Source organism: Streptomyces hebeiensis (assembly GCF_052983195.1).
On the sequence record NZ_CM129812.1, the window covers coordinates 114,879 to 1,037,624 of the forward strand.

A 922,746-nucleotide genomic window follows, 5' to 3' on the forward strand; every position below is an offset into this window, starting at 1 on the left:
GCCGCGTCGGCGAGGTCTTCGGGGCCGTGCTCGTCGAACACCCCGGCGGCGATCCCGGTGAACGTGCTGAACGGGCTGGTCTTGCACGCCGTCCGGTAGAGGTACGACAGGGCCGACCGCTCGATCTTGCGCATCCGCTTGTCGGGGGCCGTCCCGGCCGCGGCCTTGGCGGCATAGGTGTCGAGCTGTCCTTCCAGCGTCGGGGAGGCCAGCAGCAGCCCCCGGCGCAGCCGATCCTCGGTCAGCAGTCCGCGCAGCGCGGCACGCGTGGCGGCGAGTCCGGCGGCGAGCAGGGGCTCGCCCCCGGCCCGCAGTTCCTCCAGGTCGCGCCGGTCCCGGAGCCAGTCGGCGAGCCGCCGCGCCGTGTCCGGGCCGAGCCCGGCGACCAGCCGCAGGGCGGCCTCGGGGTCGGTGGGCAGCCGGTTGTTGAAGATCTGGCGGCGCAGGGCGAGCAGGGCACGGCGCTGCGCCCCTCCGGGGCCGGCCGGGGAGAGGTCGGTGGCGCGTACGGCCTCGTGCAGGAGGTCGCTGAGTCCGTCCGCGCCGGTCCGCAGCCGTTCCTCGGCGGCCAGGACGTCGTCCGCCCAGCGGCGGCCGGCCGGGTGGCGCAGCGCCTGGACGGATTCGACGGGAAGGCCCGCGACGCGCAGCATGAACCGTCGGCCGGGCTCGTGGACGCGTTCCGTGGCGCTCTCGGCCGCTTCGTCGTTCGCGACCGCGTCCAGGCCCGGGCGCGTACGTGTATCCGTTGTCGTGTGTGTGTCCGGTGTCATCGCGGATGCCCCGTCCCGGGTCAGACGATCTCGTAGCGGAAGTCGGCGGGGTCCGGCCGCTCATGGCCGAGCAACATGATCAGCAGGGGTTTCTCACCGGTGGCGTCGAGGCCGAGTTCCTCGATGTAGGAGATGTTGTCGAAGCCCAGGGCGACGCCGGCGCCGAGACCGAGCGCGGCGGCGGTGGTGTAGAAGGTCTGGGCGACGGCCCCGACGGTGGCGTTGACCAGCCGGTAGCCGCGGTCCCCCACGGCGTCCAGGACGGCGTCCACGCGGATGGTGGGGACGACCACGACGCCGGCCTGCTCCAGGTTGTAGTTGGACAGGAAGTAGTTGCGCTGGAGGAACGGGCCCGGCGCGCCCGGCACCACCGGGCCGAGCGCGCCGGTGTCCGGGTCGTAGGCGTAGGCGCCCGGTGCGACGCCCTCGACATGGTTGACGAAGGCGTACAGCGTGAGCAGGCGAGGTGCCCGCGGCCCGTCGGGTCCCCCGGCCCCGGCGGACGGCTCCGCGTCGCCGCCCAGCGACACGCGGGCGCAGGCGCTCAGCATGGCGGCCAGTTGCGTGGGGGTCACGGGACGGCTCGCGTCGAAGCGGCCGAAGCTGCTGCGGCGTTCGCGCAGGGCGGTCCGTACGGTCACCGGGGGCAGCGCGGGTTCGGGCAGCGGTACGGGTGTGCCGGTGGCGGCGCGCGCAACGGCCGCGGCCTGTTCCAGGGCGCCGGGGGCGGGCCGGTCCGCGGCGTCCCGGGCCGTCGCGTCGTGGATGCGCCGCAGGGTCTCGAACCGCAGGACGGTACGTGAGCGTTCGGAGTCGGTGTGCCGGACGGCGGGGCCCGGTGCGGGCGGCGCGGGGGCCGGGGCGGGCGGGTCGGACCGCGGCCCGGCGGCGGACCCGCCGCCCCGGCTCCCGCCGGCCGGTTCCTTCGCCGTGTGCCCGGCGGCCGGCCCGGCGCTCTCCCAGGCCAGCGGGACGACGGCGAAGATCCCCTCCTCCTCGTCGTCCACCCCCAGCAGGTGGCTGAGCCTGCGCTCCTCGAACCACAGCGCCGGTTCGAGTGCCAGGCCGCGCGAGTGCGCCCAGATGCGCCAGGTCTGGACGAGCGCGCCGAGATCCATGCTGACGGCGTGGAAGGAGAAGCTGTTGTACTTGAACGCGTTCTGCCAGTACTTGATGCCGAGGACCAGGAACTGGTCGTGGTCCGCGCCGGGTACCGCCCCGCCGAGCGCCGCGCGCACCTGCGCGGTGACGTCCCCCGCGAGCAGGCGCTGCATGGCGTGGTGCGGCGCCGAGTAGTAGTGCACCCCCGGGACGAGCGGCCCGCCGGGGCCGGAGACCCAGTAGACGCTGACCGGATACAGTCCGCCGCCCGAGGCGGTGCCTCGGGACCAGTTGGCCTGCGGATAGTGCGGCAGGGCGGCGAGGTCGGTGTTGGCCTGGACCCCGAGCCGGCGCCCGGTCAGCCCGTAGGAGTCCCGCAGCATCCCGGAGAGCGCGTCCAGCGTGAACGGGCCCGGCTCCCGCCGCGCGGCGGGCAGACACCCGGCGGCCACGGTGGCCGTGGCGGGGAACCCGGTGTCCGGCAGCGGGAACGACTCGACGCCGGGGTAGAACTTCGTCTTCCTCGGCCGGTCCGCCCAGTCGGGAACGAAATCGACGGGCTCCATCGGGACCCGGCCGCGGTGCATGATCGCGGACGCGTAGTCATGGGCGTAGCCCACGGGGCTTTCCTCTCTGCTGGACGGTGAGGTCTCGGACGTGTGTCGGGCCGCTGAGGTCGTCATGGGACGTCATGGGAAGGGGTGGGGCGCCGGATTGATCTCCTCCGGCGTCAGGTCGTGGTCCCGCAGCCCCGCCGCGCGCAAGGCCGTGCGCAGCCGGGGCATGGTGCGTGCGCGCTGCCGGGACCAGCCGAAGTCGATGGGCAGGAGACCGGGGACGAGCACACTGACGGTGTGCAGCCCCAGCACTTCCTGTTCCGGCGTCGTCTGGTCCACCACGACGACGTCGAAGCCGGCGTCCGTCACCGCGGCGACACAGCGCAGCAGGTCCTCCCGGAGGTCCGGGGACGCCGGGGCACCGGAGGCGTCGGGCCAGCCGAGTTCCCCCACCGTCCGCAGGGCCGCCGTGGTCGTACGCCGGTGTTCCCCGGCGCCCGGACGGTGTGGTCCGGTACCCGAACGGTGTGGTCCGGCGCCGCCGCCGAGCAGGAACGCCGCGTGCTCGCCCATCTCCGGGATGCCGTAGACCAGGGGGTGGTCGTGGAGGGCGGTGACCCGGTCGAAGTCCCGTGCCATGGCGCGCAGTCGTGGTTCATCCCGTTCTGTCCGGCCCGGGAGGTTCACGGCGTCCGTGGCGATCTCGCAGAGCGCCGAGTCGAGCGCCGACTCGGGGTCGAGCCCCGCGCCCGCCCCGAAGCACATCCGGCCGAGGCCGCCGTCGAAACGCTCCGCCACGGCCGTGACCACGGGGACGGGGAAGGTGATGCGGGTGTCGAAGAACCGTGCGCGGTAGCCGTACATGGCGAGCCGGTCGACCATGTGCCGGGTGGCGGGCCGGGTGCTGGTGGCCGGGTCGATCTCGGGCAGGGGCTGCTGTCCGTACCAGGCGAGCAGGAAGGCGTCGCGCTCGATGACCTCCATCAGACCGAAGTAGACGGCTTCCGCCGGACTCCCCCCGGAGGCACAGCCGTTGGAGCTCTCCTGGACGAAGCGGTTCTCCAGACCGGGCGCGTGGTAGTACGTCAGCACCTCGGGCACCAGCCGCGGCCTGCCGTCGCGCAGCGAGTAGCCCCACACCCAGGGGATGGGGCGGTCGGGGGCGAAGGGCCGTACGTGCGGGTTGGCGTGGTAAAAGTCGTCCGTGTACAGGCCCACCCGACGTGGGTCGACGGCGTCGCCGCCGAACTCGTCGAGGGTGCCGATGACACCGGTGGTCCGCGCGCGGGCCCGCATCCCGGCGTACCGCTCCATCCCTTCGAGCACGCCGATCCGGTCGCTGTGACCGAAGGTGTCGGCGTGGCCGCCCCAGAACGTCTCGCGCAGGTAGCTCCCCGAACGCATCGAGAAGCAGCCGATGGTCGCCGAAGTGGTGGTGGAGGAGACGTCGTGGACGACGGAGGGGCCCAGCGCTCCGCACACCGGGTTGGCGAACGCGGCGACCTCGATGGCGTACGACTCGACGGGGCGCACCCGGAAAGTGCCGGGGCGGTGTTTGGGGGCGGGCGGCAGGGTGAGGGCGGCGGCCTCGGCGCTGTCGGTCGCGGGGGTGGCGCAGTCGGGGCATTCGGGGTCGGGCACCAGGGGGTAGCGGCGGACCGACAGCGTGCGCAGGTCCACCAGCCGGATCTCCGGGAACGGCCCGGCCGGGGCCGGGGTGTGCCGGCGCAGGGCGGTGGCGAGCGCGGCGACGGCGTCGGCGGCGAACGGGGTGGCGTAGGGCCACTCCCCCGCGGACCGGGTCCGGCCGCCCAGCTCCAGGGCGTCGCGCAACGCCACGGACCGTACGGCCTGCCATCGGCGGGCCAGGCAGCGGGAGCAGGCGGAGGTGTCCGTGCCGTCGGTGCCCGGCAGCGGCCCGACGACGGCGTGAGCGCCGTACACGTGCAGGGGCACGCTCGCCTGTCGCGGAGGCCGGACGCGCTCGTCGCCCGGGCGCCCGTCGGTCCGCGGCTCTCCGCGCACGGCGGTCCCCACCGGCCGCGCCGGTTCCCCGCCCGGGCCGTGCCCGCTCCCGTCGCCGGGCGTACGGAACGCGTCGCGGGTGCCGAGGGCGTTGACGCTCAGCGCCGGACCGCCGAGGTCCGCGAGAGTCCGCCCCAGCAGTGCGGCCAGGCGGCTCCCCGCGACATGGGCGGGATGCACCGGGTCGGCCGGGTCCATGAGGGCTGCCGGGCCCACCGGGGCGACGCGATCCGCCGGGCCGACGGGACCGATCCGGTCGGCGGGGTTCATGACGCCGCGCGGGTCCGTGGCGCCGGTGGCGCCCGCCCGGCCGGAGAAGCCGCCCGGAGACTCGCCCGGTGAGGGGGCGTGGCACGTGTCAGACACCACGGGAGGTCTCCGTCACCGTGAGAAGCACCCGGGCGGTGCTGATCCCGGCGGTGGCCAGGTCGGCGCCGCCGGTGCGCACCACGAAGGCGTCGCGCCCCGCGCCCCGGAGCCGGTCGAGCACCTCGGCCCAGGGTGTCGCGGCGCGGTCCGTGCCCTCCCAGGTGTCCGGCACGGTCCCGGGCGCGACGACGTCGACGGTGCCCGCGTCCAGGTCGCGCAGCAGCGGGTCTCCGGTGTCGAACGGCTCCGCGAGGCCCTCCCGGTCGAGCTGCACCCGGCCGAGCAGGTCGCGTACCGCTGCCGCGGCGGCGCTCAGCCGGCCGGTCTCGCTGCCGATGGCCCAGCCGCCCGCGCCACGGGCGAGCATGACGTGCACCCCGGAGCGGTCGGCCTCGCCCAGGTCGAGCAGTTCCAGGTCGACCTCGAGAACGGCGGCCGAGCGCAGGAGGAAGGTGAGTTCGGCGTCGGCGGCGGGACCGTCGGTGAACGCCGCGGGATCCACCCGCCGCGCCGCGCCACCCCGCAGTGTCCGGCACAGCGCGTCGTACGCGAGGGCGGACAGCAGCCCGTCGGCCGCCGCGTCGGCGGGCGTGGCCCCGGCGCCGACCCCGGCGCGCGACGGCTCGAACAACCGGTCCGCGTTGTGCGGGCCGAAGGTGCGTGCCGCCCCGGCCGGTACCAGTACCCGCGCCCCGTCGATCAGCGACGCGGCCCCGGTCCAGGCCGTCACCTGCTCCTCCGTGGCCCCCGTTCCGGCCGCGAGGGCGAGCGCGCCGGGCCGTACCGTACGGGGAGCCGACCGCGACGCGCGCAGCCGGCGTGACGTCACCAGCCCGCGCGGGGACGCGACGTGCTCGGCGTACACCTCGGCCGCCGCGTCCAGCGCCCGCAGCCGGGCCCCCGCCACGTGGTGCACGTCGACGGCCGCGACCCGGCGGGACGCGCCGTGCCCGACGGTGAATTCGACGAGGGACGCCTTGAGGGGCAGCTGGGTGAGCGACTCGTCCGCGAATCGGGTGAAGACCCCGGCCCGGGGAGCGACCAGGACGGACCGGCGGCCCAGTTCCGCCACGATGGCGTCGGCCTCGCGGGCGGTGGCCACGGTCGGCGGGCGCGGCCCGGTGCTCCCGGCGGTCGTGAGGTCCACACCGACGTCCACCCGCTCACCCACGCCGCTGTCCGCGCCATGGTCCGCGCCGGGAGCGTCTCCGAGCGGGTCAGGATCCGCGTCCGCGACCGTGCCGTCGTGCACTCCGTGACCCACGCCAGGGCCCGTGCCGGGGGCGGCAGCGTCCTCAGGCGCGCGCTCCGAGGCCGTCGCTCGCGCGCCGCCCGGGCCGCCGGGTCCGCCCTCGCCGCCCGGTTCGCCCGCCGAGCCGCAGAACGGGCAGCGGGGGTGCGGCAGCAGCGGCTCGGAGGTGACGTCGAGGGACTTCAGGTCCTGGATGACCAGCCGGCCCTCGGTCTCGGCCGGCAGGGCACCGGTGGTGAGCCGGAAGACCTCGTACCCCAGCAGGTTGCCGATCATGGCTGAGAGGGGGCCGCTCGGCGGCTCGCCGACCGGGGGCACGCCGGGCAGCGCCAGAGCGCTCCAGAGGTCCGCGGCGGCCGCCGCTTCGCCGTGCGAACCGACGCGCAGCGCGGCGCAGGCCCAGCAGCCGACGGTACCGGGCGCCATGAGCGGGCCCACGACGGCCTGCCCGTCGTAGGACCAGGCGGGCAGCAGCGTCCGGCCCTCGGGGACCCCGGCCCGCAGGAGGGGGAACAGCCGGCCGGGGGCCGACGCTCCCCCGGTCACCACGACGATGTCGTACGCGTCGAAGTCCGCCCAGGTCAGGGCGCGTCGGGGGGAGTCGGAGGGGATCCGCGGAAGGTCCACGGGGCAGCCGTCGGACTCCGCTTCGCGTGCCTCGGCCTCGATGGCCGCCGTGCTCCCCGCGTCGAGCCCGGTCATCAGGCCGATGGTGGCGCAGCCGTTGCGGACAAGGCTGAGGGCGCACCAGCGGGCGACGAGGTCGTCACCGGCCACGGCGACCCGCGCGGTGCGGAACCGTGCGAAGCGGGCCTCGGCGTCGTCCGCGTAGTGGTCGGCGTAGGCGATCTGCGGGGCGTAGCGCCGGGCGGTGTCCGGCGCCAGGGCGGCCTCCGGCCCGGCCGCGCCGCCGGCCCCGGCCCCGTCGCCGCCCGGCGGGACGGCGCGGGCGAATTCCCGCTCGTAGAGGCTGTTCACCAGCTCGCCGACCATGGCCCGCTGCCGGTCGCCGAGGCCGTCGCAGATCTCGGCGACGGAGTGGTCTCCCGTGAGGTGCGGGACGATCAGGGTGGCGAAACGGTAGGCGGACTTGGCGGTCAGCTGGAACCCCCCGTCGGCATTGTGGAACAGCACTCCGTCCGCTGTTTCGGTGAACAGGACGTCCCTGCGGATGCGGGGACGGGTCGCCGCAACGGCTTCGTAGGTCGCTGAGCCCATGTGTGATGACACCCCTGGATGCTTGGGTCAAGGTGGCCGGGTCGTTCGAAGGTTCGGTCTTCGCCCGTCAGTGGCGTGCGCGCGCCGTGCGCCGGTGGGCCTCGGGCGCGTCGCGCGCCTGCCGACGCGCGTAGATTTTCAGCAGTGCGTGGATGCGGTACGGGCCGGGAGGCCCTTCTTCGAGCAGCCCCGCGTCGGCGAGCCGTTCCAGTGCCTCCTCGGCCCGCGCCGGGTCTCCGAGGGCTCGGGGCGTGACCAGCAGCCCTTCCAGCTCCCCGAGTTGGCGGAAGACGTCCTGCCGGTGGGGTTCCAGGCGGCGTAGAGCGTCGCCGAACACGTGCGGTACGGACAGCCGTGGATCGTCCGCGAGCGAGAGCCGGGCGGTGGGATCCTCGGCCAGCCACGCCGCGCAGTCACCGATCCGCAGCCCGGGGCGGATGAGCAGCCGGGCCGCGGCGATCCGCAGTCCGAGCGGGAAGTGGCCGCAGACCTCGGCGAGTTCGCGGGCGGCGGCGGGCTCCGCGGCCACCCGTTCGGGGCCGAGGGCCGCCGCCAGTACCGCCTGCGACTCCTCGGGGGCGAGCACGTCCAGCCGGTGCACGCTGCCCCCGTGGGTGGCCACGAGCCCGGCCAGCCCGCGTCTGCTCGTGATGACGACGGCGCTGTCGGCCGTCGCCGGCAGCAGCGGACGCACCTGGTCGGCGCCGGTGACGTCGTCGAGGACGATCAGGGACCGCCCGCCGCCGGTCCCGGGCGGGGGCAGCTCCGTCCGGATCTCGGCCGGCTCGCGCGCGGATCCGTCGGGGCGCGTCATGGCCGGCGTGAACACCCCGCCGGGAAAGGCGCCTTGGACGTCGTGGGCCGTCTGGAGGGCCAGGGCCGTCTTCCCGATGCCCGGTGCGCCGGAGACGATCACCAGCACACCCTGGGCCCCGGAGGCGAGGCGGTCCCCGAGTGCGGCCCGCTCCCGCGAGCGTCCGGCGAAGCACGGCACCGCGGGCGCGGGTGGCCGATCGGCCGACAGGAATGCCGGCGGCGCCGGGGCGACGGGACGGACCGCCGAGGTCGGTGCACCCCCGGGTGCCCCGTCAGCACCTGGCAGGCGAGGCCGAGTTCGGCCCGGGACAGCCGGTGCGGGTGGCTCGGCGGGCCCGTCCGCCGGAGTTCGTGGCGCGAAGGCGGTGATCTCGTCGGCCGGCCCAGGGGACGTGGGGGACACGGTCCCGGGGGACGTCCGGGCGGGAGCCAGGCCGTCGGCACCCGCCCGGTCCGTGCGCCGGGCCGGGGCGGGCGGGCCTGCGGTGAGCGCCTTCGGCACGGAGTGCGGCGCGGCGCCCGATCCCAGTTCCCGTGTCCCGGGCGGGGCGAGTCGCGTCGTGGTGGCGCCCGGCAAGGGTGTCGCACGGTCGACGGCCGGCGGGCCGAGCCCGTCGCCGCGCAGGATGGCGAGTTCCAGCCGCTGGAGGCCGGGGCCGGGATCGATCCCCAGTTCCTCCTTCAGGCGTTCCTTCACGGAGCGGTACTCCGCGAGGGCCTCGGACTGACGGCCGGTGCGGTACAGGGCTTCGATGAGCTGTTCGGAGAACCGTTCCCGCCCGGGATGTCTTCGCGCCGTCTCCCACAGGTCCACCAGTACCTGGCGGCACAGACCGAGGGCGAGTTCGATGTCACAGGCGCGTTCGAGCGCGCGCAGCCGCTCCTCCGTCAGGCCGGGCACCTCGTCACGGTGCAGCAGCGCGGACGGTACGTTCGCCAGCAACGGCCCCTGCCACAGCGTCAGCGCCTCCTTGAGCCGGTAGAGCTCGCCCTCGACGTCCCCCGTGCCGTCCGCGCCGCGCACCAGCGCGCGGAAGCGTACGAGATCGAGCGTGTCGGCGTCCGCGTTCATCCGGTACCCGCCGGGCACCGCCTCGATGAGGTCACCGCCGGCACCGTATGTGCCGAAGAGGCGTCGGAGCCGGAGCACACAGCTCTGCAGCGCCGCCCTGGCCGTGGTCGGCGGGCTCTCGTCCCACAGCACCCGCAGCAGATGTCCGGTCGGTACGACCGTTCCGGGGTGCAGCAGCAGAGCCGCCAGCAGGCTGGTCGGTTTGGACGGTTTGAGGACGACCGTTTCGCGGCCCTCCGCGAGGGTCAAGGGACCCAGCAACTGGAAACGCACGCGAATCCGCCCCCCTTGATTCAGAGCCCGGATCTGCGGCTCATGAAAGTGCCGAACCGCAGGCACATCATGGCTTCGGAGCCCCGAAAAACGAAAAGGACGGATTTATTTCTCTGGTACAGACCTCTGCCAGGCCGCACTGGATTCCTTCTCCCCCGTATGCACAACTCGCAAGGCACCACATACTCTTGGCCGGGCTCGACGCACATGACCCGACCGGATACCCACGAATCGACCGCACATTACCAGCACATGAATGGACGACAAATATCACGTGACACGCTTTTTCAATGGCAGCGCCGAGCGCTCGTCGGAAATGCTAGTAACTCGGCGCAGGAAAGTCGACCCCAAGGTCAAGAAGTATTCAAGCCGATGGCATCCGGCCGGAAATGTCCCGTCGGTGGCCCGGCGCGGGCACGGACTTCAGGGGCACGGCACACGGCGCGGCACCGGACTCGGCACGGAGCCGCCACGGACACCGGTGGCGCCAACTCGCCATGGAAAGAGGGCCCGGCGGAGCCCGCGCTCCGCCGGGCCCTGCCCGGTCGATCCCCTCCGCCCCCGTCGCGACCGCCCACCGAAGGCGGGGCGGCGGTCAGTCTCCCGTGTGGCGCTCCGGCTTCGCCTGGACCACCGTCAGGCCGCGGGAGCGCAGCCCGTCCACGATGCGCGGGTCCGCCTCGTCGTCGGTCACCAGCGTCCAGTCGGGCCGCAGCGGTGTCCAGGTGTGGAACGGGTGCCGGCCCAGCTTCGCCGCGTGCGCCAGGACGTACACCCGGTCGGCGCGGCGCGCCATGAGTTCCTTGAGCCGCGTCTGGCGCAGGTCGGCCTCGCAGATGCCGAGTTCGGGCGAGACCCCGTCGGTCCCGAGGAACAGCCTGTCGAACGTGAGCCGTTCCAGGGCCGCTTCGGTCAGCGGCCCCACGAACCCTTGGCTGAGGGGGCGCAGGGTCCCGCCGAGACATTCGACGTGCACGGACTCGATGTCGGACAGTTCCTGAAGGGCGGTCAGGCCTGTGGTGGCCACCGTGATGTCCTTCGCCGAGCGCAGTTCGTGCGCCAGCGCCCCCACCGTGGAACCGGCGTCCAGCAGCAGCGTCTCCCCCGGCCGGACCTCTGCCGCCGCCCAGCGCGCGATGGCCTGCTTGGCCTCGAACGCCTCGCCCGTCCGCTGCCGCAGCGACGCCTCGGGGTGGGCGGCCAGCGCCATGGCGCCACCGTAGGTGCGGGCGAGCCGCCCGTCGCTGGTCAGCTTCGCGAGGTCGCGGCGGATCGTGGACGCCGTCACCCCGAAGAGCTGGGACAGCTCCTCGACGCTGGCGAGACCGGTGGTCGTCGCGAGATGGACGATACGGTCGCGCCGGGCCTTCGAGCCGATCGCAGGCATCTGTCCTGTGTCCTCAGTCGTGATCTTCTCGTCCTTCGTGCTGACGGCCCGGCGGTCAACGGGCCGGAGCGGTCGACATCTCGGCGGCCTGGCGCAACGCCTCGACCATGCTACCGGGCTCGGCCCGGCCGGTCCCCGCGATGTCGAAGGCCGTGCCGTGATCGACCGAGGTACGGATGACCGGCAGCCCCACGGTGAGATTGACGCCGGCCTCGATCCCCATCACCTTGACCGGTCCGTGGCCCTGGTCGTGGTACATCGCGACGATCAGGTCGTAGTCGCCGCGCGCGGCGAGGAAGAAGGCGGTGTCGGCGGGGAGCGGTCCGACGGCGTCGATGCCGTCGGCGCGCAGGGCCGCCACGGCCGGGACGATCTTCTCCTCCTCCTCGCCATAGCCGAACAGGCCGTTCTCCCCGGCGTGCGGGTTGATCCCGCACACCCCGATCACCGGGCGCTCGACCCCGGCGCGCACCATGGCCTCGTGGCCGCGGCGCACGGTCCGCTCGACCAGTCCCGGCTCGATGCGGCGCACGGCGTCGATCAGCCCGATGTGGGTGGTGACGTGAATGACCTTCACCTTGGGGGTGGAGAGCATCATCGAGACCTCCTCGACGCCGGTGAGGTGGGCGAGGAGTTCGGTGTGTCCGGGGTAGAGGTGGCCCCCGGCGTGCAGGGCCTCCTTGTTGAGGGGGGCGGTGCAGATGCCGTGCACCTCCCCGCGTACGGCGAGGTCGGCGGCGACGCGTACGTACTGGTACGCCGCGTCGCCCGCGACGGCGGACAGTTCGCCCCAGGGCAGGTCCGCGGGGAGCAGTCCGAGGTCGACGACGTTGATGCGGCCGGGGGTGAACTCGGCGTCCGCGGGGCCGTCCACGGTCACGATCGAGCAGCTGACGCCGAGGATGCGGGCGGCCTGGCGCAGGCGTTCGGCGTCACCGATGACGACGGGGCGGCAGCGGCCGACGGTGTCGGGGTGGAGCAGCGCCGGGACGATCACCTCGGGGCCGATGCCGGCGCCGTCGCCCATGGTGACCGCGATGATCGGGAGCGGCCGTGCGGCGGCGTCGCTCGCGTGCGCCGGGGCGGTCGACGGGACTGCGTTCACAGGACTTCTCCTTGCGGTGCGGGATGAGGTGCGAAAGGGGCGGGTGCGGAGTTCGTCGTCGTGGTCCCGGCCGGGTCCGCCGCAGGAGTCGCGGCCGGATCCGCCGTGACGGTCGCGGTCCGCTCCGCCGTGGCCGTCCCGCCCACCGGGTCGGCCGGCGCTCGCGATGCCATGAGGGGGCCGTGCCCGGGCCTGAGCGCCCGGGCGATCCGCAGCAGCGACCAGGTGTCGCCGTAGCTGCCGGGGCGGGTGACGACGGAGCGTCCGTCAGGGGTGCGGCTGTGCACGGCGCCGTGGTGGATCTGCCCCACGGGCCGGAGTTCACCGATGCCGAGCGAGTCCAGGACCCGGCGGGCGGTCTCACCGCCGGTCAGGACGAGGTCGGCGGGGTGCGCCAGGGCTGCGACGGCCCGGCCGAGCCCGGCCGCCGTCCGGCGGGCCGCGCCGTGCCGGATGCCCTCGGCTGTGTCGATGCTGACGACGGTGACGCCCTCCCGCTCCGTGGCGAGCGGCACCGTCTCGCCGGGCCGGGCGAGGAGTTCGGGGGACAGCACGGTGTGCCGGGCTCCTGCGGCCGTGAGTTGCGCGATCTGCGCAACGGCGCCGGGTTCCGCGGTACCGACCACGACGAGCAGCGGACGGTCCGTCGCGTCCCTCCGTCGGTCCGTTCCGACGCGCTCGGACACGTTCCGGGCCACGTCGGGTGACGCGGCGTCAGCACCGTACGGTGGCGTCTCGTCCGGTCGGGGCCCCGGCACACCGTCCGGCCGGCCGACCAGCCGCCCCAGCGCGGCGGCGAGGCCGCCCGTACCGAGGAGTCGTACGCCGGGCCCCAGGCGCAGCGCGGCGGCGGCGATCGCGTCCAGGTCGGCGTCCGTCTCCGCGTCGCACACGGGATGCGTGCCCGCCGCCAGGAGCCGGCGGAGCCGCTCGGTGAGGTCGTCGCCGCTCCCCCGCACCACCGCGAGCGGCACGGGCGCCGTGGCCAGCGGGCCGAGCGCCTCGGCCACCGAGCGTGGCGCGGGCCGCGGTTCCGCCCGCCAGGCGTCGGTCGTGTGCAGGGGCGCGCCGTGGAGGTGGACGACGCCGTCGCGGACGGTGCGGCCGGCCGCCGGCAGGGCGGGGGCGATCACCAGCCCCTCGGCGCCCTCGGCGTAGGCGAGGGCCTCGGCGGCGAGGTTGCCGCGCAGCAGGGAGTCCGTCTTCTTGATCAGTACCGTCCCGGCGCGGACGTCGCGCAGGGCCGTGCGGACGACCCGGGCGGCCTCGTCACCCGGCAGTTGACGCGTGTCGAGGTCCAGGACGAGCGCTTCGCCCGCCGGGGGCGGCGCGGCGTCGCCGGGGCCGAGGACGATCCGGCCGGGGAGGAGCAGCGCCACCGCGGTCTCGGCCGCGCCGGACAGATCGTCCGCGAGGGCGAGAACGGCGGTCGGATCATGCCCGCCAGAGGGATCGAGGAGCACGGGCACCTCCCTTGGGACGGCCCGGGGCGGGCCGCTTCGGTGCCTGATGATGACACATGTTGCGCGAAGTGCGCGAGACCTCTTGCGCGGAACACGCAATCATGCCACCTTGTGCGGCGCGACACCTGCTGATGCCGGACATCCGGGACGCCCCTCGTCGGACCGACAGAACGACGGACCGGCGGACCGGCGGACCGGCCGGCCGAAGGACCCGAAAGGACCGGAAGGACCCGACGGACCGGAAGGCCCCGGCATCAGCGGCCCGAGCCGGTCGCCTCCCAGAACTCGAGAAGGTCGACGATGACCCCTACTCCCCGGAGCGCGCCCCTCGACGCCTCCCCCGCCCCACCCGCGTCACTCAGCCGCCGCTCGCTGCTGCGCGCCACCGTCGCCGGCGGCGCGGGCCTGGCCCTCACCCCGCTGGCCGCCTGTGCCGGCCCCACCGGGGCACCCGGCCCGGGCACGCTCACCCTCGGCCTGAACCGGTCCCTGGTGAGCCTGGACAACAAGCTCAACCAGTTCGACGCCGCCGTCACCGTGCAGCGCGCGGTCCGGCAGGCCCTCACCCGGATCGGGCCCGGCATGAAGCCGCGGCTCGTTCTCGCCGACCGGTTCGAGATGGCCGCTCCCACCGCCTGGAGCGTGCGGCTGCGCGACGGCGTGCGCTACTCCGACGGCAGCCCCGTCACCGTGGCGGACGTCGCGACGGCGCTCAGGATGTACGGCGAGGTCAGCGGGTCCTTCCTGCTCGGCCTCTTCCCGGAGCTGCCCGCGGTCGAGCAGACGGGTCCCCGCACTTTCCTGCTGCACACCGACAAGCCGGTACCGGTGCTCGACCGGCTGATGGCCAACATCCACATCACCCCGGCCGCCGCGAACAGGCCGGAGGAGCTGCAGAGCGGCGTGGGTTCGGGCCCGTACCGGGTGCTCAAGGCGAACGGCGGCGCGGGCGAGTACACGCTCGGCCGCAACCCCCGTTACTGGGGCACACGGGCGCGGGCCGAGACCGTACGGGTGCGGTTCGTCCCCGAGGAGGCCGGCCGCGTCGTCGCGCTGCGCAGCGGCGAGCTGGACGTGGTGGACACCCTCACCCCCGACTCCGCGGAGCAGCTCACGGGCCTGCCGGGCGTCGAGGTCGAGGAGGCCCCGGGGGTGCGCATGTGTCAGCTCTTCTACAACTTCCGCAAGCCGAAGGGCCATCCGCTCGCCGACGTCCGGGTCCGGCAGGCGCTCAGTCACGCGATCGACGGCGACGCCCTCGTACGGGACGTGCTGAACGGGTCGGCGGAGGAGGCGGGCGGCGTGGTGCCGCTCGCGCTCGAAGGAGCCGTGCGGACCGGCCGCTACGACTACGACCCCGGCAGAGCCCGCGGCCTGCTGAGGTCCCTGGGCGCCGAGCGCCTGCGGATCAAGGTCATCTGGGAGAGCGGGGAGTTCGCCGCCGACGCCTCCGTGATGGAGGCCGTGCTGGACATGTTCAAGGACATCGGCGTGAGCGCCTCGCTCCAGCAGTTCGAGCCCGGCGGGGACATCCTCGCCTGGCGGCAGGGCAAGGCGGGCGACTGGGACGTCATCGGCAACGGCTACGGCAGCCCCACCGGCCAGGCGCTCACCACCCTCCAGGGCATGTACGGCGGGACCCCGGCCAAGGAGCGCACTCGGGACGCCTTCATGGGCTATGTCGTGCCCCGGATCGAGCGGCAGTTGTCGGCCGCGGCGACCGAGGTGGACGACGCCGAGCGCGCCCGGCGGCTGGCGGCCGTCCAGCGGGCGATCTGGGACACCTGGCCCAGCCTGTGGGCCTTCGCCCCCAAGACGCTGCTCGCCCGCAGGCAGCGGGTACGGGACCTGGCGCTGCTGCCGCTGAACTCCTACGACCTGTCCGCCGTCCGGCTGGAGGGCTGACGCCATGCCGATGTATCTCGCCCGGCGGCTCGGCCAGAGCCTGCTCACGGTCTTCCTCACCCTGACCACCGTCTTCCTGCTGGTGCGGCTCGCGCCCGGCGATCCGGCCTCGGCGTACGCGGGCCCTACCGCGACGAGCGCCGATCTGGCGCGGATCCGGGCGCAGTTCGGCCTGGACGAGCCGCTGCTGACGCAGTACGGGATCTACCTGCGCGATCTGGTGAGCGGGAATCTGGGCGCCAGCTACTCGTTCCACGCGCCCGCGCTCGACGTCGTGATGGACCGGCTGCCCTACACCGTCACCCTCGCCGTCTCGGCGATCGCCGTGACCGCCGTGGTGGCCGTGCCGCTCGGTGTGTGGATGGCGCGCCGCGCCGACTCCAAGCGGGAGCTGGGCGCCAATGTGCTCACCGTCGCCGGGCAGTCCGTGCCGGACTTCTGGACCGGGGTAATGCTGCTGACCGTCTTCGCCGTGCTCCTGCCGGTGCTGCCCGCCTCCGGGTTCACCTCGTGGAGCGGCCTGGTCCTGCCGACGGTCACGGTCGCGATCCTCCAACTGGCCCTGATCTCCCGTCTGGTGCGCCGCGAGATGACCACCGCGCTCAACTCCCCGTACATCACGGTCGCCCGCTCACGCGGCTTCTCCGAGTCCACCCTCACCTGGCGCTACGCCCTGGCCAACTCGGGGGTCCCGCTGCTCACCGCGATCGGCACCCGGTTCGCCGCCCTGCTCAACGGTGTCGTCGTGGTGGAGGTGGTCTTCGGCTGGCCCGGGGTCGGCTCACTCGTCGTCCGCGCCCTGGAGACCCGTGACTACCCGCTCATCCAGGCCACCGTCCTGGTGACCGCGACGCTCGCGATCCTCGTCCAACTCCTCGTCGACCTCGCCTACCCGCTGCTCGATCCGCGGGTACGCCTGGGAAAGGCGGCCTGAACCATGACCACCGCCCTGTCCGGAGCCGATCCGGGCGCCTCCGCCACCTCCCCCGGCGGCCGGCCCAGCGCCGTCACCGCCCGCGACCTCGCCCGTGCCACGGCCACCCGGCAGCGCCGCGGCGCCCGGTTCCGGCTGTGGGCCGGCACGGTCTGCACCGCGCTCGTCGTCCTGCCCGTCGCACTGGCGGGGCTGCTGCCCCTGCCGGACGCCGACGCCCAGGACCTGTCCCGGCGCAGGCTGCCACCGCTCAGCGAGGGCCACCTGTTCGGCACCGACCAGCTCGGCCGCGACCTGCTCTCGCGGATCCTGCACGGCGGCCAGGTCTCCCTGACGGTCGGTGTGCTCGCGGTCCTCGTCTCCGGCCTGATCGGCATCGCGGCGGGCGCGGCGGCCGGGTTCTTCGGCGGCTGGGTCGACGCGGTCGTCTCCCGGCTGCTGGAGGCGCAGCTCGCGCTGCCCCTGCTGATGATGCTGCTGCTCGTGGTCGCCCTGTTCGGGCCGTCGGTCACCGTCATCACCTGTGTGATCGCCGTCGCGCAGTGGCCGGAGGTCGCGCGGCTCACCCGCTCGCTCGTCCTCGTGGAACGCGAGAAACCGTATGTCGCCGCCGCCCGGGTGCTCGGGCTGCGCGGCGTCTCCATCCTCGGCCGGCATGTCGTCCCCAACATCATCCGCCCGGCGAGCCTGGTCGTCCTGCTGCTGCTCGCCCAGGCCGTGCTGCTGGAGAGCGCGCTGAGCTTCCTCGGCGCCGGTCCCCAACGGCCGTTCGCTACCTGGGGCCGGATCATCTCCGACGGCCAGGACTACATCACCACCTCGTGGTGGCTGGTCACCCTGCCGGGCCTGGTCATCGCCCTGCTGGTGGTGGGCGTCAACCTCGTCGGCGACGGACTGCGCGACCGTACCCGTACGGCGCGGGCGCCGCGCGGGGCCCGGGTGCCGCGTGGAACCCTCGCCTCGCGTGTCACGAAGGGAGCCTCCAGGTCATGACCACGGACACCGGCCGCGCCCCGCGGCCCACCGGCGCCCCGGCCGCCTCCGAGCGGGACACCGCCCCGCTGCTGGCCGTCGAGGACCTGCAGATCGAACTCGTCACCGCACACGGCGTGGTCCGTGCCGTGGACGGCGTGAGCTTCACCGTGGACCGGGGCGAGACCGTGACGCTCATCGGCGAGTCCGGATCCGGCAAGTCCACCACCGCCATGGGCGTCCTGCGGCTGCTGCCGGAGGGCCTCGCGGTGCTGTCCGGCTCGGTCCGCGTACAGGGTGTGGACCTCGTGGCCGACCCCGGCGCGGCGCGCCGGGTGCGCGGCCACACCGTGTCGCTGATCCCGCAGGACCCGATGACGGCCCTCAGCCCCGTGCACACGATCGGCCGTCAGCTCGGGGACGCGCTGCGGCTGCGCCACCCCGGCCTGTCCCGCACGGAGGTCAGGGACCGGGGCGTCGAACTCCTCGCCCAGGTCCGCATCCCGAAGCCCGAGACCCGCTGGAAGGCGTATCCGCACCAGTTCTCCGGGGGCATGCTGCAACGCATGCTGATCGCCGTCGCGCTCGCCGCGCGGCCCCGGCTGCTGGTCGCCGACGAACCGACCTCCGCGCTGGACGCCACCGTGCAGGCGAGCGTCCTGGACCTGCTGATGGAACTCCAGGAGAAGGAGGGCGTGGGGGTGCTGATGATCACCCATGACCTGGGGGTGGCCCGGGTCGTCTCCGACCGCATCCATGTGATGAGGGAGGGCCGGTTCGTGGAGTCGGGATCCGCCGAACGGATCGTGGACCGGCCGCGCGAGCCGTACACGCGTCAGCTGCTCGCGGCCGTGCCGCGGCTCGGTCCCTGGGACGAGAACGACACCACCGGCACCACCGACCCCGGCGCGGTCGGCGCCCGGGACACCACCACCCCGAGGGGAGCCGCCACATGACCGGCACAACGCCCGCGGACGGCGCGGGCACCACGACGGCGGAGCGGCCCTTCCTCAGCGTCGAGGACCTGGTGGTCGAGTACCCGACGGCGCGCGGCCCCTTCCGCGCCCTGGACCGGGTGAGCCTCACGGTGCCGCGCGGCGGCTCGGTCGCGGTCGTCGGCGAGTCGGGCTGCGGGAAGTCCACCCTCGCCCGGGCGCTCGTACGGCTGCTGAAACCCACCTCGGGCCGGATCGTCGTGGACGGCACGGACATCGCCGCCCTGCCCGAGCGACGGCTGCGGCCGCTGCGCCGGCGGGTACAGATGGTCTTCCAGGACCCGTACGGTTCGCTCGACCCGCATCTGACCGCCGAGGAGATCGTGGCCGAGCCGCTGCGCCACGCGGGCGTCCGCGAGCGGGCCGAGCGCGCCCGGCGCGCGGCGGAGCTGCTCGACCGGGTCGGCCTGCCCTCCGGCGCGCTGCACCGCCGGCCGCCCGAGTTCTCCGGGGGCCAGCGGCAGCGCATCGGCATCGCCCGGGCGCTCGCCTCCCGGCCCGAGCTGCTGGTCTGCGACGAGGCGACGTCCGCCCTCGACGTCTCCGTCCAGGCCCAGGTGCTGACGCTGCTGCGCGAGCTCCAGGCGGAGAGCGGCATCGCCTATCTCGTCATCGCCCACAACCTCGGCGTCGTCCGGGAGATCAGTACCGACGTCGTGGTGATGCACGCCGGCCGGGTCGTCGAGCGCGGCCCGACCGAGGCCGTGCTCGCCTCACCGGCCGAGGAGTACACCCGGGCGCTGCGCCGGGCCGCCCTCGACCCCACCACCGTCCGGGGCGTGAAGCCCCGGCACCTGCTCACCACCGCAACCGCATCGGAAGGCACTCGCTCGTGAACACCGGCTTCGACCTGCCCCACGTCCCCCTCCCGCTGTCGCGTCTGGTCCTCGGGACGATGACCTTCGGCGACACCGTCGACCGGGCGGGCGCCGCCGCCATGCTCGACACGGCGCTGGAGGCGGGGCTGACCGGCGTCGACACGGCCAACGGTTACGCGGGCGGCGAGAGCGAACGCATCCTCGCCACGCTGCTGCCCGGCCGCCGCGACCGGCTGGTGCTGGCGACCAAGGCCGGTATCCCCCACCCCGACCAGGGTGAGCACGCCCCGCTGTCCGCGGCCGGGATGCGGGCCGCGTTGGAGGGCAGCCTGCGGCGCCTGGGCACCGACCATGTCGACCTGTTCTACCTGCACCAGCCGGACCGGACCACGCCGGTCGCCGAAACCCTCGCCACCGTCGCCGAGTTCGTGGCGGAGGGCAAGGTCCGGGCGCTCGGCGTCTCCAACTACGCGGCCTGGCAGATCGCCGACCTGTGCCGGACGGCCGACGAGGTGGGGGCGCCCCGGCCCGTCGTCGCCCAGCAGCTGCACAACCTCCTCGCGCGCCGGATCGAGGAGGAGTACGTGGAGTACGCGGCGGTCACCGGGCTGCGGACCATGGTCTACAACCCGCTCGGCGGAGGGCTCCTGACGGGCCGCCACCATTTCGGGGAGGCGCCCGGCACCGGCCGGTTCGGCGACTCCCGGCTGGCCGCGATGTACCGGGAGCGCTACTGGGACGAGCGTCTCTTCGACGCTGTCGGCCGGCTCACCCGGATCGCCGCCGAGGCGGGGATGCCGCTCACCGAGCTGGCGCTGCGCTGGCTGCTGGACCGTCCCTCGACCGACGCGCTGCTGCTCGGCGGCTCGCGTACGGAGCACCTGCGGGCCAATGTCGAGGCGGCGCACGCCGGTCCGCTGCCGGCCGAGGTGACGGCGGCCTGTGACGAGGTCGGCGCGGCGCTGCGCGGCCCGATGCCCGCGTACAACCGCTGAGCCGTCCCGCCCTCGCCCCCGCCCCGCCGCCGCCCGGCCTCGCGCGACACCTCGTGACATCTCTCCGACCATCTCCCGAAGGGACGACGCCGATGCCCCACCCGCTGTCCGAGCCCGGTCCGCCCGACCCGGTCGCCGCCGACGGTGTCGTCCGGCCGCACCCCGGTGAGCCGGGCCGGGCCGAGGCCCGGCTGACCGCGCCGGGCACGGCGCAGAACCACGCCGCGAACCTGACCGTGCTGCCCGGCGGTGACCTCGGCTGTGTCTGGTTCGGCGGTACGCAGGAGGGCGTCGCGGACATCTCCGTGTGGTTCTCCCGGCTGGCCCCGGGCGGCGACACGTGGTCCGCCCCCGTCCGGCTGTCCGACGATCCCGGGTGCTCCGAGCAGAACCCCGTCCTCTTCCCCACCCCGTCCGGGGAGCTGTGGCTGCTGCACACCGCGCAGCGCGCCGGTCACCAGGACACGGCCGAGGTACGGCGCCGGATCAGCCTGGACAACGGCGCGACCTGGGGGCCCGCCACGGTGCTGTTCCCTGCCACGGCCGAGGGCGGCGTCTTCGTCCGCCAGCCGGTCACCGTGCTGGAGTCGGGTCGCTGGCTGCTGCCGGTCTTCCGCTGTGTCCGGGTGCCGGGGCAGCCATGGGACGGCGGTCATGACGTCAGCGCGGTGCTGGTCAGTGACGACGCGGGGCGCAGCTGGCGGGAGCGGCCGGTGCCGGGCTCCACCGGCCTGGTGCACATGAACGTCCACGCGGGGGCGGACGGGGCGCTGCTGGCGCTGTTCCGCAGCCGCCGGGCGGACGCCGTGCACAGCAGTACGTCGCACGACGGCGGGGAGACCTGGACGGTGCCGCGGGCCCTGCCGGTACCGAACAACAACTCCTCGTTGCAGTTCGTACCGCTGGGCGACGGCCGGCTCGCGCTGGCGCACAACCCGAGCAGTGCCGCCGACGCCACCGCGCGTCGCGTATCGCTGTACGACGAGATCGACGACGAGGGTCTGGCCGACGCGGCTCCGGCGCGGACGACGGAGGCGGTCGACTCCACGGAGGCAGGCGGCTCCACGGCGACGGGGGGTTCGGCGACCGCGCCGGACCCGGTGGCCCCCGCCGTGCCGAGTGCCGCTTTCTGGGGTGCGCCGCGCGCACCGCTCAGCCTGTCGGTGTCGGCGGACGGCGGGCTGACCTGGCCGGTGCGCCGGGACCTGGCGACAGGAGACGGCTACTGCCTCACCAACAACTCACGGGACGGCCTGAACCGGGAGCTGTCCTACCCGACCGTCACCCGCGCGACCGACGGAACACTGCACGTCGCGTACACGCACCACCGGAACTCCATCGCGTACGTGCGCCTGGCACCGGAGTGGGCGGCCCGGTACCTCTCCCGCTGAGCGGGCCCGTGGGCGGGGCCGCTCACCGGCCCGCCCACGGGAACCGCTGATGCGGGGCTTGCGGCGGGAATACCCGCCCGGGCCCGGTGGCTGGCAACGGTATGAGCACTCTCGGACTGATCGGCAGTGGACACATCGGCAGCACGCTCGCGCGGCTCGGCGTCGCCGCGGGCCTCGACGTCGTACTGAGCAACTCACGCGGCCCCGAGACCCTCGCCTCGCTGGTGGCGGAGCTGGGGCCGCGGGCGCGGGCGGCGACGCCGGCGGAGGCCGCGGCCGCCGGCGACCTGGTCGTGGTGACCGTCCCGCTCAAGAACTACCGCCAGGTGCCGGTGGCGCCGCTGGCGGGCAAGGTGGTGCTGGACACGAACAACTACTATCCCGAGCGCGACGGCCGGATCGCCGAACTGGACGCGGAGGCCGTGACCACGAGCGAACTCCTCCAGCGGCACCTGCCGGACGCCTCGGTCGTCAAGGCGTTCAACAACATCTTCTTCAAGCATCTGGCCGCGCTGGCCCGGCCCTCGGGGGCGCCCGACCGCTCGGCTCTCCCGATCGCCGGTGACTCCCCCGAGGCCAAGGCCTCGGCCACCGAGTTGCTGGACGTGCTGGGCTTCGACGCCGTCGACGCGGGCAGCCTGGCCGAGAGCTGGCGTTTCCAGCGCGACACGCCGGCCTATGTCGTGCCGTACGCGAAGAACCCGCAGGGTCTCGGGATCTTGGCGGACGATCCCGGAACGAGCGCGGACGCCGCGGCGCTGCGCACGGCCCTGGCCGCGGCCACCCGTCCCGCGGGCCACTGACACGGCCGGCTGACACGGCCGACTGACGCCGCGTACGGGACGAGGCTCCGGCGATGTCCCTCCGGGAGGCAGCCGGGGTCCCGTTGGCGTACGCGCGCGCGGCGCGCACCACGGCCGCCCGGCAACCGGGTCGGCAGCGGGCCCGGCGCCGGATCCGGCGGCGGGCCCGGGCGGCTGCCGGACGGACCTCAGCCCGCCCTGACCGCTGTCACGGTGAAGGTGTCCCCGCAGACGACCGGCTCCGACGTGCTGAGCGTCATGGCGTCCCGCGAACCGGGCGGATAGATCTTCAGCAGGCTGGGCCTGGCCCAGCAGGAGTCGCCCTTGATGCCCTTGTTGAGCGTGTGCAGCGTGACCACGGCGGTCGCACCGGGCGCCAGCCGCACGGCGCCGGTCCGGCCGCCCTCGCGGGTCGCGGGCTCGCCGATCATGGCACCGTCGCCCGCCAGCAGGGAGACCCCCGGGTAACCGTTCAGCGCGCAGGCGGCCGGCCCCTTGTTGACGAGGATCAGGTCGTAGCGGATGTTGCCCGCGCCCACGTCGGGGCGGCCCAGCCGCAGACCCATGTTCTCCGCCGTGCAGCGCGCCGCCGCCGCGGACTTCCCGCCGACGGCGCCCGGCCGGTCGGTGGCGGTGGTGGCCCCGGCGGTGGCCGTCGCGGACGGTGCGGGGGCGGGCGGCGCGGCACTCGGCCTTCCGGACGGTGCCCCGTTGCCGCTCGTCGTGGCCGTGGCGGCGGGAGCCGTGGGCGTGGCGTCGGCGGCGGCCGACGGGGCCTCGCCGGATCCGCCGCTCCCGCCACCACCGCCCCCGCTGCCGCATGCGGCCAGGGCGACCGCCAGCAGCGTCGCCGCCACCGTGACGCGGCCCGTGCGCCGGGACGGGCCGTGCCCGGCACGGCCCGTCCCGGCCGAGCCCGGGGGCTGCTTCCTGGAGGTCTGGTCACGATCGGACATTCGTTCCACCTGCCCATCGGTGTCGCCGGGAAGACCCTGTCCCGCGCTTCCGACGTACGTATACCCGCGAACGCGGGCGGTGCTGCCTACGGACGGTGGCGCCCGGAAGCGGTCGGTCCGACCACGCGTTCCTCCTGCGCGGAACTCCCGTGGTGGTGTGAGACTGCTGGGTAGGAGGTGACCACCGATGACGTGTGGAAACCCCGGCCCCGGCTCGGGAGCCGCACCCGGCGTCGGTCCCGGCTCCCGCGCCGGTCCGGGTCCCGTCCCCGCGTCGGCGACCGCCCCCGGCCTCGGGGAACAGATGCTCGAAGAGCTGCTCGGCACGGTGCACACCACCGCTCCGATGGAGCTGCCGGCGCTCGTGGACCGGTGCGCGGCCATGATCGGGGTCCAGCGGGTCGTCATCTATCTGGTCGACCTCCAGCAGCGGCATCTGATGCCGCTGACGCCCGGGCTGCCTCCCCTGCTCGTCAGCTCCCCCGGGGCGGGGCTGACGTACCGGACGCTCGATCTGCGGATCGAGGAGGCGCCCGGCGGCGGGCTCGTCGCCTGGCTGCCCCTCGTGGACGGGGCGGAGCGCCTCGGCATCCTGGAGGCGACCATGGAGTCGGTCGATCCGGCACGGCTGCGGCGCTGTCGCATGATGGCGTCCGCACTCTCCATGGCGATCACCTCCAAGCGCGCGTACAGCGACAGCTTCGCCCGCCGCACCCGTACCGAGTCCATGGACCTGCCCGCGGAGCTGCTGCGCTCGCTGCTGCCGCCCCGCACCATCGGCGGCGACCGGGCCATCTCCACCGCGGTGCTCGAACCGGCTTACCACATCGGCGGTGACGCCTTCGACCACGCCCTGACCCGGTCCACCCTGCATGCCGCGCTCTTCGACGCGATGGGGCACAACCTGGCCTCCGGCCTGACCACCACGGTGGCCGTGGCCGGCTGCCGCAACGCCCGGCGCTCGGGCGCGGACCTGCCGCACCTCGTCGGCACCATCGACGAGGCGCTCGGAGCGTGGCTGCCGGACCAGTACTGCACCGGCGTCGTCGCGCAGCTCGACCTGGCGAGCGGTGTCTTCCGCTGGTGCAACTGCGGCCACCCGGCTCCGCTGCTGATCCGCCGTCGGCAAGTGCTGCACGGCGCGCTGGAGCGGCCCGCGCAGCCGCCGATGGGCATGCCCGCCCAGCTCGTCCACGCGCCCCGGACGGCGTACGAGACCCCGCTGCAACCAGGTGACCGGGTGCTGTTCTACACGGACGGGGTGACCGAGGCCCGGCTGGAGGGCGGTGAGGAGTTCGGGGTCGAACGGTTCACGGACTCCATCATCCGGGCAGCGGCCGCGGGCGAACTGGCACCCGAGGCTCTGCGCCGGATCATCCACGCGATCCTGGACCGGCAGGGCGACCGGCTGCGTGACGATGCCACGCTCCTGTTCATCGAGTGGCGCCCGCCCCGTCCGTTCCGCCCGCGCCGCCCGTGACGGCGTCCCCGGCCGGCGCGGTCCGTGACCGGCCGGACGGCGACCACGGTACGAGCAGCAGCCCGAGGGTGATCCAGACATAGGCGTTGGCGCCGAGGAAGGCGACCGCGTCCGTGGTCGGCCGGTGCCAGAGCCAGACGACGCTGCTGCACATCAGGACGTACAGCCCGGCGCAGATCATCAGCGGCGCGCGGCTGACGGCCCGGGCGCGCAGCGCCGTGTCCGCGAGCACCAGCAGGGCGGGCAGCACCCAGACCAGGTGATGGACCCAGGTCACCGGGGAGACCAGGCAGGCGGCGAGGCCGGTCAGCGCGAAGCCGGTGCGGTCGTCACCGTCGCGGACGGCCGCGCGGGCCCGGTAGGCCCACAGTCCGAGGACGGCGACGGCGCAGACCAGCCACACCGCCCGGCTCGGCTGGTCCGGCTGGAGCCGGGCGAGAACGCCTTGCAGCGACTGGTTGGAGACATAGCCGAGCGCACCGATCCGGTCCGTGTGCCACAGCGCGTCGGTCCAGAACACCCGGGAGGCGCCGGGGTCGACCGCGGCGGCGAGCAGGGTGGCCGCCACGGCCGTGGCCCCGGCCCGCCCCGCCTGCCGGGCGCGGCCGGTGACGAGCAGATAACCGATGAAGAGCGCGGGCGTGAGCTTGACGGCAGTCGCCAGGCCGATGCCGATGCCCGCGTACCGGCCGCGGCCGGTGGCGAGCAGCCGGGCGTCCGCGAAGACGAGCGCGACCAGCAGGAGGTTGACCTGTCCGAAGCTGAAGGTGTCACGGACCGGTTCGAAGAGCGCGAACAGGCAGCCGGCCACCGTGAGGCCGAACCAGCGTCGTCCGCCCGCACGGCGCACGACCGGACCGGCCAGCCAGCGCAGGAGCAGTACGGAGGCCGCGATGCTCAGGCCGAGGCTGATCGCGACGGCGACGGGCCAGGAGACCAGGGCCATCGGCAGCATGGCCACCGCGGCGAACGGCGGGTAGGTGAAGCCGTAGTGGGTGCCGGGTTTGAGGTAGTCGTAGATCCGCCCTCGGTGGTGGACCCAGTCGTCGACGGTGCCGTAGTAGACGGCGACGTCGAAGAAGTCGCGGTGCAGGGGGACGGTGACGAGGAAGACCGCACTCGCCACGACAAGAGCGCACGCGGTGGCGACCCGGCCGACGGGGGCCTCGAGGACGCGGGCAGCGGCGCGGCGCGGGCCGCATGAGCCGTCCGCGCGCGGGCGGCTCATGCGCCCGTCCCGGCACGGGCGACTCGCGCGCCGGTCCGAGTGCGGGCCGAGAGAGCACCCTGGCCCGACATCTGGAACATCCACCACAGCGCCAGCAGCGCGAGCGCGCCACCGCCCGCCGCGAGGGTCAGTTGCGCCGCGTCGGGCGGGTATCCGCTCGGCAGCAGTCCCAGGGCGAGGACGCCGCTGCCCACCGCCGCCCAGCGCCGGACCCGGCCCTCGGGCGCGGCGGCGGCGATCAGGAACAGGCCCCACAGCGCGTACCACGGCCGGAAGGCCGGTCCCAGCACGAAGAGCGCGAGCAGGCCGAGGGCCAGTGCGTACACCGGGCCGATACGCGCCCGGCGCCGCCAGAGCACCACCACGATCACGGCCGTGGTCGCGAGGCCGAGCCGGCGCCAGGCGGGCAGGGCCAGATCGCTCGGCCCCTCGCCGCCGACGGCGGCCAGCACGGCCCCGGTCAGCCGGCCGAGTCCACTGGTGAGGGACCAGTTGCCGGCGGAGACGGGAGTGGTGAGCGTGGTGAGCCAGCCGTAGCCGGTCCCGGTCATGGCGGTCACCACGGCGGTGGTCGCCAGCGCGACAAGGCCGGTCAGCGCGGCGGCCCGCAGCGTACGGGCGGCTCCCGCCAGGCGGAGCGCCCACAGCGCGGCGACCACCGGCAGGGCGAGTGCGGCCGGCGCCTTCACCAGCGCGGCGCACGTGACGAGCACGGCCGCGGCCACCGGCAGGCCGCCGTACGCCGTGACCAGCCCGGCGCCGAGCAGGCCCAGCATGAGGGCGTCGTTGTGGGCGCCCGCCACCAGGTGCAGCAGCACCAGGGGGTTGAGCGCACCGAGCCAGAGCGCGGCCGGACGGGCGACGCCGCACCGGTCGGCGAGCGGCGGCAGAAAGGCGATCATCAGTCCCACGCCGAGCAGCGCGACCAGCCGCATGCCCAGCAGCGCGGCGGTCAGATCGGTGTGGGCGAGGCCCGCCGCCCTGGCCGCGAGGGCGACGAACAGCGGACCGTACGGCGCCGGGGTGTGCTGCCAGACGGGTGCCACCTCGGTGGCGAGCGGGCCGCCGAGGCGCGCGGGCCCGTGGGCGTAGACGTCGATCCGCGCGTCGGCCATCGCCCCTTGCGCCAGATAGCTGTAGACGTCCCGGCTGAACAGGGGCGGCCCGAGCACCAGCGGCGCGGCCCACAACGCGAGCGTCACCAGCAGCTCGCGCGGGACCGGCGGACGCGGGCCGCGGACCGACCGGCCGAGCCACCACCAGGCGGCGACCAGCAGCACCAGCCCGAAGTAGGCGCCCAGCACCCCGAGCGCGGCCCGGCCCGACGAGGGCAGCAGGGCGTCCCGTACCGGCAGCGCGCCCGCGGTGAGCCCTCCCGCCGTGAGCGCGACGGAGCCCACGAGGCCCAGCACCCGGCACCGACGGGGCGTCACCTCGGCGTTCAGGGCCAGGGCCCGTCGCCCTGACCGCCCCGGGCTCGCGGAACCCGCCACGGTGTCCCGACGCGTCGTCGCCGGGCGCGGACGGTCCGCGTGGGCTCCCTGCACCGTGCGCTGCTCCCTCGGCCCCGCGAGCCGGGAGGCGTCGTCCCGCCGCCGGCCCCGCTCCCTGATCCGGCCTGATCCCGGCGGGCAGGCCCTTGCCCCGGAGAGGTTTCCAGCGAGGGATGGCCAGGAGGCGACACCGACATCACGGCCCGGTGGCCACCGCTCTGCCATCGGCCGACGCCACCACGGACGCGTACGCCCCCTCCCGCGCGTCCATAGGGACGTTCCGCACGTACCTGGCGCGTCCGCGCCGGGTATGCAAGCGGGGGACGGCGTGCCGCCGCGCGCGGGGCGGTGGTCGCCCGTTCACGCACGCCCGGCCCCGGCGAGGAGGAGGAGACGATGGCCCCGGCGACCCCGGTGTCCGAAGGTGGCGTCCCGATCGGGCGAGGGACCTGACATGCCGTCGGACGGTACGGACCGGACGGACGGTACGGGGAAGACCCTCGTCGCGGGGATCGGCAACGTCTTCCTCGGCGACGACGGGTTCGGGGTGGAGACGGTCCGCCTGCTGGCCGGCCGGGCCCTGCCGCCGGACGTCGAGCTGATGGACGCGGGCATCCGCGGGGTCCACCTCGCCTACCGGCTGCTCGACGGCTGGTGCCGGCTCGTACTGGTGGACACGGTCGACCGCGGCACGGCCCCGGGCACCGTCCATCTGATCGAGGCCGGTCTGGACGGTACGGCACCGACGACGGCCGGTGAACCGGCCCGCGTGGACGGGCACGGCATGGATCCGGCGGCCGTGCTGCGGCTGCTCCGCGACCTGCACGCGGGCGTGGGCGGGACCCTTCCCGAGCGGATTCTGGTGGTGGGCTGCCAGCCGCTCACCTTCGCGGAGGGCATCGGGCTGAGCCCGCCGGTGGCCGCTGCCGTGGGTCCCGCCGCCGACCTGGTCCTCGACCTCGTGACCCGGCCGCCGGGAACGACCGGCGGCCCTCGGCCGCGCACCGGGGCGGCGCCCACCACGGGGTGAGTCCGGCCGGTGGCGGTGAGCCCGGGGCCGCGGGGGCCCGGGGCCCGTCCGGCCGCGGGCCCGCGCCGCCCGTTCCGCCGTCAGGCGGGTCCGGCGGCCGACGGCCCCTCGGGCAGCGACCGTACGGCGGGGACGACACCGCGCCCCGACCCGCCGTTCGCGTTCAGCTGGATGTAGCGCTCCAGGAACTGGTGCAGCGTGGTGTGGAGTTCGCCCAGCCGGACGAACCACAGAGCCAGGCTCGTCGACCCGGCCGGGGTGATCTCGTACACCCGGCGTGCGGGCCCGGAGGCCGAGGCCCGCCACCGGGAGGAGATCCGGCCGTCCTTCTCCAGGCCGCGCAGCAGCCGGTACACGTGGGCCGACTCGGCCTCGGCCCAGCCGAAGGCGCCCAGCCGCTGGGTCAGCTCGTACCCGTGCCCCGGCCGTTCGGCGAGGAGGAGCAGGATGACCGGGTGCATGAGCGCCCGTCGTTCGGTGTCGTGCGTCGGCATGGCGGCGATCTCCTGACAGGGACCGGGGGTCCGGGCGACGGTGCGGCGCCCCGCTCGGCTCACGCTAACCAGCCGGTACGGACGGCGCCCGCCGGACACGGCGGCGCCCGTGCCGCGCGGGCCAGTGCCCCTCCCGACAAGGTCTGTCCCGTCGCGGCACGGGACATCGGCGGCCGAGGAGTCGGGCGGCGCGCACGGGCGCGGCCGTGGCGGCCCGGGCGGCGGAGCCCGTCGACGGGGTGGCCATGGGCGAGGCGCGCGGCCGTACTCACCATGACGGCCGCCGCCGGGTGAGTGATCTCCCGGCGCCGCGCCCCGCCCCGACGCATGGCCGGCGACAGCGGCCGGGTCCACCGCGAACCCGGCCGTTGCCGGGGCGGTCGCCGTTGCCGGAGGCCTGGGGTTCGCGCCGTCCGGACCGGCGGACGGCCGGACTGCTCGGATGCGGCGGGCCCGGCGGGCGGTGACGATCGGGACATCCCCGAGGAGGCCTCCCATGTGCCGAGTGGTCGATCTGCGTCAGGCCGTCCTGGCCACGAACGACAGCAGTGCCCGACAGCTGCGCGAACACCTCGCCGCCCGCGGCACGGTGGAGGTGAACCTGCTCTCCAGTCCCGGCAGCGGCAAGACCGCGCTGCTGGAGCTGCTGCTCGCGCGCGCCGTCGCCGCCGGCACGGCCGTCGCCGCGGTGACCGCCGATCTGGCCACCGAGAACGACGCGCGGCGCCTGGCGCGCGCCGGGGCGCCCGTGAAACAGGTGCTCACCGACGGGCTGTGCCATCTGGAGGCCGGGATGCTGCGCGGACATCTGGACGGCTGGCTCCCGCCCGGCACCCGCGTGCTGTTCGTGGAGAACGTCGGCAACCTGGTGTGCCCCGCCTCGTACGACCTCGGGGAGAGTCTGCGGATCGTGCTGGGATCGGTGACCGAGGGCGAGGACAAGCCGCTGAAGTACCCCACGGCGTTCGGACTCGCCCATCTCGTCGTCGTCACCAAGACCGATATCGCCGACGCGGTCGAGTTCGACGCGCCGGCCTTCCACCGCAACGTCCAGCGGGTGAATCCGGGCGTGCCGGTGCTGTCGGTATCGGCCAGGACCGGCGCGGGCGTGGACGAGTTGCTGGACTACGTTCTGGCCCGCGCGGAGGGCGCGCCGGTGCACCACCCGGTGCTGGCCCACCGCTACCGGAACGCACCGCACTCCCACCAGGGCACCGGCGACGAGCACCCGCACACCCACGACAGTCCCGGGCACCCCGCACACCCGCACACGCACGCGGGCGAGGAGAAACCCGGGGAGCCGTGGCCCGACGACGGCCCCGGAAGCCACGGACATGGGCGTGCGCACGCCCACCACCCCTCCGAAAGCCGGCCCGGCCCCTCCGCCCGCCCGGCGCCCGCCGGGCGCGACGGCGCGGCTCGGACGTCATGAGCGCGCCCGTCACCGGCACCTCCGCCCCGGCCGCGCCCGCCGCCGGCCAGGTGCGCCGCCGGGCCGTCGTGCGCGGCGTGGTGCAGGGCGTCGGCTTCCGCCCGTTCGTCCATGCGCTCGCCGGGGAGCTGGGACTGGCCGGCTGGGTCACCAACACCGCCGACGGCGTCGAGACGGAGGTGGAGGGAGGGGAGGCGGCCGTGGCGGAGTTCTGCGCCCGGCTGGCCGCCGACGCGCCCCCGCTCGCCGTGGTGGAGTCCGTACGGCACCAGGCCGTGCCCGCCACCGGAGGCGGCGGATTCGCCATCCGGCCCTCCTCCGGCGGCGCGGGGCGCACGCTCGTCTCCCCCGACACGGCGACCTGCGACGCGTGTCTGGCGGAGCTGGCGGACCCGGCCGACCGCCGCCACCGGCACCCCTTCATCAGCTGTACACACTGCGGCCCCCGGTTCACGGTGGTCACCGGACTCCCCTACGACCGGGCACGCACGACCATGGCGGGCTTCCCGCTCTGCGCGGACTGCGCCCGCGAGTACGAGGACCCCGCCGACCGGCGCTTCCACGCCCAGCCGGTGGCGTGTCACGCCTGCGGTCCGGTCCTGGCCCTGGTCACCGACGCGGCGGCGGCCGGGGACCGGCTGTCGGGCGAGGAGGCGCTGGCCGGGGCCCGGCGGCTGCTGGCGGAGGGCGCTGTCGTCGCCGTGAAGGGGCTCGGCGGCTACCACCTCGCCTGTGACGCCTCGAACGCCGCCGTCGTGACCGCGCTGCGCCGGCGCAAGGACCGGGGCGGGAAGCCCTTCGCGGTGATGGCCGGTTCGATGGCGACGGTGGAGCGGCTCGCACGGGTGAGCGCCGAGGAGCGCGCGCTGCTGCTGGGCCGGCGCAGACCCGTCGTCCTGCTGCGGCGGCGGCCGGGGGCCGCTTCGCTCGTGGCCGACGAGGTCGCGCCCGGCAGCCCCGATCTCGGGGTGCTGATGCCGTACACGCCCCTGCACCACCTGCTGTTGGGCCTGCCCGGGGACCCGCCGGGCCCGGCCGTGCTCGTCATGACGAGCGGAAATCGCTCGGGTGAGCCGATCGTCACCGACGACGCGGAGGCGCTCGTCCGGCTGGCCGGGCTCGCGGACGCCTGGCTGACCCACGACCGGCCGGTGCGGGTGCCGTGCGACGACTCCGTGGTGCGGATCTCGGCGGGCCGGGAGCTGCCCGTACGCCGCTCGCGCGGGTACGCGCCGCTGCCGCTCCCCCTGCCGCTGTCCGTGGCCCCGGTGCTCGCGGTGGGCGGGGACCTGAAGAACGTCTTCTGCCTGGCGGAGGGCCGCCGCGCGTGGCTGTCCGCGCACGTCGGGGACATGGACGACCTCGCCACGCGCACGGCCTTCGAGTCCGCCGTCGGTCATCTCTCGGCGCTGACGTCGGTCACGCCCGAGGTGCTCGTCGCCGACCGGCATCCCGGCTACCGCTCGGCTCGCTGGGCGCGGGAGCGGGCCGGGGGCCGTCCCGTACGGCGGGTGCAGCACCATCACGCGCATGTGGCCGCCGCCATGGCCGAGCACGGGCTGGACGGTTCGGCCCCGGTGATCGGCGTGGCCTTCGACGGCACGGGATACGGCGACGACGGCGCGGTGTGGGGCGGCGAGGTGCTGCTCGCGGACTACGACGGCTTCCGGCGGTTCGCGCACCTGGCCTACGTCCCGCTGCCGGGCGGTGACGCGGCCGTGCGCAGTCCGTACCGGATGGCGCTGTCCCAGCTGTGGGCGGCGGGCCTGCCCTGGGCCGGGGAGCTGCCGTGCGTCGCCGTGTGCCGGCCGGGCGAACTGCGGCTGCTGGAGCGTCAGCTCGAACGGAACGTGGCGTGCGTGCCCACCTCCAGCATGGGGCGGCTGTTCGACGCCGTGGCCTCGCTCGTGGGGATCCGCCACCACGTGGAGTACGAGGCTCAGGCGGCGATGGAGCTGGAGAACGCGGCGCTGGCCGCCGGGGGGCTGCCCGGCCGCGGTGCCTACCGGTTCGGCCTGCCGGCGGGTCCGCCGGGCGGGAGCCGTCCGCTGCCGGTGAATCCGGGGCCGGTGCTGGCCGCGGCGGTCTCCGATCTGCGGTCGGGCATGGACGCGGGGACGGTGGCGGCGCGCTTCCACGGCGCGGTGGTCTCCCTGGTGCGCGAGGTGTGCCTGAGGGCCCGGGACCGTACGGGACTCGGGACGGTAGCGCTGAGCGGCGGGGTGTTCCTCAACACCCTGCTGGCCGAGGGCTGTACGCGGTTCCTGGAGGAGGACGGGTTCACCGTGCTGCGCCACCGCGAGGTGCCACCGGGCGACGGCGGGCTGGCGCTCGGCCAGGTGATGGTGGCGGCGCGCACCACGGCCGGCCGGCCGGCCGGACAGGACCGGGAGAGCCGATAGAACCGACGGAACCCATCAGACCCGCCGGACCGACCGGACCGACCGGACCGATCCGTGGCGGGACCGAGTGGCGGCCGGCCGGACCGGCCGAGACGAGGAGGAACAGGAGCGATGTGCCTTGCTGTGCCCGGCAGAGTGCTGGACATCGGGGAGCGGGACGGGACCCGGATGGCGCGGGTCGACTTCGGCGGCGTCGTCAAGGACGTCTGCCTGGAGTACGTGCCGGACATGGAGGTGGGTGACTACGCGATCGTGCATGTCGGCTTCGCCCTGCAACGGCTGGACGAGGCGTCCGCGCGCCGGACGCTGGAGCTGTTCCGGAGCCTGGGCGTGCTGGAGGAGGAGTTCGGGGACGCGTGGGGGCGCGCGGCGCGCGAGGCGGGCGCCGGCCGCCCGACGACCGCCCCCTTCCCCGACCCTCCGCTCCACGGCGCGGCGCCGGCCGCGGTCGAGGTCGAGGTGACGGAGCCGGAACCGGTCGCCGTGAGCGAGGAGAACGGACGATGAGGTATCTCGAAGAGTTCAGCGACCCGGAACTGGCCGACCGCCTTTTCGCGGACATCCGGGCCACCGTCACCCGCCCCTGGGCGCTGATGGAGGTGTGCGGCGGCCAGACCCACTCGATCATCCGCCACGGCATCGACCAGTTGCTCCCCGACGGTGTCGAGCTGATCCACGGCCCCGGCTGCCCGGTCTGCGTCACCCCGCTCGAGACCATCGACAGGGCACTGGAGATCGCGTCCCGCCCGGATGTGATCTTCTGTTCCTTCGGCGACATGCTGCGGGTGCCGGGCAGCGGCAAGGACCTCTTCACGGTCAAGAGCGAGGGGGCCGACGTCCGGGTGGTGTACTCCCCCCTCGACGCCCTCGGCATCGCCCGGCAGCACCCGGACCGCCAGGTGGTGTTCTTCGGGGTGGGTTTCGAGACCACCGCCCCGCCCAACGCGATGACGGTCTACCAGGCCAGAACGCTCGGCATCGAGAACTTCAGCCTGCTGGTGTCCCACGTGCGGGTGCCGCCCGCGATCGACGCCATCATGAACTCCCCGGTGTGCCGGGTGCAGGCGTTCCTGGCCGCCGGTCACGTCTGTACGGTCATGGGGCTCGACGAGTACCCCGAACTCGCCGCCCGGCACCGGGTGCCGATCGTGGTCACCGGCTTCGAGCCGCTGGACATCCTGGAGGGCATCCGGCGTACCGTACGGCAGTTGGAGGCCGGCGAGCACCGGGTGGAGAACGCCTATCCGAGGGCCGTGCGGCAGGACGGGAGTCCGGCCGCGAAGGCGATGCTCAGCGATGTCTTCGAGGTCACGGACCGCACCTGGCGCGGGATCGGCACGATTCCGGCGAGCGGCTGGCGGCTCTCGGCGAAGTACCGCGCGTACGACGCGGAACACCGCTTCGCCGTCACGGACATCCGGACCGAGGAGCCGGCGGAGTGCCGGAGCGGCGAGGTCCTCCAGGGGCTGATCAAGCCGAACGAGTGCGAGGCGTTCGGTACCCGGTGCACCCCGCGCAACCCGCTCGGCGCGACGATGGTCTCCAGTGAGGGCGCGTGCGCCGCCTACTTCCTGTACCGCCGGCTCGCCGAACCGGGTCCGGCCACGGCGAGAGGCACCACCGGCACGGCGACCGGGACCGCCGGATCCGCGACCGGGGCCGCCAACGAGCGGGCCGAGGAGGTGACCTCCGTTGGCTGAGACGACCGCGATCCGTACGGTGGACGGCGCCGCGGCGCGGGTTCGGGCCCCGGCCGCCACCATCACCGACGCCGCCTCCTGGACCTGTCCCGTCCCGCTGCGGGACCAACGGACGGTCGTCATGGGGCACGGCGGCGGCGGTCAGCTCTCCGCCGAGCTGGTGCGTCATCTCTTCGCCCCCGCCTACGGCAACGACGTGCTGGCGCAGCTCGGCGACTCGGCGACCGTCACCCTGGGCGGAACGCGGCTGGCGTTCTCCACCGACTCCTACGTCGTGCGCCCGCTGTTCTTCCCCGGCGGCTCCATCGGCGACCTCGCGGTCAACGGAACGGTGAACGATCTGGCCATGGCGGGCGCCACCGCCGCGTTCCTGTCGTGCGCCTTCATCCTGGAGGAGGGCGTGGAACTGGCCACGGTCGGGCGGGTGGCCGCCTCCCTCGGCGCCGCCGCCAGGGCGGCGGGCGTGGTGGTCGCCACCGGTGACACCAAGGTGGTGGACACCGGCCACGGGGACGGCGTCTTCGTCAACACGGCGGGCATCGGGCTGGTCCGGGACGGGGTGGACATCCGCCCGGAGCGGGCGGCCCCCGGCGACGTCGTCATCGTGAGCGGTCCTCTCGGGGAGCACGGTGTCGCCGTCCTGAGCGTGCGCGAGGGTCTGGAGTTCGGCGGGGAGGTGCGGAGCGACACCGCGCCGCTCGGCTCCCTCGTCCAGGCGATGCTGGACGCCTGCCCGGACGTGCACGCGCTGCGCGACCCGACCCGGGGCGGCCTGGGGACCTCTCTGAACGAGATCGCGTCGGCAGCCGGGGTGGGCATCAGTCTCCGGGAACGGTCGCTGCCGGTGCCGGACGTGGTCGCGGGCGCCTGCGCGTTCCTCGGCCTCGATCCGCTCTACGTCGCCAACGAGGGCAAGCTGGTGGCGTTCGTACCGCCGGCGCGAGCCGACGCGGTGCTCGCGGCGATGCACGCGCACCCCCTGGGCGCGGGGGCCGTGGCGATCGGTACGTGCGTGGCCGAGCACCCCGGAACGGTGGTGGCGCGGACGGGCCTGGGCGGCACGCGGGTGGTGGACGTGCCGGTCGGCGAGCAGTTGCCGCGCATCTGCTGAGAGCCCTGGCCGGTGGTCCGCCGGACGGGCTGTACCGACCGGTGCGCGGGCGGCCTCCGAACCGGGGCCGCCCCGCCACCTCACCGGTTCACCGACGCTCGGGTGCTTGGCACTCAGGTGCTCAGTGCTCAGTGCTCAGGTGCTCAGTGCTCGGGTGCTCGCATCAGAACTCCTCGTGCGTCTCCGGAGCGCCCCCGATCCGGCCCCGCGCCACCCCGGCGACCCGGGCCATCTCCTCCTCGGTCAGCACGAAGCCGAAGATGTCCAGGTTCTCCCGCTGCCGGCCGGGGTGGCCCGACTTCGGGATGGGCACGCAGCCGAGCTGGGTGTGCCAGCGCAGAACGGCCTGGGCCGGGGTCACGCCATGGGCCTCGGCGACCGCCCCGATCTCCGGGGCCTTCAGCAGTTCCGTCCCGCGGCCGAGCGGGCTCCAGCTCTCCGTGCGGACCCCCTTCGCGGCGTGGAAGACGCGCGCCTCCTCCTGGGGGAAGGCCGGGTGCAGCTCGATCTGGTTGACCGAGGGCAGCACCCCGGTCTCCGCCTCGAGGCGGTCGATGTGCTCCGCGGTGAAGTTGGAGACGCCGATGGAACGGACCAGACCCTCGTCCCGGAGCTTGATCATCGCCCGCCAGGAGTCGACGTACTTGTCCACCCGCGGCAGCGGCCAGTGGATCAGGTAGAGATCCACGTAGTCCAGGCCGAGCCGCGACCGTGACTCCTCGAAGGACGCCAGCGTCTCCTCGTACCCGTGGTGACGGCCCGGCAGCTTGGTGGTGACGACGATCTCCTCGCGCGGCACACCGCTGCGGGCGACACCGCGTCCGGTGCCGGTCTCGTTGCGGTAGTTCGTCGCCGAGTCGATCAGCCGGTAGCCGAGCTCCAGGGCGCCCGCGACGGCCTCCTCGGCCTCGGAGTCGTCGAGCGGGTAGGTGCCGAGCCCGATCGCGGGCAGGGTGCTGCCGTCGTTGAGCGTGTGCAGCGGGATGCTGGTCACGGTGTCTCCCTCTCTTCGTCCGGCTGTCCGGTCCGACCAGCCTAGGACGTGATCGGCTTCCCGCCACCGGGCCCCCGGGGGAGGCGGGCCGTCGCCGGGGAGGCGCCGGTCCGCCGAGCCTCACCGCGGTGGCAGGACGCCGGTGCGGGCCACGTCCGCGTACCAGCGGGCGCTGGACTTGAGGACGCGGTCCTGGGTCGGGTAGTCCACGTAGACCGCACCGAAGCGGCGGCTGTAGCCGTAGCCCCACTCGAAGTTGTCCAGCAGCGACCACAGGAAGTAGCCGCGGACGTCCACGCCCGCCGCGACGGCGCGGTGCACGGCGGCGAGGTGGTCCCGGAGGTAGGCGATCCGCCGCGGGTCGTGGACCTCGCCCTCGGAGTTCACCGTGTCGTCGAAGGCCGCGCCGTTCTCGGTGATCATCAAGGGCAGGTCGGGGTGGTCGTCCCGGACCCGCGTCAGCAGTTCGTACAGTCCGTCGGCGTCGATGCTCCAGCCCATGGCGGTGCGTTCGCCGGGCGTCTGGTGGAAGGCGACGTGGTCCGCCCCGGGCCAGGGGCTGTGGTCGCTGGCGCCGTGGCCGTCGGAGCCGTGCTGCGCCGGGCCGTCATGGTGGGCGACCAGCGTGGGCGAGTAGTAGTTGATGCCGAGGAAGTCCAGCGGCTGATGGATCAGCTCGAGGTCACCGTCCCGTACGAGCGAGGACCAGTCGACGATCCGCGCGGTGTCCTCGAGGACGTCGGCGGGGTACGCGCCGCCGAGCATGGGTCCGGTGAAGACGCGGTTCGCCAGGCCGTCGATGGCACGGACGGCGTCCCGGTCCGCCGGACCGGCGGTCAACGGCCGTACGTGGTGCAGATTGAGCGTCACCGACACCTGGGTCCCGGCCGGCAGCGCGGCGCGCAGCGCCTGGACGGCGAGCCCATGGCCGAGGTTGAGGTGGTGGACGGCGCGCAGCGCGTCGGCGGGATCGGTGCGGCCGGGGGCGTGCACTCCGGAGCCGTACCCGAGGAAGGCGCTGCACCACGGCTCGTTGAGGGTCGTCCAGGTCCGCACGCGGTCGCCGAGGGCTTCGGCGACGAGGGCCGCGTACTCGGCGAACCGGTACGCGGTCTCACGCGCGGGCCAGCCCCCGGCGTCCTCCAGATGCTGGGGCAGGTCCCAGTGGTAGAGGGTGGCGACCGGCTGGATGCCCTTCTCCAGCAGCCCGTCGGCCAGCCGCCGGTAGAAGTCGAGCCCGCTCTGCGAGACCTGCCCACCGCCGGTGGGCCGGACCCGGGGCCAGGACACCGAGAAACGGTAGGCGCCGACCCCCAGCGAGGACATGATGTCGATGTCCTCGCGCCAGCGGTGGTAGTGGTCGGTGGCGACGTCACCGGTGTCGCCGCCCAGCACCTTGCCCGGCGTACGGGAGTAGACGTCCCAGATGGAGGGGGTGCGGCCGTCCTCGTGCACGGCTCCCTCGATCTGGTACGCGGCGGTCGCCGTGCCCCAGAGGAAGTCCGGCGGGAAGCGGAGGGAGGTCGCGGGTGAGTCGTCCAGGGCGGGGCCGGTGCTGGTCTCTGAGATGGCCACGGAGGTCCTTCCGGAGTGGGCGGTCGGTACGAGGGGAACGGTCGGAGCGAGGGGGCACGGTGGGTGCCGGGGCGGGTGGACGGTGGCTGGGAGTCGGTGGAGGGTGTCCGGGAGCCGAGGGACGGCGGGAGACAATCTGGGAGCGCTCCCAATAGGCTGTGCACGACTTTCCGCAAGAGGCACGGCCCGTGTCAAGAGCAGAGGCCGGATCGAACGGTGTCCGCCGGCCCGGCCGCCTCGGTATCCGGACCCGACGTGCCCGTACCCCGCCGGCCACGCACAATCTCCTGGTGGACGCGGTGCGAACCCCAGGAACGACAGGCAGGAGACGTCATGAGCAGCCGCAACCGGCCGGGCCGGCCACCGACCCTGGAAGCCGTCGCCCAGCGTGCGGGCGTGGGCAGGGGGACGGTCTCACGGGTCGTCAACGGCGCGCCGGGCGTCAGCGCGAAGGCCAGGGCCGCGGTGGAGGCGGCGGTCGCCGAACTCAACTACGTACCGAATCCGGCCGCCCGATCCCTGGTCACCAGCCGGACCGACAGCATCGCGCTGGTCATCCCCGAGTCGGAGAGCCGGCTGGCCTCGGAACCGTACTTCTCCGCCGTGATCCGCGGGGTGAGCACGGAACTGGCCGAGACCGACATGCAGTTGCTGCTGATTCTCGTGCGCGACGAACGCGAGCTGCGTCGGCTGACCCGTTTCGTCGGGGCGCACCGGGTCGACGGTGTGCTGCTGGTGTCGGTGCGCCAGGACGATCCGCTGCCCGCGCTCCTGGAGGAGCTGCGGATACCGACCGTCCTGGCGGGCCGGCGCACCCCGGTCGAGCCGCTGAGCCATGTCCACGCCGACAACCTGGGCGGCGCGGCCGGTGCCGTACGGCATCTGCTCGACCGGGGGCGCACCGCCATCGCGACCATCACCGGGCCGCTCGACATGGACGTCGGCCACAGCCGGCTCCAGGGATGGCGCGACGCCCACGTCGAGCGACTCGTCCGGCCGGACGAGTCGCTGGTCGCCACGGCCGACTTCACCGAGGAGGGCGGCCGGGCCGCCATGCGTGACCTGCTCGGACGCCGCCCGGACCTCGACGCGGTGTTCGCCGCGTCCGACGTGATGGCCGCGGGCGCGCTGACGGAACTGCGCGAGCACGGGCGGCGGGTGCCCGAGGACGTGGCGGTCATCGGCTTCGACGACTCGATCGTCGCGCGGCACACGGTGCCGCCCCTGACGAGTGTCGGCCAGCCCAGCGAGGACATCGGGCGCACCATCACCCGGCTGCTGCTGGACGAGATCAAGGATCCCGCCCTGCCGCGCCGCCATCTGACGCTGTCGACCACGCTCACCTGCCGGGAGACCACCTGAGTCGCGGCCCCCGGCAGGACTCCGGCGGCGACCGGGGCGCGCCCGGACCTCGCCGCGGGGCGGCGGGCCGGACCCGCGCGCCCCGGCGCGCCCGGTCGGGTCACGCGGGTGTCGGCGTCCAGAAGCAGAAGGGGTGACCGGCCGGGTCGAGGCAGACCCGCACGTCGTCCTGGGGCTGGACGTCGTGGAGGACCGCGCCCAGTTCCACCGCGTACGCGACGGCCGTGTCCAGCTCCGCCACCTCGATGTCGAGGTGGATCATCATCTGCTGGGTGTCCGGCCCCGACGGCCAGACGGGCCGTGCGTACGCGGGTTCCGACTGGAACGCGAGCCCGGCACCGCCGTCCGGTGGGGTGAGCTTCACCCAGTCCGGCTCCTCCTGGGTCACCGTCCAGCCGAGGAGCCGACGGTAGAAGCGGGCCAACTCGGCCGCGTCCGGCGCGTCGAGCACCGCGCCGGTCAGCGTCATCCTCGGTCGGTCGGTCATCCGTCCCTCACCTCTCCGGCCGTCGCCCGGTCTGTCGGCGCTCTTCCTGGCCATCCCTCAGGCATGCCGTCCACTCTCACGCGGCGGGGGCGAACGTGTCCACCTCCGTCGGTTCGAAGGACTCCCGAGCGGCCGCCGAGGACGAGGACGAGCCGACCGATGAGGTCGGTCCCCGCCCATTGCCCCCGTTGAACGAGTGTCGAATGCCCCGACGGAACGCCCGGCACGACGCGCCCACGATCGGGTGAGCGATACGGACCGAATGGGGACCAAGTGCTAGGCAGGAGAGCTCATGCCCGTTCCGCAGCTCTGGAGTCCCCATGTTCCTCGACGCCATCCTCACCCAGGACCAGACATCACGTCGTTCCCGCCCTGTGGTCCCGGAGATTCCCGAGCAGTCGGCCGAGGACAGCGGAAGCGAGCGGGGCGGCCGGGTCGAGGAGCGCGACCTCACCTTCGACGGCTTCCGCTACACGTGCCGCGTCGCGAACACGGGCTGCCCGGTGACCGAACCGATTCTGCTGCTGGGCGGCTCCTCCCAGGACCGCCTTTCGTGGGTACGGCACGAGAAGTGGCTGAGGCCGAAGGCCCAGGTGATCACGGTCGACCTGCCCGGTTACGGGACCGCCGACTTCCTGCCCGCCCACTACGGGGTCGACTTCCTCGCCGCGGCCGTCGCGCACCTCCTGCGGGAGCTCGGGGTGGAGCGGGTCAATCTGGTCGCCGCCTGCTACGGCGGCGCCGTGGGGATGCGCTTCGCCCAGCACTACCCGGCGTCGCTCGCACGGCTGATGCTGGTCGGCATGACCACGCGGATCCCCGCGGACTACGCGGCGGCCATGGAACGCTGGGCCGTCATGATCGAGCGCGGTGAGACCGAGACCATCGCCCGCGAGCTGGCGGACCGCTTCATGTCTCCGCCCGGCACCGGACCGGTGCGCAAGCACGCGGCGGTCTCCCGCCTCGTCTACCGGCAGATCGCCGGGCAGAACCCCGACCAGCTGCGGAAGTCGGCGGAGCACAACACCCGGCTGATGCGCCACGAGTGGTACCGGCCCGAGCCCGTGCCCGCCGTACCGAGCCTGGTGGTCACCGGCGAGTACGACACGCTGTGTACGCCCGAGATGGGCCGCGAGGTGGCCTCGGCGCTGCCGGAGGCCCGCTTCACGACCATCGCGGAGACCGACCATCTGGCGCCGGTGGAACGCATGGAGGACTTCGCCGACCTCATGGCGCGCTTCTGCACCGACGGGTCGCTGGACGAACTGCCCTACTGCGCGAGGCCGGAGTCCCTGGGGACGGCCGTCACCGCCGTCGCGGGCGAGGGCGGGCGCAGGGCGCGCTGAGCGAGCAGGCCGGCGCCCTCGCGCGGGATGGGGGGCCGGGCCGGCGCCTCGTCCCGCGCTGCCGTACACCACCGGGCGCGGCCGGCACCGTGGCCGCACGCTCCGGGGCCGGCGAGCCCGGGACGACCGTCAGCTCGGTGACCGCATACTGTTCCGGGGTGACCCCCGAGCACCGCGTCTCCCCCGGCCGTATCGTTCTCCTCAACGGAGCGTCGAGCTCGGGCAAGACCAGCATCGCCCACGAACTGGTGCGTCTTCTCGACGACCCGCACCTGCTGATGAGCGTCGACCGCTTCTACGGCATGCTCCCCGGCGCGGACGCGTCATCGGCCCGGGCCACGTCGGCCGACGTCCTGGTCCACCGGGTGCAGGCCGGGTTCCACCGCGCGGTCGCGGGCATGGCTGCGGCGGGCAACCATCTGGTCGTCGACCAGGTGTTGAGCCGTCCCTGGCGGCTGCCGGACCTGCTCACCGTGCTCGACGGCCACGACGTCACCTTCGTCGGCGTGCACTGCCCGCCGACCGAACTGGCCCGGCGCGAGCGGGCACGTGGGGACCGCGAGGCCGGGCAGGCCGCGGCGCAGCTCCCCGTCGTCCACGCGCACGGCCTGTACGACATCGAGTGCGACACCTCGTCGCTCACCCCGCGCGCGTGTGCCGAGCGAATCGCGCGGCACCTCGCGCGGAGGACCGGAAGCAGTGCCTTCGACCGTCTGCGCGCCGCTCACGGACCGGACCTGCCTCGCCCCGGTGCGGGCTCGCCCTGAGGGCCCCGCCGGGGAGCGGTGTCACCGGCCGGGGTCGTAGCTCAGGTCCCGAGCCACGAGCGACGCGGGCACCAGCCGTAACCACGTCGTTCCTCGCTGCCGAGGGTCGTCGTGCAGGTAGCGGACGAAGCGCGGGTCCCAGCGGGATTCGTCGGGCCCCAGGTAGCGAGCCAACTTGCGCCTTCCTCGTGGTACGTCAAAGGGGACGAGTTCGGCTGACCCGCGAGCGATGACCTGCCGGACATGGCCGGCGGGGACATCGCACACGTCGACCACGAGGGACACCCGCGGGTCGGCCCGGACGCGGTCGTGCAGCGCTGCCCATGGCCCGGTCAGGATCCAGAAGGCCCCCTCTTCCCACAGGAACCAGACCGGGCGCACGGTCGGGCCGTTCGTCGCGATGCGCGCGGTGAGCGGAGCGCTGAGGAAGGAGTCGATGTCGAAGTCCGGATTCGGCACACGCTCATGGTCCTCCCCTCGACGACCGCTGCCCACCGCCTTTGGTCCTACGACGCCCGATTCCGGCGCGACGCGTCAGCCGCTCTCGTGGAGCGGCAGGGGCACCGCCGTGGCAAAGGCACCGTCGTGGTGCACCAGCGCGTGGCCGTCGCCGTGACCACCGCCGGTGTCGACCTCGCCGACCACCAGGAAGTGGTCGCCGACGCGCTGGCGCAGTGTCACCCGGGCGGTCAGCCAGGCCGGTACGCCGTTCAGGACGGGCAGTCCGTCGTGGCTCTCCGTCCACCCGACCCCGCCGAAACGGTCGATGCCGCTGCGCGCGAACTGCCGCGCGATCGCGGCGTGTTCCGCCCCCAGAACATGGACGGCGAACCGGTCCGCGGCGCTCACGGCACGCGCCGTGGAGGCCGTCGCTGCGAGGTAGAAGGAGACCAGCGCGGGTTCGAGGGAGACGGAGGTGAACGAGGTCGCGGTGAAACCGGCCGGGCCCGGGACTGTGATCACGGTGACTCCGGCCGCGTGCCGTCGCAGGGTGCGGCGCAGTATGTCTGCTCCGCCGGGGGTGACGGTGCTGGGGCGTTCGGTGGACACGGTCATGCCGCTTCCCTTCGTTCGAGTGGTCATGTCTGTTCCGCCGAGATCGGTGGGCCGTGACCGCCGGGGACCCGGCCCGACCGGGAACCTGCCCGGCACGTCACAGCTCCTCCCCTCGTTCGACGGTCAGGATGGGCCGCAGCCCGGGGTCGGCGCGCAGCCGCTCCAGCCAGAGCACGATCACCGCCGCCGTGGTCCGGTGCGAGGCGTCGTTGAGGACGTCGTGCAGTCCGTCGCGCACGACACCGAGCGTGCCGTGGGGCAGCCGGGCGGCCAGATCGCGGGCGTGTGCCGGCGGAGTGACGGGATCGGCCGCACCGTGCAGCACCAGGGCGGGCAGGGCCGGCAGCGCCTCGCGGCGCAGGTGTGCCGGTACGGGCCGGGTCAGCCCGCCCCGTACGAACTCCGCGTCGCGCGTGAGGCGTTCGCGGTGGGTCGGGCAGGCCGTACGGGCGGTCAGTTCGGCGTCCCAGGACCAGTCGTCCTCCGCGCCGCCGCCGGTTCCTCCGGTGCCCTCCGCGCCGGCAGCCGGCGGCGCGCCCGAGCCGGTCGGGGCCGCGCCCGCCACGACGACGCCCGCGACCGGGAGTCGCCGGTCGGCGGTCGCGGCGGCGTGCAGGGCCTGGAGCGCGCCCGTGTCGCTGCCGACGAGTACGACGGGCGCGGTGGGCTCGGGGCCGGCTGCCTCGCCCGCGCGGCTCAGAACGTCCGCCGTTTCGTCCTCCTGGGTGGTGTCGAGTACGTGCACGACATACCCGTCGGCGGAGAGCCGTCGGCCGAAACGCTCGTAGACGCCCGGGTGTTCCCCGCGGCCGGGCAGCAGGAGCAGGGTGCCGCGCGGCGCGACACCGGTGGGCGGCAGCCAGGGCGGGACGGCGTGCGACACGGACAGTCCGGTCATCGGGGGCTGCCGGCGGGAAGGAGGGCGGACGGAGTGGGGGTCCCAGCGGCGCTTCCGGCGGCTGATCCGGCGGAGGCTGATCCGGCCGGCTCGCCGTCCCGGGCACCGGCGGTCGCCGCGCGGTGGGCGAGTTCCTGGCGCACCAGCGGCAGCAGGTGACGCCCGTAGTCGATGGCGTCGTCCAGCGGGTCGTACCCACGGATCAACAGCGTCGTCACGCCGATGTCCACATAGTCGAGCAGGGCCCGGGCGACGGTTTCCGGCGTGCCGACGAGCGCGGTGGTGTTGCCGCCCGCGCCGCTGGCGGTGGCGGTCGGGGTCCACAGCGCACGGTCGTGGAGGTCTCCCTTGGCCGCCGCGGCGAGCAGCCGTCGCGAGCCCTCGTTCTGCGGTCCGTTCTCGTTCCGGCTGCCCCGCGTCTGGTCGAAGAAGGGCCGGCCCGCGCCCCGCTTGATGGTGTCCAGGACGCGGTGCGCGCGTTCCCAGGCGAGTTCGTCGGTGGCTCCGAGGATCGGGCGGAAGGAGACACTGATGCCGGGCGGGGCGGGGCGGCCCGCGGCGGCGGCCGCCGCGCGGACGGACGCGATCTGTTCCGCGGTCTCGGCCAGCGGTTCGCCCCACAGCGCGAAGGTGTCGGCGTGCTTGCCGCCCACGCGGTAGGCGGCCTCGGAGGAACCGCCGAAGTAGAGCGGGATGCCGGCTTCGCGTACGGGCAGGACGTGGGAGGCGTAGTCCTCGAACCGGTAGTGCCGGCCCTCGTGCGTGAACGGTTCGGACGAGGACCAGGCCCGGCGCAGGATGCCCAGGTACTCGTCGGTACGGTCGTACCTCTCCTCCTTGTCCAGGTAGTCGCCGTCCCTGCGCTGTTCGACGTCGTGTCCGCCGGTGATGGTGTGGACGGCGACCCGGCCGCCGGTGAACTGGTCGAGCGTGGCGAAGGTACGGGCCGCGAGCGTCGGCGCGATGAAGCCGGGGCGGTGCGCGACCAGCAGCCCGAGGCGTTCGGTGTGGGCCGCGACGTACGAGGCTACCTGGACGCCGTCGGGCCTGCCGCTGCTGTAGCCGATCAGGATCCGGTCGAAGCCGGCGTCCTCGTGGGCACGGGCGAACCGGGCGGTGTAGGCGCGGTCGATCACCGGACCGCGGGCGGGCCTCGTCTCGGAGGCGTCCTGGGTGCCGATCATGCCGATGAACTCGACGGACGGCGGTCCGGCGGAGACCGGTGCGGTGGCCGCCGCACCGGTCACGGCGCCGGTGGCAGTGGAGGTGGGCGAAGCAGTGGGGTCCGTCATGGATCAGTCGCCTTTCCTGGTGGAGCCGTTATTGGTGGAGCCGTTCTTGGTGGAATCGTTCGTGGTGGAGCGGTTCGCGAGCGCGCGGTCGAGAGCCGCGCGGCCGGTGGCGAGGAGGGCGGAGTCGTCCTGCGGCGTGTGCACCCGGGCGCACAGCACGTCACGGAGGTGGCGTTGGAGCGGGTTGGCCCGGGTGAGACCGTGGTTGCCCGTGAGGGAGACGGCCTGTTCGACGGCCGTGACGGCGGCACGGGTACCGAGGACCTTGATGGCACCGGCCGCCTCCGCCGCCTGTCGGTCCCCGCCGTCGACACGGGCGGCGAAGGTGTCGACCAGGGCGTCGGCGCCGAGCAGGGCGGCCTCGATCTCGCCGACGGCGCTCTGGAAGCGGGGCAGCGTGGCCAGCGGCGCGCCGAGCGCGGTGGGCACCCGCTCGTGCAGGAAGCCGGTCAGCCAGTCCCGGGCGGCGCCCGCGACGCCCAGGTACAGCGCGGTCAGCCCGAGGGCGTTCCAGGCGGCCGTCTCCGGGTCGGGGCGGGCCCCGGGGGTGTCGCCGGCCTCGGTGAGGGCGATGACGTCGTCGGCGGGTACGGGTACGGAGTCGAGCACGACGTCGTCGCTGCGGCTGGCGCGCAGACCCACGTGGTCCCAGGTCGGCTCGACGGTCAGACCGGGACTGCCGGCGCGCACGACGAACGAGCCGACCCGCACGGGATCCTCGTCGGTCCGCGCGAACACGAGCATCCGGCTGAGCCCGACCGCCCCGGTGGAGTAGATCTTGCGTCCGGTGAGCAGCCACTGGTCTCCCCGGCGGCGGGCGGTGGTCGCGGGCAGGCCGCCGCGCACGGGACTGCCGAGTTCGGGTTCCACCCGCAGCGCGTTCACGAGGGCGGGGCCGGTGGCCGCCTCGTCGAGCAGTTCGGCATAGGCGGCGCGCGGCCAGAGCGAGGTGCGGGCCTCGGCGGCGTGGGTGAACAGGGTCATGGCGGTGACCAGCGCGACGGCCGGGTCCCCGGCGCCGAGAGCGCGCAGGATCCGGACGGTGTCGGCCAGGCCGGCACCGGGGCCGCCGTGCCGGGCGGCGACCGTGGCGGTGAGCAGACCGGCGTCCTGGACGGCTTCGACGCCCTCGTACGGGAAGGAGCCGGCACGGTCGTGTGCGGCCGCGCGGGCCGCGAGTGCCCGGGTGACGGCGGGCAGCCGCTCCCACGCGGGGGGCGGCAGTGCCGCGGCACCGGCGCGGCGTGCGGCGGAGCGGTCGGCGTCCGACGCGACCCGCTGATCGGTGGAGGATCCCACGGCCCGTTCGGTGGGCCGGCCGGTGGGCGACGAATCGCCGGAGGCCGACGAGTCCGGGGACGACGGTGGTGGGGGCGCGGTACGGGTCACGGTGTCTCCGGCCGGTCGATGCGGTCTTCGGGTCGAGGGCCGGCGGTGGGGCCGGCGAGCCGGTCGCGCCAGCTGGACCAGTGGTGACAGGCGACCGAGTGCCCCCGCCCGAGCGAGAATTGGTCCGGGGGGAGGTGGTCCAGGAGGAGGTGGTCCGGGGCGGGGCGCTCGGTGCCCGCCCGGGCGGGTTCACTGTGCTCGGGGTCGTTCTCCGCCCGATCGTCGCGCTCGCGGTCCTTGCGCACCGGGGCGTCGTGCTCGGCGACGGCGCGCGGGGACGGCTCGTCGTGGCACTCGGGCCCGGCGAAACGGCAGCGCGGCGCGAAGACGCACCCGTCGTCGTCGGGCCAGGGTCCCCGGTCCGCCGCCGGGCGCAACTGTGCGGGCAGCGGGCGGTCCTCACGGCGTACGCTCGGCGCGGAGGCCGTGAGCAGCGCCGTGTACGGATGGCGTGGCCGGGTGAGGACCTCGCCGATGGGCCCTTGTTCGACCAGTCGGCCACGGTAGAGGACGGCGACCCGGTCGGCGATTCCGGCGAGCGAGCTGAGGTCGTGGGAGATCACCACGACGGCCAGGTCCATCTCGCGGCGGAGCCGGTCCAGCAGGCCGAGGACGAGGTTGCGATTGGAGGCGTCCAGGGCGCTGACGGGCTCGTCGGTGAACAGGAGCCGGGGCCGGGTGACGATGGCCCGGGCCAGCGAGACACGCTGACGCTGGCCGCCGGAGAGCTGTCCGGGGGTGCGCGACCCGAGGACGTCGGCCTCCAGCCCTGCCAGGGCCAGCGCCTCGTCGACGCGTACGGCCCGCTCCCGCCGGGTCGACACGCCGACGGCGGCCAGCGGTTCGGCCACTATCTGGCGCACCGTCAGGTCCGGGCCCTGGGAGCGCAGCGGGTCCTGGAACATGAACTGCACCCGCCCGGAGCGCCGGAACTCCCGAAGCTCGCCGCCGCGCAGCCCGGTCAGGTCCCGCCCCTCGAAGGCGACACCACCGGAGTCGGGCGGCACCAGACCGACCGCCGCGCGGGCGAGGGTGGTCTTGCCCGAGCCGGTCTCCCCGATGATCCCGATGATCTCCCCCGGTCGTACGGTGAGGTCGACGCCGGAGAGCACACGGGTGGCCCGGGCCCGGCTCGACGAGGTGGCCCGGCGGCCGTAGGAGACGGACAGCGCGCTGATCCGCAGCAGGGTGTCCGGGTCGTCGGTCGGCGGGGGCGGCTCATCGGGTGCCGTGGCCGGTCCCCTCCGCCGGAACCGACGGGCGAGTCCGACGAGTCCGGCCGGTCCGCCGCGCCGGGGAGACGGGGCCGGCCGTGGCGCGCCGGAGGTGGGCGCGGTGGTCATGCGGGGACTCCTTCCGGTACGGACACGGGTGCGGTGCCCGGCCGTGCGGGTACGCGCAGGCAGCGGGCGCGGCGGCCGGGGGCCGGTGTGCGCAGGGGGACGGGCTTCTCGGCGCACTCCGTCACGGCGTGGGCGCAGCGGTCGGCGAACCGGCATCCGGGCAGCTCCGCGCCGGTCTCCGGCGGCCGGCCGGGGATGACGCCCAGTTCCCGGCGGCCCCAGTCCCCGATCGACGCGACCCGCAGCAGCGCCTCGGTGTAGGGGTGCGCGGGCGCGGCCAGCACCTCGGCGGTGGGACCGTCCTCGACGATCTCGCCCGCGTACATCACGACGATCCGGTCGCAGCTCTCGGCGACCACGGCGAGGTCATGGGTGACCAGGAGCAGGGCCAGTCCCTGTTCCGCCCGCAGTCGCTGGAGGAGTTCGAGGATCTCGGCCTGGACGACGACATCGAGGGCGGTGGTGGCCTCGTCCGCGATGAGCAGTTCCGGGGAGCAGGAGACGGCGATGGCGATGAGGACGCGCTGGAGCATCCCGCCGGAGAGTTCGTAGGGGTACTGGTGGTAGACCTCGCCGGGCCGGTGCAGACCGACGTCCGCGAACAGTTCGACGGCGCGGGCGTGTGCCTCGGCCCTGGACAGTCCCCGTGCCACGCGGAGTTGTTCCGCGAGCTGACGGCCCACGGTCAGGGAGGGGGTGAGGTAGGAGGCGGGGTCCTGGAAGACGGCGCCGACGCGGCGGCCCCGTACGGTGTTCCACTGCCTGCGGGTGAGGGTGGTGAGTGCGGCGTCCGGGCCGTCGGCGGAGGCACCGAGGGTGATCCGGCCGCCGGTCACCCGGCAGCCGGCCGGCAGCACACCGAGCACGGACCGGCAGGTCAGGCTCTTGCCGCTGCCGGACTCACCGACCAGGCCGACCGCTTCGCCCCGGCCGACGGTGAAGGACACACCGCGTACCGCGTGGGCGCCGCCGGAGACGGTGACGTCGAGGCCGTCGAGGGTGAGGACGGGGCCGTGGCCCATGTCCTCGGCGCGGCCGTCCGGATGGTCCGGCTGCCCGGCGCGGGACGCGGGCACCGCGTCGGGGGCGGTACGGGACGCGGACGCCGCCCCGGGGGCAGTAGGGGGCGCGGACGCCGGCCGGACGGACTCAGCCCGTGGTGACACGGTGCTCGACCTCCTCGGGGTCGGTGGTGGACGGACGGTGGGCGGAGGGGGCGTCGGGTCCGTGCGTGTGATCGGGATGGGTACCGGAGTCCGTGTCCGTGGTTCGGTGACCGGGAACCGCCTCGTCGGTACGGCCGGCCGGCCCGTCGGCCGCAGCCGTGGCCGCCGGGCCGTTCGCCCCCACGTCCGCGACGACGGCCGGCGTATCCGAACCGACGGTCGGCGCGTGCCTGCCGACGGCGGCCGCTCCCCCACCGGCGGCCGAGGCGCCCGGGCCGACGGCGGGCACGTCCTCAGCCTCGGTGACCACCCGCGCCCGAGGGTTCGGCCGGAGCTCCGGCCAGGGCGCTCCCGGCGGGGCCGTGCGGGACATCCACCGGAGCGCCGTCCGCCAGGTCTTCCCGCCACCCTTCACCGGGCCCCGCGCCGCCGCGCCGTCCGGTGCGCCGGCGTCCCGGACCGCGTCCGCCAGGATGTTCAGCGCGCCGACCGTGAGCATGATGGCGGCGCCCGGGATCAGCGGCGCCCACGGCTGCTGCGCCAGATAGCCGAGATCCGAGGCCAGCATCCCGCCCCAGGTCGGCGCGGGCGGCTGGACGCCCAGACCGAGGAAGGTCAGTGATGCCACGACCAGCAGGGCCTGCCCGACGGCCTGGGCCGTGGTGACCGCGACCGTGGGAAGAATCTTGCCCCAGACATGGGTGCGCAGGATCCACCACGGGGACGCGCCCATCAGCTCGGCCGCCTCCACGTACTGCGCCTTCCGCAGTCCCAGCGCCGCCGCCCGGGTGACCCGGAAGTACAGCGGCGCGAAGAGCACACCGAGCGCCAGCATGGCCTGGTGCATGCCGTTGCCGAGCGCGCCGACCACGGCGATGGCGAAGACCGTGAAGGGCATGATCATCAACGTGTCGGCGACCCTCTGGACGGTCCATTCGACGCTCCGGCCCAGCCATACGGAGGCGATGCCGGGGACGATGCCGAGCAGCATCGCCGCCCCGACCGCCTCCAGGGCGCCCACGACCGATCGGCCGGTGCCCGCGAGGAGCCGGCTGAGGACGTCGCGTCCCAGATAGTCGGTGCCGAGCGGATGCGCGGCACTCGGCCCGCGCAGCATGTCCGCCGGGCTCTGTGCCAGCGGATCGTGCGGGGCGAGGGCACCGCCGAACACCGCCACCCCGGCTACCAGGGCGAGCACGGTCAGCGCGATCCTGGCCGACGGCAGCCGCCAGGTGCGGCGCAGGGTCCTCATCGGTCGCCCCCCTCGGTGGCGGGCCCACCACGCCGCCGGCCGCGAAACGGTCGGCGGGCGGCCGGATCGAGCGCGGCGAGCGCGGCGTTGACCCCGATGTTGGCGACGAGGACCACCCCGACGGTCACCAGCAGCGTGCCCTGGATGACCGGGATGTCGTGCTGCTCCGCGGACTGGAGGGCCAGCTGGGCGATCCCCGGCAGGTTGAAGATCTTCTCGGTGACCACCGCGCCGCCCAGGATCACCGGCACGCTCACCCCGAGGACGGAGAGGGCGGGCCCGGCCGCGTTGCGCAGCACGTGCCCGAACAGCACACGCCGGGTGGAGAAGCCCCGCATCTGTGCCCCCGTCACATAGTTCTCGCGCAACGCTCCGACGAGCGACGTGCGCAGTTGCCGGGCGAGGGAGGCCGCGGCGTCCAGGCTGAGGGCGAACGCGGGCAGGGCCGCGTGGCGCAGCCACTGGCCCGGGCTCTGGTCGAGCGGGACGTACCCGCCGGTGGGCAGCACACGGAGTTGCACCGCGAAGACGACGATCAGCACGATGCCGATCAGGAACGGCGGCAGCGTGGCCGGCACCGAGCTGACGAGCGTGATGGCCCGGTCGAGCCGTCCGCCCGCGTTGAGGGCGGCGGCGATGCCGGCCGCGCCGCCGATCACCACGGCGAGCAGCAGGGCGAGCCCGGCGATGGACAGGTCCACGGGCAGTGCCAGGGCGATGCTGTCGGCGACCGGGACGCCGGTGAACCAGGAGACGCCGAGGTCCCCGGTGAGCGCGTCGCCGAGCCAGCCGAGGTACTGCGCGTACAGCGGCTGGTCGAGCCCGAACCGCGCCTCCATCCGCGCGATGTCGGCGGGCGTGGCCATGTCGCCGAGGACGGCCGCGGCCGGATTGGCGTCGGAGAGCGCGCCGAGCGCGAAGGTGAGGAGGGAGGCCAGGACGAAGACGGTCGCGGTGACGAGGAGTACCCGGCCGAGCGGCGCGGGCGCGGCGGCGAGCCGTCGCCGCACGGCGGACCGGCGCGTCGCGCCGGCCTCGTCCCCGGCGGAGCGGGCCTCGTCCCCGGCGGGGCGGCGGGGCTTCGTCAGTACGGGCGCGCTCATGAGACGGTGACCCCCTCGAAGCGCTGCACGACCGTGTAGGCGGGGATCTCGGAGACCCTCGGGTGCCGGGCCAGGATCCGCGGGACCGTGTAGAGGAAGACGTTGGGCATGGTCCGGACGGCGATGCCGGTGGCGCGCCGGAGCACGGCCGGGTAGTCGGGCGAGTCGAGCGGGGTCCGGCGGACCTCGCCCAACGCCTTCTCCAGCTCGGGCGAGGTGGTGCGGCCGGGGTTCATCAGCCCCTCCTTGCCGAAGAGGACCTGGAAGCCCTGGGTGGCGGATTCGCGTCCGGCGAACTGGTCGACGTAGAACGCCTTGGCGCGCTGGACGTAGATCAGCTGGGTGGCACGGGCGGAGGGAATGGTCTCGAGGGTGGCGGTGATGCCGACCTTCTTGAGCTGGGCCTGGATCAGTTCCGGTACGCCCTCGGCGTTCTGGGCCGTGAGGGTGACGTGCAGGCCGTCGGCGTGCCCGGCCTTCGCCAGCAGCCGTCTCGCCTCGTCGGGGTCGTACGGGAAGAGCCTGTCGAGGGCGTCGTCGTGGCCCGCGTATCCCCGGGGGAAGGGCTGGCGGGTGACCTCGCCGTGTCCGAAGGAAGCGGTCTTCAGCAGTTCCTCGCGGTCGACGGCGTACTTGAGGGCCAGTGCCACGTTCGGGTCGGTGAAGGGTTCCTTGCCGGTGTGGACGTCGAGGACGGCCACCACCATGGACGGGATGACCTGGACCTCCAGGCCGGCGGCGCGGGCGGCCTGGACCTGGCTGCCGGGTATCTGGGCGACGTCGTACTGCCCGGAGGAGAGGGAGGCGACGACGGTGGAGGGCTCCGGGAGAGGGTGGAGCTCGAAGTTCTCGATCTTGATCCGGTCGGCGTCCCAGTAGGTGGGGTTGCGGCGCAGGACGGCCTTGTCGTTCTGGACGTACGACACGAGGGTGAACGGCCCGGCGCCCGCGGGCCGGGTGGCAAGGCTCGCGGCGTCGGTCTCGAAGACCCTCGGGTTGACGATCATGCCGGTCTTGCCGGCGAGGAGCAGCGGGATCTGGAAGTCGGGCTCGCTGAGCCGCAGTCGCACCGTGTGCGCGTCGACCGCGATGACCTCCTTGACGCCGACGAGTTGGGAGGCGACCAGCGATTTCGCGTCGTCACGCCCGCGTTCCAGACTCTTCTTCACGGCGGTCGCGTCGACCGGGGTCCCGTCGGTGAACTTCTGCCCCTGGCGGAGGGTGAAGGTGACGACCGTGCCCGCGTCGTTGTACGTCCACGAACTCGCCAGGGCCGGGCTGGCGTCGCCCGCCTCGTCGAGCGTGGTGAGTCCCGCGTAGACGAGGGAGAGCGAGTGCACGTCCCAGCCCGCGGTGGAGGTGATGGGGTCCCAGGAGGTGGTCAGGTTCCAGCCCCATTTGAGGGTGCCGCCCTTGCCGCCGGCCCCGGTGGTGGCCTGTCCGCCGCAGGCGGCCAGGCCGAGCGCGGCACCCACGCCGAGTGAGAGTCCGAGGAAGGCACGCCGGCCCGGACCGGGGCCGGCGGACGGCGTCGGAGCGGCCGGCGACGCGGCGCCCCGGCGGGCCGCCCCGCCGGCGGTGGTGGGGGTCGGGAGGATCGGCATGGGTACGCCACCTTTCTGGGCCGAGCCGACGCGTTCGGGTACACGGGCGGGCCATGGGCGCCCGGTCGGGTGGCCCGGGCGAGAGGAACGAAGAAGAACGGGAGGGAACGGGGAGGAACGAAGACGCACGAAGCGGATGGGGGAGAAGAACGCCGGTGCCGCACGGCAGTCGTGCGGTGTGCCCCCGGGCGGTCGGCGGAGTCGCGGGGCGAATCGTCGCCGCGGCAGCGAGGCGGACGAAACCACTGGCCGCCCTTTTGATCGGGGCAGGCCGAGCGAGGCGGCGGCGGGCGAACCTCCCGCTGCCGGGCAGGCGAGGGAAGGACGGGGAGAAACCGACGTGCGCGGGTGCGGCCTCGGAGGACGGGGCGGTCGGGCACGACGGATGCCGAGCGGCCGCCGACGACGTGACAGCGGGAGCGGGAGCGCCGTCGTCAGGCGGACCGGCCGGTCACCCCGGGCTCCGGGGCCCGGCGGCCGACGACGCGTGGGACCGGCTTCCCCGACATCCGGGGCGACGGGAAAGGCCACTGGCCGGCCGATCGGCCGGCCGTGACCGGAAGGCACATTCCCGCCGTGCGACGGTGAGACGCGCGGGGCCGCGTGCCGACGCCTTCAACAGGGTTGCGTCGGCGGTCGGATCAGCGACAGAGGGCGCTGGAGGTGCGCCGGTAATCCACGTAGCGGCAGACCACGCCTGGGTGCATCGAATGCATGACTCGTATCCTCTGCGTCCGGCGGGACGCTGTCAATGGACACCTACAGGTGTCTCATTGTCCGAGATCCATCGCCGAGTCCGCCAATACCGCCGACGACCTGCACGTTCATCTCCCGTCCCGGGTAAGGACGGTGGCGTCGCACCGTATGGCGCGGCCGCTCGGGCCCCGTCGGCGGACGGACCGGCGAGGGCCGGCGTCGACCGGGGCCGGTCGCGACGCGGAGCGGCCGCCGCTCCGAGAACGGCGTCGTTCGTCGTGCCCGTCGTCCGGGTCAACGGCGCGGGCGGTAGGGCGCGGGGTAGTCACGCGCTTCCTCGGGCCCGAGCCACAACGGGCCGTTCGCCGTTTCGATCCGCAGCGCACCGGTCGGCGGCCCGGCCGCGTCGGTGAGCAGGGTCAGATCCGGGCCGCTGAGGCTGTGCCAGCGCGCCAGCGCGGCCGGTGCGGACAGCCGTACGGGAACAACCGCACCCGAACCGCCCGCCGCCCTTCCGGCCGCTTCCAGGTACTCGGCGACCGGGCGCCGGCCCGGGACGCACACCCGGCCGCCCGGTCCGTCGAACAGCAGCGTGGGCAGGGCGTAGCGGTACCGCCGCTCCCCCAACTCCTTGGCCCGCCCCGGGTGCGGACCGGGACCGGTGATGCCCAGCACCTCTGGCACGGGAGTCCGGGTCTCGGCCCGGTCTGCGCGCACCGCGCGTACCGTCTCGGGCGCGGCGGCCTCGCGCAGCAGCCGGTCGACGTCCAGCCCGGGGATCCCCCGCACGACGTGGCGGACGCCGTCCATGGTGTCGGCCGGCGTACCGAGGACGAAGGTGCTCTCGCGCAGCCGCCGCAGGACGCGCTCGGCGGTCACCGGCCCCTGTGAACGGGCGGCCGTGGCGGCGAGGGAGGCGGGCAGGCTGGTACGGGTCAGCCAGTGCAGCCTGGGGGCGTACGGGGCTCCGGTGTGCGCGGTGACCTCACGGATGAACCCTTCGTACCACCGGGCCTCGGCGTCGGGGTCGGGGGCCGGATCGTCGTCCTCGTCGAAGAGGATGCCGAAGACGGTCCGCCAGCGGGTGCGCGGGCCGAGGGACTGCCGGAGCAGCCGGAAGACGGGTTCGGATCCCCAGGCCCAGGGGCACGCGGGGTCGGTGAACTCGGTGACGCGGACGAGGTCGTGGGCCGAGTCCGCGGCGCTGTCCTTGCTTGCCGCGACCGGGCTCGGCCCTCCGGGACCGGGCGGCGGGCCCGATTGCGGCCGCGGCAGAGGACCTGATCCCGGTCCCGGCAAGGGGTCCGAATCCGGTCGCGGCGGGGAGTTCGATTCCGGAGCCCGGTCAAGGGCCCGCCCCGGCGTCCGAGCCGGTACCGGCTCTCCGCCACCGTCCACCCGGTCCCGCCGCCCGCTCATGCCGGCACCGCCGGGAGGACACCGCGCGCGGCGGACCCGGCCGCCGGGGCGGCCTCCCGCATGTCTGCTTCCGCCTGCGCCGCCCCCGGCGCCCCTGCCGTCCCCATCGCGGCCGTCGGCCCCGTCGGCCCTGCCGTCCCCGGCGCCGCGGACGCCTCAGCCGCGAGGACGGCGATGGTCGTCCCGTCGAGCACCGACCGCGCCGCCGCCCCGGCCGCGTGCCACAGGTCCGGCAGTCCGCGGGCCGCGCCCGGGTACCGCAGCGTCTCCGGTGACGCGCCGCGCAGCGTGAGGAACTCCCCGTCGACCGCGGTCATCACCTCGGCCACACTGATCGCGGCCGGGTCCCGGCCGATCCAGTACCCGCCCTCACAGCCCCGCTGGCTGCGGACGAGCCCGGCGCGCCGCAGGTCCCGGAAGACCGACTTGAGGAAGCGGAACGGGATGTCCTGCGCGGACGCGATGCCTTCACAGGTCAGCGGCCGGCCGCTGTCGGTGGCGAGTTCGACCAGCGCCCGTACCGCGTAGTCCGCCTTCGCCGAGATCTGCATGTGCGCACCGTCTCCTCGAGTTCGTCGTTCAAGAAGTACCGTCCGGGCGCCCGACCGGGTTCCCCGTGCCGGTCCCGTGCGGATCCGTGCGGACCCGCACGGGCAGCGCCGCTGTCAGTGCCCCCGGGCACACCGCCGGAAAGCCGGAAACTCCCAGCTCGGCGGTAATGGACACATCTTGACATCCATTCGCCGCGCTCTCTACGGTCGGGGCCGCGACCCCGCGCCCGCGGCGCCCCGACGAGCAGGAGTCCCATGGCTTCGCACAGCACGCCTCCGCACCGGCCCGACACCGCACCCGCCGCCGCGCCCTGTCCCCCCGCCGACGCCGGGAAGGACGCCTTCCACCCGGATCTGCCGGACCACGACCACGGCCACGACGGTACGCCGCACAGCACGCTGCCCCTGCGGGCCCGGCTGCACCACGTCCGCGCGGACGCCCTCGACGGGGACACCGCCCAGACCGGCGGGATGCGCCGCTTCGCGGCGATCAGCGGGAACAGCGTGGGCTCCGAGCGCATCTGGATGGGACAGACGCATGTCGCCCCTGACACCGCGTCGGCCAACCACCACCACGGCGCCTCGGAAACGGCGATCCACGTGGTCAAGGGGCATCCGGAGTTCGTCTTCCTGGACGACTCCGGTGGTACGGCGGAGGAGATCCGGATCCGCACCTCACCCGGTGACTACATCTTCGTACCGCCCTACGTGCCCCACCGCGAGGAGAACCCGAGCCCCCAGGACGAGGCCGTGGTGGTGATCGCCCGTAGTACGCAGGAGGCGATCGTCGTCAATCTGCCCGAACTGTATGTCCTGAAGGGGGAACAGGAGTAGGAGCGAGCGCCGGTCCGGAGGACCGGAGGAATCGGCCGACGCCGGACACCTGTTCCCGCCCGGACGGCCACCGGCGTCGAAGACTGCCGACCGCACGATCCGCACAGACGAGCGAGGCGATCACTCGATGGTGATTTCCTCCCCTGTCGCGCCCGGTGTGACGTAACGCTGGGAGCAGCGGCGCGTGGCGCGCCGCGTGGATGTGCTGCGGTGGGGAGAGGGCATGACCCAAGAGGCGGGGCGCGGAAGTCCGGACCAGCGGGCTGTGCTGCTGGCAGCGGGGCTGGCCGATCTGGCGGTGAGCACGCTCGGTTCGGCCCTGGGCGGTGTACGGCAGCTGCTGCGCCGCTCGGACGCCGCGGAACTGGCGGCGGAGGCCGAGCACGAACTGACGGCCCGGGGGCGGCTCGTGCTGGACCGGCACGCCGCCGTAACCCCTGCGCACCTGGAGGTCCTCGCCCGGCACGCCCTGGCTCGGCGGGCCTCCGATGGCGCCTGAACGGTGGGAGCCGGCCGCGTTCAAGGCCCGCGTCGACGAAGTGCTGCGCCGGTTCGTCGCCCACGAGGCGGAGCAGTTCGCCGCGATCGACCCGGCCCTGGACCCGGTGGCGGAACAGCTTCAGGCCGCGGTCGCGGACGGCAAACGGCTGCGCGCGGCGTTCTGCTACTGGGGCTGGCGCGCGGTGGGGCAGCCGGACAGCGACGCGCTGGTACGGGCGGCGGCCTCGCTCGAGCTGGTGCACGCCGCCGCGGTGGTGCACGACGATCTCATCGACGACAGCCCGTTGCGGCACGGCCGGCCCACCGCGCACATCGCGCTGCGCGACGCCGTACGCCGTCGTCCGCGTGGTGCCACCGCCGCCAGGTCGCTGGCGATGCTGGTGGGGGATCTGCTGACGGCGCTGGCCGGGCAGCTGTTCGTCACCAGCGGTCTGCCCACCGCGTACCTGGCGCGGGCTCGTCCCTTGTGGTCGGTACTGGCCCGGGAGCTGATCGCGGGTGAGTGCCTGGAGATCCTGCGCACGGGGGCCGATCCGGACACCACGGACTCGCTGAAGGTGATCCGGTACAAGACGGCCAAGTACACCGTCGAACAGCCTCTGCTGATCGGCGGGGCCCTGGCGGGGGCCGACGGTCGGCTGCGCGAGGGCTACTCCGCGTACGGGCTGCCGCTCGGCGAGGCGTTCCAGTTGCGGGACGACCTGCTCGGCCTGTTCGGAAACCCGGAACGGACGGGCAAGGCCAACACCGACGACATACGCGGCCACCGGCCCACGGCCCTGCTGGCCGAGGCCTGGCGGGTCGCCGGTGCCGACGAGCGGGCGCGACTGCGCGCTCTCCTGGGCCGCCGCGATCCGGGCGGAGAGGGCCTGCACGCGGTGCGCGAGGTGATGCGACGGCTGAAGGCGCCCGACCGCGTCGAGGACATGATCGCGGCACGGGTCGAGGAAGCACTCGACGCTCTGCACGAGCTGGCCGTACCCACGCACGCCGCCATCGCCCTGACCACGCTGGCACACGCGGCGACGGTCCGTCCGTCCTGACCCGCGCGCCGGCCGGGCGCGGGTCCGCGCCGTCCCCTCCCGCCGTCTCACCCGCCCTTCGTGGACAACAACTCCCGTGGATGACCACTCCCTTGGATGACAAGGAACCCCGCATGAACCGCACCGACACATCGATGGACGCCCTCCGGCAGGCCGGTGACGAGCTCGCCGACGCCACGGTCGCCGCACTCTTCGAACGCGGGGAGGTGGGCACGTTCAACACCCTGATGCGCTACGTCTCCACCTCCGGCGCTCCCCTGCCGGAGGGGCTGCCCGATGTCGCCCGGGAGTACCTCGAGGTCACGAGCGCCCCGCCGGCCTGGGTCGACTGGGGCGAGATGGAGAAGGCGCGGCTGTTCTTCCTCGACAACAACGTCCACATCACCACCGCCCTGTCCTTCGCCTCCATGCCCGCCTGCTACCTCGTCCCGCACGTGGCGAAGCTGCTCTCCACCACCCACGGGCTGGAGTATCCGTCCAAACGCATGGCGGAGACGGGTCAGTTCACCGTCTATCTGATGCGGCCCGACGCGTTCGAGGCAGGCGGCCGGTTCGTGCCCGCCGCCCAGAAGGTCCGTCTTCTGCATGCCTCCATCCGCCACCACCTCACGGCTGAGAACCGGTGGGACACCGCGACACTCGGCACGCCGATCTGTCAGGAGGACATGATCGGCGGACAGATGTTCTTCTCGTTGCTCGTGCTGGACAGCCTGCACCGCCTGGGTGTCCACATGTCGACGGAGGGGGCGGAATCCTATTACTACGCCTGGCGTGTGGTCGGTGCCATGCTGGGCATCGACCAGGACACCGTCCCCAGGACTCTCGAGGATGCCCGCCGGTTCCTGGACGACTACATGCTGCGGTACATGGGGCCCTCCGAGGAGGGCACGCGCCTGACCCGGCAGCTCATCGACCTCTACGAGGAGGTCGTGCCCGGGACCTTCTTCGACCCGGTCGTCTCCGCTCTCGTTCGCCACCTCGTCGGAGACACCTGCGCCGACTGGCTCCAGGTGCCCCGCACCGCGTGGGACACCCTTGTCAGGGCCGTGCCCCACCTTCTCGGCGTACTGGAGAGCGTCGAGGACCGCTCGCCCCTCGGCGCCTGGGCGTTGGACCGCCTCGGTCACCTCACCACCGTCTTCGAGCTGTCCTCGCTCACCCGCGGACGTGTCATGCACTACGCCATTCCCGAACACCTCCGGAAGGACTACGGCGTGTCCGGCGCGGTGCCCCGCACCCGCCGGTGGACGCCGCCGGCCGCCACGGTCTCCGAGTGACGCGCGCGCTCCGCTCCGCCCGCCCCGGGGCGGGCGGGAATCACACGTCCCGGCCGCTTCCGCCGCCGCCCGCGGCGGCCTTGATGCCCCGGGTGATCTCGTCCATCACCGACAGCTCGGGCGCCTTGTCGTTCACGTCGAAACCGGACCGCACGACGACCATCAGCCGGGGTGTGGCGGGCGAGGGGAAGGCGAGCGACTGGACATAGCCGTCGTCCCCCTTGGCCGTGACGACCTTCCACCGCACGAGGTAGCCCTTCTGCCCGGCGACGGTGACTTCCTCGGCCTTCAACTCCTCGTGCGAGGAGATCTCTCCGTAGGTGTCGCCGCCGTAGGACTCCTCGGCGTTGGCCTCGATGTCCTGCTCGGCAGCCGCCTTCGCCGTGGCTCCCTTGATCTTCAGCGCGGCGGCCGGCGCGCTGAACACCCCACCGCGCACACACTGCTGGGACGTCTCACCGGGGCAGGCGTAGGTCCCGGTGGTCACGCCGGCGCCGACGGGGCCGGATTCGCCCTTCCAGCCGTCCGGCACGGGGATGGCTATGCCGCTGGCCGCGTCGGTTGCGTAGCCCTCCTCGGTCCGCGGCTGTCCGGGCGAGTCGCCTTCGCCGTCCGGGCCGCCCGGTTCCCGCTGTCCGTCGTCGGGGGCCTGGCCTTCCTGCCCCGGCCGCGACGGGGCCGCCGAGGCGCCCGAACGGGCCTCGGCCGCCGGGCTGTCGCCGTCCGTGCCCTGCCCGAGCAGATAGAACCCGCCCGCGACGGCCAGCACCACCACGGAGGCGATGACGCCGACGGCGACCCGGCGCCCGCGCCCGCCCGGAGACCCCGGCGGGGACGGCGGGTAGGGCGGCGGGGCGGGCGGTCCCCACGCGGCGGAGGCGGCGGGGGCGGGAGCGCGCAGTTCGTCGGTCCAGACCGCCCCGTCCCACCACCGTTCCTGGCGGGGACCGTCACCTGAGTGACCCGGGTCGGGATACCAGCCGGGCGGAGTCGTATGCGTCACAGCCCCAGCCTAAACACACTCTCTTAATATGCGATAAGAGGCCCATGAGAATCCTTGCCGGCACGGACCGGTGCGGCGACTCCAACCGGCCCTCAGATCACCGTTGTCGGGGTGTCCGGGGTCGCGGGCAGGGCCCGCAGCCAGTCCACCAGGATGCGGTTGACCTCCTCGGCCCGCTCCTGCTGCACCCAGTGTCCACACCCCTCGAGAACGTGGCAGGACACCAGCCCGGGCAGAGTGGTCGGAAAGGCCGCGATCGCGTCCCCCATCCATGTGGTGGAGGCGTCCCGCGTGCCGCCGATGAACAGCGACGGCTGGGTGATCGGCGCCCCGTGCCAGGCTGCCAGGTCCTCCCAGTCCCGGTCGACGTTGCGGTAGCGGGCCAGGGCCCCGGTGAGACCGGTACGCTCGAACTCACCGGCGTAGACGTCGAGGTCGGCCTCGGAGAGCCAGGACGGCAGCGCGGTGCCCCGGGCCGGGAAGCGGTCGGCCATCTTCCCGTCCCTCGGCACGAAGAACAGCGCCCCCTCGCCGCCCTCCGGCATGGTGTCGCCCGAGATCCCGGTGTAGAAACCGGCCAGCCACGCGCGCACATCGGGCTCGATCTCCGCCTCCGCCCGGCCCGGCTCCTGGAAGTAGCTCACGTAGAACTCGTCGTCGCCGCCGACCCTCGCGAAGGCGTCGCTCGGCCGGGCCCCGTCGCGCGGCGCGTATGGCACGCTCAGGAGCCCGACGGCGGTGAAGACGTCCGGCCGCAGCAGCGCCGAGTTGGCGGCGATGGGCGAACCCCAGTCGTGTCCCACGACCGTCGCGGTCGTGGCTCCGAGCGCGCTCACGACACCGGCGTTGTCGGCGACATGGGCCAGCATCCGGTACGCGTCCACCGCACGGGGCTTGGCCGAACGCCCGTACCCGCGCACGTCGACGGCCACCGCGCGAAAGCCCGCGGCGGCGAGGGCCGGGAGCTGGTGGCGCCAGGAGTACCACGACTCGGGGAACCCGTGCACCAGGAGCACCAGCGGCCCGGTGCCCTGCTCCACCAGATGGATGCGGCCCCCGGGGACGTCCACCAGCCGGTGCCGGGCTTCCGGGACAGTCGGCGCGATCGGCGCGATCGGCGCGATCGGCGCGGGGGTGACGGCGGGCTGCTGCATCGGCTGCTCCTTGCGCGAGGTCGTCGGCGCTTCGGAACGGCGGCGCGCGACGTGTTCGGGCCCCAGCATGCGAACGCCGCTCACACCTCGGCGACTTTTGTTGCCGAATCGGCAAGAGGTGCCGGAGCCGCGCCGTGGCACGCGGCGAACGCGGTATCGCCGTACGGAGGGGGCGGCGGCGCGCTGGAGCGTGAGCGGAGCAGGCGGGCCCACGGTCAGCCGGGCTCCGGTTCCTCCCTGACCACCTGTTCGGGCCGCTTGTCGTCACGCAGGCCGAGGAACCGGGGATGCCGCAGCATGCCGTCCCGCGTCCACTCCGTGAAGGCGACCTGGGCGACGAGTTCCGGCCGGACCCAGTGCGGGCGCGGCTCGCGCACCCGGTCGGCGAACGGGGAACGGGGGGCGGCCAGACCGTCGAGGGTGCCGCGCAGTCCCACCAGCGTCGCCCGGTCGAAGCCGGTGCCGACCTTGCCCGCGTACCGCAGCCGGCCCTCCTCGTACGTGCCGACGAGCAGCGCGCCGAAGCCGATCCGGCCGCCGGCCCCCGCCGGTTCGGTGAAGCCTCCGACGACGAACTCCTGTCCTCGGGCGCACTTGAGCTTCAGCCAGTCCGGGGAACGTCGGCGGACGTAGCGGCCCCCTGCCCGCTTGGCGATCAGCCCCTCCCAGCCGCGCGCGCAGGCCGCATCCAGTTGTTCCTGTCCGCCCTCGTTGCGGTGCGGCGTGAAGCGGAGGGGAGCGCGGAAGGCCACGGCGCGGCGGAGCAGCGACTTGCGGGTGCGCAGCGGCAGCCGGGTGAGGTCGTAACCGTCCAGGCGCAGCAGGTCGAAGAGGTAGTACGTCACCGCGACCCCGCTGGCGCGCGCCCGCGCCGCGTCGGTGATCTGCATGCGCCGCTGGAGCAGGGCGAAGTCGGTCCGCCCGCGCGCGTACGCGACGATCTCACCGTCGACGGTGAAGTCCCGGCACTCCTGGGCGCTCAGCGCGTCGATGATCTCGGGATAGGTGGTCTGCACGGCGCGTCCGCTGCGGGACAGCAACCGCGTGCGGTCCTCGTGGCGCGCGCCCAGCGCCCGGACGCCGTCGAGCTTCCGCTCGAAGAGCCAGTCCGCCCCGAAGACCCGCCGGTCGCTGAGGACGGCGAGCATGGGCGGCATGGCGAGTTCGTCGCCGGGCGCGGCAGGTCTGAGCAGGCCGCGCTGGGCGGCCGGCAACGTGTCCAGGAGCCGGCTCACCATGGTTTTCCCGCCGGGGCGCGTCGCGAGGGCCCCGGCTCGCCCCGTACGCACACGTACACGCCGCTCCCATTCCCGCTCCCAAGCCGTAGGTGCTGCGCCCGACACGACCAATCTCGCAGCGGCGCCCGGCCCTCGCGACCCGAGGGGGCCCGACGGCGCACGCGGCGCGGGTGTGACGCGGCAGGCACACGCAGTACGGGAAGGGGCGGGAAACGGCGGCCAAGGGCGGGAAGGCAGGGAGCGGAGCGGATGGGCGGGCGGGGGTTACGAGCGGGCCCCGGCCGTCGGCACGATCCCGCGCACCACTCCGAGGTCCACGAGGTCCTGCGGGCGCAGCCGGAGCCGGCCGGCCACCTCCCGGGTCTCCTCCACGGGGCGTTTGAGGATCGCCGTGGCGGGTTCCGGGGCGATGACGGAGAAGTAGCTGTCGGCGGTGACCCAGGTGTTGCCCGGGGCGGACAGGGCGAGGGCGCCACCGGAACCGCCCTCGCCGATCACGAGGGTGGTCAGCGGCACCCGGGCGGTGGCCACGGCCTGGAAGAGATCCGCGATCGCCGCGCCCGCGCCCGAGCGCTCCGCCTCCGCGTCATTGGCCGCGCCCGGCGTGTCGACCAGGGTGAGGACCGGGATGCCCAGCCGGTCGGCGAGCCGGACCAGCCGGGCGGCGGTGCGGTACCCCGCCGGGAGGGTGGCGGTGCCGGCCTGGGCCGCGTACGCGACGGGCCGTCCCTCGCGCAGTCCGAAGCCGCACAGCATGCCGGGGTCCCTGCCGCCGCAGCGGTCCCCGGTGATCTCCGCGCGCTGTTCGAGGTAGGCGTCGAGGTAGGCGGGGGCCCGGGGTCGATCGGGTGACCGGGCGCGAAGCACCGCCTGCCAGCCGGTGGCGGGCGTACCGCCGAGGCCGAGCCCGGCGGGTGGTGGCAGGGCCTCTCCGGCCGGGCCGCTCAGGATCGTCGCGCCGGAAGCAGCGCGCTCCCCTCCTCCGCCCGCCGTCAGGAGCGTCAGCCAGCGCCCCACGGTCGTACCCAGTTCGTCCGGGTCCACCAGCGCATCGACGTGTCCGGCGGCGAACTGCGCCCGCGCGGTGTACGCGTACGGGTCCGCGTCCGCCGGCCGTACGCGCGAGCCCGCGAAGCCGATCTGGGCGTCGGGCAGCGCGAGCACGACATCGGCGCCCGCGCCCAGCGTGGCCCAGCCGCCCCCGGTCGTGGGATCGCGCACCACCGCCAGCTGGGGCAGCCCCCGCGCCCGGGTCAGCGCGGACTCCCCCGCCACGCGCTGGAGCTGGAGCAGTGCGCGCATGCCTTCCTGCATCCGGCTGCCGCCGGTGGCGATCAGTGAGACGACCGGCAGCCCCTGGGCGCGTGCGTGGCGGTGCGCGGCCACCAGGCGGTCCCCCGTCCGTTCTCCCAGCGAGCCGCCGAGGAAGCCGAACTCGAAGGAGATCAGGACCGCCCGTGTCGTGCCCACGCGCGCGGTGCCGCAGACGACGGACTCCTCCTCGCCGGTGCGCGCCCGGGCCCGGGCGCGCACCGCGTCGTACCCCGGCCAGCCGAGCGGCCCGTCCGGTGCCTCGTCCGCCGCGCCGCCCGTCACTCCGTCAGGAGCGGGCAGTTCGGCGAAGGTGCCGGCTTCGGCGAGGGCCGCGACCGCCTCGCGCGCGCTCAGCCGCTCAGGCATGGAGGGCCCGCTTCATGATCTTGCCCATGTCGTTGCGCGGCAGGGCCTGGAGGTAGCGCACGGTGCGGGGCCGCTTGTGGGCGGCGAGCTGCGCGGCCACGTGGTCGGCCAACTCCTCGGCGGACGGCGGTTCCTCGGCACGCGCGGGAACGATCCAGGCGACGACGCGCTCCCCGAGGTCCGGGTCGGGCTCACCGGTCACGGCCGCCTCGCGCACGCCCGGGTGCTCCAGGAGGACGTTCTCGATCTCCCCGGCGCCGATCTTGTAGCCGCCGCTCTTGATCAGGTCGGTGGCCTTGCGGCCGACGATGCGGACCTGGCCGTCGGGGTCGCGTACGGCCATGTCCCCGGTGCGGAACCAGCCGTCGACGAAGGCCGCCTCGGTCGCGTCGGGGCGGCCCAGGTACTCGGTGAAGAGGTTCGGGCCACGCACCTGGATCTCGCCGACCGTCTCGCCGTCGTACGCCTCGACGGCCGCGTCCGACTCGTCCACCAGCCGCAGCTCGACGCCCTTGAGCGGTACGCCGACCGTGCCGGGGCGCGGTTCGCCGTCCACGCGCACGCTGGTGTTCATCAGGGTCTCCGTCATGCCGTACCGCTCGATGACCCGGCGTCCGGTCGCCTCGGCGATCCGCCGGTGGTCGTGTACCGGCAGGGCGGCGGATCCGGAGACGAGCAGCCGGGCGCCGGCCAGGGCCTTCGCCAGCGCCGGGTCGCCGGGAAGCGCCTCGGCGACCCGGTGGTACATGGTCGGCACACCGAAGAGCATCGTGGCCCCCGCCGTCAGTTCCCGGGCGACGGCCTCGGTGTCGAACCGGCCCAGGTGACGTACCGAACCGCCACGGCGCAGCGGGCCGAGGACACCGAGGATCAGACCGTGGACATGGAAGAGGGGCAGGGCGTGCACCAGCACGTCGTCGGCGGTCCACTGCCAGGCGTCCTCCAGGGCGTCCAGCGTGGCGGCGACGGCGCGGCGCGGGAGGACTGCGCCCTTGGGCGGGCCGGTGGTGCCGGAGGTGTAGACGATCAGTGCGGGCGCCGACGGGGACGGCTCGGGCGGCAGGGGCACGGGGACGCCCCCGGGCCGTCCGGTCCCCCGCGCCGTCGCGGCCACCCGGGGCAGCGCGGCGAGTTCCGGCGGGAGCACCGCGTCCGGTTCCGCGACGACGAGATCGGGGGCGCTGTCCGCGACGATATGGGCCAGCTCCCGTGTGCCGCTCTTGGGGTTGACCGGCACGACGGGCACTCCGGCCAGCAGCGCGGCCACCACTCCCACCGCCGTACCGAGCGTGGGCGTGGCCCAGACCGCGATCCGCCGCGCCCCGGCGACACGGGTGGCGAGCGCGCCGGCCGCGTCGGCCAGCTCCGCGTGGCTGAGCGTACGGTCGCCGAACCTGAGGGCGGGCCGGTCGGAGCGTGCGGCGAGAGCCGGGAAGAGAGGGGACACGCGTCGTTCTCCTTGCTGTGGACGCCGGGGGCGCGATGGACGAGTCCGAACGGTCGGCATCAGCCGTTACCCGAAGCCTGGCACGACCAGGACGAGCCAGACGGCGGCGGGCACCGCCGCCACCACGATCCCGCCGTACACCATCAACTGCCGGAAGAACCGCTCGCGGTCCACGTCCGGCGCGGCGGCCAGGACCAGGGCGCCGTTGGTGGAGAAGGGGCTCACGTCGACGACGGTCGCGGAGATGGCGAGTGCCGCGACCATCCCGATGGCGCCGATCTCCCCCTGGGCGAGGAAGGGCACGGCCAGCGGGATGAGCGCGCCCATGATGCCGACGGAGGAGGCGAAGGCGGAGACGAGGGCGCCGATGTAGCAGAGCAGGACGGCGGCGAGGAGGGGGACACCGATGTCGCTGACGGCGTTGCCCGCGTAGTCGATGGTGCCCATCTCCTCCAGGACACCGACGTAGGTCAGGACGCCGCAGATGAGCAGCACGGTCGGCCAGGCGATCTGGCTGACGGCCCTGCGGCTGGTGTCCGGCCAGAACGCGCTGAGCAGGACGGCGAGGGTGACGGAGGACAGCCCCGCGTCGAGGTCGAAGCCGAGGACGGCGACGACGAGCGCCACCAGCGCGCCCAGGGTGGCGATCCGCGCGGGAGTGAGCTGTTCGGCCTCGGGTCGGTCGGTCTCCTGCCGTTCGGTCTCCGGCCGGCCGTCCTCACCCGCGGTGCCCACGGTCCACCGCTTCGCCCCGTCCTGTCGGGAGGAGAGTTTGAGCCCGCCGCACAGGACGAAGACGACACCGGCTATCAGCACATTGGCCACGAGGGAGGCGAGGAACAGGGTCAGCTCGCTGCCGGGCAGCTTCTCGCGGGCCACGATGCCGTTGACGATGGAACCGTAGATGCTGATCGGCGAGAATCCGCCGCCCTGCGCTCCGTGCACCACCATCGCGCCCATCAGCAGCGGGCTGATCCCGTGCCGCGCGGCGAAGCTCAGGGCGATGGGCGCGACGATCGCCACGGCCGCCGGGGAGACGGCACCGATACCGGTCAGCACACCGGCGACCGCGAACATCACCCATGGGATCAGCGCGATCCGGCCGCGCACCAACCGGATCGCGGCATGGACCAGCCAGTCCGTGGTGCCGTTGGCACGCGCGATCGCGAACAGGTACGTGACCCCGACGAGGACCACGAACAGATCGCCGGGGAAACCGGCGAAGATGCCGTCCGCGTCGAGGCCGGCGACCAGCTGGCCGACGCCGAACGCGGCGGCGAAGGCGAGAGCGCCCATGTTGATGGAGCGGGTGGTGGCGATCACGAAGACCACCACCAGCACGAGGATCGAGATCAGTTCGGCGGACATGGCGGGGCTCCCGTCCCTGGGTCCCTGAGGCTGGCCGAATACGACTGGCCAAGTGGCTGAACCACAGTGGACGGGGGCTTCTCCGACCGTCAAGGGATCGGACAGAATTGGCTCAGCCACCTGACCGGCCGGTGCACTCGCCGGGAGGGGCGCTAGGCTGCCGGTCACAGGCATCGGGAGAAACCGGTCAAGCGTCCGGTCAGGGATTGGGGGTCCGGATGTCCGACGCGCTGCGGCCGATGGCCCGGCAACGGCTCTACGAGCAGGTGCTCGACCGGCTGCGCAGCTATGTCGCCGAGGCGGACCTGGCCGCGGGCGACCGGCTGCCACCCGAGCGGGAGCTGGCCCAGCGGCTCGGCGTCAGCCGGGCCTCGGTCAAGCAGGCGATCGTGGTGCTGGAGGTACAGGGCCTGGTCGAGGTGCGGCACGGCGGCGGCACCTACCTCACCGGGAACAGCCTCGAACCCGAGCCGGTCGAGCGACTGGTGGAGCGCAGACGCCGGCTCCCCGACGTACTGGAGGCCCGCGAGGCGCTGGAGACCAAGCTGGCCGAACTCGCCGCGGAACGCCGCACGGAAGAGGATCTGGCGGCGCTGCGCGACGCGCTGCGCCACATGGCCGACGAGATCGAGGCGGGCGGCCTGGGCGTGGAGGGTGACCGGCTGTTCCACGCCGCGGTGACGGCCGCCGCGCACAGCGCGCTGCTCGCGGAGTTCATGCGGTCGATCTCGGAGCAGATCGCCGAGAGCCGCACGGAATCCCTGCGTCAACCGGGCCGCCCCGGACGGTCGCTGGCCCAGCACCGGGCGATCCTGGACGCGATCACGGCCAGGCGGGGCAAGGCGGCGGCCACCGCGATGCGCCGGCATGTGCGTACGGTCGCGAAGGTGCGCCTGCTGGACTGGAACCCGGAGGACGAAAGCCGGTAGGACGCCCGCGGCACGGGGTCAGGACCTCGTGCCCCGTGCCCCGTATCAGTTGAACGTGTCGGGGTCCGGGCCGGTGCGCCGGCCCTGGTCGAGCGTGCTGATCGCCGCCATGTCGCTCTCCGAGAGCGCGAAGTCGAAGACGTCGATGTTCTCCCGGATGCGCGCGGGCGTGGCGGACTTGGGGATGACGACGTTCCCGAGCTGGAGGTGCCAGCGCAGCACGATCTGCGCCGGCGTCTTCTCGTGGCGGGCGGCGACCTCGACGATCGCCTCGTCCTGGAGCAGCGCGCCCTGCGCCAGCGGGCTCCATGCCTCGGTCGCGATGTCGTGCTGAGCGTGGAAGTCCCGCAGTTCCGCCTGCTGGAGGGCGGGGTGCAGTTCGATCTGGTTCACGGCCGGGACCACCGAGGTCTCGTCCAGGATCCGCTGGAGGTGCGGGGACTGGAAGTTGGACACACCGATGGCGCGGGCCCGGCCGTCGGCCAGCAGCGTCTCCAGCGCGCGCCAGGTGTCCACGTAGCGGTCGCGCGCCGGCGTGGGCCAGTGGACGAGGTAGAGATCCACGTGGTCCAGGCCGAGCTTGCGCAGGCTGGTGTCGAACGCGGCGAGAGCCGAGTCGTAGCCCTGCGCGTCGTTCCAGAGCTTCGTGGTGACGAACAGTTCCTCGCGGGGCAGGCCCGAGCCGGCGAGCGCGCGGCCCACGCCCTCCTCGTTGCCGTAGGCGGCTGCCGTGTCGACGCTCCGGTAACCGGCCTCCAGCGCGGCCAGGACCGTGTCGGCGGTCCGGTCCGGTGCGACCTGGAAGACACCGAAGCCGAGCTGCGGAATCCTGACGCCGTTGTTGAGCACGATGTGAGGGACGGAAGCCATGATGGTGGTCCTCTTCTCTCGCTCGACGTTTCCCCGGTGCCCGGCCCGGGACGCTCGGGGCCCACCGCCTGCCACCAACGTAAACGAGGTCTGCCCGCCTCACCGGGTCACCGGCGCCGGATGGGGAGACACTGACCTTGGTGACCCCGGCGGGTCCCCACCGCCGCCGGGGGAAGGTCACCACGGCGGTTCACACGGAGCAGGGAACGGACTGATCCCATGGGCGAGTTGATCCTGGTGCGGCACGGCGAGACCGCGTGGTCCCTGTCCGGTCAGCACACCAGTCACACCGACCTGCCGCTGACCGAGCGCGGCGAGCATCAGGCCCGCTCCTTGGCCCCGCTGCTGCGCGCGCACCGCATCGCGCTCACCCTGGTCAGCCCCATGGCCCGGGCCCGGCGCACCGCGGAACTGGCCGGTCTCGACGCCCCGCGGACCGAGCCCGAGCTGCACGAGTGGGACTACGGCGGCTACGAGGGAGTCACGACGGACGAGATCCACCGCACGCGCCCCGGCTGGGACCTGTGGACCGACGGTGCGGTGCCGGGTGCCGACGCGGCGGGCGAGAGTCCGGTGGAGGTCGGCCACCGCGCCGACCGGGTGCTCGCCGCGGCGCTGTCGGCGCTCGACAGGGACGAGGGCGACGTCGCCCTCGTCTCGCACGGCCATTTCCTGCGCGTCCTGACCGCGCGCTATCTGGGGCTGGCCCCGGCCGCGGGGGCGCTCTTCCAGCTGGCCACCGGAACCTTGTCCCGGCTCGGTACGGAGCACGGCCGTCCGGTGATCACCGGATGGAACCTCACGCTTCCCGAGAGCGTTCTCCGCACCGCTCTCCAGGAAGGACGGCGCCCGGCCTGACCGGTTCCCGGCCCCGGAACGCCTCTCGCGCTCCGGGCGAGCGGCGCGTGCGCCGGTGGGCGGCGGCGGGTCGCGGCGACCCGCGGCGGAAGTCCGGCCCACCGGTCCGCGGCACACGCGCTCGCGCGCCACGCACCGGTGGGAGAGCCCGGGGCCGAGCGAGGTCGGCCCCGGGCTAATCGGGTCAGGAGGGGAGGATGTTCTCCGCCTGCGGGCCCTTGGCGCCCTGGGTGACGTCGAAGGTCACCTTCTGGCCCTCCGAGAGCTCACGGAAGCCGGACATCGAGATGTTCGAGTAGTGTGCGAAGACATCGGGGCCACCGCCGTCCTGTGCGATGAATCCGAACCCCTTCTCCGAGTTGAACCACTTCACCGTTCCACTGGCCATTGCTCAGTCTCCGTTCCGAGGGACACATGACGGCGCCCGCACCACACGGGCACCGGAGGTGATCGCCCTGGTCCCCGACAGACGCTGAACAGCACAAACGCCCGTGACGGCACGTCACGGGCGAGCGGTACTTCGGAACCACGACAGCTGATCACGACGCTACCGTGCGCGAAGCGATCCAGCCACAGAAACAGCCAACTCTTGCGTCTGTGGCGCGTAATCGGCCCATGACCGAGGGCCACGACCACCCATTCGTACCAATTGCCGCCAACGGGGGTGCGCACAGGCGCGCAACCGTCGGTCGCACAGCTCCGTACGGCGCGAAATGATCAGCCCGGACAGCGCCGTACGAGTGACGCCGTAAACAATTTTGCGGATCCTGCACTTTTGCATACTCTGCATCTCGTGAGAACGGAAGGCACGGTCCTGGGACTGCGCGAGCGCAAGAAGCGGGCGACCCGCAGGGCCCTGGCCGAGGCGGCCGTGCGGCTGGCGGCCGAGCACGGCGCGGAGAATGTCACCGTCGAGGCGATCAGTGAAGCCGCGGGGGTTTCGCCACGCACATTCTTCAACTACTTCGACACCCATGACGACGCTTTCGTCATGATCGACCGGGATGTCGGGGAGCGGGTACGGCGCGCCGTGCGCGAGGCGCCGGCCGACCGGCCCCCGCTCGAGGTGGTGCGCGACGCGTTCGCCGCCGAGTTGATGAACGTGGAGGAGCAGCAGGAGATCTGGCGGCTGCGGGCCACGGTGCTCCAGCGCTCGCCTCACCTGCTGATCCGCGGCATGGGCGCGCACATCGCCGACGAGATCGCGCTCGCCGGGGCCATCGCGGGACGCGACGGGGCGGCCACCCCGGCAGTGCCCCCGACTGGGCGGCGGCAGCCACCGTGCGCGGAGCGCCCCGCTCCGGGGCCGTTCCCCGACACCTCGCACCTGGACCTCTACCCGAAGCTGCTGGCGTCCGTCGCCAACACGGCCGTACGGGTCTCCGCCGAGCACTGGTGCGCCCAGGCCCAGGCGGAAACGCCGAGTCCCGCGGCGTTCCTCGAAATCTTCCACGACGTCTTCGATCAGCTGGCCGCCGGGCTGCCGCAACCAGAGCCCGGCGACCGACCATCCAAGGATTCAAGAAGGACACCTTGAGTACAACGCAGGCGCCCGACCAGGCGCCGACCTCCATGACCGACCGGCAGATACTCCAAGTCATGTCGGGTCTGATGGCGGGCATGTTCGTCGCCATCCTGGCCGGCACGGTGGTGGCCAACGCGCTGCCCCGCATCATCACCGACCTCGGCGCCAGCCAGTCCTCGTACACCTGGGTCGTCACCTCGGAGCTGCTCGCCATGACGGCGACCGTCCCGCTGTGGGGCAAGCTCTCCGACCTCTACAACAAGAAGCTGCTGCTCCAGCTCTCGCTCGCCATGTTCGTCGTGGGATCGCTCCTCGCCGGCTTCTCGCAGGGCGCCGGGCTGCTCATCTTCAGCCGTGTCGTCCAGGGCATCGGCGCGGGCGGTCTGACCGCCCTGGTGCAGGTCGTCATGGCCGCGGTCGTCCCGCCGCGGCGGCTGGGCAAGTTCTCCGGGATCTTCGGCGCCGTCTTCGCCGTCGGCACGGTCGCGGGCCCGCTGGTCGGCGGTGTGCTGGTGGACACGTCGTGGCTGGGGTGGCGCTGGTGCTTCTTCATCGGCGTGCCGTTCGCGCTCGCCGCGATCCTGATCCTTCAGCGCACGCTGCGCCTGCCCACGGTCCGCCGTGAGGTGAAGATCGACTACCTGGGCGCTTTCCTGATCGTCGCGGGTATCAGCGCGCTGCTGATCTGGACGTCCCTGGCGGGCAACGAGTTCGACTGGGCGTCCTGGCAGACGGCCGCCCTCACCACGACGGGGGCGGTGCTGCTGCTGGCCGCGGTCTTCGTCGAGTCCCGGGCGCCCGAGCCGATCATTCCGCTGGACATCTTCCGCAACCGCACGATCACCCTGACCACGGTGGCGAGCCTGCTGGTCGGTGTGGCCATGTTCGGCGGCACGGTCTTCCTCTCCCAGTACTTCCAGATATCCCAGGGCAAGAGCCCGACCGTGGCGGGCCTGATGGGCCTGCCGATGATCCTGGGCCTGCTGGTGTCCTCCACGGTCGCGGGTCAGATCATCAGCGCCACCGGCAAGTGGAAGATCTATCTGGTCGCCGGCGCCGTGATCATGACGGCGGGTCTGGCACTGCTGTCCACCATCGGCTCCGACACCGGCTTCGGGCTGCTGAGCCTGTACATGGCCGTCCTCGGCATCGGTGTCGGCATGCTGATGCAGAACCTGGTCCTCGCGGCCCAGAACGACGTCCCCGCGGCGGAACTCGGCGCGGCCACGTCCGTGCTGTCGTTCTTCCGCAGCATGGGCGGCACGATCGGCACGAGCGTCCTGGGCGCCGTGCTCGCCAACCGGGTCAGCTCCGAGCTGGCCAAGGGCATGGGCGGAGCCGGCCAGGGCGAGGGCGGCGGTTCCGGCGAGGGGAAGATACCGGACATCTCCACGCTGCCCGAACCGGTACGCGAGCTGGTGCAGAACGCCTACGGGGTGGCCACGGCGGAGCTGTTCCTGGTCGCCACGCCGTTCGCCGCTCTCGCGCTGGTCGCGGTCCTCTTCATCAAGGAGAAGCCCCTCAAGACGACGAGCGGCATGGAGCGGCTCGCCCAGGAGCGCGGGACGTCCGACGGAGAGGGCGGGGACGCCGACGGTGCCGCCGCGACGCCGGCGACGCCCGTGAGCTGACCGCGAACCGGCCCGTGCCGGCCGCCCGTACGGCCGCGGTCGTCGCACGCGTCGCGCGCCCGCTCCGTACGGGGCGGTTCCGGCCGCCGGCCCCGGTCGTGTCCTCGACGGACACGGCCGGGGCCGGCGGTCTTCTTCCACCGGCGTGCCAGGGGTGTCAGGAGTGTCAGCGGGACGTGGCGGCCAGCGGCCGGTCGTCGTCCGCGCTCACTCCCAGGTTCTGGTGGATCTCCATCGTGGCCGTGGAGCGGTTGAGCGTGATGTAGTGCAGACCGGGCGCGCCTTCGGCGAGCAGTCGTTCGGCCATCACGGTCGCGTACTCGACACCGATCCGATGGCCCTCCTCCGGCCGCCCCGCGGCCGCCTCCAGGCGCCGGGCCAGCTCCGGGGGGAAGCGGGCGTCGCTGAGTTCGGCGAAGCGGCGGATCTGCCGCGCGTCGGTGGCCGGCATGATCTCCGGGATGATCGGAGTCGTACACCCCGCCGCCTCGATCCGGTCACGCAGGCGGAGGTAGTCCTCCACATGGAAGAACATCTGGGTGATGGCGTAGTCGGCGCCCGCCCTGCATTTGGCGACGAAGTGCCGGATGTCGCTCTCCCAGTCGGGTGAACGCGGGTGCCGCTCGGGGAACGCGGCCACCCCGACCGTGAAGTCCCCCAGGTCCCTGATGAGGGTGACGAGTTCACCGGCCTGCGCGAACCCCTCCGGATGTCGGACCCACTCGCCGCGCGGGTCGCCGGGCGGGTCACCGCGCAGAGCGAGGACGTCCCGGATGCCCGCGTCCGCGTACTGGCCGATGATGTGCCGCAGTTCCGCCACGGAGTGGCCCACGGCGGTCAGGTGCGCCACGGGGCGCAGCGTGGTCTCGGCGGCGATGCGCTTGGTGACCTCGATCGTCCGGTCCCGTGACGAGCCGCCGGCCCCGTAGGTCACGGAGACGAAGGTCGGCGCCAGCGCTTCGATACGACGGATCGCGTTCCAGAGCGTGCGCTCCCCGGCGTCGGTCTTCGGCGGGAAGAACTCGAAGGAGTACGAGCGCTTTCCCTCGGCCAACAGGGCGCGGGGACCGGGCCGGGCGTGCGGGGGACGGTCCGCGGTAGCTGCCGCCATGGCGGGGGTCCTTTCTTCACGTCGCTCAGTGCGTGGACACGCACACGGTGCGCACACACTAGCCGTGCGGGCTCGTGCGCCCATGGTGTGCCCACGAACTGGTCAGCAGTGCCGCGGTGCGGGTCAACGCGACGGCTCCCAGGGCGCGTTGACGGACGTGGCTTCGGGCGTGCCGGGCTCCGGACCGGTCAGGCCGGCCCGCGCGTACTGTCGGCGGCCACCTCCTCGACGAGGTCCAGGTAGCTCTGTGCGCGCCGTTCGGCGGCCGGGCGGCGCGCCGGGGGCAGTGTCCGCAGGGCGCGGCGCCGGGAGCGGCGGGTGAGCAGCGTGAGGGAGAGGTCCGTCCGGGGGGAGCGCAGGAACGCGCGCGCCCGCCGCCGGGCCCGGTGCCGGAGAGTGAGGTAGAACCCGGCGGCGATCAGGAAGTTCAGGGCCACCTTGGCGACGATCCCGGCGGCCGAGGTGAGGACGGGGGCGTCGAACAGCGCGTGCATGCCCATGGCCGTCAGGACGCAGAGCACGGCCGGTCCGGCGCGCCGACGGCGGTCGTCGTGCGCGAGCAGGATGCCGACCGCCGTCCCGGCGACCGCGCTCAGAGCCCAGTGGGTCCCGAGGCCGGTCACCAGGACGCGGGTGAGGAAGGACCTGAGGACATCGGCGGAGCCGTCCACCCCACCGCCCATCAGAACGGAGTTCATCGCGTAGGTCCAGTTCTCCACCACCTGGAACCCCAGTCCGGTGAACGCGCCCAGGAAGAACCCGTCAAGGGGCCCGCGTACGCGGCTCCGGGCGCCGAGCGCGATGAGCGCGACGCCGGCGAGTTTGAACAGTTCCTCGTTCAAGGGCGCGGTGAGGGCGGCGGCCCACCGTGAGGCGAACGCGATGCCGGTGGTCTTGGCCCAGATGCCCTGAAGTCCGGTGTTGGCGACGATCGCGCAGCCGGCCGCGGCGGTGGCCCCCCAGGCGACCCCGCTCCAGGCCCAGGCCCGCGGTGGCGGCCGGAAGGGGCGCACCCGGCCGAGGACGGCGACGCCGATGCCCACGGTGAACAGCAGCAGCAGGAGGGCGAGCGACGCGGGGCCGGAGAAGACCCGAATGACGGCGGCGAACTCGACGAGGGTCAGCAGGGCTCCGAGCAGGCACAGTCCACCGCCGAGCCAGCGAGCCGGTCCGCGCCGCCAGGACCGGCGCACGGCCGTGTACGCGGCGGGCAGGGCGGGGCCGGTCATGCCCCTCCCCCAAGGAAGGCGACGCTCCGGGCCGTCGCCGAGGCGTCCGCTCGCGCGCGCGGGCCTGCGCCCGGTTTCGCCAGTACGGTGACCTCGACGGCGTAGCTCGCGCCGGGCGGCAGCCAGAGGGTGGCCGTCCCGGCGCGGCCGTCCCGGGCCAGCGCCCCCGTCAGTCCGCTCGCGCCCCCGCTGCTGGTGACCGGTCGTGGTCCGCCCAGGCGGCTGTCCTGGTCGGCCACGGACTGTACCCTGCCCAGGCCCGCCCACAGGCGTCGGGCGCCGGTGCGGGAGGCGAGTGCGACGTACCTCGCCACCAGATCGACGCCGTCGAGCGAAAGGGCGTACGACACGTCGGGGTCGCTCTCGGCCTTGCGCACCTGCCAGCCGTCGCCGACGATCCGCAGCGCCGCGCTCTCCCGGCCGGGTCCGAGCCACAGCACCGTGCCCTGTCGGACCGGCTCCCGGTCCGACAGGGCCAGGCCGATCAGCGGCCAGCCGGCCGTCAGCGTGACCATGCCGAGCGCGATCGCGATGATCCGCCGGCGGTCCCGCGGCCCCTGGGGCGGCGGGTGCCCGAGTGCCGATGTGTTGTCCATGTGTCCACGGTCCGTCAGACACCGGGTTCCCGCGGTGTCAGACCCTCGTACGAGTGAGACGGGTGGTGAGGGGCACGCGCTCAGGGCTTGTGGCGGAGCGGGGTGATCTGCTCGATGTCGTAGCGGAGGCGCAGGTCGGCGATGGCCTCGGGGTCGGGTGCGGCACCGTCCTTGAGGATGTCGAGCAGTTCCTCGAAGTAACGTTCGTGGTCGGAGGGCGGGGACGACTGGAAGAACATCCGGGCCGGCGCGTCCGCCCGGTTGGCGAAGGCGTGCGGGCAGCCCGGCGGGACGACGATGACCGTACCCGGCATGGCCCTGACCACCGTCAGGCCGGACTCGGACTCCCAGTGCCGCCAGTCCTCCGTGCGTACGCGCGGCTCGAAGGCGAGGACGTCGAGTTCACCGTCGAGGATGTAGAACAGTTCCTCGCTGTGCGCGTGCCGGTGGGCGCCGACGTCGAATCCGGGCGGGACGACGACCTCGAAACTCGAGGACACCGTCGAGTGCTCTCCGGTGACCTTGAAGGTCACCTGCTGGGCCGGGGTACGGACGGTGGTGCCTCCGCCCGGCGGGACGATCAGCCCCTCCGTCCGTGTCAGCTGGGTCATCCGGTTGCTCCAGGCAGTCGAGTTCGGGGGCCGCGGGCCCGGCGATCGTACGGTCGGCAGTGCCGGGACCGGGACCTTCGGCCCCACGGAGCGGGACAGGGCTCCCGCGACACCGGTCACGGCCGGCGCCGGGGACCCGGTCCCGTCCTCCCCGTCGTCAGCGCATGGACCCGGCCGCGGAGCGGAGGTTCGTTCCCTGCGCGCCCAGCATATGGGGCTCCATCAGCTCCGGTACGATGCCCGGCCCGCCGGCCGTCCACCGCCCCAGGGCCATCTCGGCGGTGATACCAGGGCCGAATCCGGCGATGATGCCCTGGGCCCCGTCCGTCACCGCGCCCTCGTCGAAGAGTCTTCGGACGGCGTCGAGGACGACGGCGCTCGCGATGTTGCCGTACTCGGTGAGAGTGCCCCGGCTGAACCGGAAGGCGTCCGGCGGCACTTCGAGGAACCGGCTGAGGTCGTCCAGAATACGCGGACCGCCGGCGTGGATGATGTAGAAGTCCAGCCCGGTGGCGTCCCAGCCGTGCTGGTCGGCGATGGCGCGCAGGGCCGGGGCCAGCGGCTCCATGGTGGTGGGGACCCGCTTGTCGAGCAGGAAGTGGAACCCGGTGGCCCGGACGCTGTAGGCGATCCAGTCGGTGGTGTCGGGTACGAGGTGCGACGCGTTGCGCTCCAGCGAGATGCCCGTGCCGCCCTCACCCCGTACGACGGCCGCGGCGACCGCGTCCCCGAACAGGCCGTTGGACAGCAGCGATCCGACCCCGAGATCGGTCGGCTGGTAGCACAGGGAGCAGAACTCGCAGGCGACGATGAGGACGTTGGCCTCGGGGTACGCCTGGCAGAAGTCGTGCGCCCTGTTGATGGCCGCGCCGCCCGCCGCGCAGCCGAGCTGGGCGATCGGGAGCTGCCGGGTGTGGCTGGGGAAGTCCATCTCGTTGATCAGCCAGGCCGTCAGCGACGGCATCATGAAGCCGGTGCACGAGACATAGACGATCAGATCGATGTCCGTGGGGCGGAGTTCGGCGTGGTCGAGCGCGCTGTTGATCACAGCGGGCACCCGCGCCTTCGCCTCGGCCTCGTACAGCACGTTGCGGTCCTCGAAGCCCGGGTGCTGGAGCGTCTGCTCGATGGGTTGGACGATATGCCGCTTCGCTACGCCGGTGTTCGAGATCAGCCGCAGTGCCAGGGGCAGTTGTGGATGGTCCGCGTGCAGTGAGCGCGCGAGAGCGAGTGTGTCTTCCATGGTGATCACGTGCTCGGGAACCGAGACAGCGGGTTTACACAGAGTCGCCACGACACGCCTTTCTTGATGTCTGTTCGCTCAGAAACTGCTGCCCACACTCACGGGCGATCAACCACCGCCGCAACCCGAGTTGTGCAGGTCGAGAGGGGTGTACGAGGCATCGCTGACCGATAATCCATTCATCAGATGAGCCGTCAAATCCTTGTCCGACGGATACGGAACGTAAGAATGACCAAGAACGGCCTCACCCGTTCAGGGGTCTGTGCGCGGCGATCCGGTGACCGTTCGCGGAACGCAGGAACCGATGCGACGCGACGCCCATCGGCCCCGCCGGCGCCGTTCCCCCGGCACCCCGGGCCACGCGGTCCTCATGACAACGTTCACTCGTCCGGCTCCATCCCGTACCTCCGGCGGGTGAACGTCCCCGCGGAGGCGACGACCGGGCCGGTCGTCCCACAGATATACGCCGCCCCCTCCGCCCGCACCGGCCTCTCCGCCCGGACGAGTGCCACGGCACCCGGATCGGGCGGTAGATTTCTCCTGTCGGCCCCGGTTCTCAGGGTGGGTTGCCGACGGATACGGATCCGTGCGAGACGGTGGAGTTGTTGGTGGGGGCGTTCACCGGAATCGAGCTCATGTCCCGGGCCCTCGCCCGGCGTGCCGTCCTCGGGCACCAGGTCTCGGGGGCGCGGTGGCGTCTCCTCCCCGCCCCCACCGTCCCCGGCACGCCGCCGTGTCCCGACATCGCGCCCGGCCGGGGCGCCGAACGCGCCGCGGCGACGAGCCAGGCGGTCCCGGCGTGATTCTGCTGACCGGGGTCACCGGCACCGTCGGCGGGCTGGTGGCACGACGGCTCGACGCCGACGAGCCCGTACGCCTCCTCGCCCGCGACCCCCGCCGTCTCACCGCGCTCACCGGACCGCGGACGGAGGCCGTCGGCGGCGACTTCACCGACCGCGCGAGTCTGGCCACGGCCCTGACCGGGGTCCGGGCGGCGTTCCTGGTCACGAACGACCCGCTGACCCACGCGCACGACGAGAACTTCGTCGCCGCGGCCCGCGCCGCGGGCGTACGACACGTGGTGAAGCTCTCGGCGCGCGCGGTCGACGAGCCGGACGCCACCGACCTGGTCACCCGCTGGCAGCGCGGCAACGAGGACCTCATCCGCTCCTCGGGCCTGGGCTGGACCTTCCTGCGCCCCCGGGCCTTCATGTCCAACACGCTGGGCTGGGCCCGTTCGATCCGGGAGGAGGGCGTGGTCCGGGTGTTCGGCGCGTCCTCGCCCAACGCCAGCGTCGATCCACGGGACATCGCCGATGCCGCCGCGCTCTGCCTGACGGACGGTGAACCGACGGCCCGGGCCCTTGCCCTGACCGGACCCGCTGCCATCAGCCCCGTCGAACAGGTCGCCGTCCTCTCCCGCCTGCTGGCGCGTCCGGTGCGCCTCGAGGAGCTGACGTGGGGCCAGGCGCGGAGCCGGTTGCTCACCCGCCATCCGGCCCCGGTGGCGGATGCCCTGATGGAGAGCGCGGTACGGCAACGGACCGGCGTCAAGGGTGAGGTGGATCCGACCCTGGCCACGCTCCTGGGGAGGCCGGCGCGCGACTACGCCTCCTGGGCCGCCGACCACCGCTCCGCCTTCGCCGTCGGCCGCGGGGCCTGACCTGCCTCGGCCGCCCGGCCCACCCGACTCGCGGCCTACCCGACTCGCGGCCCCACCGCGGTGAGGTAGCGCTGCACTGTCGGCGCCAGCCAGGCCACGATCTCGTCGTGCCCCATCTCGACGGCGGGCGGCAGCTTGAGCACATAACGGTTCAGCGCCATGCCCAGCACCTGCGAGACCACCAGAGCGGCCCGCGTCGGCGCCTCGGCGGGATCGGGACAGACGGCCGCGACCAGGGGGGTCAACTGCTCCCGGAACACGGTATGAATCCGGTCGGCGCCCGCGGGATGCGTGACGCCGACCCGCACCAGCGCGTTCAGCGTCCCGTCGTCCTCCCAGCGGTGCAGGAAGTGCCGCACGAGCCGGGCGCCCGCCTCCTCGCGCGGCGTGTCCGCCAGGGAGGGGAGCCCCAGATCGATCGCGGACGCGGCGGCGAACAGCCCTTCCTTGCTGCCGTAGTACCGCATCACCATCGAGGGGTCGATGCGGGCATCGCGCGCCACGGCGCGGATCGTCGCCCGGTCGTACCCGTCCACGGCGAAGCGGTCGCGGGCGGCCTCGAGGATGGCGGCCCGCGTGACGTCCGAACGCCGCGGCCTCTCGTCCGCCCCGGCGGGTTCCCGTTCCATGCCCACAACTGTAGGCCAACGGTTGTTGACGCACCAGAGACGCCCGCTCTACGCTTGTCAACGAGTGTTGGCCAACAATCGTTGGCTACTGATGCACGGCATCTTCGGGAGGTCGTCATGGCTGCCGGCACACCGATCCCGCCCCACTCCCCGACCCCCGGTCCCCCCTCCGTCCGGCGCACGGAGGGGACTGCCGACGTCCTGGTCGTCGGCGCCGGACCGACCGGACTGCTCATCGCCGGAGACCTGGCCGCGGCCGGTCACGACGTGACCCTGGTCGAGCGCCGCGCGGCGAGCGCCGGCAACCTGACCCGCGCCCTGGTCGTCCACGCCCGCACCCTGGAGTACCTCGACGCTCGGGGCCTCGCCGACGAGCTGGTGAGCCGGGGCCATCGCGTGCGGGAACTGCGCCTGTTCGGCCATGCCACGATCCGGCCCACCCGGCTGGCCAGCCGCTTCCCGTACGTCCTGGTCATCGGGCAGTACGAGGTGGAGCGCCTGCTGGAGCGCAGGGCCCGCGAGGCGGGAGTGACCTTCCGGTACGGCACGGAGGTGACCGGTCTGCGGCAGGACGGCGGCGGCGTCGAGGCGGACGTGCGGCCTGCCCCCGGCGAGCGCGGCCGGTCCGGGGCCACCGTGTCCGACGCGGCAGGCGAGGACGGTTCCGCCCGTACCGTGCGGGCCCGGTATCTGATCGGCGCGGACGGCGTGCACAGCACGGTCCGCGGCTGTCTGGGGCTGCCCTTCCCCGGCACGTCAGTGATCCGCTCGATCGTGCTGGCCGACGTCCGGCTCGCCGAGCCCCCGACCACCCCCTTCGAGCTGAACGCGATCGACAGCGCCTTCGCACTGGTCGGTTCGTTCGGCGACGGCTGGTACCGCGTCATGGGCTGGAACCGCGACCGCCAGCTCCCCGACAGCGCGCCCGCGGATCTGGCGGAGGTCAGGGACTTCACCCGGCTGGCCCTCGGTACCGACTTCGGCATGCACAGCCCACGCTGGATCTCCCGCTTCCACAGCGACGAGCGGCAGGCCCCGCACTACCGGGTGGGCCGGGTCTTCCTCGCGGGCGACGCCGCGCATGTCCACTCCCCAGCCGGCGGCATGGGGATGAACACCGGACTCCAGGACGCCGCGAACCTCAGCTGGAAGCTCTCGGCCGTGCTCCGCCGCCGCGCGTCGACGGCGTTGCTGGACACCTACGAGCGGGAGCGGCACCCGGTCGGGACCATGGTCCTGCGCACCAGCGGTTCGCTCCTCAGGCTGGCGCTGGCCGGCAACGCCCCGCTGCGGGCGCTGCGGAGCGCCGCCGCCGAGGTGGTCAACCGCGTCGGTCCGGTGTCCGACCGCGCGGTCCGTACGGTGTCGGGCATCGGGATCTCCTACCCCCGACCGCGCGGCGCCCACCCGCTGGTGGGCAGGCGCGCGCCCGATCTGGCGCTGACCTCCGGACGGCTCTACGAGGCGCTGCGCCGGGGCACGTTCGTCCTCGTACGGCCGACCGGCAGTCCCGGGCCGTACGGAGCCGACGACCACGTCCTGACGGTCGAATCGGCACGGAACGGTCGGCGGACCCTGCTGATCAGGCCCGACGGCCATATCGCCTGGGCGAGCGACGGACCCGATCCCGACGGACTGCGCCGGGCGCTCGAGCAGTGGACCGGTCGGCGACCCGCACCCGTCGGCTGAGCCCCCGCTCCGCGACGGCCCGGTGACGGGCCGGGAGCCGCGTGGGCCGACGGCCGGCCGGCACGGCCCACGCGGTCAGCCGTCAGGCATCACCTTCCTTCGACGCTCCCGCGGCCGCGCCCATCGCCAGACCGGCCACGATCAGCACGGCGCACACGTAGACCTCGTAACCGTCGAAGAAGCTCACCCTGGCCACCAGGGACCAGAGGTCGAACCACCCGTCGGTCCACTCGTGCAGAAGCCCGCCCACTCCCTGGGAGAGCAGGATGAAACAGAGGATCCCGAGAAACGTCTTCACCCCCGCACGCTAAGAAGTGCCCGCCGGGAGCGGCCAGCGGCCATGGGGAGGGAACACGCCTACCGAAGTCGCTGATCCGGCCGCGCTCCCTCCTACCGAAGTCGCGGCCACGGCCCGGCCGGCCGGTGCCGCGATCCTGATCTCCGCCCGCCGTGTCGTCCCGCCCACCGTCACGGCGAGCGTGACCGTGCCCGGCCGCAGCGCGGTCAGCGTGCCCGTGGCCGGGTCGAAGACCGCCGTATGACGAGGCCGCGCGCCGTGCCGGTCACCGACGCGCAGGTTCGGCGACCCGGTCCAGTCTGCGCTCAGCGGGAAGCCGACCGGAACCGCCCGGGCTCCCTGGGTGACGGTCGCCGTGACCTTCCCGCTCCCGCCCGCGGCCAGCACCGCCGGTGCGTCCAGTGCGAGGGCGTCGGTGTGGGCCCTGGTCTGTACGGAGAGCCAGTCGGGCCCGCCCCGCCACGGCCGCCGGACGGCGGCGGCGCGCTCGCCGGCGCTCACCGCGTCCACCCCGACCAGTGACCAGCCGGTGAAACCGCCGTCGGCCGCCGGCCCGGCCGGAGCCTTGCCCGCGTTGCCGTTGACCAGGTACGGCACCCCGTCGACCCGTGCCGCGCCGAACACGCCCACGTGGCTGCCGACGAGAGCCGCGCCCTTGCCCGTGGTGCGGCGGAAGTGCGCGAGCCAGCCCTCCAGGAGCGCCGCTTCCTTCCGGTCGCTCAGCTCACTGGCCTTCTGCGCGGTCGGGTCCCGGGGCGGTACGTGTTCGATCAGCATCACCGATCCGACGCGGTCGTCGTCCGCCGCCTCGTCCAGCCGCCTGCGGAGTTCCTTGATCTGGTCGAGGCCGCCGCCGCGCAGGCTCAGGGTCGAGGTGTCCAGGGTGAGGAAACGGGTCCCCCGGTGGTCGAAGACGCGGTGGGCGGGGCCGAACTGTTCGGTGAAGTTCGCCAGGGAGCCGCCCATCACCTCGTGGTTGCCGGGTACGTAGTACCAGGGGAGGTCGCCGCCCAGTTCCTCGGTCAGGACCGTACGGGCGAAGGCCAGGTCCGCCGGGGAGCCCTCGTCGACCAGGTCGCCGTTGACGACCAGGAAGTCCGGCCGCGCCGCCTTGATCTCCCGGAGGGTGCGGCGGGCCTGCGCCACGATCGAGCTGTCCGGCTCGCGCGCGACGAACTGCGCGTCGGACATCACCGCGAACCGCCAGTCCCGGTCCCGCACGCGCGCGGCCGTGCCGATCAGCGGGTCGGCGGGGCGGGCCTGATCGGGCAGGTCGACCGTCGGCGGCACCTGCGCGGTCAGCTCGTCGATGACGATCCCGCCCGTGTACTGCTTGGCAGCGGCGGTCTCCGCGAGATAGAAGCGGTGCACGCCGAGGGGCGCGGCGGCCCCCGGCGGCACGTCGAAGGTGACCTGCCGCCAGCCGGTCCAGGTGATGTAGGGGCCGCGCAGCAACTGGTCGGATCCGGCGGCGTCCTTGAGGTGAAGGGTCGGCCAGGCGCCCTGGCCGTCGCCCTTGATCCAGAGTTTGAAGGACCGCGGCTGCCCGGCGACCGGGATCCGCGTGGGCGGAGTGGCATAGGCCGCCCGGGTGGCGGTGGACCGGGTGAAGTCATAGGTGAGCGCGAGCCCGGTGCCGCTGCGGCCGTCGGGGGTGGCGGAGAGGGAACCGCCCGCGCGGGCCTGGCTGAAGGTCCATGCCGCGGCGTCGTCGAGACCGGTGACCGCGCGCTCCTCCAGGCCGACGGTGACGGCGAGGACGGTGGTGGCACCGCGGACGGTGGCGGTGATCCGGCCCGCGGCGCCCTCCGTCCGGGACGTCACGGTGAACGATCCCCGGCCGTCGTCGGTGACCGTGAACAGCGAGCGGTCGTAACCGAGCCGCACGTCCCGGGGTTCGACGGGCGCGCCGGCGCCCTGGGCGTCCAGCCCGACGAGGCCGAAGGTGCCGGTGGACGCGGCGTCGGCGAGTCCGAGGCGTCGAGTGGTCGGCTGCAGGCGGTCGAGGGCGCCGAGGACGGTCAACACGGTGCCGCCGGCGGCCCGGCCGCGTTCCGCGCGCACTTCGGTGGTGCCGCTGTGGAGCGCGGTGAACAGCCCGTCGCGGTCGACCCGGCCCACCGAGGGCCGCAAGGACCGCCAGTGCGGGGAGCCGGCGGCCGGCCCGTAGGTCTCGTCGTGTCCGGCAGCGGTGAGGCGGCGGGTCAGCCCGGGGAAGACCCGGTCGGGGTGGCCGCCCTTGACGGGATCGGCGGTGGGGGCGTCGGCGGCGGGCGTCCGGGTCCGGACCCAGTAACCGGTGAGGCGTCCGCTGCCGTCGGGCACGGTGAGGGCGAGGCCGTTGGGGACGGCCCGTTCGCTGCCGTCGGACGGACTGTTCTCCACCGTGAGGGTGTCGCTGCCGGGCATCCGGGCGACCAGGGTGGAGGAGCCGCCGCCGTCGAGGTTGAGCGCGTTGTGGGCACCGGCCTGACGCATCATCGCGCCGAGCCGGGTGAGGGTGACTCCCCCGCTGTCGGCCTGCCGGCCGTCGACGGTGATCACCTGCATGGCGGACCCGTCGCGGGAGAAGCCGACGGCCGTGCGGGGTGCCGCGGTGTTGTTGCCCTCGCCGTCGTGGTTCTGCGCCACGCCGTCGACGACGAGCAGTTCCCGGCCGCCGACGGCGGTCCGCGGCACGGGTCCGCCGTCGGCGCGCGGCCGGTAGGCGAGGCTCACGGGGTCCCCCGGCCGCAGCGCGGCGAGCGCTGCGGCGCCGGCCTCGCGGCCGACCAGGACGATGCCGCCGGCCGCGACGGGGCCGCTGCCCGGGCGGTCGGCGACGGAGGCGACCTTCCCGTCCCGTACGGCCACTTCGGCGACGGGGGTGGCCCGGTCCACGGTGAGCGCGCGGTCGGCCGTGCCCCAGGCCGCCGTGTAGGCGCCGATGCCGTCGGCGGGCACGTTCGCCGCGTTGTAGGCGGCCAGCGTCCGCGTCCCCGAGGGAAGGGTCACGGTGCCGTCGAAATAGAGCTCCAGGATGCGCCCCGCCGCCTCCGGACCGATGCCGACGGCCCGATGGGCGCCGGTCTGCGGAGAGTGGACGACCTCGCCGTTCGCGACACCCGGGCCCTGGGGCGCGCCCGTCTCGTTGATGTCGAAGAAGTCCCCGTTGACGGCGGCGACGGTACGGCGGCCGGGGCCCGGGTCGTGCTGTGCGGCGAGTTCGGAGACCGTACGACGCTCGCTGACCCGGCCCGAGGAGAGGTAGTCGGTCCTCGTGCCGGTGGCCGCGAGGTCGACGGAGAGCGCGTCGACGCGCAGCCACCCGGCGGGTTCCAGGCGGTCGTAGGAGGTGAGGCGTACGCCGGGGGCGACGGGACGTGAGGTGCGCGCGGTCTCGATGCCGTCGGCGTCCACCGCGCTGCCGGGGGCCGCTCCGGCTCTCGCGTCCGCGGGCGTTCTCGGGTCCGTGGGCGGCGCACCGGCCGGGGGCGGCGCGACCGGCCGCAGTATCTCGGCGGCGGTACGGGGGCGGGGGTCGGGGTTCGAGTCGGCGGCGGAGGGGACTGCCGCCCCCGCCGTCAGGACGGTCACCGCCGCGAACAGCACGGCGGACCGCTTGGCGATGCCTGGGCCCACAACTTCTCCTGGAGGACGGTGGATTCACGCGCGTCGGTTCTGTCTGCTGCCGTCAGCATCGCCGTGCCCGCACCAATGAACCAGGGGTCCGCGACGACGGCACGGGGAACACGCGGTGTCCGGACCCGTACGGGTCGTTCGCCGGCCGCCACTGCGCTGTTCCGGTGGCCGTCCGGGCAATTCGGTTATTCCCGCCAAGTTGTCCGTTACCGACCGCGGGTCGCGGCGTTGAACGTGCGAAGGCCGCTCACCGTGCGGCCGTGCTTCACACGTTCAAGGAGAAACTTGATGTCGCGTATCGCGAAGGCAACCGCTGTACTCGTCGGCACGGGAGCGGTGCTGGCCAGCGGCGCCGGCCTGGCTGTCGCCGACTCCGAGGCCGACGCCGCGGCCATCGGCTCGCCGGGTGTCCTGTCCGGCAACGTCATCCAGGTGCCCATCCACATCCCGGTCAACGTCTGCGGCAACACCATCAACGTGGTCGGGATCCTCAACCCGACGTTCGGCAACAAGTGCGCCAACGTCTCGAAGAAGGAAATCAAGCACCACAAGGGCGGCCACCACAAGCAGGGACACCACAAGGGTGCTCACCACATGGGCGGCTACGGCGGCTGACCCCCGGGCCTCGGCGCACGGCCCCCGGGCCTTGTGACACCGGCGAGTTGACGGCCCCCCGCGATCGCGCGGGGGGCCGTCGCACGTACCGGGCCGTGCGCGTCGGCGGACCCGTCCCGTCGGCTCCCGGGGCGGCCCGTGGGCCCGGCGGGAGTGCGGTGCGGCGGTGCGGGTCACGGGTCCGAGAGCGGGATGAGGCAAGGTAGGCCCTGGTCGCAAGAGGTCGTACATGACGCGGGAGGCAGCGTGTCCGCCGAGGAACACGGGCGTGGGGGGCCGTCGCGGTCCCGCGGAGGGGAGCCCCCCGAGCGGGGTCCGGGCGTACGGGGGCACCGGAGCCGGCTGTCCGGTGCGCTGCTGCGGACTCCGGTGGCCCTGTGGCGGGACGACGCCGCGGACCGGGCCGCGGCCCTGACGTACTACGCGGTGCTGGCGATCTTCCCGGCGCTGCTGGTCACGGTCTGCTGCATCGGCCTCGCCGGGCCCGGCGCGAGCGGGAAGCTGGTGGGCCAGGTGGCGGCTCTCGTACCGGGCGAGTCGCGGGCGCTGGTGCACAGCACGCTGGCGGAGATGGCGAACCAGCGGTCGGCGGCCTGGCTGCTGGTGTCCTTCGGGACGGCGGGCGCGGTGTGGTCCTCGTCCAGCTATCTCGGGGTGTTCCGGCGCGGGCTGCACGCCATGCACGGCGCGGTCGATCACCGTCCGCCGTGGCGCACGGTGCCGCGGATCGCGCTCGCCGCCTGCGCGCTGCTGGCGCTCCTGGTGACCAGTGCCTTCACGCTCGTCCTGACCTCGGAGGCCGCGAGCGCGCTGGGGAAGGCCCTCGGGATGGGGTCCACCGTGTCCCTCGTGTGGAAGGGGCTGAAGTGGCCGCTGTTGCTGGGGCTCGCCGCGGTGCTCGTACTGATCGTGTTCCGTACCGGTCCGCCCGGAACACGCCGATTGCGCCGGGCGCTGCCGGGCGGCGTGCTGGCGGTGGCGCTGTGGCTGCTGACGTCGGCGGGTTTCACCTTCTACACGGCGCACGCCGGTACGTACAGCCGGCTCTACGGGTCGCTCGCCGGGGTCATCGTGTTTCTCGTCTGGCTGTGGGTCACCAACCTGTCGCTGCTGGCCGGTGCCCAGTTCAACGCCGAACTCGCCCGGGCACGGGTCCGGCACGAGGGTGATCCTCACACCGGTCCCGTGCCCGTGCCGGCGCCGGGCTCGGGCCGGTCCGGCGGCACATCCAAGAGTGATGTGCCTGTCGCCGGACCGGCGGAGCGAACGTCCTAGAGAGCCTTGGGCGACGGCGGCCGGGCCGCTCAGCAGCTCAGGTTGGAACCGGGGGTCGTGCCCAGGATCTGGACGAAGCGCTGGTAGCTGTTGATCCGGCTCTGCACCTGCCCGGGGTTGCCCCCGTTGCACTCGAGGGAGCCGTTGATGCTGCGGATGGTCTCGCCGAATCCGCGGCCGTTGACCATGGCGTCATGGGGCGTCATCGTGCCGGGGCCCCGCTGGGTGTTCCAGTACCACAGGGCGGTCTTCCAGGAGACGGCCGCGTCGGTCTGGACGAGGTTGGGGTTGCGCAGCAGGTCGATGCCGAGGGCGTCGCCCGCCGCCTTGTAGTTGTAGTTCCAGCTCAGCTGGATCGGGCCGCGGCCGTAGTAGGCGGCCTGGCCGGCGGGGCACCCGAAGGGCTGGTTGGCGTCGCAGTAGTGCGGGTAGTTGGCGGTGTTCTGCTCGACGATGTGGACGAGTCCGCCGGTCTCGTGGCCGACGTTGGCCAGGAAGGCCGCTGCCTCCTGCCGCTTGACCGTGTCACTCCCGGTGTTGGCGAAGCCCGGGTAGGCGCTCAGCGCTGCGGTCAGGCCGCGGTAGGTGTAGAAGGAATTCCGGTTCGGGAACATCTGGTTGAACTGGCTCTCGCTGACCACGAAGCCGCCGCTCGGGGGCGGGGTGTCGCCGCCGCCGTCGCAGGAGTAGGGCTCCCAGTACCAGGTGCTGATGACGGGGTCGTAGCCCGGGTTGTCGTGCTCGGCGCGGTAGTACTTACCGTCGGTGTACTTGACGATGTCCCCGGCGACGTACCACTTTCCGGCGACCCACGCCGGGTGATTACAGCTCCCGCCGTTCCCACCGCCGGTCCCGCCGTCGCAGGCGCCCTGGTCGGCCCAGACGTCGCTGGTGCCGGGGGCCTCCCCCTGGGTCCACCACTTCGCCTGCCAGTTGCGGCCGTTGTACGAGGCGCTGTTGCCGCCCACGTAGACGGCGGACGCGTTCCAGCCGGCGGCGCAGGCGGCCGCGGAGGCCGATGACGCGGGGAGGAGGACGGTGAGGGCGAGGGCCGATGCCACCACGGTGAACAGGGCCAGTACGCGTTGTCTCAGTTGTCTCAAGCGACTCACTCCTTCGTGCGACGCACCGGTGCCCCGGTGGTCGCCATGGGGGGTGAGGGAACCAAAGCGGAAATTTCATGCACCTGTCAAGGTCTGGACCAAGCATGTCCGCTTCCGGCCGGGCCCGGCCCGGACGGGTTCCGATTCGCGTCCGCCACAGCGCGTACGGGCGCGCTACGGCCGCCGGGTGGGCAGCGCGGCGGGCTCCTCGACGGCCCGGTCCACCGTGCTCTCGGCGGGGATACCGCGCCAACTCGTGCCCGGCCCCAGGTGCTCGCCCTTCATGAGCAGCGACAGCGCTCCGAGCCGGGCCCCGCTCTCCACCACGGAGTCGTACAGCACCACCGCGCGGGTGCCGACGCCGGCGCCGGCGCGCACGGTCACGGTCGACATCTTCATGACGCGGTCTTCGAACAGGTGAGTCTGCAACGACGCGTCCATGCCGATCGCGGCGTCGTCGCCCAAGGTCACCAGGTCGAACTCGGTGAGATACGTCGTGCCGATCCAGACGCGCCGGCCGATCCGCGCGCCGAAGCGGCGCAGCACCACCGGCAGGAAGGGCGTGCCGGTCAGGTAGAAGAGCGCCGCCGGCACCGCGGCCGCCTCGTACAGGCCCGTGATGAACTCCGTGCGCCGCACGAACAGGCTCCACAGCGGTTCCACCCGCGGCTGGTAGGTGCCGATGACGACACGCTTGAGCACCACGCAGTACGCGATCACCGCGAGCGCCGCGCCCGCTGTCAGGACCGGTGAGAGGAAGGCGACCGCCGGCAGGGCCAGGGAGCCTGCCAGCGCGGAGAGTCCCAGCAGATACAGCCACGCGCTCGTCGCCAGCGTGGAGGCGGGCATCGTCACGCGGAAGAACTCGATGCCGAGCCGCTGGAGCACCGCCGCGCGGGTCGGCCGGAACGTCAGGTGCTCCGGGTACGACCCGCTGCTCTGGCGGACCGGCAGGCGCAACGCGGGCGAGCCCAGCCATGTCGTGTCCCCGGGCACGCCGGCCCCGGGCGGCAGCGTCGCCACCCCGACCAGGGAGCCGGGCCCCATCGAGGTGCCGGCCGGCACGAACGCGGCGTTGCCCACGAACGCGCGCCGCCCCACCTCGGTGGGTCCGAAGGCGACCTGGCCTGCCGCGAAGGTGGCGGTGCCGACACTGGCCAGGTCGGCGACGAAGCTTCCCTCGCCGAGGGTGAGCAGGTCGGGGTCGAGGTGGGCGGCGGTGGAGACCTCGGCTCCCCGGCCGATCCGGGCGCCGAGCAGCCGCAGCCAGGGCACCGTGTACAGCGTGGCGTAGAGCGAGTTGGTGTACAGCAGGCTCGTCTCCAGCAGCTTGTCCACCAGCCACTTGCGCACGCCGAGCGAGGACCGCGCCGGATGGATACCAGCCGGCGCCCGCCACAGGACCAGCCGTTTGCCGGTCGCGACGACGGCACACGCCGCCACCACGAACACCGGGCCCGCGAGTGCGGTGGCGGCGATTCCGCCCCACTCCCCCCAGGTCAGCGACGCCCACCAAAAGAGGGCGACACCCGGCAGGAGCATCGCGAACGGGGCGCCCTCCAGGCACACCAGGCCCAGCAGCGCGGCCGCCCGGTGCCGGCCCCGCCACGGGCCGATGGAGCGGTGGGAGCGCAGCATGCTCTCCACCGCGGGCCCGAGAGCGTCGACCGGCCCGGGCGGGGACCCCGCCCAGCGCGCCCCCGCCGGTACCGTCTCGCCCTGTCCGAGGACGGACTGTTCGCCGAGCGCGGCCCCCACCTCCACCCGCGCGCCCGGTTCGAGGACCGCGTTGGCCCCGACATAGGCGTGCGCCCCGATGTCGATGGGGGCGAGGGTCACCCAGCCGTCCGCCACCTCCCACGCGCGCAGGGAGACGTCGTAGCCGATCGAGGCGCCCCCGCCGACGCGCAGCATGCACGGCAGGCTGATCCTGCGCGTGGCGATCAGGGTGCGGGGTCCGATCCGCGCCCCGAGCAGCCGCAGGTAACCGGCCATCAGGGGGGAGCCGCTGAGCATCGGCAGCGGGCTGAGGAGCAGCAGCAGGTTCGCCGTCCACAGCCGCAGGTAGGTCCTGCCCCACAGCCGGTGGCGCCCCGGCACGACCCCCGCCGTCAGGGGACGGACGAGCAGCGCGGGCAGGAGCCAGCGCACGGCCAGGTAGCCGGCCAGCACACCGGCCGTCGCCTGCGCCGCGGACCCGACCGAGATCCGGCCCGCGTGCCGGCCGTAGACGACGGACACCGGGAGCGTGAGTACCAGGAGCAGCCCGTAGAGAACCGCGGCCTGGGCGGCGCCCGCGGCCGCGACGCGCCGGGCGGTGTGCCCGAGGGGCGCGGCCCGGGGTGGCGGCGCGGGCCGGTTCGTGGCCGCCGGGGCGCGCACCAGCCCCGCCAGCCCGCGTACGGTTGGACGCGCGTAGAGGTCACGCAGCGCCACACCGGGGCCGATGCCCCGGGCGCGCAGCACCGATACGGCCCGGGCCGCGAGCAAGGAGTGGCCACCGAGTTCGGTGAAGAAGTCCGCCTCGACCGACACCGACGCGGGCTCGATGCCGAGCACCTCCGCCCAGACGTCGCGTACCCGCGCCTCGTGGTCGTCCGCGGGAGGCGCCACCGTCCCCCGTCGGCCGGTCGGCGAGCGCCGGCCGGTCGGCGGAGGCAGTCGGCCGCGGTCCACCTTGCCGCTCGGCATGGCGGGCAGGGCGTCGAGCACGTCGAGGAAGGACGGCACCATGTAGGCGGGCAGCCTGCGTCCGAGACGTTCGTACAGTCTGGCGAGGAGGGTCGTCTCGTCCTCCGCGCTGCCCGGCGCGCGCGTCACGTAGGCGGCCAGTTCGCCGGTTTCCCCGTCCGCGCCGGGCCGACGGGCCGGTACGGTGACGGCCTCCGCCACGGCCGGGTCCTCCAGCAGCACACTGTCGATCTCGCCGGGGTCGACCAGGTAGCCGCGGACCTTCACCTCGTCGTCGGCCCGGCCCAGGAACTCGATCTCCCCGTCCGTCCGGCGGCGGCCGAGATCCCCGGTGCGGTAGAGCCTGCCGTTCCCAGGAGCCAGCGGGTGCTCGACGAAGCGTTCGGCGGTCAGGGCGGGAAGACCGACGTAGCCGCGGGCGACACCGGGGCCGCCGACGCAGATCTCCCCCACCGCGCCGTCGGGCACGGGCCGCAGCGACGCGTCGAGAAGTTCCACCGTGTAGGTGGGCAGCGGGCGTCCGATGGTCACGGGACGGCCTGGCAGCAGTTCGGACCAGGTGGCGGTGACGGTCGTCTCGGTCGGGCCGTAGGTGTTGAGCATCCGTCGCCCCGGTCTGCTCCAGCGCGCCACGAGCTGCGCCGGGCACGCCTCGCCACCGACCACCAGGCTGCGCAGTCGCGGAAGTTCCCGCGGGATCGTCTCCAGCAGGGTCGGCACGCAGTAGAGGACCGTGATGTCCCGGGCCGCCAGGAAGTCGGCGAGGTCGGCTCCGAGCAGGCCCACGTCGGGCGGGCCGGCCACGACCGTGGCGCCGACCGCCCAGGTCGGCCAGATCTCCTCGATGGAGAAGTCGAACGAGATCGTCATGCCCTGGTACACCCGGTCCTCCGGCCGCACGTCGTACACGCCGGGGATGACGTCGAGGAAGTTGCAGATGCTCGACTGGGTGATCTCCACCCCCTTCGGCCTGCCGCTCGACCCCGAGGTGTGGATGACATAGGCGACCGGGTCGTCGTCGAGGGGACCGGGCGCGGCCGTGCCGGGTTCCGGGCGGGTGACGGGCCGTACGGCGATGTCCCGCGCGTGCGTGTCCAGCTCCGTCCGCCCGGGGAAGCGACCGGGTGCGCCCCGGACGAGTCCGGACAGGGTCAGTACGGCCTCGGCACCGGCGTCCTGAAGGATGTAGGAGACGCGGTCGGGCGGCGCCGCCGGGTCCACGGGGACGAACGCGGCCCCGGCCTTGCCCACCGCGAGCAGGGACACATAGGTCTCCACCGAGCGCGGCAGCAGGATCCCGACCCGGGATCCGGGGCCGATGCCCAGAGCGCGCAGGTGGTGGGCGAGTTGGTTGGCGCGTGCGTCGAGTTCCGCGTAGGTCAGCGTCCGCTGCCCGCACTCCAGCGCCGTCGCGTCCGGGGTACGGTCGCACGCCGCCTCGAAGACGTGGTGCAGCCTTCTGCCGGTCGCCGCATGCCGGGTTCTGCTCGGACCACGCTTGTCCATCGCCTGTCTTCCCTGTTCCTCGGCACGCGGCGCGGCAGGACGCGAGGCGGGCGCCTTCCTTGCGCGGCACGGTGCTGTCACCGGCCGGAACTGCCGTTCGAGCCCTCAGATTACGCGGACCGGGCTCATCGGGCATGTCGGGAAGGCCCGTTGACGAGGGAGTGTTCCGAGGTGGGAGCCGTCCGACGGTCGCCCGCCGGACGGGGCGGCGGCCGTCGGACGGCGCTCAGGGGCTCAGGGGCGCGGACGGGACAGGGTGGAGCCCCGTACCACCAGCTCCGGCTGGAGCACGATGCGCCGGTGCTCGTGCGCATGGGCCGCGTCGCCGGTCTCCTCGATCAGCAGGTCCGCCGCGGCGGCCCCGAGCCGGAAGGCCGGCTGGCGCACCGAGGTCAGCGGCACGGCGGCGGCCGAGGCGAACTCGATGTCGTCGTAGCCGGCGAGCGCGACGTCCTCGGGCACCCGGACGCCGGCGTGGTAGAAGGTCTGGAGCACTCCGAGCGCGAGCAGGTCGTTGGCGCAGAACACCGCGCCCGGCCGGGAGGCCATACCGAGCAGCCGGGCGCCGGCGTCGCGGCCCGCGGCGACGTCGAGGCGGGCCGCCTCCACATGGCGCAGCGCACCGGGCGGCAGCCCCGCCTCCGCGAGGGCCAGCTCCGCGCCCTCCCGGCGGTTCCGGCACTGCGCCAGGTGCATCGGGCCGCTGACGTACGCGATGTCGCGGTGTCCTCGGCCCAGCAGATGGCGTACGGCGAGGGCACCGCCGGCCACGTCGTCCACGGAGACCGAGCAACCGTGCGCGCTGGGCACGATCCGGTCCACGAGCACGAAGGGGATGCCGTGGCGCCGGAGCGCGTCGAGATTGCCCCCGCTCATGTCGGCGGGTGTGACCAGGACGCCCCGTACCTGCTGCTCGGAGAACATGGTGAGGTAGGCGGCCTCCTCGGCGGGGCTCTCGGCGCTGTCGCAGAGCATCACCCCGAGCCCGGCGGCGCGTGCGGAGCGCTCCGCTCCCGAGGCCACCGCCACGAAGAAGGGATTGGCCATGTCGAGCACGAGCATGGCCAGGATCCGGCTGCGGCCGGCCCGCAGCTGGCGCGCGGACTCGCTGCGGACGTAGCCGAGCCGGTCGATGGCGGTGAGGACGCGCCGACGGGTCTCCGCCGTGACGGTTTCCGGGCGGTTGATCACGTTCGACACGGTCCCCACCGACACCCCGGCCGCGCCGGCCACGTCCTTGATCCCCACCGGGCGGCGCCTCACGGGAGCCGGAAGTCGACGACCCTCAGGGGCGAGGGGGTGGTGCCGGAGGAGCGCTGCTGGTACATGAACGACCGGACACCGTCCTGGGCGAGGCGGGTCTCGTCCACGACGACCTCGCCGAAGGCGTTCAGCCCCGCCCCGTCGAAGAGGGTCTTCCAGTCGCTGTACCCGGAGTCCTTGGAGGCCGCGGCGATCCGCCCGTACGGCATGACCGCGTAGGCGTTGTCGTACCGGTCGAGGACGAGGCGGGTGCGCTGGCTGGAGCCGAGCGGGACGGGTATCTCGGTCTTCTTCCAGGCGCCCGCCGCGTTCTTGACGAGGTGCAAGGCGCGGCCGTTCGCCGTGCGGTCCTTGACGTAGTCGGTGGTGCACTGGCCGAAGCGGCCGGGGACGTAGCTGATGATCGCCTGCGGCAGCCCGGCCGAGTCGGTGGCCCGGCTCTCCTGGTTCATCAGGGAGTGGTCCGGGTTCAGCGGGTCGACGACCGTACCGGGGTCCCCGACCGCGACCTTGTCCGAGCCGCCGGTCGTGCCGACGACCGCGCCCGCGGCGGTGCGCCAGGTCCGGCCGCGGTCGGAACTGTGGACGTATCCGGTGTCGTGGTTGGTGATGCCGCCCGGGGCGCACATGACCGCGTTGTTCTGCTCGCGCCAGGTGAAGAAGGCGTGCAGCCGGCCGTCGGCGCCGTAGTCGATGCCGTGGAGATACATGTTGCGGGCCGCGCTGGAGCCGTGCTCACTGGTGTATGTGCCGGTGGCGGACGACCACTCGCCGAGGTTCGTCCAGCGGGAGCCGTCGTACTCGGCGAGGCCGTTGCGGCCGTTGCCGGAGACCCCTGCGCGGTAGCCGAGCTGGAGCCGGCCCTCGGGGGTGGCGACGAACTGCGGGTAGGTGAACTGGGAGGTGAGGGCGAGCCCGTCGAGCGTGGTCTGCACGGCGCCGAACTGACCGGCGTCCCGGGCCCGCCCGGCGGGGGCGTCCAACAGCCCGGCCGCGGACTTCACGTAGAAGAAGCCGCTGCTGTGCGAGTCCATGTTCAGGTGCAGCCGGCCGTCGATCCGGGAGACGCCCATGGAGATGACGTTGTGGGAGTCGTCGAGGGTGAGCTTGTGCGGCAGCCGTACGGTCTGCCAGGTGTTCGCTCCGAGCGCGCGGCGGGCCACGGTCACGGTGCGGTCGGCGGTGTACCAGGCGGCGTACTGGTAGCCCTTGTAGGTCAGCAGACCGTTCTTCTGGAAGGCGTTGTTGTTGACCAGGCCGTTGTACGACTCGAAGTAGACGGCCCGGCCGTCCAGTCGGGTGTCGGCGACGCGGGTGACCGCCGGACCGGGGGCGGCCGCCCGGGCCCGGTCCGCGGCGCCGGGCGGGACCGTGGCGGTGAGGAGGACCGCGGCCAGCGCCGCGGCGGTCGTGGGGGTCATGTACGCAACCTCTTCGGGTGTCGGTGAGGACCGGGCCCCCTCCGGCCCGGTCCTCGTGGACCCGTGAGGGCCGCGGAAAGCCCGCGAGGATCACGGGGAGGGACCACGCGGGCGTCAGACGAGGTGGAACACTTCGGTGAGCGGCTTCATCGCCTCGTCCGGCCGAGCGCCGTCGAGGGCCTCGAAGAAGTCCGCCATCTCGGCCTGCCAGCGGGCGTTGACCTCGGTGGCGGCCATCGCGGCCTGGGCAGCGGCGAAGTCCTCGGTCTCCAGGTAGCCGACGAGGAGGCCGTCGTCGCGCAGGAAGAGCGAGTAGTTGTGCCAGCCGCTCTCGCTGAGGGCCCGGAGCATCTCGGGCCAGACGGTCTCGTGCCGTTCGCGGTACTCGGCGACGCGGTCCTGGCGGACCTTGAGCAGGAAACAGACGCGGGCCATGGGTTCCGCTCCGATCAGAAGTCGAACGTGTCGATGTTCTTCTTGTCGAAGACGGTCGGTTCCCCGAGGATGACCTCGCCGTCCTTGCCGATGGTGTACTCGCCCAGCTTGCCCGCGGTGAACTTCTCGCCCTCGGCGCCGGTGATCTGCCCGGAGGCGAGGGCCGCCGCCGCGTACGAGCCGAGGTAGCCGAGTTCTTCGGGATTCCACAGGGAGAACTGCTCGACGGTGCCGTCCTTGACGTACTTGCGCATCTGGTTGGGCGTGCCGAGCCCGTTGAGCACGACCTTGCCCTTGTACGAGGAGTCGCTGAGGTAGCGGGCGGCGGCGGCGATACCGACGGTGGTGGGCGAGATGATGCCCTTGAGGTCGGGGTACGCCTGGAGCAGGCCCTGGGTCTGCTGGAAGGACTTCTGGTCGGCGTCGTCACCGTAGGCGACCTTCACGAGCCGCATGTTCTTGTACTCGGGCTGTTTCAGCTCCTCCTTCATGAACTCGATCCAGGTGTTCTGGTTCGTGGCGTTCTGGGTGGCCGAGAGGATGGCGATCTTGCCCTCGTAGCCGATCTGCTCGCCGAGGTGCTGGACGAGGCTGCGGCCGATCTCCTCGGAGCTGGCCTGGTTGATGAAGACCTGGCGGCAGTCCTTGGCCGTGTCGGAGTCGTACGCGACGACCTTGATGTCCTTCTTCATGGCCTGCTTGAGCGGGCCGCACACCGCGTTGGGGTCGTTGGCCGCGATCAGGATGGCGTCCTGGCGCTGCTGGATGAGGGTGTTGATGTACGACACCTGGGAGGAGGCGTTGGCGTCGGAGGGGCCGACCTCCTTGCCGGTGCCGCCGTACTCCTTCGCGGCTGCGATGCCCGCCTCGTCGACGATCTTCTCGTAGGGGTTGTTGATCTGCTTGGGCAGGAAGGCCAGTTCGAGGCCCTTCTTCAGGGGTGCGTCCGGGTCGGCCTTCGCGGCGTCACCGGCGTTCGACGTGTCCTTGGCGGTGCTGTCCTTGGTGGTGCCGGAGCAGGCGGTCAGCGCGAGAGCGAGGGCGCAGACGCCGGCGAGGGCGGCGGCCGTACGGCGACGGGCGGCGGGACGGGTCGTCATGGCGGGCGGACCTTTCGGGAGGTTCGGCGGACTTCAGGACTCGGAGCCGGTACGGCCGGCCGGGCCCGTGGGGAGGGCGCCGGCCTCGCGTCGGTGCCGGCGTTCGACCACGGCGGCGACGACCCGCGGGGCGAGGACGGAGGCCACGAGCAGCAGCCCGGTGACGATGACCTGGACCTCGTTCGGCACGTCGTTCAGCGTGAGCAGGTTCTTGAGGACGCCGATGAGCAGCACCCCGGCGACCGCCCCGAAGAGGGTGCCCTTGCCGCCGTCGAAGTCGACGCCGCCGAGCAGGACGGAGGCGATGACCAGCATCTCGAAGCCGATGCCGTTGTCGGCGCGGGCGCTGCCGTAGCGGAGGGTGAAGACGATCCCGGCGAAGGCGGAGAACAGGCCGGTGACCACGAAGAGGATCAGTTTGAAGCGCTTGACCCTGATCCCGGCGAAGTACGCGGCCTCCTCCTGCGCCCCGATGGCGAACAGCGACCGGCCGAAGGCCGTGGAGTGCAGCAGGACGGCCGTGGCCGCCGCGAGGATGAGGAACAGGACGACGGGGTAGGTGAGGAACGTGCCGGGGACGGTGCTGGTGTCCACGGCCCAGTCGGCGTACACCTGCGGGAAGTCGGTGACGGCGTCACTGCCCAGGACGACGGAGGCGAGGCCGCGGTAGAGGGCGAGCGTGCCGATGGTGACGGCGAGCGAGGGCAGGCCGACGCGGGTGACGAGCCAGCCGTTGAGGAGCCCGCCCGCGACGCCTGTCAGCAGAACGACGGGGACGATCAGTTCGAAGGCCCAGCCCGCGTTCCAGAGCGCTCCGGTGAGCGCGCTGCCGAGTCCGAGCATGGAGGCGACGGACAGGTCGACCTGCCCGGCCACCACCAGCAGCGTCATCGGCAGGGCGATCAGGGCGACCTCGACGATGTCGTTGAAGGCGAAGGCGAGGTTCTCGCCGGACGCGAAACCGTCGGTGCTGCCGAGGCCGACGACGAGGACCGCCACCAGCAGGGCACCGACCGCCGTGTCCCAGCGCAGGGCCAGGTCCCTGACCGTACCGCCGGCGCCGGCGCCGGCGGTACGCGGCGCGGGCGCCCGGTCCCGGGTCCGCCGCGCGTTCGGTGTCTCAGGCGCCATGGCCATGGCGGGCGCTCCTCTTCCTCAGTGCGGCTGTCATGCGCAGGGTGACGATCCGGTCGACGCTGATGGCCGCGAGGAGCAGCGCGCCGGTGATGGCTCCCTGCCAGAACGCGTCCACCTTCAGCACGACCAGGGCGCTGCCGATGGTGGTGAGGAGCAGCGCGCCCAGCGCCGCGCCCCACACCGTGCCGGTACCGCCGGTGATGGCGACGCCGCCGACGACCACCGCGCTGACGACGGTGAGTTCCCAGCCGTGGGCGTTGTCGGCGACGACGGTGCCGAAGCGGGCGAGCCACAGGGCGCCGGCGAACCCGGCCACGGCGCCGGAGAAGGCGTACGCGCCCAGCACGCGGCGCCGGATCGGCACGCCTGCCAGCCGGGCGGCCTCGGGGTTCGAGCCGATCGCGTACAGCTCGCGCCCCGACCGGTAGGCACGCAGGTAGTAGGCGGTGGCGGCGAGCAGCGCGAAGGCGATGAGCGGGAGGCAGGGGACGCCGAGCACGCTGCCGCTGCCCAGATCGAGGACGGGCTGGGGCACCTCGGCGGCGCCGATCTGCTCACCGTGCGCCCACCAGTAGTCGAAGCCCTGGATGATGTAGAGCATCCCGAGGGTGACCACCAGGGCCGGCACCCGGCCGAAGCTGACCAGGCTGCCGCTCACCAGTCCGCAGAGGACACCGAGGGCGGTGCCGAGCAGCAGGACGGTGAGCACGCCGTGGTCGGTCCCGGCGACGAACTTGCCGCAGGCGAAGGCGGAGAGACCGACGACGGATCCGACCGACAGGTCGATGTTGCGGGTGACGACGACCACGGACTGGCCGACGGCGAGCAGGACCAGGATGGAGGCGTTGAGGAGCAGGTCCTTGACGCCCTGGTCGTCGAGGAAGCGGGGGTTGGAGATCCAGGTGCCGAGCACGAGCAGCGCCAGCGCTCCGGCGATGGAGATCTCCCGGGCCCGGAAGACGGTGTCGACCAGGGAGCGGGCGGAGCCGTCGTCCCGGGTGGTCGTGGTGGGCTCGTCCAGTGCGGTGGTCATGCGGCGGCCTTCGTGTCGCGCCCGGTCGCGGCGGTCATCACCGATTCCTCGGTGGCCTCGGAGCGGGGGATCTCGGCGGTGAGCCGGCCTTCGTGCATGACGAGCACACGGTCGGCCATGCCCAGCACCTCGGGCAGGTCGGAGGAGATCATGAGGACGGCGAGTCCCTCGGCGGCCAGGGAGGACAGCAGGCGGTGCACCTCCGCCTTGGTGCCGACGTCGATCCCCCGGGTGGGTTCGTCGACGATGAGCACCACCGGCTCGGTGGCCAGCCATTTGGCGAGGACGACCTTCTGCTGGTTGCCGCCGGAGAGGACGCCGACGGGGTCGGCGAGCCGGTTGTACTTGAGCTGGAGGCGGACGGCCCAGTCGGCGGCCCGGCCGCGCTCCAGGGCCCGGCGCACCAGTCCGCCCCTGCCCAGCCGGCCGAGTCCGGTGAGGGCGATGTTCCGTTCGATGGACATGTCCATCACCAGTCCACGTTGTCTGCGGTCCTCCGGTACGAGGGCGAGGCCGGCGGCCATGGCGGCGGTCGGGGATCCGGCGGGCAGCGCGCGTCCGGTCACCAGGACCTCGCCCGCGTCGGCCCGGTCGACACCGAACACGGCCTGCGCCACCTCGCTGCGGCCCGCGCCGACGAGTCCGGCCAGGGCCACGATCTCGCCGCGCCGTACGTCGAAGGAGACGTCCCGGAACACGCCCTCACGCGTCAGCCGGCGCACCGACAGGGCAGTCTCCCCCACATCCGTGCCCTGCTTGGGATACAGCTCGCCGAGGTCACGACCGACCATGGCGCGGACCAGGTCGTCCTCGGTGAGCCCGGCGAGCGGGCGGGAGGATATCCAGCGGCCGTCGCGCAGGATGGTGACGCGCCGGCAGAGTGCGAAGATCTCCTCCAGCCGGTGGGAGATGAACAGGACGGCGGCGCCCTCGGCCCGCAGGGTCCGGACGACGGAGAACAGCCGGGCGGTCTCACCGCCCGTCAGGGCCGCGGTCGGCTCGTCCATGATCAGGACGCGTGCCTCGAAGGAGAGCGCCTTGGCGATCTCGACGATCTGCTGGTCGGCGATGGACAGCCCGCGGGCCGGCCGGTCGGGGTCGAGCTCCACACCGAGGCGCTTCATCAGCGCTGCGGTGGTCTCCCGAACGGCCCGGTGGTCGATCCGTCCCAGCGAACGGCGGGGCTGCCGGCCCATGAAGATGTTCTCGGCGATCGACAGGTCGGGGAAGAGCGTCGGCTCCTGGTAGATGACGGCGATGCCCGCGTCCCGTGCGTCGGCGGGGCCGTGGAAGACGACCGGCTCGCCGTCGACGAGTACCTCGCCGGAGTCCGGACGGTGCACCCCGGCGAGCGTCTTGATGAGAGTGGACTTCCCCGCGCCGTTCTCCCCCGCGAGAGCGTGCGCCTCGCCGGGAAACAGCTGGAGGGACACGTCCCGCAGCGCCCTCACGGCGCCGAAGGACTTGCTCACGTCCTTCAGGGCCAGGACCGGGGCGGGGCGCGGGCCGGATTCCGGGACGGGCTCGTTCATGGGGACTCCTCGGCGGCTGGACGTCTTCCTGACAGCCCGCCGTGAAAGGTTTCAATGAGGTTGCACGGAAGCTAAGCGGCGCCGCCCGAAGGCGTCAATGGGCTGTGCACGACATTTTTCCGAGGGGTTTTGGACGTACGCGACCGTGTGGCGACGGGCGTCGCGCGAAGGGTTGACACTCCTGGGCGGCTCCCATAACTTCACGGCAATGAAACGATTCACACCGGCCTGTGCCGATCACTTCGACGACGTCGACGACTCGCGCCGCGGGTCCGTACCACGGGAGCGCTGAGATGACGGATCGATCCACCGAGTCCGCTGTGAAGGCGGCGCTGAAGTCGCAGGCCGTCGAGACGCCTTCGTGGGCGTTCGGGAACTCTGGAACACGTTTCAAGGTGTTCACGCAGCCCGGCGTGCCGCGCACCCCGGAGGAGAAGCTGGCGGACGCGGCTCGGGTGCACGCGCACACGGGCGTGGCGCCGACGGTGGCCCTGCACATCCCGTGGGACCGCGTGGACGACTACGGCGCGCTGGCGGAGTACGCGCGAGGGCTGGGGCTACGGCTCGGGGCGATCAACTCGAACGTGTTCCAGGACGACGACTACAAGCTGGGCTCGGTCACGCACCCGGACCGGGCGGTGCGCCGCAAGGCGCTGGGCCACCTGCTCGAGTGCGTGGACATCATGGACGCCACCGGGTCCCGCGACCTGAAGCTGTGGTTCTCCGACGGCATCAACTACCCCGGACAGGACGACATCTCCGCGCGGCAGGGGCGGCTGGCCGAGGCCCTGTCGGCGGTGTACGAACGGCTCGGCGACGACCAGCGGATGCTGCTGGAGTACAAGCTCTTCGAGCCGGCCTTCTACGCCACGGACGTCCCCGACTGGGGCACGGCGTACGCCCACTGCCTGCGCCTCGGCCCGAAGGCGCAGGTCGTGGTGGACACGGGGCACCACGCGCCGGGCACGAACATCGAGTTCATCGTCGCGGTGCTGCTGCGGGAGAGGAAACTCGGCGGCTTCGACTTCAACTCCCGCTTCTACGCGGACGACGACCTGATGGTGGGGGCCGCCGACCCGTTCCAGCTGTTCCGGATCATGTACGAGGTGATCAAGGGCGGCGGACTCGTCGCGGGCACGGCCTTCATGCTCGACCAGTGCCACAACATCGAGGAGAAGATCCCCGCGATCATCCGCTCGGTGATGAACGTGCAGGAGGCCACGGCCAAGGCGCTGCTGGTGGACGCGGCGGCGCTGGACGCGGCGCAGCGCGCGGGGGACGTGCTGGCGGCCAACGCGGTACTGATGGACGCCTTCAACACCGACGTACGCCCGCTGGTCGCCGAGGTCCGCACGGAACTGGGCGCGGACGCGGACCCGGTGGCCGCGTATCACGCATCCGGGTACGGCAAGAAGATCGTCGCGGAGCGGATCGGCGGCACCCAGGCGGGCTGGGGAGCCTGAACCGCGCCGCGCCGCACGGTGGTTCACCGCTCTCACGCGCGTCCGCTCGCTCCCCGCGGGGAGCACGGCCCACGTGCGTCCCGTAGACCGAGTGGGAACCGCAGACCTCGTACATCCCGCACACCCCGTTACATCACAGAGGGACACCATGACCGACCAGCCCGATCTGCATCCCGCGGCGGCCCAGTTGCTCGAGCGCTCGCACCGGCTCGGCGCCGACCCGCGCAACACCAACTACGCCGGCGGCAACACCTCCGCGAAGGGATCCGCCACCGACCCCGTGACCGGCGACGACGTCGAGCTGATGTGGGTCAAGGGGTCCGGCGGTGACCTGGGCACCCTCACGGCGGGCGGGCTGGCGGCCCTGCGTGTGGACCGGCTGCGCGCGCTCACCGACGTCTACCCGGGGGTGGAGCGCGAGGACGGGATGGTCGCCGCGTTCGACTACTGCCTGCACGGCAAGGGCGGCGCCGCACCGTCCATCGACACCGCCATGCACGGACTGGTCGACGCGGCCCACGTCGACCACCTCCACCCGGACTCGGGCATCGCCCTGGCCTGCGCGGCGGACGGGGAGAAGCTGACGGCCGAGTGTTTCGGCGACACGGTGGTCTGGGTGCCCTGGCGCCGTCCCGGCTTCCAGCTCGGCCTGGACATCGCCGCCGTCAAGGAAGCCCATCCGAACGCGATCGGCTGTGTGCTCGGCGGGCACGGCATCACCGCCTGGGGCGCGACCTCCGAGGAGTGCGAACGCAACTCGCTGCACATCATCAGGACAGCCGAGGCGTTCCTGGCGGAGCGGGGCGCGCCCGAGCCGTTCGGCCCGGTGCTGAAGGGTTACGAGCCGCTGCCCGAGGCCGAGCGGCGTGCCAGGGCCGCGGCACTCGCCCCGCTGATCCGGGGCCTGGCCTCCACCGACCGGCCGCAGGTGGGCCACTTCGACGACAGCGAGCCGGTCCTCGACTTCGTCTCCCGGACCGAGCACCCGAGGCTCGCCGCCCTGGGCACCTCGTGCCCCGACCACTTCCTGCGCACCAAGGTCCGCCCCCTGGTCCTCGACCTGCCGCCCGCGGCGCCGCTGGGGCGGGTGCGGGAGCGGCTGGCGGAGCTGCACACCGCCTATCGCGAGGAGTACCGCGCGTACTACGAGCGGCATGCCTCCGCCGATTCGCCACCGATGCGCGGAGCCGACCCGGCGATCGTGCTGGTGCCCGGCGTGGGGATGTTCTCGTACGGCAAGGACAAGCAGACCGCGCGGGTCGCGGGCGAGTTCTATCTCAACGCGATCAATGTGATGCGCGGGGCCGAGGCGGTCTCCTCGTACGCGCCCATCGAGGAGTCGGAGAAGTTCCGGATCGAGTACTGGGAGCTGGAGGAGGCCAAGCTGCGCCGGATGCCGGCGCCGAAGGCGCTGGCCGCGCGGGTCGCGCTGGTCACCGGCGCGGGATCCGGGATCGGCAGGGCCATCGCCCACCGGCTCGCGGCGGAGGGGGCGTGTGTCGTGGTCGCCGACCTGAACGCCCAGAGCGCGGAGCGTGTCGCCGGGGAGCTGGGCAACGCCGACCGGGCGGTCGCGGTGGGCGCCGATGTGACCGACGAGGAGCGGATCAAGGCCGCGTTCGACGCGGCGGCCCTGGCCTTCGGCGGGGTGGACCTCGTCGTCAACAACGCCGGGATCTCCATCTCCAAGCCGCTGCTGGAGACCACGGCGGCGGACTGGGACCTCCAGCACGCGATCATGGCGCGCGGCTCGTTCCTGGTCTCGCGCGAGGCCGCGCGGGTGATGGCCGACCAGGACATGGGCGGTGACATCGTCTACATCGCCTCCAAGAACGCGGTGTTCGCCGGTCCGAACAACATCGCGTACTCCGCGACCAAGGCGGACCAGGCCCACCAGGTGCGGCTGCTGGCCGCCGAGCTGGGCGGCCTGGGGATCAGGGTCAACGGCGTCAACCCGGACGGTGTGGTGCGCGGCTCCGGGATCTTCGCGGGCGGCTGGGGCGCGCAGCGGGCGGCGGTGTACGGGGTGGAGGAGGACAAGCTCGGGGAGTTCTACGCCCAGCGCACGCTGCTGAAGCGGGAGGTGCTGCCCGAGCATGTGGCGAACGCCGTCTTCGCGCTGACGGGCGGCGACCTGACCCACACGACGGGGCTGCTCGTCCCGGTGGACGCGGGCGTCGCGGCGGCGTTCCTGCGCTGAGGAAGCGGCGGGGGCGGCGGGGCGGGGTCCGGGACGGTACGCGGCGCCGGGCCCGCCCCGGTCCGGGACGGTCCGGTCCGGTCCGCCCCGGGACGGTACGCGGCGCCGGGCCCCGTCCCCTTTCCACCGCTCCCCCGCGCCTCCCCGAACTCCCCGTACCGTCCTGCCTCCCCCCTGACCTCGCGTACCGCCTCGTTCCCGCCTCCTCGTACCGTCCGCCGTCCTTTCCCTGCCGCACGCCCCCGTTCCCCTGCCGTCCGCCCCGCTTGCCCGTACTCTTCGCCCGGTTTCCCCCACCCACCGCCCGCCCGCTGTCCTGTCAACGAGGTCCGTCGTGTCACTCACCGAACCGCTTCCCTTCGCAGCCGTCGATCTCGGTGCCTCCAGCGGCCGTGTCATGGTCGGACACGTGTCCGGGCGCGGCTCCGGCACACTGCGCCTGGAGGAGATCCACCGGTTCCCCAACCGGCCGGTGCGGGCCGCCGGAACGCTCCACTGGGACATCCTCTCCCTGTACGCGGGCGTGCTGGACGGGCTGCGGGCCGCCGGGGCCGCGACAGGACGGGCGCCGGCCGGCGTCGGTATCGACACCTGGGCCGTGGACTTCGGCCTGCTCGACGCGGACGGCTCGCTGCTGGGCAACCCCGTGCACTACCGCGACGTCCGCACCGACGGCGAGGCGGCCAGGGTTTCCGCCGTCGTGCCGCCTGAGGACCTGTACGCGGCCACCGGTCTCCAGTACCTGCCGTTCAACACGCTCTACCAGCTCACCGCGGCACGGGAGAGCGCGACGCTGGCCGCCGCGCGGCGGCTGCTGCTGATCCCCGACCTGATCGCGTACTGGCTCACCGGCGAGGCGGGGACGGAGATCACGAACGCCTCCACGACCCAGCTGATCGATCCGCGTACGCGCGACTGGGCCAGGCCGGTCGCGAACGCGCTGGGCGTCGATCTCACCCTGTTCGCCCCGCTGCGCGGGCCGGGCGATCCGGCGGGGCTGCTGCTGCCCGACGTCCTCGCCGAGACCGGCCTGACGGGGCCGGTGCCGGTGACGGCCGTAGGCTCTCATGACACCGCCTCCGCCGTGGCCGCGGTACCGGCGTCCGGCGAGCGGTTCGCCTACGTCGCCACCGGCACCTGGTCGCTGGCGGGGCTGGAACTGGACGCGCCCGTCCTCACCGAGGAGAGCAGGCTCGCCAACTTCACCAATGAACTGGGCGTCGACGGAACCGTCCGCTACCTGCGCAACATCATGGGGCTCTGGCTGCTCCAGGAGTGCCTGCGTGCCTGGGAGGCGGACGGGACCGGCCGGCCTCTCGACCGGCTGCTGCGCGAGGCCGCCGATGTACCGGGACTGCGGGCGGTGGTGGACGCGGACGATCCCGCGTTCATCGCGCCGGGTGACATGCCGCGGCGCATCGCGGATGCCTGCCGCCGCGTCGGCGGGCGGGTGCCCCGGGGCCCGGCCGAGATCACCCGCTGCGTCCTGGACTCGCTGGCCCTCGCGCACCGCCGCGCCGTGGAGGACGCGCAGCGGCTGTCCGGCCGCACGGTGGACACGGTGCACGTCGTCGGCGGCGGGGCCCACAACGAGTTGCTGTGCCGGCTGACCGCCGACGCGTGCGGGCTGCCCGTGGTGGCCGGCCCGGCGGAGGCGGCCGCCTTCGGAAACGTCCTCGTGCAGGCACGGGCGGCGGGAGCAGTCCGTGGTGATCTGACCGACCTGCGGGCGCTGTTGAGAGGCGCGCTGGAGCCACGCCGGTACGAGCCGTCCGGCGACCGGAAAGCCTGGGACCGTGCTGCGGAACTGCTCGCCGGCGAGCGGGCGGCGCGCTGACCGGGAGCCCGGCGCACCGGCATCGACATCGGCACCAGCACCAGCACCAGCACCAGCACCAGCACCAGCCACATGCCCCTCATCGGCGACGTTCACCCTCCGCATATGATGGTCACACCGATCAGGAGACGTAAACGAGATGTGACAGGGCGGGCGGGACGCGTGACGCAGACGGTCGGCATCAAGGACGTGGCCCGGCTGGCCGGTGTCTCGGTCGGGACCGTCTCCAACGTGCTCAACCGGCCCGAGAAGGTGTCGGAACACACCCGGGTACGGGTCCGCGCGGTGATCGACCAGCTCGGTTTCGTACGGAGCGAGACGGCCCGCCAGCTCCGGGTCGGCACCAGCCGCATCCTGGCCATCCTGGTGCTCGACATGGGGAATCCCTTCTTCGTCGCCGTGGCCAAGGGCGCTGAGCGCGCCGCCCGCGAGGCCGGGCTCGGGGTGATGCTCTGCAACAGCGCGGGCAGCACCGCCGAGGAGGCTGAGTACCTGTCGCTCTTCACCGAACAGCGGGTTCGCGGTGTGCTGCTGACCCCGGCCGACGCGACCGGCGGCAATGTGCGGACGTTCGCGCGGCGCGGCATTCCCTACGTTCACGTCGACCGGGCCGTGCCTGCCGATGAGGGCTGTTCCGTCTCGGTCGACGACGAGGCGGGCGGCACGCTCGCGGTCCGGCATCTCCTCGCGGCCGGCCATCGCTCCGTGACGTACATCAGCGGACCGATGTCCCTGCCGCAGTGCCGGGACCGCCGCACGGGAGCGCTGGCCGCCCTGCGTGAGGCGGGGCTGCCGGAGACGGCGCTGCGGCATGTCGAGTCGGCGCGGCTCGACGTCGCGTCGGGCATCGACGCCGGGGCCCGGCTGCTGGGCCTCGCGGACCGTCCCACCGCCGTGTTCTGCGCGAACGACCTGCTCGCGCTCGGCGTGCTGCAGGCGATGTACGGGGCGGGGGTCGACGTTCCGGGCGATATGTCGATCGTCGGTTACGACGACATCGAGTTCGCGGCGGCGGCGGTCGTACCGCTCACGTCCGTACGGCAGCCGGCGGACGCGATGGGGCGTACGGCGGCCCGCATGCTGATGGAGGAGACGGGCCCGGACGCGGAGGGGCACCGGCACCACTCGGTGGTTCTCCAGCCCGAGTTGGTGGTGCGCAGTTCGACCCACGCGCCGGCTCCCCGCCCGTCGGCGTCCCGTCGCCCTGCGCCTCACGACCCGGCGCGCTGATACCCGGTCGACGCGGGCTGCCGCGCCGGGTCCCGAGCCGAGGGCGAGGAGGCCCCCGCCGTGTCCGGTGCCCGGCGCCCGGCCCCTGGGGTACGGCGGACCTCACGTCTCGGGGCCCCTGGACGAGCCGGCCTCGACATGGGGACGCGGCGGACACCGGCCGTCCGGAACGATTCGCCGTTCCGACAGGCGCACGCGCTCGGATTCCCCCGGGAGAGCACTCGGCGCGGAGTCATCCTTCACCCTGACGAGTGGCACGGCACGTCCGCACCCGGCGGTCCGCCACGCCACGGCGCGCGACCGGACCGGCGGCGGGACGGACTCAGAGCGGCGCCGCGTAGCACCGGACCGTGACGGTCCGCTGCTCGCTCCAGCGCTGGTCCACCTCCGCCAACAGGCTCCAGCCCAGCCGCTCGTACAGCGCCGCGGCGGCGGTGTCGGTGGCCACGACGTCGAGTACGGCGTGCAGCCCACGCCCCCGGGCCTCCCTGGCCGCCTGCGAGATCAGCAGGGCGCCGATCCCATGGCCCCGCGCCGAGGGCGAGACGAACAGGCGGCGCACCACGGCCACCTCCGCGGGGCTCGTGCCCGCGCGGTCGCTCCAGAGACCGGGGGCCAGATCGTCGGATCCGGCCGGTGACAGGGCCAGGTGGCCGACGATCCGGCCGTCCTGCTCGGCGACCCAGGCGCCGAACTGCGCGGGCTGCGCCAGCCATTCAGCTGGGCACTCGGGCCAGTTCAGCGGGTAGCCGTCTCCCTTGTGCACCTCGGCGAGCATCCGCACACAGTCCTCGAGATCGGCCCCGTCCCGGAGACGGACCTCACACATGGGGATGTCATCTGCCGTCGGCATAGTCTGTCGATTCACCGAACCATGCAACCACAATCGGCGGTCATCCCCGTCGTGAAGACGCCGTCGCCCGACCCGAAAGGCGCGTCACCGCCGCGCCGTTGGCCGGAGGATGGCTGAACAAGCACTGTCGGCACATGAAATCCCTGAGGAACGAGGGGCGATTGTTCCAAGGATGAGTCAACGACCGGTCCATACCAACCGTTGGCCAGAGCATTACGTACAGCTCTTGACTATGGCGCGGCCGAGCACGGGGGGGACCGGCCGGACGCGCTGGACGCGGCCGGGAGGCCGGCCCCGGACATCTCTTCCCGTCACGGCGCCACGACCCTCTTGATGTGGACGCGACACCTGTGCCATATATGTCCAGACCACTTTCCCGGGTGGAGGACATTGTCCATGCGAGGGTTCTCCCGCACCGCCGCGTTCCTGTCCGCCGCCGTCCTGGCGCTGACCGCCTGCGATGCCGAGGGCGGGAGCCCGCGGGCCCCTTCGGCACCCGCCGGGGTCACGGCCCAGGCCGGAAGCGCCACCTCCGTTCACGTGATGTGGCACGAGGCACCGGGCACGGCCGATGTCGAGCGCTACGAGATCTACCGCGGCAGAACAAAGGTGACAGATGTCCCGGCCCAGCACACCATGACGGACGTCACCGGTCTGAAGCCGGCCACCTCCTACACCTTCACTGTCCGGGCCCGTGCCGGACGAGGCCTCTCACCGCACAGCGGCGGTGTGTCCGTCACCACCCCCGCGGCGGTCGCCGAGGACACCACGGCCCCGGCCCGGCCCACCGGTCTGAGGGGGGTCAGCGACGGCGCCCGGGCCGCACGGCTCCAGTGGAACGGGGCCACTGGGGACCAGGGCATCACCTCGTACGACGTCCTCCAGAGCGGCACGAAGATCCACAGCGTGGCCGGAAGCACGACGACGACGCGCCTGGCCCGGCTGCGACCGGGCACCCGCTACCGCTTCACCGTCGTCGCCCGGGACGCGGCCGGCAACGCCTCACCCGCCGCCCGCGCCGTCGAGATCACCACCCCGCGCGGCCCGGGCGGCGATCCCGCCACCGCGCCCCTGGACTTCCGGGTCGCGCCACACGCTGCCGACGGCGCGTACTACGCGGACCTGTCCTGGCTGGCGCCCAGGACGGGCGCCGAAGTCCTCTCGTACCAGATCCGTCTCAACGGGTCCTTCGCCACGACCCTGACCTGGGGCGACGAGCCGCCTCGCGGCCGGGCCAGCTATCGGATGCACCTGGGCCGGAAGGCCGGCGAGACCTACCGGATCGCGATCCGCGCCCAACTGCCCGACGGCACCTGGGGCTCCCTCTCCCCGGAGCGCACCACCGTCACCGGCGGGGGTCGCCCGTAAGCGCTGTCCGGCGGCCTCACCGGGGCGGAGCCGCCACGCACGGACGCCTGCTCCTGCCGAGCCTCAGACGGGCCAACAGCCCCGCGCGGCCGTCCCCGCAGGGTGCCACCGGTGCTCGCGGCGATGTCACTGTCTCCGGGCCCGTCTGCGAAGAGGGCCCCGGGTCGGCCGGTGGCGGCGCGGCGGCGTCGGAAGGAGGCGTCGGCACGTCCTCATCGGAGGGAGGCACCGGGCTGCGTGCCGCGGCATCGGCTCCTCGATCGTCCGGGAGCACTTCGTCGGGGCGGGGCGCGGGACGCGCGCACCGCGCCGTCTCGAGCAGCAGGGTGAGCCCCGCGCGGTGCCACTGGATCTCGTCCGGATCGTCCGCCACCAGCAGACGCCGAACCTTCTCCCGCGCCGTTTCGGACTGTGGATGAACCTGGGACAACTCGGGCATCAGTCGACGTACATAGGCACGTTCATAGCAATCCGGGACCAACTCGGCCAGCTGGGCCGGATCCAGCACACCGGCCACGACCGCCGCGCGCTCCCACGGCCCGGCGCACTCGTGCAGCAGAAGGCCGATCCGCCGCCCCCGCCAGTTGCGCGCGCGCAGGTCCCGCCCCGCCGCCGTCCCCCTGTCGAGACCTTTCGGGAAACGGCCGGAGAGCAGGGTCCGTTCCCGTTCCGCGAATTGCCTCAACTCATCGGCCAGATACAACCACACGATCGCGCGGTAGCGGTTCAGATAGAACCTCACCGGCGTGATGAAGCCGGCTCGCGCGAGCCTGCCGAAGCGGCCGGGGCTGATCAGCATCAGCTCGGCTCCCTCGGCCGTCCCCACGGTCCTGACCCGTTCGCGCAACGCGTCCGGAAATCCCTCCGCCGCGCGCAGCCGATCGATCTCCCGCCGGGAGACCTGCCGACGGCCTGCGACCGGTCCCGCGATCGTGCGGACGTGCCCCAGCTCCGCGGCGAGCTCGAATTCGCCACGCCGCAGGCACAATTCCCGCGCCGCCCGGGCGATCCCCACCGCCGCCGGCCTCTCCGCGGCCTCCTCCACCCCTGTGGCCTGCCCGTCCGCGGCCCCGCACTCCGGCGGCTCCGGGGCCCGCACCCGCTCCTGCCGTCGCGTCCGCCCCGGCCCCCGCTCTGGCCCCGGCTGCGGCTGCGGCTGCGGCTGCGGCTGCGGCTGCGGCTGCGGAGACGCTGCCGCCTCCCCCACTCGGCCGCCTGTGCTGCCGTCGCGGACGTCACTGATCGCCATGATGGTCCTCCCCCGTGAGGCGTAACTACTCTCGGTGATGACCGTAGCGCGGCAGCGGCACATCCCGCCCGACCTGTGGACAACTCACGGGGCACGCGGAAAGCACCAGCTCAGAGGCCCGTCGCAGGACGTTCAGAGGCCGCTCAGCGTGGTGTGGTCGGGCTGGCGTGCCGCGACGCCGAGATGTTCGCCGACCCGGTTGACGAGCAGCGTCATCTCGTACGCCACCTGGCCGACGTCCGCCTCGGCCGCGGCGAGGACGCACAGGCAGCTGCCGTCACCGGCGGAGGTGACGAACAGCATCGCGTCGTCGAACTCGACCATGGTCTGCCGCACCTTGCCCGCTTTGAAGTGGCGCCCCGAGCCTCGCGCGAGGCTGTGCAGCCCCGAGGAGACCGCCGCGAGATGTTCCGCGTCCTCGCGCGCCAGATCCGTACTGGCTCCGGTCACCAGGCCGTCGTTCGAGAGCACCAGTGCGTGCTTGATGTGCTCGACCCGTTCGGTCAGGTCGTCCAGGAGCCAATCGAGCCCTTTTTCCAGCGCCATCTCTGCCCTCCCCGTTCCTACGTTCCCCAAGATCCCTCGATGCTCGTAGCCTTGCGCACCGACCGCGTGCGGGCAAGCGGTCCTCGCACACAGGTCCGGGTAACCCGGTATTCCCGGCCCCGCGTCGCGCGGAACACAAGTGCGGCGCAGAATGCCCCCATGGCGACGAACATGAGCAAGGACGAGTGGCATGCCTTCGTCTCGGAGGGCACCCGCACCGGCAAGCTGTCGACCGTACGGGCCGACGGAAGCCCGCACATCGCGCCTGTCTGGTTCGTCATGGAGGGCGACGATCTCGTCTTCAACACCGGCAAGGAGACGGTGAAGGGCCGCAATCTCGCACGGGACAACCGGATCGCTCTCTGTGTGGACGACGAAAAACCGCCGTTCGCGTTCGTGGTGATCCACGGCCGCGCCGAACTCGACGAGGACCCTCGGCGACTGCTCGAGACGGCCACCAGGATCGCCGCTCGGTACATGGGCCAGGACCGGGCCGAGGAGTTCGGTGCGCGCAACGGCGTGCCGGGCGAACTCCTGGTGCGGGTACGGATCGACAAGGTCTCGGCTTACACGGGTGTGGCCGAGTGAATCGCATGGGGCGGGCCGACGCGCCCACCGTGGGGAGATCATGGGTCCATGGACCATGACCACACCCGAGTACGGGAATTCTTCGGCGCCCGGGCGGCAGGCTGGGACACGCGTTTCCCCGACGACGGCCCCGCCTACGCCGCGGCAGTGGCCGCGCTCGGGCTCCGCCCCGGCGACGCGGTCCTGGACGCGGGGTGCGGCACGGGCCGGGCACTGCCGGCCCTGCGGGAGGCCGTGGGCCCCCGGGGCACGGTGCTCGGGGTCGATCTGACTCCGGAGATGCTCCAGGCGGCCGTACGGGCCGGGCGCCGGAGCAGCGGGCGGCTGCTGCTGGCCGATGTACGACGGCTGCCCGTGCGCTCGGAAACGCTGGACGCCGTGTTCGGTGCCGGGCTGATCTCACACCTGCCGCGTCCCGCCGACCACCTGAGGGAACTGGCCCGAGTGGTACGGCCGGACGGCCTGCTGGCGCTCTTCCATCCCGTGGGCCGGGCGGCGCTCGCCGCCCGGCAGGGCCGACGGATCACGGACGACGACGTGCGTGCCGAGATCAATCTGCGCCCCCTGCTGGCCGGCTCCGGCTGGCGGCTCGACGTGTACACCGACGAGGATTCCCGCTTCCTGGCCCTGGCCACCCGGCAGGGGTGAGCCGTCGGAGCGAGGCCCTCCGCGCGGGCGAAAAACAGGCCCTCTTCTGCCCGGAGCTCACCAACCGTACGTTGGAAGAGTGACCCCGGACGTCAGCCGAGGTCCGTGCCTCGCCGGGCAGTGGAGGGAAGGTGATCCCGGTGTTCGACAGACTCCGCAGCATCGTGGTGCCCACGAAGGCCGCCGCAACGGTCGCGGAGCGGCCCCGAGCGCGTCAGCACAACATCTTCGAGGCCGCCGCCGATTACGTGTCGGCATGCGCGGACGACGACCAGCAGCGGATCGACGAGGCCGCGAGCTGGGTCTCCCCCGAGGCGCTCTCCTTCGGGGTGAGCGAACTCGCCTGCCGCGCGGTCATCGCGCTCGCCCGGGAGCGTGACGAGTCGCCGCAAACCGTGGCGCGCAGCCTGCTCGGCCTGCCGGCCGCCTGAGAGGGACGGAACGATCCGGCCACCGCGATCGCCGGGCCACCGGGCACGAGCCATCCCCGCGGCCCGCCGGGTGGCAGCCGCGTTCTCCCGCGCCGCCGGGCGCGTCCGCCTCGGCCCGTGCGCGCCGCGACGCGTACTCCCGGACGTCGCATACGCGGCGGCCGGGCCGACGCCCACGCCGCTCTCGGCTCCCAGGAGGGCCGAGCGGGTACCTCAGCGGCCGAGTTCCTTACGGCTGATCCGGCGCAGCCTCTTGCGCTGCGACGGGTCGAGCATCAGATACGCCACCGTCGGCACTCCCAGCACCACCAGCAGCGCGAACCAGAATCCGATCAGCGGAATCAGAAGTAGGCCGACGGCCACTCCCCCGATGGCGATCTTCGCTCTTGTCGACATCTCGACGCCTCCTCCGCGGCCCGTGCCGCTCCCTGACCGGTGAACGCGCACGGGAGTCCGCCAGTTCCACTATGCGCCGACGCGCAGCGGTTCGCCGACCTCGTGCAGATGCCCGAGGGCCTGCCGGTACGAGTCGATCAGGCCCGTCTCCGTGTACGGCACCCCGAGCCGGGCACAGTGGGCCCGGACCAGCGGCTGGGCGAGGCGCAGGTGGGGGCGCGGCATGCTGGGGAAGAGGTGGTGCTCGATCTGGTAGTTCAACCCGCCGAGGAACCAGTCGGTGACCGCGCCGCCGCGGATGTTCCGCGAAGTGAGGACCTGTCGGCGCAGATGCCCCCAGTCCGCGCTCCCCTCCGGATCGGGCATCTCCATGCCCTTGTGGTTGGGCGCGAAGGACATTCCGAGGTGAAGGCCGAGGAGCATCTGATGGATCAGGGCGAACACGATCGCCTGCGCGACGGTCAGGGTGGTCAGCAGCAGCGCGAGATAGCCCACGACATGGGTCACGAGCAACAGCCCTTCCCGTATGCGCCGCCGCCCGGGCATGCGGTTGTCCTTCCGGGAGAAGACCGCCTGGAAGCCGTACACCTTCAGGGCGATGCCCTCCAGGGTGGTCAGCGGGAAGAAAAGCCATGCCTGATGGCGGGTGAGCCAGCCTCTCAGCCCCGACCGCCCCGCTGTCTGGTGCTGGGCGAAGACCAGGATGTCCGCGGCGACGTCCGGGTCCTTGTCGATGTGGTTCGGATTGGCGTGGTGACGGTTGTGCTTGTCGTTCCACCACTCCTGGCTCATGCCGAGCAGCAGATTCGCGTGGACAAGCTGGACGAGCCGGCCGGTGCCCCGATCGGCGGTGATCTGCCCGTGCCCCGCGTCGTGCGCGACAAAGGCCATGCGTGCCGAGACGAGGGCCAGCTGAGGCGCCAAGAGCAGTGACCACCAGGAAGGCCCCAGCAGCACCAGTCCGACGGTGATGCCGGCCAGGATGAGCAGATTGACCGTGATACCCCGGGCGTACCACCCGGCTCGGCGCTCCAGGAGACCCTGCTCCCTCACCATCCGCAGCAGCGGTGCGAATTCGCTTCCGCGACCGCCGCGCACGGCAGCGGGCGCGGGCTCGGGAGAGGGCACGGCCCCCGCGGGGAGTGCGGTCTCGGGAGAGGGCGCCGGCGCGGGCTCCGCAGGCGCGGGTACGAACTCCGCGGTGGGAGCAGGGGCGGTTCGGGGCATCACGGTCTCCGGTCTCCGGGCCGCCGCGGCGGCTGAGGCTGGTGCCCCTCTCGGCACCAGGTCACGCGGAATGCGCTTGACCTCCCAAAACGTACGTTCGGTCAACACCCCGCCACCATGAGGTCACCACCCGGATCCGGTGGGGGTTTCCCGTTGACCGAAGGTGGGGTTGACCACACCCCTGGGTCCCGGAACATCCGGTTGCCACCCTCGCGCCGCCGGCCCTCACGTGCCCGTGGGTCGACCACAGGTGCCCACTCAGGTCGGCCGCCTGTCCGGGGCCCGCTCGAGCGGGCCATGAGGTACTCTCGGCGACCGCGCCCACTAGTCAAACTTGAAGAATGTGACCTCGCTGTGCCACATCACCACCGTCCCCGCCCTTCTCACAGCTCCCACGGTTCCTTCGTCAGCCCACCGACCGGCGTCACCGACCTCGCCCGCCCTGCCCCTCCTCACCGGGGCGCGCCTGGCGCCCGACGCTTCCCCGTCCACCGCCTTCTGGGGTGCGGCCGCCCTGCTCGCACTGCGGATCGCCGCCGACGGAAAGCTGCTGCCGGATCTCTCCGGCACGGACCACGACGCATGGCGGGCGGGCCCGCTCACCGCCGAGGACCAGGAGCGCGTCCGCCTGCTCGCGGCGGCGATGCCGGCCGTCGCGCACAGCGTCCCGCTCGGCACCGCACCGCCGCGGTCCCTTGTCCTACCCGCCCCCGAGCGGCTGCTGCGGTCGTTCGTCGACGCGGTCGTGGCCGGGCTGCCCAGGACGCCCGCCGCACCGCTTTCGGCCCGCGCGCCCGACCTCGCTCGGCCTCGGCGGCCGCCTCGCGGACGACACGGGACCGGGCAAGACCATCACGCTCGTCTTCCCTGTCACGTCAGCATGTTGAGTCGTTGAGGTCCGGCATCCGGGACGCACACGGCGGCGGGAACATCACCCAACTCGCCGCGTCGCACAACGGGACGGCGGCCGCCGGTGTCCGCATCGGGAATGCAGGCCAGCCCGGGTCCTGGCCTGTGACACGGCCACGAACCCTTCCCGTGGATTCACTTCCTTTCCCGCGCAACGGGAATATATCACCGGCATTCAAGGGAAACGACGGAATGCATGACACGAAGTGCGGTCAGCCGTAAGGACATAGACGCAACGAGCAGGTCAAGACTTACCTTTAGGGAACTGTGGCCGTATGGTGCGGCTCGAATCGAAGGAGTCCCTTGTTGTCAAACATAAATGATTCTGCCGTGCGTGCGGTTGAATCGGAACAAGGTCACGTGTCCTCATTGTATGAGCTGCTCACCGAGCGGCTTTCCGAGGCGCGAGCGAACCGGGCGAGTGTGCTGAAGGCCCCGGCGGACGGCGCCGGCGAGGCGTACGAGAGAGAGATCGCCGCCGACCGTCTGACCAAGGAGATCGGTCGGCTGGAAGGCGCCGAGAAGGGTCTGGTCTTCGGGCGGATCGACTGGACGGACGGCACGGCCTTGCGCATCGGGCGGATCGGACTGCACACGGAGGAGGACGAACTGCCGCTGCTCGTGGACTGGCGCGCGAACGCGGCGCGGCCCTTCTACGAGGCCACACCGGTCCACCCGATGGGTCTGCGGCGGCGCCGGCACCTGCGCCTGGAGGAGCGCACGGTCGTCTCGGTGAGCGACGAACTGCTCGACGGGGCCGCCCCGACCGACGAAGACGTCGTGGGGGACGGCCCGTTGACCGAGGCTCTGTCGGCACGGCGTACGGGCAGGATGCACGCGGCCGTCGCGACGCTGCAGGCCGAGCAGGACGAGATCGTCCGCTCCGCCCACCGCGGGGTGACCGTGGTGCGGGGCGGGCCCGGCACCGGCAAGACGGTGGTCGCCCTGCACCGGGCGGCCTACGTCCTGTACGCGTTCCCGCGCGCCGCGGAGGAAGGCGTCCTCGTGGTGGGCCCCAACGCCCGTTTCCTCGACTACATCTCCCAGGTCCTTCCCTCGCTCGGGGAGAACGACGTCGATCTGGCGACCTGTCAAGAACTGGCCGGAGTCTCCCCGGACGCGGTGGACCCGTTCGACACGGCGCGCCTCAAGGGCGGCTTGGACCTCGCCGACGCCCTGGCCGGCCTGCTGCGAGACCACCAGGCCCCCGCCGGTGACTTCACCGTCCGGGTCGGGCAGGAACTGGTCCACCTGTCCGAGAAGGAGGTCGCCTCCGCACGCACCGCCGCCCTGGCGGCCGCATCCGGCCACAACCCCGCGCGCCAGGTGTTCAAGGAACTCCTGGTCGACGCCGTCACCGACGCGATGCAACGGGCCATGGGCGACCTCCTGGAGCAGATCGACGCCGATGCCGAGCAGATGACGGGCCTGAACCTCGACCGGTTCACGGGGGTCGCCCAGCACCGTGCCGACGGCGCCGCCGACCCGGGTCCGGTCCACGAGCTGGACCTGGACGCCATCGGGGCCGATCTCCTCGACGACGCGGGTGTCGACCGGGCGGTCGAGGCGCTGTGGCCGAGGCTGGTACCCGGCGATCTCGTGAAGGCACTGCTGACGGATACCGACGCCCTGGCCGAGCGCCTGCCGAACCTGACCCCGCAGGAGCGGTCCCTTCTCCTGCGTGGCCCGGACGCCCCGTGGACCGATGCGGACGTGCCGTTGCTGGACGAGGCGGCGAGCCTGGTCGACGGCCCGCTCGAGCGGACGTACGGGCACGTCGTCGTCGACGAGGCGCAGGAACTGACCGCTATGCAGTGGCGGATGATCATCCGCCGCTGCCCGGCGAGGGCGATGACGCTGGTCGGTGACTTCGCCCAGTCGGGCCCGGCCACGACGGCACGCGACTGGAAGGAAGCCCTGAGCCCGCATGTCGGGACCCGGTTCAGACTGCACGACCTGACGGTCAGTTACCGCACTACGCAGGAGATCCTGGAGAGCGTCCGGGACCTGCTCGCGCGGATCGCTCCGGACCAGCGGCCCACACGTTCACTGCGCAGCGGTGAGAGCCCGCGCACCGTGACCACACATGAGGACGGGTTGGTCAACGCCGTCGTGGAGGAACTGCGCGCCCAGAGCACCGCGCAGCCGGACGAACTCCTGGGAGTGATCTGCGCGGACACCCGGGTGAGCCAGTTGACGGCTCACGGCATCGCCGACCACGCACGCATCGTGCCCGCGTCCGAGGCACGTGGCCTCGAGTTCGACGGGGTCGTCGTCCTGAACCCCGAGGAGATCATCACGGCCCGCCCCGGCGGGGAGAGGGACCTGTACGTGGCCCTGACGCGGGCCACCAAGCGCCTGTGCACCATCACCACCCAGCCCGCATTGGCTTCGTTCACTTCAAGCAGCAGCGATTGTCTGCCCGTTTGGGCAGCAGTCGGCGATCTTGAGACTCGTGGGTGTTCATGAGAAGTGACGTCAAGTCCCCACATTGCCGGGCGCCGGAAAGCAGCGCGCAGGCCGTCTGCCGTTCCCGGCAGATGAGGGGGCGCGCTCGGACGGTCATGATGCTCTGCGGGGCGCCCCTGGCTTTTGGGCCGCGGGAAATGAGACGGCGAGGCGGGGAACAGTGACCGATGTGTTCGACAGGGCCGTGGACGTGTTCATGGTGGCCGTGGGGCTGGGATGCGTGGGGCTGGGATGCTGGGCCGTGCTCCGGCCGCGCCGGCCACCGGAGCCGATCCAGGGGCCTGTGTGGGTGGTCCGTGCCTGGGGGCTCGGCTTTGTTCCGCTGGGGATCTCCATCACCGTTGAGACGGTGACCCTGATGGCCGACGGGGAGCCGGCCCGAGTGGCGGACATGACCCGCTGGGTCGCCGGGCCGCTCGTAGTCGGCTCGATCCTGGCTGCCTTCGTTGCTCGGCGGCGGGAGCGCCGTCGGGACCGGGCCGCTCATGAGCGGCGGCCGCAGTGAACCGGTCCGCTTCCTGGAGCGAGGCGACGCTTGTGGCCGCGGCTTGCTGGGCGGTCAGCGGCCCGGGATACGGTGCGCTCGCCGCCCTCGACGATCCTCACCTGTCCGTTGCGCCATTCATCGGAATGGGGCTCGTCCAGCGATTCTGGGCGCGTCACCGCTTCTGGCCGGCAGCGGTCGGCGCCGGCCTCGCAGGGGCTGCCGTGCTGTTCGGGCTCGTTGACGGGCCGCGGCCGGCGCTGGGCCGGTACGTCGCGGACGCGCTGGCCACGGGGGCCGCGGCGACCGCCTCCGTAGCCGTGCTCACCCTGGTGGGGCGCGTGAGAGGACGCCGTCATGCCGCCGCACGGTGACCCGCCGGTGGGCCGGCGCATCAGCCTGCAGCCCGAGCCGGGGGCCGTCCGACGGCACACCGTCTGGCGTCGCGTGTGGGGGCTGTGCGCGGCTCTGACCGGTATCGCGATGCTCCTCCTCGGTGCCGCGGGGCTGTCCATCGTGCCGGGCCTGATCGAGGGCGAGAAGGCGTTCGGCACCGCTACTGCGTGCACCGCCTCGTCCTCTTCCCATGACGACTGCCTGCGCTCGTTCGATGCGACCGTGACCCATACGGTGATCAGGGAGCAGACCAAGTCATCGGAGTACACGCTGTACCTTAAGGGCCCAACAGGTGTGCCCCACAGCATCGACATGGGCGACTCGGAGCCGCTGCTCAAGCGCCTGCGTCCCGGCGACGGCGTGACGGTCAGCATGTGGCGGGACTACGCGACCGAGGTGCGGCAGGGGAAGGTCTCCCAGGAGACCGCCGATACCCCGGAGGGTGAGCCGGTCTTCGTGTGCGCGCTCGCCCTGGCGGTGATCTGCGGCGGCGCGTACGGCCTGTATGCGGGAGGAACGGCCCTGTCCTGGTCCCGGCGCCACGCTGCGCGGGGCCTGCCCGCCACACTCGTGACGCGTGGCAAGGAAGCGACCGGAGCGGCGCTGTGCGCGCTTCCGGCCCTGGTCGTGGGCGACTTCACGAACGTGCCGGTCATGCTGGTGGTGTGGCTGGGACTGCTGCCGCTGGTCCGGTGGGTCGTGCAACGGCAGCAACAGCGAAGTACCGGACGGCACGCTCGACCATGAGCCTTGGCCAAGGGTGTCGACGTCACGCTGATCCCGACCCGGGATCACCGCCTCGCGGCACCGAGCAAGAACTACCGGTATTCGGCGAACCTGCAAGTCGCCGTCGACGCGAACACCCGCCTGGTCATCGCCCTGGACGACCCGCGACCCGGCAACCGTAACGACACCATCGTCTACCGCACCAGCGGTATTGACCAGCAGTTGGCCGGCCGCGACGTGATGGCCGACGGTGCCTACCGCGGCAACCCCGAGGTGATCATCCCGTACCGCAAACCCCGCGACGGCAGCGAACTCCCCGCCCGGAAACAGGACTACAACGCCGGGCACCGCAACGTCCGCGCCTGCGTCGAACACTGCTTGGCCCGGCTCAAGACCCACAAAACCCTGCGCGACTACCGCCGCGTCGGCCGACCAGCCGCTTATGCGCCGTGGCGCAAGCGCTGTGCGCCGCGGCGAAAGACCGCGCGCGTCCCGACCGCGATCGTTGACCGGGCACGGGTAGGCGCGGATTTCGCAAGGAGTGATTGGCTCGTGATCGAGAAGACTCTGTCGGGCAAGGTGGCGCTGGTGACGGGGGGGCAGCCGGGGGATCGGCGCGGCGACGGCCCGGCGGCCGGCTGCGCTGGGCGCGGACGTGGTCATCACCTATGTCGCGCAGGCGGAGAAGGCGAAGACGGTAGTCGAGGAACTGCGGTCGCAGGGCGTGCGCGCCGAGGGCATCCAGGCCGACCAGGCCGACCGCGCCCAGGTGACGGCCATGGTGGACGCGGTCGCTGAGAAGTTCGGCCGGATAGACATCCTGGTCAACAGCGCCGGTGTCTTCTGGCCCGGGGAGATCACCGACGCCGTACGCGATGAGCAGCTCGCGATCAACCTGACCGGTGTCGCCGACACGACCTACCGGGCCGTGCGGCACATGCGCGAGGGCGGCCGAATCGTGAACCTGTCGTCCGGCCTTGCCAGCAAGACCTTCGCGGCCGGCATGTCCGACTACGCGGCGACCAAGGCTGCGGTCACGGCATACACCCGCGGGTGGGCCCAGGATTTCGCCGCGCGCGGGATCAACGTGAACGTGATCGAGTGCGGCATCATCGACACCGACATGGCCATGCCGAAGGATTCCGAGGGCGGCCAGTTCATGCTTCAGGCGGTTATCCCGATGCACCGGTACGCCGAGGCCGACGAGGTCGCCGGTGTGGTGGCGTTCCTGGCAGGGCCGGACGCCGCGTACATCACCAGCAGCATCCTTCGTGTCGACGGCGGCGCCCTCGCCTGAGGCTTGGCTCAGGACTCACCGCGGCTGTCGCCGCGGGTCTCGCGGGGCGTGACGCCGAACTCGCGGCGGTAGGCGGTGGCGAACGACGCGTGGCTGGCGAACCCGGACGCGTGCGCGACCTGCGCGATCGACCGGTTGTCCCAGGTTGAACTGGCCAACCGGGTCCGGGCCAGCCGCAGCCGCTCCGAGCGGATCAGGTCGCGGGAGGTGGTGCCGGCGGCCTGTAGCACGTCTTGCAGATATCGCGCCGACCAACCCAGGACCCGGGCGATGCCGGTGATGGAGAGGTCGGGGTCGGCAGCGTGACGGCGTACGTACTGCCTCACCTGCGCCTCGACCTCTCTTCGCGGGGCGGACGGCACCGAGTCGCTGGCGCCTTCAGCGGCCAGGCAGAGCAGGTCGAGCAACTGGTCGCAGGCGATGTCGAAGGTTGCCTTGGAAAAGTGTTCCCGCTCCTGTTGGAGGGTGAGCACCATCCGCCGGATCAGCCGACCGAGCCCCGCGGTGCCGTCGAAGACTTGCGGATCCTGGGCCGCGGCGGGATTGCGGCGGTGGATCGCCTCACCGGGGACGATCAGCGCGACCGACTGAAATTCCTCGCCGTGGGTGAAGGTCAACGGGCGGTCCACGTCGCACAGCGCGAGAGTGCCCGGCCGGATCTCGCCCGCGGCCGCGGCCTGCTCCACCTGGGCGCTCCCGGCGGTCGGCACCAGTAGTTCGAAGGCTCCGCGCGGGTCTGTCCGGATGTGCCGCCGCTCCCGCACGAACTCCTCGCGGACGTTACCGCAGAGCGCGATGCCGTACGACCGTGACCGCTGCCACTCCAGCCGACCCGCCCACGGGCCGGCATCCGTAAGGGTGACCCGGCTGTCGCCGTGCAAGTCGATGAACGCTTCCCGCCAGGCTCTGGGCGTCGGGATCAGTCCACGCTCGTTCCAGCGATACATCCCTGTACAGTTTCCAACCCCGACGATGCCGATCCCGTCGAGACGAATGAGGAGCGCCGGGCCGAACAGGACTACAACGCCGGGCACCGCGAAATCCGCGCCCGCGTCGAACACTGCCTGTCCTGGCTCAAAACCTACAAAATCCCGTGGAGAACAACCTCTCCGAGCTGTGGACCATCCTCGACTGGACGACGCCCGGCCTGCTCGGCCGGCTCGGTACCTTCCGCAGCCACCACGCGCGGGCGATCGAGGGCGGCGGCGACCCGGCCGCGGCCGAGCGGCTCGCCAGGCTGGTCCGTCCCTTCCTGCTGCGCCGCCGCAAGTCCGACCCGGGATCGCGCCCGAGCTGCCGCCGAAGACCGAGACCGACTGTGCCGTCTCCCTCACCGCGGAACAGGCGGGCGTGTACGAGGCGGTGCTGAGGGAGACCCTCGCGGCGATCGGCGCGTCGGACGGCATGGAACGGCGAGGGCTGATCGTCACCCTGCTCACGGCGCTCAAACAGATCTGCAACCACCTGGCGCAGTACCTCAAGGAGGAACAGCCCCGGCTGGTCGGCCGCTCCGGGAAACTGGAGCCGCTGGACGAACTGCTCGGCACGATCCTCGCCGAAGGGGCGAGCGTGCTGGGCGCTGGGCCCCGGTGGGGCCGAGCGGCCCGGATCCCGCGACCGTCCTGGCGGAATGAGCGGAATCGACGGAATCGGAGGAGCCACGGGCGCTGACGGAACCGACGGAGCCGGTACAGCCGGCGGAACGGAGTTGGCAGCGCGGACGGAACAAGCGGACGGGACAAGAAGAGCACCGGCGGACGGGACGAGACGCTTGCCCCGCCGCGAGAGCCGGCGCGAGGATGGGGCCGTGTCCGGCGGCATCCGACCGGGGAGGCGCGGTTGACCGGCTCGTGGGTGGCCCTGGAAGCGGGCGCCGATCCCGTGCGGCGCCGGGGCGCGCTGCACAGGGCGTACGAGTCCTTCGCGTCGACGGGTCGGGTGGAGCGTCCCGTACGGACGGTGGTGGCGGATTCCTGGCGCCGTTCGGTCCGTGCGCGGGTCGGCCGGGAGGACATGGCCCGGGTCGAGTTGTCCGACGACGAGCTGGCCGCTTACCGGGACGCCCATCCGCTGGCCGGGGCCATGCCCCTGTTCCGTGAGCTGATGGGCGCGTACGCACTGGACGGTCGCCATCTGATGGCGGTGTGCGACGCGCACGGCAGGTTGCTCTGGGTCGAAGGTCACCGCGCGACCCGACGGCAGGCGGACCGGATGAACTTCGTCCCCGGGGCGCGCTGGGCGGAGGCCGTCACCGGCACCAACGCGCCGGGCACGGCGATCGCGGTCGACCGGCCCGTGCAGGTCTTCGCCGCCGAGCACTTCCAGCGGCCGGCGCACCCCTGGACCTGTGCGGCGGCGCCCGTGCACGACCCGCGGACGGGACGGCTGCTGGGCGCGGTCGACATCACCGGCGGAGACCGGCTGGCCCACCCGCACAGCCTGGGATTCGTCGGCGCGGTGGCGCGGGCGGCCGAGTCGCACCTGGCGCTGCTCGACCCGGCGCCCGAGCAGGGTTCCGTACGGCTCACTGTCCTCGGCCGTGACGAGGCGCTGCTGCGGGCGGGCGGGCGTACGGTCCGCCTGAGCCGTCGGCACAGCGAGATCATGACTCTCCTTGCGCTCCGCCCTGAGGGTGTCACGGGCGACGAACTGCTGGTGGGGCTGTACGAGGACGAGTCGGTCACCCCGGTCACCCTGCGCGCCGAGCTCTCCCGGCTGCGCGGGCTGCTCGGCCCCGGCCTGCTGCGCTCCCGCCCGTACCGGGTGGCCCCGTCCGTCGAGTCTGACTACGACGCCGTCGTCCGGCTGCTGGCATCGGGGGCGACGACCTCCGCGATGGGCGCGTACGCGGGACCGCTGCTGCCCGGTTCGCGGGCCCCGGCCGTCGTACGGCTGCGGCGTCGGCTGGCCGACCAGTTGCGCGCGGCGCTGATCGCCCGGGAGGACCCGACGCTGCTGGCCGACTGGGCGTACAGCCCTTGGGGCGAAGACGACCTGCCGGTATGGCGGGCCCTCGCGGCCGCGCTCCCGGCATCGCAGCGACCGGCGGCGCGGGCGCGGGTTGAGGAACTCGACGCGCGGCAACGCCTCCCGCGTTCCGCCCGCCCTCCCGCAGGCGGAACGTGACGTATCTCCTTACTGCCGGTGGATAGAGCACTCCTCGCGCGGGCCGTACGACCGGCCTGACGGCCCCGGGCGCACCGTCCGAGTAGGCGGAGCCCTCATGCCGGAGCTGTTCGTGGTGGGCCACGAGCACCGGCCGGAGGCGTCGCGGGCGGCGGCGACGGCCGGTGCCCGTGGCCCGCGCAGACCGACGACGAACTCCTCGCGTACATCCGGGAATCGGTGCGGCACGACGATGGTGATCGGCGAGAAGTGCGCGGACATGATCAAGGAGGACGCGTCGACGTGACCGGGCCGCGGGGCGCCGAGGTTCCGCCACTCGAACGAGTGACACCCGCCCCGTGCAACCCGGTCGCAACGTTGTGCTCTCTAGCCTTTGAGGCCCGGGCGCCGCCCGACGGCGGGCGGCGCGGACTCCGAGAGGGCACAGAGATGACCCGTTACGCAGCGCCCGGCAGCGAAGGCTCGATCGTCTCGTACGCGTCCCGTTACGACCACTGGATCGGCGGGGAGTACGTCCCGCCGGCCCGCGGCCGGTACTTCGAGAATCCCAGTCCGGTCAACGGCCGTCCCTTCACCGAGATCGCCCGGGGCACGGCCGAGGACGTCGAACGCGCACTGGACGCGGCACACGGCGCGGCGCCCGGCTGGGCGCGGACCCCGGTCGCGGAGCGGGCCGCCGTACTGAACCGGATCGCCGACCGGACGGAGGCGCACCTGGAGGAGTTGGCGGTCGCCGAGAGCTGGGAGAACGGCAAACCGGTACGGGAGACCCTCGCCGCCGACCTCCCGCTGGCCGTCGACCACTTCCGCTACTTCGCGGGTGTACTGCGCGCGCAGGAGGGGTCCGTCAGCGAACTGGACGAGGACACCGTCGCGTACCACTTCCAGGAGCCGCTCGGGGTCGTGGCGCAGATCATTCCGTGGAACTTCCCCCTGCTGATGGCCGCGTGGAAACTGGCACCCGCGCTGGCGGCGGGCAACACCGTGGTGCTGAAGCCCGCCGAACAGACCCCGGCCTCGCTGCATGTCTGGCTCGGCCTCGTCGCCGACCTGCTGCCACCGGGTGTGGTCAACGTCGTCAACGGCTTCGGCGTCGAGGCGGGCAAGCCGCTGGCGTCCAGCCCGCGCGTGGCCAAGGTCGCCTTCACCGGGGAGACGACGACCGGGCGGCTGATCATGCAGTATGCCTCCGAGAACATCAAGCCCGTCACGCTGGAGCTCGGCGGCAAGAGCCCGAACATCTTCTTCGACGACGTCTGGGCCATGGACGACGACTTCCGCGACAAGGCCCTGGAAGGCTTCGCCATGTTCGCCCTCAACCAGGGCGAGGTGTGCACCTGCCCGTCACGGGCCCTGATCCAGGACGGCCGCTACGGCGACCTGCTCGCCGCCGGCGTTGCCCGCACGGAGGCGATCGTCCCGGGCCACCCCCTGGACACGGCCACGATGATCGGTGCCCAGGCGTCCAACGACCAGCTGGAGAAGATCCTTTCCTACGTCGACATCGGGCAGCAGGAGGGCGCCAAGATCCTCACCGGAGGCCAACGGATCGAATACGACGGCGAACTGGCCGGTGGCTACTACGTGCAGCCCACGATCTTCGAGGGCCACAACCGGATGCGGATCTTCCAGGAGGAGATCTTCGGCCCGGTTCTCGCGGTGACGTCCTTCAGCGATTTCGACGACGCGATGAAGACGGCGAACGACTCGCTGTACGGACTGGGCGCGGGAGTCTGGACCCGGGACATGAACACCGCCTACCGCGCGGGACGCGCGATCCAGGCGGGCCGGGTATGGACGAACTGCTACCACGCCTATCCGGCGCACGCCGCGTTCGGCGGATACAAGCAGTCGGGCATCGGCCGTGAGAACCACCGGATGATGCTGGACCACTACCAGCAGACGAAGAACATTCTTTGTTCTTACAGCCCTCAGAAACTTGGCTTCTTCTAAAGCCTGAAGTCGGGTTGCCTGGAGGCATCGTTGCCCTCCAGGCAGTCCTACACGACAGGTACCGAATGTAATCAATTCGTATCTTTGAGTTACTTTCTGACATCCAAGGGAGTTCCCGCCGGACCAGTCGCGGACCAGTAGCGCCGAAGGACATCACTCCAGGAGCCGCCCGCCCACGAGCGCAGCGACCCGCCGATACTCGGCAGCGGCGCCCGAACAGCCAGCAGTTCTGGAAGAGATCTTCGACCTCCGGTCGCCCTGAACGCATCCGTTTCGCGAGCGAAGGCTGCCCGCGGCGAGAACGGGCCTGCCGACGTCACGGACCTTCTTCCGCAGAGCCGTGTGCGACGACTGGGTCGGCGCTGGCGCACGAACTCGCCCGGCGGGGGGCACGCCTGGCACCTCTCCTGCGCGAGGGACCCGAACTGGAAGTTCTGGCGGAATCCCTGCTCACCGCGGCATTGGCCGTCGAAGACGATGTCACCGACAGCTCCGCGCTGCACGACGTGCCTGGAGATGCCGCGCCCTCGGTGGCCTGTCCTCATCCGCTCAGCCACGCCGTCAGGCCCCGTAGCACGGCGTTGCGGCCGCGATCCGGCACCGTCCACAGCGTCTGACCCTGGACGCCCCACTGCTCCAGCAGGGCGTTGGCGGCGAGGAACCCGGTCGTCGCCGCGCGTTCCATCAGCGCCACGGGCAGACCGCTGCGCACCAGGTCGCCGGCTACCACCACACGCGGGTCAGGGCTGCGCACGGACGGCCGGTCGAGGTAGCCGCCCACCGGGAACAGGGGGCAGTCCTGGCGCCATTCATGGCGTGCGTCGACGATCCCTGCGGCACGGGTCTCGGGGTAGACGCGGTGCAAGTCGGCGATGAGGCGCTTTTCCTGGACGTCCCGGGTGACCGTGCTCGGCAGCGCGTAGGCATGCAGTTCCACGACCGATCCTCCCGTGCGCGTGGCCCACTGGGCCGCCTGGTCTTCCCAGCGTTCCAGGACGCTGATGTTGTCCAACGCGTCGAACCCGGCGGTGCCGAGGAAGCCCGGCCGGTCCGGCGCGACCGGCCGGTCCAGCCACAGGCGGGTGACCAGGAACGGCGGGGCGGTGCGCAGCCGTGCGATTTGCTTGCGCCAGGTGGGATCACCCAGCCGGGCGGAGCGGTCGACGAGGTGGCGTAGCCCGGCGGCGTCCAGGGCGAGGACGACACTGTCGTGTCGTGCCTCGTCCTTATCGGTGCTGATCTGGTAGCGCCCGTCGCGTGTGGGTTCGATGTGTTCGACGCGGATGCCGGTGCGCACGAGGGCGCCGTGCCGCCGCAGGTAGCCGGCGAGTGGGTCCCATAGGGCAGTCGGGAAGGGGGCGCGGGGGACGTCGAAGAGCAGACCCTCGGCGGAGCCGAGGAAGTAGATGTGGAACATCACTGCGAGCTCGGCCGCCGACAGTTGCCTCGGGGCGGCGAAGAAGCTGCGGGAGAAGACCTCGAAGGCCAGGTGGCGGGCCCGTTCGGGGAAGCGCACCGCGTCCAGGAAGTCGTGGGCGCTGACGTCGTCGAGCCGGCTGTATACGTCAGGCAGACGGACGTCGCACAAGGGCAGCGCGGCGACCAGGTCGAGTGACGGCAGGTCCTTCAGGCTGAAGGAGGGGCTGAGTAGCGCGAAGCCCAGTGCGCTGAGGGGAGGGGTGCGGGGGACGTGCCGGAAGCCGTCCCGGGCCCCGCCGACGTGCAGCAGCGGGTAGTCCGGCAGGCTGGTCAGCCGTTCCAGTGCGGGGTCGGTTCGGCGCAGCAGTCCGCGTAGGTTGTAGTACTGGCGGAAGAAGGCGTGGAAGCCGCGGCTCATGGTCACGGTGGTGCCGTCGCGCAGTTGGGTCGGCCATCCACCGACCCGGCCGCCCAGGTAGGGCTGCTTCTCGTACACGGTGACGGATGCCCCGCGCTCGGCGAGCGCGGTGGCGGCGGCCAGGCCGGCGATGCCTGCGCCGACCACCGCCACCGATGGCGGGGTGCCCTGCACCCGCAGGGTTCCGGGCCTGGCGGGCAGGATCCGTGCCCGCCGGTCGCGTCCCCGGCGCGCGGCGCCCTGGTGCGCGGTCCTCATGCGTCCTCCCGGTGGTGGTGTGGCCGGCGGGCGACGAAGGTGTGGGTGATGCCCGTCTGCCAGCCTGGTAGCGGCAGGGTGCGGACGTGGTCGAAGCCGGCCGCGTCGAGCCGCCGCGCGAAACGCGCGGCGGTGTCGAAGTCCAGGACGCTGAGCCACAGATGCCGGTACAGCGGTCCGTCCCCCAGCAGGGTCGCGACGGGCAGCACGACACCTCGGCAGACCAGGGTCCACACCGCGCGGACGGCGCGCCGCCCGCGCAGGGTGTACTCGTGCACGCCGATGCGGCCGCCCGGCCGCAACTGGGCGTGGGCGGCGGCGAGTACGGCGTCCGGATCGGTGACGTTGCGGAAGAGATAGGCCGCGAACACCGCGTCGAAGGGGCCGCGTACCCCTGCCTCGGAGAGCCGCTCGGCCGGGGCGTGCACGAAGGTCACCCCGTCCGCCCACGGTTTGGCTGCGGCCCGCCGGAGCATGCCGGCCGAGGCGTCCACGGCGGTGATGCGGGCGGCGGGCAGCACGGACCGCAGCGCGGCGGTGGAGGCGCCGGTGCCGCAGCCGAGGTCCAGCAGGCGCAGCCCCTGCCCCTGTCCGGGCAGACCCAGCCGGCGCACGGAGCGGCGCAGGTGGGCGTGGTAGCCGGGGTTGGCGGCCACGAGGGTGTCGTAGCTGCGGGAGGCGTGGTCGAAGGCGGCGGCAAGGTGGTCGTCGCGCAGCAGCGTCATGCGGTCTCCGTCGGGGGGAAGTGCGGGGCGGATGCGTCCGGGGCGTGACGTGGCGAGGTGGCGGGACGTGTCGGCGGAAGCGGTGACAGGGGCAGGTCGAATGGGCGGCGGGGCAGGAGGGGCAGCTCCAGAGCGGAGCGCAGCATCGGTCCGACGGGCGAACTCAGCCCGATGGAAAAGTCTTCGTGCAGGCGGGTGCCTCCGTCGAGGAAGCGCAGCAGCCGTGCCATGGGCACGCAGGCGAACAGGCGGCTGAACAGTTCCGGGCCGTCGGCCCGGCCGCTGTCCAGAGCGCGCAGCAGGACGGCGTCCATCGCGCGGAAGCGGGCCGGATGAGCGGCGGGCGGCACCGGGCGACGCCCGCGGCGCAGGGCGTCGGCGACGGCCCTGGTCTGGCGCTGCAGCCCGGCGAAGGTGTAGCCGGTGGCGGGCCGGGTCGCGCCGCCGGCGGCGCCGATACGGAAGACCGAGGCTCCGGTCTGCCGGGCGATCGGCGCGTCGGTCATCGGGATGACTCCGGTCTCAGTGGCCAGGACCTGACGTTCGCCGAGCCGCAGCACCTCGTCGGCGTAGTGCCGTACGGCAGCCTCGTACCCGTCCGGAGTGAGGGTGCGCGGGGAGAACTCGGTGTACTCCACGAGCGCCTCGCACGGTCCGGTCGGCAGCACGTAGCCGAACGACAGTCCGTGGACGGGCTGCGGGGTACGGAAGTCCATCAGCTCCACGGCGGCCGGGTCGAAGGCCGGGCGGGCGGTGCGCACGAACCAGCCGCGGAAGTGCTGCAGCAGGGTGGTACGGGCGGCCGGCAGGCTGCCGAGGGGACGGGAGTCGAACACCCAGCGGGCCGTCAGCATCCGCGCTCGGCCGTCGGAGTCCCTGAGGTGTACGTGAGCGCCACCGGGCACATCCTCCACCGCTTCGACGGTCGCTTCCAGGCGCCGCACGTTCCGGCTGAGGGTTAGGTCCCGGGATACGAGGCGCTCGAAATCCTCGGAGCGGACCATGCGGTACCGCAGCGGTGAGATGTCCCCCTCGACCGGGGCGCCGGTGCCCGGGCGCACCCTCAGTCGCCGCCACTCGTGGCACACCGCCTCATCGAACCGTCCCGGTCCCGCCGTCCAGTAGCACCAGGTCCGCGGCGGCGACCGCAGCGGGCCGGGCGGCGCGTCCACCAAGACCACGGAGGGCGTCCGCAGGCCGGGAACGCGCCCGGCGAGTCGGTGGGCCAGCGACAGGCCGGCCGCGCCAGCGCCCACGACGGCCACGTCCGTGTCCGGCATGGCGTCTCCCTTCTTCGGTGGTCTTCCGCTCTTCTTCGGTTGCCTTCCGATGCGGTCCGGAGACGGATGCGGCCCAGGGCGGCGGGAACCGTAGGGCGGTGACGGACTCCAGGTCGGCGGCCTGGGGCCGGGCGTCCGCTGCCGGATGCCCTGCACCGGTCTTCCGGAGTGTGTACCCCGGCGGATGCAAAGCACCTCCTCGGCGGCGAGCGGCCGAGTGCCGGACACGGCACGGTGGAGGGGGCGGATCACTGATGCTTCGCAGTCATCGTGTGCGGCGTTCGCGCATCCGCCTGTGCTGTCCACGCCGAAGCAGACGGGTGACGGCAATGGCGAACACGGAAACGACGGAGGAAACCGTGAGGCGTGCCACCGATGCGAAGGACCATGCCGCGACCGCGCCGCCGCGGCCGGTCGCGGCGGCGCCCGGGGCGTCATTTCCGCATACACCCACGGGCGAGGGACAGGACGGAACCGGCGCGTGGACGGCGATGAGCGGGCTGCTTTCCGCCGGCCCCGCCGACGTGCGGGCGGTGGACGCAGACGTGCCGGGGGCCGTCGGCCGGATGCTTGACCATATGCTGGCGGAGCGTCTGCGCCGCGCACGGCTGGCGGATCCCCGGTTCGCCGAGGAACTGGCCGAACGGGTCACGCGCTTCACTCTCCAGGGTGGCAAGCGCACGCGTGCGCAGCTGGTGTGGTGGGCCTCGCGGGCCTGCGCCGGCGGGGACCCGGCGTCCGCGGCCGCTGCCCTGCGGATCGCAGGCGCCCTGGAGCTGCTCCAGACGTGTGCGCTCGTCCACGACGACGTGATGGACCGGGCCGCGCTGCGGCGCGGCCGGCCCGCACTGCACGCGGAGCTGGCCGGGAAGTACGCCGGCCAGGTGGGGCAGGAGCGTGCCGGGCGGTTCGGTCAGGCGGCGGCAGTCCTCGCCGGAGACCTGGCACTGGCCTGGGCCGACGATCTGGTGGCCGAGACACCGCTGGCGCCCCGGGTTCAAGTGGCGGTGCGGCGGCTGTGGAGCGACCTGCGCACGGAGATGGTCGCGGGCCAGTACCTGGACGTGGAGGGTACGGTCACTGCTCCGCGGTCACCGCTCCGCGTGCTGCGCGCCGCCCGTCTGAAGAGCGCCTTGTACTCGGTGGAGCGGCCTTTGGCGCTGGGAGCCGCCGTGGCGGGCGCGGACGAGGCGACGCTGCGCCGGCTGTGCGACGCCGGGCGCTTTGTCGGCATGGCGTTCCAGCTGCGCGACGACCTCGACGACGTCTTCGGCAACCCGCGCCAGACCGGCAAGACGTGCGGCGGCGACATCCGTGAGGGCAAGCAGACGTACTTGGTCGCGGCCGCCCGCGCACGCGCCGAGGCCGCCGGCGACGGCGCCGCTACGGCCGTGCTGGACCGGTGGCTCGGTGACGCGGAGCTGACCGAGCGCGGCTTGGCGGAGGTGCGGGACGTACTGGTCGCGACCGGGGCGCGTGCCACCGTGGAGGCCAAGATCGACCGGCTCGCCGCGCAGGGGCTGCGGCACTTCGACGGCGCCCGGCTCGAGGAGGAGGGCGCCGGCCCGCTGCGCGCTCTGCTGCTCGCGGCGGCCGGGGCGCGACTGGGCAGGGACGCCGCCGCACCCCCGCCGCCCGAGCACGGTCGGTACGCGACGCGTGCCCGTGGCAGCGCGGGAGGTGGCCGGTGACCCGCACCCTGCCCGGTCCCACGGACCACGTGGTGGTCGTCGGCGCCGGACTTGCCGGGCTGTCGGCGGCCTTGCACCTGCTGGGCGCCGGACGCCGGGTCACCGTCGTCGAGCGCGACGAGTCGCCCGGCGGCCGGGCCGGACGCCTCGACCTGGCCGGCTACCGGATCGACACTGGGCCGACCGTGCTGACCATGCCCGACCTGGCCGACGAGGCGTTCGCCGCCGTCGGGGACAGCCTGTACGAGCGGGTCGATCTGCTTCCTCTGCACCCGGCGTACCGGGCCTGTTTCGCGGACGGCAGCAGCCTCGACGTCCACACCGGCGCGGACGCGATGGCCGCGGAGGTGGAACGGTTCGCCGGGGCGGCCGAGGCGGCCGGCTACCGTCGACTGCGCGAGTGGCTTCAGCGGCTGTACCGGGCCCAGGTGCGCCGGTTCATCGACGCCAACTTCGACTCACCGCTCGACCTGCTCAACGCCGACCTGGCTCGGCTGGCGGCGCTGGGCGGCTTCGGCCGCCTGGACGCACGGATCGGCCGTTTCCTGAGCGACGAGCGGCTGCGCCGGGTGTTTTCCTTCCAGGCGCTGTACGCGGGGGTGCCCCCAGCGCGGGCGCTGGCCGCCTACGCGGTCATCGCCTACATGGACACCGTCGCCGGGGTGTACTTCCCACGGGGCGGCATGCACGCCCTGCCGCGGGCGATGGCGCAGGCAGCCACCGAGGCAGGCGCCGAGCTGCGGTTCGGGCAGCCGGTGACCCGCCTGGAGCGCTCGGGCGGCCGGATCACGGCCGTCGCCACCGGCACCGATCGCATCCCCTGCGACGCGGTCGTCCTCACCCCGGACCTGCCCGTCGCCTACCGGCTGCTCGGCCGCCGGCCGCGCAGACCGCTCGGGCTGCGCCTCTCGCCCTCCGCGGTCGTGCTCCACGCCGGCACGGACCGCACCTGGCCCCACCTGGCCCACCACACGATCTCGTTCGGCGCGGCGTGGCACACCACGTTCGACGAACTCACCCGGGCCGGACAGCTGATGAGCGACCCGTCGCTGCTCGTCACCCGCCCCACCGCCACCGATCCCGGCCTCGCACCGCCGGGCCGCCACCTGCACTACATCCTCGCGCCCTGCCCCAACACCGACATCGGCCCGGACGCGGCGGCCTGGTGCGACCTCGGCCCGCGCTACCGGGACTCGCTGCTGCGGGAACTGGGGCGGCGCGGGCTGCACGGCATCGAATCGGCCATCGAGGAGGAGTGCCTGGTCACCCCGGCGGACTGGCACGCCCAGGGACACGCGGCCGGAACCCCCTTCTCCGCGGCGCACACCTTCGCGCAGACCGGGCCGTTCCGGCCGCGCAACCTGGTGCGCGGCGTAGAGAACGCCGTCCTTGCCGGCTGCGGCACCACGCCCGGCGTCGGCGTGCCGACCGTGCTGCTGTCGGGGAAGCTGGCCGCGGCCCGCGTCACCGGCGGACCCCGGCGCCGGGGCTCCAACTCGCGTCGCTCCAAGCCCGCTGCCCCCACCCTCAGGCCGACACCGGCAACCGCCCCACCGGCGTACGAGGCACCCCGCACCGGACTCACCGCCGTACAGGAGTCGCCGACCGCCTCGCCGAACCCGCCAGCCGCCGCACGGCAATCTCCGCTGCCGGGAGACCCACCGGCCGACCCCGCGGCCCCCGCAACCGAAGGCAGGACAGGATGACCGATCGAGAGCTGGACGCGGTGGGGATCACCGATCCGTCGCTGCGTGCTGCCTACCGCCACTGCCGCGCCCTCAACGCCCGCCACGGCAGGACCTACTTCCTCGCCACACGGCTACTGCCGCTCGAGCGCCGGTCCGCCGTGCACGCCCTGTACGGCTTCGCCCGCTGGGCCGACGACATCGTCGACTCCCCCGCCCCCGGCACCGCCACGGAGGTGCGGGCCCGGGCGCTGGCCCGGTTGCAGAAGGAACTCGAGCAGGGGCTGCGGCGGGGCCGCAGCGACGAGCCCGTGGTGCACGCCCTCGCCGACACCTCGCGCCGCTATGCCATCGACCACGCCCACTTCCGGGACTTCATGACCGCGATGCGCTCCGACCTGGTGGTGACGGCCTACCCCACCTACGCCGACCTGAGCGCCTACATGCACGGCTCGGCCGCGGTGATCGGGCTGCAGATGCTGCCTGTGCTGGGCACGGTGGTGCCGCGGGAGGAAGCCGCGCCGTACGCGGCGGCGCTCGGTGTCGCCTTCCAGCTGAGCAACTTCCTGCGGGACGTCGGCGAGGACCTCGACCGTGGGCGCGTCTACCTGCCCGCCGACCTGCTCGCCGCGCACGACGTGGACCGGGAGCTGCTCGCCTGGAGCCGCGCGACGCGCCGGCCCGATGGCCGGATCACCGCCGCGCTCAGGGAGTTCGAGGCGCTGACCCGCGGCGTCTACCGGGCGGCCATGCCCGGTGTCGCCATGCTCGAACCGGTGGCGCGGCCCTGCATCCGCACCGCGGCCGTCCTGTACGGCGGCATCCTGGACGCTGTCGCCCGCGACGGGTACGCCGTGCTGCACCGGCGGTCGGTGGTGCAGCGGCGGCGCAGGGCGGTGGTCGCCGCCGACGGGCTGGCCAGGGTGATGAGGGCCCGGCTGCACGCACGGTCCGGCCACGGACACCGGCCGCAGATTCGCGCCCGCGCCCTGCATCAGGCGCCGCTCTCGCCGACGGCGGGCGGTCGCCGCGCGGAGGAGGTCGCGTGAACCGCCGTCGCCTGCCGCTGTCGCTGCGCCGCCACGCCGTGCCCTGGGAGCGTCAGCAGCCCACCTGGGATCAGGCGCGCCCCGGGCTGATCGCCGGGGCGCTGAAGCGGGCGCAGGCCCGCCCGTCCGGGAACTGGTACGTCCTCGGCCCTTCCCGCGCCCTGCGGGGGGACGCCAAGCTGGCACGGACGGTCGCGGGGCAGGAGGTCGTGGTGTGGCGCGGGCCCGACGGGCGCCTCGTCGGCGGGCCAGGGATCTGCCCGCACCTGGGGGCACCGCTCGGGGACAGCCCGGTGCGCTGCGGCACACTGGTGTGCCACTGGCACGGACTGGCTCTGGACGGCAGCCCGCACGCGGGCTGGTCGCCGCTGCCGGTGCACGACGACGGGGTGCTCGTGTGGACGCGGCTGGACACGGTGGGCGGCGAGGAACCGCTCGATGCACCGGTCGTACCGCGGCGCCCCCCACCCGCGCGGGCTTTGACGGCGGTCTACACCGCAGTGGGCGTCTGCGAGCCCGAGGACGTGGTGGCCAACCGGCTCGATCCGTGGCACGGGGCGTGGTTCCACCCCTACTCGTTCGTCGACCTGACGGTGGTCGACGCACCCAGTGGCTCGGCCGGCGAGGCGGACGACGGTCCGGACGCCCTGACCGTGGACGTGTCCTTCAAGGTGGCGGGCCGGCTGGTGGTGCCGGTCCGCGCCGTGTTCACCGCGCCGGAACCGCGCACGGTCGTCATGCACATCACGAACGGCGAGGGTGTGGGCTCCGTCGTGGAGACCCATGCCACGCCGCTCGACGCGGACGGGACCGGCCGGCCCCGCACCGCAGTGATCGAGGCGGTGATCGCCGTTTCGCACCGTCCGGGCTTCGCCGCCGCCCGCCGCTGTGCGCCACTGCTGCGTCCCCTGGTGCGCGCCGCGGCCGGGAGGCTGTGGCGGGACGACCTCGCCTATGCCGAACGACGCTGGCAACTGCGATCGACGGGACGCTTCCCGGGCTGAGCCGGGACGGGTTCTGAAACGCTCGCCTGGGTGACACACGCACCCCTGCATGGCCGACCGGAGCCGCCGACGTCAATTGGCTCCGCCAGATCCCGACCGCGCGGGAGACAGCGGGAGACATTCGCCCGTCTACCCCCGGGGTGCAGCCAACGGCGAGCCGCCCGGTGACGCTCTGCACGGAACCACCCCGTTACGGGTTCGGCGGGGCTGCCTGCCGGATCTCCGCGCTCTCACCCGTGCGCCGTCGCCGAAACCCGCCGCAGGTGCAAACTGACCATCCGAGACTGTATGAGCGCCTCAGCAACCGTCCAGTGGATCACGTGGTACAACGAAGAACGCCTCCACTCCGCGCTCGACTACGTACCGCCCGCCGAGTACGAGCAAGCCTTCCAGCGGAGCCAGGAGCAAGTCCCGCAGTCCGCCTGAACCATCAAGATCGGACTCTACGAAACTCGGGGCGGTTCACCGGACCAGGTGCGGACCGACTCAGCCCGGCACTCGACGTTTCCACTCTTTGTCGCAGGTCAGAAGCGAGATCAGGCGTGTACCACCAGCAGACGAAGAATCTACTGGTTTCGTACTCGCCGAAGAAGCTGGGCTTCTTCTAGGACCCACGAAAGAGTGCCTGACCTGGGCAAACACCCGCCAGGCACCCTTCATGACCACTACCCGGAAGACAAAGCGAAAAGACACTTACTCCCACTTCGTCCCATCGCTACCTCGGCATCGCCCACCGGGTCCGGAATGTTTCCGGACCAGATCGCGGATCAGCCGCCCCCCGTTTGAGGTCTCCCTCCCAACGGTCACCAGGGTGAGCGGACGAGGGACGCTGGCTCAGTGACTGATGACGACCTTTCCGAAGCGCGGTCCCCGCTCGAAGTGGGCGAACGCCTCCGGTGCCTGATTGAAGGGGAAGACACGGTCGATGACGGGCCGGAGACGACTTCGTCCGAGGGCCTCGTTCATCTGCTCGAAGTCGCTGCGACTACCCACGCTGATCGACCTGAGGGTTGCGGCCCGGCGGAAGAAGTGGGTCACGTCCATCTCGTTACCTGACGCGAGGTTGCCGACAAGGGCGATCTGGCCGCCGTATGCGACGGCCTCGATGGACTGTGGGAGGGTACCGGCGCCGCCGATCTCCAGGACGCGACCGGCGCCGCCGTCGGTGAGCTCCCGCACCCGCGCACCCCATTGCGGTGTCTCCTTGTAGTTGACGATGTCGGCTGCGCCAAGGGCGCGGAGGCGTTCGGCCTTGTCGTCGTCGGACGTCGTGGCCACCACACGTGCGCCGGCCAGACGGGCGAACTGCAACGCGAAGACCGACACACCGCCCGAGCCCTGGACAAGCAGGATGTCGCCCGGCCCGACCCCAGCCACCGCCGACCACGCAGTGAGTGCGGCGCACGGCAGTGTGGCTGCCTCCTCGAAGGACAGTTGGTCGGGGACGGGGACCAGGCTCTGCTGATCGAGGACGACGTGATCGCTGAGCCACCCGTCGCGCTGCGTGCCACGCAGTCCTCCCCAGCCGGGAAACGGGCCGTACAGCCAGGTGGGATGGAAGGTGCCCACGACACGATCACCGACCCGGAATCGCGAGACTCCGTCCCCGACGGCCTCGACGACGCCCGCGCCGTCGGAGAGCGGGACGCGCCCCTGTACGTCGACGGAGTAGCTGTCGGAGACGATGAGTCGATCGCGGGCATTGAGGGAGGTGGCCCTGACCTTCACCAGCACTTCACCCGCCGACGGATCGGGTACCGGGCAGTCGGTGGTGAGCGCCAGACCACCACCCGCCCGCACCTTGAATGCGCGCATTTGCAGCCTCTCTTTCGTGAACTACCGCCACGGTAGGCTGACGGTTCTGGACGATTGGCATCTTTCCGTCCACTGTTTAGTGCAGAGCGTCCAGGAGGGTAAATGGATCCGGTCGACGACCTCCTCGCCACGATGAGGATCGAGGACGCGCGATATATCCGAGTGGAAGCGAACGCGCCGTGGGGTGTCTCGTTCCCCCCACGGCACCTGGCCCGGCTGATCCTCATCTCAGGCGGCTCGTGCCGGCTCGACTCGGACGTCCTGGCCCGTCCACAGCGCCTGCAGTCGAACGACTGCTTCCTGGTTCGCGCGGGTGTGGGCTTCACCCTGCGAGACGCGGACGACAGTGAGATTCTCGACTGCGACGACCTGGCGGCTCAGGCACCCGGTCACCTGGTACGAGTCGGAGGCGACGGCGAGCCGACCCGGATTCTCTCCACTCGTTTCACTTTCGACGCCGTCGCCGCCGAACCGCTCTTCGCGCTCCTGCCACCATTGTTCCGGTTGCCCCCGGACGACGCCTCCGGCGAGCTCCTGCGCGCCACGTTCGAGCTCATCGAACACGAGAGCTCGGCCAATCGACTCGGCGCCGGCTTCGTCATGGGCCGTTTGTCCGACGCGCTCTTCGTCCAGGCCCTGCGAACCTGCTGCGCGGACGTCGGGAGCGGCAGTGTCGGCTGGGTCGCCGCCCTCCGGGACCCCCGGCTGGCCCTCGCCATGCAGGAGTTGCACGCAGACCTGAGCCGTTCGTGGACGGTCGGCGAACTCGCCCGAACGGCGGGGATGTCACGCTCGGCGTTCGCCACGCTGTTCAAGGAACGGACGGGGGACACCCCGCTGAGCTACCTCACGACATGGCGCATGTACCGGGTGAAAGTTCTGCTTCGAGAGACCCCACTGAGCGTTCAGGAGATCGCCGTCAGGGTCGGCTACGACACCGGGACCGCCCTGAGCCGGGCTTTCTCGAAGAGGGAAGGCGTCTCACCCGGAACCTGGAGGAAGACGGCCGGGGCACCGGGGGGGAGCGAGTCGCGAGGAGCTGACTTCACCAAAGGTCACGCCCACATCAGGGGTGATGCGAGGGTGACGGTTGCCTGACAGGACTCGGCGGTCTTGTCGTAGCGGGTCGCGATGCCGCGCCATTGCTTCAAGCGGTTGAAGCACCGCCACAACGTTGCGCTGCTTGTAGATTTCGCGATCGACTGTCGGCGGGCGTCCGCCGAGGCTGCCGCGCCGGGCGCGGTTGCGGATCTGGTCGGACCACGGTCTGTCGCGAGGGGACGAGGGTTGGGTCGCGGACCTGGCCGCGCTCACGAGCCCGTGGGGTTTTGACCTCGCCGCTGTCGCGGCGCCGATCGAGCTGTGGCACGGCGCCGCGGACCAGATGGTCCCGGTCACCCACTGCCGGTGGCTGACCGGGCACCTGCCCACGGCTGAGGTTCACCTGGAACCCGAGCACGGACACCTCTCCATAGCGATCGGCAGTCTGGGCGAGAAGCTCGGAGTTCTGCGAGGTCGCGTCGCCGACCGCGCCACGTCCTGATTGCGAGACAGGGCAGGTCAGACGGTGTCCGGATAGCTGCCGTCTCCCAGATCAGGGTCCGGGAGCACGCCCGAGGGGTCCCGGACGGCGACCTTGCGTCCGTCCAGCCGCAGTCGGCGCAGCCCTTCGAGCGACATGCGACGGCCGAGATCGGAGAAGGAGTGCACCCTGGTGACGTCCAGAACCACGTCGGCCGGGCCGTCCGAGCCGGCCATCAGGTCCAAGAGCTCCGAGGCGGCGGTGAGTTGGACGTTGCCCCGGAGAGCGAAGGTGACCGTGCCCGGCGACTCGCTCACGTCGACGGCGTCGAGCCTGCCCTGGTCGGAGGCGAACAGGTGCATCCCCATGTCGCGGGAGAGCCGCTCGAAGGCGCGGCGCCCTCGCTGGCTGTTGCCGTGGGAGTCCAGGCGCGGGGAGAAGGTTCCGATGCCCACCCGGTCGGGCAGGACGCCGACGATGCCACCGGCGACGCCGCTCTTGGCGGGGATGCCGACACGGGTGAGCCAGTCGCCCGCCGCGTCGTACATCCCGGCCGCGGCCATCACGGCCATGACGTGCCGGGCGACGGCGGGCGCCATGATCCGTTCGCCGGTGACGGGCTGGATACCTCCGGTGGCGAGCGTCGCGGCCATCACGGAGAGGTCCCGGACGCTGACCAGGATCGAGCACTGGCGGGTGTACCCCTCGACGACGGCGGGCACGTCCCCGTCGAGAATGCCGTAGGTGCGCAGCATGTAGGCGAGGGCGAGGTTACGGTGCGCGGAGGCGAGCTCCGAGGCACACACGCGCTCGTCGACCCGCAGATCCCGTCCCGCGAGGCGGGAGAAGAACGCCAGGGCACGGTCGACGCGCTCGACCTGACCGGCCTCGGCGCCGACCAGGAGCGAATGCGTGGTGATCGCTCCGGCGTTGATCATGGGGTTCTTGGGCCGGTGGGTTCCCCCTTCGAGGGAGAGCTCGTTGAAGGCCTCGCCGGACGGCTCGACCCCGACGACATCCAGGACGCGGTCGAGGCCGCGGTCGATGATGGCCGCCGCATAGGCGAACGGCTTGGAGATCGACTGGATGGAGAACTCCGTGTCGGCGTCGCCTGCGGCGTAGGTGCGACCGAGCGTCGTGGTCAGCGCCATGCCGAAGGGCTCCGGATCGGCTTCGGCGAGCTCGGGGATGTAGTCGGCGTTGGCACCGCTGGTGTCGTCACGCAGGCTGTCGAGTACTTCGTCCAGATAGTCGGGCACGGGAGTCTTCATGAGGCAGGTCCCTCTGTCGCGAGGCCGGTGTTGAGAGCGGTGGGAGTTGGGAGCCCCAGGGTCCCTTCGGCGGCGGGAGGAGCGGAGCCGCCGCTTCCCGCGTGTCGACGGTGACGTTGAAATACACCACCGAGTGCTCCCCCCCGCTCCCACCGAAAGCGGGGGCCGCCGTCGTCGCGTACCTGGTGTCCGACAAATCCCGCCTGGCACGCGACGTCCGGCACGGCCTAGCCGAGGAAGGAGCGCAGGGCCGAGTTGACCTCGTCCGCGTGCGTCCAGAGCAACCCGTGCGGGGCACCCTCGATCTCCACGTACCGCGCCTTGGGCAAGTCCTGCCGAAAACGGCGGGCGGTGGCGTCGATGGGCAGGATCTTGTCGGCCGTGCCGTGCAGGATCAGAGCCGGCTTGCCGCTGTCGCGGACCGCCTCGACATCGGCGCGGAAGTCTTCGATCCAGGCGGAAACGACCGCGTGCGCCGCCACGGGGGCACTCGACGTCGCCACGTTCCAGCTCGCGGTGACGGCCTCCTGGCTGATCCGACTGCCGAGGTTCTCCTCCAGATCGTAGAAGTCCGAGAAGAACTGCGTGTACCAGGCGTACCGATCGCCTTTCGCCGCCGCCTCGATTCCGTCGAAGACCTTCCGCGGCACACCCTCGGGATTGTCGTCCCGGGCGACGAGGAAAGGCTCCAGCGAGGCCAGGAACGCCATCTTGGCGACCCTTTCATGTCCGAATCGCGATACGTAACGGGCGACTTCGCCGGTACCCATCGAGAAGCCCACCAGGGCGACGTCACGGAGGTCGAGCATCTCCAGCACGGTGTTCAGGTCCCCGGCGAAGGTGTCGTAGTCGTATCCGGAGTTCACCTTCGACGACTTACCGAATCCCCGGCGGTCGTAGGTGATGACGCGGTATCCGGCGGCCAGGAGATCGCGCGTCTGGCGCTCCCAGCTGTGGCCGTTCAGTGGATATCCATGGATCAGGACGACTGGCCGGCCCTCGCCCTGGTCCTCGTAGTAGAGCTCGACCGGCGTGCTGTTCTCGTTCCCTACGGTGATGTACCCCATTATTTCTTCTACCTTTCTGGTCGCTGTGGGCGTCGAGGCCCGGAGGATCAGCTCATGCCGTTGTTCGCGGGACGCCGGCGCCCTCACGCCGGAAGCAGTACGAGCTTGCCGCCCAAGTGCCCCGACCGGCTGACCTCCAGTGCGGCCGCCACCTCGCCGAGGGGGTACGTCCGCTGGATCGACACCCGCAACCACCCCGCCTCGATGAGGCGAGAATGTCCCCGAGCGCTTGGGCCCCGCCCGCTCCCGGTTCGCCCCTGTGGATCTGGATACCACTTCCTGCCGCGTCGAAGGCCGCGAGGGAGACGACCCGCGCCGGCCCGCCGGCGAGTTCGATGGAGTCCGGGATCTCACCGCGGCCGCTTGTGGCTGCTCTCGCTCGCGGTGCCGATGACGCGCACGCCCCGGTCGACGGCAAGCTGAACGGCGAAGGTGCCGACACCACCGGCGGCGGCGTGGACCAGGAGCGTCTCGCCCTCGGCGATCTTGAGCTTGTTCGGAGAACCGCACGGTGAGGGACATCTGCCCGACTCCTGGCTCCTGTTGGGCGTTTACGTGTGAGAGGGCGGGTCGGCCCGGAGCTGTCCGGCCGCGGGGCCCCGCGTGGTCTCCGCCTCGCCGTCCACGAGTTCGTACTGCAACGCTCCCGACGGGCAGCGGCGCACCACTTCGGCCAGGCGTTCGGCCTCGGCACCGTCGGGCCGGATCCACGGGCGCTTGCCCGGATCGAAGACCTCCGGCAGACCGTTCACGCACTCGGCGGCGTGGCGGCACCGCCTGGCCTCGAAGGTCACGGTGATCGACCGGCCCTCGTATGCCTTCTTCTCGGTTCCCCCGCTCATTTCGGCCTCCATCGCTCGCGGACCCGGCTGTTCAGTCGCTGACTTTGCTGCGGGACTGGTACAGCAGGTCCTGATACTCGGGGTGCCGGGCGATCCACCCGGCGTAGAACGGGCAGGTGGCCAGCACCCGCAGGTTCGCGGCCCGCGCCTCGTCGAGGGACGTGCGGGCCAGTGCCGCCCCGACTCCCCTGCCCTCGTGCTCCGGCGAGACCTCGGTGTGTACGAACGCGATCAGTTCCGCCGTACGGATGTACTCCGCGACGCCCGCGACCTCGGCCTTTCCGTCGACCCGGGCCTCGTACCGCTTGTCCCCGGGAGCATCGCTCACTTCCACCGCCATGTGTCCTCCCTCAAGTCCTCCGCGTGAGTCTCGTTGCACACTAGCCCAATCCGGTTGACGCATCAACTTTCTTCCCGCCGAATCCGAGCCCGGCGGGACGGCCGAGCAGTCCACCGCGAGCGTTGACGTCCGCGCGCCAGATCTCAAGGGCGAGGCGGGCCGACCGGCTGTTGTCCGCGGGGGAACCGGTCAGCGACAGGCAGTACCCGATACGGACGGGAGCCAACACGGAAGCGATGTCAGGCCTCGCTTCCGGTGGGCGTGGCCAGGAGCCGCGTCTCCCAGGCGAAGGCCACACCGCCGGCCCCGCCGCGCTGGGCCTGGACCTCGGCCGCGTTGACGGTCACCGCCGGTTCAGGGCTGTTCAGACTGGCGAACTGAAACGGCTGATGGTCGATCAGCACGACCACGCTCTCCTCGGGAGTCAGCAGCGCGTTGAGCCCGGCCTTGTTCTCAGTGCTCACGGGATTCCCTTGCTGGAGCTTCGCGTCCACGGGCCCCAGGCAGCGCACGGAAATCCCGATGCCGACAGTGAGCCAACCACGGGCCGACCGCCTGGCGACCCACAACCACTTGATTGACGCATCACCCACATCAGCTGCCGACTTTCGTTGCGCACGGTGGCCCAGGCGGTGCCCTCACGAGTGGCAGTGGCTGTTGTGATCGTCGTGCGTCCAGCGTCCCGTCGTGGTGGTGGTCGGCGCGGGAGTTCCGGTCTTCCGCCCCGCGCTCTTCTGGCTCTGCTCGTTCTTCCGCCGCAGCGCGTCGAGGCTCATCGCCTTGGGGGAGTGTCGTGCCAGGCCCTCCAGTCTTTCGGGATGGGGAGACGGGACGGCCGCTTAGCTGCCGGGCGGACGGCCACCCTGCGGTAGATGACCGGTGGATCCGGCGGGAGATCGCGGTAGACACATCGGTAGAAGTGCAGGTCAGGCGGTGGTAGACGAGATGGGAGACGGGACCGTGTCGTCGTCCGGGGAAAGTCCAGGTCGAATCCGCCTCTTCTGTCGACTCCGTCCGCGCCCGGGAACATCAGCTCCAGGGCATCGGACGATTAGCTCCCGCGGTCGTCCGGGCCGTGCAGGGCCTGCTCGGTCCAGATGCACTTTCCATTCGTCGTGTAGCGGGTGCCCCAGCGTTGCGAGAGCGCCGTGATCAGCTGCAGCCCGCGGCCGCCTTCGTCGGTGTCCGCGGCGCGGCGCATACGGGGCATCGTGAGGCTGCCGTCGAAGACCTCGCAGATCAGCTCGGCGCCGTGCAGCAGACGCAAGCTGACCGGGCCCTTGGCGTGGCGTACGACGTTGCCCACCAGTTCGCTGGCCAGCAGTTCCGTGGTGAATGTCAGGTCGTCCAGGCCCCAGGCGGAGAGTTGCTCGCTGACATGCCGGCGGGCCAGGCTCGCCGCCTTCGGGTCCTCGGCGAGCGGCCAGGAGGCCATCCTGTCCGCGTTCAGGGCATGGAGGCGGGCGACGAGGAGCGCTGCGTCGTCGGCTGCTTGGTGCTCGGCGGGGAGCATGCCGACCGTCAGCGTGTCGCAGAGGCGCTCCAGATCCGCGTCGGTGCCGTCCTCGTGGGCGGTGCGCAGGAGCCGGACCAGGTCCGCCATGCCCTCGTCGATGTCGCGTTTCGCCGATTCGACGAGGCCGTCGGTGTAGAGCACGACCAGGGTGCCCTCGGGCAGCGTCAGCTCGACCGTTTCGAACGGCGGCTCGGCCGCGCCGAGGGGCGGGTCAGCGCCCAGTTCCGGGAACCTCACGGTGCCGTCGGGGTGCACCAGTGCCGGGGGCGGGTGCCCGGCGCTGGCGATGGTGCAGGCCTGGGTGGTGGAGTCGTAGAGCGCGTACAGGCAGGTCACGTACGACTCCTCGCCTATGACGCCGACGATGTCATTGAGGTGCCCCATGATTTCGTCGGGGGGCAGTTCGAGGTCGGCCAGAGTGTGGACGGCCGTGCGCAGACGGCCCATGGTGGCCGCCTCGGGCAGGCCGTGGCCCATGACATCGCCGACGACGAGGGCGACGCGGCCGCTGGAGAGCGGGATGACGTCGTACCAGTCACCGCCCACGTCCATGCCCTGCCCGGCGGGGAGGTAACACGCGGCGGTCTCGCAAGCGGGCAGGTCGGGCAGGTCGGTGGGAAGCAGGCTGCGCTGGAGTTCGCGGGACCGGACGCGCTCGGCGTCGTACAGCCGGGCCCGCTCCAAGGCCTGTGCGACGAGGGCGCTGATCGTGGTCAGCAGGGAACGCTCGTCGTCGTTGAGCCGACGCGGGCGGTCGAAGGAGACGACGCACACCCCGAACGTGCGACCGGACGCCGTCAGCGGCAGGAACGCCCACGCCTGTTTGTTGGCGATGCCGGGCAGGTCGGCGTGGTCAGGCGCGTACGCGACATACTCCTGCGGCGAGGACAGGAATGCCGGTGCTCCGGACGAGATCACGCTCCAGGACGGGCTGGTGCCGGCTGCGGCGCGGTCGTTCACGAGGTCGAGGAAGTCGTCCGCGTAGCCGACGGACCCGACATTGAGGAGCCGGTTTCCTTCGATGGCCTGCACCATGAGTCCGACGGCGTCGAACGGCGGCAGCACCCGCTGCGCGACCGCGTCCACCACGTCCTGTGAGGTCGTCGCCTTGGCGAGCGCGGCGGTCAGTTCCGTGATCTGGGCCGCTCGCTCGGACGCGTCGTTCTCGGCCGCCCGGCGCTCCTCCTGCACACGCAGTTTCTCGGTGACGTCCGTCAGGTAGAGGGCGCAGCCCACGGGCCCCGGGACCAGCCGCAGCCGGTAACGACGCCCCATGTCCGACATGTGCACGTCAAAGCTGGCGGGCTTCCCCTCTGCGGCGGCCCTCTGGCAACGGCGCTCCAGGCCCTGGATCCGCCGCGCGGCGGGCAGGTCCCACAGCACACGCCCGAAAAGTTGCTCCTGGGAGAATCCCAGTACGTGTTCCGCTTCCAGGTTGGTGAAGATGATGCGCCATTCAGGATCCACCGCCAGGAAACCGTCGCTCATCTGCCGAAGGGCCCGGCTGAGCGCGTCCCGAGCGGAAGGCAACTCGCTGTTCTCCCACCTCACGCCGACCATCCGGAGCGGCCGGCCCTGGTCGTCGTACGTCGGCATACCGCGGGCCCGCGACCAGCCGTACGTGCCGTCCAGACGCCGTACCCGGTACGCGGCCTCGTACACCGAATGCTCACGGATCGCCCGCTGCGCCTCCGCCAGCGTCGGTGCCAGGTCGTCGGGGTGGAGAATGTGCATCCAGTCCTGGATCTTGCCGGTGAAATCGACCGGTCTGCTGCCGTAGAACTCCATGGCCACCGCGTCCCAGATCAGCCCGTCGGTCTGGAGGTTCCAGTCCCACCAGCCGACCCTGAGGCCCGGGACGTCCTGCCAGGGCCGCTCGCCATCGGGCTCCTTCGGCGCGGAGTCGGACAGCCTCGGGGCCCGGGCCATGTGCCCCTCGGTCCAGGCGGCGACGACCCGGAGGAAATCCCACTGCTCCGGGGTGGGCTCGCCCCGGTCGCCTGTCAGAAGGGTGATGGTGCCTGTGATGCGGCCCCCGCCGGACACCGGCAGGGCGGCCAGGCCCGTGCCGAGCCCTGGGACATCGGCGGCTTCGGCGGGGAGCAGCGGCAGCCATACGGCAGTGCCCTGGCGCAGGGCACACGCCGGGGCCAGCAGGCTTTCCTGATCGATGATCTCCCAGGAGCGGGTGAGGGCGGGTGGCAGACCAACCGCCGACGCCAGGCACAACGCGGACGTGGGACCACACAGATGGATCGTCCCGCCCAGAGCGCACAGCTCACCTGTGGCGTGCTGGAGCGCCAGCCGGAAGACTTCGCTTTCCGGGGCACCGAAGGCCACCGTACTGAGCAAAGCCAGTCGCGGATTCACACTCCAAATCGTACGCTCGGCGGCGGCGCCCCAACGTCCCCGGAGCCCCAGCCCGCAGGCGGATCCGAGAGGCCATTGCAACGCGTGGTCGTGTTGATCAGGCCGCCAGCGGTTTTCATTGGCCGTCGGCCGGTTGAGTCAGGGGCCAGGCGCGGACGTCCAGCGCCTTTCCGATCTCCGGGTCCTGCGTGGCGTGGTCGTGCTCCTGCTCGGCGATCTGGCGACGTAGGTCGACGATCTGGTCGATCGCGGAGACCGCCAGGTTGTGCCGGCCGGCGTCGATGCAGCACTGGGCGTAGCTCTGGAGGCCCCAGACCAGGTCGTGCACATGCGCCTCTGGCAGCGCCTGGGCGAGGCTGGTGATCTGTTCGCGACACGGTCTCGACCGTCCCCAGATACTGTCGGGCGAAGCCGCGGGAAGTTCCCCATCCTGCACGCGTGGCAGGTGGTTCAGGTGCCGGTCCAGCAGTTCAGGAGGTCTCCTGGATGGTGGCGGGGATCTGGTAGAGGGTGAGTCCGGTGTGCCGTCTTCTGGGACAGTCGCTGTTCGGCGCTGACGCCCTTCACAACGGCGCGCGGTGGCGTCGACGCCAATGAGGAGATACTCTCCGTTTTGCGGAACGACAGTACGGAGACGGTCTTCGTACCGTCGGAGGGAGGTGTGCGGACATGGGCGTGCCAGGCGTGGAGGGACGTCGGTCGCGGGCGGACAAGCAGCGCAACCGTACGCACATCCTTGAGGTGGCGGAGGAGTTCTTCGCCGAGCGCGGCATCACCGGCTCCATGGATGCCATCGCCAAGCTGGCCGGTGTCGGCCCGGGCACCCTTTACCGGCACTTTCCCAACCGGGAGGCGCTGATCGCCGCTCTCCTGCGAGCTCGGGACGAAGAACTGGAAGCCCGTCGCGTCGCCATCCAGGGCGACGAGACCGACTCCAGCACCGCGCTTGCCCAGTGGCTGGAGGCGCTGAGCAAGTGGGCGACCGCCTTCGACGGCCTGCCCGAGCCCCTGCGCGCCGCTCTGACCGAAGACACGTCCCCTCTGGCGATCACCTGCCAGGGCTTCATCTCTGTCACCGAGGAGTTCCTCCTCGCGGCCCAGCGTGATGGCGGCGCCCAGTCGTGGGTACGGGCACGGGACTTGTTCCTCAGCACGCTGGCGACGGCCTGGGCGTGCGGTGCCGCCATGGCCGACGAGTCATCGCACGAGGCTCTCAACGCCCTCATGCGTTCCGGATGGGAGACGCCTGCGGGCGGGCGCTGAGGCATGCCGGACGCGTAGGTGCGGGCGATTCCGTGGAGTTCAGCCCTTGTGGACGTTTCGCGGTCGCGGTGCTTGTCATCACCCGGGCATCGGGAGGCGCCGTGGCCGACTGGGTCGGACGGCCCATTCGGTAAGTCCAGGCCGGTCGGCCCAACGTCCACCGATCGCCCGTCGCTGGGAGGGGCTCCTGACGCGTCCGCCGCAGCCCGCCTCCGCCACGGCACATCAATCGAGACGAGGAGATCCAGTATGAAGATCGGCATTTTGGGTGTCGGGCACATCGGCAAGACCCTGACCCTACGGTTGAGCACCGCCGGGCATGACGTGAAGGTGGCCAACTCGCGCGGCCCGGAGACTGTCGATGCCGACGTACTGGCCTCGGGCGGACGCGCGGTCACCGTTGCGGAAGCCGTCGCGGACGTGGACGTCCTGATCCTTTCGATCCCCTTGAACCGTCTTCCCGAGATCGCGCCGCTCCTCGCCGACATGCCGGCCGATACGGTCGTCGTCGACACGTCGAACTACTATCCCTTGCGCGACAGTCAGATCGAGGCCATCGACGCCGGTCAGGCGGAAAGCCTGTGGGCCACCGAACTACTGGGCCGACCGATCGCCAAAGCATGGAACGCGATCGGCTCGCACTCGTTCGCGGCCAAGGCCGAGCCCGCGGGAAGCGCGGACCGCATCGCCATCCCCGTCGCCGCCGACAGCGACAGGGACCGGCGACTGGCCATGGCACTTGTCGAGGACACCGGGTTCGACGCGTTCGATGCCGGGACGCTCGCGGACTCGTGGCGGCAGCAGCCCGGAGCGCCAAGTTACTGCACGGACCTCACGCGCGAGGAGATGCCCGGCGCGCTGGCGGCGGCGGAGGCGGAGCGCCTGCCGAAACGTCGCGACCTGGCGGTCGCCGCAATCCAGGAGCGGGTCGGAGACAGCGGCACGAACCCTGACGCGGAATACCTCGTGCGCCTGAACCGCGCCCTGTTCACGTGACCCGACGGGCGCGGGGACCAGACGTGAACGGAGTCGGACTGCGCATCGCCGAGCAGGGGCAGGGACCGCTGGTCCCGCCGCTGCACGGCTGGCCGGAGAGCTGGTACTCCTGACGCCACCAGTTCGAGGCACCGGCAGCGGCCGGATACCGGGTCGTCGCCCCCGACCAGCGTGGCTACGCCCACAGCGAGCAGCCACCGGACATCGCCTCGTGCACCCTGCTCCACCTCGTCGGCGACGTGATCGCCCTGATCGAGGAACTCGGCGAGGAGCAGGCGATCGTCATGGTCACGACTGGGGCGCGCCCGCCGCCTGGACCGCGGCGACGCTGTGCCCCGACAAGGTCCGTGCGGTGGCCGGGCTCGGTATTCCGCCGATCCCGCCTGGTGGGATGGTCCCAGCACGAGGTTTGTGGTGCCTCAGGGCTGTGGGCATTGGACACAGCAGGAGCGTCCCGCCGAGGTCAACGCCGCACTCCTCGCCTTCCTCGCCCCGGCGAAATCGGTGGTGTGAGCCGAACAGCGGTCGACATGCTGCTTGAACAGGGGCACCCGGAGCCCGCGTTCGTGCGCCAGGACGACGCACGTGCCGGCGCGCTCCGCCAGGCGGGAGCCGAGGTCTTCGTCGACATCTCCGGGTACGAACAGTCCTTCATGACGTTCGAGAAGATGACCCTGCCGGAGGAAGAACGGCGTGCCCGGTGGGCTGCGAACCGTTGTTCCGCTCGGGGTACCCGCATTCGATGAGCGTGCGCGGCGAACTCCGACAGGGCCTCAGCGTTCGTAAGCGGCGATGATGCGTCCGACGACTCCGCCGCCGCGCAGGCTCTGCAAGCCGTCGGGGATCTCGCGCGGTGCGATCGGGTTGAGCGGCGGGTTGAGTTCTCCGCCGCTCATGAGTTCGTAGAGCTCGGTGAGGTCTTGTTGCGTGCCCGACAGGGAGCCGAAGATCCGTAGCTGCTTGAAGATGATGGCCTGGGTGTTCACCGTGGCCTCCAAGCGGCCGAGGCCGACCTGCACGAGCGTCCCGGACGTGCCGAGCGTCTCCACCGCTTGGGCGGTGGTGGTTCCGAACCCGGCGTAGTCCACGATCAGCGGCAGGTCCTCGTCGGCGAACTCGGTGATCGACTCGGCGACGCCCGCCAGCCCGATCTCGGCCGCGAGTTCCCGTGAGGACGGGTCGATGTCGGCGGCATAGATTCCGCTCCCTTGAGGACGGCGACGCGTGCGCCGATGTAGCCGAGGCCCCCGAGGCCGATCACTCCGACCCGCATGCCCTTCTTCAGGCCGCCGACGGTGACCATGGCGTGGTAGGAGGTGATGCCCGCGTCGGTCGCCATCGCGCCCAGCTCGAAGGAGAGTTCGTCGGGCAGGCGGACGAGGTTCGCCGCGGTGGCTCGTATCTTGGGGCCGTAGCCGCCGTCCCAGGCTCCGTAGCCGATGGCATCGCCGTCGGGCATCACCGGCGCCAGCCCGACACGGTCGCCGACCTTCCAGTCGTCCATCCCGGGGCCGACCTCACTGATCACTCCGGCGTTCTGGTGCCCGAGCGTCATCGGGATACGCGGGAACGACGTCATCCACTCGGGTCGTCGAGCGCGCCGACATCGGAATGGCACAGGCCGGCGGCCCTGACGTCGACGACGACCTCGCCCGGACCCGCGTGTGGAGCCGGTACCTCCTCCAGGGTCAGCGGCTGACCGGTTCCGTTGAAACGCCACGACTTCATGGGGCTCACGTGTCCTTTGCTGCGGCCGGCACGCGCGGTCGGCGCCTCGCCCACCACCCGTGCCGCGCCGGATGTGTCCTGCTTGTTCTGCCGCGTTCAGGGGCGGCCGGGGCGCGTGCCACCCCGGCCGCGGCGGGCCCCGCACCGCCGGGCCCGCCGACCGCTCGTCGGCACGAGTGACGTGTGCGCGAGCGGGGACGGCACCGGTGTCAGCGGTGGGCGGCGCGGTTCATCTCGACGACGTCCTCCAGCGTGGGCGCGTCGCTGAGGGCGGCGAAGCGCTCCAGCATGCTGTCGCGGACGCGCGCGTCCTTGTGCCGGTCGGCCGCGGCGAGGGCCGGGCCCATCTCTTCCAGGGTCAGCTCTGTGCAGTAGGCGGGGCCCATGGGCTGCTGACGCCAGGAGTCGGCGAGCACTCCGGCGTCGTAGGGGTCGAAACCCGTGTCGTCCACCAATTGCATGGCCACCCGCCGCGCCTGCTCGGAATCGGCCGCGACGGGGATCGCGATACGCCCCGGGGTGCCCGCCGGAACGCCCTTGGTCCGCTGAGTCCCGGCCAGGGCGGCGTTCCATGCCTTGACCACCGGTCGGCCCAGCAGCTCGGCGTTGCGCACGCTCTCCACCTGGCCGTTCTCTACGGCCTCGATGCGGCCGTTGAGGTGCGGATAGTAGTTGGAGGTGTCGATGACCACCGTCTCGCTGGGAACCGAGGCGAACAGGTCGGCCAGCTCCTGTACGCGGTCGAAGGGGATGGACAGGACGATGACGTCCCTGTCCCGCACGGCGGCATTCAGGGCCACAGCGTGGGCACCGGACTCCAGCGCCTCGGCCGGAACGGCCTCGGGGCCCCGGGCATCGGCGACCTGTACCTCGTGACCGGCGGCGCTGAGCTTGCGGGCGAGATTGCTCCCGATCGCACCTGCGCCAATAACAGCAATTTTCACGATTTGTCCTATCTGAGGGTGCACTGCCCCCGAGGGCAGCATCGAGCGACTGCGGTCGTGGGGAGCCGTCGCCGCAATGAAAGGTCGGCCGCGCCGACCGGCCCTGGCAGGCCGCAGCCATCCGGCCGTGCGGCGGTGGGCTATCCGGGCACGTCGCCCGGTTCCTGCAGGACGCCCATTGCCTGGTCGGTGAGATCCGCCAGCGAGACGACACCGCCGCCCGCGGTCCAGGCGTCGGTGGCCGCGTCCAGGCACGAGATCGCCGCCGCCACGAGGGCGCCGGCCCGCATGTCGGTGGCGGGATCCGGGCCGCCGAGGCGACGGGAGATCTCCGGGACCAGCATGCTCTGCCAGCCCTGCGTTTTCTCCCACTGCCGCGTCATCAGCGCGCAGGCGTCACTGAGCAGCCGGATGATGTCCATCGGCGCTCCGGTCTCACCGGGCCGGGGTTCGGCGATCACGTCGAACGCCCGACGTAGCGCCTCCCAGGGCCGCTCCCCCGCGGGCCGGGCGGCCAGGGCGTCCGCGATCTCGCGGCCGAACTCGCCCACCCTGCCCAGCACGAGTTCCTCCTTGGTGCCGAAGTACCGGAAGAACGTGGTGCGCGACAGACCGGCCGCGGCGGCGATCTGCTCCACGGTCGTGTTGTCGAAGCCGCGCTCGGCGAAGAGCCGGAAGGCGACTTCGCTCACCTCCGCCCGCATCGCGGCACGCGTCCGCTCACGCAGCGAGGAACGCCCGGACGGTGCGGCACCGGGGGTGGATGACGACGTTGCGGGATCGACCATACCAAGAGTGTACACAGACTCTAAGTGGTACTCGATACCAACTCGGATTACCGTTTCCGTTATCGACAAAGTTCCACTCCGGGAGTCGATTCCACGTCCCAGCGGGGCTTCACCGCCGTGGCGGCGAACGCGAGGTGCGTGGGGCGCCATCACGTGCCTTCGGGAGGAGATCGGGGTTCCCCCGTCTCGCGGCCTTCCGAACCAGAGCCTGACGTTCAGGAACTACAGCATCCGGGAACCGCCCTGGCGGGTCGGCACCACATCGGCGGCCTCCATCAGGCGCCGCGATGTGGCGTTGCTTTCGATGCGGCGCCGCAGGGCATGGCGGCGCCGCGCAGCGCATTCGGCTTTGCCGGGTCGGTTCGGCGGAGCGGGCGGCCTTCAGTTGCGCGCGATGTTGCCGACCGCGATGCGCAGGTCTCCCTCTCCGGGGCGGAGCGGAGGCAGGGGTGTCGCGTTCGCGGGGTTCAGTGAGTCGAACAGCAGGGCGATGAATCGGGCCCGCATCGAGGGAGCGGTGCCGGGGATCGCGAGCCCGGCAACGGCCATCACGAGAAAACGCGGAATGTCTTCGGCCGTCAGATCGTGACGGACCTCGCCCTGCTGCTGCGCGCGAAGCAGCAGAGGGTGCAACGACTCACTGAAGCGCTGAAGGACGCCCACGGCGACGTCGGAGAAGTTGCTCGCGAAGGTGACCAGCCCCTTCTCCTGCGCGATCAGGTCGAGCAGTTGCGCGGCGATGTCCTGGAGGGACTGGCGGGGACGAGGGGTGTCGACGGCGTCGTCGATGAGGGGGAGCAGGTCGGTTTCGAGGATGTCGTCGAGGACGGCCCGGACGATGGCCTCCCGGTTGGGAAAGTGACGGTACAAGGTGGCGATGCCTACGCCGGCCTCGGCCGCGATCTGCTCCAGTGAGGCGTCGCCCGCACCGAGGACCGTCCGTCCGGCGGCCGTGATGCGCTCGATGGTGGAGCGTGCGTCGACTCTGCGCCGCCGGGCACGGTCGCCCTTGGTGGTGGCCATCTGTGACTCCTTCCTCTTCGGCGAAGGCTACCCGCGCATCGGCATGTCCGGTAGCACCCTATCGGTTTGATAGTCACCTATCGGTTTGATAGTACTCTCTCGTTTCGTGCCTCCGTGAGCCCCCTGCAGGGCCCACGGAGGCACCTGGAGATGGGGAGAGAGCTATGTCCGTTCTGCTGTACCGGCTGGGCAAGTTCGCCTACGGCAAACCCTGGTACGTCATCTTGGGCTGGCTGGCCGTGGTGGCCGCCGTCCTGGGGCTGCTGATGGCCAACCCGGTCAGGCTGAGCAACGAGGTGCGCATTGACGGCACCCCGTCCCAGCGCGTCATCGACGAGCTGGCCGTGTCCCTACCGGAGGCGTCCGGCGGGCAGGGCATGCTGGTCTTCAAGCCCGCGGCCGGCGCCAGGATCGAGGACCGGAACGTTCGGTCCGCCCTCCTGGCGGCCGTGGACGCCGTCTACCGCCACGACCACGTCACAGACCCCCGGAAGGCCCTCGCCGCGGAAGTCGCCAAGGGTGAGAGCAGCCCGCTGCTGCGGGCCCAGGCGGCGGTGGCGCAGGCCGCGGGCCAGCCGGCCTCCGGTAAGACACCCGTCCCGTTGCGGGTGGACGGTCTGCCGGTGCCCGGAGTCGTCGTCTCCGCCGACGGCTCGACGGCCCTGATGCAATTCCAGTTCGACATGCAGACCTTCGAGCTTCCCGCCGGAACCATCGCCAGCACCGTCGAGGCCGCCGAGCGGCAGGCCACCCGCGGCGGCATCGAGGTTCTGCCATCGGCGTCGATGATGGAAATCCCGGAAGTCATCGGCGTCGGGGAGATCGTCGGTGTCGCCGTTGCGGCCATCGTCCTGCTGATCACGCTGGGGTCGGTCGTGGCGGCGGGCCTGCCCCTCGTCATCGCCCTGGTCGGGGTCACGGTGGGTGTGGGCGGTGCCTTCACCCTCTCCACCGTCTTCGAGATCCACTCGCTCGCCGCGGTCCTGGCCCTGATGCTGGGGCTGGCGGTCGGTATCGACTACGCCCTGTTCATCGTCAACCGGGAACGCAGGCTGATCCTCGAGGACGGTCTGGACGCGCACGAAGCGACCGGCCGTGCGATCGGCACCGCCGGAAGCGCGGTCTTCTTCGCGGGCAGTACGGTCATCATCGCCCTGACGGGCCTCCTGGTCGTCGGGATCACTCTGCTCAGCACCATGGCCCTCGTCGCCGCCGCCACGATCGCGGTCGCGGTGCTGCTCGTACTGACCCTGCTGCCGGCACTGCTGGGGCTGGTCGGAGAACGCGTCTGCCCCACTCGCACCCGGCGCCGGGCACCCCGGCAGGCAGCCGTCGCCGGCCACACGCGGGCGGCTCGTTGGGGAGCGGGCCTGGTCCGGCACAAGTACCCGGCGCTCGCGGCGGCGTTCCTGATACCGGCGGTCCTGGCAGTGCCCGCCGCGGACATGCGCATGGGTCTGCCCTCGGGGGCCAGCTACAACACCGGCACCCCGCAGCGTCAGAGTTACGACCTGGTCAGCGACGCCTTCGGGCCCGGCTACAACGGCCCGCTCATGATCGCCGTCACGTCCAGCGCCAAGGAACGCCCGCTCGCCCCGGCGGCTCTCGCCGCGGTCGCAGCCGATCTGAGTGACGTCAAGGGCGCGGCAGCGGTCTCACTGGCCGGGATGAGCAGCACCGGCACCACGGCCATCCTCGCTCTCGTCCCCGCCAGCGGCCCCAACGACGACGCCACCAAGTACCTGGTCACCGCCCTGCGGGAAAAGACCGCGCCGGCCGGCGCCGCCCACGGAGCCGTCATCGGCATCACCGGCTTCACCGCCCTCGCCATCGACGTTTCCGACCGGCTCGCCGACGTCCTTCCGCTCTACGTGGCCACTGTGCTCGGACTCTCCCTGATCGTGCTGCTCCTGGTCTTCCGCTCCTTCCTGGTCCCTGTGACGGCGACGCTCGGCTTCCTGCTGACCATCGGCGCCACCTTCGGTGTCACCACGGCTGTCTTCGAGTGGGGCTGGCTGCAGGGGCTGATCGGACTGGATGCCACCGCGCCCGTCGTGAGTCTGCTCCCCATCATCATCACCGGTGTCCTGTACGGGCTCGCCATGGACTACCAGATGTTCCTGGTCACCTCCATGCGCGAAGCACACATCCACGGCGCCGACCCGACGGCCGCCACCATCACCGGTTTCGCGCGCGCCAGTTCCGTCGTCGTCGCGGCGGCCACCATCATGGTCAGCGTCTTCGCCGGGTTCGTCTTCAACGCCGATCCCATGATCAAACAGGCCGGGTTCGCGTTGGCCGCGGGCATCCTCATCGACGCCTTCATCATCCGCATGACACTCATCCCGGCCACTATGGCCCTCGCCCAGGAGAAAGCCTGGTGGCTGCCCGCCCGGCTGGACCGCCTCCTGCCCGACCTCGACGTCGAGGGCGACAAGCTCGCACAGAAGATACGCCTGCCGCGCTCGGCCGCTGCCCAGCAGCACGCCGCCGCGACGACCGCCGCGGCGAAGAAGGCGGACATCACGGGCTGACTGCGCCAGTCCTGTCGCGTCAGGGGCGTTTCGGCCGATGAGGGTGCGGTGGCCGAGGAGGAAACTCGGCCATGCCGACGAAGGCGAGGTACGCGCCCGGTCTTTGTGACGCCGCGGTACCTGGGCGAGAAGGTCTCCGCCTCCCGCGACCGGCACCTGGACGCCGGAGTCGATTCGCCGGCGATGCGTCTGGGCCTGCCGACGAGGCCGGCCACGGAGGGGACCTTACGGAGGGGAGCTTGTCGATCAAGGGGCGCCCGGCTGGATCGGCGGCGGCGCGTGGATCGTGGCCCCCGGTGTCCGGCGGTGCCAGGGCGGGATCCTCGCCGGGCGGTTCGGCAATGGGCGGCGGTCGCGGGTGGGTCCCGGGCAGCGTGGGCAGCCTCTTCCCGGTCCGACCAGGTCTGCGGGCACTGGGCATGGATGTGCTTGACAGCCTCGACCGGCTGGGCGCCGAACAGGACGCGCAGCGGCGGGTTGTCGGCATCGGCTCAGCACGGATCTGCTCGATCAACTCGGTCTGCTTGATCTTCCCTTCGGGCAGCCGCGTGTCCTCGAACCGGATCGCATACCGGTCGAACCACTCAGGCGGAGCCCAGGCGGCCAGCCACTTCGGCTTGAGGGACGCCACGGTGTTCAGCACAGCTCGCAGGGTCTCACCGAGTCGCACCAGCCCGTTGACCTGCCGGGCGGCGGACAGCACGATCGTTGAGTCCGTGCGCGCACGGCCGCCGGCCTTGAGCAGGCCGTGTTCCGCGGCGGCTTCAAGGACCTGATCCAGGAGCTGAATGCCGGGGGCGGCGGCGCTGTACTGGTCGCCCACCGCCCCGTCCACCAGGCGCGGGCCGCTGCCGTCGAGCCGTTCGGCGTCCCGGTCACCGCGGAGGACCTGCTTGGACAGCGGCGGCCGGGCGTAGGGCAGGTGGGGCTCGCGTCCGACGAGGCCGATGTATCCGTCGAAGCCTTCGCGGCGCAGGGTCTGGGCGGCGGCCAGTCCCGCCGCCGAAGCTCCGACGGTCACGACCCGGCGCAAGGGCGCCGAGTTCGTCAGCGGTCCGCCAGATGAATCGCCGCGGCCGGGCAGACGGCGGCCGACTCCCGGACGCCGTCGTGGTGTTCGGGCGCAGGGGCGGCGGTGAGCAGTTCGACGATGCCGTCGTCGTCCTGGTCGAAGACCTCGGGTGCGAGCATGACGCACTGGCCCGAGGCGACGCACTTGGGCTGGTCGACTGTGACGCGCATGGGGGTTCTCGTTTCTCGATGTGGGGGCGGAGTTGCGGGTTACCAGGTGACGGGGAGTTCGTAGACGCCGTAGACGAAGCCGTCGTGCTTGAACTCCAGCTGGTCGATGCTGGTCGCCAGGGCCAGGGTGGGGATGCGGCGGTAGAGAGTGCTGTAGACCGCCTGGAGTTCGACACGGGCCAGCGGCTGCCCCAGGCACTGGTGCACGCCGTAGCCGAAGGCGACATGGCGACGGGCGTCGCGGGTGAGGTCGAGCTCGTCCGGGTTCCCGGCGAAGGCCTCCGGATCCCGGTTGGCGATCTCGTTGGCGAAGATGATGCCCTCGCCCGCGCGGATGACCTGGCCGCCGATCTCGATGTCCTCCCGCGCCACACGCCGGCGCCCGGAGTGCGTGACGTTCAGGTAGCGCAGCAGCTCCTCCACTGCCCCGGCGACCACCTTCGGATCGTCGGCCGTTCGCAGCAGGGCCAGCTGGTCGGGGTTTTCCAGCAGGGCGAGGGTGCCCAGGGCGATCATGTTCGCGGTGGTCTCGTGGCCGGCGCCCAGCAGCAGGACGCTCATATGGGCAGCGTCGCGCAGCGTCATCTCGCCGGTGGCCACCCTCTTGGTGACGAGCTCGGAGAGCAGATCCTCTTCGGGCCGGACCTGTTTGGCGGCCAGCAGATCCTCCAGGTAGTCCGCGAGCACCGTGGTGGCGGCGAGGACCTCATCCGGCGTGGAGTCGCGCTTGACGATGACCTTGGTGTTGCGCTGGAAGAGGTCGTGGTCCTCGTACGGCACACCCAGCAGTTCGCAGATCACCAGGCTGGGGACCGGCAGGGCGAACGCCTGGACCAGGTCGACCGGCTTCGGACCGGCGAGCATCTCGTCGATCAGGTCATCGATGATCTTCTGGATCGACGGACGCAGCGCCTCGACCCTCTTCACGGCGAAGGGGGCGGTCACCATGCGACGGATCTGTGCGTGCTCCGGGTCGTCCATGTTGAGAAACGTGCGGCGGGCTCGATTACTGGCCTGCTGGCCGGCCGAGCGGTGGGGGAAGCCGGGCCTCGTGGCTTCGGCGCTGACACGCGGGTCGCCGAGCAGGGTGCGCAGGTGGTCGTAGCGGGTGACCAGCCACGGGCTGCTGCCGTCCCAGATCCGCACCCGGGTCAGCGGCTTGTCGATCTGCAGGGCGTGAAGCGCAGGCGGGGGGTCGAAGGGACAGCCGGCTGCTCGCGGGCTCGGGTGATGAGGAAGTTCGACCGTCGTGTCCGTATGGGTCTCGGTCATGACCGCCTCCGTGAGGGAGAAGGGGTGCGTCCCGGCATTCCTAACAGCATTAGGTGCTTGAGGCAATCATTTGTCGAAGCGGATCCGTCCTGCACGTCGCTATCCGGCCAGCGCCCGCCGTGAACGGTTCGTCGGCACCCGCCCCATACAGGATCGACAGCACCGTGGCGCGCTGCTTGATGATGTGCGGCGGCACGATGGGCTCGGCGGCACGCGTCTCGACCCACAGGGCTGTGGCCAGCAGGACCACGGCGCCACCGACCATGGCCCCGGTCTGCCAGGACATCCAGGCGAACGGGCCGTCGACGAACGAGATCCGGATGAGCAGCGTGCTGACACTCGCCGCGATCAGGGTCGCGCCCAGGTAGTCGATCTTGATGTTTTCACGTCGCATGACGGGGAGACGCAGCGTCCGTTGGAGCAGGACCAGCGAGGCGACGGCCACCGGCACACTGATGAAGAAGCACCAACGCCATCCAAGCCACGTGGTGTCCACAATGAAACCGCCCAGCAGCGGACCGCCAATAGTGGACACGGCGGTGACGCTGCTCAAGTAACCGCTGTACCGGCCGCGTTCGCGCGGCGGGATCATCGCCGCGATGGCTATCTGGACCAGGGCCTGCGCACCGCCCACGCCGATGCCCTGCACGGCGCGCGCGGCGATGAGCTGCCCCGCTGACTGGCTCAGCCCCGCTCCCACAGACCCGAGGATGAAGACGACGATGGCGCACTGCACCAGCGTCTTCTTGCTGAACAGGTCGGACAGCTTGCCCCAGATCGGAGTGGTGGCGGTCGTGGTCAGCAGAGTCGCGGTGACGTCGAAGCGTGTGAAACGAGCCCCGGGAACGAACATCGCCATGTTCGAGGCCGCGATCCGCGAGTTCGGGCGCGTCGACGCCGTGCTCAACGTGGCGGGCATCGCCTCCGGCGAACCGCTCGTGGACACGTCGGAGGAAACACTCGACAAGGTCCTCCCGATCGATCTGCGTCACCGCCGCCAACATCCCGATCGACGGGCAGTGCGTCATCGCCTCCCCTGACGTCTCCGGCCAGCGGGACGAGGACGGCATCGCCATTCTGCTGGGATCGCTGCCTCTTCGCTTCGCTGACCGCACTGGACTGCCTCCGGGCTGGCATGCCCACCGCCTCAGTCAGTACCGAGATCCGGACCATGGAACCCGTCAGCCAGGTGTCGTGCTGCGCTTCAACCGGTGACGAAGGTGGTCACACTTCGGGCGGGAAGCTGGCCTGTGAAGGCGCCGTTGGAGATGTTGATCCTGCTCTGGGGGGCGAGGTTCCTGCTAGCGTCCGTCAGCCAGGACGACACACCGGATGGGGTGTTGTTCCGCAGGGCGAACCGCTGGCTCACCGGCGAGGCCCCCTTGTTGATGGCGACGACGACCAGCTGAGAGCCACTGCCCCGGTAAGCCGAGGTGTAGACGTTCGGCTGGGGATTCGAGGCCGTGTCGATCCGCACATGCCCTGGGCGGACGAACTTCGAGAAGTGTGCCATGTTGGCGCCGCGCTTGCTGATACGCCCGTCCTCCCGGAGGGGACCATAGCCACGCCGGATGTACCACCACACGTACGCCTGGAACTCGGCGTCCACCATGGCGCGGTGGATGTGTTCTCCCACATCGAGCGCTTGGGGCCAGAGGTCTGCCGAGTCGCTGCTGTTGGGGTGGTAGACCTCGGTCATCCAGAGTTCTTTGCCCCCGCCCCGCTGCTTGAAGAGGGGGTAGGGAAAGTTCTGGTACTGCGTGCCGTAGAGGTGGGCCCCGAGAATGTCGAGGTTGGCGAGCGCTTGGGCGTCGTTGAGGATCGGGTCCGAGAAGCTCTTCACGTACTGGAACGACTCCGGGGCGATGACCCTGGTGCTGATCGAGCCGGCGTTCTCCCGCAGAAAGCGGATCACCTCGGTCGGAGTCCACCACGTCCAGTCATGCGCGTAGTCGGGCTCGTTCTGCACCGAGACGGCATACAGGTTCACCCCGTTGTTCCGCATGAACGCGACGAAGTCGTTCAGGTGCTGCGCGTAAGCGCCGTACATGTCGTACCGCAGCCGCCTCGCGTCGGCCTGATTGCCGCGGACGAAGGTCTCGACCATGTGAGCGGGAGGATTCCACGGCGACGCGATGACGGTCGCGCCGAGTTCGATCGCACGCCTCGCCGTCGCCACCTCGCGACTCCAGTTCGCCCGGTCCTCGTGGACGGGGATCCTCAGCACGGAGAACCCCAGCTGCCCCTCACCGTTGCCGAACGCCGTGTCCCTCTGGGCAGGCGTCAGGTCGCTGATCCAGACCGTGTGGTTCATGCCACCGAAGCCCCGTATCGTCTGACGAACCGCCGACGGGTCGACGATCACATCGGCAGCCGCAGTGCTGGGTGTCCCGGAGGCCGCCACGGCCGGCGTCGCGGTCACGAGGACCGGCAGAGCCCCCATCGTCGCCAGAACGGACCTCCGACTCGGAGATCCCGGCCCACTGGTGGTGGATTCGTTTCGACGTAACGTCATTCCTCCTCCTTCTGAACGGTGTCACTGATCTGAGCTGCTCGAGGCGGCCACCCCGATGACCATCCCCCCCGTGGCCCGGTTGGTCACGGGCACATACCACTGGAACTGGCCGTTCCTGGACACTACGTGGCCGGCCCAGGCGTTCTCGCCGGCCCCAACTGAAGGTGGCGAGGCTCAGCGGCGAGCCGTGATCGGTTCAGTTCACCATGTCCGGGGACGAGAACACCGCGTGGACGGTCGACAGGGGCCGCAGGCCGGTAGCTGTGCTGGTGCGGGGGCTCGATGGCGCGTGGCCCTGCTGCCCGGGATGCCTCAGGTGCGAGCCCACCTCTGGCTCGGCCGGCCGTCGCAGGTCCACAGGACCGCGGCGGTCCCGTTGGTGGTGCCCGCCTGGTTGACGTCGAGGCACAGTCCCGAGAGGACGCTACGGACCGAGCCGTCGGATGCGAGCGTCCACTTCTGGTTGTCCTGCCCGTTGCACGGCCAGGTGACCACGGGGGTGCCATTGCTGGTGCCCCGGTCGTAGGCGTCCAGGCACTTGTCGCCGTAGACGCGGATCTCGCCTCCGGTCCAGGTCGTCCAGGACTGGTTCGCCGCGGTGTGGCAGTCCCAGATCAGTACGGTGGCGCCGGAGGCGGTGGAGGCGTTGTCGACGTCCAGGCAACGGCCCGAGCCGGCACCGCGCAGTCGGGATGTCGTGCTCTCCAGCGGTGCGCCGCCGGTCACCCGGTAGACCGCGACGCCGTGTGCCGGCACGTTCGCGGAAATCTGGCCACCGGTGGTGGACGTGGCGCCGGTCCACAGGTCGGTCAGGGCGAACGATCCACCGGACAGGCCGACTTGGACCGCCGTAGTGGTGATCGTGGTGCTTTCGCCGCCGCGATTGAACAGGCCGACGGCGACCGAGCCGTCGGACAGGGGCTTGGCGAACACCTCGGTGGCCCCGTCGTCGCGCACCCGTCGTCCGCCCGCGCCCAGAGGGTCCTGGTTCACAGCCAGCAGGCGCGGGTTGCGCAGGATGGTGCTGACGTCGGCGGACATGGTGCGGATGTCGTTGCCCGCCATGAGCGGCGCGGCCATCAGGGCCCACAGCGCGAAGTGCGACCGGGCCTCGGTCAGTGTGAGCCCCGGTCTGCCGACCACCAGCATGTCCGGGTCGTTCCAGTGTCCGGGACCGGCCTGGGCGGCCAAGGGGGCGTTGACGTCGACGACGTTGCCCACGCCCATGGGGTAACTGTTCGTGTTGCCGTTCTGCCAGATGTCCAGCAGATCCTCGGTGGTGCGCCACAGGTCGGCGACCTGGCTCCAGTTGTACGCGGCACCCGTGATGGCATGGAAGCTGTTGGGGTTGATGCTGTAGACGATGGGACGTCCTGTTGCGCGTAAGGCGTCTCGCATCAGCGTGAACCGGGCGATCTGTTCCTCGCGGGTGCCTTCGGGAGAGCACCAGTCATACTTCAGGTAGTCCACGCCCCAGGAGGCGAAGGCGTTGGCGTCCTGTACCTCGTGGCCCTTGCTGCCGGTCGAGCCGGGGTAGCTGCCTACGCGCTGAGCACAGGTGCGCTCGGTGGGCACCTGATAGATCCCGAATTTGAGCCCCCGGCTGTGGATGTAGTCGCCCAGTGCCCTCATACCGCTGGGGAACCTCGTCGGATGCGCGCGCAGATTGCCTTGGGCGTCGCGCTGGGGGTCGAACCAGCAGTCGTCGACGACGACGTACTCGTAACCGGCGTCCCGCATCCCCGAACTCACCATGGAGTCGGCGGCCTGGCGGATGACCGTCTCGTTGACGTTGTCGCAGCCGAAGCTGTTCCAGCTGTTCCACCCCAGCGGCGGGGTGAGCGCCGGACTCCCGGGGGCGGCCTGCGCCGGCGACTGCACCGGCGCGGAGGAGAGCAGCGTCAGCGCAACAGCCGCCGCTGCCAGCAGACGCGGAAGACGTCCGCAGGGTGAGGTACGCATTGTCGGGCCCTTTCACGATGGACCTGGGCGCCGGGCCGCGTCGAGCCGCGGCCGTCGGCGATGGCGTGAGCATGACATTAGGTGGGGCGGACCGTCCGATGAGCGCGTCCGGGGGCGAATCCCGGCAGTGGTCCACCCCCGGGTGCTCGTGCCGTCGGGCTAGAACTGCGTGAAGAACCTCCACGTCTCACCGGGGAGCCAGGTTCGGGAGCCGCTGTCACCGGCGGCTCCGTCCTGCGGGGCGGCGATGTGTCCGCCGTCGAACGCGGCCCAGACGACCGGACGTCCGGCCGCGCATCCCGCGTAGGTGGTGGAGATGTGCCGCAGGCTGCCCTGGGACGGCTCGGGCGGGTTCTGGGCGGTGCAGCCGTTGTTCCTGACGAACCGGTCGCGCAGCGCGCGTCCGCCTGCGATGTTGTCGCTGACGCCGTGCGCCGCGAAGTACGCGACGGCGCCGGTGCCGCCCGCACACCCGCTGATCTGGCCGGGAGGGCCGTAGGCCGCGACCGCTCGGAAGACGTTCGGCCGGGAGCAGGCGAGCGAGTAGCTCATGGCGCCGCCGTAGCTGAAGCCCAGGGCGAATCGCCGCGTCGTGTCGACGCAGAGATCTCCCTCGATCCTCCTGAGGAGGTCGTCGACGAAGGTCACGTCCTCGCCGCCGGAATTGGCCCAGGCGTTGTCGAGGCCCTGGGGTGCGACGAAGATGGCACTGTTGTTGGCCAGCCGCTTGAGCCCGTAGTAGGACCAGACCTCCCGCTCCACGGTCTGCCCGGTGGCGACGTCGGTGGCGGTGCCGCCCCACCAGTGGAAACCCAGGAGCAGCCGGTAGGAGCGGTTGCGGTCGTAGTTGTCGGGGACGTCCAGGATGAAGCTGCGGTTCTTGCCGCCGCTCTGGATGGTGTACGTGCCGTCCCGAAGAGTCGGGGCCTGGCCGCATCCGGCGGCCGCCGAGGCGGTGCCGGCCTGCGTGGCGGACGTGCTTTCGCCATGGCTGCTGCTCACCGCCGGGCCGCTCGTGGCCATGACGAGCGCTGCCGCGACGGCGACAGGTACGAGTAAGAGCTTACGCAGTGACATGGCACGACTCCGCGCGGTGGTGGACGGTGGGCATGGACACGCTCTTCTCCTTCCGTTCATGCGAGCGGCCGGCGCGGGCAACGGTGCGCGACGGACGTGTTCATGGCGTGGTCAGCTCGAAGCGGCTGACGGTCACGATGCCGCCGAGCGCCTGGGTGGCGTGGTTGAAGATGGCGTAGCGGTAGCCCATGAAGAACTGCCAGGCGTTGTTGAGGGTGAAGGCGGGGCCGAAAGTGGTGTAGGTGGTGCCGTTGGTGCTGTAGGAGAAGCGGGCCTGGCGGCCGGTGCCGGGGCGGATGTCGGCGGCGGCACGCAGCCAGACGCGGCTGCCGGTGATGGCCGTGGTGGCGCGTTCGGTGCCGGTGCCGGTGGTGTTCCAGTTGCTGTCCATGGTCAGGCCGTCGACCATGACCAGGCGGGTGGTGCCGTTGTCGCGTTTGAGGCCGATCCAGGCGGAGGAGTCGCGGAGCATCGCGAGGCCGGCCCGGTCGCCGTCGCGCATCTGGGCATGGTCGAGGGTGATGGTGGCGGTGGAGGTGGGGCCCTGGATGCGGTGGGTGAGGGTGTTGCGGGCGGTGTAGAGGTCGTTGGTGACGGTGGCGGTGGTCAGGCGTAGGCCGTTGTTGACTGCCCATCGGCCGTTGTCGGGGTTGTGGTTCCACTCCCAGGCGGGTTTGAGGGTGGTCCCCTGGAAGGTGTCGACGCCGGTGAGGGGTTCGACCTGACGGGGTGGTGGGGGGAGGCTGGGAGAGGTGTAGGTGGTGCCCCAGGCGCCGTTCACGAGTTGCAGTTGTGGCCAGCCGTCGGATGTCCAGGTGACGGGGGCGAGGGCGGGGACGCGTCCGCCGGGGTAGGCGTCGACGAAGGCCAGGTAGTACCACTGGCCGTTCTGGGTCTGGACGAGCCCGCCCTGATGCGGGACACCGCCGCCAGGGATCGGTCCTGGCAGGTTGAGAAGGACCTGACGCAGGGTGTAGGGGCCGAAGGGGCCCGAGGTGGACTTGAGGATGTACTGCCCGTTGGCCGGGCGGGTGAGGAAGATGTAGTAGTTCCCGTTGATCTTGTAGAAGCGGGAGCCCTCCAGGGTTCCGATACTGGCGGGGGTGGAGAAGACCTGCTGGGCGCGGACCTGGCTGCGGGCGTCCGGGGAGAGTTGGGCGACGCTGATCTGGGAGTTGCCGTAGGCCACGTAGAGGGTGTTGTCGGTGTCGACGAGCAGCCCCGCGTCGTAGTAGACGTTCGGCAGGTCCGCGTGCCGGGCCCAGGGGCCCTCGACCGATGTGGCGGAGTAGATGTAGGTGCGGGCGAAGTCGATCTGGCCCAGCCAGTAGAACGTGCGGTTGCCCGGCCGGTAGGCCAGCGACGACGCCCAGATGCCCCGCACGTAGCCACGCCCGCCGTTCAGGTCGTATTTGGCCCCGAAGTCCAGACGTGGCACCGAGTGGCCGGCGAACTCCCAGTTGACCAGGTCGTAGGAGCGCAGAATCGGCGCACCGGGCGAGTAGTGCATCGTCGAGGCCGAGCAGTAGTACGTGTCACCGACCCGGATGATGTCGATGTCGGCGAAGTCCTGCCAGATCACCGGATTCGTGAACGAGGCTGCGGCAACCTGAGGCTCCTGGGTCGCCGCACGAGGTGACGCGGCGTGTGCCGGCCGCGCGCCGACCAGTGGCATCGCGGTTCCCGCGGCCAGTCCGGTGGCGGTGGTCAGTATTCCCCGTCGGCTGGGGAAGTGGGGCTGTGCGGATGCGGACATGGGAATCACTCTTCTCGGCGTGGGGGGGGAAGGCCGGGAGTGCGGCGAGGGTCGTCATGCCTCGCGGGGTTCGCCGAAGTGATGGTGGACAAGGAAGACCCCGGGGATGGGAATTGGGAGCGCTCCCATTGCGGGGCGCGCAGAAAGACCCCTCTTCATCGCGGGCTCCTGACAAATGAATTCGGGAAGTACTGCCGATCGTTGTGGTCGTGAGAGGAACGTAGGAGCGCCCTCCTATGGCGTCAAGCCCCTGTGACGGCCTTGTCGCACAACGAGAGTGCTCTCTTCGAAAGGATCGGAACGAGCCAGTACACTGCCCGGCATGTCCTCAGTCGACGGCCGCCAGGACGAACCGCTGACCATCGCGCAGATCGCGAAGCGTGCGGGCGTCTCCGTGGCCACGGTCTCCAAGGTCGTCAACGGGCGGGCCGATGTGGCCCCGGCGACCCGCTCGCTGATCGAGGACATCATCCGCCGGCACGGGTACCGGCGACAGAAGGCGGCAGGGCCCGCCGCCCTGCTCGAACTGGTCTTCCATGAGGTGCGCGGCCCCTACCCGACCGAGATCTACCGCGGCGTCCGGCGAGTGGCCGTGGAACACCAACTGGCCGTAGTCGTATCCGAGTTACGGGGCGACCACACCCCGGGGCGAGACTGGGTCGCGGGCGTGCTGGCCCGCCGCCCGATCGGTGTCATCTCCGTGTTCGCGGGCCCCAGCGACGAGCAGGCAGAACAACTACGAACCCGCGGTATACCGTTCGCGCTGGTCGACCCGACCGGATACCCCGGCCACGGCGCCCCGTCGGTGAGCGCGAGTAACTGGAGCGGCGGCCTGTCGGCGACCCGACACCTCCTGGAGCTCGGGCACCGGCGCATCGCCGTCATCACGGGGCCGGAGCACGCCCTGGCCGGCCGGGCCAGGCTCGACGGCTACCGGGCCGCCCTCGACATGGCCGGCATTCCGATCGACCCCGCCCTCGTCCGCATCGGCGACTTCCAGATCCTGGACGGGCTCAAGCACACCCGTGACCTGCTGCGCCTCCCGGAGCCGCCGACCGCCGTCTTCGCCGGCAACGACGGCCAGGCGCTCGGCGTCTACCGCGCGGCGGTCGAGGCGGGTATACGCGTTCCCGAGGACCTGAGCGTCGTCGGATTCGACGACCTCTTCCCGAGCCGCTGGCTGACCCCGCCACTGACCACCGTGCGCCAACCGCTCGCCGAGATGGCCGCCACCGCCGCCGGCATGGTGATCACCCTCGCCCAGGGCCGCCCGCTCGAGCGCGGACGCGAAGAACTCGCCACCGAGCTCGTCATCCGCGAGAGCACCGCTTGCTTTCGGGGCTGACAGCCGAAACCTGTCGGAACGGGTTGACGCCGCCCGAACTCCGCCTATCATCGATGCCCGTCCGATAGCTCGACAGTCGTTCAGCGTGCTGAACCTGCCACACGCTTCGGAGCGCAGCACCCTTGCGCCGCGCACGCGGACAACGTGCTGGACGATCGCGGAGCGGGGCGGGAATCGACCCCGCACCCCATGCGGCACCTGCCGCTGAGGGTTCATCGGTCGCTGGGAGTAGGCCCTGCGCCTCAGGCGCGCCTCGCGCCTGGTGGCTAGGGTCGGTCCCCATGGAGACCACGGGAATCGTTCGCCGCCAGACGGCACAGCGTATGCGCGACACTCTGGAGCGGCTCGTCACCGAGCGGGATGTGTGGGTGTCGACGGCTCACCCTGATCACGGGCCGCACCAGGTGCCACTGTGGTTCTTGTGGGACGGGCGAGCAGTGTGGATGTGCACCAGCGCAACTTCCGTGACCGCACAAAACGTCCGCAATGAGCCACGCGTGCGCCTGGCTCTACCGGACACCTTCGACGTGGTGCTCCTCCAGGGTGAGGCGGAGTGTTTCCCGGACCAGGAGGTGCCGGGAGACGCAGCGGAGGCGTTCGCCGACAAGTTCGGGTGGGATCCACGCCTGGAGGAGGGTTCCTTTCTGTATGTACGCGTGGTCCCGAGTACTGTGCGCGCTTGGCGCGGCGAGCCGGAACTGCGCGGAAGAGTCATCATGCGCGACGGCACGTGGCTGGAATAACGGCCGTCACCCGCCGACGTGCCTCTCTCGCAACACGATCGCCATCTGGAGTACCCACCTCGGCGTTTCAGCAGTGACAACCGGGCCGGCGGCTTACCCATTCGGCGCCCGAGGAGCCGATGAACGTCCCCGCATGGGGCCACACTTGGATGTACCGAGGGTAAGGATCACTCCGCCGATCTGGGGCTTCCGCGCTGGTTGGCACGGAAGCGCGCTTTCTTCTGACGATTCCCACACGTGTTCATGTCACACCATTTACGGGTGCGACTTTGACTGGTGTCGAAGAAGGCGGCTTGACAGGTTGGCGATGCGCACAAGGCCAATCTCCCGTCTCGTTCGCCCGCGATGATGCTGATCGCGTCGGCGGCGATCACGCTGAGGGCGTCTTCCACACAGGAAGCCGAGCTGAGCCGCCAATGCCGCTTGCCGTCGGCCGTCAGGATCGCCGCGGCACGACCCTGAGCACTGCAGTCGTTGATGACTTGGACAGCAGGTGCGGGGAGAGCGTCCTGAATCGCGGCCGCTGTCGCGGCAGCGTGAATCGACTCCCTCAGCTCCCGGGCGAGGTCGAGCTGGGCAGTGGTGCAGGAGTCCACGGCGAGACCGTTGACCGCCAGCCAGTCCACGAGTCGGTGCGGCACGGGAATGCGCTCCACAGCGGTGCCATGACGCTCCGACAGGGTCCCCGTGAAGCTGGTCGCCAGCACGCTACCGAGGCGGAAGTCAGGGAACCCAGCAGACATGGAACCACCTTAGCAGGTTGCACACAGGCATGAAGGGATGCTAGAACCATCTAAGCCGGTTCCGCGATGGCCAGGAGGTCTCATGCCCCGCCCCACCAGCGACGTGCAAGCATGTGAAGCCCACGCAACTGACGGTGACCTCGACGATCTACGGGCGCGACTGGCCGCGGCGCGGCTACCGGAAGCCGAGACGGTCCATCGCGCCGCGCCCGGCCCTCGCCGATGGGAACAGGGTGTTCCTCTCGCCGACCTCATCGATGTCGTGAGCTACTGGCGCGCCGGGTACAACTGGCGGTCGTTCGAAGAGCGCCTCAACCGGATCGGCCAGTTCCGCACGACCATTGCCGATCTGGGAATCCACTTCCTGCACCGCCGTTCGGCGCGCGCGGATGCCACTCCCCTGATCTTGACGCACGGCTGGCCGGGCAGCATTGCCGAGTTCACCGACATAGTGGACGAGCTGGCAGATCCGAAAGACGCGGACGCGCCGGCGTTCCACGTCGTGGTTCCCTCACTACCGGGCTTTGGTTACAGCGACAAGCCGGCCACCACCGGGTGGGGAACCGAAAAGATCGCGGTCGCATGGGTGGAACTGATGGGAAGGCTCGGCTACAGCAAGTTCGCGGCCCACGGCGGCGACTGGGGAGGCAATATCACCACGGTTCTCGGCGGCAGGTTCCCGGAGCACGTTCTCGGCATCCACACCACGTTCGCGGAGGGGCCGCCCGGGTTGACAACGGACGGGCTGACGGCGGTCGAACGCACGTGGACCGAGCAAACCCGCGATTTCTGGCGCCACCGCGCGGCGTACGCGAAACAGCAGGCGACCCGACCGCAGACCATCGGCTACTCCCTCGTCGACTCACCGGTCGGGCTTCTCGCCTGGATCCTTGACAAGTTCGCCGAGTGGTCGGACACCGAAGACAGCCCGTTCGAGACGATTTCCATAGACAGCGTTCTTGACAACGTCACCCTGTATTGGCTGACACGGACCGGCGCATCGGCGGCCCGCATTTACTACGAAAGCCACAACTCGCTCGATCCGGAACTCCGGGTCGACGTCCCGTCAGCAATCAGCATGTACCCCCGCGACATCGAGAAGTGTCCGCGCCCCTGGGCACAGGAACGGTACCGACAGATCGTCCGATGGAGGTCGCCCGAAACCGGGGGACATTTCCCGTCGCTGGAGGTTCCCCAGTATTTCGTCAAAGATCTGCAAGAAGGCCTCGCGGCAGTGCTGGCCGCTCATCGGTGAACGCGGCGAGGTCCTGCGGCGAGGGACCGTTGTCACGGCCCTGTTCACGCCGGGGGGTGGAGATGGATGCGCTGTCCGTCGTGATCGAGTATGACGAGGATCTCCGTCGGACCGCCGTGTGCCTTGATGGCGTGCGGGATCATGGTGGAGAACTCGGCGGCCCGGCCGGCCTCGACGCGTATGGCGCGTTCGCCGATCGTCCCCATGCAGCCGGGGTGTCCCGCCCGCGTCGGTACACCTGTGGGAACGCGGCTGACGGGTGGTTTGTCCGCGAGGGCGGCGTGGCCGCGCGAACGCGCCGATCCGGGTCCCGCCCAGGACTCAGTGGGACCCCGACCCGGTATGCCCGCTCCTCCTACTTGCGTCGGGAGGTGTTGATGCTCCCCAGAGTGCTGCAGCCTCGCCAGACCGTGTTCGCGGGCCCGGGCGGGTTGCGGGTCAGGTCGCCGGCGTCGTCGTGCTCCAGGAAGAACCGGTAGTGCCGGAGGTCCTTGAGTGCGGACAGTGCGCGGGTCCAGTCGATGTCGCCCTTCCCGACGTCGACGAACCGGAATTTCCTTCCTCCCGCGCGGGTGCCCGCAGCCGCCGTGCGGTTGCCGTCCGGGTCCCACTTGATGTCCTTGATGTGGAACGCGATGAATCGCTTCCCGTGCTTCTTTATCCACCAGTACGGATCCTCGCCGGCGACCGCGACCCAGCCCAGGTCGACCTCGAAGTTGACGTACCGGGGGTCGGTGTACTCGAGCAAGGTGTTGTAGAGCGGGACGCCGTTCTCGAGGGCGAACTCGCTGTCGTGGTTGTGGAAGAAGAAGCCGCCGAAGCCCTGCGAAACGGCGTGCTCGCCGCACTCGTTGAACTTTTCCGCCAGGGCCTTGAAGCCATCGCTGGTGTTCCCGCCGGATCCGGCACCGGGGAAGCCGAACATGCTGCCCGTGCCGACATGGGGAAACCTACCCAGCGTCTGGGCGTCCTCGAAGATCTGCATCCTGCCGTCGTGGGTCAGCCACGGGTTCGGGAGGTTGGCTCCGCGTGGGCCGAAGTGGTTGCTCACGATGCGAAGCCCGTGCGACTGGACGATGGACCTGAGCTGGGCCGTCGTCTTCGTGTAGTAGTCGCCGGCGAGCTCGAGCTCCCGGACACCGGCGTCGTGGACCGTCTCCAGGGCGATTTCGAGGTTCTTGTAGTCGCTGCCGATCAACTGGCGGACGGTGAAGATCTGCAAGCCGACGCGGTCGGCCGGAATCACGTTCGGCCCGCCACTGGGCCGGTCCTGCGGTGAGGATGCAAGGGCGGAGGCCGGGCTCGCATGGGCGGTGAGCGCTCCGGTGGCCAGCACGCCGGCACCGGCGCCGAGCACGGCGCGACGACTCAACTCGTTTTCCACAGGCTCTCCTTCTGTATTCGCGCGGCCCTACGGCCATCGCTTTCCAGCGCTGCGGTGCCGACCATAGGACGACGGCAGAACTTTCAACAAGAGTCCGACAGAAGTCTGTAGATCAGCGTGCATAAGTGGGTCGGGCCGACAACAGACAGGTGGCATCTCTGGCCGGGCAGTGCCGACGGGCTTGTGGACGCCGGCTCCGGCCTGGCCGAGGACGCTGCCGTCGGTACCCTTGTCACTACTTGTCCCGCTTTGGCGCCAGTTGCTTCTCGGACACCACGATCGCCTCATGGCGCCGTCGTGTGATTCACTTCGACCATGCCCCAGTCCGCATCCGCGCCACGCGCGCCGGTTCCTCGCGACGCGGCGGCCACGGGCGGCTTCGCCGGACCCGGCTCCGGGTCTCCCGGCGCCGGGGAGTTACTCCAACTACTTCGCGACGGGCGGCCCCGGACCCGTGCTGAGCTGGCCAGACTCACCGGACTGGCCCGGTCCACCGTCAACATCCGCGTCGATGCCCTGCTCGCCAGCGGTCTACTCGCCCCCTCGGGCAGGGCGGCCTCGACCGGCGGCCGCCCTCCGGCCAGATTCGCCTTCAATCCACGGGCTCGGGTCGTGGTCGGCGCCGACCTCGGGGCCACTCACGGAAATGTCGCCCTGACCGATCTCACCGGCCGCCCCCTGGCCGAGGCCGCCGAGCGTGTCGACATCTCGGCAGGGCCGATCACAGTCCTCGACTGGGTCGTCGCGACGATACGACGACTGCTCGACGAGGCGGACCGGAACGTCGAGGACCTGGTCGGCGTCGGGATCGGCCTGCCGGGCCCGGTCGAGCACTCGAGCGGCAGGCCCATATGCCCGCCCATCATGCCGGGGTGGGACGGCTATGACGTACCGGGACACGTGCGGCGCCACTGGGACGTTCCGGTGCTCGTCGACAACGACGTCAACCTCATGGCCCTCGGCGAGCACGTGACGGCCCACCCGGAGCTCGATCACCTCCTGTTCATCAAGGTCGCCACCGGGATCGGCGCGGGGATCATCAGTGGTCGTCGCCTGCTCCGGGGCGCGGTCGGAGCGGCCGGCGACCTCGGCCACGTGGCGGCCCCCCATGTCTCCGACGTCCTGTGCACGTGCGGCAACACGGGATGCCTTGAGGCCGTCGCGAGTGGCCGCGCGATCATCGAACACCTCACCGCAGTCGGCGTTCCGGCCGCGACGAACAGTGATGTCGTCGCGCTCGTCCGCGACGGCAATATCGCTGCCGCGCAGGCAGTTCGTCAGGCCGGACGCACAATCGGCGAAATCATCGCGACCTGCGTGAGCCTGCTCAACCCCGAGCTCGTCGTCATCGGTGGTTCACTCGTCCAAGCCGGCGAGAGTCTCATCGCCGGGGCGCGAGAGGTCGTCTACGGCCGCACGCACCCTCTCGCCACCGCCCGCCTCCAGATCGTGCCGGCAACGACCGGCATCCGGTCCGGCGTCATCGGCGCGGCGGTCATGGCCATCCAGCACGCCCTCGCCGCCGATCGCCTCGACGCGGCACTCGCCGGCGCGTCATCGCCTCCGACCACGGCCGGCGAATGACCCCTTCACGAACGGCGAGCGGTCCGACGAGCGGGCCCCGGGTGATGTCCCGGCCGGCTGTCCCTTCCCTGCTCGAGACCATCACCGTGGTGGTACGGATGAGTGCAGAGGTGGGGAAGCGTGGCCGTTGTGGTTCTGCTCGGTGTCTTGGCGATCGCCGTCGCTGGGTGTGTATGTGTGGTGTGGGCCGAGCGCGGAGGGCCCGGCTGGGTCCGTGCCGTGGCGACCGTGACGCTCGCGGCGGGTGGCCTGGTGCGCCGCTCGAGCAAGAACCGGCGACACAGCCTGAACCGGTCAAGCGACGACGGCATTTCTTCGTCCTCGCCGCGGTGCGCGTCCGCCGACGCCTTCTGGACGCTGTCCGACCGGACGAACTCGGGCACGGATCACAACGGTTCTCCCAGAACGGTCAGAACCGCGTCGAGCGCGGTCGGCGTGGTGGTCGCGTGAACGCTGAAACGTATGCGGTCCTCCCCGTGCACGGTTGCGGTCACGCCCGCCGCGGCGAGCCGTTCGTGGAGAGCCGGGGCGTCACCGTGCCGAGTGCCCACCACCACAAGCCCCGCGCGTTCGCGGGGCGAAACGGGCGACAGTACCGGCATCCCCGCGGCGAGGAGCCGGTCGATGAAGGCCGTCACCGTGTCCTCGACGCGGCGCTGGACGGTGGCGACCCCGACCGATTCCAACTGCGCGAGGGCCGTCGCGAGCGCCCCGGAGGCGAACGGTGATCCGTTGGTCGTCGAGAAGCGCTGTGCGCCGGGGAGCGGGTCGTGGGGCACGCCGTCGTAGTGCGTGGGCCTTTCGACACCGGTCCAGCCGCCGAGAAGGGGCCGCAGGCGCGCGAGGCCCCGGGGGGACAGTGCCACGAACCCCGTGCCCCACCCCGCTCTGAGCCACTTCTGACCGCCGACGACGAGCGCGTCGGCCAGGGTCCAGTCGGCGTCGACGACACCGAATCCCTGGATGCCGTCGACCACGAGGAGACGGTCGCCGATCGCCGAACGGATGCCGGCGAGGTCGGCGCGGACCCCGGTGCGGAAGTCGACCGCGCTGACCGCCACCGCGACGGTGTCCGGCGTGAGGGCGGCTGCCACGCGTTCGGGCGTTACCGGCGCGAGCTCGTTTCCGGGCACGGCGGGCAGAGTGCGCACGGCGATGAGCCCCGCGTCCTGTGCTCGCCACCACGCGTACAGATTCGAGGGGAACTCCGCACCGCTGACGAGCACCGCGCCGCGCGGCAGGCCGAAGGCGATCTGGAGGAGGCCGAGCGACGTGCTGGACGTCAGCACCACCGCGCTCCGGTCGAACCCGGTAAGACGCGCGACAGCCGCGAGCGCGTTCTCGTCCTCCGCGTGCAGTCCCGCCGAGGGCACACCCGCGCTCGCGTCGGCCGTCAGCCGGCCGATCGTCTCCACGACCGCGCGCGACGGTGGTCCGTAGCTGCCGAAGTTGAGGTACCCGGTCGGCTCGGCGAAGGAGGCGAGGTAGTCGTCGAGTTCCGCCGTCACGCGAGCGCCCCCTGAAGGAACTATCGGGTATGCGTGCGGGCGACCACCCGTCACCTGCCTGAGAACTACGCAGTATACGCGTCCACTCCGAGCCGACCAGCGCCGGGCGTGCGGAGTTCATACGGCCGCGCCGGTGGAACACCGAGCAGCCGAGGGAAGGCGACGCCGAGGACCGGGGAGCGTATTCCGTGCCGGGGGACGGCTGAACTCTGTCCTCATCAAACGAAAGGCGGGACGCACGTCGGCTCTTGACAGGCTGGTCAGCAGACCACACCATACCGGTCACACCCGGCGGCTTTCAGCGCGCTGGGACCGCCTCCGAATGGGAGCGCTCCCATGATGTGCTGCCGGCCCTGCGAGTGTGCGTCCCTGCCGGACGGCCCATGCACAAGGGGACGTCGTACCACCGCGCTTCCTCAGCGCGTCGCATGCTCGGGACGAGAGCGTGCGACGCATCCCTGCCAGGAAATCGAGGTACAGTCATGCGCCGCAGAATCCGCGCCCTCATGGCAGCGTTCGCCGCTCTGCCGCTGGCGCTCGCCTTCGCACCGTCCGCCCACGCGGCCGACCCCACGACTATGACCAGCGGGTTCTACGCGGACCCCGACTCCAGCCCGAAGCGGTGGGCCGCCGCCAACCCCGGTGACGGCCGGGCGGCCGCGATCGGCGCGTCCATCGCCAACACTCCGATGGCCCGCTGGTTCGGCTCCTGGAGCGGCACCATCGGCACGGCCACGGGCGCGTACGCGGGGGCGGCGGACCAGAGGGACAAGCTGCCCGTCCTCGTCGCCTACAACATCTACAACCGCGACTACTGCGGCGGACACTCCGCGGGCGGAGCCGCCTCGCCGTCCGCCTACGCGAGCTGGATCGCGCAGTTCGCCGGCGGGATCGCCAACCGCCCGGCCGTCGTCCTCCTCGAACCGGACTCCCTCGGGGACTACGGCTGCATGACGCAGGGGCAGATCGACGAACGCGAGAGCATGCTCACCGGCGCCCTCGCCGAGTTCAACCGCCAGGCCCCCAACACCTGGGTCTACCTCGATGCCGGCAACCCGGTCTGGGCGACCCCGGCGACCATGGCCCAGCGTCTCCACGAAGCCGGCCTCCGACAGGCCCACGGCTTCTCGCTCAACATCTCCAACTACTTCACCACTGCCGAGAACACGGCCTACGGCAACTCCGTCAACAGCGAACTCAACGCCCGCTACGGCTACACCAAGCCGTTCGTCGTGGACACCAGCCGTAACGGCAACGGCTCCGACGGCCAGTGGTGCAACCCCTCCGGCCGCCGCATCGGCACCCCCACCCGGCTGGGCGGAGGCGCCGAGATGCTCCTGTGGGTCAAGACGCCGGGCGAGTCCGACGGCAACTGCGGCGTCGGGGCCGGATCCACGGCCGGACAGTTCCTCCCCGAGGTCGCCTACAAGATGATCTACGGCTACTGATCCAGGACCGCTGTCATCCGGTGCCCTCCGCGCCACCGTCCGGCGGCGGCGACGGGCAGGCGGCCGGTGATCCCGTCCCTGACCGGGCGTGCGAGTGCCGTGGTGCGTCCGGCCGGGACTGCGGGGTGCGCGACCGGAACCCGCGCGGTGCGAGTTCCGGTCTCCCACCTCATGAGTGCGGACCCCACGCCAACGGCCGGCCGGTGTGGAGGACTTCCCCACGGAGCCCCTGCGGCGAATCTCCGACTCAATTCACGAGGAGATCGCCAGATCGGCGCTGGGGAAGGCGGTGTACGACGGGTTTACGTCGGGCTCACCGCCGGCACCGTCACAGCGCCGGTCCGGATTGAACATCAGGTAGGTACCGGCACCGCAGGTCATGGCGAGTTCGGCGTCCCCGCCGACGACGATGTTCCCGGACAGGTTGGCACCACCCTGGATCAGTGCGTTGTCCTTGACCACGGCGTTGCCGCCGACGGTACCGCCGTTGACCCAGCCGAGCCCCTCGATACGGGCGTTGCCGGTGACCGTACCGGCGTAGACCGCGGCCTTCGGACCGACGTAGGCGGTGGCGGCGACGCTGGCCGTGTTCGAGACCCAGCCGCCGCCGTTGGAGTGCCAGTGCCCGCCGCCGGTCGCGGCCGGCTTGACGTGGCCGGGCTCGAAGCCTGACGGGGTGGCACCGGAGAGGCGGAACTCGTACGGAAAGCGCCGGGCCTTGGTGTATCCGTCCAGGAAGCCGTAGTGGGGCACCGCTGTCGGTGTGGCGGTGACCACCAGCCACACCTCGCTCTCGCCGGACTGCAGCTGGAAACTGATCTGCCCGTCGGTGCCCGAGCTCAGCGCCGAGTAGCGTGCCGTGCCGTTGCGCATCGCCACCAGCCCGAACGTCCAGCCGCTCGCGCCGGTCTCCGCGTGCCCCTTGAGGCGGATCTTCACCAGCCCGCCCGGCGACGAGGGCACAAGCTTGATCTTGTTGAAGCCGTAGTCCGAGGGCGCCACCCGCGCGTTGATCCGGTAGTGGCTCAGGCTCTGGTCGACGGCCTCGACGTTGCCTCCGTTGTACGCGTTGAGGAAGCCCGCGCCGTACACGTTCGTGATGAACGGCATCAGCGTCGAGCGGTTGCCGAAGTCGTAGTTGACGGTGCGGGTGGCGTACTCGCCGATCCGTCGGCCCAGTTCGGACTGGCTGATGCCGGTGATCCGGCGGTACGTCTCCAGCGGATGCTCGGTGCTGCGCGCCTCGTTCCACATCCGGTTGAACATGGCCAGTCCGTCGCGGTCCTTGATGTACTGCGCCAGCATCCAGTTGCCGTAGTGGTGCCGGCTGGAACTCCAGTACAGATTCTCCGAACGCAGCCAGCGCGTCAGGTCTCCGGCCGCGGTGGTGGGCAGCGCCTGCATCGCCATGAACTCGGCGCCGGTCTCCCAGAACGTGCCCGCGCTCGGATCGACGAAGCCGGCACCGGACCGGCCCAGAAACGTGTAGTTCTGGAAGACATGGGCCAGTTCGTGCGCCAGGCCCCACGACCCGGGCAGCGCGGCCCCCGGGGCGACGTTGATGATGCCGACCCTGTTGTCCACCGATCCGCCGGTGGCCCAGGCGTCCAGCTCGGTGCGGTTCCAGGTCCGGGTGACGATCACGATGATCTTGTGTTGCGCCAGCAGCCCGGTCTCCGGTGTGAAGGCCATCGTGTTGACGTAGAAGCTGTAGAGGTTCTCCAGCTGGGTGATGACACTGTTCGGGTCGAAGTTGTACGGCGCGGGCGCCGACACGGGATTGGTGCCGGACTTCTCGCCCCACAGCAGGACGAAGTTGGTGGACTCCCGGCTCCGGGAGGCGGACCAGGGCACCTCGCCCGACTGGGTCCATCTCGCCGGGATGTACACGGACTTCGCGGCGGGGGCCGAGGCGCGCGCCGTCGCCGGCGGCGCGACGGACGCACCGGTCACCAGCGTGAGAGTCAGTACGACAGCCAGGCACAGTGGCCGTAATCGAGAGCGAAGAAGCTTCATGGCGGAAACACCATCCCATTGAGGGCCGATGATGGACGAGCGCCACGTCGGTTTTCCGGCCTGTTCCGCGCACCGGAGAACGACGGTGGACGCGGTGGATTCCGGTGAGCACGTGAAGGCCGACACCGATGGACGGGGCGTCTATTACTTGTTGACACTGAGGTAAGAAAACCCTTTCGGCAACGTTCTGTTCGGGCCAATCGACCGGAGTTCTCACCGCCGCGGCGGCAATTCCACCCGCTGGACCGGTGTCGTGTTCCCGGCACGGTCGGTGGCGACAAACTCGAGGGTCTGCGGCTCGTCGCGCAGCGCCCTGGTGAAGGGCTCCTGGTAGACGCCCCAGAACGTCTCCGGGGTACGCCACTGGACGCGGTCCACGCCGGACACGTCGTCGTCGGCGTGGAGGGTCACCTCGACGTTGCTCGGCCCGAGCGGACGGACCTCGGCACGCACCGACGGGGGCCGTGTGTCGACGGCGACCTCGCGAGTGGTGTGAACGGTCCGGCCGGAGGAGTCGGTGACCCGGCCCCGGAGCACGTACCGGCCCTCTCGGTCCAGCGCGATCACACCGGTCGCGGGCTGCCACGCGCCCTCGTCCACCGCGGCCTCCACAGTGGCGGACGAGACCGAGGTCACCGCGAAGCCCGGCCCGCGGGTGTACCACCCGGACGGGGCGCGGTCGCCGGTGACCTCCACCCGGACCACAGGCAGCGGATCGCCCACGCCGACGTCCGCCGGGAGCGACCATTCGACGACGTCCTCGACCTGCTGCCCGTCCGCCGAGGTCCGCCGGGTCACGCGTGGAACGTCCGCCGAGTCCGGGCCGATGACACCGCGGCGGGGCACGGGCGGGCCGTCGAGGGTGCTCGCGGTCGCCGCCATGAACACCGCGACCGCCTCGTCCCGGCTCAGCAGCCCGGACCGGGCCGCCCGCACCACCCCCCGGTGGACCGCGGTGAAGAACGCTCCGACGTCGGCGTATCCGCCGTCCGCCCACAGTCCGGTGAGGAACGACCAGCCGTCGGAGTCATGGCGGTCGGGTACCCCGGGTGCGCTGCCCAGGAAGGCGATCTCCGGATCGGCCAGGCGCAGGTACATGTGGTAGCGGTGGTCCCCGCCGGACCAGGCCGGTTCGAAGGTACGGCCGAGCACCGAGACCAGGTCGCCGTCGGTGGTGTGCCCGGCGACGCTGCCGTCAAGACGCCGATGGGCGGCCGCCGCGACCTGCAGGGTGGTGGTGGCGTCGTCGCGCGCGAGCAGGACCGTGGGGCCGAGTTCCAGGCTGACCAGGGTGGGGTCGTCAAGGGTGGGCACCAGCCGCAGCGGCATCGGCAGGTCGAGTTCGACGATGTCGCCGGGGCGGAAATCGCGCCGCAGTGTCACGAATCCGGTGTCCGGCACCGGCGTCTCCACGCCGTCGACCCGGGGACGGGCGGCCCAGGGCGGGATGCGCAGGAGCAACTCGCCCGAGAAGGCGAGACCGAACTCGATCGCCACCTTCCCGTCGCGGGGGTACCGGGTCCGCAGGGTCACCTCCCCGTCGGCCCGGCGCAGCCGCGAGGGTACGTACTGCGTGACGTACAGCTGCCCCGGTGCGTGGAACCACACCGATTCCTGGTGTTTGACGTGGCTCTCCAGCCCGGTGCCGCCGCAGCAGGTGCCGACGTTGTCGTACTCGCGGACGGCGCCCGGGTCCACCGGGTACATGTACAGGACCTCGGGACCGGTGTCAGAGGTGACGTCCGCGCGGGAGCCGACGATGTGGTTCAGCGAGGCACGCTCGGCGTAGTCGGCGTACCGGACGTCGAGGGTGTGTCCGAAGAGCGAGCGGGCGATCTTCAGCAGGTTGTAGGTGGCGCAGGTCTCGGCGTTGCGTCGCTTGACGAACCCGGCCACGGTGTTCGCGGGGCCCCACAGTTCGCCCTCGCCGGTGCCGCCGTGGGCGAAGATCCGGCCGGGCACGATCTGGTCCCAGAGGGCGACCACGGCGTCGAAGTAGCGGCGGTCGCCGGTGGCGTCGTACTGGTCGAGGTGTCCGACGAGCATCGGGAGATGCTGGTTGGCGTGCATGCCGTCGAGCACGTCACGGCCCTCGACCGCGGCGTCGAGCACGCGGTCGACCTCGAATGCCCCGGCGGTGCGCAGGAACGACGGTTCGCCGGTGATCCGGTGCAGTCTCGCCATGGTCTCGTTCATTCCGCCGAACTCGCCGGCGATGTAGAGCGACCACATGCGCTGCGACCGCGCCCGGTCCAACCGCAGGACCCGGCCGGCCACCCAGTGGCCCATGCCGGTGGCGATCTCCAGCGCCTGCCGGCAGCCCGTCAGCTCGTACGCGTCCAGCAGACCGGCCATGATCTTGTGGCACGTGTAGTACGGGGCCCAGATCTCCCCGTACGGAGCCAGGTCCTCCAGCCGCGAGAACTGCCACTCGCCGTACGCCGCCAGAAAGCCCGGATGGCTGTAACGCCCGGTCGCCGCCAGCGCGTCGCGCGCCTCGGCCAGGCCCGCGACCATCTCGTTCGCCTTGCCCCGCAGGAGCTCCTCACCGGTCGAGGCGTACGCCAGCGACAGCATCGACAGGAAGTGCCCCGCGTAGTGCCCGCGCAGCAGGCTCGCCGTGGGTGCCACTCCCGGACCGGGGTAGTCGGCCTCGGACCACGCCCGCTCGTCCGGATGGCCGAAGTCCTCCCAGGTGCCGGGCGGGAGTGCCCCGCGGGTGTCGAGCCCCGCGTTGGCCCGGAAGACCGCGAGCACCCGGTCCACCGGGAACTCCCTGGCGAGATGCAGCATCTGGTCCCGGGTCCGGGAGTGCACCCCGTCGAGCAACTCCACGTCCCGCAGGGCGAAGGGACGCGCGCGGGTCATCGGGCCGCCCATTTCTCGAGCCCGGCGGCGTCGATCGGCAGCGCGCCCGACAGCACCTCGTGCCCGGTCCCGGTGACCAGGAGGTCGTCCTCCAGACGTACGCCGATTCCGCGCAGTTCCGGGGGCAGGGTCTCGTCGTGGGCGTGGAAGTACAGGCCGGGCTCGACCGTCAGCACCATGCCGGGCCGCAACGACGCGCCCTGGTACCGCTCGTACGACGACGAGCCGCAGTCGTGCACGTCCAGGCCCAGGTGGTGGCCGATACCGCAGACGAGGTAGCGGCGGTGCTGCTGGCCCTCGGGGGCGAGCGCCTCGTCGACCGAGACCGGCAGCAACCCCCAGTCGTGCAGGCCGCGGGCCAGGACTTCCATGGCGGCGAAGTGGAAGTCGGTGTAGGTGGCGCCGGGGCGTACCTGGTCCATGCCGGCCCGGTGGGCGGCCTCGACCAGGTCGTGCGCCCGGCGCTGGGCCGGTGTGAAGGAGCCGGCCACCGGGATCGTCCGGGTCACGTCCGCCGTGTACAGCGAGTTGGCTTCGACGCCCATGTCCAGCAGCAGGGTCTCACCGGGCCGGACCGGGCCGTCGCAGCGGACCCAGTGCAGGATCGGCGCGTGCTCGCCGGAGCCGACGATGGTGTTGTAGCCGGGCCCGTTGCCGAAGGTTCGGGCGTGCCGGTCGAAGGTGCCCTGCAGCCAGCGCTCCCCCAGGGCGTCGGCGACGGCTCGCGGGATCTCGTCGGCGACGGCGGCGAATCCGGTGACCGTGTGGTCCACGGCCTCACGCAGCTGTGCGATCTCCCAGTCGTCCTTGATCATGCGAAGGTCGGAGAGCACGGTACGCAGTTCGTCCGGTTGGCCGCCCTGCCGCTCGCCGAGGTCGTCGATCGGCCGCACCGGCAGATCCAGCGCGGCCGACCACGCCGCGAGCCCCGCCGACGGGCCGACCCACAGTTCCCCGTGCGCCGCGCTGGCGTGGAAGTCACGTTCGCCGGGCCGGGCCGGAGCCGGCATGTACAGCACCGCGTCGTGGCCGCCCGGGCGCGGTGTCATCACCAGGACCGCGCCCTCGGTCTGGCACGAGGTGGCCCAGAGGAAGTCGCTGTCCACCCGGAACGGGTAGTCCGCGTCGCCGTTGCGGCGCCTGGCGCGGCCCGCGGCCAGGACCAGGGTCCGGTCCGGCAGGCAGGCGCTCAACCGGGCCCGGTGCTCGGCCGCCGCCCGTGCCGCGGCCGGACTCACCGGCGCCGGGACGTCGCGTTCGGCCCAGCCGTGCCCGATACGGGCCAGGAAGCCGGGGCTTTCGTCGGCCAGCCGCGGCGGCCTGGTACCGGCGTACGGCGGGGTGGTCGTCTCGGTCAACGCTTTTCGCCTCCTCGGTCACGGACCATCTCCCGCAGCCGGCGCAGCACCCGGCCGTCGGTGATGCCGTCGTGTTCGTACTCGTTGGTCACCCAGGTCTGGGCGTTGCCGACCCGGGTCAGGGTGTCGCGCTGCAGCCCGGCGTCGACGAACACGTCGTCGGCGTAGACCGCCGCGGCCAGCGGCACGTCGTTGGCCGCGAGCCGGGCCGGGTCGTAGAGCGGGCTCCAGACCTCCTGCTCGGCGAGTTCGGCCATCGCGGGCGCGAACGGCCGCAGCGCCCGGACCTCCTCGAACATCCAGGGAAACGTCATCTCCGAGGTGAACAGCAGTGGCCGGCGGTCCTCGGCGAACTCCGGCCGCCGGTCCCGTTCGCGCTGGGCCGACCAGCGGAAGGGGCCGTTGGCGCCGTCGCCGTAGATCGACTCCTGGAGGGTCCAGAACAGCGGGTTCCCCGCGTTCGACGTCTTGACCAGCACGGTCTGAAGGAAGGTGTCGTCAAAACGGCCGTCTCGGCGGATCGCCTCGGAGACCAGCCAGTGCAGGCGTTGGTGGCCGGCTCCGAAGCCGAGCTCCCCGCCCAGGGTCTGGAACCGGCGCACCGACAGTGGCGAGCCGTCGGGCAGCGTCACCTCACCGGCGGCGAGCCGGTCGGCGATCGCCGCGACCGCGGCGATGTCCTGCGGGTAGCGCCGGTAGAAGTCGGCGGTCTTGTCGGCCACCCGTTCGAACGTGCGCCGGTAGACCTCGTCCGGATCGGGCGGTGTGCCGGGGATCCCGCCGCAGACGTAACAGGCGGTCAGCGCCTCGGGGGCGTGGGACAGATAGGTCAGGGTGATCCACCCGCCGAAGCTCTGTCCGAGGGTGGCCCACCGCTTGCCGTCGTAAGCCCGGGTCCGGATATGTTCGAGGTCGCGCACGATCGAGTCGGCCCGGAAGCGCAGCAGGTGGTCCGCCGCGGCGCGGGCATGGGGGAAGCCCGCGATGTCGGTACCGTCGACCGGGGTGCTTCGCCCGGTGCCGCGCTGGTCGACCAGAACGACGCGGTAGTGTGCCAGGGCCTCGGGCAGCCAGCCTCCCACCGGGGCGGGCCGGGGATTGGCTCCGCCGGGGCCGCCCTGCAGGTAGGTCAGAAGCGGCAGGTCGTCGTGGCGACGGTCGGGGTCGGTGAACTCCCGGACGAACAGCTCGATGCTCTCGCCGCCGGGATCGGACCAGTCCAGTGGCGCGGCGATGGTGAACTCGCGGACCCAGGCGCCGGGCAGGGGGTACTCCAGGTTCATGTGGTGGCCCCCGTTACGTTGGAGCGCCGACGCGCGTCCCACTCGGGGCGGATCCGCGGCACGGCGGCCAGCAGTTCGCGGGTGTACTCGTGTTGCGGGTCGTCGAAGACCGCGTCCCGCTCGCCCGCCTCCACCACGCGGCCGCCCGTCATCACCGCGACGCTGGTGGCGATCTGCCGGACCACGGCGAGGTCGTGGGCGATGAACAGGCAGCCGAAGCCCTCCTCGCGCTGGAGTTCGCGCAGCAGGTTGATGATCTGCGCCTGCACCGAGACATCGAGCGCCGAAACCGCTTCGTCGCAGACCAGTACGCGCGGATTCACGGCGATGGCGCGGGCGATGCCGATGCGCTGGGCCTGCCCGCCGGAGAACTGCGCGGGGTAGCGGCCGACGTGATCGGGGTCGAGCCCCACCCGTTCCATGAGCGCGCGGGCGACGGACCGGGTGCCTCCGGGAATCGGCCGTTTCTGGTAACGCAGGGGCGCGGTGACGATCCGCTCGACGGTGTGCCGCGGGTTGAGCGACGAGAACGGGTCCTGGAAGACGACCTGCACCTGGCGGCGTACCTCCAGCAGGTCCGGCCCGTGCAGGGCGGTGATGTCGCGGCCGTCGAGGTGGACGGTGCCCGACGTGACGTCGATCAGCCGGGCGGCGAGCCGCGCGGTGGTCGACTTGCCCGACCCGGACTCCCCCACCAGCGCGAGGGTCCTGCCCGCGTGGAGGTCGAAGGAGACGGTGTCGACGGCGGTGAACCTGCGCGCGGGGCGCAGCAGTCCGGCCGTGCCCGCGACAGGGAATTCCTTGACCAGGTCCCGCGCCCGCAGCAGTGGTTCGGGGCTCATGTGTCGCCTCCCAGGGTCTGTAGTTCGCCGATCTCATCGTCGATCCGCGGGACCGCGTCGAGCAGTGCCCTGGTGTACGGGTGCCGCGGGTCGGAGAAGACCTGCTCGGCCGTGCCGGACTCGACGACCTTGCCGTGCCGCATGACGATCAGTGTGTCGGCGACCTCGCTGACCACGGCGAGATCATGGGTGATGAGGATGAGCGCGGCACCGGTGTCACGGCGTACCTCGGCGAGCAGGTCGAGGATCTGGGCCTGGACGGTGACGTCGAGCGCGGTGGTCGGCTCGTCGGCGATGATCAGGCTCGGCTCGGTGGTGAGCGCCATCGCGATCATCACGCGCTGGCGCATGCCGCCGGAGAACTGGTGCGGGTATTCGTCGACGCGACGGGCGGCGTCACGGATGTGCACGCGTTCCATCGCCTCGATCGCCGCCTTGCGGGCTGCCCGGCGGCTGACGTCGGAGCGGTGGGAGCGGTAGGCCTCCGCGATCTGCGTGCCCACCGTGTAGTACGGGTTCAGCGAGGAGAGCGGGTCCTGGAACACCATGGCGATCCGGTCGCCGCGAACGGCGCGCATCCGGCGTTCGTTCAGTGTGGTGAGGTCGGTGCCGTCGAACTCGATGTGGCCGGCGCGGGTGGCGCCCTTCGGGAGCAGCCCCATGATCGCGAGGCTGGTCATGGACTTGCCGGAGCCCGACTCGCCGACGATGCCGAGGGCGCCGCCGGGCGGCACGGCGAAGTCGACGGCGTCGACCACCGGCTTGCCGTGGAAGGCGACGGTCAGGTCGCGCACGCGCAGCAGGTCGCTCATGACGCCGCGCCCTTTCCGACCCGCGGGTCGATCGCGGAGTAGACGAGGTCGACGGCCATGTTGCCGACCACGACGAAGAACGCGGCGAGCAGCGTCACGGCCATGATGACCGGCTGGTCGTTCTTGGTGATGGAGTCCGCCGCGAGTTTGCCGACGCCGTTGATCCCGAAGACGGTCTCGGTGATCAGCGCGCCGCCGAGCAGACCGGCGAAGTCCATGCCCGCGATCGTGACGATCGGGGTCAGTGCCGGCCGCAGCGCGTGCCGCCGCCACACCAGGTCCGGGCGCAGGCCCTTGGCTTTCGCGGTCCGCACGAAGTTCTCTTCCAGGGTGTCGATGACGTTGGCCCGGGTGAGCCGGGTGTACGACGAGGCGTAGCCGATCGCCAGCACCGTCCACGGCATGATGAAGTTGAGGAACCACTGCCCCGGGTCGTCGGCGAACCGCACGGCCTGCGGGAAGGGCAGCCACTGCAGCCACACCACGAGCACGTACTGCAGGGCGAGGGCGAGCACGTAGTTCGGGATCGACATGCCGCCCAGGGTGAGCCCCGCGATGAACCGGTCGGTGAACCTTCCTTCGCGCACCGCGCTGAGCAGACCTCCGATCACGCCCATGACCAGCCAGAGCACGGCCGCGCCGAGCGCGACCACCGCGGTCACCGGCAGCCGCTGCACGACCATGTCGGTGACGAACTGAGAGGTCTGGAACGAGTAGCCGAGGCAGGGTGCCGGGCAGTGCACCGCGGACGGGCCGCCGCCGTAGTCACGGCCGAGGAACAGCCCCTGCAGGAAGTTCAGGAACTGGGCCGGGAAGGGGTCGGTCAGGCCGAGGTTGGCACGGATCTGGTCGATGCGCTCCGGGGTGCAGTTCTTGCCGCAGATCTGCACGGCCGGGTCCGGCGACAGGGCGAAGAAGATGATGTAGGTGAACAGGCAGACCAGGAAGAGCACCAGCAGCATGCCCAGCACGCGGTGCACGACGTAGCGGGTCATGAGCGGCCTCCCGGCTCGGCGGCGATCCGGATGCGGTCGCCGAGGACCATGAAGGACAGCACCAGCAGCGCCAGGAAGAGACCCGGTACCAGGAAGTACGTGGGGACCACCGCGTACCAGCTCACCGAACTCGAGATCATCTGCCCCCAGGACGGCGTGGGCGGCACCAGGCCGACACCGAGGAAGGACAGCCCGGCCTCGGTGCCGATGTAACCGGGTACGGCCAGGGTCACCATGACCAGGACGGTCGAGCGCAGGTTGGGCAGGATCTCGGTGAAGACGATGGTGGTGCGGGAGGCACCGGACGCGCGGGCCGCCTCGACGAACTCGCGCTCCTTGAGCGACATGGTCTGTCCTCGCACGATCCGGGCCAGGTACGGCCAGCCGAACACCGAGATCACCACGACCAGCAGGTACTGCCGGTCGTCCGCGGGCAGTGCGGACAGCACGGCGATCATGAAGATGAGTGCGGGGAACGCCATCAGGAACTCCATGACGCGCGAGATCACCATGTCGGTCCGGCCGCCGAAGTATCCGGCCAGCAGGCCGAACACCATGCCGAGCACCGTGGTGAGCAGTGTCGCGCCGAGTGCGATGAGCATCGAGGAGCGGGCTCCGTACACGATCCGCGCGAAGATGTCCCGGCCGCTGCCGGGTTCGACACCGAGCCAGTGGGACCCGGAAATGCCGCCCCAGGACCCGACGGGCATACCGCCGAGGTCGGGGTCGATGGCGCTCTGGTCGAACTCGTACGGGTCCCAGCCGCTGACCCGGACGATGAGAGGCGCGCACACCGCCATGAGCACGATCAGTGCGATGTAGCCGAGGCAGGCCACGGCCACCGGGTCGCGCAGCAGGGTCCGCGTCACGCTCCGGCGAGGGTCGGGCCTGGTGCCGGCGGTGCCCGGGGCGGACACCGTCGGCACCCGCGGACCGGTTGACGGGATCGTCATGTCAGCCCTTCGCCGGGTCCTTGAGACCGATGATCCCGTAGTCGACGTCGCCGCTGGGCACGATCACCCCGGCCACGTTGGTGCCCGGCAGGTAGATGCGGTTCTCGACGTTCAGCGGGACGAAGGGGGCCAGCGCCATGATCTTCTTGTCGAGCTCGCCCCATGCCTTGTTCGCCGCGGCCAGGTCGGTCATCGCGCCGATGCGGTCGATCTCGGCGTTGACGGCGTCGTCGTCGAGCTGGGCGACGTTCTGGTTGCCCTTGGCGGTGATGTGCCGGCCGTCGAACAGCGGCGGCAGGAACGTCGACGCGCTCGACGCCCAGTCCGGGCACCAACCGGTGATCGCCGCGTCGTGCTGCTGCGACGGTGTGCCGATCGTCTCGTAGTAGGTCGCCGCGTCGATCACGTTCAGTCTGACCTCGATACCGGCCCGCTTGAGCGCCTGCTGAATGGCCTCGCCCCTGCTCCGGTCGACTTCTTTCGCGCGTACGTCCAGGGTCATCGTGAAGCCGTCGGGGTAACCCGCCTCGGTGAGCAGCCGCTTGGCCTTGGCCACGTCACCGGCGTTGTCCGCGCTCGGATAGGGGTCGTAATCGACGTGCCCGGAGACCGTCTTCGGCAGAATGCTGTGGGAGATCGTCGCGAACTGCCTGCCGCCGGTGGCGTTGAGCACCGAGCCCTTGTCCACCGCGTAGTTGACGGCCTGACGCACCTTCACGTCGTTGAGCGGTTTCTTCGTCGTGTTGAGACCCATGTACGTGAGGCAGGTCGACGGTGCCGTGACCGTGCGCGCTTTGAGCTGGGGCGTCCGCAGGCGGGCGACGGTGGCCGTCTGCACACTGCCGGAGATCGCGTTGACGTCGGCGCCCTGGCCGGCGATGAGACGCTCGTCGATGGTGGCGCCCTCGACGCCGACGGTGAAGCGCCACGCGTCGGGGTACGCCTTGCGGACCGTGTCGCTCTTCGGGTCCCAGTGCGGGTTGCGCTTGAGCTGGATCACGCTGCCCGGGACGAGTTGCTCCAGGTCGTACGGACCGGAGGAGATCACGTCCTTGATGAATGAGTCGCCCCCGCCGGTCCCGGCGGGGAACGGGGTGCCGCTCGACTGGGACAGCGCCGCGTCGAACTCGGGGAAGGGAGCCTTGAGGTGGAAGACGATGGTCCGGTCGTCGGGCGTCTCGATCGTGGGCAAGTCACCCGAGCGGTACGGCCCCTGGTAGCCCTTCGGCGCGTCGATCAGCTTTTTCAGGTAGGGCGAGCCGATGCCGATCTCCGGGTCCCAGCCGCGGCTGATGCCGAACTTGACGTCCTTGGAGGTGATCGTCGCGCCGGTGTCGAACTTGATCCCGGATTTGAGCTTGTAGGTCCAGGTCAGGCCGTCGGCGGAGACCTTGCCGAGGCTCTGCGCGAGGTCGGGGACCATCGCGTTGGGGTTCTTGGCGTCGTTGGGTGCCTTGGTGATCAGCTGACGGTAGATCAGGCGGTAGAACGCGTTGACGCCGCCGTCGAAGCCCCGGGTCGGATCGAGGTAGGAGAAGTCGGTCGACTGCAGGACCTGCACGGTCCCGCCCTTGACCGCGGTCCCACCGCCCCCACCGCCGGCACCCGTCGACGTGGAGCCACCGCCGGTGCATGCCGAAAGGGCGAGTACGCCGGCCGTCAGCCCAGCGAGCGCCGCTGAAGACGAGGTTCTCTTCAAGGGGTCCTACCTTCCGGTCGGGTGCGAGCAGCCCGGCCGTCCGGACGAGCGGGACGGATGACGGGCCGGCGGACCAACGACTACGTGCGGAAACGGTGAGCAGACGCACTGCGAATCCGGTGGGCAGGCGGGCAGAGCGGGGCAGCCGCGAACCGGTCCCACAGAGGGACCGGGATCACTGCGATCCCGGTCGCTTGAGAGGACAGTAGTATGTGACACCTTCCGGGAGAAGAGCTTCGGCGGGGATTTTGCGCGCCGGCCTTCCTGTTCGCGGGCGCGCGCCGACGGCCCGCCCGGCTGGGCCGGACGGGCTCGTCACACCGGTGTCTCAGTCCTCCGAGCGGCCGTTCCACCAGCCGAGCACGTGCCCGATGTGGGCGGTGACCAGTGTTTCCGCCCCCCGCCCGTCACGTGCCTCCAGCAGATCCACCAGGCTGTGGTGCTCGGCGGCCGAACGGGCCAGCTCGGCCGTACCGATCATGTCCGCCAGACCCACCATCCGGGTCTGCTGCCGCAGGTCCTTCACCATCGCGATCAGCCGACGGTTGCCGTGCAGTTCCAGCAGGCGCAGGTGAAAGGCCATGTCAGCGGCGAGGTAGGCGGCGAGATCGGCCGCGGCGGCCGAGTCCACGATCGTCTGCGCCTTGCGCCGCAGGTCGGCAGCGGCCTCCGGTTGCAGCGTCCGCGCGATCTCCCGCATCGGCGGCGCCTCCAGCAACTGGCGCAACCGCACGATCTCCCAGAGGTCCTGCTCGCTGACCTCGGTGATCCGGAAACCCTTGTTGCGCACCACGTCGACGAACCCGCGTCCCTGCAGGTTGAGCAGGGCCTCACGGACCGGGGTGGCGGAGATCCCGAAACGCGCGGCCAGCGTCGGCGCGGTGACCAGGGCCCCCGGGGCCAGTTCGCCCGAGACGATGGCCGCGGCCACCGCGTCCTCCACCGTGCCGCGCAGGCTCGCCCCCACCGACACCGGGCCGATGATTGATGAGCTCATCCGCGCCGTCCTCCCACCACTGAAATGTCACACCCCGCCAACCCTCGTCGGCCAACGACGTGCCGAGTATCGCATTCGCCGGCCACGACGTTCGGCCCACGGGGGCGCGGGTGCGGACCGGTACCCCCTCCCGGTCCTGGCCCGGTGACGAAACGCCACGGGGCGTCCGCCCTGCCCCTCAGAATTCGAAACCGGCCGGATACGGATCGGTCGGGTCCAGCATGTACTGGCCGATCCCGGTCACCCAGGCCCGGCCGGTGATGGTCGGCAGCACCGCGGAAAGGCCGCCGACCGTGGTCTCTCCGACCAGACGGCCGGTGAACCGGCTGCCGATGAAGGACTCGTTGACGAAATCCTGGTGCAGCGGAAGCTCACCGCGTGCGTGCAACTCCGCCATCCGAGCCGACGTGCCGGTTCCGCAGGGCGATCGGTCGAACCATCCCGGATGGATGGCCATGGCGTGCCGCGAATGCACAGCGTCGGAACCGGGCGCGATGAACTCCACGTGGTGGCAGTGGCCGACACCGTCGATCTGGGGGTGCTCGGGCGGCGCGGACGTGTTGATCGCGTCCATGATCGCCAGCCCGGCGCTCAGGATCTCGTCCTTGCGCTGCCGGTCGAACGGCAGCCGCACGTCGTCGAGGTCCACCATCGCGTAGAAGTTCCCGCCGAACGCCAGGCTGTACCTGACCTCGCCGAGGCCGGGCACCTCGATGGTCTCGTCGAGCCGGTCGCAGTAGGCCGGCACGTTCTCCAGCGTGACGCTCTCGGCATGCCCGTCCTTGACCGCGACGTTGGCCACCACCAGCCCGGCCGGGGTGTCCAGCCGGATGCTCGTCACCGGCGCGACGACCTCGACCATCCCGGTCTCGACCAGCACCGTGGCCACCCCGATCGTGCCGTGCCCGCACATGGGCAGGCACCCGGACACCTCGATGTACACCACGCCGAAATCCGCGTCGGGGCGGGTCGGCGGCTGCAGAATGGCGCCGCTCATCGCCGAATGACCGCGCGGCTCGTTCACCAGCAGCCGCCGTATGTGGTCGAGGTGCTCGGCGAAGTACAGCCGCCGCTCGTTCATGGTGGCGCCGGGGATCACCCCGATGCCTCCGGTCACGACCCGGGTCGGCATGCCCTCGGTGTGCGAGTCGACGGCGGAGAACAACCGCGATGTACGCATCTCAGACCGCCACCGCGCGGCGCGTCTCGAGCGCGGTGATGGCCCGTCGCATGTCGGCACGCACCTGCGCGTCGTGCTCGGCGGAGAGCGGGCCGCGCGGCGGGCGGCACGGGCCGCCGTATCGGCCGACCATGTCCATGCCGAGTTTGATGGCCTGCACGAACTCGGTGCGCGAGTCCCACCGGAATACCGCGACGAGGTGCTTGTAGAGCTCCCGGGCCTCCTCGAAGCGCCCGGCCAGCATGTGGTCGTAGATCGCCACCGACTCGGCCGGGAAGGTGTTGGGGAAGCCGGCGAACCAGCCGACCGCCCCGTCGGCCATCAGCTCGAACAGCACGTCGTCGGCGCCGGCCACGACGTCGATGTCGCACCGCTCGGTGATCTCGAACAGCCGACGCACGTCCCCGCTGAATTCCTTGATCGCCCTCACGTTGGGCAGCTGGGCGATCTCCGCCACCAGGTCGGGGACGAGATCCACCTTGGTGTCGATCGGGTTGTTGTAGATCATGATCGGCAGCCCGACCTCGTCGATCTTCGTGTAGTGCTCGACGACCTGCTCGCCGCTGGCCCGGTACATCGTCGGCGGCAGCGCCAGTACACCGTCCGCCCCGTCCTCGGCGGCCAGTTCGGCCCAGTGCCGGGCCTGGTGCCAGCCGGGCCCGTGCACCCCGGCCACCACGACGCCGCGCCCGCCGACGGCCTCGACCGCCACCTGGACGACCTTGCGACGCTCCGCGTCGGTCAGCGCGGAGTACTCGCCGAGCGATCCGTTCGGACCGACACCGTGGCAGCCCTCCCCGATGAGCCAGTCGCAGTGCTCCGCGTAACGGTCGTAGTCGACCTCCAGCCCGGCGGGGGCCGACGGGTTCTCCTTGAAGGGCAGCGCGGTGGCGACGATCACCCCGCGCAGATCGGTCGGTGCGGAACTCATGGGACGTCCTCTCGGTTGCTGGTCCTGGCCGAAGCCGCGAGTTCGCCCAGGCGCACGGGAATCGCGATCGGCCGGTGGGCGGTACGGCCCGGGTCGAGCAGACCGGGTCCGTTCGAACCGGTGAGCATGGACTCGACCGTGCGGCCGCAGGTGCGGCCCTGGCACAGGCCCAGGCCGGCCCGGGTGGTCAGTTTGAGCGAGCGCAGCCCGCGGGAGCCGGTCAGCTCCGCGGCCCGGCGCAGGGCGCCCGCGGTGACGTCCTCGCAGCGGCACACCACGGTGTCGTCGTCCAGCCAGGCGCGCCAGCCGGGGCGGATGCCGTGCGCGGCGGCGAGCCGCGCGGCGAACTTCCGGAAGACCGCCCGCTCGCGGACCGCGCTCGGTGCGGGCACGCCACCCGAGGCGACACTCCCGGCGATCTCGCCCTCCGCCAGGGCCAGGTCGACGCCGCCGATGCCGGTCAGCTCTCCGGCCGTCAGGACCCCGGGCACCGACGTACGCTGCCGCTCGTCGACGGTGACCGCGCCGTCCACGTCCACCGCGCAGCCGGCCGACAGGGCGAGTTCGGTGCGCGGGACGAAGCCATGGCTCACGCAGACGGCGTCGGCCTCGATCCGTCGTCCGGTACCGGGGACCGGCGTCCAGTCGCGGGTCAGGCGCGCCACGGTGACCGCCTCCACCCGATCGGTGCCGTGCGCCGCGACGACTGCCGCGCCGGTCCGGTACGGAATCCGGTGGGCGACCAATTGCCGGGCGTACCCGGCCAGTTCACCGGCCTTGCGCCGAGCCGCGAGCAGCTGCCACGGCCGGGTCGCCCAGCCCCCGGCGAGCTGCGCCGGGCCGGCCGCCTCGACCACCCCCGCGACCTCGGTCCCGATCCGCAGCAGGCTCGCGACCACGGGCAGCAGGAACGGCCCCGCGCCCGCCACCAGGACGCGGCGCCCGACGGCCACCCGCTCGCCCTTGGCCAGCGCCTGCGCCGCCCCGGCGGTGAAGACCCCGGGCAGGTCCCAGCCGGGGAACGGCAGGGTGCGCTCGTACGCCCCGGTCGCGAGCACCAGGGCCGCCGGATCGAAGGTACGCGGCTCGCGCCCCTGCCCGTCCGGCTCGCCGACGAACACGTGCACCAGCGGCGGGGCGCCGTCACGCCGCTCCACCGACCAGACGTGCGCGCCGGTCACGACCTCGCAGCCGTCGTCGCCCAGCAGATCGTCGCGCATCGCGACGAAACGGTCCCAGCCGTGATGCCACAGGCGCTCGCCCGGGTCGGCGCGTCCGCCCGGCAGATGCCGCCAGTACTGCCCGCCGATGTCGGCGCCGGCTTCGAGCAGGACGACACGGGCACCGTGGCGGCGGGCGGCCAGCGCCGCCGCCATGCCGGCCGGTCCCCCGCCCACGACGAGCACCTCAGTCACGGTCGTCCTCCTGGAGGTCGACCCTGTCCCCGTCCACGGCCCGCCGCTGGCAGGCCCGCACGTCACGCAGCCCGTTGACGGTCACCAGGCAGTCGAAGCAGGCTCCGATCCCGCAGAAGACGCCGCGGGGGCGGCCGGTGCGGGTTCGCCGCCAGGCCACCCGCCCGTCGGCCAGCAACAGCCCGGCGATGCTCTGTCCGGCCAACCCGGCGATCCGCTCACCGTCGACCTCGATATGTATCCCCGTCATCGGGCGGCCCCTTCGAGATGCGGCAGCAGGGTCGGGCGGTCCAGGCGGAACTCGGCGGCCAGCGGATCGGCCGCACCGCCCAGGAGTTGGTCGCGCAGCAGCTCGGCGGTGGCCAGGCTCAGGCCGATCCCGGCGCCCTCGTGCCCGGTCGCGTGCCACAGACCGGGCAGTCGCGGGTCGGCACCGATCACCGGCAGGTGGTCGGGGACGAACGGCCGGAACCCGCCGTAGGCGCGCATCGCCTGCGCGGCGGCCAGGAAGGGGAACAGGAGCAGCGCCTTGGCGGCCAGCGCGGCGAGCACCCGGGCCTCGATCCGCTCGTCGAAGCCGCGGCGCTCCCGGGAGGAGCCGATCAGGACGGTCCCGGCGGCCGTCGACTCGACCACACTGGAGACCTGCAGGTCGGCCGAGCCCGAGCCGACCGCGCCCACGTAGTCAGCGTCGTACACCTTGTGCCGTACACGGACCGGCATCCGCGACGTGACCAGCACCGTGCCGCGGCGCGGACGCACCGGGAGAAGAACGCCGAGCCGCTCGGCGACCAGGCCGGACCACGGTCCGGCGGCGAGCACCACGGCGTCGGCGGGCAGGCTTCCCGAATCCACCCGTACGCCGACGAGCCGGCCCGCCGACAGCACCGGTCCCGTCACCTCGACGCCCTGTCGCACGCGCGCGCCGTGTCGGCGGGCCGCGGCCAGCAGGGCCTCGGTCGCGGCCACCGGCTGCACCTGCAGGTCCTCGGGGTAGAACACCGTGGCGGTGCTGTGCGGTGTCAGGTCGGGTTCGAGCTCATGAGCCCGGGTGTCGTCCACCGTCTCGGCCAGCACTCCGGCGTCTCGCTGGGTGTCCGCGAACGCCAGCAGAGCCTCCGCGCCCGCCTCGGTCGTGGCAACCACCAGGCCGCCCTTGCGTTCCAGTTCGAGGCCGGGGAATCCGGCGGGGAGCTCGTCGCGCAACTCGGCCTCGATCCGCGCCCAGGCGGCGAGCGAACGCTGCGCCAGCCGCAGCTCGGGGCCGGGTTCCTTGTCGGAGACGAGCAGATTGCCCTCACCACCCGCGGAGGTTCCCCCGGCCGTGGAGCCGCGGTCGACGACGGTCACGTCGCAGCCGGCGCGGACCAGGGCACGGGCTGTCGCCGCGCCGACGATGCCCGCGCCCACAATGACGATCCGAAGAGGAGTGGCCACGGCAGTACTATGTCACATGTCCCGTTGCGCTGGGAGACCTTCGATCTCCCGGCAGTGCTCGCCGAGCCGAACCTCGAAGGCCCACACCGCGACCGCCGCCACCCGCGACCGCGCGGGCGCGGGTGGCGGGTGGCCGGCCGCGTTCGGGCCGCTCCGGCCCCGGAACCGGCCCGTCTGGCGAGGTGGTCAGCTCGCGTGGTCGTAGAACCGGCGTTCCACCACGGCGCGGGCGCGCCGCGTGGTGCGCCGGTAGTCCTCCAGCATCTCGCCGACACGTCCCGGGCCGTAACCCAGGTAGCGGCCCACCGCGGCCAGTTCGCGGACGTCCGTCGGGAAGGTGTCGCCGGGGCGGCCGCGGACCAGCATGACGGCGTTGCGGACGCGGCTGGCCAGCACCCACGCCTCGTCCAGGGTCCGGGCGTCCTCGGTGGGGATCAGCCCGGCGGCGCGGGCGGCGGCCAGGGCCTCGCGGGTGCGGGTGGTGCGCAGACCGGGCTCTGCCCAGCCGTGGCGCATCTGGAGCAGCTGGACGGTCCACTCGACATCGCTGAGGCCGCCTCGGCCGAGCTTGGTGTGGGTGGTGGGGTCTGCGCCGCGCGGCAGCCGCTCGGACTCCATGCGGGCCTTGAGCCGCCGGATCTCGCGGATCGCGTCCTCGCCCAGGCCCTGGCGCGGATAGCGCAGCGGATCGATCAGCTCGATGAAGCGCGCGCCGAGACCGGGGTCGCCCGCGACGGGTTCGGCGCGCAGCAGCGCCTGGTTCTCCCAGATCAGCGCCCAGCGACGGTAGTAGGCGGCGTACGAGGCGAGGGTGCGCACCAGCGGACCGGACTTGCCTTCGGGGCGCAGGCCGGCGTCGATGAGCAGGGGCGGGCCGACGGTCGGGAGTTGGAGCAGCCGCCGCGTCTCGTTGGCCACGGCGAAGGCGGCGCGGGCGGCTTCCTGTTCGTCGGCCCCTTCGCGCGGCTCATGGACGAAGAGCACGTCCGCGTCCGAGCCGTAGCTGAGCTCGTGGCCGCCGAAGCGGCCGAGGCCGATGACGGCGAAGCGGGTGGGCGGCTCGTCGTCCCAGGTTGCGCGGACGGCGGCGCGCAGGGCGCCGGCGAGGATCGCGGCGTTCAGATCGGAGAGGGCGTCGCCGACCATGTCGACCAGGGCCCCCGGACTCGCGGGCTCCTCGGGCAGCGAGGTCCGGCCCGAGGGACGGGCCGGGATGTGCGGCTCGGAGTCGCGCGGCGCGCCGGGCACCCCGGCCGCGGGCCGCGCGCCGTGCGGGGCCCGCGCCGTCGGCGGGGTGGCCGAGGCACCGACGCCGGCTGCCTCCGGCCGGCTCACGGCCGGCCGGATCGCCCCGTTCACCAGCCGCGCGCTCTCGATCACATCCGCCGCCGCCGTACGGAACAGCTCGCGCTGCCGCACCCCGCGCGCCACCGCGACCGCCTGCTCGGCGCCGTCGGAGCGGGCCACCGCGGCCAGCACCTCCTGCTCCAGATGGGCTCTCCCGCGCGGGCGCAGCCGCTCCGGGTCGCCGAGCAGGGCGACCGCCTCGCGGGTACGCAGCAGCAGGTCCGGGGGGAGCCGCCCGGCGGAGAGCACCCGTGCCAGGTTCTCCACGGCGGCCCCCTCGTCGCGCAGCAACCGCAGGTACCAGGGCGTCTTGCCCAGCGCGTCGGAGACCTTGCGGAAGCCGAGCAGCCCGGCGTCCGGGTCGGCGGAATCGGCGAACCAGTCCAGCAGTGCCGGCAGCAGCGTACGCTGCGCGGCCGCTTCCCGGGTCGTCCCGGACGCCAGAGCCTCCAGGTGACGCAGGGCGGCGGCCGGGTCCGCGTAGCCCAGCGCCGCCAGCCGCCGGCCCGCCGCCTGCGAGCTCAACCGGGCCTCCCCCTGCCGCAGTTGCGCCACCGCGTCCAGCAGCGGCCGGTAGAACAGCCTCACGTGCAGCCGCCGCACCTCGCGCGCGTACCGGCGCCACGCCGCGACCAGCTCGCTCACCGGTTCGGTACGACGGTCGCAGTCGTAGACGGCGCCGAGCGACCGCCCCAGTCGCCGCAGATCCGCCTCGCCCTCCGGTACGAGAGGGGTGCGGCGCAGCCGATGGAGCTGGACGCGGTGCTCCATCGAGCGCAGGAAGCGGTACGCCTCGTCCAGCGCCGCCGCGTCCGAACGGCCCACGTAGCCGCCCGCCGCCAGCGCCGCGAGCGCGTCCAGTGTGGTGCCGCCGCGCAGCGACTCGTCGGACCGGCCGTGCACCAACTGCAGTAATCGCACGGCGAACTCCACATCGCGCAGGCCGGCCGGGTCCGGCTCCAGCTCGCGGTCGTCCTCGGCGGCGGGGGTGTTCTCCCCCGCCCGGCGGCCCATCTGCCGCACGTACGGCACGAAGTTCTCCCGCTCCACGGCCGGCCAGAGCATCGGCGTCAGCGCGTCCACGTACACCTGCCCGAGCGCGCTGTCGCCCGCCACCGGCCGGGCCTCCAGCAGCGCCTGGAACTCGCAGGTCCTGGCCCACCGCTGGTAGTACGCCAGGTGGCCGGCGAGCGTCCGCACCAGCGGCCCGTCGGGCCCTCCCGGGCGGAGGCCGGCGTCGACCGGCCGGATGGTGCCCTCGGCCGTGACGTCCGAGCAGATCCGCATCAGCCGGGAGGCCAGCCGGGTGGCCGCCCGCACCGCCCTGGCCTCGTCCGTCCCGTCCACGGCCTCGGCGACGAAGACGACCTCCACGCCGGAGACGTAATCCAGCTCGCGCCCGCCGTACTTGCCCATCCCGATCACCGCCAGCCGGCAGGCCGCGGCGTCCTCCGGCTGCTCCTCCGCCACGATCTCCAGCGCGGCCCGCAGCGTCGCCGTCGCCAGGTCCGCCAGTTCGGCGGCGGCCCGGGTGACATCGGTGGTGCCGCACACCTCGCGCGCGGCGATGGCCAGCAGTGCCCGGCGGTACGCCACCCGCAGCGCGTCCGGCCGCGGCAGCCCCGCCCGCGGCTCGCCCCGGACCCCCTCCGCCAGTGCCTGTTCGAAGCCGGCGGTGGTCGGGGGCGGGTCCGCCGCCTCGTACGACACCAGCGCCCGCCAGTGCCGCGGATGCCGGGCCAGATGGTCGCCCAGCGCCTCGGACGCCCCCAGCACCCCGAGCAGCCGGTCGCGCAGCGGCTCGGCGGCGACCAGGGTGTCCAGCAGCGTCTGCCGCGAGTCGGCGCGCTCCTTGTCGTCCCCGTCCTCCAAAGCCTCCGGAAGCGCCTCGACCAGCCGTACCAGCCCGCGCAACGCCAGATCGGGGTCCGCGGTCGCCCCGAGCCCGTCCAGCAGCACCGGATCGCCGCGCACTCCGGCCAACGCAGGCGCGTCCAGCAGCCGCCGGGCCGCCGAGGGGCTGGTGAAACCGTGCCGCAGCAGCTGGGTGACGTCACTCCTCCTGCGTTCCTGGGGTAGAGCCATGCGCGCCGCCTCCCTCCCTGGCCGACATTCCCGCACTGCCATGTTCAAGGCCCGCTGACGAGCCCGAGCGAACGCCATTGCGATGCCGACCCAGACAATCCTTGAAGATAATGTCTTCCTACCGATATTCACGCAGCACCGACCGGGCCACGTCGAGCCGTCACGGAATACCCGCGTTCCACCTTTGCCCGACCGGCAAAAGCGAGGCCACCGACCCGACAACCTCACAGCCTTCGACACCCCGCCCCATGGTTGATTTTGCGGCACACATTCCCTCACCCCCTACATCAGGTGAAACGCCTGAATGCGGCGGCAAAAACGTAGGAGTCGCCGTCATTGCAGGTCAAGACGGAGGCAATAAAACGTTGACTGATGCAACGATGCGCAAAACAGGGCAAAATGGATTCACCTGGTACTGCATCCGCGAGGTTTTGGACAACGCCTTATTTTCGAGGCCTCCCCACCCCTCGGACTTCTCCCCCGCGACCTTTTGATCAATATTCACCAACTGTTTATCCATGTTTTAGTTTATATCGGAACCAGCAGCCGCTTCCCATCCGGCCGCCCACGCCGGTTCCCCGCGAGCAGTAAAGGAATTACCATCGCAGTAAAGGAATTGCCATCGCTGTGGCCGCGATGGCTCGGTTTCCACGGAACGCGGACCGACGGGCTGGCCGGAAAACGAGGTGCGAGACATGGCGCAATGTGACCGCGTCGGTCGGGAAGCCCACGATGTCTCACGGATCCCCTGCTGCGTCACCCGCCGGCGTGCGGGGCTGTCGCGGGCAGTTCGACAGTGATGCGGATACCGCCGGCGGAGCGCGGGGCTAGCGTGAGGGTTCCGTCGTGTGTGTCGGTGATGGTTTTGACGATGGCCAGGCCCAGGCCGACGCCCGCGTGGTCGGTGTATACGCGTTCGGTGCCGCGCTGGAATGGCTCGGTGAGTGTCGAGGCCAGCTGTGGGGTGAGCTTCTCGCCGGTGTTTTCGACGGTGAGCACCACAGTCCTCGGGCGGACGCTGGTGTTGACCCACACCATGCCCTGTTCAGGCAGGTTGTGGATGATCGCGTTGTGCACGAGGTTCGTGGTCAGCTGCAGCAGGAGCGCTTGCGATCCGATCGTGGGCGCGATGTCGCCGCCGGTCTCGACGGTGACGCCGTGCCTTTCCGCAAGGGGGAGAAGCGTTTCGGTGGCCTCTTCCGCCATGAGGGACAGGTCGACGTGTTCCCGGGTGACGGACCGCCGCTCGGCGCGGCTGAGCAGGAGCAGTGCCTCGGTGAGGTCGATCGCCCGGGCGTTGACTGCGTGGAGGCGGTCGATGAGCTCGCCGGTGTCGCGGTCCGGATCGCCGCGGGCCACGTCGAGAAGTGCCTTCGAGGTCGCCAGCGGGGTGCGCAGCTCGTGAGAGGCGTTGGCCGCGAATCTCCGCTGTTCGGCGATGTGCGCTTCGAGCCGTGCGAGCATCGCGTCGAAGGTGTCGGCGAGTTCGCGGAACTCGTCGTCGCGGCCCGGCAGCCGGATCCGGTGGGCGAGCGATCCGTTCATGGCCAAGCGTGTGGCGTCGGTGATGCGGGTCAGGGGGGCGAGCATCCGGCCGGCGAGAATCCAACCTCCCACGAGACCGAACACCAGCAGGAAGACCAGCCCCGCGCCCGCGGTCGGCGCGAAGATGTACAGGAAGTCGGAGCGCTTCAGCGGTCCATCGGGGCTTGCCCCCACGTCGGGCATGAAACGCAGCAGGGACACCCACACGGCCGCGAGCAGCAGTGCGCCGGCAAGCATGAGGAATCCGGCGTAGCTGAGCGTGAGTTTGAGGCGAACGCTCAATCCCGGCGCTCTATCCACGGTCTCCTCCCCCGGCTCCGGCCTGCGGTCGCGTGCCGATGCGGTAGCCGGCGCCTGGCACGGTGGCGATGATCCAGGGCTCCCCAAGACGCTTGCGCAGTGCCGAGACGGTGATGCGCACCGCGTTGGTGAACGGGTCGGCGTTCTCGTCCCACGCGCGTTCCAGGAGCCCTTCGGCGCTGACGACACCGCCTTCGGCCGCGACGAGCACTTCGAGCACCGCGAACTGCTTCCGGGTCAGCGCAACGTAGCGGCCGTCCCGGTGGACCTCTCTGCGGAACGGATCCAGCCGCAGCCCCGCGATCTCCCGTACGGGCGGCTTGTGGTGGGCGCGCCTGCGGTCGAGTGCCCTGAGCCTGAGCGCGAGTTCCCGGAGTTCGAAAGGTTTCGTGAGGTAGTCGTCGGCCCCGAGTCCGAACCCGGTGGCCTTGTCGTCGAGACGGTCGGCCGCGGTGAGCATGAGAACCGGCATGCCGCTGCCCGAGGCGACGATGTGTCTGGCGATCTCGTCACCGGAGGGTCCGGGGATGTCGCGGTCGAGGACGGCGATGTCGTAGGTGTTGACGCTCAGCAGTTCCAGCGCGGTGTCGCCGTCACCCGCGATGTCGGCTGCGATCGCTTCCAGGCGCAGGCCATCGCGGATCGCCTCTGCCAGATAGGGCTCGTCCTCGACAATCAACACGCGCATGTGGTCGACGATACAAGTCGGCACATATCGCCGACATATCGAAAACCTCATACCTGCCGGCAACACCGCACTGCCTTGACTGGCGGTATGGCTCGCACCTCACCATCACAACGAACAACGCCCCGTCGGATTCGCCGGCTCACCGGCGCCGGTCCCTGGCGCGCGGGCATCCGACGGGCGATCCGCGCCGGCTCACGGCCCGGGCCCTGGAAGCGCGGCCCGGCGCTCGCGGCGACGGCGCTGCTGCTGGGCCTCTTCATGCTGCTGCACGCGAAGATCCCGAACCGGATCGGGAACCTCGGCAGCCTGGTGGAGACCTTCCTGCCGTGGTTCGGCCTGTTCGTCCCGGTGCTGCTGGCCGGGGCGCTGTGGCGCCGCTCCGCCACCGCGGTGGCCGCCCTGCTGCTGCCGGTCGTGGTGTGGCTGTCCCTCTTCGCCGGGATGCTCGGCGACAAGTCGCACCCGGGCAGCGACCTCATCGTGGCCGGCCACAACGTCGGAGCCCACAACCCCGACCCGGCCGGCACCGCCCGCGACCTGATCGCCTCCGGGGCGGACGTGCTGGCCCTGCAGGAGCTGACCGAGCGGGCCAGGGGCACGTACGAGAAGGGGTTGGCGAAGGCGTACCCGTACCACACGGTGCGGGGCACGGTCGGGCTGTGGAGCAAGCTACCGCTCTCGGACACCCGGCCGGTCGACACCGAGATGGACTACGGGCCGCTGGCGGACACCAAGCCGGCCGACACCAAGATGGCCTACACCCGGGCGCTGCGCACATCGGTGGCCACGGACCAGGGTCCGCTGGCGGTGTATGTGGCCCACCTGGGATCCGCACGGGTGAATCCACGGGCGGGTTTTTCGACGGCCCAGCGGGACAGAGGCGCGCGGGCGCTCGGCAGGGCCGTCGCCGCCGAGCAGAGCGAGCGAGTGGTGCTGCTCGCCGACCTGAACGGCACCACGGACGACCGCGCGTTCGCCGACATCACCTCGCGGTTGCGCTCGGCCCAGGAAGTGGCCGGGGACGGCTTCGGCTTCAGCTGGCCGGCGGGGTTCCCGGTGGTACGGATCGACCAGATCCTGGTCAGAGGCGTGAAGCCGGAGAACTCGTGGGTGCTGCCGGCCACCGGGAGCGATCACTTGCCGGTGGCGGCGGGAATCAGCTGGTGAACACCGGGCGGGGACGGCTCTCCACCTGTCGCAGGGCGGACCGGACCTATAGTCGGCCAGTGAGGTTCGCAGACGGCGGAGGCAGATGAGGCCGCAGGCCGGCTCGGCGTCGGGGCTTACGAACCTGCTGCCTCGCATCCCGGAGCTTCGGCGGGCTCACGATCCAGGTGTTTCTGACGTCCTCGCAGCACGTGTCGCATCTGCCCGTGGCGCGGCTGGTCGGTTCCGATCGCGCATCCGACGGCTGATCAGCGCGGTGACGGCGAAGACGGCGGCCTCGTAGATCATGGCGTGCTGAAAAGCGGCGCCCGGGCCGGCGGTGGGTGCGAAGTAGACGAGCCCCGCCGTAGCCACCCCGATCGACCCGCCCAGCTGCTGAGCCGTGGGCAACAGCCCGGACACAGAACCGGCCGCGGAGCCGTCCACCCTCGCCAGCACCAGAGCGAACACCGACGCGGTGAACGAGCCGAACGCGGCGCCGCCCAGAGCCAGGACCGGCAACGCCGCCCAGCGTCCGGCCGCCGTGCCGATGAGCGGCGCGAGGGCCAGGGCCGTCCCCGCCAATACCAGCGCCGAGACCGTGAGCACGGCCGACCCGTGTCGGCGGGCGAGCGCCGGTGCGCCACGGCTGCCCAGCACGGCCGCGGCCGCGAAGGGAGCCGACGTCAGCGCGGCCATGAGGGCGGGATACCCGATGGCCGACTGTAGATGCAGGAACAGCAGATACGTGAAGGACGGCACCCCTGAGTTGAACACGAACACCAGCAGCACCCCTGTACGCGCCCTGCGGTCGCGGAACAGCGACGGATGCACCAGGGGATCCGGCCGGTGCGGGAGAGTCAGGGCGAAGCAGCCGAGAACGGCCACGGACGCGGCCAGAGTGGCCCAGGTCCACCAGGGCCAGCCGGCTTCCCCTCCCAGCGCGAGCGGCAGCACCAGCGCGCCGAAGCCCACGGTGGTCAGCAACACGCCCACCCCGTCCACGCGCTGTCCGGCCGCGCCTCGTGTGCGAGGCAGTACGGTCGCGCCCGCGAGCGAGACGAGTGCCACCGGCACCGTGACCAGGAACACCGAGCGCCAGCCTAGACCGAAGGCGTCGACGCCGACGAGAAGTCCGCCGATCAGTGGCCCGGCCAGCGACGCCATTCCCATCGTGGCACCGAACAGGCCGAGAGCCCGTGGGCGCCGGGCAGCGGGGACGGCGACCTGGATGATCGACAGAACCTGCGGGGCGACCAGGCCGCTGCCCGCGCCTTGGACCAGCCGGGCCGCGATGAGGAACGTGGCGTCGGGAGCACACGCGGCCGCTACTGAACCGGCCATCAAGACGCCGGTGCCCAGCACGAACAGCCGACGGTAGCCGTACCGGTCGCCGAGGCGCGCGGCCGTGATGAGCAAGCAGGCGTAGGTGAGGGTGTACCCGGCCAGGATCAGCTGCACGGCACCAGAGCCGGCACCCAGGTCGGCCCGGATCGCCGGGGCCGCGATCTGCGCGACAGTGACGTTGAGCAACTGCGCGAAGGTCGCGCTCAGCACGACCGGCAGTACGAGCCGCCCGCCGCCACCGTCCGCGAGACGTCCCGCGCTCGGGAACGGGGAATCCTTCACGGGCCGATGCCGGCTCACGAGGCGAGGACCGCGGCGAGGTCGCCCGGCCGGGCCGCGAACGGGCTGTGGCTGCCGGGCAGGGTGTGCACAGTGAACGCGTTACCGGGGAAGGCCCGGTCGGCTTCCGCGATCATCAGGTCCTGCGCGGCCGGTGCCAGCGCCCGGTCCTCGGCGCAGCGCAGGAAAGTTCGTGGAATTCGTCCCCACCGTGCCGCGGTCAGGGTGACCGGAGTCGTCGGGATCGCCAGTGGCAGATCGGGGCTCAGCGCGGACCGCCACCGGTCAAAGCGGTCCAGGGGGGTGTCGTGGTAGTGGGTTTCCCGCAGTTCGTCGAGGTAGGCGGGATCCGGTGAGAGCGGATTGATCCGTACGGCGCCCAGGGCCTCGGGATCGCCGAGGTTCAGGTTCCGGCCCAGCGCGGTGGCGTTCTCGGGTGAGCCCAGGTAGTCGAAGAACCGCGGCCGCCCGCCCGGGACGAACGCGGACAGGTAGACGATCCGGTCCACCAACTCGGGCGCCCGCTCCGCGGCCAGAGACGCTGGACCGCCGCCCGCGCTGTGCGCGACGAGCACGACAGTGCGATGGTGACGCACCTGGCGCAGGACGCTCAGTACTGCCTCGGCGCAGTCATCCATCGTCAGGAGGGCGAGCCGTGACTTCTCGGTCAGCAGGCCCGGCTGGCCGGGCAGCAGGTACCCGGTGGGCAGGGGGGCATCGAAGCCGTGCCCCGGCATGTCGACGGCCACGCTCACAGCGCCCAGTCCGGCCAGCGCGCGCTGCGTCGCCGCCCACTGTCCGGAGCTGTGCCAGGCGCCGTGCACGAAAACGAAGACGGTGTCGCTCAGAGATACGTTCCTCATGGCTCCATTGCAGACAGGAACCACAGCGCCATCCATTCCTAGATCTGGTAAGTGGCATGGCAATATCTTTGAGGTATTGCACCAGCCGATGGGATGGAGGGCGGGTCATGGAAGCGCGGCACCTGCGGTACGCGGTTGCTCTCGCCGAGCACGAACACTTCGGCCGGGCTGCCGGCGAACTGGGCATCGCGCAGCCGCCGCTGTCCAAGCAGATCGCCGATCTGGAGCGCGAGGTCGGGGCCCGGCTGTTCGACCGCACCCGTCAGGGGGTGTTCCCGACCGCCGCCGGCGAGGCGTTCCTCGCGCGGGCGCGCCGGGCGCTCGACGAGATGGCGGCGGCCACTGTGGACGCGGGCCGGGCCGCGCGCGGCGAGACGGGACGGCTGCGCCTCGGCTTCATCGCCTCGGCGCTGCTCGACCCGCTGCCGGGCGTCCTGAGCCGGTTCGGCCGTGAACGGCCCGACGTGAGGCTGGAACTGCACGAGATGGCGACCAGCCGCAGCAGCCCAGCTCTCGTCGCCGGGGAACTGGACGTGGCCATCACCCTCGGCCCGCCACGGGGTGCCGGAGCCGAGCATCTCGTATCCGTCCCGATCGGACGCGACCACGTGATCGCTGTGGTAAGTACGGTGCACCCGTATGCGGGTCAACCCTCGGTAAGCGTCGACCAGTTGCAGCGACAGCCGCTGATCGTGTCGGCCGGCGAGGACGAGCCCGCCGTAGTCGCCGGACTGCGCACCCTGCTGGGCACGGACTCCTCGGCTCTCGGCGGCGCGACCGTCGCGAGGGACGTGCACACGATCATCGGCCTCGCCGCCTCCGGCGTGGGCGTCGGCCTGGGGCCGTCCCGCATGAGGGCGGTCCCACGTCCCGGAGTGCGGTTCTGTGAAGTGACCCCGAGCACGCCCCTGCCCGATCTCGTCCTGTCCTTCGCGGCCCGCGATCACCTCCCGGTCCTGCGCGCCTTCCTCGACACCATCCGCAGGACCTGCCCCGACGTCGGTGCCACACTCGACGACCGGCTCCGGCCGCACAGTTGATTCGGGCCGGTCATGCCTTCGCATGCGCGTGTCCGGCCTTCCGGCACGGGTCGGTCTCGGCGTACACGAGCGAGTCCCGGAACGTTGCGTCGGCCAGCATGCCCGGCACCGGCGCCCCTCGCGGCCGACGGCCGGTCCCAGGCCGGAACGCGCCGCCAGGGACCCGCCGGGAAGCCGTCGTTGACGCGCGCAACTGCCGTGTGTCATCACTCGGAAGGGCGATGTGAAGGGGCGGCCGCGGGCGAGTGCGTGTGGCATGGGGACAGGCGCTCGCACACGGAGGCGCCCCGGAGGAGGACATCGTGTTCCGCCACTCGATACGCACGCTCGTGGTCGGTCTGTGCGCGCTGACCGCCGCGTCCCAGGGGGCCACGGCCATGGCCCTCGCCGTGCCCGCCGGTCAGTACCAGGCCACGCCCGCCACGGCCCCGGCTCTCCGGTCTCAGACTCTCTCCGACCTGGCCACCGCCATGAAGGGGGAGGCGTTCGCCTACGCGTCGTACAGCCTCTTCGCCGCTGAAGCCGACCGGCAGGGCCACGCGGCCGTCGGCGAGCTCTTCCGCGGCACGGCGCAGACCGAGCTGAACGAGCACCTGCGCCAGGCCGCCGCCTTGGCCGGCACCGTGGGGTCGAACGCGGCCAACCTGCGTGAGGCCATCAGCGGCGAGACCTACGAGCACCAGGTCATGTACCGCGACTTCGCGGCTCAGGCCCGTGCGGACGGGGATCTGGACGCTGCCGAACTGTTCACCGAGATCGCCGCGGACGAAGGACGCCACCGCGACGCGTTCCGCACCGCGCTCACGGCCGTGACCACCGGCCGGGGCAGTATCCCGGCACCGCCCACGGCCGACGTGGTACCGGTGCCCGCGGGGCCCCCGAAGGTGAAGGCCGCTCGTACCCGGGCCAACCTCGACACGGCTCTGCACGGCGAGGCACTGGCCCACGCCAGGTACCTGCTCTTCGCCGCCCACGCGCGACAGACCGGCAACACAGCACTGGCCCGCCTGTTCGAGGGCACTGCCGGGGTCGAGTTGCACGAGCATTTCGCCGGTGAGGCCGTCCTGGCCGGTCTGGTCAGCACCACGAAGCCGAACCTCCGAAAGGCCATCGCCGGGGAACACGAAGAAGCCACCGTCCGCTACCCGGAGTTCGCCGAGCGGGCCACGGCGGTCGGCGACACCGCCGCCGCCCGTTACTTCCGCGACACCGCCGCCGACGAGGCCAAGCACATGACGGCCTTCCGCCAGGCGCTCGACCGGCTGCGGTGACCGCCCTGGCCACGCCCCGAGCCCGGCCGCGCGCGTCGCGTGAGGAGGTCCCGGCCGGTCGACGTCCACCCGGACCGGCCAGACCGCTTCCGGCACATCCGTCGCCGCGTCACCGCCACGTGGCGAGCCGGCTGGTCGAGAAACCGCCCTGCCAGACCGCCCGTGCACCCGAGTCACCGATCCGGTAGACATCGACGACCGCGCCGAGAGCCACGCCCAAGGCGATCACCAGGACAGCGACGCGCACCGGAGTGGAAGAGGCCAGACGTAGCACCGTGGACGCCCCGCTTCCGGCGGGGCGTCCACTCTTTCCGGCCGGACCGCCGGCGTCCCGGCCGCGCGCCCGCTCCTCGCGAGCAGCGGCGTGGCCGAGGAGCCAGACGGCGACCGCCGGTACGAACAGTGCGATCGCCCAGGGGGTGAGGCCAGGTGCCAACTCGGCGTGCTTCTCCAGCAGGGCGCTTTCCGGTACCCGCTTCTCCAGCCACTCGCCGGATTCGGTGGACAACACCACCAGGACGAGGGCGGCCAGTGCCGCGCCGGGGAGCATCCAGCCGAGCCTGCGCGCCGCCGAAGGCCGGAGCGCGCACACCACGAGCGCCAGTGCCGTCAGCGGGACCAGCACCACCGCGCCGTGGACGAAGAAGGGGTGGCTGGGAAGGCCGTTGATCAGCCCGATGTTCACGGGAAGGTCCTCCGACGGGGCAGGCAAGTGGGTGGGGTCAAACGCTTGCTGTCCCTGGCATTGTGTGGCACGTGCACCCGCGTGCGGGGCGTCTGCGCGCGTATGGAGCAGTTCCCGAGGTGTGGTGCCGGTGTTTTTCCGTCACGGGGCCAGGGAGAAGTAGTTCTCCTCTTCCTGGGAGAAGTGCAGCCGTAGGACGGTATGCAGTCCGTAGAGGCAGGAGCGCAGATCGTCGAGTTGACCGGAGTCCAGTCCGCCCTGGGCGTCGGCCAGTTGCAGGTGGAGTGCGATGCGCCGGGAAAGACGCCCGATCTCGGTATGGGCGCGGCTCATGGTCGCGGTGGACTCCGGGCCGCCGAGCGTGGGAGCGAGCGCGGGGTAGAGCTGGTGCGCCTCGGCGTACTCGTGCGGCAGGAGCCGCTCGGTCAGCAGCCGGTGCGTGTACGCGACGGCCGCCAGGGCGTCCGAGCCGGAGCTGTCGCAGAGACGGTCGGCGGCGGCGCGTACCGCGTCGAGGACGTCCCGCAGATCATCGTGTTCGGCCGCGAAGCGGCGGACGAGCGCTTCAGCGCTGGGAGGGAGAACCCCTCGCGCCGCCCGGCCGGCGCGCAGGACCCGCAGGGCGTTGAGGATGACCGCGATGTCGATGCCCTCCTGCAGCAGGGCACCGGCAGCGGGCGGGAGCAGGCCGACGGCGGCCGCGGCCATGGCGGCGGGCGACGCCAGCATGCCTCCCAGCGCGCTCTGTACGGCGATACGCCGGGCGTGCCCGGCGATGGCGACGGCATCGGCGAGGGGCCCACCCGGTCGGTGGTCAGGACGATGTCGGCCGCTTCGGAGGAGGCGGTGGAACCCCGGGCGCCCATGGCCACCCCGATGTCCGCCGCGGCGAGCGCGGGGGCGTCGTTGACGCCGTCACCGACCATGACGGTGACGGCCCGGTCGCGTTGGGCACGCACCTCGGCGACCTTCTCCGCGGGGCCGAGGCCGGCGCGTACGCCGTCGAGACCGGGGACGGCGGGCGACTTCGTGCGCGGGCTCGGCACGGTCCCCCGTGAGCATCATGATCTGCTCGATGCCCGCCGTCCGCGGGTGGCGCAAGGTCCTCGGGGCGTCGGAGCGTACGGGATCACGCAGGAGGACCGCGCCGACCACGTGCCGGTCGACGGTCAGCCAGGCGACGGCCGCGCCATCGAGCAGGGCGCGGTTGTCCGCCGTTCTGGCCCAGGACGGCATGGCGTCCGTGGTGTCGATCCGGCCGATGGACGCCCGGTGCCCGGCCACGGTGCCCGAAGCGCCCCGACCGGGCTCCTCGGTGATGTCCGCCACCACGTCCGGTACCAGTCCGCCCGGTTCCCGAACGGCCCCCGGCGGCGGGGTACCGCCCACCGCCGGGGGTCGGCCGCATCGGCCCGCCCGGGGGGACTGAAGGTCCGCCCGGCAGGGACCTTCAGCCCCTGTGTCGCGGTCCGCGCCGTTCCATGCTGGTGGACGAGCACCGCGCGGCCCTGAGCCCGACGGCGGGTCCGCACCGAGGTGAGGAGTGAGACGATGCCGCACACCACGGAGTGGAGCGCAACCCGACGGCCGGATCCTGCCGGGTCGAAACCCTCGCCAGCGGTGTCTGGAGCTGCAACAGCCGGATGAACCGGAACACCCCGCTGAGAAACCCCTGTTCGGTGCGACCGACGATGAAGATCCGCCGACGCCCGTCCCGTGCCCTCACCGACGTGATCACGAAGCCCTGGTCGCGGAGACGGAAGTCGTGAGCGTCCGCCGTCCTGAACCTGCGACTCGTCGCCGGTTCGGGCACGGCGATCCGCTTCCGCCCCGCGTGGCAGTCGGAGCGGGGAGGACCCGTTCCGAGCGACCGGCTTACCGCTCAGGGGGACAGCCGACGTCGCACACCGTCCGTGGACTCCCGCACCTCCAGCCAGTGCGGGGCGATGTACTCCTCGAAGGGCAGCGGCTCCCGCGAACGGATGCGGGCCGCCAGGCACTTCACGGCCAGCGAGGCGATCGCGGCCTTGTCGGGCACCACGGAGGTGAGCGAGGGCGTACTGTAGAGCGCCTCCTCGGACCCGTCCACTCCCGCCACGGCGACGTCCCCGGGCACGTTCAGCCCCGCTTCGTACAAGGCGTGTTGCGCGCCCACGGCCAGCATGTCGCTGAAGCAGAAGACCGCGTCGGGCCGCGCATCGGCAGGCAGGGAGAGGAGACCGCGCATCGCCAGCAGCCCGTCCCGGCGGTCGAACTCCTTGACCCGTGCCGCCAGTCGGGGATCGTAGGTCAGTCCGGCACCGTGCAGCGCCTGCTGGAAACCCTCCAGCCGTTGGCGGCTGGTCGCCGACTGCGGCTGGTCCACACCGATGGCACCGATCCGGGTACGGCCCAGAGCTGCCAGGTGGGCGGTGACGTCACGGGCCGCGGCGACGTTGTCGATGAGGACGTGGTCGGCCACGACGTGATCGTGTTCGTAGCTTCGCTCGCCGAGCAGCACCAGCGGGAACTCGTCGGCGACCGGTGCGAGATCGGCGGGCGACACGCGCAGGGGCGAGAGGATCACACCGTCCAGCAGCGACGCGCCGACGCCGGTCGCCAGGCGCAGTTCCTCCTTGGCATCTCCCAGCGTCTCCTCGATGAGGACGGTGAAGCCGTGGGCCGAGGCCTCCGCCCCCACGTGGTGCGCGAGTTCGGCGAAGTAGGGCGTGGCGAGGTCCGGGACGGCGAGGGCGATCAGGCCGCTGCGGCCGGTCCGCAGCCGGCGCGCCGACGGGTTCGGCCGGTAGCCGAGTTCGCTCACGGCCCGCATCACGCGGGTCCGCGTGCTCTCGGACACCTGCGGGACGTCACGTACAACGTTGGACACGGTCTTGATCGACACTCCCGCGCGTTCCGCCACGTCCTTGAGTGTCACTGCTGCCACTGAGGAGCCCCCAAAGCCGCCTGCCTTCGTTGATTATGCACGGCCATGCCGTAGCTGTCAGCCCTCGGACCAATCGTCAAGTCCTCTCCGGCCAAAGGGTTGACCTTAAAGATACAGGGCGGTTACAACGTTGGAACCGATCGGATCCGGTCGTGCCACAACAGGTGGCCGACCGCAGCACGCCCACGGACCGGTGCCGCCCGCACCCACGCATGAGCGCCTTACTCGGTCCAGCACCGGAGATCCCACCACGCATTCGCGCTGCCCGCAGTGGTCCACCCCCGTCTGTCTTCCGAGAGGGTCCGCATGGCTCCGCACCGTTCCCGTCGCCGCGCACCTGGAGGGACCCGCACGGTGAGCGGGACGTATAGCGGCTCCCCGGGAGCAGGCGGGCGTGCCCCGGCCGGCCATGTACGGCCGGCCGACCGTCGAGGGCCTGCCCCACGGCGGCACACCGCACCCGCGCCGCACCTGGACGTTTCGGCACACGCGGCCGGGCGGCCCACCCCGGCATCCGGCAGCCGGCCCGGACCTCCCGTGCGACCGGCGCACCCGCCAGCGGCGCCGCGGCCCCGTCCCGCCCCGTCCACGTCTCCTCCCTGGAAGGCCCTCATGCCCGAGTTCCGAAGCGGCCGGCGCCTGCACCCAGGCCGCCGCGCCGTCCTGGCCGCGGCCGCCGTCGGCCTCAGCACAGCCCTGACGGCATCGCTCTCCGCGTGCTCCGCCGCGGGCGACACAGCATCCGAAGAGATCACCCTCACCTTCTCCTGGTGGGGCAACGACGACCGCTCCGAGCGCACAAAGAAGGCCGTACGGCTCTTCGAGAGGGAACACCCCGGCGTCACCGTCCGCACGTCGAACGCGGACTTCGGCTCATACATGCAGAAGCTGGCCACCCAGGCCGCGGGCGGTGGCATACCCGACGTGGCGCAACTCGACTACCGGCAGATTTCCCAGTACGCGGGCGGCGGCACACTCCTGCCGCTGGACGACGCCGTCGCGGACGGCACGATCCGCACGTCCGAGATCGACGAGGAGTTCCTGCGCACCGGCACGTACGAGGGCGGGCAGTTCGCCATACCGGCGGGCCGCGGCATCACCGGATACGCGTACGACGCCGGCATCTACAAGAAGGCCGGCATCCCCACACCCCGGCCCGACTGGACCTGGCAGGACTGGGCGGAGGCCAACAGGAAGATCGCCGCCCTGGGCCTGAAGTCCCCCGACGGTCGCGCCGTGACGGGAGCCAACGACAACGGGCCCAACGAGGACATCTTCGAGAACTGGGTGCGCAGCCGTGGCGGGCAGCTCTACGCAAGCCAGACGAAGCTCGGCTTCACCGAGGACGACCTCACCGAGTTCTGGACGTTCTGTGACAGACTGCGCGAAGAGGGCTCCGTCGCGCAAGCCGAGGACACCTCGCAGGCCAAAACCACCGAAACCAGTCCCATCGGCCGTGGGCTCGCCGCCGCCGACTACACCTGGGACGCCCCGTTCCCCGGGTACACGGCCCTGCTCGGCGACGCTCTCCACTTCGCGCCGGTCCCCACGACCGACGGACGCCAGGGTGCGTATTTCAAGCCTTCGATGCTCCTTGGCGTCGGGGCGAACAGCGAGCACCCCGAGGAGGCGACCGCACTGGTCGACTTCCTCCTCAACGACCCGCGGGCCGGCGACGCGCTCGGCTTCACCCGGTCCACACCGCCCAACCGCGAGATCGCCGCCCGCGTCGCCAAGGCCCTCGAGGGACCCGAGCGGGAAATCTACGAGTACGCGCTGAGGATGGAGAAGTACGGCCTGGACGCCCCGCCGACCGCACCACCACGGGGTGATGTCGCGATCCAGACCGCCTTCAAGCGCGCGTACCACCACGTCATGTACGAGCTGGCCTCCCCCCGGCAGGCGGCGCGCGAATTCTTCGACGAGGCCAACCGGGAGCTGCGGTCATGAGCACGGTATCGACCGGGGCGCCCGCGCGCGCCCCCCGCACGACGGAACCGGAGCCGCCGGCTGCCGAGCGTCGGCACCGTGAACGGCAGTGGCCCGGCTACGTGTTCCTCACACCGTGGATGATCGGCGCGGCCGTGCTCACCCTGGTGCCGATGGCCGTGTCGCTGTACCTGTCGTTCACGGACTACAACCTGTTCGACCCGCCGCGGTGGGTGGGCCTGCGCAACTACCAGGAGATGCTCACCGAGGACCCCCGGTTCTGGCGGTCGGTCGGCACCACGCTGCTGTACGTGGTGGTCGCCGTGCCGCTCAAGCTGCTGCTCGCGCTCGGGGCCGCGATGCTGCTCAGGAGCCTCGGCCGTGGCCGCTCCTTCTACCGCTCCGCCTTCTACGCGCCCTCCCTGCTCGGCGCGAGCATGTCGATCGCCCTGGTGTGGCGCGCGTTGTTCAACGACGGCGGCTCCGTCCCCCAGGTCCTGAGCGCCGTCGGCATCGACGTCGGCGGGTGGGTCGGCGATCCCGGCCTGGCGGTGTTCGTCATCGTCCTGCTGACGGTGTGGCAGTTCGGCGCCCCGATGGTGATCTTCCTCGCGGGGCTCCAGCAGATCTCGCCCGACCTCTACGAGGCGGCGGCGCTGGACGGCGCGGGCCGCTGGCGGCAGTTCGTCTCCGTCACCGTGCCGATGCTGTCCCCGGTCGTCTTCTTCAACCTGGTGCTGGAGATGATCCAGTCCTTCCAGGTGTTCACCCCGGCCTTCGCGGTCAGTGGCGGCGACGGCGGTCCCGCCGACTCGACGATGTTCTACACGCTGTATCTCTACGAGCGCGGCTTCACCGCCTCCCATATGGGCTACGCGGCCGCCATGGCCTGGCTGCTGCTGATCGTCATCGGCGTCATCACCCTGATCCTGTTCAGGACCTCCCGGTCCTGGGTCTTCTACGCGGACACGGAGGGGCGATGAACCTCACCACCAAGCGATGGCTGCCGCACACGATCGCCGTCGTGGGCCTGCTCGTCCTGCTCTATCCCCTGGCCTGGCTGCTCGCCACGTCGCTCAAGCCGGCGGACGAGGTGGTGACCAGCCTCGACCTGTGGCCCAGCCATCTGGAGTGGTCGAACTACGCGACCGCCATGGACGGCGTGTCCGGCGTCACCGTGACCCGGCTGCTGGGCAATACCCTGCTGATCGCGGGGGGTGCCGTCGTCGGCAACGTCCTGTCGTGCTCCCTGGCCGCCTACGCCTTCGCCCGGCTGCGCTTCCGCATGAGCAAGGTGATGTTCGCGTTCATGGTGGCCACGCTGATGCTGCCGCACCACGTCGTGCTGATCCCGCAGTACATCATCTTCAACCGGCTCGGCATGGTGGACACCTACTGGCCACTGATCCTGCCCAAGTTCCTCGCCACCGAGGCGTTCTTCGTCTTCCTCATCGTGCAGTTCATGCGCGGGCTGCCACGTGAACTGGAGGAGTCGGCCCGCATCGACGGCTGCGGCGCGTTCCGTACGTACTGGACCATCACGCTGCCCCTGAGCCGGCCGGCGCTGATCACCACGGCCATCTTCACGTTCATCTGGACGTGGAACGACTTCTTCACACAGATGATCTATCTCTTCGCACCCGAGAAGTTCACCATCACACTGGCCCTGCGCAGCTTCGTCGACGAGTCCAGCACCTCCGCCTACGGGCCCATGTTCGCGATGTCGGTGATCTCCGTACTGCCGATCGTCCTGTTCTTCTTCGTGTTCCAGCGCTACCTGGTGCAGGGCATGGCCACCTCCGGACTGAAGGGCTGAGACAGCATGCCCCACGCACCCACCGCGCCTCCCAGCGACCGCCGGGAGCCCGGCGAGGTCTTCGGATCCGGCTTCACCCTCTTCGCCGACATGCTGCTCGTCGGCCTGTTCACGGGCGTCGCCTGTCTGCCCGTCGTCACGGTCCCGGCCGCGTTCGCCGCCGCGTCCGCGACCCTTCGTGACACCGCGGGCAACGGCGCACCGGCCGGCGCCGGTGTGTACATCGGCCATCTGCGGGCCCGCCTGACGGCGGGAACGCTGGCCGCCGGCCTGATCCCGCCGCTTCTCGTCATCGTCCTGCTGATCGATACCGCTCTGCTGCGCAGCGCGATCCCGGGAGCGGCCGTGATGGTGCCCGCCCTGGCCCTCACGACCCTGGTGGCCGCGGTCGTGGGACTGCGCGCCACGGCGCTGGACGCCCCTCACCGGCTGTCCGCCCGCGAGGCCCTGGTCCGCTCGGTCGCCGACCCGCGCGGCACGCTCCTCCTCGTCTGCGCCGTGACCCTGGCCGTGCTCCTCGCCTGGTCGATACCCCCGCTCGTGCCGCTTCTCCCGGGGCCGCTCGCGTTCGCCGCCGCCGTCGTGGACCTCCGCGCCTCGCCGGACCGCCCGCAGGACGACTGAACCGTGCCTCTCCCCCGCCCCAGGCGGGTCGGTTCCGGGCAGCCGCCCGATATTCTCCCCGGGTGACGCAGCGACCCCTGTCAGGCGTGCGGCGTGTTCCTTCAGCGCTGAGAGGTCATTCACCCGGAGCATTCCGACCGCACACGGCTGTGCCGACCAGGGCAATCTGATGACGTCCGGTACGTGTCGCCGCGTGCGGAGGACGCTGGGACGATCTGGAGGGGGAGAACCAGAACCGTACCGGAGTCGGTCCGACGAGCACCGGAGGACGCGCATGGTCACGAGGCGGCGTGTGGTTCAGGCCGCGGTCGGAGGAGTGTTCACGCTTCTTCCGGCGGGTACCGCGCCCCCGCGGCCGTGGGCGTCGACCGGCGGGAGCATTCTCGATCCGGGGAAAGTGGACAAGTACGTCACACGGCTCGTCGTCCCACCGGCCATGCCCCGGTCCCCCGGCGCCGTCGGTGACGCCGTCGACTGCTACGCGATCGGTGTTCGCCAGTTCCAGCAGCAGGTACTGCCCCCTGGCCTGCCCAAGACGACGGTGTGGGGCTACGGCTCCACCCGGCATCCTCGTACGTTCCACTACCCCGCCTTCACCATCGAGGCCCGCTCCGGGACACCCGTGCGGGTGAGGTGGCAGAACCAGTTGCTGAACCGTGAGGGCCGGTACCTGCCGCACTTGCTGCCGGTCGACCCCACACTGCACTGGGCCAACCCTCCGGGCGGGATCCCCGCCCGGGACTCACGTCCCGCGTTCCGCTCGACACCCGGGCCGTACACGGGCCCCGTGCCGATCGTGACGCATCTGCACGGCGGGCGGAACACGGAGGAGAGCGACGGTTACACGGAAGCCTGGTACCTGCCCGACGCGCTCGATCTTCCGGCCGGATACGCCACGGTCGGCTCCTATTACGAAGAGTTCAAGAACAAGTTCGAAGACCGGTACGGCGTCCGCTGGGAACGGGGGGACTCCGTGTTCCAGTACGCCAACGAGGGACGGCCCTCGACCCTCTGGTTCCACGACCACGCCCTGGGCGTCACCCGCCTGAACGTCTACACCGGACTGGTGGGCTTCTACCTCCTGCGCGGCGGCCCCGCGGACCTCCGCGACGGAGTGCTGCCCGGTCCCGCGCCCCGGCCCGGCGACCCGCCCGGCCGGAACTACCACGAGATCCCCATCGTCATCCAGGACCGGTCCTTCCACCCCGACGGCAGGCTCTCCTACCCGTCCGGGCGCGGCGCCTTCGACGGCTTCAAGGGCCCCTACATCCCGGACAGCGACATCCCTCCGATCTGGAACCCCGAGTTCTTCGGCGACATGATGGTGGCCAACGGAAGAACGTGGCCGCTCCTCCACGTCGAAGCACGCCGCTACCGGTTCCGGTTCCTCAACGGGTGCAACTCGCGGTACCTGATCCTGAAGATCGTCACACACCCGCTCGCCCGCAGGCCCGCGCCCCCCGCGCTCCCGTTCTGGCAGATCGGCAACGAAGGAGGCTTCCTCCCGACACCGGTACAGCGCGACAACCTGCTCATCGCCCCCGCCGAACGCCTCGACGTGATCGTCGACTTCGCCTCGGCCCCGCTCGGAACCGAGCTCTACCTCATCAATGAAGGCCCGGACACGGCGTTCCAGGGCGGCGCGGCGGGAACGGACTTCCCGTCCGCGGACCCGGCCACCACCGGACAGGTCATGAAGCTCGTGGTCGGAGCGCCCACGGCCCCCGACACGACCGTGCCCCCGGCACACCTGTCGCTTCCGGCGTTCGAACCCTTGAGGGAAGCGGGCCGGATCCGACAGCTCTCCCTCAGCGAACAGAACTCCGTCTCGCTGCCGGGCGTCGGCCCTCGGCAACTGCTGCTCGGCACCCTGGACCGGAACGGCGTCGCAGTGCCGATGCGCTGGGACGACCCCGTCACGGAGAATCCGGCCCTGGGGACGACCGAGATCTGGGAAATCCACAACTTCACGAAGGACGCTCACCCGATCCATATCCACGAGACCCAGTTCCAGGTCCTCGACCGGTGCCGGGACGACCACACCGTCCGGCCCGCCGAACCGTGGGAGAGAGGGTTCAAGGACACGGTGGTCGCCTACCCGGGCGTCGCCACGAGGCTGAAAGCGACCTTCGACCGGGCGGGCCGGTACGTCTGGCACTGCCACATGCTCGAGCACGAGGACAACGAAATGATGCGCCCCTACGACGTCGTGTGACGGCGGCGCTTCCGGAGGCTCCCTCGCACCCGACGGGTATCCGGAGGCAGGGTCGTGCTCTCCGGAGCGATGGGCAGATGGGCACCTGAGCCCCGTTACCGCCCCGCCGCTTGGGACCACGCGGCGGCGGCGAGGCAGATCCTCGACCGACTCCAGCGCCCGACGCCGATCCGAACCGGGTCTCCGGAGGCGCAATGCCTCGGCCGCAGTGGTGGGGTCGGTGCTGGAGTGGTACGACTTCTTTCTCTCCAGCACGTCCGCGGCGCTGGTCTTCAACAAGATCTCAGGCGAGCCGGAGTTCGTCGATCTCGCCGTACCGGCGGCCGCCCGGGCCGCCACCGCCGGACGGCCGTTCACACCCCGGCGGCGGGGTAGGGGAAGGACTGGAAATCGCTGTCGAGCCGGCCCGCATCGCGCGGCAGCCAGCCGGCGGCCAGCCGCGCGACCGTGCCGGCCGGCAGGGGTGGGTTGACCGCACGCAGGTCCGGACGCGCGACGGACTGCAAGGCCCAGGCGAAGGCGTTGAGCGAGGCGATGGCGGCCCATCGTTCCCGGTCGACGCCGAGCAGAGTCATCGCGCGGATGTACACGTGCCAGACGTGATAGCCACGGGGCACCGCGCCGTTCATCGCGTGCACCTCCGACTTGACGTCCGCGCGCCGCGGATCGAACAGCACACCTTGGCCGAAGTAGGAGAACGCTCGCACGAGACCGGAACCGTGCCGCGGGTAGTACCTGTCGAAGCACCCCAGCTGGGTGCGGGAGATGAGGGTCAGTGGCCCGACGAGCGGGCGGAAGCGCTCGACGAAATTGTACGGATAGTCCGGATGCGCGCTCATCTCCCGCCAGATGCGCAGCGGGGCGCTCTCCACGTCACCGCCGAGGTGCCCGGCGATCGCGGTGTACGCCTCCATCAGCTCCGGCGACGCCTTGAAGTTGGTGACGTCGTCGAACCGGTACCACATCTCGTTGGCCCTCCGGTCCCCGTGCATGCCGGGCACCTCGGGTAACTCGTCCCCGGGCCGCCGCTTCCCGGCGTGCGCCGGGACGGCCGAGGTGACGGTGGCACCGGCCGACAGGGCGGCGACCGCGGAGAAGCGAAGTGCTGTACGCCTGCTGATCTCGGGTGTGGGCATGAGTGTGCCTTTCGGTACGGCTGGGCGTGGGGCGTGCAAGGGGGTGTACGGGGTGTGCGGCGTCACGGCGGACGGTGGGCGCGTACGACGGGTCAGGGCGCGGTGCCCGTCTCCCGGCGCTCGTCGGTGAACGGGAGCGCGAAAGGCAGCAGTGGCAGCCGGTCGTCACGCAGTGTGGCCAGCGTGTGCAGGATGCCGGCGCTTCCGGTGCCGAAGTCCATGGAGAGCCGCATGAGTTGCTCGCCGGGGAAGGCGATCTCGCCCCCCAGAACCGTCATGTGGAGCCGCAGCCGGTCGTGTTGGGTCGCGATCGTCCCGGCGGGCCCGCCGTCGCGCCCGCCGGGCCCGTCTTGCGCGCCGAATCCGGCGCGCCGGGCCTGCTGGAGGAACCCCAGCTGTCCGGCTGTGCCCGTGAAAAGGCCGGGGAACACATGGAAGACGGGCAAGGCGGCCTTCAGCAGGCCGTTCATGGCCCGCAGCAGATCCGGGGGCCGCCGGTGCCTCAACAGGGCGAGCAGGGCCAGACCGATCCCCGCCGAGCCGGTCGCGATGTACGGCATCATGCGGCGTCCTTCGTCGACCTGCAGGGCTCCGGTGCCGGGGACGAGTACGCATCGTTCCAGATCCAGCCGCACGGCGCGCTCGGCGAGGTCGAGGTACTCCTGAGCGTGGTCGTCGGTCTCCTCGTACAGCCGCGTGAACAGCAGCGCGAGTCCCGAGGCTCCGTGGAGGAGGCCCGCCCGGCGGGCCGAACCGCCGCGACCGGCGGTCTCCGTGGAAAGCGGGACACCGGTCAGCCTGTCCGCGATCCGGTGTGCGGCGGTGACGGCTTCGGCACGCAGCCCGCGGTCGCCCAGCCGGCGGGCGAAGTGGAGCCGGTTGAGGATCACACCGGCCTGTCCCGTTCCCAGGTCGTCCCCGACGACGACACCGTCCCGGAGAGGGGCCTCGGCACGATCCAGAACCTCCAGGGCGGCATCGCGGTCACCGAGCGCCTCGAAGGCGTACGCGATGCCGTGCAGCCCGTCGTAGAACCCGCGCCGCGGCGCGGCCCGCGACCGACGGACGGCGTCGAGCAGCCAGGCCTCGTACTCCTCGCGGCGGCCGTGGCCGGCTCGGGCCATCGCGTACAGCACACCCGCTGCCCCGTACCCGAACCCGAGGCCGCCGAGGACGAACTGTTCGACATCCCCGGGGAAGAGCCGGTCGTCCCGCCGCGGCGTGGCGCTGTTCCACACGGCGCGGGCCACCGAGGCCTCGATCGCGGGCCAGTCGGCGGTGGCGGCGTCCCCGAGGTCGCCGATCGGAGTGCCGTCGGCCGCCGGCCGGTCCGGCGCGCGGGCCGCGCCGGGCCGGTGCGGCGCCAGCAGCTCCAGGGTCTCGGAGGCCCAGTGCCCGGAGACCGGAAACCGGGACGTCACGAACCGGAGGTGGGCCGCCGCGCGACTCGGGTCGAGGGGCAGCACGGCGGTGAGCGGGAGGAACGTTGACAGCCGCAGGCAGCCGAGCGCATACCGGTCGGCGAGGACGCCGCCCCTGGGAGTGGGCGGGGCGAAACCGGGCGCGCCGGTGCGGATCTCCTGGGGGTCGTCGGAGCGGACGGCCATTTCGAAGTCGAGCAGCCGGATGCCACCGTCCGGGGTGAGGACGATGTTCCCGGGGTGGAGGTCCCCGAAGGCGAACCCCTTCGCGTGCAGCGCGCGGACAGCGGTTCCGATCTTGTCCAGGACGTTCGTGGCCCACACGGTGTACTCGGCGAATGCCCGGTCACCGGCCTCGGGAGTGTGCAGGGGCGTGCGCCGGGCCACTTCTCTGTGGAATCCCACGCCTTCGACATGGGAGAGAACCAGGAAGTGGTGTTCCCACAGCTGGAACGAGTCGACGCAGTCGACGACCTCCTCGACGTCCGCCAGTTCCCTCAGCACGTCGCGCTCGTGGCGGAGGCGCTGGACGGCGTCCCGGCCGCGCTGGTCGAGCCCGGCGTGGGGGCGGGCCTCTTTGAGAACCACCTTCTGCCCGGTCCGCCGGTCCGTGGCGAGATAGACTCCGCCGCCGTTGGAGAAGTGCAGGGCGGAATCGATCGTGTAGGGAAGTCGCGGCGGTGCTTCGTGCCGCGTCCGCTCCCGCAGCGCGGCGGCGAGGAACGCGGGCGGCCGCACCCATTCGGGCAACCGGAAAACAGGGGAACGGGTGTCGGCCACCAGTCGGCCGTCCGGTGTCTCGATCGCCGGTTCCGGGGCATTCAGGACGCCGTGAACGTACCGTTCGGCGAACCCTCCGTACCGAAGGTGGAGAGGGCCGTCGGCCCAGCGCAGGTCCGACAGGATGTGTGGCCCGCCGAGCCCCTTGAGCCGGGGGGCGAGGTCGGTGAGCAGCGCGTGGAGCTGCGCGTCGGACACCGGGTACACGGTGATGAACTTTCCGCTGCCGCCGCGGTCCGCGTATTTGTGGTTGCGGCCGCGGAGTTCGGTCTCACCGGCCAGGAACTTGAACGGTATCCTCCGCTCGACGCAGTAGGCGAAGGTGCGGTCGAGCAGGAGCTGGGCGGTTTCGGGGCGGGCCGACACGTGCACCTTCCAGCCCTGCGGAGGAAGCCGCGCGTCCCGCGGGGCCAGACGTACCCAGGGGCCGTGGATGCCGGAGGTCCAGCCGGCGGGCGGCTCCTGCCCGGCCTGGAGGTAGTCCCCGTGTCCGTCCGGACGTCTTCGCGGCTCGTCGTAGAAGGGGCTGTCGGCCCGGCAGTACCGGACGTAGTGGAGCTTCACTTCACCTTCCTCCCGGAACGAAGGCCCGCGGCGGCCGGGGGGATCGCCCCGGGGCCCGGTGGCACCATGGTCCACCGGGCCCCGGATCCATATCCATACGATTCCGGCTCAGTCCGTCCCGCGGCTCATTCCGCTCCGCGAGCCGGCTCCTGGACGGGCTCCCAACCGCAGAAGATGGTCGAGAAATCGCTGATCATCAGTTGTTCGCTCGCCACTTCCTCGGCGCTGGTGATGCCTTGCAGATCAAGGACGAACTGCACGGTTCCAACCTCCCTTTTCGGGGCGTCGACCGGGAAACACTGCGATACATCTTTTCCCTGCGGTCAAGCACCGTCAATCCCGCGACTCCCCGACTGTCTTGAATACATGGTTTCCGGAGGCGGATTCGAGCGAGTGATGAGCTGTTCGGACCGGATGATGTGAACGCGCTTCCGGAAGGCGTACAAACGTTTGCCGCCGATCGGTGTGGCCCCCTGTTTGTGCCACCGCAACCGCTCGCCGGGGCCCGGGTGGGCGGCGGCCCCGGAGACCACCGCCCATGTCCGGGGAGCGTCAGGGGTTTTCGATGGTGATGAAGGGGTCCCACTGGAAGTACCCCTTCAATTGCCGATGGCGGTCGAGGATCTGGAAGTAGAAGTGGTACACGACCTTGCCCGTCTTCTTGACCGTCGCCCGCCAGTAGTGATCCTGGTAGTTCTGCGTCACGAAGTCGGGCCTGCCCTCCGCCCCTTCCTTCGGAATCGGGTAGATCCCGTCGATCACCTCGATCTCCGGCGTCCTGATCAGCGTGTGGTCGGTGTCGCTGCTCACGTACTTGTAGAGCAACGCCTTGTAGTCACTGCTGAGCGACAGCGTCGTCTCCCGCCACCTGATGCTGTCCCCGGGCTCGGCACGGAGGTTCAACTCGGCCCCCGATGTGCCGATGATGTGGTCGTGGCGCGTCGTCATGTAGATCAGGCCGTGGTCGACCTGCGTCGGCGCGGCCGGGTTCCTCGACGCGTTGGGATACTGCTCGACGATCGTGGCCGCGTCGAACGCGATCAGTACGTTGAGATCAGCCATTTTCTTCCCCCTTCGATTATGGGAATTCCTGGCACTGGCACGCCGCCCCGGCGTGCCCCTTCGCCGCCCTCCGGTCCGGCAGGACCGTCGTGCCGACGCGGAGGGCCACCCTCGCACTGGCACGGAGAACCAACGTCACTCCACCGCTGAGGACTTTCGCACCTTGTACGCCATCGCTCGCGGGTAGTCGTGCCGGTGCAGGCGGACACGGACGAGCAGCGGTCCCGCGTTGACCGGGTCGTCCGGGTCGGTGAGGCGGGCCAGCAGGTCGTCCAGTTCGGTGGGGTGCGCGACGCTGATCCCGGTCGCCGGGGTCCTCCTGCCGGCGAAGACGGCCGCGAGGCGGTCGTAGTGCCACGGGTGGAGGACGTTGTAGAAGTCCGCGCCGTCCGAGTCCGCGGAATCCGGACCGGCGGAGCCCGGATCAGCGTAGTAGGACGGGTGAACCAGCATCTGCTCGATGCCGTAGAAGTGTCCGTTGTCCATGACGAACACCACCGACCGCAGGCCGAGCCGGGTGTGGGTGGAGATCTCCTGGCAGGTCTCCTGGAAGGCGCCGTCGCCGACGAACACCATCGGCCGGGCGTGCCCGCGCTCGGGGGCGAGACCGGCGCCGGTGGCCGCGCCGACCGACCAGCCGATGGACAGCCAGCTGATCTGGGACAGAAAACCGCCGGCGGGCAGGGACAGGTTCATCGAGCCGATGAGGGAGAACGCGGCGTCGGAGACCACCGTCCAGTCCTGCCGGGTCTCGTGGCCCAGGAAGTGGTTGATCCGGTCGAAGACGCCGTCATAGGTGAGCCGTTCGGCGTGCCTGGACCGAGAGCCGCTGGTGCGGAGCGAGGCACGGTGGTGCTCCAGGCCGGCGGGGCGGTCGCGGGGAGCTCCGTGGTGGGCGTGAGCCTCGGCGTAGTAGTCGGCCGCCAGTCCCCCGGAGCCGTAGGCCTTCACCAGCGCGTCCTGGAGGGCGGGCAGCAACTGCTCGAGCTGCACGTCGGGGAAGTAGCGGGTGCCGACGCTGACGCCGCCGTTCGCGGCCATCACCCAGTCGCCGCCGACGTATCGATCGCCGCCGAGGTTCTTCGACGTGGACCAGGCGCCGAGCCCGATCCGGCAGGTGGCCCAGTCCTTGAAGATCCAGTGCACGTCCGGGTGGCTGGCCGCGCCGTTGTACACGCCGTGGAACTGCGGCAGGTCCTCGTCGACGACGGCCTTGGCACCGACGGTGGTGCAGAACGGCACTCCGGTGGCCGCCACCAGGTCGGTGAGCTGTCCACCGAGACGGAACCGGTCGACCTCCTCACCGGCCCACACGATCGGGCGTGGGCGGCCGTCCGGGCCGGGATGCTCATCGATCAGGGTGAGGATCGCGTCGACGGCGCGGTCCAGCATGGGCCGGTTGCGCGCGCTGAACGGCCGCTCGCGGCGGCGGATGGGCTCCGCGGGCCCGGAGCAGGGCTCGTCCCACAGGTCCTCCATGACCTCCAGGTAGACCGGCCTGCGCTCGGAGAGGCAGGCGGTGAGCGCGGCATCGATCTGGCCGGGGGCGAGCCCCGGGTTGGAGATGACCTGGGCGTCCACGGTGACCTGCCGGTAGACGTCGAGGTTGCTCTCGGAGCGAGGGCTCATGTGCGACGTGAGCATGCCGATGGCGCGGTAGTTCTGCCACTGCTCGTAGGGCGGGGACGCGTTGACGGCGATGAGCGGGATCTGCTCGACGTAGGCCCCACCGCAGGCGTTGAGCAGGTTGAAGGCGCCGACACTGTAGGTGACAGCGGCCGCGCCGATGCCGTGGACACGGGCGTAGGCGTCGGCGGCCTGGCCCGCGCCGCCCTCGGTGGGGGTGCCGACCCACTCGATGTCGCCCTCGCCCCGCAGGGTGGTCAGGAACGGGCCGAGGTGGTTGCCGGGGACGCCGAACAGGTGGGTGATGCCCAGCTCGGCCAGACGCAGGGCGAGGTAGCGGGCGACCGTGCAGTCGGAGGTGGTCGCGGTCACGAGCGGTCCTCCTTGCTCGGGCCCGGGGTGGTGACCGGCGGTGCCTTGTGGACGGCGACGGCCGCGCGGACGGCGCTCTCCAGGGCGCCCTCGATCCATGCGTGCTTGAGGGATGTGTGCTCCCCGGCGAAGTGCACGGGCCCTTCCGGCCGGGAGGCGTCCAGGTGGAAGCTGGTCATCTGGTGCGGCGTGTAGATGGCGGCCTCGCCGAAGGCGTACGGGTCGCGGGCCCAGCTCTTGGTGGCGCCCCGCCCGGTGAAGAACACTTCGATACGGCGGCCGTGCAGGGCCTGGAGGTTGCGCAGGGCGTAGACGTAGCGCTCGGCGTCCCGCATGGAGTCCCAGCGCGCGGCGTCGTCGGACCAGCTGTACGAGGCGAGCACCACGCCGCCGGTGCTGCCCTCGACCCGGTGCGAGGGGTAGTACATGAACCGGTTGGGGTTGTCGGTGGCGGAGCCCCCTCCGAAGCAGTGGGTGGCGGGGCGGACGGCGGGACCGCGCAGCGGCAGGCTGCCGCCCAGCTGCCGCATCTCCTCGGAGACGCTGCTGTCCTTGACCGCGGCGCCGAGCAGGCCGGCCCCGGGCTCGGGAAGCGTCGGGACGGATTCGGTGTCCGCCTCGTCGCTCAGCCGGTAGTACTCGTGGAGCCCCGGAGCGACGCTCTCGAGTTCGTCGCGCCAGTCGTCCTCGGTGAACTCCCACCACCGGCGGCTGAACTCCAGCAACACCTTGGTGGCCTGGTCGTAGTGCGTCTCGATGATGGCGCGGCGCTTCTTGTACGACATCGAGGGGACGATCTCCACGAAGCGCAGGGCGGAGAACGGGATGGTGACGACCGCCAGGTCCGCGGTCCACAGGCGCGGCGCGGCCTGCGGGTCGTTCTCGGCGACGGTCTGCACGGCCACGCCCCATCCGTCGGGTCCCACGACGCCGGTGCCCCCGGGGTCGGTGTCGCGGCTGGGATCGTGGTACTCGAGGCGGATCATGCGGTGGCCGAGCCGCACCTCGTCGCGCAGACCCTGGTGGAGTGCGTGCGGCAGGCGCCAGCTGCCGCCGGGTATCTCCCAGTAGCGGACGGCGGGATTGATGTCACTGCGGCTCAGGAAGGAGTGGAAGAAGGAGAGGTACAGCCGCGAGGACATGTTCTCGATCGTTCCGACGGCCTCGACCGCCTCGTCGCTGAGCCCGGCGTGGTCGCGCAGGAAGCCACCCATCGAGTAGCCGTCGAAGTCGCGGATCACCCGGGCCCAGCCCTCGACCCACTCGTCGAACGGCTTGTTGACGCGCTTCCCGTCGACGACGTCGGAGTAGTAGTCGCGCACGCTCTCCAGTGCGTCGTCGACCATCTTCACGACCGGGGCGCGGACCTCGTCGTCGGTGAGGTGGAAGCCCTCGTTGATCCGTTCGGGAGTGGTGGCGTAGTCGGCACGGCGCACCTGGACACGGTTGGTGCGGATCCAGGAGTTGCCGAGCTTGTCGGGTTCCCGGAAGTCGGGGCTGTCGTCACCGTAGGTCCACGTCCGGCCGGTGAAGGAGGTGTAGGTCACCGGGGGGACCGGGGTCTCGGGGCTGCTGCCGGTGGAGGGGTCCACGTCCACGTTGTAGAACTGGCGGCGACCGAGCCCGAGCTTGTCGACGAGGGCGAGGACGAGCGGGTGGAAGTCGGGCAGCCGCATGGCGCCGGCCTCGGCGTACTGGGCATGGTCGTCGAAGGGCTGGTGGTGCTTGGTGGCACGGAAGGTCTTGATGCGTCCGCCGACGCGGCTCTCGTTGGCCTCCAGGACGGTGACGTCGTGACCGGCGTCCTTGAGCAGGCGGGCGGCGACGAGGCCGGTGACACCGGCACCGATCACGAGGACCTTCTTGCGCGGATGCCGGGTGGGGCCGAGATGGCCGGTGTCGATCAGGGTGTGGAGATAGTCGAGTTTGAGGTCCTTGCCGTCCGGCCCCACGAGGAGGAGTTCTCGGGCGAGCTTGAGACATGTCTGCCAGCGCGCACGGGCGGCGGAGTTGTCCCGCGGAGTGTCGGTCATAGCTCGGAATCGTAGATATGGAAAAACAATTCACCGCTTCCCCCGGGAGACAAAGTCCTGAAAACGTCGACCGCATCGCTTGACGCATTTGTGGCTTGCTCACCCTGACCCTTATTTCCCGCTCTCGGAAACCGAAGATTCGCCAGGGGCGGAAGGGAAAGGCGGCGAAGCAGAATCAGCGATTCACGCACGGAATGCGGAATTCCTTGAGCGGTGACGGTGACGGTCTCGCCAGCCGGTCGGGCCGGTGAGGGTGCGAGGTCGGCGGCCCCCGTCCAGCCGCGGTCGTCCCACCGCGTGACGTCCTCGGCTCGAGGCTCACGCGTGGGACGCGGGCACACGAACGACCACGACCGGTACCGTCGCCGGCCGTACGGGCGGGGCGTCGTAGCGGGCTTCGCCGGGCCCGGACGAGCACGCCGATCCGGTCCGGAGCACGTCCGGTGGGTTGCCGGCTCCGTCGGCGGCCGGGCGGGACGAAGCCGTTACGGGCGTGGCCGCCGGGGGCGGCGGTGCGACCCGTCCGATGTGCGCCCGGGGTACGGATCCCAGCCAACCGACGACCGTCGCGCGGACCGTCGGCACTCCGCGCCTCGGCGAACGGTCGCCGGCTCCGGCCTCGTGCGCGCCGGCGTCGCGTACTGTGGGCGTGTTGCGGAAGTCCCGCCTGACCGCCGACGTCAGGCAGTCACCTCTGCGCCGCCGTCTCCGACCGTCGAGGACCGTCTGCGCGCTCGATAAGCCGCGGCCTTGACGCGGTTGCCGCACTCGTCCATCCCGCACCAGGTGCGCCGGGCACCGCGCGAGCGGTCGAGACAGATGCGCGTACAGACGGTGCGACCGCATTCCACGAGCACCGATGACTTCGACCGGCGGTTCGGCGGACTGGATGAGCTGGTCACCACGCTGACGGCGAGGTGACCGGGACCGACCCGCGCTCCGCCGCGTCGGCATCCGGCCGTACGACGGCTGATCACGGCGGACGACACCGCCCCACGATCCCGGCGAAGCCGCGATTGGGGCCCGCGCCGTTGTCACGCCGGGCCGGTGAACGTCGTGCGCGTGTGCCCGTAGCCGCGTGGCCGGGCCTTCTCTACCGTCGTGCCAGGCCGTAGCCGCCGTCGACGGTGAGAACCTCACCCGTGACGAAGCGGGCTTCCTCGCCGACGAGCATCGCGATCGCCCTGGCCACGTCCTCCGGTTCCGCGACCCGCCCCAGAGGTGTGTTCGTCATCAGCCGCCGCTGGAACTCCCGCGGCATGTGCGCACTGCTCTCGGTGCGGACATAGCCCGGTGCCACGACGTTGACGTTGACACCGAGCGGGCCGGCCTCGTGGGCGACGAAGCGCGCGAAGGTGTTCAGGGCGGCCTTGGCGGTGCCGTGGGCAGCCATGCCCGGGGCGGGCGGACCGTCTGCCGCGGCGCTCGAGACGTACACGATGCGGCCCCGCCCCCGGGCACCCATGAGCGCCAGCGCGTGCCGGGTGAGGGTGTAGACGGAAGCCAGCTCGTTCGTCACCTTCGTCCTGAAGTCGTCCCAGGCGAGGTTCCGCACGGGGGTGGGGGTGAAGCGGGCACCGGCGTTGCAGACGAGGACATCCAGGCGTCCGTCGGTCGCGGAGCGCTTCAGCAGTTCGGCCGACTGGCCGGGGTCGTGCACGTCCGCCCGCAGGGCGAAGGCTTCGCCGCCGTCGGTCTCGATGAGCTTGACCACCTGGTCGGCCGCCTCACGGTTGGAGACGTAGTTGACGGCTACCTGGTACCCGCGAGCCGCGAGTACCCGCGAGGTGGCCGCGCCGATCCCGCGGCTGCCGCCGGTCACCAGGGCTGTCGGCTTCGTCGTGGCCTTCATGTGTCCTCCATGTCGGCGGAACGGTGTTTCCCCAACGCTTCCGTCGGAGCACCGCGCACCCCGGACTGCTCACCCACTACCACTCCACCGGACGCCGCCGCCCGCCCTTCGGACGGACGGCGCTCGTTTCACCACACGTCCTAATACGGCCGGGCGCGCTTGGCGAAAGCCGGTGCCAGCTGATCCTGCGAGGCTCGGGGGAAGGCGACCGTGTTCGGGTCACCGTCCGAGACGTACCAGTTCTTGCCGGTGGCGAGCTTGTCCAGCCACCGCGACGAACCGAACTCGGCGTCCGCGTCCTTGGGCCCCGCGGAGCGGATCCGCGGGATCGCGTCGGGCGCGAAGGTCTTGGCGAACGGCGAGACCGAGGGGTTGGACCCCACGAGGTACACCCCTCCGTAGCGATAGCCGGTCCCCCGCGCGGCGACCGCGGCCGGCTGGGGCATGGCCCCGAAGGGCAGGGCGAGGGACGTGACCCGGGTGCCGGGCACGGCCTTCTCGATCGCCTGCTGCCCGGCGGCGATGGCCCGCACGGCGCCCGCCTGGTCCAGGGAGCGCAGGTTCTGGTGGCGGTCGGTGTGATTCCCGACCTCGTGGCCGTGGCTCGTCAGCCAGGCGAGCGCCTTGGCGGAACCCGTGGCGGAGAAGGCGTCCGCGTTGACGAAGAAGGTCGCCACCGGCTTGAACGCGGGGTACTTCTTGGCCGTGTTCATCAGGATGGCGACGGCCGTGTCCGGCGCCGGGGCGCCGTCCTGGCCGAGTCGTACCTGGCTGTTGGTCGAGTCGTCGAAGGTGAGGACCACCGGGTGCGTACCGGCCGGGATGTCGATGCGGCCCGTCTGGAAGTCCCGGGCGGTGACCGGCACGTAATTCTCCCGGGCGAGGCGCTCCAGCTCCGCTCGGAAATCGGCCGGGGTGCGGTCGTAGACACTGGCCGGTTTCTCGGTGAGCTGGTGGTACATCAGCACGGGCACCTGGCCGAGCTCGTTCGCGCCGACCTCTTCCGGGGCCTTCGCGGCGACGGGGCTGGCCGCCGCCGGTGACGCGGCCGCCTCACCACCGGTCGACGAGCCTCCCGGGGAGCAGCCCGAGGCGAGCAGGACAGCGCCCGCGAGGGCGCAGAACGGGACGAGAGAGTGGCGCATGTGTGACCCCTCCAAAGCGAGCGTGTCGCCATCCCTACCGGCCGCGGGAGCCCCCGTACCGCCCCCTCCCCTGTATGGCCCAGTCACCACATCGGGGTCGCACGCGGCCGTTCGCATGAAATCCGGTCAGAAACAGGAGGATCGGTGCACCGGCGCGGCATCCATGGAGGGACCAACCGGCCTCAGCACGAAGGACATCGTGATGTTCAGCAGAAAAATACCGTATTCCGCCTCCTCCTACGGTTCCCACCGTCCGGCCGTCCCGCGCGCACTGACAGTGTCGGCCGGGGCACTCGCACTGGCCGGAGCAGGCGTCGGGGCATGGGCCTTCTTCACTTCGGGCCCGGGCGTACAGGGTCTCACCGACGGCGCCGTCCTCGACGCGCGCAAGGCGGCGCATGTCAGCGCCTATCTCGACGCCGCCGCGGCCGGCGGTAAGGACAAGGTGCGTGCCACCCTCGACGGCGCGGTGCTCCCCGTCCGAGCCGAGGGCTCCCGTCTGAAACTCAGCCTCCCGCCTCTGGCCGAGGGCCGGCACACCCTGGTGGTGGAGGGCGACAGCAGTCTGCCCTTCGCCTCGTACCGGGAGGTCGTGGGCTTCTCCGTGGACACCACCGCTCCGGCTCTGACGCTGGCCGATCCCGAGATCAAGAACGTCGCCGCCGCGGCGAACACCACCGGCAAGGCGCCCACCGGCGCCAAGGTGACCATCACCGGCAAGGCGTCCACCGACGCCAAGGTGAGCGTCGACGGCAAAGAGGTCTCCGTCGACGAGGCCGGGGCCTTCAAGGCGACGGTCCCCCGGGGCACACCGCTCGTCACGGTCACCGCCGTGGACCGGGCCGGAAACACCACCACCAAGACGGTGTCCGCCCGGGGCCGGCGCCCCATGATCCGCGCCGCGCACATCACCGCCATCGGCTGGGGCGACAACACACTGCGCGGCAACATCCTGGCCCTCGTCCGCAGCGGCAAGCTCAACGCCGTGGAACTGGACATCAAGGACGAGGACGGCGAGGTCGGGTACGCCTCCCAGGTGCCGCTGGCCCGTCAGATCGGCGCGGCCAAGGGCTACTACGACGCCCGCAAGGCCGTGGCGGAGATCCACGCCGCCGGCGCCCAGGTCATCGGGCGCATCGTCGCCTTCCGCGATCCCGTGCTCGCCTCGGCGTCCTGGAAGTCCGGCAAGCGCAACCAGATCGTACAGACCCCCGACGGGCAGCCCTACAACGGCGGCCACTACGGAAAGCTGTCCTTCACCAACTTCGCCGACCCGGCGGTCCGCAAGTACAACCAGGACCTCGCCGTCGAGGCGGCTGGTCTCGGCTTCGACGACATCCTCTACGACTATGTGCGCCGCCCCGACGGCCCGCTGTCGAAGATGCGCTTCCCGGGCATCGGGTCCGCCACGCCCGAGCAGTCCATCACCTCGTTCGTCGCCGACACGCGGACCGCGCTGCGCTCGCAGCCCACGTACCTCGGTGTCTCGGTCTTCGGTATAGCCGCCACCCGGCCCACCGAGATCGCTCAGGACATCGGGGCCCTGGCCAAGGTCAGCGACTACATCGCACCGATGGTCTACCCGTCCCACTGGGGGCCCGGGGAGTACGGCGTATCCAACCCCGACACCGCACCGTACGCGATCGTGCAGCGCTCGCTGAAGGACTTCGCCCGCCATGTGAAGGGCACCCAGACCGAGGTCATTCCCTGGCTCCAGGACTTCTCGATGGGCAGCCACTACGGGCCGGCCCAGGTGGCCGATCAGATCAAGGCAGCGGCGGACAACAAGATGAACTCCTTCATCCTCTGGAACGCCGGAGCCCGTTACCAGGGGGCGGCGCTCCAGCAGATCACCGCGCGCTGACGCGAGGTGACCGGTCGAACGCGGGGTCGGCGTACAACGCGCGCGGTGTGCGTTGTACGCCGACCCCGTTTCTTGCGCTCCCGTGTTCCCGCCGGAAGGTTCGCGCTGTCACGGAACTGGACACGGATGTTCTGTTCAGCTGCGCGCGTGCGCTCGGCAGCGCCGGGGCGGCCGAGGTGAGGGGCGCGGGTTGTCGCCGGCCGGCCGCGTGGAGGCGGGCCCAGGACTGCTTCCGGGTGGAACAAGGGTCGCGGCAGGAGGGTGCCGGTTGGACGCAGACGCTGACGGCGTCCGTGTTGTCGGTGGGGCCGGGGTCCTTCTCGTTGCCCGTGGCGGTGGCGGTGTTGGGCAGGCCGCCCCCTGCGTGTCGGTCGCGTCGCTGCCGAGACGGAAGACGACCGTGTTGGTGTCGGCGTCGTAGTTCGCCTGGTCGTCGCCCTTCGCATCGCTCTTCGCCCCGGCGTTCGGTCCGGCCACGATCCGCAGGGAACCGGGCAGGTACGTCGTACCGGCCGGGACGGCGTCGGTCAGGGTGAGATTCCCGGCCCCGCCGCCGCCCTCGTTCCTGGCGGTGATGCGGTAGGTGATGACGTCTCCCACCTCCAGCGGCCCCGCGGGGACAGCGGTCTTGGTGAACACCACATGGGGAGCCGTTGGCCATGTCAAGGTCGGCCCGTCCCACCAACCGCATACGCGCCGCTCTGACCTGCGGCCACCTCTTTCATGGCCGAAAGTGCCTGCCGCGGCTCCTGCACTCGGCCTCACTGAGAGTGAATCGTCGATCGCTCGGTTGACGTGGCTACGGGAAATCGACCGCCTTGGCCTCGTTCTTCCGTGATGGCCGGCGCAGTCGGCTTCCGTGGCTGCCGGGGCCCGCACGCGGCCCGCTCGCTCCGGCGTGGACGGCGCACTGGGGAGTGAACACGCCGTGGCGACGAACCATTTGGACTCCGCGCGCCCTACCGGCGGTCAGGCGCCGCGGGAATGATGAGCGCACCCCAAGTGATCCAGGCGACTCCGCGCACCTGCCCTTACGGCAGATGGACATGCGGTGGAAGGAGTCCACGTTGTTGCTTCTCATCTCCCCGGACAGCGTCGAGGAAGCCCTCGACTGCGCGATGGCGGCGGAGCACCTTGACATCGTCGATGTCAAGAAGCCCGACGAGGGCTCACTCGGCGCGAACTTCCCGTGGGTCATCAGGGAGATCCGCGAAGCGGTCCCGGCCGGCAAACCGGTGTCCGCCACTGTGGGTGACGTACCGTACAAGCCCGGGACGGTGGCCCAGGCGGCGCTCGGCGCGGTTGTCTCCGGTGCCACGTACATCAAGGTCGGCCTCTACGGATGCACGACGCCCGACCAGGCCGTCGACGTGATGCGCGGGGTCGTCCGGGCGGTGAAGGACCATCGGCCGGACGCGTTCGTCGTCGCCTCGGGCTACGCCGACGCCCACCGGATCGGCTGCGTCAACCCCCTCGCACTGCCCGACATCGCCCGCCGCTCCGGCTCCGACGCGGCCATGCTCGACACTGCGGTCAAGGATGGGACGCGGCTCTTCGACCACGTACCGCCGGACGTCTGCGCGGAGTTCGTGCGGTTGGCCCACGAGCGCGATCTGCTCGCCGCCCTCGCGGGCAGCGTCAAGGCGGGGGACCTCGGCGAGCTGACCCGCATCGGCACGGACATCGTGGGGGTGCGCGGGGCTGTCTGCGAGGGGGGCGACCGCGATGCCGGAAGGATCCGGCCAGATTTGGTGGCCGCGTTCCGGGCAGAAATGGACCGGCAGGCCCGGCAACACGCGGCCGCAGTCGCCGGGAGCTGACCGCCGGCATGCCGACACGTCAGCCCCGCCGCGCCCCGGGTACCCGCGACGGGCACTTCGCCGTCCTCGACCCGGCTACGGGCGAGGCGTTCGACGAGGCACCCGACCAGCGGCCGGACGAGTTGGACGCCGTCGTCGCGCGGGCCCACAAGGCCTGGCGCGGCTGGCGGGCCGACCCCGTCGCCCGTACGAGCGCGTTGCTCGCGGCGGCCGACGCGGTGGATGCGGCGGGGGCCGACCTCGCTCCGCTGCTCACCCGTGAACAGGGCAAGCCCCTGGCCGAGTCGTACGCGGAGATCGCCCGCACGACGGCCCGCCTGCGCTACTTCGCCGAGCTTGTCCCCGGGCCCCAGCCGATCACGGACGGCCGACCGGTACGCAGCGAGATCCGCTGGCGCTCGCTCGGGCCCGTCGCCGCGATCGTCCCATGGAACTTCCCCCTCCAACTCGCGTCGGCGAAGTTCGCGCCAGCGCTCGCCGCGGGCAACACGATGGTGCTCAAACCTTCCCCGTTCACGCCTCTCGCCACACGACTGCTGGTGTCCGTCGTCTCCGACGCCCTCCCCACGGACGTGCTGACCATCGTCACCGGTCGCGAACCCCTCGGCGCGCGCCTCGCGTCCCATCCGGGGATACGCCACGTGACCTTCACCGGTTCCATCGCCACCGGGCGTGCCGTCGCTCGGGGGGCGGCGGCCTCACTCGCCCGGGTCACCCTCGAACTGGGCGGTAACGACGCCGCCATCCTGCTGGAGGACGTGGATCCGGAACGGATCGCGGACCGGCTTTTCTGGGCGGCATTCCGGAACTGCGGGCAGGTCTGCATGGCGGTCAAGCGCGTCTACGCCCCGGCCCGGCTCTGCTCCCAGGTGGTCGAGGCCCTCGCGCAGCGTGCGAAAACCACCGTCGTCGGAGCGGGGCTCGAGCCGGGTTCGCAGTTGGGGCCGGTCAACAACGCGCCGCAACTGGCCCGGGTGGAGCGCTGTACGGCCCAGGCCCTGGCGGACGGCGCCCGAGCCGTGACCGGTGGCCGTCGGCTGGACCGTCCGGGCTACTTCTTCGCCCCGACGATCCTGGCCGATGTCCCCTACGACAGTTCGGTGGTGACGGAGGAGCAGTTCGGCCCGGTCCTGCCGGTGCTGCCGTACGGGAACATCGACGAGGCCGTCGAGGCGGCCAACGACACCGGATTCGGGCTGGGCGGTTCGGTATGGGGAACCGACCTCGACCGGGCCGAGGCGGTGGCGGACCGGCTGGAGTGCGGAACCGCGTGGATCAACCACCATGCCGAGCTGTCCCTCGCCCAGCCCTTCGCGGGCATCAAGGAGAGCGGGGTCGGCGTGGCGGGCGGGCCGTGGGGGCTCTACGGAAACCTGAGGCCGTTCGTCGTGCACCGCCCGGAGGAGGAGCTGCCATGAGGTTCGACGCGGCTGTCCTGCGCTCGTACGAGAGCCGGTTCACCGTCGAGGAGGTGAGCTTGAAGGCGGGGCCGGCCGAGGGCGAGATCCTGGTGAGGATCGCGGGCTGCGGAATGTGCCGGACCGATCTCGCGGTCCGGCGTTCGGCGGGCCGTTCCCCGCTGCCTGCGGTGCTCGGCCACGAGGGGGCCGGGGTCGTGGCGAAGACGGGCGGCCCGGACACCGGCCTGAGCGTCGGCGACCATGTCGTGCTGAGCTTCGACTCCTGCGGACGCTGCCGGAACTGCCTTGGCGCGGCCCCCGCTTACTGTGACTCCTTCGCCTCGCTCAACCTTTTCGGAGGCCGCCGGGAGAACGCGGCGCGGTTCACCGACGCGGCCGGGGGCGAACTGGCCCCCCGGTGGTTCGGCCAGTCCTCGTTCGCCGAGTACGCGATGGTCCCTGCCCGCAACGCGGTCCGGGTCAGCCCCTCGCTTCCCCTCGAACTGCTCGGGCCGCTCGGCTGCGGCTTCCTCACCGGCGCCGGAGCGATCTGGAACAGCTTCGGCGTCGGCCCCGGCGACACCGTCGCGGTCTTCGGCGCGGGAGCGGTGGGGCTGGCCGCGTTGATGGCGGCCACCGCCTCGGGGGCGATGACCGTGGCCGTGGACCGCCACCCCGAACGGCTGGCCCTGGCCGAGCGGTTCCATGCGATCCCCCTGCACGCCTCATCGGCCGGTCTGCCCGACCGCATCCGGCGGCTGACCGACGGCGGCGCGCGGTACGCGCTGGACACCACGGGCTCCGCTCAGCTGATCAACGACGCGCTCCGGGCCCTGCGCCCGACCGGCCACCTCGGCCTGGTGGCACGGCTCCACACCGCGCTGCCGCTCGAACCGGGGACACTGGACCGGGGCCGGAGGATCTCCCACATCTGCGAGGGGGACGCCGTGCCGGGGTTGTTGATTCCGCGGCTGACCGGACTGTGGCAGGCCGGTCTGTTCCCTTTCGACCAGTTGATCCGCATGTATCCGCTCGCCGACATCAACGAGGCCGAACGCGACTGCGATGCGGGCCGCGTGGTCAAACCCGTCCTGGTACCGGAAAGGACGAGCCGATGAGCGACGCATTCAAACTCCGCTGCGACGTTGCGCGACCGAACACCGCATTGCCGTGTCAGCGCAATGACGGCCGTGGCTTGTTCGCGAACACCCATCGATTGCCGGCCAGCGCGTCATTCTGCTCGGGCATCGGGCCACGTCCGAGCCGACGGGTGAAGTCGAAGGGCGTGTGAACCGATGTGTCCCATCCCTTGCCCATCAGGTCACCCGCGGAGTCGGGCCGCGACTCGCCGTTGAACAGCGTGAGCAGATCGATGCCGATCTGCTGGTTCGTCGAGGTGTAGAGCGGACTGTCGCGATAGGCGAGCAAGTCCTTTTCGAGCTTGACCTCGAATGCCAGAGCACTCCCTTCCGCGCTCAATCGGTGCACCGTGTCGATGAGGGACGTCTCGACGGCGTTGGGGAGGTAGAACAGCAACCCCTCGGCCAGCCAGACGCTCGGTGCCGTCGTGTCGAAGCCGGCGTCGGTCAGCGCTCCGTCCCAGTCGGCGCGCAGATCGACCGGAATCGGTAAGCGTGTCGCCCTGGGGGTGGCAGACAGCCCGTCGAGCACCTCTTGCTTGAACCTGAGCACGCCCTCCCTGTCGATTTCGAAGACCACGCAGCCGGGAGGCCAGTCCAGCCGGAACGCGCGTGCGTCCAACCCGGACCCGAGGAGCACCACTTGGCGCGCGCCCGCGCGCACCGACCGGAGGAGGAAGTCGTCGAGGACCCTCGTCCGCAGACCGAAATAACGCGCGAAACGCCCCCACAGCGGGTTCGCGTCCCCATCCGGAGCCTCTTGCAAGCGGACGGGCCAGCCCGCGGAGGCCGGTGCGGCGCGCACGAAGTGTTCCGCGTAGACATCCCTTGCCAGACTGTCGCTGCGGTGGGTCTCGATCGCCCGTGCTGCGGCGACGAGCAGGGCGGTGAGGCCGACACCCCCGTCCACGCCTTCCACACCGGTGTTCGGATGCGCTGTGCCGACCATGTGTTCTCCGTAGGTTCTCGGGTGGCCCGGCAAAGCCGGGCCTGTCTCACTGGGGGACACCGAAAAGGGAACAGGGAAATGATCAACCATCACGTTCCCCGCCCGAATCCGGTAACCGGAACACCCCACAGCGTCCTCACTATCCAGCCGACGCCTGTCCCCTGCCTGACGAGGCCAACAGAGTTCACCCGAACGGGTATGTTGCCGCCCAGCTCTTGGGCCGTGAGTGCGGGCATGCCGTCGGCTGATCCGGGTCCGCGCGTGACATCGGCTCTCACGACCTGCCGCGGTCGTGAGAGCCGACTCCCGGCGTTCGCGCCGCGTGTCAGTCCACGATCACGGCGTTGAGCGGCACCGCTCCGGACGTCCGCGCGAACGATCCACCGAAGTACCCCTCGACCTCGGCCTTTTCGGCCGCGTTCGGGTAGGCGTTCGTGCATGTGGTTCCCGCGCTGGCACCGGACATCAGGCTCGAACAGGGCCCGGGCTTGCGGTCGGGCAGACCCAGGATGTGGCCCAGTTCGTGGGCAGATATGCGGATCGTGTTGTGCCCCTCGTCCACCGCCTGCCGCCCGATGTAGACGGTTCCGTTGCCCAGCGAGGTGGTGATGGCGCGGGGCCAGCCGTTGTCCGCCAGGACCCGTATGTTGGCGCGTTGCCCGGCCGCGGCCGGCCGCAGTTCGACGGCGTCGACGCTCTCGTTCCAGATCGCCGCGCCCCGGTCGACCGCGGACCTGAACTCGGCGGAACCACTGGCGTCGTAGGTCACCACACGAGCGGCCGCGGCTCTGTCCGCGTCCGCCGCCACGGACGGAGCGGCTGCGGCCTGGCCGCCCATCAGCGCTAAGGTCACGGTCAGGGCGGCAGCGAGCCCGCTGGTCAACGTACGGACGTGCATGGTCGGCCTCCTCACGGGAGAGACAGTCGTGCTCATGACACGATTCCCCTGCTCACTGCCCAGCGAGGCCTGACAGCAATCCGTCGATCCGGCGACCGTGCCGAAAACCGCCGTCGGCGTCCGCCTCGGGGCTGCTACCCGTGCGGTCGGTTCGGCCGGCTCAGGGGCGGAATAGGGCTCAAGGGCATCCCGGATGGGCCAGCGGCGCTTTCAGCGCACCGGCTCGTGATCGGGATCCGATCCTTGGCCCGGCGTGCGGATGAGCGTGTCGCCCGCAGTCCCGTCGGCCCCGGCCGGCCGTCGCACGGCCTGATCAGAGATCGAACTCAAGGTGTTCGACGTCGGTGAACTCGACTTCCAGGCCGTGGGCGCGGCGGCCGCTGTCGCGGAAGTAGACCTCGCCCAGCGCCTCGGCCGCGATGTCGCGCAACTGCCGCTCGGTGCCGCCGGCGTCCCTGGCCTCGAAGAGACGCGCTGCGTGCTGTGGCGGCAGTGCGACGGTGAGATGACGCAGTCGGGCGTCGTCGGTGCTGCCCGGCGCGGCGGTGTAGCCGAACCGGGCACGGGTGTCGACGACGATGCCGGCGGTGGTGACCGCGGTTTGCCGGGCCCTGGCGCGGATCTGCGGTTGCCACCGCTTCCTCACCTCGTGCTCCAGACGGTCCGCGAGGTCCCGGCGGGGACGCTTGATCTGGTTCTTCACGTACCGTTCGACGGTGCGCCGGCTGATGCCGAGCAACTCGGCGACCGGTCCAGTGCCCTTGAGCTGCTTGACCAGGTACCGCATCCGGGCACCGGCGCTCTTCGGGATCGGCCGCGTGAACGCCTTCCGCAGCGCGGCGTCGAGACCGCCTCCCACCGTGTCCACCGGCGTGTCCCCCTACTCTCCGTCGTCCTTGGCGGTGACTTCGCCCGTCTTGATGTAGCGGGCGAGGTTGAGGACCTGGCCGTGCCTTTCGCGCACTTCCTCGGCCCACAGGGTCGTCCGGGTGCCCTCGTGCTTGACCATGCCCGGCGACACCCCGAGCCGGAAGCTGCCGGGCACGGTCTTGCCATCGGCGTCGTACGGCAGGACATCCAGCGGGGACGGCCCGTCGGCGGCGTACACGGCGCAGTCCGACAATACCGCTACGGGGTACCGGCCGGTGGCCGCGGCCAGGTTGAGCATCTTGCGGTGCATGTTGACGCGTGCCCGGGAGATGACGGCGGCGCGAATGTCGGGCCGCCAGGTCGGCCGGGAGAGGGCCGGCCACGCCTGCCCGGGCTTCCAGCCACCGCCGCGCGCCCGTTCCCTGAGCTTGCCGATGCCGCCCTTCACCGTGGACTTGATGGCGTCCAGGACGATCGCGGTCTCCGCATCGCGCTGCTTGTAGCCGTCCATCGCCTCCAGGAACTCCGGCGGCGGAAGCTTCTCCCCCACGCCCAGGTCCGCCATGGTGTCGACGTAGGCGTTGCGCAGCCGCTTGTACCAGCCATCCAGGAACTTGCCCTTCTCCTCCCTCACCCAGGCCTCGATCGGGGCGACGTCGTAGCCGAGTTCCACGGCGTACGCCACCGTCGGGGTCGCGTACCACGCGGGCCCCTCGGGGCGTTCGCCGGTGGGCGTGAACGGGCTGGGCAGCAGGGCGCCTTCGAGCCGCCGCCACTGTTTGCCGACGATTACGCGGGAGAGGTCGACGTGGGAGAGGTCGACCAGCCATGCCCCGGGCAGCGCCGGGTCGAACCGCGGGTTGCCGACGTGCACGGGCGGCGTCGCCAGGCCGACGACCACACCGTTGGCGGCCGCGCCGAAGGCGAGGTTGACATCGAGGCCGACGAGGAACCGCCGCATGCACTCGGCGTCGGTCAGCTCCCGCGCCCAGTCGTAGGCCTCCTCGAACAGCATTTCGTCCGGGCCCCGCTGGTGGAAGCGGGGCAGGCCGGAGAGCAGCGGATGTCCGTCGGGCGCCTCGCACGGCGCGCACTCCGTCGGGTGCTCGCCCAGCGAGCCGGGCCGGTGCTCCCTGTGGCGCCTGCCGTCCTGGTCCGGTTCACTCGCGCGGGTCGGCGGGTTGAGGGCGGTCATCAGCTCGAGGCCGGTCACGGCGGTGGAGCCGCGCGGCGTCATGACCCGCTGGGCGTAGATGCCCAGTACCCGGGCGAGTTCCGCCGGCTCAAGTCGCGCGGCGTGGCCCCAGGTGCGGGTGTCGAGCGCGTTCCACGGCAGGATGCACAACTGGACACACTGCCTCTGCCGGCCCTGCGCGGGCCGGTGGATCCGCGCCCACGGACCGAATCCCCGCTTCGTCAGCCGCCAGTCGGCCCGGTCGAGCTGTTTGAGGACCTTGTGCCCGTCCGGGAGGCGCCCGGCGAACCGCTCGGCCTCCGACAGCGTGACCGGCAGCCCGTACCGCTCGCACGCGGCCTGGGTGAGCACCAGGAGCGGGTCGGCGTCCTTGCCGGAGCCATGCAGCTTCGCGGCCCCGAGCTGTGCCTCCCGCAGCGTCCACTCCACCAGCGCGGGAAGGGACTTGGCGGGCACGTCCACGACCAGGCCGCCGATGCCGTAGCCGATCACCTGGCGGTCGGCGGTGGCGTCGATGACGAGCAGCGGCCCGTTCGCGAACCGTGGGTCGGTACCGGCCGCCGGGGCGTTCGCCGGGGCCGCCTTCCGCGCAGCCGGGCGCCGCGGCGTCGACGACGTCCTGGAGGTGGCCGGCCGCGCCGCGGGAACGGTCCGCCGCGGTGCGCTCTTCGCAGTGACGTCCGTGACGTCCGTGTTGTCCATGGCCTCCGGGCCGCCGGTGGCGTCCGTGGACTCCGTGACGTCCGCGACGGCAGTGGCCGGGGTCAGGGCCGGCGCCTGTCCCGGGGAGGCGGTCTGCGCCGCTGATGCAGCGGGGACCGGTGGGGTGGTGCCTGGGAATGCCTCCGGCGTCGTGGCCGCGTCCGGCTCCGGAGCCGCGGGGTGGGGATCGGCCGGGTAGAGCTGGGCGAGCTGCTTCAGCATGCGGGCATAGGCGTCGCGCTCCGGCGGACGCGGTTCGGTCCTGCCTGCCTCCCAGCCGCTGACCGTCGCCCGCCGCACCCGCAGTGCGGCGGCCACCTCGTCCAGCGTCAGGCCGTGCGCCTGACGCAACCGCTTGCGCTCCGCCGGCGGCGGCAGCGGGGAGCGGGACGCGACCAGCGCGTCCACCGCGTCGAACAGCTCTGACATGGAGAACCTCCTGTCCCCCAACCCTAGCGTGGAGCGTACGAAGCGCGTACGTGACACATACAGGCGGCGTACGCGGCAGTTCGCACAGCGGGTCGTGCGCCTCTCCGGTGGCTAACGCGGCCGCTTCCCGTGGCTTCCCTGGCGATGCCCCTGTTCCGGCGCTCGACCTGCTCGGCCCGCACCGCCCTCGTCCCGGCGGTGTCAGGAACCGGTGAGGATGACGAGCTGCCGCGTCGCTCGGGTCATCGCGACATAGCGGTCGACCGCTCCTTCGACGCCGTTTCCGAACCCCGCCGGGTCGACGAGGACGACGAGGTCGAACTCGAGCCCCTTCGACAGCTCCGGGGTCAGCGACCGGACGCGGGACGTCGTTGTGAACGTCGGATCGCCGATGACGCAGGCGGTCCCGCCGGCATGTGCGGCGAGCCAGGTGTCGAGGACCGACCGCAGATCCGATACGGGTCCGTGGACGACGGGGACGCCGCCCCTGCGGATGGAGGCCGGCACGTTGGCGTCCGGAAGCACGGCCCGGATGACCGGCTCGGCTTCCGTCATGACTTCTTCCGGCGTCCGGTAGTTGATGCTCAGGGAGGCCGTTTCGATCCGGTCGAGCCCGACCCGCTCGAGCCGTTCCCGCCACGACTCCGTGAACCCGTGCCTGGCCTGGGCGCGGTCCCCGACAATGGTGAAGCTCCGGGACGGGCAGCGGAGCAGCAGCATCTGCCACTCCGCGTCGGTCAGTTCCTGCGCCTCGTCCACGACGATGTGCGCGAACGGACCGGCGAGCAGGTCGGGTGCGACGCCGGGCGGTGCGGTCCCGTCGACCAGGGTGTCCCGCAGGTCCTGTCCGTGCAGCATCGTCACCGCGCCTTCGCCGTCGGCGTCGGCGTCGAGCAGGTTGTCGATGACGCCTGCCATGCGCTCGCGTTCGGCGGCGACAGAGGCTTCGTACCGGCGCTTGCGCCGCGACGCCTCCGGGTCGCCGAGCCGTTGTCGTGCCGCGTCCAGGAGCGGCAGGTCGGACACCGTCCAGGCTTGGGCGTCCTCGCGCCGCAGTTTCCGTACGTCCTCGGGGCCGAGCCACGGGGCGCACAGCCGCAGGTAGGCGGGCACCGTCCAGAGGTCCCCCACGAGGTCGGCCGCTTCGAGCAGCGGCCACGCGCGGTCGAAGGCGTCGCGCAGCTCCCTGTTCCGCCGCAGCGACGTGCGGAGCAGGCCGGCCGGGACACCGTCGTCGTGCTCGTCCGCGTCCTGGTCGTCCGCGTCGTGCTTGTCCACCAGGATGGTGAGCAGTTCCTCCCAGACCTGGTCGCGTGCCTCGTTGTGCGGAGTACCGGGTTCTGCCGCTTCGAAGGCCGCGGCCCAGTCGGCGGCGCTCAGCCGGATGTCGGACCAGTGGGTCGTGACCGTCATCCCCCGGGTGGGCGGCTCCTCGTAGAACCTGACGGCCGTCTCGATCGCCTTCACCAGGCGCGCGGACGACTTCAGGAGGTCCACGTCCGGGTCGGGCTCGACCGCTGCCGCGGCTCCCTCGGTGACGAGGTCCCGCAGGGTGCAGGTCTGCACACCATCCTCCCCGAGGCTGGGGAGGACGTCGGCGACGTAGGACAGGTAGGGCCGGTGCGGCCCGACGAACAGCACACCGCCCCGACGGTGACCGAGGCGAGGGTCCGAGTGGAGGAGGTAGGCGGAGCGGTGCAGGGCGACGACGGTCTTCCCCGTGCCCGGGCCTCCGTCGACGACGAGAGCGCCGCGGGACCCCGCGCGGATGATGGCGTCCTGGTCGGCCTGGATGGTGCCGAGTACATCGCGCATCCGTTCCGATCTGTCGCTGCCCAGGCTTGCGATGAAGGCGGACTGGTCGTCCAGCGCGGCATGCCCGACAAGCCTGTCCGAGGCGAACACCTCGTCCCAGTAATCGCTGATCCGGCCGCGAGCCCAGCGGTACCGGCGGCGGCTCGCCAGCCCCATCGGGTTGGCGTGGGTGGCTCCGAAGAACGGCTCGGCCGCGGGGGAACGCCAGTCGAGCAGCAGTCGGCGGCCCGTACTGTCCGTGAGGCCGAGCCGCCCGATGTACACCGGTTCTTGGTTGTCCGCGCCGACCATGCGCCCGAGGCACAGGTCCACACCGAAGCGACGCAGTGTGCGCAGGCGAGCGGTCAGCCGGTGGATCTCCATGTCCCGGTCCATCGCCTGCCGTCCCACACCGCCGGGCGATCTGCGCTCGGCGGCGAGGCGGTCGGACAGTTCGGCGATCGTTTGCTCGAGGCTCTCGGCGACGGCCGCGAGGTGCTGCTCGTCGCCGGCGACCAGCGCCGGATCGGCCTTGGGCGAGAGGTGGTCGGGAAGGTCGAACACGCTGGTGGTCAGCGACTGCACGGCATCGGCTCCGATCTGTGGTCGCTCGTCGGCGACCATGGGGCATGGGTCAGGCGTCCGCACCGGTGTGACGGACCTGAAGGCCGGGAGGAGCGGCGCTCCACCTGCCGTGGCACCCTGGCCGTTGTGACCACGGGTCGCCGGGAACGGCGGGGCCGATTCTGGCCTCGGCCGGCGATTCTGCAGCATCCCCAGGGCCTTGCCGCAAGCCCCCCGGTGCGCTATACGTTGAGAGTGGCAAGGAGCGGGTTCTCCCCTTGCCCTCTCCGGTACCCGTCTGGGCCGGGCCTCACGAACAGACTCGGCCCCGGTCGGAAACGACCGGGGCCGAGCGCGTATCGCGTGGGATTCAGCAGTCCCGGATGTACCAGACGGGCGTCCAGTCGTAGGCGTACTCACCCGGGGCAGGGGTCGCTGCACATGGTACGGGCGCGCGCGGCCGTACCGTACGACCTGCTCGTCCTCCCCCACCGCGGGTGGTGGCGGCGCTACTACCGCAAGAGCTTCCTGTCCCTGCCCGACGCGCGGTCGCAACGCTTCTACTGGATCCAGCTGTACAAGATCGCTTCGGCCGCCCGTAAGGACGCGCCGGTGATGGCGACGTGCGGGCCGTGGCTGGAGCCGACCCCATGGCCCAACACCTGGTGGAACCTCAACGTCCAGCTGGAGTACTGGCTCACCCATGGCTCCAACCATCTGGAACTCGACGCGGTCACCAGGGCGTTGAGCGAGTTCCGCGGCCGGCTCAGCGCGGAGGTCAGCGCCCGCTACCGCGCCGACTCGATGGGAATTCCGCGTACCACCGACACCCGGCTGGTCAACGGTGGTGCCACCGATCCGGGCACCGGCTACGGCGTGGGCGTCCCCGGCCGGGAAACCCCCACGCCGGAGGTCGGGAATCTCACCTGGGCGCTGCACAACGTCTGGCTGAGCTACCGCCACACGATGGACAGGGCCGTCCTCCATGTCGGCCCTGCTCGGCAAGGGGGACGACGCGCTCGCGTTCCTCGGTCAGCTGATGGAGCGCTTCGTCCAGCCCAACACGAGTGAGATCCGCATCCCGCTCGCGAAGGGAGAGTCGGCGCTCACCACGGCGGCGGGCGACGATCCGGACCTGACGATACGTCCGGTGACGCCCAATGAGCCGGCTCCGCCCTGGGGACTGCCGGGGGCCGCCGCCGGTCGCCGACGCAGGGGGCCGACGAGTTGATGTGCGGTCAACTCGTCGGCTCGGCAGCCGCGTCGACGCCGTTCTCCGGGGGCCGGGCAACCGGCGCGACGCGTACGCCGCGGAGCCTGTCGGTCACTCCAGGGAGCCGCCGCTACCGGCTCGCTCGTCGACGTGTGCGGGGCCGTGTCCGAGGTCAGCGTCGACCGCGGCCGCGATGACGCGGTCCCGTTCGGCACGTGTGAACAGTCCTTCCGACAGCCATGTGCCGGCGAGGGCGCGCACCGCTCGCACGAGGTGGCCGGACGTCGCGAAGGGAGCCTGTGCCCAGAGAGCGTCAAGGAAGGCCTCGGGTGGCGCGGCCCGTAGGCCGGCCGGGCGGGACGGCGGATGTGATGGCACCGAACTCCGCGACGCGCTTCTCGCCGTGGACTGCCCGCGCCGGAAGAACGCAGAGGCTGTCAAGCAGCCAGCTGTCCCGGGCGTCGCGGTCGACGTCGTCGGCCGGCGTTTCCCTCTTGACGGTTCAAGATCCCGCTCCTACGTTGCGAAAGCGCTTTCCGCGTTGGCTCAGCACCGCTCGGAGACACGGCCGCGTTCGGACGCCGTAAAGGTCACGCGGCCCTGGGGCCGCTCACGGCCCACGGCATTCACGCGGTCGGTTTCCTCGAAGCGCAGCTGTACGGATCCACCGGCCCCACCAGAACCCCGGAACCCCCGGAACCACCAATCGATGAAGGATGTGCCTCAGTGACCCGTTCCAGATGCGTGTCCGCGCTCGTCGCCGTGCTCACCATGGTGATCACCCTGCTGGGCGCGCCGTCCGCCGCCCCCGCTGTCGCCGTCGCCTCGACCGGAGTGAGCCAGAACGCCACCTTCACCAACCCGATCTCCCAGCGCGGGCCCGATCCCTGGCTCACCTACTACAACGGGTACTACTACCTCGCGACCACGACCTGGAACTCGACGATCACCATGCGCAAGGCCAGTACCCTGGCGGGGCTCGCCACCGCCCCCGAGCGGGTCGTCTTCAACCTCACCCGACCCAACGGGGCCGGCACGATGTGGGCCCCGGAGTTCCACCTGCTCGACGGCCCCAACGGCAAGCGCTGGTACTTCTACTACACGGCCGGACGGCAGCCGTACGACCTCAACACCCAGCGGATCCATGTGCTCGAGAGCGCCGGAACGGACCCGATGGGTCCCTACAGCTTCAAGGCCGACCTGCTCGACCCGGCTTCGGACAACACCTGGGAACTGGACCCGGGCATCCTGAACCTGGGCGGCAGGCTCTACCTCCTCGGCACCTACTACAACGGCTCGCAGCCGATGTTCATCCGCCCACTGTCGAACCCGTGGACCGCCAGTGGCACCCGTCGCGTCCTGTCCACCCCGACCTACGGCTGGGAGACGGTGGGCGGCGCGGTCAACGAGGGCGCCGAGGTGCTCCAGCGCAACGGCAAGACCTTCATCGTCTACTCCGCCAGCCACTGCTCCACTCCCGATTACAAGCTGGGGATGCTCACCTACAACGGTGGCGATCCGCTCAACGCCTCCTCGTGGGTCAAGTCACCGAGCCCGGTCTTTCAGCGGTCCAACGCCAACGGGGTGTACGGCCCCGGTCACAACGGCTTCTTCAAGTCGCCCGACGGAACCGAGGACTGGATCGTCTACCACGCCAACAGCTCGGCCGGCGGCGGCTGTGACATGAACCGGAGCACCCGGGCGCAGAAGTTCACCTGGAACGCGGACGGCACACCGAACTTCGGCACCCCGGTCGCCCTCGGCACCCCGCTGACCGCGCCCTCCGGAGAGTAATCGGACCGAACGCCGCCCGACGCCGTGGTCACCGCTGACCACGGCATCCGAGGTGTCCTCTGTTGCGAACAGCGCGTGGCACGGCCCGACATCGCGATCCGAATCCCCAGAGGGCCTTCGCGGGCGGCGGCTTCCCGCCGCTGGCCCATAGCCCGGTGGCACCGCCCCGAGGAGCCGGACAGCAGAGAGGTACCATATGAGCGCCACCTAGCTCGAAAGAGAAGCCTGTGACTGTCAACGAGGATTCGTTCACCAACTGGAAGTACCGCGAGGAGATCGCGGAGTCGATGATCCCGATCATCGGAAAGCTGCACCGGGAGCGGGACGTCACGGTCCTGCTGCACAGCCGGTCCCTGGTGAACACGTCGGTGGTGAGCATCCTCAAGACGCACCGGTTCGCCCGGCAGATCGCCGGTGAGGAGCTCTCGGTCACCGAGACGCTGCCGTTCCTGACGGCTCTCACCACGCTCGATCTCGGTCCGTCCCAGATCGACATCGGCATGCTCGCCGCGACGTACCGGGCCGACGACCGCGGCCTCACGGTGGAGGAGTTCACCGCTGAGGCCGTCGCCGGCGCCACGGGTGCCGACAAGATCGAGCGCCGCAGGCCGCGCGACGTGGTCCTCTACGGGTTCGGCCGCATCGGCCGCCTCCTCGCCCGTCTGCTCATCGAGAAGGCCGGGTCCGGCAACGGCCTGCGGCTGCGCGCCATCGTCGTCCGCAAGGGCGCCGGTCAGGACATCGTCAAGCGCGCCTCATTGCTGCGCCGTGACTCCATCCACGGGCAGTTCCAGGGCACGATCACCGTCGACGAGGCGAACAGCGAGATCGTCGCCAACGGCAACCGGATCAAGGTGATCTACTCCGACGACCCGACCTCGGTGGACTACACCGCGTACGGCATCGAGGACGCCATCCTCATCGACAACACCGGCAGGTGGCGCGACCGGGAAGGGCTGTCGAAGCACCTCCGCCCCGGAATCGCCAAGGTCGTCCTGACCGCGCCGGGCAAGGGTGACGTCCCCAACGTCGTCCACGGCGTCAACCACGACACGGTCAAGCCGGACGAGCGGATCCTGTCCTGCGCGTCCTGCACCACCAACGCGATCGTCCCGCCTCTGAAGGCGATGGCGGACGAGTACGGTGTCCTGCGCGGCCACGTGGAGACCGTCCACTCGTTCACCAACGACCAGAACCTGCTGGACAATTACCACAACTCCGACCGCCGAGGCCGCTCGGCGCCGCTCAACATGGTCATCACCGAGACCGGCGCCGCCTCGGCCGTCGCCAAGGCACTGCCCGACCTCAAGGCGAGGATCACCGGCAGCTCCATCCGCGTCCCCGTACCGGACGTCTCGATCGCGATCCTCAGTCTGCGGCTCGCCCGCGAAACCACCCGCGAGGAAGTCCTCGACCACCTCCGCGAGGTGTCGCTCACCTCTCCGCTCAAGCGTCAGATCGACTTCACCAATGCCCCCGACGCGGTATCGAGCGACTTCATCGGCTCGCGCCACGCCTCGGTCGTCGACGCCGGCGCCACCAAGATCGACGGGGACAACGCGATCCTCTACCTCTGGTACGACAACGAGTTCGGCTACTCGTGCCAGGTCATCCGCGTCGTCCAGCACGTCTCCGGGGTGGAGTACCCGACCTACCCGGCCCCCGCGGTCTGAGCGGTCCGTTCGGACCGTTCGGACCGCTCGGACCGGGTGAGTCGATCCGGCATGGCCGGGCCGATCGGACCGATCACGCCGGATCGGGCCGACGGCCGCGGTCGCCATCGGAGCCACGGAGGTTTCCCGACGCACGGGCGGCGGCATCAGCGCGCCGCACGTGCGACCGCGCCGATGACCTCGACCGCCAGGTCGAGTTCGGCCTCGGTGTTGTAGTAGTGCGGCGACAGCCGCACCAGGGGATGCACGCCCCGGTGTTCGGTGTCGAACTGCGTCTGCTCGGGGAAGGTCGTGGTGACATTGACGCCCTGCCGTGCGAGCGCCGCGGCGACCTCCGAGGTGGGGACGGCCGCGACCTTGGCGGTCACGATGGCGCACCGGGTGCTGCCGAGGTCATGGGTGGTGACGCCCGGCAGGGCGTCCAGGCGGTCACGCAGATACGCGCCCAGAGCCGTGGCGCGCTGTCCGATCTCGTCCAGGCCCAGGGCGAGCGCCTGCCGCACGGCCGCGTCCAGGCCCAGGACGCCCGAGTAGCTCATCTCCCAGGTCCCGAAGCGGCGGGCGCCGTCGTGCCAGGTGAAGCCGCGCTCGCCGTCCCAGGTGGCCGCGCCGATCTCGGTGACGAACGGATCCAGGTGTTCCAGTGCCTCGGAACGCACCCACAAGAAGCCCGTGCCGCGCGGGCCGCGCAGGAACTTGCGGCCCGTCGCGGTGAGCATGTCGCAGCCGATCTCGGTGACATCGACGGGGAACTGGCCCACGGACTGCGTGGCATCCAGGAGGAAGGGCACACCTGCCGCGCGGGTGATCCGACCGATATCGACCGCCGGGTTGACCAGGCCGCCGCTGGTGGGAACGTGGCTGACGCCGACGAGCTTGGTTCGTTCGTCGATCAGATCGGCCAGGGCCGCTGTGTCGAGCTGCCCTGACGCGTCGTCGGGAACGACGACAACCTCGGCGCCGGTGCGCTGCGCGACCTGGAGATAGGCCAGCACGTTGCTGCCGTACTCGGCCCGTCCGGTCAGGATGCGGTCGCCCGGCGCGAAGGTCATCGAGTAGAAGGCGGCGTTCCAGGCGTGGGTCGAGTTGTCGAACAGGGCGATCTCGTCGGACCGCCCGCCGACCAGCCGGGCGATGTTCGCGTACGTGGCGTCGATCCGCTCGCTCCCGGTCGGCGGCCTCGTAACCGCCGATGGCCGCTTCGAGTTCCAGATGCGTGGTCATGGCCTTGAGCGTCCGCCGGGACAGGAGCCCCGCTCCCGCGTTGTTGAGGTGCACCCGGTCGGCCGTGCCTGGAGTGTCCTCGCGCAGCGCGTCGATGTCCATACGTGTGATATCCCCTCTGTGGGAAAGCTCTCCGCCGCACGCTCTCAAACCCCGGCCGTTCAGTAAACCGGCTCGCGCGCCCCGTCGGCCTCGTCGCCGGGGAGACGTTCCCAGAAGTGTCCGGCCGCAGTGGACAGGCAGATCCTACGCGCCCTCGCGCGGGCGGAACTTCGCGGTGCACTTCAGGTAATGCGGAACCGTCCCCAAGATTAACTCTTTTCCATGATCATCCCAAAGCGCCCGGACGGCGAGGGAGCGGGGCGGCAAACCGTTGAATCTCCGACCGTGGTTTCTCTAGGCTCCATTACGTCGAACTCAGATGACGGCTCGGCCGGTTCGGGGAAACAGGCCGATGACACGTATGTGATGGCCGGCGAAAAAGGTGACGGGGAATTCTGACGTCACTCGTATCGGCGGGACGGACGGGTTTTCCGACGAAGGCGGGAAGAGCTAGGTGGAGGAGATCGACTTTCCGCCGGACGTCCGGACGATGCTCTGGATCCTGCTGGGCGAAATGCCTTTGCAGGCCAGGGAGAATCTGGCGTGGGAAAGTCGTAATCTCTACCTTGCCCTTCAGAGGGGTCTGATCGACCTGCGCTCTGCCGCGCGGGAGACGATTCAGATGGTGGAGGAGGCGTTGCCGCCGGAGGTGGCGCAGCCGTACATCGAGAGTGTGCGGATGCTCACCGATATGCCCAACGGCGGCGACCCCGTTCAGCAGTTGTTGCTCAAGCTGGACGAAATGGCCAATGGTCAGGTCGAGTACTCCCAGAATATCCAGGGGTCGAAGTGGGAGATCATCTCCGAGATCATCTTGCTGATCGCCGAGCTGGCCATTCTCGCGGCGCTGATGGCGTTCACCGGTGGTGCGTCGGTGTCGCAGATGTTCCTGGCGAGGGCCCGGAGCAAGCTGACGATCCTGATGATCGTCGACCGGCTGGTGCGGATGTCGCACATCGCGCCGACCCTCGGGGAGGCGATCCAGGAGGCCATGCAGACGCTGGCGGTCCGGCTGGCGCAGATGGGTCTGAACACCGGTGGCCGCAGGCCCGGCGGGGTGGACTGGTTCGACGTCGGGGTCGCGGCGGCGTTCGGTGCGCTCACCGCCGGCTTCATGGAGTTCCTCGAGAAGATCCTGAAGCCGATCAAGAACTTCTTCAAGGACATCCTCGGGGATGTGTTCGACAAGTTCAAGATCAACCGGGACAGCCTGCTGTTCAAGGGGCTGGTGAACGGTCCGCCGGTGGTCGTCACGGCCTTCGTGGTCGGGGGTACCGCGGAGAGCGCGGCCGAGGTCATCATCAACGGGGCCTTCTACGACAAGTGGGAGTTCAAGTGGGAGACCTTCGTCGGGTCCGGTACCAGCACCGTGTTCGACCTGGGTGCGGGTCTGGCCATCGGCGCCGGGGCCATCCAGATCTACAACAACTACTTCAACGACAAGAACAAGTTCACCGACTACAACAAGCTTCCCGGTCCCAACGACCCGCTGGGCACCGGGGACTCGAAGCCGCCGGTGTCCGAGAAGCCGTACGTGAGCCCGGGCGGTGCGGACGCCAAGGGCACGACGGTGAAGAGCGACCTGTTCACGCCCGGTCCGGCCCCCCTTCCGAACACGACCGTCTCGTCCGATCTCCCGGACGGGATCGGCAGCGGCCTCAACACGCCCCCGCCGCCCCCGTACTCGCCTCCGCCGCCGCCGTACTCGTCCCCGGACACACTGAACACACTGCCCACCGGGGGCTCCGACGCGCTGTCCGGGCCCACCGACTTCAGCCCGCGGACGCCGGGCGGCACGAACAGCCTCAACAGTGCGAACAACCTCAACAGCACGAACGACTTCAACAGCACGAACAACCTCAACAGCACGAGTGGGTCGCAGGTCCCCTATCTGCCGCCGCCCACCTCGTCGCCGACCTCGCCGCCCACGCTGCCGTTCTCGTCGCAGTCCGACACCGCACCGCTGACGTCCGGACCGGCCTCCGCACGCAACGCCGGGCCCTCGTCCAGTTCGAACGCCGACTTCACACCCGACTTCACACCCGACTTCACGCCGGATGTGACGCCGGACCTGAGCAGCACGGACGGTCTCAGCGGTACGGGCCTGAAGACCGGCCTCGACGACGACGCGTCGATCGGTCAGGACGGGACACGCGAGGTCCGGAACGATTCCACCGATCAGGAGGACCTGCCAGGGCGCGGCACGTCCGGCCGGAACGCGAACGCACAGCCGGGCCTGGAGGACGGCCCCAACCAGCAGGTCGGCGACGCCCCGCCGGTGTCCGAGGCCGAATCCGGCTCCGTCGCGCCGCCGGCACCCATCAGCACCTCGACCGGCCCGAACGCCGCGGCGCCCGCACCCGGGACACAGGGCACACCGCCCGGTGCGCCGCAGGGGACGTCCGGCACGGGGAACCAGTCGCAGCAGTCCTCGCGGACCGACCTGAACGACCCGGGCGACCGGACCGACCTGACCGACCGCAACGATCCGACCGACCTGCCGGACCGGCAGACGGACCAGGACCGGGACGAGGACGGTCAGCAAGAGCTGACCGACGGTACGGAGCGGTCGCTCACCCCGCCGCCCCCGGGCGTCACGGACGACACCGTCACGAACACCGGCACGACCGCACCCGACGGCGTACCGGCCCCGTCAACACCGCCCCCGGGACTGCGCACGTCCTCCGACGCCCCGCAGCTGGACGGGATACCCGCGCCGCCCACGCCCCCGCAGCCGCCTCACGCCGGCCTGACCGGCGGCACGGACATGACCGTCCCCGACAGCGGCACACCGACCGGTGACAGTGACGCCATAACCGGTGATGTCGGACCAACGCCCGATACCGATACCGATACCGATGGGGAAGCGCCTGCCGCGCGGACACCGGAGCCCGCCGTGCCCGTCGCCGATCCGGTACGGCCCGAGCAGTGGCGGGACGGCCGCCACGACGCACCGGCCGTCCCGCTGCGGACCGAACGGTTCGACCCGGCCCTGGACCCCGGCCAGAACCCGCCGGGGCCCGGACTGCTCGACGGCAGGGACACCCTCGTCCGGATGTGGGTCCAGCGGATCCAGGCCGACGACGGCCGCTGGGTGCGAAGCGTATCCCTGCACCTGCCGGTCCGGTTCGGCGAGGGCTTCGACCCCGCCGGCCTCACCGCGTACCAGGAACGGATCAACGGCCTCCTCACCACGCACATCAACAACGGACTGCTGCTTCCCGAGTCGGGCGATCAGCTTCACCTCGACCTCACGCTCACTTCCGCGCCCGACCACCCCGAGGCCATCGAACTGAGCCGAACGCCCTGGCCGGACGACTCCGACCAGCTGCATCTGCGCCTCCACACCGACGACACGTCCCTCTCGCCCGAGGCCCGCGACGAGCGGCGGGAACGCGACGACGCGACCGCCCTGCACGAACTGATGCACTACGCGGGCGTACCCGACCGGGGCCGGTCGGCCAAGGCGCTCTTCCGTCGGCTGGTGCGGCAGAGCGACAGCTATGGCCTCATGGCCGACCACAGCCGACTGCCCGACCCGGCAGGGGCCGCCGTTCCCCTCCACTACCTGCGCACCGTCGAGAGTGTCATCGACACCGGCGCCGTCCTCCGCGACCACCCGCTCTCCGCACGTGGCACCCGGCCTCCCAGCGGCATCGACGACCCCGCACGAGCGCCGCGGATGCTGGCCCCCGCCGACGGCCCACCGGTCCACCCGCCCTCCCAGGCCGCAACACCGGCCCCCGCACCGCAGCACGACCACGACCACGACCACGACCACGACGACGTCAGGCCTCCGACTCCGCATGTGTCCGTCGTGTCCACCGATCCGTTCACGCCCTCCCAGGAGCCGAAAGGGCAGAACCGGCAGGAGCCGACCCCGCGCACCGACCGACAGACGGCCCCGCCGACCGACCAGCAGACCGACACGGAGACCGAAGAGCCGATCACGGCTCTGGTTCCGGCGGTCACCACCGGGCCGCCCGCTCCCGCCGTCGTCACCCCGTCCACGAACACCTCACCGCCCAAGGCTCCCGGCACCGCCAAGAGATGGATCACGGATCTGCTCGCCGCGAGCCATCCACCGGAGGTGGACCGTGACATGCCGCCTCCGTCCCGAGAACGCCGCAGCCCGGCGCAGTTCGAGGACGGCCACAGCATTCCGGCGTACCTCGACGACCTTCAGGCGCTCCTGCCGGACAGCCTGACCGACGCCGAGCGCGCTCAACTCCTGGCGACTCCCGCTACCTTCGGCCAGAGCAACGTCCACCTGCGCGGCATCGATCAGGTCGTGGAGGTGATCGAGAACGAGCTGGGGCGCAGACCCGGCGCGAAGCCCGGCAAGGGTGCCGCTCAACTGCTGACCGACATCCGTCAGACGCTCCGGGACAAGCCCAAGACGTTCACCGACGGCGGGCGCCCGTTCCCGTACGTCAACGCGGACGGAAACGTCCGGGTTCTCCATATCACCACCCGTCACTACGGCACGTGGAGTTCCTTCAAGGACACTTTCGGCCATCCCGCGAAGATCGACAGCATGCACCGGGCCTCCGCCACGTTCGGCCTGGTGAAGAACATGCAGGCGAACTCGCAGTGGGGGCTGGGCGGCCCGATCGGTCCCGCCGGCACCACCATGTTCGGTGGATTCGGGCGCCTCGCCGTCCGGTTCGGTTTCATCAACAAGGTCGGCTACACGCTGACGGACCAGCGCATGAACCAGATGGAGACCCGTACCCTCGACGGCTCCCAGGCGTATCTGGACAGCGTGTACTACGAGGTACGGGTCACCGACGCCGCCGGACACATCGTCACCGGCAAGCAGGCGCTCTTCGGCCTTGCCGTTCGCCACGGGCTGCTGGTGCGCCTCCCCGACAGTGTGACGAAGCTGCCGACGCCGAGCCGGATCCCGCGGTCGATGACGCTGGACCGTGACGCGCAGTACCGCTTCGTCCGTATCGAGGGATTCGGCCCCGTCGCGGCGATCCGGGACTGGGCCGCCGCGCGGATCGGTGCCCTGCCGGGCAGCTCCGCCTACCACGAACTGGACACGTTCTTCTCAGGCGACAGCTTCCAACGGCACGGCGGCACGATGGCACGCGGCCGGATCACCACCCCGCCGCTGTTCGCCGACGACAAACGGAAGTCACCGCTCGGCGTCTTCGTCGTGGAGGAGGTGATCCCGCGCGCGGCGGTCCTGTTCGGCGAGACGGACAAAGCCGAGATGCGGGACATCAACACCTCCACCATTCGCAGCGAGCGGAACCGGGCGGAGGGGAAGAGCCTGACGGTGCAGGCGGCCGGCGGACCCGCCTTCAATTTCGCCGATCCCCTGGGCGAAGCGTTCGACCTGCGGTTGCAGGCCGGCCCGACCGGCCAGTACACATACGCGACGACTCGTTCGACCGGCCTCGGCGGCGCCGGGACCACCAAGTCGGCGGGCCATGTGAAGGGCCCCAGAACCGCCCTCTACGTGGTCGTGAAATCGGTGTACGTACGACGGAGCGGGGACGGCGGCCCGCCACGGCAGTTCCTCACCTGGAGCCTGGACCGGATGACCAGCGCCGAGGCGCGGCGACTGGCCGGCTGGGACGACGGCACGCGGCTCGCCCTGCGCCACGGCGGGCCGCCGCGCGTCCCCGCCTACCTGACCGTGGACCGGCCCCGCACCCTGGGCATGCACCGGGTGAAGGAGTTCACCTTCCCCGACGGGCGGCGCACCGACGCCCCGCCGACGGCGACGGACGCGGTCGGCCGTACGCTGCTGGACGCGTTCGCCGACCGGGTGGTGGCCGCCGTCGCCGCGCGCCGCCAGGGCCTGGTGGCACCGCTGGACCAACTCCTGCCGCCGAACCCGCCCAAGGGCTGGCGCGCCCGCTTCAACGACCTGCTCGAACACAATCCGGGCGCTTTGCTCAAGGCGGCGCGCAGCCGGCCGACGCCCCCGCAGTGGTCCGACCCCGCGAAGTACCGGACGGCGCTCCAGAACACCCTGCAGATCCTCGGTGTGCTGTCCCAGCAGAACGTCACGGCGAGCCTGGAGGCGCTGACCACGATCGGCCTCCGTATCCGTCTCGTCGACCCGGACACGGTCGGGCAGACGTACTACTACGTCTGGGTGCACGGCGAGCTGACCGGGCGGAGCTACGAGGGCAGGGACATCGACGAGGGGATGCGTTTCAGCGCCCAGGGCATCGACCGGCTGGACGGTCAGGTGAGCGCGAAGCGCGGCATGGAGATCGGTTTCGAAGGCACACTGTCGGGCCGTGACAACGACGTCGACAGCGCCGACATGCGGAAGAACACGCTCGGGCTGACGTTGGGAGCGCGCAAGGGGTGGCAGCGGGAGGCGGAGAGTGCGTTCGGCTCGACCGTCGGCAACGAGCCCATGTCGGTGACCACGAAGCCCATGGACCTGTACCGCTTCAACATCGCGCTCACGGCGGTCCTGGGCGGCTACTGGCGGCCCCGTGGCCTCGTCCGTGGTCTGGGCCTCGGACTGCCGGGCCTGCTGGTGCTCGACGAGCCGGTCAATGTGCTCTTCGGCCGGTCGGCGAGGGGCTTCCAGCAGGGCGGCGGCCCGGTGACCGGACAGGTACTGATCAGCGTTCCCAGCCAGCACGCTCCCGCCGTCGACCCGCACGCGGACGGGGCGCTCAATCCGTACACGGCCGTCGAACCGGCTCCCGTCCCCATGGCACCGGAACGCGCCCTCGCGCTGGCCAAGGGTGACCTGGTTCTGCCCGACGGGGCCGACGGCGGGAGCGGCGGCCGGCTGGCCGACCGTGGGTCCGCGCTGTTCCGGGAGCTGCGCAAGCACCCGTTCGTGATCGTGAGCATGGTGCTCTCGCCCACACTGCTCGCCGGCGTCGACCGGGTCCTCTCGGAGGCGTCGGGCGGCGCCTGGCAACTCATGAAGGAGGGCGCGCCCACCCGTGACGCGGTCGTCCGCACCTTCACCCCCCAGTATCTGACGGCGAGCTTCGACCAGAGTTCGGGCCCCCTGGGGCTGGCGAGCAGCGGGCTGCTGGGCAAGGGTCCCGCCGGCGAGTTGTGGGGCACCTTCCGCTACGCGACGACCGTGGCCGGCCTGCGTGCCCTCACCCCGTCGATGTCGATGGACACCGAGATGACGCTCGGCGCGACCAGACAGGCGGGCGGCAAGGCGAGCAACAGCACTGTTTTCGTCTTCGGCGGCCAGTTGGTGTACGCCGCTCCCCGGCACCCCGGGCACGGTGTCATGGGCACCTACGGACTCGTCGCCAACCCGGTCTCCCTCTCGAACGGACGGAGCCGCAGCGTCGTCCGGACCGTCGTCGCCGACATGAACCGCAAGGGGTTCACCAACCAGGTGCTGGTGGCCGGGAACGTGGACCACTGGCTGGCGATGGTGACGAGCCGGCTCGGTATGGGCCGGATCGGAACCACGACGGCGGCGAGCTCACTCGTCCCACGGCTGCTCGCCGGAACGGCCGGGCTCACCGTGACAACACCGGGCGGCCTGCTGGGGCATCTCCCCGAGAAGAACGCGCACCGGCTGGGACTGCTGGACGACGGGCTGGGCGAGGTCCCCCGGTACGCGCGGCAGGCGTGGGCGCCACAGCCGTGGATGCGCGGTACCTCGTTCGGCACGTACGCGGTGAACGCGCTGGATCCCACGCGGGCGTTGACCGCGTTCGAGGAGCGGATCCGCAAACTGGGGCTGGACGAGGCGAGCCGGGAGCGGGTCCGGCAGTTGGTGTCGGGCCGGGCCACCCGGGCCCTGAAGGGCGAGATGACGACCACCGCTCCCGCGACGCCGGTCTCGGTCGGCGCCTGGGGCTGGGGCGGGATGTGGATCGGTGGCCGGTGGGTGCGGGCTCGGGTCGAACTGGTCCCCGGTACGCCCCGTTTCGAAGGTCTCGATCACAGTGTCGAGCTGGAGGAGAACCGCCGGGCCATGGAAACCGTCCAGGAGGGCTCGGACTCCTCGTCCGGGGCGGACGTCGGTTTCCTCACCAGTCAGATAGTGTACACCGGCGATCCGGACGTGGTGGGAGCCGGGCCCACCTACAGCGAGGGCGGCTCCCACAAGAAGACGGTCACGTCGGGCCACACGACCACGTCGATCACCATCTACCGGGCAGCGTCCACAGAACCGTACGCGGAGGTGGTCACCCCCTACCGGATGCGCATCACGCTGGAGGCGGACGACACTCCGGACGCGTCCGGCCCGGCGGGGCGGCGGGCGAAGCCGGGAGAGGGAACGGCCACGGCGTTCGACCGCTTCCGGGGCAGGCAGCGGATCGTCGAGGAGCACGACGTGGGCGAGTTGCACGAGCACGTGCCGCTGAGCCTCATGGAACCGGTGATGCCCGCGCCGGAGTCCGGGTCCGAGGCCGCGCTGCCCCCGTTGCCGGCGCCGGATCCGGCAGCCGACCCTGCTCTGTCCAGGGCCCCTCGGCCCGCGCCCCTCCCGGCGGCCGACAGGACGGTCCTGGTCCGGTACGGCGACGGTGTCGAGCGGCCGTTCACGTTCCCCGAGAACGGCATCCACCCCAAGGCGATCGTCGGAATCGAGAACATCCGGGCCGCGAACGACCTCCTCCTCACACGGGCCTACGACGCCGGCTTCTCGATCGAGGCGCTGGGGGCCGAGGACGGACCCGACACCGCCGTCCTGACCGAACTGCTGCGCCGGACCAGGCGGACCGGGCTGACACGGGTGGGCAGCGGCCCGGCGCAGGCACTGGAGGACGGCACCGGCTACATGGCGCTCACCGCGTTCTTCCCCCGCACCCTGGAGACGGACGGCTACCAGGTGGCGGGGCTGACCGAGAAGCACCTGATGTTCACCACCGATGCCGGCGAGCTGACCCTGCGTTCCACGCCCGACTTCAGCCGTGCGGTGCTGCTGACCGTCGGTGACGGCAACAAGCTCGAGGTGCTCAGACGGCACGGCGAGAACGCGAGCACCTCATCGTCGGACGAGCACTCCCAGTCCTCGTCCTTCGGCGGCGGATTCCTGTACAACTCCCCCGACCAGGCGGGCCTCAACCAGGTGGGGGTCTCCGGGCCGGGGCCCAACGACCTGGACGGCGACGGGATCCCGGTCGGCGACGACCATCTGACGTCCCGCAACCTCAAGCCGAACACCGGGCGGTCGTTCCTGTTCGCGGTCCCCACCACGTGGCTCAGCACCGGAGCCGTGCACCGTGGACTGGTGGACTCGAAGGCGGTGGACAAGGTCGGCGGTACGTTCGGCCGCGCGCGGCCGGGGCCGCAGGCGATGACCTCCGAGGCATACGTCGTCGCCTGGATACGGGAGGACATCGCCCGCGAACTGATGCTGATCAGCGACACCAGTTTCCCCGCGCACGTCGGCAAGGCGTGGGACGCGGTCAAGAAGGTCAGCGCGGACTGGGTGGCGGCGGACCAGGCGTACTGGAAGAAGCGCCGCGAGGGCACGGCGCTCCGGGACGAGCGGACCGCTGCCCTGGTCGAGTTGGACCGGGCGAACGAGGGGGTACAGACCGCGCGACGGACCCTCGATACCGCGCGGGCGCAGGTCGAGGCGGCCATGGCGACGGCGCCCGCCGCTCCGTCGGCCGATCCGGGTGTGATCAACGCCAGGGCGCGGGAGGCGGCGGCGGTCGAGGGGCTGGCCGGAGCCCGGCGCGCGGTCGACAGCGCGAAACAGCGGGTGGCGGACGCGACCAGGGCCTTCGAGAAGGCGGGCGAGAAGCTGCGCGGGGAGCTGGTGCCGCTGCTGGACGCGGCGAACGGTCTGGCGGCCGAGTACCACCGGCTGCGCCACGCCGCCGACCAGCTCACCCGCTGGCACCAGCTGATGGCCACGGAGGAGGGCCGCAAGATACTCGGCGGCCGCGCCGAGCCCCCGGCGGTGACGTACGAGCCGGTCAAGAAACCCGAGAAGGCGGTCCCGCCCCGCTACACGCGGTCCGGCGAGGGAGCGGACGCCCGCCTGACCGCGCCGGTCGTCGAGGAGAGCGCGGCCGGGAACTCGGGGCTGAGGGCCTTCGCGCGTACGGAGCCGGCGGAATACTCGCTCCACGATGTGCCCAGGGACGGCGACGCGTTCTTCCACGCGCTGCTGGACGGGCTGGAGCGGGCCGGGCGGGGCGATCTGCTCACGGCGGCCGGCATCGACCCGTCCGGGGCGCGGGACGCGGCGGTGGCACGGCTGCGGGACGTGCTGGCGGCACGGCTGAGCGACCCGGCCGAGAGCGGTCTGAGCGGCTTCGTGACGGTGGACGGCACGGACACCTTCACCCCGGCCGAGGTGGCCGGAGCGGGGCTGCTGCTCGGTGAGAACACGGCGGCGCGCAGGGAGTTCGACGCGCTGGGTGTGATCCCGCACGCCGTGGACCTGAGCGATGACGCCCGGACCCGGCTGGCGGCTGCCCAGCTCGGACGCGCGGGTGGGGCGGCAGGGGAAGCGGGCTGGAACAACTCGGCGACGGACCTGTTGCCGGGGCTGGCCGCCCGGGCGTTCGGCGTGCGGGTCACCGTCGTGCGGGCGGACGGGAGCTTCCAGGACTTCGCGCCGCCCGCCGGCTCCGGCCGGAACGCCGGGACGCTGGAGACGGACCTCGGCGTCGAGCCGAGCCCCGCGCCCCCGCATGTCGTGCTGAGCCTGACGGACAAACACTTCCAGCTCGCGCTCCCGGTCACGGACACGGACACGGACACGACGGTTCCGGACAGCGCGACGCCGCCCGAGGGGCCGGACACTGACCCCCAGGACGGTGCCGACACGGATGTGTCCGGATCCGGGGCCGGGCCGGGGCGTGGACGGCGGGTACCGGTTCCGTTGGACGGGGAATGCGTCCTGTCCTCGTTCATGGCGAGTGCTCCACTGCACATCCGTGACCGCCTGCCGGATCTCTCCGAGAGACACCCCGCCGCGTACGCGTGGCTCTCCGTGCCGGAGGCCGTGCACGACGACCTGCGGCGGCGCACCGGGCATCCCCTGCCCACCGATCAGTCTCCCGTCGTGGCCGAGGTCATGCGCGCACACGTACTGGACCACCTCCGGCGGGCGGAGGAGAGCGGTACGGGGCTGGACCGTATGACCCGGCTGCAGTTCCGGGGACACCGGGCGGGGAACCTGTCACGCCGGTTCGACGCACTGGACCGTGACCAGCTTCTCGCCCAACTCGCCCATCACGGTGTCACGGCCGTCACGCTCGAAGCCCTCGGCGACGCCACGCTGCGGATGGCCTACGTGAACGCCCGTACCGCGCATCCCGAGGACGGGATGAGCGACGCGGACATCCGGACCGTCGCCAGTACGGCGGAGAGCCGTGACCTGTTCACCTACCTCGACGATCGCGGTCTGCTGCCGCCGGTGACCTCCCTCGGGACCACCGGGCTGCGCACCCTGCTCGAGCGGTCCTACCCGGTCAGCGACGCGCCTCTGGAGGGCGACGAGTACGCGGCGCTGCGCCGGACCGTGGCGGACTGGTCCAGCCACTGGAACTCCCCGGAGGGCGAGATCCTGGTACCTCTGCTGGCCCAGGCCCTCGACCTGCGGGTGGACGTCCTGGTCGGCGGTGACGGACCCGGCACCCGGCTGCTCACCACCGTGGGGCCGGAGACGGCCCCACGACGGACCGAGATCTACTACTCGGGCAACAACCACTACGACGGCAGCGATGCCACTCCCATCGACCGGGAACGGGATTTCGGGGCGACGGTCGCCCCCAAGCGGGTCAAGGACGAGGAGCAGGACGACGCCGGGGACATCCGGCTCAATCCGTTGTGGGTGCCGCTGGACGAGTTCAACGCGGAGGTCCTGACCCGGAGCCGGGACGGTGTGTGGCTGTACACGGTCACAGCGGACGGACGGGTGGTCCTGGGCAGTGAGCAGCCGTCCGCGCTGATCGAGCAGGAGCAGTTCGACCGGCTGCTGGCCGGTATGCGGGAGAAGGATCCGGGGCTGACCGCGGAGGCGCTGCGCGACAGCCTGGACGGGCTCGGGCACACGGGTGTCGCCGCCGCGTTCGGCGAAGCGAGCGGCCGTACGGCAGCGGGTATGGCCCGGGTGTCGGGCGAGTTCCGGTGGGACAAGGAGCTCAACGCGTGGACGGTGAACGACAAGTCCGGCCGCTACATGAGCGACAAAGTCCGGCCGGACGTGGACCCCGAGCAGGCCACCGCCTGGCTGGAGAACGTGGCGAAGCTCTTCGCCGAACGGCTGGGGGCCACGGTCGTGGCCAACCCGGTCAAGACCAAGGCCGCCCTGCCGGCGCCGCCAGCCCCGGCGCCGGCCCCGACCTCGAGCACAGAGACCCAGGATCACAACGGGACCAAGAGGCAGACCCAAGACCCGGGTCAGCCCCGGGAACAGCCTGCCGAGACGGTGATCGCCACTCCGCCCGCCCCGGTCGGCACCACCACCGCCCCCGGCCCGACGACTCCCCCGGCCGAAGCCACGGCCGACGCCACGACCGGACCCACGGCCGAGTCCACCGCGGACGCCGCGATCGCCGGCGCACGCGTCGATCACGAGGAGGCGCTCACCGCCTTCGGCCGAGCCGCGCGGACCGTCGCCCTTCTCAATCAGCGCGTGGAGGCGGGCGAGGGGAGCCATGAGGACGTCCTGCTGCTCCACGACGCGTGGGAAGAGGCCGGGCAGGCACAGCGGCGACTCGACGACGCCCTGGACCGGCTGCGCGGTCTCGACGCCGGTGCCGCCGACGCCGCGGTGGCGTCGATCGTCCCGCGTGTTGACCGTACGGATGCCGAACGAGGACTCACCGCCGCCTTGGTCTCAGCCGACGACCTGCCCGACGACCCGCCGCGCCTCGCGCCCGACGACATCATCACCACGGCCCAAGTGGACGCCGCCGAGGTCACGTTGCGTGAGGGGCCCGCGCTCCAGGCCGCTCTCAACGGTTCCCTCCCCGTACGGGACAGCAGGCTCGACCCCGCCGACCACGTACGACTGCTGATGGTCCGGCCCGGTCCCTGGGACGACACACTCGACTCCATCGCGGCACATGCCTCACGCCGTACCTGGCGCTCCGCCCACGACGACTTCGCACTCGCCACGGCCCGGGCCTCCGAAGTGCCGGCGGACACCGACCCGGACGACGTGTGGTGGCGGGCGGTGTCGCTGGTCCTGCCCCCGCAACTCCACCCCGTCCTCGTGGACTCGCGGTACGCGGGTGCGGCGTTCCGCGACGCGGTACGGCAGGTCGCGGAACACCTCGCCGTACACGGGCAGGACGCGGTCTCCGGCATCGACCTGGCGAACCGGCTACGGCATGGGCTGGGCATTCCGCCGTTCCCCGGCGGCACCGCCGGACCGACCGCGACGGACAGCTCCGCCGGAAACGAGCCGGAGACGCCCCCCACGTCGAACGTGGGCTCGGCCCCGGCCCCGGGGCTGGAGCCGGAGCCGGAGCCGGAGCCGAGCGAGAGTCGCACGGCGGAACCGGTCGACGTGGAATCGACGGACGGAGAATTCGACCGGGCCGCTCTGCGGATGGACGCGGCGACTTTCACTCAGCTGCTCGTCACCGCGCTGGGCCGGCATGCTCCCGAGCTGCTGGCCGCGGGCCCCGGAGCCGCCACGCCCGAAGCGCTCGTCACCTGGCTGGACGCCACGCTGACGAAATGCGTGTCCGACGGTGGAACCGCGGTCCCCGGTACGGGACCTCTCTTGCCGGCACACGAAAAAATCCCTGTGACCACACTCACGTCAGTACACGTGGAGCTGACGTCGGACCAATACCTTCAGGCGGTACTGCAAGGTGATCAGCTGTCGGTGGGGGACGCCGGCCTGACGCGCACGCAGCAATTCCGTCTGCTGCTCACAGGACTGGGCGACAGCGACACGACGAATGCCGGATTCATCGAGACGTTGGCGGAATTCACGGCGCGCCAACTCGCCTGTCGCCTCCTGCTGTTGGACTCCGCGGGCCACCACCTCGCCCTCGGCCCGGCCGACGGGCCGATCGTGTCGCTCGATCTTCGCGGCACTCACCCCACGCCATACGCTCCCCCACCGTATGCCGATGTGAGCGGGCCGGTGTTGCTGACGCTCGAGCCGGGCAGTCCCTCGTGACTACCTCGGCATCCCCTGTCCGGGCCGAGGGAGGGGCCGAGGGCGAGAGGGAGCCGAGCGAGGGGCACGGCCCGTCACAGCGCGCCCTCCGCGTGGAGGGACGCGATGTCCGCGCCGGTCAGCCCCAGCCCGGACAGAACCTCGGCGGTGTCGGCGCCGTGCGGGCGGCCCGTCCACCGGATGGCGCCGGGGGTCTCGGACAGCCGGAAGAGGACGTTCTGCATCCGCACCGTGCCCAGGTCCGGGTCGGGCAGTTCGGTGATCGTCTCCAGGGCCAGGTACTGCTCGTCGGCCATGACGTCGCGGATGTCGTAGACCGGCGCGATGGCCGCTTCGGCCTTCTCGAAGGCCGCGACGACCTCGTCGCGGGTGTGCGCCGCGATCCACGAGCCGACCGCCTCGTCCAGTTCGGCGGCGTGCGCCGCGCGCCCCGATCCGGTGGTGAACCAGGGCTCGCCGATGTATTCGGGGCGGCCGACGAGCCGCAGCACCCGCTCGGCGATCGACTGCGCGGACGTCGAGACGGCCACCCACTTGCCGTCGCTCGTGCGGTAGGTGTTGCGTGGGGCGTTGTTCGTGGAGCGGTTTCCGGTGCGTGGCTGGACGTAGCCGAGCTGGTCGTACCAGATGGGCTGCGGCCCGAGGGCCATCAGCATCGGCTCGATGATGGCCATGTCGACGACCTGGCCGCGGCCCGTCGTGTCCCGGCCGCGCAGCGCGGCCATCACGGCGTACGAGGTGGAGAACGCGGCGATGGAATCGGCGAGGCCGAACGGCGGCAGCGTCGGCGGCCCGTCCGGCTCCCCCGTGACCGCGGCGAAACCGCTCATCGCCTCGGCGAGCGTGCCGAACCCCGGGCGGCGCGCGTACGGGCCGTACTGGCCGAAGCCGGTGATCCGGGCGAGGACCAGGCGGGGGTTGGCGGCCGACAGCTCGTCCCAGCCCAGGCCCCACTTCTCCAGGGTCCCGGGCCGGAAGTTCTCGATCAGGACGTCGGCGTCGGCCACCAGCCGGAGCAGGACGTCCCGGCCGCCGGGCGTGGAGAGGTCGAGCGTGATGTTCCTCTTGTTGCGTCCGAGCAGCTTCCACCACAGGCCGACGCCGTCCTTGGCGGGTCCGTGGCCGCGGGAGGGGTCGGGCCTGCGCGGGTGCTCCACCTTGATGACCTCGGCACCGAAGTCGCCGAGCATGGTGGCGCAGAGCGGCCCCGCGAACAGGGTGGCCAGGTCGATGACACGAAGGCCCCGCAGGGGGCCCACGGGACGGGGAGGGGCGGGGGGCCGGTGGTGATCGTTCATGGTGCTTCCTCGTGCTTGCTCGGAGAAGGCGTCGATCCGGGGGCGGGCATTGTCCCCCGCCACAAGGCGCGGGTGACGTAGGCGACCGGGTGCATGTCGGCCGCGCCGTACTCGGTGAGCGGAGGCGGGCACAGGGCCGGGCCGGAGCGGGACCGGGAGCCGGAGCGGGACCGGGCGCCGGAGCGGGACCGGGCGCGCGGTGGTGGTGTGGTGGTCATGTGGACACCTCCGCGGTCAGCCGCGCCAGTTCGTCGAAGCCGATGCCGTCGAAGCCCGCCACCGTCGTGGCCAGGCGGTTCTTCAGCTGAGCGGTCCAGCGTTCGTCGATCGCGTCGGGGGACCCCGCGAGCAGCCCGGCGACGGAGCCGGCCGTCGCGCCGTTGGAGTCCGTGTCCCAGCCTCCGGAGACGGCTCGGCAGATGGAGCCGGTGAAGTCGCCGTCCGCGTGGGTGAGGGCCGCGGCCAGCAGGGCCGCGTTCGGCAGGACGTGCACCCAGTGGTGGCCGGGCGCGTAGCGGGCGTGGAGGGTGTCCACGACGGTGGCGAAGCCGGCCCGGGTGCCGGTCGGCTCGGCCCGGGCCGCCTCGACACCGAAGCGGATCGCCCGTGCGTAACGGGAGCGGGGCGGGATGAACCGCAGGCCCGCTTCCAGGGCCTCGTGGACGGTGGTGGCGGGCCCGGCCGCGTGTGCGAGGACGGCCGCCACGAACATCTCGCCGTACACGCCGTTCGCCGTGTGCGTCAGTGTGGCGTCACTGTGGGCGAGCCCGGCCGCCCGGGCCGGGCGGCCGGGGTGGGTCCAGCCGAAGACGTCGGCACGGATCTGCGCGCCGATCCACTCCCGGAACGGATTGCGGTGGGTGGCGGTGTGCGGGGGCTCCAGTCCGTCGAGGAGGTTTCGGTAGGCGACGCGCTCCGCGGTGAAGGTGCGGCCGGCGGGGAGCGCGTCGAGCCAGAGCCGGGCGACGTCCTCGGTGGTGAAGGAATGGCCGTGGCGGCGGAGGAGGAGCAGGCCGAGGAGGGGGTAGTTGAGGTCGTCGTCCTCGGGCATGCCGTCGATGTTCTCGGCGAGGGAGGTGGACCGAGAACGTCGGTTCCAGGGGTGGGCCGCCGCGACGGCCGGGTCCAGGCCGATCTCGGTGAACCAGGTGTCGAGCGGCCAGTTGGAGGTGGCCACGGCAATGGCCCTGATGCCCTCCAGCGGGAGCTTCTCCACCGGCTTGCCGAGCAGGCAGCCGACGGCGCGGCCGAGCCAGGCGGCGTGCAGGCGGGAGGCGTCGGCCGGTGCCGGCGGGGCCGCGGGCTCGGCCGCGTACCCCGGGCACAGGGAGGTAATGGCGGCCAGGTCCGTGGGTTCGTCCGTCGCCGACGGGGCCGGGATCGCCGCGAGCTCGTCCAACAACTCCTCCGCCAGGGACCGCAGCTGTGGGGCGGGGGGCTGCTTCGACACACCGGCACGGTCCGGGGCCGGGTGGCCGCCCGCCCGACGCCAGCGGAGCTCCACCGCCGAGGCGTCCCGGCCGTCCTGTGCCGCCTGGCGCAGTTCGTGCCCGATCAGGTCCTCGGGCTGGACCCAGGTCAGGCGCAGCATCGCCGTCCCGCGATCAGGGAGGGGGCGTGGTGGGCGCGGCCGCGTGCCACGTCGAGGGTGTGGCTCTCGCGGGTGACACCGGCCTCAGGTGCCGCTCCCCTGCCGTGCGGGGCCCTCGCGACGGAGACGCCGGTGACGTGCTCCTCCAGGAGCGGGACAGGGGTGGTGCTGGTGGTCATGCCTGGGTCCCTTCCGGGGGAAGCGAGAGAGGTGGGAGCGACGCGGGTGGGGCGGCGGGAGGCGGCTCAGCGCTGGTACCGGTCGAGAATCCGGTTGCCGTCCGCAACGAGGCGTGTGCGGAGTTCGTCCGTTCCGAGGGCGCCGTTGTAGTACTCCTGGTAGGCCGGGGTGGCGATCTTGTCCTTCCACTCCGCGAAGCCGAGCACACCGAGCGCGGGCGACGGGCGGAGCCCTGCCGCGACGTCCACGCCCGTCCGCCATCCGTGCCTGCGCGTGTTGACCGCCGGGTCCTTCAGCGCCTCGCGACTGGTGGGCAACAGCCAGTCACCGGTGGCGAGTTCGACCTGGTGGTCCGCCTGGTTGAGGTAGGCGATGAAGTCGACGGCGGCCTTCTTGTGCGCACTGTCCCGGGATACGGAGAGGGTCTGTGGCGCGACCCCTTGCGTGAGGTGTCCCGTACTGTCCCCCGGCATGGGCAGGACCGTCCAGTCGAAGCCCTCGGGGGCCTGCTGCCGCACCTGCTGCCGGTAGGAGAAGTTGAGCGGCAGCATGGCGTAGCGCCCGCCGAAGAAGCCGGGCAGCGTGTCCGAACCCGACATGCCCAGGCCGTTCCTGGGTGCCGTACGGTCCTCGTTGACCTGTCGCCGGACCAGCTCCGGGACCGAGGATTCGGCGGTGTCGTAGCGGATCCTGTTCTTGCCGCCCCCATCCTTGGTGAAGACCTTCCCGCCGGTGGACAGGGCCAGGTTGACGGACTGGGCGACCGGCTCCTTCATGGCCCAGGCCACTCCGTAGGTGTCGGTCCTGCCGTCGCCGTCGACGTCGCGGGTGAGCTTCCTGCTGATGTCCTCGAAGTCCTGCCAGGTCCAGGGGCGTTGTGCGGTGGGCAGGAGTACACCGGACGCTTCCAGCAGTTTCGTGTTGGCGATCAGGACGCGCGGCTCCTGGAGGAACGGGACTCCGTAGACGCCTTCGTCGTACGACGTTGTCTCCCAGGACGCCTGGGGGATGTCGTCGCGGAGTCTCTTCGGCAGATAGGGCGTCAGGTCGGCGAGGTAGCCCCCGTGGGCGAAGTCGGTGAGGTCGGAGGCGTCGTCGTGGATGATGTCCGGCGCCTCACCGCCCAGAAAGGAGGTGAGGAGCTGGTCGTGGATGCTGTCCCAGCTCCCCTGGACGTAGCGGACCTGGACGCCGGGGTGGTCCTCGTTCCACTGCCGTACGAGTCTCTTGTTGGCTTCGACGGACTCCTTCTGCCAGGCGAGGCTGAGGAATTCGAGCCTGATCCCGCCGTCGGCCGTCGTGTCCGGGGCGGCGCCGCATCCGGCGAGGAGACTCAGCGCGAGAGTGGTGGCCGCGCCGCGGAGGAGCGTCCGCACGAGTGTGGTGGTCCGCCTCCTCCGCCTCGGGCTCCTCACGCCTTCACCGCCCCCGCCAGCATGCCGCCCACGAGCCGGCGCTGGAGCAGTGCGAAGAACACCAGACCGGGGACGGTGGCCAGCACCGAGGCGGCGGCCAGGGGACCGAGGTCCGCGACGCCCTCGGCGCCCAGAAAGCGGGTCAGGATCACGGACATGGTCTGGTTCTCCGGGGATTTGAGCAGGACCAGGGCGAAGAAGAACTCGTTCCAGGCGGTGACGAAGGAGAACATCAGCGTGGCCACCAGGCCCGGTGCGAGCAGGGGCAGGATCACGCTGACGAGTATGCGCGCCCGGCCCGCGCCGTCGATGGCGGCGGCCTCCTCCAGGGACGGTGGCACCGCTTTGACGTACCCCTGGAGCATCCAGAGGGAGAACGGCAGGTTCCACACCACGTACACGACGATCAGGCCGGCGATGCTGTCGATCAGACGCATGTTCTTCAGGACGAGGAACAGCGGGATGATCACCAGGACGAACGGGAACATCTGGCTGACCAGGATCCACACCGAGCTCGCCCTGCCGACCAGGGAGCGGTGCCGCGCCAGCGCGTAGGCGGCGGGCACGGCGACGGTGACCGAGATCAGCGAGGCCGCGCACGCCACGACGAGGCTGTTGAGGGCCGAACGGAGCAGTGGCTGGGCGTCGAACGCGGCGCGGTAGTTGTCGAGACCGGGATGCCGGGGCAGCCAGGCCGGGTCCAGGGAGCCGAGTTCCCGCGCCGTTTTGAACGACGTCGACAGCAGCCACAGCAGCGGAAAGCCCAGGAAGATCAGGTAGCAGGCGAGAGCCAGGTACTGACCGGCGCCGCCGGCGAGGCGGAGCGCGCGCACCTTGGCCGGCGCGCGCTCCATGGCCTGCGCGCCCTTCGTGCCGGGCGTGCCGGGCGCGGGCGGCTTCGGCGTGGACAAGGACGGCGACCGGGATCGGGACGGGGACGGGGACGGGACGCTCACGCCGCCTCCTCCTTCAGCTTCGCGCGCAGGAACAGGGTCAGCAGGACCGCGATCACGGCCACCATGACCAGCCCCATCGCGGCGGCGTAACCGAACTGGCCGTACTTGAAGGCCTCTTCATAGGCGAAGAGCATCGGCAGCCTGGTCTGCCCGCCCGGGCCGCCCCGGGTGAGGACGTACACGAGCCCGAAGGAATTGAAGTTCCAGATGAAGTTGAGGGCCGTGATGGCGACAGCCACGGGCTTGAGTGCCGGCCACGTGACCGCCGTGAAGCGGCGCCACACACCCGCCCCGTCGAGTTGGGCCGCCTCGCGCAGTTCGGGTGGGGCGCTCTGCAGTCCGGCGAGGAGTACCACGGTCGTCTGGGGCATGCCCGCCCATACGCCGACCACGATGACCGCGGGCAGGGCGTAGGAGAGACCGGCGAGCCAGTCGATCTTCTCGTGGTTCTCGTGGAGGAGGCCGAGCTGGGTGAGCGTCTTGTTCAGGACTCCGGCGTCGGAGTGGTAGACGAGACGCCACATGACGCCGACCACCACTTCGGGCATGGCCCACGGCACCAGCGCCAGGGTCCGGGCCAGCCAGCGCAGCCGGAGGTTCTGGTCGAGCAGCAGCGCGAGGCCGAGGGCCAGCGCGAACTGTCCGGCCGTCACGCACACCGCCCAGGTCAGGCCGATGCCGAAGGAATACCAGAAGAGGGAGTCGAAGCGCAGGTCGAGGAAATTGGTCAGGCCGATGAACCGGGTGTCGGAGGTCCGGACGGCCTGGGCGTCGGTGAACGCGAGCGCGGCACCGTACAGGAGCGGGCCCACGCTGAGGACCAGGACCGGGATCAGCGCGGGAAGGAGCAGGAACCAGGCGCTCCGGTCCAGGCCGAGCGCCCGTCTGCGCTGGGCCGGTGTCCGGGGCGGTGGGGTTCCGCGGCTGTCCGGGACAGCACCGGCCCGGGACGCGGTGACACTCATGGCGACCTCGTGTTCTCAGCTGTCGGCCGTCACAGGCGGAGCGGACGCGCGGACGACGAGGGGGCGCGGACAGTGGCGCTCTCCGTGATCGGCACGATCGTCGGCCGGCCACCACTGGACATGCGTGTCATGTGTACAGCCCCTCTGCCGCGCGATGGGCATATTCGCCCCGCTACGAGCGTTTTATGCACACATTTACACTCACTGTAAACGTGTAGCGATGGTCCTCCCGCGATCCCCGGGCGTCAACAGGGGGTGCTTCGTCAGGTGTGGTTCGTCGAGCGTGTCTCGTCTCATCAGTCGTCGATGCCGGACCGCTCGGCGCCCGCGACGATATGGCGCTGCAGCACCACGAAGACGACCAGGAGCGGCAGGATCGAGACGGCCGCGGCGATGAACAGCTCGTGCAGGTTGACGGTTTGGGCCGTGGTGAAGGTGGCCAAGGCGACCTGGACGGTCCACGCGTCGCGGTCCTGACCGATCACCAGCGGCCAGAGGAACGAGTTCCAGGAGCCGATGAAGACGATCGCGCCGACAGCGGCGAAGACGGGCCGTGTGTTGGGAACCACGATCCGCCAGTACGTGCGCCAGTGGCCGAGCCCGTCCACCTTGGCCGCGTCCTCCAACTCGCGGGGAAAGCCGAGGAAGTACTGGCGGAAGAGGAAGACGGCGAACGCGTTGAACAGGGTGGGGACGATCAGTCCGCGCAAGGTGGAGATCCAGCCGAGCGACGAGACCAGGACGAAGCTCGGGACGAAGGTGACGGCCGACGGGATCATCAGCGCGACCAGGAACGCGTAGAAGACGCGGTTGGCGTACGGATACTCGATGCGGGCCAGTCCGTACCCGGCGAGTGAGGCGAGCAGCAGGGTGCCGACGGTGGTGAGAACGGCGATCACGGCCGAGTTCCCAAGGGCGTGCACCATGGGAACGCTGCTGTCGTCGAACAGTTCCCGGAGGTTGCTCCATTTCAGGCTGTGCGGGAAGAACGTCCAGTCGGTTCCGGTGATGTCCGCCTCGGTGGCCAGACCGTTACGGACCAGGAGGTAGAACGGGACCAGGAAGAATGCGGCGAGCACGATCAGCAGGACCGACCGCAGTGCGCGCCCGGCCCGCTCCGGGGCGCGGGCCGAGGAACGGACCGGGGGCCGGACCGAAGGTCGGGCCGCGGCGCGGATCCGGGCGGGGGTCGATGCGCGGGGCGGGGCGTACGCCGTCGGATCGTCGGTCGGATACCGTCGCACGGGTCGTCAGTCCTCCTGGCGTCCGAGACCGAACCAGCGTGCCTGTACCACCGTCACCACGGCGATGATCAGCGCGAGGATCACCGCCCCCGCACTGCCCACGCCCAGGTTCTGCCCCTGCCCCAGCGCCACGTAGTACAGGTAGACCAACGGCGGCCTGGCGTACGGCGGGTAACCGCGTGCCGTCGAGAGCAGGTTGTAGAACTCGTCGAAGGCCTGGAACGCGTTGATCACCAGCAGCAGGACGACGGCGACGGAGGTCGCGCGCAGTTGGGGGAAGGTGATGTGCCGGAAGACCTGCCAGCCGGGGCGGGCCCCGTCGACCGCCGCCGCCTCGTAGAGGGTGGCCGGGATGCGCTGGAGCCCGGCCAGCAGGATCACCATGTAGAAGCCCGCCTGGAGCCACAGCCGCACGGTCACGATGACCAGCCAGTACCAGGGCGGACTGGTGGTCGACAGCCAGGCGACGTCGGAGCCGCCGAACCACCCCAGTACCGTGTTCGCCAGCCCGTAGCGCACCCCGTTGAAGATCGACAGCTTCCAGATCATCGCGGCGACGACGTAGGAACAGGCGGTCGGCAGGAAGAAGACCGACCGGAAGAACGCCTGGGCGAACCGCAGCCGGCTCACCATCAGGGCGAGGGCGAGCGAGAGCGCGTAGGTCGCCGGGACGATCAGGAGCGAGAAACCGGCGAAGGTGGTGAGGCCCGCGGTGAAGGACGGATCGCCGAGTATCTCGGCGTAGTTGTCCAGCCCCACGAAGTCGGTCGGAGTCACCGTGTTGTGCGCGTCGAAGAAGCTGAGCCACACACTCCACACCAGCGGGACATAGGTGAAGAGGGCGAGTCCGGCGGCGAAGGGACCGACGAAGACCCAGAACCACAGATAGCGGTTCTCAGGCCCGAGCAGCCGCCGCCCGAGCGGCGTACGGGCGGCTTGCGGCGTCCGCGTACGGGCGGCTTCCGGTGTCCGCATGGTTACGACCGCACGCGCTTCAGCTCGGCCTTCGTCGTCGCGACGACCGACTTGACCTGGGTTTCCGGGTCGGCGCCCGCGGTGATGATCCGGCTCAGCGCGTCCTGGTAGGCGGTCCGGCTCCGATCGGTCCACAACAGGGGCTGGGCTGCTCCGTACCCGGTCGTCAGACGTACGGCCCCGGCCGCCGCTCCCTCGGTGAGCGGGGTGGCCTTGTTCGCCAGCGAGATCCGGGCGGGGATGTGGAAGCCGTAGGAGAGCGCGAAGTCCTCCTGGTAGTCGGTGCGTTCCACCCACAACCACTTCACATACGCCTTCGCGGCCTCGGTGTGGCCGCTGTGCGCGCTGACCGCCGCCCCATAGGCGCCGACCGGGACCGCGGGCCTGCCGTGCGCTCCGTCCGCGGGGAAGGGCAGCACCCCGAAGTCGTCACCCAGCGCCTTCTCGATCAGCGGGAGGGCCCACAGTCCCGTCCACTGCATGGCCGTCAGGCCCTGGGTGAACGCCGATGGGTCGGACCAGTCGGTGGGGGCTCCGAGCAGCAGGGACTTGTCGGTGTGGAGGGCGCGCAGCTTGCCGAGGGTCCTGGCGGCCCGCGGATCGTCGAAGCCGATCTCCCCCTCGGCGGTGACCAGGTCCAGGCCCGCCGCGCGCAGCGGGGTGCCGGCGAGGACGCCGGCACCGCCGTCGTTGCCGAGGAAGAGCCCCTTGACGTCCCGCGTCGTCAACGCCCTTGCCGCGTCGACCAGTTCGTCGAGACTCGCCGGTGGCCGCACGCCCGCGTCGGCGAGCAGGCTCTTGCGGTAGTAGAGCAGCTGCGCGTCGATGACCTGCGGGATCCCGTAGATCCTGCCCTCGTACGTCTTGGGCGCGAGGACCGCGGGGTGGAAGTCGTCGCGCACGTCCTCGAGGAGGTCGGTGAGATCGGCGACCTGGCCGCCCCGGATCTGGTCCAGGGTCGGGCCGCCCTCGAACACGTCCGGCCCGTTCCTGGTCAGCAGTGCCGCGGCGGTCTGCTGGTCGTAGTTGCCGGGCCGCCACTGGACCGTGACCCTCGCCTTCCGGTACGCCGACGCGTAGCGTCGCACCGCCTGTTCGGCGCCGGCCTCGCCGTACTGGTGGTACCAGTGGTCAAGGGCGGGGCCGCCCGCCGCACCGTCGCGCCCCGTGTCGGAGCCGCAGGCGGCGGTCAGCGCGAGGGCGCCGGTGGCGGCCAGCAGGCGCCGACGGCTCATGCGGGTGCTCGAGGTCCTTGAGTGGGCCATGGTCCATCAGTGTGACACCGGTACATGTAAAGCACGTTGCCCGTACATGAAACGTCCCACGCGGGAGTGAGCGGACCTCGAACACCCGATGGCGGCCGGCACACACTGTCAGTCGGTGTACACCTCGGCCCGGTCCACGCTCACGAATGACGCGGAGGACTGGGCGTTGCGCTCGCCGGTCACACGGATCCGCAGTGTGTGCTTGCCGAACGGGAGCCGGGGACTGAGGTACTGCAGGGCCTCGCCGACGCGGATCGTCCCGTGGAAGTCGACACGCTGTTCCGCTCCTCCGTCCACGCTGAGGGCCGCGATGCCGTTGCCGGTGTCCCGTACGGACAGCAGGGCGATCCGGGTCCCCGTGAAGGTGAAGGTGGCGGTGTTGCCGGCCTTGTCGCTCCAGTGGTCGTCGCTCCAGAAACACTGGCTGCCGCAGCCCGTTCCGGAGTTCCAGGTGCCGGTGTACGCGACGGATCCCTCGCCACTGGAACGGCCGTCGTCGTTGATCCAGTAGGTGCCGGACCCCGGGTCCCCGGAGGGCAGGTCCTGGGTCGCGCCCAGGGCGAGCGGACGACCGAGGTTCGGGCTGCCGTCGGCGTTCCAGGTGATCTTCTGGGCGCGGGTGGTGCGGTTGGTGTAGGTGTTCACTGAGGTTGTCTTCGCGTGGTGGACGATCCAGTCCTCGGTGCCGTCGGGCGAGCGGAAGAAGGCGTGGTGGCCGGGGCCGAAGACCCCGCGGTCGTCGGCGCGTGAGAACACCGGGCCCGCGTGCTGGGTCCAGTTGCGCGGAACGAGTGGATCGGCCCCGTTAGGCAGGGACAGCATCCAGACCTGGTAGTCGGGCTTGCCGGTGTCACAGGTGGAGTATGTCATCCAGGTGCGGCCGTTGCGGTTCAGGAACTCCGGTCCCTCGCGGACCTCGGGGCAGCCGCCGTCCGCGTCGATGGCGACGGCATTGCCCGAAACGGTGTAGGGGTTGGACATCGGCGCGATGTTGAGGCCGTTGTGCTGGTACGGGTTGATGCCGCTGTAGGCGAGGTAGAGACGCCCGTTGTGCTGGAACACCCCCGGGTCGATGGCGAAGTCGGAGGCGTGGTTGGGCGGGGTGAGCTTCGCCTTGAAGTGGTAGGGCCCGGCCGGATCGTCGCGCTCGGACTCCAGCACGTACAGCCGGTGGTGGTCGTCGACCCCGTCGTCGGCCGTGTAGTAGAGGTACCAGCGGTCGCCGAAGCGGTAGAACTCCGCCGCCCAGATGTTGCGGTTGCGACTGGGGTCGGTGTCCTGCCACACGGTCACGGGCTCGGCCGCGAGCAGGGTGCTCAGCGAGGGCGAGCGCCACATACGGATGCTGCCGCCCTGCGTGGTGGTCAGGTAGTACGCCCCCCGCCAGTGCGTCATAAACGGATCGGGGCCCGGGTTGAGCGGGTTGCGGAAGGTGGTCCCCGCGGCGGCCGGCGCCGGGCCCGGGGTGGCCGCCGCAGGTCGTGCGGCGGTGGACTCGCGTTCCACGGCGGCGGCCTGCGGTACGGAGACAAGGCCGAACAGGAGGGACAGGAGGACGGCGACGAGTGCCGCGCGACGGGTCGCGCGCGGGCCTGCACGCATGAGCGGCTCCTTTGCATTACATCGATGTAAGCGCCGGATGGGAAGTTAGCGCCCCGCCCGGGCCCGGGAAAGGGTCGCGCGGCGTCAATCGGCGCGGGGAGCGGGGCGGACAGCGACGTTCCTCTTGAACAACAGGTTTTGTCAGAAGCGTTGACTAATCTCCCGGAGCGCTCCTACCTTCATCGCGTCGCGCATCGTACGTCATATACGAGAGGCCGTTGTGTCCATGTTGGTAGCCCCTTGTTCCGCATGTCCGTTTGAGGGTCGGCTCGTGGGCCGGATCACCGACGGACCATCCACCGCTCATTGACCCACGATGCGAGACGCGGCCCGTTCACCGCCAAGTTCCCGGGCCGCGAAAGAGAGTTCCGACACTCCCTCACGGGGGAGCCTACCCTTCGGGAGCAGTGGTGCCGCCCCTTTCCAGCGTGCCCTCGTCCAAGGCCGGGAGATCACCGGCCCGGCAGCGCAGCAGCATGCGGTGGACGATCGTCGGCTTCTCGGCCCTCGGTCTGACGATCGCCTATCTCGACCGGGCCGCGCTGAGCGTGGCCATGCCGTACATGTCGAAGGAGTTCCACATCAGCTCCGCCGTGCAGGGCGTGATGCTGTCGGCGTTCTTCTGGACGTACGCGTTGTTCCAGATTCCCTCCGGGTGGCTGCTGGACCGTTTCGGTCCGAGGGTCATCTATCCCGTCGCGGTCGGCTGGTGGTCGATCTGGACGGCGCTGACCGCCCTCGCGCAGGGCGTCGGCTCGGTCATGGTGTTCCGGCTCGGCCTGGGCATCGGCGAGGCGCCGGTGCAGCCGGCGAACATCAAGGTCGTCTCGCGGTGGTTCCCGCGCAAGGAGCGGGCCTTCGCCTCCAGTCTGTTCGACATGGGCCAGCAGATCGGAACGGCGCTGTCGATCCCGGTGGTGACGGCGCTCGCTCTCTTCGGCGGCTGGCGGCTGGCGTTCATCGTGATCGGTGTCACCGGACTGCTGTGGATCGTGGGCTGGGTGGCCGTCTACCGCGAGCCCGGGGAACATCCGCGCGTCTCCGCGGCCGAACTGGCCCACATCCGCTCCGATCAGGGGCCGACGGCCGGCGAGGAACCGGTCGGCGCGAACACACCGTGGCGGGAGCTGCTGGGCGACTCCCAGGTGTGGGCGCTGATGACCGGTTATGTGTTCCGCTCGCTGGCCGGCGCGTTCTTCCTCACCTGGTACCCAAGCTATCTGCTCGACGACCGCGGGTTCTCCGAGGCGGACTTCGGCATGGTGGGCTGGATCCCCTCGCTCATCGCGATCGGCTCCACCGTGCTCGGCGGCGTCGTCTCCGACCGGATGCTGGCGTCCGGGCTCTCGACCAACCTGGCCCGAAAGGTTCCCATCGTCACCGGGCTGGGCCTGAGCGCCTGCATCGGCTTCGCCCCCTTCGTGGAGAGCAATGCGGCGCTGATGGTCGTACTCACCGTCAGCAGTGCCGCGCACTCCTTCGCCGGCGCGGCGATCCTGAGTCTGCCGGCCGAAGTGGCACGCTCGTCGGAGAGCGTCGGGGCGGTGGCCGGCTTCCAGAACTTCGGCTCCCAGGTGGGCAACCTCCTCAGTCCGATCGTCATCGGACTGTTCCTGGCCGCCGGCGACGGGTCGTACGTGGGGCCGCTGGTCGGCGCCGCCGGGTGCTGTCTGGCGAGTGCGGCGATCTATCTCTTCTGGGTGCGCGTCAATCCCGTCACACCGCACCACGACCTCCCGGCGGAACCCGCCGAGCACGGTGAAAGGACCACCTCGTGACCACCTCGTCGAACGCCGCCCGCCTGATCGAGCGGCTCAGCACCGTCGTCGGGATCCCCGTCGTCCCGTACGACGAGAACGGCGCGGTCGACCACGACCTGACCGCCGCACTGACCGCACGGCTGATCCGCAACGGAGTGACCGCGCTGACGCCCAACGGCAACACCGGTGAGTTCTACGCCCTCTCCCCCGACGAACGCCGCCAGGTCCTGACGAGTGTCGTCTCCACGCGCGAGAGCGCCACCACGATCGTCGCCGGGGTGGGGCTCGATCTCACGACGGCCGTCGCGGACGCACGCTTCGCCCGCGACTCCGGGGCGGACGCGATCATGGTGCACCAGCCGGTCGTGCCCTATCTGACGGCGGACGGCTGGGTCGAGTACAACGCGAGCGTCGCGGCGGCCGTACCCGATGTCGGTGTGCTGCCGTACCTCACCCACCGCGCCGTCTCCGGTGGGCACATCACACGCCTGGTGGAGCGGGCGCCGAACGTCGTCGGGCTGAAGTACTCCGTTCCCGACCCCGTCGTGTTCGCCGCCACCAGGGCGGAGGCCCCGGACGGACTGCTGTGGATCGCGGGCCTGGCGGAGTCGTACGCCCCGGCCTACTGGCAGGCGGGGGCCCGGGCCTTCACCTCGGGCCTGGTCAACGTCGCCCCGGCCGTGTCCCTGGAACTGCTCGCGGCCCTGCGGCGCGGTGACCACGACGCCGCGGGACGCGTCTGGCGGCGTATCCGCCACTTCGAGGAACTGCGGGCGCGCGACGGATCGGCCAACAACGTGTCGGTGGTGAAGGAGGCCATGCACCAGCTCGGCCTCTGCCGACGGGACGTCCGGCCGCCCAGCCACCCGCTGCCCGACGCGCTCGCGCGCGAGGTCGCCGAGTCGATGGCACCGTGGCGCTCCACGGTTCCCGAGGCGACCGGGGAGCGTGCGGCATGAGGATCGCGTCACTCCAGACCTTCCGCCAGCGGGTGGGCGACCGGCCCAGGGTGCTGGTCAGGATAGGCACCGAGGACGGCCTCGACGGGTGGTCCGAGGTGTACAACCACGGCCCCGACCTGGCCTACCCACCTCTGCTCGACTACCTGTTCGAACAAATCAAGGGCATGGACGCACGGAACCCGGGCCGGGTCAACCAGTTCCTGCTCCAGTCCAGTCGCTTCCCCCAGGGGGCACTGGGCCTGGCCGCGATCGCCGCGATCGACCACGCGCTGTGGGACATCGCGGCCAAGTCCCTCGGCGTACCGGTCTACCAGCTGCTCGGCGGCGCGGTACGCGACCGGGTCCGGGTCTACGCCGGCCTGTACTCCGCGCCGGACCTCGGCGAACTGCGTGACACCACAGCGGAGTTGCACGACCGCTTCGGCTTCACAGCGTTCAAGCTGAGCCCCTACCGCAAGGAATTGCACCGGACCCGGTTCGGGCTCGTGGTCCGGGAACTGGGCGAGTACTTCGGAGAGGTCCGTGCCGGCCACCCCGAGGAGTGGGACTTCGCGTTCGACGCGCACGCGTGCCTGTGGGAACCACGGCAGGCCGTCGACCTCGGCGCCGCGCTCGCTCCCCACCAGCCGCTGTTCCTCGAGGAACCCCTGCGCCCCGAGCACATCCCCGCCTGGAGCAGGATCCGGTCCGAGATCGCCGTGCCTCTGGCGACGGGGGAGTCCCTGTACTCCTCGCACGAGTTCCTGGCGCTGCTCGCCGCGGGCGGGGCCGACATCGTGCAGCCCGACATCTGCGTGGTCGGGGGCCTCACCCAGATGACGAAGATCGCCACCATCGCCGACGCGCACTACGTCCCGGTCGCGCCGCACAACCCGCTCGGACCGCTGGCGACGGCGGCGAACGTGCACTTCGCGGCCGCGACCACCAACTTCGCCGTCCTCGAGTACAAACCGGACGACGTCTCGTGGTGCCCGGACCCCTACCTCCCGGTCGACGGGCACCTCCTCCTGCGACCGGACCGCCCGGGATGGGGCATCGAGATCGACGAGTCCGCGCTCACGACCGACGACTGGGTCACCTGGAAACGGAAGGTCCCGGTGCGCCCCGACGGCTCGACGGCGTGGATGTGACCTGACGCGGACGGCGACGTCCGGTACGGTCGCCCCCTCCGCGTCCGTACCGCTGGATTCCCGCTCGAACGCCACTGGATTCCCGCTCGCATGCCGCCTGGTCCGGCCTCCGCGCCGACGGCGTTCCGCGGTAGGTCACTTGGCTGCCGGGTATAACCCGGAGCATGATTTATCACATCGTTCCGCGCTCCGAGTGGCAGGCCCGCCCCGACCACCCGTACGCGCCCGCGTCCCTCACGGATGACGGCTTCGTCCACTGCTCCCCCGACGAGGAGACCTCGCTGGCCATCGTCAACGCCTTCTACCGGACGGCACCGAAGCCGTTGCTCGCCCTGGTCATCGACGAGGACCGGCTGGGCGTCCGGGTGGAATGGGGGAAGGCGGCACCCGTCCCGCCCCCCGGTGTCGCCGAGAGCGTCGTCTTCCCTCATGTGTACGGCCCCATCGACCGTGACGCCGTGACCCGCATCCTGGAAATCGCGTGGGACGAGCAGGGCCGGGCCACGGGGTTGGCCCACGTGAGCTGAACGGCCGCGGCGCGGCCCGGTCCACCTGTGCTTGGATGGCGCGATGAGCGACGAGGGCACCCGAAACATCGGCATCCTGCTGTTCCCCGACGTCGAGGAGCTGGACGCCGTCGGCCCGTGGGAAGTCCTGTCGTACTGGACACGGAACTTCCCCGAGGACGGGTGGCGGGTGTTCTGCGTCTCGGCCGACGGCAATCCCGTGACCTGCGCCAAGGGACTCACCGTCGCCGCCCACCACTCCATGGCCGAGCTGCCCGCGCTCGACGTCCTGGTGCACCCCGGTGGCCGCGGCACCCGGCCGCAGCTCGACGACGCGGAGCACCTGGCATGGGTCCGCGGCCAACGCGGGTCGGTCCCCCTCATGACGAGCGTGTGCACCGGGTCTCTCGTATACGCGGCTGCCGGGCTGCTGGCAGGCCGCCCCGCCACGACCCACTGGGCGTCGCTGGACCGGCTCGCGGAGATCGATCCGACCATCGAGGTCCGGCGCGAGGACCGGTTCGTCGACGACGGAGACATCATCACCTCCGCGGGCATCTCGGCCGGCATCGACATGGCCCTCCACCTGGTCGCCCGCCTCGCGTCGCGTGAGCGCGCGCGCCAGGTTCGACGCGGAATCCAGTACGACCCGGAGCCTCCGGTCTGATCCTCAGACGACCCGGCGGGGAATCATCCCCCCAACTTCCCGTGAAATCAAGGGATTTGTTCGTGGGCCACACCGTGCGGCCACCTCGACGGGAAACCTTGACAGGTCACATCGGCCTCCCTACCTTCCGCCGAGTGAAACGATTCATCGCCGAGTCGTAACGGAGTCGCATCGTGATCAGCAGAAGACAGCTGCTCGGTACGTCCGCCACCGCCCTGGGAACCGCGCTGACAACCGGGCCGCTGCCTGCCGCCCGGGCCGCCGGACCGGGCCCCGGCGGCCTCGCGCCCCCGCGCGTCACCGGGCCGACCGTCGAGTACGTCCGGCATCCACTGGGCCTCGACACCGCCCGCCCCCGGCTGAGTTGGCCCCTCGCGGCCGGCCGGGCCGACGGGACCGGCCAGAGCCAGAGCGCGTACCGGATCCGCGTCGCCACCGCTCCGGAGCGCCTGTCCCGGCCCGATGTCTGGGACAGCGGGAAGGTCTCCTCCTCGGAGTCGGTCCTCGTCCCGTACGCGGGCCCGGCACTCGCACCGCGTACGCGCTACCACTGGTCGGTGCGCGTCTGGGACGCCGAGGGCAACCCCTCCCACTGGAGCGCGCCGTCCTGGTGGGAGACCGGACTCACCGCCGCCGACTGGTCCGCGCGCTGGATCGCCGCGCCCACCGCACTCGTCGGCGCGCCCTCCCTGGAAGGCACCTCGTGGATCTGGTTCCCGGAGGGCGACCCCGCGAGCAGCGCACCGGCCGCGACCCGCTGGTTCCGCCGCGTCCTCGACGTGTCCGACATACCGGCGGGCCTCACCCGGGCCCGCCTGGTCATGACGGCGGACGACGGCTGCACGGTCCATGTGAACGGCGTCCGGGTGGCACACACGGAGGCCGACAGCCGCGCTGAGAACTGGCGCCGTCCCGTGGTCGTGGAGGTGACCGACCTGCTGCGCCGGGGCACGGGGGTCATCGCGGTGTCGGCCACCAACGCCACCACGGGGCCGGCCGGGCTGCTCGGCCTGCTGGAGCTGACCACCGCGGACGGGACGCGCACCCTCGCCACCGATGGAGCGTGGCGGACCACCGACCGGGAACCCGCGGGCGACTGGCGGTCCGCCGACTACGAGGACTCCTCCTGGTCGCCGGCCCAGGTGCTCGCCGCGTGGGGCGCGGGCCCCTGGGGCACGGTGCGGGTTCCGTACTCCCCCGTGGCACAGCTGCGCCACGAGTTCCGGCTGAAGCGCAAGGCCGTCGCGCGGGCGCGGCTGTACTCCACCGCTCTCGGCCTGTACGAGGCGTACCTCAACGGAGCGCGGGTGAGCGAGGACCGGCTCGCGCCCGGCTGGACCGACTACCGCGAGCGCGTCCAGTACCAGACGTACGACGTCACCCGCCTGCTCGTACCGGGGAGGAACGCGCTCGGCGTCACCCTCGCGACCGGCTGGTACGCCGGTTCCGTCGGGTGGTACGGCCCCCACCAGTACGGCACCCGGCCCGCGCTGCTGGCACAGCTGGAGGTCATCTACGCCGACGGGACGACCGAACGAGTGCTGTCGGACACCGATTGGCGCACCGCCACGGGGCCGGTCACCGGCGCCGATCTCATGGCGGGCGAGGACTACGACGCCCGGCTGGAGACCGACGGATGGACCCGCGCCGGCTTCGACGCGGCCGGCTGGGCCGGGGCCGAGGCGGTCGACGGCGTCACCGCCTCGCTCGTGGCGGAGGTCGGCGGACCCTCCCGGGTGGAACGCGAACTCCCCGCCCTCCGAATGACGGAGCCCAGGCCCGGTGTCTTCGTCTTCGACCTCGGGCAGAACATGGTCGGCACGGTCCGGCTGACCGTCTCGGGAGCCGCCGGCACCACCGTACGGCTGCGTCACGCCGAGGTGCTGGGCCCCGACGGCATGCTCTACACCGACAACCTGCGCACCGCCCGCGCCACCGACCGTTACACACTCAAGGGTGCCGGCACCGAGATCCACGAGCCGCGCTTCACGTTTCACGGGTTCCGCTACGTCGAGGTGACGGGCTACCCGGGCCGGCCGCCGCTCGGCGCGGTCGTGGGACGGGTCATCCACACCGCGGCACCGTTCACGATGGACTTCCGTACGAACGTCCCGATGCTCAATCGGCTTCACCACAACATCACATGGGGCCAGCGCGGCAACTTCGTGTCCGTACCCACCGACACGCCCGCGCGGGACGAACGGCTCGGCTGGACCGGCGACATCAATGTGTTCGCCCCCACCGCCGCGTACACCATGGAGTCGGCGCGCTTCCTCACCAAGTGGCTGGGGGACGTGCGCGACAGCCAGACCGCCGAGGGCGCGTTCACCGACGTGGCGCCGCACGTCGGCGATCTGGGCCACGGTGTGGCGGGCTGGGGGGACGCCGGGGTCACCGTGCCCTGGGCGCTGTACCAGGCGTACGGGGACACCCGGGTGCTGGAGCAGTCCTGGCCGTCCATGGTGCGGTGGCTCGACTACCTGGAGCGGCACAGCAGCGGCTGCCTACGCCCCGCCGAGGGGTACGGCGACTGGCTCAACGTCGCGGACGAGACCCCCAAGGACGTCATCGGCACCGCCTACTTCGCGCACAGCGCCGACCTGGTCGCGCGGACGGCCGAGGCACTGGGGAAGGACCCCGCCCCGTACACCGCCCTGTTCCGCGCGGTCCGGGACGCCTTCCGCGCGGCGTACGTCTCCGCCGGCGCGAGGATCAAGGGCGACACCCAGACCGGTTACGTACTGGCCCTCTCCATGGACCTGCTGACGGAAGCCGACCGGGGGCCCGCCGCCGACCGTCTCGTCCAGCTCATCAGGGCCAAGGACTGGCACCTGTCGACGGGCTTCCTGGGTACACCGAGGCTGCTCCCCGTGCTCACCGCCACCGGCCACACCGACGTCGCGTACCGGCTGCTGCTCCAGCGGACCTTCCCGAGCTGGGGCTACCAGATCGACCGCGGGGCCACGACGATGTGGGAACGCTGGGACTCCATCACACCGGACGGCGGCTTCCAGGACGCCGGCATGAATTCCTTCAACCACTACGCGTACGGCTCGGTGGGCGAGTGGATGTACGCCACCATCGCGGGGATCGCGCCCGGCGCCCCCGGCTTCAAGAAGGTCGTCGTCCGGCCCCGCCCGGGCGGTGTGGTGACGCGGGCCGAGGGCCGTTACGACTCTCTCTACGGGCCGGTCACCACCCGCTGGAAGACGGACTCCGCGGGCTTCCGGCTCACGGTCTCGCTCCCCGCGAACACCACCGGGGAGGTGTGGGTACCCGCCGGGGCCGCGGCGGACGGCACGGACATCGCGCACGGGACCGCCCGGTTCCTGCGGCGGGAGGACGGCTGCGCGGTGTTCGCCACCGGCTCGGGTACGCACCGCTTCGCCGGCTGACCGAGGCGGAACGGCACCGGGCCGGTCGCGGTCGGGAGGGGTGCCTCCGCTGGGAGGCGCTCATCCCGTGCCTTCCCGCTTGTCGTCGTCCCGTCCCTCCCGCTTGTCGTCGTCGACGATCTCCGCGTCCACCACGTCCTCGTCGCCCTGGCCGCCCTCGCCGCCGGAGGCTCCCGTCTCGCCGGTGGCGCCCGCGGGCGCGCCCTGGCCCTGTGCCTGGGCGTACAGGGCGGTGCCGACCTTCTGGGCCGCGGCGGCGAGTTTGTCGGTGGCGCGCCGCAGAGCGGTGGTGTCGCCGGCCTCGGGGGACTCGGTCCTGAGCGTCTCCTTCAGCTCGCCCAGGGCGGTCTCGACCTCGCCCTTCACCTCACCGGGAATCTTGTCTCCGTTGTCGGCCAGCAATTTGTCCGTCTGGTAGACGAGCTGTTCGGCCCGGTTGCGCGTCTCGGCGGCCTCGCGGCGCCTGTGGTCCTCCTCCGCGTACTGCTCGGCCTCGCGCATCATGCGGTCGATGTCGTCCTTGGGCAGCGCCGAGCCGCCGGTGACGGTCATCCGCTGCTCCCTTCCGGTGCCGAGGTCCTTGGCGCCCACGTGCATGATGCCGTTGGCGTCGATGTCGAAGGTGACCTCGATCTGCGGCACCCCGCGCGGGGCCGGCGGCAGACCGGTCAGCTCGAACATCCCGAGCTTCTTGTTGTACGCGGCGATCTCGCGCTCCCCCTGGAACACCTGGATCTGCACCGACGGCTGGTTGTCCTCGGCCGTCGTGAACGTCTCGGAGCGCTTCGTCGGGATCGTCGTGTTGCGCTCGATCAGCTTGGTCATGATGCCGCCCTTGGTCTCGATACCGAGGGACAGCGGGGTCACGTCGAGCAGCAGGACGTCCTTGACCTCGCCCTTCATCACGCCCGCCTGCAACGCGGCACCGACCGCCACGACCTCGTCCGGGTTGACGCCCTTGTTCGGCTCCTTGCCGGTCAGCTCCTTGACCAGGTCGCTCACCGCGGGCATCCGCGTCGACCCGCCGACCAGGATCACGTGGTTGATGTCGGAGAGCTTGGCTCCGGCGTCCTCGATCGCGTTGTGGAACGGGGCCTTGCAGCGCTCGAGGAGGTCGGCCGTCAACTGCTGGAACTGGGCCCGCGTGAGCTTCTGCTCCAGGTGCAGCGGCCCTTGCTCGGAGGCCGTGACGTAGGGCAGGTTGATCGCCGTCTCGGTCGCCGAGGACAGCTCGATCTTGGCGCGCTCGGCCGCCTCGCGCAGGCGCTGCGTGGCCATCTTGTCCTGGGTGAGGTCGATGCCGTAGGCGTTCTTGAACTGCTTGGCCAGGTACTCGACGATCCGCTGGTCCCAGTCGTCGCCGCCCAGGTGCGTGTCACCGTTGGTGGCCTTGACCTCGACCACGCCCTCGCCGATCTCCAGCAGGGACACGTCGAACGTGCCGCCGCCCAGGTCGAAGACCAGGACCGTCTGGTCGTTCTCCTTGTCAAGTCCGTAGGCCAGGGCCGCGGACGTCGGCTCGTTGATGATCCGCAGCACGTTCAGGCCCGCGATCTCGCCGGCCTCCTTCGTCGCGGTGCGCTGGCTGTCGTTGAAGTAGGCGGGCACGGTGATCACGGCGTCCATGACGTCCTCGCCCAGGTACGCCTCGGCGTCCCGCTTCAGCTTCTGCAGCACCCGTGCCGAGATCTCCTGCGCGGTGAACCGTTTGCCGTCCACACTGCCGGACTCCGGGAAGCGCCACTGTGCGTCGCCCATGTGCCGCTTCACCGACCGTGCCGTGAGTTCGACGTTGGTCACTGCCTGGCGCTTGGCGATCTCGCCGACCAGCACCTCCCCGTTCTTGGCGAAGGCCACCACCGACGGTGTGGTCCGTGCGCCCTCGGTGTTGGCGATGACCGTGGGCTCGCCGCCCTCCAGCACGCAGACCACCGAGTTCGTCGTACCGAGGTCGATACCCACTGCACGTGCCATCGCGCTCTCCTCCCACGGCGGTACCGCGCTTCCGCGATACACGGGACGCCGGTCGGCGCACGGACGGCAGGTGTGCGCGGGACACCGACGTACACCGCCGTGCGGGCGACGGGCCGACGCCGGCCGGGCGTCCGCGGTGCTCCGCGCGGCAGAGCGGAGCGGACGGGAGCCCCGGGCCACCACGGCTCCGCGTGGCACGGCCCCTCGCCGTTCGCGCGCTCGCCGTTCGTGCGCTCATCAGCCCTATACCCGATTGGCCCGCCTTTGATGACACCGTCCACCGATCCCGTCCGGGCGCACGCGGTGGTTTTCCGGGAACTGCCTGTTCGGAGCTCGTGTGAGAGGGCCGGTGCGATGCCGTGTCCGCGTCCCGGCCACGGTCACGCCGCCCCGCCGCGCGGTACTCGGTCCCGGCCGACCACGTCCGTCCGGCGCGCGTCATCGGGCCGGACCTGGTGTGCTGGTTCCAGAGGCCGTCCTGCCCGTTCCCGTTCGCGTTCTCGTTTCCGGGAGACTCAGATGACTGCGTGCCGCGTCGCACAGGTCGCCACCGCCGGTGGCTCGTTCGAGATCGTCCAGCGCGAGGTGCCGCGGCCCGGGCCGGGCCACGTCCGCGTCGCCGTGGACGCCTGCGGCATATGCCACAGCGATGCCCTCTTCGTGGCCGCCGCCCTGCCGGGTGTGCGGTTTCCGCTGGTGCCCGGGCATGAGATCGCCGGGCGGGTGGAGGCGATCGGTGAGGGCACGCCCGACATCTGGCACGTGGGCGACAGGGTGGCGGTGGGCTGGTTCGGCGGCAGCTGCGGCCACTGCTCACCATGCCGACGGGGCGACTTCGTCGTCTGCGAGAACCTGAAGGTCCCCGGCTGGGCGTACGACGGGGGCTATGCCGAGGCGGTGATCGTCCCGGCGGACGCGCTGGCCCGGATCCCCGACGCGCTGGCGGCCGTCGACGCCGCGCCCCTGGCCTGCGCGGGGGTCACCACGTACAACGGGCTGCGGCGCAGCTCCGCCCGGCCGGGCGACTTGGTCGCCGTGCTCGGCATCGGTGGCCTCGGTCACCTGGGCGTGAGGTTCGCCGTCGCGATGGGCTTCGAGACCGTGGCCATCGCCCGCGGGCCCGCCAAGGCCGACCTGGCCAAACGGCTCGGCGCCCACCACTACGTCGACAGCACGGGCGGTACCGCCGTCGCGGACGCGCTCCAGGCCCTCGGCGGGGCCAGGGCCGTCCTCGCCACCGCCGCCAATTCCGACGCGATCACGGCCACGGTGGACGGGCTGTCCCCGCGCGGTGAGCTGGTGGTCATCGGCGCGGACGCCGCCCCGCTGGGCATCAGCCCGAACCAGTTGCTCATGAACGGCCGAGTCGTCCGTGGTCACCCGTCCGGGACGGCACAGGACATCCAGGACACCATGGCTTTCAGCGCGCTGCACCAGATCCGTCCGATGATCGAGACCGTTCCGCTGGAAGGGGTCGCGGAGGCGTACGAGAAGATGCTCTCCGGCGCCGCCCGCTTCCGGATGGTCCTCGCCCCGCGCTGACGCGCCTCCGGTCCCCGCCCGCCGGGTCCGGCGGGCGGGGAGGCGCCGCGCCGACGCCCCGGGAGGGGAAACGGCCTCTTCCGGACACGCGTGCTTGCGGCGCCTTCCCGTGGTCATCCTTTTCCTGCGGGGGCAGAAAGGAGACCGCCGAGATGACCATGCGATGGGAGGCGTTTCTGGAGAAGATCCAGGAGCGCGGTGAGTACGGCAGCCCGCAGGAGGCGGAGCGCGCGGCCCGTGTCGTGCTCGCCCTGCTCGGTGCGCATCTGGTCGGCGAGGTACGTGCCGAACTGGCCGCGCGCCTGCCGGAAACCCTCTCCCTGATACTGCTCAACCCCCTGCCCGCGGCCGAGCCGCTCACGCCCGAGCGGTTCGTACGGGCCACGGCGGCCTGGATCGAGGGGGCCACTGAGCAGACCGCGACCTGGGACGTCGGCGCGGTGCTCAGCGTGGCGGCCGACGCGGCGGGTGAGGACCTGCTGAGCCGGATCCTGCTCCAGCTGCCCGCCGGGTACGACCTCCTCTTCGGCCACGCCGGAAGCGGCTGAGTCGCGCGCGGTCGCACGGACCGGCTGCTCGGGCCCGGCCCGCGGACCGGGCCACCCGGAGGACGCTAACGGAGCATCTTCTGCCACACCTGCGCCGGAGCGCCGCTGCATGTCGCCTGCTGGACCTCGCGCCTGCTGCCGGAGGGCATGCCCGCGTCCTGCAGGCACTTGCCGCTGTGCACGTTCTGGATCTGGTACGCCCCCGTGGCGACCGGGGTCGCCGTCCACCGCTGGCCGGCCGCACCGGAGCAGGTGTGCATCCGCACGCCCGCGCCATCGGCGGTCGACGCGTCCTGCACGGCCACACATTTCTTGCCGACGCGGGCGACGAGGGTGAAGCCGCCGCCCGCCGCCGCGAGCTGGGTGAACTCCTGGTGGTCCTTGCTGTTGCAGGTGAACTGCTGGACGACGGCCCCCTCGGACTGGGAGGCACCACGGATGTCCAGACACTTCCCCGTGGCCAGATTGTGGTACGTGTGATATTCGATGGCGGCTGCGGAGGAGGGAAGCGCGTCGGCGGCGCCGAACAGGCTCATGGCCGCCGCGAAGGCGAGAACGGTCGCACGGGAAGGCATGTACGTAACTCCTTGATGCAGGGCGCCCACTGCCCCACCGGCCCCGCGGGGCCGGTGGGGGGTGCACGGCGAAGTGCGCGAGCACGGCGTGCCACCGGGACGCGGTGGATGCACGTATGACATCGCGCCCGCACCAGAAGCTCCACCGATCCTGCCCGGGATACGCCTCATAGGTGATTTCGCGGCCCCGCGGTTGCCGGCGGCCGCTCCTGCCGTTCGCGGGCAGGACCCTAATAGTCCTTCGGTATCGCGGAGTTGAGGGCGGCGCGCCGTTCCGCGAGGTTGTCCGCGCTCAGATCGGCGGCCAGGTCCGGGGCGTAGTGGGCGGCGATCTCACGGAATCCGTCCAGCGTGCGCTCATCCATGATCGACGCTCCGGGGGTGGCGACGGGGAGCGTCAGATAGCTGCGGACCCGGCCGAGATCGTGCGCGTGCCGGCTCATGTCGACGGCGTAGTGGTTCACCAGCTGCCGGGTCGTCGGGTCCGGGTGGGAGATCTCGTTGGCGAGGGTCTCGAAGCCGAGGTTCAGGAAGTGGTCCGGCTCGTCCAGCAGCAGGTTGTGGGCGGCCGATCCCTTCCAGCCCGCCCGGTTCCAGTTGGCGTTGCCGGGGATCTCGTTCTTCGCGGGGAAGCCCCGGTACTCGGAGGAGGGAAAGGTCTCCAGCAGCAGGCCGCACAGGGCGCGCGTCTCCGCGAGCGTCCCGGCGGTCTCCTCCGGGACTCCGAACACGTAGAGGATCTCCGGGACCAGGCCGTTCTCCTCCATGTGCTCGAACGCGGTGATCAGGTCCGAGCGCAGGGTGTCGGCGTGTTTGCGCATCGCGCGCAGCACCTCGACGGATGCCGCGCCGTCGGCGCCGAAGCCGAAGCGGTTGAAGCCCGCGCGGAGTACCAGGTCGCGCACCTCCTCCGAGCGCATCGCCGCGTTGTAGGAGTCGGCACGGGTGAGCGCGTGCAGGGTGATGTCGATGTCCGGGTACCGCTCGCGGGTCTCGACGACGGATTCCAGTCGCGCGGTGAGCAGCCCGAGGTCACCGCCCGGCAGGGCCTGCTGGAAGAAGTCCAGTGAGGTGCAGTACAGGTTCAGTGTGGGGAACTCGAAGCGCGTCGCGAGGCGGCAGGCGGCGTCGAGATGCGCCCGGACGTTGAAGAACGTCTCGCGCTTGCGGGTCTGCGCCCCGCAGAAACTGCACCCGAACATGCAACCCTGGCTGAACGGCAGGGTCATCTCGTGCGCCAGGTAGGTGCGCAGGTCGGACTCGGTGAGCTTGGCCAGCTGCCCGCCCAGATCGATGTCCATGCCCCCGGGCAGCGCGGACAGCCAGTGCCGGTCCGCCTTGTGGGCGCCGGGGAAGATCCGCGCGAACTCCTCCCGGGAGAGCCGTTCCACCCCCTGCCCGCCGACGTACACCCGGTCGGCCGGCAGCCGGCGGTCGGTGGTGAGGTAGCGGTGGACGTGCGCGGCCGGTGCGATGTTCTGGGCCCCCATGGCGGCGATGCCGAAGGAGTCGTACTCCTCCAGGCCGTCGGCCTCGCGCAGATCGTGCAACTGGCAGTCGAAGAGATCCGGTTCGGCCAGCCCGTGGCGCTCCATCAGTTCGGCGGCGTACAGCGGGGCGACGGGCAGGAACGGCAGCCGGTCCGGGGTGAAGGGCACGTCCCGGGCGAGGTAGTTGTCGTGCACGTACGGCGGGTGGATCATCAGGGTGCGGCCGGTCGGCACCCGGCTGTCGCCGTCGCGGGCCGCGGTGGTCAGGAGGATGCTCGTGCGCGAAGGGGCCATGTCCGCCTTCCGAGGGTAGGCCGGTGCTTCGGTACGTTGCGCAGCGCCACGCCGTCGCGATCGCCCGGGGTGCCGGAAGAGCAATGAATCGATGGTCCGTGCCGACGGCCGGATCCGTACAGGCGTGTTTCGGTCAACGGCCGCCCGGAGCGGCGCCCGGCACACGTCCGGTGCGCGCGCCCGGGGCACGGACGAGGGTGGCCGCGGTACAAAGGAACGTACCGAGCGAGGGGAGTCTCACCGTGGACCCGCACGTTCCGCCCGTGGAGCTGACCCCCGCGGCCGCCGAGCTGATCCGGCGGCTGCGGGCGGCCCACGGACCACTGATGTTCCACCAGTCGGGCGGCTGCTGTGACGGCAGTGCCCCCATGTGTTTCCCGGCGGGCGAGTTCCGCACGGGCGGCTCCGACGTGCTGCTGGAGTCGCTGGCCGTGGAGGGCCTCGCCGAGCCCGTCCCCTTCTGGATGTCCGCGAGCCAGTACGAGCTCTGGCGCCACACCCGGCTCGTCGTGGACGTGGTGGCGGGCCGCGGCAGCGGATTCTCGCTGGAGGCCCCGGAGGGGGTGCGCTTCCTGATCCGGTCGCGGATGGTCGGGAACGGCGCGGCCGACCGGCCGGTCCCGCCTGGCGTCAGGGGTTGATGCTGCTCACCACACCGGCGGTGACGGCGATCCCGTCGGCGATGGTCGGCGCGACGCTCGTGCTCGCGAGGAAGAAACCGAGCAGTACGCAGACCAGCGCGTGCGAGATCTTCAGTCCTCCGCTGCGCAGGAAGACCACCGAGAGGACCACGAGAAGCAGCAACACTGAAATGGAAACGGCCATGCCAACCTCCTCCGCCGCCGCACCGGACGGGCGGCGTCCGGCGGCCAGTGTGGCGGAGGAGGAGGTCCGTACGGCCGACTGGCGCGTCCGCCGTACGGGTGGTTGTGGCGCGGGGGCCGCTATCCGCGGGCGCGCAGGAAGTGTGCGAGACCGGCGAGGTCGTCGGTGTTGATGTGGTCGACACCGGCGGCGAGGAGCTCGTTCCAGAGGGCGTCCCGGGCGGGTCCCGGCGTGTCGGGGGTGCCCCAGAAGCGGACGCGCTGTCCGTGCGCGTGGGCGGCGGTGGTGATACGGCGCAGCTCCGCGCGTTCGGCGGCGGGAAACGCGCCGGTGCCCAGCCAGCCGAAGGTCTGGGTCCAGTTGGCGCTGATGAGCGGCGCGAAGGAGGCGGGGGCCGGGGAGCCGAGGTCGTCGAGCCGGCCGTCGTAGAAGGCGTGACGTACGCGCTGTGCCTCCATCGGCTCCCGGGCCGCGCGGTCACCGGAGATGACGGGCGTGACCGCGCCGAGCCGCACCGTGCCGCGCACACAGCTGCTCAGCATCGCGCGATAGCGGGTCAGTTGGCGGTGCAGCTCGGCGTAGGTGGTGGCGCCGTCGGTCTTGAGGTCGATCAGCAGTTGCAGGGGGCGGTGGTGGCCGGGGAACACGGAGCCGTGCCCCGCGTGTACCAGGGCACTCAGCGGGTCGAGGTAGAGGGCGCGCAGGGTACGGGCCGGGTCGAGTTCGGTGGCTTCGTGGGCGACCAGCAGCTCGCCGTCGACGAGGAAGATGTCGGCCTCGACGCTCGTGAAACCGTGGGAGAGCGCGTCGTGGAGCGGCCGTGGGTGGAGGTAGTCGTTGTGGGCGTGCGCCTGGCGCAGCGGCCGGACGGCCCGGGGCCGCGGCCGGGGCGAGTCCGCCCGGGCGTACGAGGGGACGGCGACGGCACCGGCGAGCGCGGCGGCGAGAGTACCGACGGCGCGGCGGCGGGTGGTGAGGGCCATGATGCCTCCGGGAGGGGCGCGAGAGGGCACGGTCCCGGTGAGTATGGGCCGTCTCGGGGCCGGATCGGCAGGCCTGCGCGCAGAGTTCGCCGAGGTGACGTTCATGGTTCAGACATGCGGGACGGTGAGCCGCGTCGTGCGGGCACCCACGGGGCCGCGACGCCGGTCACCGCCGGCCGGACCGCGTCTCCATGCTCGTCCCGTCGCAGGGGCTCGTCGAGCACGACCAGGCCGGGACGCGCGCCGTCGCCGACCTGGTCGACCCCACCGGCGGACGCGCCGGCCTCGTCACTCGGGGCCCGGCAGGCCCACCAGGGCGGACAGGGTTTCCTTGTGGCGGCCCGGGGAACCGATCGCCAGTTCATCCGACTTGGCACGTTTGAGCGCCAGGTGAGCCGGATGCTCCCAGGTCATCCCGATGCCTCCGAGCAACTGCACGCATTCCTCGGCCGCGTGCACCGCGACCCGGCCGCAGTACGCCTGGGCGAGAGCCACCGCGAGCGGTGCCTCCGGGCTGCCGGTGGCGAGGGCGTCGGCGGCGTTGCGGGCTGCGGCCCGGGCGGAGACCACCTCCAGCCAGAGCTGTGCCATCCGGTGCTTGAGCGCCTGGAAGGAGCCGACGGGGCGGTTGAACTGGTGGCGCGCGCGGGTGTGCCGGACCGCCTCCTCCAGGCACCACTCGGCCAGGCCGAGCTGTTCGGAGGCGAGCAGTCCGGCGCCGGCCAGCAGTCCGCGCCGTACGGCGGCCTCCGCCACGGGTGGTGCGGCGATCCGCAGGCCCGCCGGCTCCTCGACGGTGACGTCGGCGAGCGGGCGGGTCAGGTCGAGCGGCGTCAGCGGGTCCACGGTGACCCCGGGCGACGCGGTCTCGACCGCGTAGAGCCCGTCCTCCCTCGGAACCAGCAGCACGTCGGCGCGTACGGCGTCGGCCACCCCGGTCACGCCGGAGCCGCCCACCGGCAGCTTCGCGTCCGGAGCCGTGGTGAGTGGCAGGGCGAGCACGGCGACCCGGTGGCCGGTGGCGAGCGCCGTGAGCAGGCCCGCGATGTCCGTGTGCGCCGCGTTCCCCGGGTCGCAGCCCAGCAGCGTCTCGGTCGCCACCACGGAACTGGTCAGGTACGGCGCGGCCGTGACGCCACGCCCCAGCTCCTCCAGGACGACCGCGGCCTCGCGGTGACTCGCCCCCTGGCCACCGAGCTCTTGCGGAACGAGCAGCCCCGCCGCGCCGATGCCGGCGGCGAGCGAGGTCCACAGCCCGGCGTCGTAGGGGTCGCCGGACTCGGCGCGGGCGAGCGCCGCGGACACGTCGGCGCGGTCGGTGAGCAAGGACCGTACCGCCGCGCGCAGATCGTCCTCGGTGTCGGAGTAGAGCAGGTCGGGCGAGGCGTCCGCGGGTGGGCGCGCGCTCATCGGGCCAGGTCCTTCCATGCGACGTCCTTGTCGGTGCGGGGCTCGGCGGGCAGCCCGAGGACGCGTTCCGCGACGATGTTGAGCAGTACCTCGCTCGTTCCGCCCTCGATGGAATTGCCCTTCGCGCGCAGATATCGGTAGCCGGCGTCGCGTCCGGTGAAGTCGACCAGCTCCGGCCTGCGCAGGGTCCAGTCGGAGTACAACAGGCCCTCCTCGCCGAGGAGTTCCACCTCCAGGCCGCTGATCTCCTGGTTGAGCCGGGCGAAGGCGAGCTTGATCCCGCTGCCTTCGGGGCCGGGCTGGCCCTGGGCGAGCTGCTGGCGCAGCCGCTCCCCGGTGAGCCGGGTGACCTCGGCCTCCACCCAGAGCGTGAGCAGCCGCCCGTGCAGGTCGCGCGTGCGCAGTTCGGGCCGCTCCCGCCAGGCGCGGGCGACCGGGCCGATCATGCCGCCCTCGCGCGGCAGCCGGGCGCCACCGATGGAGACGCGCTCGTTCATCAGCGTGGTTCGCGCGATCTTCCAGCCCTCGCCGGTCTCCCCGAGACGGTGTGCGTCGGGGATGCGGACGTCGGTGAGGAAGACCTCGTTGAACTCGGCCTCGCCGGTGATCTGGCGCAGCGGCCGTACCTCCACGCCCGGATCGGTCATGTCGCACAGGAAGTAGCTGATGCCCCGGTGCTTGGGCACGTCGGGGTCGGTACGGGCGATGAGGATGGCCCAGCGGGCGAGATGCGCGCTGGAGGTCCACACCTTCTGTCCGTTCACGATCCAGTCGCCGGAGGACTCGTCGCGGACGGCGCGGGTGGCGAGCGCGGCGAGGTCGGAGCCGGCCCCCGGCTCGCTGAACAGCTGGCACCACACCTCCTCGCCGGTCCACAGGGGCCGCAGGAAGCGCTCCTTCTGCTCCGGCGTGCCGAAGCGCAGGATGGTCGGCGCCGCCATGCCGAGGCCGATCCCGATCCGGCGCGGGTCGTTGTCGGGCGCGCCCGCGGCGGCGAGTTCGGCGTCCACGACGGCCTGGAGGGAGCGCGGCGCGTCCAGTCCGCCGAGTCCCGGGGGGTAGTGCACCCAGGCCAGACCGGCGTCGAAGCGGGCCTTGAGGAAGTCGTCGCGGTCCGTCGTGGCCGGCGGATGGTCCGCGAGCAGCCGGCGGACGCGGGAGCGCAGCCCGGCGCCGTCGAGCGCGGTCATCGGGTATCGGCCCCGGGCAGGACCACCACGCGTCCGGTGGTGGTGCCGTCGGCCACGCGCTGCACGGCGTCGGCCGCGCCCTTCATCGGGACGCGTTCGCTGATGAGCGGCTTGACCGCGCCCCGGGCCGCGAGCGCGGTGAGTTCCTCGTGGCAGCGCGCCACGTCCGCCGGGCGCCGGGTGGCGTACAGGCCCCAGTGCAGGCCCAGGATCGCGTAGTTCTTCATGAGCGCGTGGTTGAGGGCGGGGGCGGGGATCGTGCCGCTCGCGAAGCCCACGACCACGATGCGGCCCTCGAAGGCGACGCACTTGGCGGACTTGGCGTAGGCGTCGCCGCCGACCGGGTCGTAGACGACGTCCGCGCCCCGGCCGCCGGTGGCTTCCCTGACGGCGGCGGGGATGTCGTCGCTGCGCCGGTCGATCACCACGTCACAGCCCAGTTCGTAGGCGGTACGGGCCTTGTTCTGGCCGCCGACGACACCGATGACCCGTGCCCCGGCGGCCTTGCCGAGTTGCACGGCGGCGCTGCCGACGCCGCCGGCCGCCGCGTGCACGAGCAGCGTCTCGCCGGGCTGAATGCGGGCCCGCCGGTGCAGGGCGAACCAGCCGGTCTGGTAGCCGATGTGCAGGGCCGCCGCCTCGGTGTCGTCGAGCGCGTCGGGGGCCGGCAGCACGGCCGCCGCGTCGGCGAGGGCGTACTCGGACAGGCCGCCGTGCGGGAGCGCGCAGGTGGCCACGACCCTGCGGCCGTCCGCCGTCTCACCGCAGACCTCCACGCCCGGTGTGAACGGCAGCGGCGGCCTGACCTGGTACTGGCCCCGGCAGAGCAGGGCGTCGGGGAAGTTGACGTTCGCGGCCCTGACCAGCAGCCGGACCTGTCCCTCGGCGGGCGCAGGCCGCTCCACGTCCTCGAGCCGCATCACCTCGCCCGGTTCGCCGTTCCGGTGCACTCGCCATGCCTGCATCTGGGGGCCTCCACACCACGTCGATCGGTACCGGTGTGGATACTAAGCGGTCGCTTGCCCCGCGGGGAACAGCTCTGCCCACCCCTCCGCCCCTGTGGTCGCCCGTGTCCCTACCGCTCGTCCCGTACGCCCGGGGCCACCGGCTCCGGCCCTCGTGAGGCGGCCGAAGCGGGTGCGTTCGACTCGGGCGCGATCGGCTCGGGCGCGGGGGACTCGGGAGCGGTCCGCTCCGACGTGGCCGGCTCCGGCCCGGTGCGGCGCAGATAGGTCTCGGCCTGCCAGATCGCCTCACGCGCCGTGCGCTGCCCCATCAGCACACAGAGGGTGTACGCCACGTCCTCAAACCGTCTGCGCGTGGGCTCGTCCAGCGGGTCGGCGAGCACCAATCGCTCCCAGGACCGGTAGCGGCCCAGCAGATCGGCGACCAGGTTTCTGTCCGGTAGCAGCATGTGCACCACTTCCCGACTCGTCTCCGCTCGCTCACCCGGGTCTCACGGGCCCGGGTGGGCGAGGACGGCGTGTCCGGGGACCGGTGGGGCGCCGTGGGCGGCGAGCCGTCGCGGACAGCGTGACGCCAGTCCCCCACCCGTCATTGTCGCTCCGCTCCCCCGTCGCCGCATCCGCACGCCGGGGGCGGCCGTACGCGTACGGTCCGCGGACGTCAGTCCTCTCCCCTGGCCAGGGCCAGCAGCCGGTCCAGGACGCGCGGGCCGCCCGCCCGCACCCCGTCGTGCTCGAACTCGTCCGTCACCCAGGTGCGCAGTCCCCGGATCGCCCGCGCGGTGCGCAGGGAGTGCTCGGTGTCGACATACATGTCGTCGTGGTAGACGGCCGCCGCGACCGGCACCTCGTTGGCGGCGAGGCGGGCCGCGTCGTACAGCGGTGCCCAGTCGGTTCGAGCGGCCAGCAGGTCCGCGGTCTCGCGCAGCGGGCGCAGGGCCGGGTCGGTCTCGAAGTGCCAGGGGTGGACGCTCTCGCCGGTGAAGTACAGCGGTGCCTCGCCGGCCAGCGTCTTGGCCGCGTCGAACCGGGCGAACTCGCCGCGGATCCGCTCGGCGGCCCACTGGGTGGGGTGCTCGTCCTGGGCGTAGATCGCCTCGTGGAGCACGGCGTACAGCGGATGGCCCGCGTACGACAGCGCCGCCGCCACGCCCTCCTGGAAGGCGTCCGAGAGCGCGGGGCCGCCCGGGGTCCGTACGAAGGCGTTCTCCAGCAGGTAGTGCAACTGGTGGCTGCCGTCACCGCCGCCGAGCATGATCCCCAGGGACTGGAACGCCTCGGGCGTGAGGACGTATCCGCCGGCCAGCACGGTGCGGTGGTCCGTCAGGTGCTCGGCGATCCGCCGGGCCCGCGCGATGTCCTGCGGGTAGCGCGCGTAGTGGGCCTCCACCTTGCGCGCTATGCGCGGATAGGCGGCGCGGTAGACCTCGTCGGCCGTGGCGTCCAGCGAGGGAAGCCCGCCGGTGATCAGCACGGTCTCCAGGCCCTCGGGCGCGGTGGAGAGGTAGCGGGTGGCGCAGAAGCCGCCGAAGCTCTGGCCGAGCACGGTCCAGGGTGCCCCGCCGGTCAGCCGGGGGCGGATGCTCTCGCAGTCGCGCACGATCGAGTCGGCGCGGAAGTGCGCGAGGTAGTCGGCCTGTTCGCGTGGGCCACCGCGGTGCGGGAGGGTCTGCCGGTCCGCCGGGGTGGACAGGCCGGTGCCGCGCTGGTCGAGCAGCAGCACGCGGAACTCCTGCAACGCGCGGCCCAGCCAGGCCTGCCGGCCGATGAAGCGGCGGGCGCCGAAGCCGGGCCCGCCCTCCAGGTACACCAGCCAGGGCAGCCGGGCGTCCGCCTTGGCACTGGCGACGACCTCGCGCGCGTACAACTCGATGTGCTCGCCGGTCGGGTCGTCGTGGTCCAGCGGCACCTCGAAGTAGTGGTCGGTGAGGACGACGCCGGGCTGACGGTAGCTGGTCAATGCTGCTCCTGTTCTGGTCCGCCCCGGTGGGGGGCGCCGGCACCCGGACAGTTCAGCACACGGCGGCGGGTCGGCGGCACCCCGCCCTGTCCGTACGGCGCCCGGCCGCCGGACGCGTGACTCGGACGGTCCCACCCGTGTGCGCGGCACCGGGGCCGCTCCTAGCGTGAGGCCATGATCCGGTTCGAGCAGGTCGGCAAGGTCTACCCGGACGGGACGACGGCCGTGCGGGACCTGTCGTTCGAGGTGGCCGAGGGCGAGCTGGTGACGCTGGTGGGCCCGTCCGGCTGCGGCAAGACGACCACGATGATGATGGTGAACCGGCTGCTCGAGCCCACCGCCGGGCGCGTCCTCGTCGCGGGCCGCGACGTCCGGGGGGCCGATCCCGTCCTGCTGCGCCGCGGTATCGGCTATGTCGTCCAGCAGGGCGGGCTGTTCCCCCACCGGACGGTACTGGACAACACGGCGACCGTGCCCGCCCTCATCGGCTGGAAGCGCGCCAGGGCCCGGGCCCGCGCCGCCGAACTGCTCGACCTCGTGGGGCTCGATCCGGCGGTGTACGGGCCGCGGTACCCGGCGCAGCTGTCCGGCGGGCAGCGCCAGCGGGTGGGGGTGGCGCGCGCCCTGGCCGCCGATCCGCCGGTGCTGTTGATGGACGAGCCGTTCGGCGCGGTGGACCCGGTGGTGCGTGAGCGGCTGCAGAACGAGTTCCTGCGGCTCCAGGCGACGGTGCGCAAGACCGTGCTGCTGGTGACGCACGACATCGAGGAAGCGGTACGGATGGGTGACCGTATCGCCGTGTACGGGGAGGGACGCATCGAGCAGTACGACACGCCGGCGGTGGTGCTCGGCGCGCCCGCCACGCCGTACGTCGCCCGGTTCGTGGGGGCGGACCGGGGCCTGAAGCGGCTCTCGGTCACCGCGGTGGAACCGGTCGACCTGGAGGAACCGCCGGTCGCCAGGACCGGCGAGCCCGCGCGGGAGGCGGCGGCGCGGATGCGCGCGGAGGGGGCCCGCTGGGCGGTGGTGCTCAGCGACAGCGGCGAACTGCACGGGTGGGTCTCGGCGGACGCGCTGGCAGAGGCGGGCGAGCGGGGGCCGGTGGGGGGTCTCGCCCGGCGGATGGACGCGTGGGTGCCGCTCGGGTCGCCGCTGAAGCAGGCGTTCGGCGAGATGCTCCAGCAGGACGCGGGATGGGTGGCGGTGCTCGACGGGGCGCGCTTCCTCGGGGTGCTGACGCCGGCGAAGCTGCACGAGGCACTGCGCCGCTCGGTCGACGCGGACGCCCGGGGCGTCGGGCGCGACGAGGTCGACTTCGACTCGGTGTCGGACGCGTAGGGCGTGATGCGAACGTCCCGCCCCGCCGGGTCCGCGGATTGCGGCCGCCGGTCGGGGGCACGCGTAGTCCAGCGGGACCCGGCGCGGCGGCCGGGTCCCGTTTCCTCGTGCCCCCTCCCTCGCCCCCCGCGGGCCCACCACGGTCTTCTGCGACCCCGCCGGGCGGTCGTACGGTGACATCCGCCCCGTGTTTTCCGGCGATCCGCTCTTCTTCCGACCGAGGTGGTCCCGCATGGCCCAGTTCGACCTGCCCGTCGACGAACTCCGCGCGTACCGGAGCCGATCCGTGGAACCGGAGGACTTCGACCAGTTCTGGGAAAAGACGCTCGCCGAGGCGCGCGGACACGACCTCGGTGCCCGGTTCGAGCGCGTGCCCACGACGCTGCGGACGGTCGAGTTGTTCGACGTGACGTTCGCCGGATTCGACGGGCACCCCGTCAAGGGCTGGTTCGTCCTGCCCGCCGGCACCCGGGAACCGCTGCCGGTGGTCGTCGAGTTCCTCGGCTACGGCGGCGGCCGCGGCCTGCCGCACACGCACCTGCTCTGGGCCTCGGCCGGATTCGCGCACTTCGTGATGGACACGCGCGGCCAGGGCGCGGGCTGGAACGGCGGGGACACCCCCGACCCGGTGGGCAGCGCGTCGTCCTTCCCCGGCTTCATGACCCGGGGCATCGAGGATCCGCACGCCTACTACTACCGGCGGCTGTTCACCGACGCCGTGCGTGCCGTGGAGGCCGCCCGCTCCCACCCGCTCGTGGACGCCTCGCGCACGGCCGCGCTGGGCACCAGTCAGGGCGGTGGTATCACCCTCGCGGTGGGCGGTCTGGTGCCGGACCTGGCGGCCATAGCCCCGGACGTGCCGTTCCTGTGCGACTTCCCACGGGCGACCACGATCACGGACCGTCCCCCCTACCGGGAGATCGGCAACTACCTCAAGACCTACCGGGGCAGAACGGAGACCGCCCTGCGCACGCTGAGCTACTTCGACGGCGTGCACTTCGCGGCGCGCGGCCTGGCTCCGGCGCTGTTCTCGACGGCTCTGGAGGACCTGACCTGCCCGCCCTCCACGGTTTTCGGGGCCTTCAACGCCTACCCGCACCAGGACAAGTCGATCGAGGTGTACGACTTCAACGACCACGAGGGCGGCGGGCCGTTCCAGCAAGCCGCCCAACTGGAGTGGCTGCCGGGGCGGTTGGCCGCCTGATCCCTCCGGGGCGGATCGCCGGCGCGGCCGTGCACGGCACTTGACCGGAGGGCCGGACCAACTCTAGGTTTCCGGCAGGGAAAGCGCTTGCTACCACGGAGCGCCGTCTCCGGGAAGGCATGCCCGCCCCGGGGACGCCCGGCTGTGCGCCGTCACGGGACCTGACGGCCGCTCACGGCGCGACACCCCCACACCCCGGCCCCGCCGCCGTCCGTCCGGGGCCGGCCGCGGGGCCGGTCACCACGGGTTTTCTCCCCCGCCTCGTACGAGCGCCCGCCGAAGCGCTCAGCCGGGCGGAATCAGCCGGACGGGATCAGCCTCTTGGCCTCCAGATAGCCCCTGGCGACGTCCTCGGGCAGCCGCCGCCACCCGTCCACCTCCTCGTTCATCCGGGCCAGGTCCCGGGTCGTCAGTACGGTGTTGAGCCGCTCCAGCGCCCCGGTGACGCCCGCGCTCCCGGCGCGGGCCCGGTTGACGACGGGCACGATGTGGTCGGCGTTCTGCAGATGCCGGTCGTCCGCGAGGAGCACGAGGCCGAACTGGTCGAGCGTCGCGTCCGTGGTGGTGGTCAGGACCATCTGGTCCTGACCGTCCCGCACGGCCTTCTTGGCCGGGGTGGTGCCCACGCCCTTCGGATCGATCGCGGTGACATGGATGCCGTACGCCTTTCGCAGGCCGGGCGCGCAGTAGGGCCGCCGTACGCATTCGTCGCCCGCGGCCAGCCGTACCGGCAGCCCCGAGCGGCCGAGGTCGCCGAGCGTCCTGAGCCGGTGCTCGCGCGCGTACGAGGCGGCGACGGCGAAGGCGTTCTGGTCGACCGCCCGGCCCGGCGGGAGGACGGTCAGTCCGCGCGGGGCGGCCAGCGCGCGCAGGGCCCGCATCGTGGTGGCCAGGTCCGGCGAGCCGACGGGTGCGGCGTCGGGGCCGTGGGTCCTGGCGTTCAGCCAGTCGGCGAAGGTCGCCGCGTACTCGGGCACGACGTCGATCCGGCCGCTCTCCAGGGCCGGCTCGTAGATCTCCCGGTTGGTGACGGACAGCAGGCGGGTGTGGTAACCGGCCCGGTTCAGCAGGAGTGCGTACAGCTGGGCGAGGACATCGCTCTCGGTGAATCCGGCCGAGCCGATCGTCAGATGTCCGCTGTCGCCGGGTGACCCGGTGATCTCGCCCCGGTTCTCCAGGGACGGGCCCGTGGCACAGGCGGCGCAGGCGAGCAGCAGGCACGCGACGACGGTACGGACCCGCGGTGGCCTCCTCATCACCCCGGTCCTCCCCCGGCCCTCCGGCCGGCCGGGCCCGGACCGGCCCGGTGCGGGGCGAGTCCCCGCGCAGCCTCGAAGACGCCCTCCACCAGCAGCGCGAACAGCGCGACGAGCACAGCCCCGGCGACCACCTGCGCGGTGTCGGCGAGACGGAATCCCGCGGTGATGATCCGGCCGAGGCCGCCGCCCCCGACCAGGGCCGCGATGGTCGCGGTGGCCACCAGCTGGACGGCTGCGATCCGTACGCCGGTGAGGATCAGCGGCAGGGCGAGCGGCACCTCGACCCGGACCACGAGCTGACGTGCCGTCATACCCAGCCCGCGGGCGGCCTGGACGACCTCGCGGTCGACACCTCGTATCCCGGCGTACGCGTTGGCGAGCACCGGCGGGATCGCGAACAGCACCAGCGCGACGACCGTGGGCCACTGGCCGTACCCGCCGAGGGGGGTGAGCAGCAACAGGACGAGCACGGCGAACGTGGGGACGGCCCGGCCGGCGCCCGACACGGTCACCGCCAGCGCGCCTCCCCTGCCGAGATGGCCGAGGACGAGCGCCACGGGCAGCGCGAGGGCGCAGCTGAGGGCGAGGCAGACGGCGGTGAGGTAGAGGTGCTCGATGAGCCGGTGCCCGATGCCGTCCTCGCCCGCCCAGTGCGCGGCGGTGGTCAGCCAGGACCAGGCCGCGCCGAGCACGGTCACGGCGGCGTGCCCCGCGCCCAGGGCGTGAGCAGCCGCTGGAGCGCGAGCAGCAGCAGGTCGGCGACGACGGCGAGGAGGACGCAGAGCACGGTGGCGGTGAGCACCTGTGCCTTGAAGAAGGTGTTCATGCCGGCGTAGATGAGGTTCCCGAGTCCGCCGTAGCCGACGATCGCCCCCAGGGTGACGAGGGAGACCGCGGAGACCGCCGCGATCCGCAGCCCCGCCATGGCGGCGGGCAGCGCGAGCGGCAGTTCCACGGCGAGCAGCAGCCGGAGGTGGCCGTAGCCCATGCCCCGCGCGGCCTGCCGGATCTCCTCGGGCACGGAGCGCAGTCCGGCCAGGAGATTGCGTACGAGGAGGGTCAGGGAGTAGAGGACCAGCCCGGCGACCACGAGCGAGGCGGACAGCCCGTACACCGGCAGCAGCAGCGAGAACATGGCGAGCGAGGGGACGGTGTAGAGGACGGTCGTGAGCCCCAGCACGGGCCCGGCCAGTCCCCTCCAGCGGCGAGCGGCCAGGGCGAGGGGCAGGGCGATGAGGACGGCGAGGGCGAGAGCCGCCGAGGTGAGCTGGAGGTGCTGGAGCACGGCGTCGCGGAGGATGCCGCGGCGGCTTGTGAGATAGGCGCCACAGATCCACTCGTTGCGCGCGAGGCAGTCGTCCGGGGGCGCGGTCACCCGTCCATTGCAGCCGCGTTCCCGGGCCGCCGCGCGCCGTACTGGCCCGTACGGGGGCGGTGCGGGGGCGGGCGGGGCGCCCGGGGCGATGACGGAACGCGGTGCCGTGCGGTCCCGGGGCGGCCCCGGGACAGCATGCCCCGGGGGGCGTGTGCGCCGGGGCCGAGGCAGGGCCGACCGGGCCGGGGACCAACCGTGCGGGGCCACTGCCGGGGGCCACCTCCCCCAAGCTCGCCGGACCGGGGCCGGGCGGTCCGGGGCCGGTGATCCGGGGCGGGAGCGGGCAAACCGGGACCAGGGCGGGGAACCTGACCGGAGCCGGGCAGGCTCGGACCGTAGGCGGGCGGGCTCGGACACCGGGCCGGATGAGCTCCGGCCGGGAGCGGCCGTTCCCAAGGCCATCGGCCCCGGGCCCACCCGGCCGGTGGCCTACTCGACCGGCCGGGCCCGGCAGCGGCCCCATGGGCCTCGGGCCGGGCTGCCACGGCCCCAGGGGGCCCCGACGCCGCAGGACAGGGCCGTCTTGCCCGGCAGGGCAGCCCCCGGGGACACTGAGGCGTTCATCCACACCTCGCGACCCAGGAAAGCAGCCTGACCCCTCATGCATGACCAGATTCCGTCCGACACATCAGCCAAGGCCGCGCCTGGAAGGGGGACGACCGAGGAGCCGCTGGCCGCCGGGCTCAAACAGCGCCATCTGACCATGCTCGGACTCGGCGGTGTCATCGGGGCCGGGCTCTTCGTCGGGTCCGGGGCCGGGATCGCGCTGGCCGGGCCGGGGATCGTCGTCTCGTATCTGATCGCGGGCGTGATCGCGATGTGCGTGATGCGCATGCTGGGCGAGATGTCGGCCGCGATGCCGGCGTCGGGGTCGTTCTCGGTGCACGCGGAGCGGGCGCTCGGCCGGTGGGCCGGGTTCAGCGTGGGGTGGCTGTACTGGTTCCTGCTGGTCGTCGTACTCGCCGTGGAGGCGACGGGCGCGGCGCAGATCGCCAATGGCTGGGTCCCGGCCGTTCCGCAGTGGGCGTGGGTGCTGGGCTTCATGGTGCTGTTCACCGGGTCGAACCTGGCGGCCGTGCGGAACTTCGGCGAGTTCGAGTTCTGGTTCGCCGCACTGAAGGTGTTCGCGATCGTCGCGTTCCTGGCCCTCGGGCTGCTCGCGATCTTCGGGGTGCTGCCCGACACCGAACCGGTCGGCCTCGCCAACCTCACGGATCACGGCGGCTTCCTGCCCGGCGGCTGGCAGGGCGTCGTCTCCGGCGTCCTCGCCGTGGTCTTCGCCTTCGGAGGACTGGAGGTCGTCACGATCGCGGCGGCCGAGTCCGACGACCCGGTGCGCTCGGTGGCCCGGGCGGTGCGCAGCTCGGTCCTGCGGATCCTGTTCTTCTACGTCGGCTCGATGCTGGTGATCGTGACCGCCCTGCCGTGGACGGCGCAGAAGGCGGGGCTGAGCCCGTACGTCACCGTCCTCGACAGGATCGGTGTCCCCTCCGCGGGGCAGATCATGAACATCGTGGTGTTCGTGGCGCTGCTGTCGGCGCTGAACGCCAACCTCTACGGATCTTCCCGCATGATCTTCTCGCTGGCCGAGCGCGGCGAGGCGCCGGCGTTCCTGCTGAAGGTGAGCGGGAGCGGGGTGCCCCGGCAGGCGGTCCTCGCGTCCGTGGCCTTCGGCTTCGTCTCCGTCCTGCTCAACCTGAAGTGGCCGGACTCGGTCTTCCTCTACATGCTCAACGCGGTGGGGGCGGTGCTGCTGTTCGTGTGGGCCCTGATCGCGGTCTCCCAGCTGCGTCTGAGGCGGCGGATCGAACGCGAGGCCCCGGAGCGGCTGGTCCTCCGGATGTGGCTCTTCCCGGGACTGACCTGGCTCACTCTCGCCGCGATGGCCGTCGTCTTCGTCCTGATGCTGACCGACGACACGGCACGCCCGCAGCTGCTGTGGTCCCTCGGCGCGTCGGCACTCGTGCTTGCGGTGGCCGGACTCCGGGAGCTGCGCGCGCGGCGGGGCCCGGTCAACTCGTAGGCGGCGGGGCCGAATCGGCGGCCTCACACGCCGTACCGCATACTTGTCGCCAGATGACGCGCGGCCGGACGCTGAGCCCGGTGCCGCCCGCGTCGGCACGGGAAACACCAGCTGGAGGTCTGACATGGCGAGCGACGGAAGCGGTTCGAACCGGATCGACACCAGCAGGCCGCACCCGGCCCGGATGTACGACTACTACCTGGGCGGCAAGGACAGCTACCTGGTCGACCGGGAGGCGGCGGAACAGGTCGTGTCCCTCTACCCGGGCATCAAGGAAGGCGCCTGGCTCAACCGGGCGTTCATGCACCGGGCGGCCCGCAGGCTGGCCGGCCTGGGGGTGCGGCAGTTCCTCGACATAGGCACCGGCATCCCGACCGAGCCCAACCTCCATCAGACCGTGCAGCGGGTCGCGCCCGCCGCACGGGTCCTGTACACGGATTACGACCCGATCGTCCTGCGGCACGCCGAGGCTCTGCTGCGGGGCACGCCCGAAGGCCGTATCGAGTACGTCGAGGCCGATGTCCGCGAGCCCGCGAAGATCCTGGCCGCCGCCCGGGAGTTCTTCGACTTCGAGCAGCCCGTCGCGCTGTCCCTGGTGGCCCTGTTGCACTTCGTCTCCGACGAGTACGACCCCATCGGGATCGTCAACGAACTCCTCACGCCCATGGCCCCCGGCAGCTACGTCGTGCTCTCCCATGTCACCGGGGACTTCGAACCGGAGACCTGGGCCCGCATCGTGGATATCTACCGCAACGCCGGAACCCCGGCGCAGGTGCGCTCGCGCGAGGAGTTCCTGCGCTTCTTCGACGGCCTGGAACTGCTCGAACCGGGCGTCACGGTCGGTCCGCTGTGGCACCCGGAGCCCGGCTCCGTCAAGAGCGGTGACGAGAAAGTGCCGTTGTACGTGGGCGTGGCCCGTAAGAACTGAGCGGCGGACGCGCGCCACCCGCCGCGCACCGCCCGCCGCGTCCCGTTCGCCGTACCCACCCGGCGGCGACGGCACAGCTTCATCGGCCATACTGCCTGTCGTGGAGCAGAGCATAGGTCCTATCACCCCGCCCCTGCACAGCGCCGGGACCGATCCCGCGTACATCCCCGGCCTCACCGCACCGCGCCCCGCCGCGGTGCCGGAACCGGACCCCGAACAGGAGGTGGCCGAGCGGCGGCCCGACGACAGCGACACACCCGAGGCTCAGCGGGAAGAGCCCGACGAGCGGGATCCCGGCGCCGAGGAGCGGTCCGACGGCGCGGACGGCCCCGGCCAGGAGCCCGGGGGGCCCGAGCCGGACGGGAAGGGGTCCCGCGGCGAGGAATCCGCCACGGAGGAGGGCACCGGGCCCGCCTTCGAGGTCTCCGACCGGCGCGCCGCGATCATCGCGGACCGGACCGGCGTCACCTTCCGGCTGGACGGCGAGGAGGCCGAGTTCGGCTGGGACGAGATCGGCGCGGTCGAGGTCGACACCCCCAGATTCGGGCGCAGGTTCGCCGTCACGGTCTACACCGGGCCCCGCCGGTGGTACGAGGTCGATGTCGAGGCACCGGCCAGGCGTCTGCTCAAGGAATGGACGGCGGACCTGGACGCGGTTCTCGACGCCTACTTCGAGGATGACCGGGAGGACGACCGCGAGGGCGGCGAACGGAACGACGGGCGGGGCGACGACCAGTCAGCCGATCAGGACGCGAATCAGGACGGCGCGCCGAGCGCCGGCCGGAAGAGCGACCGGAAGGACGAGATCTCGTAGGACGGGGCCCCGTCAGGCGATTCGGCGTCGAACCGGTTCGCGTGGCGGGGCTTCGCAGGGCGGAGCCCACAGGCCCTTGCCCGAACGTCCGCGCCGGTTCCCGGGCCCTGCGCCACGGCCCGGACCACGCGCGTGACGCCGTCGGTGGCCCTGGTGGCGACCCGCCGGTCCGGCACACGTGGGCCCGGCACACCTCTCCGCTTCGGTGTGCCGGGCCGACGGCCATCAGGCCCTGTCCGAGGCGGCCTTGTCCGTGGAGGAAGGAGCCGCCGGATCAACCGTCGGCCTCCGGTGGGCCGTCGCGCGTGCCGCGCGCCGCAGCCCGGCCCGGCGCAGGGCCAGGCCCATGCCGACGAGGCCCCGTACCGGCCAGGCGGGCCGCCGGGCGGCGAAGGCCGCGCGCAGCCGGTCGTCCAGCAGTGCGTTCGAGGCCATCCGCACCACGGGTGCCAGCGCGCCGGGGAACCGGTCGGTCAGCAGTGCCTGTGTCGCGCCGTACAGCCGCTGTCCGTCCTCGGTGCGGGCGAAGACGCGTTCTTCGTAGTCGTCCATCCACCGGGCGAAGTCCGCGTACGAACCGGGCACCCCCGTCAGTTCCATCCGTTCGGCCAGTCCGGCGTAGAAACGGTGGGCCGCGTCCTTCTCCTCCTCGGTGGTGCGGCGCCAACTGTGCCCGTCGATCCACCGCAGTGGGGCGACGCAGAACGCCGCGAGGACGTAGACGAACTCCTCCTGACCCACCGGGAGCCGCGCGTGCAGCCGGTTCAGCGCGTCGATCGCGGCGCGGCCCCGCGGTGTGTCCAGGCCGTGCTCGATCAGGGTGTACATCAGCTCGCCGGTGGCCTTGGCCCGCACCCGGGGCCGGGAGACCATCTTGCCGGTGCCCGTCAGTACGGCGGCGATGGACGGTACGGCGAAGGTGCGGTAGAAGCCCAGGTTCAGTCCGAGCCGGAGGTCGTCGGCGAAGTCGACCAGTGCCATGTGCCGGTAGACGGCGTGTGCCCGGCGCTCGTCCTCGTCGGTCCTCATGCGCTCGACGGTCCTCTCCCCTACGGCTGCCGGCCGCCGACGAGCCGTCACCGGACGGCGGCGACCACCAGCATATCCGTGGGGCCGGAGCGTCGGACGCGGCCCTCGGGGCACTCCGGTCACTCGGGGAACCCCGGTCTTCGCCCGCGTCCCGCCCCCGGGCAGCACATTCGTCGACGTCCATACCGAACGCCTTTCCCCCGGCACCTCGAAACAAGTGTTCACTCAATGACCAGATTGACACCTTGACCCTTCCCTGACTCGAGAACAGACTCGCGGCAGGCGCCACGAGTCGGCCGGCCCGCCGCAGGACCAGGTCCGCGCCGCGTTCGACGCCCGGGTCACGGCGCACGCCCCGACGGCGCGGATGGCGGCGCGCTCTCGGCGGCCGCATGGCTCGGTGACCTTCGCCGGGTACGAACTCGACGGCGTCCGGCAGGAGTTGACGTTCCCTCGGCAGCGACGACAAGCCGGACCTGAACGTGGGCGACCTGGTCGAGTTCGCCGACACGGCCTCCTTGAGCCGGGGCGAGCCGCTGTCGCTGCCGCGGGTCGAGGAGGTCGGCCCGCAGGGGTGGCGCGTGCGGCTCTCCGGAGAGCCCGATCCGCCGGTGGGGCGGCGCGCCGCGTGTCGAGGAGGGCCGGTGGCTGCCGCTGGAGGACGGTGTCCTCGTGTGCTCCGAGCCGGCCGTCCCCGGAGGCGAACGGCACGGACAGCGGCCCGCGAACTGACCCAGCAGCGTACGCTCGGAAGGAGCCACCACGATGGCAACGCCCCTGACCGCCGACAAACTGCTCAGAGCCCTGCGCGACGAGGGGCTCGAGGTCGTCGAGCACCGAAGCTGGCGCACCCACAACCGCAACCACAAGGGTGTGTGGGGGCCGGTGAACGGTGTGATGATTCATCACACCGTGTCCTCGGGCACTCGGAGTTCGGTGGAACTCTGCTACAACGGCCATTCCACTCTGCCGGGCCCGCTGTGCCACGGCGTGATCGCCAAGGACGGTTCGGTCCATCTCGTCGGCAACGGCCGGGCCAACCACGCCGGCCTCGGCGACGACGACGTCCTGCGCGCGGTGATCAACGAATCGGCGCTGCCGGCGGACAACGAGGCCAACACCGACGGCAATCGCCACTTCTACGGTTTCGAGTGCGTCAACCTGGGCGACGGCAAGGACCCGTGGCCGACCGCCCAGCTGCTGGCGATCGAGAAGGCCGCCGCGGCGGTCTGCCGCGCACACGGCTGGACCCAGCGCTCGGTGATCGGTCACAAGGAATGGCAGCCCGGGAAGATCGATCCGCGTGGCTTCACCATGGACTCGATGCGCGCCAGAATCGCGGGGCGCCTCGGTCGCAGGCCGGACGGCCCGCCGCCGGCCGGGCCGAAGCCCCCGGCGCGGTACGAGCCGTTCCCGGGAGCCGCGTTCTTCGCGGCCGGCCGGCGCAGTGCCGTCATCACGGCGATGGGCAAGCGGCTGGTCGCCGAGGGCTGCGGACGCTACCAGGTCGGTCCCGGCCCGGAGTGGACGGAGGCCGACCGTACGTCGTACGCCGCGTGGCAGCGCAAGCTCGGCTACTCGGGAGGCGACGCGGACGGGATCCCGGGCAAGGCGAGTTGGGACAAGCTGAAGGTGCCGAACGTGTGAGACGGCACTGTACGGGGATTCTGGAGGCGGCCCGCCACACCTTCGCCGAGCGCGGTTGCACACAACCGCTCACCTCCTGGTGGCGATGCGGGAGCGCAGTGCCGCTGTCCCCCGGTCCGTGCTGTCCCCCGACGCGCCGACGGCGCCCGGCGACGACGTGGACACCCTCGGAGCGTTGCCCCACCGCCCGCCGGCCTCGTGCCCACCTCCCTCCGCCCTCCGCCACCCGCGGGGAAGCACGCGAAGTTAGGCGGAAACGCGCCCCTGTGCCCGTGCGCGGAGATCCCTACGCTGTGGGCCATGCGTGCACCGGTCGCCCCAGCGGCCGGTGGGGCCGCCGCACACCTCTCGTGCCCGTCATCGACGCGCCGACGGCACATGGGCCGATGTCCGCGTCGTCGCGCTGTCGCAAAGGCCGTGCCTCCGTAACGCCGTACCACCGCACCACGGACACCGGTCGGAGCCACCGGCCACCGGCACCATCCTCATGAGCGTTGATCCCCAAGGAGAGATCCAGTGATCGGACGCAGAACCGTCATCGCGAGCACGCTGGGACTCACCGGCGCCCTCCTGTCACCGGTGGCCGCCGCGCACGCCCAGGGCGTGCCGGACGCCACGCACCCGGACGGCCCGGACGCCGTCCGCGCGGCGGGAGCCGTCGCCGACCTGTCCCGGGCGGTGGTGGACTCCGCCCTCGCCCGGCATCCCGACCCCGCGACGCTCGGTGGCTGGGGCTACACGTGTGGGCTGTTCCTCTACGGCGTGTACCGGGTGTACCAGCGGGTCGGGGACCCTTCGTACCTGGCCTACATCAAGCGCTGGGTCGACCGGTTCGTCGACGAGGACGGCGGTATGGACCGCACCTTCAACAACCTGGACGCGATGCAGGCCGGGAATCTGCTGCTGATCCTCCACAGGGAGACCGGCGATCCGCGGTACCGGACGGCGGCCGACCGGATACGGGACCGGATCACCACGTATCCGCGCACGTCGGACGGCGGCATGTGGCATGCGACGAGCAAGACCAACGAACTGTGGGCGGACGGCGTCTTCATGGCCCAGCCGTTCCTGCTGCGCCACGGCATCGCGTACGGGGACGAGGACTACGCCTACGAGGAGGTGGCCCGGAACCTCGCGGTGTACTTCACGCGCCTCAAGGCCTCGAACGGGCTCCTGTACCACGCCTACGACGCGGACGGCGACGCTCCGTGGAAGCCCGATCCGGCCACCGGGACCTCCGCATTCTTCTGGGCGCGGGCCATCGGCTGGACCGCCCTGACCCATGTGGAGGTGCTGGAACTGCTGCCCGCCGGCCATCCCGCCCGGACCGGGCTCGTCTCCCACGTACGGCACCTGGCGCGGGGGTTCGTCCGCTACCAGGACCCGTCCAGCGGCCGCTGGTTCCAGGTCGTGGACCGCGGATCCGACCCCGGCAACTGGACCGAGACGTCCGCCTCCAGCATGTACACCCTGATGCTGCACGCGGCGCTGCGGCACGGGTACGTCTCGGGGCGGCACTACAAGAGAGCGGTACGCGACGGCTACGCGGGCGTCCTCGAGAAGGTGACCACGGGCCCGGACGGGCTGACCGACATCACCGACATCAGCGAAGGCACCAACGTCGGTGACCTGGCCTACTACTTCGGCCGTCGGCGCAACACCAACGACCTGCACGGCCTCGGCGCCTTCCTGCTCATGAACGAGCGGCTCGCGCACTGACGTCACCGGGCGTCGCCGGGCCGCAGGGCGGCGCGTCTCCGTGGTGGGAACGCGCCGCCCGCGGCCTGGGCGTTGTGGCCGGTCCGGGGCGCGGGAATTCGGCGGAATGCGGCCCTGTGGCCGCACGGCGGATCCCATACCTTCTGGCCCATGCGTGTACTTTTAGCCTCCACCGGTGGTTCGGGCCACTTCACTCCTCTCATACCCTTCATCGACGCGCTGGCCGCGCGCGGGGACGAGGTTCTCGTCGTCGCGCCGGCACGGCTCGAAGCGGTGCTGGCCGCCCGTGAACAGCCCTACCGTGTCTGCCCGGAGCCGCCTCCGGCCGTGCTGAACCCGTTGATGACCCGCGTGTTGACGCTCCCTGTGAACCCCGGTGTGATCGTGGCCACCCGGGAGGTGTTCGGGGGCCTGCACCTGACCTCGATGCTGCCGGTGGTGGAGGAGGCGTGCCGGAGCTGGCGGCCGGACCTCGTGCTCCACGAGTCGTACGAGTACGCCTCGGTGGTGGCCGCCGAACGCCACGGGATACCGCATGCCCGCGTCGCGGTCACGGCGGCGCGGTTCGCGCTGTTCACCGATGCCGTGCTGCCGTCCGTGCTCGAGCCGTACGGCGCGGACCTGCTGGAGAAGCTGCGGGCCTCACCGTATCTGACCCGCTTTCCGGTGTCGGTGGATCCCTCGCCGTACGCGGTGACCCGGCGCTACCACGAGCCCGCGGCCCCAGGCACGGAGCCGTCCGCGGTCCGGTGGGGCGGCGACGGGGATCCGCTGGTCTACCTCACCCTCGGCACCGAGACGGGCGGCATGCCGAACGCGCCCGCGCTGTACCGGGCGGCGCTGGACGCGGTCGGCACACTGCCCGTGCGCGTGCTCGTCACGGTGGGTTCCGGCACCGACGTGTCGCGGCTCGGGCCCCTCCCGCCCCAGGTCCGGGTGGAGCGCTGGGTCCCACAGGCCGAGGTGATCGCGGGCGCCTCCGCCGTGGTCTGCCACGGCGGTTCGGGAACGGTCTTCGGCGCCCTGTCGGCCGGTGTGCCCCTGGTCTGCGTCCCCCTCTTCGCGGACCAGCCCACGAACGCCCGGCTGGTGGCCGAGGCGGGCGCTGGAGTGGCCGTCGAGCCCACGGGCAGCGCGGAGGCCGAGGCGGCGCCCCTCGGCCCGGCGGACATCCCCCGGATCCGGGAGGCGGTCGAGACGGTGCTCAAGGAGCCGTCGTACCGGACGGCGGCCGCGCGTCTCGGGGCGGAAACGCGCGCGACCCCGACGGCCGGCGAACTGCTGGACGACCTGTACGGACCTGTGCCGGGCGCGGCAGCGCCGCCTGGACGAGTTTCAGCCAGCGGTCGTCGTTCTCGTACAGGACGATGACGCGGCCCGTACGGTACGAACGGACCGCGTCCGCGGCTACGGTCACTCGGCGTCGGTCACGCCCGGGAACGTCGGCCGGGGTGCCGGTCACCGTGCGGTGACCGGCACCCCGGTACGGGGGCGTACGCCCGGTACGGCCGCGAAGGTCTCAGCCGCCGAAACGGGCGGTGAGCTTGCGCTCGACCAGTCCGACCAGGGCGTACAGCGCCCAGGCCAGCAGGCAGAGCAGGCCCAGCGAGATCATGACGAGCCGGATGTCGTCGTTGTCCTGCGCCTGCTTCTCCAGGTAGCCGAGGCCGGCCTCGGCGCCGATGAACTCGCCGATGACCGCGGCCGTCACCGCCTGGAGCACCCCGAGCCGCAGCCCGACGGCGATGGCGGGCAGGCTGTACGGCAGGTCGATCTTGATGGCGCGGGCCACCGGACCGATCTTCAGCAGCCTGGCCAGGTCGTCGACGCCGGTGGGGACGGAGCGCAGCCGCGTGATCATGTTGATCAGGACCGGGTAGAAGGACACCAGCGCGACGAGCGCGATCTTGGAGCCGATGCCGAGTCCGAGCCACAGCACGATCAGGGGCGCGATGGAGATCTTCGGGGTCACCTGTGCGACCACGATGACGGGCATCAGCACCCGTTCCGCCCAGGGCAGTCGGGCGAAGACGATGGCGAGGACCACCCCGGCCACGCTACCGATCAGTACCCCTTGCGCCACCTCGGCGAGCGTCTGCTGGATGTGGACGGTGAGCGCGCCGTGCTGCCACAGCGTCCAGCCATGGGCCGCCACGGCGCCCGGGCTCGGCAGCTTGTAGGCGGGGACGTCGAACAGCACCGTCACCAGCCACCACAGCACCACCCCGCCGACCAGCGAGAGCGCGCCGACGACCAGCGGTCTGACGGTCCTGGCCGCGCCCTCCTCCGGGCGCGCGGACACGCTAGCCGAGGTCATTCGGCTTCACCACCAGGTCGTCCGCCTTGTAGGAGGAGTCCAGCAGCTTGAAGTCCGTCTGCGAGTCGATCGCCTTCTGCCAGCGGGCCACGTCCGGCGCGCCGAGGCCGTCCTTCTTGGTCGTGTCCGACTGCCACAGGCTCTTGGCGAAGAGGTCGTTGATGACGGTCGTGATGTCCGCCTCCTGCCCCTTGAACGACGGGGCGTACTTCTCCACCGACATCTTGACCGCGGCGTCCGGGTTCTTGATCGTGTACTCGATCCCCTGGTTGAGGGCCTTGTCGAACCCCTTGACCGTGTCCGGGTCGTCGTTGACGGTGTCCTCGCTCGCGACGACCACGTTGCCGAAGGACGGCAGGTACGAGTCGCTCAGCAGCTGCTTGACGTCCACGCCCGCGGACTTCAGCGCGTAGTAGCGCAGCCGCGAGAAGACGATCGCGTCGACCTGACCGTTCTTCAGCGCGTCGACGATCACCCCGGTGCCCAGGGTCCTGACCTTCAGGTCGTTGGTCGTCAGGTTGGCGCTCTTGAGCATGGCCTGGAGCTGGATGTAGTTGGGGCTGCCGAGGTCGGTGACCGCGACGGTCTTGCCCTTCAGGTCGGCCGGGGACTCGATCTTGGCGTCCGCGGAGGAGAGCAGGGCACCGATGCCCTGCTGGTAGGTGGTGTGGACCACCTTGGTCTTGATGCCCTGGCCGTAGGCGGTGATGACGGAGTCACCGTTCGGGAAACCGAAGTCGATGTTGCCGGCCGCGACGTTCTTGACGATGTCGGACCCCTGCGCGTACGTGAAGTTCACGTCCAGGCCCTCTTTGGCGAAGTACCCCTGCTCCTTGGCGGCGTAGAGCGGTGCGTAGTACGGGACCGCGGCGCCGTCGATCTGGATGGTGACCTTCTTGGGCCCGGACGACTCGGACTTCGCGGAGTCGGCGGGGCTGCACGCGTTGACCAGGCTCACGACCAGCGCGGCGGAACCCAGGCAGGCCGCGGAACGGTTGAGCTTCTTCATGCTTCTCCTAGTGAGGGAACGAACGGTTAATACGTGCACGAGGTCACCGGCTCCAGCGCAGGAGCCGACGTTCGGCCAGCGAGACGAGACCGAAGCCGAGGAGGCCCACCGCCACCGTGAGGACGACGGCGGCGATCAGCAGGGGTGTGTCGTTCTGGGTGTTGCCGAGCACCATGAGGTAGCCGAGGCCGCGGTCGGCCGAGAGGTACTCGGCGAGGAACGCGCCGGTCATGGCGTCGATGACGGCGATCTTGGCACCCGCCAGCAGGGCCGGCATGGCCGCGGGAAGCTGGATCGTCCGCAGGTACCGCCACCGGGACAGGTGCAGCAGACGCCCCAGGGTGGAGACGTCCGCGGGAACGTCGCGCAGACCCAGCATCGTGGCCGCTGTCATCGGGAAGAACACGAGCAGCAGGATCAGCGCGTACTGCGACGTCAGGCTGAGGCCGAACCAGAGCACCAGCAGCGGGGCGACCGCGATCTTGGGGGCGGCCTGGAGCAGGACCATGTAGGGCGCGAAGATCTCACGGACGGTGCGTGACGCCCACAGGACCCAGCCCAGCAGGATGCCGACCAGGGAGCCGCCGACGAAGCCCAGCGCGATGTTGCGCAGCGTGTAGCCGAGGTGGGGCCAGAGCTGCCCCTCCGTCACCAGCTCGCGTCCGGCGTCCCAGACCTCGCCCGGGGCGGGCAGCAGGAAGCTCGGCACGTCCGCCAGGGTCACGTACAGGTACCAGGCGGCGAGGATGACGGCCAGGTAGGCGGCCGTGGTCAGGATCCGTACCGCGAATCCGCGGGCGGGCCGGTTCCGCGCCCGGGTGCGGCCGGCCGCCGGGTCCCGCTCCTTGCGGGGCGCCGGGCCGCGGGTCACCGTGCCCGTACTCATTCCAGCTCCTGGCGGAGCATGCCGGCGAACTCCGCGAACTGCGGCAGTTGTCTGGTCCTCGGGGTGCGGTCCCGGTCGAGCGGCACCTCGTGCACGGCCTTGATCCGGCCCGGGCGTGCCGTCATGACGGCCACCTTGTCGGCGAGGTAGGTGGCTTCCTCCACGCTGTGGGTGACCAGGATGATGGTCTTGCGCGTCGTCGCCCAGATGCGCAGCAGGTCGTCGTGCAGCCGGTCCCTGGTGATCGCGTCCAGTGCCCCGAACGGTTCGTCCATGAGCAGGATCCGCGGGTCGTAGGCCAGGGCGCGGGCGATGGCCGCGCGCTGGCGCATGCCGCCGGAGAGCTCCTTCGGGAACGAGCCGGCGAAGTCCGTGAGGCCGACGAGGTCGAGCAGTTCACCCACCCGCTCACGGCCCTTCGGCGACTTGTCCCCCTGGGCCTCCAGGCCGAGGGACACATTGCGCCGCACCGTCCGCCACGGCAGCAGCGCGGGCTCCTGGAAGACGAAGCCGATGTCCTTGCCGGGCCGCGGCTCGACGGTCCAGGCGAGCTCACCGCCGAAATCGGCGTCGAGCCCGGCGACCATGCGCAGAAGTGTCGATTTGCCGCAGCCCGAGGGGCCGATGAGGGCGACGATCTCACCTTCCGCCACGTCCAGGTCCACGTCGTCCAGGGCCACCACCTTCGACCCGTTCGCGGCGGTGTAGGTCTTGCTGATGCCGCGTACTGACAGGAACGCGCTCATGCGGTGATCGCTCCCGCCGCTTCGGACCGGGAGGTTCCGGTCCACCGGCGCCGGCCGTCGCCGACGCGTATGGGGTGGTCTTGCACGAAGAACTCCTAGATCGCTACGGATCCCGGTCCGGGCCGTATCCACGCCGGAGTTGACACGGACCGTCACGACGGCACCGCGTTCGGTTTCCATAGATGGAAATCCACATTCCGGCGATGAGGGTCGTAGCCTGAACCGCTTTTCGGCCACAGTCAAGATCTCGTAGGTATCTTGCATTCCGGATATGTTGCTTGATTTGCCGCGAAAATCCGGTCGACAAATGGCAAGAACCAGTCAGGTACCGGGTGGTTGACGGAGCATTTGCGGGTGATGGAGACTTCCACATCCGGAAAGCGGCAATCCACATATGGAGGTTTCCCTGATGACCCGAAGCGCCCAGGACCCCTGGCAGGACGGCACACCTCCACACCTTCCGGCCAAAGTGGGCACGTTGCCGCCGGTCTGCCTGCTCCCCGGCGACCCGGCCCGGGTTGATCTCGCCTCCGAAGTGCTCGGCGATTTCGAGATAGTTGGCCAGAACAGAGAGTTCAGGATCGGAGTGGGCCGGGCAAATGGTGTTCCGGTCGCGGTCTGCTCGACCGGTATCGGCGGCCCGTCCACCGAGATCGCCGTCGTGGAGCTGGCGCGGCTCGGCGTGACGACGGTGCTGCGGACCGGCGGCATGGGCGCCCTGTCCGAGCGGATCGCGCCCGGCTCCGTGTGCGCCGTCACGCGGGCCGTGCCCGGCAGCGGGGCCGCCGCGCACTACGCCGCCCCGACGGGCGGGCGCGAGGCGGACGGTACGGTACTGGCCGGCCTGCGCGAGGGGGCCGCGGCCCTCGGCATCGAACTCACCGAGATCACCGTCGCCACGACCGATTCGTACTATCTCGGTCAGGGCCGGCCGCTGCCGGGGCACGAGGGGCGGGCCGCCGCCCGGATGGCCGAGCTCCGGCAACTCGGCGTGGACGGGGTGGAGATGGAGACGGAGACCGTCCTGGCGGTGGCCGGGGCCATGGGGATCCGGGCCGGGGCCGTCCTGGTGGCGCACGCCAACCGCGCCACGGACGACTGGCTGGAGGACTACCGACCCGCGCAACTCGCCATGCTGCGGCTGGCGGCGCACAGCGCGGCGGCGCTCTCGGCCTCACCAGGATCGGATGCGACGAGGGGCCCGGGGAGAGGGGGGCTCTGACGGCACGGGCCGTGACGGGCCGTCGGCCGCGGTGTCGTCGGCTGCCGGCCGGCACACCAGGACGGCCCGGACCTGACCACCCCGGCCTGTCCGGGGCGCGGGCGCAGGTCACTCAAGGACAACTCGGTTCAAGGGACGGACTGCTGAGCGATGCAGGTACTTTCACGGGGTCTCCGGGTCATCCGGACCCTGGCGGCCAGCCGCCAGGGCATGACCCTGCAACAGCTGCACGAGGAACTCTCGGTGCCCATCGGCAGCATGCACCGCGTGCTCACCGCGCTGACCGAGGAGCGGTACGTCACCAGGTCGCCCGTCAACCGCCGTTACTTCCTCGGCCCGGCGGCCGCCGAACTGGCCGCGGTCTCCTCGGTTCCCCTCGGCAGCGTCCTCACCCCGCCCGCCCCGATGGAGGAGGCGGCGCGTGCGAGCGGCGAGACCGTGTTCCTGACGGAACTGATCGGTCTGCGCCTGGTCTGTGTCGCCCTGGTCGAGTCGCGCCACCCGCTGCGCCTGTTCGTACGGGTGGGCCAGAACATGCCTCCGCACGCGGCGGCCTCGGCCCGCGCCATCCTGGCGTACCAGCCTCCGGAGACCGTCGGCCTCGTGCTCGGCGACCACGATCTGACCGCCTGCACCCCGCAGACCCCGCACACGGCGGACCAGGTGCCGGCCCATCTCGCGGAGGTGCGGTCGCGGGGGTACGACGTGTGCGACAACGAACTGGACGATCACGTGTGGGCGGTGTCGGCTCCCGTGTTCACCTCCACCTCACGGACCGTTTCCAGCGTCACGCTCGCCGCGGCCGGCCACCGCATGCGCGATCCGCTGGAGCGGACACGTGCCACCGAGATCGTGCTGCGGGCCGCCCGCACGATGTCGTGGGGGCTAGGCTACACAGGCGACTTCGCCACGGACTCCGGTTTCACACGGGCGTCGGCGGCTCCCGCGGCCGAGCCCGACTGAGCCCGCTCCGCATCCCCCGCCGACTCCACCCCTCGTACGCGTCGCGCGGACGGCCTCGGGCACACTGGGGCCGCGACGGGCGTTGCTGAAGCGAAACCGGCCCGGCATGGACCTCGGCCGTGCCGAGTGGGCAGAATCGCAGCTTGATCACATTGTCGTCCAGGACGGGGAGCTGAGCTGTGCGAAAGCGGTATCTGGGTGGGACGGCGGCGATAGCCGCCCTGAGTATGACGATTGCGCTGTCCGGTTGCGGCAGCACAGCTTCGTCCGGAAAGGTCACACTCAGACTCGTTGCCGCCGAATACGGCACGACCCCGGAAACCAGCTCGGAGCGGTACTGGCTGGCGCTCGCCACCGAGTTCGAGTCCAAGCACCCGGGTGTCAAGATCGACATCGACATACGTCCGCCGAAGACCATCGACAGCGATGTCGCCGCGATGGTCGAGGAGGGCAAGGCTCCGGACCTCGCGCAGGGCGGCTCGTACGCCGACTACGCGAAGCGGGACCGGCTCTACACCGCCGACGAGATCATGTCCGTACCGACGCAGGCGAATTTCCTCTCGCAACTGTCGGACGCGGGCAAGGTCAACCGCATCCAGTACGGTGTGCCCTTCGCCGCCTCCACCCGGCTGCTCTTCTACAACAAGGACCTGTTCGACCAGGCCGGCATCGACGCCCCCAAGGACTGGGCCGACCTCAAGGGGGACGCGCAGGCGCTCAAGGAGCAGGGCGTGACGACGCCGCTGGCGCTGCCGCTGGGGCCCGAGGAGGCGCAGAGCGAGACGCTGATGTGGCTGCTGGGCGGCGGGGGCGGCTACACGGACACGGCGGACGAGTCGTACAACATCGACTCGTCCGCGAACGTCAAGACGTTCGCGTGGCTCAAGGACCTCGTCGCCCAGGGCCTCACGGGCCCGGTCGCGCCGGGGAAGCTGGACCGGGCCGCCGCGTACAAGGCCTTCGCCGCCGGCAAGGTCGGCATGCTCAACGGCCATCCGGGGCTGCTGACCGTGGCGCAGGACGAGGGCATCGACGTGGGAACGGTGGAGCTGCCCGGGGTGGACGGCAAGGCCAAGGCGTCCATGGGGTCGGCCGACTGGATGATGGCGTTCAAGCAGAACGGCCACCGGGCGGAGATCGGGAAATTCCTGGACTTCGTGTTCCAGGACGAGAACATGATGACCTTCGTCGGGAACTACGACCAGCTCCCGGTCACCTACACCGCGACCGAGAAGATGGCCGCGAACGCGGCCTACGAGAACGTGAGCGTGTTCCGCTCCGCGCTGGCCGAGTCGGAGCTCTTCCCGTACGGCAAGACGTCCTGGGCGAGCGTGAGCGAGAGCATCAAGCGGAACATCGGCAAGGCGGTCGAGCCGGGCCAGAGCCCCAAGGACGTGCTGGGCCAGATCGCCAGGGAGGCAGCGACGTCCGAGTCGGCGGAGTGACCGCGCCGTACCGGGGCGCCGCGCGTCCGGGTACGGCCTGGGCCGGGCCGCTCCGGCAGGCGCCGAGCGGGTGCGCGGGCCCCGTCCCGGGCCGGCGCGCGGGCGTAGCATGAGAAGCAGGCGGCCCCTGCGCACCTGCTTGCACGCACGACGCACACCGCGCGGTCTCAAGGCGCGATCGGCTGGAGGCTGAGAGCCATGGGCGCCCTTCTGCTCATTCTTCTTCTCGTGTTGATCGTTTTCGGGCTGGGCTTCGTCCTGCACGCCCTGTGGTGGCTCGGGGTGGTCATCGTCGTGCTGTGGCTGCTCGGCGTCGCGGTCCGGGCCGCCACCGACGGCAGGCGTGGGGGCCACTGGCGCCACTGAACCGGAGCGGGGCCGGCCGGGAGCGGTGGGCCCGTGTGTCAGGCCGTCTTCCGGGCGACCGCCCCGTACATGGCGATGTCACGGTCGTCCACCGGCTCCTGATCCGCGTCGGGTCGCCAGCGGTGGACCTGGGTCAGTCCCGGCTCGACCAGCTCCAGGCCGTCGAAGAACGTCAGCGCCTCCGCGTGGGTCCGCAAGCGCATGGGCATACCGCGCGCGGCGTACTCCCGCGCCACGCGGCCGACCTCCTCGGGGGCGAAGTCGTCGGTGCCGATCGTCATGGCCAGGAAGCTGCCCGCGGGCAGCGGGTCGAGCAGCCGCCGCACGAGGCCGTGGCCGTCGTCGCCGTCCAGGATGAAGTGGAGGATGCCGATGACCATCAGGCCGACCGGTTGCCGCAGGTCCAGCAGCTCCTTGAACTCGGGGGAGCTGATGATCGCGTCGGGGTCCCGCATATCGGCGTCGACGTAGGCGGTGCGGCCCTCGGGCGCGCTGGTCAGCAGGGCCCGCGCGTGGGCCAGCACGATCGGGTCGTTGTCGACGTAGACGACCCGGGAGTCGGGACGGACACCCTGGACGACGTCGTGCACGTTGGGTGGCGTCGGCAGGCCGGTGCCGATGTCCAGGAACTGCCGGATGCCCTGCTCCCGGGCGAGATGACGGGCCGCCCGGTGCATGAACTTCCTGTTCGCACGCATATGGACGGGCAGCGCCGGCCACGAGCGGCACATCGCGTCACCGGCTTCCTGATCCACCGGATAGTTGTCCTTGCCGCCCAGGATGTAGTCGTAGACACGGGCCGAGTGGGCCGTCCCCGTGTTGATGCGGTTCTGTGGCGAGCCGTCCTGTGATGCCACCATCTCTCCTCCCGGTACGTGCGTTCGCGCGAGCGGTCCCCGCCCGGATCCCGGGTGCCGGTCGACCCTCGGCGAAGTTTAGGCGTCAATCACCTGTGGGGAGTGTAAAAGCCAAGTCCTCGAGGCCGGGAGTGAGTTACGGGGAAACTCGCGAGGAACCGGCCGGATCCGTCAGGGACCGCTGCATCAGTACGGTGTCGATCCGGCGTCCGTGCTTGTGCCCCACGCCGGCCAGCCGGCCGGCGTCGGTGAAGCCGAAACGCCGGTGCAGCGCGGCCGACGTGTCGCTGCCGGTGTCGGCGATGACCGCGATCACCTGACGCACCCCTGCCCGGCCACAGCTGTCGAGGAGGGTGTCCAGCAGTGCGCGGCCCAGCCCCCGGCCCGTGTGCTCGGGGGCCAGGTAGATCGAGTCCTCCACCGTGTACCGGTAGGCAGGCTTCGGGCGCCAGGGGGCGGCGTAGGCGTATCCGACCACGTCCGCGTCCACCTCCGCGATCAGGAAGGGCAGGCCGCGGCCCGTGAGGTCGTCCAGCCGGCGCCGCCACTCCTCGCCGGCCGGCGGGCTCTCGTCGAAGGTGACGACGGTGTGGTGGACGTAGTGGGCGTAGATCTCGCCGACGGCCTTCAGGTCCGCGGGGCGCGCGTCACGGATGACCGTCCCGGACGCCGTCACGGTGGGTTCGGGATTCTCCATGGGGTGATTATTCAGCGCGCGAACGGGACAAAGGGTCATTCGATCGTGGAGAAGGGCGCGATCACGGACGTGGTGGACGATGATGGCGGTAGAGGCGTGGTGACCTGACCGTGGTGAGCGGACGTCGACGGAGATGTCCGCGACCGCGACGAGAGGCAGGAAGTGATGACGCGGACGCCCGACATGCCGGTGCACATCCGCCGCGACCGGTTCGACCCGGCCCCCGAACTCGGCCGCCTGCGGACGGAGCAGCCCGTCTCCCGGGTCCGACTCGTCACCGGCGCCCCGGCCTGGCTCGTCACCCGCTACGAGGACGTGCGCGAGGTGCTCGGGGACTCCGGGCTGTTCGGCAACAGCGAGGACGGCCGGCCCGCCGGCGCCCCGCCCCTGCGCGTCCCGGACACGGAGGCCGAGGTGCCCCGGCTGTGGAGCCCGGGCAACCTCCTCGCCTACGACCCCCCGGAACACACCCGGCTGCGGCGTCTTGTCACCGGGGAGTTCACCGTCAAGCGGATGCGCCGGCTCCGGCCGCGCATCGAGGCCATCGTGACCGAGCACCTGGACGCCATGGAGCGGTCCGGACCGCCCGCGGACCTGGTGCAGTCGTTCGCGCTGCCGATCCCCTCCCTGGTGATCTGCGAACTGCTCGGCGTCCCCTACACCGACCGGGCCGACTTCCAGCACCGCAGCAACATCCGCCTCGACCTGTCGCTCGGTCTCGACCGGCGCGTGGCGGCGATGCGGGAGTCCCAGGAATACATGGCCGGTCTCGTCGCCGCCCAGCGGAAGCGGCCGGGCGAGGACATGCTCGGCATGCTGGTGCGCGAGCACGGCGACGAGATCAGCGACGAGGAGCTGACCGGACTGGCCGATCTGCTGCTGATCGCCGGGCACGAGACCACGTCCAACATGCTGGGCCTGGGCACGCTCTTCCTGCTGCGCAACCCCGGCCACCTGGCCTGGGCACGCCAGGACGAGCACATCGACGCGGTGGTCGAGGAGCTGCTGCGCCACCTGTCCATCGTCCACACGGTCATCCCCCGCGTCGTCCGCGCGGACACGGTGATCTCCGGGCAGCCGCTGAAAGCGGGCGATCTGGTGGTCTGCTCGCTGCCCGCCGCCAACCGCGACCCGGCTCTCACGGCCGACCCCGACCGCTTCGACCCCGGCCGCAAGGTCTCGCACCTGGCCTTCGGCCACGGCATCCACCACTGCCTCGGGGCGCCCCTGGCCCGCATGGAGATGCGCATCGCCTACCCGGCGCTGCTGCGCCGCTTCCCCGCCCTGCGTCCGGCGGTCCCGTTCGAGGAGATCCGCTTCCGTATGTACTCCGTCGTCCACGGCCTCGAGTCCCTCCCCGTGGCCTGGTGACGTCAGAAGGGAATCCCGTCATGCGCGTCCACGTCGACCGCGACCGGTGCATCGGCTCCGGCAACTGCGTCATGACCGACGAGGAGGTCTTCGACCAGGACGACGAGGGGAAGGTGGTGCTCCTGGAGAACGATCCGGGCGCCGAGCACGACGAGGCGGTCCGCACCGCGGTCGCTTCCTGCCCCGTCCAGGCCATCAGCGCCGACGGCCCCGCTCGGTGACGAGAGAAGCAACGAAACGGCTCAGCGTCACGACACACGGTTCTCCCCACGCGTACGCGGACCCGCGCCCGTGGTCCGTGACGCGTCCGCCGCGAGGCGGAGAAGCCCGTCCCGGGCCACCGGCGCGGGGAGGCCGGGACCGGTGCGGAGCAGACCGGCCCGGACCGAGCCGGGCCGGTCCGGGCCAGGCCAGGCCAGGCCGGGTCAGGTCAGGTCAGGTCAGGTCAGGCCGTCGCGTCCCCGTCGACCGCGTCCGCCGTACGGGCGGCCGTTTCCCCCGTCTCCCCCGTCCCCTCCGCGTCCAGCGCGTCGAGTTCGGCGACGAACCGGTCGCGCAGCGCCGCCTTCTCCCCGTCCGGCAGCCAGCAGGCGTCGACCCCCGCGAGCGCCATCGCGCGCAGCTTCGCCCGGCCGAGGCCGAGGTCGTCCGCCGCGATCCGGTACTCGTCGGTGAGCGTGGTCGGGAACAGCCCCGGGTCGTCGTCGGCGAGGACGACATTGAGCCCGGCGTCGATCATCGCGGCGATCGACGCACGCCGCCACGGCCGCCAGGAGCGGCGCGAGGTGGTGAACGCGACCAGGAAGGGCACACGCTCCTCCCGGCAGCGTGCCACCACCGCGTCGTCCTCCAGGACGTAGTAGCCGTGGTCGATACGGTCGCAGCCGAGCAGGTCGAGGCAGGTGATGGTGTTGTGGGCGACCGGCGCGTGCTCGGACGAGTGGGCGGTGCGGCGCAGCCCCGCCGCCCCGGCCAGCCGGTAGGCGTCGGCGAAGCGCTCCGGAGGCCCGACCGTCTCCAGGTTGTCGAGGCCGATGCCCGCGACGTACTCGTGGGGGTTGTCGGCCACTTCGCGCACCCTCGCGAGCGCCTCGTCGGCCGAGGTGCTGCGGTCCACGGCGGCGATCAGACGCCCGCTCATGCCGAAGTCGCGCTCGGCGAGGCGGATGCCCTCGGCGTACGCCTCGACCGCGCCCCGGTAGCCGAGGGTGCTCAGGTGCGGGGGGAGGCCGTCGAAGGACACTTCCAAATGCCGTACGGAGCTGGTGCGGTGGGCCGCCTCGAAGGCTTCGTAGGTGATGCGGGTGAGGTCGTCGGCGTCGCGCAGGGCGTCGACGATCCACCGGGACACCTGGAAGAGCGAGTAGGAGACCTCGGGCTCGTCGGCGGCGCGCCCCCGCGGGACCGGGATACGGGTGTCCTCGTAGAGCTTCGGGTCCGGCGGGAGCGAATTGACGTCGCGGTAGATCGTCTCGGGGCTCGCGGGGAGGTCGAGTCCGGCGCGGCGGGCGAGTTCGGCGAAGGTGGTGGCCCGTACGGTGCCGATGAGGTGGCAGTGGAGGTCGGTCTTCGGCAGCCGCTGGAGATAGCCGTCGGTGCCGGTGGAGTCAACGATGCTGGTGTCGCCGGTGGTGCCGGTGGTGCTGGTCATGGTGTCCGATGCGGGTGTGGGCGGATACGGGATCGGCGGGCGCGCCGGGGGGCGGGGCGGGCCGACCACCCCCCGCGCGCGCCGGTCACTTCGAGCTGACCTCACGGGCGAACCGGTCCACCCACTCGTCACGGCCCTCGACCACCGGGCCGGGGTCGAGGGTCTCGTAGCCGGCGGCCACCGGGTCGGTCGCGGCCTTGCCCGCCACCTTTCCGAGCACGTCGGGGACCTTGGCATCCGGGTTGACGGGCATGTCGCCGATGACCTCGGCGGCCTTGGTCTGGGCCTCGGCCGACAGGTAGTAGTCGATGAACTCGTTGGCGGCCTTCTGGTTCTTGGCGCCCTTGGGGATCATCATGCGGTTGGTCGCCATGTACTTGCCCTTGGCCGGCGCGACCCAGCTGACCGGTTCGCCCGACTCGATCAGCTGGGTGGCGAAGGCGCTGATCCCGGGGGCGGCGACGATCTCGCCCTGCGTCAGGAGGTTCGTCACCTCGGTCGAGGAAGTGTAGAACTGGAGCGTGTTCGGCGCCCAGGAGCCGAGCTTGCCGTAGGCCTTGTCGATGTCGAACGGACCGCTGCCGTAGACGTTCCCGATGCCGGAGACGGTCAGCTGCCCCGCGGTGACGGAGATGTCGGGCAGGGCGGTCTTCTTGGCGTACTTCTTGTCCCCGTAGACCGACCAGTCGGCGGCGGCCTTCGCGTCGAGCTTGTCGGTTCGGTAGAGGGTGCCGTTGAGCTGGTACGTGTAGGCCGGGCCGGCGTACTTGTCGTCGACCGCGAAGTCCCTGAGCTTGTTCAGGTTGGGCACGTCCTTGGCCTGAACGGGCTGGAAGAGGCCCTTGGACTGGCCGAGCGCGGCGTAGTAGTCGGAGATGAGCATGACGTCCACACCGGAGTCCCCGCCCGCGAGCTGGAGCCGGGTCAGCCGGTCCGAGTTGCTGCCCGTGTCGAGCTTGACCTTGTAGCCGGTCTTCTTCTCGAAGGGCTCGATCACGGCCTTCGTCAGCTCCTTGGAGCCGAACGGGAAGGTGCTGACGACGAGGGTGTTCTTGTCGTCGGCGCTGTCGCCGGCCGAACAGCCGGCGAGGGCCGCGCCGAGCACGGTGGCGACGACGGTGGCGAGTGCGCGGTGCCGCCGTAGGACGGTGGTGGGCACGAGGGGCTCCTTCCGGGAGCGGTGACGTCCGCGTACGCGACGCGGATGGGAACGTATGGGATCGGGACCGGATGGGCGCACGACCGTTTCGTACCTGCGGTGGGCGAGAGCACGGTCGGTACCGGCGGGGCGTGGGCCGAGACGGGTACGGCGGGGTACGAAGGGCGGGGTACGAGGCGGGGCGTCTCCGCCGGGTCAGCCGGCCAGTTCCACGACGCGGTCGGGACGGGCGACGACGGTGACCTGGTCCCCGGGGCTCGGGTCCGGGCCGGTCTCGTCGGCGCGCAGCGCGGCGATGAGCGGTACGGGCTCGCCGGTGCCCTGGGTCGTCAGGGCGATGTGCCGGTCGACACCGCGATAGGCGACGCGGGTGACGGTGGCGGGCAGCGCGAGCCGCGCGCCCTCCGTCGCGGGCCCGGTGGAGATCTCCAGGTGCTCGGGACGCACGGTCAGCAGGCGGCCGTCCCGCTCGATGAAGTTCTCGTATCCGAGGAACTCGGCGACGAAGCGGTTGGCGGGGCGCGGGAACACCTCGGCGGGTGAACCACTCTGCATGACGCGCCCCGCGCGCATGAGCACCATCGCGTCCGACATCTCCAGGGCCTCGTCCTGGTCGTGGGTCACGAGGACGACGGTCAGTCCCGTCTCGGCCTGGATACGACGGATCTCGGCGCGCATCTGCACCCGCAGGCGGGCGTCGAGGTTGGAGAGCGGCTCGTCGAGGAGGAGCAGTGAGGGGCGGATCGCGATGGCGCGGGCGAGCGCCACTCGCTGTTGCTGCCCGCCGGACAGCTTCTTGGGGCGCTGCCCGGCGAGGTGGCCGAGGCCGACGAGGTCGAGGGTGTCGGCCACGCGCTCGCGGCGTTCCGCCACCGGGACGCGGCGCAGTTTCAGCCCGAACCCGACGTTGTCCGCCACCGTCATGTGCGGGAAGAGTGCGTAGGACTGGAAGACCATGCCGAGGTTGCGCTTCTCGGGCGGGAGCCGGGTGGCGTCCTCGCCGGCGATGCGGATGGTTCCCGAGGTCGGGGTGGTGTAGCCCGCCAGCATGCGCAGGGTGGTCGTCTTGCCGCATCCACTCGGTCCGAGCAGGGTCGTGATCTTCCCCTGTTCGACCGTAAGGTTGAGACCGTCGACCGCGGTGAAGTCCCCGAAGGTCTGGCGTATGTCGATGAATTCGGCGGCGGCGGTGGTCGATGCGGTGGACGGCGCGGCGGTCGATGAGGCGGCGGTCATCAGTTGATCCCCCCGAAGATCTTGGTGAATCCGACGGTCCGTTCCGCTATGACGGCGATGACGACGGTTCCGGCCAGGATGAGTGTGGACATGGCGGCGATGACGGGGTCGTACGACTGCTGGATGTAGTCGAGCATCGTCACCGGCAGGGTGCCGAAGTCCCGGCTCTGCAGGAGCAGCGAGAGCGGCACGTTGTTGAACGAGGTGATGAAGCCGAGCAGCCCCGCGGACATCACGCCGGGGCGCAGCAGCGGCAGGGTGACCGTGCGGAAGGCGTGCCACGGCGAGGAGCCGAGGCCGCGCGCGGCCTCTTCGAGGGACTGGTCCGCGAGCGCCAGCGACGCGCCGGTGACGCGCACGGCGTACGGCATCAGCAGCACGGTGTGCCCGACGAGCAGGGCGAGGAAGGACGTCTGCTTGAGCCCGATCATCAGCTGCTGGTACAGCGCGAGCCCGATGACGAGTTCGGGGATGACCAGCGGCGAGAGGAACAGTCCTTCGAGCAGCGAACGGCCGGGGATGTGGCCGCGGTGCAGCGCCAGGGCGACGGGCACGCCGACGGCGAGCGCCAGTGCCGTCGAGACGACGGCGAGCAGCAGGCTGGAGGTGAGCGCCTGGCTGAAGCTCTCGTTGGCGACGGCTTCGCCGAACCACCGCACGGAGAATCCCTCGGGCGGGAATTTCAGGGTGCTGCCGGCGGTGAACGCTCCGCCGACCACGAAGAGGATCGGTACGAGCATGACCACATAGCCGAGCACGGCCAGGGCCGCTGCGATCGGGCGCGCTTTCACTGCACTCGTCCTTTCGCCCGTGCGACGGCCGAGCTGAGCCCGGAGACCAGGAAGACGAGCACGGTCATGACGAGCGCCGTCGCGGAGGCCGCGGCCCAGTTGACGGTGACGCTCGAATAGGAGAACAACTGGGTGGCCAGCATGCGTTGGGAGGATCCGCCGAGGAGGTACGGGGTGGTGTACGCGGTGATGCTGCCGGCGAAGACCAGGGTGGCGGCGACGACGACACCCGGCAGGGACAGCGGTACGACCACGCTCCACAGGGTGCGCAGGCGGCTCGCGCCGAGACCGCGGGCCGCGTCGTCGAGTCCCGCGTCGACCTGGGCGACCGCCGAGTAGCAGGCCACGACGGCGAGCGGGAGGAAGAGCTGGACCAGGCCGAGCACGACGGCGAGCGGGGTGTACAGCAGCTGGGGCGCCTCGTCGGCGAACCCGAGCCCCGTGATCAGCCGGCCGGCGAAGCCGTTGGAGCCGAGGATCACCAGCCAGCCGAAGGTGCGTACGACATTGCTGAGGAGCAGCGGGAAGACCGCGAGCGCCAGCCAGATGCCGGCCCAGCGGGAGGTGGAGCGGGCCAGCAGGCAGGCGATGGGGAAGGCGAGGACGATGCACAGCGCGGTGACGACGAGCCCCAGGCCGAGGGTGCGGCCGATGATGCCGAGGTCGTAGGGGTCGGAGAGCATCTCGCCGAGCCGTACGAACACGTCGGACGGGGTCACTCCCGGGGGTGAGAAGAGCATCACCGCGGAGGGCACGGCGAAGCCGAACACGATGAGGAGCAGCCCCGGGAGCAGGAGGAGCGCGCCGGCGCGCGGACGATTGTTCATCAATGGGTAGTTCGATTCTTTGGGCCGAGCGACGAAGATCATCGCTGCAACCGGTTGTGCAACCGGTTCCAGGGAGCTTAGATCGTAGCGGGCCGAGCGCCACAGGCCCATATGTAAACATCGCGTAAATCCTGATCCGTCCAGCCGACGGAAAGCGGACCCCGCCGGTAAGGCGGAAAGGAAAGGGTGACGTGAAACCCACCGACGACGAGCGTCCCGACGGCCGGCCCGTGCCCACGCTCGACGATGTCGCCCGGCGCGCCGGCGTGTCGAAGTCGACGGCGTCCCGGGCGCTGAGCCGTCCCGATCTCGTCGCCCCGGCCACCATCGCCAGGGTCCACGACGCCGCCGTCACACTGGGTTTCGAGCCCAGCCGGGTGGCGCGCGCCCTGGCCCACGGCCGTACCGGCCTGATCGCGCTCGTCGTGCCCACGCTGGAGAACACCTTCTTCACGCCCATCATCAACGGCGCCCAGGCGCGTGCCGCCGAGGCCGGATCGCAGCTGACGGTGGCGGTGCACGAACCGGACGACCACCCGGCCCTGGCCCGCCTCGCCCGCCAGGTCGACGGTTTCCTCCTCACCGCGCCGCGCGGCGACGACGACAGCGTCCGGTCCGTCGCCCGGCTCGCTCCCACGGTGCTCATCGACCGCGAGGTGGAGGGGATCACCTCGGTCTCCGCCGATGTGGCCCGCGCCTTCGGCGAGGTCGTCGGACACCTGGCCGGGGCGGGGCACCGGCGCATCGCCTACCTCGGGGGGCCGCACGGCTCGTGGCAGAGCCTGCGGCGCTCCGAGGCGGTGCACCGCGCCGCGCTCGGGCGGGCCGAACTCAGCATGCTGGGACCGGTACCGGCCACGTTCACCGCCGGCGTGGAGAGCGTCGACGCGGTCCTCGACAGCGGGGCGAGCGCGGTGGTCCCGTACGCGACGTCGGTGGCGCTGGGCCTGATGGCGGCCCTGGCCCGGCGCGGGGTCGACGTGCCGGGCCAGGTGCTCGTCAGCGCTGAGCGTTCGGTCCTCGACGCGCTCGGCATGACCCGGGTGCCCGCCATCGACGTGGACGGCGAACAGCTCGGCCGGGTGGCCGCGGAATGTCTCGTCGAACGGATCGAGCGGCGCGGCGGTACGGCGGGGGCGTCGTCCTGGCTCCCCGTCGGCGTCCGGCTGCCCACCGGGTGAGGGCGACGGCGGCGCGGCCGCACGCCGTCGAGGCCCCGTCCGGTGACGCCTGCGCCGGCCCGCCGGGGGCACCATCGACGGCCCCGGCGCGACTGTCCGACCTCTCGGTTACGTTGGCGCCATGACTTCCTTCGTACTGGTGGCAGGCGCGTGGCTCGGGGCGTGGGCGTGGGACGACGTGGTGGACGAGCTGCGTGCGGCCGGGCACGACGCTCATCCGCTGACGCTGTCGGGCCTCGGCGAGAAGCGGGACGCGCCCGCCGGACAGCAGACCCATGTGCGGGATATCGTCCAGGAGATCGAGCGCCGTGATCTGCGCGAGGTCGTCCTGGTCGGGCACAGCTATGCGGGCATTCCGGTCGGTCAAGCCGCGGCCGGCATCGGTGACCGGCTGGCCCGCGTGGTCTTCGTGGACTCGGACATCCCGGCGGACGGCGAGTCGTTCGTGTCCGGCTGGCCGGACGGCCGGGCGATGGTGGAGGCGTCGATAGCCGAGCACGGGGGCTTCTGGCCCCCGCTGTCCGCGTCCGACTACGAGGGCCAGGACCTGAGTGATGAGCAGATCGCGCGGATCGTCAGCGGAGCGACACCCCACCCGGGCGCCACGCTGACCGAGCCGGCCGTGCTGGCGCGCCCGCTCGGCGAGCTTCCGGCGACGTACGTCAAGTGCCTGCTCGACGGCCCGGAGCCGGGCGCGGACGTGGCCGCGCTGCTGACCGGGGAGCGCTGGCGACTGGTCGAGATGGACACCGGCCACTGGCCGATGTTCTCCCGCCCACGCGAACTGGCGCGGATCCTTCTCGACGCGGCCGGTGCCGGCGGCTGAGCCGCGCGCTCGGCCACCGGCCGGCTTCGGCCACGGCCCCCCTGTCACGGTCGCCGGCGCGCCGTGACGCTCACACGACGGTGACCGGGTGCCGGACGACGGCGTCGAAGAAGTAGCCCTGCGTGTTGTGCGTGGCCTCGACGGGCTGCGTCCGGCCGGCCGTGTCCGTGGCGCGTGCCAGAAGTTCGGTCCTGCCCGGTGTGGCGGGGCGCCAGGGGACGCTCCAGCGTGTCCAGCCGTCTCGGCGCGGGGCATCGTGCGCGCGGGCCGGGCGCCAGGTGGCACCCGCGTCGGTGCTGACCGACACCTCCCGTACTCCCCCGGCGCCGGACCAGGACCTGCCGTGCAGAACGTACTCGCGGCCCGCGTCGAACGTCTCCCCGCTCGCGAGTTCGAAGGCGCTCTTGAGCGTCTGCCGGGTCAGCGGTGGCCCGCCCCCTTCCGGGTGAGCGGGGCCGAACAGCCGGTAGAAGTCGGTGTTCCAGGGCGAGTACAGCGGTTCGGCGGAGACCTCGATGTCGCCGACCCACTTGACCGAGGAGATGCCCACCCAGGAGGGGACCAGCACCCGCACCGGGTGACCGTGGTCGTACGGCAGCGGCTCGCCGTTCATCTCGTACGCCAGGATCACGTCGTCCAGCGCCTTGGCGACCGGCAGGGGACGGCGCACCCGCCCCAGGTTCACCCCCTCCGTCACATACTCGTCATCCAGGCCACGCGGCATGACGTCCACCGCCCGGCGGTCGAGCCCGGCCCGCCGCAGCACCTCCGACAGCCGGACACCGCCCCACCGCGCGACACCGACGGCGCCCAGGGTCCACGCCGTGCCGGAGACGGACTGCCCCTGCTGAGTGGCGTACAGCGAACGGCCGTTGCCCGCACATTCGACGAAGGCCGTGTGCCGGACGGCGGGCAGCGCCCGCAGGTCGTCGAGGCCGAACTCGACGGCCCGGTCGAGGCCGGGCGCGCCGCGCAACCCGCTTCCCCACAGCTTCAGGCGCCACCGCGCCGGATCGATGACGGGAGTGGTGGTGTGGTTGCGGACGAAGAAACGGTCTGCGGGCGTCAGATAGCCGGTCTCCCGCAGCGCCTGCCACCGCGTCTCGGCGTTGGTCCCGCGTACGGTGAACCACTCGGCGGGCAGCGGCTTGACGATTCCGCCGGCGGACGCGGTGGCGGACGTGACGGTGGACGCGGCGCCGGGGCCGGCTGTCGACGCGGCGGCGGCCCGTGACGCGGACGGCAGAGCCGCCGCCGTGGATACGGTGGCGAGCAGGGCCAGCAGGTGACGGCGGGACATCCCGTCCGCCCTGGCCGCGCCGGCGAGCCACTGCCCCGACCGCAGCCGGTCGTAGGCGACTTCATCGGCCGGGCCGGGTCGGGAGACGTCTCTCATGATGGCGTTTCCTCTCCTCCGCCGGGCCGACACGCGACCGCACGGTCCGTTGCACGGGTGTACCGCCCACGACCGTAGGGCCGTAGTGCTGCGGCAGTGTGAACGGCGTGTGGCAGAGCGTCCCGCGACGTGCGCTCCCGTGCGTTTCGGGCGCGTCGCGCGCGTCGACCACCGAGCCCTGCGCACCGGCGGGAACCGCCGCGCTCGGGGCCCCGCGGCGTCGGCGCCGTCAGCCCGCCCGGGTCGCCACCAGTACATGGCTGTCGCCGAACTGCCAGACGGGCGCCGCGTGTTCGAAGCCCGCCCGGCGCAGCAGCTCCACGTGGCGGGGCAGGGAGAGCGCGTCGCCCGCCTCCGTGATCGGGCCCCGCCGCTCGCGCTCCTCCAGCAGGTCCGCGAGTTCCGGGTCCTCGGCCAACGCCGCCCACCAGGTGTCCCAGTCCTCGTGGGCGGAAACCCCTTGCCGCCGGGCGCGGCAGCGGCCCACGTGTGCCGCGATCCGGGCGTGCCGGGCGCCGGTCTGGCGCAGGTGGTCGGCGTTGATCAGCACGCCGCCCGGGCGCAGCATCGCGGCCAGTTGGGCGTAGGTGCGCCGCAGCGCCGCCTCGGAGAGGTAGTGCAGGGCCGTCGTGGAGACAGCCGCGTCGACGGGCCGCCGCAGCCCCAGGGCCTCGGTCCATCCTGCCGCGCCGATCTCGGTGTCGACATAGCGGGCGGCGTCCGAGCGGTGGGTACGGGCCAGTTCCAGGAGCAGCGGGTCCATGTCGACCGCCACGATCTCCGCCCGCGGCAGGCGCGCGGCCAGCCGGGCCGCCAGGGACCCGGGGCCGCACCCGAGATCGAGGATCTGCGGGCACGGCTGCCCCTCCGTCACGTGCTCGACGACATCGGCGATCACCGTGAACCGCTCCTCGCGGTCGACGGCGTAGCGCAGTTGCTGCCGCTCCCACCGCCGCACCCACGATTCAGCCGCCGCCATGCTCAGCCCCATCGACCGTGCCGCCCTCACTCGTTCCCGTACCCGACCGGTCCCCCAATCTACCGTAACTGAAAACGGTTCCCGTTACGCACTGCGCGCCCCGAACGCGTTCTCCGGGTGCGTCACTCCAGCGTGCGCAGGACGTCGAGGAGCCGGTCGATCTCCTCCGGTGTGTTGTAGACGTGCACACTGACCCGCACGGAACTGGTCTTCTCTCCCGCACCCGACTGGCAGTGGTCGTCGGTACGGACCATGAAGCCGTGGCTGAAGAGGATGAAGCCCATGTCGTGCGCGCCGATGTCGCGGTGCCGGAAGGTCACGATGCCGCAGCGCGGCTGTACCCCGCTGCCCGGGTCCAGGCTTTTCTGACAGCCCAGCACCTGGTAGGGGGGCAGCTTCCGCAGTCCGTCGGTGAGCCGGAGCGCGAGGGCCGTGGTCCAGCGCTCGATCCGGTCCGTCCCGGCCGCCTCCAGCCAGTCGAGGGCGGCGGCCAGTCCGGCGGCGCCCGCCGTGTTGGGGGTGCCGTCCCATCCGCCGGGGGCGAACCGGGGCCCGCGCGCCTGACGCGCCCAGACGGCGCCCGAGCCCGGCAGCGCCAGGGCCTTGTGCCCGGAGAACACCACGAAATCCACGTCGAGGTCGGCGACGGACACCGGCAGGTGCCCCACGCTCTGCGCGGCGTCGAGGCAGATGGGTGTCTCCGGTCCGACCGCCCGCCGAATGCGCTGGACGTTCATGTCCGCGCCGTAGACGTGGTGCACATGGGTCGCCGCGACGAAGCGGGTCCGGGGCCCGACCGTCTCGGCGAGGGCCGCCGGGTCGTAGTCGCCGGAGGCCGCCTGGTACGGCATCTCGCGCACCGTCACCCGCACGCCCCTGGCGGCCAGCAGCTTCTGGAGGTCCAGCCAGGGGACCAGATTCGCCTGGTGATCGGCGAACGGCACGACGATCTCGTCACCGTCGGTCAGGACACCGGGCAGCCAGTCGAGCGCGACCGAGCGCAGCCCCGCGGTGGTTCCGCTGGTGAAGAAGACGTCCGACCGCTCCGGCGCCGGGTCGGCGAAGAAGGACTTGATCCTGGCGCGCGTGTCCTCCAGCAGTGCGGTCGACGCGTTGGCCCAGGGATAGGTGCCACGGCCCGCGTTGGCGTTGACGGTGGTCAGGTACGTCTGGACGGCGTCCAGGACCGCGCGTGGCTTCTGGGACGTCGCGGCGCTGTCCAGGTAGACGAGTTCGGGATGCTCGGCGATGATCGGGAACATGGCGCGCAGAGGGCGTTGCCATCGGCTCAGGTCCTCCGGGAACGATTCCTCGCGGATCAGGGAGACGTCCTCCTCGGTCATCTCGTCAGTCCCGGACCAGGGGGGCGCCGGCATCGCGCCAGGCGATGATGCCACCGTCGAGGCTGCGGGCGTCGGTGTGTCCCATACGGGTCAGCAGGGCCGCGTAGCGCGCCGATCTGTCCCCGACGGGGCAGGCCAGCAGCACCGGTTTCGTCCTGCTGAACGGCAGCCCGCCCCGCACGAGTTCCCCGAACAGTTCGTCGGTGATGTTGATCGCGTGCTCGATGTGCAGGGCGGCGTACGCGGACGGCCCGCGCAGGTCGATCACCAGGGGTTGCTCCCGCGATATCCACTCCCGTGCCTCGGGTACCCCCACGGTCGTGACGGCCGCGACGTCGGCCTCTGCCACGTCCAGCAGCGAGTTCTTGCGGGCGGGCCGCCCGGTCAGTTCGGGACGGCGCTGCTTGACGTAGCTGAGGTAGCTCTCGATGCGGTCGCAGACGATGAAGACGGCGGACCGGCGTTCCCCGTCCGCCGTCAGTTCCTCGTCCGCCGCGCGCAGTTGCCGCACCGTACCGAAGTACGCGGCACCTCCGGTGGGCCCGGCGAGTATGCCGCAGCGGCGGGCCAGGGTGAGCATCCCGTCGATGGCCTCGTCCGAGGTCACCTGCTCCATCGTGTCGTAGGTGGCCGGGTCGAACAGACCGACCTCGTGCACTTCGTCGATGGTACGGATGCCCGGGATGAAGTCGGACTTGTCCGCGACCAGTCCGACGACCCGCACCCGGGAATCCTGCTCGCGCAGGGCCCTGGCGACACCGGTGGAGGAGCCGGCGGTGCCCACGCACGCGACGAACCAGTCCGGCACGCGCCCGTCCAGGTCCTTCACGATCTCCGGTCCCGTCCCCAGGGCGTGTGCCTCCGTGTTGCGGTCGTTGTAGTACTGATCGGTGTGCAGGTAGGCGCTGTCCGGATCGGAGAGGGCCCGGTGGAAGAGGGTGAGCGGGTCCTCGGTGTCGGTCGGGTCCAGGCACTCGCTCCGCCCCGGCAGTTCCTCTATCTCGGCGCCGAGCAGCAGGAGCAGTTCCTTGATCTCGGGCACCCGCATCCTGTTGGTGACGCTCTTGAACGACAGGCCGTGCATACCGGCGAGGACCGACAGGGCCTTCGCCGTGTTGCCGCTGGACAGCTCCACGATCTGGCTGTCCCGCTCCTTGGCGGCGGCCAGGCCCGGGCGGACCATGTTCCAGGCGGCCCGGTCCTTGACCGAGCCGAAGGGGTTGAACATCTCCAGCTTGGCGTACAGGTCGATGTGGCGCAGACCGTGCACCGCCGGATCGATCCGCACCAGCGGAGTGTTGCCGATGACCTGGGTGATGCTGTCGTACCTCATGCGCTCCCCTCCCGACACAGCGTCGGCCAGTACTGCTCGTCCAGACACCAGCGCCAGCTCTCGCCGTCGCGCCACACCGCGGCCTTCCGCGCGGCCGGCAGTTGCTGGGCACGACTGGCCTGGAAGTCCATGCAGTAGCCGGCGGTGTTCACAAAGCCCAGCAGGTCGCCCGGGACCGGCAGGCGCGGCAGGTGGACCTTCCTCCGCGAGATGAGATCCGCTTCCAGACAGAGGCCACCCGCCAGGTAGACCCCGGCCGCCGGATCACTCCCGGCGGGGCGGGTCCCCCCGGCCCCGAGCACGACCGGGTCCATGAGGACACCGTGGTCCTCGAGGCCGATGTCGTCCGCCTTGGCCGCCAGGCGTACGAGGTGGTCCTCCCGTTCCGTGCGGCGCACCTCCAGCACCCGGGCGAGCGTCAGCCCGCACTGGTCCGCCAGCGCGCGGCCGGGCTCCGTATAGAGGTCGTACAGGTTCTCCAGGAGCAGCGCGGACAGCGGACGGCCGCCGAGGGAGGACGCCGGGGCCGACAGCAGTTCGTCGAGGTACTCCTCGCCCGCGGCCGGCCGGTAGGCGGGATAGAGCCCGAGCGCACCACGCACGGTCCCGGCCTCGGCGCGCAGTCCGTAGCCGTGTCCGCGCCACGTCAGTTCGGGGCGCTGCCCGAGGACCGCCTTGGTGAGTTCGGTCGTGTAGCGCTCCCACTGCTCGCGCCGCGCGAGGTAGTTGACGCCGAACCCGCCCCCGATGTCCACGACGCGGGGCCGCAGTCCCCGCTCCCGTACCGCGTCCAGGGCCCGGACGCTTCCTTCGAGCGCCACGGCCTTCTCCGCGACGCTGGTGGTGTCCAAATGGAAGCCCACGCCGATCAGATCGACGGCCTGGTGGTGCTCCGCCACCGCCTTCAGCAGGCCGTCCAGTTCCCCGGCCGGCGAACCGAACCTGCTGGTGCGGCTCAGCACCCGGGCCCCGGGCGCCTCGAACGCCGACAGCCGCAGGAGGATTCGTACCCGGGGTAACGCGTACGCCCGCACGAGCTCCGCCAGGTCGTCCAGTTCGGCACGGCCGTCGACATGGACCGTCGCTCCCGTACGGGCCGCGAGCCACAGGAACTCCGGCGTCTTCGGGCCGGTGGCCATGATCCGGTCCGGGGTGAACCCGGCCCCGAGAGCGTGCTGCAACTCGCCGAGCGACGCCACATCGGCGCCGGCGCCGGTGGCCGCGAGCCGGCGCATCAAGGCGGCGGAACGGTTCGTCTTGTGCGCGAACCAGATCTGGCCGCCCAGCCGGTGCTTGGCGTACATCGCCCGGAAGGCCGCCGCGTTGTCGGCGATCTGGTCGGGGAGCACCACGTTCAGCGGCGACCCGAGCGCGTCCACGAGCCCGCGCAGGAAGTCCTCCGCCCGGAGCAACGCCGCCATGCGCGGCGCCGTTCGCGGCTCCAGGTACAGAGGCAGTGCTGCACTCAAGACCCCTCCTCCGTTCGAGTACGCGATCTTCCGTCCTCGTTCCAAGTGATATTCATTTCCCTTTTCGCAGGGGCTTACGCGCCGACTGCGGATCCACGGCCCGGAGGGAGGCGGTCCGGGCGGGTGGTCCCTGGCCGCGATCCGTTTACCGCTCCGCGTCGCAGGTCACTCAGGTGGAGCCGAAGCATCCCACCGTGAGGGAGGTCCGATGGCTCGGACGGGGATCCGGAACGTGGGCCGCGGGCGGACCGTCGAGTCGGTGCGGGTACACGCGTTCGAGGTGCCCACCGACGGCCCGGACGGCAGGGAGCAGGACGGCACGCTGGAGTGGGGTTCGACGACCCTCGTGCTGGTCTGTCCGCGGTCCGGTGAGTGCACCGGTCTGGGGTACACCTACGGCGACGTGTCGGTCGCCGCGTTCGTCGAGTCCGCGCTCGCGCCCCTCCTGCGCGGTGCCGACGCCGAGTCACCGGCGGCGCTGTGGCGGCGGGCCTTCGGCGAGATCCGCAACGCCGGCCGGCCCGGGGTGGGCGCCATGGCGGTCTCCGCGGTGGACGTGGCGCTGTGGGACCTCAGGGCGAAGCTGCTCGGCCTCCCCCTGTTCCGTACGCTGCCCGCCGTCCACGACCGCGTTCCCGTCTACGGCAGCGGAGGATTCACCAACTACCCCCTCGCCCGGCTCGTGGAACAGCTGTCCGGATGGGTGGAACGGGGCATCCCGCGGGTGAAGCTGAAGACCTCGCGAGAGCCGCGGCGGGACCCGGAGCGGCTGTCGGCCGTACGCGCGGCGATCGGCGACGACACCGAGCTGTTCACCGACGCCAACGGCGCGCTCTCCCGCAAGGAGGCCGTGTACTGGGCACGGCGGTTCGCCGAGGAGTGGGACGTCCGCTGGTTCGAGGAACCGGTCGGCTCCGACGATCCCGACGGACTGAGGCTGGTGCGCGAGCACGGGCCCGGCCGGCTCGAGGTGGCGGCGGGCGAGTACGTGTACCTCCCGCGCGACGCGCACGGCCTGCTGTCCGCCGGCGCGGTGGACTGTCTCCAGGCCGACGTGACCCGCTGCGGCGGCATCACCGGGCTCCTGCGGATCGCGGGGCTCGCCGCCGAGTACCAGACCGACCTGTCGGCCCACTGCGCCCCCGCCACGTCCGCCCACGCGTTCTGCGCGGTCGAGAGGCTGCGCCACCTGGAGTACTTCCACGACCACGTCCGCGTCGAGCGACTGCTGTTCGACGGAACCCTGTCCCCCGACGCGGGCGTCCTGCGGCCGGATCCCGCTCGCCCCGGTCTCGGCCTGGAGGTCAAGTGCGCCGACGCCGAGCCGTACCGCGTGTACGGCTCCTGAGCGACGACCGGGCGGGCGAGTGGCGGAGAGCGGGGAACGCGGCCCGAAGTCCTCGACGAACCCGAAGAACCGGAAGTCTCCGAGGATCCGGCCGAAACTGCCCGGCCGGGCGGCTCGGTGGCTTCGCGAGCCACTGGCTCCGCTCAGGCGCCAGGTGGGCGGGGCGGAACGGCTCAGGAGTGTCGCGCTGCTCGCCGCGGTGACGAGTCTCGACGGCGCGGACAAGGCGACCCTGGCGGTGAACGCGGGCAGCCTGGAGCACGCCTTCGGCGTCAGTCACGCGGGCATCGGTCTGCTGGCGTCCGCCACGGCGCTCACCGGGGCCGTCTTCACCCTCCCGGTCGGCGCGCTGACCGACCGGGTGAACCGCGTCCGTCTGCTCGGCACCAGCATCCTGTTGTGGGCGGTGGCGACGGCGCTGTCCGGGGCGGTCTCGTCCTTCGCCTGGCTGCTCGCCGCCCGGGTGCTGCTCAGCGCGGTCACCGTCACCGCCGGACCCACCGTCGCCTCGCTCGTCGGCGACTACTTCCCGGCGGCCGAACGCGCCCGGCTGTACGGATACGTCCTCGCCGGAGAGCTGCTGGGCACCGGTGCCGGCTACCTCGTCTCCAGCGGTGCCGCGGCCCTGAGCTCGTGGCGGCTGTCCCTGGCCTGGCCCGCCCTCCCCGCCCTGCTCCTCGCTCATGTCGTCCGGCGCGCCAGGGAACCCGCCCGGGGCGGGCAGCCTGCGTACATCGGAGGACGGGCCGGGCCCGGGAACGGCCACGGCCCGGCGGGCGCCCGGCCGCACCCCGGGACCGGCCCGGGGAACGCCCGGCCGGGGCCCGGCGCGCCGCCGGGCGCGGACCCCGCCGCGCTGTCGTTCTGGCAGGCGGTGCTCATGGTGCTGCGGATCAGGACCGTCATCGTCATCATCACCGCCTCCGCCCTCGGCTACTTCTTCTTCGCCGGCGTGCGCACCTTCGCCGTCCTGTTCGCGACCCAGCACTACGGCCTCGGCCGGGCCGCGGCCGGGCTGTTCATCCTGGTCGTCGGGGTGGCGGGCGTCGGCGGACTGTTCCTGGGCGGCCGCACCGCCGACCGGCTGCTGGACCGCGGATACGTGAACGGGCGGATCATCGTGCCCGTGCTGGCCTCCCTGGCGGCGCCGCTGGCTCTCGCACCCGCCATCCTCTCCACCTCCGCGCTCGCCGCGGCACCGCTGCTGGCGCTGGGCACCGCACTGCTCACCGCCCCGAACCCGCCCCTGGACGCCGCCCGGCTCGATGTCGTCCCGCCGGGGATCTGGGGGCGGGCCGAGGCGGTCAGGACCACGCTGCGCACCCTGGGGGAGTTCTCCGCTCCCCTCGTCTTCGGGTACCTGGCCGCCGACGTCTTCACCCGCGACGGCCTGAAGTGGGCCTTTCTCGTCTGCCTGGCACCGCTCGTGGGGGCGGGGCTGCTCGGCCTGGCGGCACTTCGTACCTATCCCCGCGACCTCGCCGCGGCCTCGGCGTGGTCCGGCCGTGCGCGGGGATCGTGACCGGCCGTGCCCGGTGTCGCGGCGTACGGCCGCGCACCGTCCGCCGCCGTACCGCCCGGCCGCCGTTCGGCCCAGCGCCGGTTTGCGTACCGGCCCGTCTGGCTACAGAGCAGCGGCGGTGCGACGCGGTCCGGGCCCTGTGCCAGCGGCGTCACCCGGCGTCCCGTCGCCTGTCGTCGTACGTCTCGGGAGGGGCCGTGTCGCAGTTGGAGAAGGACCTGCGCGGAGAGCCGCCGGCCCCCGCGGCCGACACCCGGATCAGCATGGGCAGCCGGCTCAGGAACTATCTGACCACCACCGATCACAAGACGATCGGCAGCATGTACCTGGTGACGTCGTTCGGGTTCTTTCTGCTGGCGGGCGCGCTCGCGATGCTCATGCGGGCGGAGCTGGCGCGCCCCGGCCTCCAGGTCGTCAGCAACGAGCAGTACAACCAGTTGTTCACCATTCACGGCACGATCATGATGCTGCTCTTCGCCACGCCGACCTTCGCCGGGTTCGCCAACGCGATCATGCCCCTGCAGATCGGGGCGCCGGACGTGGCCTTTCCCCGGCTCAACGCGCTGACCTACTGGCTGTTCCTCTTCGGGGGGCTGATGGTCGTCTCCGGCTTCGTCGTCCCCGGGGGCGCGGCGTCGTTCGGCTGGTTCGCCTACGCGCCGTTGAACAGCGCGGTCCGCACGCCGGGGGCGGGCGGCGACCTGTGGGCGACGGGGCTCGTACTGGCCGGCCTGAGCACCACGCTGGGCTCGGTGAACTTCATCGCGACCATCGTCTCGCTGCGTGCCCCGGGCATGACGATGTTCCGGATGCCGATCTTCACCTGGAACATCCTCTTCACCTCCGTCCTGGCCCTGCTGGCCTTTCCCGTGCTCACCGCCGCACTGCTGGCCCTGGAGGCGGACCGGAAGTTCGGCGCGCACATTTTCGACGCGGCCAACGGCGGCGCGCTCCTCTGGCAGCACCTGTTCTGGTTCTTCGGCCATCCCGAGGTGTACATCGTCGCGCTGCCCTTCTTCGGCGTGATCACGGAGATCGTGCCCGTCTTCAGCCGCAAGCCGACCTTCGGTTACATGGGCATGGTGGGCGCCACGATCGCCATCACCATGCTGTCGGCGACGGTGTGGGCGCACCACATGTTCGCCACCGGCGCGGTGTTCCTCCCGTTCTTCTCCATGATGTCGTTCCTGATCGCGGTACCGACCGGGGTGAAGTTCTTCAACTGGATCGGCACGATGTGGCACGGCAGCGTCTCCTTCGAGACTCCGATGCTGTGGTCGACCGGCTTTATGGTGACGTTCCTGCTCGGCGGCCTGAGCGGGGTGCTGCTCGCCTCGCCGCCGCTGGACTTCCAGGTCACCGACACCTACTTCGTCGTGGCCCATCTGCACTACGTGCTCTTCGGAACGATCGTCTTCGCCACGTTCGCCGGGTTCTACTTCTGGTGGCCGAAGTGGACCGGCCGCATGCTGGACGAACGCCTCGGCCGGATCCACTTCTGGACGCTCTTCGCGGGCTTCCAGGCGACGTTCCTGGTCCAGCACTGGCTCGGCGAGGGCGGGATGCCCCGCCGGTACGCGGACTACCTCGCGGCGGACGGGTTCACCACGCTCAACACCATCTCGTCGATGGGCGCGTTCCTGCTGGGTCTGTCCACGCTGCCGTTCCTGTACAACGTCTGGAAAACGGCTCGTTACGCGCCCACGGTGGACGTCCACGACCCCTGGGGGTACGGGCGGTCGCTGGAGTGGGCCACCTCCTGCCCGCCACCGCGGCACAACTTCCACGCCCTGCCCCGGATTCGCTCGGACTCCCCCGCCTTCGACCTGCACCACCCGGAATTCATGAGCCTGCCACGGCACGAGCGGGGCGCCGAGCGGCCGACACCGGACACGCACGGAAAGCAGAGCGCGTGAAGACCGAGGCCCGTCTGTTCGCGGGAGTCGCCCTGTTCTTCCTGGTGACGGACACGTTCTACATCTGGTTCGCCCGGGAGCCCGCCGGCTCCGCCGCGCTGGCCGTGTCCTTCCTGATGGCGGCGGTCGTCTCGTTCTTCTGCGCCGCGAACCACCGACGCAGGGGCGAGCGGCCCGAGGACCGGCGCGACGCCGACGTCAAGGACCGGACAGGGCCGCTGGACTTCTTCCCGCCGTACAGCGCGTACCCGCCCATGACGGCCCTCGGCGCGGCCTTCCTCGGGCTGGGTGTCGTCTACGGTCTGTGGCTGTTCCTCATCGGCCTCGGCGTCACCGTCGCGGGCGTCACGGGGATGGTCTTCCAGTTCGCGGGCCGCGACGACTGACGACGGCGGCCGCGACCTCCCGCGCGTCCCCCGGACGGCCGAGCGCGACAGGCTCCGGGGGTGGGACGGCGCGCGGTAGGCCGGTGGAGTGGACCGGAGCGGCCCGTTTCCCTCCCGGGGGCCGGGGTACGCGGACCGTCCTGGCCGCGTGGAGGCGCGGCCGGGGCCGGACCGCCGAGGCCATGGCGGGGCGCGGGCCCGTTTCAATGCCCGGTGCCGGGGTCATGGCTGTGGCGTTGTTGTCGCCCCCTGGTTGGAGAGATGATGGCTGAGAACAATCCGCTCGCGGCCGCTGCCGAGAAGGTAGCCGCCGCGCTGCGCCGTGACACCGGCCCGGCGGACGGGATCCCCGGCAAGCCGGCGGCGCAGTCGCCGCCGCTCGAGGAGCCGGTCGAGCCGCACGACCCGCTGCCGCCCAAACCGGACCAGAGCGGCCCCGACACCGTCACCCCCACCGGCGCCGCCACGGGTGTGGACCGGGCGAGCGTGGCGCAGCACGGACCGTATCTGACCACCGCGCAGGGCGCTCGGCTGTACGACAGCGACCACTCCCTCAAGGCCGGTGCGCGGGGCCCCGTTCTCCTCCAGGACCACCATCTGCGGGAGAAGATCACACACTTCGACCACGAGCGGATCCCCGAGCGGGTGGTGCACGCCCGGGGCGCCGCCGCGCACGGTGTCTTCCACGCGTACGGCACGGCCTCCCAGGTCACCAAGGCGGCCTTCCTCGGCAAAGACACGGAGACGCCCGTCTTCGTACGTTTCTCGACGGTGCTCGGCTCCCGCGGATCGTCGGACACCGTACGGGACACGCGCGGTTTCGCGACGAAGTTCTACACCACCGAGGGCACGTTCGACCTGGTGGGGAACAACATCCCGGTGTTCTTCATCCAGGACGCGATCAAGTTCCCCGACATCATCCACGCCGGGAAGCCGCATCCGGACCGGGAGATCCCGCAGGCCCAGAGCGCCCACGACACGTTCTGGGACTTCGTCACCCTCCACACGGAGGCGACCCACCACACCCTGTGGAACATGTCCGACCGGGGCATCCCGCGCTCCTACCGGACGATGGAGGGCTTCGGCATCCACACCTTCCGCCTCGTCAACGCCGAAGGTGCCACCACCCTGGTCAAATTCCACTGGAAGCCCAAGCTCGGGGTGCATTCGCTGGTGTGGGAGGAGGCTCAGATCATCAACGGGATGGACCCCGACTTCCACCGCCGGGACCTCGCCGACGCGATCGAGGCCGGCGCCTTCCCGCAGTGGGAGCTGGGCATCCAGACCTTCCCCGACACACCCGAGCAGACCTTCGAGGGCATCGACCTGCTCGACCCGACGAACATCGTCCCCGAGGAGCTGGCGCCCGTTCAGCCGGTCGGGCTGCTGACGCTGAACGCCAACCCGTCGAACTACTTCGCCGAGACCGAGCAGGTCGCGTTCCACCCCGGCCACCTCGTTCCCGGCATCGACATCACCGACGACCCACTGCTGTCGGGACGGCTGTTCTCGTACCTGGACACGCAGATCAGCCGTCTCGGCGGCCCCAACTTCGCCCAGATCCCGGTCAACCGGACGCACGCGCCGGTCAACGACATGCTCCGGGACGGCATGCACCAGACCGCCGTGCACGCGGGCGCCGCGCCGTACCGCCCCAACTCCCTGGACGGTGGCTGCCCGTTCAAGGCGGGGGCCGACACGAGCGCGTACATCGAGGTACCGGTCGAGGTGCCGGAGGCGAGGAAGGCGCGTGACGCGCCCGCCTCCTTCGCCGACCACTTCACCCAGCCGCGACTGTTCTGGCTGAGCATGACGCCTGTCGAGCGCGAGCACATCATCGCGGCCTACACCTTCGAGCTGGGCAAGTGCTACGAGCAGGCGATCAAGGAACGGGCGCTGAGGGTGCTCGCCAACATCGACCCCGAGCTGTGCGAACAGGTCGCCAAGGGACTCGGGCTGCCCGCGCCGGAGGCCACCGTGCCCCTGCTGGCCCTGGACCCGAGCCCCGCGCTCTCCCAACTGGGCCGGACCTGGCCGCTGGACGGACGGGTCATCGGGATCGTCACCGACGGGGACGGCGATCTGGGCGGCGTGCGGTCCGTACGGCAGACGGTCCTCGACGCGGGCATGGTGCCGTTGGTGATCGCGCCGTCCGGGGGCGAACTCGACGCGGACGGTTCGCCGATCACGGTGCAGCGCACGTTCGCCACCGCCCGCTCCATCGAGTACGACGCCATCCTGCTGGCCGGCGTCCCCGGGCCGGGCAGTGACGCGTACGGCGCGCGGGACGCCAAGGCCGGCAACGGTACGCCGGCGTCGGGCACCGCCACCGACCCACGGGTCCTGCTGATGCTCGCCGAGGCGTTCCGGCACGGCAAGGCCCTCGGCGGCTGGGCCGGCGCCGAGACGGTCCTCGAAACAGCGGGCATCTCCACCGGCGCGCCCGGTGTCGTGACCGGGACCGGCGGGACCGACGTACTGGCGGGGATCACCGAGCTGCTGGGCAGCCACCGGGTGTGGGAACGCTTCCCCGCGGGCGTGTGAGACAGAACCGGTCGGTGACCGCTCTCCCCACGGGCGCCTGTGGCGGCTCTGCTCACAGGCGCCCGTGAAGGTTCTCCTCAAGGGCGGGGCACCCGTGACGGTTCTCGTCACGGCCCCGGGCACGGGCGCCTGACGAGGGGGCCGCGCCGGTAGGCGCCGCCGTCGGCGGCAGGCCCTCGGGGCGGCCGGCGACCACGGCGGTGCCGCTCGGCCGCCCGGCGGGGAGGGACGTGCCCCGGTGCGCGCGGCGGGCCCTGCATGGGCGGGGAGCCGGGTCGTACCGCCGGACGGGACGGACGCTACGCGGTGTGGTTCCCCATCAGGCGGGCGCGGCGTGCCGCGGCGGACCGGCCCGCTCCGGACAGGCACCAGTCCCACCACCGGTCCAGTGTGTCCGGCGCCACCCCTCCGCGACCACGACGGCGGGCCAGCGCAGGGCACGGCCCTGGGCCGAGACCTTCGCGCCGCCTCGGTCACCTCCAGCGCACGACCCGGCCCGGCGGGGCCGCGCTCGCCGCGTATCTGGCCGCCCTCGACGGCCGCGCGGTCACCCTCGTCACGGCGCTCGGCGACGGCCCGGCGGACGCCGAACTGCGCGCCCTGCTCGCCGGGCGCGTACACCTGGTGGAGTTGCCGTTGGCGGGAAGCCTGCCGGCCAAGACCGGGTCATGGTCCAGGGCCGACCGCTGCTCAGGCTCGACGACGGGGACGGCCGGGCGGGCGGGGCGACGCGGGAGGCCGAGGAGACGCTGGCCACCGCGCGCGGTCCTCGTCTCCGACTACGGGCGCGGCACGGCGGACGTCCTGCGCGCGGCGCTCACCGCGGCCGCCGCGCGAGTGCCCGTCGTCTGGGACCCGCACCCGCGTGGCGGGCCGCCGGTGCGCGGGGCCCGGCTCGCCGCGCCCGCCTCCCTGTACGACGCGGCCCGGGCGACCGGTGCCGTGGACACGCTCCTGCCGACCCGGGCGTCCGGCCGTGCCGTCCCCTCCCTGCGGCACTGGACCGGCGATCCGCCGGAGGTCGCCGTCGACCTGCCACCGGCGGCCCGGGCGAGGACGGCCTGCTGGCGGGGCCGCCCGGCGATCCGCACGCCACCGTCCCCGATCGTCCGACTGCTCGGGACCGACCAGGGTGCGGGCCGCCAGCAGCCCGAGACGGGGTGGGCGCGTGCCGAGGCGGAGGAGGCGTCGGTGGAGCCGTTGTCGACGACGACGACCGCCGGCCGTTCGGGCAGGGCGGCCAGCCGGTCGAGCGTCCGCAGCAGGCTCGCCCGGCGGGGTGCGCGTCGAAGAGGTCGGCCGCGGTCGCGAGCGCGCCGGGTGCCCACCACGAGTCGTCGTCACTAGGCGACGTAGGGGGTGATGGCCTGCCGGACGGCGAGATTGCGGCCCAGCGCACCGGTGTTGCGCCCGGGGCACAGGGCTCGCGCGCCCACCGGAGAAGCGGCACCAGCGGTCACGCTCGTGCTCGTCGGCCCGCCACTCGGGCGGTGGCTCCCCCCGTTCACCCGGGGCCGCGAACGCCAGGCCTCCCGGCGGCGCTGGCCCGGCGAAGGCCGCTCCCGCCCCTAGTGGAGCACTCGGGGCGGCTGCTGGAGGCCGGCCGCCGGACAACGGTGAAGGGGTAGCGGTCGCGGCGCACGTCCACGGCGCGCAGATACGTGGGATGACCCGCGGGTCCCGCCGCCACCCCGCCTGCTCCGCTACTCCTCGTCCGGCCGGGTGACGGTGTCCGTCGGGGACGCGGTCTTCCGCGAGGAGGCGGATTCCTGCGAGGAGGCGGTGGTCGCCTGCCGGGCGGTCGCCTCCGCCCGGGACGCGGGGTCCAGTGTCCGGCGCGCGATCTGCCCGCGCTCCTCGTCCGACACCGGCATGTCGACGCGCTCCCCGTAGTACCAGCGGTTCAGCGCGGCCCGGAGCCGGTCGCCACGGGACGCCTCGGTGCCCGGTCTCTCCAACGGTACGGGGATGTCACGGACCAGCACGCGGTAGCGCTGCTCGGCCGGGACCGGTGCGTGCCCCGTGCCGATCTCGCCGTAGACGCTCTGCGCGACCTTGCCCGTCGGTGTCCCTTCCTCCAGCAGGCGCCGGTCGTGTGCCTGCAGGGCGAGGCAGAGGCGTTTGGTGACCGCGTAGGAGACGATCGGTCCGACGACGACCGTCACGCGGAAGATCCAGGTGAGCGCGTTGACGGACACCTGGAAGGAGTAGGCGATGACGTCGTTGCCCCCGGCCAGCAGGAGGACGGCGTAGAAGACGATCGCCGCCACACCCAGGCCCGTACGGGTCGGATTGTCGCGGGGGCGGTCACACAGGTGGTGCTCCCGCAGGTCCCCGGTCGCCCATTTCTCGACGTACGGATACAGGTAGAGCACCGTGAAGACGAGCCCCGGCAGGATCACCGCCGGGATCAGGACGTTCCACATGAAGGTGTGCCCCGCCACCGAGTTCTCCCACGGGGGCATCAGGCGCAGCGCCCCCTCGAGGAAGCCCACGTACCAGTCGGGCTGCGCGTCCGTGGCGACCTGGTCGGTGCGGTAAGGACCGTAGGTCCAGATCGGATTGATCTGGGCGAGGCCGCTGATGAAGGCGACCACACCGAAGACCATCGCGCTCAGCCCCATGGACTTCGCCGTGAACTGCGGGAACATGGGCTGCCCGACCACGTTCGTGTTCGTCCTGCCCCGGGACGCCCACTGGGTGTGCTTGAGATACACGACCAGAGCGAGATGCGCGCCGATCAGCGCGATGAGTATCCCCGGCACGAACAGGACGTGCAGGATGTACAGCCGGGGAATGATCAGTTGCCCGGGATAGACCCCGCCCCACATGAAATCGCTCAGGTACGTTCCGACGCCGGGAATGGAGAGCACGATCGTGTGGGCGGTGCGCAGGCCCGTGCCGGACAGGAGGTCGTCCGGCAGCGAGTAGCCCGCGAAACCCTCCAGCAGCGCGAGGAGGAAGAGCGTCACCCCTACCATCCAGTTGGCCTCGCGCGGGCGGCGGAACGCCCCCGTGAAGAAGACCCGGAGCATGTGCACCGTCAGGGCCGCGACGAACATCAGGGCCGCCCAGTGGTGCATCTGACGGATCAGCAGCCCGCCACGTACGGCGAAGCTGATGTCCAGGGTGGAGGCGTAGGCCTCGGACATCGGCAGGCCCTGCAACGGGACGTAGGAGCCGTGGTAGACCACCTGCGCCGTGCCGGGCCGGAAGAACAGGGTGAGGTAGCTGCCCGTCACCACCAGGACCAGGAAGCTGTAAAGGGCGAGCTCGCCCAGCAGAAAGGACCAGTGATCGGGGAACGCCTTCCGCAGCAGCGTCCGAACGGCCTCGGAAACCGGCAGCCGGCGGTCCAGCGCGACGAATCCGGTGACCGCCGCCCGACGCGCCCGTGCCTCGGCCCTCGCCTGCCGTTTCCGGAACAGCATCGGCCACGCTCCCCCTTGTCCGCGTCGGCTGGGGCCACCGCCCACCGCAGGTGGACTACCCGACCGACACCGGCCGTAGCGGACACGGCCACCGCATTCCCACAACAGGGGGTGAGGGCGCGGGCCAGGTGGGTCAACCGGTCAACCGCCGGCCACCGGCCGTTTGGGAGCGGGGCCGCCGGTCGGGGCCCCGGTGTCCTCGTCGTCGACGGCGTGGCGGAGGAAGTCGTCGACCATCCGGTGGAACAGAGTCGCGAGCTGCTGGAGTTCCTCGGGTGACCACTCCGACAGGGCCAGTTGCATCCCCCGGCAGCTCGCCTCGCTGATGCGGTCGACCGCGTCCCGGCCGGCCTGCGCCAGCTGGATGCGCTGCGCGCGGCGGTCATCCGGGTCCGGGACCCGGGTCACATAACCCGCCTTCTGCAACTGCTGCACCTGCCGGGTGACGTGCGACGCCTCCACGCCCAGTTGAACGGCCAGCTCACCGGGGCGCAGAGGGTCCGCGTCGGCGATCCGCCGCAGCAGCGCCACGGCGGCCCGGTCCAGCGGCACTCCGGCCAGCGCCATGAGCCGTTCGTGCTGCCTGACCCGGTTGGTCAGATAGGCGATACGGTTCAGAGCCCGCTCGATCTCGACCACGTGTGACGAGACGGGGGCGGCTGCTTGTGGCGGTGTCGGCATGCACACCACCCTACCAGCTACTTGCTTTACTCAAGTAAATCAACACGTTTAGCCGCGCTCCACAGCCACGACGGCTCCACATCCCCCGGCATGACGGAGTGGCACACATCACGTCACGACACGGTGAACGCGGACCGTCCGTCACACAGCGGAACAAACGCGTCCGATTGACTGTGCACTCCACCCTCCGGGCGCGTTCCGCTGCCCGCGGAACCGACACGCCCGGAAATCAACGAGGCCGACGCGTCACACGGAACACACGGTACGCATGTCACCGGAGTGACGAATTCCATGAGTTGGCATTCCGCTTCCACTTTCCCCCTCTTTACCTTTTCCGCCTACGCCTGACGGTACAGCGAGAATCAGCCATGTGCTCCAAACGCATGACAACGACTCGTCCGGTGGTTGGAGATCACCCCCTCCTCAAGGATGACGCTCAACGCGGGTAGATCGCGGAGGCTATGGCCGTGACCGCGACCAACACACCGCATCCGCCTTAGATTTCGAACCATTCAAAGCGGGCCGCCTTGGAAACAGAAGGCTTCCATTCCGCCATACCGGCTCCGGCCGGTGGCGCACGCAATGCGGGGCGGAGCCCGGATTCACGGGCTCCGCATTGGTCGGCCGACATCCCTGGGCACTGCCCGACGAGGGCCGCCCATTCACCTGTCCACATCCCTGACACACCATCAGTTCCGCTGGCCAACAGGCCGGACAACCCTGTTCGCCATGCCGGAGAACACCACAGGAGAACTCTGTGTCCCATAACGTCATGCTGCGCTCCTCCGCGATATCCGTCGCTCTGGTCTGCGCGGTCACGGGCGGCACGCTCGCGGCCACGTCGGCGTCGGCCGCGCCCGCCCCCGTACAGGCCACGGTCTCGGCCGCCGCTTCCGACGACGACCACGGAAGCAACGGCCAGGGCCCGGTCACACCGGTCGACCCGTCCAGACAGGAACCCACCGAGCAGGGCATCCAGGCGCTCGCCCCGAAGATCACCCGGAGCCAGGTGATAGCGCGGGCCAAGGCCTGGGTGGGCATCGGCCTCGACTACGACTGGGGCGGCTCGTACCAGGGTTACCGCACCGACTGTTCCGGCTACGTGTCCATGGCCTGGAAGCTCGACGCGTCGCTCACCACGGACACCTTCGGCCCGCGCGGTGTCACCGAGGGAATCGGCAAGAGCGAACTGAAGCCGGGTGACGCGCTCTTGAACAAGGCCAGCGGCGCCTCCGGCCACGTGGTCCTCTTCGAGAAGTGGACCAACTCGGACCACTCCACGTACATGGGTTACGAGTTCACCTCCTCCGGGGTGCACCACCGCGAGATCCCGTACCCCTACTACTCGGGCTACGGCACCTTCGTCCCGGTCCGCAACAAGTCGGTCGTCGAGGACGGCCCCGCGGATCCGGGGATGACGGAGCTGGCGGCGGGTGAGTTCAGCGGCGGCGGCAAGAACGACCTGCTGGCCGTACAGGTGTCGACGGGCAAGCTGTTCATGTACCCCAACACCGGCGGCAGCGGACTCGACATGCTCGGCTCCCGCGTGGAAATCGGCACAGGCGGCTGGAACGGCATGAAGAACCTCACCGTCGGCGACTACAACGCGGACGGCAAGGACGACCTCATCGCCACCAAGACCGAAACCGGCGAACTCTACCTCTACCCCGGCACCGGAAACACCGGCCTCAACACACTCGGCTCACGGGTCCTCATCGGAACCGGCGGCTGGAACGGCATGAAGAACCTCTTCTCCGGAGACTTCAACGCCGACGGCAAGACCGACCTCGGCGCCGTCAAAACCGAAACCGGCGAACTCTACCTCTACCCCGGCACCGGAAACACCGGCCTCAACACACTCGGAACCCGCGCCCTCATCGGAACCGGCGGCTGGAACGGCATGAACAAACTCGCCTCCCCCAGCGACTTCAACGGAGACGGCAAAGCCGACCTCATCGCCACCAAGACCGAAACCGGCGAACTCTACCTCTACCCCGGCACCGGAAACACCGGCCTCAACACACTCAGCAGCAGGATCCTCATCGGCACAGGCGGCTGGAACGGCATCTCCGACTACGCAGCCGCCGACTTCACCGGCGACGGCATCGGCGACCTCACCGCCATCGAATCCACCCCCTACAAGACCGGCAAGCTCTACCTCTACAAAGGCAACGGCAGCACACTGGGCGGCCGTACCGAAATCGGCACCGGCGGCTGGTAGACCACGCCGTCCCGTTGACACCAGTGGCGGGGCACCCCTTCCGGCTGACAGCACTCCCGGCCCGGCCACCCGACAACGGATGGCCGCCCATCCGCTGACCGCTTGTCGGCCGACAGCCGGCTGAACAGCCCCCGCCACCGGCGCCCTACCCGTTTCACCGGACGTGGGCCCGTGCCCCGGCACCGCAGTGGTGCGGGCCCCGTTCACCATTCAGCCCGCAGCCCGGGCGGCGCCATGCCCGCCGCCCGCCTGCTGCTGCTCTCGGGAGTTCCCATGAGTGAGAAGAACACCACGAAGTACCTCCGCGGACTGGCCGCCCTCGGCGCGGCCGCCGCCATCGTCGCCACACCCCTGAACCCCGCCTCGGCCGACGCGGCCGGCTCCGTCACCTCGGGGACGGACGGCAAGGACGTCTCGTACTACGGTCTGTCCCTGACGGTTCCCGCCGACTGGGACGTGGTCGACCTGGCGGCACGTCCCGACACCTGTGTCCGCCTCGACCGGAACACCATCTACCTCGGCCACCCCGGGGCCGACCAGGACTGTCCGACCCGTCTGATCGGGCCGAAGACCGACGCCCTGGTCATCGAGCCCGTCTCCGGCGCCACCGCGCGTACCGACCTCCCCGTCGTGGCTGTCCCGGAGGGAGGGCCGGTCCCCGGCACACTGCCCACCGACGAAGGCCACGAAGTTCGCGTGACGTTCGAGGCGGCGGGGCTGTCGGCGACGGCCAGTCACAGCGGCACGACCACCGCCGTACAGCGAATCCTGGCCTCGGCCACGGTGGACGGCACCGCGCCGAAGCCGCCTGCCGCCGAGCGACCGGCGCCGCCCACGGCCCCCTCCCTCGCAGCGGTGACCCCGTCAACGGGTTACAAGGGCAAGGCGTTCGACGCCTGCGCCGCCCCGTCCAACGCCGCCATGTCCGACTGGGCTGCCTCGCCGTACCGCGGTGTCGGCATCTACATCGGCGGTCCGACGCGGGTGTGCGCACAGCCCAACCTGACCGCCTCATGGATACAGACACAGACGTCGCGCGGCTGGCACATGCTACCCATCTACGCGGGGCTGCAGGCCTCGGGCATCTCCTCCGGCAACGCGGCGGCGCAGGGCCGCTCGTCCGCGGACAAGGCCGCCGACCTGGCCAAGGACCTGGGCTTCGCCAACGGCACCGTGCTGTACACGGACATGGAGCAGTACTCGTCCGGCTACCGGACCAACGTGCTCAACTACCTCTCTGGATGGTCGCAGCGGATCCGGGAGCTCGGCTTCCGCTCGGGTGTCTACAGCTCCTCCAGCAGTGGCATCAAGGACCTCGCCTCGGTCTACAACTCCAGCTCCTACCACCGCCCCGATGTGGTGTGGGTCGCGAATTGGAACGGCCAGGCGAACACGAACGACGTCAACCTGCCGTCCGGTTACTGGGCCGACCGCCAGCGGGTGCACCAGTACGCGGGCAACGTCACCGAGTCGTACGGCGGAACCAGCATCAACATCGACCGCAACCACATGGACGTCGGCTCGGCCGTGTCCGACTCGGGGATGACGGAGCTGGCGGCGGGTGAGTTCAGCGGCGGCGGCAAGAACGACCTGCTGGCCGTACAGGTGTCGACGGGCAAGCTGTTCATGTACCCCAACACCGGCGGCAGCGGACTCGACATGCTCGGCTCCCGCGTGGAAATCGGCACAGGCGGCTGGAACGGCATGAAGAACCTCACCGTCGGCGACTACAACGCGGACGGCAAGGACGACCTCATCGCCACCAAGACCGAAACCGGCGAACTCTACCTCTACCCCGGCACCGGAAACACCGGCCTCAACACACTCGGCTCACGGGTCCTCATCGGAACCGGCGGCTGGAACGGCATGAAGAACCTCTTCTCCGGAGACTTCAACGCCGACGGCAAGACCGACCTCGGCGCCGTCAAAACCGAAACCGGCGAACTCTACCTCTACCCCGGCACCGGAAACACCGGCCTCAACACACTCGGAACCCGCGCCCTCATCGGAACCGGCGGCTGGAACGGCATGAACAAACTCGCCTCCCCCAGCGACTTCAACGGAGACGGCAAAGCCGACCTCATCGCCACCAAGACCAAAACCGGCGAACTCTACCTCTACCCCGGCACCGGAAACACCGACCTCAACACACTCAGCAGCAGGATCCTCATCGGCACAGGCGGCTGGAACGGCATCTCCGACTACGCAGCCGCCGACTTCACCGGCGACGGCATCGGCGACCTCACCGCCATCGAATCCACCCCCTACAAGACCGGCAAGCTCTACCTCTACAAAGGCAACGGCAGCACACTGGCCGACCGCATCGAAATAGGCACCGGCGGCTGGTAGACCACGGTCCGCGAGCGCGATCCGACCACTCAACTTTCCTCTCATCCAACGGGGTTTCGTATGTCTTCCCTCACGCGTGCCAGTAAGCGGCTCGCCGCACTGACCGTCGCGTCCACAGCGACCGCCGCCCTGTGGAGCTCCGCTCCCACGGCATCCGCCGCCTCGGTCGCCACCTGGGACAAGGTCGCCCAGTGTGAGAGCGGCGGCAACTGGCACATCAACACAGGTAACGGCTACTACGGCGGCCTGCAGTTCTCGCAGTCCACGTGGGCCTCCTTCGGCGGCACGCAGTACGCGTCCCGTGCCGATCTGGCGACCAAGGAGGAACAGATCCGCACCGCGGAGAAGGTCCTCGCCGTGCAGGGCGAAGGAGCCTGGCCGACATGCGGGCCCAGAGCCGGGCTGGGCCGTGACCACGCCGACCCGTATCCGCCCCGGGTGGCCGACCCCGGGATGACGGAGCTCTCAGCCGGCCAGTTCACCGGTGACACCAAGAAGGACCTGGTCGCCGTGCAGGTCACCACCGGCAAGCTGTTCGTCTATCCCAACACCGGCCGGTCTGGACTCGACATGCTCGGCTCCCGCGTGGAAATCGGCACAGGCGGCTGGAACGGCATGAAGAACCTCACCGTCGGCGACTACAACGCGGACGGCAAGGACGACCTCATCGCCACCAAGACCGAAACCGGCGAACTCTACCTCTACCCCGGCACCGGAAACACCGGCCTCAACACACTCGGCTCACGGGTCCTCATCGGAACCGGCGGCTGGAACGGCATGAAGAACCTCTTCTCCGGAGACTTCAACGCCGACGGCAAGACCGACCTCGGCGCCGTCAAAACCGAAACCGGCGAACTCTACCTCTACCCCGGCACCGGAAACACCGGCCTCAACACACTCGGAACCCGCGCCCTCATCGGAACCGGCGGCTGGAACGGCATGAACAAACTCGCCTCCCCCAGCGACTTCAACGGAGACGGCAAAGCCGACCTCATCGCCACCAAGACCGAAACCGGCGAACTCTACCTCTACCCCGGCACCGGAAACACCGGCCTCAACACACTCAGCAGCAGGATCCTCATCGGCACAGGCGGCTGGAACGGCATCTCCGACTACGCAGCCGCCGACTTCACCGGCGACGGCATCGGCGACCTCACCGCCATCGAATCCACCCCCTACAAGACCGGCAAGCTCTACCTCTACAAAGGCAACGGCAGCACACTGGGCGGCCGTACCGAAATCGGCACCGGCGGCTGGTAAGACACCAGCAGGCCGGTACCGAGACCGTGCGGGGCGCCTCCCTCGGGGCGCCCCGCACGCTCGACGCCGTAGCGGGGGCGGCGGCATTCGGCGTTACGGAACACTGCTCCTGGTCGGCCGGTGCCGCGCACTGTCGTTGAGCGAAGCCACATACTCGCGCGCCAGCCGCAGCGCCTCGGAATGCAGGGCGTCGCCGGCGGCGAGGACCTCGGGCAGCAGCTCCCGTTCGAGCGTGACCGCCCGGAAGGCCATGGCCACCGTGACCTCGTGATCCGGCCGGTGCACGATCTCGATCGGATCACCGGCCCGGATCTCGCCGGGAACGATCACTCGCAGATAGGCGCCGGTGACGGCACGTCGGGTGAAGCGCTTGACCCAGCCCTCCTCGCCGAGTCTGCTCTGGAAGGTGCGGCAGGGGATCCGTCCGCTCGTCGTCTCCAGCACCAGGTCGGGCCCGATCCGCCAGCGCTCACCGATCCGGGCGCCGGTGATGTCCAGGCCGGATGTGGTGAGGTTCTCCCCGAACGCGCCGTTGGGCAATGACCGTCCCAGCTCACGCTCCCAGGAGTCCAGGTCCTCCCGGGCGAAGGCGTACACCGCCTGGTCGCTGCCGCCGTGATGACGCAGGTCGCAGACCGCGTCACCGGCCACGCCACTGCCGCCCCGGCCCGGGGGGCCGGGATCGGCCACCCCGACCGGACCATCGGCGGGTTCCTTGAAGATCCCGGTGGTCCCACTCGGAGAGTTGGTGTATTCCACAGCCCTGGGACGGCCCCGGTTCACTGTCAGCAACCTCATTGGCCGGATGGTAACCACTCGCCTTCGAGTGCTCCAGTGAATTCGGCGTCTGTCTGCCTGCCGACCGCGGGCCTGAGTGGACGGCGACGCCTCGTCAGTGCGGTCGGCACAGTCCCGCGACGAGGAACCCGACCAGTCGGCGTGTGTCGTAGCGGGGATTGCTGCCGGCCCCCGCGCAGAGGCTCGCGACGCCGCGCATCAGTTCGTACGGCTCGAGATCGGAGCGGATCTCGCCCGAATCGGCTGCCGCGTCGAGCAACTGCGCGCACACGGGGACGAGCCGGTCGAGGAAGTAGGAGTGCAGGGGGTCGAAGCAGGGGTCGTCGGACTGCAGCACGGCGGCGAGTCCGTGCTTGGTGACCAGGAAGTCGACGAAGAGGTCGATCCATCGCCCCAGCGCGGCATGCGGAGTCGGGCAGGCCGCCAGCAGCGCCGGACCGGCCTCGGCAAGGCCCTCCACCTGATGCCGGTAGACGGCGACGATGAGATCCGCCCGCGTCGGGAAGTGGCGGTAGATCGTGGCCGTCCCGACGCCGGCCTCGGCCGCGATGTCGCGGATCGGCGCTTCCACGCCCGACGTGACGAAAACCGCGGCGGCCGCGTCGAGCAGGGCTTCCTCGTTGCGTCGCGCGTCCGCCCGCTTGGGCCGTGCCGCGCGTCCTGCCGTGCGCCCCGCGTCCCGATCGCCGCCGTTCACCGTGTCCGTCCCTCCACCACCCGACTTACCGGGACAATGTCCCGGTTCCTTATGATGGCAGAGCGGGGACACAGCGTCCAAACCTGAGCGCCAGGGCGCGGCGAAGACCGCCGTCATCGGCCGAGGCGCATCGGCACCGGCCTGACGCGGTCACTCACGGGGAAGGAGGGCCCCCGTCCTCGTCGGCGTGCGGCCGCCCGACGGCGGGTCCGACGGCAGTGTGGGGCCCGTCGTGCTGGACGGCTGACGCCATTTCCCCTCCGGCAGGCCCGACCCCAGGCGTTCGCCGACACGCTCGCGCAACAACAGGTACTCGTCCCAGCGGCGCGGCAGCGGGCCGGCAGGACGCTCGACGACGCGGGCCGCACCGATGGTCTGCCCCAGCAGGAACTGCTCACGTGTCAGATCCAGTTCGACCCCGCTGGGCAGCCGGTTCCACCAGTGGAAACCGTGTTGCGTTCCGTCGAGGTACACCTCGCCCACCACGAGGGAGCCCCCGAAGACGTCCTGCACGATCAGGGCGGTGATGTCGCAGTGGCCCCGGGCGGGGTTGCCGGGCCGCCAGTCGTCCAGGTCGTCGGGCGAACAGGTGTCGAGGGCCCAGCTCTCACGCAGAGCCCGGTCGAGATCCAGCAGATTCCAAGGAGTCATGCCGTCAGCCTCCCACCAGGCACTGACGATCGAGGGCGCTCCGCCTGCCGACGGCGCTCCGCCTCTCGTCGGGGGTGCTTCCCCTCCCCCGTGGTCATCGCAGGTGGGACGCTCCGTTGAGATCCAGTACGGCTCCGGAGGCCCAGGCCGCGCCCGGCGAGGCCAGGTGGACGACGGCCGCGGCGATCTCCTCCGGGGTCCCCACCCGGCCGAACGGGCTTTGCGCCCGCACCGCGTCTCCCTCCGGGCCGGAGAGTTTCGCCATCTGACGTTCGGTGGCGACGAAACCCGGTGCCACCGAGGTGACGGCGATCCGGTGGGGCGCCAGGGCGACGGCGATCGACTGGCCGAACGCGTGGAGTGCGGCCTTTCCCGCCCCGTACGCCGGGTGGTCGGGCTCGCCCCGGTAGGCACCGCGGGAACCCACGTTGACGATGCTGCCGGGCGCGCCGCGGCCGATCAGCTGGTCGACGAAGGCCCAGGTGACGTTCACCGCCCCGAGGAGGTTGGTGTGGATCATCGAGTTCCACGTCTCGACCCAGGCGTCCCAGCCGACTTCGCCGATCCGGTGCCGGTTCGCCGCCCGCGGGGCCACCGCTGCGTTGTTCACCAGGACGTCCAGGGTCGTCAGCCCCCGCACCGCCTCGTCGACGACGCCACGCGCGGCGGCCGGATCCGCGAGGTCCCCGCCGACGACCAGGTGGCCCTCGCCGGGTAGCAGGGCGAGGGTCTGATCGGCGTCCTCGCGGTGGTGCCCGTAGTGGACCGCGACGCGGTGTCCCGCCACCGCCAGGGCGACCGCGGTCGCACGTCCGATGCCACGTGAGGCACCCGTGACGAGCGCTCCGCGGGTGGTGACGTCCTGCACGCACAGTTCCTTCCAGGACAAGCGGGTGGTCTGCAGCTTGCGGTGGTCGATGTCCGGATGTCAACATCACGGCCGACACCGGCCCGCCGTGACCGCCGGCGGCACGGAGGCTCGCCCGGCAGACCGGTCTGTACGACCCGGCAACGGCCTTGTGCCTCGCATGTGCGCAGCGGTGTGATCAGCGTGGGTCCATCCGCCGGACGGAAGACGCGCCCGTTCGTTTCCACTCGTCGGCAGGGGTCAGCGGCACCGGTTCCGGCCGGTTGCCCGAGGTCGTCAGTTCGACGCGCCTTCCCTCGGACGAAGAGCGCAGGACTGCTCGCAGTGTCTCCAGCACGTGCAGGGCGTGATCGCCGCCGACCCGTGCCGGGCGCCGGGCGTCGGCGGTCAGGAAGTCGAGGAGGCCGACGCCACGGGCACCGCCGACGTATCCGGCCGACGGTTCGAGCGGGCGCCAGTCGGTGCCGCCGAGTTCGAAGTGCCGTGTCTCGCCGTCGAAGCGATTGGGGTCGGGGACCGCGAGCGTGCCGGTCTCGCCGTGCACCTCGATGGGGACAGCCGTCGTGGCCGTGCCGTCGAAACTGGTCGTGAGCGTCGACAACGCGCCTCCCACGTGCTCGAGCACCGCGGACACATGGGTGTCGACCTCGACCGGGATCGTCTCCCCCGTACGCGGTCCGGAGCCGATCACCCGCTCGCCGCGCAGGCGGGCGGACGCGCCGATCACCGCGCGGACCGGTCCCAGCAGGTGGACCAGGGCCGAGACGTAGTACGGTCCCATGTCCATCAGCGGGCCCCCGCCCTCGGTGTAGTAGAAGTCGGGATGAGGGTGCCAGCGTTCGTGTCCCGGGGTGACCATGACGGCGAGCGCGGCGAGGGGGCGTCCGACGAGGCCGGCGTCGATCGCCGCGCGGGCCGTCTGGGTGCCCGTGCCGAGGACGGTGTCCGGGGCGCAGGCGATGCGCACGCCCGCCGCGGCCGCCGCCTCGACGACCGCCCTCCCGTCACGGTAGGTCGCGGCCAGCGGCTTCTCGCCGTACACGTTCTTGCCCCCGGCGATGGCGCCGAGCGCGATCTCGGCGTGAGCCGCCGGGGTGGTGAGGTTGAGCACGGTCTGGACGTCGGAGTCGCCGAGCAGCCTCTCGACGGTCACGGCTTCCGCGCCGGAGATCCCGGCGGCGACCGCGGTGGCCCGGGCCGCGTCGAGGTCGGCGACCGCGGTGATCCGCACGGCCGGATGGTTCGCGAGCGTTTCCACGTAGGCACGGGATATGACGCCGAGTCCTACGATGCCGATGCGGTGCGGGTCGCCCACAGCATGCCCCTTTCGATGACGGTGCGGACGTTCGGATTCTCGAGTACGTCCACGCTGTGTCCGGGGGTGGTGACGACGACGCGTCCCGCGCCCCAGTTCCGGGTCCAGATCGCCGGGGAGACCACTGGGCGCTGCCACGGCTGCCAGGGACGCGTGGGATGTGTGGTGGTGGCCAGGATGTCGATGAGGTCGTCGTGGAGCACCCAGTACTGCTCGGTGTCCAGGGCGAAGTCGCCGATGTCCGCGGTGACGGGGTGCTCGCGTCCGAGGTCCGTGATGTCGACGGTGTGCGGCAGGTAGTTGTCCTCCTGCCCGCCCCGCCGCTCGCAGGGATCCTTGCCCGGGTGAGTGGCGAACTGGCCTCCCACCAGGTGGAGATAGTCCGATGATGCGCGGAAGGAGTCGGCGATGCCGCCGTGCCAGCCGGTCAGGCCGGTGCCGGCGGCGACGGCCCCGGCGAGGCCCTTCAGCTCGTCGGCGGAGATCTCCGACATGGTGACGCACTGGACGACGAGGTCGGTGCCGGACATGGTCGTGGCGTCGGCGTAGACGTGGGTCGACTCCTCGACTCGCACGTCGTATCCGCTGCGTTCGAGGAAGGGCATGAACAACTCCGTGGCCTCGACGGGCTGGTGCCCCTCCCATCCGCCCCGCACCACCAGGGCCCTCTTCTCAGAAACGTCGCGTCTCATTGTTCCCACCGCTCCTGTGCTCCTCCGACTCGGGGTCCTACGACAAGCGGGCTCGGCGGGGCGCGGGTGGGGCCCGGGCCCTCCCGCGCCCCGCCTCGCCGTTCCGCACGACGTAGCGTCCCGGAAAGGAGCCGCCCTGTGAACCACGCCGCGCGCATCGTCACCGGACGTGGGCGGTCCCAACGCCGCGCGCGCCCGCCTGTCGATGCCTGCCGGGTCACTTCACCGCTCCCGACGCCATACCCGCGATGATCCCGCGGTTGAAGAACAGAAACGCCTCCCCGAGCCAGGCCAGGTCAGGCCAGGCCCGTGATGCCGAACAGCGACAACGCGTCGACGAGACCAGCACTGGCGAATGCCGCCGCCACGGACTGTGGAGGGTGGGCCCTGACCGGAGGTCCGCGGTCACCCCCTCGCGCGCGCCGGGGCCCGGACCCGCGGGCACGGCAGGGCGCGACCGCGAGACATAACGTTCTGATCACGAAGCCGAACGGCGACCTTCCCACCCTGGTGATCCAGGTCTAGCGTCCCCAACGAAAACCAACCACTTGGTAATAGTTGGCACTCGCCCGGCGCGTATCCGCGCACTGCCACACCGAAGAAGGTCTCGGCCCCACCCACGAAGGAGCGCTGAACTCCCGGCGGAACGAGTGCGGTTGTGCGGCGCCTCCGTACAGCACCGGTCGCAGCGCGAGCACCGGCAGGCCGTCACCACCCACAGACAGGAAGGCAGTCCATGACGACCGAATTCGCTCCCGGATTCCTCTGGGGAGCTTCCACCGCACCGCACCAGATCGAGGGCAACAACCTCAACAGCGACTTCTGGGCGAGCGAGGGGCGGATACCGGGCATGGAGCGCAGTGGTGACGCCTGCGACAGCTACCACCGGTACCGCGAAGACATGGAACTGCTCGCCGACGCCGGTCTCGATGCCTATCGCTTCGGCATCGAATGGGCACGGATCGAGCCTGTGCCCGGGGTATTCTCGCGAGCCGAACTCGCCCACTACAGAGGCATGATCGAGACAGCCTCCGAGCTCGGCCTGACCCCGGTCGTGACCCTCCACCACTTCACGAGCCCACTCTGGTTCGCGCAGGAGGGCGGCTGGCTCGGCGACCGCGCCGTCGAGCGGTTCCGGGCGTACACCGAAGCGGTCTCGCCGATCCTCGAAGGCGTCGAGTGGGTCGTCACCATGAACGAGCCGAACATGCTGGCCGTCATGGTCGGCATGGCGCGGGCCGTACGGGACCGACAGACGGCCGAGGAGTGGCAGAGCCCCACCGTCGACAACGAGAGCCCGCGGCCGCCGCTGCCGGCTCCCGATGTGAAGATCGGCGAACGGCTGGTCGAGGCGCACCACGCCGCCCGGGACGTACTGCGCGAGCGCACCGCCGCCAAGGTCGGCTGGACGGTCGCCAACCGTGCCTTCGTCGCCCGCCCAGGGGCCGAGGAGAAGAAGCGGGAACTGGAGCACATCTGGGAGGACCTCTATCTGGAGGGAGCACACGGCGATGACTTCGTCGGCGTGCAGTCGTACTCCAGCCAGTGGGTCGGCCCGGACGGCATCGAGCCCCACCCACCGCATCCGGACAACACACTCGTGGGAACAGCCTACCGGCCCGACGCCCTGAGTATCGCCGTGCGGCACACCGCCGAGGTCACCGGCGGCATGCCGATCCTGATCAGCGAGAACGGGATCGCCACCCGGGACGACACCCGCCGGATCGCCTACACCCGCGAGGCCTTGGACCACCTCGGGGCAGCGCTGGCCGACGGCATCGATGTACGCGGGTACCTGCACTGGAGCCTGCTGGACAACTACGAGTGGGGCCACTGGGAGCCGACGTTCGGTCTGGTCGAGGTCGACCGGGAGACCTTCGAGCGCCGCCCCAAGCCCAGCCTCGCGTGGCTGGGCGAGACCGCTCGCCGCGCACGCGCTGACCGTACCCCACGACCGTGAGGACAACACCGTGCAGGTACCCACTCCATAGGAGCCCCATGCTTTCGCCCCGCACCAGTCCCACCCGTGACATCGTGAGCCTGGACGGACTCTGGCGATTCGCCCTCGACACCCACGCCGGTGCCACTCCATGGGCGTCGCGGCTCGCCTCGCCCCTCGAGGCCCCCGTCCCCGCCAGCTACAACGACCTGTTCGTGGACACGGAGATCCGAGACCATGTGGGGATCGCCTGGTACCAGCGCGAGGTGCGGGTACCGCGCGGCTGGGCGGGGGAACGGGTGGTCCTCCGCTTCGGCTCCGTCACCCACGCCGCGCAGGTGTACGTGGACGACCGGCTGGTGGCCGAACACACCGGCGGCTACACACCGTTCGAGGCAGACCTGACCGGGATCGTCCGCCCCGGCACGGAGTTCCGGCTCACCGTCGGCGTCGACAACCGGCTGACGAACGTGACCATCCCACCGGGCACCGTCACCACCGGCTCGGACGGCCGCGATCGCCAGTCGTACCTGCACGACTTCTACAACTACGCGGGCATCGCCCGCCCGGTCCGCCTGTGCAGTACGCCACCGACCTTCGTCGCGGACGTCACGGTCGTCACCGGCCGGGACGGCGCGGCCGGCACCGTCGACTACCGCGTGGAGACCGCGGGCGAGGCGGCCGATGCCACCACCGTCCGGGTGCGCGCGGTCGACGAGACGGGCCGCACCGTGGCGGAGGCACACGGCTCCGAGGGCGCCTTCCGTATCGAGAACGTCATTCTCTGGCAGCCCGGGGCCGGCCACCTCTACGACCTCGTGGTGGAGCTGACCGCCGACGGTGGCACCGTCGACAGCTACTCCCAGTCCTTCGGCGTCCGCACCGTCGAAGTGCGCGGCACCGAGTTCCTCATCAACGGTGAGCCGTTCTACTTCACCGGGTTCGGCAAGCACGAGGACACCCCGGTCCGCGGCAAAGGCCACGACGACGCCTACCTGGTCCACGACTTCGAACTCCTGCGATGGACCGGCGCCAACTCCTTCCGCACCTCGCACTACCCGTACGCGGAGGAGGTGCTCGACTTCGCCGACCGGCACGGCATTGTCGTCATCGACGAGACCGCCGCCGTCGGCCTCAACCTGGGCGTCATGGGCGGACTCACCGGAGCCGCGCCGACCCCGACCTTCGCACCGGAGAACTTCGGCGGGCCCACCCGCGACGTCCACGCACGGCACCTGCGGAGACTGATCGAACGGGACAAGAACCATCCCAGCGTGGTGATGTGGTGCCTCGCCAACGAACCGGCCTCCAACGAGGAGGGCGCGCGCGAGTACTTCGAACCGCTGGCCCGGCTCGCCCGCGAACTCGACCCGACCCGCCCCCTCACCTACGCCGCGGTCATGTTCGCGACGCCGGACAACGACCTGATCGGCGACCTGTTCGACGTCCTGAGCATCAACCGCTACTACGGCTGGTACGTCTTCACCGGTGACCTCCGGGCCGCCGAGCAGTACCTGGAGCAGGACCTCCGCGGCTGGGCCCGGCGCTTCGGCAAACCGGTCATGATGTCGGAGTACGGCGCCGACACCCAGCCGGGCCTGCACTCCGTCTGGGACACCCCGTGGAGCGAGGAGTACCAGAGCGACTACCTCGCCATGTACCACCGCGTCTTCGACCGCGTACCCGAGTTCATCGGCGAACACGTCTGGAACTTCGCCGACTTCCAGACCTCTGCGGGCATCCACCGCGTCGACGGCAACAAGAAGGGCGTCTTCACCCGCGATCGCAAGCCGAAGGCGGCCGCGTTCGCGCTCCGCCGCCGCTGGCGCGGTCTGGACGGACGCAGGCCCGGCCCGGCCGCGAATGGCTGACACGCCTCCCCGTCCGCGCTCCCCTGCCTTGAACCCCGGTGGCAGTCGATCGCCGAGCGGGTCTGGTACCGCTGCTGCACGGTCAGCACCGCCGGTCCGGCCACACATGCGCGTGCCACCCTCCGCCAACTGCCTCACCACCCGCCCCTCATGAGACCAAGGAGTCCTCATGCCTCACGACGATCCTGACATCAGCGTGGCGGGGCCCCCACCGAGCGAACCCGCGAAAAGCGACGACGAGGAGCGGGCAGCGGCGGCACCGGGCGACAGCCGGGAACCGGTACGGCCGACGCGAGGCGACGGCCGGAAACCGGCGCGCCCCGCCCGGAGCGACGGCCAGGAGCCTGCCGAGACCCCCGTACCCGAGCTCCAGGCCCCACCGCTGAAGGAGGTCGGCGCGGCCTACATCTCCTGGATGATGATCGCCAATTTCGGTGCCTCGCTGGCGCTGATGGTTCCGCTGTCCTACTCGTTGGCACTGCGCATCTCCGAGCTCGCTCCCGGACGCGAGGAACTGCTCGGATACGTGACCGGATCAGCCCAGTTCGTCTACCTGCTCCTCAGTCCCCTGATCGGTTTCTGGAGCGACAGGACACGCTCCCGCCTCGGCCGCAGGACACCGTTCCTGGTTGTCGGAACGGCCCTCGGCGTCGTCGCGCTCTTCGGCATCTCCGTCGTACCGACCGTGTTCCTGGTGGGCGTGACGTGGGTCGTCGGCATGATCGGCTGGTCCACGGCCGGGCAGGCCATCCAGAACGTCCAGGCCGACCGCGTGCCCGAGGAGCAGCGCGGCCGCGTCTCCGCGCTGACCAGCGTCACGAGCCAGGTCGCACCGGTGGTCGGCATAGGCATCGCGTACGCGGTGGCCTCCAGCGCCCTCCTGGTGTTCCTGGTCCCGGGCGTCCTCGGCGCGGTTCTGCTGCTGCTGTTCCCCCTCTTCAAGCCGGAAGGGGACTCCCGTGAACTCGTCCGCACCAGCGATGTGACCCTCAAGGGCCTGTTCGCCAGCTACGGGTTCGATCCTCGGCGGTACCCGGACTTCGGCTGGAACTGGCTCGGTCGCTTTGTCTTCTTCATGGGCCTGTACTTCAACACCACCTTCGGCACGTTCTTCTACGCCCAGCGGCTCGACCTGCCGATCAAGGAGGTCGCCGGCGTCGTGGCGACGGTCGGAACCATCGGGATACTGGCCGCGGCGGGCGGTGCCATCGGCGGCGGCTTCCTCTCCGACAAGCTCGGCCGGCGCAAGTTGTTCACCCTGATCGGCTCCACGATCTTCGTCGCAGGGGCCGTCGTCGAGGCGTTCGCCCATTCGCTGCCCCAGCTCGTCGTCGGCGCTGTGCTGATGCAGCTCGCCATCGCGGTGTTCAGCGCCGTCGACCAGGCCATCGTGTTCGCCGTCCTCCCGGACCGGGCCCAGGCCGGCCGCTATCTCGCGGTCGTGGCCTTCGCACAGAAGATCCCCAGCGCCATCGCCCCGCTGATCGCCCCGCTCATCATCACCATCGGCGCCGCGGGAGGCGAGAAGAACTACACGCAGCTCTACCTGAGCGGCGCGGTCCTCGCACTGGCCGGCGGACTGATCATCAAGTTCAAGGTCACGTCGGTCCGGTAGTGCTCCCCGCTCCCCACACGCCCCGCACACTTCTCGGGCCCGAGGAAAGCCGCCGGGGCGTCCGCCTGAGTCAGCCGCCGTGTGCCGTGGCGGCGTCCATCGTCTCCTCAGAAGGCAGAGCATGAAGAACGCACCGTACGACCTGCGCGTCGACAGCGGCGGTGACCAGTTCGCCGTGTCGGGCCCCACACCCCGCCTCTCATGGAAACCGCCGTCGGGCATGGCACGCCCGGGCGGATACGAGCTGCGCCTCACCGTCGACGGTGAGGCGCGGCCCGCGGTCCGGGCCGCGCCCGGCCGGCACCGGTTCCTGCCCTGGCCCTGGGCCGCGCTGCGCAGCGGCCGGCAGGTGGCCTGGCAGGTCCGGGCCGACGACGCCACGGGCCCGTCGCCGTGGTCGGAGTGGCACACGTTCGAGGTCGGACTCCTCGACCAGGACTGGCGGGCGCGCTGGATATCGCCGGCCGAACCCGGCGACCCCGGCCACGGAAAGCGTCCGGCCCACACGCTGACGACGCGGTTCGAGGCACGGGCCGGAGTACGCTCGGCGCGGCTGTACGCGACCGCTCTCGGCGTGTACGAGGCCTACGTGAACGGCGAGCGGGCCGGCACCGCCGTGCTGTCACCGGGGTCCACCTCCTACGACCGCACGCTCTACGCCCAGGCATCGGACGTCACGGCCGCTGTCAGGGCGGGCGGCAATCTGCTCGAGATCCTCCTCTCCGACGGCTGGTACCGGGGCCAGGTCGGCGCGTTCCGACTGCCGGCCGGCTGGGGGACGACGCTCGGGGCGCGCGCCGAGCTGCACATCGCGTACGGGGACGGTTCACGGCAGGTCGTACGCAGCGACGAGACGTGGACGAGCACCCGGTCGGCCATCCTCCGGGCCGACCTCATGGACGGGCAGACCACCGACTTCCGCGGCGGGCCCGGCACCGGACGGCCCGTCCTCGTCGACCAGGTCGAAGCGCCCGCGATCGACTGGTCACCGGCGCCGGCCGTGCGCGTCGTGGAGTCGCGCCCGGCCCTGCGGGTCGAGCGGATCGGGGACGGACGCTGGATCGCCGACTTCGGCCGGAACACCTCCGGCTGGATCGCCCTGAGCGACCTCGGCCCGGCAGGCACCCGTACCGTCGTCGACCACGGCGAACACCTCGGCCCGGACGGCGACCTGACGACCACCCACCTCGATTCCGTGAGCCCCGACGGGCAGCTCGTCCCCTTCGTCCAGCGCGACGAGGCCGTCTCGGCGGGACGGGGCGAGACGTTCGAGCCCCGACACACCGTGCACGGCTTCCGGTACGCGCGCCTCCGCCGCGACGGCGCCCCGCTCGACCCCGCGAGCATCACGATGCGCGTCGTCCACACCGACCTGCGCCGCACCGGCACGTTCGCGTGCGACGACGACGGCCTCAACCGTCTTCACGAGATCGCCGACTGGAGCTTCCGCGGCAACGCCGTCGACGTTCCGACGGACTGTCCGACCCGCGAACGCCTAGCCTGGACCGGCGACTACCAGGTCTTCGCACCGACTGCCACACGCCTGTACGACGTCCTCGGCTTCAGCCGGAAATGGCTCCGCTCGGTCCGCGACGACCAGCTGCCCGACGGCCGGATCGCCAACTTCTCGCCCGACGGACGTCGCGTCAAGCACCACCTCGACGACCGGCTCGCCATGATGACCGGCTCGGCGGGCTGGGGTGACGCGATCGTCGCCGTACCCTGGGAGCTGTACGAGTCCTACGGAGACCGCGACGTCCTCACCGAGAACTGGGAAGCGATGGTCCGCTGGGTCGAGTGGGCGCTGGAAACCGCCCGCACCGCACGCCACGCGTCCCGTACAGAACGCTCGGCCGAGCCCCTTCCGCACGAGCGGTACTTGTGGGACGGCTCCTTCCACTGGGGGGAGTGGAGCGAGCCGAAGCCGAAGGCCGCCGACGGCACGCCCGTCGACCCGATCAGGACCGACCCCGTCGCCTGGTTCATGGCCGACAAGGGCGAGGTCGGCACCGCCTTCCTGTACCGCTCGACGTCGACCCTCGCCCGTGTCGCCAGGGTGCTGGACCGCACCGAGGACGCGGCCCGCTACTCCGAGACGGCGGAACACGTCCGCGACGCCTGGCGCACCGAGTTCCTCGCCCCCGACGGGCGCACCGCCGGAGACACCCAAGCCGGCTATGTACGCGCCCTCTCCCTCGGACTCGTCCCCGACGAGCTGCGCACGGCCGCCGCCGCACGTCTCGTCGAACTGATCCGCGCCGCCGGCACCCACCTCGGGACCGGCTTCCTCGCCACCCGCGACCTGCTCCCCGTTCTCGCCCGCACCGGCCATGTCGATCTGGCCTACGAACTGCTCTTCCGGCGCACCGCTCCGTCCTGGCTCTACATGCTCGACCGCGGCGCGACAACGATCTGGGAGGACTGGGAAGGCGTCGACGGGAACGGAGACGCCCACGATTCCCTGAACCACTACAGCAAGGGCGCCGTGATCCGCTTCCTGCACACCCACACGCTGGGTCTGCGGCAGTCACCGGGTTCGGTCGCCTGGGAGTCCTTCGAGGTCGCACCCATCCCCCACCCCTCGTTGACGTGGGCCCGGGGCACACACGAGTCCCCTCAGGGCACGATCGCCGTCGAGTGGCGGACGACCGGTGACGAGCTGACCCTCACCGTCGACGTGCCGTCGGCCACCACCGCACGCGTCGTCTTCCCCGACGGCACCGCCGAGACCGTCGCGACGGGGACCTTCCGCGCCACCCGCCCACTGCCCGGGGCACGTTGAGACGACCACTCACGAACGATCGATGTCACGGCCGACGGTTCCCCCGCGAGCCGCGGCCACCGGGACGGCCGCCCCAGCCGGCCGGCTCTTCCCGGTGAACGGCTCGTCGTGCGCCATGACTTCGGCGCGACGCCCGGGTCGACTCGACGCCACAAATCCCAACCGTGTGGTAACTTTTAATGCCGAGTGGCCGCACAGGACCTGTTCGAACCGGCATCGTGGGAGAGAGCGAGCGCACCGTGGGCGAGGCGAAAGGGCGCGGGCCGTACGCCAAGACACCGGCCCGCCGAGCGATGATCGTACGGGCGGCACGTGACAGTTTCGCGGAGAACGGCTATGCCAAGGCCTCCCTGCGGGATATCGCGGAGCGGGTCGGCATCACGCACGCGGGCCTCCTCCATCACTTCCGCAACAAGGACGAGTTGCTGGCCGCGGTGCTCGCCGAGCGGGACTCCGAGGAGTGGCAGCAGGGCCTGGCGCGGGTCGATCATCCGGAGCAGCTGTCGCCCTACCTCGGCGAGCTCGTCCGCCACCACCAGAAGGCTCCGGAGTTGATGCGCCTGTGGATCGAGCTCGCCGCCGCGGCCTCACGCTCGGACCATCCCGCTCACGCGTACTTCGTCGAGCGTTACGAACGCGGGCGCGCGCAGTTCGCCGAGGGATTGCGCGGCAAGGCGGACGGCAGCCGATTGCGCGAGGGCCTGAGCCCCGAGAGCGCCGCGGTACTCTTCCACGCCGTACTCAACGGACTCCAGTTGCAGTGGGTGCTCGACCAGGAACTCGACGTCACCGGACCTCTCGACGACTTCGTACGCCTCCTTCTCGACCGGGACGGCCGGTGAGTCGGGAAGAGCACGAGGACCACGACCGGTCGTCCGCTCCGGTCGTCATGGCTGCCCGGTGCCCCGTCGAGCAGGCCCAGGGCCGTGCACAGGGAGACGGAGAGGGTCATCCATACAGACAGGGTGGCCGCTCCGAGACACGCGTCCCAGCCCGACCACCGAAAACGGTAGTGGGCTGGGACGGCGTGTCCCCGGTGCGGGTCCGGACCGTGGGGCACGGGGTCAGTGTCCCGGGATGACGCCCGACAGTTCGTTGGTGCTCTTCGGCAGGGTCACGGAGGTGATCTTCTTGCCGGTATCGAGGTCGATGGCGTGCAGGGCCTTCTTGCCGGGTTCGGAGACGTAGGCGGTGTGGCCGCGGACGAAGAGGGTGGGCCGGGCCTGCTGCCAGTCCAAGGGTTCCTGCCACTCGCCGACGGCGGGGATCTTCTTCTCGATCTCACCGCTTGCCGGGTCGATCACGCGGATCGCGCCGTCGGTGCCGAGCACGAGCGCCTCGCCCTCCGGGCCGCGGGCCAGCGAGCGGAACGAGTAGCTGGTGCCCAGGTCGACCAGGCTCAGCTTCGCCTTCTCGGTGTCGATGAGGGACACACGGGTCGGCCGCTCCAGCTCCGCGTCCGGATCGGTCTTGTAGTCGCCGAGGATGACCGGCGAGGCGTCGCTGCCGGCCTGGTTGCCGATCCGGCCGTAGTCGTCGGGCGCCTCGACCTTGGTGAACTCGCCGTCCTTGTAGATCAGGACGCCGTCCTCGCAGCCGACGGCGACGGCCTCGTTCCGGGCGGCCGCCTCGCCGTGCACACCGGGGCAGTTCTCGGCACGCGTGATCTCCTTGTTGTTCTTGTCCAGTACAAGAGCCCCCGTGCGCTTCTCCTCGGTGCCCAGTGTGCTGAGGAGTTCGCCGTTCCCCAGCTCGATGGCGACACCATGGTGCGCCTCGGCGGAGGTGTAGGTGCGGCTCTCGGGCTTCTCGCCGCCGCTCAGGTCGGCGGGGTCGAAGACGTTGACCTCACCGGTGCCGTCGGTGAAGAGCACCGTCCGGCCCGCGTGGCGGACGACGTGACCGGGCTTGGCACCCTGGTACTCGATATCGCTGAAGGTCCGCTCGGCGGCGTTCAGTACGCGGAAGCCACTGTCGGTGGAAACGATGACGTGGTCGTCGTCGCCGGCGGGGTTGACCCGGTTGAATCCGGACAGCCCGATGGTCTCGGTGAGTGCGAGGGTCTCGCCGTCCAGGATGTACAGGCCCCCGTCGAACGTGGCGACCAACGGGTCCTTGACCGCCGCGGCGGTGGGTGCGGCGCTCGACGTGTCCTTGGCACCCGAGGAGGAGTCCTTTCCTCCGCAGGCGGTCAGGACCGTGGCCACCGCGAGGGTGAGTGCCGTACCCGTGAGGGCTCTGACGCGTATCGAGGTGTTCACCGGTGTGTTCCTTTCCGAGCCGCGCGGTGGCGGCGTGCGGTACGTGACGGTCCCGGCCCGGTCGGCCGGCGTCCATGGGCCCAGCGGGTCAGTCGCCGGTCGCGCCGGCGGTCAGGCCGTCGGTCATGGCGGTGGTGTTGGCGCGCATCATCCGCAGATAGGTGTCGGCGCCCTCGCCTTTCGCGGTCAGCGACTCCGAGTGGAGCCCGACGACCTGGACCTGGGCGCCCAGTTCGGCGCGGAGCACCTCGGCCAGGCGTGCGGGCCGGGAGGAGTCGGCGAACACGGTGCGCACGCCGGCCTTCTCCATCGCCCGGGTGAGGGAGCGCAGGTCGGAGGAGCTGGGTGAGGCGAGGGTGGTGCCGCTGGGGATGACCGCGCCGATGACCCTGAAGCCGAAGCGCTCGGCGAGGTAGCCGAAGACGTGGTGGTTGGTCACCAGGGCGCGTTTGTCCTCGGGAATGTGGTCGAAGGACTTCTCCATCCAGGTGGTGAGGTCCGCGAGGCTCTTCTCGTAGTGGTCGGCGTTGGCGCGTATCGCGGCCTCGTTCACGCCGTCCACGTGCTCGATCACCTGGTCGGCGATCAGCCCGGCGGCCTTCCGTACCCGGTCCGGGTCGGTCCAGAAGTGCGGGTCGGGACGCCCTTCCTCCTCGTCGGGACCGCCGTCGTCGCTCGCCCGGAAGGTGAGCGGGTCGACCGCCCTGCCCGCCTCGAAAGTGGCGACGCCGGACTCGCGGGCCGCGTCCACGTGCCGCAGCACGTTCTCCTCCAGTCCCAGACCGTTGAAGACCACCAGGTCGGCACGTTCCAGTTCGGCGGCCTCCACGGCCGACAGGCCGAAGGAGTGCGGGTCCGCGTTCGGCTTCATCAGGACGGTGACGTCGGCCTCCTCTCCGACGATCTCCCTCGCGATGTCGCCGAGGATGTTCGTCGTCACCACGATCCGGGGCCGGCCGCCCTCGTTGGCGCAGGCGGTGGCGGTGGCGGCCGTGACCAGGGCGAGCAGCCCCATGAGCAGGCCGCGCAGCCGTGCCATGCGTATCCGGGCGCGCTTCGTTCCCCTCATCGGCCGGTCTCCGCCATCAGCACCGGCTCGATGTCCAGGGCGAAGGAGCGCGCGACGCGCAGGCCGTCGTTGTAGTCGATCTCGAACACCCTCTTTCCGCCGGGATCGTTGACGTAGGCGCGGCTGCGGTCGACCTCGATCACGGATGCGGTTCCGTCGGTCGCCAGGCGCTGCTCCCCCGTAAGAAGCCGCTCGGTGCGTGCGATGTGCTCGCCGGTGGTGATGTCGTAGCCGTGCAGGGCGCCGTCGGTCTCCAGGACGAGCAGCGGGGAGCCCTCTCCCGCGGTGTTGGCTGCGACGACGGGCCCGGTCTCCACCCGGGTCCATGTCCGCTCGGTGACATCGAGAATCCACACGGCGTCGTTCCCGGCGGGCGCGGTGAGGGTGTCGCTGCCGGGGCGCTGCCGCAAGTCAACGGCCCGTTGCCCGTCGGGGACGGGGTCGCCGTAGGGGATCTTCTCGGCGGTGAAGGCACCGTCCTCCGCATGGACGAGCAGGGCGCCGTCGGCGCATCCCAGCACCACTCCGCGTCGGGTGACGGCGTCGCCACGCGGGTCCTCACACTCCGCTTCCGGGACCGCGACGCGCTTGCCCTGCCGGTCGAGCACGGCCGGCCTCGTCGTGCCGCCCTTCTCGGCGAGGGCCAGCAGGTGCTCCGCGTACGGTACGACGGCACCGGCGTAGGCGCCCGACAGCGTCCGGGACGACCCGATCTCGCCCTTCTCCAGCTCGCTCCGGTCATGGAGAAACACCCGGCCGTCCTCGTCGGTCACAGCGGTCACGGTGGCGTCGCCGCGTACCCGCGCTTCACGCCCCGTGGCGAGGTCACCGACATCGCGTATCGCCGCCCGGTAGTAGTGAACGTGGTCCCCGTGGTCCACCGTCCACGCGCCGCTGTCGAGCACATGTGTGCTCTCGGAGGTGTGGAAGTAGCCGAACCGCCCGTCCGTGCCCAGCCGGACGGCGCCCGCCACGCGTGCCGTGGTGTGCGCCTTGCCGCTGATGAGGTCGAGGACCCGGGTGTTCCCGCTCTCCGGGTCGTTGAGGATCAGGCGGGACTGCTGCTCGGCGGCCTCCCGCGCACCCTCGACGAACCCGTGCGGCGTGGCGGACGAGGAAGTCGGCGTCGGCCGGGCTGCGTTGTCCCCGTCTCCCGTACAGCCCGTGGTGAGCGGCGTGATGAGCAGCAGGGCTGCCGTTGCCCATGGAGTGACGTTTCTTCGGACAGTCAAGACCATCGCCTCACGTTTCTTTCAGTTGACTTCGTGCGCAGGGGCACGGGCGGGCCTGGGGGCGGGGGCGGTCGAGCGGTGTCCACGGCGATGACGAAGGCCGGACGCCAGGTGGGAGAGGAAGAACAGACCGACCGCGAGGGCCGAGACGGTCGCCCCGGCGGCGGTGCCCAGATGCCAGGACAGCAGCAGCCCCCCGAACGTGGCGGTGACGCCGAGGAGCCCGGCGAGCGCCACGACCCCGCGGACACCGCGCGCCCATGGCAGCGCCCCGGCGGGCGGGGCGATGAGCAGGCCGAGGACCAGCAGCGTTCCCACGACGTGGAACGAGGCGACGATCGCCAGACCGAGCAGCCCGAGCAGCACGGCATGGGCGACCCGCGGACGCAGACCGAGGGTCTGGGCCTTCCGCGGGTCGAACGCCAGGGCCAGGAAGGCCCGGTGACCGAGGACCGAGACAACCAGCGCCACCAGCAGCGCCGCCGCCAGCAGGAACAGATCCTGCCGGCGTACCGCGAGGAGGTCACCGAAGAGGAACCCGGTCAGGTCCACCGCGAAGGACTGCGAGCGCGAGACGATGATCACCCCGAGCGAGAGCATGCCGACGAAGAGCAGCCCGATCCCGGTGTCCTGGGACAGCCTCGGAGTACGGCCCAGCGCCGTGACGCCCGCTGTCATGACGGCCGCGCTCAGCGCCGCGCCGACCAACAGGTTGCCGCCGAACAGCGCGGCCACCGCGACCCCCGGCAGAAGCCCGTGGGACATGGCGTCGCCGAGGAAGGCCATTCCCCTGAGCACCACCCAGGTCCCGGCCAGCGCGCAGATCGCCGACACCAGGATTCCGCCCCACAGGGCTCGTTGCACGAAGGTGACCTCGAACGGGGCCGTCAACCACTCCATGGCGAGCACACTACAATGAAAATCATGTTCATAAAACCGACCCGTCCGCCCACGGCGGCGCAGGACCGGACCGCGCACGTCCGCTTCGTCGGACTGTGTGCCGGATATCCGGGCCGCCCCGTCCTGCGTCAACTCGACGCCGAGATACCGAGACTGGCCACGACCGCGCTGGTCGGCCCGAACGGCAGCGGTAAGTCGACGCTGCTCGGCGTCCTGGCCGGTGTGATCCGTCCCGCATCGGGAGAGCTGCATCACCACGGGGAACTGCCGCCCGCCTTTGTCCCCCAGCGCACGGCCACCGGCGACACACTGCCGCTGACCGTCCGGCAGACCGTGGAGATGGGACGCTGGGGCGAACGCGGCCCCTGGCGCCGGCTGACGGGGCGCGACCACGCGGCGGTGGACCACGCGCTCGACCGGCTCGGCATCGGCGATCTCGCCACGCGTCAGTTGGGGGAACTGTCAGGCGGACAGCGCCGGCGCGCCCTGATCGCACAGGGCTTGGCCCAGGAGTCCGATCTGCTGCTTCTCGACGAGCCGACCACCGAGCTGGACCCGGAGGCCAGGGTACGGATCGGAATGCTGCTGACGGAACTCGTCGCCGACGGCGTGACGGTGGTCCAGGCCACACACGATCTGGACGCCGCGCGCTCGGCGGACACATGCCTCGTGCTGCGCGACGGACGCCTGGTGGGAGCGGGCCGCCCCGACCAGGTTCTCACCGAGTCGGCGCTCGCCCGGATCTGGCAGCCGCTCTGACACACGGGCCGCCTCGCCCGACGCGAACAGGGCCGAACGGCGCCTGGGCGGCGGCGCGTGGCGGCCCGATGACGCGAGAACCGAGCGCGTGGGCCGCCTCGTCGATGACGCGGGCGGCCGGGGGTCGCCCGCTGCGGCGAGGGCGAGGATCTCGTCGTAGCCGTGGTCCCGGCCGGTGGCTGCCCGGACCTGGTAGCGGATGCTCGGGATGGCGAGAAGCGCGACGGCGCTGCCCCGAGTTCCGTCAGGTGTGAGCGGCCCATGGGGGTTGATGATCCAGTGACGGCTGATTCCCCGGCCGTGCTCGGCGGAGGGTCGCGCACATGGCCGCCGACCCCGACACCGACCCCGGCCAGACGGGGGAAGTCCCGGGCGAACCCGTCGGTGAGCGGTGCCCAACTGTCTTGACGGGTCGATTGTTCCAAGTCAAAAGTAACTCAACCCGAGGACGAGTCATGTGACAAGGGAGTCTTTGATGACTGTCGCCTCAAGCAGTGCGCAGTCGCACCCTCCCGAACGCGGTGCGCGTCCGAGCGCCGAGCGGAAACCGGGCGTCGCCCGACGTGACCGCCTTCACCCGGCCGGTCGCCGACCGGACAGGTTCTCGTACCCGATCACCGTCTACGCGGCGGATGTCGTGGCCCTGATGAAGCCGGCGCTCCAGGACATCTACGCCAATGGCAAGCCGGTGAGCGGCCTCGACACGACCAAGCGCCAGATCAACCGCATCCTCGCGCAGGACCGACCGAAAGGCTTTCCATGTCCACGCCCTTCTCCCTCGCCATCGTCGGCGCCGGGCAGTTCGCCGGGCAGTTCGCCAAGCTCTGGCGGCTGCACCCGGGCGTCGGTGACATCGTCGCCACCGACCTCATCCCCGAGCGGGCCGCCCGGCTCGCCGCCGAGCACGGGCTCGCCGGCACACTCCCCTCCTTCGAGGCCGTACTGGAATCCGACGTCGACGCGGTCGCGGTCTTCACCCAGCGCTGGACCCACGGCCCCCTCGTCGTCCAGGCCCTGCGCGCGGGCAAGCACGTGTACTCGGCCGTGCCGATGGCGGTCAGCCACGGAGAGGTCGCGGCCGTCATCGACGCCGTACGGGACACCGGCCTGACGTACATGATGGGCGAGACCAGCCAGTACAACCCGGCCACGGTCTACGCCCGCGAGCAGGTCGCCAAGGACGCCTTCGGCCGGCTCTTCTACGCCGAGGGCGACTACGTGCACGACATGGACCTCGGCTTCTACGAGGCGTACCGGTACAGCGGCGGCGAGGGCTGGAAGTCCACCGCCAGCTACCCGCCCCTTCTCTATCCGACCCACTCGGTCGGCGGGGTGCTCGGCGCCTGGCGGACGCACACGGTGAGCGTCTCCGCCATCGGCGTACGGGACGACCGGGGGGACGGGGTCTTCGACAAGGAGATCAGCCAGTTCGACAACGACTTCTCGAACGCGACGGCGCTGTTCGAGGTCGCCGGCGGCGGTTCGTTCCGTACGAACGAGTTCCGTCGGGTGGGCTATCCGTCCCACATCCGGGAGTCGCGTTTCCGCTTCTTCGGTACGGAGGCGAGCCTCGAACAGCTCGCCACGGTCACTTTCTGGCAGGACAAGGAGGGTGTACAGGACATCACCGATCACCTTCGTCCCAAGGCGACCCTCTCCCCCGACGACCCGTCGCTCCAGCACGTGGCGCCGGCGCTGCGGGACGCGTTCACCTCGGGCTCGGCGCCGGTGCACGACCGGTCCCGGCTGCCCCAGGAGTTCGCCCATGTCTCCAACGGCCATGAGGGAAGCCACCACTTTTTGGCCGACGACTTCGTCACGGCGGTCGCCACGGGCACGCTCCCCCCGGTGAACGCCTGGGTCGCGGCCCGCTACACCCTGCCCGGGATCGTGGCGCACGAGTCCGCGCTGAAGGGCGGTGAACGCCTGGAGATCCCGGACTTCGGGGACGCGCCGGAGTAGCGGGACGGGCGGCGCGGTGCGCGAACGCGCGGCCTCGGCGTAACGGGAACGCCGAAGCGACAGGCGCACGCCGGAGCGACGGGTGTGCGCCGCACGCCGCACCGCGAGCGAGGGGCCGCCGGGTCATCAGACCTTGGTGGCGGCGCCCTGCAGGGAGGTGAAGTCACGGAGGTACGCGTCGTACGGCGCGGCCCCCTCCAGCCGGAGCAGCGCCTCGTCGTTCTCGCGGAGGGACGAGTAGTCCAGGTTGTGGGAGCCGGTGAAGGTCCACTTGGTGTCGGCGTGGCCCGCGTACGTGCCCTCGATCAGGATGTACTTCGAGTGCACGAGGTAGCCGTCGGAGGTGGAGAGCCGCCGCAGGTCGATGTTCCTGTGCCCGGTGAGCTCGGCCGCGTCGTTGCTGTCGTGGTAGACGACGCGGATCGAGCAGCCCTGGTCGGCCATGGCCTTCAGCTTCGCGGCCACCTCGTCGCGATGCAGGGCGAACGCGGCCACGCTCACCTTCCCGTTGTCCGCGCACGACAGGTTGGAGAGGATGCTGACCACGATGTCGCCCGTGCGCTGCGGGAAGAAGTAGTACTTCTCCGTGCCGACCTTGCCCTGGGTGAAGTAGTCGGAGTTCTTCCTCATGGCGGCCAGATCGTTGAAGTAGCCGACGTACGCCGTGTAGAGAGCTGTGTTGCCGACGACCGTGTAGGCGTTGTTCCAGTACTTGCCGGTGTTGACCGGGGTCTGATTGGCCGAGGTCTGGATGACCACGTCCTCCGCCTCGCCGGCGTCGCCGATGCGGGAGAAGGTGAAGAACTTGTTGTGGTTGATCAGTCCGGACCCGCTGTTGCCGATGCACGCGGCGTTCTCGGTGCACACCTGGACCCATGACCGCGCGGAGCGGTCGGTGCCGAGCGCGGCGATGAGGTTCCGCGCCGCGTCCCGGTCGGCGAACTTGCTGTCGAGCACGACCCGGATGTTGACGCCCCGGGTATGGGCGGACGTCAGGGCGTCGACATATCCCTGGTCGGTCAGCGCGTAGAGCGAGGCTCGGATCAGCCGGCCGCTCTGGGTATTGCCGATCGCACCGATGATGTGGTTCTTGATCGCGTTCTTCTCCGCGGTCGTCCCCCGCGGATTGCTGAAGACGGCACCGGTGGCGATCGGCGGATCGGCCTGTGCGGCAGATGCCGGTCCCCCCGTCAGCGTGGTGCCGACGAGCGCCACCACCGCCATGAGCAGCATGCGTATACGCACGTCTTCCCCTCCCCGGTCCACTCCCGTGGACACCAGATGACGAAGTCGTGATCGTTTCACGGCGGTGGCCGGAAAGCCATGGCGGCTCGTGTCCGGACTCGCTGCTGCCCCACACGCACCGATGGCATCACGCACGGCGAGTACGCTCGGCGAAGGGCTTCCCAACGAGGTTGTCGAGCAGCACCCTTTCAGCGCCGGATCGTGACCACCAGCCGCGGCAGCACTCTGCCGGCGATGGAGCCCGAGGGGACATCTCCCGTGCGCACCGCGCCCATCGCGCGGTAGAAAGGCTCGGCATTCGGGTCGGCGTCGATCGTGAGCCGGGTGAACCCCAGGTCTCGTCCGGCAGCGAGGGTGCTTTCGAACAGGAGGCGGCCGATCCCCCGGCCGATGGTTCGCGGCTCGACGAACATCATGCCCAGAACGCCGACGGGTGGGTCGCCCTCGAGAGTCGTGAAGCCCAGGATGTGACCATCTCTGTCAGCCACCAGAGCTCGTCGGCGCGCGACCTCACTCGCGCCAACGGTGAGCTCGTCCCGACACGCTTCCAGGAACTCGGCGTCATAGCCCCAATGCGACTTGGACCGCAGCGCCAAGTCGGTGAGTATCTCGGCCTCCGTCGCCCGAGCGGGCCTGATCAGCACGTCCATCCATGTCCCCCGGTCCAGATGTGGGTCCTACGATCTTCGCATCCGGCAGGCACGCGGGAGAAGTAGGCGGCGGCGTGCGGCCCGCGCGCCTCGGGGACACGGCAACGCCCCATCCCGTACAACCATCCGACCTCCTTGATCGTCGAATGTGTACGCCCGGAGGCCCCGGTGCGTCATTCGTCATGGCCACCATCTGTCCGGCCATCCAATGGGGGGAGTCCCATGAGACCTGCCTCTGCCTGGCGCGCGCTGTGCGTCGGAACCGGTATCACCGCGGCGGTCGGCCTGCTCACAGCCGGTTTCGCCGCGCCCGCGTCCGCGTCCGTGGACGAGCCACAGAGCGACCAGCTGTGGCTCAATGTGCCGTACGAGCATGCGATGCCGCTCGGTACGGCCGGCGGGCAACCGGAATCGCGCTCGCTCGACATCGGTCTGTACCACGACAACAACAACTTCACGGTGACCGAAGGCGAGGTCACCGTGGACATCTCCGGTCTCGCCGGCGTCGCCGAGGTGACCTGGCCGGCGAACTGCGCGCCGGCCGGCACGACCGCGGTGTGCGACGTGCCCGAGGTACCCGTACTCGGGCCCGACTACCGGAGCCAGATCCGCCTCACGGTCCGCGCGGCCGACGGCGCGGCGGCCGGCGCGAGCGGCAGGATCACCTACGAGGCGTCGGCCACCGGCGGTCCCGAGGGCACGCTCACCGCGCCTCACGAGAGCTTCGACACCACGCTCACGGTCACCTCCGGACCCGACCTGGCGATCGGCGACATCCCCCCGGTCGGGAATGCCGGGCCCGGCACCGCTCTCACCGTCCCCTTCCGCGTCACCAACAAGGGCAACGAGAGCGCGAGCGGCTTCACGGTGCGACTGATGGCCTCGTACGGCCTGAAGGAACTGACCGAGTACGACGCGTGCACGTACACGCGGTCGAGCGACGGCGAGCACGTACCGATGACGTACGCGACCTGCTCCTTCGACCAGGCACTCGCGCCGGGCCACTCCTTCGAGCTGCCCGCGCCCCTGAAGGTGCGGCTCGCCGCACACGCGCTCAACGAGCGGCTCGACATCAGCGTCGAGCCGGGCGGTGGCGTCGAAGACATCGACTCCGTCGACAACTACGCGATACAGGAGATCCAGGCCGCCAACACCGCGGACTTCTCGGTGACCGGTGACACGGTCTCCGGCGCGCAGGGCGAGACAGTCACGGCCCGGCTCACGTTCAGGAACAACGGCCCGGCCTGGTTCGGCAACCTCGGCTCCGGAGACCCGGCCGCCAAGGTCCGGCTGATCGTCCCCGCGGGCACCACGGTCACCGGTGTCCCGTCCAGCTGTACCCCGCACACCCTCTCCGGAGGCTACTACCCGCAGCGGGCAGGCGCCCCGCGCTACGACTGCGCGCTGCCGTACTGGGTGCTGGAAGACATGGAACGTTCGTACGACTTCTCTCTGCGGGTCGACACCGCGGTGCCCGGTTCGACCGGCGCAGTGAGCATTCATCCCGAGTTCGGTGAGTTCGCCTTCGACCCGGACAGCACCAACAACACGGCTGTCCTGACCGTCAACTGAGCCGCTCCTTGCTGGTGCGGGAAATGGTCAGAGGCCGGCGTGCGGGGTGAACGGCCCGGGCTGCCCCGGGCGCGCATCGGCGAGGCCGGCCGACGCCGGACGGCGCGCCGACGACATCGCCAACCCGCTCCGCCGCCGGTGTGTGAAGGTGGCGGAGCGGCCATGCGTCCACCATGCGTGACACCGGCCGGCCGAACCAGGGGACGACATCCCCTGGGTCCGGGCCCCGGCCCGGCGCACCATCGACCTCATGGGTTCTGCGAAATTCACGGATCTGGGCGCCTTCCTGCGGTCACGGCGCGCACGCATCCGCCCGGCCGACGTCGGGCTCCCGACCGGACCTCGGCGCCGGGTGTCCGGACTGCGACGCGAGGAGGTCGCCCAGCTCGCCGGGGCTTCGGTGGACTACTACAACGAGCTCGAACGCGGAGCCGGGTCCCAACCGTCCGCGCAGATGATCGCCGCTCTGGCCAGGGCGCTGCGGCTGACCGCTGACGAGCGCGACTACCTCTACCACCTGGCGGACCGCCCGGTACCCGTGCTCGACCCGGCCGCCTCACACGTCCACCCCGGAATGCTCGACCTGCTCAGTCGGGTGACGTCCACACCCGCCCAGGTCATCACCGACCTGCACGTCACCCTCGCCCAGAATCCCCTCGCGGTGGCGCTGCTCGGGGACCACTCCGGATTCAGGGGTGCTCGGGCGAGCTTCGCCCACCGGTGGTTCACCGAACCGGACGCTCGACAGCTCTATCCGGAAGCTGATCACGCGGCCCAGTCCCGCGCCTTCGTCGCCGATCTGCGCGCGGCCGCCGCCCGGCGGGACGCGAAGGACGCCGAGGCCCGCTCGATGGTCAATGCGCTGCTCAGCCTCTCCCCCGAGTTCACCACGCTGTGGACCGACCATGACGTGGCTCTCCGACGGAACGAGCGCAAGCGTCTCAACCATCCCGCGCTCGGTCTGATCGAGGTCAACTGCCTCAGCCTGTTCAGCGAGGACGGCCGGCAACGACTGCTCTGGTTCACCCCCGCCGTCGGTACCGACAGCGCCGGCCTGCTCGACCTGCTCGCGGTCATCGGCACTCAGGAAATCAACGGACCGGCACACTGAACAACCGGATCCCGAAGCGGTGGCCTCCATGCCGCACGTCCGGCGCGCACCGCCCGAGCTGCCCCGGGGTCGTACGGCCTACGCTCACTCCTGGCCGTCCGCCAGAACCACGCAGGCGCTGAGATGCCAGGTCTGGCCCTGCTTCGCGGAAAACTCCAGGTCCACCTCCCTCCCTGCGGGACCGCCGTCCAGCGGGATGCGCAGCCAGGCGAACTGCCGGCCGTCGAGCTGCTCGCTACGGGCTTTCTCGACTCCGTCCACGCGGACGATCAGCGTCCTGGTGAAGGTGTTGGGATCACCGGTGAGCAGATGCGCCGCGTGGCGTCCGGCCGGCAGCCTCAGCCGCAGCACGGTCGGGGCGTTGCCGCGTACGTAGTCCCGGCGCACGACGTCGAAGAGTCCGGTGTCGGTGGCGGCGGGCGTGTTGCCGACCCAGCCGAAACCCGCTCCCTCCTGCCAGCGGCTGTCGGGTGTGAGGCGGGTGTAGTCCTTCAACACCGGCGCGGAGCCGGGCCCGGCGTCCCCCGTTCTCGGGGAGTGGTCGCCCTTGTTGACACGACCGGCTTCCTCACCGGCGAGCCGGCCGCGCCGTGGGCGTGCACCCCACCGATTGGTTGAACGTGTTCAAAAAGAAGGGATACGCTGAGGCCGGGCAAAGCCGAGGGGGTTCGATGAAGGTAGTGCTGCCCGAGGGAACCGGACAGGTCGGCAGGATTCTCGACCGTGCGCTGACGGCGGCCGGGCACGAGGTCACGGTGGTGACCCGGCGTCCCGTGCGGGCGCGCGACGTCGGCTGGGACGGGGCCACGCTCGGCCGCTGGGCCGCGGCGATCGACGGCTGCGATGCCGTGATCAACTTGGCCGGACGAAGCGTCTCCTGCCGTTACACCGCCGAGAACCTGCGAACCATGATGGACTCCCGGGTCAATTCGGCGCGGGCGGTCGGCGAGGCCATCGCCGCCGCCGCGCGGCCACCGCGCGTCTGGCTGCAGATGAGCACGGCGACGATCTACGCGCACCGCTTCGACGCGGCACACGACGAGGCGACCGGGGTGATCGGGGGCTCGGAGACCGGGGTGCCGGACTACTGGGCGTACAGCGTCGAGATCGCGCGGAACTGGGAACGGGCGCAGGCCGAGGCGCCGACTCCCGCCACCCGCAAGGTGGCGCTGCGCTCGGCGATGGTGATGAGCCCGGATCGGGGCGGCGTGTTCGACGTGTTGTCGTGGCTGGCGCGACTCGGGCTGGGTGGTCCGGTGGCCGGGGGCGCGCAGTACGTCGCCTGGATCCACGACGAGGACTTCGTACGGGCGGTGGAGTTCCTGATCGCCCGGGACGACCTCGAGGGGCCGGTGAACCTCGCCTCGCCCGGCCCCCTTCCGCACCGCGACTTCACGCGAGCGCTGCGCAGGGCCTGGGGCGTCCCGTTGGGGCTGCCGGCGACACGCCGGATGGCCCGGTTGGGGGCGTTCGCGCTGCGCTCGGACACGGAGTTGCTCTTCAAGAGCCGTCGGGTGGTGCCGGGGCGACTGCGCGCGGCAGGGCTCACCTTCGCGTATCCCGAGTGGGAGAGGGCCGCCATGTCCCTCGTGCAGCGGGCGAGGCCGGTTCGTACGGCATCTGGGCGGGGCGCGTGAATCCCCGCGGCGACACCCGTCTTCTCCCGGAAGAGACGCGGCAGCGTCCCGTACCACCGCCCCGACGGCGCGGCCGGGGCCGCACCACACCGGCCCCGGTTGGCCACCGGCCGGCCTCCAAGGTGCCTGGCTCCGGCGGGCGTTCACCGCCTGGAGGGGTCGAACGGGATGCCCCGCCACAGCGCGCGTACGTCGGAGCCGGCGTCGTCGGCGACGCAGTCGCCCGGAACGGCCCAGAACTTCACCATGGTGGTATCGGCGGTGACCGGAGGCCAGCCGGGGTCGCCGCACGCGGCGAAGTCGGCCCATGCGCGAAGCATGCGCCGGGAGAGGGCTCGGTCCTGTTCGTCGGGGATACCGCCGATGAGGAAGGCGGCGCCGTCCGCGTCCAGGTTGCCGAACGCGAACGGGACGTCGGCGGTGTGCCAGGGGCTGGCCGCCCCGCTCGGCGTCACGCGCCTGCGGGCGAAGCGGGAGAGATACGCTCGTCCGCCGGCTCTCGCATGGTGCTCGGCAAGCCGGCTGCCGTACTCGCCGAACCGTGCGTCACCGAAGAGCGCGAGGTAGAGGTCGAGCAGCGAAGCGCCGGGCATCAGCGCGCGGTAGCCCGCGATCAGTCGGGCGGGGAGACGGAGGGCGTCGGCGAAGTCCTCGAGTTCCCGCTCCGAGGTGATCGCTCGCACGCTTCCGATCTCGTACAGGAACCGGTACTCCTCCAGGGTGTGACAGACCAGGAGGTCCACGTCGAGGGAGGCGCCGGCGGCGAGCGCGCGGAGCGGGTCCACGGGCAGCACATCGCCGTCGACGACGGGCTGGAAGACCACCGGGTCGTACGCCTGGACCGCCACTACGGGGTCGGCCGAGCACTGTCCGGCGACTTTGTCCGAGGCGGCCACCAGGAGCTGCGGCGAGGCGGAGAGCAGCCCGTCGCCCGTTGGGACGACACCGGCCTCGGCCGCGATCCTGGACATGAGCGCCGCGGCGGCCTCGACAGTGAAGGACGCGTGGGGCGCGCTGTGGGCGATGGCCCGGCGGAACAACCCGCGCGCCCGCTCCATGGCCATCAGGCAGGCGACCGACCCCGCCCCGGCGGAGTGCCCGGCGACCGTGACGTTGTGGGGGTCGCCACCGAACGCGTCGATGTTCTCCCGGATCCAGCGCAGGGCGGCCACCTGGTCGAGCAGCCCGCGGTTGTCCGGGAAGCCCGGCACATGGCCGAAGCCTTCGAAACCGACCCGGTAGTTGCAGCTGACCACGACCACTCCGGCGCGGGCGAGCGCGGCCCCGTCGAAATCGGGCTGGGCGGAGGAGCCGAAGGTGTACGCGCCGCCGTGGATCCAGAACAGCACCGGCAGCGGGCCGCCGTCCGGCCGCCCGCTCACCCATACGTTGACGGTGAGGACCTCCTCGTCCCCGGGCCGCCACACCGGCGAGCCGGGCAGCACGGCCGACTGCGGCGCGATGGGCCCGAAACTCCGGCAGTCACGCACTCCGCCCCAGCGGGCGGCAGGCCGCGGAGGACGGAAACGGTCAGGACCGAAAGGCGGGGCGGCGTACGGGATGCCGAGAACGGCCACAAGTCCGTCGGCCGACCGCATGCCGCGTACGTGACCGCTCGTCGTCCGGAAATCCGCCCCCGCGCCTGCCCTGTCACTCATACGACACAAGCTGCCATGACCCCTACGGTTTCGCGAATGAGTTGCCACCGGCGGTCCGGCACAACGCCAGTCGGCCTGGAGGCGGGCCGAGTGGCCGACGCGACTGTCCGGCCTGCGGACGGGGCGGCCGTCCCCGCCGCAAGCCAGAGTCGTTGTTCACCGGCCGAGGCACACCTTCCCGACGACCGACGACAGTCAGCGGTGCGGGCGTGCGCGGCCGGGTGACGGGCCGGATCAGCGGACTTCGGTGACCCGGCGCTCCTTCAGGGAGGCGCAGTTGGAGTTCTCCACCGACACGTACACGTTGTCGATGCTGCCGCCCCAGCTCACGCAGTGGCCCTTGCCGTAGACGGAGACCGGCCCCGCGTACGACGTGTAGTTCCCGTCGTCCCCGGCCCACTCCTCGGTGTCGGGGACGTAGATGCTCGCGGACATGTGCTTGGCCGCACCCGGGTTGGCGCGGATGGTGGCGACGCAGTTCTTGCCGGTCGAGGAGTTGTACGTCAGGTAGACGGTGCCCAGTGAGCCGACGGGCGCCGAGTTCACGGTCTTGTACGCCTTGCCGCAGACACCCTGCGGCGTGACGTTGGGTGCGGCGGAAGCGGTCGTGCCGAACGCGGTCGTGACGCCCACCGCGAGCGCGGTCAACGCCCCGGCGGTCGCGATATTGCGGATGATCCTCATATTTCCCCCTTGTACTCTTGAGAGCGGTTTACTCACACTTGATGTGACACGCGAGCGGCACGGATGGTTGCGCCGTATTCATGTCGGGATATCGACCCGAACGCCGGAGGGGTGCGGGGACGCCCACCGGGCCGGCCGCCGATCGACCCACCCCGGCCGTCGCCACGGGAGGCGGGCCGGTACCGCGGCGCCGAGGTTACGGTGGGTGTGACCCAGATGCGGGTCACAGGGGCAATGAGTTGATCTTGAAGCCTTGAATGCCTGGCCCGTCACCCGTTTGGCTCAGCGTCGATGGTGGTGATGTTGACCATCGTCTCGGGGCCCGGGGTGGGTTGTGACCTCGATCGAACGGTCCGCGTATCCGCGGTTCAAGCGGCTGATCACCGCGCATGAGCTGCACTTGTTCTTCTCGCCGACTCGCGATGAGCTGGAGCAGGCGGCCGGGGCGACGGACGGGGACGGGCATCTGCTGGCCCTGTTGCTGATGCTGATGCTGAAGTCGTATCAGCGGATGGGGTGTTTCCCGGGCCTGGAGGATGTGCCGGAGCAAGTGCTGGAGTTCGTGCGGCGGCAGGTGGAGCTGCCGGAGGGGACGCTGCCGGTGTACCGGGCGGAGAGGACGGCCAACTTCAAGAACCTGACCCGGCGCATGGAAAGGAACCCCGCACCGATGCTGACCGCGGCCGCCGCGACGGCCAGCAGGGTCGACCGCCAGGGCCAGGCCGCCCCAGTGAGCGTCAGGTGGGAGAAGGGGTACTCCGAGAACTTCGCCGTGACCCGGGCCGTGGAGCGGTCGCTGTGGCGGGCGAGGTCACGCAGGACAGGATCGAAGCCGAACTCACCGTCACGCCGTCCCCCGCCGGGCAGTTCGACGGCCAGCTTGTTGCGGTGCGCCCAGGTGCGCAGCGACGCGTCGACAGCCGACACGTCCGCGACGCCCGGCACCACGAAGCGGTCCACTCCGTGGGAGCTGGAACCTGTCGGCTGGGCGATCAGGACGAGGCCGTGACGAGTGGTGACTGTGCCACGGCTGCCGAGGACCACCGTACGTGCGCTGAAGGACACCCCGCCGTACGCTTCGAAGGCGGCTGCGGCGTCAATCTCATCGACGCCGTCGACCAGGCCGATCCCCACCGTGGAGCGCAGCCAGGGGAACGCGGCGTTCAGCGCGTACGGCAGGTCGCCGGGAGTGAGGCGGTTTGCCGGGATCGTGGTTGGCCCGTCCGGAGTCCAGCCCGGATACGACAGGCCCTTCCCGATTCGGGTGGCTTCGTCCTTGCCTGCGAGTTCCTCCACGACCCGCAGGGCTCCGACCGTGCCTGAGGTGACGCCGGCGGTGGTGGTGACCCGGCCGTCCTCCACGTATCGCTGGCCGCGCTTCCAGTGCACCTGGGGGTATTGGCGCTTCAGGGAGCTGATGTCGGACCAGAAGGAGGTCGCGTTCCGGCCGTCCAGCAAGCCGGAGGCCGCCAGCAGCTCCGAGCCCGCGCATACTCCCAGAACACGGGCACCCTTGCGGTGCCGCTCCACGATCCATTCACGCAACCGCGCCTCCTTGGCGTCGGCCGGGTCGGTCACCGCGGGCACGACCACCACATCGGGCTCGGGGACCACTCCGCTGTCCACCTCGGCCAACGTGTGGTCGGGCAGAAGATGGGCCCCGCCGGACAGCGGGGAGACACGGCGTTCGGCTGCCACGGTGTAGACGAACAACTTCTCCGACTCGGCGAACACCTGGTACGGCGCCATCACGTCGGTGGCCACGGCCCCCTCGTTGCTGACCACCACGGCCACCGTGATCCGGCTGCTCGGAACGGCCCGCGTGGTCGGCCACGCACCCGCGTCCGACGCGGCAGGTGCGGGCGCGAAACTATCCGCCATCGACGTGCTCACCCCCGCGAAGGCGATCCCGGCGAACGACGCCACCGACAGCACCGTGCCCGTGAGCACCCGGCCCGCACGGCGGACCGCCCGGCGCCTCCTGGTCAACCTTGACACGATATACCTCCATAAAACGGTTGATCGATGGCGGTGTGGTACACGCAACCGCCCCCATGGGGAGAACAAGAAAGGAATTGGCCGAGGGAAGGCGTCAGGAGCCGTTCCCGGCGGGCGTTTCAGCTGGCGGGGCGCGACTGCGTGCGGAGCCGGGACGGCGGAATGCCGAAGCTCTCGGTGACCAGACGGCGCAACTGCCGTGCGTCACGGAAGCCGCAACGGGCAGCGACCGTCTCCACAGTCAGGTCGGTGTCCGTCAGCAGGGCACGGGCCCGTTCCAGGCGCAGCTGGCGCTGGTAGGCCAGCGGAGTGATCCCGGTGGCTGTGGTGAACGCCCGCGTCAGACCACGCGGCGACAGATGGGCAACGGCTGCGAGCTCCTCGAGGGAGTGCGGGGCATCCACGTTCTGAGCCAGGTGGTCCTGCACCCGGTGCACGGCGGGCTGCACATGGTCGCGGTAGCGCAGGAAAGGGCTGATCTGGGCAGCATCGCCGTCCCGCCGTAGATAGAGCACCAGTTCACGGGCGACGGCGGCGGCCAGTTCCGGGCCGTGGTCGCGTTCGACGAGGGACAGCGCAAGGTCGATCCCGGAGGAGATGCCCGCGCTGGTACTGATGCGCCCGTCGTGGACGTACAGGGCCGCCTCGCGGACCCGGGCTGCCGGATACCGCTCGCGCATCGCTCCGGTCAGCGACCAGTGCGTCGTGCACGACCGGCCATCCAGCAGCCCCGCCTCTCCCAGGGCCGCGGCGCCGCTGCACACCGACGCCACCCGCGCCCCCGCGTCATAGGCATCCCGCAGCCATCGCACTGCGGCGCTCGACACCAGCCGGTCGGATCCAGTCAGCCGTGGCCCCGGGACCAGCACCAGGTCACCCGGTCCCGCCTGCGTCGCAGCAAGCGCCTGGAGCCCGGCGAGCTCCAGCCCCTGCGCCGAGCGCACCCCGCCGGTCTCGGCGACGTACTCCAGCCGGTAGCAGCCGCCCAAGTGCGCTGCCGCATAGAAGACCTGTACCGGGCCGCCGAGATCCAACAGGTTCACCTCGGGCAGCACCAGCACGACCACCCGTCCCGTACACCCGCTCGTCACATCACTCACACGGACACAGTAGGCAAGCTCCACCGGCACCCACGAGGACAACCAGCGCCGGAGACCGGACGGATCAGGCACTGCCAGGTACGGACCCTTGATCAATTCTCGGTGCCGCAGGAGCCGACCGAGTGGAACCGATGAAGGCCCTGGTCGAGGAACGCCAGCAGGCAAACAACGTGCCCGGCATGAGCTTCCCGCTCTTCCATCCAACCGACCACGAAGGACCACCCGGCCAGGTAGCCCCAGAAGTCGCCGAGGCGTTCGCGGCCGTAGACGTAGGTGCCGCCGGAGGCCGGCTAACGGGCCGCGAGCCAGGCCGAGGACGTGGCGTTGCAGAAGGCGAGCACGGCAGCGACCGCCAGGCCGATCAGCAGCCCGGACCCGGCGGCGTGCGCGGCCGGCGCGAGGGTGGCGAAGATCCCCGCGCCGATCATCGACCCCAGGCCGATCACCACGGCGTCGGACACCCCGAGCCGCCGCTGAAGTTCGTCCGGCATCCCGGCGGCGGTCGATGGCTTGCTCATGGCCCACTCTCTCGGCGGCACAGCCGCGTACGTGACGCACTCCGATATCGGGAGACGATACGGAAGCCGAGCCGGACCGCCGGCCGCAACCCCAGGCCACGGGCGCACGCGGGTCACACCCCCTACGGCGTCCGTCCTCCGGCCTCGCTGCCGCCGACGTATGTCGCCGCCACCTCGATGTCCCCGATACGTGACGGGTCGACGCGCCGGGGGTCGTCGCCGAGCACGACGAGGTCGGCGTACTTGCCCGGGGTGAGGCTGCCCAGGTCGTCCTCCCAGTGGCAGGCCCGGGCGCCGGCGACGGTGTAGGCACGCAGGGCCTCGTCGACGGTGACGCCCTCGTCCGGGCCGATCACCTGGCCGGACTCGGAGGCACGCTCGACCATGAACTGAACGGCCCGCAGCGGGGATCCGTCCGCGACGGGACGGTCGGAGCTGCCGACGAGGGGGATACCGTGGTCCAGGAACGCCCTGCCGCGGTAGAGCCACGGGGCCCGCCCCTCGCCCATGATCGCCGCGTAGTCGTCACCGAAGCGGCGCAGGAAATTGGGCTGGACAACCGCGCTGACACCGAGTCGGGCGAAGCGCGGAAGCTGGTCGGGGCGGATCAGGCCGGCGTGCTCGATGCGGTGCCGGGCGCGGGGGCGCGGCCAGTGGCGCTGGGCTCGTTCGAGGGCGTCCAGGGCGAGGTCCGCCGCGCGGTCACCGATCGCGTGGACGGCGAGCTGCCATCCGGCGCGGTGCCCGTCCACGATCGTGTCCGCGAGCGCGTCCGGGTCGTCCTGCAACTGGCCCGCGTGATCGAGCCCTTCGTACGGATCCGTGAGTGCGGCGGTCCTGGCCATCATGCCGCCGTCCGTGTAGATCTTCAGCGCGCCCAAGGAGAGGCGGTCGTCGCCGAACCCGGTGCGCAGCCCGAGATCGAGGGCCCGGGGGATGCCGTCGGAGTCGTGCGCGGCGACCGGACGCAGCCGGTCGGCGGACACCATGAGCTGCACGCGCAGCGGCAACTGGCCCTGCTCCTGGGCGAGTTGGTAGGCCCCCAGCTCGACGGGGCTGTGGCCGAAGAGGGCGCTGCCGATGCCGGCCTCGGCGCAGGCGGTGACGCCCTCGGCCAGACAGGTCCGGGCGGCCCGCCCGATCGCCCCTGCCAACTCCTGCTGGGAATACGGCAGGCGCAGCGCGCGGGCGGCCCCCATGGCGCCCTCGACGAGGAAGCCGTTGTCGTGCGGGATGCCGGCGGGGAGCAGGGCGAGAACGGCGGAGTTGACCAGGCAGCCGTGCCCGGATTCGTGCAGCAGGAACACCCTGTGCCCGTGACTGACCCGGTCAAGTTCGGCAGCGGTCAGATGGCGGCCCAGGGCGCGCTGGTCGTAGCCGGCGACGCTTACCCAGGCGGCGGGCTCGCCCTTTCGGGTGACGGTCTCTTCGACGACGGCGAGCACGTCCTCGATCCGCGTGCGGCCGGCGACGCTCACGGTGTTCTCCTTGAAACCCGTCCAGGCCAGGTGCACATGGGCGTCGATGAACCCTGGCAGCACGGTGGCGCCCTGCAGATCGATCACCTCGCGTACGGGAAGAGAGGTCACGGCGTCGTCGAGGCCCACGATCCGGCCCCGCCAGACGCCCAGTTCACGGGCGACCGGGTGGTCCGGGTCCATGGTGACGAAGCGCGCGTTCGTCAGTCTGGTGCAGAGCATCGACGGTGTCCCTCCGACCGCGGGGAGTCAGTCGGAGGAGGCCGCGAGGGACCGGGGGCGCAGGTCGGTCCAGTGGGTCTCGACGTAGTCCAGGCATGCCTCGCGGGTGTTCTCGTCGAGGACGACCGTCCATCCCCCGGGAACCTCGGCGAAGGACGGCCACAGCGAGTGCTGCCCCTCGTCGTTCACCAGGACCAGGAAGCGGCCTTCGGGGTCGTCGAAAGGGTTGGTGCTCATGTGTCAGTGCCTCCTCGGGTCCGACGGACCGGTGACTGCCATGTCATGAGTGGGCGCCATTAGGTTAGGCTCACCTAATGCAGGACGAGCCTAACCTCTGTCCTTCCCTCTCACAAGGAGATGCTCATGCGCCTGGTGATCGAACGGGTCCGCACCGAGGAGACCACGAAGGCGCCCCCGAGCACGTTCTTCCGGACCGCGCGCTACCGCCGCGACGGCCGGCCGTGACCGATCCCCGCTCCGGCTCCGCGACCGGCGCGGAGAACGCCTTCGCCAGGTTCGGACTGCCCGGCGAACCGGGCAGCGACGAGTTCTGGGCCGCGGCCCGGACACCCGTGTCGGTGCCCGCCGACGGCGGCGGCTGGCTGACCTTGTTCCTGTGGCGCGGGGCGCGTGCGGTCATCGACTTCGAGAGCTGGTCGCCGCCGGTCCCCCTGAGCCGATGGGCCGGCACGGACTGCTGGTACGCCGAAGTGCGCATGCCCGCGCGGCTGCGGGTGACCTACCGGCTCATCGTGGGTGACGCGGCCCACGCCGACCCGTTCAACCCGGTCGGCGCGGGCGGTGACCGGTCCATCGCCGCGACCCCTGACGCCCCGGACCAGCCGCACTGGCCCGTCCTCGGCTCCGGCGCCGACGTCGTACTGCCCCTCCCGCGCGCCCGGCTCCGCTGGACCAGCGAACGGCTCGGCGGACGGCGCACCGTGCGTGTGCACCCGGCAGGCGGCGGCGGACCGGTGGTCCTGCTGCTCGACGGGGACGACTGGCTGCATCTGCACCCGGCGATGACCGCGTTCGACTCGGCCGTCGCCGTGGGCGAGATGCCCGCCGTCACCCTGGTCTTCCTCCCGGCCAAGGACCGGCAGGCCGAGTTCGGGTGCAGGCCCGAACTGTGGGAGGCGGTACGGGACGAACTGCTGCCGCTGGTGGCGGAATCCGGCGTACCGGCCGACCCGGACCGGCTGGTGGTCGCCGGGCAGAGCCTGGGCGGGCTGAGCGCGTTGTACGCGGCGCTGGAGTTCCCGGACCTGGTCTCGCGGGTCGCCTGCCAGTCGGCCTCCTTCTGGTGGACGCCCGGCGCCATGGACCGGGCGGACCCCTTGGGCGGCCCGGTCGGCGGCGCCATCGCCGCGCGGCTGCGCCGGAGCCCCGACCTGTCCCGCCTGCGGTGCGCGTTCGACGTGGGGGAACACGAGACCCGGATGCTGCCCCACTGCGAGCTGGCCGAGACCCTGACCGAGCGGGCCGGCGCGACCGTACGGGTTTCGCGGTCGGCGTCGGGCCACGACCGGGCCGGCTGGCGGCACGCCCTGCTCAGGGACGTCGCCTGGGCTCTCGCCTGAGCGGTTGCGGAGGGGTGTGCCGCCACGCCCCCGCGCCCGCCCGGCGCTTCACCGGGCCACGGCCCGGCAGTAGTCCGCGTCGCCGGCGAGGAGGTTGCGGTGGGTGTCCTCGGCGGTGACGACGCCGTCGTCCAGGACGAGAACACGGTCGGCGGCGTCCAGCAGCGCCGGGCTGCTGGTGATCACAACCGTGGTGCGGCCGTGGCGCAGCTTGGCGACATTGCGCGCGATGAGTTGCTCGGTGACCGCGTCGACGGCCGTCGTCGGATCGCGCAGGACCAGCACGTCGGTGTCGGCTGCCAGAGCGCGGGCCAGGGACAGCCGCTGCCGCTGTCCCCCGGACAGGTTCGCCCCGCGGTCGCGGACCGCGTAGTCGAGCCCCTCGCGGTGGAGGGCGACGACATCGGTCAGCATGGACGCCTCGACGGCCTCGGGAACCATCTCGCTGGTGCCCGACGGGTCGATGTTCGTGCGGAGGGTGCCCGCGAAGATCTCCCCGTCGTACGGATTCACCAGCATGTGCTCGCGGACCGACTCGATCGACAGGTCCGCGATCGCCTGCCCGCCGACCCGCACCACTCCCTCGTACGCGTCGGGCGCGACGTTCACCGCGAGGACGGAGGCGAGGTCGGCCGCCGCGCGCGGCTGGTAGGCGGTGATCGCCACGAACTCGCCGGCGCCCACCTCGAACTTCAACTTGCGCAGGGACCCGTACCTGACGCAGTCGACCTCGAGGCCTCCGCCCGGGGCCGGTCGCCGCTGCCCCGGGGTCGTCACCGGCGGCGCCGAGAGCACCAGCGCCATACGCTCGGCCGAGGCGCGCGCCATCATCACGTACTTGGGCATCTCCGAGAACGTCTTGAGCGGTTCGATGATGAACTGCGCGAGACCCACGGCCATGACCAGTTCGCCGATGGTGATCCGGCCGTCGAACGCCAGCCAGCCGGCCGTCAGGGAGACGGCGGCGGCGAGCACCGCGTTGAGGGCCAGCGCGGTGCCCGCGTACGTGCCGTTCACCCCGGCGACGGTGATCGCCTGGCGCTTCGCATCCGTGCTCACCTCGCGGTAGGACCCGAACGCCGCGTGGTTGCCGCCGAAGCCGTGCAGCGGGCGCAGGCCGTTGATCAGGTCGGCGACCTTCGCGCCCGCCCGCGCCACCCGGGCCTGCTGTTCGCGCGTACTGGCGCCGATCCGCTTGGACAGGACGGCCAGGATCGACAGGATCGCGACGGTCCCCACGATCACCAGCAGGCCGAGCCGGATGTCGGCCAGCCCCAGCGCGACCGCCGCGACCACCACCGCGACCAGCGAGCTGATCAGCAGCGGCACCACCTCGATGATGTCGGCGGTCTGGTCGGCGTCCTCGGTGGCGACGGTCAGCACCTCACCGGACTTCAGGCCGACGTCCCTGGCCACCGGCTGGAGCCCGCAGGCGGCCACCCGCACCCGCCAGCGGTGCGCCTCGGTCGTGTTGGCCTTCTGCAGGACACGCATCCCGAACCGCCACGACAGCGACACCGTCGTGATGATCACGGCCAGCGCGCCGATCGACAGGCCGAGCGCGCCCAGGCTCCGGTCCCGCATGGTGTGCTCGACGATCAGGCCGAGCGCGATGGGGAAGGCCGTCTCCCCCGCCTGGTACAGGCCCATGAGGACGGTGCCCCAGACCATGGCGCCGACGTTGCCGCGCAACGCGGTCCGCAGAATGTCAGACCCCGGTCGGGGCCGCCGCGTGTCAGGAGTTTTCATCAAGGTGGTGGGCAATCGCTTCCGGGGTTCGCAGGGTGAGCAGATCACGGATCGTGATCACGGGACCGTACTCCCGGCGGAGCAGCCCGATCAGCCGTACCGCCAGCATGGAGTGCCCGCCGAGGGACACGAAGTCGCTCACCGCGCTCACCTCGTCGTCATCGAGGTCCAGTGCCTCGGCGAAGAACTCGCACACCGCGGTCTCGGTCTCCGTCTCCGGGCCGCGTTCCCCCGCCGTGGTCAGCGTGCCGAGCGGCTTGGCCTCCGGCAACGCCTTGGTGTCAGCCTTCCCGTTCACGGTCAGCGGGATGCTGTCGACCCGGGCGAAGTGCGTCGGGCGCAGGAAGTCCGGCAGCCCGGCCCCCACCTCGCCGGCGACCCGCGCCAGGTCGGCGCCCTCCAGCACGAGATAGGCGGCCAGCCGGTACGCGCCGTCGACCTGCGGGTCGGGTTGGGCGACCGCCGCGGCGAACCGCACCGCCGGATGCGCCGCGAACGCGGCCTCGACCTCGCCCAGTTCGACCCGGTGCCCGCGGATCTTGACCTGCTGGTCGGTGCGGCCCAGGTACGTCAGGTTCCCGTCGGGCCGACGGGCCACCAGGTCCCCGGTGCGGTACATGCGCTCGCCGGGTGCGCCGAAGGGGCAGGCGACGAAGCGGTGCGCGGTCTGGGCACTCCGGCCGAGGTAGCCGCGCGCGATGCCGATGCCCGATACGTAGAGCTCACCCGGGACTCCGTCGGGCAGGGGCCGCAGCCACGGGTCCAGTACGTACACCTCGGTGTTGTCGATGGCCACGCCCACCACCGGGTCCTGGCATTCGAACGTGCCGACACCGAGGGTGTTGATGGTGTATTCGGTGGGCCCGTACAGGTTGTAGCCGGCCGTCCCCTCGGTCTCGGCGAGCCGCTGCCACAGCGCGGGGGTGACGGCCTCGCCGCCCAGCAGCACCAGCGCGGGACGCCGTGCCGGGTTGTCGAGCAGTCCCTCGGCCACCAGTTGCTGCGCGTAGGTCGGGGTCACGTTGATGACGTCGATCCCGTGGTCCAGGCAGTACTCGACCAGACGGGGCGCGTCGCGGCGCAGTTCCTCGTCGCAGATGTGGACCTCGTGGCCGTCGGCGAGCCACAGCAGTTCCTCCCACGACATGTCGAAGGCGAACGACACGGTGTGCGCGATTCTGAAGACCCGGTGGCCGTGCTCGGCGAGGACCGGCTCGAAGATCCGCCGCTGGTGGTTGATCAGCATGTTGGTGAGCCCCGCGTACTCGGTCACCACGCCCTTGGGCCGCCCGGTCGAACCGGAGGTGTAGATCGTGTACGCGGGATGCCGCAGGCGGTCCGGGTCGTCCGGCGCGAACGTCGGATACGGGTCGGCCTCGGGCAGGGGACGGTCCAGCTCGATCAGGTCGCCGCTCAGCCGCGGCGACACGGCGCTCACGGTGAGGATCGCCTCGGGCCGGGCGTCCGCGACGATGGCCGCGATCCGCTCGTCCGGGTGGTCCAGTTCCAGCGGCACGTACGCGGCACCGACGCGCAGCACGGCGAACAGTGCCACGATCGAGTCGAGCGAGCGCGGGATCGCCAGTCCCACGGTCGTCTCGGGGCCGATGCCCCGACGGGCGAGCACGCCCGCCACCGCACGGCTGCGGTCACGGAGTTCGGCGAAGGACATGGTCGAACCCCGGGCGACGAGCGCGACCCGCCCGGGATGACGGTCGGCCGCCCGGTCGAAGCGGTCGACGACGGTGTCCGTGCCGATGCCGGTGCGCTCGGCGGGTTCGGGGTCGGCTCCCAGCCCCCGCAACGCGCCCACCCGCCCGGTCGACCGCGCCAGGTCCTCCAGCACGCTCAGGTAGTCGTCGAGGAGACGGCGGGCGCCCGCGGGGTCGTCGTCGCGGTGCTCCAGCTTGACCGTGAGCCGGTCGCCGGGCGTGACGACCCAGGTGAACGGGTAGTGCGTGGAGTCGTCGGCCTGGACCGAGGTGATGCCGTGCCTGGCATTCATCTCGGCGAGCGCGTCCAGGTCCAGGAAGTTCTGGAGCACGAACAGGTTGTCGAACAGCGTGTCGTGCCCACTGGCCCGCTGGATCTCGCCGAGCCCCAGGTGCTCGTGTTCCATCGCCTCGACCCGGGCCGCCTGTACCGCCGACAGGTACGCGCCGACCGTGTCGTCGGGCCGTGCCCGCGTCCACAGGGGCACCGTGTTGAGCAGCACGCCGACGATGCCGGAGTGGCCCTCGCCCTCCCGGCCCGAGACGGTCACCCCGAACACCGCGTCGGCGCGGCCCGTACGGGCGCCGAGAAAGAGGCCGAACGCGCCGGTCAGCACCGTGTTCAGCGTGACGCCGTGCGTGACGGCCGCCTCCCGCACCAGTTCCGAGAGTTCGGCGGAGAGCGTGTGCACGAGGGCGCGCGGCAGGTCGTCCGAGAGGGCCGGGGCCGGACCGGCGAGCATCGTCGGACCTGACAGGCCGGCCAGGTGCTCCGCCCAGAAGCGGTGCGACGCCGCGAGGTCCTTGGCCTCCAGCGCCCGGGCGTAGTCCTCGAAGCTCGGCGCGGCCGGGGCCGCGGCCGGCGGCTCGCCCGCGACGACGGCGCCGTAGGCGTCGAACAGGTCGCGCAGCAGGATCTCGCGGGACCAGCCGTCCCAGAGCAGCAGGTGGTAGCTGAGCAGCAGGCCGTCCCGGCCGTCGGGCAGACGCACCACGGTCACCCGGATCAGCGGCGGCCGGTCCAGGTCGAATCCCGACTCGCGGTCCCGGGTGCGCAGGGCCTCGACCTCCGCGTCCGTCGTCGCACGGACGGTTCGGACATCGACCCGCCGGCCCGCCTTCAAAACCTGGACCGGTTTTCCGTCGTCGTCGGTGGTGAAGCCGGCGCCCACGGCCGGGTGGCGCCCGATCACGTACGCCATCGCCTCGGCCAGCGCGTCGGTGTCCAGGCGCCGGTCGAAGGTGAAGTAACTCTGTGCGACGTAGTGGCCGGTCGCGCCCGCCATCTGGGCCTGGAAGAACAGGCCCCGCTGGAGCGGGGTGGTCGGTGCGGTGCGTTCGGCCGTCGCGCAGGCGTCCGCGATCGTCTCCAGCGCCCGGCGCCAGTGCTCGGCGATCTCGTCGGGTATGCCCACGGCGAGGGTGAAGGTCGCGTGCAGGCTTCCGGTGGCCTCGTCGGTCCACGCGTTGACCTCGACGGCGTACCGGCCGCCCCGGTCGCCGGTGGCCAGGTGCGGCGCCTGGGACTCGCCGCCCCGGCCGAGGTAGTTGAACAGCACCTGCGGGCGGGCGTTCAGCAGCGGGGCCGTCTGCGGGTTGAGGTACCTGAGCTGGCCGTAGGCGACGTGCCCGGCCTCGTCCGGCTGCCGTTCCGCGACCTCGCGCGCCGCCGCGACGGGGTCGGTGTGCGCGGTGAGCCGCACCGGTGCGATGGAGGTGAACCAGCCGATGGTGCGGCTGTAGTCGTGGTGGTCCAGGGCCGGGACCCGGCCGTGCCGCTCCAGGTCCACCGCGAGATCGGTGGGCGTGGGCTGGACACGGGTCAGCGCGGTGCGCAGCGCGCCGCACAGCAGCTCGGTGAGCCCCACGCCGAGTACGGCGGGGGCGCTGCGCGTCACCACGTCGCTCACCTCGGGCGCGAGTACGAGAGTGGTCTCGCGCGGATCCACGACCGCGGGCAGCAGCGCGGGCGCCTGGAGCGTGGTGACCCAGTGTCCGAGGCCGTCGGTCACCTGGGCGGCGCGCGCCGCCAGTGCTTCGGCGTACTCGGCGTAGGACGTGGTCGGCGGTGGCAGGGGGGCGCCGTCCAGGGCGGTGGCCAGGTCGTCGAGGAGGACCAGCCAGGACACCGCGTCCACGGCGAGGTGGTGCGCGGTGACCACCAGGGTGCGGCTGGCCGTCAGCCAGGAGAACGCGATGACGTCTCCGGATTCGGGATCGAGCCGTCCCGCGGCCTCGTTCGCCGCGGCCGTCGCGTCGGTGGCGTTCGTCCGGACGACGGTGACCTCGCGGGCGGGGCCGGTGGACAGGGCCCACACGCCGTGCTCGACGCGCAGCCTCAGCCGGAGGGCCGGGTGGGCGGCCACGACGGCGTTCGCGGCGCGCCGGACGTCGTCGAGGTCGGTGCCATCGGCCGCCACCAGCGTCCTGGCCTGGGCGAACCCGGCCAGCGTCCCGCCCAGTTCGCGCTGGCGCAGGATGATCGGTGTCGGCGGCAGCGGTCCGTCCTCGCGCCGTGCCGGTACGGGCGCCACGGCCCGCCGGGTACGCGTGCCCAGGTGGTCGGCGAGCGCGCGCGGTGTCTTCCGCAGGAACACGTCCCGGGGGGTGATCGGCAGCCCGAGCGCCCTGGCCCGGTTGATCAGGGTGATGGCGACGATGCTGTCGCCTCCGGCCTTGAAGAAATCGGTGTCGGCGTCCACGGCGGCGCCGGGCAGCGTCCGGGCGAAGACGTCGGTCAGCGCGGTGAGCGCGGAGCCGCTCGCGGCCACCGGGGTGTCCTCCCGCGCGGCGCGCTCGGCCAGCGCCTCGCGGTCCAGTTTGCCGTTGACCGTCAGCGGCAGGGCGTCGACGGGCAGCACGCGGCCCGGCACCATGTGCGCGGGCAGTTTGGCGGCCAGCAGGGCCGTGACGTCACCGGGCGCCCGGCCCACGACGTGGGCGACGAGGTGGTCGCCGCTGTCCGCCACGGTGACGGCCACGTCGACGACACCGTCGAGTTCCCTGATCGCGGACTCCACCTCACCGGGCTCGATGCGGAACCCCTTGAGCTGCACCTGGTCGTCGGCGCGGCCGACGAAGACCAGTTCGCCGTCGAGGGTACGGCGGGCCAGGTCGCCCGTGTGGTACATGCGGGAGCCGTCGTCCGCGAACGGGTTCGCCACGAACCGGCCCGCGGTGAGCCCCGGCCTGCCCAGGTAGCCGAGCGACACCTGGTCGCCGGCGACGTAGATGGCGCCCACCCGGCCCGGCGGGACCGGCCGGAGCCGGTCGTCGAGCAGATGGGTGACCAGACCGGGAAGGGGGCCGCCGATCGGGCTGACGTCACCGGCCGGGCCGAAGTCCTCGGCGGTCAGCACGCGGTGGGTGACATGGACGGTGGTCTCGGTGATGCCGTACATGTTGACCAGTTCGGGCGCATCGGTGCCGTACCGCTCCACCCAGCCGCGCAGCCGCCCGAGGTCCAGCGCCTCGCCTCCGAAGATGATCCGGCGCAGCGTCGTGATGGGTGCGTCGGCGTGCCGGTCGGCCTCGATGAACCGGTGGAACGCCGACGGGGTCTGGTTGAGCACGGTCACCCCGCGCTCGCGGACCAGCCGGTGGAAGTCGACCGGGGAGCGGGTCAGCGCGTACTCCGGCACCAGCAGTTCGCCCCCGTGCGCCAGTGCTCCCCACAGCTCCCAGACCGCGAAGTCGAAGGAGAAGGAGTGGAATTGGACCCATACGTCGTCCGGGCCGAAGGCCATGCCGGGACGGGTGTTCGCGAGGAGCGTCACCACGCTGGAGTGCGGTACGACGACGCCCTTGGGCCGGCCGGTCGAGCCGGACGTGTAGATCACGTACGCGGGGTCGTGCCAACCGACCCGGGGTTCGGTGGTGTCCAGCGGCAGCTCGTCGCCCTGGACGACCACCTGGGCCCGCACGCCCGCCCGGGACAGCAGTCGGGTGAAGCGGTCCCGCCGCTCACGGTCCACGAGGACGACCTGCGGGGCGGCGTCGGCGAGGATGTACTCCAGCCGTTCGTCCGGGTACGCCAGGTCCAGCGGCACGTACGCGCCGCCCGCGGTGACGACCGCGACCAGGGCGACAACCTGTTCGAGGGAGCGGGGGACGGCGACGGCGACCCGCTTGCCGGGCCCGGCACCCGCCGCGCGCAGCGCCGAGGCCAACGTGGCCTTGGCCTCCGCGAGTTCGCCGTAGGTCAGAGACCGGGTGCCGCCGTCGAGGGCGCACTGGGTGACGGCGGTGGCCGCCGGGTCGCGGTTCGCGGCGGCGTCGAACAGTTCGCCCAGGGTCGCCGGGGCGATCCGGGCCGGGTGCCGGTCGTCCTCGGGGGCCGGCTCGCCGACCAGCGCCTCCGGCCGGTGGAGCAGGCCGGTGAGGGTCCGGGTGAACGTGCGCAGGATCGCCTCGGCGCTCTCCTGGCGCAGCAGTTCCCCGTCGTAGATGAGGTTGAAGCGCGGTCGGCCGTCCCGGGTGCGCTCCGCCACCAGCGTCAACGGGTAGTGTGGAGCGCCCTCGCTGACGATGTCGGTGATGACCAGCTCGTCGTCGGGACCGCGCAGGGCGTCCAGGTCCGTCGCGACGTCGAACACCACCAGGGTGTCGAACAGGGGGCCGGCGCCGGCCTGGCGGCCGATCCGCGCCAGCGAGACGTGCTGGTGCGCGAGCACCGCGCTCTGGTGTTCCCGCACCGCGGCGAGCAGCTCGCGCCCGGTGGTGTCGGCGGCCCACCGGGCGCGCACGGGGATCGTGTTGATGAACAGGCCCACCATGTCCCCGATGCCGGGCACCTCCGCGTCACGCCCGGACACCGTGGAACCGAACACGACGTCCCTGGAGTGCAGGATGCCGCCCAGGGTCACCGCCCACGCGCTGTGCACGGCCACGCTCAAGGGCACGCCGGCCGACCGGGCGGCGGCGTCGATGTCGGCGACTCCGTCGGTGACAGTGGTGCCGTCGGCGGCAGCGGTGCCGTCCGGGAGGTCGACGGCGGTGTCGGCGAACCGTTCGGAAGGGGGGTGTCCTTCGGCGACCAGCGAGGGTCCGGGCAGGTCCGCGAGTTCGTCGCGCCATACCCGGTCGCTCTCGTCGTGATCGCGCCCGGCGAGCCAGCTGACGTAGTCGCGGTAACCGCCGAGCGGGTAGACGGACCCCGGCGCGTGGTACTCGGCCAGCAGCGCGCGGAGCATCGGCGGCACCGACCAGCCGTCGGCGACGATGTGGTGCACGGTCTGCACCAGGACGCTCCGGCCGGATCCCGCGCGGATGAGCGTGTAGCGCATCAGCGGCCCCGCGGCCAGATCGAAACCGGCGCGGCGGTCCCGTTCGGCGAGGGCGCGGATCTCGTCGTCCGTGAGGGAGGGGCGGTCCAGCGTGGTGAAGGGTGCCACCACGCCGCTCTCGAGGACGGAGACGACCCGGCCGTCGGCGAGCGCCGTGAACCGGGCGGCCAGGTTGGGGTAGAGCGTGAGCAGCCGGGTGGCCGCCGCCGCGAGCCGGTCGGCGTCCACGTCGCCGGCCAGTGTCAGCAGCTGCTGCTCGACATAGCTGCCCGTCGCGTCGTCGTCGAAGACCGAGTGGAAGTACAGGCCCTCCTGCAACGGGGTGAGCGGCAGGATGTCCCGCAGCCGCGGGCCGTCCAGGGCGTCGACATCGGCCTGGGTGAGCCGCACCAGGGCGAAGTCGCTGGGTGAGTGGCCGCCTTCGTCGAGCGCGGCCAGCGCGGTCAGGGCGTCCCGGAAGTACTGTCCGAGGGTGGTGATGTCCTCGTCGGTGAACATCCCCTCGGGCCAGGAGATGGTGGTGATCAGCTCGTACGCGCCGGTCGCGTCGGGTTCGGCGATCGCGTTGAACTCCAGGGCGCGCGGCAGGCGCATCCTCGGGTCGCGCTTCTCGCCCAACTGCCCCGTGGCACCCGCGAGCTGCCAGTCTCCGGAGGCGCCCGCGTCGAAACGGCCCAGGTAGTTGAACAACACCTGCGGTGCGGACGCGGTCAGCGCGGTGTCGGTCAGGTACCGCAGGACTCCGTAGGGGACACCGTTGCCCGGTACCCCGGCCAGGTCCTCCTTGACCGCCTTGAGGGCGGCGGCCAGATACGCCGGCGCGGTGAGATCCGCCGCCGCTCCGGGGTCCACGGTCACCGGGAACAGGGTGGTGAACCAGCCCACGGTCCGTGACAGGTCGGGCTCGAAGCCGGCGGTGTCCGCCACGTGGCGTGCCTCGCGGCCGTGTCCCTCCAGTTCGATGTGCGCGAACGTCTGGTCCTGTCCGCGGTCGCGGCGCCACCGGGCGAGGGTGACGGCGAGCGCCGTCAGCAGCACGTCGTTGACGCCCGCGTGGAACTTGGCGGGAATCCCGCCCAGCAGCGCGGCCGTCTCCCCCGGGCCGAGGGAGACGGTCCGCGTCCGCTCCCGCGCGACGTTGTCGGCCTCGGTCGGCGCACGTCTGCCCAGCGGAGCGTCCGTTCCCGGCAGGGGGCGCTCGAAGTAGGCGCGGTCCGTGTCGTGTGCCGCACGGCCCAGCAGCTGTGTCCAGCGCCTGAACGAGGTGCTGACGGGTGGCAGGTCGATCGGGACGCCCGCGGCGAACTGGCGCCATGCCGTGGCCAGGTCGTCCATCAGGATCCGCCAGGACACGCCGTCGATCACGAGGTGGTGGGCGACCACGACCAGTTGTCCTGCCTCGCGGCGCCACACGGCGCGCAGCATCACGCCGTTGTCCGGGTCGAGCCCGTCGGTGGCGAGCGCGACACACTCCTCGGCCGGACGGTCGCTCTCCTGCCACCCCACGACGGCCCGGCCGGGCCGCGGGATGTCGAAGCTCCAGCGGTCGCCGCGCACCAGCCTGGCGCGCAGCATGTCGTGCCGCTCGAGGACGGCTGCGAGGATCGCGTCGAGGGCGGGGGCGGTCAGGTCCGCCGGTGTGTTCAGTACGACCGACTGGACGAAGCCGTCGATCGCCTCCGTGGTCCGGCCGAGCCACTGCACGATGGGCGATCCCACGACGGGACCGGTCCCGACATCGCCGTGGTCCACGGTGGAGAGGTCTTCCCGGCTCGCCACCGCGGCCAGTGCCCCGAGCACGCTGTGGGTGAAGATCTGCCGTGCGGTGACGTGGAGGCCCGCGTCCCGCAGCGCGCTCAGCAGTGAGATCGCCAGAATGCTGTCTCCGCCGAGCTGGAAGAAGTCCTGGTCGACGCCCACCTGCTCCAGCCGCAGCACCGACGCGACGGCCTCGCACACCACCCGCTCGTCGTCGGTGGCGGGCGCCACCACGGAGCCTGTGCCGATCACGGGCTCCGGCAGCGCGCCCCGGTCGAGCTTGCCGTTCGCGGTGAGCGGGAACTCCTTCATCACGACGATGTGGGCGGGCACCATGTACTCCACCATGTGCCGGTTGGCCCATGCCTTGACCTCGTCCGCCCGCAGGTCCTCGTGGCCGGCGGCCGGGAGCACGTACCCCACCAGGTAGGTGCCGCCCGCCGTGTTCTTCTTCGCGACGACGCAGGTGTGCCGTACTCCGGGGTGCTCCGCGAGGCCGGCCTCGACGTCCTCGGTCTCCAGCCGCATGCCGCGGATCTTGATCTGGTTGTCGGCACGGCCGAGGAAGTCCAGCGATCCGTCCGGGGCGAAGCGCGCCAGGTCGCCGGTGCGGTAGAGCCGGGACCCGTCGTCGGCGAAGGGGTTCGCCACGAACCGGGACGCCGTCAGGCCGGGCGCGCCCACGTACCCGCGTCCCAGGAGGAGTCCTCCCGCGTACAGTTCGCCGCCGACTCCGACCGGGACCGGGCGCAGTTCGTCGTCCAGCACGTACAGCTGGGTGTTGGGGTTGGCCTTGCCGATCGACGTCGACAGGCGTTCGGCCGCGCCCCGGTAGATGACGTGCGAGACTCCGATGGTCGTCTCGGCCGGGCCGTAGCCGTGGTACAGGGGGATGTCGAGCTGGGTGCGGAACCGCTCGTACAGCTCCGGCGTCAACACCTCACCACCGCACCATACGTGACGCAGGCTGTCCAGGCGGCCGGAGTCGCCCACGATGTCCAGCAGTACGTCGAGCATGGACGACACCAGGTAGGTGAAGGTGACGCGCTGTTCGGCGATCACGCTCAGCAGGTGGTGCGGGTCGCGTTCGCCGCCGGGCCGCAGGATCACCAGCCGGCCGCCGGACACCAGCGGCAGGAAGATCTCGTTGATGGAGATGTCGAAGGACAACGGCGCCTTGAACAGCGACGCGTCGTCGTGGCCGAATCGCAGGATCTCGTCGACCTGCCACAGCAGGCGCTCGCTGATCGCCTCGTGCCGGATCATGGCACCCTTGGGCCGCCCGGTCGAGCCGGACGTGAAGATCACGTACGCCAGGGCCGTGCCGGGGACGGCCGCCTCGGGTCCCTCGGTGGGGTAGGCGCCGAACCGCCAGTCGCCGAGGTCGACGGCCACGGCGTCCGGCTCGTCCGCGTCGTGCTCGCCCGAGTCGTTGAGCTGCAGTACGACACCGGCGTCCTCGACGACGACGGCCCGGCGTGCGGCGGGCCACTGCGGATCGAGCGGTACGAACGCGCACTTCGCCTGGAGCACGGCGAGGAGGCCGATGACCATGTCGGCCGAGCGGCCCAGCGAGATGCCGACGACCTGTTCGGAGGTCAGGCCGCGTTCGACCAGGTGGTGGGCCAACTGAACGGCGCGTGCGGCCGCCTCACGGTAGGTCAGCGACCGGTGCTCGTCGACGATGGCGACGGCGTCCGGCCTGGTGCGCGCCTGCTCGTGGAACATCTCCATGACGGTCGGGCGGACCCGGTCGGCCCGGGTGTCGTTCCACTCGGCCAGGGCTTCGATCCTCGCCGCCGCGCTGGACGGGCCGATGGTGCCGATGGGCCGGTCCGGGAACTCGGCCAGGTCGTCCAGCGCGAGCTGCGCGTCGGCCGGCGCGACGCCGTCGGGGACGGTGATGCTCAGGCCGTCCGCGCCGACCTGCCACTCCCCCGTCCCGGCACCGCCGTTGTCGACCCACCCGAGGATGTCGGCGAACAGCGTGCCGGGGGTGAGGTCGATGCCGTCGGGGCCGCGGCCCGTCGTCCAGTACGACAGCCCGACGGCACACGCCTCGGCGATGGTCCGGTCGCCGTAGTCGCCGGTCCGCCTGCGTACACCGGCCAGGAGGGTGGGAGAAAGCAGTACGTGAGGAGCGCGAGGTTCCGTCATCGAAGACTCAGCATCCTTCCAGGGTATGCAGGCCAGCCTAACCTAACTAAGGGTTACCTAACCACCCTCGTTCGCCCAACCGCCCTCTCGCCAGGCGCGCCACAGCCGCGCGTACTGGCCGCCCCGAGCCACCAACTCCTCGTGCGTTCCTTCCTCCACCACGCGCCCCGCGTCCAGCACCGCGATCCGGTCCGCCGCCATCGCCTGGGTCAGCCGGTGCGCCACGAACAGCGTGGTCCGGCCCGAGCACGCGGCCAGCACGGCCCGTTCCAGCTCGGCGGCGCCCTCGCTGCCCGCCTCCGCGGTCGACTCGTCGAGCACCACCACCGGCGAGCGGCGCAGCACCAGCCGGGCCAGGGCGATCTGGGCGACCTTGGTGCCGTCCAGCCGCTCGCCGCCCTCGCCGACCGTGGTGTTCAGCCCGTCGGGCAGCGACTCGACCCATCCGTCGGCGCCGACCGTGCGCAACGCGTCCATCAGCCGCGCGTCGCTCGCCCCGGGCGCGGCGAGCCGTAGGTCCTCGGCGAGCGGCCCCGAGAACACGTGCGTCTCCTGCGTCAGGATGCTCACCAGGGCCCGCGCCCCGGCCTCGTCCAGAGCGGCGAGGTCGTGCGGCCCGACGCGCACCGACCCGGCCCCGGGGGTCCCGATGCCGGCGATCAGCGCGGCCAGGGTCGACTTGCCCGCACCCGTCGCGCCCACCAGGGCGAGCGAACCTCCGGCCGGGATGGACAGGTTCACCTGCCGCAGGACCGGTTCCTCGGTGCCGGGATAGCCGAAGGTCACCCCCTCCACCGTCACCGGGTACGGCGCGGAGTCCGCCGACGCGACGGACACGTCGCCCACCAGCCGGTCCTCCGAGGGCTCCCCCACCACCCCGACCAGGCGGGTGAGGCTCGCGCCCGACTTCTGCGCCTCGTCGAAGGTGAACATGATGGCGCCCAGCGGGGTGAACAGCCGGTGGAACATCAACGGGGCCGCCGACACCTCGCCCAGGCTGGCGGCGTCGGCTTCCAGCAGGGCGTATCCCACCACGAGGATCAGGACCAGCCCGATGAACTCGGCGCGGTTCTCCCTGCCGACGAACCGGCCGAAGAACCGGAACACGTCGACGCCGAGATCGCGCACACGCCATGACTCACGGGTGACCTTCTCGCGGACGGCTTCCTCCAGGCGGTACGCCCGGACCGTATCGATCCCGTCGAGGCCGCTGATCAACGCCTGGGCGCGGTCGGCCTGGGCCACCCGCTGCTTCCGGTAGAGCGGGGCGGAGCGGGGCAGGTACCAGCGCAGGGCCAGGGCGTACGCGGGCAGCGCGCCGGCGCCGGCCAGGCCGAGCCGCCAGTCCAGCCCGAACATGCCGACCGTGGCGATGACGACCAGCACCCCCGCCGAGAACACCGTGGGGATCGCCGTCCGGATGCCCTTGGACAGCACGGCCACGTCGTCACCGACCCGGGACAGCACGTCGCCGCGGCCGACCTGCTCGATGCGTGCGCTCGGCATCCCCAGCACCGCGCGGACGGCGCCTTCCCGCAGCCGGGCGAGCAGATCCGCCCCCAGCCGCCCGATCAGATACGTCGACGCCGCGGTGGCCGCCGAGCCGAGCAGCGCGGCGACCCCCATCGCTACCCCGACCGTGACCAGCACCGAGCGCGATCCGCCACCGGCCACCCCGTCGACCACCTGGCCCAGCAGGAGCACGGGGAGCACCTGGAGCGCCGCTCCGGCCACCGTGGTGAGCACGGTGAAAGCCGTCAGCCAAGGGGTCCTGCGGCAGTGTGCAGCGACCCAACGGGTGGCCTCGCCCCCGGTCGCCGTGCGCAGGGTCGCCGGGGTTGCGCGGGTGTCGGTGGCACTCACCCAAGGACCAGGTCTCGCCGGGTACGGGCCGGTCCGGCCGCCATCACCGGCCGACCGACTTGACGAGCTGGTCGATCGCGTACGGCAGGGAGAGCGGGGTGCTTTGGGACATGGCCGCACCGACCGCCGGGCCCTCGCTGTCCAGCAGGTACGACACCTTGCCGTTCTTGACGGCGGACAGGTTGGTGAACAGCTCGAACTTCTTGAGCGCTGCCGTGTCCGCCTTGTCGTTGATCACGAAGATGCGGTCGACGTCGACCAGGTCGACACGCTCGGGGGACAGCACGGTGAAGAACTTGCCGTCCGCGATCTCGTCGATCTTCGTGGCTCCCTGGTAACCGATGCCCGTCACCAGCCGTCCGCGCACGTCGGTGGTGGTGAACGGAGCGAGCGAATCCTTGTACCAGGACAGCGCGACAGCGGTCTGGCCGGCGAACTCGGGGTGCTCCTCGCGAGCCGTGTCGAGCTTGTCCTGGATGCCCCGCACCAGCTCGGCGCCCTCGTCCTCCTTGCCGAGCGCCTTGGCGATGTGCACCGCGTTGTCCTGCCACGGTGCGCTGAACGGCTCCTTCTCGCCCTTGGTACGGCCCACCGTCGGGGCGATCTTCGAAAGCTTCTCGTAGCCGGCCCGGTCGATCTCGGAGTAGACCGCGATGATCAGGTCCGGACGCAGGGAGGCGATCTTCTCGTAGTTGGGGCCCGGGTCACCGTTGTTCATGACGACCTCGGGGCGGGTGTCTCCCCACTTGTCCTTCACCCAGGGCCACTGGGTGTTGATGTCGGGGGACTTGCCCGCCGGGTTCGGATACTGGTCGACCATGCCGACCGGCTTGATGCCGAACGCCAGGATGGCCTGGTCGTCCGTATAACCCACGGAAACGACTCGCTGAGGAGCCTTGGTGATCTTCGTGGATCCAAACGCGTGTTCCACCGTGACCGGGAACGCGCCGGCGGCGGCCGCCGGAACGTTGTCGCTCCCCTTGTCCGGCGAGTCCGAACCGCATCCCGCCAGGAGGCCGACACCCAGGGCCGCGGCGGACACTGTCGCCGCCAGCCGCCTCCAGGGCTTCACAAGAGTCGTTCGATGCATCCGGAATCCCTTGCTTTCACACAGTGCACTGCGCCCCCGTATAAGGGCAGCCAAACCTTACCCCGAGCAACTGAGGCTAGCCTAGCCTTACTTGCGACTTTTTCTCCGCCGGACACGAGCCGGGCCGGGACGTGCCCGACCTGCGCCGACTCGGTGGGTGCCGTCGCGCGTGCGGACATGAAATCCGGCCGGCGGCGCCTGGAGCCCGGAGGCTCGCGGAGCACCGACGGGCATCACGCGAGGGCCTACGGGGCCGGCCGGACGTGCGTGCGGCCGATCGGCACGATGAGCGGCCGATCGCCCACCGGGTCGTCGACCACCTTGGCGTGCAGCCCGAACGCCTCGTACAGCAACTCGGCGGTGATCACGTCACGCGGGTGCCCCTGCGCCAGGATCGATCCCTCCCGCATCACGACGAGATTGTCGCTGTAGCGCGTGGCCAGATTGAGGTCGTGCAGCACCATGACCACGGTGCACCCCGACTCGTGCAGGTCGTCCACCAGGTCGAGCACGTCGATCGCGTGCGCCAGGTCCAGATAGGTGGTCGGCTCGTCCAGCAGCAGCAGATCAGTGCCCTGGGCCAGGGTCATCGAGATCCAGACGCGCTGGCGCTGTCCGCCGGAGAGCGAGTCGACCGGGCGGTCGGCCAACTCGGACACCCCGGTCATGGCCAGCGCGCGCGCCACGACCTCGGCGTCGTCCGACGACCACTGCCGCAGCCAACTCTGGTGCGGATGGCGCCCCCTGGCGACCAGGTCGGCCACCGTCAGCCCCTCCGGCGCGACCGGCGCCTGCGGCAGCAGACCGAGCTTCTTCGCCACGTCCCTGGTCCTGAGCCCGGCGATGTCCTCGCCGTCCAGCACCACCGTCCCCAGAGCGGGCTTGAGCAGCCGCGTCAGGGTCCGCAAGAGGGTCGACTTCCCACAGCCGTTGGGACCGATGATCGTGGTGATCACCCCGGGCGGGATCGCCACGTCGAGATCGTCGATGACCGCCCGGCCGCCGTACCCGACCGTGACGCCCCGGGCTGCCAACCGTGCGACGTCCGCGACCTGGGACCCGGTCCCCGCGACGTCCGCGACTCCGGACCCGGTTTTGGTGATGAACTGAGTGACCACAAGCCCCCCTTGATGAGGTTCGCCTTACCTTCTTACCATCTATCGGAGGTTCGCCCGCACCAGCAGAGAGACGAGGAACGGGCCGCCGATCGCCGCGGTGACCACCCCCACCGGGAGGGTGATCGGCAGCGCCGTGCGCGCGACCAGATCGGCGCCGATCAGCAGCAGGGCTCCTACCAGGCCGGAGGCGAGCATCGGCGGGGTCGGGTACTTCGCCAGGCGCATCGCCACCTGCGGCGCCACGAGCGCGACGAACGGCACGGGGCCCGCCGCGCTCACCGCTCCGGCGGCCAGCAGCACCGCGCACAGGAGCAGGACGGCCCGCACCCTCGAATACCGGACGCCCAGGCCCGCGGCGATGTCGTCGCCGAGGTGCATCGGCTTGAACTGGAACGCGACCCCGGCCACGACGGCCATCAGCACGACCGTGCACCAGAACGCCACCCTCACCTCGTCCCACGACCGGTCGTCCAGCGAGCCGACCAGCCACGCCTGCGCCCTTGCCACGTCCCTGATGTCGGCCGAGACCAGCAGCCAGGTCGTGATCGCCTGCATGACGGCGCTCACCGAGATACCGATGAGGATGAGCCGGAAGCCCTCGATCCCGCGCCGCCACGCCAGGAAGTACACCAGCAGACCCGTGCCGAGACCGCCCGCGAGCGCCGCCGCGGACAGGCCCACCGAGCCGGCCACCGCCGCGGCGGTCCCGCCCGACACCGTCACCAGGAACACCGCGACCGCGCTCGCGCCCCCGGTGATCCCCAGGATGTCCGGACTGGCCAGTGGATTGCGCGCGACGGACTGCGTGATCGCTCCGGACATCCCCAGCGCGATCCCCACGACGAGTCCGGCGAGCGCACGCGGCATCCGCAGGTCCATGACCACGAACTCGTCGACCCGCTCGCCCCTGCCGAGGATCGTGGCGATCACCCGGGACAGCCCGACGGGGAAGTCCCCGACGCTGATGGAGAGACAGAACACCAGGAAGGTCGCGGCCGTCAGCAGCAGCGTCACCAGGACGAGCCAGGGCCGCCACACGAACGACACGCGGCCGAGCCGCACGCCCGGCGCCACCGATGAGGTCACTTCTGTCCCGTTCACGCGTTCTTGAACTTTCCTCGCCACACCAGGACCGCGAAGAACGGGGCGCCGATGAGAGCGACCACCACACCCGCGTCCAGTTCCCCCGGCCGCACCACCACGCGTCCCACCATGTCGCAGACCAGCAGGACGACGGCACCGAGCAGACCCGCGTACGGCACCAGCCAGCGGTAGTCCGGCCCGGTCAGGTACCGGGCGATGTGGGCCACCATGAGCCCGAGAAAGGCGATGGGGCCGCACGCCGCCGTGGCCGCGCCCGCCAGCAGGGTGATCGCGACGATGCCGATGGTCCTGCTCAGCGCGATGTTCACACCCAGTCCTCGCGCCACGTCGGTACCCAGGTTGAGCAGGTTGAGTGCGGGCAGGGTGATCAGTGCCGGCACCAGTCCGACCGCGATGAACGCGGTCACCGGACCGATGACGTCGAATCCGACACCGGCCACGGAGCCCGCGTTCCAGAACCGCAGCGCGTTCAGCGAGTCCTGGTCGGACAGCGCGACCGCCGTGGTCATCGCCATCAGGAACACCGTGATCCCCTGCCCGGCCAGGGCGAGCGTCAGCGGGTTGCCCGCCCCCCGGCCGATGCTCGCGAGGCCGAAGACGACGGCGCCGGCGACCGCCGCCCCCGCGAAGGCGAACCAGACGTACTGGAACGGGTTGGCGAACCCGAAGACGGCGATCACCGACACCACGGCGAACGAGGCGCCGGAGTTCACTCCCAACAGGCCCGTGTCGGCTATGGGGTTGCGTGTGTATCCCTGGATCAGCGCGCCGCCGACCCCCAGAGCGGTGCCCGCCACGATCGCGAGCACCGTCCGGGGCAACCGCACCGTGCGCACGATGAGCCTGATCTCGGTGAGCCGCTGATCGGAGTCGGGCACCGCGAACAGCCCGCGCCAGACCTCCGCGGGACTCAACGCGCGCGCGCCGACGGCCAAGGACACCACCGCCGCGATCAGGAGGATCACCACCAGCGTGCCCAAACCCGCGACCAGCCGTCTGTGGAGGTGAGTTGCCCCTTCGGGCGCGGGGCGCTCAACTGCAGTTGCGTACATGTCGACGTACGTCATCCCTTTGATCCACCGGGGACGCGTGGCCCGTTGGGCACCACACGTCCAGGACAGAACCCAGTGCCTCTCCCGGCACAAGTGGTACTCCCGGCACTAGGGCGTGTTTCGAAAGTAGCGCCGTCCGCCCGTAGGGCGGGGCTCGCGGCGTCTGGTGCGTGCGATCGCAAGGCGGAGGATCGGCGTCGTCGATGGACCGGACGTACTTGGACGACTCCGACAACGCAGCAGGGGGCACCTCCCAGCGGTAGCTGGGGGAGTGCGTGCCAGGCGTCGCGAGCCGGGCGGGACCTTCGAAACACGCCCTAGCGGGCGGTGCCGTCCGCGACCGGCCGGGCCTCGTCGGAGGTGGACTTGACCCCCCGGTCGAGCAGCGAGTCCAGGATCTCGCCGACCCGTATCGCGGTGTTGGACAGCAGGGACGTCGTGATGCCGTGCGTGTGCTCCGTGCCGCCCTGCAGATAGATTCCGCAGCGCAGGCCGGGCTCCGTCGCGATGCGGTAGTCACGCTCGACGCGGACGCGGCCCTCGTCGTCGCGCAGACAGCGGTCGGCGACCTCGCCGAGGAGGCCGAGGGGGTCGGCCGGGCCGTAGCCGGTGGCGAACACCACCACGTCGGCGTCCAGGGGCGTCTCCTCACCCGTGACAAGGGATTTCACGGTGGCACGGACACCGCCGGGGGTCTCCTCGACATCGGTTACCCGGGACACGTTGAGAAAGCGCAGCCGCTCCGCGCCGAGGACCTTCTCCTGGTACATCCGCCGGTACAGGTCGTCGATCAGGTCGATGTCCACCACGCTGTAGTTGGTGTTGCCGTGGTAGGCCATCAGCCGGCTCTTGACGCTCTCGGGCGCGGCGAAGAAATCGTCGACCGCCCCGGGATCGAAGATCCGGTTGGCGAAGCCGCTGTCGTCGGCGGGGCTGTACCCGTAGCGGGAGAAGACCGCGCAGATCTCGGCCCGGGGGAAGCGGCGGTGGAGGTAGGCGACGTTCTCGGCGGCGCTCTGCCCGGCGCCCACGACGATGAACCGGGAGGGGTGGGTGCCGCCCGGACCGCCGCCCAGTCCGTCGACCTTGCGCAGCAGATCGGAGTTGTGCCAGATACGGTCGCGGCGCTCCACGCCCTCCGGCATGAGCGGGCGCAGCCCCGTGCCGATGACCAGGTTGCGGGCCCGGTGTGTCTCGAGGCCCTCCCCCGACCGGACCGTCACGTCCAGGTACTCCACGGTGCCGTCGTGGACGAGGGGCGTCACGGAGACGACCTCGTGGCCGTAGGAGACCATGTCGTCGACCTTGGCCGCGGCCCATTCGAAGTAGTCGTGGAACTCCACCCGCAGCGGGAAGAGGCTCTTGTGGTTGATGAAGTCGATCAGCCGGTTCTTGCTCTGCAGGTAGCAGAGGAAGCTGAACTCGCTGGCCGGGTTCCGGAGCGTCACCAAGTCCTTGAGGAAGGACACCTGCATGGTGGCGTCGTCGATCAGCATGCCGCGGTGCCAGCCGAAACTCGGCTGCTGCTCGAAGAAGCGGGCGGTGACCGACTCCTGCCTGCCGACGTGTGCGTTGTGCTCGCTGAGCGCGATCGCCATCGCCACATTGGAGGGGCCGAAACCGATGCCAATGAGGTCGTGGACCTGTGGTGCGTCGCCAGGAAAAACCTGTGACATGTCACTCCCATCGTGCGGGAAAGCCGCCTGTCAGGCCTGAGGGAAAGTGCGAAAGGTGGGCACGCCGACAGAGCGACCCAGGCTGAACTTAGGTGAGCCTAAGCTAATCCCTCGCCGCTGTCGATAGTGCCGCCCGATTGCGACAACCCGTCAACCGCGGCCGGAAATCGCCCCATTGCCAACTAAGGCAAGCCTTGCTTTACTCGCTGTCGATCTATTCCTGCTCCGAGGAGGAAGCCCATGCGGGTCGTCATGTTCGGTTACCAGACCTGGGGGCACCGGACCCTGCGAGCCCTCCTGGACTCCGAGCACGACGTGGTACTGGTCGTGACGCACCCCAAGAGCGAGCACGCGTACGAGAAGATCTGGAGCGACTCCGTCGCCGACCTCGCCGAAGAGCACGGCGTCCCGGTGCTGATCCGCGACCGCCCCGATGACGAGGAACTGTTCGAACGCCTCAAAGAGGCGGACCCGGACATCATCGTGGCCAACAACTGGCGGACATGGATCCCCCCGCGCATCTTCGGCCTCCCGCGCCACGGGACGCTGAACGTCCACGACTCGCTGCTGCCCAAGTACGCCGGCTTCTCCCCGCTGATCTGGGCCCTGATCAACGGCGAGCGCGAAGTGGGCGTCACCGCGCACATGATGGACGAAGAACTCGACGCCGGCGACATCGTCCGGCAGGAGGCCGTCCCGGTCGGGCCGACGGACACCGCCACCGACCTCTTCCACAAGACCGTCGACCTCATCGCCCCGGTCACCATCGGCGCACTCGGCCTCATCGCCGCCGGTCAGACGGAGTTCACCAAGCAGGACCGCTCCCGGGCGAGCTTCTTCCACAAGCGGTCCGCCGAGGACATCCGCATCGACTGGAGCTGGCCGGCGGAAGACCTCGCGCGCCTGGTCCGCGCCCAGTCCGAGCCGTATCCCAGCGCCTTCACCTTCCACAAGGGCAAGCGCCTCGAAGTCCTCGCCGCGGTCGTGTCCCAGAACCGCTACGGCGGTACGCCCGGCCGCGTCTTCTACCGCGAGGGCGAGGGTGTGGTGATCGTCGCCGGAGCCGACGCCCGCACCGGCCGCAACCGCGGCCTGGCCATCACACGCGTACGGACCGAGGACGGCCGGGAGCTGCCCGCGACGGAGTACTTCACCTCCATGGGCGGCTATCTGACCAACCGCCCCTGAGACCGGTCCCCAGGCCGTTGCCGCCCACGGCGGGGCCCGCGTTCCGGCATTCCGACAGGACGCCTCAGCCGTGTGATCCGGCGGGCGGGTCGGCGAACACACCATGGAGCATGCCGGTGGCCTGCCCGACTTCGATGAGGTAGCCGTCGGGGTCGCGCATGTAGCAACGCACCTCGGCCTTCCGGTCGAGAGGTTCCGTGAGGAACTCCGCGCCCTTGGCCACGGCGTTGGCATAGAAGGCACGGATGTCGGCGACACGGACGTTCAGGAAACTGGAAACGGTGTCGCCGGTCTCCGGCGGTGTCAGGGTCACCCCGGGCTTGTCCGGTGTGGGTCCGCCTCCGGGGTTCATGATGATCCAGCTGTTGGCCACCTTCACGATGGCCGGATTCTTCTTCAGCACGACCTCGCCGCCGAGGATCTCGGCGTAGAAGCGACTCGACCTCGCGACGTCGCGCACGGTCAGGAAGTGGGTGAGAACAAGCCCATGCTCGGGTGTGGGCAGATTGCCGGGAGTCGTCATCGCGGTGCCCCTCTCGTGCGGGCGCCGGGCCGGGCACCGAGCCCGCTTCTCGTGCCCGGGCCGGCTCGGCCCGGGTTCCCGCTTGATTCTGGGGGAAGCGGCCGCCGTCGCGCGTATGGGTACCGTTTACCCACGTCAGGGGCGTGTCTCGGCGTCGCCCGCCGGTGCCGTGCCCGTGCGGGCCGACCGAGTTGCCCCCGCGGCGGGCGGGGGCGAGCATGCTTGATAAGGAATCCGTCCCCGGCAGGCACCGAAAGCGACGGCCCCGGTCTTCCGGGAGCTTGTGCGGCCCGTCGTCCCCTCCCGGGGGCCGGAGCCGGTCGGGCCGGGCGAACCGGCCAAACCCGCCACATTCCGAACAGCGGTGACGCCGATCCGGAAGGCACAACGGTGACACAGCGATCGACGCACACGCGTGAAGCCTGGCCGCGGCTCCGGACGGCCGACTGGGCCGAAACAAGAGACACCCTGCACATGTGGACGCAGATCGTCGGCAAAGTGCGCCTGGCGCACGCACCGCTGATGAACCACTGGTGGCAGGTCACCCTCTACGTCAGTCCGCGCGGGCTGACCACATCCGCCGTCCCGTACGGATCCGGCGCCTTCGACATCGAGTTCGACTTCATCGACCACCAGCTGCGCATCCGTACCAGCGATGGTGCCGTCCGCACCGTGGCTCTGGAGCCCAAGCCCGTGGCCCGGTTCTACGCCGAGACGATGCGCGCCCTGGACGAGGTCGGAATCGAGACGCGGATCCAGGCCCACCCCAACGAGGTGGAACCGGCGATCCCGTTCGCCGAGGATGACCGGCATGCCTCTTACGACGCCACCGCGGCCCGCCTCTTCTGGCGTCAGCTGTTGCAAGCCCATCGCGTCATGGGCGATTTCCGTTCGGGCTTCATCGGCAAGGTCAGCCCGGTGCACTACTTCTGGGGCGCCATGGACCTGGCATGCACGAGGTTTTCCGGACATCCCGCCCCGCGGCACCCCGGCGGCGCACCCAACTGTGGTGACTGGGTGATGGTGGAGGGCTATTCCCGCGAGTTGAGCAGCTGCGGGTTCTGGCCCGGCGGCGGCGAAGAAGGTGCCTTCTACGCCTACGCCTACCCCGAGCCCGAGGGGTTCGCCGATTACCCCGTCGCTCCGGCCGATGCCCTCTACAGCGGGGAAAACGGCCAGTTCATCCTGGCGTACGAGGACGTCCGCACCGCCGACGACCCGGACGGCGTGCTCAGCGCGTTCCTCCGCACCACCTACGAGGCGGCGGCCGAACGCGGTGGGTGGGACCGCTCCATGCTCGAAACCGACCCCCATCGCTGGCAGGACTTCCAGTGACGGAGCGCGGGGCCGGAGGGATTCCGCCACCGGAGCGGTCCGGCGTGCCGACGCGTCGTCTGCCGGGCCCGCGGGCCGCTGCCGGCTCGCGGCCGAGTGGCCGCGTCCCACCCCCGAGTGCCCGGGGCCGGATGGCCGAACAGTGGCGCACGACATGCTGACCGCCTCCATGGCCACCGGCACGGAGAGGCCGGCCATGGTGGCGACGGCACTTACGCTTTGGTACCTCGCGTGACGCGCGGGCCGTGACGGTACCTGGACCAGGTCCCCATCGACAGGAGCTTCGAGCATGACCTCATCCTTCGTGTACGCGGCGGCACGAACCCCGTTCGGACGCTTCGGGGGCGCCCTCGCAGGCGTCCGCCCCGACGACCTCGCCGCGACTGCCCTGACTGGCGTCCTGTCCAAGGTGCCCGGCCTTGATCCGGCACTGATAGGCGATGTCGTCTACGGCAACGCCAACGGGGCGGGCGAGGACAACCGCAACGTCGCGCGCATGGCCGTACTCCTCAGCGGACTGCCCGTCTCGATTCCCGGATCGACGGTGAACCGGCTGTGCGGGTCTTCGCTCGATGCCGTCATGATTGCCTCCCGCGCGGTGGAATCCGGGGATGCCACCGTCACCATCGCGGGCGGCGTGGAGTCGATGACCCGCGCCCCCTGGGTGATGCCGAAGCCCGAACGCGCGTTTCCCGCGGGCGACTCGTCTCTCGTGTCGACCGCCCTCGGATGGCGCCTGGTGAACGCGCGCATGCCGAAGGAGTGGACCGTCTCCCTCGGGGAATGCAACGAGTTGCTCGCCGACCGGCTGGGTATCGGCCGGGACCGCCAAGACGAGTTCGCACTGCGTTCGCACCGTCTGGCCGACGCCGCCTGGAACTCCGGCCACTATGACGATCTTGTCGTCCCCGTTCCCGGCGTCGACCTCACCCGCGACGAAAGCATCCGGCCGAACTCCACCCCGGACGCTCTCGCGTCCCTGCGACCGGCCTTCCGACCGCAGGGCAGCATCACCGCCGCCAACGCCTCGCCCCTCAACGACGGGGCCGCGGCACTCGTCATAGGCTCCGAGGCCGCGGCGGACTCGATCGGTGCCGAGCCCCTCGCACGGATCGCAGGCCGTGGTATCCACGCGCTGGCTCCCCAGGACTTCGGCATCGCACCGGTCGCCGCGGCCGAGCAGGCCCTCGCACGGGCCGGCATCACATGGGCCGACGTGGCGGCGGTCGAGCTGAACGAAGCCTTCGCCGTCCAGTCCATCGCCTGCCTCGACAGCTGGAAGATCAACCCGGAGATCGTGAACGCCTGGGGCGGAGCCATCGCCATCGGCCACCCGCTCGGCGCCTCGGGTGCCCGTATCCTCGGCACCCTCGCACAACGACTGCGGTCCGGTGGGGACCGCTGGGGCCTCGCCGCGATCTGCATCGGCGTCGGCCAGGGTCTGGCCGTCGTGCTGGAGAACCCTGCCGCCCGAGGCTGAGTGCCGCTGCGGCGGCTGCTTCCCGCTGCGGACGTCGTCCTCGTCAGCGCGTGCCCGGCAGAGCGTTTTCCAGGAGGACCTCTGCCGCCGCCCGCGCGTGTCGTCCGTAGTCCGGATCACTCAGCACCATGGCTCGGCTGGCGGCCCCGTCCGCGAGAGTGACGAGTTGTTCGGCGAGTGCGGCGGGCTCGCGGCAGCCCAGTTCCGTCACCAGTGCGGTTACCAGCCTCACCATCAGCAGTTTCTGTTCGCGGGCATAGGAGTGGACCGCGCTCCGCGGGTCGGGGAACTCGGCGGCGGCGTCGATGAACGGGCATCCACGCACCGGAGCCGCGTCCACCGCGGGCGGGACGAACAGTGCGAGGATCCGTTCCCTCGCCGGGATGTCCTCGCGCATCAGCGCGCTCTCCAGGGTGTGGCCCGTCGAGGCGAGGTCTTGGAGATGGGCGATGACCAGGTCGCTCTTCGTCCGGAAGTGCGCGTAGAGGGTGCGCTTGGACACCGGCGCCTGCTCCGCGATCTGTTCCATGCCGGTCGCGTTGATCCCTTGGGTCGCGAACAGCCTGGCGGCGGCGGCCAGGATCCGTTCGCGCCCTCCGCGCCCCTGCCGTCGAGACGCCGTCGTCACCGTGCTCATAAAGGAAGTATACGCCCTCGTTTACTTCGGAGGGAGGGAGTGGCTATAGTGGACCCATAGGTAAACGCAAACGTTTACTTAAGCGCCTTTGAGGAGAGTTCTATGAGCGGGCTGGTTTTCACCGAGCTGAGCGACTACGCGGAGAAGCTGATACGTGGTCGCCACGCGACACGCGCGTTCCGCCCCGAAGCCGTGCCCGGGGACACGATGCGCGCGATCTTCTCCCTCGCCGGCACCGCGCCGTCCAACTCCAACGCGCAACCGTGGCGGGTCGAGGTGGTCAGCGGCGCGAGGCGCGAACGCCTCTCGGACGCCTTGCGGGCGGCCCACGCCGAACAGCGCACCACGGCCGACTTCCCGTACTCCGAGGGCATGTACGCCCCCGTCCACCAGGAGCGGCGGGCGGCGTTCGGCGCCGGTCTGTACGGAGCGCTGGGCATCGGCCCTGACGACCACGCGGCACGCGCGGCCTACGATGCGGAGAGCCTGCGCTTCTACGGGGCGCCCCACGCCGCGTTCCTGTTCGTCACCGGCGACGGCGGGGCGCGACTGGCCGCCGATGTCGGCGCCTACATGCAGACGCTGCTCCTGGCCATGGCCGCATACGGCGTGGACAGTTGCCCGCAGGGCCTGCTCAGCTTCTACGCCGACACCGTCCGGAACGAACTCGGCGTCGACGAAGGAAAGTTGCTCGTCGGCATCTCCTTCGGCTACGCCGACGAGAGCGCGCCGGTGAACCGGGTCACGACCGAGCGGGCAGCCCTGGAGGCAACCACCGCCTTCCACGTCCACTGATCTTTTCGCCTCGGCATGGCTACCACGGCCAGTCATCGGGCTGGTACGAGAGCGAGCTCATCAGCCGGATCGACTCTGGAAAGCGTCGTATAGGCCGGTTCTTCGCGGACGAGGTCGCGGCGCCGCTGGGCCTCGACTTCCACTTCGGCCTGCCGCACGACGCTGATCGCGACCGGATCGCCCGTATCCACGGATTCCGTCCCTGGGAGATGATGCTGCGCCTCAGAGCGATGCCGGCGTCATTCGTCCGGGCATACGCGAATCCACGCAGCCTGACCGCCAGGGCGTTCGGCAATCCGCGAGTGCTGGGCACCGTCGAGAACTTCAACCGACCGGATGTCCAGGCCGCGGAGATCCCGGCAGCCAACGGCGTCGGCCAGGTGCGGTCGATCGCCAAGCTCTACGGGGAGGTGGCAACCGGCGGCACTGCCCTGGGCCTCACCGCTGCCACGATGGAGGCGTTGCGCGGCGCCGCACCGCCTCCGACGAACGGACTGTTCGACGAGGTGCTGCGTGTCGAGACGAGGTTCTCCCTGGGCTACGTCAAGCCGTTCCCGGCGTTCAGGTTCGGCTCCGCGTCGAACCGTGCCTTCGGGACGATGGGCCTGGGCGGGTCGTTCGCCTTCGCAGACCCGGACACCGGTACGGGCTTCGCGTACGCGATGAACCGCACTGGATTCCGGCTTTGGGACGATCCTCGCGAAGTGGCCCTGCGGGAAGCTCTCTTCGCACGTGTCCTCGGCGAGCGGCCTCAAAGGCCCCGACCCGGCCTCCGGACGTTCTGGTTGCTGACGCGCGAGGCGTGCGCTCGAATTCCGCGTCCTTCCAGTTCCGATGTGGGAGGTGAGTCCGGCCGCGGGTGAACCGACGGAATGCTTCTTGTGCCCAGGCGGCAGCATCATCCATCCCGGTCAGGCGGGCTGCTTCTCCATGTGGTCCAGGATGCGCTGGGAGAGCTGTCCGAATGTGTGGAGCTGGTTCGGGGTCAGGGCGTCGATGAAGAGGCGGCGGACGTGCTCGACGTGCTGGGGCGCGGCTTCCTCGATCGCCTTGTAGCCGGCCGGTGTGGCGACGATGAATGCTCCGCGTCCGTCGTCGGGACACTCCTCCCTGGCCACCAGCCCGCGTTTCGCCATCCGGGTGACCTGGTGGGACATCCGGCTCTTCTCCCACTCGACGAGTTTGGCCAGATCCAGGAAGCGCATCCGCCCCTTGCCCCTTTCGGTGAGGCTGACGAGTACGACGTAGTCGGAGGCGGACAGTCCGGAGTCGGCCTGGACATGTCGGGACAGCCGTCCGATGAGTGTCTCGTGCATGCGGATGAAGCTGTCCCAGGCGGCCTTCTGTTCCGGGTCGAGCCAGCGCGGCTGTGCGTCCATGGGATCAGTCTAACGAAATCGTTGACAGCTCATCTACTCCCGGTGGCGGGGTCAGGACCCCGGTGAGGCGGCGTCCGCCGTGGCCGAGACGCTTCGGTTCGCACCGGCCCGGACGGAGTCGATCACGGTGACCTTCGAGGCGAGACGCCGTCTCCACACGCGCCGAGACCAGGGCCACGCTGTGCGGCTGCGGGCAGAGCCGCCCGCAGCCGTACCGCGACCACACGGGGCCCTGCGGCCAACAACACGACCGCTGCCGCTTCCCGCGTGCAACATCCCGGATCTGCCGGTCTCGGCGTCAGGATGTTCTGTTCAGGTCTGGTTCTCGCCGCCGTCGACGTAGACGTTCGATCCGACGACGTAACTGCTCTGGTCCGAGGCCAGGAAGGCCACGACCGCGGCGGCCTCCTCGGGCCGCCCGAAGCGGCCCTTGGGCACGGTCGCGGCGACCTGTTCCCTGACGGCCCGGGCGGTCTCCTCGTCACCGAAGGCGGCGGTGCCCCCAGGGGTCTCGATCCAGGCCGGCGAGACCACGTTGACCCGGATGCCGCGGTCCTTGAGCTCGGTGGACCACGTACGTGCGAAGGACCGCACGGCAGCCTTCGACGCCGCGTACGCACCGAACGCCTCTACTCCTCGGTCGGCTGCCGTCGAACCGACCAGGACAACCGAAGCTCCGTCGTTGAGCAGCGGCAACGCCTTCTGCACGGTGAACAGGGTGCCTCGGACGTTGACCCCGAAGGTCTGGTCGAAGTGCTCCTCGGTGGTCTGTTCCAGCGTCACGAACGCACCGACCGCCGCGTTCGCCACGAGCACGTCCAAGCCCCTGCCCCGCGCCCGGACCGCCTCGTAGAGCCGGTCCAGATCCTCCGGCTTCGAGATGTCACCGACGACCGCGGTGGCCCGGTCCGCGCCGATGGTCTTGACCGCGGCCTCCAGCTCGGCCGCGCGACGGCCCGTGACGAACACGTACGCGCCCTCCTCCGCCAGCCGAACGGCGGTGGCCAGACCGATGCCGGTACCGCCCCCGGTGACCACCGACGTCCTGCCTTCCAGCTGTCCCATGCGGGTGACTCCCTCACTCTCGATACCGATCCGTTCACCACCGAGAGTGCGGGACGCCGGGGATACTATCCATGACGTGCAGTCCATCATTCTTTACGTATCGTCCAGGAGGTGTCATCGGTGCTCGGATTCCGGGACCCAGTGGCTGACGCGATCGGTCTGCTCCGGCCCCGCACGGTCATCGGGCCCAGTCTCCGGGCCGCGGGACAGTGGGCTTTGCGCTTCGACACGTTCCTGCACGTGCGGATCGGGGGCCTCGTGCGCGGCACGTGCTGGTTGATCCTCGAAGGGCACGAACCGGTGCTCCTGCGGGAGGGCGACACCTTCATGCTGGGAAACCCACCGCCCTACGTGCTGGCCGGCACCCTCGACGCCCGCCCGCGCCCTGCGGAGGCGGTGTGGTCGGGCGCCGAAGACGGGTTCGTCCGGATCGGCCCCGAGTCCGAGGAGGACCTCTACCTCTGCGTCGGGCACATCGCGTTCGACGAGGAGAACGCGGCCCTCCTGACCGATCTTCTGCCGCCACTCGTGATCGTTCGCGTGGACGATCCTCATGGCGGGCGGCTCGCGAAGCTGATCGATCTCCTGGCCACCGAGATCGGGGTCGCCGCGGCCGGCGGACCACTGGTGCAGAACCATCTCGCACAGATCCTGCTCGTGCACATGCTGCGCGCTCACGCCGGCCAGACGGACCGGCCCACCGGCTGGCTGGGCGCCCTCAACGAGGACGGCATCGGTGCGGCCCTGCGTGCCGTGCACGCGGACGTGGCCCACTCCTGGAGCCTCAAGGAACTCGCCGAGATCAGCCACATGTCACGCTCCGCGTTCGCCCAGGCCTTCAAGCGCCACGTCGGGGTCCCGCCGTTGGAGTACCTGATCCAATGGCGCATGAGCCTCGCGCGCGACGCCCTCGCCCGCGACACCCTGCCGATCTCCGAGCTCGCACGGGCCACCGGCTACCTCTCCGAGAGCGCCTTCAGCACCGCGTTCCGTCGCGTGGTCGGCTCGTCGCCCACACAGTTCCGCAACCAGGCACGACAACCGGCGCGCTCGGCCGCGAACGGAAGCTGAGGGCGAACTCGCCGGGCGGGCCGGTGTGCGGGGGTGAGCTCGTCGTGCCGCTCGAGGGGCTTGGCGGCTTCGGGGCATACGGGAACGATCCGCCTTCCGGACGTGCGGATCACGGCGTGGATCGCCGCCCGGACGTTTCCGCAGGCTGATCTCGGTAATGGATGGACCGCTCTCGTCCCAGGGCACGGGCGGCACCTCTGGCTCCGCGAGCCCACCAGATGATCATTTGCCAGACAGCCCCTATGACCGTGTCGCCTTGCCGCACTCGCCCCCGGAGGACTCGCCCCGCCCGACCGGCGCGCTGCGGTCGTACGGGTCGACCTCCGTGCCGGCTTCGGTGGCCCGGCGGTCCGTGCCGAAGGGCGGGACGAGGTAGCCCGTGGGGGCGCCGCAGCCGCCGTTGGTCATGTCGTACTTGTACGAGACGATCGAGAACGTGCCCGGCTCGGTGATCACCTTGCCAGGGTCGTCCCAGCTCAGGACCAGCTCGCGCCGGACGATCGTGCGCACGATCTCGTCGTCTTCGCCGCCCGCGTCCGCAGGGGTGACCGGGTAGACGAAGGTGACGTCGGCGGTCACCTGGAGCGCGCCGCGCTCGCCCTCCCGGTAGGTGAGCCTGCCCCGAGTCTTCACGACATCGCCGACCAGGTGGGTGCGCGAGGGTTGGAAGCGGCTGAAGAGGAGAAGGGGGGTGAAAGCTGCTACAGATTTTCTAGTCATTCATAGTCATTCCTAGTCGTGTGTCTTACGTATCTTGGTCTCGTGAAGCTTTCGGAGTGGGCCCGTCAGCAGGGCGTGAGCTACCAGACCGCCTGGCGGTGGGTGAAGGACGGGAAGATGCCCGTCTCCGTTCGCCAGGCGCCGTCCGGGACGTGGTTGGTCGACGAGGTCGCCGTCCAGTCGTCCGGGCGTGTGGTGGCGTACTGCCGTGTGTCGTCCGTTGACCAGAAAGCCGATCTTGAGCGGCAGGCCGCCCGGGTCGTGTCTGGCGCGAACGGGCTGGGCCTGGCCGTCGCTGAGGTCGTCACCGAGGTGGGATCCGGGTTGAACGGGCGGCGCCGCAAGCTGCACCGGCTGCTGTCCGACCCGCAGTCGGCGGTGATCGTGGTCGAGCACCGCGACCGGTTGGCCCGGTTCGGCGTCGAGCACCTGGAAGCCGCGCTGTCGGCATCCGGGCGGCGCCTGGTCGTCCTCGACCCCACCGAGACGGCCGATGACCTGGTACGCGACATCACCGAGGTGCTCACCTCCATGTGCGCCCGCCTGTACGGGCGGCGGGCGGCGGAGAACCGGGCCGCCCGCGCGGTGGCCGTGGCGACCGGCGAGGCCGCCGAGTGAAGAAGTTCCAGCCGCGGCCCGGGTTCGTGGTGCGGGCGTATCGCTTCGCACTGGACCCGAACGCCACCCAGCAGCATGCTCTGCGCTCGCACTGCGGCGCGGCGCGTGCCGCCTACAACTGGGCCGTCGGCTGGGTGACCGCCTCCTGGTGGCAGCGCCGCGCGGAGGAGTCCTACGGCATCGGCGAGGCCGGGCTGACGCAGTGGCGGCCGTGGTCGCTGCCCGCGCTGCGGAAGGCATTCAACGAGGCCAAGCAAACCGATCCGGGGTTCGCCGCCTGGTGGGAGGAGAACTCCAAGGAGGCGTACTCCACAGGCCTGGCGAACGCGTCGGCCGCGTTCGACAACTACGCGAAGTCCAAGAACGGCAAGCGGCGCGGCAAGCGGATGGGTGCGCCGCGGTTCAAGTCGAAGCGCAAGGCGCGCCTTGCCTGCCGGTTCACCACCGGCGTGATCCGCGTGGACGCTGACGGCCGTCACGTCACCCTGCCCCGGCTGGGCACGATCCGCACCCACGAGCCCACGGTGAAGCTCCTCGCCCGCGTTCAGGCCGGGACGGCCCGGATCCTGTCCGCGACCGTGCGGCACGAGCACGGACGCTGGTTCGTCTCGTTCCAGGCCGAGGCCAGGCAAGACCTCGAACGCGTGGCGCGGCCGGACGTGGCGGTCGGCATCGACCTGGGGGTGAAGACCCTCGCGGTCATGGCCGACAGCACCGGCGAGATCCGCACCATCGCGAATCCCGGGCACTACGACCGTGCACGCAAGCAGCTGCGCCGCGCCTCCCGCGTCGTCTCCCGACGCCAGGGCCCCGACCGGCGGACCGGGCAGAAGCCGTCGAAGCGGTGGGAGAAGGCCAACGCCGCCCGCAACAAGGTGCATCACCGGGCGGCCAACCTCCGCGCGGACGCTCTGCACAAGCTCACCACCGCCGTGGCGGCCGAGTACGGCACGGTCGTGGTCGAAGACCTCAACGTCGCCGGGATGCTCCGCAACCGGCGTCTCGCGCGAAGGATCGCCGACGCCGGCTTCGGGGAGATCCGCCGCCAGCTCACCTACAAGACCCGCCAGCGCCACGCCACCCGCACCATCGCGGCGGACCGCTGGTACCCCTCCTCGAAGACCTGTTCCGGGTGCGGCGCGGTGAAAGCCAAACTGCCGCTGCACATGAGGACCTACCAGTGCGACGCCTGCGGCCTGGTCATCGACCGGGACGACAACGCCGCACTCAACCTCGCCGCGCTCGCGGCAGCCGCAACAACTGGTACCGGAGTGGCCGGAGACCAGGACACCCAAGCGGTGTCGAAGCCTCGTGGAGCCGACCAGAAGACCCGCACCACCCGCCCCCGCCGCAAGGCGGAGGCGGGGCGGGCAGGTGGTGCAACCCTGCCGCACCAGCGGCAGACGGAAGCGAGAGACCGTACTCAAGCCGAAGCCCTCACGCTCTGGTGACGAGACGGACCTTCCGGGCGGAAACGTCCGGATTACTGAGACCTGACTACGGTCTCAGCAACGGTCACTCTTCTCGCTCGGGGTGCGGAAAGCGGTTCTCAGAAGGTCTTGGACGTCCTTCTGGTGCGGGTTGATCAGCGCGATCGCCTTCTCGGGGCGCTCGCCCCGCAGCACCCCGCGGTCCAGGCCGGACTCGACGAGAAAGTCCCGGCTACGGGCAAGGGCCCGCTCGACCTCGGCCGCGCTCATCCAGCCGACCGCCCCGGCCTTCGGCACGGTGATGCCCGCCGCTCCGCCCGCCCAGCTCGCCGCCGGCGAACCGCGGAACGGCTCCTCCCGCGTAGGGCGTTGGGCCGGCTCCGCCGGGGGTGCCTGGGTCGGGCGGGCGGTCTCGCCCGCCGGCGGCGGGGTGTCAGCGCCGGCGAACAGGTCCACTGCCCGCCCCGGCGCGAGCGCCACCGCCAGCAGCGCCAGCGAGGCTGCCAGCCCGACCACGTACCAGCCCGTGCGCCGCCTGGGCCGCGCGGGCGTGAAGCTGCGCCGGCCCTCCGGGCCGCGGCCGGGCTCCGCGCGCAGCCGCTTCGCCACGGCGCGGGCCCGCGCCGACGGCTCCTTGGGCGCGTCGGCGGCACCCTCCACCGACTCGCGCAGAAAGCGCTCCCACTCCTCGTCGGATTTGGACGAGCCCTCCGGCTCCGTACCCGCGCCCATCCCCAACCCCCTGGCAATCAGTACACCGCGACCCACTCCCCTGGGACGCGTCCGCATGATGACACAGAGCGCTGACAGCGCGTCCCGGGGCTCGGCCAGAGCCGTGCGCGACGCGAGCTCGAGGTGCACGGCCGGTGCCGGAGGGGCGCGTGGGTCAGGGCTCAGGACGGTCCTGCCGGGCAGCCGTCCGGCGGCGGTGTCCTCGTGGACGGCGGCCAGATCGGCCGGCGGTCCACCTGCACCGTCGGCGCTTCGATTTGGCTTCCTGCCGCCCATGATGTGATCGATGGGTTCACGCCATAGTCGATCCGACTCGACCACATCGTAGAGGGAACGTGATGTCCGAGGGGTTCAAGCGGCGTACGCCGAGCCGATTGGGTGAAGGGGCTGCGCTGAAGGAGGAGATTCTCGGGGCTGCGGCGCGGTTGCTGACGGAAACCGGGAGGGAGCAGGACCTGTCGTTGCGAGCAGTCGCGCGGGAGGTCGGTATCGCGGCGCCCAGTATCTACCTGCACTTCAAGGACCGGGCCGAGTTGGTCGAGGAGTTGACACGACGAGCGTTCGGAAAGCTGGTCGCCGAGGTGCGCGATGCCTGGGAGGAAGAAGAAGAGGCAGCCGGGCCACGCGCGGCGCTGGGCGCGATGGCGCATCGCTACTGTCAGTTCGCATTGGACAACCCCAAGATCTACCGGCTGATGTTCGGCATCGAGCGGATCGAAGGGTCCCGGGACCAGGCGGCCTCGCATCCCTTGTGGACCGTGCACCAACTCTGGGTCGAAAAAGTTGCCGTCTGCCGTGCGGATCGTAGCGGGCATGAGGGGGACGAGCGCTTGGCCAAACTGTTGTGGTCCGCCTTGCACGGGCTGGTGGGACTGGCGATGGCGGTGCCCTTCCCGGCCGACCAACGGAATCTGGCGCAGCTGGTCGATGACTATCTCGACTTGATGCTGTGAACGCTCGGGCAGGTCGGGGAACAGGTGCCAGGAGGAACCGGGCGGGGCGTCGGTGCGCCCGGTGAGTCGCCGGTAGGTGGGGAAATCCATGGGGGACCTTCGGTCAAGGGCAGCGGGCCGCGATGGCGTCCGCGGCCCGGCGTACTTCGCTGATGACGCGGGGCCGGTCGTCCTCGGTGAGTTCGTTGTGGGAGCCGCTGACGCCGAGCGTCTCCTCGCCGCGACGGATCGGCGCACTGATGGCGACGACGTTGAGGACGCGTTCGCTGAGGGACAGGGCGTATCCGTCGCCGCGGACGCGGCGGAGGTCGTCCGCCGGTGCTTCGGCGGTGACCTGCTCTCCGGAGACGCGGGTGAACGGGGTGGACCGGTCGATGAACGTGCGGAGTTCCGGTTCGGACAGCCACGCGGCCGGGGCCTTGCCCGCGCCCAGGGTCAGGGGCAGCTTCTCGCCGATGGGCAGTTGGTAGCGCAAGGGGTTGCGGCCCTGCACGCGGGCGATCAGCAAGCGGGCGAAGGCCGTCCGGGGCTCTCCCGCAACCGGGCCCGGAAAGCGGCCAAGGCACCGGCCGTGGCGCGTGTCCAGGAGATCGGACGCGGAGACGGCACCCACATCACCCGCTTCGCCCTGCCGTACCACCCTGCGGCTAGTTTGTGTGCAGGACAGGTACGCAGGCCCGTGGCGGCAGAGGTGCACGGGGGACGGGAGATCGGGAAGAGTGTCGCTGCGCGGAGGTGATCCGGCGGAGATCGGCGGCTATCGGCTTGAGGCACGGCTCGGCTCGGGTGGCATGGGCACGGTCTTTCTGGCCCGCACGGGTTCGGGGCGACCTGTCGCGATCAAACTGATCCACCAGCAGTTCGCGGAGGACGAGGAGTTCCGCATCCGTTTCCGCCAGGAGGTGGCGGCGGCGAGGCGGGTGAGCGGCGCGTTCACCGCCGCCGTGGTCGACGCCGCCCCCGAGGCCGAGCAGCCGTGGATGGCGACGACCTATATCGAGGGCCACACGCTCGCCCAGCACATCGCCGCGGAGGGCCCGCTGAGCGGAGCGGAGCTGAGGAGGCTCGCCATCGGGCTGGCGGAGGCGTTGCGCGACATCCACCGGGTGGGGGTCGTCCACCGTGACCTGAAGCCCTCGAACGTCGTGCTCTCGCCAGAGGGCCCGCGCGTCATCGACTTCGGCATTTCGCGCGCCGTGGACCAGCAGACGCTGACGATGACAGGGCGGGTCATCGGTACGCCGCCCTTCATGTCACCGGAGCAGTTGCAGGCGCCGCGTGGTGTGGGGCCGCGGTCCGACGTCTTCTCGCTGGGGACGCTGCTGGTGTACTCGGCGACGGGTCAGGGGCCCTTCGACGCGGACAGCCCTTACATGACGGCCTATCAGGTGGTGCACGAGGAGCCGTCGCTGGGTGCCGTGCCGGTGGCTCTGCGCGCGGTCGTCGAGTCGTGCCTGGACAAGGACCCCGAGGGGCGCCCCTCGGCGGACGAACTCCTCGTGCTGCTGAGGGACCTGCCGGCCGACCTCGGTGGGACCGACGCGAACGGGGCCGGTGCGGGCCGCACCCGCGACACGATCACCCAGCATCGCGTCGAGACGCGGGGCACCCCCGAGCCGACCGGCCCGACCACCGCCCCGGCCGGTCCCGATCCGGGGAGCACGTCCGCCCCCGCCCGCCGCCGTCCGCGTCGCCGATGGCGTCCTGTGCTCGCGGCCGCGATCGCGGTGGCGACGATCGGCGGGGCAGCCGCCGCCCTGAAGGCGGGCGGCTCCGGGGGGAACAACGGCGGCGACAACGGCAACAGCGTCGCGGCGCCGGGTGCCGCGCTTCCGGCCGGCTTCGAGCCGTGGCGCACGACCGTGCCGGGCGGTCGCGAGGACATCCCCGACGAACTGCGTTGCGTCGCGCGCGGCGACGCGCTGTTCTGCGGCGGCGGGGGTGTTGTCGCGACCCGTATCAGCGCCTTGGACGGTTCACGGATGTGGACGGCGAAGAGCCCGGGCGTCCCCGTCCAGGGCATGCACCTGGTGGGCGCCACCGACGACACGGTGCTCGGTTACCGCTTCGCCGCCCAGGACGCCCCACAGGACCCTCCCAGCGAGGTGGTGGCCATCGACGCGAACAACGGCCGGGAGCTGTGGTCCGTGCCGTCCGGCGCCCGGTCGACGGCCGTCACGGGCCGGACTCGGGACGCCCTTGTGGTCGGCTCAGCCGTCGTGACGGTGGACGCCACCAACTCCCGCTTCGAGGCGCGGGACGCGCACAGCGGTGACGTCACCTGGAGGGCGTCGTTCCCCGCGGGTGCGCAGTGTGCTCCGGTGCCGACGGGCCCGCGACTCTTCGCGATGTGCGCGACGGACGCGGAGGTGGATGCCTCGGAGGTGCGTCACCCCACCCTGCACCCGGTCGACCGCGCCTCGGGGACACTGGGCAGGCCCATCGCGGTCAACGGCCCCGCCGTGCCGATGGGCGTCGCCGACGGCAGGCTCGTACTCCTTCGGGTGCGCATGGAGGGAACCGCGCTGGTCGGCTACGACGGCATCGCGCGGGTCGACCCGGTCTCGCGGAAGGTCACGTACTCTCGACTGGCCAGGACATACGCGGGGACGCCCGGCATGGCGGACGGCACCGTCTACGTGAGTGGGCAGACCGGTCTCGTCACGGCGATCGACCCGGTGACCGGCCGGAAGAAGTGGTCGCGGCAGACCGGCGTGGAGGGGGCGTCGGGTCCCGTGGCGGGAGCCGGCGCGCTGTATTTCAGCTCGGCCACCGGCCGGGTGGTCGCGCTGTCGCCGCACGACGGCAAACTCCGGTGGACGACGGACCCGCAGGCCGATGGTTTGACGGGCGAGCAGGGTGCGAGCCCGCGCGTGACTGTGGTGGGGCGTGCGCTGATCGTGGCCGCGGACAAGAACACACTTTTCGCCTTCGACGCGCGGAAGCCACCGAAGCAGGGCGGCACCGGCTGACGGGCCGTCAGCCCGGTCGGGCGGCGGTTCGACCGCGGGGCTTGCCCCAGGGGGGCTTGCCCGAGGGGCGGGCGGGCCCGCAGTATTCCACCGCGCACACTTGGCGCGATCGTCCGTCTCGGAGGTATGAGAATCGTGCGGTACTTAAAGCTCGGCACCACCGGCCTGGATGTCTCCCCTCTCTGCCTGGGGTGTATGAGCTACGGCGTTCCCGATCGCGGCGTACACCCGTGGACCCTGACCGAGGACGCCGCCCGTCCCCTGCTGCGGCAGGCCGTCGAGGCCGGCATCAACTTTTTCGACACCGCCAATGTCTACTCCGACGGCACCAGCGAGGAGATAACCGGTCGTGCGTTGGCCGACTTCGCGCGGCGGGAGGAGATCGTGCTGGCCACCAAGATCTACGCGGCCATGAGGCCGGGCCCGAACAGCCGCGGTCTGTCCCGCAAAGCGATCATGACGGAGATCGACGCGAGCCTGCGTCGCCTGGGCACTGACTACATCGATCTGTACATCGTGCACCACTGGGACGCGTCGACGCCGATCGAGGAGACCATGGAGGCCTTGCACGACGTCGTCAAAGCCGGCAAAGCCCGCTACCTGGGCGCGTCGAACATGTACGCCTGGCAGTTCGCGAAGGCCCAGTACACCGCCGAGCGCCACGGCTGGACGAAGTTCGTGTCCATGCAGAGCCACTACAACCTCCTCTACCGCGAGGAGGAGCGCGAGATGCTCCCGTTCTGCGCGGACCAGGGGGTCGCCGTCACGCCTTGGAGCCCTCTGGCCCGCGGACGACTGACGCGCGACTGGGACGACCTCAGCGCCCGCCAGGAGACCGACGAGCTCGGCAAGACCCTCTACCAGGAGGGCGATCGCGAGATCGTCGAAGCGGTGGCGCGCGTAGCCGAGGGCCACGGTGTGCCTCGTGCCCAGGTGGCGCTGGCCTGGCTGCTGCGGCAGCCCACGGTGACCGCGCCCGTCATCGGTGCCACCAAGCCCCAGCACCTCCACGACGCGCTCTCGGCACTCGAACTCCAGCTCTCCGAGACCGACCGCAAGGCCCTGGAGACCCCTTACCAGCCACACGCCATCGCCGGCCTCGACTGAGCCGCCCGGCCGTGGGCCCGGCCGCACTCTCTCCGGGCCCACGGCCGACGCGCTGAACGGGGGACGTTCCGGCTGTTGCGTACCGGGCCGGCCCCACCGAGGGGGGAGCCGCTCGTCGGCTTGGTGGTCACTGGGCGACGTAGCCGCCGTCAAAGGACGGTGGCCGACATGACCGCGCGTCGAGGCGGGCGGTGTCACCCCCGGAGCAGGCGCCCGCTGCCTGGCGCAGCCGGGACCGGCACATGCCGCCCCAGGTCAGCGTACCCGGCCGCGCGGTTTCAGAGGGGTCGGCGGGAGGTCGGGGGCGGCCAGGCGGTTGCCCGCGTAGCCGTGTACCTCGCCGAAGCGGGCGCCCGAGGTCCAGTCCTCGCGGGCCTGTTCGATGTCCGCCTGGGAGCGCCCGATGAAGTTCCACCACATCACGATCTCCTCCTCGAAGGGCTCGCCGCCCAGGAGCAGCAGGCCCGCGTCGGATTCGGCATGCAACGGGAGCTCGGAGCGGCCGCAGCCGAGGTAGAGCATGGATCCGGGGACGACGGGCACACCATCGACCGCGGTTTCGCCGGACATCGACAGGACGGCGTACTCGAAGTCCGGTTCGAGGGGCAGCCGGGTTTCGGCGCCCCGGGCGAGGGTGAGATCGGCGCCGACGATCGGGGTGTACGTCGTACCGGGCGAGACGGCACCGTCGAGGGCGCCCAGGATGACGGTGGCGGACAGGCCGGGCGCGGTGACCTCGGGGAGGTCGGTGTGGTGCTGGAAGTGCGGCTGGACCTCGCGGTGCGCGCCCGGGAGTGCCACCCAGAGCTGGGCGCCGTGCAGGAAGCGGGCGTGGACTCGGGGGCTCTCCTCGGAGTGCGAGATGGCCCGGCCGGACGTCATCAGGCCCAGCTCGCGCGGGCGGATGGTCTGGAGGCTGCCGAGGCTGTCGCGGTGCAGCACCTCGCCGTCATGCAGCCAGCTCACCGTCTGCAGCCCCATGTGCGGGTGGGGCGGCACCTGCATACCTGGTTCGTCGGCGATGTCATCGGGGCCGTAATGATCGACAAAGGCCCAGGCGCCGACCATGCGGCGGCCCAGGTTGGGCAGCAGCCGCCGGACCTCGGTGGACTCGCCCAGCTGGACCCGGCGCGGGCTCAGCAGCTCACGGACCGGCTCGGCGACGACGAACCCCCGCCCGCCGCAGACGGTGGGAGACGCCTGGCGATCAAGATTGCTCATGGCGCACAACCTACTCTCCACCCGAGCCGCCCGGCCGCCCGAGTCACCCCCGGGTCACCGGAGCCGCCCGGCGCGTTCGGGCGGAGGAAGCCGCACGCCGTCCCTGAGGTGGAATATCCCCCGCGCCCACTCCGTTGACGGCTCCTGTCGGAACGGGCGAAGGAGGACACGTGGAGAGCACGCGGAGCACGACGAGCGCGTACTACGAGTACGGCACGGCCGCCGAGCGGTGGGACCGCGCCCAGCTGTTCTTCGACGCGAAGGAGTACGTCACGGCCGCCCGCATCCTCGCCGGCCTGGTGGCCGAGGTGCCGGAGCAGGTCGCCCCGCGGCTCCTGCTGGCCCGCGCCTACTACCACTCGGCGCGGCTGACCAAGGCCGAGAGCGAGCTGCGCGCCGTCCTCGAGCGCGATCCGGTGGAGCCGTACGCGCATCTGATGCTGAGCCGCACGCTGGAGCGTCAGGGCCGGACGGCGGAGGCGGCCGCCCAGTCGCGGCTCGCCGCCGCGCTGAACGGGGAGTTCCCATCGGGGGCGTGAAGCCCGGGCCCTCGTCGAAGCGTGCTTCCCGGGCCGTGCTCGTGGGGCGCGCTTCTGGGCGCGTGGCTCACCCGAGCTCCGCCAGCCTCCTGCGGGCCGGGCCCAGCGCCCGGCCCCGGCTCGGTGCCCCGGACCACGGGCGGGTCCGGGCCTGCTCCAGCGCGTCGCGCACCGTCCAGCGCCGTGCGTCGAGGTCCGGATCCGCCAGCTGCTCCCAGCTGATCGGCATGGCCACCGGAGCGCCCTCCTTCGCCCGTACGGAGAAGGGCGCGACGGACGTCTGCGCATAGGCGTTGCGCTGGACGTCCAGGTAGAGCCGCCCGCCGCGCGCGTCCGTGCGGACCTCCGTGGTCAGCCGGTCCGGGTCGCGGTCCGCCAGGGTCCTGGCGACATCGGTGGCGAACTCCCGTACCTCGTCGAAGCCGCTACGGCCGTCCAGCGGCACGATCACGTGCAGTCCCCGGGAGCCGGTCGTCATCAGGGTGCTCGGCAGGTTCAGTTCGCCGAGCAGTTCCCCCAGCTGCCGGGCGGCCCGGCGCACGGACTCGAAGTCGTCGCCCGGCGGATCGAGGTCGAAGACCAGCCGGTCCGGGCAGTCGGGCCGCCCGGCGCGCGACAGCCAGCGGTGGAAGGCCAGGCACGCCTGGTCCGCGAGGTACACCAGGCTCGCGGTGGTGTCGCACACGGTGTGCGTGACGGTGCCGTCCCTCTTCGGCAGCTCGGCCCTGCGGATCCAGTCCGGATAGCTGTCGGGTGTGTTCTTCTGCATGAAGCGGGGCCCCTCCAGCCCGTCCGGGCGCCGCTCCAGCATCAGCGGCCGGCCCTTCAGCTCGGGCAGCATGAAGGGGGCGACGCTCCGGTAGTACTCGGCCAGTCCGGCCTTGGTGAGGCCCTCGGTTCCCGTCCCCGGAAAGAGGGTCTTGTCCGGACGGTGGATCTCCACGGTCCTGTTCCCGGCCCGGACGTTCCGTGTGCCGGTGCTCATGTCGCGTACCGCTTCCTCTCGTTCCCCCAGGTTCTCCCCGTTCCGCTCGTTCCCCCCGTTCCCCCCGTTCTCTTCATTCCTCCCCTTCGCCCTTCGGGGTTGCGGCTGCCCGTCGGGCGGCCCCTCGGTTCAGCCCGACCAGGTCCACTCCGCCACCTCGGGCAGATCGGTGCCGTGTTCGCGGATCCACGCCTCGTGGCGGGCGCGCACGTCCGCCATGGCCTGGCGCACGGCGACCGCCCGTACGCCGAGGCCGGGCACCCGGTCGATCACGTCCATCACCAGCCGGTACCGGTCGAGGTCGTTGCGGACGACCATGTCGAAGGGGGTGGTGGTCGTGCCCTCCTCCTTGTAGCCGCGTACGTGCAGGTGTTCGTGGCCCGTGCGGCGATAGGTGAGCCGGTGAATCAGCCACGGGTAACCGTGGTACGCGAAGATCACCGGCCGGTCGGTGGTGAACACCGCGTCGTACTCGCTGTCCGTCATGCCGTGCGGATGTTCCGCGTTCGGCAGCAGCCGGGCCATATCGACCACGTTGACCACCCGTACGGCCAGCTCCGGCAGGTGCCGGCGCAGCAGGGAGGCCGCGGCGAGCGTCTCCTGGGTGGGCACGTCCCCGGCGCAGGCCAGGACCGCGTCCGGTGGCCGCGTACCGTCCTCCGTCCCCGCCCAGGTCCAGACGCCCAGCCCCCGGGCACAGTGGGCGCGGGCCTCGTCCAGGGTGAGCCAGTCGAAGGTCGGCTGCTTGCCCGCGACGATCACGTTGACGTAGTCACGGCTGCGCAGCGCGTGGTCCGCGACGGACAGCAGGGTGTTGGCGTCGGGCGGCAGGTAGACCCGTACGACCTCCGGGCTCTTGTTCAGGATGTGATCCACGAAGCCGGGGTCCTGGTGCGAGAAACCGTTGTGGTCCTGGCGCCAGACGTGCGAGGTCAGCAGGTAGTTGAGGGAGGCGATGGGGCTGCGCCAGGACAGCCGGCGCGAGGTCCGCAGCCACTTGATGTGCTGGTTGACCATCGAGTCGACGATGTGCGCGAACGCCTCGTAGCTGGAGAACAGACCATGCCGGCCCGTCAGGAGGTAGCCCTCCAGCCAGCCCTGGCACAGGTGCTCGGAAAGGACCTCCATCACGCGCCCGTCGCGCGCGAGGTGCTCGTCCGTGTCGAGCCTCGCCTCCTGCCACGCCTTGTCGGTGACCTCGTAGAGCGCCTCCAGCCGGTTGGACGCCGTCTCGTCCGGGCCGACGACCCGGAAGTCACGTCGTCCCGCCGTGGCCTCCATCACGTCGGCCAGCAGGGCGCCGAGGACGCGGGTGGGCTCGTGCAGGACGGTGCCGGGCTTGTCGACACGCACCGCGTGCCGCTCCAGCGGGGGCACGGGCAGCTCGCGCAGCAGCAGACCGCCGTTGGCGTGCGGGCCGGCGCCGAGCCGGCGCGGGCCCTCGGGGACGAACTCCAGGACGGCGGGGCGGGGCGCGCCGGTCGCGTCGAAGAGTTCGTCGGGACCGTAACTGCGGAGCCATGCCTCCAGTTGGCCCAGGTGGTCCGGGTTGTCCCGGACCCCACTGAGGGGGACCTGGTGCGCGCGCCAGGTGCCCTCGACGGGCGTACCGTCGACCTCGTGCGGGCCGGTCCAGCCCTTGGGGGTACGCAGCACGATCAGCGGCCAGCGGGGGCGGCCGTCCGCACCGCCCTCGCGCGCGTCGCGCCGGATGCCGACGATCCGGTCCAGGGCGGTGTCCAGCGCCCGTGCCATCGCACGGTGGACGGCCAACGGCTCGTCGCCGGAGACGTACAGCGGTTCGTGGCCGTACCCGCGCAGCAGCGCGTCGAGTTCGTCCTCCGGCAGCCGGGCGAGCACCGCAGGGTTGGCGATCTTGTAGCCGTTGAGGTGCAGGACGGGCAGGACCGCGCCGTCGTGCACCGGGTCCAGGAACTTGTTCCCGTGCCAGGACCCGGCCAGCGGGCCGGTCTCGGCCTCGCCGTCGCCGATCACGCAGGCGACGACCAGCCCGGGGTTGTCCAGGGCGGCGCCGTAGGCGTGGGCGAGGGAGTAACCGAGTTCGCCGCCCTCGTGGATCGAGCCCGGGGTCTCGGGCGCGACGTGGCTGGGCACACCGCCGGGGAACGAGAACTGTTTGAACAGCCGCTCCATGCCGGCCCGGTCCCGGGTCACGTCCGGGTACGTCTGCGAGTACGTGCCGTCCAGCCAGGAGTTGGCCAGCACGGCCGGGCCGCCGTGCCCGGGGCCCCAGACGCAGAGCATGTCGAGGTCGCGGGCCTTGATGACCCGGTTGAGGTGCGTGTGGACGAGGTTGAGGCCGGGCGAGGTGCCCCAGTGGCCGAGCAGCCGGGGCTTGATGTGCTCCGGTGCCAGTGGCTCCAGGAGCAGGGGGTTGGCCATGAGGTAGATCTGGCCGACGGCGAGGTAGTTGGCGGCGCGCCAGTGGGCGTCGAGGGAGGCGATCTGGGCGTCGGTGAGGTCGGTGGCCGCCGCGTCGGCGCCCACCGCGTCGGTGGTCCTGGGGGATGCGGGGGCGCCGGGCGGTCGTGCCGTACCGCCGGACCGGTCGGAGCCGGCCCCCCCGGCAGCCTCGGACGGCCCGGCTGTCCGGGCAGTTCCGGCCGACCCGGCAGCCCCGGCGTTCGGGCCGCTCGCGCCGGTGCTCGCCTCCGCCATGTCCAACTCCCTGATGGTTGCTCCTGTCGCGATCGGGGCCCGGCTCGCGGTCGCGGTCGCGCTTCTTGCCGACGGCGACTGCCGTCGGCCTCCTGGGTACCTCCGGGCGCCCGGTCCGCCCGGCTGTCGGCTGTCGGTCGCCGGCTGTCGGCCGCCGCTACGACGTTCCGCTGTCCGGTTCCGGGCCGTGCCACACGGTGGTGACGTTGCAGAACTCCTTGATGCCGTGGCCCGACAGCTCACGGCCGTACCCCGAACGCTTCACACCGCCGAACGGCAGGGCCGGGTGCGAGGCCGTCATGCCGTTGAAATACACACCGCCCGCCTCCAGGTCCCTCACGAAGCGGCGCACGTCCTCCTCGTCGCGTGTCCACACGTTGGAACTCAGCCCGAACGGCGTGTCGTTGGCGAGGGCGACCGCCTCGTCCGGGCCGCCGACCCGGTACAGCGTGGCCACCGGCCCGAACGCCTCCTCGCGGTGGATCCGCATCGCGTCCGTCACACCGGCGAGCACGGTCGGCTCGTAGAACCAGCCCCGCTCGTACTCCTTCGGCCGGGCCCCGCCGCACAGCGCGGTCGCGCCCCGCTCCAGCGCGTCGTCGACCAGCGCCTCCAGATCGGCGCGGCCCTGCTCGCTGGAGAGCGGCCCGACGTCGGTGGACTCGTCCAGCGGATCCCCGACGGTCAGGTCCCGCATGCCGGCGGTGAACCGCTCGGCGAAGGTGTCGTAGACGTCCTCGTGCACGATGAACCGCTTGGCCGCGATGCACGACTGGCCGTTGTTCTGCACCCGGGCCGTCACCGCCGTCCGTGCCGCGCGCTCGATGTCCGCCGACGGCATGACCACGTACGGGTCGCTGCCGCCCAGCTCCAGCACGGTCTTCTTGACCTCGTCGCTCGCGATCGAGGCCACCGAGCGGCCGGCCGGCTCGCTGCCGGTGAGGGTCGCGGCGGCCACCCGGGGGTCGCGCAGAACGGACTCGATCGCACCCGAGCCCACCAACAAGGTCTGGAAACAGCCCTCCGGATAGCCCGCCCGGCGGAACAGGTCCTCCAGGTAGAGCGCGGTCTGGGGGACGTTCGAAGCGTGCTTGAGCAGGCCGACGTTGCCCGCCATCAGGGCGGGCGCGGCGAACCGTACGACCTGCCAGAGGGGGAAGTTCCACGGCATCACCGCGAGCACCACGCCGAGCGGGCGGTAGTGGACGCGCGCGTGGGCGGCGCCCGAGTCCGTCACATCGGCTTCCGCGGGGTGTTCGTCCGCCAGCAGATCCTCCGCACGCTGTGCGTACCAGCGCATCGCCTTGACGCACTTGAGCGCCTCCGCGCGGGCCGCCGCCACGGGCTTGCCCATCTCGGTGGTCATGGTCCGGGCGATGTCGGGCGCGTCCTGCTCCAGCAGGTCGGCGGCGCGGTTCAGCAGCCTCGCCCGTTCGCCGAACCCGGTGACGCGGTACTGCCGGAACCTGTCGGCGGCCGCCGCGACACGACGCTCGATCTCCTCCGCCCCGAAGGCGTCGAACGTCTTGAGCGTCTCTCCGCTGGTGGGATTCACCGTCGCGATGGGCATGGTGATTCCTCCTCCTCGTGTGACGGTTCCGACCCTTTCGCGCCTCGCGCGGCCCCGCAACAGGTGGGGGCCGGATCACCCCGCGGCGGCCTTGCGCCGGTCGGCCCTGCGCCGCAGCCTGCGCCGCTCCTCCTCGTCCGTACCGCCCCACACTCCGGAGGTACGGTTCGTCGTCAGCGCCCATTCGAGGCACTGCCGCTCCACCGGGCAGCCGTGGCACACCGCCTTGGCGCGTTCGGCCTGCACCGCGGCGGGCCCGGAATCCCCCACGGGGAAGAACAGCTCCGGGTCCTCGTCGACGCACGCCGCGTGCCGCAGCCACGCCCAGGATTCCGCGTCATGGCCCGTGTCCGGGGCGGGAACGGTCGGCTCCGCCCCGGGCGGGCCCGTCGTGCGCGGCCCGGGACCCGCCCGGTCCACTCGCAGTTCCGTGACGTTCGATCCGGTCTCCGTTCGGTCCGCTGTTGTCAGCCGCACCCTGTCTCAGTCCTCTCCCCGCACCACGTTCCAGTCCTGATCCGCCGTCCGCTGTCCTCGCCGGGACTCTCTGTTCCCGAGTTCGCGCGCGGTGGCGCGGGCCGGGACGCAGGTGCGGATCCGCCCTTCGCGTTCGGTGGGGCGGCGCGCGGCGGCCATGGCCGGCCACGGGCCTCGGTCGGTGGTCATGTCTGCCTCCGAATTCGCTGTCGCGTCATGTCTGCCGTTGTGGTCTCTTCAGCTGTGGTCCTTATCGGCGGTGAACTCATCGGCGGTCGTGTTGTCCGCCGTCGTTCGTCATCCGCCCATGGACATCGGGTACCCGGTGGCGCACCGTCCGAACGGGCCACAGGCCACCGGGGCCGGGTGTCAGCGGATGACCTTCTCCAGCAGCAGCCGCAGGCCCGCCGCGATCGAGTCGGCGTCGATCCCCGCCGCCCGCAGCTCCTCCTCCGGCGTAGCCGAGCCCGGCATGTCGCCGACCGCGAGCCGTACGAGCCGCCGCGGCGCCGGGCGGCCGTCGGAGAACACCTCGGCGACCGCGTCGCCGATACCGCCCTGCGGGTGGTGATCCTCCACCGTCACCAGACAGTCCGTGTCCTCCGCCGCGCTCTGCAGTGTCCGCTCGTCGACGGGTTTGACCGAGTACAGGTCGACGACCCGGACGGCGACACCCTCGTCGGCCAGCGTGTCCGCCGCCCTCAGACACTCGTGGACGGTCGTGCCGGCACCGATCAGGGTCACCCGGTCCTTGTCGGAGCGGCGCAGCACCTTGCTGCCTCCGATCGGGAACCGTTCGTCGGGTCCGTAGACGACCGGCGTCTTGCCCCGCAGCGTCCGCAGGTAGCGGATACCGGACAGCTCGTGCATCGCCAGGACCAGCGCGGCCGTCTGGTTGGCGTCGCAGGGGTGCAGCACCGTGCTGCCGTGCACCGCGCGGAACATCGCCAGGTCCTCCAGCCCCATCTGGGAGGGGCCGTCCTGCCCGATGGCGACGCCCGCGTGCGAGCCGACCAGGTTGAGCGAGGCGCGGCCGATGGCGGCCATCCGGATGAAGTCGTGCGCGCGGGTCAGGAAGGCGGCGAAGGTCGACGCGTACGGGACGTGGCCCAGCGCCTGCATGCCGACGGCGGCGGCGACCAGCTGCTGCTCGGCGATGTAGCACTCGAAGAACCGGTCCGGGTGCTCCTTGGCGAAGAACTCCGAGCGCGTGGAGTCGCTCACCTCGCCGTCCAGCACGACGACATCGCCCCGTCCGGCACCCAGCGCGGCGAGCGCCTTTCCGTACGCGTCGCGGGTGGCGACCTCGTCGCCGATCTCGTAGCGCGGCAGGTCGACGGCCGTGGTCCGGCGGGGCGAGCGGGTGGCCGCCGCGGGCTCCCGCGGCTTGGTCACGGACACCCGGATGGAGCGGCGACCGCCGAGTTCGGCGATGGCGCTCTCCGCGTCGGGCAGCGGTTTGCCGTGCAGGCCCTCGCGGTCCTCGACAGCGGCGACGCCCCGGCCCTTGCGGGTGCCCGCGATGATCGCGGTGGGCTTGCGGAGCGTGGAGCGCGCCTCGTTGAAGGCGGCGTCCACGGCATCCATGTCGTGGCCGTCGATCTCGACGGTGTGCCAGCCGAAGGCCCGCAGCCTGCGGCCGTACGCGTCCAGGTCCCGCTGGTGACGGGTGGGCCCGCGCTGGCCGAGCCGGTTGACGTCGATGACGAGGGTCAGCGAGTCCAGGTGCTGGTCCCCCGCGTGCTCGATCGCCTCCCACACCGAGCCCTCGGCCATCTCGCTGTCGCCGGAGAGCACGTAGACGCGGTACGGGGTCCTGCCGAGCCGCTGTCCGGCCAGTGCCATGCCGACGCCGACGGGCAGCCCCTGGCCGAGCGAGCCGGTGGCGACGTCCACCCACGGCAGCTCCGGCGTGGGGTGGCCCTCCAGGCGGCTGCCGAGGGTGCGGTAGGTGAGGAACTCCTCCTCGTCGATCGCGCCGGCCGCCAGATACATGGAGTACAGCAGCGGCGAGGCGTGCCCCTTGGAGAAGACCAGCCGGTCGTTGCCCGGGTGTCCGGGGTGGTCGTAGTCGTAGTGGAGATGGTTGGCCAGCAGGGCGGCCATGAGATCCGCCGCCGACATCGAGGAGGTCGGGTGTCCCGACCCCGCACGGTCGGCGACCCGGACCGAGTCCACCCTCAACTGCTGTGCCAGTTCTGTCAGTTCTTCGCTGTTCATGTCACTCCTTCCCGGGGCCGCCGGGAACCCTCGCCAGCTCGGGCGAGGACGATTCGAGCGGCACCGTCCACGAGCGGACCAGTCCGAGCTGGACCGCCTGCCGCGGCAGCACCGCGTCGAGCAGCCAGTCGGCGGCGACCCGCACCCGGTTCCCGGGCATGGCCGCGAGGTGGTAGCCGCGGGTGACGGCTCCGGCCGCCAGCCCGGACAGCGGCACCCCGAAGGGGTTGGCCGCCGCCTTGACCCCGCCGAGGTCCACGACGAATCCCAGGTCGTTGTGCCGGTAGGTCCGGCGTTCCCCGTGGCCGAGCGAGGCCGCCACGTTGCGGCCCGCCACCGTGCCCTGCCTGCTCGCGTGCTGGGCGGTCATCGGGGTGTACTCCCCCGGCCTGGTCAGATCCGGTACGGCCGCGGCGTCACCGCAGGCGAACACCTCGGGATGGCCGGGGACATTGAGTTGGGCGTCGACACACAGCCTGCCCCGCTCCACGGGCAGTCCGATCTCCGAGACCAGGGGATCGGGCCGCACGCCGACGCACCACACCAGCGTACGCGTCTCGACGAACTCGCCGGTGTCCAGTGTCACTCCGGCCGGTCCCGCCTCCTTGACGGACGTACCGGTCCGCACCTCCACGCCGCGTGCGCGCAGCACCCGGTCCGCGGTGGTGGAGAGCCTGCGGTCCAGCTCGGGCAGGACGCGGGGGGCGATGTCGAGGAGCATCCAGCGCGGCTTCCCCGGTCGGTGCCCGTACGGTCCACGCCGCTGGTTACGGACCAGCGCGTCGGTGAACAGCTTGCCCTGGGCGGCTACCTCGGTGCCGGTGTAACCCGCGCCGACCACGACGAACGTGGAGCGCGCGGCGCTCTCCGCGGGGTCGGCGGAGGTGGCCGCCAGCTCGATCTGGCGGGTCACGTGGTCACGCAGGTAGAGCGCTTCGGGCAGGCCGCGGAACCCGTGTGCGTACTCGGCCACGCCCGGCACCGGCAGCAGCTTGTTGACACTTCCGACGGCCAGGACCAGCCGGTCGTACGGCAGCTCCCCGCCGACGCCCTCAGGACCGGTGTAGTGGACCTTCGCCGCTTTCAGGTCGACGTGGTCGGCCTCCCCCAGTACGAGCCGTACGCGCGGCAGCGTCCCGGGCAGCGAGACGGTCGCCCGGCGCGGTTCCAGGATCCCCGCGGCCACCTGGGGCAGGAGGGGGAGGTAGAGGAAGTAGTCGGTGGGATTCAGCAGCACGATCTCGGCTCTGCCCCGCAGCTGCCGGGAGAGCGTGCGGGCGGCCTGGTAGCCGGCGAATCCGGCCCCGACGATGACAATGCGTTCTCGGCTCACGTTCGACTCCGGAAGGTCGTGCATCGGGTCGTACGGATCAAAGGGGCGAGTGCCCGACGGGCACCGGGGCAAACACCGGGGTCGGCGAGGGGACCCGGGGCGGACACCGGGAGCGGCGCGAGGCGGTCCGGGACGAGCGCCCGGGAAGCGGGGCGGCCCGGGCGGGGTCGGCCCGTGGGCAGGACGGGCGGACGGGGCGTGCGACCTGCCGTTTGACACGGCGGTGATTGGTGGGAGGGTGGACGCAGCGGAGGAGCCGTCCGCGCGGCAGCGGTCGGCGCGACGGCCCGTACGGCCGTGTGCCGCGCCGTTGTCCGCCCGGTCGTCCGCTCGGACGGTCGAGCGGTCGCTGACGCGGCCCTTCGCGCGGTCGTCCGCGCCGCGGAGCGGGTGACCGTCCGTGCGGTTGGGGGTCTTTGGCGTGTGGTCGCCCGTGTGACGCCTCACATGGTCGTTCGTACGGCATCCGGCCCGCGCGGGCGTCCCCGACGAAGGAGCCGCCCAGGACCGTCCGTCGTGGATCGTGTCCGGGTGTCTCGCGCCCCGTCCGTCGTCCGGACGGGGGGCCACGGAGGGGGCCACGGAGCGAATCACCGCTTGCGCGGGCTCCCGCCGGGTACCGGCACGTCGACGCCCGCGACGACGGCCGGCCGGAGACCGCCCTTCAGCCGGTCCCTCATCCGGCCGCCCGGAGGCGCGCGGGACGCGCACGACCCGCAGGAAGTAAGGAGAGTCGACATGAGCGGCGACAGCGACGAGACGATGGGCGACGAGGTCTACCAGCCCGACGACGCCGAGATCAACGAGGACGAGGGCATCCTCGACCCCGAGGACACGCTCCTCAACCGGGGCGCCGACCCGTTCGACGAGGGCTGGTCCCCGCCCGAGCGCCCGCTGGGTGTGAACCACGTGGGAACGACAGCCGCCGAGCAGCGGGCGGGCGAGTCGCTGGACGAGCGGCTCGCGGAGGAGGTCCCGGACCAGCAGCCGCCCGCCGGGAACGGCATCGGAGACCTGCCTCACGGCGAGGGCGAGCCGCTGGACGACGAGGTCGGTGACGGCCGGGCCGGCCGGCTGGTGGCGCCGGACGAGGGCGCGCACGAGGACGCCGAGAAGGACATGATCGCCGAGGACGTGGGGATCGACGGGGCCGCCGCGTCGGCCGAGGAGGCCGCCGTGCATCGCGTACCGGACCCGGACGCGGGCGAGTAGGGCGCCGCCGGACACAGAGGACGCCGTGCGCCGGGGACGGAGAAGGTCCGTTGTGCCGTCGCGCGGCGTCTCGGTATGTGACGCGTACGCCCTGTGTGCCGCGTGCGCTCCCCATGCTGCGCGCGCCCTGTGTGCCGCTGTTTCGACGGCCGGCACGGCTTCCGTGCGCGGCGCGGTCGGTCGGAGCTCCGCGTTACCCACGGTCCCGGGGGACGTCGCAGGTGCCCGCGAAGGGACGGTCACACACGGGCGCCGGTGTGCAGAGCACCGGAACCCGGCGTGGGACGGCCCGCGTCGGCGGTTCGGTGGGCACCGGTGGTACGAGGGCGGGCACGGGGGCGGGCGTGGGTGCCGGGCCGCGTTGTGCGGCGTCGAGCCCGGTGAGCGGCGTCCTCGACACCCGCGGAACGTCCTGCGGCGCGAAGACGCTCCTGGTGAACCAGATGACCTTGCCGTCGGCCGTGGCGCAGGTCCCCCAGCTGTCGCTGAGGGCGGCGAGCCGGCCGAGGCCGCCGTCGGCCGTCAACAGCCGGGGCATGCGGGGGCCGTTGTCCTCCACGGAGACGGTGAGATGGCGGCCCGCCCACCGCAGTTCGAGCACACACCGGTCGCCCTCACCGACGTGCAGACGGACGTGTGTCAGCACTTCCTCGATGCCTCTGCACACGGGCGCGACATGGAGATCGAGCCGCCACTGACGCAGGTGTGCGGACACGATGCGCCGTATTCGCGGGACGCGCTCCTCAGAGGCGGGCAATTCCACCACGTGGTGCCGGTCGAGTGGAATCGTCATGGTCCAGGCTCCTCACACACGGAGGCCCACTTGCTTCACCACGTTGTGCCAACGACCCCCGAGCACGAAGCGTGAGCTGAATCCACTTCTGGGTCACCCATAGCGTGACCCGGCCGCGCGGGGCGCGCAACACGAACGGCTCAGCGGTTCTCCAACCGCAGCTGGACCTCCTCCTCCTGGTCGCCGGAGGCCGTACCGACGACACGGACGGTGAACGCGGTGGACAGCGCCTCGCGCAGACTGTCCACCGCCCGGTAGCCGCCCTGCACGTCGGCCGTCACCGGCGCCGTGAGCCGGACCGGGCCCGGCCGCGACCGCAGGTCGGCCACGTCGAACGTGGCGGTCCACACGGTGGGGCGTTCCCCCGGCAACTCCTGGGGGACGTCGTCGGCCGCGCGGTCGGAGGCGAAGGCGGAGCCGAGCACACCGAACACCGCGCGCGCGTCTTCCGTCGCCCCGCCGCTGAGTGCCACGACGACTTCGGTCGCGGTCTGGTCCGCACTGTTCACGTGGTTCCTTCCTCTCCGGAGGGTCCTGCTGTCGGCTCCGTACAATCGGAGGGCCCGCTTCCAGGCTCTCCCCGGCACCCGAAGTGTGCGACCGGAGTTGCTCCCCGCGACCGGCGCACGGTCCCCCGGCGGTCGGCGGTCGGCGGTCGGCGGTCGGCGGTCGGCGGTCGGCACCAGGGTCTTCGCCTGGGCGCGCGGAGGCGCACCCGCTCCCGCTCACCCCGGTGACTCGTCCGGTACCGGCTGCTGCTCCGGATGTACCTGGCCCGTTCGGGGGCGGCCCCGGGGGCCCGCCCCCGACTCGTCCGCGTCGGGCAGCTCTTCCTCGGCCGTGCCGTCGCGCCGCTGCTCCTCCCGCTCCCCCACGGGTTCGATGTCCAGCGGGTCGGGACCGGCGGTGGCCTGCTGATCGGGCGGATCCCGGGGGACGGCGGTGTCCCGCTCCTCCGGCCCTTCGCCGTGTGCGTCGCTCATGGTCTCTCCGTACGTCGTTCCGCGGCCCGGTCCGGCGCCGCCCGTCTCCTCCGTCGACGGCGTCGACGCGCCGCCGGGGCATCACCCGGCTGCTACCCGGCCGCCCTCTTCGTACGCGTTTCCACGCGCGGTACGCGTTTCTGCGCGCGCACGCCGTTCGCGCCCCGCGTACGGTACGCACGTCACCTGCGCTACGACGCCACTGGTGCGGAGCGACCTCGCGCGTACGGGCGATGACCGGGGGTAGGCGCAGCGGCATGACCGTCGCGAAGACCAGTGTTCTCGTTCTTGACTGCGCCGAACCCGCCGAACTGGCGGAGTTCTACTCGGCCTTCCTCGGGGCCGACACCCGGATCGGTGCGGATCCGGACTTCGTGGAGATCGTCGGCCACGCCGGAGTCCATCTCGCGATCCGCCGGGACCATGGCTACGCCCCGGCGAGCTGGCCCCGCCCCGAGAACTCCCAGCAGGCACATCTGCGGATCATGGTGTCCCGGGAGGAGATCGACGAGGCGGAGCGCGAGGCGATCGGCCTCGGCGCCCGGCCGTTGGACACCAAACACAACGGCGGACCGCGGGACACACGGACCTACTCGGATCCGGCCGGCCACTCGTTCACACTGGCCGTCCTGCCCTGACCTGCCCGCGCTACCGGCGACGGCCCGGGGACCCGGGGGCGGTGCCCGGGCCCCGGGGCCAGGTACACGAACAGGTACCGGGTTCCCACGGCGTCAGGAGCCGAACTCCTTGAGGAACGCGGTGCAGAAAGCGTTCAGGTCGCCCGGCTTCCGGCTGGTGATCAGGGTGCTGGGAGCGGCAGTACAGACCTTGACCTGCTCGTCGACCCAGGTGGCACCCGCGTTGCGGAGATCGGTCCGCAACGACGGCCACGAGGTGAGCGTCCTGCCGCGCACCACGTCGGCCTCGATCAGCGTCCATGGCGCATGGCAGATCGCCGCCACCGGCTTGCCGGCGTCGAAGAAGCCCTTGACGAAGGACACGGCCGCGGGGTCCATGCGCAGCGCGTCCGGGTTGGCGACGCCGCCGGGCAGGACCAGCCCGTCGTAGTCGGCGGCGCCGGTCTCGGACACCGTACGGTCGACGGGGAAGGTGTCCGCCTTGTCGAGGTGGTCGAACGCCTGGATCTCCCCCGGCGCGGTCGACACCAGGGTGGGGTCCCCGCCCGCGTCGCGCACGGCCTTCCACGGCTCGGTCAGCTCGACCTGCTCCACGCCCTCCGGGGCCACGAGAAATGCCACTCGCATGTGATTCACGTCCTCTCCGTAGTGCCTTCCCGTACTGCCTCGGCACTGCCTCGTCGGTGCAGTGCGGTGTGGCTCCCGCCTGCCCGGAGGGCCGTTCTTCACACCCGGACGGTCGTCCCCGGACAGGGAGGGCCGGTCCTTGAGAATTCTTCCCGATTTCGGGCATGGGGGCGCGTCGGGACGGTGACGGACGTACCGGCGTCACGGAACAGGTACGGGACAGCCCCCTCGAAGCCGCCTCGAGAGGTGTCGCGCCTCAGAGAGGTTTCGCGCCGGGGGCACTCGCGGCCCGGAGCCGGCCACCCAGGGCCACGGCCCGGCGCCGCAGCCGCTGGAGCGGGGTGGGCGGCAGCTCGCGGGCGGCGCCCCGGGCGTAGTGACGCTCGACGTAGAACTGGCCCGCCGACAGGACGGTGGTGACCACGACGTACCAGATGGTCGCCACCATCAGCAGCGGGATGACCTGGTACGTACGGTTGTAGATCAGCTGCACCGAGAACAGCAGGTCCTGGACGGCGAGGACGCTGACGATGCTGGTTCCCTTGAGCGTGCCGATGAGCATGTTGCCCGCGGTGGGCACAATGGAGCGCATCGCCTGCGGCACGACGATACGCCGCAGCACACGCGTCCTGCTCAGGCCCAGCGCCGCGGCGGCCTCCGTCTGGCCGGAGTCGACGGAGAGGATGCCGCCCCGCACCACTTCCGCCGCGTACGCCGCCTCGTGCAGGGTGAGGCCGATGAGGGCGGTGAGTCCGGCCCCGAAGAGATTCACGGTCTTGACCGTGACGAATTCGGGGCCGAAGGGGACACCGACGCCCAGGGTGGGGTACAGGGCACCGATGTTGAACCAGAACAACAGCTGGACCAGCAGCGGCGTGGAACGGAAGATCCACACGTACCCCCAGCTGATCGCACGCAGTACGGGGTTGGCGGACAGCCGCATGACGGCGACGACCGTACCGATGAGGAAGCCGAGCACCATCACTCCGGCAGTCAGCCAGAGGGTGAGCAACAGGCCGTCCAGGACCGCGGGGGTGGTGAAGTACCTGACCACCACGCCCCATTGGAACCGCTCGTTGCGGACCACCGAGTTGACGACCATGGCGAGAGCCAGCAGGGCCACGGCCGCGGCGAACCACCGGCCCGGGTGCCGGCGCGGGACGATGCGGGGGCTCTGGTCGCAAACGCGAGGCGTGGACGGCTCCGGCTCCGACAGGGGCGCGTGCTTCGACAGGGGCGCGGAATCCGACGGGGGCGCGGCCGCTTCGCCGGACGCGTGATCCGGGGAATGCGCGACGTCAGGGGGCACAGACATGAGGGCTCCGGCAGGAGTGCGGTGGTGGCGGTGGTCGGCGTACGTCGGACGTCATCACGCGTACCGCGTCCCTCAACACGGTCGGCGCGGCCGGGCGTTCACACCGGTGCCCGGCCACACGCACCGCGATCGTACGGCTGGGAGCGGCATACCTGTCAAGGCACGGTCCGGCACGGGACGCCGCCGCCACGGCGCCCACGGGATGACCGCCTGTTGACTTCCCGTGGCGTCCCGTGCTCAATTGGCTCCATGCGAAAGCAGCTGCCCTTGGTCACCCGCGGCCACATCGACTTCGGTCGTGTGTGGTCCTCCTCTTGTTGCGCCTGACTCGGCAGCGGGCCGCCTGACCGGCCCTTCCCTCCCTCGGTGACCCCGTCGCGGGCCGAGTACCCCGTTTCACCGGGCGCGCGCTGCCGTCCTTTTTCCCTTCCGACGACGTACGACGCGACTCGACGGCGTTCTCCGTCACGCAGTTCCTTGCCGGGCTCCGCCTGTTCGGGGACGGCGTTCGCCGATGTTCACCTGACGGCCCGTCAGCACATCGGCACCTCCGCCGTTGTGCGCGTCCGTCGACCCGGCTTCGTCATCACCGTCATATCAAGCGGCGCCTCACGCTCTCGCGCTGCCCGTGCGCCGTTGTTCTTCGGCACACCTGTCCGCGCACGGCACATCACCCGCCCCGCTCGCTCGTTCCTGCCCGAAAGGTCCGTCATGCCTGTGGAGTTCCTCGGCATCGCCGCCACCCACGACGGGTCGGAGACGCATCCGCGCTCCGGCGCCTCGTTCGACAAGGAGTACACGCTGCGGCTCGCCCGCGCCCACGAGGACCACGGCTGGGACCGGGTGCTGTTCGCGTACGGTTCCGGCTCGCCCGATCCCGCGCCGGCCGCCGCGTACATCGCTTCCCGGCTCGACAGGCTGGGGATCCTGCTGGCCCACCGGCCGAACGTCTCGTACCCCACCTTCGCGGCCAAGACCTTCGCCACGCTTGACCGGATCAGCGACGGCCGGCTCACGGTGCACTTCATCACCGGCGGCAACGACCACGAGCAACGGCGCGAGGGGGACACGCTCAGCAAGGACGAGCGGTACGCCAGGACCCGTGAGTACATCGAGATCGTCAAGCGGATCTGGACCTCGCACGAGCCGTTCGACCACGAGGGCGAGCACTACCGGTTCCACGACTTCGTGAGTGATGTCTTCCCGGTCCGGCAGCCCCGGCCCGATGTCTCGTTCGGCGGTTCCTCACCCGCGGCTTACGCGGCCGGGGGCGCCGAGGCGGACATCTACTGCCTGTGGGGCGAGCCGCTGGAGCGGACGGCGGAGCAGATCGAGGCGGTGAAGGCGGCCGCGCGGGCGGCGGGCCGTACGACGCCGCCCCGTATCCAGGTGGCCTTCCGTCCGATCATCGCGCCCACGGAGGAACTCGCCTGGGAGAAGGCGTACCGGACGGTCGACACGATCAAGGCCCGCAGGGCACAGGGCGAGGCGGCCGTCGTACGTCATCACCGCGGGGGCGAGCCGGAGAACACCGGGTCGCGACGGCTGCTGTCGATCGCGCGGTCCGGCGAGCGCTTCGACCGGGCGCTGTGGACCCCGACCGCCGCCGCCACCGGTGGCGCGGGCAACTCCAACGCCCTGGTGGGCACGCCCGAGACGGTCGCCCGAGCACTGCTGGACTACTACGACCTCGGTGTCGACATCATCTCCGCCCGTGGGTACGACCTGTTGGGCGACGCCGTCGACTTCGGCCGGTACGTCATCCCGCTGGTGCGTGACGAGGTCGCCAAGCGGGACGCCGAGCGCTCGGCCCTCGGCGCGCGGACACCGAGTGAGGCCGGCCGATGACATCCGTCGCCGAACCCGGCGGGCCGACCTGGCTGGCGACCTCCATCACCGATCCGCTGGTGAAGCCGATGCTTCGCGAGCTGGGGCACGAGTACTCCACCCGGTACGGCAAGGACGCGCACTACGAGCTGAGCCATTACCCGACCGAGGAGTTCGAACCGCCGCACGGTGCGCTGCTGCTGTTGCTGGAGGGCGGCGAGCCGGTCGCGGGCGGAGCGTTCCGGCGGTACGACACCACCACCGCCGAGTTGAAGCGGATCTGGACGCACTCGGCGCACCGCAGACGCGGGCTGGCCCGGCGGGTCGTCCTGGAGCTGGAGCGCGTCGCCGTCGAGCGGGGCTACCGCGGCGTGTACCTCACCACCGGGCCCCGCCAGCCGGAAGCCCGGGGACTGTACCTGAGCACCGGATACACACCGCTGTTCGACACGGCCGCCGACCCGGAGACGATCGGCCCGCTCCCGTTCGAGAAACGACTCCCCCCACTCCCCCCACTCCTCCCGCTCTCCTCACCCTCCTCGCCCTCCTCTCCTCGCGCCTCCTCGCCTCGTGCTCCCTCGGCACCGCCCGCACCCGTCGCGGTCGCCGCCGAACCTCCCGTTCCCGCCCCGACGGCGACCGCCGTCGAACGAAAGGTCTGACCCCGTGCGTATCCTCATCACGGCCCCCTGGCGCCGCTCCCGCGTCTCCTCGGCGGGATCCGCCATGGCGGCGGTGCTGCTCCTGCCGTTGCTGGCGGGCTGTGGCGCGGACGCGGCGGGCGACGAGACGGCCGGTGGTGCCGGAACCGCTCCCTCGCAGGACGTCGTCTCCGCGGTGAAGAAGAACGAGGCCGCGGCGGAGCTGCTGCCCGCGGACGTCCGTGAGCGCGGTACGCTGCGGCTCGCCTCCTCCATCGGCTCCCCGCCGAGCGCGTACTACCCGAGCGCGGCGAACAAGCGCCCCGCGGGCCAGGACATCGACATCGCGGACGCCGTCGGCAAGGTCCTGGGCATCGAGCTGACGCGTCAGGAGGCGAGCTTCGAGGCGATCCTGCCCGCGCTCGGCAGCGGCAAGTTCGACGTGGGGACCGGCAATTTCGGGGTGACCGACGAACGCCGCGAAACGATCGACTTCGTCACCTACATCAACGACGGCCAGGGCTTCTCGGTCCGTGCGGACGACAAGAGCCTCGGCAAGGTGACCCGGCTCGACCAGCTGTGCGGCAAGACCGTCGGAGTGGGGGCGGGCACGACGTTCGAGACGACTCTCAACTCCAACAAGGCGGTCTGCACCGACGCCGGCGAGAAGCCGTACCGGGTCAATGTCTACTCCGACAACGGGGCGCTGCTGACCAGCCTCCAGCAGAACCGGGTCGACGTCGTCATGTCGACCATCAACGGGTTGCGCTACCAGGCGGCCCAGCCCGCGGCCGGGGTCAGGTTCCTGAACGAGTACCACCGGCTCGATGTCGGCTTCGCGTTCAAGAAGGGGTCACCGCTCCTCAAGGCGTTCCAGGCGGCGGTGAACGAGCTGATCAAGGACGGCACGTACGACCGGATCCTCGACAAGTGGGGGACGAAGGACTCCGCCGTCGAGGAGTCGCGCATCAGCCCGCCCGAACGGAAGTAGCCCGCGGGAGACCCGGGCGGCGTACGCCCGGAGATCGTGCGCGGCGGGATCACCCCCGTCGACGCGCGGGCCTTCGCCCGCAGGACGCGGGCCGCCGTCGCCACCGGAGGTACCTCGGAATGACCGCTCACACCACCGCGCACACCATCGCGGGCGCTGACACGAAGGCCGGCACGGATGCCGCCACCGCTCCCCTCACCGCTCCCGCCACGGGCGACGGCCCGATGGTCGACATCCGGGGCGTCCACAAACACTTCGGCACGCTGGAGGTGCTGCGCGGAGTCGACCTCCAGGTCCGCGCCGGTGAGGTCGCCGTCGTGCTCGGACCCTCCGGCTCGGGGAAGTCGACGCTGCTGCGCGCCATCAACCACCTGGAACGCCTCAGCCGGGGGCACGTCCTCATCGACGGCGAGCTGATCGGCTACCGCAGGTCGGGCGACAAGCTGTACGAGCTCAAGGAGCGGGAGGTGCTCAAACAGCGCCTCCACATCGGCTTCGTGTTCCAGAACTTCCATCTGTTCCCGCATCTGACCGTGCTGGAGAACATCATCGAAGCGCCGGTGTCCGCACTGCGCAGGCCGCGCAAGGACGCCGTCGCACAGGCCGGACGGCTGCTGGAGCGGGTGGGGCTCGCGGACAAGGCGGACGTCTACCCGCGCCGGCTCTCCGGCGGCCAGCAGCAGCGAGTGGCCATCGCCCGGGCGCTCGCCCCGGAGCCCAAGGTGCTGCTCTTCGACGAGCCGACGTCTGCGCTGGACCCGGAGCTGGTGGGCGAGGTCCTCGATGTCATCAAGGACCTCGCCCGCAGTGGCACCACCATGATCGTCGTCACCCACGAGATCGGTTTCGCACGCGAGGTCGCCGACACCATCGTCTTCATGGACGAAGGAGTCGTCGTCGAGCAGGGCCCGCCGGCGCGGATCCTCGACGACCCCCGGCACGCGCGCACGAAGGCGTTCCTGTCGAAGGTCCTGTGACCCGGGTGCCCGGCCACCGACCGCGCCACCCGCGGTCCCGCCGCGCACTGGCCCCCCGGCGCACGCCCGCGGTTGCCCTGACCGTACGACGCGGGTGATCCGGTCGCGCACCGCGGTCGCCCCGGCCGTCCTGCCTCCGGACCGCCGCGCGCACCCCGCCGCGCGCCGCCGAGGAGCCACCGTGCCTCCGAACGGGCGGCCCGTCACCCCGTCGATGAGCCGGAGTGCCGTACGCGCATTAGAGTCGTGCCACAGCCCGCACACCTCACTTCGCCGGGCGATGGTGACCACATGAGGAGCCCACCGTGCCTTCTCAACTCGTCAGTCGAATACCCACCCGAATATCCGTGACCTCCTTGGGCGTTCCGCGCCGAGAACGGCCGCGGCCGTGAACCGCGCCTGTCCGCCGGTACCCCACCACTCGTCGGCTGCCTGTCTGACCCGACGGGTCCTCCTGTCCCTGCGCGGCGCGGGCGGCACGGCCGTGGTCGCGGAGCACGTCGAGCGGGCACGTGATCCCGACGCCGCCCTGGCCGCCATACGGATCCTGGGCGCCGATGTCGTCGCGCCCGCGCTGCTGACGAACGCGGCGTTCCACGCCAGGGACGCGGAGGCCGTCATCCGGGCCTTCACCGTCCTGCCGCTGCCCCGTACCGCCCCGCCCGCGCCGCCGGCCGGCCCGGAGGAGCCATGGCTGTCGGCCTGGCTCGACTGGGGCACCCTGACGTCGCTGGCCGTCGTCGCCGCCACCGCCTCGGCGTCCCTGCGGGTGCCGCGGCCCGCGGGCCCGCTCGCCGCGGCACCCGCCGCGGCGAGCGGCACGGGCTGGGCCGTGTGGTCGGTCATGATGAGCCGGCTGGCACCTCTGGCCCTGCCAGGCCTCGACGGCCCCGTGCACGACGCGGCCCGCGCGTCGGCGCTGGAGCTGGCGCGCGGGGCCACCCGCGCCGTGCTGCGCCGGGACGCCGCCACCGCCGCCCGGGTCATCCGATGGCTGGCCTGGCTACGGGCGGACGGAGTGCCCCTGCCGCTCGAACTCGGCCCGCTGCTGGGGCACGTGGCGCTGATGCGCGGCGGCGACCGGCCCGCGCTGGACATCGCGATCGCCCGGCGCCTGCTCATCGCGCCTGTGGCGTCCGCGCCCCGGCGACGCGCCGGATCGGTTCCCGCGCGCCTGATACCGCGGCTGTCCTGGGGCCGTACGCCATGACAGGACACTGCGCGGTTCACTGCGCGGTCCGAGAGCCGTGCTCGATGCCAGAGCCGTGCTCGATGCCAGAGCCGTGCCCGGTGCGAGAGCCGGACTCGGTACCGGGGCCACGCCTGGTGGTCGCTCCGCCGCGGCTCAGCCGGTGAGGTCGGGCAGGTCGGGACCGATGGTGAGGGTGACCGCGCCGGACGCGGCCCCGGCCGCCGGAGCCGGATCCAGCCCCGGGAGGTGGGTGGCGAGGGCACGGGCCCCCGCGTCGAGCCCCTCGGGGTAGGTGAGGGTACTGCGCCCTGCCGGTGCGGGGGCGTTGCCGGTGGCGGTGACCCGGAAGCCCAGTGCGCCGAGCCGGCCCGCGAGTTCACGCGCCCTGCCCGGGGTGTCGGTGCCGTTGAGGACGGTCACCGGGACGGAGTCCGTGGCCGGGGCCGGCCGCCCGGCCGCCTTCTTCAACTGGTCCCGGGTCATCTCCCGGTCCTGTCCGAGGGCGGCGAACAGCTCCCCGGCGGCGGGCTCGTGCCATACGACGTTGGCCGTGTCCCCGGGGACGTCCCGGGCCCGTGGGTGGTTGGGGACGGTCAGGAAGGCGATGCGGTCGGCGGGCACATCCCGTACCTCGGAGGCCAGTTCGTAGAGGGGCTTCAGCCCGGCCAGACCCGGGTCGGTGGTCAGGGAGCGGGTGGCCGAGTCGAGGAACCCGTACAGGGACTCGGGGTCGTACAGCCGGGATCCGGCCTTGGCGAGGAGGGCCCGCATGAACTCCTGCTGACGACCGATCCGGCCGAGGTCCGTGCCGTCGCCCATGCTGTACCGGGCCCGTACGTACCCGAGCGCCTCGCGGTCGCGGACCGTCCGGCACCCGGCGGGGAGGTCCAGGCGGGCCTTGCGGTCGTGGATCGGCCGCCTGGGACAGACCTCCACCCCGTCCAGGGCGTTGACCATCCCGGTGAACCCTCGGAAGTCCACGATCACGAAGTGGTCGACGCGGACGCCCGCGTTCCGTTCCACCGTCCTGATGGCACAGGCGGCCGCCTTCGCGGTGTCCCCGGTGGCCCCGCCGATCGCGAACGCCGCGTTGATCTTGAAGTCGTGAGGGGTGGAGGTGGTGCCGTCGCCCCGGGCACAGGCCGGGATCCGTACCCAGGAGTCGCGGGGGAAGGACACCACCGTGGCCCATTCACCGCTGCCCGAGAGATGCACGAGCATCAGGGTGTCGGACTGTGTGGTGGCCAGTTCGCCGCCGTAGGAACCACCCAGTCCCGCCCGGCTGTCGGAGCCGATGACCAGGATGTTCGTCCCGCCGCCGACGGCCCTGGGCCGGTCGTCGCCGAGCGCGTCGCCGACGCCGGCACCGCGGATGTTGCCGCTGAGCTCGCCGTAGAACCAGCCGCCGGTCCCGGCCGCGCCGAGGACCAGGACGGCTGCTGCCATGGCGATCCACAGGCCGATCCGCCGGTAGGGAGGCGGCCGCCGGACACCACCCCGTGGGAGTGATGCCCTCCGGCCCGCCTGCCTTGTCGCGCTTGCCTTCACCGCGTCATGCTCCTCACCGCGTCCCGCTCCCTCGGAAGGGACGGCCGGCCCCGGGCCGCCGGCGTCCCACAGGGTGAACAGCGGACACGGCCCACGGGGCACGGGTGACTTTGTCGTCATGGCGATACCGGTCGGGTCCGCACGGCCGTGGCGGCACCGGCCCTGCCGCACGGATGCGACGGAAGCGGTGAGCCTGGTGGGTGGGACGGACGCGGTCGGGTGAGGTGCGGTCGGCGTCCATCGGACGGCCCCGTCCGGTGGCCCGGACCTGGGGCGTGTCGTGTAGTGGTGGTGCGGGTGGGACGGTCGGAGCGCCGTCGGCCGGTGCCTGTCCGGTGGGAGCAGGCCCCAGGACGGCCGGAGCTGAGGGAGCCTCGATGAGGAGCACCGTCGGTACGAACACCGCCGTGACCACGGCGATACTGTGCGCCGCGGCCGTCGCGGGATGCGCGGGCGGCGGTGGCGCCGGAGCGGGTCGCGCGGCGTCCGAGGCACCCGCCGGTGCCGCGACCGGCTCGGCCAGCGCTCCGGCTTCGCCGTCCGCGCCGACGGGCGCGGGGCGTTCGGCGGCCCCCGCCGTGGAGGTGGGCAGGGTGTCGGTGGCGACCACCACGCTCGGCCCGGTCCTCGTCAACGGCAAGGGCCGTACGCTCTACCTGTTCGAGGCCGACGGCAAGAACGTCTCCACCTGCACGGGGACCTGCGCCAGGACCTGGCCGCCCTTCATCGTCACCGAGGAGCCGAAGACGGGCACCGGTGGTGTGGAGCGGCGGCTGTTGTCCACCCTCACCCGGGGCGACGGCAAGAAGCAGGTCACCTACAACGGGCACCCCCTGTACACGTACAGCGGCGACAGCAAGGCGGGCCAGACCAATGGTCAGGGCCACACCGACTTCGACGCCCACTGGTACATCCTCACCCCCGACGGGGCGAAGAACAGCACGCCTCAGCCCAACTCGGGCGACTACTACTGACCCCGGCCGCCGGCCCCGTACCGCACCCACGTCCGACACCGCCCCGTCCTCGTTCCCGGCCCGGCGCGACAGCGTGACAGCGTGACAGCGTGACAGCGTGACAGGAGAAGCGATGTCATCGGACCCTTCCGTCCCGCCCGCGCGTCGCGGGCGGCCGCTCCGGCTCCTCCGGGGGGCGGCCCGGCTGCTGGCCGCCGTCGGCCTCGCGGGGAACGCCTATGTCCACGCCCATCTCGCCGACCGGTACGACGCCGTGTCCGCGAGCGTCAGCCAGGGCACTCTGTTCCGGATCGAGGCCGCGCTGGCCGCGCTCGCGGCGCTCACGGTACTGATCTGGCACCGGCCGCTCGGCGATCTCTTCGCCTGGGCCGTCGCCACCGGAGGGCTGGCGCTCCTGCTCGTCTACCGCTACGTCGACCTGGGTGCGGCGGGCCCGTTCCCCGACATGTACGAACCCGTCTGGTACGGCGAGAAACAACTCGCCGTCCTCGCGCAGGCCGTCGCCGTCGTCGCCACGGTCTTCCTGCTGCTCACCTACGAGCGTGATCACGGCGGTGGCGCCGGGTGGCCCGGGAGCCGCCGCCGACGCGGTCGCGCGCACTGACCGACGGCCTGCCGAGCGCGCCCGTGCCGGTCCCGGTCACGCCGGTACGTCGGCCGCCGCATCCGCCGCGAGTTCCCGGTCCTCCTCCGGCACGGCGTCACGCAGCCCCAGGCGCAGGTGCTCGACATGGAACAGAGCCTGGTCGAGCAGCTCGGCGACATGGTGGTCGTACAGGGCGTAGACGATCGAGCGCCCGTGCCGCTCCCCGGCCACCAGTCCGAGGTTGCGCAGCAGGCGCAGCTGGTGCGAGCACGCCGACTGTTCCATGCCGACGGCTTCGGCCAGGTCCCCCACCGAGCACGGCCCTTCCTGGAGGCGGGCGAGGATCCGCAGCCGGGAGGGCGTGGCCAGCGCCTGGAGGGTGGCGGCGACATCAGCGGTTCCCACGGCGTCCAGGCGTTCGCGTGTGGTGGCGGTGTTGTTGGCGGCGGCTCCATGACCCATGGGACCATCCTACCGATGACAGATGAATATATATTCATTTGCACCTGTGTCGTCCGTCGTCGCACGCGTTGCGCCGTGCGAGCGGCGGCACGACGCTGAGAGAAGCGGGTTACCCGACCGGGGGAGGAGAGCGCGATGAACGCCTTCACGGTACGAAGGGTGTACGACGACGACCCCTCGGCGGACGCCGGCCACACCCGCGTCCTCGTGGACCGCCTGTGGCCGCGGGGCGTCTCCAAGGAGCGCGCGGGCGTCGACGAGTGGCTCAAGGACGTCGCGCCGTCGTCGGAGCTGCGCTCCTGGTACCACCAGGACGCCTCGCGGTACGAGGAATTCGCCTCACGGTACGAGCACGAACTCGACGGTGCCGAGCGCCGGGAGGCCGTGGACCACCTGCTCGAGATCGCCGCGGACCGTCCGGTCACGCTCGTCACGTCGGTGAAGGACCTGGAGCACAGCCATGTGCCGACCCTGGTCCGGCACCTGCGCGAGCGAGGCGGCCGACGGGGACGGCGGACACGCTGAGGCCGGTACGGCGCTGACACGGTGGGCGTCGTGTCGTGCACGCGCTGTCGTGCACACGGTGTCGTGCACGCGGGTGGGCCCGGTCGTCCGTCCGGGACGCCGCGTCTCAGCATGCGAGAAGTCCGTGAGACACGCCGGACGACGGGAATCGTCGAGGCCGGTAGCGCGTTGTGCGTCCCGGTCGGCGCCCCTCCAGGGGGCCGGCCTTGCTCCGTCCCCGTCCCCCGGAGTCTCCATGACCACCGCACCGCCCCGCGAGGCGGCCAGGCCCGTTCCCCTTCTCGCCCCCTCCCCCACCTCCTCGCCCCGCCCGGCGGCGCCCCCGGCGCCGCCCGTGCGCCGGATCCCTCTCGTCGTCTCCGCGCTGCTCGCGGTCGCCCTGACCGGCTACGTCTGGTCGGCGCACGGGGCCAAGCCGGGAGTGCTCCTGCTGCTGGGGCTCGGTCTGGGCGTGGCCCTGTTCCACTCCCGCTTCGGCTTCACCTCCGCCTGGCGACAGCTCGTCGCCGTCGGCAACGGCTCCGGACTGCGTGCCCACGCGCTGCTGCTGGGGGCCACGGCGACCCTGTTCGCCCTGGTGATCGGCACGGGCACCGGACTGTTCGGCTCGGTACCCGCGCCGTCGGCCGGGACGCTGGGTGTGGGGCTGCTCGTCGGCTCGTTCCTGTTCGCCGTGGGCATGCAGCTCGGCGGCGCCTGTGCCTCGGGCACACTGTTCGCGGTCGGGTCCGGGCAGTCGTCGATCGTGCTCACCCTGGGCGGTTTCATCGCGGGCGCGACGCTCGCCGCCTGGCAGTTCGACCTCTGGAAGGACCTGCCCGCACTGGAGCCGGTCGTCATGTCCGACCACATCGGCTGGTTCGGGTCCTGGGCGGTGACCATCGCCGTACTCGCCGTGATCGTCCTCGTGTCACGCCGTGTCCAGGCCCGCCGCAACCCGCCGCCCACCGGTCCTGTGCCGTCCGCGCGCGGCGCGGCCGCCCGCGCGCTGCGCGGCTCCTGGCCGCCGGCCGTCGGGGCCCTGGCCCTGGCGGTGCTCGGCGCCGGGGTGCTGCTGGTCTCGGGCGGGGCGTGGGGCGTCACCAGCGCGTTCAGCCTCTGGGGCGCGGAGCTGGTCCGGGCGCTCGGCGGGCACCCGGAGACCTGGACGTTCTGGCAGCAGCCGGGGAACGCGACGATGCTCTCGGGTCCGGTGCTCGCCGACAAGAACAGCCTCACCGACATCGGCATCATGATCGGCGCGGCGGTGGCGGCGGCGCTCGGCGGCACCTGGACGCTGCACCGCGGTGTGCCGTGGCGCACCGCCGTGGCCGCGGTGCTGGGCGGTGTGCTGATGGGTATCGGCGCGCGGCTGGCGGGCGGCTGCAACATCGGCGCGTATCTGGCGGGCATCGCCTCGGGCAGTCTGCACGGCTGGATCTGGGGCGCGGTCGCGATCGTGGGCACCTGGGCCGGGCTGAAGCTGCGTCCCCTGTTCGGCCTGGGCAACCCCAAGCCGGGGGACGGCGTCTGCTGAGCGGGCGTCGCGCCGGCGACGACCGCACCGTCGCCGCGGAGCGCGCCCGGGCTGTCGAGCCCGGTCCGCTGTCCCGGGCCGGGCTCGACGCCGTACGGGCCCTCCGTGTACGGGGAGCCGCGCGTACGCGATCCCGCCCGTACGGGACCACGCGCCGTGGCGCCCGGTCGGCACGCCCGCGCCCTCGGCCGGTCGGCAAGCCGTTCGACACGGCCGGGTGAGCGCGGTACACGCTCACCGGTGCGGGTGGTTTGGGGCGTTGGCCGGTGGTCGGACCCGGTGCGGCGGGGCAGCCTCGGTCCGTACCGGGACCGACCAGGTCCTGGGAGCCCGTCACCGAGCATGGAGAGCAACCGCATGCGTGTCCTGTGCACCGCGACCGGGTCCCCGTCGCACGGGAGGGCCCTGCTGCCGCTGGCGCGTGCGCTGGTCGCCGCCGGACACGAGGTCACGGTCGCCTCGACGGCGGCCGTGGCTCCCGTGTTCGCCGAGGACGACGTCACCGTCGTGTCGTGTCTGCCACCCCTGGTCCCCTCCGCGGGCGCCGACGGGCGGGACCCGGCCCGTACCACCGCCTCGGCCGGCCCCCGCGACGCGGACCATGCCGGACCGGGCCCCGGCGCCCCGGACACCGGTGTCGCGCGCGACGGGGACGCGGACGGCCTGGGGCCGGACATGCGCAAGCTCGTCGCGCGGCTCACCGGCTCCCACGCGCTCGAAGGCCACCGCGCCCTGCGCCCCCTGGCCCGCGACATGACGCCGGACGTGATCGTCCGGGACGGCATGGACCTGGGGGCCTGCCTGCTCGCCGAGCAACTGGGAGTTCCGCACCTGCCGATCCCCTCCGGCTTCGTCAACACGGTCGATCCCGCGCTGCTGCTGCCGGGGCTCAACCGGCTCCGGGAGTCGCTGGGGCTGCCCGTGCGGGAGGATCCCGCCTCGCTCCACCCGCACGGCCGGTTCGACTACCTGCCCCGCGACCACTCGTTCGCCCGGTTTCCCGCCACGGTCCTGGCCTACCGCCAGACCACCGCGGTCGACCGCACCGCGAGTCTGCCGGAGTGGGTGGCGCGGCTGCCCACGGACCGGCCCCTGGTCTTCGCCGCCGTGGGCACGGCGCTGCCCATGTTCCGAGGGTTGCTGCCCGAGGGCACGTCCCTGCCGCACGGGGTGAGTGACCCGTCCGAGGTGCTGCGGGCGATCGTCGCGGGGCTGTCCCGGCTGGAGTGCGTCGCCGTCGTGGCGACGTCGGGCATCGCGTGCGACGGGGTCGAGCCGGGGCCGAACGTCCATCTCACCGACTCCCTGGCGCAGCCGCTGCTGCTGGAGTGCGCCGATCTCTTCGTCACGCACGGTGGCTACAACAGCGTCCGGGAGGCGGTGCGCACCGGCACCCCGATGGTGGTGGCGCCACACTTCGGCGATCAGCCGCTCAACGCGCGCCGGGTACGGGAGCTGGGCCTGGGGCGGCATCTGACGGACCTGGAACCGCGGGCGCTGGCCGAGGTGTGCGCGGACCTCCTCGCCGACCGCGAGGTCGCCGCCCGGTGCCGCAGGGCGCGGCTGGCCACGCTGGCGCTGCCGGACATCGGGCGGAGCCCCGCCGACCTGGCGGAGCTCTGCGCCCGGGCCGCGGTCGGAGCGCCCCGGACCAGCTCCTCGACCGGCAAGGTTCGCCCGTCGAGGGGCGCCCGCCGGGCGGCGGCCGATGTCACCGCGGTGCCGCGCGGGGGCGCCTCCCGGCGGTAGCCGGGAAAACGCGTGCCGGCCGCCGCGACGGGGCGGGCGTGACCGGCAGGGGCACTGGCCTCAGGCCGAGGACGGGTCCCAGTAGGAGAAGCGCGGGAGCCATCTCACCTGGTAGTCGGGGTGCCCCGCGTATTCGGCCGCCAACTGCCGGACGGCGAAGCCGAGTCCGACCGCGCGCCCCGAGGCGAAGTCGCTCGCCGGGCGGTCGGTGTCCAGGTCTGCGACCTCCTCGTACTCGTCGAGGAGCACCCTGTTCGTATCGACACGGCGCAGCGTGGAAGCCGGGTCCTGGCGGGCCATGTGCTGGTCGTAACCGTGCGTCCGCACGACGAACGCGATTCCGCCGGCCCGGTCGTGCACTTCACCGGGCTGGTCCATCGGGCAGCGCCAGGTGTCGCCGCCGGCCTCTTTCGCGATGTCCTCCTCCTCGGTCAGGCGCGCCCGGACGAAGGCAAGGAGGTCGACGTTGACTGTCATGCGTGTTCCGGTCCTTTGCCGTCACGAGGTCGAACGGGGGAAGAAGGGCAACGTACCGGACCGGTTCCCTGCCACGGAGTACCCACACTCTAGCGCCCCGCCGCGCGTCGTCCGCCCGGGCCGCGGGTCCCCGGGAAGGCTCACGGCCCCGGTCGGCCGGTCCGCCGGCACGGCACCAGACGGGACTCCAGCAGGTCTTCCAGGACGTCCCGCAGCCGCGTCCGGCGGGCGATGTCCCACAAAGCCCGGACCAGCGCCGGGGCCGGGTCGTGGGCGGCGACGGCGAGCCCCACGCGGGGGCCTCGTACCGGCCCTTCCAGCGGGAGCACCCGCATACCGGCCGGCACCCCGAACGTGTGCAGCCACGCGTGAGCGATCACACCGGACCAACCGCCGCCCAGATGGGCGTAGAGCCCTGCCACGGTGTCCGATTCGAGGACGGGCTTGGCCTCGACGCCGTCGGCCGCGAAGCACTCGTCCATGACCCGCCGGTTGCGCATCGACGGGGCGAGCAGACACAACGGCAGTTCGGCCGCCCGCGCCCAACTCACCGTCCGCGCCCCGGTGAACGTCCCGTCGTCGGGTGTGAGCAGCAGGTACCGCTCCTCGTACAGCGGCAGCCTGCGGGTGCGGCGCGGCGCGGTGTCGTCCAAGTACGTGACCGCCGCGTCCAGTTCGAACGCGGCGAGCCGACGGCCGATCTCGCGTGCGGGCAGCGACTCCAGACAGATCCGGACCAGTGGGTGCTCGGCGCAGAAGGGGGCGGTCACGAGCGAGATGGCGGTCAGCGCGGTCGGAACGACCCCCAGCCGCAGGGTGCCGCTCAAACCGCCCCGTAACGCCGAGAGTTCCTGGCGCAGCGCGTCCCGTTCGGCGAGCATGCGGTGCGCCCACACCAGGACGCGCTCCCCCTCCGGCGTCAGCCCCTCGAAGCGCCGGCCCCGCCGCACGATCGTCACATCGAGTTCGCGCTCCAGCTTGCGTATCCCGGCGGACAGCGACGGCTGGGACACGAAGCAGGCATCGGCCGCCCGGCCGAAGTGCCGCTCGCTGGCGAGAGCGACCAGATATTCGAGTTGGCGCAGCAGCATGGCTCACCCTGACCGGTGAGGCCCCCCGTCCGCAATGCGGCGGAGTCTGTCCGCGACGTCGCGTCACGGCGTCACGACGCGCTCCACCACGTTCACGCGTCGGCGTCGCGTACGTCTCCCGGTCAGGAGCGGCGGGCCCGCTGCCGCCGGACCGCCGCCTCGTCCGGCCGGAGCCGTTTCTCATGGTGCGCCCGGACAGCGGACAGCGGACCCTAGTGCCCCTCCCGGCAACGTTTGCCCCGTCGCGACGCCCGGCACGCGCGCTCGCCGCGTTGGCCACAAGCCCAGGTAGCTCCGCTACATGGACTTCTGCCCGCCTTGCGATCACACGCACCGGACGCCGCTCCTTGACGGGCAAACCCTGCCGGTCGCGGCACTAGCCGCGGTACGTCTCCAGCAGCCGCAGCCACACCTCGCTGATCGTCGGGTACGAGGGGACCGCGTGCCACAGGCGGTCGATCGGGATCTCACCGACGACCGCCAACGTCGCGGAGTGCAGCAGCTCGCCGACCCCCGGGCCCACGAAGGTGACGCCGCGCAGAACGTTCCGGTCCAGGTCGACCACCATGCGGGCACGGCCCCGGTAACCGTCGGCGTAGAGGGACGCGCCCGCGACCGCGCCCAGGTCCTGGTCCACCGCGCGGACCCGGTGGCCCGCCCGCTCGGCCTGGGCGAGGGTCAGCCCGACCGCGGCCACCTCGGGAGCGGTGAAGACGACCTGGGGGACGGCCGCGTGATCCGCGGTGGCGGCGTGCGCGCCCCAGGGCCCGGAGTCCAGCAGCGGCACGTGCTGGGCCCGGGCCGTGATGGCGGCTCCGGCGATGCGGGCCTGGTACTTGCCCTGATGGGTCAGGAGCGCGCGGTGGTTGACGTCGCCCACCGCGTAGAGCCAGTCGCTGCCCTCGACCAGGCAGCTGTCGTCGACCGTGAGCCACGATCCCGGTTCCAGACCCACCGACTCCAGCCCGGCGTCGTCCGTGCGCGGAGCACGGCCGGTGGCGAAGAGGACCTCGTCGGCCTCGACGCGTTCGCCGCCCGAGAGCACCACGGTCACCGGCCCCGTCCCGCCGTCGCGCTCCACCGCGGTGACCGAGACATGGGTACGGACGGTGGCGCCCGCCTCCTTCAGCGCGTCCGCGACCAGCTCACCGGCGAAGGGTTCCATCCTCGGCAACGGACCCTCGCCGCGGATCAGCAGCGTGACCTCCGCGCCCAGTGCGCGCCAGGCGGTGGCCATCTCCACGCCCACCACTCCGCCGCCGACGACCACCAGCCGCCCGGGCACCCGCCGCGAGCTGGTCGCCTCCCGGCTCGTCCACGGCCGGGCCTCGGGGAGGCCGGGCAGATCGGGCAGGACGGCGCGGCTGCCGGTGCACACGGCGACGGCGTGCCGGGCGGTCAGCGACTGTTCGTCACCGTCGGGGCCGGTGACCGTCACCCTCTTCCGACCGGCCAGCCGCCCGTGCCCGCGATACAGCCGGGCCCCGGTGCTCTCCAGCCACTCGACCTGCCCGTCGTCCTTCCATTGGGAGGTGAACTCGTCGCGGTGGGCGAGCACCGCCCGCGCGTCCAGCGGCCCGCGGACTGCGTCGCGCAGTCCCGCGGTCCTGCGCGCCTCGGCATGGGCGATCGCCGGGCGGAGCAGCGCCTTGCTGGGCATGCAGGCCCAGTACGAGCACTCGCCGCCGACGAGTTCGCTCTCCACCACGGCGACGCTCAGCCCCGCCGCCCGCACCCGGTCGGCGACGTTCTCGCCGACCGGTCCCGCTCCCAGCACCACAACGTCGTACTCGATGGCTTCCGTCATGGGGTCAGTCTGGTGGTGGCTGTCCCGCATGGCCACACGATCTTCGGGAAGGGGCCAGGAATACGGGCCCGGTATGCACGGTTGTCGCGGGCGGCCGCCCGGTTGACGAACCCATGTAAATCACGAGAATCGCGCACATCGCGCGCATCACGGAACTCAGGAAGGGACAACACAGACTATGGCCACGATGGAACTCACCAAGGAGAACTTCGACCGAACAGTGTCGGAGAATGACTTCATTCTGATCGACTTCTGGGCCTCCTGGTGCGGTCCTTGCCGGCAGTTCGCCCCGGTCTACGAGGAGGCGTCCGAGCGCCACGACGACCTGGTCTTCGCGAAGGTGGACACGGAGGCGCAGCAGGAACTCGCCGCCGCGTTCGACATCCGTTCCATCCCGACCCTGATGATCGTGCGCGAGAACGTCGCCGTCTTCGCCCAGCCGGGCGCGCTGCCCGAGAGTGCCCTGGAGGACGTGATCGGCCAGGCCCGCGCGCTGGACATGGACGAGGTCCGCAAGTCAGTGGCGGAGGCGGAGGCCCAAGCCGCCGCGCAGGGCGGCACGGAGAACCCTCCGGCTTCCTGATGCCCCTCCCGGCAACGTCGGACACGGCCGGGACGATGCCGACGCCATGAACACCCTCGGCGTCGGTCCCTGGCCGTGTCCCCCTCTTTTTGGAGGCTCGGTTCGCCTCCGGGGCGCTTTATGCCCCTGTCGACGGTCGACCGTGCTCGGTTTGCTCGTACCTCACAAACCTCCGCGCGCTCTCCCTTTCGACAGTGGCGGCGCCCCCTTCGGCTCGCTCGCCGGCGGACGGGCCCGGCCGGGACGTATCAGGAACCCCGGCCTTCGGCGGTCGTGCCCGGCCGCGACGTCACGGGAACCCCTGCCGGGCCGGCCGGCCACGGCACCGTGCCGACCGGGTCAGCCGTCGCGGCCGGCTCCGTCGGCGGGCACCGGGACGACGCGTACGGACAGTCCGTAGTCCAGTTCCTCGCCGTCGACCGTGAGCGCCTCCACCGTGCGCGTCACCGGATCGATGTCCGCCACCATCCCCTGGCCCGCGTAGCGCGGATAACCGGACGCTCCGGTCTGGCCGGTCGCCTCGACGAGCGCCGAGCGCAGGGCGTCGGCCGCCGTGGGCGGGCCCGCGCGCCCCTCGCTGAACTCCGCGACCACCAGGATCTCGAACCGCTGTGGAATCGTAGTCATGCCACTGACGCTAGGGGCTGTCCGGTCGAACCTCACGGAACAGCCCGCGGCGTCCCGCCGGACACGTGTCGAGGAGTAACGGGCGGCCTCTCGACCGGGCCGCCCGTCGCTCAGCTGGACTCGCGGTGGACGACCCAGGTCTCCATCACATCGTGCTGCTCGCCCGTGCCGTCCGGGGCGCGTACGGCACGGTCCACCAGTTCGGCCAGCTGCTGTCCCGTCACCAGGTCGATGTGGACCGTCGAGAGCCGGGGCCGCAGCAGCCGGCCGATGAGGGTGTCGTCGCAGCCGACCACCGCCGTCCCCTCCGGGATCCTGATGCCCTCGTCCTGCAGCGCCCGCATCAGGAGCATCGCGTACTCGTCGTCGTGGGCGAAGACGGCGTCGAGGCCGAGGTCGCGCCAGCGGGCCGCCAGTGCGGCGGCGGACTTCTCGTCGCAGGCCAGCGCCAGCGGCTCGACGCGTGCGCCGGTGCCGTCGGCGGCCGTGCGAGCGCCCGCCAGGCGCAGGGCGGAGAACGGAGCCAGCGCCGGCTCCTCGGGCTGCACCACCCCGATGTTCCGGCAGCCTCGCCCGATCAGGTGCTCCACCGCCCGCGCCCCGATCCCGCGCTGGTCCATGACCAGCGAGTGCGCCCCCTCGACGCACTCGGGGCCGAGGGTGACGACGGCGCGAGCGCCGGACCGCTTGAGGACGTTCACGCCGTGCGGGGTCAGCGCGATCTCGCCGAACGAGACGACCGCGACGGGCCGTAGTTCGGCCCAGGCCCGGGCCGCCTCGTCCGGTCCGAGGCCGAGGCTGCCGTACTGCACCACGGTGTAGTCGAGCCGCCGCAACGCCTCGTGGAGTTCGGTGAAAAAACGGCCGAAGAACGCCCCGGAGGGCACGCGGGCGGTGGGCAGCAGCACGATGCTGGTGTGTCCGGCGCGCAGGCTCCGGGCGGCGGCGTGCGGCACGTATCCCAGGCTCTCGGCGGCTTCGCGCACCTTACGGCGGGTGGGCTCACTGATCCGCACGGCCGATGTGTTGTTCAGGACGTAGGAGACGGTGGCCCGGGAGACCCCGGCCAGCCGTGCCACATCGGCGCTGGTGGGAACGGAGCGATCGGCGGACTGCTCAGGTAAGTGATTCATCGCACAGGGATCCTTCCAGACCTCGGCGGCGCGGTCTGGCATATGCGCGAACCTCGTGCTCCTTCCCGGCCGGACACGCTGCGTGACTGCGCCCGGCCGCCGGGTACCCGGCGGCCGGGACTGATCGTCCAGGCCCTACCGTCATGGAGGTGACAGCCTTCTCGCACACCGACAGCCCCGACCGCCCCGGCAGCATCACCGGCACCACTGGGAACAACGGCCACGGTGCCGACCGGCCCGGCCGGTCCGGGCCGACCGCCACGACCGAGGCCGATCCCCGCGGGGTGGGCCGGGTCCACACCTCCTACGCCCCCGAACACGACGGCGATCCGGACCCGGGTGAGATCGTCTGGACCTGGGTGCCCTACGAGGAGAACGACGGACGCGGCAAGGACCGGCCGGTGCTGGTGGTGGCCCGGGAGGCGGCGGGCACGCTCCTCGCCGTACAGCTCTCCAGCAAGCGCCACGACGACGACCACGAGTGGGTGCCGATCGGAGTGGGGCCCTGGGACCGGGCGGGGCGCCCGTCCTGGGTGGACGTCGACCGGGTGCTGCGGGTGCACGACCAGGGCATGCGGCGGGAGGCCTGCGCGCTGGACCGGGGACGGTTCAACCTCGTCGTCAACCGTCTGAGGGAGCGGTACGGCTGGCGTTGAGGGGAGGCCGCGCCGGCCCCCGGCGGGCCGGCGCCACCCCGTTCGGACGATCACCCCGGTTTTCTTCCCCGCGTCCCCGCGGCCGTGCGTGCGTACGGCCGCGCAAGGGAAGACGGGTCTGGACCGCCGTACGACGGGCCGTCGCATCACCGACGGAACCGGTTACCCGGGGGCACTCTTGTGCGAAGCGACGGGACTGGCCTTAGGTTGAACGGAGCGCCCCGCCCCGGCCCGGGACGGGGTCCGGTCACCGGTCTTCGACAGGAGGATCCGGCCATGCCTTCCGGCGACACGTTCACCGACGAGGGGCCACCCCTCGGCGAGACCGACGCGGAGGAACTGCTGCGCGGCATCTGTTTCAAGACGGGCCCGCCGCGCACCGTCGGCGTCGAACTCGAATGGCTCGTGCACGACCGGCACCACCCCGAACGGCCCGTACCGCACGACCGGCTGGAAGAAGCCCTCGACGCCCTGCGGACCCTTCCCCTTCGCTCCGCGCTCACCTTCGAACCCGGCGGCCAGCTGGAGCTCAGCTCGCCACCCGCCGCCTCCCTGATGGAGTGCGTGACCTCCACCGCCGCCGACCTGGACACCGTACGGGCGGCCCTGGGCGCGGACGGTCTGAGACTCTCCGGCGTCGGCCAGGACCCCTGGCACTCGCCCCGCCGCATGCTGCGGGAGCCGCGCTACGACGCGATGGAGACCTACCTCGACCGGATCGGTCCGGCCGGCCGCGCGATGATGCGCTCCACCGCCTCCATCCAGGTCTGTCTTGACGCGGGTCACGAGGAGCCGGGGCCGCTGGGCCACGGCCGGCGCTGGCAGCTCGCGCACCTGCTGGGCGCGGTGCTGGTGGCCGCGTTCGCCAACTCCCCGATGCGCGAGGGGCGTCCGACCGGCTGGCGCTCCACCCGTCAGGCGATGTGGGCGCAGCTGGACCCGGCCCGTACCACGGCGCCGCCCGACCACCGGGATCCGCGTGCCGCATGGGCCGCGCACGCCCTGGACGCCCCGGTGATGTGCATCCGGGCGGCCGAGGGGCCCTGGGCCGTGCCGGAGGGGCTGAGCTTCCGGCGCTGGATACGGACCGGTCAGCCGCGCCCGCCGGTCCGGGCCGACCTCGACTACCACCTCACGACGCTCTTCCCGCCGGTCCGGCCGCGCGGCCACCTGGAGCTGCGGATGATCGACGCCCAGCCGGGTGACGACGGCTGGCTGGTGCCGCTGGCCGTCACCACCGCGCTGTTCGACGATCCGGAGGCGGCGGAGACCGTCTACCGCGCGGTCAAGTCGCTCGCCGACACGGCGGGCTCGCTGCCCGCTCCCCGGAACCTCCTGTGGGTCAACGCCGCGCGCTACGGTCTGGCCGACCCCGAACTCCACTCCGTCGCGTCGGTGTGTTTCGCCGCCGCGCTGGAGGCGCTTCCGCGCATCGGCGCCTCATCGGCCGTGCTGGACGCGGTCGCGGCCCATAACGACCGCTACGTCCTGCCCGGGCGGTGTCCCGCCGACGATCTGCGCACGCACATGACCGGGAAGGACCTGTGCACATGACCGACCACGAGACGCCGGCCGGTACCGCCGCTCCCGCCGAGGCCGGGGACGGCACCGCGGGCACGCTCAGGCTGCGGGCCGTCGAGTCGCTGACGGCCGCCCGGGACCGCACCGCTCTGCTGACCTCGTGTGTGGACGACCACGACCTCACCGCGCAGCACTCGCCGCTGATGTCCCCGCTGGTCTGGGACCTGGCCCACATCGGCAACCAGGAGGAGCAGTGGCTCCTGCGCACCGTCGCCGGGCTCGCGGCGCTGCGCCCCGAGATCGACTCGGTGTACGACGCGTTCGAGCACCCCCGTGCCAGCCGGCCCACGCTGCCCCTGCTGCCGCCCGCCGAGGCCCGCTCGTACGCCTCGGACGTACGGGGCCGGGTCCTGGACGTCATCGAGCGCGTCCCGCTGCACGGCGGCCCGCTGCTGGACGCGGGGTTCGCGTTCGGGATGATCGCCCAGCACGAGCAGCAGCACGACGAGACGATGCTCATCACCCACCAGCTGCGCCGGGGCCCCACCGCGCTCACCGCGCCACCGCCGCCCGCCGGGGACACGACGGGCCTGCCGGCCGACGTGCTCGTCCCGGCCGGTCCGTTCACGATGGGCACCTCCACCGAGCCGTGGGCGCTGGACAACGAGCGCCCGGCGCACCAGCGGCTCGTACCGGCCTTCCGCATCGACACCGTGCCCGTGACCAACGGCGCCTACCAGCAGTTCATCGAGGACGGCGGCTACACGGACGAGCGCTGGTGGGCACCGGAGGGCTGGGCGCAGATCCGCGAACACGGCATCGGCGCCCCGCTGTTCTGGCGGCGCGAGGGCGGGCAGTGGCTGCGCCGCCGGTTCGGGGCGGTGGAGCCCGTCCCGGCCGAGGAGCCGGTCCTGCACGTGAGCTGGTACGAGGCCGACGCGTACGCCCGGTGGGCGGGGCGGCGGCTGCCGACGGAGGAGGAGTGGGAGAAGGCCGCCCGGTACGACCCCGTGTCGGGCCGGTCCCTGCGCTATCCGTGGGGCGACGACGACCCCACACCGGAACGGGCCAACCTCGGCCAGCGCCACCTCCGGCCGGCCCCGGCGGGGAGCTATCCGCGGGGGGCCTCACCGCTCGGGGTGCGTCAGCTGATCGGGGACGTGTGGGAGTGGACGTCGAGCGACTTCCTGCCGTACCCGGGCTTCGTGGCGTTCCCGTACCGCGAGTACTCGGAAGTGTTCTTCGGGGGCGCGCACAAGGTGCTGCGGGGCGGGTCGTTCGGGGTGGCGCCGGTGGCCTGCCGGGGCACGTTCCGCAACTGGGACCTGCCGGTCCGCCGGCAGATCTTCTCCGGGTTCCGTACCGCCCGTACGGCCGCCCCGGGCGAAGGAGACAGCTGATGTGCCGTCATATCGCCTTCCTGGGGCCGACGGTGGCCCTCGGCGAGGTGCTGACCGTGCCGCCGCACGGACTGTACCGGCAGTCCTGGGCACCGCGCAGGCAACGCAACGGGACGGTCAACGCCGACGGTTTCGGTGTCGGCTGGTACGCCGGGGGCGACCCCGTGCCCGCGCGCTACCGCCGCGCCGGGCCCATCTGGTCCGACCCGGGCTTCACCGATCTGGCCCGGGTGGTCCGTACGGGAGCCCTGCTCGCGGCCGTACGGGACGCCACGGAGCCGGGGGCGGACGGCGAGGCCGCCGCGGCGCCGTTCGCCGACACCGGCGGGCCCTGGCTGTTCAGTCACAACGGGGCGGTCGGCGGCTGGCCCGACAGCCTGGCCGAGCCGATGGCGGCGCTGCCCGCACGGGAGGTGCTCACACTGGCCGCCAGAAACGATTCCGCACTGGTCTGGGCGCTGCTCGGGTATCGGTTGCGGTCCGGCGACGAGCTCGGCCAGGCGCTGACCGAGACCGTACTGGAGGTGGCGACGGCAGCACCCGCCTCCCGGCTCAATCTGCTCGTCACGGACGGCGCCCGGATCGGGGCCACCGCCTGGGGGGACTCGCTGTGGTATCTGACCGGCCCGGGCCGCCGTGTGGTGGTGGCCTCGGAACCGTACGACGACGATCCGCGCTGGCACGAGGTCCCCGACCGCACCCTGGTCGTGGCGACCCGCACCGGCGTCTCGCTCTCCCCCCTCAAGGAGCCGCCCGCGTGAGCCCGTACCGCACGACCCGCACCCTCCCCGAGGACGCCACCGGCGCCGCGCTGCGCGCCGATGTGCTCCACGGGCTGACCCGCACACCGAAGACGCTGCCCCCGAAGTGGTTCTACGACGCGCGGGGCAGCGAACTGTTCGAGGAGATCACCCGGCTCCCCGAGTACTACCCGACCCGCGCCGAGCGGGAGATCCTGCTCGCCCGTGCCCCGGACATCGCGGCGGCGACCGGCGCGCGCACCCTGGTGGAGCTGGGGTCCGGCTCCTCCGACAAGACCCGCCACCTGCTCGACGCGCTGACCGGTGTGCACACCTACGTACCGGTCGACGTGAGCGAGAGCGCGCTGGCCGGGGCGGCCCGGTCACTGCTCGCCGAGCGCCCGTCGCTACGGGTGCACGCGCTGATCGCGGACTTCACCACGCGGCTGACGCCGCCGGACACCCCGGGCCCCCGGCTGGTGGCGTTCCTCGGCGGCACGATCGGCAATCTGCTGCCCGCCGAACGGGCCGCGTTCCTCGCGTCGGTGCGCGCGCTGCTGGCTCCGGGGGACGCGCTGCTGCTCGGCACGGATCTGGTGAAGGAGGAGTCGGTCCTGGTCAGGGCGTACGACGACGCGGCCGGAGTGACGGCCGCGTTCAACAAGAACGTGCTGACCGTCCTCGACCGGGAACTCGGCGCGGACTTCCGTGCGGACGACTTCGACCACGTGGCGCTCTGGGACCGGGAGAACGAGTGGATCGAGATGCGGCTCCGGGCGCGCAGGTCCCTCACCGCCAAGATCCCGGAACTCGGTCTCGCGGTGCACTTCGAGGCGGGTGAGGAACTGCGCACGGAGGTGTCGGCGAAGTTCCGTCAGGAGGGGGTACGGGCCGAACTGGTGCGTGCCGGAATGGAGTTGGCACACTGGTGGACCGACGAGGAGGGACGGTTCGCGCTGTCGCTGGCGACAGTGGCCTGACGGGCGGGAGGCGGCGCGACGCCGCGTGCGGCGGTCCGTGCCCCCGGCCGCGGGCCATGGGGCCAGGTGACGCGGGGTCGCGGCCCGCCCGTCCCGACGACCGCCTCCCGGGCCGCCGAGGCGAGCGCCCGGCGCGCGGCGGGGGCCTCGCGGCGCGCGGGGCCGGCGTCGGAGGGCACGGCGGGCGCCTCGGCGGGGAGTGGCGGCAGGACCGTGATCTCCGCCGTGAGCCCGCGGGCCGCCGCCACCCGCCACAACGACACGAGCAGAGTGTCGTCGCCGATGAACGCCGGTGCCCCGGACGCCGACCCGTCCGGTGCCCGGTAGGTGATCCGTACGGGACACACCGGGGCGCCCGCGTCCAGCGCGGCCTGGAAGGCGGCCGGTGTGAACTTCCCCTGGTCCCGGCCGCACCACGTACAGCCCTCCGGGAAGACGATCACCCGCGAACCGGCGGTCAGCGCGCGGGTGAGGGCCCGCACGGTGCCGGGCAGGGCCCGTAGCCGTTCCCGGTCCACGAACAGCGTTCCGCCGAGCGCCGCCAGCGGCCCCAGGACCGGCCAGTGACGTATCTCGGTCTTGGCCAGCATCCGGCCGGGCAGGACGGTGGCGACGAGCGGTATGTCGAGCCAGGAGATGTGGTTGGCGACGACCAGGACACCTCTCCCGCGCCGGGGCGGCCGGCCGGTGACACGGACCCGCACGCCGAATCCCCGCAGCACCGCGCGCGCCCACACGCGGGTGCACCGCTCACGGAGCGCCGGCCCCAGGAGGGCGGTCGCCGGGGCGAGCAGTACGCCGGCCAGTACGACAGTGACGCCCGCCAGCAGCCGGGCCGCCGCGCTCGGCGCACCGGACGTGGGGCCCCGGTGCGCGCAGCAGGACGCCGGGGCACAGGGCGCGGTGGGCAGCCAGGTGCTCATGCGGCGGGCACGAGGGAGAGGAAGTGCCGCAGGTAGCGGGGGTTGGTGCGGCGCATCGACAGCAGGACGTACAGGTCGGCGACGCCGAACTCCGGGTCGTGCGCGGGCGCGCCGCACACCCAGGCGCCGAGCCGGAGATAGCCGCGCAGCAGTGGCGGCAGCTCGGCGGACGGCACGGGCGCGGCGCCGGGGCCCGGCGTCCACAGCCGGTGCGGGGTGACCCAGTACTCCTCGGGCGCCAGGTGCTTGTCCTTCACCGTGTGCCAGGCGGAGGCGGCCAGGGCTCCCCCGTCGGCGAGCGGGAGCGAGCAGCAGCCGGCCAGCCAGTTGTGGCCCCGGGTGGTCATGTAGCGGGCCAGGCCGCCCCAGACCAGGCCGATGACCGCGCCGGTGCGGTGCGCCGGGTGCACGCAGGACCGGCCGACCTCGACCAGGTCGTCACGGATCGGGGCGAGCCGGGAGAGGTCGAACTCGCTGTCGGAGTAGACGCGCCCGGCGGCCCTGGCCCGGTCGGGCGGCAGCAGCCGGTAGGTGCCGACGACCTCGCCGGTGCTCTCCTCCCGTACGAGCAGGTGATCGCAGTACGCGTCGAAGGCGTCGGCGTCCAGGCCGGGCTCGGGCCCCTCCAGGCGGGCGCCCAGCTCGCCGGCGAACACCAGGTGGCGCAGCCGCTGTGCGGCCCGTACGTCATCCGCGTCGCGGGCGAGGGACACCCGGTAGCGGGTTCCGTCACCGGGCGCGGAGGCGGATGCGGAGGCCGGCGCGGGGGCCGGGGCCTGCGCCGGGACGGAAAGCGGGGCGGGAGGCCGGGCGGCGGAGAGCGGGGCGGGGGCGATGGCGGACATGGCTGACTCCTGTGCCGTGGGGACGGTCCGGTGCCGGTGCCCGTGACCGCCGTCCGTGCGCCGGCCGGGCACCCGCACTGTCGTTTCTTCCGTGACCGGCTGGATTTGACATGACCACACGGCGGAGAGCGGATGTGGGACGGCTGAATGCCGTGGATCCGCGACGGCGGCGCCGCGCGCACTCGGCCTGGCCCGCCGGGGGCGCCCGGCCGGGCGCACGCCACGCCGGTGCCGGCGGGCCGGGCGCGAGCCCGCCGGTGGGTCCGGCGGGCCGGGCACCGCGTTGCCGGGCGAGGGACCGCTTCGGGATCATGACCTCGCCCACCGGCCGTCCGCCCGTCCGCCCTCCCGGACACGGCAGCGGCGCGGCGGGGCCCGTACGCGTCAGTCCGTGGACAGCGCGGCGGTGATACGGTCCGCCGCCGTCTTCGCCGCGCGCTTCGGATCCTCGCCCTGGAGGACCGCCGTCATATAGGGCTTGATCGGGTTGTCTGCCTCGACGTCCGCCCACAGCGGTGAGTTCGGGGTGGCCCTGCCGCGCGCCGCTCCCTCGGCCATCGCCGCCGTACCGGCGTCGCCGCCGACGACATCGGCGAGCGTGGTCTTGTTCGGCACGTAGCTCATGGTGCGGGCCAGTTCCGTCTGCCACTTCTCGCTCGCCAGCGCCTTGACGACGTCCACGGCGGCGGACTGGTGGCTGGAGTTCTTCGGGACGATCAGGTCCGAGCCGCCGGTGAACACCGTCCCCGGTTCGGCCGCGGTCCTGCCCGGAATGGGGAAGAAACCGAGCTTCCCGGCGAGCTGGGGATTCTTCTCCTCGATGACCCGCGCGGCGTTCGGCGCGGAGATGATCTGCGCAACATCGCCCTCGGCGAAGACCTCGGCCTGCGGCGGCGTCGCCTCGTCGGCGTTGCGCGGACCGTCCCCCAGCGCCTGGAGCCTCTTGTAGAAGTCCATGCCCTTGAGCGCGGCCGGCGAGTCGATCGCGCCCCGCCAGTCGCCGCCCCGCTCGACGGCCAGCTCCCCGCCCTCGTCCCAGATGAATCCGGCCAGCGTGTACCAGTCCTGCCCGGCGAGGTAGATGCCCTGGTCACCGTTCTGGTCCAGGGCGTCGGTGGCCGTGAGCCACTGCGCGCGGGTGGTGGGCGGCCGGTCGATCCCGGCGCGCTCGAAGAGGTCCTTGTTGTAGATCACGACGCGGTTCGCCGCGTACCAGGGGATGCCGAACTGCGCACCGTCGATGCTGCCGGGCTGGGCCAGGCCGGGCAGCCAGTCCTCGCTCCCCAGGTCGCGTATCGACTCCAGCGTGAGGTTCCGCAGCCGCCCGCTCTCGGCGTACCGCGCCACCTGGGTGTTGCCGACCTCGATCACGTCCGGCCCGTCGTCGCCCTCGATGGCCTTCGTCACCTTCTCACCGATCCCGGACCACTCCTGGATGACGATGTCCAACTCGACGGACGGGTGTTCCTTCTCGTAGTCGGCCACGAATCGCTGGAGGAAGTCGTCGGAGGCACTGTCCTTCATCAGCCAGACGGTGACCGTGGCGGCACCGTCCCCCAGCCCTGGCACCGCACCGCAGCCGGCGAGGGCCGTGCAGGACAGGAGGGTGAGGACGTGGACGAGACGTCGGTTCTTCACGGGGTTCGACCTTCTGGCGTGGCGGCACGAAAAAGGGAGCCCGGCGTGGGGGAAGCGAACTGCGTTCGCACGGGTGTGTGGGATTTTGGTATGGGCCAATAAGCCGGTCAAGGCCGGAAACATGATCGATACGTACGCTGTGTGCCCGCGGTCCGCCGCACGCCTCGCGCGGTGGTGCGGGGTGGGGCAGGGTGGAGGGAACAGCGCGACGCGAGCAGCGGAGGGAACGGCCCATGTCCCACCACACCTATCGGGTCACCGAGATCGTCGGCACCTCTCACGTGGGCGTCGACGACGCCATCCGCAACGGCATCGCCCGCGCGGCCGAGACACTGCGCGGCCTGGACTGGTTCGAGATGACGGAGGTCCGCGGCAACATCGTCGACGGCGACATCGAGCACTACCAGGTCGGGCTGAGGGTCGGATTCCGCATCGAGGACGGGAGCTGACGGCGACGGGACCGCGGGGAGCCCACGCGCCCGTGGCCCCTGAGCCGTTCGGTTGTGGGAATCCTGGTGCCGCCCGGGCGTTGAACGAGGTGTGAGCATCGCGACGACGACCAGGTTCTCCGTACTGGACCGCTCCCGGACGCGGGAGGGCCGGGACGGCCCCGAGGCGCTGCGCGACACGGTCGCGTTCGCCCGCGCGGCCGAGGCGTTCGGCTACCACCGCTTCTGGGTCTCCGAGCACCACGGAGTGCCCGGGGTGGCCGGCTCCGCGCCGACCGTGCTCGCGGCTGCCGTCGCCGCCGCGACGAGCACCATCCGGGTCGGCACCGGAGGCGTGATGCTGCCGAACCATCAGCCTCTGGTCGTCGCCGAGCAGTTCGGGGTGCTGGAGGCACTGTTCCCCGGACGGATCGACATGGGCCTGGGCCGGTCCGTCGGGTTCACCGACGGGATACGCAGGGCACTGGGGCGGGACAAGCGGGACGCGGACGACTTCGCCGGACAGCTCGTCGAGCTCCTCGGCTATTTCACCGGCACCCAGACCGCCCACCCCCAGGTCCACGCCCGCCCGGCCGAGGGGATGCGGATCCCCGCCTTCGTCCTGGCCACCGGCAGAGGCGCCCGGATCGCCGCCGAGGCGGGACTGCCGCTGGTCATCGCGGCCGTACGGGGCGAGGACGCGATGCTGCGGGCGATCGAGGACTACCGCCGCGCCTTCCGCCCGTCGGCCTGGGGCGAGCGGCCGTACGTGATGCTCTCGGGCACCGTCGCGGTCGCCGCCACCTCCGAGGATGCGCGCCGGCTGCTGCTGCCGGAGGCCTGGTCGGCGGCGTACTCGCGCACGCACGGCGTCTTCCCGCCGCTCGCCCCCGTGGAGAAGGTCCTCGCCACCCCCGGGACCGGCCGGGAGCGCGCCCTGTTCGACGAGGCCCTGCGCGGCCACCTCGCGGGCACGGAGGAGGAGGTGGCGGCCGGCCTGGAGAAGCTGCTGGCGCGCAGCGGCGCGGACGAGTACCTGGTCACGACCAGTACGTACGACCGCACGGCGCTGCTGGACTCCTACCGCCGGCTGGCGGCGGTGCTGGGGCTGCGCGAGGGACGCCCTTCGCATGGTCCTGCCTGACCGCGCGATCGGGTAACGTCGTTGGGCCGCGCCGGTGCGCTCGTCCGGCGTCGCGCGTCAAGTGATCACTTCGGGGGCGTGGTGCACAGCGCAGCGAACGTTCAGGACAAGCCCAGGGTCATGGTGCTGTCGATCGGTGTCGGATGCTTCGACGAGGGCACGGGGTGGGAGGAACTGGGCTTCGTCGCCGAGCGCGTCGCCGAGGTCGGCGCGGCGTTCGACCGGTTCGACGTGCGGGTGGAGCGGGCGCTCGATCCGACCGAGGTGGAGATCGAGGGCCTGCTGCGCCGCTGGATCCTCACGGAGGAACGGTCGGCGGCCGACGTCGTCGTCATCCATCTGATCGGCCATGGCACCCAGAACCCCGGCGGGCGGCTCTGCTTCATCGGCCGCGACGGCGAAGAGGTCGACGTGGACCGGTGGATCGGGAAGGCGCAAAGCCGGGCCGACCGCGCCCCGGACGGCCCTCGGACCGTATTCCTGGTGGACACCTGCGACGCGGGTACGGCGACGGGACGGCAGTCACTGACCGACCTCGGCACCGACCGGGGAGTCTGGGCGCTGGGGGCCGCCGTCAGCGGTTCACCCACGCAGCGCGGCCGGTTCACCGGCTGGCTCGCCGCCGCGCTGCACCGCCTGGCGGACCGGGACTTCGCGCTGGAGGTGCCGGCCGTCGACTTCAAGGACTTCGCCCTCGAGATGTTCGGGGTGGTCAGGCAGGAGGAGGAATGGCGCATCTCCGTCGGGTTCAGCCTGGAACTCGGCGACGGCGACTGGCCTTTCCTGCCCAACCCGAAGGCCGGCGGACTGTCGCGGGAGCAGATCGAGCGGCGTCGCGGGTCGTTCGGCTACGTACCCGGCCAGGACCTCGGCACCACGATCGCGACGGGCGCGGACATCAGTGACGCGAACTACTTCGTCGACCGTGCCTCCGGGCGCGGCCTGGTCTCCGTTCCCCAGGACGTCGGTTTCTTCTCCGGCCGGGCCGAGCAACTGGTCGCATACCGCTCCTGGTGGGCGGGCGACAGCCCGCTGATGGTCGTCACCGGCGCGGTGGGCTCCGGCAAGTCAGGACTGCTGGGAGCTGTCGTCTGCGCCGCGCATCCGGAACTGCGGCGGCGCTTCCGCCAGGTCTGGGAGCCGGCGGACCGCGAGCTGCCGGAGATCGCGGAGATCGTCGCCGTGCACGCGCGACAGCGCACGGCGCAGCAGCTGATCGACATGATCGTGAGCCAGGCGGGGCTCACCCCGCCGGCACCGGAGAAGCCCGGCATCGACGACGGCGAGGACAACCGGCCGGGCGCCACGCACTGGACGGTTCACATGCTCCGTGAGGCGCTGTACGAAGAGGACAAGCGCCGTCTCGTCGTCATCGACGCGCTGGACGAGTCCGCCGAGCCGGACGCGGTGGTGCGGCTGATCGAGGCGCTGGTCGTGCCGTCGAAGAGGAAGGCTCCGCAGGCCCCTCCCTGCCGCATCCTCACCGGCAGCCGGCCGGAGACGGTGGCGGAGCTGCCGAAGGCTCTGGAGGACGGGTCCCGGGGCGTCCTGCTCGACCTGGACAAGGCCGACCGCACCGTGGTCAAGGACGACGTCCGCCACTACATCGCGGCACTGCTGAGGGCGAGCGAGCCCTATGCCGGCGGGGCGGCGTCGGAGTACGTCGACATCATCGCGGCCACGGCGGCGAACAACATCGCCGGTCAGGGGACGGAGGACACCCGGTGGGGCCCGTTCCTGCTGGCGGGGATGTTCGTCCACTACATGGTGACGAGAAAGAAACCTCCGCAGGACCTGGCCGACGCCAACGCTCACGCGGGGCGGGCCGCGGGGGACCTCCCGACCATCCTCGAAGCCGTGCTGGACGCGCGTCACCACGCCTTCCCACTGCTGCGTCCCGTGCTGCACGTACTCGCCCGTTCCAAGGGTGACGGGATGCCGCTCACGGTGCTGCGGCGGTGTGTGGAGGCGTTCCACGACGGCTCCCGGCAGTCCGACGCAGCGGACTTCTCCAAGGAGCAGTTCACCAGGACGCTGGTCGAAGCCTCCCCGTTCCTGTATTCCCAGCGAGAACCGGGAGGCAAGGTGGCGCTCTACCGGTTGTTCCACCAGGGACTGGCGGACTACCTGCGCACGCATCCCTGGAACAGCCTGGACGCCATCGACACCGCGGGAGAACGGAGCCTCGAAGGAGTCCTGTTCGGCGCGCTCGTCGCTCCTCATATGGGGGCGCGGGAGGGCGAGGACTCCTGGGCGGACGCGGAGCCCTACGTCCTGCGCCACGCGCTGGACCACGTCGCCGCGGCCGGCCTGTCCGACCAGGCCGAGGCGTTGCTCACCGATCCGTACTTCCTGGTCCGTTTCGATCCCCGTCAGGACCCCCGCCCGCTGGACCTGGCGGCCTCGGCGAGCGCCGACGAATACCGCCGGCTGCTGGCCACGTCCTGGTCGGCGCACTCCGAACTCACCAGCGGGGCCGACCGCGCCTCGGTGCTGGCCTATGACGCGCACCGGCTCGGCATGACCGGCAAACAGGCGGAGTTCACCTCGATGGCGCGCGCGCTGTCCGCCGACCGGCAGGGTGTCAGCCACTGCGCCGTATGGGCCAGGGGAGGCGCCAGCGACACCCGTTCCCGGCTCATTCACAGTCGGAGCACGATGATTCACGACGTGGCGTTCTCGCCCGACGGCGAGCTGCTGGCCGCGGCCACCCACGGCGGAGTCGAGGTGCGGTCGGCCGAGACCTGGCAGCTGGTGACGCCTCCTTTCGGGCGCACCGAGAGATGGGTCGAAGCCGTCGCCTTCTCCCCCGACGGCCGTCGGCTCGCGTTCAACACGGGTGAGAGCGGACAGCGGTTGCGGATGTGGGACGTGGAGACCCGGTCCCTGACGGGTGCCTCCTGGCCGGCCCACACCGGGCAGATCAACAGCGTCGCCTTCTCCCCGGACGGCCGCATGCTCGCCGCCGGCGGCGAGGACCACACCGTCTCCGTCTGGGACATCACGGCGAACCCGCCCGTCGAAGTCGCCCGAACGCGGCACGAGGGAGCGGTCGCGGATGTGGCCTTCAGCCCCGACGGACGGTCCCTGGTGTCCTGCGGCCGGGCCGGACTGGCACTGCTGGGCATGGACGACGAGCGGAAAACGACCTGGCTGACCGACTCGTGGTCCGTCGCGGTGGCCTTCTCGCCCGACGGTACGCTGCTCGCCTGTCTCGACTCCGACGGCGACCTTTCGCTGTGGGCCACCGCGACACGGGAGGTGACCGACACCGTTTCACTCGGTGACGTCGCCGTCTCCGGCGGTTTGTCCTTCTCCCCCGACGGCGGTTGTCTCGCGGCGGGCACGATGGGTTCGCTCAAACTGGTGGACATGGCGTCGACGGAGGTGATCGGGGACCTGGGCAACCGTGACCGGTTCGTCCAAGGCGTGGCTTTCCGGCCGACGCCGCCGCTGCAACTGGTCAGCTGTGCGCTCCGTGGCAGTCTGCGCCTGTGGAAGACGCTCGATCAGGACCTCGACGACGAACCGCTCGACCAGTTCACCTCCGAACTGGTGGCCTGCTCCCTCGACGGCCGGCTCCTGGTGGTCGCGGACAACGAGGAGAGCGCCCTCCGCATGTACGAACCGGTGTCCGGCAGGAAACTGGGCGAGGTGCCCCTGGGCAGGCACACGATCGATGACGTCCTCGGCTTCTCGCCGACGGGGCATCTGCTGGCCATGCTGAGTGCGGAGAAGAGCCTCCTCCTCCTGCGAGCGGACACGCAGCCGCACCCGCGCATCGAGGTCGTCAGCACGTCGGTGAAATCCACCGGCCGGGAATCCTGCGCCTTCTCTCCCGACGGCGGTCTGCTGGCGATGCTGGTCACCCTGGGGCAGCCGTCCTTCGGGGCCGTCACGTATCCCACCCAGATCAAGATCTGGGACACCCGGAGCCTGCGGCTCACCGGCCGTGTCCCCCTCTCCGGACGTCCCGACCGGTTCCACTTCACCGGTCCGGACAAGCTGTTCGTGTCCATGGACGGCGCCATCGCCGTGTACGACTGCTCAGGTCCCGACAAGGAGCCCGTATGACCCGCGTCCTCGGCGTCCACGGCGTACGCAACTACAAGGCCGCCGACACCACCCACACACTCGGCGGGGCACGGCTCAAGGCCGACTGGCTGGCGGCTCTCGGCGAGGCCGGACAGCGACTCGACCTGGCACACGCCTACTACGCCGACCTGTTGCGTGCCGAACGGCAGAACGGTGAGCTCACCGAGGACGAGCTGGCGCTCGTCGGGGCCTGGGCCGAGGCGTGGGGCGTCGAACTCGACGGTGTGCAGGGCAGGGCCACCGGCTGGCTGCGCTGGGTCTGCGGCCGGGTCGCGGAGCTGACCCAGGAGCGGCCCGCCGTGGTCGAGAAGACCGTACGGCTGTTCTTCCCGGAGGTGACCCGGTACTTCACCACGGGCCGCGCGACGGTGCGCGAGCGGGTCAAAGCGGCGCTTCTGCGGCACCGGCCGGAGATCGTCGTCGCGCACTCGCTGGGCAGCGTGGTGGTGTACGAGGCGCTGCACGACCTCGCCGACGAACTGGAGGTCCGCCTGCTGCTCACCCTCGGATCGCCACTGGCCCTGCCCAATGCCGTGTTCCACCGGCTGGATCCGGCACCGGTCGAGGGCCGGGGAGCCCGTCCGGCCTGCGTCGGGCGCTGGGTGAACATCGCCGACACCGGGGACTTCGTGGCCATTCCGAAAGGTGAGCTCGCGCGGGTGTTCTCCGGTGTGGAGGAGCTGCCGGACATCAGCATCGCACCCCTGTGGCCGCACAGCGTCGCCGACTATCTGCGCCATGCGGCCGTACGCGAGGTCATCGTCCCCTGACCGTCGCCCGCAGGAACTCGCGGTTCATCATCGAGATGCTCTGGAGCGGGATCCCCTTGGGGCAGGCGGTCGCGCACTCGCCCGCCAGCGTGCAGCCGCCGAAGCCCTCCTCGTCCATGGTCGCGACCATGTCGAGCACCCGTGTCTCGCGCTCGGGCGCGCCCTGCGGCAGCACACCCAGGTGATTGACCTTGGCCGAGGTGAAGAGCATCGCCGAGCCGTTGGGACAGGCCGCCACGCACGCCCCGCATCCGATGCACTCGGCGTGTTCGAAGGCGAGGTCCGCCGCGGGCTTGGGCACCGGGGTGGCGTGGGCCTCGGGCGCGGCACCGGTGGGAACGGTGATGTAGCCGCCGGAGCCGATGATCCGGTCGAACGCGGACCGGTCCACGACCAGGTCCTTGACCACCGGGAAGGCACCCGCCCGCCAGGGCTCGACGTCGATGGTGGCGCCGTCCTCGAAGTGCCGCATGTGCAGCTGGCAGGTGGTGGTGCGTTCGGGTCCGTGGGCCTCTCCGTTGATCACCACGCCGCAGGCGCCGCAGATGCCCTCGCGGCAGTCGTGGTCGAAGGCGACCGGTTCCTCCCCCTTGAGGATCAGCTCCTCGTTGAGGGTGTCGAGCATCTCCAGGAACGACATGTCCTCGGAGATGCCGTCGATGCCGTAGGTGACCATGGCACCGGGGGTGTCGGGGTCCGGCTGGCGCCAGACGCGCAGGGTGAGCCTCATGCGTAGCTCCGCTGGGTGGGATGGACGTACTCGAAGACGAGGTCTTCCTTGTGCAGGACGGGCGGGTTTCCGGTACCGGTGAACTCCCAGGCGGCGGCGTACGCGAACGTCTCGTCGCGGCGCGCGGCCTCCCCGGCCCCCGTCTGCGACTCCTCGCGGAAGTGGCCGCCGCAGGACTCGGCGCGGTGCAGCGCGTCGAGGCACATCAGCTCGGCGAGTTCCAGGTAGTCGACGACGCGGTTGGCCTTCTCCAGGGCCTGGTTGAGCTGTTCGCCCGTGCCGGGCACCTTGATCCGCCGCCAGAACTCCTCGCGGATCTGCGGGATCCGGTCGAGCGCCTTGCGCAGGCCCTCCTCGTTGCGGGCCATCCCGCAGTGCTCCCAGAGGAGTTCGCCGATCTCCTTGTGGAAGGAGTCCGGGGTGCGGTCGCCGTCCACGGCGAGCAGCAGCCGCAGCCGGTCCTCGGTGTCCGCGACGGCCTCCTCGACGGCCGGGTGCGAGGCGTCGGCCGGCTCGTGGCGCGGATGGCGGGCGAGGTAGTCGTTGATGGTGGACGGCAGGACGAAGTAGCCGTCGGCGAGGCCCTGCATGAGGGCGGAGGCGCCGAGCCGGTTGGCGCCGTGGTCGGAGAAGTTGGCCTCGCCGATCGCGAACAGGCCGGGGACGGTGGTCTGGAGGTCGTAGTCGACCCAGAGTCCGCCCATCGTGTAGTGGATCGCCGGGTAGATCCGCATGGGCACCTCGTACGGGTTCTCGGCGGTGATCCGCTCGTACATCTCGAAGAGGTTGCCGTACTTCTCCTCGACCGCCCGGCGGCCGAGCCGGGCGATGGCGTCCGCGAAGTCCAGGTAGACGCCCTGGCCGCCGGGGCCCACACCGCGTCCCTCGTCGCAGACGTTCTTCGCCGCCCGCGAGGCGATGTCGCGCGGGACGAGGTTGCCGAAGGCGGGGTAGGTGCGCTCCAGGTAGTAGTCCCGCTCGTCCTCCGGGATCTCGGCCGGGGGCCGCCGGTCGCCCCGCTCCCTGGGCACCCAGATGCGGCCGTCGTTGCGCAGCGACTCGCTCATCAGCGTCAGCTTGGACTGGTGGTCGCCGGAGCGCGGGATGCAGGTGGGGTGGATCTGGGTGAAGCAGGGGTTGGCGAACTGCGCGCCGCGCCGGTGCGCCCGCCACACGGCGGTGGCGTTGCTGTTCTTGGCGTTGGTCGAGAGGTAGAAGACGTTGCCGTACCCGCCGGAGGCGAGGACGACGGCGTCGGCGAGATGGGTGGAGATCTCGCCGGTGATCAGGTCGCGGGCGACGATCCCCCGGGCCCGGCCGTCGATCACGATCAGGTCGAGCATCTCGGTGCGCGCGTGCATCTCGACGGCGCCCGCGGCGATCTGCCGGGAGAGGGCCTGGTAGGCGCCGAGGAGCAGTTGCTGGCCCGTCTGGCCGCGGGCGTAGAAGGTGCGGGAGACCTGGACGCCACCGAAGGAGCGGGTGTCGAGGAGTCCGCCGTACTCCCGGGCGAAGGGCACTCCCTGGGCGACGCACTGGTCGATGATCTCCACGGACACCTCGGCGAGCCGGTGGACGTTGGACTCGCGGGCGCGGAAGTCGCCTCCCTTGACGGTGTCGTAGAACAGCCGCTGGACCGAGTCACCGTCGTTGCGGTAGTTCTTGGCGGCGTTGATGCCGCCCTGGGCGGCGATGGAGTGGGCGCGACGCGGCGAGTCCTGGTAGCAGAACTGGACGACGTGGTAGCCCTGTTCGGCGAGTGTGGCACCGGCGGCGCCGCCCGCCAGCCCCGTACCGACGACGATCACGGTGTGCTTGCGGCGGTTGGCGGGGTTGACCAGCTTGGCCTCGAAGCGGCGCCGGTTCCAGCGCTCGGCGATGGGGCCGTCCGGTGCCTTGGTGTCGAGCGCCGGCGCCCCGACGGTGTATTCGGTGTACGGGGGGTACGGCGGGTGCACGGGGTTCACGGTGTGCGGTCGCGGGGACGTTTCGGCCATGTCAGCTCACCACTCCGGTCATGACGGCGACGGGTACGGCGATGAAGCCCGCGGTCAGCACCAGGGCCAGCAGGTCGGCCGTCGTCCTCAACAGGCGGTCACGGGTGGCGCTGCCCGCGCCGAGGGTCTGCGCGGCGCTCCAGAAGCCGTGCCGGACGTGCAGGCCGAGGGCGAGCATCGCGACGATGTAGACGACGTTGCCGTACCAGGTGGAGAAGGTGTCCACGACGTTCTGGTACGGGCGGCCGGGCTGGAACCCGCCGGGGTGCACGGTGCCGGTGGTCAGGTCCAGGACGTGCCAGACGACGAAGAGGGCGAGGATGACTCCGCCCCAGCGCATCGTGCGGGTGGCGTAACTGGCGCGGGGCCGCTTGTGGACGTAACGGCTGGGGCGGGCGGCGAGGTCACGGCGACTGAGCTGGTACGCGCACACGCCGTGCAGCACGACGGCGACGACGAGGACCACCCGGACGATCCACAGGCCCCACTTCTCATGCAGCAGCGGCTCGCCCATGACGCGCAGCCAGTGTCCGTAGTCGTTGAAGGAGTCGGGCCCGAAGAAGATCTTCAGGTTGCCGTACATGTGCGCGACCAGATAGCCGAGCATGATCAGCCCGGTCAGGGCCATGACGGTCTTCTTGCCGATCGTCGATGCCCACAGGGTGCGGGTCAGGGACGGCCGTCGGTCCGTCCTCGTTGCCAGAGCCATGCACAGCACGGTAGGCCGCTGCCTCTCAGAGGTCCAAGACATGGTCCGGCTGATGTCCATAGCCGTCGCCTATCATGCAAGAGTGCAGTTCCAGCAGCTCCGCTACTTCGTGGCCGTCGCCGAGACCCGGCACTTCACCCGCGCCGCCGAACAGGTCCATGTCTCACAGCCGTCGCTGTCCCAGCAGGTCAGGGCGCTGGAACGGGAGTTGGGGGCGCGGTTGTTCAGCCGGGCGCGCGGCAATGTCGCCCTGACCGACGCCGGTGAAGCGCTGCTCCCCCTCGCCCGGCGGATCCTGGCGGACGCCGAGACGGCCCGGCTGGAGGTGGCCGAGCTGGTGCAGCTACGGCGCGGCCGGGTCAGGCTGGGGGCGCCGCCGAGCCTGTGCACCGGGCTGCTGCCGGAGGTCCTGCGCACGTTCCACGATCTGCACCCGGGCATCGAGCTGCTGATCGAGGAGAGCGGTTCGCACGACCTGGTGCGGGAGCTGGCGCGCGGCGCGCTGGACCTGGCGCTGGTGGTGATGCCGCTGCCGACCGCCTCGCCCGCGCTGACCACGGTGGAACTGCTGCACGAGGACCTGGTCGTGGTCTCCTCGGCGAGCGCGCCCGCGCTGCGGCGCCCGGTGCGGATCGCCGATCTGGAGGGGCAGCCCCTGGTGATGTTCCGGCACGGCTACGACCTGCGCGAGCTGACGGTGGCCGCGTGCCGGGCCGCGGGGTTCGAGCCGTCGTTCACCGTGGAGGGCGGCGAGATGGACGCGGTGCTCGGCTTCGTACGGGCCGGGCTGGGCGTGGCGGTCGTACCGAGCATGGTGGCGGCGCGGACGCGCGACCTGCGGGTCACCGCCCTCGCCCGCCCCGGCCTGAGCCGTACGATCGCGCTCGCCCACCGCAGCGACGTGGCACCACCGCGCGCCGCCCGCGAGTTGCAGAAGGTCCTGCTGGCCACGCGCCCGCCCGCGGGGGCGGCCCCGCCCGCGGGCGGCTGAGCGGGGGCGCCGGCCTCCTGCCGTCCGCCTCTCGGGCGCCCCGTCCGCCGGGTGCTGCGTGGCGGGCCAACCGGAACTGGCGGCCGTCGATGCCCGCCTGGCGTTGTTTCACGAGTGTCGACAGCAGCCGTCCAGGGGCGCCGGCCGCCGACTGGGCTCGAGGACTCTTTCGATGGTCTGGGGGTCGTCGGCGCCACGAAAAACAGCCACCGGACGGGCCTCGGGCCCGATGAGTACGCCGGTCCGCCCGTCGAGTGAGGCATCGGTGGCCGCGAAGACGGACGACGAGGCAGCCACTGACGCGAGGCCGACGGTGGCGCGTGTGAAGATCCGGCTCACCAGCGGCCACAGCAGGCGCAGTGGCGGAGAGACGGTCTCCGGTGAGGTCATGGTGCCGTCGGTCATGCTGGTGGCGGCGCCGCCGGGGTCGGCCGCGAAGACGGTGGCCCCGGTGCCGCGGAGGCGTTCAGCCAGGTCAGGAGTGTAGGCGAGGTTGGCGAGCTTGGCTCGGCGGGTGAACCTGTCCCGGGTGCCGGTGAACCGGCTGTCCACGCTGGCCCCCGCCACTCCGGTCCCACAGCAACCTACCCGCTCAGGCTCATGGGGCCGATGCTGACTGCGATGTGGTCGACGCTGGTGGCCCACTTGCGGTGGCCGCGGGATGGACCACCGCTCGGGGTGGCCCATCCCGCAGAGACGTGTCAGCGCCGGCGCAGCTCCGCGAGCATCAAAGTCGGGTCGTCCCCGGCCAGGTTCGCTCCGTTGGTCACATAGGCCCGATTCCCTCGAATGGCGACGGCCGTGGTGCCCTGCATGCCGTCTTCGGCGTCCAGCAGGGTCTCTTGGGCGCCGTTGGCACCCACCCGCACGAGCTTGCTGGTCTGGTTGATCGCGGCGAGGATCTCGGTGCCCCGACCGGTGAAGTCGAAGTCGTCGATGCCCTCCAGCCGCGTGGCCCGGACCGTGGCTCGGCCGGAACCGCCGTCCTTGGTCACCGGGATGCGCACGAGGGTGCCCTGGTCGGAGTTGCCGGCCCACACGGCGCCGTCGTGGATCTTCATACCGTTGGCACCGAAGAAGCCGTTGGGCGCCAGGGCCGGGTCCGCCGACCACACGGAGGCCTCGCCGCCGCGCAGCGGGGCCCGCCAGATGCGCCCGCCGGTGGAGTCGGTGACCAGGAAGCGGTCCCGCTTGCCGTCGATAACCAGTGCGTTCGGGAAGCTATCGGCAGGCAGCGGTACAACGAGCCGGGGCTCACCGGAGCGACGGACCTGCCAGATCCCGGTCAGCCCGCCCTGCCCGGAGGAGTAGAGGAAGTACACAGCGCCGCTGTCCGACCGGGCGACCCCGGTGACCCCGGGGGTCCCGACTACCGGGGTGGTGGTGCCGCCGCCCGGAGGTAGCGGCATGGTGGCGAGTAGCTGGACGGCTCCGTCCTTCGCGACCCGCACCACCTGGCGGGCGTGGATCATGCCGATGACCACGCCACCGTCGGGCTCCAAGGCGATGCTCTCGGCGACCTGGCCCGCGGCTCGATCGAAGTGGGCGAGGACGCGCACGTCGCCCAGACGGGTGCCGGCAGCGTGGTCGGGGTGCGTCGGAGAGGTGGCCAGGACCGCGGTGGGGGCGGGGGTCGCGGAAGCCGCGGGAGCCGCAGCGACTGCGGCGAGCAGGGCGGCGAGGCCGAGCATGGCGGCGCGCCGCCGCAGCCCGGTGGGCCGGTGAGGGGACATGGTCTTCCTTTCGGTCATGCGATGGAGATGGCCCTGGGCAGGACGGGCCGTTCGGCGGCAAGCACAGGACCGTCGGGCGCGTGCCGATGGTGGCGGGTCGGCCTGGGAGGTGTCGGTCCCGTCGGCGCTTCGCTGCGCGGGACGGGATGGAACGTTCCTGGTCGAGCACAGTCGGCAGCTCAAGCCGCGAGGCCACGGACGGCTGCAAGCGACGCCTGTAGGCAGCCCGCGGGGACACGTGCACCTGCTCGTAAGGGTGCGGCTGGGGGAACGAGCCGGTGAGGAAGCCTGCAAGTCGCACCACACGGTCGGCGAAGTCGTCCGATTGGTAGTTCGCGAGCCCCCGGCCGAGCACGGTCCGCGTCCACGGTTCCGGGCACGGCGCGGCCGACGCCGAGGTCGATCCGGCCCGGGTACCGGGCGGCGAGGGTGCCGAACTGCTCGGCGACGACGAGCGGAACGTGGTTGGGCAGCATGACCCCACCGGCGCCGACGCGGATTCGCGAGGCCGCCGCGGCGATGGCGCCGACCGTGATCGCGGGCGCGGAGCTGCCGACGCCGGGCGCGCCGTGGTGCTCGGCCATCCAGTAGCGGGCGTAGCCGAGACGTTCGGCGTGCCGCGCGAGCGCGATCGTGTCGGCGAACGCCGACTCAGGGGTGCGGCCGATGATCGTGGTGTCCAGCACGGAGAGCTGGACGGGTGGGATGACGGACACGGACGGACACGGTTCTCCTTCCACCTCACCATCGCGGACTGTATCGCACAGTACAAAAGATCCTGCGGCAGACTGTATCAGTGAGTACAGAATCTCTGTACCGTGAAGTGCAAAATATGGAGGAGGCTCCATGGGGCTCACACCGTCCACCGCACGGGGTCGCGCGACCCGGAAACGCATCCTTGACGCGGCAGCAGACCTCATCCAGCGGCGTGGCGTCGCGGCGGTGACGCTGGACGATGTCGAACGCGCCGCGGGGGTCGGCCGCAGCCAGCTCTACCACTACTTCGACGACCGCGACGACCTCGTCCGCTCTGTGGTGCATTCCACCGTGGACACGGTGCTGGCCGCGCAGGAACCGTTGCTCCTGAAGGTTGACTCGCTGGCCGGCATCGACCGCTGGTTCGACGCGATTGTGGCCAACGGAACGCGGCAGGACGCGGTGGGCGGCTGCCCGATCGGCTCGTTGGCCAGCCAGCTCAGCGGTCGGGACGACCTCGCCCGCCAGGCGTTCGTGGACGCCTTCGCGCGCTGGGAGGCCCCCCTCATCGCCGGCCTGCACCGGATGCAGGAGTCCGGCGAGCTGCGCTCGGACGTGGACGTGACGGAGCTGGCCGACCTCACCATGGCCGCGATTCAGGGCGGCCTCCTACTGGCCCAGGTCCGCCGCACACCAGACCAGCTCCGTCTCGCCCTGCGTGGCGCGCGCGCGGCGCTGGAGGACGCGCTTACCCACGGCGTGCGCTGTCCCCGGAGCGCACCGCATGTTGCACACCACACAGCAAGCGGCGCATGACCTCGGCATCGACACAGTTTCTGATCGCACCGGTCAGACGGGCGCGATCCAGCAGGCCGGTGACCGCCTCGTCGAGCTCGGCCATCATTTCCGAGGCCTGCGAGCCGACGCCGCCCGCGGACTCCAGGACGGCCGCGAAGTCCGGGGCGTCGAGCATGAGGTCAAGCGCGAAGCGCAGCAGACAGCGCAGGCCCGCGAACGGGTCTTCGGCGGCGACCGCGGCCTGCGCCTCTTCGATCAGTTTCCCGGAAGCGTTCCTCCGAGAGCGCCTCAACCAGCGCATGACGGTTGGGGAAGTGCCGGTAGACCGTCCCGACGCCCACCCCGGTAAGCCGGGCGATGGCGTTCAGCTCTCGGCCGCGGCCGGAGCCGCGGCCGACCCAGCCGTCAGTTCACAGCGACGGCCCCGCGTCCGCCAGGGACAGCGCGTGCAGCCGCTCCGGCGGGCCCGGTCTCGCGTAGTACCAGCCCTGCGCCGTGTCGCAGCCCAGTTGGCGCAGCTGTTCCGCCTGCGCCCCGGTCTCCACGCCCTCCACCGTCACGGCCAGCTCGAGGCTGTGCGCCAGCGAGACGATCCCCTCTACGATCTTCAGGTCGACCGGGTCGGCGGGGTGCCGCTGCATGCCCTGGGTGAACGAACGGTCCAGCTTGAGCACGCTCACCGGCAGCCTGCGCAGATTGGCCAGGTTGGAGTAGCCGGTGCCGAAGTCGTCCAGCGCTATGTCCACGCCCATCTCGGACAGCTGCCGCAACGGCTTGAGCAGGTCCTCGTCCGCGCCGATGAGCGCCGACTCGGTGACCTCGAGGCAGAGCGATCCTGGCGGCAGGCCGACCCGGTCCAGCACCTCGACGGTGTCGCCCACGAGTCCGGGATGGTGCAGCTGGGTGGGCGAGAGGTTGACATTGATCCGCAGCGGTCCGGCCGCACCGCCCGCCCTGGCCGCACCGCCCGCCGCAGCCGAGCCACGGGCACCATCCGCACCCCCCGCGCCACCCGCACCACCCGACAGTTGCTCGTGCCACGCCATCGCCTGCCGTACGGACTGCTCCAGCACCCAGCGCCCGAGCGGCACGATCAGCCCGGTGTGCTCGGCGAGCGGGATGAACCGGTCCGGGCCGAGCACCCCGTGCTGCGGGTGGCACCAGCGCACCAGCGCCTCCGCGCCGTGCACGGAGCCGTCGTCCAGGTGCACCAGCGGCTGGTACTCGATGAAGAACTCGCCGCGCTCCAGGGCCGCCGGCAGCGCCGTCGTCAGTCCGTGCCGGGTGATGGCGCGGGCATCGGCCTCGGCGTCGGCCAGCTCGTAGCGGTTGCCGCCCGCCGCCTTGGCCCGGTACATGGTGATGTCCGCGCTGCGCAGCACCTCGGCCGCGCTGCGGTCGGCGGCCCGGCCCTCCACGATGCCGATGCTGCCGCGCACGGTGAAGTCGCGCCCGTCGACCGTCACCGGCGTGGACAGCGCCCCGAGGATCCGGGAGGCGAGTTCGGTGACGCCGCTCTGGGTCGCCGGGCCGGTGATCAGCGCCACGAACTCGTCGCCGCCGAGCCGGGCCACCATCTCCCCCGGTGCGGTCGCGCAGCTCTGGAGCCGGTCCGCGACCTCGACCAGGAGCCGGTCGCCCGCGGAGTGGCCGAGGCTGTCGTTGATCGCCTTGAAGCCGTCGAGATCGAGGTAGCACAGACCGAACCGGGAATCGTCACCGGCGGAGAGGGTCTTCTCCAGCCGTTCGGAGAACAGCGACCTGTTGGGCAGCCCCGTCAGGGCGTCGTGCGTGGCCTCGTAGCGCAGCCGCAGGTTGAGCAGCCGACGCTCGGTGGTGTCCTCCATCAGCGCCAGCTGGTACTGCGGGGCGCCGTCCGCGTCGCGGAGCAGGGAGACCGTCAGGTTGGTCCACAGGACCGTGCCGTCATTGCGGTAGTACGCCTTCTCGACGCGGTAGTGCTCGCGCTCGCCGCGGACGAGTTCGTCGTAGAGCCGCCAGACGTGGGAGACGTCCTCGGGGTGGACCCAGTCGCGTACGTTCCGGCTGAGGACATGGTGTTCGAGCCCGCCGAACATCTTGGTGAGGGTGTCGTTGACCTCGAGGACGTTGCCGTCGAGGTCGGCGATGCTGATCCCGATGGCCGCGCCCTCGAACACGGCGCGGAACCGGGCCTCGGTGGCGTGCAGGGCCTCCTCGGCGGCGCTGCGCGCGCGCAGCGCGGAGCGGGCGATGGCCTCCTGTTCGCAGAGCGTGCGCTCGCGCAGGGCCTGGGCGAATCCGGCGGCCAGGGAGTGCTGGAGGCGGGCGCAGCGGGCCCGGGCGTCCTCCGCGGTGAGGTCTTCCGTACCGCGGTACAGCACCAGGTAGGAGTCGATGACGCCGAGCGTACGGCTGAGGACGTCGGGGTCGGTGCAGTTCGCCGTGATCAGCGCGGTTCCGACGCCCGCCGCGGGCGCGGGGTCGAAGGGGCGCGCGTGCAGCGCGTCGGCCAGCTCCTGGGCGAGGGGGGCGAGATACGTCTCGAACTCGGGGCGCGTCATGGACATCGCTGTCGCCGGGTAGATCGCCCGGCTCCAGATCGTCGTGAAACGCCTGAGTCTGTCCTCCGGGTTGTCCTGATCGGTGCCGGATCCCGGGGTCCGGTGCGGCGGGGTCACGGTTTGCGCCCCACTCCGCCGAAGCCCACGAAGGCATAGGGGTCCTCTTGTGCGTCGGGCTGGTCGGGCCGCCAGTCCGGCATGGCCACCAGTCCGGGCGCGACCAGCGTGAACCCGTCGAAGAACCGGGTGATCTCCTCGCGCGCGCGCATCACCAGCGGGTTGCCCAGGGAGCGGTAGACACCGGTCATTCCCGCCACGCGCTCCGGCGGCTCGGGGACGCCGTGGGGCGAGGCATGGGTGACGACGAGCAGGCTGCCCGGCGCGAGCGCGTCGCGCAGTTCGGCCACCGCCCGGTACGGCTCGTCCTCGTCCTGGACGAAATGCAGGACGGCGACGAGCAGCAGCGCCACCGGCCGCTCCAGGTCGAGCAGTCCGGCGGCCTCCGGGCTGTCCAGGATCTTCCGCGGCTCGCGGAGATCGCCGCTCGTGGCCGAGGCGTACGCGTTGCCGTCGAGAACGGCCTGGCTGTGCTCGACGGCGACCGGGTCGTGATCGACGTAGAGGACCCGGTTCATGGGAGAACCGTCCTGCGCGACTTCATGAACATTGCCGAAACTCGGTATGCCGCAGCCGATGTCGAGGAACTGGGTGATGCCTTCCGTCCGTGCGAATTTCACCGCGCGGCGCATGAACGCGCGGTTCGCTTTCGTGATCACGGGAAGGCCAGGCAGGAACTCCATCGCCCGGCGCGCGGCGTCCCTGTCCACCTCGAAATTGCGCGAACCGCCCAGGTAGTAGTCGTAAATGCGGGAAACGCTCGGCACCGAGATGTCGATGCCCGGCGGGGCCCAGGCGGGACGCTCCATCGATGTCTCCAACAAGTCGCCACGGTTCACGGCCGTCTGAACGACCGGCTGTTCGAGCCGAGGCTACTGATCGTCCGCCAAGAGAGCGAGCCCAAACGGAAATTAGAGATCCGTTCTTGGTCACACGCCTACGGCACATGCGGCCGGTCCGCCGCCATCCCACGGGAGCGGATGACGGCGGACCGGCGGGCCGAAGCGGGGGCGTGGGGACTACTCGGCCGCCTCGACCAGCTTGTTGTCCGGGGTGACCGCGAACCAGGTGCCGCCGACGCCCTGGCCATTGGTGTCGCCCGGCTTCTTGTCACCCGCGAAGGTGTAGATCGGGGAGCAGTCGAGAGTCTGCTGCTTGATTCCGTCGGGCCGGTCGAAGGTCACGGCGCCCTTTGTGGTGACGCCGTCGAAATCGGCCTTGTTCACGGGCGCGACCACGGGCCACTTGTCGAGGCACTCACCGGTGCAGGCGGTCTTCATCGGCCAGGCGGAGTCCTTGGTGAACCGGTAGACCGTCATGCCCTTGGAGTCGACCACGATCTCGCCGAGCTTGGGGTCGTTGCGGACCGACAGGCCCGCGTTGCTCACCTCGGAGGCGGAGCCCGAAGCGGTCGCCTTCTTGCCGTCGGGCGCGGAGGCGTACCATGTGCCGCCCACACCCTGGCCGTTGGCGTCCCCGGGCTTGGTGTCCTTGACGTACCGGTACATCGGCCAGCCGTCGATGGTGAGCTGCTTGGTGCCGTCGGGCCGGGTCACCTCGCCCAGCAGCGCGGCGTCGGTGCCGGTGGGGGCCTTGGCGTCGCCGGCCTCGACGATCGGCCAGGTCTTCGCGCAGTCGCCCTCACAGTTGGACTTCGGGGGCTTCGGGGTGTCCTTGTCGAAGCGGTAGAGCGTGAAGCCCTCGCTGTCGGTGAGGACTTCGCCGAGCTTGGCGTCCTCCGTGACGGCGAGCTGGCCGGCCGGCTTGGCCTCCGCCGGAGCGCCGCCGGCGGGGGCACCGGCGCCCGAGCCGGCTGCCGCGCCGGTCCCGCCGCCCGTGTACCCCGTACCGCTGCCCGCCGCACCCGGCTGGCCCGCCGGATTGGCCACGCCGACGGACTGTCCGTTGGTGTTGGTTCCCTGTTCCTGACCGCACGCCGTCGTCAGGGCCAGGACGGCCACCGCGGTCACCGCGAGCGAGGCGTTCCGCCAGGTGTTCATGTCAACTCCCGTGAGATGTAAGGCAGTTGGTGCACCGGAGTGCGCCGTTCATGGCCTTAAGTACGCGGCGGGCGCGGGTCCGTGTTCAACGCGACCGAAAAAATCTTCTGGCACTTTCACGCCGCCGCCCCAGAGCCCCCAACTGCCCCACAAGTGGCATCTGATCGAGTCTTGCCACAGCTCACCGTCCTCCAATTACCTCCATTCGGGGGAATCCTGAGCACTTTCCGCATGGTGTGGCCTGATCAGGTCCAAGCTCCTGCCCGTGTACGGATCGCTCGTCGCGCGGCTGTTGACCGTCGCCGCCCTCATATCGCTGTCGGCCGTGCCCACGGCCGCCTCGGCGCACACGTGCGCCCATGCCTCGATCGGTCCCGGCGGTTCGTTGGCGGCCGTCGCCGTGGCGGGTGGCCGCCACTGCCCGCCGCCGCCCCGGCCGACCCCTACGCCGCCGGAGCCGCCGGCGCCCCCGTCGCCGCCACCTCCTCCGGAGCCGCCCGACCCGCCCGAACCACCGAAACCACCACCGCCACCCAAACCTCCCGAGCCTCCCGCGCCGCCGCGGCCGACTCCCACGCCCCGGCCGACGCAGGCACCCGTCGTCGTGCCGGAGCCGCCGCACACCGCCCGACCGGCTCCACCACCGCCCCGGACACCCGCGGTGGTACGGCCTGCGGCACCGCGGCCACCGGCCACGCCGGCACCGAGCCGCAGCACGCCACCGCCGACTCCGTCCGTACGCCCGGCCCCGTCCGAGGTGGCCCTGCCCGCGTACCGCAAGACGGTCCGCAAGCAGCCCCGGCGGCACGCCTCCCCCGTCATCCTGATGCTCCTGATCACGGCGCCCGCCGTGCTCGCCGCGGCCGTGCTGCGCCCCCGTTCCCGCTGACCGACGGAGACACCCATGTCGGAATGGCTCGTTCTGAGCATCGCTCTGGCCGCGGTCTGCGCGGTCGTCCTCACCATCATCGTCGTCAACCAGCGCCGCGTCGAAGCGGACGACGACCCCGCCGAGACCCCGGACGTCATGGACTACATGACGATGATGATCGGGGTGGTCTACGCGATCGTGCTGGGCCTCGCGATCGCCGGGGTCTGGGAGGCCCGTGGCTCGGCCCAGGACTCCGTGCGGCAGGAGGCACAGGCCCTGCACGAGGTACGGGAGCGCGTCCAGGTCTATCCGGCCGAGGTCCGCGACCGGATCCGTGCCGATGTCGACGCGTACGTCTCGCACGTGGTGCGCACCGAGTGGCCGCACATGTCCGAGCACGAGGAACTCACGCCGAAGGGCACGCGGCTGATGGACACGATCCGCCGCGACGTCACCCAGTACTCGCCCCGGACCGATCTGGAGGGCCACGCGTACCAGCCGCTGGTCGACCAGGTGGCCACGGCCGACGCCGCCCGGACGGCGCGCGGGGAGAACGCGGGCCCGACGATGCCCGGCGTCGTCTGGTTCGGCCTCACCATCGGCGCCGCGGCCACGGTGGGCATGATCTTCATCCTCCAGATCCGCCGCACCGGCCGGGAGTTGCTGCTGGCGGGCATGTTCAGCGTCCTGATCGCCTTCCTGCTCTTCCTGATCTGGGACTTCGACGCACCGTACGGCCGAGGGATCGGGGCGACCACGGAACCGTTCCTCGCCCTCTTCCCGCACGCCGCGGGATGACCGCCTGAGCCCGAAGCGCCGACCGACACGGGTGCCCCCCGCTCAGGGGACACCCGTGCCCCATTCGCCCGCCAGCGATCGCGGGTGTGGTAGAGCGCTTCTAGCGTTTCGGACATCGAGGACGCACACCCGCCCTTCGCGGACGACGGTTCCGCACGGGATGCTCCTCACCGGACCGGAGGCCGAGCATGCGTGTGATACGGGCGATGTCCGCCGCTCTGCTGACCGTGGGCGTGTTCGCCCTCACCGCTCCCCCGGCGGGCGCGGCGGCGGCCGGCGGTGCGTCGTTCCGGGGCGCCGTCTCCCCCGCGACGGTCGCGCCGGGCGGCCGGGTGACGCTCTCCGTCACCGGCTGCGCCGCCTCGGCCACCGCGTCCGCCGCGGTCTTCGACACCGTCACCGTCCCGGCCGGCCGCAGCGCCGCCGCGACGGTCGACTGGGACGCGAAACCCGGTTCGGTGCACACGGTGACCTTCACGTGCGCGGGCGCGCGCAGCACGGCGCGCCTCACCATCGCGGGAGCCGCTCGCACCGCGGCGGCCACGACGGCTCCGACGGCCGCCTCCACCTCGCTCACGCCCGTAGGGGTACGGGGCGGTCTGGGCGGCAGCATGGGCGGCGGGAGCGCCGTGCAGACGGCCACCGGTGCGGGGCTGGTCGTGGTGGCGATCACCGGCGGCGTGTACGCGGTGCGGCGGCGCGCAGCCGTCCGCGCGCACTGAACCGGGCGGGCCGGCCGGAACGACGAGAACGAAAGCGCACAACCTGTCCGCGAAGGCGCACACCCTGTCGCCCCGAGCCCTCCTCGAAGGCTCGGGGCGACAGGCGTCCGCGTGCTCGGATGCCCTCGGCCGGGAGGCGGTCGGCCGGTCAGATCCGCACACCGCTCAGGCGCCGTCGGCGGGCGAGGAACACCGACCCGCCGACGGCCGCCGTGGCGACGAGCACCCCGCCGAAGGCCATCTCGGTCGAACTGGGCCCGACCGAACCGCCGAGGCCGCCCAGCGCACCGCGTCCGGCGAGCACCTCGAACTGGGCGGTCGCCACGCGGTTGCCGTCACCGCCCCGGTTGCCGTCACCGCCCCGGTTGAAGTCACCGCCCCGGTCGCCGTCGCCGCCGCACCGGACGGCAAGGTTGTAGCGGCCCGGCGTGGCGTTGTCGTAGACACGCGCCACGGCTCGGCCGCGCCCGCCCGTGTGCGACGACAAGTGCGTCGTCGGGAACGCGTTGGAGGTGACAGTGCCTCCTTGGCCGCAGCCGTCGGCGGTGATCACGAGCCGGCCCCCCTGGTGGACCGAGAACGGATCGACGGTGACATTGCTGGGTCCCTGGTTGCCGGGGCCGCCGTGCGGGACGGTGGCGCCGGCCGACGGGGCGGCGAGCGCCAAGGCCGCGCAGGCGGCCGCGGTCACCGCGAGAGCGCGTGAAGCACGCATCGTTGAACCTCCCGTGGAAGACGCCCCGAAGCGGCGCCCCGGGAAATTCGACGAGTACGCCTTCCATGACGAACCCTCACCGGGTGAACCTTTCGTCGCATGTCGGCACTCGTCCACACCGGTGAGGCGACACGCCGACGCCGGGGCGCTCGCGCCTGACGGAGCCGCAGGTCACGGGCCGTCAGGAGGTGTGTGATCGTGATTGCCCGGACGGATGAGCCCGCCCGTGGCCGCGCCACCCGTTCGCCCGCCTGTGATCGCCACCGGGGCGGACCGCACTTAGCGTGCCCCCAGAGGCGCCCACGAAGGGAGAACCATGGGCCCGTACCACGACGGCCCGGAGTACAGAAGGAAACGCTCACCCTGGGGCGTTCTCACTCTTGTCATGCTCACGGGTATCGCGCTGATGCGGAACGGGGTGGACACACCCCTCGGACCGCCCCAGCCGGCGGCGGCCGCCGCGCTGGACGCCCCGACGGATCCGGCGGCGGACGCCAGGATTGCCGTCCCCGCGGTCGAGCCGCTGCCGTACGCCCCGATGGCCCGGGTGCGCATTCCGGCGATCAGGGTCGACGCGCCGGTGGTGGACGTGGCGCTCGACCCGGACGGCTGGATCGCGGCGCCGCCCGCCCGGGATCCGAACCTGGCCGGCTGGTACCAGAACGGCATCGCCCCCGGGCAGCGCGGCACCGCGGTGGTCGTCGGGCATGTCGACAACCACACCGGTCCCGCGGTCTTCTACGGGCTCGGTTCGCTGGAGAAGGGACAGCACGTCGAGGTGGACCGCTTCGACGGGCGCACGGCGGTGTTCGAGGTCTACGGCGTCGAGGTCTACGCCAAGAACGACTTCCCGGCGCCGCAGGTCTACGGCGACACCGGTCATCCGGAGCTACGGGTGATCACGTGCGGGGGCGGCTACGCGAAGGGCAGCGGGTACGCCGGCAACGTCGTCGTCTTCGCCCGGCTGGTCAGGACCGCCTGACGCGGGGCGGGGCGGTACTCGGTCCCGGCCGGGCGCCGCACATCGCCGGCCGGGCGGCGCCCGGTGCCGGCCCTCGGCCGTACCCCACCGGCCGTAGCGGCGTCGGCCCTGCCCTGCCCCGCCCCGACGACACCGCACAGCCCGCTCAGCGGCGCCCTCAGCGGCGCGGTACGGCGATCCGGTAACCCGCCTGCCGCAGCAGTGGCAGATAGGCTCGCAACGCCGCCACGCTCTGGCTGCGGTCGCCGCCCGCGTCGTGCGAGAGGACGACGGTGCCGGGGACCGCCCCGTCCACCACCCGGGCGATGATCCGGTCGGCCACGGGCGGCGGTTCGGTCCAGTCCAGGCTGTCCAGACTCCACCCGAGCGGCTCCATGCCCAGCTCGGCGCCCAGCTCGAAGGCGTGCCGGTTCCAGGCGCCGTAGGGCGCGCGGTACCACAGGGGCGGGGTGCCGAGCACCCGCTCCACGACCTCGCTGGTACGCCCCATCTCCGCGCGGATGCCGGAGCGGGTGAGCGTCGTCATCAGCGGGTGGGACCAGGAGTGGTTGCCGATGACATGGCCGTCACCGGCCGCCTCCCGGAGCAGGTCGCGATGGACGTCGGCCATCTCACCGCAGACGAAGAACATCGCGCGGACGTCGTACTCGCGCAGTGTGCGCAGGATGTCGGGCGTGTACAGCGGATCCGGTCCGTCGTCGAAGGTGAGGACCACGCTGTTGCCCAGTTCGGGGAGGTCGAGGAACGGCCGGGAGCGCACCGGGGGCGCGGGCCTGCGCAGTTCCTCGGCGACGTCCGCCGCCATGGGATCCAGCCGGTACGCGGACGGCCGGAGACGCTGTCCGGCCCTGGACGCCCCCGCTCCCGGTGCCCCGGCCCCGGCCGCCGCCCGGCCCGCGGTGTCCCCCCGGCCCGGGGCCTGGGCGGTTCCCGCGACGAGGAACCGGCCGGCGAAGGCGGCACCGAGGCAGGCGGCGACCCGCAGCACGGCACGACGCCCCGGAACCATCTGATCCTTTTTCATGATTAATGGCTCGCACGGTAGACGTCGGCATGCCTCCCCGCACCACCGGTCGCCCCGGGAAAGCACCCGATGGGGTGAGGCGCGGCCGACGGCCGACGGGTCGCGCCCTCCACCCCGTACGGTCGGGCGGCCGACGGCGTACGGCCGGGCCTGGTGGGTATCGGCGCAGCTCAGCAGCGGGGGGAGGGCACCGCGCGGCCGGCCCGGGGGAGCCGATACGCTGCCTGCCGTGACCGAGCAGCAGCCCACTTCATTCGAACGCGGGACCGACGGACCGAAGGTGATCGTCGTCGGCGTGGACGGTTCGCAGTCCTCGCTGCGCGCCGCGGCGTACGCCGGCGGCCTGGCCCGGCGGCAGAAAGCCCTGCTCGCCATCGTCTACGTGCAGCCGGTGCTCTCGGCGAGCGCCGCCCTCGGGGCCCCGGTCGCCGACACGACCGAGCAGATCGCCGAGGGGCTGATGGCCGAGATCCACGGGGCCATGGACCGGGTCAAGGATGTCTGGGACGTCCGCTGGGAGTTCCACACCTTCCACGGGGACCCCTACAACGGGCTGGTCACCGCGGCTGACGAACTCAAGGCGGACGCCGTGGTGGTCGGGGCCTCGGAGTCGGCGGGACACCGGTTCGTCGGTTCGGTCGCGGTGCGGCTGGTGAAGGCGGGCCGCTGGCCGGTGACGGTCGTCCCCTAGCGTGCGCTTCGCGCGGTCGCGCGCCGGTGGAGGTGTCAGTCGACCGTCATCAGACCGTCCACCGCCGCGCCACGGCTGAGCACCGCCTCCGTGATCCCGTCGCGCACCTCGCGGTAGTCGTCGCGGCCGGGATCCTCACGGACGGCCTCCGGCAGATCGATCACGCGCCCGATGTCCAGGTCCCACATCTGCGGGACGAACTCCGCCTTCGTCACCGGCCAGCGCTCCCCCTCGGTCTCGGGCGCGGTGAACGTGAAGCGTCCGATCGAGCCCTGGTTGCCGCGCCCGTCCAGCTCGCCGTCGTCGTTGGTCATGGTCCCGGCGATCTGGTCGCCCATGCCGTAGACCACCCAGGTCCCGTTGACCATCTCGTACGCCTGGGGAACATGGGCATGGGTGCCGATGATCAGGTCGATGTCGGGCCGGTCCCCGGTGCGTGACCCCGTGAGCTTCCTGGCCAGGCTCAGCTGGTCGTCGTCCGGCTCCGTCTGCCACTCGGTGCCCCAGTGCATGCTCACCACGACGACGTCGGCGCCGGCCTTCCGGGCGGCCCGCGCGTCCGCGACGATCTTCTTCTCGTCGGTCAGGTTCACCGCCCACGGCCGGCCCTCGGGGAACGGCTTGTCGTTGGTGCCGAAGGTGTAGGCGAGTTGGGCGACCGTGGCACCGCCCGCCGTCATCAGCGCGGGCCGGGCCGACTCGGCTGCCGTACGGGCCGAGCCCACGTGCTTGAGGCCCGCCTTGTCGAAGGCGTCCAGGGTGCGGCGGATACCCTCCGCACCATCGTCGAGGCTGTGGTTGGAGGCGGTGGAGCAGGAGTCGTAGCCGGTCTCCCGCAGACCGGCGGCGACCTCGGGCGGTGAGGTGAAGTCCGGATAGCCGGAGTAGGAGCCGCCCTCCTCGCCGTACACGGTCTCCATGTGGCAGATCGCCACGTCCGCGCCGGAGACCACCGGCTTCACAGCGGCGAGCATGGGGGCGAAGTCGTAACCGTCGCCGCCCGCGTCGAGGTTCGCCCGGCGGATGACGGAGTCGTGGGGCAGCACATCGCCCGAGGCGACGAGCGTGAATCCGCGCCGCGCCTCGGGCCCGGCCGCCGGGGAGACCGCGAGCCGGCCGCCGGCCGCCCGGTCGGAGCCCGCGCAGGCCGCCGCTGTTCCGATGAGCAGGACCACGGCGGCCACCACTCCCTGTCTCATACGTGTGGTCATCGAGAAGGCTCCGATTTCAGGCGAATACCGTCCCGATGAATCCATATAGTCGCATAAAAGGATGTCAAGCCACCAAGCCGACCATTCCCTTCGTATGGCCTGAACAGCCCCGTGGGACCGTTCATCGCACCGCTCGTCGCAGTGAGCGACCGTTCGTCGCAGAGCCGTGCGCGCCACCTGTCCCCCGGCGCCGTCCTGCGTTCGGATACCGCCAGGGCCGGTCCGGAGGATCTTCACGGCACCGGCCCGGCGACGACGATCGCGCCGCGACAGCGACAGCGACAGCGACAGCGACGTGAAACGACGGCGACGGCTGGAAAGGACGTTCACGATGACCACTGCCCCCGCCACGGCCCGGGCGACGACCGACGAGCGGGCGCTGACGGACCTCCAGCGCGAGCACGGCCCCGCTCTGCTCAACTTCCTGCTGGGACTGACCTTCGGGGACCGGCAGCGTGCGGAGGATCTGCTCCAGGAGACGCTGGTACGCGCCTGGCAGCACCCCGAGGCGTTCGACGGTCCCTTCGAATCCATGCGGCCCTGGCTGTTCACCGTGGGACGCCGGCTCGCCATCGACGCGCGCAGGTCCCGGCTGGCGCGACCGCCCGAGGTGGGTGACGGGATCCTCGCGACGACCCCCGACCCGGAGGACCCCACCGAGACCACGACCCTGGCGCTCGACGTCCGCAAGGCGGTGCGAGAGCTGAGCCCGGAACACCGCGCCGTGCTGGCGCACATCTACTTCCGCGGGCTGAGTGTGAACGAGACCGCCCGGGCGCTGGGCATTCCGGCGGGTACGGTCAAGTCCCGGTCGTACTACGCGCTACGGGCGCTCGCCCGCGCCCTGCCCGGCTATCGCAGGTCCTCCTCGTCCACCAGCGCCAGCAGCGACGGCGCCTCGGCCACCTCCAGGTAGGCGGCCCCGCACGGACCGCACCGCGCGAGGTGGTCCGCGACGCGCCGGTCCTCCTCGGGAGCGAGCGCGCCCAGCACGTACGCGCCGAGGAACGACCGTACATGCCGTCCGGAATCGGTCGTTCCAGCGTCGGCTGCCTCACCGTCGGCCCCACCCGTCACAATCCGCTCCCGTCCGCCGCCCGATCCTGCCCTTCTGGCCACGCGCGGCGGCCGCCGCCGGTTCAATGCTCCGTGAAGGGGGTTTCGGGGGGCGGGAAGAAAGGCGGAGAAGCGATGCGTCCGGACAGTACCGACAACGCGGGCGGTGGTGACCTACTGGTGCCGATGGCGTGGATGTACGCGGAATACGTCGCCGACGAACTGCTGCGCACCGGCGATCTGATGCCACCGACGACACTGGAGTACCGAGCGGGCCGGCACGCGCTGGCCCTGACCATCTTCCTCTCCGGCAGTTCGGCGGGCGGCCCCCGCTCGGGGGCCCGGATGGCGGAGTGGCACTCCCTGACCGCGTACGGCACCTCCTGGCCGGAGTGGGTGTGCGCGCGGCTCGACCGGCTGGAGGCGCTCGCCTTCGAGGCCGGTGGCACGGTCCGCGATCCGGACCTGGAGCTGGCGGGCGCGGCCTGGCGGTGGCTGGAGGAGACGGAGATGCTGGCGCCCGACCTGGACGCCATGGGGCCTACGCGCGAGGACCCCTGCCCGGCGGCGGAGGAGGAAGGGCCGAAGGTGTGGACTCCGGCGTGGCAGCTGGGGCTGCCGCTGGGGCACCTGGCGATCCATCTGTTCTGAGCCCTGCCCCCTGTACGGCGGTCGCACACGGACGGCTGTACGGCGGTGGCACACGGACGGCGCGAATGGCACGGGTGGCACGGAACAGCACGGGCGGCCGTACGCGGATCGCGTGGCGGCCGGGTGCCGACCGCACGGCGGCCGGCTCCAGTCGGCCTCAGCTTCCGTGCACCCCGGCGCGGTACTTGGGGATCCGTACGGTGATCCTCATCCCCGCGCCGACGCCCGTCTCGATCACCAGGCCGTAGTCGTCCCCGTAGACCTGGCGCATCCGCTCGTCCACGTTGAGCAGCCCGATGCCGGTGGACGCGCCGTCCTCGCGGCGCAGGATCCGCCGTAGCCGGTCCGGTTCCATCCCCACCCCGTCGTCCTCGATCACCACCTCCGCCTCGGCGCCCGCGTCGAGTGCGCTGATGGTGAGGTGGCTGGTGGTGCCCGCGCCTTCGAGACCGTGTTTGACGGCGTTCTCGACGAGCGGCTGGAGGCAGAGGAACGGCATCGCCACCGGCAGCACCTCGGGGGCGACCTGGAGGGTGACGGTGAGCCGGTCGCCGAACCGGGCCCGGACGAGCGCCAGGTACTGGTCGATGGAGTGCAGTTCGTCGGAGAGCGTGGTGAAGTCGCCCCGGCTGCGGAACGAGTAGCGGGTGAAGTCCGCGAATTCCAGCAGGAGTTCGCGGGCGCGCTCGGGATCGGTACGGACGAACGAGGCGATGGCCGCCAGTGAGTTGAAGATGAAGTGCGGGGAGATCTGGGCCCGCAGCGCCTTGATCTCCGCCTCGATCAGCCGGGTGCGGGAGCGGTCCAGCTCGGCCAGTTCCAGCTGCACGGAAACCCAGCGGGCCACTTCGCCCACGGCCCGCGCGAGGACCGCCGACTCGCGCGGGGCGTACGCGACGAGGGTGCCGAGCACCCGGTGGTCCACCGTGAGCGGGGCGGCCGCGCCCCACCGCAGGGAACAGTCGAGATCGTCGCAGCCGCCGGCGAACGCCGTGCCGCGTCCGCTCTCGAGCACCCCGGCGACCTGGTCCATCACACCGGTGCCATGGTCCTCGCCGGCGCCGTCCCACGCGAGGACCCGGTCCCGGTCGGTGAGGCAGAGAGCGTCGGTGCCCAGCAGGGAGCGCAGCCGGCGGGCCGCCTTGCGGGCGCTGTCCTCGGTGAGGCCGGCCCGCAGCGGGGGCGCGGCGAGCGAGGCGGTGTGCAGGGTCTCGAACGTGGCGTGCTCGACGGGCGTGCCGACATCGCTGATCCGCTCGAGGCGCGCGGTGCGGCGGCCGAGCAGAAAGCCCCCGGCGAGCAGCAACGGCCCCAGCACGATCAGGGCGGCGAGCGCGGCGCCGCTCATGGCGCCTCCGTCGTACGGCCACGTACGCCCGTACGATCCGACACGTCCGCGGGGTCCGGGACGCCCGCGGGGTCCGGGACGTCCGTACGGTCGGACGCCCCCGTACGGCCCGGCGCGGCGCCCCGACCGGACACGGTCCCGGCGGACCGGCCCCCCGGACCGGCGTCCGCGCCCGGACCGGCACCGGAGCCGGCCCGGGCCCGCCGTCCGTCCACCGCGCCCGTGGCCGCCCCGCCGCACAGGCCGTCCCGACCGTCCCCGCCGCGCGGAACCAGGGCCTCCGGCAGGTGGAAGCGCGCCATGGCGGCGCTGGTGCCGGGCGGTATCCGGCCCGGCGTGGCCAGGGACACCAGGATCATGGCGAGGAAGCCGACCGGCACGGACCAGACAGCGGGCCAGGCCAGCAGCGCGTGCGGCCAGCCGGACCGGACGGCTCCGCCGACCGTGACCACCGTGGCCGCGAAGGAGAGGCCGCCGCCGAGCAGCAGACCGGCGGCCGCGCCGGGCGGGGTGAGCCGCCGCCACCAGATGCCGAGCACCAGCAGCGGGCAGAAGGAGGACGCGGAGACCGCGAAGGCCATGGCGACGGAGTCGGCCACGGGCATGGAGCTCACCAGCAACGACCCGCCCAGCGGCACGGCGATGGCGAGCGGGGTGGCCAGCCGGAAGTCTCGTACGCCGCGCGAGGGCAGGACGTCCTGGGTGAGCACCCCCGCCACGGCCATGGTGAGCCCGGAGGCGGTGGACAGGAAGGCGGCGAAGGCGCCGCCCGCCACCAGCGCCCCGAGCAGGTCCCCGCCGAGCCCGCCGACGGCGCGCTCCGGCAGCAGCAGGACGGCCGCGTCGGCGTCGGTGCCGGACGGCAGCCGGGGTACGTAGAGCCGGCCCAGCGCCCCGTACACCGGCGGCAGCAGGTAGAAGGCGCCGATCAGGGCCAGGACGACCACGGTGGTCCGGCGCGCGGCCCGGCCGTTGGGGCTCGTGTAGAAGCGGACGACGACGTGCGGCAGGCCCATCGTGCCGAGGAAGGTGGCCACGATCAGGCCGTAGGTGGCGTAGAGGGGATGGTCGACGCGTCCGGCGACGGCGCCGGTCAGGCCGGCCGCGACGCTCGGCCGCCCGTCGCCCTGCCACGCCAGCACCAGGAAGAACGCCGGGACGAGCAGCGCGGTGAGCTTGAGCCAGTACTGGAACGCCTGGACGAAGGTGATGCTGCGCATGCCGCCCGCCGCGACCGCCGCCACCACCACGAGCGCGACCAGCACCCCGCCGAACCAGCCGGGCGCGCCGGTGAGGATCTTCAACGTCAGTCCCGCGCCCTGGAGCTGGGGAACGAGGTAGAGCCAGCCGGCGCCGACCACGAACACACTCACCAGCCGGCGCACCGCCCGGGACTGCAGCCGCCCCTCGGCGAAGTCGGGGAGGGTGTACGCGCCGGAGCGGCGCAGCGGGGCGGCGACGAAGACCAGGAGCACGAGGTAGCCGGCGGTGTAGCCGACCGGGTACCAGAGCATGTCGGGCCCGTGCAGCAGCACCAGCCCGGCGATCCCGAGGAAGGAGGCGGCCGAGAGGTACTCGCCGCTGATCGCGGCGGCGTTGAGCGCGGGGCCGACGGTGCGGGAGGCCACGTAGAAGTCGGAGGTGGTGCGGGAGATCCGCAGCCCGAAGCCGCCGACGAGGACGGTGGCCAGCACGACGACGGTGACGGCCACGACCGGGTAGCTCTGGTTCACGGGACGGGCCGGCCCTTCACGAGCCGGGCGAAGTCGCGTTCGTTGCGCTCCGCGCGCCATACGTACCACCAGGCGAGGAGGGCGAGCAGTGGGTAGGCGGCGAAGCCGAGCACGAACCAGACGGCGGTCTGGTCGCGCAGCGCGGCGAAGGCGAGCGGCAGGGTGCCGGCGACGCAGGCGAGGAGGGCGAACGCCGTAAGACCGGCGCGGAGTTGACTGCGCATCAGAGACCGGACATAGGCGTCACCGAGCGGTGTGTGTTCCGCGATCTCGGCCTGGGCGCGGTAGCGCGGCAAGGGGCGGGCGCGCAGGGGCTCACCGGTGACGACCTCGCGCCGCGGTGTGCCCGCGGGCGCGTCGCGCGGCCCGGGCGACCGCCGCTCGAACGGTTCGGCACCGGGCGGTGGCGGCCGCCGCGGCCGTGCGTCGTCCGCCATGGCACCTCTCCGTCCGGCCCGTCCCGTCCTCCCACCGGTGCTCGCGGCCCACGGCCCGGCGCTTCGTCCTGTCGCGCGTGGAGTGTACGCAGCCGGGTCATCCGGCGGGAAGGGCCTGGTCAACGACCGCCTTGTCGCATCAGGAGGTCGCGCAGCGCGCGGGCGTGCCGACGGCTGACCGCCAGCTCCACGGCGCCGACGCGGACACTCATCGCGCCCGCGTCCAGGCGCAGCTCGTCGATCCGGTTCAGGGCGACGAGATGGCTGCGGTGGACGCGGACGAAGCCCCGGGCACGCCAGCGCTCCTCCAGGGTGGTCAGGGGGATCCGGACCAGGTGGCTTCCGGTGTCGGTGTGCAGCCGGGCGTAGTCGCCGCGCGCCTCGACGTACGCGATGTCCTCGACGGCGACGAAGCGGGTGATCCCGCCGAGTTCCACCGCTATCTGGTCGGTGGCCGGGGCCGCGACGGGGGTCCGCTCCCCCACCAGTTCGGTGACCCGGCGTACGGCCTCGGCGAGCCGCTCCCTGCGGACCGGTTTGAGGACGTAGTCGACGGCCTTGAGGTCGAAGGCGCGAACGGCGAAGTCCTCGTGTGCGGTGACGAAGACGATCAGCGGGGGCTGGGCGAAACCGGCCAGCAACCTGGCCATGTCGAGCCCCGACAGGCCGGCCATGTGGATGTCGAGGAAGACCACGTCGACGGCGGCGGGGTCGCCGGGCCCGGCCTCGAGCGCGGCCCCGATGCGGCGCAGCGCTTCCGTGGCGCCGGTCGCTCCCTCGGCGGCCCGGATCCGCGGATCGGCCCTCAGCAGATAGAGAAGTTCCGCAAGCGCCGGTTCTTCGTCGTCGACAGCCAGTACGCTCAGCATGCTGCTGGAGTTTAGGCGCGTCCGGCCGCGTGTGGCATGAGTGATTCGGGGCTGCGGTACGTACCAGAGACCATGCGGACCTTGGACCTCCATCGCGATGTCGGCGCCTACGCACTCGGAGTGCTCGGCCCCAGGGATGCCTTCCGCTTCGAGGATCATCTGATGGACTGCCCGCAGTGCGCGTTGCTGCTGGACGACTTCGGCGGAGTGAAGGCACAGCTCGACACGTACGTACGGCAGGCCCCCACCGGCGTGGGACCGTTCACCGACCCCGGGCCGGGGCTGCTGGCCGGGCTCCTGGACCGGGCGGCGGCCGGGCGGCGCCGCGCCCGCAGACGCCGGCTGGTGCTGGCCGCGGCGGCGGTGGTGCTCGCGGTGGGCGGCCCGCTCGCGGTGCTCGCCGCGCTGGGGCCGCGGGACGCCGGTCCCGGGGCGGGCGCGCCGGTACGGTGGACCGCCTCCGACGAGCGGACGGGCGCCTCGGCCGTGGTGACGGCGGCGGAGACGGGCTGGGGCACGGACGTGGGGCTCGAGCTGGTCCGGCCGGGCGGGACGGCGGTGTGCTCCCTCGTCGTGGTCGGGCTCGACGGTTCGCGGGAGACGGTGACGACGTGGGCGAGCTCGGCGGAGCGCGAGGAGCGGCTGGTCACCCGGGGCGGCACGGCGATGCGGCCGGGCGGGATCGACCACTTCGAGGTGCGGACGACGGACGGTCACGCTCTGATGATCATCGGCGGCCGGAACGGCACCTGAGCCGGACGGCGCCTGCTCGAAAGCCCGGGCCGTGCCGTGTCAGCGCCTGGTCACTTCAGCAGCCGGGACATCCGGCGGTCGGCCAGCGGCTTGCCGCCCGTCTGGCAGGTGGGGCAGTACTGGAGCGAGGAGTCGCTGAAGGAGACCTCGCGGATGGTGTCCCCGCAGACGGGACAGGCCTCACCCGTGCGGCCGTGCACCCGCAGCCCGCTCTTCTTCTCCGCCTTCAGCCGCCCGGCGGCAACCCCGCGCGAGCGTTCGACGGCCGACCCGAGCGTGGCACCCATCGCCTCGTACAGTGCGGTGATCTCGTCCTCGGACAGGTTCCGCACCGGCTTGAACGGTGACATCTTCGCGGCGTGCAGGATCTCGTCGCTGTAGGCGTTGCCGATGCCCGCGATGAGGCTCTGGTCGCGCAGCGCGCCCTTGATCTGCCGGCGTTCGCCGGCGAGCAGCCGGGCGAAGGCCGCCCGGTCGAAGGAGCCGTCCATCGGGTCGGGACCGAGCCGGGCGATGCCGGGCACGTCGGCCGGGTCGCGGACGAGGTGCACCGCGAGCCGTTTGGTGCTCCCCGCCTCGGTCAGGTCGAATCCGTCGCCTTCCGCGAGGACCGTCCGCAGGGCGAGCGGTCCCTTGCCGGGCCGCGGCGGAGCGGCCGGGAAGGAGTCCTTCCAGCGCAGCCAGCCGGCGCGGGCGAGGTGGACGGCCAGGTGCAGTCCGGCCTCGCCCGCGACGATGTCGAGGTACTTGCCGTGCCGGGCGACGGCGGTGACCGTGGTCCCGGCCAGGGCGGACAGCGGCGGGTCGTAGGTCTTGAGGACATTCACCGCGAGGGGCCGGACGCGGGCGATCTCCCGGCCCACCAGATGGCCGTCGAGGAACTCTCTGAGCGCTTCCACTTCGGGGACTTCCGGCATGTGTCCAGCGTGCCGCAGCGCCCTCAGCTCCGCCCGTCGGCCGGTCCGCCGGCCCCGCCGCCGTCGCGCAGGCCGTAGACGCGCCGGGCGGTGGCGCCGAAGACCGCGTTCCGCTCGTCCTGGCTCAGTCCGCCGGTCAGGCTGCGGGCCGCGTCGTAGACCTCGCCGTACGTGGCGGCCAGCCGGCACACCGGCCAGTCCGAGCCGAACATCAGCCTGCCGGGGCCGAAGGCGTCGAGGACGACGTCCGCGTACGGCCGCAGGTCGTCGGTCGTCCAGGCGTCCCAGGCGGCCTCGGTGACCATTCCGGAGAGCTTGCAGACGGTGTTGGGGCGGGCGGCCAGCGTTCTGACCGCGTCGGCCCAGGCGGCCGTGCCGGTGTCGGTGCCCGGGCGCGCGTGCGTTCCCGCGTCCGTGCGACCGCTCGCGATGGGTGGTTTGCCGAGGTGGTCGAGGACGAAGGTGAGCTCCGGCAGCAGCCGTGCCGCCTCGGCCGCCGCGGCCAGCTGAGGCGGGAGGACGACCAGGTCGTAGGCGAGGCCCGCGGCCGCGACCGCGGCGAGGCCGCGCCGTACGTCGGGGCGGAGCAGCCACGCCGGGTCGGGTTCGCCCTGCACCTGGTGGCGGATGCCCACGAGCCGGTCGCCGCCGGGCAGTTCGCGTAGCGCGGCCAGGGTGTCGGCGATGCCGGGCGCGGTCAGATCGGTCCAGCCGACGACGCCCGCGACCAGCCCGCCGCGGTCGGCGACGGCGAGGAACTCCGGCGTCTCCTCCGGGACGCAGACGGTCTGCACGAGGACGGTGGCCGTCACCCCCGCCGCCCCGGCTTCCGGCTCCAGGTCCTCGACGGCGAAGCTGCGCCGGAGGGGCGCCATCGCGGCTCCGGTGATCCAGTCCTGGTCGCGTACGGACAGGTCCCAGATGTGATGGTGGGCGTCGACGACGGGAGCGGTGACGGCCGCCGGGCCGGTCATCGTCCCGCCCCGTTCCCGGACGGTCGCCCCGCCCCGTTCCCCGTCGGCGGGAGACCGCCGACGGAGCCCGCCGACGCTCCGCCCTGGGCGCGCGCGGCACCCTCGGTGTGCGCCACGCCGTCTGCCCTCGGCACGCCACCCGCCCCGGCCGGACCGCCGGTCACCGCCGAGCCCTCGGTGCCCGCCGCAGCGTCGGCCTCCCACGCGGGATCCGCCGCCCGTGCCGGAGTCCTGGCCCACGCCATGTCGTCGGTCAGCAGCCCTTCGGCGCGCAGTTCGGCCCAGAGGTCGTCGGGGACGGTACCGGCGGCGAGCCGGGCCGCGTCCCGTACCTCCGCCGCCGACCGGGCGCCGACCAGCACACTGGCGACGGCCGGGTGGCGCAGCGGGTAGTGCAGGGCGGCGGCGCGCAGCGGGACCCCGTACCGCCGGCTGACGGCGTCCATGCGCCGCGCCCGGTCCAGCAGTTCGGGAGGGGCCGCGGCGTAGTCGTACCTGGCGCCGGGCCGCGGGTCTGCGAGCAGGCCGGAGTTGAAGACGCCGCCGACGACGACGCTCCGGCCGCGCGCGGCGGCCACGGGCAGCAGTTCGGTGAGCGCCGACCGGTCGAGCAGGGTGAACCGGCCCGCGCACAACACGACATCGGCATCGGTCTCCCGCAGGATGCGGGTGAGCGGTTCGGGCCGGTTCATGCCGGCGCCGACGGCACCGACGACCCCTTCGGCCCGCAACCGTTCCAGCGCCGGGTACGCCTCCCGAAGGGCCTGTTCGGCGTGGTCGTCCGGGTCGTGCAGGTAGACGATGTCGATCCGGTCGAGGCCGAGCCGTACCAGGCTCTGCTCGACCGAGCGGAGGACACCGTCGGCGCTGAAGTCCCAGACGCGCCGGTGGGTCGCGGGGACCGCGAAGCCGTGGCCGAGGTCGTCGCCGTACGGCCCGCCCGCGACCGGTTCGAGCAGCCGTCCCACCTTGGTGGAGACGGCGTACGCGGCGCGGTCCCTGGCGCGCAGCGCCTCGCCGAGCCGGCGTTCGGAGAGACCGAGGCCGTAGTGCGGCGCGGTGTCGAAGTAGCGGATGCCCGCCTCCCAGGCGGCGTCGACCGCCGCCGCCGCGTCACCGGGCGCGACCGCGGTGTAGAGATTGCCGATCCCGGCGGCCCCGAAGGACAGCCCGGTCACCGGGACGGTGCCGCGTCCGAGCGTGGTCCGTCGCATGTCGCTGCCCCTTCGGGAGTGGTCCACGTCGATCCCGACGAATATTCATCGGATGACTGGCGCCCGTCAACACCCGGGCAGCCCCTTCCCGTACGGAGGCCACCCCGTACCACAACCGACACGCGGGGCGTGATATCCGATCTATAGGTGAAAACCGGGAGCACACACGGTCGGCGTGACGGTCGGCGCCGCGAGGTGACCGGCGGCCGGCGGCGGGATGACCGGCGGCCGGCGCGGAGGGGCGGGGAGCCGTCAGCCGGCCGGCCGCTCCGGAACGCCGAACTCGCACCACACACATTTGCCGCTGCCGCGCGACTCCACACCCCAGCCGTCCGCCAGCAGGTCGACCAGCAGCAGTCCGCGCCCCGAGGTCCCGGACTCGCCCGCGTCCCGCCGGTGCGGCAGGGCGCTGGACAGGTCCTCGACCTCGATCCTCAGCCGCCGCTGCGGCCCGGGCACCACCTGTACGGTCACCACCGCCCCGGCGCGGGTGTGCACCAGGGCGTTGGTGATCAGCTCGTCGGCGGCCAGTTCGATCTCGTCCACGCGCCCCGCGGCTCCCCAGGCCGTCGCCGCCGCCCGGATCATGCGCCGCGCGGTGCGCAGCGCACCCGGGTCGCCCTCGCCGACCTCCTGCTGGAGCCGGCCGCCCACGCGGGGCGGGCGGCTGCCGCCCCGGCGCAGCAGCAGCACGGCCGCGTCGTCCTCCCCGCCCTGCTCGTCCACCGCCCCGCAGAGCCGGTCCGCCAGTTGCTGGAGGTCGCGCGGGCCGTCCCGTACCAGTGCGGCCAGCAGCAGCATGCCCTCGTCCAGATCCGTGCCGGGCTGCTCCACCAGCCCGTCGGTGTAGAGCAGCAGGGTCTGGCCGGGGTCCAGCTCGACGGTCTCCACCGGGTAGTCCAGCTCTCCGAAGACCGCGGACAGCCCCAGTGGCATGCCGCCGGGCACCGGGAGCCTGCGGCAGCTCCCGTCGGTGTCCCTGATCATCGGGTCGATGTGCCCGGCGCGGACCAGCCTGACCACCCCGGTCGCGAGGTCTGCCTCCGCATAGGTGCAGGTCGCGAAGCGGTCGGTGTCCAGCTCGTACAGGAAGACCGAGGCCCGGGCCATCACGGTCGCGGGCGAGTGCCCCTCGGTGGCGTACGCCCGCAGGACGATCCGCAGCTGGCCCATGACGGCCGCGGCGTGGGTGTCGTGGCCCTGGACGTCACCGATCACCGTCCCGACCCGGCCGCCGGGCAGCGGGATCACGTCGTACCAGTCGCCCCCGATGTCCTGGCCCAGCCGTGCCGAGCGGTAGCGCACGGCGATCTCGGCGCCGGCCACGGCGGGGATCCGGCGCGGCAGCATCGCCTGCTGGAGCCCCTGGGCCAGGTCGTGGTCCTGCTCGAAGAGCATCGCGCGCTGGAGGCTCTGGGCGATGCTGCTGCCGAGCGCGAGGAGGATGTCGCGGTCCTCGGCGCTGAAGCCGCTCTTGTGGCGGTACAGCAGCCCGAGCGCGCCGAGGGGGCGCGCCTGGGCGATCAGCGGGAGATAGGCGGCGGCGTTGATTCCGAGGTGGCTGATCTGCGGCCACAGCTGCGGGTAGCGGGCGGCGAACTCCTCGGGGGACTCGATGAAGCGGGGGGTGAGCGTCCTGAGTACCTCGCTCATCGGGTATCCCTCGTCGGTCCGGGTGACCCGGGTGCCGGGCACGTACGAGCCGTCCGGGCCCTCGGCGACGAGGTGGATGCGCCCGGACTCCAGCAGCCCCATCACCAGGCTGGTGGCGCCGAGGTGCGCCAGGCCGTCGGACTCCTTCAGCACGTCGATGACGTCCTGGACGGTCCTGGCGTGGGCGAGGGCGGCGGCGGTGCCCTCGACGACACTGGTACGTGTCGGCCGGGCGGCGGCCAGTTCGTGGCGCGCGGTGGAGTCGACGAGTTCCTGCACGGCGTCGCGGACGATGCCGACGACGCGGCGCGCCCGTCCCTCCGGGTCCCGGAGGATGCGGCCCTGGGTGTGGGTCCAGCGCCGGCTGCCGTCGCGCCGGCAGACGCGGAAGTACGCGCTGTACGCCTCGCTGCCGCTCCTGACCGCCTGCTCCAGGATCTCGTCCAGGCGGCGCATCTCGCCCGGCGGGATCCGCGCCTTCAGGCTCCGGCGCCGGCCGTCGTACTCGTCGGGGCGCAGGTCGAACACGGCGAGGGCCGGGGAGTCCAGATGGAGGCGGCCGCCGTCCAGGTCCCAGTCGAAGGTGCCCATCCGGTTGAGGGACAGGCTGACGCCCGGCGGGACGGGCCACTCGCCGGGAAGCGACGGGGTACCCGCTGCCCGTTCAACCATGGGGACACTCTGTCATCATTTGCCGGATTCCTCGACTGCTCCCCGGGCCGCCTGCCGCCCGCGGCAGCGCCCCCTCAGCCGCCCGCCGCGCCCAGCGGTGGCTCCGGGCCTTCCAGCAGGTCCGCGTCGTCCTGGGGCCCCGTCAGCTCCACCGAGCCCGGGTCCCCCGGCGCCCATGGCCCGTCCCCGGACGAGTCCCCCGCCGACGGCCGCGCGCGGCCGGTTCCCGGGGGCGCCTCGGGCAGGGGCGCGCCCGGCGGCCGCACGGCGCCGGGGTCGGTGATGTCCGCGCCCGGTCCGTACGCGGGTGGGGCCTCGGGGAAGGCGTCGCTCTCCCCGTCCGTGCCGGTCCGCCGCTCGATCCAGGCCTCGCCGGCCAGGTCGGCGATGATCAGACTGGTGACCGCCCGCGGCGCGGGCCTGACCACGACCACCCGGTCGGGCCGGTAGGAGGCCCATTTCCCGCCCTTGTGGCGCACCTGCCCACGGGTGGCGACCGGTCGCCCCAGCGGGCTGCCGCACGCGCAGCGCACCCGTGGCAGCCCGCGGTCGTCCACCATGACGGCGGTGCCCTCCTGGAGGACGGCCTGGAAGGCGGCCGCGGTGCCGCCGCGGAAGGCGTGGTTGGTCACCCGGGTGTCGGCGCGCAGGGACACGGGGGTGAGTCCGCGCAGATAGCCGGGCAGCACGGCCGGGGTGATGCCCGCGCCCTCGGCGAAGGCCCGGGCCGTCACCGGCTCCTCGGTGAGGTAGCGGATCTGCCGCTCCACGTCGCAGGTGGCGGCGGACCGGACGCCCGCGTACAGCCCCGGCGTGGAGCCCGGCAGGGCGCGCGCCGTCCGTACGGGCAGCGTGGCCCCGCCCCCGGACTCGGGCGCTCCCGGCCGCGCCGGGGAGCGCTCGGGGCCCGGGACGGGGCGTGGCGGGTCGGCGGCCGTCGAGGGGGTGAACGGGGCGGGCTCCCGGGCGGTGGCCCGCTGGAGGTAGAGCTCCTTGGCGTCCACCGTCGCCTCGCGGGCTCCGTCGTCCCCTCCGCAGCCGGCCATGACGAGGACGCCCGCGAGCAGCGCCAGAAGCGCGGCATGCCGACGGCGGATGGATGAGCGCACCGGAATCTCCCGCCTCGCCCGTCAGGGATGTCAGAGTTGCCAGACTTGTCCTCTCATGTCTGACGGACGTCTCCCGCGCCCGCAAGCGGACACAGGGCCGACCGGAGCAGGCGCGCCGGGCAGGCCGGGCGCGTCGGCATGTGCCGGGCACGCGAAAACGTCCCGCACCTCGCGGTCGCGAGGTGCGGGACGTCAAGGTCTTCCGCCGGGCGGGAGGGGGACCTCCCTCGAGTCGGACGGGTCGCCCGCCCCCGGGGGCCGGCGTCGGGGCGCCGGTGTCAGTCGATACCGGGCAGGATGTGCGGCTCCGCGAGGTCGTCCTCGTAACCCGCCAGCCTGATCGGGGCCGATCTGGCCCACACTTCGAGATTGCCCAGCTTCTCCGGCGTTCGCTTCGACTCGCCGGGATCGGCCGTCCGGCTCTCGTACTCCGTCACGTCTGGTGTCACCGCGCACTCCTCTGTGTCGCGCAACTCTGGTACAGGGGCAGCTCCGTCGCGGTGGCGCCGTTTCCAGGAACGGGATCGCGGCCGGTGATGGCGGGCCTGTCCCAGTTCGGCCGCGGGGGATGGTGTACCCCCGCCGGGCCGTTCGTGCGCACAAGAGTAACCAAATGAGCGTCATACCGCTCGACAGTGCCGGTATTCGGGTGATGTTCCGGCCATTCGACCGACTACCAGTTGGCGGGTGCGTAGTCCTTGAGGAAGCAGCCGTACAGGTCCTCACCGCTCTCGCCCCGTACGATCGGGTCGTACACGCGGGCGGCTCCGTCGACGAGATCGAGCGGGGCGTGGAACCCCTCCTCGGCCAGCCGCATTTTGTCCGGATGCGGACGCTCGTCGGTGATCCAGCCGGTGTCGACGGCGGTCATCAGGATGCGGTCCGATTCGAACATCTCCTGGGCGCTGGTACGGGTCAGCATGTTGAGCGCCGCCTTGGCCATATTGGTGTGCGGATGGCCCGCGCCCTTGTAGCCGCGACTGAAGACGCCCTCCATCGCGGAGACGTTCACGACGTAGGCGCGCTCCGCCCGGGCGGCCCGCATCGCCGGCCGGAGCCTGCTGATGAGGATGAACGGCGCGGTGGAGTTGCACAGCTGCACTTCGAGCAGTTCGACCGGGTCGACCTCGGAGACCGTCTGCACCCAGCTGTTGGTGTCGTGCAGGTCCGGTACGAGACCGCCCGCGTCGATCGCCGTGCCCGCCTCGATCCTGGCGAGCGTGGCGGATCCGCCGACGAGCGCCAGGTCCGTGACGTCGGAGGCGCTCAGGGCCTCGGTGCGGGCGGCGGGCAGCACCGCCGCCGCGCCGCTGCCGAACGCGCCGATGACCTCGGAGGAGGGGAGTTCACCGGCCGGCAGGGGTGCGGCCTCGGCGGCGACGAGCTCGCTGTACGCCTGCGCGGACCTGCGGACCGTCTGCGCCGCGTTGTTGATCAGGATGTCCAGCGGGCCCTCGGCCGCGACGGAGTCCGCGAGCGCGACGACCTGCGCCGGGTCCCGCAGGTCGATACCGATGATCTTGAGGCGGTGGATCCAGTCGGCGCTGTCGGGCATCGCCTTGAAGCGCCGTATCGCGTCGCTGGGGAAGCGGGTGGTGATGGTGGTGTGGGCGCCGTCGCGCAGCAGTCGCAGCGCGATGTACATGCCGATCTTGGCCCGGCCGCCGGTGAGCAGCGCGCGCCGGCCCGTCAGGTCCGTACGGGCGTCGCGGCGGGCCCGGTTCTCGGTGGCACACGACGGGCACAGCTGGTGGTAGAAGGCGTCGACCTCGACGTAGCGGGTCTTGCAGATGTAGCAGGACCGGGGGCGCTGGAGGATGCCCGCGATCTCCCCGGCCGCCGAGGAGGAGGGCAGCAGCCCCTGGGTCTCGTCGTCGATGCGTTCCGCGGAGCCGGTGGCGGTGGCCTCGGTGACGGCCTTGTCGTGGGCGGTCTTGGCGGCCCTGCGCTCCTGGCGGCGGCGCTGCTTGACGGTCCGGTAGACGCCGGCGGTGGCGCGCCGGACGGCGATGGCGTCGGGGTGGTCGACCTCCAGCCGGTCGAGCTCGTCGAGCACGCTCAGGCAGACGGCCATGCGTTCGGGGTCGATGCCGGGACCGAAGGCGGTTTCCGGGGTCTCGTCGTGCGCCGGTCCCGTGCCGGACACGGGTCCGTCCTCTGTCACCGTCATCGCTGTCGCTGTTCCTCGATCACTCGTACGCCAAAGCCCCGGCCGGGTTTCCCTGTCGGCTGTCGCCGCGTCCCCCGCGGGCCGGGGCGGGCCGGAGCAGGCCGGATACGTACCGACACGCCGGGGAGGGCAACAAAATGCCACTATCTTATCCGGCCGCGGGGCCGGCCCCGGCGCCGATGCCGCGGTCCCGGGGGCGATGGGCGCCCGAAAGACTCAGCCGGGGGCCTTGACGCCGAGGAAGCACGTCGGCGTGCGCAGCCGGAAGCCGAGCGACTCGTACAGCCTGACGGCGTTCGTGTTGTCGGTGGCGGCGTGCAGGAACGGTGTCTCGCCCCGGGCCCTGATGCCGTCGCAGACGGCCAGGACCAGCCGGGCCGCGAGCCCCCGGCCCCGGTGTTCCGGCGCGGTGCAGACGGCGCTGATCTCGCACCAGCCCGCCGCGCGCAGCCGCTCCCCCGCCATCGCCACGAGCGCGCCGTGGCGGCGGATGCCCAGGTAGGTGCCGAGTTCGATGGTCCGGGGCAGGAACGGGCCCGGCCTGGTGCGCTCGACCAGGTCCAGGATCTCCGGTACGTCGGCGGGGCCGAGCCGCACGGCCTCTTCGTCCCGCGCGGTCACCGTCCCCGGGGCCCCGGGGCCGACGAGTTGCACGCCGTCGGCGTAGAAGGTGGTCTCCCAGCTGTCGGGCGGCGGGGACCGGTGCCCCATCAGCACGAGGGAGCCGCCGGGCCCGGCGAGCGCGGCGGCGTCGGCCCAGTCCTCGTCGGTGGCGTCCTCGGGCAGCGCCAGCCAGGGCGACACGTCCGCCGGGTAGCACAGCACCCGGCCGCGCCGCCGGGCGAAGCCGGCGTGCGGCCCGGTGAGCGCGGCCCGCACGGGGTGGTCCAGTGGGTGCGGGCGTACGGGGGTTTCCTCGGCTGACCCGCGGCTGCCGGTCGCGTTCACGACGGACCCATGACCGTCGGCCGTGGCCGTGGCGGTCGTCTCCTCCGCTGTGCGGCCACGGGCGGCGCGGGCCGGTCCGTCCTGGGCCGGTCCCTCGTCAGCCGACCCGTCGCGGGCCGGTCCCTCGCCGAAAGGCTCTTCCCGGACGCTCGGCACGGGGACGCTGCGGGTGCGCGCGTCCGGGGCTCCAGGGCCGAGTGTCATGCCGCGACCTCGATCACGATCTTGCCCTGGGCATGCCCGCTCTCCACGGCCCGCAGCGCCTCGCCCGCCCGCTCCAGCGGAAAGATCCTGGTCACATGGGGATCCAGCGTGCCGTCCTGCACCAGCCGCGCGACTTCGTCGAGGACGGCGGCCGTCCGCAGCCGTACGACCGCCGCGCCGCCCAGCTCGGGCACCGTACCCTTGTCGGCGGCGCTGACCAGCCTCGTACGGTCCGTGAGCAGTCCGGCCGCGGCCCGCAGCACGGCGCCGCCGACCAGGTCCAGCACGGCGTCGACCCCGTCGGGAGCGGCGGCGCGCACGCGCTCGGCGAGGTCCGGCCCCGGAGCGAGGTGCACCGCCCCGAGGGACTCCACGAACTCCCTCTTGGCGGTGCTCGCCGTCCCGAGGACACGGATGCCCCGGCCGCGCGCGATCTGGACCGCCGCGACGCCCACTCCGCCGCCGGCTCCGGTGATCAGCAGGGTCGCGCCGGGCTCCGGGCCGAGCTGGTTGACCGCGTCGAACGCGGTGGCCGCCGCGACCGGCAGCGCCGCCGCGTCCGTGAAGGACAGCGCCGCGGGCTTGTGCGCGGCGACCGCGACGGGCAGCAGGGTGTGTTCCGCGTAACCGCCGGTGAGCGTGGACCCGAACACCGCGTCGCCGACGGCGAAGCCCTCGACGTCGGGGCCGGTCGCCACGACCACTCCGGCCGCCTCGCTGCCCAGTACCTCGGGCGGTTCGGCGGGCGGGGAGCCCGGCCTGCGGTAGCCCGAGCGCAGTTTCCAGTCGACGGGGTTGACGCCCGCGGCGCGCACGGCTACGAGGAGCTGTCCGGGTCCGGGGCTCGGCGGCGGCCGGTCGATGAACGACTCCGCCTCGGGTCCGCCGTGCCGGGTGAAGACGTACGCCCTGGACATGCGTGCTCGCTCTCCTCGCCGCTCGGTGCGCCTGGCGGCACTGTAAGCGGTCCACGCGGCGGGCGGGCGACCGCCCCCGGGCCCAGGAGCGCACCCGCCCGGTGCCGAGCGCCGTGGCCCGGCGCCGGTCCGTCCGCGGCGGGCCCGGACGCCCGGAGGGCCCGGACCGTCCCCGCGGCGAGCGGGGCGGTCCGGGCCTGCGAAAAGCCTCCGGGAGACGGCGCCGGTCAGGAGGTGCCGCACTCCATCGACGCCGGGTCGGCCGCCTCGGCGATCAGCGCCTCGTGGGCCGCTTTGAGGCGTTCGACGTCGGGCTTCATCTTCTTGCGGTCGTAGGTGAGCAGCCCGTTGAGCTCACCTTCCACATCGGTGATCTGGGTGTACACCGCGCCGTTGCTCCCCTGGCAGGTGAGCTCGCGCACATGGGCCAGCTGGGCCAGGTACTCGTCGGTGTACTTCGCCTGGTCGACGCCCACGTAGGTGTGCTGTACGGGCCAGGCGTGGCCCGGCACGGCCAGCCCGAGGCCGCCGTACTCGCCGCTGACCAGGGCCCGTTTACCGTCGGGGCGCGGCAGTTGGGCGGCCGGGTAGCCGTGCGCGTCGGCGATGTCCCCGTTCCCGCCGTCGACGGCGCCGCAGCAGTTCAGCCCGCTCATGTTGTTGACCAGCCGGGTCGGGTCCCAGGACTTGGCCTGGTCGGCGACCCGCGCCTGGTCGTACTGGCCCCAGCCCTCGTTGAAGGTGACCCACATGATCACCGACGGGCTGTTGCCGTGCTGGTCGATCATCCGCTTCATCTCGTGCTCGTACTGGGCACGGGAGGCCGCGTTCGGGTTGATCGTGTTCATGGCCGGCATGTCCTGCCACACCAGCAGCCCCAGCCGGTCGGCCCAGTAGAACCAGCGGTCGGGCTCGACCTTGATGTGCTTGCGCACGGAGTTGAAGCCGAGTTCCTTGTGCTTCTCAAGGTCGAATGCCAGCGCCTCGTCGGTCGGCGCGGTGTGCAGCCCGTCGGGCCAGAAGCCCTGGTCGAGTGTGGCCATCAGGAAGGTGGGCTTGCCGTTGAGCACCGTGCGGGGGGCTCCGTCGACCGTCTTCACGGCGATGGAGCGCATGCCGAAGTAGCTGCCGACGCGGTCCTTGCCCGCGGTGACCTCCAGCCGGTACAGGTGGGGGTCGTCCGGTGACCACAGGCGGGGGTCACGGACCGGCACGCTCAGCTTCGTGCCGCTGCGGCCGGTGACGGTGCCGACCTTGCGCTTGCCGTCGTACGCGGTGGCCGTGACCGGCAGCCCGTCCCGTATGCCGCGCACCTCGACGTCGAGCTTCTCGCCCGCGACGTCCGGGGTCAGCTTCAGCGAGTCAAGGTGGTCGGCCGCGACCGGCTCCATCCACACCGTCTGCCAGATGCCGGAGGACGGGGTGTACCAGATGCCGCTCGGGTCCAGACGCTGCTTGCCGATCGGCGGGTTCTCGCCGTCCGCCGCGTCGGTGGGGTCGTAGACGCCGACGATCAGCTCCTGGGTGCGGCCGGGCTCGAGCGCGTCGGTGACATCGGCGCTGAAACGGTCGTAACCGCCCTTGTGCTCGGTGACCTTGGTGCCGTTGACGTACACCTCGGCCCGCCAGTCGACGGCGTCGAAGTTGAGCTTGAGCCGCTTGCCGTCCTTGGCGCCGACCTGCCACTGGGGCGGGACGGTGAAGGTGCGCCGGTACCACATCCGGTCCTCGTGCCGCTCGATACCGGAGAGCTGCGACTCGACCGGGTACGGGACGAGGATCTTCTCGCGGAGCTTCTTGCCGACGGGCGGGAGGTCGCCTTCGTCGGCGGCGGCGAACTCCCACTGGCCGTTGAGGTTCCGCCAGGCGTCCCGGGTCAGCTGCGGCCGGGGGTATTCGGGGAGGGCGTTGCCGGGCGTCACGTCCTTGGCCCAGGGAGTGCTCAGGTCGTACTCGGACTTGTTGGGTCCACTGCTCCAGAAGGCGCCGACCGGCTCGCTCCCCTGAGAGGTGAGGCCGCCGGCTCCGTCGTAGCGCACCTCGGCCGTGCCGCCCTTGCCGACGACGGGCTGCTTGAGCCGCACCAGCAGCCGGCGGTCGTCGCGCGGGTCCTTCTGCACGGTGCCGAGCGGCCAGGCCGCGCCGCCGATGACCGCGTTGACGTGGGAGGCGAGCCGGGCCGGGGGCGCGGCCAGCTTCTGGGCGAAGTCCAGGCGCAGGGTGCGGCCGTCGGGCAGGACGGTGGCGGCGATGGCGCCGTCGTAGGCGAAGCCGTCGGGCAGCCGGAACGCGGAGGAGGGCACGGGCTCCTTGGTGCCGCCGGGCTCGGTCCACCTCAGGTGCAGGTTGGAGCCGCCGTAGTGCTCGAAGTACTCGACCTTGATGTCGTAGGCGCGGCCGGCGGTGAGTTCGACGGGCTGGGCGGTCTGTTCCTTGTCCCAGTCGTCCACCCAGTGGTCGATGACGAGCCGGCCGTCGACCCAGAGCCGGAAGCCGTTGTCGCCGATGATGGAAAAGGTGTGCGCGCCGGTGCTCTCCGGCACTATCTTGCCGGTCCAGCGCGCGGTGACGTCGTCGGCCTGTCCGGTGGCTGCCGCCAGCCGTGGTTCCAGGTTGTCGAAGTCGAGGGCGGGATCGAAGGTGGTGGCCTTGAGCTCATGGAAGTCGAAGGCCCCGGGGGCGGACTGCGTGTAGTACTCGCCCTTGAGGCCACGGACTTCGGCGGCGCCGTCGTCCACGGCGGCCGACGCGGCCGGGACCGCGGTCAGGCCCGCGGCGCCGAGGACGGCGGCCAGCAGGAGAGCGGTCTTTCTTCGGATGCGCACATATCCTCCTCGATGCTGAGGTGAGGGTGGCGGCTCGTTGCGATGGTATGTACAACGTTGGAAGAAACGGCAGTTGGCATGACAGCATGCCGTTCCGCCCGCTGTCCAGGTACATGACAAGCCACGACAGGTCAGGGCTCGCGCAGGACGTGGTACGAACTGGACACGAGGGGCCGCGGGCCGCCTCGGGAGGGAATGGCCGGTGACCGTCAGCCTCAAGGACGTCGCGGAACGCGCGGGCGTCTCGATCAAGACGGTGTCGAACGTGGTCAACAACTACCGGCACGTCACCCCGGCGATGCGGGAGCGGGTGCGGCGGGCGATCGAGGAACTGGGCTACCGGCCGAACCTGACGGCACGCCACTTGCGCAAGGGGCGTACGGGCATCATCGCGCTGGCGGTGCCCGAGCTGGGCAATCCCTACTTCGCGGAGCTGGCGGGCGCGGTGATCGACGCCGCCGCCGCGCACGAGTACACCGTGCTGCTCGACCACACCGGGGGCAGCCGCGAGCGGGAGATCCTGGTCAGCCAGGGGTTCCGGGCACAGGTGATCGACGGGCTGATCCTGAGCCCCATCGAACTGGAGGCCGAGGACCTGCGCGGCCGGGACCAGGACGCTCCCCTGGTGCTGCTCGGCGAGCGCGCCTACGACCTGCCCTACGACCACATCGCGATCGACAACGTCGCGGCGGCGCGGACGGCGGTCCGCCACCTGCTCGGCCTCGGCCGGTCCAGGATCGCCTTCCTGGGGGCCCGGACCGACCGGATCAACGAGCCCTCGCACCTTCGGCTGCGCGGCTGGCGCACGGAGCTGACGGCGGCCGGGCTGCCGGCCCCGGACACCCTGGTGGCCCCGACGGGCGGCTGGGGCCACGCGGACGGCGCGACGGCGATGGCACGACTGCTGGACTCGGGCGAGCGGCCGGACGCCGTCTTCGCGTACAACGACCTGATCGCCATCGGCGCGATGCGGGTACTGGCCGAGCGGGGGCTGCGGGTGCCGCGGGACGTGGCGGTGGTGGGGTTCGACGACGTCACCGAGGGCCGCTACGGCACGGTGAGCCTGACCACGATCTCACCCGACAAACACACCATCGCGCGGCTCGCGGTGGCCTCCGTCGTGGAGCGGCTGCGGGCCGGGGGTGCGGTGCCCGAGGACGCCGAGGCGGGGGACGGGGCCGGCCGGGGGCGGGAGCTGCGTGTCTCGTTCCGGCTGGTGGAACGGGAGAGCACCCGCGGGGGCGGGTGACCGCGGGCCGCCCGTGTCCCCGGAGCCCGAGTTCGCACAGCTGTGCCCCCGTTGGGGCTGGTGTCCGTCCTGCCTGTGTCCGGAAATCGCCGCTCCCGGAGGATGCCGCGTGCCCATCTGCGGGAGTACGCCATGAGCACGCCGTACATCGTCTGCGGTACGCGGAAGTGACCTCTCCGGAACGACGACGCGAGCGCCCGGACGAGGGATCGTGGATTACATGAGTGCTCTGGCCCTGTCCGTCTTGTTGTGTCTCCTCTCCGCGGTCGCCTACGCCTCCGGAGCCATCCTCCAGGAACGCGTCGCGACGGCCGCCCCGGACCGGACGTACGCCCCCGTGCGCCACGGGGCGTGGTGGGCGGCCGTGGCGCTGAACGGGCTGGGCGCGGTGCTGCACGTGGTCGCGCTGGTGTACGGGCCGCTCAGCCTCGTACAGCCGCTGGGAGCGCTCACCATCGTCTTCGCGCTGCCCCTCGCGGCGCTGTTCGTGGGCCGCCGGGCCGGGCGCGCGGCCTGGCGGGGCGCGGTCATGGCGACCGTGGGGCTGGCGGGCCTGCTGGCCCTGACCGGGGGCGCCGACACCCGCGCGCCGGACGCGGCGCAGCGGCCGGTCCTGGCGGCCGTGACGATCGGCGCGGTGGGTCTGGTCTTCCTGGCCGCTCGGCGGGTGGGCCGGCCCGTCGTACGGAGCGTGCTGCTGGCCGGCGCGGCCGGGGTCGCGTTCGGGATCGCGTCCGTGTTCGTCAAGAGCGTCGCCCTGGGCCCGTTCTGGGACGACCCCGCCGGGCGCCTGCCGAGTCTGGCCGTGATCGCGGTGCTGGCGACGGCCGGGCTGCTGCTCTCCCAGGCCTCGTACCGGGGCGCCGGGCTGGCCGCGCCGCTGGCGACGGTCACGGTCGTCAACCCGGTGGTGGCGGCGGCCGTGGGGCTGACGCTGTTCGGCGAGTCGTTCCGGTACGGCGTGCCGGGGACGGTGCTGGCCCTGGGCTCGGGTGTGGTCGCCGCGGCCGGCCTGATCCTGCTCACCACCGCGCGCAGGGGCCTGCCCCCGGAGGGCAGGTCGGTGTCATCCCTCCTGCGGCCCGCGGTGGAAGGCGCTTCGCCCGGGGCGGCGGGCCCCGTCGGCCCACGTGTGTCCTCGGGGGCGGGCCGCCGTGTGCCGTCAGAGGCGGACGCCGCCCGCGCGCAGGTAGGCGAGGGGGTCGATGTCACTTCCGTACCCCGGCCCCGTGCGCATCTCGAAGTGGAGGTGCGGGCCCGTGCTGTTGCCGGTGGATCCTGACCTGGCGATCCGCTGACCGCTGCTGACCTGCTGGCCCTCGCGAACGTTCAGCGCGGACAGGTGCGCGTACTGGCTGTACTTGCCGTCCGAGTGCCGGATGACGACCTGGTAGCCGTACGCCCCGCCCCAGCCGGCCGAGACGACGTGCCCGGCGGCGACGGCCTTGACGGAGGTGCCGGTGGGGACGGGGAAGTCGATGCCGGTGTGGTAGCCGCTGGCCCAGGAGCCGGGCTTGCGGTAGGGGGTACCGGTGGAGGCGGCGACCGGGGCGGTGAGGCCGGCCGCTCCGGGCGCCTCGGTCCGCGCCTTCGGCGCCTCCCGCTTCTCCTGGGGCCGCTCGGTCTTCTCCGCCTTCGGCTTCTCCGCCTTCGGCTTCTCGGCCTTGGGCTTCTCGGTCCGGGTGGGTGCCTTGGCCTGCTGCTTCTCGGCTCGCGGCGGCTCGGTGCTCTGCGCGGGCGCCCCCTTGCCCTGCTGCCCCGCCGGGACGTGCAGGACCAGTTTCTGGCCCGGGAAGATCAGGTCCGGGTCGCTGCCGACGACCCGGCGGTTGTTCTCGTACAGCCGCTGCCAGCCGCCCTTGACGGCCTCGTCGGCGGCGATCCCGGACAGCGAGTCCCCGCGTGCCACGGTGTAGCCCTCGCGCCGGGTCGGCACATGAGTGGGGGACGCGGCCTTCTTCTTCTCGGCCCGCGCCAGCTTCTCCGCCCGGGTCTGCTCCGCATGGGCCTGTGCCGCGCTCGCGGCGCCGATGGGCCCGCTGCGGGCCGCGGTCTCGGCCTCGGGCGCGTTCGACGAGCCGGGCGACCGCTGGAGGGCGATGTCGGGGGTGGCACCGCCGCGGTCCAGCCCCGCGGTGACCGAGCAGGCGGGCCAGGCCCCTGGGCCCTGCCCCTTGAGGACCTTCTCCGCTATGGCGATCTGCTGGTCCTTGGTGGCGAGGTCGGCGCGCGGCGCGTAGGCCGTACCGCCGTACGCCTCCCACGTGGACCGGGTGAACTGGAGACCGCCGTAGTAGCCGTTGCCGGTGTTGATGTTCCAGTCGTTGGTCGACTCGCAGGCCGCGACCTTGTCCCACACGTCCACCGACGCCCCGTGTGCCGCTCCCGCCGCGATCAGGGGCAGGGCCATGCCCGCGCCGCCGGCCGTGACGGTCAGCGACGCACGGTTGATACGGCTCGGCTGGTATCGGCGGTGCCGACCGGTTGCGGCCATGACTTCGCTCCCCCACTGGCAGTAGGACACGTCGCAGGCGGCCAACCTACGGGCAGGGCACGGACCATGACAAGGTCTCGCCTACGCTTCGGCCGCGGATGCGCACTCAGCGTGCCACCCCGGCGCCCGCCGTGTCCCGCCGAATGCCGAATTGGCCTTCTTCAGCCATGGGTTGACGCCCCGTCGCCGGCCGTCGGCGCTTCGGACGGGCCGTCGGCGACCGTGGGGCACAGCGACCGGAGCCACCGCCCCTCGGGGGAGGAGGGCGGTGGCTCCGGCGGTTCGGGGATGCCCGGGCGGGGCGGGGTCAGGTACGCGCGGGCAGGGACGGTTCCGTACCGCTCTGGGCGCAGACGGACGCCGCCACCTGCGCCGCGAAGCCGAGCATCGCCGTCACCTGTTCCCGGTCGAGGCGGAGCGCGCCGCCCTCGACGTGCGCGCCGGTGGTACGCAGCCAGTGCAGGACGCCCGCCGTGAAGGCGTCGCCCGCACCGATGGTGTTGACCACCGTGACGGGCACCGCCGGTACGGACACCGGCCCGTCGTCCCGGGTGTAGGCCGTGGCACCCCGGGCGCCCCGGGTGAGCACGACGAGCGTGCCCGCCTCGGCCAGCCGACGGCAGGTCTCCTCGGGCTCGGCATCGGGCCACAGGCGCGCGAGGTCCTCGTCGCTCGCCTTGACGACCTGCGCCAGGGCGCACAGTTCACGCAGCCGGCGCACCCCCTCGACCGGGTCCAGCGTGCGGTCCTCGCGCACGTTGGGGTCGACCACGAGCAGGGACCGCGCGGCGCCCGCCCGGGCCGTGGCGGCGACCGCCTCGGCCGCCGGGTCGACGACCGCGGCCAGTCCGCCCACGTACACCGCGGCGAACCGGTCCACCCGCGCGGAGTGGTCCGGCAGCCGGAAGGTGGCCGTGTCCGCGAGGTGGAAGTGGTAGCCGGTGCCGTCCGGCCCCGGGTCGGCCACCGCCAGCGTGGTGGGCAGCTCCGAGCGGGCGCAGAGGCCCAGTTCCGTCCCCGCCGAGGCCAGCCGCCGCTCGATCAGCCGGGCGAAGCCGTCGCCGCCGAGCGCGCCCGCGAACCAGCTGGGGGTGCCCAGCCGGGCCAGCCCTGCGGCGACATTGGCGGGGGCGCCGCCGGGCTGGGCCGCGTAGGTCTCCGGCCCGGCCGGTGACGGTACGAGGTCGATCAGCGCCTCGCCCATCACCAGCACCGCGCCGGAACCGGCCGCGGGACCGGCCGGGGCGGGCCCGGGGCCCGCCGGGAACTCCTGTGTCACGGCTCCACCACGATCTTGCGGCCCTTGCCCGCCTTGAACCGCTCCAGCGCCTGCGGGTACTCCTCCAGCGGCAGCCGGTCGCTGATGAAGACCGCCGGGTCGAGCACCCCGGTGGCGAAGAGCGCGGCGGCGCGCTCGTAGCTGTGCAGCACCGCCATGGAGCCGGTGATCGTGATCTCCTGGTTGTAGATGCGGTACGGCTCGATGACGGCGGTCGTGGCGTAGTCCGAGACGCCGAACTGGAGGAACGTACCGCCCTTGGCGACCCGGCCGAGACCGTCCTGGATGGCGCGGGCGTTGCCGGTGGCGTCGATCACGACGTCCCAGCCGCGCGGCCGGTCCAGCTCGTCGGCCGCGGCGGCGGACCGCGAGCAGCCGAGCTTGTCGGCGGTCGCCAGCCGCTCCGGGTTGACGTCCAGGACGTCGACGGAGGCGGCACCGGTGCGCTTGGCCAGTTCCAGCATCATCAGGCCCATGGTGCCGGACCCGTAGATGAGGACCTCGGCGCCGAGCGTCGAGCTGAGCACGTCGTAGCCGCGTACCGCGCAGGACAGGGGCTCGATCAGCGCCGCGTCCCTGACGTCGACGTGGTCGGGCAGCTTGACGCAGTTGGCCACGGGCGCGACCGCGAACTCGGCGGCCCCGCCGGGCTTGCTGACGCCGATGGCGTTCCAGCGGTCGCACAGGTTGCCCCGCCCGGCGCGGCAGTAGCGGCACTCGTGGCAGTGCAGGGACGGGTCCACGGCGACCTTGTCGCCCACGGACAGCTCGGTGACCTCGGAGCCGATGCCGACGATCTCTCCCGCGAACTCGTGACCCGGCACGATCGGCAGGGTGGGCGCGAACTCTCCCTGGAGGATGTGCAGGTCGGTGCCGCACAGTCCGCACGAGGCGACGGAGACGACCACGTCACGGGGGCCCGGGGTGGGATCGGGAACCGTCGTGACGGAAACCTGGCCGGGGGCTTCGATGATCGCTGCCCTCATTATTTAACAGCTCCAAGAGACAGGCCCTGGACCAGCTTGTCCTGGGCGGCGAAGCCGGCGGCGAGCACCGGCAGTGACACGATGACGGACGCCGCGCACAGCTGGGCCAGGAAGAGCCCCTGGCTGGTCACGACGCTCATCAGGTACACGGGGGCGGTCTCGGCCCGCACCCCGGTCAGCACGCGGGCGAACAGCAGCTCGTTCCAGCTGAAGATGAAGCAGATCAGCGAGGTGGCCGCGATACCGGGGGCGGCGATCGGTGCCACGACCCGGGCCAGGACCGTCGGCAGCCGGGCGCCGTCCACCTGTGCGGCCTCGATGACGGAGACCGGCACGTCCGCGAGGAAGGACTGCATCATCCAGACCGCGATCGGCAGGTTCATCGAGGTGTAGAGGATGACGAGCAGCCAGATGTTGTCCAGCATTCCGACGTTCTTGGCGAACAGGTAGATCGGCAGCAGGCCGGCGACGACGGGCAGCATCTTCGTGGACAGGAAGAAGAACATCACGTCCGTCCACTTCCGCACCCGCCGGATGGACAGCGCGTACGCCGCCGGAAGCGCGAGCAGCAGCACCAGGACGGTGGAGAACAGCGACGCCATCAGCGAGTTGAGCAACGGCGGCCAGGGGCTCGCCCCGCCGTCGGAGCCGAAGAAGGCCCGGTAGCCGTCGAGCGTGAGGCTCGCCGCCAGCGAGGGCGGATTGGTGGCCGCGTCCGCCTCCGAGTGGAAGGAGGTGAGCAGCATCCACAACGCCGGCAGGCAGAAGACGATGCCGATGACCCAGGCCAGCACGCCCAGCCCGGTGTTGATCCGCCTGGCCCGCTTGGCGCCGGGGGCGTACTTGTGCTCGACACGGGGCCGCGCGGCCGTGGTCGACGCGGTGTTCGCGGTGTCCGCGACGGAGTGGGTGCTCATGCGCGGTTCGCCTCCTCGCTGAAGAGGGACGAGACCACACGCAGCGCGAAGGTCGCGATCACGATCGTGCCGATCACAACGACGACGCCGGCGGCGGAGGCCAGTCCGTATTCGTAAGCCCTGTAGAAGGTCTGGTAGATGGTGTACGGCAGGTTCGCCGTGCCGAGGCCGCCCGCGGTGAGGGTGAACACCGCGTCGAAGTTCTGCACGATGTAGATGGATCCGAGCAGGATGCCCAGTTCCAGGTAGCGGCGCAGGTGCGGCAGGGTCAGGTAGCGGAACATCTGCCAGGGGGACGCGCCGTCCAGCCGCGCGGCCTCCAGGGTCTCGGCGGGCCTGCTCTGCAGCCCGGCGAGCAGGATGAGCATCATGAACGGGGTCCACTGCCAGATCAGGGCCGTCTCGACCGCCAGCAGCGGCATGTCGGAGATCCAGTCGGGCTGCGCCGGCTCGGAGACTCCGAAGAGGCCCATGAACCAGGCCCAGCCGCCGTTGAGCAGGCCGTACTCGGGGTTGTACAGGGCGTGCTTCCACAGCAGCGCCGCCGAGACGGGTACCAGCAGGAACGGGGTGATCAGCAGGGTGCGGACGAAGCCGCGGCCCATGAACGTACGGTCCAGCAGCAGCGCCAGCAGCATGCCGAGGACCACGCTGACGATCACGACGGTGGCCGTGAGCAGGACGGTGGTGAACACCGAATCGCGCAGGCTCTCGTCGGTGAAGACCGAAGCGTAGTTGGAGAGGCCGGCGAAGCGGCGGTTGTCGGGGGAGAGCGAGTTCCAGTCGAAGAGCGAGATCACCAGGGTCGCCACGAAGGGCAGCTGGGTGACCACGACCAGGAAGACGAGGGCGGGCAGGAGCGGGGCCCGGGTGGCCCAGGCGCGCGCCCGGTCGGAGGCCGTACGGGCCGCCTTCGGCGTCGTCGCGGGGCCGGGCGCGCCGGCCGGTGCGGATGGTGCGGTGCTGACGGAGGTGCTCATCGCTGCTTGTCCCCCACCTTCTCGGCGAGCTTCTGGGAGGTCTTCAGCGCTTCTTCGACGGACTGCTTGCCCGCGATGGCCGCGCTGATCTCCTGCGACACCTTGGTGCCGAGGTCGGTGAACTCGGGTATGTCGACGAAGTGCACACCGACCGTGGGCCGGGGCTGGGTGCCGGGGTCGCGCGGGTCCGCGCTGGCGATGGCCTGCTTGGTGACCTCGGCGAAGGCGGCCGCCTCCTTCAGGTAGGCGGGGTTGGCGTAGGTCGAGGCCCGCTTGCCGGCGGGCACGTTGGACCAGCCGCTCGTCTCGCCGACGAGGTTCTCGTACTCCTTGCTGGACGCCCAGGAGACGAACTTCCACGCCTTGTCGGTCTTCGGGGAGGACTTCTGGATGCCCCAGGCCCAGGTGTAGAGCCAGCCCGAGCTGTCGGTCTGCTCCACGGGCGCGGGCACGTACCCGATCTTGCCCTTGACCGGGGAGCCCTTGGCCTCGAGCGAGCCGGCGCCCGCGGTGGCGTCGTACCACATGGCGCTCTTGCCCTGCGTCATGTTGTTGAGGCACTCGGCGTAGCCGGCCTGGGAGGCGCCCGCCTCGCCGTGCTTCCTGACGAGGTCGACGTAGAACTTCGCGGCCTTGGTGAAGCCCGGGCCGGTGAGCTGGGCCTCCCAGTCCTTGGTGAACCAGGTGCCGCCCATGGTGTTGACGACGGTGGTCAGGGGGGCGATGACCTCGCCCCAGCCGGGCAGTCCGCGCAGGCAGATGCCCCGCATGCCGCGTTCGGCGCCGTCCGCCTTGGCGGCGAGGTCTGCGACCTGCTGCCAGGTGGGCTTCTCGGGCATGGTGAGGTTCTTGGCCTCGAAGACGTCCTTGCGGTACATGAGGAAGGACGACTCACCGTAGAAGGGCTCGGCGTAGACCTTGCCGTCCTCTGCCGTGAGGGACTCGCGCAGCGGCTTCAGGATGTCGTCCTGGTCGAATCCCGGGTCCTTGGCGAGGTGGCCGTCGAGCGGTTCCAGCCAGCCGTTCTTCGCGAAGAACGGTGTCTCGAAGTTGCTCATGGTGGCGACGTCGTACTGGCCCGCCTGGTTGGCGAAGTCCTGGGTGAACTTGTCACGGGCGTCGTTCTCCGGCAGCACCGTGAAGTTGACCTTGATGCCGGTCTCCTTGGTGAAGTGACTCGCGGTCAGCTTCTGGAGTTCGATCATCTGCGGGTTGTTCACCATGAGCACGTTGATCGTGTCGCTCCCCCCGGAGGCCGCACCCCCCGCGCCGGCGCATCCCGCGAGCAGTGATGTGAGGGCGACGCCCACGCCCATGCGCACATACATTCGACGTCGTCGTCGTTGGTGGAGGGGCATCAGATCTCTCTCTCCTGATAATTCGTTGCGGGATGGTACGGAAAACAAGGGGCTCGGGGACGTCTTCGTCCCGGCACCCGCCGGGCGAGGGGCCGAGCCGGCCGGAGCTCTCGCGGTGGCGGAGTGGGAGGCGGGTGGCTCAGACACGGATGACGTGCGGCCCCAGCAGGGAGTAGCGCTGGGCCTCGGCCGACGGCAGACCCGTGTCGGTCACGATCGCCTCGAACTCGGCCACCTCGGCGAAGCGGCAGAAGCTCACCGCGCCGAACTTGGTGTGTATCCCGGCGAAGACCCTGCGCCGGGAGCTCCGCATGGCCTGCGCCTTCACCTCACTGACGGCCGGGTCGGGGGTGGTCAGGCCGTACTGGCGGGAGATGCCGTTGGCGCCGACGTACGCCAGGTCGATGACGAAGTCGGCGAGCATGCGGGTGGTCCAGTGGTCGACCGTGGCCATGGTGGAGCCGCGCACCCGGCCGCCGAGCAGCAGCACGGCGAACTTCTCGGCGTCGGCGAGCGCGGTCGCCACCGCGAGGGACGCGGTGACCACGGTCAGCGGCCGGTCCCTGGGCAGCGCCTCGGCCACCAGCTGGGGAGTGAAGCCCTCGTCGACGAAGACCGTCTCCGCGTCCCCGAGGAGGTCGGCGGCAGCGGCGGCTATCCGGGACTTCTGTGGGACGAGCCGGGTGGTCCGGGCGGCGAGCGTCGTCTCGAACCCGGCGCTCTCCACGGGATAGGCGCCGCCGTGGGTGCGCCGCACCAGTCCGTGCTCCTCCAGGGTGTGGAGGTCGCGCCGGATGGTTTCCTTCGCCACCGCGAGCCTGGCGGCCAACGCGGTGACCTCCACCGACCCGTCACGTCGGGCGATCTCCAGAATTTCTCGGCGACGCTCGTCGGTGTCCACGACCACACACTTCCCTGCTCACTGCGGCTCAGCACCCGTTCGGGCTCATGCGTCGTTTGTACAAGCAAGGCCCAGGCCGCGACCAGGCCCTTCACAGAAGTACATGCGACCGTATGTGCCCGTTTGACATTTGACATCACCGCAGGCCAGCACCCATGAGAAGGGGAATGTCGCCCGTGTCACAGCCCGCTTCACGGTCCTTTCGTGCCCGTTCGGCGCCCGGCGCGGAGTGCGCTTTCCCGCCGGCCGGTGCCCGTACGGCACTCCCCCTGTCCGCATTCGGAGCGCCGCCGGCCGTGGCGGCCTCCGGTACGCCCGGTGGTGCGCGGCCCGTTCACAGCGGCTCGCGGCGGCTCACCCACAGGCTCGGCGGGCGGTTCACACTTCGGACGGAAGAGGGTGCGGCCGACCAGGAATGCGTAACCTTCCCCGGAGCTTGAGGATGACTGAACAGCCGTGTTCGTCACCGCGTATCGCTTCAGGACGGGCACGGCGCCCCGACGACAGAACAACAGACGAAGCCGAGCACCAACAGCAACACCGACTACCAGGAGCACACGCATGAGTGGTACTGCCCAGATCGGCGTCACCGGGCTCGCGGTGATGGGACGCAACCTCGCCCGTAACTTCGCCCGGAACGGACTCACGGTCGCGCTGCACAACCGCACCGTGTCGAAGACCCGTGCCCTGGTGGACGAGTTCGGTGCCGAGGGCACCTTCGTCCCCGCCGAGTCCGCGGAGGAGTTCGTCGCGGCGCTGGAGCGCCCGCGGCGGCTGGTCATCATGGTGAAGGCGGGCGCCGCGACGGACGCCGTGATCGAGGAGTTCGCCCCCCTGCTGGAGGAGGGCGACGTCATCATCGACGGCGGCAACGCGCACTTCGCGGACACCCGGCGCCGGGAGAGGGAGCTGCGCGAGCGCGGCATCCACTTCGTGGGGGTCGGTATCTCGGGCGGTGAGGAGGGGGCGCTGCACGGGCCGAGCATCATGCCGGGCGGCTCCACCGAGTCGTACGCGTCGCTGGGTCCGCTCCTGGAGCGGATCGCCGCGAAGGCGGACGACGGCACGCCGTGCGTGGCGCACATCGGGCCCGACGGCGCGGGCCACTTCGTGAAGATGGTCCACAACGGCATCGAGTACGCCGACATGCAGCTGATCGCGGAGGCGTACCACCTGCTGCGGTCGGTCGCGGGCTACTCCCCCGCGAAGATCGCGGAGACCTTCCGGACCTGGAACACCGGACGGCTCGACTCGTACCTGATCGACATCACGGCGGAGGTACTCGCCCACACGGACGCGGACACCGGCAAGCCGTTCGTGGACATCGTGGCGGACCGGGCGGAGCAGAAGGGCACCGGCCGCTGGACCGTGCAGATCGCGCTCGACCTCGGTGTGCCGGTCTCCGGTATCGCCGAGGCGGTCTTCGCCCGCTCGCTGTCCGGGCACGCGGGGCTGCGCGACGCCTCGCAGTCCCTGCCGGGACCGACGGCGGCGCCGCTGGACGAGGCCGAGGCGGCCCGCTTCGCCCACCAGGTGGAGCAGGCGCTGTACGCGTCGAAGATCGTCTCGTACACGCAGGGCTTCCACCAGATCCAGGCGGGCAGCGAGGAGTACGGCTGGGACATCGACCTCGGCTCGGTGGCCTCGCTGTGGCGGGCGGGGTGCATCATCCGTGCCGCGTTCCTCGACCGGATCCGCGCCGCCTACGACGCGCGGCGCGACCTGCCGAGCCTGCTGTCGGACAAGCAGTTCGCCGAGGAGATCGGCGCGGCCCAGGACGACTGGCGCGCGGTGATCGCCGCCGCCGTGGGCCAAGGGGTGCCCACGCCGGGCTTCTCCGCGGCGCTCGCCTACTACGACGCGCTGCGCGCACGGCGGCTGCCGGCCGCGCTGACCCAGGGACAGCGCGACTTCTTCGGGGCGCACACCTACCGGCGTACGGACCGCGAGGGCTCCTTCCACACCCTCTGGGGCGGCGACCGTTCCGAGGTGGCGGGCTGACAACGCCGGCGTAGGCCGGTCGCCGCCGCCACCGGCCAGGCTGGTGGGCAGGCAGGTCAGCCGGCCCTGCCCGGCCGGTGGGCGGGCCTCTGCCGAGCCGGTCGGGTCACCTCGGCCGGCCGGTCCGGCCGATGGGTCCCGGCGAGGGCTCCGGCTCCGGCACGGGGTCGGGGCCCGGCGGGTGCGGCACCGGATCCGGGGTGGGGACGGGGCCGGGGGCCGGCGGGGTCGGCGACGGCCCCGGTCCCGGTGTCGGCCCAGGGGTCGGTCCCGGCGGACCGGGCGGCGGCGTGGGAGACGGGGGTACCGGATCGGGGTGCGGTACGGGGTCGGGGTACGGGCTGGTCATGCCGGACCTCCAGGTGAACCAGTGTCGTGCGTTACCGATGTCTCGCGGTGCGCGTGCCCCCGCGCGTGTACTCCACGCGTGGTGCCGCGCGGAACGTGTCCGCCGCGGGGTGTCCTCGGCCGAGGGCCGCCGCCGCGGCGGCGGCCAGCCCGGAGCGGGGACTGGCCAGGACCACCGCGCTGGTGGTGGTGCGATCGGCCGCGTCGGCCATCGACGCCTGGGCCAGGACGATCGCGTCTGCTCCGGTGACCGCGTCGACGGCGGTGGCCACCGCGTCCAGAAAGCCGTCCCGGTCACCGGCCTCGAAGCGCTCCCACGCCCCGGTCACCAGCACCGTACGGAGTGCCACGGGCCGCCCCGCCGCCTCTTCTCGGACGAGTGCGGCCGTCGGTTCCAGTGTGCTCTCCAGCGCGGCGATGACGACGACCCGGCCGGCGGCCGCCGCCGCCCGCGCCATGGGCCGGTCCACCCGGAGCACCGGCACCCCGAGAGCGGGCCCGGACGCCTCGGCGACGGCACCGAGGGTGGAGCAGGTGCACAGCACGGCGGTGGCGCCCTCGGCGACGGCGCGGGCGAGCACCGCCCCGACGGCCCCGGCCACGGCGTCCGGTCCCGCTGACCTGGCCCGGCCCAGCAGGTCCTCGTGCACGAGGTGGCGCAGCGCGAGGCCCGGATGGCCGGCGTCGCGCAGACCGTCGAAGACCGGGACGTGCAGCGGCGAGGTGTGCAGGAGGGCGAGCATGTCGGAGATCGTAGCCAGGGCGTCGTCCCGGTCCCTCTTCGTCCCTTCCGAGCGCTCCTCCGCTCAGGGCTCGCCGGTGGCCATGGCCTGTTCCCGCTCGGCGTCCGCGGCCCGGGCCCGTCGGCAGATGACGACGGCCGCCGCGGCCCCGGCCACCGCGAGGGCGGCCGGCACCATCCACGGCCGGTCGAACCGGTGGCCGGTGAGATGGTCCAGGGACAGCCGGCCGGGCCCCGCCAGGCCGACACCGGACGCCGCCCAGCCCAGGAGCGCCGGGTACTCGAAGCCGCCCTCCTGGCTGAAGAAGCCGTTCGGTGCCTGCACCGACACCGCCGCGGCCATGTTGCCGGCCACCGCCGCCGCGGCGGCCGGGGTGGCGAACCCCAGCGCGAGCAGCGTGCCGCCGCCCGCCTCCGCGAGCCCGGAGGCGACGGCGCTCGGCCGGCCGGGCCGGTAGCCCATCGCCTCCATGGCCTGGGCGGTTCCGCCGATCCCGCCGCCGCCGAACCAGCCGAACAGCTTCTGGGCGCCGTGCGCGGCCAGCACCCCGCCCATGCCGAGCCGGAGGGCGAGCAACCCGGCGTCGCGACGGGCGGAGTACGTGCGGCAGGTGCGACAAGCGCGGCGGATGCGGGAGGACCGACGGGTGCGGCAGGTCATGGCGGGCTCCTGGGCTACGGGGACGGGACCAGGTGCGCGCGGGTCGGCGCGCCCTCACGCCTCCACTCTCGGGGCCGGGGCGGGTGAAGGGGCAGCGTTGCTCGGCCGTACGGGTCGTGACGCCGCGGGTCGTGCGGGTCGTGCGGGAGCACGGCCGTCCCGTGGCCGGGTTGTGGTCGGGCGGTGGGCGGGTCCCCTTCCCCGGCCCAGGGCGCGACACGCACTGGAGGGAACCCGCCGCGGACGGATCAGCGCGCGCAGCGCAGGGCGCGCGGGTCCACCGCGCCCGCCATCACTTCCATGCCGGCGTCGTTGGGGTGCAGGTGGTCCCCGCTGTCGTACGCGGGCAGCATCCGGCGCGGCGCCGCCGGGTCCTGAACGGCCGCGTCGAAGTCCACCACCGCGTCGAACGCGCCGCTGTTCCGGATGAACGCGTTGACCTCCTGCCGGATCGCCTCACCGCCCTCGTTCCACTCGCGCCAGCCCTCGTAGGGCAGCACCGTCGCCCCGACCACGCAGGCCCCGGCCGCGTGCGTGCGCCGGATGATCTCCTGGTAGCCGGCGATCAGCTGGGCGGCCGTCGGCGCCGGGGTGGCCTTGAGGTCGTTGACGCCTTCGAGCAGGAGCACGGTCCGCAACCCGCGCTGGGAGAGGACGTCCCGGTCCAGCCGCTTGAGCGCGCTCTCGCCCGCGCCGTCCGAGAGCACCTTGTTGCCGGAGATGCCCTCGTTGGCGACGCCCTTGAGCGGGGTGCGCCGGTCGGCCAGCAGCCGCCTCGCGAGGAAGTCGGGCCAGCGGCGGTTGGTGTCCGCCGTGGTGACGGCACCGTCGGTGATCGAGTCGCCGAACGCCACCACGGCACCGGTGCCGCGCGGGGCGTCGACGACCACCGCGTCCAGGTAGTACCGGAAGCTGGTCTGCTGGGTGTAGGCCGTGCCGGACTCCTCCGCCGCGTGCTCACCGGCCGGGGCGATGTACGAGGTCTGCAGCCCCATCCGGTGCCCGGTCGCGGTGCCGGACGCGTCCCGGACGTACACGCTCACGGCCAGGTCGGCCTGCGGACGTACGGTGCCGCGCAGCGGGTCGCTGTACACGGAGCCGCCCGGCGGGACCGTGACCGAGGCGGCGCCGCGGAAGGTCAGCGGGCGGTTGGTGCCGGGCACCAGCGCCGCACCCGTGTCCCGCAGTCCCACGTACGCCCGGCCGAAGGTCACCGGCTCGGTGCCGAAGGCGTTGGACAGGCGGACGCGCAGGGCGCTGCCCCCCGCGCTGGTGCGCAGGACGACCCGGTGGGTGCGGTCGGGCACCGAGGCGTCCAGCCGGTCGGCGCTCGCTCCCCAGGTGACCACGGAGGTGGTGGGAGCGGCGGGGCCGGCGGCGGTCGACGCGGTCGGAAGCGCGAGGGCGGTGCTGAGGGCGAGGGCGAGGACGGCGAGGGTCCGCCGGGAGCGGCGGGGTAACTCCGGTCTGTTCATCGCGGGTTGCTGCCTCTCGTCGGTTGATCGTGCACATGCCACTCATGGCACGGGCGGAAGGCGCTTCAGGTTCGATGCGCGAAGGAATGCGACCGCCATGGCGCGGAGTCACAATGGGAGAACGACGGCCGGGGCCGCCCCTCGACGGCCGTCGCACGGAGAAGCGGAGGAAGCGACAGGGAGAAAACCGGGAGAAACAGGGAGAAGAGGACAGGAGGGCCGTCGTGCCGCGAACCAGCGATCGGGAAGCCGTGCGGGACCTGCTCGACGCCTATGGCCGTACGTATGCCGACGAGGCGCGCATCCCGTTGCGGAACACTCCCCAGCCGCTCTACCAACTGCTCGTGCTCGCCTGCTTGTTGAGCGCTCGGATCAGCAGCGGCATCGCCGTGGCGAGTTCCCGGGCGCTCTCGGAGGCCGGGTTCCGCTCCCCCCGGCGCATGGCCGACGCCGGCTGGCAGCGGCGGGTGGACGCGCTGGGCGTGGGCGGCTACCGCCGCTACGACGAACGCACCTCCACCCAGCTCGGCCGAGGCGCCGAGCTGCTGCTGGAGAAGTACCACGGCGATCTGCGCCGGCTCCGCGAGGCGGCGGACGGCGACATCGGCACGATGCGGTCGCTGCTGCGCGAGGTGCCGGGGCTCGGTCCCGTGGGCGTGGACATCTTCCTGCGCGAGGTGCAGGGGATCTGGCCGGAAGTCGCCCCGTACCTGGACGAGAAGACGTTGCAAGGGGCGCGCAAGCGCGGTCTGCCGACCCGGACCGAGGTCCTGGCCGAACTGGCGGGCGACACCGGTACCGACCCGGCGCTCTTCGCCGCGGCGATGGTACGCGCGGCCCTTGACAAGGGGGGCCGTAAGACGGGCAAGGACGGCAAGGGGAAGTCCGGCACGAGCCGGAGCAGGAGCTGACCCGTCCGGGCGGGGGACGCGGTGGTGCACCGCCCTACGGTGGTGCACCACCGCGTCCCCCGCCCGGACGGGTCAGCTCCTGCTCCGGGACACGGGCCGCGTCAGCCGTGCGGCGGCCTGTCGTCCGACGGCGGCTCCTGCGTGCCGATCTGCTCGTCCAGCTTCCGCTGCGCGGTGTCGACCTGGTCGCGGTACTTGTCCCCCGTCCTGCGGTCGACGGCGTCGCCCGCCTTCTCCACCCCTTGGCGCGCCGTGTCCTCATGTCCCTTGATGAGGCCCTTCAGCTTGTCGAGCATCGACATGGCCCACTCCTCGCTCGGTCCTCGGCCCCCGCTCTCCTCCACCTTCACCGCTGACCGGCGATCGCGCATCCGGGAGCGGACCGCTCCACCAGGCACGCGGGCCGAGCAGGGTCATGACCGCCGGTACGAGCAGCAGCCGGACGACCGTCGCGTCGACCAGCACACTGACGGCCAGGCCGAGGCCCAGCATCTTGACCACGATGTTGTCGCTCACGATGAACGCGGCGAAGACGCTGACCATGATCAGCGCGGCACAGCCGATGACCCGGGCCGTGATCGAAAGGCCGTGCGCGACACTGCCCCGGCTGTCACGGGTGCGCAGCCACGCCTCGTACACCCGGGCCAGCAGGAACACCTCGTAGTCCATGCTCAGGCCGAAGACGATGGCGAACATCATCATCGGTACGTAGCTCTCGATCGGCACCGTCCCGTTGACGCCCAGCGCCGGTCCGCCCCAGCCCCACTGGAAGACGGCCACCACCACGCCGTACGAGGCGGCGATGGACAGGAGGTTGAGCACGGCGGCCTTGAGCGCCACGAGCGGGCCGCGGAAGACGACGAGGATGATGACGAAGGCCAGGGCGACGACCACCCCGATGATGAGCGGCAGCCGTGCGGTCAGGATGGCCTTGAAGTCCTCCTGGGCCGCGGTCGGGCCCGTCACATAGGTCCGGGCCGCCGTGGAGCGCGCGCCGCGCGGCAGCGCGTCGTCCTTGAGGTCGTCGAAGAGGCGGGCCGTACCGGCCGACTGCGGGGAGGTCCGGGAGAGAGCGGTGCCCGTCAGCAGCCGGCCGTCGGTGGTCGGCCGGAGCGGTGTGACGTGCGCGGCGCCCGGGACACCGGTGAGTGCCTTCGCCAGGTTCGACGCGAGTGCGGCGCGGTCCGCCCGGGGCACCGCGCTCTGGTCGACGACCAGGGTGAACGGGCCGTTGGCACCCGGTCCGAAGCCGGCGGCGATGAGGTCGTAGGCGCGCCGGTCGGTGAAGCTCGTGGGGTCGGCCCCGTCGTCGATGTGGCCGAGGCGGATGGAGAACAGGGGGATCGCGAGCACGACCAGGACGACGAGGCCCCCGGCCAGGAACCACCAGGGGCGGCGTTCCACCTGCCGGGCGTAGCCGGTCCAGCCGCCGCGCCGCCGCGCCTTCGCGGGCACGACCGGACGCGTACCGGCCGGCCCGCGCCCTCCGGGCGGGACGGGTGCCGGGGCCATTTCGGCCACCGGCCGCCGCAGCCGGTAGCGGTCGATCCGGCGGCCCGCGAGCCCCAGCAGCGCGGGGACCAGGGTGACCGCGCCGAGGACGGCGGTGACGACCGTGACGGCCGCCGCGACCCCCAGCTTTCCGATGAAGCCGACCTGGGACACGTACAGCCCGGCCAGGGCGACGATGACCGTGCAGCCCGAGACCACGACGGCCCGCCCGCTGGTGGCCACCGCCCGGCCCGCGGCCGTCGCCGGGGCGGCTCCGTCCATCACCAGCTGCCGGTGACGGGTGATCAGGAAGAGCGCGTAGTCGATGCCGACGCCGAGACCGATCATGGTGGCGAGGGTGGGCGAGACGCTCGCGAACGTGGTGGCCGCCGCGATCAGCCCCAGGCAGGCCAGTCCGACGACCACCCCGGCCAGGGCGGTGAGCAAGGGGATTCCGGCGGCCAGGACGCTGCCGAACCCGAGGAGCAGGACGAGCACGGCCACCGCGAAGCCGATGGCCTCGCTGGTCATGTCGGACGGGGCCGGCCGGGCGAGTTCGCCGAGCGGACCGCCGTACTCGACCTGGACGCCCGTCTCCCGCAGCGGCGCGACCGCCGAGTCCACGCCGTGCAGGTAGCTGCTCGGCAGTGCGGTGGGAAGGGTGTCGAACCGTACGGTGATGTACCCGGTCCTGCCGTCGGGCGTCAGCGCGCCGGTGGGCGGCGCGGCCGGTGTCGCGGGCAGCGGGCTCTCGGCGCCGAGGACGTGCGGCAGCTTCTCCAGTGCGCCGACGGCCTCCTCGATCTCGCTCCGCCGGTCGGTGAGCGGTCCCCGGCTGTCGTGCAGGACGACCTGGGCGGCGATGCCCGCGGCCTGCGGCGCGTGCGCGGCGAGCAGCCGGGCGCCCGTGTCCGACTGGGTGCCCGGCAGCGTGAAGTTGTCGGAGTAGGTGCCGCCGTAGACGCTCTGGAGCGCGTGCAGCCCGCCGAGGGCGACCAGCCAGAGGACGATGACGACGGCGAAGTGACGCGCGCACCACTCCCCCAGCCGTTGGAGCGGTCCGCCGGGTGCCCTGCCGTCCGGCGTGTGTCCGTGTCCGCCGCTCCGCGCTTTCATGCGTTCCCCTCAGAGGGAGTGGCCGTCGGCCGCGCCGACAAATGTCGGCATTTTAGGCGCCTCATCAGGAAAAGAACGGTTCAGCGCGTGACGTCGGCGTGCCGCACCAGCCCCACCTTCAACTGGCCTTTCACCCTTTCCCCTTGACGGGCGAACACCGGCCTGTATGGTCTAGGCCAAGTGGTCAAGACCTTTCCGTACCGCTTCCGTATTTCCTTGCGCGCGGAAAGGAACGGGCCATCGCCCTTCGCGCCTCTTGGACCCCCACACTTGAGAGGCCGACCCGCCGTGTGCCGGATCCCCCACGGTCCGGACCTCGCGCGGGAAGACCGATGTGAAGGAGTAGGTGTGCACCCCAAAAAGAAGTTGGCCGCCGGGCTGGGAATTGCCCTGGCGCCGGTTCTCGCATTGAGTCTGCCGGCAAGTTCCGCCAGCGCTCACGGATATATCTCGAATCCGCCCAGCAGGCAGGCGCAGTGCGCCGCCGGGACCGTCCGTTGCGGTGACATCACGTACGAGCCGCAGAGCGTGGAGGGGTCCAAGGGCCTCACCAGCTGCAGCGGCGGCAACTCCCGGTTCTCCGAACTGGACGACGACTCCAAGGGCTGGGCCGTGACCCCCGTCTCGAAGACCACGTCGTTCGAGTGGAAGCTGACGGCGCGCCACGCCACCAGCACCTGGCAGTACTTCGCCGGTGGCCAGAAGATCGCGGAGTTCGACGACAACGGCGCCCAGCCCGGCGCGACCGTCACCCACCAGGTGGACTTCGGCGGCCTGTCGGGCAAGCAGAAGGTCCTTGCCGTCTGGAACGTCGCGGACACCGCGAACGCGTTCTACGCCTGCATCGACGTGAACGTCGACGGCTGAGCGGACACGCGGGCCCCTGAGTCGGGGCCCGTCCCCGAGACAGGGGCCTGTTCCCGACGCAGGGATTCGATCCCGAGGCCGGGCTCCGGGGCCTTGAGGCCAAGGCCCGGTCCATTCCCCCACACGAGATTCCCCCCACACACGAACCGGGCCGCCGTCCGCGTCGGCGGCCCGGTCGAGGAGTGATCACTCACATGCCTCAGCGCACCCTCGGACTGCTCACCGCGGCCTCCGCGACCGCGGCGCTCGCCGTGCTGTCCCTCGCGCCGTCCTCCCCGGCCCAGGCCGGACCACCCGCGCCGGCGGAGCTGTCGGCGTCGTCGGACCGATCGGCCGGGGCGGAGCGGACAACGCCCCTGGCGGCGGACTTCGTCGTCAGCGAGGCGCAGTTCAATCAGATGTTCCCGAACCGCAATTCCTTCTACACCTACAGCGGCCTGACCGCGGCGCTCAGCGCCTATCCGGGATTCGCCGGCACGGGCAGTGACACCGTACGCAAGCAGGAGGCCGCGGCATTCCTCGCGAATGTCAGCCATGAGACCGGCGGCCTGGTGCACGTGGTCGAACAGAACACCGCGAATTACCCGCACTACTGCGACGCCAACCAGCCGTACGGCTGCCCGGCGGGAACGGACAAGTATTACGGGAGGGGCCCGATCCAGCTCAGCTGGAATTTCAACTACAAGGCCGCGGGTGACGCTCTCGGAATCGATCTGCTGAACAATCCGGACCTCGTGCAGAATGACGCCGCGGTGGCCTGGAAGACCGGTCTGTGGTACTGGAACACCCAGAGCGGGCCGGGCACCATGACACCGCACGACGCCATGGTCAACGGAGCCGGATTCGGTGAGACCATCCGCAGCATCAACGGCAGCCTGGAGTGCAACGGCGGAAATCCGGCCCAGGTGCAGAGCCGGATCGACACGTACAAGAGCTTCGCGCAGATGCTCGGCGTGGACCCGGGCTCCAACCTCAGCTGCTGACCGCGAGCTGCCGGTCCCGGCAGCGCACGCGGACACCGTGCTTCACGCTTCGTGCTCAGGGTGCCGTCGGCCCGCCGGCCGACGGCACCCTCGGTCCGTCCGGGAAAGGCAGGGACCGGGCCGGCACCGGTGTCAGGCGGGCGACCAGCGGGCCGTCAGCCGCGGTGTGCCCGCGGGGCAGCTGTACAGCGCGCCGAGCCGGTCCGCCGCCCCCTCACCGGTGGGCGCGGCACCCACCAGCAGCACCTTCCACGGCAGCGCGCTGTCGGTCTCGACCACGATCTCGTCACCGGTACGCCGGGTGGTGAAGACCGCCGCCGCGCCGGAGCCGTCCGGAGCCGGGATCGTCGTGACCGTGTCCACTCCCTCGGCCGGGGCGTACACCCGCAGTGTCACCCCGTCCGCCCAGTCGTACTCGGGGCCCTCGCCCTCGGCTCCGAACGGGATGACCGCGCCGGGCCTGGCCAGCAGTGGCAGCGTCGCGAACCCGTGGGTCTCCCGGTGCCAGCCGGGCCCGCTCACCTCTGCCCCGGTGAGCACGTTCGTCCAGGTGCCCTCGGGCACGTAGAACTCGACCGTGCCCTCCTCGGTGAAGACCGGTGCCACGAGCAGATCGTCGCCCAGCAGGTACTGCCGGTCCAGCGGGCGGCAGGCCGGGTCGTCCGGGAAGCCGAGCAGCATGGCGCGCATCACGGGCGTACCGGTGTCCCTGGCCTGCGTCGCCGCGCGGTAGAGGTACGGCATCAGCCGGTGCTTGAGACGGGTGAAGGACCGGGCGACGGCCACGGCCTCGTCGCCGTAGTCCCACGGCACCCGGTAGGACTTGCTGCCGTGCAGGCGGCTGTGCGACGACAGCAGGCCGAACTGCAGCCACCGCTTGAAGAGCGCGGGCGTCGGCGTTCCCTCGAACCCGCCGATGTCGTGGCTCCAGAAACCGAACCCGGACAGCCCGAGCGAGAGGCCGCCGCGCAGTGACTCCGCCATCGCCTCGAAGGTGGACTCGCAGTCACCGCCCCAGTGCACGGGCAGCCGCTGCCCGCCGGAGGTGGCGGACCGGGCGAAGAGCACCGCCTCGCCCTCGCCGCGCTCCTCCAGCAGCAGCTGGAAGACGGTCTCGTTGTAGAGCTGCGTGTAGTAGTTGTGCATCCGCTCGGGGTCGGAGCCGTCGTACCACTCGACGTCGAGGGGCACCCGCTCGCCGAAGTCGGTCTTGAAGCAGTCCACGCCCTGGTCGAGCAGGACGCGCAGCTTGCTCGCGTACCAGGCCCGGGCGTCCGGGTTGGTGAAGTCGACCAGGCCCATGCCGGCCTGCCAGCGGTCCCACTGCCAGACGTCGCCGTCCGGCTTCCTGAGCAGATAGCCGTGGGCCATGCCCTCCGCGAACAGCGGGGACTTCTGCGCGATGTACGGATTGATCCACACGCAGACGCGCAGCCCCCGCTCCTTGAGCCGGGCGAGCATCCCGTCGGGGTCGGGGAAGACGTCCGGGTCCCAGACGAAGTCGCACCACTGGTACTCGCGCATCCAGAAGCAGTCGAAGTGGAAGACGCTCAGCGGGACCTCTGCGTCGGCCATGCCCTGGACGAACCTGTTCACCGTGGCCTCGTCGTAGGAGGTGGTGAAGGAGGTGGACAGCCACAGGCCGAAGGACCAGGCGGGCGGCAGCGCGGGGCGGCCGGTGAGCGCGGTGTACCGGGCGAGGATCTCCCGCGGGCTCGGTCCGTGGATGACGAAGAACTCCAGGGACTGGTCCTCGACGCTGAACTGGACGCGCCCGACCGCCTCGGAACCGACCTCGTAGGCGACCCGGCCCGGGTGGTTGACGAAGACGCCGTACCCCCGGTCGGTGAGGTGGAACGGAACGTTCTTGTAGGCCTGCTCGCTGCTGGTGCCGCCGTCCGCCTGCCAGATGTCGACGCTCTGGCCGTTCTTGACGAACGGGGTGAACCGCTCCCCGAGCCCGAACACCTGCTCCCCCACGCCGAGCGTCAGCTGCCCCAGCATGAAGTGCCGGCCCTCCGCGTCGGTCGCGAAGCCGGCGCCACGTGCCCCGACGGACGTGAGGACCTGTCCGTCGGCGACGAAGTCGAGCCGCCAGGGCGCGCCTGCCTCGGTCCCGGTGCGCAGCGTGAGCCCGCCGGAGGTGAGTTCGGCCGTCGAGCCCTGCCGGACGGCCTTGGCGGGCGGCGCGGATTCGCCGGCGCCGGCGAGCGCGAACTCCGGGCGCCGGGGCAGCCGGCCGCCGTGGTGGGTGAGCCGTACGCCGATCACGCCCTCGGCCGGGGAGAAGCACTCCACCGTCAGCAGCGGCGCGTTGAGCGTGTCGCCCCGGTGGCCGACCTTGCCGACCGGCGCGTAGAGGGAGATCCGGTCGTCGGTGACGACGGCGTCGGCCACGGAGACCGCGTAGCGCGCGGTGACGCCGGGGCGCATCTGCCAATAGCCGTCAGTGAACTTCATCTGGGCTCCTGCTCCTGTTCCTGGTGTGGGGGCTGCGGTGCGCGTGTGCGGTGAGTCTGCCCGGCCGGTGCGCCGCGCCAGGGTCGGCGGACCGGACGAGGACCTATTTGACGGAGCCTCCGGTGACACCTGCCGCGACGTACTTCTGGGCGATCACCAGCAGGACGGCGGCGGGTACGGCGGAGATCACCGCGGTCGCCATGACCGCGCCCCAGTCGCTGACGTGGGCGCCCATGAACTCGTACATGCTGAGCGTGATCGGCTGGACGTCGTCGGTGGTGTTGAGGGTCAGCGCGAACATGAAGTCCGACCAGGCGAAGAGGAAGGTGAACAGGCCCGCGGTGATCAACGCGTTGCGGCTCATCGGCAGGACGACGCGGACGAAGGCGGTGAACCGGTTCGCCCCGTCCACCAGCGCCGCCTCCACGGTCTCCTTCGGTATCGCCACCATGAACGCGCGCAGCAGGACGATGGAGAACGGCAGCCCGAGCGAGGCGTCCGCGAGGATCAGCCCGATCGGCGAGTTCACCAGATGGAGGTCGACGTAGGCGCTGTAGAGCGCGTTGGCGATGACGATGCCCGGGACCATCTGGGTGATCAGCGTGCCGAACACGATGGTGCGGCTGCCGCGCAGGCCGAGCCGGGCCAGCCCGTACGCCGCGGGTGCCGCGAGCGCCAGACAGACGACGACGGCGCCGAGCGACACGACCAGGCTGGTGACCAGGGAGTCCGTCTGGGTGCTCAGGGCGCGCCGGAAGTTGTCCCAGCCCGGGGAGGTGGGCAGCCAGCGGGTCACGGCGAGGCTCTCGCCGGGCTGGAGCGCGATGTTGAGCATCCAGTACAGCGGGAAGAGGAGGACGGCCAGGACGAGCAGCGCGACGAGCGTGCTGCCGAGGGAGCGGCGGGTGCGCGGCGCGGACGGGCGCGGGGTGCCGCGCACCGGTCGTGGGGTGCGGCGCGGCCCGGGAGGGGCGGTGGTGGGCGTGGTCATGGCGGTCACTTCCCCTGGCCGAAGTCGGAGCGGTTGGCCCGCAGGTAGAGCACGGCGAACACCGCGCTCACGAGGATGAGCACATTGCCGACGACGGCCCCCTGCCCGAAGTTCATCTGCTGGAAGGACAACTGGTAGGTGACCGTGCCGAGGGTCTGGGTGGAGTCGGCGGGCCCGCCGCCGGTCAGGGCGAGGATCAGGTCGAGGATCTTGACCGTCGACATGAAGCCCAGGATGAGCACGACCGTGACGACCGGCCGCAGCAGCGGAAGAGTGATGCTGCGGAACGTGCGCCACGCGCCCGCGCCGTCGAGCGCGCCGGCCTCGTACAGCTCGCGGGGTATCTCCTGGAGCCCGCCGTAGAGGATCACCATGTTGAACGGGATGCCGATCCAGATGTTGACCAGGACGGTGGCGGCCAGGGCCACGCCGGTGCTGCTGAGCCAGGGGACGGGCGAGGAGACCAGGTGCAGGCCCGCCAGGGCGCTGTTGAGGACGCCGGTGTCCTGGTCGAGCAGTTTCCGCCAGACGACGGCCGAGACCACCATGGGCACCAGCCAGGGCAGCAGCAGCACGGCGCGGACGACACCGGACAGCGGGAAGCGGCGGGAGAAGAAGACGGCGAGGGCGAGGCCGATGGTGAACTGGCCGAGGAGGGAACCCGCCGTGAAGACGAGGGTGTGCCAGAGCGAGTTCGTGAACAGCGGGTTGTCGAACACACCGCGCCAGTTCTCGAAACCGTTGAAGGGCGCCTCGCCGGTGAAGTAGGTGCGCGGGGTGTAGCTCTGGAAGCTCATCGTGAGGTTGCGGACGAGCGGGTAGCCGAAGAAGGCCAGCATGTACAGGACGGCCGGGGCGACGAAGCCCCAGCGCAGCAGGGCCTGCCGGCGGCCGGTGCCGGCCCGGCCGCCGGCGGTCGTCGCCGGGGGCGCGGGGACGGTGGTGGTGGCGGTGGTCATGACGGTCGCCTCACTCCTCTCAACTCTTCGCACTCCTCTCCTCACCCCGTCTCATTCGTCGGCCGTGGCCTGGGCCTGCGCCTGTGCCAGGGCGGCCTCGGGGCCGGCCCGGCCGGTCAGTACGGACTGGAAGGCGCTCGCCAGGGCGTCGGAGACGACCGGCCAGCGCTCACCGACCCGGTCGGTACGGGAGCGGGCGGTCTCCACCTCCTCGGCGAAGGCGGCCAGCTTCGGATTCTTGGCCGTGTACTCGGCGGCGGCGCTCGTGCGGGTGGGCACGTTGTTGCGCGACTCGCCCCAGTCGACCTGGTTGCGGCGCTCGTTGAGGCAGTTGATGATCTTCGCGGCGGTCCGCTGCCGGTCCTCGTCGCCGGTCCGGGGCACGGTCATGACCGTGCCCCCGATCGGCGGCACCGGCGGGCGGCCGGCCTCGGGGACGGGAATGGGGGCGACCGCCCAGTTCAGGTCCTTGTGCTCGTTCAGTACGGGAACGTTCCACGGACCGTTGACCATCATGGCCGCCCGCCCGCCGATGAACTGCTCGGCGATGTCCTGCTGGTTCCAGGTGACCACGGCTCCCGAGGCGGACTTCTGGTCGACGAGGTCCTTCCACAGTCGCAGCGCGGGGGCGCCCTTGCCGTCGTCCAGCCGGGACTCGTCCCCTCCGGCCGACCAGAAGAACGGCAGGAACTGGTACACGCCGTCCGCGTTGGGCGTCGCGCTGAAGGCCATGCCGTACCGGGAACCGCGGGTCAGCTTCTTGGCCGTCGCCTTGAGCTCGGCCCAGGTGGTGGGTGGTTCGACGCCGGCCTCGCGCAGGACGTCGGCGTTGTAGAACAGCGCGAGGGAGTTCACGGAGCGGGCGATGCCGTACTGCGTGCCCTGGTAACTGCCCAGGGTCCCGGCGGCGGCCGACATGCCCGTGACGGCCACCCCGGCCTCCTTCAGCGGCACCAGCCCGCCGGTGGCGGCGAACTGGGGGAGCTCGGAGCCGTCGAGGTCGAGGATGTCGGTGAGCGAGTGCGACGACGCCATCCGGAGCGCCTTGGCGGCCACCTGGTCGGCGGGCACGCTGATCTGGCGCACCTTCACCCCGATCCGCCGTGCGCATCGGTCGTAGAACTCCTGCTCCTGGGCGTGTTCGATGTCGGTCGCCGAGTTCAGGACGGTGATGACACCGGGATCGGGCTCCGCCGCGCACCCGGTGAGGCCGGTGACGGCCACGAGGGCGGCGGCGGTGAGGAGCGCGGCCGGCGCCGGGGGGCGCCGACGGGCGGTCTGCATGATGATCTGCTCTCCGTTCGGTCTACGGCTCTGTAAAGGAGACGGAGGTGACGCGGGGTCGGCGTGGCGGGGAACGAGCGGCGTTGCCGTTGGGGACGGACCGGGTGCTGCGGGTGTGCGGGAGGGGGCGTCGCGGAGTGCGTCGCCCCCTCATGTCGAATCGATTCGACGCCGCGCTGCGGTGATGTTAGGCCCTGGCCGATACGGCGACAAGAGGAAGGACGGGGTTACCGCGGCACCTCGGTCCGCGCGAGCCCCGGTCTCGCCGGAGCGCACGCGGCCGCCGTCGCGGGCGGAATCAGTCGGCGGGCTTGCCGAACCAGCGGGAGAGGTGGTCGTCCAGGTCCCGCTGATCGTCACCGATCCAGGCGACGTGGCCGTCGGGGCGTAGCAGGACGCAGGGAACGTCCAGTGCCGCGGTGGGATCCGCGAGGTGATCGACCCGGTCCGACCAGCCGCCGACGGTCAGGCGTTCGGTGCGGTCCAGCAGCAGGCCGCGGCCGCGATGCAGCAGATCGTAGAGCCGGCCGTGTTTCACGTCGATGTCGGGCAGGCGGCGGCCGAGCAGGTCGGGGCCTTCGCCGAAGTCGTAGCGGATACCGATCGCGCTGATCTTCTCGATGAGATGGCGGTTCACCTCGTTGAAGTCCATCAGTTCGGTGAGCAGCCTGCGCACGGCCCGCGGGCCCGGTTCGGTGGAGTGCAGTTCCATCTGGGCGCGGGTGTTGTCCAGCACGTCCCTGGCGACCGGATGGCGTTCGGACTGGTAGGTGTCCAGCAGTGTTGTCGGCGCCCAGCCGCGGAGGTGCGCGGCCAGTTTCCAGCCGAGGTTGAATGCGTCCTGAACGCCGAGGTTGAGGCCCTGTCCGCCGGTGGGTGGATGGATGTGTGCCGCATCGCCGGCCAGCAGCACCCGACCGACCCGATAGCGTTCGGCCAGGCGGGTGGCGTCCCCGAAGCGGGACAACCAGCGCGGTGAGTGCACGCCGAAATCCGTTCCGGCGATGGTGCGCAGCTGTCGTTTGAAATCCTCGAGGGTGGGTGGTTCCGCACCATCGCCGACTCCCGCGGCGGGAACCACGACGCCATAGGCGCCATCGCCGAAGGGCCTGAGCTGGAATCGCTTGTTGGTCGCACCGATCTCGGTCACCTTGGCGGCGATCTCCTCCCGCGGCGCCCCCACTTCCATCTCGCCCATCAGCGTCTCGGTCCGCGAGGGCTCACCGGGGAATCCGACGCCGAGAAGTTCGCGCACCGTACTGCGCCCGCCGTCACAGCCGACGAGACAGCGCGAACGCAGTTGTTCGCCGTCGGCCAGCTCGACGGTCACACCCTCGTCGTCCTGCTCGAAACCGGCGACCGCACAACCGCGCCTGACCTGCGCACCCAGTTGGATCGCATGTTCTTCGAGCAGGTGCACGACGACCGGTTGCGGGATGCCCAGCAGATAGGCGTGCGCGGAATCCAGGCCCTGGGGCACGGGTTTGTCGATGGCGGCGAAGAATCCGCCGGCAGGCCGCAGTCTTCCGTGTTCGCGCATACGATCCAGCAGTCCGCGCATGGCCATCAGCTCGAGACTGCGCATGTGCAGACCGACGACGCGGACGAACGACACGAGCTCGGTTTCCTTCTCCAGAACGAGTACCCGCACATCGTGCAGCCGCAGTTCGGCGGCCAGCATCGCACCGGTCGGCCCGCACCCGGCGATGATCACGTCGAACATGAGGGGCGCGCGCTCGGCGCCGGAGGCAGGCGACCGGAGTGCGGGAACGTCGCTCGCGGTGAAGTCGCGCTCGACCGTGTCGTTCGACGACGGCTCGGCGGTGAACCGCGGAGAGTCCATGGGTGTTGCCTTTCGGGAGTGCCTTGGGGTGGAGGCGCTCCCGGCGACACCTACGTCAATCGCCGGCCGTGACGGGAAGGGGGAGCACCCACGTCGATACTGCGTTCATGGGTCTCACCTCCTCGGGCGGTGTCACGGTCTCCAGCAAGCTACAAGCCCGGGCGTCACCCCGTCCATACCTTTCCGAGGCACGTGATCACGGATCGGAGGTCCGGTCCCGGTAGGGTCAGTGGCGGGGCGGGGCGAGCGGGGCCGTGCCCGGCAGCAGGACCGGCGGGATCAGCAGATGGCCCACGGACTCCGCGAGCAACCGCGCCCCCGGTTCCTTGACCGACGGCGCGCCGCCCCCGCGCAGCGCGTCGGCCGCCGCCACGGCCAGCCGGGTCACCTCGAAGGACAGTGTCTCCACGGGCAGTTCGACCCGGGGCAGCGCCCGGCTCGCGGGATCACCGGGCAGAGTGCCGATGACGACGACGGCGAGGTCCTCGGGCACCCGCAGCCCCGTGGCGGTCACGGACGGCAGGATGTGGTGGTGCGCCGAGGGGTGCTGGACGATCAGTGCCGTCGGCGCCGCCCCGCCCCCGTCGCCCCGGCCGGCACCCGCCGCACCGCCGGCTCCCCCGCCGCCGCCGACGTCGGCGTCGAGGGTTCCGAGGACCGTACGGAGCCGGTCGGCGAGCCGGGCGGGGTCGGCCACCGAGTGGACCACCGTGACGGCGGCTCCGGTCATACGGGCTCCCCGGCGCGCGCCCGCGATACCGCGCAGCGCGTAACTGCGCCGCCCCTCGACCTCCCGCTCGCCCGGCGCGAGGTACACCATGTCCCGGTGACCGGCGGCGGCCAGTTCGCGCACGGCGAGCGCCGCGGCCTCCTCCCAGTCGAGGTCCGTCCACGGCAGCGCGTCCTCGTCGGCGGGCCGCCCGATCAGCGCGGCGGGGAAGGCCAGTTCGCGTACGACGTCGATCCGCGCGTCCTCCATGTCCACGGCCATCAGCACGGCGGCGTCGGCCAGCCCGCTGAGCGCCACCCGCCGCAGCCCCTCGGCCTTGTCCTGGGAGGTGGTGAGCAGCAGGTCGTAGCCGAGACCGTTGGCCGCGTCACTGACGTCGATCGCGAACCGGCCGTCCACGGAGTCCTGGAGCCCGGCGGCGCGGGGCAGCGCGAGCGCCAGCACGTGCGTACGGCTGCTGCGCAGTGTCCGGGCGCTGGCCCTGGGGTGGTACCCGAGCGCGTCCACGGCCTCCTGGACGCGTCGGCGGGTCTCCTCGGAGATGCTCCGGGAGCCGTTGAAGACATAGCTGACGGTGCTGGGCGCGACGCCGGCCCGCCTGGCGACATCCCTGATGGTTACCATCCGCGGCCCCTTCGACGAGGCGGGTACGTCACCGCCGGGCGTGCCGGTCCCTGTCGGTCGCCCAGGCCCCGGTCCGCCCCGGCCCGGCCCCGTACGACCGGTCGTGCACGAGGTGCCGCCGGTCGTACGCGGTGCGCGCGCCGGACAGGCCCCGGCGATGAGCCGCCATCGTATCGAACGGCTCGCCGGGACGAATCCGGCCACCTCCCCGGTGACCTGCCCTGCCCCGTCGACCGGACACGCCGCCGCATCGGGGTCGTCAGACGGCGGACGGAGCGCGGCGGTCGACATCAGGGCCCCGAACATCACCAGGCCGGAGAGCACCCCGGCCGCGCCGGGCGGTTCCGAGCGCTCCGGATCCCGTACGGTCGGACCCCGTACGGACAGCCCCGGTCCGCCCCGCGAATCCGGCGAGAACGGCGTGACCCTGGCGGACGTGGCGGCCGACGCGGGCGTCCACCAGTCCACCGCCTCGCGCGCCCTGCGCGACGGCGCGGGGGTCGGCGCGGCCACCGCCGAGCGGGTACGGGAGTCGGCCAGGCGGCTCGGCTACGTGGTGAACCCGGCGGCGGCCAGCCTGCGCACCGGCCGCTCACGGCTGCTCGGCGTCCTGGTCCCCCGGCTGACCGACATCGTCCTGGCGACGGTGTACGAGGGAATCGAGGCGGGCGCGGCGGCGGCCGGCCACCAGGCGGTGGTGACGAACACCGGTGCCGATCCCGCCGCCCAACGGGCCAAGGCGGAAGGACTGTTGGCGCTGCGTGTCGACGGTCTGCTGCTGGGCGACGCGCGGGGGGACACCACACTCGCCCCCCGAACTCGTCGCCCGGGGCGTCCCGGTGGCTCTGGTGTCCCGCCGGCTGCGCGGAATCACCTCGTTCACCTGCGACGACGCGCGCGGGGGGCGGCTGGTCGCGGAACATCTGCTCGCGCTCGGCCATCACCGGGTGGGCGTGCGCGTCCACGGCTCCCGCCCGGACGACGAACTGACCGACCGCGTCGGGCGAGCCGGGGACGCGCCCGGCCCGTGGCGCGCTCACTCCCCCGCGGCCCGCTCCGCGTCGGGGCGGTCGGCACGCGTGTTGGCCCGGTCGATCTCGGCCATGTGCTCCTCCGCCCAGGCCCGGACCGCCGCCAGCGGCCCCTCGAGCGACAGGCCCAGCGGTGTGAGCCGGTAGTACACGCGCGGCGGCACCGTCGGCTCCACCCGGCGGCCGACCAGCCCGTCCCGCGTCAGCCCCTGCAGCGTGGCCGACAGCATCTTCTGCGAGATGCCGGTCATACGGCGTTGCAGCTCGGCGAAGCGCACCTCGTCCGGCGCCGCCTCCGCGAGCACCTTGACGGCCATCGAGGTCCATTTCGTACCGATCCGGTCGAGCAGGCGCCGGGTCGGGCACTGGGGATCGAACAGATCACCGCGGACACCTTCGCGCGCTCGGGACGTCGAGGAGGTCACCTGGAGCTCACCACCTGTGGCGGACGTACGGTCTTGGACGGCCCACCTTAGTCACCTAACGTTGGGAAGTCACTATCGGTAATCACCACAGAGGGCTCATCATGCGCACCACACGCCTCACCCCCAGGCTCCGACCACGGCGCCCGGGACACCGAGCGGGCAGCGGCCGACGGCCGACACCGCGACCGAGACCGAGTCCCGGACCGGGATCGAGCTCCGCCGCGTCCTCGCGGGCGGCGTCGAGTTCAACGTCGCGCTCGCCGGCGAGGGACCCGCCGTCCTGCTGCTGCACGGCTTCCCGCACACCTGGCGGGTATGGACCGACGTCATGGCCGGGCTCGCGCGGACCACCGGGTGATCGCTCCCGATCTGCGCGGCTTCGGCGCGAGCGCCCCCATCCCAGGCGGTTTCGACGCCGCCACCCTCGCCGCCGACGCCGAGGCCCTGCTGGCGGCGTTGGGCGAGACCTCCGCCGCCGTGGCCGGCATCGACGCGGGCACCCCGCCCGCCTTCCTGCTCGCGCTGCGCAACCCCGGCCTGGTACGCCGCCTGGTCGTCATGGAATCGCTGCTGGGCGGGCTGCCGGGGGCCGAGGAGTTCCTCGCCGCCGGCCCGCCCTGGTGGTTCGGCTTCCACTCCGAGCCGGGCCTGGCGGAATCCGTCCTGACCGGCAGCGAGGCGCGCTACATCGGCTGGTTCCTCGACTCGGGCACCCTCGGCGAAGGGGTACGCCCCGCCCTGCGGGACGCCTTCGTCCACGCCTGCACCGGACGCGAGGCCCTGCGCCGCGCCTTCTCGTACTACCGTGCCCTGCCCACCAGCGCCCGGCAGATCCGGAGCGCCGTCGCGTCGGCCCGGCTCACCGTGCCCACCATGGCCGTCGGTGCCCACCCGGTCGGCAGGGCCCTCGAACAGCAGCTGCGGCCGGTGGCGGACGACCTCGTGGGACACGTCGTGGAGAACTGTGGCCACATCATCCCGCTGCACCGCCCCGAGGCCCTGCTCGGCCTGCTCCGGCCGTTCCTGGCCGTCGGGTGAAACCGAGTGAGGCCGGGTGAGGCCCGCGTGCCCGCGATGGTCCAGCGTCGCCGCCCGGCGGCGGGGTGGCCGACGGAGGCCAGGAGGAACCGGGATGATGAACTGCCGTAACGGGTTCACCTACCGACACGAGCCGATACGAGTTCGCCAACGATGTGGAGGAGTGGTCAAATGCCGCACGAACGAGCGGGTCAGCCCGCGCGGCCGGAGGACCTCACCGATGTCGCCAGGCTGGTGACGGCCTACTACGCCCTGCGCCCGGATCCGGGCGAGGCGGGTCAGCGCGTGGCGTTCGGCACCTCCGGACACCGGGGGTCGTCGACGGCCACCGCGTTCAACGAGGACCACATCGCCGCGACCAGCCAGGCCATCTGCGAGTACCGCGCCCGGCAGGGCATCACCGGCCCGCTCTTCCTCGGCGCCGACACCCACGCGCTGTCGGAACCGGCCCGGGTGACGGCCGTCGAGGTCTTCGCCGCCAACGACGTGACGGTGCTCGTCGACAGCGAGGACGGTTACACCCCTACACCGGCCGTCTCCCACGCGATCCTCACGCACAACCGCGGCCGCGCCTCGGGCCTCGCGGACGGCGTGGTGGTCACGCCGTCCCACAACCCGCCCGGCGACGGCGGCTTCAAGTACAACCCGCCCAGCGGCGGCCCGGCGGGCTCCGAGGCCACCAACTGGATCCAGGACCGGGCCAACGAGATCATCGCGGGCGGGTGCGAGGACGTACGGCGGCTGCCGTGGACCCGGGCGCTCGCGGCGCCGACGACCGGACGGTACGACTTCCTCGGCCGTTACGTGTCGGCCCTGCCGGAGGTGCTCGACCTGGACGCCGTCCGGGCCGCCGGGGTGCGCATCGGCGCCGATCCGCTCGGCGGCGCGTCGGTCGCGTACTGGGGGCGGATCGCCGAACAGCACCGGCTGGACCTGACGGTGGTGAACCCGGTGACCGACCCGACCTGGCGGTTCATGACGCTGGACTGGGACGGCAGGATCCGGATGGACTGCTCCTCCCCGTACGCGATGGCCTCGCTGATCGAGCAGCGGGACCGCTACCAGATCGCCACGGGCAACGACGCGGACGCCGACCGGCACGGCATCGTCACCCCCGACTCCGGGCTGATGAACCCGAACCACTACCTGGCCGTCGCCATCTCCTACCTCTACGCCCACCGCGAGCGGTGGCCCGCCGACGCGGGCGTCGGCAAGACGCTCGTGTCGTCCGGGATGATCGACCGGGTCGCCGCCGGCCTCGGCCGCCCGCTGGTGGAAGTGCCCGTCGGTTTCAAGTGGTTCGTGGACGGGCTGGCCGACGGCTCGCTGGGCTTCGGCGGCGAGGAGTCGGCCGGGGCGTCCTTCCTGCGCCGGGACGGCTCGGTGTGGACGACGGACAAGGACGGCATCGTCCTGGCGCTGCTCGCGTCGGAGATCCTCGCGGTCACCGGCACGTCGCCCTCGGCCCACTACGCCGCGCTCGTGTCGCGGTTCGGGGCGCCCGCGTACGCGCGGATCGACGCGCCCGCGACCCCCGAGGAGAAGGCTGTGCTCGCCCGGCTCTCGCCCGAGCAGGTCACGGCGGACACGCTGGCCGGGGACCCGGTGACCGGTGTGCTCACCCGTGCCCCGGGCAACGACGCGCCGATCGGGGGCATCAAGGTGACGACGGAGTCGGCCTGGTTCGCGGCCCGCCCCTCGGGCACGGAGGACGTGTACAAGATCTACGCGGAGTCCTTCCGCGGTCCCGACCACCTCGACCAGGTCCAGGTGGAGGCCAAGGCCGTCGTCGCGGCGGCCCTGGGCGGCTGACAGCCCGCGCGCCGAGCCCGGCCCGGCGGGCCGGGCGTTGGCACGGCCCGCCACGGCGGACGCGCGGGCGGGGCGCGCAGTGCTCCTCGGCGTGCGCCGCCGGCGCGCGGAAGCGTCCGCGGTGGGCGACGTCCTGGTCGCGTGGGCGTACTCACTCCGCGCGGCCATGAGGTGAGTCGAAGTACTCAGGCGACGGTCCGGACGGCCTGAAAGCATCGGCGCATGGCCGGACAGATGATCGATTCACCGCGCCGGGTCGGCATAACCGCCGTCGGCAGCCTCCTCCCCGACGACGTCGTGCCGTCGGACCGGTTGCAGGCGGAGGTGACCGGGGGCGGCGGGATCGCCCTGCCGCCGTCGCTGCTGCGGCAGGCGACGGGGATCACGACCCGCCGGATCGCCGGCGAGGGCGTGTACTCCTCGACGCTCGCGACCGGGGCCGCGCGCCGGGCGCTGGCGGCCGCCGCGCTCGATCCGCTGGACGTCGACCTGCTGCTCTTCGCCTCGGCGACCCGGGACATGGCAGAGCCGGCCACGGCGCACGTGGTGCAGGCGGAGCTGGGGTCACGGGCACACGCGCTGGATGTCACCAACGCCTGCAACAGCTTCGTCAACGGGATCGACCTCGCCCGCTCCATGATCCTCGCGGGGCGGTCGAGGCGGGCCCTGGTGGTCACGGGGGAGACTCCGAGCCGGGCGATGAACAGGGCGCCCGCCTCGGCGGCCGAGTTCCGGGCCGGGTTCGCCGGTTACACCTTCGGCGACGCGGGCGCCGCCGTCGTGGTGGAGCCGGTGGAGCGCGGCGGGATCGTGGACGTGGACGCGGCGGCGTATTCGGAGCACTGGGAGGTCGGCGGCATCCCCGGCGGCGGCTCCCGGCACCCCCGGGGTGACGCGTACACGTACTTCCGGGGCGACGGCCACCAGTTGCGAGGGGCGTTCGAGAAGGCCGGGCCCGAGGTCGTCGACCGGACGCTGCACCGTGCGGGGACCGGCTGGGACGGCTTCGCGAAGGTCCTGGTGCACCAGGTGACGGACCCGTACCTGGAACGGTTCGCCGAACTGACCGGCGTCCCCCGGGACAAGCTCGTGCGCACGGTGCCCGAGCTGGGCAACGTCGCGAGCGCGAGCATCGGGGTCCAGCTGGACCGGGTGTACGGGGAACTGCGCACCGGCGACCGGGTGTTGTTCGTCGGACTCGGCGGCGGGATCAGTGTCATGACGATGGTGTGGGAGAAGTCATGAGCGGCGTGGAGAGCACTCACCGGACGAGCACCCACCGGGCGGGCGACCGCCGAAGGCGCGAGCGCCGGGACAGCATGTGGGTCATCGTGCCGGCCCATCAGGAGGAGGCCCGGCTGCCCGACACGCTCCGGGCCCTGGCGGCCCAGCGGGAGAAGGACTTCACCCTGCTGGTCGTGGACAACGGCTCGTCGGACCGTACGGGGGCGGTCGCCCGCGAGTTCGCCGCCGGGGCACCGTTCCCGGTGGAGGTCGTCGAGGAGCCGGCGAAGGGCGTGGGGTGCGCCGTGGACACCGGGTTCCGGTACGCGATCGCACGGGGGGCCACTCTGCTCGCGCGCACGGACGCCGACTGTCTGCCCCGCCCGGGCTGGACCGCCGCCGCGCGGGCGGCGCTCACCGGGGGCACGGCCGGCGCCGGAGCCGCGTACCGGGCCGGCGGCCGGCGCGGCGCCGACGGGGCGCGCCCGTCCGGGGGTTCCGAGGGAGTGATGGTGTGCGGGCGGATCGTCGCCCGGCGGGACGAACACGGCCCGCTGGGGCGCTGCGGTTTCTCGCTGCTGGTCGCGCTCGCCGCGCTCTTCGGGCGGCTGCGGCCCGCCCACGCCCGCAGGCACGGCTATCTGGCGCCCTACCGGATGCACGCGGGGAACAACATGGCCATCACCGCCGACCTCTACCTGGCGGTCGGCGGGATGCCCCGGCGCCCCTCCCCGACGGACCGGCTCTTCCTCAACGCGGTACGCGGCCACACGTCCCGTATCGAGAGGTGCCGGACGATGGTCGTGGAGAACTCGACACGGCGGCTGCGCGCGTACGGGATCGCCGGCACCGCCCGCTGGTATCTGGACCAGGGCAGCGGCCCGCACGGAGAGGACCCGCGCTGATGCTCGACCGGCTCGACCACGCGCTGCGCGCCCGGCCCGAACGGCCCGCCGTGCTCACCGCCGGCCGGTCCGGGGCGCCCCGGACCGCCGCCACCCGGGGCGAACTCGCGGAACTTGCCGACGCGTACGCGGCCGCCCTGCACGCGCGCGGGCTGCGCGCCGGGGACACCGTCGGTGTCGCCGTACGCCCCGGACCGCGTGCCCTCGCGGTCCTGCTCGCCCTCTGGCGGCTCGGGCTGCGCGGCGCCGTCCTGGACCCGGGCGCGGGAGAAGACGTACTGCGGGCGAGGCTCGCGCTGGCCCGGCCGTCGCTGGTGCTCGCCGACGCCACGGCACAGGCCGTCGCGGGCTGGGCCCGGCCGCTGGCCCGCCGGGCCCGGCTCGCGCTGCCGGACCTGGCGGAGCTGGGCCCCGTCGCCACCGTCGGCCCCCGGCTGCCGGGCTGCGCGCCCCGGCTCGACGCGGACGCGCCGCGTGCGGGCGTCCCGGCGTCCCTCGGGACGGACGGCGACGCGGTGATCGTCTTCACCTCCGGCACCACGTCTTGGCCGCGCGCCGTCGTGCACACCCGGGCCGGGCTGGCCGCCGGGATGGCGTCGGTCTCCGCCCTGTTCCGAGCACGGCCGGACGAACCCGTCCTCGGCGGCACGTTCTTCGTCCTCGTGCCGTCGCTCGCGCAGGGCGCCCCGGTCGCCCTGCCGGCGCGCTCACCGCGCGTGCTGGCCCGGCAGACACACCGACTGCGCGCCCAGGCAACCTATCTGACGCCACCCCAGTTGCGGGACGCGCTGCGCGCGGGCGCCCGCTTCCGGGGCACGGTGTGGACCGGCTCGGCGCCGGCGAGCGCCGCGCTGCTGGCCCGGGTGCGGCGGGCGGGCGCGGACCGGGCGTGGGGGGTGTACGCGCTCACGGAACTGTTCCCCGCCGCGGCCGTCGAGGCGGACGAGAAGGCCGCGTTCGACGGCGACGGGGACCTGGCCGGTGCTCCGCTGCCCGGTGTGGAGACCGCGCTGGACGCGGAGGGACAACTGCTGCTGACGGGACCGGCGGCGCGCGACCGCTACCTCGGCGAGGCCCCGGACCCGTGGATACGCACGGGCGACCGCGCGCGGCTCGACGGCGCGGGCAGGATCGTCCTCGAGGGCCGGTGCAAGGACATGGTGCTGCGCCGGGCGGAGAACATCTACCCGGGTCTGTACGAACCGGCCTTGCAGGTGCCGGGGGTGGAACTGGCCGTGCTCGTGGGCGTCCCGGCGGACGACGGCGACGAACGGCTCGTCGCCGTCGTCCAGCCGGAGCACGGCTCGGGCCCGGGCGAGATCCGCGCGGCGCTGGCGGAACCGATGCGCCGGATGGGTACCGCCCGGCCGGACGCACTGCTGTTCGCGGACATCCCGCTGTCCGGCCGCTCCCGGAAGCCGGACCGGGCGGCGGCCGCCGCGCTCGCCGCGGCACGGCTGTCGGGAGGACGCTCATGACCGCGGCCCGCCACGTGCGCACGTCCGCCGCCGGGGCACGTCCCGTACCGGTGCGGTCCACCGCGCCGGGAGACACCTCTGCCGGCGCGCCGCCCGCCCCTCGGACGCGCGGGCCCCTTCCACCCACGTCCCCTGCTTTCTCCCGCGTCCCCGCGCGCTGGAAAGGTGCGGTCCGATGACACGAACGGCGAAGCCGTCACCATGGCCCTCACTCCCGTCGCCCCGGACCGGCACGTCGCACGCCCGGGCCCGCCGCCGGGACCGGCGCGTCTATCTGGCGGCCCATCCGCTGCTGTTCGGTCTGCTCGCCGTGGACCGGCGCCGCCCCGTGGGCAAGGTCGGCGGGACCGTGCTGGTGCACGGCGCCGAGGCGTACCGCGAGGCGCTGACCCGGCTGCCGCTGGACCGTACGGCGGCCGGCACGACGGGCGGCGCGGCGCGGGCAGCGCTCGGCGACTCCCGTGGTCCGGCCGCCTCCCGTGGCACGGACGACGGTGGCGTGCTGTTCGACCAGGAGGGCGGCGGGCACCGGGCGGCACGCCGCGATCTGGCCGGGCGGCTCGGCGCGGAGGGCGTGGCGCGTCTGCGCGCGGTGTGGCGGCCGGCGCTCGACGCTGCCACGGCCCGGCTCGACCGGGGCCACGAGGTGGATCTGGTGGATCTGGCCCGGGCCCTGTCCGGCTCGGTGGTGTGCGCGCTGCTGGACCGCGACGCCGACCCGCTGGAGGTCGCGGACGCCGCCCTGGACGCCGCGTCCGCCGCCGTCCGCGGCCATCTTCCCGGCCCCCGCCGCCGGTCGGCCGCCACCGCCGCCCGGGCCGCCACCCGGCTCCGGCGCCTTCTCGCCACCGACAGCGCCCTCGACACGATGGTGGCGGTGGCCACCGTCACCACGACGGTCGCGGCGCTGCCCCGGGCCGTCGCCTGGTGCGCGGACGCCGGGCTGTGGGCGCAGGCCGAGCACGCCACATCGCGCCCGGGTCGTGCCCCGGGCCCGGGCTCCGGCCTGGCCCCGGTCCTCGCGGACGAACTGCTGCGGGTGCTCGCGCCCTCGCCGGTCCTACCCCGCGTGGCCGCCGCCGACGGCTCGGTCGGCGGCTGCCCGGTGCGGGCCGGGGACCGGCTGGTGCTCGTCGCCCGGCACGCCGCAGACGCGCACCGGCGGGATCCCGACGCCGGCCGCCCGGCCGACGCGTCCCTCGCCCATCTGGTGTTCGGCGCGGGCCCGCACACCTGCCCGGGCGCCCGCGCGGCGCGGACCCAGCTGGCCGACGTCCTGACGGCGCTCGCCCCCTTCCGGCCGACCGTGGTGCGGGCCCGGGCCGACCGGCGGGCGGCACTGCCGAGCTGGCGGTCACTGACCATACGGGCGACGAGGCCGGCGGCCGCCCCGGGACCGGTACGGGCCTCTGGTCCGGTGCGGGCCAGAGAGCCGGACGGAACGCGGCCGCCCGTGCCGCGCACACCGCCGCGCGTGCCGGTACCGGCCCCGGGCCCCGCTCGTACGACGGCGAGCACGGCACGGCCGTCGCCCACGGGAGCCTCCCCGTCGGCGCCGGCGGCCCGGGCCATGGACCCGGCGCGGGCCGAGGTGCCGAACCGGGCGACGGCACCGGGGCCGGGGCGGCCGACCGCAGGACCGCGCCCGTGACCGCCCCGGTCCGTATCGCCGTCACCGGGGCGAGCGGCTTCTGCGGCTCCCACGTCGCGCGCGCCGCCGGGGCGGCCGGCGCGGACGTGGTGTGTCTGGGCCGCCACCCGGGCCCGGTGGGGGAACACCGCTTCTGGGACGCCGCGCGTGCCGTTCCCGATCTCACGGGCACGGACGTCGTGGTGCACTGCGCGGCGGCGGTCGGTGATCCCGCGCCGGGCTCGCCGGCCGAGACCGCCATGCACGCGGTCAACGTCGAGGGCACGCGTCGGCTGCTGGCCGCCGCGGACGGCCGGACCGTGGTCTGGGTGAGCAGCGCCAGCGTCTACGATCCACGCCCGGACCGCCGCCTGGTCCGGGAGGACCACCCGCGCGGCGGCCACCTCAACGCGTACGGCAGGACGAAGACGGCGGGCGAGGAGCTGGCCCTGGCCGCCGGCGCGGTGGTGCTGCGGCCGCGTGCCGTCTACGGGCCGGGCGACCGTCAACTGCTGCCGCGTCTGATCGGCCGCGTCCGGGCCGGGACACTGCTGCTGCCGGGCCCGGACGTGGAGTTGAGCCTCACCGCGGTGGAGAACCTGGCGGACGCCTGCCTGGCCGCCGCCGGCTGGCCGCCGGGCGCGTACAACATCGCCGACGCCGAGCCGTACGCGCGTGACACCGCCGTACACCAGGTCCTGACGGCGCACGGCGTCCCCGCCCGGATCCGCCATCTCCCCCGGCCCGTGGCCCGCTCGGCCGCCCGGGCCGCCGAGACCTGGGCCCGCCGGATGCGGGGCCGCTCCGCCGGGACCGCGCTCAGCCGGTACGCGGTGGACCAGCTCGCCCATTCCGTCGTGCTGGACACCACCCGCGCCCGCGACCAGGGCTGGTTCCCGCGCCGGACGCTGGCGGACCACCTCGCCGACCTGCGAACGGCCCGGTGAGCCCCGGGCCGCCGGGGCGGCACGCCGCCCGCCGGCTCACGAACGGGCCCGCGGGGGCGGCCCGTAGCGGTGCGTCGTCGTGGTGCGCCGTCGCGGCGGTCTGTCGCGACGGCCCGTCCCGGCCGTCGAAGCGCTCCGCCGCGGCGGTCGGGCAGCGGCGGCGTCAGGCGCGGCCCGCGCCCCGGTACAGCTCCAGTTCACCGGCCAGTTCCAGCGCGAGCACCGTCGCGTGCTCGTCCAGGTCCGCGGCGGCCGGCGGGTCGATCCACAGCATCCCCGGCACCTCGTGGAGCCCGCCCACGACCCGGTGGCCCAGTTCCGTCCCGGTGCCGAGCACGCTCACCCGGCGCACGGGCGTACGCAGCCCGCGCACGCCCACCGGGCCGCGCGGGATGTCGAAGACCGTCAGGTACAGGGTGCGGCGGTCGCGGGAGAGGGTGCTCGGCCCGTAGTGGTGACCGGCGGGCAGGCCCGCGACCGTCCCGTACACCGCCTCGGCGTGCCGGGCGGTCCACGCGCCGATGCCCTCGAGACGCTCGGCCTGCTCGGGAGGGATCGTGCCGTCCTCCTTCGGCCCCACCGAGAGCAGCAGGTTGCCGCCCGCGCCGACGGTCTCGGCGAGGTGGCGGATCAGCTGCCCGGTCGACTTGTAATTGTGGTCCATGTGCCGGTGGCCCCAGGAGTCGTTCAGCGTCAGGCACAACTCCCACGGCCCCGGGGGCGGTTCGATCGGCACTCCCTGCTCCGGGGTGGCGTAGTCGCCCGCACCGGGCAGGCGCGCGTTCAGCACGCACGCGGGCGCCTCGGCGCGGATGAGCGCGGCCAGTTCCCGGACGCGCCACTGCTCCTCCGTACGCTCCCACTCGCCGTCGAACCAGAGCAGGTCGGGGCGGAACCGGGTGCACAGCTCCCGGACCTGGCCGTCGCGGTAGTCCAGGTAGCGGGCCCAGGCAACCGGGTCCTCCCGGCCCTCGGGCGCGTCGGCGTACGGGTTGTCCTCCGGCCCCGCCGGCCGTTCCGCGTGCCGGACGGAGGCGTAGTCGGGGTGGTTCCAGTCGCTGTGCGAGTAGTAGAGACCCACCTTCAGCCCCCGCTCGCGCAGCGCCGCCGCGTACGGGCCGACGAGGTCGCGGCCGGCCGGGGTGTGCCGGGCCACGTTCAGGTCGCCGAGAGCGGTGTCCCAGAGCGCCACACCGTCGTGGTGACGGGTCGTCAGCACCGCGTACCGGGCGCCCGCCCGTGCGAACAGCCCGGCCCAGGCGCGCGGATCGTAGGCGCGGGCGGTGAAGCGGTCGAGCTGCGCCATGTACCGCTCGTGCGGGACCTCGCCGTCGAAGAACGACCAGGACTCCCGGACGCCGTCGACGGCGTAGATGCCCCAGTGGATGAAGATCCCCAGCTTGGCGTCGGGGAACCACGGCCGCATGGTCATGCGCGTACTCCTGACAGAGCGTCGGACAGTCCTACGGCCTGGCGAGGTAGGCCAGGCCGGGGTGCGCGGCCGTGTAGCCCGCCACGAGGTCACGGGCGACGGTCACGGAGTCCACCAGCGGATGCAGGGCGAACGCCTTGGCGGCGGCGGCGCGGGAGCCGCTCTCGGCGGCGGCCAGCACCTCGCGCTCGACGGCCTTGACGGCGCACACCAGGCCGGTGGCGTGGTGCGGCAGGGGCGAGACGGTCAGCGGATGGGCGCCGTTCGCGTCCACGAGACAGGGCACCTCGATGACGGCCTCCTCGTCCAGTACGCGCAGGGTGGTGCGGTTGCGTACGTTCAGGATGAGCGTGGTGCGCTCGTCGCGGGCGATGGCACGCATCAGCGCGAGGGCGACCTTCTCGTACCCGCCGGACTCCAGGTCGCTCTCGTCGCGGTCGCCGACGCCCGCCGCTTCGCGGTTCTCGGCCATGTAGGTGGCCTCGCGCTCGGCGCGGGTACGGTCCCAGGCGGCCAGGGCGGGAGCGTCGGGCCGCTCCATCTCGGCGTAGAACCGGGCCTGCTGGTCGCGCAGGAAAGCGCCGCGCGTGCGCTCCGCCTCCTGGTAGGCGCGGACCGCTTCCCGGTTGAAGTAGTAGTAGTGCAGGTACTCGTTGGGGATCGCGCCGAGGGACCGGAGCCACTCGGGCCCGAAGAGCCGGCCCTCCTCGAAGGAACCGAGGGCCTCGGAGTCGGTGAGCAGGCGCGGGAGTTCGTCGCGGCCGTCGACGTACAGGCCGCGCAGCCAGCCGAGGTGGTTGAGGCCGACGTAGTCGGCGCTCGCCCGGGCGGGGTCGGCGCCGAGGACGCGGGCGACCCGGCGGGCGAGGCCCACGGGTGAGTCGCAGATGCCGATGACCCGGTCGCCGAGGTGGCGGGCCATGGCCTCGGTGACCAGCCCGGCCGGGTTGGTGAAGTTGATGACCCAGGCGTCGGGGGCGAGTTCGGCGACGCGGCGCGCGATGTCGACGGCAACGGGTACCGTGCGCAGTCCGTAGGCGATGCCACCCGCGCCGACCGTCTCCTGGCCGAGGACGCCCAGGTCGAGCGCCACCCGCTCGTCGGCGGCACGGCCTTCGAGTCCGCCGACGCGGATGGCGGAGAAGACGAAGTCGGCGCCGCGCAGTGCCTCGTCCAGGTCGGTGGTGGCGGTGACGGCCGGTGCGTCGGGGACGGGGGCGGCCTGCTCGGCCAGCACCCGGGCGACGGCCGAGAGCCGGCGGGGGTCGAGGTCGTGGAGCGTGACGTCGGTGACGCGGCCTTCGGCATGGTCGCCCAGCAGGGCCCCGTACACCAGCGGCACCCGGAAACCGCCGCCACCGAGAATTGTCAGCTTCACGCCTGAACCACCTTCATACCTGGACGGCCTCTCCACCCGGACGGTCCCGCACCGCCGCGGGGCGGCGGCCCCTCATTATCGCTCCCGTCTCACCGCGCCTGATCAAGGGAGGCGGTGACTCGATCGAGGAGTGCCTGAAGGGTCAGCCCTTCCTCCACCGAGAGGCCGGTGGCCGCGTAGATCCGGCGCGGAACGGGCAGCGCCCGCTCGCGCAGCCGGACGCCCTCCGGGGTGAGGTGGACCGTCACCGAGCGCTCGTCCGCCGCACCGCGCTCGCGCCGGACCAGGCCGGCCGACTCCAGCCGTTTCAGCAGGGGCGAGAGCGTGCCCGAGTCGAGCCGCAGCCTCTCCCCCATGGCCTTGACGGTCCGCGGCCCCTCTTCCCACAGCACCAGCATGGCCAGGTACTGGGGGTAGGTCAGGCCGAGGTCCTTGAGCGCCTCGCGGTAGACGCCGCCGAACGCGCGGGTGGCCGCGTGCAGCGAGAAGCAGACCTGGCGGTCGAGCCGGAGCAGTTCCGCGTCGGTCGACGCGGACCCCTCGGAGCGAAAGGCGGTGCGGTCGGGTGGTGGCGTCATGGCTCCAGCGTAGCCTGCCGGCGTCATTTAGTTGTGCACAATTTAATTGCATGCAATCATGATGGTGGCGATCGCTTCCCGGCCGCCACCGTCATGGGACAACACCCCGTCCCACCGTGCGAACGAAGGACTCATCATGGACGCGCTGTACACCGCCGCCGCCACCGCCAACGGCCGCGAGGGCCGCGCCGTCAGCTCGGACGGCCGGCTCGACCTCGCACTCGCCCTGCCCCCGGCGCTCGGCGGCAACGGCGAGGGCACGAACCCGGAGCAGCTCTTCGCCGCCGGCTACGCCGCGTGCTTCGCAAGCGCGATGCAGGCGGTGGGCCGCGAGATGAAGGTCGACACGAAGGACGCGTCGGTGACCGCCGAGGTCTCGATCGGCAAGGACGGCACGGGATTCGGGCTCGCGGTCGTGATGCGCGTCGAACTGCCGGACTCCCTCGCGGGCGAGACGGGCCGCAAGCTGGTGGAGGCGACCCACGCGTACTGCCCGTACTCGAAGGCCACCCGCGGCAACATCGAGGTCGAGCTCGTCGTCGAGTGACCGGGCCCGGTCACGCCGGGCTGTACCGACACGGCCCGTACCAGCTGCCTTCCGGGCCACCTACCGGGATATCCCCCAGGGCGGCAGAAGGCCGCCGCATACGGCATGCACAAATCAACAACGACTCAGCGCGGACCGACAAGGCCAAGTAGCCGCACGCTCGGCATCGTGGATGGCGAACACCGGAACGGTCTCCATTCCCGACCGAGAGGAATCATTCATGCGTACACGACTCTGGCTCACCGGCGCCGCCGTGGGAGCCGCCCTTCTGGTCGGCGGAACCGCCGTCACCGCGCAGGCCGCTTCGGCGCCCTCCGAGACCATCGCGTCATCGGCCACCGCGTCCTCAGGCCGCTGGGTCTATGACGGCAGTTACTCCGAGTCGGCGTGCTACTCGCTGGCGGCCTCCTACGCCGGACCGGCCTACTGCACCCCGCGGGGCAACAAGTGGGCGCTGTACATCTGGGTCGAGGACTAAAAGCGCGAATCATTCGACACGAGGGGGACCCATGCGTACGAGCCTCTGGCTCACCAGTGTCGCGGTAGGCACCGCCTTGACGGTCGGGGGTCTCGCCACCACCGCGTGGGCGGCACCCGTCCCGGCCTCTTCGAAAACCGTCTCGGCCTCCTGCGTCCCGCTGAGGTGGCCGACCGTCCTCAGGTGCACGTCCGCGCAGGCGTGCATGGACACCGCGCGGAATCTCGGCCATGAGATGTGGTGGTGCAGGCCTCTGTCCGACGGCTGGTGGGAACTCCGCGTGTGGAGCTGATCCCGCCGCGACGTGTCGGCTCCCACGAGTCGCACGGAGCCTCACGGGGCGGCTCGAAGCGCCCGGCCGGGAGTCCCGGCCGGGCGCTTGTCGTGAACGGGTTCCGAAGGGCCCGGCAAAGCCGCGTTCGAACCGGCGCGGCGAAGATCACAATGCCCCGCGCCGCGGCAGCCGACATCGAGGGCCGGGCCGCACCTGAATCAGGGCGTGTCGGAAGGGGGCTTCGCGGGCGTACCAAGGGGAAGCGGCACCAGGTCCGGAACGCGTTACGCCGTGGGCCGCATGTGCTCCCGCGCCCACTCCTCGAAGCCGGTGAGCGGGATCCCGAGGTCCCTCGCGTACTGCGGGCGGCCCGGCTGCCCGACCACGTTCAGCCACTCGTGGCCGGCACCCATCCCCGGCATCCCGGCGGCCACGGCCTCCTCCTCGGTCATGTCCGGTGCGGACAGTCGTGTGCCCAGGGCACGGGAGAGGACTTCGGCTATCTCCGTCATCGACAGGTAGTCGCTCGCCAGCTCCAGCTCGACCCCGTCGAACCGCTCGGGCGCGGCGACGGCCGCGGCGGCCGCCCTGCCGATGTCGTCCACCGCGACGAGGGACAGCCGGGTCCCGGGCTTCACGACGCTCACCAAGCCGCCCTCGATACCGCGCGGGAACAGGAATGCCATGGACGGCAGGAAGTTCTCCATGAAGAACCCCGGCTTGAGGAGCGTCCAGTGCGGGAACCCGGCCGCCCGGACCCGGTCCTGGATCGCGCTCTTGGCCCCCAGGGTGCCTTCCATCGGAGCCCAGCGGCCTTCCGCCCAGCCGGGAGCCTCGGTGTGCGCCCCGGCGCCGCTGACGGACGTGTGCACGAACTGCGGCACTCCGGCGGCCTTCGCGCCCTCGATGAGGTTGACGCCCTGCGCCACCTCCCCCTCGAAGTCGAAGCCTTCCGCGGTGACGCCGGGCATCTGTACGGAGAAGACGGCGCGGGCGCCCTCGGCCGCCCGGATCACGGAATCGCGGTCGCGCAGATCACCTACGACCAGTTCGACACCGAGCGCCTCGACGGCCTTGGCCCGGTCGGTGCCCGGGTCGCGCACCAGGGCCCGTACGGGGACGCCCTCGGCGCGCAGGGCGCGGGCCGTGGCCCCGCCCTGCCTGCCGGTGGCGCCGGTGACCAGGACGGGTGCGGTATCGGTGGACATAGTGCTCCTCATGCGCTCGCAGCTAAACGGCGGGGCCCGCCATTTACTTCGGGGTACGATACGGCGGGCCCCACCACTTAGCAACCAGGAGATGTCGCCATGCCCGAGCGCCAGCGCGCGGACGCCCGGCGCAACTACGCGCGGATCCTCGCCGTGGCCGAGGCGGAGGTCGCCGCCCACGGCGCCGGCGCCTCCCTGGAACAGATCGCCCGCACCGCGGAGGTCGGCTCGGCGACCGTGCGCCGGCACTTCCCCACCCGCCGCGCGCTGCTGGAGGCCGTGTCCAGGAAGCAGATGGAGGCGCTGTGTGCGCGCGCCGAGGCCCTGACCGGCGAGAGCGACAGCCGAAGCGCGCTACTGGAATGGCTGAGTGACGTCATCGCCTATTCCGTCTCCGCCCGGGGGCTGACGGCCGCGCTGGTCTACGAGGGCGCCGGTCCCGACTCGGCGCACGAGAACAGCTGCTCGGCGGCGATCGAAGAGGCGGGAACCCCGCTGCTGCGCCACGCCGTGCGGGACGGCGCGGTGGCACCGGGCATCACCGTCGCCGACCTGATCACACTGGTCGTCGGCATCGTCCTCGCGACGGAGCACCACCCCGACCCGGCCGCCTCGGCGGACCGGCTCTTCCGGCTGTCCGTGGCGGGACTGAGCCCGCGGAACGGAGCGAGCCCGCAGGGCTGACACCGCGCGGCGGCTCAGGCGGAGCGTCGCTCCGGCCCCCTCCAGGACGGCCATCGGTCACGGTTGTCGGAGGGCAATAGAATCCGGGAGGGCCGAGACGGCGCGCTCACCTCGCAAGTCCGCGTGCCGGAAGGGCTGTTCGGGCACGATGACGGGGTGCCCATGGCGCCCTCCGGAGGGAGCGGGAATGGCAGAGCGTCCGGCGACGGGGCGGAAGGACCGGCCGGCGGCGCCCCGGTTGCGGCTGGACGAGCTGCTGGAGGGTCTGCAGGAGCAGGTGGCGCAGGTCCGGGCGACCCGGGACCGGGTGCACGCGCTGTTGGACGCCGTCCTCACCATCGGCTCCGACCTGGACCTCGATGTGGTGCTGCGGCGGATCACGGAGTCCGCGGTGTCCGTGGTGGACGCCGAGTACGGGGCGCTGGGGGTGTTGGGCGAGGAAGGGCGGATCAAGCGGTTCATCACGGTCGGCGTGGACGAGGAGACCATCAAGGCGATCGGTCACTATCCCGAGGGCGGGGGCATCCTGGGGCTGTTGATCAGGGAACCGGAGCCGCTGCGCCTCGCCGACCTCGGCACCCATCCCGAATCGGTGGGCTTCCCCGAGGGGCATCCGCCGATGACCACGTTCCTGGGGGCGCCGGTGCGCGTGCGCGACCGGGTCTTCGGAAACCTCTACCTGACCGACAAGCGCGGCGGGGCGCGGTTCGACGACGAGGACGAGGCGGTGCTGCGCACGCTCGCCGCCGCGGCGGGTGTGGCCGTCGACAACGCCCGGCTGTACGAGGACACGCGCCGCAGGGAGCGGTGGCTGGGCGCGAGCAGCGACCTCACCCGCGGCCTGCTCTCGGGCACCGATCCGGACCAGGTGCTGTACCAGGTCGCCGCCACCGTCCGGCGGCTGGCCGGCGCCGATCTGGTGACGGTGGCGGTGCCGTTCGACGGCGGCGACGAGCTGGTGATCGAGGCCACCGACGGGGAGGGCGCCGAGCGGGTGCACGGGCTGGTGTTGCCGCCCACCACACTGGCCGCGAAGGTGTACCACTCCAACGAACGGGTCTCCAGCGCCGCGCTGTCGGGGGAGCCCCAGGAGGGCGGGGGCTCGGCGGGGCAGATCGAACTGGGGCCGGGGTTTCTGCTTCCGCTGGGCGGCAGCGAGCATGTCCGCGGGGTTCTGCAGGTCGCCAACCTGCCCGGCGGGCAGGAGTTCTCCGAGGCCACCATGACCATGATCAGCGGATTCGCCGACCAGGCCGCACTCGCCCTGGAGATCGCCGAGCACCGGCGCGAAGCCGACCGGCGGATGGTCCTGTCCGACCGCGACCGTATCGCCCGTGACCTGCACGACCTGGCCATTCAACGGCTGTTCGCCTCCGGCCTGACCCTGAACTCGGTCCTTGGCCGGATCAGCGACCGGCCCGAGGCGGCCGAGCGGGTCCGGCGCGTGGTCGACGACCTCGACGACACCATCAAGACGGTGCGGAACACGATCTACGCGCTGCGCGAGCGCGACCGCGAGGGGGCACGCGGTCTGCGTGCCGAACTGCTGGCCGAGACCGACCGGGCCACGGGCGTGCTGGGCTTCACCCCCGCCCTGCGCATGACCGGCCTGCTGGACACCGGCGTACCCGCCGAGTATGCCGAGCAGCTCCTGGCGGTGCTGCGCGAGACGCTGTCGAACGCCGCCCGGCACGCGCACGCCACCCACGTCGAGGTCACGGCCGAGACCGACGGCAGCCGGCTGCGACTGCGCGTCGCGGACAACGGAACCGGCATCGACCCCGGCGTCACCCGGTGCAGCGGTCTCGCCAACCTCCACCGCCGCGCCGGCGACCTCGGCGGCAGTTTCACACTCGCGCCGAACGAGCCCGCCGGCACCGTCGCGGAGTGGACGGTGCCCCTCCCGGTGGAGGCGTGAGCCCGGGCCCGGTTCCCCGACCGGGACCGCTCCCGGTCCCGACCGCCGTGCCCGCGCGGCTCCCGCGAGAACAACCGGGTCCGCTCCACTGTCCTCGCGCGCGTACGGGGGTTGGGCCGGTCGGCCCTACCCCCTCACGACGACCGCGGGGACGATGAACCGATGTTCCAGAACGACGCCTTTCGCGCACTCGACCGGCACGAGTGCCTGAGCCTGCTCGCCAAGGTGCCGGTCGGTCGCGTGGTGTACACGCGGCAGGCGCTGCCCGCGGTCCTCCCCATCAACTTCTCCCTGGACACGGACGCCTCCGTCCTGCTGCACACCTCGTCGGACTCGGACCTCGTCCGCGCCATCGACGGCGTCGTGGTCGCCTTCGAGGCGGACGAGTTCGACGCCGCGAGCCGGTCGGGCTGGAGCGTTGTCGTCACCGGACGGGCCACCGTGGTGACCGATCCCGTCGAGCACGAGCGGCTGTCGGACGCCGGCCCCACGTCCTGGATGCCCCTGGGGGACGCGGTGTTCGTTCGGATCGAGTCCGAGATGCTCACCGGACGCGAGCTCAGAGGAACGCACGGCACGCGGTGAGGCGCGGCGGCACGGGGAACGCGCGGCGTCAGGCGCCGCGACCGCTGGGCGCACGACAGGGTCGCACGCGCTGAGCGCCTTCCTGCTCTTCGCGGTCTGGCCGTTCACGCGACTCGTGCACGTGTGGAGCGCCCCGATCGGCTACCTGGTCCGGCCGTACCTGGTCCACCGGCGTCGGGCCACACCGGCCGCGCGTCCGACGGACCGGGGCCGGCCCCGGTCGCCCTCCGGCCCCCGGCGAGCGGCGTGAGCCACGGATCCGCGCCCGCACCGGATCGGGTAGTGGGCGGACGCGGTCGTCGGGCCGGACGCGGGTGAGCCGGGGCGTTCGGCCCGGCGGCTCACCTCGTACCGTCAGCCGCCGTCGCGCTTCAGCCGCTCCTGGGCCTGGGTGGCGATGACGGCGGCCTGGATGCGCCGCTCCACACCGAGCTTGGCCAGCAGCCGGGAGATGTGGTTCTTCACCGTCTTCTCGGCGAGGTACAGCCGACGTCCGATCTGACGGTTGGTCAGTCCCTCGCCGATCAGGGCCAGGATCTCCCGCTCCCGTCCGGTCAGGCCCGACAGGGTGTCGGGCTCGGCCTCCCGCTCGTGGAGCTGGTCCTGGTCCTGGCGCAGCCGGGCCATCACCTTGGCGGTGGCGCTGGGATCGAGCAGGGACTGGCCGGCCGCGACCGTACGCACGGCCGACACCAGGTCCGACCCCTGGATCTGCTTCAGCACGTATCCGGACGCCCCGGCGACGATCGAGTCCAGCAGTGCCTCCTCCTCGTCGAACGAGGTCAGCATGAGACAGGCCAGTTCCGGCATCCGCGAGCGCAGTTCCCGGCACACGGTCACCCCGTCGCCGTCCGGCAGACGTACGTCCAGCACCGCCACCTGGGGGCGCAGCGCGGGGACGCGGACCAGGGCCTGCTCGACGTTGGCGGCCTCGCCGACGACCGTGATGTCCGGCTCGTCGTTCAGCAGGTCGTGCACCCCACGCCGTACCACCTCGTGGTCGTCCAGCAGGAAGACCCTTATCGGGTTGTCGCGCCCGGGCTGCTCCCCGTCCGCCATGTGATGCTCCTCGTCGCTCTGTCCGAATTCCGTCTCGGGCCCGGCCCACTGGGCGCAACCGGCGCCGGCCTCCCGCACGATGCCCGCCCCTCGCACGATCTTGCTCGATCCCGGACCGGAGGGCGAGGGCCGGTAGGCCCTACCGCCCCCCAACTCCGGTCCCCTCGTTCCGGCACAGCATGCCGACGGACCCGGAAGGGGTGCCATCCGGCCCTGCCCCGGGGCCGGATGGCCCATCGCCCGGCACGGCACACAGCAGCACGCTGGATGTGAAAGCTCGTACGCCCGACTGGAGGCACGTCATGAACGCTCCCGCCACGGCCGGCATGCTGCAGGCGCTGACGACCGAACACCGGCGGCGGCTGATGCACTTCGCCCGGGAGGTGTCGTTCCATCAGGGCACCCGCCTCTTCGAGGAAGGGGGCCGCGCCGACCGGTTCTGGATCATCCGCACCGGCGGCATCGACCTCGACATGCGCGTGCCGGGCCGCCCCGCCGCCGTCATCGAGTCCCTTGGGCACAACGAACTGGTCGGCTGGTCCTGGCTGTTTGTCCCGCACGCCTGGCACCTGGGCGCCGAGGCGACCAGTCCGGTACGCGCCTACGAGTTCGACGCCACCGTGGTCCGCTCGATGTGCCGGGACGACCCCGTGTTCGGCGCGAGCGTCGCCCAGTGGGTGGGCGATGTCGTCGCCCACCGCCTGCGCTCGGCCCGTACCCGGCTGCTGGACCTGTACGCCCCCTACGGCAGCGGGAGCCTCCTGTGACCGAGGAGGAGTTCCGCGACAGCTGTCCCGGCAGGTACGCCCGACTGCCGTGCCGCTCCGGCCCTCCGGCGGCTTCGTAGCCGGAGACGCCCCGGGCACCCGCCCGGACACGCCGCTGGACCGGATCGCGCACCAGCACGCCGCGGTCGGTGTCACCGACGACCGACAGGCCGCTCGACCCGGACGGGCATGGTGCGAGGACACATCAGCCGGCAGCGGTCACGGCACCGCGGTGGACGGGCACCAGGCGGCCCGATGTCACCCGCGGAGTGGGCTCGGTGGGGCGCAGGTCTTCGGGCACGTAGACCTTGGCCTTCGGATCGAACGGCAGGAGCTCGAGGACCAGTTCGGCGCCGTTGGTCAGGGCATCGCGGTGGCGGGCGAGGTCGATCTCCCACGGGTCGCCGTTCCAGTACTGGTCGGCGACGAGGATGCCGTCCCGGTGCGGAGGATCGCGGGCGCGACCGTCGCCGAGGAGGTCGGGCCACCGACGGCACCGGTCGGCAACGCGCGGGGAGGCGCCGCAGGGCTTGGGCGATCCCCCGCGTCGCCCAAGCCCTGCGGCCGGCCCGTCCCGGCCCGGTCGGGGAGCGTGACGGGCGGCTCTGAGTATATTGGCTGAGAGCCAGTCAACGCAGGAGTCCAGCATGTCCCCGCGAAGCCCGTCGGTCAATGAAGAGTTACGTCGGCGTTCCAGGGAGCGGCTGTTGCAGGCGACGGTCGAGCTGGTCGCCGAACACGGGTACGAGGCCACGACACTCGCCGACATCGCCCACCGGGCCGGCTCCGCACGCGGGCTGGTCTCTTACTACTTCCCCGGGAAGCGGCAGCTCCTGCAGTCCGCCGTGCACCGGCTGATGCACCGCACGCTGGAGGCCGCCCTCAGCCGGGAACCGCGCACGCGGGACGGTCAGGAGCTGATGGCGCGGGCGATCGACGCCATCCTGGGGCTGGCGGCCGACAAGCCGGTCGTGATGCGCGCGCACATGGCCCACATCCTCCAGGCTGAGGGCTTCGTACGGTGTCCCGAGCAGCAGCGGCTGGCCCAGCTCCTGCGCGACACGGTCGTGGCATACGGATCCGAGGACGCGGACAGCGACTACCCGATGCTGCGTGCCCTGCTGATGGGCGCGGTGTTCGCGGTGCTGATGCCCGGGGCCCCGATGCCGCTGCCCAGGCTGCGCGCGGAGTTGTTCCGGCGGTACGGGCTGGCCTGGGAACGCGGCGTTCCGCCGGGCGGGGAGCCGCCCGGCGGAACGAGTCAGGCCTTCGTCCTTCAGTGGCCGGAGGAGGCGAAGTAGTCCGGCTGCGTCTGGGCGTTGAGCTCGGACATCCGCACCTTCTTCGCGGGGTCCGTCAGGCGATCGTCGAGCCTCAGCACGTCGAAGCCCTTGACCATGTCGTTCGAGTAGATGTGGCCGTTGTAGTAGTACGTCGACCACGTGCCGCCGCCCACCATGGTGTCGGCCGAGAGCGGCCCGCGCTCGAAGTACGCGATCTCCTTCGGCTTGGCGGAGTTGGTGAAGTCCCACACGGACACACCGCCCTGGTACCAGGACTGGACCATGATGTCGCGGCCCTTGACCGGGATCAGCGAGCCGTTGTGGGCGACGCAGTTCTCGGTGTCGGCCTGGTGCCTGGGGATCTTGTAGTAGCTGCGGAAGACCAGCTTGCGCTTGTCGCCCTTGCCGACGATGTCGTAGATGCCGTCGGCACCACGGTTCGGGCCGATCTCCGCGTTGCAGGTGGCGGCGCCGCCGCCGCCCAGCTCGTCCGTGAAGACGACCTTGTCGGCGCCCTGGTTGAAGGTGGCCGAGTGCCAGAACGCGAAGTTGACGTTGTCCTGGACCCGGTCGATCACCCGGGGCTGCTCCGGGTCCTTGATGTCGAAGAGGATGCCGTCGCCCATGCAGGCGCCGGCGGCCAGGTCCTTCGAGGGCAGCACGGTGATGTCGTGGCAGCCGCTGGTGGCCGACACGCCCGGGTTGGTGGGCGCGCCCGGGTTGCCCCCGTCCGGGAAGAGCACGTCGAACTTGACGAGTTCGGCCTTCTGCGGGGCCTTCCGCGGCACCTTGATGATGGAGATGCCGTCGTGCGGCGGTTGGCAGTCCGGGAAGGACGCGCTGGGGGCGTACGACGACACGTAGATGTAGACGTTCTTGCGCTCCGGCACCAGGGTGTGGGTGTGCGAACCGCAGGCCGTCTCGATGGCGGCGATGTACTTGGGGTTCCGCTTGTCGCTGATGTCGAAGATCTTCATGCCCTCCCAGGAGGACTTCTCCGTCGCGGGCTGCGAGGTGCTCGCGCAGGAGTTGTCACTGCGGGAGGAGTCCGTGGAGAGGAAGAGCAGGTCGCCCTCGACCGAGATGTCGTTCTGCGATCCGGGGCAGAGCACCTGCGCGACGGTCTTCGGCGACTTCGGGTTGCTGATGTCGAAGATCCGGAAGCCGTCGTAGTTGCCGGCGAACGCGTACTTGCCCTGGAACGCCAGGTCGGAGTTCGTCCCGGTGATGAGGTCCTTGGGGACATTCGCGAGGTGCTTGATGTTGTCGCTGTGGACGATCTCGTCCACGCCGGGTATCTCACCCTTGTCGATGGCGGCCTTCGCTTCGGCGGCCTGGCTCGACGAGACCTTCTCCCTGACCGGGTTGTCGCCGGGGTCGGGGGTCGCGGACGCGGTCCCCGCGGTCAGGAGCGTGGCGAAGAGTCCGGCCGCGGCTGCCGCCACGCCCAGACGTCTGCGCCGCACTCGGGTGGTGTGCAACGAGGTCACTCGGTCCTCCCTGGTTTCCCCCGTTCGGTGTCGAACGGGTTCTCGACGTGGGCAGTATCGTCCTTCTCATGTACATCTCAACAGATGGCAACACAGACGTAACAAGAGTTTTTGATCACGTGCGCGCGGAAGCGTGCTAGGACGGTGGTGCACTCCACCAACAGCCCCAGGGAGGCCGCTGTGTTGACCCGCCGCAGGAATCCACGCGTCCGCAGGCCGGCGTACGCGGCGCTGACCGCCGTCGCCGTACTCGCCCTGGGAGCCTGCGACTCGGGCGGTACGGAGGCGTCGGGCGGCGACGGTACGGCGCATTCCGCCGCGGAGAAGGGACCGGGCGTACTCGCCCCGGGCAAGCCGGGCGAACCGGCGAAGACCCTGTCCGCGGCGGAGGCGGCGAAGGCCGCTCCGGACAACACCCCCAACTCGGCCGATTTCACGTATGCGCAGATGATGATCGTGCACCACGGCCAGGCGCTGACGATGACGGAGCTGGTGGCGGAACGGGCCGACGCGAAACAGGTGAAACGCCTCGCCGAACGCATCACCGCCGCTCAGAAACCCGAGATCGGGATGATGGAGGCGTGGTTGAAGAACAACGGAGGAGCGAAGCGGGGCCACGGCCATGACCACGCCACGATGCCCGGAATGGCCACCGAGGCCCAGCTGACGCAACTGCGCGCCGCGAAGGGGAAGGCCTTCGACGAACTGTTCCTGAAGCTGATGATCACCCACCACCAGGGCGCGATCACCATGGCCACCGAGGCGCTCTCGGAAGGGCGGAACGTACAGATCGAGGAAATGGCGAACGACGTGCTGTCCCAGCAGACGGCCGAGATGAACCGGATGCGCTCGATGTGATGCGGGAGAGGCCCCTCGTGAGCGATCAGCGCCGGTGGTGCCGGGCCGTCAGATGGCCCGCGTCCCGCGCCCCGGCGATCAGCCTGAGCGATTTGCGGCGGCTGAATCCGGTGGCGGACATGACGGCCAGCACGGGATCCTGACCCTCGCGCTGGGCGGCCCGGTAGATCTCCGCGACGCCGCGCCGGGCGGCGCTGCCGCGCGAGGAGGTGGGGCGCGCACGGTGCCGGCCGACAGCTTCCCGCTCCGGCTCCGGTCCGGGTCCGGGTTCCGGGTAACCCGCCGCGGTCCGCCGCTCCCCCACCGGAGCCGCGGCGACAGGTGCCGCCATCCCCGGGGGCTCCGCCGCGCCCGGCGGGCACCGCGACTCCCGCGAATCAGGCCGACGCTCCTGCGGGTCGCGGATGCCGGGCACGTCAAGGAGGGGCACAGCGCGGGAACTCGGCGGGTCCTCGGTCGGCATCTCGGAGACCGGCCTCTCGGAGACCTGTACGTCGGAGACCGGCATCTCGGAGGCCGGTACGTCAGAGGCCGGCGTCTCGGAGGCCGGTACGTCGGAGGCCGGCGTCTCGGAGGCCGGTACGTCGGAGGCCGGCAGGTCGTGAACCGGCGCGCCGTGCACCGCGGCATCAGGGACCGGCGCCTCGCGCGTCACGGCCACTCCCCGGGTGGGTCCCGAGACGGCCTGCGCCTCGCCGCCTCCCCGGTCGGGTGTCTCCGTAAGTGGTGGGGGCTCGTTCGGCCGGTGCGGACCCGTGACGACCTGACAGGCGTGGCGGAGCGGGACTTCGATCGCCTCCGCGAGGGCGGCGAAACCCTCCAGCGTCAGGGGCGGATCGGCCTGGGCGTCCTCGATGGCGATCCGCCCCTCCCGTACGACCGCGAGCACGTCGAGCCGGGCACCGTCGGCGAAGGTCAGCCGGACATCGACCCAGGGCGGCAGGATCTCCTGCGGAGCGGCGACGTCCCGGGGGTCCGTGACGCCGGTCGCGCTGCCGTGTCCCTGGACCTCCCACAGAGGCCACTCGCGCGCGTCATGGGGCCGGGATTCCCGGGCGGACATCCACTTAGATTCCGACACAATCGCAACTTAATCAGGCAATCCGCCCTTATTGTCAGGGCACGCTCGGGGGTGGCCCGCACGGCACCCTGTCGGCGCATCCCGCCTCAACCGGCGACGTGCGGCCCGACGGACGAGCCGTCACCCAGGCCCGCGACGTCGGCCGCCCGGGCGAGGACGTCGCGCAGCATCGCCGGCGTGAGCCGACCGGTCGCGGTGTTGCGCTGGCTGACGTGGTAGCAGCCGAAGAGGTGCAGTTCCCGCGCCCCGCCGCCCGCCGCCGGCCCGTCGAGAGGCGGCAACGCGAGGTGGGCCCCGTGGGCGAAGGCCGGCCGCGGGCGGGGCGTGGGCCATCCCGCCGCCGCCAGCGCCGGCCAGGTGGCCTGCCAGCCGAAGCCGCCGAGCACCACGACCGCGCGCACGGTGGGCCGCAGCAGCCGCAGTTCACGCACCAGCCAAGGACGGCAGGTGTCGCGCTCCGCGGGGGTGGGCCGGTTGTCGGGCGGGGCGCAGTGCACCGGCGCGGTCATCCGGACGGCCCGCAGGCGCATCCCGTCTCCGCCGTGGGTGGCGACCGGCCGCGTGGCGAGACCGACGTCGTACAACGCCCGGAACAGGACGTCACCGGAACGGTCGCCGGTGAACATCCGGCCGGTACGGTTGCCACCGTGGGCGGCGGGGGCCAGGCCGATGATCAGCATCGCGGCGTCGGCCGGTCCGAATCCGGGCACCGGCCTGCCCCAGTACTCCCAGTCCGCGTACGCCGCCCGCCGCGTCCGCGCCACCTCTTCCCGCCAGAGGACCAGCCGCGGACAGGCCCGGCACTCGGAGACACGCCGGTCCAGCGCCGACAGGTCCGGCGTGGCGGGCGCGGTCCGCTCCGGTTCCGCCGACTCCCGTCGGGCCATCGGTTCGCGTCCGGCCTTCGGCTCGTGTCCGGCCATCGGTCCCTCCGGCTCGTACGACAGTCGCCCTCCTCCAGCCGACTGTACGACCCGGGTACGACACTCCCCGCGCCCGCGGCGGACACCGGCACGCGTGCGACCGGTCGAACACCTCGGTATGGAATTCCTCACCGCGAGTTCCGGTTGGCACCGTGGTACGAGAACCATCGTGGTACGAGAGACATCGTAATTTGACGAACGTCATAGTACGGAACGTATCGTACAAAACCCGGCCGGCCGTACCGAGCGAAACGGAGTCCTTCATGAGCGATCTCTTCGAGCCCTACACCCTGCGGTCGCTGACCATTCCCAACCGGGTGTGGATGGCGCCGATGTGCCAGTACTCCGCGGACACCACGGGCCCGGACACCGGCGCGCCGAACGACTGGCACTTCGCGCACCTCGCGGCGCGCGCCTCCGGCGGGACCGGACTGATCCTCGTCGAGGCCACGGCGGTCAGCCCCGAGGGCCGGATCAGCCCCGCCGACCTCGGCATCTGGAACGACACTCAGGTCGCCGCGTTCCGCCGGATCACCGACTTCATCACCTCGCAGGGCTCGATTCCGGGGATCCAGATCGCCCACGCGGGACGCAAGGCCTCGACCGACCTCCCGTGGCAGGGCGGCGCCCCGCTCGGTCCCGAGGCGGGCGGCTGGCAGACGCTGGCACCGAGCGCGGTGCCCTTCGCCGAGACCGATCCCGTGCCCGCCGAACTCACCGTCGACGAGATCCAGGAGATCGTCGGACAGTTCGCGGCGGCCGCTCGCCGGGCCAGGGAGGCGGGCTTCCAGGTGGTCGAGGTGCACGGCGCGCACGGCTATCTGATCGGCGAGTTCCTCTCCCCGCACAGCAACCGCCGCACGGACGCCTACGGCGGCTCCTTCGAGAACCGGGCGCGGTTCGCCCTGGAGGTGGTGGACGCCGTACGCGCGGAGTGGCCCGAGGACCTGCCGGTGTTCTTCCGCGTCTCCGCGACGGACTGGCTGGACGAGGGCGGCTGGACGGCCGACGACACCGTCCGCCTCGCGGACGAGCTGCTCGCACACGGCGTGGACCTGCTCGACGTGTCCAGCGGCGGCAACGCACCGCGCGTCCGCATCCCGGCCGGCCCCGGCTACCAGGTGCCGTTCGCGGCCCGGGTCAAGGCCGAGACGCGGCTTCCGGTGGCGGCCGTCGGCCTGATCACCGAGCCCGAGCAGGCCGAGAAGATCATCACCAATGGCGAGGCCGACGCCGTCCTGCTCGGCAGGGAGTTGCTGCGCGACCCGTCCTGGGCCCGTCGCGCGGCTCGCGAACTGGGCGGCACGGTGTTCGTGCCGCGGCAGTACCACCGGTCCTGAGCGGGCCGGCGAGCCTCTGGGCGGCGCCTCGAAGGCCGGCACCGGGTCTTCGGGGCGCCGCCGTCGTGTGCGCGGGCCGACTCGGCCCACGCACCCGGACCGACTCCGCCCGCTGACCTGACACACACGTCCGGAGGCGTCCGGCCGCGGCCGGACGCGCGGCCAATCCGGCCGGTCAAGGGGCGAGCACGTCCGCCAGCCAGCTCAGTTGGCGACGGACGTGCACGGCGTCGCCGCCCTCGTGCTGGTTGAAGGGGTACGCGTGGATCTCCCGCAGCGGAGAGCGGCCGGTGAGCTCTCCGTAACGGTTGTAGGCGGCGTAAGCCCCGCTGGGCGGGCAGACCGTGTCCCGCAGCCCGACCCCGAAGTGCGCGGGGGCGGCGGCGCGCCGGGCGAAGGAGACGCCCTCCACGTAGGAGAGGGTGCGGCGGGCTGCGGCCTCGGCGCCGCGGTGCACGGAGAGGTAGGTGGCGATCTCGCCGTACGGGCCGGCGTCGGTGAGGTCGAGGGCGCGCCGGATGCCGCACAGCAAGGGCGCGCTGACCACCGCGGCCGCGAGGTCGGGGACCAGCCCGGCGACGGCCAGGGCGAGCCCGCCGCCCTGGCTGTTGCCGACCGCCGCCACCCGGTCACGGTCCACGCCCGGGAGCGACCGCAGTGCGGCGACGGCGCGAACCGCGTCGGTGATGAGCCGCCGGTAGTGGTAGTCGTGCGGGTCCAGCAGGCCGCGTACGACCGGTCCCGGACCGCCCGGTGCCCCGGCGTGCGGGTCGGGGGTGTCGCCACCGCTGCCGTACTGGTCGCCCTGGCCCCGGTTGTCCATGAGCAGGTGCGCGTATCCCGCGGCGGCCCAGGTGAGCCGCTCGTGGGGCAGGCCACGCCCGCGTCCGTACCCCGCGTACTCGACGACGGCCGGGCGCGGCCGCGGGTCTCCCGCCGGTCGTGTGTACCAGGCGCGTACCGGATCGCCCGCGAAGCCGCGGAAGGTCACGTCCCACGTGTCGACCAGGCGCAGCCCGTTGTCGACAGGCCGTACGGACACGACCGGTTCGCTCCGGCCGGATTCCCCCAACGTGGTTCGCCAGAAGGCGTCGAAGTCGGCCGGCTCGTCAGGGGCGGGACGGTGTCTCTCCAGTTCGGCCGGTGGCAGATCGAAGGCGGGCATGGCACCTCGCTGAGGGTCAGGGGGCGGCCGGGCCATCCGATCGGCACGGTCGCCCGCCGGAAACTTTCGAAAAGTCAGAACGGAGAACTCCCCAGCTCCTTTGCGGATATGCACAGCCCCACGCCGATTCTGACGCAACACGACCTCATGCAGAACCCATTGACACCGCTATCGCACACCCTTAAGTTGCGGCTTCATTGCCGAAATATTCGGAGAGTTTGCCGGCCGACGGGATCGGCCGCCGCCACACGTTGACGGTCGGCTCCTTCGTGCGGTCCCTCGGACCGGCCACGGGCCCGGCCCGTGGGACCGCTCATCGGACAGGCCCGTCGGACACTCACCGCCCTTGCTCCGCTCTTCTCCACGGGAGGCCCGAGCGTGACGACCCGCACCGCTGTTGACCCGGAGCCGGCCACCGGGAATCCGCCTCCGCCCGAGGACATCACCCCACGGCGGGGAAGGCGGCCCGCCGCGCGCCGCACCTGGCGGCAGGCGCTGCGCCGGGACTGGCAGCTCTACTCGCTCGCCGTGCTGCCGCTCGCGTTCTTCCTGGTGTTCCGCTACCTGCCGATGATCGGCAATGTCATCGCCTTCCGCCGCTTCGAGCCGGGCGGTTCCATCCTGGGCGCACAGTGGGTCGGACTGCGGTACGTGCGCATGTTCCTGACCGATCCGACGTTCTGGCAGGTGTTCACGAACACCCTGTGGCTGGGCGCCCTGACGCTGCTGTTCTGCTTCCCGGTGCCGATCGTGCTGGCGCTGCTGTTCAACGAGGTCCGCACCCGGGCGCTGAAACGCTTCGTGCAGTCGGTCTCGTACCTCCCCCACTTCCTGTCCATCGTGATCGTCGCGGGCATCACCACGCAGATGCTCGCCGCCGACGGACCGGTGAATCAGGCGCTCGAGAGCCTCGGTCAGGCACCGGTCGCGTTCCTCCAGGAGCCCGGCTGGTTCCGTACCGTCTTTGTGGGTTCGGAGATCTGGCAGACCGCCGGCTGGGGCACCATCCTGTATCTCGCGGCGCTGACCACCATCGACGAGGACCTGTACGAGGCGGCCCGCATCGACGGTGCGGGCCGGTGGCGGCAGATCTGGCACGTCACCCTGCCCGGCATCCGGCCGACCATGATCACGCTCCTGATCCTCAACATCGGCACCTTCATGGCCGTCGGCTTCGAGAAGGTCCTGCTCCTGTACAACCCGCTGACGTACCCGACCGCCGACGTCATCTCCACCTACCTGTACCGGACGGGCGTCGAGTCCAACAGCTTCAGTTACGCCGCCGCCATCGGCCTCTTCGAGGCGGTCATCGGTCTGGTCCTGATCGCCTCCGCCAACCTGCTCTCACGCCGCACAGTGGGGACGAGCCTGTGGTGACACCGCGCCGCACGGACAGCCGTGAGGACCGCCGCCCGGGCCACCGACCGGGCGCACGGCTGAGTCCACGGCCGGGCGCGCGACCGGTCCGCGGCACCGTGCGGCGGCCCCTCCATCGTCCGGGCCGTGGCTACCGGGTCTTCCAGGGAATCAACGCCCTGGTGCTGACGGGTGTCGTCGTACTGACCCTCTACCCGTTCCTCAACATCCTCGCCCGCTCGTTCAGCGCCGAGGCCCGGATCAGGGCCGGCGAGGTGAACCTGTGGCCGCGGGGGTTCAACCTCACCACCTACGAGATCGTTTTCCGGGACGAGACGTTCTGGCGCAACTACGTCAACACCGTCCTCTACACGGTCGTCGCCACGGCTGTCGCCATGCTCCTGACGACCTGTTACGCCTACGTCCTGTCGAAGAAGGACCTCACGGGCCGGGGCTTCCTCATCGGTGTCGCCGTGTTCACCATGTTCTTCTCCGGCGGGCTGATCCCCCACTACGTGCTCGTCACCAGCCTCGGCATGAAGAACACCCTCTGGGCGATGGTGATCCCCAACGCGATCAGTGTGTTCAACCTGCTGGTGATGAAGGCGTTCTTCGAGAGCCTGCCGGCCGAACTGGAGGAGGCGGGGCAGATCGACGGCCTGAGCACCTACGGCACCCTGCTCCGGATCGTGCTTCCGCTGTCCAAGGCAGTCGTCGCCACGATGGTCCTCTTCTACTCCGTGAGCTTCTGGAACTCCTGGTTCTCCGCGTTCCTCTACTTCGACCGGGCGGACCTGATGCCGGTCACCGTCTATCTGCGCAACCTCATCGTGGGCGCCACCGGCGGGACGGGCGCCGGGGCGAGCACGGACCAGCTCACCCAGGTCGCCGCGAACATCCAGTCGGTCACCATCGTGCTCACCGCGCTGCCCGTCCTGTGCGTGTATCCGTTCGTCCAGCGCTATTTCGTCTCCGGTGTCACGCTCGGCGCGGTCAAGGGATGACCGGCCCACCCCTGGCGCACCATCGGGACAAGGGAGTGAGGGAGTCACCGTGAAGAACTCCGGACCACTGTCGCGACGCGGTCTGCTCGCCGTGGCGGGCTTCGCCGGGCTCGCCGCACTGAGCGGGTGCGGCGGGGGCGAGGGCGACGAAGGCCCCGCTGACCTGTCGAAGAAGCGCAAGGGAGCGATGGACAAGTACGGCGTCGGCGACCAGTTCACGGCGGCCGGGCCGCTCAGCTTCTCGATCCTGCACAACAACATGCCGACCTACCCGATGAAGGACTCCTGGCTCTTCTGGAAGGAGATCACCAGACGCACGAAGGTCACCTTCGAGCCGACAGCGGTGCCGGCCAGCGACTACGAGAAGAAGAGAAGCCTGATGATCGGTGCGGGCGACGCCCCCTGGATCATCCCCAAGACCTACCACCCCCAGGAGACCGCGTTCGTCTCCTCGGGGGCGCTGCTCCCGGTCAGCGAGTACACCGGCCTCATGCCGAACTTCACGGCCAAGGTGAAGGCATGGGGCCTGGAGGGAGAACTCGACTCCATCCGGCAGGCCGACGGCAAGTTCTACCTGCTGCCGGGCCTGCACGAGAAGGTGCGGCACGGCTACTCGCTGGCCCTGCGCACGGACGTCCTGGAGCGGCTCGGCCTGAAGCTTCCCGGCACCTGGGACGAGGTCTACGACGTCCTCAAGGCGATCAAGGAGGAGTACCCCGACCGCTATCCGTTCTCGGACCGCTGGAGCGTCCCCACCTACCCGGCCGGATCGCTCCTGTCGTACCTCTCCAAGACCTACGGCACCAAGGCCGGCTGGGACTACGACAACGTCACCTTCGACACCACGGCGCGGAAGTACGTGTTCACCGGGGCCATGGACGAGTACCGGCGGCTGCTCGAATATCTTCGCAAGCTGTGCGCCGAGAAGCTGCTGGATCCGGAGAGCTTCACCCAGACCGACGACGAGGCCGTGCAGAAGCTCCTGTCCGAGAAGTCCTTCGCGATCAGCGCCAACCCGCAGGAACTCGTGCAGAACTACCGGTACAACCTCTCCGAACAGGTCGAGGGCGCCACGATCGAGATGATCCCGGTGCCCGTCGGCCCGGCCGGCCGGGCGGTGCGGGGAAGCCGTCTGGAGAACGGCCTGTTGATCTCCAGCGCGGCGCTCAAGAGCGACAGCTTCGTCGCGCTGATGCAGTTCGTGGACTGGCTGTGGTACTCGGACGCCGGGCAGGAGTTCGGCAAATACGGTGTCCAGGGCGTCACCTACAGCCGGTCCGGGCCCGGCCGGTACCGGGTCGCGGACGGTATCGGCCTCATGGGCACCCCCGCCGGCGCGCCGAAGGACCTCCAGAAGGACTACGGATTCTCCAACGGCGTGTTCGCCTACGGCGGCAGCTGGGCGCTGGTCTCCTCGTCCTTCGCCCCGGACGAGAAGAAGTTCGCCGACGCCATGGCGCGGCGCCCCCTCCGCCCCGTCGAACCCGCTCATCCTCTGAGGGCCGAGGAGCAGGAGCAGGCGGCGCTCTGGGACACCCCGCTCAAGGACCACGTCGCACAGAACACACTGAAGTTCGCCCTCGGCAAGCGTCCCCTGGCCGAATGGGACGGCTACGTCGCCGAGTTGAAGAGCCGGAACATGGACCGCTACGTCGACCTGCACAACCAGGCCTACGAACGCTTCCAGCGCGAGAAGGGCTGATCCCATGCGTCACGGCGTCCCGGACCGGCCCGTAGGCGGGCTCGGGCCGCGTCGCGGCACCCGGACCGAGCACGGTCCGGGTGCCGAGGGCCGGCCCTCGCCGGGCCGCGTGCCCGGGCCCGGCTTCTCCGGCGACGGTCCGCTCTCCCGGGCCGCCGCCCTGGTCCACACCCTGCTCACGGTGGAGGCGATGCTGCTCGCCGCCACGTCCCCGGGGCTCGTCGCCCTGTTCTTCCTCGACCGCGACCCGGTCGGCCTGCCGCTCGCCGCAGTCTGTCTGCTGCCGCTCGGCCCCGCTCTCGCCGCCGCCCTCCACACGCTGCACCACCGCGGTCGCGACCTGACCGACCTGCACCCGGCCCGCGACTACTGGCGCGGCTGGCGCCTGAACGCCTGGCCCGCCCTCAAGCTCTGGGCGGGGCTGCTCACCTGGCTCACCGTCGTCGCGTTCTGCCTCGCCCACTTCCCGCTCACCGGACTGCCCGGCTGGTGGGCCGCCCTGCTGGCGGCGGCCGGGCTCGCGGGGCTGCTCTGGGGCGCCCACGCCCTGGTCCTCACCTCCCTGTTCGCCTTCCGCACGGCGGACACCTGCCGGCTCGCCGCGTACTTCCTGCTCCGCCACGGCAGGACCACCCTCGGCGCCGCCTCCTTGATCGTCGTCGCCGCCGGCCTGACACTCCTCGCCACCGAGGCCCTGCCCGTCCTGCTCGCCCCGCTCCTGCTGCTGTCCCTGCTGCACACCAGCCGCCCGGTGATCACCGAGACCGAGGAGGACTTCACCGTATGACCCCGCCCCGCACCGGCAAGATCCCCTACGGCGGCGACTACAACCCGGAACAGTGGCCTGAGGCCGTCTGGGACGACGACCACCGGTTGTTCACCCAGGCACGCGTCGACACCCTCACCGTCGGTGTCTTCTCCTGGTCCCTCACCCAGCCCGCCGAGGACGTCCACGACTTCTCGGTCCTCGACCGGATCGTGGAGCACGCCGCCGCCGAGGGCCGGCGCGTCTGCCTCGCCACCGGAACCGCCGCTCTCCCGCCCTGGCTGGCCCGCGCCCACCCCGAGGTCAACCGGACCGACTTCGAGGGCCGCCGCCACCGCTACGGCCAGCGCCACAACTTCTGCCCCAGCTCCCCCGTCTACAAGACGGCCGCCGCCGCGCTCGCCGGCCGCCTCGCCGAACGCTACGCGGACCATCCGGCGCTGCTCGCCTGGCACATCGGCAACGAGTACGGCGGTGCCTGCTACTGCGACCTGTGCGCGGTGGCCTTCCGTGGCTGGCTGCGCGAGCGGCACGGCGGCCTCGACGCCCTCAACGACGCCTGGTGGACGACCTTCTGGTCGCACCGGTACACCGACTGGGACGAGATCGAGCCGCCCAGCGCGCTCACCGAGCACTGGCGCGGCCCCGACCACACCGCCTTCCAGGGCATCACCCTGGACTTCCTGCGGTTCACCACCGACGCGCTCCTCGGCTGTTTCCTCGCCGAGAAGGAGGCGATCCGCGCACACTGCCCCGACACGCCCGTCACCACCAACTTCATGGGCATGTACCGGCCGCTCGACTACCACCGCTGGGCGCCCCACCTCGACTTCGCCTCCTGGGACAACTACCCGCCCCTGGACGCGCCGCCGACCTGGCCCGCGCTCGCCCACGACCTGATGCGCGGGCTCAAGGACGGCGCCCCCTTCTGGCTGATGGAACAGACTCCCTCCACGACGGCCAGCCGTGACGTCAACCCCCTCAAGCGCCCCGGCGAACTGCGCCTGGCCGGCTGGCAGGCGGTCGCCCACGGCGCCGACGCCGTCCTCTACTTCCAGATGCGTGCCTCCCGGGGCGCCTGCGAGAAGTACCACGGCGCGGTCATCGGTCACGGCGGCCGGGCCGACACCCGGGTCTTCCGCGAGGTGAGCGAGCTGGGCATGGAGCTGGAGCTGCTGGGCGACGCCGCGCTCGGGGCCCGCACCCCGGCCCGTGTCGCCCTGCTCTTCGACTGGGACAGCTGGTGGGCCCTGGAGATCTCCGACGGCCCCACCCGCCTGCTGCGCTACCAGGAACAGGTGCACGCCTACTACCGGGCCGCCCGGGAGGCGGGAGCGGACGTCGACATCGTCCCGGTCACCGCGGACCTCTCCGCCTACGACGTGGTCCTCGCCCCCGTCCTGCACATGGTCAAGGGCGATCTCGCCACCCGGCTGGAGGCCGTGGCCGCGCGCGGAGGCACGGTACTCGCCACGTTCCTCTCCGGCCGCGTCGACGAGCACGACCGGGCGTTCCTGTTGTCCGACGTCCCCGGCCCGCTGGCCCCCCTCATGGGCATCCGCGTCGACGAATGGGACGCCCGCCCGGCGGACACCGCCCATCCCGTCGTCCTCCACGGCAGCAAGAACGAGGCACCGGACGAGGACGAGACCCCGGACGCCGTGCGCACGGACGCGCGCCTGGTGTTCGAGATCGTCCTGCCGCGCGGCGCCGAGCCGGTCGGCACGTACACGGCCGACTTCTACGCGGGCACTCCGGCCGTCACCCGCCACGCCTTCGGCGCGGGCGAGGGCTGGTACGTCGCCACGGCGCTGGACCGGACCGGTGTGGACTCGGTGGTACGCCGCGTCCTGGCCCGGCACGACCTGATCGGCCCCTACGCCGACCGGCCGGACGTGGAGACCGCCACGCGCGTCGCCCCCGACGGAACCCGACTGCACTTCCTCCTCAACCACGCGCCCGAGCCGGCCCGCCTGACCGCCCACGTCACCGGCACCGACCTGCTGACGGGGCGCCGGGTCGAGCGGGGCGCCCCGCTCGTCCTCGACCCGCGCGGGGTGGCGGTGGTGCGGGCTCAGTGAATGCGGCGGCCGTGGGCGTCCGGTACGCCGGACTTGCGGAAGAAGTAGCTGTTGACCTGGTCACGCCACTCTCGGGCACAGCGGAGCTGTTCCTCGTAGCGCTCCGTCACCCGCGCGTGCCGCGCGTCGTCGACCAGGCCGGCGAGCGAGGCCCAGGTCTCCCGCGCCGCCGCCACCTCGGCCACGCCCTCGAAACGCGTGTCGTAGATGTGCTGGATCACGGTCGTGCCGCTGTGCAGCACATGGCCGTAGGGCACGTGGTGGAAGAACAGCAGCAGCTCGTCGGGGCAGGTGTCGGCCGACTCGTACACCTCGGCCCACGGCGCGGCGTACTGTCCCGCGTACCCGGTGCCCGTGGCGCGGCTGCGGTCGACGCCGATCCCGTTCCGGTCGGCGAAGTGGTAGGTGCCCCAGGGGCTGTACTCGTACCCGTCCACGCTCGGCCCGTAGTGATGGCCCGGCTGCACCATGAAACCCACCCCGAGCGGCGCGGTGTACTTCTCGTACGTGCGCCACGAGTCGCGCAGAACGGCGCGCAGCCCGGCGCGCAGGCGTTCGGGGTCGGGGCCGGCCTCCGGCGTGAAGGTCAGCTCGATCCACTCGTCCAGGAGCGCGAGGGGGTCCGCGTCCGGCTGCCAGCCGAGCCGCCCCACGGCGTACAGGTTCGCCTGGGCGAGGGGGTGCCCGGTCCAGTACGGGTCGTCACCGGCGTTGGACACCGCGACGAGTCCGCCCCGCACCAGCTCGCCGACGCGGGCCGCCGCCGCGCCGCCGGGGCGGAACCGCAGCACCTGGCTCCACATCGGCGTGAGCGCGCACACGTGCCGCTGCTGGCCGGTGTACTCCTGCGTCGCCTGGATCTCCACCGCCAGCCGGGTGCGCGGCATGGCGCCGATGACCGGTGAGACGGGCTCACGTGTCTGGAAGTCCATCGGCCCGTGCTTCACCTGGAGCACGGCGTTGTCCCGGAAGGCGCCGTCGAGCGGCACGAAGTGGTCGTACGCGGCCCGTGCGCGGTCGGTCGTCCGGTCCCGCCAGTCCTGCCGGTGGTCGTAGACGAAGGCACGCCAGTGCACGGTGCCGCCGTACGGGGCGAGCGCGTCGGCGAGCAGGTTGGCGCCGTCCGCGTGGCTGCGGCCGTAGGCGAAGGGTCCCGGCTGCCCCTCCGAGTCCGCCTTCACCACGTACCCGCCGAAGTCCGGTATCGCCGTGTACACCCGCTCGGTCGCCCCGGCCCACCATGCGCGTACCTCCTCCTGGAGCGGGTCGGCCGTGGTGAGTCCGCCGAGCACGACCGGCGCGGCGAAGGTGACCGACAGGTGCGTCCTGATCCCGTAGGGCCGCAACGCGTCCGCGATGTCCGCCACGTCCCCGATCCGGTCGGTCAGCAGATGTGCCTCGGCCTCGTGCACGTTGACGTTGTTCACGGAGACCGCGTTGATCCCGCACGCCGCGAGCAGCCGGCCGTACGCCCGCACCCGCTCCAGGGCGCCGCGCGCCCGGCCGTCGCGCCAGAACAGCGAGCCGCCCGCGTACCCCCGCTCCACCTGTCCCATCACCGGGTGGACGGCCACGTTGTCCCAGTGGTCCAGCATGCGCGTGGCCAGCGCGGGGCGGTGCGCCTCGGGCGCGTGCTCGCCGTCGAACGCGGCCGCGCCGAGCCGTACGACGTGGAACAGTCCGTGAAGCAGCCCGCGCTGCCCCGTGGCCGTCACCACCGTCCTTCCCCGCTCCCGGGCCAGCGTGAACCCCTCGTCGCCGCGTTCGGCGGCCTCTTCCAGGCACAGCAGCAGGTCGTACGCGGGACCCTCCGACGCGGTCCCTTCTCGCGCGCGCGTCACCGTACCGCCGAACCGCTCGCAGGCCGCGGCCACCTCACCGTGCACGGTGTCCACGAGGGGGCCGGTCCCGCTGACGAGGACGCGCCCGGAGCCGAGGGCGCGGAACGCCTCCGGCGGCAGCCAGGCGTGGTCCGCTTCCGTCCGCGGTACGGAGAAGACGGGCGGTCCGGGTGGTTCGGAAGCGGGGCCGGGGCCGCGGGGCGCGTCGGTCACGGGATCCTCCCGGGGGCTACGGCAGTCGCCAGTCCACCGGCTGTGCTCCTTGGCGGACCAGAAGGTCGTTGGCGCGGCTGAAGGGCCGCGAGCCGAAGAATCCGCGGTCCGCCGACATCGGGGAGGGATGGGCGGACTCGATCGCGGGCAGGTCGCCGAGGAAGGGCCGGAGGTTCCGGGCGTCACGGCCCCAGAGGACGGACACCAGCGGCTTGCCCCGCGCCACCAGGGCGCGGATGGCCTGTTCGGTCACTTCCTCCCACCCCTTGCCGCGGTGGGCGGCGGGCTTGCGAGGGGCGGTGGTGAGCGCCCTGTTCAGCAGCAGCACTCCTTGACGCGTCCACGGTGTGAGGTCCCCGTTGGACGGCCGGGGCAGCCCGAGGTCCGACTGCAGCTCCCGGAAGATGTTCTCCAGGCTGCCCGGCAGGGAACGCACGTCGGGCGACACCGCGAAGCTGTGCCCGATGGCCATTCCCGGCGTCGGATAGGGGTCCTGCCCGACGATCAGCACCCGTACCTCGTCGAAGGGTTGCTGAAAGGCACGCAGGACATGCCCGCCGGCCGGCAGGTAAGTACGGCCGGCCGCGATCTCGGCTCGCAGGAAATCGCCCATCGCGGCGATGCGTCCGGCCACGGGGCGCAGCGCGTCCGCCCACCCGGATTCGACAAGTTCGTTCAAGGGTCGTGCTGCCACAGCGATCACTCTACTGGCCCACGGGACGGGCCCACCAATCCAGGACGAAGGGGAGGGCAACGGTCTTGTCGGCAACCGCCGTTCACGGGCACCGCTCCGTGGTCACCGGTCGGCACGCGTATGCCGAGTCCGGCCGGTTTCATGCCGCGAGCGGTTCCTCTTCATGCTGCGAGCGGTTCCTCGCCCGAGCGCCGGGGCTCGGGTTAGGCTGCCGCCGTCACTCGCCGTTCGTTCTCGCCTCTCTCTCAATTCCTCGCCTTTCCCCACCGTTTCCCTCGCCACCGTTTCCCTCCCACTCATCCTGGAGCCGGTCCATGAGCTCAGCCGGGCATGTGAGCTGGGTGCTGGGCGTCGACTCGGGCGGTTCGGGTCTGCGGGTCGCGCTCGGCTCGGCCAGTGGCGGGAGCGGGAACGCCGACGGTACGGGCCGGGTGGCCGTCCTCGCCACGGTCACCTCCGCCGAGCCGGTCCGTACGGGCCCCTCCGGCATCGACCCGGCCGACCTCCTCGGCCGGCTGCTGCCCGCCGTGGAGTCGCTGCTGGCGACGGTGGGGGCGCACCGCGGCGACGTCACGGCGCGGCCGGTCGCGGTCGCCATCGGAGCGGCCGGGATGGCGTCGCTCGGTGACGCGTTGCGCGCCGAGCTGCCCGCCGCGCTGCACGGGGCGCTGGGCGTACGGAAAGTGGCGCTGGCCGCGGATGCCGTCACCGCGTACGCCGGAGCCCTCGGCCAGCGCCCGGGGGCGGTCGTCGCGGCCGGTACGGGGCTCATCGCCCTGGGCACCGGCCTGGCGGACTGGCGGCGGGCGGACGGCTGGGGCCATCTGCTCGGGGACTGCGGGGGCGGCGCCTGGATCGGCCGCGCCGGGCTGGAGGCGGCCCTGCGCGCGCACGACGGCCGGAGCGGAGGTTCGCCCGCACTGTTGTCCAGGATGGAGGACGCGTTCGGGCCCGCCGACGGGATGCCGGGGCTCCTCTATCCACGCACCGACCGGCCCGCCGTCCTGGCCTCCTTCGCACCGGAGGTGGCCCGGTGCGCGGCCGACGATCCGGTCGCGCGGAGCATCATGTCGGCTGCCGCCCGCCATGTCGCGGAGGCCGCCGAGGCGGTCTGCCCCGCCTCCGGTGCGCCCGAAGTCGCTCTGACGGGCGGCCTGTTGAAGCTCGGCGACCCGCTCCTCGGACCCCTGCGCGCCGAGCTGGCCCGGCGGCTGCCGCATGCCGCGCCGGTGCCCGCGGCGGCGGACCCACTGGCGGGGGCGCTGCTCGTGGCGGGGGCGCTCGCCACGGATTCGCTGCGACTGCCACGCGATCCACACCTGCTGAACATCCCGACAGAACGGGACGGATGAGCGGAAAAATACCTAACGGATAAATGAGGACAGACGGTTCCCCACCGCCCCCTCACCGAACAGCGCAAGCCACGAAACCAGTAGCATTCGACGCCATGAGCACCCCCACTGGGCCCGCATCCGGCCTGCCCGTACGAATGCCGCGACCCCGACAGTCGGGGCGCCACCGCCGCCCGGAGCCGGTCGCGGCTCCCGATGGCGCTCCCGCGCTCGTCCTGGCCGTCCCCGGCACGCCCTCGGCCGCCGTACGTGGTCTGGCCGAGGAGCTCGTCAGCATCGCCCGTTCCGAGCTGCCCGGCCTGGAAGCGGGCATCGGCTTCCTGGAGGGCGACGATCAGTACCCCTCGCTCCAGGCGGTGCTGGCCGGCGCCGCGGCGCTGCGTACCGAGCGCTACGAACTGGCCAAGTCCCTGGGCCGGGAGGTCAGCGAGCCCGAGGGCCCGGTCGCGGTCGTCGTACCGCTGCTGGCAGGGCCCGACAGCGCTCTCATCACGCGGATAGGCGAGGCTGTCGAGGCCGGCGGCGCGGCCGTGGAGCTGACGGACGTGCTCGGTCCGCATCCGCTGCTCGCCGAAGGGCTGCACGTACGCCTGTCGGAGGCCGGTCTCGCCCGGGCCGACCGCGCCCGGCTGTTCACGGTCGCCACGGCGGCCGACGGGATCATCCTCGGCACGGTGGGCGGCGAGGAGGCTGTCCAAGCGGCGGGCATCACCGGGATGCTGCTGGCCGCTCGGCTCGCGCTGCCGGTGATGGCCGCGGCCCTGGACCAGGAGGGCTCGGTGGCCGCCATCGCGGAGCAGCTGCGCGCGGCCGGCTCGACCCAGCTGGCGCTGGCGCCGTACCTGGTCGGTCCCGAGCTGCCCGAGGGGCTGCTGGACGCGGCGCTCAAAGAGGCGGACTGCGCGACGGCCGAACCGCTGGGCTCGTACCCGGCGATCGGCAAGCTCGTGCTGTCGAAGTACACGACCGCGCTGGGCATCACGCCGCAGCCGCAGGGCACCCCGGCGCGCTGACGTCGCACTCGCGGGGTGACGGCGACGCCGCCGGCCCCGCGCCCGCGGGGTGTGTCGGCACGTCGCCCCACGCCCGCTACGTCGGCACGGCACCCGGCCGACGCCCGGCGGCGGGAGGGCAGACCCGTACGCCGGAAGTGGCCCGCGCCGGCCCGCCCTGGTCCTTGTCCGGACTCCGGGCTCTCCGGCCCGGGCCGGTCCGCGTCCCGCGCCCGGCGCCAAGAGTTCTGGACGAGGGCCGGGCGCCGGGTGAGGCGCCCGCCGAGCCAAGCCGATACTCCGCCGGCCGGCCTGGGACGGTACGGGCATGACGATCGAACCGAGTGGCGGATCAGAGGCGCGGATACGCCGAGCGGTGCCGCGGGACGCGGCGGCGCTGGTGCGGCTGCGGGCCCTGATGCTGGAGGCCATGGGCCAGCCCGTCGGCGCGGCCGGCGCGCCGTTGGCGGTCGGCCGCGCTCGACTGGTTCGACGAGTGGCCGGCGCGCCCCGACGAGTTCGCGGCCTTCGTGGCGGAGGATCCCGGACTCGGCGTCGTCAGCGGCGCCGTGGGCATCTGTGATCGGCACGCCCCGGGTCCGCTCAACCTGAGCGGCGTGCACGGTCATGTCTTCAACGTGTCCACCGACCCGCGCCGCCGTGGCCTCGGTCATGCCCGCGCCTGCCTCGACGCGCTGCTGGACTGGTTCGCCACCGACACCGGGGCCCGGATGATCAGCCTGTACGCCACCGGGGACGGCCTCGGCCTCTACCGCTCCCTCGGCTTCACCCCGCCGCGCCATCCGGCCCTGCGACTGCGGCTCACCCAGGAGGAACCGGAGGGGTGACCGAGGCGGGCCGGACGCGGTTGCCCGGCGGGGTGTCGCGCGCAACCGCCCGACGGGCCGGATCGCCGGCCCCGGCGCGGCCGGCGATCCGGCCGACCTCGGAGCCGCCGCGCCCCGTCTCCCCCGTTCACCGCCGCGCACGATTTCATGCGGGGATGAGACCGGTATCGGGGTTGCGCCGGGGGCGCGCGTTGACGATCAAGTAGGCCGATGAGACCCCGCACGCCGACCTGCCGCGATTGCCCCGCGTAGTTGAACCACAGCAAAATGTCACACGGTGGCCCCGCCGTGTCGGACGGCGGACGGCGGCCGCGCACACTCGCCGTTCCGTCCGGTACCCGCCCGTGCATCAGCGAGCCCGTCACCTCGACGAGCTCGTCCGCCCTGGGCCTGTCCACCACACCAGCGAGCCCGTCCGCCGACGGGCCCGACCACCAGCGAAGGGGGCGACATGCCCGGTACATCACCCGGGAGCGCGGGTGCTTTCCGGCCGGAGCGTGGCGCGCGGGAGACGGTGCGGGCACTGCTGGCCCTGGTCGCGTATCCGATACTGCTCCTCTCGATCGCGGGTGTGTTCGCCATAGCCGTGGGCGGCGACTGGGACACCGGGCGGACCACTTTCGTCTTCCAGCTCTCGGTCATCGGCTATCTGGCGGCGCTGGAGCGTCTGATCCCTTACCAGCGGTCCTGGCACCCCACCCGCCGGGAGTGGGTCTCGTACGGCGTGTACTACACGCTGACGGCGGTGGGCGGCGGTGTGGCGCAGTCGCTGGTGCTCGGCGGGGTGAGTGCCGTGGCCCGTCCCGACCCCGTGCTGCCGCTCTGGGCCGAGATACCCCTCGCCCTGTTGCTGGGCTCGCTGGCCAGTTACACGGTCCATCGCCTGGGGCACACCAACCGCTGGCTGTGGCGGCTGCACGGCGTCCACCACGTACCCGAGAAGGTCAATGTCGGCAACAACGGTGTCAATCACATCGCCGACATCCTCATCGCCCAGGGGTGTACCCAACTGTCGCTGGCGCTCGTGGGGTTCTCGGAGACGTCCGTCTTCGGGGTGGGGCTGTTCGTGGTCGCGCAGGGGTATTTCGTCCATGCCAACGTCACCGTCCGGCTCGGCCCGCTGAACCATGTCTTCGCGAGTCCGGAGCAGCACCGGCTGCACCACAGCACCGATCTGGCCGAGGCCGGGCACTACGGCTCCGATCTTTCGATCTGGGACCGGGTGTTCGGCAGCTTCACCTGGCGGCCGGGGCGGGAGCCGGCGGCGGTCGGTCTGGTGGACCCCGATTCCTTCCCGAGGACCGAGTCGTTCATGGCGACGCTGGCCCATCCCTGGCGGCGGCCCGTGAAGGCCGGTGACACCACCACCGGCTGACGCCCCGCCACCCTCGGCCAGCCTCACACCGGCCACAGGCTGACGCCTCATCACCACCGGCCGATGCCTCACCGCCCGGTCGGCCATGCGCTTGTACCTCGCTCGTTCGCCCCACCGACGAGCCCCGGCCGGCACGGGTTACGCCCTCACCATGATCGGCCGGTCCTCCGGCCCATACCCCCACTTATCTGTTTTTAGCTTATTTGTTCTCCGCGCACATGCACGCGGTGACCCCGGTCTCCACCCGTCCCGACGGGAGGCCGGGGCCCCCGCCTGCCCTTCGCGCACGCTATCTGCTGACGACTCAAGGACCCGACCATGTCTGAATCGCTCCGGAGCGCGCCTCCCGAGAAGATCGCGATCATCGGTATCGGCTGCCGCTTCCCGGGCGGCGCCTGTGACCACCGGACCTTCTGGCAGAACCTGCTCGACGGCAAGGACTGCATCACACCGACACCGCGCGACCGGTACGACGTGACCACCCTCGGCAGCGGAGACCAGGCCAGGCCGGGCCGGCTGGTGGGCGGCCGGGGCGGGTACATCGACGGGTTCGACGAGTTCGACCCCGCGTTCTTCGGGATCAGCCCGCGCGAGGCGGACCACATGGACCCGCAGCAGCGGAAGTTGTTGGAGGTGGCCTGGGAGGCGCTGGAGGACGGTGGCCAGAAGCCGGTCGAGCTGGCCGGTACTGATGTCGGTGTGTTCGTCGGCGCCTTCACCCTCGACTACAAGATCCTCCAGTTCGCCGACCTCCGCTTCGACACCCTGGCCGCGCACACGGCGACCGGCACCATGATGACGATGGTGTCGAACCGCATCTCGCACTGCTTCGACTTCCGCGGCCCCAGCCTCTCTCTCGACACCGCGTGCAGTTCCTCCCTGGTCGCCGTGCATCTCGCCTGTGAGAGCCTGCGCCGCCGGGAGAGTTCACTCGCGCTGGCCGGCGGCACCCTGCTGCACCTGACGCCGCAGTACACCATCGCCGAGACGCAGGGCGGCTTTCTGTCGCCCCGGGGCCGGTCCCGCACGTTCGACGCCGACGCCGACGGCTATGTCCGCGCCGAGGGTGTCGGCATCGTCGCGCTGAAGCGCCTGGCGGACGCCGTCCGCGACGGCGACCCGGTCCATGCCGTGATCACCGCGAGCGGGGTGAACCAGGACGGACGCACCAACGGCATCACCGTCCCCCGTGCGGAGGCTCAGATCACCCTGATCGAGCGGGTGTGCGCCGAGGCGGGCATCGCGCCGGGCAGCCTCCAGTACATCGAGGCCCACGGCACCTCCACACCGGTGGGCGACCCGATCGAGGCCACCGCGCTCGCCCGGGCCCTCGCCGTCGGCCGCCGGCCGGACGCCCCCTGCTACGTCGGCTCGGTCAAGACCAACATCGGGCACACGGAGTCGGCCGCCGGGATCGCCGGACTCATCAAGACCGCGCTCAGCCTCGAACACCGTACGATCCCCCCGCACATCAACCTGGAGCGGATCAACCCGGGTATCGATCTCGCCTCCGCGCCGTTCTCCATCCCGACGGAGGTCACCCCGTGGCCCGCGCACGAGGGCCCGGCCCGAGCGGGGGTGAACTCGTTCGGCTTCGGCGGCACGAACGCGCACGTACTGCTGGAGGAGGCGGCGCCGCCGCCCCCCGCCGAGGAGCCCGTGGCCGCGGACCGGCCCCGCTACAGCGTCCTCCCGCTGACCGCCCGCGACACGTCCGGGCTGCCGGTCCTGGCCGAGTCGATCCGACAGGAGCTGGCGGCGCCCGCCGCCACGGACGCCGGGCACGGGATCTCGCTGGCCGACCTCGGCCATACGCTCGCCCGTCGCCGCCAGCACCACGACGCCAGGATGGCCGTCGTGCACACCGGCCGCGAGGACCTGGCCGAGGCGCTGGCCGCTCAGGCACGGGGCGAGGCCCACCCGCGGGTCGTCCTCGGCCGTCGGCGCCCGGCCGAACAGCGCCGCCTGGCCTGGGTGTTCACCGGCATGGGGCCCCAGTGGTGGGGCATGGGCCGGGAGCTGTTCGCCTCCCAGCCCGTCTACCGGGAGGCCGTCGAGCGGTGCGACCGGGAGATCGCCGCGCTCACCGGCTGGTCCCTCGTCGAGGAGATGAGCGCGGACGAGGCGGACTCCCGGATGGCCCAGACCTGGCTGGCCCAGCCCGCCAACTTCGCGGTCCAGGTGGGCCTCGCCGCCCTCTGGCGCGCCCACGGGGTACGGCCCGAGGCGATCGTCGGGCACAGCACGGGCGAGGTCGCCGCGTTCCACGAGGCGGGGGTCTACAGCCTGCGCGACGCGGCGCGCGTCATCGTGCACCGCAGCCGCCTCCAGCAGCGGCTGGTCGGAACGGGCACGATGCTCGCGGTGGGTCTCCCCGAGGACGAGGCCGCGCGCCGGGCCCGGCCGTACGGCGACCTGGTGTCCGTCGCCGCCGTCAACAGCCCCGCCGCGGTCACCCTCGCCGGTGACGAGGCGGCCCTGACATCCCTGGCGGACGAGCTGCGCACGGAGGACGTGTTCGCCAAGCTCCTCACCGTCCAGGTGCCATACCACAGCGCCCGTATGGAAGCGATCAAGGACGAACTGCTGTCCTGCCTGTCCGGTATCGAGCCGCGTCCCGCCGAGGTGCCGCTGTACCTGACGGGCCGGGAAGGCACGGCCCATGGCACCGAGCTCGACGCCGACTACTGGTGGGACAACGTCCGCGACCGCGTCCGCTTCCGCGCCGCCGTCGACCGGATGGCCGACGACGGGTACCGCGTCTTCCTGGAGATCGGCCCGCATCCCGTCCTCGCCCATTCGATCAGGGAGTGCCTGGAGAGCAGGCCGGTGGAGCCGGACGCCGACGTGGTGACGCTGCCGTCGATCCGCCGGGAGGAGGACGAGGAGGCGCGTTTCACCACTTCCCTCGCCACGCTCCACACCCTCGGCACCGACATCTCCTGGGACAGGCTGCAGCCCGCCGGGCGGACCGTGCCGCTGCCGCGCTACCCGTGGAAGCGCGACCGGTACTGGACCGAGCCGGAGCCCGTGGCGCAGGTCCGGCTCGGCCGGGTCGACCATCCGCTGCTCGGCCGCCGGCTGGCCACGGCGGAGCCGGTGTGGGAGGCGGAGCTGGACCTCTCCGCCGCACCGTACCTCGCGGACCACCGCATCCAGGGCCGCGCCCTGTTCCCCGCCGCCGGCTATCTCGAGATGGCCGCGCAGGCGACCCGGGCCCTGACCGGCGGCACGGAGACCGCGCTCGGCGACATCGAACTGCGCAAGGCGCTGTTCCTGCCCGACGACGCGTCGCGGACCGTCCAGCTCGCCCTGTCCCTGGAGGATGCCGCGTTCACGGTCGCGACCGGCGGCGGCGAGAGCGCGGAGCGCACCGTCCACGCGACCGGCGTGGTCCGCTCCGGCGACCGCGCCGCCCGCCGGGCCGCGGCCCTGGACATCGACCGGATCACCGCGCGCGCCGGGACCCGTCTCGCGGGTCCGGCGTGCTACGCGGCGCTCGGCGCGCTCGGCTATCACTACGGCCCGGCCTTCCAGGGGATCGAGGAGGTGTGGACCGGCGAGGGCGAGGCGCTGGCCCGTATCCGGCCGCCCGAGGTCCTCGGGGACGACGCGGCGCACCACCATGTGCACCCCGTGCTGCTCGACTCCTGCTTCCAGACCCTGCTCGCCGCGGGCTGTGCGGACGGCCCGCACGGACTGCCGCTGCCCGCGCGGGGCGACGGCGGGACGGACGGGTCCACGGGCATCCTGCTCCCGCTGTCCATCGCGGAGGTACGCACGGGGCCGGTCGGGGACCAGCCGCTGTGGGCCCATGCCACCGTGACCCGGCGGAGCGACGGCGAACTCGTCGGGGACATCGCCCTCCACGCCGACGACGGCACTCCGCTCGGCCGCGTCAGCGGATTCCGGGCCGCCGACGTCGAGAAGGCGACCGCCGCGGTGGGGCTCGGCACGATCGACAACTGGCTGGCCGAACCGTCCTGGATCGACTGCCCGCTCGGCTCCGACGAGCGTGTCGGGGCGGTGGACGGGACGACGGGCGGCTCGGCGGACCGCGCGGCCCCAGGGTCCTGGCTGCTGTTCGCCGACGCTCCCGGCGGGGTCGCCGACGCACTCGCGGAGCTGGTCACCGCCCGGGGCGGCCGCTGCCGTCTCGTACGCCCCGGTGAACGCTACGCCGCCGGTCCCGGCACCAACACCTTCACCGTGGTGCCCGGCAGCCCGGACGACCTGCGCCGGCTCTTCGCGGACCTGGCCGTGACCGTCGGGTACGGCCAGGACGCGGCGGGCTTCGACACCGTCGTCCACCTGTGGAACCTCGACCTGCCCGCGCTGGACGACACCGAGCGCGGCCGACTGGAGGAGCACAGCACCCGGGGGGCGTACTCGCTCATCGCGCTCGCGCAGGCCCTCAAGGACGATCCCCGCCAGTCCGGCGGGCCCGCCGCCCTGCATGTGGTCACGCGTGGCACGCAGGCGGTCGACCGAGGCGATCCGGTCGAGCCGCTGGGCGCGCTCGCCTGGGGTGTCGGCCGGGTTCTGCGCCACCAGGAGCTGACGGCCCATCGCGGTAAGCTCGTCGACCTCGCCCCCGGTGACGGCCGGGCCCGCGAGGAGACCCGCCGGGCCGAGGCCGGGGCCCTGTTGGAGGAAATCCTCGACGCCGCCACTGCCCCGGGGCCGTACGAGGACGAGATCGCGCTGCGCGGCGGACGCCGCCTCATCAGCCGGCTCACCAGGGCCGAGGGCCTGACCCGGCCGCTGCCGCCGCGGCTGCGCCCGGACGGCGCCTATCTCGTCACCGGCGCCTTCGGCGCGCTGGGTCGGCTCCTGTGCCGCTTCCTCGTCCGGCGCGGTGCGCGCCACCTGATCCTCGTCGGCCGCACCCCCCTGCCGGACCGGGCGCGCTGGCGCACCCTGGATCCTGAGTCCCCGGCCGGCCGGAACGCGGGCTTCGTCAAGGAACTGGAGGCCCTGGGCGCCCATCCGGTGCATGCCGCCGTGGACACCACCGACGAGGCGGCCCTGGCCGCCTGGCTCGCGGCGTACCGGGAGCGGGACGCCCCGCCGGTGCGCGGTGTGTTCCATCTGGCGGGGCACGTGCGGGACACCCTGGTCCCCGCGATGGACCGGGCCGCCTTCGACGCGGTGCTGGCCCCCAAGGCGGCCGGTGCCTGGCTGCTGCACCGGCTGCTGCGCGACGAACCCCTGGAGCACTTCGTCCTGTTCGCGTCGATCGCCTCCCTGCTCACCACGGCGGGCCAGACCAACTACGCGGCGGGCAACGCCTTCCTGGACGCGCTGGCCCACCACCGCCACGCACGGGGCCTGCCGGGCCTGAGCCTGGACTGGGGGCCGTGGGCGACCGGCATGATCGAGGAACTGGGGCTGGTCGAGCACTACCGCGCCAGCCGGGGCATGAGTTCGCTGTCCCCGGACGCGGGCATGGCCGTACTGGAGCGGGTCATCGGCCAGGGCCGCGCCCAGCTGCTGGTGGCCACGGTGGTGGACTGGAAGGTCTTCCTCGCCTGGTACGAGTCGCCGCCGCCCCTCGTCACGGAGCTCGCCGCGACCGACGGGGGCGAGGAGGCGGAGGGCCGCGGCAGCTTCCTGGACGTCTTCGGCACGGCGGACGACGAGCGCCGCGCCGAGCTGGTCGCGGAACGGTTCACGACCGCGGCCTCGGCCGTGCTGCGGGTGCCCGCCGACCAGATCGACCGGTCGGGCAGCCTGGCCGCCCTCGGGCTCGACTCCCTGCTCGCCATGGAGCTGCGGGTAAGGGTCCAGGCCGAGACGGGGGTCGCGCTGCCGCTGGTGTCCCTGCTCAGCGGCGCGTCGGCGGCCGAGCTCGGCACGCAGCTGTACCACGCGGCGGCGGCCCTCGTCGCGGAGTCGGCGGGCGGCTCGGGCGCGCTCGCCACCGTGGAGACGTACGAGGACGAGACCTGCCACCCGCTGACGCAGAACCAGAAGGCCCTGTGGTTCCTCAAGCAGCTCAACCCCGACGGCTTCGCCTACAACATCGGTGGCGCGGTCGAGGTGCGGACCCGTCTGGATCCAAAGGCGATGTTCGACGCGGTACGGACTCTGGTGGCGCGCCATCCGGTACTGCGCGCCAACTTCGCCCTGGAGGACGGCCGGCCGGTCCAGCGCGTGTCGGCCGGCGGCGAGCCCGATCTGGCCCTGTTCGATGTCCAGGACCAGGACTGGGACACGATCCACGAGACGATCGTCCGTGAGTACCGCAAGCCGTACGACCTGGAGCGCGATCCGCTGATCCGATTCCGCCTGTTCAAGCGCGGCCCGGACCGCTGGATCATCATGAAGGCCGTCCACCACATCATCTCGGACGCGATCTCCACGTTCACCTTCATCGAGGAACTCCTGGCGCTCTACGAGGGGACGCGCCGGGGCCGGCCGGTCGAGCTGCCGCCCGTACCGGCGCGGTACCTCGACTTCCTGAACGCCCAGAACCGCTTCCTCGCGTCGCCCGACGCGCGGCGGATGCTGGACTACTGGCGCGGCAGCCTGCCCGCCGAGGTGCCGGCCCTCGACCTGCCCACCGACAAGCCCAGGCCGCCGGTGCAGACGCACAACGGCGCGTCCGAGTTCTTCGTCCTGGACGACGGTCTCAGCGCCCGGGTGCACGCGCTGGCGCGTGAGCACGACGTGACGGTGTTCATGGTGCTGCTCAGCGCCTACTACGTGCTGCTGCACCGCTACTCGGGCCAGGACCACATCATCGTCGGCAGCCCCGTGACGGGGCGCACGGAGGAGGAGTTCGCCTCCGTCTACGGCTACTTCGTCAACCCCCTGCCGCTCTACGCGGACCTGTCCGGGGACCCGTCCGTCGCCGCGCTGCTCGCCCAGGTGCGCCAGGTGGTCCTCGGCGGTCTCGACAACCAGGAGTACCCGTTCGTCCTGCTGGTCGAGGAGCTGGGACTGCAGCACGACCCGAGCCGGTCGGCGGTCTTCCAGGCGATGTTCATCCTGCTCGCCCACAAGGTGGCCTCGGAGCAGTACGGATACCGGCTGGACTACATCGAACTGCCGGAGGAGGAGGGTCAGTTCGACCTCACGCTGTCGGCGTACGAGGACGAGTCGGAGGGGCGGTTCCACTGCGTTCTGAAGTACAACACCGACCTGTTCCTGCCGGAGACGGTCCGGCGGATGGCGACCCACTACGTACAGGTGCTGGACGCCCTCACCCGGGCCCCCGCCGCGGCGCCGGTGGGCCGGCTCGACCTGCTGGGGCCCGAGGAGCGCGAGCGGGCCCTGCGCGATCCGGCGGCCGTGGGCCGGCCGCTGCCCCATGACGTGCCCGTGCCCGAGCTGATCGCCGAAGCCGCCGCGCGCCGGCCGGACGCCGTCGCCGTGTCCGTACCGGCCGAGGCGGGCGAGACCCGCCGTATGACGTACGGGGAGCTGGACCGCCACGCGGGGGCGCTGGCCGGGCGGCTGCGCGAGAGGGGGGTGAAGCCCGGCGACGTCGTCGCGGTCTGCCTGCCCAAGTCGCCCGAGCTGATCGTGGCGCTGTTGGCCGTCTGGCGCGCGGGTGCCGCGTATCTGCCGCTGGATCCGGACCATCCCACCGACCGGCTCGCCCTGATGGCGGAGAACGCGGCGGCGGCCCTGGTCGTCACCGATACCGAGGGCCAACGCCGCCTCGTCGGGCCGGGTCTCGACGCCGTCACCGATGTCCTCGCCGGGGACGGGCGGGCCGGGGCGGCGGAAGCCGAGGTCCACGGTCCCTTCCCCGTCGACCCGGACTCGCCCGCGTATGTCGTCCACACCTCCGGTTCGACGGGCCGCCCGAAGGCCGTCGAGGTCAGTCACCGGGCGCTCGCGGCCGTGCACGCGGCTTGGCACGAGGAGTACGGTCTCGGCGCGGCGCCCGGGGTACACCTGCAGATGGCCGCGGTCTCGTTCGACGTGTTCACCGGCGACCTGGTGCGGGCGCTGTGCTCGGGCGGCCGACTGGTGCTGATCGGCCGTGAGCTGCTGCTCAACACGGAGCGCCTGTACGGGACGATGACGGACGAGGGGGTCGACTGCGCCGAGTTCGTGCCCGCGGTGGCCCGCGCCCTGATGGACCACTGCGCGCACGGCGGCCACCGCCTGGACTTCATGCGCCTGCTGATCGTCGGCTCGGACGCCTGGAAGGTCGAGGAGTACGAGCGGCTGCGCGGCCTGTGCGGCCCGGACACCCGGGTGATCAACTCGTACGGGCTGACCGAGGCGGCCGTCGACAGCGCGTTCTTCGAAGGCCCCACGGCCGGGCTGGAACCGAACCAGCAGGTCCCGATCGGCAGACCCCTGCCGAACTGCGCTCTGCACATCCTGGACGAGCACCGCGAGCCCGTGCCGCCGGGAGTCACGGGCGAGCTGTGGGTCGGGGGCGCGGGCCTGGCCCTCGGCTACGCGGGCGATCCCCGGCAGACGGCGGAGCGGTTCGTGAGTCTGACCCTGGGGCGCGGGCCGGGGGCGGTGCCCGAGCGGCTGTACCGCACGGGTGATCTGGCCCGCCGGGACGCCCGCGGGCTGATCCACCTGCTGGGCCGGGCGGACGCCCAGGTGAAGGTGCGCGGCCACCGCATCGAGCCGGGTGAGATCGAGTCCCTGCTGGTGTCCGTGCCCGGAATCGCCCAGGCGGTGGTCACGGTCCGCGCGGACGCGGACGGCGAGGCCGCGCTGTGCGCCTACTGCGTGCCGGAGGCCGGGAGCGAGCCGGACCCGGGTGAGCTGCGCCGCCATCTCGCCACGCGGTTGCCGACGTATCTCATCCCCGCCCACTTCACGACGCTGGACGCGCTGCCGCTCACCTCGAACGGCAAGGTGGACGTGGCCGCGCTGCCGGAGCCCCGGCGGGAGTCCGGCGAGGAGAGCCACGAGCCACCGGTCACCCTCTACGAGGAACGGATGGCGGCCCACTGGCAGTCGCTGCTGGGCGTGGAGCGGGTGGGGCTGCGGAGCGACTTCTTCGCGGCGGGCGGCAGTTCCATCAAGCTCATCGAGCTGATCCACCGGCTCCAGGCCGAGTTCAACATCACGGTTCCGGTCAGTCTGCTGTTCAAGGTCACGACGCTGCACGGCATGGCGAGGACGGTGGAGGACATCATCACCGGGAAGATCTCCGGCGGCAGGCCCTACCTGACGTTCAACTCCGGTCAGGCGTCGGCGTTGTTCTGCTTCCCGCCGGCCGGCGGGCACGGGCTCGTCTACCGCTCGCTCGCCGCGCACCTGCCCGCGTACGAGCTCGTGGCGTTCAACCACATCGGCGGTGACGACAAGGTGATCCGGTACGCGGACCTGATCGAGTCGCTCCGCCCCGATGGGCCCTGCCCGCTCTTCGGGTACTCGCTCGGCGGCAACCTCGCCTTCGAGGTCGCCAAGGAACTGGAGGCCCGGGGACGTACGGTGCCGCAGGTGGTGATCATGGATTCGTACCGGATCCAGGAGCCCTACGCGGTCTCCGACGAACACCTCCAGGCGTTCGAACACGAGCTGCGGGAGCATCTGCGCCGTCACACCGGCTCGCGGACACTGGCCGACGAGACCCTCGAACAGGCCAAAGAGTACCTGGACTTCTGCGGCCGTACGCCCAACGTCGGCACGGTCGCCGCGACGGTCGCCGTGATCTCCGACGAGCGGAAGACCGCCTTCTACGCGGCGGGACAGCGCGGCACCTGGCACGGCAGTTCGTCCGCCGGCACCGTCCTGCTGCGCGGCGGTGGCACCCATGCCGAGATGCTGGACGAGAAGCACCTGCCGAGGAACGCGGAGCTGACGCTCTCGGTCCTCGCCGGGGCGAACTCACCGGCCGGGGGTGAGACCCATGTCGCGTGAGAACCGGCCGGTCTGGCACCGGCGCGAACGGGGACCGGAGGACGCGCCCCGGGTGATCATCATCGGGGCCGGCATCGGCGGCCTGTCCACCGGCGCGTACGCGCAGATGAGCGGCGCCGAGACGCGGATCTTCGAGCGCCATGTCCTGCCCGGAGGGTGCTGCACGGCGTGGTCCCGGCAGGACTACGTCTTCGACTACTGCATCGAATGGCTCACCGGCACGGGCCGGAACAACGACGCCAGCCAGGTGTGGCGGGAGCTCGGCGCCCTCGACGGCAAGACGATCGCGAACTTCGAGATGTTCAACACCGTCGTCGACGAGAACGGCCGCTCGGTGACGTTCTACAACGACCCCGACCGGCTGGAGCGGCATCTGCTGGAGATCTCGCCGGCCGACGCCCGGCCCATCAAGGCCTTCTGCCGTGATCTGCGGCGCTTCATCGACATCAACCACTATCCGTTCCTGACCCCGCCGCCCCTGCAGCCGCTGAAGGAGAAGCTGGCCACGCTGCGCGTCGTCCTGCCGGACTTCGTCCTGTTCTGGCGCACCGCCGCGACCCGTATGGAGAAGTTCGCCGGCCGCTTCCAGGACCCGTTGCTGCGCCGGGCGTTCCCGTTCATCTTCTTCCAGGACCACGAGGTCTTCCCGCTCCTGCCGTACCTGTTCAACATGGCCAGCGCCCACCACCACAACGCGGGGTTCCCGCAGGGCGGCTCACTGGGGCTGGCCCGGTCCGTCGAGGAGCGTTACACCTCGCTGGGCGGCCGGGTGGACTACCGGGCGCGGGTGGAGCGGATCCTGGTCGAGAACGACCGGGCGATCGGTGTCGAACTGCGCGGCGGTGAGCGGCACTACGCGGACCACGTCGTCTCCGCCTGCGACGGTCACACCACGATCCACCGGCTGCTCGGCGGCCGTTACACGAGCCCCGCGGTCGACCGCCTCTTCGAGGAGATGATGGGCCGCCCCGAGATGGTCTACCCCGGGGTCGTCTCGGCGTTCGTCGGTGTCAAGGGCGAGTTCGACCCGTCCGAGCGGCACAGCGTCACCTATCTGCTGTCCGAGGAGGACAGCGCCGCGCTCCCGGCCGTACGGCAGAACAGCTTGGTGGTCCAGTTGCGGTCCCACTACTCGGACGGTTTCGCTCCGCCCGGCAAGTCCGTCGTGCACTGCACCTACTTCAGTGACTACGCGTACTGGAAGGAGCTGCGGCGCACGGACCGCAAGGCGTACTGGGCGCGCAAGCAGGACGTGGCGGACTTCGTACGGGACTTCCTGGAGCGGCACCACCCCGGGGTGGCGGGGGCCATCGAGGTCATCGACGTGGCCTCACCCACCACCACCGAGCGGTACACGGGCGTGCGGGAGGGCTCCATCCTGGGCTGGAAGTCGTTCACCGACGCCGACGACGTGATCACGAAGCTGATCAACAAGGACCGGCTGCGACTGCCAGGGCTGAGCGGTTTCTCCCTGGCCGGCCAGTGGTTCGGCGGTGGCAGCCTGATCCGGGCCGCCGCGAGCGGACGGTTCGTCACCCAGTACCTCTGCCGCGACCTGGGGCTCGAGTTCCGCGCCTGGGAGAGCGGCGGCACGGAGCCCTGGCACGCGGGGAAGCTGGGCAGCCTGCCCCAGCTCGAACGACGAGGGGTCCGGTGACCGCGTGCTGAAGGACCTCGTGGTGAAGGACCACGCGGGACAGGAGCGATCGATGCGACCAGGAAACCGGGGAGAGCGGGACATGCCGTCCGTCAAGCGCAGGGAATCCATGATCATCATCGGGGGCGGGCTCGGCGGCCTGTCCACCGGCGCCTACGCGCAGATGAACGGCTACCGCAGCCAGGTCTTCGAGATGCACGAGATCCCGGGTGGCTGCTGCACGGGCTGGGGGCGGGGCGACTTCACGTTCGACTGCTGCATCAGCTGGCTGCTGGGCAGCGGTCCGGGCAACGAGATGCACCAGATCTGGCTCGAACTGGGCGCGCTCCAGGGCAAGGAGGTGCGCCACTTCGACGTGTTCAACATCGTGCGCGGCCAGGACGGCCGGGCCGTGTACTTCTACTGCGACCCGGACCGGCTGGAGGCGCATCTGCTCTCCCTGTCCCCGGCCGACGCCCGCCCCATCCGCGCGTTCTGCGGCGGGCTGCGCAAGTTCATCTCCGCCCTGCCCGCGTATCCGTTCCTCAAGCCCGTGGCGCTGATGAGCCGGCGGGAGCGCTGGCGCATGCTGGCCGGCTTCGTCCCGTATTTCAACCTGTTCCGCACCTCGATGACCTCGCTGATGACGGAATACTCGACACGCTTCCGGGACCCGCTGCTGCGGGAGGCGTTCAACTACATCCTGTACGAGAAGCATCCCGGGTTTCCCGTACTGCCCTTCTACTTCCAGATGGCGGCGCAGGCGCACCAGTCGGCGGGCGTGCCGGAAGGGGGTTCGCTGGAGCTGGCGCGTTCCATCGCCGACCGCTACGAGCGGCTGGGCGGCGAGGTGACGTACAACGCCAAGGTGGTGAAGATCCTCGTCGAGAACGACCGGGCGGTGGGTGTCCGGCTCGCGGACGGGCGGGAGTACCACGCGGACATCGTCGTCTCCGCCTGCGACGGGCCCACCACGGTGATGGAGTTCCTGGGCGGCCGCTATCTGGACGACGAATACCGGAAGCTGTTCACGGAGACCATTCTGGAACCGGGCATGGTCTTCCCCGGCTATGTCAGTGTGTTCCTGGGCCTGCGCCGTCCCTTTCCGGACGGCGAGCCCACCACCACGCACCTGCTGGACGACGCCACGGCCGGCCGACTGCTCGGCATGCGCCATCCGAGTCTCAACGTCCAGTTCCGCAGCCGTTTCTACCCGGAGCTGTCGCCACGGGACACCACGGTCGTCTACGCCACGTACTTCTCGGACACGGCGCCCTGGCGGGAGTTGAGCGAGGGCCCCGAACAGCACAGCCGGCTGCGTCGCGGGGAGGAGCACCACACCCTGCCCGTGCGGCGCGGCCGCCCGTACTCCGCGGCCAAGCGGCGGGTGCGTGACACGGTGGTGGATTTCCTGGAGGAGCGCTACCCCGGTCTGAAGGACTCCATCGCGGTGCGGGACACGTGCACGCCCCTCACCCAGATCCGCTACACGGGCAACTACGACGGGACGTTCCTGGGCTGGCAGCCGTTCGTGGAGAGCGGCGAGACCATGGAGGAGCTGGTCAAGAAGCACGGACCGGCTCTGCCCGGTCTGGAGAACTTCTACCTCTCCGGCGTCTGGGCCACCACGGGCGGCCTCATCAGGGCGGCCGCCGCCGGACGGCAGGTCATGCAGTTCATCTGTCGCGACGACGGACTCGACTTCACCGCCTCCGTCGACGACTCCGCGCCCCCGCCCACCCATGTCGTCATCCCCGTGGGCCCCGGTGCCCCCGGTGGGACCGGCGGGGCCGTGCCCGACGACCGGAGTACGGGGGCACCGCCCGAGCCGGCACGCCTGACCCGCTGACCGGCCGCCGGTCGAGGCCGCGGGCCGGCGGCGCGGGGCCCCCTCCATGCCCGGTGCTCCGCCATGCCCGGTGCCCCGGCCCCGGCCCGGCCCCGTCACCACGCCCCCGGGACCTCACGCCGGATCAATACCTCCTCACGACACACTCACCAGGACCGCAGCACCCCACCAGCAAAGGCGGACACCCCCATGTCACACCGGCCGTCCCAGGGCACCACGGACACCGCTCAGCGCCCGGAGCCCCTCTCCTATCCCTTCTGGACCACGGAGGGACTGGATCTGCACCCGGACTACCGCCCCTTGCGGGATCAGCCGCTGGCCAAAGTGCGGCTGCCGTTCGGGGAGGACGCCTGGCTGGCGACGCGTCACGAGGACGTCCGTACGGTCCTGTCCGATCCCCGGTTCAGTCTCGCCGAGGCCGTCCGCCGCGACCAGCCGCGGATCGGGCGGATGCCTCGGGCCGGCGGGGGCCTGATCGCCACCGACGCCCCCGACCACACCCGGCTGCGCTCCGTGCTGAGCAAGGAGTTCACGGCACGCCGCATCGAGCGACTGCGGGACCGGGTCGGGCGGATCGCCGACGGGCTGCTCGACCGGATGCTCCAGGCCGGGCCGCCCGCCGACCTGTCCGAGGACTTCGCCTTCCCGCTGCCGATGACGCTGATCTGCGAGCTGGTGGGCGTTCCCCGTGAGGACCACGGCCGGGTGCGGTCCTGGGCGGACATCGTCTGCTCGGGCAGTGCCTCGCCCGAGGTGCTCCAGAAGGAGGCGGCCGATTTCTTCGCCCGTGTGAACGGCTGGCTCCACGCACGCCGCCAGGAGCCCGCCGACGACCTGCTGACGCTCCTGGTGCGCGCCTGTGACGAGGACGGGGTGATCAGCGAGGAGGAGCTGGTGGGCGTCCTCAACGAACTCCTCGTCGGCGGATTCGTCACCACCACCAACCAGATCGGCAACTTCTTCTCGCTGCTGCTCCTGCCCCGGCCGGACGAGGAGGACCTGCTGGGCCGGTTGCGTGCGGAGCCCGCGCTCATCCCCAAGGCCGTGGAGGAACTGTTGCGGTTCGTCCCCCTGCTCAACGGCCTGACACTGCCGCGTTACGCGCTGGAGGACACCGAGCTGGGCGGGGTACTGGTCCGCGCGGGCGAGCCCGTCATCGTCTCCCAGGCAGCGGCCAACCGTGATCCCGAGGCGTTTTCGGACCCGGACAGGGTGGTCTTCGACCGGCCCGGCAACGCGCATGTGAGCTTCGGGTACGGAACGCACTACTGCCTGGGCGCTCATCTGGCGCGGCTGGAACTCCAGGTGTCGCTGGAGCGGGTGCTCGCCCGCATGCCCGGTCTGCGGCTCGCCGTACCCGTGGCGGAGTTGCGCTGGCGGTCGAAGCAGTTCTTCAGCGGCCTGCACGAGCTGCCGGTCACCTGGTGATCAGGCCGGCCGACGGGCCGGCGGTGTCGGCGGGTCCTCCCGGCCGAGGACCTGGGAAGCCCAGGGAGGACCCGCCCCGTCCGCCCGCGGGCGGAGGTCAGGAACCGGCCAACAGCCGTAGCAGGCGCGCCACCTCGTGGCCCATGGCCTCCCTGGCCGGGCTCAGGTAGCGGCGCGGATCGACGGTCGCGGGCTGCGCGGACAGCCGCGCGCGGGCCGCCGCCGTGAAGACGGTGTTGAGATGCGTGGCGATATTGACCTTGCGCATCCCGGCGCGCACCGCCGCGGCGAGGGTGTTGTCGTCCACGCCCGACGAGCCGTGCAGCACCAGCGGTACGGGGACGGCCGCGCGCAGGTCGCGGATGAGGTCCAGGTCGAGCCGCGCCGTGCGCTCGGTCATCTGGTGCGAGGTGCCGACCGCCACGGCGAGGGCGTCCACGCCGGTGTCCGCGACGAACCGGGCCGCCTCCTCGGGGTCGGTGCGGACCCCCGGCTTGTGGGCGCCGTCCTTGCCGCCGATCTCGCCGAGTTCCGCCTCCACCCAGACGCCCTTGTCCCGGCACCGGCGGCTGATCTCGCGGGTGCGGGCGACGTTCTCCTCCCAGGGCAGGTGGGCGCCGTCGTACATCACGGAGGTGAAGCCGAGCCGTACCGCCTCCTCCACCAGGTCGGGCCGCGTCGCGTGGTCCAGGTGCAGCGCGGCCGGCACGGCGGCCTCCTCGACGGCCGCGCGCGCGGCGGCGGCGAGCGGTGCGAGGGCGCCCCGGTAGGCGACGGCGTTCTCGCTGATCTGGACGATGACGGGGAGGTCCGCCTGCTGGGCACCCGCGAGGACGGCTTCCAGCTGTTCGAGGAGTACGACGTTGAAGGCGCCGACGCCGTGCGCCGCGCCGTTGATGATGTCCCCGGTGGGGGCGAGTGGCATGGTCTGCTTCCCGTGCTGACGAAGGGGTGGAAGGCCCGGCCGCCCGCGGGGCCGGGGAGGTGATTGAGGGGCCGTCAGCCGAGGATGACGGAGCGCGTCAGATGGGCCGGCCGGTCGGGGTCGCGGCCGGCGGCGGTGGCCAGTTCGACCGCCAGGCGCTGGGCGACGACGAGTTCGGCCAGCGGGTCGAGTTCGGGGGTCCGCAGGTGGGCACCGGTGGCGCGGACCTGGTCGGCCAGTGTCTCGGGCAGTGGGGAGAGGGGCCACACGACGCGGCCCGGCGCCGCCACCGCGACGGGTCCGTGGCGGTACTCCATGGCTGAGTAGGACTCGGTCCACCAGGCCGCCGCCTCCCGCACCTTGAGCGCGGCCTCGGCGGCGAGACCGGTGCTCCAGCCCGTACCGATGAAGGTGATCTGCTCGGCCGCGAGCAGTTCGGGCTCCAGTTCGGTGGTGAGGGCCGTGGTGACATCGGTGCGCGCGCGGTCGGTGTCGAGGCCCAGATGGGCGCGCAGCAGCAGGAGCTGGGTGGTGGGGAAGCGGGTCTGGACGACGGACCGCTCGTCCGCGTAGTCGAGGCAGACCACGTCGTGCGCGGCGGTGGCGGCGGGCGAGTCGGCCACGGCGGTGACGACGCTGATCCGGGTGGTGGCGGGGACCTGTTCGAAGGCGGTGAGGATCTCGGTGGTGGTACCGGACCGGGTCAGGGCCAGCACCCGGTCGTAGGCGCGGTGGAGCCGCGCCTCGGATGCGGGGAAGGCGTCGGTCAGACCGAGCCCGGCGTCCTCGCGCAGCTGGGCGTACGCCTGCGCCATGAACAGCGAGGTGCCGCAGCCGATGACGGCGACGCGCTCGCCCGGGGCGGGCAGGGCGGGGGTGTGAGCGGGGAGTTCCTCGAGGGCGCGCTCCCAGCAGTCGGGCTGGGAGGCGATCTCGTCACGCGTGTACGACATGGTTCTCCGGTGGAAGTCGATGCGGATGCGGTGCGGACGGGGGTGTGGTGCGGATGGAAGCGTGGTGCGTATGCGGCGGACTCGATGACGGAGTCCGCCACGGGGGCGGTGGCGGGGCTCGGCGGTGAACCGGGCCCGCTGTCGGTATACCCGGAACGCCCTGGCCCGTGATCAGTGCCCGAGCGTGGCGCGCAGCCCGGGCTGGAGCAGGTCGCCGTGCGCGCGCACCATGTCGTCGCACAGGTCCCAGATGCGCTCGACGGGCAGGGCGGCGGCGGTGGCCGGGTCGGCCATGGCCGCCTGCCGGACGGAACGCGGGTCGTCCTCGAGGGCCGCCCGGACGACGAGGTCGTTCATGCTCAGGTAGCCCCGGTTGAGCGCGGCGCACTGTGCGGGCAGGGCGCCGACGCGGGTGGGCTGTACACCGCTGCCGTCGACCAGGCACGGCACCTCGACGGTGCCGGCCGCCGGCAGGTTGTCGATGAGCCCGTGGTTGGGGACGTTGCCGTAGACGGTCCGGGGGGTGCCGGTGGTGATGCTGTGGATGATCTGGGGCGCGTACTCCATGGTGCCTTCGACGTGCAGCGGTGTGCCGGCGGCGAGCGCGTCGCGGGTCCCCTCGTACTCGGCGATGTTCTCGTCCACGATGCCCAGGTAGGCGCCGATGGGCAGGCGGAGCCGTTCGACCTCGCTGTCGTGGTGGAGGTACCAGGGAACGTACTCGGAGGAGTGCTCGCTCGTCTCGGTCGGGTAGTAGCCGAGGCGGCGGTACATGTCGACACGGACCCGGCGCCGCAGCTCCGGGTTCTGCTCGACGAGCGCGTCCAGCCGGGGGTAGAGGTCGGCTCCCTGGTGCTCCAGTCGCAGGACCCAGGCCTGGTGGTTCACCCCGGCGGCCTGGTAGGTGACCTCCTGGTGCGGGACGCCCAGCAGGTCGGACAGGTCGCGGATGGTCCAGTACACCGAGTGGCACAGGCCCACCACGCGGGTGAGCCCGGTGGCCTGGGCGAGGTACTGGACGTTCATCGCCATGGGGTTGGTGTAGTTGAGCAGCCAGGCGTCGGGGCAGACCTCGGCGATGTCCTCGCCGAGCGACTTCAGCAGGGGGAAGGTGCGCAGCGCGCGGAAGATGCCGCCGATGCCGAGGGTGTCGCCGATGGTCTGGCGCAGTCCGTAGCGGGCCGGTACGTCGAAGTCGGTCCGGGTCGCCTCGCGCATGCCGACCTGGACGATGTTGATGACGAAGTCGGCGCCCTCCAGGGCTTCGCGCCGCTGGGCGTGCGCGGTGATCAGGGGGCCGGTTCCGGTTCGGCGGCCGCCGGCGGTGCCCGAGGCGGCTTCGGAGGCGTTCCCCTCCGCCGTCAGGCGATCCGCGATGTGGCGCGCGGCGCCGTGCGCCGTGGTCAGCCGCTCGGAGTCGATGTCGTGCAGCGCGATATGGGCGTTCCGGAGTTCGGGGAAGGCGAAGATGTCCGCCAGCAGTCCCTGGGTGAAGACGACGCTGCCTGCGCCGATGAACGCGATCTTGGTGCTGGTCATGAGGGGTTCTTTCCGTTGCGGACGAGCGCCTCGGTGGCTTCGTCCCAGGTGGGCTGGGCGGGTGTGCCGCCGTGGGCCCGCGTGGACAGGGCGCCGCAGGCGGCGGCGATCTCGAGTGCCTCGATGGTGGACAGGCCGCGCAGGCGGGCGGCGACGAAGCCGGCGTCGAAGCTGTCTCCGGCGCCGACCGTGTCCAGCGGCCGGGCGGGGACGCCGCGGGTGCGCAGGACGGTGCGGCCGTCATGGGCGAGGGCGCCGTCGGCCCCGTCCTTGACGACCACCAGCGGGCCGCGGGCGGCGAGTTGTCGGGCCGCCTCGTCCAGGGACTGCGCGCCGGGCGCGAGGGCCCGGGCCTCCTGGGCGTTGGGCAGCAGGACGTCCGTGACAGCGAGGACGGCGTCGAGGCGGCCCGGGGCCCACTCCCCCGACGGGTCGTCATTGGTGTCGAGGGAGGTGGTGGCACCGTGCTCGCGCGCCGTACGCAGCAGGCGGGGCAGCGCGTCGGCGAGCCGCGGCAGCAGGAAGTACGAGGCGGCGTGCACATGACGGCTGCCGGTGAGCAGGGCTTCCGGTACGTCGTCGGGGCCGGTGGCCGGCAGGGTGCCGGGCGCGGTGAGGATCGCCCGGTCGCCGTCGGGCCGGGTGAGGACCACGGTGAGGGGGGTCGGCCGGTCGGGGTCGACGCGCAGCGCGTGGGTGTCGACGCCCCGGTCGTTCAGGGCGGCGACGATGAAGCGCCCGGCCTCGTCGTCACCGACCCGGCCGGCGAAGGCGACTCTCAGCCCGAGCCGGGCCGCGCCGCACGCCATGATCGCGGCGGAGCCGCCGAGGGTGAGCAGGCCGGTGTCGACGAGCTGTTCGCGCTGGCCGAAGGCGAGGGCGGCGGGCGGGGTGTCGAGCGGGCCGAGGACGACGTCCGGGTTGGCGTCCCCGATGACGAGCAGGTCGTAGGTGGGCGGCATGGGACTTTCCGTGGGGCGGGGTGCGGGGCGTTCCGCAGGACGTTGTGCGAAGCGTTCCGGATGGCTTTCCGGGGTGTTTTCCGAGGGAGGTCGCCCGGTGGCTTCCGGACGTCGCCCGGCGCTTTCCCGGGAGCGCCGCTCGGGATGTTCCGGGGTCGTGGGGCTCATGCCGGTCAGCCCTTGAGTCCGCTGTTGGTGATGGACTGGATGAACGACTTCTGGGCGAACAGGAAGGCGAGCAGCACCGGGAGGACGGTGATGACATTGCCGGCCATGACCGCGGACCACCGGGTGTGGTGCTGACCCTGGAAGGTGGTCAGCCCGAGTTGGAGGGTGTACTGGGTGTCGTGGTTGATGGCGATCAATGGCCAGGTCAGGTCGTTCCAGGTGGTGAGGAAGGTGAGGACCGCCACAGTGCTCAGCGCGGGCCGTGACAGCGGCAGGACGACGAGGAACAGCACGCGGAGCCGGGAGCAGCCGTCGATCCACGCCGCCTCCTCCAGTTCCCTGGGCAGGGACAGGAAGAACTGCCGCAGCAGGAACACCGCGAACGGCGTGACCAGGGACGGCACGATCAGCGCGCCCAGGGTGTCGATGAGGCCCAGCCGCTTCATGACCAGGAAGGTGGGGATCATGGTCAGCTGGAACGGGATCACCATCGTGGCCAGCATCAGTACCAGCAGCACCCGGGAGCCGGCGAACCGCATCCGGGCGAACGCGTAACCGCCGAGCGCGCCGAGCAGCAGGTTGGAGGCCACCGCGACGGTGGAGACGATCAGCGAATTGGCGAACCACCGGGGGAACATGGCGTTGCCGAGCACATAGCCGTAGCCGCCCAGGTCGATCCGTGCGGGCCACAGGGCCGCCGGGAAGCGGTTGATCTCCGCGTCGCTCATCACGGAGCTGAGCAGCAGCCAGATCAGGGGCACGGCGAAGAGCAGGGACAGCGGCGCGAGCAGCAGGTGCCAGGCGCTGAAGGGCAGCCGGAGGCGGGTGCGCCGGGGGCCGGTGGCGCCCTGGCTCCCGGCCGGCGTCATGGACTCGGTCCGGGCGGAGGGGGTGGTCGCCGTCATCGTGCGGCTCCTTCGGTACGACGGTTCGCGCGGGCCCTGAGCAGCCGGGGAACGCCACCGACCACGAGCAGCGCGAGGGCGAGCGCGTAGGCGGCCGCCGCGCCGTACCCGGCGGTGAAGTTCTTGAACGCCTGCTCCCAGATGAAGTAGACGATCACCGTGGTGGAGCCGAGCGGCCCGCCCTTGGTCGTCACGTACACCAGGTCGAAGACCTGGAGGGCGTTGATGGTCTGCCACAGGAGCAGGAAGACGGTGACGGGTGTGAGCGCGGGCAGGGTCACATGGCGCAGCAGGTGCCACCGCCCGGCGCCGTCCAGCCGCGCCGCCTCGATCAGGGACGGGGACACGTCCTGGAGGGCGGCGAGGAGGACCACCACGCAGAAGCCGGTGCCGCTCCACAGCGAGATGGCGACGAGCACGAACATCGCCTGTCCGGGGTCGGTGAGGAACCCCTGCGGGGAGACCCCGAGGTGTTGCAGGAGGGAGTTGGCGGCCCCGAACTCGGGGTCGAGGATGAAGGAGAACAGCACTCCCTGCGCCGTGGCGGAGACGACGAACGGCACGAAGATGAGCGTGCGGTAGAGGCCGACCAGCCGGATCCGCCGGTTGAGGACGAGGGCGAGGAACAGCCCGAGCCCGATGCTCAGGGGCACGTACAGCACGGTGTAGAGCAGTGTGTTGCCCACCGCCTGGCTGAAGTGCGGGTCCTGTGCGAGGGCGCGGTAGTTGTCGAGGCCGACCCAGCGGCTGGGCGTGACCAGGTCGTCGGCCTGGAAGGACAGCAGCAGGGACCACAGGACGGGGACGACGCTCAGGCCGAGGATGACGAGGACCGAGGGCGAGATGAACGCCCAGGCGGTGGCCGACTCACCGCGCGCGAGAGCGCCTCGGCGGCGTGCCCCGGGGTGTTTCCCGGGCGGCTTTCCCGGGTGTCTCCCCCGGGTGTTCCCCGGGCCGTGCGGTGTGTTGTCGTCGTGGTGGGTGGCCGTGTGTTCGTGGTCACGTTCGCCGCCCCGGCCGTCGTCGTGGCCGCCGTCGGGTAGCGTGAGGGGAGTGGGAAGGCGCGGCATCGGAACCTCTCAACGCGGGATGATGAGCGCGGCGTTGGCCTCGTCGGCGCACTGGCGCAGGGCCTTGGCCGGGGTGCTCCGGCCGAGCAGTACGGCGACGATCGCCTGTCCGAGGGCCTGGGAGATCTGCGGGTAGGCCGGGTGGACGGGGCGGACCCGGGCCGTCTCCAGGGCTTTGGTGAACACCGGGAGCCCCTCGGTGTTTTCGGCATGGTTGCGCCATGCGGTCATGGCCTGGGTGCTCCGGCTGAGCGGCAGGCTCCCGGCGTCGACGTCCCACCGCACGTCCTGGGCGGGCCGGCCCAGCCAGCTCACGAACGTACGGGCCGCCTCCACCCGCGCCGGACCGTTGTCGAACACCGTCCAGGTGTCGGGGCCCGAGATGGTCAGCGGGCGGCCGCTGTAGCTGGGCAGGGGCACGACATGGTAGTCGATCTTCGCCTGGCGGATGTCGGGCAGCTGCCACGGCCCCGTGGCCACCATGCCCATCCGGCCGGCCAGGAAGACTTTGTACATCTGCTCGCTGCCGGGTTTCGGGTCGACGTAGACGCTCTTGTCCCGGGCGAGCCCGGCCAGCGTCTCCAGGGCCCGCACGCCCTCGTCTGCGAAGCCGATCCGCCGCCCGTCCCCGGCGACGACGTCACCGCCCAGGTCCCACACCATCGGCCACAGCCGCCACACCGTGTCCTCGTCCCCGACGCCGGGCCAGCCGGTGCCGAAGGTGCCCCGTCCCCGGTCGGTCAGTTTCCTGGCCGCCTCGGTGAACTCGTCCCAGGTCCAGCCCGGTTCGGGCAGGGGCAGGCCGACGGCGCGGAAGAGCTTCTTGTTGCAGACCACGGCGAGCGAGTCGAGCACCGCGGGGACGGCGCGCAGCTGTCCGTTGAGGGTGACGGCCTCGCGCGCGGGCGCCCAGTAGTCCTTCCAGGGCACGGTTCCGGAGCGGTCCATGTCGGTCAGGTCCACCACCGACGGGCTGCGCGCCACGTTGGCGAGGTCCGAGCCGAAGACGAAGGCGATGTCGGGGAAGGAGCCGGACGCGAGCGCGGCGGTGATCTTCTGCAGCATCGCGTCGGCCAGCACGCCGCCGCCGGGGTCGACCCGGATGGCGGGATGGGTGCGGTTGAACTCCTCGACCAGTCCTTTCAGGACCTCGGCGGCGCTGTCGGTCTGGCCGTGCCAGAGCTCGACCGTGACCTTGCCGTCGGGTCCCACCCCGTCACTCGCGCCCGCGCCGCAGCCGGACAGCGCGGCCGTGGCGGCGGCGCCGAGCGCCAGTCCCGTACCACTGCGCAGGAGCGCACGGCGCGAGGGCCCGGCGGGAGCACCGGGGGCGCCGGGATCGTGAGCGCCGGAATCGCCGGGAGTACGGGGAACGCCGGGAGTACGGGTACCGGGAAAGCGGTGGGCTGCGGCCATCTGAACCCCCAGGAGAGTGCGCGGAGCGGTCCGGGACAGATGACACGTGAGACGTCTCGGCCCGGTGTGGATCGGTGTGGGTGAGGTGGTGGGGTGAGGCGGGGGCGGTCCGCGTACGGAGGGCCCGGCGTGCGGGGGTGACGCCGGCGACGCCGGATTCGTCACGGGCCGGGCCGCTCGCGTACGGAAGGCCCGGAGCCTGGTGCACCCCACCTGAACGGGGGTGCACCAGACCGGTCATGACCGCTGGGCGGACCGACCGGATCGCGGCGGACCGCTCAACAGGTCTTGCGCACGTACGCGGGGTCTCCGAGGGGCTTGACGTCCAGGTCCCGCAGGACGATGCTCAGCCGGCCGCCGAACTCGGAGCAGCTCTTGCGCAGGTACTCCTCCTTGTACTCGATCACGATGACGTTGTTGCCGAATCCCTCGACGTAGTCACCGCACTCGTCCCACTCGCCGCACTCCTCGGCGATGGCGAAGTCGGCACCGGTCGCGTCCCGCTCGGTGGAGAAGCCGGCGGTGTTCTTCTGAGCGATCGCCAGGCCCTTCGAGTGGGCGTGGTCGGCGAGCCGCTTGATGAGGTCCTTGGCGCCGGCCTCGTTGAGCTGGCTGAACCGGTCGAAGGTGTCGAGGTTGTCGGGCTCGACCGCTTTGAAGCCCTTGCTCGCGCAGGTGTCGATCCAGCCGTTCACCTTGGCCGCGATCCGCTTCCGCTTGTCCTCGGTGCGGGTGTCCAGTACGGCTTCCTTCCAGAAGCCGTCGTAGACGACGTTGCCCTTGGAGTCGCGGAGCAGCAGGTCCTTCTCCCACTCGCCCTCCGCTCCGGGCTGGGTCTGGAAGGCGTTGACGTAGCAGATGTTGTACAGACCCGCGGCCGGGGACGCGGTGTAGTCGCGGCTGACCACCTTCACCCCGGTCGGCGGGGTGTAGGCGCCACCGATCTGGTAGTCGAAATTGGCGCCCGCGGGCGGCAGGGTCACGGCCTGGGCCGCCGCGCCCGCGGGGCCCGCGGTGATCAGGGGGGTGACCACCGCCGTCGCCACGACAGCTGCCGCGGCGAGACATCGACGGGACCGGACACGATTGACGAGGGGCATCTGGAGCTCCAGAAGATGGGGGGTACGACCCCGCCTCGGACCATTCAGACGGTCCTGGCGACTTTGTCCGGACTTACGGCACGGGGCCGTGCTACCGGCTGGGCATACCTCTGGCGCCGGGTGCTCAACTCTGGCGTTGCATGGAGTAAAGCGATCAGGAATCACCCTGTCAACAGATCGAAGTTGAGCACATCGCGCACAAACAGAGCACATCGCTTGCTCGAACCTGACACTCGACAGCGCCACCTGCTCTGTTTCGCTCAGAGATATGCTCACAGCATGCTGAAAAATGAGCGCCACGCGCGGATACTTGAGCACGTGTCCGCGAAGGGCGGCATCGATGTCGGCGAACTGTCCCGGCTGTTGGACGTCTCGGGAGCCACGGTCCGGCGCGACTTGCAGCATCTGAGCGGCCTGAACCTGATACGCCGCACCCACGGTGGCGCGGTCGTCGGCGATGTCGGCCTGGAGGCCCCGCTCCAGCACCGCGCCGAGCGCCGCCGCCCGGAGAAGCAGGCCATCGCGCGGGCGGCGGCCGACCTGGTGCCCGAGGGGGCGGTCGTCGGCATGACCGGCGGAAGCACCGTCACCGGGATCGCCCGGCTGCTCGCCGAGCGGGGGCCCGTGACCATCGTCACCAACGCGGTGAACATCGCCGCCGAGTTGGTGCTCCGCAAGGACGTCACCCTGGTCGTCGTCGGCGGATACGCCCGCGCCGAGAGTTATGAACTCGTCGGCCCCATCGCGGAGAAGACACTGGCCGACCACCACACCGACATCACCTTCATGGGGGTGGACGGGATCAGCGCGGCCCACGGCTGCACCACCCACGACCAGCTCGAAGCGGCGACGGACCGCGCCTTCACCGGCAGCAGCGGGCGGACCGTCGTCGTCGCCGACCATTCCAAGGTCGGGAAGGTGACCTTCGCGAAGATCTGTCCCCTCACGGACATCGACGACCTCGTCACCGACGGCGCCGCGCCGGCCGACCAACTGGCGGGGATCACGGAGACGGGAGTGCGGGTGACGACGGTCTGACGGGCCGGAAGGACACGCGATGGTGGATTCAATCGATTTTTTCTCCTTTTATGGGTGAATCCCTTCCTGTTGGGCAGCATCAAGGCGAGAGCACGCACGGGGGACGGGCGCGAGTGGCAGAGTGCACCGCGTCCGGCCTGCGCCGTGTGGACGACTCCGGTCGTGACCACGACCGGTACGGGGGACTCTGTGCTGCGACTGCACTTCACGAACGACGACCTGCTCAGGACCACGGTGGCTGCCGGTCCTGACCCACTGTGGGAGACCGTCCTCAGCTCCCACCTTCTTCTCACGGCCCAGGGAAAGGCCGTGTTCGACCAGTGGCGGTCGCACGCCCGGGACCGGCTGCGCCAGTTGCCACGCGAACACGGCCGACTGATCCGGACATTGGCCCCGCCCCGGGGCTCCTTCCCCGACTTCCTGAATCCGCCCGAGGCCGCGGACGGGCTGGCGCCGGGGATCGACGCGGTGCTGTCGACGCCGCGCGAGCGGCTGCACGAGGAGATCCGCGCCCTGCAGGGGGCGCCCTCCTGGCTGCGTCCCCTGGCGGACGGGGAGCCGGAGGCGCTGCGCACGCTGGGCCGGGCGCTGGAGCAGTATTTCCAGGCGGCGCTGGCGCCCTACTGGGCGGCGGTACGGGCACAGGCGGAGGCGGACAGGGCGGTGCGGGCGCGGGCGCTGCTCACCGGGGGATGCGAGGCGCTGTTGTCGACCCTGGGCCCGTCGATGCGCTGGCGCCGGCCGGTGCTGGAGGTCGACTACCCGTGCGACCGGGACGTGCGGCTGGCGGGCCGCGGACTACGGCTGGTGCCGTCGGTGTTCTGCTGGCGGGTGCCGATCACCCTGTGCGACCCGGCCCTCCCGCCGGTGCTGGTCTACCCCGTCACCCGCAGCCACCTGTGGTGGGCACCGCAGGCCGAGCAGCCGGAACACCGAGCCCTGGGCAATCTGATAGGGCGGGGCCGGGCCGCCGCCCTGCGAGCCGCGGAAGGCGGGTGCACGACAAGCGAGTTGGCCCGGCGCATGGGCGTGACCCTGGCGACGGCGAGCGAGCACGCGCGAACCCTGCGCGAGTCGGGCCTCGTCGTCTCACGCAGGGAGCGCAATACGGTGCTGCACGTGCTGACCCCGCTCGGCACGGGCCTGCTGGCCGCGAACGCCGCCCGGCCGCAGCACGTCTGACCGGTGAGTGGCCCGAATACCGCACCGGCTCGGCCCGCAGCGGCCTTCCCGCGGGGTGCTTCCCGTGGGTGTACCTCCCGTGGTGTGCCCCCCGTGGGTCTACCTCCTGTGGTGTGCCCCCGTGGATCGGCTCAGCGCGGCTCCGCGTTCCCCCGCCCGCGACGGCCCACCGTGACCCTCATCGATCACACGTCCCAGGTGACCGGGAGGCTCTTCACCCCGTAGATGTCCGCGGTCTCCGGGCGCAGGGCAACCGCTTCAGGCGGTACGGCCAGGCGCAGCGTGGGGAAACGGCCGAGCAGCGCGGGGAACGCGACCCGCATCTCGACGCGGGCCAGCTGCTGGCCCAGGCACTGGTGGATGCCGTGGCCGAAGGCCACGTGCCCGCCGTCCTGCCTGCGAAGGTCGAGCACATGAGGATCGGTGAAGCGCTCCGGGTCACGGTTGGCGGTGTTGTACGAAAGGATCACCGGCGAGCCGGCCCTGATGATCTGACCGCCGACCTCTACATCCTCCAGCGCCGTCCTCATGAACGTCTTGGCGACACTGAGGTATCGCAGCAGTTCCTCCACGGCCCGGTCGGCGAGCGCGGGATCAGCGCGCAGCGCGGCCAGTTGCTCCGGGTTGCGCAGCAGGGCGAAAGTGCCGAGGGCCAGCATGTTCGCGGTGGTGTCGAGCCCGGCCGCCAGCAGGATCAGGGCGATCCCCTTCAGCTCCTCATCGGTCAGATCGCTGTCGGTGAGGTCGCTGAGCACGTCGTCGGTGGGGGCCGCGCGTTTGGCGGCCACCAGCTCCGCGAGGTAGTCCTGGGTCGCGGTATAGGCCGCCATCAGGTCCTCGTCGCTCGTCTCCCCGTTCATGAACGAGTCGACCTGCTCCTGGAAGGACCCCCGGTCCTGGTAGGGAACCCCGAGCAGCTCACAGATCATGATGGCGGGGATGGGCTTGGCGAAAGCGGTCACCAGGTCCGCCGGCGGCCCGGTCTTCTCCATGGCGTCCAAGTGGTCGGTGGTGATCCGCTCGACGCGCTCGGTGAGCAGTCGCATCCGCCGCACGGTGAACTTGCCCATCAGCGGTTTCCGATAGCGGCTGTGCCGGGGCTCGTCCATGAGGAGGAACTCGCCGGGCGGCGCCGGGGGGACCTCGAAGTCTCCGTAGTCGATGGTCGGGTGGAGCATGAGCTCCTTGCGCGAGCTGAACCGCTGGTCGGCCAGGACCGCCCTGACCAGGTCGTACCCGGTGATCAGCCAGCCGGGCTTTCCGCCGGGGAAGGTGTAGCGACTGATGGGGCCGTGCCGACGGGCGTCGAGCAGCTCTGCCGGCGGGTCGAAGGGGCAGCCGGGCCGACGCGCCGTCGGCATCGTCGTGACGGTATGCGGGGATGCGTCCATGGCCATTCCTCATCTCGCGACCGTACGCGTTCACCAATGCTCGAAAGCTACGTTGCGTTCAGAAACCTGTCAATTGACGTAATGCCAACTGTCCAGGTGAGCACCGGAATATTGATGCAATGACGGTGAAGCCGAACGCAATGAAACGTTGCAATGAATGACAGCGAAGGCAATACTGGGCTCCATGCCGGGAGGACGGTTGACCCAGCAGGACCGCCGGCGCATCGCGGCGGGACTCGCCGACGGGCTCCCCTACGCCGAGATCGCGAGGCGGCTCGATCGGCCGACCTCGACGATCAGCCGGGAGAGATCGGACGCAACGGCGGCCCCGGCGGCCATGGGCCCCGGCAGGCGCACCTGGAGACGGTCCGGCGGGCACGGCGTGGCACACCGGCGCCCGCGTACGCGGCCGGACCACCGGGTGGCACGGCGGGAGAGGAGATCATCGAGACGCGGTCCGAACGGGGCTGCCGAGGATGACAGCGCGTGTGCACGTCGACCTGTCGCTGCCCGAGGACGGCACGGCGCACCACGGCCGAGCTGACCCGCGGGCTGAAGGTCAGCGCGGCCTCCGTCTCCGTGGCCGTGAACCGACGGGGCTCGGCTCGGGCCCTGCCCGGGGACGACCTCGATGACAACGCGCAGCCTGCTTTCATACGACGATGACCCGGCGCCCGCGCGTGTGACCGGCATGGCTGTCGACATGCGCCGCCGCGGCCTCGGCGAGCGTGTACGACTCCTCGACCGGGATGTGGAGTTTTCCCCGCGAGATGAGGTCGACGGCCTCGGCGAGCGCCTCCGGCACGCTCCCGGCCACGCCGGAGAACCGGACACCGAACTCCGGCGCGCCGAGATCGGCGATGGAGATCACCTTCCGCGGATCCCCGGTCAGCTCGACGAGTTCGCGGATCACACCCGAGCCGGCCAGATCGAGAGCCGCGTCGACACGGCCGAGCCGCCGCACCCGCTCGACCCAGCCCTTGCCGTACGTCGTGGCGACTGCGCCCAGGCTCCGCAGGTACTCCTGGTTCGCGGCCCCGGCCGTGCCGATCACCGTGATGCCGCGGTCGCGGGCGATCTGCAGCACCGCCGATCCGACGCCTCCTGACGCACCGCTGACCAGCAGCGTCTGCCCGGACCGCACACCGACCTCTCGGATGACGCGCAGCGCGGTCTCCACCACCGAGGGGTACCCGGCCGCCTCTTCGAACGTCAGATCTTCGGGCATACGGGCCCAGGCCGACAACACCGCGAACTCGGCATAGGTGGCCGAGCCTTCGCCGAACACGTGGTCGCCGACCTCGACCCCTTCGACACCTTCGCCGACCTCGTCCACCACCCCGGAGGCGTCCTGCCCGACTCCGGAGGGCAACTCGATCGGGTGGGCCCCCAGGATCTGGCCTTCACGGATCCTCCAGTCGACGGGGTTCACGCCCGCCGCCCGTACCGCGATGCGTATCCGACCGGGACCCGCGTGGGGCTCCTCGACGTCCCCGAGTCGCAGCACGTCCGGACCGCCGAACTCGGCGAAGCTCACTTTTTTCATGCGGTCGAACATAGCACTAACGGTTAGCTTTTCAAATCGGTTTCAGACTCGCATCTGGTAGCGTCGGACCATGACCGCGCCACCCGGACGCCGTGAACGCAAGAAGGCCGCGACCCGCCAGAAGATCGCCGACACCGCGCTGCGGCTCTTCCTGGAACGCGGGTACGACGCGGTGGGCATCCGTGACGTGGCCGCCGAGGCAGATGTGGCCGTCACCACGGTCTTCGCCCACTTCGCCTCCAAAGAGGCCCTGGTGTTCGAGCAGGACGAAGACTTCGAACAACGCCTCACGCAGGCGGTCACCGGCCGGGCGCGGCACGAACCGCTCGTCCCCGCGCTGCGCCGCGAGATCCAGGCCCTGGTGCGACATTGCACGGCGGACAGCGCCGCCCCGATCTGGCGCATGATCGACGAATCGCCCGCCCTGCGGAAGTACGAGGAGTCGATGAGGCTGCGCCACGCCGAGTCGCTGGCAACGGCCATCGCCGCCGATCCCGGCCTGACACAGACCACAACGGCCTGCCGGACGATCGCGAGGTTCGCGATCGACGGCTATTCACTGGCCCGGGAGGCGGCCGATCCGGAGACCGCGCTCGACGAGATCTTCCGGATGATCGAGGCAGCCTGGGCCGCCACCCGCCGCCCCGAGGACCCCACCGGCACCGCCCGACCGTAGACCGTAGTCAGGACACTCCGGAGCCCAGACCGACGGCCTTGGCCGCGCGTCGCGCGAAGACGTCCGCGCTCCGGTCCTTCATCTGCCGCAACACGTCCGCCCGGCCAGAGCCGGGACACCGGCGACGAACTGCCCGAACACGAGGTCCGCACCGCACTGCTGAATCCGCCGGCCGGAGTCGGCACCGTCACGGCGACCGAAGCCGCCACTCGGCTGGGCTACAGTTCCGGGCCCTGCTCGTTCCACCTCCGGCAACTCGCGCTCCACGGACACGTCGGGGAAGCCCCGCACCACGGGGGTCGCGCACTCCCCTGGCGCCTGAGCCGCGCCGTCGCCAATCCGACCCCGGAAGAAATGAGCCGGGTCGCGGACGCGCCAGACGGGCGCTCGCGCCCTGTCAGGACCGCGAACAACGCCCCCTGACCCGGCCCGACGACGCCCGGCCGGTCGCCCTCATCACCCGGCCGTTCCGCTTGCCGCCCCACCCGACGGACGAGGCGGACAAGATCTGAGCACCACCGGAACGCCGCGCGGATGGCGGGCACGGACGACCGTGGTCGTGCGTACCATCCGCGCGGTGTTCCTCCTCACCAACAGAAAGAGACAGCGATGTACGACTACGACCTGCTGGTCGTGGGCTCGGCAAACGCCGACCTGGTGATCGGCGTCGAACGGCGCCCCGGCCCCGGCGAGACCGTGCTCGGTTCGGACCTGTCCGTGCACCCGGGCGGCAAGGGCGCCAACCAGGCGGTGGCCGCCGCTCGCCTCGGCGCCCGTACGGCGTTGCTGGCCCGTCTCGGCGACGACGCGCACGGGCGGCTGCTGCGCGATGCCCAGGAGGCCGCCGGTGTGGACACCTCCTGGGTGCGGGCGGGTGGCGCGCCCACCGGCGTCGCCCTGATCACCGTCGATCCCTCGGGGGACAACAGCATCGTGGTCTCCCCCGGCGCCAACGGACGGCTGTCCCCTGCGGACGTACGGGAGTCGACGGCGCTGCTGGCGTCCGCGCCGGTGGTCTCGGCACAACTGGAGATCCCCCTGGAGACGGTCGCCGAGGTGGTACGGCTGCTGCCCGCCGGCACGCGCTTCGTCCTCAACGCCTCTCCCCCGGCGCGTCTGCCCGCCGAGGTTCTGACGGCCTGCGACCCGCTGATCGTCAACGAGCACGAGGCGCGAGTGGTGAGCGAACACGCCTCGGCCGCGCCGCTGGACGGCGACCCCGCGAGTTGGGCGAAGGCGCTCCTCGCCCTCGGCCCCCGCTCGGTGGTCGTCACCCTGGGCGGGCGTGGGGCGCTGGTGGCGGACGGCGGTGGGGCGGCGCCGGTGCCGGCGGTGCCCGTGCGCGCGGTGGACACGACCGGGGCCGGCGACGCGTTCACGGCGGCGTTGGCGTGGCGGCTCGGGATGGGCGAGACGCTGTCGGACGCCGCCGCGTACGCGGTCCGGGTGGGTGCCGCGGCGGTCACGAAACGGGGAGCGCAGGCGTCGTTCCCGACGGCTCAGGAGGTGGCGTCGCTCGACGCCGCCCGAGCCCGGCTCGCCGATCGGACCGGCTAGACCCACCAGACCGATCAGACCGACCGGCCGAGGCCGTCCCGGGGCGGGGATCGCCCCGGGGCCGAGGAAACGACGGCCTCCCGATGGATTGACGATCTGATGTGCTCATGCAATGGTCCGCATGGGAGCGCTCCCAACCCCCCACTCCGCGAAAGGGGCTTTCCCATGCCCATGCCATTCCTTCCCCCGCGCCCCGGCCGGACGTCCTCCCGCCGGGTCCGCCCCACCGCGCGTGCCGCCTCCGCCGTGCTGTCCGCGGCCTTACTCGTGGCGGTCGTCGCGACCGCCCCCTCCGCCGCGGCGCCGGCCCACTCCCGAACCGCCCCGGCCACCGGGCCCGTCGCCGCCGAGCCCACCGCCGTACGCGCCAATCAGCTCGGCTATCTCCCGGACGGCCCCAAGCGGGCCACGGTGGTCACCACCTCCACGGCGCCGTTCGGCTGGCAACTGCGGAACGCCGCCGGAGCCGTGGTCGCCTCCGGCGCCACCACCCGTCCCGGCACCGACGCGGCCTCGAAGGACGCGACGCAGCTGGCCGACTTCTCCTCGTACACCGGCACCGGCAGCGGCTTCACCCTGGTCGTCGGCGGCCGGAGCAGTCATCCCTTCGACATCGACGCGGGGCTGTACGAGGACCTGCGCTCGGACGCCATGGCGTTCTTCTACCAGCAGCGCAGCGGTATCCCCATCGAGGCGTCGCTGGCGGGCGCGGCCTACGCCCGCCCCGCCGGGCACCTCGGCGTGGCGCCCAACAAGGGCGACACGAACGTCCCCTGCCAGGCAGGCGTCTGCGACTACCGCCGTGACGTGCGGGGCGGCTGGTACGACGCCGGCGACCACGGCAAGTACGTCGTCAACGGCGGCCTCTCCACCTGGCTGCTGGTCAACTCCTTCGAACGCGCGAAGCGCGCCGGTACGGACGGCGCCCTCGGCGACTCCACCCTGCGCGTTCCCGAGCGCGGCAACGGGGTCCCCGACGTGCTGGACGAGGCACGCTGGGAGCTGGACTTCCTGCTGCGGATGCAGGTACCGCAGGGCAGGCCGCTGGCGGGCATGGCGTTCCACAAGATGCACGACGCGCAGTGGACCGCCCTGCCCACCCGGCCCGAGCTCGACGACCAGCCGCGCGAACTGCACCGGCCCTCGACCGCGGCCACCCTCAACCTGGCGGCCACCGCGGCCCAGTGCGCCCGGGTCTACGCCCCGTACGACGGGGCGTTCGCCGCACGCTGCCTGGACGCGGCCCGGCGCGCCTGGACCGCGGCGAAGGCGAACCCCAGTCTGCTGGCCCCGGACTCCGACGGCACCGGCGGCGGGGCGTACGGCGACGCCACGGTCAGCGACGAGTTCTACTGGGCCGCCGCGGAGCTGTACACGACGACCGGTGAGACGGTCTACCGGGACGCCGTCACCTCCTCCCCCTGGCACACCTCGGCCGGCGCCTTCACGGACGGCGGCTTCGGCTGGGCCGACACGGCCGCCCTCGGCCGGCTCACCCTGGCCGGCGCCAGGACCGGGCTGCCCGCCGCCGACACCGCCCGCCTGCGCGCGTCGGTGACCTCGGCGGCCGACCGCCATCTGGCCGTCATGTCGGGGCAGGGCTACGCGGTGCCCATCCCGGCCTCCACGTACGTATGGGGGTCGAACGGCCAGGTGGGCAACAACGCGGTCGTGCTGGCCACCGCGTACGCCCTGACCGGCAGCCGCTCCTACCGTGACGGGGCGATCGAGACCCTCGACTACCTGCTCGGCCGCAACACGCTCGGCCAGTCCTACATCAGCGGCTACGGCGAGCAGCCGTCCCGCAACCAGCACCACCGCTTCTGGGCCCACCAGGCCGACGCCTCGCTCCCCAACCCGCCCGCGGGCTCCCTGGCCGGCGGCCCGAACGCGGGCCTTCAGGACCCGGTCGCGCAGGAACGCCTGCCGGGCTGCGCGCCCGCCGCGTGCTACATCGACGACATCGGCTCGTACTCGACCAACGAGGTGGCGATCAACTGGAACGCCCCGCTGGCCTGGCTCGCCCAGTTCGCCGCCGAGTGAGACGTCCCGGGCCGCCCGCCCCCGGCCGGAGGTGGCGGGCGGCGCCCCCGGCCTCCGGCGGGAGACGAGCGTGCGCGTCCCCGCCGCGATGGCGCGCGGGAACTCCGCCGCCGGGAGCGCCCTGGAATACGACCTCCATTCGCTGGGCGGGGCGGAAGCCGCCACTCGCGCCGCCGGACTCCACACCGCGCTTCTCCGTCACGCGGGAAACCGCTACCGGCAGTCCGCCGACCTGGGCTGACGCGGGCGTGAGCCGACCCGGGACCGAGCCGGTGCGGTCGGCCGGTCCGTCGGACAACGCGCACGGCTCGAACGGTGCGCACGGCGACGTTCCTCGGCCCGCGAAGCGCGGCATCATGGTCTGTAGGGGGAGGGCAGGGCGCTCCCGGAAGGCGGGACGGACCATGAGATTGCCGCACCCGTACCAGCATCCGAGGCCACACCCGCACCACCACACGGGACGGCTGGGGAAGCTGTCGCCGTACGGGCATCGGGCCAATCCGCTCCTGCGGCTCTCCGACTGGCTGCGGATCTGGGTGGACCTGTTGATCGCCGCCGCTCTGGTGATCGGCGTACCGGCCGCGGGGTGGGCCGCCGGGGCGGCGACGTACGACCACTACCAGGCTGTCACCCGGAGCCGGAGCGCGGACCGGCACCGGGTGACAGCGGTCCTCACCGGCGACGCCGGTGGGTCCGCCCCGATCGCGGGGCCGGGCGTCGCGCTCGCCGGCGCACCGGTCCGCTGGACGGCGGCGGACGGCACGCACCACGGTACGGCCGCGGTAGCGGCGGGGCTGCGGAAGGGCCGGCAAGTGCACATCTGGGTGGACGACAGGACGGAGAAGGTCGTGGCGCCACCGTCGAGCCCCGGGCCCGCCGTGACGCTGTTCTCCGGCGTGGCAACGGGGGTGACGGCAGCCGGCGGGGCGGTCGGGCTCGCCGCCTGTGTCCGCGCCGCCGTCCGCCGGTCGTTGGACCACCGGGACTGCGCGCGGTGGGAGAAGGAGTGGGCGCGGGTCGAACCCCACTGGTCCCACCGCGCCTGACGTCGGCCGCCACCCAGCCGCCGGGCCCGACGCCGGGCCCCGTCACCGGCCGCGGAGGCCGCTGACCGCCGGGCCCGGGTCGTCGGTCATCTGAGGGCGGTGTCGGCGGGCCCCGCGAGCTGCACGATGTCGTCGGAAGCGACGTCGTGCAGGCGGATGGCGAGGTCCTCCAGGGCCCGGCTGGCGGCGAGTTCGTCGCCGATCTCGGGAACCGTACGGTCGACGGGGTTGCGGCGCGCGACACCCCTGCCCACGACGTGGGACGTCTCCCCGGTGTTCAGGACGGCACGGGCCCGCGTCTCGTCGCCGTCCTCCGTGATGTCGATCTGCGCGTTCCACTGCTTGGACTGCATGACTGCCTCCCCAAAAGGGACTCTCTTCTCATCCTTCCACTTTTCCGCCGACCCGGACGGGCGCCGGAACGCGGGCCGGTCAGACCGAGCGGTCGTACCGGGTCTCCCCGAGACCCACCGTGCCGGACGGGGGCAGGTGGTCCAGGAACCAGCCACGGGCCAGTTCCCCCACCGCCTCGATCGCCCCGGGCTCCTCGAACAGGTGGGTGGCCCCGGGGACCAGCGCCAGCCGGTGCTCGCAGCGCAGCCGCTCGGCCGCCGACCGGTTCAGCTCCACGACCTGGAGGTCGGCGCTGCCCACGACGAGCAGGGTGGGCGCGCGGACGGCGGCCAGGTGCTCCCCCGCGAGATCGGGCCGGCCGCCCCTGCTGACCACGGCCGCGATCTCCGCGGCCGGCTCCGCGGCGGCCGCGAGCGCGGCCGCGGCGCCGGTACTGGCACCGAAGTAGCAGACCGGCACCGGGTGCTCGTGGCGCAGCCACGCGGTGGCCCGGCCCAGCCGCTCGGCCAGCAGCCGGATGTCGAAGACGTTGCCCCGGTCGAACGCCTCGTCGGGGGTCAGCAGGTCGAACAGCAGGGTGCCGAGACCGGCCCGGTTCAGTTCCGTGGCCACCGCCTGGTTGCGCGGGCTGTGCCGGCTGCTGCCACTGCCGTGGGCGAAGACCACGACGCCCGGCGCCCCGTACGGCAGGACCAGGTGTCCGGGGAGGCCGACCCATCCGGCGCCGATGGTGACCTCCGCGTCGACGGCCGGCGGGTCACGGCGCGCGCCGTGACCCACGGTCCGCGCGTTCTCGGCCAGCAGCTCGGCGACTTCCGCGTCATCGGTCTGCGAGAAGTCGTCGTACCACTGTCCGACCGAGCCCAGCCGGTCGGGCGAGGACAGGCAGACCAGCGCGTCGGTCTCCCGGTCCAGGGCGGCCAGCGCCTCGGGCGGCGCCACCGGCACGGCCAGCACCACCCGGTCCGCGCCCCGCGCCCGCGCCACCTGGCAGGCGGCGGACGCGGTGGAGCCGGTGGCGATCCCGTCGTCCACGATCAGCGCCGTCCGGCCGACGAGTTCCACCGCGGGGCGCTCGCCCCGGTAGTGCTCGAGGCGCCGTTCCAGCGCGGCCCGCTCCGCCCGCTCCACCGCGGTGCGCTCGCGGGCGCCTACGCGGGCGGCCATGACCACGCTCTCGTTCAGGATGCTGACGCCGCCCTCGCCGATGGCGCCGAATCCGAGTTCCGGCCGGGCCGGCACGCCGAGTTTGCGGACCACGATCACGTCCAGGGGCGCGTCGAGGGCCCGGGCCACCTCGTAGGCCACCGGTACGCCGCCCCGCGGCAGTCCCAGGACAACGGGATCGTCGAGGCGCAGCCGCCTCACTTCGTCGGCGAGCCGCCTCCCGGCGGCGGTGCGGTCGGAGAAACGCATGCCCGCCTCCTCTCCCGAGGCCGAGCTGTCAGGCTTCCTCTTCCAGTCCACCTCGAAAACGCGCGGAGCGTAAGAGGCGGAGGGCAAGAGGTGGAATGACCTATTCCGGCGGTTCCCGGCCCGCTGCCACCGGGGCCGGGCCGACGTCGCCGTTCACCGGTCGCACGGAGGGAACGGGCGGTGCCCCACGCGAGGGGCGTACGGCGCGGGCGGGGCGGCGTACCGGTCGCGCGGGGGCGGTCAGGACGGCGAGGCAGCCGACGACGAGGGCGACTCCGGCCCAGCCCAGCGCGGGCAGGCGCTCCCCGACGACCACGACGGCGAGGACGGCGGCGACGGCGGGTTCCAGGAGCGACAGCGTCGTCGCGGTGGTCGCGGTCACCCGCGCCAGCCCCCAGCCGAACAGGACGTATCCCGCGAACATGGGCACCAGGGCCATGTACGCGCCGACGGCGGCATGGGACCAGGACGCCAGCAGCGGTGCGCCGGTGACCACCAGGACCGGCAGGAGCAGCAGGCCGCCCAGCCCGAAGACCGCGCCCATCGCGGCGCGGGACGCCGTACCCCCGCTGATGAGACGGTGCGCCGCCCAGGAGTAGACGGCGTAGGTGACACCGGCGACCAGGCCGAGGCCCACCCCGAGGACGGTCCTCGCGCCGGACCCGGACCCGGCCCCCGCGCCCGGGTGCGCCCGGGCGGCCTCGGCGGCGCACAGCAGGACGACGCCGAGCAGGCCGAGCCCGGCACCGGCGGCCCAACGGGCCGTCAGCCGACGGCGGTCCACGAGGCGTTCGACCAGCGCGGCGGCGGGCGGGGCGGCGCCGATCGACACGACCGTCCCCACCGCGACCCCGGCCAGCCGCATGGAGGTGTAGAACGCGAGGGGGTAGACCGCCACCGCCACCGCGCCGAGCAGGACGAGGCCGCGCCGCGCGCGCAGGGCGGCCCGGTCCCGCGTGATCGGCCGGGCGGCGGTGACGGCCTGGAGCAGTCCGCCCAGCCCCATCGCCACGGCCCCGATCGCGAGCGGGCCGACGGCCGGGGCGAAGGTGGCCGCGGTTCCGGTGGTGCCCCACAGCACCGAGGCCGCGAGCACGCACGCGGCGCCCGCTCCGCCGCCGCGCGACGGGTGCGGGCCCGTCCCCGCCCCGGTCACCGGGTCCCGGCCCAGGCGTCCACCACGGAGGCGGCCAGCGCCCGCGCCCGCCGCAGGCGGGCCCCGTCCCCCTCGAGACCGGCCCGTGCCACCGCGCCTTCCAGCAGGAACGACAGGTGCTCCGCGATCGCGTCGCTCTCGCTGCGCCGGTCGGGCCGCAGGCCGCGCAGGTGGCCGGCGAGCAGTTCCTCGACCTCTTCCTTGTGGCGGCGCACCGCGTCCCGCCCCGGGTCGCCGGCCGGCAGTTCGGCGGCCGCGTTGAGCAGCCCGCAGCCCCGGAAGCCGTGCTCGTACGCGAGCGCCGCGTGGTCGGAGTACGCGTCGAAGACGGCGAGCACCCTCGCGCGGGGGCCGTCGGCCCGTTCCAGCCGTCGCCGGTACAGTCCCAGCCACTCCTCGTGCCTGGCCTCGAGGTAGGCCCTGACGAGTTCGGCCTTCGAGGAGAAGTTGTTGTAGAGGCTCATCTTCGCGACGCCGGCCTCGGCGGTGATCGTGTCGATCCCCGTGGCCGTCACCCCGTCCGCGTAGAAACGGCGCGCCGCGGCGGCGAGCAGCCGCGCACGCGCGCCGCCCCGCCGGGTCGGCCGCGCGGGTGCCGCACCGGTCTCCGTCATGCCCCTCCTGTCCCGTGCGTTCGTCCTGACCCGTACGTCCGTGTACGGCCCTCCGCCTCCGCGCCATACTAGGTAGACCGGTCTGTCCCGACAACCTCGCTGTTCCCTGACGGCACGGTCCCGGGGGCGGAAGCGCCGCGCCGGACGCACGCCCCGTCGGGCGCCGACGCCTCCCTTGACGGTCTCGCGGAGCGCGATCAGACTGTTGTGGACGGTCACGATTGTCAGCGCCCGCCGCGCAGGAGTTTTCTGCTCGTGCGGGTCATCGGCCCCGGCCCGCTGACGGGCAACCCTTCCACCGCGACGGGGTGCCCCGGGTGACGACCAGGCCCCGCCGGAGTGGCGGGACAAGCTCGGTCTCGCGTCCCGCGAGCCCCCGACGGTGGGACCGGTGAGATGCCCAGGAGTGCCGGCGCGAGAGCGGACGCGCCACGGTGTCACCGGCGCTCCCGCGTGCCCCGTTCCCTCCTTCTGACGCGGCGTCTGCACATCGACCTGCTGCGCGTCAGCAGCGCCTGCGTTTCCGCCCGTTAGGGACGTCCCCGGCCACACGTCCGCGAAGGACCGGTGGCCGCCGGGCCACCGATCAGCCACTGCCCACGGGGCCCGCTTCGGCCTGCCCGCCCCCTTAGGGGTCCTTTCACTATGCCCGTCCGCCCACCGGTGCCGCCGTTTGTCACCGGGGTCCCTCCACCACCTCTTGGAGAGCCATGCCCCCGACCACCGCGCCCAGGACCACCACGCACCCGCGCAAGCCGGCCCCGCCCTGTCCGCACACGACACCCTCCGCCCGCCCCACTCCCGCCTCCGTCCCCTTCCGCAGCCGGATCGGGGACGACCGGGCCGGCGGGTTCTACCCGGCGCCGCGCCGCTACCACCTGTATCTCTCGGCCGGCTGTCCGCGCTCGCTGCGCGTCGCGCTCACCCTCGGCCTGCTCGGGCTCGGGGACGCGGTCACCACCACGGTCCTCACGCTGCCCGCCGAGGCCGACGCCCCCGGTCCGCTCGCCGGGCTGCGCCGGGCGTACGAGGCCACCCGGCACCGCTACGACGGTCCGCTGACCGTGCCCGCGCTGTGCGACCGGTGGAGCGGACGCGTCGTCAGCAACCACACCCCCGACATCCTGCGCGACCTCGTCGACCAGGTCGGCGACCGCGTCGGCCGGGCCGCGGACCTGCGTCCCCCCGCCCTCCTGACGGAGATCGAGGCCGTCCGTGCGCTGCTCGACGAGGACGTCACGCGGGCGGCCCAGCGGGCGTGCGCGGCGGCGGCGCGACCGGGCCGGGACGAGGCCCGCCGGACACTGCTCGCGGCGCTGGACCTGCTCGAGGCACGGCTGACGCGGGGACCGTACGCGGCGGGCGGCCACCTCACGGCCGCGGACGTGGACGTCTGGGTGGCGCTGGTGCACCTCGACGGCGTGCAGCGGCTCCACCTGGACGCCGGAACCGCACAGGACATCGGCCGGTACGAGCGGCTGTGGGCCTACGTACGACGGCTGTACGGCCACCCGGCCTTCCAGGCCGCCTTCCGCCCGGACGACATGGCCCGTCTGCACCGCCGCACCTGCGACGCCCCGCTGTCGTCGGGCGCGGCTGTGACGCTGCCGGGGATCCTCGGCCCGGTCTGACCCTTGGAGGCCGGCCCGCTCAGAGCCGGCCCGCCGCCACGATCCGGCGCAGGAAGCGCCGCGTCCGCTCGTGCCGCGGTTCACCGAAGACCCGTGCCGGCGTGCCTCGTTCCAGTACCACGCCGCCGTCCAGGAAGCACACCTGATCGGCGATCTCCCGGGCGAAGCCCATCTCGTGGGTGGCCAGCACCATCGTCATGCCGTCCTCCTTGAGGTCCCGTACGACCGAGAGCACCTCACCGACCAGTTCGGGATCGAGCGCCGCGGTGATCTCGTCCAGGAGCAGCAGCCGGGGCCGTACGGCCAGGGCCCGGACGATCGCCGCCCGCTGCTGCTGTCCGCCGCTGAGCCGGTCGGGGTACTCCCCCGACCGGTCGCCGAGGCCGAGACGTGCCAGCAGTTCCCGCGCCCGGTCCTCGGCCTCCGCGCGCGGGAGGCCGAGCACGCGGCGCGGCGCGAGAGTGGCGTTCTCCAGCACCGTCATGTGCGGGAAGAGGTTGTACGACTGGAACACCACGCCGATACGGCGGCGCACCGCGTCCGGATCGACCCCTGGGGCGGTGATCTCCTCGCCGTCCAGGAAGATCGCGCCGTCGTCGACCTCCTCCAGCAGGTTGGCACAGCGCAGCAAGGTCGACTTGCCCGAGCCGGACGCGCCGATCAGCGCCGTCACGGTGTGCGGGGGCACGTCGAGCGAGACGTCCCGCAGGACGACCCGGCCGCCGCCGTCGGCTCCGCCGGCCCCGCCACCGCGGCCGGCCCGGCGGCCCGGGCGGGTGCCGCCGAAGGTCTTGCGTACCGACTCCAGGCGCAGCACCGGATCCTGATCGCCCGTCATACCGTTCCTCCCTGTGCGCGCCGGCGCTCCGTGCGAGTCGTGACCCAGTCGGTGAAGCGGGTCATCGGGATGGTCAGCGCGACGAAGACGAGGCCCGCCACCACGTACGGCGTGTAGTTGAAGTGTTTCCCGGCGATGATCTGTGCCGCGTACACGGCGTCGACCGCACCGGCGATCGAGACGAGGCCGGTGTCCTTCTGGAGCGAGACCAGGTCGTTGAGGAGCGGTGGAATCACCCGCCGTACGGCCTGCGGCAGCACCACGTACCGCAGGGTCCTGGCACGGGAGAGCCCCAGCGAGCGGGCCGCCGCCCGCTGGGAGGGGTGCACGGACTCGATACCGGCCCGGAACACCTCGGCGACGTAGGCGGAGTACGTCAGCACGAGGGCCGTCCCGCCGAGCAGCACCGGGTCGGTGGTGACGCCTTGGAGCCGCAGCGCCGGCACGCCGAAGACCACCATCAGCAGGCAGATGATCAGCGGCAGTCCGCGGAAGAAGTCGGTGTAGGCGACGGCCAGCGCCCGCAGGGGGAAGAAGACCGGGCCGCGCAGGGTGCGGGCGACGGCCAGCAACAGTCCGAGCACCAGGACGCACAGGCCGCACACCGCCAGCAGGCGCAGGTTGAGCAGCAGCCCTTCCAGGACCTTGGGCAGCGCCATCCGGGCGTACTCGGCGCTCAGGAACGTCTCCCGGGTGCGCTGCCAGCCGGGCGAGCCGGTGACGAGGATGACGAGGACGAGGCCCGTCACCAGGGTGGAGAGGGCGGCGATCGCCGTGGCGCGGCGGGCCCGGGCGCGCTTGTACCGTTCGCGCTCGATCCGGCGCGCCGAGGGCGTGTACGGGTCCTCGTCGGCGTGTCGGTCCGGCCGGTCGCCTCGCCCGACGCGCCGCCCGACGCCGCTTCCGCCGTCCCTCGCCGGGTCCTGCCGGCCGTTCCGGCCGTCGTCCCGTCCGTTGTCCCGTCCGTCGTCCCGTCCGTCGTCCTTTCCCAGCGGGAACACGTTCGGTGACGTCATGTCAGCACCGGGACGTCCACGGCGTCGGACAGCCAGCGTTTTTCCAGGGCGGCCAGTGTGCCGTCGGCGCGGAGTCCGTCGACGGCCCGGGTGACACAGGGCGTGAGGGCACTGCCCTTGTCGAGGACGAGTCCGAACTGTTCCTTCTGTCCGGTGGTGGTGGCGAACTGTCCTACGACCGTCGCCTCCGGGACCTCGGCCGAGGTGATGAAGAACGCGGTCGGCAGGTCGACCACGATCGCGTCGACCTGGCCGCCGCGCAGCGCGGACTTGGCGTAGTCGTTCTTCTGGAACACGGCGGGCCGCTCGCCCGGCCGGATGGTTTCGTCGATCACATCGAGGCTGGTGGTACCGACCTGGGCACCGAGCTTGGCATCCCGCAGTTCCGCCGTGCTCTTCGCCGTGGCGTACCGGGACTTCTTCAGGGCGACGACGGCCTGGCGCACGTCGTAGTAACCGGAGGAGAAATCGACGGCCCGCTTGCGCGCGTCGCTGATGGAGATCTGGTTGATGTCAAAGTCGAACGTTTTGTCACCTGGCGCGAAGGAGTTGTTGAACGGCACGGTCTGCCAGACGACTTGTTCCTTTCCGTAACCGAGTTCCTCGGCCACGGCATGGGCGACGGCGGATTCGAATCCCTTTCCGCTCGCCGGATCGTCGTCCTGGAACCAGGGCGCGTAGGCGGGCTTGTCCGTCCCGACCGTCAGCTTCCCCGGTGCCTCGGTGGGCAGTTCACCCAGGGCGCACGCCGTCGAGGACGTGCTGTCCGCGGACGGCGTCGGTTCCTGCGGGGCGCACGCGGTGGCGGCCATGGCGAGGGCGAGCAGCGCGGGAAGGAGCCCGCGAGCGGTGATCAGGCGCATGGCGGGAGAGTGGCACCGGGCGGGGGCGGCTGTCGAGATCACCGGCATTGCGGTCGCATGAAATCCGCCGCCCCCGCGGAGCGGCGGCGATGTCCCGGGACGACGCCGTGGCCCGGCCGTGGCGTTCAGCACCAGGCCGACGAGCAGGACGGCGGACAGGTAGGTGCACAGCAGCGTCTGCTTGGAGTCGGCGACCGCGCTGGCGGAACCGAGCTCACGGCCAGGCCTTGCGCTGGGCGGCCGACAGGGACGGCGTGATCGCCAGGGACAGCGCGGCGATGACGATGCCGGGGAGCGACCGGTCGACGTCACCGCGGCCGGTGTGGGGACGGCCCGCGGCCCGTCCCCGGCGCTCACCGCCCCGACCGCGCCCGCCGCCGCTGTCGTTCCCACCATCCACGCGATGCCGGTCACCGCCGCGAGCATGCCTGAGACACGCATACCGACCCCTTTCTCTCCCGGGTGTCCCGCCACCGGCCGGACACCCGCAACCGAACCCCGCCCAGGGCGTGTTACGGAACACGCCCTGGGTCTGTCGGTGGTAGTGGTCACCCGGTCCCGAAACGTTGACGTGTACGTGCGCCCCGGTGGAGGGGTGCCGGGCGGTCAGCCGACGGTCCGTCCCGCCGCGCGCCGGGCGGCGGCCTTGCCCGCCGGCTCCTCCGGCAGCTTGAGCAGGAACGTCAGCAGGAAGGCCACCAGGTACAGGGCCAGGAAGAGCAGGGTGACGCCGCCGGCGCCGACGAGCGGGAGGAAGAGGCTGGCGATCGCCGGGCCGACGAAGGCGGCACCGCCCGCGCCCAGGTTGAGCAGGGCCATGGCGCCGCCCTTGTTCTCCGGTGCCATGGACGGGATGAGCGCCGAGATGGGCACGAACCCGGCCAGGGTCGCCCCGTAGAGCATGCCGGCCACCACGGCGGCCCAGTAGTGATCGGGCCCCAGCCAGACCGGCACGAAATAGAGCGTCGTGACGCTGATCGCGCAGCCGAGCGCGCCGAATCCGGCGATGGTGGGCCGCCAGCCGATGCGGTCGGAGAGGGCGCCGAAGATGAGGTTGAAGAAGATGTTGGTGCCGTAGATGATCGCGAGCAGCTGGAGCCACTTGTCCGTGCCGAATCCGACGTCGTCGGAGAAGATGCGCGGCAGATACACCAGCATCCCGAACTCGGGCGCTGTGTTGATGATCCGGACCAGGCAGCCGACGAGGACGCGGGGGTGCGTCCAGATGATGGAGACGGATTCGCGCAGGCTCTGGCCGGTGGTGACCTCGGGCGGCGCCAGTCGGTCGCCGCCCGGCCTGTTGCGCGCGCCGACCAGGGCGAGCGCGCCACCGACGAGGATGAGGACGAGCGCCGACCACAGCGTGCCCAGCCGGCCGACGGCGGGGATCGTCAGGGACGACCAGAGCGAACCGAGGGTGGGCAGGCCGCCGGTGAAGGCGAAGTAGAACCAGCCGACCGCGGTGCCCAGCCTGGCCGTCGGCGCCGTGTTGGTGATCCATACGAGGAAGCCGAAGGCGAAGAGGGGGTAGCCGAACCCCCGGATGCCGTAGAAGAGCGTCATCAGGGGGAAGTTCTCCGTGCCCAGTGCCAGCAGCAGGTACGCGACGTCGAAGACGGCCCAGACCGCGAGCCCCACCCACATCACCCGGCGCGGCCCCCATACCTGACAGAGCGCGCCGGAGAACCAGGACGCCAGCATGACGGCGATGCCGTAGACCGTGATGACGTATCCGGCCCGTACGTCCGTGCCGGCTCCGTGGTCGGCCATGTAGGGGGCGATGAAGCCGGACTCGACGCCGTCACCGATCATGAACAGCAGGAGGCCCGCGTAGCCGAGGAGCAGGGGCTTCGGCAGCCCCAGCCGGTCCGCGGCGCGGCGCCGGCCCGTGACCGCTCCCCCCTTGGGGCCCGGCCCCGCGTGCGAGCCCGTTTCCGGACCCGCCTCCGAGCCAGTCTCCGGGCCGGTTTCCGAGCCCGTGGTCCCTCCCGGCATCGCTACCTCCACTCTGAGGCGAATACGGAGTACGACCGCAGATACTCGGGCGGACGGGAGGAAATGGCAAGACGCCCGGTGAAGGTCCGTTGACTCTCCGTGAAACCGGCCGATCGGCGCGGTACGGTCATCAGCCCGTGGGGCCGAGCCCGGCCCGGCCCCACTCGGCTCTGTCCCACCCGGTCGGTTTCGGCCCGGGAGGGTCAACGGATTGACACCACGTCAATCCGGCGTGCCGCGGAACAAGTTCGCCAGGTCCTCGATGACACCGTGCGTGGCGTGTGCCAGGACCTCGGGTTCGGTGGGCCCTCCGCTGTAGCCGACGACGGGCATGCCCGCCGCGAGGGCGGCGTCCACACCCGCGGGGCTGTCCTCGACGACGAGGCAGTTCCCGGGCGGGCAGCCCTGGCTGCGGGCGGCATGGAGGAAGAGGTCCGGCGCGGGCTTGCCGAGGGGGACGTCGTCGGCACTGAACACACGGCCGGCGAACCGCTCCATGAGCCCGGTGGCCGTCAGGGAGTGGGCGATGCGTTCGTGGCTGCCGCTGGAGGCGACGCAGTACGGGAGGGGGCGGCGGTCGAGGAGGTCCAGCAGTTCCACGACACCGGGCATGGTGAGCGGCCGGGCCGCGAACGCGTCGCGGACCCTGCCGCGGTAGTCACGGAGCCATTCGGGGCCGACGGGCACGGTGGCGTGGGCGCGGACCTGCTCGTACAGGTACGACTCGGGGCGGCCGAGGAAGCGTTGCCGGACGAGGGCCGGGGTGAGGGGCCAGCCGACTTCCCGGGCCATCTCCGCCACGATCGCGGGGCCGGTGCGTTCGGTGTCGACCAGGACCCCGTCGCAGTCGAAGATGACGAGCCGGGTGTCGCGCGGCACACCACGCGCGGGAGTTTTCGGCGTGTTCGGCGTGTTACGTGTGTTCATGGGAGGCCTCGCTGTCGTAGGGCGCCAGGGCGCACTGTGTCATGCCGGCGGCCCGGTGGCACCACCGGATGCGCACTCACAAAGGTCATGACGTCATGATGACTTGGGAAACCTGGCCGGGGCCTCCGCACAAACCCCTGAGATCGGGAGGCATGAGAACCTCACAGGTCAGCCAGGTAGCGCGGGAGCGAAGTCCGACGCAGCCCCAGGGGACGATGATCACATTTCGCTTCGGTAGCGGCTATTGACGCTTTCGCCAAGCTGTAGTCATCATGACGTCTCGACGACACATGAACTCAATGAGGAGATCACGGATGGCCGGGCACAAGTACGCGCGGGTGCGCGACCATCTGCTGCGCCGCATCCGCGATCTCCCCGTGGGCGGACAGCTGCCCGCGGAGAGTGTGCTGTGCGCGGAGTACGAAGTGAGCCGCATCACACTGCGCCGTGCCGTCGACGAACTGGTGCAGGACGGCCACCTCGTCCGCGAGCACGGCCGCGGCACTTTCGTGACCCACCCGCGCTACCACCTCAAACACCGCGAGCGGTTCGTGAACGAGGTGACCGGCTTCTACACCCAGCTCGCCCGCCAGGGCCACACCGTCACCTCGGAGGTGCTCACCCAGGAGAGCACGCGGGCCGGCACCCGGCTGGCCGCCCTCCTCGACATCAGCCCGGCCACACCGGTCGTCCGGCTGGAGAGGCTGCGCCGGGTCAACGGAGTCGTGCATCATCTCGCCGAGTCGTACGTGGAGGAGGAGCGCTTCCCGGACGTCCTGACGACCGACTTCACCGCCATCTCCCTGTACGCCTATCTGCGTGCGCACCACGACCTGTTGCTCGCCCGCAACGAGATCGTGGTCGGCCTGCACCTGTGTGACGGTCGTGAGGCGGGCCTGCTGGACGTGGCCGAGGGGACGGCGCTGCTGCTGGCCACCTCACGCGTCTTCGAACCGGGCGGGAAGCCGGTCATCCACGGCACGTCCAAGTTCGTCCCCGAGACCGCGGAGCTCTCCTTCGACATCGTCGCGGACGTCGAGTAGCGGCCCGCCACGGAACCGATCACCAACCGTACGAAGTGAAACGTGTGGAGTACCCATGCTCAGTGACCTGCTGACGGAGGAGCGCATACTCTTCTCCCCGTCCGAGCTGACCTGGCGGGAGGCGGTGACCGGCGTCGCCCGGCCGCTGCTGGCGGCCGGTGACATCACCCCGGACTACGTCCGGGCGATGCTCGATTCCATCGCGGCCGGCGGAACGTACATCGATCTGGGCCACGGCATCGCCCTGGCACACGCCCGCCCCGAGAACGGGGCCGTGCGGACCGCCATGTCGATGCTGCGGCTGCCGGAGCCCGCCCCGTTGCTCGACGACCCGCTCCACGCCGTCGACCTCTACTTCTGCTTCGCGGCCGTCGACGCCGAGGCGCACATGAGCGCCATGGCGTCACTGGCCCGCATCCTGTCGGACGCCGGCACCCGTCAAGCGCTGCGCGACGCGACCTCGGCGCCCGAAGTCATCAAGTTGATCACTCAGTTCGAGGAGACCCGATGAAGTTCCTGGCCATGTGCAGCACCGGACTCGGCAGCAGTTTCATGGTGCGCATGAACATCGAGACCATCGTCCGTGAACTGGGGCTCGCGGACGTCGCTGTGGAACACTCCGACATCAGCTCCGCGGGACCCGGCAGCGCCGACGTGTTCTTCGTCGCGAAGGATCTGGAGGACGCGGCCCAAGGTCTCGGCGACGTGGTCGTGCTCAACAGCATCATCGACATGGACGAACTGCGCGACGCGGTGAAGTCCGCGGCCGCCCGCCACGGCCTCCTCTGACCGCCGCACCGGCTTTCCCCACCGTCGTTCACGGACCGCCCCGCCGGCCCGTCCGGCCGTGAGCCCACGCCGCCCAGTACGGCACACATCACCAACCCCGCACGTCACGGCCTCGTCGTGCCCGAAGAGAGGCGTTGTCAGTGAACAGCGTTCTGCAGAAACTCCTGGACATATTCCGCGAACCATCCGTCATCGTCGGCCTGATCGCCCTGCTGGGCCTGCTGCTGCAACGCAAGTCGGTCTCCGACACCATCAAGGGGACGACCAAGGCGTTCGTCGGCTTCCTCGTCCTGGCGGCGGGCGCCGGAGTGGTCTCCGGCTCGCTGACCCCGTTCGGCGAGATGTTCCAGCACGCCTTCGGTGTGCAGGGCGTCGTGCCCAACAACGAGGCCATCGTCGGCAAGGTCCTCACCGACTACGGCTCGCAGGCCGCGCTGATCTTCTTCTTCGGCATGGTCGTGAACGTGCTCCTGGCCCGGTTCACCAGGTTCAAGTTCATCTACATGTCGGGGCACGTCGCCCTGTACCTGGCGGCCATGATCGCCGTGATCCTCATCGCCAACGGCTTCAGCTCCTGGCAGGCCGTCCTCTGGGGCGCCCTCGCCCAGGGCCTGGTCACCACCCTCTCCCCCGCGCTCGTGCAGCCCTGGATGCGCAGGGCCACCAACAACGACACCGTCGCGCTCGGCCACACCGGCAACGTCGGCATCGCCACCAGCGGCCTGGTCGGCAAGCTCGTCGGCGACCCCACGAAGTCCACGGAGGACCTGAAGATCCCCAAGGGTCTCGGGTTCCTGCGTGACACCACCGTCGTCATCGCCGTCTCCATGGGCGTCATCTATCTGCTGGTCACCCTGGTGGCCGGACCCGGCTACGTGGAGGACAAGCTCAGCGACGGCCAGTGGTACCTGCTGTGGGCCGTCATGCAGGCGGGCACGTTCTCCGCGGGCGTGTTCATCATCCTTGCCGGTGTCCGGGTCGTCCTCGCCGAGATCATCCCGGCCTTCAAGGGCATCTCCGAGAAGCTGGTCCCCAACGCCAGGCCCGCCCTCGACGTCCCGATCGTCTTCACCTTCGCCCCGAACGCCGTACTGATCGGCTTCCTGTCCAGCTTCGTCGGCGGACTCGTCGGCATGGGCGTCCTCGTCGCCGTGGGAGGAACGATCATCATCCCCGGCATCGTCGCCCACTTCATGACCGGCGCCGCGTCCGGCGTCATCGGCAACGCCACCGGCGGCCGGCGCGGCGCGGTGCTCGGCGCCCTGACCAACGGCCTGCTGATCACGTTCCTGCCGCTGCTGGTGCTGCCCTTCCTCGGGGATGTGGGGCTGCAGAACTCCACCTTCTCCGACGCCGACTTCGGCGTCTCCGGCCTCCTCCTCGGCGGCGCCGTCCAGGCCGGTCACGCGGCCGTCATCGGCCTGATCGTCTGCGCCCTGGCCGCCGTCCTCATCGGCAGCGCCGTCACCACCCGCCGGGCGGCGGGCAAGGCCGAAGAGGCACCGGCCGAGGCCGAGGAGGGCCGGGCCGTCTCCTGACCGTCCTCCCGGAGCGGCGCACCCGGGCGGGAAGCCCGCGCGGCGCGCCTGTGACGAAGCGGCCCGGCACACCGCCGGGCCGCTTCGTTCCGCACGTCCGTCTCGTCGGGCGCCCGTCAGGCCGCCGCGGAGCCCCGCTCCCCCGTGTCACGGTGGATCGGCGTCCGTGAGCCGGTCAGTGGCACGCCGGTGCCGCCCCGGCGGGCCGCGACGATCTCCGCCGCGATCGACAGGGCGGTCTCCTCGGGCGTACGGGCGCCCAGATCAAGGCCGATCGGCGACCTCAGACGGGCCAGTTCCCGCTCGCCCACGCCGGCCTCGCGCAGCCTCCGGGTGCGGTCGGCATGGGTACGGCGCGAGCCCATGGCGCCGACGAACGCGACCGGCATCCGCAGGGCTTCCGCCAACAGGGGCACGTCGAACTTGGCGTCGTGGGTGAGCACGCACAGGACCGTGCGGCCGTCGGTCTCGGTGCGCCGCAGATAGCGGTGCGGCCAGTCCACCACGATCTCGTCCGCCTCCGGGAAGCGCGCCCGGGTGGCGAAGACGGGGCGCGCGTCGCACACGGTCACATGGTGGCCGAGGAATTTGCCGGCCCGCACGAGCGCCGCGGCGAAGTCGATCGCGCCGAAGACGATCATGCGAGGGGGCGGCACGCTCGACTCGACGAACAGCGTGAGGCCACCGGGACAGTGCGAGCCGTCCTCCCCGATCTCGACCGTGCCGGTACGACCGCCGTCCAGCATGGCCCGGGCCTCGGCGACCGCCGTCCTGTCCAGCTCCGCGGCGCCGCCGAGACCGCCCTCGTACGACCCGTCGGGGCGTACGAACAGGGCCTTTCCGAGCATGCCGACGGGCCCCCGGGCGACCCGGGCGACGGCCGCCGGCTCGCCCCGGGCCGCGGCGGCCAGCGCCGAGCGGAACACCGTCCGGGCGGGTGTGTCCGCGCGGACGGGTGTGATCAGGATGTCGATGACACCACCGCAGGTCAGCCCGACCGCGAAAGCGTCCTCGTCGCTGTAGCCGAACCGTTCGAGGCGGGTCCCACCGTCCTGGAGGGCCTCGGCGCACAGCTCGTACACCGCTCCCTCCACGCAGCCGCCGGAGACCGAGCCGATGACCGTCCCCTCGTCGTCGACGGCGAGGGCCGCCCCGGGGCCGCGCGGTGCGCTGCCGCCGACGGCCACGACGGTCGCGACCGCGAAGCTCCGGTCCTCCGCCGCCCAGCGCCGCAGTTCCGCGGCGATGTCAAGCATCCGGCGCTCCCGGGTCCGCGAGCAGGACGCGGTCGGGCCGGATGGGCAGGCTCCGGTGGCGTACACCGGTCGCGTGCCAGACCGCGTTGGCGACGGCCGCCGCCGCGCCCACGATGCCGATCTCGCCGATGCCCTTGATCCCGACGGGGTCCTCCGGGTCGGGGTCGTCGATCCAGTCCGCCTCGACGCGCGGTACGTCGGCGTGCGTGGCGACGTGGTAGCCCGCGAGGTCGGCGCCGTAGTGCCCGCCCGTCGCCCGGTCCCGTACCGCCTCCTCGTGCAGCGCCATGGAGATGCCCCAGGCCATCCCGCCGACGAGCTGGTTGCGCGCCGTGAGCGGGTTGACGATCCGACCCGCCGCGAAGATGCCGAGCATGCGGCGTACGCGGACCTCGCCGGTGCCGGTGTCCACGGCGACCTCGGCGAACTGCGCCCCGAAGGAGTGCCGTTCCTTCTTGGCGAGGGCGCCGACGGCCTCGGACGTGTCCGACCGTACGGTGATCCCCTCCGGGGGGACGTCGGCGCCCGGCGCGAGGCGTTCGCGCAGTTCGCGGGCCGCCGCCGAGACGGCCCAGGCCCAGGAGCGGGTGCCCATCGAGCCGCCCGCGATCATCGCCGGTCCGAAGTCGCTGTCCCCGATCCGCACCCGGACCCGGTCCGGTGTCACCTCCAGCGCGTCGGCGGCGACCAGGGTGAGCGCCGTGCGGGCCCCGGTCCCGATGTCCGCCGCGGCGATCCGCACGGTGAAGGAGCCGTCGGGCTCCGCCGTCACGGCCGCCGTGGACGGCCCGGCCCCCGCGCCGAAGGAGGCCGCCGCCGTACCGGTGCCCAGCAGCCAGCGCCCTTCGCGGCGCAGGCCGGGGCGCGGGTCCCGGTCCGCCCAGCCGAACCGCTCGGCGCCCTCCCGGAAGCAGGCGAGCAGCCTGCGGCTGCTGAACGGCAGCCCGGAGACGGGCCCCCGGTCGGGCTCGTTGCGCACGCGCAGCTCGATCGGGTCGATCCCGCACTTCTCCGCGAGTTCGTCGAGCGCCGCCTCCAGGGCGAACGATCCCGGTGCCTCGCCCGGCGCGCGCATGAACGTCGGTGTGGGCACATCGAGCCGTACGACCTCATTGGCCGTGCGGTGGGCGTCGGCGTCGTACATCACCCGGGCCACACCGGCGCTCGGCTCGACGAACTCGTGCACGGTCGAGGTGAGGCTCAGGGCGCGGTGCTCCAGCGCGAGGAGCCGTCCGTCGGCGTCCGCGCCGAGCCGGACCCGCTGGGCCGTGGGGCTCCGGTAGCCGGTCAACGAGAACATCTGACGTCGCGTCATGACGACGCGGACGGGGCGCTGGAGGAGGGTCGTCCCCATCACGGCCGCCACCTGGTGGGCGCGCAGGCCTTTACTGCCGAAGCCGCCGCCGATGTGTTCGGAGCGCACCCGCACCGAGGCCGGATCGAGCGAGAACATCTTTGCGAGTTCGAGCGCGATCCAGCCGGTGCCCTGGTTGGAGTCGACGACGTCCAGCCGGCCGCCGTCCCACCGGGCGGTCGCGGCGTGCGGCTCCATCATGGCGTGGTGCTCTTCCGGCGTGGTGTACTCCTCGTCCACCACGACGGCGGACGCGGCGAGAGCGGGCTCCGTCTCGCCCTTCTCCGTCACCGCCGGCATGAAGCCGTCCAGTGTGTACGCGCCCGGGTGGTCCCCGGTGAACGCCACGTCGTGAGGCTCCTCCTCGTAGCGCACCACGAGGGCTTCGGCGGCTTCCCTGGCCTGCTCGGACGTCTCGGCGACGACCATCGCCACCGGCCATCCCACATGCGGCACCCGGTCGTGCTGGAAGACCGCGGCGGTCGGGTCCGGCTTGCCCAGTATTCCGATGTAGTCGCTCTCGACGCGCGGGGCGTTGCCGTGGTGCAGGACGGCGAGGACGCCCGGCATCGCGAGAACGGGGGCGGTCTCCACCGAACTCACCCGGCCGCGGGCGACGGTGGACACCACCAGCCAGCCGTGGGCGAGGTCGGCGAACGGGATCTCGCCGGCGTAACGGGCCGCTCCGGTGACCTTGTCACGGCCCTCCACGCGGGTGTGCGCGGTGCCGACGGCACCCTGTGCCGGCGTGGTCCTGATCGGTGCGGTGGTCATCGGGCGGCCTCCTCGGCGAGCTGTGTCAGCACGGCCACCACGAGGTTGCGCATCAGTGTCACCTTGTATCCATTGTGGGGCAGCGGCTCCGCGGCAGCGAGTTCCACGTCCGCGGCGGCGGCGAAGGTCTCGGCGTCGGCCGGCGCCCCGAGCAACGCGCGCTCGGCCGCGCGGGCCCGCCACGGGCGGGACGCGACCGCGCCGAAGGCCAGGCGGACATCGTGCACGACGCCGTCCCGGACGTCGAGCGCGGCGGCGATCGAGCCGATGGCGAAGGCGTACGAGGCGCGTTCGCGCACCTTCCGGTAGCGCGAGCGGGCCGCGACGGCGGCGGGCGGCAGGGTCACGCCGGTGATCAGCGCGCCCGGCGGCAGGGCGGTCTCCAGGTGCGGGGTCTCCCCCACGGGCAGGTAGAACTCGGTGAGCGGCGACTCGCCCGGTCCTTCGGCCGTTTCGTAGTGGACGACCGCGTCGAAGGCCGCGAGTGCCACGCCCATGTCCGAGGGGTGCACGGCCACGCAGTGGCCGGAGGCGCCCAGGATCGCGTGGTTGTGGTGCTCGCCCTCGATCGCGGGACAACCGCTGCCGGGAACGCGCTTGTTGCACGGTTTGGTCACGTCGGTGAAGTAGCCGCAGCGGGTGCGCTGGAGCAGGTTCCCGCCGACCGTGGCCATGTTGCGCAGTTGCCCGGAGGCGCCGGCCAGCACCGCCTGCGCCAACGCCGGGTAGCGGCGGCGCACTTCGGGATGCGCGGCGAGGTCGCTGTTGGTGACGGTCGCGCCGATGCGCAGGGCACCGTCCTCGGTCGACTCGATCCCGTCCAGGGGGAGTTCGCGTACGTCGACGAGGAGGGCCGGCCGCTCGACGCCGGTCTTCATCAGGTCGACGAGGTTGGTGCCGCCGCCGAGGAACCGCGCCTCGGGATCGGCGTCGAGCAGAGCGACCGCGCCGGAGACGTCGGACGCGCGCCGGTATCCGAACTCTTTCATGCCGCCGCCTCCGTGCTCCGTGCCGCCGTGCCCGCCGCCCGCGCGGCCTCCGTGCCGCCCGCCGCCTCCCTGGTCCGTGCCGCCGTGCCCGCCGCCCGCACGGCCTCCGTGCCGCCCGACGCCTCCGCGGCCCGGACCCCGGCCCCGTCCGGGCGGCCCGCTGTTTCCGCCCGGCTCCCCGCCGCCCGGGCGATCGCCTCGACGATCGACACGTACGCGCCACAGCGGCACAGGTTGCCGCTCATCCGCTCCCGGATCTCGTCGGCGGTCAGGGCCGGCGCTCCCGCTTCGGGGCGGACGTCGTCGGTGACGGCGCTCGGCCAGCCCGCCGCGTGTTCCTCGATCACCGCGACGGCCGAGCAGATCTGGCCCGGCGTGCAGTAGCCGCACTGGTAGCCGTCCAGGTCGAGGAACGCCTGCTGCACCGGGTGCAGCCGCTCGCCCTCGGCCATGCCTTCGATGGTGGTGACCTCGCGCCCCTCGGCCGCCACCGCCAACTGCAGGCAGGAGACCGTCCGGCGGCCGTCGAGCAGGACCGTGCAGGCACCGCACTGCCCCTGGTCGCAGCCCTTCTTCGTACCGGTCAGATCGAGCCGCTCACGCAGTGCGTCGAGCAGGGTGGTGCGGTGGTCGACGGAAAGCGCGTGCTCCTCGCCGTTGATGTTCAGAGTGATGGCGCTGTACGTCGATGAGGGGGCTGGGGGCATGATCAGCCTTCTTTCGCGTATCCGGGGACGCCGACGGGCGACGGTCCGGCATGCGGTAACGAATCAGATACGGGGAGAGGCCGCTTCGCGCGGCGACGTCGGGGCCTGGGACCACGCGGGACAGCGGGACGGACGGGGTGGGCGGAGGATACGAACGAGTAACGCGAACGCCACCGATCGCCCACGCCGACCGCATCCACCGCTATGGTGGCCCAATCGGACAGTTGTCCATTACTGGGAAACCTAACGGACAACTGTCCGCTTAGCAAGGTCGAATTCCGGCCTCGCCGCGAAGGAGGACGAGTGCGGCAGAAGAAGGACGCGGCGCCCCTGCGCTCGGACGCGCAGCGGAACCGCGAACGCATTCTGGAAGTGGCCCTGGCGGAGCTGACGCGCTGCGCCGACACCCCGCTGAGCACGATCGCGAAGAAGGCGTGCGTCGGGCAGGGCACCTTCTACCGTAACTTCCCCAACCGCGAAGCGCTCGTCCTCGAGATCTACCGCCATGGGATGCAGCAGGTCACCGACGCCGCTGCCCAGTTGCTCAGGACCCGGGACCCCGAACGGGCCCTGCGCGAGTGGATGGACCTCCTCGCCCGGTTCGCCATGGCCAAGGCCGGTCTCGCGGACGCGATCCGCCAGGCCATGGCCTCGGGGAACCTGACGAAACCGGGACCCGCCCCGGTGATCGCGGCGGCCGAGCTGCTGCTGCGCGCCAACGAGGCGGCCGGTACCATCCGGCCCGGCGTGACCGGGGACGACTTCTTCCTCGCCATCGCCGGCCTCTGGCAGATCGACCCCCGCGAGGACTGGCAACCGCGCGCCGCCCGGCTGCTGGACCTCGTCATGGACGGACTGCGCGCGGGAGCACCGGACCGGTGAGCGCCCACCGGTCCGGACGGGCCCAGAACCCCCGCACGGACGTGTACGACGTCGCCGTCGTCGGAGCCGGCATCGTCGGCGCGGCCCTCGCACGGGAGCTGTCCGGCCACGAGCTCACCGTGGCCCTGCTCGAGGCCCGCGCCGACGTCGGCGACGGCACCAGCAAGGCCAACACCGCCATCCTGCACACCGGCTTCGACGCCGAGCCAGGCACCCTCGAATCCCGGCTGGTCGCCCGCGGCTACCACCTGCTGTCCGCCTACGCCGAGGCCACCGGCATCCCCGTCGAACGCACCGGCGCCCTGCTGGTGGCCTGGGACCGGGAAGAGCTCGGCGCCCTGCCCCGCCTCAAGGAGAAGGCCGAGGCCAACGGCTACGAGCACTGCCGCCTCGTCGACGCGGACGAGGTCTACCGCGCCGTCCCCGCCCTGGGCGAAGGCGCCCTCGGCGGCCTGACCGTGCCCGACGAGTCCGTCATCTGCACCTGGACCACCAATCTGGCCCTGGCCACCGACGCCCGTCGGCGCGGCGCCGAGTTGCTGCTGCGGCACGCCGTCACCGGCGTCCGGCGCGACGACGGCCACACCACCCTGATCACCACGGCCGGCGACGTCCGTGCCCGGTGGGTCGTCAACGCCGCCGGTCTCGGCGCCGACCACATCGACCGGCTCTTCGGCCACGACCGCTTCACCGTCACCCCCCGTCGCGGCGAACTGTTCGTCTTCGACAAGCTCGCGCGCCCCCTGGTCGACACCATCGTCCTGCCCGTGCCCACGTCCCGCGGCAAGGGCGTACTGATCGCGCCGACCGTCTACGGGAACGTCATGCTCGGCCCCACCGCCGAAGACCTCACCGACCGCACCGACACCGCGACCTCCGAGAGCGGCCACGACTTCCTGCTCGGCAAGGGCGAGCGGCTCATGCCCAGGCTGCTGGCCGAGGAGATCACCGCGAGCTACGCGGGCCTGCGCGCCGCGATCGACCACGGCGACTACCTCGTCGAAGCGACCCCCGAGCAGCGCTACCTCCTCGTCGGTGGCATCCGCTCCACCGGGCTGTCCGCCGGCCTCGCCATCGCCGAACACGCGCGTGGCGTCCTGGCGGGCGCCGGCCTGCCCCTGCGCGCCCGCGACCGGCTGCCCGATCCGCCGCGCATGCCCAACCTCGGCGAGGCCGCCGAGCGTCCTTACCAGAACGCCGGCCTGATCGCCCGGGACCCGGCCTACGGCACCATCGTCTGCTTCTGCGAGCGCGTCACGGAAGGCGAGGTCCGGGATGCCTGCCACGCCCCCGTGCCCGCACGCGACCTCGACGGGCTGCGCCGCCGCACCCGCGCCATGAACGGCCGCTGCCAGGGATTCTTCTGCGGCGCGGCCGTCGAGGCGCTGCGCGCGCGGCACCACGCCGACGACGGCTGCGACCGGGCCGACGGCCGCGACGAGGACTGAGGGACCACCGATGAATCACCAGCCCGCCCCACTCACCCCCGACGTCCTCGTCATCGGCGCCGGGCCCGCGGGCCTGACCGCGGCCGCGGAACTCGCCCGCCGCGGCAGTGGCCACGTCCTCGTCGTCGACCGTGAGCAGCGGGCCGGCGGCATCCCCCGGCACAGCGACCACACCGGGCACGGGGCGCGGGACCTGCGCCGTGTGCTGTCCGGGCCCGCCTACGCGCGGCGCCTCGTCGGCCGGGCCGCCGCCGCCGGGGCCGAGATCCGCACCCGCACCATGGTCACCGGCTGGGCCGACGACGACACCGTCGACGTCACCGGCCCCGACGGCCGCTACCGGATCCGGCCCCGGGCCACCGTCCTGGCCACCGGCGCCCGCGAACGCCCACGCGCCGCCCGCCGCGTCCCCGGCGACCGCCCCGACGGCGTCTACACGACCGGCCAACTGCAGAACCTCGTCCACCTCCACCACCGGCCGGTCGGCACACGGGCCGTCATCGTCGGCGGTGAACCCGTCAGCTGGTCCGCGGCCCTCACCCTGCGCGAGGCGGGCTGCATCCCCGCCCTCATGATCAGCCAGTACCCCCGGGCCGAGTCCTACGCCGCGTTCACCGCCGCCGGACGGACCCTGCTGCGCGTCCCCGTCGCCACTCGCAGCCGCGTCACCCGCGTCATCGGCACGGACCGCTGCCGGGCCGTCGAGATCGAACACCTCGACACCGGCAGGCGCCGTACCGTCGCGTGCGACACCGTCGTCTTCACCGGCGACTGGATCCCCGACCACGAACTCGCCCGCGGCGCCGGCATCGATCTGGACCCCGGCACGCTCGGACCGCTCACCGACACGGCCCTGCGCACCAGCCGCCCGGGCGTCTTCGCTGCCGGCAACCTGGTCCACCCGGTCGACACCGCCGACGTCGCGGCCCTGGACGGCAGGCACGTCGCCCGACAGGTCATCGACCACCTGCACGGCCGTCCCCGCCCGGCCGAGGGGGTCCGGCTGCTCGCCGAGGCGCCCTTCCGCTGGGTCGCCCCGCAGATCCTGCGCCCCACCGACCCCGCACCCGCCCGAGGCCGCCTGCTGCTGTGGACCGACTCCTTCGTCCGCCTCCCCAAGGTGACCGTCCGCCAGGACGGACGGACCGTCGCGCGCCGCACGCTCGCCTGGCCCGCCGCCCCCGGCCGGGTCTTCCGGGTCCCGGCCGGTCTCCTCGACGGCGTCTCGACCACGGGCGGCCCGGTCCGCATCGGCCTGGACGGGGTCCGGTCCGGGGCGTAGGGCGTGCGAGCCGGGAGGCACGATGTGGGCGGCGTGCCGTGGGCACGGCAGCCCGATTCAGGACCGTACGAGCACACTGGAGCTACTGGATGACCCTGGGCACCGAAACGACCGGCCGGATGAAGCGGTCTCCCGATGTCGAGAACGAGGTCCTCGATGTGACGCACCACCAGGATCCCGGCCGTAACCGGCTGACCCCGGTGGTGCGACTGCCGTCGGACGCCGCCCTGGCCGTGGTCGACGCCCTCGCCGGTCTGGTCCGGTCGGCCCACCGCCGGGAGGAGTCGAGCCCGGCCCCGGCCGGTACGCTCAAGCAGGCGCAGGTCTTCGAGGAAGGCGACGTCTTCATGCTGGAGCCGCCCTTCGAGGGCTTCTTCGCCGACCGCTACCTGATGGACTTCTACGACACCGCCGACCGCGGCATATGCTCGCGCATGCACCTGCACACCGGACTGCGGTTCGTGCGGATGATGACCGGCCCCGGGACCACGATCCGGGTCTCGAGCCTGTCCCCGATCACCGTCCGCCCCGCGGCGGGCTGGACCGATCCGCTGAGCACCTTCACCGACGCGCTGCCCGGTACCCCGGCTGGGGTGCACCGCCACCGGCACAACGTGATCGTGCCGCCGAACTCCTGGGTGGACATGCAGATCCCGCGCGGGGTGTCCCACCAGTTCAACGCGGTGGGCCCGAACGCGGTCATCGACTCCGTGCACCCGGAGGAATCCATCGAGACCCTGCGCGAGGGGATGTCGGGATACCGGATGATGGCGCAGACCATCTTCCTCGCCAAGGACAAGAGCCCGGCCGCCACCTGCGCGGACATCACGGGCCCGGACGACAGCACGCACGCCTGACGACGGGGCCCGTCCGCCGCGTTCCCGGTGCGGGGCGGGTGGCCGGACGCCACCCGCCCCGCACCGAGGACGGGTTCCGCTCAGGCCGTGGCCGGCTGAGCGCCGGGAGAGGCGGGTGCCAGACGGCCGGCCCGGTGGAGCGCGTGGAGGGCGCCGGAGCAGGCCAGACCGAGGGCGACCAGCACCAGCCAGGGCAGCGCCGGCACACCGGCCTGCCGGGCGGCGTCGAGGGATGCCCCGGTGAGCAGGTTGCCCACCGTGATCCCGACGCCGCAGATGGTGTTGTACAGGCCGTAGTGGGTGGCGACGAGCCGGTTGCCCGAGAGCCGGACGATGGTGTCCATCTCGAAGGGGTACGCGATCATCGTGCCCAGCGCCAGCAACAGCGCGGCCAGCGTCGGCGGCACGGCCGCGAGCAGCCACCGCCCGGCCCCTCCGTCGGGCACCGGCACGGCGGTGGCCACGAGCAGGGGCACGAAGGCCAGCCCCATGCTCGACAATCCCCAGGCCAGGGCCTGTCCGGGGGCGAGTCGTCGCTTGCACCACGCGGTCACCCGGGTCTGCCCGAAGATCGTGGACAGTCCGGACGCCGCGAAGAGCAGCGCCACCGCCGCGGTCTCGACCCGGCCCCCGTCGCCCAGGCGTCGCACCTCCAGCGGCAGCGCCAGATAGACCTGGAACGACAGGACGTACGAACCGATCATGGCCGTGGCGAAGAGCAGGAAGGCCCGGTTGCGCGCCACGCTCCGCCACTGGGACAGCACGCGCTCCCACTGCCCGGCCTCGGCGTTCTCGTCTTTCTCAGCGGCCCCGCGGGCGGGCAGCATCCGGATCTGTACGACGCACAGCAGGCCGAAGACCACCGCGGAGACGAGGCAGGTGACCCGGAAGTCGATCCCCGTCAACGCCATTCCGACCAGCGGCCCGAGCAGGATCCCCGCCTGGTAGAAGACGTTGAACAGCGCGAACGCCTCGACGCGGCGGTCGCCCGCGTCGGCGGCGAGGTAGGCCCGTACGGCCGGGTTGAACAACGCCCCCGCGAAGCCGGTGGCCGCCGAGGCGGCGAGCAGCGCCGGTACCGAGTCCACCAGCCCGAGCGTGGCGAAGCCGGCGGTGCGCAGCACGCATCCGGCGACGATCAGGGGTTTGTAGCCGAAGCGGTCGGCGAGGGTGCCGCCGACGAGGAACATGCCCTGCTGGCTGAAGTTGCGTACCCCCAGGACGAACCCGACCAGCCAGCCGGCCAGACCGAGGGTTCCGGACAGGTGCTGGGCCAGGTACGGCATCAGCATGTAGAAGCCGAGGTTGATGGTGAACTGGTTGGCCATCAGCAGTTGGACGCTCCGGTCGTAGGACCGGACCTGCGCAAGCGTTCGCTTCACCGGACGCCGCCTTCGGTACGGGTGCCGTTCGCGGTACCGGCATCCGCTTCGGTACGGGCGTCGTCCGCACCACGCGTACCGTCTTCGGCGCCGGCGGACCGGGCCGCGGTCGGGGCGAGCGGGTCGACCACCGCGGTGCAGCGGGTCCAGCGGGTGACCTCCTTCTCGTCACACCGTCCGACCACCTCGGGATCGGGCGCCGGCGAGACGCCGAGCAACCCGTGTTCGGCGCAGTAGGCGTCGTCGTAGACGGTCTCCAGGTACCGCTGCGGACCGTCGGGGAAGACCGCGACGATCCGCGCGTCCCCGGGGAGCGTACGGGCGAGCCAGCCGGCGACCAGCGCGACCGCGCCGACGCTCCAGCCGCCGGTGGCGTAGTGCGAGGCGGCCAACTGCCGGCAGGCCCAGACCGATTCGGCGGGGGCCACCCAGTGGACCTCCTGGAAGCTCTCGTACGCGACATTGCGCGGGTGGATGCTCGATCCGAGCCCGCGCATCAGCCTGGACCTGGCCGGCTGGCCGAAGATGGTCGAACCGATGGTGTCCACGCCCACCAGGCGCATCGCGGGGTAGAGCTGGCGGAGGACGCGCGAGATGCCCGCCGAGTGTCCTCCCGTGCCGACACTGCACACGAGGACGTCGATGTGGCCCACCTGGGAGGCGAGTTCGAGGGCGAGCGGCGTGTAGGCGGCGACGTTGTCCGGGTTGCTGTACTGGTCGGGGCTCCAGGCTCCGGGATGCCGCGCGAGCAGTTCGGCGACCCGGTCGCGGCGGGCCTGCTGCCAGCCGCCGGTGGGATGGGGGCGGGGTACGAGGTCCACGGTGGCGCCGTAGGCGGCCAGGAGCCGGATCATGGACGGTTCGAGGCCCGGGTCGGTGACGAGCGTGACCGGGTGGCCGTAGACCATACCGGCCAGGGCGAGGCCCAGACCGAGCGTGCCGCTGGTCGACTCGATGACGGGCCGGCCGGGCAGCAGGTCACCGCGGGAGCGGGCGCGTTCGACCATGTGGAGGCCGGGGCGGTCCTTGATGCCGCCGGGGTTGAAGCCTTCGAGCTTCGCCCAGAAGCCACGGCCCGGCGCGGTGAACGGCTGTGACACCCGCAGGAGGGGCGTGTTGCCGACGAGCCCCGGCAGGGTCGCGCCCGCGGGCGTGAAGTCGCTCATGACGGGCCGGTGGACCGGGGAATGGGCCGAGGCTTGGGCCGGGGAATCGGCCGGGGCGTCGATCGTCGAGTGTGTCGGAGAGTGAGCCGACGAGTGGGTCGAGGAGTGCATCTCTTCGCTCTCATTCGCTGGGGAAGCTGTACGGGGCTGTGCGTGGGCCTCGACTCGCGCGGCGCTCATAGCAGAGCGCGGCACGGCGGTTCGGCCACGGCCGACCGGGAGGGCCGGTCCTGGATCACGGCCTAGTGCCGGCACTAGTGCCGCGACCGGCAGGGTTTGCCCGTCAAGGAGCGGCGTCCGGTGCGTGTGATCGCAAGGCGGGCAGAAGTCCATGTAGCGGAGCTACCTGGGCTTGTGGCCAACGCGGCGAGCGCGCGTGCCGGGCGTCGCGACGGGGCAAACGTTGCCGGGAGGGGCACTAGATCAGCCATCTGCACAGGGCGGCCAGTGCGGTTCGGCCGCCGTTCGGTATCCAGTCGCGGAGAGCACCAAGAGGTGCGGCGACGAGCGGCCCGGCCACGCGTACGTGCTCGGCCGCGGTGGCCGGGCAGGGCAGCGCACGGAAGGGCAGCGGCGTGACCCCGGCCCGGCCCGCGTCGGAGGCGGAGCAGCCGTCGGGTGCCTGCCGCCCGGCGACCGTGTTGCCGCCGAGGCTCCCCTGGGGGGTCGAGAGGGAGTGTGACGCACTGCCCGGGCCGCCCGGGAACGGGTTCGCCCGATGGGACACGTCCGCCGCGCACTGCACCATGGCAAGCAGCAGGGCGCTCAGGGCCGCCCATACGAGCCGTCGTTTCCAGGGCGCGGGGATCCACGGCGGACACCGGTCTCCCAAGGGCGGGACCGCCCGTGAGCGGTCGAGAGGGATGGCAGAGCAGGACGGCACAGATCCTCCGCGTGGCGGCCGCCCGCGCCGGATCGTCCACGGCGGGGCAGGGGTGTCAGGGCGGTATGACGGTCCGTCGGGCCGTCCCCCACCACGCACGGAACAGCGGGCGGGGAGGCCGGACGCCATGCCCCGGTCGACGAGGGGAGGCGTCGGTGCGACGTCGTGCCGCTCCGCCGCGCCTCGGCGGGGTGTCGACCGGGTGGAGGTTCAGGTCTTAGATGCGCAGGACGGAGGAGGCTGCCGCGGGTGGCGCGAGGACCGGACCGCGCACCACCGGGACGTGTCCGTGCCCGACGTCGGGCACGGCGTCGTTCGCCGTGGAGTTCAGCGCCGACGGACCCGGCATTCCCGTTCCGGACCCCTGCGGGGGCTGGCCGAGCGCGCACTCCTGGAGCGCGTGGTGCTGCCCGTGCTCACCGTGATGACCGCCCGGCAGCTCCGTGTCGGGGAGGTGGCACGTAGCACTCGCGAACTGTGGGACCGCGGCGAGCGCCGTGGGACCGTCGGACAGGGCCGAGACGCTGTCGGACGGAGCGAGATGCCCGAGCGTTCCTTCGGGGCTCGCCGCGTGCGTGTACAACACGCCGAAGAGGATCAGGGCCAGTCCCAGCAGACGCAGCGGAGCCGCTGATGAGCGGCTCCGCCGTGTACTGAAAGGAAACCTGGCTGTGATCACGCCGTGATCCTAGCCGTTGACTGTCGTCGCGTTGGCGGCGACGGTCCGGACGCCGCGTGAACAAGCCATGTGGGGATCATGCTCCGCCGGAGAGCTCGCCGTACACACGTCCGGGTCCCGGCTGTTCACGGAACGCAAACGCCCTCGTGAGGCACCACCTGCGGTGTGGACGCGGTCGACGGGACGCCGGGCTCCGCGGGCCGCTGCGTTGTCCGGATCCTAGTGCCGCGACCGGCAAGGTTTGCCCGTCAAGGAGCGGCGTCCGGTGCGTGTGATCGCAAGGCGGGCAGAAGTCCCTGTAGCGGAGCTACCTGGGCTTGTGGCCAACGCGGCGAGCGCGCGTGCCGGGCGTCGCGACGGGGCAAACGTTGCCGGGAGGGGCACTAGCGCCGGCCTCGCCGACGGCCGGACAGGATCTGGAGGGGGCCGTAGCCGGGCGGCGGGGGCCGGTCGATAGGCTTCGGGGAGCGCGGGGGCAGCACTCCGTGCCGCCGCACCCGCCGTTCCGTCCGTCCCGGCGGCGTACGTCTCGAAAGTTCGCGACCCATGCACCTCGGCCCGGCCCGATCCGCCTCCCCGGCCACCGGGGTGCTGCGCGGGCTGCGTGCGACGGTGCTCGCGGTGCTCTGCGTGCTGCTGCCGTTGGCCGGACACGCCCTGGCGCAGGGGCACGCGCCCCGACCGGTCATCGTCGCGGGCATCGCCGCCGTGGCTGTCCCCGGCGCGGTGACACTCACGCGCCGGCGGCTGACCGACGCACAGGCGCTCGCTGTCCTCACGGCCGCCCAACTCGCCTACCACGCCGCCTACTCACTGCCCGGCGCCTGCCGCACGACGGCCGACAGCGCCGCGACGCCCGGCGGTCTGCCCGCCGCCGTCGAGCACGGCGCGGCCGCCGGACCACCCGCCGGGGTCCTGCTCGCCGGACACCTGGTGACCCTGGCCGTCGGTGCCCGGTTGCTCGGCATCACCGAACGACTGCTCTGGCAGAGCGAGCCGTTGCTGCTCGCCGTGGGACACCTGCTGCTGTTCGCCTGGCCCCTGACGGGTACCGCCCACCACCAGGGCCCGCGGACCACGGTCCGGGAAAGCGCCTCCCCCCTGAAGTCGGCCGTGCCGGCACGGCTGAACGCGGGCCGCGCCCCTCCGCCTCGCGGGCCCGCTCCGTTCATCCCCCACCGGCCGACGCCGACCGGCGGCCCCTGCCTGCCCTGACGGCACGACGCGAGGGCCCTCGGGCCCCTCGGCGCCACCGGGCCCCTTCCGTCCCGGTGGCGTCCGCCGGGGACACAGAAAGCCCCATGAGGCCCGTCACCAACCGGCGTGCCGCCCGTACCGAACTGGTCTCCAGCAGCGCGGGCGATGCCGCCGCACTCGACCGGCTGCCCGAACGCGTCACACGGACCTTCAGCGACGAGATGACGCGGAAGTACGCCAAGGTCGCCGTCGGGGGCCCGTCGTTGTCGGGGGCGCGTGGGGCCGACGGCGCCGACCCCATGCCGCACACCGCCGCCCGTCCCCGCGTCATTTTCCGACCGCACCCGACACACCGAGGAATCATGAAGAAACACCTGTACATCGCCCTGGTCATGGTGGCCGCGTTCGCCGCCGCCCTCGGGTCCTTCCTCCTCTTCTCGCCCGACGAGCCGCGCGGCACCGTCAACGCCGAGCCCGCCGCCGAGGCCCTGCCCGTACGCGAGTCGAGCCATCGCCTCACCCGGCCCGAACGCTCCGAGCTGACCGTCGTTGAGTTCCTGGACTTCGAGTGCGAGGCGTGCGGGGCCGTGTACCCGGTCGTGGAGGAGCTCCGCGAGAAGTACCGGGACCGCGTCACCTTCGTCGCCCGCTACTTCCCCATGCCCGGCCACCGCAACGGCGAACTCGCCGCGCGCACCGCCGAAGCCGCCGCCCGGCAAGGCAAGTTCGAGCAGATGTACGGCAAACTCTTCACCACCCAGGCCCAGTGGGGCGAGGCCGAGGAGTCGAAGGAGGCTCTCTTCCGCGGCTACGCCGAACAACTCGGCCTGGACATAGCGGCATTCGACGCGGCGCTGAAGGACCCGGCGACGGCCGCGCGCGTCCGGGCGGACCAGCGCGACGGGCTCGGCCTGGGCGTGCAGGGCACACCGACCTTCTTCCTCGACGGCGAGCGTGTCTCCCCGGGCTCCGCCGCGGAGTTCGAAGCGCTCATCGAGGACCGGCTGGCCCGGCCGTGACCGTACCACCGTCGGCGAACGCGCCGTCGGCACGTGCGCGCCCGGTCACGACCCACGGCTTGTGACGGCAGCCGGATCCGTGGTGAGGGTGTCCTGACGCGCCACCGCCCGCGCGGCGCGTCAGGTCACCAGACCCCGGCGATAGGCGTAGACGACTGCCTGGACACGGTCGCGGAGACCGAGTTTGGACAGGATCCGCGACACGAAGGTCTTGACGGTCTCCTGGCTGATCAGGAGGGTCGCGGCGATTTCCCTGTTCGAGAGGCCGTTCGCGACGAGGCGGAGGACTTCCAGTTCGCGAGGGGTGAGCGGGATGTCCTGGGCAGGACCCTCGGGGGGCCGGATCCGGGCGGCGTACCTGCCCACGAGCCGGCGTGTGACCTCGGGATCCAGCAGTGCCGCGCCCGTGGCCACGGTCCGGATACCGTGCAGCAGGTGGGCCGGCGGCGCGTCCTTGAGCAGGAACCCGCTCGCTCCCGCGCGCAGCGCCTCGTAGACGTACTCGTCCAGGTTGAACGTCGTCACCACGAGCACCTTGACGGGGTGCGGCACCCCGGCGCCGGCCAGCAGGCGGGTGGCCTCGATGCCGTCGAGCACCGGCATGCGTACGTCCATCACCACGACGTCCGGGCGCAGCCGGCCGGTGAGGTCGACCGCGGCCTGTCCGTCCCCGCACTCGCCCGCCACCTCGAGGTCGGGCTGGGCGTCGATGATCGTCACCAGCCCGGTGCGGACCAGCGTCTGGTCGTCGCAGACCAGGACCCGGACCGGCGCGGTCACGACGCGTTCCCCGCGGGGATGCGCGCGCGTACGACGAAGCCGCCGCCCGTGTGGTGGCCCGCGTGGAAGTCGCCGCCGAGCACGTCGACCCGTTCGCGGAGACCGGCCAGACCCCGCCCGCTCCCGCCGGGAGACCCGGCCCGCGAGCCGGAACCGTCCGTGTCGACCTCCACGATGATCTCCCTTCCGCAATGGCGCACCTGGACCGAGGTGCGGCTGCCGCGGGCGTACTTGAGGGCGTTCGTCAGGGCCTCCTGCACGACCCGGTAGGCCACGAGGTCGGCGCTGCCGGCCGATTCCGCGGGCGTGCCCTCCTCGGTGAACTCCACCGGCTGCCCGGCCCGGCGCGTCTGCTCCACGAGCGTGTGGAGTCCGCCGACGGGCGGCGTCCTGGCCCCGGTGCCGTGGTCGGGGTTGAGCAGGTCGAGCAGGTGCCGCAGGTCGCTGATGGCCCGCCGGCCGGTGTCGGAGACCGCGGTCAGGGTCTGGTCGAGGCGGTCGGGCGCGGCGGACAGATAGCGTGCCGCCTCGGCCTGCACGACCATCGCCGTCACGTGGTGCGTCACGACGTCGTGCAGTTCACGGGCGATGCGGGTGCGTTCGGCGGTGCGGGTGTCCTCGGCGACACGGCGGCGGCGTTCGGCCTCCCGGGCCCGGGAGGAGCGCAGCCCTGCCCCGATGCCCCACGCGAGGGCCAGCGCCAGGTAGAAGAGCGCGAACCCGCTGGGCGCTTCGGCCCCGGAACCGAGTTGGTGGAGCGCGACCGCCAGCGGTACGTACGCGGCGGAGAAGGCCAGCGCGGTGGCGCGTCGGTGCCACCGCAGATGGGATGCCAGGCCCACCAGTGCGATGGGCAGTCCGGTGCCGGCGAGCGTGTGGTAGCCGCGGAGCTGGTCGACGGCGAAGCCGAGCGACACCAGGGCGGAACAGACGACCGGCCATCGGACCACCCCGGCGAGCGGAAAGCACTGGAGCGCGACGGCCACGAGGGCGAGCACGTCGAAGGGACGGCCGGGCAGGCCGCCGAGGTCCGTCCCGTGGGTGTGGAACGCCGGCACGAGCGACGCCGCGAAGAGCAGCACTCCGGCACCCAGGTACCGGAGCCCGGCGTCGATACGACGCAATGGCTCCGGGACCCGCCGAAGAACGATCACCGGGAAAGTGTAGAGGCGGCGGCGATCCGCTCGGGGCGCGGGCGGCGGGGCACGATGGTGCCGCGCCGGCGGGCCAGCCATATGAACCCGATCGTCATCAGCACGCAGAACACCACCGCGTACAGGCTTCCCTCCGGACCGAAGTCGCCACCGGTGACCAGTGCCGGCCCCGACATCGAGGCGTCCAGCAGCCCCTGGTTGTCACCGTTGCCGGAGACCACGGTGCTGAAGATGCCGGACGCGGCGAAGTTCCAGCCGAAGTGCAGGCCGATCGGCAGCCAGAGACTGCGGGTGGCGGCGAAGGCTGCGGCGAACATGCCGCCGGCCTCCAGTGTGACGGCGATGGCGCCCCACACACTGGCATCCGGGTTGAGCAGGTGCGACAGGCCGAACAGCACGCCGGTCAGCGACATCGAGATCCAGGTGCCGAGGCGTTCCTCGATGATCCGGAACAGGACGCCGCGGTAGAGCACTTCCTCCGTCACGGCGGCCGCGGCCATGAAACCGATCAGCCCCACCGCGGTCGACACCGAGCCCCGCCCGTGCACCTCGTAGTACCCGAGGAAGAAGATGTTCACGATGACGGTCCCGAACAACCCGAGGCCGATCAGCGCTCCCCGGGTGATCCCGGACGCGGCGCCTTTCCGGGCCACCTCCGTGGAGGGTCGGCGCTCGGTCCGCCGCACCACCCACCCGTACACGAGCACCGCGAACAACGCCGTCGACAGCCCGACGGCGGACGTGAGCCACGGGTTCGCCCGTACCGCTGTCACGGCCTGACCGCCGATGGCGGCGACCGCCACGGCGGCGAGGAGCTGCCAGACCACTCTCATGATGCGCCTTTCCTCCGTCCGCGGCCGGAGCGCCGCGGACGGACGGAACGCTACGGATCCGGTGGCTCGAAATCGTCACCACACGGTGGACACCCGCGTGTAGCTCGCTCGGGGGACACGCGTGAGCCGGTGCCGCGCTGCCCGACCTGGTGGAACGTGGTGCCGCCGCGCCGCTCGCGGCCGCGACGCCCACGTCGGGCCGCCGAATCCTCGCACGCTGCGCCGGGACGGGTGAGGCCGGCGTCCTCAGGCGGGTGCGGGGCGTAGGCGCGGGTGCGGGTTGTGTGCGCGGACTCGCACCCGCACCCGCACCCGCACCCGCACCCGCACCCGCACCCGCACCCGCACCGAGCCTCTGTCCCTGTCCGTCTGTCAGCGCAGGGTCAGCAGCGCCTCCTGGCTGAACGGGACGAGCTCGTTCAGCCGGCCGTTCAGGACCTTGTCGGCCCACTCCGGGTCGGCGAGCAGCGCGCGGCCGACCGCGACGAGGTCGAACTCGTCCCGTTCCAGGCGGTCGAGGAGCCGTTCGACGCTCTCCACGCCCGCGGCGGCGAGGCCGGTGGCGGCGGGCTGGAAGACCGCGTCCAGGCCGACCGAGCCGACGGTGACGACCGGCTTGCCGGTGAGCTTCTTCGTCCATCCGGCGAGGTTCAGGTCCGACCCCGTGTCGGGGAACTCCGGCGTCCAGTAGCGGCGCCCGGAGGCGTGGAAGGCGTCGACTCCGGCCCCTGCCAGCGGAGTGAGCAGGGCCTCCAGCTCGCTCGGGTCCTCGGCGAGCCGGGCATCGTAGTGTCCGGCCTTCCACTGCGAGAACCGCAGCACCACGGGGAAGTCGGGGGCGACCCTCGCGCGGACGGCGGCCACCACATCGGCGGCGAACGCGGTCCGGGAGGCCAGGTCACCGCTGTAGGCGTCGGTGCGCCGGTTGGTGCGCTCCCACAGGAACTGGTCGATCAGGTAACCGTGCGCGCCGTGCAGTTCCACGCCGTCGAAACCGGTCCGCTCGGCTGCCTCGGCGGCGTCGGCGAAGGCGCTGATGACATCGTCGATGTCGGCGAGGGACATTGCCTCGCCCGCTCCGCGGGTGCCGTCCAGCGCGATCCCCGACGGCCCCATGGACGGCGCCTCGGGAAACGGCGGGGCTCCGGCGGGACGCTGGATCCCGACGTGCCAGAGCTGAGGCATGATCGCTCCGCCGTGCTCGTGCACGGCCTCGACGACCCGCCGCCATCCGGCGAGCTGCTCCTCGCCGTGGAAGCGGGGAACGTCGGCGGCGTCGCCGGCGGAGCGGTGGCCGACGTACGTGCCCTCGGTGATGATCAGGCCGGTCCCCGCCGCGGCCCTGCGGGCGTAGTAGGCGGCGACGTCCTCACCGGGAACGCCGCCCGGGGAGCTTCGACGGGTCATGGGGGCCATCACGATCCTGTTCGGCAGCTCGGCCGAACCCAGCGTGAACGGGCGGGCCAAGGCCGCGGCCGCGCGGTTGCTCACTGTCGCTCTCCTGTCGTGGGTGCCGGGGGCATGTCCCCCGGAGCGGATATCCGCAGTGCGACAACGTCGGCGGCGACGCGGAAAATCCTGCCGTCGGCGTCGGCTTGACGCGACAGGCAGGCGACCCGGCCCGGCGAGGCCCGTACGGGGCCCGGCAGGACCCGTACGCCGTCCGCCGAGCCGTCCCGGGCCGGGGGCCGTGTGTTCCTCGACGCAGGTGGCTTCGCCGGCCCGGGACGGTTCTCCCCCGTGGCCGTCAGTCCAGCGGTTCGATCCAGAGGTTCCTGAAGCGGACCTTGTTGCCGTGGTCCTGGAGCCGGATCGCGCCCGCCGCGGCCGATTCGGCGGCGCCGCCGCCGGTCGGGCCGTCCACCGCCACGTTGTCGTGGACCTTCTTGCCGTTCCACACCACGGTGATCCTGGCGTCGTCGGTCTTCCGGCCGTCGGCGTCGAAACGGGCCGCGCGGAAGACGATGTCGTACGTCTGCCAGGTTTCCGGTGCGGTGGCCGCGTTCAGGTCCGCGGCCTTCTTCTCGTAGATGGCCGCGGCCTCGTTCGGGGCGAGTCTCGCCACCCCGAAGGAGTCCAGGATCTGGATCTCGTACCGGTCCTGGAGGTAGATCCCGCTGTTCCCGCGGTCCTGCCCGGTGACGTCGTCGGGCAGCTTCGGCACCCGGAATTCCGCGTGCAGCCTGAAGTCGCCGAAGGCCTGCTTGGTGCGGATGTCACCGCAGCACACCTCGACGGACTCCTCGGCGGTGCGCGGCCATTCGACACTGCGGCCGTCGGTGTGCTGCCAGTCGGTGGCGAGGCTGCCGCCGGAGAACAGGTCGATACGGCTGCCGGCCTTGCGCACCTCGATCATGTCGAGGTTGACGTGGCCGGTGTCCTCGGGCCGATGGGTGTAGGTGATGGTGTTGCGGCCCTTGCGCAGGGTCAGCCGCTCGGTCTTGGTGGACCAGCGGTTCCAGGCGCCGGTGGAGGGGAGGCCGGTCTGCCGCGCCTGTCCGCCGTTGACGCCGACGCCGATCGTCTTGGTCCCGGTGAAGGGGTCGGGGCCGTTGCCGTAGCGCAGCGCCACGTCGTAAACGCCCTTCGTGGGTGCGTCGACCTCGAAGGTGGCGGTGGCGCCCTGAGTACCGAAGCCGTCGACGAAGCCACCGCCGGTGTAACCGGCGTGCTCGGTGTCGATGTCCGCCCCGCCGGACAGCCGTGCCGACTCGGCGTCGTACGAGGTGACGGGCTGCGCGGGGCCCGGGCGCGCGTTCAGTGTGTACCAGGCTTCGGTGGACCAGAGCTGCTCACCCGAGGCCGAGGCGAAGGGGCGCGGCGATCGCACGTGCACCACGCGGTCGGTCTTCAGACCGGGGATGGTGAGACGGACCTTGCGACGGTCGTCGGACAACCGGGCGGCCGTGACGGGGAGGACCTCCTCGTCGATCTTGGGGCCCCCGTACGCCGGGGTGGGAACGTACCGCCACTGCTCGACGGAGTAGGCGCCGCTCGTCAGTTTGGCGGCCGTCTCCTCCGACAGGGGCTCCGTGTAGGTGAGTTCGAAACCGTCGCGAGTGGCGCGCATGGTCCTGATGTCGAAGACCGCTGTGCCGTTCGGCGTGAGTTTCTGGAGTCCGAACCGGAGTTTGCCCTCCTGGCCCCAGTTGCCGTCGGCGCCGAGGCCGCCCGCGTAGATCGCGCCGTCCGGTCCGGTGCTGATCCGGGTGATGCCGGCCTCCAGGCCCTGCGTGTGCCGGAACACCGCGCCTTGGTACTCGCCGTTCACCTTCTCCAGGTCGGCGCGCTGGAGCCCGCCGTAGGTGACGTCACCGAAGAGCATCTGCCCGGCGAAGGGCCCCTTCTTCAACAGCATCGGTGTGCTCGGCGAGTTGGCTATCTCGTTCTGCGGCAGCCAGAGGACCGGCCGGGTGACCGTACGGTCGTCGAACGGTCCGGCCGGGTCGGTGTAGTGGTTGAAGAACCGTTCCTTCTTGATGTGGAGCAGCTTGGAGGCGGGCAGCCAGCCGCCCTGGTTGTCGGTGACGAAGAGGTCGCCCCCCGGGCCCCGTCCGATGCCGTTCGGCGTGCGCAGGCCGCCGGCCAGGTACGTGACCTTTCCGGTCTTCCTGTTCACCTTGATGGTGGTGCCGCGGTTCGGGGCCGGCTGAGGCCGGGTCGTCGCGCCACCGTAGTTGATGGCGACGGACAGGTTCAGGTAGAAGTCCCCGCCCTCGTAGAGCAGTCCGAAGGCGAACTCGTGGAAGTTTCCGCCGTACGGCCAGTCGGCGATCTTGCGGATCTCGTCGGCGGTGTTGCTGCCGTCGATGTCGGACAGTTCGGTCAGCTGGTGCTTCTCCGAGACGTACAGCTTTCCGTCGACGTACTTGATCCCCATCGGCTCCTTCAGGCCTTCGGCGATCTTCTTGTAGGTGACCTTGTCCGGACCGGTGTCACCCGTGACGTTGTCGAGGACGTACACCTCCCCCTCTGTATTGGTGCTGCCGCCCCACGTGGTCACGGCGAGCCGGCCGTCCGGCAGCCAGTCCATCGCGGAGACCTGCGGCTCGAAGCCCGCGGGGCGCAGATCGGTGAGGGTGTAGCCGGGGTTGACCGAGGTCAGCGGGAGGCCGTCGCCGGGGGTGTCGAAGCTGCCCTCGCACTCCTTGCGGCCCGGGGCGGTGACACGGACGACGCCGGCGTCCGTGCTGAGCACGGAATTCGGGACGAGGGTGAACTCGTCGGCGCCCGGCGGCTTCCACTGGAGGGTGACCTGCTGCTCGCCGCCGCGGTCGAAGTGGTCGATCCGCAGCGCGTGGTAGCCGGGGAGAAGGGTGATCTCGCCGTCCTTGGGCTCCGCGCCGTGCAGTCCGTCGTGGTCGATGACCTTCCGGTCGCCGAGGAACAGCCGGGATCCGTCGTCGCTGATCAGACGGAAGGTGTACGCGCCCTCGGCGGGCACGTTGATGTTGCCGATGATCTGGGACACGAAGTTGTCGGTGAAGCCGAAGCCCTCCGTGGACGACCAGTCGACGACGGGGATCAGCTTGTCGACGTTGGGGGTCTGGGCCGGCTTGAGATCACAGAGCTTGTTCAGCGGGGACTGGACATCGAAGACGCGGAGGGTGACGCCGGGTTCCTGGGGCGGCAGGTCCGCGAAGGGCTTCTCGTCCGCTTCGGCGGACGGTGCCGCGAGGCCACCGGTGAGAAGGACCGCGAGGAGTAAACCCGCGGTTCTTCGTGGCCTACGGCGATGGCTACGGAGGTTCGGGTACTTGTGTGGCGTCACTCTTCCTCCTGCTGGGCGCTGCGAGGCGGCGCGGCCGGTGGTGGACCGCGGTCGCGGAGTGGAGTTCGTCCACGTACGGGTGGTGCGGCGGCGTTCCGCCATGGTGCACGCAGACGTCCGTACGGAAGCGACGCCCAGCGTACGAACCGCACCATGAACCGTCCATACTTTGTCCACAACGAGGTGAAACCGTCGAGGGGTTGACAAACGCAGCCGGATATCACTCCGGCTCACATCCGTCTCGCGTCAGCCCCTGACGGAAGTCCGCCCGAAGGCCGTCCGCACCGTCTCCGCCGACGAACCGCCGGCCATCGCGTCAGCGCGAGACGGTCCGCTGGGTGGCGGGGACGGGCGCGAGCCGGTAGGCGCCCTCATGAGTGATCACGCGCCCGGCGGTGGGCGGAGCGAAGTGGGTGCCGAGGACCAGGGTGTCCGTGTCGGCGAGGGAGCGGAGCAGCTCGCGCCGCGAGGCCTCGGACCGCTCCGGGTCGATGTCGACGCACGCGCCGATGGCGGGGTGGGCGAGCTGGACCGGGTGGTGGACACAGTCGCCGGTGATCAGCGCCGTCTCACCCCGACTGGTCAGCTCGACGGCGACGTGGCCGGGGGTGTGGCCGGGAGTGGGCAGCAGGCGCAGGCCCCGTGTGATCTCGACCCCCTCGGCCGGGACGTCCACCAGGTCCAGCAGCCCCGCCTCCTCGACCGGGAGCACGGAGTCGCGGAACATCTGCGCGCGCGCCTCCTCCATGTCGTACGTGGCCCAGAACTCGCGTTCGACGCGGGAGGCGAGGTAACGGGCGCCGGGGAAGGTGGGAACCCACTCGCCTCCCGCTTCCCGTGTGTTCCAGCCGACGTGGTCGGCGTGCAGGTGGGTGAGGATCACCAGGTCGACGGAGTCCGGTGAGAAGCCGGCCGCGTCGAGGCGCCCGAGGAAGCCGGTGCGCAGATCGTGCCAGGCGGGGTTGGCCCGCTCCTTGCCGTTGCCGATGCCGGTGTCGACCAGGACGCGCAGTCCACCCACGACGAACGCGAAGCTGTGACTGTCGATACGCAGGACGCCTTCCTGGTCGGCGAAGTCGGGGCGCAGCCAGTCGTGTCGCTCGACCACGTCCGTGGTGGCGTCGGGCAGCAGCCAGGGTCCGGTCGCGGGTGGCAGGAGGACCTCGTCGACGCGGTGGACGGTGATGTCGCCCACCATCCAGGAGGGGACGGCGGTGGTCTCGTCGGCGGGTGAGGCGTTCACGCTGCGTTGTCTCCTTCGTTCTTCCGGGGCCGCGTCCGATGTGACGCCGACCCCTCCCCCTCTCGCTAAACGCGATCGGTTTGCGTTAAGCGACCGTAGACCTTAGCCTCCACTAAAGCAAACCATTAGCGTTTGACGCCTGGGGCTCCCTCGCTCCAATCCGATCCGCCCGATCCGAAGGGAACCTTCATGTCCGCCACTGGACTCACAGCGCCGGAGGTGGCCCTCTGGGCCGACCGTGCCGGGCTCCCGCTCCCGGCCGACCGGCATGTCACGGTGGCCGCCACCGCCGACCACATCCATTCCGTCGTCGCGGTCCTGCGGGAGCTGGACTTCGGTGACACCCCGCCTGCCGCCGCCTACCGCGTGGGAGAGGGGTACGACGATGCAGCCGTATGAACTGTCCCTCGCCGCGGCCGCGGATGCCATCCGGGCACGGAAGCTGTCACCCGTCGAGCTGGTGGACTCCGTCCTCGACCGCGTCGAGAAGGTCGAGCCGAGCCTGGGGGCCTACGTCACCGTCACCGCGGAGGAGGCCCGCCGGTCGGCGCGCGAGGCCGAGCACGACATCGCGGCCGGCCGCGGCCCGCACGGCTCGCTGCATGGCGTCCCCATGGGGCTGAAGGACCTGATCGACGTCGCCGGCGCGGCCACCACGGCCGGCTCCCGGGTCCGCGCGGCTCACCGCGCGGAGGCCGACAGCACGGTCGCCGCCCGTCTGACCGCGGCCGGCGCGGTCCTCGTCGGCAAGACCCACACCCATGAGTTCGCCTACGGTCTGACCACGCCGCAGACCAAGAACGCCTGGGACCGCGACCGGGTCGCCGGCGGCTCCAGCGGCGGATCCGCCGTCGCCGTCGCCGCGGGTGCGGCGACCTTCGCGCTGGGCACCGACACCGGCGGCTCCATCCGGGTGCCCGCCGCGCTCAACGGTGTCGTCGGCCTCAAGCCGACCTACGGCCTCGTCCCCCGCCACGGCGTCACGTCCCTGTCCTGGTCGCTCGACCACGTCGGCCCGATCACCCGCACCGTCGAGGACGCGGCCCTGGTCCTGACCGCCCTGGCCGGCCACGACCCCCGCGACCCCGCCTCCCTGGCCACCTCCGTCACGGACTACCGGCCGGGCGCGGACACGGATCTCACGGGACTGCGCGTCGGCGTGCCGCGGAACTACTACTTCGACCACGTCGCGCCGGAGGTCGAGACCGCGGTCCGGCACGCCATCGGCCACCTCGAAAGCCTCGGGGCCCGTCTCGTCGAGGTCGAGATCCCGATGACGCGCTACATCCAGGCGACCCATTGGGGCCTGATGGTGCCGGAGGCCACCGCCTATCACGAGCGCACCCTGCGCACGGTCCCCGAGCTGTACCAGGCGGACGTGCGCGTCCTCCTCGAAGCCGGCGAGCTGATGCCGGCCGGGGACCACCTGCGCGCCCAGCGCGCCCGCACCCTCATGCGACAGGACTGGGCCCGCCTGCTGAAGGAGGCCGACGTGATCGCCGCCCCGACGGTCCCGGCGACCGCGGTGCCGTCCGACCAGTCCACTCTCACCTGGCCGGACGGCACCGTCGAGGGCGTCTCCGACGCCTACGTACGCCTCTCGGCCCCCGCCAACATCACCGGTGTGCCCTCGCTGTCGGTACCGGTCGGCCATGACACGAACGGCCTGCCGATCGGTATGCAGTTGCTCGGCCGCCCCCTCGGGGAGCCGGTCCTGCTGCGGGTCGGCCACGCCTACGAGCAAACCCGGCCCGCCCGCCCGGTGGCGACGGTGTGACGGTCCGGCCGGCCGGTCCCGGCGGGAGCGGGCCAGGCGGGACCGGGCCAGGCGGGACCAGCGCTTGAAGCTACGCTGTGGCTTTAAGGTGGCTCCATGAGCCGAAAGACAATGGTGCGCCCCGGTGGGCGCAGCGCCAGGGTCCAGGCGTCGGTCCACGCCGCCGTTCGTGAACTCGAGGCGGAGGTGGGCCGCGAGGCGCTCACGGTCCCCCTGGTGGCCACCCGCGCCGGCGTCACCCCGTCCACGATCTACCGCCGATGGGGCGACCTGCGGGAACTGCTGTCGGACGTGGCGGTGGAGCGCCTGCGGCCCGACACGGCGCCGGTGGACAAGGGGAGCCTGAGCGCGGATCTCGCGGCGTGGGCCGAGCAGTTCCTCGAGGAGATGGCCGCCCCCTCGGGCCGCGCCTACATCCGCGACGCCCTGCTCGGCGACCCTGACGGCAGCAACGCCGGCCAGTGCTCGGCCTACGCGGCCGAACAGATCGACGTCGTCCTCGACCGCGCGGCCGGCCGCGCGGAGACCGCACCAGACGTCGAGACGGTTCTCGACCACGTCGTCGCGCCCATCATGTACCGCATCCTCTTCCGCCCGGACGGCCTCGACGCCGCGTACGCGCGGGGGCTGGTGGCGGGACTCGTGGGGCCGGCCGACCGCTGACCCTCTTCGAGGCCACGGCGGTACCACCCTGCTCGGCGCGCCGGTGACACGGACCACCCGGGGCCGCCCGGGAAGAGCACCGCCCCAGCCGCCGGTGCCGCACCGTGCCGGTTCAGCCGGACGTGCGCTGTCGGGCGAGGCGGTGCAGACGGAGTGCCAGCTGGATCTCCAGGGCCCGGCCGGGAGTGCTCCAGTCGGGGCCGAGGAGCTGTGCGACGCGGTCGAGGCGTTGGACCACGGTGTTGACGTGGACGTGCAGGACGTCCTTGGCTCTGGCGAGGCTGGCGCCGTGGTCGTAGTAGGCGTCCAGGGTGCGGACGAGTTCGCTGCCGCGCTGGGTGTCGTAGCGGAGTACGGGGCCGAGCACGCGGTCCACGTACCCGGTGATGTCGGCCCGGTCGCCCAGGAGCACGCCCAGGAAGCCGAGTTCGGACAGGCCGGCGCCCTCACCGGTCCGGCCCAGGGCTTCGAGCGCTTCGAGACAGCGGCGTGCCTCGTCGTAGGCGTCCGGCAGGCGTTCGGCCCCCGTCACGGGGCCCGCGGCTCCGACGGTGGTGGGCGTACCGAAGCCGCAGGACAGTTCCCGGGCCAGGTCATGGGCGAGTGAACCCGGATCGGAGGTGGGCGCGAGCAGCACGGTGTGGCCGTTGCGGGCTCCGGCCAGGCCACCGAGGGCCCGTGCGCGGCGTGCCGCCTCGGCCGACAGCCGTGAGCGTACGTCCGGTTCGCAGCCCAGGACGAGGACGGCGTGCGGCCGGGCGAGGTTGATGTCCAGTCTCCTGGCCCGCAGCGCCAGACTGCCGGTGTCGGGGTGGCGGCCCGGCCCGCGGCCGGTGAGCAGGTCGTCGAGGAGTTCGCCGCGTACCCGGTTCTCGGCTTCGGCCACGGAGCGGCGCAGCAGGAGCAGCAGTGCGGTGACCAGGCCGGCCCGCTCGAACAGGCGGCGGTCGGCGGCGGTGAGATCGGCCCGGCCGGTGAGCAGGAGGCTGCCGAGGAGTTCCGGGCCGGCCAGGACGGCGCACACCCAGTTCCCGTCGACGGGGACGGCCCGTCCACCGGCCCGGGAGGCTTCGATTCCCTGTCCGGGCGGGGTGACGGGGCCGGTTCCCACGCGGGTGAGTTCGGTGCCGTCGGCGTCGTGGACGGCCAGGCCGCTGTCGAGGAGGGCGGCGATCTCGCGGGCGACGTCGTCGACGCCGCCGCCTCTGAGGACGAGGTCGGTGAGCCGGTCGTGGGCATCGGCCGCGCGGTGCAGGGCCTCGCTGTGGGCGCGGGCCGTCTCGTTGGCCGCGTTCAGTTCGACGAGCGCGGTGCGGGTCTCCTCGAGCAGGCGTGCGCCGTCGATGGCGACGGCGGCGTGGTCGGCCAGCGAGGTGAGCAGGGCTATGGCGTCGGGGGTGAAGTCGCGGGAGGCGCGGTCCGCGGCGAACAGGACGCCGATGACCCGTCGGCCGACGCGCAGGGGCACCCCGAGGATGCCGAGGAGCCCTTCTTCCTCGACCCCCTCGTCGATGGCACCGGTGTGCTTGAAGCGGCGGTCGGTGCGGTAGTCGGTGCTGGCGTAGGGCCGGGCGGTCTGGGCGACGAGGCCGCCGAGCCCTTCGCCCATGCCGAGGCGGAGCTGCTGGAACTTGGCGGAGACCGAGCCGGAGGTCACCCTCATGAACGTGTCCCCCGCCACCGGGTCGTTGAGCGTGAGATAGGCGATGTCGGTGCCCAGCAGGGTTCTGGCCCGGTGCACGATGGCCCGCAGCACGGCGTCCAGGTCGCGCAGCGCGGCCAGGTCGCCGGCGGTGTCGAAGAGGGCGGCGAGTTCGGCTTCGCGCCTGCGGCGCTGCGTCAGGGTCCGGTGGATGTCCCGGGCCACCCGGGTGGCCTCGTCCACGGCCCGTTGTTCGTGCGGGCGCGCTCCGGCGGCGCGTGCCCGGGCGGCGGGCCGGGCCAGTTCTTCGGCCGGTGCGTCGGCTGCGAGGAGGTCGAGCAGTTCCCGGAGTGCTGCCGTGGCCGCGTCGGCGGAATCGTGCACGGTGGCCATGGGGGGCGGGCTCCCTTCTCCGGCGGCGGGTGTGTGGTTCGGCCCGAAGCCCGCGGACCGGACGGTGCCCACGGGCCGGACGGTGCCGCGGGGCCGCGCCCGGGTCCGTGTCCGCGGGGTCCGCCCGTGGGCGGGGTCCGCCCGTGCCGTCCTGGGCGGACCGTACCCCGGCCCGGGAGCCCCGGTCAGGCGCGTTCGGGGCCGGCGACCGGCACATCCCGCTCGTGCGGTGGCGCGGCCGTGGTGGAGCGGGTCAGGTCACGGCCTCGGGTCTCCTTGATGACGGCGACGGTGACGGTGGTGATCACCGCGGCGAGACAAAGGTACAGCGCGATGGGGGTCGGGGACCCGAAGTCCTTCAGCAGCTCGACCGCGATGATGGGCGCGAGGGCACCGGCGACGATCGAGGCGAGCTGCGATCCCATGGAGGCGCCCGAGTAGCGGACCTTGGTGTCGAACATCTCGGAGATGAACGCGGCCTGCGGACCGTACATGGCGCCGTGCAGCAGCAGTCCCACGGTGACCGACACGGTGATCACGGCGAACGACTCCGAGTCGACCAGGGCGAAGAAGGCGAACGCCCACGCTGCCATGCCGACGGAGCCGATCAGTGTCACGGGCTTGCGGCCGAGCCGGTCGGAGAGCGCCCCCCACGCGGGGATGGTGACGAAGTGGACGGCCGAGCCGATCAGGACGGCGTTCAGCGCGGTGCTCTTGGGCAGTTCCAGGTGGCTGGTGACGTAGACCAGCAGGAAAGAGGTCAGGATGTAGTACGAGATGTTCTCGCCGAACCGGGTGCCGATGGCGCCGAGCACCTCGCGCCAGCTGCGCCGGAAGACCTCGACGACCGGGGGCTTGTCCTTGATGCCGCGGGCGGCGTCGGCCTCGGCCTTGGCCTGGGCGGCGAGGAAGACCGGCGACTCGGACACCGATACGCGGATCCACAGGCCGATCACGACCAGGACGCCGGAGAGCAGGAACGGCACGCGCCAGCCCCAGGACAGGAACGTCTCCTCCGACTGGACGGCGGCCAGCAGCGCGAGGACACCGGTGGCGAGCAGATTGCCGCCGGGCGCCCCGGCCTGCGGCCAGGAGGCCCAGAAGCCGCGGTGCTTGTCGCCGCCGTGTTCGGAGACGATCAGTACGGCGCCGCCCCATTCGCCGCCCAGGGCGAAACCCTGGATCAGCCGCAGCACGGTGAGGAGGATGGGCGCGCCGACGCCGATGCTGTCGTAGGTGGGCAGCAGGCCCATGGCGAAGGTGGCGCCGCCCATCATCAGAAGGCTGATGACGAGGAGTTTCTTGCGGCCGATCTTGTCGCCGAAGTGTCCGAAGACCACGCCGCCGAGCGGCCGGGCGGCGAAGCCGATGGCATAGGTGACGAAGGCGATCAGTGTGCCCACCAGCGGGTCGCTGGTGGGGAAGAAGAGGGTGTTGAACACCAACGCGGCGGCGGAGCCGTAGAGGAAGAAGTCGTACCACTCGATGGTCGTGCCGATGAGGCTCGCGCTGACGATCCGGGCGATGCCGCCGGAGCTGCGCGCGCCGGGCCGGTCGGTCGTGGTCTCGGTCATGGGTTCACCGGTTCTCGGGTACGGGGACGGGGGCGGGCGGTACGGGGGGTTACGGCGTGGTGGTGCGAGCGCGTCAGGTGGCTCCCCAGCCGCCGTCGAGAGGCAGCGAGGCGCCGGTGACGTAGCCGCTGTGGTCCGCGCACAGCCACAGCGCGGCCGCGGCGACCTCCTCGGCCTCCAGCAGGCGCTTGATGGGCGGGCGGGTCAGCAGGACGTCGGTCAGGACGTCCTGGGGGCTGATCCCGTGGGCGGCGGCCTGGTCGCGGATCTGGTTCTCCACCAGGGGGGTGCGGACATAGCCGGGGTTGATGCAGTTGCTGGTCACGCCGTGCGGGGCGCCTTCGACCGCGGCCACCTTGCTCAGGCCTTCCAGGGCGTGTTTGGCGGCGACATACGCCGCCTTGTAGGCGCTGGCCCGCAGTCCGTGGACGCTGGAGACGTTGATCAGCCGCCCCCAGCCCCGCGCGTACATGTGCGGCAGGCCGCGGCGCATCAGCAGAAACGGCGCCGTGACCATCACCTGTTGGATGAGGGCGAACCGTTCGGGCGGAAACTCCGTCAGGGGTGCGACGTGCTGGAGGCCGGCGTTGTTGACCAGGATGTCGGCATCGGTCGGCAGTGTGTCGATCGCGGCGGGGTCGGCCAGGTCGACGACGTGTGCCTCACCCCCGGTCTCGGCGGCGACCGCTTCGGCGGCCTCGGCGTCCCGGTCCACGACGTGCACCGTGGCGCCCGCCGCGGCAAGCGCCACGACGCACGCCTTGCCGATACCGCTGCCGCCGCCGGTGACCAGGGCGACCCGGGACGACAGGTCCACGTCGGCGCCCGTGGGCGCCGCGCGGGGGACGGGGGGAGGAGTCTCGCTTGTCATGGCCGGAAACAGTAGGGACACCACGAGGCCACATCCATGTATGTGACCGACACAATGAGGGCTCGTCCTGTAGCGGTCCCGGCCATGGGACGAGCCGTTCGTGCCGTTCGCCCGGGGAAGGCGTCAGCGGGCGATCCCCCCGCCTCCCATGTAGAGGTCCAGCCCCTCGGTGGAGTCGAAGCCGTCACCGAACAGCCGGGTGACTCCCCCGGTGGCGGGCCCGTCCGCCGTGCCGGGCAGGAGCCAGGCGGAGCTGTCGGTCCTGTCGGTGCCGGGTGCCGCCACGACCAGCTCGGACCGGTGGTCGCCGTCCATGTCGACCAGGCGCACCGCCGCGCCGAACCCGCGCCGCACCTCCGGGTCGCCGCCGAGGTCGCCCTCCCTGACGGCGCGGGCGCCCTCGCCGGTCAGGCCGTCCGGGCCGCCCCGCAGGAACAGCACCTCTTCCGGACCGGGCTTCGCGTACACGTCCCCGCGGGGCGAGCCGGCCACCACGTCCGCGTAGCCGTCGCCGTCGACGTCACCGGTGTCCAGGGAGGTGAAGACGGCGTCCTCGTCCTGAGGTTCCTCGCCGGGCACGCCCGGAGCGTCACGGTCGAGGGTCGTCGTCCGCCTGCCCTTCCCCGGCCCGGACTCCGAGCCGTACACCACGGTCACCGCACTGCGGCTCACGTCATCGCCGCGGGGACCGAGCACGAGGTCCGCGATCCCGTCGCCGTCCACGTCACCGGCCGCGCCCGTCGCCGCGTCGGGGAGACCGACGTCGTCGGGCTGGGTGAAGCCGTCCGGGCCGCCGCGGAGGTGACTCACCGGCCAGTGCTGCTCGGACCAGGCCGCCTCGGGGAGCGAGTCGTGGTGGAAGGCCACCAGGTCGTCGGCGCCGTCGCCGTCCAGGTCCCCGGCGACGAGTTGCGCGTAGTTGGCGGTGTCGACGTCCTTCGCCGGCCGGCGCGGGGCCGGGACCGGGGCGGTGGCCGCCGGGGTGCCGTCGCGCTTGAAGGGGCCCTTGAGCAGGCCCTTGCCGGAACCGAGCCCGAAGACCAGATCGGCATGCCCGTCCCCGTCGAAGTCCCCGGCGACGAGCTGCTCCTCCAGAATCGGATCCAGCATCCAGGGGACGTGGCTGCCGTCCGTGCCCGGCACCCGCACAGCGCTCTTCAGCCCGTCGGCCGAACCCCACATGATGATCACGCTCGGCTTCCAGTCGAAGACGGCGGCGGCGAGGTCGGTGTACCCGTCCCCGTCGAAGTCGCGGGCCATCACATCGGAGCCGAAGAACGCCTCGTCGCGGCCCTTGCCCGGTATTCCGGCGTCGTTCTGCGTGAGGTACTGGCAGCGGGCGAGGCCGGTCCCGTCGCCCGATCCGTACGCCACCTCGATGCTGCCGCCGCCGCTGCCGTTCGCCACGTCGCCCATGGATCCCATGGCCAGGTCGGGGTGACCGTCCCCGTCGAAGTCGGCGGCGGGGGCGACCCCGGCCGGGGTCTCGCCGGTCTTCGCCGCGGGGCCCGCGGCCGGTGCGGTGCCGTGGGCGGAGGTGTGGCAGGTGTGCGGGGCGGTGATGGTCCCGGCGCCGTCCCGGGCGACGACGACCCCGACCCCGACGGCCAGCGCCAGGGCCGCCGCGCCGCCCGCGATCGCCCACCGGCGTGTGCCGCCTCGTCCCCGTACCGGCCCCTGCTCGTCGCCTCGGTCACTCATATGATCAAGCACGCCCGGACCGGACCCGGCGGTTCCGTCTTCCGATTTCCTGGGCTCTGTGATCTCCACGACGTGGCGCCGGGGAACACGACGTGGCGCCGGGGAAACAGGCCGGAGCCACGCGGCGGCCGGCCTCGCGGGGCGCGCGGGGTGGCCGGCCGCCGTTTTCCTCCATGGACAGCCGCTGAGCCGCTGTGATGTGATCCGTGCTGCGGAACAGCCGCGTCCGGCGGCGCGACATGGGGCGATCCCCCAGGCGCCCCACGGGGACGACAGGCCCTCCGCATCCCGTTTTCCGCCCCTCGATCTGCCCGCGGCTCCCCCGCTCGTCACTGCGGACGCCCGAGGCCGACGTGTCCATGCCCGAAGGTTCCGCGCACATGCAGAAGACCAAAGCCGCACTCTGGGAGTTCCTTCAGGGACTCGGTAAAACGTTCATGCTCCCGGTGGCCCTGCTCGCGTTCTGCGGCATCTTCCTGGGCATCGGCTCGTCGCTCTCCAGCGAAGCCGTCGCCGACACCCTCCCCTTCCTGAAGGCCGACGGCTTCCACCTCGTCTTCACCTGGATGGCCAACACCGGGCTCGTCGCCTTCACCTTCCTGCCGGTCCTCTTCGCGATGGCGATTCCGCTCGGTCTCGCCCGTGAGGACAAGGGAGTCGCCGCTTTCTCCGGATTCGTCGGCTTCGCCGCGATGAACCTCGCGGTGAACTTCTACCTCACCGCCAAGGGCGTCGACTTCGAGGACGAGGAAGCGGTCGCGCACTACGGCATCGCCGATGTGCTGGGGGTGAAGTCCATCGATACGGGACTTCTCGGCGCCGTGGCCGTTGGCATCGTTGTCAGCCTCCTCCACCAGCGCTTTCGTACCCAGCGGATGCCTGACGCGCTGGCCTTCTTCGGCGGCCTGCGCTTCGTCCCGATCGTCTCGGCGCTCGTCCTGAGCCTGCTCGGTCTCCTCATCCCGCTGCTCTGGCCGACGTTCAACGGCTGGATCAACGCCGTGGGCCGCGGCATCGGCCACACCGGTGTCCTCGGGCCCTTCTTCTTCGGCATGGGCGAGGTGCTGCTGCGGCCGATCGGCCTCCACCACATCCTCGTGGCCATGTTCCGCTTCACCGACGTCGGTGGTTCCGGCGCGGTCTGCGGTGAACACGTCTCCGGCGCCCTCAACATGTTCTACGCGCAGCTCGACTGCTCGGCCGCCCCGAACACCGCCGTCACCGACGCGACCCACTTCCTGTCCCAGGGCAAGATGGCGGCCTACCTGGGCGGTCTGCCGGGCGCCGCGCTGGCCATGTACCACTGCGCGAAGAAGACGATGCGGCCGCGGATCAAGGCCCTCCTGGTGTCCGGTGTGGTGGCGTGCGTGGTCGGCGGCATCACGGAGCCGCTGGAATTCCTGTTCCTGTTCATCGCGCCCTGGCTGTACTTCATCCACGCCGTCCTCGTGGGGCTCGGCTTCCTCGTCGCGGCGGTGCTCGGCGTCTTCATCGGCAACACCGACGGCAATGTCATCGACTGGCTGGTGTTCGGCGTCCTGCAGGGCACGACGACCAAGTGGTACCTGGTGCCGGTGATCGCAGCGGTCTGGTTCGGCGCCTACTACTTCCTCTTCCGCTGGGCGATCACCCGGTTCGACCTCAAGACCCCGGGCCGCGAGGAGGAGCCCGACCAGGACGCGGCAGGCAACGAGGACGCGGCGGACTGCGAGGGACCGCGGTCCGCCGGGACCACGGCCTCGAACGGCGACGGGCAGGCGACGCCCACCCGCGAGCTGGTCGCCGGAAAGTACGACGCCGTCGCCATCCTCGCCGCGATCGGCGGCGCCGACAACATCCGGTCCCTGGACAACTGCATCACCCGCCTGCGCATGACCGTGGCGGACGCCGAGCAGGTCGACGAGGCACGGCTGAAGAAGCTCGGCGCCCTCGGCGTCATCAAGCTCGACGGCCACAACGTACAGGTCATCATCGGACCGCAGGTCCAGTCGGTGAAGGACGCGCTCGCCACCATGGTCCCGGTGGGCTGATCATGACGCGCCCCTCCCCCGGCGGGCCCGGCGGACCGTCCTACGACTTCGACACGCCCGTCGACCGGCACGGCACCTGGTGCACCCAGTGGGACTACGTCGAGGACCGCTTCGGCGTCCCCGGCCTGCTGCCGTTCACCATCTCCGACATGGACTTCGAGACCGCTCCGGAGATCCTGGCAGCGCTCCGGGGCCGCCTGGAGCACGGGGTCCTCGGCTACTCGCGGTGGCGTCAGGACGACTTCCTCTCCGCGATCACGCGCTGGTACGCGTCGCGGCACGGGACGACCGTGGATCCCGGGCAGATCGTCTACGGACCCTCCGTCGTCTACCAGTTGTCACAGCTGCTGCGGCTGTGGTCCCGGCCGGGCGAGGGCGTCGTCGCGCACACTCCCATGTACGACGCGTTCCCCAAGACCGTGGCGGCCAACGGGCGGCGGCTGCGGGAGTGCCCGCTCGACGACTGGGCCGGACTGGAACGGCTGCTGGCGCGGACCGACACGGCCGTACTGCTGCTGTGCTCGCCGCACAACCCCACGGGCAGGGTCTGGTCCGTGGACGAACTGGACCGGATGGCACGGCTGTGCGCACGGCACGACGTGGCGGTCATCAGCGACGAGATCCACTCCGACCTGGCGCACGCCCCGCATGTCCACAGCCCCTGGGCCCGGCACGGCGGCACGGGCCGCTGGGCGGTGCTCACTTCGGCCTCCAAGTCCTTCAACATCCCCGCGCTCACCGGTAGTTACGGCATCATCGGCGATCCCGCGTCGCGCGACGCGTACCTGGGACAGCTGAAGGAGGCGGACGGCCTCTCCTCCCCCGCGGTGCTGTCCCTGGTGGGCCACATCTCGGCGTACAACGAGGGTGGCCCCTGGCTCGACGCGCTGCGCGGGTACCTCGCGGACAATCTCGCCCTGGTGGCCGAGCGGCTCCGGGCGGCGTTCCCGCGACTCGGCTGGGAGCCGCCGCAGGCCGGGTACCTGGCCTGGATCGATCTGCGCCCGTTGGGTGTCGACGACGACGCGCTGCAACGCGAGCTGATCCAGGTGGAGAAGGTGGCCATCATGCCGGGGGCCGTCTACGGATCCCCGGGACGGGTCCGGCTGAACGTGGGGTGTCCCCGTGCCAAGGCGGCGGCGGGTGTCGACGCCCTGATCCGTGCTCTGCGCCGCCTCACCGACGCGGAGCGGCCCCCGGATCCGCAAGGCCCGCCGACGCCCACGCCCCTGGCCTGATCACCTCTGTGACGCACGCCATCCGGCCGGGAGCGGCCGACACAGGTGATCGCCCAGCACGGCGCCGCCGCTGTCGCCGCCGCCCACACCGACCTCGTCGACCACACCACGGAGAAGGCCACCGGGAAGAGCGCGCTCGCTCGGCGTCGAGGAGGCTACGACCGGCGGCGCGGCCTGCCGCGTTTGGAGCCCTTGGGGCCGCCGGAACCGCCGCGTGGGCTCTTGCCGGTCGACCTGCCCGTCGACCCGCCGGCCGTCTTGCCGGCCGTCTTGCCGGCCGTCTTGCCGGCCGCGGGCTTCCGCCGCGCGCCGCCCGTATCCGGACGGTCGCGCGCCGGCTGCGCCGAGGCCTGCTTGCGGCCCCGTGTGCTGTTGACGGTACGCCCGCGGACGATCCCGATGAGGTCCTCCACCAGGTCGGTGGTCGCGTCCTCGGGCCACGACAACGCGACCTGCGACTCGGGAGCGTCCGTGACCGGCCGGTACGTGAGGTCCTTGCGGTGGTGCGAGCGAGCGAGCGACTGCGGCACGACGAGCAGTCCCACTCCGGCCGCCACCAACTCCACGGCGTCCGCCGTCGTGGCGGGGCGCTCGTTCGCGGGCCGTCCCGGCGGACGTTCCCAGTCGAGCACGTCGTCCAGGGGGTGCAGCACGATGTCGTCCGCCAGATCTTCGACGGACACCTCGTCGACCGCCGCCACGACGTGGTCCTTCGGGACGATGACCACCGTCGTCTCGGTGTAGAGGGGAATCGCGCTGAGGACGGTCCGGTCGACCGGCAGCCGCACGAGACCCGCGTCGACGCCGCCGTCGCGCAGGAGGCCGGATGCCTCGGCAGCGGACGCCGCGACGAGGGTCAGGGGCACTTCGGGCAGCCGCTCGCTCCAGATCCGCACCCACTTGTTGGGCGTCACTCCCGGGACGTACGCGAGCCGGAACGAAGGGGACACTTCCGAGCCTGTCACTCCCCCAGGCTACCGGGCGTGGTCGGAGGCCGAGCACACGCTCGATATTCTCGGCACCATGAAGTCGCACCAGACCACCCAGACGATGAAGCCCGCGACCGCGGCGAAGAAGCTGGGTGTGTACCTCGAGGCCACCCCCGCCGAGTTCCGGGAGGGCGTCGTCTCGCGCGCCGAACTGAACGCGCTGCAGGCCGATCCACCCGAGTGGCTGCGGGAACTGCGCCGCGACGGCCCCCATCCCCGTCCGGTCGTCGCGGCGAAGCTGGGTACCTCCATCGCGGGCCTCGCACGCGGCGGGGTCACGGACCCCCTCACCACCGAGCAGATCGACGCCTTGAAGAGGGACCGGCCCGAATGGCTGGAGAAGGAGCGCGCCGTCCAGGCCGAGGTACGGAAGGAAATGGCGCGGATCAAGGAGAGGGACGCGGATGGCGACGACCGCCCCGGGCGACCGGGTCGCTGACATCCGCCCCTGACGGGGTCAGCCGGTCCCATGAGGCCGGCCGGTGCGACGGATTGTCGCACCGGCCGGCCTTTTCACGTGTCGGGACAGGCCCTGGCCGGGTGGGCGGGCGCCGGCCGCCCACCACTGCCCGGTGGAGTCGGCCGGATACCGTGCGCGAGCCGCTCCATAGGCCCTACCAGCCGTCTGCACGAGACCTGCACGAATGTCAACCCTGTTACCCGACCATGACAAAGCGATCTTGACAGTCGGTGTTGAAGCGCAAGTAAGTTCGGTATGCACCGAGTTCCCGCTACAAGCCGGCGCCCCGCGCCGGGAGAAGGAATGCCTATGGGTTCCCACGCCCGCCCCAACCGAATACACCGGACCGGGGCCCGCATCGCGACGGTCGCGTTTTTCGGGGCCGTCCTGCCGATCACCGCCGGCGGGCTCGCCCAGGCGGCCACCCCCAGTGCCACACAGACCGTTGACGAGAACGGCCTGCCGAGCGGCGAGACCACCACCCCCGCCGACCGGAGCCAGGGCGCGCCGGACACGAGAGACCAGGCCGTCCCCGCCGTCAAGGCCGACCACGCCTTCCTGCTGGACGCCCGCGACGGCAGCCAGGAGCGGGAGATGTGGGCCGGCGCCAAGGCCGACGAGAGCGTGTCGATGGCCAGCACCACCAAGATCATGACCGCCATGGTCGTACTCAAGCACCCGGAATGGCTGGACCGGCAGATCGCGGTGAAGCAGGAGTACCGGGACTACGTCCAGGAGGCCGGCGCCAGTACGGCCGACCTCCAGACCGGCGACACGCTGACCGTCCGGCAGCTGCTGCACGCCATGCTGATCCCTTCCGGCGCGGACGCCGCGCGGGCCCTGGCCGACAACTTCGGCTCCGGGGACACCGAGGACGCGCGGATCGCCGACTTCGTGAACCAGATGAACGCCGAGGCGCAGGCGCTGGGCTTGACCGGTACGCACTTCGACAGCTACGACGGCATCTCGAACGGCGACAACCGCAGCACCGCGCGCGACCTGGCCAAGCTCGGCCAGCGCGCGATGCTCCAGCCGGTGTTCGCCGACATCGTGCAGAACAAGCAGTACGAGACCGAGGCGCCGGCGGCCAACGGCCGCACCCGGTACTACACCTGGGTCAACACCAACGAACTGCTGAGCAGCTACGACGGCGCCCTCGGCATCAAGACCGGCAGCGGCCCGGAGGCCGGCTACGCCCTCGTCTTCGCCGCCGAGCGGGACAACCGCACCCTGGTCGGCGCGATCCTCAAGGCCGACAAGGACCGGTTCGACGACGCCACCAAGATGCTCGACTGGGGCTTCGCCCGCTGATCAGGCAGTTCCCTCGGAGCCGAGCGCGTACCACGTGCGGCACCGCGGGCCCCCGCCCGTCCCGACACTCGCGGACGAGCGGGGGCCTTCCGCGTCGCACGTGATCCGCCACCGCCCCCGGGATCCCGCCCGCCCCACGAGCCACCGCACCGGAGCGACACAAGCGCGATCAAGCAGCGGCGGATCCCGACGAACCGGCCGGCGGGCCAGGACGGTCAGCCGATGCCGGGGGCACCCTCCCGCAGCTCGTACTCCGCCCAGACCGTCTTCCCCGGACCGTCGGACCGGCGGTACCAGTCCCAGCGGCGGACCAGCCCGGCGACGAGAAGCAGCCCCCGGCCGCCGGTGTCGTCGGTGCCGGGATCGGCGAGGGAGTCCGGGCGGGGCGGTACGAGTTCGCCCCGGGTGTCGGTGACCTCGATGCGGACGGTACCGGTCTCGGCGATCACCCGGAGGTGAAGGTGGAAGTCCCGGCCGGGGACGTGACCGTGCCGTACCGCGTTGGCGGTCAGCTCGCCGACGACCAGCACGATCACGTCGTGCCGACAGGTGTCGTACGGAACCCCCCAGGCGTGCAGCCGGTGGGCGGCGAGCCGCCGGGCGAGGCGGGCGCCGCGCGGGGTGGAGGTGAAACGCATCTCGAAAGCGCGGTCGAGGGGAATGTGCGGGGTGATCAAGTGGGTGCCGGAGTGGCCGGGTTGAGCGGTGCGCGCGGAGATGCCGGGTTTGTTCGTCATGCCGACAAAGGTGCCGCCAGTCGCGTAGCGTGACGAGCGGTGACGCACCGACACGGGCCGGTTGTACGCGGTGCTGTCGGTACCGGTACGAGACACACGGCGTGACGGGACGCCCGGGTGGGCGTTGGTCAGGAGAGGCGGTGGCGATGACCGACAGGGCGGGCGGGGAGGCGAGGACCGTGACAGCGGGCGACGAGTTGACGGTGAGCTTCGGGGACGGCTGGGAGAACGACGGCGACGAGGGCGGGGCGGCCACGGCGGACAAGTCCGGGCAGGGGATCGTCACGGCGTTCGGACAGAGCATGAAGACGCTGCGGGTACGGGCGGGACTGGAACGCGAGGAGTTCGGGCGGCGGATCGGGTATTCGGCGTCGACTGTCGCCTCGTTCGAGCAGGGGCGGAGGATTCCCTCGCCGAGGACGATCGAGCAGGCGGACGAGGTGTTGGGGGCGGGTGGGTTACTGACTGTGTGGAAGGAGCAGGTGGAGAGGGCACAGTATCCGGTGTTCTTCCGGGGGATGGCCAAGCTGGAGAAGGAGGCCATCGAACTGCTCTCGTACGACACCCTCGTGGTCAAGGGGCTGCTTCAAACCGAGGAGTACATGAGGGCAGTGCTCGCCATGCGACGGCCGCCGCTCGACCAGGAGACCATCGAACAGCGGGTGGCCGCACGGCTGGCTCGGCAGGACATCTTCGACCGACAGCTCGCACCGTTGCTGAGCTTCGTGATGGACGAGTCGGTGCTGCGTCGCCGACTCGGCGGAAAAGGTGTGCTGCGACGACAGTTGGAACACCTGCTTCTGATCGGCCAGAAGCGAAACGTAGAGATCCAGATCATGCCGCTCGTCTGCGAGGAAAGCGCGGGCGTCGACGGGCCTTTCACCGTCGTCACCCGAGACGACGGCAAGAAGTTCGTGTACGCAGAAGCACAGGGAACCAGCACCCTTCAAACCGACCCGCAACAGGCGGCTCTCGCAGCAGCCCGCTATGGGATCATCCGATCACAGGCTCTCACTCCGCGAGAGTCCGTGGAATTCATCGAAAGGTTGCTGGGAGAGCTATGAACATCGCTGAGTCCTCGGCCGTCGCGTCGGACCTCATCTGGTTCAAGAGCAGCTACAGCGGAGCCGAAGGGGGCGACTGCGTAGAGGTCGCCGCCGGTACGGGAGTTGTGCACATCCGGGACTCCAAGGCCGTCGCCGGGCCGGTCATCCACGTGTCGCGTGAGGCGTGGGCGGGGTTCGTCGGGGAGGCCTGACGGTCGTACGCACGCGAGAGCCCTGCCGGTCCCTCACGGGCGGCAGGGCTCTCGTGCGTCAGGCTTCGCCCAGACGCCGCTTCGGCGGATCAGCCTGAGGCACGACAGAAGAACCACCCCCTCGTGACCAGCGCCAAGCCCGGCGGATCCGACCCAGGGCCAGCGTTCTCAATCGACGTGGCACCCCACCAGGTCAGCGGCTCGCCTTCTGACAGATGCACTTCGACAGGACACCGGTGTGACCGACGCTACTGCGCCTCCCGTAACCACCTCGACCACGAGATCCACCCGACCACCGCCGCCATCGCCACCCTCGGCGACCCCACGCGGGCGCTGACAGCAGCCGTGGCCTCTTACGACAACGGCCCGGCAGCTGGACTTCTCCTCCTCGCCGCCGCCGAACGCGCCCCCCACGACCCGGAAGTTGCCGCGCTGGTCGCGGAAGGCATCAAAGCACTGGAGGACGCCTTGCGGCCCTCCCACGGTGACGCCGCCCCTCAACTCGCCTCCACCGTCCTCGGTACCCGCCTGCGCCTGCGCGCCCAGCGGACCACCCCCAAGGAGCAGACATGGCCCTGATCTCCATCGACCGTGAACGCGGCCTGCTGACCGCCGAATTCCAGGGCCTCGACAAGCTCTGGACTCTCAAGAGCCGCCTGGAAAGCCCCCTCACCCGCGTGCGTGGTGCCACCCACGACCCCGGCATCGCCCGCGAACCGAAGGGCATCCGCGTCGGTGGCACCCACTTCCCCGGCGTAATCACCGCCGGCCACTTCCGCCACAACGGTGAACGCCTTTTCTGGGACGTGAAGAACCCGGGCAAGGCGGTCGTCATCGAACTCGCCGACGCCGAAAGCTACGACCGCCTCATCATCGAGGTCGACGATCCCCGCGCCACCGTGGCCCTCATCGAACAGTCCATCGCCCGCGGCTGAAACGTGACTTACGGCTTGGACGCCCTTCTGGCGGCCCTGTCGGCATTCCGCCGCGTTGTTCTGTTCCCGGGCACCGAAATTCATGCCCGCAACACCGTCCGCCGCTTCCTGCGCGCGGCGGCCGCAGATGACTTGCTGATCGGCAAGTGGACCGGCCGCGCCAGCATCCTCGACCCGCACAAGCCCTACCTCCACCAGCGGTGGGCGGAAGGCTGCACCACCGCCCGCAGGCTGTTCGAGGAACTTCGCGACCGCGGCTACACCGGAGGGGAGAGCGTGGTCAAGGAGTACGTCCGGCAGCTGCGCGAGACCTTGCCCCGTACTGACCGGCCACCCCGTCGGCATCCATCCGTGCGGGAGGTGACCAGCTGGATCACCCGCCACCCGAACAACATCGCCGATCACCAGGCCGAGCGTCTCATGGCCATCCTCGGCCGCTGCCGGGAACTGGAGATGACCGCCCACCACGTTGAAACCTTCGCCGAGCTGATGACCAGCCGCCACGGTGACCAGCTGGAAAAATGGATGTCCAAGGTCCAAGCGGACGACCTACCGGAACTTCACTCCTTCGTCGCAGGCCTGCGACAGGACGCCCAAGCTGTCGCCAACGGCCTCACCCTGCCCTACAGCTCCGGCCCCGTCGAAGGCGCAGTAAACCGGATCAAGATGCTCAAACGGCAAATGTTCGGCCGTGCCAAGCTGCCCCTGCTCCGCAAACGCATCCTCCTGAGCTAACGCTCAGTCACCGCACCACAAGACCTGCGACAGAACCAACCGTGACCCTCTGGCGGCGGATCAAAACTGACTCACTTCGTGGCATCCATATCAGCCTGATCTTGATGGGAGATCGGGAGGAAAGGGTGATCCGAGTGGAGGACTGGCAGAGATCCGCAGGCTGCACCGGGCCGAGGAGATGCCGATCAGGGCGATCGCCCGGCATCTGGGCATCTCGAAGAACACGGTGGAACGCGCGCTGGCCACCGACCGGCCGCCGGTCTACTCGAGGCCGTTGAAGGGCTCGGCGGTCGACATGGTCGACATGGTCGAGCCACAGATTCGTGAGCTCTCGTCTGTGCCTCGGAGCAGCTGGAGTTCGACGACTACGTCAAGAGCATCGGTGACGAGAAGCTGGTCCTCGACACGCTCGTCGGCGATCTCCAATGATCGAGTACCCGAAGCTCGGATTCGCCAACGAGCAGGACGTCCCCGGAGACGTGCATGCCGCCTACGCATCCCTTCGTCGCGGCCGGCTTCGACAGCCGCGTCAGGACTTGGAGCTGGGCCGCCCGGGGATGTGACTGAGAATTGACTTGGAGAAACCCCCATCGACGCAGACATCTTGGCCGGTGACATATCCTGCCAGCGGGCTGACAAGAAACTCGATCACGTTCGCGATATCCATCGGGTCGCCAATTTTCGACAACGGGATGATTTCTTCCCTTGCCTTCTTGACTTCGGGATCGAGGTACATTTGTTCAGTCATCTGCGTGCGAGTCATGCCCGGGGATACCACGTTCACGCGGATTCCGTCAGGCGCCCATTCCAGTGCGAGTGTCTGAGCCAACATCGTGAGTGCAGCCTTGGTCGGGCTGTAAGCACCCGATCCGGCATGTGGGAGCTGGCCGGACATCGAAGAGGTGAAACAGGCGGAACCGCGACTATCCTTCAGATGCGGGTAACTCGCTTTGGCAAGTAGCCACGCCCCGCGGAGGTTGACGGAGAACATGTCGTCCCAGTCCTCAAGGGAGAGATCCTTGAGTGCCCCAGGGTTGGCGATTCCGGCATTTGCCACCAGCGCATCCAAGCCGCCGAACTCGTCGACCGCAGCGGTTACCAGCCGATCGGGCACGTCGGGATCACCGAGGTCTCCTGTCAACGCAATGGCCTTGCCGCCCATCGACTGGATCGATCGGACGACCTCGCCTTGTCGCGCGTTCACAGTAAGGCCGGATACCGCGATCATCGGCTGTTCGCCGCGGGCAAGCGCTGCCTCTGCGATCCTCAGGCTTGCGGACGCGCCGATGCCGCTGCTTCCGCCACTGACCAGAACTCTCATTGCACACTCTCCTTGTATATTCCCAGCGGTCGTACTCAGCAGGCCGCACAAGTCGTGACAGCTGTATCTGATGCGTTTCGAAGCACTTCGGCTCACACCGGTGAGTGAGAAATGTCACCTTGCTGTTCGACGCCTCTCGGAGTCACTCTGAACCCGGAGGTGCCGAAATCACTCTCCGAGATTCCAACCCTCTTCACCGAGGTCACGCATCGCCTTCGCGAATTCTTCAAGGGTGTTCTCTTCGCGAATGACTTCGAGCACTACGTTGTCTGCCCCGATTGTTTCATTGACGGATTTACCCAGCTCGTTCCAATCGATAACTCCAGTGCCGATGGGGTCGTGGCCCCACGTTTCCGTACTCGTGTCGGAGATATGCATGAGTGCAACCGATTCGTGGTGTGAGCGCAGACTCGATACGGGATCCTCTCTGATATAAGCAGCGTTCGCGACGTCGTACACGATTTTCAGTGCATCATCATCGACCGTGCGGACGATATCTGCCAGTTCCCCAATCGTCGGCGCAAAGCAGTAGGGGGTGTTCTCGAAGAGGAGTCGTTTTCCCGCCCGCTTGACCAGCGGGATCAGCTCTTCCAGGCTTTCGTGCATCCACCCGTGGACACTATCTAGTGGGGGGGAGATCATAGGACGCCGCGTGCCGGGTGAGATCACAATTTCCGGGACATCCCAAGCTACTGCAAGATCGATCACCGACGTGATGTGCTCGATGCTCTTCCGGCGCATGCTGGCACCAGGACTGGCCAGATTGATGTCGTATCCCCCGGCATTCAGGGATCGGATCTTGGCGCCGTTCTCGTTGAGCATCGCCGGGATTGCCGAATGCTCGGACCTAGAGATCTCCTCCGGCCAGCAATGTGGAGAGCTGATGGGAACCTCGAAGGTATTGTATCCATTCTGGATCAACTCGGACATCGCATCGATCGCCCTTGCCGACCAAAGATATGAAAAAGTGTTGATGATCACGTGAATTTCCATTCGATCTTTTGAGATGTCCCCATCGCACGCTCGGGAGCAGGGGCGGCTACGACCGGGAGTCCTTGTACTGTTCAGGGGCTGAGCTGGCCGCAGTGAGCTCTTCACACTCCGCCGCGAGCGAGTCCAGGCTTCGCTGAGCACAGACGGACGAACTCCCGTTCCGCATCGGACAGTTCATGACGACTCCGTGCTCAGGGTGGAGTCGCTCCATCAGCTGCCCATCCCGAGCCGGGCGCCGCCGGCGACATCCAGGCTCAGACCGGTCAGGTAACGGTTGGCCGGGTCGGTGAGGAAGGCGATGGTCGCCGCCACCTCCTCCGGTTCGGCGAACCGGCCCATCGGGATCTGCGCGGCCCGCGCCTCGCGGGCGCGCCGGTCCCCCTCGGGGTCGCCGCCGCTGGCGCGGTCGGCGAGCTGCGCCCACATGGCGGTGTTGACCGGGCCGGGGCACACGCAGTTGACCGACACGTTGTCCTGGCCGAGTTCCAGGGCGAGCGACCAGCAGATGTTCAACACGGCCGCCTTGCTGGCGTTGTACGGCACGTACGCGCGACGGGCTTCCTTCGCGGCGACCGAGGCGATCGCGACCATGGAGCCGAAGCCCTGGGCCTTCATCACGAGGCCGACTTCGCGCAGTACCGAGAAGGCCCCCGTGGCGTTGATCGCCATCACCCGGGCGAACTCGGAGCTCGGGGTGGTGAGGAGATCCGGCTCGTTGCCGAGCACGCCGGCGGCGTGCACCAGGACGTCGATCGCCCCGTACTCCGCCCGGATCCCGGTCACGGTGTCGCGCACTGCCTGCTCGTCGGTGACGTCGAGCTCACGGAAGTCCGCTAGCCACTTCGGGAGGCTGCCCGGTGCCGTGCGGTCGCAGCCGATGACCACCGCGCCCGCTGCGTGCAGACGTTCGGCGGTAGCGGCTCCTATACCTCCGCTGGAACCGGTAACAAGCGCGATCTGGGACGGAGCGGTCATGGTGCGTCCTCCGTAGATGCTGTGGATTTCGTGGATGCTGAGCATTACTCGGCTTCAGATGCCGCAGGGGGCGTGGTGTCAGTGGTGTGCGTGCCCGCGCGGCCCGTCTCCGGCAGCGTCAGGTAGACGATGAGGCAGATCAGGACGATGGCCGTCATGTACACCGCCACGCCCATGGGGCGGCCCGCTTCGACGAATGAGCTGGCGATGAGCGGGGCGGTCCCACCGAGTGCCGCGATGACGATCTGGTGGGCTACACCGATGCCGGACACCCGGACGGCGGCGGGGAACAATTCGGCCTGGATCGTCGGATAGACGCCCTGCCAGATGGCAAGGACCACCCAGCCGCTGACGGTCACCGTCACGTATACGCCGAATCCAGGCTGCTGCAAGAGCAACAGCAGCGGGTAGAAGAGCACCACCATGCCCGCGGCCCCGATGATGGGGAAGGGTTTGCGGCGGCCAATGCGGTCGGACAGGGCTCCGCACAGCGGCACAATGATCACCAGCAGGCCCAGCCCGATGGCGTTCCCCGCCAGGGCGGAGTCCAGGTCACGTCCGGTGGTCAGGTGTGCGTAGGTGGGCAGGAACGTGGCCCACGTGTAGTAGGCGACTGCCGGGGCGGACAGAGCCGCTGTTTGCAGTAGTGCCTTGGGGTGCCTGCGCAGCAGTTCCCGCAAACGCAGGGTCTCGGACTTCTTCTCGGCGGCGGAGTCCTCGACAGCGGCCTCGAACTCCGGGGATTCGTCGGCGCGCGAGCGCAGCAACAGCCCGACGATGCCGAGGAGGCCGCCGACGGCGAACGGGATACGCCATCCCCACGTCTCCAGGTCGTGGGTGCTCAGGGTCGAGGTGACGATCGCCCCCATGCCGGTGGCAGCCAGCGTGGCCAGGCCGCTGGCCGCGTTCGACAGCGAGCCGAACAGGCCGCGCCGGTCGGTCGAGCCGTTCTCCACCATGTAGGCGATGGCGCTCTGCGACTCGCTGCCGGCCGAGATGCCCTGCAGTACGCGGGCGAGCAGGAACAGCAGCGGCGCCGCGTAGCCGATGGCGGAGAACGGCGGGGTGAGCGCGAGGATCAGGCTGCCCACGGTCATGCCCCCGACCGCTACGGCCATCACGCCGCGGCGGCCGTAGCGGTCGGCCAGGGGGGAGATGATGATGCCGCTCAGTGGCCGTACCACGAACCCGACCGCGTAGGTCAGCAGGGCGCTGATCAGCGACATCGCCGGGCTGCTGCCGGGAAAGATCTGGCTTGAGAAGACAGCGGCCAACAGGCCGTAGATGTACCAGTCGTACCACTCGATGAAGTGGCCGACGGTGCCGGCCAGGATGTTCGACCGCCTTCTGCGGGACGGGACTTCTCCTTTGGCCGGGTTGGAGGGGGAGTGCGATGAGGTTATTCTTGACGCGTTCGCCATTGAGCGCTCCTCAGTGCGGTGAGGGATGGGATCTGTGCGAACAAGCGGCGGGGGAGAGCGCCGCGGTTCAGGTTGTTGGGCCGAAAGTGTCGGCGGTTCCGGAAGCCTTCTTCGAGCGTGGATGCCCTCGACACCTGCCTCGGTGCGGGGCCGTTCGAGGCCCGCGGAGGAATCAGCGCGTTGCGTGGCTGGACCAGATGCGGCCCTCCTGCTCCTCCACGGGAAGACCGGCGGATCGCAGGATGTCGTCGAGGAGCGCCTGCGTGCGGGCGGCTTCTCGTCCCGATGTCAGCGGTGTGCCGCGGTCTCGTACGCGGTCCAGGAAGTGGTGAACGGCCGCGGCGAATCCGAAGGTGTGCGTCGCAGTGGCCCAGCCGAATGCCTCGGGGCTCATCGAGCGCACGGTGCTCACACCGTCCCGAGTGAGGGTGACCGTGTCCGGAGCCACCACCTCGGCCGAGGTCTCGGCGCCGTAGGCATCGAGTTTTTCCGCCCACGCACCCGCGTTCCGTGCCGCCGTCAGGACGCCGGTGCCACCACCGGCGAAGCGGACCAGAGCGGAGACGCCGTCCTCCTGCCAGGGGTCGTCACCGGCGGCGTGGGCGGAGACGTCGACCGGTTCACCCGGGCAGAACCAGCGCAGCAGGTCCACCATGTGGATGGCGTTCTCGAACGTCGCACGGTACTCGCTGCCGCGGCGGTTCTTCTGCGCGACGCAGAATGCGGCACCGGCGTCTCCGAACTGGTCACGAGCGGCGACGTAGGCCGGCGCGAACCTGCGGTTGAAGCCGACCATCAGCACCCGGTCACGCTCGTCGGCGAGGTCGGCGAGCCGTTCCGCGTCACTGGTCGCGGTCGCGAGGGGCTTTTCGCAGAAGACATCCACGTCCGCCTCCAGCGCGCTGCTCACGCCGACGACATGCTCCGACCTCGGAGTGAGCACGAACAGGGCGTCCAGGTCACGTTCAAGTGCCTGCTCGACGGTCGGGACCGCCGTGGAGAACCCCCATCGACGGACCAGTTCGGAGGGATCCTCGCGCCGGGACACCAGGACATCGAGCTCGACGTCGTCCCGCGCCACCAGGGTGGGCAACTGCGCGACGTGCGCGATGTTCCCGGCGCCGACCACGCCGACGCGCAGCGAGGGCCTGCTCATCGGGACACCTCCGCGGGCGCGGGTCCGGCCGCCTCGTCGAGGAGTGCGCGGAGCGCGCGGGCGGACCGGGCGAAGCCTTCCTCCGGAGCCGGGAGGTCCTGCGGGTGCCACCGGTACTCGTACTCGAGACTGAGGACGTCGTCGTATCCGTGCTGCTTGACCGCCTGCAGGATGTCCGGCCAGGGCACGATGCCCTCACCGACGACGCGGGAGCGCACGGCCCGCTCGTCCGCTTTCACCCGAGCCGTCTCGGAGGCGACGAAGGGCGCATCCGGATCGGTGAAGACGAGGTCCTTCACGTGGACATGCCCGATCAGGCCGCCCTGCTCCCGAAGTGCCTCCGGCCAGGCCTCGTCGTGCGTGAAGGTGAGATTCGCCTGGTCGTAGAGGACCCGGACGGCAGGCGCGTCCACCTCGCGTATCAGTCGAGCGGTCTCCTTCGCCGATTGCGTCATGGTTCCGAAGTGGTTCTCCACGCACAGGCACACTCCGGCGTCGGTGGCGAGCGGCGCCAGCTCCGAAAGCCCCGAGCGCAGGCGTTCCCAATGCCCGGCGTGATCGGTTCGGTCCGCTCCCCAGGAACCCGCGTACACGCGGAGCCGAGTGGCACCCACGCGATGGGCGCAGTCGATGGCCGACCGCAGTTCGTCGAGCGCTGCCCGGCGCTGCGCGGGGTCCTCGTGGTTGAGCCCCGTGGTGTACGGAGCGAGCCCCACCACCGGTACGCCCACATCGTCTGCCACACGGGCCGCCTCGGCCGCCGCTGCGCCGTCCCCGATCGGCAGTCCGCTGCGGTAGCCGTTCTGGTAGATGACCTCCGCTCCCTCCAGACCGGCCGCGGCGAAGAGCTCCAGCGCCTCGGGGAGGGTCTGTTCCGGTGTGCCGAGGGTGTGGCCAATGATCCGCACTACAGGTCCTTTTCGGTTCGGCAGGGGTCGTTCCAGTCGGCGGGACCGACCAGTGGTGGCGGGTTGTGTACGCGGGAGCGGTCGACCAGTTCGATCAACAGGCCCCAGGGCGCCCGGAGATAGGTCCACCGGTTGCCCGCGACGCGCGGGCTGTCCGGGCCGACCTCCTTGGTTCCGCCCAGGACACGGGCGCCGTGCGACCGGAGATGCTCGACGGCGGTGTCGACGTCCGCCACGGTGAAGCACAGGTGGTGGCCACCGGCATCGCAATGGCGCGGGTAGTCGGGGCGCTGGTCCGTGCTCCACCACTGGAACAGCTCCACGTTGAGGTTGGGCGGCATGCGCAGCATGGCGAGTTCCAGCCGGGCATCGGCGGGGACCTCGAAGTGTGCGGGCATGAAGTCGGCGTCGGGTCCGCGCGCTGAGCGGTAGAGCTCCTCGGCGCCGAAGGCGTGCACGAAGAAGGTGACCGCTTCGCCCAGGTCGGGCACCGTGAAGGCGACGTGGTCGACGTGTTGAAACCCTGCGGGCAGGCTCATCGGGGCACCTCCGCGGTCGACTCACGGACCAACAGGTCCGGGGCCAGGACGACATGGCTCGTCTCCCCGTCCTTGAGGAGTTTCTCGGCGAGGTCGATGGCGATCACTCCCATGTCGGCGATGGGCTGGCGGACGGTGGTCAGTCGCGGGTTGTACCGGGCGCCGAACTCCAAGCCGTCGAAGCCCATCACCGACACCTCGTCCGGGACGGAGACACCTCGCACGCCAAGAGCGGAGATGAGGCCGAACGCGACCATGTCGCTGGCCGCGATGACCGCTGTCGGACGCTCCTCGCGTGTCATCTCCGTCAGACGCTCGGCGGCCCGCTCACCCGCGTCGGGCCCGGTGCCCCCGTCCAGGACCATCGCCGGTATCTCCAGCTCCGCGGCCAGCCCTTCGTAGGCGGCCAGGCGGTCCCTGGACGTGTAAGCGCCGGAGATGCCGGACACATAGGCGATGCGCCGGTGCCCCAGGCCGCGCAGATGGTCCACGGCGAGGGCGATTCCTTCGGCGCTGTCCACCGTCACGGTCGGCACCTGCGACTGTTCGACGCGGTCGATGACGACGACCTTGCTGCCGAGCGCGACGTTCTGCAGTTCGTCGAGATCCACGGTGGTCGACGGCGCGACGATCCCGAAGGGCGCGTACATCTCCTGAAGAGACGTCAAATAGGCGTTGGTCCGGTCGACTTCGCCGCCGGTCACGCACAGGACCAACTGGTAGCCCTTGTCGGCAGCCGCCGCGGCCATGGTCCTCGCCAGCTCACCGTAGAAGGGATTGGTGATGTCCGGGACGATCAGCGGAACCAGCCTGCTCGCACGACGGCGCAGGGCCTGCGCCAGCGGATTCACCCGGTAACCGAGACTCTCCGCCACCTCCAGGACGTGCTTGCGAGTCTTGGCGTTCACGGCTTCCGGCCGGGAAAAGGCTCGGGAAACCGTGGAGCGGTGCACGCCCGCCCGAGCTGCGACGTCATCAATGCTCACCTCAGCCATGGCTGACCTCCGAGGACGCAATGGAAGGCCGCCTGTACGCGGCCCAGATGAGGCTCATTGTGTCGGCAAGGTCGTCCAAGGTCGGCAGCCCGGCGAAGCCGTCCGCCCAGGTGTCGGCCACCTGCCGGACGAACACGTCGTACAGCGGATCGCTGTCCACGTCGATGGTGCTCGATTCGGTGACACCGTCCGCGGCGTGCGTGAACGAGACATGGCCGGAGGTGCCCACATCGACGTATCCCTCGCTGCCCGCACTGGTGAAGGAGCAGTACCGCTTGGCGGGGCTCGACGGGAAGGCGTAGCCGACCTCGATGATCGCCTCGCTGCCGTCGTCGCCCGCCAGTACGAGGGTGGCGTGGTCCTCGACGCCCTCGCCGTGCAGGCTCGCGGACACGTTGGCGGCCACGAGTTCCACACGGCGGGCGCGGCTTCGCCGCAGGAAGAGATCGATGAAGTGCGGCGCCAGGTTCACCAGACACCCTCCGCCGGACCGGGCGGGCTGGAGCATCCAGGAGCAGCCTGCCTCGTGATAGCGCTCCGGCGGACCGGCCACGAAGCTCGTACGTTGATACGTCGGCGCACCGGCCAGGGACAGCGCGTGGTCCACGGGGCCGCCACGTTGGACGAAGAGGACGGTCGCCGCCACCCCGGCTGCCGCGGCCGCATCGCGAATCCGCTCCACGTCCTCGGGCCCCGTGCCACCCGGCTTGTCGACCACGAACGGGATGCCGCGCTCGACCAAGGCCAGACAGGTCTCCACCATGCGGTCGTGCGGGCCGAAGACGTAGGCCAGGTCCAGGGGGCCGGCGTCCAGCGCTTCGCCGACTTCCCCGTAAACGGCCGCGTCGAGGCGTCTGGCGATGTCGGTGACCTGGTCGGGCTCCTCGTCCTGGACCAGCACGACATCGTGAGTGTCCCCCCAGGCACTGACATGCAGGGGTACGTGCCAGTGCCGGGCACCGAGCACGGCCGTTCGCGGACGTCTCACGACGCGTCTCCCAACTGTTGATACAGAGCAATTTCTACTGATCGTGCTCTTTGAGACCGGTCACTGCGATCGATTGCTGCGATCGATTGCAATACGGAAACAGAGCTGCTTAAGCTCTGTCAACACCCCCCGACCATCCGATTTCCTTGAGGTGACCCCATGCGCAAGCTGCGCACCTTGAATGCCATCTGTGACACGGGGACGGTGCTGATCGTGCGCCTTCCCACTGCCGAGGCTTCGTACGGAGTGGCCTGCGAGGCCATCGCCGGAGGGATACGCGCGGTCGAGGTCACGCTCACCACGCCGGGCGCCCTGGACGTGATCAGCCGGCTGAGTGAGGAGTACCCCGAGGCCGAGATCGGCGCCGGCAGCGTCCTCGACGCCTCATCGGCGTACGCGAGCATTCAGGCCGGCGCGCGTTTCCTGGTCAGCCCCCACGTCGGCCTCGGCATGCTGGAGACCGCCGGCCGCTACCAGGCCGTCAGCGTCTGCGGAGCCGCGACCCCCACGGAGATCGTCCAAGCGGCCACAGCAGGGGCCGACCTCGTCAAGCTGTTCCCCTCCTCGGTCCTCAACCGCGACTACGCCCGTGCGGTACTCGAGCCGCTCGGCCACATCCCCCTGGTCCCGGCCGGGGGCGTCTCCCCGGACAACGTGGCCGAGTGGTTCGACGCCGGAGTCGCGGCGGTCGGCGTCGGAAGCTTCATCACCAAGGCGGCGCAGCGCGAAGACGCCGAGCAGCACCCGGTCCGCGCGGCAGCCCGGACATTCCTGGAGGCGGTGACCGATGCCCGCGCCTGACCCGGCATCCCCCACGTCCGGGACACCACCGGTCTACGTCGCGATCGGCCCCGCGGGATCGGGGAAGTCCCATGTCGCCCGGGAGCTCGCACGTCGGCTGCGGGCGGCCTACCTCGACAAGGACTCCCTGGCCGGCGACCTCGTGGACGTCGCGCTCGAACTGGTCGGGCGGCGCGCGGGAGGCCGCGAAGACGACCCGACCTACGTCGAGCGGTTGATGCCGGCCGAGTACAAGGCGCTGTTCGCTACGGCGGCGGACAACCTGCGGCTGGGCCTACCCGTCGTCCTGGACGCGCCCTTCGCTGCATACCTCGCCGACCCCGACTTCTTGACCAGCTCCGTCGACCGGGCCTCCTGGCCCACGGGGACACCCGTCGTCGTGGTCGAGGTACGGACTTCCCCGGAGACCGTTCGTGCGCGGCTGACCGAGCGGGGCCTGCCTCGCGACCGGGCCAAACTGGCCGACTGGTCCGCTTTCTGGCGGCAGCTCGGGGGCCGGGGGTGCGCCTGGTCCGGAGCTCGGCACATCGTCGTGAACAACGATGGCGAACCGGACCTCGATGCGATTGCGGAGATCGCGGGCGACGCTGAGCAAGCCACCTTCCCCGCCTGCCAGTAACGGTTGTTGGTGTGTCACCGCCTGGAGCTGAGGGCGTGTTGTCGGGTCGGTGGCGCCCGGCACCTCCCAGTCGTCGGCCCACCCGATGATGTGCGCTCCGACCGACGCGGCAGCCTCTCTCCCCTTCGCGCACGCGGCGTGAAGAGGAATTGGCTGCCGCACCCAGGACGATCTTGGTCAGGCCAGGAAGCTCAGTCGAACCTGGCGGTTGGCATTGTCTTTATTGGTGTCGACGAGGCAGACGGACTGCCACGTGCCCAGTTCCAGGCGGCCGTCGATGACCGGCAGTGTGGCGTGCGGGGGGACCAGGGCCGGGAGGACGTGGTCGCGGCCGTGGCCGGGGGTGCCGTGGCGGTGGCGCCAGCGGTCGTCGGGCGGGAGGAGGGTGCGCAGCGCGGCGAGGAGGTCGTCGTCGCTGCCCGCGCCCGTCTCGAGGACGGCGACGCCGGCGGTCGCGTGCGGTACGAACACGTTCAGCAGGCCGTCCCGGCCCGCCGCGGTGTCGCGGAGGAACGCCTCGCAGTCGCCGGTCAGGTCGGTCACCGCCTCCTCGGTGCCGGTGGTGATGTGCAGGATCCTGGTGGTGAATGAGTCCGCCATGGGTCCATCCTGCCCGCCCGGGCCGCGGGATCGCGCGTCCGCGTGCCGAGACGCCATTGACCCGGTCGGGAATACCTCGCTACGTTCGGCGCCATGTTGCGTTCAGCCCTGCTCACCACGCGCGGTCACATCGACCTGCTGCGGGTGGCGTCCGCCGCGTGTCGCCGCGGCCGCTGACGCCCTTTTCACCGTACTGACGCGCGGGAGCTCGCCGTTTCGGCGTATCCCGGCGCCACGTCGCTGACGCGGCGCTCCCGTTGGCGGCTCTCGTCCCGCTCACCGCCCCCTTTTACTCGCGCCGGTTCCGGCCGACGCCGCACCGTCCCGAGAACCGCCGTCCCGCGACCCACCGTCGCGCGAGACGCCGTGGCGTGCCGCGCCGCAGTGCGCCGCGTCGTGGCGTTCCCTCGCGTCGCGACCGGGCCGCGCGGTCCCCCTGTCTCCCAGCACGGAGTCCCCATGACGGTCGATCACGCCCCACCGGACATGTCCGCCATTTCAAATGATCACCCGCCCTTCGCCCTGGAACCGGTCGCCCCGTCCGCCGCCACCCGCTCCTGGCGTCATGCCGTCCCCCGCTGGCTGCGGCGCGTCGTCGGACCGCTGCTTGTTCTGCTCCTGTGGCAGGTGCTCAGCGCGACCGGTGTGCTGCACCGCGACATCCTCGCCTCGCCCGGGACCATCGCCACCGCCGCCGGCGAGCTGATCTCCGACGGCACCCTCGGGACCGCCATGGCCATCTCGCTCCAACGAGTGGCCGTGGGGCTGCTGTTCGGCGCGGTGGCCGGGGTGTCGCTCGCCCTGGCCTCCGGGCTCTCCCGGCTCGGCGAGGACCTGGTCGACCCGGTCGTCCAGATGCTGCGGACCGTGCCGTGGGTCGGTCTGATCCCGCTCCTCATCATCTGGCTGGGCATCGGCGAGGCCCCCAAGGTGGCCCTCATCGCGCTCGGTGTCGCCTTCCATCTCTACCTCAACGTGTACGCGGGCATCCGCGGCGTCGACGAACAACTCGTGGAGGCCGGGCAGTCGTTGGGGCTCGGCCGCTGGGGACTGATCCGGCATGTCGTGCTGCCGGGCGCCCTGCCCGGTGCGATGACCGGGCTGCGGTACTCGCTCGCCACCGCGTGGCTCGCCCTCGTCTTCGGCGAGTCCATCAACGCCGACGCCGGGATCGGCTTCCTGATGAACCAGGCACGGGACTTCCTGCGCACGGACGTCATCGTCGTCTGCCTGGTCGTCTACGCCTTCCTCGGCCTGATCGCCGACGCCGTCGTCCGTACTCTCGAAAGGCTGCTGCTGCAATGGCGACCGACATTCACGGGCCGGTGAGCACCGTTGAGGGCCCGGCCGCGGCCCCGGCGGTCCGGGTCGAGGGGCTGACCCGCGCCTTCGACGGCCGGCCGGTGATCGACCGGCTCGATCTCACCCTGCGTCCCGGCGAGTTCACCGCCCTGCTGGGCCGCAGCGGCTGCGGCAAGTCGACCCTGCTGCGGGTGCTGGCCGGGCTGGACCGTGACATCAGCGGCACGGTCCTCGTGCCCAAGCGCCGCGCGGTCGCCTTCCAGGCCCCTCGGCTGATGCCGTGGAAGCGCGTCTGGCGCAATGTGCTGCTCGGGCTCGACGGACGGCCCGACCGCGCGCTGGCCGAGCGCGCCCTGGACGAGGTCGGCCTCGGCCACCGATCCGGCGCGTGGCCCAAGACACTTTCGGGCGGCGAGGCCCAGCGTGCCTCACTGGCGAGAGCGCTCGTACGGGAGCCGGACCTGCTGCTGCTCGACGAGCCGTTCGGCGCGCTGGACGCGCTGACGCGGATCAAGGCCCAGCGACTGGTGGCGGAGCTGTGGCAACGGCGTGGCTGCGCGGTCCTGCTGGTGACCCACGACGTCGACGAGGCACTGCTGCTCGCGGACCGCGCGCTGGTCATGCGGGACGGTGTCATCGCGTACGAGACCCCGGTCGGACTGGACCGTCCACGCGCGGTCGGCGACCCCGGCTTCGGCCCGCTCCGCTCCCGCCTGCTCACCGAGCTGGGAGTGGACGAGCCGGCCGCCTCCTCATGACGGCCGACCGCCTCATGACGGCCCACCGCCTCCTGGCGGCCCCACCGCGACCTGACGGCCCCACCGCCTCCTGACAACCGGTGCTCCCGGGACGGCCGGTACCCAGCCGCCCCCGTGTGGCGCGCCGGCTGCCCGCACTCCCCCACACCGAGGAAAGCCACCCTCCATGAAGCGTTCTCTCGCCGCCACCCTCCTCCCTCTCGCCCTCATCCTCTCCGCCTGCTCCGGTGCCTCCTCCGCCGACGGATCCGGTGGTACGAACGGCAGGACCGACGGCAAGGGGTCCCTCACCCTCAAGGTCGGTGACCAGAAAGGCGGCGCCGAGGCGATCCTGCGCGCCGCCGGTGAGCTCGACGACCTTCCGTACAAGGTCACGTGGTCGACCTTCACCTCCGGTCCGCCGCTGCTCGAAGCCGTGAACGCCAGGGCCGTGGACATCGGTTCCGTCGGAAACACCCCGCCCGTCTTCGCCGCCGGAGCCGGCTCGAAGATCAAGGTCGTGGCCGCGACCCACGGGGACGCGCGCGGCGACACGATCCTCGTGCGCGAGGACTCGCCCCTGAGGAAGACGTCCGAGCTCAGGGGAGCGACGGTCGCCGTGGCCCAGGGCAGCTCGGCGCACTACCAGCTGATCGCCTCGCTCCGGAAGGCCGGTCTCACCGTCAAGGACGTCAAGGTCAGGCTGTTGCAGCCGGCCGACGCGCTCGCCGCGTTCACCAGCGGCAAGGTGGACGCCTGGTCCGTCTGGGACCCGTACACCAGCCAGGTGCTGCACGGCGGGCTCGGCCGGGTACTGACCGACGGCCGGGGCGTCGTCAACGGCCTGAACTTCCAGGTCGCCGCACCCGCCGCCCTGGAGGACAAGAAGAAGGCCGCCGCGATCGGCGACTTCGTCGACCGGCTCCGCCGGGCGCAGGACTGGGTCTTCGGGCATCCCGAGGAGTGGGCCGAGGTCTGGGCCAAGGACACCGGAATGCCGTACGACGTGGCCCTGGACGCGGTGAAGCGCAGCAATGGCACCCGCAGGCCGGTCGCGCTGGACAAGGCCGCGATCGGTTCCGAGCAGGAGATCGCCGACACCTTCGCGGAGCTCAAGCTCATTCCCCGCCGCTTCGACTTCGCGGACTTCGTGGACAACCGCTTCAACAAGAATCTGCCGCCGTCCACCTCGCCGGCGCGCACCTACGGAAAGGCCTCTTCCTGATGAGCGTTCACCTGCACTGGTTCCTGCCGACCGGCGGCGACGGACGTACGCTGGTGGACCGCCACGCGTACACCGACGGGGGCATCTCGCGCTCCGCGAACACCCCGGTCAGCGGGATCCGCCCGCCCGACGTCGAGTACCTGGCGCAGATCGCCAAAGCGGCCGAACACCTCGGCTTCGAGGCCGTGCTGACACCGACCGGCACCTGGTGCGAGGACGCGTGGCTGACGACGACGGCGCTGGCGCAGCAGACCGAGCGGCTGAAGTTCCTGGTCGCCTTCCGGCCCGGGCTGATCTCCCCGGTGTTGGCGGCGCAGATGGCGGCCACCTTCCAGCGCGTCAGCCGGGGGCGGCTGCTGCTCAACGTGGTGACCGGCGGCGACGCGACCGAGCAGCGCCGTTTCGGTGACCACCTCGACCACGACCGGCGCTACGCCAGGACGGCGGAGTTCCTGTCGGTGGTGCGGGGGGTCTGGGGCGGCAGGCCGTACGACTTCGACGGCGAGCACTTCCAGGTCGAGGGCGGGCTGACCGCGCTGCCGCCCGACCCGCTGCCGGAGATCTTCTTCGGTGGTTCGTCGGCCGCCGCGGGGCCGGTGGCGGCCGAGCACGCCGATGTGTACCTCACCTGGGGCGAGCCCCCGGCACAGGTGAAGGAGAAGATCGACTGGATCCGCTCGCTGGCCGAGGAGCGGGGCCGTACGGTCCGCTTCGGCATCCGCCTGCACACCATCTCGCGCGACTCCTCCCGGGAGGCCTGGGCGACCGCGGACCGGCTGCTGGACGACCTCGACCCGGAGACCGTCGCCGCGGCGCAGCGGGCGCTCGGCCGGAGCGAGTCGGTGGGACAGCAGCGGATGCTGGCCCTGCACGGCGGTTCGCGGGACAAGCTGGAGATCTCGCCCAGCCTGTGGGCGGGCGTCGGTCTGGTACGCGGCGGCGCGGGCACCGCGCTGGTGGGCAGCCACGACGAGGTGGCGGACCGGATCGAGGAGTACCACGAGCTGGGGATCGAGCACGTCGTGCTCTCCGGCTACCCGCATCTGGAGGAGGCGTACTGGTTCGGGGAAGGGGTGACGCCGCTGCTGGCGGCCCGCGGGCTGCTGGCCCAGGTCCCGGCGTCCCCGCTGCTGGGAGTTCCGGCGCGGAACGGGCGCCCCGCGTCCGCGCCCGGCGGCGCCCCGCTGCTGGTGGCCGGGGGGCGCTGAGCGGGGCACGGCCCCTGTCGGCGGGGAAGATTCCCGGCCTCCGTGCGGTTGGCGCCACCGTGAACAGCTTCGGAGTGCGGGCACAGGCGCGGACGCGGACGCAGGAGGTGCAGGCACTGCCTGTGCCGGCACAGGCGGTGCCTGCACAGGCGGCACGGACGCGGCCACCACGCACGCAGGCGGCACGGGCGGACACACGGCCGCACGTGGCGCCGCGGGTCGGGCCCGGGGTGCGCAGCATCGATGTCGTGGTCATCGGCGCCGGGCAGGCGGGCCTGTCCGGCGCCCACCATCTGCGGCGCTCCGGGCTCGAGCCCGACCGGGACTTCGTCGTGCTCGACCACGCCCCGCGCCCGGGCGGCGCCTGGCAGTTCCGCTGGCCGTCGCTGACGTACGGCAAGGTGCACGGCATGCACGCGCTCCCCGGCATGGAGCTGGTCACGGGCCCGGCCGACGACGACCGCCCGTCCGCCGAGGTGATCGGGGCGTACTTCACGGAGTACGAGCGGCGGTTCGGGCTCCGTGTCCACCGGCCTGTCGAGGTGTCGGCCGTCCGCGACGACGGGCGCGGGGGACCCACGGCGGGCGGCCGGCTGCTGGTCGAGACCTCCGAGGGGACCTGGGCCGCCCGGGCCCTGATCAACGCCACCGGCACCTGGGACAGACCCTTCTGGCCGCGCTACCCGGGCCAGGACGTCTTCCGGGGCCGCCAGTCGCACACCGCGGACTACCGCGGGCCGGCGGAGTTCGCCGGGCTGCGGGTGGTCGTGGTGGGCGGCGGCGCGTCCGGCACACAGCATCTGATGGAGATCGCGGAGGTCGCGGCCGAGACCGCCTGGGTGACGCGCCGGCCGCCCGTCTTCCGCGAGGGCCCGTTCGACGAGGAGCGGGGACGAGCGGCCGTCGCGCTCGTCGAGGAGCGGGTACGGAACGGGCTACCGCCGCGCAGTGTGGTGTCGGTGACGGGGCTGCCGTTGACGGATGCCGTCCGGCGGGCCCGGGCGCGGGGCGTCCTGGACCGGCGCCCCATGTTCGACCGCGTCACGGAACACGGGGTGCACTGGCCCGACGGCACCACCTTCGACGCCGACGCCATCGTCTACGCCACCGGATTCCGCCCCGCGCTGGGGCACCTCGCGCCCCTTCGGCTGCGCGAGGCGGGCGGCGGGATCCGGATGGCGGGCACACGGGTCGTCCACGACCCCCGCGTCCACCTCGTCGGCTACGGTCCCTCCGCCAGCACGATCGGCGCGAACCGGGCGGGCCGGGCGGCCGTGCACGAGATCGTCCGGCTCCTGGCACCCGCCGCCGGAGGCGCACCGGACGGCGCGGAGAACACACGGGGGAACGGCGAGAACGTCGGCACGGGGAGCGCCGCCTGAACACCCGTTCCCCGGCTATGCCTCCGCCTCCCGGGCGACCGTCCGCCTCCCGGCCGCTCCGTGCGCGCCGTCGCCACTCCCTCCACGGTCCTCCGCGCGGGTCATCCGGGGCCGGCCGCGCCCCTGCGGTGGGCGTTGAACTCCTCGACGTTGCGCCGGTGGTCGGCGTACCGCGTGGTGAAGCGGGTGTCGCCGGGCTTCACCGTGACGAAGTACAGCCAGTCCCCGCGTGACGGATTGAGCGCCGCCTCCATGGCCTCCTCCCCCGGATTCCCGATCGGCGTGGGCGGCAGGCCCTTGTGGGCGTAGGTGTTGTAAGGGCTGTCGGTCTTGGTGTCGTGGTGCGTGGTGTCGAGCGTGGAGCGGCCCAGCGCGTAGTTGAGGGTCGAGTCCATCTGCAACGGCATGCCGAGGGCGAGCCGGTTGTGCACCACCCGCGAGACCTTGGCCATGTCGGCCGCTGTCCCGGCCTCCGCCTGCACGATGCTGGCGATGGTGACCGCCTGGTACCCCGTCACACCGCTCCGCTGGAGGCCCGCGCTGATCCGGGCCCCGCCGAACCGCTGGTTCGCGGTGTTCACCATGTAGCGGAGCAGTCCGGCCGGGGTCGTCGCCGCGTGGATCGGGTAGGTGGCCGGGAAGAGATAGCCCTCCGGGTTGCCCCGCGCGGCCTCCGGAAGGGCGAGCTCGGTGGTGTGCACCGCCTTTTCGGTGGTACCGCCGGGTACCCGGAGGACCTGGTCGACGGAGGCGTACACCTGGACGGCACGCCGTCCTTCTGGCACGAGCAGGGTCTTCGTGCGCGGCTCGGCGGCGTCCTGCGCCTCGTCCCCCAGCAGGACGGGCACCAGCACGGCCGAGACAGCCGCGAGCGCCGCCGTCACCAACAGGGCCAGCCGGCCGCGGCGCGTCAGCCGGGGTCGCCGACCGCGCCGCCGCGCCCCCGTCGGCCCGCGAGGCTCGTTCGTCATGGGGCGCACGCTAACCCGGTGTGATCATCGATCCGGGCACCTGAGGCGCGGGCGACACGGACGGCATACGGACGGCACAGGCGAAGGCATACGGACGGCTCACGCGCCGCCCGGACAAGCACCGTCCCGGACCGCGCCGGACCGCCCCGGGCCGGCCCCATCGCCCCGGACCGCGCCGGATCGGCCCTGGACCAGCCCGGACCGCCCCGGACCGCTCCGGATCGGCTCTACGGTACGACCGGTGCCAGGTCGCCGGGGGTTCGTGCCGTACCGGACGCGGGCGCCCGGCCGTCTCCGGCGCCTCCCACGACCTCCGGCTCCGCGCCTTCCCCGGCTTCCGTTTCGGATACCTCTGCCGCTTCCGTCCCGGCTTCCGCTTCCGCCGCCGTTCGCGCGGGCCTGCTGTCCCTGCGGACCAGGGCCGCGTAGCGTCCGTCCCGCCGCATCAGTTCCTCGTGCGTGCCTCTCTCCGCGATCCGCCCCGCGTCCAGGACCACGATCTGGTCCGCGTCCCGGATGGTGGAGAGCCGGTGCGCGATGGTGATCGTCGTACGCCCCTCGGAGAGCGCGTCGATGGCCCGCTGCACGGCCTGCTCCGTACGGGTGTCCAGGGCGCTGGTCGCCTCGTCCAGGATCAGCACGGGCGGGTCGCGCAGGATGGTGCGGGCGATCGCCAGCCGTTGCTTCTCACCGCCGGAGAACCGGTAGCCGCGCTCGCCGACCAGCGTGTCGTAACCGTCGGGCAGGGCCGCGATGTGGTCATGGATCTGAGCGGCCCGGGCAGCCGTCTCCAACTCCTCGTCGGTGGCGTCCGGCTTGGCGAAGCGCAGGTTCTCCGCGACGGATGCGTGGAAGAGGTACGTCTCCTGGGACACCACGCCGACCGCCCGGGACAGGGTCGCGAAGCCGAGGTCACGGACGTCCACGCCGTCGAGCAGCACCCGGCCGCCCGTCACGTCGTACAACCGGGGCACCAGATAGCTGAGCGTCGACTTCCCGGAGCCGGTGGGGCCCACGACGGCGAGGCTGCCGCCGGCCGGGACCGTGAGGTCGACCTCCTGGAGCGTCGGTGCGTCCTTGGAGTCGTAGGCGAAGTCGACGCCGTCGAACCGGACGTCGCCGCGGACCGTGCCGAGGGCGACCGGCCGCTCCGGCTCGGTGATCTCGACGGGCAGATCGAGGTATTCGAAGATGCGCTGGAAGAGCGCGAGCGAGGTCTGCATCTCCACCCCTGTGGAGAGCAGACTCACCGCGGGCCTGAACAGTCCCTGCTGGAGCGAGACGAACGCGACGAGCGTGCCGATGGAGACGGCTCCGCCGTCGGTCTGCAGCGTGAGGCCCGCCGCCCAGTAGATGACGGCGGGCATGGCCGCCATGACGATCCCGATGGTCGACATCCGCCACCGGCCCGCCATGTTGGAACGGACCTCCAGGTCGACCAGCCGCTCGGACTCGTCCGCGAAGGACTTCGTGAGCGAGTCGGCGCGGCCCATCGTGCGTCCGAGGAGGATGCCGCTCACCGAGAGCGATTCGGTGACGGTGGCGGCCATGGCGGCCATCTGCCGCTGGCGGTCCGTGGTGATCCTCTTGCGCTCCCGGCCCACCCGGCGGCTGATCCAGACGAACACGGGCAGCAGGAGCATCGACACGGCCGTGAGCCGCCAGTCCAGGGCCAGCATGGCCACGATCGAGGCGACGACGGCGGTGAGGTTGGAGACCAGGGAGGTCGCGGTGGAGGTGACGGTCGCCTGCATGCCGCCGATGTCATTGGCGATGCGGGACTGGACCTCGCCCGTCCTGGTCCTGGTGAAGAAGGCGAGCGGCATGCGCTGGAGCTGCGCGTAGACGCCGGTGCGCAGGTCGTGCATGACCCGCTGGCCGACCGTCGTGGAGATCAGCGTCTGGAGCACGCCGAAGACGCTGGTGACCACGGCGGTGAGGATCATGCCGAGGGCGAGCAGGCTGAGCAGGCCCGTACGGCCCTGCGGGATCGCGGTGTCGAGGATCTCGCGCAGCATGAACGGCGAGACGACCGAGACCAGCGACGACGCCGCGACGAGCAGCCCGACGAGCGCCAGCCGGCCGCGGTAGGGACGGAACAACCGGAGGATGCGCCGTACCTGGGCGGGCGGCTCCGGCCGGTCCGGCGGCCCTGGTCGGGGCGAGGGCGTCCAGGAGGATGTCGTGTGTTTCATGGGCTCCTTCGAAGAGCGGAGGGGATCATACGGACGGAAACCGGCGCACGGCGAGCATAGCGACTGTTACCTATGTTCACAATGAACCACGTCCTGATATTGTTCCCGTCATGACCACCCCCGACGCCGACGGCATGCTCGCCGAGCAGTTGCTGCGCCTGACCCGCAGGCTCCACCGCCTCCAGAGGCAGCAGTTCGAACCGATCGGCGTCACCCCGGCCCAGGCCCGCCTGCTGCGGACCGTCGCCTGTTACGACCGGCCGCCGCGCATGGCCGATCTCGCCGCCCGCCTCGAAGTGGTCCCCCGTGCCGTGACCTCGCTGGTCGACGGCCTGGAGGCGAGCGGACTGGTGCGCCGCGCGCCCGATCCCGCCAGTCGCCGGGTCGTACGGATCGAGCTGACCTCGAACGGCCGGAGCACGCTGCGCTCCCTGCGCACGGCGCGCCGGTCGGCGGCCGAGGACATCCTGGCCCCGCTCACCCAGGAACAGCGCGAGGTGCTCGGCGGCCTGCTGGACACGCTGATCGGCCCGGGCGCCGAGCGCTGACGTCACGGCGCCCGCCGCCGTCCCTGCCCCCGACCCCTGAACCTGCCCCGCCCCTGCCCATGGCCCCTGCGCGGGAGACTCCTGGCTCGATCCGGCTCATTTCTCGGAAAACCGATTGCCCCGACCGGTCGCGGGAGCGAACCTTGCACGGTTTGAGCCACTCCACGAGTCATGGGACATCATGCAGATTCGCGACCTCCCCTATGCCGATCCCGGGACTCCCGACGCCCGGTCGGGCCCCAGGTTCCTGCTGTGGCTCGGGCGCAACCAGCTCGGCGGTCAGCTCAAGGCCGTGTGCTGGGGGCTGCTGCACTTCGCCGGTATCGCCGGGCTCTCGGTGGGCGCCGGGCTCGCCGTCCAGGCGGTGGTCGACCGCTCGGGCGGCCGGCTCGCCGTGGCCGGCGGGTTCATCGCGCTGTGCGGCGCGGCCATCGCCCTCGGCGACACCATGCTGCACCGCGTCGCCATCACCAACTGGATCACCGCCGCCGCCCGTGTCCAGCAGCTCCTGGCCCGTAAGACCGCCGAGTTGGGCGCGGCGCTGACCCGACAGGTCGCGGCCGGAGAGGTCGTCGCGGTCTCCACGGGCGACGTCGAGAAGATCGGCTGGTTCGTGGAGGCGCTCTCGCGCTTCGCGGCCGCCGTCATCGCGATCGCGCTGATCTGCGTAGGCCTCGTCGTGTACGTGCCCGAGCTGGGAACGCTGGTCGCGATCGGCGTGCCCGTACTCGCCGTCGCCGTACTGCCGTTGCTCCCCCGCGCCACCAAGCGGGCCGACGTCCAGCGCGAGAAGGCCGGCAAGGCCACCGAGCTGGCCTCGGACACCGTCGCGGGACTTCGGGTACTGCGCGGCATCGGCGGCGAGGAGCTGTTCCTCGGCCGTTACCGCGCCGCCTCCCAGGAGGTGCGCGAGGCCGCCGTCCGCAGCGCCCGCATGTGGTCGCTGATCTCGGCGGTCCAGGTCCTGCTGCCGGGAGCGCTGCTGATCTCGGTCATCTGGTACGGCGCCCGCCTCGCCCTGGACGGCGGTATCGAGGTCGGCGGTCTGGTCACCGTCTACAGCGCCGTGACCCTGCTGCTCTTTCCCCTGCGCCACTTCGAGGAGATCGCGATGGCGTACTCCTTCTCCCGCCCGTCCGCCAAGCGGGCGGCCCGGGTCCTGTCGCTGGAGCGGACGGCGTACGAGGACGAGCGCGGCGGCCTGGGCCGTGTCGAGGCCGGCGCGCCGCCGGCCGGCGATCTGTACGACCCCGTCACCGGGCTGCTCGTACCGTCCGGGCGGCTGACCGCCGTCGTGTGCGGCGACCCGGACGCCGCGGGGCGGCTCGCCGACCGGCTCGGCGGCCATGCGGCCGAGCCGGTCAGGAGCGCGTCCGTGCTGCTCGGCGGGGTGGCGCTGGACGACCTCCCGCTGGACGCGGCGCGCGGCGCCGTCCTCGTCCAGGACAAGGACCCGGTCCTGCTGTCCGGGACGCTCGCGGAACTGCTGGACGTGCCGTCCTCCGGGGACGTCGCCCCGGAGAGGGCGCTCGCCGCCGCGCAGTGCGGGGACGTGCTCGACGCGCTCGTCCAGGCGTCGGTGGACGGCAGCGGCGACCCCCTGCGGTCCCCGATCACCGAGCGGGGCCGCTCGCTGTCCGGCGGCCAGCGGCAGCGGCTGGCGCTGGCCCGTTCCCTGGTCACCGACCCCGAGGTACTGGTACTGGACGAGCCGACGTCCGCGGTGGACTCGCACACCGAGGCGCGCGTGGCGCGGGGCGTGAAAGAGCTACGGGCCGGACGCACGACCGTGGTGTTCACCTCCTCGCCGCTGCTGCTGGAACACGCGGACCGGGTCGCGTTCGTGCACGAGGGCACGGTCACGGCGGCGGGGCCGCACCGCGAACTGCTGCGCGCCGAGCCCGCCTACCGCGCGGTGGTGACGCGCGAGACCGAGCCGGAGGAGCGCACGGAGGGCGAGCGGCGCGCCGAGCGCGAGCACCGTGTCCGGGCGCGTGCCGAGCGCGCCCGGGGCGGCGAACACACCACCGGGGTCGGCACGCTCGACGCCCTGGACAGCGCGCTCGACGACGGACTCGCCGAAGGGTTCGGCGCCGGCCGCACCGGCGGCTTCTCCGGCGAACACGCCGGCACGCGGGACGACGAGCGCACCGACGGGCTGAGCGACCGGCACCACGGCGCTCCCCATGCCGGACAGGACGACCCGCGCGCCGGACAGGACGGCCCCCGCGCCACGAACAGCGATCCCGGAAACGGGGCCCGCACCGGACACGACGACAGCCCCGCCCCGGCCACGCCGAGGGCTCAGGAAGAGATCGAGGAATCAGCATGATCGGCGTGGCGCCACCCGCCCACGACCCGGCGGCCCCGGAGTCCGCGACGACGCTGCCCGTCGGCACCCCGGCGACCGTCCGGGCCTACGTCGGCTCGCTGCTGCGCCGGCACCGTACCGCCTTCGCCCTGCTGATCACCGTGAACGCCGTCTCGGTGATCGCCTCGATGGTCGGCCCGTACCTGCTCGGCGGCACCGTCGAGGAGCTGGCCGACGGCGCGCGCGACCTGCGTCTGGAGCGGACCGTCGCGATCTTCGCGGTCGCGCTGGTGGTGCAGACCGTGTTCGTCCGGCTGGTACGGCTGCGCGGGGCGATGCTCGGCGAGGAGATGCTCGCGGATCTGCGCGAGGACTTCCTCGTCAGGTCGGTCGGCCTGCCGCCCGGCGTGCTGGAGCGGGCGGGCACCGGCGATCTGCTGTCCCGTATCACCACCGACGTGGACCGGCTGGCGAACGCCATGCGCGAGGCCGTGCCGCAGCTCGCGATCGGCGTCGTCTGGGCGGGGCTGCTGCTCGGGGCGCTGACGCTCACCGCGCCGCCGCTCGGGCTCGCCGTGCTGCTGGCCCTGCCGCTGCTGATCGTGGGCTGCCGGTGGTACTTCAGGCGGGCGCCGTCGGCGTATCGCTCGGAGGCCGCCGGGTACGCGGCCGTGGCCGCCGCGCTCGCCGAGACGATCGACGCCGGCCGGACCGTGGAGGCGCACCGCCTCGGCGCCCGGCGGATCGCGCTGTCGGAGCGGCGGATCAAGGAGTGGACGGCCTGGGAGCGGTACACGCTGTGGCTGCGGACGGTGCTGTTCCCCGTCATCAACCTCACCCATACGACGATCTTCCTGGCCGTGCTGGTGCTCGGCGGGTCCTTCGTGCTCCAGGGCTGGATCACGGTCGGCCAGTTGACGACGGGCGCGCTGTTCGCCCAGATGCTGGTGGACCCGGTCGGAATCATCCTGCGCTGGTACGACGAGCTCCAGGTCGCGCAGGTGTCGATCGCCCGGCTGGTGGGCGTACGGGACATCGAGCCGGACGCGGGCGACGCGTCGGTGGTGCCGCACGGCCGGCACGTCAGCGCCGACGAGGTGCGCTTCGGCTACCGCGCGGGCGTCGACGTCCTGCACGGGGTGACGCTGGACGTCCGTCCGGGCAGCCGCGTGGCGCTGGTCGGCCCCTCGGGGGCCGGGAAGTCGACCCTCGGACGGCTGCTCGCCGGCATCTACGGGCCCCGGTCCGGCCGGGTCACGCTCGGCCGGGCGGAGCTGTCGAGGATGCCGGCCGAGCGGGTGCGCGAGCAGGTCGCGCTGGTCAACCAGGAACACCACGTGTTCGTCGGCTCACTGCGCGACAATCTGCTGCTGGCCCGTCCGGGCGCCGGGGACGCCGAGCTGTGGGCGGCGCTCGGCGCGGTCGACGCGGACGACTGGGCACGAGCGCTGGAGGAGGGGCTGGACACGGCCGTCGGCTCCGGCGGCACGGCGCTGACGCCGGCCCAGGCGCAGCAGATCGCGCTGGCCCGGCTGGTCCTGGCGGATCCGCACACGCTGGTGCTGGACGAGGCGACGTCGCTGCTCGACCCCCGGGCGGCCCGCCACCTGGAGCGGTCGCTGGCCCGGGTGCTGGAGGGCCGTACGGTCGTGGCGATCGCCCACCGGCTGCACACGGCGCACGACGCGGATGTGATCGCGGTGGTGGAGGACGGCCGGATCAGCGAGCTGGGCAGCCATGACGAACTGGTCGCGGCGGACGGCGCGTACGCGGCGCTGTGGCGTTCCTGGCACGGCTGAGGCGGATTGGCAGGGGCCGGCCCGGTGCGGGGCCGGCCTCCTGTGCGCCTCCCGGGCGGCCCGCCGCGCGCCCGCCGTCCGGCCGGAGCGGGGGCCCGCCTCCGGTGGCCGGACCCCGCACCTCCTGGGCCGCCCCGCGTACTGCCCGGCCCGCCCGGGCACGGGCCCGGCGGCTCAGATGAAGCCCAGCGCCGCCGCCCCGCCTATGCCGCCGAGCAGCATGAACACCGGCATGAGGACCTTCACCTCGACCCAGGCGCCGGCCCGGAACCGCATCGCCTTCGGCGGGCCCAGCGGGTACCAGCGCTTGCGGCCCACGGGGATCGGCCAGAGGATCGGGCAGCCGGAGACCGTCAGCGCGTCCCCGATGTCGTGCACGAGCGCGCCCAGCACGATCGGCAGGCCGAGCCAGAGGTACTCCTGGCCCGGCTCGGTGAACAGCCAGCTCGCGCCGTTGCCCGGCTCGTCCAGGATGCCCGCCAGCATCCACGCGCTGGACGCTCCGAGCAGCCAGACGAGGATGTCGCTGGAGACCCGGGCGGCCCGCCACAGCAGTCCCTCCACCGCGAGCACCATGTGCACGAAGAGGATGGCGAGGACGCCCCAGCGCCCGCCGGTGTACGCGACCGCCGAGGCGCCGGCGCCGATCAGGACCGCCCAGACCCAGGTGTGCGTCAGCGTGCGGTGCCCGCCGCTCCTGCGCGGGTCGCCGGGCTTCCTGGTCGCCTTGTAGACGGCGTAGGACAGTTTGTCGACGACCTCGCAGAGCGTCTTCGATATGGGTCCGAAGGCCCGTGAGATCGTCGCGGCCTTGTGGTCGAGGTCCGGGGCGAGCGCGGCGCCCGCGCAGATGAGGGCCCCGGCGACCAGGACCGGCCATGGCATGCCGTGCCCGGCGGCGGAGGCCGCGGCACCCACCCCCAGCCAGGCCGCCGCTCCCGACAGAGAGTGTGCCGGTCCCATCATGGTCGTAACCCGCCCCCATGCAGTTGTCGTGAAGCCCCGTGGTGAAGCCCGATGCGGTGAAGCCCCGCGCGGTCGGGCGCGGTTGCCCCCGCAGCGTATCGCTCATGATCTTCGCCTCGGCCGCCGGTTCCCTGATCGGGCCGGAAGGAAGGCAAGATGGGGGGCGTGACCCTTATCGATCAGCTGCCGCAGGACGCCGACCCCGATGCCCTCTTCGAGGCTTTCTCCTCCTGGGCCGAGGGACAGGGCATCACGCTCTATCCGGCCCAGGAGGAGGCGCTGATCGAGGTGGTCTCCGGCGCGAACGTGATCCTCTCCACGCCCACCGGTTCGGGAAAGAGCCTGGTCGCGGCGGGTGCGCACTTCACCGCGCTGGCCGAGGACAAGGTCACCTTCTACACCGCGCCGATCAAGGCGCTGGTGTCGGAGAAGTTCTTCGACCTGTGCAAGCTGTTCGGCACGGAGAACGTCGGCATGCTGACCGGCGACGCGTCCGTGAACGCCGACGCCCCGGTGATCTGCTGCACCGCCGAGGTGCTGGCGTCGATCGCGCTGCGCGACGGCGCGGACGCGGACATCGGCCAGGTCGTGATGGACGAGTTCCACTTCTACGCGGAGCCGGACCGCGGCTGGGCGTGGCAGATCCCGCTCCTGGAGCTGCCGCAGGCCCAGTTCGTCCTGATGTCGGCGACGCTCGGCGACGTCTCCCGGTTCGAGGAGGACCTGACCCGCCGCACCGGCCGGCCGACGTCGGTCGTACGGTCCGCGACCCGGCCGGTGCCGCTGTCGTACGAGTACCGCCTCACCCCGATCACCGAGACCCTGACCGAGCTGCTGGAGACCAAGCAGTCCCCCGTCTACATCGTGCACTTCACGCAGGCCGCGGCCGTGGAGCGGGCGCAGTCGCTGATGAGCATCAACATGTGCTCGCGCGAGGAGAAGGACAAGATCGCGGAGCTGATCGGCAATTTCCGCTTCACGACCAAGTTCGGCCGCAATCTCTCCCGGTACGTGCGCCACGGCATCGGCGTGCACCACGCGGGCATGCTGCCCAAGTACCGCCGCTTGGTGGAGAAGCTGGCCCAGGCCGGTCTGCTCAAGGTCATCTGCGGTACGGACACGCTCGGTGTCGGCGTCAACGTGCCCATCCGCACGGTGCTGTTCACGGCGCTGACCAAGTACGACGGCAGCCGCGTGCGGACCCTGCGGGCGCGGGAGTTCCACCAGATCGCGGGCCGGGCCGGACGCGCGGGCTTCGACACGGCGGGCTTCGTCGTGGCGCAGGCGCCGGAGCACGTCGTGGAGAACGAGAAGGCGCTGGCGAAGGCGGGCGACGATCCGAAGAAGCGGCGCAAGGTGGTGCGCAAGAAGGCGCCCGAGGGCTTCGTCGCCTGGTCGGACACGACCTTCGAGAAGCTGATCGCGTCCGATCCCGAGCCGCTGACCTCGCGGTTCCGGGTGACGCACACGATGCTGCTGTCGGTGATCGCCCGGCCGGGCAACGCCTTCGAGGCCATGCGCCGGCTGCTGGAGGACAACCACGAGCCGCGCAAGCAGCAGCTGCGGCACATCCGGCGGGCCATCGCCATCTACCGCTCGCTGCTGGACGGCGGGGTGGTGGAGCGGCTGGACACCCCGGACGCGGAGGGCCGTACCGTCCGGCTGACCGTCGACCTTCAGCAGGACTTCGCGCTGAACCAGCCGCTGTCCACCTTCGCGCTGGCCGCGTTCGAGCTGCTGGACCCCGAGTCGCCGTCGTACGCCCTGGACATGGTGTCGGTGGTGGAGTCCACGCTGGACGACCCCCGGCAGATCCTCGCCGCCCAGCAGAACAAGGCGCGCGGTGAGGCGGTGGCCGCGATGAAGGCGGACGGGATCGAGTACGAGGAGCGGATGGAGCGGCTCCAGGACGTTTCGTACCCCAAGCCCCTGGAGGAGCTGCTCGTTCACGCCTACCACACCTACCGCACCAGCCACCCGTGGGTCGGTGACCATCCCGTCTCGCCGAAGTCGGTGATCCGGGACATGTACGAACGGGCCCTGTCCTTCACCGAGTTCACGTCCTTCTACGAACTGGCGCGGACCGAGGGCATCGTGCTGCGCTACCTCGCGAGCGCGTACAAGGCGCTGGAGCACACCATCCCGGACGACCTGAAGTCGGACGACCTGGAGGACCTTATCGCCTGGCTGGGCGAGATGGTCCGGCAGGTGGACTCCAGTCTGCTGGACGAGTGGGAGCAGCTCGCCAACCCGGAGGAGGAGACCGCCGAGGAGGCCCAGGAGAAGGCCGACCAGGTCCGTCCGGTCACGGCCAACGCCCGGGCCTTCCGGGTCCTCGTGCGCAACGCGATGTTCCGCCGGGTCGAACTGGCGGCGCTCGACAAGGTCGGGGAACTGGGCGCGCTGGACGCCGAGTCGGGCTGGGACGAGGACGCCTGGGCCGAGGCGATGGACGGGTACTGGGACGAGTACGACGATCTCGGCACCGGCCCGGACGCCCGCGGCCCCAAGCTGCTGGCCATCGAGGAGGACCCGGCGCACGGGCTGTGGCGGGTCCGGCAGACGTTCGCCGACCCGAACGACGACCACGACTGGGGCATCAGCGCGGAGGTCGACCTGGCGGCCTCCGACGCGGAGGGCGTGGCGGTCGTACGGGTCACCTCCGTGGGCCGGCTGTGAGCCCTGCCGGACAGGGCCGTGAAGCGGGCCCGGCCCGGATCCAGGACCGGGACCTGGGCCGGGACGCTGTCCAGGACCACTGGCAGCACGAGACGCGATCAGCACTTCCGCACCATGGAGAACTGCGAATATGACGAATCCTGCCGAGAGACTGGTCGATCTGCTCGATCTGGAGCGGATCGAGGTCGACATCTTCCGCGGGCGCAGCCCCGAGGAGTCCCTGCAACGGGTCTTCGGCGGGCAGGTCGCGGGCCAGGCCCTGGTCGCCGCCGGCCGTACGACCGACGGGGAGCGCCCCGTCCACTCGCTGCACGCCTACTTCCTGCGGCCGGGGCGACCGGGCGTGCCGATCGTCTACCAGGTCGAACGGGTCAGGGACGGCCGGTCCTTCACCACCCGCCGGGTCACGGCCGTCCAGCAGGGCCGCACGATCTTCAATCTGACGGCCTCCTTCCACCGCCCGGAGGAGGGCGGCTTCGAGCACCAGCTGCCGCCGCGCCTGGAATTCCCGGACCCCGAGACGCTGCCCACCGTGGCGGAAGAGGTGCGCGCGCACGTGGGCGAGCTGCCGCAGCCGCTCGAACGGATGGCCCGCCGGCAGCCGTTCGACATCCGGTACGTGGACCGGCTGCGCTGGACCCGGGACGAGATCGAGGGCGCGGACCCGCGCAGCGCCGTGTGGATGCGCGCGGTGGGACCGCTGGGTGACGACCCTCTGGTGCACACCTGCGCGCTGACGTACGCCAGCGACATGACGCTGCTGGACGCGGTGCGCATCCCGGTCGAGCCACTGTGGGGGCCGCGCGGCTTCGACATGGCGTCGCTCGACCACGCGATGTGGTTCCACCACCCGTTCCGCGCGGACGAGTGGTTCCTGTACGACCAGGAGTCGCCGATCGCGACGGGCGGCCGGGGGCTGGCGCGGGGCCGGATCTACGACCGGGAGGGGAAGCTGCTGGTGTCGGTGGTGCAGGAGGGCCTGTTCCGCAAGCTCACCGGCTGAGGTCCGACGTCGTGGCGGCGGGGCCGGGCGGACACGTCGGGGTCCCGGTCGGCGTCGGGGGTTTGGGCGACGTCCGGAATCCGGTCGGTGTCCGGGGCCGGCTCCCGGGGCGGCTCCTCCGCGTCACGGGCCGGCTCTCGGCGCGGATCCGGCCGTAACCAGTCGGTCAGTGCCCACCACCAGTGCAGCGTGCTCAGCGGCGCGGACGGCCCCCCTGAACGACCCGCCGACAGGCCCGCGTGCGGCTCGGCCTCCGGGCTCTCGGCCAGTGGCTCGCCCGTCAGCTCCTGGAGCCGGCCGAGCCGGTAGCGAACGGTGTTGGGGTGGGTGAACAGGCTCGCCGCCGTCCGGTCCAGGCGGCGCCCGTGGTCGAGGAACGCCAGGGCGGTACGGGCGAGTTGACGGTGGAAGTCGTCCGACGGGTCGAGGGCCCCCAGGAGTCGGCCGCTCAGGTAGGCGCCCAGCAGCGGCTGGTCCGCCAGCGCGATCTCGCCCGCGAAACCGGTGAGTTCGTACGGTCCGGGCCGCCGCCGGTGTCCGCCGGTCTCCAGGGCGCGGACGCAGAGCCGGTAGGCCGGTCGCAGCTCGTCCAGGGCGACGGCCGGCGAGACCACCACCAGCGCGGCGGCCCCGACCTCCTCGCTCCTGGGCGGCCGTGGCGACAGGCCCACCAGCCGCCCCTCGACCAGCCCGAAGACATCGCCGAGCACGGCGAGCCGCCGGCCGAGCCGCCGGGCGCGCGCCGGGTCCCGGGCGTCCGTCACCAGGCAGTGACGCGCCCGGTCCGGTCGTATCCCGGCCCGCGTCAGCTCCTCCGGGGCCGGTACCGTCCCGCCCACCAGTAACCGCCGCAGCAGCCTCGTCCGGATCTCGCCCGTCGCCCGCGGCCCGACCCGCTCCGCGGCGCGGTATCCGTGGATCACCTGGCGCTCGACCGCGTCGCCGTACTCCTTCAGCCGCAGGACCGCGCCGAGGAGCGCGTCCTGCGGCACCCCGGCGGACCGGCAGCGGTCGACGGTGATCTCTATCGCACGGGTGAGGGCGGCCTGGACCCCGCGCAGGACCGCGGTCATCGGCACGCCCTGCCCCGCCCGGTCCGCCCCCAGGAGGGCGGCGGCCGCGAAGTTCTCCTCGTCCACCCGGTCGACCCCGTCCACCCGGTCGGACGCGCCGAACCAGTCCCCCGCCGCGGCGACCAGGGCGGCGACATGACGGCGGGTCTCCGCCTCGGTGAGCTGGTGGGCCACCTCGGGCGAGCGTCCGCGCGCCGCGCGGACGAGTTCGCCCCGTACGTCCGCGTCGAGGGCCATGGCCCGCAGGATCCCGGCGACCGGCTCGCGCTGAGGGGTGACGGTCAAGGCCTCGCCCTTCCGACGCTTCCGACGTACGAGCACTGTCACTGGGCCACAACGACGGGCGGGTGCGTTGGCGCCCGGCCACTACCGCCCTCCCGCGGCGACCTGATTACCTGTGGGCTACCGCACAGTAACAGCAGGGCCTTCGGGGCGGCACCCTTCGCGCGCGCCCGTGGCGGGGCCGTCGTCGGGCGCGGTCCCGTGCGCTGCCGCCGGGTGCCGTCTCCGTGCGCCGCCGCCGGGCACCGCCGTCGGGCGGGACCCGCGGCCACCACCCGCCCCCCGTCGGAAGGTATCCCGTGGACCCCATGGCATCAGCCGCAGAGCCGTCCCTGTTCAGCCGTCGCCGGGCACTGACCGTGGCCGGCGGCGTGCTCGCCGGTGCGACCGCCCTCGCCCAGGCGGCACCGGCCTTCGCCGCCTCGTCGTCGGCCGACGCGGACGCGATCGTCGTCGGCCACGGTCTCGCGGGCCTGGTGGCCACGGCGGAACTGGCCGCCGCGGGGCGCAAGGTGCTCCTGCTGGACCAGGAGCCGGAGTCCAACCTGGGCGGGCAGGCGTTCTGGTCGTTCGGCGGGCTGTTCCTGGTCGACTCCGACGAGCAGCGGCTGATGGGCATCAAGGACTCGCGCGACCTGGCGTGGCAGGACTGGCTGGGCACGGCCGGCTTCGACCGCGGTGTCACGGACCCCGGCGGCCCGGACCACTGGGCGTACAAGTGGGCCGAGGCGTATGTGGACTTCGCCGCGGGCGAGAAGCGGTCCTGGCTGTACCAGCTGGGGGTGCGCTGGTTCCCGATCGTCGGCTGGGCCGAGCGAGGTGGCGGCCTGGCGGACGGGCACGGCAACTCGGTGCCCCGCTTCCACGTCACCTGGGGTACGGGCCCGGCCGTGATGGAGCCGTTCGAGAAGCGGGTACGTGCGGCGGCGGCCTCGGGCCGGGTGACGTTCAAGTTCCGGCACCGCGTCGACGAGCTGGTGCGTACGAACGGTGCCGTCACCGGGGTGCGCGGCAAGGTGCTGGAGCCGAGCGACGCCCCGCGCGGCAAGAAGAGTTCGCGCGTGGTGGTGGGTGACTTCGAACTGCGCGCGCCGGTGGTGATCGTCACCTCCGGCGGCATCGGCGCCAACCACGACCTGGTCCGGCAGAACTGGCCGGAACGGCTCGGCGCCCCGCCCGCGAACATGATCACCGGGGTGCCCGAGTACGTGGACGGCCGGATGCTCGCCATCACCGAGCGGGCCGGCGGGCGGATCGTCAACCCCGACCGGATGTGGCACTACACCGAGGGGCTGCGCAACTACGCCCCGATCTGGGCCAAGCACGGCATCCGTATCCTGCCCGGCCCCTCGTCCCTGTGGCTGGACGCCAGGGGCAAGCGCTTCGCCGCCCCCAACCTGCCCGGGTACGACACCCTCAGCACGCTGAAGGCCATCACGGACACCGGGTACGACTACTCCTGGTTCGTCACGACGCAGAAGATCATGGCGAAGGAGTTCGCGCTGTCCGGCTCCGAGCAGAACCCGGACCTCACCAACAAGGACATCCCGCTCACCCTCTCGCGCATCTGGCAGACCCCCGAGCCGGTCGAGAAGTTCAAGAAGAACGGTGTCGACTTCGTCGTCGCCAGGACCCTGCCGGACCTGGTGGCGGGCATGAACGGGCTGATCGGCCGGAACCTGATCGACCTGGCCGACCTCCAGCGGCAGGTCGACGCCCGCGACCGGGAGATCGACAACCCCTACACCAAGGACGTCCAGGTCATGGGGATCCACAACGCGCTCCGGTACAGCGGGGACCAGCTCAGCCGCACCGCCTCGGCCCACAAGATCCTGGATCCGGGCGCCGGCCCCCTGATCGCGGTACGGCTGAACATCCTCACCCGCAAGACACTCGGCGGGCTCCAGACCGACCTGTCCGGCCGGGTCCTGGACGCCACCGGCGCCCCGGTGCCGGGCCTGTACGCGGCCGGCGAGGTCGCGGGCTTCGGCGGCGGCGGGGTGCACGGGTACCGGTCGCTGGAGGGCACGTTCCTGGGCGGCTGCCTGTTCTCCGGCCGCCAGGCGGGACGGGCAGCGGCGGCGGCGACGGGTTCCTGACGTACCCGTTTCCTGCCGTACCCGTAGGGGGCCGGTCAGAAGCCGGGGAGCGGGTCCTGGTCGGCGTCGCGGCGCCAGGTCCTGATGTCGGGCGCGGGCGGGTGCGTTTTGGCGTCGCAGGTGGGTCCGAGACCGGTACGGCGGGACACCGTACCGGTCAACAGCCTCCCGCACATACGGCATCGGACCGGACGCCGGACCCCCGCCCCGGCGCCCGTGCCTGTACCGGCGCCGGTGTCCGTGCCCGTGCCCGGCAGCAGTCCGTCGTCCCCCGGCCCGGCACCCGGCCGCGCCGCCACCCCGTGATCCGCCACCCCGTGATCCGTCTCCTGTTCAGCCACGCCTCCCAGCTGTACCAGCCCGGTCCCCGGCATGCACACCTCCGGGTACAGAATGGGCGGGCAAGGCCGGAACCCCCCGGACAGCGAGGAGATTCTCCATGGCTCTGTACGACATTCCCCTGCGCACCCTGGCCGGTGAGCCCACGTCCCTGGCCTCGTACCAGGGCAAGGCCGTCCTGGTGGTGAACGTGGCCTCCAAGTGCGGTCTCACCCCGCAGTACGCGGGCCTGGAACGGCTCCAGAAGCAGTTCGGCGCCCAGGGGTTCACGGTCCTCGGCGTGCCCTGCAACCAGTTCGCCGGGCAGGAGCCGGGCACCGCGGAGGAGATCGAGACGTTCTGCTCGGCGACGTACGGGGTGACCTTCCCGCTGCTCGAGAAGACGGACGTCAACGGGGAGACCCGGCACCCGCTGTACGCGGAGCTGACGAAGACGGCCGACGCGGAGGGGGCGGCCGGGGACGTGCAGTGGAACTTCGAGAAGTTCCTGCTGTCCCCGCAGGGCGAGGTCGTGGCCCGTATCCGGCCGCGCACGGAGCCGGAGTCCCCGGAGGTCGTCGCGGCGATCGAGGCCCAGCTCCCCGCCTGACGCCGCAGGTCCCCGCGCCGGGTCCACCCCGGTCCTGACCGGAGACGGAGCCGGCGCGGGGCCGGTGCGGGTGCCACCCCCGGTGCGGGCGCCGGGTGACGGGCGGGTACGCGCGACGGCGTACGACAGAGCCGAAGGCGAGTCCCGCGCGTCTCGCGTCGCGACCGCGCGCTCAGGCGGCAGCGGCGCCGAACCACCGGGGCAGTCGACTGAGCAGTTCCCCCTGGTCCTCACCGGCCCACGCCACGTGGCCGTCCGGCCGCAACAGCACCGCGGGCACGTCCAGTTCCTCGCTGACGTCCACGACATGGTCGACGCGGTCCGCCCAGCCCGCCACCGAGAGCCGGCCGGTCCGGTCGAGCAGCAGCCCGCGGCCGCCGTGCATCAGCTCGTAGAGACGCCCCCGCTTCAGCTTCACGTCCCGCAGCCGCCTGCCGAGCAGTTCATGGCCCTCGCCGAAGTCGTAGCGGACCTCGACCGCGGTGATCATTCCGGTCACGTACCGGTTCACCTCCTCGAAGTCCATCAGCTTCGAGAACAGCTCCCGCAGCGCGGTCGCGCCGGGATCGGTCCCCAACAGCGTGATCTGCGCACGGGTGTTGTCCAGCACGCGGGCGCCCACCGGGTGCCGTTCGGCGTGGTAGCTGTCCAGCAGCCCCTCCGGGGCCCAGCCGGCCACCGCCGCCGCCAGCTTCCAGCCGAGGTTGAACGCGTCCTGCACGCCGAGGTTGAGCCCCTGCCCGCCGGTCGGCGGGTGGATGTGCGCCGCGTCGCCTGCCAGCAGCACCCGGCCCACGCGGTAGCGCTCGGCCTGCCGGGTGGCGTCGCCGAACCGGGAGAGCCAGCGCGGCGAGTGCGCGCCGAAGTCGGTGCCCGCGACGGCCCGCAGCCGCCGCCTGAACTCATCGAGGGTCGGGGCGGTCGTACGGTCCTCGCTCACCCCCTCGGCGGGCACGATGATGCGGTACACCCCTTCCTGCCCGTCCACGTCGGGGATGGCGCCGAACCGCAGTTGGGTCCTGCGCACTTCCTCGACGACGGCGGCGACCGTCGCCGGGTCCTCGGCCACCTCCATGTCGCCCAGCAGCGTCTCGACCTTGGCGGGCTCGCCGGGGAAACCGACGCCGAGCCGCTTGCGCACCGTGCTGCGGCCGCCGTCGCACCCGACGACGTAACGCGAGCGGAGGTGCGTGCCGTCCGCCAGCTCGACGGTCACCCCGTCCCCCTCGTCGGCCTGGCTCAGCCCGGTCACTTCGCAGCCGCGCCGGATCTCGGCACCGAGTTCGCGGGCACGCTCCTCGAGCAGCCGCTCGGTGACCGGCTGCGGGGTGGCGAGCCCGTACGGGTGCGCCGTGTCCAGCCGGTCGGGCCACGGCTTGACGATGCCCCCGAACAGGCCGCCGGCCTGGAACTTCTCGCTGACCGCGAGGAACCGGTCCAGCAGGCCGCGCTGGTCCATCAGCTCGACGCTGCGCGCGTGCAGGCCGCGTCCGCGGGACTGCCCGGTCGGCTCGGTCAGCCTCTCCAGCACGACCACGCGCACGCCGTGCAGCCGCAGCTCGCAGGCCAGCGTCAAGCCGGTCGGTCCGCCACCGACCACGATCACGTCAATCATCACAACGCCCATTCAACGAAAGTAGATTCAAGGCCACCCGCACCACACGGTCCGTCGGCGCGCACGGTCGGTCCGACACGACCGCACACCCCCTACGACGACGACACGGCACGCACTCCGCGCATCCGCCGTCCCCGCAGGTCCTGGCCTCGGCCGACGATTCTGCGGCACGAGGGGGGCCTTGCCGCAAGGCCCCCCGTGCGCTATACCTTGAGAGTGGCAAGGAGTGGACAACCTCCTTGCCTTTGTCTTTTGCGCCGCCGTGCGGCACGCGGGAGATCAGCGGTGACGCCGTGCCGACGGACGACGCGGCGGCCGGTTCTCGGGGAGTGGCACCGTCACGGTGAGCCGCGTGGCGTCCAGAGCGGTCCATTGGCGGACACCGTGGAGCGCGCGCAGCACGTACCTACCGCTCCGCACGTCCGTGACGATGGCGGACCGGCCCGTCACCTCGTCGCGGACCTGGTCACCCACCCACGGGGCACCGTTCTTCATCAGTCCTCCAGTCAGCAGGGGTGGCCGGCGGCCACGTACGGCCGGGCCGGGTCGGTGTGCACGGTGTGGTGCATGAGCATCAGGTGCCCCAGGCAGCCGCGGCAGACGCACAGCGGCGTCTCGTGCGCGTGGTGCCCGGGGCCACCGGGGCTCGACATCGTGCCGATCCGGATGGTGCTCAGCCCCGAGCGACGGCAGATGAAGCACGGGCCGAGGTGGTATTCGGGCGGCCCGGGGAGCTGAAGCCGGACCGCGATCACGGCTCTGCCCTTTCCGGCGCGGAGGCCGAACCGTATTCCGACAGGAGCCAGCGGCAGTCAGTCGCGAGCAGCCGCACGCGTACATGCGCCTCCAGTAACCCGGCCGGCGCCGCATCGCTCTCGGCCGCCCGCCGCGCGGTGCCGATCCGGGACACGAGCAGATACCAGTCCCGGCCACCCTTCCACAGCCCGTCCGCGTGCGCCTGAGCCGCGGGAATCAGAACGCGGACGTAGTCGCGCAGTTCATCGGCGAGCGCCTGAAGCTGCTCTATCGTCCCCGCGGCCCGGCCAACGTCCGCGGCGCGAACGAGGGCGGCCTGGATCGCATCGGTGGGGGGTGCTGGTGCAGCGCTCATGGTCGGCTCCATGCGCTCATCGTGCGATCCGAGATGTGCTGTCCGCATTGGCGAGGTGATGACGAACCGGCCAGCCTTTCATCACCCGGCCATGAAACCCGGGCCGCCCGTCATAGCCGCACCGTGAAAGCGGCCCTCTCCGGCGAGTGCAGACCTCTAACGTGAAGGGGACGATCGGAGAAGGCGATGGCACACGATGCGGAGTCGGTTCGCACCCTCCGTGCCCGCGCGGCGGCAGACGGCCGTCCCCCGTGGCAGCTCAGCAAAGCGATCTCGGACCAGGCAGGCTGCTCTCTGCTGAAAGCCTGGCGGCTCAGCAAGAACTGGACCCTTCAGACCGCCTGCGAGAAGCTCGCCCAGTTCGGAGCACGGGTGACCATTCAGCAAATGTCAGCATGGGAGACGGGCCGCGGCCGACCGGGCGAACACAATCTTGACCGCCTGTGCCAACTCTACGAGACGCGTTCCGACCGTCTCGGCTACGGCCACGACTACACGCCTCACAACGAACCGCGGACAGGTACCCCATACCCCGAGCAGCAGCCAACGCCGACGCCGACGGACCATCCAGCATCCCTCGGCCTGGCCATGATGCCGCCCACCAGTACTGCGCTCGCAGCCCTTGCTTCCCTTCGACGCAGCATGACCACGATCCTGGCGACACCCATAGCGGAGACCACGATCGACCAATGGGAGCGGCAGGCCGCCGAGTACGGTCACGCCTACCAGATCACCCCACCGGCCGAGATCCTCGCCGGCAGCATCACTGACCTGTTGGAACTGCGAGCGTTGCTGGACCAGCGCCAACCGACGGACGTTCGTGCGCGGCTCTGCCGGATCGGCGCCCAGCTTGCGGGTACGGCAGGCATCGCTCTCGTGGCCCTGGGAGAGCACCGAGAGGCCCGGCAGTGGTATCACCTGGGCCAACTCCTCGCGGAGGAGACAGGCGACCGGGCGTTACGCGCGTGGCTGCTGGCCAGGGAGGCGGTCATTCCGTTCTATTTCGGTGCTCCCGCGGCCTCCTTGGCACTGGCCGAGAGGGCGCGCCTCCTGGCCGGCTCCACTGTGTGTGCCACTGCGGCTTGGGCGCCGAGTCTGGAGGCGCGGGCTCTCGCCCGCATGGGGCGGCATCGTGAAGCTCAGGATGCCATGGCGCTGGCTGGGCGCGCCTTCGCCAAGCTGACAGCATCGGACACGTGTGACACAGCGTACGGATACACGGAGCGTCAACTGACGTGGCACGGCGGCAGCATGTGGGCGTCGCTCGGAGACACACGAAGGGCCCAGGCTGCGCTACAGGCCGCTCGTGGTCTCTACGACCCGAGCGAGTACCTGGACCGCGCCTTGATCTCCATGGACGAAGCGGCGTGTCTGTTCGGCGTAGGGGAAGTCTCGGTGGCGTGCCGCGAGACGGAGATATTGCTACTCGGCCTGCCTGATGAGCACCGGACCGGCATTGTCATCTCCCGAGCCCGTGATCTCCTCGCCGCCGTGCCTGCGCGAACTGCGGCCAGCGCTCCGGTGCGGGATCTTCGGGAGGTGGTGGAGGGCAGTGCTCGGCCGGCGATTACACCGCGTTAACGGCGGGCAAGGAGCTGCAACAACCCTGCGACGGCGACACCGGCCACGATGCGCCGGTCATCAATCATCTGCTGGATCTGGTCGAGGCCGTGCCATTCGATACGGTCCGCTTCGTGGGTGTCGACCGGATCGGTCACCCGTACCGCATCGCGGGCCAGGAACACATGGTGCTCGGCCGTGGACATGCCGCCGATCGGTTGGGTGTACGCGAGTGGCTCCAGTGCGCTCGCGTCGACCTGGTACCCGGTTTCCTCCAGTACCTCGCGCGCAGCCGCGACCGCCAAATCCTCTCCCTGCTCGGCGATGCCACTGGGAATCTCCCAGTTCCAGGTGTTCGTGGCGAAGCGGTGCCGCCACATCAGCAGGACGCGCTCCGAGTCATCCAGCAGGACGGTCGCGGCGACAGGTGCCAGCTTGATCAGATGGTGCTCATACCGTGCGTGTCCAGGAGGTTCTACGTCCACGAGATCCAAGTCGACCCAGGGGCTGGTGTAGATGGTGCGGGATCCGTGCACGGCCCATTCGCTCACTGGTGTCCTCCAAGTCGGAATGATCGGTCAGGATGTCACGTGCGTCCGAGCAGGACGAGGGCGCTCCTCCTCCCCCTGCGACCGATGGAACAAGATCCTCGGCGGCCTTTCCAGCGAACTGACTTCGGCTTTGGCAGTGGCCTTTTTGGACTCGCCCCGTCGGCCGTTATTTCGTATCTGGATGGCCTCACGGACGCCCTGCTCCGTGTTCATGGGCGCCTTCGACGTGATGGAGAGGGACGACGGTACGGCCGTCCGGGTCGGGTCAGGAGGCGCCTGCCCGCCGGGCGGCCGTGGCAGTCGGCGATAACGCAGCCGGGATGCTGGCCCACAAATTGAAGCAACAAGCCAGAAAACGAAAAAATCGAGACTCCGCGTGAACCATTTGTCCACATATTGACAGATTCATACCGCAGTCGACCCGGATCGAACTACTCACGGTCAACCAATCGCCCCTTTACGTTACGATCTCCATCGGAGATCACCCTTGACGTTTGAGCGCTCGCCCTCGAATTGAGGCGGGCCTATTCCCCCAGGATCCTGCGCCCATGCTGACAGCCGTCTTCCAAGGTCATGAAATTTTCGTGCTCTTTGCCACCGCGCTCACGCTCCTCACCGGCGGACTCGTCTACAGGAAAGCCTGCGCATGTGCCGACCGCCCCCTCACGGTGGCCCTGTGGGCATCGTCTGTCGCGGCTATCCTCTCCCTTACTTTATGGACAACTGGTGGCGAGACCGCACCGCAGTGCGTCATCAATAAGGACGTCCTGGAACCCTTCGGAACAGTTCAGGGTCAACTCAACGCGGCCATGTTCGTGCCATTCGGACTGCTTGGCATTCTTGCTACTCGCCGTCTGGCCCTCACCGCGACTCTCTGCGTCCTCTTCCCAGCGCTGATCGAAACCGTGCAGGGGCTGACCCCATTTATCAGCCGCCTGTGCGACACGAGCGACCTGGTCGCGAACGCGGCAGGAGCCGCCTGCGGCTTGGCTGCAGGTTTCCTCGCCAACAAGGCGTTCAGCACACCAACCGCGAGAGTGGTCGACGCTTCCTCATACCCGCTGATCGCCTGTGGGGCTCTCGCTGTCATCCTGACCGGCAGTTGGCTGGCATGGATGGAGCCCATTGTGATGGACCGGACGGTATCCCAAAGGGCCGCCAACTCATCACAGAAAGCTGCGATAAGCGACGCTCTCGACGAAGCTTTCGGTGGCTACTTCAAGCCGGACAACTTTGATTTCACTCAAGGCGAGGGCGAGTCGGGCACCATTATGGCCAATTTCCGCGCGGGTGCGGCTGAACTCTCCTGGCCCGACGCCGAACAATTCACCGTCAACCTCACCCCGGACAACATAGAAAAGGGGCACACCTTCCCCGTCCCTGGCACTTCCGGCCCGGTAAGATCCAGCAATGATGCAGAACGGATCGCTATCGCCTACGCGGAGCGATTCGCGCCGTGGGGGCTCGAAAGTTCGGATATCAGCGTTGAAAGAATTGACGAACGGGAGGACCTAGGCTGGCTCGTCAATTGGCGCCGCTGGAAGGGCGAGGTGCTGCTACCCATGCGCCTGGATGTTGTGATCGAACCTGGGGGGAACGTGCGTGACCTCATTGCCCGCAACATCGACGATCCCGAACTGCCCAAGGCAAACGTTGCAGAAAAGGAAGCCTGGTCCCTTTTCAAAGACCACTACGGCAGCGCCACGGACTGGGCTGAACGCAATGAACCCGTCCTGCTCGCAGCACGCCGGGACGGAGCGTGGCGCGTTCACTGGCTGCTCACAATGAAGACAAAAGACGTCATGCTGAGCGGAACTGTCGATGCCACCGATGGAACATTCCACAACTCGGAAGAACGAGTCATCTTGCCCGACAAAAAATAATGGTTCCGCTACTTCCGCGACCATGTACTGCGACGCCCCCTGGAATCCGCACGCCCCGGTGACACAGAGACACGGGCAGCGCCAGCACCCCCGTGAGGCGAGATGCGGCCCCGGCGGCATAACCCCCTTGACCACCCCGGCAAGTCGGCCGGTCAGGCCTTACTTTACGGCGGGTCAGTCGCTCCAGCAGACCGGGGGACCTACACACGGAAGGTCCGCCTCCGGCAGTCCCGACAGCGGAGCCTTCTACTCATTCACTCAGAAATACCTCGATGGCCCGAGCCACCGACGCTGGGGTCGACTCGTCGCGCGGATCATCCATTCCCAGCATTGGTAGATCCAGCGTCACGCTTGCTGAGTCTCCGAATTCACCCTTAACTGCTCTGAGAGACTGGAGCACGGCATAGTAGGCGGGGCTGATTTGCTCGAAATCTTCCCTGATGGAGAATTCTCCATCCCGTTCAACGATCGGCCGAAAAGGCGGAACGACAATCCACTCCGGCAAGCCGTCATCTCTGGAATTAGGCAAGATCTGTGCCGCCTCTCTGTTCGGCGTACCACCGTAGCGGTCGAATGCCCAAACTCCAGATATCACAAGCGCGTCAGCCCGAACCGAGCGGCTACTTTGGTTGGCGAACTCGATCGCCATCGATTCAGGCAGCAGCCTCGACCAGAGGTCTAGGGTCGACTGCTGGAGGGACGTCACGTAGATCTTCATCGACTCACCTACGGGATCGGCATGGAAGGAAGGATCCGAACTCGGCCGATCGTACTCATTGAATCCTCCCAGAGTGCGAAGGCGTCGATTCCGCCACCCCCGTCCGCGAGATGCTCAATCCTGCTCTCCGCAGGAATGTGTTCGGTTCGAATTACGCCACGCACCAACGTGTAAGCGCCTTCGTCAGGGAACGTCGCATAGGCGGATTTAGCGTAGAGAGCTGCGCCCTCCGGAGTCGAAGAGAAGTACTTCGACTCGATTCCGCGCGGATTCTGAAAGCGTCGAGTATCCATGAGTTGCTTCAACTCGTCGTCCTTCACGGCGCGGTAGACATATTGCCGTGATCTGGACGAGTGTGCCTGCGCCGGTGCGGAGCCATTGGCCTGGGCGGAGGTCGGTGGCGTCGATCCAGTCGTTGAGTTCGGGGACCCAGAAGGGGTGGCCGTCGGTCGCAGTGACCTGGGCTGTTTGCGTGCCCTTCTTGCCGTCGGTGTCGATGACGACCTTGACCAGGTGTTTCAGGCCCTGGCCCTTGATCTCGGCGGTGACCGTCTCGACGCGTCTCTCGCCCGTCTTCGGGTCGGTCGCGATGACCTTGTCTCCGGCCTTCACCTGCTCGATCGGCTTGGTGGTGCCGTCGGCCATCAGGACCTTGGTGCCCGCCACGAAGCTGTTGTCGACCGGGCAGGAACCTCCGCCCCCATCGGCCTTGCCCGAGCCACCACTGCCGCTGGAGCCTCCCCCGCTGGTGCGGGAGGTGCCGCCGGAGGTGCCGCCCGGCTTGGAACCGCCGGCCTTGGCGCCGCCGCCTCCCCCGCCGCCGGACGCCTTGTGCAGAGAAACCTTCGGCGCGGCCTTCGCCTGGGCCTGTTTCTGGACCGCGTTGCCCGTTTTCCTGGCCTGGGCCGCGGCTCTGTCGGCGATCCTCTTCTCCCGTTCGGCCGCCTTCTTCTTGGCTCTCTGGGCTGCTTCCCTCTTCGCCTTCTCGATCGCCGCCTTCTTGGCCCGCAGCGCCGACGCCTCCGCCGCCTTCGCCGCCTTCAGAACCACCTCCGCCGCCTTCTTGGCCGCACGGAAGGCCAGGACCGCGTTGGCGGTGCGGTCGACCGCCCTCAACACCGACGGGATCTTGCCCAGCTTGCCCCAGGGAATCGCCCCGACGATCAGACTGCCGCAGGACCACAAATCACCGCCGAAGCACTCCACCGCATCGTTGATACCGATGAAGTCCTTCAAGGTGCCCCACGCCACCGAGAGAATCACCGAGGTGAGCGACTTGCCCATCATGGCCTGCGCCTGGGAGACCTGAGCCGCCGACAGACCCGCACCGGCCAGCGCCGCCGCCCGCTCCGACGCCGTCAGAGAAATCGCCAGGCCCGTCGGATCGGACATCGTGACGGGGTTGTTGTGGGCGTAGGAGTAGCCGTTGGACTGGAGGACGTCGTTCAGGTCCAGGACCGGGTCCGCCGACAGGAAACGCCCCACCCCCGGGTCGTACAGCCGCGCGCCCAGAGGCTGGAAGCCGGAGGAGTCGTCACGGGTCGCGCCCAGGAAGCCCGTGTGCGACTGGAAGTTGACGCCGACCGTACTCGTGCCACGCTGGTTGCCGAACGGGTCCTGCTTACGGATACGGACCGTGTTCGTACTGTTCAGCGCGACCTCGGCATACGTACTGCCCTGATGGTCACCCGCCAGCGCGACCAACTGCTCCGCGCCGTCGCCGTTCGCGTACCGCATGACCGCGCCGCCCGGCGCCGTGTAGGTGCGCTGCGTGTGGATCAGGGCACCGCCCGCCGCGACGGTGACCTCCGTGTCGCCGAGGGAGAGCGTGGCCTGCTTGCCCTTGACCATGAGCAGCCGGCTGCCGTCGGGGCCGTAGACGTACCGGGTGTCGTTCTGCGCTGACCACCGCTGCTCGGCCTTGCCGGTCGCGCAGGTGGCCAGCACGAGGGGCGTCGAGTTCGCCGAGTCGGCGTCCTTGACCCCCACGCACAGGCCCGATGCCACGTGCGTGAGCTGGCCCGACGCCGACCGCTTCAGCTCCTGGGCCGCCTTGCCGTCACACTTCTGGATCCCGAGCGCCGAGCCCGCCGTACCCGCAGCCGGCTGTACGCACCAGTCGTCGTAAACGGTCAGCGCGCCCCGGTCGGCATCCGCCTGTCCCGGCGTCGGCGTGAAGCGCCAACTCTGGGCCTGGGACGCGTTGCAGGGGTAGAGCTGGAGCGGCTGGGCGTCGGCCGCCAGGCCGCTCTTCAGGTCGAGGCACTTGTCGGCCAGGCCGACGTACGGCGTCCTGCCCCCGGTGCCCTGGCCGGTGATGCGCTCGACCTGCCCGTCGTAGGTCCAGGACAGCTCCTGCTTGTCGCCGTTCTGGGACGAGGTGATGGACTTGGTCTCGCCCGTGAGTTCGTACAGGCGCTCCGCCTCGGCCTTCACCTGGGCGCCCTGCGGAATGGTGTAGGCCTTCGAGACCTTCGTCAGTGTGTGCGGCTGGGTGCCGTCCTCCTTGCCGTACGCGTAGGAAGTGACCGCGTCCTTCGCCGTCGCGCCCGTCAGGTCCTTCTCGGTCAGCTTCTTGCGGTTGCCGGCCAGGTCGTACTCGTACTCCTGCCAGTAGCCGGAGTTGTCCTTGCCCGCCGCGACGTTCAGCGAACCGTCGCTGTTCTTCGGGGCGGTGCAGGCGGTCTGCTCCTTGGCGGTCCAGGCCGTCTCGAGCTGGCCGAGGGGGTCATAGGTGAAGCACTGGCGTTCGGCGATGCCGGTGGAGTGCTCGCGGATCGAGGTGACGTTGCCGGACGGGTCGTAGGTGTAGGACCGCTTGGAGACGAGGTTGCCGCCGACGACGCTCTGGTCTCCGGTCTGCTCCCGGTAGACGGCCTGATCGGTCAGTTCGCCGCTGGACTCGTCGTACGTCGCCTGTGTCCAGACCCGGTTCGGCCGCGCGCCCAGCGTCGAGCGCTGGACCTGGCCGTAGGAGTCATAGACGGTCTCGGCCCCGTACCAGTCCTTGCCGGAGACCGAGAGCGGTTTGCCGTCCTCGTTGTAGCGGACGACGAGCTTCTCCGCGTCGAATCGGCCGGCCTTCGGGAGCGTCGCCTCCTGGAGCATGCCGGTGTCGGTGTACGCGTACCCGTAGGTGTACGACGTCTCCAGACCCCAGGCGGTCTTCAGCGAGTCCGGGAGGGTGAGGGTGGTCGAGGTCGGCTGGTAGTCCTTGGTGTAGCCGTCGACCTTCTGGGTGTACGCCTCGCCGTCGGTGTAGCGGGTCGCGGTGTACGGCATGCCCTTGCCGCCGGGCGCCTTGTCGTAGTCGAAGGCGGCCAGCAGCGTGCCGGTGGAGCCGCCGAGGCGCTGCTGGGTCGGGCGGGACAGGAGGTCGTAGTCGTTCCAGACGACGACGCCGCGATCGTTCTTGGTGGTCAGTACGCGGTCACGGGCGTCGTACGCGGTCCTCGTGGTGCCCGTGTCGGGGTCCGTCGCCGTGACCTTGCGGCCCCGGTGGTCGTACGTCCAGCTCCACGGATGCGTGGTGTCGGTCGAGTTGGTCGCCTTTTTCATGCGGCCGTGCTCGTCGTACGCGTACCGCGTCGAGGTGAAGCCGTCCGGCGCTTCCGGGTTGAAGGTGTCCACGCGGGAGGTGCGTCCGAGGGCGTCGGTGTAGACGCGATAGTCGGAGGTCCCGGTCGGGTTGACGACCTTCGACCAGTCTTCGCCGTACTCGTAGCGGGTGGCCCGCGCCGGGACCGGCTGTGAGGTGGCCTCCTTGGTCAGCGGGTCCAGGACCTTCAGGACGGGCGTCTCCGCCAGGACCCGGCCGAGACCGTCGTACGTGTAGCGCGTGATGTTGGGGACGGCGGTGTCGGCGAGGGGGGTGAACAGCTCGCCGGGCTTGGCGTCCTGGGTGAGGTAGGCGTTGTTGGTCTGCCAGACCTCGCCCGAGGTGTTGTAGAGGGTGTCGGTGATCAGGTGACCGCCGCCGTCGGCCTCCTCCTGCGTCTGCCGCTCGCGGCCGAGACCGTCGTAGAGGGTGACGGAGGTCTCGATCCGGTCCTCGTGACCGCGCGCGTGGGTGGTGACGTACGGCGGCTTGCGGTCGGGGTTGCCCTTGTCGTATCGCGGGATGGTGTACGTCGCGCGGAAGTCCGGCACGGACGAGGAGGACGGGGAACGGCCCGCTCCCCATGCCTCGGCCATCCGGCCCAGCGGGTCGTATGTCGCCTCGCTGACACGGCCGTTGGCGTCCGTGGTCCTGAGGGTCGTGGAGCGGCCGGGCTCCAGTTCCTGCTTCTGCGAGTGGCCGGCGGCGTTGGTCTCGGTGACCGTGAAGACCTGTCCGGTGGGCGGGTCGTAGGTGATCGTGCCGGCGTTGCCGTCCGGGTCGTACTGCTTGACGACGCGGCCGACATCGTCGAACTCGGAGCGGCCGTCGCTCTGGAAGCCGGTGCCCTCGCCGTTCAGCGACCAGGTCTGGGTGGCCTCACCGAGCGTGCCCGCGGCGAGCGCGGTGCCGTAGCCCTGGCCGTCGTAGGCGGTCCGCGTCGCACCGCTGAGCGTGGACAGCTCGGTGAAGTCAGCGGCGGCGCAGGTGGTCGGGGAGACCAGGACCTGCTTCGTGAGGCCGATGAGGTGCTTGGCGCTCTGGTGGACGTACTCCAGCCTGGTGCAGGACTCGTCGCCTCTCTCTCCGGTGTCGCCGAGCGATTCGACCTGGGTGGGCAGGCCGTACGTCGGCTCGTAGGCCGTCGTACTCCTGACGGCCCGCTGGGTGCGGGTGTCGTCGCCCGTGCCGGAGGAGCGGGTGTACGCGATCTCCTCGGGTTCGGTGACCCGCCAGGCGCGCAGCGGGCTCAGACCGTCGTCACGGTCCCGTTTGGCCAGTTCGGTGGCTTCGGGGACGGTGACGCTGCGCGACAGCCAGTCGGTGTCCGCGTCGGACGCGCTGGTGTACGTCAGTTCCTCGGCGATACGGCCGGCGAAGGGCTCCCGATCCTTGGCTATCTCGGCGCCGGTGATGTCCTCGACCGGGACGGTGTCGCCCATGCCGCGGAAGTAGCGGGTGACGGCCTTGGACTTCTTGCTGCCGATGGACGGCTCGTCCGTGCCGGTGATGACCGTGGTCTGTTCGAAGCCCGCGAACTGCGCGTAGGTGCGCGTGGACTTCTTGGTGAACTCGGCCTCGGCGAGCTTTCAGCCCGCGTTCTTGTAACCGTAGGCCGTCTGTGTCGCGAACGAACCGTCGACGTTGGGGAGTTCCTCGATGGTGTCCACCACGTACTTGTGGAACCAGTCGATTTCCTCGGCCTCGGGGTCGGGGTTCCAGAACGTCGGGTAGCACAGCCGGGTGTTGGCCCTGAGCGCCGCGGTGTCCTTCTTGCCGGGCAGACCGGTGCCCGAAGCGCACTCCCCCTCCGGCTGCTTGTAGGTGACGACGGTCTCGCCGCCGTACTCGTTGATGACGCGCGCGACGCGCAGCCGCGAGAAGCCGGGGCGCGAGTCGCTCTTCACCCGGTTCGGCATGTCCTCGGCGTTGGACTCGAAGCGCACCGCGTTCAGGGTGACGTTCGCGTCGTCCGAGCCGTTCCGGGCGTAACCGGTGCGCTGGATCGACTCCAGCCACAGCGCCGTGTTCGGGCCGGTCCTGAGGACCGGGAAGCTCTGCTTGAGGGTGTACTTGTCGACCGCCTGGCGAGCGGTGGTGCCGGCCAGGCGCTGGGACTCGGTGGTGATGGAGGTCAGCCGTTTACGGGTCCAGAACGACGGGCCCGCGTTCCAGCATTTCTTGCCCGACTGGCAGCGGAGGTCGGCCGGGGTGTCGTACCAGATGCGGTACTTGCCCGGGTCCTTGTCGGTGAAGTTCGCCTCGGAGCAGGTCAGCTCGTCCTCGCCGAGGCAACGCTCGGCGACCGTGAAGGAGACGCGTCCCGTGGCCGGCGAGGTGAAGACACCGTCCTTGGTGTTGCGCTGGCCGTAGTCGATGTGGTCGAGCCAGCCGCCGCGGTCGTAGCGTACCGGGGCCTTGAAGTTGAAGTTGCGGGCGTAGTAGTTGTCCTCCTTCTTCCACCACAGGGACATGGCGTTGCCGTGGACGTCCTCGACGTAGTCGAGGTTCCAGCGCCAGGCCTGGGTGCACCACGAGCCGGCCCAGTCGCCGGACTTGTAGCAGTCCTCGTCCGGGTGGTTGCCGTACACCGGCACGGTCAGGACCGAGTCGGTGACCGGACGGCCGCTCGACCAGCCGGGCAGCTTGTGCTTGCCGAAGTGGTATCTGGTGCCGTCGCGGGTGGTGACGACCCAGTACTCGCCCTTCCGCGCGCCGTTGCCGGTGGAGTCGTCCTTGATCTGCTCGACCTTGGCGCCGTCGCCGTTGGCGGTGGTCCACGTGCCGTCGTCCCACACCAGCTCGGTGGTCATGCCGCCGAGGGAGAGCGTGGCGTTGTTCGACCCCCAGCACATGTCCGCGGTGCGGTGGGTGGCGTTGTTCGAGCCGGGCTTCTTGGCGTCCTCACGGCAGGTGGCGTATGTACGGGTGATCGAGCCCGGGTTGTAGTCCCAGCCGTCACCGATCCAGGACGCCTGGTTGTTGGTCGCGGAGGTGCGGCCGTCCACCGACTGGGAGGAGTAGCTCAGGTTGACCTTCGGTGTCAGACCGCCCGCGGACTCCGGGACCTGCACCTGATAGCCGTAGGTGAACGCCCCGGAGGACGACCCCGCCGACCAGGAACCCGAGGACAGCAGCGGGGTGGCGGTGTAGTCGCCGGAGGTGGAGGAGCCGGTGTCCATGGCACCGACCACCTGGGGGCCGGAGGCGTCGACGGCCTGGAGAACGGAGACGGAGGTGGAGGCCGTACGGGCGGACGCGCCCGTCTTGCCGGAGTCACCGGAGGCACCTGCGTTGCCTGCGTCGCCGGCCAGCAGCCCGGCGACCGGTACCGAGCCCGAGAGGATCTTGCGGGTGGACGCCTTCTTCGCGGCAGTGGTGCGGGTCGGCGCCTCGGCGGCCGGGACCATCTCGACCGAGCTGCGCAGCCGCTCGGCCTTCTCCTCGGCCGTGGCGGACATGGTCGTGGTGCCCTCGGCGGCGCAGTCGCCGGTGTCGGGAGCGTCCAACACGCAGTCGGGCAGCAGCATCAGGCCGAAGCGGTCGGCGGCCTGGGGCCCGTAGAGGTCGGCGAAGGCCGTGGTGTCGACGGCGAGCGCGACCTGGGCGGCCGGGTCGGCGGTGGCCGGCGGGGTGACACGCATGATCAGGCCGGAGACGCCCGCGTCCTGGGACGTGGCAGGCGGGGCCAGGTCCACCTTCCAGTCACCCGCGAGGGCGGCTGGGTCAGCGCCCTCCGGTACCCCGACCGCGATCGGCAGGTCGTCGACCGGGACGGTGGTGCCGGGCGCGGTGTCCGTCGTCAGTGTCGCGACGCCGCTGTCCTCGGTCCACGGGGTGACGGCGGTCGGCGCATACGGATCGACCGGCACCTCGGGTGCGGTGGTGAGGCTCTTTTCGGCCTCCTCATCACCGTCGACCGGGGTGTTCTCCGGCAGTTCGGGCAGCTCGACCGACCGGCTCATGCCGGGGCCGGGCACCGCGAACGCGGCGCCGCTCAGGGACGTCACTGTCAGCGTCGTGGACAGCAGTAGGGCGGTCGCCATGCGGCCGTACCGCCGGCGCCGTCGTTGTGACTCCGTCCTGACCAGGCGTCTTCGACCCAACCAGGACAGCGGACCTTGAGCACGCATACGCGTCGACCCCACCCGTGCGATGCAGAAAACAACAGAGGCGGTCCGCCCCTTCTGTCATGAGCGCCGCAGGTCTCAAGGGCATTGCGTGACGAGGAAACAACAATATGTGAGTTGACTCACACGAAAATCACCACCAAATCATCGCTTGAACGACTTGAGGCGCCAGGCCGACAGAGAACGCTCTTGATTGCTACAGATCCACCAGCCGAGATCACCCAAATCCGGCACTCACGATCGGTGACCAAGAGCTCACTGAAACTCCATCACGGATTCATAAATTTTCCATACATGGACGACCTGTGAAAACTGTGTGACCGTGTCCGCGCTCATGTCCTCATCCGCCTGGTTCACACGGAAGTAGACCGTCGTGTCCGCGCCGCCCCGCCTTCTCAGCCCCTTCGTGCGCACACGCACCCGGCTGACGCTCACGCTCGGCCTGGTTCTGGCCGCCCTGACCGCTGCCCTGCTGCCCTGGTGGCAACCCGACGAGCCGTCACCACCGCAAGCCCGCAAGGCGACCGACGTCCGGAAGGCGGCCACCGCTCCGCGCGATGAGGCCGCCGCCGCGGCCGAGGCCGAACGCACCGGTAAAGCGGTGGTCGTCGACACGGCTACCACCGCCACCGACATGACCTGGGCCCAGCCAGACGGTCAACTGCGCACGCAGATGGCGGCGCTGCCCAGAAGGGCGAAGAACACCGAGGGGAGGTGGGCGCCGATCGACAACCGTCTGCGCCGCACCGACGGCGACCCCGACGGCCTGGGTGTCCGCCCGGTCAACCCGGCCGTGCCACTGCGGTTCGCCGACGGCACGTCCGCCGACGGGAATGCCCGCGCGAACCGGTCGTACACACGGCCGTCCCTCGCGAATGATGAGGTTCCGTCCGGTGAGACCGTGTTGGCGGAGACGGTCGTCCATGGCCATGTCATCTCCTACACCTGGCCGGGCGAGTTGCCCGAGCCCGTGCTCGACGGCCCGCGCGCCCTCTACTCGGAAGCGCTGCCGGGCGTCGATCTGCTCCTGGTCGCGCGGGAGGAGGGTGGCTTCGCGCAGTTGCTGATCATCAAGGACCGTGAGGCCGCCCAGAACAAGGCGCTGACGACGATGTCGTACGGACTGAGGTCCTCGACGGCCGTCTTCCGGTACGACACGACAGCGCGCCGGATCCTGGTACTTGACCCTGCCGGCACGGAGGTCGGATCCGTGCCGACGCCGTTCGCCTGGGACTCCAGCGGGCGTGACCCGGAGGCTCCCGAGGAGACCCCCGAAAGAACGGACGGGGGAACGGACGAGCCGCGTACCTCGGTCGCCGCACCGGAGGACGTACTGAAGCTGTCCGGACTGAGCGGAATCGAGCCCGGGGCCCGGCAGGCTCCGGCGCCGATGGAGCTGGCGGGCGACGGGACGGGGACGGCGAGGATCGATGTGAAGGTCGGCGAGACCGGCCTGCTCACCGATCCGGAGGCCCGCTTCCCGGTGTTCGTCGACCCGACGCTCAACGCGGGCTGGCTGGCCTGGACCGTGGCCTACAAGCCGCACCCGAACTCCAGCTTCTGGAACGGCACCAACTTCAGCACGGGCACGTCCGACGCGCGAGTGGGCCACGAGAAGGAAACCAACGGCACCGCTCGCTCCTTCTGGCGGATGAGGTACAGCACCTCCCTGAAGGGTGCGACAGTCACCTCGGCGAAATTCAAGGTGCTCAACAACCACTCGTGGTCGTGCGACAAACGACAGTTTGAATTCTGGCTGACCGGGGCGATCTCCTCGGGCACGACGTGGAAGAAGCAGCCGAGTTGGTCGAGCGAGATCGAGAAGAAGTCGTTCGCGCACGGCTGGTCGTCCAGCTTGTGCCCCGACGACTACGAGGAGTTCAACGTGAAGTCGGCCGCGCAGAAGGGCGCGGACGGCGGCTGGTCCAACATCACCTTCGGGATGCAAGCCACCAGTGAGGGCGACTCACAGACCTGGCGGAAGTTCAGGGCGACCTCGGCGGAGCTGACCGTCGTCTACAACCGCGCGCCGGCTGTGCCCAGCAGTGTCTCGAGCACCCCCGGCGGCACCTGCAGAACCAGCACGGGCGGGGCGACGATCGGCAAGACCAACCTGGTCCTGTCCGCGAAGTCCTCCGACCCCGACGGCAACCTCAAAGGACTGCGCTTCCGGTTCTGGAAGTCGGGCGCGAGCACCCCGGCCGGCACCCTCGTCACCAGCCTCTCCAGCGGCAAAGGCACGCTGACCGTTCCGTCGAGCACGCTCGTGGACAAGGGCGTCTACTACTGGGACGTCCGGGCGGAGGACTCCGGTGGCCGGGTCTCCGCGTACTACCCCACCAGCGGAAACCGGTGCACGGTCACGGTCGACGGCTCCGCCCCGCCACCGCCGACCGTCGAGAGCGACGTCTTCCCCGAGGCCACCGACGACGGCCAGACCTGGGCAGCTGTCAAGTTCCCCGGGACCGGAGCCGTCACACTCACCTCCGCGGGCGCGGCGAAGTTCCAGTACGGCATCGACGGCGTTGGCTGGAGCGATGTGACGGCCACCAACGGCACCGCCACCGTTCCCGCCCTGAAGCCCCCGCACTCGGGACCCAACTCGCTGCAGGCATATGCGTTCGACGCGAGCGGAAACAAGAGCGCCGTAACGAACTACAGCTTCTACGTCCAGCCCGGCGACCAGGGAGACGGCCCCGGCGACACCGGCGGCGACGGCATTCCCGACATCCTCCATGTGAACAGCGCAGGCGATCTGTTCACCTGCGTCGGGCTCCCGGGCGGCGGTCTGCACGGCTGTCTGGGCGCCTCGTACGCATCGGACAAGCAGTTGCACCCCGCCGACCACTGGTACGCCCCCGCCACCGGCAAGGCCGCGCTGATCACCCACTACGGGGACGCCTACCCCGGCGACGGCATCACCGACCTCTTCGCCGTCACCCCGGACGGTGCCTTCTGGCTCTACCCAGGCGACGGCTACGGCAGCTTCGACGTCGGCAAGCGGATAAGAATCCTGCTTCCCTCCGACGCCCCGGCTCCCGCCACCTGGACCCAGATCAAGGCCGTCGGCGACATCACCGGCGACAAACTCCCCGACCTCGTCCTGCGTGCCGGCCCCGAGTTCTGGATCCTGTCCGGCTACACCGGCGCCACGTTCCGGTCCGCCACGCTGATGAACGTCGACGCCTGGGCCCGCCGCGACATCGTCAACCTCGCCGACATCAACGGTGACAGCACACCCGACCTGCTCTGGCGCAACCTGGACAACGGCAACATGTACGTCCGCCACGGCAAGCCGGGGACGGCCGACGGAAGCGTCGACCTCGAATCCCTCAAGCTGGCCTCCAACTCCCTCAACGGGGACGTCTCCTACGGCACCGGTTGGACCGAGGCCAACACCTCGACGGCCCTCGGCATCCCCGACGTCAACAACGACGGCGTCCCCGACATCTGGGCCCGTTCCGGCGTGGACGGTCAGATGCGGATCTACCACCCGTCGAAGACCAACACGAACACACCGGTCAAGGTGGCCCTGTCCACGGACTGGAGATCGATGAGAGCCCTGGGCTAGCGCTGTGAACAGCGACGTTCAGCCTGCGGAAGCGTCGTCGAAGTCCGGTCCTCACTAACGGATCGGGACGCCCGAGAGCGTGCGGGCGATCACCAGGCGCTGGATCTCGCTCGTGCCCTCGAAGATCGTGTAGATCGCGGCGTCCCGGTGCATGCGCTCCACCGGGTACTCGCGGGTGAAGCCGTTGCCGCCCAGGATCTGTACGGCCTGGGCCGTGACGCGCTTGGCGGTCTCGCTGGCGTAGAGCTTGGACATGGAGCCCTCGGCGGCGGTGAACGGTTTGTTCGTAGCCGCCATCCAGGAGGCACGCCAGACCAGCAGGCGCGCCGCGTCGATGCCGGTGCGCATGTCGGCCAGCTGGAACGCGATGCCCTGGTTGTCGATGATCGGGCGGCCGAACTGGCTGCGGGTGCGCGCGTAGTCCAGGGCGACCTCGTAGGCGGCGCGGGCCGTGCCGACGGCCATCGCGCCGACGGCCGGGCGGGACGCCTCGAAGGTGGCCATGGCCGCGTTCTTCACGCGCTCGCCGCCGCCCGCCCGTTCGGCGGCCCGCTCGCGCGCGCGGGCGAGCCGTTCGTCGAGTTTCTCCTTCCCGCCGAGCAGGCAGTGTCCGGGCACCCGCACGTCCTCCAGCACGACCTCGGCGGTGTGGGAGGCGCGGATGCCGTGCTTCTTGAACTTCTGGCCCTGCCGCAGTCCGGGGGTGCCCGGCGGCACGATGAAGGAGGCGTGTCCCTTCGGGCCCAGCTCCGGGTCCACGACCGCCACGACCACGTGGACGTTCGCGATGCCGCCGTTGGTCACCCAGGTCTTCGTGCCGTTCAGCACCCACTCGTCGGCGGCCTCGTCGTACACGGCCCGGGTGCGCATGGCCGCCACATCGGATCCGGCGTCGGGTTCCGAGGAGCAGAAGGCGGCGAGTTTCACGTCGTCGGGGTCGCCGTACATCTGCGGTATCCAGGTGCCGATCTGCTCGTCGGTGCCGTTGGCGAGCACTCCGACGGCCGCCAGGCCCGTACCGACGATGGACAGGGCGATGCCCGCGTCGCCCCAGAACAGTTCCTCCATCACCATGGGGATGCCGAGGCCCGTGGGGTCGAAGTACTGCTGTGCGTAGAAGTCGAGGGAGTAGATCCCGAGCTTGGCCGCCTCCTGGATCACCGGCCAGGGCGTCTCCTCGCGCTCGTCCCACTCCGCCGCGGCCGGGCGGACGACGTCCGCGGCGAAGCCGTGGAGCCAGTCGCGGAGCTGCCTCTGGTCGTCGTTGAGATCGAGCGTGAACTCGGACATGGTCCCCTCCGGCACGTTACTTGCGGTAACAACAGTCTGTTACCAGCGAGTAGGCGATGTCAACCGGTGACCACGGGAGCAGCGTCCGCGGCTCACGGGGTGTTACGTTGCCGGGGCGTCAGGCACGGTGTACATCGCACGGGCGGGGAGAGGCCGTATGGAGAGCACACAGCAGGCCGAGCAGCAGCGGTCCGCCCAGCAGCGGCGGCGCCAACTGCTGGAGGCCGCCGACCGGGTGGTGCTCCGGGACGGCCCGCACGCGTCCATGAACGCCATCGCCGCCGAGGCGGGCATCACGAAACCGATCCTGTACCGCCACTTCGGCGACAAGGGCGGGCTGTACCGGGCACTGGCCAAGCGCCATACGGACGCGCTGCTCGCCGCCCTGCGGGCGGCGCTGGACGCGCCGGCCGAGCGCCGGCGGCGGGTGGAGGCGACGCTCGACACGTACCTCGCCGCGATCGAGGCCCGGCCGCAGGTGTACCGCTTCCTGATGCATCCGGCCGAGGACAGCCAACTGCCCGAGCAGGGCTTCGACGTGGGCCGCCACTCGGCGCCCCTGCTGCGCCGGCTCGGCGAGGAACTCGCCACGGTGATCCGGGAACGGGTCGACCTGGGGCCGGACAGCGAACAGCTCGCCCGGGTCTGGGGCCATGGCATCGTCGGCATGATGCACGGCGCGGGCGACTGGTGGCTGGGCGAACGCCCCTGCACCCGGGAGCAGCTGGTACGCAGCCTGGCGGACCTGCTGTGGGGCCGGCTGGCCGAGGTCGACGACCGCGAGGGCGGCCCGGGGTTCTGAACGGTGGCGCGGGGCGTGGCCGCGGCCGTGCGGGGCCGTACGCGTACGGTGCCGTGCGGGATGGTAAGCGTCCGGGGCGTCCGCTGGGACTCCCCGGCCGCCGGGACTCTCGGGCGCCGAGCCGACCCCCGGCGCCGTCTCCACGTACCGGCGCCCGCGCCGTACCGCCCGAGCGGCGTCACCCGTACGGGCCGGCCTCCGCCGACCACGACGCCCGGCGGACCGCCCGCAGGAGCCGGGTGCGACGGAGGCCGGTGAGGCGGTCCGCGTAGACCGTGCCGTCCAGGTGGTCGCACTCGTGCTGGAGGCAGCGCGCGAAGAACCCCGTTCCCTCCACCCGTACCGGCTCGCCCTCGCGTGTGACGCCCTCGACGACAGCCCGGTCGAACCGTTCGGTGCCCGCCTCCAGGCCCGGCAGCGACAGGCAGCCCTCCGCGCCGCGCACCGCGATCCCGTCGGCCGCCACGAGCCGGGGGTTGATGACGTGTCCGAGGTGGCGGACGTCCTCGTCGTCCGGGCAGTCGTACACGAACACCCGCAGCGGCACCCCGATCTGATTGGCCGCGAGCCCGACCCCCCGGGCGGCGTACATGGTCGCGAAGAGATCCTCGATCAGCCGCGAGAGGTCCGGACCGAAGTCCGTGACGGTCCCGCACGGCGCGTGCAGCACCGGATCGCCGAGTATTCGCATGGCCTGTACTCGCCCGGTGCTGCCGGGGATCGGACGGTTTCGCATGCCGATCAGGTTACGGTCCGTGGTGACGCCCCAGGTTGTGCCGGTGCCGCGGTCGGGCCCCTGGCCGGATCTCGATAGGCTGACCCAGGGACCGATGCGAGGAGGACCAACGACGATGTCAGGCAACACGGACCCGCTGACGCCGCGGGCCAAGCTGGCCGTGACTGCGGGCAGAGCCGCGGCGGCCGTGTCGCGCGCCGCCGGGCGAGGCAGCGGATCGGTGATCGGCGGCAAGGTCGCGCTCAAGCTCGACCCCGACCTGCTGGGCCGGCTGGCGCACCATCTCGATGTCATCCTCGTCTCGGCGACGAACGGGAAGACCACCACGACCCGTCTGATCGCCGAGGCGCTGCGCGCCGCCGGGCCCGTCGTCTCCAACGCGCTCGGCGCCAACATGCCGGCCGGTATCACCTCCGCGCTCGCGGGCGGCTCGGACGCCAAGTTCGGCGTCATCGAGGTGGACGAGAAGTACCTGGCGGGCGTCGCCCGGGACACCACCCCCAAGGCGATCGCCCTGCTCAACCTCTCCCGTGACCAGCTGGACCGCGCCGCCGAGACGCGGATGCTCGCCGAGAAGTGGCGCGAGGGCCTGGCCGGTACGAAGTCGGTCGTCATCGCCAACGCCGACGACCCGCTGGTCGTCTGGGCCGCCTCCTCCTCGCCGAACGTGGTGTGGGTGGCGGCCGGCCAGGAGTGGAAGGACGACGCCTGGTCCTGCCCGTCCTGCGGCGGCGTGATGCAGCGCCCCGGCGACGACTGGTTCTGCGGCGAGTGCGGCTTCCGCCGGCCCTCCCCCAGCTGGGCGCTGCACGGCGACCACGTCCTCGACCCGAACGGTTCGGCCTGGCCGATCCACCTCCAGCTGCCCGGCCGCGCCAACAAGGCGAACGCGGCCACCTCCGCCGCCGTCGCGGCGGTCTTCGGGGTGCCGCCGCAGGTGGCGCTGGAACGGATGTACCAGGTCCAGGCCGTGGCCGGACGCTACGACGTGGTGCAGTTCCTCGGCCGGGACCTGCGGCTGCTGCTCGCCAAGAACCCGGCGGGGTGGCTGGAGACGTTCTCCCTCATCGACCAGCCCCCGACCCCGGTCATCCTGGCCGTCAACGCCCGGGGCGCGGACGGTACGGACACCTCCTGGCTGTGGGACGTGGACTACACCCGGCTCACCGGCCACCCGATCTTCGTCATCGGCGACCGCAAGCTGGACCTCGCCGTGCGCCTGGAGGTGGCGGGCCAGGACTTCCGGGTCTGCGAGACAGCCGACGAAGCCGTACAGATGGCGCCGCCCGGACGGATCGAGGCGATCGCCAACTACACCGCGTTCCAGGATCTGCGCCGCCGCGTCGGCAACTGAGCCGTCCCGGCCCCTGCCCTGTCCGGCGCTCCGGCCGTCCCGGAGCGCCTCGGGGCCGCCCCGAGCCGGTGCGGTCCGCGGGACGGGGCTCGAGGTCCCGTCCCGCCGCGCGCCGGCGGACCGGGGCCTTCACACCGACGAGAGAGGCAACAGATCCCGTGTCCGCGAACTGGACCCCCCGGCCCCCTGGAGGACGAGCGAGAATGAGCGAGAGCAGCCTGCGTCTCGTGTGGATCTACCCCGACCTGCTGAGCACCTACGGCGACCAGGGCAACGCCCTGGTGGTCGAGCGCCGGGCCCGGCAGCGCGGTCTGGACGTCACACGCGTGGATGTCCGCAGCGACCAGCAGGTGCCGACCTCGGGCGACATCTATCTGATCGGCGGCGGCGAGGACCGGCCGCAGCGGCTGGCCGCCGAGCGGCTGCGCCGGGACGGCGGGCTCAGCCGGGCCGTGTCCAACGGCGCCATCGTGTTCTCGGTCTGTGCCGGGTACCAGATCCTCGGCCACGAGTTCATCAACGACCTGGGCGAGCGCGAGGCCGGACTCGGGCTGCTCGACGTGGTCTCCACCCGGGGCGAGGGCGAGCGGTGCGTCGGTGACGTACTGGGCGACATCGACCCGCGGCTGAACCTGCCGCAGCTGACCGGGTTCGAGAACCACCAGGGCGTCACGCACCTCGGCCCGACGGCCCGGCCGTTCGCCCAGGTGCGACTGGGCCGCGGCAACGGCACCGGCGACGGCACGGAGGGCGCGTACAACGACACCGTCTTCGGCACCTACATGCACGGTCCCGTGATGGCCCGCAACCCGCACATCGCGGATCTGCTGCTGAAGCTCGCGCTCGACGTGAACGCGCTGCCGCCGACCGACGACCGCTGGTACGACGCGCTGCGCGCCGAGCGCGTCGCGGCGGCGACGCAGCCCGCCTGAGAGAGGGCGGCGCGGCCCGCCCGGGAAGGCGGCGGGGGCCCGCCGGGGACGTGACGGGGCGGCCCGCCGAGAGCCGTGCGTACGCCCGGTCCGGGGCCTCCACCGCCCCGGGCCGGGCCCCGGCCGGCCCGGACCGGCTCCGGGCGGCCCGAGCGGAGCCCGGGGCGTCCAGCAGGCGGACGCGGGGTTTCGGTCCCGCCCCCGCCCGCCGGTAGGGTGACGACGATCAGGTCGTACGAAGAAGTCCGGCCGTCGGCCCACGTTGCAAAGGTGTCCCGGGCAATGCGAATTGGTGTGCTCACCTCCGGCGGAGACTGCCCCGGCCTCAACGCCGTGATCAGGTCCGTCGTGCACCGCGCCGTCGCCGACCACGGCGACGAGGTGATCGGCTTCCACGACGGCTGGAAGGGTCTTCTGGAGTGCGACTACCGCACCCTCGACCTGGACGCCGTGGGCGGCATCCTCGCCCGTGGCGGTACGATCCTGGGCTCGTCCCGGGTCCAGCCCGCCCATCTGCGGGACGGTGTGGAGCGTGCCAAGGGCCATGTGGCCGACCTGCGGCTCGACGCCATCATCCCGATCGGCGGTGAGGGCACCCTCAAGGCCGCCCACCTGCTCTCCGAGGCGGGACTGCCGATCGTCGGCGTGCCGAAGACCATCGACAACGACATCGCCTCGACCGACGTCACCTTCGGTTTCGACACGGCTGTCGGGGTCGCGACCGAGGCGCTGGACCGGCTCAAGACGACCGCCGAGTCCCACCAGCGCGTCCTGATCGTCGAGGTCATGGGCCGGCACACGGGCTGGATCGCCCTGCATTCCGGGATGGCCGCCGGTGCCCACGCCATCGTCGTGCCCGAGCGCCCGTTCGACATCGACGAGCTGACCGAGGTGGTCGGCAAGCGCTTCTCGGCGGGCAAGCGGTTCGCGATCGTGGTGGTCGCGGAGGGCGCGAAGCCCCGCGAGGGGTCGATGGCCTGGGACGAGGGCGGCAAGGACATCTACGGGCACGAGCGCTTCGCGGGCGTCGCCCGGCAGCTCTCGGTCGAGCTGGAGGAGCGCCTCGGCAAGGAGGCCCGGCCGGTGATCCTCGGCCATGTGCAGCGCGGTGGCACCCCCACGGCGTACGACCGGGTCCTCGCCACCCGCTTCGGCTGGCACGCGGTCGAGGCGGCGCACCGCCGCGAGTTCGGCATGCTGACGGCGCTGCGCGGCACGGACATCGTCATGGTGCCACTGGGCGAGGCCGTACAGACGCTGAAGACCGTGCCCGCGGACCGCTACGCCGAGGCGGAGTGCGTGCTCTGATCCCCCCGCCCGCCGTGGTCGGCCCCCGGGGGCCCGGGCCGCGCGGCGCGGCCGCCCCGGTCGCCGACGCGGCCGGGGACGGTTCTACTCTGGTGCGGACGACCGGCGCGTATCAGGCGCCGGTCAGCGGCGACGTCCCACGGGAGCAGACGGATGGATCACAGCGGGCACGGCACGACGATGGATCTGCCGCCGTTCACGCTGGCCCGGGCCCTGGGGTACTCCCCCGACCTCTTCTTCCTGATCGGCTGCCTGCTGGCGCTGGGCCTGTACGGCTGGGGCGTGCTGCGGCTGCGCCGGCGCGGGGACAGCTGGCCGGCCGGGCGTACGGTCGCGTTCGGCCTCGGGGTGCTGACGGTGGCGCTGGTGATGTGCACCGGGCTGAACGACTACGGCATGGTCATGTTCAGCGTGCACATGGTGCAGCACATGGTGATCAGCATGGTCTCCCCGATCCTGCTCCTGCTGGGCGCGCCGGTGACCCTGGCCCTGCGCGCGCTGCCGGTCGCGGGCGGTGGCCGCACGGGGCCGCGCGAGCTGCTGCTGGCGCTGCTGCACAGCCGGTACGTACGGGTCGTGACCCATCCGGCCTTCACGATCCCGCTGTTCATCGCGAGCCTGTACGGCCTGTACTTCACGCCCCTCTTCGACTTCCTCATGGGCTCCAGGCCCGGTCACATCGCGATGATGGTGCACTTCCTGGCGGTCGGCCTGGTCTTCTTCTGGCCGATCATGGGCGTCGACCCCGGCCCGCACCGGCCCGGCTATGTGATGCGGATGCTGGAACTGTTCGCCGGAATGCCGTTCCACGCCTTCTTCGGGATCGCGCTGATGATGGCGAGCGAGCCGATGGTGGACGCCTACCGCACTCCCCCGGCCTCCCTGGGGATCGACGCCCTCGCCGACCAGAACGCGGCGGGCGGTATCGCCTGGGCGTTCAGCGAGATCCCGTCGGTCCTGGTTCTGGTGGCCCTGGTCTACCAGTGGTACCGCTCGGAACAGCGGCAGGCCCGACGCTCGGACCGGGCGGCGGACCGGAACGGTGACAAGGAGCTGGCCGCGTACAACGCCTATCTCGCCTCGCTGCAGGCCAGGGGCCGGTAGCGCGGAGCCCGGGTCCGGGGCGACCATGGGGCTCACGGCCCCGGCCCCGGAGGAGGACATGACGTGTCCGGATCCACGAAGACGATGGGTGTGGTGACCGTCGGCGCGCTGGTCGTCGTGACGGGCTACACCGCGGCGCTCGGCAGCAACGGCTGGCTCTGGTTCGGATGGGTGGTCCTGGTCCTGATCACGCTCTCGATGGTCGCCTCACGGGGCCGCTGACGTCCGCGACCGGCAGGGTTTGCACTGGGCTAGTGCCGCGACCGGCAGGGTTTGCCCGTCAAGGAGCGGCGTCCGGTGCGTGTGATCGCAAGGCGGGCAGAAGTCCATGTAGCGGAGCTACCTGGGCTTGTGGCCAACGCGGCGAGCGCGCGTGCCGGGCGTCGCGACGGGGCAAACGTTGCCGGGAGGGGCACTAGGGAGTGGGCCGGCCGTTCACACTGGTGCCGTCGACGCCCGACGGCCGCACGGGAGTGGCCCCGCCCTCCGGCCCGGCGTCTTCCGCTGCGCGCTTCGTGGCACGCTCCGCCGTGGGCCCGGCGGGTCCGGTGCGGCCGTCGGCCGCGGGCCCGGCCGTGCCGCTCCTGATCGCGTCGAGGATGGCCATGCCCTGACCCACCAGCCCCGCCGCGACGCCGTTGACGCCGTCGGTGCCGTTCAGGACGGTCAGCCGTGCGTCCGCCATGCCCCGGGCGGCCGAGTCGGCGAGCGCCGGCAGGTTCTCCACGATGCGGTTGGCGGCGATGAGCTCCTGGTTGCCGTCCTTCAGGGACGCCGCGCGGACCGCGTTGGCGTCGGCCTGTGCCTGGGCGAGGGTGCGCTCCGCGTAGGCGTTGCCGTCCGCCTCGAACTTGGCCCGGTCGCGGGCCGCCTCGGCCAGGGTGCGCTGCCGGTACGCCTCGGCGTCCGCCGGCCGGCCGACCTCGGCCGCCAGCCGCTGCGCCGCCAGCCGCGCGTGGCGCTCGGCCAGCGCCGTCTGCTCCTCGATGGTCTCCTGGGATGCCCTGGCCTCCGCCAGGGGGCCCGCCTGGGCGGCGCGGGCGCCCGCCTGCTCCGTCTCCGCGTGGAAGCCGGCCCGTTTGATGGCGGTGTCCCGCTCGTACTCGGCCTTGAGCGCCGCGGCCTGCTGCTCCCGCTCCGCGGCTTCCTGGTCCGCCCTGGCCTGGGCGATACGGGCCTGGCTCGCGACCGCCGCCGCGTGCGGGGCCGCGAGGTTGTTGATGTAGCCGGTGGCGTCCTCGATCTCCTGGATCTGGAGGGCGTCCACCACGATCCCGAGCTTCTCCATCTCGCTGTGGCTGCCCTGCTTGACCTCCTGGGCCACCCGGTCGCGCTCCCGGATGATCTGCTCGACCGTCAGTCCGCCCACGATGGACCGCAGGTGTCCGGCGAAGATCCGGCCGACCAGTTCCTCCATCCGGTCCTGCTCGGTGAGGAAGCGGCGGGCGGCGTTGGCGATCGACACGGCGTCGTCCCCGACCTTGAACACCGCGACCGCCCGCACCCTGAGGCGGATGCCCTGCTGGGTGACGCACTCCTCGACGATCTCCGCCTCCCGCAGCGCCAGCGACAGCATGCGGGCCTTCTGTTTGACGGGCACCACGAAGCTGCCGTGCCCGGTGACGATCCGGAACTGGGTGTCCCGCGCCTGTCGTTTGGAGCCGGATATCAGCATCGCCTCGTTGGGCGCGGGAACGTGCCAGAACAGCATTGCGGTCTCCTGACGTACCGATCTCCTGATGTACTCCGGGGCTCCCGGCGTTCGTGACGGCCCCCGTCCTGCCGGAGAGGAACCCGTCCTGCCAGGAGGGAAGGGGCTCCTCAGGAGGGAAGGGGCTCCACGATCACCGAACGCGCCGAGATGGCGTCGACGACGATCACATGAAGGTTCCTGCCGATGGGGTGGTCGGCCCAGGCCGCGTACGCCTCGGAGCCGCCCCGTACCGATACCAGCACCTCACCGGGCCCGTCGGCGGGGATCGGAACGGTGACCCTGCCGATCGCTCCGACCGGGCTCTGCGAGGACTCATCCGCCGCGCGCATACGGCTCATCACTCGCGACCATGGGCGACCACGCCTCCTGGAGGGCCTGCCTCCGGTCTCGTACGCCCCGAGAACGCCCCGGGCGCGGCTGCCGACGGCGGTCGGCGGCCGACACGTCCTCTCGATCTCTTTCACCCTACTCCGCGTGCCGCCGGACGGACCTGCCGAGCGGGCGGGGACGGCGTCTCGCACCGGGCTCGGTCCGGTGCCGAAGTCGCCACCCGATCGGGTGAATGTGGCGCCGGGACGTTGCCGGACGGCACCACTTCCATCCCCTCCGGTGCGCCGAGAGCCCGGATTCACCGCCTCATTGCCGGGTAGCGGGCGGCGTCAGCGCGACGCGCCGGGGATTCCGGGTCGTACCGCCCCGGTGGATGCACCGCCATGCTGCTGCCGACCCACCCGCGACCGCTGACCGAAGGAACGCCACCAGTGACGACGACTGGCACGGAAGAGCCGGCCGAGACCGGCGACGCTTACGAGAACGAGGTGCCGGTCCGGCGCAAGCATCCCGGCAAGGTCGTCGTGGCCTGGCTGACCACCACCGATCACAAGACGATCGGCACGATGTACCTCGTCACGTCCTTCGGCTTCTTCGTCTTCGGTGGTGTGCTCGCCCTCTTCATGCGGGCCGAGCTGGCCCGGCCGGGGACGCAGATCCTCTCGAACGAGCAGTTCAACCAGGCGTTCACGATGCACGGCACGATCATGCTGCTGATGTTCGCGACGCCGCTGTTCGCGGGGTTCACGAACTGGATCATGCCGCTCCAGATCGGCGCGCCGGACGTCGCCTTCCCCCGGCTGAACATCTTCGCGTACTGGCTGTACCTCTTCGGCTCGCTCATCGCAGTCGCCTCCTTCCTCACGCCGAACGGAGCGGCCGACTTCGGCTGGTTCGCCTACTCCCCCCTGACGGACGGGGTCCACTCGCCGGGGGTCGGCGGCGATCTGTGGATCATGGGCCTGTCCTTCAACGGCTTCGGCACGATCCTCGGCGCGGTCAACTTCATCACCACGATCGTCTGTATGCGCGCCCCCGGCATGACGATGTTCCGCATGCCGATCTTCACCTGGAACGTGCTGCTGACGGCCGTGCTGGTGCTGTTCGCGTTCCCCGTGCTGGCCGCCGCGCTGTTCGCGCTGGAGGCGGACCGCAAGTTCGGCGCCCACGTGTTCAACGCCGCGAACGGCGGGCCGCTGCTCTGGCAGCACCTCTTCTGGTTCTTCGGCCACCCGGAGGTCTACATCATCGCGCTGCCGTTCTTCGGGATCGTCACGGAGATCATCCCGGCCTTCAGCCGGAAGCCGGTCTTCGGCTACATCGGGCTGGTCGCGGCGACCATCTCTATCGCGGGGCTCTCCGTCACGGTCTGGGCGCATCACATGTTCGTCACCGGCGGTGTCCTGCTGCCGTTCTTCGCCTTCATGACCTTCCTGATCGCCGTGCCGACCGGGGTGAAGTTCTTCAACTGGATCGGCACGATGTGGAAGGGCTCGCTGTCGTTCGAGACACCGATGCTGTGGTCGATCGGCTTCCTGGTCACCTTCCTCTTCGGCGGTCTGACCGGGATCATCCTGGCCTCGCCGCCGATGGACTTCCACGTCTCGGACTCGTACTTCGTGGTGGCGCACTTCCACTACGTGGTCTTCGGGACGGTGGTGTTCGCGATGTTCGCCGGGTTCCACTTCTGGTGGCCGAAGTTCACCGGGAAGATGCTGGACGAGCGGCTGGGGAAAATGACGTTCTGGACGCTCTTCGCCGGGTTCCACGGCACGTTCCTCGTCCAGCACTGGCTGGGCGCGGAGGGGATGCCCCGGCGGTACGCCGACTACCTGGCGTCGGACGGGTTCACCGCGCTCAACACCGTGTCCTCGGTTTCCTCGTTCGTACTGGGTCTGTCGTTGCTGCCGTTCTTCTACAACGTCTGGAAGACGGCGAAGTACGGGAAACAGGTCGAGGAGGACGACCCGTGGGGCTTCGGCAGGTCCCTGGAGTGGGCGACGTCCTGCCCGCCGCCGCGGCACAACTTCCTCACGCTGCCGCGGATCCGCTCCGAGTCCCCGGCCTTCGACCTGCACCACCCGGACATCCGGTCGCTGGACGAGGCCCTGAACAGGCCCCATGCGTCCCGGACCGTGGCGCCCGGGGACAAGCAAGAGGGCTGAGGGAGAGGTCCGTGGAGCCCGAGGAGGACATCGCCCGGGGCATCGCCCGGGACGTGGACCAGCCCGTGGACCGGAGCGTTGACCGGCGCGTCGCCCAGGACATCGCGCGGGGTATCGCCCAGGTCGAGGGTCATCTCCTGTGGAGCGCGGAGATGGCGGACATCCGGCGTCAGGCGGGCCGGTTCAGCGCGCAGTTGCCGTGGCTGACGTCCGCGCAGCGGGCGGATGTGGAACGCGTCTACGTGACCGACCGGGCAGCCGTCTCCCGGGCGATACTGCTGCGCGTGCGGGAGCGGGCCCTGGCGTTGCGCGGGGAGTACGGCGAACGGTACGCACGGCTCAGGGCGCGATGCGTGGCGTGGACCGTGGCTGCGGTCGGCGCGACGATCGGTCTCCTGGCGGCGGTGACATTCCTCGCCCGCTGACACCTGGTCGGGCCGGGCGGCGCAATGGCCGTGACGGCGGGAGAGACCCGGGTCTCGGGGCTTCCGGGCCTCGGGGACATGACACCGGCAATCGGCGAACAGCGCGCGGCGGTCGGCCCGGCACGCGGGGAAACGTGCCGGGCCACCCGCATGACACGTCACTCGGAGCTCAGGGCGTCCTTACCGGCCCAGGCCCGGGAGTGGTGGGAGCGCAGTCCGCTCCAGTCCAGCGCGTCCCGCGCCTGCCGGGACGTGAGATCGGCGGCCTCGCGGGCCTCGGTGACGACGTCGCCGTGCTCCCTCACCAGTTGGTCATAGATCGGCGGATTCGATGCCACGTTCTTTCGTCCTTCGGTCGTCAGGCGGTGAGCCGCCCTCCGGGCCGAGGCCGGCAGCGGGAACACCGGCGTCCACGCGTAAACCACGCCACGCATTCCCCAGGTCAGCCTACGTATGCGCGCCCCGTTCCCCCAACCCTCTGTGAAACGGATCACGCCGGAATACGCCCATTCCCGCCCGGGGACGCGCCGTCGGTCAGTCGCGGCCCTGCCAGAGGTCCGGGCCGAACACCTCGTAGTGGATGCGCTCGGCGGGCACTCCGGCGTCCCGCAGGCGCTCCCGCACCGTGCGCATGAAGGGCAACGGGCCGCACAGATAGGCGTCGAGGGGCCCGGCCGGAAGGGTGATCGCCGCAAGGTCCACCAGCCCGGTGCGATCGCCGACGGCCGCGCCGCGACCGTGCTCGTACCAGAAGTGGGCCTGTCCGTCGCCGAGTTTGCCGACCAGGGCCAGGTGCTCGTCGCGCAGCGCATGGTCCGCGGGCGAACGGTCGCCGTGTACGACGACGACGGGGCCGCGGTGTCCGTCGCGCACCAGCTGCTCCAGCATCGCGATCACCGGCGTGCAGCCGATGCCCGCCGAGGCGAGCAACAGGGGCGCCCCGGTGTCGCGGAGGACGACATCGCCGTACGGGGCGGACAGCTCGACGACGTCACCTTGGCGGACCCGGTCGTGCAGATACCCGGACACCTCACCGGCCGGGGACGCCTCGCCGGATGCCTCACGGGGCGTCTCAGCGGCGGGGCCGGATCCGGCGGGTACGCGCTTGACCGTGATCCGGCGGGACTCCGTGCCAGCCGTCCCGGTGAGGCTGTACTGCCGGATCTGCTGGGCACCGTCGGGCAGTTCGACACGGACCGAGACGTACTGGCCCGCCGTGAACTCCGGCGCCGCGGCGCCGTCGGCCGGCCGGAGTTCGAGGGAGATCACGTCGGCGGTCTCCTGGACCCGCCCGACCACTCGCCACGGCCGCCAGGTGTCCCCGAGGAGGACGCCGTGGCGGGCGTAGAGGTCCCGTTCGGCGCGGATGAGGCTGTTGGCCATCAGCCAGTACACCTCGTCCCAGGCAGCGGCGACCTCCGGGGTGACCGCGTCGCCGAGCGCGTCCCCGATGGCCGCGAACAGGTGCGTGTGCACGACGCGGTACTGGCCCGCGCCGATGCCGAGGGAGGCGTGCTTGTGGGCGATCCGGCCGAGCAGGGCGTCCGGGGACCGGTGCGGCCGCGTCACCAGCGCTCCCGCGAAGGCCGCGATCGCACCGGCGAGCGCCTCGCGCTGTGCGCCGGTGGCCTGGTGGGCGCGGTTGAACAGCGTGCGCTCCAGTTCGGGATGGGCCGCGAACATCCGCGCGTAGAAGCGCTCGGTGATCCCGCCCAGGGCCTCTCCCACGGCGGGCAGCGTGGCACGGACGACGGCGGCGGACTCCTCGGTCAGCACAGTGGTGCCTCCCCTTCCTGAACTGGCATATGACATTCGCATTTATGGGCGTGCGCACACGTCCCACGGCTTCGCGCGACGCGGCCCTGCTCGACGGGTGCGCCCCGCACGACGGACACAACGCACACGACGGCGACGCGCACGGCGGTCAGGGCCGGCACGGCGGTCAGGGCCGGCACCGGTGACCTGACGCGGCGTCAGTCCGCCCGGCCGCCCCTGCCCACCAGCCCCAGCAACACCGGCCCGGTGGGCGACTCCGTCAGGCTCTCCACCGTGAGCGGATCGAGCGAGGCGTAGAAGGCCTCCTGCGCCCGCCGGAGCGCCCCGCGGAGCCTGCAACCCCCGTGCAGCGGACAGGGGGTCTCCCCCTCGCAGTCCACGACATCGCCGACTCCTTCGAGCTCCCGCATCAGCCCCCCGATGGAGACCTCACGACCCGCCCCGGTGATGGCCAGCCCGCCACCGCGGCCCCGTCTGGTCTCGACCAGACCCAGGTGCTGCAGCCGGGCCACGACCTTGGCGAGGTGCGAGTACGGCACTCGCAGGGCGGCGGCGGTCTCCCGCGCCGTGGAGGGTTCCTGGGCGACAGCGAGCGCCATGAGCACCCGCAGCGCCAGATCCGATGACCTGGTGAGGCGCATCCACGCAGATTAGATAATACGCATCTCGGATGCAAATTAATGTCGCGGGTCCGCGCTCCCCAGGCGACGGGACCCTTCGCCGGACGGGCCCGGACCGCTCCTCGTCGGCCGGCGAACGGTCCGGCCGACGCCGGCCCGCGGAAGGTCAGATCTCCAGCGAACCCTCGACCTTCTTGAGGCTGTGGCGGGCGAGCGCCAGATTGGCCCGTTTGCGGTCGAGGGCCAGGTAGAGGAAGAGCGAGCCGTGGCTGGCGGCCAACGGACGGATCAGGTGGTACTGGGAGGAGAGCGTGATCAGGATGTCCTCGACCGTGTCCTCGATGTCGAGGGTGGCCAGGGTGCGCGCCTTGGCCCGTACGACCTCGGTGTTGCCGGCGGCGGCGACCTCCAGGTCGAGCCCCTGGCCTCCGCCCAGCGTGCCCAGGGACATGCCACTCTCGTAATCGACCACCGCGACACCGAGGGCGCCTTCTATGCTCATGGCCTCTTTGAGCGCGGTCTCCAGATTCATCGTATGGGTCCTGCTTCCTCGATCTGGCGGCGGCACTTGCCCAGGCAGGAGAGAAAGAAGTCCATGAGCAAAGTCGCCAAGTTCGGTCACCAAAGTGCAAGTTGCGCCTAGGCTACTGTGTCAACTGGCTGGAAATGAAGGGATACACGTGTCAGCCATCGAGGCATCCCTTTCCGAGCTGCTGAAGACCCCGGGGCTCACCGGAGCCGCGCTGGTGGACGGCGTCACGGGACTCACCTACGGCGCCGTCGGGGACGCGCCGGAGGCGGGAGACGGCGCGGAGACCGCCGAGTTGACGGCCCTGATCACCGATCAGGTGGGCCGGGCGGCGGAAGACAACGAACTGGAGAGCGTGATAGTGACAAGCGCGCGCCGCTATCTCGTCGTTCAGACCGTCCGGCGAACCGGGGACCCGCTTCTGCTGGTCGCCGCACTGGACAGGAGCCGGACCAACCTCGCCCTGGCGACACGCCAGTTGACGGCCCACGCGGAAGGTCTGGCGGCGTGACGGACGGATCGCACCTCGCGACCACGGGCGAAGGGACCGGCGCCGGCCACCCGCCCGGGACCGCCAACCTCGGCCGCGCGCAGATCGGCAGCCCCGGAGTTCCCGGTGTCCCGTTCGGTGAGCCCGACGTCCCCCGCCCCTCGCCCGACGGCACGGCCCAGGAGGCGGCTCGCGCTCCCGGCGGCCAGGAGCCGCGGCAGGACGCCCCCGCGCGCACCCTCCGCGCGCTGCTGCTGGGGCTGCGCCAGGAAGCGCGCAGCGGCACCGTGCGAGTCTCCGGGACACCTGGAGGAACGATTCATCTGAGGGACGGGCTGATCGTCGCGATCGAGAGCCCGGGTACGCCCTCCGTCGAGTCCGCCCTGCTGAAGTCGGGCCGTATCGACGAGGAGGGCTGGGCCCGGGCGCTCGCCACCGCCCGGAAGACCGGCGCGGAGGGCGACGCGCTGGGAACCACCCTGGTCGCTCAGGGCCTGGTCGGGGCCGTCGAGCTGGAAGTCCTGTGCGCCGCCACGGTGTTCGAGGGCGCGTTCGCGCTGTCGCTGGGCCGGACGGCCGAGTGGGAGACCGCCGAATCGTCCCCCGTACTGCGGTGCGGGCCCGGGGTCGAGCCCCGGGCCGCGGCCGAGGAGACCACGCGCCGCCTCGCGTTGGTGTCCCGGCTGTGGGGCCCGGCGGCCGAGCTGGCCCGGGCCAGGACGCGGCCCTCGTCCCAGGCGGAACGGACGGTCGGCCGGCTGCCCCGCCGCTACCAGTCGCTCCTCACAGCGGCCAACGGCCGCCGCACCCCACGGGATCTCGCGTTCGTCCTGGGCCGGGGGCTGTTCGGTGTCATGGTGGACCTGATCCGCATGAACGACCTCGAGCTCCTCCAGTGGGAGGGCGCCCGGCCGGCCGGCAGACCGAGCACGGCCCCACGGCTGATCCCCACCGAGCAGTCCCCGCCCCCCGCGCCGTCGGCCACGCTGCCCCGACGCGTCCCCCGCGCGCGTCCGGACCGCCTCGACCCCTGACGCGGGAGTGGCGCGCCTTCCCGTCCCTTTCCCACGCCCACGCCCACGCCCAGGCCCAGGCCCAGGCCCACGGCAGCACCTCGACCGGATCACACCCTAGGAGCGACCACCATGCACGCACCCTCCTCCGTCACCTCTCTCGTCGACGTTCTGACCTCGCTGCGGGAGCGGGTGATGGGGACCTCGGAAAGCGTTCTGTCGACCGCCGACGGACTGCTGGTGGCCGCCGACGCCGACAGTGTCCAGCCCGAGGCGATAGCCGCGCTGGCGGCGGCCACCCTGGGCATCGGCGCGCGCATGGCCCAGCAGGCCGAGGCCGGCGCGCTCCGTGACGTGGTGATCCGCTGCGGCGGCGGACAGATCGTCGTCCTCGCCGTCGGTGACCGGGCGCTGCTCTCCGTCCTGGGCGACGAGGGGCTCGACATCGCGGCGCTGCAGCGCGAGGCACCCGCGATCGTCAAGGAGCTGAGCGCGCTGCTGGCCCAAGACGTGTCCGCCTGATCCGCCGACCCGGCGCCGACCCCCTACGTCGGCGTGCCCGGGGCGCGGATCTCCAACCTCGATCCGCCCACGCTCGCGGCTGTCACCTTCGGCCTCGCCCAGAGCGCCGGACGGCGACGACGGCGTCACGCGGTCAAAGAACGGTGTGACGCTCCACCTGGTGTACCTGGTGTCTGTAGTCCCGGGGAGCGAGTCCGTAAGCGGCGCGGAAAGCACGGGTGACTGTTCCGGGGGGTGAATCCCCAGCGGGCCGCGATCCGGTGGATGGGCGTCGTCCGCAGTGCCGGTCGGAGAGGTCGCGGCGCGCCCGTTCCAGGCGTTGCCGGCGGATCAGCGCGGAGACGGTGACGTGCTCGGACTGGAAGAGGCGGTGCAGGTGGCTCAGCGAGATGTTGTGGGCCGAGGCGATGGCGGGCGGGTCGAGCCGCGGGTCGTTCAGGTGCCGCTGGATGAACGTCCGGATGCGGAGCGTGAGGACCTGGGTGCGGCTCTCCGTCGGCAGCCGGTCCTGGTCTCCGTCTGGTTGGCCCGCACGGCGGTGAACGGGTCGGTCGGCACCGTCTCCAGCCGGGGCCCGTCGGAGGACCGGTAGCCGGCGGTGCCCCGGACCAGTCGGGTGAGCATTCCGGCCAGCAAGGCGCCGACCCCCTCGTGCCCCGGCAGCCGCCGGACGAGCATGCGGTCCATGACGTCGGCGGGCAGCGGTACTCGCGCCTTGGGGATCTCGAAACCCACCAACGGCACCAAGATCTCGGGATGGGTGTGGAACGGCGCCCTGGACGACGGCGGCTCCCAGGCCGCGGACAACGAATGCTGACACGGCGTTCGACCGGTAAGTGAGTGGTGTCGGGGACCGGCTGTGGCTGACGCCACGAGCACCGGTCCCTGGCTCCGTGGCTGACGCCGCGAGCACATCGCGCCGGCGGGTCCGCTCAGCGGTACGGCTCGTCCGGCAGCCACTCCGCCAGGATCTCCCGTGCCGCCTCGTCCAGTACGCGGCGCAGCCGGAGCGCGTCCGGCGCCAGGGCCGTGACGACGACGGCCGGGCCGGCCAGCGGGGTGAGTACAGCGCTCTCTCCCAGCAGCCGGGGCCGGGCCGGCTTCACATCGAACTCCGGCCCGACAACGAGCAGTTGGCCCGTGGCACGGTGCCCGGCCAGTACGGCCGGGCCGTCCCAGCCACCGGGCACACCGGGACCGCTGCCGAGTTCCTGGTCGAACAGCGGCCGGCCGGCCCGGCGGACGGTGAGCCGGCTGACGAGCGTGCCGGGCGGCTCGCCGTGACGGCCGAGGACCTGTTCCTCACGCAGCACCAAACGGGCGGTGGCGGCCAGTTCGACGCGGGTACGCGCGCGAAGGTCACTGCCGTACGCGGAGATGACCGGCCCCGGCAGCCAGCACAGCTCGGCGTGCTCGCCGACGGTCAGCCGCACGTCATACGAGGCCGGTACGGCAGTGCGGGACGGGAGGGAGACCGTGGCCGCGGCCGCGTCGACGGTCAGCCGCGCCCCCTCCCGCACCTCCGCCTCGATCGCGAGCCGGTCCCCGCCCAGAGGGGCGCTCATCGCGCCGACGACGGTGACCCGGAGACCGGGGCCCGCCGCCCGGGTTCGGCGCAGGGCCAGCGGCCCCTCCCCGCTGAGGACCGGCAGTCCGGCGGGGGTGGCGACGATACGGGCGGTGGCCCGGACGCCGCTCACGCGGTCCAGGCGGCGAGGCGCCCGAGCACCCACTCCCGCACGGGACCGACACCCGCCCCGTCCGCCCCGCTCTCTCCACTCTGCCGGGTCGTCCCCTCCGCACCCGTCCTCTTCTCCGCGTCCCTCAACGAGGTGAAGACGACCGGGAGTTCGCCGCGCTGCTCCTTGGCGTCGCGGGCCATCCGGTCCAGGTCGGAGCCGACGTACGGCGCCAGGTCCGTCTTGTTGACCACCAGCAGGTCGGCGGTGGTCACCCCGGGCCCGCCCTTGCGCGGGATGTCGTCGCCGCCCGCGACGTCGATCACGAAGATCTGGGCGTCCACCAGGCCCTTGGAGAAGGTCGCGGTGAGATTGTCACCGCCGGACTCCACGAGGATCAGATCGAGCGGACCGACCGCGTCCTCCAGGTCCTCGACGGCTTCGAGGTTGGCGGAGATGTCGTCGCGGATGGCGGTGTGCGGGCAGGCTCCCGTCTCGACGGCCTGGATGCGCTCGGGCGGCAGGACGGCGTTGCGGAGCAGGAACTCCGCGTCCTCACGGGTGTAGATGTCGTTGGTGACGACGGCGAGCGAGAGCCGGTCGCGCAGGGTGCGGCAGAGCGCGGCGACGGTCGCGGTCTTGCCCGAGCCGACGGGTCCGCCCAGCCCGATGCGCAGGGCGCGCCGGCGCCCGTCGGGACGCCGGGCGTCCGCGCTGACGGCCGCCGGGCCCGTACGGCTGTGGTCGAGGTGCATGGTGTGGCTCCTGTTCGGAAGGTCATGAGGCGAACAGCCGGACCGGCCAGGCCGCGTGCTCCTCCGCCGTGATGTCGAGCATCGGTGCCGAGGCGGCGGGCAGCGCCTCGAGGCCGTCCGTCGCCGCCCGCGCCGCCGCTTCGGCCGCCCGCGTGGCGGCCTCGTCCAGTTCGGGCGCCAGGCGGGCGAGGACGGCGGTCGCCTCGAACGGGTCGAGCCCGAGGAGCCGTACGGCAGCCGTGGCGGGGCCGCTGACGGCCTCGTACCCGGCACAGTACGCCGCGTCCTCGGGCGTGAGCCCGGCCGAGCGGGCGGCGAGGCCGAGCACGACGGGCTGGTGCGCGCCGCGCGGCCGGGCCGCGGCCAGCGTGTCGAGTTCCGGCCCCGGCCAGGTGGCGCGGGCCGCGCGCATCAGTTGTCGGCCGAGCTTGCGCGCGGTCGTGCGCAGTGCGGGCGAGGGGGTACGGGCGTCCGCCGCCTCGTCCAGCGCGAGGGGGTCGAGGCCGCGTGCGGCGGCGGCCGCCAGCGCCGCCGCCGTGCGTCCGGTGGTGTGCAGCCTGCCCCGGCAGAACTCGGCCAGTTCCTCGGCGCCCCGGATCCGGCCGGCCCGTACGGCGGGCTCGACCCCGCCGGAATGGGCGTGGCCGCCGGCGGGGAACCGGCCGTCGGCGAGGACGAGCAGCGCGGCGCGGCTCATCGGGCCTCCTCCCTCACGGATCAGTCCTCATCTCGATCAGTCCTCATGCCGCAGGAAGCCCTCAGAAGAGGAAGTAGCGCTGGGCCATCGGCAGTTCGGTTGCGGGCGCGGGCTCCACCACGTCGCCGTCGATCGTCACGGTGAACGTGTCGGGGTCCACCTCGACCCTCGGCAGCGCGTCGTTCTCCCGCATGTCGGCCTTGGTGATCCGCCGGGTGTCCCCGATCGGGGTGAACGCCTTTGCCAGGCCGAGCCGTTCGGGCAGCCCGTCCTCGATCGCGGCGCGTGCCACGAAGTTGACCGAGCCCGCCGCGGCGGCCCTGCCCAGCGCGCCGAACATCGGGCGCGGCAGCACCGGCTGCGGGGTGGGGATGGAGGCGTTGGCGTCGCCCATCTGCGCGTACGCGATCTGTCCGCCCTTGATGACCAGCTGCGGCTTGACCCCGAAGAAGGCCGGGTCCCACAGCACCAGGTCCGCGAGCTTCCCGGTCTCCACGGAGCCGGTCTCGCCGTCCAGTCCCTGGGCGACCGCGGGGTTGATCGTGTATTTGGCGACATAACGACGCGCACGGTGGTTGTCTGCGCGCCCGTCCCCGGGCAGGGCGCCCCGGCGCCGCTTCATCACGTGCGCGGTCTGCCAGGTCCGTGTGATGACCTCACCGACACGCCCCATGGCCTGGGAGTCCGACGAGATGATCGAGATCGCCCCGAGGTCGTGCAGGACGTCCTCGGCCGCGATGGTCGAGGGCCGGATGCGGGACTCGGCGAAGGCGAGGTCCTCCGGCACGGCCGGGTTGAGGTGATGGCAGACCATCAGCATGTCGAGGTGTTCCTCGACGGTGTTGAGGGTGTGCGGCCGGGTCGGATTGGTGGAGCTGGGCAGGACGTACGGTTCGGAGACGACGCTGATGATGTCCGGTGCGTGGCCGCCGCCCGCGCCCTCGGTGTGGTACGCGTGGATGGTGCGGCCGGCGATGGCGGCGAGGGTGTCCTGGACGAAGCCCGCCTCGTTCAAGGTGTCCGTGTGAATGGCGAGTTGGGCGCCGGTCTCCTCGCAGACGCCGAGGCAGGCGTCGATGACGGCGGGCGTGGCGCCCCAGTCCTCGTGGATCTTGAATCCGATCGCGCCGCCGCGGAGTTGGGAGCGCATCGCCTCCCGCGACATCGTGTTGCCCTTGCCGAGCAGGCCGATGTTGACCGGGAAGGTCTCCAGCGCCTCGAACATCCGGGCGAGGTGCCAGGGGCCGGGGGTGATGGTGGTGGCCTTGGTGCCCTCGGCCGGTCCGGTGCCGCCGCCGACGAGGGTGGTGATCCCGCTCGCGAGGGCCTGTTCGACGACGGTCGGCGAGATGAAGTGGACGTGCGCGTCGATGGCGCCGGCGGTGAGGATCTTCCCGTTGCCCGCGATCACCTCGGTCTCCGGTCCGATGACCAGCTCCGGGTGGACCGCGTCCATGGTGTCGGGGTTGCCGGCCTTGCCGATCCCGGTGATCCGGCCGTCCCGGATCCCGATGTCGGCCTTGACCACGCCCCAGTGGTCGAGGATCAACGCACCGGTGATCACGGTGTCGGGAGCGCCCTCGGCCCGGGTCGTACGGGACTGGCCCATCGACTCGCGGATCACCTTGCCCCCGCCGAACACCGCCTCGTCCCCGGCGTGCCCGGGGCCGCCGGAACGGTCCTCCTCGATCTCGACGAGCAGTCCGGTGTCGGCGAGGCGGACCCGGTCACCGGTGGTGGGGCCGAAGAGATCGGCGTACGCGGCGCGGGAGAGCTCAGTCATCGAGGGCGCCCCCGGTCTCGCCGCGCAGGCCCGGTACGACCCGCAGGCCGGCCAGCGGGACGAGCGCGACCTCGACGGGGACTCCCGGTTCGAAGCGCACGGCCGTGCCGGCGGCGATGTGCAGCCGCCGGCCGCGGGCGGCGGCGCGGTCGAAGTCCAGCCCGGGGTTGGTCTCGGCGAAGTGGTAGTGGGAGCCGACCTGGACCGGCCGGTCGGCGGTGTTGAGCACGGTGAGCCGGGTGACCGCGCGGCCCTCGTTCAGCGCGACGGGACCGTCGGCGTAGAGGATCTCTCCGGGAATCATCGGCGCCCGCCCGTCAGACGATCGGTTCGTGGACGGTGACGAGCTTGGTGCCGTCCGGGAAAGTGGCCTCCACCTGGACGTCGTGGATCATCTCGGGGATGCCTTCCATGACGTCGTCGCGGCCGAGGACGGTACGGCCCGAGGCCATCAGCTCCGCGACGGTGCGGCCGTCCCGCGCGCCCTCCAGGATGTGCGAGGTGATCAGCGCCACCGCTTCCGGGTGGTTGAGCCTGAGGCCGCGCTCCCTGCGCCGGGCGGCCACGTCGGCGGCCACATGGATGAGCAGGCGTTCCTGTTCGTGCGGAGTCAGTCGCACACTTCCACCTCACCGTCAGTCGGCCCGGCGACGACCGGGCGCCAGCGGCACCCTGGTGCCCCTCCCGACAAGGCTTGCCCCGTCGCGGGGCCCGGCACGCACGCACGCACCACGGTGTCATCAGCCGCTGCGCGGCGGGCGCTCCGTGCCGGGCAAACCATGCCGGTCGCGGCACCCGTGCCGCTCGGCCATCCCCTCCGGCCGCCACACTCCGCCCAGTTCGGCCGCCAGCCAGGCCGCCGCACCGGCCCGGAACCGTGCCGGTGCCCAGGAACCGGCGCCCGCCGGCACCGCCCCCAGCAGCGGGGCCCCCGACACCTCCGGCAGATCCGCCAGGTTGCAGCGCTCCGCGAGGCCGGGCTCGGCGGGCCAGCTGCCGATCACCACGCCGAGCGGGGTCAGCGCCCGCGCGCGCAGCGCCTCCGTCGTGAGCGCCGTCGCGTTCAGCGTGCCGAGGCCGGCCGGCGCCACCACGAGCACCGGGGCGCCCAGCAGCCGGGCCACGTCCGCCAGTGTCGCGCCGGTCTCGTCGAATCGTACGAGCAGCCCGCCCGCGCCCTCGACCAGCACGAGATCGTGCTCGGCGGCCAGCTTCCCGGCCGCCGTGGCCACCTCGGCGGGCCCAACGGGCGGCAGCCCGGCCCGGCGGGCCGCGGTCGCGGGGGCCAGCGGGTCGGGGAACCGGGCCAGTTCGACGGCCGTGGCGGCGCCGGCCAGCCGGGCGGCCTCGGCCGCGTCCCCGGGCTCTCCCGGGGCGAGCCCGGTCTGCGCGGGCTTGAGCACCGCGACCGTACGCCCGCCGGCCAGCGCCACCGCCGCCAGGGCGGCCGTGACGACGGTCTTGCCGATCTCCGTCCCGGTGCCCGACACCACCACCACCGGCATCGCTCAGCCCTCCCGCGCCGCCGCGAGGACCGCGCGGCCGATCCGCGCGAGGTCCTCGTCGTCCGTCACATACGGCGGCATCGTGTAGATCAGGTCGCGGAACGGCCGCAGCCAGACGCCCTCGCGCACCGCGGCCCGGGTGGCCGCCGCCATGTCCACCTCGTGGTCCAGCTGGACGACCCCGATGGCGCCCAGCACGCGTACGTCCCGCACGCCCGGTACCGAGGCGGCCTCCGCCAGCGAGTCGCGCAGCCCCGCCTCGATCCGCTTCACCTCGCCCTGCCAGTCCTGCCCGAGCAACAGCCCGATCGAGGCATTGGCGACGGCCGCGGCCAGCGGGTTGCCCATGTACGTCGGTCCGTGCGCGAGGACGGGGACCTCGCCCCGCGCGATGCCCTCGGCGATCCGCGCGGTGCACAGCGTCGCCGCCATCGTGAGGTAACCGCCGGTCAGGGCCTTGCCCACGCACATCACATCGGGCGAGACCGCGGCCTGCTCGGCGGCGAACAGCGTGCCCGTCCGGCCGAAGCCCGTCGCGATCTCGTCGAAGACCAGCAGCACTCCGTGCTCGTCGCACGCTTCCCGCAGCACCCGCAGGTAGCCGGGCGGATGGAACCGCATCCCGCCCGCCCCCTGGACCACCGGCTCGACGATCACGGCGGCCAGCTCGTCCGCGTGGCGCGCGACCAGCGCGCGCAGCCCGTCCGCGTAGGCCTCCTCGTATGTGGCGGGCGGCGCCCCGGCGAAGACCTGGCGGGGCAGCATCCCCGACCACAGCCCGTGCATCCCGCCCTCGGGATCGCACACCGACATCGGCTGCCAGGTGTCCCCGTGGTAGCCGCCCCGCCAGGTCAGCAGCCGCCGTTTTGCGGGCCGGCCCAGCGAACGCCAGTACTGGAGGCACATCTTGACCGCGACCTCGACCGACACCGATCCGGAGTCGGCGAGGAAGACATGGCGCAGCGGCTCCGGTGTGATCTCCACCAGCTTCGTCGCGAGGAGCACGGCGGGCTCGTGGGTGAGCCCGCCGAACATCACATGGCTCATGCGCTCCAGCTGGTCCCGCGCCGCCGCGTTGAGCACGGGGTGGTTGTAGCCGTGCACCGCCGACCACCACGAGGCCATGCCGTCGACCAACTCACGCTGCCCGTGGGTCTCCTCGGCGAGCCTGAGCCGTACCCCCGAAGCGGACCGGACGACCAGCGGTTCGGTCCGGCCCGGCATGGGCCCGTACGGGTGCCAGACGTGGGCCCGGTCCAGGGCCAGCAGCCGGTCGGGCGTGAGCTCAGGCATTGGGGGCCAGACCGGTGCCGGCGCCGCGGCGGCGGACCGCCACCAGATCCCTGCGCACCCCCGCGGCGTCCCCGGTCGCGCCGGTGGCGGGCGCCTCGGCGGGACGCGTACCGGCCCCGGAGCCGTCAGCCGCCGCCGCAACGCCCGCCCCCTCGGCCACCGTCGCCTCGACCGCCGCCGCCTGGGCCGCCTCGGCCGCGCGATTACCGGTCCGCTCGGCGCCGCCGCACGCCCCGTCGCCGCTCCCGCAGGAACCGGCGCCGCTCCCGCAGGGCCCGTGGCGGCCGTCGGCGCGGTGCGGCGGCAGGGTGGCCGTGTCCGCGTCCTCCACCTCGAAGCCCGCGTCCGCGATCATCTCCAGGTCCGCCCGGCCCTCCTGGCCCTCGCTGGTGAGGTAGTCGCCGAGGAAGATCGAGTTGACCAGGTGCAGTGCGAGCGGCTGCATCGTGCGCAGATGCACTTCACGTCCGCCCGCGAGCCTGACCTCCACGTCCGGGCAGACGAACCGCGTCATCGCCAGGATGCGCAGACAGCGCTGCGGCGTCAGGTTCCACTCCGAGGCGAGCGGCGTCCCCTCCATCGGGATCAGGAAGTTGACGGGCACCGAGTCCGGATCCAGCTCACGCAGCGAGAAGACGACGTCGACCAGGTCCGCGTCGCTCTCCCCCATGCCTGCGATCAGCCCGGAACACGCGGACAGACCGGCCGCTCGCACCCGCTGCACGGTGTCGACCCGGTCGGCGAAGGTGTGGGTCGTGGTGATGTCCCCGTAGGTCGCCTCGGAGGTGTTGAGGTTGTGGTTGTACGCGTCGGCGCCTGCGGACCGCAGCCGTTCGGCCTGCCCGTCCGAGAGCAGCCCGAGGCACGCGCACACCTCGACGCCGTCGTTCTGCTCCTTGATCGCCTCGATGGTCCGCGAGATCCGGTCGACGTCGCGGTCCGTGGGGCCCCGGCCGCTCGCGACGACGCACACCCGCTTGGCCCCGCCGGCCACCCCGGCGGCCGCCATCCGCGACGCCTCCTCGGGCTTCAGCCAGGTGTATTTCAGGATGTCGGCCGTGGAGCCGAGGCGCTGGGAGCAGTACGAGCAGTCCTCGGGGCAGAGACCGGACTTCAGGTTGATCAGGTAGTTGAGTTTCACCCGCCGCCCGAACCACTCGCGGCGCACCCTCCCGGCGGCGGCCACCACGTCGAGCAGGTCGTCGTCGGAGGTCGCCAGCACGGCGAGCGCCTCGTCACGGGTCGGCAGCTCACGCCGCAGCCCCTTCTCCACCAGCGTCTTCAGCAGATCCATGGGGGAGATCCTGACGCACGGCACCGCCCCGCGACCATGGCGGGACCCCACAACTCCCCCCGCGGCAGGTGTGTGCACGACCGCATTCTTCCCTGGTCCCCGCCCGCCTAGGCTCTGTGAGCAGCCTACAAAAGGACCCTCTCATGGCACAGGATCCGTTCGACTGGACCGACGACGAGGCCCACCGCCGCGAACGCGCGGGGCTGGTCCGTACACTCCGCCCCCGCCCGGCCGAGACGGACCTGCTCGACCTGGCGAGCAACGACTACCTGGGGTTCGCGCACCACCCCGAGGTGACGGAGGCGGCGGCGGTCGCGGCGCGCCGCTGGGGCGCCGGGTCCACCGGCTCCCGGCTGGTCACGGGCTCCACCGAACTCCACGCCGAACTGGAGCGGGAGCTGGCGGACTTCTGCGGCTTCGAGGCGGCGCTCGTCCTCTCCTCCGGGTACGCGGCCAACCTCGCGGCCCTGACCGCGCTGACCGCGCGGGGTTCGCTGCTGGTGTCCGACGCGGCCAACCACGCGTCGATCGTGGACGGCTGCCGGCTCTCCCGCGCCGAGACCGTCGTCGTCCCGCACGCCGATCCCGGGGCGGTACGGGCGGCCCTCGACGCCCACCCGGGGCGGCGGGCGGTCGTGGTGAGCGACGCGGTGTTCTCGGTGGACGGTGACGCGGCACCGCTCGCGGAGCTGGCCGAGGCCTGCCGCACCCGGGGCGCGGCTCTGATCACGGACGACGCGCACGGTCTGGGCGTGCTGGGCCCGGGCGGCCGGGGCGCTCCGGCCGAGGCGGGCCTCGCCGGGGCGGAAGGCGTGGTGGCCACGCTCACGCTCTCCAAGTCCCTCGGCGCTCAGGGCGGCGCGGTACTGGGTCCGGCCCGGGTCGTCGAGCACCTCGTCAACACGGCACGGACGTTCATCTTCGACACCGGACTGGCGCCCGCGGCCGTGGGCGCGGCGCGGGCGGGCCTGGGGCTGCTGCGCCGGGACCCGGCCCGCGCGGAGCGGGTCCGCGAGGTCGCCCGTACGCTGTACCGGCTGCTGGGCGAGGCGGGGCTGACGGCCGTACGGCCCGACGCCGCCGTGGTGTCCGTGCGGGCGCCCGGGCCGGAGGCGGCCGTGCGCTGGGCCGCCGACTGCCGGGCCGCCGGACTCGTCGTGGGCTGCTTCCGGCCGCCGTCGGTGCCGGACGGGATCTCCCGGATCAGGCTCACCGCCCGGGCCGACCTGACGGACGGCCAGATCGCCGCGGCCGTACGTACGGTCGCGGCGGCCGCCCCGGCGCGCTGACCCACACGCTTCCGCCCGGCGCGCACGGCGGCGGGGCCGGCGGTGGCGGTGATCCCGGGGCGACCGATCTCATACGTCCGGGCGCTCCTCGCCCAGTGCGGCGATGAAGGACGTCCAGGCGGCGGCGGAGAACACCAGATGCGGCAGCCGCACATCCTTCGAGTCCCGCACGGCCAGTCCGTCCGCGCCGGCCGGGGCGGACTCGACGCAGTTGTTCGCCCCGGTGCTGTACGTGCTGCGCCGCCAGTGCGGCGCGGGGCCCGGCGTACGGCCCGGCGCGCGGCTCCGCGCACGGGCCGGCACGGAGGACGTGCGGGACGCCGGGGGCGGCGGGGCGCCCGGAGTCCGGACAGGGGGCTGTGCGAGGCAAGCGGACATGATGCTGCTCCCTACACGGCGTCGCCGATCCCGGCGATGAGGTCCAGTGATTTCTCGGGTGAGAGCGCGTGCGCCCGCATCGATTCGAAGGCGGCGCGGTACGCCTCGATGTCCTCTTTCCGTTCAAGGTAGAGGCTATTCGTCAAGTGGTCGAGAACGACCAAATCCAGATCAGTAATGCGCGGAAAAGAGAAGATAACAAAAGGTCCGGTGAGTCCGATATAGCCGCCCACCGTGAACGGCAGTACCTGAACACAGACCTGGGGGAGCCGCGCGACCTCCGATAACGTCCGTAATTGCTCCCGGAGCACCCCCGGTCCGCCCACCTGCCGGTGCAGCACGGCCTCGTCGAGCAGGGCGTGCAGCTTCAGCGGGGCCGGCGCGCGCAGCACCTCCTGGCGGGCGAGCCGCACCTCGACGAGCGAGTCGACGGTCGCCGGCGGCTGCCCGTCCAGCGCCGCCCGGGTCACGGCCCGTGCGTAGCGCGGGGTCTGGAGCAGGCCCGGGATCACCGAGGTCTCCAGGGTGTGCGCCGAGGACGCCTGGGACTCCAGGCTGATGAAGTCCCGGTACTGGGGCGGGATCACCCCGCCGTATGCCATCCACCACCCCGGTCCGTTGTTCGACGTCCCGGCCAGCGCGCCGAGCAGCGCGCGCAGTTGGGGGTCGACGTCGAGGGCGTCGAGCAGGGCGGCCAGATCCTCGTCCTTCACCCCGCTCACACCGGTCTCGATCCGGCTGATCTTCGACTGGTGCCAGCCCAGCAGACGCGCGAGATCGTCGCTCGTCAGGCCCGCCTTCTGGCGCAGTCTTCGCAATTCGTCCCCGAGCCTGCGCCGACGTACCTCTGGAATATGCCGCATGACCGAATCCCTTCGCCGCGTTCTCCTCGGTTCTTCTTGCCGATAGCAAGGGGCACCGCGCGGAGAAGCTATCTTTTCGCGGCCCGAATACGGTCTCGCGTAGTACGGTTCACCGCTTCGAGCGACAGATATATGCATATCCCGGTGCATCGGCCCGAGGAACGGCACCATGAGTGGCACGCTGGCGCGGTGCACGGCCCGAGCGGGTCCGTCCGGCCCGAGCGGGTCCCTCCGGGGCGATCGGGACCATCCGTCCGGGTGGACCGGGTCAGTCCGGTTCGGCCCGAGAACCCGGGTCCGGTCCCGCGAGGGCCCGGACCCGGGGTCGGTCCCGTAACGGTCTGGGCGGGCCTGGTCCGTACGGCTCCGGTCCGTACGGTTTCGAGGCCGTCCGCGCAGGCATCCGCTCTGTGCCGGCTCCGGTCCGGCGGGAAAGGGACAGCGTCGCCATGGCAGACCTTCAGGAAGCATCCATCACCCTGCCGAGCGAGCCCGCGTCGGTTCCAGCGGCGCGAAGATACGTCGGGGAGCTGCTGACCGAGTGGGGGGTGCCCTGCGCGGCGGAGACGGCGGAGACGGTCCGGCTGATCGTCTCGGAACTGGCCACCAACGCCGTACAGCACACCTTCGGCCTGTCGCCCACCTTCACCGTGGAGCTGCGACTGGAGGAGGACGAGGCCCTGCGCGTGGGCGTCACCGACAGCCATCCGCGCTGGCCCCAGCGGCTGCCGGCGGCCGTTCAACAGGACAACGGCCGGGGCATGGTGATCATCCGTTCGCTGGCTGCCGAGTCCGGCGGCCGGGTGTCCGTCATCCCCACCCCGGAGGGCGGCAAGACGGTCTGGATCGCGCTGCCCTGGACGGGAGCCCCCGTCCAGGGCTGAGGGGTCCTTGCCCTGTGCCCGTCCGGGTCGCGCGGCCTGATCGGACGCACATGGCGCAAGGACCCCTGAACCGGCCGCCCGCGGACCACGGGCCGCTGCCCGCGTGTCCGTCCTCCCGGCCTCACGGGCCTCCCGGCCGCACGGGGTTCACGGACTCGCGGTGCCGCGGACTCGCGAAGTCGGGTGGTCGGGTGGTCGGGGCGCGCGGAGCCGGGCGGTCACGGACTCGCGGGGTTCCCGGGGCCCGGCCCTGGGGGAGGCTCCGAGGCCGGGCCCCGACGGCCGCCGGGCCGCCCCCGGCCCGCCGGTTCGCGCGGTGCGGTCACCTCACCCGGCCGTACCACACGCTCCGGGACCAGATCTTCTCCAGCCGCACCTTGGCGCCGGTCTTCGGCGAGTGCCAGATCTTGCCGTTACCGGCGTAGATCCCGACGTGGTAGACGCTGTTGCCGTAGTGGAAGAACACGAGGTCTCCCGTCCGCCGCTGGGACGACCCGATATGGCGGCTGTTGTTGTACTGCTGCTGGGCGGTTCGCGGGAGCTTCTTACCCCCTGCCTTCTTGAACGAGTAGAGCGTCAGCCCCGAGCAGTCGAAGCGCCGGGGTCCGGAGGCTCCCCACTGGTAGGGCGAGCCCTTCTTGGAGGCCGCGACCTTCATGGCCTGTGTCGCGAGCGTCGCGGCCTCGGCCTCGGGCGTGGCGCCGGGAGCCAGTATCGTGCCGCCGACCGCGGCCAGCGTGAGGACCGACACGGCGCCGGTACGGGACAACAGGGACGGGACATGTGCCTGCGCACTCATGCGCAACCCTTCGTCAGCCGCCTGTGAAAGATGACCTGTCGGGTTCGGACTGGCGAAGACGCCCGGCCGCTGACGCGGCTTCACCCCAAGGGTCGGCCCGCGAACGCGGCCGGCCCGTACTGCTCGGGTCCTCCACTCCTGCCGATCCACTTCTCGCGACCAGTCGTCCGGAACGGCGGCAGGACTCGGCGTCCGCCCGGACCGCCCCGCCGCGGCGGCGGGGGCTTGTCGTCCCAGGGATCTTGACGCGTCATCAGTTGATATCCGGGCCGAAACGACGATATGTGAAGTTCGTCACGCCTGGTCCGTGCGAGTGGCGAGCGGGTGTGTCGGCTCCGGCACCGGGACCCCGATGAGGGCCGCACCTGCGCGGAAAACAGGGCCCTCTTCCCCATACGGGCGGCGGGCGCAACTTCGCTCATTGGCGCCGTCCACTCGGTTCGTACGCCGAACGAGCGAAGCACTCCCGTACGGACGCGGCCATCCGGGGGCGGCCCGGGCGGTCTCACGGCGGGTGCGTGCGCGTCATGGGGCGGTTCAGGGGGAGCACGCGGGCGGCAGGGCCACCCGTCCCGTCCGGCGCTCCCCGTCCAGGGCCCGCAGCGCCCGGCCCAGCGTCGCGGCGTGCACCTCGGTCTCGCCGCGCCGGTGCATCACCGCCAGTGCGTCACGCAGGGCGGCCACCCGGGCCGGCAGCGCCTGGGCGGCGCGCAGGGCGCCGTACGTGTCCGAGCCACGGGCGGGATTGATCCGGCCCAGCAGGTCCACGACGGCCAGATAGGCGTCGACCACTTCCCCCTCGGCCCGGGTCAGGGCGGGCAGCGGCGGCGGCTCCGGGGGCGGCACGCCCGTCACCGCTCGCCGCGCAGCGTGGACTCGCGGCTCGCCACCACGTGGTCGACCAGGCCGTACTCCTTGGCCCCGACGGCGTCGAAGAACGTGTCCCGCTCGATGTCCGCCATGATCCGTTCCACGGCGTGGCCCGTGTGCCGCGCCAGGAGGGAACCGATCAGCTCGCGCCGGCGCAGCAGCTCCTCCGCCCGGATCGCCAGATCGGACAACTGCCCCCGCACGGGCTCCTCCATCGCGGGCTGCCCCACCACGACCCGCGCGCCGGGCAGCGCGATCCGCTTGCCGGGCGTCCCCGCCGCCAGCAGCACGGCGGCGGTGGCGGACGCCTGGCCGAGGCAGGCGGTCTGCACGTCGCAGCCGACGATCCGCATCGTGTCGTAGATCGCGGCCATGGCTTCGACCGAACCGCCCGGCGAGTTGATGTAGAGGCAGATGTCCTGGTCGGGCGCGGCGTACTCGAGATGCACGAACTGTGCGATCACGTCGTTGGCGGCGGTCTCGTCGACGGCGGTGCCGAGGAAGACGATCCGGCCCTCCAGCAGCTTGGAGTACGGGTCGAGGGTGCGGGTTCCGCTGCTGGTCCGCTCGGTGAACTCGGGCAGGACATGGCGGGCCGAAGGACGGGGAGGGTGCATGGCCGGACCTCTCGTTTCGCTTCTCTGTAAAAAATGTACAGGACGTACAGAGCGTTAGGATGGGGAGCATGGCCTATGAGATTCCGGTGACGCAAGCCCGGGCGGAACTCGCCGAACTGATCAACCGCGTCGTCTACGGCGGCGAGCGCGTCGTCGTGACCCGTCACGGCAAGCCGCTGGTCGCCCTGGTCTCGGCCGCTGATCTGGAACGACTCGAGGGCGAGCGGGAGGCGGCGGAAGAGCACGTGATCACCTCGCTGTCCTCGCTGCGCGCGCCGGAATCCGCTCCGGGCGAACGGGGGCGGTTCGGCATCGCGGCGGAGCACCGGCGGCCGGAGCACTGAGGAGCGCCGTCGGCCCCGCGGCCCGCTCCCCCCGTCGGCCGTCTCGTCGGGCCGCCGTCACCCGCCCTCGCGCCGGGTACCCCTCGCGGGCGCGACCTGCCGAAAACGCGGGACGGCTCATAGGCTCGGCGCACACCAGGGCAGCGGACCGGCCCTTCCCGGCGAGCGGAGGAGTCTGACATGACGGAGTCGAGCCACCCTTCACCCAGACCCGTGACACGACCCTTCAGGTTCAGCGTGAACATGGTGACCCCCGACCTGGGCGCGGCGTGGCGCGCCCGCTGCGTACGCGCGGAGGAACTGGGCTACGACGTCATCCAGGTGCCCGACCATCTCGGCATGGTCGGGCCCTTTCCCGCGCTCGTGGCCGCCGCCGAGGCGACCGAGCGGCCCAGGCTCGGAACGTTCGTCCTGAACACCGTTTTCTGGAACCCGGCGCTGCTCGCCCGGGAGATCGCCACCACCGACGCGCTCACCGGCGGCCGACTGGAGATCGGGCTCGGCGCCGGGTACGTGCGCGAGGAGTACGAGCGGGCGGGGCTCGAGTTCCCCTCCCCCGGCGCCCGGGTCGGCCATCTCGCCCGTACGGTCACCGAGCTGACGCGGCTGCTGGCCGACGAGACCTGGCAGCCCCGGCCGGTCCAGCGGCCGTTCCCGCCGCTGCTGATCGGCGGGAACGGCGACCGGGTGCTGCGACTGGCCGCCGAGCACGCGCAGACCGTCGCCTTCACCGGGGCCCGGATGACCGAGGACGGCCTGCGCGTGCTGAACGCACGGGAGTTGGCCGCGCGCGTCGCGGCCTACGAGGGCTTCGCGGCCCGTCGCTCCTCCCCGGCCGAACGGAATCTGCTGCTCCAGATGGTCACCGTCACGACGGACCGCAGGGCGGCGGTCCGGGACCTGCTGCCGCACCTGCCGCATCTGTCGGTGGACGAGGTCCTGGAGCTGCCGCTGCTCGCCCTCGGCACGGTGGGGCAGATCGCGGACCAGTTGCGTGAGCTGCGGCAGCGCCTGGGCTTCAGCCATTTCACAGTCCTCGACCCGTACATGGAGGCGCTGGGCCCGGTGATCGAGGAGCTGCGGGGCGGCTGAACCGCCGTGGACGGCGGTGCGGCAGCGGGCCACCTCGACGCCGTCCCAGAAGGCGAAACCCGTTGGCCGGACAGCCGAGCGCCCTGTTTGGCTTACGCCATGAGCGATCTTCACATCCGCCGCGCCCTCCTCTCGGACATCGGCACCGTGCTGCGGTTCTGGCGCGACGCCGCGGAAGGAACGAGCATCAGCGACGACCAGGACGGAGTGGCCCGACTCATCACGCGAGACCCCGAAGCCCTGCTGCTCGCGGAGCGCGACGGCCTCCTCACCGGAACCGTCATAGCCGGCTTCGACGGATGGCGATGCTCCGCCTATCGGCTGGCCGTACATCCCGACCACCGCCGGCAAGGCATCGCCACCGCCCTGCTGGAAGCCGCGGAACAACGCTTCGCCGCCCTGGGCGGGCGACGCGTCGACGCCATGGTCCTGGAAGCCAACGAACAGGCACACCACACATGGGCGGCGGGCGGCTACCAGCGCGAGGACCGATGGCGACGCTGGGTCAAGCCCATTTAGACATGGCAGGGGCGGCGGGCGAGATGCTGTGAGCAGCCGGGATTCGACGGTTGGCGCCGCCGCCCCTGCGCTGTGCGTACGGACGGGGGACAGGGGCAGCCGTACGGAGAGCCACGGCCTCCGACCGAAGCCATCGGTCGGACCCGACCCGGAATCCGAAGGCCGGGACCCGACGGCCGGGACCCGAGGACCGGGACCCGACGACCGGCCGCGAAGAGCGGATTCGCCGGCCGGAGCCACCGGCCGACGTCACCGCCCGAAAGGGGTGTCTGTTCCGCCGATGGGCGATCCTTCTCCGAAGCGTGGGCGGGGCCCCGGCCCCGGCCGCGCGCGACACCGCGCGGACCTCCGCCCGCTGACCGACCATGGGACGGAGGTGACCCGATGACCGAAGTGTTGCTGCTCCTCGTGGCGGTACTGCTGTCGCTCGCGTGCGGGGCCTTCGTCGCGGCCGAGTTCTCCCTCACCACGGTGGAGCGCGGGGAACTGGAACGGGCCGCGGAACGCGGCGAACGGGGCGCGGCGAGCGCGATGAAGGCCGTGCGGAACCTGACCTTCCAGCTCTCCGGCGCCCAGCTCGGGATCACGGTGACCAACCTGGTCGTGGGCATGGTCTCCGAACCGTCGATCGCCACGCTGCTCCGGGGGCCGGTGGAGGCCGTGGGACTGTCCCCCTCCGTGGCCTCCTCGGTCGCGCTGGTGATCGGCACCGCGCTGTCGACCGTCTTCCTGATGGTCGTCGGTGAGCTGGTGCCGAAGAACTGGGCGATCTCCTCACCGCTGGCCGTGGCCAAGGTGGTGGCCACCCCGCAGCGGTGCTTCACGGCCGCCTTCCGCCCGTTCATCAGCCATCTCAACAGCACCGCGAACCGCATCGTGCGCGGCTTCGGCATGGAGCCCACGGAGGAGCTGGCCTCGGCCCGGAGCCCACAGGAACTGGTCGCGCTGGCCCGGCACTCCGCGAAGGAGGGCGCGCTGGAGGCCGACACGGCCGAGCTGTTCGTGCGGACGCTCAGCCTGGCCGGGCTGACCGCGGAGAACGTGATGACCCCGCGGGTGCGGGTGATGGCCCTCGACGTGCGGGCCACGGCCGAGGACGTCGCCAACGCCACCCGCGCCACCGGTCTGTCGCGCTTCCCGGTCTACCGGGACAGCCTGGACCGGGTCGTCGGTGTCGCGCACATCAAGGACGTCCTGCCCATCCCCGTCGAGAGCCGGCCCCGGCGCGCGGTGGCCGAGCTGTTGCACGAGCCGCTGCTGGTCCCGGAGACGCTGACGGTGGACAGGCTCCTGGACCGGCTGACCGGCGGCGGCACGCTGGCCGTGGTCATCGACGAGTACGGCGGTACGGCCGGGGTGGTGACGCTGGAGGACATCGTGGAGGAGGTCGTCGGGGAGGTACGGGACGAGCACGACCCGCAGGAGGCCTCCGGGCTGGTACGGGTGGGCGAGGACGTCGAGGGCCGGACACTGTGGTCGGCCGACGGCGCAGCGCGGGCGGACCAGCTGGTGGCGGCGGGGCTGCGCATGCCCGAGGGGCCGTACGAGACGCTCGCCGGCCTCATGGCCACGGAGCTCGGCCGGATCCCGGCCGAGGGCGACCGGGTCGACCTGGCCGGCTGGCGGTTCGAGGTGACCGAGGTCGCACGCCGGCGCGCGGAACGGGTGCTGCTGCGCGCGCCGCTCGCCATGGACGGCACGACGGGCGCCGACGGCGTGGACCGGGGCGGCACGGCCTCCGGCGGCACGGGTACGAACGGCACGGCTCCGGGCGGCGCGGGCCCGAAGCGCGCGGATACGAACGGGACGGCCCCCGGCGGCGGGGAGGCCCCGTGATCATCGCGTTCCAGCTGTTCCTCGGTCTGCTGACGCTCGTCGTCAACGCCTTCTTCGTGGCGTCCGAGTTCGCCCTGATCTCCGTACGGCGCAGTCAGATCGAGCCGGCGGCGGAGGCCGGGGACCGGCGGGCGCGGCGGGTGATCTGGGGCCTGGAGCACGTGTCCGCGCTCCTGGCGGCGGCGCAGTTGGGCATCACGCTGTGCACACTGGTGCTCGGCATCGTCGCCGAGCCCGCCATCGCGCATCTGCTGGAGCCGCTGTTCAACGCCGTCGGGGTGCCGCCGGGTCCGGTGCACGCGGTCTCCTTCGTGATCGCGCTGGCCCTCGCCACGTATCTGCACATGCTGCTGGGCGAGATGGTGCCCAAGAACGTGGCGCTGGCCGCTCCCGACCGGGCCGCGCTGCTGCTCGGGCCGCCGCTGGTCGCGCTGGCCCGGGCGCTGCGCCCGGTGATCTTCACGGTCAACGCGTTCGCCAACGGACTGCTGGCACTGCTCCGGGTGCGGACACGGGACGAGGTCGCCGCGGCCTTCTCGGACGACGAGCTGGCCCGGCTGGTCACGGACGCCGGCCATGCCGGACTGCTGGACGACCGCGCGACCGAGCGGCTGCACGACGCGCTGGAGCTGGGCCGCCGTCCGGTGCGCGACGTCGTCACACCGGTGGAGCGGGTCGTCTCCGCGCGGTTCGGTGTCACCCCGGAGGGGCTGGAGCGGCTGGCGGCCGAGTCCGGGTTCTCGCGCTTCCCGGTGCTGGACACCTCGCGCCGGATCCTCGGCTACCTCCACGTGAAGGACGCGCTGGACGCGATGCCGCGCGATGTGCCGTTCCCGGTGTCGGCGATGCGCGCGATCGCGCGCGTACGGGCGGCGCATCCGCTGGACGACGTGCTGACGGCGATGCGTCGCAGCCGTACCCACCTGGCCGCGGTCCTCGACGACGATGGCCGGCTCGCGGGCCTGGTGACCATGGAGGACGTCCTGCGCGAGCTGGTCGGCCGGCACGCCTGAGCCATCGATCCCCCTGCCGCCACGCCGGGCCCGGGGACGCCGGGTCGATCCCACGGGACACCTCCGGGCCGGGCCCTGCGGCCTGTACCACGTCCCGGGAAGCCGGGCCACCGGCTCGCTACCGCGCGGTAGGATCGGCCTCGCCATGGAGATGAATGCCAACTACACCAGTTTTGTCGCGGTCGGTGACTCCTTCACCGAGGGCATGTCCGACCTCCTCCCCGACGGCTCGTACCGCGGCTGGGCCGATCTGCTCGCCATGCGCCTGGCGGCCCGTACCCCCGGCTTCCGGTACGCGAACCTCGCCGTCCGCGGCAAGCTCATCGGCCAGATCCTGGACGAGCAGGTCGACACCGCGGCGGCGATGGCGCCCGACCTGGTGACGCTGGTGGGCGGGCTCAACGACGTCCTGCGCCCGAAGTGCGACATGGGCCGGGTGCGCGGCCTGCTGGAGGAGGCCGCGGCACGGCTGGCGCCGTCCTGCGGGCAACTGGTGCTGATGCGCAGCCCCGGCCGGAACGGGCCCGTGTTGGACCGGTTCAGGCCCCGGATGGAGGAGCTGTTCGGCTTCGTGGACGAGCTGGCCTCGCGCCACGGCGCGCTGGTCGTCGACCTGTACGGGGTACCGGTCCTCGCGGACCAGCGGATGTGGGACGTGGACCGGCTGCATCTGACGACGGAGGGTCACCGCAGGGTCGCCGAGGCCGTCTGGCAGACACTGGGCCTGGCCGCCGAGGACGACTGGCGGGCGGACCTGCCCGCGGCGGTGCCGCTGCCCTGGCCGGCGCGGCGCACCGGCGACGTCCGCTTCGCGCGGCAGTACCTCGGCCCGTGGATCATGCGCCGGCTCACCGGCCGCTCCTCGGGCGACGGCCGGGCCCCGAAGCGGCCGGAGCTGCTGCCGTACGACGTGACGTCCGGGACCCCCGGGGTCTCCGGGTCACCCGGCGCGTCCGAGACCGCCGGGGCGCCTCGTAGGTCCGAGGATCCGGAACAGCCGCTCCGAAGGCTCTCGTAGCAACCCACGAACACGGGCGGGGCACTGGCCTGCACAAACCGCCTATAGAATTCCTCCACGTGACAGCTGTGACCGCGAAGCCTCGCATCCCGAACGTCCTTGCCGGCCGCTACGCCTCGGCGGAGCTCGCCGAGCTGTGGTCCCCCGAACACAAGGTGAAGCTGGAGCGGCGGCTGTGGCTGGCCGTCCTGCGGGCCCAGCGGGACCTGGGGGTCGAGGTGCCGGAGGGCGCCCTGGCCGACTACGAGCGCGTCCTCGACCAGGTCGACCTGGCGTCGATCGCGGAGCGCGAGAAGGTCACCCGGCACGACGTGAAGGCGCGGATCGAGGAGTTCAACGCCCTCGCCGGCCACGAGCAGGTGCACAAGGGAATGACCTCCCGCGACCTGACGGAGAACGTCGAACAGCTGCAGATCCGGCTCTCCCTGGAGCTGGCCCGGGACCGCACGGTCGCGGTACTGGCGCGGCTCGGCGCGCTCGCGGGCCAGTACGGCGAGCTGGTCATGGCGGGGCGCTCGCACAATGTCGCCGCCCAGGCCACCACGCTCGGCAAGCGGTTCGCGACGGCGGCGGACGAGCTGCTGGTGGCCCACGAGCGGCTGGCGGACCTGCTGGGCCGCTACCCGCTGCGCGGGATCAAGGGGCCGGTCGGCACGGCGCAGGACATGCTCGACCTGCTGGGCGGCGACACCGCGAAGCTGGCGGACCTGGAACGGCGGGTGGCCGGCCACCTGGGCTTCGGCCAGGCGTTCACCTCGGTCGGCCAGGTGTATCCGCGCTCCCTCGACTACGACGTGGTGACCGCGCTGGTGCAGCTGGCCGCCGCCCCGTCGTCGGTCGCGAAGACGATCCGGCTGATGGCCGGGCACGAGCTGGTGACCGAGGGCTTCAAGCCGGGCCAGGTCGGTTCCTCCGCCATGCCGCACAAGATGAACACGCGTTCCTGCGAGCGGGTCAACGGCCTGATGGTGATCCTGCGCGGCTACGCCTCCATGACGGGCGAGCTGGCCGGCGACCAGTGGAACGAGGGCGACGTCTCGTGCTCGGTGGTGCGCCGGGTCGCCCTGCCCGACGCGTTCTTCGCCTTCGACGGCCTGCTGGAGACGTTCCTGACGGTCCTGGACGAGTTCGGCGCGTTCCCGGCCGTCGTGGCGCGCGAGCTGGACCGCTACCTGCCCTTCCTCGCGACCACCAAGGTGCTGATGGGCGCGGTACGGGCGGGAGTGGGCCGCGAGGCCGCGCACGAGGTCATCAAGGAGCACGCGGTGGCCTCGGCACTGGCGATGCGCGAGCGGGGCGCCGAGCGCAACGAACTGCTGGACCGGCTGGCGGCGGACGAGCGGATGCCGCTGGACCGCCCGGCACTGGAGGCGCTGATGGCGGACAAGCTGTCCTTCACGGGCGCGGCGGCGGACCAGATCGCGACCGTGACGGCGCGCGTCGAGGAGATCGTCGAGCAGCGCCCCGAGGCGGCCGGCTACACGCCGGCGTCGATCCTGTGACCGCGGCCCGGCCGTGACGCCCGAAGAACTCGAAGCCGCCCGCGACCGCGTCGTCCCCGATGTCGTCGCGGCCGGCCTGCGGGTGTTGTTCTGCGGCATCAATCCGGGGCTGATGTCGGCCGCGACGGGCCACCACTTCGCCCGCCCCGGCAACCGCTTCTGGCCGGTCCTGCACCGGTCCGGCTTCACCCCTCGCCTGCTGCGCCCGGCCGAGCAGGACGAACTGCCGTCGTACGGCTTGGGCATCACCAATGTCGCCGCACGGGCGACGGCCCGGGCCGACGAACTCGCCCCGGAGGAGTTCCGCGAGGGCGGCCGGATCCTCACGGCGAAGGTCGTACGGCTGCGGCCGCGGTGGCTCGCGGTGGTCGGGGTCACCGCGTACCGCACGGCCTTCGACGACAGACGGGCCCGGATCGGCCGCCAGGACCGGTCGATCGGGGCCACCCGGATCTGGGTCCTGCCCAACCCGAGCGGCCTCAACGCGCACTGGACGGCGGCGACGATGGCGGACGAGTTCGCCCGCTTGCGAGCGGCCTCTCAGGACGGCAAGGGCGAGCGGTAGTACGCGTACCGTCCGGCGCGCACGGCGCGGCCGGGGGTGTCGGCGGCGGCCGGGGGTGTCGGCGGCGGGCGGATCACGGGCCCTGCCGGGGCGCCCGGCGCGGCCGGTCCGTCACCGGTCATGGCGGGTCCGTCGCCGTCACCACCGCCAGCAGGCGGAAGGGCCGTTCCTCGTCGGCCTCCGCCAGGCCGACCGCGAGCCAGCGGTCCTCGACGCGCCACAGGTACAGAAAGCGGGGGCCGCCGCTCAGCTCGCGCCAGGGCTCCGGTATCTCCTCGCCCTCGCCGCCGCGCACCTGGACGCTCCACGTGCTCATGTACCACGGCTCGCCGAAGCGGAGCGTGAGGATCTCCGCGAGCGCCGCGTGCTCCGCGTCGAACTGGTCGGCCTCGTCGGCGCGTCGCGTGCCGTCGTCGTCGCCGGGGCCGCCGCCGCGGGCCAGTTCGGCGAGGTGGTAGCCGGGGCCGCTGGTGCCCACGTCGGACGGGCCGCGCCGGGCGGGGAACGCGCGGGCCCGCAAGCGCTCGATGACGGCGAGGTGCTGAGCGGTGGTCATGGGTCCAGTTAACCTTCGGGGTACGACAATTGGCGCCCCGTCAGGCGCGGTCGGACCGTCAGCGGGCCGCAGGCCCGCGGCTCGCCCCGCCGTCGGGCACCGAGTAGCATCCGCGAAACGCGCCGTACGAGCTGGGAGGACATACCGTGGGGCGGTTGACCGGCCAAGACCCTTCCCTCCTGCGTCGGATCAACTCGGCGGTCGTCCTGCACACGTTGCGCGGCGCCGGCTCGCTCACCCTCACGGACCTGACCCGGACCACGGGGCTGTCGCGGCCGACCGTGGAGGGCGTGGTCGAGGGGCTGATCGAGACGGGCCTGGTGGTCGAGTCGGGCCCCGAGGAGGGCGGCGCCCGTCGGCAGGGGCGCCCGGCGCGGCGCTTCCGGTTCCGGGCCGAGGCCGGGCACCTGCTGGGCATCGAGATCGGGTCGCACCGGGTGGCCGCGCTGCTTTCGGGACTGGACGGCCGGATCGTCGAGTCCGGTACGCGCGAGGTGTCGGAGAAGGCCGACGCGGACGAACGCCTGGATCGGGTACGGCTGCTCGTCTCGGACGTGCTGCGGCGCGCGGCCGTGGCCCGCGGCTCGCTGCGGGCGGTCGGGGTCGGCAGCCCCGGCATCGTGGACGCGGACGGGACCGTACGGCTGGGTACGGCGCTGCCGCAGTGGACCGGGCTGCCGCTCGGTGACCGGCTGCGGCGCTCGTTCCGCTGCCCGGTGCTGGTGGAGAACGACGCCAACGCGGCGGCCGTCGCGGAGCAGTGGAAGGGTGCGGCGTCCGAGTCGGACGACATCGTGTTCGTGCTGGCCGGACTGAGTCCCGGAGCGGGCGCCCTGATCGGGGGGCGGCTGCACCGGGGGTTCGGCGGCGCGGCCGGTGAGATCGGCGCGCTGCACCTGCTGGGACGTGAGGAGATGCCGGAGAGACTCCTGTCGATGACGGGTGAACCGCTCCACCCGCTCGACGAGCAGGCGGTGGCGCGGGTGTTCGCGCACGCCAAGAAGGGCGACGTACGGGCCAAGGAGGCCGTGGAGCGGTTCATCCAGCGGCTGGTGCACGACGTGGCGGCGCTGGTGCTGGCGCTGGACCCGGAGCTGGTGGTGATCGGCGGCTGGGCGGCCGGCCTCGACGGCGTACTGGACCCGCTCCGGGAGGAGCTGGCCCGGTACTGCCTGCGGCCGCCCCGGGTGACGCTCTCGTTGCTCGGCGAGGCGGCGGTGGCGACCGGCGCGCTGCGACTGGCGCTGGATCATGTGGAGGAGCAGCTGTTCGCGGTGGAGGGCACGGTCACGGCCCGCCGCTGACGTCGAGCGACGGGCCGCGCGTTCCCGGGGCCGAGCGCCCCCGGGCCGTGGCGAGTGGCAGGTGAGCCGTGGCACGTGGGCGGGTACGTGCCCGGGATCGGCACGCGGGCCCGTCGGGCGGACGGGCCCGCCGTTCAGGACGCCTGGCGTTCCTGCGGCTGGTCGCTGATCTCCAGGTCGCCGGACGCGCCGAAGGTCAGCCGGCAGGTGTCCGCCCGGTACGTGGCGAGGGACACCACGGCCGTACGGCCCTGGACGACATAGCGCGTCGTCACCACGAGGACGGGCGCGCCGGGCAGCCGGTCCAGCTCCTTCGCGTCGTCCGCGCGGGCCGAGCCCAGCTCCACGGCGCGCTCCTGGCCATCGAGGTCCAGCCGCTGGAGTGCGCGCAGGACCGCGCGGGCGCGGGCCGGTCCGGAGGGCGTGTCGATGGCCGGCAGGTCGGGCACCGACGAGGCCGGTACGTAGAGCAGCTCGGCGGCCACGGGCCGGCCGTGCCAGACGCGGAGCCTGCGGACCGTGTGGACCTCTTCCCCGCTCGCCGTGGACAGCAGGCGGGCCACCGTGCCGGGCGCGGTGGCCAGGGCGCACTCGACGGCCTGCCAGCCGTCCCCGCCCGCGCCCGCGCCCGGCCATTCGTGCCGGGTCGTGGAGACGTCGACACCGACCCTCGGCGGCGCGACGGTCGTGCCGACGCCGCGGCGGCGCTGGAGGCGCCCCTCCAGCTCCAGCTGATCGAGTGCCTGCCGGAGCGTGGCGCGGGCGACCCCGAACCGGGCCGCCAGCTCACGCTCGTTGGGAAGGATCTCCCCGACCGCGAAGTCCGAGTCGAGTGCGTCGGCGAGCACGGTCCTGAGGTGCCAGTACTTCGGCTCCGGCACCGCTTCCAGCTGCGTGGTCCCCACGTGATCCTCCGCAATCGCCGGGTCCCCCCGGCTGGTTTTCCGTGCCTTTGTTTATTAAAGGTCCCTGCACTAACGATCGACGATAGGACTGGTCAGCGTCTTGGTCAAGACCAATCCCGCACGTGGGGGGACACCCGGGCGGCCGCGCACAGCGGCGGGCCCGGCGCGCGGGCATGCGGGAATTCCGGCGGGACGGCCGCGGGACGGCGAGGCGACGGGGCCGGGAGGCGCCCGGGAAGGGAAGGTCAGTCGCTGAGAGGTGGGGCCATCGGGGAGACGCCGAGCAGTTTGTCGGGGTTGCGGATGACGTACACGGTCTCCACCGCGCCGTCGCCGACCTCCAGTTGAAGGACGAGTTCCGGCCTCCCGTCGCTGAGCACGAGCGCGGCGGGAGCGCCGTTGAGCTCCATGAAGCGGACCTCGAACGCCGCCGCCTCGGTCCCCACCGCGGCGAAGAAGCGGCCGACCTTGTCCGCGCCGACCATGACCCGCAGGGGCGCCTTCGCCTTGCCGCCGCTGTCGCCGACCAGCCGGACGTCCGGGGCCAGCAGGGCGAGCAGCGCGTCGAGGTCACCGCCGGCCGCGGCGGCCAGGAACCGCTCGGTGAGGTCGCGGCGTTCGGCGGGGTCGACGTCGTACCGGGGCCTGCGCTCCTCGACGTGGCGGCGGGCCCGCGTGGCGAGCTGCCGCACCGATGCCTCGCTCCGCTCCAGCACGGTGGCGATCTCACCGAACGGGAACCCGAACGCCTCCCGGAGCACGAAGACCGCACGCTCCAGGGGCGAGAGCGACTCGAGGACGACCAGCACCGCGAGCGACACCGAGTCGGCCAGCTCCGCGCGCTCGGCGGTGTCGGGCACGGCGGGGCCGAAGTCGGTGACGACCGGCTCGGGCAGCCACGGGCCGACGTAGGTCTCGCGCCGTGTCCTGGACTGCCGCAGCCGGTCGATCGCGAGCCGGGTCGTGATCCGTACGAGGTACGCGCGGGGCACGCGGACGTCCGCGCGGGACTCCGCGTTCCAGCGGAGCCACGCCTCCTGGACCACGTCCTCCGCGTCGGAGATCCGACCCAGCATGCGGTAGGCCACGCCGGTCAGGACGCCACGGTGCTGTTCGAACTCGTCGGTACGCGCGATGTCGGTTCCCACGGGACCATCCCATCCGACCGCGCCTCCGCTGTCCAGGCACCCGCCCCGACCTCGTTGTTCACGCAAGGTTCGCGCGCCGGCCGCCGACGGCCGCTAGGCATGGCATCGCAACCGCGGCCCATCTGCCCAGGAGATTCCCGATGTCCCACACCCCCGGCGGCGCCCCGCGCCGGTCACCGGCCCCCGGCGTCTCGTCCGTCCCGTCCCCGGCCACCGGGCCCGCGCCCGCGCGCCGCAGCGTCCTGCGCGGCTCGCTCGCCGCCTCGGCCGCCCTCGCGCTGCCCGGCACCGCCGCTCTCGTCACCGCCGCTCCGGCCCAGGCACGGTCCGGTCGGCCGCGTGCCGCCTGGGGCGTACAGGCGGGCGATGTCACCACCTCGTCCGGGCTGGTGTGGGTGCGGTCCGACCGGCCCGCCCGAATGATCGTGGAGACGTCGGCCACCGAGTCCTTCCGCCGCGCCCGCCAGTGGCACGGGCCGCTGCTCGGCCCGGGCTCCGACTTCACGGGGACGGTCCCGCTGGGCGGGCTGCCCGCGGGAGAGCGGGTGCACTACCGGGTGACGCTGGCCGATCCGGACGATCCGCGCCGTACGTCGGAGCCGGTCCACGGGACCTTCCGTACGGCGCCCGCGCGGCGGCGGCAGGACGTGCGGTTCGTCTGGTCCGGCGACATCGCGGGACAGGGCTGGGGCATCAACCCGGACATCGGCGGTTACCGCGTGTACGACGAGATGCGACGCCTGGGCCCGGACTTCTTCCTGTGCAGCGGTGACACCATTTACGCGGACGGACCGATCGAGCCGAGCGTGACGCTGCCCGACGGCCGCGTCTGGCGCAACATCACCACCGAGGAGAAGGCCAAGGTCGCGGAGACCCTCGCCGAGTACCGGGGGAACTTCCGCTACAACCTGCTGGACGCCAGCGTACGGGCGTTCAACGCCGAGGTGCCCTCGATCACCCAGTGGGACGACCACGAGGTGCGCAACAACTGGTACCCGGGACAGATCCTCGACGACGACCGCTACACCGAGAAGAGCATCGACGTCCTCGCCGCCCGCGCCTCGCAGGCGTTCCGTGAGTACTTCCCGGTCTCGACGCTCCACGCGCGCGGGGCGGACCGGCGCGTGCACCGGGTGATCAACCACGGTCCGCTGCTGGACCTGTTCGTCCTCGACATGCGGACCTACCGCAACGCCAACTCGCCGAACCGGCAGAGCGACGAGACGACCGGCATCCTGGGCGCGGAGCAGCTCGCGTGGCTGAAGCGCGAGCTGTCGCGCTCGCGCGCGGTGTGGAAGGTGATCGCCGCCGACATGCCGATCGGCCTGGTCGTCCCGGACGGTACGACGGACTTCGAGGCGATCGCGAACGGCGACCCGGGAGCGCCGCTGGGCCGGGAGCTCCAGATCGCGGAACTGCTGCGGTACATCAAGCGGCGGCGGATCACCGGCACCGTGTGGCTGACGGCGGACGTGCACCACACCTCCGCGCAGCACTACCTGCCGGAGCGGGCCGCCTTCAAGGACTTTGCACCGTTCTGGGAGTTCGTGACGGGTCCTCTGGCCGCCGGCCAGTTCCCGGCGAGTTCGCTGGACGCCACGTTCGGCCCGGACCGCGTCTACGTCAAGGCGCCGAAGGGGTCGAACCTGTCCCCGATGGAGACGCCGCCGCTGTTCGGGCAGGTGGACATCGACGGCGGCAGCGGGGAGCTGACGGTCCGGCTGCGCGAGCAGGGCGGGACGGTGCTGTTCACGAAGGTGCTCCAGCCGGGGCGGGTCGGCCAGTAACCACGGGATCGCCGCGTTCCCGGGCCGGTACCCGGAACCGGCCGACGGGCGGACGGTGCGGGCAGCCGGGCGGCGTGGGCGGCACCCGGCTGCCCGCCCGCGTAGGCCCGCGCCGTCCGCGCTGGAGGAACGCCGCAGGTCAAGTCCATTGTCAGTGGCGGGCTTTAGCGTCGTCCTCATGTCACGATCCGTACAGACGCTCGCCTACGCGCGGCCGTCCGCCCTGGGGCGGACGGGGACCGACGCACTGCTCGGCCTGGAGACCTCGGGCGGCGGCACGCCCTCCGGCGCCGAGAAGCACCCCCGGTTCTTCTCCGGGTTCCTGACCTCCCCGCGCGCCGCCGCCCGGGGCCTGCTCGCCGTGGCGGACGTGGCGGGGGCGCGTTACCACCAGCCGCGGCCGGCCCCGTCGCGCGACCCGGTGGTGACGGGGAACGGCGACCGGCTCCGCTTCGAGTCGTTCTCCGCCTGCTGTGGGGTGTACGCCCGGCTCGACATCGGCCGTGCGGGCCTCGACGGCGCCCGGACGGGACACGGGACGACGAACGTGGACGTGAACAATCCCTTGCGCACGGCCCTGTCCCGGATGACCGGCGACGATCCGCTGCATCTGCGAGTGGGGCCCGAGGAGTTGGCGGTCACGACGACGGGCGGGGCCGTCGTGGAGAAGAAGGTCCCGCTGCCGGAGCGCTGGCTGCGGGGGTTCGCCGAGGCGCAGGTGGCCTCGGCCGGGTTCGATCTGCGGGCCGAGATCGGCGCCGCGGAGGCCGTGCGCTTCCTGCGTTCCCTCCCCCGGGCCGGCTCGGGCGGCGCTTCGCGCGGTGCGACCTGGGTCGTCCCGGCGGGCGGCTCGCTGCGGCGGACCTCCCGACCAGGGCCTGGAGCGGTGTGCCTGCCAGGACCCGAGCGGCTGGCCGCGCTCCAGCGGGTGCTGCGGGACGCGACGGCCCTGCGCGTGTACGGGCCGGCGTCCGACGGCGCGGCGACGGCGAGCGCGTGGGAGGCGGTCCTGCCCGGCATGCGGCTCACGCTCACACTGTCACCGGACGCGGCACGCGGTTTCTCCGGGGAGGGCGGTGTCCTGGAGGCGCTGGCCACGACCGACGCCGCCGCGGACGCGGAGCTGGTCTCCGTCCTGCTGGCCTGGGAGCCCCGGGTCGATCCGGTGGAGCTGGCGGAGCGTTCGGGGCTGACGGTGACACGGGTACGGGCGGCGCTGGTCCGGCTGGGCACGGCGGGCCGGATCGGCTACGACCTCGCGGACGCAGCGTACTTCCACCGCGAACTGCCCTACGGCACGGACCGCGCCGAGCGGCACAACCCGAGGCTGGTGGCGGCCCGCGAGCTGGTGTCGGCCGGCGCGGTGACGCTGGACGGCACGACGGCCCGGGTGGCCTCGGGTGAGCGGTATCACCAGGTGAGGGAGCGGGCGGGCGTGCTCAGCTGCACGTGCCGCTGGTGGGCGGACCACCGGGGCGGGCGCGGCCCGTGCAAGCACGCGCTGGCGGTCCGGATGGCCCGGCGCGAGGGAGCCGCCGCGCGACCGGGTCCGGTCCGGGCGGGCGTCGCGGGCCCGCCAGGTGCGGTCGGACAGGCCCTGGGCGGTCCGGACGGTCACCGAACGGCTCCCGAGGGCGAGACCTCCGCCGTCGCGACGGGAGGCAGGCGATGAGCGCGCTGCTGGACGCCGTACGGGAGGGCCGGGTCCGGGACGTACCCGGTCTGGTCAAGCCGCTGGACGCGGCGGAACGCAAGGCGGAGCTGGCGGAGCTGAAGGCCCTGCGCACCGAGGTCCGTTCCTGGGGATGGGACCGGTGGCAGGGGCGGACCAGGACCCTGGACGCGCTGATCGTGGCCGGGGCCGGCTGTCTGACGGGGGCCGCCGCCACCGTGTCCTGGATCACCGCACGCGACCTGCGCGACGGCGACCGGACGCCCGTCTGCGAACTGGTCGACCTCCTCGCGGGCCGCGAGCCGGGGTGGCTGGGCGATGTGGCCCACCGGCTCGCGGCGAGGGCGTCGACCGCCGAACTGGACTATCCGCTGATCGAATCGCTGGTCGGGCTCGCGCGGTGTGCCATGCCGACGACCGAGCCCGTGGTGCGCGGCTGGGTGACCGCGATCGGGCACCGTCACGCGCTGCGGCACAACCTGCTCGGGAACCGGCACACACCGGTCATGGTCCCGCGCCTGTTCGAGGCGGCGGCGACGCCGGCCCCGCTGCTCTGGTACGACGATCCGGAGGATCCGGGCCAGTGGCCCCAGGCTCTCGTGGCGGTGGTCGAGGCGGGGGTCGTGGAGCGGCCGGTGGTGGTGACGGGCTGCGTGGAGCGGCTGCTGCGCACGGGCCGACCCAGCGAACTGAAGTTCTTCCTCGGCCTGTTGGGCGCGCTGGACCTGACCGAGGGGGAGCGTCGGGAGCACATCGCCGACTGGATCGGGATGGCGGCGGACGCCGCCTCGCCGGTGGCCGGGTACGCCCAGGGAGTGCTGTCCGAGCTGGCCCTGTCGGGCGCGTTGCCGCTCCGCGCCCTCGCGGACATGTCCGCCTCGGTGCTGTTCCGCCCGGAGAAGAAGCTGGTCAGGGCACAGCTGGTGCTGCTGGGTAAGGTGCTGCGCGCCGAGCCCGGCGCGGCGGGCGACCTGTTGCCCGTGGTCGCCGAGGCGTTCGGGCACGAGGACACCACCGTCCAGGAGCGGGCGCTGAAGCTGGTCGCCCGGCACCTGCCACACGTGGACCGCGTCCTGCACGAGGAACTGGCCGGGCACGCCGGGCTGTTGAGTCCGGTCCACCGGGACCTGGCCGTCGCGGCCTTCGGCGAGTTGTCGGCGTCCGCCGCCTCGGGGGCGTACGAGGAGATCCTGCCGCCGGTGCCCACACCGGTCCCGATGGCGCCCGCCCCGTCGGACCTCGCCGAGCTGGTCGAGGACGTGACGGCACTGATCACGTCGGGCCGGGGGAACGTGGGGACCGACTGGAGCCCCCCGCTCGGCACGGCCGAGTTCGAGCGGACTCTGGACGGTGTCGTCCGGCACGCACACCGGGATCGGACCGCCCTCGCCGAGGGACTACGCGAAACGTTCGCTCGTTTTCCCTCGTTGCTCCCGGTGGGCGGACACGGTGACGCCCAGTTCCGGCCCACCGGCTTCATCACGGTGGCCGCGGCCGTTCTCGGGGAGGCACCGACCGGGTCCCAGCAGTCCCTGGAGCCGTCCGTGGAACGGCCGGCCTGCGGGCACCAGGCGCTGCGGAACGTGCTCCTCGCCCGGCTGCGGGAGGCCGCCGGCCGGCTGGCGCGGGCGGAGTCGCTGCCGTTCCTGCTGGCCACCCCGACATGGCTGACGGGGACCCTGGACGCGGATGTCCTGGTGGACCGGCTGGCCGAGTACCACCGTCTCGGGGTCGACGCGGGGCCGCTGGACTTCGCGCAGGCCCTCATCCGGCTGCCGCGCGGAGCGGATCCGGCCGCGGCACGCGCGGCGGCGACTCTCGGCACCCCGGAGGGCGACCGGCTGGCGGCATGGCTCCTGGGGGACGGGGTGACAGCCGGGTCCGCGGTGGGGGCGCGGCCGCCCTCCGACGGCCAGGAGCCCGACGGCCAGGAGCCCGGCGGCCACCGAGCGTTCCCTCAGCCTCTCGCGTGGCTGAGCCGGCCCAAGCCTGACAGGTGGATGCCCTGCTACGACCGTCGGATTCCCGAGGACGCCCTGTGGCTGTCCGTGCTGCCGCAGGACCGGGACGTCCTCGCCGGCTGGCTGGAGGCCGAGACGCGCAACGCCCTGAAGGAGGTCGGCCGGACGGCCGGGGCCGCCACCTGGCTGCTCTCCGCCGCCGAGCGGGACGGGCCGGCCGGACCCGCGCTGCACCGCGCGCTGGCCTGCGCACTGGTCGTGCCACGGGCGGAGGACCGACTGGCGGCCGTGGACGCGCTGCTCGTCCTCGCGGCCCGGGGCGACCTGAACGGCCGGTCGCTGGGCGGGGAACTGGCCGGGCTGCTGATCGAGGGCCAGGGCAAGGCCAACCGGCTGACCGACTCACTGCGCACGGCCGCGGCGACGGGCGCGTACCGGACGGTGTGGTCCGTCCTGCGCGCGGCGCTGCCGGAACTGCTGCCCCCGGTGACCGGTGCCCCGAGGCGGCCGGAGGCGCCGGGCACACGGACCGCTACGCCCCCGGACGCGGCGCCCCCGGACGCGGCGGGCTCGGACGCGGCGGGCTCGGACGGGGCGTCCCCGGGCAGGTCCGCGCGGCACGGGGCGATACGGACCGGGCTGGGAGAACTCCTGGCCGTGGCCGCCGACTGCGTGGAGCGCTGCCGGGACGGCGGCGTGCCGCCGGGCCTGGCGGAGTTCGCCGGGCACGGCGGCTCCTCCCAGGCGGTTCGGCAGGCGGGGCGCCTGCTGACCGCGCTGCGCACGGGAGGCGATCACTCCACGCCATAGAACGAATAAATCAGGCCAAAGACCAACAGATCCACGCTTAACCCATGAGTCACATCCTGTTCGTGATCACGCAACACCATCCCGTCAGAGTGATGTCATGACCAATGTGACCTCAGCGAAGAGCGCCCGCCGCCCCCACCACTGGCGGCGGGACCTCGTCGAACTGGCCGCGCTGTTCACCGCCGTGGCGGTGGCCGACGCGGTCGCGAACATGATCGCGCACGGTCCCGACGGCGCGTTCCTGCTCGTCGCCTCGGCGGTGGCGCTGGTCGCCACGGCCACGTTCCACACATGGTGGGCACGCAGGCACAGTCATGCCCCACCGGCGTCGGGCGCGGGCGGAGCGGATCCGGGTGCCGCCCGGGACGAACAGGGGGCCGACCGCACGGCGGGGCCGGCCGGCCCCGCCGCCACCACGCTGTGGCGGATGCGCACGACCGTGCGGGACGAGCCCGGCAGCCTCGCCGCGCTGTGCGCGGCGTTGGCGGCGCACAGCGTGGACATCCTGACCCTCCAGACGCATCCGCTGGCCGAGGGCACGGTCGACGAGTTCCTGCTGCGCGCCCCGGACACGCTCCTGGCCCGTGACCTCACCCGCGAGGTGGCGGCGGCCGGTGGCCGTGACACGTGGATCGAGCGCGCCGACGCGCACGACCTGGTCGACACCCCGACCCGGGTGCTGGGCCTGGCCACGCGCACCGCTCTGGACCCGGCCGAGCTCCCCCTGGCCATAAGGCAGTTGCTGGGCCGCTGCACCATCCACCACCACCCCGCCCCGGCGGCCGGCGGTCACGGTACCGCGGACATCCCCGTCGAGGGCGTCCTGACCGGCACGGAGATGCGGTTGCGCGACCCGCACGGCGGCGGCATCACCGTCGAGCGACCCCATCTCCCCTTCACTCCCACCGAGTTCGCCCGGGCCCGCGCCCTGGTCGAGCTGGACACCCGGCTCGGCCCCCGGCTGCCCCGCGGGCGGGAGGTGTTCACGCTCCCCGAGGGAGAGCGGATCACTGTCCGCCGCGCCGACCGCGACGACCTCGACGCCGCCCGCGCCCTGCACGCCCGTTGCTCGGACCGTACGCTCGGGCTGCGCTACCACGGCCCCGTGCGCGACGCCGACCGCTATCTCGACCACCTGCTGAGCCCGCGCTTCGGGCGGACGCTGGCCGTCCAGACGGGCTCCGGGCGGCTGATCGCGCTCGGACACCTGCTCTGGGACGGGGACGAGACCGAGGTCGCCCTGATCGTCGAGGACGCGTGGCAGCGCCGGGGCATCGGCTCCGAGCTGCTCGGACGGCTGGTGGCGAGCGCCGGTGAGGCGCGCTGCTCGCAGGTCTACGCGGTCACCCAGGCGTCGAACACCGGCATGGTCGCGACCATGCGGAGCCTGGGCCTGCCGCTCGACTACCAGATCGACGAGGGCACGCTGGTGATCACGGCCCGGCTGGATCAGACCGCGGCGGCGCCCTGGACCGGACCGTACGGCGACGAGACGGTCCCCGAACAGGCGACGACACCGGCCGACCGCTGAGCACCGCGCGCCGCCGCTCCGGACCGGCCCGGCCCGGGAACACCCCGTCCGCCCCAGGGCGGACGGGGTGTCACGGCCGACACCGCGCCGCACCCTTCAGCGCCCCACCCGGCCGGCGGTCACACGGACGAGATGAGCGGGGCCCGCTGTTCCGCTTCGATCCGGCCAATCACGAGCCGTGCCGTACGGTCCTCTCCCCTCTCCCCTCTCCCCTCCCCCCTGCCGGGCCGCCCCGCCGCGCACGAGCCGCTTCCCCGTTCGTGACTCGAACCGTCGAGCCCCGCGCCTCGCCTCCCCCGCGCCGTGCCGTCGACCGGCTCCCCACGGCCGTTCGCGCTCGGGAGCCCGCCGGGCAGGGCGAGCGGCCGCGGTCGTCCTCCTCGGCGGACAGCCGGTCCCGACGGTGGCGTGGTCATCGGCCAACCCCCGCGGCCTCCGCCCGTAACGGATGTGACGCGCGGCGCCGACTCGGAGAGGATGTCCGCATGTCAGACACAGCCGGCAGCGCGCTGCCCCGCCAGGTCGCCGACGCCTACGTCGACGCGCTCATCGAACTCGACCCGATCACCGGCACCTACCTCGGTGTCGCGGAGAGCCACCCCCGGCTCCCCGATTTCTCCCCGGCCGGGCAGGAGGCCCTCGCCGACCTCGCCCGGGCGACCCTCGCCCGGCTCGACGAGGCCGAGAAGCTGCCGGGCGCCGACAGCGACGCCGAACGGCGCTGCGGCCGGCTGCTGCGCGAGCGGCTGACGGCCGAACTGGCCGTGCACGACGCGGGCGAGGGACTGCGCAAGGTCAGCAACATCCACTCGCCCGCGCACCATGTGCGCGAGGTGTTCACCGTGACACCGACCGAGACCGACGAGGACTGGGCCGTGGTGGCCGAGCGGCTACGGGCCGTCCCGGCGGCGCTGGAGGGGTACCGCGCCTCGCTGGCCCTGGGCCTCGACCGCGGCCTGACGGGCGGCCCCCGCCCCACCGCCACCTTCGTCGGACAGCTGACGGAGTGGGCGGGCGAGGACCGCGGCTGGTTCGAGGACTTCGCCGCCGACGGCCCCGACGCACTGCGCGGCGAACTGGACGAGGCGGCACGGGCCGCCACCGCCGCCGTCACCGGGTTGCGGGACTGGGTGCGGGACGTGTACGCGCCCGCCGTCGCCGACGCGCCGGACACGGTGGGCCGGGAGCGCTACGCCCGCTGGTCGCGGTACTTCAACGGCACGGACCTCGACCTGGACGAGGCGTACGCGTACGGCTGGTCCGAGTACCACCGGCTGCTCGGCGAGATGCGGGCCGAGGCCGACAAGGTGCTGCCCGGCGCGGGCCCCTGGGAAGCGCTTGCCCACCTGGACGAGCACGGCGCGCACATCGAGGGCGTGGACGAGGTCCGGGAGTGGCTGCAGGGCCTGATGGACGAGGCGATCGCCGCGCTGGACGGCACGCACTTCGAACTGGCCGAGCGCGTACGCCGGGTGGAGTCCCGGATCGCCCCGCCCGGCGGCGCCGCCGCCCCGTACTACACCGGCCCTTCGGAGGACTTCTCCCGCCCGGGCCGCACCTGGCTGCCGACCATGGGCGAGACGCGTTTCCCCGTCTACGACCTGGTCTCGACCTGGTACCACGAGGGCGTGCCCGGCCACCACCTCCAGATCGCCCAGTGGACGCACGTCGCCGACCAGCTCTCGCGCTACCAGGCGACGGTCGGCATGGTCAGTGCCAACGCGGAGGGCTGGGCGCTCTACGCGGAGCGCCTCATGGACGAGCTGGGCTTCCTGCCCGACGCGGAGCGCCGGCTCGGCTATCTGGACGCGCAGATGATGCGCGCCTGCCGGGTGATCGTGGACATCGGGATGCACCTGGAGCTCACGATCCCGGCGGACTCGCCGTTCCACCCGGGTGAGCGCTGGACGCCCGAGCTGGCCCAGGAGTTCTTCGGCCGGCACAGCGGACGCCCGGCGGACTTCGTGGAGAGCGAGCTGACCCGCTATCTGTCGATGCCGGGCCAGGCGATCGGCTACAAGCTGGGCGAACGCGCCTGGCTGCTCGGCCGCGAGAACGCGCGCGCGGCGCACGGGGACGCCTTCGACGCGAAGGCCTGGCACATGGCGGCGCTGTCGCAGGGCTCGCTGGGGCTGGACGATCTGGTGGACGAGCTGTCGAAGCTCTGACCGGCGCGACGCGCACGACGCGGCCGGGCCCCGCCGAGTGGCGGGGCCCGGCGGTCAGCGGCGGAACCCGCCCTCCGAGTCGATGACCTGACCGGTGACCCACGCCGCCTCGTCGGTCGCCAGCCAGGCGATCAGGCGGGCCGGATCGTCCGGCGTCCCCCACCGCCCGGCGGGGAACCGCGCCCTGACCGCCTCGTACTCGGCCCCCGTCAGGTAACCGGTGTCGACGGGCCCCGGGTTCACGGTGTTGACGGTGACCGCCGCGTCCGCGAGCGCCGTGGCCGGGGACCGGGTGACCGAGGCGAGAGCGCCCTTGGCCAGGCCGTACGCCAGCTCCCCCGGCATGCCGCCCGCGATGTCCTGGCCAGAGGTCATCATCACGACCCGGCCGCCGGGGAGGGCGCCCCCGGCACCGGCGTGCGCGGCGCGCAGCCGCGCGTACGCCTGGACGAGCAGGAGCACCGACCGGGTGTCGACCGCCCAGTGCGCGTCGAGCATCGCCGCGTCCACCGTGTCGAGCGTCCCGTCGAAACCGCTCAGCGCGTGGTTCGCGACCAGGATGTCCAGCCGGCCGCCGAGCGCCTCCGCCGCTGTGGCGACCAGCGCGGCCGGCGCCTCGGCATCGGACAGGTCCCCGGGGCCGTGCACCACCGGGGCGGCCGGATCCGCGCGGGCCTGCCGTACGAACGCGGCGACGCCCTCCGGACCCTCCGGGTCGGCGCCCCACGGCTTCTCCGCGTCGTGCGGGACGTGGTGGTGCAGATAGGCGGCGGCGCCGTACGCGACGAGCCGCCGGGCGACCGCGCAGCCGATGCCGCCCGTGCGGGAGGCGCCGGTGACGAGCGCGGTTCGGCCGCGCAGCGGCAGCGGATCGCGGCGCAGGGCTTCGGGCGTGGGAGGTTCGAGGGCGGGCATGGCCCCCATGCTGATGACCCGTTCGGCGGGTGTCATCCCGTTTTCGGCCGGCCGACGCCACTCGGCCGACCGCCCTCACCGCGACCGGCCGACGTCGTGTCAGCCCGTCGGGCGCTGCCGGACCCTCGAACCCCGCCGGTCCTTGACGACCTCCAGCTGGGTCGGGATCCGGCGGCGCAGGTCCGCGACATGGCTGACGATGCCGACGCTGCGGTCCCGCTCCCGCAGTGAGTCCAGTACGTCCAGCACCTCGTCCAGCGTCTGGTCGTCCAGGCTGCCGAACCCCTCGTCGATGAAGAGCGTGTCCAGCCGGACGCCCCCGGCCTCGTCGGTGACGACGTCGGCGAGTCCCAGCGCCAGGGCGAGCGAGACGAAGAACGTCTCGCCGCCCGAGAGGGTGGAGGTGTCGCGCGCGCTGCCGGTCCAGGCGTCGACGACCATCAGCCCGAGCCCGGAGCGTCGCTGTCCACCGCCGCGGGCGTCGGTGTGGACCAGGGTGTAGCGGCCGGCGGACATGCGCCGGAGCCGTACGGTGGCCGCGGCCGCGACCTGTTCGAGACGGGCCGCCAGGACATAGCTCTCCAGGCGCATCCGGCGCTCGTTGTCGGCTGACGTGCCCGCGGCGAGCGTGGCGAGGCGGGCCACCCGGTCGTGCTCCTCGCGCAGCGGGCCCAGTTCGCGCGTCTCGGCCTCGGCCCGCCGGGAGAGTCCGGCCAGCTCGGTCCGGCGCGCGCGGGCCGCGGTCTCGGTGGCGGCCGCCCGGCGCAGGGTGCGCTCGGCGGCGTCGTACGCGACCTGCGCGGCGGCCGGGTCGGCGGGCGGGCGCTCCGCGGCGGCCCCGGTGCCGGGTTCGGCGAGCCGGTCCGCGACGGCCGCCTCCTCGGCCCGCCAGGCGTCGATCCGGTGCTGGAGTACACGCCGGTCGTCGTCGCCGAGCAGGGCCTCGGCCGCGGCGTCCGGCGTGTCGAAACCGGCCCGGAAGGCGGCGCCCGCCAGCCGGTCGTCGGCCTCCTTGAGCGCGGCCGCGGTGGTCTCGACGGCGCGTACGGCCTCGGCCGCCGCGGCGAGCCGCTCGGCCCAGCGCCCCAGCTCCGCGGCCCGCGTCTCGACGCTCTCCGCATCACCCCGCGCCCGGTCGATCTCCGCCCGCAGCGCGGTCTGTTCGCGTTCCAGCGCCTCGCGCCGTGAGGTGCGGGCGGCGCTCCGTCGCTCGGCGTGGCGCTGGGCGTCGAGCCTGCCGTCATGTTCGCGCTCGGCGCGGGCCAGGGCCTCCCGGGCGGCGTGGGTACCGGCCGCCGCCCGGTGGGCGGCGGCGTGCTCGCGCTCCAACTCCTCGACAATGGTGGCGAGTTCGGCCACCGATTGGGTCCCGGCGGCGGCCTCGGCCGCCGCGTGCCGCTCCCGTACGGACGCGTGTTCCCGTTCGCTCTCGGCCCGGGCGTCGGCGGCCCGCCGGTACGCGGCGAGCGCCGTCTCCTCGGCCGCCCGGCCGACCTGCCCCGCCTCGGCGTGGGCCGGCTCCGGATGGCTGGTGGCGCCGCAGACCGCGCAGGGCTCACCGTCGACGAGGCGGGCGGACAGCTCGGCGGCGATACCGCGCAGCCGCCGCTCGCGCAGGTCCAGCCAGTTCTCGTGGGCGGAGTTGGCCTGCCGCGCCGCCGAGTCGAGCCGGCGCTCCGCCGCGGCGACCTCCGTTCGCAAGGTGTCGCGGCGGCGGGCCTCGGCGAGCCGGTGCCGGGCGGGTTCGAGCCGGCCGGCGAGCTGTTCGGCACGGGCGGCCGCCTCCTGGGCGTCCTCCACCCGCCCGAGCAGGGCGCGGCGCTCGGCCTCCCAGCCGGCCAGCCAGGCCGCCGTCTCCTCGATGGTCTCCTCGTCCGCCCGCGCCTGCCGCTCCAGCGCGGTCCGTTCCTGGTTGAGTTCCGCGTCCCGCCGCTCGGCGCGCCGGGCGGCGTCGAGGGCGCCCAGCTCCTGCCGCACGGCCCGCTCCCGTGCGACCAGCCGCTCCGCGCCGGCGTCGACGAGGTGGTCGTCGGTGAGACCGGCGACCGCGAAGCCGCCGGACAGGGTCGCGCGGGCGCGGGCGTGGGCCGCGGACGCCGTGCGGTGGGCCCGCTCGGCGTCGTCGCGCAGTGCCAGCGCGGGGGCGACCCGCTCGGCCCGGCGATCGCGGTCGAGCAGGGCCCGGGCGCGCTGGTATTCGGGGCGGCGGGCTTCGAGCGCCTCCGCGCGCCGCCGGGTCTCGGCTGCCCGCTCCTGGAGGCGGGCCAGTTCGCGCTCGGTCTCCAGGGCCCGCCGGGCTGCGGCCAGTGCGCTCTCCGCGGTGGTACGGGCCGATTCCGCGATGTCGGCGCGCTCCCACGCGGTCGAGCGCACCTGGGCCGCCCACTCGAGGACGGCCGGCGCGAGCCCCGCGTCGCCGGGCTCCCGGTCGGGCGGGGGCGGCGCCGAGCGGTCGTCCGCCGCCTGGTCGATCCGCTGCGCCACGGCGAGGAGCCGGTCGTCCCCGGCCCGCACCCGGTGCTCGCCGGCCCGGCGCAGCTCGGCCAGCCGCTCCTCGACGGCGGCGAACCGGCGGGTGTCGAAGAGCCTGCCGAGCAGTCGGCCGCGGGCCTCGGCGTCGGCGCGCAGGAAGCGTGCGAAGTCGCCCTGCGGCAACAGCACGACCTGGCAGAACTGCTCCCGGCTCATGCCGAGGAGCTGCCCGATCTCCTCGCCGGTCTCCTGGTGGGAGCGGCTGAGGGCGCGCCACTGCCCGCTGCCCGCGTCGTACTCCCGCAGGAGGCTCCGCGCCTTCTCGGTGGTGAAGCCCGTGGACCGCTTCTTGGGGCGGCGCTGGGCGGGTCGCCGGGTGATCTCCAGCCGCCTGCCGCCGACGGTGAGGGCGAGCGTGACCTCGGTGGGGGTGCCGTCGGCCGCGTGGTCGCTGCGCAGGGTGGTCCCGGGACTCTGCCGGGCGCCGGGCACGGCCCCGTACAGCGCGTAGCAGACCGCGTCGAGGACCGAGGTCTTGCCCGCGCCGGTCGGTCCGTGCAGCAGGAAGAGCCCGGCGGAGGCGAGCGCGTCGAAGTCGATGTCCTGGGTGGTGGCGAACGGGCCGAAGGCGGTGACGGCCAGCCGGTGCAGCCTCACGCGTCCCCCTCGCGCGTGCCGGTGTCGACCCGTACGTCCTCGAGCGCGCCCCGCAGCACGGCGCGTTCGGGCTCGTCGGGTCCGAGGCCGCCCCGGACATGGGCCACGAAGTCCTCCGCGATCTGCTGGTCGGTTCGGCCCGCGAGCCGCCGGGCGTACGAGGCGAGCGGGTCGTCGTCGCCGCGCTCGGGCTCGAAGACCAGGCTGAGCGTGTGCGGGAACCGCTCGGTGAGCCGGGCCATGGGCTCGGCGGGCCGGACGCCGTCGGTGAGCGTGGCCTCGACCCACGCCTCCTCGTACCGGGCGAGCCGGGGATCGGCGAGCAGGTCGTCGAGCATTCCCCGGATCCGGGCCAGCGGGCGCGGTACGGGGCAGTCGACGCGCTCGGCCGCGATCTCGCCGCGCGGCCCGAGGTCCACGAGCCACATGGTCTTGCGGTGCGCGCTCTCCGAGAAGGAGTAGGCGAGCGGCGAACCGGCGTAGCGGACCCGGTCGGTGATGGTCTGTGAGCCGTGCAGATGCCCGAGGGCGACATAGTCGACGCCGTCGAAGACCCCGGCGGGCACGGCGGCGACACCGCCGACGGTGATGTCCCGCTCGCTCTCGCTGGGCGCGCCGCCCACCACGAAGGCATGCGCCAGGACGACGGACCGCGTCCCGGCGGCCCGTCCGGCGAGGTCGGCGCGCACCCGGTCCATGGCGGCGCCGAGGACGGCCTCGTGCCCGGTCCGTTCCGCCGTGAACTCCTCGCGCACGAGGGACGGTTCGAGGTACGGCAGCCCGTAGAAGGCCACGTCCCCGTGCGTGTCGGGGAGCAGGACGGGCGTGCCGCAGCCGGCGGGGTCGGTGCGCAGGTGGACGCCGGCGCGCTCGATGAGTCCGGCGCCGACGCCCAGCCTGCGGGCGGAGTCGTGGTTGCCGGAGATCATCACGGTCGTGACACCGGTGTCGGCGAGCCGGTGCAGCGCCCGGTCGAAGAGTTCGACGGCGGCCAGCGGGGGCACGGCCCGGTCGTAGACGTCACCGGCGACGACGACGGCCTCCACGTCGTGGGCGCGGACGGTGGTGACGAGGTGGTCGAGGAAGGCGGCCTGGGCGTCGAGCAGGCTCACGCGGTGGAAGGACCGGCCCAGATGCCAGTCCGAGGTGTGCAGGATCCTCAAGAGAAAACCTCGTCCCCCGGTGTCAGCGTCGCCTCTCCGGCCGTGGCGTCCGCCAGCCAGGCACGGAACGCGTCGAGTTCCGCGTCCGGGAGCCCGATCTCGATCGTCACGCTCTCCCCGTACCGTACGTCCCGCACCGTACGCCCCATGGCCCGCAGGTCGTTCTCCAGCCGGCCCGCCCGCTGGTGGCCGACCGTGACGGTGGCCAGGCGGAGCCGGTGCCTGGTCGTGGTGGAGAGGCTGTCCAGGGCTTCGCCGACGGCCCCGCCGTACGCCCTGATCAGGCCGCCCGCGCCCAGCTTGACGCCGCCGTAGTAGCGGGTGACGACGGCGGCGGTGTAGCGCATGTCGCGGCGCAGCAGCATCTGGAGCATCGGCGCTCCGGCCGTGCCGCCGGGCTCGCCGTCGTCGCTCGCCCTCTGGACGGAGGCGTCGGCGCCGAGCACGTACGCGAAGCAGTTGTGGGTGGCGGCCGGGTGCGCGGCGCGGACGCCCGCGACGAACTCCCGCGCCTCGTCCTCCGTGGCGACCGGCGCGAGGGCGCAGATGAAGCGCGACCGGTTGATCTCGGTCTCGTGCGTGCCCGCGCGGGCGACGGTGCGGTACTGCTCCTGCATCCCCTCACCCTATGCGGGGCCCGCCCCCGGGAATGGCCGGGGCGGCGGGGCCGTTGTCGTGGAGCATGTACGCAGACGCGGAGACGATTCGTCGCATTCTCACCGACAGCGGTGACACCTGGGCCGTCGTGGGCCTGTCCGGCAACCGGTCGCGGGCGGCGTACGGGGTCGCCGCCGTGCTCCAGCGCTTCGGCAAGCGCGTCGTGCCGGTGCACCCGAAGGCCGAGCCGGTGCACGGCGAACAGGGGTACGCCCGGCTCGCGGACATCCCGTTCCCCGTGGACGTCGTGGACGTGTTCGTCAACAGCGAGCTGGCGGGCGGGATCGCGGACCAGGCGGTGGAGATCGGCGCGAAGGCGGTGTGGTTCCAGCTCGGGGTGGTCGACGAGGAGGCGTACGAGCGGACCCGCGCGGCGGGGCTCGCCATGGTCATGGACCGGTGCCCCGCCATCGAGATTCCGCGCCTGGACGGCTGACCGCACCGGGGCCGGTGACGTTCGTTCCGCGGGCGGGCGGACACGGGCCCCGGCCCGCGGGTCAGCGGACGGGTGGGATGGAGACGGCCATGATCATCTCCACGGTTTCCCCGCCGTCGTTGCGATAGGCGTGCGGAACGCTCGCCTCGAACGTCGCGGACGCTCCCGCCGGTACGGTGTGCGGCTCACCGTCCACGACGAGCGTGAGCCGGCCGGCGGTGACGTGCAGCAGTTCGGTCGTGCCGGGCGGATGCGGGTCGGAGCCGGCGGCGTCGCCCGGCTGAAGCGTCCACGACCACAGCTCCAGGGGCCCCCGGGCCTCGGTGCCGACGAGCAGCGTCGTACGGCTGCCGGCCGGGGTGGACCACATCCGTACGGCCTGGTCCGCGGGGACGACGCGTACCTCGGGGCCCTGCTCGTGGTCGAGGAGGGTGGTGATGCTCACCCCCAGCGCGTCGGCGAGCTTGACGGTGGTGCCGACACTCGGATTGGTCCGGGCCTGCTCGATCTGGATGATCATGCCGCGGCTCACCCCCGCCCGGGCGGCCAGAGCGTCGAGCGTGAAGCCGCGCTCGCCGCGCCAGCGCTTGAGGTTGCGGGCGAGTGATTGCGTGAGCTGGTCGAGGTCCGACACTTTCCGTCCCGTATGTCCATGGCGGGTGCCGTGCACCGCACTACGGTGGGGCGCGCCCGGTCGTTCACCGCACTGTACTGCGGGCGGGGCCGCGGTCGGCCGCGGTCCTCGACGGGGCCGCGCTCACCGCGGCCCCTGCCGCGGGGGCGGGTTCGGGACGAAGTCCTCCATTCCGTGGGCTCCATGGACTCCATGTGTTCTCCACCGCCGCACGTGGTTAGCATGAGCGCCACATGTGGTGCGGAAGATCGCCGTCCCCATCGGTGTCCGATTCCGCCCGTGCGGCCGATTCCCGCAGGTCGGCCGGTCTGCTCCTCGCACTCGATTACCTAGGGACCGCGGAATGCCAGCTCCTGTCGCCCCCAGTCCGCGCCGAATACGCACCCCCCGGACCTCCCTGGCCGTACCCCTGACCCTGGTGGTGGTGGCCGGCGCCGTCGGCGGCGCGGTGGCCGCGACGGCTCCCGGGCAGGCTCGTACCTGGGTGGTCACCACGGTCGTCGTCGCCTGGGTGTGCGTCGCGGTCGCCGTCGTCTCCTGCGCGCTGGCGCTGGGGCGCGGTCGGCGCGGCACGGCCAAGGCCGAGGAGGACACGCGCACGGCGCAGGCCCAGCTGGCCAGGACCGGCGCGGACTCCGCCCACCTGGTGAACGTCACGCTCCCCGCCGTGCTCAAGAGGGTCAGGGAGGGCGCGGGCGCCGAGGAGACCCTGGCCGCCACGCCGCCGCCGTCCGATCTCCAGCTGCGCCGCGCCTTGGAGATGTTCGTCGTGGAGTTGGCGGATGCGGAGGGGCGTGCGGCTCGTGCCGTGGTGGAGCGTGATGGTGCTCTGGGGCGGTTGGAGCGGGGGGCGGGTGATCTGGATCTGATCGTGTCGAAGGTGTTGCCGGATGCGATCGGTGGGTTGCGTTCGGGTGGGTCGGCGGAGAGTGTGCTGGGTGGTTTGGCCGTGCCCGGGGAGCCTCGGCTGGCTTCTTTGGTGGAGGTGGTGGTCAGGGAGCTGGCGGTCAGTGAGCGGCGGGCGGCGGCGGCGCAGGCGGCGAGTGCGAAGGCGTTGAGCCGGGTGCAGGCGAAGGCTGTGAGCATGCTGGCGGATCTGCGGGAGATGCAGGACCGGCATGGTGCGGAGGTGTTCGGTGATCTGCTCAGGCTGGATCACAATACGTCGCAGTTGGGGTTGTTGACGGACCGGCTGGCTCTGTTGATGGGTGGCCGGGCGAGTCGTTCGTGGAACAAGCCGATCGGTATGGAGTCGATTCTGCGGGGTGCGGTGGGGCGGATCGCCGCGTATCAGCGGGTGCGTCTGCACTGTTCGAGCAGGGCGGCGATCGCGGGGTTCGCGGCGGAGCCGGTGATGCATCTGCTGGCCGAGTTGATGGACAACGCGGCTAATTTCTCGCCGCCGATCGATGAGGTTCATGTGTATGTGGAGGAGCGTGCGGCCGGGATCGTGGTGACGATCGAGGACAGTGGTCTGAAGATGGCGGCCGCGGCGATGCGCCGTGCGGAGGAGGCCGTCTCGGGCCGTGTCACCGACCTCGCCCTCCTTCAGGGCACGCGGTTGGGGTTGGCGGTAGTGGGGCGGCTGTCCGCCAAGTACCACATCAGTGTCAACTACCGGCCGTCGTCGCGCGGCGGCACCGGCGTCGTCGTCCTCTTCCCGCCCCAACTGCTCGCGCAGGACCAGGGACCGACGTCCGAGCAGCCCACCCAGTCGCTGCGCCGCCCCGCTGCCCGCACACCCGACGCGCCGACGGGAACGGCGGCCTCGGCCGGGTCGCCGCCCGCCCTGCCCGATCCGCCCGCGCCGGCGGGCCCCCTGCCTCGGTCGGCCTCCCCGGCCACGCCCGCACCGGCGGCCGTCCCGATGGAGTCTCCCGGCCAGGCTGCCGCCCCTGCGGCCCCTTACGCCTCCGGGCCCTCTGCCACCCCGGCCGAGCCCCGGACGCCCACCACCGACGGGCCCACCGACGCGCTCGCGGCCCCGGCCACCGGCCCGGCCGACGGTCCTGGCCTCTCGACGCCGAACGGGCTGCCCGTCCGTCCGCCCGGCCGGACCATGGCCGCCGCCGACCGCGGCCGTCCCCGGCCGGGGTCCCAGGGCGAGGCCGCCCGGCCGTCCCGTGACGCGGGCGCCCAGTTCGGCGCTTTCCACCGCGCGCGCCGCTCCCCGGACGGCCCCTCGGGAACCCCCGCCGAGTGACGGCCGTCCCTTCCCCATGAGTCCCCGTAAGGCGCCCGGGGTCATGAGGCGCCGCCCCCACCCGGAACGTGAGATTGGAGGCACGGGGCCGACGACCGCCCTTCCCGGCATCACCAGCCCCATGTACACCATGCAGACCACTGACAACAGCCTGACCTGGCTCCTCGAAAGCCTGTTGGAGCGCACACCCGGCACCCGCCACGCCCTCGTGCTCTCGCGCGACGGCCTGAAACTCTGCTGGACCCCGAACCTCACCCTCGACCAGGCCGACCAGCTCGCCGCGATCTGCTCCGGGATCCAGGCACTCGCCCAGGGCGCCTCCGTCGAATTCGGCAACGGATCCGGCGGCGTACGCCACTCCATGACCGAGTTCCACGGCGGCCTCCTCTTCATCGTCGAGGCCGGCTCCGGCGCACACCTGGCCGTCATCGCCGAGGACGGCGCCGACCCCGGCGTCGTCGGCCACCAGATGACCGGACTGGTCGAACAGATCGGCGAGCACCTGCGCGCCGAACCCCGCACACCCGCCCAGGGCAACCGGCGATCATGATCCGTCGGCCCGTCGACATCGGGGATCCCGACCGGCTGTACACCGTCACGGGCGGTCGCAGCCGGGCCGACGACGACACCTTCGACCTGGTCACCCTCATCGTGAGCGAGTGCGAGCCGGCGCAGGGGATGCAGTCCGAACACGTCCGCATCCTCGAACTGTGCCGCCACCCCACCGCGGTGGTCGAGGTGGCCGCCGAGCTGAAACTGCCGATCACGGTGGTCCGGATCCTGCTCGGCGACCTCCTCGCGACGGGCCGGATCACCGCCAGGCACCCCCGCCCCACACGCTCCGCCGACCTTCCCGACTCCGCCCTCTTGAAGGAGGTGCTCAATGGACTCCGCAACCTCTGAACTGCCCGCCACCCGCACTCCGCTGGCGGACGCCGCCGAAACCGGCCTCAAGATCGTCGTCGTGGGCGGCTTCGGGGTCGGCAAGACCACCCTCGTCCGGTCCGTGAGCGAGATCCGCCCGCTCAACACCGAAGAGGTCATGACCCAGGCCGGTGTCGGAGTCGACGAGACCGCCGGACTGCCCCACAAGACCACCACCACCGTCGCCTTCGACTTCGGCCGGATCAGCCTCAACGAGACGATGGTCCTCTACCTGTTCGGCGCCCCCGGACAGGAACGCTTCTGGTTCCTCTGGGACCGCCTCTTCCTCGGCACCCTCGGCGCCGTCGTCCTCGTCGACACCCGCCGCATGAGCGACTCCTGGTACGCCATCGACCGGCTCGAACACCACAAGACGCCCTTCGTCGTCGCCGTCAACCGGTTCGACGACGACGTTTCCTCGTTCTCGCTGGCGGAGATCCGCCAGGCGCTGTCGCTGCCGGAGCACGTCCCGCTGGTCGACTGCGACGCACGGGTACGCTCCTCCGGCAAGAACGTCTTGATCACCCTCGTGGACCACCTCTACGAACTGGCCATGGCCCGGGAGATGACACCATGACCGACCCCGCAGGCCCCCTCGGCCCCGCAGGACCCGTCGACCCCATGGACGCCGTCGGCGCCGTGGAGGCCACTGCCCCCGGCCGACACGCCGGCCCCGCCGACGTTCAGGGCCCGCCCCCGGGCTGCCCGGCGCACGCGGGCGCCGGCGCCGCGGTCCCGGGCGCGGTACCGCTCAGTGGGCTGGAGTACCAGCAGACACCGTCCCAGCTGTACCGGACGCTGCGCCGCGAGCACGGCGCGGTCGCCCCGGTCCTGCTCGACGGGGACATCCCCGCCTGGCTGGTGCTCGGCTACGCCGAGGTCAGCTACGTCACCAGCCACGACGACCTCTTCGCCCGGGACTCACGGCGCTGGAACCAGTGGCCCAACATCCCCGCCGACTGGCCGCTCATGCCGTTCGTCGGCTACCAGCCCTCGTTGCTGTTCACCGAGGGAGCGGAGCACCAGCGGCGGGCCGGCGTGATCAGCGAGGCGCTGGAGGCCGTCGACCAGTTCGAACTGGCCCATGTGTGCCGGCAGATCGCCGAGGGGCTCATCGACACGTTCGCCGGCAGCGGGCAGGCCGAGCTGATGGCCTCCTACGCGCACGCTCTGCCGATGCGCGCGGTGGTCCAGCTCTGCGGGATACCACAAGGCGACGTGGACACCGAGGACCTGGTCCGGGACCTGAAGATCTCGCTGGACGCGCCCGAGGGCGACGACCCCGTGGCCGCGTACCTGCGCGTGCAGGAGCGCATGGAGCGGCTGGTCAAGGAGAAGCGGAACAGCCCCGGTCCCGACGTCACGTCCCGGATGCTGGCCCACCCGGCAGGGCTGACGGACGAGGAGGTCGTCCAGGACCTGATCACCGTCATCGCCGCGGCCCAGCAGCCGACGGCCAACTGGATCTGCAACACGCTGCGGCTGCTGCTGACGGACGACCGGTTCGCGCTGAACGTGTCGGGCGGCCGACTCAGTGTGGGACACGCGCTCAACGAGGTGCTGTGGCTGGACACCCCGACGCAGAACTTCGTCGGCCGGTGGGCGGTGCGGGACACCCAGCTGGGCGGCCGGCACATCAAGGCGGGCGACTGCCTCGTGCTGGGCTTCGCCGCGGCCAACACGGACCCGCAGATCTGGCCCGAGGGGCATGTCGGGGCGGAGAACTCGGCGCACCTGTCGTTCAGCAACGGCGAGCACCGCTGCCTCTACCCCGGCCCGCTGCTGGCCGACGTCATCGCCCGTACCGCGATCGAGACGCTGCTGGAGCGGCTGCCGGACGTGGTGCTCGCGGTGGAGCCGGAGGAGCTGACCTGGCGGCCGTCGATCTGGATGCGCGGGCTGACCTCGCTGCCGGTGCGGTTCACTCCCGTCGTACGGTGACGAACGCGGGCGGCGGATGTGCCCGCCGCCCGCGCCCGGCCACCCCGTGCCGTACGGTGCCCGGCATGTGCCGTACGGTGCCCGCACGTGCCGTACGGTGTCGTACCGGGCCCGCCGCCCGCCGTCAGGACCCGACGGGCGTGAACTCCACCGGCAGGGACTCGGGCCCGCGCGTGAACACCCCGCGCTCCGCCGGGTCGAAGCCGTCCGCGAGGCGCATGTCCGGCATGGCGTCGAGCAGTTGGTTCACGCCGGTCTCGACCTCGGCCTTGGCCAGCAGCGCGCCGACGCAGAAGTGCCGGCCGAGGGCGAAGGCCAGATGGTCGGCGGCGGCGGAGAAGGCCGTCGTGGTCGTCAGATCCTCGCGGAAGATGTCGAAGGTGTCCGGGTCGCGGTAGCGGGCGTCATCCCGGTTGGCGGCCCCGATCAGGCAGGTGACCGTGGCTCCGGACGGGATCGTGCCACCGCTGACTTCGACGTCCCGCGCGGTCTGCCGCATGATCATGTGCACCGGCGGGGTGTACCGGAGGGTCTCCGCGAACGCCCGCTCGATCAGGCCGCGGTCCTGGCGTACGGCCGCCAACTGGTCCGGGTGGGCCAGCAGATTGGCGATGATGCCGGCGATCGCCTTGTCCGTGGTCTCGCCCCCGGCCGCGAGCAGCAGGCTGCAGAAGGCCTTGATGTCCTCGTCGCTCATCCGTACGCCGTCGACCTCGGCGGCGCAGAGCGTGGACAGCAGGTCGTCGCCCAGGTCCTCCCGGCGCCGCTGGATGATGGGCAGCATGTACTCCGCGAACTCGACGCGGGTCCGCTCACCGGCCGCCGCCACCTCCGGGTCGGCGGACAGGTTGCCGAGGAAGGCGATGACCGCGGTGTACCAGCCGTGGAACCGGGGGTGGTCGGCCTTGTCGAGACCCAGCATGTCGGCGATCACATTGACGGGGAACCGGGTCGCGTAGTCCCGGACCAGATCGGCGGAGCCGGTGTGCCGGAAGGCGTCGATCAGTTCGCGGGAGTTGCGCTCGATGACCGGCTGGATGGAGTCCCGGAGCTGGCCGCCGCGGAACGCGGGGGCGACCAGGGCCCGGCGGACCGCGTGTTCCCGGCCGCTGAGCTGGAGGATGGTCCTTCCGTGGACGGGTTCGAGCTGCCAGTCGTAGTTCTCGGTGGTGAAAGCGGCCTCTTTGTCCTTGAAGGCCCGCTCCACGTCGTCGTACCGGGAGATGATGTAGCTCCGCGTGGCCTCGTGCCAGATGAGCGGCGCGCTCTCCCGCATGACGCGATAGGCCGGATACGGGTTCGCGGCGAACTCCGGCGAGAGTATGTCGGGGACCTGCGGTGCGGTGGGCATGGATGCTGCTCCCTCGGTCGGTACGGTCCGGATCGGCGGACGCTCCGTACGACCAAGGTTATTGATCAACCGCCGTCGAGAACAGGCCAGGCCCCGGCCGGGCGCGCGCCACCGAGTGCGCCCGTCGCGGCGCGGGCTCCCGCCCGAGGGATGATGTGGGGCGGCGTCGTGGGCGTCAGTCGGCGGCGGGAACGGTGTCGGGCTCCCCGGGCGCCGGCGTCGCCGCCGCCCGCTCGGCGGCCTTCTTCGCCCGGTTCTTCAGGACGAGCATGGACGTGAGCCCGATGAGGACGGCGAGCACCAGCCCGAGCCAGGAGAAGCGCTTGAGCCAGGCCTCGGCGACCACGCCCACGGTGTAGACGACCGCTGTCGTACCGCCGGCCCAGACGATGCCGCCCAGCACGTTGGCGATCAGGAACTTCCAGTACGGCATGCGCAGCACGCCCGCCAGCGGTCCGGCGAAGATCCGCAGCAGGGCCACGAACCGGCCGAAGAAGACCGCCCACATCCCCCACTTCTCGAAGGACCGCTCCGCCATCGCGATCTGTGCCTCGCCGAAGTGCTTGGGGAACCTGCCCCCGAGCCAGGCGAGCAGGGGCCGACCGCCCTTACGGCCGATGGCGTAGCCGATGGAGTCCCCGATGATCGCGCCGGCGGTGGCACAGGTGCCCAGGACGAACGGATCGATCTCGCCGTGCTGGGAGGCGAGCAGCGCGGAGCTGACGAGCACGATCTCGCCCGGCAGCGGGATACCGAGGCTTTCGAGCCCGATGACCACCCCCACCAGGAGGTAGACGCTGACCGCGGGGACGGTCTCAAGCCACTCCTGGACGTGCAACGCCGGTTCCTTCCGTGAAGTGCGCGATGTCCGCGTGATCGGTCCGCGACGGTCGGCGCGACGGTCAGGACAGCTGATCGCGGCCGGGCGGCTCGGGTGTGCCCGCTTCTCGCGGGCGGCCGCCGCGCGGGCGTGCGCGGGTGGAGCGCACGCCCGTGCAGCCTACCCGGTGTCCCGAGGCGGCCGGGAACATGGAGCGGCCGGCCGGGAACGATCAGGTACCGGAGGGAACCGGCCGGCCCCGGGCCGAATCCGTCGGCCGGCGGGTGGACCCGCCGGCCGGGCCACCGGGCGCCGGAGCGGCACCGCGTGCCGTGGCCGTCAGGTACCGGAGTGGCACCGCCGCCCGTGGCGCGCGGACGATCAGGCGCTGGGGCGGAGGGTCCATACGACGGTCATCTCTCCCGTGACCGCGCCGTCCTCCCGGGCGAGGGCGATCACCACCGGGAACTCGGGCCGCTCCCCCGCGTCCAGCTCCGCCACCACGTCCCGGACCGGCCGGCCGAGCGTCGCGGTCGCCGTGACCGCGCCCATGGCGAGTTTGCGGTAGTCGATCTCCGCCCGGACCGCGAGCGGCACCGCGCGGCCGAGCTGGTCGCCGAAGGCGGCCAGGACGATCGCGCCGCTGGCGCTCTCGGCGAGCGTGAACATCGCTCCGGCATGCGGGCCACCGACGTGGTTGTGGTAGTCGGGCCGGTCCGGCAGGCGGACGACGGCCCGTTCCGTGGTGGTCTCCAGGAATTCCAGCCCCAGGGTCCTGACCATCGGAACGGTGGCGGCGAGCAGTTCGCCGGTGGACATCTGATCGGCGCTCATACGACGCGATGTTACCTACGAGTAGTAGAGCTTCACCATCCCCTGACGGGCCGGACGTGGCAGCGGCCGAAAAGCACCTCTATCGTTATTCGCCATGTGGCCAGGACAGCAGCCGCCCGGGGGCGAGCAGAACCCGCAGGACCAGACACCGAATCCGTACCAGCAGCCGGGGTACCACCAACCGAATCCGTATCAGCAGCCCGGCTACCAGCAGCCGGGGTACCAGCAGCCCGGTCACCCGCCGTCCGGGCAGCAGCCGGCCCAGCCCGGACCGCCCGGACCGCCTGGCCAGCAGCCCAACCCGTACCAGCAGCCGACCGTGCCGCAGCAGTACTCGGTACCGGGGCCGCCCGGTGGCCCCGGCCCCTCGAAGGACAAGAAGAACACGACCGTCGTGGCGGCCGTCGCCGCGGCGGTGGTGGTGGCCGTGGCCGCGGGCACGGCGTTCTTCGTGCTGGGCGACGACGACGAGAAGAAGGACACGGCCTCCGGCGACGGCAAGGCGTCCGCGTCGGCATCCGCGTCCGAGGAGGACCCGGCGCCGGCCGAGTCCGTCGCCAACCCCCGGGACGGATCCGCCAACAAGCCGCAGATATCGGGCTGGAAGGTCGTGACCAATCCCAAGCACGGCACCCAGTTCGACGTGCCCGCGGACTGGGAGGTCGACAAGCCCGACGTCCACTCCGGGTTCGAGGACGCCGCGAAGGGGGACGGCTCGCCCGTCGTCACCTTCTCCGCCCCCGCGACCTACAAGTCGCAGTGGTGCTCGCAGGACACCAACAAGGACGGCAAGGAAGAGGACAGCAGCCTCGCCGGCGTCGGCACCAAGGGCGGCCGGGGCGCCAAGGACACGGCGTCGGCGGCCCGCAGCGAGGCGGGGACCTGGGTCTGGGCCGCGTACGACCAGGCGCAGACCCCGGAGGAGGCCACGAAGTCGGGCACGGTGAAGATGAGCGAGGCCGAGGCCTACACCACCACGACCGGTCTCAAGGGCCACTACGCGACGGCGACCGCCACCGGCGTCGCCAAGAAGAACAAGTGCGACACGGACGGCAAGTCGATCGCCTTCACCTTCACCAACGCCAAGGGCGACTACGCGACCTGGGTGCTGTACGCCAACGCCGGTGTCCCCGACGAGCTGTCGGACGACACCATGAAGAAGATCATGAGCACGGTGCGGCTGGCCTCGCCGCCCGCCTGAGCCGGCCCCCGGGCGCCGGGCGGCCGGACCCAAGCGCTGTGGGGGTGTGCGGCTCTCGTGGTGCTGCTGACGGCCGCCGTACTGTTCGTGCCCGACGTACGGAGGCTGACCCGTCGTGAGGCGAAGGACCTGGTGGCCGCGTCGGCGCCGGACGTCTCAGACGCTGAAGGCGCCGTCGGGCGGGCGGGGTGAGGGCACCGCCCCGCTGTCCCGTACCGGCGCCGCGCGGCCGGCCCGGCGTCGCAGCGCCGGGCCGTGCTCGACCCGGGCGGGGAAGGCGTCGGCCGCCGCACGGCGGGCGAGCGCGGCCGTGTCGAGGGGGCGGCGGGAGGCGACCAGGACGGTGTTGCCGAAGCGGCGGCCCCGCAGCACGGACGGCTCGGCGATCAGCGCCAGTTCGGGAAAGACGGCGGCGAGGGTGGCCAGTTGGGAGCGGAGGAAGCCGAACGGTGCTCCGTCGGCCAGATTCACCGCGTAGATCCCGTCGGCCCCCAGCACCCGGGCGGCCTGTCGCGCGTACTCCACGGAGGTGAGGTGCGCGGGGACGGTGGAGCCGCCGAAGACATCGGCGATCAGCAGGTCGGCCGCCCCGCCGGGAGCGGCCTCCAGCCACCGCCTGGCGTCCGCGCCGTGCACGGTGATCCCGCTGTCGTCCGGTATCGGCAGCCGCTCGGCCACCAGCGCCAGCAGGGCCCCGTCCGCCTCGACGACGTGCTGGGCCGAGCCGGGCCGGGTGGCGGCCACGTAGCGCGGCAGGGTGAGCGCCCCGCCGCCGAGGTGCCAGACGGTGAGCGGCGTGCCCTCGTCCGCCGCGCAGTCGATGACGTGGGCGAGCCGCCGTACGTACTCGAACTCCAGGTGCCGCGGCTCGTCCAGGTCCACGTACGACTGCGGCGCGTCGTCGACCGTCAGCAGCCAGGCCCGTGCCCGGTCCAGGTCGGGCAGCAGCCTGGCGGTACCGCCGTCTACGGCGCGGACGACGGGGACGGGCTCGGGGACGGAGGCGGGGTCTTCGTGCACGTGCCCATTGTCGCGCGGGCGGAACGGCCGGGCGCGACCGCCCGGCCCCCGGGCCCGGCCGGAGGGCGAAGCCCGGCCGGAGGACGGAAGGCCGGCCCCGCCCCGGCGCGCGAACCTGCCGGGTGGAGGCCGACCGGGCGCGGGGCCGGCCGACCGGGCGGCGAGACCGCCCCGCGACGGATCGCCGGCCTGGAGCCGGCCCCGGCCGGGCCGGCTCGCGGCGGTGGCGGCCGGCTCAGAGCAGCGCGGTGACCGTTCCGGCGCCGACCGTTCGGCCGCCCTCACGGATCGCGAAGCCGAGCCCCGGCTCCAGCGGCGTGTCCCGGCCCAGCTCGACGGTCACGGTGACCGTGTCGCCGGGGCGCGCCACCGCCGCCTCGCCCAGGTCCATGTCACCGACGACGTCCGCCGTGCGGAGGTAGAACTGCGGCCGGTAGCCGGTGGTGACGGGCGTGGAGCGGCCGCCCTCCCGTGCGGGCAGCAGATGGACCCGCGCGGTGAAGCGGCGGCTCGGCACGAGGCTGCCGGGCGCCGCCACGACATGGCCCCGGCGGACCGCGTCGCGCGGCGTGCCGCGCAGCAGCAGCGCGACGTTGTCCCCGGCCTGCGCGGACTCCATCGGCTTGCCGAAGGTCTCCAGCCCGGTGACGACCGTCTCGACACCGGCGCCCAGCACCTCCACCCGGTCCCCGACGCGCACGGTGCCGCGCTCGACGGCACCGGTGACCACCGTGCCCCGGCCCGTGATCGTCAGGACGTTCTCCACGGACAGCAGGAAGGGCGCGTCCGTGTACATGACGGGCACCGGCACATAGGTGTCGACGGCGTCCAGCAGGGCCTCGACGGCGGCGACCCAGCGCGGGTCGCCCTCCAGGGCGCGCAGGCCCGAGACCCGGACGACGGGCGCGGTGTCACCGCCGTAACCGTGCGCGGTGAGCAGTTCGCGGACCTCCAGCTCGACCAGGTCAGTCAGTTCCGCGTCGCCCGCGTCGGCCTTGTTGATCGCCACGACGATGTGGTCGACGCCGACCTGCCGGGCGAGCAGGACGTGCTCTGAGGTCTGCGGCATGATCCCGTCGAGCGCGGAGACGACGAGGATGGCCCCGTCGAGCTGGGCGGCCCCGGTCACCATGTTCTTGATGTAGTCGGCGTGACCCGGCATGTCCACGTGCGCGTAGTGCCGGGTGTCGGTCTCGTACTCGACGTGGGCGATGTTGATGGTGATCCCCCGGGCGGCCTCCTCCGGGGCCCGGTCGATCCGGTCGAAGGGCACGAAGGTGCCGGTCCCCCGGTCGCTGAGCACCTTGGTGATGGCCGCGGTCAGGGTGGTCTTGCCATGGTCGACATGGCCCATGGTGCCGATGTTGAGGTGCGGCTTGGTCCGCACGTACGCCGTCTTGGACATGAGGTACGCAACCGTTTCTCGAAGCGTGAGCGGGACCCCCGGGTCTTGCCGACCCTCCCCCTGCGGGGTCCGCCGGACGATCCGGGAAGGGTCAGCTTCGGGCGCCGCCGAGGGGCGCCGCCGCCGCGGCGTCGAGTGCGGCGGGCGCGGGGCGCGCGGCAGCCTTCGGCGCGTCCGCGACTGCGGACGGCGCTGCGGGGAAGGCGTACCGGAACATGCCGTCGATACTGGCCCGGTGGTGTTCCGCGCGTCGAACGGTTTTTCCGGACGGCCCGGTTGGGCGCGCCTTCGGAGGGCCATGAGGAACACCGCGCGGCGATCACACAGGTCTGTCGGTTAGTCTCCCCGAATGTCCGACACCATCACCCGGGGCTCCTCGGGGCTCGTCGTCCACTGCTCGCGGATCCTGCTCTCCCCCTGGTCGCGTTTCTCGGTCCTGGTCGCCGTGCTGGCCGGGGCGGCCGTCGTGGTGTCGGTGTACGAGCCCCAGAGAGTGCTCACGGAGGGCATGCCCGCCCGGATCGGCGGGGGCGCGGCCCTGGTGCTGTTCGCGCTGGCGTACGGGCTGTGCGCGGTCGCGTTCGTCCCGCGCCCGCTGCTCAACCTGGCCGCGGGGGCGCTCTTCGGTGCGCAGTTCGGGCTGGCCGCGGCGCTGGCGGGGACCGTGCTGGGGGCGGGGCTGGCCTTCGGGCTCGGCCGGTTCCTCGGCCAGGAGGCGTTGCGCCCGCTGCTGCGCGGGCGCTGGCTCACGGCGGCCGACCGACAGCTGAGCGGGCACGGCTTCCGGTCGATGCTGGCGATCCGGCTGTTCCCCGGGGTGCCGTTCGCCGCGGCCAACTACTGCGCGGCCGTCTCGCGGATGGGGTGGGCGCCGTTCCTGCTGGCGACGGCTCTCGGGTCGGTTCCCAACACGGCGGCGTACGTGGTGGCGGGCAGCCGCGCGGCGGCCCCGACGTCCCCCGTGTTCCTGGTCGCGCTGGGGTTCATCGTGCTGACCGGGCTGGGCGCGGCGGCCGTCGCCTGGCGCAAGCGCCATCATCTGCGCGGGCGCTGATCCCGACGGCGGGCCGTGCCGGGCGGCCCGACGGCGCTGACCCGCCGTCTCGGATCCGCCGCCCCGGGTCCGCCGCCCCGGGTCCTGTGGCCCCCGGCCGCCGACCCGGGCCTTGTGGTCCCCGGCCCGGCGGTCCGGATCCGTCGCCCGGGTGCGCCCGCCCCCGGCCCGGTGGTCAGTTCCGCGATACGGGGCTCAGCCCCAGGTCCCCGCCGGGCGGTGGGGCGGAGAAGCGCGCCACGTCGGCTTCCGTCACCCGCTCCAGTTCCCCTGGGGACCAGCGGGGCGCGCGGTCCTTGTCGATGACCTGTGCCCGGATCCCCTCCAGCAGGTCCGGGGTGTCGAGCGCGGCACAGGAAGCGCGGTATTCCCAGTCGAGCGCCTCCTCCAGGGTGTTCAGCCTGGCGGCCCGGCGCAGGGCGGCGAGGGTGGCTTTGAGAGCGGTGGGCGACCGGCCCAGGATCGTCTCCGCCGCTTCCTTGGCGGCGGGCTCGCCGTGGCCGAGCAGCCGGTCGACGACCTCCTCGACGGTGCCGGCCGCGTAGCAGGCGTCGATCCAGGCCCGGTCGGCGGCGAGTTGGCCGGCCGGCGGGGCCGACGCGTACCGCCGTACCGTCTCGCGTACGTCCGCCCCGTCCCGTACGCGGTCGTCCGCGAGCGCGGCGCGCAGCGCGGGCAGCCGGTCGGCGGGTACGTAGTGGTCCGCGAGCCCGCACAGCAGCGCGTCCGCGGCGCCCGCCGCCCGTCCGGTGAGCGCGAGATGGGTGCCGAGCGCGCCGGGTGCACGGGTGAGCAGCCAGGTGCCACCGACGTCGGGGACCAGCCCGATGCCGGTCTCCGGCATCGCGACGGCCGACCGTTCCGTGACGACCCGTACGTCACCGTGCGCGGAGACGCCGACGCCACCGCCCATCACGATGCCGTCCATCAGGGCGACATAGGGCTTGGGGTAGCGGGCGATGCGGGCGTTCAGCCGGTACTCGTCCCGCCAGAACGGCGCCGAGGCACCGCCGCTCGTGCGCGCGTCCTGGTGGATCACCCGGATGTCGCCTCCCGCGCACAGCCCGCGGTCGCCGGCCCCGTCGACGACCACGGCGGCGACGCTCTCGTCCCGCTCCCACTCGGTCAGGGCCTCGGCGACGCGCGTCACCATGGGGTGGGTGAGGGCGTTGAGGGCACGGGGGCGGTTGAGCGTGACGCGGGCCGTGCGCCCGGCCCTGGCGGTCCGTACCGGTTCCTCGTGAGACATGCTCCGGTTGGTTCCTTCCCCTGGGCCGACGCGTCGTTCCCAGTATCGGCCCGCCCCGGCCGGGTCCCCGCGCCGGGTGACGCGCGGGACGGCGGCGCGCGGGACAGCGGCGCGCGGGACAGCGGGACGGTGACGCGTGGGACGGCGGGACGCGCTCGGGTCAGCGGTCCAGCGCGTCGAGAATCCGCTCGGCCGCCGATGTCGCCGTCAGCGTGCCCTCCCGTACCCTGCGCTCCAGCTCCGGCGTCAGCTCCCGGACCGCCGGGTCCTCCCGAAGCCGGCGCAGCAGTCGCTCGCGGACCATCGACCAGGCCCAGTCCACCTGCTGGTCGGCGCGGATCGCGGCGAGGCGGCCGTCGGCGTCGAGCAGGGAACGGTGCTGTTCGAGGCGTTCCCACACCTCGGCGAGCCCGGTGCCCTCGCGTGCGCTGCAACTGAGGACCGGGGGCGTCCACACCGCGTCCGGGGAGCGCATCAGCCGCAGCGCGCCCGCCAGTTCGCGCGCGGCGGAGCGGGCGTCCCGTTCGTGCGGGCCGTCGGCCTTGTTGACGGCGATGACGTCGGCCAGTTCGAGGACGCCCTTCTTGATGCCCTGGAGCTGGTCGCCGGTGCGGGCGAGGGTGAGGAGCAGGAAGGAGTCGACCATGCCCGCCACGGCCGTCTCGGACTGGCCGACGCCCACGGTCTCGACGAGCACCACGTCGTACCCCGCCGCCTCCATCACGACGACGGTCTCCCGGGTCGCCCGCGCGACCCCGCCGAGGGTCCCGGCCGTGGGCGAGGGGCGGACGAAGGCCGCGGGATCGACGGCCAGCCGCTCCATCCGGGTCTTGTCGCCGAGGATGGATCCGCCGGTCCGGCTGGAGGACGGGTCGACGGCGAGCACCGCGACCCGGTGTCCCTGCCCGGTCAGCAGCGTGCCGAGCGCGTCGACGAAGGTGGACTTGCCGACGCCGGGGACCCCGCTGATCCCGATCCTGCGCGCTCCTCCCGCGTACGGGAGCAGTTCGGTCAGCAGGCGCTGGGCGAGCGCGCGGTGGTCTGCGCGCGTGGACTCCACCAGCGTGATGGCTCGGGCCACGGACGAGCGGTGGCCGTCCAGTACGCCCTTGACGTAGGCGTCGATGTCGATCCGGGGCGGCACGCACTCACCTCTCGTCGCCGGGCACCGGGGCGCCGGAGGCGGGGTCGGCGGCGGGCCCGGGGGCGGAGCCCGGCACGGCAGCGGGGTCGGCGGCGACGTCGGGGCCGGCCTCGTGCCCCAGCGACCGCGCCAGTTCCGTCAGCAGGTCCCCCGCCGCGTCCGGGATCACCGTCCCCGGCGGGAACACCGCGGCCGCACCCGCGCGGCGCAGTTCCTCGACGTCCCCGGGCGGGATCACCCCGCCGACGACGACCATGATGTCTCCGCGGCCCTCCGCGGCCAGGTGTTCGCGCAGCGCCGGTACGAGCGTGAGGTGTCCGGCGGCGAGCGACGAGACGCCGATGATGTGCGCGTCCGCCTCGACGGCCTGCCGGGCGACCTCGGCCGGCGTCTGGAACAGCGGGCCGACGTCCACGTCGAAACCCAGGTCGGCGAAGGCCGTCGCGATCACCTTCTGGCCCCGGTCATGGCCGTCCTGGCCCATCTTGGCGACCAGGATGCGCGGGCGGCGGCCCTCGGCGCGGGCGAAGGACTCGACGGCGGCGCGGGTGCGCTCCACGGCCGGGGAGGTGCCTGCCTCGTTGCGGTACACACCGGCGATGGTACGGATCCGGCCCGCGTGGCGGCCGTACACCCGCTCCAGGGCGTCGGAGATCTCCCCGACCGTGGCCTTCGCGCGGGCCGCGGCCACGGCCCGGGCGAGGAGGTTCCCCTCCGGCCCGGGGCCGGGCTCCGCCTCCGCCGCGGCGGTCAGGGCGCGCAGGGCGTCCTGGCAGGCGTCCTCGTCGCGTTCGGCGCGCAGCCGCCGCAGCTTCTCGATCTGCCGGCCGCGGACGGCGGAGTTGTCGACCTTGAGGACGTCGATCGTCTCGTCGGTCTCCACCCGGTGGGTGTTGACGCCGATGACGGGCTGGCGCCCGGAGTCGATCCGCGCCTGGGTGCGGGCCGCGGCCTCCTCGATCCGGAGCTTGGGGATCCCGGCGTCAATGGCCCGTGCCATGCCGCCGGCCGCCTCGACCTCCTCGATGTGCTGCCAGGCCCGCCGCGCGAGGTCGTGGGTCAGCCGCTCGACGTACGCGCTGCCGCCCCACGGGTCGGCCACCCGGCAGGTCCCGGACTCCTGCTGGAGGAGCAGTTGGGTGTTGCGCGCGATCCGGGCCGAGAAGTCGGTGGGCAGCGCGAGCGCCTCGTCGAGCGCGTTGGTGTGCAGCGACTGGGTGTGGCCCTGGGTGGCGGCCATCGCCTCGACACAGGTGCGGGTGACGTTGTTGAAGACGTCCTGCGCGGTGAGCGACCAGCCGGAGGTCTGCGCGTGGGTGCGCAGGGACAGGGACTTCGGGTCGGCGGGGCCGAACCGCTTGACCAGCTTGGCCCACAGCAGCCGGGCGGCCCGCAGTTTGGCGATCTCCATGAAGAAGTTCATACCGATGCCCCAGAAGAAGGACAGCCGGGGCGCGAACGCGTCGATGTCCAGTCCGGCGCCGAGCCCGGCGCGCAGGTACTCCACTCCGTCGGCGAGGGTGTAGGCCAGTTCCAGGTCGGCCGTCGCCCCGGCTTCCTGGATGTGGTAGCCGGAGATGGAGATGGAGTTGTAGCGGGGCATCTCGCGCGAGGTGTGGGCGAAGATGTCGGAGATGATCCGCATCGACGGCTGCGGCGGGTAGATGTAGGTGTTGCGGACCATGAACTCCTTGAGGATGTCGTTCTGGATGGTCCCGGTCAGCTTCCCCGGCGGTACGCCCTGTTCCTCGGCGGCGACGATGTACAGCGCGAGAACGGGCAGCACCGCGCCGTTCATCGTCATCGACACGCTCATCCGGTCCAGCGGGATGCCCTCGAACAGCCGGCGCATGTCGAGGATCGAGTCGATGGCGACGCCGGCCATGCCGACGTCGCCGGTGACCCTGGGGTGGTCGCTGTCGTAGCCCCGGTGGGTGGGCAGGTCGAAGGCGACCGAGAGGCCCTTCTGCCCGGCGGCGAGGTTGCGCCGGTAGAAGGCGTTGGACTCCTCGGCGGTGGAGAAGCCCGCGTACTGCCGCACGGTCCAGGGCTGGTTGACGTACATGGTGGGGTACGGGCCGCGCAGGTACGGGGCGATGCCGGGGTAGGTGGCGAGGAAGTCGAGCCCGGCCAGGTCCCGTTCGGTGTAGAGGGGTTTGACGGTGATGCCCTCGGGGGTGTCCCAGCCGAGGTCGTCGGCGGAGGTGCCGGTGGCTTCCTTGACCGCCGTACGCCACTGCTCCTCGGTGACCGGCGCGGCGTCGCGGGCGCCCGCCACCGCGCCGGGCGGGGGTCCGTCGAGTGCGATCTCGGAGAAGTCGGGGATCCTCATCACGCCACTCCCATCCGGTCGAGAACGGAGCCGAGGACGGCGACCGCGTCCGTGCCCACGGAGACGAACTCGTCGATCCCCGCCCGCAGATACGTCTCCCGGTGTTCGCCCGGCCGGCCGGCCAGGAAGACCCGGGCCGCGCCCGCGGCCTTGAGCGCCTCGGCGACCGGCGCCGCCCGCTCGGCGTAGAGCGCGTCACTGGAGCACAGGCAGGCGACGGTGGCCCCGCTGCGCTCGAAGGCGTCGGCGGCCGTGTCCGTGTCGACCGACACCGGGTCGTGCACGGTCTCGATGCCGCCGGCCCGGAAGAAGCCGGTGGCGAAGGCGGCCCGGCCCGTGTGCGCGGCGGCCGGTCCGAGCGCGGCCAGGAAGACCCGGGGGCGGGCGCCGGTGGCCGCGAGGTGCGCGTCGGAACGGGCCCGCAGCGCCTCGAACGCCTCGTCGCGCCGGACCACCGGGAGCCCGCCGCCCGACGGCGCCGGTGCCGGTTCCCGCTCGACGGGGGCCTGGTCGAGCAGCGGGAACTCGCTGACGCCGGTGATGGGTTCGGCCCGCCGGGCCAGCCGCCCGGACCGCTCCCGCCAGGTCCCCTCGATCCGCTCGCCGATCAGACCGGAGCGCAGGGCGGCCCGCTGGCCCCCGGCCCGTTCGATCTCCTGGAACCAGGCCCAGGCGGCGCGGGCCAGGTCGTCGGTGAGCCGTTCCACGTACCAGGAACCGCCGGCGGGGTCGATGACCCGGCCCAGATGGGACTCCGCCAGCAGGATCGTGGAGGTGTTGCGGGCGATTCTGCGGGCGAACGTGTCGGGCAGCCCGAGCGCGTGGTCGAAGGGCAGCACGGTCACGGCGTCCGCGCCGCCGAGGCCGGCCGCGAGCGAGGCGACGGTGGTGCGCAACATGTTCACCCACGGGTCGCGACGCGTCATCATCACCGGCGAGGTCACCGCGTGCTGGCGCTGCGCCCCGGCCCCGGCGGGCGCGCCGCAGACCTGGGCCACCCGGGCCCACAGCCGCCGCGCTGCCCGGAACTTGGCGATCGTCAGGAACTGGTCGGCGGTGGCCGCGTACCGGAACTCCAGCTGCCCGCAGGCCGCTTCGGCCGAGAGCCCGGCCCCGGTCAGGTCGCGCAGCCAGCCGACCCCGGTGGCCAGGGCGCAGCCGAGTTCCTGGGCATCGGAGGCGCCCGCCTCGTGGTACGGCAGCCCGTCGACGCAGACGGCGCGCAGGCCGGGGTACGTCCGGTCGCAGAGCGCGGCGAGCTCCACGGCCCGGTCGACGTCTCCGGCCGTCCGACGTCCCGTACGGGCGAACCGGCCGACGGGATCGGCGCCGAGGCCGCCCCGGGCGGCGTGCGGCGCGATGCCGCGCCGGTCGTAGAGCGCCAGCAGTTCGCGTGCGGCGGACGCGAACTGGTCGTCGGCGTCGAGGACGACGGGGGCGAGGTCGAGATGGACTCCGTCGAGGGCGGTGGCCAGTTCACCGGCGGGGACGCCGGTGGGCCCGACGGTGAGCCAGAGGGACGTGACGCCGTTCTCCAGATCGGCGAGCACGGCCTCGTTGGTCCGCCGGGGATCGGGATGCCCGTGCCGTTGCCGTACGTCCCAGCCGGAGACGGTGGCGCCCTCCGGCCGGCCGGCCCGGGTGAACGGCGCGAATCCCGGCAGACCCGTGCGCGCGGCGCCGAACCCGGCGGGGGCCCCGGCGCCGTCTCCGCGGTCACCCTCCGCGGTGCCCCCGAGGGCGTCCTCGTGGGCGTCATCGGCGAGGATTGCGGCGATGTCCTCGGCGGTGTAGAGGGGGCGGGTGGTGAGCCCGTCCTGGAGCGTGGTGCGAAGCGCTTCCTCCGCGGCCGGCCCCGTCAACTCCCGCCCTGACTTGCGCAGTACGCCTGCCACCAGGCTCTGCCATTGCGCGCGGGTCGCTTCCGGGAACTCGGCGGCCAGGGAAAGCCCGTCATCGGGCAGGACCGTCATGCCCAGATGTTAGGGCAGCGCGCCGGAAGAGCAGCAGGGCGCGCGAGTGTGAGCTATCCCTCTCCTTACCTGCGAGTAGGAGCCGTCGGGAGGGATGGCGCTGACCGCCCGTCGGCATACGGGACCGCTCGGGACCGCCCGCCCCGTTCACCTTCACCACACCGGGCATTTGCCGCGATTACACCGACGCTTTACCCGAGTTTCACCCGAATGACCCCGCGACGGCCCCGCGACAGACAGACGCTACGCTGCCCACGGCCAACGCCCCACGGCCCTGGCCCTGTCAGCCCGTCACTGCGCCACGGCTCCGTCGGCCAGTGCCCCGAACTCCTCTTGGACGGCGTAGCACCCCATGTCTTGGTTCGAATCATTCATCCTCGGGCTCGTCCAGGGTTTGACCGAGTTCCTCCCGATCTCCTCCAGCGCGCACCTGCGGCTGACCGCGGCGTTCGCGGGCTGGCACGACCCGGGGGCCGCGTTCACGGCGATCACCCAGATCGGCACGGAGGCGGCCGTCCTGATCTACTTCCGCAAGGACATCGCCCGGATCCTCTCCGCGTGGTCCCGCTCCCTGGTGAACAAGGAGATGCGCGGCGATCACGACGCTCGGATGGGCTGGCTGGTGATCGTCGGCTCGATCCCCATCGGCGTGCTCGGCATCACCCTCAAGGACCAGATCGAGGGCCCGTTCCGGGATCTGCGCCTGATCGCGACCACGCTGATCGTGATGGGCGTCGTCCTCGGCATCGCCGACCGGCTCTCGGCCCGCGACGAGAGCGGCGGCAGGCACCGCGCGGGCAAGGAGCGCAAGACCCTCAAGGACCTGGGTGTCCGGGACGGTCTGATCTACGGCTTCTGCCAGGCCATGGCCCTGGTGCCGGGTGTGTCCCGCTCGGGCGCCACCATCAGCGGCGGCCTGCTGATGGGGTACACCCGCGAGTCGGCGGCCCGCTACTCCTTCCTGCTGGCGGTACCGGCTGTGCTCGCCTCGGGCGCGTACGAGCTGAAGGACGCGGGCGAGGGTCACGTGTCCTGGGGACCGACCCTGTTCGCCACCGCGATCGCGTTCGGTGTGGGCTACGCGGTCATCGCGTGGTTCATGAAATTCATCACGACGAAGAGCTTCATGCCGTTCGTGATCTACCGGATCCTCCTCGGCATCGCGCTGTTCGTGCTGGTCGGGACCGACACACTGAGCCCGCACGCGGGCGAGTCGGCGGGCTGACGACGCGCGCGCATGTAGCGCTACCCAGCATTTTCCAGCGTCTGACTACATCACCACGCCATGATCATCTCCCACTCGTCTCCCACCCGGGAGGCGGGATCCATGCCGAGTTCGGCATAGATCGGCTTATGCCGTGTGCCGGGTTATGCCGACCGGGGCGGCGACAGCATGGGGAGCCCCGTGCCTGCCTCGGAACGGTCGGCATAACCCTGGACTCCGTCTCAGAGTGTTCGGAGGAACGCCAGCAGGTTGTCCGGGGCGGTGAAACGTCCGGGGGTGCTGCCGGCGGGAGCCGTGCGCGCGAGCGCGCGTTCTCCGAGGGGCTGGGGGCCACGGTGCTGCCGGACTTCAGCGTCGTCGGCGACCCTCTGGAGCGACAGGGCGCGATCACTGTGCGGCCGCTCGCGGGGGATGCGACCGACGTACTGCTGGTACTGCAGCGCCGCCATGCCCGCCGAGGAGTAGGCCGCGTACGACTGGGCGGGGCGGGCGATCAAGCGGCACCGGGTGGAGATTCCCGAGACGGTAACCGCCCGATCGGCGGCGGGCGGCTCGGCCAGGTCGGCAACCTGAAATCCGGTATCCCCGACGTCGCCCCAGAGGGCTGGATCCGGTGGGGTGCATTGCCACGCCATCCGGTCGTGCGGGTCGGACGGGGAGAGGCCGGCTGCGCTGTCGGCGCATGTCCCTTGGCGGGCTGCCCGGCAGCGCGGCACGGATCAGCCGGATGCCGTCAGTGCCGCGCGCGCGGTGGTGAGGATCTCCTCGGAGAGCGGGGAACCGTTGGTGGCCCGGGCCAGGACGAGTGCGCCGAGCATGGTGCACAGCCGGGTGATGCCGTCCTGGTCCTCAGTGGTGAGCCACTCGGCGAAGTCGCCCACGCCTTCGGTGTAGATCCGGCGGGCTTCCTGGACTTCGCCCTCGCGCGCCATGTCGGTGACGAGTGCGGCGACGGGACACCCGTCCGCCGGGCTGTCGCGGTGTCCAGGGGAGAGGTAGGCGTCGATCAGTGCCCGCCGGGCGGCGCCTCGCTGCCCGGCGTGCTGCTCGAGTCCGTCCTTGTGGCGTCGGGTGAGTTCGTTGAATGCGTGGGCGGTGGCTTCGTCGATGAGTGCCTCTTTGGAGGCGAACTGCTTGTAGAAGCCGCCGTGGGTCAGTCCGGCCGCCTTCATGATGTCGGCGACGCTGGCGTGAGTTCCCTGTTCCCGGAACAGGCGAGACGCGGTTTCCACGACCCGCCGGCGGTTCTCCTCGGCCTGCGCCTGCGATACGCGCCCCATCGGCCACCTCCCGCTTGGATGTCGACTGGCATCTATCCTAGACCAGTGTTTAGATTGTGGTTGTAATCTAATTTAGTGCCGCCGGCCGCTCGCCGACGGCCGTCACATTGGGAGTGGCATGGAACTGAAGGACACGGTCGCGGTCGTCACCGGCGCCAACCGGGGGCTCGGGCGGCATCTTGCGGCCCAGCTCGTGGAGCGTGGCGCGAAGGTGTACGGCGCGGCCCGGCGCCCCGAGACGGTCGACGTGCCGGGTGTCGTCCCGCTGCGGCTGGACGTCACGGACGAGGCGTCGATACAGGAGGCCGCCCGCGTGGCGTCCGACGCGACCCTGCTGATCAACAACGCGGGCATCTCCACCGGCGCGACGCTGATCGGAGGCGACCTGGCTGAGGTACGTCGCGAGATGGAGACCAACTTCTTCGGCCCGCTCGCCGCGACCCGCGCCTTCGCCCCCGTGATCGAGGGCAACGGCGGCGGTGCCGTGCTCAACGTCCTGTCCGTCCTGTCCTGGTTCCACCCGGCCGGCCTCGGCTCCTACGCCGCGTCCAAGGCCGCCGCTTGGGCGCTGAGCGACGCGACCCGTGAGGAGCTGGCACCGCGCGGGATCACCGTCTCGGCGCTGCACGTCGGCTACATGGACACCGACATGGCCGCCGGCGTGCCCGCCGATCAGAAGGTCGCCGCCGCCGACGTCGCGGCCCAGGCCCTTAACGGCATCGAGACCGGCCTGCCCGAGATCCTCGCCGACGAGGCCAGCCGGTACGTCAAGCAGAGCCTGTCCGCGGCACCCCAGCCGAACGCGGGCTGACGCTCGCCCCTCCACCCCGGCGCGACCACCTCCACACCTCTCGGACAAGGACATCCCATGCGTTACACGACCTTCGGACACCGGACCGGACTGCGCGTGTCCGAGTACGCGCTCGGCACCGCGAACTTCGGCACTGGCTGGGGCGCAGGCGCCGAGCCGGACGAGGCCCGCCGGATCTTCGACCGGTTCGCCGAGGCGGGCGGCACCTTCCTCGACAGCGCGGACGGCTACCAGTTCGGCGAGTCGGAGGAACTGACCGGAAAGCTGATCTCCGCCGACCGCGACCACTTCGTCCTGGCCACGAAGTTCACCCTCGGCGCCGCCCCGCAGCCGGACATATCCAGGACCGGCAACAGCCGCAAGAACATGGTCGCCTCGGTGGAAGCCAGCCTGAAGCGCCTGGGCACCGACTACATCGACCTGCTGTGGGTGCACTTCCCCGACGAGCTCACCCCCATGGAAGAACTCCTGCGCGGACTCGACGACCTGGTGAGCGCCGGCAAGATCCACCACGCCGCGCTGTCCAACTTCCCCGCCTGGCGCGTCTCGCGCGCGGTAACCCTCGCCGATCTAAGGAACCAGGCCCCGATCGTGGGCATCCAGCACGAGTACAGCCTCGTCGAACGCACCGCCGACCGTGAGCTCCTGCCCATGGCCGAGAGCCTCGGGCTCGGCGCAGCCCTGTGGTCCCCGCTCGGCGGCGGACTGCTCACCGGCAAGTACCGCCGCTCCACCGAGGGGCGCCTGAGCGACCTGGGCGCGGTCATCCACACCGAGAGCACCGGCCAGAAGACCGCCGTCGTCGACACCGTCCTGGCCGTCGCCGAGGAGACCGGCGTGGCACCCGCCCGGGTAGCGGTGGCCTGGGTGCGCGAGCGCGCCGCCCGTTCCGTGGCCACGCTCGTCCCGATCATCGGCCCGCGCAGCCTCTCCCAGCTCGACAGCTACCTCGGCGCCCTCGACGTCCAGCTGACCGACGAGCACTACACCCGCCTGACCGAGGTCAGCGCGGTGCCGCTCGGCGCACCCCACGAGGGGATCACCGCCTCCCTGGACCGCCTCCAGGGAGGCGCCGCCGACCGCGTCATCGCCCCGGTCGTGCCGGTGGCCTGATGGGTGAACGCGGCTGAGGGCGCGGTGCGCCCGCGCCGCAGCCAGAAGAACAACACAAACTATCTCGTACTGGGAGAAGCCCGGGGCGAGCGGAGACTCCGACCTTTCACGGACGGGACACGGAACGGAGACGACGATGAGGGCTTTCATGGTCGAGAAGTACGGCGGCCAAGCCGGGATGCGCGCCGCCGAGCTACCCGCCCCCCAGGTGGGTGCCGACGACGTCCTGGTCAAGATCCACGCGGCAGGCGTCAACCCGCTGGACCTCCGGATCCGCAACGGCGACTTCAAGGCGTTCATGCCCTACCGTCTCCCGCTCGTCCTGGGCAACGACCTCGCAGGGACGGTCGTCCGGGTCGGCCCGGCCGTCACCCGCTTCGCGGTGGGCGACGAGGTCTACGCCCGGCCCGACAAGGACCGCATCGGCACCTTCGCCGAACTCATCGCCGTCCACCAGGACGACCTGGCACCCAAACCGGCCATGCTCACCATGGCCGAGGCCGCCTCCCTTCCCCTGGTCGCGCTGACCGCATGGCAGGCACTGGTCGAGCGGGCCCACGTACAGCCGGGCCAGAAGGTCCTCATCCACGCGGGCGCAGGCGGCCTCGGCTCCATCGCCGTCCAACTGGCGAAGGTGCTCGGCGCACACGTCGCCACCACCGTGAGCACCGCCAAGGTCGACCTGGCCAAGGACCTCGGCGCGGACATCGTCGTCGACTACCGCACCCAGGACTTCGAAGAGGTCCTCGACGGCTACGACGTCGTCCTCGACAGCCTCGGCGGCGAGAACCTCGCCAAATCCCTGCGCGTACTCAAGCCCGGCGGCACGGCCATCAGCGTCGCGGGCCCGCCCGACCCGGCCTTCGCCCGCGAACTCGGCCTGAACCCGGTCCTCCGCCTGGCCATGACCGCCCTCAGCTTCAAGACCCGACGTGACGCGAAGCGCCACGGCGTGACGTACTCGTTCCTGTTCATGAAGGCCAGCGGCGACCAACTGCGCGAACTCACCCCCCTCATCGACGCCGGAAAGATCCGTCCCGTCGTCGACCGCGTCTTCCCGTTCGACGAAACCCTCCAGGCCATGGAGTACGTCGAGAAGGGCCGCGCGAAGGCCGGGAAAGTCGTCGTCTCCCTGACGTGAGCGCGGGCACAGCCCAGCAGGACGCCGAGGCAGCCCGTCACCACGAGAAGCCCAACCCCCACACCCCCGTCCCCCACCACACACCAGGACCCGGCCATGAGCGCATCGTCCAGCTCCCCCACACCCACCCCGTCGTCGTACAAGAACGCGCCGACCCGCTCCGTGTCCGTGCAGGGCGTCAGCTTCGCCTACCGGCAGCTCGGCCCGGACGACGGCGTACCGCTGATCCTCCTCAACCACCTGTCCGCGGTCCTGGACAACTGGGATCCACGGGTCGTCGACGGACTGGCCGCCCGACGCCGCGTGATCACCTACGACAACCGCGGCGTCGGCGCGTCCGGCGGCTCCACACCCGACACCATCGAGGCGATGGCCCGCGACACCGTGCTGTTCATCCGGGCCCTCGGGTTCGACCAGGTCGACCTGCTCGGCCTGTCGATGGGCGGCTTCATCGCCCAGGTCATCGCAGCAGAGGAACCCGACCTCGTACGCAAACTCATCCTCGCGGGCACGGGCCCCGCCGGCGGACCCGGCATCGACAAGGTCACGTCCCTCACCGTCCAGGACATGCTGAAGGCGACGCTGCGGCGCAAGGACCCGAAGCACTACCTCTTCTTCATCACCTGCCTGCCCACAGCCGAACGCCGGCTCTACCTCGCCTGCTGGCTGGACCTGGCCACCCGCGAGGTCGTCGGCTATGCCATGGCCGACCACCACCGCGCCGAACTCGTCGTCGACGCCCCCGACATGGCCCACGGCCGGGGCGGACTGGAGCCAGGCTGCGTGATCCACAGCGATCGCGGCAGTGAATGCACGTCAGCCCCGTTCCGCGCCCGTATAGGGAAGTTGGGACTGCGGCACAGCTGCGGACGCACCGGATCATGCTTCGACAACGCTGCCGCGGAGAGCTTCTGGACCCTGCACAAAGAGGAGGTCGGCACCCGTATCCGGCCCGACCGGGCCACCGCCCGAGCCGAGGTCTTCTCCTTCATCGCGACCTTCTACAACCACCGCCGCCCGCGAAAGCACCGGACTTTCGGCTACCTCACCCCGACCGAGACCAGGCAGCGGCATCGGCACGCCCTCGCGGCATAACGATCACGTGTCCGAGATCACGGGGAAACTTCCCAGGCCGGGTAGTTAGCGCTGCAGCCCCGTGCGCAAGGTGAGGTGGAGGCACTCATCTGCGCAGAACGTGGGCAACGCGGCCCCGTTGAGACAGATGTCGACCAAGACGTCCTGCCCACGGAGCCGCGTTGTCCGTCCATTCTGCCTCCCCGCCTGCCATGGCGACGCTCTCGCGAGAAAACGCCCTGGCCACCGGGCAGTTCGCCCCCGGTCACCTGGGCGGACTGACGCCGCATCTGCCCTTCGAACTCGTGGACGCGGTCCTGGAGGAAACCCGCGCGGTCCAGCGGCGGCTGCGGGACCTGCCGTCCCGGGTCGGGGTGTACTTCCTGGTGGCGCTGTGCCTGTTCCCCGAGGTCGGCTACCAGCTGGTCTGGGACAAGATGACCTACGGGCTCGATGGCCTCCTGCCGACACCCAGCGCGAAGGGACTGCGGGATCTGCGTCGCCGCGTGGGCTGCGCTCCGATGAAGGCCCTGTCCGGCGTGATGGCCGGGACACTGGCCCAACCCCGTACCCCAGGGGCCCGTTTCGGTCCCTTCCGCACGGTCTCCTTCGCCGACTGCAGCTCGATCAAGGTGCCACGAGTCCTCGCCCTGCTGCAAGAAGAACCCGAACGGCAGTGGCAGGCCCGAGAGATCGCCGAACTCCTCGGCGACATCACCCTCGTCGACTCCTACCACCAGCTCAGCCGCTGGAGCAAGAAGGGACTGATCAAGAAAGTCCGCACAGGCCGCTACTCGGCGGCCTTACCCCCGACTGACGTGTCCTTGCAACCTCGCGCTGAACCCTAACTACCCGGCCTTGGGGAAACTTCATCATCGCGTTTCCCCTCCTCTCCGTCATCACGGCCGGCCGAAGCACCGAGGTGCTGCGGTGACACATGCGAACGCGCCCTTGGCCATCGAGGGACACCGGCGGATCGTGCTGCCCGCGGGCGGCGCGCTGTTCTTCTTCGGCGTGTTGGTCGGCGTCGGTCCGGCTCGGACCGGGAAGGCCGCCGACGTGAAGGCCGCCCCGCAGGCCACGGTGACCGCCACGACGACCGAGACACCCGCGCCCGGGCCCGCGGTGACCGAGATGGTCACCGCCGCGCCGAAACCGGCGCCGACCGTCACCGAGACGAAGACCGTGCGGGTGACACTCGAGCCCTCGATCGGCGGCGACGACGGCAGCGGCACGTCCGGCGGATCGGGATCCGGTGGGGGCGGGTCGGCGTACGACGAGGACTGCGACACGGCCCGGGCCGCCGGAGCCGCACCCGTGCGCGCGGGCGATCCGGGAGCTACGGCCGGCACCTCGACCGCGACGGTGACGGGGTCGGCTGCGAGTAGGACGGGCCCCGGTCGCCGTCGGCCCACCGGATGAAATTCGTCACGACGGAGAGCTTCATGCGGTTCGCGATCCACCGGATACTCCTCGGCATCGCGCTGTTCGCGCTGGTCACGACGGCACACAGAGTCCGCACACGGGCCGAGCCGACCGGCTCACGACGCCCGGCGGGACGGGGCGCGCCGGCGAGTGTGAGGAAGGACGCGTCCCGATCGGCTTCCCGCCACCGGCGCTGCCCCTACGGTTGTCACATGTCCTCCACATCCGCATCCGCATCCGCCCCGTCGGCCCTCAGCGCCGCGGCGGCCAATGACCGGATCCGCGCGCTCGTCGACGCGGCCGACGGAACGTGGCCCGCGGAGGCGTACGAGGTCCTGCTGCTGGAATGGGCGGAGGCCCTCCACAACGGCATGGACGAGGCCGCCTGAGGCCCTCGCCCCGCCCCGCCGGGCGACCCGGTGACGGCTCCGGCGCGATCGGTCCTGCCCGGTACCGGGCAGGACCGATCGCGCCTGTCAGGAATGACCGTACGTCAGCCGAGGACCGTCGCCGCGCCTCTCAGGAGCAGGCCGCAGCCGAGGGCGAGGACCACCGTGGCCGAGGCCAGGGGGGCGGCTCGGTGGACGAGAGTCGCGAGGCGGCCGCCGGGGCGGCGGGCGAGGCGGCGCGTGGTCGTCTCCCGCAGGCGTACCACCGCGAACCCGGCCGCCGTCAGGGTGAGGGCCAGACCCGCGCCGTAGGCCAGGACCAGCAGGAAGCCGAACCACGCCTGGCCCAGGGCGGCCGCTCCGACCAGGACGACGACGGCCGACGGGCTCGGCACCAGGCCGCCGGCGAGGCCCATCAGGATGACGCCGCGCAGGCCAGGTGCGGGCGGGGTGTGGCTGTGCGTATGCGGGTGCGCGTGATCGTGCGGGTGCGTGGGTGGGTGCGGGTGCGGGTGGTCGTGGGCCTTGGCGTCGGCGAGGCCCCCCGATGCCCCCGGTCCCGACGGCCCTGGCCCGGACACGGCGGCCGACACCGGCACGCGCTCCTCCGTGTCCGCGTGCGTGTGGGTGTGCGGGTGGCCATGGGTGTGCGCGTGGTCGTGACCGTGACTGTGACCGTGCGCGTGGTGGCGTCCGCGCCATGCCTTGCGCACCAGCAGCACACCGGCCGCCGCCACCAGCCCGCCACTCGCGATGCCCAGCCAGGAGACCACGGTCGGCGCCGCCGCCGAGCCCGCCACGATCAGGCCGCCCAGGACGAAGACCCCCAGGGTGTGCGTCAGGGTCACCGAGGCCCCGAGCGCCAGCACGTCCCGCAGCGAGCTGCGGCCACCGGCCGTAGCGGCGGCCGCCATCATGGTCTTGCCGTGGCCCGGGGCCAGCGCGTGCCCCGCGCCGAGCACCAGGGAGGCGCCCAGGGCGAGCAGCGCGAAACCGAAGGACAGTTCGTGCCGGGCCACCAGTGCCGTCAGCGCCTGCGCCCAGCGGTCCGCTCCCCGCGGCAGGACGCCCGCCACCGGCGAGCCGACGCCGTCACCGGAAGAGGCCGAGGTGTCCGAGGTGCCGGACGACCCGGCCAGCGCGGGGCCACCGGGTTCCGCCGAGAAGGCCGCCGAGCGGTCGTCGGCCGGCGAGGAGAGCAGGTCCTCGGGGTACGCGGTCAGCCGCCGGGACAGCGAGTCGCGCGGTACGTCCGCACCGTCCAGCGTCATCCGGTCGCCGCGCGCCGTGATCTCCCGCCACCCCGTACCGGTCGTGGCGTCCGCCGGACGGAACTCGACGCGTATGTCCCCCTCGTCCGGGAGCGGGGCCGTCAGCGCGCAGGTCACCCGTAGTGTCCGAAGTCCCGCTTGCCCCGGCCGTTCCCGCGCCGAGGCGCGCTCCGCCGAGACCGCTTCGGCGGCTCCCGCGGTCCCTGCCGCCCCGTCACCCCCGACGGTCAGCCCGGCCCCGGCCGCCGCCGTGTCACAGCGGGCCCGGGCCCATGCCGACAGTTCGGCCTCGGACAGCCGGTCGTCGCCGTCGGTGTCGATACGGCGGCGTTCCTGCGCGGCCGGGATCTCCGCCAGGTCCTCGACGTGGTCCACGCGCAATGTTCCCGGCGCGACGACCAGGCCGTCGTACTGGTTGACGGTGAAGTTCCCCAGCGGGTGCGCCTGCGCCGCGGGGGCCATGATCAGGGCCGTGGCCGCGCCCGCCACCAACGTGGCGAGGACGGCCGCGGTACGGCGGTGGTTCACCGCTTCTCCTCCAGCTCCACCAGCGCGGACCTGGCCTCGCGCGCCCCCGTCGGGGAGAAGCCGGGGTTCAGCTCCAGCGCGGCGCGCAGATCGCGGCGCGCCGCGTCGTCGTCGCCCAGGGCGCGCTCGATCATGCCGCGATGAAAGAGGAACGAGGCGTTCCGGTAGCCCGGTGAGGCGGCCGTCGCCTTCTTCGCGTACAGCAGCGCTTCCTCGTCCTTGCCGTTCGCGTGCAGCGCCCAGGCGAGCGCGTCCGCCGTGTGGACGCTCTCCCGGCGCGCGAACTCCGCGCGCGCCGCCGTCAGGGCGTCTCCGGCATCGCCGTGGTCGGCCTCGATGAGCGCGGACTCCAGATCGGTGGCGACACCGCTCGCGTCCGCCAGCTTCGTCCACGCGCCGACGAGCGCGTACTGCTCCACCGCCCGCTCCGGCCGGCCGGCCGCCTCCCGCAGCTCTCCCAGCGCGGCGAGCTGGCCCGGCAGGGGGTAGCGCCGTACGACCTCCTCGAGATCGTCCAGCGCGCGCTTCGTCTCTCCCCGGGCCGCGTGGGTGCGTCCCCGTCCCTCCAGCGCCGGTACGTAGCGGGGGTCGGCGCGCAGCGCGGTGGCGTAGTGCTCCAGAGCGCGCGCGTACTGGCCCTGGCTCCAGGCGAGTTGGCCGAGCGCGGTGGCGACGTACGCGGTGTCGGCCGGGGTCGCGGCCGAGTCCAGTGCCCGCAGCAGGACCTCACGGGCCTTCGTCACATCGCCCCGCAACTCCAGTACGTACGCGAAGCGTGTGAACACCGGAATGCCGGGGCGGCGCCGGTCGGCGAGGCGGACCGCGCTCCACGCCTCGTCGTAGCGGCCCAGTTCGACCAGCGCGTCGACGCGGCTGGACAGTGCCGTCTCGCTGTACGGATTCACCCGCAGCGCCCGGTCGGCCTCGGTCAACGCGGTGCGGAAGTCGTGCCGGGCGGCAGCCAGCGCCGCCCGGCCGGCGAGCGCCGCGTCGTTGTCGGCGGCGGGGCGCAGCGCGAGCGAGCGCTCGAAGGCCCGCTCCGCCTGCGGGTAGCGCATCGGGTCGCCGCTGGTCCGCGCCTGCTCGACGTAGGCGGCGCCCAGCGTCGCCCATCCGGTGGCGTCCTCGGGCCGCGCCTTGAGGTGTTTCTGCAGGCCCTCGATGCCCTGGGTGAGGTCTCCGGCCGCCAGCCTCTCGACGGGCACCGCCGCCGCGAGGACGGGGGCGCCCGCGGGGGAGGGGTCGGTGTCACCGCTGGTTCCGAGGGCCACCGACGTGGCGGTCAGACCGGTGGCCACCGCCACGACCGCGGCGATCCGCCACCCCCGGCGCGCTCCACGGCCCTGGCGCCGCCCCTGGTCCTGGCGCCGCGCCTGGTCCTGGTCGGGCGCCTGGTGCCGCACCCGACGCCGGCCCTGGCCCTGCCCCGGGCTCCGGTCCTGCTCCGGGCTCCGGTGCGGGTCCTGCCCGTGGTTCTGCTCGTGGCCCTGCTCCCGCCGGCACTCGCGCTCCCCCTCACGCTCACGCCACCGCGCGAACCGCGGCTTCCCTACGGGCATGTCTCTCGCCTTCCTCGGTCGTCCGGATGATCTCGGGCCGGCCGGACGGCCGTACGCCTGGTGGGCATACGGCCGTCCGTACCTGGCGTTGTGTCAGCCCAGCCAGGTACCGCGTGCGGACCGGCGGCGCGAGCGCGTCCAGATCAGGCCGAGACCGATCACCAGCACCGCCGCGGCGGCCCCCGTCGCGGCGGAGGCGAACATCACCGTGTTGCTGCCCCAGGACGCGGTGAGCGAGGAGATCCCGCCGGTCAGACCCGCCGCGCCGCTCTTGGCGGAGGCGGCCTCCGCGCGGGTGTCGGACCCCGCGGTGGGCAGCGCCACATACGGGAAGGCCTTCTCGAAGTCCTTGTCGTTGGCGTCGACCGAGTCGCCCAGGTCGTTCTCAGCGCCGACCAGTTCGCCCTCGACGACCTGGAGGGCGATGTCCAGCACGTCGTCGGTCAGCCGGCGCCCGTTGGGGAAGCCCGCGTTGTCACCGTCGAGCACGCCCAGCCGCTTGGGCTCGGCGACCGGCTTGATGGAGGTGTTGAGACGCAGCATCTCCGACGGTGTGACCTTCGGGGGCTGGTTGAGGTCCTTGACGCCGGTGAGGAACACCTCGACCAGGTCCTCACGGGGTTCCGCCGGTGCCTTGATGTCGAAGATCGCCTCGACGAGCTTCGGCAGTTCGGGTTCGGTCACGTTCTTCAGGAAGTCCCCGTCGTTCTCCGGCGAGGAGGCGTTGAACTTGTCCTTGTCCTTGACCGGGTTGACGACCTCGTTGACCAGCGGCATGCCGAGTCGCGAGACCTGGGTGAACTCTCCGTACGCGTTCTTGCGCGAAGTGGTCGAGTAGATGCCGACGACCGGCTGTTCCTCCGACTCCCGGATGTAGGAGTTGGGCACCTGGAGGGCGATGGTGTTGACGTTGTAGCCGTTCAGTGTGTCGTTGCCGACCTCGGAGAGATCCCCGCCGTACAGCAGGTCGAAGACGCGCAGGTCGAGGAAGAACGGATCGTCGGCCTGGCCCGCGAAGCTCTTCATCCCGCCCGGGAGTTCCTTGACGGCCTGGTCGCGCAGCTTCTCGTAGTCGGGCATCGACGCCCTGCCGACGTTCGACGGGGCGACCGGCAGGCCCTCGGCGACCTTGTGCTTCGAGGCGACCTTTCCGTGCTTCAGCCGCAGCAGTTCGATGTCGTAGGTCTGGGTGAAGTTGAGGTCCGCGTCGTCCAGGCTCTCCACCGGGCCCGTGTTGTAGAGGAAGGTGTCCTCGTTCTTCCGGTGGTCCTTGAAGGTGAACCGGTACAGCAGGTCGTCCTGGGCGTCGCCGTCACTGTCGATGTGGATGTCGTAGCGCGCGTCCGTGGCGAAGGTGTAGAAGTTCGGCCCGCCCGCCGGTTCCTGGAACGGCAGCCAGTTGGCCACCACCGTGGTCGTGTCCGGGTGATCGGGGCTGACGAACGCGTACACATCCGTGTTGTCGTACTGCGGTTCACCCGAGATCAGGGGTGCCTCACGGTGGCTGGAGGCGTTCGCCGTGCCCGGCGTCAGCACGGCCACGCCGGCCGCCGCGAGCCCCCCGGCGACCAGCGCGCCACTGACGAGCAGTGCGACACCGCCGCGTTTCCGCCCCGTGCGCCGGCTTGTGGTGTGTGCGGTCATCGCAGTCCGTCCTTCATCCGTCATCGCGCCTGTTCCGGCCCGCTGTTCGTCCATTACGTGCGCGGGGCCCGCCGTGTTCGATCCCCTCGGCACGAGTTGCCACGTCCGTTCGCGGCGCGTTTCGTGCTCGCGACGCGTTTCGCGCGTGGTGCGTTCGTGCGTGTGGTGCGTTCGTGCGCGTCGCGCCTGTGGCGGGCCGCCGCGCGGCGTGTCCTACACGGGCCATTCGGGGCGGGTGGGCGACGGGATTGGTCGGATCGCAAAAAAATTCTCCGGCCGGGCCGAGGGGTGACTCGGCGAGGCCGGAGGAGTTCTGACGGAAGGCCGGAAAGCGAGGTGAGAGACGGCCGACGGGCTTCCCGCGCCCGCTCCGTACGCGCGTGCCGCGACGCGGCACGCGAGGTGAGGCGGGAGGAAGCCCGTCGGCCGGTGGTCCGCCCCGCTCAGGACTGAGGACGGCTCCCGTGGTTCGCGCCGTTCTTGCGGCGCGCCTTCTTCTTACGGCGACGCTTCGACGACATGCCGTCTCCTTTCTTCAGGGGCTTTGTTCCGGTCTTTTATACCGGTTCACACCGTTCCACACCGATTTCACGTCGGTGATCTTGGGGCGCGTACCCGGAGCCGCACACCCCACCCTCGATGTGAGGCACCTCACAACAAGCGGAGGGCCTTGCCAATATTTCGGCAAGCGTTGACAAGTTTGCACAACGGTGACGACCATGAAATATGTCGTTCACCCGCCCCTCGCTCCTCCGTCCGTGACGGAGCTGCCATGGCCCCCACCCTGACCGACGTGGCCAAGAGCGCCAACGTCGCACTCTCCACCGCCTCCCGTGCCTTCAGCGACCCGGGCCGTCTCGGACCGCAGACCTTGCGCAAGGTGCTGACCGCCGCGCAAGAGCTGGGATACGAGCCGCCCGTGGTCCGTGGTCCGTTCCAGCCGGCCGAGGCTCCCGCGGCCGGCTCGGACGACAGCGGTACGGCCACCGTCGCCGTGATCGTGCCGGACATCGCCAACCCCGTGTTCGGGGCCTTCGTGAAGGCCGCGCAGGGAGAGGGCTGGCACCGTCGGCGGACGGTCGTACTCGCCGACACCGATCTCAGTCCGGACCGCGAGCGCGAAGTCATCGCCCATCTGCGGGAGCGGGCCGACGGGCTGATCGTCTGCTCCCCGCGACTGGAGGCGGACCAGGTCCTGGACCTGTGCGGCCGTACCCCGGCGGTGCTCGTCAACCGGGAGACCTCCGGCGCGGACTGTGTGATCGCCGACGCCGCCCACGGACTGCGCCAGGCCGCCGAGTACCTGGCCGCTCTCGGGCACCGGCGGATCGCCTACGTCCAGGGCATGCAGCGTTCCTGGTCCAACGCGCACCGGGTGGACCTGATCCGCGCCGAGGCCGAACGGGCCGGTCTGGAACTGGAGTTGCTGGGCTGGCAGGCGGAGACGGCGGACGGCGGCACGGCCGCGGCGGCGAGCGTGATGGCCTCGCGCGCGTCGGCGGTGATCACGCACAACGACCTGGTGGCGTTCGGTGTGATCGCCGGCGCGCGGGCCCTCGGCCTGAGCGTCCCGGAGGACCTCAGTGTGATCGGCGTCGACGACATCCCGTTCGCCGAGGTGTCCCAGCCGTCCCTGACGAGCATCTCCGTGCCCATGGCCCGGGCGGGCGCGGTCAGCCTGGAGATGCTGGGCCAGGTGATGGCGGGCGAGCGGCAGACGCCCCGCACACTGCGACTGCCGACGCAGCTCATCGTGCGCGCGTCCACCGGACCGGCCGGGCCCGCCCCTACCCGCACCACACCGAAGGAGGACCTGACGTGAGCGCCGACGCCCCCGCGCCCGGGGGGAGCCGTCCGACGGCTTCCGCGCCCCCGGACGCACCCGGGTCCGCCCCCGTACCCGCGGCCACGGCCACGCCCGCCGCCATCGCACCGGAGCCGCCCGGCGCCCCCACCGTCGTCGTCGTCGAGCCGAACTTCGCCTTCCTTCGCACCGAGTTCGAGCGGGCCCTGCCCGAGGGCAGCCGCGTCCGCTGGCCCGACCCCGGCGACCCCGCCGCCGTCGAGGCCGCCCTCGCGGACGCGGACGTCCTCGTCTCGGGCCGCTGCACGCCCGCCATGGCCGCCGCCGCGCCCCGGCTGCGGCTCGCGCACGCCTCCGGCGCCGGTACGGACGGCATCGACGTCGACGCCCTCGCGCCCGGTGTCCAGGTCGCCAACACCTTCCACCACGAGGACTCCATCGCCGAGTACGCCGTGTCGGCCGCGATCATGCTCCGCCGCGGCTTCCCGAGGCAGCACGCCGCGCTGCGCGAGGGGCGGTGGGACTCCCCCTCGTACGATCCGGGCGCCCCGTGGGTGGACACGCTGGCCACCGCGACCGTCGGCTTCGTCGGCTTCGGCCACATCGGGGCCCGCTGCTGGCAGCGCTTCCGGGCGTTCGGCGCCCGGGGCATGGCGGTGACCCGACGCGGGGAGGTGGACGCGGCGGCCCATGGACTGGCCCGCTCGGAAACCATCGACGGACTCGGGCCGCTGCTGGAGTCCTCGGACGTGGTCGTCGTCTCCGCCCCGCTCACCCCCGGCACCAAGGGCCTGGTCGGCGCGGCCGAGCTGGCCCGGCTCGGTCCGTCCGGCGTGCTGATCCATGTCGGCCGCGGCCCGGTGGTGGACGAGGGCGCGCTCTACCGCGCGCTCCGCGACCGTACGCTCGGCGCCGCAGCGATCGACGTCTGGTACCGCTACCCGGCGGGCGGGCACACCGCCGCCCCCGCCACCCATCCCTTCGAGACGCTGGACAACGTACTGATGACTCCGCACACCTCGGGCGTCACCCGCCAGACCTTCGAACACCGCGTGCGGGACATCGCCGCCAACATCGGCCGGCTCGCCGCGGGCGAACGGCTCCACAACGTCGTGGCGGTGGCCCGATGACCACGGCCGGAACAGCAGCGGCAGCGAACGCGGGCACAGGAACGGCTACACGTACCTGCGCCGACAAGGGCGTTGGCACGAGAACGGGAACGGGCGCCGACACCATCGTCGCCGCCGAGGTGTTGGTGACCAGCCCCGGACGCAACTTCGTCGCCCTCAAGATAACCACCGCGCAGGGCCTGGTCGGCTGGGGCGACGCCACGCTCAACGGCCGCGAACTCGCGGTCGCCTCCTACCTCCGCGACCATCTCGCCCCGCTCCTGATCGGCCGCGATCCGGCGCGGATCGAGGACACCTGGCAGTACCTCTACCGCGGGGCCTACTGGCGGCGCGGTCCCGTGACCATGACGGCGATCGGCGCGGTGGACATCGCGCTGTGGGACATCAAGGGCAAGGCAACCGGTCAGCCGGTCTACCAACTGCTGGGCGGGGCCGTCCGGGACCGGATCCTCACGTACACCCATGCCACCGGCTGGGACGTTCCCCACCTGCTCGACTCGGTCGACGCGCGCCGCGCGGAGGGTTTCCTCGCGATACGCGCGCAGAGCGGCGTGCCGGGCCTCGACACGGTGTACGGGGTGACCCGGGACGGCGTGGGGTACGAGCCGGCCGGCCGGGGCGCGGCGCCCGCGGAGGAGGTCTGGGACACGGAGTCCTACCTGCGGCACGCGCCCAAGGTGCTGGCCGCGGTACGAGAACACGTGGGGCCGGAGGTCAGGCTGCTGCACGACGCCCACCACCGCCTCACCCCCGGACAGGCGGCCGGCCTGGGCCGCGCGCTCGAAGAGGTGGACCTTTTCTGGCTGGAGGACGTCACCCCCGCCGAGAACCAGGAGGTGCTGCGGCACGTCCGGCGGCACACGACCGTCCCGCTGGCGATCGGCGAGGTGTTCAACACCGTCTGGGAGTGCCAGAGCCTGATCACCGAGCAGCTCATCGACTTCGTGCGGACCTGTGTGACCCACGCGGGCGGGATCAGCCATCTGCGCCGGATCGCCGCCCTCGCGGAGATCTGGCAGGTACGGCTCGGCCCGCACGGTCCCTCGGACGTCTCCCCCGTCGCGCTCGGCGCGTCGCTGCACGTCGGCCTGTCGACACCGAACTTCGCCATCCAGGAGTACATGGGGTACGAGCCGCTCGTCCACGAGGTGTTCCAGCACGCGTGGAGCTACGCCGACGGCCATCTGCACCCGGGGGACCGGCCCGGAATCGGGATCGAGGTCGACGAGAAGCTGGCCGCCCGGTTCCCCTACGAACCCGCCTACCTGCCCGTCGCCCGGCGCCGCGACGGCTCGATGACGGACTGGTGACCGTACCCGTGACCACGACGACAACGACAACGACAACGACAACGACCCTGCCGCGCCTGGGCCGGGAGACGGCCGCCGCGCGGGCCCGGTCGCGGCCGGCCGCCCCGTCCGGCACCGGGATCGTGCACCTCGGACTCGGCAACTTCCACCGCGCGCACCAGGCCGTGCACACGGCTGCCGCGCTGGCACACACCGACGGCCCCTGGGGCATTCTCGGGGTGGCCGGCCGGACGCCGGACGTGGCACGGGCGATGCGGGAGCAGGACCTGCGCTACTCGGTCGTGGAGATCTCCCCGGAGCGCACCCGGATCACGGTCCCCGCCGTGCACACCGGCGCGCTGGTGGCGGCGGAGCAGCCGGAGGACGTGCTCGACGCGCTGGCGGCGCCCGCCACGGCCGTCATCACCCTGACCGTCACAGAACACGGCTACACGTTCTCGCCGCGCACCCACGGTCTCGACCTCGACTCCCCGGACGTCCGGGCGGACCTGCGCGGGGACACTCCCGCGCGGACCACGATCGGGCGGATCGTGCGCGGTCTGCAGCGCCGCCTGCGCCTGCACGCCCGGCCGGTGACGGTCCTGAGCTGCGACAACCTCGTCGGCAACGGCGAGCTGACCGGCCGACTCGTGCGGGAGTTCGCCGAGGCGCTGCCCGCCGCGGAACGCGAGGAGCTGGTGCCGTGGCTGGAGAGCGCGGTGACGTTCCCCGGCTCCATGGTCGACCGGATCGTCCCAGCCACCACCGACGCCTACCGCGACGCGGTCGCCGCGCGCCTGGGCCTGTACGACGCCGTGCCGGTGCCGGCCGAACCGTTCAGCATGTGGGTGATGGAGGACCGGTTCGCCGCGGGACGGCCGGCCTGGGAGCACGGCGGAGCGCTGTTCACGGCGGACGTCGAACCCTACGAACTGCTCAAGCTCCGGCTGCTCAACGGCACGCACTCGCTCATCGCGTACCTGGGCGCGCTGGACGGGCGCGAGACGGTCCCGGACTCCGTCGGGCGGCCGTTCATCGCCGAGGCGGCGCGCCGTGTGCTGTACGACGAGTACCTGCCCAGCCTCACCGTGCCCCCGGACGTCGACCCGGACCACTACGCCGGGCAGTTGTTCGACCGCTGGGCCAATACCGCGCTCGGTCACCGGACGCGGCAGGTCGGGTCCGACGGCTCGGTGAAACTGCGCCAGCGGGTCCCCGACCCCGCCCTGCTCCACCTGCGGGCGGGCCGGATGCCGCACCACCTGGCCCTGACCGTGGCCGCCTACCTGTGCTGCGTGACCCCGCCGCGCGGTTTCGAGCCGGGGCCGCACGCCGCCGCGATGGCCGACCCCGCCCGCGAGCGGCTCCGCGCGATCGTCGCCGGCGCCGCTCCCGGCACCGGTGTGCGCGGCGCCGCGGCCGTCCGCGCGGTCCTGGAGAGCGGGCTGCTGGGCGACGGGCTGACCGAACATCCCGAATTCTCCGCCCGGGTCGCCGAGTTGGCCGATGTCATCGTCCGGCACGGCCCGGCCGGCGCGGCGGCCGACGCCCTCCTCGCCACGGACGGCGCTCCCCGTCCCACCGACTGACCCCGCCCGCCGACCCCGCTCTTTCCCGCAGACCCCCTCACAAGGACGTGAGAACGTGCTCCTCCCCGACACGACCCGCGCCGCCGTCCTGCACGGCCCGGGTGACCTCCGTACAGAACACATCCCCCTGCCCCCGCTCGGCCCCGGCGACGTGCTGGTCACGGTCGACGCCGTCGGTGTGTGCGGCTCGGACATGCACTACTTCGCGGACGGCCGCAACGGCGCGAACACACTGCGCCGGCCGACCGTGCTCGGCCACGAGGCCGCCGGGACGGTCACCGCCACCGGTTCCGGCGTCGAGCTGGAGACCGGCACCCGGGTCGCGGTGGAACCCGCCGTGGGCTGCGGTGCCTGTCCGACCTGCCGCTCCGGGCGCTACAACCTCTGCCCGAACGGGGTCTGCCTCGGCTCGCCCCCGACACACGGGACCTTCGCCGAGTCCGCCGTCCTCCCCGCGCGGGCCGTGCACCCGCTGCCGGACGCCCTCCCCCTCGAGCTGGGCGCGCTGATCGAGCCGCTGGCCGTCGCCGTGTGGGCGGTACGCCGCGCCGAGATCGGCCTCGGTGACCGGGTGCTGATCACCGGCGCGGGGCCCATCGGCCTCCTGGTGCTCCAGGTGGCACGCGCCGCGGGCGCCGCCGAGGTGATCGTCACCGACGTCAACGACGCCCGGCTGGACCGGGCCCGCGCCTTCGGCGCCGGCGTCGTGCTCAACACGGCCGGGCGCGAAGACCTGGGACTCGACGGTGTGGACCGGCTGGTGGAGTGTTCGGCCCATCCGGTCGCGCTGTGGCAGGGCCTGCGCACCCTCCGCCCCGCCGGCCGGGCCACCGTCGTCGGCCAGGCCGGGATCTCGGTCGACGGACTGCCCCTGGCCCATCTCCAGCGGTGGGAGATCGATCTGGTGACGGCGTTCCGTTACGCCCATGCCTTCCCGACCGCCCTCGCGATGGCCGCCGACGGCCGCGTCGATCTGGCGGGTATTCTCACCGGGCGTTTTCCTCTGGACCGGGCGGCCGACGCGCTGCGCGCGCCCCAGCGGGACCCGTCGCACCTCAAGGTCGTCGTCCGGCCCGGTGACTGACTCCACGGTCCGGTAACCCTCCCGACTCCTCGTCCCCTCCCCCGCGGCCACGACCGCGTCTCTCCCCCGCCCGTACGGCCCGCTTCCCCACCCGTACGGCTCGCCCGGGCGACCCCGGTCCGTCCGGACCGGTCCCCACTCGGCGGGCCGCCTCCCGTCCGCCTCCCGGCGTCGCACCCCCGTCGGGCCGCGGCCCCGGCCGACCGCGCCACACCGCGGGCGGGCCCACATCCGGCGATGCCCTCCCTATCGGCACCGCGCGGTCCCATGTCCCGTATCCCGTACCGGCACCGCCCGTACGGCACCCACGCCCCACCGGCGCCTCACACGCCCGCTTCCCCGCTCTTCTCCCTTTTTCCCGGGGCTTCTCCCTTCCCCGGTCTTCCCCCCGGTCCGCCCAAGGAGGCATGGATCATGGAAAAACACCGCACCACCGCGCCCGGCGCCCCGCCCGCGGACCCACGGGCCGTACGCCGGGCCGCCTGGGCCGGCCTCGTCGGCACGGCGCTCGAACAGTACGACTTCGTCATCTACGGCACCGCCTCGGCCCTGATCTTCAGCGAGCTGTTCTTCCCCAACGTGTCGCCGACCGTCGGCATGCTCGCCAGCTTCAGCACCTACGCGGTCGGCTTCGCGGCCCGGCCGCTCGGCGGGCTCTTCTTCTCCCGCTACGGGGACCGTCTCGGCCGCAAATGGATCCTCGTCACCACCCTGCTCCTGATGGGCGGATCCACGCTCGCCATCGGACTGCTGCCCACCTACGGCCAGGTGGGCGTGTTGGCACCGATCCTGCTGCTGATCTGCCGCATGGGCCAGGGTTTCGGTGCCGGCGCCGAGCAGTCGGGCGGTGCCACCCTGCTCACCGAGACGGCCGCCACGGGTCGGCGCGGGCGGCTCTCGTCGCTGGTCATGGCGGGCGCGGCACTCGGTACGGCACTGGGCGCGGTGGCCTGGATCCTGGCCCAGCGGCTGCCCGACGACGCCCTGATGAGCTGGGGGTGGCGGCTGATCTTCGCCAGCAGCCTCCTGGTGACGGTCGTCGCCATGGTCATCCGCCGCAAGCTCACCGAGAGCCCGGTCTTCCAGGAGCTCAAGGAGCAGCGCGAGCGCCCCGCCTCCCCGGTCAAGGAGGTGCTGACCCACGGCCGCAGGCCCATGCTGCTGGTGCTCTTCATGAACGTCGGGATCAGCGCGCAGTCGTACACGTACCAGGTGTTCATGGCCTCCTACCTGGTCTCCACCGTCGGCGTCGCCAAGGACTTCGTCCCTGAGGTGCTGCTCCTCGGCGCGATCTGCGGCGGTTTCGCGGCGATCGGTTTCGGCACCCTCTCCGACCGGTTCGGGCGGCGGCCCGTGTACTCCCTGATCCTCACCGCCCTGGTGCTGCTGCCCACCCCCACCTTCATCGCGCTGAACACCGGGTCCAAGGCGGCGATCACGGTGGCGATCGTCATCGGGTTCGTCCTGGCGTGCCAGGGCGCGGTCGGGGTGCAGATGAGCTACTTCCCGGAGCTGTTCGGCAACCGCTACCGGTACGCGGGCGTCACCCTGGGGCGCGAGTTCTCCTCGGTCGTCGGCGGCGGTGTCGCGCCACTGATCTGTACGGCGCTGGTCTCCGCGTTCGCCGGCTCGTGGGTGCCGGTGGCCGTCTACATGTCGCTGATCACAGCCGTCAGCCTGGTCGCCGTCCGGCTGTCGCCGGAGACCCGGGACCGCGATCTGAACATCGCGGCCGACGCCACCGGGACGACCGTGGCGGTACCGGGACGGGAGGCGGCGGCCGACGGCGGCGACGACGAGCACGTGGCCCGGCGTCCCGCCCCGGACGCGGGGCGGGGAGTCCCCCGCTGACCGGGGCGGTGCTCCGGCGCGGCCGAGGCGGCGCCCTGGTCCGGACGGCGGCCCCGTGGCCCCGCCGTACCCGTTACCTGGCCCGCCCGCCGTGCCGGCCACCGCCGGGCGGCGGAAAACCCCCGTGGCGCCCGGCGCCACCCCTCGTGGGCATTCGGCGCAACCTGCCGTTTCAGCACGTTAGCCCCTGTCTTGTCCGGGAACGCGTGAGTGAGGCGGGCAGACGCGGCGGCGTACGAGGGAGGCACGGTGGCCACGGAGACGGACGGGTCCGGTTCCGCGCTGGACGTCAGGGCGCTGGAGGCGGCCCTGCGCGCCCACGTCGCCGGTGAGGTCCGGTTCGACGCCGGCAGCCGGGGCGCCTACTCCACCGACGGATCGAACTACCGGCAGGTGCCGATCGGCGTGGTCGTGCCGTACACCGTCGACGCCGCGGCGACGGCGGTGGAGGTGTGCGCCCGGTTCCGGGCCCCCGTCCTGCCCCGCGGGGGCGGTACGAGCCTGGGCGGGCAGTGCACCAACACCGCCGTCGTCATCGACTTCACCAAGTACTGCCACGGCCTGGTGTCGCTCGACACCGAGCGCCGGACCTGCGTGGTCGAGCCGGGCATCGTGCTCGACGAGCTCAACCGGCGGCTCGCGCCCCACGGCCTGCGGTTCGGTCCCAAGCCGTCCACCCACAGCCACTGCTCGCTGGGCGGGATGGTCGGCAACAACTCATGCGGCGCCTCGGCCCAGGCGTACGGCAAGACGGTGGACAACGTAAGGCGGCTGGAGGTCCTCACGTACGACGGCACCCGCTGCTGGGTGGGGCCCACGTCCGACGCGGAGTTCGAGGACGTGGTGGCGGCGGGCGGCCGGCGCGCCGAGCTGTACCGGGGACTGCGGGACGTCATCGACCGCCACCTGGCCGAGGTGCGCCAGGGCTTCCCCCGCATCCCGCGCCGCGTCTCCGGCTACAACCTGGACTCGCTGCTTCCGGAGAACGGCTTCGACGTGGCCCGTGCGCTGGTCGGCAGCGAGGGCACGCTCGTCACCGTCCTGCACGCCGAGCTGGACCTGGTGCCCCTACCGGCGGCCGAGGCGATGCTCGTCCTCGGGTACGACGACATCTGCGCCGCCGCCGACGAGGTGCCCCGGCTGCTGGAGCACAGCAGTCCGACGCAGTTGGAGGCCATCGACGGGCGCATGGCGCGGCTGATGCGCGAGGAGGGCGCCTTCCTGGACTCGCTGGACCGTTTCCCCGCGGGCGAGAGCTGGCTGCTGCTCCAGTTCAGCGGCGAGAGCCGGGAGGAGGCCGATGCCCAGGCGCACGCGCTGCTGCGGGCGCTCGGCCGGGACGACGACGATCCCGCCGTCGCGTTCTCCGACGACCCCGAGCGCGAACGGAAGATGCTCAAGGCACGGGAGGCGGGGCTCGGGGTGACCGCGCGCCCTCCGGACGAGCGGGAGACCTGGGAGGGATGGGAGGACTCCGCCGTACCCCCGGAGCGGCTCGGTGACTATCTGCGCGACCTGAAGAAGCTGTTCGAGGAGTTCGGTTACGACCACCCCTCGCTCTACGGGCACTTCGGGCAGGGCTGCGTCCACACCCGGATCCCCTTCGGGCTCAAGACCGCCGAAGGGGTCGCCGCCTTCCGGGAGTTCCTGTTCCGGGCCGCGGACCTCGTGGTGTCGTACGGCGGCTCGCTGTCCGGCGAGCACGGTGACGGGCAGGCGCGCGGGGAACTGCTGCCGCGGATGTTCGGTGAGCGGCTGGTCGGCGCGTTCGGCGAGGTGAAGGCCCTCTTCGATCCGGACAACCTGATGAATCCGGGGAAGGTCGTGGCGCCCTACCGCACCACGGACCGGCTGCGACTGGGACCGCACTGGAGCCCGCGCGGCCACGCGACGCGGTTCGGCTACCCGGACGACGACCACTCCTTCACCCGCGCGGTGATGCGCTGCGTCGGGATCGGTAACTGCCGCACGCGGACCGGGGGCGTGATGTGTCCGTCGTACCGGGCGACCGGGGAGGAGGAGCACTCCACGCGCGGCCGTGCCCGGCTGCTGTTCGAGATGCTGGGCGGGCACGCGGACTCGGCCGTCACCGACGGCTGGCGGTCCACGGCGGTACGGGACGCCCTCGACCTCTGCCTGGCCTGCAAGGGCTGCCGGTCGGACTGTCCGGTCGGCGTCGACATGGCCACGTACAAGGCCGAGTTCCTCTCCCACCACTACGCGGGCAGGGTGCGTCCGGCGGCGCACTACTCGCTGGGCTGGCTGCCGCTGTGGGCGCGGCTGTCGCGGCTCGGGCCGCGCCTGGTGAACGCCGCGCTGAACGCACCTGGTCTGGCCCGGGCCGGCAAGCGCCTGGCGGGGGTGGCGGCGCGGCGGACCGCGCCGGTCTTCGCCGAGGAATCGTTCCTCCAGTGGTGGCGGGCGCGGAACGGGGCGAGCCGGGTCCCCGGCTCCGGGCGAGGGCACGCACCGCCGGTGACCGCCGGCGAGGTGTCCACGGACGCGATGACCGCGGACGGGGTGACCGCCGACGCGACGGGGCCGGACGGGGCCGACGGGCGGACCGTCGTCCTGTGGCCCGACACCTTCAGCACGTACTTCCACCCGGAGGTCGCCAAGGCGGCGGTCCGGGTCCTGGAGGACGCCGGCTTCCGGGTCGTCGTGCCGGAGCGTGCCGTGTGCTGCGGTCTGACCTGGATCTCCACCGGCCAACTGGCCACCGCCCAGTGGGTGCTGCGCCGTACCGTCGACGTGCTGCGGCCGTGGATCGCGGCCGGTACCCCGGTGGTCGGTCTGGAGCCCTCCTGCGCCGCCGTCTTCCGCGCGGACGCGCCCGAACTGCTCCCCGAGGACGAGGACGTGGCACGGCTGTCGAGGCAGTTCCGTACGTTCTCCGAGCTGCTGCTGAACGACGCTCCCGACGGCTGGCGGCCCCCGGCGCTGGCCCGCTCGGCGACCGTGCAGACCCACTGCCACCAGCACGCGGTCCTGGCGTACGACGCCGACCGGGAGCTGATGCGGCGGGCCGGGATCGAGGCCGAGGTCCTGGACGCCGGGTGCTGCGGTCTCGCCGGGAACTTCGGCTTCGAACGCGGCCACCACGACCTGTCCCTGGCGATCGGTGAACAGGGGGTCCTGCCCGCCGTGCGGGACACCGCGCCCGGGGCGCTGGTCCTCGCGGACGGGTTCAGCTGCCGTACGCAGATCGACCAGGGCCGCACCGGCCGCCGGGCCCTGCACCTGGCGGAGGCGCTGGCCCTCGGGCTGGACGGGCCGCTGCCGGCCGACCGGCCGGAGAAGGCCGTCGCCCGGCCGGTGGCCTCCCGCCGCGACGCCGGGCTGCTGACGGCCGGCACCGCCGCTGCCGTCCTCGGAGCCGGCGCCGCCGGCGCGTACGCCCTGGCGCGCGGCACGGGCCGCCGTGCGCGGGGCACCGTCCGGCGGGCGTAACCCGCCCCGCGCGGCTCGGCCCACGCCCTGCGCGGTGGCCGAACCCCCGGGCGCCGGGCCCTCACCGGGCCGGGAGCCGGCCGTGGAACAGGCGCCCATTCGTCCGTCCGTCCCACAGAGTACGAGAGGAGCATTCATGACGACCAAGGTGTCCGACTACATCCTTCAGCGGTTGCGCGAGTGGGAGGTCGACCATGTCTTCGCCTACGCGGGCGACGGCATCAACGGACTGCTCGCCGCCTGGGGCCGGGCCGAGAACAAGCCGCGGTTCGTGCAGGCCCGGCACGAGGAGATGGCAGCGTTCCAGGCGGTCGGGTACGCGAAGTTCTCGGGCCGGGCCGGGGTGTGCGCGGCGACCTCGGGACCGGGCGCCATCCATCTGCTCAACGGGTTGTACGACGCCAAGCTCGACCACGTGCCCGTGGTGGCGATCGTGGGGCAGACCAACCGCAGCGCCATGGGCGGCTCGTACCAGCAGGAGGTCGACCTGCTGAGCCTGTACAAGGACGTGGCCGCCGACTTCTGCGAGATGGTGACCGTCCCCGAGCAGCTGCCGAACGTCATCGACCGGGCCCTGCGCACGGCGTACGCGAAGCGGACGGTGACCGCCGTCATCATCCCCGCCGACGTGCAGGAGCTGGACTACTCGCCGCCGACGCACGCCTTCAAAATGGTGCCGTCCAGCCTGGGCGTCACGTCGTCCGCGCCGGTCCCGGCGGAGGCAGACCTCGACCGCGCGGCCGAGGTCCTGAACGCGGGCGAGAAGGTCGCCGTCCTGATCGGGCAGGGCGCGCGCGGGGCGCAGGAGGAGGTACGGCGGCTCGCCGACCTCACCGGCGCCGGGGTGGCCAAGGCACTGCTGGGCAAGGACGCGCTGCCCGACACACTGCCGTACGTGACCGGCGCGATCGGTCTGCTCGGCACGCGGCCCTCGTACGAGCTGATGCGCGACTGCGACACGCTCCTCGTGGTGGGGTCGAGTTTCCCGTACAGCCAGTTCCTGCCGGAGTTCGACCGGGCACGTGCGGTCCAGATCGACATCGATCCCTTCATGATCGGTATGCGCTACCCCTTCGAGGTCAATCTGGTCGGGGACGCTCGCGAAACGCTCAGGAGTCTGCTGCCGAAGCTCAAGAAGAAGCGGCACGGCTCCTGGCGCAAGAAGATCGAGAAGGACACGGACCGCTGGTGGGAGGTGATGCGGGCGCGAGCCGCCGTGGAGGCGGAACCGATCAACCCGGAGTACGTCGTGCACGCGCTCGACGCGCTGCTGCCCGACGATGTGATCCTGACGGCCGACTCGGGCTCCGCGGCCAACTGGTACGCCCGGCACCTGCGGATCCGCGGCGCCATGCGCGGCTCCCTGTCGGGCACGCTCGCCACGATGGGCCCGGGGGTGCCGTACGCGATCGGGGCCAAGTTCGCGCATCCGGACCGGCCCGCGCTGGCTCTGGTCGGCGACGGGGCCATGCAGATGAACGGCATGGCGGAACTGATCACCGCCGCCAAGTACTGGCGCGACTGGGAGGACCCGCGGCTGATCGTCGCCGTCCTCAACAACCAGGACCTCAACCAGGTGACCTGGGAGATGCGCGCCATGTCGGGCGCCCCGCAGTTCCTGCCGTCCCAGGCGATCCCGGACGTGCCGTACGCGGACTTCGCCCGGTCCATCGGGCTGGACGGGGTCCGGGTGGAGAAGCCCGGCGAGGTCGAGTCCGCCTGGCACAAGGCGCTGGGCGCGGACCGGCCCTACGTGATCGACTTCCGCACGGACCCGGCCGTGCCGCCGATCCCGCCGCACGCGACCCTCGACCAGATCGAGGCCGCCGCCTCGGCGATCGTCAAGGGCGACAGCGACCGGGCCGGGATGATCCGGCAGGGCCTGAAGGCCAAGGTGCAGGAGATGCTTCCGGGCCACCGGCACCGCGAGGAGTGAGTGGTCCCGGCGCCGACGCCGGACCGGGACATCCGAAGTCACAAGCCGCACAAGCCGCACAAGCTGCAGAAGGAACGAGCAAGGAGCGAGGAGGCCGCATGGCCCAGACCGTCGTCATCACCGGCGCGAGCGCCGGCATCGGCCGCGCGACGGCCCGGATGTTCGCCCGGCGGGGCGCCGACGTGGCGCTGGTCGCCCGGGGCCGGGCCGGGCTCGACGCCGCGGCGGCCGAGGTGGTGGAGCTGGGCGGCCGCGCGCTGCCGCTGCCCACCGACGTGGCCGACCACGCTCAGGTAGCGGAGGCCGCGGACGCGGCCGAGGCCGCGTTCGGGCCCGTCGACGTCTGGGTCAACGCCGCCTTCACGTCGGTGTTCGCCCCCTTCACCGACATCACGCCCCAGGAGTACCGGCGGGTCACCGAGGTGTGCTACCTCGGCTTCGTGCACGGTACACGGGCCGCGCTGGAGCAGATGCTCCCCCGCGACACGGGTGTGATCGTGCAGGTCGGATCGGCGCTCGGCGTCCGGTCGATCCCGTTGCAGTCGGCGTACTGCGGCGCCAAACACGCCGTCAACGGCTTCACCTCCAGCATCCGTGCGGAACTGATGCACCGGCACAGCCGGGTGCGGATCACCGTCGTCCAGATGCCGGCGGTCAACACGCCCCAGTTCTCCTGGGTGCTCTCCCGGCTGCCCCGCCATCCGCAGCCGGTGCCGCCGATCTACCAGCCGGAGGTCGCGGCCCGCGCCGTCGTCCACGCGGCGGACCATCCGCGTCGCAAGCAGTACTACGTCGGCGCCTCCACGGTGGCGACCATCCTGGCCGACAAGGTGGCCCCGGCGCTGCTGGACCGCTATCTCGCCCGTACCGGTTTCGACGCGCAGCAGACGGACGAGAAGGTGGCCGCCGACCGGCCCGACAACCTCTGGCACCCGCTGGACGGCCCGGACGGCCACGATTTCGGTGCGCACGGAGCGTTCGACGCGCGGTCGGCCGAGCACAGCCCGCAGGCGGCACTCGCGCGTCGCCCCTGCGTCGTGGTGGCGGCGCTCGCGGGCACCGTCCTGGGCGCGCGGGGGCTGCGCAGAATGCTGGCGCGCGGGCAGCCGGCCCGCTGACGTCCGCCGTCGACCGCCCTTCCGCACGTCACCCGGGCCGGCGGTCACGTCACCCGGGCTGGCAGCGGGGGCACCACACGGTGCCCCGGCCCGCGACCCGGCCCCGGCTCAGGGGCGTGCCGCAGCGCGGGCAGCACGCGTCGGCGTCGTCTCGGTGGCCGGTGAGCCAGCTCGCGCGCGACGGTACGCGGCCCGCCCGTACCGCCGCGCGCACGGTGCGCCGCATGTCGGCGTAGAGGCGGCTCCGCTCGGCGTCGGTGAGGGTGGCCGCCCGGTGGCCGGGGGCGAGGCCGGCGCGCCACAGGATCTCGTCGGCGAGCAGGTTGCCGAGCCCGGCGAGGCGGGACTGGTCGGTGAGGGCCGCCTTGAGTCCGCCCCGGCGGCCGGTCAGGTACGCGTCGAACTCCTCCCGCGTGATCTTCCCGGCGTCGGGGCCCTGGCGCGCCAGGAGGCGTTCGACGTCCGTCTCGTCGGCCAGCCACAGGCCCTTGAGCTTGCGCTGGTCGCGGTAGCGGAGCTGGCGGTCGGGGCCGACGGTGAACACGACGCGGTCATGACGGTGCCGCTCGTCGTCGGGCCGGCAGCACACCAGCGTCCCGGTCATGCCGAAGTGCAGCAGCAGGGTGGGTCCGTCGGTGCGGGCCAGCAGCCACTTCCCGTGCCGTTCGGCCCGGGTGAACCGGCGGCCCTCCAGCCGCTCACGCAGCCGGCGCGCGCCGATCCCGTGCAGGACGCCGCTGTCGTACACCTGGACCCGACGGATCCTCCGGCCGCCCGCGCAGGACTCCAGGGTCGCGCGGAAGGCTTCGACGTCGGGCAGTTCGGGCATGTCCGGCTCGTTCCGTCGCTCGTCACCGGCCCCGGCGCGATCCCGGTCCTGTCCGCAGGGCGTCCGCCGCCACGCGCAGGTCGCTGACGAGCCCCGCGTACACGGCGGCCCGGTCGTCGGCGCGGAGCACCGCGGACGGGTGGATGGTGGCCAGACCGTACACGGTGTCCTCGCGTCCGGCGGGAAAGCCGTCGGCCGTGGGGCCTCCGGCGGGCGAGCCCCCCGCTCCGCCGCCCCGACCGCCGGGACCCGGTGGAGACAGCGGGATCAGCGCGCCCCTGTCCTTCGTCACCCGGAAGGCCGGTCCGAACAGCGCCTTGCCCGCCGTCGCGCCGAGGGCCACGACCACCTCCGGGCCGACCACGTGCAGTTCGGCGGTCAGCCAGGGGCGGCAGGCGGTCATCTCGCGCAGGCTCGGCGCCTTGTGGATACGGCGCTTGCCGGGCCCGGCGGAGGTGAACTTGAAGTGTTTGACCGCGTTGGTCAGGTACGCCTCCGCGACGTCGAGGCCGGCCTCCTCCAGCGCCTTGCGCAGCATGTGCCCGGCGGGCCCGACGAACGGCTCGCCCTGACGGTCCTCCTGGTCCCCGGGCTGCTCCCCGACCAGGACGACCCGCGCCGAGGCGGGACCCGAGCCGAAGACCGTGCGGGTGGCGTTCTCGTACAGGGGGCAGCCGTGGCAGTCGGCCGCGGCACGCCGGAGCGCGGCCAGCCCGCCACGGTCCGGAAGGTAGGGCGCGGCGTCGTACGCCTGTCCCGAGCCGGTGCCGACGCTGCCGGCCTTACCGGTGTCCTTGCCCGTGTCCTTGCCGGTGTCCTTGCCCGTGTCGGTGTCGGTGTCGTGGTCGCGGTCCTGTCGGGTCACCGCCGTCATCTCCGTCCGCCTCCGTCACGGATCCGTCCCCGGCCCGCCCGCCTCCGCGCCGCGTCCGCCGTCGCGTCGCGGTCGTGGGCACGCGTCCGTACGCCCGTCTCCGTACACGCCCGTCCGCGACCATCCGTCTCGGCGCGCGAGGGCGGCGGGCTCATGCGGCCCGCTGGTTGTAGGCGCCGGCCACCTTGTCGTTGAGCGCGCTGCCCCACGCGCGCAGCCTTCGGGCGACGGGGTGCGCGGGCGGCCCCAGGTCCGCTCCTTCCGTCAGCCGCCGCCTGCCGTCCGTCGGGTTCGGCAGCGCCCGGGTGGCCAGCGTGGTCATCCGGGTGGTCAGTCCCGGGGCCACACCATGGACCACGGCCGCGGCGCGCGCGACCGGGGTGAGGACGATCCGCGTCCGTCGGCGCTGGACGGCCGTGACGATGCGGTCCGCCGCGCGGCGCGCGTTCATGGAGACCACGGGCATGCCGGCCAGGGCGGAGAACCAGGCGAATTCGCGTTCCTGATCGCCGCCGAACCGCGCGTGCAGATGGGAGCCCGTCCGCATCAGCCCGGGGTGGACGGCGGTGACGCTCACCCCGCCCCGGGCCGCCTCCGCGTGCAGCCCCTCCGCCAGCGCGCCGACCGCGGCCTTGGCGCAGGAGTACGGCAGCAGATGCGGCGCCGCCAGCAGACCACCGACGGACCCGATCAGGGCCAGCCGGCCGCCCGCGGGGCTGCGGCGCAGATACGGCAGTGCTTCCAGCGAGGTGTACAGGGCGCCCTTGAAGATGCTGTCCAGCGCACTCTCGAAGGCCTCCGCACCGAGGTCGTCGACGGGCGCGACCTGGATGATCCCCGCGTTGGCGATGACGAGGTCGATCCCCCCGAAGGCGCTCGCGGTGTCGCGCAGCATCTCGCGGACGGCGTCCCGGTCCCGTACGTCGCACACGGCGGTACGGACGCGGACCCCGCCGGGCCGCCGCAGCAGGGTGTCCGCCCGGCCGAGCTCCGCCGCGTCCCGGGCCACGATCGTGACGTCGCAGTGGCGCGTCGCCAGTTCCTCGGCCAGCAGGAGCCCCAGGCCGCGGGAGCCGCCCGTGACGACGGCGGAGAGGCCCGTGAGAGACGGGGAAGCGAGCAAGGACGCCATGAATGCCTCCTCGACAGGTCACAGACGGACCTCAGAAACATAACAAATAGGGCAATAGGTGCGCATTTCTCGGGTACTGCACCCATATGAACAGATTGAAGTGGTGGAACTGGCACAAGAAGTCCGGCCAGGAGCCCGCGGACCGGGCCCCAGAGGGCGAGCACACCGATACGCCTGCCCGGCACAGCCGGGGCCGACACGCCAAGCGAGGGACCCGCTTCAGCCCGCCCCGGGCCCGGCCGCGCGGCGATGACCACTCGGGCGGCGGATTCGGCAGCGGCGGATTCGGCGGCTGAGCCGACCGCCGACCCGGTCGGCCCATTCGGCGGACACGACGGACGCGACCGACACGACGGGTGTAACGGATGTAGGGGACACCACGGACGCCGTTTCCGTGTCGCGCCTCCGGCCAACCAGGCACCCATGGACCACTCCCACGCGCCCGTACCCGGACGCGCTCGCGGCGTACCACGGCACCGGCCGGACCCCCTTCACCCCACCCGGGCACAAGCAGGGCAGGGGTGCGGACCCGCGCGTCCGCGCCGTTCTGGGCGACGCGGTCTTCCGCTCGGACGTGCCGGCCATCAGCGGCCTCGACCCGAGCACGGCCGCGCGCCGTACGACGCCGCGTTGGAACCGGCCGGGACGGTACGCGAGCGGATCGACTCCATCGAGGGCATGACCGTGCACGGGCCGGAGGTGCCCGACGCGGCGGACCCCCGCGCCGCGCGGCGTGCGCGTGGCCCGGGAGGACTGACGGGAGGGCCGAGGAGCCGGCCCATACGCCCCCGGCGTATGGGCCGGGACGCCGTCGGCGGTCCTTCGCGCGGGCGGCTGAAGATGCGGCGGCCCCGATCCTGACGAGACTTGTCGTATGGCAGAACACCGTCGGGCCCGGGGCACCTCCGCGTCCGCAACGACCCGTCGCCGCGCGCGCGAACGGCCCGCCGGGGCCGGTCGGTGACGGCGCGACGGGCACGGCGCGCGCCGCGGGTGCGGGTCCACGCCTTCGTACGCGCGGGTCAGCGGGTTCCGGACGGCTTCGACGGCGTGGGCGGGGTGCCCGCGCGGTTACGCGTCCTCGCCGAGGGGCGCGTGGGCGCCGTCGTCAGCGACGCCCCGGCGCGCCCGCGGCGGCCACGCCCCCGGCACCTGGCGGCCCATCAGCATCTGCTGCTGGCTCTCGGTGAGCGCGGTCCGGTGCTGCCGCTGCGGTTCGGGACGGTCCTCCCGGACGAGGCCACGGTCCGCCGGGGACTGGCCGCGGCGGAGACACGTCACCTGGCGACGCTGGAGCGGCTGTCCGGCCGGATCGAGGTGGCGCTGGCCGCGCACGCTCCGGCGCGGGCGCTGGCGAGCCTCGTTCGGGAGGACCCGGCCATCCGCCGGCTGCGCGAGGAGGCACGGCGGTGCCCCGGGTACGAGGCGCGTGCGCGGCTGGGCGAGGCGGTGCTGACGGCGATGGCCCGCCGGGCGGCGGAGGCGGCCCGGCACGCGGTGCTCGAACTCACGCCGTTGGCCCGGGCGGTGACGCCCGGGCCCCGGGTCTCCGGATCCGTGCTCACCACGTCGTTCCTGGTCGACAGGGCCGCCGTCGACCAGTTCCGCGACGCGGTACGGGAGTTCGCCGTACGCCGCCGTGACCGGGTGGACCTGCGGGTGGCGGGGCCGCTGCCCTGCTACAGCTTCGTCCCGCCCGAGCGGGTGGCCGCCGGGCCCGGGGACACGGCGGCGACATGACGCCGACCGGCGGCGGAGAAGGCAGGGAAGGCAGGGAAGGCAGGGAAGGCAGGGAAGGCAGGGAAGGCAGGGAAGGCAGGGAAAACGCCGGAACGGGACGAAGGAAACAGGGCGAAGAACGCCGAGAAGAGGCAGGGCTTCTCGACCGGCCGTGCGAACGCCGGCCGATCCGGACGAGCAATCGAAGGTGGCGTACTGATGGATGAGAGAACCAAGGCCGCCCTGGCCGCCGCGGTCGCCGGCGGCTATGTGCTGGGCCGTACGAAGAAGGGGCGGCTCGCCCTGTCCCTGGCGACCCTCCTGGCCGGGCGGCGCCTGCGTCTCCAGCCGCGCCGGCTGCTCGCGGACGGGGCGCGCAGGCTGGGCGGGGTGCCGCAGGTGGCGGAGTTGCGGAAGCAGTTGCGCGCCGACACCACCGACGCGGCCCGCCAGGCGCTGACCGCCGTGGTGAACCGGAAGCTGGGCTCGCTCGCCGACGCCATCAGCGACCGCACGCTCGGCCTCGACGAGAAGACGCGGGGGCTCGGCGAGAGGGCCGGGGACGCCGGTGAAGCGACCCGGGGCGCCGGCGAGAAGGCCCGTGAAGCGGCCGGCGGCGCGCCGGCCGCCGGACGGACCGGGCGCCGCGCGGGGCACGGGGAGTCCCGGGAGGACGAGGGGGCGGAGGAGTATCCCGAGGAGTACGAGGACGCCGAGGGCTACGAGGAGGCGCGGGACGAGGACGCGTCCCGCGAGCGGCACGCGCCGCGTCCGGCTCCCCCACCCGGCAGGAAGTCGCCCCCGCCCGCCAAGAAGACCGCGGCGAAGAAGACCGCGGCGAAGAAGGCGACCGCGAAGAAGGCGTCCCCCGCCGGGCAGGCGTCCCCGAAGTCGTCCACGTCGTCGGAGCGGGCCGCCAAGCGCGCGGCCACGCGCGCGGATCGCCGGAGGTAGTCGGCATGAACAGGACAGACCAGGCCGCCCCGGACGCCCTCGAACCGCTCGCGCGGCTGCGCAAGGAGGTCACGGCCTACCTCACCGCCCGGGCGCGGCACGCGGCCACGACGGCGGGCGGCAGACTCACCGGCCTCACCGGCCGGCTCACCGACATCGCGGAGAACGGCGGGCACCTGCCGGCGATCGGCTCGATCGGTTCGATCGGCTCCCGCCTGCTGCACGGGGAGTCCCCGGTCAAGGCCTTGCTGTCGGAGAAGGCGAAGGGCCTCAAGGAGAACGTCGTGGAAAAGGCCAAGGGCCTCCTCGGCGGGGGCGGGAGCGGCGGCAAGGCCGGCTCGCCCAAGGTCACGAACATCATCGAAGTCCTCGACGTCGGCATGCCGTTGCGCACCTGCTACGACTACTGGACCCAGTACGAGAGGTTCAGCGGATTCACCAAGGGTGTGCGCGACGTGTCGAAGGACAGCGACGACGACACGGCGAGCACCTGGAAGACCAAGGTCGGCCCGTCGGCCCGCAGCTTCCGGGCGACCGTGCTGGAGCAGGTGCCGGACGAGCGCATCGTGTGGACGTCGGAGGGCTCCCGGGGCACCACCCGGGGAGCCGTCAGCTTCCACGAACTGGCCCCCGCGCTGACGCGCATCGTCCTGGTCGTCGAGTACTACCCGTCGGGCTTCTTCGAGAAGACCGGCAACATCTGGCGCGCCCAGGGCCGTCGGCTGCGGCTCGACTTCAAGAACTTCCAGCGGTACGTGACGCTCACCGACGAGGAGCCGGGGGACGCCTGGCGCGGGGAGATCCGGGACGGGGAGGTCGTACGCACGCACGAGGAAGTGGTGGAGGAGGAAGAGGCCGCGCGGGAGGAGCGGTACGAGGGCGACGAGGACGAGGACGAGGACGAGGACTCCGGCAACGGCAGGGGCCGCCGCTACGAGGACGAGGCCGGTGACGACGAGTACGAGGAGGAGTACGAGGACGAGGTCGAGCGAGGCGGCAGGAGGTAGGAGGTAGCGCCCGGCCCGACGACGTGCCGGGCCGGTCAACGGCCGGTCAACGCCGCGAACACGGCCCGGAGTTCGTCGCCCCCGCCCCGTTGACCTCCCCGTACCCCGCCCTTACGGTGCGCGCGTTCGGAATCACAGATGGTGTTCGACATGCCGAACGTGCCTCCGCCCCACCGTCAAGGGAGACTGCATGAGCCGCGGTGACATCCCCAGTCGCAGAGTGGTGCTGAAAGGAGCGCTGGCCGCCGGCGCCCTGTCCGCCGTACCGGTGCCCGCCCTCGCCGCACCCTCCGGCGCCCCTGCCCGCAACCCCCTGATCGAACGGCGCGCCGATCCCCATATCCACCGCCACACCGATGGTTTCTACTACTTCACCGGCACCGCGCCCGAGTACGACCGGATCGTCCTGCGCCGCTCGCGCACCCTGCGCGGGCTGGCGGCCGCCGACGAGTCGGTGATCTGGAGGAGGCACACCAGCGGCGACATGGGAGCGCACATCTGGGCACCGGAGCTGCACCGCGTCGACGGCGCGTGGTACGTCTACTTCGCCGCGGGCCGCACCGACGACGTGTGGAGGATACGGATCTGGGTGCTCGAGAACACCCATCCCGATCCCTTCCGCGGCACCTGGACCGAGAAGGGCCGGCTCACCACCGCCTGGGACACCTTCTCGCTCGACGCCACCACCTTCACCCACCGGGGCACGCGCTATCTCGCCTGGGCGCAGCACGAGCCGGACATGGACAACAACACCGGTGTGTTCCTGTCCCGGATGGCGAATCCGTGGACTCTGACCGGCCCCCAGGTGCGGCTCACGACGCCCGAGTACGACTGGGAATGCGTCGGTTTCAAGGTCAACGAGGGCCCGGCGGTCATCCAGCGCAACGGCCGCGTCTTCATGACGTACTCGGCGAGCGCGACCGACCACCACTACTGCATGGGCCTGCTGACGGCCGACGACCGGGCCGACCTGCTCGATCCGGCGTCCTGGACGAAGTCCCCGGCGCCCGTGTTCGCCAGTAGCGGGACGACCGGGCAGTACGGTCCTGGTCACAACTCCTTCACGGTCGCCGAGGACAGGCGTACGGACGTCCTCGTCTACCACGCCCGCCAGTACAAGGAGATCACCGGCGATCCGCTGAACGATCCCAACCGCCACACCCGGATCCAGCCACTGGGCTGGCGGCCGGACGGCACCCCGGACTTCGGCGTCCCGGTGGCGGACGGCCCGGTCCCCGGCCTCACGCCCCGACGGGGTACGGACGCGGGAGTGTGACCGGGATGGGACAGGACATGGGACATGGCGTGCGGCATGGCATTCCGTACGGCACGGGAAACGGGACACCACCAGAAGTTCTGGTTCGCGGACACCGGCGACGGTCATGTCCGGCTGCTGGGCCGGCAGAGCTCGCTCGGCCTGACCGAAACCGCCGACGCCGTCGAGCAGCGGGCCTGCACCGGCGCGGCCCGGCAGGAGTGGAAGGTCGCCGCGAACACGAGCGGGTACGTCACGCTCGCCTCCCGGGCGAGCGGCGAGTGCCTCGACGTGGCGTCCGGTTCCACGGCGGACTCGGCACGGCTCATTACGTACACCTGTTCGGGAGCGACGAACCAGCAGTTCAGGCGCGCCACGGCCTGACGTCCAGCGCGCGCCGGAGTCCGGCCGGGCTTGGCGCGCGCGTCAAGCCGGTGGACGACCGGCCCACGTTCGGGTGAGATGCACGGAATCGGGCGCGGCGCGTGCTGCTGTGGGGGCGACCATGCCCGTACGGGCCTGCCCAGGGCCCGGAAGCCAGGAGGCACCTCCATCATGTTCGTCCGTCGATCGGCCCGTACCGTGTGCGCCGGCGCTCTCGGCGCGCTGGCGCTCTCCGTCGCCGCTCCCCCCGTGACCGCCGCTCCCGTACCGGTCGGCTCTGCCGTGCAGGACGGTCCCGCCGTACAGGACGGCTCTGCCGTGCAGGACGGTCCCGCCGTACAGGACGGCTCGGTCGTGCAGGACGGTCCGGCCGCGCGGACCGACCGGCTCACCGTCACCGTGGCCGACTCGGGCACGCCGGGGACCGACGGCTCCTTCGAGCTGTCCTGCCACCCGGCCGGCGGCGGTCACTGGGCCGCCCAGGAGGCGTGCGACCGGCTGGACGGGATGACCCGCTGGGGCCGTGACACCTTCGCGCCGGAGTCGACGGCGGGGTCGGCCGGCGCGATGTGCACGACCATGTACGGCGGTCCCGCCACGGCGCGGATCACCGGCACCTGGGCGGGCCGCCCGGTGGACGCCGCGTTCTCGCGCTCGGACGGCTGTGAGATCGCGCGCTGGGACCGGCTCGTACCGCTGCTCCCGGCTCAGGTCTCCTGATCGCTCGTCGCGTCACCGCAGGTCACGGGCCCCTTCGCCGTCGGCGGAGGGGCCCGTGGCGATCTCACTGAGTGGCCGGGGGCGGTGTGCAGCGGCCGTAACCGGTCTCATCCGCTTGACGTGACACCTGGGTAACGGGTCCTACGTACTGTCGTGTGCCGAGCGTCCGCCGTGCCGTGCGTCCACCGTTCGTCCGCCGGGGGCGCGCACGGCACCCCGACCACGAAAGAGGCCCGCCCGTGACCGCACCCGCTCCGCGGCCCAGCACCACCGACCGGGTGCGGACCGTCTGCTCGTACTGCGGTGTCGGCTGTGGAATCGTCCTCGACGTCGCGACGGGGCCCGACGGCCGGCGGACCGTGGTCAAGGCGTCCGGCGACAAGGCGCACCCGGCCAACGCCGGCCGGCTGTGCACCAAGGGCGCGACGAGCGCCGAGATGCTCGCGGCGCCGGGCCGGCTGACCCGGCCCCTGATCCGTACGGACCGTGGGGAGGCGCCCGCCTCGTGCGCGATGGAGGCGGCGATCGAGGAGACCGCCCGGCGGCTGCGCGCGGTCGTCGACGAGCACGGCCCCGACGCGCTCGCCTTCTACGTCTCGGGCCAGCTGACGCTGGAGGCCCAGTACCTGGCCAACAAGCTGGCGAAGGGCTTCGTGCGGACCGCCCGGATCGAGTCCAACTCGCGGCTGTGCATGGCGAGCGCGGGCACCGGCTACAAGCAGTCGCTCGGCGCGGACGGCCCGCCCGGCTCGTACGAGGACTTCGAGCACGCCGATGTCTTCCTGGTCACCGGTTCCAACATGGCCGACTGCCATCCCGTCCTCTTCCTGCGGCTCATGGAGCGGGTGAAGGCGGGCGCCAAGCTGATCGTGGTCGATCCCAGGCGCAGCGCGACGGCGGCCAAGGCCGATCTCTTCCTCCAGGTCCGACCGGGCACGGACCTGGCCCTGCTGAACGGCCTGCTCCACCTGCTGGTCGAGAACGGCCACACCGACCCGGACTTCATCGCCGAGCACACCGAGGGCTGGGCGGACATGCCCGCCTTCCTCCAGGACTACCCGCCCGCCGAGGTCGCCAGGATCACGGGTGTCCCGGAGGCGGACCTCCGCCGGGCCGCCCGGCTGATCGGTGCGGCGGGCGCCTGGATGAGCTGCTGGACCATGGGCCTGAACCAGAGCACGCACGGCACATGGAACACGAACGCCCTGGTCAATCTGCATCTGGCGACCGGTGCGATCTGCCGCCCGGGCAGCGGCCCGTTCTCCCTGACCGGCCAGCCCAACGCCATGGGCGGCCGGGAGATGGGGTACATGGGGCCGGGACTGCCGGGACAGCGGTCGGTGCTGGTGGCGGAAGACCGCGCCTTCGTCGAGGACCTGTGGGGCATCGCGCCGGGCAGCCTGCGGGCGGACGATCCGGGCCGGGGCACGGTCGAGATGTTCGAGCGGATGGCCGCCGGGGACGTCAAGGCCTGCTGGATCATGTGCACCAACCCGGTCGCGTCGGTCGCCAACCGCAAGACCGTCATCGAGGGGCTGGAGGCGGCCGAGTTCGTCGTCACACAGGACGTGTTCACCGACACGGAGACCAACGCGTACGCGGATGTCGTCCTGCCCGCGGCCCTGTGGGCCGAGTCCGAGGGCGTGTACGTCAACTCGGAACGCGGCCTCACGCTGAGCAGGCGAGCGGTGGACCCGCCGGGCGAGGCGTGGCCGGACTGGCGGATCATCGCGCGGATCGCCTGCGCGATGGGTTACGAGGACGCCTTCGGGTACGAGAGCGCCGAGGAGGTCTTCGAGGAGATCAAGCGGGCCTGGAATCCGAAGACCGGCTACGACCTGCGTGGGGTCAGCTACGAGCGGCTGCGCCGTACGCCCGTGCAGTGGCCCAGCGCCGCCGAGGACGGGCCGGACCGCAACCCGGTCCGCTACCTCAACGACGGGGTGGGCCGGCCGGTCGTCGAACGGCCGGACGGCAGCCGGCCGCGGCTGGTCTTCCCCACCCCTTCCGGGCGCGCGGTGTTCCACGCCCGGCCCCATCTTCCGGCGGCCGAACTGCCCGACGACGACTTCCCGTTCATCCTGAACACGGGCCGGGTGCAGCACCAGTGGCACACCCTGACCAAGAGCGGCAAGGTCTCCAAGCTCAACAAGCTGAACCCCGGACCGTTCGTGGAGATCCACCCGGAGGACGCGCGGACGCTGGGGATCGAGGAGGGCGACTCGGTGGAGGTCGCCTCGCGGCGGGGCCGGGCGGTGCTGCCGGCCGTGCCGACCGACCGGGTGCGGCCCGGGAACTGCTTCGCGCCGTTCCACTGGAACGACCTGTTCGGCGAGTACCTCAGTGTCAACGCGGTCACCAACGACGCGGTCGACCCGGATTCCTTCCAGCCGGAGTTCAAGGTGTGCGCGGTCTCGCTGACGCGGTTCGCGGCACGGCCGGGAGGAGGCGCGGACGCGGGCCGGGCGGACGCCCGGGACACAGGGGCGGGTGCGAGTGCGAGTGCGGACGGAACGTACCGAACCGGAGCGGCGGGGGCCACGCCCGCTTCCGTGAATTCCGTGGGTTCCGCGGCCGGTGGGGTGGCGGTTCTGGCGGAGCTGTTCGGGATCAGCGCTCCCGCCCCGCCACCGCTGGACGAGGACGAACGCCACTATCTGTCCGGCTTCCTGACCGGGATCGCGGCCGGGACCGCCGGGGCGCCCGGGACTCCGGTGCTCCCCGCGCACGCCCCCTTCGCACCGGAGCGGGCGCTCTGGGTGAACGGGGTGCTGGCCGGGATGTTCTCCCGCGTCCCCGGTGCGGCCATGGCCGCACCGGGCGAGGGGCCCGCGCCCGGTGACGGCGGCACGTCCCGTGACGGCTGCGCGGCCGATGACGGCGGTCGCGCGCCCGGGCGCGAGGTGGTGGTCCTGTGGGCGTCGCAGACCGGCAACGCGGAGGAGGTCGCCACGGCCGCCGCGCGCAGACTGGCCGACGACGGCCGCGCGGCCCGGCTGCTGAGCATGGCGGACAGCGCGCCGGCCGCCCTGCCGCGCGGCGCCGACCTGCTCATCGTCACCAGCACCTTCGGGGACGGTGACGCACCCGACAACGGGTCCCCCTTCTGGGAGGCGCTCAGCGCGCCCGACGTGCCCCGGCTGGACGGGGTGCGGTACGCGGTCCTGGCCCTCGGGGACTCCTCGTACGACGACTTCTGCGGGCACGGCCGCCGCCTGGACGAGCGGCTCGACCAGCTGGGCGCCGTACGGCTGGTGCCGCGTACCGACTGCGAACCCGACTACGAGACGCCCGCCGGGCAGTGGCTGGAGAAGGTGATCGCAGCCCTCGGCGCGACGGTGGAGCCGGCCGGGGCGCGGAACACGGCACCGGGTACGGACGGCGCGGCGCGGACACCCGCCGGGCCCTCGGCCCCGGCGTCCGCCACATCCACCACATCCGCCGCACCCGCCGGGTCTCCCCCGGCTCCCCCCGTTCCCGCGTCGTCCTCGCCGGCCTCCAGGACCGCGCCGGTCACCGCCCGGCTCACCGGCAACCGCCTGCTCAGCCTTCCCGGGGCCACCAAGGAAGTGCGCCGGTTCACCTTCGAGACCGGCGACGGCGGAACGCCCCTCGAGTACCGGGCCGGGGACGCGCTCGGGGTGCACCCGCGCAGCTGCCCCGACCTCGTGGCCGAATGGCTCGCCGTGACGGGCCTCGACCCGGCGTCCGGAATCGAGCTGCCGGGCATCGGGGACGTCTCCCTCGGGGAGGCCCTGCACCGCCACCTGGACCTCGCCAAGGTCACCCCCGACCTGCTGCGGCTCATCGCTGACCACACCCGTGACCACAGGCTCAAGACGCTGCTGCGCCCCGACAACAAGGGCGAACTCGCGAAGTGGACCTGGGGCAGGCAGCCCGCGGACATCATCGCGGAGCACCCCGTCCGGGCCGGCGCGGCGCAGTGGGCGGCCACCCTCGACCGCCTCCGGCCACGGCTGTACTCCATATGCTCCAGCCCGCTCACCGACCCCGGCCGGATCAGCCTGACCGTGTCCGTCGTCCGCTACGACAGCCGCCGGGGCGTCCCCCGCAAGGGCGTCGCCTCGGGGTTCCTCGCCGACGCGGAACCCGGCAGCCCGGTGCCCGTGCACGTCCGGCGCTCCGCGCACTTCCGGCCGCCCGCCGACCCCGCGACGCCCATGGTGATGGTGGGCCCCGGCACCGGCGTCGCCCCCTTCCTGGGGTTCCTGGACGAGCGGCGGGCCCGCGGCGACCGGGCCCCGAACTGGCTCTTCTTCGGCGAGCAGCGACGGGCGACCGACTTCTACTACGCGGACGAGCTGGCCGCGCTGCACCGCGAGGGCACCCTGACCCGGCTGGACACGGCCTTCTCCCGCGACCAGCGCGCCAAGGTCTACGTACAGGACCGGATGCGCGAACACGGGGCCCAGCTCTGGTCCTGGCTCCAGGACGGCGCGCACTTCTACGTCTGCGGCGACGGCTCGCGCATGGCCAAGGACGTGGACCGGGCGCTGCGCGACATCGCGGTGGCCCATGGCGGGCTGGACGAGGACGCGGCGGCCTCGTACGTCAAACAGCTGGCAGCGGACCGGCGCTACGCCCGCGACGTCTACTGACCGCGACGGCTCCCGTTTCCTCCTTCCCGTTTCCACTCACCCCGCATGGCCGAAAACGCATCCTTCGAACGGCCCTCTTGGGAACTGCTTTACCTCCTGCGGTAGTTCTGAGAGCGTTCAGCGCCACATCGTTCGACTCGTCGAACGACTCAAGCCCATGAAGGAGTGGACGCCACGATGGTGTTCAAGAAACTGCTCGGAGCCCTCGGAGTGGGCGGTCCCTCGGTCGACACCGTGCTGGACGGTGGGCCGGCGGTACCGGGCGGCACGCTCTCCGGCCAGGTCCGCCTGCGCGGCGGCCAGGCCGACGCGCACATCGAGGAGATCACGCTGGACCTGGTCGCCCGCGTGGAGGCCGAGGGCGAGGAGGGCGAGCACGAGGGCACGGTGGTCTTCGACCGGGTCACGGTCGGCGGCGGCTTCCGGCTGTCCGAGGGCGCGGAACAGGTCGTCCCGTTCTCCCTGACCCTGCCGTGGGAGACGCCCGTGACCCAGCTGTACGGTCAGGCCCTGAGCGTGGTCCTCGGGGTGCGGACCGAACTGGAAGTGGCCGGGGCCCGGGACAAGGGCGACCTGGACCAGCTGGAGGTGGCCCCGCTGCCGGTGCAGGAGGCGATCCTGGAGGCGTTCGGGCAGCTGGGCTGGGGCTTCAAATCGGCCGATCTGGAGCTCGGCCGCATCGGCGGCACCGGCCAGCGGCTCCCGTTCTACCAGGAGCTGGAGCTGACCCCGCCGGAGCGCTACGCGCACGCGGTGAACGAGATCGAGGTGACCTTCCTCGCCACGCCCACCGGCATGGAGGTCGTGATCGAGGCCGACAAGCGGGGCGGGTTCTTCTCCGAGGGGCACGACGTGCTCACCCGCTTCACGGTGGCGCACGACGACCTCCACCGGACGGACTGGAACGCCCTGGTGGAGTCCTGGATCCAGCAGCTCGTCGAACGCCACGGCGCTCGCGGCGGCCACGGCTCGGCCCCGTACGGCCACCAGCCCTCGTACGAGGGCGGTCACTACGGCCACGGTGACGGTCACTACGGCCACTCCGAGAAGCACCACGATGAGCACCGGCGTTCGGGCCCGAGCACCGGCGCCGTGGTGGCCGGGGTCGCCGCCGGTGTGGCGGTCGGCGTGGTCGGCGGGATGGTGGCGGCCGAGGTCGTGGACGAGATCGGCGACGCCTTCGAGGGTGACGACGAGGAGGAGGGCGAGGAGGGCTGACTCCTCCCCCCTCCCGGGGTCTGGACAGCAGTCCGCCCGGACGGCCGTTTCCGGCCTCCCGGGCGGACTGGACGCCTACGGAGATCAGCTCGCCGGCTCCCAGACGGGCAGCCAGACGTCATTGGCCGCCCCGCCCGACGTACACGTGTACTGGATCAGCGGGTTGCCCTGCCCGACGCCGCCCTTGACGTTCAGGCACTTCCCGTTGGACCTGACGACCAGCTGGTACCCCTTGCCCTTCGGCACGAACTTCCACTGCTCGTTGGCGCCCGAGCCACATGTGTACTGGATGACCTCGGCGCCGTTCTCGTTCCCCCCGCCCCTGACGTTGAGGCACTTGCCGCTCCGTACGGACGCCAGCCGGTAGTAGCCGTTGCCCGTCGCGGTGGCGTCCCAGCGCTCGTTCGATCCACCGGTCCAGGGGTACTGGATGACCGGCGCCCCGTTCTCGGTGCCACCGCCCTTGACGTTGGCGACCTGTCCCGGGTCGGAGGCCAGTCGCAGGCTGAGCCGGTCCACCGTCACGGCCCTGGCCCCCGCGGCATGCTCCGGCTGGGCCGACGCGGCGGGTCCGGACGCGGACAGGGCCAGCGCCACTCCCATGACGGCGACGGACGTGGCGACCCAGTTCCGCTTCTTCGACGACATCGTTCCTCCTGGTGGCTGCTCACGGCCGGAACGTCCGGCCGGGGAGGAGACTGCCGGGCCCTCGACGATCTCGGCGAGCCATCACCGGGCAAACAACTCCTTCGTGCTATTTGCGGCGATACGGACGTTCGAGCACCCCGAACGCGGTTGCCACTCCGGGCCTCTCCACTCACTCGGGCGGTGTACATCGCCCGTGGTTGACGCACCGGCATCGGGGCGGCGCGGCCGGGGAAGGACTGGCAGGACGACGGAATTCGCACGGGCCGAGGAGGTGCGCATGCGGATCCAGATCGGTCGATCCGGTACGGGCAGCGGTACGGACACACGAGAGGGAGCGGACGAACCGTCCGGGCGGGACGGCGCGACCGCCGGGCGGGACCGGTCGCGGAGCCCGGTGCCCGGACCGCGCGCGCCGCATGCGCCGGAGTCCCGGCGAGGATGGTCCGGACCGTGCCGGACGGCCGGAGTGATCGGGGAGTTCGGGCCGGGCGGCCGGTTCGCCGCGCTCCTGGCCTCGCCGTGGTGGCGTGGGGCGGCCGCCGTGGTGGCCGGAGCGCTGTCCGCCCTCGCGTTCCCCGAGCCGTCCTGGTGGTGGTTCGCGTATGTCTCGCTCGTACCCTGGATGCTGCTCGTACGGACGGCGCCGACCGGCCGGCGGGCCGCGCTGGACGGCTGGCTGGGCGGCCTCGGATTCATGGTCGCCGTGCATCACTGGCTGATACCGAGCCTCCATGTGTTCATCGTCGTGCTGGCGGCGCTGCTCGGGCTGTTGTGGGCACCGTGGGGGTGGCTGGTGCGTGCCGTGCTCGGCGGGTCTCCCTCCGCGCGCCGGGCGGCCGCCGCCCTCGTGGTACTGCCCTCGGGCTGGCTGATGGTCGAGCTGGTCCGGTCCTGGCAGGGACTCGGCGGGCCGTGGGGCGTGATGGGCGCCAGCCAGTGGAGTGTGCCGCCCGCCCTTCGACTGGCCTCCCTCGGCGGTGTCTGGCTGGTGAGCCTGCTGCTGGTCGCGGTGAACACCGCGTTCGCCGTGCTGATATCGGTCGCCCGGGCACGGCTCGTGGCGGCCGTGGGCCTCGCTCTGTGCGCGGTGGCCGCCGCCACCGCCTGGACCTGGGCGCCCCGGCCCGCGCCGGCCGGGCGGGTACGGATCGCGGTCGTCCAGCCGGGCGTCTTCGCCGGGCCGGACTCCGTCGAGCGCCGGTTCGCGCGCGGTGCCGAGCTGACGCGTGCGCTGCGCGGCCAGGACCTCGACCTGGTGGTCTGGGGTGAGAGCAGCGTCGGCGCCGATCTCGCGGCCCGTCCGGACCTGGCGGCCCGGCTCGCCTCGCTCTCGCGTGCGGCCGGTGCGGGCATCCTGGTGAACGTGGACGCGCGCACCACGGACGCGGCGGGCCGGGCCGGCATCTTCAAGCGCTCCGTCCTGGTGGGCCCGGACGGCCCGACGGGGGATACGTACGACAAGATGCGACTGGTCCCCTTCGGGGAGTACATACCCGCCCGGACGGCACTGGGCTGGGTCACGTCGATGGGCAAGGCCGCGGGCGAGGACCGGCTGCGAGGCACAGGGCAGGTGGTCATGACACCACCGGGCGAGGACGCCGGCGGACCGCGGACCGGGACCGCGTTCGGCCCGCTGATCTGCTTCGAGACGGCATTCCCCGACATGAGCAGGCAGTTGGTCAGGAACGGCGCGCGCGTGCTGGTGGCGCAGTCCTCGACCTCGTCGTTCCAGGGCAGTTGGGCACCGGAGCAGCACGCCTCGCTGGCCGCGCTGCGCGCGGCGGAGACCGGCCGTCCGATGGTGCACGCGACGCTCACGGGCGAGAGCGCGGCCTTCGGGCCGGAAGGCGAACGGGTGGGCACGCCGATCGGGACGGAGCGCCGCGGAGCGGAGGTGTACACGGCTCCCCTGGCCCGGGGCACGACTCCGTACGTCCGGTTCGGCGACTGGCCGGTCCGTGGCGCACTCGCCGTGCTGGCCGTGTTCGGCGCGGTCGTGGGCGTCCGGACCCTGACCCGCCCCTCGCCCGCACCGCGCGTACCGTCGACTCGCACCGCCCCCGCGGATGCCGCGGATCCCGGTCAGAGCGGATAACGCCTGGCCGAACGGGTGACCCGTGCCGCAGGATGGCCGGCATGACGACGATTGAACGTACCGTGCCCTCCACCGTCGCGGGTGAGCGCGCCATGCTGGAAGGCTGGCTGGACTACCACCGCGCGACCTTGGCGGCGAAATGCGCGGGGCTGTCCGACGCCCAGCTCCGGCAGACCTCCGTGCCACCGTCCGAGCTGAGCCTGCTGGGCCTCGTCCGGCACATGGCCGAGGTGGAGCGGGCCTGGTTCCGCCGAACCCTGGCCGACGAGGACGCCCCGCCCCTCTACTACGACGAGACCGACCGCGACGGTGACTTCCATGTGGACGGGGACGCCACATGGGACGAGGCGTACGCGACCTGGCAGGCCGAGATCGCCCGTGCTCGGGAGCTGGCCGGCCCGCTGGACCTCGACGCCCTGGGCGAGGGGCGGCGCGAGCGGACCACCGGTGAGCCCTACAGCCTGCGCTGGATCTTCACGCACATGATCGAGGAGTACGCCCGGCACAACGGCCACGCGGATCTCCTGCGGGAGCGCGTCGACGGCGCGACCGGCGACTGATCCAGCGCTCGCGCGCCAGAGGCCGCCCCGACGCCACGTTGACCACTGTCACCCGTCCGGACCAATACAAGCCCTTTTGCCGCCCCATCTCCCTTCCCGGCCACCAGAGTTGCGCGTGTGTACAAGACGACAAGCACGGTATGGGCCCTGGTGGGGGTGACGGTCACGGCCGTCTCCGGATGCATGGCCGTGGCGCCCGGCCCCACGCCGGAACCGGGCCCTCGTCCGGGGCTGACCGGTGCGGCTCCCCGGGCCGGGGACGCGAGGGGCACGCGGATCGTTCAGTCGCCGGCGCGCGAGGCGCTGGAGAGGATCGCGCCCGTCGCCGGAACGCCGCGGCCGGCCCCGCGCGTTGCCCCGGAACCCCGCCGCCCCGCGCACGGCCGGACGAGCGGGCCCGGATACGGCTCCGGGCACCTGGCCGGGCGGCCCGCCGTGCCACTCCCCCGCCCGGGAAAGCCCTCCGAACGCCCCGCCCAGCGGCTCTCCCCCGTACCACCGGCGGCGGCCGCGCTCGCCACCGATGTGTGCGCGATCGGCGAGACATACGGCCGGTGGGGAGAAGAGAGCCTGTCGGACCGGGTCTGCCGGGACGTGTACGGGAGATGAGACCTCTCCCGGCCCGCTCCCCCGGCAGGCCGGGGGCGGACCGGGTCCGGCCGCCGTTGTCCGCACCTCACGCGAACCGGTGTGACCGGGGTTCGAGCCCGGGGCCGACAGGCGGCCCCGGGTCGGCGCTCACGTCTCCCGCAACCACCGCTCCAGCCGGTCGATCCCCGCCCGGACCCCGTGCCCGCACCCGGCGCCGCCCAGGGCGTCCGCCGCACGTCTCGCCCGGTCGAGGTGAACGCGCGCGGCGTCCGGCCGCTGAAGCTTCACATAGTCCTCGGCCAGGTTGAGGTGGAGCGAGGGATACAGAGCGCGCAGCGCCTCCGACTCGGCGCCGGCCGCCCTCGGTCGCGCTCCTCCCGCCCCGCCCCCCGGACGGGCACCGTCCTCCGGGCCGATCGGGCCCATGCCCGCCGCCGCTCCCCCGCCCTCCGGGCCCGCACCGCCGTCACCCGTCGGTCCGTCTGCCGCGGTCAGCGCCCGAAGGTCCCAGGCCAATTCGTCCCCCGGGTCGTCCTGGGTGTCCGCCAGGTAGTGCGCGAGGGTGCAGCGGTGCAGCGCGTCCCCCGACTCACCGATCTCCGACCACAGTTCGCCGAAGCGATTGCGCGCCTCCTCGCGGTCACCGCCGTGGAGCAGGATGACCGCCTGCCCGATCCTGGTCATGACGGCGTCCGCCGACGCCTCCCGTCGCTCCGCCACTGCCGCCTCCGCTCTCACCCGCACCGTCCGGTCCGTCGCCGGTGTCCGCCGGACCAGACGCTATCGGGCGGGGCGGGCGATCCACTTCAGGCTCGGGCCCGGCGACCGGCCCTGTCGGCCCCGAAGGGTCGAAAGGGCGGGACAGGGCCGGCGGAAGCTCGCCGAAGCAGCCACCGGTCACCCGAGGTCGGGGATACGCCAGTCGATCGGCTCGTGTCCCTGCGCGGCGACCGCGTCGTTGATCTGCGTGAACGGCCGTGATCCGAAGAACTTCTTCGCCGACAGCGGCGAGGGGTGCGCGCCCTTGACCACCACATGGCGCTCCGTGTCGATCAGCGGCAGCTTCTTCTGCGCGTACGCCCCCCACAGGACGAACACCGCCGGGTCGGGCCGCTCGGCCACCGCGCGGATCACCGCGTCGGTGAACTTCTCCCACCCCTTCCCCTTGTGGGAGTTGGGCTCCGCCTCACGGACGGTCAGCACCGCGTTGAGCAAGAGGACGCCCTGCTCGGCCCATGGCATCAGATAGCCGTTGTCCGGCACCGGATGACCGAGCTCCTCCTTCATCTCCTTGTAGATGTTCCGCAGCGACGGAGGCGTCTTCACGCCCGGCCGGACCGAGAAGCACAGTCCGTGCCCCTGTCCCGCGCCGTGATAGGGGTCCTGCCCGAGGACGAGGACCTTCACCTTGCCGTAGGGAGTGGCGTCGAGCGCGGCGAAGACCTCCTCGCGCGGCGGATAGACCGGCCCCTTCGCCCGCTCCTCCTCGACGAAATCGGTCAGCTCCTTGAAATAGGGCTTCTCCAGTTCATCGCCGAGGACGCCGCGCCAGGACTCGGGCAGCATGTCGGTGTCGGTCACGTCAACAACCTCCGGTAGCAATCACCTGTCTGCCACAGAACCTACCGGGGACCACTGACAACGCCTCACGCGCTCGGACGCCGCCGCCCGCCGACCCGACGTCGGGCACCGTCGCCCGGCGCGCCTACACCACGCCCGCGTTGAGGAAGATCCCTCCGTCGATCACCATCGTCTGTCCGGTCGTCCACGCCGACTGTTCCGAGGTGAGGAACGCGACGGCACCCGAGATGTCCTCGGGCACCCCGAGCCGGCCCAGCGGGTACGCGCCCGCCACCTCTTCCTCGCGGCCCTCGTACAGCGCCCGCGCGAACCTGGTCCTGACGACGGCGGGGGCCAGGGCGTTGACCCGTACCCCCGGCGCGAACTCGTGCGCCAGTTGCAGCGTCAGGTTGATCATGGCCGCCTTGCTCATTCCGTAGGCGCCGACGAACGGTGCCGCGGACAGGCCCGCGACCGACGCGATGTTCACGATCGCGCCGCCGTGCTCCTTCTGCCAGGCCGCCCAGGTCCGCTGCGCGAAGCCGAGTGCGGAGAGGACGTTGGTCTCGTACACCTTGCGCGCCACGCCCAGGTCCAGCTCGGCGATCGGGCCGAAGACCGGGTTCGTTCCGGCGTTGTTGACGAGGAAGTCGACACGGCCGAACTCCGCCATGACGCGGTCGACCGCCGCCGCCTGGTGCGCCTCGTCGTGCGCCTTGCCCGCCACCCCGATGACCCGGTCGGCCCCGAGCCGCCCGACGGCCTCCCGCAGGGCGTCCTCGTCACGTCCGGTGACGCACACCCGGTCGCCCCGCGCGACCAGAGCCTCGGCCACGCCGTAACCGATTCCCCGGCTCGCGCCGGTGACCAGGGCGACCTTCCCGCTCTCCGGTACCCGCTCCACCATTTCCGTCACTCCGTCGCTCCCCCGCTCCGCCGTCTCCCACGCCTCGTTCGCCCCGTCGGGCCCGGTGCCGGTCGCGGCACTAGTTCAGCGGGCCGCCGGCCACGTACATGACCTGCCCCGAGACGAATCCGGCGTCGTCGCCCGTGAAGAAGGCGATGGCGCCCGCGACGTCCTCCGGCCTTCCGACGCGCTGGACCGGGATCTGGGCGGCGGCCGCGGCCTGGAAGTCCTCGAATTTCACGCCGATCCGGGCCGCCGTCCGGGCGGTCATCTCGGTGACGATGAACCCGGGGGCCACGGCGTTGGCCGTGATCCCGAACTTGCCGAGTTCCTTGGCGAGCGTCTTGGTGAAGCCCTGGAGACCGGCCTTGACCGCGGCGTAGTTGGCCTGGCCCCGGTTACCCAGGGCGGAGCTGGAGGACAGGCTGACGATTCGGCCGAAGCCCGCGTCCACCATGTGCTTCTGACACGCCTTCGACATCAGGAACGCGCCCTTGAGGTGGACGTTCATCACGGTGTCCCAGTCGGACTCGCTCATCTTGAAGAGCAGGTTGTCCCGGAGCACGCCCGCGTTGTTGACGAGGATCGTCGGCGCGCCCAGTTCGGCGGCGACACGGTCGACCGCCGCTTCCACCCGCGCGGCGTCGGAGACGTCACAGCCGACCGCGAGAGCGGTGCCCCCGGCCGCGGTGATCTTCTCGACGGTGTCCCCGCACGCCGACTCGTCGAGATCGAGGACGGCGACCGCGCGGCCCTCGGCCGCCAGCCGTACGGCGGTCGCGGCGCCGATGCCGCGTGCCGCCCCGGTCACGACGGCGACACGCTGCTCAGTGGTGGACATCCTGATCTCCTCGCCCTGGGAACCTGGATCTGCGACTCTCACACGGCCGACGTGGCTGATCTGGCTGATCCGGCCGGCGTGGCCCAAGCGGCCGACGCACTGAGCAACCGCTTAGTACCTTCGGCAGACGAGACGCTAGAAGCCACGGCACCCGGTGTCAACGGCCCCGGGACCAGGAGGGGGACCCGCGCTCCCGGCACCGCCCTCGCCGTCAGCGGACCAGCAGGTCCAGCAGCCGTTCCGCCTCGGCCGTCGGGTCCGCCGTCAGTCCCGTGTGGACGGGGCCCGGCTGGACGACGGTCGAGCGCGGCGCGATCAGCCAGCGGAACCGCCGCCCGGCGTCGTCGCCCGCCGCCTGCCCGGCCTGCTCGCCGCCCTGGCACACGCCCTCGACGGCGCGCAGCGCCGCCCGTACCCCCTGGACGTCGGCCGCCGGGTCGAGGGCCAGCAGCTTGGCCTCGTCCAGGTGCGTCCTGGCCGCCACGTAGGACCGCGCGCGGCAGTAGACCAGCACCCCGGCGTTGAAACACTCACCGCGCTCCACCCTGGGCACGACGCGCAGCAGCGCATACTCGTAGACGTCCCTGCCGTCCCTGTCTTCCGCGTGGCCCTTGCCGCTCACCGGCCGCCGCCCTTCTCCTCGTTCGCCCCGCCGTCCCGCCGGTCCTTCCGCCCCGCCGCGTGCGGCCAGGGCGTCAGGTGATCGGTCAGCCAGCCGGGCGGCTGCGCGGGCCCGGTACGGACGGGCGCGTCGAAGGTGATCCGCTCGTGGATCGTCGCGGCACGGGCCAGCAGCGGCTCCAGGTAGGCGCGTCGCAGCGCGTCGGCGGAGTCGAAGCCGGGCTCGTCCGCGAGCCACTCGTCGGGCACCTCGGCGGTGATCGCGTCCAGCAGTTCCTCCGTGACGAGCGGCGCGAGCTCCGCGGCGGCCGCGGCGACGTCCGGCCCGAAGGGAACGAGGACATGGTCGGAGGCGTTGTACGGCTTGGCCGCGGACGCCCGCGCACCCGGCCAGTTGTGCTGCCAGATCATGCTGGCACCGTGGTCGATGAGCCAGACATCGCCGTGCCACACCAGCAGGTTGGGGTTGCGCCAGGACCTGTCGACATTGTTGATGAGGGCGTCGAACCAGACGATCCTCCCGGCTTCCTCCGGAGCCACGCGGTACGCCAGCGGATCGAACCCGATCGACCCCGGGAGGTAGTCCATCCCGAGGTTGAGCCCCCCGCTCGCCTTCAGCAGTTCCTGCACTTCCTGGTCCGGCTCCGACAGTCCGATGACCGGATCGAGCCACATCCGCACCAGCTCGGGAACGCGCAGGCCCAGCTTCCGGGCGAGCTGACCGCATATGACCTCGGCCACCAGGGTCTTGACGCCCTGACCCGCTCCGGTGAACTTCATGACGTACGTGCCCAGGTCGTCCGCCTCGACGATCCCGGGCAGCGATCCCCCCTCACGCAAAGGCGTGACATAGCGGGTCGCTACGACTTCTTCCAACACTTTCCCAGGCTACCCATCTCTTCAGCCTTACCATCCACGGACGATTCCTCCGGGGCGCAGAGGCAGGAGTCACCGGTCGACGGCGCTGGGGAGAATCCGGGGAGTTTCGGCCGGCAAGCCGGTCTCCCCGCTCCCCAAGCAGACCGCCGATGGTGCCGCGTCCCCTGCTGCCGGCTTCCGGCATGAGGTGAGCATAGTAAGGGTGATCGCCGGCGAGGAGTGTCCGAGCCACCGAGCCAGGGTCACGACGGACCTTCGCCCGGTCCCGGGTGATGTCCGCGGGCTTGTCTCGGTGGCGGCCGGGTCCTCGCCGGAGAACCGGTGATGACCCGCCAGTCCGTGCCCGGTCCCCGGCTGCCCGGGCTCCCGGCCCTCCGGCACGAGGACGTCGAGTTGCTCCGCAGCACGGGGACGGGAATGAAGCGCGGGATGTGGTATTTCGCCGCGGTCTTCCCGCCGCGGGTGCGGCAGGGACTGCCGGCCGGCGCTGCACACTTCGGACAGTCGTTTCGTGGGCTTCCGCAAATCGCGACCTGCGGAAACAGGATCGGCTCGGGGGCTCTCGCGGAGCTCTCGCGACGGGTCATTCATGAGAGGACGTCGGGACGGGCGGGGTGGTCATGGTCCTTTGTGCGGGCGGATGAGGAGCAGGGCGATGTCGTCGTTGCGGGGTGCGGTTCGTTCGGCGTGCTCGAGGAGTGTGTCGGCGAGGGTTTCCAGGCTCTCGGCGGGTGCGGTTGCCAGTCGGTGGGCGAGGGCGGTGGTGGCGTCGTCGATGTCGGTGCCGGGGGTTTCGACGAGTCCGTCGGTGTACAGGGCGAGGACGGCACCGGGCGGGAGGGGGATGTCGGTGGTGGGGTAGTCGGCGTCGGGTTCGATGCCCAGCAGGAGCCCTGGGGGCAGGCGGAGGGTGTCGGTGCGGCCGTCGGGGTGGCGGAGCAGGGCCGGCGGGTGTCCGGCGTCGGCCAGGCGCACACGGTGATGGGGCAGGTCGAGGTGGGCGATGAGACAACTGGCGAACAGGCCGGTGTCGAGGTCGCACAGGAGGCGGTTGGTGCGGGAGAGGACGTCGCCGGGTGAGGAGCCGGTGGTGGCGTGGGCGCGTACGGCGGTGCGGATCTGTCCCATGAGGGCGGCGGCAGTGGGGTCGTGTCCTTGGACGTCGCCGATGGCCACGGCGGCGGTTCCGTTGGCGAAGGGGATGATGTCGTAGAAGTCGCCGCCGATGTCGATGCCGTGGCCGGCGGGCCGGTAGCGGGCGGCCGCTTCCAGGCCGCGGACGCGTGGCAGGGTGCGGGGGAGCAGGCCGGTCTGCAGACTGTGGGCGAGGGCGTGTTTGGCGTCGTAGAGGCGGGCTCGGTCCAGGGCCTGGGCAATCAGGCCGGACAGTGAGCTCAGCAGCGAGCGTTCGGCGGGTGGGAACGGGCGAGTGTGATCGTAGGCGAGGACGAGAGTACCGACCGGCCGGCCGGAGACGATCAGGGGAAGGAAGGCCCAGGAGGCCATCTCGTCCTGGTGCACTGCCGAGGGGTACCTCCTCTTGAGGTCGGCGAACGTGGGGAAGAAGCCGGGGACGCCGGCGGTGATGGCGCGCGCGGCGGGGGCGTCGGCGGTCATGGGTTCCGCGTCGAAGCGGGCCATCAGCTCGGGGCCGTAGCCGCGGTAGCCGGTGATCCGCAGTCGTCCTTCTTCCACAGCCAGCAGGGCCATGGCTTGGGGGCCGAAGGCGGGCACGATCTGGTCGGCGGCCAGCTCGACCACGTCGTGAACGCTGACCGCCTCGGCGAGTGCGGCGGCGAGGTGCGTCAGGTGGTACAGCGCGCTCGCCCCGACCGACGGGGCCGCGCCCGCGGGCCGCGGCCCTTGCTCGGTGGTGGCAGGCTGCCCGGCGGCGGGAGTGATGTGGACGCTGATGCCTCTGTCGTCCGGGTAGAGCTGGAAGAGCAGCCAGGTGTCGGCTGGGTTCCTGGCGGTGAAGGAGGCGGGCCGGCGGGAGACCGCCGCCGTCCGGTAGGCATCTTCGAACACGGGATCGTGCATCCACAGGAGCACCTCCCACGGCCGGTTGCCCAGCAGGGCGGCGGCGTCGGCACCCACCAGCTCGACGCCGGCAGGATTGATGAACGTGATCCGGCCGTCCAGGTCGAGGGCGCAGCAGCCCACCGGCAGGCGGTCGGTGAAGTCCAGAGCCGCCGCGGCCTGGGCCGGGTCGGTGTCGCGGGACGGCCGTGCCAGGAGCAGGCGGGGTTCGTCCGACAGAAGCAGCGGACGGCCACTCTCGGTGGCCTGGTCCAGGATGGCTGCCGCGCGGCGGCAGCCGGCGGCGATGGCCTCTTGCTCAGCCGCGCTGAGCCGCGGCGGGTGCCAGACCGGCCACAGCAGCACCATGCCACCCCACACGGCAGTGGCACCGATGATCGGGGCCGCGGCAAGCATGAAATCGTACGGCAGGACGATCCCGACCTGGGGATAGCGGCGCGCGATGTCCTCCTGGCTGCCCAGCCACAGCAGCCGCCGCTCCCGCATGGCGTCCGCCACCGGGATCGAGGTGCTCACGGGGACGCGGGTCCACGGGGCGGCGATCCGCCGGGACACACCCGAAGCCATCTCCAGCCGCAGCACCGGCTCCCCAGGAGGCAGCAGATAGAGCAGGCCCACCGATGCGCCGGTCTCCCGCACCACATCGGCCAGAACGGAATCGGGCAGGATCCCGCCGGAACCGGGAACAGCAGCAGACCGCACGGCCGTCACCCGCTGGGGCCGGCCCGAGCAGCGCCGCGCAGGCGCCCGAAACGGCTGCGGGCCGCCTCCGCGCTGATGCCCAGCCCCGCGCCGGTCTGCTCCCAGCTCGCCCCAGCCCGCCGGTCCGCCACCACCGCCGCCCGCACCAGCTGCCCCGCCAGCTCAGGAACCTGCGCGACGGCAGCACAGTGCCACGGGGCGGGCGAAACAGGCGAGGGCGGCTGTGCGGGAAGCTGCGCGACGCTCCTCACGTGCAGCAGCAGGACCTCACCGGCCTCGGCCACCCTGTCCCGGGCGAGCTTGGCCTCCCGCCAGCGGCGCCGGGCCCGCCAAGCCGCCTGCCGGTGCACAGGCCGACAGTACCGGCGCCCGTGTGCCACCGCCCCCGGCAGCGGAGCCCCGCACCAGTCACACCGCACGTCACCCATACAGGAACGATATGACCGAATTATGTCGACAGCATCATCGGTCACAAGTTGCCGGTCGATCCTGGCCGCTCCCGCGCCTCCTGGTCGATGCCCTTGGGTATCCACTTCACCGTGACCCAGCCCCCGAACGCGTCCGGGCCCTCGTCGAGCCGCTCCAGGGCGCGGGTGGCTCCCGGCTCGACTGGACATTCGTCACCACCGGTCTGCCCGACGCCGTCGCCGCCGCGCGCGAGCGCGCCGAGGCGTCATCGACGGACAGCGGAGAACACCTCGACGTCACCCTCATGGGCGGCGGCGCCACCATCGCCTCGGCCCTCGACGCCGGACTGGTCGACGCGCTGACGCTGCACTGCGCCTGGCACCCGTCGTACCGGGCGCCGGGACACCCCTGTTCACCGGCGGAACGCCCCGCACGCCGCGGCGGCGGAGCGTGCCCCCGAGAACGACCGCGACGCACCTGGCCCACGACGTCCTCTGACGAAGTCGTCGCCGGGACCTCACAGGGCGTGGCATGGGACCAGATGACGGCAGGTCAATGGAAGACACGGGCATCCCAGGGCGCACAACATCGGGCCGAACAGGGGTACTCGGATGCCTTCGCCCGGCGGCTGTCATCCGTGAGGGAGGCCACCGCGAGCATCGCGGCCGTGTCCCCGTTCTGCCTGGCGAGCCGGTGCCACGTCCGGTGCGGCGGCCAGCACCGCCGTTCCTTACGAAGGCCCTCTCGTTGAAGTCGTGGTGCCGGTGTGTGCTACCGGGGGGATGGGCGGTCCGGTGGGCTGGGGCGGCCGAAGAGGAGGTCGTAGCCTGCGGGGAGTTGGAGCAGGATTTCCTTGAGCAGGTCGTCGTCGGCTGTGTCGGCGACGGTGCTGAGGACGGCGCTGACGTCCCAGGCCGCGGTCTGCTCGGTGGCCCCTTCGATCCAGGCCGCGGTAGCCCGCACGAACCGCTCCGGCGGCAGCGGCTCAGCGCTCTGCAGCGGGTTGAGGAGGATCAGGGCGAAGTCTTCCGGCAGCCGAGCCGCCAGCCGGGCGCGTACCTCGCCGACCAGGTGGGCTCCCAGCAGGGCCAGCACCACGCGGGCCACGCGCTCGGCTTCCCGCGGTGTGTCGTACTCGCCGCGTTCCAGCACATGGGCGAGAAACGCTTCCCGTCGCGCGGTCACGTCGGCCGTCACCCCTTTCTCGGACCGTGGGGCGCGGAGGACGGACGAGGGGGGATCGGATGCCCGTCCTCCGCCGCTGTTCAGCCCCTCTTCGGGTCCGGCTTCAGCCGGAGATCTCCTTGTGGCCGGATCCGACGTCGATGGCGATCTTGCGGGGCTTGGCGCGCTCGGCGATCGGGATGCGCAGGGTGAGCACGCCTGCGTCGTAGTCGGCCTGGATGTGCTCGGTGTCCAGCGAGTCGGCCAGCACGATCTGGCGGGAGAAGACACCCAGCGGCCGTTCCGACAGTTCCATCTGTGCGTCGTCGGCCTTCGCCACGGGCCGGCGCTCGGCCTTGACGGTCAGCATGTTCCGCTCGACGTCGATGTCCAGCGCGTCCGCGCTGACGCCGGGGATATCGAAGGCCACCACGTACTGGTCACCCTCGCGGTAGGCGTCCATGGGCATGGAGGACGGCTGCGACCAGGTCCCCGGGCCCATCAGCTGCTGAGCCAGCCGGTCGAGTTCGCGGAAGGGGTCAGTGCGCATCAACATCGGAAAACACCTCCCAGGGGTTCGGCAGTTGCTGCCAATGCGCCTCACTGGAACCGTTGTACCATGTCGTCCAGTGGATGACAAGTAGCGATGTCATCCAAAGGGTGACCACTCAGGGAAGAGTCCATGCCCCCAGCCGACCAGTCCGACCTCGCCCGGCGCCGACTCGACCGGCCCAGTGCCCTTCCTCGCCACCGCGGCAGCCCTTCAGGCCCTGGACGAAGCCCTGCGTGCCGCCTGCGCAACCGGCCCGGACCCGCCGGAACCACCGGCGAACAACGCGTCCAGGCCACCCGCGAACGTCGCGCCGCCGAACGCGCCAACACCGCCTGGGCCCGCCGCAACGCAGCCGGCCTGCGCCGCGTCGCCGGTCAGATCACCGCCCTCACCGACCTGCCCACCGCGGCCCGCCTCCCGCTCGGCCGGCTCCACGAGGCCCTCGCCCACCACGACCCCGCCGAGCTCATCCACCCCCTCAACGCCACCCGCCCGTCGCCCGTTCTCGCGTTGAGGAGCGTGAGTGCGCGGCGGGGGGTTTCTCTACGGTGGATCCATGCCGGCCAGACCCGTTCCAGCCCGAGGCGTGCGTGCTCACCTCATCACTCCCGACGGTCGACGCCTTTCCTATCTCGACTTCGGTCCGGACGGGGGCCGGCCCCTGCTGGCGCTGCACGGGCACCTCGGCGAGGGCGCTGACTTCGCTGAGCTGGCCGGGGCCCTCGGTTCTGACGGGTGGCGGGTGTTCGCGCCCGATCAGCGTGGACACGGAAGCTCCGACCGAGCGGAGCGGTACGACCGGAGCGGATACCTCGACGATCTCCGTATCCTGCTCGACCACCTGGGCCTCGGCTGCCGTGCCCTGCCCGTCCTCGGGCACTCTCTCGGCGCCATCAACGGCTATCACCTCGCCGCGGACCGGCCCGGCACGGTAAGCGCCCTGATCAATATCGACGGGCCCGCGTATCTGCCCCTCCTGGACCCCGTACCGCTGTCCTTCCTGCTCGAGCTGCCGTACACCACCTCCACACGCGAGGAACTCCTCGCCGCCTGCGGTCCCCTGGCTCCCCTGCTGGAGAACGGAGTGCGGCCGCACCACGACGGCTGGCGGCTCGCCTGTCACCCCAAGGACATGGTCGACTCGGACACCCGCGTCCTGGGCGACCACTGGCGGCAGTGGCTGGGCTCCGACTGCCCCGCACTGCTCCTGCACGGCACGGCCAGCACCGTTCTGCCCACCACTCAAGCCCACGAGATGGCATCCCGGCGCCCCGGCACCCTCCTGGCCGAACTGGACGCCGACCACTGGGTGCACCTGCGCAAGCCGCAACAGTCGGCGCACGCAATCCGCCGGTTCCTCAATGGCTGCTCATGAGCAGCCACAGGCGTGAGGGCCCGGGCAGCCATGACGGCTGTCCACGAGCCTCACTCTCGTGGGGAAGCTCTCGGCGGCATCGTGGCGGGGGCGATGACCATCCTCATGCACCTGAGGTCGATGGGAACGGCACTGGGAGAGGTGCTCGTTGACCCCACGTACATATGTTCTGGTTTTCAGGGGTTCCTCAGGTTGCGCGGCGCAGAGGGACGACGACGGCCTCGCTCCACCTGTACAGCACTCAGCCCCGACGCCGCTCCGCCCGCAGGAACCGCGCCGGCCTGGTGGCCGCCGCCTCCCACGGCAGCCGCGTCGCCTTCCAGGAAGGCTTGGACGCCACGAGAACGATCCCCCTCACTTCGGCCGCTGCCTCGTCTCGAGGCACTTTCCAAGCCGAGCCGGCCACCCGGCGTGGTCGGATCCGGCCGGATCCTGGTCTTCCGCCCTGCGGGCAGGGCACTCCGGGGTGAAACGTCCGCTCTGCGGCGGCTGATCGCCGATCATCCCCGATGATGGGACCGCCGGAGCAACGGACCAAGCAACGCTGAAAGGTGCGCACATGGCAGTGGAGGACGGCACATGGCAGGAGGACCGCGTCGCGGGACGGGTGTGGACTGTGCGCCTGGACCCCTACGGCAGCCCCTCCGCCGGCACGGTCCGGCTCTCCTGCTCCCGCCCGGCCTGCCCCGATCAGCGCTTCCCCGGCGGCGCCGCCGCGGGACGCAAGGCCGCCGTCGAACACGTCAACCTGCACCTGGCCCACATCCGCGCGGGCGGCGGGCCACGCGACGAGGCGTGGTGCGCCTGCCGCACCGTCGACTGCGCCTGGCACACCCCGGACCCCGCCACCGGACCACGACCACGCGGCGGCACCCGGCCGGCGGCGGGATCAGCGCGGTGCGGCGGCCCGATGGCCCTGACCGTGTACGCGGACCGTGCCGGAAGACTGTGGCGGATCGCGGAGGTGTGCGCACGGTGCGCGGCCGCCACCCCCGAATGCCGTGTCCTGGACACCGCCGCGCCCCCGGCCCGCACCACCCCGGCCGGGACGGACCGGGTGGCGCACACTCCGGCCGCCACGCCGGGGAACGGTGTTGCGGCGGTCTTCTCCGACCATGCTCCCTCCCCGGTGACCGGTGCTTCTTCCTCCCCCGCCACCGCACCAGCATCGGTCCCCCGTGCTCGCGCCGCCTCGCCGGCCAAGGCGTCCCGGCGGGCGAAGCGGTGGGGGAAGATCGCGCAGCGGATCGTGCCGCACGACCTCGAGCCCGACGTCCTGCGCCTGGAGCTCATCGAGCTCGGGGACGCCTTCCGCGCCTACCAGCAGTGCACCGAACCCGACCTTGCCCTCCTCGCCGAACTCCACGAGCGCAAGGCCCGCGCCTTCCGTCTGTGGGCCGACGTCAGCGGCGACGGCTCCCTGCGCCACGACGCACACCGAGCCGAGAAGGCCGCGCAGACCACCCGCGAGATGCACGCCAACCGTGGTGGCCTGCCCATCGGCGACACACCAGACGACAACGTGCCGGCAGTGCAACGGCTGCTGACCCGGCAACAAGCCGCACACGCCCGCACCGTGCTGGACTACGTCCAAGCGCACGCCCCGCACCCGGAGCCAGAGGCGCGCCTGACGGTACTCATGATCACGCTACGGGCCGCACGCGCCGGCACCGGGAACGTCACCGGACAGGACCTCACCGGCTGGCTCCCCGACGATGCCGAGCGGGTGCTTCAGCAGCTGGTCGACGCCGACTGGCTGCGCCTGCCCGGCACCGTCGCCGAGGTCATGGCCTCCCGTCCCGAGGACCCCGTCGCGGTCACCATCCCCGCGCTGCTGCCCGAGCAGGCACGCCCGTTCGCCTTCGGCAAGACCACCCGCGCGAGGATCTCCGGCTGGGCACAGAAAGTCGTAGGCGACCGGAAAATCCGCAAGAAAAAGGCCCCCGCGGCCGCCCGGCTCCTGGCCCTCTACACCGCCGCCCACACCCGCCCCGACGGCCGCCTCGGATGCGCCGAGGACGGCGGGCTGCTCCTGGACCAGGCCGCCGCGTTCTGTGCCCTGCCACCCGACCAGGTCGTCGAACACGCGGAACTGCTGGTCGCCGCCGACTGGCTCGCCGAAGCCGACGGCGCTGGAGACCGGTTGCGCGGACAGCTCACCGAGCGCGTCCTCCCGCTGGGAGGACTGCTGTAGGGCTCCGGCCCCCTCTGCCCAGAGTGTCAGGACAACTGCGTTTCACCCCTCGATCCGTACGAGGACATGGAGGTCACCCCTCTGCTTCCCGAGCAATCCGTCGATGGCGGTGCGACCCTGTGTGTTCCGGCCTCCGGCATGCTCGAGGCATGGGTACGCCGTAATCGTCGGGCCGGACGGCGGCTTCGACTGGACGGCGCCCGACGAGGAGGTCTTTCGCTTCTGGCCGACCGGTCACGGGCAACCGCAGCAATTGCAAACGGGCAACCGCAGCAATTGCAAGGCGTGGGAGCTTTCCGGTGCGAAGGCCGCCGTCGGCCGGGCCACAGTCAGCGCGGACGGCGGCCATCGGGGCACCGGCCTGCTCCATCCGCACCTCCCCGCCCCGTACGAGGACCAGAGAGGCCCAGGGGAGGCGGCTCCCTGTCTCTCGGGCTCGCGGAGTGCTCAGTCGATACAGAACTCGTTGCCCTCGATGTCCAGCATGGGGATGCACGACTCGTTTTCCTCGTCGGCATACAGCGTTTGCACATGGGTCGCGCCGAGCGCGACGAGTCGTGCGCACTCGGCTTCGAGCGTGGCGAGGCGCTCGTCCCCCACGAGCCCGGTGCCGACCCGGACGTCGAGGTGCACCCGGTTCTTGACGATCTTGCCTTCGGGGACGCGCTGGAAGTACAGGCGCGGTCCCACACCTGAGGGATCACTGCAGGCGAACCACGCACCCTGCTTCTCAGGCGGCAGGGTGCGGTTGAAATCGTCCCACGTGGTGAATCCCTCCGGCGGCGGCGGTGCGACGTACCCCAACACCTCGCACCAGAAACGAGCGAGGCGCTCAGGTTCTGCGCAGTCAAAGGTGACTTGGAACTTCTTGATCGCTGGCATCGGCGCACCATAGCAGGCGCCAAGTGACCAAACCGGACAGTCCGCGAACGCCTCGATACGGCACGGGAGATCAGTTGGCGGGCAGGTGGATCGTGCCGTGGAGGGACCAGTGGTCCGAGGGACCGTGAGTGGCGGAGACCGCGCAGCTTTCGAAGGGGGCGTTCCGCGGGGCGAAGATGTGGTCGATCTTCATCGTCGCCGCGCCGGTCTCCTTGGCGGCGACCGCCGTCGCCGGGCCCGTGCGGGGGTTGCTCAGGTCGTTGAGCTGGGCGCACTCGCGGTACGACGCGTAGGCGTTCTCAAGGATGCCGCGGTTGCCGCCGTCCGGGCCGGTCGAGTCCGGCCCCACCGCGTTGAGGTCGCCGCCGAACACGGGGCGGTACCCGGTGGGCGCGGCGGCGGCGATGTCCAGGAGTTCGCCGGCCTGTTTCGACCGGGCGGTGCCCTTCGGGTCCTCATAGCCCTCTCCGGCGCTGAAGTGGGCCGTGCACACGTGCAGGGCTTGCGAGGGCAGGTCCGCGCAGAGGGCCGTGCGCTGCTCGGCCTTGGTCGTCTTCCCGTCTCTCACGAACGACGCGGGGGACGAGAGTGGGAAGCTCTGGTAGTAGGTGTTCGAGTCCGGTACGGCCAGTGCGACTCCATAGGCGCCGCGGTCGAGTCCGTCCGCCGTCGCACACGTCATGATGTTCAGGTCGGAGGCGGGGGCGGCGGCGGGAGCCGTGCGGTCGCCGCCGTTGCCCACCTGGCCCAGCGGCACCAGGGTGAACCGCTCCCAGCTGCCGACGGAGTCCGACCGGGCTCTGAGCATGTCCTTGTCGTCGCCCTGGGCATTCCTCTCGACGCTGACGTACTTGTTGTCGACCACCGACTTCAGGGCGATCCGCATCGGCCCGTCGGGCTCCCGGGACTCCACCACGAACTGCTGCCAGGACCCGATCACGCCGCCCCTGGCCCGCATCATCCCCTCGTGGCCGCCGGTCGCGCCGAGTTCCGATGTGGCGAAGAAGCCGGTCACCCGCGAGCGCAGGGCGATGTTCGCCCCGGCGTGGTTGGTGTGCAGTGTGAACCGCTCCCACGAACCCACCTTCGCGGCCGTCGCCCGCATCTTCCCGTTGTCGTCGGGATCGACGGAGACGTACAGGCCGTTGGCCTCGGCTCTCAGGGCGTACCTCATCCCGGCCGATGTGGCGACGTTCTCCGCGTCCGCCGATATCGTCGCCGCCCGAGCCGGTGTGGCGGGCAGGGGCGACAACCCCGTGGCCAGCGCCAGGACGAAGAGGAGAATCGTCGTTGTCCGACGCATGGCGCCTTCCCGCTCGTGGTGAACTCCGCTTGCGCCATGCGGATTTCACGTGTCGCCTACCGGTCGAACCGACCGGGGAGTATCAGCCGTTGATGAGTTCCGCGAACCGCTGGGCGTTGATGTTGCCGCCCGAGGCGATGATGCCGATTCTGCGCGGTGGGGTGTCCAGACGCCCGTTCATGAGGGCGGCCAGGCCCGTGGCGCCACTGGGTTCGAGGACGATCTTCAGCCGTTCAAAAGCGAAGCGCATGGCGTCGACGATTTCCCTGTCACTGACGAGAGCGACGGCATCGACCAGGCGCTGATTGATGGAGAAGGTGATCTCGCCGGGGGTGGGCACGGCCTGGCCGTCGGCGATGGTCCGGGGCACGGGGACGGTGACGCGTTCGCCGCCTTCCAGGGAGCGCTTGGTGTCGTCGCCCGCCTCGGGTTCGACACCGACGACCCTGATGCCGGGGTGGAGCGCCTTGGCGGTGACGGCGCTGCCCGCGATGAGACCGCCGCCGCCGACGGGTACGAGGAGGGTGTCGAGTTCGCCGGTCTCACCGAGGAGTTCGAGGGCCGCGGTGCCCTGTCCGGCGATGACGTCGGGATGGTCGTAGGGAGGGATGAGGGCCAGGCCGCGTTCCGCGGCGAGAGCCTCACCGAGGGCCGTGCGGTCCTGCGTGTAGCGGTCGTAGGTGACGACCTCCGCGCCGTAGCCGGCGGTCGCTTCCATCTTGGAACGGGGTACGTCCGCGGGCATGAGGATGACCGACGTAGTGCCCAGTTCGCGGGCGGCCAGGGCGATGGCCTGGGCGTGGTTGCCGGAGGAGTAGGCCGCGACGCCCTTGGCCAACTGCTCGGAGGGCAGCTGGGCGACGGCGTTGTAAGCGCCACGGAACTTGAAGGCGCCGACGCGCTGAAAGTTCTCGCACTTGATGAACACTTCCGCGCCGACCAGGGCGTTCAGAGTGCGGGAGGTGAGTACGGGGGTACGGCGGGCGATGCCGTCAAGACGTACGGCGGCCTCGCGGACGTCGTCGAACGACACGGGCGGTGCAACGGACACAGCGGATTCCTTCCGTCGGTGGGAAGTCGGGCCGGAAGCCTGCGCGGTGCTCGGACGGCGGTCACCAGCCGGTGACGCGCGGCCAGAAGGCTTCGATCGCGGGCGCGGGAGCGGTGCTGTTCGGGGAACTGTCGGTGACGTGGTAACCCTGGTGCTGGGCCGCGGTGGCGCAGGCGTGGTTGGGCAGAATACGCAGCCGGGTGCCGATGGGCAGGTCGGGCAGGTCGGCACCGGCGCGGGCGGTGAGGGTGCCGTGCTCCTGGCTCGCGGCGCTCATCACCAGATGGGGGATGAGGCGGCCGGCGAGGTCGGTGACCAGGCCGTAGCCCTGGTCCTCGGCCTGGGCGGCGGTGCCGCGGTCGCGGGACATGGCCATCCAGCCGCCGTCGGTGAGGATCCAGCCGTACTCGGGGCGGTGGCCGATGACCGTGACGACGACCGACAGGGCGAGGTCGTCGACGCCGCAGACGCCCAGCCCGGCCATGACCAGGTCGAAGAAGACGTAGTTGCCGGCGCGCAGTTCGGTGACGCCCGTGAGGTCCTCGGCGGCATGGGCGGTGGGAGTGGAGCCGACACTGACGGTGCGCACGGGCAGGCCGGCCGCGCGCAGCTTCTCGGCGGCGGCGACGGCGGTGCCGCGTTCGTTCTCCGCCGCCAGACGCCGCTCCTCTGCGCCGTAGGCGAAGTAGGACTCGCCCGCGTGGGTCAGGACGCCGTCCAGGCAGCCCGCCTCGTGCAGGATGTGCCCGATCTCGGTGAGCTCGGGGGTGTCGGACTTGAGGCCGCCGCGGTGGCCGTCGCAGTCGATCTCGATCTGCGCGGGGATGGCGATGGCGGCCGCGCGGGCGGTGTCCGCGACGAACTGTGCCTGCTCACGGCTGTCGAGGAGGACGCGCAGTGCGATCCCGCGGCGCAGGAGGGCGATGACGCGGGGAAGTTTGTGCGGGTCGATGCCCACGGCGTAGGTGATGTCGGTGTAGCCGCCGTCGGCGAAGGCTTCGGCTTCGGCGAGGGTGGAGACGGTCACGGGGCAGGGAGTGCCGTCGTGCAGGAGGGCGGCGACGCCGAGGCTCTTGGACGTCTTGACATGAGGGCGCAGGGTAACGCCGAGCCGATCGGCCCTGGCGGCCAGGCGGTTGATGTTGCGCCGGGCCTTGTGCGCGTCGACGACGGCGAAGGGGGTGTCGGGGTCGCTGAGCGTCTCAGCGGGGGCGGGGGTGGTGTTCACAGCGTGGCCCCCCTGTCGTCGCTCGTGGGGGCGAGTTCGCCGGCCCTCATTCGTGCCGCCCTCATTTCGTGTAGGTGTAGACGCTGGCCCGGGAGATCCCGAGGAGATCGGCGATCGTCTGCGCGGCGTTGCGGGATTCGAAGTAGCCGTCCTCGTACAACTTGCGCACCAGCGCTTTCTTGGCGTCTCGGGAAAGAGCGCGTGGAGTGGTGGAGCTCTCGGCGGCGGCCGCCTCGACCACCTCGCGCAGCACCCGCCGGTTCCGGTCGCCCAGCGTCTCCAGCGGCTCCTCCCGGTGGGCGGGATCGGTGGCGACGAGATTCGAGAGAGCGAGCGTCACCGGGGAAAGGGTCGACACGTCCAAATTGAGGCACAGAGCCGCGATGTAGTCGCCTGCGGCGTTCTTGATACCGATCGACGTGCTTTTCGCGGGCCGGCCGTCGGGAAACCGATTGGCGTAGTTCTGGACGACACCGGGGTAGTTCGGGTCCTTGACGCGAGCCAGTCCGAGTTCGGTCGCGGAGTCGCCGATCCTCCGGCCGGAGAGGTTGTTCTCGATCAGGCGGATCGCGTGCGCGGGATCCCGCAGATCGTGCAGCACCACCTCGCAGAGCCCGGGGAACATCCTCGCCAACGCGACCGCGATCTTCTCGGTCTCGGCGAGCAGGTGTTCGTCGTCCGCCGAGAACGAACGCGGCGCTCGCCGGGGCGGGATCCCGTCCGGCGCCGCGGAGCCCTCGTCGTCCGCTTCGCCGTCACCGACGTTCACTTCCCGCCCCTCCCTCACGGCCAATGGTGGGCGCCGCCCCGTCCGGCCCGCCATCCGCCCGTCGGACTTTCAATCCAGCACCGCACAGACACTCTATATATTTTCAGATTCTCCGTCCAGACACGCCCAGACCTGCGGGTACCCTGAGCGCGCGTCAAACGAACCGGTTCGGTTGACTATCCTGAGTCCATGACGGCTTCGAGCACCCCTGACTCCACACGCGAACGGATCGTCGGTGCGGCGAAGGCCGAGTTCTCGCGGTACGGGATCGCCGGCGCGCGGGTGGACCGGATCGCCCGCGAGGCCCGGACCAGCAAGGAACGGGTGTACGCGTACTTCCGCAGCAAGGAGGCGCTGTACGCGTTCGTGGCGGGCCGGGAGCTGGCCGAGGTGGTGGAGGCGACCCGGATGGACCCGGCCGATCTGCCGGGGTACGCGGGCCGGCTCTTCGACTACTTCACCGAGCACCCGGAGCGCTTCCGGCTGCTGTGCTGGGGGCGGCTGGAGCCGGCCGAGAGGCCGCTGCTCGACGGGGAGGCGCCGACCCGGACGGCCGTCCTGCTCAAGGTACGCCAGCTGCGGGAGGCTCAGGAGTCCGGGCAACTGGACCCGGCGTGGGACCCGGTCGACGTGCTCGCGCTGGTGACCCAGATCGCCACCGCCTGGCTCACCCAGACGGAGATGGCGGCGGCAGCGGCACAGCTGGCCCGGGACCCGGCCACGGCGGCCCGGCGCGCGGCCGTGGTGGAGAGCGTACGGCGGCTTTTCCCGCGCCCGGGCGCCACCGGGCCGGCCGACGGAACCGGCCTGACGACCGGAGCCGGGCGGGACACCACCGGCCTGGTGGCCGGGGCCGGGCGGGACACCACCGGCTGACGGCAACACCGCGGCCGGCGGCGGTACCGCCCGGGGCCGCGGTAACGTCCCCGGCGCGTCGGCGGACGGCGTCAGATCAGTTTGAGGGCCCGCAGGTCGGCGGCGTACTTGCCGATGAGGGACGCCGACAGGTGAGGGATGTCGGCGTCGGGCCCGACCCCGGCTTCCAGGACGGCGGCACGGAAGGCGTCGGCGGGCACGGCGGAACCGGCGACGGGTTCGGCGGGTTCCGCGAACGCGTGCAGCAGCGGCAGAAGCGAGTGCTGCCGCTGCTCCTGCGGCAGCGCACGCATCGCGGTCCCGAACCGGGCCAGCCACTCGTCGTAGTCGTCGATCCGCCGTACGGGGTGGCCGGCGTCGACGAGCCAGTCCACGAAGACGTCGAGGGAGACGCCGTCGTCGTGCGGGTTGAGGACGTTGTAGGTGCGGTGACCCTCGGTGGCGCGCTCGCCGAGGACGGCGACGGCCTCGGCGGTGAAGTCGACGGGCAGCCCCTCGTAGTGCGCGGGCCGGCGGACACCGCCGGGGCCTGCGCGGTAGAAGGAACCGGGCGCGATCCCGGTGGCGGCGAGGCTCAGCAGGAGGCGGGTGAACACGTCGGGGACGTTGAGCTGTCCGCCGTACCGGCTGTGCGCGAGGATCATGTCGGAGCGGAACGTCGCCACGGGCAGCCCGCACAGATCGTGCGCCTCGCGCAGCAGCACCTCACCGGCCCACTTGCTCGTGGCGTAGCCGCTCGCGTACGAGTCGTCGAGCCGGCGGACGGGACTGGCGACCCGGATGTCGGCCGACTCGTCGGGGGTGGCGGCCTGGGCGGCGATCACGCCGACGGTCGACAGATAGGTGAACCGCTTGACGCGCCGGGTCAGCGCCAGCCGGATCAGCTCGGCCGTGCCCACGACGTTGGGGCCGAACAGCTGCTCGTAGGGAAGGACGTGGTTGACCAGGGCGGCCGGGTGGACGATGAGGTCGACGGTGTCCGCGAGCCGGTTCCAGGTCGGACCGTCCAGACCGAGGTCCGGCTCGCCGATGTCACCGGCGAGGACCTCCAGCCGGTCCTCGGCCAGTTCCCCGAAGCGCGCGAGGAGTTCGGGGTCGCCGCTGTCGAACGCCTCGTACAGGCGCCGCCTCGCGACGGCCGCGTCCGAGCCCCGGACGACGCAGACGAGGGTGCCGCCGGTGCGCGCCAGCCGTTCCAGCCACTCCAGGCACAGGAACCGGCCGAGGTAGCCGTTCGCACCGGTCAGCAGCACGGTGCGGGCGGGACCCGCCACGTGCGGGAGCGACGGGGCGGCGGCGAGGGTCTCGGCGTCCACGAAGGCGTCCAGGGTGAGGTCGCGGGCGCGCACCTCGGTGGCTCCGGCCCCGTGCACCGTGGCGGGCGAGGGGCGCCGGTCGCCGGACGAGAGCGCCCGCTCGACGTGTTCCGCGAGACGCCGCAGGTCGTGGGCGGGGCTGATGACGACGCCCACCGGGACCTCGACGCCGAAGATCTCGCCGAGCAGCTGGGAGAACGACACCGCGGACAGCGAATCGCCGCCGAGGTCGGTGTAGCGCGCGGCGGGGTCCGCGGGGGTGCCCAGTACGGCCTGGGCGGCGCGGACCACGGTGTCGGCCACGGGACGGTCGTGTCCGGAGCGCCGGAGCGCCCGCAGTTCGTCGTTCTCGCGTGCGGCGAGGTCGGCGTAGAGGCGTTCCAGGCGCTCGCCGTAGCGTTCCGTGACGCGGGGCCGCAGCAGTTTGCGGATGTCGGAGAGCAGTCCGTTCTCGGTGCTGAACGGTTCGGTCTCGATCAGGAAGTCGCGGGGGATCTCGTAGGAGTTGAGCCCCGCCTCCTTGGCTGTCCCCCGTAAAGACGCGGCGATCCGCGCCTTCAGCTCCGCCGGGTCGCCTCCGGCCCGCTCGGCCGCCTCCGGCACGGGGACGACCACCGCGAGCAGATAGGCGCGTTCGCTGCTGCCGTGGACGAAGATCTGCCGCACCAGCGGGCTGCCGGCGAAGACGGCCTCCAGGCGGGAGACGGCGACGAACTCGCCCTGGGAGAGCTTGAGCACGTTGTTGCGGCGGTCGACGTAGAAGAGTTCGTCGGGGCCCCTCTCCGCGAAGATGTCGCCGGTGCGGTAGTAGCCGTCCTCGTCGACGAGGCCCGCCATCACGTCGGGCCGCTTGTAGTAGCCGGGGATGAGGGCGTCGGTACGGATGAGGAGTTCGCCGCGCGGGTGCGGAAGGTCGCTGCGGAAGTAGCCCAGTTCGGGTACGTCGACGAGTCGGTAGTCGCGTACCGCCGGGCGGATCGGCCGGTGGTCGGCGAGCATGCCGCCCGCCTCGGTGGAACCGTATCCGTCGTGCAGCGGAACGTCCACGCAGGAGGCGACGAAGTCCGTCATCTCGTCGGACAACGGCGCTCCACCGCTGCCGATCCACAGCAGCCGTCCGCCGAGGGACCTTTCGCCGAGCTCCCTCTTGACCTCGGTTTCGAGGACCGCGGGGTCGCCGCCGGCGGCCGTCCTGCGGTCGAGTTCTCTGCGGTAGTGCTGGAGGAGCATGTCGCACACCCTCGGTACCAGCAGCAGGTCGGTGGGGCGCACGAGTCCCAGGTCCTCGAAGAGGGTGGACAGGTCGCTGCGGGCAGTGAAGCAGACGGTGCCGCCGCTCCCGAGGACGGTGTACAGCGTGGCCCGTCCGGCGAGATGACTCATCGGCATGTAGCTGAGCATGATGAGCGGCAGACTGGACTTCCCGGGCCAGAACCCGTGCCACATCCGGCCCACCAGGCGCTCGGTGTACATCGCGCCTTTGGGCGTGCCGGTGCTGCCCGAGGTGTAGAGGAGCAGGGCGAGCCGGTCGGTGTCCGTGCCGCCCTCGAACTCGGGGGCCGGCGGCAGGCCCCGACCCCGGTCGAGAACATCGGCCAGCGACTCCAGGACGACCGTGCTGCCCGCGTCGGTCAACCGCCGGCGGGCCGCCTCGAAGCGCTCGCGTTCGTCGTCGGCCTCCGGACGGTGGTCGAAGACGATGAGGCGGCCCACGGATCCGCTGTCCAGGGCGCAGTCCACGGCGGTGTCGAGGAACTCGACACCGGCTGCCAGGACGCGCGGCCCGGTCTCCGCGATGACCGGCCCCAGCCGGGCGGCCGACGCGCTGGACTGGAGGGGCACGCAGACGGCACCGAGCCGGGCGCAGGTCAGGTCGACGGTGACGAAGTCGGTGCTGGTGAAGCCGAGGACGGCGATGAACTCGTCCACCCGCAGGGGTTGCCGGGGGTCGTGGTGCAGATCGGCCGCGAGCGCCTCGACCCGGGACCACAGTTGTGCGTAGGTGATCGTGTCGAAGTGCGGCAGCAGCCGGTACTCCGCCCGGCCGGTCGCCGGGTCCCGGATCAGTTCCCGGGCCCGCTCACCCAGCGCGGGGCGGTCCGCGTACCCCTCCATCGCGGTCGCGATGATCTTATTCAGGGTGAGGCCCGGCCGCCCGATCGCCTCGTCGACCGCGGGCAGCGGCAGGGCGTCGCGCACCTGGGGGTCGTGGGCTCGGAGTTCGGCGATACGACGGTCCGTACGGTCGTCGGGGCCCGGGAACCAGGACTGTGGTTCGGTCGCCATGGTCAGCCTTTCGTGAGTCACGAGCACGCACGTCACCCGACGGCGGTGGTCCCGACACCGCACGCCGGGCTTGACGCGCAGGTCAATCAGCAGAGAGCGCGCCTCTCCCGATCACCGGCCCCGACGGGCAAGGAACCCGCTCCGTACGACGACGGGGAGCCACACGCCGCCTGCATCCTGTCCGGCGCGACAGGCGACCAAACGGTTCGGTTTGAGATTTGGCGCACCATGGGGCGCTGGGCGCACATGACGGACTGGGTGCCGCGCGGCGGGGTGGTTCTCGCGGGCGACCGGGGATCGGGAGCGCCGGAGCGGGTAGTCGACACACCTGTGCCACCCGTCACAACGGGGCCACCCGTCCGATCCCGTACTCGACCCTCGACGGAGCCGTCGTGAAAATCGGAGTCTCGACCTTCATCACCGACCAGGGCATCGGCCCGGTTCCCCTGGGGATCGCGCTCGAGGAGCGCTCGTTCGATTCCCTCTTCATCGCCGAGCACACCCACATCCCCGCCGACCGCCAGTCGCCCTATCCGGGCGGCGGCGAGCTGCCGGAGATCTACTACCGCACGCTGGACCCCTTCGTCTCCCTGACCGCGATCGGTGTGGTGACCGAGCGGCTGCTGCTCGGCACCGGCATCGCGCTGATCCCGGAGCGCGACCCGATCGTCACGGCGAAGGAGGTGGCCTCGCTGGACCTGGTCTCCGGCGGACGGGTGATCTTCGGTATCGGTGTCGGCTGGAACCGCGAGGAGATGAGGAACCACGGCACCGACCCCGCCACCCGCGGCCGGCTCACCGACGAACGGCTGCTGGCCATGCGGGAGCTGTGGACCGCGGAGAGGGCCGAGTTCCACGGCGAGTTCGTGAACTTCGACCCGGTCTACGCCTGGCCCAAGCCGGTGCAGCGCCCCCACCCGCCGATCTACGTCGGCGGCGGCGAGGGCGCGTTCCGGCGGGTGGCGCGGCTCGGGGACGCGTGGCTGGCCAACAGCGTGCCACCGGAGGAACTCGGCCCGCAGATCGAGCGGCTGCGTGCACTCGCCGACCGCGAGGTGCCGGTGACGGTGTACGCGGCTCCCGATGCCCCGGAGCAGATCGAGGGCTACCTCCGGCTGGGGGTCGAGCGAGTGTCGTTCTACCTGCCGACGATGCCGGAACGGGAGACGCTGAAGCACTTGGACCGGCTGGCCGAGCTCGCCGCCCGGTACCGCTGAGACGGGAAGGGCGATGTCCGAAGAGCGCGGGGGGACGGGAGCGGTCGGGGCGGCCCGAACGGCCCGCACGGTCGGGGCAGTCGGGGCAGTCGGGGCAGTCGGGGCAGTCGGGGCAGTCGGGGCAGTCGGGGCAGTCGGGGCAGTCGGGGCAGTCGGGGACAGGGTGCGATGCCCGCTCTGACGAGCGCCGAGGCACGGGAGCGGTTCGCCGCGGCGCGCGTCGCCCATCTCGCGACGGCCGACGCCGCGGCCCGCCCGCACCTGGTGCCGGTGGTGTTCGCCCTGGAGGGCGACACGGTCGTGCTGGCCGTGGACCACAAACCGAAGCGGACGACGCGGTTGAAACGACTGGCCAACATCGCCGAGAACCCGGCGGTCTGTCTGCTCGTCGACCACTACGAGGAGGACTGGGACCGTCTGTGGTGGGTCCGGGCCGACGGTGAGGCGCGTGTGCACCCGCCACCGGACGGGGCACCCGATGCCGCCCGCCGCCTCCGCCCGCTCACGGCGAAGTACCGGCAGTACGCCGACCGGCCGCCCGACGGACCGGTCGTCGAGGTCGCCGTGGCGCGCTGGAGCGGATGGCACGCGACCTGACGCGTCACCGAGCGGCTCACGGCGGCTCACTCACCCTCCGTCTCCCGGGGACGGTAAGATGCCGTGCGGCCCGTCGGCCGAGGAGAGCCGCCCATCGCGCCGTGCGGCGTGCCGAGGGCGTGAACGTGAAGGCGTGAACCTCCAGGCGCGAGCCCAGCACACGCGCCCACCTGCCCGGACGAACTCGGCCTCCCGCACGGCCTTTCCCCGGAGGGCCACCGGACGAGCCGCCCCCGGTCCCGCCGCCCTCGCCTCCGGCTTTCCGACGCACGCGCGTTGCCGCGTCCTCACCGAATCCGGCGCACACACCCGTGCCCGGATCCCGTACCCGACCCAACCGGACCCGACCGGACCCGAAAGAGCGTGATGCCCATGGAAACCACCGCCTTCCCACGGCAGTTCGCCCGCACGCGGCGCTTCTCGCTCGGAGCGCCGCGGCGGTTCACCGTCTCCCCCGACGGCGACCGCGTCCTGTTCCTGCGGTCCGCGTCCGGCTCCGATCCGCGTGCCCTGCTGTGGCTGTACGAGCACGGCGAGGAACGCCTCCTCGCCGGCGGGACGGCCGACGCGGAGGAGAAGGGCGCGGGAGTCGGGGGTTACGCGGCCGACCGCGACGTGCGCCTCGTCGCGTACACCGTGGACGGCGCGCTGGAGCTCGTGACGACGGACGGCGGCGCGCCGTGGCGGGTGCCCACGCCCGGTCCGGTGACCGACCCGCGTCCCTCCCCCGACGGCGACCACGTCGCGTATGTCACCGGAGGCGCCCTGCGGGTCGTCCGGGCGGACGGCTCCGACGACCGGCCGCTCGCCGTACCGGAGACTTCCGATGTGACGTACGGTCTGCCCGACCATGTCGCCGTCGAGTCCATCGGCAGAACCCGGGCCTTCTGGTGGTCGCCCGACGGCACCGCGCTGCTGGTGGCGCGGGTGGACACGTCGAAAGTGCGGCGCTGGTACCTCGGCGACCCGTCGGACCCGGCCGCACCGCCGCGGACGATCCGCTATCCGGTGGCCGGCACCGTCAACGCCGAGACCTCGTTGCACATACTCGGGCTGACCGGCGGCCGCACGCCGGTACGACTGCCCCGGCAGGCATCCGGGACACCCGCGGGCCCCGGCTCCCCCGGTCCGGCCGCCGTCTGGCGGGACCCCGCTTTCGACTACGTAGTCGCCGCCGGCTGGGACGCCTTCGGCCCGCTGATCAGCCTCCAGACGCGCGACCAGCGCACGGTGTGGGTCGTCGGCGCCGATCCGACGACCGGTGAGGTCGGTCTCCTGGCCCGGCGGACCGACCCGTACTGGGTGTCCGTCCCGTGCGGCGCCCCGCTGCGCACCGCGACCGGCACACCGGTCCTGCCCGGGGTGCGGGGCGACGACCCCACGCTGTGGATCGGCGACACCCCGGCCCCGGCCGGCACGGAGGTCCGCGCGGTCCTCGGGGCCGTGGGCGAGCGGGTGTTCTTCGAGGCGACGGCGGTCGACGAGCCGACGGAGACCCACGTGTGGTCGTACGCACCGGGACGTGGCTTCGAGCGGGTGACGTCCGCCCCCGGGGTGCACACGGCCGCCGTCGGGGGTGACACGGTCGTGCTGGACAGCAGGACGCCGGACGGACAGACGGTCACGGTCGTGCGCGGCGGCACGGAGACCGGCCGGATCGAGGTCCTCACCGAGGAACCGCTGGTGACTCCGTGCCCGGTCCCCCTTGTCCTGGGGGACCGGCGGCTGCGCGCACAGCTCCATCTGCCGTCCTGGCACGAGCCCGGCGCGGGCAGGCTGCCCGTGCTGCTCAGCCCGTACGCGGGCCCAGGCATGCAGGTGGTGACCGAGGCGCGCGCCTGGCACACCGCCGTCCGGCAGTGGTTCGCCGAGCAGGGTTTCGCGGTACTGGTCACGGACGGGCGCGGTACCCCCGGGCGGGGACTGGAGTGGCAGCGGGCCATCGCCGGCGACCGGCTGACGCCCGTCCTGACCGACCAGATCGACGCGCTGCACGCCGCGGCGGCACACCATCCCGACCTGGACCTGGACCGCGTGGCCATCAGGGGCTGGTCGTTCAGCGGCTATCTGGCCGCGGCGGCCGTGCTGCACCGGCCCGACGTGTTCCACGCGGCCGTCGCGGGGGCCCCGCCGACCGACCGCCGGGTGTACGACACGTACTGGGAGGAGCGTTTCCTCGGCCACCCCGGCATCACGCCCGAGGCGTACGAGCGCTCCTCGCTGCTGTCCCACGCCCACCGGCTGACCCGGCCGCTGCTGTTGGTCCACGGGCTCGCCGACGACAACGTGGTCCCGGCCCACACGCTGCGTCTGTCGGCGGCGCTGCTCGCCGCGGGCCGGCCGCACACCGTCCTGCCGCTGCCCGGTACGGGGCACCTCGTCGCCCGGCCGGGGGTGGCGGACACCCTGTTGCTGCGTGAACTCGATTTCCTGGAAAAAGCGTTGGCGCCTGAACGGTCCGGCGCCACGCCGCGTACTCCCTGACGAACCCGGCCGTCCGAGAGCCGGGGGAACGGAGCTGGGAATGACGTCATCGCAGGGCATCCCCCGGATCGCGGCCCCCAGGACCGTGGGCCGCAGAACCGTGGTCGCCGCGGCCGGTGCGATGGGGCTGAGCACGGCGCTGGCCGCGTGCGGCGGCGAGCCGGACGCGGCGGGCGGTTCGGACGGCGCGGGCGACGCGGCGGCGTCCGGCGGCGCGGCGGGCGGGGCGGCGGGTGCCGTCCTCGCGAAGACCGCCGACATCCCGGAAGGCGGCGGCAAGGTCTTCGAGGACAAGGGTGTGGTGGTCACCCAGCCGACGGCGGGCGAGTTCAAGGCGTTCTCGTCGAAGTGCACCCACACGGGCTGCGCCGTGAAGGACATCAGCGACGGCACGATCCACTGCCCCTGCCACGGCAGCCGGTTCAGCGCGGCGGACGGCAGTGTGCAGGCCGGCCCCGCGACCAAGCCGCTGCCCGCGGCCTCGATCAAGGTCGACGGCGACTCGATCACCCTGGCGTGAGCGGGAGCGCGAAACTCCTTGTGCCGTAGGGCGGTTGCCGAGTCGGTCCGGGAGTGACCCGGCGGAGCGGGCGGTCGACAGCTGGCAGACTTCACTTTTCGTCGGCAGCGGGTGAAGTCTGTCAGCCGTCGACCGCCCGCTCCGCCGTACCCGGAGCGCCGGGCGTGGTCCACGGTGCCCGGATCGACGGCCGATGCATGACGGCCGGTGTGGGCGGCGGCCCGGGGCGGTGTACTGGTGCAGCGCCCGGCCGAGGGCCGCGTTCACCCGGTCGCGGGCCCTGGACACGCACGTCGGCGCGTCGTAGCCGCACGACCTGACGGGCCGTGGTCGCGCACGGGTCGCGAGCCGTCAGCCGTAACTGCGCGCCGGCCCCGGCCCCGCCGCCGAGGCCAGCGCGTCGGCGACCGGACCGATGTCCTCGGGCGACAGCCCCGAGACCGTGAGCCGCACCCCCGCCGGGGCGGCCATGCGGAAGCGCGCGCCGGGCGCCACCACCCACCCTGCGCGGAGCAGCCGCGCCACGGCGCTGGTCTCGTCCGCGACCGGCACCCAGACGTTCATCCCGCTGCGGCCGTGCGCGCGCACTCCCCGTTCGGCGAGCGCCGCGACAAGCGCGTCGCGCCGTTCCCCGTACGACCGCGCGACGGCCGCCGTGTCCACGGCCCCCGAGGTCCACAGTTCGACGACCGCGCGCTGGAGGAGCCGGCTGACCCAGCCGGGGCCGAGGGCCTGACGGCCCGTCACCCGGTCCACCGTCACCGCGTCGCCGGTGAGCACGGCCACCCGCAGATCAGGCCCGTACGCCTTGGCCGTGGAACGTACGAACGCCCAGTGGTCCGTACGGCCTGCGAGCGGGTACGTCGGCAGGTCCACGATGCGGTGCCCGTGATCGTCCTCGATGAGCAGGACGTCGGGGTGGGCGGCCAGCAGGGCGCGCAGCCGCTCGGCACGGGCGGCTCCGATCGACGCGCCCGTGGGATTCTGGGCCCGGCAGGTGACGACGACCGCCCGGACGCCCGACCGCAGCACGCGTTCGAGGTCGCCCGGAAGCGGACCGTCGTCGTCCACGCCGATCGGTACGGGGCGCAGCCCCAGCGCGGGAACGAGGTCCAGCAGCGCGCCCCAGCCGGGATCCTCCAGCGCGACCGCGTCACCCGGACGCAGATGCGCGGCCAGGGTGCGCTCCATCGCGTCGAGCGAACCGGAGGTCACGGCGATCGGCCCGGCGGGCACCCCGTCCGCGTCCAGAGCGGCCCGGGCCAGCCGCGCCAGTTCCGCGTCGACGGGCGCCTGGCCGTAGAGGCCGGGCCGCTCGGCGTTGCGGCGCGCCGCCGCCGCGAGGGCGTCGTGCAGCGGCGGCAGCAGCGCGGGGTCGGGATTGCCCTCCGACACGTCCCGGACGCCCGGCGGTGGCTCGACCCGGATCGAGCCGCGCGGGGTACTGGCGGGCCGGGGGCGCACCCGGCTGCCCCGACGGCCCGCCGTCTCGATGACACCGCGCTCGCGCAGAGTGCGGTAGGCGGCGGCGACGGTATTGGGATTGACGCCGAGGGTCGCCGCCAGCTCTCGCATGGGTGGCAGCAGTTGGCCTGGCGACAGCTCCCCCGCGCCGACCGCGCGCTCCACGCTCGCCGCGATCTCCGTCGCGCGCCGGCCCGTGATCCGATACTCTCCTAGCACAAACAATATTATGCACTAGTGCAAAGGAGTCCGCAATGACACCGCCCGACACGCCAGGCTCTGGGACATCCGTGCCGCTGACGCCCACGGCCGAGCCGGAACAGTCCGCGCGAGCCGGGTACCGGCCCACCGCGCGCACCGTCCCCACCCGCGCCAGGCAGCGGGCCTCGTACGACCGGGAGCTGGTGCACCGGATCCTGGACGAGGCGTACGTCTGCCATCTCGGCTTCGTCCGCGACGGCGCGCCGGTCGTCCTGCCGACGCTCTACGGCCGGGTGGGCGAGCGGTTGTACGTCCATGGCTCGACCGGCTCACGCCCTCTGCGCATGGCGGGCCGGAAGGAGGGCGGGGCGGCCGAGGGCGCGGGGGCGTCGGCGACCGGCGATACGGAAGCGGCCGACGGGACGGGCCCGGGACTGCCCGTCTGTCTGACCGTCACGCATGTCGACGCTCTGGTGCTGGCGCGCTCCGCCTTCCACCACTCGCTCAACTACCGCTCGGTCGTCGTGCACGGCGTCGCCCGCCAGGTGGCCGACCCGCGGGAACGGCGCACCGCGTTGGACGCGATCGTCGATCAGGCGGTGCCCGGCCGCTCCCGGGACTCGCGCCCCGCCGACGCCCGGGAACTGGCCGCCACCGCCGTGCTCGCCCTCGATCTCGACGAGGTCTCCGCCAAGGTCCGCACCGGGGGCCCCAACGACGAGCCGGCCGACCTGACGCTCCCGTACTGGGCCGGAGTCGTCCCCTTGACACGCGGCTACGGTTCCCCCGTACCGGCCGAGGACCTGGACCGGGCCGTCGCCGTGCCGGACTATCTCGCCTCACTCTGAGAAGCCGTGTCCGGCGGACCCGGCGGGCCTTAGGCGCACACCCGGCGGCCCGGCGGCCTTCCGCGCGACGACCTCACGCGCCGCCCGGCGGCCGGGCGGCCGGGCGGCCCCGTCACGCGGGCACGTCGCCACAGCCGGCCGGGGCTTCGCGGCGGTCCGCCAAGCCCCGCCTCTCCCGGCCCGCTACACCTCGCCGGCCGTGACCGCCACCCGCCTCCTCGCCGCTCCCCGGGCCTCGTCCAGGGCCAGCCCGAGCACCGCGACGAGCAGCAGGGACGTACCCGTCACGGTGGGGAGGGTCAGCCGCTCACCGAACAGCGTGACCGCGATCAGCGCCGCGCTCACCGGTTCCAGCAGCATGATCACGGATACCGTCGCGGACCGGATGACGGCGGCGCCCGCGAAGTACAGCGCGTAGGCGAGGGCGGTGGGCACGGCCGCCACGTAGACCAGCAACCACCCCACCTGCACGGGCTGGGCGGTGTGCGGCAGCAGTCCCTCGACGGCGCCGAGCGGCAGCAGCACCACACTGCCGATGCCGAACGCCCAGGCGGTCGTGGTCATCGCGTCGGCCCCGCCGCCCGCACGTCCCAGCCACCGGGTGAGCAGAGTCATCCCGGCGTATCCGGCCGCCGACAGGACCGCGAGCGCGACGCCGGCGGGCCGAACGGTGGCCCCCGTCCCGCCCATCACCAGGACGACCAGCCCGGCGAGCGCGCCGGCCACGGCGAGCAGGCCGCCGCCGCCGAGCCGTTCGCCCCAGGCGACCCGCGCGCCGAGGGCGATGAGGACGGGCCCGGCGCCGAGGGTGACCACCGTGCCGACCACCAGGCCGGTCACCTCGACGGACGCGAAAAAGGCGCTCTGGAATACCGCGAGTCCGACGCCGCTGCCCAGGACGCGCACCAGCCGTCGCCCGCGCGGCTCCTTGGGGGCGGATTCGCGCCGCGGGCGCATCGCGAGCACGCCGAGCAGCAGCACGAGTCCGCCGACGCACCGCCAGAAGGAAAGGGCCAGGGGACCGAGGTCACTGATCCGGTAGACAAGCGAGGCAGCGGCGCCGGCGGTTCCCCAGGCGACGCCGGCGACGGCGAGGAAGAACAGGTTCCGGCCGACGGGCAGGCCGGTGGCGGAAGGGAACGAGGGGGTGGACACGTGAGGTCTCCGTACGACGAACGGGTGGATGGCCGCTGGGTTCCGTCACGCGGGCAGCGACGAACCGCTCGGGGCGGAGAAGTGCCCGAGCCCGGTCTTCGTCGGCGGAGAGCCGCCCGCGCTATGCGGCGGGCGGCGAAAGTACGTTCATACGCATGCGCGGTACCTTATGGGCCGGGACGCTCCTCGGACAACGGCACCCGATCGCCCCCCGCGTGGGCCACGCCACCCACCTCGGGCACACCACTCGCTTCGGCTCCCCCGCCGATCGCCACGGCGTCCTTTCCCGGTCCGCCGGCCACCGGCCCCGACGGGGCCTTCGGTGTCGTGGACTGGGCGATGAACGCGCCGGTCAGCACGAGAGCGCCGCCGAGGATCTGCGGCAGCGCGAGGTGCTCCCGCAGCAGCACCCAGGCCAGTACGGTCGCCACCACCGCCTCCAGGCAGGCCACGACGCCCGCCACCTGGGGCGAGAGCCCGCGTACGGCGAGCACGCCCGTCGTGTAGGCGAGCACGGTGGCGACCAGCACCACCCAGCCCAGCAGCAGGAGCGCCGGCACGCGCGAGGCGCCCAGGTCGACGTCGCCGCCGAGCACCGAGCGGTCCATGCCCCAGGGGCGGGCCACGACGGTCAGGACGACGGCTCCGACGAGCAGGCCGTACGCGACCACACCCATCGGATGTGCGGGCTCGGGCCGCTGCGTCGGCTCGGCCCGTTCCGCCTCCTCCGCCCGCTCGGTCCGCCGCGCCCGCTCCCCGGTGCCCCCGGCCGCCTCCCGCGCCCCGCCACTGCCGCCGTGGTCGGCCAGCAGGAAGTAGCTGACCTGGCAGAAGGCGGCGCCGAGTGCGAGCAGGACACCCCAGGGGTCGAAGCCGAGCCCCGACCAGACCTCGACCACGCAGGCGAGTCCGCCGACCGCCAGAACGACCCCGACCGCCGCGGCGCGGGTCACGGGCCGGCGCTGGACGAAGCGCACCCAGAGCAGCACGAGCGCCGGGCCGAGATACTCGATGAGCAGCGCGACCCCCACCGGGATACGCGCCACGGCCGCGAAGTAACAGGCTTGCACGCCCGCCACGGCGAACAGGCCGAATCCGGCGAGGAGGGTGGGGCTGCGGCGCAGCAGCGCACGGTGGCGCCAGGCCACGGGCAGCATCACGACGGCCGCGCCGGTGACCCGGAGCCAGACCACGTGCAGCGGGTCCAGCCCCGCTTCGATCAGCGGCTTGGCCGCGACACCCGAACCTCCGAACGCGAACGCCGATGCCAGGGCGAGCCCCAGGCCGACGCTCCTCCCCTGTCGCGCGTGCATGCCGCCATCATGACAGCTGAGTACAGGAGCGTCACCCTTATGACACCTGTCGAGATGACTGTCGGGACGACACCTGTCGAGACGATGGCCGTCGGGACGCCCGGTGGAGCCGCCCGGCCAGCGCCTGTGTGTCGACCCCGGCGCGCTCCATCACCTCGACGGCCCGGCACTCGTGGTCGGCGGCGAGCGCCGCGAGCACATCGAGGCCGTGGACGCGCGGCTCCGCACGACGGGACGCCCACTCCCACGCGTGCCCCAGGGCGGAGACGGCGGACGGCGACCAGCCGGCCACGGTCCGCCCGGCCCGGGACCGTACGACCGGAACGGCCCCGGAGTCCTCCACCCTGCCGTGCCAGCGCAGTCCGTAGCCGATGCTGCGCTGTACGAGGTAGCCGAGCACCCTGATCACCGGTGCGTCACCGACGCTGTCGCCGACACCGCCGAGCGCCGCGCGCACCTCCGGGTCCGCCTCCAGCAGGGAATGCAGCAGGTGGGCCGTGTCGATCTGCCCGTCCCCGTCGCGCCGCGCCCTGCGGCGCGCGCCCGACAGGGCCGCGGCGAGTTCCGCGGTGAGCCGGCCGTCGTCCTCGACGTGCGCCCGGGAGCGCGGTGGCTGCTGGGCGCGACCGGTCGCCCGGAGGCCGGCCGGGGCGGGCGGGGAGCCGACGCGCGTCACCGCTGACGAGCCCGGAACACACGGAGGTGGATTTCGCACACTGCCACCCCATCAGTCCCCTCTGCCCGAGGCATCCCCGGTGGGAAGCATTTCCGCATCCCACCGGAGTGGTGCACGCCTGCGCCGCTCCTCATCCTTACGGATGAGATCGCCCCCGGTCTCCCCCGGAACGCCCCCGGCGCACCGGCACCCCGGCGGCACCCGGGCCCGCGGCCGAACACCCTGCCGACCACCCGGCCGGACCTGGTCAGGCGTCCTCGTCGGCGAGTATCAGGTACAGCCTCTTGCGGGAATCATTGATGATCTCGACGGCCTTCTGCCGCTGCTCGGGCGTGCCGGTCCGCCAGACCTGACCGAACGCCTCCATCAGCCCGAAACCGGCCTGCCGGATCTCGTTCATCGTCTCCCAGTCGATGCCGCGCCCGGCCTCTTCCCAGGGGGTGTCGGGCACCGACTCGGCCTCGGTACGGCCGGCCTCGGTGAGCGTGAACAGCTTCTTGCCGCCGCCGCTCTCGCTGGTGATCATCCCCTCGTCCTCCAGCAGTTGGAGGGTCGGGTACACCGACCCGGGGCTGGGCCGCCAGGCGCCGCCGCTGCGCTCGCCGATCTCCTGGATCATCTCGTAGCCGTGCATGGGCCGGTCCTTGAGCAGCACCAGGATCGAGGCACGCACATCGCCGCGGCGTGCCCGCCCCCGGCCGCCGCGCCCCCGGCCGCCGCGCTCGAACGGGCCGCCGAAGGGGCCGCCCGGCCCCCCGAAGGGCGGCCCGAACGGCCCGAAGGCCCGCCGCAGGCCCTCGAACTCGCCCTGGAGATGCTGACCGGGCCCGCAGTGCCCGACCCCTGGTCCACGCCCGTGGCCGTATTCGTGTCCGTGTTCATGTCCATGGGGACGCATCGCTTCGCTCCATTCATCGTTGATCGGTCGCGATATCTCAACGATATATCGGAACCGATCGCACAGCAAGACACCCGCCGGCTGGGACCCGGCCTCGGACTGCGTCTAGGCTCGGCGCATGCGGATCCGAATCGTCGACGCCTTCACCGACCGGCCCTTCAGCGGCAATCCCGCCGGGGTGCTGCTCCTTGACGCCGGGCCGTTCCCCGACGACTCCTGGCTCCAGCGGGTGGCGGCCGAGGTGAACCTGTCCGAGACCGCCTTCGCCCACCCGCTGCCGGCCGGCGGCGACGCCGACTGGGCGCTGCGCTGGTTCACGCCCACGACCGAAGTGGACATGTGCGGTCACGCCACCCTGGCCACGGCCCATGTCCTGCGCTCGGCGGGCCGCGCGAGCGGAACGGTGCGCTTCGCCGCCCGCGCCGGGATCCTGGGCGCCACCACGCACGACGACGGCTCGATCACCCTCGACTTCCCGACGTCCTCCCTGACGCGGGTGGAGATCCCCGCGGGGATCGCCGCGGCGCTGGGAGCCGAGCCGGTATCCGCGTACGACACGTCGGAGGATCTCGGCGACCTGCTGGTGGAGTTCGCCGACGAGCGCACCGTACGGGCCCTCGCCCCCGACTTCGGCGCGCTCACCGCCCACTCCCGGCGCGGCGTCATCGCCACGGCCGTCGCCGAGGACCCCGCGGGCGGCTACGACTTCGTCTCGCGCGGTTTCTTCCCGGCCGTCGGAATCGCCGAGGACCCGGTGACGGGCAGCGCGCACACCGCGCTCGCGCCGTTCTGGGCGGCGGCCCTCGGCCGTGCGGACCTGACCGGGCTCCAGGTCTCGGCCCGCACCGGGTTCGTGCGTACGGCACTGCGCGGCGAGCGGACGCTGCTGACCGGCCGGGCGGTGACGGTCGTCGACGGCGAACTGTTCAGCTCCCCCGACGTGTGACGCCGCACGGCACACCGGATGCCGGGGCGGCGCCCGCGTGCCGCCCGCCCCGTCCGTACACCACTGTCCGTACGCCGCCGTCCCGGGTCTCCGTACGCCGCTCGGTCCGGCGGCGCACGGACGCCCGGTCCCGCTACACCGTCGGCAGCCAGCCCACTTTGCCCGCCAGCAGCGCGTAGCCGAGGAAGGCCCCGATGTCGAGGAGCGCGTGCGCCACCACCAGCGGACCGACCCGCCCCCAGCGCCGGTACAGCAGCACGAACACGACGCCCATCACCATGTTGCCCACGAAGCCGCCGATGCCCTGGTACAGGTGGTAGGAGCCGCGCAGCACCGAACTCGCCGCCAGGGCGGCCGTCGGCGTCCATCCCAGCTGTCCCAGCCTGCGGAGCAGGTAGCCGACGACGATGACCTCCTCCAGCACGGAGTTCTGCACCGCCGACAGGATCAGGACCGGGAACTTCCACCAGACGTTCGGCAGCGACTCCGGGACCACGGTCAGGTTGAACCCCGCCGCCTGCATCGCCAGGTAGAACGCCAGCCCCGTGCTGCCGATCCCCGCCGCCACCACCGCGCCCCGTCCCAGGTCCGGCCAGGGCCGACGGCCGTCGAAGCCGATGTCCCGCACGCCGCTGCCCTCGCGCAGCAGCAGATGCGCGACCAGGGCGACGGGCACCAGGGCGGTGCTGATGCCGAACAGCTGCCAGGCCAGGTCCAGCCAGGGCCGTCCCGGGGCGGCCGACGAATTGAGATTGGCCGCCTGGCTGCCCAGCGACTCGGGCCTGGTCACCGAGCCGATGAAGCTGATGAGCGCCGATACCCCGCTCGCGCCCAGCGAGAGAGCCAGCACGAGCACGGTCTCGTGCCGCAGGGTCTTCCGCGAGATGGCCTCCTGGGGAAAGGAACCTGCCATCCGCCCCGCCTCCACCCGCACACGTACCTCCAGTTGAGTCGTCCCCGGACCCGTGGTGTCGCCGACGGGCGCGCGGGAACGCCGGAGCGCACGCGACCGGCCGAGGGCCAGATCCTGTGACCTCACAGCTTGCCCGACCGGACCGGAGAGAGTGCGGTCAGGCCCGGGTCCGACGGCTCGCGCCGTCCGCGCGACCACACTCGTATCGCCGGACGGACGACGGCTCGCACCGCGTGCACGTCCACTGGCGCCGCCCGGGCGGACCACGCCTCACGCCGGATCCGCCCTCATCGGTACCACTCGTACCGGAACCGCTCACACCGCCCGGACCGCGGCTCGCGCGGGGAATCCGGCGGGCCAGGTGTGCACCGGCTCTCCCGCGTGCATCAGCTCACAGTAGCGTCGGGTGGTGGCGGCGAGTGCGGCGTCCCGGTCCAGCCCGGCCTCCAGCGCCCGGTGGAACGTGTCCACCTGCCACGACGCCCCGTTCACCCGCCGCTTGCACCGCTCCTCGATCACCCCGAGGTAGAAGTCACGGTCCGCGGGCTCGACCTGCCAGGCGTCGAGGCCCGCGGCGGCGAGCGGCAGCAGCTCGTCCCGCACGAGCTTGACCACCGGAACGCTCGTGGTCCCGCCCGCCCGGCCCGGGCGTGGCCAGCGCAACTCGGCGTCGATGCCGTACCGGCACGCCACGTCGAAGTTCTCCGCGGCCTCGGCGAAGGACAGCCTGCTCCAGACCGGCCTGACGTCCTCGGCGAGCGCCCGCACCAGGCCGTAGTAGAACGCCGCGTTGGCGACGACGTCGGTGACCGTGGGGCCGGAGGGCAGCACCCGGTTCTCCACCCGCAGGTGCGGTACGCCGCCGACGACCTCGTACACCGGGCGGTTCCAGCGGTAGACCGTGCCGTTGTGCAGCGCCAGCTCCGAGAGCCCCGGCACACCGCCGGCGTCCAGGACCCGCTGCGGGTCCTCGTCGTCGCAGATCGGCAGCACGGGCGGGAAGTAGCGGAGGTTCTCCTCGAAAAGGTCGTACGCGGAGTCGATCCAGCGCTCGCCGAACCAGGTCCTGGGGCGCACGCCCTGCGCCTTGAGCTCGGGCGGGCGGGTGTCGGTGGCCTGTTCGAACAGCGGCGGCCGGGACTCGCGCCACAGCTCGCGGCCGAACAGGAACGGAGCATTGGCACCCAGTGCCACCTGGACCGATGCCACGGCCTCCGCGGCGTTCCACACATCGGCGAAGCGGTCCGGAGTCACCTGGAGGTGCAGTTGCACGGAGGTGCAGGCCGCTTCCGGGGCTATCGACGACGATGTGGTGGACAGCCGTTCCACCCCTTCGATGTCCAGCGTGAAATCCTCCCCGCGGGCCGCGTGCATCTGCTCGTTGAGGAGTGCGTAGCGGCGGACGTCCGAGAGATTCTCGGAGACCACGTCGTGCTGGGTGAGGGTGGGGAGAATTCCGATCATCACGATCCCCGCGTCGACCTCACGCGCTTTGCGGTGAGCATATCCGAGCCCGGCGCGCAGTTCCTCCGCGAGCTGATCGAGGACTCGACCACCGATACGGTGCGGAGCGATATTTACTTCCATGTTGAACATGCCGAGTTCGGTCTGGAAATCCCCGCTCGCGATGCGCCGCAGCACCTCCGCATTCAGCATCCGGGGCATCCCGTCGGTGCCCGCGAGATTGAGCTCGATCTCCAGCCCCATCAGATTCTTGGGGCGGTCGAACCTCCCGTCCGCCAGCAACCGCTCCAGTACCGCCAGGCACTGCCGGAGCTTCCTGCGGTATTTCTGCCGATCGGACAGGTCGGAACCGCCCGCCTCGACCTTCTCCCCCATCGAAGTGTCCCTCCTCGTGGGCAGCCCGCGGCACGAGCATCGCGTCACGGTCGATAATGCCCACACAGCGTGATCCATAACGTCCCGGTCGGCCGATGGACCCCCACGGACGGCGGCCGACCGCTACAGTGGTGCCCCCGATCGATCGGCACATTCCTTTGGCATGGCGTTGACTACGGCGTTTCCGGTGCCCGACATCCGGGGAAAAACGCCGAAGAGTTGGTGGTGATTTTCGGCCGACCCGTTCGAAGGAATCGGCCCAGGCCAGCCGCGTGTCTTCGCCGTTTATCCACAGTAACCGCACCGGACGAGGTCCGGATATCGCCTTGTCCGCAATATCGGCGAGAGCTAGAAGAAACCTGACGTGAACACACGTCGTATAAACTTCGCGTACGAGGCGGAGAGTCGGCGTCCCGGCATTGCGATCTGTGAGGCCCACCTCTGACCCCGCACGCTGACAGTGACGTCCGCACCGGTTCACGCTCCCCTTCACGCATCACCCCTGTGTCTCCTGAAGTGAGAGGCAACCCACCATGCCGCTGCATGTTCCTCCGGCCCCCGCGCCTGCCCTGCGCAGCGTTCTCGCGGCACTCAGTTCCCCCACCGCCGTGCGCGATGCCCGCACACCGGCACTCCAGTCCGCCCCGGGGCCGCTGAACCCCGAACTGCCCCTGCCCGTCCACGCGCTCGACCTGGTCGCGACGGCGGAAGAAGCGGCAGCCGCGGGCCGGGCGCCACGGACCAGATTGACCGGCTGGCGCTTCCTGATCCGCGGCGGTGACCGAGCGGTCGCCGCCGCCGACGCGATGCTCACCGCGGACGGCTGGGCGTTCTCCCGCTTCTTCGAGGGCCCGTACCTCACCGCCACGGAGCGCGCGCTGCGCCAGGCCGAGTCGCTGACCACGCCGTACCAGCCGCGGCTGTTGTGGGTGGCCGAGCTCTACATGCTCGCGCTCTGGCTGCACGAGGACACGCGGGACGACGCCGCCGAGGGCGCGCTCGGGCCGGCCGACATCCTGGTGCCTCTCGCACCGGCCCCGCCGGGCATCGCGGCCCACCGCCCGCACCGGGTCGCCGATCTGCTGCCGGTGATCGGGCTACGGCTCGGGGCGGCACCGCCGCTGCTGCGCGCTCCGGCCTGACGGGAATGACGGGCTCCCTCCCCGCTCGTCCCGTGCGCCTCTTCGGTGCCCCGCGACCTCACCGGTCACGGGGCACCGGCGCGTTCCGCGGTGCCGACCCGGCGCGCCGGGCGCGTCCGACGCCCGCGAACGGGCCGCCGGAGGGACACTAGTGCCCCTCCCGGCAACGTTTGCCCCGTCGCGACGCCCGGCACGCGCGCTCGCCGCGTTGGCCACAAGCCCAGGTAGCTCCGCTACATGGACTTCCGGCCGCCTTGCGATCACACGCACCGGACGCCGCTCCTTGACGGGCAAACCCTGCCGGTCGCGGCACTAGTTCTCTTCGGCCACGTCGAACCACCCGAAAAGACCGGCGAGTTGAGCTGAACCGTCCGTGCGGGTGATACGTCCTTGAGCAGAAAGGAGAGCTGCCGCGAAATCCCTGCGGATCGCCGTCCGTGGGGCAACACTAGGACCGGACCAGACAGATACGGGGGAGCGGCCATGACGACGTCAAGCCGCGGGACACACACCACGACGCAGCGAAAGAACCCATCCATGTGCCAGCACCAACCAGCCTGTCCGACAGCCGATTCCGCCGACCGCGACGCCGCACGATTGGTGGCGCACCACCCGGAGCAGGGCTGGAGTCTGCTGTGCAACGGTGTCCTCGTCTTCGAGGACACCGGCGAGCTGCTGCCGGACGGCAAGATCATCGCCCCGCACCGGTCGTCGCGCGGCGGGCAGACGATCACAGCGGCCTGACGGGCCGCCACGGCGAGGCCGGAGCGTCCCGAGCGCCCGGCGGACGACGGGTGGGCGGCATGCCGCCCGCGGCGCCCCCGCCCTGTCGGTCCTGCCCCGGCGCCGCCACCGTACCGGTCACATCGGGCGCGGGCACCGGGCCGTTCGGCCCCTCGGGCGCGGTCCGGCCGGGACCACGGCCCCGGCCGGACGGCCTGCCCGGCGCCCCGGACGGTCAGTCGTCGTACGCGTCCAGCGGCGGGCAGGAGCAGACCAGGTTGCGGTCGCCGAACGCGCCGTCGATCCGGCGGACCGGCGGCCAGTACTTGTCGGCGGCCGAGACACCGGCCGGGAAGGCCGCCTCGGTACGGCTGTACGGACGGTCCCACTCGCCGCCCAGCGCGGCGGCCGTGTGCGGGGCGTTGCGCAGCGGGTTGTCGTCCGCCGGCCACTCCCCCGACGCGACCTTGTCGATCTCCCGGCGGATCGCGATCATCGCCTCGCAGAACCGGTCGATCTCCGCCAGGTCCTCGCTCTCGGTGGGCTCGATCATCAGCGTGCCCGCCACGGGGAACGACATCGTCGGCGCGTGGAAGCCGTAGTCGATCAGCCGCTTCGCGATGTCGTCGACGCTCACTCCCGTGGCCTTGGACAGCGGCCGAAGATCCACGATGCACTCGTGCGCCACCAGACCGGCCGGACCGGTGTAGAGCACCGGGTAGTGCGGCTCCAGTCGCTTGGCGATGTAGTTGGCGGCGAGCACGGCGACCTGGGTCGCCCGCTTCAGCCCCTCGCCGCCCATCAGCCGCACGTACGCCCAGGAGATGGGCAGGATGCCCGCCGAGCCCCAGGGCGCCGCCGAGACGGGCCCGACGCCCGTCCCGGGCCCGGCCGCCGGCTGGAGCGGGTGGTTCGGCAGGTACGGCGCCAGATGCGCCCGTACACCGACGGGACCGACCCCCGGGCCACCGCCGCCGTGCGGGATGCAGAACGTCTTGTGCAGATTCAGGTGCGACACGTCCGAGCCGAACCGGCCCGGCTTCGCCAGCCCCACCAGCGCGTTGAGGTTCGCGCCGTCGACGTAGACCTGCCCGCCCGCGTCGTGCACGGCCGCGCAGATGTCCCCGATGTGCTCCTCGAAAACGCCGTGTGTGGAGGGATAGGTGACCATGAGGACGGCCAGCTCGGCGCCGTGCCGTTCGATCTTGGCGTGCAGGTCCGCCAGGTCCACGTCACCGTTCTCACCGGTCTTGACGACGACGACCTTCATCCCGGCCATCACCGCGCTCGCGGCGTTCGTCCCGTGCGCGGAGGAGGGGATGAGACAGACCGTGCGGCCGGCGTCGCCGTTGGCGCGGTGGTACGCCCGTACGGCCAGCAGACCGGCCAGCTCCCCCTGCGAGCCGGCGTTCGGCTGGAGGGACACCGCGTCGTACCCGGTGACCTCGGCGAGCCGCTCCTCCAGCTCCCGGATCAGCGTCAGATAGCCGCTCGCCTGCTCCGCCGGCGCGAACGGGTGCAGCGCCCCGAACTCGGGCCAGGTGACCGGCTCCATCTCCGTGGTCGCGTTCAGCTTCATCGTGCAGGAGCCGAGCGGGATCATGCCCCGGTCCAGCGCGTAGTCCCGGTCGGCGAGCCGGCGCAGGTAGCGCAGCATCGCCGTCTCGGAGCGGTGGCGGTGGAAGACCGGGTGCGTCAGATACGAGTCGGCGCGCAGCAGGTCCGCCGGCAGGGCGTCGTCCGTGGCCTCGTCGAGCGCCTCGATGTCGCCGGCCACGCCGAAGGCGGCCCACACCGCGGCCAGCTGCGCGCGGCCCGTCGTCTCGTCACAGGCGACCGAGACGTGGTCCCCGTCCACGAGGCGCAGGTTGATCCCGCTCGCCAGGGCCGCGGCGACGACCTCGGCGGCCCGGCCCGGGACGCGGGCCGTCAGCGTGTCGAAGAACGCGCCGTGCACGACCTCCACCCCGCCCGCCCGCAACCCCTCGGCGAGCAGCGCCGCGTACCGGTGGGTGCGGCGCGCGATCGCCCGCAGCCCGTCCGGGCCGTGGTACACGGCGTACATCCCGGCCATGACGGCCAGCAGGACCTGCGCGGTGCAGATGTTGCTCGTGGCCTTCTCCCGGCGGATGTGCTGCTCCCGCGTCTGGAGCGCCAGCCGGTACGCCCGGTCCCCGTCGGCGTCCACGGACACCCCGACCAGCCGGCCCGGCAGGTTGCGCGCGAAGTTCTCCCGTACGGACATGTAGCCGGCGTGCGGTCCACCGAAGCCCATCGGGACGCCGAAGCGCTGGGTGGTGCCGACCGCGATGTCCGCGCCCAGTTCCCCGGGCGGGGTGAGGAGCGTCAGCGCCAGCAGATCGGCGGCGACGGTGACCACCGCGCCGAGTTCGTGGGCCCGTTCGATCACGGGCCCGAGGTCCCGGACGGCCCCGGAGGCGCCCGGGTACTGGAGCAGGACTCCGAAGACGCCGCGCTCGGCCACCTCGGCCGGGATGCCCTCGCTCAGATCGGCGACCACGACCTCGACGCCGGTCGGTTCGGCCCGGGTCTCGACGACGGCGATTGTCTGCGGCAGGGCGTCGGCGTCCACCAGGAACACCCCGTCCTTGACCTTGCCGACGCGGCGCGACAGCGCCATCGCCTCGGCCGCCGCCGTGCTCTCGTCGAGCAGTGAGGCGCTCGAGGTCGGCAGCCCGGTCAGCTCGGCGACGACGGTCTGGAAGTTGAGCAGCGCCTCCAGCCGGCCCTGGGAGATCTCCGGCTGGTACGGCGTGTACGCGGTGTACCAGGCCGGGTTCTCCAGCACGTTGCGCAGGATCACGGGCGGGGTGAAGGTGCCGTAGTAGCCGAGCCCGATCATCGACGTCCGCACCTCGTTGCGGTCCGCCAGCGACCGCAACTCGGCCAGCACCTCCGGCTCGGTACGGGAACCGGGCAGCCGCAGCGCCTCCACGCTCTTGATGGCGTCGGGCACGGCGGCGTCGGTCAGCTCGTCGAGCGAGCCGTAGCCGACCTGCGCCAGCATCTTCGCCCGCGCCTCCGCGTCGGGCCCGATGTGGCGCTGCTCGAAGGGTGTGCCCCGCTCCAGCTCGGCGAGCGGAATGCGACGGTCGGTCATGGAGAGGCCTCCTGGTCTGTCACGACCTGCGAGAGGCACCCGCGCGAACGGGCACCCGGACGGCCTCCCCCTCTGTCATCTCGACCTGAGAGCTTCACCGGCCCGCCGCACACGGTCCGGCTTTCACCGTCGGTGAGAGCGGGAGCCGTCCGACGCCCGCCCTGCTTTCCAGAGTGACCTCGTCCATGCGGTACGGGTGCCTGAGAGATTCCGGGGAGGATTTGCTCCTTCGGCGCCCCCGGCCATCTCTCCGGAGGACTCTCCCGCATGGGGTCAGCAGCCGACTGCCAGCCTACCAGCGCGGTGTTACAGGCGGCTTTCGAGTGGCCGACGTCCGAAATCTGCACTTTGGTATTCCGTAGCGACCAGTGCGACCAACGCGACCGGTGCGACCGGTGCGACCGGTGCGACCGGTGCGACCGAAGGGAACGACGGTGGAAACCGACATCGATCCGCGCAGCCTGATAGGGCGCAAGGCATTCGACCGGGACGGCCGCAAGATCGGCACGGTGGACGAGGTGTATCTGGACGACGCGACCGGTGTCCCCGAATGGGCGGCCGTCCGCACGGGAATCTTCAGCCGCGACGCCTTCGTCCCCCTCGCGCCCAGCACACTGCTGGACGGCGGGCTGCGCGTCCCCTTCGGCCGCGCCCTGATCAGGGACGCGCCCGACTTCGGCGTAGGGCGTCACCTCTCACCCGAGCAGGAGCTGGAGCTCTACCGCCACTACGGACTCCCCCTCCCCGCTCCGGAGCCGGCCGACCCGCCCGCCTCCCTGTCGGACCGTGACGCGGAGCGCGGCTTCGGGCGCATCGCCGACCAGGACGACTGACCCTCGGCAGGCCCCGCCGCACCGCCCACCGTCGCGTCGTCCCGTGTACCGCCCCCGGCCCTTCCCTCCGGTCCAGGCCCCCCTTCCGCCCCGTCCCCGGTCCCTTCTCGGTCGTTCCCCTCGCCCGTCACGGCCGCGTCCGCGTCGGCCGGCCCCACAACCGCGCCCGCCACCGCCCCCGGTATGAGGGGCAGCGGATCGGAGAGTTCGAGATCGGGGTCGTCGACCCAGAAGGTGCGCACCCGCCCGGGCGCGGAGCCCGGTTCCTCGAACCGTACGGTCACCCTCCCCAGCCCGCTGCCCTGCACCCAGCCCGCCCCGAACGCCGCGTGGCGCACGTCGTGACCGGCGGGGAAGCGCCGCTGCCCGGGCCCGTCCACGGCGTCGGCCGACGCCGGTCCCGCCACGACCGCCGGTCGGTCATCCGCCGTGCCCCCCGCTTCCCCGCCTCCGGTGTCCCCGCCTCCCGCCGCCAGGTCCGCCGGCGGCACCGGGGCGCCGCCCCCAACGACGCTCCCCTCGCCGACTCCGCCGACGGGAGCGTCGGCCGCCGCCTGGGCGAAGAGGTCCTCCTGCGTGTAGTCGGCCAGCCCCGTCACGCCCACCCCCAGCAGCCGCACGCCGCCGGTGGTGTCCACCCCCTCCAGCAGCCGCGCCGCCGCCTCACGCACCACGACCGGGTCGTCCGTGGGCCCGCGCAGCGTGTCCGACCGCGTCAGCGTCGAGAAGTCGTACCGCCGGACCTTGAGGACCACCGTCCGCCCGGACCGCCCCGCGTCCCGCAGGCGCCCCACGCACCGCTCCGCGAGCCGCTCCACCTCGGCGCGCACCCGGACCCGGTCGTGCAGGTCGACGTCGAAGGTGTCCTCCACCGACACGGACTTGGCGTCACGCTCGGAGACCACCGGCCGGTCGTCATGGCCCCGCGCCATCCGGTACAGCGACGCTCCGTGCGCCTTGCCCAGCAGCCGTACGAGCTCGTCCTCACCCGCCTCGGCCAGATCCGCGACCGTCGTCATCCCTGCCCTGCGCAGGTGCTCACCCGTCGCCGGTCCCACCCCGGGCAGGGTCCGGACCGGCATGGGTCCCAGCATCTCCCGCTCGGAGCCGGGCGGGATGATGACCAGACCGTCGGGCTTGGCCTGCTCGGAGCCGATCTTGGCGAGCATCTTGGACCCCGCCAGCCCCACCGACCCGGCCAGCCCGGTGGCCGCCCTGATGTCCGCGCGCAGCCGCTCACCCGTCGCGCGCGCCGAGGCGGTGTCGTCCGCCGCGCCGCCCGCCTCCAGGTCCACGAACGCCTCGTCCAGGCTCAACGGCTCCACCAGCGGGGAAAGCCTGCTCAGCAGCTCCATCACCTGGTCGCTGACCTCGCGATAGAGCCGGAAGCGGGGGGTGAGGAAAGCCGCGTTCGGCGCCAGCCGCCGCGCCTGGGCCATGGGCATGGCCGAGTGCACCCCGAACCGCCGCGCCTCGTACGACGCCGTCGAGACCACCCCGCGCGGACCGAGCCCGCCGACGATCACCGGTTTTCCGCGCAGACTGGGCTTGGCCGCCTGCTCCGCCGCGGCGTAGAAGGCGTCCATGTCCAGATGCAGGATCGTCGGTGCGGTTCTCACACTGCCGATCGTCCCTCACGCCACTGACATTCGGCTTCCGCCGTCCGGGCCGGGGTGCCCGGTACGTCCGGGGTGGCCCCACGTCCGCCACGAACCGAGCCCCGAAAAGAGGCGCGCGGTCAGACCGCTCGGTCTCGGCGGCGCCTGGCCAGTTCGTCCGCCGGGTTGTTCCCGATCAGCGTCTCGCCGGTGTCGACCCGCTCCCCGTGCAACTGCGAGAGCGCGGCCTCCACGTCCCGCCACACGACCCCCACGGCGATCCCGAAGACCCCCTGGCCCCCTTGGAGCAGGCTGACCACCTCGTCGGGAGAGGTGCACTCGTGGACGGTCGCGCCGTCGCTCATCAACGTCATCCGCTCCAGATCCTGGAACCCCCGCGCGCGCAAGTGCTGGACCGCGGCCCTGATGTTCTGCAGGGCGACCCCGGTGTCCAGGAACCGCTTCACGATCTTGAGGACGACGACGTCCCGGAAGCTGTACAGGCGCTGCGTGCCCGAACCGTAGGCCGGCCGGACACTCGGTTCGACCAGTCCCGTACGCGCCCAGTAGTCCAGTTGGCGGTAGGTGATGCCCGCCGCGGCGCAGGCGGTCGGGCCTCGGTATCCGACCGTCTCCGCGCCGGGGCCGGCCGCGCTGCCGTGAAGCGGAAACGGCCCGCTCGCCGCCGTACTGTCGCCGCTGCTTCTCACGCCGACCCTCCGTCCTTGACCTGCCTTGTCGAAGGTAGGCAGTCACCCGGGGTGCGTCAACGATCGCCGCACTCGCCACGCCGGGTGATAATCACCCTGAGTGTGGTTTCCCGTGCCCCCTTCCGGGGAAAGGCTGACCGAATGTTCGCCGGCGGCGGGCCGACGGGGCGCTCACCGGCGTCTCACTGGCTGTTGGTCCCGAAGTCCTCCGGCGAGATCTGGTCGAGGAACTCGCGGAACTTCTCCACCTCGTCCTCCTGCTCGTCCGGGATGGCGATACCGGCATCGTCCAGGACCCCGTCACTGCCGAAGATCGGCGTACCCGTGCGCAGCGCGAGCGCTATGGCGTCCGACGGCCTGGCGCTCACCTCGACCCCGCTCGCGAAGACCAGCTCCGCGTAGAAGACCCCTTCGCGCAGATCCGTGATCCGGACCTCGGTGAGCTCCTGGCCCACCGCTTCCAGCACGTCCTTGAAGAGATCATGGGTCAGCGGCCGGGCCGGGGCCATGCCCTGCTGGGCGAAGGCGATCGCGGTCGCCTCCCCCGGTCCGATCCAAATGGGGAGGTACCGGTCGCCTCCCACTTCACGCAGGAGCACGATCGGTTGGTTGGAGGGCATTTCCACCCGGACACCCACTACGTCGAGCTCGTTCACACAGCAACCCTAGGACGTGCCCGGCCGGTTTGGGTAGTCGGACTCCTCCACGGTCAGTGGCGGCGGGTCCCCAGGGCCGATCTGACCAGTGCCGCGTGCAGCCGGACGGAGAGAGCGGCCAGTTCCCGCATGGTGGCCTCGGCGTGGGCCCTGGTCTGCGGATTACGGTGTCGGCGCAGCGGGGCGACCACCTGTTCGAGCAGGCCGGCCTCGCGCTCGGCCGCCGCTTTCACCAGCCTGAGATGCCGGGGTTCCAGACCGAACTTCCCCAGATCGGCGAGCAGCTTCGCCACCGTGGCGGAATCGGCGTCGTACCCGCCGTCCGGCATCGGGGGGAGCAGGCCGTACGACTCCCACTCCGCGAGCATGGCCTCGTCGGCCCCGGCGGCGGCCAGCAGTTCCTCGCGGCCGACACGTCCGGCGGGCGGAGCGACCTGCTCCGCCGCCTCCCAGACGCCGTCGTCCGGTCCTTCGCGCTGCGGGCCGGGCAACGGTGGACGCTCGCCCCGTTCCAGGGCGTCCAGATGCTCCCTGATGACCTTCAGGGGCAGATAGTGGTCCCGCTGCATCCGCAGCACCTGAGCGAGCCGCTCGACGTCCTCGGGGCTGAATTTGCGGTAACCGGAGGGTGTCCTGCGCGGCTCGACCAGCCCCTCGGACTCCAGGAACCGGATCTTGGAGACGGACACGTCGGGAAACTCGTCCCGCAGCTTCCCCAGCACCACGCCGATACTCACCAGCTGGGCGCCCATGGGGGCGGCGCCGTGGCCGGCACCGCCCTTCGGTGTTCCCTGCATGGACCTTCCCCGAGGGTCACACGCCCCGCTGGCTCGCGAAGAAGACCAGCCGGTACTTACCGATCTGGACCTCGTCACCGTTCGCCAGCAGGACCGAGTCGACCTGCTCACGGTTGACGTACGTGCCGTTGAGGCTGCCGACGTCCGAGACCGTGAAACGGCCGTCCGCGCCCCGGCGGAACTCCACGTGCCGACGCGAGACCGTCACGTCGTCCAGGAAGATGTCGCTCTCCGGATGACGGCCCGCGGTGGTCAGCTCGCTGTCCAGGAGGAAGCGGCTGCCCGAATTCGGGCCGCGCCGCACCACCAGGAGCGCTGATCCCAGCGGCAGCGCCTCCACCGCGGCCTGGGCCTCGGGAGTGAGCGAGGGGAGCGCTGTCTGGCCGGTCGCCTCGGAGTCGTAGGCCTCGATGCCCGAGATGGAGATCGTCGAGGTCGTCTCCGAAGCGCGCTCCGGGGGCACCCCGCCCCGCAGCGGCGCTCCGCAGTTGGAGCAGAACCGACTGGCCTCGGCATTGCGGTGCCCACACCGCGTACAAACCGGCAAACCCGCCACCGTGGGGTCCTCCTGCCGCGACTGCCCCGCCAGGGCACCTGATGCGTACGGATCCGAGGAACCTATGCGGCCGGAACCAGCAGGGTCAACCGACGACGCGCCGAGGCCCTCGCCGCCCACCTGGTCGCGGAAGAGCGGACGCTCGCCGCCCGGCTCCTCGCCCTGACCATGGCGCGCGGCACGATGGCGGGCGGAGCCGCCCTCCTCGCGCGCGCTCTTGCCGAACAATTTCGCAAACAACTTCACGGGCGATTCCCCTTGACCGAAACAGACCCGCCCGTGGGGCAGGACGAACCCTGAATGAACACACCTGCCGACCCGGACATCTTGACAACGTCCGAAACCACCGGACAGTTTCCACCACTCACCACGCTGACCGTGCGCCGACCCCCCGCAAGCTCATGCCCGCGTCCGGCAGCTGCCATGCGCCCCCGCCTCACCGCGATGTCGACCGAGCGTAGTCAGGCCGCTTCGTCGGTCGCAAGGCGTTCACAACGATCTCCTCGGCCCGTGCCACCGTGGCCGTGGCCTGCTCCTTCTCCAGCGTCTGGACCACCCCGCCAGGAATGTTCAGGGCGGGCTCCAGATCCTGCGGTTTGCCGATGACCTTGAAGATGTACGGCGCCTCCACCGGGTTCCCGTCGATCCGTACGTCACCCCCCGTACCCGAGAAGTACGTATCGGCGACCACCCTCACGTCATTGACCTGGATCGCCTCGGCACCCGCGGCCCGCAGCTCCTGAACGGTGTCCAGCAGCATGTCCGGCTCGACGGCTCCGACGGCGTCCTCGACACTCAGCGTGATTCCCGGTCCCTGTGCCGCGACCGTACCCGCCAGAACTCCTAGTTGCTGTTCCTTCTCCAACGTCTGCTTACGCGCCTCCTCCGCCTGGTCCGAACTGTTCTCCAGCTCGGTCCGCTGATCGTCCAGGCGCTGCTTCTCATCCTCAAGACGCTGGGTGCGGTCGTCCAGTTCATCGAGGATGCGCACGAGATCCTCCTGGCGGGCACCCCTGAGCGCGCTGTCGTCGTTATTGGACCGTACCTGAATGGCGAGCCCGAGTCCGAGTCCGAACAGCAGCAGGGCGACGACGAGCTGAGCGCGTGTCACCCGCGGCGGCCACAGCCCGGCGGCCAGCCGCTGGCGCCCGGTGAGCTGTGGGGTCGCCTCAGCTGTACGGGAGCCGGGGGACGTCCGGGAATCCCCGGGCCCTTGGGGAGCAACGGACGTGTGGGGGTCAACGGGCTTGTGGGAGCCTCCGGGCTCAGGGGCGCTCCGCGCCAAGTCCTCGGGCGTACGGGGCTGCTGTGGCACTCGTGACTCCTGCGGAACCTGCTCACCTCGTGGCGCGCGCGACATCGGCGCGGTGTCCTCGGCACGCCGCCGCTCGGCGGTTCCGCGACTCTCGGGCCCAGTGGTCCCACAGGGCTTCTCCGGCCGGGGGGTCCGGGCTCCGGAGGTCTCGTCCGTACTCATCGGCCTCACGCCCGGAACACATGCCGACGGATGGCGGCAGCGTTGGAGAAGATGCGGATACCGAAGACGACGACCACACCCGTGGACAACTGCGCGCCCACGCCCAGCTTGTCACCGAGGAAGACGATGAGCGCGGCCACCACCACGTTGGAGAGGAACGAGACGACGAAGACCTTGTCGACGAAGATCCCGTCCAGCATGGCCCGCAGGCCGCCGAAGACCGCGTCGAGAGCCGCCACGACGGCGATCGGCAGATAGGGTTCGACCACCGCCGGGACCTCGGGCCGGGCCAACAACCCGACCACGACCCCCACGACGAGACCCAAAACGGCGATCACGATGTGCCCTTCCCAGTGTCGGCCGTGCTCTGCCCGTTGCCCTTCCCGGCGTCGGCGGCCTTCGGCTCTGCGGTACGTACGATCAGGCTCGGCGCGGCAGGCAGACGCACCTCTTCCTGGCCTGAGAGAGTGGCGCGGACGCCGAAGTCCTTCCGCAGGGTGCGCAGGTACTGGCCGTCGGCGCTGTCCTGGAAGGCGGTGCTCAGCTCTGTGCCGTCCCCCACCGCGAGCACCGTGTACGGCGGCACCAGTGGCCTGTTGTCGACCAGTATGGCCTCTCCCGCGGCCCGGATCGCCGAAAGGGACGTCAGCCGCTGGCCGTTGATGGCGACTGCCTCCGCCCCGGCCTCCCACAGGCCGTTGACGACGCGCTGCATGTCCCGGTCGCGGACCCGGCCGGTGTCGGAGAAATCAGCGCTCTCGCGCGGCCCTCCGCCGTCCGACTCGGAGTTCTCGGCGTCGTCCACCACCAGCTTCACGCCCGGTCCCGACACCGGCGTCGCCCCGGAGAGCAGCGCCACCAGCTCGCCCTGCTCGCCACCGTGCTCGCGCAGGGCCGCGCGCTGCCGCGCGCCGACCTCCGCGCGGAGTTCCTCGACCGCGCTCTCCAGCCCGTCCGCCGTGGCCGTCTCGGCGTCGATCCGGTCGATGAGCTCCTCGCGCTCCTTCGCCACGACGGGGGCGGAAATCCGCGCCTGCGCCGCCCCCAGCGTCACCACGAACGCCGCCAGCACGAGGCCGGCGGCCAGCCCCAACTTGGCGCGCAGCGTGCGTGGCAGCCCGCCCTCCTGGGCGGCCCTGCGGGCGGCTGCCTCCGCGTACCCCTCGTCCAGGCTGTGATCCATCACATTGTTCAGCAGCGACATGGACGCGTCGGGACGCGCCGAGGGGGAGCGAGTGCTCCGAACGGGGGGCTGCTGCGACATGCCGCACATCGTCGCACGTCGGAGCCGCTACCGCCGAATGGCCCTACCGGTATGCCGCACGGCCCCTCCCGGCCCGGGCGGCACACCGGTCATACGGTTCCGAACCGCCCGGGCTCTAGTGCCGCGACCGGCAAGGTTTGCCCGTCAAGGAGCGGCGTCCGGTGCGTGTGATCGCAAGGCGGCCGGAAGTCCATGTAGCGGAGCTACCTGGGCTTGTGGCCAACGCGGCGAGCGCGCGTGCCGGACGCCGCGACGGGGCAAACGTTGCCGGGAGGGGCACTAGTGACCCGCGCCGTCGACCACGGACGACCACTCGTCAAGCAGGGCCTGGGCCGACGCGTCGTCGGGGCCCTCCGCCCACAAATGGGTGACGGCTTCCGCCGGGTCGGGCAGCACCATCACCCAGCGCCCGTCCGCCTCCACCACCCGTACACCGTCGGTCGTGTCCACCTGCCGGTCCCCGGCCGCTTCCACGACGCTCCTCATCACCTGCCCCTTGACGGCCCACGGTGTGGCCAGGTCCCGGCGCAGTACGTGCGCGCGCGGGATACGGGCGTCGATCTGGGACAGTGTGAGCTGAGTGCGCGCCACCAGGCCGATCAGCCGGACGAAGGCCGCCGTCCCGTCGAAGACGCTGCTGAACTCCGGGACGATGAAGGCCCCGCGCCCGTCGCCGCCGAAGATCGTGGACTCCTCCCGGCCCACCCGGGTCAGATCGTCGGGGGAGGTGGTCGTCCACTCCACCTGAGTGCCGTGGTACGCGGCGACCTGTTCGGCGATCCTGGTGGTCGTCACCGGCAGGGCGACCCGGCCGCTGCGCCGCTCGGCCGCGACCAGGTCCAGCAGCACCAGCAGGGCCCGGTCGTCCTCGATGATCCGCCCCTTCTCGTCGACCAGCGACAGCCGCTCGCCCACCGGGTCGAACCGGACACCGAACGCGGCCCGGGCCGACGCGACGATCTCGCCGAGCCGCACCATGCCCGAACGGCGTGACTGAGCCGTCTCCGTGGGCCTGGACTCGTCCAGGCCGGGGTTGATGGTCAGCGAGTCGACACCGAGCCGGCCGAGCAGGCTGGGCAGGACCAGGCCGGCGCTGCCGTTGGACGCGTCGACCACGACCTTGAGTCCGGCCTCCGAGATCCCCGTGGTGTTGACGTTGCGCAGCAGCGAACCGGTGTACGAATCGAAGACGCTGGCCGGGAAGTGCAGATCCCCGACCTCTCCTGGGAAGGCACGGCGGTACTCCTGCCGCGCGTAGACCCGGTCCAGCTTGCGCTGGCCCGCCTGGGACAGGTCGGCGCCCCGCTCGTCGAAGAACATGATGTCGACCGAGTCCGGCACACCGGGAGAGGTCCGGATCATGATCCCGCCCGCGCTACCCCGCGCCGTCTGCTGCCTCGCGACGGGCAGCGGCACGTTCTCCAGGTCCCGCACGTCGATCGCGCTGGACTGGAGCGAGGAGATCACGGCCCGTTTGAGCGCCCGGGCGCCGCGCGAGTGGTCACGCGCCGTGGTGACGGTGGATCCCTTCTTCAACGTGGTGGCATAGGCGCCGGCCAGCCGTACCGCCACCTCCGGCGTGATCTCGACGTTCAGCACCCCGGACACGCCTCGCGCACCGAACAGATGCGCCTGGCCGCGGGCCTCCCAGATCACCGAGGTATTGACGAACGCTCCGGCCTCCACCGTCTTGAACGGATAGACCCGCACATTGCCCTGGATGATCGATTCCTCACCGATCAGGCACTCGTCGCCGATGACGGCGCCGTCCTCGATGCGGGACGCCCGCATGATGTCGGTGTTCTTGCCGATCACACAGCCCCGCAAATTACTGTGCTGGCCGATGTAAACGTTGTCGTGGACCACGGCCTTGTGGAGGAACGCACCTGTCTTGACGACCACGTTGGAGCCGATGACCGTGTGCTCGCGGATCTCCGCGTCGGCTTCGACCTTCGCGTAGTCCCCGACGTACAGCGGCCCGCGCAGAACGGCGTCCGGATGCACCTCCGCCCCTTCGGCAACCCACACTCCGGGCGAGATCTCGAATCCGTCGATGTCGACGTCGACCTTGCCTTCGAGCACGTCGGCCTGGGCCTTCACATAGCTCTCGTGCGTGCCGACGTCCTCCCAGTACCCCTCGGCGACATAGCCGTAGATCGGCTTGCCTTCCTTCATGAGCTGGGGGAAGACATCGCCGGACCAGTCCACCGAGACATCGGCCTCGACATAGTCGAAGACCTCGGGCTCCATCACATAGATGCCGGTGTTCACGGTGTCCGAGAAGACCTGGCCCCACGTGGGCTTCTCCAGGAAGCGTTCGACCTTCCCCTCCTCGTCCACGATGGTGATGCCGAACTCCAGCGGGTTCGGCACCCGGGTCAGGCACACCGTCACCAGCGCGCCCTTCTCCTTGTGGAAAGCGATGAGGTCGGTCAGGTCGAAATCAGTGAGAGCATCGCCGGAAATGACCAGAAAGGCATCGTCCTTCAGGGCCTCTTCGGCGTTCTTCACACTCCCCGCCGTGCCGAGCGGCTTCTCCTCGTTGGCATAGCTGAGATCCATGCCGAGTTCTTCGCCGTCACCGAAGTAGTTCTTGACGAGGGAGGCGAGGAATTGCACAGTGACAACGGTCTCGTTGAGCCCATGTCGCTTGAGCAACCGCAGCACATGCTCCATGATCGGCCGATTGGCGACCGGAAGGAGCGGCTTGGGCATGCTTGAGGTCATGGGACGAAGTCGAGTACCTTCGCCACCGGCCATCACGACGGCCTTCATGTCGGAAGCGTCCTCCTTGAAGAGACGGTCTCGCCGACTTCACTCGTCCGGACAGCAGCCCACCATGCCGTCAAGTGTGACCCCACGCACACTCCGCGAAATCACTGAGACGAGCTCAATCGGCCACGGTGTCCGCTTTGACGAGACGGCGGACCTGGACCACATACAGGATCCCTGCCCACCAATAGAGAGTTGTACCCCATCCTGCGAACGCCCATCCGAAAACTTCGGCGAGTGACGCAAGCCAACCACTTCCGTCACTGAGGAGCAGGAGCGGGAAGGCATACATCAAGTTGAAGGTAGCCGCCTTCCCCAGGAAGCTCACCTGGAGAGGCGGATAGTCGTGCCGGCGGAGGATTCCCATCATGACGAGCAGGACGAGATCCCGGCTGAGCAGGGCCACCGTGAGCCACAGGGGCAGGATCTCGCGCCAGGTGAGGCCGACCAGGGTGGAAATGATGTACAGCCGGTCCGCGGCCGGGTCCAGCAGCCTCCCCAGGCTGCTGATCTGGTTCCACTTACGGGCGAGCTTGCCGTCGAGATAGTCGCTGATCCCGCTGAGAGCCAGCACGAGCAGGGCCCAGCCGTCGCTGTTGGGTCCGCCGAACTCGGGGCGGAGGATCAGCCACAAGAAGAGCGGAACGCCTACGAGTCGGGCCATGCTGAGGACGTTGGGGATGGTGAGCACCCGGTGCGTCTGAACGCGAGTCTCCTGGACCTCCACCCGGGGGCCTCCTGTGTGGAACGTGCCAACGATGCCTCATGACTTTACCCTCAGCACCAGGCGTCCGGCGCATGGGGGGCAACCGGACATACATGGAACTGTGGGCATACAGGAAACGGGAGTCAGCCGACCCGTGGGGCCGGGACGCGCGGGCAGAAATGCCGGCCGTCCCGTGAACGCAGGTATGCCCCGCACCGAAGAAACCTGGTTCCTTCAACACGGGGCATACCCACAACAATTGTTCGGCGGCGTCCTACTCTCCCACAGGGTCCCCCCTGCAGTACCATCGGCGCTGAAAGGCTTAGCTTCCGGGTTCGGAATGTAACCGGGCGTTTCCCTCACGCAATAACCACCGAAACACTATGAAGATAACAACCACCGGAAAACAACACGGCCGTTCGTTACTTCAGAACTAACACAGTGGACGCGAGCAACTGAGGACAAGCCCTCGGCCTATTAGTACCGGTCAACTCCACCAGTCACCTGGCTTCCATATCCGGCCTATCAACCCAGTCGTCTACTGGGAGCCTTACCCCCTCAAGGAGGTGGGAGTCCTCATCTCGAAGCAGGCTTCCCGCTTAGATGCTTTCAGCGGTTATCCCTCCCGAACGTAGCCAACCAGCCATGCCCTTGGCAGAACAACTGGCACACCAGAGGTTCGTCCGTCCCGGTCCTCTCGTACTAGGGACAGCCCTTCTCAAGACTCCTACGCGCACAGCGGATAGGGACCGAACTGTCTCACGACGTTCTAAACCCAGCTCGCGTACCGCTTTAATGGGCGAACAGCCCAACCCTTGGGACCGACTCCAGCCCCAGGATGCGACGAGCCGACATCGAGGTGCCAAACCATCCCGTCGATATGGACTCTTGGGGAAGATCAGCCTGTTATCCCCGGGGTACCTTTTATCCGTTGAGCGACGGCGCTTCCACAAGCCACCGCCGGATCACTAGTCCCGACTTTCGTCCCTGCTCGACCCGTCAGTCTCACAGTCAAGCTCCCTTGTGCACTTACACTCAACACCTGATTACCAACCAGGCTGAGGGAACCTTTGGGCGCCTCCGTTACCCTTTAGGAGGCAACCGCCCCAGTTAAACTACCCATCAGACACTGTCCCTGATCCGGATCACGGACCCAGGTTAGACATCCAGCACGACCAGAGTGGTATTTCAACAACGACTCCACCCATACTGGCGTACGGGCTTCACAGTCTCCCACCTATCCTACACAAGCCGAACCGAACACCAATATCAAACTGTAGTAAAGGTCCCGGGGTCTTTCCGTCCTGCTGCGCGAAACGAGCATCTTTACTCGTACTGCAATTTCACCGGGCCTATGGTTGAGACAGCCGAGAAGTCGTTACGCCATTCGTGCAGGTCGGAACTTACCCGACAAGGAATTTCGCTACCTTAGGATGGTTATAGTTACCACCGCCGTTTACTGGCGCTTAAGTTCTCAGCTTCGCCAACCCGAAAGTCAGCTAACCGGTCCCCTTAACGTTCCAGCACCGGGCAGGCGTCAGTCCGTATACATCGCCTTACGGCTTCGCACGGACCTGTGTTTTTAGTAAACAGTCGCTTCTCGCTGGTCTCTGCGGCCACCCCAAGCTCACACCGTAAAGATGATCACCCAGAATGGCCCCCCTTCTCCCGAAGTTACGGGGGCATTTTGCCGAGTTCCTTAACCATAGTTCACCCGAACGCCTCGGTATTCTCTACCAGACCACCTGAGTCGGTTTCGGGTACGGGCCGCCATGAAACTCGCTAGAGGCTTTTCTCGACAGCATAGGATCATCCACTTCACCACAATCGGCTCGGCATCAGGTCTCAGACACAAGTTGCACGGATTTACCTGCACAACGTCCTACACCCTTACCCCGGGACAACCACCGCCCGGGCTGGACTACCTTCCTGCGTCACCCCATCACTTACCTACTACCACCTTGGTTCGACGGCTCCACCACTCCCCTCAACTCCGAAGAGATCAGGGCGGCTTCACGGCCTTAGCATTAATGGATTCGATACTGGGCGCTTCAAAGCGGGTACCGGAATATCAACCGGTTATCCATCGACTACGCCTGTCGGCCTCGCCTTAGGTCCCGACTTACCCTGGGCAGATCAGCTTGACCCAGGAACCCTTAGTCAATCGGCGCACACGTTTCCCACGTGTGAATCGCTACTCATGCCTGCATTCTCACTCGTGAACCATCCACCACTACCTTCCAGCATGGCTTCACCCGGCACACGACGCTCCCCTACCCATCACAGTCCCCGTTAGGAGTATGTACTGCAATGACACGACTTCGGCGGTACGCTTGAGCCCCGCTACATTGTCGGCGCGGAATCACTTGACCAGTGAGCTATTACGCACTCTTTCAAGGATGGCTGCTTCTAAGCCAACCTCCTGGTTGTCTCTGCGACTCCACATCCTTTCCCACTTAGCGTACGCTTAGGGGCCTTAGTCGATGCTCTGGGCTGTTTCCCTCTCGACCATGGAGCTTATCCCCCACAGTCTCACTGCCGCGCTCTCACTTACCGGCATTCGGAGTTTGGCTAAGGTCAGTAACCCGGTAGGGCCCATCGCCTATCCAGTGCTCTACCTCCGGCAAGAAACACACGACGCTGCACCTAAATGCATTTCGGGGAGAACCAGCTATCACGGAGTTTGATTGGCCTTTCACCCCTAACCACAGGTCATCCCCCAGGTTTTCAACCCTGGTGGGTTCGGTCCTCCACGAAGTCTTACCTCCGCTTCAACCTGCCCATGGCTAGATCACTCCGCTTCGGGTCTTGAGCGCGCTACTAAAATCGCCCTATTCGGACTCGCTTTCGCTACGGCTCCCCCACACGGGTTAACCTCGCAACACACCGCAAACTCGCAGGCTCATTCTTCAAAAGGCACGCAGTCACGACTGCATGTGCAAGCACACACAGCGACGCTCCCACGGCTTGTAGGCACACGGTTTCAGGTACTATTTCACTCCGCTCCCGCGGTACTTTTCACCATTCCCTCACGGTACTATCCGCTATCGGTCACCAGGGAATATTTAGGCTTAGCGGGTGGTCCCGCCAGATTCACACAGGATTTCTCGGGCCCTATGCTACTTGGGAAACGCACAAGCAAGCCGTACAGATTTCAGCTACGGGGGTCTTACCCTCTACGCCGGGCCTTTCGCATGCCCTTCGCCTACCCATACGGTTTCTGACTCACCGACCGGCCGGCAGACCGATCAAGCACGCTCCCACAACCCCACATACGCAACCCCTGCCGGGTCTCACACGTATACGGTTTAGCCTCATCCAGTTTCGCTCGCCACTACTCCCGGAATCACGGTTGTTTTCTCTTCCTGAGGGTACTGAGATGTTTCACTTCCCCTCGTTCCCTCCACACTGCCTATGAGTTCAGCAGCGGGTGACAGCCCATGACGACTGCCGGGTTTCCCCATTCGGACACCCCCGGATCACAGCTCGGTTGACAGCTCCCCGGGGCCTATCGCGGCCTCCCACGTCCTTCATCGGTTCCTGGTGCCAAGGCATCCACCGTGCGCCCTTAAAAACTTGGCCACAGATGCTCGCGTCCACTGTGCAGTTCTCAAACAACGACCAGCCACCCGTCACACACCACCCACAAGCGATGCTTCACCGGGACCGGCAAACTGAAGGACAACCACAACGGCCGCACCCTCAGACACCCAACAGCGCGCCCGACCCGACCCCTCCCAACCCTGCGTTCCACGCCGAAGCAGTACTAGCAAAACCAAGAGAAACCGTGCCGAATAGTCAACGTTCCACCCATGAGCAACCAGCATCAGACACTCGCTGATGTACTGGCCCCTGGACCCCCGCCCCGAAGAGCAAGAGCCAAGATGCTCCTTAGAAAGGAGGTGATCCAGCCGCACCTTCCGGTACGGCTACCTTGTTACGACTTCGTCCCAATCGCCAGTCCCACCTTCGACAGCTCCCTCCCCACAAGGAGGTTGGGCCACCGGCTTCGGGTGTTACCGACTTTCGTGACGTGACGGGCGGTGTGTACAAGGCCCGGGAACGTATTCACCGCAGCAATGCTGATCTGCGATTACTAGCGACTCCGACTTCATGGGGTCGAGTTGCAGACCCCAATCCGAACTGAGACCGGCTTTTTGAGATTCGCTCCACCTCACGGCATCGCAGCTCATTGTACCGGCCATTGTAGCACGTGTGCAGCCCAAGACATAAGGGGCATGATGACTTGACGTCGTCCCCACCTTCCTCCGAGTTGACCCCGGCGGTCTCCCGTGAGTCCCCAGCACCACAAGGGCCTGCTGGCAACACGGGACAAGGGTTGCGCTCGTTGCGGGACTTAACCCAACATCTCACGACACGAGCTGACGACAGCCATGCACCACCTGTACACCGACCACAAGGGGGACCCTGTCTCCAGGGTTTTCCGGCGTATGTCAAGCCTTGGTAAGGTTCTTCGCGTTGCGTCGAATTAAGCCACATGCTCCGCCGCTTGTGCGGGCCCCCGTCAATTCCTTTGAGTTTTAGCCTTGCGGCCGTACTCCCCAGGCGGGGAACTTAATGCGTTAGCTGCGGCACGGACGACGTGGAATGTCGCCCACACCTAGTTCCCAACGTTTACGGCGTGGACTACCAGGGTATCTAATCCTGTTCGCTCCCCACGCTTTCGCTCCTCAGCGTCAGTATCGGCCCAGAGATCCGCCTTCGCCACCGGTGTTCCTCCTGATATCTGCGCATTTCACCGCT

750 protein-coding genes, 3 rRNA genes, 37 pseudogenes and 2 riboswitches (2 of these 792 running past the window's edge) are annotated in these 922,746 nt (G+C 71.8%); of the genes and pseudogenes, 346 read left to right on the forward strand and 444 right to left on the reverse strand.

Annotated features, from left to right (window positions below; all coding sequences use genetic code 11):
• From ACU6P3_RS00485 to ACU6P3_RS00520, 8 genes are all read right to left on the reverse strand, one after another.
• On the reverse strand, positions 1 to 653 hold the 5' end (the start) of the coding sequence (locus ACU6P3_RS00485; RefSeq protein WP_447198162.1) for a lantibiotic dehydratase. 2,143 nt of this gene lie to the left of the window's left edge; only the first 653 of its 2,796 coding nucleotides appear in the window; the start codon lies at positions 651 to 653; its stop codon lies beyond the left edge, outside the window.
• A gap of 140 nt (positions 654 to 793) precedes the next feature.
• Positions 794 to 2,494, reverse strand: coding sequence for a SagB/ThcOx family dehydrogenase (locus ACU6P3_RS00490; RefSeq protein ID WP_447195381.1), 1,701 nt, complete (start codon positions 2,492 to 2,494; stop codon positions 794 to 796).
• A gap of 69 nt (positions 2,495 to 2,563) precedes the next feature.
• Positions 2,564 to 4,654: a TOMM precursor leader peptide-binding protein gene (locus ACU6P3_RS00495; RefSeq protein ID WP_447198163.1), complete on the reverse strand. Its 2,091-nt coding sequence runs from the start codon at positions 4,652 to 4,654 to the stop codon at positions 2,564 to 2,566.
• A 160-nt stretch (positions 4,655 to 4,814) separates the two neighbouring features.
• The gene (locus ACU6P3_RS00500) at positions 4,815 to 7,295 is read right to left on the reverse strand and encodes a TOMM precursor leader peptide-binding protein (protein ID WP_447195382.1); all 2,481 of its coding nucleotides are present in this window, start codon (positions 7,293 to 7,295) and stop codon (positions 4,815 to 4,817) included.
• A gap of 67 nt (positions 7,296 to 7,362) precedes the next feature.
• Positions 7,363 to 9,456 (reverse strand): AfsR/SARP family transcriptional regulator, encoded by a 2,094-nt coding sequence (locus ACU6P3_RS00505; protein WP_447195383.1) that lies wholly within the window; start codon positions 9,454 to 9,456, stop codon positions 7,363 to 7,365.
• Between the two features lie 595 nt (positions 9,457 to 10,051).
• Complete coding sequence (locus ACU6P3_RS00510) at positions 10,052 to 10,843, reverse strand: DeoR/GlpR family DNA-binding transcription regulator (protein ID WP_447195384.1); 792 nt, start codon at positions 10,841 to 10,843, stop codon at positions 10,052 to 10,054.
• A 55-nt stretch (positions 10,844 to 10,898) separates the two neighbouring features.
• Complete coding sequence (gene pdxA / locus ACU6P3_RS00515) at positions 10,899 to 11,948, reverse strand: 4-hydroxythreonine-4-phosphate dehydrogenase PdxA (protein WP_447195385.1); 1,050 nt, start codon at positions 11,946 to 11,948, stop codon at positions 10,899 to 10,901.
• Entirely contained in the window at positions 11,945 to 13,411 is a 1,467-nt protein-coding gene (locus ACU6P3_RS00520) for a four-carbon acid sugar kinase family protein (RefSeq protein ID WP_447195386.1), read from the reverse strand. Before ACU6P3_RS00520 ends, pdxA begins: the two co-directional genes overlap by 4 nt.
• Before the next feature lie 300 nt (positions 13,412 to 13,711).
• Between ACU6P3_RS00520 and ACU6P3_RS00525 the strand changes: the two genes are divergently transcribed.
• From ACU6P3_RS00525 to ACU6P3_RS00560, 8 genes are all read left to right on the forward strand, one after another.
• Positions 13,712 to 15,316, forward strand: a complete 1,605-nt coding sequence (locus tag ACU6P3_RS00525) for an ABC transporter substrate-binding protein (protein ID WP_447195387.1) — start codon at positions 13,712 to 13,714, stop codon at positions 15,314 to 15,316.
• 4 nt (positions 15,317 to 15,320) lie between these two features.
• On the forward strand, positions 15,321 to 16,250 hold the full coding sequence (locus tag ACU6P3_RS00530; RefSeq protein ID WP_447195388.1) for an ABC transporter permease: 930 nt from the start codon (positions 15,321 to 15,323) through the stop codon (positions 16,248 to 16,250).
• Between the two features lie 3 nt (positions 16,251 to 16,253).
• Complete coding sequence (locus tag ACU6P3_RS00535; RefSeq protein WP_447195389.1) at positions 16,254 to 17,243, forward strand: ABC transporter permease; 990 nt, start codon at positions 16,254 to 16,256, stop codon at positions 17,241 to 17,243.
• Positions 17,240 to 18,178 (forward strand): ABC transporter ATP-binding protein, encoded by a 939-nt coding sequence (locus tag ACU6P3_RS00540; protein ID WP_447195390.1) that lies wholly within the window; start codon positions 17,240 to 17,242, stop codon positions 18,176 to 18,178. Before ACU6P3_RS00535 ends, ACU6P3_RS00540 begins: the two co-directional genes overlap by 4 nt.
• On the forward strand, positions 18,175 to 19,053 hold the full coding sequence (locus ACU6P3_RS00545; RefSeq protein ID WP_447195391.1) for an ATP-binding cassette domain-containing protein: 879 nt from the start codon (positions 18,175 to 18,177) through the stop codon (positions 19,051 to 19,053). The genes ACU6P3_RS00540 and ACU6P3_RS00545 overlap by 4 nt, the downstream gene beginning before the upstream one ends.
• On the forward strand, positions 19,050 to 20,030 hold the full coding sequence (locus ACU6P3_RS00550) for an aldo/keto reductase (RefSeq protein ID WP_344281866.1): 981 nt from the start codon (positions 19,050 to 19,052) through the stop codon (positions 20,028 to 20,030). The genes ACU6P3_RS00545 and ACU6P3_RS00550 overlap by 4 nt, the downstream gene beginning before the upstream one ends.
• Before the next feature lie 92 nt (positions 20,031 to 20,122).
• Positions 20,123 to 21,421 (forward strand): sialidase family protein, encoded by a 1,299-nt coding sequence (locus ACU6P3_RS00555; protein ID WP_447195392.1) that lies wholly within the window; start codon positions 20,123 to 20,125, stop codon positions 21,419 to 21,421.
• 101 nt (positions 21,422 to 21,522) lie between these two features.
• Positions 21,523 to 22,224: an NADPH-dependent F420 reductase gene (locus tag ACU6P3_RS00560; protein ID WP_447195393.1), complete on the forward strand. Its 702-nt coding sequence runs from the start codon at positions 21,523 to 21,525 to the stop codon at positions 22,222 to 22,224.
• A 188-nt stretch (positions 22,225 to 22,412) separates the two neighbouring features.
• Here the strand turns inward: ACU6P3_RS00560 and ACU6P3_RS00565 are convergent, their stop codons facing one another.
• Positions 22,413 to 23,180: a DUF4232 domain-containing protein gene (locus tag ACU6P3_RS00565; protein WP_447195394.1), complete on the reverse strand. Its 768-nt coding sequence runs from the start codon at positions 23,178 to 23,180 to the stop codon at positions 22,413 to 22,415.
• A 304-nt stretch (positions 23,181 to 23,484) separates the two neighbouring features.
• Here ACU6P3_RS00565 and ACU6P3_RS00570 point away from each other — a divergent pair, with 304 nt between their 5' ends.
• Positions 23,485 to 24,660, forward strand: coding sequence for a PP2C family protein-serine/threonine phosphatase (locus ACU6P3_RS00570; RefSeq protein ID WP_447198164.1), 1,176 nt, complete (start codon positions 23,485 to 23,487; stop codon positions 24,658 to 24,660).
• Here ACU6P3_RS00570 and ACU6P3_RS00575 read toward each other — a convergent pair.
• Together ACU6P3_RS00575 and mptB are read right to left on the reverse strand one after the other, a co-directional pair.
• Positions 24,614 to 25,888: a glycosyltransferase 87 family protein gene (locus tag ACU6P3_RS00575; RefSeq protein ID WP_447195395.1), complete on the reverse strand. Its 1,275-nt coding sequence runs from the start codon at positions 25,886 to 25,888 to the stop codon at positions 24,614 to 24,616. The genes ACU6P3_RS00570 and ACU6P3_RS00575 overlap by 47 nt on opposite strands.
• Positions 25,885 to 27,333, reverse strand: coding sequence for a polyprenol phosphomannose-dependent alpha 1,6 mannosyltransferase MptB (mptB, locus tag ACU6P3_RS00580; RefSeq protein WP_447198165.1), 1,449 nt, complete (start codon positions 27,331 to 27,333; stop codon positions 25,885 to 25,887). The genes ACU6P3_RS00575 and mptB overlap by 4 nt, the downstream gene beginning before the upstream one ends.
• Before the next feature lie 502 nt (positions 27,334 to 27,835).
• Here mptB and ACU6P3_RS00585 point away from each other — a divergent pair.
• On the forward strand, positions 27,836 to 28,411 hold the full coding sequence (locus ACU6P3_RS00585) for a hydrogenase maturation protease (protein ID WP_447195396.1): 576 nt from the start codon (positions 27,836 to 27,838) through the stop codon (positions 28,409 to 28,411).
• 80 nt (positions 28,412 to 28,491) lie between these two features.
• Here ACU6P3_RS00585 and ACU6P3_RS00590 read toward each other — a convergent pair whose 3' ends face one another.
• The gene (locus tag ACU6P3_RS00590; RefSeq protein WP_344281845.1) at positions 28,492 to 28,905 is read right to left on the reverse strand and encodes a helix-turn-helix transcriptional regulator; all 414 of its coding nucleotides are present in this window, start codon (positions 28,903 to 28,905) and stop codon (positions 28,492 to 28,494) included.
• A 496-nt stretch (positions 28,906 to 29,401) separates the two neighbouring features.
• Between ACU6P3_RS00590 and hypB the strand changes: the two genes are divergently transcribed.
• From hypB to hypE, 5 genes and pseudogenes are all read left to right on the forward strand, one after another.
• The gene (gene hypB, locus ACU6P3_RS00595; RefSeq protein WP_447195397.1) at positions 29,402 to 30,337 is read left to right on the forward strand and encodes a hydrogenase nickel incorporation protein HypB; all 936 of its coding nucleotides are present in this window, start codon (positions 29,402 to 29,404) and stop codon (positions 30,335 to 30,337) included.
• A complete protein-coding gene (hypF, locus tag ACU6P3_RS00600) occupies positions 30,334 to 32,739 on the forward strand; it encodes a carbamoyltransferase HypF (protein WP_447195398.1) in 2,406 nt (801 codons plus the stop codon). Before hypB ends, hypF begins: the two co-directional genes overlap by 4 nt.
• Positions 32,740 to 32,850: 111 nt before the next feature.
• A pseudogene (locus tag ACU6P3_RS00605) lies at positions 32,851 to 33,123 on the forward strand (HypC/HybG/HupF family hydrogenase formation chaperone); the annotation flags it as partial.
• A 119-nt stretch (positions 33,124 to 33,242) separates the two neighbouring features.
• Positions 33,243 to 34,439 (forward strand): hydrogenase formation protein HypD, encoded by a 1,197-nt coding sequence (gene hypD, locus ACU6P3_RS00610; RefSeq protein WP_447195399.1) that lies wholly within the window; start codon positions 33,243 to 33,245, stop codon positions 34,437 to 34,439.
• 121 nt (positions 34,440 to 34,560) lie between these two features.
• Positions 34,561 to 35,550 carry a hydrogenase expression/formation protein HypE gene (hypE, locus tag ACU6P3_RS00615; protein WP_447198166.1) on the forward strand — a complete coding sequence of 330 codons (990 nt, stop codon included), beginning with the start codon at positions 34,561 to 34,563 and terminating at the stop codon, positions 35,548 to 35,550.
• A 163-nt stretch (positions 35,551 to 35,713) separates the two neighbouring features.
• Here the strand turns inward: hypE and ACU6P3_RS00620 are convergent, their stop codons facing one another.
• Positions 35,714 to 36,544: an aldo/keto reductase gene (locus tag ACU6P3_RS00620; RefSeq protein ID WP_447195400.1), complete on the reverse strand. Its 831-nt coding sequence runs from the start codon at positions 36,542 to 36,544 to the stop codon at positions 35,714 to 35,716.
• A 120-nt stretch (positions 36,545 to 36,664) separates the two neighbouring features.
• Entirely contained in the window at positions 36,665 to 38,113 is a 1,449-nt protein-coding gene (locus ACU6P3_RS00625) for a GH1 family beta-glucosidase (protein WP_447198167.1), read from the reverse strand.
• Between the two features lie 339 nt (positions 38,114 to 38,452).
• Here ACU6P3_RS00625 and ACU6P3_RS00630 point away from each other — a divergent pair, with 339 nt between their 5' ends.
• Positions 38,453 to 39,481: a LacI family DNA-binding transcriptional regulator gene (locus ACU6P3_RS00630; protein WP_447195401.1), complete on the forward strand. Its 1,029-nt coding sequence runs from the start codon at positions 38,453 to 38,455 to the stop codon at positions 39,479 to 39,481.
• Between the two features lie 100 nt (positions 39,482 to 39,581).
• Here ACU6P3_RS00630 and ACU6P3_RS00635 read toward each other — a convergent pair whose 3' ends face one another.
• Entirely contained in the window at positions 39,582 to 39,968 is a 387-nt protein-coding gene (locus ACU6P3_RS00635; protein ID WP_030742798.1) for a VOC family protein, read from the reverse strand.
• A gap of 320 nt (positions 39,969 to 40,288) precedes the next feature.
• Between ACU6P3_RS00635 and ACU6P3_RS00640 the strand changes: the two genes are divergently transcribed.
• Both ACU6P3_RS00640 and ACU6P3_RS00645 read left to right on the forward strand, forming a co-directional pair.
• A complete protein-coding gene (locus ACU6P3_RS00640; protein WP_447195402.1) occupies positions 40,289 to 41,314 on the forward strand; it encodes an alpha/beta fold hydrolase in 1,026 nt (341 codons plus the stop codon).
• A gap of 137 nt (positions 41,315 to 41,451) precedes the next feature.
• Positions 41,452 to 42,081 (forward strand): chloramphenicol phosphotransferase CPT family protein, encoded by a 630-nt coding sequence (locus ACU6P3_RS00645; RefSeq protein WP_447195403.1) that lies wholly within the window; start codon positions 41,452 to 41,454, stop codon positions 42,079 to 42,081.
• Between the two features lie 21 nt (positions 42,082 to 42,102).
• On the opposite strand, the gene ACU6P3_RS00650 is transcribed toward ACU6P3_RS00645, so the two are convergent.
• The 12 genes and pseudogenes from ACU6P3_RS00650 to ACU6P3_RS00705 all read right to left on the reverse strand — a co-directional run.
• Positions 42,103 to 42,540 carry a pyridoxamine 5'-phosphate oxidase family protein gene (locus ACU6P3_RS00650; protein ID WP_447195404.1) on the reverse strand — a complete coding sequence of 146 codons (438 nt, stop codon included), beginning with the start codon at positions 42,538 to 42,540 and terminating at the stop codon, positions 42,103 to 42,105.
• A 75-nt stretch (positions 42,541 to 42,615) separates the two neighbouring features.
• Positions 42,616 to 43,164, reverse strand: a complete 549-nt coding sequence (locus ACU6P3_RS00655; protein ID WP_447195405.1) for a flavin reductase family protein — start codon at positions 43,162 to 43,164, stop codon at positions 42,616 to 42,618.
• 70 nt (positions 43,165 to 43,234) lie between these two features.
• Positions 43,235 to 44,035, reverse strand: coding sequence for an alpha/beta hydrolase (locus ACU6P3_RS00660; protein WP_447195406.1), 801 nt, complete (start codon positions 44,033 to 44,035; stop codon positions 43,235 to 43,237).
• Positions 44,032 to 45,219, reverse strand: coding sequence for an LLM class flavin-dependent oxidoreductase (locus ACU6P3_RS00665; RefSeq protein ID WP_447198168.1), 1,188 nt, complete (start codon positions 45,217 to 45,219; stop codon positions 44,032 to 44,034). The genes ACU6P3_RS00660 and ACU6P3_RS00665 overlap by 4 nt, the downstream gene beginning before the upstream one ends.
• 111 nt (positions 45,220 to 45,330) lie before the next feature.
• Positions 45,331 to 46,716, reverse strand: a complete 1,386-nt coding sequence (locus ACU6P3_RS00670; protein ID WP_447195407.1) for an acyl-CoA dehydrogenase family protein — start codon at positions 46,714 to 46,716, stop codon at positions 45,331 to 45,333.
• Positions 46,713 to 48,059 (reverse strand): ABC transporter ATP-binding protein, encoded by a 1,347-nt coding sequence (locus ACU6P3_RS00675; RefSeq protein WP_447195408.1) that lies wholly within the window; start codon positions 48,057 to 48,059, stop codon positions 46,713 to 46,715. The genes ACU6P3_RS00670 and ACU6P3_RS00675 overlap by 4 nt, the downstream gene beginning before the upstream one ends.
• Entirely contained in the window at positions 48,056 to 49,225 is a 1,170-nt protein-coding gene (locus ACU6P3_RS00680; RefSeq protein WP_447195409.1) for an ABC transporter ATP-binding protein, read from the reverse strand. The genes ACU6P3_RS00675 and ACU6P3_RS00680 overlap by 4 nt, the downstream gene beginning before the upstream one ends.
• Positions 49,209 to 50,477: an ABC transporter permease gene (locus ACU6P3_RS00685; RefSeq protein ID WP_447195410.1), complete on the reverse strand. Its 1,269-nt coding sequence runs from the start codon at positions 50,475 to 50,477 to the stop codon at positions 49,209 to 49,211. The genes ACU6P3_RS00680 and ACU6P3_RS00685 overlap by 17 nt, the downstream gene beginning before the upstream one ends.
• Complete coding sequence (locus tag ACU6P3_RS00690) at positions 50,474 to 51,580, reverse strand: ABC transporter permease (protein WP_447195411.1); 1,107 nt, start codon at positions 51,578 to 51,580, stop codon at positions 50,474 to 50,476. The genes ACU6P3_RS00685 and ACU6P3_RS00690 overlap by 4 nt, the downstream gene beginning before the upstream one ends.
• Positions 51,577 to 53,184, reverse strand: a complete 1,608-nt coding sequence (locus ACU6P3_RS00695) for an ABC transporter substrate-binding protein (protein ID WP_447195412.1) — start codon at positions 53,182 to 53,184, stop codon at positions 51,577 to 51,579. The genes ACU6P3_RS00690 and ACU6P3_RS00695 overlap by 4 nt, the downstream gene beginning before the upstream one ends.
• 990 nt (positions 53,185 to 54,174) lie before the next feature.
• Positions 54,175 to 55,179: a DsbA family oxidoreductase gene (locus ACU6P3_RS00700; protein WP_447195413.1), complete on the reverse strand. Its 1,005-nt coding sequence runs from the start codon at positions 55,177 to 55,179 to the stop codon at positions 54,175 to 54,177.
• Positions 55,180 to 55,427: 248 nt separating this feature from the next.
• Positions 55,428 to 55,850, reverse strand: a pseudogene (locus ACU6P3_RS00705) (RrF2 family transcriptional regulator); the annotation flags it as partial.
• Between the two features lie 255 nt (positions 55,851 to 56,105).
• Here ACU6P3_RS00705 and ACU6P3_RS00710 point away from each other — a divergent pair.
• From ACU6P3_RS00710 to ACU6P3_RS00725, 4 genes are all read left to right on the forward strand, one after another.
• Positions 56,106 to 56,684, forward strand: a complete 579-nt coding sequence (locus ACU6P3_RS00710; RefSeq protein ID WP_447195414.1) for a cupin domain-containing protein — start codon at positions 56,106 to 56,108, stop codon at positions 56,682 to 56,684.
• Positions 56,685 to 56,907: 223 nt separating this feature from the next.
• Entirely contained in the window at positions 56,908 to 57,183 is a 276-nt protein-coding gene (locus tag ACU6P3_RS00715) for a polyprenyl synthetase (protein WP_447195415.1), read from the forward strand.
• Positions 57,173 to 58,228: a polyprenyl synthetase family protein gene (locus ACU6P3_RS00720; protein ID WP_447195416.1), complete on the forward strand. Its 1,056-nt coding sequence runs from the start codon at positions 57,173 to 57,175 to the stop codon at positions 58,226 to 58,228. Before ACU6P3_RS00715 ends, ACU6P3_RS00720 begins: the two co-directional genes overlap by 11 nt.
• A gap of 113 nt (positions 58,229 to 58,341) precedes the next feature.
• Positions 58,342 to 59,505, forward strand: a complete 1,164-nt coding sequence (locus tag ACU6P3_RS00725) for an oxygenase MpaB family protein (protein WP_447195417.1) — start codon at positions 58,342 to 58,344, stop codon at positions 59,503 to 59,505.
• Positions 59,506 to 59,545: 40 nt separating this feature from the next.
• Here ACU6P3_RS00725 and ACU6P3_RS00730 read toward each other — a convergent pair whose 3' ends face one another.
• The 6 genes from ACU6P3_RS00730 to ACU6P3_RS00755 form a co-directional block, all read right to left on the reverse strand.
• On the reverse strand, positions 59,546 to 60,508 hold the full coding sequence (locus ACU6P3_RS00730) for a DUF2510 domain-containing protein (protein WP_447195418.1): 963 nt from the start codon (positions 60,506 to 60,508) through the stop codon (positions 59,546 to 59,548).
• 92 nt (positions 60,509 to 60,600) lie between these two features.
• Positions 60,601 to 61,662, reverse strand: coding sequence for an alpha/beta fold hydrolase (locus tag ACU6P3_RS00735; RefSeq protein WP_447195419.1), 1,062 nt, complete (start codon positions 61,660 to 61,662; stop codon positions 60,601 to 60,603).
• 215 nt (positions 61,663 to 61,877) lie between these two features.
• The gene (ligD, locus tag ACU6P3_RS00740) at positions 61,878 to 62,897 is read right to left on the reverse strand and encodes a non-homologous end-joining DNA ligase (protein WP_447198169.1); all 1,020 of its coding nucleotides are present in this window, start codon (positions 62,895 to 62,897) and stop codon (positions 61,878 to 61,880) included.
• A gap of 267 nt (positions 62,898 to 63,164) precedes the next feature.
• Positions 63,165 to 64,580: a carboxyl transferase domain-containing protein gene (locus ACU6P3_RS00745; RefSeq protein ID WP_447195420.1), complete on the reverse strand. Its 1,416-nt coding sequence runs from the start codon at positions 64,578 to 64,580 to the stop codon at positions 63,165 to 63,167.
• Complete coding sequence (locus ACU6P3_RS00750) at positions 64,573 to 66,027, reverse strand: acyl-CoA synthetase (RefSeq protein WP_447195421.1); 1,455 nt, start codon at positions 66,025 to 66,027, stop codon at positions 64,573 to 64,575. The genes ACU6P3_RS00745 and ACU6P3_RS00750 overlap by 8 nt, the downstream gene beginning before the upstream one ends.
• A 66-nt stretch (positions 66,028 to 66,093) precedes the next feature.
• Entirely contained in the window at positions 66,094 to 67,395 is a 1,302-nt protein-coding gene (locus ACU6P3_RS00755; RefSeq protein ID WP_447195422.1) for an SLC13 family permease, read from the reverse strand.
• A 218-nt stretch (positions 67,396 to 67,613) separates the two neighbouring features.
• On the opposite strand from ACU6P3_RS00755, the gene ACU6P3_RS00760 reads away from it, so the two are divergent.
• The gene (locus ACU6P3_RS00760; protein ID WP_447195423.1) at positions 67,614 to 68,324 is read left to right on the forward strand and encodes a FadR/GntR family transcriptional regulator; all 711 of its coding nucleotides are present in this window, start codon (positions 67,614 to 67,616) and stop codon (positions 68,322 to 68,324) included.
• Positions 68,325 to 68,369: 45 nt separating this feature from the next.
• On the opposite strand, the gene ACU6P3_RS00765 is transcribed toward ACU6P3_RS00760, so the two are convergent.
• On the reverse strand, positions 68,370 to 69,194 hold the full coding sequence (locus ACU6P3_RS00765; RefSeq protein ID WP_447195424.1) for an aldo/keto reductase: 825 nt from the start codon (positions 69,192 to 69,194) through the stop codon (positions 68,370 to 68,372).
• 219 nt (positions 69,195 to 69,413) lie between these two features.
• On the opposite strand from ACU6P3_RS00765, the gene ACU6P3_RS00770 reads away from it, so the two are divergent.
• Positions 69,414 to 70,052 (forward strand): histidine phosphatase family protein, encoded by a 639-nt coding sequence (locus ACU6P3_RS00770; protein WP_447195425.1) that lies wholly within the window; start codon positions 69,414 to 69,416, stop codon positions 70,050 to 70,052.
• Positions 70,053 to 70,236: 184 nt separating this feature from the next.
• Here ACU6P3_RS00770 and ACU6P3_RS00775 read toward each other — a convergent pair whose 3' ends face one another.
• Positions 70,237 to 70,440, reverse strand: a complete 204-nt coding sequence (locus ACU6P3_RS00775; protein WP_030742703.1) for a cold-shock protein — start codon at positions 70,438 to 70,440, stop codon at positions 70,237 to 70,239.
• A gap of 396 nt (positions 70,441 to 70,836) precedes the next feature.
• Here ACU6P3_RS00775 and ACU6P3_RS00780 point away from each other — a divergent pair, with 396 nt between their 5' ends.
• Together ACU6P3_RS00780 and ACU6P3_RS00785 are read left to right on the forward strand one after the other, a co-directional pair.
• Entirely contained in the window at positions 70,837 to 71,589 is a 753-nt protein-coding gene (locus tag ACU6P3_RS00780) for a TetR/AcrR family transcriptional regulator (protein WP_447198170.1), read from the forward strand.
• A 35-nt stretch (positions 71,590 to 71,624) separates the two neighbouring features.
• The gene (locus tag ACU6P3_RS00785; protein WP_514414751.1) at positions 71,625 to 73,208 is read left to right on the forward strand and encodes an MDR family MFS transporter; all 1,584 of its coding nucleotides are present in this window, start codon (positions 71,625 to 71,627) and stop codon (positions 73,206 to 73,208) included.
• A gap of 166 nt (positions 73,209 to 73,374) precedes the next feature.
• On the opposite strand, the gene metF is transcribed toward ACU6P3_RS00785, so the two are convergent.
• The 5 genes from metF to ACU6P3_RS00810 form a co-directional block, all read right to left on the reverse strand.
• On the reverse strand, positions 73,375 to 74,319 hold the full coding sequence (gene metF / locus ACU6P3_RS00790; RefSeq protein WP_344280353.1) for a methylenetetrahydrofolate reductase [NAD(P)H]: 945 nt from the start codon (positions 74,317 to 74,319) through the stop codon (positions 73,375 to 73,377).
• Positions 74,320 to 74,507: 188 nt separating this feature from the next.
• On the reverse strand, positions 74,508 to 75,548 hold the full coding sequence (locus tag ACU6P3_RS00795) for a PrsW family intramembrane metalloprotease (RefSeq protein WP_447195427.1): 1,041 nt from the start codon (positions 75,546 to 75,548) through the stop codon (positions 74,508 to 74,510).
• Positions 75,545 to 76,144 carry a hypothetical protein gene (locus ACU6P3_RS00800; protein ID WP_447195428.1) on the reverse strand — a complete coding sequence of 200 codons (600 nt, stop codon included), beginning with the start codon at positions 76,142 to 76,144 and terminating at the stop codon, positions 75,545 to 75,547. Before ACU6P3_RS00800 ends, ACU6P3_RS00795 begins: the two co-directional genes overlap by 4 nt.
• Before the next feature lie 80 nt (positions 76,145 to 76,224).
• Complete coding sequence (locus tag ACU6P3_RS00805; protein WP_447195429.1) at positions 76,225 to 76,755, reverse strand: cupin domain-containing protein; 531 nt, start codon at positions 76,753 to 76,755, stop codon at positions 76,225 to 76,227.
• 157 nt (positions 76,756 to 76,912) lie between these two features.
• Positions 76,913 to 78,049 (reverse strand): type III polyketide synthase, encoded by a 1,137-nt coding sequence (locus ACU6P3_RS00810; RefSeq protein ID WP_447195430.1) that lies wholly within the window; start codon positions 78,047 to 78,049, stop codon positions 76,913 to 76,915.
• Between the two features lie 545 nt (positions 78,050 to 78,594).
• On the opposite strand from ACU6P3_RS00810, the gene ACU6P3_RS00815 reads away from it, so the two are divergent.
• Positions 78,595 to 78,801: a hypothetical protein gene (locus tag ACU6P3_RS00815; protein WP_447195431.1), complete on the forward strand. Its 207-nt coding sequence runs from the start codon at positions 78,595 to 78,597 to the stop codon at positions 78,799 to 78,801.
• Positions 78,798 to 79,661, forward strand: coding sequence for an NAD(P)H-binding protein (locus tag ACU6P3_RS00820; protein ID WP_447195432.1), 864 nt, complete (start codon positions 78,798 to 78,800; stop codon positions 79,659 to 79,661). Before ACU6P3_RS00815 ends, ACU6P3_RS00820 begins: the two co-directional genes overlap by 4 nt.
• A 35-nt stretch (positions 79,662 to 79,696) precedes the next feature.
• Here ACU6P3_RS00820 and ACU6P3_RS00825 read toward each other — a convergent pair whose 3' ends face one another.
• Entirely contained in the window at positions 79,697 to 80,290 is a 594-nt protein-coding gene (locus tag ACU6P3_RS00825; protein WP_447195433.1) for a TetR/AcrR family transcriptional regulator, read from the reverse strand.
• 117 nt (positions 80,291 to 80,407) lie between these two features.
• On the opposite strand from ACU6P3_RS00825, the gene ACU6P3_RS00830 reads away from it, so the two are divergent.
• Positions 80,408 to 81,979: an FAD-dependent oxidoreductase gene (locus ACU6P3_RS00830; protein ID WP_447195434.1), complete on the forward strand. Its 1,572-nt coding sequence runs from the start codon at positions 80,408 to 80,410 to the stop codon at positions 81,977 to 81,979.
• A gap of 82 nt (positions 81,980 to 82,061) precedes the next feature.
• Here ACU6P3_RS00830 and ACU6P3_RS00835 read toward each other — a convergent pair whose 3' ends face one another.
• A complete protein-coding gene (locus ACU6P3_RS00835) occupies positions 82,062 to 82,277 on the reverse strand; it encodes a hypothetical protein (RefSeq protein ID WP_447195435.1) in 216 nt (71 codons plus the stop codon).
• Positions 82,278 to 82,286: 9 nt separating this feature from the next.
• On the reverse strand, positions 82,287 to 85,898 hold the full coding sequence (locus tag ACU6P3_RS00840; protein ID WP_447195436.1) for a phosphodiester glycosidase family protein: 3,612 nt from the start codon (positions 85,896 to 85,898) through the stop codon (positions 82,287 to 82,289).
• Between the two features lie 288 nt (positions 85,899 to 86,186).
• Between ACU6P3_RS00840 and ACU6P3_RS00845 the strand changes: the two genes are divergently transcribed.
• The gene (locus ACU6P3_RS00845) at positions 86,187 to 86,513 is read left to right on the forward strand and encodes a chaplin (RefSeq protein ID WP_447195437.1); all 327 of its coding nucleotides are present in this window, start codon (positions 86,187 to 86,189) and stop codon (positions 86,511 to 86,513) included.
• Between the two features lie 369 nt (positions 86,514 to 86,882).
• On the forward strand, positions 86,883 to 87,788 hold the full coding sequence (locus ACU6P3_RS00850; protein ID WP_447195438.1) for a YihY/virulence factor BrkB family protein: 906 nt from the start codon (positions 86,883 to 86,885) through the stop codon (positions 87,786 to 87,788).
• Positions 87,789 to 87,817: 29 nt separating this feature from the next.
• On the opposite strand, the gene ACU6P3_RS00855 is transcribed toward ACU6P3_RS00850, so the two are convergent.
• The 9 genes from ACU6P3_RS00855 to ACU6P3_RS00895 form a co-directional block, all read right to left on the reverse strand.
• A complete protein-coding gene (locus ACU6P3_RS00855) occupies positions 87,818 to 88,882 on the reverse strand; it encodes a glycoside hydrolase family 19 protein (RefSeq protein WP_447198171.1) in 1,065 nt (354 codons plus the stop codon).
• A gap of 183 nt (positions 88,883 to 89,065) precedes the next feature.
• On the reverse strand, positions 89,066 to 93,088 hold the full coding sequence (locus ACU6P3_RS00860; protein ID WP_447195439.1) for a Pls/PosA family non-ribosomal peptide synthetase: 4,023 nt from the start codon (positions 93,086 to 93,088) through the stop codon (positions 89,066 to 89,068).
• A 234-nt stretch (positions 93,089 to 93,322) separates the two neighbouring features.
• Positions 93,323 to 94,336 (reverse strand): LacI family DNA-binding transcriptional regulator, encoded by a 1,014-nt coding sequence (locus tag ACU6P3_RS00865; protein ID WP_447195440.1) that lies wholly within the window; start codon positions 94,334 to 94,336, stop codon positions 93,323 to 93,325.
• 11 nt (positions 94,337 to 94,347) lie between these two features.
• A complete protein-coding gene (locus tag ACU6P3_RS00870; RefSeq protein WP_447195441.1) occupies positions 94,348 to 95,772 on the reverse strand; it encodes a BNR repeat-containing protein in 1,425 nt (474 codons plus the stop codon).
• A gap of 114 nt (positions 95,773 to 95,886) precedes the next feature.
• The gene (locus tag ACU6P3_RS00875; protein ID WP_447195442.1) at positions 95,887 to 96,207 is read right to left on the reverse strand and encodes an L-rhamnose mutarotase; all 321 of its coding nucleotides are present in this window, start codon (positions 96,205 to 96,207) and stop codon (positions 95,887 to 95,889) included.
• A gap of 14 nt (positions 96,208 to 96,221) precedes the next feature.
• A complete protein-coding gene (rhaS, locus tag ACU6P3_RS00880; protein ID WP_344280307.1) occupies positions 96,222 to 97,307 on the reverse strand; it encodes a rhamnose ABC transporter substrate-binding protein in 1,086 nt (361 codons plus the stop codon).
• A gap of 33 nt (positions 97,308 to 97,340) precedes the next feature.
• Positions 97,341 to 98,444 (reverse strand): ABC transporter permease, encoded by a 1,104-nt coding sequence (locus ACU6P3_RS00885; RefSeq protein ID WP_447195443.1) that lies wholly within the window; start codon positions 98,442 to 98,444, stop codon positions 97,341 to 97,343.
• On the reverse strand, positions 98,428 to 99,477 hold the full coding sequence (locus tag ACU6P3_RS00890; protein WP_447195444.1) for an ABC transporter permease: 1,050 nt from the start codon (positions 99,475 to 99,477) through the stop codon (positions 98,428 to 98,430). Before ACU6P3_RS00890 ends, ACU6P3_RS00885 begins: the two co-directional genes overlap by 17 nt.
• Complete coding sequence (locus ACU6P3_RS00895) at positions 99,474 to 101,009, reverse strand: sugar ABC transporter ATP-binding protein (protein WP_447195445.1); 1,536 nt, start codon at positions 101,007 to 101,009, stop codon at positions 99,474 to 99,476. Before ACU6P3_RS00895 ends, ACU6P3_RS00890 begins: the two co-directional genes overlap by 4 nt.
• A gap of 293 nt (positions 101,010 to 101,302) precedes the next feature.
• On the opposite strand from ACU6P3_RS00895, the gene rhaI reads away from it, so the two are divergent.
• The 4 genes from rhaI to ACU6P3_RS00915 all read left to right on the forward strand — a co-directional run bounded on the left by rhaI (position 101,303) and on the right by ACU6P3_RS00915 (position 107,739).
• Entirely contained in the window at positions 101,303 to 102,472 is a 1,170-nt protein-coding gene (gene rhaI, locus ACU6P3_RS00900; protein WP_447195446.1) for an L-rhamnose isomerase, read from the forward strand.
• A 148-nt stretch (positions 102,473 to 102,620) separates the two neighbouring features.
• Entirely contained in the window at positions 102,621 to 104,672 is a 2,052-nt protein-coding gene (locus ACU6P3_RS00905; protein ID WP_447195447.1) for a bifunctional aldolase/short-chain dehydrogenase, read from the forward strand.
• A gap of 334 nt (positions 104,673 to 105,006) precedes the next feature.
• On the forward strand, positions 105,007 to 106,509 hold the full coding sequence (locus ACU6P3_RS00910) for a rhamnulokinase (RefSeq protein ID WP_447195448.1): 1,503 nt from the start codon (positions 105,007 to 105,009) through the stop codon (positions 106,507 to 106,509).
• Positions 106,510 to 106,671: 162 nt separating this feature from the next.
• Complete coding sequence (locus tag ACU6P3_RS00915; protein WP_447195449.1) at positions 106,672 to 107,739, forward strand: LacI family DNA-binding transcriptional regulator; 1,068 nt, start codon at positions 106,672 to 106,674, stop codon at positions 107,737 to 107,739.
• Positions 107,740 to 108,061: 322 nt separating this feature from the next.
• Here ACU6P3_RS00915 and ACU6P3_RS00920 read toward each other — a convergent pair whose 3' ends face one another.
• Positions 108,062 to 108,568: a GNAT family N-acetyltransferase gene (locus ACU6P3_RS00920; RefSeq protein ID WP_447195450.1), complete on the reverse strand. Its 507-nt coding sequence runs from the start codon at positions 108,566 to 108,568 to the stop codon at positions 108,062 to 108,064.
• A gap of 420 nt (positions 108,569 to 108,988) precedes the next feature.
• Between ACU6P3_RS00920 and ACU6P3_RS00925 the strand changes: the two genes are divergently transcribed.
• Positions 108,989 to 109,960, forward strand: coding sequence for a fibronectin type III domain-containing protein (locus tag ACU6P3_RS00925; protein ID WP_447195451.1), 972 nt, complete (start codon positions 108,989 to 108,991; stop codon positions 109,958 to 109,960).
• A gap of 16 nt (positions 109,961 to 109,976) precedes the next feature.
• On the opposite strand, the gene ACU6P3_RS00930 is transcribed toward ACU6P3_RS00925, so the two are convergent.
• Positions 109,977 to 111,209, reverse strand: coding sequence for a DUF6397 family protein (locus tag ACU6P3_RS00930; protein ID WP_447195452.1), 1,233 nt, complete (start codon positions 111,207 to 111,209; stop codon positions 109,977 to 109,979).
• Between the two features lie 132 nt (positions 111,210 to 111,341).
• Positions 111,342 to 111,755 carry a roadblock/LC7 domain-containing protein gene (locus tag ACU6P3_RS00935; RefSeq protein ID WP_030742641.1) on the reverse strand — a complete coding sequence of 138 codons (414 nt, stop codon included), beginning with the start codon at positions 111,753 to 111,755 and terminating at the stop codon, positions 111,342 to 111,344.
• A 159-nt stretch (positions 111,756 to 111,914) separates the two neighbouring features.
• Here ACU6P3_RS00935 and ACU6P3_RS00940 point away from each other — a divergent pair, with 159 nt between their 5' ends.
• The 3 genes from ACU6P3_RS00940 (at position 111,915) to ACU6P3_RS00950 (ending at position 113,422) form a co-directional block, all read left to right on the forward strand.
• Positions 111,915 to 112,343, forward strand: coding sequence for a PPOX class F420-dependent oxidoreductase (locus ACU6P3_RS00940; RefSeq protein WP_344280280.1), 429 nt, complete (start codon positions 111,915 to 111,917; stop codon positions 112,341 to 112,343).
• A 48-nt stretch (positions 112,344 to 112,391) separates the two neighbouring features.
• A complete protein-coding gene (locus ACU6P3_RS00945; protein WP_447195453.1) occupies positions 112,392 to 112,991 on the forward strand; it encodes a class I SAM-dependent methyltransferase in 600 nt (199 codons plus the stop codon).
• A 161-nt stretch (positions 112,992 to 113,152) separates the two neighbouring features.
• Positions 113,153 to 113,422: a hypothetical protein gene (locus ACU6P3_RS00950; protein WP_051764597.1), complete on the forward strand. Its 270-nt coding sequence runs from the start codon at positions 113,153 to 113,155 to the stop codon at positions 113,420 to 113,422.
• A gap of 213 nt (positions 113,423 to 113,635) precedes the next feature.
• On the opposite strand, the gene ACU6P3_RS00955 is transcribed toward ACU6P3_RS00950, so the two are convergent.
• Together ACU6P3_RS00955 and ACU6P3_RS00960 are read right to left on the reverse strand one after the other, a co-directional pair.
• A complete protein-coding gene (locus ACU6P3_RS00955) occupies positions 113,636 to 113,818 on the reverse strand; it encodes a tail-anchor membrane protein (RefSeq protein ID WP_030742630.1) in 183 nt (60 codons plus the stop codon).
• Positions 113,819 to 113,887: 69 nt separating this feature from the next.
• Positions 113,888 to 115,045: a fatty acid desaturase family protein gene (locus ACU6P3_RS00960; protein WP_447195454.1), complete on the reverse strand. Its 1,158-nt coding sequence runs from the start codon at positions 115,043 to 115,045 to the stop codon at positions 113,888 to 113,890.
• Between the two features lie 334 nt (positions 115,046 to 115,379).
• Here ACU6P3_RS00960 and ACU6P3_RS00965 point away from each other — a divergent pair, with 334 nt between their 5' ends.
• The 6 genes and pseudogenes from ACU6P3_RS00965 (at position 115,380) to ACU6P3_RS00990 (ending at position 121,326) form a co-directional block, all read left to right on the forward strand.
• Positions 115,380 to 115,940, forward strand: coding sequence for a hypothetical protein (locus ACU6P3_RS00965; protein ID WP_447195455.1), 561 nt, complete (start codon positions 115,380 to 115,382; stop codon positions 115,938 to 115,940).
• Positions 115,941 to 116,260: 320 nt separating this feature from the next.
• Complete coding sequence (locus tag ACU6P3_RS00970; protein WP_514414739.1) at positions 116,261 to 118,423, forward strand: HelD family protein; 2,163 nt, start codon at positions 116,261 to 116,263, stop codon at positions 118,421 to 118,423.
• A 160-nt stretch (positions 118,424 to 118,583) separates the two neighbouring features.
• The gene (locus ACU6P3_RS00975) at positions 118,584 to 118,928 is read left to right on the forward strand and encodes a hypothetical protein (protein ID WP_447195457.1); all 345 of its coding nucleotides are present in this window, start codon (positions 118,584 to 118,586) and stop codon (positions 118,926 to 118,928) included.
• Positions 118,929 to 119,264: 336 nt separating this feature from the next.
• Positions 119,265 to 120,050, forward strand: a complete 786-nt coding sequence (locus ACU6P3_RS00980) for a hypothetical protein (RefSeq protein ID WP_447195458.1) — start codon at positions 119,265 to 119,267, stop codon at positions 120,048 to 120,050.
• A 15-nt stretch (positions 120,051 to 120,065) separates the two neighbouring features.
• Positions 120,066 to 120,452 (forward strand): annotated as a pseudogene (locus ACU6P3_RS00985) (transposase family protein); the annotation flags it as partial.
• A gap of 232 nt (positions 120,453 to 120,684) precedes the next feature.
• Entirely contained in the window at positions 120,685 to 121,326 is a 642-nt protein-coding gene (locus ACU6P3_RS00990; protein ID WP_447195459.1) for an SDR family NAD(P)-dependent oxidoreductase, read from the forward strand.
• An 8-nt stretch (positions 121,327 to 121,334) separates the two neighbouring features.
• Here the strand turns inward: ACU6P3_RS00990 and ACU6P3_RS00995 are convergent, their stop codons facing one another.
• Positions 121,335 to 122,387 (reverse strand): AraC family transcriptional regulator, encoded by a 1,053-nt coding sequence (locus ACU6P3_RS00995; RefSeq protein ID WP_447195460.1) that lies wholly within the window; start codon positions 122,385 to 122,387, stop codon positions 121,335 to 121,337.
• A 29-nt stretch (positions 122,388 to 122,416) separates the two neighbouring features.
• Between ACU6P3_RS00995 and ACU6P3_RS01000 the strand changes: the two are divergent.
• The 4 genes and pseudogenes from ACU6P3_RS01000 to exaC form a co-directional block, all read left to right on the forward strand.
• Positions 122,417 to 122,901, forward strand: a pseudogene (locus ACU6P3_RS01000) (SNF2-related protein); the annotation flags it as partial.
• 264 nt (positions 122,902 to 123,165) lie between these two features.
• Positions 123,166 to 124,452: a GAF domain-containing protein gene (locus tag ACU6P3_RS01005; RefSeq protein ID WP_447195461.1), complete on the forward strand. Its 1,287-nt coding sequence runs from the start codon at positions 123,166 to 123,168 to the stop codon at positions 124,450 to 124,452.
• Between the two features lie 97 nt (positions 124,453 to 124,549).
• Entirely contained in the window at positions 124,550 to 124,738 is a 189-nt protein-coding gene (locus ACU6P3_RS01010) for a hypothetical protein (protein ID WP_447195462.1), read from the forward strand.
• Between the two features lie 143 nt (positions 124,739 to 124,881).
• Positions 124,882 to 126,405, forward strand: coding sequence for an acetaldehyde dehydrogenase ExaC (gene exaC, locus ACU6P3_RS01015; RefSeq protein WP_447195463.1), 1,524 nt, complete (start codon positions 124,882 to 124,884; stop codon positions 126,403 to 126,405).
• Between the two features lie 541 nt (positions 126,406 to 126,946).
• Here the strand turns inward: exaC and ACU6P3_RS01020 are convergent.
• Genes ACU6P3_RS01020 through ACU6P3_RS01030 form a run of 3 tightly spaced genes read right to left on the reverse strand, consistent with a single transcriptional unit; the run spans position 126,947 to position 130,505 of the window.
• Positions 126,947 to 128,500 carry an FAD-dependent oxidoreductase gene (locus ACU6P3_RS01020; protein WP_199832804.1) on the reverse strand — a complete coding sequence of 518 codons (1,554 nt, stop codon included), beginning with the start codon at positions 128,498 to 128,500 and terminating at the stop codon, positions 126,947 to 126,949.
• Positions 128,497 to 129,225: a class I SAM-dependent methyltransferase gene (locus ACU6P3_RS01025; protein ID WP_447195464.1), complete on the reverse strand. Its 729-nt coding sequence runs from the start codon at positions 129,223 to 129,225 to the stop codon at positions 128,497 to 128,499. Before ACU6P3_RS01025 ends, ACU6P3_RS01020 begins: the two co-directional genes overlap by 4 nt.
• Positions 129,222 to 130,505 (reverse strand): lycopene cyclase family protein, encoded by a 1,284-nt coding sequence (locus ACU6P3_RS01030; RefSeq protein ID WP_447195465.1) that lies wholly within the window; start codon positions 130,503 to 130,505, stop codon positions 129,222 to 129,224. Before ACU6P3_RS01030 ends, ACU6P3_RS01025 begins: the two co-directional genes overlap by 4 nt.
• Positions 130,506 to 130,834: 329 nt before the next feature.
• Here ACU6P3_RS01030 and ACU6P3_RS01035 point away from each other — a divergent pair, with 329 nt between their 5' ends.
• The 5 genes from ACU6P3_RS01035 (at position 130,835) to ACU6P3_RS01055 (ending at position 136,360) form a co-directional block, all read left to right on the forward strand.
• Positions 130,835 to 132,196: a polyprenyl synthetase family protein gene (locus ACU6P3_RS01035; RefSeq protein WP_447195466.1), complete on the forward strand. Its 1,362-nt coding sequence runs from the start codon at positions 130,835 to 130,837 to the stop codon at positions 132,194 to 132,196.
• Positions 132,193 to 133,902, forward strand: a complete 1,710-nt coding sequence (locus ACU6P3_RS01040; RefSeq protein ID WP_447195467.1) for a phytoene desaturase — start codon at positions 132,193 to 132,195, stop codon at positions 133,900 to 133,902. The genes ACU6P3_RS01035 and ACU6P3_RS01040 overlap by 4 nt, the downstream gene beginning before the upstream one ends.
• Positions 133,899 to 134,930 carry a phytoene/squalene synthase family protein gene (locus tag ACU6P3_RS01045; RefSeq protein ID WP_055706078.1) on the forward strand — a complete coding sequence of 344 codons (1,032 nt, stop codon included), beginning with the start codon at positions 133,899 to 133,901 and terminating at the stop codon, positions 134,928 to 134,930. Before ACU6P3_RS01040 ends, ACU6P3_RS01045 begins: the two co-directional genes overlap by 4 nt.
• Positions 134,927 to 135,934 carry a Rieske (2Fe-2S) protein gene (locus ACU6P3_RS01050; RefSeq protein ID WP_055706079.1) on the forward strand — a complete coding sequence of 336 codons (1,008 nt, stop codon included), beginning with the start codon at positions 134,927 to 134,929 and terminating at the stop codon, positions 135,932 to 135,934. Before ACU6P3_RS01045 ends, ACU6P3_RS01050 begins: the two co-directional genes overlap by 4 nt.
• A gap of 288 nt (positions 135,935 to 136,222) precedes the next feature.
• Positions 136,223 to 136,360, forward strand: coding sequence for an integrase core domain-containing protein (locus tag ACU6P3_RS01055; protein ID WP_447195468.1), 138 nt, complete (start codon positions 136,223 to 136,225; stop codon positions 136,358 to 136,360).
• Positions 136,361 to 136,768: 408 nt separating this feature from the next.
• Here ACU6P3_RS01055 and ACU6P3_RS01060 read toward each other — a convergent pair whose 3' ends face one another.
• Positions 136,769 to 137,749 (reverse strand): zinc-dependent alcohol dehydrogenase family protein, encoded by a 981-nt coding sequence (locus tag ACU6P3_RS01060; protein WP_447195469.1) that lies wholly within the window; start codon positions 137,747 to 137,749, stop codon positions 136,769 to 136,771.
• Between the two features lie 102 nt (positions 137,750 to 137,851).
• Here ACU6P3_RS01060 and ACU6P3_RS01065 point away from each other — a divergent pair, with 102 nt between their 5' ends.
• The gene (locus ACU6P3_RS01065; protein WP_447195470.1) at positions 137,852 to 138,847 is read left to right on the forward strand and encodes an AraC family transcriptional regulator; all 996 of its coding nucleotides are present in this window, start codon (positions 137,852 to 137,854) and stop codon (positions 138,845 to 138,847) included.
• Between the two features lie 145 nt (positions 138,848 to 138,992).
• On the forward strand, positions 138,993 to 139,292 hold the full coding sequence (locus tag ACU6P3_RS01070) for an alpha/beta fold hydrolase family protein (RefSeq protein WP_447195471.1): 300 nt from the start codon (positions 138,993 to 138,995) through the stop codon (positions 139,290 to 139,292).
• A gap of 17 nt (positions 139,293 to 139,309) precedes the next feature.
• On the opposite strand, the gene ACU6P3_RS01075 is transcribed toward ACU6P3_RS01070, so the two are convergent.
• From ACU6P3_RS01075 to ACU6P3_RS01120, 10 genes and pseudogenes are all read right to left on the reverse strand, one after another.
• Positions 139,310 to 140,542 carry a glutaminase gene (locus ACU6P3_RS01075; protein WP_447195472.1) on the reverse strand — a complete coding sequence of 411 codons (1,233 nt, stop codon included), beginning with the start codon at positions 140,540 to 140,542 and terminating at the stop codon, positions 139,310 to 139,312.
• A 227-nt stretch (positions 140,543 to 140,769) separates the two neighbouring features.
• Positions 140,770 to 141,609: an alpha/beta fold hydrolase gene (locus ACU6P3_RS01080; protein WP_447195473.1), complete on the reverse strand. Its 840-nt coding sequence runs from the start codon at positions 141,607 to 141,609 to the stop codon at positions 140,770 to 140,772.
• Between the two features lie 83 nt (positions 141,610 to 141,692).
• Positions 141,693 to 141,818: pseudogene (locus ACU6P3_RS01085) on the reverse strand (zinc-binding dehydrogenase); the annotation flags it as partial.
• A 156-nt stretch (positions 141,819 to 141,974) separates the two neighbouring features.
• A pseudogene (locus tag ACU6P3_RS01090) lies at positions 141,975 to 142,100 on the reverse strand (NADP-dependent oxidoreductase); the annotation flags it as partial.
• Between the two features lie 60 nt (positions 142,101 to 142,160).
• Positions 142,161 to 142,451: a (4Fe-4S)-binding protein gene (locus tag ACU6P3_RS01095; protein ID WP_447195474.1), complete on the reverse strand. Its 291-nt coding sequence runs from the start codon at positions 142,449 to 142,451 to the stop codon at positions 142,161 to 142,163.
• A gap of 31 nt (positions 142,452 to 142,482) precedes the next feature.
• Complete coding sequence (locus ACU6P3_RS01100; protein WP_344282287.1) at positions 142,483 to 142,791, reverse strand: GNAT family N-acetyltransferase; 309 nt, start codon at positions 142,789 to 142,791, stop codon at positions 142,483 to 142,485.
• Positions 142,792 to 143,120: 329 nt separating this feature from the next.
• A pseudogene (locus ACU6P3_RS01105) lies at positions 143,121 to 143,255 on the reverse strand (hydrolase); the annotation flags it as partial.
• Positions 143,256 to 143,429: 174 nt separating this feature from the next.
• On the reverse strand, positions 143,430 to 143,567 hold the full coding sequence (locus tag ACU6P3_RS01110) for a hypothetical protein (protein WP_447195475.1): 138 nt from the start codon (positions 143,565 to 143,567) through the stop codon (positions 143,430 to 143,432).
• A gap of 275 nt (positions 143,568 to 143,842) precedes the next feature.
• On the reverse strand, positions 143,843 to 146,677 hold the full coding sequence (locus ACU6P3_RS01115) for a SpoIIE family protein phosphatase (protein ID WP_447195476.1): 2,835 nt from the start codon (positions 146,675 to 146,677) through the stop codon (positions 143,843 to 143,845).
• A 115-nt stretch (positions 146,678 to 146,792) separates the two neighbouring features.
• On the reverse strand, positions 146,793 to 147,005 hold the full coding sequence (locus ACU6P3_RS01120; protein ID WP_447195477.1) for a hypothetical protein: 213 nt from the start codon (positions 147,003 to 147,005) through the stop codon (positions 146,793 to 146,795).
• Between the two features lie 341 nt (positions 147,006 to 147,346).
• On the opposite strand from ACU6P3_RS01120, the gene ACU6P3_RS01125 reads away from it, so the two are divergent.
• From ACU6P3_RS01125 to ACU6P3_RS01140, 4 genes and pseudogenes are all read left to right on the forward strand, one after another.
• A complete protein-coding gene (locus tag ACU6P3_RS01125; RefSeq protein ID WP_447195478.1) occupies positions 147,347 to 147,940 on the forward strand; it encodes a TetR/AcrR family transcriptional regulator in 594 nt (197 codons plus the stop codon).
• A 48-nt stretch (positions 147,941 to 147,988) separates the two neighbouring features.
• On the forward strand, positions 147,989 to 148,936 hold the full coding sequence (locus tag ACU6P3_RS01130; protein ID WP_447195479.1) for an NADPH-dependent F420 reductase: 948 nt from the start codon (positions 147,989 to 147,991) through the stop codon (positions 148,934 to 148,936).
• A 23-nt stretch (positions 148,937 to 148,959) separates the two neighbouring features.
• Positions 148,960 to 149,324 (forward strand): annotated as a pseudogene (locus tag ACU6P3_RS01135) (alpha/beta fold hydrolase); the annotation flags it as partial.
• 121 nt (positions 149,325 to 149,445) lie between these two features.
• Positions 149,446 to 149,682, forward strand: coding sequence for a hypothetical protein (locus tag ACU6P3_RS01140; RefSeq protein WP_447198199.1), 237 nt, complete (start codon positions 149,446 to 149,448; stop codon positions 149,680 to 149,682).
• Between the two features lie 27 nt (positions 149,683 to 149,709).
• Here ACU6P3_RS01140 and ACU6P3_RS01145 read toward each other — a convergent pair whose 3' ends face one another.
• From ACU6P3_RS01145 to ACU6P3_RS01170, 6 genes are all read right to left on the reverse strand, one after another.
• Positions 149,710 to 150,135 (reverse strand): zinc-binding dehydrogenase, encoded by a 426-nt coding sequence (locus tag ACU6P3_RS01145; RefSeq protein ID WP_447198173.1) that lies wholly within the window; start codon positions 150,133 to 150,135, stop codon positions 149,710 to 149,712.
• The gene (locus ACU6P3_RS01150) at positions 150,027 to 150,515 is read right to left on the reverse strand and encodes an alcohol dehydrogenase catalytic domain-containing protein (RefSeq protein ID WP_447195480.1); all 489 of its coding nucleotides are present in this window, start codon (positions 150,513 to 150,515) and stop codon (positions 150,027 to 150,029) included. Before ACU6P3_RS01150 ends, ACU6P3_RS01145 begins: the two co-directional genes overlap by 109 nt.
• A complete protein-coding gene (locus ACU6P3_RS01155) occupies positions 150,512 to 150,664 on the reverse strand; it encodes a hypothetical protein (RefSeq protein ID WP_447195481.1) in 153 nt (50 codons plus the stop codon). The genes ACU6P3_RS01150 and ACU6P3_RS01155 overlap by 4 nt, the downstream gene beginning before the upstream one ends.
• A gap of 209 nt (positions 150,665 to 150,873) precedes the next feature.
• Positions 150,874 to 151,608, reverse strand: coding sequence for an NADPH-dependent F420 reductase (locus tag ACU6P3_RS01160; protein WP_447195482.1), 735 nt, complete (start codon positions 151,606 to 151,608; stop codon positions 150,874 to 150,876).
• Positions 151,609 to 151,748: 140 nt separating this feature from the next.
• A complete protein-coding gene (locus tag ACU6P3_RS01165) occupies positions 151,749 to 152,396 on the reverse strand; it encodes a TetR family transcriptional regulator (protein WP_447195483.1) in 648 nt (215 codons plus the stop codon).
• A 381-nt stretch (positions 152,397 to 152,777) separates the two neighbouring features.
• Entirely contained in the window at positions 152,778 to 153,419 is a 642-nt protein-coding gene (locus tag ACU6P3_RS01170; RefSeq protein ID WP_447195484.1) for a TetR/AcrR family transcriptional regulator, read from the reverse strand.
• Between the two features lie 164 nt (positions 153,420 to 153,583).
• Between ACU6P3_RS01170 and ACU6P3_RS01175 the strand changes: the two genes are divergently transcribed.
• A complete protein-coding gene (locus tag ACU6P3_RS01175; RefSeq protein ID WP_447195485.1) occupies positions 153,584 to 155,953 on the forward strand; it encodes an MMPL family transporter in 2,370 nt (789 codons plus the stop codon).
• A 19-nt stretch (positions 155,954 to 155,972) separates the two neighbouring features.
• Here ACU6P3_RS01175 and ACU6P3_RS01180 read toward each other — a convergent pair whose 3' ends face one another.
• The 4 genes from ACU6P3_RS01180 to ACU6P3_RS01195 are packed head-to-tail and all read right to left on the reverse strand — an operon-like array spanning position 155,973 to position 159,326.
• Positions 155,973 to 156,986 carry an FAD-dependent oxidoreductase gene (locus tag ACU6P3_RS01180; RefSeq protein ID WP_447195486.1) on the reverse strand — a complete coding sequence of 338 codons (1,014 nt, stop codon included), beginning with the start codon at positions 156,984 to 156,986 and terminating at the stop codon, positions 155,973 to 155,975.
• A gap of 14 nt (positions 156,987 to 157,000) precedes the next feature.
• The gene (locus ACU6P3_RS01185) at positions 157,001 to 157,195 is read right to left on the reverse strand and encodes a ferredoxin (RefSeq protein ID WP_352087715.1); all 195 of its coding nucleotides are present in this window, start codon (positions 157,193 to 157,195) and stop codon (positions 157,001 to 157,003) included.
• A gap of 39 nt (positions 157,196 to 157,234) precedes the next feature.
• Entirely contained in the window at positions 157,235 to 158,467 is a 1,233-nt protein-coding gene (locus tag ACU6P3_RS01190) for a cytochrome P450 (protein ID WP_447195487.1), read from the reverse strand.
• Between the two features lie 49 nt (positions 158,468 to 158,516).
• Positions 158,517 to 159,326 (reverse strand): MFS transporter, encoded by an 810-nt coding sequence (locus ACU6P3_RS01195; protein ID WP_447195488.1) that lies wholly within the window; start codon positions 159,324 to 159,326, stop codon positions 158,517 to 158,519.
• Between ACU6P3_RS01195 and ACU6P3_RS01200 the strand changes: the two genes are divergently transcribed.
• On the forward strand, positions 159,325 to 159,507 hold the full coding sequence (locus ACU6P3_RS01200; RefSeq protein ID WP_447195489.1) for a hypothetical protein: 183 nt from the start codon (positions 159,325 to 159,327) through the stop codon (positions 159,505 to 159,507). The genes ACU6P3_RS01195 and ACU6P3_RS01200 overlap by 2 nt on opposite strands.
• A gap of 164 nt (positions 159,508 to 159,671) precedes the next feature.
• On the opposite strand, the gene xynC is transcribed toward ACU6P3_RS01200, so the two are convergent.
• The 4 genes from xynC to ACU6P3_RS01220 all read right to left on the reverse strand — a co-directional run bounded on the left by xynC (position 159,672) and on the right by ACU6P3_RS01220 (position 165,777).
• Complete coding sequence (xynC, locus tag ACU6P3_RS01205; protein WP_447195490.1) at positions 159,672 to 160,982, reverse strand: glucuronoarabinoxylan endo-1,4-beta-xylanase XynC; 1,311 nt, start codon at positions 160,980 to 160,982, stop codon at positions 159,672 to 159,674.
• 312 nt (positions 160,983 to 161,294) lie between these two features.
• A complete protein-coding gene (locus ACU6P3_RS01210; protein WP_447195491.1) occupies positions 161,295 to 162,944 on the reverse strand; it encodes a glycoside hydrolase family 27 protein in 1,650 nt (549 codons plus the stop codon).
• A 159-nt stretch (positions 162,945 to 163,103) separates the two neighbouring features.
• A complete protein-coding gene (locus ACU6P3_RS01215) occupies positions 163,104 to 163,946 on the reverse strand; it encodes a CE1 family esterase (protein WP_447195492.1) in 843 nt (280 codons plus the stop codon).
• Between the two features lie 175 nt (positions 163,947 to 164,121).
• Complete coding sequence (locus tag ACU6P3_RS01220) at positions 164,122 to 165,777, reverse strand: glycoside hydrolase family 43 protein (RefSeq protein WP_447195493.1); 1,656 nt, start codon at positions 165,775 to 165,777, stop codon at positions 164,122 to 164,124.
• Between the two features lie 322 nt (positions 165,778 to 166,099).
• Here ACU6P3_RS01220 and ACU6P3_RS01225 point away from each other — a divergent pair, with 322 nt between their 5' ends.
• Both ACU6P3_RS01225 and ACU6P3_RS01230 read left to right on the forward strand, forming a co-directional pair.
• Positions 166,100 to 167,122: a LacI family DNA-binding transcriptional regulator gene (locus tag ACU6P3_RS01225; protein WP_447195494.1), complete on the forward strand. Its 1,023-nt coding sequence runs from the start codon at positions 166,100 to 166,102 to the stop codon at positions 167,120 to 167,122.
• A gap of 281 nt (positions 167,123 to 167,403) precedes the next feature.
• Positions 167,404 to 167,865: a pyridoxamine 5'-phosphate oxidase family protein gene (locus ACU6P3_RS01230; RefSeq protein WP_447195495.1), complete on the forward strand. Its 462-nt coding sequence runs from the start codon at positions 167,404 to 167,406 to the stop codon at positions 167,863 to 167,865.
• 167 nt (positions 167,866 to 168,032) lie between these two features.
• On the opposite strand, the gene ACU6P3_RS01235 is transcribed toward ACU6P3_RS01230, so the two are convergent.
• Complete coding sequence (locus ACU6P3_RS01235) at positions 168,033 to 168,608, reverse strand: CGNR zinc finger domain-containing protein (RefSeq protein WP_447195496.1); 576 nt, start codon at positions 168,606 to 168,608, stop codon at positions 168,033 to 168,035.
• A gap of 82 nt (positions 168,609 to 168,690) precedes the next feature.
• On the opposite strand from ACU6P3_RS01235, the gene ACU6P3_RS01240 reads away from it, so the two are divergent.
• Positions 168,691 to 169,863: an epoxide hydrolase family protein gene (locus ACU6P3_RS01240; protein WP_447195497.1), complete on the forward strand. Its 1,173-nt coding sequence runs from the start codon at positions 168,691 to 168,693 to the stop codon at positions 169,861 to 169,863.
• Positions 169,864 to 169,907: 44 nt separating this feature from the next.
• Here the strand turns inward: ACU6P3_RS01240 and ACU6P3_RS01245 are convergent, their stop codons facing one another.
• Complete coding sequence (locus ACU6P3_RS01245; protein WP_447195498.1) at positions 169,908 to 170,069, reverse strand: hypothetical protein; 162 nt, start codon at positions 170,067 to 170,069, stop codon at positions 169,908 to 169,910.
• 149 nt (positions 170,070 to 170,218) lie between these two features.
• Complete coding sequence (locus tag ACU6P3_RS01250; RefSeq protein WP_447195499.1) at positions 170,219 to 171,247, reverse strand: sugar phosphate isomerase/epimerase family protein; 1,029 nt, start codon at positions 171,245 to 171,247, stop codon at positions 170,219 to 170,221.
• Positions 171,248 to 171,562: 315 nt separating this feature from the next.
• On the opposite strand from ACU6P3_RS01250, the gene ACU6P3_RS01255 reads away from it, so the two are divergent.
• Both ACU6P3_RS01255 and ACU6P3_RS01260 read left to right on the forward strand, forming a co-directional pair.
• Positions 171,563 to 172,831: an ROK family transcriptional regulator gene (locus ACU6P3_RS01255; RefSeq protein ID WP_447195500.1), complete on the forward strand. Its 1,269-nt coding sequence runs from the start codon at positions 171,563 to 171,565 to the stop codon at positions 172,829 to 172,831.
• Between the two features lie 120 nt (positions 172,832 to 172,951).
• Positions 172,952 to 173,137, forward strand: a pseudogene (locus tag ACU6P3_RS01260) (hypothetical protein); the annotation flags it as partial.
• Between the two features lie 80 nt (positions 173,138 to 173,217).
• Here ACU6P3_RS01260 and ACU6P3_RS01265 read toward each other — a convergent pair.
• Positions 173,218 to 174,339, reverse strand: coding sequence for an aminotransferase class V-fold PLP-dependent enzyme (locus ACU6P3_RS01265; protein WP_447195501.1), 1,122 nt, complete (start codon positions 174,337 to 174,339; stop codon positions 173,218 to 173,220).
• Positions 174,340 to 174,821: 482 nt separating this feature from the next.
• On the opposite strand from ACU6P3_RS01265, the gene ACU6P3_RS01270 reads away from it, so the two are divergent.
• On the forward strand, positions 174,822 to 175,787 hold the full coding sequence (locus ACU6P3_RS01270) for a glycoside hydrolase family 6 protein (protein ID WP_447195502.1): 966 nt from the start codon (positions 174,822 to 174,824) through the stop codon (positions 175,785 to 175,787).
• A gap of 252 nt (positions 175,788 to 176,039) precedes the next feature.
• On the opposite strand, the gene ACU6P3_RS01275 is transcribed toward ACU6P3_RS01270, so the two are convergent.
• The 19 genes from ACU6P3_RS01275 to ACU6P3_RS01365 all read right to left on the reverse strand — a co-directional run bounded on the left by ACU6P3_RS01275 (position 176,040) and on the right by ACU6P3_RS01365 (position 200,538).
• Positions 176,040 to 177,803, reverse strand: a complete 1,764-nt coding sequence (locus tag ACU6P3_RS01275) for a DUF6055 domain-containing protein (RefSeq protein ID WP_447195503.1) — start codon at positions 177,801 to 177,803, stop codon at positions 176,040 to 176,042.
• A 213-nt stretch (positions 177,804 to 178,016) separates the two neighbouring features.
• Complete coding sequence (locus tag ACU6P3_RS01280; protein ID WP_447195504.1) at positions 178,017 to 180,671, reverse strand: beta-L-arabinofuranosidase domain-containing protein; 2,655 nt, start codon at positions 180,669 to 180,671, stop codon at positions 178,017 to 178,019.
• Complete coding sequence (locus ACU6P3_RS01285) at positions 180,668 to 182,029, reverse strand: aminopeptidase P family protein (RefSeq protein ID WP_447195505.1); 1,362 nt, start codon at positions 182,027 to 182,029, stop codon at positions 180,668 to 180,670. Before ACU6P3_RS01285 ends, ACU6P3_RS01280 begins: the two co-directional genes overlap by 4 nt.
• Positions 182,026 to 183,312 carry an alpha/beta fold hydrolase gene (locus ACU6P3_RS01290; protein WP_447195506.1) on the reverse strand — a complete coding sequence of 429 codons (1,287 nt, stop codon included), beginning with the start codon at positions 183,310 to 183,312 and terminating at the stop codon, positions 182,026 to 182,028. The genes ACU6P3_RS01285 and ACU6P3_RS01290 overlap by 4 nt, the downstream gene beginning before the upstream one ends.
• Positions 183,309 to 184,154 (reverse strand): ATP-binding cassette domain-containing protein, encoded by an 846-nt coding sequence (locus ACU6P3_RS01295; RefSeq protein ID WP_447195507.1) that lies wholly within the window; start codon positions 184,152 to 184,154, stop codon positions 183,309 to 183,311. Before ACU6P3_RS01295 ends, ACU6P3_RS01290 begins: the two co-directional genes overlap by 4 nt.
• Positions 184,151 to 184,966, reverse strand: coding sequence for an ABC transporter ATP-binding protein (locus ACU6P3_RS01300; RefSeq protein WP_344274773.1), 816 nt, complete (start codon positions 184,964 to 184,966; stop codon positions 184,151 to 184,153). The genes ACU6P3_RS01295 and ACU6P3_RS01300 overlap by 4 nt, the downstream gene beginning before the upstream one ends.
• Positions 184,963 to 185,961, reverse strand: coding sequence for an ABC transporter permease (locus tag ACU6P3_RS01305; RefSeq protein ID WP_447195508.1), 999 nt, complete (start codon positions 185,959 to 185,961; stop codon positions 184,963 to 184,965). Before ACU6P3_RS01305 ends, ACU6P3_RS01300 begins: the two co-directional genes overlap by 4 nt.
• Positions 185,958 to 186,914, reverse strand: a complete 957-nt coding sequence (locus ACU6P3_RS01310; protein WP_447195509.1) for an ABC transporter permease — start codon at positions 186,912 to 186,914, stop codon at positions 185,958 to 185,960. The genes ACU6P3_RS01305 and ACU6P3_RS01310 overlap by 4 nt, the downstream gene beginning before the upstream one ends.
• Position 186,915: 1 nt before the next feature.
• Complete coding sequence (locus ACU6P3_RS01315) at positions 186,916 to 188,475, reverse strand: ABC transporter substrate-binding protein (protein ID WP_447195510.1); 1,560 nt, start codon at positions 188,473 to 188,475, stop codon at positions 186,916 to 186,918.
• Positions 188,476 to 188,941: 466 nt separating this feature from the next.
• Positions 188,942 to 189,610 (reverse strand): GntR family transcriptional regulator, encoded by a 669-nt coding sequence (locus tag ACU6P3_RS01320; protein WP_030755075.1) that lies wholly within the window; start codon positions 189,608 to 189,610, stop codon positions 188,942 to 188,944.
• Between the two features lie 178 nt (positions 189,611 to 189,788).
• Positions 189,789 to 190,790: a proline racemase family protein gene (locus ACU6P3_RS01325; protein ID WP_447195511.1), complete on the reverse strand. Its 1,002-nt coding sequence runs from the start codon at positions 190,788 to 190,790 to the stop codon at positions 189,789 to 189,791.
• 1 nt (position 190,791) lies between these two features.
• Positions 190,792 to 191,721, reverse strand: a complete 930-nt coding sequence (locus tag ACU6P3_RS01330; protein ID WP_447195512.1) for a dihydrodipicolinate synthase family protein — start codon at positions 191,719 to 191,721, stop codon at positions 190,792 to 190,794.
• Positions 191,718 to 193,136: an FAD/NAD(P)-dependent oxidoreductase gene (locus ACU6P3_RS01335; RefSeq protein WP_447195513.1), complete on the reverse strand. Its 1,419-nt coding sequence runs from the start codon at positions 193,134 to 193,136 to the stop codon at positions 191,718 to 191,720. The genes ACU6P3_RS01330 and ACU6P3_RS01335 overlap by 4 nt, the downstream gene beginning before the upstream one ends.
• Positions 193,129 to 193,386 (reverse strand): 2Fe-2S iron-sulfur cluster-binding protein, encoded by a 258-nt coding sequence (locus ACU6P3_RS01340; protein ID WP_447195514.1) that lies wholly within the window; start codon positions 193,384 to 193,386, stop codon positions 193,129 to 193,131. Before ACU6P3_RS01340 ends, ACU6P3_RS01335 begins: the two co-directional genes overlap by 8 nt.
• On the reverse strand, positions 193,383 to 194,573 hold the full coding sequence (locus ACU6P3_RS01345; protein WP_447195515.1) for an NAD(P)/FAD-dependent oxidoreductase: 1,191 nt from the start codon (positions 194,571 to 194,573) through the stop codon (positions 193,383 to 193,385). The genes ACU6P3_RS01340 and ACU6P3_RS01345 overlap by 4 nt, the downstream gene beginning before the upstream one ends.
• 186 nt (positions 194,574 to 194,759) lie before the next feature.
• Positions 194,760 to 198,005: a bifunctional [glutamine synthetase] adenylyltransferase/[glutamine synthetase]-adenylyl-L-tyrosine phosphorylase gene (locus tag ACU6P3_RS01350; RefSeq protein ID WP_447195516.1), complete on the reverse strand. Its 3,246-nt coding sequence runs from the start codon at positions 198,003 to 198,005 to the stop codon at positions 194,760 to 194,762.
• Between the two features lie 343 nt (positions 198,006 to 198,348).
• Positions 198,349 to 198,525, reverse strand: a complete 177-nt coding sequence (locus ACU6P3_RS01355) for a hypothetical protein (RefSeq protein WP_447195517.1) — start codon at positions 198,523 to 198,525, stop codon at positions 198,349 to 198,351.
• A gap of 236 nt (positions 198,526 to 198,761) precedes the next feature.
• A complete protein-coding gene (locus ACU6P3_RS01360) occupies positions 198,762 to 199,850 on the reverse strand; it encodes a sensor histidine kinase (protein ID WP_447195518.1) in 1,089 nt (362 codons plus the stop codon).
• On the reverse strand, positions 199,843 to 200,538 hold the full coding sequence (locus tag ACU6P3_RS01365; RefSeq protein ID WP_447195519.1) for a response regulator transcription factor: 696 nt from the start codon (positions 200,536 to 200,538) through the stop codon (positions 199,843 to 199,845). Before ACU6P3_RS01365 ends, ACU6P3_RS01360 begins: the two co-directional genes overlap by 8 nt.
• An 87-nt stretch (positions 200,539 to 200,625) precedes the next feature.
• On the opposite strand from ACU6P3_RS01365, the gene ACU6P3_RS01370 reads away from it, so the two are divergent.
• On the forward strand, positions 200,626 to 201,705 hold the full coding sequence (locus ACU6P3_RS01370; RefSeq protein WP_447195520.1) for an endonuclease/exonuclease/phosphatase family protein: 1,080 nt from the start codon (positions 200,626 to 200,628) through the stop codon (positions 201,703 to 201,705).
• 156 nt (positions 201,706 to 201,861) lie between these two features.
• Here the strand turns inward: ACU6P3_RS01370 and ACU6P3_RS01375 are convergent, their stop codons facing one another.
• Together ACU6P3_RS01375 and ACU6P3_RS01380 are read right to left on the reverse strand one after the other, a co-directional pair.
• Positions 201,862 to 203,313 carry an MFS transporter gene (locus ACU6P3_RS01375; protein WP_447195521.1) on the reverse strand — a complete coding sequence of 484 codons (1,452 nt, stop codon included), beginning with the start codon at positions 203,311 to 203,313 and terminating at the stop codon, positions 201,862 to 201,864.
• 14 nt (positions 203,314 to 203,327) lie between these two features.
• A complete protein-coding gene (locus ACU6P3_RS01380) occupies positions 203,328 to 204,173 on the reverse strand; it encodes an alpha/beta hydrolase (protein ID WP_447195522.1) in 846 nt (281 codons plus the stop codon).
• Between the two features lie 107 nt (positions 204,174 to 204,280).
• Between ACU6P3_RS01380 and ACU6P3_RS01385 the strand changes: the two genes are divergently transcribed.
• Together ACU6P3_RS01385 and ACU6P3_RS01390 are read left to right on the forward strand one after the other, a co-directional pair.
• Positions 204,281 to 205,213 (forward strand): LysR family transcriptional regulator, encoded by a 933-nt coding sequence (locus tag ACU6P3_RS01385; RefSeq protein ID WP_447195523.1) that lies wholly within the window; start codon positions 204,281 to 204,283, stop codon positions 205,211 to 205,213.
• A gap of 302 nt (positions 205,214 to 205,515) precedes the next feature.
• Positions 205,516 to 206,484 carry a ferritin family protein gene (locus ACU6P3_RS01390; protein ID WP_447195524.1) on the forward strand — a complete coding sequence of 323 codons (969 nt, stop codon included), beginning with the start codon at positions 205,516 to 205,518 and terminating at the stop codon, positions 206,482 to 206,484.
• Positions 206,485 to 206,593: 109 nt separating this feature from the next.
• On the opposite strand, the gene ACU6P3_RS01395 is transcribed toward ACU6P3_RS01390, so the two are convergent.
• The 4 genes and pseudogenes from ACU6P3_RS01395 to ACU6P3_RS01410 all read right to left on the reverse strand — a co-directional run bounded on the left by ACU6P3_RS01395 (position 206,594) and on the right by ACU6P3_RS01410 (position 210,095).
• The gene (locus ACU6P3_RS01395) at positions 206,594 to 207,169 is read right to left on the reverse strand and encodes a DUF2231 domain-containing protein (RefSeq protein ID WP_447195525.1); all 576 of its coding nucleotides are present in this window, start codon (positions 207,167 to 207,169) and stop codon (positions 206,594 to 206,596) included.
• 141 nt (positions 207,170 to 207,310) lie between these two features.
• Positions 207,311 to 208,492, reverse strand: a pseudogene (locus ACU6P3_RS01400) (heavy metal translocating P-type ATPase); the annotation flags it as partial.
• A 127-nt stretch (positions 208,493 to 208,619) separates the two neighbouring features.
• A pseudogene (locus ACU6P3_RS01405) lies at positions 208,620 to 209,030 on the reverse strand (alpha-glucuronidase family glycosyl hydrolase); the annotation flags it as partial.
• Between the two features lie 21 nt (positions 209,031 to 209,051).
• Positions 209,052 to 210,095 carry a LacI family DNA-binding transcriptional regulator gene (locus tag ACU6P3_RS01410; RefSeq protein WP_447195526.1) on the reverse strand — a complete coding sequence of 348 codons (1,044 nt, stop codon included), beginning with the start codon at positions 210,093 to 210,095 and terminating at the stop codon, positions 209,052 to 209,054.
• Between the two features lie 612 nt (positions 210,096 to 210,707).
• Between ACU6P3_RS01410 and ACU6P3_RS01415 the strand changes: the two genes are divergently transcribed.
• From ACU6P3_RS01415 to ACU6P3_RS01435, 5 genes are all read left to right on the forward strand, one after another.
• The gene (locus tag ACU6P3_RS01415) at positions 210,708 to 212,045 is read left to right on the forward strand and encodes an ABC transporter substrate-binding protein (protein ID WP_447195527.1); all 1,338 of its coding nucleotides are present in this window, start codon (positions 210,708 to 210,710) and stop codon (positions 212,043 to 212,045) included.
• Complete coding sequence (locus ACU6P3_RS01420) at positions 212,042 to 213,007, forward strand: carbohydrate ABC transporter permease (protein WP_447195528.1); 966 nt, start codon at positions 212,042 to 212,044, stop codon at positions 213,005 to 213,007. Before ACU6P3_RS01415 ends, ACU6P3_RS01420 begins: the two co-directional genes overlap by 4 nt.
• Complete coding sequence (locus ACU6P3_RS01425) at positions 213,004 to 213,840, forward strand: carbohydrate ABC transporter permease (protein WP_030743808.1); 837 nt, start codon at positions 213,004 to 213,006, stop codon at positions 213,838 to 213,840. Before ACU6P3_RS01420 ends, ACU6P3_RS01425 begins: the two co-directional genes overlap by 4 nt.
• Positions 213,841 to 213,846: 6 nt before the next feature.
• Complete coding sequence (locus ACU6P3_RS01430) at positions 213,847 to 214,464, forward strand: hypothetical protein (protein WP_447195529.1); 618 nt, start codon at positions 213,847 to 213,849, stop codon at positions 214,462 to 214,464.
• Positions 214,465 to 214,861: 397 nt separating this feature from the next.
• Positions 214,862 to 216,679: a multicopper oxidase family protein gene (locus ACU6P3_RS01435; protein WP_447195530.1), complete on the forward strand. Its 1,818-nt coding sequence runs from the start codon at positions 214,862 to 214,864 to the stop codon at positions 216,677 to 216,679.
• 353 nt (positions 216,680 to 217,032) lie between these two features.
• Here ACU6P3_RS01435 and ACU6P3_RS01440 read toward each other — a convergent pair whose 3' ends face one another.
• The 9 genes from ACU6P3_RS01440 to ACU6P3_RS01480 all read right to left on the reverse strand — a co-directional run bounded on the left by ACU6P3_RS01440 (position 217,033) and on the right by ACU6P3_RS01480 (position 228,670).
• Positions 217,033 to 217,815 (reverse strand): hypothetical protein, encoded by a 783-nt coding sequence (locus tag ACU6P3_RS01440; protein WP_447195531.1) that lies wholly within the window; start codon positions 217,813 to 217,815, stop codon positions 217,033 to 217,035.
• A 92-nt stretch (positions 217,816 to 217,907) separates the two neighbouring features.
• The gene (gene lanKC / locus ACU6P3_RS01445; protein WP_447195532.1) at positions 217,908 to 220,580 is read right to left on the reverse strand and encodes a class III lanthionine synthetase LanKC; all 2,673 of its coding nucleotides are present in this window, start codon (positions 220,578 to 220,580) and stop codon (positions 217,908 to 217,910) included.
• A gap of 125 nt (positions 220,581 to 220,705) precedes the next feature.
• Positions 220,706 to 220,840 carry a hypothetical protein gene (locus ACU6P3_RS01450; RefSeq protein ID WP_447195533.1) on the reverse strand — a complete coding sequence of 45 codons (135 nt, stop codon included), beginning with the start codon at positions 220,838 to 220,840 and terminating at the stop codon, positions 220,706 to 220,708.
• A 292-nt stretch (positions 220,841 to 221,132) separates the two neighbouring features.
• The gene (locus ACU6P3_RS01455) at positions 221,133 to 221,642 is read right to left on the reverse strand and encodes an inclusion body family protein (RefSeq protein ID WP_030755032.1); all 510 of its coding nucleotides are present in this window, start codon (positions 221,640 to 221,642) and stop codon (positions 221,133 to 221,135) included.
• Positions 221,643 to 221,777: 135 nt separating this feature from the next.
• Positions 221,778 to 223,640: a thiamine pyrophosphate-binding protein gene (locus tag ACU6P3_RS01460; RefSeq protein ID WP_447195534.1), complete on the reverse strand. Its 1,863-nt coding sequence runs from the start codon at positions 223,638 to 223,640 to the stop codon at positions 221,778 to 221,780.
• Positions 223,637 to 225,673, reverse strand: coding sequence for a flavin monoamine oxidase family protein (locus ACU6P3_RS01465; RefSeq protein WP_447195535.1), 2,037 nt, complete (start codon positions 225,671 to 225,673; stop codon positions 223,637 to 223,639). Before ACU6P3_RS01465 ends, ACU6P3_RS01460 begins: the two co-directional genes overlap by 4 nt.
• A 680-nt stretch (positions 225,674 to 226,353) precedes the next feature.
• Positions 226,354 to 226,662, reverse strand: a complete 309-nt coding sequence (locus ACU6P3_RS01470; RefSeq protein ID WP_447195536.1) for a CGNR zinc finger domain-containing protein — start codon at positions 226,660 to 226,662, stop codon at positions 226,354 to 226,356.
• Between the two features lie 104 nt (positions 226,663 to 226,766).
• Positions 226,767 to 227,525, reverse strand: a complete 759-nt coding sequence (locus ACU6P3_RS01475; RefSeq protein ID WP_447195537.1) for an SDR family oxidoreductase — start codon at positions 227,523 to 227,525, stop codon at positions 226,767 to 226,769.
• A 140-nt stretch (positions 227,526 to 227,665) separates the two neighbouring features.
• Positions 227,666 to 228,670: a polysaccharide deacetylase family protein gene (locus ACU6P3_RS01480; RefSeq protein WP_447195538.1), complete on the reverse strand. Its 1,005-nt coding sequence runs from the start codon at positions 228,668 to 228,670 to the stop codon at positions 227,666 to 227,668.
• A gap of 202 nt (positions 228,671 to 228,872) precedes the next feature.
• Between ACU6P3_RS01480 and ACU6P3_RS01485 the strand changes: the two genes are divergently transcribed.
• Complete coding sequence (locus ACU6P3_RS01485) at positions 228,873 to 230,534, forward strand: putative glycoside hydrolase (RefSeq protein WP_447195539.1); 1,662 nt, start codon at positions 228,873 to 228,875, stop codon at positions 230,532 to 230,534.
• Positions 230,535 to 230,669: 135 nt separating this feature from the next.
• Here ACU6P3_RS01485 and ACU6P3_RS01490 read toward each other — a convergent pair whose 3' ends face one another.
• On the reverse strand, positions 230,670 to 231,413 hold the full coding sequence (locus ACU6P3_RS01490) for a DUF11 domain-containing protein (RefSeq protein ID WP_447195540.1): 744 nt from the start codon (positions 231,411 to 231,413) through the stop codon (positions 230,670 to 230,672).
• Positions 231,414 to 231,580: 167 nt separating this feature from the next.
• Between ACU6P3_RS01490 and ACU6P3_RS01495 the strand changes: the two genes are divergently transcribed.
• The 3 genes from ACU6P3_RS01495 to ACU6P3_RS01505 are packed head-to-tail and all read left to right on the forward strand — an operon-like array spanning position 231,581 to position 234,872.
• Positions 231,581 to 232,354 carry a (5-formylfuran-3-yl)methyl phosphate synthase gene (locus ACU6P3_RS01495; RefSeq protein WP_447198174.1) on the forward strand — a complete coding sequence of 258 codons (774 nt, stop codon included), beginning with the start codon at positions 231,581 to 231,583 and terminating at the stop codon, positions 232,352 to 232,354.
• An 8-nt stretch (positions 232,355 to 232,362) separates the two neighbouring features.
• The gene (locus ACU6P3_RS01500) at positions 232,363 to 233,772 is read left to right on the forward strand and encodes an aldehyde dehydrogenase family protein (protein ID WP_447195541.1); all 1,410 of its coding nucleotides are present in this window, start codon (positions 232,363 to 232,365) and stop codon (positions 233,770 to 233,772) included.
• Positions 233,769 to 234,872 (forward strand): NAD(P)-dependent alcohol dehydrogenase, encoded by a 1,104-nt coding sequence (locus ACU6P3_RS01505; protein ID WP_447195542.1) that lies wholly within the window; start codon positions 233,769 to 233,771, stop codon positions 234,870 to 234,872. Before ACU6P3_RS01500 ends, ACU6P3_RS01505 begins: the two co-directional genes overlap by 4 nt.
• Positions 234,873 to 234,927: 55 nt before the next feature.
• On the opposite strand, the gene ACU6P3_RS01510 is transcribed toward ACU6P3_RS01505, so the two are convergent.
• The 5 genes from ACU6P3_RS01510 to helR form a co-directional block, all read right to left on the reverse strand.
• Positions 234,928 to 235,842 (reverse strand): class I SAM-dependent methyltransferase, encoded by a 915-nt coding sequence (locus ACU6P3_RS01510; RefSeq protein WP_447195543.1) that lies wholly within the window; start codon positions 235,840 to 235,842, stop codon positions 234,928 to 234,930.
• Between the two features lie 325 nt (positions 235,843 to 236,167).
• The gene (locus ACU6P3_RS01515; protein ID WP_447195544.1) at positions 236,168 to 236,740 is read right to left on the reverse strand and encodes a snapalysin family zinc-dependent metalloprotease; all 573 of its coding nucleotides are present in this window, start codon (positions 236,738 to 236,740) and stop codon (positions 236,168 to 236,170) included.
• A gap of 313 nt (positions 236,741 to 237,053) precedes the next feature.
• Positions 237,054 to 237,608: a telomere-protecting terminal protein Tpg gene (gene tpg / locus ACU6P3_RS01520; RefSeq protein WP_447195545.1), complete on the reverse strand. Its 555-nt coding sequence runs from the start codon at positions 237,606 to 237,608 to the stop codon at positions 237,054 to 237,056.
• Between the two features lie 12 nt (positions 237,609 to 237,620).
• Complete coding sequence (gene tap / locus ACU6P3_RS01525; protein WP_447195546.1) at positions 237,621 to 239,936, reverse strand: telomere-associated protein Tap; 2,316 nt, start codon at positions 239,934 to 239,936, stop codon at positions 237,621 to 237,623.
• Positions 239,937 to 240,137: 201 nt separating this feature from the next.
• On the reverse strand, positions 240,138 to 242,354 hold the full coding sequence (helR, locus tag ACU6P3_RS01530) for an RNA polymerase recycling motor ATPase HelR (RefSeq protein ID WP_447195547.1): 2,217 nt from the start codon (positions 242,352 to 242,354) through the stop codon (positions 240,138 to 240,140).
• 381 nt (positions 242,355 to 242,735) lie between these two features.
• On the opposite strand from helR, the gene ACU6P3_RS01535 reads away from it, so the two are divergent.
• The 3 genes from ACU6P3_RS01535 (at position 242,736) to ACU6P3_RS01545 (ending at position 246,974) form a co-directional block, all read left to right on the forward strand.
• Complete coding sequence (locus tag ACU6P3_RS01535; RefSeq protein ID WP_447195548.1) at positions 242,736 to 243,365, forward strand: hypothetical protein; 630 nt, start codon at positions 242,736 to 242,738, stop codon at positions 243,363 to 243,365.
• A gap of 868 nt (positions 243,366 to 244,233) precedes the next feature.
• Entirely contained in the window at positions 244,234 to 245,301 is a 1,068-nt protein-coding gene (locus tag ACU6P3_RS01540; protein WP_447195549.1) for a glycoside hydrolase family 43 protein, read from the forward strand.
• 227 nt (positions 245,302 to 245,528) lie between these two features.
• On the forward strand, positions 245,529 to 246,974 hold the full coding sequence (locus tag ACU6P3_RS01545) for a glyceraldehyde-3-phosphate dehydrogenase (protein WP_447195550.1): 1,446 nt from the start codon (positions 245,529 to 245,531) through the stop codon (positions 246,972 to 246,974).
• A 146-nt stretch (positions 246,975 to 247,120) separates the two neighbouring features.
• Here ACU6P3_RS01545 and ACU6P3_RS01550 read toward each other — a convergent pair whose 3' ends face one another.
• The gene (locus tag ACU6P3_RS01550; RefSeq protein WP_447198175.1) at positions 247,121 to 248,188 is read right to left on the reverse strand and encodes an aminotransferase class V-fold PLP-dependent enzyme; all 1,068 of its coding nucleotides are present in this window, start codon (positions 248,186 to 248,188) and stop codon (positions 247,121 to 247,123) included.
• A 334-nt stretch (positions 248,189 to 248,522) separates the two neighbouring features.
• Here ACU6P3_RS01550 and ACU6P3_RS01555 point away from each other — a divergent pair, with 334 nt between their 5' ends.
• Both ACU6P3_RS01555 and ACU6P3_RS01560 read left to right on the forward strand, forming a co-directional pair.
• The gene (locus ACU6P3_RS01555; protein WP_447195551.1) at positions 248,523 to 248,699 is read left to right on the forward strand and encodes a hypothetical protein; all 177 of its coding nucleotides are present in this window, start codon (positions 248,523 to 248,525) and stop codon (positions 248,697 to 248,699) included.
• A gap of 55 nt (positions 248,700 to 248,754) precedes the next feature.
• Positions 248,755 to 262,371, forward strand: a complete 13,617-nt coding sequence (locus tag ACU6P3_RS01560) for a hypothetical protein (protein ID WP_447195552.1) — start codon at positions 248,755 to 248,757, stop codon at positions 262,369 to 262,371.
• 74 nt (positions 262,372 to 262,445) lie between these two features.
• Here ACU6P3_RS01560 and ACU6P3_RS01565 read toward each other — a convergent pair whose 3' ends face one another.
• The 11 genes from ACU6P3_RS01565 to ACU6P3_RS01615 all read right to left on the reverse strand — a co-directional run bounded on the left by ACU6P3_RS01565 (position 262,446) and on the right by ACU6P3_RS01615 (position 273,862).
• Positions 262,446 to 263,669, reverse strand: coding sequence for a CaiB/BaiF CoA transferase family protein (locus tag ACU6P3_RS01565; protein WP_447195553.1), 1,224 nt, complete (start codon positions 263,667 to 263,669; stop codon positions 262,446 to 262,448).
• Entirely contained in the window at positions 263,666 to 263,887 is a 222-nt protein-coding gene (locus ACU6P3_RS01570) for a hypothetical protein (protein WP_447195554.1), read from the reverse strand. Before ACU6P3_RS01570 ends, ACU6P3_RS01565 begins: the two co-directional genes overlap by 4 nt.
• Positions 263,884 to 265,260 carry an ADP-ribosylglycohydrolase family protein gene (locus ACU6P3_RS01575; RefSeq protein WP_447195555.1) on the reverse strand — a complete coding sequence of 459 codons (1,377 nt, stop codon included), beginning with the start codon at positions 265,258 to 265,260 and terminating at the stop codon, positions 263,884 to 263,886. Before ACU6P3_RS01575 ends, ACU6P3_RS01570 begins: the two co-directional genes overlap by 4 nt.
• Positions 265,248 to 265,439, reverse strand: a complete 192-nt coding sequence (locus ACU6P3_RS01580; RefSeq protein WP_447195556.1) for a hypothetical protein — start codon at positions 265,437 to 265,439, stop codon at positions 265,248 to 265,250. Before ACU6P3_RS01580 ends, ACU6P3_RS01575 begins: the two co-directional genes overlap by 13 nt.
• A gap of 66 nt (positions 265,440 to 265,505) precedes the next feature.
• Complete coding sequence (locus ACU6P3_RS01585) at positions 265,506 to 266,816, reverse strand: ABC transporter substrate-binding protein (protein WP_447195557.1); 1,311 nt, start codon at positions 266,814 to 266,816, stop codon at positions 265,506 to 265,508.
• Between the two features lie 35 nt (positions 266,817 to 266,851).
• Positions 266,852 to 267,709 (reverse strand): carbohydrate ABC transporter permease, encoded by an 858-nt coding sequence (locus ACU6P3_RS01590; protein WP_447198176.1) that lies wholly within the window; start codon positions 267,707 to 267,709, stop codon positions 266,852 to 266,854.
• A 98-nt stretch (positions 267,710 to 267,807) separates the two neighbouring features.
• Positions 267,808 to 268,776, reverse strand: a complete 969-nt coding sequence (locus ACU6P3_RS01595) for a carbohydrate ABC transporter permease (RefSeq protein WP_447195558.1) — start codon at positions 268,774 to 268,776, stop codon at positions 267,808 to 267,810.
• 296 nt (positions 268,777 to 269,072) lie between these two features.
• A complete protein-coding gene (locus ACU6P3_RS01600; protein WP_447198177.1) occupies positions 269,073 to 269,876 on the reverse strand; it encodes a carbohydrate ABC transporter permease in 804 nt (267 codons plus the stop codon).
• A gap of 150 nt (positions 269,877 to 270,026) precedes the next feature.
• The gene (locus ACU6P3_RS01605; RefSeq protein ID WP_447195559.1) at positions 270,027 to 270,995 is read right to left on the reverse strand and encodes a carbohydrate ABC transporter permease; all 969 of its coding nucleotides are present in this window, start codon (positions 270,993 to 270,995) and stop codon (positions 270,027 to 270,029) included.
• A gap of 2 nt (positions 270,996 to 270,997) precedes the next feature.
• Positions 270,998 to 272,230: an ABC transporter substrate-binding protein gene (locus ACU6P3_RS01610; protein WP_447195560.1), complete on the reverse strand. Its 1,233-nt coding sequence runs from the start codon at positions 272,228 to 272,230 to the stop codon at positions 270,998 to 271,000.
• A 138-nt stretch (positions 272,231 to 272,368) separates the two neighbouring features.
• Positions 272,369 to 273,862 (reverse strand): glycoside hydrolase family 43 protein, encoded by a 1,494-nt coding sequence (locus ACU6P3_RS01615; RefSeq protein WP_447195561.1) that lies wholly within the window; start codon positions 273,860 to 273,862, stop codon positions 272,369 to 272,371.
• Positions 273,863 to 274,338: 476 nt separating this feature from the next.
• Between ACU6P3_RS01615 and ACU6P3_RS01620 the strand changes: the two genes are divergently transcribed.
• The 6 genes from ACU6P3_RS01620 (at position 274,339) to ACU6P3_RS01645 (ending at position 282,282) form a co-directional block, all read left to right on the forward strand.
• Entirely contained in the window at positions 274,339 to 275,640 is a 1,302-nt protein-coding gene (locus ACU6P3_RS01620) for an MFS transporter (RefSeq protein WP_447195562.1), read from the forward strand.
• Positions 275,637 to 276,581 carry a dihydrodipicolinate synthase family protein gene (locus ACU6P3_RS01625; RefSeq protein ID WP_447195563.1) on the forward strand — a complete coding sequence of 315 codons (945 nt, stop codon included), beginning with the start codon at positions 275,637 to 275,639 and terminating at the stop codon, positions 276,579 to 276,581. Before ACU6P3_RS01620 ends, ACU6P3_RS01625 begins: the two co-directional genes overlap by 4 nt.
• Positions 276,578 to 277,714, forward strand: a complete 1,137-nt coding sequence (locus tag ACU6P3_RS01630) for a mandelate racemase/muconate lactonizing enzyme family protein (protein ID WP_447195564.1) — start codon at positions 276,578 to 276,580, stop codon at positions 277,712 to 277,714. The genes ACU6P3_RS01625 and ACU6P3_RS01630 overlap by 4 nt, the downstream gene beginning before the upstream one ends.
• A 164-nt stretch (positions 277,715 to 277,878) precedes the next feature.
• The gene (locus tag ACU6P3_RS01635; RefSeq protein WP_447195565.1) at positions 277,879 to 278,241 is read left to right on the forward strand and encodes a DUF952 domain-containing protein; all 363 of its coding nucleotides are present in this window, start codon (positions 277,879 to 277,881) and stop codon (positions 278,239 to 278,241) included.
• A 43-nt stretch (positions 278,242 to 278,284) separates the two neighbouring features.
• Positions 278,285 to 278,887, forward strand: coding sequence for a DJ-1/PfpI family protein (locus ACU6P3_RS01640; protein WP_447195566.1), 603 nt, complete (start codon positions 278,285 to 278,287; stop codon positions 278,885 to 278,887).
• A gap of 173 nt (positions 278,888 to 279,060) precedes the next feature.
• On the forward strand, positions 279,061 to 282,282 hold the full coding sequence (locus ACU6P3_RS01645; RefSeq protein ID WP_447195567.1) for an alpha-L-rhamnosidase: 3,222 nt from the start codon (positions 279,061 to 279,063) through the stop codon (positions 282,280 to 282,282).
• A 60-nt stretch (positions 282,283 to 282,342) separates the two neighbouring features.
• On the opposite strand, the gene dnaK is transcribed toward ACU6P3_RS01645, so the two are convergent.
• Positions 282,343 to 284,256: a molecular chaperone DnaK gene (dnaK, locus tag ACU6P3_RS01650; protein WP_447195568.1), complete on the reverse strand. Its 1,914-nt coding sequence runs from the start codon at positions 284,254 to 284,256 to the stop codon at positions 282,343 to 282,345.
• Between the two features lie 519 nt (positions 284,257 to 284,775).
• Here dnaK and ACU6P3_RS01655 point away from each other — a divergent pair.
• Positions 284,776 to 285,798 carry an alcohol dehydrogenase gene (locus tag ACU6P3_RS01655; RefSeq protein WP_447195569.1) on the forward strand — a complete coding sequence of 341 codons (1,023 nt, stop codon included), beginning with the start codon at positions 284,776 to 284,778 and terminating at the stop codon, positions 285,796 to 285,798.
• Positions 285,799 to 285,950: 152 nt separating this feature from the next.
• Entirely contained in the window at positions 285,951 to 286,346 is a 396-nt protein-coding gene (locus ACU6P3_RS01660; protein ID WP_344274981.1) for a DUF2267 domain-containing protein, read from the forward strand.
• 65 nt (positions 286,347 to 286,411) lie between these two features.
• Here the strand turns inward: ACU6P3_RS01660 and ACU6P3_RS01665 are convergent, their stop codons facing one another.
• Together ACU6P3_RS01665 and ACU6P3_RS01670 are read right to left on the reverse strand one after the other, a co-directional pair.
• A complete protein-coding gene (locus tag ACU6P3_RS01665) occupies positions 286,412 to 286,921 on the reverse strand; it encodes an RICIN domain-containing protein (protein WP_447195570.1) in 510 nt (169 codons plus the stop codon).
• Between the two features lie 230 nt (positions 286,922 to 287,151).
• Positions 287,152 to 288,705, reverse strand: a complete 1,554-nt coding sequence (locus tag ACU6P3_RS01670; RefSeq protein ID WP_447195571.1) for a radical SAM protein — start codon at positions 288,703 to 288,705, stop codon at positions 287,152 to 287,154.
• 242 nt (positions 288,706 to 288,947) lie between these two features.
• Here ACU6P3_RS01670 and ACU6P3_RS01675 point away from each other — a divergent pair, with 242 nt between their 5' ends.
• The gene (locus ACU6P3_RS01675) at positions 288,948 to 289,346 is read left to right on the forward strand and encodes a DUF779 domain-containing protein (RefSeq protein ID WP_447195572.1); all 399 of its coding nucleotides are present in this window, start codon (positions 288,948 to 288,950) and stop codon (positions 289,344 to 289,346) included.
• Here the strand turns inward: ACU6P3_RS01675 and ACU6P3_RS01680 are convergent.
• From ACU6P3_RS01680 to ACU6P3_RS01710, 7 genes are all read right to left on the reverse strand, one after another.
• Positions 289,336 to 289,530 (reverse strand): hypothetical protein, encoded by a 195-nt coding sequence (locus ACU6P3_RS01680; protein ID WP_447195573.1) that lies wholly within the window; start codon positions 289,528 to 289,530, stop codon positions 289,336 to 289,338. The genes ACU6P3_RS01675 and ACU6P3_RS01680 overlap by 11 nt on opposite strands.
• A gap of 119 nt (positions 289,531 to 289,649) precedes the next feature.
• A complete protein-coding gene (locus tag ACU6P3_RS01685; protein WP_447195574.1) occupies positions 289,650 to 290,513 on the reverse strand; it encodes a phosphatidylinositol-specific phospholipase C/glycerophosphodiester phosphodiesterase family protein in 864 nt (287 codons plus the stop codon).
• Between the two features lie 288 nt (positions 290,514 to 290,801).
• On the reverse strand, positions 290,802 to 291,923 hold the full coding sequence (locus tag ACU6P3_RS01690) for an acyl-CoA dehydrogenase family protein (protein WP_447195575.1): 1,122 nt from the start codon (positions 291,921 to 291,923) through the stop codon (positions 290,802 to 290,804).
• Entirely contained in the window at positions 291,920 to 293,113 is a 1,194-nt protein-coding gene (locus ACU6P3_RS01695) for an acyl-CoA dehydrogenase family protein (RefSeq protein WP_447195576.1), read from the reverse strand. Before ACU6P3_RS01695 ends, ACU6P3_RS01690 begins: the two co-directional genes overlap by 4 nt.
• Positions 293,110 to 294,078 carry an NADPH:quinone oxidoreductase family protein gene (locus tag ACU6P3_RS01700; protein ID WP_447195577.1) on the reverse strand — a complete coding sequence of 323 codons (969 nt, stop codon included), beginning with the start codon at positions 294,076 to 294,078 and terminating at the stop codon, positions 293,110 to 293,112. Before ACU6P3_RS01700 ends, ACU6P3_RS01695 begins: the two co-directional genes overlap by 4 nt.
• 110 nt (positions 294,079 to 294,188) lie before the next feature.
• Positions 294,189 to 294,527: a DUF5133 domain-containing protein gene (locus tag ACU6P3_RS01705; protein ID WP_447195578.1), complete on the reverse strand. Its 339-nt coding sequence runs from the start codon at positions 294,525 to 294,527 to the stop codon at positions 294,189 to 294,191.
• Positions 294,528 to 294,739: 212 nt separating this feature from the next.
• Positions 294,740 to 296,038, reverse strand: coding sequence for an alpha/beta fold hydrolase (locus ACU6P3_RS01710; RefSeq protein ID WP_447195579.1), 1,299 nt, complete (start codon positions 296,036 to 296,038; stop codon positions 294,740 to 294,742).
• Between the two features lie 174 nt (positions 296,039 to 296,212).
• Between ACU6P3_RS01710 and ACU6P3_RS01715 the strand changes: the two genes are divergently transcribed.
• A complete protein-coding gene (locus tag ACU6P3_RS01715; protein WP_447195580.1) occupies positions 296,213 to 297,376 on the forward strand; it encodes an ABC transporter ATP-binding protein in 1,164 nt (387 codons plus the stop codon).
• Between the two features lie 232 nt (positions 297,377 to 297,608).
• Positions 297,609 to 298,580 carry an acetylxylan esterase gene (locus ACU6P3_RS01720; RefSeq protein WP_447195581.1) on the forward strand — a complete coding sequence of 324 codons (972 nt, stop codon included), beginning with the start codon at positions 297,609 to 297,611 and terminating at the stop codon, positions 298,578 to 298,580.
• 299 nt (positions 298,581 to 298,879) lie between these two features.
• Here ACU6P3_RS01720 and ACU6P3_RS01725 read toward each other — a convergent pair whose 3' ends face one another.
• The 3 genes from ACU6P3_RS01725 to ACU6P3_RS01735 are packed head-to-tail and all read right to left on the reverse strand — an operon-like array spanning position 298,880 to position 301,214.
• On the reverse strand, positions 298,880 to 299,836 hold the full coding sequence (locus ACU6P3_RS01725; RefSeq protein WP_447195582.1) for an ABC transporter substrate-binding protein: 957 nt from the start codon (positions 299,834 to 299,836) through the stop codon (positions 298,880 to 298,882).
• Positions 299,836 to 300,537, reverse strand: a complete 702-nt coding sequence (locus tag ACU6P3_RS01730; RefSeq protein ID WP_447195583.1) for an ABC transporter permease — start codon at positions 300,535 to 300,537, stop codon at positions 299,836 to 299,838. The genes ACU6P3_RS01725 and ACU6P3_RS01730 overlap by 1 nt, the downstream gene beginning before the upstream one ends.
• Entirely contained in the window at positions 300,534 to 301,214 is a 681-nt protein-coding gene (locus ACU6P3_RS01735) for an ABC transporter permease (protein ID WP_447195584.1), read from the reverse strand. Before ACU6P3_RS01735 ends, ACU6P3_RS01730 begins: the two co-directional genes overlap by 4 nt.
• A gap of 601 nt (positions 301,215 to 301,815) precedes the next feature.
• On the opposite strand from ACU6P3_RS01735, the gene ACU6P3_RS01740 reads away from it, so the two are divergent.
• The 3 genes from ACU6P3_RS01740 to ACU6P3_RS01750 all read left to right on the forward strand — a co-directional run bounded on the left by ACU6P3_RS01740 (position 301,816) and on the right by ACU6P3_RS01750 (position 304,979).
• Positions 301,816 to 303,237 carry an amino acid permease gene (locus tag ACU6P3_RS01740; RefSeq protein WP_447195585.1) on the forward strand — a complete coding sequence of 474 codons (1,422 nt, stop codon included), beginning with the start codon at positions 301,816 to 301,818 and terminating at the stop codon, positions 303,235 to 303,237.
• A 124-nt stretch (positions 303,238 to 303,361) separates the two neighbouring features.
• Positions 303,362 to 304,165 (forward strand): SAM-dependent methyltransferase, encoded by an 804-nt coding sequence (locus ACU6P3_RS01745; protein WP_447195586.1) that lies wholly within the window; start codon positions 303,362 to 303,364, stop codon positions 304,163 to 304,165.
• A gap of 100 nt (positions 304,166 to 304,265) precedes the next feature.
• A complete protein-coding gene (locus tag ACU6P3_RS01750; RefSeq protein ID WP_447195587.1) occupies positions 304,266 to 304,979 on the forward strand; it encodes a hypothetical protein in 714 nt (237 codons plus the stop codon).
• A gap of 225 nt (positions 304,980 to 305,204) precedes the next feature.
• On the opposite strand, the gene ACU6P3_RS01755 is transcribed toward ACU6P3_RS01750, so the two are convergent.
• Positions 305,205 to 306,008: an oxygenase MpaB family protein gene (locus ACU6P3_RS01755; RefSeq protein WP_447195588.1), complete on the reverse strand. Its 804-nt coding sequence runs from the start codon at positions 306,006 to 306,008 to the stop codon at positions 305,205 to 305,207.
• 765 nt (positions 306,009 to 306,773) lie between these two features.
• On the opposite strand from ACU6P3_RS01755, the gene ACU6P3_RS01760 reads away from it, so the two are divergent.
• The 3 genes from ACU6P3_RS01760 (at position 306,774) to ACU6P3_RS01770 (ending at position 310,745) form a co-directional block, all read left to right on the forward strand.
• Complete coding sequence (locus ACU6P3_RS01760; RefSeq protein ID WP_447195589.1) at positions 306,774 to 307,655, forward strand: peptidoglycan-binding protein; 882 nt, start codon at positions 306,774 to 306,776, stop codon at positions 307,653 to 307,655.
• A 516-nt stretch (positions 307,656 to 308,171) separates the two neighbouring features.
• Positions 308,172 to 309,374, forward strand: a complete 1,203-nt coding sequence (locus ACU6P3_RS01765; RefSeq protein ID WP_447195590.1) for a glycoside hydrolase family 88/105 protein — start codon at positions 308,172 to 308,174, stop codon at positions 309,372 to 309,374.
• A 150-nt stretch (positions 309,375 to 309,524) separates the two neighbouring features.
• Positions 309,525 to 310,745, forward strand: a complete 1,221-nt coding sequence (locus ACU6P3_RS01770) for a glycosyltransferase (RefSeq protein WP_447195591.1) — start codon at positions 309,525 to 309,527, stop codon at positions 310,743 to 310,745.
• A gap of 148 nt (positions 310,746 to 310,893) precedes the next feature.
• On the opposite strand, the gene ACU6P3_RS01775 is transcribed toward ACU6P3_RS01770, so the two are convergent.
• From ACU6P3_RS01775 to ACU6P3_RS01790, 4 genes are read right to left on the reverse strand one after another with little or no spacing between them, the layout of a single operon-like run.
• Positions 310,894 to 311,691, reverse strand: a complete 798-nt coding sequence (locus tag ACU6P3_RS01775; RefSeq protein WP_447195592.1) for an ABC transporter permease — start codon at positions 311,689 to 311,691, stop codon at positions 310,894 to 310,896.
• The gene (locus tag ACU6P3_RS01780; RefSeq protein WP_447195593.1) at positions 311,678 to 312,700 is read right to left on the reverse strand and encodes an ABC transporter substrate-binding protein; all 1,023 of its coding nucleotides are present in this window, start codon (positions 312,698 to 312,700) and stop codon (positions 311,678 to 311,680) included. Before ACU6P3_RS01780 ends, ACU6P3_RS01775 begins: the two co-directional genes overlap by 14 nt.
• A gap of 43 nt (positions 312,701 to 312,743) precedes the next feature.
• Complete coding sequence (locus tag ACU6P3_RS01785) at positions 312,744 to 313,586, reverse strand: ABC transporter permease (protein ID WP_447195594.1); 843 nt, start codon at positions 313,584 to 313,586, stop codon at positions 312,744 to 312,746.
• A complete protein-coding gene (locus ACU6P3_RS01790) occupies positions 313,583 to 314,332 on the reverse strand; it encodes an ABC transporter ATP-binding protein (protein WP_447195595.1) in 750 nt (249 codons plus the stop codon). The genes ACU6P3_RS01785 and ACU6P3_RS01790 overlap by 4 nt, the downstream gene beginning before the upstream one ends.
• Positions 314,333 to 314,741: 409 nt before the next feature.
• On the opposite strand from ACU6P3_RS01790, the gene ACU6P3_RS01795 reads away from it, so the two are divergent.
• The 4 genes from ACU6P3_RS01795 (at position 314,742) to ACU6P3_RS01810 (ending at position 318,328) form a co-directional block, all read left to right on the forward strand.
• Complete coding sequence (locus ACU6P3_RS01795) at positions 314,742 to 315,554, forward strand: nucleoside phosphorylase (RefSeq protein ID WP_447195596.1); 813 nt, start codon at positions 314,742 to 314,744, stop codon at positions 315,552 to 315,554.
• Positions 315,555 to 315,704: 150 nt separating this feature from the next.
• A complete protein-coding gene (locus ACU6P3_RS01800) occupies positions 315,705 to 316,517 on the forward strand; it encodes an IclR family transcriptional regulator (protein ID WP_447195597.1) in 813 nt (270 codons plus the stop codon).
• A gap of 227 nt (positions 316,518 to 316,744) precedes the next feature.
• Positions 316,745 to 317,962, forward strand: coding sequence for an ABC transporter substrate-binding protein (locus ACU6P3_RS01805; protein ID WP_447195598.1), 1,218 nt, complete (start codon positions 316,745 to 316,747; stop codon positions 317,960 to 317,962).
• A gap of 198 nt (positions 317,963 to 318,160) precedes the next feature.
• Positions 318,161 to 318,328, forward strand: coding sequence for a hypothetical protein (locus ACU6P3_RS01810; protein ID WP_030755896.1), 168 nt, complete (start codon positions 318,161 to 318,163; stop codon positions 318,326 to 318,328).
• Positions 318,329 to 318,366: 38 nt separating this feature from the next.
• Here the strand turns inward: ACU6P3_RS01810 and ACU6P3_RS01815 are convergent, their stop codons facing one another.
• On the reverse strand, positions 318,367 to 319,188 hold the full coding sequence (locus ACU6P3_RS01815) for an SAM-dependent methyltransferase (protein ID WP_447195599.1): 822 nt from the start codon (positions 319,186 to 319,188) through the stop codon (positions 318,367 to 318,369).
• Between the two features lie 133 nt (positions 319,189 to 319,321).
• Positions 319,322 to 319,882 carry a GNAT family N-acetyltransferase gene (locus ACU6P3_RS01820; protein ID WP_447195600.1) on the reverse strand — a complete coding sequence of 187 codons (561 nt, stop codon included), beginning with the start codon at positions 319,880 to 319,882 and terminating at the stop codon, positions 319,322 to 319,324.
• Between the two features lie 165 nt (positions 319,883 to 320,047).
• On the opposite strand from ACU6P3_RS01820, the gene ACU6P3_RS01825 reads away from it, so the two are divergent.
• Positions 320,048 to 321,253, forward strand: a complete 1,206-nt coding sequence (locus ACU6P3_RS01825) for a cytochrome P450 (RefSeq protein ID WP_447195601.1) — start codon at positions 320,048 to 320,050, stop codon at positions 321,251 to 321,253.
• Positions 321,254 to 321,273: 20 nt separating this feature from the next.
• On the forward strand, positions 321,274 to 321,474 hold the full coding sequence (locus ACU6P3_RS01830; protein ID WP_344274893.1) for a ferredoxin: 201 nt from the start codon (positions 321,274 to 321,276) through the stop codon (positions 321,472 to 321,474).
• A 224-nt stretch (positions 321,475 to 321,698) separates the two neighbouring features.
• Here the strand turns inward: ACU6P3_RS01830 and ACU6P3_RS01835 are convergent, their stop codons facing one another.
• The 5 genes from ACU6P3_RS01835 to ACU6P3_RS01855 all read right to left on the reverse strand — a co-directional run bounded on the left by ACU6P3_RS01835 (position 321,699) and on the right by ACU6P3_RS01855 (position 326,917).
• Entirely contained in the window at positions 321,699 to 322,904 is a 1,206-nt protein-coding gene (locus tag ACU6P3_RS01835) for an adenosine deaminase family protein (RefSeq protein ID WP_447195602.1), read from the reverse strand.
• Between the two features lie 85 nt (positions 322,905 to 322,989).
• Positions 322,990 to 324,063, reverse strand: a complete 1,074-nt coding sequence (locus tag ACU6P3_RS01840; protein ID WP_447195603.1) for an ABC transporter substrate-binding protein — start codon at positions 324,061 to 324,063, stop codon at positions 322,990 to 322,992.
• 195 nt (positions 324,064 to 324,258) lie between these two features.
• Positions 324,259 to 325,299, reverse strand: coding sequence for an ABC transporter ATP-binding protein (locus tag ACU6P3_RS01845; RefSeq protein ID WP_447195604.1), 1,041 nt, complete (start codon positions 325,297 to 325,299; stop codon positions 324,259 to 324,261).
• Positions 325,299 to 326,090, reverse strand: coding sequence for an ABC transporter permease (locus ACU6P3_RS01850; RefSeq protein ID WP_030755920.1), 792 nt, complete (start codon positions 326,088 to 326,090; stop codon positions 325,299 to 325,301). The genes ACU6P3_RS01845 and ACU6P3_RS01850 overlap by 1 nt, the downstream gene beginning before the upstream one ends.
• Positions 326,087 to 326,917, reverse strand: a complete 831-nt coding sequence (locus ACU6P3_RS01855; RefSeq protein ID WP_030755924.1) for an ABC transporter permease — start codon at positions 326,915 to 326,917, stop codon at positions 326,087 to 326,089. Before ACU6P3_RS01855 ends, ACU6P3_RS01850 begins: the two co-directional genes overlap by 4 nt.
• 191 nt (positions 326,918 to 327,108) lie before the next feature.
• Here ACU6P3_RS01855 and ACU6P3_RS01860 point away from each other — a divergent pair, with 191 nt between their 5' ends.
• Positions 327,109 to 328,098, forward strand: coding sequence for a LacI family DNA-binding transcriptional regulator (locus ACU6P3_RS01860; RefSeq protein WP_447195605.1), 990 nt, complete (start codon positions 327,109 to 327,111; stop codon positions 328,096 to 328,098).
• A 121-nt stretch (positions 328,099 to 328,219) separates the two neighbouring features.
• Positions 328,220 to 328,924: an alpha/beta fold hydrolase gene (locus ACU6P3_RS01865; protein ID WP_447195606.1), complete on the forward strand. Its 705-nt coding sequence runs from the start codon at positions 328,220 to 328,222 to the stop codon at positions 328,922 to 328,924.
• Positions 328,925 to 328,994: 70 nt separating this feature from the next.
• Here the strand turns inward: ACU6P3_RS01865 and ACU6P3_RS01870 are convergent, their stop codons facing one another.
• From ACU6P3_RS01870 to ACU6P3_RS01890, 5 genes are all read right to left on the reverse strand, one after another.
• Complete coding sequence (locus tag ACU6P3_RS01870) at positions 328,995 to 330,320, reverse strand: sulfite oxidase (RefSeq protein ID WP_447195607.1); 1,326 nt, start codon at positions 330,318 to 330,320, stop codon at positions 328,995 to 328,997.
• A gap of 229 nt (positions 330,321 to 330,549) precedes the next feature.
• Positions 330,550 to 331,311, reverse strand: coding sequence for a class I SAM-dependent methyltransferase (locus ACU6P3_RS01875; protein ID WP_447195608.1), 762 nt, complete (start codon positions 331,309 to 331,311; stop codon positions 330,550 to 330,552).
• Between the two features lie 110 nt (positions 331,312 to 331,421).
• Positions 331,422 to 332,642, reverse strand: a complete 1,221-nt coding sequence (locus tag ACU6P3_RS01880; RefSeq protein ID WP_344274864.1) for an aminotransferase class V-fold PLP-dependent enzyme — start codon at positions 332,640 to 332,642, stop codon at positions 331,422 to 331,424.
• Between the two features lie 4 nt (positions 332,643 to 332,646).
• Positions 332,647 to 333,975, reverse strand: a complete 1,329-nt coding sequence (locus ACU6P3_RS01885) for a pyridoxal-phosphate dependent enzyme (protein ID WP_344274861.1) — start codon at positions 333,973 to 333,975, stop codon at positions 332,647 to 332,649.
• The gene (locus tag ACU6P3_RS01890) at positions 333,972 to 335,396 is read right to left on the reverse strand and encodes a type III PLP-dependent enzyme domain-containing protein (RefSeq protein WP_447198178.1); all 1,425 of its coding nucleotides are present in this window, start codon (positions 335,394 to 335,396) and stop codon (positions 333,972 to 333,974) included. The genes ACU6P3_RS01885 and ACU6P3_RS01890 overlap by 4 nt, the downstream gene beginning before the upstream one ends.
• Before the next feature lie 256 nt (positions 335,397 to 335,652).
• Here ACU6P3_RS01890 and ACU6P3_RS01895 point away from each other — a divergent pair, with 256 nt between their 5' ends.
• The 5 genes from ACU6P3_RS01895 (at position 335,653) to ACU6P3_RS01915 (ending at position 343,160) form a co-directional block, all read left to right on the forward strand.
• Positions 335,653 to 336,792, forward strand: a complete 1,140-nt coding sequence (locus tag ACU6P3_RS01895) for an enolase C-terminal domain-like protein (RefSeq protein WP_447195609.1) — start codon at positions 335,653 to 335,655, stop codon at positions 336,790 to 336,792.
• Positions 336,793 to 336,946: 154 nt separating this feature from the next.
• Positions 336,947 to 338,314 (forward strand): MFS transporter, encoded by a 1,368-nt coding sequence (locus ACU6P3_RS01900; RefSeq protein WP_447195610.1) that lies wholly within the window; start codon positions 336,947 to 336,949, stop codon positions 338,312 to 338,314.
• A gap of 257 nt (positions 338,315 to 338,571) precedes the next feature.
• Entirely contained in the window at positions 338,572 to 340,230 is a 1,659-nt protein-coding gene (gene ctaD, locus ACU6P3_RS01905; RefSeq protein ID WP_447198179.1) for an aa3-type cytochrome oxidase subunit I, read from the forward strand.
• On the forward strand, positions 340,227 to 340,616 hold the full coding sequence (ctaF, locus tag ACU6P3_RS01910) for an aa3-type cytochrome oxidase subunit IV (RefSeq protein ID WP_447195611.1): 390 nt from the start codon (positions 340,227 to 340,229) through the stop codon (positions 340,614 to 340,616). The genes ctaD (ACU6P3_RS01905) and ctaF overlap by 4 nt, the downstream gene beginning before the upstream one ends.
• Before the next feature lie 264 nt (positions 340,617 to 340,880).
• Entirely contained in the window at positions 340,881 to 343,160 is a 2,280-nt protein-coding gene (locus tag ACU6P3_RS01915; RefSeq protein WP_447195612.1) for a catalase, read from the forward strand.
• A gap of 1,276 nt (positions 343,161 to 344,436) precedes the next feature.
• On the opposite strand, the pseudogene ACU6P3_RS01920 reads toward ACU6P3_RS01915, so the two are convergent.
• The 3 genes and pseudogenes from ACU6P3_RS01920 to ACU6P3_RS01930 form a co-directional block, all read right to left on the reverse strand.
• Positions 344,437 to 344,587, reverse strand: a pseudogene (locus tag ACU6P3_RS01920) (glycosyltransferase family A protein); the annotation flags it as partial.
• A 276-nt stretch (positions 344,588 to 344,863) separates the two neighbouring features.
• Positions 344,864 to 346,591, reverse strand: a complete 1,728-nt coding sequence (gene qcrB / locus ACU6P3_RS01925; RefSeq protein ID WP_447195613.1) for a cytochrome bc1 complex cytochrome b subunit — start codon at positions 346,589 to 346,591, stop codon at positions 344,864 to 344,866.
• A gap of 141 nt (positions 346,592 to 346,732) precedes the next feature.
• Positions 346,733 to 347,272 (reverse strand): MarR family winged helix-turn-helix transcriptional regulator, encoded by a 540-nt coding sequence (locus ACU6P3_RS01930; RefSeq protein WP_447195614.1) that lies wholly within the window; start codon positions 347,270 to 347,272, stop codon positions 346,733 to 346,735.
• 757 nt (positions 347,273 to 348,029) lie between these two features.
• Between ACU6P3_RS01930 and ACU6P3_RS01935 the strand changes: the two genes are divergently transcribed.
• From ACU6P3_RS01935 to ACU6P3_RS01945, 3 genes are all read left to right on the forward strand, one after another.
• The gene (locus tag ACU6P3_RS01935; RefSeq protein ID WP_447195615.1) at positions 348,030 to 349,493 is read left to right on the forward strand and encodes an FG-GAP-like repeat-containing protein; all 1,464 of its coding nucleotides are present in this window, start codon (positions 348,030 to 348,032) and stop codon (positions 349,491 to 349,493) included.
• 273 nt (positions 349,494 to 349,766) lie between these two features.
• Complete coding sequence (locus ACU6P3_RS01940; protein WP_447195616.1) at positions 349,767 to 351,842, forward strand: glycoside hydrolase domain-containing protein; 2,076 nt, start codon at positions 349,767 to 349,769, stop codon at positions 351,840 to 351,842.
• 60 nt (positions 351,843 to 351,902) lie between these two features.
• Entirely contained in the window at positions 351,903 to 353,102 is a 1,200-nt protein-coding gene (locus ACU6P3_RS01945; protein WP_447195617.1) for a transglycosylase family protein, read from the forward strand.
• 93 nt (positions 353,103 to 353,195) lie between these two features.
• Here the strand turns inward: ACU6P3_RS01945 and ACU6P3_RS01950 are convergent, their stop codons facing one another.
• The 6 genes from ACU6P3_RS01950 to ACU6P3_RS01975 form a co-directional block, all read right to left on the reverse strand.
• On the reverse strand, positions 353,196 to 353,900 hold the full coding sequence (locus ACU6P3_RS01950; protein ID WP_447195618.1) for an MOSC domain-containing protein: 705 nt from the start codon (positions 353,898 to 353,900) through the stop codon (positions 353,196 to 353,198).
• Positions 353,901 to 353,994: 94 nt separating this feature from the next.
• A complete protein-coding gene (locus tag ACU6P3_RS01955; RefSeq protein WP_447195619.1) occupies positions 353,995 to 354,597 on the reverse strand; it encodes a TetR/AcrR family transcriptional regulator in 603 nt (200 codons plus the stop codon).
• Between the two features lie 150 nt (positions 354,598 to 354,747).
• Positions 354,748 to 355,248, reverse strand: a complete 501-nt coding sequence (locus ACU6P3_RS01960) for a YunG family protein (RefSeq protein ID WP_447195620.1) — start codon at positions 355,246 to 355,248, stop codon at positions 354,748 to 354,750.
• Between the two features lie 94 nt (positions 355,249 to 355,342).
• On the reverse strand, positions 355,343 to 356,116 hold the full coding sequence (locus tag ACU6P3_RS01965; RefSeq protein ID WP_447195621.1) for an SDR family NAD(P)-dependent oxidoreductase: 774 nt from the start codon (positions 356,114 to 356,116) through the stop codon (positions 355,343 to 355,345).
• Positions 356,117 to 356,294: 178 nt separating this feature from the next.
• A complete protein-coding gene (locus ACU6P3_RS01970) occupies positions 356,295 to 357,431 on the reverse strand; it encodes a Gfo/Idh/MocA family protein (RefSeq protein ID WP_447195622.1) in 1,137 nt (378 codons plus the stop codon).
• Entirely contained in the window at positions 357,401 to 358,123 is a 723-nt protein-coding gene (locus tag ACU6P3_RS01975) for a ThuA domain-containing protein (protein ID WP_447195623.1), read from the reverse strand. The genes ACU6P3_RS01970 and ACU6P3_RS01975 overlap by 31 nt, the downstream gene beginning before the upstream one ends.
• Before the next feature lie 736 nt (positions 358,124 to 358,859).
• On the opposite strand from ACU6P3_RS01975, the gene ACU6P3_RS01980 reads away from it, so the two are divergent.
• From ACU6P3_RS01980 to ACU6P3_RS02000, 5 genes are all read left to right on the forward strand, one after another.
• Positions 358,860 to 360,083 carry a family 1 glycosylhydrolase gene (locus ACU6P3_RS01980; protein ID WP_447195624.1) on the forward strand — a complete coding sequence of 408 codons (1,224 nt, stop codon included), beginning with the start codon at positions 358,860 to 358,862 and terminating at the stop codon, positions 360,081 to 360,083.
• A gap of 38 nt (positions 360,084 to 360,121) precedes the next feature.
• Positions 360,122 to 361,933, forward strand: a complete 1,812-nt coding sequence (gene uidA, locus ACU6P3_RS01985) for a beta-glucuronidase (RefSeq protein ID WP_447195625.1) — start codon at positions 360,122 to 360,124, stop codon at positions 361,931 to 361,933.
• A 169-nt stretch (positions 361,934 to 362,102) separates the two neighbouring features.
• Positions 362,103 to 363,548 (forward strand): MFS transporter, encoded by a 1,446-nt coding sequence (locus ACU6P3_RS01990; protein WP_447195626.1) that lies wholly within the window; start codon positions 362,103 to 362,105, stop codon positions 363,546 to 363,548.
• A gap of 121 nt (positions 363,549 to 363,669) precedes the next feature.
• Positions 363,670 to 366,330 (forward strand): family 78 glycoside hydrolase catalytic domain, encoded by a 2,661-nt coding sequence (locus tag ACU6P3_RS01995; RefSeq protein ID WP_447195627.1) that lies wholly within the window; start codon positions 363,670 to 363,672, stop codon positions 366,328 to 366,330.
• Between the two features lie 239 nt (positions 366,331 to 366,569).
• Entirely contained in the window at positions 366,570 to 367,172 is a 603-nt protein-coding gene (locus tag ACU6P3_RS02000; protein WP_447198180.1) for a TetR/AcrR family transcriptional regulator, read from the forward strand.
• Positions 367,173 to 367,394: 222 nt separating this feature from the next.
• Here ACU6P3_RS02000 and aztD read toward each other — a convergent pair whose 3' ends face one another.
• The 4 genes from aztD to aztB all read right to left on the reverse strand — a co-directional run bounded on the left by aztD (position 367,395) and on the right by aztB (position 371,792).
• Positions 367,395 to 368,591 (reverse strand): zinc metallochaperone AztD, encoded by a 1,197-nt coding sequence (gene aztD, locus ACU6P3_RS02005; protein ID WP_447195628.1) that lies wholly within the window; start codon positions 368,589 to 368,591, stop codon positions 367,395 to 367,397.
• Between the two features lie 88 nt (positions 368,592 to 368,679).
• A complete protein-coding gene (gene aztC / locus ACU6P3_RS02010; RefSeq protein ID WP_447195629.1) occupies positions 368,680 to 369,660 on the reverse strand; it encodes a zinc ABC transporter substrate-binding protein AztC in 981 nt (326 codons plus the stop codon).
• The gene (locus tag ACU6P3_RS02015; protein WP_447195630.1) at positions 369,657 to 370,898 is read right to left on the reverse strand and encodes a hypothetical protein; all 1,242 of its coding nucleotides are present in this window, start codon (positions 370,896 to 370,898) and stop codon (positions 369,657 to 369,659) included. The genes aztC and ACU6P3_RS02015 overlap by 4 nt, the downstream gene beginning before the upstream one ends.
• Before the next feature lie 15 nt (positions 370,899 to 370,913).
• Positions 370,914 to 371,792, reverse strand: a complete 879-nt coding sequence (aztB, locus tag ACU6P3_RS02020) for a zinc ABC transporter permease AztB (RefSeq protein WP_447195631.1) — start codon at positions 371,790 to 371,792, stop codon at positions 370,914 to 370,916.
• A gap of 15 nt (positions 371,793 to 371,807) precedes the next feature.
• On the opposite strand from aztB, the gene aztA reads away from it, so the two are divergent.
• A complete protein-coding gene (aztA, locus tag ACU6P3_RS02025; protein ID WP_447195632.1) occupies positions 371,808 to 372,551 on the forward strand; it encodes a zinc ABC transporter ATP-binding protein AztA in 744 nt (247 codons plus the stop codon).
• Here the strand turns inward: aztA and ACU6P3_RS02030 are convergent.
• Positions 372,511 to 372,874: pseudogene (locus tag ACU6P3_RS02030) on the reverse strand (MarR family transcriptional regulator); the annotation flags it as partial. The gene aztA and the pseudogene ACU6P3_RS02030 overlap by 41 nt on opposite strands.
• Before the next feature lie 237 nt (positions 372,875 to 373,111).
• Here ACU6P3_RS02030 and ACU6P3_RS02035 point away from each other — a divergent pair.
• Both ACU6P3_RS02035 and ACU6P3_RS02040 read left to right on the forward strand, forming a co-directional pair.
• A pseudogene (locus ACU6P3_RS02035) lies at positions 373,112 to 373,290 on the forward strand (sugar ABC transporter substrate-binding protein); the annotation flags it as partial.
• A 20-nt stretch (positions 373,291 to 373,310) separates the two neighbouring features.
• Positions 373,311 to 374,513 carry a Gfo/Idh/MocA family protein gene (locus tag ACU6P3_RS02040; RefSeq protein ID WP_447195633.1) on the forward strand — a complete coding sequence of 401 codons (1,203 nt, stop codon included), beginning with the start codon at positions 373,311 to 373,313 and terminating at the stop codon, positions 374,511 to 374,513.
• A 126-nt stretch (positions 374,514 to 374,639) separates the two neighbouring features.
• Here the strand turns inward: ACU6P3_RS02040 and ACU6P3_RS02045 are convergent, their stop codons facing one another.
• A complete protein-coding gene (locus tag ACU6P3_RS02045; RefSeq protein ID WP_447195634.1) occupies positions 374,640 to 375,758 on the reverse strand; it encodes a phospholipase D-like domain-containing protein in 1,119 nt (372 codons plus the stop codon).
• Between the two features lie 188 nt (positions 375,759 to 375,946).
• Positions 375,947 to 376,408, reverse strand: coding sequence for a GNAT family N-acetyltransferase (locus tag ACU6P3_RS02050; protein ID WP_447195635.1), 462 nt, complete (start codon positions 376,406 to 376,408; stop codon positions 375,947 to 375,949).
• Positions 376,409 to 376,630: 222 nt separating this feature from the next.
• Here ACU6P3_RS02050 and ACU6P3_RS02055 point away from each other — a divergent pair, with 222 nt between their 5' ends.
• Both ACU6P3_RS02055 and ACU6P3_RS02060 read left to right on the forward strand, forming a co-directional pair.
• Positions 376,631 to 377,980, forward strand: a complete 1,350-nt coding sequence (locus ACU6P3_RS02055; RefSeq protein WP_447195636.1) for a COG1361 family protein — start codon at positions 376,631 to 376,633, stop codon at positions 377,978 to 377,980.
• A gap of 250 nt (positions 377,981 to 378,230) precedes the next feature.
• The gene (locus tag ACU6P3_RS02060; RefSeq protein WP_447195637.1) at positions 378,231 to 379,091 is read left to right on the forward strand and encodes a helix-turn-helix transcriptional regulator; all 861 of its coding nucleotides are present in this window, start codon (positions 378,231 to 378,233) and stop codon (positions 379,089 to 379,091) included.
• 84 nt (positions 379,092 to 379,175) lie between these two features.
• Here ACU6P3_RS02060 and ACU6P3_RS02065 read toward each other — a convergent pair whose 3' ends face one another.
• Complete coding sequence (locus ACU6P3_RS02065; protein WP_447195638.1) at positions 379,176 to 379,586, reverse strand: hypothetical protein; 411 nt, start codon at positions 379,584 to 379,586, stop codon at positions 379,176 to 379,178.
• 176 nt (positions 379,587 to 379,762) lie between these two features.
• Here ACU6P3_RS02065 and ACU6P3_RS02070 point away from each other — a divergent pair, with 176 nt between their 5' ends.
• Positions 379,763 to 380,728 (forward strand): epimerase, encoded by a 966-nt coding sequence (locus ACU6P3_RS02070; protein WP_447195639.1) that lies wholly within the window; start codon positions 379,763 to 379,765, stop codon positions 380,726 to 380,728.
• A gap of 143 nt (positions 380,729 to 380,871) precedes the next feature.
• Here ACU6P3_RS02070 and ACU6P3_RS02075 read toward each other — a convergent pair whose 3' ends face one another.
• Complete coding sequence (locus tag ACU6P3_RS02075; RefSeq protein WP_447195640.1) at positions 380,872 to 382,386, reverse strand: carboxylesterase/lipase family protein; 1,515 nt, start codon at positions 382,384 to 382,386, stop codon at positions 380,872 to 380,874.
• Between the two features lie 234 nt (positions 382,387 to 382,620).
• The gene (locus tag ACU6P3_RS02080; protein ID WP_447195641.1) at positions 382,621 to 383,070 is read right to left on the reverse strand and encodes a spore-associated protein; all 450 of its coding nucleotides are present in this window, start codon (positions 383,068 to 383,070) and stop codon (positions 382,621 to 382,623) included.
• A 334-nt stretch (positions 383,071 to 383,404) separates the two neighbouring features.
• Between ACU6P3_RS02080 and ACU6P3_RS02085 the strand changes: the two genes are divergently transcribed.
• Positions 383,405 to 384,079, forward strand: a complete 675-nt coding sequence (locus ACU6P3_RS02085) for a DUF4158 domain-containing protein (RefSeq protein ID WP_447198181.1) — start codon at positions 383,405 to 383,407, stop codon at positions 384,077 to 384,079.
• 296 nt (positions 384,080 to 384,375) lie between these two features.
• On the opposite strand, the pseudogene ACU6P3_RS02090 reads toward ACU6P3_RS02085, so the two are convergent.
• The 5 genes and pseudogenes from ACU6P3_RS02090 to ACU6P3_RS02110 form a co-directional block, all read right to left on the reverse strand.
• Positions 384,376 to 384,951: pseudogene (locus tag ACU6P3_RS02090) on the reverse strand (DJ-1/PfpI family protein); the annotation flags it as partial.
• Between the two features lie 236 nt (positions 384,952 to 385,187).
• Positions 385,188 to 386,168 (reverse strand): GlxA family transcriptional regulator, encoded by a 981-nt coding sequence (locus tag ACU6P3_RS02095; protein WP_344272914.1) that lies wholly within the window; start codon positions 386,166 to 386,168, stop codon positions 385,188 to 385,190.
• A 203-nt stretch (positions 386,169 to 386,371) separates the two neighbouring features.
• A pseudogene (locus ACU6P3_RS02100) lies at positions 386,372 to 386,686 on the reverse strand (amino acid permease); the annotation flags it as partial.
• A 122-nt stretch (positions 386,687 to 386,808) separates the two neighbouring features.
• Positions 386,809 to 388,386, reverse strand: a complete 1,578-nt coding sequence (locus ACU6P3_RS02105; RefSeq protein ID WP_447195642.1) for an amidohydrolase — start codon at positions 388,384 to 388,386, stop codon at positions 386,809 to 386,811.
• 27 nt (positions 388,387 to 388,413) lie between these two features.
• The gene (locus ACU6P3_RS02110; RefSeq protein ID WP_447195643.1) at positions 388,414 to 388,623 is read right to left on the reverse strand and encodes an MbtH family protein; all 210 of its coding nucleotides are present in this window, start codon (positions 388,621 to 388,623) and stop codon (positions 388,414 to 388,416) included.
• A 224-nt stretch (positions 388,624 to 388,847) separates the two neighbouring features.
• On the opposite strand from ACU6P3_RS02110, the gene ACU6P3_RS02115 reads away from it, so the two are divergent.
• Entirely contained in the window at positions 388,848 to 389,966 is a 1,119-nt protein-coding gene (locus ACU6P3_RS02115) for an alpha/beta hydrolase-fold protein (RefSeq protein ID WP_447195644.1), read from the forward strand.
• A 48-nt stretch (positions 389,967 to 390,014) separates the two neighbouring features.
• Here the strand turns inward: ACU6P3_RS02115 and ACU6P3_RS02120 are convergent, their stop codons facing one another.
• From ACU6P3_RS02120 to ACU6P3_RS02155, 8 genes are all read right to left on the reverse strand, one after another.
• Positions 390,015 to 391,715 carry an ABC transporter ATP-binding protein gene (locus tag ACU6P3_RS02120; protein WP_447195645.1) on the reverse strand — a complete coding sequence of 567 codons (1,701 nt, stop codon included), beginning with the start codon at positions 391,713 to 391,715 and terminating at the stop codon, positions 390,015 to 390,017.
• On the reverse strand, positions 391,702 to 402,627 hold the full coding sequence (locus ACU6P3_RS02125; RefSeq protein ID WP_447195646.1) for a non-ribosomal peptide synthetase: 10,926 nt from the start codon (positions 402,625 to 402,627) through the stop codon (positions 391,702 to 391,704). Before ACU6P3_RS02125 ends, ACU6P3_RS02120 begins: the two co-directional genes overlap by 14 nt.
• Before the next feature lie 57 nt (positions 402,628 to 402,684).
• Entirely contained in the window at positions 402,685 to 404,490 is a 1,806-nt protein-coding gene (locus ACU6P3_RS02130; protein WP_447195647.1) for an ABC transporter ATP-binding protein, read from the reverse strand.
• Positions 404,491 to 404,533: 43 nt separating this feature from the next.
• On the reverse strand, positions 404,534 to 405,580 hold the full coding sequence (locus ACU6P3_RS02135; protein WP_447195648.1) for an iron-siderophore ABC transporter substrate-binding protein: 1,047 nt from the start codon (positions 405,578 to 405,580) through the stop codon (positions 404,534 to 404,536).
• A 245-nt stretch (positions 405,581 to 405,825) separates the two neighbouring features.
• Positions 405,826 to 406,698, reverse strand: coding sequence for an ABC transporter ATP-binding protein (locus tag ACU6P3_RS02140; protein WP_447195649.1), 873 nt, complete (start codon positions 406,696 to 406,698; stop codon positions 405,826 to 405,828).
• Positions 406,699 to 406,737: 39 nt separating this feature from the next.
• A complete protein-coding gene (locus ACU6P3_RS02145) occupies positions 406,738 to 407,799 on the reverse strand; it encodes a FecCD family ABC transporter permease (protein ID WP_447195650.1) in 1,062 nt (353 codons plus the stop codon).
• The gene (locus tag ACU6P3_RS02150) at positions 407,796 to 408,854 is read right to left on the reverse strand and encodes a FecCD family ABC transporter permease (RefSeq protein WP_447198182.1); all 1,059 of its coding nucleotides are present in this window, start codon (positions 408,852 to 408,854) and stop codon (positions 407,796 to 407,798) included. The genes ACU6P3_RS02145 and ACU6P3_RS02150 overlap by 4 nt, the downstream gene beginning before the upstream one ends.
• A 317-nt stretch (positions 408,855 to 409,171) precedes the next feature.
• Positions 409,172 to 410,530, reverse strand: coding sequence for a lysine N(6)-hydroxylase/L-ornithine N(5)-oxygenase family protein (locus ACU6P3_RS02155; protein ID WP_447195651.1), 1,359 nt, complete (start codon positions 410,528 to 410,530; stop codon positions 409,172 to 409,174).
• A 240-nt stretch (positions 410,531 to 410,770) separates the two neighbouring features.
• Here ACU6P3_RS02155 and ACU6P3_RS02160 point away from each other — a divergent pair, with 240 nt between their 5' ends.
• Entirely contained in the window at positions 410,771 to 411,718 is a 948-nt protein-coding gene (locus tag ACU6P3_RS02160; protein WP_447195652.1) for a methionyl-tRNA formyltransferase, read from the forward strand.
• A 64-nt stretch (positions 411,719 to 411,782) separates the two neighbouring features.
• Here the strand turns inward: ACU6P3_RS02160 and ACU6P3_RS02165 are convergent, their stop codons facing one another.
• A complete protein-coding gene (locus ACU6P3_RS02165) occupies positions 411,783 to 412,241 on the reverse strand; it encodes a VOC family protein (RefSeq protein ID WP_447195653.1) in 459 nt (152 codons plus the stop codon).
• A 390-nt stretch (positions 412,242 to 412,631) separates the two neighbouring features.
• Here ACU6P3_RS02165 and ACU6P3_RS02170 point away from each other — a divergent pair, with 390 nt between their 5' ends.
• Together ACU6P3_RS02170 and ACU6P3_RS02175 are read left to right on the forward strand one after the other, a co-directional pair.
• Positions 412,632 to 413,576: a DUF5996 family protein gene (locus ACU6P3_RS02170; protein WP_447195654.1), complete on the forward strand. Its 945-nt coding sequence runs from the start codon at positions 412,632 to 412,634 to the stop codon at positions 413,574 to 413,576.
• A gap of 289 nt (positions 413,577 to 413,865) precedes the next feature.
• Positions 413,866 to 415,056, forward strand: coding sequence for a thiolase family protein (locus ACU6P3_RS02175; RefSeq protein ID WP_447195655.1), 1,191 nt, complete (start codon positions 413,866 to 413,868; stop codon positions 415,054 to 415,056).
• 43 nt (positions 415,057 to 415,099) lie between these two features.
• On the opposite strand, the gene ACU6P3_RS02180 is transcribed toward ACU6P3_RS02175, so the two are convergent.
• Positions 415,100 to 415,693: a TetR/AcrR family transcriptional regulator gene (locus ACU6P3_RS02180; protein ID WP_447195656.1), complete on the reverse strand. Its 594-nt coding sequence runs from the start codon at positions 415,691 to 415,693 to the stop codon at positions 415,100 to 415,102.
• Between the two features lie 102 nt (positions 415,694 to 415,795).
• Between ACU6P3_RS02180 and ACU6P3_RS02185 the strand changes: the two genes are divergently transcribed.
• Positions 415,796 to 416,488 (forward strand): nitroreductase, encoded by a 693-nt coding sequence (locus ACU6P3_RS02185; RefSeq protein WP_447195657.1) that lies wholly within the window; start codon positions 415,796 to 415,798, stop codon positions 416,486 to 416,488.
• A gap of 68 nt (positions 416,489 to 416,556) precedes the next feature.
• Positions 416,557 to 417,351 carry a serine hydrolase gene (locus ACU6P3_RS02190; protein ID WP_447198183.1) on the forward strand — a complete coding sequence of 265 codons (795 nt, stop codon included), beginning with the start codon at positions 416,557 to 416,559 and terminating at the stop codon, positions 417,349 to 417,351.
• Positions 417,352 to 417,399: 48 nt separating this feature from the next.
• On the opposite strand, the gene ACU6P3_RS02195 is transcribed toward ACU6P3_RS02190, so the two are convergent.
• The gene (locus ACU6P3_RS02195; RefSeq protein ID WP_447195658.1) at positions 417,400 to 417,867 is read right to left on the reverse strand and encodes a MarR family winged helix-turn-helix transcriptional regulator; all 468 of its coding nucleotides are present in this window, start codon (positions 417,865 to 417,867) and stop codon (positions 417,400 to 417,402) included.
• Positions 417,868 to 418,179: 312 nt separating this feature from the next.
• Positions 418,180 to 418,932 (reverse strand): SDR family NAD(P)-dependent oxidoreductase, encoded by a 753-nt coding sequence (locus tag ACU6P3_RS02200; protein WP_030755158.1) that lies wholly within the window; start codon positions 418,930 to 418,932, stop codon positions 418,180 to 418,182.
• 141 nt (positions 418,933 to 419,073) lie between these two features.
• On the opposite strand from ACU6P3_RS02200, the gene ACU6P3_RS02205 reads away from it, so the two are divergent.
• Entirely contained in the window at positions 419,074 to 420,003 is a 930-nt protein-coding gene (locus ACU6P3_RS02205; RefSeq protein ID WP_447195659.1) for an AraC family transcriptional regulator, read from the forward strand.
• A 240-nt stretch (positions 420,004 to 420,243) separates the two neighbouring features.
• Here the strand turns inward: ACU6P3_RS02205 and ACU6P3_RS02210 are convergent.
• Positions 420,244 to 420,693, reverse strand: a pseudogene (locus ACU6P3_RS02210) (hypothetical protein); the annotation flags it as partial.
• A gap of 72 nt (positions 420,694 to 420,765) precedes the next feature.
• Between ACU6P3_RS02210 and ACU6P3_RS02215 the strand changes: the two are divergent.
• The gene (locus ACU6P3_RS02215) at positions 420,766 to 421,341 is read left to right on the forward strand and encodes an IS607 family transposase (protein ID WP_447195660.1); all 576 of its coding nucleotides are present in this window, start codon (positions 420,766 to 420,768) and stop codon (positions 421,339 to 421,341) included.
• Complete coding sequence (tnpB, locus tag ACU6P3_RS02220) at positions 421,338 to 422,792, forward strand: IS607 family element RNA-guided endonuclease TnpB (RefSeq protein ID WP_447195661.1); 1,455 nt, start codon at positions 421,338 to 421,340, stop codon at positions 422,790 to 422,792. The genes ACU6P3_RS02215 and tnpB overlap by 4 nt, the downstream gene beginning before the upstream one ends.
• A gap of 63 nt (positions 422,793 to 422,855) precedes the next feature.
• On the opposite strand, the pseudogene ACU6P3_RS02225 reads toward tnpB, so the two are convergent.
• A pseudogene (locus ACU6P3_RS02225) lies at positions 422,856 to 423,503 on the reverse strand (hypothetical protein); the annotation flags it as partial.
• 338 nt (positions 423,504 to 423,841) lie between these two features.
• Here ACU6P3_RS02225 and ACU6P3_RS02230 point away from each other — a divergent pair.
• Positions 423,842 to 424,456 carry a TetR/AcrR family transcriptional regulator gene (locus tag ACU6P3_RS02230; RefSeq protein ID WP_447195662.1) on the forward strand — a complete coding sequence of 205 codons (615 nt, stop codon included), beginning with the start codon at positions 423,842 to 423,844 and terminating at the stop codon, positions 424,454 to 424,456.
• A 103-nt stretch (positions 424,457 to 424,559) separates the two neighbouring features.
• On the opposite strand, the gene ACU6P3_RS02235 is transcribed toward ACU6P3_RS02230, so the two are convergent.
• Positions 424,560 to 424,964, reverse strand: coding sequence for an IclR family transcriptional regulator domain-containing protein (locus tag ACU6P3_RS02235; protein ID WP_447195663.1), 405 nt, complete (start codon positions 424,962 to 424,964; stop codon positions 424,560 to 424,562).
• Positions 424,965 to 425,175: 211 nt separating this feature from the next.
• Here ACU6P3_RS02235 and ACU6P3_RS02240 point away from each other — a divergent pair, with 211 nt between their 5' ends.
• Together ACU6P3_RS02240 and ACU6P3_RS02245 are read left to right on the forward strand one after the other, a co-directional pair.
• A complete protein-coding gene (locus ACU6P3_RS02240; protein ID WP_447195664.1) occupies positions 425,176 to 427,428 on the forward strand; it encodes a serine/threonine-protein kinase in 2,253 nt (750 codons plus the stop codon).
• Between the two features lie 135 nt (positions 427,429 to 427,563).
• A complete protein-coding gene (locus ACU6P3_RS02245) occupies positions 427,564 to 428,535 on the forward strand; it encodes an aldo/keto reductase (RefSeq protein ID WP_447195665.1) in 972 nt (323 codons plus the stop codon).
• A 255-nt stretch (positions 428,536 to 428,790) separates the two neighbouring features.
• Here ACU6P3_RS02245 and ACU6P3_RS02250 read toward each other — a convergent pair whose 3' ends face one another.
• The gene (locus ACU6P3_RS02250; protein WP_447195666.1) at positions 428,791 to 429,756 is read right to left on the reverse strand and encodes a pirin family protein; all 966 of its coding nucleotides are present in this window, start codon (positions 429,754 to 429,756) and stop codon (positions 428,791 to 428,793) included.
• 170 nt (positions 429,757 to 429,926) lie between these two features.
• Between ACU6P3_RS02250 and ACU6P3_RS02255 the strand changes: the two genes are divergently transcribed.
• Positions 429,927 to 430,295 (forward strand): tetratricopeptide repeat protein, encoded by a 369-nt coding sequence (locus ACU6P3_RS02255; protein WP_447195667.1) that lies wholly within the window; start codon positions 429,927 to 429,929, stop codon positions 430,293 to 430,295.
• A 67-nt stretch (positions 430,296 to 430,362) separates the two neighbouring features.
• Here ACU6P3_RS02255 and ligD (ACU6P3_RS02260) read toward each other — a convergent pair whose 3' ends face one another.
• From ligD (ACU6P3_RS02260) to ACU6P3_RS02290, 7 genes are all read right to left on the reverse strand, one after another.
• Positions 430,363 to 431,280, reverse strand: a complete 918-nt coding sequence (ligD, locus tag ACU6P3_RS02260) for a non-homologous end-joining DNA ligase (RefSeq protein WP_447195668.1) — start codon at positions 431,278 to 431,280, stop codon at positions 430,363 to 430,365.
• A 129-nt stretch (positions 431,281 to 431,409) separates the two neighbouring features.
• The gene (locus tag ACU6P3_RS02265; protein WP_447195669.1) at positions 431,410 to 433,788 is read right to left on the reverse strand and encodes a phosphoketolase family protein; all 2,379 of its coding nucleotides are present in this window, start codon (positions 433,786 to 433,788) and stop codon (positions 431,410 to 431,412) included.
• A 328-nt stretch (positions 433,789 to 434,116) separates the two neighbouring features.
• On the reverse strand, positions 434,117 to 435,529 hold the full coding sequence (locus ACU6P3_RS02270) for an NADP-dependent succinic semialdehyde dehydrogenase (protein WP_447195670.1): 1,413 nt from the start codon (positions 435,527 to 435,529) through the stop codon (positions 434,117 to 434,119).
• A gap of 75 nt (positions 435,530 to 435,604) precedes the next feature.
• The gene (locus tag ACU6P3_RS02275) at positions 435,605 to 435,847 is read right to left on the reverse strand and encodes a WhiB family transcriptional regulator (RefSeq protein WP_030743766.1); all 243 of its coding nucleotides are present in this window, start codon (positions 435,845 to 435,847) and stop codon (positions 435,605 to 435,607) included.
• 165 nt (positions 435,848 to 436,012) lie between these two features.
• Positions 436,013 to 436,195, reverse strand: a complete 183-nt coding sequence (locus ACU6P3_RS02280) for a hypothetical protein (protein WP_030743763.1) — start codon at positions 436,193 to 436,195, stop codon at positions 436,013 to 436,015.
• 180 nt (positions 436,196 to 436,375) lie between these two features.
• Entirely contained in the window at positions 436,376 to 438,226 is a 1,851-nt protein-coding gene (locus ACU6P3_RS02285; protein WP_447195671.1) for a transketolase, read from the reverse strand.
• A gap of 1 nt (position 438,227) precedes the next feature.
• Positions 438,228 to 439,583 carry an NAD(P)/FAD-dependent oxidoreductase gene (locus ACU6P3_RS02290; RefSeq protein ID WP_447195672.1) on the reverse strand — a complete coding sequence of 452 codons (1,356 nt, stop codon included), beginning with the start codon at positions 439,581 to 439,583 and terminating at the stop codon, positions 438,228 to 438,230.
• 714 nt (positions 439,584 to 440,297) lie between these two features.
• Here ACU6P3_RS02290 and ACU6P3_RS02295 point away from each other — a divergent pair.
• A complete protein-coding gene (locus ACU6P3_RS02295; protein ID WP_344282003.1) occupies positions 440,298 to 440,771 on the forward strand; it encodes a DUF5709 domain-containing protein in 474 nt (157 codons plus the stop codon).
• Positions 440,772 to 440,964: 193 nt separating this feature from the next.
• Here ACU6P3_RS02295 and ACU6P3_RS02300 read toward each other — a convergent pair whose 3' ends face one another.
• From ACU6P3_RS02300 to ACU6P3_RS02310, 3 genes are all read right to left on the reverse strand, one after another.
• The gene (locus tag ACU6P3_RS02300) at positions 440,965 to 441,564 is read right to left on the reverse strand and encodes an ATP-binding protein (RefSeq protein ID WP_447195673.1); all 600 of its coding nucleotides are present in this window, start codon (positions 441,562 to 441,564) and stop codon (positions 440,965 to 440,967) included.
• Between the two features lie 140 nt (positions 441,565 to 441,704).
• The gene (locus tag ACU6P3_RS02305) at positions 441,705 to 442,073 is read right to left on the reverse strand and encodes a hypothetical protein (protein WP_030743751.1); all 369 of its coding nucleotides are present in this window, start codon (positions 442,071 to 442,073) and stop codon (positions 441,705 to 441,707) included.
• Between the two features lie 216 nt (positions 442,074 to 442,289).
• Complete coding sequence (locus ACU6P3_RS02310; protein WP_447195674.1) at positions 442,290 to 442,547, reverse strand: hypothetical protein; 258 nt, start codon at positions 442,545 to 442,547, stop codon at positions 442,290 to 442,292.
• 257 nt (positions 442,548 to 442,804) lie between these two features.
• Between ACU6P3_RS02310 and ACU6P3_RS02315 the strand changes: the two genes are divergently transcribed.
• On the forward strand, positions 442,805 to 443,185 hold the full coding sequence (locus tag ACU6P3_RS02315) for a VOC family protein (RefSeq protein ID WP_447195675.1): 381 nt from the start codon (positions 442,805 to 442,807) through the stop codon (positions 443,183 to 443,185).
• Between the two features lie 93 nt (positions 443,186 to 443,278).
• Here ACU6P3_RS02315 and ACU6P3_RS02320 read toward each other — a convergent pair whose 3' ends face one another.
• Positions 443,279 to 443,812, reverse strand: coding sequence for a type 1 glutamine amidotransferase domain-containing protein (locus tag ACU6P3_RS02320; protein WP_447195676.1), 534 nt, complete (start codon positions 443,810 to 443,812; stop codon positions 443,279 to 443,281).
• Between the two features lie 256 nt (positions 443,813 to 444,068).
• Entirely contained in the window at positions 444,069 to 445,127 is a 1,059-nt protein-coding gene (locus ACU6P3_RS02325) for an amino acid ABC transporter permease (RefSeq protein WP_447195677.1), read from the reverse strand.
• Positions 445,128 to 445,838: 711 nt separating this feature from the next.
• Between ACU6P3_RS02325 and ACU6P3_RS02330 the strand changes: the two genes are divergently transcribed.
• The 5 genes and pseudogenes from ACU6P3_RS02330 to ACU6P3_RS02350 all read left to right on the forward strand — a co-directional run bounded on the left by ACU6P3_RS02330 (position 445,839) and on the right by ACU6P3_RS02350 (position 450,773).
• On the forward strand, positions 445,839 to 446,975 hold the full coding sequence (locus ACU6P3_RS02330; RefSeq protein WP_447195678.1) for an LLM class flavin-dependent oxidoreductase: 1,137 nt from the start codon (positions 445,839 to 445,841) through the stop codon (positions 446,973 to 446,975).
• A pseudogene (locus ACU6P3_RS02335) lies at positions 446,972 to 447,454 on the forward strand (GNAT family N-acetyltransferase); the annotation flags it as partial. The gene ACU6P3_RS02330 and the pseudogene ACU6P3_RS02335, both read left to right, overlap by 4 nt.
• A gap of 178 nt (positions 447,455 to 447,632) precedes the next feature.
• The gene (locus ACU6P3_RS02340) at positions 447,633 to 448,586 is read left to right on the forward strand and encodes an ABC transporter substrate-binding protein (RefSeq protein WP_447198184.1); all 954 of its coding nucleotides are present in this window, start codon (positions 447,633 to 447,635) and stop codon (positions 448,584 to 448,586) included.
• Positions 448,587 to 448,810: 224 nt separating this feature from the next.
• On the forward strand, positions 448,811 to 449,563 hold the full coding sequence (locus tag ACU6P3_RS02345; protein ID WP_447198185.1) for an amino acid ABC transporter ATP-binding protein: 753 nt from the start codon (positions 448,811 to 448,813) through the stop codon (positions 449,561 to 449,563).
• Positions 449,564 to 449,951: 388 nt separating this feature from the next.
• Positions 449,952 to 450,773 (forward strand): hypothetical protein, encoded by an 822-nt coding sequence (locus ACU6P3_RS02350; protein WP_447195679.1) that lies wholly within the window; start codon positions 449,952 to 449,954, stop codon positions 450,771 to 450,773.
• Positions 450,774 to 450,908: 135 nt separating this feature from the next.
• On the opposite strand, the gene ACU6P3_RS02355 is transcribed toward ACU6P3_RS02350, so the two are convergent.
• Positions 450,909 to 452,201 (reverse strand): LCP family protein, encoded by a 1,293-nt coding sequence (locus ACU6P3_RS02355; protein WP_447195680.1) that lies wholly within the window; start codon positions 452,199 to 452,201, stop codon positions 450,909 to 450,911.
• A gap of 479 nt (positions 452,202 to 452,680) precedes the next feature.
• Between ACU6P3_RS02355 and ACU6P3_RS02360 the strand changes: the two genes are divergently transcribed.
• Both ACU6P3_RS02360 and ACU6P3_RS02365 read left to right on the forward strand, forming a co-directional pair.
• Positions 452,681 to 453,277, forward strand: coding sequence for a COG4315 family predicted lipoprotein (locus tag ACU6P3_RS02360; protein WP_447195681.1), 597 nt, complete (start codon positions 452,681 to 452,683; stop codon positions 453,275 to 453,277).
• 112 nt (positions 453,278 to 453,389) lie between these two features.
• Complete coding sequence (locus ACU6P3_RS02365; protein ID WP_447195682.1) at positions 453,390 to 453,881, forward strand: hypothetical protein; 492 nt, start codon at positions 453,390 to 453,392, stop codon at positions 453,879 to 453,881.
• A 36-nt stretch (positions 453,882 to 453,917) separates the two neighbouring features.
• Here ACU6P3_RS02365 and ACU6P3_RS02370 read toward each other — a convergent pair whose 3' ends face one another.
• A complete protein-coding gene (locus ACU6P3_RS02370) occupies positions 453,918 to 454,325 on the reverse strand; it encodes an ArsR/SmtB family transcription factor (protein ID WP_447195683.1) in 408 nt (135 codons plus the stop codon).
• A 135-nt stretch (positions 454,326 to 454,460) separates the two neighbouring features.
• Here ACU6P3_RS02370 and ACU6P3_RS02375 point away from each other — a divergent pair, with 135 nt between their 5' ends.
• From ACU6P3_RS02375 to ACU6P3_RS02385, 3 genes are all read left to right on the forward strand, one after another.
• Positions 454,461 to 454,850, forward strand: coding sequence for a DUF488 domain-containing protein (locus ACU6P3_RS02375; RefSeq protein WP_447195684.1), 390 nt, complete (start codon positions 454,461 to 454,463; stop codon positions 454,848 to 454,850).
• A 235-nt stretch (positions 454,851 to 455,085) separates the two neighbouring features.
• The gene (locus ACU6P3_RS02380) at positions 455,086 to 456,366 is read left to right on the forward strand and encodes a YeeE/YedE family protein (protein WP_447195685.1); all 1,281 of its coding nucleotides are present in this window, start codon (positions 455,086 to 455,088) and stop codon (positions 456,364 to 456,366) included.
• A 342-nt stretch (positions 456,367 to 456,708) separates the two neighbouring features.
• Complete coding sequence (locus tag ACU6P3_RS02385; protein ID WP_447195686.1) at positions 456,709 to 458,115, forward strand: glycosyltransferase; 1,407 nt, start codon at positions 456,709 to 456,711, stop codon at positions 458,113 to 458,115.
• A 60-nt stretch (positions 458,116 to 458,175) separates the two neighbouring features.
• Here ACU6P3_RS02385 and ACU6P3_RS02390 read toward each other — a convergent pair whose 3' ends face one another.
• From ACU6P3_RS02390 to ACU6P3_RS02400, 3 genes are all read right to left on the reverse strand, one after another.
• The gene (locus tag ACU6P3_RS02390; RefSeq protein ID WP_344281957.1) at positions 458,176 to 458,592 is read right to left on the reverse strand and encodes a DUF6221 family protein; all 417 of its coding nucleotides are present in this window, start codon (positions 458,590 to 458,592) and stop codon (positions 458,176 to 458,178) included.
• 140 nt (positions 458,593 to 458,732) lie between these two features.
• Positions 458,733 to 459,683, reverse strand: coding sequence for a LysR family transcriptional regulator (locus ACU6P3_RS02395; protein WP_447195687.1), 951 nt, complete (start codon positions 459,681 to 459,683; stop codon positions 458,733 to 458,735).
• A gap of 376 nt (positions 459,684 to 460,059) precedes the next feature.
• A complete protein-coding gene (locus ACU6P3_RS02400; protein ID WP_447195688.1) occupies positions 460,060 to 461,490 on the reverse strand; it encodes a dihydrolipoyl dehydrogenase family protein in 1,431 nt (476 codons plus the stop codon).
• 166 nt (positions 461,491 to 461,656) lie between these two features.
• On the opposite strand from ACU6P3_RS02400, the pseudogene trxA reads away from it, so the two are divergent.
• Positions 461,657 to 462,073 (forward strand): annotated as a pseudogene (trxA, locus tag ACU6P3_RS02405) (thioredoxin); the annotation flags it as partial.
• Between the two features lie 339 nt (positions 462,074 to 462,412).
• Here trxA and ACU6P3_RS02410 read toward each other — a convergent pair.
• Together ACU6P3_RS02410 and ACU6P3_RS02415 are read right to left on the reverse strand one after the other, a co-directional pair.
• Positions 462,413 to 462,700 carry a hypothetical protein gene (locus ACU6P3_RS02410; protein WP_447195689.1) on the reverse strand — a complete coding sequence of 96 codons (288 nt, stop codon included), beginning with the start codon at positions 462,698 to 462,700 and terminating at the stop codon, positions 462,413 to 462,415.
• Between the two features lie 110 nt (positions 462,701 to 462,810).
• Positions 462,811 to 463,833 carry a LacI family DNA-binding transcriptional regulator gene (locus ACU6P3_RS02415; RefSeq protein ID WP_447195690.1) on the reverse strand — a complete coding sequence of 341 codons (1,023 nt, stop codon included), beginning with the start codon at positions 463,831 to 463,833 and terminating at the stop codon, positions 462,811 to 462,813.
• A 143-nt stretch (positions 463,834 to 463,976) separates the two neighbouring features.
• On the opposite strand from ACU6P3_RS02415, the gene ACU6P3_RS02420 reads away from it, so the two are divergent.
• The 5 genes from ACU6P3_RS02420 (at position 463,977) to egtD (ending at position 469,130) form a co-directional block, all read left to right on the forward strand.
• Positions 463,977 to 464,489 carry a type II toxin-antitoxin system PemK/MazF family toxin gene (locus ACU6P3_RS02420; RefSeq protein ID WP_447195691.1) on the forward strand — a complete coding sequence of 171 codons (513 nt, stop codon included), beginning with the start codon at positions 463,977 to 463,979 and terminating at the stop codon, positions 464,487 to 464,489.
• 276 nt (positions 464,490 to 464,765) lie between these two features.
• The gene (egtA, locus tag ACU6P3_RS02425; protein ID WP_447195692.1) at positions 464,766 to 466,043 is read left to right on the forward strand and encodes an ergothioneine biosynthesis glutamate--cysteine ligase EgtA; all 1,278 of its coding nucleotides are present in this window, start codon (positions 464,766 to 464,768) and stop codon (positions 466,041 to 466,043) included.
• Positions 466,040 to 467,410, forward strand: a complete 1,371-nt coding sequence (gene egtB, locus ACU6P3_RS02430; RefSeq protein ID WP_447195693.1) for an ergothioneine biosynthesis protein EgtB — start codon at positions 466,040 to 466,042, stop codon at positions 467,408 to 467,410. Before egtA ends, egtB begins: the two co-directional genes overlap by 4 nt.
• Positions 467,410 to 468,171: an ergothioneine biosynthesis protein EgtC gene (gene egtC / locus ACU6P3_RS02435; RefSeq protein ID WP_447195694.1), complete on the forward strand. Its 762-nt coding sequence runs from the start codon at positions 467,410 to 467,412 to the stop codon at positions 468,169 to 468,171. The genes egtB and egtC overlap by 1 nt, the downstream gene beginning before the upstream one ends.
• A complete protein-coding gene (egtD, locus tag ACU6P3_RS02440; RefSeq protein WP_447195695.1) occupies positions 468,168 to 469,130 on the forward strand; it encodes an L-histidine N(alpha)-methyltransferase in 963 nt (320 codons plus the stop codon). Before egtC ends, egtD begins: the two co-directional genes overlap by 4 nt.
• Here the strand turns inward: egtD and ACU6P3_RS02445 are convergent.
• The 3 genes from ACU6P3_RS02445 to ACU6P3_RS02455 form a co-directional block, all read right to left on the reverse strand.
• The gene (locus ACU6P3_RS02445) at positions 469,025 to 470,053 is read right to left on the reverse strand and encodes a lysophospholipid acyltransferase family protein (protein WP_447195696.1); all 1,029 of its coding nucleotides are present in this window, start codon (positions 470,051 to 470,053) and stop codon (positions 469,025 to 469,027) included. The genes egtD and ACU6P3_RS02445 overlap by 106 nt on opposite strands.
• Entirely contained in the window at positions 470,050 to 470,898 is an 849-nt protein-coding gene (locus ACU6P3_RS02450) for a GNAT family N-acetyltransferase (protein WP_447195697.1), read from the reverse strand. The genes ACU6P3_RS02445 and ACU6P3_RS02450 overlap by 4 nt, the downstream gene beginning before the upstream one ends.
• A 384-nt stretch (positions 470,899 to 471,282) precedes the next feature.
• The gene (locus ACU6P3_RS02455; protein WP_447195698.1) at positions 471,283 to 472,536 is read right to left on the reverse strand and encodes an extracellular solute-binding protein; all 1,254 of its coding nucleotides are present in this window, start codon (positions 472,534 to 472,536) and stop codon (positions 471,283 to 471,285) included.
• A 233-nt stretch (positions 472,537 to 472,769) separates the two neighbouring features.
• Between ACU6P3_RS02455 and ACU6P3_RS02460 the strand changes: the two genes are divergently transcribed.
• The 4 genes from ACU6P3_RS02460 (at position 472,770) to ACU6P3_RS02475 (ending at position 478,973) form a co-directional block, all read left to right on the forward strand.
• Positions 472,770 to 472,985 carry a dodecin gene (locus ACU6P3_RS02460; RefSeq protein ID WP_030743670.1) on the forward strand — a complete coding sequence of 72 codons (216 nt, stop codon included), beginning with the start codon at positions 472,770 to 472,772 and terminating at the stop codon, positions 472,983 to 472,985.
• A gap of 91 nt (positions 472,986 to 473,076) precedes the next feature.
• Entirely contained in the window at positions 473,077 to 474,108 is a 1,032-nt protein-coding gene (locus ACU6P3_RS02465) for an LLM class flavin-dependent oxidoreductase (RefSeq protein WP_447195699.1), read from the forward strand.
• Between the two features lie 78 nt (positions 474,109 to 474,186).
• Entirely contained in the window at positions 474,187 to 478,182 is a 3,996-nt protein-coding gene (locus ACU6P3_RS02470) for a P-loop domain-containing protein (RefSeq protein WP_447195700.1), read from the forward strand.
• Entirely contained in the window at positions 478,179 to 478,973 is a 795-nt protein-coding gene (locus ACU6P3_RS02475) for a serine peptidase (protein ID WP_447195701.1), read from the forward strand. The genes ACU6P3_RS02470 and ACU6P3_RS02475 overlap by 4 nt, the downstream gene beginning before the upstream one ends.
• On the opposite strand, the gene ACU6P3_RS02480 is transcribed toward ACU6P3_RS02475, so the two are convergent.
• From ACU6P3_RS02480 to ACU6P3_RS02490, 3 genes are read right to left on the reverse strand one after another with little or no spacing between them, the layout of a single operon-like run.
• Entirely contained in the window at positions 478,960 to 479,703 is a 744-nt protein-coding gene (locus ACU6P3_RS02480) for a succinate dehydrogenase/fumarate reductase iron-sulfur subunit (protein WP_447195702.1), read from the reverse strand. The two genes, ACU6P3_RS02475 and ACU6P3_RS02480, sit on opposite strands and share 14 nt — an antisense overlap.
• Positions 479,700 to 481,661: a fumarate reductase/succinate dehydrogenase flavoprotein subunit gene (locus ACU6P3_RS02485; RefSeq protein WP_447195703.1), complete on the reverse strand. Its 1,962-nt coding sequence runs from the start codon at positions 481,659 to 481,661 to the stop codon at positions 479,700 to 479,702. The genes ACU6P3_RS02480 and ACU6P3_RS02485 overlap by 4 nt, the downstream gene beginning before the upstream one ends.
• A 40-nt stretch (positions 481,662 to 481,701) precedes the next feature.
• The gene (locus ACU6P3_RS02490) at positions 481,702 to 482,409 is read right to left on the reverse strand and encodes a succinate dehydrogenase (RefSeq protein ID WP_447195704.1); all 708 of its coding nucleotides are present in this window, start codon (positions 482,407 to 482,409) and stop codon (positions 481,702 to 481,704) included.
• 82 nt (positions 482,410 to 482,491) lie between these two features.
• Here ACU6P3_RS02490 and ACU6P3_RS02495 point away from each other — a divergent pair, with 82 nt between their 5' ends.
• Entirely contained in the window at positions 482,492 to 483,400 is a 909-nt protein-coding gene (locus ACU6P3_RS02495) for a LysR family transcriptional regulator (RefSeq protein WP_447195705.1), read from the forward strand.
• A 108-nt stretch (positions 483,401 to 483,508) separates the two neighbouring features.
• On the opposite strand, the pseudogene ACU6P3_RS02500 reads toward ACU6P3_RS02495, so the two are convergent.
• The 3 genes and pseudogenes from ACU6P3_RS02500 to ACU6P3_RS02510 form a co-directional block, all read right to left on the reverse strand.
• Positions 483,509 to 483,910, reverse strand: a pseudogene (locus tag ACU6P3_RS02500) (SDR family NAD(P)-dependent oxidoreductase); the annotation flags it as partial.
• A 191-nt stretch (positions 483,911 to 484,101) separates the two neighbouring features.
• Positions 484,102 to 485,133: a hypothetical protein gene (locus ACU6P3_RS02505; RefSeq protein WP_447195706.1), complete on the reverse strand. Its 1,032-nt coding sequence runs from the start codon at positions 485,131 to 485,133 to the stop codon at positions 484,102 to 484,104.
• A 179-nt stretch (positions 485,134 to 485,312) separates the two neighbouring features.
• Positions 485,313 to 485,849, reverse strand: a complete 537-nt coding sequence (locus ACU6P3_RS02510) for an MsnO8 family LLM class oxidoreductase (protein WP_447195707.1) — start codon at positions 485,847 to 485,849, stop codon at positions 485,313 to 485,315.
• Between the two features lie 130 nt (positions 485,850 to 485,979).
• On the opposite strand from ACU6P3_RS02510, the gene ACU6P3_RS02515 reads away from it, so the two are divergent.
• Positions 485,980 to 486,645: a TetR/AcrR family transcriptional regulator gene (locus ACU6P3_RS02515; protein ID WP_447195708.1), complete on the forward strand. Its 666-nt coding sequence runs from the start codon at positions 485,980 to 485,982 to the stop codon at positions 486,643 to 486,645.
• Here the strand turns inward: ACU6P3_RS02515 and ACU6P3_RS02520 are convergent.
• The 4 genes from ACU6P3_RS02520 to ACU6P3_RS02535 all read right to left on the reverse strand — a co-directional run bounded on the left by ACU6P3_RS02520 (position 486,578) and on the right by ACU6P3_RS02535 (position 491,287).
• Positions 486,578 to 486,928, reverse strand: a complete 351-nt coding sequence (locus tag ACU6P3_RS02520; protein ID WP_447198200.1) for a hypothetical protein — start codon at positions 486,926 to 486,928, stop codon at positions 486,578 to 486,580. The two genes, ACU6P3_RS02515 and ACU6P3_RS02520, sit on opposite strands and share 68 nt — an antisense overlap.
• A gap of 109 nt (positions 486,929 to 487,037) precedes the next feature.
• The gene (locus ACU6P3_RS02525; protein ID WP_447195709.1) at positions 487,038 to 489,287 is read right to left on the reverse strand and encodes a putative bifunctional diguanylate cyclase/phosphodiesterase; all 2,250 of its coding nucleotides are present in this window, start codon (positions 489,285 to 489,287) and stop codon (positions 487,038 to 487,040) included.
• Positions 489,284 to 490,096: an SAM-dependent methyltransferase gene (locus ACU6P3_RS02530; RefSeq protein ID WP_447198186.1), complete on the reverse strand. Its 813-nt coding sequence runs from the start codon at positions 490,094 to 490,096 to the stop codon at positions 489,284 to 489,286. Before ACU6P3_RS02530 ends, ACU6P3_RS02525 begins: the two co-directional genes overlap by 4 nt.
• Positions 490,097 to 490,306: 210 nt before the next feature.
• Positions 490,307 to 491,287: an SCO0930 family lipoprotein gene (locus ACU6P3_RS02535; protein WP_447195710.1), complete on the reverse strand. Its 981-nt coding sequence runs from the start codon at positions 491,285 to 491,287 to the stop codon at positions 490,307 to 490,309.
• A gap of 757 nt (positions 491,288 to 492,044) precedes the next feature.
• On the opposite strand from ACU6P3_RS02535, the gene ACU6P3_RS02540 reads away from it, so the two are divergent.
• The 3 genes from ACU6P3_RS02540 to ACU6P3_RS02550 all read left to right on the forward strand — a co-directional run bounded on the left by ACU6P3_RS02540 (position 492,045) and on the right by ACU6P3_RS02550 (position 493,678).
• Positions 492,045 to 492,176, forward strand: a complete 132-nt coding sequence (locus ACU6P3_RS02540; RefSeq protein WP_037802527.1) for a hypothetical protein — start codon at positions 492,045 to 492,047, stop codon at positions 492,174 to 492,176.
• Between the two features lie 15 nt (positions 492,177 to 492,191).
• Positions 492,192 to 492,956, forward strand: a complete 765-nt coding sequence (locus ACU6P3_RS02545; protein WP_447195711.1) for a bestrophin-like domain — start codon at positions 492,192 to 492,194, stop codon at positions 492,954 to 492,956.
• A 188-nt stretch (positions 492,957 to 493,144) separates the two neighbouring features.
• Positions 493,145 to 493,678 carry a hypothetical protein gene (locus ACU6P3_RS02550; RefSeq protein WP_447195712.1) on the forward strand — a complete coding sequence of 178 codons (534 nt, stop codon included), beginning with the start codon at positions 493,145 to 493,147 and terminating at the stop codon, positions 493,676 to 493,678.
• Between the two features lie 148 nt (positions 493,679 to 493,826).
• Here the strand turns inward: ACU6P3_RS02550 and ACU6P3_RS02555 are convergent, their stop codons facing one another.
• Entirely contained in the window at positions 493,827 to 494,393 is a 567-nt protein-coding gene (locus tag ACU6P3_RS02555; RefSeq protein WP_447195713.1) for a hypothetical protein, read from the reverse strand.
• Between the two features lie 316 nt (positions 494,394 to 494,709).
• Here ACU6P3_RS02555 and ACU6P3_RS02560 point away from each other — a divergent pair, with 316 nt between their 5' ends.
• The gene (locus tag ACU6P3_RS02560; protein ID WP_447195714.1) at positions 494,710 to 495,375 is read left to right on the forward strand and encodes a class F sortase; all 666 of its coding nucleotides are present in this window, start codon (positions 494,710 to 494,712) and stop codon (positions 495,373 to 495,375) included.
• Between the two features lie 157 nt (positions 495,376 to 495,532).
• Here the strand turns inward: ACU6P3_RS02560 and ACU6P3_RS02565 are convergent, their stop codons facing one another.
• Positions 495,533 to 496,399, reverse strand: coding sequence for a polysaccharide deacetylase family protein (locus tag ACU6P3_RS02565; RefSeq protein WP_447195715.1), 867 nt, complete (start codon positions 496,397 to 496,399; stop codon positions 495,533 to 495,535).
• 229 nt (positions 496,400 to 496,628) lie between these two features.
• Between ACU6P3_RS02565 and ACU6P3_RS02570 the strand changes: the two genes are divergently transcribed.
• Positions 496,629 to 497,090 carry a universal stress protein gene (locus ACU6P3_RS02570; RefSeq protein ID WP_030743631.1) on the forward strand — a complete coding sequence of 154 codons (462 nt, stop codon included), beginning with the start codon at positions 496,629 to 496,631 and terminating at the stop codon, positions 497,088 to 497,090.
• 35 nt (positions 497,091 to 497,125) lie between these two features.
• Here the strand turns inward: ACU6P3_RS02570 and ACU6P3_RS02575 are convergent, their stop codons facing one another.
• A complete protein-coding gene (locus ACU6P3_RS02575) occupies positions 497,126 to 498,301 on the reverse strand; it encodes a CapA family protein (RefSeq protein ID WP_447195716.1) in 1,176 nt (391 codons plus the stop codon).
• A gap of 331 nt (positions 498,302 to 498,632) precedes the next feature.
• On the opposite strand from ACU6P3_RS02575, the gene ACU6P3_RS02580 reads away from it, so the two are divergent.
• A complete protein-coding gene (locus ACU6P3_RS02580; RefSeq protein ID WP_447195717.1) occupies positions 498,633 to 499,217 on the forward strand; it encodes a sigma-70 family RNA polymerase sigma factor in 585 nt (194 codons plus the stop codon).
• Here the strand turns inward: ACU6P3_RS02580 and ACU6P3_RS02585 are convergent.
• Positions 499,154 to 499,378 carry a zf-HC2 domain-containing protein gene (locus ACU6P3_RS02585; RefSeq protein ID WP_030743624.1) on the reverse strand — a complete coding sequence of 75 codons (225 nt, stop codon included), beginning with the start codon at positions 499,376 to 499,378 and terminating at the stop codon, positions 499,154 to 499,156. The two genes, ACU6P3_RS02580 and ACU6P3_RS02585, sit on opposite strands and share 64 nt — an antisense overlap.
• 114 nt (positions 499,379 to 499,492) lie before the next feature.
• Between ACU6P3_RS02585 and ACU6P3_RS02590 the strand changes: the two genes are divergently transcribed.
• Positions 499,493 to 500,008, forward strand: coding sequence for a hypothetical protein (locus tag ACU6P3_RS02590; protein ID WP_344285104.1), 516 nt, complete (start codon positions 499,493 to 499,495; stop codon positions 500,006 to 500,008).
• 157 nt (positions 500,009 to 500,165) lie between these two features.
• On the opposite strand, the gene ACU6P3_RS02595 is transcribed toward ACU6P3_RS02590, so the two are convergent.
• The 4 genes from ACU6P3_RS02595 to ACU6P3_RS02610 form a co-directional block, all read right to left on the reverse strand.
• Positions 500,166 to 501,356, reverse strand: a complete 1,191-nt coding sequence (locus ACU6P3_RS02595) for a sensor histidine kinase (protein WP_447195718.1) — start codon at positions 501,354 to 501,356, stop codon at positions 500,166 to 500,168.
• Positions 501,353 to 503,089, reverse strand: coding sequence for a sodium/solute symporter (locus tag ACU6P3_RS02600; protein WP_447195719.1), 1,737 nt, complete (start codon positions 503,087 to 503,089; stop codon positions 501,353 to 501,355). The genes ACU6P3_RS02595 and ACU6P3_RS02600 overlap by 4 nt, the downstream gene beginning before the upstream one ends.
• Positions 503,086 to 503,400, reverse strand: a complete 315-nt coding sequence (locus ACU6P3_RS02605) for a hypothetical protein (protein ID WP_447198187.1) — start codon at positions 503,398 to 503,400, stop codon at positions 503,086 to 503,088. Before ACU6P3_RS02605 ends, ACU6P3_RS02600 begins: the two co-directional genes overlap by 4 nt.
• Before the next feature lie 245 nt (positions 503,401 to 503,645).
• Positions 503,646 to 504,395, reverse strand: coding sequence for a LytR/AlgR family response regulator transcription factor (locus tag ACU6P3_RS02610; RefSeq protein WP_447195720.1), 750 nt, complete (start codon positions 504,393 to 504,395; stop codon positions 503,646 to 503,648).
• 72 nt (positions 504,396 to 504,467) lie between these two features.
• Here ACU6P3_RS02610 and ACU6P3_RS02615 point away from each other — a divergent pair, with 72 nt between their 5' ends.
• Entirely contained in the window at positions 504,468 to 505,148 is a 681-nt protein-coding gene (locus ACU6P3_RS02615; RefSeq protein WP_447195721.1) for a zf-HC2 domain-containing protein, read from the forward strand.
• Positions 505,149 to 505,198: 50 nt separating this feature from the next.
• On the opposite strand, the gene ACU6P3_RS02620 is transcribed toward ACU6P3_RS02615, so the two are convergent.
• From ACU6P3_RS02620 to ACU6P3_RS02665, 10 genes and pseudogenes are all read right to left on the reverse strand, one after another.
• Positions 505,199 to 506,065 carry an Fpg/Nei family DNA glycosylase gene (locus tag ACU6P3_RS02620; protein ID WP_447195722.1) on the reverse strand — a complete coding sequence of 289 codons (867 nt, stop codon included), beginning with the start codon at positions 506,063 to 506,065 and terminating at the stop codon, positions 505,199 to 505,201.
• A gap of 23 nt (positions 506,066 to 506,088) precedes the next feature.
• Entirely contained in the window at positions 506,089 to 507,039 is a 951-nt protein-coding gene (locus ACU6P3_RS02625; protein ID WP_447195723.1) for an amidohydrolase family protein, read from the reverse strand.
• A gap of 254 nt (positions 507,040 to 507,293) precedes the next feature.
• A pseudogene (locus ACU6P3_RS02630) lies at positions 507,294 to 508,253 on the reverse strand (aldo/keto reductase); the annotation flags it as partial.
• Positions 508,254 to 508,505: 252 nt separating this feature from the next.
• The gene (locus ACU6P3_RS02635; RefSeq protein ID WP_447195724.1) at positions 508,506 to 510,578 is read right to left on the reverse strand and encodes a SpoIIE family protein phosphatase; all 2,073 of its coding nucleotides are present in this window, start codon (positions 510,576 to 510,578) and stop codon (positions 508,506 to 508,508) included.
• A 74-nt stretch (positions 510,579 to 510,652) separates the two neighbouring features.
• Positions 510,653 to 511,687: a DUF6777 domain-containing protein gene (locus ACU6P3_RS02640; RefSeq protein WP_447195725.1), complete on the reverse strand. Its 1,035-nt coding sequence runs from the start codon at positions 511,685 to 511,687 to the stop codon at positions 510,653 to 510,655.
• Between the two features lie 278 nt (positions 511,688 to 511,965).
• Positions 511,966 to 512,136, reverse strand: a complete 171-nt coding sequence (locus ACU6P3_RS02645; RefSeq protein WP_199813973.1) for a hypothetical protein — start codon at positions 512,134 to 512,136, stop codon at positions 511,966 to 511,968.
• 224 nt (positions 512,137 to 512,360) lie between these two features.
• The gene (locus ACU6P3_RS02650) at positions 512,361 to 513,857 is read right to left on the reverse strand and encodes an SDR family NAD(P)-dependent oxidoreductase (protein WP_447195726.1); all 1,497 of its coding nucleotides are present in this window, start codon (positions 513,855 to 513,857) and stop codon (positions 512,361 to 512,363) included.
• A gap of 216 nt (positions 513,858 to 514,073) precedes the next feature.
• Positions 514,074 to 514,805: a GNAT family N-acetyltransferase gene (locus ACU6P3_RS02655; protein ID WP_447198188.1), complete on the reverse strand. Its 732-nt coding sequence runs from the start codon at positions 514,803 to 514,805 to the stop codon at positions 514,074 to 514,076.
• 200 nt (positions 514,806 to 515,005) lie between these two features.
• A complete protein-coding gene (locus ACU6P3_RS02660) occupies positions 515,006 to 515,926 on the reverse strand; it encodes an NADP-dependent oxidoreductase (protein ID WP_447195727.1) in 921 nt (306 codons plus the stop codon).
• 227 nt (positions 515,927 to 516,153) lie between these two features.
• Complete coding sequence (locus tag ACU6P3_RS02665) at positions 516,154 to 518,751, reverse strand: PA14 domain-containing protein (RefSeq protein WP_447195728.1); 2,598 nt, start codon at positions 518,749 to 518,751, stop codon at positions 516,154 to 516,156.
• Positions 518,752 to 518,953: 202 nt separating this feature from the next.
• Between ACU6P3_RS02665 and ACU6P3_RS02670 the strand changes: the two genes are divergently transcribed.
• Both ACU6P3_RS02670 and ACU6P3_RS02675 read left to right on the forward strand, forming a co-directional pair.
• Positions 518,954 to 520,000 carry a LacI family DNA-binding transcriptional regulator gene (locus ACU6P3_RS02670; RefSeq protein ID WP_447195729.1) on the forward strand — a complete coding sequence of 349 codons (1,047 nt, stop codon included), beginning with the start codon at positions 518,954 to 518,956 and terminating at the stop codon, positions 519,998 to 520,000.
• Between the two features lie 220 nt (positions 520,001 to 520,220).
• The gene (locus ACU6P3_RS02675; protein WP_447195730.1) at positions 520,221 to 521,282 is read left to right on the forward strand and encodes a DMT family transporter; all 1,062 of its coding nucleotides are present in this window, start codon (positions 520,221 to 520,223) and stop codon (positions 521,280 to 521,282) included.
• Here ACU6P3_RS02675 and ACU6P3_RS02680 read toward each other — a convergent pair.
• The 7 genes from ACU6P3_RS02680 to ACU6P3_RS02710 form a co-directional block, all read right to left on the reverse strand.
• Entirely contained in the window at positions 521,163 to 522,494 is a 1,332-nt protein-coding gene (locus tag ACU6P3_RS02680) for a transglycosylase family protein (RefSeq protein WP_447195731.1), read from the reverse strand. The two genes, ACU6P3_RS02675 and ACU6P3_RS02680, sit on opposite strands and share 120 nt — an antisense overlap.
• Positions 522,495 to 522,801: 307 nt before the next feature.
• Positions 522,802 to 523,773: a carbohydrate kinase family protein gene (locus ACU6P3_RS02685; RefSeq protein ID WP_447195732.1), complete on the reverse strand. Its 972-nt coding sequence runs from the start codon at positions 523,771 to 523,773 to the stop codon at positions 522,802 to 522,804.
• On the reverse strand, positions 523,770 to 524,759 hold the full coding sequence (locus tag ACU6P3_RS02690; RefSeq protein ID WP_030743589.1) for a zinc-dependent alcohol dehydrogenase family protein: 990 nt from the start codon (positions 524,757 to 524,759) through the stop codon (positions 523,770 to 523,772). Before ACU6P3_RS02690 ends, ACU6P3_RS02685 begins: the two co-directional genes overlap by 4 nt.
• Positions 524,759 to 525,676, reverse strand: a complete 918-nt coding sequence (locus ACU6P3_RS02695) for a carbohydrate ABC transporter permease (protein ID WP_447195733.1) — start codon at positions 525,674 to 525,676, stop codon at positions 524,759 to 524,761. The genes ACU6P3_RS02690 and ACU6P3_RS02695 overlap by 1 nt, the downstream gene beginning before the upstream one ends.
• Positions 525,673 to 526,656, reverse strand: coding sequence for a carbohydrate ABC transporter permease (locus ACU6P3_RS02700; protein ID WP_447195734.1), 984 nt, complete (start codon positions 526,654 to 526,656; stop codon positions 525,673 to 525,675). Before ACU6P3_RS02700 ends, ACU6P3_RS02695 begins: the two co-directional genes overlap by 4 nt.
• Positions 526,653 to 528,014, reverse strand: coding sequence for an ABC transporter substrate-binding protein (locus ACU6P3_RS02705; RefSeq protein ID WP_030743583.1), 1,362 nt, complete (start codon positions 528,012 to 528,014; stop codon positions 526,653 to 526,655). Before ACU6P3_RS02705 ends, ACU6P3_RS02700 begins: the two co-directional genes overlap by 4 nt.
• A 139-nt stretch (positions 528,015 to 528,153) precedes the next feature.
• Positions 528,154 to 528,915, reverse strand: coding sequence for a DeoR/GlpR family DNA-binding transcription regulator (locus ACU6P3_RS02710; protein WP_030743581.1), 762 nt, complete (start codon positions 528,913 to 528,915; stop codon positions 528,154 to 528,156).
• Positions 528,916 to 529,476: 561 nt separating this feature from the next.
• Between ACU6P3_RS02710 and gnd the strand changes: the two genes are divergently transcribed.
• Entirely contained in the window at positions 529,477 to 530,916 is a 1,440-nt protein-coding gene (gene gnd, locus ACU6P3_RS02715) for an NADP-dependent phosphogluconate dehydrogenase (protein WP_447195735.1), read from the forward strand.
• A 380-nt stretch (positions 530,917 to 531,296) separates the two neighbouring features.
• Here gnd and ACU6P3_RS02720 read toward each other — a convergent pair whose 3' ends face one another.
• The 3 genes from ACU6P3_RS02720 to ACU6P3_RS02730 all read right to left on the reverse strand — a co-directional run bounded on the left by ACU6P3_RS02720 (position 531,297) and on the right by ACU6P3_RS02730 (position 534,142).
• Positions 531,297 to 532,007, reverse strand: coding sequence for an aspartate/glutamate racemase family protein (locus ACU6P3_RS02720; RefSeq protein ID WP_447195736.1), 711 nt, complete (start codon positions 532,005 to 532,007; stop codon positions 531,297 to 531,299).
• A 63-nt stretch (positions 532,008 to 532,070) separates the two neighbouring features.
• On the reverse strand, positions 532,071 to 532,667 hold the full coding sequence (locus ACU6P3_RS02725; protein WP_447195737.1) for a DoxX family protein: 597 nt from the start codon (positions 532,665 to 532,667) through the stop codon (positions 532,071 to 532,073).
• Between the two features lie 248 nt (positions 532,668 to 532,915).
• Positions 532,916 to 534,142, reverse strand: coding sequence for an SGNH/GDSL hydrolase family protein (locus ACU6P3_RS02730; protein ID WP_447195738.1), 1,227 nt, complete (start codon positions 534,140 to 534,142; stop codon positions 532,916 to 532,918).
• A gap of 224 nt (positions 534,143 to 534,366) precedes the next feature.
• Here ACU6P3_RS02730 and ACU6P3_RS02735 point away from each other — a divergent pair, with 224 nt between their 5' ends.
• Positions 534,367 to 535,053 (forward strand): endonuclease, encoded by a 687-nt coding sequence (locus tag ACU6P3_RS02735; protein ID WP_447195739.1) that lies wholly within the window; start codon positions 534,367 to 534,369, stop codon positions 535,051 to 535,053.
• Positions 535,054 to 535,154: 101 nt separating this feature from the next.
• Here the strand turns inward: ACU6P3_RS02735 and ACU6P3_RS02740 are convergent, their stop codons facing one another.
• Together ACU6P3_RS02740 and ACU6P3_RS02745 are read right to left on the reverse strand one after the other, a co-directional pair.
• Positions 535,155 to 535,355, reverse strand: a complete 201-nt coding sequence (locus ACU6P3_RS02740; protein ID WP_447195740.1) for an antitoxin — start codon at positions 535,353 to 535,355, stop codon at positions 535,155 to 535,157.
• Positions 535,312 to 537,660 (reverse strand): MMPL family transporter, encoded by a 2,349-nt coding sequence (locus tag ACU6P3_RS02745; RefSeq protein ID WP_447195741.1) that lies wholly within the window; start codon positions 537,658 to 537,660, stop codon positions 535,312 to 535,314. The genes ACU6P3_RS02740 and ACU6P3_RS02745 overlap by 44 nt, the downstream gene beginning before the upstream one ends.
• A gap of 348 nt (positions 537,661 to 538,008) precedes the next feature.
• On the opposite strand from ACU6P3_RS02745, the gene ACU6P3_RS02750 reads away from it, so the two are divergent.
• Positions 538,009 to 538,527: a lytic polysaccharide monooxygenase auxiliary activity family 9 protein gene (locus ACU6P3_RS02750; protein ID WP_447195742.1), complete on the forward strand. Its 519-nt coding sequence runs from the start codon at positions 538,009 to 538,011 to the stop codon at positions 538,525 to 538,527.
• Positions 538,528 to 538,721: 194 nt separating this feature from the next.
• The gene (locus tag ACU6P3_RS02755; RefSeq protein ID WP_447195743.1) at positions 538,722 to 539,510 is read left to right on the forward strand and encodes a chitinase; all 789 of its coding nucleotides are present in this window, start codon (positions 538,722 to 538,724) and stop codon (positions 539,508 to 539,510) included.
• A gap of 132 nt (positions 539,511 to 539,642) precedes the next feature.
• On the opposite strand, the gene yicI is transcribed toward ACU6P3_RS02755, so the two are convergent.
• From yicI to ACU6P3_RS02785, 6 genes are all read right to left on the reverse strand, one after another.
• Positions 539,643 to 541,970, reverse strand: a complete 2,328-nt coding sequence (gene yicI / locus ACU6P3_RS02760) for an alpha-xylosidase (RefSeq protein ID WP_447195744.1) — start codon at positions 541,968 to 541,970, stop codon at positions 539,643 to 539,645.
• Positions 541,971 to 542,073: 103 nt separating this feature from the next.
• A complete protein-coding gene (locus ACU6P3_RS02765; protein ID WP_447195745.1) occupies positions 542,074 to 542,961 on the reverse strand; it encodes a carbohydrate ABC transporter permease in 888 nt (295 codons plus the stop codon).
• A gap of 5 nt (positions 542,962 to 542,966) precedes the next feature.
• A complete protein-coding gene (locus tag ACU6P3_RS02770; RefSeq protein WP_447195746.1) occupies positions 542,967 to 543,920 on the reverse strand; it encodes a carbohydrate ABC transporter permease in 954 nt (317 codons plus the stop codon).
• Positions 543,921 to 543,971: 51 nt separating this feature from the next.
• Complete coding sequence (locus tag ACU6P3_RS02775) at positions 543,972 to 545,204, reverse strand: extracellular solute-binding protein (RefSeq protein ID WP_447195747.1); 1,233 nt, start codon at positions 545,202 to 545,204, stop codon at positions 543,972 to 543,974.
• Positions 545,205 to 545,502: 298 nt separating this feature from the next.
• A complete protein-coding gene (gene rox / locus ACU6P3_RS02780) occupies positions 545,503 to 547,047 on the reverse strand; it encodes a rifampin monooxygenase (RefSeq protein WP_447195748.1) in 1,545 nt (514 codons plus the stop codon).
• 226 nt (positions 547,048 to 547,273) lie between these two features.
• Complete coding sequence (locus ACU6P3_RS02785; protein ID WP_447195749.1) at positions 547,274 to 548,401, reverse strand: LacI family DNA-binding transcriptional regulator; 1,128 nt, start codon at positions 548,399 to 548,401, stop codon at positions 547,274 to 547,276.
• A 157-nt stretch (positions 548,402 to 548,558) separates the two neighbouring features.
• Here ACU6P3_RS02785 and ACU6P3_RS02790 point away from each other — a divergent pair.
• Positions 548,559 to 548,903, forward strand: a pseudogene (locus ACU6P3_RS02790) (hypothetical protein); the annotation flags it as partial.
• Positions 548,904 to 548,950: 47 nt separating this feature from the next.
• Here ACU6P3_RS02790 and ACU6P3_RS02795 read toward each other — a convergent pair.
• Positions 548,951 to 549,109: a hypothetical protein gene (locus ACU6P3_RS02795; RefSeq protein WP_447195750.1), complete on the reverse strand. Its 159-nt coding sequence runs from the start codon at positions 549,107 to 549,109 to the stop codon at positions 548,951 to 548,953.
• 328 nt (positions 549,110 to 549,437) lie between these two features.
• On the reverse strand, positions 549,438 to 549,857 hold the full coding sequence (locus ACU6P3_RS02800) for a winged helix-turn-helix transcriptional regulator (RefSeq protein WP_030743538.1): 420 nt from the start codon (positions 549,855 to 549,857) through the stop codon (positions 549,438 to 549,440).
• 208 nt (positions 549,858 to 550,065) lie between these two features.
• Here ACU6P3_RS02800 and ACU6P3_RS02805 point away from each other — a divergent pair.
• From ACU6P3_RS02805 to ACU6P3_RS02835, 7 genes and pseudogenes are all read left to right on the forward strand, one after another.
• Positions 550,066 to 550,895: pseudogene (locus ACU6P3_RS02805) on the forward strand (alpha/beta fold hydrolase).
• A 171-nt stretch (positions 550,896 to 551,066) separates the two neighbouring features.
• A complete protein-coding gene (gene pgm, locus ACU6P3_RS02810; protein WP_447195751.1) occupies positions 551,067 to 552,707 on the forward strand; it encodes a phosphoglucomutase (alpha-D-glucose-1,6-bisphosphate-dependent) in 1,641 nt (546 codons plus the stop codon).
• Between the two features lie 222 nt (positions 552,708 to 552,929).
• Positions 552,930 to 553,952, forward strand: coding sequence for a 3-oxoacyl-ACP synthase III family protein (locus ACU6P3_RS02815; RefSeq protein WP_447195752.1), 1,023 nt, complete (start codon positions 552,930 to 552,932; stop codon positions 553,950 to 553,952).
• On the forward strand, positions 553,949 to 554,836 hold the full coding sequence (locus ACU6P3_RS02820) for a glycosyltransferase family A protein (RefSeq protein WP_447195753.1): 888 nt from the start codon (positions 553,949 to 553,951) through the stop codon (positions 554,834 to 554,836). Before ACU6P3_RS02815 ends, ACU6P3_RS02820 begins: the two co-directional genes overlap by 4 nt.
• Positions 554,836 to 556,314, forward strand: a complete 1,479-nt coding sequence (locus ACU6P3_RS02825; RefSeq protein ID WP_447195754.1) for an AMP-binding protein — start codon at positions 554,836 to 554,838, stop codon at positions 556,312 to 556,314. The genes ACU6P3_RS02820 and ACU6P3_RS02825 overlap by 1 nt, the downstream gene beginning before the upstream one ends.
• Positions 556,315 to 556,489: 175 nt before the next feature.
• Positions 556,490 to 557,965 carry a cytochrome P450 family protein gene (locus ACU6P3_RS02830; protein ID WP_447195755.1) on the forward strand — a complete coding sequence of 492 codons (1,476 nt, stop codon included), beginning with the start codon at positions 556,490 to 556,492 and terminating at the stop codon, positions 557,963 to 557,965.
• Positions 557,962 to 558,891, forward strand: coding sequence for an NAD-dependent epimerase/dehydratase family protein (locus tag ACU6P3_RS02835; RefSeq protein WP_447195756.1), 930 nt, complete (start codon positions 557,962 to 557,964; stop codon positions 558,889 to 558,891). The genes ACU6P3_RS02830 and ACU6P3_RS02835 overlap by 4 nt, the downstream gene beginning before the upstream one ends.
• Positions 558,892 to 559,054: 163 nt before the next feature.
• Here the strand turns inward: ACU6P3_RS02835 and ACU6P3_RS02840 are convergent, their stop codons facing one another.
• The 3 genes from ACU6P3_RS02840 to ACU6P3_RS02850 all read right to left on the reverse strand — a co-directional run bounded on the left by ACU6P3_RS02840 (position 559,055) and on the right by ACU6P3_RS02850 (position 562,279).
• Positions 559,055 to 560,323, reverse strand: a complete 1,269-nt coding sequence (locus ACU6P3_RS02840; protein ID WP_447195757.1) for an alpha-L-fucosidase — start codon at positions 560,321 to 560,323, stop codon at positions 559,055 to 559,057.
• A 31-nt stretch (positions 560,324 to 560,354) separates the two neighbouring features.
• Entirely contained in the window at positions 560,355 to 561,701 is a 1,347-nt protein-coding gene (locus tag ACU6P3_RS02845) for a 6-phospho-beta-glucosidase (protein WP_447195758.1), read from the reverse strand.
• 89 nt (positions 561,702 to 561,790) lie between these two features.
• Positions 561,791 to 562,279 (reverse strand): MarR family winged helix-turn-helix transcriptional regulator, encoded by a 489-nt coding sequence (locus ACU6P3_RS02850; RefSeq protein WP_447195759.1) that lies wholly within the window; start codon positions 562,277 to 562,279, stop codon positions 561,791 to 561,793.
• 136 nt (positions 562,280 to 562,415) lie between these two features.
• Here ACU6P3_RS02850 and ACU6P3_RS02855 point away from each other — a divergent pair, with 136 nt between their 5' ends.
• Both ACU6P3_RS02855 and ACU6P3_RS02860 read left to right on the forward strand, forming a co-directional pair.
• Entirely contained in the window at positions 562,416 to 562,826 is a 411-nt protein-coding gene (locus ACU6P3_RS02855; RefSeq protein ID WP_344282918.1) for an organic hydroperoxide resistance protein, read from the forward strand.
• A gap of 220 nt (positions 562,827 to 563,046) precedes the next feature.
• Positions 563,047 to 563,304: a hypothetical protein gene (locus ACU6P3_RS02860; protein ID WP_447195760.1), complete on the forward strand. Its 258-nt coding sequence runs from the start codon at positions 563,047 to 563,049 to the stop codon at positions 563,302 to 563,304.
• A gap of 558 nt (positions 563,305 to 563,862) precedes the next feature.
• Here ACU6P3_RS02860 and ACU6P3_RS02865 read toward each other — a convergent pair.
• A complete protein-coding gene (locus ACU6P3_RS02865; RefSeq protein WP_447195761.1) occupies positions 563,863 to 564,786 on the reverse strand; it encodes an NmrA/HSCARG family protein in 924 nt (307 codons plus the stop codon).
• A 99-nt stretch (positions 564,787 to 564,885) separates the two neighbouring features.
• On the opposite strand from ACU6P3_RS02865, the gene ACU6P3_RS02870 reads away from it, so the two are divergent.
• The 4 genes and pseudogenes from ACU6P3_RS02870 to ACU6P3_RS02885 all read left to right on the forward strand — a co-directional run.
• Entirely contained in the window at positions 564,886 to 565,470 is a 585-nt protein-coding gene (locus tag ACU6P3_RS02870) for a TetR/AcrR family transcriptional regulator (RefSeq protein ID WP_447195762.1), read from the forward strand.
• Between the two features lie 187 nt (positions 565,471 to 565,657).
• Positions 565,658 to 567,388, forward strand: a complete 1,731-nt coding sequence (locus ACU6P3_RS02875) for a sensor histidine kinase (RefSeq protein ID WP_447195763.1) — start codon at positions 565,658 to 565,660, stop codon at positions 567,386 to 567,388.
• Between the two features lie 162 nt (positions 567,389 to 567,550).
• Complete coding sequence (locus tag ACU6P3_RS02880; protein WP_352088171.1) at positions 567,551 to 567,973, forward strand: pyridoxamine 5'-phosphate oxidase family protein; 423 nt, start codon at positions 567,551 to 567,553, stop codon at positions 567,971 to 567,973.
• Positions 567,974 to 568,037: 64 nt separating this feature from the next.
• Positions 568,038 to 568,223: pseudogene (locus ACU6P3_RS02885) on the forward strand (respiratory nitrate reductase subunit gamma); the annotation flags it as partial.
• Between the two features lie 104 nt (positions 568,224 to 568,327).
• On the opposite strand, the gene ACU6P3_RS02890 reads toward ACU6P3_RS02885, so the two are convergent.
• Positions 568,328 to 569,032, reverse strand: coding sequence for a response regulator (locus ACU6P3_RS02890; RefSeq protein WP_447195764.1), 705 nt, complete (start codon positions 569,030 to 569,032; stop codon positions 568,328 to 568,330).
• A 302-nt stretch (positions 569,033 to 569,334) separates the two neighbouring features.
• Between ACU6P3_RS02890 and ACU6P3_RS02895 the strand changes: the two genes are divergently transcribed.
• Complete coding sequence (locus ACU6P3_RS02895; RefSeq protein WP_447195765.1) at positions 569,335 to 569,799, forward strand: cyclic nucleotide-binding domain-containing protein; 465 nt, start codon at positions 569,335 to 569,337, stop codon at positions 569,797 to 569,799.
• A 205-nt stretch (positions 569,800 to 570,004) separates the two neighbouring features.
• Here ACU6P3_RS02895 and ACU6P3_RS02900 read toward each other — a convergent pair whose 3' ends face one another.
• Positions 570,005 to 570,448 carry a hypothetical protein gene (locus tag ACU6P3_RS02900; protein ID WP_447195766.1) on the reverse strand — a complete coding sequence of 148 codons (444 nt, stop codon included), beginning with the start codon at positions 570,446 to 570,448 and terminating at the stop codon, positions 570,005 to 570,007.
• Between ACU6P3_RS02900 and ACU6P3_RS02905 the strand changes: the two genes are divergently transcribed.
• On the forward strand, positions 570,447 to 571,100 hold the full coding sequence (locus ACU6P3_RS02905) for a TetR/AcrR family transcriptional regulator (RefSeq protein WP_447195767.1): 654 nt from the start codon (positions 570,447 to 570,449) through the stop codon (positions 571,098 to 571,100). The two genes, ACU6P3_RS02900 and ACU6P3_RS02905, sit on opposite strands and share 2 nt — an antisense overlap.
• Here the strand turns inward: ACU6P3_RS02905 and ACU6P3_RS02910 are convergent.
• Complete coding sequence (locus ACU6P3_RS02910) at positions 571,076 to 572,572, reverse strand: LVIVD repeat-containing protein (RefSeq protein WP_447195768.1); 1,497 nt, start codon at positions 572,570 to 572,572, stop codon at positions 571,076 to 571,078. The two genes, ACU6P3_RS02905 and ACU6P3_RS02910, sit on opposite strands and share 25 nt — an antisense overlap.
• Positions 572,573 to 572,752: 180 nt before the next feature.
• Between ACU6P3_RS02910 and ACU6P3_RS02915 the strand changes: the two genes are divergently transcribed.
• Positions 572,753 to 573,430 carry a DUF305 domain-containing protein gene (locus ACU6P3_RS02915; RefSeq protein WP_447195769.1) on the forward strand — a complete coding sequence of 226 codons (678 nt, stop codon included), beginning with the start codon at positions 572,753 to 572,755 and terminating at the stop codon, positions 573,428 to 573,430.
• A 25-nt stretch (positions 573,431 to 573,455) separates the two neighbouring features.
• Here the strand turns inward: ACU6P3_RS02915 and ACU6P3_RS02920 are convergent, their stop codons facing one another.
• Both ACU6P3_RS02920 and ACU6P3_RS02925 read right to left on the reverse strand, forming a co-directional pair.
• Positions 573,456 to 574,493, reverse strand: coding sequence for a DUF6214 family protein (locus ACU6P3_RS02920; RefSeq protein WP_447195770.1), 1,038 nt, complete (start codon positions 574,491 to 574,493; stop codon positions 573,456 to 573,458).
• 104 nt (positions 574,494 to 574,597) lie between these two features.
• Positions 574,598 to 575,398: a uracil-DNA glycosylase gene (locus tag ACU6P3_RS02925; RefSeq protein WP_447198189.1), complete on the reverse strand. Its 801-nt coding sequence runs from the start codon at positions 575,396 to 575,398 to the stop codon at positions 574,598 to 574,600.
• A 299-nt stretch (positions 575,399 to 575,697) separates the two neighbouring features.
• Here ACU6P3_RS02925 and ACU6P3_RS02930 point away from each other — a divergent pair, with 299 nt between their 5' ends.
• Positions 575,698 to 576,774, forward strand: a complete 1,077-nt coding sequence (locus ACU6P3_RS02930; protein WP_447195771.1) for an NADH:flavin oxidoreductase/NADH oxidase — start codon at positions 575,698 to 575,700, stop codon at positions 576,772 to 576,774.
• Positions 576,775 to 576,949: 175 nt separating this feature from the next.
• Here the strand turns inward: ACU6P3_RS02930 and ACU6P3_RS02935 are convergent, their stop codons facing one another.
• Entirely contained in the window at positions 576,950 to 577,939 is a 990-nt protein-coding gene (locus ACU6P3_RS02935) for an acetylxylan esterase (protein WP_447195772.1), read from the reverse strand.
• A gap of 441 nt (positions 577,940 to 578,380) precedes the next feature.
• Here ACU6P3_RS02935 and ACU6P3_RS02940 point away from each other — a divergent pair, with 441 nt between their 5' ends.
• From ACU6P3_RS02940 to ACU6P3_RS02960, 5 genes are all read left to right on the forward strand, one after another.
• On the forward strand, positions 578,381 to 579,316 hold the full coding sequence (locus ACU6P3_RS02940) for an ABC transporter permease (RefSeq protein ID WP_447198190.1): 936 nt from the start codon (positions 578,381 to 578,383) through the stop codon (positions 579,314 to 579,316).
• 98 nt (positions 579,317 to 579,414) lie between these two features.
• Positions 579,415 to 580,299 (forward strand): carbohydrate ABC transporter permease, encoded by an 885-nt coding sequence (locus ACU6P3_RS02945; protein ID WP_447195773.1) that lies wholly within the window; start codon positions 579,415 to 579,417, stop codon positions 580,297 to 580,299.
• A gap of 49 nt (positions 580,300 to 580,348) precedes the next feature.
• On the forward strand, positions 580,349 to 582,001 hold the full coding sequence (locus ACU6P3_RS02950) for an ABC transporter substrate-binding protein (RefSeq protein ID WP_447195774.1): 1,653 nt from the start codon (positions 580,349 to 580,351) through the stop codon (positions 581,999 to 582,001).
• 4 nt (positions 582,002 to 582,005) lie between these two features.
• Positions 582,006 to 582,788: a YesL family protein gene (locus ACU6P3_RS02955; protein ID WP_447195775.1), complete on the forward strand. Its 783-nt coding sequence runs from the start codon at positions 582,006 to 582,008 to the stop codon at positions 582,786 to 582,788.
• A complete protein-coding gene (locus ACU6P3_RS02960) occupies positions 582,785 to 584,848 on the forward strand; it encodes a beta-galactosidase (protein ID WP_447195776.1) in 2,064 nt (687 codons plus the stop codon). The genes ACU6P3_RS02955 and ACU6P3_RS02960 overlap by 4 nt, the downstream gene beginning before the upstream one ends.
• On the opposite strand, the gene ACU6P3_RS02965 is transcribed toward ACU6P3_RS02960, so the two are convergent.
• Positions 584,842 to 586,809: an alpha-glucuronidase gene (locus ACU6P3_RS02965; RefSeq protein ID WP_447198191.1), complete on the reverse strand. Its 1,968-nt coding sequence runs from the start codon at positions 586,807 to 586,809 to the stop codon at positions 584,842 to 584,844. The two genes, ACU6P3_RS02960 and ACU6P3_RS02965, sit on opposite strands and share 7 nt — an antisense overlap.
• A 109-nt stretch (positions 586,810 to 586,918) precedes the next feature.
• Complete coding sequence (locus ACU6P3_RS02970) at positions 586,919 to 587,596, reverse strand: uracil-DNA glycosylase (protein ID WP_030743469.1); 678 nt, start codon at positions 587,594 to 587,596, stop codon at positions 586,919 to 586,921.
• A gap of 314 nt (positions 587,597 to 587,910) precedes the next feature.
• Between ACU6P3_RS02970 and ACU6P3_RS02975 the strand changes: the two genes are divergently transcribed.
• The 8 genes and pseudogenes from ACU6P3_RS02975 to ACU6P3_RS03010 all read left to right on the forward strand — a co-directional run bounded on the left by ACU6P3_RS02975 (position 587,911) and on the right by ACU6P3_RS03010 (position 606,925).
• On the forward strand, positions 587,911 to 588,948 hold the full coding sequence (locus tag ACU6P3_RS02975; protein WP_447195777.1) for an N-acetylglucosamine kinase: 1,038 nt from the start codon (positions 587,911 to 587,913) through the stop codon (positions 588,946 to 588,948).
• A 95-nt stretch (positions 588,949 to 589,043) separates the two neighbouring features.
• Positions 589,044 to 589,961, forward strand: a complete 918-nt coding sequence (locus ACU6P3_RS02980; RefSeq protein WP_447195778.1) for a sirohydrochlorin chelatase — start codon at positions 589,044 to 589,046, stop codon at positions 589,959 to 589,961.
• Positions 589,962 to 590,431: 470 nt separating this feature from the next.
• A pseudogene (locus ACU6P3_RS02985) lies at positions 590,432 to 590,788 on the forward strand (GNAT family N-acetyltransferase); the annotation flags it as partial.
• Positions 590,789 to 591,239: 451 nt separating this feature from the next.
• Positions 591,240 to 592,163, forward strand: coding sequence for a sterol desaturase family protein (locus ACU6P3_RS02990; RefSeq protein ID WP_447195779.1), 924 nt, complete (start codon positions 591,240 to 591,242; stop codon positions 592,161 to 592,163).
• Between the two features lie 318 nt (positions 592,164 to 592,481).
• Entirely contained in the window at positions 592,482 to 602,012 is a 9,531-nt protein-coding gene (locus tag ACU6P3_RS02995) for a non-ribosomal peptide synthetase/type I polyketide synthase (RefSeq protein ID WP_447195780.1), read from the forward strand.
• Positions 602,002 to 603,669: a phytoene desaturase family protein gene (locus ACU6P3_RS03000; RefSeq protein ID WP_447195781.1), complete on the forward strand. Its 1,668-nt coding sequence runs from the start codon at positions 602,002 to 602,004 to the stop codon at positions 603,667 to 603,669. The genes ACU6P3_RS02995 and ACU6P3_RS03000 overlap by 11 nt, the downstream gene beginning before the upstream one ends.
• A 109-nt stretch (positions 603,670 to 603,778) precedes the next feature.
• On the forward strand, positions 603,779 to 605,497 hold the full coding sequence (locus ACU6P3_RS03005) for a phytoene desaturase family protein (RefSeq protein ID WP_447198192.1): 1,719 nt from the start codon (positions 603,779 to 603,781) through the stop codon (positions 605,495 to 605,497).
• A 189-nt stretch (positions 605,498 to 605,686) separates the two neighbouring features.
• A complete protein-coding gene (locus ACU6P3_RS03010) occupies positions 605,687 to 606,925 on the forward strand; it encodes a cytochrome P450 (protein ID WP_447195782.1) in 1,239 nt (412 codons plus the stop codon).
• Between the two features lie 97 nt (positions 606,926 to 607,022).
• Here ACU6P3_RS03010 and ACU6P3_RS03015 read toward each other — a convergent pair whose 3' ends face one another.
• The 8 genes from ACU6P3_RS03015 to ACU6P3_RS03050 all read right to left on the reverse strand — a co-directional run bounded on the left by ACU6P3_RS03015 (position 607,023) and on the right by ACU6P3_RS03050 (position 615,963).
• Positions 607,023 to 607,850, reverse strand: a complete 828-nt coding sequence (locus tag ACU6P3_RS03015; protein ID WP_447195783.1) for a class II fructose-bisphosphate aldolase — start codon at positions 607,848 to 607,850, stop codon at positions 607,023 to 607,025.
• Positions 607,851 to 607,924: 74 nt separating this feature from the next.
• The gene (locus ACU6P3_RS03020; protein ID WP_447195784.1) at positions 607,925 to 608,803 is read right to left on the reverse strand and encodes an SIS domain-containing protein; all 879 of its coding nucleotides are present in this window, start codon (positions 608,801 to 608,803) and stop codon (positions 607,925 to 607,927) included.
• A 171-nt stretch (positions 608,804 to 608,974) separates the two neighbouring features.
• Entirely contained in the window at positions 608,975 to 610,342 is a 1,368-nt protein-coding gene (locus ACU6P3_RS03025; RefSeq protein ID WP_447195785.1) for an alpha-glucosidase/alpha-galactosidase, read from the reverse strand.
• A complete protein-coding gene (locus ACU6P3_RS03030) occupies positions 610,339 to 611,304 on the reverse strand; it encodes a carbohydrate kinase family protein (protein WP_447195786.1) in 966 nt (321 codons plus the stop codon). The genes ACU6P3_RS03025 and ACU6P3_RS03030 overlap by 4 nt, the downstream gene beginning before the upstream one ends.
• A 173-nt stretch (positions 611,305 to 611,477) precedes the next feature.
• Positions 611,478 to 612,341 (reverse strand): carbohydrate ABC transporter permease, encoded by an 864-nt coding sequence (locus tag ACU6P3_RS03035; protein ID WP_447198193.1) that lies wholly within the window; start codon positions 612,339 to 612,341, stop codon positions 611,478 to 611,480.
• Positions 612,342 to 612,373: 32 nt separating this feature from the next.
• Positions 612,374 to 613,447 carry a carbohydrate ABC transporter permease gene (locus ACU6P3_RS03040; RefSeq protein WP_447195787.1) on the reverse strand — a complete coding sequence of 358 codons (1,074 nt, stop codon included), beginning with the start codon at positions 613,445 to 613,447 and terminating at the stop codon, positions 612,374 to 612,376.
• Between the two features lie 9 nt (positions 613,448 to 613,456).
• Positions 613,457 to 614,863: an ABC transporter substrate-binding protein gene (locus ACU6P3_RS03045; protein WP_447195788.1), complete on the reverse strand. Its 1,407-nt coding sequence runs from the start codon at positions 614,861 to 614,863 to the stop codon at positions 613,457 to 613,459.
• Positions 614,864 to 615,141: 278 nt separating this feature from the next.
• A complete protein-coding gene (locus ACU6P3_RS03050; RefSeq protein ID WP_030743425.1) occupies positions 615,142 to 615,963 on the reverse strand; it encodes an endo alpha-1,4 polygalactosaminidase in 822 nt (273 codons plus the stop codon).
• A gap of 279 nt (positions 615,964 to 616,242) precedes the next feature.
• On the opposite strand from ACU6P3_RS03050, the gene ACU6P3_RS03055 reads away from it, so the two are divergent.
• Both ACU6P3_RS03055 and ACU6P3_RS03060 read left to right on the forward strand, forming a co-directional pair.
• Complete coding sequence (locus ACU6P3_RS03055) at positions 616,243 to 617,001, forward strand: DeoR/GlpR family DNA-binding transcription regulator (RefSeq protein ID WP_447195789.1); 759 nt, start codon at positions 616,243 to 616,245, stop codon at positions 616,999 to 617,001.
• A gap of 162 nt (positions 617,002 to 617,163) precedes the next feature.
• Positions 617,164 to 618,183 (forward strand): DUF5937 family protein, encoded by a 1,020-nt coding sequence (locus ACU6P3_RS03060; protein ID WP_447195790.1) that lies wholly within the window; start codon positions 617,164 to 617,166, stop codon positions 618,181 to 618,183.
• A gap of 185 nt (positions 618,184 to 618,368) precedes the next feature.
• Here ACU6P3_RS03060 and ACU6P3_RS03065 read toward each other — a convergent pair whose 3' ends face one another.
• Positions 618,369 to 619,574: a cytochrome P450 gene (locus ACU6P3_RS03065; RefSeq protein WP_447195791.1), complete on the reverse strand. Its 1,206-nt coding sequence runs from the start codon at positions 619,572 to 619,574 to the stop codon at positions 618,369 to 618,371.
• Positions 619,575 to 619,758: 184 nt separating this feature from the next.
• Between ACU6P3_RS03065 and ACU6P3_RS03070 the strand changes: the two genes are divergently transcribed.
• Positions 619,759 to 620,118, forward strand: a complete 360-nt coding sequence (locus ACU6P3_RS03070) for a helix-turn-helix domain-containing protein (RefSeq protein WP_447198194.1) — start codon at positions 619,759 to 619,761, stop codon at positions 620,116 to 620,118.
• 108 nt (positions 620,119 to 620,226) lie between these two features.
• Here ACU6P3_RS03070 and ACU6P3_RS03075 read toward each other — a convergent pair whose 3' ends face one another.
• Entirely contained in the window at positions 620,227 to 621,120 is an 894-nt protein-coding gene (locus ACU6P3_RS03075; RefSeq protein ID WP_447195792.1) for an NADP-dependent oxidoreductase, read from the reverse strand.
• A 70-nt stretch (positions 621,121 to 621,190) separates the two neighbouring features.
• Between ACU6P3_RS03075 and ACU6P3_RS03080 the strand changes: the two genes are divergently transcribed.
• The 5 genes from ACU6P3_RS03080 (at position 621,191) to ACU6P3_RS03100 (ending at position 626,442) form a co-directional block, all read left to right on the forward strand.
• Positions 621,191 to 621,796 carry a TetR/AcrR family transcriptional regulator gene (locus ACU6P3_RS03080; RefSeq protein ID WP_447195793.1) on the forward strand — a complete coding sequence of 202 codons (606 nt, stop codon included), beginning with the start codon at positions 621,191 to 621,193 and terminating at the stop codon, positions 621,794 to 621,796.
• Between the two features lie 609 nt (positions 621,797 to 622,405).
• Positions 622,406 to 623,353 carry a ribokinase gene (locus ACU6P3_RS03085; RefSeq protein WP_447195794.1) on the forward strand — a complete coding sequence of 316 codons (948 nt, stop codon included), beginning with the start codon at positions 622,406 to 622,408 and terminating at the stop codon, positions 623,351 to 623,353.
• A 165-nt stretch (positions 623,354 to 623,518) separates the two neighbouring features.
• Entirely contained in the window at positions 623,519 to 625,396 is a 1,878-nt protein-coding gene (locus ACU6P3_RS03090) for a glycoside hydrolase family 9 protein (RefSeq protein WP_447195795.1), read from the forward strand.
• Between the two features lie 70 nt (positions 625,397 to 625,466).
• A complete protein-coding gene (locus ACU6P3_RS03095; RefSeq protein ID WP_447195796.1) occupies positions 625,467 to 625,637 on the forward strand; it encodes a hypothetical protein in 171 nt (56 codons plus the stop codon).
• A 163-nt stretch (positions 625,638 to 625,800) separates the two neighbouring features.
• The gene (locus tag ACU6P3_RS03100) at positions 625,801 to 626,442 is read left to right on the forward strand and encodes an Rv1733c family protein (protein ID WP_447195797.1); all 642 of its coding nucleotides are present in this window, start codon (positions 625,801 to 625,803) and stop codon (positions 626,440 to 626,442) included.
• A gap of 86 nt (positions 626,443 to 626,528) precedes the next feature.
• Here ACU6P3_RS03100 and ACU6P3_RS03105 read toward each other — a convergent pair whose 3' ends face one another.
• The 4 genes from ACU6P3_RS03105 to ACU6P3_RS03120 all read right to left on the reverse strand — a co-directional run bounded on the left by ACU6P3_RS03105 (position 626,529) and on the right by ACU6P3_RS03120 (position 629,982).
• Entirely contained in the window at positions 626,529 to 626,795 is a 267-nt protein-coding gene (locus ACU6P3_RS03105; RefSeq protein WP_037802520.1) for a DUF1876 domain-containing protein, read from the reverse strand.
• A gap of 79 nt (positions 626,796 to 626,874) precedes the next feature.
• Positions 626,875 to 628,212, reverse strand: coding sequence for a phosphoribosyltransferase family protein (locus ACU6P3_RS03110; protein WP_447195798.1), 1,338 nt, complete (start codon positions 628,210 to 628,212; stop codon positions 626,875 to 626,877).
• Positions 628,213 to 628,312: 100 nt separating this feature from the next.
• A complete protein-coding gene (locus ACU6P3_RS03115; protein WP_447195799.1) occupies positions 628,313 to 629,308 on the reverse strand; it encodes a DMT family transporter in 996 nt (331 codons plus the stop codon).
• A 56-nt stretch (positions 629,309 to 629,364) separates the two neighbouring features.
• Complete coding sequence (locus ACU6P3_RS03120; RefSeq protein ID WP_447195800.1) at positions 629,365 to 629,982, reverse strand: TetR/AcrR family transcriptional regulator; 618 nt, start codon at positions 629,980 to 629,982, stop codon at positions 629,365 to 629,367.
• A gap of 213 nt (positions 629,983 to 630,195) precedes the next feature.
• Positions 630,196 to 630,342: riboswitch (SAM riboswitch) on the forward strand.
• A 36-nt stretch (positions 630,343 to 630,378) separates the two neighbouring features.
• On the opposite strand from ACU6P3_RS03120, the gene ACU6P3_RS03125 reads away from it, so the two are divergent.
• Together ACU6P3_RS03125 and ACU6P3_RS03130 are read left to right on the forward strand one after the other, a co-directional pair.
• The gene (locus tag ACU6P3_RS03125; RefSeq protein WP_447195801.1) at positions 630,379 to 630,516 is read left to right on the forward strand and encodes a putative leader peptide; all 138 of its coding nucleotides are present in this window, start codon (positions 630,379 to 630,381) and stop codon (positions 630,514 to 630,516) included.
• A 176-nt stretch (positions 630,517 to 630,692) separates the two neighbouring features.
• The gene (locus ACU6P3_RS03130) at positions 630,693 to 631,613 is read left to right on the forward strand and encodes a glutathione S-transferase C-terminal domain-containing protein (protein WP_447195802.1); all 921 of its coding nucleotides are present in this window, start codon (positions 630,693 to 630,695) and stop codon (positions 631,611 to 631,613) included.
• Positions 631,614 to 631,632: 19 nt separating this feature from the next.
• Here ACU6P3_RS03130 and ACU6P3_RS03135 read toward each other — a convergent pair whose 3' ends face one another.
• The 6 genes and pseudogenes from ACU6P3_RS03135 to ACU6P3_RS03160 form a co-directional block, all read right to left on the reverse strand.
• Positions 631,633 to 632,451 carry an amino acid ABC transporter ATP-binding protein gene (locus tag ACU6P3_RS03135; protein ID WP_447195803.1) on the reverse strand — a complete coding sequence of 273 codons (819 nt, stop codon included), beginning with the start codon at positions 632,449 to 632,451 and terminating at the stop codon, positions 631,633 to 631,635.
• Positions 632,448 to 633,467 (reverse strand): amino acid ABC transporter permease, encoded by a 1,020-nt coding sequence (locus ACU6P3_RS03140; RefSeq protein ID WP_447195804.1) that lies wholly within the window; start codon positions 633,465 to 633,467, stop codon positions 632,448 to 632,450. Before ACU6P3_RS03140 ends, ACU6P3_RS03135 begins: the two co-directional genes overlap by 4 nt.
• Positions 633,464 to 634,330 carry an ABC transporter substrate-binding protein gene (locus ACU6P3_RS03145; RefSeq protein ID WP_447197749.1) on the reverse strand — a complete coding sequence of 289 codons (867 nt, stop codon included), beginning with the start codon at positions 634,328 to 634,330 and terminating at the stop codon, positions 633,464 to 633,466. Before ACU6P3_RS03145 ends, ACU6P3_RS03140 begins: the two co-directional genes overlap by 4 nt.
• A 111-nt stretch (positions 634,331 to 634,441) precedes the next feature.
• Positions 634,442 to 634,667, reverse strand: a pseudogene (locus ACU6P3_RS03150) (cation transporter); the annotation flags it as partial.
• Positions 634,668 to 634,936: 269 nt separating this feature from the next.
• Positions 634,937 to 636,325 carry an MFS transporter gene (locus ACU6P3_RS03155; RefSeq protein WP_447195805.1) on the reverse strand — a complete coding sequence of 463 codons (1,389 nt, stop codon included), beginning with the start codon at positions 636,323 to 636,325 and terminating at the stop codon, positions 634,937 to 634,939.
• A gap of 222 nt (positions 636,326 to 636,547) precedes the next feature.
• Positions 636,548 to 637,252, reverse strand: coding sequence for an HAD family hydrolase (locus ACU6P3_RS03160; protein WP_447195806.1), 705 nt, complete (start codon positions 637,250 to 637,252; stop codon positions 636,548 to 636,550).
• 314 nt (positions 637,253 to 637,566) lie between these two features.
• On the opposite strand from ACU6P3_RS03160, the gene ACU6P3_RS03165 reads away from it, so the two are divergent.
• From ACU6P3_RS03165 to ulaA, 4 genes are all read left to right on the forward strand, one after another.
• Positions 637,567 to 638,295 (forward strand): GntR family transcriptional regulator, encoded by a 729-nt coding sequence (locus tag ACU6P3_RS03165; protein WP_447195807.1) that lies wholly within the window; start codon positions 637,567 to 637,569, stop codon positions 638,293 to 638,295.
• 55 nt (positions 638,296 to 638,350) lie between these two features.
• Positions 638,351 to 638,806, forward strand: a complete 456-nt coding sequence (locus ACU6P3_RS03170) for a PTS sugar transporter subunit IIA (RefSeq protein ID WP_447195808.1) — start codon at positions 638,351 to 638,353, stop codon at positions 638,804 to 638,806.
• Positions 638,803 to 639,084 carry a PTS sugar transporter subunit IIB gene (locus ACU6P3_RS03175; protein WP_344273158.1) on the forward strand — a complete coding sequence of 94 codons (282 nt, stop codon included), beginning with the start codon at positions 638,803 to 638,805 and terminating at the stop codon, positions 639,082 to 639,084. Before ACU6P3_RS03170 ends, ACU6P3_RS03175 begins: the two co-directional genes overlap by 4 nt.
• A 140-nt stretch (positions 639,085 to 639,224) precedes the next feature.
• A complete protein-coding gene (ulaA, locus tag ACU6P3_RS03180; RefSeq protein WP_447195809.1) occupies positions 639,225 to 640,622 on the forward strand; it encodes a PTS ascorbate transporter subunit IIC in 1,398 nt (465 codons plus the stop codon).
• A gap of 116 nt (positions 640,623 to 640,738) precedes the next feature.
• Here the strand turns inward: ulaA and ACU6P3_RS03185 are convergent, their stop codons facing one another.
• From ACU6P3_RS03185 to ACU6P3_RS03200, 4 genes and pseudogenes are all read right to left on the reverse strand, one after another.
• Positions 640,739 to 641,878 (reverse strand): XdhC family protein, encoded by a 1,140-nt coding sequence (locus ACU6P3_RS03185; RefSeq protein ID WP_447195810.1) that lies wholly within the window; start codon positions 641,876 to 641,878, stop codon positions 640,739 to 640,741.
• On the reverse strand, positions 641,871 to 644,006 hold the full coding sequence (locus ACU6P3_RS03190) for a xanthine dehydrogenase family protein molybdopterin-binding subunit (RefSeq protein ID WP_447195811.1): 2,136 nt from the start codon (positions 644,004 to 644,006) through the stop codon (positions 641,871 to 641,873). Before ACU6P3_RS03190 ends, ACU6P3_RS03185 begins: the two co-directional genes overlap by 8 nt.
• Positions 644,003 to 644,995 carry an FAD binding domain-containing protein gene (locus ACU6P3_RS03195; protein ID WP_447195812.1) on the reverse strand — a complete coding sequence of 331 codons (993 nt, stop codon included), beginning with the start codon at positions 644,993 to 644,995 and terminating at the stop codon, positions 644,003 to 644,005. Before ACU6P3_RS03195 ends, ACU6P3_RS03190 begins: the two co-directional genes overlap by 4 nt.
• Positions 644,996 to 645,114: 119 nt before the next feature.
• Positions 645,115 to 645,702: pseudogene (locus tag ACU6P3_RS03200) on the reverse strand ((2Fe-2S)-binding protein); the annotation flags it as partial.
• Between the two features lie 303 nt (positions 645,703 to 646,005).
• On the opposite strand from ACU6P3_RS03200, the gene ACU6P3_RS03205 reads away from it, so the two are divergent.
• The 4 genes from ACU6P3_RS03205 (at position 646,006) to ACU6P3_RS03220 (ending at position 650,171) form a co-directional block, all read left to right on the forward strand.
• On the forward strand, positions 646,006 to 646,584 hold the full coding sequence (locus ACU6P3_RS03205) for a TetR/AcrR family transcriptional regulator (protein WP_447195813.1): 579 nt from the start codon (positions 646,006 to 646,008) through the stop codon (positions 646,582 to 646,584).
• Positions 646,581 to 648,032: an NAD(P)/FAD-dependent oxidoreductase gene (locus ACU6P3_RS03210; protein WP_447195814.1), complete on the forward strand. Its 1,452-nt coding sequence runs from the start codon at positions 646,581 to 646,583 to the stop codon at positions 648,030 to 648,032. Before ACU6P3_RS03205 ends, ACU6P3_RS03210 begins: the two co-directional genes overlap by 4 nt.
• Positions 648,033 to 648,042: 10 nt before the next feature.
• On the forward strand, positions 648,043 to 649,314 hold the full coding sequence (locus ACU6P3_RS03215) for an NAD(P)/FAD-dependent oxidoreductase (protein WP_447195815.1): 1,272 nt from the start codon (positions 648,043 to 648,045) through the stop codon (positions 649,312 to 649,314).
• Between the two features lie 89 nt (positions 649,315 to 649,403).
• Complete coding sequence (locus ACU6P3_RS03220; protein WP_447195816.1) at positions 649,404 to 650,171, forward strand: hypothetical protein; 768 nt, start codon at positions 649,404 to 649,406, stop codon at positions 650,169 to 650,171.
• Between the two features lie 80 nt (positions 650,172 to 650,251).
• Here ACU6P3_RS03220 and ACU6P3_RS03225 read toward each other — a convergent pair whose 3' ends face one another.
• The 4 genes from ACU6P3_RS03225 to ACU6P3_RS03240 form a co-directional block, all read right to left on the reverse strand.
• Positions 650,252 to 651,553, reverse strand: coding sequence for an MFS transporter (locus ACU6P3_RS03225; protein WP_447195817.1), 1,302 nt, complete (start codon positions 651,551 to 651,553; stop codon positions 650,252 to 650,254).
• On the reverse strand, positions 651,550 to 652,719 hold the full coding sequence (locus ACU6P3_RS03230; RefSeq protein WP_447195818.1) for a PLP-dependent cysteine synthase family protein: 1,170 nt from the start codon (positions 652,717 to 652,719) through the stop codon (positions 651,550 to 651,552). The genes ACU6P3_RS03225 and ACU6P3_RS03230 overlap by 4 nt, the downstream gene beginning before the upstream one ends.
• Before the next feature lie 418 nt (positions 652,720 to 653,137).
• A complete protein-coding gene (locus ACU6P3_RS03235) occupies positions 653,138 to 653,551 on the reverse strand; it encodes a hypothetical protein (RefSeq protein ID WP_447195819.1) in 414 nt (137 codons plus the stop codon).
• A gap of 268 nt (positions 653,552 to 653,819) precedes the next feature.
• Positions 653,820 to 654,188 (reverse strand): hypothetical protein, encoded by a 369-nt coding sequence (locus ACU6P3_RS03240; RefSeq protein WP_447195820.1) that lies wholly within the window; start codon positions 654,186 to 654,188, stop codon positions 653,820 to 653,822.
• A 639-nt stretch (positions 654,189 to 654,827) separates the two neighbouring features.
• Here ACU6P3_RS03240 and ACU6P3_RS03245 point away from each other — a divergent pair.
• Entirely contained in the window at positions 654,828 to 655,496 is a 669-nt protein-coding gene (locus tag ACU6P3_RS03245) for a hypothetical protein (protein WP_447195821.1), read from the forward strand.
• Positions 655,497 to 655,840: 344 nt separating this feature from the next.
• A complete protein-coding gene (locus ACU6P3_RS03250; protein ID WP_447197750.1) occupies positions 655,841 to 656,497 on the forward strand; it encodes a DsbA family protein in 657 nt (218 codons plus the stop codon).
• A gap of 120 nt (positions 656,498 to 656,617) precedes the next feature.
• Here ACU6P3_RS03250 and ACU6P3_RS03255 read toward each other — a convergent pair whose 3' ends face one another.
• The 6 genes from ACU6P3_RS03255 to ACU6P3_RS03280 form a co-directional block, all read right to left on the reverse strand.
• Positions 656,618 to 657,277, reverse strand: a complete 660-nt coding sequence (locus ACU6P3_RS03255; RefSeq protein ID WP_447195822.1) for a response regulator — start codon at positions 657,275 to 657,277, stop codon at positions 656,618 to 656,620.
• Complete coding sequence (locus tag ACU6P3_RS03260) at positions 657,274 to 658,431, reverse strand: sensor histidine kinase (RefSeq protein WP_447195823.1); 1,158 nt, start codon at positions 658,429 to 658,431, stop codon at positions 657,274 to 657,276. Before ACU6P3_RS03260 ends, ACU6P3_RS03255 begins: the two co-directional genes overlap by 4 nt.
• Positions 658,428 to 659,264, reverse strand: coding sequence for a CPBP family intramembrane glutamic endopeptidase (locus tag ACU6P3_RS03265; RefSeq protein WP_447195824.1), 837 nt, complete (start codon positions 659,262 to 659,264; stop codon positions 658,428 to 658,430). Before ACU6P3_RS03265 ends, ACU6P3_RS03260 begins: the two co-directional genes overlap by 4 nt.
• A 372-nt stretch (positions 659,265 to 659,636) precedes the next feature.
• Complete coding sequence (locus ACU6P3_RS03270) at positions 659,637 to 660,755, reverse strand: NADH:flavin oxidoreductase (RefSeq protein ID WP_447195825.1); 1,119 nt, start codon at positions 660,753 to 660,755, stop codon at positions 659,637 to 659,639.
• Between the two features lie 256 nt (positions 660,756 to 661,011).
• A complete protein-coding gene (locus ACU6P3_RS03275; RefSeq protein ID WP_447195826.1) occupies positions 661,012 to 664,035 on the reverse strand; it encodes a 3-keto-alpha-glucoside-1,2-lyase-like domain-containing protein in 3,024 nt (1,007 codons plus the stop codon).
• 316 nt (positions 664,036 to 664,351) lie between these two features.
• On the reverse strand, positions 664,352 to 665,233 hold the full coding sequence (locus tag ACU6P3_RS03280; protein ID WP_447197751.1) for an MBL fold metallo-hydrolase: 882 nt from the start codon (positions 665,231 to 665,233) through the stop codon (positions 664,352 to 664,354).
• A 234-nt stretch (positions 665,234 to 665,467) separates the two neighbouring features.
• Between ACU6P3_RS03280 and ACU6P3_RS03285 the strand changes: the two genes are divergently transcribed.
• The 3 genes from ACU6P3_RS03285 (at position 665,468) to ACU6P3_RS03295 (ending at position 667,718) form a co-directional block, all read left to right on the forward strand.
• Positions 665,468 to 665,677 carry a hypothetical protein gene (locus tag ACU6P3_RS03285; protein ID WP_447195827.1) on the forward strand — a complete coding sequence of 70 codons (210 nt, stop codon included), beginning with the start codon at positions 665,468 to 665,470 and terminating at the stop codon, positions 665,675 to 665,677.
• Complete coding sequence (locus tag ACU6P3_RS03290) at positions 665,664 to 667,055, forward strand: amidase (protein WP_447195828.1); 1,392 nt, start codon at positions 665,664 to 665,666, stop codon at positions 667,053 to 667,055. The genes ACU6P3_RS03285 and ACU6P3_RS03290 overlap by 14 nt, the downstream gene beginning before the upstream one ends.
• Before the next feature lie 96 nt (positions 667,056 to 667,151).
• Positions 667,152 to 667,718 carry a TetR/AcrR family transcriptional regulator gene (locus ACU6P3_RS03295; RefSeq protein WP_447195829.1) on the forward strand — a complete coding sequence of 189 codons (567 nt, stop codon included), beginning with the start codon at positions 667,152 to 667,154 and terminating at the stop codon, positions 667,716 to 667,718.
• Positions 667,719 to 667,830: 112 nt separating this feature from the next.
• On the opposite strand, the gene ACU6P3_RS03300 is transcribed toward ACU6P3_RS03295, so the two are convergent.
• The 4 genes from ACU6P3_RS03300 to ACU6P3_RS03315 all read right to left on the reverse strand — a co-directional run bounded on the left by ACU6P3_RS03300 (position 667,831) and on the right by ACU6P3_RS03315 (position 673,899).
• Positions 667,831 to 669,753, reverse strand: coding sequence for a helix-turn-helix domain-containing protein (locus ACU6P3_RS03300; RefSeq protein WP_447195830.1), 1,923 nt, complete (start codon positions 669,751 to 669,753; stop codon positions 667,831 to 667,833).
• Positions 669,754 to 669,938: 185 nt separating this feature from the next.
• A complete protein-coding gene (locus tag ACU6P3_RS03305) occupies positions 669,939 to 671,327 on the reverse strand; it encodes an MFS transporter (RefSeq protein WP_447195831.1) in 1,389 nt (462 codons plus the stop codon).
• 73 nt (positions 671,328 to 671,400) lie between these two features.
• Positions 671,401 to 672,198 (reverse strand): 3-hydroxybutyrate dehydrogenase, encoded by a 798-nt coding sequence (locus tag ACU6P3_RS03310; protein WP_447195832.1) that lies wholly within the window; start codon positions 672,196 to 672,198, stop codon positions 671,401 to 671,403.
• 123 nt (positions 672,199 to 672,321) lie between these two features.
• A complete protein-coding gene (locus ACU6P3_RS03315) occupies positions 672,322 to 673,899 on the reverse strand; it encodes an FG-GAP and VCBS repeat-containing protein (protein ID WP_447195833.1) in 1,578 nt (525 codons plus the stop codon).
• A gap of 380 nt (positions 673,900 to 674,279) precedes the next feature.
• Between ACU6P3_RS03315 and malX the strand changes: the two genes are divergently transcribed.
• Both malX and ACU6P3_RS03325 read left to right on the forward strand, forming a co-directional pair.
• Entirely contained in the window at positions 674,280 to 675,929 is a 1,650-nt protein-coding gene (gene malX, locus ACU6P3_RS03320) for a maltose/glucose-specific PTS transporter subunit IIBC (protein ID WP_447195834.1), read from the forward strand.
• A 2-nt stretch (positions 675,930 to 675,931) separates the two neighbouring features.
• Entirely contained in the window at positions 675,932 to 677,167 is a 1,236-nt protein-coding gene (locus tag ACU6P3_RS03325; protein WP_447195835.1) for a MalY/PatB family protein, read from the forward strand.
• Between the two features lie 155 nt (positions 677,168 to 677,322).
• Here the strand turns inward: ACU6P3_RS03325 and ACU6P3_RS03330 are convergent, their stop codons facing one another.
• Entirely contained in the window at positions 677,323 to 678,132 is an 810-nt protein-coding gene (locus ACU6P3_RS03330) for a LysR family substrate-binding domain-containing protein (RefSeq protein ID WP_447195836.1), read from the reverse strand.
• 58 nt (positions 678,133 to 678,190) lie between these two features.
• Here ACU6P3_RS03330 and ACU6P3_RS03335 point away from each other — a divergent pair, with 58 nt between their 5' ends.
• Together ACU6P3_RS03335 and ACU6P3_RS03340 are read left to right on the forward strand one after the other, a co-directional pair.
• Entirely contained in the window at positions 678,191 to 678,595 is a 405-nt protein-coding gene (locus ACU6P3_RS03335; RefSeq protein WP_447195837.1) for a DUF5997 family protein, read from the forward strand.
• A 330-nt stretch (positions 678,596 to 678,925) separates the two neighbouring features.
• A complete protein-coding gene (locus ACU6P3_RS03340) occupies positions 678,926 to 679,927 on the forward strand; it encodes a D-alanyl-D-alanine carboxypeptidase family protein (protein WP_447195838.1) in 1,002 nt (333 codons plus the stop codon).
• Between the two features lie 215 nt (positions 679,928 to 680,142).
• Here the strand turns inward: ACU6P3_RS03340 and ACU6P3_RS03345 are convergent, their stop codons facing one another.
• Entirely contained in the window at positions 680,143 to 680,664 is a 522-nt protein-coding gene (locus tag ACU6P3_RS03345; RefSeq protein ID WP_447195839.1) for an ATP-binding protein, read from the reverse strand.
• A gap of 146 nt (positions 680,665 to 680,810) precedes the next feature.
• Between ACU6P3_RS03345 and ACU6P3_RS03350 the strand changes: the two genes are divergently transcribed.
• From ACU6P3_RS03350 to ACU6P3_RS03380, 7 genes and pseudogenes are all read left to right on the forward strand, one after another.
• Positions 680,811 to 681,728 (forward strand): helix-turn-helix domain-containing protein, encoded by a 918-nt coding sequence (locus ACU6P3_RS03350; protein WP_447197752.1) that lies wholly within the window; start codon positions 680,811 to 680,813, stop codon positions 681,726 to 681,728.
• The gene (locus ACU6P3_RS03355) at positions 681,725 to 681,922 is read left to right on the forward strand and encodes a DUF397 domain-containing protein (protein WP_447195840.1); all 198 of its coding nucleotides are present in this window, start codon (positions 681,725 to 681,727) and stop codon (positions 681,920 to 681,922) included. Before ACU6P3_RS03350 ends, ACU6P3_RS03355 begins: the two co-directional genes overlap by 4 nt.
• 177 nt (positions 681,923 to 682,099) lie before the next feature.
• Positions 682,100 to 682,501 carry a hypothetical protein gene (locus ACU6P3_RS03360; protein ID WP_447195841.1) on the forward strand — a complete coding sequence of 134 codons (402 nt, stop codon included), beginning with the start codon at positions 682,100 to 682,102 and terminating at the stop codon, positions 682,499 to 682,501.
• Positions 682,492 to 682,857, forward strand: coding sequence for a hypothetical protein (locus ACU6P3_RS03365; protein WP_447195842.1), 366 nt, complete (start codon positions 682,492 to 682,494; stop codon positions 682,855 to 682,857). Before ACU6P3_RS03360 ends, ACU6P3_RS03365 begins: the two co-directional genes overlap by 10 nt.
• 84 nt (positions 682,858 to 682,941) lie before the next feature.
• Positions 682,942 to 683,592: pseudogene (locus ACU6P3_RS03370) on the forward strand (ISL3 family transposase); the annotation flags it as partial.
• Between the two features lie 125 nt (positions 683,593 to 683,717).
• Positions 683,718 to 683,923 (forward strand): annotated as a pseudogene (locus tag ACU6P3_RS03375) (helix-turn-helix domain-containing protein); the annotation flags it as partial.
• Positions 683,923 to 684,159: pseudogene (locus tag ACU6P3_RS03380) on the forward strand (hypothetical protein); the annotation flags it as partial. The pseudogenes ACU6P3_RS03375 and ACU6P3_RS03380, both read left to right, overlap by 1 nt.
• Here the strand turns inward: ACU6P3_RS03380 and ACU6P3_RS03385 are convergent.
• From ACU6P3_RS03385 to ACU6P3_RS03425, 9 genes are all read right to left on the reverse strand, one after another.
• On the reverse strand, positions 684,122 to 684,913 hold the full coding sequence (locus ACU6P3_RS03385; RefSeq protein ID WP_447195843.1) for an SDR family NAD(P)-dependent oxidoreductase: 792 nt from the start codon (positions 684,911 to 684,913) through the stop codon (positions 684,122 to 684,124). The pseudogene ACU6P3_RS03380 and the gene ACU6P3_RS03385 sit on opposite strands and share 38 nt — an antisense overlap.
• A gap of 168 nt (positions 684,914 to 685,081) precedes the next feature.
• The gene (locus ACU6P3_RS03390; protein WP_447195844.1) at positions 685,082 to 685,894 is read right to left on the reverse strand and encodes a sugar phosphate isomerase/epimerase family protein; all 813 of its coding nucleotides are present in this window, start codon (positions 685,892 to 685,894) and stop codon (positions 685,082 to 685,084) included.
• A gap of 222 nt (positions 685,895 to 686,116) precedes the next feature.
• Positions 686,117 to 686,881 carry an SDR family NAD(P)-dependent oxidoreductase gene (locus tag ACU6P3_RS03395; RefSeq protein WP_447195845.1) on the reverse strand — a complete coding sequence of 255 codons (765 nt, stop codon included), beginning with the start codon at positions 686,879 to 686,881 and terminating at the stop codon, positions 686,117 to 686,119.
• Between the two features lie 44 nt (positions 686,882 to 686,925).
• Positions 686,926 to 688,302, reverse strand: coding sequence for an MFS transporter (locus tag ACU6P3_RS03400; protein ID WP_447195846.1), 1,377 nt, complete (start codon positions 688,300 to 688,302; stop codon positions 686,926 to 686,928).
• Positions 688,303 to 688,474: 172 nt separating this feature from the next.
• The gene (locus ACU6P3_RS03405; RefSeq protein ID WP_447195847.1) at positions 688,475 to 689,458 is read right to left on the reverse strand and encodes a Gfo/Idh/MocA family protein; all 984 of its coding nucleotides are present in this window, start codon (positions 689,456 to 689,458) and stop codon (positions 688,475 to 688,477) included.
• Complete coding sequence (locus ACU6P3_RS03410; protein WP_447195848.1) at positions 689,455 to 690,366, reverse strand: sugar phosphate isomerase/epimerase family protein; 912 nt, start codon at positions 690,364 to 690,366, stop codon at positions 689,455 to 689,457. The genes ACU6P3_RS03405 and ACU6P3_RS03410 overlap by 4 nt, the downstream gene beginning before the upstream one ends.
• Positions 690,366 to 690,905 carry a VOC family protein gene (locus ACU6P3_RS03415; protein ID WP_447195849.1) on the reverse strand — a complete coding sequence of 180 codons (540 nt, stop codon included), beginning with the start codon at positions 690,903 to 690,905 and terminating at the stop codon, positions 690,366 to 690,368. Before ACU6P3_RS03415 ends, ACU6P3_RS03410 begins: the two co-directional genes overlap by 1 nt.
• Complete coding sequence (locus tag ACU6P3_RS03420; RefSeq protein ID WP_447195850.1) at positions 690,902 to 691,900, reverse strand: LacI family DNA-binding transcriptional regulator; 999 nt, start codon at positions 691,898 to 691,900, stop codon at positions 690,902 to 690,904. The genes ACU6P3_RS03415 and ACU6P3_RS03420 overlap by 4 nt, the downstream gene beginning before the upstream one ends.
• Positions 691,893 to 692,888, reverse strand: coding sequence for a Gfo/Idh/MocA family protein (locus tag ACU6P3_RS03425; protein WP_447195851.1), 996 nt, complete (start codon positions 692,886 to 692,888; stop codon positions 691,893 to 691,895). Before ACU6P3_RS03425 ends, ACU6P3_RS03420 begins: the two co-directional genes overlap by 8 nt.
• A gap of 159 nt (positions 692,889 to 693,047) precedes the next feature.
• Between ACU6P3_RS03425 and ACU6P3_RS03430 the strand changes: the two genes are divergently transcribed.
• Positions 693,048 to 693,689, forward strand: coding sequence for a bifunctional 4-hydroxy-2-oxoglutarate aldolase/2-dehydro-3-deoxy-phosphogluconate aldolase (locus ACU6P3_RS03430; RefSeq protein WP_447195852.1), 642 nt, complete (start codon positions 693,048 to 693,050; stop codon positions 693,687 to 693,689).
• Positions 693,676 to 694,308, forward strand: a complete 633-nt coding sequence (locus ACU6P3_RS03435) for a P-loop nucleotide/nucleoside kinase family protein (RefSeq protein ID WP_447195853.1) — start codon at positions 693,676 to 693,678, stop codon at positions 694,306 to 694,308. The genes ACU6P3_RS03430 and ACU6P3_RS03435 overlap by 14 nt, the downstream gene beginning before the upstream one ends.
• A gap of 177 nt (positions 694,309 to 694,485) precedes the next feature.
• Here the strand turns inward: ACU6P3_RS03435 and ACU6P3_RS03440 are convergent, their stop codons facing one another.
• Positions 694,486 to 694,908, reverse strand: a complete 423-nt coding sequence (locus ACU6P3_RS03440; protein WP_447195854.1) for a YjbQ family protein — start codon at positions 694,906 to 694,908, stop codon at positions 694,486 to 694,488.
• A 93-nt stretch (positions 694,909 to 695,001) separates the two neighbouring features.
• Here ACU6P3_RS03440 and ACU6P3_RS03445 point away from each other — a divergent pair, with 93 nt between their 5' ends.
• From ACU6P3_RS03445 to ACU6P3_RS03470, 6 genes are all read left to right on the forward strand, one after another.
• Positions 695,002 to 695,085 carry a putative leader peptide gene (locus tag ACU6P3_RS03445; RefSeq protein WP_313884353.1) on the forward strand — a complete coding sequence of 28 codons (84 nt, stop codon included), beginning with the start codon at positions 695,002 to 695,004 and terminating at the stop codon, positions 695,083 to 695,085.
• A 282-nt stretch (positions 695,086 to 695,367) separates the two neighbouring features.
• Positions 695,368 to 696,237: an ABC transporter permease gene (locus ACU6P3_RS03450; protein ID WP_447195855.1), complete on the forward strand. Its 870-nt coding sequence runs from the start codon at positions 695,368 to 695,370 to the stop codon at positions 696,235 to 696,237.
• Positions 696,210 to 696,968, forward strand: coding sequence for an ABC transporter ATP-binding protein (locus ACU6P3_RS03455; protein ID WP_447195856.1), 759 nt, complete (start codon positions 696,210 to 696,212; stop codon positions 696,966 to 696,968). Before ACU6P3_RS03450 ends, ACU6P3_RS03455 begins: the two co-directional genes overlap by 28 nt.
• Before the next feature lie 166 nt (positions 696,969 to 697,134).
• A complete protein-coding gene (locus ACU6P3_RS03460; protein ID WP_447195857.1) occupies positions 697,135 to 698,172 on the forward strand; it encodes an ABC transporter substrate-binding protein in 1,038 nt (345 codons plus the stop codon).
• Positions 698,172 to 699,380 carry an LLM class flavin-dependent oxidoreductase gene (locus ACU6P3_RS03465; protein ID WP_447195858.1) on the forward strand — a complete coding sequence of 403 codons (1,209 nt, stop codon included), beginning with the start codon at positions 698,172 to 698,174 and terminating at the stop codon, positions 699,378 to 699,380. The genes ACU6P3_RS03460 and ACU6P3_RS03465 overlap by 1 nt, the downstream gene beginning before the upstream one ends.
• A 230-nt stretch (positions 699,381 to 699,610) precedes the next feature.
• Entirely contained in the window at positions 699,611 to 700,762 is a 1,152-nt protein-coding gene (locus ACU6P3_RS03470) for an NAD(P)-binding domain-containing protein (protein ID WP_447197753.1), read from the forward strand.
• Positions 700,763 to 700,863: 101 nt separating this feature from the next.
• Here the strand turns inward: ACU6P3_RS03470 and mltG are convergent, their stop codons facing one another.
• A complete protein-coding gene (mltG, locus tag ACU6P3_RS03475) occupies positions 700,864 to 701,733 on the reverse strand; it encodes an endolytic transglycosylase MltG (protein ID WP_447195859.1) in 870 nt (289 codons plus the stop codon).
• Between the two features lie 227 nt (positions 701,734 to 701,960).
• The gene (locus ACU6P3_RS03480) at positions 701,961 to 703,928 is read right to left on the reverse strand and encodes an ABC transporter ATP-binding protein (RefSeq protein WP_447195860.1); all 1,968 of its coding nucleotides are present in this window, start codon (positions 703,926 to 703,928) and stop codon (positions 701,961 to 701,963) included.
• A 110-nt stretch (positions 703,929 to 704,038) separates the two neighbouring features.
• On the opposite strand from ACU6P3_RS03480, the gene ACU6P3_RS03485 reads away from it, so the two are divergent.
• The 3 genes from ACU6P3_RS03485 (at position 704,039) to ACU6P3_RS03495 (ending at position 708,586) form a co-directional block, all read left to right on the forward strand.
• On the forward strand, positions 704,039 to 704,476 hold the full coding sequence (locus tag ACU6P3_RS03485; protein ID WP_447195861.1) for a MarR family winged helix-turn-helix transcriptional regulator: 438 nt from the start codon (positions 704,039 to 704,041) through the stop codon (positions 704,474 to 704,476).
• A gap of 181 nt (positions 704,477 to 704,657) precedes the next feature.
• Complete coding sequence (locus ACU6P3_RS03490; RefSeq protein WP_447195862.1) at positions 704,658 to 706,808, forward strand: ABC transporter transmembrane domain-containing protein; 2,151 nt, start codon at positions 704,658 to 704,660, stop codon at positions 706,806 to 706,808.
• Complete coding sequence (locus ACU6P3_RS03495) at positions 706,805 to 708,586, forward strand: ABC transporter ATP-binding protein (protein ID WP_447195863.1); 1,782 nt, start codon at positions 706,805 to 706,807, stop codon at positions 708,584 to 708,586. Before ACU6P3_RS03490 ends, ACU6P3_RS03495 begins: the two co-directional genes overlap by 4 nt.
• 174 nt (positions 708,587 to 708,760) lie before the next feature.
• Here the strand turns inward: ACU6P3_RS03495 and ACU6P3_RS03500 are convergent, their stop codons facing one another.
• Positions 708,761 to 709,552 carry a metal-dependent hydrolase gene (locus tag ACU6P3_RS03500; RefSeq protein WP_030743242.1) on the reverse strand — a complete coding sequence of 264 codons (792 nt, stop codon included), beginning with the start codon at positions 709,550 to 709,552 and terminating at the stop codon, positions 708,761 to 708,763.
• 165 nt (positions 709,553 to 709,717) lie between these two features.
• Here ACU6P3_RS03500 and ACU6P3_RS03505 point away from each other — a divergent pair, with 165 nt between their 5' ends.
• Together ACU6P3_RS03505 and ACU6P3_RS03510 are read left to right on the forward strand one after the other, a co-directional pair.
• On the forward strand, positions 709,718 to 712,231 hold the full coding sequence (locus ACU6P3_RS03505) for a DEAD/DEAH box helicase (protein ID WP_030743239.1): 2,514 nt from the start codon (positions 709,718 to 709,720) through the stop codon (positions 712,229 to 712,231).
• Between the two features lie 130 nt (positions 712,232 to 712,361).
• Positions 712,362 to 713,234 (forward strand): acyl-CoA thioesterase, encoded by an 873-nt coding sequence (locus ACU6P3_RS03510; RefSeq protein ID WP_447195864.1) that lies wholly within the window; start codon positions 712,362 to 712,364, stop codon positions 713,232 to 713,234.
• Here ACU6P3_RS03510 and ACU6P3_RS03515 read toward each other — a convergent pair.
• Complete coding sequence (locus tag ACU6P3_RS03515; RefSeq protein WP_447195865.1) at positions 713,165 to 714,592, reverse strand: PucR family transcriptional regulator; 1,428 nt, start codon at positions 714,590 to 714,592, stop codon at positions 713,165 to 713,167. The two genes, ACU6P3_RS03510 and ACU6P3_RS03515, sit on opposite strands and share 70 nt — an antisense overlap.
• A gap of 305 nt (positions 714,593 to 714,897) precedes the next feature.
• Here ACU6P3_RS03515 and ACU6P3_RS03520 point away from each other — a divergent pair, with 305 nt between their 5' ends.
• Positions 714,898 to 716,688 carry an FAD-binding dehydrogenase gene (locus tag ACU6P3_RS03520; RefSeq protein ID WP_447195866.1) on the forward strand — a complete coding sequence of 597 codons (1,791 nt, stop codon included), beginning with the start codon at positions 714,898 to 714,900 and terminating at the stop codon, positions 716,686 to 716,688.
• A 35-nt stretch (positions 716,689 to 716,723) separates the two neighbouring features.
• Here the strand turns inward: ACU6P3_RS03520 and ACU6P3_RS03525 are convergent, their stop codons facing one another.
• On the reverse strand, positions 716,724 to 716,945 hold the full coding sequence (locus tag ACU6P3_RS03525) for a DUF6011 domain-containing protein (RefSeq protein WP_447197754.1): 222 nt from the start codon (positions 716,943 to 716,945) through the stop codon (positions 716,724 to 716,726).
• Positions 716,946 to 717,127: 182 nt separating this feature from the next.
• On the opposite strand from ACU6P3_RS03525, the gene ACU6P3_RS03530 reads away from it, so the two are divergent.
• Positions 717,128 to 717,616 (forward strand): glutathione peroxidase, encoded by a 489-nt coding sequence (locus ACU6P3_RS03530; RefSeq protein ID WP_447195867.1) that lies wholly within the window; start codon positions 717,128 to 717,130, stop codon positions 717,614 to 717,616.
• 172 nt (positions 717,617 to 717,788) lie between these two features.
• On the opposite strand, the gene rox (ACU6P3_RS03535) is transcribed toward ACU6P3_RS03530, so the two are convergent.
• The 4 genes from rox (ACU6P3_RS03535) to ACU6P3_RS03550 all read right to left on the reverse strand — a co-directional run bounded on the left by rox (ACU6P3_RS03535) (position 717,789) and on the right by ACU6P3_RS03550 (position 720,342).
• The gene (rox, locus tag ACU6P3_RS03535) at positions 717,789 to 719,231 is read right to left on the reverse strand and encodes a rifampin monooxygenase (RefSeq protein ID WP_447197755.1); all 1,443 of its coding nucleotides are present in this window, start codon (positions 719,229 to 719,231) and stop codon (positions 717,789 to 717,791) included.
• A 279-nt stretch (positions 719,232 to 719,510) separates the two neighbouring features.
• Positions 719,511 to 719,726 (reverse strand): hypothetical protein, encoded by a 216-nt coding sequence (locus ACU6P3_RS03540; RefSeq protein WP_447195868.1) that lies wholly within the window; start codon positions 719,724 to 719,726, stop codon positions 719,511 to 719,513.
• Between the two features lie 11 nt (positions 719,727 to 719,737).
• Entirely contained in the window at positions 719,738 to 719,986 is a 249-nt protein-coding gene (locus tag ACU6P3_RS03545) for a hypothetical protein (protein ID WP_447195869.1), read from the reverse strand.
• Positions 719,983 to 720,342 (reverse strand): DUF6415 family natural product biosynthesis protein, encoded by a 360-nt coding sequence (locus tag ACU6P3_RS03550; protein ID WP_447195870.1) that lies wholly within the window; start codon positions 720,340 to 720,342, stop codon positions 719,983 to 719,985. Before ACU6P3_RS03550 ends, ACU6P3_RS03545 begins: the two co-directional genes overlap by 4 nt.
• 186 nt (positions 720,343 to 720,528) lie before the next feature.
• On the opposite strand from ACU6P3_RS03550, the gene ACU6P3_RS03555 reads away from it, so the two are divergent.
• Complete coding sequence (locus ACU6P3_RS03555) at positions 720,529 to 721,923, forward strand: helix-turn-helix domain-containing protein (protein WP_447195871.1); 1,395 nt, start codon at positions 720,529 to 720,531, stop codon at positions 721,921 to 721,923.
• Here ACU6P3_RS03555 and ACU6P3_RS03560 read toward each other — a convergent pair.
• Positions 721,920 to 722,453, reverse strand: a complete 534-nt coding sequence (locus tag ACU6P3_RS03560) for an NUDIX hydrolase (RefSeq protein ID WP_447195872.1) — start codon at positions 722,451 to 722,453, stop codon at positions 721,920 to 721,922. The genes ACU6P3_RS03555 and ACU6P3_RS03560 overlap by 4 nt on opposite strands.
• Positions 722,454 to 723,001: 548 nt before the next feature.
• Here ACU6P3_RS03560 and ACU6P3_RS03565 point away from each other — a divergent pair.
• Complete coding sequence (locus ACU6P3_RS03565) at positions 723,002 to 724,336, forward strand: VanZ family protein (protein ID WP_447195873.1); 1,335 nt, start codon at positions 723,002 to 723,004, stop codon at positions 724,334 to 724,336.
• A 250-nt stretch (positions 724,337 to 724,586) separates the two neighbouring features.
• Here ACU6P3_RS03565 and ACU6P3_RS03570 read toward each other — a convergent pair whose 3' ends face one another.
• Positions 724,587 to 725,054 (reverse strand): hypothetical protein, encoded by a 468-nt coding sequence (locus tag ACU6P3_RS03570; RefSeq protein ID WP_447195874.1) that lies wholly within the window; start codon positions 725,052 to 725,054, stop codon positions 724,587 to 724,589.
• 207 nt (positions 725,055 to 725,261) lie between these two features.
• A pseudogene (locus ACU6P3_RS03575) lies at positions 725,262 to 732,698 on the reverse strand (RHS repeat-associated core domain-containing protein).
• 490 nt (positions 732,699 to 733,188) lie between these two features.
• Between ACU6P3_RS03575 and ACU6P3_RS03580 the strand changes: the two are divergent.
• Positions 733,189 to 736,353 (forward strand): DNRLRE domain-containing protein, encoded by a 3,165-nt coding sequence (locus ACU6P3_RS03580; protein WP_447195875.1) that lies wholly within the window; start codon positions 733,189 to 733,191, stop codon positions 736,351 to 736,353.
• A 54-nt stretch (positions 736,354 to 736,407) separates the two neighbouring features.
• Here the strand turns inward: ACU6P3_RS03580 and ACU6P3_RS03585 are convergent, their stop codons facing one another.
• Positions 736,408 to 737,643, reverse strand: a complete 1,236-nt coding sequence (locus ACU6P3_RS03585) for an acyl-CoA dehydrogenase family protein (RefSeq protein ID WP_447195876.1) — start codon at positions 737,641 to 737,643, stop codon at positions 736,408 to 736,410.
• Between the two features lie 157 nt (positions 737,644 to 737,800).
• On the opposite strand from ACU6P3_RS03585, the gene ACU6P3_RS03590 reads away from it, so the two are divergent.
• The gene (locus tag ACU6P3_RS03590) at positions 737,801 to 738,445 is read left to right on the forward strand and encodes a TetR/AcrR family transcriptional regulator (protein ID WP_352086067.1); all 645 of its coding nucleotides are present in this window, start codon (positions 737,801 to 737,803) and stop codon (positions 738,443 to 738,445) included.
• Positions 738,446 to 738,623: 178 nt separating this feature from the next.
• On the opposite strand, the gene def is transcribed toward ACU6P3_RS03590, so the two are convergent.
• Positions 738,624 to 739,181: a peptide deformylase gene (def, locus tag ACU6P3_RS03595; protein WP_447195877.1), complete on the reverse strand. Its 558-nt coding sequence runs from the start codon at positions 739,179 to 739,181 to the stop codon at positions 738,624 to 738,626.
• Between the two features lie 115 nt (positions 739,182 to 739,296).
• On the opposite strand from def, the gene ACU6P3_RS03600 reads away from it, so the two are divergent.
• The 5 genes from ACU6P3_RS03600 to ACU6P3_RS03620 all read left to right on the forward strand — a co-directional run bounded on the left by ACU6P3_RS03600 (position 739,297) and on the right by ACU6P3_RS03620 (position 744,101).
• Positions 739,297 to 740,535 (forward strand): MurT ligase domain-containing protein, encoded by a 1,239-nt coding sequence (locus ACU6P3_RS03600; RefSeq protein WP_447195878.1) that lies wholly within the window; start codon positions 739,297 to 739,299, stop codon positions 740,533 to 740,535.
• A 203-nt stretch (positions 740,536 to 740,738) separates the two neighbouring features.
• On the forward strand, positions 740,739 to 741,467 hold the full coding sequence (locus ACU6P3_RS03605; protein WP_352086069.1) for a type 1 glutamine amidotransferase: 729 nt from the start codon (positions 740,739 to 740,741) through the stop codon (positions 741,465 to 741,467).
• Positions 741,468 to 741,749: 282 nt separating this feature from the next.
• On the forward strand, positions 741,750 to 742,775 hold the full coding sequence (locus ACU6P3_RS03610; RefSeq protein ID WP_030743186.1) for a 6-phosphofructokinase: 1,026 nt from the start codon (positions 741,750 to 741,752) through the stop codon (positions 742,773 to 742,775).
• A gap of 153 nt (positions 742,776 to 742,928) precedes the next feature.
• Positions 742,929 to 743,879 (forward strand): cytochrome c oxidase assembly protein, encoded by a 951-nt coding sequence (locus ACU6P3_RS03615; RefSeq protein ID WP_447195879.1) that lies wholly within the window; start codon positions 742,929 to 742,931, stop codon positions 743,877 to 743,879.
• 63 nt (positions 743,880 to 743,942) lie between these two features.
• Positions 743,943 to 744,101, forward strand: a complete 159-nt coding sequence (locus tag ACU6P3_RS03620; RefSeq protein ID WP_030743182.1) for a hypothetical protein — start codon at positions 743,943 to 743,945, stop codon at positions 744,099 to 744,101.
• Between the two features lie 193 nt (positions 744,102 to 744,294).
• Here ACU6P3_RS03620 and ACU6P3_RS03625 read toward each other — a convergent pair whose 3' ends face one another.
• Positions 744,295 to 745,590, reverse strand: coding sequence for a flotillin family protein (locus ACU6P3_RS03625; protein ID WP_447195880.1), 1,296 nt, complete (start codon positions 745,588 to 745,590; stop codon positions 744,295 to 744,297).
• Between the two features lie 110 nt (positions 745,591 to 745,700).
• Positions 745,701 to 745,931: an NfeD C-terminal domain-containing protein gene (locus ACU6P3_RS03630; protein ID WP_352086072.1), complete on the reverse strand. Its 231-nt coding sequence runs from the start codon at positions 745,929 to 745,931 to the stop codon at positions 745,701 to 745,703.
• Positions 745,932 to 746,354: 423 nt separating this feature from the next.
• On the opposite strand from ACU6P3_RS03630, the gene ctaD (ACU6P3_RS03635) reads away from it, so the two are divergent.
• Together ctaD (ACU6P3_RS03635) and ACU6P3_RS03640 are read left to right on the forward strand one after the other, a co-directional pair.
• A complete protein-coding gene (gene ctaD, locus ACU6P3_RS03635; RefSeq protein ID WP_447195881.1) occupies positions 746,355 to 748,088 on the forward strand; it encodes an aa3-type cytochrome oxidase subunit I in 1,734 nt (577 codons plus the stop codon).
• 65 nt (positions 748,089 to 748,153) lie between these two features.
• Positions 748,154 to 748,513 carry a hypothetical protein gene (locus ACU6P3_RS03640; protein WP_447197756.1) on the forward strand — a complete coding sequence of 120 codons (360 nt, stop codon included), beginning with the start codon at positions 748,154 to 748,156 and terminating at the stop codon, positions 748,511 to 748,513.
• Between the two features lie 158 nt (positions 748,514 to 748,671).
• Here the strand turns inward: ACU6P3_RS03640 and ACU6P3_RS03645 are convergent, their stop codons facing one another.
• Both ACU6P3_RS03645 and ACU6P3_RS03650 read right to left on the reverse strand, forming a co-directional pair.
• The gene (locus tag ACU6P3_RS03645) at positions 748,672 to 748,851 is read right to left on the reverse strand and encodes a hypothetical protein (protein WP_324604721.1); all 180 of its coding nucleotides are present in this window, start codon (positions 748,849 to 748,851) and stop codon (positions 748,672 to 748,674) included.
• A gap of 196 nt (positions 748,852 to 749,047) precedes the next feature.
• On the reverse strand, positions 749,048 to 750,289 hold the full coding sequence (locus ACU6P3_RS03650) for a globin domain-containing protein (protein WP_447195882.1): 1,242 nt from the start codon (positions 750,287 to 750,289) through the stop codon (positions 749,048 to 749,050).
• Between the two features lie 44 nt (positions 750,290 to 750,333).
• On the opposite strand from ACU6P3_RS03650, the gene ACU6P3_RS03655 reads away from it, so the two are divergent.
• Positions 750,334 to 750,474, forward strand: coding sequence for a hypothetical protein (locus ACU6P3_RS03655; RefSeq protein ID WP_447195883.1), 141 nt, complete (start codon positions 750,334 to 750,336; stop codon positions 750,472 to 750,474).
• A gap of 12 nt (positions 750,475 to 750,486) precedes the next feature.
• Here ACU6P3_RS03655 and ACU6P3_RS03660 read toward each other — a convergent pair whose 3' ends face one another.
• Positions 750,487 to 750,930 carry an RrF2 family transcriptional regulator gene (locus ACU6P3_RS03660; protein ID WP_447195884.1) on the reverse strand — a complete coding sequence of 148 codons (444 nt, stop codon included), beginning with the start codon at positions 750,928 to 750,930 and terminating at the stop codon, positions 750,487 to 750,489.
• Between the two features lie 145 nt (positions 750,931 to 751,075).
• A complete protein-coding gene (locus tag ACU6P3_RS03665) occupies positions 751,076 to 751,441 on the reverse strand; it encodes a hypothetical protein (RefSeq protein ID WP_447195885.1) in 366 nt (121 codons plus the stop codon).
• 148 nt (positions 751,442 to 751,589) lie between these two features.
• Here ACU6P3_RS03665 and ACU6P3_RS03670 point away from each other — a divergent pair, with 148 nt between their 5' ends.
• The 3 genes from ACU6P3_RS03670 (at position 751,590) to ACU6P3_RS03680 (ending at position 753,463) form a co-directional block, all read left to right on the forward strand.
• Entirely contained in the window at positions 751,590 to 751,949 is a 360-nt protein-coding gene (locus ACU6P3_RS03670; protein WP_447195886.1) for a hypothetical protein, read from the forward strand.
• Entirely contained in the window at positions 751,946 to 752,962 is a 1,017-nt protein-coding gene (locus ACU6P3_RS03675; protein ID WP_447195887.1) for a hypothetical protein, read from the forward strand. The genes ACU6P3_RS03670 and ACU6P3_RS03675 overlap by 4 nt, the downstream gene beginning before the upstream one ends.
• A gap of 111 nt (positions 752,963 to 753,073) precedes the next feature.
• Entirely contained in the window at positions 753,074 to 753,463 is a 390-nt protein-coding gene (locus ACU6P3_RS03680; protein ID WP_447195888.1) for a roadblock/LC7 domain-containing protein, read from the forward strand.
• 133 nt (positions 753,464 to 753,596) lie between these two features.
• Here ACU6P3_RS03680 and ACU6P3_RS03685 read toward each other — a convergent pair whose 3' ends face one another.
• The 11 genes from ACU6P3_RS03685 to bioB form a co-directional block, all read right to left on the reverse strand.
• Positions 753,597 to 753,965: a helix-turn-helix domain-containing protein gene (locus ACU6P3_RS03685; protein ID WP_447197757.1), complete on the reverse strand. Its 369-nt coding sequence runs from the start codon at positions 753,963 to 753,965 to the stop codon at positions 753,597 to 753,599.
• Positions 753,899 to 754,210 (reverse strand): hypothetical protein, encoded by a 312-nt coding sequence (locus ACU6P3_RS03690; protein ID WP_447198201.1) that lies wholly within the window; start codon positions 754,208 to 754,210, stop codon positions 753,899 to 753,901. The genes ACU6P3_RS03685 and ACU6P3_RS03690 overlap by 67 nt, the downstream gene beginning before the upstream one ends.
• 185 nt (positions 754,211 to 754,395) lie before the next feature.
• Positions 754,396 to 755,163: an urease accessory protein UreD gene (locus ACU6P3_RS03695; protein WP_447195889.1), complete on the reverse strand. Its 768-nt coding sequence runs from the start codon at positions 755,161 to 755,163 to the stop codon at positions 754,396 to 754,398.
• Positions 755,160 to 755,897, reverse strand: coding sequence for an urease accessory protein UreG (ureG, locus tag ACU6P3_RS03700; protein WP_447195890.1), 738 nt, complete (start codon positions 755,895 to 755,897; stop codon positions 755,160 to 755,162). Before ureG ends, ACU6P3_RS03695 begins: the two co-directional genes overlap by 4 nt.
• 22 nt (positions 755,898 to 755,919) lie before the next feature.
• Positions 755,920 to 756,594: an urease accessory protein UreF gene (locus ACU6P3_RS03705; RefSeq protein WP_447195891.1), complete on the reverse strand. Its 675-nt coding sequence runs from the start codon at positions 756,592 to 756,594 to the stop codon at positions 755,920 to 755,922.
• A gap of 61 nt (positions 756,595 to 756,655) precedes the next feature.
• The gene (locus ACU6P3_RS03710) at positions 756,656 to 758,377 is read right to left on the reverse strand and encodes an urease subunit alpha (protein WP_447195892.1); all 1,722 of its coding nucleotides are present in this window, start codon (positions 758,375 to 758,377) and stop codon (positions 756,656 to 756,658) included.
• Entirely contained in the window at positions 758,370 to 758,681 is a 312-nt protein-coding gene (locus ACU6P3_RS03715; protein ID WP_447195893.1) for an urease subunit beta, read from the reverse strand. Before ACU6P3_RS03715 ends, ACU6P3_RS03710 begins: the two co-directional genes overlap by 8 nt.
• A gap of 13 nt (positions 758,682 to 758,694) precedes the next feature.
• Positions 758,695 to 758,997, reverse strand: coding sequence for an urease subunit gamma (locus tag ACU6P3_RS03720; RefSeq protein WP_344282095.1), 303 nt, complete (start codon positions 758,995 to 758,997; stop codon positions 758,695 to 758,697).
• Positions 758,998 to 759,117: 120 nt separating this feature from the next.
• Positions 759,118 to 759,882 (reverse strand): dethiobiotin synthase, encoded by a 765-nt coding sequence (gene bioD / locus ACU6P3_RS03725; RefSeq protein ID WP_447195894.1) that lies wholly within the window; start codon positions 759,880 to 759,882, stop codon positions 759,118 to 759,120.
• Positions 759,883 to 759,885: 3 nt separating this feature from the next.
• Positions 759,886 to 761,175 (reverse strand): adenosylmethionine--8-amino-7-oxononanoate transaminase, encoded by a 1,290-nt coding sequence (locus ACU6P3_RS03730; RefSeq protein WP_447195895.1) that lies wholly within the window; start codon positions 761,173 to 761,175, stop codon positions 759,886 to 759,888.
• Positions 761,168 to 762,469 (reverse strand): biotin synthase BioB, encoded by a 1,302-nt coding sequence (bioB, locus tag ACU6P3_RS03735; RefSeq protein WP_447195896.1) that lies wholly within the window; start codon positions 762,467 to 762,469, stop codon positions 761,168 to 761,170. Before bioB ends, ACU6P3_RS03730 begins: the two co-directional genes overlap by 8 nt.
• 143 nt (positions 762,470 to 762,612) lie before the next feature.
• Between bioB and ACU6P3_RS03740 the strand changes: the two genes are divergently transcribed.
• Positions 762,613 to 763,758 (forward strand): 8-amino-7-oxononanoate synthase, encoded by a 1,146-nt coding sequence (locus ACU6P3_RS03740; protein WP_447195897.1) that lies wholly within the window; start codon positions 762,613 to 762,615, stop codon positions 763,756 to 763,758.
• A 69-nt stretch (positions 763,759 to 763,827) separates the two neighbouring features.
• Here the strand turns inward: ACU6P3_RS03740 and ACU6P3_RS03745 are convergent, their stop codons facing one another.
• Both ACU6P3_RS03745 and ACU6P3_RS03750 read right to left on the reverse strand, forming a co-directional pair.
• Entirely contained in the window at positions 763,828 to 764,136 is a 309-nt protein-coding gene (locus ACU6P3_RS03745) for a DUF397 domain-containing protein (protein WP_447195898.1), read from the reverse strand.
• Between the two features lie 11 nt (positions 764,137 to 764,147).
• Complete coding sequence (locus tag ACU6P3_RS03750) at positions 764,148 to 764,999, reverse strand: helix-turn-helix domain-containing protein (protein WP_447195899.1); 852 nt, start codon at positions 764,997 to 764,999, stop codon at positions 764,148 to 764,150.
• Positions 765,000 to 765,448: 449 nt separating this feature from the next.
• Between ACU6P3_RS03750 and ACU6P3_RS03755 the strand changes: the two genes are divergently transcribed.
• A complete protein-coding gene (locus ACU6P3_RS03755; protein WP_447195900.1) occupies positions 765,449 to 765,883 on the forward strand; it encodes an ATP-binding protein in 435 nt (144 codons plus the stop codon).
• A 322-nt stretch (positions 765,884 to 766,205) separates the two neighbouring features.
• Here ACU6P3_RS03755 and ACU6P3_RS03760 read toward each other — a convergent pair whose 3' ends face one another.
• The 3 genes from ACU6P3_RS03760 to ACU6P3_RS03770 all read right to left on the reverse strand — a co-directional run bounded on the left by ACU6P3_RS03760 (position 766,206) and on the right by ACU6P3_RS03770 (position 768,169).
• Positions 766,206 to 766,682, reverse strand: a complete 477-nt coding sequence (locus tag ACU6P3_RS03760) for a C40 family peptidase (protein WP_030743124.1) — start codon at positions 766,680 to 766,682, stop codon at positions 766,206 to 766,208.
• Positions 766,683 to 767,219: 537 nt separating this feature from the next.
• A complete protein-coding gene (locus ACU6P3_RS03765; RefSeq protein ID WP_447195901.1) occupies positions 767,220 to 767,528 on the reverse strand; it encodes a hypothetical protein in 309 nt (102 codons plus the stop codon).
• A 5-nt stretch (positions 767,529 to 767,533) separates the two neighbouring features.
• A complete protein-coding gene (locus ACU6P3_RS03770; protein ID WP_447195902.1) occupies positions 767,534 to 768,169 on the reverse strand; it encodes an ATP-dependent Clp protease proteolytic subunit in 636 nt (211 codons plus the stop codon).
• Positions 768,170 to 768,237: 68 nt separating this feature from the next.
• On the opposite strand from ACU6P3_RS03770, the gene ACU6P3_RS03775 reads away from it, so the two are divergent.
• From ACU6P3_RS03775 to mug, 8 genes are all read left to right on the forward strand, one after another.
• Positions 768,238 to 768,513 (forward strand): type II toxin-antitoxin system Phd/YefM family antitoxin, encoded by a 276-nt coding sequence (locus tag ACU6P3_RS03775; protein WP_447195903.1) that lies wholly within the window; start codon positions 768,238 to 768,240, stop codon positions 768,511 to 768,513.
• A 213-nt stretch (positions 768,514 to 768,726) separates the two neighbouring features.
• Entirely contained in the window at positions 768,727 to 769,605 is an 879-nt protein-coding gene (locus tag ACU6P3_RS03780; RefSeq protein ID WP_447195904.1) for a TIGR03621 family F420-dependent LLM class oxidoreductase, read from the forward strand.
• A 99-nt stretch (positions 769,606 to 769,704) separates the two neighbouring features.
• Complete coding sequence (locus ACU6P3_RS03785) at positions 769,705 to 770,124, forward strand: GNAT family N-acetyltransferase (RefSeq protein WP_447195905.1); 420 nt, start codon at positions 769,705 to 769,707, stop codon at positions 770,122 to 770,124.
• Positions 770,125 to 770,508: 384 nt separating this feature from the next.
• Positions 770,509 to 771,960, forward strand: a complete 1,452-nt coding sequence (locus ACU6P3_RS03790; protein ID WP_447195906.1) for a hemolysin family protein — start codon at positions 770,509 to 770,511, stop codon at positions 771,958 to 771,960.
• Positions 771,960 to 772,973, forward strand: coding sequence for a hemolysin family protein (locus tag ACU6P3_RS03795; RefSeq protein WP_344282158.1), 1,014 nt, complete (start codon positions 771,960 to 771,962; stop codon positions 772,971 to 772,973). Before ACU6P3_RS03790 ends, ACU6P3_RS03795 begins: the two co-directional genes overlap by 1 nt.
• Positions 772,974 to 773,118: 145 nt before the next feature.
• Positions 773,119 to 773,991 (forward strand): GDSL-type esterase/lipase family protein, encoded by an 873-nt coding sequence (locus tag ACU6P3_RS03800; protein WP_447195907.1) that lies wholly within the window; start codon positions 773,119 to 773,121, stop codon positions 773,989 to 773,991.
• 59 nt (positions 773,992 to 774,050) lie between these two features.
• Positions 774,051 to 775,493 carry an adenylosuccinate lyase gene (purB, locus tag ACU6P3_RS03805; RefSeq protein ID WP_447195908.1) on the forward strand — a complete coding sequence of 481 codons (1,443 nt, stop codon included), beginning with the start codon at positions 774,051 to 774,053 and terminating at the stop codon, positions 775,491 to 775,493.
• 13 nt (positions 775,494 to 775,506) lie between these two features.
• Positions 775,507 to 776,058 (forward strand): G/U mismatch-specific DNA glycosylase, encoded by a 552-nt coding sequence (gene mug / locus ACU6P3_RS03810; protein ID WP_447195909.1) that lies wholly within the window; start codon positions 775,507 to 775,509, stop codon positions 776,056 to 776,058.
• A gap of 118 nt (positions 776,059 to 776,176) precedes the next feature.
• On the opposite strand, the gene ACU6P3_RS03815 is transcribed toward mug, so the two are convergent.
• The gene (locus ACU6P3_RS03815) at positions 776,177 to 776,614 is read right to left on the reverse strand and encodes a hypothetical protein (RefSeq protein WP_447195910.1); all 438 of its coding nucleotides are present in this window, start codon (positions 776,612 to 776,614) and stop codon (positions 776,177 to 776,179) included.
• 146 nt (positions 776,615 to 776,760) lie between these two features.
• On the opposite strand from ACU6P3_RS03815, the gene ACU6P3_RS03820 reads away from it, so the two are divergent.
• A complete protein-coding gene (locus tag ACU6P3_RS03820; RefSeq protein ID WP_447195911.1) occupies positions 776,761 to 777,918 on the forward strand; it encodes an ROK family protein in 1,158 nt (385 codons plus the stop codon).
• Between the two features lie 134 nt (positions 777,919 to 778,052).
• Here ACU6P3_RS03820 and ACU6P3_RS03825 read toward each other — a convergent pair whose 3' ends face one another.
• Complete coding sequence (locus ACU6P3_RS03825) at positions 778,053 to 778,823, reverse strand: GntR family transcriptional regulator (RefSeq protein WP_447195912.1); 771 nt, start codon at positions 778,821 to 778,823, stop codon at positions 778,053 to 778,055.
• 245 nt (positions 778,824 to 779,068) lie between these two features.
• Positions 779,069 to 779,971, reverse strand: coding sequence for an RNA polymerase sigma factor SigJ (sigJ, locus tag ACU6P3_RS03830; protein WP_447195913.1), 903 nt, complete (start codon positions 779,969 to 779,971; stop codon positions 779,069 to 779,071).
• A gap of 140 nt (positions 779,972 to 780,111) precedes the next feature.
• On the opposite strand from sigJ, the gene ACU6P3_RS03835 reads away from it, so the two are divergent.
• From ACU6P3_RS03835 to ACU6P3_RS03855, 5 genes are all read left to right on the forward strand, one after another.
• A complete protein-coding gene (locus ACU6P3_RS03835) occupies positions 780,112 to 781,758 on the forward strand; it encodes an alkaline phosphatase D family protein (RefSeq protein WP_447195914.1) in 1,647 nt (548 codons plus the stop codon).
• 178 nt (positions 781,759 to 781,936) lie between these two features.
• Positions 781,937 to 783,430 carry an SWIM zinc finger family protein gene (locus ACU6P3_RS03840; RefSeq protein WP_447195915.1) on the forward strand — a complete coding sequence of 498 codons (1,494 nt, stop codon included), beginning with the start codon at positions 781,937 to 781,939 and terminating at the stop codon, positions 783,428 to 783,430.
• Positions 783,427 to 786,201 carry a DUF7824 domain-containing protein gene (locus ACU6P3_RS03845; RefSeq protein ID WP_447195916.1) on the forward strand — a complete coding sequence of 925 codons (2,775 nt, stop codon included), beginning with the start codon at positions 783,427 to 783,429 and terminating at the stop codon, positions 786,199 to 786,201. The genes ACU6P3_RS03840 and ACU6P3_RS03845 overlap by 4 nt, the downstream gene beginning before the upstream one ends.
• 97 nt (positions 786,202 to 786,298) lie before the next feature.
• Positions 786,299 to 787,732 carry a GNAT family N-acetyltransferase gene (locus tag ACU6P3_RS03850; protein WP_447195917.1) on the forward strand — a complete coding sequence of 478 codons (1,434 nt, stop codon included), beginning with the start codon at positions 786,299 to 786,301 and terminating at the stop codon, positions 787,730 to 787,732.
• Between the two features lie 485 nt (positions 787,733 to 788,217).
• Entirely contained in the window at positions 788,218 to 789,900 is a 1,683-nt protein-coding gene (locus ACU6P3_RS03855) for a DUF885 domain-containing protein (protein ID WP_447195918.1), read from the forward strand.
• 54 nt (positions 789,901 to 789,954) lie between these two features.
• Here the strand turns inward: ACU6P3_RS03855 and ACU6P3_RS03860 are convergent, their stop codons facing one another.
• The 4 genes from ACU6P3_RS03860 to ACU6P3_RS03875 all read right to left on the reverse strand — a co-directional run bounded on the left by ACU6P3_RS03860 (position 789,955) and on the right by ACU6P3_RS03875 (position 795,724).
• On the reverse strand, positions 789,955 to 790,815 hold the full coding sequence (locus ACU6P3_RS03860) for an SDR family oxidoreductase (protein ID WP_447195919.1): 861 nt from the start codon (positions 790,813 to 790,815) through the stop codon (positions 789,955 to 789,957).
• A 99-nt stretch (positions 790,816 to 790,914) separates the two neighbouring features.
• On the reverse strand, positions 790,915 to 793,944 hold the full coding sequence (locus tag ACU6P3_RS03865; RefSeq protein WP_447195920.1) for an AAA family ATPase: 3,030 nt from the start codon (positions 793,942 to 793,944) through the stop codon (positions 790,915 to 790,917).
• Positions 793,941 to 795,107 carry an exonuclease SbcCD subunit D gene (locus ACU6P3_RS03870; RefSeq protein ID WP_447195921.1) on the reverse strand — a complete coding sequence of 389 codons (1,167 nt, stop codon included), beginning with the start codon at positions 795,105 to 795,107 and terminating at the stop codon, positions 793,941 to 793,943. Before ACU6P3_RS03870 ends, ACU6P3_RS03865 begins: the two co-directional genes overlap by 4 nt.
• Positions 795,104 to 795,724, reverse strand: coding sequence for a YigZ family protein (locus tag ACU6P3_RS03875; RefSeq protein ID WP_447195922.1), 621 nt, complete (start codon positions 795,722 to 795,724; stop codon positions 795,104 to 795,106). The genes ACU6P3_RS03870 and ACU6P3_RS03875 overlap by 4 nt, the downstream gene beginning before the upstream one ends.
• Before the next feature lie 65 nt (positions 795,725 to 795,789).
• Here ACU6P3_RS03875 and ACU6P3_RS03880 point away from each other — a divergent pair, with 65 nt between their 5' ends.
• Positions 795,790 to 796,200 carry a CoA-binding protein gene (locus ACU6P3_RS03880; protein ID WP_447195923.1) on the forward strand — a complete coding sequence of 137 codons (411 nt, stop codon included), beginning with the start codon at positions 795,790 to 795,792 and terminating at the stop codon, positions 796,198 to 796,200.
• Between the two features lie 61 nt (positions 796,201 to 796,261).
• Here ACU6P3_RS03880 and ACU6P3_RS03885 read toward each other — a convergent pair whose 3' ends face one another.
• Positions 796,262 to 796,834, reverse strand: a complete 573-nt coding sequence (locus ACU6P3_RS03885) for a helix-turn-helix domain-containing protein (RefSeq protein ID WP_447195924.1) — start codon at positions 796,832 to 796,834, stop codon at positions 796,262 to 796,264.
• A gap of 343 nt (positions 796,835 to 797,177) precedes the next feature.
• Here ACU6P3_RS03885 and ACU6P3_RS03890 point away from each other — a divergent pair, with 343 nt between their 5' ends.
• The 5 genes from ACU6P3_RS03890 (at position 797,178) to ACU6P3_RS03910 (ending at position 801,902) form a co-directional block, all read left to right on the forward strand.
• Entirely contained in the window at positions 797,178 to 799,037 is a 1,860-nt protein-coding gene (locus tag ACU6P3_RS03890; RefSeq protein WP_447195925.1) for an ATP-binding protein, read from the forward strand.
• A gap of 130 nt (positions 799,038 to 799,167) precedes the next feature.
• Positions 799,168 to 799,587 (forward strand): roadblock/LC7 domain-containing protein, encoded by a 420-nt coding sequence (locus ACU6P3_RS03895; RefSeq protein WP_447195926.1) that lies wholly within the window; start codon positions 799,168 to 799,170, stop codon positions 799,585 to 799,587.
• Positions 799,584 to 799,940, forward strand: coding sequence for a DUF742 domain-containing protein (locus tag ACU6P3_RS03900; protein ID WP_447195927.1), 357 nt, complete (start codon positions 799,584 to 799,586; stop codon positions 799,938 to 799,940). Before ACU6P3_RS03895 ends, ACU6P3_RS03900 begins: the two co-directional genes overlap by 4 nt.
• A complete protein-coding gene (locus ACU6P3_RS03905; protein WP_447195928.1) occupies positions 799,921 to 800,538 on the forward strand; it encodes a GTP-binding protein in 618 nt (205 codons plus the stop codon). Before ACU6P3_RS03900 ends, ACU6P3_RS03905 begins: the two co-directional genes overlap by 20 nt.
• Positions 800,535 to 801,902: a cytochrome P450 gene (locus tag ACU6P3_RS03910; protein WP_447195929.1), complete on the forward strand. Its 1,368-nt coding sequence runs from the start codon at positions 800,535 to 800,537 to the stop codon at positions 801,900 to 801,902. The genes ACU6P3_RS03905 and ACU6P3_RS03910 overlap by 4 nt, the downstream gene beginning before the upstream one ends.
• Positions 801,903 to 802,026: 124 nt before the next feature.
• Here the strand turns inward: ACU6P3_RS03910 and ACU6P3_RS03915 are convergent, their stop codons facing one another.
• From ACU6P3_RS03915 to ACU6P3_RS03925, 3 genes are all read right to left on the reverse strand, one after another.
• Positions 802,027 to 803,253, reverse strand: coding sequence for a cytochrome P450 (locus ACU6P3_RS03915; RefSeq protein ID WP_447195930.1), 1,227 nt, complete (start codon positions 803,251 to 803,253; stop codon positions 802,027 to 802,029).
• Between the two features lie 175 nt (positions 803,254 to 803,428).
• Positions 803,429 to 804,091, reverse strand: coding sequence for a DedA family protein (locus ACU6P3_RS03920; protein ID WP_447195931.1), 663 nt, complete (start codon positions 804,089 to 804,091; stop codon positions 803,429 to 803,431).
• 363 nt (positions 804,092 to 804,454) lie between these two features.
• Positions 804,455 to 804,907 carry a DUF4442 domain-containing protein gene (locus tag ACU6P3_RS03925; protein ID WP_447195932.1) on the reverse strand — a complete coding sequence of 151 codons (453 nt, stop codon included), beginning with the start codon at positions 804,905 to 804,907 and terminating at the stop codon, positions 804,455 to 804,457.
• Between the two features lie 94 nt (positions 804,908 to 805,001).
• Here ACU6P3_RS03925 and ACU6P3_RS03930 point away from each other — a divergent pair, with 94 nt between their 5' ends.
• Positions 805,002 to 806,108 (forward strand): DUF8017 domain-containing protein, encoded by a 1,107-nt coding sequence (locus ACU6P3_RS03930; RefSeq protein WP_447195933.1) that lies wholly within the window; start codon positions 805,002 to 805,004, stop codon positions 806,106 to 806,108.
• Positions 806,109 to 806,264: 156 nt separating this feature from the next.
• Here the strand turns inward: ACU6P3_RS03930 and ACU6P3_RS03935 are convergent, their stop codons facing one another.
• Together ACU6P3_RS03935 and tuf are read right to left on the reverse strand one after the other, a co-directional pair.
• Entirely contained in the window at positions 806,265 to 807,128 is an 864-nt protein-coding gene (locus ACU6P3_RS03935; protein WP_447195934.1) for a spermidine synthase, read from the reverse strand.
• A gap of 235 nt (positions 807,129 to 807,363) precedes the next feature.
• A complete protein-coding gene (tuf, locus tag ACU6P3_RS03940; RefSeq protein WP_447195935.1) occupies positions 807,364 to 808,533 on the reverse strand; it encodes an elongation factor Tu in 1,170 nt (389 codons plus the stop codon).
• Between the two features lie 349 nt (positions 808,534 to 808,882).
• Here tuf and ACU6P3_RS03945 point away from each other — a divergent pair, with 349 nt between their 5' ends.
• Complete coding sequence (locus tag ACU6P3_RS03945; protein WP_447195936.1) at positions 808,883 to 809,587, forward strand: TVP38/TMEM64 family protein; 705 nt, start codon at positions 808,883 to 808,885, stop codon at positions 809,585 to 809,587.
• 175 nt (positions 809,588 to 809,762) lie between these two features.
• Here ACU6P3_RS03945 and ACU6P3_RS03950 read toward each other — a convergent pair whose 3' ends face one another.
• The 4 genes from ACU6P3_RS03950 to ACU6P3_RS03965 form a co-directional block, all read right to left on the reverse strand.
• Positions 809,763 to 810,836, reverse strand: coding sequence for an enoyl-CoA hydratase/isomerase family protein (locus tag ACU6P3_RS03950; protein ID WP_447195937.1), 1,074 nt, complete (start codon positions 810,834 to 810,836; stop codon positions 809,763 to 809,765).
• A gap of 160 nt (positions 810,837 to 810,996) precedes the next feature.
• A complete protein-coding gene (gene meaB, locus ACU6P3_RS03955; RefSeq protein ID WP_447195938.1) occupies positions 810,997 to 811,980 on the reverse strand; it encodes a methylmalonyl Co-A mutase-associated GTPase MeaB in 984 nt (327 codons plus the stop codon).
• 4 nt (positions 811,981 to 811,984) lie between these two features.
• The gene (gene scpA, locus ACU6P3_RS03960) at positions 811,985 to 814,312 is read right to left on the reverse strand and encodes a methylmalonyl-CoA mutase (protein WP_447195939.1); all 2,328 of its coding nucleotides are present in this window, start codon (positions 814,310 to 814,312) and stop codon (positions 811,985 to 811,987) included.
• On the reverse strand, positions 814,312 to 816,285 hold the full coding sequence (locus tag ACU6P3_RS03965) for a methylmalonyl-CoA mutase family protein (RefSeq protein WP_447195940.1): 1,974 nt from the start codon (positions 816,283 to 816,285) through the stop codon (positions 814,312 to 814,314). Before ACU6P3_RS03965 ends, scpA begins: the two co-directional genes overlap by 1 nt.
• Positions 816,286 to 816,637: 352 nt before the next feature.
• On the opposite strand from ACU6P3_RS03965, the gene ACU6P3_RS03970 reads away from it, so the two are divergent.
• Positions 816,638 to 817,510: an undecaprenyl-diphosphate phosphatase gene (locus ACU6P3_RS03970; RefSeq protein ID WP_447195941.1), complete on the forward strand. Its 873-nt coding sequence runs from the start codon at positions 816,638 to 816,640 to the stop codon at positions 817,508 to 817,510.
• A 314-nt stretch (positions 817,511 to 817,824) separates the two neighbouring features.
• Positions 817,825 to 817,962 (forward strand): annotated as a pseudogene (locus tag ACU6P3_RS03975) (LysR family transcriptional regulator); the annotation flags it as partial.
• Between the two features lie 267 nt (positions 817,963 to 818,229).
• On the opposite strand, the gene ACU6P3_RS03980 reads toward ACU6P3_RS03975, so the two are convergent.
• Complete coding sequence (locus ACU6P3_RS03980; protein WP_447195942.1) at positions 818,230 to 818,790, reverse strand: TetR/AcrR family transcriptional regulator; 561 nt, start codon at positions 818,788 to 818,790, stop codon at positions 818,230 to 818,232.
• 118 nt (positions 818,791 to 818,908) lie between these two features.
• Between ACU6P3_RS03980 and ACU6P3_RS03985 the strand changes: the two genes are divergently transcribed.
• The 7 genes from ACU6P3_RS03985 (at position 818,909) to ACU6P3_RS04015 (ending at position 824,743) form a co-directional block, all read left to right on the forward strand.
• The gene (locus ACU6P3_RS03985) at positions 818,909 to 819,601 is read left to right on the forward strand and encodes an SDR family oxidoreductase (RefSeq protein WP_447193415.1); all 693 of its coding nucleotides are present in this window, start codon (positions 818,909 to 818,911) and stop codon (positions 819,599 to 819,601) included.
• Between the two features lie 57 nt (positions 819,602 to 819,658).
• Entirely contained in the window at positions 819,659 to 820,714 is a 1,056-nt protein-coding gene (locus ACU6P3_RS03990) for an aldo/keto reductase (RefSeq protein WP_447193414.1), read from the forward strand.
• A gap of 136 nt (positions 820,715 to 820,850) precedes the next feature.
• Positions 820,851 to 821,855 (forward strand): NADP-dependent oxidoreductase, encoded by a 1,005-nt coding sequence (locus ACU6P3_RS03995; protein ID WP_447195943.1) that lies wholly within the window; start codon positions 820,851 to 820,853, stop codon positions 821,853 to 821,855.
• Positions 821,856 to 821,951: 96 nt separating this feature from the next.
• Positions 821,952 to 822,950 (forward strand): alpha/beta fold hydrolase, encoded by a 999-nt coding sequence (locus tag ACU6P3_RS04000; RefSeq protein WP_447195944.1) that lies wholly within the window; start codon positions 821,952 to 821,954, stop codon positions 822,948 to 822,950.
• Positions 822,951 to 823,111: 161 nt separating this feature from the next.
• The gene (locus tag ACU6P3_RS04005) at positions 823,112 to 823,777 is read left to right on the forward strand and encodes a transposase domain-containing protein (RefSeq protein ID WP_447195945.1); all 666 of its coding nucleotides are present in this window, start codon (positions 823,112 to 823,114) and stop codon (positions 823,775 to 823,777) included.
• Positions 823,778 to 824,212: 435 nt separating this feature from the next.
• Positions 824,213 to 824,317: an excalibur calcium-binding domain-containing protein gene (locus ACU6P3_RS04010; protein WP_447197758.1), complete on the forward strand. Its 105-nt coding sequence runs from the start codon at positions 824,213 to 824,215 to the stop codon at positions 824,315 to 824,317.
• A gap of 249 nt (positions 824,318 to 824,566) precedes the next feature.
• Positions 824,567 to 824,743 (forward strand): hypothetical protein, encoded by a 177-nt coding sequence (locus ACU6P3_RS04015; protein ID WP_344276677.1) that lies wholly within the window; start codon positions 824,567 to 824,569, stop codon positions 824,741 to 824,743.
• 104 nt (positions 824,744 to 824,847) lie between these two features.
• Here the strand turns inward: ACU6P3_RS04015 and ACU6P3_RS04020 are convergent, their stop codons facing one another.
• The 4 genes from ACU6P3_RS04020 to ACU6P3_RS04035 form a co-directional block, all read right to left on the reverse strand.
• Positions 824,848 to 826,542, reverse strand: coding sequence for a nickel transporter (locus tag ACU6P3_RS04020; protein WP_447195946.1), 1,695 nt, complete (start codon positions 826,540 to 826,542; stop codon positions 824,848 to 824,850).
• The gene (locus tag ACU6P3_RS04025; RefSeq protein ID WP_447195947.1) at positions 826,539 to 828,101 is read right to left on the reverse strand and encodes a tetratricopeptide repeat protein; all 1,563 of its coding nucleotides are present in this window, start codon (positions 828,099 to 828,101) and stop codon (positions 826,539 to 826,541) included. Before ACU6P3_RS04025 ends, ACU6P3_RS04020 begins: the two co-directional genes overlap by 4 nt.
• Before the next feature lie 93 nt (positions 828,102 to 828,194).
• Complete coding sequence (locus tag ACU6P3_RS04030) at positions 828,195 to 829,745, reverse strand: DUF4331 domain-containing protein (protein WP_447195948.1); 1,551 nt, start codon at positions 829,743 to 829,745, stop codon at positions 828,195 to 828,197.
• 443 nt (positions 829,746 to 830,188) lie between these two features.
• Positions 830,189 to 830,266, reverse strand: a complete 78-nt coding sequence (locus tag ACU6P3_RS04035; protein WP_370443954.1) for a 50S ribosomal protein bL37 — start codon at positions 830,264 to 830,266, stop codon at positions 830,189 to 830,191.
• A 251-nt stretch (positions 830,267 to 830,517) separates the two neighbouring features.
• Here ACU6P3_RS04035 and ACU6P3_RS04040 point away from each other — a divergent pair, with 251 nt between their 5' ends.
• The 9 genes from ACU6P3_RS04040 to ACU6P3_RS04080 all read left to right on the forward strand — a co-directional run bounded on the left by ACU6P3_RS04040 (position 830,518) and on the right by ACU6P3_RS04080 (position 844,996).
• Entirely contained in the window at positions 830,518 to 831,567 is a 1,050-nt protein-coding gene (locus tag ACU6P3_RS04040; protein ID WP_447195949.1) for a LacI family DNA-binding transcriptional regulator, read from the forward strand.
• Positions 831,564 to 832,679, forward strand: a complete 1,116-nt coding sequence (locus tag ACU6P3_RS04045; RefSeq protein ID WP_447195950.1) for a 2-hydroxyacid dehydrogenase — start codon at positions 831,564 to 831,566, stop codon at positions 832,677 to 832,679. The genes ACU6P3_RS04040 and ACU6P3_RS04045 overlap by 4 nt, the downstream gene beginning before the upstream one ends.
• Before the next feature lie 104 nt (positions 832,680 to 832,783).
• Positions 832,784 to 833,989 (forward strand): D-mannonate dehydratase ManD, encoded by a 1,206-nt coding sequence (gene manD / locus ACU6P3_RS04050; RefSeq protein WP_447197759.1) that lies wholly within the window; start codon positions 832,784 to 832,786, stop codon positions 833,987 to 833,989.
• Positions 833,986 to 835,557: a mannitol dehydrogenase family protein gene (locus ACU6P3_RS04055; protein WP_447195951.1), complete on the forward strand. Its 1,572-nt coding sequence runs from the start codon at positions 833,986 to 833,988 to the stop codon at positions 835,555 to 835,557. The genes manD and ACU6P3_RS04055 overlap by 4 nt, the downstream gene beginning before the upstream one ends.
• A gap of 55 nt (positions 835,558 to 835,612) precedes the next feature.
• Positions 835,613 to 836,641 carry an NAD(P)-dependent alcohol dehydrogenase gene (locus ACU6P3_RS04060; RefSeq protein WP_447195952.1) on the forward strand — a complete coding sequence of 343 codons (1,029 nt, stop codon included), beginning with the start codon at positions 835,613 to 835,615 and terminating at the stop codon, positions 836,639 to 836,641.
• 414 nt (positions 836,642 to 837,055) lie between these two features.
• Complete coding sequence (locus ACU6P3_RS04065; RefSeq protein ID WP_447195953.1) at positions 837,056 to 838,492, forward strand: MFS transporter; 1,437 nt, start codon at positions 837,056 to 837,058, stop codon at positions 838,490 to 838,492.
• 249 nt (positions 838,493 to 838,741) lie between these two features.
• A complete protein-coding gene (locus ACU6P3_RS04070) occupies positions 838,742 to 841,942 on the forward strand; it encodes an FAD-binding and (Fe-S)-binding domain-containing protein (protein WP_447195954.1) in 3,201 nt (1,066 codons plus the stop codon).
• 136 nt (positions 841,943 to 842,078) lie between these two features.
• Entirely contained in the window at positions 842,079 to 843,878 is a 1,800-nt protein-coding gene (locus ACU6P3_RS04075) for a thiamine pyrophosphate-requiring protein (protein ID WP_447195955.1), read from the forward strand.
• A gap of 98 nt (positions 843,879 to 843,976) precedes the next feature.
• Complete coding sequence (locus tag ACU6P3_RS04080) at positions 843,977 to 844,996, forward strand: SDR family oxidoreductase (protein WP_447195956.1); 1,020 nt, start codon at positions 843,977 to 843,979, stop codon at positions 844,994 to 844,996.
• 49 nt (positions 844,997 to 845,045) lie between these two features.
• Here ACU6P3_RS04080 and ACU6P3_RS04085 read toward each other — a convergent pair whose 3' ends face one another.
• From ACU6P3_RS04085 to ACU6P3_RS04095, 3 genes are all read right to left on the reverse strand, one after another.
• The gene (locus ACU6P3_RS04085; protein WP_447195957.1) at positions 845,046 to 845,825 is read right to left on the reverse strand and encodes an Fpg/Nei family DNA glycosylase; all 780 of its coding nucleotides are present in this window, start codon (positions 845,823 to 845,825) and stop codon (positions 845,046 to 845,048) included.
• 22 nt (positions 845,826 to 845,847) lie between these two features.
• Positions 845,848 to 846,690, reverse strand: a complete 843-nt coding sequence (locus ACU6P3_RS04090) for a UdgX family uracil-DNA binding protein (protein WP_447195958.1) — start codon at positions 846,688 to 846,690, stop codon at positions 845,848 to 845,850.
• Positions 846,691 to 846,850: 160 nt separating this feature from the next.
• Positions 846,851 to 847,831 (reverse strand): SDR family NAD(P)-dependent oxidoreductase, encoded by a 981-nt coding sequence (locus ACU6P3_RS04095; RefSeq protein ID WP_447195959.1) that lies wholly within the window; start codon positions 847,829 to 847,831, stop codon positions 846,851 to 846,853.
• Positions 847,832 to 847,917: 86 nt separating this feature from the next.
• On the opposite strand from ACU6P3_RS04095, the gene ACU6P3_RS04100 reads away from it, so the two are divergent.
• The 10 genes and pseudogenes from ACU6P3_RS04100 (at position 847,918) to ACU6P3_RS04145 (ending at position 859,707) form a co-directional block, all read left to right on the forward strand.
• Complete coding sequence (locus ACU6P3_RS04100; RefSeq protein WP_447195960.1) at positions 847,918 to 848,127, forward strand: hypothetical protein; 210 nt, start codon at positions 847,918 to 847,920, stop codon at positions 848,125 to 848,127.
• Between the two features lie 127 nt (positions 848,128 to 848,254).
• Positions 848,255 to 848,447 (forward strand): annotated as a pseudogene (locus ACU6P3_RS04105) (ornithine decarboxylase); the annotation flags it as partial.
• Positions 848,448 to 848,824: 377 nt separating this feature from the next.
• A complete protein-coding gene (locus tag ACU6P3_RS04110; protein ID WP_447195961.1) occupies positions 848,825 to 849,571 on the forward strand; it encodes a GvpL/GvpF family gas vesicle protein in 747 nt (248 codons plus the stop codon).
• A 198-nt stretch (positions 849,572 to 849,769) separates the two neighbouring features.
• Entirely contained in the window at positions 849,770 to 850,504 is a 735-nt protein-coding gene (locus tag ACU6P3_RS04115) for a histone protein (protein WP_447195962.1), read from the forward strand.
• A gap of 5 nt (positions 850,505 to 850,509) precedes the next feature.
• On the forward strand, positions 850,510 to 851,511 hold the full coding sequence (locus ACU6P3_RS04120; protein ID WP_447195963.1) for an SRPBCC family protein: 1,002 nt from the start codon (positions 850,510 to 850,512) through the stop codon (positions 851,509 to 851,511).
• 190 nt (positions 851,512 to 851,701) lie between these two features.
• Positions 851,702 to 852,787: a glycoside hydrolase family 43 protein gene (locus ACU6P3_RS04125; RefSeq protein ID WP_447195964.1), complete on the forward strand. Its 1,086-nt coding sequence runs from the start codon at positions 851,702 to 851,704 to the stop codon at positions 852,785 to 852,787.
• 36 nt (positions 852,788 to 852,823) lie between these two features.
• Positions 852,824 to 853,150 carry an RICIN domain-containing protein gene (locus ACU6P3_RS04130; protein WP_447195965.1) on the forward strand — a complete coding sequence of 109 codons (327 nt, stop codon included), beginning with the start codon at positions 852,824 to 852,826 and terminating at the stop codon, positions 853,148 to 853,150.
• A 171-nt stretch (positions 853,151 to 853,321) separates the two neighbouring features.
• Entirely contained in the window at positions 853,322 to 853,870 is a 549-nt protein-coding gene (locus ACU6P3_RS04135) for an SSI family serine proteinase inhibitor (protein ID WP_447195966.1), read from the forward strand.
• A 239-nt stretch (positions 853,871 to 854,109) separates the two neighbouring features.
• Positions 854,110 to 858,489, forward strand: a complete 4,380-nt coding sequence (locus ACU6P3_RS04140; RefSeq protein WP_447195967.1) for a bifunctional nitrate reductase/sulfite reductase flavoprotein subunit alpha — start codon at positions 854,110 to 854,112, stop codon at positions 858,487 to 858,489.
• A gap of 177 nt (positions 858,490 to 858,666) precedes the next feature.
• Positions 858,667 to 859,707 (forward strand): sporulation protein, encoded by a 1,041-nt coding sequence (locus ACU6P3_RS04145; protein WP_447195968.1) that lies wholly within the window; start codon positions 858,667 to 858,669, stop codon positions 859,705 to 859,707.
• 84 nt (positions 859,708 to 859,791) lie between these two features.
• Here ACU6P3_RS04145 and ACU6P3_RS04150 read toward each other — a convergent pair whose 3' ends face one another.
• Positions 859,792 to 860,355, reverse strand: coding sequence for an RICIN domain-containing protein (locus tag ACU6P3_RS04150; protein ID WP_447195969.1), 564 nt, complete (start codon positions 860,353 to 860,355; stop codon positions 859,792 to 859,794).
• A gap of 277 nt (positions 860,356 to 860,632) precedes the next feature.
• Between ACU6P3_RS04150 and lnt the strand changes: the two genes are divergently transcribed.
• The 3 genes from lnt (at position 860,633) to ACU6P3_RS04165 (ending at position 863,619) form a co-directional block, all read left to right on the forward strand.
• Positions 860,633 to 862,450, forward strand: a complete 1,818-nt coding sequence (lnt, locus tag ACU6P3_RS04155) for an apolipoprotein N-acyltransferase (RefSeq protein ID WP_447195970.1) — start codon at positions 860,633 to 860,635, stop codon at positions 862,448 to 862,450.
• A gap of 41 nt (positions 862,451 to 862,491) precedes the next feature.
• Positions 862,492 to 863,010: a DinB family protein gene (locus ACU6P3_RS04160; RefSeq protein ID WP_447195971.1), complete on the forward strand. Its 519-nt coding sequence runs from the start codon at positions 862,492 to 862,494 to the stop codon at positions 863,008 to 863,010.
• A 117-nt stretch (positions 863,011 to 863,127) separates the two neighbouring features.
• The gene (locus ACU6P3_RS04165) at positions 863,128 to 863,619 is read left to right on the forward strand and encodes a hypothetical protein (RefSeq protein ID WP_447195972.1); all 492 of its coding nucleotides are present in this window, start codon (positions 863,128 to 863,130) and stop codon (positions 863,617 to 863,619) included.
• Positions 863,620 to 863,748: 129 nt separating this feature from the next.
• Here ACU6P3_RS04165 and ACU6P3_RS04170 read toward each other — a convergent pair whose 3' ends face one another.
• The 9 genes from ACU6P3_RS04170 to ACU6P3_RS04210 form a co-directional block, all read right to left on the reverse strand.
• Complete coding sequence (locus tag ACU6P3_RS04170) at positions 863,749 to 864,321, reverse strand: hypothetical protein (protein ID WP_447195973.1); 573 nt, start codon at positions 864,319 to 864,321, stop codon at positions 863,749 to 863,751.
• Positions 864,322 to 864,498: 177 nt separating this feature from the next.
• Entirely contained in the window at positions 864,499 to 865,182 is a 684-nt protein-coding gene (locus ACU6P3_RS04175; protein ID WP_030755635.1) for a uracil-DNA glycosylase, read from the reverse strand.
• A gap of 124 nt (positions 865,183 to 865,306) precedes the next feature.
• Entirely contained in the window at positions 865,307 to 866,068 is a 762-nt protein-coding gene (locus ACU6P3_RS04180) for an SDR family oxidoreductase (protein ID WP_030755636.1), read from the reverse strand.
• Positions 866,069 to 866,147: 79 nt separating this feature from the next.
• Positions 866,148 to 866,909, reverse strand: a complete 762-nt coding sequence (gene fabG, locus ACU6P3_RS04185; RefSeq protein ID WP_447195974.1) for a 3-oxoacyl-ACP reductase FabG — start codon at positions 866,907 to 866,909, stop codon at positions 866,148 to 866,150.
• Between the two features lie 211 nt (positions 866,910 to 867,120).
• A complete protein-coding gene (locus tag ACU6P3_RS04190; RefSeq protein ID WP_447195975.1) occupies positions 867,121 to 867,531 on the reverse strand; it encodes a DUF3037 domain-containing protein in 411 nt (136 codons plus the stop codon).
• Positions 867,528 to 868,409, reverse strand: coding sequence for a HipA family kinase (locus tag ACU6P3_RS04195; protein WP_447195976.1), 882 nt, complete (start codon positions 868,407 to 868,409; stop codon positions 867,528 to 867,530). Before ACU6P3_RS04195 ends, ACU6P3_RS04190 begins: the two co-directional genes overlap by 4 nt.
• A 242-nt stretch (positions 868,410 to 868,651) precedes the next feature.
• Positions 868,652 to 868,996: a zinc finger domain-containing protein gene (locus ACU6P3_RS04200; protein ID WP_447195977.1), complete on the reverse strand. Its 345-nt coding sequence runs from the start codon at positions 868,994 to 868,996 to the stop codon at positions 868,652 to 868,654.
• Positions 868,997 to 869,027: 31 nt separating this feature from the next.
• Positions 869,028 to 871,151 carry a SpoIIE family protein phosphatase gene (locus ACU6P3_RS04205; protein WP_447195978.1) on the reverse strand — a complete coding sequence of 708 codons (2,124 nt, stop codon included), beginning with the start codon at positions 871,149 to 871,151 and terminating at the stop codon, positions 869,028 to 869,030.
• Positions 871,152 to 871,156: 5 nt separating this feature from the next.
• Positions 871,157 to 871,501, reverse strand: coding sequence for a hypothetical protein (locus ACU6P3_RS04210; protein ID WP_447195979.1), 345 nt, complete (start codon positions 871,499 to 871,501; stop codon positions 871,157 to 871,159).
• Positions 871,502 to 871,755: 254 nt separating this feature from the next.
• Between ACU6P3_RS04210 and ACU6P3_RS04215 the strand changes: the two are divergent.
• Positions 871,756 to 872,057, forward strand: a pseudogene (locus tag ACU6P3_RS04215) (dihydrofolate reductase family protein); the annotation flags it as partial.
• 273 nt (positions 872,058 to 872,330) lie between these two features.
• Here the strand turns inward: ACU6P3_RS04215 and ACU6P3_RS04220 are convergent.
• A complete protein-coding gene (locus ACU6P3_RS04220) occupies positions 872,331 to 872,744 on the reverse strand; it encodes a DUF2267 domain-containing protein (RefSeq protein WP_447195980.1) in 414 nt (137 codons plus the stop codon).
• Between the two features lie 103 nt (positions 872,745 to 872,847).
• Entirely contained in the window at positions 872,848 to 873,279 is a 432-nt protein-coding gene (locus tag ACU6P3_RS04225) for an Hsp20/alpha crystallin family protein (protein WP_447195981.1), read from the reverse strand.
• Between the two features lie 237 nt (positions 873,280 to 873,516).
• Here ACU6P3_RS04225 and ACU6P3_RS04230 point away from each other — a divergent pair.
• The 4 genes and pseudogenes from ACU6P3_RS04230 to ACU6P3_RS04245 all read left to right on the forward strand — a co-directional run.
• Positions 873,517 to 873,771 (forward strand): annotated as a pseudogene (locus ACU6P3_RS04230) (type III effector protein); the annotation flags it as partial.
• Between the two features lie 91 nt (positions 873,772 to 873,862).
• Complete coding sequence (locus tag ACU6P3_RS04235) at positions 873,863 to 874,651, forward strand: alpha/beta fold hydrolase (RefSeq protein WP_447195982.1); 789 nt, start codon at positions 873,863 to 873,865, stop codon at positions 874,649 to 874,651.
• A 559-nt stretch (positions 874,652 to 875,210) separates the two neighbouring features.
• On the forward strand, positions 875,211 to 876,845 hold the full coding sequence (locus ACU6P3_RS04240) for a hypothetical protein (protein ID WP_447195983.1): 1,635 nt from the start codon (positions 875,211 to 875,213) through the stop codon (positions 876,843 to 876,845).
• A gap of 262 nt (positions 876,846 to 877,107) precedes the next feature.
• Positions 877,108 to 877,221 (forward strand): annotated as a pseudogene (locus ACU6P3_RS04245) (IS5/IS1182 family transposase); the annotation flags it as partial.
• A 71-nt stretch (positions 877,222 to 877,292) separates the two neighbouring features.
• Here the strand turns inward: ACU6P3_RS04245 and ACU6P3_RS04250 are convergent.
• From ACU6P3_RS04250 to ACU6P3_RS04270, 5 genes are all read right to left on the reverse strand, one after another.
• Entirely contained in the window at positions 877,293 to 877,727 is a 435-nt protein-coding gene (locus ACU6P3_RS04250; RefSeq protein ID WP_447195984.1) for a VOC family protein, read from the reverse strand.
• A 70-nt stretch (positions 877,728 to 877,797) separates the two neighbouring features.
• Positions 877,798 to 879,030 (reverse strand): endonuclease/exonuclease/phosphatase family protein, encoded by a 1,233-nt coding sequence (locus ACU6P3_RS04255; RefSeq protein WP_447195985.1) that lies wholly within the window; start codon positions 879,028 to 879,030, stop codon positions 877,798 to 877,800.
• An 82-nt stretch (positions 879,031 to 879,112) separates the two neighbouring features.
• Entirely contained in the window at positions 879,113 to 880,081 is a 969-nt protein-coding gene (locus ACU6P3_RS04260; protein WP_447195986.1) for a threo-3-hydroxy-L-aspartate ammonia-lyase, read from the reverse strand.
• Between the two features lie 61 nt (positions 880,082 to 880,142).
• A complete protein-coding gene (locus ACU6P3_RS04265) occupies positions 880,143 to 881,309 on the reverse strand; it encodes an alanine racemase (RefSeq protein WP_447195987.1) in 1,167 nt (388 codons plus the stop codon).
• A 61-nt stretch (positions 881,310 to 881,370) separates the two neighbouring features.
• The gene (locus ACU6P3_RS04270; RefSeq protein ID WP_447197760.1) at positions 881,371 to 882,024 is read right to left on the reverse strand and encodes a helix-turn-helix transcriptional regulator; all 654 of its coding nucleotides are present in this window, start codon (positions 882,022 to 882,024) and stop codon (positions 881,371 to 881,373) included.
• Positions 882,025 to 882,267: 243 nt separating this feature from the next.
• On the opposite strand from ACU6P3_RS04270, the gene ACU6P3_RS04275 reads away from it, so the two are divergent.
• Complete coding sequence (locus tag ACU6P3_RS04275) at positions 882,268 to 882,954, forward strand: TetR family transcriptional regulator (protein WP_447195988.1); 687 nt, start codon at positions 882,268 to 882,270, stop codon at positions 882,952 to 882,954.
• Positions 882,955 to 883,025: 71 nt separating this feature from the next.
• Here the strand turns inward: ACU6P3_RS04275 and car are convergent, their stop codons facing one another.
• Entirely contained in the window at positions 883,026 to 886,556 is a 3,531-nt protein-coding gene (car, locus tag ACU6P3_RS04280; RefSeq protein WP_447195989.1) for a carboxylic acid reductase, read from the reverse strand.
• A 392-nt stretch (positions 886,557 to 886,948) separates the two neighbouring features.
• Here car and ACU6P3_RS04285 point away from each other — a divergent pair, with 392 nt between their 5' ends.
• From ACU6P3_RS04285 to ACU6P3_RS04300, 4 genes are all read left to right on the forward strand, one after another.
• Positions 886,949 to 887,773 carry an LLM class F420-dependent oxidoreductase gene (locus ACU6P3_RS04285; RefSeq protein ID WP_447195990.1) on the forward strand — a complete coding sequence of 275 codons (825 nt, stop codon included), beginning with the start codon at positions 886,949 to 886,951 and terminating at the stop codon, positions 887,771 to 887,773.
• 168 nt (positions 887,774 to 887,941) lie between these two features.
• The gene (locus tag ACU6P3_RS04290; protein ID WP_447195991.1) at positions 887,942 to 888,370 is read left to right on the forward strand and encodes a TIGR03668 family PPOX class F420-dependent oxidoreductase; all 429 of its coding nucleotides are present in this window, start codon (positions 887,942 to 887,944) and stop codon (positions 888,368 to 888,370) included.
• A gap of 372 nt (positions 888,371 to 888,742) precedes the next feature.
• Positions 888,743 to 890,854 carry a prolyl oligopeptidase family serine peptidase gene (locus ACU6P3_RS04295; RefSeq protein WP_447195992.1) on the forward strand — a complete coding sequence of 704 codons (2,112 nt, stop codon included), beginning with the start codon at positions 888,743 to 888,745 and terminating at the stop codon, positions 890,852 to 890,854.
• 40 nt (positions 890,855 to 890,894) lie between these two features.
• Positions 890,895 to 891,374, forward strand: a complete 480-nt coding sequence (locus tag ACU6P3_RS04300) for a Rieske (2Fe-2S) protein (protein WP_447195993.1) — start codon at positions 890,895 to 890,897, stop codon at positions 891,372 to 891,374.
• 351 nt (positions 891,375 to 891,725) lie between these two features.
• On the opposite strand, the gene ACU6P3_RS04305 is transcribed toward ACU6P3_RS04300, so the two are convergent.
• Positions 891,726 to 893,057 carry an aminotransferase class I/II-fold pyridoxal phosphate-dependent enzyme gene (locus tag ACU6P3_RS04305; RefSeq protein WP_447195994.1) on the reverse strand — a complete coding sequence of 444 codons (1,332 nt, stop codon included), beginning with the start codon at positions 893,055 to 893,057 and terminating at the stop codon, positions 891,726 to 891,728.
• 35 nt (positions 893,058 to 893,092) lie between these two features.
• Between ACU6P3_RS04305 and ACU6P3_RS04310 the strand changes: the two genes are divergently transcribed.
• Positions 893,093 to 893,887 (forward strand): pyridoxamine 5'-phosphate oxidase family protein, encoded by a 795-nt coding sequence (locus ACU6P3_RS04310; RefSeq protein WP_447195995.1) that lies wholly within the window; start codon positions 893,093 to 893,095, stop codon positions 893,885 to 893,887.
• A gap of 183 nt (positions 893,888 to 894,070) precedes the next feature.
• Here ACU6P3_RS04310 and ACU6P3_RS04315 read toward each other — a convergent pair whose 3' ends face one another.
• From ACU6P3_RS04315 to ACU6P3_RS04330, 4 genes are all read right to left on the reverse strand, one after another.
• Complete coding sequence (locus ACU6P3_RS04315; RefSeq protein WP_447195996.1) at positions 894,071 to 895,042, reverse strand: DMT family transporter; 972 nt, start codon at positions 895,040 to 895,042, stop codon at positions 894,071 to 894,073.
• Positions 895,043 to 895,209: 167 nt separating this feature from the next.
• Positions 895,210 to 896,355: an EamA family transporter gene (locus tag ACU6P3_RS04320; protein WP_447195997.1), complete on the reverse strand. Its 1,146-nt coding sequence runs from the start codon at positions 896,353 to 896,355 to the stop codon at positions 895,210 to 895,212.
• A gap of 37 nt (positions 896,356 to 896,392) precedes the next feature.
• Positions 896,393 to 897,031, reverse strand: a complete 639-nt coding sequence (locus tag ACU6P3_RS04325) for a Clp protease N-terminal domain-containing protein (RefSeq protein ID WP_447195998.1) — start codon at positions 897,029 to 897,031, stop codon at positions 896,393 to 896,395.
• Between the two features lie 247 nt (positions 897,032 to 897,278).
• Entirely contained in the window at positions 897,279 to 897,929 is a 651-nt protein-coding gene (locus tag ACU6P3_RS04330; RefSeq protein ID WP_447195999.1) for a PadR family transcriptional regulator, read from the reverse strand.
• A gap of 118 nt (positions 897,930 to 898,047) precedes the next feature.
• Here ACU6P3_RS04330 and ACU6P3_RS04335 point away from each other — a divergent pair, with 118 nt between their 5' ends.
• Complete coding sequence (locus tag ACU6P3_RS04335; RefSeq protein ID WP_447196000.1) at positions 898,048 to 898,875, forward strand: PhzF family protein; 828 nt, start codon at positions 898,048 to 898,050, stop codon at positions 898,873 to 898,875.
• Positions 898,876 to 899,008: 133 nt separating this feature from the next.
• On the opposite strand, the gene ACU6P3_RS04340 is transcribed toward ACU6P3_RS04335, so the two are convergent.
• Positions 899,009 to 899,809 (reverse strand): CPBP family intramembrane glutamic endopeptidase, encoded by an 801-nt coding sequence (locus ACU6P3_RS04340; protein WP_447196001.1) that lies wholly within the window; start codon positions 899,807 to 899,809, stop codon positions 899,009 to 899,011.
• A gap of 294 nt (positions 899,810 to 900,103) precedes the next feature.
• Positions 900,104 to 901,627, reverse strand: a complete 1,524-nt coding sequence (locus ACU6P3_RS04345; protein ID WP_447196002.1) for a glutamate-cysteine ligase family protein — start codon at positions 901,625 to 901,627, stop codon at positions 900,104 to 900,106.
• A gap of 533 nt (positions 901,628 to 902,160) precedes the next feature.
• Between ACU6P3_RS04345 and ACU6P3_RS04350 the strand changes: the two genes are divergently transcribed.
• The gene (locus ACU6P3_RS04350) at positions 902,161 to 902,769 is read left to right on the forward strand and encodes a hypothetical protein (RefSeq protein ID WP_447196003.1); all 609 of its coding nucleotides are present in this window, start codon (positions 902,161 to 902,163) and stop codon (positions 902,767 to 902,769) included.
• 537 nt (positions 902,770 to 903,306) lie between these two features.
• The gene (locus tag ACU6P3_RS04355; protein WP_447196004.1) at positions 903,307 to 903,513 is read left to right on the forward strand and encodes a DUF5999 family protein; all 207 of its coding nucleotides are present in this window, start codon (positions 903,307 to 903,309) and stop codon (positions 903,511 to 903,513) included.
• Positions 903,514 to 903,727: 214 nt separating this feature from the next.
• On the opposite strand, the gene gcvP is transcribed toward ACU6P3_RS04355, so the two are convergent.
• Positions 903,728 to 906,613 (reverse strand): aminomethyl-transferring glycine dehydrogenase, encoded by a 2,886-nt coding sequence (gene gcvP / locus ACU6P3_RS04360; protein ID WP_447196005.1) that lies wholly within the window; start codon positions 906,611 to 906,613, stop codon positions 903,728 to 903,730.
• A gap of 178 nt (positions 906,614 to 906,791) precedes the next feature.
• A riboswitch (glycine riboswitch) is annotated at positions 906,792 to 906,889 on the reverse strand.
• A 158-nt stretch (positions 906,890 to 907,047) separates the two neighbouring features.
• Here gcvP and ACU6P3_RS04365 point away from each other — a divergent pair.
• Positions 907,048 to 907,446, forward strand: a complete 399-nt coding sequence (locus ACU6P3_RS04365) for a PRC-barrel domain-containing protein (protein ID WP_447196006.1) — start codon at positions 907,048 to 907,050, stop codon at positions 907,444 to 907,446.
• Here the strand turns inward: ACU6P3_RS04365 and ACU6P3_RS04370 are convergent.
• From ACU6P3_RS04370 to ACU6P3_RS04430, 13 genes are all read right to left on the reverse strand, one after another.
• Positions 907,341 to 909,065, reverse strand: coding sequence for a DNA polymerase IV (locus tag ACU6P3_RS04370; RefSeq protein ID WP_447196007.1), 1,725 nt, complete (start codon positions 909,063 to 909,065; stop codon positions 907,341 to 907,343). The genes ACU6P3_RS04365 and ACU6P3_RS04370 overlap by 106 nt on opposite strands.
• A 119-nt stretch (positions 909,066 to 909,184) precedes the next feature.
• Positions 909,185 to 909,754 (reverse strand): MerR family transcriptional regulator, encoded by a 570-nt coding sequence (locus ACU6P3_RS04375; protein ID WP_447196008.1) that lies wholly within the window; start codon positions 909,752 to 909,754, stop codon positions 909,185 to 909,187.
• 182 nt (positions 909,755 to 909,936) lie between these two features.
• Complete coding sequence (locus ACU6P3_RS04380) at positions 909,937 to 910,410, reverse strand: bifunctional nuclease family protein (protein ID WP_005475662.1); 474 nt, start codon at positions 910,408 to 910,410, stop codon at positions 909,937 to 909,939.
• A 53-nt stretch (positions 910,411 to 910,463) separates the two neighbouring features.
• Positions 910,464 to 911,207 (reverse strand): transcriptional regulator FtsR, encoded by a 744-nt coding sequence (gene ftsR / locus ACU6P3_RS04385; RefSeq protein ID WP_447196009.1) that lies wholly within the window; start codon positions 911,205 to 911,207, stop codon positions 910,464 to 910,466.
• A 16-nt stretch (positions 911,208 to 911,223) separates the two neighbouring features.
• Positions 911,224 to 912,051, reverse strand: a complete 828-nt coding sequence (locus ACU6P3_RS04390; protein ID WP_447197761.1) for an FHA domain-containing protein — start codon at positions 912,049 to 912,051, stop codon at positions 911,224 to 911,226.
• 148 nt (positions 912,052 to 912,199) lie between these two features.
• A complete protein-coding gene (locus tag ACU6P3_RS04395) occupies positions 912,200 to 913,123 on the reverse strand; it encodes a DUF881 domain-containing protein (protein WP_447196010.1) in 924 nt (307 codons plus the stop codon).
• A 122-nt stretch (positions 913,124 to 913,245) separates the two neighbouring features.
• On the reverse strand, positions 913,246 to 913,578 hold the full coding sequence (locus tag ACU6P3_RS04400; RefSeq protein WP_030755737.1) for a small basic family protein: 333 nt from the start codon (positions 913,576 to 913,578) through the stop codon (positions 913,246 to 913,248).
• On the reverse strand, positions 913,575 to 914,504 hold the full coding sequence (locus ACU6P3_RS04405) for a DUF881 domain-containing protein (protein ID WP_447196011.1): 930 nt from the start codon (positions 914,502 to 914,504) through the stop codon (positions 913,575 to 913,577). The genes ACU6P3_RS04400 and ACU6P3_RS04405 overlap by 4 nt, the downstream gene beginning before the upstream one ends.
• Positions 914,505 to 914,783: 279 nt before the next feature.
• Positions 914,784 to 917,279 carry a mannose-1-phosphate guanyltransferase gene (locus ACU6P3_RS04410; protein ID WP_030757644.1) on the reverse strand — a complete coding sequence of 832 codons (2,496 nt, stop codon included), beginning with the start codon at positions 917,277 to 917,279 and terminating at the stop codon, positions 914,784 to 914,786.
• 115 nt (positions 917,280 to 917,394) lie between these two features.
• Entirely contained in the window at positions 917,395 to 918,003 is a 609-nt protein-coding gene (gene clsA, locus ACU6P3_RS04415; RefSeq protein WP_344284302.1) for a cardiolipin synthase ClsA, read from the reverse strand.
• A gap of 240 nt (positions 918,004 to 918,243) precedes the next feature.
• Positions 918,244 to 918,360 (reverse strand): 5S ribosomal RNA (gene rrf, locus ACU6P3_RS04420).
• Positions 918,361 to 918,439: 79 nt separating this feature from the next.
• Positions 918,440 to 921,564 (reverse strand): 23S ribosomal RNA (locus tag ACU6P3_RS04425).
• A gap of 313 nt (positions 921,565 to 921,877) precedes the next feature.
• Positions 921,878 to 922,746 (reverse strand): 16S ribosomal RNA (locus tag ACU6P3_RS04430); it runs 658 nt beyond the window's last position.
• Together the 16S, 23S and 5S rRNA genes form the textbook arrangement of a ribosomal RNA operon.

Coding starts and splice junctions, on each gene's coding strand:
- ACU6P3_RS00495 (WP_447198163.1), bottom strand. CDS start 4,654: ATGGACCCGGCCGACCCGGTGCATCCCGCCCATGTCGCGGGGAGCCGC.
- ACU6P3_RS00500 (WP_447195382.1), bottom strand. CDS start 7,295: ATGGGCTCAGCGACCTACGAAGCCGTTGCGGCGACCCGTCCCCGCATC.
- ACU6P3_RS00510 (WP_447195384.1), bottom strand. CDS start 10,843: ATGCCTGCGATCGGCTCGAAGGCCCGGCGCGACCGTATCGTCCATCTC.
- ACU6P3_RS00525 (WP_447195387.1), top strand. CDS start 13,712: ATGACCCCTACTCCCCGGAGCGCGCCCCTCGACGCCTCCCCCGCCCCA.
- ACU6P3_RS00530 (WP_447195388.1), top strand. CDS start 15,321: ATGCCGATGTATCTCGCCCGGCGGCTCGGCCAGAGCCTGCTCACGGTC.
- ACU6P3_RS00535 (WP_447195389.1), top strand. CDS start 16,254: ATGACCACCGCCCTGTCCGGAGCCGATCCGGGCGCCTCCGCCACCTCC.
- ACU6P3_RS00540 (WP_447195390.1), top strand. CDS start 17,240: ATGACCACGGACACCGGCCGCGCCCCGCGGCCCACCGGCGCCCCGGCC.
- ACU6P3_RS00545 (WP_447195391.1), top strand. CDS start 18,175: ATGACCGGCACAACGCCCGCGGACGGCGCGGGCACCACGACGGCGGAG.
- ACU6P3_RS00555 (WP_447195392.1), top strand. CDS start 20,123: ATGCCCCACCCGCTGTCCGAGCCCGGTCCGCCCGACCCGGTCGCCGCC.
- ACU6P3_RS00560 (WP_447195393.1), top strand. CDS start 21,523: ATGAGCACTCTCGGACTGATCGGCAGTGGACACATCGGCAGCACGCTC.
- ACU6P3_RS00565 (WP_447195394.1), bottom strand. CDS start 23,180: ATGTCCGATCGTGACCAGACCTCCAGGAAGCAGCCCCCGGGCTCGGCC.
- ACU6P3_RS00570 (WP_447198164.1), top strand. CDS start 23,485: ATGCTCGAAGAGCTGCTCGGCACGGTGCACACCACCGCTCCGATGGAG.
- ACU6P3_RS00575 (WP_447195395.1), bottom strand. CDS start 25,888: ATGAGCCGCCCGCGCGCGGACGGCTCATGCGGCCCGCGCCGCGCCGCT.
- ACU6P3_RS00585 (WP_447195396.1), top strand. CDS start 27,836: ATGCCGTCGGACGGTACGGACCGGACGGACGGTACGGGGAAGACCCTC.
- ACU6P3_RS00590 (WP_344281845.1), bottom strand. CDS start 28,905: ATGCCGACGCACGACACCGAACGACGGGCGCTCATGCACCCGGTCATC.
- hypB (WP_447195397.1), top strand. CDS start 29,402: ATGTGCCGAGTGGTCGATCTGCGTCAGGCCGTCCTGGCCACGAACGAC.
- hypF (WP_447195398.1), top strand. CDS start 30,334: ATGAGCGCGCCCGTCACCGGCACCTCCGCCCCGGCCGCGCCCGCCGCC.
- hypD (WP_447195399.1), top strand. CDS start 33,243: ATGAGGTATCTCGAAGAGTTCAGCGACCCGGAACTGGCCGACCGCCTT.
- hypE (WP_447198166.1), top strand. CDS start 34,561: ATGGGGCACGGCGGCGGCGGTCAGCTCTCCGCCGAGCTGGTGCGTCAT.
- ACU6P3_RS00630 (WP_447195401.1), top strand. CDS start 38,453: ATGAGCAGCCGCAACCGGCCGGGCCGGCCACCGACCCTGGAAGCCGTC.
- ACU6P3_RS00635 (WP_030742798.1), bottom strand. CDS start 39,968: ATGACCGACCGACCGAGGATGACGCTGACCGGCGCGGTGCTCGACGCG.
- ACU6P3_RS00640 (WP_447195402.1), top strand. CDS start 40,289: ATGTTCCTCGACGCCATCCTCACCCAGGACCAGACATCACGTCGTTCC.
- ACU6P3_RS00655 (WP_447195405.1), bottom strand. CDS start 43,164: ATGACCACTCGAACGAAGGGAAGCGGCATGACCGTGTCCACCGAACGC.
- ACU6P3_RS00660 (WP_447195406.1), bottom strand. CDS start 44,035: ATGACCGGACTGTCCGTGTCGCACGCCGTCCCGCCCTGGCTGCCGCCC.
- ACU6P3_RS00665 (WP_447198168.1), bottom strand. CDS start 45,219: ATGATCGGCACCCAGGACGCCTCCGAGACGAGGCCCGCCCGCGGTCCG.
- ACU6P3_RS00675 (WP_447195408.1), bottom strand. CDS start 48,059: ATGACCACCGCGCCCACCTCCGGCGCGCCACGGCCGGCCCCGTCTCCC.
- ACU6P3_RS00685 (WP_447195410.1), bottom strand. CDS start 50,477: ATGAGGACCCTGCGCCGCACCTGGCGGCTGCCGTCGGCCAGGATCGCG.
- ACU6P3_RS00690 (WP_447195411.1), bottom strand. CDS start 51,580: ATGAGCGCGCCCGTACTGACGAAGCCCCGCCGCCCCGCCGGGGACGAG.
- ACU6P3_RS00695 (WP_447195412.1), bottom strand. CDS start 53,184: ATGCCGATCCTCCCGACCCCCACCACCGCCGGCGGGGCGGCCCGCCGG.
- ACU6P3_RS00710 (WP_447195414.1), top strand. CDS start 56,106: ATGGCTTCGCACAGCACGCCTCCGCACCGGCCCGACACCGCACCCGCC.
- ACU6P3_RS00715 (WP_447195415.1), top strand. CDS start 56,908: ATGACCCAAGAGGCGGGGCGCGGAAGTCCGGACCAGCGGGCTGTGCTG.
- ACU6P3_RS00720 (WP_447195416.1), top strand. CDS start 57,173: ATGGCGCCTGAACGGTGGGAGCCGGCCGCGTTCAAGGCCCGCGTCGAC.
- ACU6P3_RS00725 (WP_447195417.1), top strand. CDS start 58,342: ATGAACCGCACCGACACATCGATGGACGCCCTCCGGCAGGCCGGTGAC.
- ACU6P3_RS00735 (WP_447195419.1), bottom strand. CDS start 61,662: ATGCAGCAGCCCGCCGTCACCCCCGCGCCGATCGCGCCGATCGCGCCG.
- ACU6P3_RS00745 (WP_447195420.1), bottom strand. CDS start 64,580: ATGCCTGAGCGGCTGAGCGCGCGCGAGGCGGTCGCGGCCCTCGCCGAA.
- ACU6P3_RS00755 (WP_447195422.1), bottom strand. CDS start 67,395: ATGTCCGCCGAACTGATCTCGATCCTCGTGCTGGTGGTGGTCTTCGTG.
- ACU6P3_RS00760 (WP_447195423.1), top strand. CDS start 67,614: ATGTCCGACGCGCTGCGGCCGATGGCCCGGCAACGGCTCTACGAGCAG.
- ACU6P3_RS00765 (WP_447195424.1), bottom strand. CDS start 69,194: ATGGCTTCCGTCCCTCACATCGTGCTCAACAACGGCGTCAGGATTCCG.
- ACU6P3_RS00770 (WP_447195425.1), top strand. CDS start 69,414: ATGGGCGAGTTGATCCTGGTGCGGCACGGCGAGACCGCGTGGTCCCTG.
- ACU6P3_RS00775 (WP_030742703.1), bottom strand. CDS start 70,440: ATGGCCAGTGGAACGGTGAAGTGGTTCAACTCGGAGAAGGGGTTCGGA.
- ACU6P3_RS00785 (WP_514414751.1), top strand. CDS start 71,625: ATGACCGACCGGCAGATACTCCAAGTCATGTCGGGTCTGATGGCGGGC.
- metF (WP_344280353.1), bottom strand. CDS start 74,319: ATGGCGGCAGCTACCGCGGACCGTCCCCCGCACGCCCGGCCCGGTCCC.
- ACU6P3_RS00795 (WP_447195427.1), bottom strand. CDS start 75,548: ATGACCGGCCCCGCCCTGCCCGCCGCGTACACGGCCGTGCGCCGGTCC.
- ACU6P3_RS00800 (WP_447195428.1), bottom strand. CDS start 76,144: ATGGACAACACATCGGCACTCGGGCACCCGCCGCCCCAGGGGCCGCGG.
- ACU6P3_RS00805 (WP_447195429.1), bottom strand. CDS start 76,755: ATGACCCAGCTGACACGGACGGAGGGGCTGATCGTCCCGCCGGGCGGA.
- ACU6P3_RS00825 (WP_447195433.1), bottom strand. CDS start 80,290: ATGGAACGGGAACCCGCCGGGGCGGACGAGAGGCCGCGGCGTTCGGAC.
- ACU6P3_RS00830 (WP_447195434.1), top strand. CDS start 80,408: ATGGCTGCCGGCACACCGATCCCGCCCCACTCCCCGACCCCCGGTCCC.
- ACU6P3_RS00845 (WP_447195437.1), top strand. CDS start 86,187: ATGTCGCGTATCGCGAAGGCAACCGCTGTACTCGTCGGCACGGGAGCG.
- ACU6P3_RS00860 (WP_447195439.1), bottom strand. CDS start 93,088: ATGGACAAGCGTGGTCCGAGCAGAACCCGGCATGCGGCGACCGGCAGA.
- ACU6P3_RS00870 (WP_447195441.1), bottom strand. CDS start 95,772: ATGACCCCCACGACCGCCGCGGCGCTGGCCGCGGTCCTCCTCACCGCC.
- ACU6P3_RS00875 (WP_447195442.1), bottom strand. CDS start 96,207: ATGGCCCGCGTCTGTTTCCTGCTCAAGGTCCGCCAGGACCGCGTCGCC.
- rhaS (WP_344280307.1), bottom strand. CDS start 97,307: ATGACGACCCGTCCCGCCGCCCGTCGCCGTACGGCCGCCGCCCTCGCC.
- ACU6P3_RS00885 (WP_447195443.1), bottom strand. CDS start 98,444: ATGGCCATGGCGCCTGAGACACCGAACGCGCGGCGGACCCGGGACCGG.
- ACU6P3_RS00890 (WP_447195444.1), bottom strand. CDS start 99,477: ATGACCACCGCACTGGACGAGCCCACCACGACCACCCGGGACGACGGC.
- ACU6P3_RS00895 (WP_447195445.1), bottom strand. CDS start 101,009: ATGAACGAGCCCGTCCCGGAATCCGGCCCGCGCCCCGCCCCGGTCCTG.
- rhaI (WP_447195446.1), top strand. CDS start 101,303: ATGACGGATCGATCCACCGAGTCCGCTGTGAAGGCGGCGCTGAAGTCG.
- ACU6P3_RS00905 (WP_447195447.1), top strand. CDS start 102,621: ATGACCGACCAGCCCGATCTGCATCCCGCGGCGGCCCAGTTGCTCGAG.
- ACU6P3_RS00920 (WP_447195450.1), bottom strand. CDS start 108,568: ATGTGTGAGGTCCGTCTCCGGGACGGGGCCGATCTCGAGGACTGTGTG.
- ACU6P3_RS00925 (WP_447195451.1), top strand. CDS start 108,989: ATGCGAGGGTTCTCCCGCACCGCCGCGTTCCTGTCCGCCGCCGTCCTG.
- ACU6P3_RS00930 (WP_447195452.1), bottom strand. CDS start 111,209: ATGGCGATCAGTGACGTCCGCGACGGCAGCACAGGCGGCCGAGTGGGG.
- ACU6P3_RS00935 (WP_030742641.1), bottom strand. CDS start 111,755: ATGGCGCTGGAAAAAGGGCTCGATTGGCTCCTGGACGACCTGACCGAA.
- ACU6P3_RS00940 (WP_344280280.1), top strand. CDS start 111,915: ATGGCGACGAACATGAGCAAGGACGAGTGGCATGCCTTCGTCTCGGAG.
- ACU6P3_RS00945 (WP_447195453.1), top strand. CDS start 112,392: ATGGACCATGACCACACCCGAGTACGGGAATTCTTCGGCGCCCGGGCG.
- ACU6P3_RS00955 (WP_030742630.1), bottom strand. CDS start 113,818: ATGTCGACAAGAGCGAAGATCGCCATCGGGGGAGTGGCCGTCGGCCTA.
- ACU6P3_RS00960 (WP_447195454.1), bottom strand. CDS start 115,045: ATGCCCCGAACCGCCCCTGCTCCCACCGCGGAGTTCGTACCCGCGCCT.
- ACU6P3_RS00980 (WP_447195458.1), top strand. CDS start 119,265: ATGCCGCCGCACGGTGACCCGCCGGTGGGCCGGCGCATCAGCCTGCAG.
- ACU6P3_RS01010 (WP_447195462.1), top strand. CDS start 124,550: ATGCCGGAGCTGTTCGTGGTGGGCCACGAGCACCGGCCGGAGGCGTCG.
- exaC (WP_447195463.1), top strand. CDS start 124,882: ATGACCCGTTACGCAGCGCCCGGCAGCGAAGGCTCGATCGTCTCGTAC.
- ACU6P3_RS01020 (WP_199832804.1), bottom strand. CDS start 128,500: ATGAGGACCGCGCACCAGGGCGCCGCGCGCCGGGGACGCGACCGGCGG.
- ACU6P3_RS01025 (WP_447195464.1), bottom strand. CDS start 129,225: ATGACGCTGCTGCGCGACGACCACCTTGCCGCCGCCTTCGACCACGCC.
- ACU6P3_RS01030 (WP_447195465.1), bottom strand. CDS start 130,505: ATGCCGGACACGGACGTGGCCGTCGTGGGCGCTGGCGCGGCCGGCCTG.
- ACU6P3_RS01035 (WP_447195466.1), top strand. CDS start 130,835: ATGGCGAACACGGAAACGACGGAGGAAACCGTGAGGCGTGCCACCGAT.
- ACU6P3_RS01045 (WP_055706078.1), top strand. CDS start 133,899: ATGACCGATCGAGAGCTGGACGCGGTGGGGATCACCGATCCGTCGCTG.
- ACU6P3_RS01055 (WP_447195468.1), top strand. CDS start 136,223: ATGAGCGCCTCAGCAACCGTCCAGTGGATCACGTGGTACAACGAAGAA.
- ACU6P3_RS01060 (WP_447195469.1), bottom strand. CDS start 137,749: ATGCGCGCATTCAAGGTGCGGGCGGGTGGTGGTCTGGCGCTCACCACC.
- ACU6P3_RS01065 (WP_447195470.1), top strand. CDS start 137,852: ATGGATCCGGTCGACGACCTCCTCGCCACGATGAGGATCGAGGACGCG.
- ACU6P3_RS01075 (WP_447195472.1), bottom strand. CDS start 140,542: ATGAAGACTCCCGTGCCCGACTATCTGGACGAAGTACTCGACAGCCTG.
- ACU6P3_RS01080 (WP_447195473.1), bottom strand. CDS start 141,609: ATGGGGTACATCACCGTAGGGAACGAGAACAGCACGCCGGTCGAGCTC.
- ACU6P3_RS01095 (WP_447195474.1), bottom strand. CDS start 142,451: ATGAGCGGGGGAACCGAGAAGAAGGCATACGAGGGCCGGTCGATCACC.
- ACU6P3_RS01100 (WP_344282287.1), bottom strand. CDS start 142,791: ATGGCGGTGGAAGTGAGCGATGCTCCCGGGGACAAGCGGTACGAGGCC.
- ACU6P3_RS01110 (WP_447195475.1), bottom strand. CDS start 143,567: ATGAGCCTCGACGCGCTGCGGCGGAAGAACGAGCAGAGCCAGAAGAGC.
- ACU6P3_RS01125 (WP_447195478.1), top strand. CDS start 147,347: ATGGGCGTGCCAGGCGTGGAGGGACGTCGGTCGCGGGCGGACAAGCAG.
- ACU6P3_RS01150 (WP_447195480.1), bottom strand. CDS start 150,515: ATGACGTCGTTCCCGCGTATCCCGATGACGCTCGGGCACCAGAACGCC.
- ACU6P3_RS01155 (WP_447195481.1), bottom strand. CDS start 150,664: ATGAAGTCGTGGCGTTTCAACGGAACCGGTCAGCCGCTGACCCTGGAG.
- ACU6P3_RS01165 (WP_447195483.1), bottom strand. CDS start 152,396: ATGGTCGATCCCGCAACGTCGTCATCCACCCCCGGTGCCGCACCGTCC.
- ACU6P3_RS01170 (WP_447195484.1), bottom strand. CDS start 153,419: ATGGCCACCACCAAGGGCGACCGTGCCCGGCGGCGCAGAGTCGACGCA.
- ACU6P3_RS01175 (WP_447195485.1), top strand. CDS start 153,584: ATGTCCGTTCTGCTGTACCGGCTGGGCAAGTTCGCCTACGGCAAACCC.
- ACU6P3_RS01185 (WP_352087715.1), bottom strand. CDS start 157,195: ATGCGCGTCACAGTCGACCAGCCCAAGTGCGTCGCCTCGGGCCAGTGC.
- ACU6P3_RS01190 (WP_447195487.1), bottom strand. CDS start 158,467: ATGACCGAGACCCATACGGACACGACGGTCGAACTTCCTCATCACCCG.
- ACU6P3_RS01200 (WP_447195489.1), top strand. CDS start 159,325: ATGTTCGAGGCCGCGATCCGCGAGTTCGGGCGCGTCGACGCCGTGCTC.
- ACU6P3_RS01195 (WP_447195488.1), bottom strand. CDS start 159,326: ATGGCGATGTTCGTTCCCGGGGCTCGTTTCACACGCTTCGACGTCACC.
- xynC (WP_447195490.1), bottom strand. CDS start 160,982: ATGACGTTACGTCGAAACGAATCCACCACCAGTGGGCCGGGATCTCCG.
- ACU6P3_RS01210 (WP_447195491.1), bottom strand. CDS start 162,944: ATGCGTACCTCACCCTGCGGACGTCTTCCGCGTCTGCTGGCAGCGGCG.
- ACU6P3_RS01220 (WP_447195493.1), bottom strand. CDS start 165,777: ATGTCCGCATCCGCACAGCCCCACTTCCCCAGCCGACGGGGAATACTG.
- ACU6P3_RS01225 (WP_447195494.1), top strand. CDS start 166,100: ATGTCCTCAGTCGACGGCCGCCAGGACGAACCGCTGACCATCGCGCAG.
- ACU6P3_RS01230 (WP_447195495.1), top strand. CDS start 167,404: ATGGAGACCACGGGAATCGTTCGCCGCCAGACGGCACAGCGTATGCGC.
- ACU6P3_RS01235 (WP_447195496.1), bottom strand. CDS start 168,608: ATGTCTGCTGGGTTCCCTGACTTCCGCCTCGGTAGCGTGCTGGCGACC.
- ACU6P3_RS01240 (WP_447195497.1), top strand. CDS start 168,691: ATGCCCCGCCCCACCAGCGACGTGCAAGCATGTGAAGCCCACGCAACT.
- ACU6P3_RS01245 (WP_447195498.1), bottom strand. CDS start 170,069: ATGGGGACGATCGGCGAACGCGCCATACGCGTCGAGGCCGGCCGGGCC.
- ACU6P3_RS01255 (WP_447195500.1), top strand. CDS start 171,563: ATGCCCCAGTCCGCATCCGCGCCACGCGCGCCGGTTCCTCGCGACGCG.
- ACU6P3_RS01270 (WP_447195502.1), top strand. CDS start 174,822: ATGCGCCGCAGAATCCGCGCCCTCATGGCAGCGTTCGCCGCTCTGCCG.
- ACU6P3_RS01275 (WP_447195503.1), bottom strand. CDS start 177,803: ATGAAGCTTCTTCGCTCTCGATTACGGCCACTGTGCCTGGCTGTCGTA.
- ACU6P3_RS01280 (WP_447195504.1), bottom strand. CDS start 180,671: ATGACCCGCGCGCGTCCCTTCGCCCTGCGGGACGTGGAGTTGCTCGAC.
- ACU6P3_RS01290 (WP_447195506.1), bottom strand. CDS start 183,312: ATGAACCTGGAGTACCCCCTGCCCGGCGCCTGGGTCCGCGAGTTCACC.
- ACU6P3_RS01295 (WP_447195507.1), bottom strand. CDS start 184,154: ATGAGCCCCGAACCACTGCTGCGGGCGCGGGACCTGGTCAAGGAATTC.
- ACU6P3_RS01300 (WP_344274773.1), bottom strand. CDS start 184,966: ATGAGCGACCTGCTGCGCGTGCGCGACCTGACCGTCGCCTTCCACGGC.
- ACU6P3_RS01305 (WP_447195508.1), bottom strand. CDS start 185,961: ATGACCCGCTACGTCGTGCACCGCGTGCTGGGCATGCTGCTGGTGCTC.
- ACU6P3_RS01310 (WP_447195509.1), bottom strand. CDS start 186,914: ATGACGATCCCGTCAACCGGTCCGCGGGTGCCGACGGTGTCCGCCCCG.
- ACU6P3_RS01320 (WP_030755075.1), bottom strand. CDS start 189,610: ATGAGCTCATCAATCATCGGCCCGGTGTCGGTGGGGGCGAGCCTGCGC.
- ACU6P3_RS01325 (WP_447195511.1), bottom strand. CDS start 190,790: ATGCGTACATCGCGGTTGTTCTCCGCCGTCGACTCGCACACCGAGGGC.
- ACU6P3_RS01330 (WP_447195512.1), bottom strand. CDS start 191,721: ATGAGTTCCGCACCGACCGATCTGCGCGGGGTGATCGTCGCCACCGCG.
- ACU6P3_RS01340 (WP_447195514.1), bottom strand. CDS start 193,386: ATGACGGGGATACATATCGAGGTCGACGGTGAGCGGATCGCCGGGTTG.
- ACU6P3_RS01350 (WP_447195516.1), bottom strand. CDS start 198,005: ATGGCTCTACCCCAGGAACGCAGGAGGAGTGACGTCACCCAGCTGCTG.
- ACU6P3_RS01355 (WP_447195517.1), bottom strand. CDS start 198,525: ATGGATAAACAGTTGGTGAATATTGATCAAAAGGTCGCGGGGGAGAAG.
- ACU6P3_RS01365 (WP_447195519.1), bottom strand. CDS start 200,538: ATGCGCGTGTTGATTGTCGAGGACGAGCCCTATCTGGCAGAGGCGATC.
- ACU6P3_RS01370 (WP_447195520.1), top strand. CDS start 200,626: ATGGCTCGCACCTCACCATCACAACGAACAACGCCCCGTCGGATTCGC.
- ACU6P3_RS01380 (WP_447195522.1), bottom strand. CDS start 204,173: ATGAGGAACGTATCTCTGAGCGACACCGTCTTCGTTTTCGTGCACGGC.
- ACU6P3_RS01385 (WP_447195523.1), top strand. CDS start 204,281: ATGGAAGCGCGGCACCTGCGGTACGCGGTTGCTCTCGCCGAGCACGAA.
- ACU6P3_RS01415 (WP_447195527.1), top strand. CDS start 210,708: ATGCCCGAGTTCCGAAGCGGCCGGCGCCTGCACCCAGGCCGCCGCGCC.
- ACU6P3_RS01420 (WP_447195528.1), top strand. CDS start 212,042: ATGAGCACGGTATCGACCGGGGCGCCCGCGCGCGCCCCCCGCACGACG.
- ACU6P3_RS01425 (WP_030743808.1), top strand. CDS start 213,004: ATGAACCTCACCACCAAGCGATGGCTGCCGCACACGATCGCCGTCGTG.
- ACU6P3_RS01430 (WP_447195529.1), top strand. CDS start 213,847: ATGCCCCACGCACCCACCGCGCCTCCCAGCGACCGCCGGGAGCCCGGC.
- ACU6P3_RS01440 (WP_447195531.1), bottom strand. CDS start 217,815: ATGCCCACACCCGAGATCAGCAGGCGTACAGCACTTCGCTTCTCCGCG.
- ACU6P3_RS01455 (WP_030755032.1), bottom strand. CDS start 221,642: ATGGCTGATCTCAACGTACTGATCGCGTTCGACGCGGCCACGATCGTC.
- ACU6P3_RS01465 (WP_447195535.1), bottom strand. CDS start 225,673: ATGACCGACACTCCGCGGGACAACTCCGCCGCCCGTGCGCGCTGGCAG.
- ACU6P3_RS01475 (WP_447195537.1), bottom strand. CDS start 227,525: ATGAAGGCCACGACGAAGCCGACAGCCCTGGTGACCGGCGGCAGCCGC.
- ACU6P3_RS01480 (WP_447195538.1), bottom strand. CDS start 228,670: ATGCGCCACTCTCTCGTCCCGTTCTGCGCCCTCGCGGGCGCTGTCCTG.
- ACU6P3_RS01485 (WP_447195539.1), top strand. CDS start 228,873: ATGTTCAGCAGAAAAATACCGTATTCCGCCTCCTCCTACGGTTCCCAC.
- ACU6P3_RS01495 (WP_447198174.1), top strand. CDS start 231,581: ATGCGGTGGAAGGAGTCCACGTTGTTGCTTCTCATCTCCCCGGACAGC.
- ACU6P3_RS01500 (WP_447195541.1), top strand. CDS start 232,363: ATGCCGACACGTCAGCCCCGCCGCGCCCCGGGTACCCGCGACGGGCAC.
- ACU6P3_RS01505 (WP_447195542.1), top strand. CDS start 233,769: ATGAGGTTCGACGCGGCTGTCCTGCGCTCGTACGAGAGCCGGTTCACC.
- ACU6P3_RS01510 (WP_447195543.1), bottom strand. CDS start 235,842: ATGGTCGGCACAGCGCATCCGAACACCGGTGTGGAAGGCGTGGACGGG.
- ACU6P3_RS01515 (WP_447195544.1), bottom strand. CDS start 236,740: ATGCACGTCCGTACGTTGACCAGCGGGCTCGCTGCCGCCCTGACCGTG.
- tap (WP_447195546.1), bottom strand. CDS start 239,936: ATGTCAGAGCTGTTCGACGCGGTGGACGCGCTGGTCGCGTCCCGCTCC.
- helR (WP_447195547.1), bottom strand. CDS start 242,354: ATGGTCGCCGACGAGCGACCACAGATCGGAGCCGATGCCGTGCAGTCG.
- ACU6P3_RS01535 (WP_447195548.1), top strand. CDS start 242,736: ATGGTACGGGCGCGCGCGGCCGTACCGTACGACCTGCTCGTCCTCCCC.
- ACU6P3_RS01555 (WP_447195551.1), top strand. CDS start 248,523: ATGATCATCCCAAAGCGCCCGGACGGCGAGGGAGCGGGGCGGCAAACC.
- ACU6P3_RS01565 (WP_447195553.1), bottom strand. CDS start 263,669: ATGAACGATCACCACCGGCCCCCCGCCCCTCCCCGTCCCGTGGGCCCC.
- ACU6P3_RS01570 (WP_447195554.1), bottom strand. CDS start 263,887: ATGACCACCACACCACCACCGCGCGCCCGGTCCCGCTCCGGCGCCCGG.
- ACU6P3_RS01575 (WP_447195555.1), bottom strand. CDS start 265,260: ATGCTGCGCCTGACCTGGGTCCAGCCCGAGGACCTGATCGGGCACGAA.
- ACU6P3_RS01580 (WP_447195556.1), bottom strand. CDS start 265,439: ATGACCACCAGCACCACCCCTGTCCCGCTCCTGGAGGAGCACGTCACC.
- ACU6P3_RS01590 (WP_447198176.1), bottom strand. CDS start 267,709: ATGGAGCGCGCGCCGGCCAAGGTGCGCGCGCTCCGCCTCGCCGGCGGC.
- ACU6P3_RS01595 (WP_447195558.1), bottom strand. CDS start 268,776: ATGAGTGTCACCGCGTCCCGGGCCGGTGCTGTCCCGGACAGCCGCGGA.
- ACU6P3_RS01605 (WP_447195559.1), bottom strand. CDS start 270,995: ATGCGGACACCGGAAGCCGCCCGTACGCGGACGCCGCAAGCCGCCCGT.
- ACU6P3_RS01610 (WP_447195560.1), bottom strand. CDS start 272,230: ATGAGCCGTCGGCGCCTGCTGGCCGCCACCGGCGCCCTCGCGCTGACC.
- ACU6P3_RS01615 (WP_447195561.1), bottom strand. CDS start 273,862: ATGCGTGCAGGCCCGCGCGCGACCCGTCGCGCGGCACTCGTCGCCGTC.
- ACU6P3_RS01620 (WP_447195562.1), top strand. CDS start 274,339: ATGCGGTGGACGATCGTCGGCTTCTCGGCCCTCGGTCTGACGATCGCC.
- ACU6P3_RS01630 (WP_447195564.1), top strand. CDS start 276,578: ATGAGGATCGCGTCACTCCAGACCTTCCGCCAGCGGGTGGGCGACCGG.
- ACU6P3_RS01635 (WP_447195565.1), top strand. CDS start 277,879: ATGATTTATCACATCGTTCCGCGCTCCGAGTGGCAGGCCCGCCCCGAC.
- ACU6P3_RS01640 (WP_447195566.1), top strand. CDS start 278,285: ATGAGCGACGAGGGCACCCGAAACATCGGCATCCTGCTGTTCCCCGAC.
- dnaK (WP_447195568.1), bottom strand. CDS start 284,256: ATGGCACGTGCAGTGGGTATCGACCTCGGTACGACGAACTCGGTGGTC.
- ACU6P3_RS01655 (WP_447195569.1), top strand. CDS start 284,776: ATGACTGCGTGCCGCGTCGCACAGGTCGCCACCGCCGGTGGCTCGTTC.
- ACU6P3_RS01660 (WP_344274981.1), top strand. CDS start 285,951: ATGACCATGCGATGGGAGGCGTTTCTGGAGAAGATCCAGGAGCGCGGT.
- ACU6P3_RS01665 (WP_447195570.1), bottom strand. CDS start 286,921: ATGCCTTCCCGTGCGACCGTTCTCGCCTTCGCGGCGGCCATGAGCCTG.
- ACU6P3_RS01670 (WP_447195571.1), bottom strand. CDS start 288,705: ATGGCCCCTTCGCGCACGAGCATCCTCCTGACCACCGCGGCCCGCGAC.
- ACU6P3_RS01680 (WP_447195573.1), bottom strand. CDS start 289,530: ATGGCCGTTTCCATTTCAGTGTTGCTGCTTCTCGTGGTCCTCTCGGTG.
- ACU6P3_RS01685 (WP_447195574.1), bottom strand. CDS start 290,513: ATGGCCCTCACCACCCGCCGCCGCGCCGTCGGTACTCTCGCCGCCGCG.
- ACU6P3_RS01690 (WP_447195575.1), bottom strand. CDS start 291,923: ATGAGCGCGCGCCCACCCGCGGACGCCTCGCCCGACCTGCTCTACTCC.
- ACU6P3_RS01695 (WP_447195576.1), bottom strand. CDS start 293,113: ATGACCGCGCTCGACGGCGCCGGGCTGCGCTCCCGCGTCCGCCGGCTG.
- ACU6P3_RS01700 (WP_447195577.1), bottom strand. CDS start 294,078: ATGCAGGCATGGCGAGTGCACCGGAACGGCGAACCGGGCGAGGTGATG.
- ACU6P3_RS01705 (WP_447195578.1), bottom strand. CDS start 294,527: ATGCTGCTACCGGACAGAAACCTGGTCGCCGATCTGCTGGGCCGCTAC.
- ACU6P3_RS01715 (WP_447195580.1), top strand. CDS start 296,213: ATGATCCGGTTCGAGCAGGTCGGCAAGGTCTACCCGGACGGGACGACG.
- ACU6P3_RS01720 (WP_447195581.1), top strand. CDS start 297,609: ATGGCCCAGTTCGACCTGCCCGTCGACGAACTCCGCGCGTACCGGAGC.
- ACU6P3_RS01725 (WP_447195582.1), bottom strand. CDS start 299,836: ATGAGGAGGCCACCGCGGGTCCGTACCGTCGTCGCGTGCCTGCTGCTC.
- ACU6P3_RS01740 (WP_447195585.1), top strand. CDS start 301,816: ATGCATGACCAGATTCCGTCCGACACATCAGCCAAGGCCGCGCCTGGA.
- ACU6P3_RS01745 (WP_447195586.1), top strand. CDS start 303,362: ATGGCGAGCGACGGAAGCGGTTCGAACCGGATCGACACCAGCAGGCCG.
- ACU6P3_RS01755 (WP_447195588.1), bottom strand. CDS start 306,008: ATGAGGACCGACGAGGACGAGCGCCGGGCACACGCCGTCTACCGGCAC.
- ACU6P3_RS01760 (WP_447195589.1), top strand. CDS start 306,774: ATGGCAACGCCCCTGACCGCCGACAAACTGCTCAGAGCCCTGCGCGAC.
- ACU6P3_RS01770 (WP_447195591.1), top strand. CDS start 309,525: ATGCGTGTACTTTTAGCCTCCACCGGTGGTTCGGGCCACTTCACTCCT.
- ACU6P3_RS01775 (WP_447195592.1), bottom strand. CDS start 311,691: ATGACCTCGGCTAGCGTGTCCGCGCGCCCGGAGGAGGGCGCGGCCAGG.
- ACU6P3_RS01780 (WP_447195593.1), bottom strand. CDS start 312,700: ATGAAGAAGCTCAACCGTTCCGCGGCCTGCCTGGGTTCCGCCGCGCTG.
- ACU6P3_RS01785 (WP_447195594.1), bottom strand. CDS start 313,586: ATGAGTACGGGCACGGTGACCCGCGGCCCGGCGCCCCGCAAGGAGCGG.
- ACU6P3_RS01790 (WP_447195595.1), bottom strand. CDS start 314,332: ATGAGCGCGTTCCTGTCAGTACGCGGCATCAGCAAGACCTACACCGCC.
- ACU6P3_RS01795 (WP_447195596.1), top strand. CDS start 314,742: ATGACCCGAAGCGCCCAGGACCCCTGGCAGGACGGCACACCTCCACAC.
- ACU6P3_RS01800 (WP_447195597.1), top strand. CDS start 315,705: ATGCAGGTACTTTCACGGGGTCTCCGGGTCATCCGGACCCTGGCGGCC.
- ACU6P3_RS01805 (WP_447195598.1), top strand. CDS start 316,745: ATGACGATTGCGCTGTCCGGTTGCGGCAGCACAGCTTCGTCCGGAAAG.
- ACU6P3_RS01810 (WP_030755896.1), top strand. CDS start 318,161: ATGGGCGCCCTTCTGCTCATTCTTCTTCTCGTGTTGATCGTTTTCGGG.
- ACU6P3_RS01815 (WP_447195599.1), bottom strand. CDS start 319,188: ATGGTGGCATCACAGGACGGCTCGCCACAGAACCGCATCAACACGGGG.
- ACU6P3_RS01820 (WP_447195600.1), bottom strand. CDS start 319,882: ATGGAGAATCCCGAACCCACCGTGACGGCGTCCGGGACGGTCATCCGT.
- ACU6P3_RS01825 (WP_447195601.1), top strand. CDS start 320,048: ATGACGCGGACGCCCGACATGCCGGTGCACATCCGCCGCGACCGGTTC.
- ACU6P3_RS01830 (WP_344274893.1), top strand. CDS start 321,274: ATGCGCGTCCACGTCGACCGCGACCGGTGCATCGGCTCCGGCAACTGC.
- ACU6P3_RS01835 (WP_447195602.1), bottom strand. CDS start 322,904: ATGACCAGCACCACCGGCACCACCGGCGACACCAGCATCGTTGACTCC.
- ACU6P3_RS01845 (WP_447195604.1), bottom strand. CDS start 325,299: ATGACCGCCGCCTCATCGACCGCCGCGCCGTCCACCGCATCGACCACC.
- ACU6P3_RS01855 (WP_030755924.1), bottom strand. CDS start 326,917: ATGAACAATCGTCCGCGCGCCGGCGCGCTCCTCCTGCTCCCGGGGCTG.
- ACU6P3_RS01865 (WP_447195606.1), top strand. CDS start 328,220: ATGACTTCCTTCGTACTGGTGGCAGGCGCGTGGCTCGGGGCGTGGGCG.
- ACU6P3_RS01870 (WP_447195607.1), bottom strand. CDS start 330,320: ATGAGAGACGTCTCCCGACCCGGCCCGGCCGATGAAGTCGCCTACGAC.
- ACU6P3_RS01875 (WP_447195608.1), bottom strand. CDS start 331,311: ATGGGGCTGAGCATGGCGGCGGCTGAATCGTGGGTGCGGCGGTGGGAG.
- ACU6P3_RS01880 (WP_344274864.1), bottom strand. CDS start 332,642: ATGACCGAGGAGGACGTCTCCCTGATCCGCGAGGAATCGTTCCCGGAG.
- ACU6P3_RS01885 (WP_344274861.1), bottom strand. CDS start 333,975: ATGAGGTACGACAGCATCACCCAGGTCATCGGCAACACTCCGCTGGTG.
- ACU6P3_RS01890 (WP_447198178.1), bottom strand. CDS start 335,396: ATGGCGGCGTTGCTCCGGGCGGAGGACTTCCTGCGCGGGCTCGTGGAC.
- ACU6P3_RS01895 (WP_447195609.1), top strand. CDS start 335,653: ATGGCTCGGACGGGGATCCGGAACGTGGGCCGCGGGCGGACCGTCGAG.
- ACU6P3_RS01915 (WP_447195612.1), top strand. CDS start 340,881: ATGGCTGAGAACAATCCGCTCGCGGCCGCTGCCGAGAAGGTAGCCGCC.
- qcrB (WP_447195613.1), bottom strand. CDS start 346,591: ATGCTGTTCCGGAAACGGCAGGCGAGGGCCGAGGCACGGGCGCGTCGG.
- ACU6P3_RS01930 (WP_447195614.1), bottom strand. CDS start 347,272: ATGCCGACACCGCCACAAGCAGCCGCCCCCGTCTCGTCACACGTGGTC.
- ACU6P3_RS01940 (WP_447195616.1), top strand. CDS start 349,767: ATGAGTGAGAAGAACACCACGAAGTACCTCCGCGGACTGGCCGCCCTC.
- ACU6P3_RS01945 (WP_447195617.1), top strand. CDS start 351,903: ATGTCTTCCCTCACGCGTGCCAGTAAGCGGCTCGCCGCACTGACCGTC.
- ACU6P3_RS01950 (WP_447195618.1), bottom strand. CDS start 353,900: ATGAGGTTGCTGACAGTGAACCGGGGCCGTCCCAGGGCTGTGGAATAC.
- ACU6P3_RS01960 (WP_447195620.1), bottom strand. CDS start 355,248: ATGACTCCTTGGAATCTGCTGGATCTCGACCGGGCTCTGCGTGAGAGC.
- ACU6P3_RS01975 (WP_447195623.1), bottom strand. CDS start 358,123: ATGAGACGCGACGTTTCTGAGAAGAGGGCCCTGGTGGTGCGGGGCGGA.
- ACU6P3_RS01980 (WP_447195624.1), top strand. CDS start 358,860: ATGACGACCGAATTCGCTCCCGGATTCCTCTGGGGAGCTTCCACCGCA.
- uidA (WP_447195625.1), top strand. CDS start 360,122: ATGCTTTCGCCCCGCACCAGTCCCACCCGTGACATCGTGAGCCTGGAC.
- ACU6P3_RS01990 (WP_447195626.1), top strand. CDS start 362,103: ATGCCTCACGACGATCCTGACATCAGCGTGGCGGGGCCCCCACCGAGC.
- ACU6P3_RS01995 (WP_447195627.1), top strand. CDS start 363,670: ATGAAGAACGCACCGTACGACCTGCGCGTCGACAGCGGCGGTGACCAG.
- aztC (WP_447195629.1), bottom strand. CDS start 369,660: ATGAGGGGAACGAAGCGCGCCCGGATACGCATGGCACGGCTGCGCGGC.
- ACU6P3_RS02015 (WP_447195630.1), bottom strand. CDS start 370,898: ATGGTCTTGACTGTCCGAAGAAACGTCACTCCATGGGCAACGGCAGCC.
- aztB (WP_447195631.1), bottom strand. CDS start 371,792: ATGGAGTGGTTGACGGCCCCGTTCGAGGTCACCTTCGTGCAACGAGCC.
- aztA (WP_447195632.1), top strand. CDS start 371,808: ATGAAAATCATGTTCATAAAACCGACCCGTCCGCCCACGGCGGCGCAG.
- ACU6P3_RS02040 (WP_447195633.1), top strand. CDS start 373,311: ATGTCCACGCCCTTCTCCCTCGCCATCGTCGGCGCCGGGCAGTTCGCC.
- ACU6P3_RS02050 (WP_447195635.1), bottom strand. CDS start 376,408: ATGGACGTGCTGATCAGGCCCGCTCGGGCGACGGAGGCCGAGATACTC.
- ACU6P3_RS02055 (WP_447195636.1), top strand. CDS start 376,631: ATGAGACCTGCCTCTGCCTGGCGCGCGCTGTGCGTCGGAACCGGTATC.
- ACU6P3_RS02060 (WP_447195637.1), top strand. CDS start 378,231: ATGGGTTCTGCGAAATTCACGGATCTGGGCGCCTTCCTGCGGTCACGG.
- ACU6P3_RS02070 (WP_447195639.1), top strand. CDS start 379,763: ATGAAGGTAGTGCTGCCCGAGGGAACCGGACAGGTCGGCAGGATTCTC.
- ACU6P3_RS02075 (WP_447195640.1), bottom strand. CDS start 382,386: ATGAGTGACAGGGCAGGCGCGGGGGCGGATTTCCGGACGACGAGCGGT.
- ACU6P3_RS02080 (WP_447195641.1), bottom strand. CDS start 383,070: ATGAGGATCATCCGCAATATCGCGACCGCCGGGGCGTTGACCGCGCTC.
- ACU6P3_RS02105 (WP_447195642.1), bottom strand. CDS start 388,386: ATGCTCTGCACCAGACTGACGAACGCGCGCTTCGTCACCATGGACCCG.
- ACU6P3_RS02110 (WP_447195643.1), bottom strand. CDS start 388,623: ATGAGCACCAACCCTTTCGACGACCCCGAAGGCCGCTTCCTGGTCCTG.
- ACU6P3_RS02120 (WP_447195645.1), bottom strand. CDS start 391,715: ATGAAAACTCCTGACACGCGGCGGCCCCGACCGGGGTCTGACATTCTG.
- ACU6P3_RS02125 (WP_447195646.1), bottom strand. CDS start 402,627: ATGACGGAACCTCGCGCTCCTCACGTACTGCTTTCTCCCACCCTCCTG.
- ACU6P3_RS02135 (WP_447195648.1), bottom strand. CDS start 405,580: ATGCATCGAACGACTCTTGTGAAGCCCTGGAGGCGGCTGGCGGCGACA.
- ACU6P3_RS02150 (WP_447198182.1), bottom strand. CDS start 408,854: ATGTACGCAACTGCAGTTGAGCGCCCCGCGCCCGAAGGGGCAACTCAC.
- ACU6P3_RS02155 (WP_447195651.1), bottom strand. CDS start 410,530: ATGTCACAGGTTTTTCCTGGCGACGCACCACAGGTCCACGACCTCATT.
- ACU6P3_RS02160 (WP_447195652.1), top strand. CDS start 410,771: ATGCGGGTCGTCATGTTCGGTTACCAGACCTGGGGGCACCGGACCCTG.
- ACU6P3_RS02165 (WP_447195653.1), bottom strand. CDS start 412,241: ATGACGACTCCCGGCAATCTGCCCACACCCGAGCATGGGCTTGTTCTC.
- ACU6P3_RS02175 (WP_447195655.1), top strand. CDS start 413,866: ATGACCTCATCCTTCGTGTACGCGGCGGCACGAACCCCGTTCGGACGC.
- ACU6P3_RS02180 (WP_447195656.1), bottom strand. CDS start 415,693: ATGAGCACGGTGACGACGGCGTCTCGACGGCAGGGGCGCGGAGGGCGC.
- ACU6P3_RS02185 (WP_447195657.1), top strand. CDS start 415,796: ATGAGCGGGCTGGTTTTCACCGAGCTGAGCGACTACGCGGAGAAGCTG.
- ACU6P3_RS02195 (WP_447195658.1), bottom strand. CDS start 417,867: ATGGACGCACAGCCGCGCTGGCTCGACCCGGAACAGAAGGCCGCCTGG.
- ACU6P3_RS02200 (WP_030755158.1), bottom strand. CDS start 418,932: ATGGGACAGCTGGAAGGCAGGACGTCGGTGGTCACCGGGGGCGGTACC.
- ACU6P3_RS02230 (WP_447195662.1), top strand. CDS start 423,842: ATGTCCGAGGGGTTCAAGCGGCGTACGCCGAGCCGATTGGGTGAAGGG.
- ACU6P3_RS02250 (WP_447195666.1), bottom strand. CDS start 429,756: ATGAGCAATCTTGATCGCCAGGCGTCTCCCACCGTCTGCGGCGGGCGG.
- ligD (WP_447195668.1), bottom strand. CDS start 431,280: ATGAGCACCGGCACACGGAACGTCCGGGCCGGGAACAGGACCGTGGAG.
- ACU6P3_RS02270 (WP_447195670.1), bottom strand. CDS start 435,529: ATGCCCATCGCGACGGTGAATCCCACCAGCGGAGAGACGCTCAAGACG.
- ACU6P3_RS02280 (WP_030743763.1), bottom strand. CDS start 436,195: ATGACCACCGACCGAGGCCCGTGGCCGGCCATGGCCGCCGCGCGCCGC.
- ACU6P3_RS02285 (WP_447195671.1), bottom strand. CDS start 438,226: ATGAACAGCGAAGAACTGACAGAACTGGCACAGCAGTTGAGGGTGGAC.
- ACU6P3_RS02290 (WP_447195672.1), bottom strand. CDS start 439,583: ATGCACGACCTTCCGGAGTCGAACGTGAGCCGAGAACGCATTGTCATC.
- ACU6P3_RS02295 (WP_344282003.1), top strand. CDS start 440,298: ATGAGCGGCGACAGCGACGAGACGATGGGCGACGAGGTCTACCAGCCC.
- ACU6P3_RS02300 (WP_447195673.1), bottom strand. CDS start 441,564: ATGACGATTCCACTCGACCGGCACCACGTGGTGGAATTGCCCGCCTCT.
- ACU6P3_RS02310 (WP_447195674.1), bottom strand. CDS start 442,547: ATGAGCGACGCACACGGCGAAGGGCCGGAGGAGCGGGACACCGCCGTC.
- ACU6P3_RS02315 (WP_447195675.1), top strand. CDS start 442,805: ATGACCGTCGCGAAGACCAGTGTTCTCGTTCTTGACTGCGCCGAACCC.
- ACU6P3_RS02320 (WP_447195676.1), bottom strand. CDS start 443,812: ATGCGAGTGGCATTTCTCGTGGCCCCGGAGGGCGTGGAGCAGGTCGAG.
- ACU6P3_RS02325 (WP_447195677.1), bottom strand. CDS start 445,127: ATGTCTGTGCCCCCTGACGTCGCGCATTCCCCGGATCACGCGTCCGGC.
- ACU6P3_RS02330 (WP_447195678.1), top strand. CDS start 445,839: ATGCCTGTGGAGTTCCTCGGCATCGCCGCCACCCACGACGGGTCGGAG.
- ACU6P3_RS02345 (WP_447198185.1), top strand. CDS start 448,811: ATGGTCGACATCCGGGGCGTCCACAAACACTTCGGCACGCTGGAGGTG.
- ACU6P3_RS02355 (WP_447195680.1), bottom strand. CDS start 452,201: ATGGCAGCAGCCGTCCTGGTCCTCGGCGCGGCCGGGACCGGCGGCTGG.
- ACU6P3_RS02360 (WP_447195681.1), top strand. CDS start 452,681: ATGAGGAGCACCGTCGGTACGAACACCGCCGTGACCACGGCGATACTG.
- ACU6P3_RS02365 (WP_447195682.1), top strand. CDS start 453,390: ATGTCATCGGACCCTTCCGTCCCGCCCGCGCGTCGCGGGCGGCCGCTC.
- ACU6P3_RS02370 (WP_447195683.1), bottom strand. CDS start 454,325: ATGGGTCATGGAGCCGCCGCCAACAACACCGCCACCACACGCGAACGC.
- ACU6P3_RS02375 (WP_447195684.1), top strand. CDS start 454,461: ATGAACGCCTTCACGGTACGAAGGGTGTACGACGACGACCCCTCGGCG.
- ACU6P3_RS02380 (WP_447195685.1), top strand. CDS start 455,086: ATGACCACCGCACCGCCCCGCGAGGCGGCCAGGCCCGTTCCCCTTCTC.
- ACU6P3_RS02385 (WP_447195686.1), top strand. CDS start 456,709: ATGGAGAGCAACCGCATGCGTGTCCTGTGCACCGCGACCGGGTCCCCG.
- ACU6P3_RS02390 (WP_344281957.1), bottom strand. CDS start 458,592: ATGACAGTCAACGTCGACCTCCTTGCCTTCGTCCGGGCGCGCCTGACC.
- ACU6P3_RS02395 (WP_447195687.1), bottom strand. CDS start 459,683: ATGCTGCTGCGCCAACTCGAATATCTGGTCGCTCTCGCCAGCGAGCGG.
- ACU6P3_RS02400 (WP_447195688.1), bottom strand. CDS start 461,490: ATGACGGAAGCCATCGAGTACGACGTTGTGGTGCTGGGAGCGGGACCG.
- ACU6P3_RS02410 (WP_447195689.1), bottom strand. CDS start 462,700: ATGACTACGATTCCACAGCGGTTCGAGATCCTGGTGGTCGCGGAGTTC.
- ACU6P3_RS02415 (WP_447195690.1), bottom strand. CDS start 463,833: ATGAATCACTTACCTGAGCAGTCCGCCGATCGCTCCGTTCCCACCAGC.
- ACU6P3_RS02420 (WP_447195691.1), top strand. CDS start 463,977: ATGGAGGTGACAGCCTTCTCGCACACCGACAGCCCCGACCGCCCCGGC.
- egtA (WP_447195692.1), top strand. CDS start 464,766: ATGCCTTCCGGCGACACGTTCACCGACGAGGGGCCACCCCTCGGCGAG.
- egtB (WP_447195693.1), top strand. CDS start 466,040: ATGACCGACCACGAGACGCCGGCCGGTACCGCCGCTCCCGCCGAGGCC.
- egtC (WP_447195694.1), top strand. CDS start 467,410: ATGTGCCGTCATATCGCCTTCCTGGGGCCGACGGTGGCCCTCGGCGAG.
- ACU6P3_RS02445 (WP_447195696.1), bottom strand. CDS start 470,053: ATGAGCACCTGGCTGCCCACCGCGCCCTGTGCCCCGGCGTCCTGCTGC.
- ACU6P3_RS02450 (WP_447195697.1), bottom strand. CDS start 470,898: ATGTCCGCCATCGCCCCCGCCCCGCTCTCCGCCGCCCGGCCTCCCGCC.
- ACU6P3_RS02460 (WP_030743670.1), top strand. CDS start 472,770: ATGTCCCACCACACCTATCGGGTCACCGAGATCGTCGGCACCTCTCAC.
- ACU6P3_RS02475 (WP_447195701.1), top strand. CDS start 478,179: ATGACCCGCGTCCTCGGCGTCCACGGCGTACGCAACTACAAGGCCGCC.
- ACU6P3_RS02480 (WP_447195702.1), bottom strand. CDS start 479,703: ATGAGGCTCACCCTGCGCGTCTGGCGCCAGCCGGACCCCGACACCCCC.
- ACU6P3_RS02490 (WP_447195704.1), bottom strand. CDS start 482,409: ATGGCTCTGGCAACGAGGACGGACCGACGGCCGTCCCTGACCCGCACC.
- ACU6P3_RS02505 (WP_447195706.1), bottom strand. CDS start 485,133: ATGTCCCCTCACCGGCCCACCGGGCTGCGGCGGCGCGCCGCCATGCTC.
- ACU6P3_RS02515 (WP_447195708.1), top strand. CDS start 485,980: ATGGGGCTCACACCGTCCACCGCACGGGGTCGCGCGACCCGGAAACGC.
- ACU6P3_RS02520 (WP_447198200.1), bottom strand. CDS start 486,928: ATGCGCTGGTTGAGGCGCTCTCGGAGGAACGCTTCCGGGAAACTGATC.
- ACU6P3_RS02530 (WP_447198186.1), bottom strand. CDS start 490,096: ATGGAGCGTCCCGCCTGGGCCCCGCCGGGCATCGACATCTCGGTGCCG.
- ACU6P3_RS02535 (WP_447195710.1), bottom strand. CDS start 491,287: ATGAACACCTGGCGGAACGCCTCGCTCGCGGTGACCGCGGTGGCCGTC.
- ACU6P3_RS02545 (WP_447195711.1), top strand. CDS start 492,192: ATGTCGGAATGGCTCGTTCTGAGCATCGCTCTGGCCGCGGTCTGCGCG.
- ACU6P3_RS02550 (WP_447195712.1), top strand. CDS start 493,145: ATGCGTGTGATACGGGCGATGTCCGCCGCTCTGCTGACCGTGGGCGTG.
- ACU6P3_RS02555 (WP_447195713.1), bottom strand. CDS start 494,393: ATGCGTGCTTCACGCGCTCTCGCGGTGACCGCGGCCGCCTGCGCGGCC.
- ACU6P3_RS02560 (WP_447195714.1), top strand. CDS start 494,710: ATGGGCCCGTACCACGACGGCCCGGAGTACAGAAGGAAACGCTCACCC.
- ACU6P3_RS02565 (WP_447195715.1), bottom strand. CDS start 496,399: ATGAAAAAGGATCAGATGGTTCCGGGGCGTCGTGCCGTGCTGCGGGTC.
- ACU6P3_RS02575 (WP_447195716.1), bottom strand. CDS start 498,301: ATGACCACACGTATGAGACAGGGAGTGGTGGCCGCCGTGGTCCTGCTC.
- ACU6P3_RS02580 (WP_447195717.1), top strand. CDS start 498,633: ATGACCACTGCCCCCGCCACGGCCCGGGCGACGACCGACGAGCGGGCG.
- ACU6P3_RS02590 (WP_344285104.1), top strand. CDS start 499,493: ATGCGTCCGGACAGTACCGACAACGCGGGCGGTGGTGACCTACTGGTG.
- ACU6P3_RS02595 (WP_447195718.1), bottom strand. CDS start 501,356: ATGAGCGGCGCCGCGCTCGCCGCCCTGATCGTGCTGGGGCCGTTGCTG.
- ACU6P3_RS02610 (WP_447195720.1), bottom strand. CDS start 504,395: ATGCTGAGCGTACTGGCTGTCGACGACGAAGAACCGGCGCTTGCGGAA.
- ACU6P3_RS02615 (WP_447195721.1), top strand. CDS start 504,468: ATGCGGACCTTGGACCTCCATCGCGATGTCGGCGCCTACGCACTCGGA.
- ACU6P3_RS02620 (WP_447195722.1), bottom strand. CDS start 506,065: ATGCCGGAAGTCCCCGAAGTGGAAGCGCTCAGAGAGTTCCTCGACGGC.
- ACU6P3_RS02625 (WP_447195723.1), bottom strand. CDS start 507,039: ATGACCGGCCCGGCGGCCGTCACCGCTCCCGTCGTCGACGCCCACCAT.
- ACU6P3_RS02635 (WP_447195724.1), bottom strand. CDS start 510,578: ATGGTTGAACGGGCAGCGGGTACCCCGTCGCTTCCCGGCGAGTGGCCC.
- ACU6P3_RS02650 (WP_447195726.1), bottom strand. CDS start 513,857: ATGACGGTGACAGAGGACGGACCCGTGTCCGGCACGGGACCGGCGCAC.
- ACU6P3_RS02660 (WP_447195727.1), bottom strand. CDS start 515,926: ATGTCCAGGGCGTACGTCTTCACCCGGCACGGCGGACCCGAGGCGGAG.
- ACU6P3_RS02675 (WP_447195730.1), top strand. CDS start 520,221: ATGAGTGCTCTGGCCCTGTCCGTCTTGTTGTGTCTCCTCTCCGCGGTC.
- ACU6P3_RS02680 (WP_447195731.1), bottom strand. CDS start 522,494: ATGGCCGCAACCGGTCGGCACCGCCGATACCAGCCGAGCCGTATCAAC.
- ACU6P3_RS02690 (WP_030743589.1), bottom strand. CDS start 524,759: ATGAGGGCAGCGATCATCGAAGCCCCCGGCCAGGTTTCCGTCACGACG.
- ACU6P3_RS02695 (WP_447195733.1), bottom strand. CDS start 525,676: ATGAGCACCCACTCCGTCGCGGACACCGCGAACACCGCGTCGACCACG.
- ACU6P3_RS02700 (WP_447195734.1), bottom strand. CDS start 526,656: ATGAGCACCTCCGTCAGCACCGCACCATCCGCACCGGCCGGCGCGCCC.
- ACU6P3_RS02705 (WP_030743583.1), bottom strand. CDS start 528,014: ATGCCCCTCCACCAACGACGACGACGTCGAATGTATGTGCGCATGGGC.
- gnd (WP_447195735.1), top strand. CDS start 529,477: ATGAGTGGTACTGCCCAGATCGGCGTCACCGGGCTCGCGGTGATGGGA.
- ACU6P3_RS02720 (WP_447195736.1), bottom strand. CDS start 532,007: ATGCTCGCCCTCCTGCACACCTCGCCGCTGCACGTCCCGGTCTTCGAC.
- ACU6P3_RS02725 (WP_447195737.1), bottom strand. CDS start 532,667: ATGACCTGCCGCACCCGTCGGTCCTCCCGCATCCGCCGCGCTTGTCGC.
- ACU6P3_RS02730 (WP_447195738.1), bottom strand. CDS start 534,142: ATGAACAGACCGGAGTTACCCCGCCGCTCCCGGCGGACCCTCGCCGTC.
- ACU6P3_RS02740 (WP_447195740.1), bottom strand. CDS start 535,355: ATGTCGATGCTCGACAAGCTGAAGGGCCTCATCAAGGGACATGAGGAC.
- ACU6P3_RS02745 (WP_447195741.1), bottom strand. CDS start 537,660: ATGAAAGCGCGGAGCGGCGGACACGGACACACGCCGGACGGCAGGGCA.
- ACU6P3_RS02755 (WP_447195743.1), top strand. CDS start 538,722: ATGCCTCAGCGCACCCTCGGACTGCTCACCGCGGCCTCCGCGACCGCG.
- yicI (WP_447195744.1), bottom strand. CDS start 541,970: ATGAAGTTCACTGACGGCTATTGGCAGATGCGCCCCGGCGTCACCGCG.
- ACU6P3_RS02765 (WP_447195745.1), bottom strand. CDS start 542,961: ATGACCACGCCCACCACCGCCCCTCCCGGGCCGCGCCGCACCCCACGA.
- ACU6P3_RS02770 (WP_447195746.1), bottom strand. CDS start 543,920: ATGACCACCGCCACCACCACCGTCCCCGCGCCCCCGGCGACGACCGCC.
- ACU6P3_RS02775 (WP_447195747.1), bottom strand. CDS start 545,204: ATGCAGACCGCCCGTCGGCGCCCCCCGGCGCCGGCCGCGCTCCTCACC.
- rox (WP_447195748.1), bottom strand. CDS start 547,047: ATGGACTCTCCGCGGTTCACCGCCGAGCCGTCGTCGAACGACACGGTC.
- ACU6P3_RS02785 (WP_447195749.1), bottom strand. CDS start 548,401: ATGGTAACCATCAGGGATGTCGCCAGGCGGGCCGGCGTCGCGCCCAGC.
- pgm (WP_447195751.1), top strand. CDS start 551,067: ATGCCGCACGAACGAGCGGGTCAGCCCGCGCGGCCGGAGGACCTCACC.
- ACU6P3_RS02815 (WP_447195752.1), top strand. CDS start 552,930: ATGGCCGGACAGATGATCGATTCACCGCGCCGGGTCGGCATAACCGCC.
- ACU6P3_RS02820 (WP_447195753.1), top strand. CDS start 553,949: ATGAGCGGCGTGGAGAGCACTCACCGGACGAGCACCCACCGGGCGGGC.
- ACU6P3_RS02825 (WP_447195754.1), top strand. CDS start 554,836: ATGCTCGACCGGCTCGACCACGCGCTGCGCGCCCGGCCCGAACGGCCC.
- ACU6P3_RS02830 (WP_447195755.1), top strand. CDS start 556,490: ATGACACGAACGGCGAAGCCGTCACCATGGCCCTCACTCCCGTCGCCC.
- ACU6P3_RS02840 (WP_447195757.1), bottom strand. CDS start 560,323: ATGACCATGCGGCCGTGGTTCCCCGACGCCAAGCTGGGGATCTTCATC.
- ACU6P3_RS02850 (WP_447195759.1), bottom strand. CDS start 562,279: ATGACGCCACCACCCGACCGCACCGCCTTTCGCTCCGAGGGGTCCGCG.
- ACU6P3_RS02855 (WP_344282918.1), top strand. CDS start 562,416: ATGGACGCGCTGTACACCGCCGCCGCCACCGCCAACGGCCGCGAGGGC.
- ACU6P3_RS02860 (WP_447195760.1), top strand. CDS start 563,047: ATGCGTACACGACTCTGGCTCACCGGCGCCGCCGTGGGAGCCGCCCTT.
- ACU6P3_RS02865 (WP_447195761.1), bottom strand. CDS start 564,786: ATGTCCACCGATACCGCACCCGTCCTGGTCACCGGCGCCACCGGCAGG.
- ACU6P3_RS02870 (WP_447195762.1), top strand. CDS start 564,886: ATGCCCGAGCGCCAGCGCGCGGACGCCCGGCGCAACTACGCGCGGATC.
- ACU6P3_RS02875 (WP_447195763.1), top strand. CDS start 565,658: ATGGCAGAGCGTCCGGCGACGGGGCGGAAGGACCGGCCGGCGGCGCCC.
- ACU6P3_RS02880 (WP_352088171.1), top strand. CDS start 567,551: ATGTTCCAGAACGACGCCTTTCGCGCACTCGACCGGCACGAGTGCCTG.
- ACU6P3_RS02890 (WP_447195764.1), bottom strand. CDS start 569,032: ATGGCGGACGGGGAGCAGCCCGGGCGCGACAACCCGATAAGGGTCTTC.
- ACU6P3_RS02895 (WP_447195765.1), top strand. CDS start 569,335: ATGAACGCTCCCGCCACGGCCGGCATGCTGCAGGCGCTGACGACCGAA.
- ACU6P3_RS02905 (WP_447195767.1), top strand. CDS start 570,447: ATGTCCCCGCGAAGCCCGTCGGTCAATGAAGAGTTACGTCGGCGTTCC.
- ACU6P3_RS02900 (WP_447195766.1), bottom strand. CDS start 570,448: ATGCTGGACTCCTGCGTTGACTGGCTCTCAGCCAATATACTCAGAGCC.
- ACU6P3_RS02920 (WP_447195770.1), bottom strand. CDS start 574,493: ATGTCCGCCCGGGAATCCCGGCCCCATGACGCGCGCGAGTGGCCTCTG.
- ACU6P3_RS02925 (WP_447198189.1), bottom strand. CDS start 575,398: ATGGCCCGACGGGAGTCGGCGGAACCGGAGCGGACCGCGCCCGCCACG.
- ACU6P3_RS02930 (WP_447195771.1), top strand. CDS start 575,698: ATGAGCGATCTCTTCGAGCCCTACACCCTGCGGTCGCTGACCATTCCC.
- ACU6P3_RS02935 (WP_447195772.1), bottom strand. CDS start 577,939: ATGCCCGCCTTCGATCTGCCACCGGCCGAACTGGAGAGACACCGTCCC.
- ACU6P3_RS02955 (WP_447195775.1), top strand. CDS start 582,006: ATGCGTCACGGCGTCCCGGACCGGCCCGTAGGCGGGCTCGGGCCGCGT.
- ACU6P3_RS02960 (WP_447195776.1), top strand. CDS start 582,785: ATGACCCCGCCCCGCACCGGCAAGATCCCCTACGGCGGCGACTACAAC.
- ACU6P3_RS02975 (WP_447195777.1), top strand. CDS start 587,911: ATGAGCTCAGCCGGGCATGTGAGCTGGGTGCTGGGCGTCGACTCGGGC.
- ACU6P3_RS02980 (WP_447195778.1), top strand. CDS start 589,044: ATGAGCACCCCCACTGGGCCCGCATCCGGCCTGCCCGTACGAATGCCG.
- ACU6P3_RS02990 (WP_447195779.1), top strand. CDS start 591,240: ATGCCCGGTACATCACCCGGGAGCGCGGGTGCTTTCCGGCCGGAGCGT.
- ACU6P3_RS02995 (WP_447195780.1), top strand. CDS start 592,482: ATGTCTGAATCGCTCCGGAGCGCGCCTCCCGAGAAGATCGCGATCATC.
- ACU6P3_RS03000 (WP_447195781.1), top strand. CDS start 602,002: ATGTCGCGTGAGAACCGGCCGGTCTGGCACCGGCGCGAACGGGGACCG.
- ACU6P3_RS03005 (WP_447198192.1), top strand. CDS start 603,779: ATGATCATCATCGGGGGCGGGCTCGGCGGCCTGTCCACCGGCGCCTAC.
- ACU6P3_RS03010 (WP_447195782.1), top strand. CDS start 605,687: ATGTCACACCGGCCGTCCCAGGGCACCACGGACACCGCTCAGCGCCCG.
- ACU6P3_RS03015 (WP_447195783.1), bottom strand. CDS start 607,850: ATGCCACTCGCCCCCACCGGGGACATCATCAACGGCGCGGCGCACGGC.
- ACU6P3_RS03020 (WP_447195784.1), bottom strand. CDS start 608,803: ATGTCGTACACGCGTGACGAGATCGCCTCCCAGCCCGACTGCTGGGAG.
- ACU6P3_RS03025 (WP_447195785.1), bottom strand. CDS start 610,342: ATGACCAGCACCAAGATCGCGTTCATCGGCGCAGGCAGCGTCGTCTTC.
- ACU6P3_RS03030 (WP_447195786.1), bottom strand. CDS start 611,304: ATGCCGCCCACCTACGACCTGCTCGTCATCGGGGACGCCAACCCGGAC.
- ACU6P3_RS03035 (WP_447198193.1), bottom strand. CDS start 612,341: ATGACGCCGGCCGGGAGCCAGGGCGCCACCGGCCCCCGGCGCACCCGC.
- ACU6P3_RS03040 (WP_447195787.1), bottom strand. CDS start 613,447: ATGCCGCGCCTTCCCACTCCCCTCACGCTACCCGACGGCGGCCACGAC.
- ACU6P3_RS03045 (WP_447195788.1), bottom strand. CDS start 614,863: ATGGCCGCAGCCCACCGCTTTCCCGGTACCCGTACTCCCGGCGTTCCC.
- ACU6P3_RS03050 (WP_030743425.1), bottom strand. CDS start 615,963: ATGCCCCTCGTCAATCGTGTCCGGTCCCGTCGATGTCTCGCCGCGGCA.
- ACU6P3_RS03055 (WP_447195789.1), top strand. CDS start 616,243: ATGCTGAAAAATGAGCGCCACGCGCGGATACTTGAGCACGTGTCCGCG.
- ACU6P3_RS03065 (WP_447195791.1), bottom strand. CDS start 619,574: ATGGACGCATCCCCGCATACCGTCACGACGATGCCGACGGCGCGTCGG.
- ACU6P3_RS03070 (WP_447198194.1), top strand. CDS start 619,759: ATGCCGGGAGGACGGTTGACCCAGCAGGACCGCCGGCGCATCGCGGCG.
- ACU6P3_RS03075 (WP_447195792.1), bottom strand. CDS start 621,120: ATGAAAAAAGTGAGCTTCGCCGAGTTCGGCGGTCCGGACGTGCTGCGA.
- ACU6P3_RS03080 (WP_447195793.1), top strand. CDS start 621,191: ATGACCGCGCCACCCGGACGCCGTGAACGCAAGAAGGCCGCGACCCGC.
- ACU6P3_RS03085 (WP_447195794.1), top strand. CDS start 622,406: ATGTACGACTACGACCTGCTGGTCGTGGGCTCGGCAAACGCCGACCTG.
- ACU6P3_RS03090 (WP_447195795.1), top strand. CDS start 623,519: ATGCCCATGCCATTCCTTCCCCCGCGCCCCGGCCGGACGTCCTCCCGC.
- ACU6P3_RS03100 (WP_447195797.1), top strand. CDS start 625,801: ATGAGATTGCCGCACCCGTACCAGCATCCGAGGCCACACCCGCACCAC.
- ACU6P3_RS03105 (WP_037802520.1), bottom strand. CDS start 626,795: ATGCAGTCCAAGCAGTGGAACGCGCAGATCGACATCACGGAGGACGGC.
- ACU6P3_RS03110 (WP_447195798.1), bottom strand. CDS start 628,212: ATGCGTTTCTCCGACCGCACCGCCGCCGGGAGGCGGCTCGCCGACGAA.
- ACU6P3_RS03120 (WP_447195800.1), bottom strand. CDS start 629,982: ATGACGGAGACCGGTGCGGCACCCGCGCGGCCGACCCGGCGGGGCGGC.
- ACU6P3_RS03125 (WP_447195801.1), top strand. CDS start 630,379: ATGCCCAGGAGTGCCGGCGCGAGAGCGGACGCGCCACGGTGTCACCGG.
- ACU6P3_RS03130 (WP_447195802.1), top strand. CDS start 630,693: ATGCCCCCGACCACCGCGCCCAGGACCACCACGCACCCGCGCAAGCCG.
- ACU6P3_RS03135 (WP_447195803.1), bottom strand. CDS start 632,451: ATGACGGGCGATCAGGATCCGGTGCTGCGCCTGGAGTCGGTACGCAAG.
- ACU6P3_RS03140 (WP_447195804.1), bottom strand. CDS start 633,467: ATGACGTCACCGAACGTGTTCCCGCTGGGAAAGGACGACGGACGGGAC.
- ACU6P3_RS03145 (WP_447197749.1), bottom strand. CDS start 634,330: ATGCGCCTGATCACCGCTCGCGGGCTCCTTCCCGCGCTGCTCGCCCTC.
- ACU6P3_RS03155 (WP_447195805.1), bottom strand. CDS start 636,325: ATGCCGGGAGGGACCACGGGCTCGGAAACCGGCCCGGAGACTGGCTCG.
- ACU6P3_RS03160 (WP_447195806.1), bottom strand. CDS start 637,252: ATGAACACACGTAACACGCCGAACACGCCGAAAACTCCCGCGCGTGGT.
- ACU6P3_RS03165 (WP_447195807.1), top strand. CDS start 637,567: ATGGCCGGGCACAAGTACGCGCGGGTGCGCGACCATCTGCTGCGCCGC.
- ACU6P3_RS03170 (WP_447195808.1), top strand. CDS start 638,351: ATGCTCAGTGACCTGCTGACGGAGGAGCGCATACTCTTCTCCCCGTCC.
- ACU6P3_RS03175 (WP_344273158.1), top strand. CDS start 638,803: ATGAAGTTCCTGGCCATGTGCAGCACCGGACTCGGCAGCAGTTTCATG.
- ACU6P3_RS03185 (WP_447195810.1), bottom strand. CDS start 641,878: ATGCTTGACATCGCCGCGGAACTGCGGCGCTGGGCGGCGGAGGACCGG.
- ACU6P3_RS03190 (WP_447195811.1), bottom strand. CDS start 644,006: ATGACCACCGCACCGATCAGGACCACGCCGGCACAGGGTGCCGTCGGC.
- ACU6P3_RS03195 (WP_447195812.1), bottom strand. CDS start 644,995: ATGAAAGAGTTCGGATACCGGCGCGCGTCCGACGTCTCCGGCGCGGTC.
- ACU6P3_RS03215 (WP_447195815.1), top strand. CDS start 648,043: ATGAATCACCAGCCCGCCCCACTCACCCCCGACGTCCTCGTCATCGGC.
- ACU6P3_RS03220 (WP_447195816.1), top strand. CDS start 649,404: ATGACCCTGGGCACCGAAACGACCGGCCGGATGAAGCGGTCTCCCGAT.
- ACU6P3_RS03230 (WP_447195818.1), bottom strand. CDS start 652,719: ATGAGCGACTTCACGCCCGCGGGCGCGACCCTGCCGGGGCTCGTCGGC.
- ACU6P3_RS03245 (WP_447195821.1), top strand. CDS start 654,828: ATGCACCTCGGCCCGGCCCGATCCGCCTCCCCGGCCACCGGGGTGCTG.
- ACU6P3_RS03250 (WP_447197750.1), top strand. CDS start 655,841: ATGAAGAAACACCTGTACATCGCCCTGGTCATGGTGGCCGCGTTCGCC.
- ACU6P3_RS03265 (WP_447195824.1), bottom strand. CDS start 659,264: ATGAGAGTGGTCTGGCAGCTCCTCGCCGCCGTGGCGGTCGCCGCCATC.
- ACU6P3_RS03280 (WP_447197751.1), bottom strand. CDS start 665,233: ATGGTGGGCGACATCACCGTCCACCGCGTCGACGAGGTCCTCCTGCCA.
- ACU6P3_RS03285 (WP_447195827.1), top strand. CDS start 665,468: ATGTCCGCCACTGGACTCACAGCGCCGGAGGTGGCCCTCTGGGCCGAC.
- ACU6P3_RS03290 (WP_447195828.1), top strand. CDS start 665,664: ATGCAGCCGTATGAACTGTCCCTCGCCGCGGCCGCGGATGCCATCCGG.
- ACU6P3_RS03295 (WP_447195829.1), top strand. CDS start 667,152: ATGAGCCGAAAGACAATGGTGCGCCCCGGTGGGCGCAGCGCCAGGGTC.
- ACU6P3_RS03300 (WP_447195830.1), bottom strand. CDS start 669,753: ATGGCCACCGTGCACGATTCCGCCGACGCGGCCACGGCAGCACTCCGG.
- ACU6P3_RS03305 (WP_447195831.1), bottom strand. CDS start 671,327: ATGACCGAGACCACGACCGACCGGCCCGGCGCGCGCAGCTCCGGCGGC.
- ACU6P3_RS03310 (WP_447195832.1), bottom strand. CDS start 672,198: ATGACAAGCGAGACTCCTCCCCCCGTCCCCCGCGCGGCGCCCACGGGC.
- ACU6P3_RS03315 (WP_447195833.1), bottom strand. CDS start 673,899: ATGAGTGACCGAGGCGACGAGCAGGGGCCGGTACGGGGACGAGGCGGC.
- malX (WP_447195834.1), top strand. CDS start 674,280: ATGCAGAAGACCAAAGCCGCACTCTGGGAGTTCCTTCAGGGACTCGGT.
- ACU6P3_RS03325 (WP_447195835.1), top strand. CDS start 675,932: ATGACGCGCCCCTCCCCCGGCGGGCCCGGCGGACCGTCCTACGACTTC.
- ACU6P3_RS03335 (WP_447195837.1), top strand. CDS start 678,191: ATGAAGTCGCACCAGACCACCCAGACGATGAAGCCCGCGACCGCGGCG.
- ACU6P3_RS03340 (WP_447195838.1), top strand. CDS start 678,926: ATGGGTTCCCACGCCCGCCCCAACCGAATACACCGGACCGGGGCCCGC.
- ACU6P3_RS03345 (WP_447195839.1), bottom strand. CDS start 680,664: ATGACGAACAAACCCGGCATCTCCGCGCGCACCGCTCAACCCGGCCAC.
- ACU6P3_RS03350 (WP_447197752.1), top strand. CDS start 680,811: ATGACCGACAGGGCGGGCGGGGAGGCGAGGACCGTGACAGCGGGCGAC.
- ACU6P3_RS03355 (WP_447195840.1), top strand. CDS start 681,725: ATGAACATCGCTGAGTCCTCGGCCGTCGCGTCGGACCTCATCTGGTTC.
- ACU6P3_RS03365 (WP_447195842.1), top strand. CDS start 682,492: ATGGCCCTGATCTCCATCGACCGTGAACGCGGCCTGCTGACCGCCGAA.
- ACU6P3_RS03385 (WP_447195843.1), bottom strand. CDS start 684,913: ATGAGAGTTCTGGTCAGTGGCGGAAGCAGCGGCATCGGCGCGTCCGCA.
- ACU6P3_RS03395 (WP_447195845.1), bottom strand. CDS start 686,881: ATGACCGCTCCGTCCCAGATCGCGCTTGTTACCGGTTCCAGCGGAGGT.
- ACU6P3_RS03400 (WP_447195846.1), bottom strand. CDS start 688,302: ATGGCGAACGCGTCAAGAATAACCTCATCGCACTCCCCCTCCAACCCG.
- ACU6P3_RS03405 (WP_447195847.1), bottom strand. CDS start 689,458: ATGAGCAGGCCCTCGCTGCGCGTCGGCGTGGTCGGCGCCGGGAACATC.
- ACU6P3_RS03415 (WP_447195849.1), bottom strand. CDS start 690,905: ATGAGCCTGCCCGCAGGGTTTCAACACGTCGACCACGTCGCCTTCACG.
- ACU6P3_RS03420 (WP_447195850.1), bottom strand. CDS start 691,900: ATGGCTGAGGTGAGCATTGATGACGTCGCAGCTCGGGCGGGCGTGCAC.
- ACU6P3_RS03430 (WP_447195852.1), top strand. CDS start 693,048: ATGCGCAAGCTGCGCACCTTGAATGCCATCTGTGACACGGGGACGGTG.
- ACU6P3_RS03435 (WP_447195853.1), top strand. CDS start 693,676: ATGCCCGCGCCTGACCCGGCATCCCCCACGTCCGGGACACCACCGGTC.
- ACU6P3_RS03440 (WP_447195854.1), bottom strand. CDS start 694,908: ATGGCGGACTCATTCACCACCAGGATCCTGCACATCACCACCGGCACC.
- ACU6P3_RS03445 (WP_313884353.1), top strand. CDS start 695,002: ATGTTGCGTTCAGCCCTGCTCACCACGCGCGGTCACATCGACCTGCTG.
- ACU6P3_RS03450 (WP_447195855.1), top strand. CDS start 695,368: ATGACGGTCGATCACGCCCCACCGGACATGTCCGCCATTTCAAATGAT.
- ACU6P3_RS03455 (WP_447195856.1), top strand. CDS start 696,210: ATGGCGACCGACATTCACGGGCCGGTGAGCACCGTTGAGGGCCCGGCC.
- ACU6P3_RS03460 (WP_447195857.1), top strand. CDS start 697,135: ATGAAGCGTTCTCTCGCCGCCACCCTCCTCCCTCTCGCCCTCATCCTC.
- ACU6P3_RS03465 (WP_447195858.1), top strand. CDS start 698,172: ATGAGCGTTCACCTGCACTGGTTCCTGCCGACCGGCGGCGACGGACGT.
- mltG (WP_447195859.1), bottom strand. CDS start 701,733: ATGACGAACGAGCCTCGCGGGCCGACGGGGGCGCGGCGGCGCGGTCGG.
- ACU6P3_RS03480 (WP_447195860.1), bottom strand. CDS start 703,928: ATGAAACACACGACATCCTCCTGGACGCCCTCGCCCCGACCAGGGCCG.
- ACU6P3_RS03485 (WP_447195861.1), top strand. CDS start 704,039: ATGACCACCCCCGACGCCGACGGCATGCTCGCCGAGCAGTTGCTGCGC.
- ACU6P3_RS03490 (WP_447195862.1), top strand. CDS start 704,658: ATGCAGATTCGCGACCTCCCCTATGCCGATCCCGGGACTCCCGACGCC.
- ACU6P3_RS03495 (WP_447195863.1), top strand. CDS start 706,805: ATGATCGGCGTGGCGCCACCCGCCCACGACCCGGCGGCCCCGGAGTCC.
- ACU6P3_RS03500 (WP_030743242.1), bottom strand. CDS start 709,552: ATGATGGGACCGGCACACTCTCTGTCGGGAGCGGCGGCCTGGCTGGGG.
- ACU6P3_RS03510 (WP_447195864.1), top strand. CDS start 712,362: ATGACGAATCCTGCCGAGAGACTGGTCGATCTGCTCGATCTGGAGCGG.
- ACU6P3_RS03520 (WP_447195866.1), top strand. CDS start 714,898: ATGGCATCAGCCGCAGAGCCGTCCCTGTTCAGCCGTCGCCGGGCACTG.
- ACU6P3_RS03530 (WP_447195867.1), top strand. CDS start 717,128: ATGGCTCTGTACGACATTCCCCTGCGCACCCTGGCCGGTGAGCCCACG.
- rox (WP_447197755.1), bottom strand. CDS start 719,231: ATGATTGACGTGATCGTGGTCGGTGGCGGACCGACCGGCTTGACGCTG.
- ACU6P3_RS03540 (WP_447195868.1), bottom strand. CDS start 719,726: ATGAAGAACGGTGCCCCGTGGGTGGGTGACCAGGTCCGCGACGAGGTG.
- ACU6P3_RS03550 (WP_447195870.1), bottom strand. CDS start 720,342: ATGAGCGCTGCACCAGCACCCCCCACCGATGCGATCCAGGCCGCCCTC.
- ACU6P3_RS03555 (WP_447195871.1), top strand. CDS start 720,529: ATGGCACACGATGCGGAGTCGGTTCGCACCCTCCGTGCCCGCGCGGCG.
- ACU6P3_RS03565 (WP_447195873.1), top strand. CDS start 723,002: ATGCTGACAGCCGTCTTCCAAGGTCATGAAATTTTCGTGCTCTTTGCC.
- ACU6P3_RS03570 (WP_447195874.1), bottom strand. CDS start 725,054: ATGAAGATCTACGTGACGTCCCTCCAGCAGTCGACCCTAGACCTCTGG.
- ACU6P3_RS03585 (WP_447195876.1), bottom strand. CDS start 737,643: ATGTCCGAGTTCACGCTCGATCTCAACGACGACCAGAGGCAGCTCCGC.
- ACU6P3_RS03590 (WP_352086067.1), top strand. CDS start 737,801: ATGGAGAGCACACAGCAGGCCGAGCAGCAGCGGTCCGCCCAGCAGCGG.
- def (WP_447195877.1), bottom strand. CDS start 739,181: ATGCGAAACCGTCCGATCCCCGGCAGCACCGGGCGAGTACAGGCCATG.
- ACU6P3_RS03600 (WP_447195878.1), top strand. CDS start 739,297: ATGTCAGGCAACACGGACCCGCTGACGCCGCGGGCCAAGCTGGCCGTG.
- ACU6P3_RS03605 (WP_352086069.1), top strand. CDS start 740,739: ATGAGCGAGAGCAGCCTGCGTCTCGTGTGGATCTACCCCGACCTGCTG.
- ACU6P3_RS03610 (WP_030743186.1), top strand. CDS start 741,750: ATGCGAATTGGTGTGCTCACCTCCGGCGGAGACTGCCCCGGCCTCAAC.
- ACU6P3_RS03615 (WP_447195879.1), top strand. CDS start 742,929: ATGGATCACAGCGGGCACGGCACGACGATGGATCTGCCGCCGTTCACG.
- ACU6P3_RS03625 (WP_447195880.1), bottom strand. CDS start 745,590: ATGCTGTTCTGGCACGTTCCCGCGCCCAACGAGGCGATGCTGATATCC.
- ACU6P3_RS03630 (WP_352086072.1), bottom strand. CDS start 745,931: ATGAGCCGTATGCGCGCGGCGGATGAGTCCTCGCAGAGCCCGGTCGGA.
- ACU6P3_RS03655 (WP_447195883.1), top strand. CDS start 750,334: ATGGGCGTGCGCACACGTCCCACGGCTTCGCGCGACGCGGCCCTGCTC.
- ACU6P3_RS03660 (WP_447195884.1), bottom strand. CDS start 750,930: ATGCGCCTCACCAGGTCATCGGATCTGGCGCTGCGGGTGCTCATGGCG.
- ACU6P3_RS03665 (WP_447195885.1), bottom strand. CDS start 751,441: ATGAATCTGGAGACCGCGCTCAAAGAGGCCATGAGCATAGAAGGCGCC.
- ACU6P3_RS03680 (WP_447195888.1), top strand. CDS start 753,074: ATGCACGCACCCTCCTCCGTCACCTCTCTCGTCGACGTTCTGACCTCG.
- ureG (WP_447195890.1), bottom strand. CDS start 755,897: ATGCACCTCGACCACAGCCGTACGGGCCCGGCGGCCGTCAGCGCGGAC.
- ACU6P3_RS03705 (WP_447195891.1), bottom strand. CDS start 756,594: ATGAGCCGCGCCGCGCTGCTCGTCCTCGCCGACGGCCGGTTCCCCGCC.
- ACU6P3_RS03710 (WP_447195892.1), bottom strand. CDS start 758,377: ATGACTGAGCTCTCCCGCGCCGCGTACGCCGATCTCTTCGGCCCCACC.
- ACU6P3_RS03715 (WP_447195893.1), bottom strand. CDS start 758,681: ATGATTCCCGGAGAGATCCTCTACGCCGACGGTCCCGTCGCGCTGAAC.
- bioD (WP_447195894.1), bottom strand. CDS start 759,882: ATGCCGGTGGTGGTGGTGTCGGGCACCGGGACGGAGATCGGCAAGACC.
- ACU6P3_RS03730 (WP_447195895.1), bottom strand. CDS start 761,175: ATGCCTGAGCTCACGCCCGACCGGCTGCTGGCCCTGGACCGGGCCCAC.
- bioB (WP_447195896.1), bottom strand. CDS start 762,469: ATGGATCTGCTGAAGACGCTGGTGGAGAAGGGGCTGCGGCGTGAGCTG.
- ACU6P3_RS03740 (WP_447195897.1), top strand. CDS start 762,613: ATGGCACAGGATCCGTTCGACTGGACCGACGACGAGGCCCACCGCCGC.
- ACU6P3_RS03745 (WP_447195898.1), bottom strand. CDS start 764,136: ATGTCCGCTTGCCTCGCACAGCCCCCTGTCCGGACTCCGGGCGCCCCG.
- ACU6P3_RS03750 (WP_447195899.1), bottom strand. CDS start 764,999: ATGCGGCATATTCCAGAGGTACGTCGGCGCAGGCTCGGGGACGAATTG.
- ACU6P3_RS03755 (WP_447195900.1), top strand. CDS start 765,449: ATGGCAGACCTTCAGGAAGCATCCATCACCCTGCCGAGCGAGCCCGCG.
- ACU6P3_RS03760 (WP_030743124.1), bottom strand. CDS start 766,682: ATGAGTGCGCAGGCACATGTCCCGTCCCTGTTGTCCCGTACCGGCGCC.
- ACU6P3_RS03770 (WP_447195902.1), bottom strand. CDS start 768,169: ATGCACCCTCCCCGTCCTTCGGCCCGCCATGTCCTGCCCGAGTTCACC.
- ACU6P3_RS03775 (WP_447195903.1), top strand. CDS start 768,238: ATGGCCTATGAGATTCCGGTGACGCAAGCCCGGGCGGAACTCGCCGAA.
- ACU6P3_RS03785 (WP_447195905.1), top strand. CDS start 769,705: ATGAGCGATCTTCACATCCGCCGCGCCCTCCTCTCGGACATCGGCACC.
- ACU6P3_RS03790 (WP_447195906.1), top strand. CDS start 770,509: ATGACCGAAGTGTTGCTGCTCCTCGTGGCGGTACTGCTGTCGCTCGCG.
- ACU6P3_RS03800 (WP_447195907.1), top strand. CDS start 773,119: ATGGAGATGAATGCCAACTACACCAGTTTTGTCGCGGTCGGTGACTCC.
- ACU6P3_RS03815 (WP_447195910.1), bottom strand. CDS start 776,614: ATGACCACCGCTCAGCACCTCGCCGTCATCGAGCGCTTGCGGGCCCGC.
- ACU6P3_RS03835 (WP_447195914.1), top strand. CDS start 780,112: ATGTCCCACACCCCCGGCGGCGCCCCGCGCCGGTCACCGGCCCCCGGC.
- ACU6P3_RS03840 (WP_447195915.1), top strand. CDS start 781,937: ATGTCACGATCCGTACAGACGCTCGCCTACGCGCGGCCGTCCGCCCTG.
- ACU6P3_RS03845 (WP_447195916.1), top strand. CDS start 783,427: ATGAGCGCGCTGCTGGACGCCGTACGGGAGGGCCGGGTCCGGGACGTA.
- ACU6P3_RS03850 (WP_447195917.1), top strand. CDS start 786,299: ATGACCAATGTGACCTCAGCGAAGAGCGCCCGCCGCCCCCACCACTGG.
- ACU6P3_RS03855 (WP_447195918.1), top strand. CDS start 788,218: ATGTCAGACACAGCCGGCAGCGCGCTGCCCCGCCAGGTCGCCGACGCC.
- ACU6P3_RS03860 (WP_447195919.1), bottom strand. CDS start 790,815: ATGCCCGCCCTCGAACCTCCCACGCCCGAAGCCCTGCGCCGCGATCCG.
- ACU6P3_RS03875 (WP_447195922.1), bottom strand. CDS start 795,724: ATGCAGGAGCAGTACCGCACCGTCGCCCGCGCGGGCACGCACGAGACC.
- ACU6P3_RS03880 (WP_447195923.1), top strand. CDS start 795,790: ATGTACGCAGACGCGGAGACGATTCGTCGCATTCTCACCGACAGCGGT.
- ACU6P3_RS03890 (WP_447195925.1), top strand. CDS start 797,178: ATGCCAGCTCCTGTCGCCCCCAGTCCGCGCCGAATACGCACCCCCCGG.
- ACU6P3_RS03895 (WP_447195926.1), top strand. CDS start 799,168: ATGCAGACCACTGACAACAGCCTGACCTGGCTCCTCGAAAGCCTGTTG.
- ACU6P3_RS03900 (WP_447195927.1), top strand. CDS start 799,584: ATGATCCGTCGGCCCGTCGACATCGGGGATCCCGACCGGCTGTACACC.
- ACU6P3_RS03905 (WP_447195928.1), top strand. CDS start 799,921: ATGGACTCCGCAACCTCTGAACTGCCCGCCACCCGCACTCCGCTGGCG.
- ACU6P3_RS03910 (WP_447195929.1), top strand. CDS start 800,535: ATGACCGACCCCGCAGGCCCCCTCGGCCCCGCAGGACCCGTCGACCCC.
- ACU6P3_RS03915 (WP_447195930.1), bottom strand. CDS start 803,253: ATGCCCACCGCACCGCAGGTCCCCGACATACTCTCGCCGGAGTTCGCC.
- ACU6P3_RS03925 (WP_447195932.1), bottom strand. CDS start 804,907: ATGAGCGCCGATCAGATGTCCACCGGCGAACTGCTCGCCGCCACCGTT.
- ACU6P3_RS03930 (WP_447195933.1), top strand. CDS start 805,002: ATGTGGCCAGGACAGCAGCCGCCCGGGGGCGAGCAGAACCCGCAGGAC.
- tuf (WP_447195935.1), bottom strand. CDS start 808,533: ATGTCCAAGACGGCGTACGTGCGGACCAAGCCGCACCTCAACATCGGC.
- ACU6P3_RS03945 (WP_447195936.1), top strand. CDS start 808,883: ATGTCCGACACCATCACCCGGGGCTCCTCGGGGCTCGTCGTCCACTGC.
- ACU6P3_RS03950 (WP_447195937.1), bottom strand. CDS start 810,836: ATGTCTCACGAGGAACCGGTACGGACCGCCAGGGCCGGGCGCACGGCC.
- scpA (WP_447195939.1), bottom strand. CDS start 814,312: ATGAGGATCCCCGACTTCTCCGAGATCGCACTCGACGGACCCCCGCCC.
- ACU6P3_RS03965 (WP_447195940.1), bottom strand. CDS start 816,285: ATGACGGTCCTGCCCGATGACGGGCTTTCCCTGGCCGCCGAGTTCCCG.
- ACU6P3_RS03970 (WP_447195941.1), top strand. CDS start 816,638: ATGTCTTGGTTCGAATCATTCATCCTCGGGCTCGTCCAGGGTTTGACC.
- ACU6P3_RS03980 (WP_447195942.1), bottom strand. CDS start 818,790: ATGGGGCGCGTATCGCAGGCGCAGGCCGAGGAGAACCGCCGGCGGGTC.
- ACU6P3_RS03985 (WP_447193415.1), top strand. CDS start 818,909: ATGGAACTGAAGGACACGGTCGCGGTCGTCACCGGCGCCAACCGGGGG.
- ACU6P3_RS03990 (WP_447193414.1), top strand. CDS start 819,659: ATGCGTTACACGACCTTCGGACACCGGACCGGACTGCGCGTGTCCGAG.
- ACU6P3_RS03995 (WP_447195943.1), top strand. CDS start 820,851: ATGAGGGCTTTCATGGTCGAGAAGTACGGCGGCCAAGCCGGGATGCGC.
- ACU6P3_RS04000 (WP_447195944.1), top strand. CDS start 821,952: ATGAGCGCATCGTCCAGCTCCCCCACACCCACCCCGTCGTCGTACAAG.
- ACU6P3_RS04015 (WP_344276677.1), top strand. CDS start 824,567: ATGTCCTCCACATCCGCATCCGCATCCGCCCCGTCGGCCCTCAGCGCC.
- ACU6P3_RS04025 (WP_447195947.1), bottom strand. CDS start 828,101: ATGCCCGTAGGGAAGCCGCGGTTCGCGCGGTGGCGTGAGCGTGAGGGG.
- ACU6P3_RS04030 (WP_447195948.1), bottom strand. CDS start 829,745: ATGACCGCACACACCACAAGCCGGCGCACGGGGCGGAAACGCGGCGGT.
- ACU6P3_RS04035 (WP_370443954.1), bottom strand. CDS start 830,266: ATGTCGTCGAAGCGTCGCCGTAAGAAGAAGGCGCGCCGCAAGAACGGC.
- ACU6P3_RS04040 (WP_447195949.1), top strand. CDS start 830,518: ATGGCCCCCACCCTGACCGACGTGGCCAAGAGCGCCAACGTCGCACTC.
- ACU6P3_RS04065 (WP_447195953.1), top strand. CDS start 837,056: ATGGAAAAACACCGCACCACCGCGCCCGGCGCCCCGCCCGCGGACCCA.
- ACU6P3_RS04075 (WP_447195955.1), top strand. CDS start 842,079: ATGACGACCAAGGTGTCCGACTACATCCTTCAGCGGTTGCGCGAGTGG.
- ACU6P3_RS04080 (WP_447195956.1), top strand. CDS start 843,977: ATGGCCCAGACCGTCGTCATCACCGGCGCGAGCGCCGGCATCGGCCGC.
- ACU6P3_RS04085 (WP_447195957.1), bottom strand. CDS start 845,825: ATGCCCGAACTGCCCGACGTCGAAGCCTTCCGCGCGACCCTGGAGTCC.
- ACU6P3_RS04095 (WP_447195959.1), bottom strand. CDS start 847,831: ATGGCGTCCTTGCTCGCTTCCCCGTCTCTCACGGGCCTCTCCGCCGTC.
- ACU6P3_RS04100 (WP_447195960.1), top strand. CDS start 847,918: ATGAACAGATTGAAGTGGTGGAACTGGCACAAGAAGTCCGGCCAGGAG.
- ACU6P3_RS04115 (WP_447195962.1), top strand. CDS start 849,770: ATGGATGAGAGAACCAAGGCCGCCCTGGCCGCCGCGGTCGCCGGCGGC.
- ACU6P3_RS04120 (WP_447195963.1), top strand. CDS start 850,510: ATGAACAGGACAGACCAGGCCGCCCCGGACGCCCTCGAACCGCTCGCG.
- ACU6P3_RS04125 (WP_447195964.1), top strand. CDS start 851,702: ATGAGCCGCGGTGACATCCCCAGTCGCAGAGTGGTGCTGAAAGGAGCG.
- ACU6P3_RS04130 (WP_447195965.1), top strand. CDS start 852,824: ATGGCATTCCGTACGGCACGGGAAACGGGACACCACCAGAAGTTCTGG.
- ACU6P3_RS04135 (WP_447195966.1), top strand. CDS start 853,322: ATGTTCGTCCGTCGATCGGCCCGTACCGTGTGCGCCGGCGCTCTCGGC.
- ACU6P3_RS04145 (WP_447195968.1), top strand. CDS start 858,667: ATGGTGTTCAAGAAACTGCTCGGAGCCCTCGGAGTGGGCGGTCCCTCG.
- ACU6P3_RS04150 (WP_447195969.1), bottom strand. CDS start 860,355: ATGTCGTCGAAGAAGCGGAACTGGGTCGCCACGTCCGTCGCCGTCATG.
- lnt (WP_447195970.1), top strand. CDS start 860,633: ATGCGGATCCAGATCGGTCGATCCGGTACGGGCAGCGGTACGGACACA.
- ACU6P3_RS04160 (WP_447195971.1), top strand. CDS start 862,492: ATGACGACGATTGAACGTACCGTGCCCTCCACCGTCGCGGGTGAGCGC.
- ACU6P3_RS04180 (WP_030755636.1), bottom strand. CDS start 866,068: ATGGTGGAGCGGGTACCGGAGAGCGGGAAGGTCGCCCTGGTCACCGGC.
- fabG (WP_447195974.1), bottom strand. CDS start 866,909: ATGTCCACCACTGAGCAGCGTGTCGCCGTCGTGACCGGGGCGGCACGC.
- ACU6P3_RS04200 (WP_447195977.1), bottom strand. CDS start 868,996: ATGACCCGTCGCGAGAGCTCCGCGAGAGCCCCCGAGCCGATCCTGTTT.
- ACU6P3_RS04225 (WP_447195981.1), bottom strand. CDS start 873,279: ATGTTGATGCGCACTGACCCCTTCCGCGAACTCGACCGGCTGGCTCAG.
- ACU6P3_RS04240 (WP_447195983.1), top strand. CDS start 875,211: ATGGCAGTGGAGGACGGCACATGGCAGGAGGACCGCGTCGCGGGACGG.
- ACU6P3_RS04250 (WP_447195984.1), bottom strand. CDS start 877,727: ATGCCAGCGATCAAGAAGTTCCAAGTCACCTTTGACTGCGCAGAACCT.
- ACU6P3_RS04255 (WP_447195985.1), bottom strand. CDS start 879,030: ATGCGTCGGACAACGACGATTCTCCTCTTCGTCCTGGCGCTGGCCACG.
- ACU6P3_RS04275 (WP_447195988.1), top strand. CDS start 882,268: ATGACGGCTTCGAGCACCCCTGACTCCACACGCGAACGGATCGTCGGT.
- car (WP_447195989.1), bottom strand. CDS start 886,556: ATGGCGACCGAACCACAGTCCTGGTTCCCGGGCCCCGACGACCGTACG.
- ACU6P3_RS04290 (WP_447195991.1), top strand. CDS start 887,942: ATGCCCGCTCTGACGAGCGCCGAGGCACGGGAGCGGTTCGCCGCGGCG.
- ACU6P3_RS04295 (WP_447195992.1), top strand. CDS start 888,743: ATGGAAACCACCGCCTTCCCACGGCAGTTCGCCCGCACGCGGCGCTTC.
- ACU6P3_RS04300 (WP_447195993.1), top strand. CDS start 890,895: ATGACGTCATCGCAGGGCATCCCCCGGATCGCGGCCCCCAGGACCGTG.
- ACU6P3_RS04310 (WP_447195995.1), top strand. CDS start 893,093: ATGACACCGCCCGACACGCCAGGCTCTGGGACATCCGTGCCGCTGACG.
- ACU6P3_RS04320 (WP_447195997.1), bottom strand. CDS start 896,355: ATGCACGCGCGACAGGGGAGGAGCGTCGGCCTGGGGCTCGCCCTGGCA.
- ACU6P3_RS04330 (WP_447195999.1), bottom strand. CDS start 897,929: ATGCGTCCCCATGGACATGAACACGGACACGAATACGGCCACGGGCGT.
- ACU6P3_RS04335 (WP_447196000.1), top strand. CDS start 898,048: ATGCGGATCCGAATCGTCGACGCCTTCACCGACCGGCCCTTCAGCGGC.
- ACU6P3_RS04345 (WP_447196002.1), bottom strand. CDS start 901,627: ATGGGGGAGAAGGTCGAGGCGGGCGGTTCCGACCTGTCCGATCGGCAG.
- ACU6P3_RS04350 (WP_447196003.1), top strand. CDS start 902,161: ATGCCGCTGCATGTTCCTCCGGCCCCCGCGCCTGCCCTGCGCAGCGTT.
- ACU6P3_RS04355 (WP_447196004.1), top strand. CDS start 903,307: ATGTGCCAGCACCAACCAGCCTGTCCGACAGCCGATTCCGCCGACCGC.
- gcvP (WP_447196005.1), bottom strand. CDS start 906,613: ATGACCGACCGTCGCATTCCGCTCGCCGAGCTGGAGCGGGGCACACCC.
- ftsR (WP_447196009.1), bottom strand. CDS start 911,207: ATGCAGGGAACACCGAAGGGCGGTGCCGGCCACGGCGCCGCCCCCATG.
- ACU6P3_RS04395 (WP_447196010.1), bottom strand. CDS start 913,123: ATGTCGCGCGCGCCACGAGGTGAGCAGGTTCCGCAGGAGTCACGAGTG.
- ACU6P3_RS04405 (WP_447196011.1), bottom strand. CDS start 914,504: ATGTCGCAGCAGCCCCCCGTTCGGAGCACTCGCTCCCCCTCGGCGCGT.
- ACU6P3_RS04410 (WP_030757644.1), bottom strand. CDS start 917,279: ATGAAGGCCGTCGTGATGGCCGGTGGCGAAGGTACTCGACTTCGTCCC.